Consider the following 901,770-nt stretch of genomic DNA (forward strand, 5'->3'; position numbering starts at 1 on the left):
AAGACCGGCGCATTATCAAGGCCGAGCCGGCGGGCCGCTTCGAGCCGCGCATGGCCGCAGATGAGCACATTGTGCACATCGACCAGCAGCGGCAGCGCAAAGCCGAAGTGGCGCATCGAGGCCATCAACTGCACGATCTGCTTGTCGGCATGTTTGCGCGGGTTGCCGGCATAGGCCTGAATGTCGGCAAGCGGGCGATAACTGATGGGCCCGAGCCGCTGTTCGAGCACAGCGGGAAGGTCAGCAGCTTTCTTGCGTGTCGCAGTCTTCGTCATGTCAGTTCCTCAAGGAAAAACGGACAGACGGGATGACCGGCAAAAACGCGCGACCACTCGCCTGCCCAATCAGATGAAAAGGGCAATCATTGTGATCCCATGCTGCTTCTGCCGAATGGCTTCTGATGCTCGGGGGAGGGCTTTGCCTCCGAGGCCGCTACTACCATCAGGGCAGCCGACCGTCAACATTATCTAACAAAAACAACCAGCTAAGCAGACATTTTATGTCAATCGGAATTGGCTAGACCCGTCAACACCGTGAGCAGCCGCTATTCACTGATGCTTTCGAGTAGATGCCTGTTCGGCGTCTTCACGCTCCTTGTTAGTCGGGGATAATTCCCTGTTTCCGGCTCACGGGAATTCCAGCGCCGAAGCCGCAGACAAGCTGGGGTTTCTGCAGCCAGGATGAGCCGAAGATCCCATTGGGCGACACTATTCCCTGTAAATCGGCCTGGAACAGGGAAAACTGCGGTCGACGACAGGTGCTGAAGGGGAGGATCGAGACGAGAGCAAACGTCGCGAAAAGTCCGCGGGAAAGTGGCGCTTGGGGCATTCCGTACTGCCCCGGAGAGCGCCGGAGAAAAGTCCCGAATTTCTCCGCAACGGCGGTCCCGGTTGCGCTCTCCCAGGTACGGAGCACGCGCGAAATCGCGCGGAACTGCGCCCTTTCAGGAGCAACTCGCAGGGAGAAATATGATAATTAGGACTGAGTGGCGGAGCGGGAGGGATTCGAACCCTCGATACGGTTTTGCCGTATACTCACTTTCCAGGCGAGCGCCTTCGACCACTCGGCCACCGCTCCGCATACCGGGAAGAAGCGCGCCCTAAGCTTCTCGCGCGCCCGGCGCAAGCGTTTGCGCATTGCCTCGCGCATTATGCGTCGTCAGGTTGCGGGGATGACTGCATTTCTCCTCCCCCTGCTGCTCGCCCAGGCTGCCGCGGCCCAAGCGAGCGGGCGCGCCGCGCCCCATCCGCAATCGCCGACGGAGATCGTTGCCGTCGCGCCCGCCACCGATTGGGTCGCGATCGCCCCCGACGATCTTCTGGTCATGGATGTTGCGCCTGGGCCCGCGGGTGCGAGCAGGCGGATCGTGATCCAGTTGATCGCGGCGCCGTTCGCGCGTCCGTGGGTCGCCAACGTGCGCCGCCTGGCCGCGGCTCATTGGTGGGACGGGACAAGCATCAATCGCGTTCAGGACAATTACGTCGCGCAATGGGGCGATGCGACCGAGAAGAAGCCGCTGCCGTCCGGGCTCGCCGCCGCATCGGAGCGCGATTACGCGATCGATACTGCTGCACTCGCTGCGGGCGAGCGGACGGTCGGCCCGGCAGATGTCTATGCGCCCGCCACGTTCTTCTATCGCAGTTGGCCCGTGGGTGCCGAAGGGCAGGGGCAGGGCGCCGCCTGGCCCGTGCATTGCTACGGCATGGTCGGCGTCGGCCGCGATGTGTCGCCCAATACCGGCACGGGGGCAGAGCTTTACGCCGTTATCGGCCATGCGCCGCGGCACCTTGATCGCAACATCGCGCTGGTCGGGCGCGTGATCGAGGGCATCGAGCATCTCTCCAGCCTGCCGCGCGGAACGCTGGGCCTCGGCTTCTATGACCGCGCGGAGCAGCGTGTCGCCATTGTGCGGATACGCCTCGCCAGCGAACTTCCCACCAGCGAACAGCCCCGCTTCTCGTATCTGTCGACCAGCTCCGCCACTTGGGCGCGCTACGCGGCGGCGCGGGCCAATCGCCAGGACGCCTTTTTCATTCGGCCAGCCGGCGCGGCGGACATCTGCAACCTTCCGGTGCCGATCCGCCGTTTGCGTTAGTTCAGCTGACGTGCTCGCCGATGCGGCGCACGATGCTGGCATGAAACCGCGATCCGGCGCTCCGCGCGATGGCGCGCTCCAGCCAATGATCGATCACGCGCAAGCGGTGCCGCCGCAGCCACAAGCGCACCTGCCGCACCCGCACCAGCAGCAGCATGGAGCCGCTTCGGCCAGTGGCGGCTTCGCGCAGGCTTCGCGCCGCGCCGGCGGGGTCGCCCATGATCTCCTGGTGCATGGCAAAGCTGATCCGCGCGTGCGTGTTGCCAGGGGTACGGCGTAGCGCGGCAAGGTGAAGCGGCGCAGCCTCGTGCGATCGGCCAAGCGTATCGAGCAACACCGCCCGCGCGCTCAGGATATGCGATTCGGGCTCGATCTCGGCCGCGCGCTCCAGCAAGCGGAGCGCCGTTTCCGGGTGCCGCGCGGCGCAATGGCGCGCCAGCGCGAAATGCTGGTGCTGTGACCGGTGCCGCTCGCGGCGGATATGCTGGCGGACGCTGACGGGATCGAACGTGCCCGCAACGATGGCGCGGATCGCATGCTGGAGCGCGCCCGTTTCCACCAGCAGCGGCCCGACGGGATGGCCGCCATAGGGGACGGGAATGCACATCGCCCCGCCCACTTCGGCGATCATCGCGGCATGGCGCGCGTCGGGCGCGACCCGCGGATCATAGAACACATATTGTTGCTCGGCACCGACGAAAGGCAGCTCGGCAAAGCGCGTCCGGGCAACATCGGCCTGCCACCTGGTTTCCCATGGCACCACCTGCGGGTCGGCGGAAAACTGCGGCGACAGCGCGATTGCCGTGTCCGCACCGCATGCGACGGCGTAGCGCAAGGCGGCATAACCTCCCATGCTCGACCCATAAGTGATGGTCCGGTCATAGCCGCGCGCGGCGGCCGCCACGGCGGCCAGCGCGGCCGCGCGCTCCGGATGCTGGTACCAGCGATTGCGCCGGTTGATGACGTGAATGGCATCGATCCCGATACGGCGGAGGAACTCCTCGGCAAAGCCGGGGCGCTTCAGCGTGGGTTCGGTGACGTAGGAGCCGAAGGTGATGATCACCGCACCGCCCCGTGCCCCGGACCGGCGGACCAGGAGATTATCGGACCGGAACAACGCCTGATGCAATCATCGCCTCCCGCGCCGGATGGTAACCCATCGGCGCGGGTCGTTCAAACGAACCGGCGGCGGCGACCCGCCCTGCGCCCGCGGCTCAGTCGTCCTCGTCCTCGAAGCCGACCAGCGCCAGCGCGCGCGCCTTGATCTGCCGCATCGCGCACCAATGGATCAGCGCCTCCTCGCGGCCATGCGTCACCCACACTTCGCGCGGCGCGATCTCCGCGATCGTGTCGATCAGTTCGTCCCAATCGGCATGGTCGGACATGATGAGCGGCAACTCGACCAGCTTTTGCCGCGCGCGCTGGCGCACCCGCATCCAGCCGCTCGCCATGGACGTGATCGGGTCAGGCAGGCGCCGCGACCACCGATCGTTAAGCGCGGACGGCGGGCACATCACCACATGCCCCGCCATCGCCGCCTTGGGCACGCCCGCCACCGGGATCAGCTCGCCCAGCCGCACGCCATGCTCGGCATAAAGGTCGCACAATCGCTGCAGCGCGCCATGGATGTAGATCGGCGCCTCGTGCCCGCGCGCGCGCAGCTCCGCGATCACGCGCTGCGCCTTGCCCAACGCATAAGCACCGACCAGCACGCAGCGATCGGGATTGGCGTGCAGCCGCGCGACCAATTTGTCGATCTCGTCGCCCGTGTCGGGATGGCGGAACACGGGGAGCCCGAACGTCGCTTCGGTAATGAACACGTCGCAGGCGACGGGCTCGAATGGTGCGCAGGTCGGGTCGGGCCGGCGCTTGTAATCGCCCGACACTACGATGCGCTCGCCGCGATGCTCGAGCAGGATCTGCGCGGAGCCGAGCACATGGCCGGCCGGCACGAAGGTCGCCTCCACCTCGCCCAGCCGCACGCTTTCGCCATAGCTCACCGGATTGCCGGCCTGCGCGCCATAGCGGCAATCCATGATCGCCAGCGTCTCGGGCGTCGCCCAGACGGCGCTGTGCCCGCCCCGCGCATGATCGGCATGGCCATGCGTCACCAGCGCGCGCGCCTGCGGGGTTGAAGGATCCACCCAGGCGTCGGCCGGGCGGACATAAATGCCATGCGGATGGGGTTCCAGCCAGTCGCCGAGCTTCGCCATGCCGGCAATACGCATGAGCGGATCGAAACGTCCAACGCCAACGTTCTATCGCAAACGCCACAGGAGAGATTGGCATGGAACATCAGGCAACCGGCGACAGCATGTGGGCCTTCGTCGTCATCGCGGGCTTCGTCATTCTCGGCCTGGCGCTCGCTTATGCAAAGCTGCGCAACAAGACGACGCCGGCGCAGGACGCGCGCACTGAGCAAGCGACGCATGATCTCTACAAGGAGCAATCGCGCGACGACGCCATGCGCGGGTAAGGGAACTCGTCCGCTCACGCCCTCTCTGCCGTTACCCTGAACTCGTTTCAGGGTCCATCTTGCCGCAGGCGACGCTGCCGCTTGTCGCACGATGGATGCCCAATCAAGTTCGGCATGACGGCCGTGAGGGTACGCTGGGACGTATCTTCCTGCCTCCCATTCCGCCTCGCGGAGCGCACCCCTATATCCCCCCTCGATGACGCTTGATCTCCCCGCGCAGCTCGCCGACTGGTTCAGCAAGCGGGGCTGGGCGCCGCGTCGCCACCAGTTGGATATGCTGGCAGAGGGCAGGGGCGGCCACCATGCGCTGCTCGTCGCCGCAACGGGCGCGGGCAAGACGCTGGCTGGCTTTCTCCCCACCTTGGCCGAGCTGATCGAGCAACCGACGGAAGGTCTGCACACCCTCTACGTCTCGCCACTGAAGGCGCTGGCGGTCGACATCCAGCGCAACCTCGTCACCCCGGTCGAGGAGATGGGCGTCGACATCCGCGTCGAAACGCGCACCGGGGATACTCCGTCGGATCGCAAGGCGCGCCAGCGAGTGAAGCCGCCGCAGATCCTGCTCACCACGCCGGAGTCGCTCTCGCTGCTGTTGACCTACCCCGACAGCTTCACGATGTTCGCAGGCCTCCGGACGATCGTGATCGACGAGGTCCACGCCTTCGCCACCGGCAAGCGCGGCGATCTCCTGTCGCTGTGCATGGCCCGCCTTCAAGCAATCGCGCCCGCCATGCGCCGCGTCGCTTTGTCAGCCACCGTCGCCGATCCCGACGGCTATCGCGCCTGGCTCGCGCCCGACGGCGATATCGAACGCGTCACCCTCGTTCAGGGCGAAACCGGCGTCGATCCCAATATCGATATCCTCTTGCCCGAGGATCGCGTGCCTTGGGCCGGCCATTCCGGCCGCTATGCCGCGGCGCAGGTGATGGCGGAGATCGAGACGCACAAGACCACCATCGTCTTCTGCAACACCCGCAGCCTCGCCGAGCTGATCTTCCAGGATCTCTGGAAGGAAAACGCCATGCAGCTGCCGATCGGCATTCATCACGGCAGCCTGGAGAAAGAGGCGCGGCGCAAGGTGGAGGCAGCGATGGCGGATGGCCGCCTGCGCGCATTGGTCGCCACCGCCAGCCTCGATCTCGGCGTCGATTGGGGCGATGTCGATTGCGTCATCCAGATGGGCGCTCCCAAGGGCTCCTCGCGTCTGCTCCAGCGCATCGGCCGCAGCAATCACCGCCTCGACGAGCCGTCGGAAGCGATCGTCGTCCCCGGCAACCGCTTCGAATATCTCGAGGCGCGCGCCGCGCTCGACGCGGTGGAGGCCGGCGAGCTCGACACCGACATATTCCGCCTGGGCGCGCTCGATGTGCTGGCGCAGCACCTGATGGCCTGTGCCTGCGCCGCCCCGTTCGATCAGCAGGCGATCCTTGACGAGATCCGCTCGGCGCTGCCCTATTCGGCGCTGACGGACGAATTGTTCGACAAGGTGCTCGGCTTCATCCGCGACGGCGGCTACTCACTTCGCGCCTATGATCGCTTCAAGCGGCTGACACAGGACGACGACGGTCTCTGGCGCGTCAGCCACCCCAAGTTCATCGCGCAGCACCGCCTCAACGCCGGCATCATCGTCGAGGCGACCATGCTCAAGGTCCGCTTCCGCAATGGCCGCGCGCTCGGCAAGGTGGAGGAAGCGTTCGCCTCCACGCTCAGCCACGGCGACACCTTCTTCTTCGCGGGTATGAGCCTTGAGGTCGAGAAGATTGATACCGAGGATCTGATCGTCCGCGCCACCGCGCGCCCCGCGCGGATCCCCACCTATGGCGGCAGCCGCATGCCGCTCTCCACCAATCTCGCCGATCGCGTGCGCCGCTTCCTCAACACGCCGGCCGAATGGTCGCGCTTCCCCGACGACGTGCGCGAATGGCTGGAGATCCAGGGCAGACGCTCCGCCCTCCCGCGCCCCGACCAGCTGCTGGTCGAAACCTTTCCGCGCGAAGGCCGCAACTACATGGTGGCGTATAGTTTCGAGGGGTGGAACGCGCACCAGTCGCTCGGCATGCTGATCACCCGGCGGATGGAGACGGCCGGGCTGAAGCCACTCGGTTTCGTCGCCAACGATTACGCCATCGCCACCTATTCGATCGACCCCGTCACCGATCCCGCCGCGCTCTTCTCCTCCGACATTCTGGAGCATGAATTCGTCGATTGGGTGCAGCAGTCGCACTTGCTGAAACGCGCCTTTCGCGAAGTCGCCGTCATCGGCGGCCTCGTCGAGCGCCAGCACCCCGGCAAGCGCAAGACGGGCAAGCAAGTCACCTTCTCCACCGACCTCATCTACGACGTGCTGCGCAAATACGAGCCCGGCCATATTCTGCTCGAGGCCGCCTGGGCCGACGCCCGCGCCCGCATGACAGACGTCGGCCGCCTCGCCGATCTCCTCGCGCGCGCTGCCGGCACGATGCTTCACGTAGACTTGGCCCGTGTCTCCCCGCTTGCAGTACCCGTGCTGGTCCTGATCGGCCGCGAACGCGTCAGCACCGGCAGCGCAGACGACGCTTTGCTGATCGAGGCAGAAGCGCTGGCCGGCGAGGCGATGCGGCTGGACTAGGTCGGTAGGTAATATCGGAAGGAAATCCGGCCGGCGCATTTAGCGCTTACCTCCTCGGCGCCTTCTTCCCGAAGACCAACCTATGATTACAGGTTCTTGCGGCGGCGATAACCTAGGTGATCGACACCGTTCTTTGCATCTCGTTAGCTCACGACTGACAGGAGGGCAGCATGTCGATGAGCGATCAGGAATATTGCTTCATGCGAGCGGAAGCGGAGCTGAAGATGGCGCAGCGTTCGCAGCAACCCGCCGCTGTGCAAGCGCACTACACGTTGGCCGGTTATTATCTCGATCGAGCGTACGGCGAGCCCCATCAGCCCCGCCCCGCGACCAATAGCATTCGGCAAGACGTGCCGCCTGAAAAGCGCCAACATTAACCCTATCGCGGGTTCGGCTGGTCAAGGTGAGGGGACGCAACCGAGCGATCTCGGGCGTCCGCCCCTGAGTCGCTGGGGCCCGCATGCTTGATCGCTCCACGCCATGCTTCGTTCGCGGCGACGTGCGCGGCATGAACAGGCAACCGAACGACAGCGCATGGCACGCCGGCAACACGCCCGCCATTGACAAAGGTCCGGATCGGGCGCTTCGTTCGGTCATGCGCCGCTTGTTTGCTCTCCCTTGTCTCGCGCTGCTCGCGAATTCCGTGCCGCAGCAGCCGGTGGCGCCGCCAGCGCCCGTCACGGACACGGGCGAGGCCGCGCTGTCGGATCAGCTCGCGTTCGGCGTTGACGGCCCGCGCATGACGGTGCCGGTGCAGATCGCTGGTGCCGGGCCGTTCCAGTTTATCATCGATACCGGCGCGCAGCGCACGGTGATCAGCCGGGAGCTTGCGGGGAAGCTCGGGCTGCCCGGCGGGCGGATGGTTCGGCTCACCGGCATGACGGGCACACAGGACGTCGGCACGGTCGTCATCCCCTCCATCTCGGTCAGCACCTTGGGCGGCGAGCGGATCGAGGCGCCGGCGCTGGCCGCGGCGCATCTCGGCGCGCCCGGCATGCTGGGCATCGATGCGTTGCAGGGGCACGCACTGTTGATTGATTTCGACAACCAGCACATGACCGTGACGCCGGCGCGCAAGCGCGGCGAGCGGGTGCGCCGCGCGCCCGACGAAATCGTGATCCAGGCGCGCAGCCTGTTCGGCCAGCTCGTCGTCACCGACGCGCGGGTCGGCGGGGAGCGGGTGCGCGTGATCCTCGACACCGGTAGCGTCGTGTCGATGGGCAATCTCGCGCTGCGCAAGCGGCTGGCGAAGCGCGGCAAGGTGACGCCGATCACGCTTGTCAGCGTAACGGGCGGGCAGCTGGTCGCCGACTACGGCACGGTCGGCCTCGTGAAGATCGGCGACGCCGAGATCCACGACATGCCGGTGGCATTCGCCGATGCGCCGCCGTTCCGCGCCTTTGGTCTGGAAAACAAGCCGGCGATCATGCTGGGCATGGATGTGCTGAAGCTTTTCACCCGCGTCCAGATCGATTTCGCGAATCGCGAACTGCGGCTGAGCCTCCCGCGCAATGGCGTTCGGCGCGGCTGAGGCCGGCCACCCGTCATTCAAGGCCATTTTGCGCCGCCAGGCGGCCGCACCCAGGCCAGCCGTAGTGTGCCCGAGGCCACTTGATCATAAAAAGAGGCCCGGCACTTTCGTACCGGGCCTTAGTGCGTCCGCAGGAGGAACATCGTTTGGAGACCGGCCTTGGCCGGCCCCAATCTCGTCAATAATTGTAGGCGCGCTCGCCATGCTCACCGAGGTCGAGGCCTTCGCGCTCCACCTCTTCGCTGACGCGCAGCCCCGTCGTTGCCTTGGCGACGGTGAAGGCGATGCCCGAACCAACCGCTGCCCAGACCACCGAGATCACCACCGCAACCACCTGGGTCACGAGCTGCGGCCCGAGCGCATAGTCCGCCGCCCCAGGGCCACCGAGGCCCGGCAGCATGGTAAAGGCAGTGCCGATCGAGCCGACGATGCCGCCCAGGCCGTGGATGCCGAACGCATCGAGCGAGTCGTCCAGGTTGAGCTTGGGCTTCACCGACACCACGAAGAAGGCGCAGACGATCGCAGCGATCGCGCCGAGCAGGATGGCACCGAACGGCCCCGCATTGCCGGCCGCCGGCGTCACCGCAACGAGGCCGGCGATCGCACCGGAGCATGCGCCCAGCAGCGAGCTCTTGTGGCCCAGCATCCGCTCGGTCAGCATCCAGAACAGGACGCCAGCGGCGGTCGCGACAAAGGTGTTGATCATCGCCAGCGCGGCCGAGCCATTGGCTTCAAGCGCCGAGCCGGCGTTGAAGCCGAACCAGCCTACCCACAGAAGGCCAGTGCCGATCAACGTCATGACCAGCGAGTGCGGGGCCATGATGTCCTTCTTGTACCCAAGCCGCGGCCCAAGGATGATCGCGCCGACCAGCGCCGAGATGCCGGCGTTGATGTGCACCACCGTGCCGCCCGCGAAGTCGAGCGCCGCCGGCTCCCAGTTGAAGAGGAGGCCGTTGCCCGCCCAAACCATGTGCGCGATCGGGAAATAGACGATCGTCAGCCAGATGAGCGCGAAGACTATCAGCCCGGCAAACTTCATGCGCTCCACCAAGCCGCCGATGACGAGGCTCACCGTGATCGCCGCAAAGGTCATCTGGAAGGCGATGAAGACATATTCGGGGATGACCACGCCATCGGTGAAGGTGGCTGATGTCGAGTCGGGCGTCACACCGGCGAGGAACAGCTTGCCGAAGCCGGAGATGAAGGCGTTGCCGCCATCGCCAAATGCCATGGTGTAGCCGTAGATCACCCAGATGATCATCGCGAAGCTGGCGACCGCAAGGATCTGCGTCAGCACCGACAGCATGTTCTTGGTCCGGACGAGCCCGCCGTAGAACAGCGCCAGACCCGGTACGATCATGGTCATGACAAGCACGGTGGACATCATCATCCACGCGGTGTCGCCCTTGTTAACGGTCGCGGCGGCTGGCCCCCCGGCCGCCTGCAATGCGCCGTCCTGTGCCCAGGCCGGCAGCGCCGCCGTCATCGCGGCGCCGAGCCCGAGGGCGCCGGCAATTTTGAACGCTTGCTTCATGCTCATCCCCCCTCAGAGCGCCGTGTCGTCGGTTTCGCCGGTGCGGATGCGCACGGCTTGGCCGACATCGAGGACGAAGATCTTGCCGTCGCCGATCGCGCCGGTGTTCGCCGAGGACTGGATCGCCTCCACGACCCGGTCCGCCAGGCCGGCGGCGCAGACGACCTCGATCTTGATCTTGGGCACCATGTTGGTGCTGTATTCGGCCCCGCGATAGATTTCGGTCTGGCCCTTCTGCCGCCCGAACCCCTTGACCTCGGTGACCGTCATCCCCGCCACGCCGATCGTGGTGAGCGCTTCTCTCACCTCGTCCAGTTTGAACGGCTTGATGATGGCTATGACCAGTTTCATCGCGCCCCCTTCCCGTTGTCCCGGAAACAGGCTTCGCAACGCTCGTGCCAATTGACGTTCAGGCGAAAACACGGCCGTAACGACCGCCTGGGCGCGTCAGTTTTTGTGCAGATGCGAGCCGCTGCTCAATAATCAGGCATCGTCGGCGACCTGACGGGCACGAGAAAAGTCGTCTTCGTCCACCATCACGCGTACGGGAATGAGGAGCCAACTACCGTCGGCAATAGAAGCCCCCGCATCGAACGCGAGCGCGGGGATGCCCTCGCTTTCCAATCGCCCGACCAGAATATTGGCAAGATTGCGATCGTAGCGGCCGAGTTCGACGAGGCTCATGCAGGCATAACGAGCAGAGGTCGGCTTTCGTGCCAGGGGTGGGTTAGCCGGGCAGGGCCTCCGGCAGCCGCGTCGGCAACCCGTCGATGCTCTTGCCCTCGGCCGCACGCCAATAATCGAGACGCTCTTCGTCGCTATACTTGGCGTTATATTTGTTCAGCGTCTCGCGCGGGCGCTCCAGCGTCATCTGCGGCACGCCCCAGCCGCACGACGTCTGCACCTGATCGATCGCGACGACGAAGATCTGCCGCGTGCCCGGCAGCGGCGTGAACCGCGCATGGAGCGCCGCCCATTCCGCATCCTGCGGCAGCACGGCGCGTCCGCGACCATAGATGCGGAAGATCAGCGCGGGCTGGTCAAAGGCGCAGAACATGATGGTGATGCGCCCGTCGGCGAGCAGATGCGCATTGGTCTCGTTCCCTGAGCCGACCACGTCGAGATAGGCGACAGTGCGGTCATCCAGCACGCGAAAGCTGTCCATCCCCTTAGGGCTCAGGTTGATCCGCGTTCCCTGCGCTGCCGTGGCAACGAAGAACACCGGCTGGCGCGCGATGAACTCCCGATGCGCGTCGGTGAGGGCGGGGAAGAACTCGGCCATGACGGCGCTCCTCTCGTTGACGTGTTATGCGCACGCGCATAGTTTATGCGCGTATGAAGCATGATAACCTTATGTCGGGCAAGCGTAAGCCGCTCAACGTCACCATCGACACTGGGATCGTCCAGGCGGCTCGCGACGCAGGGCTCAACCTGTCGAAGGTCAGTGAAGCGGGACTGATCGAGGCGATCCGGCACGAGAACGAGCGGCGCTGGCACGAGGAAAACCACGCGGCGCTCGACTCTTCCAATAGGTGGGTCGAGAGGAACGGTCTTCCCTTCGCGAAGCATCGTCCGTTCTGATGGCGAAATTCGATGTCTTCCGCACGTCCGAGGGGTGGCTTGCGCTGGATTGCCAGTCGAACTCGCTCAGTCACCTGAACACGCGACTGGCGGTGCCACTAATGCCGCTTGCGAACGCGCCCCTGCCGGCCGCCCGGCTAAACCCGCGCTTCGTCGTTGATGCACAGGAAGTCGTGATGGTGACGCAGTTCGCCGCTGCCTTGCCAATCAGCGAATTGCGTCACCAACTGTGTCGGCTGGATCAGCACGACTATGAGATCAGCAATGCTCTCGATATGCTGATCTCCGGCTTCTGACGGCCAATCAGGCCGCCGTGCCGCCCACCGTGAGTCCGCCAACCAGCAGCGTTGGCTGACCAACGCCGGCGGGCACGCTCTGCCCGCCCTTGCCGCACATGCCCACGCCCTCGTCGAGCGCGAAGTCGTTGCCGACGCCCAGCACCTTGGTGAGCACGGTCGGCCCGTCGCCGATCAGCGTCGCGCCCTTGATCGGCGCGCCGATCTTGCCGTTCTCCACCTTGTACGCCTCGGTGCAGGAAAAGACGAACTTGCCCGAGACGATATCGACCTGACCGCCGCCGAAGGATTTGGCGAAGATGCCGTTCTTCACGCGCGACAGAAGCTCGGCGGGATCGTCGTTGCCGGCCTTCATGAACGTGTTCGTCATGCGCGGCATTGGTGCATGCGCGAAGCTCTCACGACGTCCGTTGCCCGTCGGCTCGACGCCCATCAGGCGGGCGTTGAGGCGATCCTGCATATAGCCCTTGAGGAAGCCGTCCTCGATCAGGATCGTCTCACGCGTAGGCGTGCCTTCATCATCGATCGTCAGCGAGCCACGACGGTCGCGGATCGCGCCATCGTCCACCACGGTCACGCCGCGCGCCGCTACCTGCTCGCCAATACGGCCGGAGAACGCGCTGGTGCCCTTGCGGTTGAAGTCACCCTCCAGCCCGTGGCCGATCGCCTCGTGCAGCAGCACACCGGGCCAGCCCGGCCCGAGCAGCACGGTGAACTCGCCCGCCGGCGCCGCCACCGAGTCGAGGTTCACCAGCGCCTGCGCCAGGGCCTCGTCGATTGCACGGTTCCACGTCTTCTCGTCAAACAGCGATTCGTAGAGGTAGCGGCCCCCGATGCCGAACGTGCCCGTCTCGCGCCGGCCGTTCTGTTCCACCACGATCGAGACGTTAAGCCGCACCAGTGGGCGAACATCGGTAGCGACGAAGCCATCGGGACGGACGATCTCCACCACGCTCCACGTGCCCGACAGCCCAACCGACACCTGCGCCACGCGCGGATCGCGCGCGCGGGCGGCGGCGTCGATCGTCTGGCAAAGGTTCACCTTGTCAGCGAAGGTTACCAGGTCGAGCGGATCGCCATCGGTATAGAGCCGCTGGTTCGTGCCCGTCGGCGGCGGCGACTTGGCGCTGGTCGATGGGTCGATCAGCTGCATCGTCTCTGCGGCGCGCTTGATCGCGGCTTCAGACAATTCGCTCGCGTGCGCGAAGGCGGTCATCTCGCCCGACACGGCGCGCAGGCCGAAGCCCGAATGCGTATCGTAGCTCGCCGTCTTCAGCCGTCCGTCGTCGAAGCCGAACGCCTCGGACTTCTTGTACTGGAGGTACAATTCGCCATCGTCCGCCTTGCCGAGCGCGTCAGCCGTCAGTGCGCGGGCGGCATCCGGATCAAGCGAGTCGCGGTACAGGAACGAGCGGGGGTCAGTAGCGGTCATGCCGCTAGATGTAGGGTGTTCGCGCCGCCAAGCAATCACATCGTCATGCCGGGCGTGCCTCGGCATCCGCCCTCGCGCGACGTTACCTGCCGGATATCAGCGGCACCGTGAATGCCAGCATCAGCCCGGCAGCATGGTATCTGCCGCAAGCGGCGACGCTCAGCGCCCCGCGCCGTCTCCATGATCGCGCAGATCGCTTTGCTCGGCGCCATCAGCCGGGCCGCCGATCAGCACGAAGCGCCGGTCGCAATAACCGCAATCGACGTAGCCGATCTCGCTGATTTCCAGCCACACGCGCGGATGCCCCAGCGCAGCGGGAAGGCCATCATGCGCGCCGTCACAGGCGACGCGGTGTTGGGAAACTCGGCTGATCTGAGGGGGCGGCAACATGGGGGTGCGTTAGCAAGGCCGCCGATCGCGATCAATCGCCCCATGGATTTCGCGCGCGCGGAGGCCTAACCCGTCGCCCATGACAGACGCCGCGATCGCCATCCGAAATCTCTGCAAGACCTATCAGGGCGGCAAGCGCGCGCTCGACGGGGTCAGCTTCGATGTGCCGCAGGGCACCATCTTCGGCCTGCTCGGACCGAACGGGGCGGGAAAGTCGACGCTGATCAACATTCTCGCGGGGCTGGTGAACAAGACCAGTGGCTCGGCATCGATCTGGGGCTTCGACATCGATGCCCATCCGCGCAATGCCAAGGCGGCGATCGGGATCGTCAACCAGGAGATCCTCTTCGATCCGTTCTTCACGCCGATCGAGACGCTGGAAATCCAGGCCGGGCTCTACGGCGTTTCCAAGGCGCAGCGCCGGTCGATGGAGCTGCTGCGTGCCGTGCACCTGGAGGACAAGGCCAACGCTTATGCCCGCACCCTCTCTGGTGGCATGAAGCGGCGGCTGATGGTCGCCAAGGCGATGGTGCACTCGCCGCCTGTGCTGGTGCTCGACGAGCCGACCGCCGGCGTCGATATCGAGCTTCGCCAGCAGCTGTGGGCCTATGTGCGCGAACTGAATGCCGGCGGCGTCACCGTGGTGCTGACGACTCACTACCTCGAAGAAGCCGAGCAGCTGTGCGACCAGATCGCGATCATCAATCACGGCACCGTGGTCGCTAACGAGCCGACCCGCCAGCTGCTGAGCCGGGCCCAGGAGAAAGTGGTCGAAGTCACGGTGGAACGGGACGTGACCACGCTTCCGGAGGCCTCTTGCTTCCAGAAGATCGCGCTGAAGGGCGATCGCACGCTGGCGATCACGTATTCCAAGGATCAGGTGAACGCGGGGCAGGTGCTGGCAGCCGTGCAGGCTGCGGGCTTCGCGATCGCCGACGTTTCCACGCGTGAGGCGGATCTGGAGGACGTGTTCCTCAGCCTGACGCGCAGCGCAGCCTAGCGCCGATCCAATGTGGGCGTGATCGCGCCCAGGCGATGATGCTCCCGCCAAGCACGCCGGGTAGCGTGGGCGCCGCTGCCGCCTGCGGCTTAGTGCTTGCTCGGCTTGAGGTGCAGCAGGCCGGCGATTGCCCCGCCGATCAGGATGCCGAACACGGCCGACAATGCGGCGTTCGTTACCCACGACGCGACCCCGCCGATCGCCGGCAGCGCGTGGCGTGCGCCCTCCGCGGCATGCTCGATCCACCCGGGGATCGGCGTCAAGTGAAAATCATGCAGCCCGTGGACGATGATCTGCCCGCCAACCCATAGCATTGCCGCCGTGCCGATGATGCTGAGCGCCTTCAAGACCACGGGCATGCCCGCTACCAGTGCGCGCCCCAAACCCTGTACCGCTGCGCCGGATCGCCGGGCCAGCGACAGGCCGATATCGTCCATCTTCACGATCAGCGCGACGAGGCCATAGACACCAGCAGTGATCGCCAGACCCACCAGCGCCAGCGCCACTGCCTGATTGAGAATGGTCTGGCCCGCCAGTTCGGCGAGCGCGATCGCCATGATTTCGCCGGACAGGATCAAATCGGTGCGAATCGCGCCCGCGACTTGCCGGTCCTCAAGCTGCTTTGGATCACTGATCTCGCACGCTTCTTCGCCGTGATGCGTTCCCGACACCGCCTCGATGATCTTTTCCGCGCCTTCGAAGCAGAGGTATGCGCCGCCCGCCATCAGGATCGGCGTGATCGCCCACGGCGCGAAAGCCGACAGGATCAGCGCCGCGGGCAGCAGGAACAGCAGCTTGTTGCGCAGCGAGCCCAGCGCGATCTTCCAGATGATCGGCAGTTCGCGCGCCGGTGACAGCCCCGTGAGGTAGCGCGGCGTCACCGCAGTGTCGTCGATTACGACGCCGACCGCCTTGGACCCCGCCTTGGCCGAAGCGCCCGCCACATCGTCCAGGCTGGCGCTTGCCAGCTTTGCGAGGGCGGCAATGTCGTCAAGCAACGCAACGAGGCCACCGGCCATGCGTTCAATCCCCCCTGATGATGGTCCACCATGCCATCGCCCAGGCACAGCGCGCTGGCAAGCGACTCGTTCCCAGGGGCGCGGCACAAAAAAAGGGCCGACCCGCGAGCGGATCGGCCATGAAAGTTTTTAGGAGAGGATGCCTGAAAGGCCCGATCCTTGTGCGCTGCAGCATGGTGCATCGCAAGTGCAAAAAGGTTCTTCTGGATTGCATTTCTTGCAATCCTCAGCGGTCGACAGATCGGCCCAGCGTCGCCACAAAGGAGCCATGACGCTCCCGACCATCCCTGTCGCCGCCACCCGGCCGCATCAGTTCACCGTGCACGGTGTCACCATCGACGATCCCTGGGCCTGGCTGAAGGACCCCGAATACCCCGAGGTGAAGAACAGGGAGATCCTCGCCTATCTGGAGGAGGAAAACGCCTATTTCGAAGCGCTGATGGCGCCGCACAGACCGCTTGTCGATCGGCTGTATGAGGAGATGAAGGCGCGCATCAAGGAGGACGAATCCTCCGTGCCGCAGAAGGACGGCGACTGGGTGTACTGGACGGCGTTCGAGACCGGCGGCCAGTATCGCAAATGGTGGCGCAAGCCCGTGGCGGGCGGACCCGACGAACTGCTGCTCGACGAGCCATCCTTGGCGGAGGGCAAGGAATATTTCCGGCTCGGCGCCTTTGCGGTGTCGAACGACGGCAGCAAGCTTGCCTATGCCATCGACGACAATGGCTCTGAACGCTTCACCATCCATGTGAAGGACCTCGCCACCGGAGCGCTGCTGCCCGACACGATCCCGGGCATGCTGTCAGACATCGTGTGGACCGCTGACGACAGCGGCTTCCTTTATGGCCTCGCCAACAAGGAATGGCGAACGGACAACGCCCGCCTGCATCGGCTCGGCACCGACCCCGCCGAGGACGTGGAGCTCTACCATGAGGATGACGAGGGCTATCGCGTTTCCGTCTCCGAAACGAGCGACCGGCGCTGGATCGTGATCGCAACCGGCGATCATGTGACGAGCGAGGTGCGGCTCTATCCCGCCACCGATCCGCTCGCCGAACCGATCCTCGTCGCCCCGCGCCAGCCCGGTCGCGAATATGATGTGGATACTCACGGCGACACCTTGTTCATCCACACCAATGACGTGAACCCGATGTGGCGCCTCGTCACTGCGCCGATCAGTGCGCCGGGCGAGTGGACCGAGCTGATCGGCCCATCGCAGCATTTCTACATGACGGGGGTCGAATGCTATCGTGACTTCTTTGTCGTCGAAGGGCGCGAGGACGGGCTCGATCAGGTGGCGATCCACCGCTACGATGCGCCGACCCGAGGCGAGCGCATCGCCTTCCCGGAAGCAAGCTATGCCGCTGGCCTCGGCGACAATCCCGAGCATGGGCAGACCGTGCTGCGGATCGGCTACGAATCGATGGTCACGCCCGGCACCGTTTATGATTACGACACCGCGACGGGCACGCTGACGACGCTGAAGGTGCAGGAGATCCCGTCCGGCTATGACGCGGGTAAGTACCGTACCGAGCGGCTGCACATCACCGCACGTGACGGCACGCAGGTGCCCGTCTCGATCGTTTACCCCGCAGACTTCCCGAAGGACGGCAGCCGGCCGCTGTTCCTCTACGCCTATGGCGCCTACGGCCACGCCATCCCGCCGGGCTTCTCGACCGGGCGCCTATCGCTGCTCGATCGCGGCTTCGCCTACGCCATTGCCCACATCCGCGGCGGTGATGATCTTGGCCAACAATGGTATCATGACGGCAAGCTCGAGAAGCGTACCAACACGTTCAACGATTTCGTGGACGTCGCGCGCGGGCTGATTGCGCAGCGCTGGACCAGCGAAGGGCGGATCGCAATCGCGGGCCGCTCGGCTGGCGGCGAGCTGATGGGCGCGGTGGTCAATTCCGATCCTGAACTGTGGGGCGCGGTGATTGCTGACGTGCCGTTCGTCGACGTGCTCAATACGATGATGGACGAAAGCCTGCCGCTCACGCCCGGCGAATGGCCGGAATGGGGCAATCCGATCACCGATCCCGCTGCGTTTCAGCTAATCCGCAGCTACAGCCCCTATGACAATGTCCGCGCGCAGGATTACCCGCCCTTGTTCATTTCCGGCGGCCTCAACGATCCGCGCGTCACCTATTGGGAGCCGGCGAAATGGGCGGCGAAGCTGCGCGCGACCAAGACGGACAACAATGTCCTGCTGCTGAAGACCAACATGGGCGCCGGCCACGGCGGCAAGTCCGGCCGTTTCGAAAGCCTGCGCGAGGCGGCGGAGGAACATGCCTTCGTGCTGTGGCAGCTCGGGGTGGAAGGGTGAGGGTGGCACTCGCCGCCGGGACGCGACACGCGCCATGACGATCGAGGCGATCATTGCCCGCTGGGGCGTCGCCGCAGTGTTCGCCGGCACCATGCTGGAGGGCGAAACCGCGGTGATCGCCGGCGGGCTGATCGCGCACCAGGGGCTGATCGCCTGGCCACTTGCCCTTGCCGCCGGCGCGCTCGGATCGTTCCTGGCGGATCAATTCTTCTTCGCCGCCGGCCGCCGCTATCGCGACCGGCCGTTCGTGCAGCGCTGGATGCAGAAGCGCGCCTTCGCCAAGGCACTGTCCCTGCTCGAGCGCTACCCCGTAGGATTCATCTTCGCATTCCGCTTCCTCTACGGCTTCCGCACCGTCAGCCCGCTTGCGATCGGCACCAGCCAGGTGCCCGCCGCCACCTTCGTGACGATCAACGCGCTCGCCGCGGTGCTCTGGGCCAGCCTGTTCACCGCGCTTGGCTATTGGTTCGGCGAGGCGGTGACCGAACTCGCCGGCCGCCTGCGGCCCAGCCGCCACACCCTGCTGATGGGCGTTGCGGTGGTGAGCGGCGGCGTTGCCATCTTCCAGATCATACGCTGGTGGAAAGGACGATGAGCTTCACCAGGACCTTCACCGCCACGCCGGACGACATTGATGAGCTCGGGCACGTCAACAATGCCGTCTGGGTGCGCTGGATCCAGGATCTGGCGGTTGCGCATTGGGAGGCGGTTGCCCCCTCCGAGCACCGCGACGCCTTTGTCTGGGTCGTGACCCGGCACGAGATCGACTATCGCGGCAATTTGGCGGAAGGCGGGTCGACGACGGGCGAGACCTGGGTACCGGAGCCGCCGCGGGGCGCCCGCTTCGACCGCCATTTCCGTTTCACCGGTGCCGACGGGCGCGTGCTCGTGGAAGGGATCACGACCTGGGCGCTGCTCGACCGCGCAAGCGGCCGGCTCCTGCGCGTCCGCCCGGAGATCGCCGCGCCGTTTCTCACGCACTGATCGGCTGCTTGGCGCCGGACCAGCGAGCCCGCACGGGCCACCAGGTCAAGCACGTCTGGTGAGTGCCAGGCTTCGCTTCATCGCAAAGTTGATCGCGTCCGCGGCATAGCCATTGATCCGGCAGCACCGCTGCCCTAATCACCTGCATGCAGTGTGATATGATTATGGCCGATCCGGTCGGGTCCTTCCGCTACGGAAACGACGCTTCTTATGACGAAGCGGACCCGCTGGTGCAAATCCTTCCGGCACCCTTGGCGGATTATGAAGAGGCAGACCCGCTGCCGCTGACGGCGCCGCCGGTAAGCGAAGACACGCCGATCTTCTTCACCCGCACGGACGCTGGCACCCCCGCCGAGCGGCGATTGCTGCGCTCGTAAGCAGGGCCGGTCGGCCGCCGCTGCGACAACCGGCCGCCACCCTGCCTAGCCCATTCGCGCGCGGAACAGCTTGCCCCCTTCCACCACCCAGATGATGCCGAGCACGGCAAAACCGATCGCGAGATAGCCGATCGCCAGCGGCGTCGTGGTGCCCGCATAGGACTGGCCGATCGCGGAGCCGACCACCACCGCGCCGATGCTGGTGATGAAGCCCTGCAGCGATGAAGCGGTGCCCGCGATATGGCCCACCGGCTCCATCGCCATTGCGCCGAAATTGGCGCCGCACAGCCCGATGCAGGTCATGCTCAGCGCCTGGAAGAAGATATAGCTCCACAGCGTCTCGACGCCCGTCGCGATCACCGCGACATGCACGATCGACAGCGCGATCAGGCCCAGCACCGCGCTTTGCGAGATCAGCCGCGTGCCCAGCCGCTCGACAAGCCGGCTGTTGAGGAACGAGGCAGCCCCCATCGCGCAGGCACAGATCGCGAAGAACAAGGTGAAGCGGTCACCAGCATTAAAGCCGTCAACGAAGATCTGCTGCGACAGCGACACAAAGGCGATGATCCCGCCGAACGTCAGCGAGGCAGCGATGGCATAGCCCAGCGAATAACGATTGGTTAGCGTCAGCCGATAATTCGCGCGCAGCGTTGTCAGGGAGATCGGCACGCGTCGTTCAGCCGGCAGCGTCTCGGGCAACCGCACGAGGGTCCAGGCGAGGACCAGCGCGGCAAAGGCGCCCAGCGCGTAGAAGATGAAACGCCACGGACCGAATTCCAGGAGCAACTGCCCTAGCGTGGGCGCCAGGATCGGCACCAGGAAGAAGATCATTTGCGCCACCGACATGGTGCGCGCCATCTGCCGCCCCGACGATCCGTCGCGTACGATCGCCACGGCCAGGACCCGCGTCGACGCCGACATCAGCCCCTGCAGCAATCGCGCGCCCAGCAGCGCGGCAAAACTCGCCGACCCGGCGGCAAAGATGCTCGCGCCGACAAATCCGGCCAATGTCAGGATCAGCACGATCCGTCGACCATAACGGTCCGCCAGCGGGCCATAGACAAGCTGCCCGGCGCCAAAGCCGACCATGTAGACGGTGATGATCCACTGGCGGTGATTGGCCTCGCTCACTCCCAGGTCGTGGCCGATGTCCGCGAGCGAGGGGAGCATCAGGTCCACGCCGAAAGCATTCACCGCCATCACCGCAGCGACAAAGGCAACAAATTCGCGCGGATGCATGCCGGCAGGTGCGGGGTGTGAAGTCATGCGGCTGCCTATCGGGAAGCGAGCGCCCCGGCACAAGCGCAGCTTTTCTTTGAGTCAGCCTTCTTCGACGGGCGCGACGTCGACAGAAACATCCATTTCCTGCGCGCCGGAACCCAGCACCACGCCATCGACCGGCGCGATTTCCGCATAATCGCGGCCGACGGCGACCACGATATGGTCGCTGGCCATCCAGATCCCGTTGGTCGGGTCCAGCCCGACCCACCCACGCTCGGGGCCGCACCACAGCAACACCCAGGCATGCGTCGCGTCGGCGCCGACCAGTCGCTCCTGGCCGGGCGGCGGGATGGTGCGGATGTAGCCGGAGGCATAGGCTGCCGGCAGACCGGCGGCGCGCAGCCCAGTGATCATGATCTGCGCAAAATCCTGGCAGACCCCGCGGCGCTTGGCGAAGGCCTCGTGCGGCGGCGTGTCGACCAGGGTGGCCGCGGTATCGAACTCGAAATCTTGCTGGATGCGGCGCGCCAGGGCGATCCCCGCCTCCAGTGCATTGCGCCCTGGGTCGAGATCGGGGGCGCAATAGGCCGCGATGTCCCGGTCCAGCGGGATCAGGGGAGAGGGGAACAGATAACTGGATGGTCCTGCAGCGGAAATGTCGCGGCTGTCGCGCGCCAGCGCCGCCACCTCGCGCAGCGTCGGATCACCCGGCTCGGGGGTGGGGACCAGGCGATCCACGGTGATGCGCGCGATGCTTTCGATGGTCAGCCGGCGCACCGGCTCGTCGACGGTTAACCGCGTGACATGGGCGAGCCCTGCTTCGGCTCGCGCCGGCGTGGTGCGGCCGGCTGGTGACACGCGCAGCATGTAGGATTGAAGCTTTTGCCCCGGCCAGTCGATCGGCTCCAGCCGCAGGTTGCAGCGCGCAAACTTGACCTGCGCACCATAATCAAAGCGCGTGACGTGAGCGATGTCGTAGATCATGTGATCGGGAAACTCGGCGTCGCTCATGCCAGCGTCAGCCCACCCGCGCGCAGCGGCTCGGCGCCTTGCAGGAAATACCGGCGGGCAATGGCGTCGGACAGAGTGAAAAGGCGTCGCTCCACCGTCCCCAGCATATCGGCATTGACCGTGTCTGCGCGGGTGATCGCAACCAGCGCCTTCAGTTCCGTCGCCTCGGCCTGCTGTTCTTCGGCCATGCCGTCGTCCTGCAACACGGGCAGGGCGCACAGATGCTCCCAGATCCGCTCCACTTGAAAGGCGAGTGCGCGCGGATTGCCTGGGTCGAGCATGACGAGATCAAGCACCGGCACGCGGGCGAGGCCAGTCAGATACCGCTGGCGATAGCTGATCTGGCTGTTGGCGAGGTCGAGCAGCGTCGACAGGTCATCGAGAGAGGCACCGGGCAAGCCGAAGGTGCGGCTCGCGCGCACGATCGCCAGCGATCGCTCGATCCGCCTGCCCAGATCGTGGAAGCGCCAGGCCGCGGTCCGGCTCATATGTTCGGCGGAGAGGCCCGCGATTGCGGCGTAGCGGCGCTGCAATGAGCCGGTGCGATCCAGCATGCCGCGGTGCGTGGGGAAGGGCGCGTCCAGCAGCCGAACCATGTCGGCGGACAGGCGATCGCGCGATACGTTGCCGATCCGGCGCGCCTGGTGGTTCATCTCGGCGACGGATTGCCAGCCGGCATCGACCGATTCCATCGCCGTGCGAGCCATTTGCGTCAGGTCCGCGCGCTTCAGCGCGGCGGGTAGCGGGGCGGCACCGGCGGCGGCCACCATCCCGACCAGTCGGCTGACCGTATCGGGGCCGAGCGCCGCGCCGCCGTCGGCATCGATCGAATTGCCCAGCATCACGCGGATGATGGCCAGCAGCGCCTCGCCGCGCTCGAGATAGCGGCCGAGCCAATATAGATTGTCCGCCACCCGGCTCGGCAGCGTGCCGGGGTTGCGGCGGACGTGATGCGAGTCGGGCGCGGGCAGCAGCGATACCGGATCCACCTTGTCACGGCCGTAGATCACGACATCGGCAGACCAATTGCCCTCTCCCATCACTGCCGCGCGTGGATCGGGATGTTCGCCGATCCGGCAGAAGCCGCCCGGCAACACCGCCCAGCGCCCGTCCGGCCCGCGCGCCGCAAAAACGCGCAGGGTGAAGGGGCGGGCGACCAGAGCCTCGTCGCCAACCACCGGCATGGTCGAAAGCCGAACGATTTCCTGCCCGACATAATCCTGCGGGCGGCGCTCCAGATCGGTCAGCAGGGCAATGCGCTGCGCGTCGGTCAGGTCGCTGCCGGAAATCGCCTGATCATCGGGGAGCCCCAATGTGCCGCTGCCGAAGGCGGGGCCGATCACCAGATTGGCGAGATCCTCCTCGACCCGGACCCGCTCGGAGGGATGGCCGCACCACCAAGTGGCGATGTTCGGCAGGCTCAGGCCAGCACCGGTCAGGCGCGTGCACAATTGCGGCAGGAACGCATTCCACGCGGGCGACTCCAGCACCCCGACGCCCGGCGCGTTGGCGAGCAGCACATTGCCCGCTGCATAGGCATCGATCAGCCCCGGCACGCCGATCTTCGAATGGGTGTCGAACGCCAGCGGATCGAGGAACCGGGGATCTAGCCGCCGCCACAGCGCATCGATCCGCTTCAGCCCGCCGATCGTGCGGACATAGACCTTGTCCTCCAGCGCGGCGAGATCCGCCCCCTCCACTAGCAACAGCCCAAGATAGCGCGCGAGGTGCGCTTGCTCGGGATAGCTGGGATTGTAGCGCCCGGGGGTCAGCAGCCCGATGCGCGGATCGGTCCGGGCGCACGCGGCGGCTAGCCCATCACGGAACGCTGCAAAGAACGGCGCATGGCGTGCGACGTTGAGCCGCGCCTGCAGCCCGCCCAACGTGCGGCTCACCGCCAGCCGGTTCTCCAGCGCATAGCCCGCGCCGGTGGGCGAGCGCAGGTGATCGGCCAGCACGCGCCATTCGCCCGTCGGCCCGCGACCCAGGTCCACTGCGACGAAATGCAGATGGTGCCCGCCGGCCGGCGTCAGCCCGACCAGTTGGCGCAGGAAAAAGGGGCTGCCCGCGACGAGAGCGGCCGGGACGAGCCCGCGCGCCACCAGCTTCGCCTCGCCGTAAAGATCAGCCAGGATCGTTTCAAAGAGGTCCGCCCGCTGCACGATCCCGCGTTCGATATGGCGCCATTCATCGCCATCTATCAGCAGCGGCACCGGCGACAGCGGCCAGGGCCGCTCTTCCGGCTCGCCGATGATGCGAAAGCCCGTGCCGATATCCGCGGCATGGCGCTGCACCCGCTCGCGAGCGTGGCCCAGATCGTCGCCCACCAGCGCGGCGAGTTCTTCGAACATGGCGAGCCAGGGCGCATCGTCGGCCGCGCACAGCACGTCGCCGCCGGCCCTCGCATGGCCTCGATAGTCGTCCACCCAGCGACGTGCATGGGTCGCGGCACCGAAAAGGGCTGGTTGTGTCGCCAAGCGAACTCCTAAGCGGGGCGGACCCTAACGGGGCCGGGCGGCCGCGCAACACGAAAGTGCCGCCGTCCGCCGCAGGGCCACGCGTCGCGCGAGCGCCGTCCTTAGTAGCGAGGCGCTTCGCCGAATGCCCGCCGTACAACGCCCCTGCGCCGGCCAGCGGATCTTCGAGCGATCAAAGATCGGGCAGCACCTGATCTGCCACGCCCCATCCGGCGAGCGCCCGGCTGCTCGCGCGCTCGATCAATTCGGATGTGGCCGACACACTCCAGTTGGCGGCCGTTTTGATCTCGCGCAGTTCCGTCCAGGATACCGGCGCGGCCACGGGTGCGCCTGCACGGGCCCGTGCTGCATAGGGCATGATGGCGGTGGCGCCCCGCTGGTTGCGCAGCCAGTCGATAAAGATGCGGCCCTTGCGCTTGGCTTTGCTCATCGTGGCGACGAAGCGGTCGGGCTCGGCCTGAGCCATCGCGCGGGCGAACCGGTCGGCGAAGCTCTTCACCGCCGGCCACTCCGCCTGCGGGGTCAGCGGCACCACCACATGCACGCCCTTACCCCCTGAAAGCATGGGGAAACTGGTGAGGCCCAGCTCTGCCAGCTGGTTCTTCAGATGCTCGGCGGCTTTCTTGGTGTCCTCGAAATCGAGCCCTTCGTCGGGATCAAGGTCAAAGACCAGGCGATCGGGTTTTTCGAGATGATCGACGCTCGATCCCCAGCCGTGGAACTCGATCGTCCCCATCTGCACGCACGCGACCAGCCCATCGGCATCGTCGACCCACAGGTAATTCTCTGTACTTCCGTCCTTTTCCGTGATCGGCACCTGATGCACATGGTCCCCGAACGACCCCGCGTCATGCTTCTGGAAGAAGCATTTTCGCCCTCGTCCCTGCGGGCAGCGCACCAGGCTGATCGGTCGTCGCGCTACCCACGGCAGCATGATCCCCGACACAGCGGCATAATAATCGGCAAGATCGCCCTTGGTGACGGTCGATTCCGGGAAGATCAGCCGATCGCGGCTGCTCACCTTGATGCTTGTGGCGGGAATGTCGGGCGTTGGCTGCGGTGTTTCGATCACCACGTCCTTGGCGTCCTTGTCGCCGCGCAGGCCCAGAAAGCTGGGATGTCTCAATAGGTTATCCGGCGTCGTCTCGGTAAAGGCGATCTCGGCCACCAGCTTCGGGGCCACCCATCGGGCGTTGCGGACAGCAGCGCGGCCGATGTTCTTGGGCACCTCGACGGTCGGAGTCTTGCGCTCCAGTTTTGCCAGCTTCTCGCTCAGGTCGAGCATGAGCTGGTTCGAAAAACCCGTTCCGACCTTGCCGGCATAGCGCAGCGTGCCATTCTCATGAACACCGAGCAGCAAGGAGCGGAAACCGCGCGACTTGTCGGATGGTGTCCAGCCGACGATGATGAACTCCTGCCGGCGGGTGCACTTGATCTTGAGCCAAGCTTTCGTGCGCGATCCGCGATAGGGCGCATCCGCCTGTTTCGAGACGATCCCCTCCAGCCCCTCCTGGCACATGCGCTCGAACAAATCCTCGCCCGAGCCGATCACATGCTCGCTGAACAGCAAGCGATCCGAACCGGGTATGAGCGGCCGCAGTCGTTCCTTGCGCTGAACATTGGGCATTGGCCGCAGGTCCTCGCCATTCAGCTCCAGCAGGTCGAATCCGAAGAAAGTCATGTCTCCGCCGCTTGAAATGGCGTTCTTCAAGCTCGAGAAATCCGGGTGACCGTTCTTGAACGCGACGATCTCCCCATCGATCAGGGCGTTGTCGACATCCAATTGTGCCGCCGCTGCGGCGATGCCTGCGAACTTGTCGGTCCAATCCAGTCCGTTGCGCGTGTACACCTTTGCCGTTCCGCCACCGATCGCGATGAGCGCGCGATAGCCGTCGTACTTCATCTCGTGCAGCCACGTGGAGCCGGACGGTACGGTGTCGACCAGCGTGCAGAGCTGCGGCTCGGAAAAGTCTGGCGTCTTCAGGCCCGCGGAGGACTTGCGTGCGCGCCGCGGCGCCTTGGCCGTGCTCGGCTTGGCAGCGCCTCGATCGGCTTTGCCGTTGCCGATGTTCTTGCCGCTCCGCCGGCCGCGCTGTGGCGTGGCCGGCTTGCCGTCGGCGATTTCCTGCATCGTTCGGCCAGTGGACACGCTCGTCAGGGCGGTTTCCACCAGCGTGTCGGTGCCGCCCGCATCAGCATCGTCAATCTTTCGAAGCAGCCAGTTCTCGCGCTTCTCCTTGCCCCGGGGCTTTAGCCGGATCAGCAGCCACTCGCCCTTCATCCGCTCGCCGTCGAGAACGAAGTGGAGGTGACCTTTTTCCAGATCCTTGACCGACTTGCCCTTGATTACGGACCAGGTGCCTTGATCCCACAGCATCACGGTTCCGCCGCCATATTCCCCCTTTGGAATCGTACCCTCGAAGGTGGCGTAGCTCAGCGGATGATCCTCGGTCCGTACCGCGAGGCGCTTTTCATTCGGGTCCAGGCTCGGCCCCCGCGTCACGGCCCAGCTTTTCAGCACGCCGTCCACCTCCAGGCGGAAATCCCAATGGAGGCGCGTGGCGTCGTGCTTTTGAACGATGAAGCTGTTGCCATTGCCCGGAGCCAAGGTTCCGGCCGGCTCCGCCGTTTTCGCAAAGTCGCGCTTGGCGTTGTAGAGGGCGAGGGGGTTGTCGCTCACGTCATCACTCCGCTGGGACGCAACTTAGCGCTGGTCGACACGCTTGATCGTGGTGCCGAAATCGCGCTGCCAGCCGGCGTGCCTCGGCCGCACCATCGCGTTGGTCCGCACGGTCAGGCACGCTTCCTCGCAGGCGGCTTCTTGGCTGCAGCCGGTTTCGCTGCGGCTGTTTTGGCGGGAGCTTTTTTCGCCGGAGCCTTTGCCGCGGCAGGTTTCGCAGGCGTCGACGTGCCGCCCGATTTTTCCATAGATTTTTTCAGAGCCGCCATCAGGTCCACGACGTTGGAGGCGGAGCGACCGCCGCTCTCGTCGGTGTCGATGATCTTGCGGTTCGATTTCTGCTTGCGCTTGCGTTCGATCAAATCCTTAAGCGCATCGACATAGCGGTTGTGAAAGTCCTGCGGATCGAAGGCGCCGCTTTTCTTCTCGATCAGCGCTTCTGCGAGCTCCAGCAGATCGTTGTCGGGTTTCTCGTCCGGGATGTCGCGAAAGTAGCTTTGCGCTCGGTTGACCTCGTCTGCGTAGCGGAGCGTTTCCAAGACCATGCCGCGCCCGCATGGTTTCAGGCTGACGACATATTCTCGCCCGCGCATGGCAAGTTGCCCAAGCCCAACCTTTTTGGTGCGCTTCAGCGCTTCTCGCAGAACGATGAAAGCCTCTTCGGCAAGGTCATCCGCCGGAACGACGAAATACGGCTTCTCATAGTAAAGCACGTCAATGTCGCTGGCATCGACGAACTGCGTGAGTTCAAGTGTCTTCTTCGATTCGAGTTTGACCGAATCGATCTCGTCTTGGTCGAGCAGGACGAATTCGTTCTTCTCGACTTCAAAGCCCTTCATGATGTCGTCGGGATCGACCGGGCCAAACCCTTCCGCGACCTTCTCATAATGAATCGGCTTGCCGGTGGGCTCGTGGATTTGCCGGAACTTGATTGCCGCTCCCGACCGGGTGGCGGAATAGATCTCGACCGGAATCGAGACCAGCGCTAGGCGGATCTGTCCCTGCCAATAGGCGCGAGCGGGCATGGTTTGGCCTTTGTCGTTGCGAGGCCGATTCAAATCCCGGCGCGGGGAGTCGTTCCGCGCATTTTCCGGTGCTAAGGCATGGGCCATGACGACCGATCCATTTTCGCTGTTCGAAACCTGGTTCGCTGAAGCCAAGGCGAGCGAGCCGAACGATCCCAATGCCATGGCGCTGGCGACTGCCGACTCAAGCGGGCGGCCTGCCGTGCGCATGGTGCTGCTGAAGGGGCATGGGCCGGACGGCTTTGTTTTCTATACCAACCGGGGCAGCCGAAAAGCAGAGGATCTGGCCGCCAATGCGCAGGCCGCGCTGCTGTTTCACTGGAAGTCCTTGCGACGCCAAATAAGGATCGAGGGCGCCGTCAGCCTCGTCACCGAGGCGGAAAGCGACGCTTACTTTGCGTCGCGCGGGCGTGATTCGCAGCTTGGCGCATGGGCCTCGGAACAATCCCGACCCCTGGCGGCGCGATCGATCTTCGAGGCCCGGTATGAGGCCATGCAGTTCCGCTTCGAGGGCAGCGATGTTCCGCGGCCGCCGCACTGGGGCGGGTATCGCGTGGTACCTGATCGCATCGAATTCTGGCAGGATCGCGCGCATCGCCTGCATGAGCGTCGATTGTTCACGCGCACCGACGCAGATGACGGCGCAACCTGGGTCGAAGGTTTGCTGTATCCATGACTCGTGAAGAACGCCGCCGCGTTATTCCGCTTGCCATGCGCGCGGCGCTGGCAAGCGTTGCCACCGCCTCGTTCCTGCTGATGCTTAAAGGCTATGCAGCCTGGCATACCGGATCGGTGGCGATGCTGGGCAGCTTGGCCGATACGGGGCTTGACCTGCTGGCCAGCCTTGTCACGCTTTATGGTGTGAAGGTTGCCGCCGAGCCTGCGGATCACGACCACCGCTTCGGCCATGGCAAGGCCGAGGCGCTTGCCGCGCTGTTTCAGGTGGTGCTGATTACCGCCTCGGCGATCGGCATCGCGGCGCGGGCGATTGATCGCTTTTCCAACCCGCAGGTGAACCAGGACGCCTCGCTCGGCATTGGCGTCTCCCTGATCGCGATTACTGCGACCTTCGCGCTGCTGGCGTATCAGCGCAGCATCATTCGCCAAACGGGTTCGGTCGCGATCCTGGCCGATAATGTCCACTACCAGTCCGACGTGCTGCTCAACGTGGCTGTTATTGCCGCATTGGTGCTCGATCAGTTCGTCGGAATGGCCGGCGCAGACCCTCTGTTTGGCATTGCCATTGCCTTGTGGCTCGCCTGGGGCGCGTTCCAGGCGTCCAGCCAGGCGATCGACATGCTGATGGACAAGGAGTGGCCGGACGAGCAGCGCGCCGCTTTCATCGAGATTGCCGTGCGCCAGCCTGGCATTCGCGGAATCCACGATTTTCGTACCCGGCGGGCGGGCACGCACGATTTTGCCCAGTTTCACATGGAAGTAGACCGTAATCTCACCATCGCGGCCGCTCACGATATCGTGGAAAGCGTTGAGCGTCGCTTGCGGGACGTTTTCCCGCGTGTGGAGGTTCTGATTCATTTGGACCCCGAGGGGCATGTGGATACTGACAACCCGCTCGTGGAGGCTGACGTGACCCCACATTGGTTCGGAAAGCGCGTATGAGAATTCCCTTTGCCCAGGTCGACGCCTTCGCGGACGAGCCGTTTGCGGGCAATCCCGCTGCGGTGATGCCGCTGTCCGCGTGGCTCGACGATGCGCTGCTCCAGGCGATCGCGGCAGAAAACAACCTGTCCGAAACGGCATTTCTGGTGCCGGCGCAGGGCGACGCGGACTTCGAGCTGCGCTGGTTTACGCCGGCCGCCGAGGTCGCCTTGTGCGGGCATGCGACGCTGGCGAGCGGCCATTTCGTGCTTTCTTCGGACACGACGCGGCACTGGGTGCGCTTTGCCACACGGCAGGCAGGCATCTTGGAAGTGACCCGGCACGGCGCGGGGTACGAGATGGCACTGCCGGCCTGGACTCCACAGCCCAAGGCTTTGGACGACATTGTCGCCGCGCTGGGCGTCGAAGCCAGCGCGACGCTGTGGCACGACAAAGGCTACGCCCTGGTGATCGTTGAGGACGAAGCGGCGGTTCGGGCCGCGGCGCCTGACGCGCGGGCGCTGAAGGCCTTAGGGCCGCTCGTTCACATCGTCGCCGCGCGCGGCGAAACGGCGGAGGTGGTCAGCCGGGTCTTCACCGAATATTTCGACATTCCAGAAGACCCGGTCACGGGATCAGCCCATGCCGTGATGGTGCCTTACTGGACCGAAGTGATGGGAACCAAGAGCTTCTCTGCGTTCCAGGCGAGCGCGCGCGGTGGGCGGATCGGGTGCCGCCTCGAGGGATCTAGAGTGATCCTAACTGGGTCCTGCATCACGGTGATCGAGGGCACGTTCCTGCTGCCCTGACGGTCCTTCAGGATGCCGCGTGTTCATGGTGCTGTAGCGCATCAAGCAGCCAGGCTCGCGCTTTCCGTTTCGGCGATCCACCCGCCGCCGAGGACGCGGTCTCCCTCGTACAACACCGCGGCCTGACCGGGAGCGACGCCGAACTCTGGGGCCTCGAAAACGAGGCGATGGCCGTGTAGCCGAGCAGGTACCGGCCGCGCCATCGAACGGACCTTGGCCGTGAGCGGCCGGTCGAGCGGACCAAGCACGTTCAGATCCGCCAGACGGGCAGCGCCGACCGCGAGCGCGGCGCGTGGTCCAACTATGACTCGGCGAGTCTCTGGCTCCAGCCGGATGACATAAAGCGGCTCTGGCTGGCCGCCGATGTCCAGCCCGCGGCGCTGTCCAACGGTGTAGTGGATAATTCCCTCATGCCGCCCTAGAGTTTGTCCCGAGAGATCAACGATTTCACCCCCAGCCACGGCTGCAGGGCGCAGTTTGCGGACCAATCCGGCATAGTCGCCATCCGGAACAAAGCAGATGTCCTGACTGTCGGGCTTGGCAGCCACGCCCAAGCCCATTTCGGCGGCGATCGCACGTACGCGATCCTTGGGCATGCCGCCGAGCGGGAAGCGCAAAAAATCTAATTGTGCTCCGGTGGTCGCAAACAGAAAGTAACTCTGGTCGCGTGCCGGATCGATGGCGCGATGCAGTTCCGGACCATCAGCGCCGACCATTCGACGCACATAATGGCCGGTTGCAAGACAATCGGCGCCAAGATCGCGCGCCAGCTGGAACAAGTCGGTGAATTTCGGCCCCATGTTGCACTGGACGCAGGGGATGGGCGTGCGCCCGGCGAGATATTCGTCGGCGAACCGGTCAACTACCTGGGATCGGAAGCTGCTTTCGTGGTCAAATACGTAATGTGCGATACCCAACTGATCGCAAACGGCGCGAGCATCACGAATATCACGCCCTGCGCAGCAGGCGCCCGGGCGGGCGGTCGCCTCGCCGTGGTCGTATAACTGCAGCGTGACGCCGATCGTCTCTGCGCCGCTCGCCTTTGCAAGGGCAGCAACGACCGAACTGTCCACCCCGCCGGACATGGCAACCACAATGCGTCGACCGGCAGCGCCGCCGGCCATCTGGAAATCAGCGATTTCGATCACGCCGCATGCGATAGCACATTTCATGTTGATGGCGAACGCAAGCAATCGCCCCGGGCTTTACGGAGCCTTCACTTCATGGCGCGTAGAAGCGTGCTTCCGACGATGAAGCATGAGGAATCGGCGCGAGCGTGGACCTGAGTTTTGCCCTTTTTGATCGCCGCGCGCCTCTGGTTGAGCTTCCGAGCGACCTGGCGGTGCTGCTAGTGGAGATGACGGCGCGGCAGGCCGCGTCACCGACTGCTACCATCTACGCTCGCTCTGCGCGGGTGCGGCTTGACTCGCCCTTGTTTGCTCCAGTTGATGGGGCGTTTAACGGTCCTGTTGCTAAGGTTATAATGCAGTGGAAGGACGAATGAACACCCGTTTGCCGTGCGTCCCCAGGACACCGATACGCGGCGATCGGGCCGTAGTTTCAATTTATGGAGAGGGGGCCCCCGCCCCAAACCGAGGTTAAGCGATGATCGAGAACCAGAAAATTCGTCCGGCCCGCGTGATTGGGCCACTCGGCGAGCCATTGACGCTCGACACGCTGCCGCCTCCCAATACGACCCGCTGGGTGGTTCGGCGCAAGGCTGAAGTAGTGGCCGCGGTGAACGGGGGGCTGCTGACGGTCGACGAAGTGTGCAACCGTTATGGCTTGACGGTTGAGGAGTTCGCCAGTTGGCAGCGTGCGATCGACCGCTCCGGCATGCCCGGTCTGCGGGTGACGCGCATCCAGCATTACAAGTCCTTATACGAGCGCCAGCAGAAGTTCTGACAGGCGGGTTACGCCCCCGGAACAAATATGCCCTGTCGAGAGTCTTTTCCCCAGCACGCGGCCAGTCGGGCCGTTAACGCAGGGGAGTGAGTTATGGGTATTATTCTCTGGTTGATTGTCGGCGGTGTGATTGGCTGGCTGGCCAGCATCATAATGCGTACCGACGCGCAGCAAGGCATTTTTCTGAACATCGTCGTGGGTATCGTCGGCGCGTTCATCGGCGGTCTGGTTATCTCGGGTGGTTCGATCAATAACGCGCCGCTGACGCTTACGTCGTTCCTGGTTTCGCTGCTCGGTGCAGTGATCCTGCTCGCAATCGTTAACCTCGTCCGTCGGGGTAGCGTGCGCTAAGAGCAGGCGAAGAATGGAACAACGGCCGCCCGGCAACGGGCGGCCGTTGTCTTTTGGGGGTAGTGCAGCATCGGCCCCGTCGCGCCGATGCTGCATTGGCACCGTTTACTTCAGCAGAAAACGAACGTTTACCGTCGCACTGACCGTTGTTTCGCCGGCAAGAACCGGCGTTTGTGCGTCTGACGCCATTTCGGCCCTTGCATGAAGAACCGGCGGCCGGGGATTGTTGCCGCGGTCTTCGCCCGATTCTTCAATCGAGACGATCCGGTCTACCCGCAGCCCCGCCGCCTGGGCATAAAGCGCCGCGCGTGCCCGCGCCTGCTTCACCGCTTCGATCCGAGCCGCGTCCAATGCTGCGGCGGGCTTGTCGATCAACATTTGCGGTCCGTCGATCTGGTTGGCGCCGGCCTTTACAAGGGCATCGAGCACGCCACCGCTTTTCGCCACCTCGCGAAACTTCACTGATACGGTGTTCGTCGCCTGGTACCCCGTGATGACTGGCGGCTGGTTCTCGCCGTAGCGATACTGCGGAGACAGGCCGACATTTGCCGTCATGATGTCACGGGACGCGATGCCCGCAGACCGGAGCGCGGCGACGATCCGCTCCATTCGGCCCGAGTTCTCGGCAACCGCGGCCGCCGCCGTCGCGGCCTGTGTCACGACGCCCGCACGGATAACAGCGACGTCCGGCACGCGTGACACCTCACCCGTAGCAGTGATGTTCAACACCGTCGCGTCCGGCAGGATCAGCGGCTGAACGCTGACTTGTGCTGCTGCCGGCGCGGATGCCCCGGCCAGGGCGGCCATCGCCAGTGTGACTATCGAGTAACGCATCAGGCAAAATCTCCGTTGGGAAACGCTTCGGCCCTTCTTGAACACGCCTGATCAACGCAGGCTGAACAGCGGACTGCTTGCTGCCGGTTGGTGAATCTGTCATTCCGCATTCGGGGAAAGCCGGTGCTTGAGCCCGGTGACTTATTCATATAACACAGCTGCAGATCAATGTAGTGCCGGTCGCCGAAAGCCGCCGGAGCGGGATGTAGGGCGCATGAATTATCAAGCCGGCCGGGTAAGTGGGGACACCGTTCTGATCGAGGGGCCGGACGATCCCGTTGCGCGACGGCGTCGGCGCGTCATGATCATTGCCTTGGTCGCCGTTGCTGCGATCGCCGTTGCTGCGTTTTTTCTAATGCGCGGTGGCGAGAAGCCACTAGCGGCGAGCGCTGCGTCCGATCAGGCCCCCCGGGTGACCGTGATTGTTCCCGGACGAGCGGCCGTTGGGCGCACGATCAACGCCAACGGCACGTTGGCTGCTCGGCGCGAAATGCCGGTCGGTGTCGCAGGCGAGGGCGGCATGGTCACCCGGGTTCTGGTGGAGCCGGGCCAATGGGTACAGGCCGGGCAGGTGCTGGCCACGGTTGATCGATCGGTGCAGACCCAGACGGCGCAAAGCCTTGCGGCCCAGGTGAATGTCGCCCAGGCCGACCTGACTCTGGCCCAATCCGAACTGCAACGCGCCCAGCAACTTGTTGATCGCGGCTTCATCAGCGAGGCGGATGTGCAGCGGCGCATCGCGACCCGTGATGCCGCCGCCGCACGATTGAAGGTCGCATCCGCCACCGCCGCTGAGCAGCGCGCCCGCAATCAGCGGCTGGACATTCGCGCGCCCGCCGCCGGACTGGTGCTCACGCGTGAGGTGGAGCCGGGCCAGATCATCAGTTCAGCGTCCGGCACCCTCTTCCGCATGGCCAAGGGTGGCGAGATGGAGATGCGAGCGCAATTGCCGGAGGATGATCTTGTCGCGTTGCCGGTAGGCGCTCGCGCGATGGTGACGCCGGTGGGCAGTAGCCAGTCCTTTGAAGGACAGGTCTGGCAAGTATCGCCGGTGATCGATCCCCAGACGCGCCAAGGCATCGCACGCATCGCGCTACGCTATGATTCAGCGCTGCGGCCGGGCGGCTTCGCCTCCGCGGTGATTGGCGGCGGCGGCGCAACCATGCCGGGGCTGCCGCAGTCGGCAATCCTTAGCGACGAAAAGGGTAATTTCGTCTATGTCGCCGATAAGGACAATGTGGTTCGCCGCCGCGACGTGCGGCTCGGCACGGTAAACGACGATTCCGTAACGATCGCTTCCGGGTTGGACGGCAGCGAGCGTGTGGTAGTTTCCGCAGGCGCATTCCTGAATCCGGGGCAGAAGATTGCCCCGGTTCGGGGCAAGCCGGGAGTGTGACGGCATGAATTTCCGCAATATCTCGGCTTGGTCGATCCGCAATCCGGTTCCCACCATTGTTCTGTTCGTGATCCTGACCGTTGCGGGGATCGTCAGCTTCATCGGCATGGATATCAACCGTGAGCCGGATATCGACTTTCCGGCCGTTGCGGTGGAGATCACCCAGCCGGGCGCAGCGCCGAGCGAGCTGGAAACTCAGATCACACAACGCGTCGAGGCAGCGGTGCGCACGGTTGAAGGCGTCGATGAACTGCAATCCTTCGTCAGCGAAGGCAATTCCACGACGATGGTGCAGCTCGACATCGGGACGCCGGTGGATCGTGCCGTCAACGAGGTGCGCGATGCCGTAACCCAGATCCGGTCGAACCTGCCTGAGGGTATCCTTGAGCCGCAGATCAGCCGCGTAAAGATCAACGACGACGATCTTGGCAGCTATTCGGCCATTGGCACGGACATGACGGTGGAGCAGCTGAGCTGGTACATCGACAATACCGTTTCCAAGGAACTGCTCTCGGTCGAGGGCATGGGCGGCGTCGAGCGTAACGGGGGCGTGGACCGCGAAATCCGCGTGATCCTCGATCCGGGGAAGCTCGCGGCCTATGGCCTGACTGCGACGCAGATCAACCAACAGCTCCGTCAGGTGAATCTGAACGCGGCAGGGGGCCGCGCCGAAGTTGCGGGTGCCGAGCAGTCGGTTCGTGTGCTTGGCAATGCGCAGAACGCCTATGATCTGGGTGAGACGCAGATCATCGCAGGCAATGGACGCACCATCAAGCTGAGCGCTGTAGCCACCGTGCGTGATCTGTATGCCGAGCAGCGCACCGCGGCGGGCGTGGACGGCAAGCCAGTCATCACGTTCGATTTTAAGCGTGCAAAGGGCTATTCGGAAGTCACCGTCTTTCAAGAGGCGCAGAAGAAGCTAGCGGAGCTCGAAAAGCGCAATCCGCAGGTCAAGTTCCAGCTGCGCATCGACGGTTCGAAATATGCCGTCGAGCAATATCAGAGCGCGGTTCAGGCAATGGTCGAGGGCGCTGTGCTCGCCGTGTTCGTCGTATTCCTGTTCCTGCGCGATAAGCGGGCGACCTTCATCTCGGCGCTTGCCATTCCGCTGTCGGCAATCCCGGCCTTTTGGTTCATGGACCTGATGGGCTTCTCGCTGAACAGCATGACGCTGCTCGCGCTCAGCCTTGTCGCCGGCGTGCTGGTCGATGACGCGATCGTGGAGATCGAGAACATCGTCCGGCACATGCGCATGGGCAAATCTGCCTATCAAGCGTCCATCGACGCGGCTGATGAGATCGGGCTTGCCGTGCTGGCAACGACGATGGCGATCGTTGCGGTGTTCTTGCCGGTAGCGCTGATGCCGGGCGTTTCGGGACAGTTTTTCAAGAACTTCGGCATGACCGTGGTTGTCGCCGTGCTGATGAGCCTTGCGGTTGCGCGCATGATCACGCCGATGATCGCCGCCTACTTTCTAAAATCGGCCGGCCCGGAATCGCATGGCGAGGGGCGCCTTATGGACCTCTACATGGTGGTTTTGCGCTGGACACTTGATCCCGGCAAATCACTTGCGGTGCGTGCGCGCGGCGGTCTGCGGCGGCTCACCGGCTACATCCACGACCATCGCATCTGGACGATCGGGATCGGCGGCGTCGCCTTTGTGCTAACCGTGCTGGGTTTCGCCAGCTTGCCGATGCAGTTCCAGCCGTCGATTGATCAGGAGCGCTCGACCGTTACGATCACCATGGCGCCTGGCGCGACGCTGGCGCAGACGCAAAAGGTCGTGAACCAGGTTTATGATCTGCTCAGCCGCCAACCAGAGGTCGAGACGACGTATACCCGGACCTTCGTGGGCAACGGCCGTGTCACCGTTCAGTTCAAGGAAAAACCCAAACTGAACGATCGGATCGGTGCGTTCTTTGGCGGCGATATCGGCGACAAGCGCGAGAAGACTTCTACCGAGTTCGAGCGCTCGCTGGCGCCTGCGCTCGCAAAGATCCCTGACGCGCGCGTGAACTTCCAGTCTCAATTTGGCTGGGGCGACAACAATCGCGACGTGTCGGTCACCTTGGGAAGCGATGATCCCGTGTTGTTGCGGCAGACGGCGGACCGGATCGTGCGCGATATGGCCGGTATTTCCGGCTTCTTGGCGCCCCGGATCGCAGGTGATCTCAATCGGCCGGAGATCGTCATCAAGCCGCGGCTGGACCTTGCCGCTGATTTGGGGGTGACCACCAGCGCGCTCTCCAGCGCTATCCGAATCGCCACTCTCGGCGATATCGACCAGAACAGCGCGCGTTTCTCGCTGAACGATCGCCAAATCCCGATCCGCGTCGCGCTCGATCAATCATCGCGTACGCATATGGCAACGATCCGGAACTTGCCCGTCCCGACGCAAAACGGTGGTTCGGTGCCGCTTTCCGTGGTTGCTGACATCGGCTTCGGGTCAGGTCCGACGAAGATCAACCGGCTGAACCAGCAACGCCAGTTGACCATCGGCGCGGATCTCGCCCCAGGATTGATCCTGTCAGACGCGATGAAGAAGGTGGACCAGCTGCCGTCGATGAAGAACCTGCCGCTGAGCGTGCAGCGTATGAGCGTTGGTCAGGCGAAGTGGCAGATGGAGATGTTGATCAACTTCGTCATCGCCGTGATTGCGGGCGTATTCCTGGTCTTCTCCGTCCTGGTGCTGTTGTACCGCCGCCTGTTGCCACCGCTGGTGAACATGGGCTCGCTGCTGCTGGCCCCACTGGGCGGCGTACTTGCGCTGATCATCACTGGGCATCCGCTTTCCATGCCTGTGTTCATCGGGCTTCTCATGCTGCTGGGCATCGTCGCCAAGAATTCGATCCTGCTGATCGACTTCGCGCTGGAGGAGATGCACGCCGGCGTGCCGATCTATGATGCGGTGGTGGACGCCGGGCACAAGCGCGCCCAACCGATCGTGATGACCACCGTGGCGATGGTCGCCGGCATGGTGCCCACGGCTTTGGCGCTGACCGGCGACGGGGCGTGGCGCGCGCCGATGGGCATCGTCGTGATTGGCGGCCTCATCGTGTCGACGGTGCTGACGCTGCTGATCGTGCCGGCCTCGTTCAGTCTGTCCGTTGGTATCGAGCGTCGCATTGGGCCTTGGCTGGGACGCAAGCTGTTGACCTATCAGCCAGGAGACGACGACGCGCTTGCGATCGATCATGCAGGGCCGAGTGGCACGCTGCCGCCGCCGCGCGGGCGCATCGGCTATCGCGACGGCGACATGCCGGCGGAATGAGGCTTGAACAAACCCCCGTCTGGGGGATTGTTCGGGCATGATCTCTGTTGCGCTACGGCGCCCATTGCCGACTCGCGCGCCCGCCGGGCTGGTGCGCATGCGCGTGATCGCCACTGGCATGCTGATCGCCATGGCAGCAGCCTTTCTGCTCGCCCGGGCGCTGGATGATGTTCATCCCGGCTGGGGATTCGTGCGGGCCTTTGCGGAGGCGGCCATGGTTGGCGGCCTGGCGGACTGGTTTGCGGTGACCGCGCTGTTCCGCCATCCACTCGGGCTTCCGATCCCGCACACCGCCATCATTCCGCAGAACAAGGATCGTATTGGCGATCAACTCGCGGCCTTCCTGCGCGACTATTTTCTGATCCCTCCCGTTGTCGCCCGTCGAATGCGCAGGATGGATGTGGCGAGCGCCGCCGGCCGTTGGTTGGCAAGCCCGTCGGCCGGTGGCAAGCGTGTGACCCGCGGTGCGTCGCGCCTAGCCGTGGAGGTGCTTCAAGCGCTTGATCAGGAGCGGCTCGGCGGGATGGTGCGGGGCGCCATGGTTCAGCAGGTGCGCCGTATCGAGCTGTCGCCTCTCTTAGGCCGGGCGCTTGAAGCTGCCATGGCAGAAAACCGGCACCAGCCCCTGCTGGACGGCGTCGTGCGCTGGGCAGGTCGCGTCCTTGAGGCGAACCAGCAGGTCGTACGCAACATGGTGCATGAGCGGGCTGGCACGATCCTTCGCTGGACGGGCCTTGATGAAACGATCGCAAACAAGATCATCGATGGCCTCGACAAGATGCTGGCGGACATGGCGGAGCAACCCGATCACCCGCTGCGCACCAAGGCGGAGGAGGGGCTGGCGACCCTGGCCCGGGATCTCCAGCACAAGCCGGAAATGCAGGAGCGAGTCGAATCGTTGAAGCACGCATTGCTGGAAAACCCCGCGATGCAAAGCTGGATCAACGGCCTATGGGAGCAGGCACGCCAAGCCATGTTGCGCGCCGCCCGCGATCCCGAACGGCTCCTGTCGGGCGGGATAGGCGACATGCTCCGCCAGCTTGGACAGACCCTGGAAGATGATGCGCGGCTTCGTAATACGCTGAACCGCTATATTCGCCGGGTCGCGGTGGGTACGGCGGCGGACTATGGCGACGTCATCGTGGGGCTGGTATCCGAGACGGTGCGCGGCTGGGATGCGCAAACCATTACTCAACGGCTGGAACATTCGGTTGGCAAAGACCTCCAGTTCATCAGGATCAACGGAACGTTGGTGGGCGGGGCCGTCGGCCTCGTGATCCACTCAATTGACGTGCTGCTCTGACCCGAAGCTTCCCATTTCTATTTTTCAGCGAAAGGCGCGTTGAGCGCCTTGAACGCAGCGTAGCGCTAGTCATGCAACAAGCGGTGGCACTGCACGTTCGTCTTGCCGAGCTGCGGAGTTTTCCGCAAAGGGTGGGGAATGGGCAGATTGGCCGAATTCAGCGAGGAAGAAGGCAAGCTGCGCTTTACCGGCGACTTGCTGCTCGCCCGGCTGGGCGATCTTCCCGGCCGACTTGACGCAGTCGCTGCTCCGGTGTCGCAGCTTGATCTCTCCGACGTCGGTCGAATGGACACGATCGGCGCATGGGTCGTGTATCGCTTTGCCAAAAAGCAAGGCGCCCAGATCACCGGCTTGACGACGGAGAACCAGCGCCTTCTCGACCAAGTCGGAAGTGCGGATCAACCAGTCTCGACCCGGCCGGTCTATGTCAGCCCATTCAACCGTGTCCTCGGCGAGGTCGGGGAAGCGGTGATCATGTCCGGCCGGACCTTAGTTGGCCTTCTCGGCTTCCTCGGCGCCACGGTGCTGGCTTTTATCAACGTGCTCCGTCATCCGCGCCGCTTCCGTTTCAATGCCACTGTGCAGCGGTTCGAAGTGGTCGGCGTCTCAGCGCTCGGCATCATCGGGTTGATGAGCTTCTTGATCGGGATCGTCATCGCTCAGCAAGGCGCTGTCCAGTTGCGGCAATTCGGCGCTGAGGTGTTCACGATCAATCTCATTGGCCGCATCACCCTGCGCGAGCTCGGCGTGTTGATGACGGCGATCATGGTCGCGGGGCGATCAGGCTCTGCATTCGCGGCTCAGCTAGGCACAATGAAACTCACGGAGGAAGTGGATGCCATGCGCACCATTGGCGTTTCGCCGATGGAAGCGCTGGTGCTGCCGCGGACCATCGCCGCAATCGTCCTCATGCCGCTGCTGGGCTTCTACGCGTCGCTGATCTCCATTATCGGAGGCGGCCTGTTGTGCTGGTGGCAGCTGGAAATCCCGCCTGTTACCTATATCGCGCGCCTGCGTGAGGTTGTGCCCATCACCGATCTTTACGTGGGCCTCATCAAGGCCCCGGTTTTTGGCGCGATTATCGCGGTCGCGGGCTGCTTCCAGGGCATGCAGGTGGAGGGTGATGCGGAGCAGGTCGGCACGCGGACGACGGCCGCGGTCGTTCAAGCGATCTTCCTCGTGATCGTGCTCGACGCATTCTTCGCGATTTTCTTTGAGCGGATCGGCTGGATCTGATGGCCAGTTCTGAGAACATCATCGAGGTCCGCGGTCTCAAGAACGCGTTCGGGACGCAAGTCGTCCATGAGAACCTCGATCTTGACGTGCGTCGCGGTGAGATCCTCGGCGTGGTTGGCGGTTCCGGCACCGGCAAGTCCGTATTGATGCGTTCGATCGTCGGTCTCCAAGGCGCGGCGGCCGGAGAGGTCAGCGTGTTTGGAGAGCCGACGCTCGGCCGCGAAGAGATAGATGCGATCGAAATCCGCAAGCGCTGGGGCGTTCTGTTTCAGGGCGGCGCGCTCTTCTCGACGCTTACGGTGGCGGAGAATGTGCAGGTTCCGCTGCGTGAGTTCTACCCCAACCTCGATCTGACCCTGTTGGACGAAATCGCGTCTTTCAAAGTGATGATGACGGGTCTTCCCGCTGATGCAGGGCCGAAATATCCGGCAGAATTGTCCGGCGGGATGAAGAAGCGGGCGGGTCTGGCCCGGGCGCTGGCGCTTGATCCGGAGCTTTTGTTCCTGGATGAGCCGACCGCCGGATTGGACCCCATCGGTGCGGCAGCGTTCGATGAACTCACCAAGTCGCTCCAGAAGACGCTTGGCCTCACGGTTTTCCTGATCACACACGATCTCGACACCCTATATGCCATCTGTGATCGCGTTGCCGTGCTGGCGGACAAACGCGTCATCGCAGTTGGAACGATCGACGAATTGCTCGCGCTGGATCACCCATGGATTCAGGAATATTTTCGTGGGCCACGGGGCCGCGCCGCTGTGGCAACGCGGGACGCGGCGGCAAGCGCAACGGCAAAGGCAGGAACTGACTGATGGAAACCCGTTCCAACCATGTACTGGTGGGCGCCGTCGTGCTGATCCTGCTGGCGGTGCTGGCGCTGTTTACCGCTTGGATTGCGCGGCTCGGTGGCACCAAGCAGAATGAGTACGATATCTTCTTCAAACAATCGGTCGACGGGCTCGCGCGGGGATCGCAGGTCACCTATTCCGGTGTGCCATCCGGGCAGGTGAAATCGATCCAGCTGTGGCGCAATGATCCGCAGTTCGTCCGCGTCCGCATCGAGGTCAGCAACGAAACGCCGATCCTTCAGGGCACAGCGGCGACGATCCAGGGCAGCTTCACCGGCACAAGCACTGTCAGCCTTGATGGTGCGCGTAAGGGTGCGGCGCCGATCGTCTGTCCGGAAAACGATAACGGTCAACAATGTCCCTATGGTGTGCCGGTCATCCCGACGCGTACTGGCGGCCTCGGTGCGATCCTGAATTCTGCGCCACAGTTGCTGGAGCGCTTGTCCACACTGACGGAGCGCCTAACCGGGCTGCTCACGGATCGGAACCAGGCTTCTATTGCGGGCATATTGGAGAATACCAACCGCTTGACTGATGCGCTGGCGGATCGTGGTCCGGAGATTGCCGCAACCTTGGCGCAGACCCGCATCGCCATTCAGCAGGCGGGCGATGCGGCCCAGCAGATCGGCGAACTTGCTGCCACTTCCAACGGCGTGCTGGCGGACGATGTTCGGCCGACGATTGTCAATCTGAACGAAACGATCCGATCGGCGAGGCAGAGCACGGAAACACTGAATAGCGCGTTCCAAGACGCTCGGCCGGGCCTGCAAACCTTCTCCAAGCAGACGGTCCCGGAGATCAACCAGTTGGTGCTTGATCTTCGGCAAATGTCCGCGGCGCTGGCGTCGGTCGCGGAGAAGGTGGATCGCCAAGGCGCTGGATCGCTGATCGGGCAGCAGAAGCTGCCGGACTATAAGGGCAAGTGAGGACGGATATGAAGAAGCTCCTGATCGGTCTTGCCCTCCTGCCGCTCGCCGGATGCATCAGCTTCGGTGCGGAGGTGCCCGAGTCTTTGCTGAGCCTCACGGCTACCGAACAGGTGCCGGTGGGCCAGGCGCAATCCTCGGCAGGCGCGCGCACGGTGACCATCCAAGTGCCCACCGTGCCGCAGTCCCTGGCGAACAACCGCGTGCCGGTGCAGGCGACTGCAACGGACGTCGCTTATGTCAAGAATGCGCAGTGGGTGGAGCCGCCCGCGCGGCAGTTTGCACGGCTGCTCTCGGACACGGTTGGCGCAAGAACTGGTCGCGTCGTTATGTCCGGCGCACAGTCGCTGGCGGATCCGGGTGCGCGGCTAGCCGGTGAATTACGGACCTTCGGGATCGACGCTGCCTCCTCGTCCGCTGTTGTTACCTATGACGCCGCGCTAGTGCGCGATGAAGGCGCGGCGCTGGAGAAGCGCCGCTTCGAAGCGCGGGTGCCGGTGTCTGTGATCGAACCTGCGCCCGTGGGTGCTGCGCTCAACCAGGCCGCCAATCAGGTCGCTGGCGAAGTGGCGGACTGGGTAGGCCGCTAGGGTCGCGTGAGCGGCAAGCGGAGCCGCTCAGCACCACGGCCCATTCGACCGACGTACATGCGTGTCGTTTAAACAAGCGGCAGACCGCCTCTTACCCTCCAGATACGGTGGGGAGCGGGGCGGCGCACTTGCTTACTCTGCCAAGGTTTTTGCTAGATCAAACAGGTAGTCGCGTCCCTCGTACAAGGAGGCGATCCGAATACGCTCATCAAGGCCGTGGGTACCGTTGAGGTCCGGCTCGAGAAACAGGCCTGGTACGCCATAGACCGGCATGTTCAGGATGCCGAAAAAGACGCCGTCGGTCGCGCCCGTAGACATCATCGGTACCACCGGAACGCCAGGAAAATGCTTGGCGGCGAGCGTTCGGACAGGCTCCATGATCTTCGGATCGAGCGGTGGCGGAACGGCGATCGGGCGAACTGGCTTGTTGACTGTGACGGTCACCTTGGGACCAGCCAGTTCCTGCAACTTGACGAGCGTTCCCGCCACCGTCTCACCCGGAAAGATGCGACAGTTCACATTCGCCGTGGCGCGCTGTGGAAGAGCATTCTCGGCGTGGCCAGCGTTGACGAGCGTCGCGACGCATGTCGTGCGCAGCGTCGAGTGCAGCACCTTGTCACGGCTGACGATCGCATCGGCGCTTTGATCCCTGGGGTTCACCATCAGCCGTTTGATGGCCGCGGACGTCGGAGATGGCAGCGCTTTCAAACTCGCGGCGAAGAAGGCGCGGGTCGTATCTGAAAACTTGATCGGAAACTCATAGCCTTGCACCCGCTTCAGCGCGTCTGCGAGGTGATAGATTGCATTGTCAGGCGTCGGCGCGGAGCTGTGCCCGCCGGGGTTGGTGGCGGCGAAGGTAAAGTTCTGCGCGGCTTTCTCGCCGACCTGGATGGCGAGCGTCTGGCGCTTTCCGCGCTGGTCGAGACGCCCGCCCCCGCCTTCGTTCAGCACGAAGTCGGCTCGCACCAGCTCGGGACGGTTCTTGGCCAGCCATTCCGCGCCGTTGAAGGCGTAAGTCGTTTCCTCGCCGCAGGTGAGCGCCAGCTTGACGGTGCGTTTCGGACGAAAGCTCTCCTGCCGGAAGCGGATCATGGCATCGGCCCAGATTGCTGACATCGCTTTGTCGTCAACGGCGCCGCGCGCGTAATAGAAGCCGCCTTCTTCCACGAGCTTGAACGGGTCGCGTTGCCAATCGTCACGCTTAGCGGCGACCACGTCGAGGTGGCCGAGCAAAAGCATCGCGCCAAGACTCGGATCGGATCCGGGAAGGATGGCGACTACTCCGCCGTCCTCGGGATGCTCGGGCGTGGAGAAGAGGACAAGGTTGTCATCGGAATAGCCGGCGGTCTTCATCCGCGTGGCGATCTGCTGCGCGGCACGGGTGCAGCTTCCCTCGCGCACCACCGTGTTGGTTTCGACCAGTTCCTTGTACAGATCGAAGAAGGGCTTTTCGTCCGAGCGGTTCTGCGCTGTTGCCGTTGGCGCCAGGCTCAATCCTGCCAATGCCAATGCTATAGCCCGCACGTTGACCGGCATTCGGCTCTCCCTTTTCGTTTAGGTGCCGATGCTTGCAGGGAAAAGGCGCAGACGCAACGCTGCAAAGGGCGGGAACACAGTCGCTGCGGGAATACACGCCTGACGATCAGCGAGCGGGGTTTTCCTGCTCCGGCGCTGATGCAACGTCCGGCGTTTCCAAGTGTGTTGACAGCGCTGTCTGTGCCGCGCCAGAAATGGTGCCGACGATGGCTGCCGTTTCCAAGGCGTCAAGCGCGCGGGTCGCCGCAACGTAGCGGCGCGCGGCATTTGTCCAATTCACCGCCTGCGCGCCGCCCGGAAGTCGCGCGACCTCTTCCAATGCAGCGTCCACCCGGCCGACATCTATCAAGCGACGTGCCCGCATCAGCCGCTCCGACGGGATCGCCGACGGCAGGTTTGCGTCGCGCAGCACGATCAGGTGGCGCAACTCGTCGAGCAGGCCATCAAACCAGTGCCGTGTCCCGGGATTGAGCAGCAACGGGGCGTTCGCATCCAGCGCTTCACGAAGCCCTTCCAGCGTCACGGGATCCTGACCCACCTGGACAATGGTATCGACAGCTTGCGGCTGGGTGCTGCCGAAACGCTGATGAAGCTGCTCTTCGAGGTAGCCGAGCGGCCTGCCGCGCTCAATGGCGCGTCGTGCGGCAAATGCCACGAGAATCGCTTCGGCGCGGGCCGCGCGATCGGCCGAGGCTGACACGTCGAGTTTCATGCCGGCTGCGCGTCCTTCGAGCGCCGCCAGTTGAGCAGCAAGCGCGCTTTCGCGCGTGGCGAGCGTCACGGCATCGACCGGCCCGAGCATCGCTGCGCCAGACTGCGCAGGAGGCGCTTCACGCGGGGTCGCCGTCGGTGAGGCAACAGGCCCGGCTGGCTGCTGCCACCAGCCCGGCCCCTCCTGCACCGAAAACCACATCAACCCGAAGCCGACAACAAGAGCCAGCACCACGAACACGGTGATCAGGCCAACTCGCGACCGGCGCGGAGCGGGATCGAGCGGCACAGCTTCGTCCATGAGCGCCTTATCCCCGGCGGATGGTTACGGGTCAATCGCGAGTGTGCAGGCGATCTCCACAAGCGCAGCGTCATTCGGCTTTGGCGCAACCATGATGCGGTTCCAACCGGTGCCTGCCGCAGCCGCCACGGCTTCACTGATCGCAGCCAGCCGTATGGTTTCTACAGGAACAGCATCCCGTTCCAGCAATTCACGGAATACCGACGCCGCACGCGACGAGTGAACCAGCGCAACAGTGTCCACCGCGGCTTTCAGCGCACTTAGCGGCGGGATCAGTGGATTGCTGGCATAGACTGGCAGGTCGGTCACCCCCTCCAGTACCGTCCGGTCGCGCGCCGCTAGCCGCAGAATGCGGCGCCAGCCCTTCTGATGAGCAAGGGCGAGCGCTTGTGCGCCGTTGCCCTTGCCGACGGCTGCCACAACGAACCCAGCCTCGCGTGCCGCGGCCGCGGTGCCATTGCCAACCGCCACAACAGGGAGGGCCCGTAATGCGGACAGTCCAGCTCCGGCGTGGCGCACGGCATTGGCGCTCGTCAGCAGCAAGGCATCATAGCGGTCGCTCGGGGGCGTCCAGTCGATTGCCGTTGTTTCAAAAAGTGGCATTTGCAGGGTGGGCAGTCCCGCCGCTGCCAGCCGCTCAGCGGTGGTACGACCGCCCGGCTCTGGACGGAGGACCAATGCGGTACGCGTCACCCGCCGAACAGTCGCCGGATGGTTGGAGGTGCGCGCTCCAGCAGATCAGCGGCGAGCGCGGCCGCGAGCGGATCGCCAGCAGGTCCGCTCATGCTGCCGGTGACATGTGCGGTTCCATCTTCGTCCAGCAACTCGGCGGTCAGGGTGATTTCACCGTCTTGCCAAGCTGCAAGCGCCGCCACAGGCGAATGGCACGTAGCGCCAAGGGCGGCGAGCAATGCGCGCTCGGTGAGCACGCAGCGGTGCGTTTCTGCGCAGTCGATCACTTTGATCAAATCGCGTGCTGGCCCTTCCCGCAAGGTCTCGACGCCGACGGCCCCCTGGGCAGGGGCGGGAAGCGTCATATCGACGGAAAGCGGGATGCCGGTGTCGTGCCGCTCCAATCGCTCGAGGCCAGCGGCGGCCAGCAAGGTCGCGTCTACGTCGCCAACCGCCAGCTTGCCCAATCGCGAGTCGACGTTGCCACGAAGCAAGACAATGCGCAGGTCAGGCCTCCGCCGCAGCAACTGAGCGCGGCGGCGCGGCGAGCTTGTGCCTACCACCGCGCCTTGCGGAAGCGCCTCGATCGACTCAGCACCGATCAGGCGATCACGCACGTCGGCGCGTGGCAGCACCGCCGCGATTGCAATGTCGGCGGGCCGGATCGTTTCCACGTCCTTCATTGAGTGGACGCAGGCATCGACCTCGCCCGCAAGTAGTGCGCGATCCAGCTCTTTGGTCCAAAGTGCTTTACCGCCGATTTCCGCCAGCGCGCGATCCTGAACCCGGTCGCCCGTGGTGCGAACCACGACAATCTCGACATCATCCCAGCCGTGGGCCGCCATCAGCGCATCGCGTACCATTCCCGCCTGCGTCAGAGCGAGCGGCGAGCCGCGCGTACCAAGCCTGAAGGTCTTTGCCATCGGTTTAATCGTACTCAGCCGTTCGGGAGATGAGTGCTATCGGGCCTGTGGCGCCCTTCGACAAGCTCCGGCGGAATGGATAAGGAAAGGAGATGCTCATCCTTGGCCTGGAATCCTCCTGCGACGAAACGGCTGCCGCGGTCGTCACCGGCGATCGACAGATATTGGCGCATCGCCTCGCGGGGCAGGAAAGTGAACACCGCCCTTATGGCGGCGTTGTGCCGGAAATCGCCGCGCGCGCGCATGTCGAGGCGCTGGAGCCGCTGGTGCGAGCTGCGCTGGATGACGCGGGCATGAAGCTCGCAGATGTGGACGCAATAGCCGCCACTGCCGGCCCGGGGCTGATCGGCGGGGTGATGGTCGGGCTGGTTACCGGAAAGGCGCTCGCCCACGCCGCTGGCAAGCCACTGATCGCCGTGAACCATCTGGAAGGGCACGCGCTCAGCCCGCGTCTCGCCGATCCGGATCTGGCGTTCCCTTATCTTCTACTTCTTGTCTCGGGCGGGCATTGCCAGTTGCTGTTGGTTGAGGGCGTCGGTCAATACCGTCGCCTGGCAACAACGATAGACGATGCCGCAGGCGAGGCGTTTGACAAGACAGCGAAGCTACTGGGGCTTGGCTTCCCCGGCGGTCCAGCGGTGGAGCGCGCTGCGCAGGGAGGTAATCCGCTGGCAGTCCCGCTGCCGCGGCCGTTGCTGCGCTCGCCGGAGCCGCACTTTTCCTTCGCGGGGTTGAAGGCGGCCGTTGCGCGCGTGATCGGCGACTATTCGGCAGAAGACATCGCCGCTTCCTTCCAGGCCGCCGTGATCGACTGTCTGGTTGATCGAACGCGAAGGGCAATGAACCGGGCCGATGGAGCGACGGCGCTCGTGGTGGCCGGCGGCGTCGCTGCGAATAGCGCGGTACGCGAGGCCCTTTCAGCGCTGGCAACTGAGAACGGGCTGCGCTTCGTCGCCCCGCCGCTGTGGCTTTGCACGGATAACGCCGCCATGATCGCCTGGGCCGGCGCGGAGCGTCTAGCCGCAGGCCTTACCGATCCGCTCGATACGCCGGCGCGTGCGCGGTGGCCGCTGGATCCCACTGCAGAGGCGGTGCGTGGGGCAGGGGTGAAGGCGTGAAGATCGGAGTCATCGGCGGCGGCGCCTGGGGCACCGCTTTGGCGCAGGTTGCCGCGCGGGGCGGGGACGTACTGCTGTGGGCACGTGAGCCGGACGTGGTGGAAAGCATCAACGGTCGGCACGAGAACCTCACCTTTTTGCCGGGGGTGCCGCTCTCACCGGACATTCGCGCTACCGGACTTCTCGCAGACCTTGCCGGGCGTGACGCGCTGCTCGTAGTGGCTCCGGCGCAGCATGTCGGCGCGGTGCTGGAGGCAACGCCGGTCGGTCGGACGCCGCTCGTCCTCTGCGCTAAGGGCATTGAGGCGGGAACGCGGCGCCTCGTCGGCGAAGTCGCACAGGCTGCACATGCCGAGGCGCCGATTGCTGTCCTGTCTGGCCCGACCTTTGCGCATGAGGTTGCCGCCGGGCTGCCTACCGCGGTGACGCTCGCCTGTGCCGACGATGCGCTGCAAGCGCGGCTCGCGGGACGCTTGGCGAGCCCCAGCTTCCGACCGTACGCATCCGCCGATGTGATCGGCGCGGAGATCGGCGGCGCCGTCAAGAACGTGCTGGCTATCGCGTGCGGGGTCGTTGAAGGCGCAGGCCTTGGCCAAAACGCCCGCGCTGCGTTGATCGCGCGCGGCTTTGCGGAAATGACTCGGTTCGGCATGGCGCGTGGCGCCCGGCCGGAGACGCTGGCGGGGCTGTCCGGGCTTGGCGACCTCGTCCTCACCTGCTCATCGACCAGCAGTCGCAACTTCTCGCTGGGCCTTGGGCTGGGCCGGGGAGCACGGGCGATTGATCTGCTGGCTGACCGGCGGACCGTCGCGGAGGGCGCATTCACCGCCCCGGTCCTGGCCGAGGCGGCCGCGGAAGCCGGCGTCGACATGCCGATTACCGCCGCGGTGTGCCGTTTGCTCGATGGGGTGCCTGCGCGAGCGGTGATCGACGATCTCCTGGCTCGTCCTCTGCGTGACGAGGGATGATTCGTTGGGCTGCGTTGCCGCGCGCGATCAACGCGGGCAAGCCGCTGATCATGGCCGAGCTACGGGCACTTTGTGAACGATCGGGCATGGGGGACGTGTCGGCAATCTTGTCATCCGGGAACGTTGTCTTCACGTGTGACGCCGACGCGCAAACGATCGAGGCGCGGTTAAAGGATGCAGCGAAAATCGATCTGGAGCTCGATACGACATGGTTCGTGCGTAGCCATGCCGAACTGGCACAGATCGTCGCGGCTGCGCCGTTCCCTGATGCGATCGCCGCGCGGCCCAATCATGTGCAGGTGCTGTTTCACGGTCAGGTGCTCGACCTCGATCGCTTGAGGGAACTCGCCGAGCGTCATGACGGTCCCGAACAGATGCACCCGGTCGGCCGTGAGTTGTACGTTGATTATCCTGCGGGAATTGGTCGATCAAAGCTCCCGCAGTTGTTTAACAAGGCAAAGATGCCGCTTTCTACCGCGCGAAACTGGAACACGCTTCTGAAGCTGGTGGACGCGACCCGCTAAACCAACGCTGCTGATGCGCCGCGCAGCCGGTGGCTATCGCAGCACCTGGCCGGCGAGACCGCTGCAATCCGCATCCTGCGCAATTGGCTCCTGCTTGCCAGTGATTGCCCGGCCTACTGCCTTGAGCACGTTGCCGATAGACTTCACCTCTCGCGGCACCACAATGTCGGGCTCGCTGATGGTGCCGGTCATGGTTGCCGACCCCGGCAGTCGCAGCACCGCATTGTGCTTTGGGGCGCCGGTCAGACGAATGGACAAGCGTTCCTCCGGAAACGTGATCGTCCCTTGGCCATCCAATCGGCTTTGCGACGTGTCGACCACCAGGGGGCTGACCTGTCCGCGACCATTGCGCACGTCGAGGCCGACGATCACACATCGCAGCACCGCGCGATCGTCGCGGCCGGCGAGCAGCGCGCCTCCCGCGTCGAAGCCGAGCGCCTCGGCGACCTCCTTCGGCAGTTCGCCTTGGCGCGCGGCAAGCCCGATCCGCCCGCTAGAGTGCCCCACCGCCTCGCGAACCGTACTTCCCCGACCCGCAAGCCGCGCGCGCGCGTCCACTCGCCCCGTTACCGATCCGCCCCCGCCGGCCAGCGCCGGAATGCTACTGTTGGTCAGCCGAAGGTCTAGCCGCAGCAGCGGAACGGGCGCGCCGTCGCTCTGATCGACCACAGCCTGCCCGGTGATCCGTCCTCGCGGCATACCGATAAGCAGCGGGGAAATCCTCAGCATGCGGCGGTCGAGCGATAGCGTTCCAGCCAGGTTGGTTATCGAAGACGGACCGTGGCGGCTGACGATCCGTGCCACTTTGAAGCTGATGCGGCCGTCGGTTTGGCCGATCTTCGCTAAGTTGATGCGAGTGTCGGGTATGATGCGGGGGCCGAGGGCCTGTTCTTTGGCGGCGGCGGCTCGCAGGCCCTCGTCCGATGAGAGGTCGTCTAAGTCGAGCTGGCGCGATTCGAACGATCCGTCGAGCTTCGTGCGGCCATCATTCTTGATGACGCTCAGCTTCCCCGAGATGTCCGACCTTCCCACCCGGCCATTGAGCCGGTCGATCAACCAGCGGTCAGGCTCGCGCCGGACTTGGGCGGAAAGTACGATCGGCTGCGTGCGGAAGAGGCCTGCCTCAATGATCGTATCAACAAGCTTGAGATCGCTGGCCTGCGCCGTCACCTCAAGGGACATGTGCTCGGTGTCGAGCGGCGCTGCCATGGTGCCTTTCGCATGCATGACGAGATCACGACCGGTCAGCCGCACGTCGAAGGGCCACCGGCCCGTGTGATTGCCGGAAATCGCCGGTGCCTGCGCCGCGACGCGCACCTGCGTGCCGCGGATCGCTCCAGCGCCGCGCACCCGGAGCCCGATCGCGGAATCGGACTGAAGTTGGAGGTCAAAGCTGCGTTTTTGTTTGTCGTCGCGATACGTCAGGCGCGAATCGCGGACGGCGAGTTGATCGAGCCCACCGCCGCCCGTTCCGCCGCGGCCGGTGCTGCCGCGCCAGCTCTCGCGACCATCGGCGGCACGGACCAGATGAAGCCGCGCGCCTTCGATGGACACATCGTCAAGCGCCAGCCGCCCGGTAAGCACCGACAAGGCGCTGAAGCCGATCTGCATCCGCGCCACCCGCGCGAGATCCTGCGGGCCGGCCCAGGCGGGGCCGGGAACGCGCACGTCGCGCAGCCGAACTGCCGTCGTGAACCCAAAGTGATCCACGCGCTCCATCGCGCCGATCGTCACGGGGCGGCCGAAGCGCGCGGTCATCCGGCTTTCCAACACGCCCTTGAGCAGACCCCAGGGGAAAGCGGCGAGCGAAATCGCGATAATCGCGGCAATCACGGTGATCAGCGTGGCCGCAATCCTGATCCGGGGGCGGGACAACCAACTGATCATCTAGAACGAGACGCCTGACGAGCCGTTTTCGTTCCGGATGCGAAAGGAACGGAGGCGTGGCAGCACGATCCCGCACACCTTCATCAATCCGGCGCAGGCAGAGCAGACACACCTGCCGTCCATCAAAAATCGACGGCGATGCCCTTCTTTTCCCAATCGCCGTACCGCACGGGATCGCGGCCCAGCGGATCTTCTGCCGGTCGCTCGATTGGCGCTGGCTTGGGCACCGGCGTGTTGGGCGAGAGATAAGCCGGCGGCTTCACATGAGGGGGGCGGTTCGACATAATCTCTTCCGATTGTGGCCGTGACCCGCCACATGGGGCCGATGCTTCCTTCCGCCAAGCCCCATGCTGCACCGAAACGCCGACCAGCGGACCCGCCCGGTACGGCTGCCCGCCGCGCTGCACTGCGCCTTCTCGACGCGGTTCTACGCCGCGGCGATCCCCTGGAAGCGGCCCTGCCGGCGGCAACGCGCGGGCTGGAGGGTGCGGATCGCGGCCTTGCCCATGCGATTGCGGCCGAGGCGCTGCGTCGGTTGCCCGATCTGGATGCGCTGATCGATTCGGCGACGCGCCAGCCGCTTCCAGAGGATGCCAAGGCGCGGACGGCGCTTCGGGTCGCGCTGGTCCAGACGCTGGCCCTCGGCACGCCGCCGCATGCCGCCATCGCCACCGTGCTGCCGCTCGTCGATGGCGGGCCGCGCAAGCTGGTCCATGGTGTGTTCGGCGCATTGACCCGTGCCGGTGCCGTTCTTCCCGAGGTTCCGTCGCTCCCCCTAGCAGTTGCGGAGCGGTGGCGGGCGAACTGGGGCGACGCGGTGGTCGCCGCCGGGGCTGCCGCCATTGCCGCCCCGCCGCCGCTTGACCTGACGCTCGCCAGCCCCGCTGCCGCCGCTCCGGAGGGCGTCAGCCTGGCGCCGGATCACCGACGGCTGGTTGATGCCGCACCCGTCACGCAGCTGAACGGCTATGCCGAAGGCGCCTGGTGGGTGCAGGACATCGCTGCGTCGCTGCCGGCGCGGCTGATCGGAAGAGGGCCGGGCAGGGCGCTCGATCTGTGCGCTGCGCCGGGTGGCAAGACGATGCAGCTTGCCGCCGCTGGATGGGATGTCACGGCGCTGGAAATCGCGCCGTCGCGTGCGGCACGCTTGCATGAGAACCTTGCTCGGACGCGCTTGCCCGCCACCGTTGTGATCGCCGACGCGCTGGACTGGTCCCCGTCTGAACCGATGGACGCCTTGCTGCTCGACGCCCCGTGCAGCGCCACCGGCATTTTCCGGCGCCACCCGGAGGTGCTGTACCGCGCCCATGCCGGACTCATCAAGGAAATGGCGGCGCTGCAGGCGCGCTTGCTCGATCGCGCCGCTGCTTGGGTGCGCCCCGGCGGATGCCTGGTTTACGCCACCTGTTCGCTCGAGCCCGAGGAAGGGGAAGAGCAGATGAAGCGCTTCCTGGCGGATAATCCCGACTATGCGGTTGTCCCGCCAAAGGCGGGCGAGTTGCCGACCGGTATTGAGGCGAACAGTGATGGTTACGTCCGCACGCTTCCGGGCACGCTTGCCGATGTTGGCGGCTGCGACGGCTTTTTCATTGCACGGCTCGTGCGTGCTTCCGCCTGAGCGGATCGGGCGTTAAGGATTTCTTGTTGTCCCCACCGTTCGGGTTGCGATGATCGGACGTGTCGCCTTCCGCATCTGTTGCGGAAAGCGGCGTTCCGACAAGGCAGAACGAATGGGCTTTGAGCGAGTGAACCGTTGAAGCCAGTCCGTATCGCCCCGTCGATCCTTTCCGCCGATTTTGCCAGATTGGGCGAGGAGGTGCGCGCGATCGACGCGGCCGGCGCCGATTGGATCCACATCGATGTGATGGATGGCCATTTCGTGCCCAACATCACGATCGGGCCGGCCGTCGTGAAGGCCCTCCGGCCGCATACGGCGAAGCCGTTCGACGTGCATCTGATGATCTCGCCCATCGACGTGTATCTCGACGCCTTCGCAGAGGCCGGTGCCGACACGATCACGGTCCATCCCGAGGCCGGGCCACACATCCACCGCTCGCTCCAGCATATCAAGTCGCTGGGCAAGCGCGCAGGCGTGGTGCTGAACCCGGCGACGCCGGCCAAGATGCTCGATTACATCATCGACATGGTCGATCTGGTGCTGGTGATGAGCGTGAATCCCGGATTTGGCGGGCAGAGCTTCATCGACAGCCAGCTGCGCAAGATCGCTGCGATCCGCAAGATGATCGACGCCACCGAGCGTGACATCGACTTGCAGGTGGATGGCGGGATCGACGTTCGCACCGCGCGCCTGGCGATCGATGCCGGTGCCGATGCTTTGGTCGCCGGCACCGCCACATTCCGGGGCGGACCGGATGCTTATGCGGCCAACATCCGTGCGTTAAGGGGCGCATGAGCGAACGCGCCGGCGATCTTCCCACCGCCGACGGGATCGACGAAGGCAAGCGGCTGGTGCGCGTGGGCGGCGACAAGGGATTGTCGCTCGCCGAACGCCTTGCCGACCGCTTTCATCGACTGACCTGGCGCACCCCGATCCACGGTTTTCGGCTGAAGGGGCGGTATCCGCTGAAGCTGATTGCCGTTCCCGATGACCCGCTCTTTGGTGACGTGGCGCGCGGGCGGGCGCTGCTGGAAGGGCAGCTTCTGTTTCGCGGGGAAAGCCATGCCGTTGCCGGATTGGACCTGCGGAGCTTCTCACCGTCCGCGCCCTTTGCCGAATTTCTTCATAGTTTTGCGTGGCTTCGCGATCTGTCGAGCGTGGCGACGCGGGCGCAGGGGGCGCCGATTGCCGAGGATCTGATGGAGCGGTGGCTCGCCGCGCACGCCGAGCGGGTGACGGCGCTGGCCTGGCGCCCGGACCTGTGGGGGCGCCGCATCCTGTTCTGGACGGCGCATGCGCCGCTGATCCTCTCCTCCACCGATCTGGTTTATCGTTCCAAGGTGTTGAACGCGCTGGCGCGCGGCGCGCGGCATCTGGACAGCAGCGCGGACAAGGCGCCGCCCGGCCCGCACCGGGTGGCGGCATGGTGCGGGGTGATCGCGGCCGGGCTGCTGATCCCGGGCGGCGATCCGCGCAAAAGCTTCGGCGAAGCCGGCCTTGCCAGAGCACTCGACGGGGCACTTTGGCCTGATGGCGGCCTCGTCAGTCGTTCGCCCGAGGCACTTCTGGAGATGATCGGCCTCTTAACCACCCTGCGCGAAAGTTACGCCGCGCGGCGGCAGGATTTGCCCGAATTCGCGCAAGGCGCGCTGGCGCGGATGGTGCCGGCGTTGCTCGGCACGTGCCACGCCGATCGCGGGCTGGCGAGCTGGCAGGGCGGCGGGCCCGTCCCGGCTGAGCGGGTGGCGCAGGTGATCGACGCGAGCGGCGTGCGCGCGCGGCCGCTCCGGCAGGCGCGCGACTGGGGCTATCAGCGGCTGACGGCGGGCAGCACTGTGCTCCTGGTCGATGCAGCGCCGCCGCCGATCGCGCGCGTGGTGGAAGGGGGCTGCGCTTCCACCCTGGCGTTTGAGCTGTCGGACGGGCCGGCGCGGATCGTGGTGAATTGCGGCGGCGCACGCGCGGCGCTGCCGACGCTGCCGCGCGCGCTGGTGGAAGGGCTGCGCACGACCGCTGCGCATTCCACGCTGACGCTGGCGGACACCAATTCCACGGCGGTTCACCCCGACGGCACGTTGGGGCGCGGCGTGGCGGAGGTGGAGCTGACGCGGCAGGAATCGGAAAACGCCAGCCGCATCGAGGCAAGCCACGACGGCTATGTGCGCCGCCACGGCTTCGTCCATCGCCGCCAGCTGATCCTGACGGGCGACGGCAAGGAACTGCGCGGCGAAGACGTGCTGCTGCCCAAGGGGCGCAATCGCCGGCCCGGCGCCCTGTCCTTCGCGATCCGTTTCCACTTGGGACAAGGGGTGGAAGCGTCGCCGACCGCAGACGGTCTGGGCGCCGTGCTGCGCGTGCCGGGGGGCGCGATGTGGCAATTCCGGACGCGCGGCGGATCGCTGACCATCGACGACAGCCTGTGGATCGATGGCGAGGGGCGGCCGATCGCCACGCAGCAGCTGGTGATTGGCGGCACCGCCGAGGCGGGCGGCACCAATGTGGGCTGGGCGCTGAAGCGCGCGCGCTGATTCGGGCTCCCCTCGCGGCAAACGAGCGGGTAGGGGAGCCGCGTGCCCGTGACATGCCCGGCCCGCCGGTGGTGTGTCACCTGATCTCCACCCACCAGCCCTTCCTTTCGCCAAGCGAAGGGCAGCAGGATAATCATGACCGCCATCACCATCCGCCGCGCGCTGCTTTCCGTTTCCGACAAGACAGGGATCGTCGACCTTGCCCGCACGCTGGCCGATCAGGGTGTCGAGCTCGTCTCCACCGGCGGCACGGCCAAGGCGCTGCGCGAGGCGGGGCTGGACGTGCGCGACGTGTCGGACCTCACGGGCTTTCCCGAGATGATGGATGGGCGAGTCAAGACGCTGCACCCGATGGTCCACGGCGGGCTGCTCGCGGTGCGTGACGATGCCGCGCATACCGCCGCGATGGAGGAGCATGGGATCGGCGCGATCGATCTGGTGGTCGTGAACCTTTATCCCTTCGCGCAGACGGTGGCGAAGGGCGCGGACCGCCCCGAGGTGATCGAGAATATCGACATCGGCGGCCCCAGCATGGTGCGCTCGGCCGCGAAGAACCATGCCTATGTCGCGATCGTCACCGATCCCGCCGACTACGCGATCGTCGCGCGCGGCGAAACGAACCTGGACGAGCGCAAGCGGCTGGCGGCCAAGGCCTTTGCCGCGACCGCGACCTATGACGGCATGATCGCAAGCTGGTTCGGCCTCTCCGACCAGAACGAGCAATTCCCGGCGACCTTGCCCTTCACGCTCGAGGCGCCGACCGTGCTTCGCTATGGCGAGAACCCGCACCAGCAGGCGGCCTTCTATCGCCATGCTGGCCCCTCGACTCCCGGCATCGGCCAGGCGCGGCAGGTCCAGGGCAAGGAACTGAGCTACAACAATCTGAACGATGCCGACGCGGCGCTAGAGCTGGTGAGCGAGTTCCGGGCGGCCGACCCGACCTGCGTGATCGTAAAGCACGCCAATCCGTGCGGCGTCGCGACCGGCACGACGCTGGCCGAGGCGTATGAGGCGGCGTTCGCGTGCGACACCGTGTCGGCGTTCGGCGGGATCATCGCGCTCAATCGCACGCTCGACGCAGCGACGGCCAAGGCGATCACGGGCATCTTCACCGAAGTGGTGGTGGCGCCCGACGCCGACGAGGAAGCGATCGCGCTGTTCGCGGCGAAGAAGAACCTGCGCCTGCTGCTGACCGGCAGCCTGCCCGATGCGGCGCGCGGCGGCCTGACCGCGAAGACGATCGCGGGCGGCTGGCTGGTACAGTCACGCGACAATGGCGTGCTGACCGACGACATGCTGAAGGTGGTGACCAAGCGCCAGCCGACGCCGCAGGAACTGGCCGACTGCCGCTTCGCCTGGACGGTGGCGAAGCACGTCAAGTCGAACGCGATCGTTTATGCCAAGGACGGCAGCACGGCGGGCGTCGGCGCGGGGCAGATGAACCGGCTGGAATCGGCCCGTATCGCGGCGTGGAAGGCGAAGGATGCCGCAGACAAGGCGGGCTGGACGACCCCGCGCACGATCGGCTCGGCAGTGGCCTCGGATGCGTTCTTCCCGTTCGCCGACGGGCTGCTGGCGGCGGTGGAGGCTGGCGCCACGGCGGTGATCCAGCCGGGCGGCTCGATCCGTGATGCCGAGGTGATCGCGGCGGCCGACGAGGCGGGGCTGGCGATGGTGTTCACCGGCATGCGGCACTTCCGCCACTAATGGGCGATCCGATCAGATTGCTTTGCGTTCCCGGCGAAAGCCGGGATCCAGTTGCGCGATAAAGCTGGAGAGCAAAGCACTTGTCACAAGAGCGTTCCTAACTGGGGTCCGACTTTCGTCGGGGAGGCGCGTTGAGGAACGTAGACCATGGCCGCTTATCTCGCCCGAGCAGCGGCCGGGTCTAGCTCTCTCCCTCGCCGGTTCCGCCAACAATCAGAACCAAGTCAGAAATCCTAAGTCCGCGAATGGGTGAGCCATCAGCCGCACGGAGGCTACGTGGCGCGAGGACTTGGGAGGCGATTTTGCAAGCTTGAAGATCAAGGCTGGGTTCCTTGCTCGGCTTCTCCAATGCGCAGCTTTCGACTCTGTTGCCCGCTGTAACTATCTGGCGAACAGCAAGATCTGCTGATTTCCTGTCGGAAGGCAGGCTTTTTACCGAAACAACGGCATCGTACTTTATATCTGCCTTGCGGTTCGTATTCCAAGCGATCAGACGTGTGATCTCACTCGGTATCGGAAGACCGGCAGCATCAAGTGCTGGTTTGAACCGTCCGTTGCGGTGCATCAATGCGCATGCTTGCTGATCGAGCGACGGTGCACCGCTGGAAACAAGAATGTCGCAACGCGAAACTGCGCCTTGGACATCTATAGTCAAAGCAAACTTCACCGTTCCCGACTGGTCTTTATTCCAAGCTTCTTTCGGGTAGTCGCCCGCTTTGACCCAACTTCCCGGCTGGATTGCTTTGGGTCCAGCACTAAGATCATTCGGCGCAGATTGTTGCGTAAACGCCGGGGTGGCCAAGACTCCAAGACAGAGGCCGCCGAGCATTTTCAGGAGCGTTGGTGCCGAGATCTGGTTGACGTTACTCATTCGTTCTAGGCTCACTTCGGGGCGCGGTTCCAAGTGCATTGACGTGATATCCGCGAGGTTGAGCTATGCTTGACAGGGGCTCTGGAGGCTAAACCCGCGCGAACCACCAGACGCCATCGCGCTCCTCGCGCACCGCGCGGCCTTCGAGCTCCAGGCGGCGCAGGTGGGCGAGTGCTTCGCCGGTCGCCATGCCGATGACGTCGAGGCCGATCGGGCGGCGGAAGAGGACCTTGAAGCAGTCGGTCGCGCTGACCGGGCCGGCGGCCATCAGGTCGACGATCGCGTCGAGGCGGTCGAGATGCTCGTCGCGCAGCGCGTCGAGGCGGGTGTGGAGGCCGTAGAAGGGATCGCCGTGACCGGGCAGGACGAGTAGGTCGTCGGGCAATTGCTTGAACCGCTCTATCGAGCGCAGCCAGTCGCCCAGCGGGTCCTCGTTGGTCTGGCTGACGTGCATGGAGACGTTGGAGCTGATCTTGGGCAGCACCTGATCGCCCGCGACCAGCACGCGGCGGTCGTAATCGACGAGGCAGGCGTGCTCGGGGCTGTGCCCGCTGCCGGTGACGACATGCCAGTCGCTGCCACCGATGCGCATGACGTCGCCGTCCTGGATGCGGGTGTAGCAGACCGGCATCCGCGAGATCGCCTTGCCGAAGCTGGACCAGCCGCGCGCCTTGCCATGCGCCATTTGCTCCTCGTCCCAACCGGCGCCCTGCCAGAAGGCGATCTGTTCCTCGGGCACTTCGGGCTGCGCATCGGCGGAGAGCATGCGGACCATCAGCCATTCGGTGCGCGTCATCACGATCGCGGCGTCATCGAATTTGCGCGAGAGCCAGCCGGCGAGGCCGACGTGATCGGGGTGCATGTGCGTGCACAGGATGCGGCCGATCCGGTCGCCGGCGAGCGGGCCGTCGAGGATCGTGCGCCACGCCTCCGTGCAGCGCGGGCTGGCGGTGCCGGTGTCGATGGCGAGGAGATCGGGGCCGTCATCGAGGATGAGGCCATTCACATGCTTCAATGGCCCCGACATCGGCACGCGCCACCAGCGGATGCCATCCATGAGGCTGAGCAGCTCGCCCGGCTGCGGGCCGCGATCACCGAAAGGGAAGGTCAGACCGGCGGAGCTGGTAGGCGTCAGCCCTTCGTCCCCGATCAGCGTGCGTAGATATGCCGTCGCCATGCGGCGGACGCTATCAGCATAACAATCGTTACGTCGAGTGCTATTCGGCTGCAGATCGTAAGCAGCGAGTTTGATCGGGCCTGTTCGTCATGCCGGGCCTGTACCGTCATCCAGCATGCCGCACCCTCCGCCCCGGCGAGTTCGCGAAAAGCCTGGACCCCGGCACAAGGCCGGGGTGACGAAAGAGGGCGCGTCGTTCGCCGATCAGCGGCGGAAGGGATCGTCGAACAACGGGCGCGCCTCGCCCTCGTTGCCAGCGAGTTCGGCATCGCGCGACGCCTGCTCGCGCTCGGCCCGCAGCTGCTCGATGAGGGCAGCGCGATCGCCGTCGAGGCGCGTGTCGGTCGGCTGCGGCTCGGTGCCGGCGGACTTGGCGGCCTTGGAGACGGCAGCGTCCAGCTCGCGCTGCGTCGTCAGGCCGAGCGTCACCGGATCCTTCGGCGTGATGTTGCCGATGTTCCAGTGCGTCCGGTCACGGATCGCCGCAATCGTCGTGCGCGTGGTGCCGATCAGGTTGGAGATCGCGCCGTCGCTGATTTCCGGGTGATTGCGGATGATCCAGGCGATGCCGTCCGGCTTGTCCTGACGCTTGGAGACCGGCGTATAACGCGGGCCCTTGGTACGGCGCACCTGATCGGGACCCTTGGTCATCTTCAGGCGGTAATCCGGATTGACCTGACCCTTGTCGATCTCGTCCTGGGTCACTTCGTGCGCGCGGACCGGATCGCGGCCGGTCAGCTTGGTTGCCGCCGTGTCATCAGCGATCGCCTGAACCTCAAGAACATGAAGGCCGCAGAAGTCGGCGATCTGCTCAAAGGTGAGCGAGGTGTTGTCGACCAGCCAGGAAGCGGTCGCGTGGGGCATGAGCGGCTGGGCCATGCGTGAATGCCTTTCGGTATAAACAAATAGGGCCGCCCCTTACCGGAGCGGCCGCTTAACCTGTCGTGACTTAATGTGCTCGGGCGGCAAGGGCAAGCGCTGTCCGCTTTCGGCCGCCGTCGTCATTTCCGCCGCATGCTGGCGGTGATCAGCGCACCTGCTCGATCGGCGCGCCCGTGACCGGATCGGTGGCCGGTGTCAGGGTCAGCAGGCCGATTGCCCCAAGCGTGAACCCGCCGGCAAACTGCCACAGGAAGCTGGACTTGAGGAAGCGGGTCATAGGATTGCTCTGATTCTCTGTTTGCTGTTGAGACGGGAATAACCGCCCCGTCCTGAACCGCGGCTTGGCCGGCTGTTCATCGACGGTTCGGCATATAGGGGCGCGCGGGCGGCATTGTATGGCCAAGGTGGAAAGCAATCGTTTCCACCTTGGAACCATGAACGCAGGCGAGCGTTCGCCCGCGCCTTTTCGTCGCGCTGAGGTTATTTCAGTGCAAGGCACGCCTGCTGGATGCGGGTGCATGCCTCGCGCAGGATATCTTCGCTGGTCGCGTAGCTGATGCGCATGGCGGGCGAGAGGCCGAAGGCAACGCCCTGCACGGCGGCAACGCGCGCTTCTTCCAGCAGATAGCCAACGAAATCGCTGTCGGTCGCGATCGTCTGCCCCTTGGGCGTGGTTTTGCCGATCAGGCCGGAGACTTCGGGATAGACGTAAAAGGCGCCCTCAGGGGTGGGGCAGGTGATGCCCTCCACGTGGTTCAGCATGCGGACGACCAGATCGCGGCGCGTCTTGAAGGCGGCATTGCGCTCGGCAAGGAAGGACTGGTCGCCGTTCAGCGCTGCGGCGGCCGCTGCCTGCGCGATCGAGCAGGGGTTGCTGGTCGACTGCGACTGGAGCTTGGCCATCGCCTTGATCAGCCAGGTGGCGCCGCCGGCAAACCCGATGCGCCAGCCGGTCATGGCATAAGCCTTGGAGCAGCCGTTTACCGTCAGCGTACGCTCGTAGAGCGAGGGGCAGACCTCGGCGATCGTGGCGAACTGGAAATCGTCATAAACGATATGCTCGTACATATCGTCGGCGAAGATCCACACGTGCGGGTGGCGCTCGAGCACCTCGCCCAGCGCCTTGAGCTCGGCGACGGTGTAGGCCGCGCCGGTCGGGTTGGAGGGCGAATTCAGGATCAGCCACTTGGTGCGCGGCGTGATCGCGGCCTCCAGCATCGCGGGCGTCAGCTTGTAGCCATGCTCCGGCCCGGCGGCGATGACGACCGGCGTGCCGCCGGCGAACTGCACGACATCGGGATAGCTGACCCAATAGGGCGCTGGCACGATCACTTCGTCGCCCGCCTCGACCGTCGCGACGAGCGCGTTGAAGAGCGTGTGCTTGCCGCCGACATTCACGCTGATCTGTGCCGGCGTGTAATCGAGGCCGTTGTCGCGCTTGAACTTGGCGACGACGGCGTCCTTCAGCTCGGGCGTGCCATCGACATTGGTATATTTGGTCTCGCCGCGGCGGATCGCCTCGATCGCGGCTTCCTTCACGAAATCGGGCGTGTCGAAATCAGGCTCGCCCGCGCCGAGGCCGATGACGTCAATACCGGCGCGCTTCAGCTCCTGCACCTTGGTGGTGATCGCCAGCGTGGGCGACGGGCTGATGCGATCAAGCGCGGCAGAGGTCTTCATGAAACGGTTCCTTTCGGCGCCGCGGGCTATAGCGACCGGTTTCCCGCTTTCGCAACCGCAACAACGGCGGGAAACAGGCCGCGCAGCGCATTTCCGAGGAGAAAGCCGTGCGCGAGATCATCCGGCCGCAAATCATGCTCCACGGCGCGGCCGCTCTCGATCAGCTCGGCGCGGAGCACGCCTGGCAGCAGCCCGCGGGCGAGCGGAGGCGTCAGCAATCGCCCGTCTCTTTCCACGAAGACATTGGTAAAGCTGCCTTCGGTGATGGTGCCCCCGGGCTCCACGAAGAGCACTTCGTCCGCGCCGCTCGCCCGCCGGGCCTCACCGTAAAAGGCGCGATTGCTGGTCTTGTGGCGCAGACGATAATCGGATGGCGCAAAGGGTAGTGGCGCCAGTGCGACGCGCAGCGGGTGGTCGAAGGCGGCGGGTGCCGGGGCGATTTCGATCGCGAGACGACCCAAGCGGCTGGCGAGCAGGCGGATTCGAGCGGGTTTGCGCAGCCGAAAGGTTGCGGCCTGCAATTCGTTGCGCGCCTCATGGCGATCAAAGGCGTAGCCGAAGGTGGCGGCACTCGCCTTGATGCGCGCCAGGTGCCGCTCGACCAGCAGGATGCCGGCTTCCGGATCGAAGCGCATGGTCTCGATGAGGTCCGGATCGCGCTGGCCATGAGTGAGGAAAGCGCCCTTGGCGCGCGCTTCGTCCCACTCGCTGTTGGCCCGGCTATCGGCAACGATGCCGCCGCCCAGCCCGAGCGTGGCGGTGTCGCTGCCACGGGCGATGTGCAGCGTGCGGATCGCGACGTTGAACTGGGCGTCGCCATCCGGCGCCAAGTGGCCGATCGCGCCGGTGTATGCGCCGCGCGGGGTCTCCTCTACCTTGCCGATCACCTGCATCGCGCGGATCTTTGGCGCGCCGGTGATCGAGCCGCAGGGAAACAAGGCGGCGAGCACGTCAACCGCATCTGCATCCGGCAGGAGCCTGGCCGTGACGGTTGACGTCATCTGGTGAACTGTGGGGTAGGGCTCGACGGCGAACAGTTGGGGCACCTTGACGCTGCCGGGGACGGCGACGCGCGACAGGTCGTTGCGCATCAGGTCCACGATCATCAGGTTCTCGGCGCATTGCTTCTCGTCCGTCGCCAGCGCGCGGGCACATTCGGCATCGCGGACGGCATCGGGATCGCGGCGAACGGTGCCCTTCATCGGCCGGCAGCGAAGGGCGCCGCCCTGCAGGCTGAAGAACAGCTCAGGCGAAAAGGACAAGAGCGTGTCCGTGCCGGTTTCCACGATCGCGCCCCAGCCAGCCCCTGCGCGCTGGCGCACTGCGGCATAGAGCGCGAGCGGATCACCGACGAAGCGAGCGGTGGCGCGAAAGGTAAGGTTCGCCTGATAGATGTCACCGGCCGCGACAAGATCGAGCACTTCCCGCAGCATCGCGTCGTATTGCTGGCGCGACACCAGCGGCTCGGGCTCGCTGATCCAGGCGCCCTCGCCGGCGGGAAGCAGCGCGGGAACGGACCGCACGTCATGGCATTCGTCGAACAGGCCGAACCAGAGCAGCGGCGTGGGGGAGGCGGCATATTCACCCGCCTGCGGCTCGAACGCTGCGCCTGCCTCATAGGAGAGGAACCCGGCGGCATGATAGCCTGCGGAAATGCCGGTGCGGATCCGGTCCAACGCCGGCGTCACGTCCGCGATGCAGGAGGCCTCCACGATTGCGACAGGAGCCTGGTACAGGCGGGCAGGCGCGCCCTGGGCGCGCGCATCGTCAAGCAGCACGAAAGGCTCGGCGAGCGGCATGTGCAGCGCCATGCCTGTCCATCAGCCGCGGGGCAAGCCCGAGCATCCCGCCTTGCCGCCGAGGCGGATCGCGCGCTAGCATCCGGCGTGCGGTGACGCTGCCACGGCGACCGGTGCCGTGGCAGCGCCGCCCGAGTTGAACAAAGGAACCGATCAGTGACTGACGCCGCGACCGAACCCGCCCTGCGCGCGATGATCGTGCCCGTCACGCCGATCGAGCAGAATTGCACCCTCATCTGGTGCACCAAGACCAAGAAAGGCGCCGTGATCGATCCGGGTGGTGACCTGCCCAAGATCAAGGCCGCGATCGCGCAGGCGGGCATCACGATCGAGAAGATCCTGCTGACGCACGGGCATATCGACCATGCCGGCGAGGCGAAGCCGCTCGCGGACGAGCTGGGCGTCCAAATCGAGGGGCCGCAGGAGGAGGATCGCTTCTGGCTGGCGCGGCTGGGCGATGACGGGCGCAACTGGGGCATTCGCGGCGTGCCGTTCGAGCCCGACCGATGGCTGGAGGACGGCGACACGGTGACGGTGGGTGACCTTACGCTCAACGTATATCACACACCGGGGCACACGGCAGGGCATGTGATCTTCCACCATGCGCCCTCCAAGTTCGCGCAGGTGGGGGACGTCCTGTTTCAGGGCTCGGTCGGCCGCACCGATTTGCCGCAGGGCAATCACAAGACGCTGGTCAATTCGATCGTCACCAAGCTGTGGCCGCTGGGCAATGACACCGCGTTCATTCCCGGGCACGGCAAGCCTTCCACCTTTGCGCATGAGCGGCAGTGGAACATGTTCGTGAGCGACCAGGCGCTGGAGGACTGACGAGCCGGGCCAAGCGACGGCATAGGGATAACGAGGCGAAGAGTGGGATCGCGGCGGCGTGCCTGCCGGATGGGAGAGGGGATGCCAGACATGAGATTGTTCAGCGCGCCGATGCCGGCTCCCAACCCTCGCCGAGTCCGCATGGCGGCGGCCGAGAAAGGCGTGCAGCTTGACGAGGTGATGCTCGACCTGCGGCGCGGCGAGCATAAGTCACCCGAGCATCTTGCCCGCAATCCACTGGGCCAAGTGCCGGTGCTGGAGCTCGACGACGGCACGCTGATCGCGGAAACGGTGTCGATCTGCCGGTATCTCGATGGGGTCGGTGGCGAGCCGACCTTGTTCGGGCGAACGGCCCTGGAGCAGGCGTTGGTGGACATGTGGATCCGGCGGGTCGAGATCCAGATCGGCGAGCCCACCAAGATGTTCTGGCGGCACGCCCATCCGGCCACCGCATCGCTGCTGACGCAATATCAGGATTACGGCGCCTCGAACCGCGATCTGCTCGAGCGCGCCATGAAGTGGTTCGACCACGAGCTTTCGGACGGCCGCGCCTTTGTCATGGGCGATGGCTTCACCATGGCCGACATTGCGGCTGTCACCATCATCGACTTCGCCAAGCTGATCGGCATGGATCCCATGCGCGATCGGGAAAGCGCCAGCGCCTGGCACGCGCGGGTCGCCGAGCGGGCAAGCTACCATGCGTAAGCGCCTGCGCCGATCAGTTCGGCAGCGCGCGCGACTCGCGCTGCCCTGCGGCTCGGCGCTGTGATCGGCGCGACGGCCCTGGTGGGCAACGAGGACGGCATGACCGAGGCGGAGTTCATCGCCGCCTTGCGCCGCCTGCCGCTCCACGCGGGCGCATTGGGATTGGGCGACGATGCGGCGCGCGTGGGCGGCTTCGTCGTCACGACCGACACGTTGGTGGAAGGCGTCCACTTCCTGTCCGACGACCCCCCGGGCGACGTCGCGTGGAAACTGGTTGCTGTCAGCCTGTCCGATCTGGCGGGCAAGGGCGCCGTACCCGAGGGCGTGCTGCTCAATTATCCGCTTTCGGGCCGGACGTGGGACCGCGCCTTTCTGGCGGGGCTCAACGCCTGTCTTGCCGTATTCGATTGTCCCCTGATCGGCGGCGACACGGTGTCGCTTCCGGCCGGTGCCCCGCGCGTGCTGACCGTCACGGCGATCGGGCGCGATGCCGCGGCGCCGGTGCGCGCCGGTGCGCAGGCCGGCGATCGCCTGTGGGTGACGGGGACGATCGGTGATGCCGGTGCCGGCCTTGCCGTGGCGCAGGCCGGCAGCGGGCCCGAGACTTTGCTTGCCGCCTATCGCCGCCCGCGCCCACGGCTTGCCGAAGGGCGCATCCTGGCGCCGCTCGCCCATGCGATGATGGATGTGTCGGACGGGCTGCTCATCGACGCATGGCGCATGGCGGCGGCGAGCAATCTGGCGGTGACGATCGCGCTTGATGCGGTGCCCCTATCCGCCGCGTATCGCGCCTATGCCGGAGACGATCCCTTGGCTGCGGCAACCGCCGGTGACGATTATCAGCTGCTCTGCGCGCTGCCGCCGGGCGAGCGGCCGACCGGCCATGCCACCTGTATCGGCACCTTTGCGGCAGGTGCCGGCCTGCAGCTGACGCGGCATAGCAACCCGGTGCCGCTGCCGGAGCGGCTGGGCTTCGAGCATCGCGCCTGATCGGCAGGCGCGCTTTGTGGCGGCCGATACCATGCCGCCCATCCACGATTTCGGCCGAATAAACATCGCTAACAGCCATACTTGCGCTTTCCCCCCGCAAGCGTAGGCTCCCGTTCCAGAACGATAATCATAGGAGACCGGCGGTTACCGCCCGAAGGCGGGGTCGACCGGTCCACGTTAGGGGAAGGAACGCGATGACCACGGTCTATATCGCCATCCTCTGCGGCCTGCTGGCCGTGGTCTATGGCATCGTCACCAGCCAACAAGTTCTACGCGCATCGCCAGGAAACGAGCGGATGCAGGATATCGCCGCCGCCATCCAGGAGGGCGCCAAGGCGTATCTTGGCCGGCAATATACCACCATTGCGATCGTCGGCGTCATTGTCGCGATCATCCTGTTCGCAACTCTGGGTACGTTATCGACGATCGGGTTCCTGATCGGCGCGATCCTTTCCGGTGTAGCCGGCTATGTCGGCATGAACATCTCCGTGCGCGCCAATGTGCGCACCGCCGAAGCCGCGCGGAGCACCTTGCAGGCCGGATTGACGATGGCGTTCCGTTCCGGCGCGGTGACCGGCATGCTGGTGGCAGGGCTGGGGCTGCTCGCGATCGCGGGGTTCTTCTGGTACCTGACGGGCCCGGCCGGTTATGCGCCCAACGCGCGCGCGATCATCGAGGCGCTGACGGCACTGGCGTTCGGGGCGTCGCTCATTTCGATCTTCGCGCGTCTTGGCGGCGGCATCTTCACCAAGGCGGCGGATGTGGGCGCGGACCTCGTCGGCAAGGTCGAGGTGGGTATCCCGGAGGATGATCCCCGCAACCCCGCCGTGATCGCCGACAATGTGGGCGACAACGTCGGCGACTGCGCGGGCATGGCCGCCGACCTGTTCGAGACGTATGTGGTGACGCTGGGCGTGACGATGATTTCGATCGCGCTGCTGATCCAGGCGTCCTCCGCAGAACTGATGCAGCTGATGAGCCTGCCGCTGATCGTCGGCGGGGTGTGCATCATCACCTCGATCATCGGCACCTATATGGTGCGGATCGGGGCCAAGGGATCGATCATGGGCGCGCTCTACAAGGGGTTCTGGACCTCGGCGCTGCTGGCGATCCCGGCGATCTATGTCGCGACCCTAATGACATTGGGCGACCTCAATGCCCCGATCGGGGCGTCAGGCTTCCTTGATGCGTCGTCCGACAGCGTCACCAGTGGTGTGGGCGATCTTGCCGCCACCGAGATCACCGGCGCGCCGGGTGCGGACGCCTTTACGGGCATGGACCTGTTCTGGTGCATGCTGATCGGCCTCGCCGTGACGGGGCTGATCGTGTGGATCACCGAATATTATACCGGCACCAACTATCGCCCGGTGCGGTCGATCGCGAAGGCGAGCGAGACCGGCCATGGCACCAATGTTATCCAAGGGCTGGCGATTAGCCTGGAGGCGACCGCGCTGCCGACGCTGGTGATCGTCGTGGCTGTGATCGCGGCGTACAAGCTGGCGGGGATCATCGGCATTGCCTTCGCCGCGACGTCGATGCTGGCGCTCGCCGGCATGGTGGTGGCGCTTGACGCTTATGGTCCCGTCACGGACAATGCGGGGGGCATCGCCGAGATGGCCGGGCTGGACGATGAGGTTCGCCACAAGACCGATGCGCTGGACGCAGTAGGCAACACGACCAAGGCCGTCACCAAGGGCTATGCCATCGGTTCGGCGGGATTGGCCGCGCTGGTGCTGTTCGGCGCCTACACCACTGACCTGCAGACCTATTTTCCGGACATTGCCGTCGATTTCAGCCTGTCGAACCCATACGTGATCGTCGGGCTGCTGCTCGGCGCGCTCTTGCCTTATCTCTTCGGCGCCTTCGGCATGACGGCGGTTGGTCGTGCAGCGGGCGCGGTCGTCGAGGAAGTGCGTGACCAGTTCCGCAACAATCCCGGGATCATGGAAGGGACTAGCCGGCCCAATTACGGCCGCACCGTTGATCTGGTTACGCGGGCGGCGATCAAGGAAATGATCATCCCCTCGCTGCTGCCGGTACTCTCGCCGATCGCGCTCTATTTCATCGTGACGGCGGTGGACGGTCAGGCCTCGGGCTTTGCGGCGCTTGGCGCGATGCTGCTCGGCGTGATCGTGTCGGGGCTGTTCGTGGCGCTTTCGATGACGAGCGGCGGCGGCGCGTGGGACAATGCCAAGAAATATATCGAGGACGGCAATCACGGCGGCAAGGGATCGGAAGCGCACAAGGCTGCGGTGACCGGCGACACTGTCGGTGATCCTTACAAGGACACGGCAGGGCCGGCGGTGAACCCGATGATCAAGATCACCAACATAGTCGCGCTGCTGTTGCTGGCCGCGCTTGCAGGGACGGGGGCGGGGTAAGCAACCGCTCGCGATATTGCGTCGGGCCGCTGCGCTGCCTATCCCGTGATCAAACAGGAGCAATGCAGCAGCCATGACGACCTTTGACGATCGCGAGCGCGCCTTTGAGACCAAGTTCGCGCGGGATGAGGAAATGGCGTTCCGCATCATCGCCCGGCGCAACCGCCTGCTCGGCCAGTGGGCCGCGGAGCTGATGAAGCTGACGCCGGAAGAAGCGGACGCTTATGCCAAGACGGTGGTCCATGCGGACCTGGAAGAAGCGGGCGACGCGGATGTGGTGCGCAAGCTGCTTGGTGATCTGTTGGCCGCCGGCGTGGACATGACCGAGGCGGACATCCGCAAGGCGCTGGACGAGCAGACGGTCGAGGCGCGCCGCCAGCTGATGGAAGCACAATAAGGTGCCGATGGCGGCGGACGAGATCGCGGCGTTGATCCGCGAAGGCATCCCCGATGCCGAGGTCGAGATTACCGACCTGGCCGGGGATGGCGATCATTATGCGGCGCGGGTCACGGCCGCTTCGTTCGCCGGCATGTCGCGGGTGAAGCAGCATCAGGCGGTGTATGCCGCGCTGGGTGGGCGCATGGGCGGCGTGCTCCATGCCTTGCAGTTGACCACTGGCGTGCCGAAATAACGGCCAGCCTGCTTCCACGCGAGGATCGACAATGACCGAAGATACCAACGCCCGCATCGATGCGGTGGTGAAGAACAACCCCGTCGTGCTGTTCATGAAGGGCAGCCCGCTGTTTCCGCAATGCGGCTTTTCCAGCCGAGCAGTGGCGATCCTCCAGCATCTGAACACCGAGTTCGAGAGCGTCGACGTGCTGCAGGATCAGGGCATCCGGCAGGGCATCAAGGCCTATTCGGACTGGCCGACCATCCCGCAGCTGTACGTCGGCGGCGAATTCGTCGGCGGTTCGGACATCATGATGGAAATGTACGAGAGCGGCGAGTTGGCCGATCTCCTGAAGGACACGGCAAAGGCCGACTGAGGCTGAAAAGTCGGGTGCGGGCGGGGCGTCGCGAGATCGAAGAAGCGACGCACCCGCCCGACTGAAGCGCATCTCTGCGCGATAACCTGTAATTAGCACAGCTTGTGCCAATTTCGCTAAGCCGCAGATTTGCCGGACTTTAAGGGTTAACGGCCACGCGCGCTTCGCGTGATGTGTAAATTCCATCGACACCTTCTGGTGCCCCGCTCGTGCTGCTGCGGGTCAGATCGTCGATGCAAGCCCCGCAAGATCCTCGCGCGTGTCGATGTCGACCAGTTCCGCTGCCGGCGCTTCCACCTGTTGCGCCGAGCGAATGAGGTCGCGGGCACCGTGATCGCCGCTGAGCGACAATAGTGCCGCAAATCTGCGGCGGCCAAATACAGCAGGCGGGCGCGGCGCCGCGCCGGCGCTGGATGAGGCGACCATCGCATCTGTTCCAATGGCCATATCGAGCAGCCGGCGTATGTGGCGCTCCGTGACGCAGGGCATGTCGGCAAGCGCGATCAGAACGGCCGCGGCGCCTTGATCCTGGGCAAAGGTGACGCCGAGCCGAAGCGAGGATGCCATGTCCCCAACCGAATCGTTGTTCTCGATGACGTGAAAGCCGTGTGCGGGGTAATCGATCTGGCACCGCCGGACGATGGCCACCCGCCGCCTGAAGGGCAGGTCTCCCAGCGACAGTACGACGTGCAGACCGAGCGGCACGCCGTCGACCGGCACGTCAAGCTTATTCTGGTCACTGGTAAAGCGCGCTGACCTGCCTGCGGCGAGCAGGACGAAGATGGTATCTTCAGCCGCGATCATGAAACGCCTTCACCATCGCCCCGGCGATGGAGAGGGCGATTTCAGCAGGGCCGATCGCGCCGATGTCGAGCCCGACGGGGCCGTCGATTCGCGCCAGGTTCTCAGCGGAGACACCGGCATCCGCCAGCCGCTGCAATCGCGCCGCATGGCTCTTGCGGCTACCGAGCGCGCCGACATAGCCGGTGTTGGCGGCAAGTGCGGCGACGAGCGCGGGATCGTCGATCTTGGTGTCGTGGCTGAGCGTGACCACGGCGGTCGAGGGGCCTGGCTTATAGGCTTCCACCGCCTCGTCGGGCCAGCGGTCGTCCAGCGTCGTATCGGGAAAGCGTTCCTCGGTGAGGAACCGGCCACGCGGATCGACCACGACGGTCTCGATCCCGAGCGTGCGGGCGAGGCCGACGAGTGACTGGGCGATCTGTACCGCGCCGACGACGATCAGGCGGCGTGGCGGATCGTAACGGTTGGCGAAGATCTCTCCCGTCTCGACGGGGCGCAGATCACTGTGGCCGGTCGAGAGGTCCGTGGTGACGGTAAGCGGCTGGCCGTCCGCGCGCGCCTCCACGATGCGGTCGAACAATTCGGGGTCGAAGCCTTCGGCCGATACCGGCTGCACCATTACGCTGATCTCGCCGCCGCAGGGCAGGCCGACTTCCCAGGCGCTGGCATCGGCAACGCCGTATTTTTTCACCGCGAACGGCGCTCCGGCGATCACCTGCGCGGCGGTATCGAGGATGTCGCCTTCGACACAGCCCCCTGAAACCGAGCCTTCGAAGCGGCCGTCCTCATGCACCAGCATGTGGCTGCCGCGCGGGCGGGGCGCCGAGCCCCAGGTGGAGACGACCGTGGCGAGCGCCATGCGGGCGCCCTTCCACGAGTTCGCCGCGGAAAGGACGCTGTCGTTATCGGCCATGGATCACACCGGTGGGAGATGGGGGAGGAGTTTGTCGAGCGTCACGGGCATGTCGTAGATGCGCACGCCCGTGGCATTGTAGATCGCGTTGACGATCGCGGCGCCGGAGCCGGCAATGCCGAGCTCGCCGACGCCCTTTGCGCCGACGGGATTGGCTGAATCATCGATCTCCTCGATGAAATAGGCCTCGATCTGCGGCACGTCGGCATTCACCGCCACGTGATATTCCCCAAAATCGGGGTTCACGAAGCGGCCGTTGCGTGGGTCGACGATGCCGTCCTCGGTCAGCGCATAGGCGAGGCCCCAGACCATGCCGCCGATGATCTGGTTCTTCGCGGTCTTTTCGTTGAGCACGCGGCCGATGTCGAAAACGCCGAGCATGCGGCGCACGCGCACTTCGCCGGTGACGGCGTTGACCGCGACCTCGGCGAATTGCGCGCCGTGGCTCGCCTGGCTGGTCGCCTGCGATTCCTTGCCCGGTGAGGTCTTGCCTTTGGCACTGATCGGCGAGCCGCGGACGAGATCGGCGAGCGGGCTGCTGCGGTCGGTGGCAGTGACGACACCGTCCTTGAGCTGCATGTCCTCCGGCGCGGCGTTCATGCGGCGGCCGAGTTCGGCGAGGATGTCCTCGCATGCTAGAGCCGCGGCGGCGCAGGCGCTGCCCGCGCCGAACGAGCCGCCCGAGCCCGCGCTGGGTGGCAGGTCGGTGTCGCCGATCACCACGTCGATCGCCGCAATCGGCAGGCCAAGCATGTCGCCCACGGTCTGCGCGAGGATCGTGTAAGTGCCGGTGCCGATATCGGTCATGTCGGTGCGCACCGTGGCCCGGCCGTCATCGCCCAGAATCACCTCGGCCTCGGCATTGACGGTAAAATTGCCGCGGAGCGCCGCGGCCATGCCCATGCCGATCAGCCATTCGCCCTCGCGTCGGCTGCCCGGCGTCGCCGCCCGCTGATCCCAGCCGAAGCGGCGTGCGCCGTTGTCGTAGCAATCGAGCAGGCGGCGGGTGGAGAAGCGTTTGCCCGTGGTCGGATCCCTGGCGGGCTCGTTGCGGCGGCGTAGCTCGATCGGGTCTAAGCCAAGCTCCTCGGCAAGTTCGTCCATCGCGCATTCGACCGCAAAGGTGCCGATCGCCTCGCCCGGCGCGCGCACTGCGCCGGTCGCGGGGAGGTCGATGCGCGCAAGATCGGTGCGGAAGCGGCGGGCCTCACCGGCGTAGAGCGGCAGCGTGCCGAAGGGCACCGGCTCCAGGAAAGCGCTGTCCTCATTCTGATAAGCGACGCTTTCGTGCGCGATCGCGCTAATCCGCCCCTCATGGTCGGCGCCGAGGCGCAGCCGCTGCGTCGTCGGCGAACGGTGGTGGACCATGTAAGCGGTCTGTCGGCGGGTGAGGGCGACCTTGACCGGGCGGCCGATCTTCTCCGCCGCGATGGCGGCGAAGATCACTTCCGGGCCGACGCCGGTCTTTCCGCCGAACCCCCCGCCCACATAAGGGGCCAGCACACGCACGCGATCCTTGTCGATGCCAAGCGCGGTGGCGATGGTGCCCTTTGCGCCGCCGATCACCTGGTTGCTGGTGCGCACGGTGAGCTTGTCGCCCTCCCACCAGGCGAGTGTCGCGTGCGGCTCAAGCGCTGCGGGGAAGTGGATCGGCGTGGTATAGGTGCGGTCGACCACCACTTCGGCTGCGGCGAGCGCGGTGTCGAGGTCGCCGCGATTGACCGGCGGGAGGAAGCCGAGCTTGTGGTCCTGCTGGATCTCCACCTCGGCGGCATCGAAGCGGCCGGGCGTTTCCTCATAGCTGACCTGGACGAGGCGCGCGGCGGCGCGGGCGGCCTCCTGCGTTTCCGCGACAACGATCGCGACGCCTTGGCCATAGTGGAACACTTCGTCCTTGCCGATCGCGGACATGGCGCGCGAGTTGCCCTCGCCGGTCGGCATGCGGGGATCGCCGTGAATGACGGCGATCACGCCGGGCGCCGCCTCCGCCTCGATCGCATCCACGCGCGTTACCCGCCCGCGGCCGATGCTGGACTGGACGACCGCGAGATAGGCGGTGTTTTCCGGTGCCTGTTCGAAAGCATAGAGGGCCGCGCCGCTGACCTTCTCGCGTGCTTCGTAGCGGTCGATCGGCTTGCCGAGCAGGCCCTGCTGCGCGCGGTCCAGCGCTGCCGGGCGGTACGGTGCATCCATCGCGAGATCGTTCATGCCGGCTCCCCCGTCAGGTCACGCAGCGCGGTGATGAGCACGCGCCGGGCGAGCGGGATCTTGAAATCATTGTGGCCGAAGCCGCGGGCGCCCACGAGCAAAGCGTCAGCAGCGGCATCGAAGGCGGCTTGTTCGGGAGCCCTGCCAACAAGTGCCCCCTCAACGGCGGGATCGCGCCACGGCTGGTGCGCGAGGCCGCCAAAGGCGAGCGCGGCGTGGGTGATCGTGCCGTTCTCGACGGCGATCACACCTGCGACGGAAACGAGCGCAAAGGCATAGGAGGCGCGGTCGCGTACCTTGCGGTAAAGCTGCCGCGCGCCCGGCGGCGGCGCGGGGAGCGCGACGTGGGTGATGAGCTCACCCGACTCCAACACCGTCTCGATGTGCGGCGTGTCGCCCGGCAGGCGGTAGAAATCGCCGAGTGGGATCCGGCGGCGATCGCCGTCGGGCTTCAGCGTCACCACCGTCGCATCAAGCGCGCGCATCGCGACGGGCATGTCGCCGGGGTGGGTGGCGATGCAATGCTCGCTGGTGCCGAGGATCGCGTGGATGCGGTTGAACCCGCCGAGCGCGTCGCAGCCGCTGCCGGGTTCGCGTTTGTTGCAGGCCGCATGCGTGTCGTAGAAGAAATAGCAGCGGGTGCGCTGGAGAAGGTTGCCGCCCGTCGTTGCCTTGTTGCGCAACTGGCCCGAGGCGCCGGCGAGTAGCGCGCGGCTCAGGACCGGATAGTTTGCGATGACGCGCGGGTCGGCGGCGAGATCGCTGTTGGGGACGAGCGCGCCGATCAGCAGCCCGCCATCCTGTTCCTCGACCGTGTTCAGATCGAGCCGGCTGATGTCGACCAGCTTTTCCGGCGTTTCGACCTGCAGCTTCATCAGGTCGAGCAGATTGGTACCGCCGGCGATGAAGCGGCCGCCGGCGCGCACTGCCGCTTCCGGGCTGTCGGCGCGGGCATAGTTGAAGGACTTCATGCCTTCTGCTCCTGCGCATGCACGTCGCGGATCGCGTCAACGATGTTGGGATAAGCGGAGCAGCGGCAAAGGTTGCCGCTCATGCGCTCGCTGATTTCGCCGTCATCGAACATGGGAGCGGACAGATCGTCGCTGACATGGCTTGGCCAGCCCTTCGCCACTTCATCGAGCATGCCGACCGCGGAGCAGATCTGGCCCGGGGTGCAGTAACCGCATTGATAGCCGTCGTGTCGGACGAATGCCGCCTGCATCGGATGGAGCGAGTCAGCGCTGCCGAGCCCCTCGATCGTCACAATGTCATCATCCTGGTGCATCACGGCCAATGTGAGACACGCATTGATCCGCCGCCCGTTAGCCAGCACCGTACAGGCGCCGCACTGGCCATGATCGCAGCCTTTCTTGGTGCCCGTCAGGGCGAACTCCTCACGGAGGACGTCGAGGAGCGAGGCACGAATGTCGGGATCGGCCTCGCGCTTGCTGCCGTTGATGGTGAAGCGCATGGGGGCAATATGCGCCACTCCTCGGTCCGATCCAAGTATGCTGCAATAATTCTTGTTATGGTGCTGGCGGGTGGATGCGTGTCGCGGCAGGGTAGTCAGATGCAGCCAGTGCCGTCCCTTTCGCCGCCAATCGTCATCGCCCATCGTGGCGCTTCCGGTGAGCGGCCGGAACACACCATCGCCGCCTATGAATTGGCGATCGCCCAGGGTGCGGACGTGATCGAGCCCGATCTGGTGCCGACACGCGATGGCGTGCTGGTGGCGAGGCACGAGAATGAGATCAGCGAAACCACCGATGTCGCCGATCATCCAGAATTCGCCGGACGGCGCACGACAAAGACGATCGACGGTCGAAAAGTCACGGGTTGGTTCACCGAGGATTTCACGCTGGGGGAATTGAAGACGCTGCGGGCACGGGAGCGGCTGGCGCTGCTTCGCCCAGAGAATCGCGCGTTTGATGGGAAAGAAACGATCCCGACGCTGGCGGAAGTGATCGCGCTTGCGAAACGGCACCGCGTGGCGATCTATCCGGAAACCAAGCACCCGACCTATTTTGCTTCAATCGGAAAAGGCACGGACGAGCCGCTGGTGGCGGCCCTCCGGCAAGCGGGCTGGGACGGCGCCGATGCACCCGTCTTTATCCAATCCTTTGAAGTCGCAAACCTGCAACGGCTGAAGGCGATGACCAAGGTGCGCCTGATCCAATTGATCGACGGTGGGGGGGCACCGGCGGACGGCGGCGCGCGCAGCTACGCCGACATGGTGACTCCGGCAGGGCTGAAGACCGTGGCAGCCTACGCCTGGGGCATCGGGCCGAACAAGGCGATGCTTTGGCAGGGCGAATCACCCACGAGCATTGTTCGAGACGCGCATGCCGCGGGGTTGCACGTTCACCCCTGGACCTATCGGGCGGAAAACCAGTTTCTGCCCCCTGCGTACCGGAACGGCGCCGATCCGCGGACGCATGGCGAACTCGATGCCGAGATTTCGGCCGCCCTTCGCCTTGGTATCGACGGATTCTTCACCGATTTTCCGTTAATTGGCGTGCGGACGCGTGATGCCGCGCGGGGAGCAAAGTGATGCGTAAGATGCTTGTGATTTCGGCGGCGACGCTGCTTCCCCTGGTAGCCGGGGGATGTGTGCGCACGGCGGCGAGCGTCGTAACGGCGCCGTTCAAGGTCGCGGGTCAGGTGGTTGATTGGACAACGACCAGCCAGGACGAAGCCGATCGCAACTTCGGCCGCGAGATGCGCAAAAAGGAAGCGCGCGAAGGTCGCGAACGGCGCGACTGGGAAAAGCGCTGCCGCAAGGATCCGCAGAATTGTGGCTCCTACGACGGATATGTCGCCAGCCACGATAACTGATCATTAGGCGGAGAAACCCGCCTGGCGCGCCCGCAAGAGGCGGGCCGGCGGCGGGGGATTAGGCCGCGCGCCGCTGATTCGTCGCGAGAATGGCGCGCGCCGCGCGCTGTGCCGCCGCAATCTCGCGTGCCGACATGTCGTCCGCGATTTCCGCGCGTGCCGTCTGCGCGGCGGCGTTGCCCGCCACGGCCGCGAGGTTGAACCACTTGTGCGCTTCGATCAGATCGTAATCGGCGCCATCCGTGCCGGTCGAATATGCCACACCCAGATCGTAACATGCATATCCGTCGCCGCGCATCGCGTCCGGCAGGCGGCTCTCGATCTGCAGCCGCGCGCTTTTCAGGCTATTTCCCATGTCGATGGCCCCTGTTCCAAGTTCCCCAGGGACAATGTGCGACGAACCGCCTCACCAAATGGTTAATGGCTAATCCAGGGTAACTGCTATGTTATCGATCAGCCGCGTCTGACCCATCTTGGCGGCGGCGAGCAAGCGCCGCGGGCGATCGGGGGCTGGCTCCTCCGCCAGGGTTTCGGCGTCCACTAAGGCGACATAGTCCACGGCGAACCCAGCGGCGACCAGGCTGTTTTGCGCCTCGGCGATGACGTCGGCCGGCAGGGTGCCGCGCGCAATGGCGCGGGCGGCGACACCCAGTGCGCGGGGCAGGGCAACTGCTTTCGTGCGCTCTTCTTCATCGAGGTAGATGTTGCGCGATGAAAGGGCGAGACCGTCGTCGTCGCGCTGGGTCGGCACGCCCACGATCTCGATCGGGAAGTTCAGATCGGCCACCAGCCGACGGATCACCTGCAACTGCTGGTAATCCTTTTCGCCAAAATAGGCGGCATCCGGACCGACCTGGTTGAACAATTTGGCGACAACGGTGGCCACACCGTCGAAATGGCCGGGGCGCGCCGCGCCATCCAGCCCCTCGGTCACGCCGCTGACGCTGATGTTGGTCGCATAGCCTTCCGGATACATGACCTCGACCGGCGGCAGCCAAAGGAGATCGCAGCCGGCCTCTACCAGCATGCGCGAATCCGCGGCCTCCCGGCGGGGATAGCGGGCCAGATCCTCGTTGGGGCCGAACTGCTTGGGATTGACGAAGATGGAGGCGACCACCTTTGTGCCCGGGCGCTTGGCAGCTTCCACCAGCGCGATGTGCCCGGCGTGGAGCGCGCCCATGGTGGGCACAAAGGCGACGCGCGCGCCATCGGCGCGAAACGCTGCCACGGCCGCGCGCAGGTCGCTCAAATCACGGACGGTCTGCACGCGGGCGAAACTCCACTCGAAACGTAACCGGCGGGCATCTATGGGGATCGATGCACGCGATCAACAAAGGATGCGATGATTTGCCGACCGGTCCCGACAATACCCATGTGATCGTCTTCGCCAATGAAAAGGGCGGAACGGGCAAGTCGACAACGGCGGTACACGTCGCGATTGCGCTCGCCGTACGGGGCGCCCGCGTTGCTTGCCTTGATCTCGATCATCGGCAGCGGACGATGGGGCGATACCTGGACAATCGTACCGAATCGGTACGGCGCACCGGTTCTGACCTGGCGATTCCGCGCTATCGGACCGCCCATGAGGATTTCGAGCAAGCCTATCAGGAGATGCTGGACGGCGCCGATTTCCTGGTGATCGACACGCCTGGGCGCGATGATCCCTATGCCCGCGCAGCCGCCACCCGCGCTGATACGCTGGTCACGCCGATGAACGACAGCTTCGTCGATTTCGACCTGATCGGGCAGGTGCACCCCGAAACCTTCAAGGTGACGCGCCCGAGCTTTTATTCCGAGCTGATCTGGGATGCGCGCAAGGCCCGCGCCAAGGCCGATGGCTCGACGATCGATTGGGTCGTGCTGCGCAACCGCCTGCAACATATCGAGGCGCGCAACATGCGGCGCGTGTCCGATGCGCTTGATCAATTGTCGAAGCGGGTCGGCTTTCGTGTCATCCCGGGGCTTGGCGAGCGCGTGATCTATCGCGAATTGTTTCCCTCCGGCCTGACGATGCTGGATGCCAAGGAGTTCGGCGCGATGGGTCTGGGCCATGTCGCGGCGCGGCAGGAATTGCGCGAGATGATGGCGGGGCTGTCGCTGCCCGAGCCCGCACTGCCGAACGTCGCGTGATCTTTACGGCATGATCTTCAAGCTGCTGATCGCCCTGCTGGTCGCCTACGCCGGCTGGCGTGTGTGGAAGCATGGGCTTGGCCCGGCCAAGCCGCGGCAACGCGCGGTTGTGCAGGAGCCGCGCGATGCCGCGGCCGCCCGGCGCGTGCTGGGCATCGACCGGGCGGCGGATGCGGCAACGATTCGCGCGGCGCACCGGCGGCTGATGGCGGAGGCGCATCCTGACCGGGGTGGTTCGGCAGAGGAAGCGCGCGCACTGAACGCGGCGCGTGACCTGTTGCTGGGGCGGGCGGAGTAAGCGCCGGGATGAGACCCGGCGCTCCTTGCGAGATTGAGGAGAATCAGGCCGCGGTCGGATCCTGCCGGTCACGATCCTGATAGAAACGCTGAACGACCGCCCAGCCTTCCGCAGCGCTTTCGACATAGGTGAAGATGCCGAGATCCCGCTCTGAGATCACACCTTCCTCGACCAGCGCCTCGAAGTTCACCACCTTTTCCCAGAATTCGCGCCCGAACAGCAGCACGGGCATCGGCTTCACCTTGCCGGTCTGGATCAGCGTCAGCAGTTCGAACAATTCGTCAAAGGTGCCGAACCCGCCCGGAAAAGCGGCAAGGGCACGGGCGCGTAGCAGGAAGTGCATCTTGCGCAGCGCGAAATAGTGGAACTGCATCGATAGCGACGGCGTCACATAAGGATTGGGCGCCTGTTCGTGCGGCAGCACGATGTTGAGGCCGATCGATTCGGCGTGAACATCGGCCGCGCCCCGGTTCGCCGCTTCCATGATCGACGGCCCGCCGCCCGAGCACACGACGAAGTGGCGCTTGCCCTGCTCGTCACGCGGGAAGTTGCTGGCGAGGCGGGCGAGTTCGCGCGCCATGTCGTAATATTTGGACTTCGCGACCAGCCGCTCGGCGATGTGCCGATGCTCCGGATCGGCCATTTCCAGCATCGCTTCGGCCTTGGCCGGCTCCGGGATGCGGGCCGAGCCATACATCACGAAGGTGGAGCCGATATGGGCTTCTTCGAGCAGCAGTTCCGGCTTCAGCAGCTCGAGCTGGAAGCGGATCGGACGCAGATCCTCGCGCAGCAGGAAGTCCATATCCTGAAAGGCGAGGCGATAAGCCGGATTTTCGGTTTGCGGAGTGGAGATGCCGGTCTTGGCCGATTCGGCATCCTGGCGCGCACGAGGAAAGGTGCGGCTGGGTACGCGTGTTTCTGTCATTTCAAGGGGCCCTAGAGGAGTTTCGCCAACGGATCGATCCGCTTTTTGTTCATGGGCGGCCGGCCACGGCCTGCCCGCGTCTCGCTCCGTGACGGACTGGCGCTCAGCGGCAGAACCCGGCGCGATCATCCTCGAGGTGGAAGTGGTTGCGATGCGCGCTGTTGTATTCGGGGCCAAGCACGGTGCCGAAGCGCTTGCAGGCCGATGCGTGGATCACCCGCATGAAGCGCCGCACATCCGGATCGGGAGAGTCCCAGTCACCGAGCACGGTGAGCCGCCGACCATCCTTGAGCAGAAAGCCGCCGATATCGATGGCATTGGCGAGGGAATGGCCTGAACGGCGCGCGCTGCCGGCGACATTGCGGCAACTGTAGCTGCCCATGCTCTCCACCTTGGCGAGTTCGCTGCCCAGGATCTGGTATGCGGCAGGGGCGACGGCATTGCGCGCCCATTGCGCATAGGTGCGCGCCTGGCCGCAGCGGATCGCGCCCAGGTTCGTGGTCGGCACGCCAATGTCCAGCAGCTTCACCGTGCCGACGATGCCGCATCCCGGGCCAAAGGTGCGATCGGGCAGCGGCTCGTAGGCGACACCCAGCGTCCGCAGGTCGCGGTGACATTGCGCCGTCTCACGTGCGGACGGCCCATCGATCACGCGAGCCGGCACGCGCGAATCAGGGCGCGCCGGCGGTTCGGATCGGCCGCACGACGCCAGCATCGTTGCCGTCGCCAACAAAAAAATCGAACGCACGATCTACCCCGCCTGCGCCGATCGAGAATGGCGCCTCCTCCATTTTCGCATACTTTATCAGAAAGAAAGCGGCTGCAGCAGCCGGCGGGGCGAACGGAGCACCTGGAGGGGCGAGCCGATCCACGGGCACCGGCGGGCGGTTGCCACGTTACCTTGCCGACACTAGAGCCGTCGGCGGGCCACGCGGTCCCAACGCCGCGCGCGCTCTCTGTAAGGAGAGACAGATATGACTGACACGACGCTCGCCGACGCCACCAATGCGCCTGCGAAACCCGCCACCAAACCGGCGCGACCTTATTTTTCCTCTGGACCCTGCGCCAAGCCGCCGGGCTGGGATGCCGCCAAGCTGGCCGATGCCACGCTCGGCCGGTCGCACCGCTCGAAGATCGGCAAGCAGCGTCTCCAATATTGCATCGACCTGATGCGCGAGCTGCTGAAGCTCCCCGATACGCACCGCATCGGCATCGTTCCCGGGTCCGACACCGGCGCTTTCGAAATGGCGATGTGGACAATGCTGGGCGCCCGCCCGGTCACCGCGCTGGCCTGGGAAAGTTTCGGCGAAGGCTGGGTGACGGACGCCGTCAAGCAGCTGAAGATCGACCCCACGGTTATCCGCGCCGACTACGGCGAACTGCCGGATCTGGCGCAGGTCGATTGGTCGAACGACGTGCTGTTCACCTGGAACGGCACCACCAGCGGCGTGCGCGTGCCGAACGGCGACTGGATCGCCGACGATCGCGAGGGGCTGTCGTTCGCCGACGCGACCAGCGGCGTGTTCGCCTACGACCTGCCGTGGGACAAGATCGATGTCGCCACCTTCTCGTGGCAGAAGGTGCTGGGCGGCGAAGGCGCACATGGCGTGCTGATCCTCGGCCCGCGCGCGGTCGAGCGGCTGGAGAGCTACACGCCGGCGTGGCCGCTGCCCAAGGTTTTCCGCCTCGTTTCCAAGGGCAAGCTCGCTGAGGGCGTGTTCAAGGGCGAGACGATCAACACGCCGTCGATGCTGGCGGTGGAAGACGCGATCTTCTCCCTCGAATGGGCGAAGTCGCTTGGCGAGAACGGCCTAATCGCGCGCTCGGATGCGAATGCCAGGGCGCTGGACGAGATCGTCCAGACGCGCGACTGGTTGGGTCACCTCGCGACCGACCCTGCATCGCGCTCGACCACCAGCGTCTGCCTGACGGTCGACGCCGAGGAAGCGGTGATCAAGAAGATGGTCTCGCTGCTCGAGGCTGAGGGCGCCGCCTATGACATCGGCGGCTATCGCGATGCCCCTCCGGGCTTGCGCATCTGGTGCGGCGCCACGGTCGACACCGCGGATATCCTTGCGCTCGGTCCCTGGCTCGATTGGGCCTACGCGGCCGCCAAGGCCGCCTGACTCATCGTCATTCCCGCGAAGGCGGGAATCCATATGCTCCAGGTCGTCCACAAGAGCCGCTCGGACAGCGGTTATCGACCCCGCCTTCGCGGGGATGACGGCCGTATCTAGGATACGAACATGCCTAAGGTACTGATTTCCGACAAAATGGATCCCAAGGCGGCGCAGATCTTCCGCGAGCGCGGCGTCGAAGTGGACGAGATCACCGGCAAGACGCCGGATGAGCTGAAGGCGATCATCGGTGAATATGACGGCCTGGCGATCCGCAGCTCCACCAAGGTGACCAAGGACATCCTCGAGCACGCGACGAACCTGAAAGTCGTCGGGCGCGCTGGCATCGGCGTCGACAATGTCGATATCCCCGCCGCATCGGCGAAGGGCGTGGTCGTGATGAACACCCCGTTCGGCAACTCGATCACCACGGCCGAGCACGCCATCGCGCTGATGTTCGCGCTGGCGCGAGACCTTCCCGAGGCCGACAAGTCGACCCAGGCGGGCAAGTGGGAAAAGAACCGCTTCATGGGTGTCGAAGTGACCGGCAAGACGCTGGGCCTGATCGGCGCGGGCAACATCGGCTCGATCGTCGCCGACCGCGCGCTTGGCCTGAAGATGAAGGTGGCGGCGTTCGATCCGTTCCTCACCGAGGAACGCGCGCTCGAGCTGGGCGTGCAGAAGGTGACGCTGGACGAGCTGCTCGCCCGCGCGGACTTCATCACGCTGCACACGCCGCTGACCGACCAGACCCGCAACATCCTGTCGGCCGAGAACCTTGCCAAGACCAAGAAGGGCGTTCGCATCATCAACTGCGCGCGTGGCGGCCTGATCGACGAGGCGGCGCTGAAGGAAGGCCTCGACAGTGGCCATATTGGCGGGGCGGCGCTCGACGTGTTCGTCACCGAGCCGGCGAAGGAAAGCCCGCTGTTTGGCACGCCGAACTTCATCTCCACCCCGCACCTCGGCGCGTCGACCACCGAAGCGCAGGTGAACGTCGCGATCCAGGTCGCCGAGCAGATGGCGGACTACCTCGTCTCGGGCGGCGTCACCAACGCGCTCAACATGCCGAGCCTCACGGCAGAGGAAGCGCCCAAGCTGAAGCCCTATATGGGCCTCGCTGAAAAGCTTGGTAGCCTCGTCGGCCAGCTGGCGCATGGCGCAATCGATCGCATCTCGATCCACAGCGAAGGCGCCGCGGCGGAGCTCAACCCGAAGCCGCTGACCAGCGCGGTGCTGAAAGGCTTCCTCGGCACACAGACCGACACGGTCAACATGGTCAACGCGCCCGTCCTGGCGCGCGACCGGGGGGTCGAAGTGCGCGAAATCCGCACCGAGCGTGAGGGCGATTACCATACGCTGCTGCGCGTCTCCGTGCGCACGGCGGATGGTGAGCGGTCGGTCGTCGGCACGCTATTCGGCGATGCCGCGCCGCGCCTGGTTGAGCTGTTCGGGATCAAGGTCGAAGCCGATCTGACGGGCGCGATGCTCTACGTCGTCAACGAGGACGCGCCCGGCTTCATCGGTCGCCTCGGCACAACCCTCGGCGAAGCGGGCGTCAACATCGGCACCTTCCACCTCGGCCGCCGCCAGGCTGGCGGGGAAGCGGTGCTGCTGCTTTCAGTCGACGAGCAGGTGACCCCGGAACTGCTCGCCACCGTCAAGGCGCTGCCGGGCGTGAAGACCGCGATGGGCCTGAAGTTCTGAACGCACGCGGCAAGCGGCTCTCCCCCGGGGAGGGCCGCTTGCTACCGGCAATGGCACTCGCGCAGTTCAGGCGCCCGAAAAGACGTTATCCGCTTTACCAACGCCGAGGTGATCGGCAACGAGGCCGGCGTGTTGACGATCATTGAATCAAAGTTTGTGGCCGGCGCCTTGCTCGCCGATCTTCCTGTCCGCCCCATCGCGGAGGTGCCGGCGTGACCACGCTTCTTCCCGAGGGGTTCCGCGATCGCTTGCCACCGCATGCCGATGCCGCGGCTGCGGTGGAATCGCGCGTGCTCGGCGTTGCTCGTTCCTATGGTTATGAGCGCGTCGACCCGCCGCTGGCCGAATTTGCCGAAGGGCTTGCCTCGCGGCTGAAGGACGGCGGGCTTTCCGATGCGGTCCGCTTTGTCGATCCGGTGAGCCAGCGCACGATGGCGATCCGCCCGGATATCACGGCGCAGGTCGCCCGCATTGCCGCCACGCGCATGGCGCATCACCCGCGCCCCGTTCGGCTGAGTTACGCCGGCTCGGTGCTCAAGCTGCGTGGCGGTGCGCTGCAGCCGGAGCGTGAAGCACGGCAGATCGGGTGCGAGCTGATCGGGCTCGATACCGTCGCCGCGGCTCGCGAGCTGGTCACGGTGGCGGTGGAAGCGCTGTCGGCGGCGGGCGCCACGGGCGTGTCGGTCGATTTTACCTTGCCCGACCTGGTGGACACGCTGGCGGCAGGGCCGTTGCCGGTCGAGGATGCCGAGCATCTGCGCGATCGGCTCGATGCCAAGGACGCTGGGGCCGTGGCCGAGCTTGCCCCGGCGTATCTACCGCTGATCGAGGCGGCGGGGCCGTTCGCAGCGGCAATCCAAAGGTTGCGCGATTTCGATACCAGCAAGGTGCTTGCGTCGCGCTTCGACGGGCTGGAAGCGATCGCCGCTGCCCTAGGGGATCGCGCGACGCTGACGCTCGATCCGACCGAGCGGCACGGCTTTGAATATCAGACCTGGCTCGGTTTCTCGCTGTTCGCCAAAGGGGCGACCCGCGAAGTTGGACGCGGCGGCACCTACACGCTGATGCACGAGAATGGAGCAGAGGAAGCGGCAACCGGCTTCTCGCTCTTCGCAGCGTCAATCGCGAGTGACGCAGTTGCCGAGCGCCGCCGCCTGTTCCTGCCGGTCGGCACCCCCGAGGCGGCGGGCGCTGCCATGCGCCAGGCTGGGTGGGTGACGGTTGCGGCGCTCGAGGCGGGTGATACGCCGGAGAAGCAATTATGTACGCACCTGTTCGTCGATGGCGAGGCGCGGCCGCTCTAGGCATCGTCCGCAATTGACAGTCACCACCGCGCCCCGCTAACCGCGCGGCGCATTTCTGGACCCTCCTTGCCGCCGAGTCCTGTCGAAGGGCGGCCAGGATCACCCCGGCAGGGGGAGTTGTGTATCCATGGCAAATGTAGCGGTGATCGGCGCCCAATGGGGTGACGAGGGCAAGGGCAAGATTGTCGACTGGCTGGCCGAGCGCGCAGACATGGTCGTGCGCTTCCAGGGTGGCCACAATGCCGGCCATACGCTGGTCGTCGGCGACCAGGTCTACAAGCTGTCGTTGCTGCCGTCCGGCATCGTGCGCGGCACCCCGTCGGTGATCGGCAACGGCGTGGTGCTCGATCCCTGGGCACTGCGGGCGGAGGTGGAAAAGCTGTCCGCACAGGGCGTGAAGGTGACGCCTGACACTTTGCGCATCGCCGAGACCTGCACGCTGATCCTGCCCTTTCACCGGGATCTCGACGGCTTGCGTGAAGATGCGAGCGGCGCGGGCAAGATCGGCACCACGCGGCGCGGCATCGGCCCGGCGTATGAGGACAAGGTGGGGCGCCGCGCGCTCCGCGTGTGTGACCTCGCGCATCTCGACGATCTCGATCCGCAGCTCGATCGCCTCACCGCGCATCACGACGCATTGCGCGCCGGCTTTGGCGAACCGCCGATCGACCGCGAGCGGTTGGTCGCGGACTTGCGCGAAATCTCCGATTTTGTCCTGTCCTTTGCCAAGCCGGTCTGGCGTGACCTGAATGAAGCGCGCGCGCGCGGCCGCCGCATCCTGTTCGAAGGCGCGCAGGGCGTGCTGCTCGACATCGATCACGGCACCTATCCGTTCGTCACTTCGTCCAACACGATCGCCGGCACCGCTGCTGGTGGCTCCGGGCTCGGGCCGAGCGCGGTTGGCTTCGTGCTGGGGATCGCCAAGGCGTACACCACGCGCGTCGGCTCCGGCCCATTCCCGACCGAGCTCGAGGACGAAACGGGCGAGCGGCTCGGCGTGCGTGGGCATGAATTCGGCACCGTCACGGGACGCAAGCGCCGCTGCGGCTGGTTCGACGCGGTGCTGGTGCGCCAGTCCGCCGCGGTCAGCGGCATCACTGGCATCGCGCTGACCAAGCTGGACGTGCTCGACGGGTTCGAGACGATCTCGATCTGCACCGGCTACCAGCTGCGCGGCGAAACGCTCGACTACTTCCCGTCGCATGCCGCCGATCAAGCCGCGGTCGAGCCGATTTACGAGACGATGGAGGGCTGGTCCCAGTCGACCGCCGGCGCGCGTAGCTGGGCCGATCTGCCGGCGCAGGCAATCAAGTACATCCGGCGCGTCGAGGAACTGATCAACTGCCCCGTCGCGCTCGTCTCCACCAGCCCGGAGCGTGAAGACACGATCCTCGTGCGCGATCCGTTCGCCGATTAAGGCAATGCCGACCCTCCCCGTGTCAGCGGGGAGGGTGGCTTGCTTCAACGCCGCTTTCCTCTACGTCTTCCGCCAAACACGCGGGAGAGAGACATGGCCAAGATAGTCCGGATCGGCGGCGCTGGCGGGTTCCTGGGGGATAGTTCGGTCGCGGCGCCGCAACTGCTGGCGGCCGGCAATCTCGATTACATGATCCTCGACTATCTCGCCGAAGCGACCATGGCGCCGCTCGGTCAGCTGAAGCAGGTCCGCCCCGACCAGGGCTATGCGCGCGACTTCACCGAATGGGTGTGGAAGGACAATCTGCACGCGTTCAAGGGGCAGGGCGTGCGCGTCGTGACGAACGCTGGCGGCGTGAACCCGGAAGCCTGCCGTGCCCGCATGGAAAAGATCGCGGCAGAGGCTGGCCTGTCCTTTCGCATTGCGATCGTGACCGGCGATGACTTGATCGAGCGCGTGCCCGACTTCGCCTCAGCCGGCGTGGTCGAGATGTTCAGCGACGCCCCCTTTCCCGATCCCAAGAAGGTGTGGACCGCCAACGCCTATCTCGGCGGCGGCCCGATCGCGGCGGCGCTGGCTGCGGGTGCCGAGGTCGTCATCACCGGCCGCGTGGTGGACAGCGCTCTGACGCTCGGGCCGCTTATGCATGAATTCGGCTGGAGCGCCGACGATCATGATCAGCTGTCCGCGGGATCGCTCGCGGGGCATGTCATCGAATGCGGCGCGCAGGCGACCGGCGGTCTCTTCACCGATTGGGAGAAGGTGCCGGATTGGGCGCACATCGGCTATCCGATCATCGAATGCCACGCCGACGGCGATTTCGTCGTCACCAAGCCGGAAGGGACCGGCGGGCTCGTCTCGCCCGCCGCCGTATCCGAACAGATCCTGTATGAGGTCGGCGATCCGCAGGCTTATGCCCTGCCCGACGTGGTATGCGATTTCTCGCAGCTTAGCGTGACGCAGGACGGCGAGGGTCGGGTGCGCGTGTCGAACGCAAAGGGCTATCCGCCCACCGGCAAGCTCAAGACCTGCGTCACCTTCGAAAATGGCCACCGCTTCATCGGGATCATGCCGGTGGTCGGCCGCGATGCGGCCAAGAAGGCGCAGGCGCAGGCCGACGCGGTGCTCACCCGCGTTGGCGAGATGCTGCGCGGGCGCAACTTGCCGCCACTTCGCGACACGCGGGTCGAGCTGCTGGGCACGGAGGCGAGCTATGGCGCGCAGGCCAACCCGGCGCTTGCCGCGACGCGCGAGGTGATCGCGCGGATCGGCGCGGAGCATGAGGACGCCGAGGCGCTCGGCATCATGATGCGCGAATTCGAATCGCCGACCACGTCGATGAGCGTCGGATCGACGGGCTGGTTTGGTGCGCGGCCCACGATCTCGCCGGTGTCGCAAGTCTTCTCGCTCCTGGTCGATGGCGCGTCCGTATCGGCGAAGGTGTCACTTGGCGGTGAGACGATCACCGTCGCCAATCCAGCGCCCGCGAGCCCGTTTGACGAAGCGATGATCGTTCGGCCTGATCCCGCAGAAGAGCCCGCGATTGAAGACGATCTGGTCGAAGTGCCGCTGATCGAGATCGCGTGGGCACGTTCGGGCGACAAGGGGAATGCCTTCAACGTCGGCGTGATCGCGCGTCGGCCGGAGTTCCTGCCGTGGATTCGCGCCGGGCTGACCGAGGAAGCGGTGAAGGCGTTCTTCGCGCACGAGTTCCAGGGCGCCAGCCACCCGGAGGTGCGCCGTTACGAGCTGCCCGGCATGAACGCGATCAATCTCCACTGCATCCAGTCGCTCGGCGGCGGCCAGTTCGCCAGCCTTCGGCTCGATGCGCTGGCGAAGGGCAAGGCGCAGCAATTGCTGGATATGAAGGTGAAGGTACCGCAGCGGCTTGTGGGGTGAGCCGACACGGCCGTTACGCTTCGGCGGGCCGGATCTAACCCAGGCTTCTTGCTGAGCGCGTGGCAGATGGCCGCGTCGCCCAAGGCGGGCATGATAGAGGCAGACACCGCCGCGGCGGCTATCCGCCTCCCAGCGCCCGCTGCCGGCGGCGCTGCACCGAACTGCCGATCCCCAGCGCCTCGCGATATTTCGCAACGGTGCGCCGCGCGATGTCGAAGCCTTTGGCGTTGAGCAGTTCGACCAGCGTATCGTCGCTCAGCACCTTGGCGCCTTCGTTGGCGATCAGGCTCTTGATCGCGCTCTTCACGGCCTCTGCCGACACGGCATCGCCGCCGTCCGCCGCTTGAATGGCCGAGGTGAAGAAGTACTTCAGTTCAAAGAGCCCGCGCGCGCAGCTGAGGTATTTGTTCGACGTCACCCGGCTGACCGTCGATTCATGCATCTCAATGGCATCGGCGACCTGGCGCAAGGTCAGCGGTCGCAGATGCGAGACGCCGTTGAGAAAGAACGCCTCTTGCTGACGCACGATCTCGGTGGTGACGCGAATGATCGTCTTCTGCCGCTGATCGAGCGCCTTCACCAGCCAGTTGGCGCTCGCCAGCATGTCGCCGAGCCACGCCTTCGACGCCTTGTCCTGCGCCCCAGAGGCGAGCTCTGCATGATAGCGCCGGTCGACCAGCACGCGGGGTAGGGTTGAGCTGTCCAGCTCGACGATCCAGCCGGCGCTTGTTCGGCGCACGTGAAGGTCCGGGGACACGGCCTGCATCGGCTCACCGCCATATCGGCAGCCCGGCTTCGGATCGTAGTTGCGTAGCTCGCGGATCATGTCCGCCATGTCCTCGTCATCGACCTGGCAGATGCGCTTGAGCCGGGCGAGATCGCCGCGCGCGACGAGATCGAGATGGTCGATCAATCGCGCCATGGCGGGATCGTACCGATCCGCTTCCTCGGCTTGCAGCGCGATACATTCCGCCAGGTCGCGCGCGCCGACGCCGGTCGGATCAAAGGTCTGGATGACGGAAAGGATCCGCTCGACTTGCGCCAGCGGCACCCCGAGCCTGGTGGCGACGTCGAGCAAATTGGCGGTGAGGTACCCCGTCTCGTCTATAAGATCGATGAGGTGCTGCGCGACGAACAAGTCCGCGCCCGCCAACACCTCGCCTGCTTGCTGGAGAAGGTGATCCGCCAGCGATAGGCTCGCCGCGGCGAAGGCATCAATATCGGGCGCTTCGGACCCGGGTGCACCCGCGGCGCCGTTCAGACCGAGTCCGTCGCCGGCATTGCTGATGCTGTCGGACGGGCTGTCATCGAACCGCTCGGCGGTGATGTCGACGTCCAGCGTCTCGCCGGCCGCCTCTCCGGCGAGGACGAGTTCATCGGCCGGGGCGGGCTCGTCTCGTAGCGGATCGGGTACGCGCTCGGCGACCGGCGCGTCGTCGCTCGGCGCCACGGTTTCGAGCAGGGGGTTCTTTTCCAGTTCCTCCGCGATGACGCCCTCGATTTCGAGGTTCGACAGCGTCAGCAGCTTGATCGCCTGCTGCAACTGCGGCGTCATCACCAGCGATTGCGACTGGCGCAGATCAAGGCGCGGGGCCAGGCTCATGCCACCAGCATGCTCGCAGACGCAGCGAGGCTGCCCCTACACCCTATCACGCCAGGTGCATCGGGGCTGATGCCACTTCCTACCGGCATGACGCGGATAGCGTTCATCCCCATCAGCTCAGAGCGAGAACTCTTCGCCCAGGTACAGCCGCCGGACGTTGGGATCGGCCACCAGGTCGGCCGGCGCACCGGAGAACAGCACGCGGCCATCGTAAATGATGTAGCCGCGATCAACGATGTCGAGCGTTTCGCGCACATTGTGGTCGGTGATCAGCACGCCGATGCCGCGCTGCTTCAACTGTTTCACCAGCGCGCGGATGTCCGCGATGGACAGCGGATCGATGCCGGCAAAAGGCTCGTCAAGCAGGATGATCGACGGATCGGCCGCCAAGGCGCGAGCGATTTCGGCACGGCGCCGCTCGCCGCCCGAAAGGGCCATCGCCGGTGCATCGCGCAGCCGCGTGAGGCCGAATTCCTCCAGCAACGTATCCAGTTTGCGCTGCCGGGCGGCCGCATTGGGCTCCGCCAGTTCGAGCACCGTCAGGATGTTCTTCTCGATCGTGAGGCCGCGGAAGATCGACGTTTCCTGCGGCAGATAACCCAGGCCCAGGATCGCCCGGCGATACATCGGCAGGCCGGTGATATCCTCGCCATCCAGCATGATACGGCCGGCATCGGGCTTCACCAGGCCCATCACAGAATAGAAGCAGGTCGTCTTGCCGGCGCCGTTCGGCCCGAGCAGCCCGACCACTTCACCGCGCCCCACGGAAACCGATACGTCGCTTAGAACGACTCGCTTGTCGTAGGACTTAGCGATGGAGACGACCTGAAGGCCGCTCGAGATCGGCGCTTCGTGGATCGGCTCCGCCGGGGAGAGGGTGGTGATATTGTCCATCGTTCGTCTGCACCCTTGCGCTCACGCCGGCCGGCGGACCTAACCCGTGCCGACTTGGCAGGATTCATGCATGAGGTTGCGTCGTGACGGAAGCCCTCTTGCGATCAGTTGCGGTTCGGAACGGAGAACGTGCCGGTCACGCGACCCGACGGCGCCGTCGTCACATTGCCTGCGCCTGTTCCGCCGCCGCGAACCGACGAACCGTCGATCACGGCGCGGCCGGTATCGAGATTAATCGTCAGACGTCCGCCGTTCACCGTGTTCGAACCCTGGGTCAGACTGACCGCACCGACCATGGTGATGATTCGCCGATTGACATCGTAGACCGCATATTGGCTCCGCGCCGTTTGGTCGGGACGCCGCACCACGACGCCGCCAGCGGCATCGAGGCGCGAGACCTGCGGATTACCGCCGACGACCTGACCGGTGTAATTAACCGTCACGCGCGCCGCGTTCAGCGACATTTCCGCCTGGCGCACCGCCACATTGCCGGAAAGCACCGCGCGATTGGCGCGATCCTGCAACTCGATCGTGTCCGCGCCGAAATCAATCGGCGCGTTGGTGTTGTGGCGCGTCTGTGCGATCGCACTGGACGCGAACAGAAGGGCGAGAAGGGCCGCTCGTTTCATGGCGCGCTATCTCGCCCCTCGCGGGTTCACGCGCAAGCGGGCATTGCCACGCAACGTTACCGTTCGGGCTTCCAGATCCGCATCAAGCCGGTCGGCGCTGAAATTCCCCTGGGACACCGTTCCTGTGACACCATCGCGCGAGGCCAGGGTCCGGGTCTTCAAGTCGACCGTCGCATCCTGCGTATCGAGGGTGTAATTGTTCGGCCCGCGAAAGGCGATCGGCCCGTCCACCTTCACCCGCTCGCTTTCCATGTCGTAGCGTCCGGTCGGCGCGGTCAGCGTGGCTGGCCCGTCCTCAAGCCGGATTTGCGCCGCCAACCGGTTGATCTCCACCACCGGTTCCGCTGAGCTGCGCTGCACGGCGGAGCCGGCGTTAAGGGCAAAGGGCTGCCCCTTTGCGTCGGATCCGCGATATTGCGCGCGCTGGATCTTCAAACGTTCTTTCGCGACTTCGACCTTGTTCTTGTCGAGCACGAACGAAACGTCGCCGGCCGTCGTCAGTGGCGCCATGACCAGGAACGCTGCGAGCACGCCGATCAGCACCGGCAGCAGCCAGTACATGGTCCTGATGATCTTGTCGTGCCGGCTCCCGGGGGCTGCCCAGCGCTGACGCCGCGTGCGGTCCCGGATCGCGATGTCAGACATAAGCGCGCGTCCCCGCGGTAAACCTTTGCGCCAGAGCGGCGCTTACAAAACGCTGTGCGCAGCAATAGTTTCGTGCTCCCGCCGCGCGACCCGCCGGCGCCCGCGCGCCGGAGCGCCGCACGAGAGAGCCGAAACCTCCCTCACACATGCGCGAAAATATCGGCCTCCGGCCAGCCGGCCAGATCCAGTTCGGCACGGTGCGGCAGAAAGTCGAAGCACGCCTGAGCAAGCGCCGTCCGTCCCTCACGCGCCAGCCGGCGATCAAGCTCCTCCCGGAGGCGATGCAGATATCGAACGTCGGACGCCGCATATTCGCGCTGCGCCTCGCTGAGTTCCGGCCCGCCCCAATCGGAAGATTGCTGCTGCTTAGAGATATCCTGGCCCAGCAACTCCCGCACCAGCTCCTTCAGCCCGTGCCGGTCGGTATAGGTGCGCACCAGGCGTGACGCGATCTTGGTGCAATAAACAGGCGCCGCGACGATGCCCATGTAATGACGGATTGCGGCGATATCGAAGCGGCCGAAATGATAAAGCTTCAACCGTGCAGGGTCGGCCAGCGCGGCCCGCAGGTTGGGCGCTGCATAGCTGGAGCCGGGATTGAAGCGGACGAGGTGTTCGTCGCCAAGCCCGTCCGAAATCTGCACCAGGCAAAGCCGGTCGCGCGGGGTGATCAGGCCCATGGTCTCGGTGTCCACCGCCAGCGGTGCACCCGGCGCGAACACATCACCGGGGAGATCTTCTTCGTGAAAATAAACGCTCATGATCACGCCGTAGCGCGCGCGTGCTCCGGGCTCAACAACCGGCGAAGAAGCGCGGCTGTGATGAACTTTTGCGCGATAAGCTGTGCTTTCAACGCGACAGTTACGCAATGATCGGTCCGCGATACTTGCTTTTGGCGACGAATCTGTTCGCAGGCGGCGCGTTGTTGCGCTATGGCGTGTCCAGTGGCGCATCAGCTTCCGCGTCACGAAGCCCTGCGTCGGCCGTCCATCGCGTGGGTCTTGAAACTGATTTGCGGGCGGAGCGGGAAGACGAACAGGGTTTATGGGTTACGAAAAAGGTGGCCGCGGCAATCGTGGCGGACGCGGGCGCGACAAGCGTGACGGCTTTGGTGGCGACGACTTCGGCGGCGGCGGCGGCGGTGATTTCGGCGGCGGCGGCTTCGGCGGTGGTGGCTTCGGCGGTGGTGATCGCGGCGGCTTCGGTGGCGGCGGATTCCGCAGCGGCGGTGGCGGCTTCGGCGGTGGCGGCGGCTTCGGCGGCGGCGGCGGCGGTGGTGGTTTCCGCGGCGGCGGCGGCGGCGGTGGTGGCTTCGGCGGTGGAAATCGCATGCCCCCACAAGTCGTTGGCGAAGGCACCGGCGTTGTAAAGTTCTTCAATGGCCAAAAGGGCTTCGGCTTCATCGTTCGCGATGACGGCGGCGAGGACGTGTTTGTGCACATCTCGGCCGTGGAGCAGGCGGGCCTCTCGGGTCTGGCAGAAGGCCAGCCGCTCGGCTTCACCCTGGTTGATCGCGGCGGCCGCATCTCGGCGACCGAGCTGAAGATCGACGGCGAGCCGATGGAAGTGACCGATCGTGCTCCGCCGCCGCGCGAAGGCGGCTTTGGCGGTGATCGCGGTCCGCGCGGCGCAGGTGCCGGCGCTGGTGCAGGCGGGACTCAGCGTCAGCTGACCGGCGAGAAGGCAACCGGGACGGTTAAGTTCTTCAACGCAATGAAGGGCTTCGGCTTCATTCAGCGCGACGATGGTCAGCCTGACGCGTTTGTTCACATCTCGGCCGTTGAGCGTGCCGGCATGTCGAGCCTCAATGAAGGCGACCGTCTGTCCTTCGAGATCGAGGTCGATCGCCGTGGCAAGTACGCGGCAGTGAACCTGTCTTCGTCCAGCTGATTACCCCCGCTTCGTAAATAGGAGAGGGAAGGGCCGTCCGGGGCAACCGGGCGGCCCATTTCGTTTGTCACGACCGCACGCGGCGCAAGAGACGTGGCTCTGCGTTTGCCCTGACGTTTCGCAGGGGGCCGCAAAGTCCGCGGCTGTAAGCGCTGGCGCCCCGCCATGACGGGCTCGCCATCCTCTGGAGAACGCGAGGACCGCTGGTCGGGCCGATCACCGTCTTCGGCAGAGCATTCCAAAACGCCTCCGTTACTGGCAAGGACCGGCTCGCCCCCGTCGGGCGCAACCCACTCGAAAGGCAAACCCTTGCGCGTCCTCCTTCCGCTGCTTCTGTCTGCCGCCGTTCCCGCGCTTGCCACCGCCCAGGCGCTCGCCGCGGCGCCCCGTGGCGCAGTTCCCGCCGGCGATGCCGCGGCGGAGGGCGCCAAGCTGCGCCAGATCTTCGATGGCAGCGACGAAGCAAGGCTGCGTCGGAACCCGGTGGAGGCGATTTTTCGCGGCGATCTCCGCTATGCCGATCGCCTGGGCGATTACCTGACGCCCGCTTATGAGAAGGCCGAGCAGCAAGCGCTGGTGGACGATCTTAAAGCGCTGACGCGCGTGGATCGTGCCCGCCTCTCGCCCGTCGGCCGGATTGCTTACGATGTGTTCAAATCGGATCGCGAGCGCGATCTTCGGGGCTATGCCCCGGCGCTGCTGCGGATCAGCGAGGTTTTGCCGATCAACCACTTCGGCGGGTTGCAGACCTTCTACCCCGAATTTGCCTCCAGCCAGGGCGCGGCACCGTTCAAGACGGTGCTCGACTATGACAACAATCTGAAGCGCAACATCCAATACGCTGCGGTCGTCGATCGAATGATCGCCCGCGCCCGGACCGGCATGAAGCGCGGCATCATGCCGCCGAAACTGGTGGTGCAGAACGTCATCGGGCAACTCGATCACATCCTGGCCGGCGCACCGGAAGCATCATTGTTCTACGAGCCCGTCACGAAGTTTCCCGATGCGGTTGGTGCGGCGGACCGGACGCGCTTGACCAAGGCCTATGCGCAGCAGGTACGCGAGGTGCTGAACCCGGCACATCGGCGCCTGCGTGACTTCCTCCAGAACGAGTATTTGCCGCGCGCGCGCGATACGGTGGGGCTGTCGGCCGTTCCGGGCGGCGGCGCTTGGTACGAGTATCTCATCGAGAACAGCACTACCCTGCCGCTAAAGGCCGACGCCGTGCATCAGCTCGGCCTGTCCGAGGTGGCGCGCATCTTGGCCGAGATGGAGGCGCAGAAGACGCGCGCCGGGTTCACTGGCACGTTGCCCGCCTTCTTCAAGCACCTGCGCACCGATCCACGCTTTCAGCCCAAGTCTGCCGAGGAGATTGCGGCGGGCTATGCCGCGATCGGCAAGAAGGTGGATGCGCGCGTACGCGAGCAGTTCAGCCTGATCCCCAAGACGCCGCTGGAGATCCGGCCGGTCCCCGCCTTCCGGGAGAAGACTGCGGCTGCCGGCTCGTATCAATCGGGCACACCCGATGGCTCGCGTCCGGGCGTGTTCTATTACAACACCTATGACCTTCCGAACCGGTATCTCTGGGGGATGGAGACGCTGTATCTCCACGAAGCGGTGCCGGGGCATCACTTCCAGATCAGCCTGGCGCAGGAAAATGCCAGCTTGCCCGCCTTTATGCGCTTCGGCGGGAATACCGCCTTTGCCGAGGGTTGGGGGCTGTACGCCGAGACGCTGTATCCCGAGCTGGGCGTCGAGACGGATCCTTATCAGCGCATGGGCGGCCTGAATGACGAGATGCTGCGCGCGATGCGGCTGGTGGTCGACACCGGCATCCACGCCAAGGGCTGGAGCCGTGATCAGGCCATTCGCTACATGCTCGACAATTCGCCGATGCCGGAAACGGACGCCGTGGCGGAGGTGGAGCGCTACATCGCGATCCCCGGGCAGGCGCTTGCGTACAAGATCGGGCAGCTCACCATTCTCCGGCTGAAGGCAGAGGCGAAGCGCACGCTCGGCAGCCGCTTCGATCCGCGCTCCTTCCACGCCACCGTTCTCGATACGGGCGCGTTGCCGATGCCGGTGCTGGAGCAAAAGGTCGCGGATTGGATCGCCAGCCAGCGATAAGCCGCGATGTTTCCGCTCTTTCGCGCGATCCTTGCGGGCGCAACCTTGCGTGATCGTCTGGTCGCGAGCGCTGGCGGGGTGGCGGGCATCGGCATCACGGCGGCGGCGAGCTTTCTCCTGCTGAAGACCGCCGCGCCGCTGCCGATGATCGTGGCACCGATGGGGGCTTCCGCAGTGCTCATCTTCGCGGTGCCTGCCAGCCCGCTGGCACAGCCGTGGCCCGTGATCGGCGGCAACATCATTTCCGCCCTGGTCGGCATCACCGTTGCGCGGCTCGTGCCGGACGTGGCGCTAGCCGCCGGGGTGGCCGTCGGCGCTGCAATCCTGGTCATGTCGCTGCTGCGCTGCCTGCATCCGCCTGGCGGCGCAGCGGCGCTCACCGCCGTGATCGGCGGGGCCGAGATCGCGTCCGCGGGCTATATGTTCGCCTTGGTCCCGGTCGGCATCAACGCCATCCTGCTCGCGATGGCCGGGCTGCTGTTTCACCGCTTCTCTGGTCATTCCTATCCGCATCGCGCCGACGCGCTGCCCAAGCAGGCCGATCGTGTGCCGGAGCCCCATCCCGAGGACCTCGATCGTGCGCTTGCCGATTTGGGCGAGACATTCGACATCAGCCGCGAAGATCTGGCGCTGCTTGTCGCCCGGGTTTCGCACCATGCGAAAGTCCGGGCGGGTCGACGAGGGCGAGTCGGCGCGAAGTAGGCACACGACGCTGCGTTCAACAGCGCGTGTGTTTACATTGCATCCGCCCGAGCATGTGAGCGTGCCACAATCTGGAGGCGCCCGCTTCTAATTGCCCCATCACAGGCCAACCGCCTGATCGGAAGCAGGCGCTGGGACATGTGTCGCAGCATCTTCCCTCTAAGTTATGCTACGACCTGGGCGATTTCCGGCCGGTCGAAGCTTCGGGCAGCATTCAAACAACCAACGGCCAAGGTTCATTTGGCAAAAGGCGGGGACGGTTGGTAGAGGAAGGTGGTGCCGCTTACAGGAGGCTTCCCCCACCGACTAAGAACCACGCATTTCTGCCGTTTTCCGTCTAGCCCACGCTCGGCGCTGTCCTGCCATATTGTACCTCACGACTGCGTGACGCAAGCCCAATGAGGGGCTCCTATCTCAGAGATCGGCACATGTACGGGACAGTGCTTGATTTTGGGCCAATCCACGGCACGTTGAGAGCCGACGACGCAACAGGGATGATCGATGGCGCACGTATTTATCTCCTACGTTATGCAGAACGCGAAGTTAGCATCGTGGATCGCTCACCAACTCCGAGCGAACGGACTTGACCCGTGGTTTTCCAAAGACCCTGGGCGCATCGTGCCAGGTGACGAGTGGAAGCGGGTGCTTCGCGAAGCCATCCAGGAGGGCGGGTACTATTTGCCAATTTTCACCCGTGAATGGGCCGAACGCGGTCGCAGTGTTGCCAATCAGGAATTGATGCTTGCGGCCGAGGAAGCCAGGATGCGGCCGCCTGGTCGTCGCTGGATCGTGCCCGTTAAGGCCGACAACGAACCGCTACCTGACATCGAGATTGGCGGAGGCAGACAGCTCAGCGACATCCAATATGCCGACATCCCGCAATTCGGCTGGGAGCGCGGCCTCGGGGTTCTTCTGAAAGCGATGGGCGTCGAAAACCCGATTATCGATAAGGGCGAGCCGATAGCGCCCGGTTTCGGCGGAAATGCACGGGTGATTGGAGGTTTTGTCACTTATCGCAATCTTAGTGTGCCCGTTCCGGAAATGGAGGGAACAAGCTTCACAGTAACGGGCGGATATATTGCCCGGTCCGATAAGGGCGCCCTTGTCGCCAACTTCAAACTCCGTGCGCCGTTTGAAGGGCTTCACGAGCTGAATGCGGACCTGGGACTGGATAGCATAGACGTCGCATCCGACGATCAGACTATATCGACTGATCCGGACCGTCCCACTACTTTCAGCTTCGTGGACGAAAAAGATCGGCGCGAAGCGGGTATGCCGCTATGGATGATGGGCGCTCAAGGACCAGTAACCACGGACGTGGATATAGACCAGGTTAGCGGTTACGAAGCCACCGGGTATCTAAATCAAGACGATCAAGTGGTGGGAACCTTTAACGGCTTCGTTGAGACGGATAGCGTCTTGGGGAAGCTGCGCGTGACATTCGACGGCGACTTCATGTTGCAGATTAAGGATACGGTTGCGCCGTTCGTAACACCGTAACCTAAGGGGGGGCATGCGGGGCCGCTGGTAAACTGCGCGACTAGAAGGCCCCGCTATGTCAAACTCGACACGGTGCGGCCAGAAAGTCCCTCAAATCCGCCACTCCTGCCCCATAGTCCCACAACGCCCTTACAGCCCTCGAAGCCCCTCCCGCTACAGTCCGAGCCATAAGTTCGCTGGGGGCCTCTCTCCGCACTCCAGCATCGCCACTAGGTCCCTAGCGGCCTTCAGGATCAGCTCTTGTTGACCATCCTCCAAAGAGTGGAAGAGCTGTCCGAGGGCTCCCAGGCGCACCCGGCGTCCGCACGCGTCCCTTATGCTCCTCCTGGTCTAAGGCGCCTCGTCGTCGCTGACGGTGCGGTTCGGCCCGCAGAGCCCCTGCAAGACCCACCGGTACGCCGCTGCATGGGGCGGAGTGTTCAGGCTCTTAACGGCGGCTGCTGCCGCTCAGATTGCAATGACTGGTTGGAGGCGGCGCAACTTCAAGGGGGGACCTGTAGGTAGCGCCGCCTTCCGTTTGCAAGCCGGAGGCCATAGGCCCAAGGGAAAACGACCCGCGCAGGGACCTTACGTCTTCCCACTCGGGAAGCAAGGCTCGGCCCGCCCGAGGGGTTGCAGCGTTCGACTTACTTATTTGATACTCGAAAGCACGAAGTTGCGGCACAAGAATGCCAAAGCGACGCTGTAGGCGCTCTAAGCAAGCGACTGCAACAAACGGACCCGCTCAAGGTCCTTCGGGCGCCCAAAGCTCCTAAACAGCTCCAGAAGCTCCTTACGGCCCGGTACGAACACCTCCGCACCCTCTACCGTAAGGCCCTCACGCGTCCTGAGCGCCACAGGCGCCCAACGCCCCTCAGCGCCGCAGACGTGAAAGCCCGCCATGAACTCGACCGGCAACTCATTGTCCCGCCACGTTCCGAAGACCTCGGACCGGAAGAGGTGGCTCCCCTCGCCTCTGGCAGGCTCAACGCCGATCGTCGGGAGGACGCGATGAGCATCTGGCACGCTGAGCAGCACGTCGACGTCCGCAACGTCAATCGGCGTGGCACCATGCAGGGTCGCCGCAGTACTCCCGATGATCCACCAGGGCTCTTGGGCGGACTGCATGGCCTTAGCGACCGCTGAGAGGGTGTCCCGGAGCACTGGCGCCATAGTGACCGCTTGATACCCTCCACGTGCTCCAGCGGGCTAGTAGGTCTTCGAAACTTGCAAGTCTCCCCAGCTCCTTGAGGGGAAGCACACGCTCCAGGCTGGTCCCAAGTGCCTCAAGGTCCCGCCTGGTCAAAAGGGCAGCGGCCACGGCCCTTCGGTCTGCCATGCCGCTGCGGCACAAGAAGGGCCAACAGCCTTACTCGAAACAGCAGTATCCGTGTTCCATGATGAGCCGAGATGCCTCAGCTTCGTCAGCGTTCTCCGTCCGGAGCATTGAGGGCCTGAGAGCGCTCCATGGGCCCAGGTCCGCAGGAAGGCTGGCGCCCGCCTCGTCAGCCGTGAGCGCAAATAGGCCTTCGGCGTTGGTGTGCAGCCACACAGTCAGCGCCAGCCTCCTTCCTGGTCCCTCTCCCCCTCTGGGTGGTTCGCATTAGAGAAGTGCTCCGCCATAGTGCGATGCTACCACACACCCCGTCTTAGCGAAACGCGCTGGCTGTCTTGAGCCCACGAACCGCAACTAGTCTGTAGCCTGAACTCTGGGCGTTCTCTCCAGCCGTGCAGCGCGGCCGTTCTCCATTCGCTCAGCTTGTACCGCCATCACGTCCCATTTCGCCGCCGCCTGTTCGTACCGGTCACGGACATTGACGAGCGGGCTATCGCTATAAGCCAGCCTCAAGGCGGCCGCGCGTTGCCGGCATTCTGCTGAACTATCGGCCATGAAGGCTCCCTTCATGAACCTCAACGCGCCAGACGTTTCATCGGCGCCACGCTGGCACCATCGGCTAATCGGCCTTCAAGACCGCCTGACCGCCTGACCGCAGAACCGCATAGGTCAACATGACTAGCAAGGTCACCGCCCAGGGCGGCATGTCCTCAGAGCGCCTCGAAGCCCCGCCAGGAGCAATCGGACTCGCGCAAGGTCCCTCGGGCGCCCAAAGCTCTCAAACAGCTCCAGCGCGTCATCGAGCAACATTGCGCCGAAGGAGCGGACGGTCCGGACGGCTGTAAGGTCGAGCTTCCGGGGGAAGTGGCGCCTTAGCGCTTCCGTAAGGGCCGCAGAATGGACCTCGCCGAGACGTCCTGCAAGCGGGCGTTCTAGGGGGGAGCAACGAAAAAGGGGCGGCGGCTACCGAAAGGGTTCGGTAAGGTTTTTCTGGCACCTGAGCGCGCGCTGGCATGCCTCGCATGTGCTTTGGCAACAACGGCGGATGGGAGTGAGGTAAGTGTCCGATCCGACTTACTTGAGGGGTGGGATACGTACTGACGGACCGTTGGCTCGCAAACACCGCGTCAACGTCGTGGGGTCTGGAGACGAGGTCATCGTCCTCTCCCACGGTCTCGGAACCGATCAGGGTGCATGGCGTGAGATTGTCCCGGCTCTGACCGACCGGTTCACGGTAGTTCTTTACGATCTGCCCGGTGCTGGTCCGCTGTTGCCGGAGGATTTCCACCCGTCGAACTACACCGAAATCTCCGCGTTTGCCGACGACATGCTCAGCCTACTTGACGAACTCGGCATTGAGCGGTGCTGCTATTTAGGCCACTCGGTCTCTGGTATGATCGGCGTGTTGGCCGCGATCGAAGCGCCTTCGAAGTTCGACCAATTGGTTCTCCTGGCGGCCTCACCAAGATACCTCGATGAGGAAGGATATGTAGGAGGCTTCCGGCAGGAGGATCTCGATACCCTATTTGAAGCCATGACCAGCAACTATCAGGCGTGGGTTGCGGGCTTCGCTCCGCATGCGATCGGCGACAACGTCCCTGCGGCCGTTAGCCAATTTTCCTCCGGACTTCTAGCGATGCGCCCGGATGTCACCGCCCGGATCGCCAGAATGATATTTCAATCGGATGTGCGATCCCTGCTGCCTTTGCTCCAGGTCCCAACGCTCCTGATACATTCGCGAAACGACATTGCTGTGCCGGAAGCGGTGGCGCACTACCTACACGCCCACATGAGCTCCAGCACTCTGGTTTGGATTGATGCGCCGGGCCACCTGCCCCATCTTTCTGCGCCCGACCAGGTGAAGGCGATCTTGCGAGCGCACGTTGGCTAAAGGCGGGCTGCCGCACGAGTTGGAGCTTTCGCGGACTGGCGCGATACTCCGACTCTTGATTGGTAGCGGCACTCATGAGGTGGCGGCCCTCGGGCGGCTGGGTGCGACAGGGCAGCTGATTGTAGAAGATAGCGCGCCTGACCGCACCCTGGTGGGCAGATCGATGACGCTGCCCGAGGCGGTCGCCGCTGAGCCGCAGACTGCCGTGAGTACCGCGGAGTTGCGCGTATCGGTCGCCTGGACGCTGGCCTGCGGGACGCGCCCGACATATTTCGCCACCTCGCACGTCGTAGACGACCTTCACCTGGTTTGGGCCACGGCAAACGGGCAACCAAACCTCGAATTCCTGTCCTACGCCACAAGCGCGCTAGAAAAGCTAATCGGCGGGGGCGAAGCGGCGCAGGCAGGCCGGAATTCGTCGGCGCGCCTGCGTACGCTGATCGACAGCCTTCCCTTCCCAATCATCTTCGTAGACGCGTCGAGCACGGAAGTATTCGTCAACGAGCCTGCCTCTCTTCTACTTGATATCCCCGCGAGCGCCCCAGAAGAAAAAGAGGTCGCGAAAGGGCTAGCGAAGCTCATGGCGGAAACCAGTCCGGAAGTCCGGAATTCGCAGCTGAACACACAGGCCGGCGCGGCCGTAGTTTTTGAACTCGACAGCAATGGCCGGCGGTATTGTGTCGAGAGCCACTGGGTCAGTGAACCTCACCTCACGGGCAGGCTTTGGCTGTTTCGGGATGTGACGGACGAGCACCACGCCGCACGCATGAAGAACGAGCTGGTCTCCACTGTCAGCCACGAGTTGCGGACCCCTCTGACTTCCATCGTAGGCGCGCTCGGCCTCATGCAATCCGGTGCCACTGGCCAGCTTCCGGCAAAAGCGGAGAGGCTGGTCGGAGTGGCGCGGAGAAACAGCGAAAGGCTCATCCAGATCATCAATGACCTGCTGGACATTGACAAGCTCACAGCGGGCAAGCTCGACTTCAATTTCGAAAATTCTGATTTGGCCAGGATCGTCGCGCTGGCAGCAGAACAGAACGAGGCTTACGCAGAGAAGTTTGACGTCCGCATACGGGTAGAAATTCCCGAGGCTCCCGTCTTGGCCTCCGTTGACGAAGGTCGAATCTTTCAGACCATGGCGAACTTACTGTCGAACTCTGCCAAATTCTCGCCAGCTGGATCGGAAGTGATCGTTCGACTTGAGGCCCGCGCCGATTTCGCAAGAATAAGCGTGATTGATCAAGGCCGGGGCCTGTCGGAGGAGTTTAAGGACCGGCTGTTCACGCGGTTCTCACAAGACCGCCAGCATACCGTTTCTGAGCAATCCGGCACCGGATTAGGTCTGGCGATAACAAAGGGCATCGTCGATGCACATGGTGGTCGGATATACCTCGACCGCAGCGTCAACATCGGAGCGACGTTTCACGTCGAGTTGCCGCTCCGGCGCTGAGTCGGCGCTGATCTGCTAGATGCCGCGCACCCACTTCGCCCGGTCTTCCGAAGTTTGAGCCGTCAGCATTCCCCAGCGTTAGTGAATACTCCTTCGTGATCGGGGCAACCTGAAATAGCCGGGAATGGTTGGTCGTCTGGGGGAGACTTGGGAGTGCCCCGTGAGGAGCCGGGCCACCCACAGACTTTTCATACCAGTATACCCCGGGCCCCGGCCCGCTACCGACAGTGGCCTTAGCCGATCATCAATCATCATTCTTATGCATGGCTACAGCCGTATCGACCTTGAAGGCCGGGAGGGCGGTAGGCTCGCTATCAGTCAACGTCCTGAGCCTTTCGGCAAACGCAACGGCCATCGCGGTCCTCGCTGCCCGAGCGTGCTCAAGGCCGACTATCAGCCCGTCATGGATCGGAAGGGCCGCAACGTCCCCGAGCCGGAGCTGGAGCATAGCGGATGAGAGAACCTCCGCTTCGTGGAACATGAGGCTGACGCTGTCGAGTTCGCCCTCGTCAAGGCGTTCAAGGACCGGATGGACCTTCAGGACTAAACGGCCAAAGTCCCGCGCTTTGAAGTCGCTGCTGAGGTGCCGTGCGGGGAAGGCTGCGCTGTACTTGTCCTTCGCCTCTTTGGACCAACGGATAAAGTCCACCTTACTAGCGCCAAGAGCCTGGCCCACCCAGGCCTTAACGACGACGCGCGGCAAACCCTCGACCTCGTAGGGGTCCCTCTCCGCGTCCAGCGGTTCGCTCAGAAGGCCGTACAGCAACGTCAGGTGACAAGCGCGGATGTCCACCTCCGCAACAGCGCTTCCGTTGATCCTGATGCGCTCCAGGCGCCTTTCAGCGCTCATGTTCTCGTAGGCGTCACCGCCCGGCAGCGAAGCGTACCGTCCGCCCCATTGCCACGCAAAGCCCGGCTGGTCCCCGTTGTTCCAAATGCGCCTCAGGCCCGCGAAGGCGAACCCGGAGATGGACTGCCGAGTCAGGTAGTCATTGAGCGCCTCAAGGTCCTCTGAGAAGCGCCTGACGGCGGGGTGGGCCATGTCGACCGGCAGGTTTGGAGCCGGAGGCTTTTTCGCCCCCTGACGCACTCGTTTACCGTGAAGCACGATCCGAGGTGCCTTCGCCGGCACAAGGGGCACCGAAGGCTCTGTGCGGCCCCAGTGCCGCTGCCAGTCCGCAACAGCGATGCCGTGGGCCTCGGCGCTCTCCAGAGCCCTACACGTCAGCCGGAAGCGCGTGACGCGGCCTCTCGTTGAAATAACGTCCGCGCCACCCTGGCCAGTCCAGGTTGACCAACGAGGCTTGCCCTGCGCCATAGTAAGGAACCCTGCGGCCGAGAGGGCCTCAACGACCGGGCAGAAGATGTCGTAGCCAAAGCCCAGCGCCTGGGACGGGAAGTCCCGAGGCGACATGCCGTGGGAGCCGCACAGTGGCAGTCCGCCTTCCTTTCGGCCGCCTTGAAGGTCGAGGAGGTCCGCCATGAGGGCGCCGAGGGCTTTGCCGGCCTTTAGGTGACTAGAAGGGCGCTTGGGTATCTTTCCGGCCGGGAGGACGGTTGAGTCCAAGAGTTCAGCAATCCACGTCTGGGCGTCAGGAGAGCAAGGCTGTCGTCGCAATGATATGAAGACTGCCTGCTCGCTATCCTCCGCACTGATCCCATCAGCCACCGCCGCGTTGTAGTCGACGGGTTCTTGTGGACCGGAAAGGCAAGCGAGTGGCGACACGAAGCCTCAATGAGCGGCGACATGTCGATGGACAAGACCATCAATGCTCTTGTGTTTGGTGACAGCGGGGGTCCGAGGAATTTACTTCAAGTCCCCCGCTGTCTTCGCTGTGCCCGTCCTGTCACCACCCGCAATCGCGTATCGCATCGCGCTCCTTAGGGCCGTTTCGGGCGCACAAATGCCAGATATGCTGACGTTCTTGCGTCCCAAACCGGCCGATTATTTCTGCGGCTCGGCTGGGGCTTCCTGAGCCCGGCAGACGCTCACTGGGGCGACCCCGAGCCGCTGGGCGATGACGCTGGCCGCTAGACCCCGCTCTCGGGAGTATCAAGCGCAGCAGTACCGCGCGACGGTAGCCTTGCTGATCTTGAAGCGCTCCATGGTCTGTTTAATCGAAGCGCCATTCTCCCGGCGCCATGCAGCTACCTCAGCGGCGTTCGCGGCCTTCGGGCGCCCGAGGCTCTCCTTGCCCTTGTGGGTCCGCCCAGTCGCCGCCAAGGCCGCACGGGCCGCCTCCCGGCCGCTCTCGCAGCGCTCCTTGATCCGCTGCCGCTCCATGTCGGCTATCTGGGCCAGGACGGCGACGATAAGCTCCCCGACGCCCCGTCCGATCACGCCCAGGCCCCGCACGTCCAGCGTGACGCCCATCTCCAACAGACGGCGAACCATGGCCTGAACGTCGAGAGCATCGCGGCCCAGGCGGTCGATGGCGTAGAGGTAGAGAGTGTCCCCCTCACGGACGAAGCTCAGGAGCTTAGCGAAGCCAGGGCGTTCCGCTGCCATTATGGCACCGCTTACGCCTACGTCCTCAAACTCCCGATCGAACCCGCCGCCAAGTGCCTGCCGCTGGGCCTCGACCGACTGGTCCCCGGTGGAAACGCGATAGTAGGCGATGCGGCTCATGTCACAGCTCCGGACGGCTCGTAAGGTATGCCGTACTTATGAGACTGCCTCTTTATGCCGTCAAGTACCTTTTGCGACTTGTAGGGGGTAACGATCGAGGATGACTCGAAACCTACAACTTCTGGGACCGTGCGGGACCGATCCCTAAGTGCCGGGATTGAAGAAGGGCTGACAGAGGACGAGAACGCGCCAGTTGCCCTACTGAACCATCTCGGTTCGTTGCGACTCAGTATCGAGTGTAGTATGTCTTGGTTGGGTGCTCAGCCTATGCAGTCTGCACAGAAGACGGAGGTACGCCATGCAGTGCGATCAGGCCGTTCAGTCGCCGTACGCCCAAGCACCGGAGCGGGTCGCGGAGGCCTTTGTGGCCGGTCGTGAAGCTAGTGCTTGCAATAAGCCGATGTCTGCTTGCCCTTACTCGGCCGGCACCGACGAGCACGGCGCTTGGCATCGAGGGTACAGGTTAAAACAGATACTCTCGTCCGGCCTGCATTGAGGATTGGTTTGTAGATAGGAACCGCGCGGCGACGCTCGAAAGGCCTAAATGTCGCGCCAAGGCGAGGAGAAGATGCCTCACCGGCCAATGTCTGCCAACGCAGCGCAGGAGGCTTCATCAAGCGATCACTGATCCCGTCAGGCGAAACGCCCGGCTGACTACCAGGGTATGCCAAGCCCCTGACATGCAATAATGAATGCCAATCTCCACGGGTCCCCTCCGGCCCCTCAGGTGGTCCCAGCGCCGTCCGCCAGTAGCCAATTCGCAATCGACGGGTTCGCTGCGCCGCCGCTATTGCCGCTCGGACCTCTGTGTCGCCAGGGGCCGGCTGTGCGCCCACAAGCTCCCGGTAAATAATACCGGGTCCCATCCCGCTCCGCCAGGTTCCATCTCACCCCTTCAGCTCGGCCGCGAGAAGGGCGGTGGGTGCAATTTGTCGCGGGGAGTCCCGATGGGACCGGGAGACCTTCGAGCAGGAGGTAGGGCCGTCCTACTCGTCGGTTGAGCATACGACGTAGGCCCCAAAACAGGGGCAAAATAGCACTCGAAGGTTTTGTTTAAAATCAACGGCTTGGCATTAGTGCTAGGTTATAGACATCTTCGACGATCGGGGAAGGTCGCCAATTAGCGCCAAGGTACGCACTACCCCGTCCGATTAGTGCCACCCTATAGACATCCCGCTAAGCGCCCGCTCGTGTGATCTAGAGCCAACGGCGCTCGTCCATGCACAACCTCTCCCGGCATAGCTCTCGCAGCAGCGATGACGTCGTCCCGACCACAACGCCTCTTAGGCCTATAAAGAGACCTCAATGACCCATCCGCCCGCGCCGCCTTGCAGCGGCCTTTTGCCGTTCGGCAGCTACAGCGTCCGCTACTTCGTCGACGCCGGTATCATGTGGCTGGTCGCCCGTGATGTTCTGAATGTGCTCGGCCTCGACATCTCCAGAAACCCAGGGAGGTGGTTGACGAAGACGCCAGAGACCGAGCGAGGCTTCCGCACCGTTACGTCCGCGCAGGGGCCGCAAAGGTCCATCGTCATCACGTTGGCGGCGGCAATCGACCTCACCCGGCAGCGCAAGCGCGTTCTTGATCGACAGGTCCGAGCGTTCCTGACGCACTCATCGGCCCTCCTCGAAGCGGCGGTAGCATGACGGACGAGCAGACCCTCCACTTCGGTAAACAGCCCGTTCGCATCGTCACCATCGACGGTGCTCTGTGGTTTACCGCAGCCGATCTTTACGAGACCAAGAACAGGCGCACCAACAAGCAGCACCTAGCCTGCTTCGATCGCAGCCATCTTCGCCTTCACACCTTCCAGTCCGATGCGGGGCCGCGCAAGCTGACGCTCGTCTCGACGCTTGGCGCCCTGACGATCGCGAGCGGCCTACCAGAGCCCGATGGCCGGATCATGGACGCTTGGGTCCGAAAGCAGGTCGCTGCGCTTGGCCTTGATCGCCCGCCCTTCACTCTCGGCGCCGACGGCGCTCTACCCGCTCGTCCTAAGACCACATGGCTCGCGTTTGAAGACTGGGAAGCGCTCGCCGCCGCCAACCCGCACGCTCGGCGCAATTCGCCCGTCCAAAACATCAATGAGTTGGACGACGACGACACTCCGGTTCCATTCAAACCGAGTGCAGAGCGCGTTGCGGCCGATCGGCAAGCGATGTTGGACGCAGAATACGAGATTGTAGAAATGCCGCGCCACAAGGCGAGGCCTCGAAAAAAGAAGCGCTGAGCGCCTCTTCCAATCTGGAGCCTTACCGGCGCGGCTTGCGGCCGGCGCTCCCCTCAGGGCCTCCCGTCCTACTTGGATAGCGAGCTACGGCGGCTCTCTTTTGTCATCACCGACCTTGTCGCGCCCGTCCAGGCGCTCGCCACACGTCTTCCACCTACCCCCTCCTTCTAGATCGCAGGAACAACAATGGGCCTTTTCTCAGGCTCCACAACGACCAAAACGAACGAAAAGTTCGACACGGGGCCCAGCTCCTTCCAGGCTCCCTACCTCTCCGAGGCCTTCACGTCCGCCAAGGACATCTACAACAGCTCAAAGTCCTCGCCGTACTATCAGGGCGAGACGTACGCTGGGATGTCGCCGGCCGCCAAGGCAGCTCTGGATAAGCTGAAGGCCTACGCCTCCGGCCAGGGCCTCGACACCGCAGCGGCCCTCGGGAACCTTGGGTCCCAGATGTCCGCCTACGGCGCCAAGGCGGGCTCTACGCTCGACCAGTTCGCCAAGATGGCAGGGCAGGACCCGACCCAGGCGAACATCACGGCTGCAACGGCCTATGCGAACAATCCGGCCCTTCAGGGCATGATTGACGCGAACGCCCGCGACGTCACCCGGAACCTCTCCGAGGACATCCTCCCAGGCATCGATCGGGCCGCGTCGGCAACCGGCAACATCAACTCCTCGCGAGCGGGTGTAGCGTCCGGCATTGCTCAGCGCGGCGCAGCGGACCGAATTGCCGACATCTCGGCAACCCTTCGGGGCAATGCGTACGATCGGGGCCTTTCGCTCGCTCAGGGCGACCGTGCGACGAACCTGTCCGCCCTCGGGCAGGCTGCAAGCTCCTACGGGAACCTTGCGTCCTTTGGCGTCGATGCGCTCGGCCGGTCCACGGACGCCGCTTATGGGGCCTATGGGGCCATTCAGGGCGCCGACGCTGCCGAACAGGGCGACCGCCAGGGCAAGCTCACCGCCGACTTCACGAAGTGGCAGGGCGAGGACACCCGCGCGATGGACCTACTAGGCCGTTACGCGAGCGTCGTTGCAGGGAACCAGTGGGGCCAGTCCGGAACCAGCTCAGGCACGACTAAGGCGAAGCAGTCCGGGTCCATTCTCGGTCAGCTCGTGGGAGCAGCCAATTTGGCCGCCAGTATTTATACCGGATTGGGCCCGACGAAGGGAGGAGCGGGCTGATGTTTGATCGCACATCCCCCACCGGCTCGCCACTCTCCCCCGCCCAGTTCCCCGACATGGATATTGTCAGGGGTGTTCCGATACAGCCGAAGGCGTCCCCCTTCGCTGACGTAAGGCCCGATTACATGGACCTTGCAGCGACAGCCGCTCGCAGCCTCCCGAAGCCCCCACCGACCAAAAAGGCGACCATCTGGGACAAGGAGCACATCTCGGAGACCCTGGCCGGTGTCGGTGCGGGCTTCTTCGCCGGTCAGAACTTCGGGGACGGCCTGGGTGCAGCGGCCCAGACGATTGCAGGCCGGACCCGCCAGCTCCGAGAAGAAGAGCGCCCGGACATCACCTACGGCGGCCCTGGCGACCAATTCGAGATTACGACTGATCGTCGGACGGGAGCCAAGACGGTCCGTCAGGTCCCTGAGTTCGCAGCCGCCGTTGAGCGCGAGAGGGCCGCAAAGAACCGGCCGGACTTCAAGACCCAGACGGACATGCGATCCCGAGCCCTCTTCGCTATCGCTACTCAGGTCCCGCCCGAACAACGAGCGGAAGCGTACCGCGACCTTATCAACAATCCAGGCTTCTATGGTGTCGATCCCTCCGGGATGCCTCGGGAGTGGGATGATCGATACGGCACCGTCGCAGGCACCATGGGGCTCTCGGTGAATGAGGGCCTGAGCCAAAAGCGTGACGACGCGAAGCTCGAAGACGACATTCGGCATCGTAGGGTCGTGGAAGCCCAGGGCAACCAGCGGGTCCAGCAGGGCAACGCCAAGGTACTACAGGGCGCGGCCCGCGTAGCGCAAAGCGCCGCGAAGCTCCGAGCAGCTCCTCCAAGCACCCGAAAGCCTCGCTCGGGCACCCTGTCCATCGGCACCGCTATGTCCGGGTACGTCTACCAAGGTGGCGATCCGGCCAACCGCAACAATTGGAAGAAGCAATAATGCCACAGAACCCGTGGGACCTCGACTGGTCTACGGTGAAGGTCACGTCAGGCAACGGGACCGGCTCACGATCTTCAGCCGACGGCGCCTCTTCAGAGGACCTGAAGGAGCTGCGCCAAGCATCGGCAAAGGCCGAAGCGGAGCGAGACGCTCGGCAGACTTATGCGGCCACCCGCCGCGCCGTTCTCGACATGGACACCGGCCCTTGGAAGGCGCGGATGCTCGACGCGATCACGCCTGATGGTGACGGGGGCTGGGCGGACACCATAGGCGGCTTCTTAGGCACGCCCATCCGTGCACTGGTCCCAGAGAAGTGGATGACGGCTCGCGCCGCGCTGGCAACGAACAGCGCAAGGTCAACCATGACCGGCGCAAACAAGCTGCGCGGCACCGCCTCAAACATGGACACAGCGCTCGCCCGCACCGCAACGGTCAACGCCAACAAGCCCGTAGCCGAAAACCTCCGCATCATTGAGGAGGCACGACGCGAAAGCGAACTGGCACAAGCACGTGCACAGTTTAAGTCGGCGTGGATCAGCAAGTTCGGCGGCATGGCACGCACAGGCCCTAACGGGGTCCCCTATGAGGCTGCACTGGCGGATGCCGAGCGTCGTTTCAGTCAGGCCTACGGTCAGTCTCGTCGCCAGCTCCGCACCCCGCCCCGATCCGCCATGCGCGGTGCAAAGGCGCCAATCGAAATCGATTTGAACGGAAATCCAGTACGATGAGCACCTACGTCAGGTTGCCAGACGGTAGCCGCGTCTCAGTGCCAACCGACGACCCGAAGAAGGCCGCTGCCGCCGCACGACAACATTGGCAGCAACGCCAACAGGCCCGCAAGCCGCGCTCGATCCTTCAGACCGCCGGGGACTTCCTGGGCGACACGATCGACAATGTCCTACCGAACTTCGGGGACGAAATCGCGGCAATCCCCGATGCGGCGAAGGCGGCCGTCACTGGACAGCCGGTCCGGCAGGCCTTCGACCGAGGGCGCCGCGAGTTCCGCGACAACCAAGCCCGATACGACAAGGACCACCCGAACCTTGCCTGGGCGAGCACGCTGACTGGGCTTGGGGCATCACTAGCCATGCCTGCCGGCCGGGTCGCCTCCACCGCCGGGATGGGCGCGAAGATGCTGCACGGCGCAGCGGTAGGAGCTGGCTACGGTGCATTGTCCGGTGCTGGCGAGGGCGACAGCCTCTCCGATCGAGCAGGCAACGCCGCTACCTCGGCGGTGATCGGCGGCGCTTTCGGCGCGGGGGCAACTCCAGTCCTTGCGGGTGCGGCGCGAGCTGGAAGGTTCGTGAGGCGCACGGTCCCTGGGGCCTCGCAGGCTTCCCGAGCGGTCCTCAATGTTCCGAGGTCCGTCATGCGGCGGCCGCTGCGCACAGCTCGTGATGAGGCGCGGGACCGTGCGGACACCATGCTTCAGGACGCGCTCGGTCAGGGGCACGTCTCGGCGGGTTTCGGTCGCAACGGTCCGGCTGCTTCCCCTGCCGCAATCGCTGGGGAGGTCGAACGGCGCCAAGCAGGAAGCGTCCCCGCTATTGCCGGCGACGTCACACCACAGCTTCGCGGGCTGACTGCATGGGCCTCTCGCGGAGAGGGACCAGGCCAACTCATGGTGCGGGAGCGCCTGAAGGCCCGCAAGGGCGATGAGGCGAGCCGTATCCGTCAACACGTCGTGGAAACCTTAGGTCCCGTGGGTGATCCGTATCGCCAGATGGAGGCCCACACCGAACGGGCACGACGCGAGGCCGGTCCGATGTACGCTGAGGCCTACGCCCAGCCGATGCTCCTGACGCCAGAAATCGCCAGCATCATGCAGACCCCGGCCTTCCAGGACGCGGTGCCCCACGCGGTTCGCAACATCCGCAACGCGCAGCGGGACCCGGACGCTCTCGGCTTCGCGATCGGCAACGACGGACAGGTGCTCCCTGACATGTACCAGTCGCTTTCGACCGAAGGGTTCGATCAGGTCATTCGGGCTATGCGCGACCAAGGCCGGAGGGCGGCAGAGGTAAACCCTGTCACTGGACAGGTCATAAACAACACCAACTCAGTCCACATCAACGCACGGGCAGGCGACCTACGGGACCAGCTCGCGGCGCAGAACGGCGCGTATCGCGATGCAATCGGGGTCTATGCCGACGAGCTATCGCAGAGAGATGCGCTGGAGGCGGGCATGAAGATCGGAACCCGCACGGGTCACGAGGTGAACGCCTGGGCTCGACAGAACCCAGCTTCGGCGCATCCTTCCTACGCCACCGGCGCCAGGGACTTCCTTGCGGACGAAGCAAGCCGCGTTGAGGCTACTACGCCCACTGCAAACGGCGCCGCTGCACTCCGCAAGGTCCTCGGCGACCGCACGAAGCAAGATGCCCTTAGCGGCGTGATGGGGGACCAAGCGTCACTCCCGGCACTCCAGGACCGCCTCGAAGCCGAGCACCAGGCGCACATGCTCTGGGCGGACGTAGAGGGCAACTCGAAGACCGCCATGCGCCAAGCGTCCGAAGACAGCTTCAACGCCGCCGCTGGAGCGCCCAAGGGCGCTCTATCGTGGCGCGGTATGCTTTCGAACGCCATCAACGACATCGGCGCTGGTGTCGGAGAGCAGACACGCCGTGATGTGAAGGAGCGGGTTGCAGAGTTCACCACTGAGCCGAACCCTGAGGCCCTGAGAGGCTTTATGGCCGAGATTGCCGCCAAGTCCGGGCGGGACCGTGAGGCCGCCGCCGCCCTTCACCGCTCCGGACTACTCGGGACCAAGTCCTACGGTGCCAACATCCTGCCTGCCTATCCCAGCATCTACTCCGACCAAGCCCAGTACGATCCGAGATACGACGACAACGAGGCGGACGACTTCGTCTTCGATCCCGGCTTTTGACCCCACCCACATTCCGGCGCGACAACTGAAGTCGCCTGCCGCCGACCATACGAGAACCACAATGTATATTTCCGACGCTGCCAAGCTCTTCGAGGGCCTTGGCTCCACCACTGTGACCGGAGAAGAGGTCGAAGCCTTCCGGACATGGGTGAACTGTCGCGTCCTGCCGGCCATCTTCGCCACCGGAGGCTACATCCTCAACCCTGATTGTGCCGCGACGGCCTTGGTGTCCGACATGGACCGGATGCCGATCCCGTCTGAGGCTGGGATGATGCTGACCGCCATCGCCCAAGATGATAGCCCGCTCCGGCATTCGGAGGGTGACGCTGAAACCAGCCTCGACGACTTCGTTGACGCTTGGCAGGACGACTTGCTGGCCGGATCGCCCGAAGCTGAAGACGAGCCCTTCTATACCCCTGGGTTCTTCCGCCTCCTCCGCGAACTGGGCGACCATCCGGCCATTCGGCACCTCAACGAACATGTGGACACGGTGCTTCTGCCTGCCCTGTTCAACAGCGGCCTTGCCGAACGGTTTGACCTGGCGCCAACCTACGGCGGCGACCCGGCCATCCGCTTCGTCTGATGCCCTCGAAGCCTACCGGGCGGCCCCGTGGCCGTCCTAAGGGCTCCAAGAACGTTCCGACGCTCGAAGCCTTCGTGGTCGAGAGCATCATGGCGCCGACCATCGTGTCCCCCAGCTCCCCTCCAGGGGCTCCTAGGGGGCCTTGGGCCGACATGACGCCCCAGGAGCGCTCCGCGTACTCAAAGGCGCTCAATGCCCGCCGTAGGAGCCACAGGGGCGGCAAGCCTTTTGGGGTGCCCAGACGGATGACCGTAGCGCAGCACGAGGCCCACCAGGCCGCGCAGCAGCCGGGCATCAACCGCATCATGACGAAGCTAGGCGAGCGCCATCACTTGCCCGACGACCCCAGGGCCGTTGAGGCGCTGACCGTGGCGATGACGGTGCTCCGGTCTCCGATCGCTTCTAAGGACAAGGTTGCTGCCGCACGGCTCATCCTCGACTTCACCAAGCACCGCCCGACCGTGAAAGCCGAGAAGGCCGTCAAGACCGCTGAGGAGCTCCTCGACGAACTGGCAGCAAGCCAGGCGGCGCCAAGCTCCATCTAGTTGCCCCACTGCCCCCTTGAGCTGCCTAGCGCGGCCTTGGGGGTTTCTTTTCATCTTCCATCTCACGCAAACGAAAAGGGCCCCGGTTGAGTCCGGAGCCCTCCTCTTTGACGGTGCGTGGTCCTTCCGCCCGTCTCCCGATCATCCCGGCCTAGTTGCAGCTCGCCGGGGCTATCGATCCTCTAAGTCGTCGCCAAGAGTGCCTCTAAGTCACTCCGGGTCAGGACAACATTCTGGAGACCCTCGTCGCTGTCTTGAAAGACAACAAAGACCCCGTCTCCAATCATTGTTGCCCGACCTTCCGCCAAGTTTATCAGCGCCCCCTCATCAACCATCGTATTTCCTCTAACGCCCTTTGTCGCCGAGATTACGCGACACCCCGTGGCAAACTCCTACTATCAATAAGTTCCCGACACGGCAAGCATAATGCAAGTTACTCCACAATCGTAATATATCCCCATTTGTGGAATGTATTACGCAATAGTTATTTAACAAAATCTCCACAATCTTAGTTCTGCAACTATAAGAATAAACGAAAGCGTGAAGGGTAACCGTATGAACAATACAGCGCTATGCTCTAGCAAGAAAATTAGCCCGTCGATCATGACGTTGTCGGATGCTATAGGATTCTTCGTGAAAAGGCCTCACGGTATTGGAAGCAGGGGTGTGCAAACTGTCCGGAATAGTTCTATTGGCAAGCTGAAAGTATCCAGTCTCAGTCGCACGGTGATTAGGCGATGGTGTGAGGAGCGCCTGAAGAGCGTAAAGCTATCGACAGTTCAAAACGACCTTCGTTTGATCCGGCTTTCGATCGAGCTGGCCCGTTGCGAACTTGGAGTGAAGCTGAAGGATAATCCTGCCGTAGGAATAAACTTGAACGATCCCTCCCGTAGATTGACCGATGACGAGGCAACAAGGCTGTACGCGGCTCTGGAGGGACGGCCAATGCTACGTGCCTTGGTCATCGTGGCGGTCGAAACCGGCTTGCGGCGCGGGGCAGTCTCTGCATTACAGTGGCGTGACGTCGACCTGGAGCAATCCGTGCTTCACATCAGGCAACGAGCTGATGGTCCCGTCGTCCAAAGCCTACCCCTCAGTCCCATAGCGGCCGACGCGCTCCGTACGGTGCCCCGCCGAGGCTATCGTATATTCGTCATGCCGGTGGACCGACTGCAATGGGTTTGGGCGACCACACTCCGCCGTGCGGGCTTGCACGGGTTCAAGTTCTGGGAGCCTCAGCACGTCCTCCGACGCGAAAGCCAGAGCTGACTTGGATGTTCTCCCGGTCTCAGACGCCGGGGACCTGAAAGCGTGGGAGTAAGGCGATAGCATCGGCCTTCGCGCCAATCGGAGGGGCGCCATACTTGCGACCTGTCGTCCCTGCCGAATGGCCCTGGATGGCGTCCGCCATGCGCTCCTCCATCCCCACCGCGTAGGATGTGGATTTGAAGAGATGGCGCCATCCGTGGTTCGGCTGGAGCCCAAGATCGGTGATGCCGACGTCGACCCTGACCCATTCGGCCAGCCGTTCGCCTACCTTCTTAACATGGCGGTTGCTCTCGCTCGCGACGCGTTGTCGAGAAGGGTCATAGAACAAAGGTCCCGCTCCGTTCGCCCGAACGATGTCGAGGAAGCCTTGGGCGATCAGGTGCGAATGTACTGGGACAATCCGCGCCTCTTTCGTCTTCACTCTTCCCGCCTCAGGGGTGATCCGGAGGCACCACACGCCCTCCAGCTCCTGGACGTCCTCTCCGCGTAGCTGGGCTATCTCACCCACTCTAGCTCCCGTGTAAGCACACAACCACGGGACCCAGCGGCGAGCCCTTGCGTGTTCGGTGGACATCCGGGCAGGCGGGGGCGCCAATGCAGCGGTAAGGATCGCCTGGGCCTCAACGGGCGTGAAGGAGCGCTCGCGCAGTTTGACACGCTTCGGCTGCTTCACCTTCACAGCTGACGCGACGTTCTCGTTTAGTAGTCCCTCGTCCACGGCGTATCCAAGCGCTGCCCGGACGGCCGTGATGTACTTGTCCCGGACTGTCACGGGGCTCCGCTGCTTGCCTTGCCTAGTCGGCTCCGCAAGGAGCTTGTCTCGCCAAGCCCGGAGATTGTCGGCCGTCAGCCTGGCAGCGTCATCGTGGCCAAGGAAGTCAATCAACCGCTCGATATACTTCCGCCACTCATCGCGAACGCCGGCCGTCATCCCCTCGTTAGCGGCTGCATAGGCGTCATACAGCGAGAGGAGCGGCACACGGGACCCTGGGGCCCTCAGGCGGTCGGGGGGGCTACCTGCGGGCCTTGGCGATGGTTCTGATGGTGTGGGGACGAACTCCCCATCCAAGCGGCGCAGCATATCCTCGTGGACGGAAACGGCTGCGTCATTAAGAGCGACGCACAGCCGCTCGAATGCGGGGGCTCGGGTGTCGATGAGGCGTCCTCGCTTCTCTGCCGTGGCGATTGCGGTAGTGCGCCAAACTTCGACAATGCCCTCAAGGTCTCCGTTCGCGCGAAGTGCCCGCCCCGCCTCCGCAACAACGCTCGCCGCTACTCTAACACTGCGCGTCCAGTGGCCCGCGCGGTCGGTCGTGGTCGGGGGGAGGGCGATGCCGGCCCTTTCCATTGCTTCGCCTACCTGAAGAGCTCGGTCCTTAGCCTCGCGATCCCACCGGCGCATGCTGTCGGCGTTAAGCTCCGCCGCCCGGTAAGTCTCGACGACCTCGGCTATCAACGGCGCGTCAATCGCATCGTAGTCCCCGAGCGCTTGCCGTCGAGCAAGGGAAACCGTGGCTTCCCACCGGTTCTGGGCGGCCTCATAGCGGCTCAGGAAGCCAGGAGAGCCTTCCTTGCCTAGCGACACCTTGAGAACGGTAGGCCCACTCGCTCCCGGACCCGCGATAAACTGCCGAAGCTCGGGCGGATACTGACGGCGAAAACTGACACGGCCCGAGGGGTGGCGTAGGATGTGCTTCACGAGCATCGCCATAGCAGATTTCTTGTACCTCCTCCACGTACCTCCAGGACGCGAAAAGGACAGAAAACTGCCGTTCTCGTGAGAACTGAGGTCGTTAGGGAAGGGTGGTGCCGCTTACAGGACTCGAACCTGTGACCCCCGCATTACGAATGCGATGCTCTACCAGCTGAGCTAAAGCGGCACGGCGCTCTGGTGAGCGCGCTGGAGCGGGGCGCCTAGCAGGCGTTTTTGCGCGGCGCAAGCAGTTCTCAAGTTTACCCCCTCTTTACCACGCCGGTGGCAAGAGCCGATCCGGGCATGAGCTCCAAAGGACGAACATCATGGATACTCGCGGCTTCGATGGAGCACGCGCCGACCGGGGGAGCGACCCGACTGAGGGAGGCATCGGCGAGGCAACAAAGGTGATCGGCAGTGACGAGCGGCGCATGCACGTTCGCGCGTATAATCACTGGGTGTCTCTGCTGAGGGGCCGCTCTTACCCGGCGATCGAGGATCTGAAATCGGCGGCTCCGACCGACTTTCAGGCACATGGCGTGCTGCTGGATTTCACTGGCGGCATGGACGATCCGGCGATCAGCGCGATTGGCGAGGCGCTGTGCGAAGAATGCGGGGTGGATCAGCAGATCTCCCGTATCTCTCAGGTGCCCGCGCGATCCTTGCTGTCGCGCCTGACGGACCAATATCTTCAGATCATCGCGAATCGGGCGCCGATCGGCTTCGAGGCCGAGTTCGTCGGTACGCGGGGGCACAACACGCTTTACCGCGGCATATTGATGCCTTTTTCGTCCAACGGCGACGTCATCGATCACGTTTATGGCGTGATCAACTGGAAGGAGATCGTCGGCCCGGCCGAACAAGCTCAGCTGGACGCCGAACTCGCCGCCGCAGTGCGCAGCCAGCCCCGGGTGGAGGCTGCGCCCTCCGTCTGGGCGGACGGCCCGAGCGCGTCACGTGACGATGACGGTGGGGCGGGAATTGCTCGCCGCGCGCCGATTGCCACGCTGGCGCTTGATGTGCCAGCCAGCGCCGGGCAACGCGTGGTCCTTCTCGCCGAGGGGCGCGGCGACGGCATGTTCGATATTATCGGCGCGCTCCCGGACGAGCACGAGATGGCCGCCCGCGCCGCAGCGGCGCTTTCCTGAGATAGTTGCATCGGAAACAAGGGTTGAGCCTCGCGCCGCACCGGCGCATAGGCTCCGCCATGTCGAAAACTTCGATGAAGGCGCTGACACAAGCGCTCGCTGACCGGCTGACTCAAGGTGCTCTGCCGGGTGAATTGCACGGTTTCGGGGCGGAGGAGCAGGTCGAGGCCGCCGCTTTCCTCGCGACCACGGCGCAGGTCCGGGCTCCCGGAACAGTGGCGATCGCCCTGGAGACGCTACCGGGGGAAGGGCCGCAGCGGCGCATGCGGCTGGCGATCGTCAACGACGACATGCCCTTTCTGGTGGATTCGATCGCAGGTGCCATCGGCGATCATGACATTGCGATCGATCGGATCATCCATCCGGTGGTGCCGGTGCGGCGTGATGCCGACGGTGTCCTCGAAGGGGTAGGGGAAGGCGGCTCCCCCGAATCGATGATCTATATCGAAACGGAGCGTGCAGATGCGCGCGACCGGCGAGAGCTCATCGACGCGTTGATCAGCGATCTCGCCAATGTGCGCGCGGCAGTCGCCGATTGGCGGCGGATGCAGGCCACGCTCGCGGCCGATGCCGGCAGCATTGAAGATACCGGCGGCGATCATGAAGGCGCCGCGCTGATGCGTTGGTTCCTTGATCGCCACTTCACGCTGCTCGGCCACGAGCGCTGGATGGCTGACGGCACCATTGATGGCGAGCCGCTTGGCATTGGCCGCAATGCGCAGGAGCCGCCGCTGCTGGCCGAGCGCTCCCGCCGGCTGGCGCTGGAGTATTTCGGCAGCGGCAAGCCGGGGCCGTTGCTGCTCAAGTCGAGCCTGATTTCGCCGGTGCACCGCCGTGTGCCGCTGGACCTGGTAGTGGTGCCGATCCGCCGCGGCGCCTTGGTTGCGGGATTGTCGATCCATGCCGGCCTGTGGACGTCCGCCGCGCTCAAGGCGCCGCCGCGCAGCGTGCCGGTGTTGCGCCAGCGCCTCGCGGATCTCGAGGCCAAGCTGAGCTTCGATCCGGCCGGCCATACCGGCAAGGCGCTCACCCATGCGATGGGGACGCTGCCGCATGATCTGGTCACCGCCGTCTCTGCGGAGGCGGTCGAGGATCTGGCGCTGACCGCGATGAGTCTTGCCGATCGCCCCAGGCCCAAGCTGGTGCTTGTCCGCTCGGCGCTGGCGCGGCACCTGTTCGCATTCGTTTGGCTGCCGCGCGATGACGTGTCGACAACGCGGCGCGTCGCGATCGGCGACATGCTGGCCGAAGCGGCGAACGGCAGCATCCTGAACTGGTCGATCGCGCTGGAAGACGGCCGGGTCGCGTTGATCCGCTACACCATCGATCTGCGTCAATCCGGGGTGTTGCCCGAGGTCGGACCGCTGGACGCGCGGCTGGAAAAGATGGTGCGCGGTTGGGAGCGGGACGTCGAAGCCGCCCTGGCAGATCGTATCGCACCGGCGCGCGCGGCACGGTTGGCGATCCGCTGGGCCGGTGCATTCCCGCCGAATTATCGCAATGTATCCACCGCGGAAGAAGCGGCGGAGGACGTGCTGCGGGTGTCGGAACTGGCCGACGCGGGCGACCGTGCCGTGCACATCTATCCGCCAGCGCCGGGTGCCGACCACCGGCTGAAAATCTACAAGTCGCACGGCGCGCTCGCGCTGTCCGAAGCCGTGCCCGTGCTGGAGAACTTTGGCTATCGCGTAATTGGCGAACTTCCCACCCGCCTGCGCGAAGATAGCGACAGCTTTGTTCACGATTTCATCGTGCAGCCGCAGGGCGATGTGGCGAACATCGATCGGGAGGTGCTGGAAGACGCCATCGCAGCGGTGCTCAAGGGCTCCGCCGAGAACGACCCCTTCAACCGTTTGATGCTGGTGGCAGGCCTGACGCCTGCTGCAGTCCTGCTGTACCGTGCCTGGTTCCGCTACCTGCGCCAGGCGGGGCTGACCTATGGGCTGGGCACCGTTGCCGAGGCGCTTGGCCGTGCACCGGTGCTGGCCAAGGCGTTGATCGAGCGCTTTACCTTGGCGCACGATCCCAGCGCCACGGGCGACGTGGTCGCGATCGACGCGGAAATCGCCGCCGGGCTCGATGCCGTGACGGCGATCGACGATGATCGCATCCTGCGCGCGTTCAAGGCCGTGATTGCCGCAACGCTGCGCACCAACGCTTTCGCGCCATCTGCCGCGGAAGCGCTCGCGTTCAAGCTCGATAGCAGCCGCATTCCCGGCCTGCCGGCGCCGCTGCCGTGGCGCGAAGTGTGGGTCTATTCCCCGCGGGTCGAGGGCATTCACTTGCGGGCGGGCCCGGTGGCGCGTGGCGGCCTGCGCTGGTCGGACCGGCGCGACGACTTCCGTACCGAGATCCTCGGGCTCATGAAGGCGCAGCGCGTCAAGAATGCGGTGATCGTGCCGACAGGTGCGAAGGGCGGCTTTTACCCCAAACAATTGCCCAACCCCGCCACCGATCGCGATGCTTGGCTTGCCGAGGGAACGGAGAGCTACCGCATCTTCATCCGCACGTTGCTGTCGATCACGGACAACATCGCCGGCGGCAAGGTCGTGCATCCGCAGGGCGTACGCGTCCACGATGGCGAGGACCCCTATTTCGTCGTCGCCGCCGACAAGGGCACCGCGACCTTCAGCGATGTTGCCAACGCCATTGCGCTGGAACGTGGCTTCTGGCTGGGCGATGCTTTCGCCAGTGGCGGCTCGCAGGGTTATGACCACAAGGCGATGGGCATCACCGCCAAGGGCGCCTGGGTCTCCGTGCAGCGCCATTTCGCCGAGCGCGGCGTGGACGTGCAGAAGGACGTGATCCGCGTTGTCGGCTGTGGCGACATGTCGGGCGACGTGTTCGGAAACGGCATGCTGCTGTCGCAGACGCTGAAGATCGTCGCGGCCTTTGATCACCGGCACATCTTCCTCGATCCCAATCCCGATCCGTCAAAGAGCTGGGCGGAACGTGCGCGGCTGTTCGCCCTGCCGCGGTCGAGCTGGGAAGATTATGACAAGGGCCTCATCTCGGCCGGCGGCGGCGTCTTCCCGCGCAGCGCAAAGACGATCCGGCTGACGCCTCAGGTGAAAGCGGCGCTCGGGATCATCGCCGACGAGATGGAGCCCGGTGCCCTGATCTCCGCGATCCTGAAGGCGCCGGTGGACCTCGTGTGGTTCGGTGGCATCGGCACGTACGTGAAGGCTGCGTCGGAGAACAATGCCGCAGTTGGTGATCCTGCCAACGACCGGCTGCGCATCGATGCGGAGGACATGCGCGCGACCGCGATCGGGGAGGGGGCCAATTTGGGCGTCACCCAGGCCGCACGCATCGCGTTTGCGGCCAAAGGTGGCCGGATCAACACTGATTTTATCGACAATTCGGCCGGCGTCGATTGCTCCGACAATGAAGTGAACATCAAGATCGCGCTGAACCGGGAAATGGCGGAAGGGCGGCTCTCGTTCGACGACCGCAATGTCCTGCTGGGCGCGATGACCGACGATGTCGCGCATCTGGTGCTGGAGGATAACCGCCTCCAGACATTGGCATTGTCGATCGCCGAGCGCGGCGGCGTACGCGCGGTTCCGAGCTTCGTGCGAGCGATCGAGATCTTCGAGGCCGCAGGCCGCCTTGATCGCCGCGTCGAAGGTCTGGCGGGCAATGAGGATTTGCTGCGCCGCGTCGCTGAGGGTAGTGGGCTCACACGACCCGAACTGGCGGTCCTGCTGTCCACCGCGAAGCTCGCGCTGCAAGACGCGATCGAAGCGGCGGGCCTAGGGGCGGACCCGCTGTTGCAGCCTGATTTGCGTGCTGCTTTCCCAGCGGAAATGCAGGCACGGTTCGGCGAGGCGATCGATCATCACCAGCTGCGGGGCGAGATCGTCGCCACCAAGCTCGCGAACCGAATCGTCAACCGCATCGGGATCCTCAATCCGTTCGAGCTGGCCGAGGAAGAGGGCGCTGCGCTGGGCGACGTTGCGGCGATGTTCGTGGTGGTCGAACGGCTGTTCGATCTGGGCACTTTGTGGCGTGACATCGAGACGGGAAACATGTCCGAAGACGGGCGTATCGCCCTGTTCGACGGCGTGGCGCGTGCGGTCCGCTCGCAAGTCGCCGATCTTCTTCGCGTCGTGGCGCCGGGCACGATGCCGGGCGACGTGCTGGAGCGGATCGGCACCGGGGTAGCCAAGCTGCAAGGGCAGGCGAGCGACCTGCTGTTGCAGGAGGCGCGGGCGGAAAGCGCGCGCATGGCTCAGTCGTTGGCGCTGGCGGGAGCGCCTGAATCGCTGGCGGCGCGAGTGGTGCGGTTGCACGAGATGGACGGCGCGATCGGCCTTGTTGACCTTAGCGCCAAGTCACGCACCGATGAGACCGAACTGACGCGTGCTTATACGCGGCTCGGTGAGGCGCTGGGGCTAGATTGGGCGCAAGCCGCAGCGGCGCGGCTGGAGCCATCCGACCCGTGGGAGCGGCTGCTGGTGGCGGGGCTGGTGCGTGATTTCGAGCAGATGCGGCTCGACTTCCTGGCCCGCGAGGAGCCGCGCGACTCCACGGCCGCGATTGACGCCTGGCTGGCCGAGAACGAGGCGCCCGTGGCGCGGTTTGCCGCGGTAATCAGCCGTGCGCGGCAGGCGACCAGCCCGTCGGCGGCGATGCTGGCGCAGGTGGCGAACCAGGCGCGGATGCTGCTGGGGCGGTGATACAAAACAGCCCCTCCTGATCGGGAGGGGCTGTTTTCGCCACCGGTTCGATGGCCGTCCGCGATAGCTAGGTGGCCTCTTGTCGGCGAAGATCGGCCTGTCTGGGGCGAAGATCGGCCTCGTCCGGGACGTGGCTGGCCAGCAAGCCAAACGAGGTGCCGGGACGAGCCCGGCACCCCGTCGTCAATCCGCGACGCGGACCACCAATTTGCCGATCGCCGCGCGGCCTTCCATCTTGGCGATGGCATCGCCGCCGCGATCGAACGGGAACACCTCGGTCACCTTGGGCGCGATCTTGCCCTGGCGCCACAGATCGAACAGCTGCCGGATACTGGCGCGGTTCTTCTCCGGTTCGCGCGCGGCATGGGCGCCCCAGAAGACGCCGCGGATGTCGCAGCTTTTCAGCAGCGTCAGGTTCAGCGCGATCTTGGGGATGCCGGCGGGGAAGCCGATCACGAGATAGCGGCCCTCCCAGGCGATCGAGCGAAGCGCGGGCTCGGCATAATCACCGCCAACCGCATCATAGACGAGGTCGAAGCCGTTCTTCCCGGCCTTCTCCTTGAAGGTATCGGCCAGCGCCTTGCTCTCGTCCTTCGAGAAAGGCGCGCGGCCGTAGATGATGACATCATCGGCGCCGGCATCGCGCACCGCCTGCGCTTTTTCCTCGCTCGACACCGCGCCGACGACGCGCGCACCGAATGCCTTGCCCAGTTCCACGGCGGCGAGGCCCACGCCACCGGCCGCACCGAGCACCAGCAGGGTTTCGCCGGCCTTGATATTGCCGCGGTCGACCAGCGCGTGGATCGTGGTGCCGTAGGTCAGCAGCATCGCGGCGCCTTCCTCGAACGAGCGTTCGTCCGGGATTGCGTAGATGTTGTCCGCCTTCATGGCGATCTTTTCGACGAGGCCGCCATTGCCGGTATTGCCCATCACGCGGTCGCCCGGCTTCCACGCCGTTACGCCTTCGCCGACGCTCTCGACCACGCCCGACACTTCGCCGCCCGGCGCGAAGGGGCGCGACGGCTTGAACTGATATTTGTCCTGGATGATCAGCACGTCGGGATAGTTGATCGCGCAGGCCTTCACCGCGACGACCACTTCACCCGGCTTGGCCACGGGATCGGGAAGCTCCCCGATCTCCAGCGTTTCAGGTCCGCCCGGCGCCCTCGACAACAGTCCTCGCATTGCTCTCTCCCGCGATCCACGGGCGATGCTGATCCAGCATCGCCTCGTAATTCGAAATCGCGGTATCCCTTGCCAGCGTCAGGCCGACCTCGTCCAGCCCCTCCATCAGGCATTGTCGGCGGAATGCGTCCAGCGTGAAGGTGAAGCGATCCTGGAAGGGCGTGGTGACGGTCATCGTCTCGAGATCGATGGTGATCTCGTCCGAGCCGTTGGAGCCTTGGGCAACCTCGATCAGCCGGTCCACGGCCTCTTGCGGCAGAACAACGGGTACGATCCCGTTCTTGAACGCGTTACCCGAAAAGATGTCGGAGAAGCTGGGCGCGATCACCGCCTTGATGCCCATGTCGCCCAGCGCCCAGGCGGCATGTTCGCGGCTGGAGCCGCAGCCGAAATTGTCGCCAGCGATGAGGATCGGGCTGCCGGCATAAGCGGGATCGTCAAAGATATTGCCGGGCTGCGCGCGCACCGTCTGGAATGCCCCGCGGCCAAGGCTGGCGCGCGTGATCGTCTTCAGCCAATGCGCCGGGATGATGACGTCGGTGTCGACGTTCTTCGCACCCCAGGGATAGGCCTTGCCCGATACCGCGCGCACTGGCTGCATCAGCGCTGCCCCACCGTCATCGCCACAGCCGCAGATGCTGCCGGCTCGGTCGCGGCATAGGCGGCGACGCCGCTCAGCAGGGAGCCTGCGATCAGCAGCACGAAAACCTTCTTCATGGTGGGTCCCTTTACGCTCTTCGTTCTAGCGTCTTCCCCGGCGCGTGCCGGGGCTTAGCGGTAGGCCCCTGTAACGGCGCCCGAAAGCAATGTCTTCGTCCAACACGATTGCGGCTCATTTCCGGGAAGAAAAGAGCGTGGGTCGCCTAGCGCATCAACTCACGAACATCCGCCAGGTGCCCGGTCACCGCCGCCGCTGCTGCCATCGCGGGAGATAGGAGGTGCGTGCGGGCGCCGGGGCCCTGCCGACCGACGAAATTGCGGTTCGAGGTGGAGGCGCAGCGCTCGCCCGGCGGCACCTTGTCCGGGTTCATGGCAAGGCACATCGAGCAGCCGGGCTCGCGCCATTCGAAGCCGGCCGTGGTGAAGATGCGGTCGAGCCCCTCCGCCTCTGCCTGCCGCTTCACGAGGCCCGATCCGGGGACGACCATCGCACGCACGCCGTCAGCGACGCGGCGCCCCTCTGCCACGGCGGCAGCGGCGCGCAGATCCTCGATCCGGCTGTTGGTGCACGAACCGATGAAGACATGCTGCACCGGCACGTCCTGCAGCCGGGTGCCCGGCGTCAGTCCCATATATTCGAGCGACTTCTTTGCCGCTTCGCGCTTGGAGGCGTCGGAGAAGCTGTCCGGCTCGGGCACGGTGCCAGTGATCGACACCACGTCCTCGGGACTGGTGCCCCAGGTGAGCGCCGGGGAGATTTCGGCGGCGTCGATCACGACCGTGCGGTCATAAGCGGCGCCGGGATCGGTGGCGAGCGTGCGCCACCAGGCGACGGCCTTGTCCCAATCCGCGCCCTTGGGCGCCATCGGGCGATCCTTGATGTAGGCGAACGTCGTGTCGTCCGGTGCGATCATGCCGGCGCGCGCGCCCGCCTCGATCGACATGTTGGCGACGGTCAGCCGACCCTCGATCGACATCTCGCGGATGACGTTGCCGGTATATTCGATGACATAGCCGGTGCCGCCGGCCGCGCCGATGCGGCCGATGATGGCGAGGATCACGTCCTTGGGCGTGACGCCGAAGCCAAGATTGCCCTCGACGCGCACTTCCATCGTCTTGGACGGGCTGAGCAGCAACGTCTGCGTGGCGAGCACATGCTCGACCTCGCTGGTGCCGATGCCGAAGGCCAATGCGCCGAGCGCGCCATGGGCCGAGGTGTGGCTGTCGCCGCAGACCACCGTGGTGCCGGGCAGGGTGAAGCCCTGTTCGGGTCCGACGACATGGACGATGCCCTGCTCGGCGGCGAGCGCATCGATATAGGGCACGCCGAATTCCGCGACATTCTGGCGCAGCGCCGACAACTGCGTTGCGCTTTCCTTGTCGGCGATCGGCAGCTCGCGACCGTCCGCATCGACGCGCGGGGTGGTCGGCAGGTTGTGATCGGGGACGGCAAGCGTCAGGTCCGGCCGGCGCACGCGGCGACCGGCGGCGCGAAGCCCCTCGAACGCCTGCGGGCTGGTGACCTCATGCACGAGGTGGCGATCGATATAGATCAGGCAGGTGCCATCGTCGCGACGTTCGACGACGTGGGCGGCCCAGACCTTTTCGTAGAGGGTAAGCGGACGACTGGCCATGATGTGCGGCGCCTTAGACGAGGTGGCGCAATAAATGGAAGAGTAGAAGCTGGTTGGCGGCACAAAGATTGCGCGGGCGAGGGGCGGTTCGATCCCGTGTGGTGTCGGCTTGTTGGGTGGAGACGCGGTTTGTGCGTCCTACGTCGGTAGGAGTCGGGAAGGGCTGGATGCCGGCACAGGGCCGGCATGACGGGTGTGGAGAGGGGAGGACTTCTTGAGGGTCAGTGTGCGCGGCTGGTTGGATCCCGGCGCAGGGCCGGGATGACGGGGCGAGAGCCACACTTTTGTCGTCATGCCGGGCTGGTCCTGGCATCCAGCTGTCCGCGCACTCTAAGGTGGTTGGACTGGCGGAGGGCTGGATGCCGGCACAGGGCCGGCATGACGAGCGGGGAGAACGTGCCGTGTCGCCCACCCGTTAGCGTGTGTCGGACGTTGAAACCCCGGCGCGGGGCCGGGGTGACGGGTGAGGGGCTATACGGCTGTTCGTCAGTTTTGCGGAGCTTGGGCGCAGACGTTCGGGTGGGGTGACGCATTGGGCTGCGCTTTGTTCGTCACGCCGGGCTGGTCCTGGCATCCAGCTGTCCGCGCACTCGACGCTGGTTGGACTGGCGGAGGGCTGGATGCCGGCACAGGGCCGGCATGACGGGAGGGCGAGGGTGCCGCACCGCTCGTTTGAGCGGCGTGCGGTGCGGGGTTGTTAGAGGGCGACCTCGTAGGACGCGGTGGTCTTGGCGGCGATCTCTTCCACGGTCACGCCGGGCGCCAGTTCTACCAGGCGGAAGGCGCTTTGGTGATCGGGGCGCTGGAAGACGGCCAAGTCGGTGACGATCATGTCGACGACGTTCTTGCCGGTCAGCGGGAGCGTGCAGGCGGGGATGAACTTGGGGCTGCCGTCCTTGGCCACATGCTCCATGACGACGATGATCTTCTTCACGCCGGCGACGAGGTCCATCGCGCCGCCCATGCCCTTGATCATCTTGCCCGGGATCATCCAATTGGCGATGTCGCCGTTTTCGGCGACTTCCATGGCGCCAAGCACGGTCAAGTCGATGTGGCCGCCGCGGATCATGGCGAAGCTTTGGTCAGAGCCGAAGTAGGCGCTGCTGGGCAGCTCGCTGATCGTCTGCTTGCCGGCGTTGATGAGGTCGGGATCTTCCTCGCCCTCATACGGGAACGGGCCGATGCCGAGCATGCCGTTCTCGCTTTGCAGCGTGACGGTCATGCCCGCGGGGATGTTGTTCGCCACCAGCGTCGGGATGCCGATGCCGAGGTTCACGTAATACCCGTCGCGCAGCTCCTTGGCGGCGCGGGCGGCCATCTGGTTACGGTCCCAGCCCTTGGTCTGCTCAGTCATCACGCGTTCTCCCGCGCACGCGTGGTGCGGAATTCGATCTTCTTGTTGTACGGCGCGCCGACGATCAGGCGCTTCACGTAGATGCCGGGCAGGTGGATCGCATCGGGATCGAGGCTGCCGACGGGGACGACTTCCTCGACCTCCGCCACGCAGATCCTGCCGGCGGTCGCCATTGGCTGGTTGAAGTTGCGCGCGGTCTTGCGGAAGATGAGGTTGCCGCTCTCGTCCGCCTTCCAACCCTTGATGATGCTGAGGTCGGCGCGGATGCCGCGTTCGAGGATATATTCCTCGCCGTCGAACACCTTCACTTCCTTGCCCTCGGCCACCAAAGTGCCGACGCCCGTCTTGGTGTAAAAGCCCGGGATGCCGGCGCCGCCCGCGCGGCAGCGCTCCGCGAGCGTGCCTTGCGGACAGAACTCCACCTCCAGCTCGCCGGCGAGATACTGGCGCTCGAATTCCTTGTTCTCGCCCACGTAGGAGGAGATCATCTTCTTCACCTGGCGGGTGCGCAGCAGCTTGCCGAGCCCCTCGCCATCGACGCCGGCGTTGTTGCTGGCGATCGTCAGGTCCTTGACGCCGGCGGCCTGGATTGCGTCGATCAACCGCTCCGGAATGCCGCACAGGCCGAAGCCGCCGGCGCAGATCATCATGCCATCGTGCAGCAGGCCATCGAGCGCCCCTGCGGCGTCCGGATAAAGCTTGTTCATGCGTGCGCCTTCTGTCGTATCGAACGATACGAGGTAGCGAGGACGCGCGATGGGGGCAACCGATCAGCCGGACGCGTGCGCCCCAGCCGATCGGATGCGCGGCAAGGGATCAGAAGGTGCCGCGCTCTACGCCGAGCGCATCGGCCAGCGCATAAAGCGCCTGCGCCTCGCCCGTCACCTTGATCGCGTGCATGCCGAGTGCGGCGGCGGGCTTGCAGTTGATGCCGAGGTCATCGAGATACACGCACTGCGCCGGCTGCTTGCCCAGCGTGGTGAGCATCAGCTCGTAGATGCGCGGATCGGGCTTGCGGATGCCGATCTTGCTTGATTCGATCACATGGTCGAAGCGCGCCATCACCTCGGCGACCTTGGCGGCCTTTTCGGCGCTGCGCGACATGCCGGCGCCTTCGCCCGCGGGCACGTTGTTGGTGATGCAGCCGAGGCGGTAGCCGTTGGTCTTCAGCCAATCGAGCGCGTGGACCATGCGCGGGCGGATGTCGCCCGACAGGAGCGCCAGGACATCCTCGCCGCGCAGCTCATGGCCGAGCGCGCGTGCTTCCTCCGCGAACTTGCTGTCAAAGCCGGCGGCGTCGATCTCGGCCCGTTCGAAGAGCGCCCAGGCGTTGCTGTCCGGATCGGTCGCGTTGATCTGGCGCACCAGATCGTGCGGCAGCCCGCGCTCGCGCTCCATCCGGTTGAAAGCTTCGAAGGGGGAGGAGGTGACCACGCCACCAAAGTCGAAAATAACGGTATCGCGCATTAGGCGTCCTTAACGGGGATCGCTTGTAAGGCAAACGTGGTTGCCGGCTGCGTCATGCTGGGCGGGCCGACACCAGCCGCGCCGCGATCGCGACGATCCCCGGAGATGCAGCGTGGCGGTTGCCGGCACGAAGCCGGCCTGACACGTGTGAAAGGCTCAGTATTCGAGCTTCAAACCGGGCCGGTTCCAGCGGGTCTTTACCAGACGGCCGGTGCCCGAGAGGGTGAGATAGGCGTCCTGCATGTCATCGCCGCCGAAGCAGATGTTGGTGGTGAAGATATCGTCGGTGGCGACGAATTCGACCAGCTCGCCATCGGGCGAGATCACGCTGATGCCGGGTTCGCCGATGGTGGCGACGCAGACGTTGCCCGACGCCTCGACGGCCAGCGAATCGAAGAACTTCCAGCCGGCGGGGCGATAGACCGGGATGCCGGGGCCGCCGACGCCGGCTGTCGCATCCACCTTGCCCGGGGCGGTGACGGCGAACTTCATCAGCCGGCAGGTGTAGGTTTCGGCGGCGTACAGCCATTTGCCGTCGGGCGAGAGGCCGCAGCCATTGGGATTGTTGGAGGGGAAGACGACTTCCTCCAGATAGCTTCCGTCGGCCTTGGCATAGAAGATGCCGACCACGTCGTGGACGCGCTTGTGATGATCCATCTTGCCGTGATCGGTGAACCAGAAGCCGCCATGCGCATCGAACACCAGATCGTTGGGGCCGCGCAGCACGCAGCCGTGGTCGCCCGATCGGTACAGCACCTCGACCTTGCCCGTGGCGGGATCGATCCGCTCGATGCGGCCGCCCGAATAGTTGCTGGCGATACCGCCGGGGGCGAGCATGCCGTTGCTCTCGTTCCAGTCAAAGCCGCCGTTGTTGCAGCAATAGAGCATGCCATCGGGGCCGAGCGCCAAGCCGTTGGGGCCGCCGCCGGGCTCCGCCACCGTTTCCTTACGGCCATCGGGTGTCACGCGGGTGATGCGGCCGGGCTCGATCTCGACCAGCATGATGCTACCGTCGGGCATCATCACCGGGCCTTCGGGAAAGCGCAGCCCGTCGGTGACCAGCTCAAAGTTCGCCATGATCCTCTCCATCGATTTCTTACGGCGGAGGATCGTCTAAGGCGATCGGCTTAGCAAGTGGGGCCGAGCGATGGTGGTTTGCCTTGCCGCTCCGCCGCTCTACACATTGCGGCATGGAGACACCCACCCGCACCGGCGGCCGCATTCTGGTCGATCAGCTCGTCGCACAAGGCTGCGACCGTATCTTCACCGTGCCGGGGGAAAGCTTCCTCGCCGTGCTCGATGCGCTGGTCGACGTGCCCGCGATCGACGTGGTCACCTGCCGGCAGGAAGGCGGCGTCGCGTTCATGGCCTGCGCCGATGGTGCGCTGACGCATCGGCCGGGCGTGGCGTTCGTCACGCGTGGGCCGGGGGCTACCAACGCCGCGATCGGCGTCCATGTCGCTCGGCAGGATTCGCAGCCGATGATCCTCTTCATCGGCGATGTGGACCGGGGCACGCGTGACCGCGAGGCGTTTCAGGAGGTGGACTTCGCCGCCATGTTCGGCCCGATCGCCAAATGGGCGGCGCGGATCGACGATGCGCGGCGTATCCCGGAATATGTCGCGCGGGCTTACGCCACGGCGATGTACGGGCGGCCGGGGCCGGTGGTGCTGGCGCTGCCCGAGGACATGCTGCTCGACGAGGTGGCGGCGATCGACCGCCCGCGCGTGGAGCGGGTGGGGCAGGCGCCCGATCCCGACGTGATGGAGCAGCTCGCTGACCTGCTGGCGACGGCCGAGCGGCCGGTGGCGATCATCGGCGGCGCTGGCTGGGATGCCGCAGCGGGGCAGGACATCGCCGCCTGGGGCGACCGCGCGGGCGTGCCGCTGGTCGCCGCGTTCCGGCGGCAGGATGCCGTGCCCAACGACTGCCCGGCCTATGCCGGCAACCTTGGCTATGGCCCCAATCCGGCGCTGGTGGAGCGGGTGAAGGCGGCTGACCTGCTGCTGGTGCTTGGCGCGCGACTGGGTGAGGCGACGACAGACGGCTATAAGCTGATCACGCCCGAGCATCCCGGGCAGCGGCTGGTGCATGTTCATCCCGACCCAGCCGAGCTTGGCATGACCTATCGCACCGATCTAGCGATCTGTGCCTCCATGGCGGAGTTCGGCGAGGCGCTGGCGCTGGTCGACGGGCCGAGCCGATCGTACGATCTGGAGGCGCATGACGCATATTGCGCGTGGGCAACGCCGAGCGAGCGGCCGGGCGTGGCGCTGGACCTTGGCCCCTGCGTGATGGCGATGCGCGCGGCGCTGCCGGGCGATACGATCATCTGCAACGGGGCGGGCAATTTTTCCGGCTGGTGGCATCGCTATTGGCGCTATGCCGGGCCGGGCACGCAGCTGGCGCCGACCGCCGGCGCGATGGGCTATGGCGTGCCGGCGGCGGTGGCTGCGTCGCTTCGCCGGCCGGAGCGGATGGTCGTCGCGGTGGCCGGCGACGGCGACTTCCTGATGAACGGGCAGGAGCTGGCGACGGCGATCCAGCACGGCTGCGACATGCTGGTGATCGTGGTGGATAACGGGGCGTATGGCACGATCCGCATGCACCAGGAGCGCGAGTTTCCGGAGCGCCAATCGGCGACCCGCTTGGTCAATCCCGATTTTGCGCTGCTCGCCCGTGCGTTTGGTGCCTGGTCCGAGACGGTGGAGCGGACGGACGACTTCGCCCCGGCGCTGGCGCGCGCGGCGGGGGAGAAGGGCGTTCGCCTGCTCCACCTGAAGACCGACGTGGAGCAGATCACGGCTGGCACGACGCTGAGCGCGATTCGAAAGAAGGGGTAGGTGGATCGCGCAGCCTAATGTTTCGACCGTCCGGCTTGCCGCAGCCTAGCCCGATCGTGACGGACTATCCACTTTTCCGAGCGGACTGATTGCTGCCTTTTGAAGCACCATGTTGCGGCATGGCGGGGAAGACAGCGAAGCGTCCGGTGTTGGACCTGGGATAACGGCCCATTAACTCATGGCGCCTATTTGGCAGGCGTGACCCAGGATGTTCAGCCGCGGCGCTTCGGCCATCATGCTTTAGCCGTGCTCGGAGCGGCGATGCTTGGCTCAACAGTATTTGCGTTGATTTGGACCATAGCACTGAGCACCGCACCTGGCGGTCACTTCCTTGGGCTCACCTGGCTGGTGACGATGGCCGTGCTGTTATGGTTGAGCGTGTTTATGATTGCGCTGCCGAGTGCGGGACTTGTTCTATCGCTTTTATGGCCCGTCACCCGCCGTGGGAGCGCAGCAGCTAATGGCATCTGCATGTTGGCGGGGGCGGTCATGGGTATGATCCTCGCGCCTTTGGCAAGCCCGCAGATGCTTGGCACGACAGCGATCCAGCTCACCGTGTTTGCAGCCGTCGGTGCGGTAGTTGCAGCATCCTACGTGGTGATCGCTAACCGTCTTAGCCGCTAATCGGAAGCTCCTGCATCACGAGAGATGCTGAACCGAGGGCGGAATGCCGGCGTGGGTGGGGCCGGACTCACCGCTGATATGACGCTGGGGCGATCAGCAGCATGGTTGGTTGTCCGGGGGCAGGTGGCCGCGCGGTCTTGTTGGACGCGATGGGGCTCTGGCCGGCTATGGGCGCTGCCACTCGCCTGAGAGGCGCCACCGCTTGCGGAGCCATGGATCCCGGATCAAGTCCGGGATGACGTGGTGAGTGGGGCGGCGGGTCGCCTCCGGGGAACGGCGGGTGGCTGGCGGCGCTACTTCTTTGCCAGTTTCTCCTTCAGCCCGGCGAGGGCGCCGAACGGGCCGGCTTCGCCTTCGCTCAGCACGCCTGCCTCCTTTAGCGTGGCCTCGGCATTGGGGCCGCGCGGGAAAGGATCGAGCGACAGGACCAGGGTTTCGGCGGCGACTTCGCCGAGATCGATGGCGGCGCCTTCGAGCGGGAGCACGTCGATATCCGCATCGTCGAGCTCGACCTCCTCGCCGCCGCCGAGATCGTCGACGAAGCGCAGGCGCGCGTCCTCGTTCACCGTTGCGGGCAGGGGCTCGCCGGAGATCGAGCAGGCCTGGGTCGCGGCAGCGGTGACGCGGCCGGTGACGGAAATGCCCGCCGACTCGCGGTGCAGAACGAAGCTGCCGGTCAGCCGCTCGATGCTGAGCAGCCCGAAGCGCTCGGCAAGGGCGGCGCGCTCGGTCTGATTGGCTTCGATCGTCTCGCTGCGCTCGCCTTCACCGATGGTGTCGACGCGGATGGGACGGGAGAATTCGGGGTTCATGCGAGACGTCCTTCCCGCAATGCCGACAAGGGCAGGTCACGCAATGCGGCGTGGAACCGTTGAAGCTGCGTGCTGACATAGGAGGACGCCTCGGGCGCCGGCGCCTCACCGCGCCACAGGTTGCGGATCAGCGGCTCGCTGAGGTCTCCCGTGGGAAGCGCGGTGCGATAAGCGCCGAGCCGCCCGCCGAGCATGCCCATCATGCGCCCGACATGCTTGCCGACCACGATGTCGCCGAAGCCGATCTGTCGCACCTGCGCGTCCATGTCGTCGACGAACCGCTCGGTGAGGTCGGTCGCCAGCGCGGCGGCGGCCATGTCGCCCTCCGGCTCGGCCTCGATCCGCAGCATCACCATCGCGAGCACCGCTGCCACCATGTCGAACCGGCCATCGAGCGTGTCCGGCACGGCGCCCGCCAGATACCAATGCGGCTCGCGCGCCTTTGCGACAACCGCGGCATAGAGCGGGGCCGCGGCTTCGCGATCGCGCCGACGGAATCGTTCAAATAGTCCCAAGATCGTGTTTGCCTGTCGTGCTTGTGTCGAATGTCAGCCCCGCATATTGAGGGGATTGGCCGGCGGCGCAACGGCGCGCCGTATGCCGCACGCCTTTTGCCCCACGCTAGTTTTGCGGAGTAGCCATGCGTTTTCCCATCCTGATCGCTGCGGCCCTGGCGGTTGCCGCGTCGGCCTGTGCGCCGCTACGCTCGCATCAGGGCTATGTTGTCGACGCTGACCTCTTGAACGCGGTGCAGCCCGGGGTTGATACGCGCCAGTCCGTGCTGGCGACGCTGGGCCAGCCGAGCTTCGCGAGCCAGTTCAACCAGGGCGACTGGTATTACGTCTCGCGCGACAGCCGCAACTACGCCTTCAACACGCCCAAGGTGCGCGAGCAGGTGACGGTGCAGATCAGCTTCGACCAGGCCGGCAACGTGGCGGCGATCCGCCGCTGGGGCGCAGAGCAGGTGGCATCGGTGAGCCCGGCGCGGCGCACCACGCCAACGCTGGGCCGCGAGCGCGGCTTCTTCGCCGATCTGTTTGGCAACATCGGCACGGTGGGCGCGGCAGGAGCCGGCGGTCCGGGTGGCGGCGCTGGCGGCACCCGCCCGTAAGGTGCTGATCAGGCCGGAGGAGACGTGACGGGCGCGTCACGATCCTTTCTGGTACCTGACAAATGCATTCCCGGGCGGTTCAGGCGAATCGCGGCATATCTCCAATCACAGTGCGGCGCCTGGTTCGGTGTCACGCTACAAGATGGAGGTACAGATCATGCGTAAGTTGATCATTTCCGCGCTGATGGCGGCGACAGTGATCCCCGGGGTCGCGAGCGCGCAGTCCTATGGCGAGCTGCGCCGTGACCGGCAGGAGATCCGCGAAGAGCGCCGCGAACTGCGTGATGCGCAGCGCCGCGGTGACTGGCGCGATGTTCGCGACGAGCGGCAGGATCTGCGCGATGCGCGGCGCGAGTATCGCGAAGACCGGCGCGATTACCGCGGCGACTTGCGCGATCGTGACCGCCGCTGGGGCCGCAACGACTGGCAATCGTATCGCTCGCAGAACCGCGCCCTGTATTCACGCGGCAACTGGCGGGCGCCGTTCCGCTACAACAATTGGCAGCCGGGCGTCCGCATCGCGCCGGTCTACTACGGCCAGCGCTATTGGATCAACGATCCGTGGCGTTACCGCTTGCCGCCGGCCCGTGCGAACGCCCGTTGGGTGCGGCATTACAATGACGTGATCCTGGTGGATTACCGCCGCGGGGTCGTGCTGGATGTGATGCGCAACTTCTACTGGTAATCACGGCACGCGGAAGCGGGCCGGGCGAACAAATCGCCCGGCCCGTATTCCGTGCGAGGAAGATCAGAAGCAGAACGGCCGCGCCGGATGGGTGTCCGACGCGGCCGGTGCCTGGCTTGGGTTCCGGCACTAGTCCCGAAAGGGGGGTGGGACTAAGCGGCGGAACGCGTGTGCTTCCATTTGGTTCGGCCAGTTCAGCCGAAATGGCCTCGCTTGTGCGACATGGTTAATAAAAGATTGTGTAAAGCCTTCTGATGATGAAGGTTCTCCCTGCCGAATAGGGGGAGAATGTTTGGCATGGGGGCGCTCGTTGTGGCGGGGCTCGACGCAATCGTGCGCGAGCTCACCTTGTTTGCGGCCGTCGGCTTTCTGGTCGGCGGGATTGACGATCTGCTGGTTGACGTAGCGTGGCTGGGGCATCGGCTGCGGCACGGCACCACCCGGCAGCCGATCAGCAGCTTGCCGGCGCCTGCGCGTTCGGGCGGACTCGCGGTGTTCGTGCCTGCGTGGGACGAAGCGCTGGTGATCGGCGCCATGCTGCGAACGGCGCTCGCGCGATATGCGGACGCGGATTACCGCATCTATGTCGGCTGCTACCCGAACGACCGGGCCACAATCGATGCCGTGGCGGCCGTCGCCGAGCATGACTCGCGCATCCGCCTGGTGATCGGCGGCAATCCGGGCCCGACCACCAAGGCCGACAATCTCAACGCCATGTGGCGCGCCATGCAGCGCGACGATGCCGCCTCGGGCGAGCGGACGCGCGGCGTGGTGCTGCATGACGCGGAGGATGTCGTCCACCCGGCCGAACTGCGCGTGTTCGCGGCGCTGATCGAGCGGCACCCGCTGGTGCAGATCCCGGTGCTGCCGCTGATCGATTCGGAGGCGCGGCTGGTGTCGGGCCATTATGCCGATGAGTTCGCCGATTCGCACGGGCGCCAGATGGTGCTGCGGGCGGCGCTCGGCGCTGGCCTGCCGCTGTCGGGCGTAGGGTGCGCCATTGCCGTCGAGGTGCTCGAAGCGCTGGCGAAGACCTATGGCGCGCCGTTCGACGAGGGGAGCCTGACGGAGGATTATGAACTGGGACTCCGCGTTGGGGCGCTCGGCTATTCCGCTTGTTTTGCGCGGGTCGAGGACGCGGCCGGCGATCTGGTCGCGGTTCGCGCCTTTTTTCCCTCCACCGTGATGGCGGCGGTCCGGCAGAAGGCGCGGTGGATGACGGGGATCGCGCTGGCCGGCTGGGATCGAATCGGATGGGCGCGCGCGACGCACCTGGCGGATCATTGGATGCGGATGCGCGATCGGCGCGCGCCGCTTGCCGTGATCGTGCTCGCCGCAGCGTATCTGGCGGCAGTCGGGTGGGGCCTGTCGGCGGTGCTTCATCTTGTAACCGGGATCGAGGGATCGAGCGTCGGCCGGGCGCTTTCGATCGTCCTGTCGATCAACGCCGCGCTGCTGTGCTGGCGGCTGGCCTGGCGGGCAACGTCGACGGGGCGGGCTTATGGCTGGCGCGAGGCGCTCTGGTCCGTGCCACGTGCCGTTGTCGGCAATCTGATCGCGATGTTCGCCGCGATCCGCGCGGCCGGCCAATATGCCCGGTTGCTGGCCGGGGCCCCGCCGCGCTGGGACAAGACGACCCATGTTTTCCCCAGCGAGGCGACATCGCTGTGAGTGCGACTTGGCGTGCGAGCGGGAGCGGCCGGCCGTTCCGTTTTCTGGCGAGCCTGATCGCGCTGTGGGTGGGGATGCGCATCTTCCAGCTGTGGCCGGTCGAGGGCACGCTCTCGGTGGCCGACGCGCTGGCACCGCCAGCGGCGGCGGCAGTGGAGGTGGGACCAAGCGGGGGCACCGCCGACGACCATTTCTGGAAGCAGGCATTTCCGGCACCGATCGCCGTTACTGAACCCGCGCGCGGTTTCGCGACCCAGGGTTGGCGGAGCGTGAAGCTCAGGGACAGTGCCGGCGCATCGCGGCGGGCGGCCCCGGCCGGCCATGCCGATAGGATCATGTCTGCGGCCATGCCGATAGCGGTTGCCGCTATTGCGCCAGGTCTGGCGCAGGCTGCGGCGGGTGCCGTGCCCGCGTTTCAGACGGCCGTTCCGGCGCCCGGCGCGCCGCTCTCCGGCCCGGTGGCCGAATCGCGCCTTCGGGGCAGCGGATGGCTTATCGTGCGCGGGGGGCAGGCTGCGCCGTTCGTACCGCAGCTTGGCGGAAGCCAGGCCGGCGTGCGGCTGACCTATGCGCTCGACACCGCGGGGCGGCTGTCGGCGGCGGGACGGATATCCACTGCGCTGCGCGGGCGGCAGCGGGAAGCCGCGATCGGGCTAGACTGGCAGCCGACGCGCTTGCCGGTGCACGTTGTCGTTGAACAGCGCATCGGCATCGAACAGGCGCGCGGCGGGCCATCGGTGGGGCTGATCGGCGGCTTTGGCCCGACCGCGGTGGCGGGTGGGTTGATGCTCGACGGCTACGGCCAAGCCGGCGTGATCGCCCGCGACGGCGCGGAAGGCTTTGCCGACGGGGCAGTGCGCCTGTCCCGCGCCGTTGCGACAATCGGCGCCGCGCGGCTCGAGCTGGGGCTCGGCGCTTGGGGCGGGGCGCAGCGCGGCGCGGCGCGGCTCGACGCGGGACCAAGTGCCAGCGCGGTGCTGCCGATCGCCGGGGCGAACGTGCGCCTGTCGCTTGAATGGCGGGAGCGTTTGGCCGGCCAGGCAGCGCCAACGTCGGGACCGGCAGTATCGATCGGCACCGATTTCTGATCGCAAGTGCTTCCGCCCCGCGCGCGATCGGCATATCGGGAGGGGGATGGATCTCTACCTTCCGATCGCGAACCTCTCGGTCAACGCGCTCGTGATCATCGCCCTGGGCGGTGGCGTGGGGATCCTGTCCGGCATGTTCGGGGTCGGCGGCGGATTTCTCACGACGCCGCTGCTCATCGTTTATGGCATCCCCCCGACGGTGGCCGCTGCCTCGGCCGCCAGTCAGGTGACGGGCGCGAGCGTGTCGGGCGTATCGGCTTACTTCCGGCGCGGCGGCGTGGACGTGAAGATGGGCGGCGTGATGGTGATCGGCGGCGTCATGGGATCGCTGTTCGGCGCGTGGCTGTTTCGCCTGCTTCAGGCATCCGGCCAGATCGATACCGCGATTGCGATCACCTATGTGCTGCTGCTCTCTTCGATCGGCGCGCTGATGCTGAAGGAATCGCTGGAAGCGATCGCCGTCACGCGCGGGCGGCGGGCCGTGCCGCCGCGGCGCCGGCGGCACCATCCGCTTGTCGCGTCCTTGCCCTTCCGCATGCGCTTCTACCGATCGGGCCTGTATATCTCGCCGCTCGCCCCGCTGTTGCTTGGATTCGGAACCGGCATTCTCACGATCCTGCTCGGCGTGGGCGGCGGCTTCGTGCTGGTGCCGGCGATGATCTACCTGCTCGGCATGGCGACGCAGGTCGTGGTCGGCACGTCGCTGTTCCAGATCCTGTTCGTCACCGCCGCCGCCACCATGGTTCATGCGATGACGACCAAGGCGGTGGACATCGTGCTCGCCGGGCTGCTGCTGATCGGATCGGTGATCGGCGCCCAGGTCGGCGCGCGGTTCGCCGCCAAGGCGCGGCCGGAATATCTGCGGCTCGCATTGGGGCTGATGGTGCTGCTGGTCGCGGGGCGAATCGCGCTTGGGCTAGGGTGGCGGCCGGACGAAATCTATTCGATCGAGCTGTCGTGAAGCTGCTCGCGCTGGTTCTCGCGGCGCCGCTGCTGCTCGCCCAGGCGAAGCCGGTGCTGGTGCCCGACGTGTCGCAGCGCGAGATCCGTATCGCCTACAGCTTCACCGGTGCCGAACTGCTGCTGTTTGGCGCAATTCTCTATCCCGGCGGAAAACTGCCCGATGATGAGCATCGGACCGATCTGGTCGTGGTGGTGAAGGGCCCGGTCCAGTCGATCACGGTGCGCGAAAAGGAGAAGCTGGCGGGCGTCTGGGTGAACGCGCAGGCGCTGCGGTACCGGTCTGCACCCAGTTTCTACGCCATCGCCTCGTCCCGGCCGATCGAGCGGATCGTCGATGAGCGGACCCGCGCGATTTACGAACTGGGGCTCGATAGCTTGCAACTGTCCCCCGCTTCATCGGCGGCGCCGACGGTGCAGGACCGATTCGCGCGCGGGCTGGTGGACCTGCGGCGCCGCGCCGGCCTGTATGTCGAGGCGCCGCGCGCCGTTGAGATCACGCAGGACGTGCTGTATCGTGCCCGCGTCAGCATTCCGGCGCGCGTGCCGGTGGGGCAGTTCACTGCCGAGACATTCCTGATTCGCGAAGGCAAGGTGCTGGCCGCCGCCGTGCGCGAGATCACGGTCGAGAAGGCCGGTTTTGAGCGTTATGTCGCGCGTGCGGCGGACCGCAATGCGGTGCCATACGGGCTGGTTGCCGTTGCCATGTCGGTGCTGCTCGGGTGGGGCGCGGGGCGGCTGGCGCAGCGCGTGTAACCGATTGACCGGCAGGTAAAATCGCCGTCACGCTCTGTTTACGCTTCGCCGTTAAGCTTGTTCGGATGGGAATAGCCGCGAGAAGCCCTGATGAGTGAGATGCCGGCGCCACAGGCGTTCGAGCAGGCAATCGCCGCTGCGCAAGCTTGCCTGCCGACCGATCTGGAGCCGATCGGCCTGGTCGTCGAGATCGCAGGGTCGTGCAGCCAGGTCGTGTTCGACGCGGCCGCGCTGGCCGCGCTTTCCAGCCATCCCGATCCGGTGATTGCCGGCGGCGGGCAGGTCGGCGGGCAGATCAAGGTGCGCGTTGGCCCGTCCTGGCTGATCGCGAACATCCGATCACTGCGGCTGGAGGATTTCAACAGCGGCCGGATCGTCGCCTCGATCGATTTCCTCGGCGAGGGTGACGAAGAAAAGCTGACGGGTCGATTGTACCAGTTCCGCCGCGGGGTGACGCGCTATCCGGCGCCCGGCGCCGAGGTGTATCCGATTTCCAGCGCCGATCTGCGGCAGGTTTATGCCGGCGAAGGGCGCGCGCATGTGGAGATCGGCAACGTTTATCCCACCACCGACGTTCGCGCGGCGCTGTATGTCGATGCGATGCTGGGCAAGCATTTCGCGCTGCTCGGCTCGACGGGTACCGGCAAGTCCACATCGGCCGCGCTGATCCTTCACCGGATCTGCGAACTAGCGCCGCAGGGCCATGTGGTGATGATCGATCCGCACGGCGAGTACGCCGCCGCGTTTCGCGCGAACGGCGCGATCTACGACGTCTCCAATCTCCAGATGCCGTATTGGCTGATGAACTTCGAGGAGCATTGCGAGGTTTTCCTGACGTCGCAGGGCGCCGAGCGGCAGGTCGACGCGGACATTCTGGCGAAATGCCTGCTGGCCGCGCGCGCCAAGAGCCGCGTCGGCAGCGAGATCCCGAAGCTGACGGTTGATGCGCCGGTCCCGTATCTGCTGAGCGATCTGACCACCCTCATCCAGCATGAGATGGGCAAGATGGACAAGGCGTCGAACACGGCGCCCTATCTGCGGCTGAAGACCAAGATCGAGGAGATCCGGGCCGATCCGCGGTACAGCTTCATGTTTTCTGGCATGCTGGTGGCGGATACGATGGGCGACTTCATTCGCCGCGTATTCCGCCTGCCGGGAGACGGGCGGCCGATCTCGATTATCGACGTTTCCGGCGTTCCCAACGAGATCACGTCCGTCGTCGTCGCGGTGCTGAGCCGCATGGTGTTCGACTTCGCCATCTGGTCCCGCAACGAGCCGCAGCGTCCGATCCTGCTCGTGTGCGAGGAAGCGCATCGCTATATCCCGCGCACCGACGATGGCTCATCCGTCAGCCGCATCCTGAGCCGGATCGCCAAGGAAGGACGCAAATATGGCGTCTCGCTCGGCCTGATCACGCAGCGGCCGTCCGATCTGGCGGAGGGCGTGCTGTCGCAATGCGGCACGATCATCGCCATGCGGCTCAATAACGATCGCGACCAGGCGTTCGTGCGCGCTGCGATGCCGGAGGGTGCGCGGGGATTTCTCGATTCGATTCCCGCGCTACGCAATCAGGAATGCATCATCTGCGGCGAAGGCGTGGCGATTCCGATCCGGGTCGCTTTCGACCGGCTGGAAGAGACGAAGCGCCCGGCATCGGCCGATCCGATCTTCTCGCAATTGTGGCGCGACGTTGGGTATGAGGACGAGATCATCCAGCGCACCATCCAGAAGTGGCGCGCGCAGGGGCGCTGAGCCGGGGATCGCCACCTGGGCTGCTAGGCGCGACTGGTCAGCGGCGGGCCAGTGGTTCTGGATCGGGCGCGCGGCCTGCGACCATCGTGGCAATGGCGAGATCGCCGGTGACGTTGAGCGCGGTGCGGCACATGTCGAGCAGGCGATCGACGCCTAGCACGAGGCCGATCGCGGTCGGCGGCACGCCCACCATGCCCAGGATGATCGCGACCACCGGCAATGACCCCGCGGGCACGCCGGCGGTGCCGATGCCGCCCAGAATGCAGACCAGCATGACGGTGAGCTGCTGCCCGATCCCGAGCTCGACGCCGAAGAACTGCGCCAGGAAGATGACGGTGACGCCCTCGAAGATGGCGGTCCCGTTCTGGTTCGCGGTGGCGCCGATCGTCAGGACGAAGCGGGCGACGCGGCGGGGGAGGGCCAGCTCGTTTTCGGCGATGCGAAGGCTGGTGGGCAGCGTGGCGTTTGAAGAGGCGGTGGAGAAGGCCATCACCATCGCCTCCTGGCTGCCGCGGAAGAAGGCGAGCGGGCTCTTGCCGGCGGCGAGCCAGACGCCGAGCGAATAGACGATGATCAGCTGGATCAGCAGCGCGCCCAGCACGGTCGCCATATAGGCGCCGAGCCGCATGAGGATGTCGACGCCGAACAGCGCGGCGAGATTGTACATGAAGCAAGCGACGGCGATGGGCGCCAAGCGGATAACATAACCGATCAGCGTCATCGTGACTTCAAGCAGGCCCTCGATCGCGCTTTGCAGCGTTGCCGTCTTCTCCGGCCCGGCGAGCACGATGCCGATGCCAAAAGCCAGCGCGAAGAACATGACGGCCAGGATGTCGTCATCGGCGGCGGCGCGGATCACGTTGGCGGGAATGATGCCGAGCACCGAATCGAGCGCGCCCGGTGCCTCGCGCGATTTCTGCACGATCGATGCGGCACCTTCGCCGGCGCGCGCCAGCAGCTCGCGCGCCATGGCAGGGTCAACGCCCTCGCCTGGGCGCAGTAGGTTGACGAGCGCAAGGCCGATCGCGACCGACAGACCGGAGAGGATCACCGTGAAGATCAACGTGCGCACGCCGACGCGGCGGAGCGCGGCGATGTCGCCCATCTCGGCAATGCCGGTGACGAGCGCCGCGAACAGCAGCGGGATGACCAGCATGAAGAGCAGGCGCAGGAAGATCTGGCCGATCGGGCCAGTGACATAGGTGGTGACGTCCTGCACCCAGCTCGCATCGCCGGCGCTGAGCTTCACCAAGAGGCCGCCCACCAGCCCTATGACGAAGCCGGCGAGCATCTGGAGGTGCAGGGGAAAGCGCGGCGCCACCGTGTCGTTCATGCTGCGCTGAACGCCGGATCCTTGCCCAAGGGCCCGAGCGGCCCTGGCGCCATGACTATTCTTCGCTGGGGCCGAGCGCCGGATCGAGATCGCGCGGGCGGATGAAGCGGGTGAGCGTGCCGATCGCGGGGGCAAGCGCCGTCCAGTCGTCCACGTCGAAGGTCAGCTCCGCGAGCGTAGCGGTGGGATATTTCAGCTCTGCCTCGCGCACCAGGGCCGGGTCTCCGCTGCCCATGAGCAGCAGCACGAAATCCTCCAGCCCCGGATTGTGCCCGATCATCAACAGGCGTTCGGCGTCGGCAGGCGATTCGCGCGCGACGTCGAGCAGCGTCGCGGAGGAGGCGAGATAGAGGCGCTTGTCCCAGGCGGGCTCGATCGGCTGTCGGTAGCCGGCGGCGACGTCCGCGATCGTCTGCACCACCCGCTCTGCCGGCGAGGCAACGATATGATCAAAGGAAAGGCCAAGCTCGCGCAGGTGTGCGCCGACCACCTGCGCCGCCTTGCGCCCCTTGGCATTGAGCGGGCGATCGAAATCGCGCGCAACCGTATCGTCCCAGCCCGATTTTGCGTGGCGCAGTAGCGTCAACGTCTTCAAGCTTGCTCTCCGTCAGGGTGCGGGAGCCGCCTCATGCCCGAAGGTTGCGTGCGAGGAAAGCCGGGAAGATACCCTGGTGATCGCCTCGTCCAGCGAAACGCGCGCGATCGGCACGCCGGGCGGAAAGGCATCAAGCAGGCGTGACGGGGTGGCGGCCGACAGCAGCACGAACACGCCGCGATCCTCCGCGGATCGGATGAGGCGGCCAAACGCCTGCGCCATGCGGGCGCGCACGATGCGATCGTCATAGGCGCTGCCGCCGCCCGCCAGCCGGCGTGCGGCATGCAGCACGGTTGGCTTGGGCCAGGGCACGCCCTCCATCACCACCAGCCGAAGCGAGTGGCCGGGCACGTCCACCCCGTCGCGCAACGCGTCCGTGCCCAGCAGCGAGGCGTGCGAATCATCGCGAAAGATGTCGACTAACGTGCCGGTGTCGATCGGATCGACATGCTGGGCCAACAAAGGCAGGCCGGCGCGCGCCAGCCGATCGGCGATCCGGGCGTGAACGCCGCGCAGCCGGCGAATGGCGGTGAAGAGCCCAAGGGTGCCGCCGCCCGCCGCCTCGATCAGTCGGGCATAGGCGCCCGCCAGTGCTGGCACGTCGCCGCGCTTCACGTCCGTCACCACCAGCACCTCGGCACGGGCGGCATAATCGAACGGGCTTTCGGCTTCGAATCGCGACGCCGGGCGGGCAAGGTGCGGCGCGCCGACGCGGGCCTCCGCGGTTTCCCAACTGCCCCCGGCGGTGAGCGTCGCCGACGTGACGAGCGCGCCGTGCGCGGGCTTCAAGACGATCTCGGCGAACGGGCGGGTCGGATCGAGCCAGCGACGGTGCAGCCCGACATCGAATTCGCGCCCCTCGCCGCGGTCAACGGCGAGCCAATCAACGAAATCCGCGCTCGCCGGGCCGCCGATCCGGGCGATCAGCGACAGCCATGCCGCGACGATCTCCGCGCGCCAGCCGATTGAGGCGATCGCCCCTTCGACGCGCGCGCGGGCGGCGCCATCGAGCCAGTCGGGCGCGTCAGAAAGCACGGCCTCCAGCCGCTTGCCCAGCGCTACGAGCGGGCGGTACAAAGCGTCCAACGCCTCGGCCGCCGGCGCCGCCGCCTCGATCAGCTCCGGCGTTGGCTCGGCGAGTTCGGTTTCCAGGCCGTATCCGGCGTCTTCCGCTCCCTCGGCGCGCGCGTACGTCAGCCCGCGTACGCTGGCGAGCAGCGTCTCAATCGGTCCGAACGGTGCGCCTTCGGCCAATCGCTGCAGCCAGCCGTCTGCGGCCAAGCCCTGCGCTGCCTTCACCGCGTCCGCGATCGCCTGCGCGCCGCCCTCGTCATAGCTCGCGACATCGGATAGCCGAGCGGCGAGGCCACGGCGCCGGCCGCGGCTGTTTCCTTCCGGCCCGACGATCCAGCGGCGTAGCTCGATCGTTTCCTGTCCGGTGAGTGCCGTCGCAAACATCGAGTCGGCGGCGTCGAACAGGTGATGGCCCTCGTCGAAGACGTAACGCGTCGGCCGGGTCGACAGCTCACGTCCACGCGCGGCGTTGACCATCACCAAGGCATGATTGGCGATGACGATGTCCGCTTCCGCGGAGGCCCGGGCAGCGCGCTCGATGAAGCACTTTCGATAATGGGGGCAGCCGGCATAGACGCACTCGCCGCGGCGATCGGTCAGCGCGGTGGAGCCGTTGCGGCGGAACAAGGTGGTGAGCCAGCCCGGCAAGTCGCCGCCGACCATGTCGCCATCGGCGGTATAGGCGGCCCAGCGGGCGACCAGTTGCGCCAGAACCGCGGCGCGCCCGGCGAAGCCGCCCTGCAGGGCGTCTTCCAGGTTCAGGAGACAAAGGTAATTCTCGCGGCCCTTGCGCGTCACGACCTTGCTGCGGCGAACGGCGTCGTCGGTATAAATCCGCCGAGTTTCACGGCTGAGCTGGCGTTGCAGCGCCTTGGTATAGGTGGACACCCAAACCGCGCCGCCGGCTGCGTTCGACCACAGACTGGCGGGGGCGAGATAGCCAAGCGTCTTTCCGATTCCCGTGCCGGCCTCCGCCAGCACCAGATTGGGCGCGTCACGCGTGGGGCGAGGGGCGAACGCGCCCGAGGCTGCTTCCGCGAAGGCGCGCTGCCCCGGTCGGGTCTCGGCGCCCGGGCCGACGAGCGTGGCGAGGGTCCGCTGCGTTGTTGCTGCGTCGAGAGTGACGACACGCGGTACCGGGCGCGGTGTCGCCTCTTCCCATTCGGGCAGCTTGGAAAACAGCCAGCGCTCGTCCCGCGCCGGTTTGCGGATACGCTCGACCAGCATCGGCGCCCAGGACCAGCGCAGCCGGAACAAAAATTGTGCGGACGCCCAGGCGCCCTCGCGCTCCGCCCATTCTCCATCGGGGATCGCTAGCAGCCGCTCGGTGGCTGCTAGCAGAAAGGGCGCAACGGCGCCGTCGTCAGCCGGCAGGTCGAGCCCGGTGACGGCGGCAAGCCCCTTAGGCGTCGGCACCATGAAGCTGGCCGGGCGGAGAAAGGCGAACAGCTCCAGCAGATCCAGGCCGGACAGATCGGCATAGCCGAGCCGTTGGCCGATCAGCGGCGCGTTCATCATGATCATCGGCGTGTCGGCCGCGGTACGGATCGCTTCCCCGCGCGACACGGCACGCACCGTGTCGCCATGCGCGATCCAGATGCCGGTGTGGCTCGCGTGGAGCGCCGGATAGGGGAGCGAAGTCACCGGCGGCGTGATAGAACAAAGCGGCAACCGGGGCTAGTGCGTTGCCGCCGTCCGTGGTTCTTGTACTTGCGACGCATCATCAATGAACGCCGGCGGGTCTGGCAGCGATTACTGCCGACAAAGCGCACGCAAAGGGTGGATTCGGCCGGCCCCCTGTGCTTAAGGCCTCCTGTTTTCGGTTTTGTAAGGCGAGCTCCGGCATGAACATTCATGAATATCAGGCCAAGGAACTGCTGGCGAAGTTCGGCGTGCCCGTTCCCGCGGGCTTTGCGGCGCTGAGCGTCGAAGAAGCGGTAGAAGCCTCCAAGAAGCTGCCGGGGCCGCTGTATGTCGTGAAGGCGCAGATCCACGCGGGCGGCCGCGGCAAGGGCAAGTTCAAGGAACTGCCGGCGGAAGCCAAGGGCGGCGTTCGCCTCGCCAAGACCGAGGACGAGGTTCGCCACGCCGCGACCGAGATGCTCGGCAACACGCTGGTGACGATCCAGACGGGCGACGCCGGCAAGCAGGTCAACCGCCTGTACGTGACCGATGGCGTCGACATCGCCAAGGAATTCTACCTGGCGCTGCTCGTCAACCGTGCCACCAGCCGGATCTCGATGGTCGTCTCGACGGAGGGCGGCATGGACATCGAAACCGTCGCGCATGACACGCCCGAGAAGATCCATTCGATCGACATTGATCCGGCAACTGGCCTCATGCCGCACCACGGCCGCGCTGTCGCGGCGGCGCTCGGCCTCACCGGCGATCTCGCGAAGCAGGCGGCAAATGTCGCCGCGAAGCTGTATGATGCGTTCCTCGGCACCGATGCCGAGCAGATCGAGATCAACCCGCTGGCCGTTACTGAGGACGGCAAGCTGATGGTGCTCGACGCCAAGGTCGGCTTCGACGGCAATGCGATGTTCCGCCACAAGGACCTGATGGAACTGCGCGACGAGACCGAGGAAGACCCGGCCGAGCTGGAAGCGTCCAAGTACGACCTCGCCTACATCAAGCTCGATGGTGACATCGGCTGCATGGTGAACGGCGCCGGCCTTGCCATGGCGACGATGGACATCATCAAGCTGAACGGGATGTTCCCGGCCAACTTCCTCGACGTCGGCGGCGGCGCTTCGAAGGAGAAGGTGACGGCGGCGTTCAAGATCATCCTTGCCGATCCGAACGTGAAGGGCATCCTCGTCAACATCTTTGGCGGCATCATGAAGTGCGACATCATCGCCGAGGGCATCGTTGCCGCGGCGAAGGAAGTTAATCTGTCGGTGCCGCTTGTGGTTCGCCTCGAGGGTACCAATGTCGAGCAGGGCAAGGAAATTCTCGCGAATTCCGGCCTCGCCATCGTTCCTGCGAACGACCTGGGCGATGCTGCACAGAAGATCGTCGCCGAGGTGAAGAAGGCGGCGTAAGTTTCGACTGATCGTTCTCCATCGTCATGCCGGCTTCTGCCGGCATCTCCCCGACATGGAGCGCGACGCAACCGGGAGACCTCGGCGTTGGCCGGGGTGACGCTTGGGAGAGTGGAATGAAGGTTCTGGTGCCGGTCAAGCGCGTGCTTGACTATAATGTGAAGCCCCGCGTGAAGGCGGACGGGACGGGGGTCGATCTGGCCAACGTCAAGATGAGCATGAACCCGTTCGACGAGATCGCGGTCGAGGAAGCCATCCGCCTGAAGGAAAAGGGCGTGGCGACTGAAATCGTCGTGGTCTCCATCGGCGAGCAGAAGGCGCAGGAAACGCTGCGCACGGCGCTCGCCATGGGTGCGGATCGCGCGATCCTCGTTACGTCCGAGGACAAGGTCGAGCCGCTGGCCGTTGCCAAGATCCTGAAGGCGATCGCCGACGAGGAACAGCCGCAGCTGATCATCCTGGGCAAGCAGGCGATCGACGACGACAACAACCAGACGGGCCAGATGCTGGCGGGCCTGCTCGGCTGGGGCCAGGGCACGTTTGCGTCCAAGGTCGAAGTGTCGGGCGAGACCGTCAAGGTCACGCGCGAAGTCGATGGCGGTCTGGAAACCGACAACTTCAAGCTGCCGGCGATCGTCACCACCGATCTCCGCCTGAACGAGCCGCGCTACGCCTCGCTGCCGAACATCATGAAGGCAAAGTCGAAGCCGCTCGCGGCCAAGACCGCCGCCGATTTCGGCGTCGACACGAGCCCGCGTGTCAAGACCGTGAAGGTCGTCGAGCCCGGCAAGCGCCAGGCCGGCGTCAAGGTTGCCGATGTCGACGAGCTGGTGATGCGGCTCAAGGCGATGGGCGTCGCGAAGTAAGCGCACCGCCGGTCACTGATCCCGTCCCGGGCGCCGCGTACAAGTGGCCCCGACGGGGAGAGGAAAGAGGTTCAAGATGAAGACTCTGGTTTGGGTCGAGCATGACGGATCGACCGTCAAGGATGCCACGCTTGCCGCGGTGACCGCCGCGTCGAAGCTGGGCGAAGTTCACCTGCTGGTCGCCGGCAAGGGCGTGGATGGCGTTGCGCAGGCAGCCGCCAAGATTGCCGGTGTCGGCAAGGTTCATGTCGCGGATGACGATGCTTACGCGCATGCGCTGGCCGAGAATGTGGCGCCGCTGATCGTTGAGCTGATGGGCCATCACGACGCGTTCGTCGCGCCGGCTACCACCTCGGCGAAGAACATCGCGCCGCGCGTCGCCGCGCTGCTCGATGTGATGCAGATCTCCGAAGTGCTCTCGGTCGAGAGCGAGGACACCTTCACCCGCCCGATCTATGCCGGCAACGCGATCGCGACCGTGCAGACGTCGGACGCCAAGAAGGTGCTGACCGTCCGCACCACTGCCTTTGAGAAGGCAGCTGCCGAGGGCGGTTCAGGCACGGTCGAGGCCGTTGCCTCCACCGGCGACAAGGGCCTCTCCACCTACGAGAGCTCGGAAATCGCCAAGAGCGCCCGTCCGGAGCTCGCCAGCGCGAAGATCATCGTCTCCGGCGGCCGTGCGCTGCAGAACGGCGAGAATTTCACCAAGCTCATCGAGCCGCTGGCCGACAAGCTGGGCGCAGGCGTCGGCGCTAGCCGTGCCGCGGTGGACGCCGGCTTCGTGCCGAACGACTATCAGGTCGGTCAGACCGGCAAGATCGTCGCGCCGGAAGTGTATATCGCGGTCGGCATCTCGGGCGCGATCCAGCACCTTGCCGGCATGAAGGACTCCAAGACCATCATCGCCATCAACAAGGACGAGGATGCGCCAATCTTCCAGGTGGCGGACCTCGGCCTCGTCGGCGACCTGTTCAAGCTCGTCCCGGAGCTGACCGAGAAGCTCTGAGCGCCAACTGGCAAGCGTTTCCGCCGCTGGCGGGCCCCTGTGGGTGCCAAACGCGGAAGCGCTGAGGTCTTTGATTGGATCGATGTAAGGAAAGGGCGGCGCTGACGGGCAGCGTCGCCCTTTCTTTGTTCGGCGGGTGATCGGAAAATACTTGTTGTTTCGCCCGATCAGGGCGGCCGTCCGGCAGCATCGCTTCACGCCAGCGATGCCGGTCAGTGTCCGCCGCTCCCGCTTGGATTGGAGCGGTGCCAAGCAATCGCCTGCGCAAGCTCATGCTGATACGCGAGTTCCAGATGCGCCGCCTGCGCGCGCTCGTCTCGCGCCCGCTTCGCAGCGCGTCGCTCCGCGACGGCCCGCTCGCGGTGATAAAAATCTGGGCCCTTATTCGGCATCGTTACCGCTCCTGACGGTTGATCTACGTACCTCTCCTCTCGAGGTATCTGGTGAAGCGTGCCGATGATCGGTGCCAAGGTGTGAATGACCGGTGGCGCCGATCTCGTTGTTCTTGCCGCAATTTATGGTCCGCGGCGACGTGCCTGCCGCTCGCCGGCTAGAGGCGGTGAGTGGGCCGGTGGCGCGCGGCGGTGGCACCGATATGCCTGACCCCAGTCCGCTACCCCCGAGTACAGTGGTCGCCCGTGGCCGGGGCCAGTTCCGCTCGCAGCCTGCTGTCGCTACCAGGACGGGATGATCACCTCAGCCCGGCTTCCGCCCCAAGCGGCCGCGCTTGCGATCGCCGCGCTGGCACTCGCAGGCTGCAGCACGACCAGTTACCGTCCGGTCAGCGATACACCGGTGGTGGTGGGCAAACCCTATGCCGTGCGCGGTGTGACCTATCGTCCGGCTGCCGACCCAACCTTCGATGTTCTCGGCTACGCTAGTTGGTATGGTTTCGAAAGCGGCAACCAAGTCGCTCTGGGCGAACGGTTTCGACCTAAATGGATCACGGGCGCGCACACCACGCTGCCGTTGCCGACCTATGTGGAAGTGACGGCGCTTGAAACGGGGCGGACGATCCTGGTGCGGATCAATGATCGTGGGCCGTTTGCGCGTGGGCGCATCATCGACCTTTCGCGGGGCGCCGCCGAGCAGCTTGGGATTCGCAGCACCGGCGTTGCCGCCGTCAGGGTGCGGCGTGTCGATCCGCCCGAGAAGGAGCGCGCGCGGCTGCGGGCCGGCAAGGCTGTACCAGAGCGTCCAAGGCTTAGTGAGGCTGCCTTGGCCTCGCTAAGGGCGCAACTGGCGGACGGCGTGCGGCAGGGGCTGGTGCAGGCGCCCTGACCGGCTGACCGTCCCGGCGGGTAGCTGCATTGGCGATGCAGGCGCGCGACAGCTGGAAGGCGCCTAGCGCGCGCTCCAGAAACCGGTGGCGTGCCCACAGTACGGAGGGTTTTGCCCGCCCGCCGCCGTCCTCCGTTCAAGCGGGCATCGATAGGGAGCGCGGGCCTGAATCAAAAACCCCGCCAGACCGATGGTCTAGCGGGGCTTTCGATGGTGGGCGTGGCAAGGATTGAACTTGCGACCCCTGCGATGTCAACACAGTGCTCTACCACTGAGCTACACGCCCTCCGGGAGCGGGGCCATTAGCCGGGCCTATAGACCGGCGCAAGCCCTGTTAGCGCAATTCCTCAAATTCCCCGACCTCGAACATGCGATCCACTTCCATCACGAGATCGCGCAAGTGGAATGGCTTGGAGAGCACGCGTGCCTGCGGCATCGCCTTGCCCGCCTTCAACGTTACCGCGGCAAAGCCGGTGATGAACATGACGCGCAGCTTCGGGCGCAGTTCGCCAGCACGCTGCGCAAGCTCGATGCCGTCCATTTCGGGCATGACAATGTCGGTGAGCAGAAGATCAAACTCTTCTTCTTCGATAAGCGGCAGCGCGGCCGTCCCGCGGTCAACGGCGGTCACCGCATAGCCGGACTTCTCCAGCGCGCGCGCGAGATATTCGCGCATCACCTGGTCGTCCTCTGCCAGCAAGATTCGGATCATTCGTGGGTCCTTGCGATCAGCCGCCAGCATATGCGGAAATCCTTTAACGTTTTCCAGCCGATGCCGGCGATTGCTGTATCTGATTGCGACAGGTGGACTTACTTCATAGGCTGGTCGGCGATGCAATCGTCCTTTGACCTGGTCGGCCAGGTGCCCCCCGCCAGCCCGGTGGTGCTTTCCGTGCCGCACGCGGGGCGCGATTATCCCGTGGGGCTGGAGGATGCTGCCCGGGTGCCGCTGGCGGCCCTGATGGTGCTGGAGGATCGGTTCGTCGATAGCGTGGCGCTGGCGGCGCGGCGGGGCGAGACGGCGATCATTCAGCACATCGCGCGGGCGTGGATCGACCTGAACCGTGCCGAGCATGATCGTGATCCGCGGTTGGACGATGGCGCGGCGGCGGGGCATCTCAGCGCCAAGGTCCGCAGTGGATTAGGCCTGGTGCCGCGCCGCACGAGCGGGTCGGGCGAGTTATGGCGAAGGCGACTGGGCGGGGACGAGGTGGTCGCCCGGATCGCGACCACGCATCGGCCATATCACGAGACCCTGAGCGCAACGCTACGCGCCGCCCATGCGCGGTTCGGGGTCGCCGTGCTGCTCGACGTGCATTCCATGCCGCCGATCGCAGGCAGCGGCGCCCGGATCGTGATCGGCGATCGGTTCGGGCGGTCTGCTGCACAGCGTTTCGTACGGCGGACGGAAGCGGTGATTGCGGCCGCGCAGGTCCCGTACAGCCTCAACGTACCCTATGCGGGCGGACATATCCTGGAGCGCCACAGCAGCCCGCGCCAGCACGTTCACGCCATTCAGCTGGAGCTTGACCGCTCGCTCTACCTGGACGAGCGCCTGGACCGGCCCGGCGCCGGGTTTGATCGGGTGGTCGCGCTGGTGCGGGAGATCATCGATGCGCTGGAGGAAGAAGCGCTCGATCAGCCAAGCGCACTCGCCGCGGAATAAAAAAACCACCTCGGGCGAAGCCCGAGGTGGCCAAGGTTCAGGGAGGAGACACACCCGGAGGTGTGCCCATACGGCTCCGCGAAAGGGGGGAACACGGAAACCGTACCTGCATAACGTAAGGCGCGGGCGAGAGGTTTCAACCGCTGGGCGAGAAAGCGAGATTTTTCGTCGGTGAGTGGTCGCGGTGAATGACGTCAGGTCGCGCCCCAGTTCACGCCGCTCAGTTTTTCGACGAAGCGCCAGATGATCACCGCAAAAGAAAAGGCGCCACCCCGCGGTCACGGAATGGCGCCTCTTGCGACGTGGATGAGAAGCCGGTCAGCCGAGCGTGGGCTGCGGCATCTTGCCCAACCGGACCTGCCGGGCGAACACTTCGCGCATCAGCGACAGCGAGAAAAGGTGCGCATAAAGCAGCGGGAGCATGCCGCTCTTGGTCATCTTGCGCAGCTGGTCGCCGCGCAGATCCTGCAGCTTTTCCTCGTTGATCATCTGGAAACCGCGATACACGAAAGGCTGATCATAGCCGTCGTGCTGAATCGAGACTTCGCCGTCCATCAGCAGCTCGGTTTCGCGGAGCTCGTTCATGAACTGCGCTGTGCGGGCACCGGCCTGCTCGAACTGCTCGTTGAAGGCGAGGATGTTCTTGGTCACTTCGCTCGGCTGGCCATTTTCAAACAGCGGCTGGCCTTCGTCGAACTGGCCGATCGTGTCCGAGGTGGGGTCGAAGCAGAGCGACAGCTCCTCCGCGTCAGGGCGCAGGCGGGCGAGCAGATAGGGATAGCGACGGATATAAGCCGGGACGTAGAAGGTATCGTCGATTAGCTTGCCATCGGCATCGACGAAGACGTTCACGCCCTCGTTCAGGCCCATCAGCGCGATCGGCACGGAATCGTCGCCGGCGGAGAAGACGATCGGCATATACCGCTGCACCAGCGCGAATTCGTCGATGGTCACCGGAATCGCATGCTGCGTCGCCAGGAAGGGCGCGGACTCGGCAGGACGGATCTTGTAATCGGCGTGCATCTCGCTCGAAAGCGGCTCAAGGCCGTTGTAAAAAAGCGGAAGCTGCTGCTGCGGCGCGCTGGCCATCAAATCTCTCCAGATACGGACACGGAGCGGCGCCGGCCGCCCGAACCCGCGCGCACTATTCGCCTGCGCCGCTTGGCGCAAGCGTGACGAGCTTGCCGGGATTGAAGATGCCGGCCGGATCGAGCGCCCGCTTGATCGCGCGCAGTGCCGCCATGCGCGGCGGGGGCGACAGGCGTTCCAACTCGTGCAGCTTCATTTGGCCGATGCCATGCTCGGCAGAGATCGAGCCGCCGGCAGCGACCACCAGATCATCGACAAAGCGGGTAACCGCCGGCGCTTCCTCGGCAAGCCAGCGGCGACGGTCTGCCCCGGCCGGCGCGCGAACGTGGAAGTGGACGTTGCCGTCGCCAAGGTGGCCAAAGCCGCTGGCCCGGGTGCCGGGGAAGCGGGCGTCGCATGCGGCCGCCGCCTCGATGAGAAAGCGCGGCATCGCCTCCACGGGCACGGAGATGTCGTGTTGCGCCGCCGGGCCGGTGGCGCGCTCGGCATCGGAGATCGAATCGCGGATGCGCCAAAAGGCTTCGGCCTGCGCCTCGTTAGCGGCGACTGTGGCATCGGTGACGATGCCGTCCGCCATCGCCGCCCCCAGAACTTCCTCGACGAAGGCGGCGGGCGGCGGGGCGGCGGGGTCGCTGGTGACGGCTTCCACCAGCACGTGCCAGGGATGCACACCCGCCAGCGGTGGTCGGGTGCCTGGGATATGGGTCAGCACCGCATGGAGCGATTCGGCGGGCAGCAGTTCGAAGCTCTCCACCGCATTCCCCGCAGCTTCAAACCGGCGCAGGAGGCGCATTGCCGCGTCGGGCGTGGCGAGGCCGATCCATGCGACGGCGCGGGCTTGGATCGCCGGCGCCAACCGCAGCGTGGCAGCGGTGATGATCCCCAGCGTGCCCTCCGCGCCGATCAGCAACTGGTTCAGATCATAGCCGCGATTGTCCTTCTTCAGCGCAGCAAGCCCTTCATACAGACTGCCATCTGCGAGCACTGCCTCCACGCCGGCGACCAGGCCGCGCATCGTGCCCCATCGCAATACCTGCGTTCCGCCGGCGTTGGTGGAAACCAGCCCGCCAATTGTGGCGGAGCCTCGGCTGCCCAAGGTGAGGGGGAAGCGCCGCGCGTGGCTAGCCGCCGCATCGTGCAGGTCGGCGAGGATGACGCCGGCTTCCGCCACCGCCAAGCCTCCATCGCCGTCGATCGAGCGAATCCGGTTGAGCCGGCGAAGCGAGAGAATGACCGCCTCGCCCGAGGCCGGCGGCGTGGCGCCGCCGACCATAGAGGTGTTCCCGCCCTGCGGCACGAGCGGCACGCCCTCCCGCGCCGCCGCCGCCACGATCGCCTGTATCTCCATCACCGTGCCGGGCTCGAAGAGGATCGGGGCAACGCCATGCCAGCGGTCGCGCCAATCCGTTTCCCATGGCGCGATGACGCTGCGATCAGTGAGGATCGCGCGGGAAGGAAGCGCCGGCACAAGCGTGTCCAGCAGGCGGAGCTGTTGCGGAGTCATTGCCCCATGATTGCCGCAATTCATCCGACGTTCAAACTGTTCGGGGCAGCGCGTGCCCCTTCGACGATGCAGATACGCACCCGCCCGATCCTGCCGCTGCTGCTTGCTGCGCCGCTGGCGATCTCCGCCAGTGAGCCGGAGGTCCGCTATGCCCAGATGTCCGTGCGCGAGCGGATCGTGATCCGGATACCCCGACTGCCGACCGTGTCGCGTCGCCATCAAGAGGCGCCGATCGAGTGGGATGAGAAAAAGGCGCCGAAGTGCGTGCCTGCCAACGTGCTTGCCAGCGCGATCATCTCTCCCGACGGGGACGTGGATCTGATCGCCACCGACGGCCGGCGGCTCCGCGCGAAGCTGGACGATGATTGTCCCACACTGAACTTCTACAGCGGGTTCTACGTCAAGCGCAGCAAGGACGGCATGGTGTGTGCCCGGCGTGACGCGTTGCGCACGCGTTCGGGCGGGTTGTGCGAAATTGCCCGTTTTCGCACCCTTGTTGAGAAGAAATAGGCGCAAAAAGGGGCTGCCGGCGCCGTTTACCTTGACAATCGGGGCGCAATCGCGTCTCGCCCAGCGGGTAAAAGGGCCGCATCGGCGCGCCTTCTTTTCAGGATTGCCATGAGCTTCGCCGACCTCGGCCTTTCAGAAGAACTGCTCCGCGCCGTTGGCGACACCGGCTATACGGACCCGACGCCGATCCAGGCTTCGGCCATCCCCAGCGTGCTGATGATGCGCGACATCATCGGTGTTGCACAGACGGGGACCGGCAAGACGGCATCGTTCGTGCTGCCGATGATCGACATCCTGGCGCATGGCCGTGCCCGCGCGCTGATGCCGCGCAGCCTGATCCTGGAGCCGACGCGCGAACTGGCCGCGCAGGTCGCCGAGAATTTCGAGATCTACGGCAAGTATCACAAGCTATCGATGGCGCTGCTGATCGGCGGCGTTCAAATGGGCGATCAGGTGAAGGCGCTGGAAAAGGGCGTCGATGTCCTGATCGCGACGCCGGGCCGGCTGATGGACTTGTTCGGCCGCGGCAAGATCCTGCTCAACGGTTGCAGCATGCTCGTGATCGACGAGGCGGACCGGATGCTCGATATGGGGTTCATCCCTGACATCGAGGAAATCTGCACCAAGCTGCCCAAGCAGCGGCAGACGCTGCTTTTCTCGGCCACCATGCCGCCGCCGATCAAGAAGCTGGCGGACAAGTTTCTTTCCAATCCGAAGACGATCGAGGTGGCGCGGCCCGCCACCACCAACATCAACATCGCTCAATGGGTGGTGCCGGTAAAGGCGCAGGCCTTTGAGAAGCGCCAGATCCTGCGTCAGTTGCTGCGCGAAGAAGCGGTCAGCACCGCGATCATCTTCTGCAACCGCAAGACCACGGTGCGCGAACTCAACAAGAGCTTGAAGCAGCACGGCTTCGCGGCGGGCGAAATCCATGGCGACATGGAGCAGCCTGCCCGGATCGCCGAGCTTGACCGGTTTAAGAAGGGCGAGATCAACATTCTCGTCGCCTCCGACGTCGCGGCGCGCGGCCTGGACATCAAGGGCGTGAGCCACGTCTTCAACTTCGACGCGCCATGGCACCCGGACGATTACGTGCACCGCATCGGGCGCACCGGGCGGGGCGGCGCGACCGGTATCGCCTATACGCTCGTTGCTCCGGACGACGCCGAGAATATCGATAATATCGAGAAGCTTACCGGCCAGAAGATCGAGCGTCGCCAAGTCACAGTGGCAGAGGAGCCCAAGCCCGAGCGCGCACGGCGTGCCAAACCCGATCCGGAGCCGGAAGCGGCGCCGAGCGGGGAGCGGGCACCGCGGCGTAGCCGGGAGCGGCCCGCTGATCGTGAGCCGGAACGTCCTGCCGAGCGTGGTTCGGAGCGGCCGGCTGAGCGCGGCCGGGATCGGGATCGCAGCCGTGACACGGGCGAGTATCGCCGGCGCCGCGATCCTGTCGATGACGGCCCGGACGATGGCTGGAATGGACCGGTCCCTGCCTTCCTGAGCGTTTCCCTCGGCGGCTGACGATGGTGGCCTGGCGCTATCGAGTCGCCGGGCAGGCCATGCGGCTATATTGGAAGATCGTGAAACCGCGCACCTTTGGCGTGCGGGCGCTTCTGGTTGACCCAGCGAGGCGGATCGCACTGGTGCGGCATCACTATGTCGCGGGCTGGTATCTGCCCGGCGGCGGGGTCGACAAAGGCGAAAGCGCCGAGGCGGCGGTCCGGCGCGAGTTGATGGAGGAGGTGGGGCTCACCAACGCGGTGCTGCGCGGCCTCCACGGCGTGTTCCACAACCGGGTGGAGAGCAAGGACGATCACGTAGTGGTGTTCGTCTGCGAGGTTTCCGATCCAGGCTCGCTCGTCATTGCCGATCCGCGCGAGATCGCCGAGCTGGGGTGGTTCGCTTCCGACGAACTGCCAAGCGCCACCTCCCCTGCAACCCGCCGCCGGATTGCAGAATATGCCGATGGTGTGCAGGGCTGGGGCAGCTGGTAGCGGGAACGCGCGCCACAGCCCGCGTAGGCATGGGTGGCGTGCGGCCCGTCACCACAAGCGGACGCGGCGTTTTCTCGTGGTTTCAACCACCTCCTGCGTGTCCGCCTCCACCTCCCAGCTGTGGTTTTCGACGATCCACGATTGCACCGGGCGACCGCGGCCATCGCGTGAGGGCTGGAAGCGGAACCGCTCCTTGATCAGGCGACAGGTGATGTCGTCGACCGCGGCATTGCCGCTTGAACGGGTGACCTGGCAGGTGGGCACTCGGCCGTTGACGGCCACCAAGTAGCGGACGCCCACGGTGCCGTTGAAGCCGGTGACGAACAGCGCTTCGGGAAGATCGGATGTACTCATGCGGCCGCGCACAAATTGAGGACCCGCTTCGTCGCCATCACCGCCGCCGCCGTCTCCATCGCCGCTGCCGCCGCTGCCGAAGCCGCTGCCAAAGCCCCCTGCGCCCGTTCCGGGGCCGCGTACCGCCGCCGAACCGGAGGTTGGATCGTGCGCGATGTACGGCTTTGGGGCGGTGATCACGGGCGGGGGCGTAGGCGGCAGGATTACCACCGGCGGAGGCGCCGCAACTTCGGTTGCGCGGCTGCGGATGTTGCGGGCCGATGCTTCACCCTCGGTACGGCTTTTGGCGGCGCGCTGTTCCGGCATGGGAGGCGGCGGCGGGGGTGGCGGGGGTTCGACGGCGAAGAGCTTGATCGTGTCCTGCACGCTCCGTGGAAAGGGAACGCTGAGGCCTATAATCAGGGCGTAGCCGAGGAGCGCCGGCAGGGCGAGCGCCGCCGCTGCCGAGAGCAGGCGTTCGCGCGTCCAACGGGTGCCGGAGTTCGCAGCATAGGCCATCGGCGCCTAAACGCATGAAAAGGCTGAACGGCTGCTGGCCGGCGCGCGGGCACGGCGACCTTGGGAGCCGAATTAGCTGCCAGCGCTGGCGATCAGCGCGTCATCGATCTCGCGGGCGCGCACCGCTGCGGGGCGACCGGTGATGCGGGCGAGATACACGTCGAAGTCCTCAGATTGCGGAAGTGCGCCGAATTGCAGACCCCACGAGATGTGGCTGCCAACATAGACGTCCGCTGCCGTGAACCGATCACCCGCGATGTAAGTGCTTGCCGTCACGGCGCTTTTCAGCGCTGTGACAACGCGGTCGAGGCTGCCGTAGCCGACCATGCCCTGCTGCTCGGCGGTGGGGTCGACGCCGAGCGAGCGATTGGTGGTGGCGGCCTCCAAGGGGCCGGCGGCGAAGAACATCCAGCGGTAATCGGCCGCACGCTCCGCTGCCGTGGGGGCGAGGCCTGCTTGCGGGAACGCCTCTGCAATATAGGCGATGATCGCGCCCGTTTCCGTGACGACCTGGCCATTGTGGACGATCGTCGGGACCTTGGCCATCGGATTGGCGGCGAGGAATTCATCGGGCTTGGCCGTCCAATCGACCAGCCGCGTTTCGTACGGCGCCGCGATTTCCTCCAGCATCCAGCGTGCAATTCGGCCGCGGGACATGGGGTTGGTGTAGAAGATCAGGTCCCTCATGGCACGTTTCGGCCTTTCTCGCGCGACAATCGGCCTCACGCGTGCAGATGGCGATTGAGGAACGCGATCGTGCGGCTCCACGCGAGGTCAGCGGCCGGTTTGTTGTAGCGCGCGGCCGACGTATCGTTGTTGAAGGCGTGATCGACGCCGGGATAGGTGAATGCCTCCACCGGCTTGCCCGCGGCCTTCAGCGCCGCGACCCACGGCTCGCCGGTCTGCGCGACGCGCGCGTCGGTGCCGGCGTAATGGAGCATCAGCGGGGTATTCACCTTTGGCGCCTCGGCGGCTGCGGGTGCGGGGCCGTAATAAGATACGCCGGCATCAATCCCGCCTGCGATTGCCATGCGGTTGACGAAGGCGCCGCCCCAGCAGAAGCCGATCATGCCGACCTTGCCGGTAACGCGCGGCATCGTGCGCGCCGCGTCTGCAAAGCCGCGCGCCTGGGCGAGAGCGAGGTCGTAATCTACCGTGCCGATCAACTCGCGCGCCTTGTCCTCGTCCGCCGGGGTGCCGCCCTGCGACGCGAGGAGATCGGGGGCGATGGCGACGAAGCCGGCCAGCGCGATGCGGCGCGCGACATCCTGGATGTGCGGCGTGAGCCCGCGGTTCTCGTGGACGACGAGGACGGTGCCACGCTTCGCGGCGGTCTTCGCGTAACCTTTTGGTGCGGCGTGATAAGCGCGCGCGGGCTGGCCGGCCTGTGTGCCCGAGCGCATGCCGACATCGAGCCGCTGGTCCGCCGCGTCGACGATCGCCGCAGCTGCGGGAGATGCGGCGATTCCGGCGATCAGCGCCTCGGCCGCGATCGTCGAGCCCGCCAGCGCCGTCATCTGGCGCAGCAGCGTTCGGCGGTCGCGATGTTCATGCGTGAAGGCGTCGTAGAGCTGAACGGCGCGGTCGCGCAGGGAAGGTTCGGTCACAGGGCACTCCCGAATCGCCCCTTGGCGGGCGCACACGAGAGGCTAGACCGCGCGACCGGGGGAGGCGAGGGGCATGTTGCGGCGGCTGCCGAGTTGGCGGCGAGCAGCTAGAACGGGCCGAGCAACGAGAAAGCGCAGCGGGCGTTGGGGGGGGATGGCAACACGTGTTCACACCGGTTCACCGGGGCCGATCAACGCGGCGATGATCGCGGTGCTGGCGGCAGCGGTGCTCCAGATCCTGACCCCGCTGCTGCCGCAACTCGGCCTCGGAGAGCCGATCGGCGCGCGATCCGATGCCGTGCGCACGCTGATCACGCCGGCTGGCTGGGCGTTCTCGATCTGGGGCGCGCTATATACGGGCGCGACATTGTTCGCGATCTATCAGGCGCTGCCCGCGCAGCGCGGCAATCCGCTGCTGCGCCAGATCCGCTGGCCGGCTGCGGGCGCGTTCCTGGGCAACGCCTTGTGGGCCGCCTATACCCAGATCTACGGCCTCAGCGTGGTATCGGTGGCGATCATTGCCGGCACACTCATATGCCTGCTGACCATCTACCGCATCGTATCGGACGCGCGTCTCTCCACCGGAGAGCGGTGGCTGGTCTATCTACCGCTCAGTGCGCTGGCGGCGTGGCTCACTGTCGCTACGATGGTGAATATCGCCGCTTCATTGCGTTACCACGGCGTGGAGGGCAGGGCGGCGGCGCCGCTGATCGGCGCGGCGATCATCGTGGTAGCGGGCGTGATCGCGGCCGCGGCCCTGGTGCGCGGGCGCGGCAACCCGCCTTATGCCGCCGTGTTCCTGTGGGCGCTGGCGGCGATTTATGCTGCTGGCGGCCGCGAAGCCGGCGTGATTGCGGCGGCGACAGCGGTTGCGGCGGTGCTGGTGGTAGGCGGTGCCGTCGCTGGCGCGCGGCGTGCTCAGCCTCTTCGGTAAAGTGGTTCGCGGCCGCTGCGGTCCGCTGTTTCGGATGGTGCCAGGTGACGCCCCGTCATGGCTGCCGACCCATGTCATCGCGCCGCTGCCGATGGCAATAATCCGCCGGCCTGCGTCAGTCGTCAGAGATTGAAGCGATAGCCATAGCCGAGGCCGAGCGTGAATTGCATGCGGCGGCCGCGTTCGCGCACCAGCGGCGAATCGGCGGCTTCATCGCCGAGCCGGTCGAGGCCGGTGAACAGCGTCAGTGCGCTTCGCCGATCGAGCGGGCGGATGACCGATCCGCCGACGCCAACGGACAATAAGCCCCCAGACGGCGCATAAGTGCGAAGCCCGGAGCGCTGCGACTGGACCGCGTCGATCCCGAAATAAGTGTCGAGATAGTTCCTGCTTGCCAGCGTGGCGCGTGGCCCGAAGTTCATGATCATACGGCCGGCGCGGGCCTGATAACTGATCGATGTATCGGCAACGATGCCGGTGTGCCCGCCAAAGCCCTGCCGAACCTCGACCCGGCCGCGCCACGACCCGAGCCGACGTTCAACAAAGCCGCCAACCTCGCCGGCGGCGCTGACGTCGCCCAATCCAAGCAGCGCATCGCTGCCGCCGGTGATGATGAAGGGCGATCCGCCCCGTTCCTCGTCCCGCCCGAAGCGGATCTTGGCCAATGGCCCCGCTTTCCAGCCGCCGCTGTTCACCGCATTCCAACCGAGCCCATCGGGGATCGAGGCGAAGATCACGTCCTTGTAGTTGAACCGCAGGTCCGGGAAGAGCGACAGCGCCATGTCGCGCGACGCTTGCCACACCGGGCTGAGAACGGGTGCCGCACCGATCGTCATGCTCCAGCCGTTGGCACCTGGCAGGGCGGCGCGGGCGGCGGGGGGAGCCGGCGGCGGGTTCTGCGTCTGGGCAAGGCAGGGCTGGGCCGCGGCTACCGCGGCGGCGATAACGATGGAGCGCATCTCACTTCCTCTTTTCGGCAGGCGGCGGCGCGTGACACGAGCCGCAACCGTCGTCACGCAGCCGTAATAATGTCGGGCCGGCGAAACGGAAGTGCCAGATGGACGAACGGGAACCGCGGCGTGCTTGCGACGCCTGCGCTGACGGTGCGTCGAGGCGCATCGTCATGAAGCGGTTGTGCGGGCTTTCGGGATAGCCGCCGAAGACCGGCCCGTCGGTGAAGCCCGCCGCTTCATACATCCGATTGGCCGCATCGAACATCGGCGCGGTGCCTGTCTCCAGGCTGACCCGGAGATAGCCCCGGGTGCGGGCGAGCGCGACAAGGTGCGCCAGGATCGCACGGCCGACACCGCGGCGCAGATGCGCGGGCGCGGTGCGCATCGATTTGATCTCGCCATGATCGGGCGACAATTGGCGCAGCGCGCCAATGCCGAGCAGCGTGTCACCTTCCCAGGCGCACCAGAAGCTGATGGCGGGATCGCGCAGCCCGGCGGCGCCCATGGCATGGGCATTGTCCTGCGGCGTGGTGGCGCGTGCCTCCGCCTGATGATGCGCGACGAGGGCGATCACTTGCGGATCGTCGAGACCGCCCTCGCGCATCTCCATCACAGATCCCCGATCATCTCGCTGAGCACTTCGAGGCACGAGACCCCCAGTTTCGCGGACCGCTCCGGCGACCAGGCGAACGCCGGGTCGGGGTTTGCATCGTGATCCTTGAACGGCATTTCCAGCGTGACGCTAACCGCGCCGAACCGCTCGGCCAGTTGGTTGGTCGACATGGAGAGATTAGCGCGGCCGGGCTGCGACTTTTCGTAGCCAAGCGCGGTCTGGAAATCGGGCGTATGCGCCGCCAGCCGCTGACCGAACTCGACGAACAGATTGCCGCGCCGCTCGGTCCAGGAGGGAACGCCTTCGAAGCCGGCGATGAAGTTTGCCGCGATTGCCTCGTCACCATGAACGTCCATGGCGAAGTTCACGCCGGTTTCGTCCATGGCATTGCGTACGCACAGCACTTCGGGGCTGCGCTCGGGCGTGGGCGCGTGCCATTCGCGATTGAGGTTCACGCCCGCGGCATTGGTGCGCAGGTGGCCGCGGCGCGTGCCGTCCGGGTTCATGTTCGGCACGACGTGGACCGTTGCGGCCTCCAGCAGGGGCGCAGCGGCCGCGCTCGTTAGCCAGTCGAGCGCGCCTTCCATCCACCATTCGGCCATCGATTCGCCGGGGTGCTGGCGCGCGTAGAGCCACACCGATTTGGGGCCGGTGCCGATGTCGAAACAGTCGATCGCCTGGCCGTCCAGCGAGGTGCCGAGCTCGCGATGGCGGACGCCGGGGCGGGCCGCGATGCGCGCGACCAGATCGGCGTGCTGCTCCATCGTATAAGGCGCGAAATAGGCGAACCAGACGATTTGCCCGTCAGAAGTGGCGGCGTCACCCGCTGCCGCACCGCCGGGCCAATCGAATTCGAGCACGCCATCGGCGTAGCGCGTGTCCACCGTATGCCACGCCTTGCGATCGGTGGACGCACGGGTGCGGTATCCCGGCCAGCCGAACGGATAGGCCGAGCCGCCCGCGTTGAGGATGCGGAAGGTCAGTCGCCGGCCCGCCGCACCAGCGACCCGGAAGTAGAACCATTGGTAGAAATCGGACTGGTGATCCTTGACGATCTCGAGATCGACGCGATCACCAGTGATTCCGATCAGGCGAATATTGCCGCTGTCGAAAGCGGCGTTGATGCTGAAGCTCATGGCACCTGGATAGTGCGGCCGCTCTCGCCGGGGAAGTCGGCGAAGAGTGCGCGCGCGAGCCGCGTGGCGACCGCCGCCGCGTCGGCATCGGAGGCGGTGATGTCCGTCAGCGATTGCGCCTGGCCTTCCCACACCGCGTCAGGCCCCTGGCGGATCCGCACGGACAGTTCCGTTACCACGCCTTCGCCGGCGCCCGAGCCGCCCACCGGTAGGCTGACGCCGCCGCCAAGGCCCACGCCGCCGCCGCGCCCGCCGCTGATGCCGCCGCCACCGAGCCCGATCGAAATGGGCGAGCGGCGCGGCGGCAGCGGCCGGGAGGCGCGGCTGAACGATACGGTGGCCAGGAACTGCGGCGTCGTGCCCGGTGCCGGATTGGTATAGCCGAGGCGCAGCAATTCGGTCTGCACGGCGGCGGCGTACGTCTTATACTCAAGGCTTGCGGTGCCGGAGCCGGTCAGCGGTTCAACGGCGACGGTGCCGCGATCGGTCATCGCGTTCAGATGGTAGCGCGTGGCCTGCACCGGGAAACGGGACGGCCCGGTGGCACAGCCGGCGAGGGCCGCCGCCATGCCGATGACGATCACAAAACGGCCCATGACACTTCTCCCAGCGTTCGTTACGGTGATTCAACGCTTGTCTCTGTTGGCGGCTCCGTCTTGACTTGCAAGAGGGCTGCCACTAGGCGCGCACCCTTTCCGATCACGCATAAACATAGAAGCGAATCCGCCATGAAGATCCGCAATAGCCTGAAGTCGCTCAAGGACCGCCACCGCGACAACCGCGTCATCCGCCGTCGCGGCCGGACCTATGTCATCAACAAGACGAACCGTCGCTTCAAGGCTCGCCAGGGCTGATTTGATGCGGCCGATTGCCGTTGTCTTCGACATCGGCAACGTCCTGTACGACTGGGACCCCAAGGTCCTCTACCGGCGCCTCATCAGCGATGATGAGGCGCTGGACGTATTCCTGCGCGATGTCTGCTCCAAGGAGTGGCATTTCCAGCATGACGCCGGCCGTCCCTTTGCGGAGACGTCGGCGGAGCTATCCGCGCGCTTTCCGCAGCATGCGGAGCTGATCGCCCAATGGGGTCCGCGATTCTCGGAACAGATCCCGGGGCCCGTTCCAGGCATGCCCGAGCTGGTCGCCGAGCTTGATGAAGCCGGCGTGCCGCTGTTCGCGATCACCAATTTCAGCGATGAATTCTTTGCGCCGTTCCGCACACAGGAAGCCGCGATGTTCGACCGCTTTCGCGACATCGTGGTGTCGGGTGCCGAGCGGCTGGTGAAGCCGGATGCTGCGATCTACCACCTGGCGCTCGGCCGGTTTGGGCTGGCGCCGCACGAGGCGCTGTTCGTCGACGATCGGCACGACAATGTCGCGGGCGCTAAGGCGGTCGGGATGCATGCCGTGCCCTTTACCGATGCCGCGAGCCTGCGCGCCGATCTGACCCGGTTCGGCCTGCTGGGCTGACCGGTCCCCGCCGCCGCTGCTGGGACGGCGAGGACGTAACTGTTCGCGGTCAGCCGTAACCCTTCAGTTCATCGCCGATGATGCCGACGACGTGGAGCACGTTGGTGGCACCCGGCGTACGGAAGGGGATGCCGGCCATGATGATCACCCGGTCGCCCGCCTTCGCCATGCCCTGGCGCAGCGCCATGCGCTTTGCCTTGGCGACCATTTCCTCGAACGAATCGACGTCGCGCGTGTGAACCGCATGGGTGCCCCACAGCAGCCCCAGCCGGCGTGCGGTCTCCATCTTTGGCGTGAGCACCAGGAGCGGAACAGACGGGCGTTCACGCGCGACCCGACGCGCGGTGGAGCCGGATGTGGTGTAGCAGATGATCGCCTTCGCCGAAATGGTGGCCGCGATGTTCTTGGCCGCCTCCGCCAGCGCGTCCGCGGTGGTCGGGTCGGGGCGCGTGACGGTGAAGCGGATCCGCTCGCCGTGCATCGGATCGCTTTCGACCGATTCGCCGATGGCGTTCATCATCGCCACCGATTCGGCCGGCCAGTCACCCGCGGCGCTTTCCGCCGACAGCATGATCGCATCCGCGCCGTCGTAGATGGCGGTAGCGACGTCGGACACCTCCGCGCGGGTGGGCGACGGGGACTTGATCATCGATTCGAGCATCTGCGTCGCGACCACCACCGGCCGTCCGAGCCGACGCGACGTTTCCACGATCCGCTTCTGTAGCGGCGGCACCGTTTGCGGTGGCAGCTCCACGCCTAGATCGCCGCGCGCGACCATCACGCCGTCGCACATCTCGACGATTTCTTCGAGCCGATCGATCGCGGCGGGCTTCTCGATCTTGGCGAGGAGCGCGGCCTTGCCGCCGATGAGCTTGCGCGCCTCGGCCAGATCCTCGGGCCGCTGCACGAAGGACAAGGCGATCCAATCGACGCCCGCGTCGACCGCAAAGGCGAGGTCCGATCGGTCCTTGTCGGTGAGCGCGGCCATCGGGACCACCACATCGGGCACGTTCAGGCCCTTGTTGTCGCTGAGCGGGCCGCCGACCTCGACGATGGTGACGATCTCGTCGGCGCTATGTTCGGCGACGCGCAGCACCAGCTTGCCATCGTCCAGCAGGAGCCGGGCGCCCGGCGCAATCGCCTGGAATATCTCGCGATGCGGCAACTCCACCCGGTTAGCATCGCCGGGCGTAGGGTCACGATCGAGGACGAATCGCGCGCCATGGGTGAGCTCCACCCGGCCGCCTGCGAAGCGGCCGACGCGTAGCTTGGGGCCCTGAAGATCCGCAAGAATCGTGGTTGGGCGGCCGTGGCTTTTCTCCAGCGCGCGGATCGCGTGGATGACGGGCAGCTTCGATTGCTGATCGCCGTGGCTCATGTTGATGCGAAAGGCGTCGGCGCCCGCTTCGAAGAGCTTGGCAATCATGGCGGGCGTGTTGCTCGCCGGACCCAAAGTTGCGAGCACGCGCACCTTGCGGCTGCGGGGGGTGATCGCTCGTGCCATGTAATCGGTTTCCTCGCTTTGCCTGCGCAGGCCTACCGCCTATCTCCCGGCGATCAACCTTGGAGACGATGATGGACCCGATCGACACGATCGATGACGCAACCGCGGCGGCCGCGTTCCGCCGGCTGGTACACCATTTGCGGCACCGCACCGACGCGCAGAACGTCGACCTGATGGGGCTGGCCGGTTTCTGCCGCAACTGCCTGTCCGACTGGGTGATGGAGGCGGGCGACCTGCCGAAGGAAGCGGCGCGCGAGGCGATCTACGGCATGCCGTACGCCGAATGGAAGGCGACGCATCAGGCGGAGGCGACGCCGGAGCAGTTGCAGCGGATGCATGAAAGCGTGGCCAAGAACGCCCATTGATGGCGGGGCGGGCGGTTCGCGGCTGTTTGCACGCCGCGGACGGCGCCTGCCGATTTCATCGCACACCGGCTTGTCGCGAATGCCGAACATCTTCTACTCACGCGGAAATATCAGCGGCGCTGCGATACGCAGCGCGACGATGGGGGTAGGCGATGAAGACGATTTTTCTGGCTGCGTTGATGGCTGCGGCAGCCACGCCTGCTCTCGCGCAGACTGCGCCCGCTGCCACGGCGGCACCGGCGGTCACCTACATCCATGCCGGCGCTTTGCTCGACCGGCCCGGCCAGGCGCCGCGCGGCAACAGCACGATCATCGTGCGCGACGGCAAGATCGCGGAGGTGCGTGACGGCTTCGTTCAGCCCGAGGCGGGCGCGAAGCTGGTAGCGCTGAACGACAAGTTCGTCCTGCCGGGCCTCATCGACCTGCACGTCCACCTGCTGGGCATCGGCGGCGATCCGATGCGTGCGCGCCTGACGGCGCTCAATACCGAGCGGGCGGATGATCTGCTGTACGGCGCCGGCAATGCCAAGGCGACGCTGCATGCGGGCTTCACCACCGTGCGCGACCTGGGCGGTGAGCCGCGCGGTATCCGCGCGCTGCGCGATGCGGTGGAGCGCGGTGATGTCATGGGCCCGACGATCGTCAACGCGGGAACCGCGATCTCCGTGACGGGCGGCCATGGCGACCCGCTGAACGGCCTTGCCGAGCCCTATGCCCATGCGGTGGCGCAGACGGTGGACAATACGTGCGACGGGCCGGCGGACTGCGTGCGCGCGACGCGGCGGCAGGTCGGCCTCGGCGCGCAGGTGATCAAGATCACGGCCACGGGCGGCGTGCTTTCCAACGTGTCGGGCGGCCTGGGCCGCGCCTTCACGCCGGAGGAGATGAAGGCGATTGTCGACACGGCACATGGCCTCGGCCGAAAGGTGGCCGCGCACAGTCATGCCGCGGAGGGCACCAAGGCGGCACTGACTGCGGGTGTCGACACGATTGAGCACGGCAGCTTCATCGACGACGAAACCATTGCGATGTTCAAGAAGACGGGCGCTTATCTGGTGCCGACCGAGATTGCGCCGGTCGCTGCCGTCGCGCAGGCGCGGGCGGGCGTGCTGCCGCCGGCGGTGCTGCCCAAGGCAGAGGCCGCTGCCGCCGCGATGCAGGAAAGCCACCGGCGCGCGTACAAGGCGGGCGTGAAGTTCGCCTTTGGCACCGACAGCGGCGTTTCCAAACATGGCGAGAATGGCCAGGAGTTTGCGTTGCTCGTGGACAAAGTGGGCATGACACCTGGCGATGCGATCCGCTCCGCCACCGTCACCGCCGCCGAAGTGCTGGGTCAGGGCAATGTCATCGGCACGATCGAGCCGGGCAAGACGGCGGACATCATCGCGGTCGATGCCTCGCCGCTCGGCGACGTGCGCCAACTCGAGCGCGTGCGCTTCGTGATGCACAAGGGCGCGGTCGCCAAGCCGCTCGCCGATTAAGATTTGATCGCCACGGCGCGTTCCCATAGGAGCCGCCGCCGTAACCGACTTTCCGGCAACCGCACCGCCGCTTCCCGCGTGATTCGCGCGGAGCCGGCGGTGCTTCACATTTGGGGTTTTGAAGATGGCAGAAGAACGCGGCGAGGGCATGGGCGGCGGTCAGGTGGCGGCCGAGGAGCTGCGCCTGCTGATCGAGCGTGCCGAGCGGCTCGAAGAAGAGAAAAAGGGCATCGCGGACGACATCAAGGACGTGTTCGCCGAAGCCAAGAGCCGCGGATATGATCCCAAGGCGATCCGGAAGATCATGTCGATCCGCAAGAAGAAGCGCGAAGAATATCAGGAAGAGGAAGCGATCCTCGAGACCTATATGCAAGCGCTAGGGATGCTCTGAGCGCCTACTAGAGTCCAATCCTGAACCGCCAACGTCATGCCGGCCTTGTGCCGGCATCCACGGAGCAGCGGACACACCGGCGTAGAGCGTGGAGCACGGTGGTCGCCGGGACAAGCCCGGCGTGACGACGGCGAAAGATCGCGGCGCCTTCCACTCGTCGCCCCGGATTTGATCCGGAATTTTGCTCCTTTTGGGCTTCCAACGCGGCGGGCCCCGCGCTCAAGGCCGGGTTGGCAGGTTCGGCGAGCCGTTACGCCGCCTCCGCCGCGGCCGTCGTCCAGCCGAGCCGTGCGATGGTGATCGAGCGCTTGCCCGACAGGTCCGTGCGCGTGACGATCAGATCGCGGCTTTCGATATACGTCATCAGGCGGCGGACTCTTCCCAGCGACGACGTGCCGTATGTTTCGGCGAGCGCGGCGTCGCTGGGGCAGGGGGCGCCCTCCTTCGCGGCCTTGGCGACCAGCAGGAAGGGGCCGACCATCTCGTCTGGCAGTGCGCCGGCCAGCGCGATCGCCTCGGCCCACTTGGGATCGGCGGTATCGAAGATGCCGGCGCGCGCCGACGACAGGCGGCGGGTGAAATCGCTCAGCTCGATGCCGGAGCGCGACAGGCCTTGCATGCGGCAGCGGACCTGGAAATCCTGGAACAAGACCGACGCCGGGCGGCCGGAGGACTCGGGATCCTCCACGATCGCACGCAGCACGTCGGCGACGATCGTACCGACTTCCTCGTCCGACCGCTCCGGCTCGGGCGGCAGCGGCGCGGGTCGGGCCATTTCGGAGATCAGCTCGTCCGCCGGCACGCGGCGTGGGCGCGCTTCGAACGTCATCGGCAGCTGCGGCGCTGCCTCTGGCTCGGGTGCGGCGAAGATCAGTTCCTGAAGGTCCGCGGGTGGCGCTGACGGTAGCGGGGTGAGCTTGGGGCTGCCGCTGCGGGCGCTGGTGTCGACCGCGCCGATCTTCACCGTCAACGGGCGGCGGCAGACCGCCGGGCCGAGCGCCAAGAAAGTGCCGCGCGGCAGATCGCGAATCGCCTCCGCCTGCCGGCGCTCCATGCCGAGCAGATCGGCGGCGCGCGCCATGTCGATGTCGAGAAAGGTGCGGCCCATCAGAAAGTTCGACGCTTCGGCCGCGACGTTCTTGGCAAGCTTCGCCAGCCGCTGGGTCGCAATGACGCCGGCAAGGCCGCGCTTGCGGCCGCGGCACATGAGGTTCGTCATCGCGGATAGCGAGGCGCGGCGGACGTCTTCCGCAACCTCGCCGCCGGTAGTCGGGGCGAAAAGCTGCGCCTCGTCGACTACGACGAGCGCAGGATACCAATGTTCGCGCGGGGCATCGAACATCGCCGAGAGGAAGGTGGCGGCGCAGCGCATCTGGCCCTCCGCTTCTAGCCCCTCGAGGCTGAGCACCACGGAGGCGCGGTGTTCACGCAGGCGGCCGGCGATTCGCGCGATCTCGCGCTCCGAATAGTCGGTCGCCTCAATCACTACATGGCCATAGGCCGGGCCGAGGGTGACGAAATCGCCCTCGGGATCGATCACCACTTGCTGCACCTGGCCGGCCGACCGCTCCAGCAGGCGGCGCAGCAGGTGCGATTTTCCCGAGCCCGAATTGCCCTGCACGAGCAATCGGGTGGCCAGCAATTCCTCAAGGTCGATCAGGACCGGCGCGCCCGAGGCATCGGCGCCCATGTCCACGGCTATCGTCATGGGCGGGCGTTTGCCGCATGCGCGGGAGTCGGCGCAAGGCTTGATGAAGCCCCCCGCGCCAGCTTATGGCGCATGCCCATGGCAGGTCATTCCAAATTCAAGAACATCATGCACCGCAAGGGTGCTCAGGATAAGAAGCGCTCGGGCATGTTCTCGAAGCTGAGTCGCGAAATCACGGTCGCGGCGAAGATGGGGCTTCCCGATCCCGACATGAACCCGCGCCTGCGCGCCGCGGTAAACGCCGCCAAGGCGCAGTCGATGCCCAAGGACAACATCCAGCGCGCGATCGACAAGGCGAGCCGCGGCGACGCGGAAAATTACGAAGAGATCCGTTACGAAGGTTTCGGCCCGGGCGGCGTCAGCCTGATCATCGAGGCGCTGAGCGACAACCGCAACCGTACCGCCACCAACGTGCGCACCGCGGTGAGCAAGAACGGCGGCAACCTTGGCGCGTCGGGCTCCGTGAGCCACGGCTTCGACCGGCTGGGCCTTATCAACTATCCCGCAAGCGTCGGCGACAGCGAAAAGGTGTTCGAAGCAGCGCTGGAAGCGGGCGCGGAGGACGTGACCTCGAGCGAGGACGGTCACGAGATCTGGACCGCGCAGGCGGATCTTCATGAAGTCGCCAAGGCGCTGGAGCCGGTGCTGGGCGAAGCAGAGAGCGCAAAGCTCGCCTGGCGCCCGCAGACGATGGTGTCGGTGGACGAAGGCGACGCCGCGACGCTGTTCAAGCTGATCGACGCGCTGGACGATGACGACGACGTCCAGCAGGTGTGGGGCAATTACGAAGTGTCCGACGAGGTGATGGCGAAGCTGGGCTGATGGCCCTGCAATGATCATCCTTGGGCTTGACCCGGGCCTCGGCACCACCGGTTGGGGCGTGATCGCGGCGGAGGGGAACCGCCTGCGGCACGTCGCCAACGGGCAGATCCGCACCGACCCGTCGATGCCGCTGCCGCGCCGTCTTTCGAACCTCTATGCCGCGCTGATTGACGTAATCCGCACCGAGCGACCGGACGGCGCCGCGGTAGAAGAGGTGCTGGGCAACACCAATGCCCAGTCGACGCTGAAGCTGGGGCAGGCGCGCGGCGTGGTGCTGCTGGCAGCGGCGGGCGCCGGGCTCAACATCGGCGAATATCATCCTTCCACCGTGAAGAAGGCGGTGGTCGGGACCGGCGGCGCGGAGAAGCGGCAGATCCAGGCCATGATGGGCGTGCTGCTGCCGGGCGCGAAGCTTGCGGGGCCGGATGCGGCGGACGCGCTGGCGGTCGCGATCTGCCATGCGCACCATCAGGCGAGCGCGGCGGGCATGATGCGGCGCGTGCAGGGGTGATCCGAGGTGCCGGGCTTGTTCCGGCATTCGCGCGTGATGCGCACGGGCAATCCGGACGTTTGCTGCCGCCCGCCGCGAACTGCAGGTGCTTTGACCGATCGGATCACAAAGGTTCAGATCGCGCCTCGCTCGAACCCTGAGCTGTACGCAGGGCAGAGCGTATGTGAGGCCCTCGATCCCTACCTGAGGTCGGATCGGCAAGCCATGGTTGGCCGCCGCGGTGCGACCGGCTAGGTGTTCCCGCATGACGGACGGCAGCCGATGATCGCATATCTCAAGGGCATCCTTGCCAGCACCACGGCGGATCACGCCGTGATCGAGGTGGGCGGGGTCGGCTATCTCGTTGGTGCGTCCTCCCGCACGCTGGCGGCGCTGGGGCCCGTTGGCGAAGCGGTGATGGTGCATACCGAGATGCTGGTGGGCGAGGATTTCCAGCGGCTGGTGGGCTTTGCCAGCGCCGACGAGCGCGACTGGTTTCGCCTGCTGACCGGCGTTCAAGGCGTGGGCGCGCGGGTGGCGCTCGCCATCCTTTCGGCGTTGGAGCCGGCCGAGCTCAACCGAGCCGTCGCGGCGCAGGACAAGGCGATGGTGGCGCGCGCCAACGGTGTCGGGCCGAAGCTCGCGGAGCGGATCGTGCGCGAGCTGAAGGACAAGGCCGGCGGGATCACGCTCGGCCCGGCAGCAGCAGCACAGGTGGCGCCGGTGGGGGCGAGTGCCGATGCGGTATCGGCGCTGCTTAACCTCGGCTTTCGGCCGGCCGAAGCGGGTTCGGCGGTGGCGGCGGCGGAGGACGAACTGGGAACCAGTGCGACGCTGGACGCGCTGGTCCGGCTGGCGCTGCGCAAGGCGGCCAAATGAGCAGCCGCACGATCGCGGTCTACAGCCTGAAGGGCGGCGTGGGCAAAACGACGCTGGCGGTGAACCTGGCGTGGGCAGCGGCGACCTTGTCCTCGCGGCGTACCTTGCTGTGGGATCTTGACGGGCAAGCGGCTTCGACCTGGATCCTCGGGCACGATCCCCAGGGGCTTGAGGCCGGAGCAGTGATCCGCCGCGAAGTGAGCGTGCGCCGGCTGGTGCGCAGCACCGCAATCGAGCGGCTCGACCTGTTGCCTGCGGACGCCTCGCTGCGGGACCTCGACATCGCCTTTCACGCGCTGGACAAGAAGAACCGTCTGGCCAAGCTCGTTGACGAATTGGCGCGCGATTACGACCGCATCGTGATCGATTGCCCCCCGGGGCTGACCGATACGTCCGACCAGATCATGCGTGCGGCGGACCTGGTCGTCGTGCCGGTGATACCATCCGCTTTGTCGCGCCGCGCGCTGGATACGATCGCGGCGCATGTCGCGCGCAAGAAGGGGCCGAAGGTGACGCTGGCGCCGGTCTTCTCGATGGCTGACCGCCGCCGGGCAGTGCACCGCGAGGCACTGGCGCAGCATCCCGATTGGCCCGTTATTCCGATGGCGAGCGCCTTTGAGGCGATGACGGAGCGCCGCGCCCCGCTGGGGGCCTTTGCGTCGCGTCAGGCGCCGGGCGTCGACGCGGTGGCGGCGCTGTGGCAGCGGATCGAGGGGGCGCTCGCCGGCATGAATAACGGCGGCGATGGACCGGGGCGGGCTTAAGGCCATAGGCGGCGGCAGCGCGCGGGGCTAATGGCATGGCAGCAATGACCGACACCGATCGCCTTATCACCCCGGCCCGCCGCGCCGAGGACGCCGACGCCGCGCTGCGCCCCAAGCGGCTGGACGAATTCGTCGGCCAGGCCGCGGCCCGAGATAATCTGCGCGTGTTCATCGAGGCGGCGCGATCACGCGGCGACGCGCTGGACCATGTGCTGTTCTTCGGCCCGCCGGGGCTGGGCAAGACGACGCTGGCACAGATCGTGGCGCGCGAGATGGGCGTAGGCTTTCGGGCAACCTCCGGCCCGGTGATCGCCAAGTCGGGCGATCTCGCCGCGCTCCTCACCAATCTCGAGGACGGCGACGTGCTGTTCATTGACGAGATCCACCGGCTTCAGCCAGCGGTGGAGGAAGTGTTGTACCCCGCGATGGAGGACCGCGCGCTCGACCTGATGATCGGCGAGGGGCCATCGGCGCGCAGCGTACGGATCGACCTGCCGCGTTTTACCCTGGTGGGGGCGACGACGCGGCAGGGACTGCTGACGACACCGCTGCGCGATCGGTTCGGCATCCCGGTTCGGCTGCAATTCTATACGGTGGAGGAGCTGACGCGCGTGGTGACGCGGGCAGCGTCGCTGCTCGACCTGGATATTGCGCAGGACGGGGCGGCGGAGATCGCGCGTCGCGCCCGCGGCACGCCGCGGATTGCCGGACGGCTGCTGCGCCGAGTGCGCGACTTCGCGAATGTCGCGGGCGCGACGGTGGTGGATGCCACTGCCGCCGATCGTGCGCTCAACCGGCTGGAAGTGGATAACCTCGGGCTCGACGCGATGGACCGCCGATACCTGACGATGATCGCGGACATTTATCGCGGCGGGCCGGTCGGGGTAGAGACGCTGGCCGCCGGGCTTTCCGAGCCGCGGGACACGATCGAGGAAGTGATCGAGCCCTATCTGATCCAGCTCGGCCTCGTCGCCCGGACCGCGCGTGGTCGCGTGCTGAATGCCGGCGGGTGGAAGCATCTGGGGCTCAACCCGCCCGCCGGCAGCCAGGATGGATTGTTCGACTGATCGCTACAGAATGACGCGGGCGGCGATGTCGTCCGGCAGCGCGGCGTAGAACAGCAAGGTCAGATCCGACTGGCCATCGCCATCCACATCGAACTGGAATTGCTCTGCCGACCCGGTCGCCCGGTTGATGAACAACTCTCCCGCCTGGCCGGTGAAGGCATCGACGATCCGGAAAGCCTGGTCGCCCTGCACATTGGCATCAGCGTCGATCCCCGACACATCGATCCGGTCTGCACCGAGCCCGAAGTCCATGATCCAGTCGCCGGTGCCGACCGCGTCAAAGACGAAAAGGTCGGCGCCTGCGCCACCTTCCAGCGTATCGAAGCCGCCGTGGCCAATCAGGATATCGTCCCCGTCGCGACCGCGGAGGTAATTGCCATCCGCAGTGTCGTTGCCGATCAGCACGTCGTTATGAGCAGAGCCGAAGAGGAACTCGAAATCCCAGATCGTGTCGACCCCCGCGCCGCCGGTGTCCTGCGGGGTGCCGGTGCGTGAAAGGTCAACCCGCACTCCACCCGCCGCGTGAGCATAATCCAGCGTATCGGTGCCTGCGCCGCCACGCAGGCGATCATCGCCGGCGCCGCCTTCGATGATATCGTCGCCCGATCCGCCGATCAGAAGATCATTGAAAGCGGACCCGCGCAGCCCGCTGATCTGCTCAAAGGTATCGATTCCGGCGCCGAGCGTGTCCTGCGGGCCTTGGACCGCGAGGCTGACGCGAACCCACCGTGTCGCATGCTCGTAACTTGCGATTGCGGCGCCGTACGTGCCCGTGAGGAGATCGTTGCCCATGCCACCCTCCAGCTCGCCCCGGCCCGTTAGGTGATTGTTGCCTGCATTGCCGCGGACGATCCATGCCGATGGTGCGAATGCGTCGATATCTGCCCTGCCGCTTAGCTCGATCCGGCCGGCGGCTTGACGCGTGTCGCCCTCCAAATAGCTGACGCTGGTGACGATGCTGTCGGCCTCTTCGGCATCCATGATGCGATCATCGGTATTATCGATGATAAACGTGTCGGCGCCCTGGCCGCCGTAATAAGTGTCGGCGCCGCGGCCGCCGTCTAGCACGTCGTCGCCGCCAAGCCCGTAGAGCGTGTCATTGCCAGCTGTCGGCCCTCGGCCGTAGCGATCCGTCAGGCCTGGCGCGATCCGGTCGTCGCCATCGGTGCCGACGAGGTTGCCCTTAAGCAATTCCGATATCGTGAAATCACGCGTGCCAAACCGCACCGTCTCGACGCCGCGAAGGAAGAATTCCTCGTCATGGGAGCCGTAGTCACGGTAAAGCACGGTGCTCCCGTCGGCGGCGACAAAGACCTGGTAGCTGGACCGCGGGCCGAGCACCTGCACGACATCGTCGCCCTCACCGCCGTCCACGTCCTTGAAGCCGGAATACCCCTTCGTCCGCAGATCGATCAGGTCGTTGCCGGCGCCGCCGAGCAGCACATCGCGCCCCGCGCCGGCGACCAGCCGGTCGTTGCCATCGCCGCCCTGCAAACGATCGGAGAAATCGCTTCCGAATATCTGATCGTCTCCTGCGCCTCCGGTCAGGCGATAGGGGCCGCCGACGATCACGTCGCTACCTGAGGTGCCCTCGCTGCGCGGGCTCTTCAGCCCGCGACCGTCGATGATGTCGTTGCCGTCACCGCCGTCCACATGATCGCCCACGGACGTGCCCTTGCCAAGCCCGCTTAGCCGTATAACATCGTCGAAGGCGGTGCCGAGGATCGTGCCGAAGAGCTCAAAGCCTGCAATCCGACCGGCGCCGATGCGCGTGGACCCGCCCGTCGCCTGACTGGCGAAGTTGAGCGTCACGGCCTGAGTTGCCGCGGTCAGGTCAAGGAACAGCATATCGACGCCATCTCCACCAAGGAGAATGTCGTTGTATCCGCCGCCGATGATGTCGTTGCCGGTATCGCCATCGATGCGATCCTGATCCAGCTCCGCATCGAACCGCGAGGGGAGGATGGCACCAAAGAAATCAATCAACGCCAGTCCGCTGGTGAGGATGTCGTTCCCTGCTCCCCCAAGTATCTGATCAGCGCCGAGCCCGCCGAACAGCCGATCGTTGCCGTCCTGCCCGCTGATAACATCGGCATCATCGGTGCCCGAATAATAATCGGCACCCGAGGTGCCCGCATACGTCGCCATGTTCTTGATGCCCCCTGACGCGTTGTCGCGTCGCTGAAATATCGCCCGCCGTCAAGCGGATGACCCGATTCCACCAGCAAGAACCAGCGGAACGTGGGGGCGTGAAGGCCTTGGCAGCTGCAAGCATTTTTGCTGAAGCCGCTCGCGACGGACCCGGCAGCGGAGGCCGGCGTTCTACTGCCACCAACAAGAGGAAGACGATGACGCATACGCCGCCTGTGCCGCCCGCAAATACCTCGCCCTATCCTGTTCAGGAGCCGCCGCATGCGCCGAGCCCGGCCACGCCGCCGCAGAAGAAGGCTGCGGAGGAATGGGCCGAGCCCAAGACGCGCGGATGGTCGCTTGGCCGGATCGTCGGGGCCGCGGCCGGCGTTGGCGCGATCGCCATCGGTGTGGCGGCGGTGCTGTTCCCGCGCGAAGACACGCCCGAGCCCAAGAAAAAGAAGCGCAAGAGCTGATTTCGCTGCGGTGCCGCGCAGCAAATGTTGCGTGGCACCCAGCCAGTCGTCCTGCTAGCCACTCCTTATGCTTTCCGCTGCCGCCTCCGCCCGCGAAATCCTGGTCAACCTTCACGATGTCATGGCGGCCCGCTCCAACGCGCAAGCCAAGCTGAATCAGGTCGTGGAGATCATTGGTGAGGCGCTGAACAGCGAAGTTTGCTCGATTTATCTGTTGCGCGAGGGCGTGCTGGAGCTGTTTGCGACGCGCGGCCTGTCCGCCGACGCGGTTCACGTCACCAAGCTGGCGATGGGCGAGGGGCTGGTCGGGACGATCGCCGAGAACGGCGAAGTGCTGAACCTCGACGAAGCGGCCAGTCACCCGGATTTCGCCTACAAGCCGGAAACGGGGGAGGACCGCTTCCATAGTTTTGCCGGCGTGCCGATCATTCGACGCGAGCGCTCCGTTGGCGTGTTGGCAGTGCAGCATGCCGATCCGCGCCGCTATGCCGACATCGAGATCGAGGCGTTGCAGACCGTGGCGATGGTGCTGAGCGAGCTGATTGCCAATGCCGGGCTGATCGACCCTGCGGGCCCCAAGAACCGGCCGCAGCAACCTACCGCGAGCATCCGGCTGACCGGGCAGAAGCTGGTGGAGGGAATGGGCGCCGGTGCCGCCGTGTTTCACCAGCCGCGCATCCATATCGAGCATACTGTGGCCGAAGATACGGAGGCGGAGCGCCACCGGGTCTACGGTGCATTCGACAAGATGCGCGAGCAGATCGACCGCATGACGCGCGAGGCAGAGTTCGGCGTGGGCGGCGAGCATGAGGAGGTGCTCGAGACCTACAAGATGTTCGCCTATGACGAGGGCTGGTCGCGCCGCATCAATGAGGCGATCGACAGCGGGCTGACGGCTGAAGCTGCCATCGAGCGCGTGCAGCAGCGCACCCGGCAGCGTATGCGGCAGATCGACGACCCGTTGCTGGCCGACCGGATGCACGATCTGGAGGATCTGTCCAACCGGCTGCTGCGCATCGTGTCGGGCCAGATGGGCACGGCCGCGCAGATGGGCCTGCGCCAGGACACGATTCTGATTGCGCGCAACCTGGGCCCGGCAGAGCTGCTGGAATATGACCGGCGGCGGCTGAAGGGCGTGATCCTGGAGGAGGGATCGCTGACCGCGCATGTCACGATCGTGGCGCGCGCAATGGGCGTGCCAGTGCTTGGCCGCGTGCGCGACGTGCGCCGCCAGGTGGTGGAAGGGGACATGCTGCTGCTGGACGTGGGCGAGGGATCGGTGGTGGTGCGCCCGTCGAGCCCGATGGAAGAGGCGTTCGACGCCAAGCTGGCGCTGCGGCAGAAACGGCGGGCGGCTTATGCCCGGCTGCGCGACGTCGCTCCCGTCACCAAGGACGGACACCGTGTAACCGTGATGGTCAACGCGGGTTTGCGCGATGACGTAGGTGCGTTGGATGTGACCGGCGCCGACGGCATCGGGCTGTTCCGCACCGAGTTCCAGTTCCTGGTGTCCGCCACGCTGCCACAGCGTGAGCGTCAGCAGCGGCTGTATCGCGAAGTGCTGGACGTGGCAGGAGACCGGCCGGTGATCTTCCGCACCGTCGACATCGGGGGCGACAAGGCGCTGCCGTATCTTGCGCAGCAGGACGGCGACGAGGAAAACCCCGCAATGGGCTGGCGCGCGCTTCGACTGGCGCTGGAACGCAATGGGTTGATGAAGGCGCAGGCGCGCGCCTTGCTGGACGCGGCGGCCGGCCGCACGCTGAACGTGATGTTCCCGATGGTCAGCGAGGCGTGGGAGTTCGCCGAGGCGCGGGCGCTGTTCGAGCAGCAGCGCGTGTGGCTGGCATCGCGCAACCGGCGCATGCCGATCGAGATCCGCTATGGCGCCATGCTGGAGGTGCCGAGCCTCGCCTACCAGTTGGATCTGCTGCTGCCGCAGGTCGATTTCCTGTCGATCGGCACCAATGACCTGACGCAGTTCCTGTTTGCTGCCGACCGGGCGAACCCAAAGCTGGCGGAGCGTTACGATTGGCTCTCCGCCTCGATCCTGCGTTTCATTGCGAGTGTGGTGGAGCCAGCGCGGGCGGCGGGCGTACCGGTCGCGGTGTGCGGCGAAATGGGCGGGCGGCCGCTCGAGGCGCTGGCGCTGATCGGGATTGGCATTGACCGCCTGTCGATCACGCCCGCGGCCGTCGGCCCGATCAAGGCAATGGTGCGATCGATGGATTATCAGGCTGTTGCGGCTGAGATGCGCCGGCTTTTGGCAGACCCTCCGCGCGATATGCGCGGCGCGTTGAGCGCCTGGGCGCAGGCGCAGGGCGTGGAATTGGGCTGAAGCGGCGAAACGGTCGGTGAACCGAGGGTCACCGCCGACCAAAAGCGGTGTGGCTCGATTGACACAGGTGGCAGGCTCTGTGAGACGTGCAGCCGAGGCTGGACGGGGTCGGTCTGCCCGAAGCGGAGAAGCGAATGACTGAGGCCGAGCGCGGCGACAACGCGACGCTCTTCCCGCAACCTGTTGGCGAGAGGCTACGCGCGGCGCGTGAGCGACAGGGGATGTCGCTGGCCGAGGTCGGCGCTCGCACCCGCGTGCCGCTGCGCCATTTGGAGGCGATCGAAGCGTCCAATTACGGCGCTCTGCCGTCACCGACTTACGCTGTGGGCTTCGTGCGTGCTTATGCACGCGCGCTGGGCGAGGACGAGGTAACGCTGGCCCGCGAAGTGCGCACCGAAGCGCACAATGCGCCGCGGGTGACTCCCAAGTATCAACCCTATGAGGTGGCGGATCCCACGCGCGTGCCAAGCCGCGGGCTGGTGATCGCGGCTGCCGGACTTGCGCTGGCGATTGCCGTGCTGGCCGTGCTGTGGATGGGCAGCAGCCTGTTTCGCGGCGACGGGACGCCGGCGCCGGCTACGCCTTCGGTCGCGGTGGCGGTTCCGGCGGCGCAACCAACGGCGGCGCCCGCTGCGGCCCCGCAAGTGACGCTGACGGCCACCGACGAAGTGTGGCTGCGGGTCTATGACGCGGCGGACAAGACGCTTTACCTTGGCACGATGAAGGCGGGCGAGCGCTTTGACGTGCCGGCGAGCGCGGACAATCCGATGATCAACGTCGGCCGCCCGGATAAGCTTCAGGTGACGCTGAACGGGTCGGTACTGCCGCCGCTGGCAGATGGCAGGCGCCCGATCAAGAATGTGCGCGTAAGTGCGGATGCGCTGAGCGCGCGGGCGGGTGGCCAAGCAGCGCCCGCTGCTGCTCCGACGGCGGCGCCGACCGGGGCGCCGACCGCGTCATCATCCGTGCCGCCTGCATTCGCTGGAGAATCACCGGCTCCGTCGCGCTGAACCGACACCCTTAAGGCTGGCGACAGGCGCGAAGGTGTAGCTATAGCGTGGTTGTTAACCCAATGCCGGGGGCTGTTGGTCGATGCGTAGGTTCCTCATTGCCGTGATTCTCGCCGGGGCGGCTACTCCGGCTATTGCACAGTCCGGTCTCGAGGGCCGCGTCGGCAAGCTGGAGAGCGAGATGCGCGCGGTGCAGCGCAAGGTCTTTCCGGGCGGCGCAGGCGCTTACATCGAACCGCAGGTGAGGGCCGCGCAGCCGGCGCCCGAAGAGATTGGCGCGCCCGCATCCAGCGCCGTTTATGACCTGACGCAGCGCGTTTCTTCGCTGGAATCGCAGATCGCCTCGATGACGGGGCAGATCGAGCAGACGCAATATCGGATGCGCCAGCTGGAAGATCAGTTCGCCGCTTATAAGAAGGCGACCGACGCCCGGCTGAGCAGCGGCGCTGCCGCTCCGTTCGCCAGCGACGGTGCAAGCGACAGCGGTCCGGTCGTTCCGCCGCCGCCACGCGCCGGCGCGGCTGCTCCTATCAAAACACCGCCTGCGACAGGTGCCGCGAGCGGCGGCCGCGCGGCGCAGGTGGCAGCGATCGCCAAGCCGGCGTCCGGCCAGGCCGACGAGGATGAATATCTCTACGGCTATCGTTTGTGGGCGGCCAAGCTGTATCCGGAGGCGGCCGAGCAGCTGAAGAAGGTGGTGGCGACCTACCCGCGCTCGCGCCGGGCGAGCTTCGCCCAAAACTTGCTGGGGCGCTCCTATCTTGACGATGGTAAGCCCAGCCTCGCCTCCATTGCATTCTACGACAATTACAAGAAGATGCCGGACGGCGAGCGCGCGCCCGAGAGCCTTTACTATCTTGGCCAGTCGCTGATGAAGCTGAACAAGCCGGCGGACGCCTGCAAGGTTTATGGCGAATTGCTCGAGGTTTACGGCGACAAGGTCGGCCAGGGCATGAAGGACGACGTGGCCCGGGCGCGCACCTCCGCCAAGTGCAAATAAGCGTGTGCCAGAAGCGGCTGACTTAGCGCGATTTCAGCGCGATCTGATCGCGCTGACGCAGGAGGCGCCGACGCGCGCGCGGCCGCTGGCGGTGGCGGTGTCCGGCGGGCCGGACAGCATGGCGCTGCTGGTGCTTGCGGCGTCGGCCTTTCCCGACGCGGCCGTGGCGGCCACGGTGGATCACGGGCTGCGCGATGCTTCGGCAGAGGAGGCGCGCATGGTCGCGCGCGAGGCTGAGCAGCTCAACCTTCCGCACGTGATCCTGAACGTTGCAGGGCCGATCGCCGGCGCAAGCCTCCAGGCGCGCGCGCGCGACGCTCGCTATGTCCTGCTTGCGGGATGGGCGGAGGAGGCCCGCGCTCTGGCGATTGCCACTGCGCACCACGCCGACGATCAGGCGGAGACGTTTCTGATGCGCGCCTCGCGCGGCTCGGGCGTGTCAGGCCTCGCATCGATCCGGTCGGTGACGGTGATTGGCGGCGCAACAGTGGTGCGCCCGTTGCTTGGGTGGCGCCGAGCGGCATTGCGGGCGATCGTACGCCGCGCGGGGCTTCCGTTTGTGGACGATCCCGCCAACAGCGATCCGCGCTACGATCGGACCCGGTTCCGCCAGCTCCTTGACCGCAACGAATGGCTTGACCCGCCGGCGCTCGCGCGAACGGCCGCCGCTGTGGCGGAGGCGGAGCGCGACCTGGGCGAGATGGCGCTGCTGATGTGGCGCGAACGGGTGGAAATCACCAGCGATGCCGTTGTGCTCAATCCCGCCGGCCTGCCGCGTGACACGCTGCGGCGCCTCGTGCGGCGGGCGATCGCCACCGTTCGGGCGGCGCACGATATTACGACACCTGTATTCGACGAATCGGCCAATATCGAGGCGATGCTCGACAGCTTGCTGGCAGGGCGACGGGCAACACATGGCGGCGTCCTTGCGGGTACGCGGCGTGGGCGCTGGCAGTTCCGGGTGGCGCCGTCGCGCCGATCAGTCTGAGCGACGAAATTCGGCCTCCGTTCCGTTGCCATTAACCTCAGGCAGCCTACATTACGGCTGTTGAAAGGTAACGCATGAACGACAACGACAAGCAGCCTGGCGATAGTGGTGGCAATGGCCCCAATCCTTGGATGAAGAGCCTTCTTATCTGGGTTGGTATCCTCCTGTCGCTGGCCGTCGTCGTGACGATGTTCGACGGCCGCAGCGGCACCGCTACGGGCAACGCGATCGCCTATTCCGCCTTCCTCGACAAGGTGGACGAGGGCACGGTGAAGGACGTGACGATCTCGCGCGAGCAGATCACCGGCACGCTTTCCAGCGGCGAGAAGTTCCGCACCGATCCCGTTTCCGATCCGCAGCTGACCGATCGTCTGCGCAAGGCGGGCGTTGAGATTTCGGGCAAGCGCGAGGAAGGCCCGTCGGTCTGGCAGTATATGCTGGTCCAGGCGCTGCCGTTCCTGCTGTTCCTCGGCATCGCGTTCTTCGTGGTGCGCCAGATGCAGAAGGGTGGCGGCGCGGGCGGCGCGATGGGCTTCGGCAAAAGCCGCGCGAAGATGCTGACGCAGAAGGAAGGCAAGGTCACCTTTGCCGACGTGGCGGGCATCGACGAGGCGCGCGAGGAGCTGGAGGAAATCGTCGAGTTCCTGAAGGACCCGTCGAAGTTCGCTCGCCTGGGCGGCAAAATCCCGAAGGGCGCGCTGCTGGTCGGCTCGCCGGGCACCGGTAAGACGCTGCTTGCCCGCGCGATCGCGGGTGAGGCGGGCGTGCCGTTCTTCACCATTTCCGGCTCGGACTTCGTTGAGATGTTCGTGGGCGTCGGCGCCAGCCGCGTGCGCGACATGTTCGAACAGGCCAAGAAGAGCGCGCCGTGCATCGTCTTCATCGACGAGATCGACGCGGTCGGCCGCCATCGCGGCGCGGGCCTAGGCAACGGCAATGACGAGCGCGAGCAGACGCTGAACCAGCTGCTGGTCGAGATGGATGGCTTCGAGGCCAACGAGGGCATCATCATCATCGCGGCGACCAACCGCCCCGACGTCCTCGACCCCGCGCTGCTGCGTCCGGGTCGCTTCGACCGCCAGGTCGTCGTGCCGCGCCCCGACATCGAGGGCCGCGTGAAGATCCTTGAAGTGCACATGAAGAAGGTGCCGCTGGCGCCGGACGTCGACAGCCGCACCATCGCGCGCGGCACGCCGGGCTTCTCCGGCGCGGATCTCGCCAACCTCGTCAACGAGGCGGCGCTGACGGCGGCACGCAAGGGCAAGCGCTTAGTCGCCATGGCCGAGTTCGAAGAGGCCAAGGACAAGGTCATGATGGGTGCCGAGCGGCGCTCCATGGTGATGACCGAGGACGAGAAGCGCATGACCGCCTATCACGAGGCGGGCCACGCGATCGTCGCGCTGCACGAGCCGGCGTCCGACCCGATCCACAAGGCGACGATCATCCCGCGCGGCCGCGCGCTGGGCATGGTGATGCGCCTGCCGGAGCGCGACAGCTACAGCTACCATCGCGACAAGATGTACGCGAACCTGGCGGTGGCGATGGGCGGCCGTGTCGCCGAGGAGATTATCTTCGGCTACGACAAGGTCTCTTCGGGTGCGAGCGGTGATATCCAATATGCTACGGGCCTGGCGCGCGACATGGTCACCAAGTGGGGCATGTCCGACAAAGTCGGCCCGGTCGATTATGCGCAGCCCGAGGGTGAGAGCTTCCTTGGCTATTCCTCCTCGCAGCCGACGCACATGTCGAACGAAACGGCGCAGCTGATCGATCATGAGATCAAGTCGATCGTCGAGGGCGGCCTGAGCCGTGCAAAGACGGTGCTGACTGAGCACAGCGATCAGCTCCACCTGCTGGCCGAAGCGCTGCTCGAATATGAAACGCTGTCGGGTGACGAGATCAAGAAGCTGATCGCGGGCGAAGGCATTGGCCGCACCGACCAGCCGAAGCGTTCGTCGATCCCGAGCGTGGGCACGTCCATTCCGAAGACGCGCCGTCCACAGGGCCCGTTCGGGAATCCGTCGCCTGCCGGGGCCTGAACCCCGGCGCGGCGCGGCGCCGTGACGGGGTCGCGGAGAGTCCGATTGTTACCTGACAAATGCCGGGCAACGCCCGGCATTTGTTTTTGACGCCGGGCTCCTGAGCACCAGCACCCGATCCCGCTCGATCTTGTGGCATGCACCGTTGTTGTGGCGCCTTGATCGCCAGCTTTTCTCAAGGTCATCCTTGAACATGGCCGCGCCGGGCGGCTGACTAGTGGGCCGCGTTCGATCTCCCTAGCGAGTTGGATCGCGTTATCCGCGGGGGCTGTTCACAGGTGAAACATCCGAGGAACAGCCCGGCGCAGCGTTTCCCCGCGGGCTGCATCGATGCTGGCGGTGCAGCTGCTGGCGTTACGATTTCGCCTGAGCGGGTGTCCAGGGTTTCGCCTTAGACAAGGGCTGCTCTCTCAGTTGCTGCGGTCGCCCCAGCGGCGTTCCGCCTTCGCGCCACGGCGCGCTGTCTCAGGCGAGGCCGAGGTACAGCAACAGCAGGGTAAACGCGGGCACGATCACGCTCATGATTAGGATGATCAGAATGGACGTTCGGATCAGCGCGCTGCCGCGCGTGAGGCCGTACGTGCCTTTCATCTGCTTGTAGATGTGGACGACGGCGATCAGCACCCCGGCGGTGATGAGTAACCAGCTTCGCACCCCCAGTGCCCCCAGCACCGCGAGGGTGATGGTAAGCAGCGACATGAAGGTGAGTGAGTAGGTCGTGAAGACGGCGTGGTCGTAGAGACCAAAGCGGCGGCTGAACGGAAACAGCAGCCACAGGAACGGGATGGAAAGCGGGATCAGCGCCCAGCTGAACTTATAGGCGGACGTCTTGAGCTTGTAGAGCAGCAGGGTCGGGTTTTCCCGCGCATGGCGGAACTTGGCATCCAGCCAGCTTTCATTAGCAGCACGGGCCGAGGATCCTTCTGCCGCGCCGGCAGCCGGCAGCAGCTGTTCCGCTGCAGCGAGATCGCGAGCGTTTTCCCGAGCCTCGCCAAGGCGTTTTTCGAGTCGGGCGATCCGCTCGGCATCAGGCTGCTGCTCGCGGCGTTCGTTCTCTAGTCGCCGGCTGTAATCGGTGATCCGCGTCTGCGCCTTGGCGCGCTCGGCCGCGACCTTGGACCGCGTTTCCGCCATGCCGCCTGCCAGGTCCGATTTCAGGAATTCGCCGCCACCAAAGCTCCACCCGGGCAGATTGGCGACGACCGCGAACATCAGGAACACGGTGAACAGGAACATGGCGAGTGGCGAGACGAAGCTGGCGCGCTGGCCGTCCACGTAGCGCCGCGTCAACTTCCCTGGGCGGCCGATAAGCATCGGCAGCGTGCGCCAGATCTTTCCTTCAAAATGGAAGACGCCGTGCGCGATGTCGTGGATGATCGCGCCGGCGGTGCGATGGACGTGACCGGCCTGACCACAGGCGTGGCAGTGCGATCCGATCAGCGTCGTTCCGCAATTGAGGCAATGTGTCGGATGATCGTGCGCCGCATGTGCTGCGCCAACGCCGTGATCGAGCGTGCGGCCGATCAGCCCGGCCGTGATGATGTCAGCGCTTGCCTCCAGCCCGTCCGCCATGGCCCCATTCTCCCCACGACGAGCATAGTTGCTGGCTGGTAGGGGAGGCAAGACCGAGCGGGGCGGCCGGTTCGACCGCCCCTCGATGCTGCCGTCAGTATTTGCTGAGTTCGACCGGCAACTTGCGATAGCCGTGCACGAAGCAAGCGGAGACCCGCTCCGGCGCCCCGACAACGTTCACGCGCATGCGCCGCTTGGCCATTTCCTCCAGCAGGATGCCGATCTGAAGCTCAGCCAGGCGCGCACCAACGCAGCGGTGGATGCCGTGCCCGAAGGCGAGGTGGCGACGCGCATTGGGCCGGTCGACGATCAGCTTGTCCGCATCCTCGCCAAACACGCTCTCGTCGCGGTTCCCCGAAATGTACCACAGCGCCAGCTTGTCGCCCGCCTTGATCTGCTGACCCATCAGCTCGGTGTCCTGCGTCGCGGTACGGCGCATATGGGCGAGCGGGGTCTGCCAGCGGATGATCTCACTCACCGCGTTGGGGATGAGCGCGGGATCAGCCTCCAGCTTGGCGCGCTGATCGGGATATTTGTCGAGGCCATAGGCGAGGCCCGACATCGTGTTGCGCGTGGTATCGTTGCCGCCGACGATCAGAAGGATGAGGTTCCCGAGAAACTCATTGTCGTCCATCTCGCGCATCGCGTCCGAATGAATCATCATGCTGATGAGATCGGGCTGGAGCGGCTTGTCGAGCTTCTCGTTCCACAGGCGGCGGAAGTAGGTGCCGCATTCGTACATGTGCATCAGCCGCTGCTGACGCAGATCCTCGTTCTTGATGATCTCGATATCCCCGGCCCAATCGGACCAGAAGGTGAGCTTGCGGCGATCCTCCCAGGGAAAGTCGAACAGGATCGCCAGCATCTGCGTGGTCAGTTCGATCGCGACGGTGTCCACCCAGTCGAACTGTTCGCCCCAGGGGAGCGTATCGAGCACCTCTTCGGTCCGGCGGCGAATGTCCGAGGACAGGCGCGTCATCTCTGATGGCGTGAAGGCAGGAGCAACGGTGCGGCGCTGCGCGGTGTGCACGGGACGGTCTCGCGCGATGAACATCGGCATCCGTACGGCGTTCGGGTCGGTCGGGTCGAAATCGGCGATCGTGATTCCGCCTGCCTCGGACGAATAGAGATCGGGGAGCGACTCGACCTCGACGATCGGCTTGTACGAGGAAACCGACCAATAAGGCCCGAACTCCGAATTGGTCACATAATGGACCGGCGCCTCGGCACGCAGGCGGGCGAACGGCTCGCGCCAGGTATCGTCACGATAAAGCTCTGACCTGCTGACATCGAAGGGATCAGCCGATCCCGCTACATCCCTGGCAAGCGTCGCCATCATCTCTCTCCCGCGTTCTATGCGACAAGGAAGAACTCAACTGACAATCTTGTCAATAGGGGATGCTTCCGCCCGTCTTGCCTCCTCTTCGGAACAGCTTTTTCCAGGCACTGGCTGGGCTGCCGGACTGGAGAACGCCGCGGCGGAAGAGGCGCGCGCCGACGCTGATGAAGATGGCCACCCACAGCATCTGCCAAGCCAGCGCGACGATATGTGCCCACAACTCAGGTGAGTTCGCGGCGCGTCCCGCCATCGCGAAGGGAGAGGAGAGCGGGAAAACTTCCGCAATGGTTGCCAGCCGGCTGTCCGGATCCGATGCGGCCGCCGAGGCGAGCCCGAACATCGCCACCTGAAGGATGGTGATCGGCAGCGAGAGCATCTGGATCTCGCGCATGGTCGAGGCTTGCGCGCCCACGCCGAGAAAGACTGAGCCGAGCAGGAGATAAGCGGTGGTGAAATAGCCAGCGAAGAGCAGCACGAAGGTGCCGAACCCTACGGCGGGCGCCATGCCGGCAAGGTCGGCGCTGGCGGGCAGCAACATGCCGATCTGGCTGACTACCACTCCCCAGAAACCGACAAACAGCACGGCCACCCCGAACATGCCGAGCAGCTTTCCCAGGAAGACACTTTCCAGCGGCACAGCGGCGGCGAGCACTTCGATCACCTTGTTGTTGCGCTCCTCCGCCATGGTGCCGACCACTTGGCCTGACAGGAACAGCGTGAGGAAGAAGATGCCGAATACCGCGGCGAACGCGGCCGTGTTGCGCCCGCTGAGTGTTGGGGCCTCGCGGGCGGTCCGGGTGAAGACAGGACGGCTGGGGGGCAGCGGGCCGACGGCGGCGATCCGCATCGCCTGTTCGGAAATGGCGGCAAGATAGCGGGCTGCCCTGCGGCTTTGGCCGAAGAGGATGCGCGGCGCATCGAGCGGGCCGCTCATCACTGCTACAACGTCCACGCCCGGTGTGTTCAACGCTGCGCGGGCCTGCGGGGCCGGATCGCCATTCGGTGCACGGACCTCCAGCGCTGGAGGCGCGAGTTCGCCGGGAAACAGCGGGCGCAGTTGTCGGTCAGCTGCGATCAGCGCCTCGGCCTCGTGCGGCGGTGCAATGGCCACCAGGCGCTCCTTTTCGGCCGATCCTGCCGATACGGAGGCCGCCCCAAGGCCACCAATGGCTCCGAACGAGCCCATGATCACCGGCGCGAACAGGAACAGGAGAAAGATCGGGGTGAACACGGTGGCGGTGAAATCCCGCCGCGCGATGGTGAAGGTCTGGCGCAGGCGGCGGCGCAACTTGCCCTTGGCATCGCTCATGCGGCCTGCTCCAGCGCGGCTTGGCCGACGATCCGCACGAACGCCTCGTGCAGCCCGGGTCGTTCGATGGACAGGCCGGAAATGCCGTAACCGGCCTCAATCAGCCGCTTCAACAATGCCTCGATCCCCTCAGGCGGCAGTTCGAAACGCCAGCCGTCGCCATCGGCGCGTGCATCCGGCGGCAGTTGGTGCCGCAAGCCGTCGTTCGGAAAATGGGGCACGTAATGAACCTGTTGCGGCAGCGTTCCGCGGGCCTCGGCGACCGTGCCTTCGAAGCGGCGCTTGCCACCGGCGATGATCGCCAGCCGGTCACACAATCGCTGGGCATGCGCCATGACGTGGGTGGAAAAGAGTACGGTCGCGCCGCGATCCCGCTCCGCCAGGATCAACGCCTCCAGCCGCTCCTGATTGACCGGATCGAGACCGGAGAATGGTTCGTCCAAGACCAGCAGATCTGGCTGGTGGACCACCGAGCCGAGCAACTGAACGAGCTGCGCCATGCCCTTCGAAAGCTTGCGGATCTTGTCGTCAGCCGCATGACCGAGGCCGGCATTTTGCAAGAGCGTTTCGGCCCGTGCGCGCCCCTCTCTCCACGGCAGGCCACGTAGTGCGCCCATGAAGGCAATCGCCTCGCGCGCTTTCATTGCAGGGTAGAGGCCGCGTTCTTCCGGCAGATAGCCGACCCGATCGCTGGCGTCGCGGGGATGCTGGTGGCCGAGCAGGGTGCGCTGCCCGCCATCAGGCTCGATGATGCCCAGCAGCATGCGCAACGTCGTGGTCTTGCCGGCGCCGTTCGGGCCGAGCACGCCATAGATCATGCCATGCGGGACGGTGAGATCGATGCCGTCCACCACCAGGCGCCCGCCGAAGCGCTTGACGAGCCCCTTAGCGACAATGACGGGATCTCCCGTGCTATCCACTTGGCTAGTCCTGGAAATGGCCGCGGCGATTGCCGCGGGCGGTGAGAACGGGCGCCATGTCCGACCAGCAGGCGGGTCCGGTGGGCGGGTGGCCTGAGGGGCTTAACGGCAAATCCGGAAAGATCACGCTAACGATTGTAGTGGCGGGCTCACGGGCCCCCGGCCGCCGGCGTGGCTTCGCATCTCGGAGCCGCTATTTGCCGCCGACCCGGCGGGTAAGCGCGGCGACGCAACTGGCGCGATCGATCGTTCGGCCGTCGGGCTGACGCGCGTCGACGTAGGTCACGCGCGGCTCCGCGGAACCCTTGGGATACAGATAGGTGTCGAGGACGCAGATGCGGCTTTGGAACTGGAGCTTGCGGGCGTTGCCCTCACGGACATCGGCGTCGGGCTGGCCGAACAAGCGCACCAGCCCGTTCGCATCCTGCCCGATGACGCGCTCCAACCCGGCGGAACCATAAGGGATGGGGACAAGGTCTGCCGCTTCGGGCGCGGTGCTCGCCACCGTGGCGCAGCCAGACAGGAGCAGGACGAGGATCGGGAGCGAAAAGCGCGTCATCGACGGTTCCGGTGATAGAAGTGAGTGGCAAACGCGGCCCCGATCACTGGCGCCAGGAAGTTGAGCAGGGGCACGAGGAACAGCCCCGTGACGATCAGGCCAAGGATGAAGCGACGTCCTGCGGTTTTACGCCGCCAAGCGCCCATCGTCTCGGGCGAAAGGTGGCGCGCGGCCACCATGTCGCCGAGATCGCGGCCGAGCAGCCATGCGTTCACGGCGAGAAAAAGCGCCGCCGTTCCGACACCGGTGGCGAGCAGGACGATGTAGAGCGGGAGGAGGATCAGGTTGACGGCGACGAAACGGCCGGCGGAGGAAAGCCCCATGCGCAAGGAATGGGCAAATGGCACATCGCGCGCGCTTGCCAGCGCCGAGGGATAGTGACGCCGCTCGACGGCGGCGACGATGGTGTCTGCGAACAGACCGACAACGGCAATCGCGACGGCGCGGAACAGCAGCCAGAAGGCGAGCACGGTCACGACAAGGGCGACGGCCGATGCCAGCGCGCCCCGGAACGCCTGCTGGGCGAGGAGCAGGTCCACACCCCACCAGGTGCCTGCGCCGAGCAGCACAAACAGGGCGAACGTCAGCGCAAGGCTCCTGGCAAGGACCCGTAGCACCGCTCGATCACCAAGCTGGGAGAGGCTGAGCGCGAATGCCTGCAACATCATGGCCGGGAATGCGCGCCCCTGTGCGGTTGCGCAAGGCGTGCGCGGCAATTACGGCGCCCGCAACACTCATCCCGTTCGAGCCGCACCTGGCTCTGCCGCTGTCTTTCTTCCGGAAAGCATGCAGCACAGCAGGAATCGGGGCGGACGCGCCTGCAGGATCGTTCCTTGACCCAGCCCAGCTACGACGTCGTCGCGATCGGCAATGCCATTGTCGACATTCTTTCCCCCGCCACCGACGACTTTGTCGCTGACAATGGGATGACTAAGGGCGCAATGGCGCTGGTGTTCTCGCCCGAGGAAGCGGACGCGCTCTACGCCAAGATGGGGCCAGGGCAGGAAGTGTCCGGCGGCTCGGCGGCGAACACGATTGCCGGGATGGCGGCGCTCGGCAGCACGTGCGCCTTCATCGGCCAGGTGGCGGATGATCAGCTCGGCGACGTGTTTGCGCACGACATTCGTGCGGCAGGCATCCGGTTCGACACGGCGGCGCGCGCCGGTAGCCCGACCACCGGCCGCTGCCTGATCTTCGTGACGCCTGACGGCCAGCGCACGATGAACACCTTCCTGGGCGCGTCGCATTATCTGCCCGCCGAGGCGCTGGACCGCGACCTGATTGCGGGTGCTAAGTATCTGTATCTCGAAGGTTATCTCTGGGATCCGGAAGAGCCGCGCGCCGCCATGCGTGAAGCGATCGATGTGGCGCGGGCGGCTGGCCGCAAGGTCGCTTTCACGCTCTCGGCCGAGTTCGTCATCGACCGCCATCGGGCGGCGTTCCACCAGCTTATCGATGCGGGCCTGATCGACGTGCTGTTCGCCAACGAGGCGGAGATCGTGTCGTTGACCGAGGCCGCGGATACCGAATCGGCGATTGCGGCGGTGAAGGACAAGGTGCCGCTGCTGGTCGTTACGATGAGCGAGCAGGGGGCCTGCGCCATCGCCGGTGACGAGCGCGTGACGGTGCCGGCAGCGCCGGTGGAGAAGGTGGTGGATACCACCGGTGCGGGTGATCTGTTCGCGGCTGGCTTCCTGCACGGGCAGGCGCAGGGCTGGGGGCTGGAGCGCTCGCTGCGGCTCGGCGCGGTTTGTGCGGCCGAAGTGATCAGCCATTTCGGGGCGCGTCCGCTGGCCGATCTGAAGACCTTGGCGGCCGATCTCTGAGCGACGCCGGCCTGCTTGCGGGGCACTTCGGGTACTGGCCGGCACATTCCGGCCAGTACCCGATTTTCGTATCACGGTTGGCAGTCTGCCGCCCAGCGCGCATCCATCGCCGCATCGGTCGGCAGTTGTGAGGCAAGCGTCACCTCGCCCTTCTTGACGATGAAGCGCTCATAGCCCGTGCGTCCCATGCCGACGCTTGCGTTCACTTCGCCGCAGACCGCATCGCCATGAGCCGCCACGCCCTTGAACTGCGCGGTCTCGGGTTGCCGCAGCTGGCGGCGCACGGCTTCGGTGCCTTCGCGCACGCGATTGACGTCGGCGGGGTCCGGGCCGACGTCACACCCGGCGATGGCGCCGGAGAGCGCCAGGGCGAGTAGCACGGGGGCGCGGGTCATTGTGCGGCCCCCGGCTTCAGCAGGTCGAGCGCGGCGGCAGTCATCGCGGTGGCGCCGGTCACCACCACCGGCTCCGGGGCGATCTTGAACAGCGGCGAATGGTGCGAGGCGACCGCGGGGCCGCCGTTGCGTGCGGCGTCGAGCGCCGACCTGGGCGTGCCGCCGACGGCGAAGTAATAGCCCTTCACGCCCGTGTCGGGCTGCACGAAATAGGCGAAGTCCTCGGCGCCCATGCCCATCTGCTCGAAGGGCACCACATTGGCCGCGCCGAGCGTATTCACCAGCACCGCGTTCAGCCGCTTGGCAAGCGGCGCGTCGTTGATCGTCGTCGGCGTTCCCTCGATTACCGTGACCACGGGCAGCTTGTCCTTTGGCATCCCGTTCATCACGCCAACGCCCTCGGCGACCCGCTTGATCCCGGAGACGAGCTGTGCGCGGGTCTTTTCGTCATTGGCGCGCACCGTCACCTGAAGCTTCGCCTCGTCGGTGATGATGTTGTGCTTCAGACCGGAGTGGAACGAGCCGACGGTGATGACGCCGGGCAGCAGCGGCGCGCGCTCGCGGCTGATCAGGCCCTGAAGCGCCACCACGATCTGCGAGCCCATATAGACCGGATCCTTGCCGGTGTTCGGGCTCGCGCCGTGTGCGCCGACGCCCGGCACGACGATGTCGATCGAATCGGACGAGGAATATTGGATCGATTCGCTGGCAGCGACCTTGCCCGTCTCCATGCTGGCATCGACATGGTAGGCCAGGGCGTAATCGGGCTTGGGGAAGCGGGTGTAGAGGCCGTCCGCCACCATTGCCTTGGCGCCCGCAATCCGCTCCTCCGCGGGCTGGCCGACGAACACGACCGTCCCCTGCCAGCGGTCCTTCATCGCGGCGAGCCGCCGCGCCGTGGCGATCAGGCCAACGACGTGGGTGTCATGCCCGCAGGCGTGCATCACGGGCGTTTCCACGCCGTCGACGCCCACCTGCCGCACCGTGGAGGCGTTTGGCAGGCCGGACTTTTCCTGCACCGGCAAGCCATCCATGTCGGCGCGGATCAGCACGGTCGGGCCGGCGCCATTCTTCAGCACGCCAACGACGCCGGTCTGCCCGACCTTTTCGGTGACCTGCATGCCAGGGATCTTGCGGAACTCGGCGGCGACGGCAGCGGCGGTCTTTACCTCGCGGAACGACAGCTCGGGATTGCGGTGTAGCTGATCCCACAGCTTGCCGAGATCGCGATCGTAATCGGCCTTGATCTGCGCCTGGTAATCGGGCGCTGCGGCCGCCGGCGCGGCGATGATGGGCGTCGTGGCGGCGGTGAGTAAAGCGGCGATGATCGTGCGGCGCATGCAATTCCCCTTTGTTGCGCACAGCATAGCCGGCGGAACGCTGGGGTGAAGAGGGTGCGCGATTACGCAAGCTCCATCGTGGAGGTCAGGCCGGGCTTGTTCCGCATCCAGCGTTGCTCAAGGCCGCGGGCGTGAGAGAGTGCGGAACCCTGGACCCCGGCACAAGGCCGGGGTGACGGTGGGTATTTGGGCGAAGGGTGCGCGGGAGAACGGACGTAGGGTTGCACGTCATGCCGGGCTTGTCCCGTCATCCAGCGCTACGTGCATCCGACATTTTTAGCGCGGGCGCAGGGTTGGACCCCGGCATGGGGCCGGGGTGACCGCGGTGGAGATCAGTCGACGAAGGCGCGCTCGATCACGAACTGGCCGGGATTGGCGTTTGAACCCTCCGTCATGCCGAGCTGTTCCAGCATCTGTGCGGTTTCGCGGATCATCGCGGTGGAGCCGCAAAGCATCACACGGTCGGTCTCCGGATCGAACTTCGTCGGGCCGGTGACTGGCGGGGAGAACAGGCGGCCGTCGGCGATCAGGTCGGTGATCCGGCCCTTGGTCTCGAATTCCTCGCGCGTGACGGTCGGGATATAGTGGAACTGCTCCTGCGCCTGATCGCCGACGAGCGGATCCTCGGCGAGCCTGGCCGCGAGCTCCTCACGGAAAGCCAGGTCGCTGACCCGACGCACGCCGTGGACGACGATGATCTGGTTGAAGCGCTCATAGACTTCAGGGTCGCGCGCGAGGCTGAGGAAAGGCGCAAGACCGGTGCCGGTCGACAGCAGCCACAGCCGCTCGCCGCCGAGCAGCGCATCGCAGACCAGGGTGCCGGTGGGCTTCTTGCCCATGTAGAGCTGATCGCCTGGCTGGATCGCCTGCAGGCGGCCGGTCAGCGGGCCGTCCTCTACCTTGATCGACAGGAATTCGAGCTCGTCCGAATAGGATGGGCTGGCGATCGAATAGGCGCGCATGATCGGCTTTGCCGCGTCTTCCTCGCCTGGGAGGCCGATCATGATGAACTCGCCCGAGCGGAAACGCAGCGAGGACGGCCGATCGACCGCGAAGCTGAACAGATGCTCGTTCCAGTGGCGCACCCATTTGACGTTGACCGTCAGGAAGGCCTTGTGGTCGGGGATCAACTTCGGTTCTGCAAGCACGGTCAACGATCTCGCTCCTTGATGACGGCCTCACGCGAAAGGCGGCGCCACCTCAATCATCGGCAGTCTTCAACACCTGACCGCCAGTTTGGTACCTATCAACGTCGTCGCCCTGCGTCCCGGTCGCAAGCAAGAAAAGTTCGCAGGCCGAATAGCCGATCGCGCCCGGCCAATTTCCGTAGGGGAAGGGCAGGGCGTGATCGGCGCGGGGCTTTCGGGCAATTAGGTGCACGGCGGCGCAAGTGCAACGCGCCGCCAGTTGACGCCGCTCGTTGCTCTTCCGTTCCGCGCCGGTCGCTCCCATATTCGTGCCATGGCGATTCAGATCCGTACCACGCTTGCTGAACCCGAGACGGACGACAATTTCGTCCCGCATCGTCCGCAGCGCCCCGCGAAGGTGGAGGGGGGCAGGCCGTTCAAGCTGGTGTCCGACTATCAGCCCGCAGGTGACCAGCCGACGGCGATCGCCGAGCTTGTCGCGGCGGCAAAGGCGGGCGAAAAAGACCAGGTGCTGCTGGGCGTCACCGGCTCGGGCAAGACTTTCACCATGGCCAAGGTGATCGAGGAGATGCAGCGCCCGGCGCTGATCCTCGCGCCGAACAAGATCCTGGCGGCGCAGCTTTACGGGGAGTTCAAGAGCTTCTTCCCCGAGAATGCGGTCGAGTATTTCGTCAGTTACTACGATTATTATCAGCCGGAGGCGTACGTCCCCCGGTCCGACACGTACATCGAGAAGGAAAGCTCGGTGAACGAGGCGATCGACCGGATGCGTCACTCCGCCACCCGCTCGCTGCTGGAGCGGGACGACGTGTTGATCGTCGCCTCCGTCTCGTGCCTCTACGGCATCGGGTCGGTCGAGACGTATTCGGCGATGATCTTCGACCTGAAGAAGGGGCAGAGCGTCGATCAGCGCGAGATCGTGAGGAAGCTCGTCGCGCTTCAGTACAAGCGCAACGACGCGGCTTTCCAGCGCGGCAACTTTCGCGTGAAGGGCGACAATCTGGAGATCTTTCCGTCGCACCTTGAGGATGCGGCATGGCGGATCAGCTTCTTCGGTGATGAGATCGAGGAGATCGTCGAGTTCGACCCGCTGACCGGCAAGAAGGCGGCGAGCATGAACTCGGTGCGGGTTTATGCGAACTCGCACTATGTGACGCCGGGGCCGACGATGAAGCAGGCGACCGAGGCGATCCGCCATGAGCTGACCGAGCGGCTGAAGGAGCTGGAGGCGGAGGGCAAGCTGCTCGAGCATCAGCGGCTGGAGCAGCGCACAAATTTCGATCTCGAGATGATTGCGGCCACCGGCAGCTGCAATGGGATCGAGAACTACAGCCGCTTCCTGACCGGCCGTCTGCCGGGCGAGCCGCCGCCGACGCTGTTCGAATATCTGCCCGAGAACGCGTTGCTGTTCGTAGACGAAAGCCACCAGACGGTGCCGCAGATCGGCGCGATGGCGCGCGGTGACCATCGGCGGAAGATCACGCTCGCTGAGTACGGGTTCCGTCTGCCGAGCTGCATCGACAACCGCCCGCTGCGCTTCAACGAATGGGACGCGATGCGCCCGCAGACCGTCAGCGTCTCGGCGACGCCCGGCGGCTGGGAGATGGAGCAGACCGGCGGCGTCTTCGCCGAACAGGTGATCCGCCCGACGGGCCTGATCGATCCGCCGGTCGAGATCCGTCCCGTCGAGGAGCAGGTGCAGGATTGCATCGTCGAATGTCGCAAGACCGCGGAGCTTGGTTATCGCACGCTTGTCACCACCCTGACCAAGCGGATGGCGGAGGATCTGACCGAGTATATGCACGAGGCGGGCGTCAAGGTCCGCTACATGCACTCCGACGTCGAGACGCTGGAGCGTATCGAGCTGATCCGCGACCTTAGGCTGGGCGTCTATGACGTGCTGATCGGCATCAACCTGCTGCGCGAGGGGCTCGACATTCCCGAATGCGGGCTGGTGTGCATCATGGACGCGGACAAGGAGGGCTTCCTGCGCTCCGAAACATCGCTGATCCAGACGATCGGCCGCGCGGCGCGCAACGTCGATGGGCGCGTGATTCTCTACGCCGATCGCATCACCGGCTCGATGGAGCGGGCGATGAACGAGACGGCGCGCCGCCGCGAGAAGCAGGAGGCGTACAACCTCGAACACGGGATCACGCCGACCACGATCAAGCGCAACATCGGCGACATCATCGCGCACGTATCGAACAAGGACGGCGTGCTGATCGACACCGGCGACGAGGAACGGCCGCACATGGTGGGCCACAATCTGCGCGCGTACATCGAGGAGCTCGAGAAAAAGATGCGCAAGGCCGCCGCCGACCTGGAATTCGAGGAGGCCGGCCGCCTGCGCGACGAGATCCGCAACCTGGAGCAGGAGGAGCTTGGCCTGCCGGTGCACGAGCACAAGGCGCCGCTGATGGGACGCAGCAACGAAGGCAAGCCGGGCACGCGCAAGACGCGCTTTGGCAAGCAGCAGCAGATGCGGATGGCGAAGCGGCGGTGAAGAAGACCCGGCGGTTCGTCGCGCGGGCGGTAGCCTATGCGCTGGCGACCGCCGCCGCCGTGATCGTCATCGCCGGTTATTACGAAAGCGCTGGGCTGCTGGTGACGCAGATCGCGCTGATCGCCGGGCCGACGCTGGTGCCGTTCCTGATCCTGCGCGGTCGATCGACCCGAGCGAGCTGGGTCGTTATCGCGCTAATGACCGCAGCCGGCTGGGCGTGCACCGTTTATACCGATACACGCCCGTATGAAGGTGGCGGCGCCTCGTTCGCGGTGTTCTTCGGCTGGTTCGGATGCCTTGTCGCCAGCGTGGTCGCGGTTGTCGCTCGGCTCGCCGCGGGCTTTGGCGATAGGCGCAAGGGACCGGGCGTCAGGCGAGGCTAACGCGCCTTACCGCAGCGTCACGTCCTCGCCGCTGACGCCGTAATAGCCGGCGACGCGATCGGCATAGGCTTGATCGAAATGCGGCGCGTTGTTGGCCCAGCTCGGGCCGCCTTCCAGCATGCGGCGATCGATCGTCACGACGTACAGGTCGCGCACCGAATCGAACTGCAGCAGCGAGAATGGCAGCGGGTAGAAGCTCTTGCCCATTCCGAGGAACCCGCCGAGGCTCAGGACCGCGTGGGTAACGCGCCCGCTTACCTTGTGCGCAAGAAAGGAATGAACGACACCGATCTTGTCGCCGTCGCGGCTTTCGACCTTCACGGTCGAGACAAGCGTCGCTTCGATCAGGGCAAGGGTGGTCGGGGTGTCGGTGGTGCTCATGGTTGTTTCCCTGTGGCGCTGATCTTCTTTCGCTGAACCGATCTTCCCGCGCGCCGGTTCCGGTTGAGCCGATGCGCCGGAGCGGGTTAGGGTGCGCCATGCGTCTTTTGCTTGCCGCCGCCCTTTTGATCCCGCTCAGCATCGCGGGGTGCGTCGCGCCGCCGGCGGATGCGCCGCCACCCCCGCCACCAGTCGCGCCGCCGCCGCCCCCTGCGCCCAAGCCTGCGCCGCTCGCCGGCGACTGGCAGGATTGGCCGTTCACGCCCGGGACGTGGCGCTATGCGCGCGAGGCGGGCGGCACCCGTGCGACGTTCGGGCAGGGCGGCGGGGCGCCGCAGCTGTCGCTGCGCTGTGACCTTGCCAATCGTCAGGTGATCCTGTCACGGCCCGGCACCGCGAGCGGCGCCATGACGATCCGTACCACCAGCAGCACGCGCGCGGTGCCGGTGCAGATCGCGGCAGGCGCGGCACCGTCTGCGCAGGTCGTTTTCGCCGCACGCGAACCGTTGCTGGATGCCATGGCCTTCAGCCGCGGGCGGGTGGCGATCCAGCAGCAGGGCGCGCCGACGCTGGTTCTGCCCTCATATGCAGAGATCGGCCGGGTGATCGAGGATTGCCGCGGCTGATAGGATGCTCGCGGGGCGCAGAGGATCGTTCAAAGCGCCGCGCAAAACAAGACTTGTTTCCGATCGCCAAAGGAATCAGATTGCGGATGTGGCCGATGAGGTCACGCTCGTTATCAACCAGCGAAAGGAGGTGATCCGATGTCTCATGGTTCAGCAATGGGGTCGGTTCAGTTCGTTCGGGGGACGCGCTTCTGAGGCTGTAGCGGTTCGGCGGGAGGTATTCCCCTCCAGTCAACGCCGGAACCTGTAGCGTTCAGAGGCCTGCATGGTCTCCCGGGCTGGAGCTCTCCGGCCGCTGACCATGTTTAGGGGTTGTCGGGTTGCCCGGGAGGGCTGCTCGGCAACCTCTTCTCATATGTGGCATATCCGTACCGAGCGTTTGTCGCGACGGCGGTTCGCGTGGTCTTCTTTGCCCGCTGGCGGCAGTAGAGCTTGGCGTCGTTCACCGTTAGACGTCCAGCGATGCGCTTTCTTCTTTTGCTTCTTGCCGTCGTCGTGTCGCTGCCAGCCGCCGCTCAGCGCGCCGACCGGGCGACGCCGGGCTTCGTTCGCGTCCGGCTGGAAACAGCGCTCGGCGTGATCACGCTGGCGCTGGATGCCAAGCGTGCTCCGGCCACCACTGCCAATTTCATGAAATATGTCGACGACGGCCGCTTCGACGGGGTCAGCTTCTACCGGGTGGCGCGGCAAAAGAACGCGCCGAAGCTTGGCTTTATCCAGTCGGGCATCCGCACCGATGCGCGCCGATTCCTGGACATGATCCCGCACGAATCGACCAAGCAGACCGGCATCAAGCATCTGGACATGACGATCTCCATGGCGCGGCGTGGCGAGCCCGGCTCCGCCAATGGCAATTGGTTCATTGCCGTCGGGCCGATGCCGTGGATGGATTGGAAGCCAAACAATCCCGGCTATGCCGCTTTTGGTCGTGTGGTTGCAGGGCAAGCGGTGGTGAAGCGTATTCTGGCGGAGCCAACCAGCGGGGCGATGAACGGCACGCTGCTGATGAAGCCGGTCTTTGTGAAGCGTGCGGTCCGAGTGGATGGAAAGCCGAAGCCGACCGGACGACCGCGCCCGTGGATTTTCGAAGGGCGAAAAGACGGCTGAGGCAAATGCGGTGCCGCCGCCGCGCGCCGCTGCCGGACATTAGGAATGAGCGGTTGGGCGGGGTGGGCGAGGGATAAGGTAATCAGCGCTGTCTTGCCGATTGTCGGGGTAGGACCCGAACATCTCAGGCGGGCGGCAAGATGTCTGAAGAGACGTGAGGCAAGGAGCTAAGCAGGCGGACGGTATGCGGAGCGCATGATGTCCGCCGCAATGGGATCAGCGAAGCAGGACGGTCGCAATCACGTTATCGACGGAGCGTTCGCGTTCGCTTCCTCATTATACACCTTGTCGAGATAATAGCCGGCCAACGTGTAGTGCGCCTTCACAGCTTCCGGAACTTCAGTGCGTTGCGCCATTTCAAGCTCTGACTCGGCGCGCCTGTAATAATATTCCTTATCGTCGTTCACCGAATTCACTCCATCTCCCGAATCGCCGCATATGCCCGCGCGAGAAGTCACGAAATCACCTGGATCAAATCTGTAAGATCCGGCGCTGGCAGGCAGCCTGGAACTGCCCCTATAACTCTCATTCTTTCGGTTCGTGCTGCCCTACCCCCTCCAAAGGCAAGTTGGCCCCGGCGCGCAGATGCGACGAGGCTCGGTTGACGCTTGCGCCAATGACGGCTTTGCAAGACGTTTATGATGCTCGGTTTCATGCGAGCCTGATCACAACCCGCGGCATGTCGGTAAGTTCCTCGACACGCTGCGCCTCTTGGAGCTGCCATGACCTTGATCGCCCTCCTGCTTGCTGCTCAGGCTGCCACTGCGCCAGCACCCGCCGTTCCCGCGCGGATCACCCGTCTCCTGGAGCGGACGCCCATCATCGACGGCCACAATGACCTCGCCTGGGAGATCCGCGAACGGCATGAAGCCAAGGTGGAGGACGTGGACCTCACGAAGAACACCGCGGCGCTGCCCTATCCGTTGCAGACGGATATTCCGCGCCTGCGGCAGGGCGGCGTCGGTGGGCAATTCTGGTCGGTATGGATCCCCGCCAGCGTCCTGGGGCCACGGGCGGTGGAGATGACCCTGGAGCAGATCGACGTGGTGCGGCGCGTGGTGGCGGCGAACCCCGGAACACTCGCCCTCGTAACGAGCGCAGCCGACGTGCGCCGCGCACAAAAGACCGGGAAGATCGCTTCGCTGATCGGGATTGAGGGCGGGCATCAGATTGATGGTCGGCTTTCCGTGCTGCGTCAGATGAAGGAGCTTGGCGTCGGTTATATGACGCTGACGCATGGCAAGAGCCTCGACTGGGCTGACTCGTCGACCGATGCGCCGCGTGCAAACGGGCTTAGCGCTTTTGGCCGCGATGTGGTGGCCGAGATGAACCGAATTGGCATGATTATCGATGTGAGCCATGTGGCTGACACGACGATGGCGGCGGTGCTCGATCTATCAAAGGCGCCGGTGATTGCCTCGCATTCCTCGGCCCGGGCGATCGCCGACGTGCCGCGCAACATTCCCGACGACCTGCTTCGCCGCATCGGCACGGCGGGCGGCGTGGTGATGGTCAACCTCTACCCGGCGTTCCTGTCGGCCGAGTGGCGCGCGTGGGATCAGCAGCGCACGGCATTTGGCAAGGCGCAGGGGCTGGTGACGGATGTTTACGGGCCCAAGGCGCCGGCGCCGCTGATCGCCTGGGATGCGGCGCACCCGATGCCGCGCGTCACGGCGGCCACGGTGGCGGATCATGTCGACCATATCGCCCGCATCGCCGGCAAGGGCGCCGTGGGCATCGGCGGAGACTATGACGGCATCGGCGGAACCGCGCCCGAGGACATGGGGGGCGTCGATGGTTATCCCCGCTTGTTCGCGGAGCTCGCGCGGCGGGGGTGGAACGATGCCGATCTTGCCAATCTGTCGCAGGGCAACGTCCTGCGGGTCATGGAGCGCGTGGAGGCGGTGGCGGCCGGCCAGCGCAACATGCGGCCGGTGGATGCGATCGAGCCCGAGTAATCGCGGCGGGTCGGGCGCGGGCAAGTGCCAACGCCCGGCCCGGCCACCGGAGGCGCTACCGCGCCGGCTCAGAAACCGCTGAGCAAGCTTGCCACATTGGCGCCCAAGGCGTGGATCGCATAACCGCCTTCCATGACGATCGCGGTCGGAAGGCCGAGCGCGGCGATGTCTTTGGCGAGGATCGCATAATCCGGCGTGGTCAGCGCGAAGCGGCTGATCGGGTCGCCTTCCCATGTGTCGGCGCCGAAGCTCATGACCAGGAAGGTCGCGCCGAAGCGGGCGATCGCCTCAAGCGCGGTCGCTTGCGCGGCGCGGAAGGCATCGGCGGTGGTGCCATGTGGGAGCGGGAGGTTGAGCGTGGTGCCTTCGCCCGCGCCTTCGCCTACCTCGTCGGCATGGCCCCAATAGAAGGGATAATCGGTCGCGGGATCGGCGTGAACGCTGGCGTAAAAGACATCGCCGCGCTGCCAGAAAATGTCCTGCGTGCCGTTGCCGTGGTGATAATCGATATCGAGAACGGCGACCCGCTCATGACCCGCATCGCACGCGGCCTGGGCGGCGATGGCGGCGACGTTGAGGTGGCAATAGCCGCCGAAATAGTCCGCGCCGGCATGGTGGCCCGGTGGGCGGCAGAGGGCGAAGGCCGTGCGGTCGCCCGCCAGCACGGCATGGGTGGCGGCGAGCGCAGATTGCGCGCTGCCATAGGCGCTGGTCCAGGTCTGCGGCGTGATCGGCGTGGTCGCGTCGAAGGCGTAGCGGCCCATCAGCGCATCGATGCGATCGAGGCGGAGCGGGCGACGGCCGACGATCGGGAAGGCGTAAGGAATCGCATCGCCCGGGCGGCCGGCGGCGGCCCAAGCGGCGGGTGCGTCCTTCAGGAACTGAAGGTAGCCAGCGTCATGCACCGCGCGGATCGGCGCTTCGCCGCGATCCTCGGGCTGCTCGGCGCCGCCGATGGCGCTCAGGATCATCTGCGCGCGCGAGGGCTTTTCGGCGTAATCGGTGAACTGCCCGTTGTGCAGTTCCTGCGCCGGGGCGTGGCGCAGCTGATCGGGGGAGAAGAAGCGCCGCATCGGGCTGTACCTTGTCTGGAGTTTGAGAGGGTTGCTCAGCGCACTTGAGCGACCGTGAGGCTGCCGGCGGGAAGCGGCTGGCATAAATCGGCGGATGGCACGGAGGGATCGAGCCAGTCGGCCCAGGCATCGCGGCCGAGCACGACGACCTGCCGCGAATGGTAGGGCGCGATGTCCGGGCCCGGCTCGCACGTCAGCATGGTAAAGGCTTCGCCAACGCTCGCGTCCTTGCGCCACAGGCCGGCGATGCAGAACCAGTCGTGGCCGGCGAGGCGGAAGGCCCATTTGTCCTTGCGCTTCGCCTTCGGATCGGCGGACTTGGTGAATTCGAAGAAGCTGTCGACCGGGATCAGGCAGCGACCAGCGCGCACGTCGCGCCCGTCGGAGCGGAAATTGTAGACCGGACGGCCGCCCGCGCCGGGCCAGCTCCAGCGCCGGGTGAGGCATTCGGCCTCGTCCCTGCCGCCGTCGACACCGCGGATGATGATCGTCGGATCGGTGATGCGGAAGCTTTCGAGCGGCGCCATGTTGGGCACGCCTTCGGGGAAGACGAGCGGGATGCGCGTCTCGCCCCAGTCGTTACGCAATTCGTCGATGGCGATGCGGCGGGCGGCCTCGTTGCACATGGCTTGCGGGTTAGCGGATCGTGGCGGCCGGCGCCAACTCCCCGAGAAGCGGAAAGCTGGCGCCGGGACGCGGCCTTATTGCGCCGCCAGCGCTTCGGCGATCAGGCGGCGGGTGTTGGCGACGCCATAGAGCTTGATGAAGCTGCCCATGCGCGGGCCCTGGCTCGAGCCGAGCAGCGTTTCGTAGAGCGCCTTGAACCAGTCGCGGAGCTCGGCGAAGTCGCCCGTCTTGCCGATCTCATAGATCGCGTTCTGGATATCCTCGGCCGAGGCATCCTCGCCCAGCGTGGCGAGATCGGCGTCGAGCCGTTCGAGCGCCGCGACTTCGACGCCTTCTGGCGCGCGCCGCTTCAGCGTGGGCGCGATGAAATCGCGGTGATAGGCGAGCGCATAGCCGATCATCCGGTCGAGCTCCGGATGCGCGGCAGCGTTCGCGTCAGGCAGGTAATTGCCGAGATAGCCCCAGACCTGCTCGTCCGTGGCGCCTTCACCCATCACGCCGACGAGGTTCAGCAGAAGCCCGAACGTGACTGGCAACGTCTCGGCGGGCACATCGCCCGTGTGGATGTGGTGGACGGGGTTGCCGAGCTTTTCCTTCCAGCCCTGCGCCGGATAGTTCGCGCGGAACTGCCAATAATCGTCCACCGCGCGCGGGATGAGGCCGAGGTGAAGCGACTTCGCCTTCTTCGGCTCGCGATAGATGTAGAAGGCCAGGCTCTCGTCGGGGCCGTAGGTCAGCCACTCCTCGATCGAGAGGCCGTTGCCCTTTGACTTGGAAATCTTCTCCCCCTTCGCGTCGAGGAACAACTCGTAGATCAGCCCTTCGGGCTTCCGCCCGCCGAGCACCTGCGCGATCTTACCGCCGAGCACGCCTGAATCGATCAGGTCCTTGCCATACATCTCATAATCGACGCCGAGCGCAGCCCAGCGCATGCCCCAGTCGGGCTTCCACTGCAGCTTCGCCCTGCCGCCGAGAATCGACTGTTCTACCGTCTCGTCCCCGGGAACAGAGGTGTCGACGAAGCGGATGATACCGGCCTCCGCATCGACCACCTCGACCGGAACTTGGAGCACGACGCCGGACTTGGGGCTGATCGGCAGGACAGGCGAATAGGTCGCCTGTCGCTCGGCGCGCAGCGTCGGCAGCATGACGGCCATGATCTTGTTGTAGTTGCGCAGCACGTCCCGCAGCTTCTCGTCGAAGCGGCCCGAGGTGTAGTGATCGGTCGACGAGACGAACTCATATTCGAAGCCGAAGCGATCGAGGAAATCGCGCAGCATCGCATTGTTGTGCGCGGCGAAGCTGCCGAACTTGCCAAAGGGATCGGGGACGCGCGACAGCGGCTTGCCGAGGTTCGCTGCGAGCAACTCCTTGTTCGGCACATTGTCCGGCACCTTGCGCAGGCCGTCCATGTCGTCGCTGAACGCCACCAGCCGGGTCGGCCGGCCGGTCATTTCCTCATAAGCGCGGCGGACAATGGTGGTGCGCAGCACTTCCTGGAAAGTGCCGATGTGCGGCAGCCCGGAGGGGCCATAGCCGGTTTCGAACAGCATCGGTTCCGGAGTCCCGTCCTTGGCGAACTTGCCCTCGGGCCAGCGCTTCAGGAGCTTTCGCGCTTCCTCATAGGGCCAGGCCTTGGACTCGAGCGCAGCGGCGCGCCGTTCGGGATCGAATGCGTCTGTCATAACGCGGTGCGACGTAGCGAGGCGCGCGCGCGATGGCTATATGGCCGTCGCATGTCGACCTGGACCGGCCTTCTCTTCTTCCTCCTCACCGTCGCTGGGATGGAGGGCTTTGCCTATGTGATGCACCGCTGGGTGATGCATGGGCCGGGCTGGTTCCTGCACGAAAGCCATCATCGGCCGCGTACCGGCCGGTTCGAGCTGAACGACCTGTACGGCTTGATCTTCGCCGTGCCCTCCATCGCGCTGATCTATGGCGGCCTGCAGGGCGGCGGGTGGGAAGGATTCGCGTGGATCGGCGCTGGCATCGCGGCCTATGGCGCGATTTATTTCGGCTTCCACGACGTGATCGTGCATGAGCGGGTGCGCACGCGCTACCTGCCGAAATCGAGCTATATGCGCCGCATCGTCCAGGCACACCGGCTACATCACGTGGTGAACACCAAGGAGGGCACGGTCAGCTTCGGCTTTCTCGTCGCGCCCAAGCCGGAAGCGCTGAAGGCGGAGCTGAAGCGGCGTGGGCGTGCGGGCGTGCGTGCTCCGACCGGTTCGGTTCGGACGTTTGCGGAAAAGTAACTTTCACGGCGGATAGTGGCGGTCATGGATCACGCCATTCCGCTCCCAAGCTCGACCGACGGCGACGAAAACCGCCGGGCATTGCGCAAGGCAGTGAAGATGCGGGCGCATCTGCGCGACCGCGGCACCACCCGGTTCGAGATCGAAGTAGTCGATCTGTCGACCACCGGATTTCGCGCGCAGACAAGCTTCACTTTGTGGCCCGGCACCACGGTGTGGCTGACGCTTCCGGGATTGGCGGGGCTGGAGGCGGTGGTCGCCTGGCGCGACAAATACCGGTACGGCTGCGCATTCACGAAGCCGCTTCATCCGGCGGTGTTCGACCATATCGTGGCGCTGGGCGACAGCTGACCGGTTGCGCAAACCAGCGTAACCATTTCAACTGATTAGGCCGTTGACGCGGCGTCTTGCGGCTGTGCTGCGCGCCGGCTGTCCGACCGCTTGGTCTGCGAGGCTGAACCGATAAGGGCGCCGCTCTCCTGAGCGGACGCCCTCAATATCGTCAGTCGAACAGCGAAGAAACGCTCGTCTCGTCGGCGATCCGGCGCATCGCCTCCGCGAGCAGCGGCGCGATCGTGAGGTGGCGGATGCGGCCGGTGCTGCTGATCGCTTCCTGGTTGCCGATCGAATCGGTGATGACGAGCTCGCGCAGCGCGGACCCTTCGACACGGGCGACCGCACCGCCCGACAGCACGCCATGGCTGACATAGGCCACGACGTCCTCGGCCCCGGACTCCCGCAGGGCGGCGGCCGCGTTGCACAAGGTGCCGGCCGAATCGACGATATCGTCGATCAAGATGCAGAAGCGGCCCTCGACGTCGCCGATGATGTTCATCACTTCCGATTCGCCGGCGCGTTCGCGGCGCTTGTCGACGATGGCGAGAGGCGCGTTGTGCAAGCGCTTGGCGAGCGCGCGGGCGCGCACCACGCCGCCTACGTCAGGCGAGACGACCATCAGGTTCTTGGAACCGAAGCGCGCCAGGATGTCGGCCGACATCACCGGCGCGGCAAAGAGATTGTCGGTCGGGATGTCGAAAAAGCCCTGGATCTGGCCGGCGTGCAGATCGACCGACAGGACACGATCGGCGCCTGCGGTGGTGATCAGATTGGCCACGAGCTTCGCAGAGATCGGCGTGCGTGGGCCGGGCTTCCGGTCCTGCCGCGCATAGCCGAAATAAGGCACCACGGCGGTGATCCGCTTCGCCGACGCGCGCTTCAGCGCGTCGATGCAGATCAGCAGTTCCATGAGATTGTCGTTCACCGGATAGCTGGTCGACTGGATCAGGAACACGTCCTCGCCGCGGACATTCTCCATGATCTCGACGAAAATCTCCTCATCGGCGAAGCGCCGAACGAGCGCCTCCGTCAACGGGATCTCGAGATAGGAGGCAATGTCGCGCGCCAGCGGCAGGTTCGAGTTGCCGGTCATCAATTTCATGGTTGTCGCGCCCTTTCTGCGCCGCCCCCTTAGCGCGAAAGCCCCGTGTTGCAATCGCGCGACATGGATCGGTGAGACAGTTTGCGGATCGGCCGCGGGGCGCCTAACCGGCGCTGCATGACCGTGGTTACCCGCTTCGCCCCTTCACCGACCGGCCGCCTGCACGTGGGCAATATCCGTGCCGCGCTACACAATTGGATGTTCGCGCGGTCACAAGGCGGACGCTTCGTGCTGCGCATCGACGATACCGATGCGCAGCGAAGCGAGGAGCGATTCGTGGCCGCAATCCACGACGATCTGGCTTGGCTTGGCCTGCTGCCGGATGCGGAAGTGCGCCAGTCGGAACGTTTCGGCCTGTACGAGGCGCGGTTCAATGAACTGCGCGCTGCCGGGCGAATCTATCCCGCTTATGAGACCAGCCAGGAGCTGGACCTGAAGCGCAAGATCCAGCTCGGTCGCGGGTTGCCGCCGGTTTACGACCGCGCCGCGCTTCAGCTGACCGACGCCGATCGCGCGCGATTGGAGGATGAGGGGGTGCGGCCGCATTGGCGCTTCCGCCTCGATCACGAAGCGGTGGTGGAATGGGACGATCTGGTGCGCGGGCACCAGCGCTTCGACCCCAAGACGATGAGCGACCCCGTCGTGCGGCGTGCCGATGGCACGTGGCTGTACATGCTGCCGTCGGCGATCGACGACATTGACCTCGGCATCAGCCATGTCGTGCGCGGCGAGGACCATGTCGCGAACACGGCGTTGCAGGTCCAGATGTTCGTCGCGCTCGGCAGCACGCTGCCCACGTTCGCGCACACTGCCTTGCTGACGGGGAGCGAGGGCAAGCTTTCCAAGCGGCTGGGCAGCCTGGGCGTGGATCAGCTGCGCGAATCGGGAGTCGAGCCGCAGGCAATCCGGGCGCTGCTCGCGCGGTTGGGGACGAGCGATCCGGTGGAGCCGGTCTCGGGCATGGAGCCGTTGCTTCAAACCTTTGACTTTGGCCGGTTTGGCCGGGCGCCGGCGCGGTTCGACGAGGGCGAACTGGCGCAGCTGAGCGCGCGCATCGTCCACCAGCTCTCGTTCGAAGAGGTGGCGCAGCGACTGCCCGCGGGCATGACGGCAGCGGCGTGGGATGCGGTGCGCCCCAACCTGGCGACGGTCGCGGAGGCGGCGGACTGGTGGCAGGTGATCGAGGGGCCGGTCGACCTGGCGGACACCTCTGACGACGGCGAATATCTGGCGGCGGCTGCCGATGCGGCCGAGGCGATCGATTGGAGCGCTGACCCATGGCAGCAGCTTACCAGCCGATTGAAGGAAGCCACCGGGCGCAAGGGCAAGGCGCTGTTCCTGCCGTTGCGCCGCGCACTGACCGGCCGCGATCACGGGCCTGATATGGCGGCGATGCTGCCGCTGATCGGCCGCGATCGGGCGCTTGCTCGACTGCGCGGCGGCTGACGAAAGCTACAATCATCGACGCTTGCGCGTGATATGAGACGTGGTAACATCACAACCTGAGCTGAAGCTCGGAAGGAGAAGAATAACAACATCATAGGAGAGGATCATGTACGCGAACCTTTATGCCCGGCCTGCCGGGGTGAATGTCGGAAGCCTTGCCGTTGCCGTGGCCATCAATGCGGGGGTGATCGGCGCCCTGATGTTCTCCGCCCCGGTGATCGAAGCGATCAAGCAGCGCACCTCGTTGCGGATCGAAAACATCCCGCTCGATCCTCCGCCGCCAGAGCCGATGCCGCCGCAGCCGCCACGTGTGACAAAGGATAGTCTTGCCGTGCCGCGGGAGCGCCCGATGACGTCAACCTCGCTCACGCCCGACACCTCAGGCGAATATGTGATCCCCTCGCTTCGCTTGCCGCCGCTGCCACCATTGCCGCCGCTCCCCACCGGCGAAATGACGCGGGCTGATCCCCCTGCGCCCCCAGTCATCGTCGATGCGCGCGTGGATCCGCGCTACGCCCGTCAGCTTCAGCCGGAATATCCCGCGGGAGAGCGCCGTGCCGAGCGCGAGGGCAATGTCACCGTGCGCGTGACCATCGGCCGCGACGGACGGGTGGTTGGCGCGGAATGCGTAACGGCAACGAGCGAGGACTTCTGCCGCGCTACCCGTCAGCACGCCATGGCCAAATGGCGCTTCCAGCCAGCGACGCGCGACGGCGTGGCGACCGAAACGGTCAAGGAGATGACCGTGCGGTTCCAGCTGATGTCATAGGCCAAGCGGATGGTCGGGGAGGCGGCGGGCGATGATCTCGCCGTTTTTCCGGCCATGGTAGCGGGGCCGCAATGGTGAAGGGCTGGCCTCGGCGGGGTCGCGCCACTATGTTGGATCCATGCAATTCTTTGCCCGGATGAGCCCGCTGCGGGCAGTGCGCGACCTTCGCCTGTTTCTGCACCAGCGCCAGAAGCACGAGCTGATCTTCCTGTTTCTTTCGGTGGTGCTGACCGGCCTTTTGCTCATTGGCTTTGCCAAGGATTCAAAGGTTGAGAAGGCGTACAGGCCCGAGATCATCTATGTGCAGCAATGGCGGCTCGATCGCACCGATGCCGAGATCATCGCGCAGCAGGCGATCGATGGGCCGATCAAGCAAAAGCAAATCGACGAGGAAAATCGGCGCCGCGCGGAACTTCGCGCGTCGTTTCAGCGTGCCGATGACAAGCTGAAGAAATGGGGCCTGTAAGCGCCGACGACGCGCGTTGGATGGGAGCGGCGCTGACGCTGGCGTCGCGCGGCCGGGGGCAGACGAGCCCCAATCCTTCGGTCGGATGCGTGATTGTACGCGATGGCATGGTCGTCGGGCGTGGCTGGACCCAGCCGGGCGGCCGCCCGCATGCCGAAGCGATGGCGCTGGCGGATGCAGGCGCGGCGGCGGTCGGCGCCACGGTGTACGTTACGCTGGAGCCGTGCGCGCATGTGTCCGCGCGTGGGCCGGCCTGCGCCGATCTGCTGCTTGCGGCCAAGGTGGCGCGCGTCGTTGTTGCGCTGGGCGACCCCGATCCCCGTACCAATGGCAAGGGGCTGGCGCGGCTCGCGGCTGCCGGGATCGAGACGATCGCTGGCGTGCGGGCCGATGAAGCGCGTGCGACGATGGCGGGGTTTCTCAGCCGGATCGAGAATGGCCGTCCGCATGTGACGCTGAAGCTCGCCACATCGCTCGATGGCTGCATCGCCATGGCCGATGGCGAAAGCCGCTGGATCACTGGGCCGGAGGCCCGCGCGCATGCGCACCTTGAACGTAGCCGGCATGAGGCGGTCCTCGTCGGCCGGGGCACGTGGGACGTGGACCAGCCGAAGCTGGACGTTCGCTTGCCGGGGCTCGAGTCGCGTTCGCCATCTCGGGTGGTTTTGTCGAGCGCGCGCGGCGAGGGAGACACCGCCTGGATCGATTCGCCCGCAGCCATTGCCGACCTGCCAGGTGATCATCTGTTCATCGAAGGCGGAGCGGGGGCTGCGGCTGCGTTTCTGGCGCAGGATCTAGTCGATCGGCTGGTTCTCTATCGCGCGCCGATCCTGATCGGACGGGGGCGTGCGGCGCTCGGCGACATTGGTCTCGGGGCACTTGGCGACGCGCACGATCGCTGGACATGTACGGATACGCGCCAGCTTGGCAGGGACCGGCTCGAGGTCTACGAGCGTGTCCGATGTTTACCGGGATCATAACCGACGTTGGCCACATCACCCGCGTGGAAACGCGCGGGGACACGCGCGTGGTGGTTGGCACCAATTACGAAACCCCCGATATCGATCTGGGCGCTTCGGTCGCGTGTTCGGGCGTATGCCTGACTGTGGTGGACAAGGGACCGAACTGGCTTGCCTTTGACGTGTCGGGCGAAACCATCGGCCGGACCGCGCAGGGCCAGTGGATCGAGGGCCGCCGGCTGAACCTGGAACGCGCGATGAAGCTCGGCGACGAGCTGGGCGGCCATATCGTCACGGGCCATGTCGACGGCATCGCCGAAGTGATCGACATTCGCGCCGACGGCGATTCGAAGCGGGTTAGTTTTCGTGTCACCAGCGATCTAGCACCGTTCCTTGCGCCCAAGGGATCAGTGACGATCGACGGCGTCTCGCTCACCGTCAACGAAGTGACCGATGCCGCAGACGGATCGACCCATTTCGCGATCAACATCATTCCGCACACTCAGGCCGTGACGACGCTTTCGGATCTGGCGCCGGGCAGCGCCGTCAACATCGAGATCGATGTGCTCGCCCGCTATCTCCAACGGATGGAACATTATCGTGCAAAAGCCCGCTGAACTCGCGCGTTTGCGCCACGCCTTCCTCTCGAGCCCCGAAGAGATCATCGACGAGGCGAAGAACGGCCGCATGTTCATCCTCGTCGATGACGAGGATCGCGAGAACGAGGGCGATCTGGTGATCCCGGCGCAGATGGCGACGCCGGAAAAGATCAACTTCATGGCGCGGCACGGGCGTGGGCTGATCTGCCTGGCGCTGTCGAAGTCGCGGGTCGATGCGCTTGGGCTCGACCTGATGAGCCGCAACAACGGTACCCGGCACGAGACCGCGTTTACCGTATCGATCGAGGCGCGCGACGGCGTTACCACCGGAATCTCGGCCGCCGACCGCGCACGCACCATTGCGGTGGCGATCGATTCGTCAAAGAGCCGTGAGGAGATCGTCACCCCGGGCCACGTCTTCCCGCTGGTCGCGCGTGACGGCGGAGTGCTGGTCCGTGCGGGTCACACCGAAGCCGCGGTCGACGTGTCGCGGCTCGCCGGCCTCAATCCCTCGGGCGTGATCTGCGAGATCATGAACGAGGATGGCACCATGTCGCGGATGGACGACTTGGTCGCCTTCGCGCAGCTTCACAACCTCAAGATCGGTACGATCCGGGACCTGATCGCCTATCGCCGGCGCTACGATCACTTGGTCGAGAAGAAGGCGGAGATGACCTTTGACTCGCGCTGGGGCGGGCAGTGGAAGGCGTTGACCTTCCACAACAAGGCCACCGGCGACGAGACCATCGCGCTGGTGAAGGGCAAGATCGATCCTGAAAAGCCGACGCTGGTGCGCATGCACACCGCGAGCTTCTTCGTTGACATGTTTGGCGAGAATTCGGAGCGGTCTGGACTGCTTTCCACGTCGATGGAGATGATCGCGGAAGAGGGCGCGGGCGTCATCGTGGTGATCAACCGCGCGATGAAGGGCGTCGTGTCGCGCTTCATGCAGCTGCGCGCCGAGGGCAAGGGCGCGGGCGCACCGGAAGTCGAGGAGCTGCGCGACTATGGCGTCGGTGCGCAGATCCTGGCCGATTTGGGCGTGGAGGAAATGATCCTTCTCACCAACACGCACCACACGTTGGTTGGCCTTGAAGGGTACGGCCTGTCGATCGTCGGCGAGCGGCCGATCACGGGCACCGCTGGGGAATGATGCGGACGGGGGCGGACGAAGCGCGTTCGCCCAAATACTCCCATATCGAGCGTGAGCGCCGCTGGCTGATCGATCCGGCGCGCTTGCCCGCCCTGCCGTCGGCGCACCTGCTGATCGAAGACCATTACATCAGCGGCACGCGAATGCGGCTGCGGCGGATGACGGACAGCGCGAGCGGCCAGGTGGCGCTGAAGCTGACCTAGAAATATGAGGCGGCCGATCCGCTCGCGCGGGCAATCGTCACGACCTATCTCGATGAGGCGGAGTTCGCGCTTCTCGCGGGCCTGCCCGGTGTGATGGTCGTCAAGCGACGGTTCGATCTGGTTGGCAACGGCATCACCTACAGCCTCGATCGGTTCGAGGGCGATCTGGCGGGGCTTGAGCTCGCCGGGGTCGAATGGCCTGACGATGCAGGCCTTCGAGGCTTGCCCGCGCCGCCGGGCGCGATACGGGAGGTCAGCGACGACCCGCGCTACCAAGGGGGCAGCCTGGTCGCATCCGGCATACCGAAGGAAGACTGATGGCGCATATTCTCATCGTTGAGGCACGTTTCTACGATCACCTGAACGACATGCTGGTTGCCGGGGCGCGTGCGGCGATCGAGGGAGCGGGGCACAGCGCCGAGGTGCTGACCGTTCCGGGTGCGCTGGAAGTGCCGGGCGCCATCTCGATGGCAGCCGAGAGCGGGCGCTATGACGCTTATGTCGCGCTAGGCGTGGTGATCCGCGGCGAGACCTATCACTTCGAGATCGTCTCCAACGAAAGCGCGCGCGGGATCATGGCGCTGACCATGGATGGCATCGCGATCGGCAATGGTATCCTGACCACCGAAAACGAAGAGCAAGCGATCCGGCGGGCGGACCCGGCGCAGCTCGACAAGGGCGGCGGCGCTGCGCAGGCCGCGCTCGCGATGCTGGACTTGCGCGAACGGCTGGGCTGAGGCGCTATCGGCGCGAACACGCGGCGTGCGTGGAGCCAGGCGGCAAGTCTACGTTCGCGTGATGTAGCTGCGACCATCGAGGCTCGAGTGATATGTCGAGCGGCGTAGCCAGCGCCGCGCCGACTTAGCGCTCGGTCGAGTCAGCGCTTGGCAAGGTGGGCCGATCTTACTTATACTGATGTAAGTAAGATCGGAGAGAATCGTCGATGGCTCACGCGCATACGTTGGCTGCAAACCCGCACTGGCTGCCTGCCAATCCGCCGTCGGTGTTGAACGACATTCCCGGCAGCCGCGGCTTGCCCTTTGTGGGTAATACCTTTGCGGTGCTCAAGGACCCGATCGGCTTCACCAATCGCATGGTGGCGAAGCATGGGCCGGTCTATCGCAACCGCACGTTCGGCGGCGACAGTGTGGTGCTCTTGGGCCCGGATGCGAATGAGCTCGTCCTGTTCGATAAGGAGAAGAATTTCTCGTCCGAACAGGGATGGGGACCGATCCTCAATCTCGTCTTCCCGCGCGGCCTGATGCTGATGGATTTCGACAAGCATCGCGCCGACCGCAAGACGCTGTCGGTGGCATTCAAGCCCGAGCCGATGCGTCATTATGCGGCGGAGCTGAACAGCGGGATCGCCGAACAGGTCGCCGGCTGGGCCAACCGTACCATGCCGTTTTACAGCGCGATCAAGGCGCTGAGCCTTGATCTGGCGGCGACCAGCTTTCTCGGCGTTCCGCTCGGGCCGGAGGCGTCGTGGATCAATCAAGCGTTCGTGGATGAAGTGCAGGCGTCGGTATCGCCCGTCCGCACGCCGCTGCCCGGCACGCCGATGCGCCGGGGCGTAAAGGCGCGGGAGTATCTGGTCGACTATTTCACCCGTGAGATCCCGAGCCGGCGCAACGGGAGCGGGCAGGATTTCTTCTCGCAGTTCTGCCGCGCCACGGACGATGCGGGCCAGCCGCTCGCCGACGACGCCATCGTTGATCACATGAACTTTCTAATGATGGCGGCGCACGATACGATCACGTCGTCGGCCACCAGCCTGATCATGCTGCTGGGGCGGCATGTCGAGTGGCAGGAGAAGCTGCGCCAAGAGGTGATGGAGCTAGGCAGCAACGACGGCAGCGTGCCCTATGAGCAGCTCGACCGGCTGGTGCTGACGGAATGGGCGTTCAAGGAGTCGCTGCGGCTGATGCCGCCGGTGCCCTCGATCCCGCGCCGCGCGCTGCGTGATTTCACCTTCGGCGGGTATCGCATCCCGGCGGGGACGTTTGTTGGCGTCAACACGGCGTACACCCATCACATGGCCGAGCATTGGCCGGACCCGGAGCGGTTCGATCCAACGCGCTTCTCGCCCGAATCATCCAAGGGGCGGCATCGCTTCGCCTGGGTGCCCTTTGGCGGCGGCGCGCATATGTGCATCGGGCTGCATTTCGCCACCATGCAGATCCGTATCCTGGTTGCCCATCTGCTCAGCCGCTATCGAATCGAGTTGGCGCCGGGAGTTGGCGCGGACTGGCAGATCTTCCCGATCCCGCGGCCCAAGGATGACCTGCCGGTCACGTTCAAGCCGCTGTAGGATCAGGCAGGCGGCAGGTGATTTCCCGCTTTTGAGCAGAGCGGGAGAGATCCCACCTGTGAAAATCTCGCCGACTTGGTTTATTCACAAGGTGTTCAAACCTTTATCGCTAATTGGCGGGAATGCGGATGTGCCTTGCCTTGATTCTGCTGAGCCTGTCTGCGCCCGCTGTAGCGCAGCCTGGCGAGCAGCAGCGTGACGGCGTCGCCGCCTGGCGCGCGCTGCAAGAAGGTCGAATCCTGTCGATCAAGGAAATCGAGCGGCGGGTGATCCCGACAATGCGGGATGCTCAATATATCGGTTTCGATTTCGAGATGCCGAGCGCCGTCTACACGCTGAAGTTTCTTCGCGAGGGCACGGTGATCTGGGTCGATGTGGACGGGCGCTCCGGTCAGGTGATCGGTCGCACCGGCAAATGACCGCACCTTTTGCGGACGGCTCACCGATGCTACTCAGCGCTGTTTCTGTCTAGGAGTGACCATGCGCGTCCTGATCGTCGAGGATGAACCCAATCTGGGCCAGCAGCTGAAGAATACGCTGGAGGGCGCCGGCTATGCGATCGATCTCGCCACCGATGGCGAGGAGGGGCATTTCCTCGGCTCGACCGAGAATTACGACGCCGTCGTGTTGGATCTCGGCCTGCCGGAGATTGACGGGCTGACCGTGCTCGACCGCTGGCGCAAGGAGGGCAAGGTGATGCCCGTGCTGGTCCTCACCGCGCGTGACAGCTGGTCGGACAAGGTGGCGGGCCTGGATGCTGGCGCGGATGACTATGTCGCCAAGCCGTTCCAGACCGAGGAACTGATCGCGCGGCTGCGCGCGCTGATCCGCCGCGCCTCCGGCAATGCTTCATCCGAGCTCAACGCTGGCGATGTCCGGCTCGACACGCGTTCGGGCAAGGTGACCCGAGCGGGCGAGCCGGTGAAGCTGACCGCCCAGGAATATAAACTGCTGTCGTACCTCTTGCATCACAAGGGCAAGGTGGTCAGCCGGACCGAACTGATCGAGCACATCTATGATCAGGATTTCGATCGCGATTCCAACACGATCGAAGTGTTCGTAACGCGCATCCGCAAGAAGCTGGGGCAGGATGTGATCACCACGATCCGTGGCCTGGGCTACAGCCTTGAGGATCCGGCGGCCTAAAGCTCCTCGGCGCGCGGCTGCTCCCACAAACCAATGCGTTCATACCCCGCCTCGCGCCATCTGTCGGTCGCCGTCTGCGGCTCGGATGCAGCAAACGCCGGCGGGGCGGCATGGGCCGGAATAATGCCCGCTATGGTCCACGACGCGAGCAAGAAGCCTGTTACCAGGCTGACGAGCAGGCCAGCCAGGCCCGCCAAAGCCATCACCGGAAAGGTACGCAACACGACGGCTCTCCTTTCGATGGTGGTGAACAGAAGAGCGCCAGCATGGTTCCGATGCGCGACGAAGTGAGTAGCAGCGGCGAAAGCCGCATGGCCAACACCGGGTCGCTGACCCGTCGCATGATCGTGATCGCGGCGGTTTGGATCTCCCTCCTGCTGGCCGGCGGTGGCTTTGCGCTGGATCGCGTGCTGACGACGGCTGTCACCCAGAATTTCGACGACCAGCTGGAATATGTGCTTCGCTCCTTGTTGGTGTCGGCTGAAATCGGTCCCGAGGGCGAGGTCATCTTCAATCGCGAACCGGCCGATCAGCGCTTTCTCGAGCCTTACTCCGGCCTTTACTGGCAGGTCTCGGCGCAAGGACGAGAGGCGTTTCCGTCGCGATCGCTGTGGGATCGCCAGCTCGCACACAGCAAATCGCACCGCGACCGCGGCGTCCACATCTACAACAGCGAGCAGTTCGGAACGGAGAAGCTGCGCGTCGTCGAGCGCGACGTGAAGCTGCCGGGATCGGATGTCCGTTGGCGCTTCCAAGTGGCGCAAAGCCGCGAAGGGCTCGACGCACAAATCGGGGCATTGCGCCGGACGTTGGTGCGCAGCTTCCTGCTGCTGGGCCTTGGACTGGTGGTGCTGGCGGCGCTGCAGACCTTCTACGGCCTGCTGCCGCTGCGCAAGCTCAGGCTGGAGATCGCGCGGATGCGTGGCGGCCGCACCAACCGGATCGCGGGGCCGCTGCCGGTCGAGGTGGCGCCACTGGTCGAGGAACTGAACGCGCTGGTCGCGCACAACGAGACGCAGGCGGAGGAAGCACGGCGCCATGCCGGCAACCTCGCCCATGCGCTGAAGACGCCGCTGACCGTGATCATGAACGCTGCCACCGCTCAGGCCGACGATCTGGCCGAAACCGTCGTGCGCGAGGCGCGCACCATGCGCCGACAGGTGGATCACCATCTGGCGCGCGCACGGGCGGTCGGCCGGCGCGGCTCGGCCCACAGCCGGGCAGAGGTGTGGCCAAGCGTCGAGTCGGTCGAGCGCGCGGTGCAACGACTTTACCAGCATGTTCGCATCGACATGGATGGGCCCAAGGATCTCGTTGCTCATATCGAGCGACAGGATTTGGACGAGATCATGGGCAATCTGGTGGAGAATGCCGCCAAATACGGCGGCGGCAGCGTGTTCGTGACCGTGGGCGCACAGGCCGGGTTCGTCGAGATCATGGTCGAGGATGACGGGATGGGCATCCCAGAGGCGGATCGCATCCGGATCTTCGATCGCGGGGTGCGGCTGGATACGGGCAAGCCGGGCACCGGGCTAGGGCTGGCGATCGTGCGCGACGTGGCGGAGATCTACGAGGGCACGGTCAGCCTGGAGGAGAGCGAGGATTTGGGCGGGCTGCTGGTGCGGCTTCGCCTGCCGATGGCGACGTGAAGGTGTTTACGCGCCTCCAATTGGTTCGAACGACTAAATCCGTCCGTGCCGAGCTTGTCGAAGCACGTACCCTTAGTGGTGGCGCAGGAGGCGCATCCTTCGGCAAGCTCACGGCGAATGGATCACGGTGATTGGAAACCTGCGCTGCCATTGTCGCCTGGGAGTTCGCGGGGACAAGAGAATAGCCGACGGCATCGCGGCGCGCCGCCGCTATTCTCGCGCGCCGTTCAGCGCTTGCGCGGCTCGGCAGCGAGGCGCGAGATCAGGGCGGCGCTGCGCAGCGCCTGTCGCGGGATGCTCTTTAGATCGACCCATTCGCCGACTGCATGGGCGCCGCCACCGGACACCCCCATGCCGCCGAGCGTGACGGCATCGGCGGCGACGAAGCTGGAATCCGCTGCGCCGCGCTTTGCCGGATCCATTTCCTCCATCTCCGGCAGGCCCAGATCGCGGTTCACGACGTTGAGCTGGTCCATCAGGGCACGATTGCCGGGCGTGGGCGGCATGGACGGATAGCCTTCGAAGAAGCGGATTGAGGCGTCCGTGCCTGGCAGGTGCTTGGCGACAATCGCTTCCATTGCGGCCTTGATCCGAGCGTCCTGCTCGGGCGAGAGGCTGCGCAGATCGCCGCGCGCGACGGCGCGGGCGGGGATGACGTTGGTCTTGCCCTCCGCGGTGCCCTTAACGCCTGGTTCGTCGAGCGCGGCAGGCGTGCCGCCAACCACCACGCTGGCGTTGAAGGTGAGGTTTGGTTCGGGCAGCGTGCGGCGAAACTCGTCCAGGATGCGGGCCAGCTCGTAGACGGCGCCATAGCCCATCGAGGCGTTGAAGATGCCGCTGGAATGGCCGGTGCGCCCGCTCGTCACGATTTCCCAGTTGGTCGAGCTACGCCGCGCGGTGGTGGCATAGTCACGCGTGCCGTCGCTGGCGAGATTTTCATATTCCAGCGCGACGTCCGCCCATTTGCCGGCGGCGATCAGATCCTTTCGCGCAAGATCGAGCGGCGCGCCCGTCTTCTCCTCGTCGCCGGTCAGCACCACCTTGATGTCAGCATTCTTGAGCGTGCCGGCGGCCTGCATTGCGCGCAGCGTTGCGACAATCACGACCAGCCCGCCCTTGTCATCGCCGACGCCCGGCCCCGTCACCCGGTCGCCCTCGCGCGACCAGCCGGTGAACGGGCTGTCGGGCTCGAACACGGTGTCGAGATGGCCGATCAGCAGGACGCGCTTGCCGCGCCCGTTGCCCGTGTGGGTGGCAACGAGGTGGCCGGCGCGCCCGGTGGCGGCCATGTCGATCCATTCGACGCTGAAGCCCAGCGGCTCCAGTTCGGCCCGCATCATGTCACCAACGGCCTTCACGCCCGGCAGGTTGAGGCTTCCGGAATTCTGCCGGACGAGCTTTTCGAGTAGGGCCTCGTGACGCGGCACTTCACCTGCAATGAGGTCGCGCATCCGCGTCTCAGGTGCGCTGGCGGCTGCGCTCAGGGAAAGCGCGATAGCGGGGAGGAGCAGGGCGGCAGGAAAGCGTCGGGCGATCATCCAACAAGGATAGGCGAGCGATTTCTCGATGCATAGGGGATCATGTCAAATCATTGCGGCAACGCAGGATGATTGAACAGATACGCCGCTTCGCCCATTTCCTTTAGTGCCGCGCAGGTCGGCGCGGTCACGCGAGCGGGCAAAAAAGCCCGCCGCATAGGCAGGAGACCGAACATGAGCCTTATTATCGCGGCCGGGCTGTTGCTCGGCGCACCAGCCGTCGACGCGCATCGTGTCGAGCTCGATCATCGCGGGCAGCGGGTGGACGTTACCTATCGCAGCAACCTCGACGTGACGCACAAACAGGTCGGCACCGTCGGCGTTGGCGGCCGGGCGAACACGCTGCGTTGCGCTTGGAAAGCGAACGTCAGCGTGGACCGAGAAGCCCGCAGCGCTGCCGGGCATGTGCTTGTCCGAACAATCGCCAGCGATGCGCCGATCGAAGGCAGCCGCCCCGGCTGGTGCAAGGGCCAGCAGAACGCAATCGCGCAGGAAGTAGCCGGCCGCACCAGCAGCGTGCGCGAGCATCTGCTCGCCGTTGCGGAGCGCGATCGGGAAGCACTGGCGCTGGAGCTGGACGCCGCTCACTCTCCGGTGCGCAGCTGACGTGAAGCCAGCTGCAATCGTGGTGGCCGCAGCATCCTGTGCTGCGGCCCTGCCAGCGTTGGCTCAGTCGGGCCTTGGTGCCAGTGTGGAGGTCGCGACAGACGAGCGGCGGCGGGGGATCAGCTGGAGCGACGGCCAGTTTTCGCCGGCGGCGAGCGTGAGCGTCGGCGTGCCATTCGGGCTCGACCTGGACGCACGCGTCACCGGCACCCGCGGCGATCCGCGTCATGGCGGGGCGGACGCAGTGGCGGACCTGACCGGCGGCTTTTCCCGCGAAATCGGCGGCGGGTTGCGGCTGAACGGTTTGGCCACCGGCCATTTCTTTGCCGGGGCGGCTGAACGGCTCGATTATGCCGAGGTGGGGGTTGGCGCAAGCTTTGCCCTGGGCCCCGCCGAGGTTGGGGTCGACGCGCGTTACGCGCCGGATCAGCGCGCGATCGGCGGGGACAATCTGTGGGTTGGTGCCCGCGCGCGGCTGGGCGTGCCGATGACGCCGTTCACCTTTAATGCCTCGGTTGGCCGTTCAACCGGCAGCGTCGATGATGAGCGGCGCGCGGCGCGGCTGCGCCCCGGCGGAGATTATACCGACTGGTCGCTCGGCGTTGACCATATCCTCGGCCCGCTGAGCCTTGGCCTGGTCTACACCGGTACGGACATCAGCGACGTGGTGGATCCGCCCTTCGCCAATGCGCGTCACACGGGTGACAAGGTGACAGCGCGGGTGGCGATCAGTTTCTAGTCGCCAACCGACGTCAAGCGGACGCGGTTTCCGCCCTCTTCCTTTTCGTTTGCGTAGCCGCCAGAAGGCCGAAAACGATCAGGGAGAGGGACGATGAAGTCACCGATTTGCGACATGCTGGGCGTCGATTTCCCGCTGCTCGCCTTTAGCCATTGCCGCGACGTGGTGGCGGCGGTGAGCCGCGCCGGCGGCGTCGGCGTACTCGGTGCGACCGGGCACACGCTGGAGAGCCTGGAGACGGAGCTCGCCTGGATAGACGCGCATGTCGACGGCAAGCCTTATGGCCTCGACGTGCTGATCCCCGAGAATCTGGCGACGGGGGGCGCCAAGGGGCTGACCCGCGCCTCGATCATGGACAAGGTGCCTGCGGCGCACCGCGCCTTTGTCGGGCAGCTGGCCGAGAAGCATCACTTCACCATGCCGGAGGAACGCGCCAATTCCGACGCGCCGGCGCCGTTCGATCCGAACCTGGCGCTGGAGATGCTGGAGGTGGCGTTCCGCCACCCGATCAAGCTGATCGCCAATGCGCTTGGCGTGCCGCCCCAGGCAATGATTGACATGGGCCGCGCGCGCGGGGTTCCCGTTGCGGCGCTGGTGGGCGCGAAGGAGCATGCGATCCGCCAGGTCGAGGCCGGCGTCGATATTCTCGTGGTGCAGGGCGGCGAGGCTGGCGGCCATTGCGGCGAGGTTTCGACCATGGTGCTGATCCCTGAGGTGATCCGTGCCCTGGAGGCGCGAGGGCAGCGCGTGCCGGTACTGGCGGCAGGCGGGATCATGACCGGGGGGCAGATGGCGGCGTCCATGGCGATGGGTGCCGACGGTGCCTGGACCGGATCGGTGTGGCTTGCGACGCCGGAAAGCGAATGTTCGGACGTGTTCCGCGAGAAGATGGTCGCGGCCAGTTCGCGCGATACGGTTCGCTCCAAGAGCCGTACGGGCAAGCCCTCCCGGCAGCTTCGTTCGGCTTGGACCGATGCCTGGGAAGGCCCGGAATCGCCGGGGCCCCTGCCGATGCCGTATCAGAGTCTGATCAGCGAGCCCGCGATCCGCGCCTGTGATCTTGCCGCACAGAAGGGCGATCCGGCCGCGCGCGAGATGGTGACCTATTTCGTTGGCCAGGGGGTCGGCCTGGTCGATCAGGTCCGGCCCGCCGGTCAGGTGGTGCAGGATTTCAAGCTGGAGTTCGCCGAAGCCGTGGAGCGCATGACCAATTTGGTGGGCGATTGACTCGACTCATCCGATCGAGACCCATCTTTGTCGCGGTGCTAACGCTTAGGTAACGTCCTTCTCCCAGGGATTCAGATGCGCCACGGTGCGGCGTACCTGAAATTTCTAGGGGGAAAGGCGAGCCATGCGCTTGTATCTTGCAAGCTCGTTTATTTTTCCGCGCAGCCTCCAGTTGCGGCTGTTTGCGGTCTGTTTTATCGGCACGCACCTGCCGCTCGTTGCGTTTCTCGGCTGGGCGGCGGCGACCGGCCGGCTGGATGTGCTCGGCACGATCCTCGTGGTGGGGGCAACCCTCGTCGGTACGATCATCGCGGTGGGCGGTATCTATGCGCTGCTTGCGCCGATCGACGTCGCCGCCAAGGCCTTGAACGACGCCGGAGACGGCGAGATCGGGAACGTGCCACACGTCTCCGGCAACGATCTAGCCGCTCGCCTTCTCTCCGGTGTGAACCGCGCCGCGGGCGCCACCGCCGAGCGGGTGCGCAAGCTCAGCCGGGAAGCGAGCGTCGATCCGCTCACCGGCGTGCTGAACCGCCGCGGGCTGATGCAGCAGCTGGACATGCTTCCAGAGCAGCAAACGACCGGCGCGCTCGCGCTAGTGGACATGGACCATTTCAAGCTGGTCAACGATCAGCTGGGGCATGAGACAGGAGATCGGGTGCTGCAGAACTTTGCCAAGGTGCTGGCGGGCACCGTCCGGCACACCGATCTGGTGGCGCGCTGGGGCGGGGAGGAGTTCCTCGTCTATTTCCGCGGCGCTACCGAAGCGCAGGCCCAGTCGGTGCTGATGCGCATTGCCGAGCGGATCCGGAATGAGCCGCTGGCGCATCTTGGCGAACGGCCGGTCTCGTTTTCCGCCGGCACGACGGCCGCTTCGCGGCGCACGCTCGACGAGTCGCTGCGCCGCGCCGATGCCGCGCTTTACCAGGCCAAGCATCGTGGGCGCGCCCGCATCCTCAGCAATGCGGAGCTCGGCTAAATTCGGATCATGGCAACGCAGCCGGGCTGAAGCGGCTGTTCAAGGGCAATGCGGCAGCCTCTGAACTGCGCCGTGGCGTACGCCTTAGATACCTGCCGCGAACACCTTGTGACCCGCTTCCTCCAGCGCAGTGGTTAGGTCAGCGATGCAAGCGTCCACAGCAGCCTCGTCGGGCGAGCGGATGACGAAATTCGCGCCCGTGCGCCCTTCGCGGAAGAACGGGTAACTGCCGATCGCAACACCCGGGTGGGAGCGTTCGGCGTCGCGTAGCAGATCGGCGATCTCGCTTTCAGCAACCCAGCAGCCGATCTGGCGACTGACCACCGGGCGGCCGCCTTGAAGCGTGCCGGTCAGCGAATCCAGCATGCCGGCGGTGATGTGCGGCACGCCGGCCATAATGAAGACGTTGCCGATGCGGATACCGGGCGCGCCCGACATGCGGTTCTCGATCAGCTCGGCTCCTTCCGGCACGCGCGCCATACGGAGCCGCGCCTCGCTTGCACCCCCGCGGGTCGCATAATAGCGTTCCAGCACGGCCACGGCTTGTGGATGATGGACCACGCCCAGGCCGAGCGCCGCCGCTATCGCATCCACGGTGATGTCGTCGTGCGTCGGGCCGATGCCGCCCGTGGTGAAGAGATAGTCGTTGCGGGCGCGCAGCGTGTTCACCGCCTCCACGATCGCCTCCTCGCGATCCGCCACCACGCGCACTTCGACCAGCCGGATGCCCTGTACATTCAGCCACTGTGCGATCTGCGCGACATTCTTGTCCTGCGTTCGGCCGGAGAGAATCTCGTCACCGATCACGACGAGGGCGGCGGTCCAGATGCGTTCGGTTTCCATGCGAGCCCCGGCATAGCCTCGCAAAAGCGCCCGCGTCACGCTATATCCGCGGCCATGACCGAATATGTTACCGTCACCAGCGACGCGCCGCTGGGCCGAAACGGTGCCATCAAGCTGTATGGCCCGGAAGCTTTCGTCGGCATGCACGCCGCTGGCAAACTCGCTGCCGAGACGCTCGATATGATCGTGCCGCACATGGTGCCCGGCGTGACCACGGCCGAGATCGACGCGCTGGTGTATGCTTTCATCAAGAGCCACGGCGGCGTGCCCGCGACGCTTGGTTATCGGGGCTACACGCACAGCTGCTGCATCTCGATCAATCACGTCGTCTGCCACGGCATCCCCAGCGAGAAGACGCTGAAGTCGGGCGACATCGTCAACGTCGACGTAACGCCGATCCTCGACGGCTGGCACGGCGACTCCTCGCGCATGTACCTGATCGGCGACGTGCCGCTGAAGGCGCGGCGGCTGGTGGATGTGACCTATGAATGCCTGATGCTAGGCATCGAGCAGGCGAAGCCCGGGAACACGATGGGCGATGTGGCGCACGTCATCCAGCGGTATGCGGAATCGCATCGCTACGGCGTGGTGCGCGATTTTTGTGGGCACGGGCTCGGCCGCTTGTTCCACGATGCGCCCGAGGTGGTGCATGTCGGGCGTCCAGGCACCGGGCCGGAGCTTAAGCCCGGCATGATCTTCACCATCGAGCCGATGATCAACATCGGTAAGCCGGACGTGAAGCTGCTGGAAGACGGCTGGACGGCCGTGACTCGCGACCGCTCGCTATCCGCCCAGTTCGAGCATTCGATCGGCATCACCGAGGATGGGTGCGAGATCTTCACCGTATCGCCCGCCGGACTGCACAAGCCACCCTATGCCTGACAAAAAGAGGGAGGGCGGGGCGCCGCCTCGTCGCCTCCCTACACCCCTGTCAATAGTGACAGGCTAATCCGAGCGACTTAGCCCCTTCCTTTTCCCCGGCGGCTGCGCCAGTCTTCCGCGCCAAAGCTCGGATCGGGCGGGGGAGAGGAAGATGCGGATCGGTTTTGCGCTGCTCGCGGCAGCGGCGCTCGTGTCGTGCAAGGCCAACAGCGGAGAAGACGCGAACGCCGCGGCGGATCGGTCCGCCACGACAGGCGTCGGCAAGATCGATGCCGCCTTGCTCACCAGCGGCGGGGACGGCCGAGATTGGGCGATGACCGGCTTCAACTATCAAGAGCAGCGCTTCTCGCCGCTGACCCAGATCAATGCGGACAACGTCGGGCAGCTCGGCCTAGCCTGGTACGCCGACATGCCCGATGCGCGCGGGCAGGAAGCGACTCCCGTCGTCGTCGACGGCAAGATGTTCGTCACGGGGCCGTGGTCCAAGGTCTTCGCCTATGACGCCGCCACTGGTCAGAAGCTGTGGGACTTCGATCCCAAGGTGAACCCGGAAAAGGGCGTCCAGGCTTGCTGCGACGTCGTCAACCGCGGCGTCGCCGCGTGGAAAGGGCGGCTTTATGTCGGCACGATCGACGGCCGGCTGATCGCGCTTGATGCGGCGACCGGCAAGCAGGACTGGTCGGTCCAGACCACGGATAACTCCAAGCCCTACACCATCACTGGCGTGCCGCGCGTGGTGAAGGGCATGGTCGTCATTGGCAATGGCGGCGCCGAGTTCGGTGTGCGCGGCTATGTCACCGCATATGACGCGGGGACCGGCGCGAAGAAGTGGCGCTTCTACACCGTTCCCAACCCGACCGGCGCGCCCGATGGCGAGGCGAGCGACGCAGCGATGGCAAAGGTCGCCCCCACCTGGTCCAAGAACGGCCAGTGGAAGCAGTCGGGCGGCGGCGGCACCGTCTGGGACTCGATCGTCTATGACGCGGAGCTCGACCAGCTTTACCTAGGGGTGGGCAACGGCAGCCCATGGAACCATGGGCTTCGCAGCGAGGGGCAAGGGGACAATTTGTTCCTCTCCTCCATCGTCGCGCTGAAGCCGGATACGGGCGAATATGTCTGGCATTATCAAGAGACGCCGGGCGAGACGTGGGACTTCACCGCGACCCAGCCGATCAATCTCGCCACCCTCAACATTGGCGGGCAGCAGCGCCGCGTGCTGATGCAGGCGCCCAAGAACGGCTTCTTCTATGTCGTCGATCGCGCCAACGGGAAGCTGATCAATGCCGGGCAGTTCATCCCTGGTGTGAATTGGGCAACCGGCTATGACCCGAAGACCGGGCGGCCGATCGAGAATCCCGAAGCGCGCTATTACAAGACAGGCAAGCCGTTCCTCGCGATGCCGAGCGCGATCGCCGCACACAATTGGCAGCCGATGAGCTTCAATCCCAAGGCTGGCCTTGCCTATATTCCGGCGCAGATCGTTGGATCCGCCTACCTCAATCCCTCATCGCCGCTCGATCAGGCGAAGCCGCTCGGCTTCAACGTCGGGCAGGATCTCGGCAACGCCATGTATCCGCGCGATCCCGCCGCTGTGAAGCAGGCGATTGCCGGTGCCACCGGCCGTCTCGTAGCTTGGGATCCGGTCGCCAACAAGGCGCGCTGGACGGTGGATTATCCGACGCCGTGGAATGGCGGCACGATGACGACGGCGGGCAACCTGGTCTTTCAGGGGACGGCGCTCGGCGAGTTCCGCGCGTATGCCGCGGATACCGGCAAGCAGCTGTTCTCCTATCCGGTCGGCACTGGGATTATGGCCGGCGCCGCCACCTTCATGATCGGCAACGAGCAATATATCGCGGTGCTCGCCGGCCGCGGCGGCGCGCTGCCGCTGTCGATCGGCTATGCCATCGGCAAGGCGCGCGACGTGCCCAACGTGCCGCACCTGCTCGTCTTCAAGCTGGGCGGCACGGTGCAATTGCCGAACACCCAGCCGCAGGACTCAACCCCCGTGAACCTCCCCGAGAACAAGGCGGCGCCGCAGCAGGTGGCGCAGGGCCAGGCGCTGTTCGGCCGTTATTGCCAGGTCTGCCACGGCGCCAGCGCGGGCGGCGGCGGGGTTCTGCCGAACCTTCAGCGCTCGGCAACGCTAGGTGATCCCGATACCTGGAAGGCGATCCTGATCGATGGCATGTTGAAAGAGCGCGGCATGGTCAGCTTCGCCAAGGTGCTGACGCCGGAGCAGGCACAGCTCATCCGCCTCTACGTGATCGATGAAGCGCATTGGGCGCAAAAGAACCTGGGCGGCGGCACCAAGGCAGTGGCGCCCGCACCGGCCGCGCAGAAATCGCCGGTGCCGACAGGGGTGCGCTGACGCGCCGCGCAGCTGCCTTGCGACCACGAGATCGATGGCCGCTGCGCAGGAGTGATGCTGAGCAAAAAGGCAGGCGACCACAGGATGCCTGGTTTTTAAGCACGGGCGAGCGGCGCTCGGCTCGAGTCGCCGCCTTGCCCTGGCGCTTCGCGGCTGGCACGTTCAATGCAAGCACCGTCACCGGGGCGAGGGTTCTAACCAGGGGTGGGCGTTTCCGCGTGAAAAAGATCGAAGCGATCATCAAGCCGTTCAAGCTGGATGAGGTGAAGGAGGCGCTGCATGAGGTTGGCGTCTCTGGGATCACCGTTACCGAGGCCAAGGGCTTCGGCCGGCAGAAGGGCCATACCGAGCTTTATCGCGGCGCCGAATATGTCGTGGACTTCCTGCCCAAGGTGAAGCTTGAGGTGGTGGTCGAGGACGGATTGGTCGAGCGCGTGGTGGAAGCCATCGCACAAGCCGCCCAGACGGGCCGCATCGGTGACGGCAAGATCTTCGTCATTCCAGTTGAAACCGCGCTGCGGATCCGCACCGGCGAGCGTAACGACGACGCAATCTGAACCCTGACCACGTCATCCCGGCAACGCCCGGGATCGCTCCGCAACAAAAGAGACCTCGGCGCATGCCGGGGTGACGCAGAGGAAAAGAGAGAACAATGGCTACGACCGCCGCAGACGTCATCAAGCGCATCAAGGACGAAGAGATCGAGTGGATCGACCTTCGCTTCACCGATCCCAAGGGCAAGTGGCAGCACCTGACCATGGTTGCCAGCGTGATGGGCGAGGATGAGTGGACCGACGGCCTGATGTTCGACGGCTCGTCGATCGAAGGTTGGAAGGCGATCAACGAGTCCGACATGATCCTGAAGCCGGATCTGGAGGCGGTGTACACCGATCCGTTTTCCGCGACGCCGATGCTGATCGTGTTCTGCGACATTCTCGAGCCGTCGACGGGCGAGGGCTATTCGCGCGATCCGCGCACCACGGCAAAGCGCGCCGAGGCCTATGTCGCCTCCACGGGCATCGGCGACACCGTCTATGTTGGCCCGGAAGCCGAATTCTTCATGTTCGACAACGTGCAGTTCGATACGAACTATGCCGCGTCCTACTTCAAGATCGACGATATCGAGCTGCCGACGAACACCGGCCGTGAGTACGAAGGTGGCAACCTCGCCCACCGTCCGCGTGCCAAGGGCGGCTACTTCCCCGTCGCGCCGGTCGACAGCGCCGTGGACATCCGCGGCGAGATGGTCTCGACCATGCTTGAAATGGGCCTGCCCTGCGACAAGCACCACCATGAGGTAGCCGCCGCGCAGCATGAGCTTGGCCTTACCTTCGGCACGCTGACCACCACCGCCGATCGCATGCAGATCTACAAGTATGTCGTGCATCAGGTGGCGCATGCCTATGGCAAGACCGCAACCTTCATGCCCAAGCCGATCAAGGAAGATAACGGCTCGGGCATGCACACCCACTTCTCGATTTGGGAGAAGGGCAATCCGCTGTTCGCCGGCAACGGCTATGCTGGCCTCAGTGAAACCTGCCTGTACTTCATTGGCGGCATCATCAAGCATGCCAAGGCGATCAACGCCTTCACCAACCCGACCACCAACAGCTACAAGCGGCTGGTGCCGGGTTACGAAGCGCCGGTGCTCCTCGCCTATTCTAGCCGCAATCGTTCGGCCTCCTGCCGCATTCCTTATGGCACGGGCGCAAAGTCGAAGCGCGTCGAAGTGCGCTTCCCCGACGCGATGGCGAACCCATACCTCGCTTATGCCGCGCTGCTGATGGCTGGCCTCGATGGCATCCAGAACAAGATCCATCCGGGCGACGCGATGGACAAGAACCTGTACGATCTGCCACCGGCCGAGCTCGCCGAAGTGCCGACCGTCGCCGCTTCGCTGCGCGAGGCACTCAATTGCCTGCTGGCCGATCACGACTTCCTGCTGAAGGGCGACGTGTTCACCAAGGATCAGATCGAGGCCTATGTCGAACTGAAGTGGAGCGAAGTGACGCGTTGGGAATTGACGCCGAGCCCGGTTGAATTCGACATGTACTACAGCGCCTGAGCGTGCCGTGCCGGCACGCGGTGTGGCGGCCAACGGCCCGCCGCACAGGCGCTGTCGGGCGGCCTCGCTTAAGCGAGGACCGACGACGCGGCTTTGCCGCGGCGGGCCTTCAAGGGGGCGTCCGATACAAATCGGGCGCTCCTTTCCGTTCAGCAACGCTGCATTGCCGGCAACGCCCTCGACCCGTCACGCACGACGGCTAAAGTGCCGCCATGTTCAACGACACCAGCACCCCGCTCTCGCTTCTCGCCACCCGCCGCTCGGGCAAGCCGCGCGACCTCGCCGCTCCCGGCCCCTCCGCTGCCCAGCTCACCGAGATGTGCGCCATCGCTTGTCGCACCCCCGATCATGGCAAGCTTGCCCCCTGGCGCTTCGTGATCGTCGAACCCGAGCAGCGCGCCGCTTTTGCCACTTTGTTGCTGGATGCCTATCGCGCTGATCGGCCGGAGGCGAAGCGGCTGGAGTTGGAGTCAATCGAGCAATTCGCCCATCAGGCGCCAGCCCTCGTTGTGGCGCTGTCCTCACCCCGCACGGACAGTCAGATCCCGTTGTGGGAACAAGAACTGGCGACGGGGGCCGCTTGTATGAACCTGCTCCACGCAGCCCATGCGATGGGGTTTGCCGGCGGATGGCTCACCACTTGGGCGGCGTTCAACGACCGGGTGCGGGATGCATTTGGCGCGGCGCCGGAGCGGATCGCAGGCTTCATGTTCATCGGTACGCCCTCACGGCCGCTGGAGGAGCGCCCGCGGCCTGATCTGACGGTAACGGTTCAGACCTGGAAGCCCTAACCGTTCAGCTGCGGCCGGCGAACATAAAGGCGGCCGCCCCAACCAGACAGGCGAAGGCGCCGGCGTGGCGCCAGCTCAGCTGTTCGCCAAGGACGAGCACGGCAAACGCGCCGAACACGAGGAGCGTGATCACCTCCTGCGCCACCTTCAGCTGCCCGCCTGACCAGCCACTCGCAAAGCCGATCCGATTGGCGGGAACCGCAAAGCAATATTCGACCAGGGCGAGGGCCCAGCTCAGCAGGATCACGGTGGGCAGCGGCTTCGCCATCCCGCCTTTCAGGTGCCAGTACCAGGCGATCGTCATGAAGATGTTGGAGACAAGGAGCAGCGCGACGGTAGGCATGTCGGCGGTGTAAGCGCGGTCTTGCTGCGATTGAAAGCTGAGTCGCTCGTTTTGCCCTCAGGCTTTCACGGTGCAACATTGTAGGCGTATCGAACGAAGCACTCGGGCAGCTTCGTAGCGGTGGCTTTGCAGCGCCCGAAAGCGCCGGTAGAGCCGCACTCATGAGCGAGCTGCCGAAAACCTTTGACCCCGCCACGATCGAATCCCGATGGTACAGCTACTGGGAGGAGAACGGCTTGTTCCGTCCCGATCGTCCAGGCGCGGAGCCGTGGACGATCGTCAACCCGCCGCCCAACGTCACCGGCTCGCTCCACATCGGCCATGCGCTCGACAACACGCTGCAGGACATTCTGACGCGCCACGCGCGGCTGAAGGGCAAGGATGCTTTGTGGGTCGTCGGCACCGATCACGCCGGCATCGCCACGCAGATGGTGGTCGAGCGGCAGATGGCGCTCAAGCAGCAGAAGCGCGCCGATTTCACCCGCGACGAATTCGTCGCCAAGGTGTGGGAATGGAAGGCGGAGAGCGGCAGCCAGATCACCGGCCAGTTGCGCCGCCTCGGCTGCTCGATGGACTGGGCCAACGAGCGCTTCACGATGGACGAGGGCTTCTCGAAGGCCGTGCTCAAGGTCTTCGTCGAGCTTCACCGCCAGGGCCTGCTCTATCGCGACAAGCGGCTGGTGAACTGGGATCCGGGCCTCGGCACCGCGATCAGCGATCTCGAGGTCGAGACGCGCGAGGTGAAGGGCAGCTTCTGGCAGATCCGCTACCCGCTCGCCGACGGATCGGGCACGATCACCGTCGCCACGACGCGCCCCGAGACGATGCTCGCCGACATGGCGGTTGCCGTTCATCCGGAGGACGCGCGTTACAAGGACATGATCGGCAAGCAGATCAAGCTGCCGATCACCGGCCGCCTGATCCCCGTCATTGCCGACGAACATGCCGATCCGTCGCTCGGCACCGGCGCGGTGAAGATCACGCCGGGGCATGACTTCAACGATTTCGAGGTGGGCAAGCGCGCTGGCATGAAGGCGGGCGAGATGCTCAACATGCTCGATGCCAAGGCCAACGTCACGCAGACCGCGGACGGCCTGATTCCGGCCGAGTTCCTGGGCCTGTCCACGGCGGACGCGCGCAAGGCCGTTGTCGCCCGGCTCAAGACCGATGGCGTGCTCGTGCCGCACATCGACAAGGAAGGCGTCGAGCATGATGCCGAGCCGCGCACGATCCAGACGCCGTTCGGCGATCGCTCGGGCGCGGTCATCGAACCGTGGCTGACGGACCAATGGTATGTCGACGCCAAGACGCTGGCGCAGCCCGCGATCGAGGCGGTGAAGTCCGGCGCGATCCGCCTCGTCCCCAAGACGTGGGAGAAGACCTACTTCAACTGGATGGAGAACATCCAGCCGTGGTGCGTGTCGCGCCAGCTGTGGTGGGGGCACCAGATCCCGGCGTGGTTCGATGCGGAGGGCACGGCCTATGTCGCCGAAACCGAGGCTGAGGCACAGGCGCAGGCGGGCGAGGGCGTCGCCCTGACGCGCGATCCCGACGTGCTCGACACCTGGTTCTCCTCCGCGCTCTGGCCATTCGCTACGATGGGCTGGCCGGAGAACACCGATCCGACGCTCGGCGGCCGCTATCCTAATGACGTGCTGATCTCCGGCTTCGACATCCTGTTCTTCTGGGATGCCCGCATGATGATGCAGGGCATCCACTTCATGGGAGCCAACGGCCAAAGGCCGCTCGCTGAAAGCGTGCCGTTCCGCACGCTTTACCTGCACGGGCTCGTCCGCGCGGCGGACGGCGCGAAGATGTCCAAGTCCAAGGGCAACACCGTCGATCCGCTCGGTCTGATCGAAAAGTACGGCGCCGACGCGCTGCGCTTCTTCATGGCGGCCATGGAAAGCCAGGGCCGCGACATCAAGATGGATGAGAAGCGGGTCGAGGGGTATCGCAACTTCGCGACCAAGCTGTGGAACGCCAGCCGTTTCTGCCAGTCGAACGGCATCGGCGGATCGACCACGCTGGAGCCGCCGGTAGCGACTCACCCGGTCAACAAGTGGATCATCGGCGAGGCGATCAAGGCGATCCAGTCGGTCGACCTCGCACTCGGCGAATATCGCTTCGATGCCGCGGCGAACGCGATCTATCAGTTCGTCTGGAGCCAGTTCTGCGACTGGTATCTCGAGCTCATCAAGGGCTCGATTGATGACGAGACGAAGGTGGTCGCCGGCTGGGTGCTCGACCAGATCCTGGTCGTCCTCCACCCGTTCATGCCGTTCATCACCGAGGAACTGTGGCACGCGCTCGCACCCCGCGAGCATGACCTGATCGTCGCGCACTGGCCGATGGCCGATGCACGTGCGATCGATCCGGCCGCCGCGCAGGAGATCGACTGGCTGATCCGCCTCGTCAGCGAGGTGCGGTCCAGCCGTACCGAGCTGAACGTGCCGCCGGGTGCACGACTGCCCTACGCGGTGGCGGATGCGAACGCCGAGACGCAGGCGCGCCTGACGCGCAACGCGCCAACGATCGCCCGCCTTGCACGGATCGATCCGGGCGAGGTTTCGGGCGGCACCGCGCAGGTGGTGGTGGACGAAGCCACCTTCCGCCTCGCGCTGGGCGACGTGATCGATCTCGCCGCCGAGCGCACCCGACTCGCCAGGGCGATTGCGGCGGCGGAGAAGGAGCGCGACGGGCTCGCTGGGCGCCTCAACAACCCGAGCTTCGTCGAGCGTGCGAAGCCCGAGGCGGTCGATAAGGCGCGAGCCGACCATGCGGATAAGGCGGCTGAGGCGGAGCGGTTGACGGCGGCGCTGTCGCGGCTGGGGTAGGGTTTTCTCCGAGCCGCGTTGGCCAGAGGCGCCCTTCGCCATCTGACGGGCTAGGGCGAACGGATCGAGGGTTCGGACCGGCGACGGATCCGTCATGCCGGGCTTGTCCCGGCATCCACTAAGCCGCAAACCCCAGACGTTGAGGTTTGCGGAACCCTGACCCCGGCACAGGGCCGGGGTGACGAAGCGGGTGTGGCGTTGGCGCGACTTCCGCCGCCTTTGCAGTAGGCCCGCCGACGTCAGCCCTCCTGCCGCTCCACCTTCACCAGCAGCGTGCCTTCGGTGACCTGACCGCCCGTTTCGGCGTTCAGCTCTGCTACCGTGCCGTCGAACGGGGCAACGAGGCTGTGCTCCATCTTCATCGCCTCGAGCGTGACGAGCCTCTGGCCCTTCACCACGGCCGCGCCCGCGACGATTTCCACCGCGATGATGCGGCCGGGCATGGGCGAGAGGATCGCGCCGTCCGCTGCCGCGCTGCCGGTGGCGCCGGTCGCGCGGAAGGGGGCGAGCTCCCACGTCTGGCCGCCTTCGGTGATGAGCACGCTGTCAAGCGGTTCGGCCACTTCCACCAGCGGCGCATCGGTAAAGTCGATCGCGATCGGCTCTCCGGCGAGGAGGAAGCGGCCTTCGCGGCGCGCGGGCGCGTTGAGGCGGAAGCCGGCGACCGGCAGATCCGGGGCGAGTGCAGCGGCGGCCTCGATCAGCGCTTCCTCGCTGGGCAGCGCGGGCGGCATCAGCGCCTCGCCTTCGCGGGCGATGAGGCCGGTATCGACATTGCCGGCGGCGAAATCGGGGTGGTCGAGCGCCTCGACCAGGAAGCCGGCATTGGTGCGCACCGGCCAGATCACCGCTTCGTCGAGCGCATCGGCGAGCAGCTCGCGCGCCTCATCGCGCGTGTCGCCATGGGCGATCAGCTTGGCGATCATCGGATCGTAGAAGGGGCTGATCTCGGCGCCCTGCTCGACGCCGGTGTCGACGCGGACGGCTTCCCCTAGATCGAGCGCGTCGAGCCGGCCGATCGAGGGGAGGAAGCCCCTTACCGGATCCTCGGCATAGAGGCGTGCCTCCATCGCCCAGCCGGTGATCGATAGCTGGTCCTGGCGGCGCGGCAGCGGTTCTCCGCTCGCGACGCGCAGCTGCCATTCGACCAGATCCTGACCAGTGATCGCTTCCGTCACCGGATGCTCGACCTGGAGGCGGGTGTTCATTTCCATGAACCAGATGCGATCGGCGCGCAGGCCCTCGCTCGCATCGGCGATGAACTCGATCGTGCCGGCGCCGACATAGTCGACCGCCTGCGCCGCCTTCACCGCCGCGGCGCAGACCGCTTCGCGCGTGGCGGCGTCCATGCCCGGCGCCGGCGCTTCCTCGATCACCTTCTGGTGGCGGCGCTGCAGCGAGCAATCGCGTTCGAACAGGTGGACGACATTGCGGTGGCTGTCGCCGAACACCTGAACCTCGATGTGGCGCGGGGAGAGGATGTACTTTTCGATCAGCACGCGATCGTCGCCGAAACTGGCCGCGGCCTCGCGCCGGCAGGAGGCGAGCGCGTCGGCGAAGTCTTCCGATTGATCGACGCGGCGCATGCCCTTGCCGCCGCCGCCGGCGACCGCCTTGATCAGCACCGGATAGCCGATCGCATCCGCCTCGCGCTGCAACCGGTCGGGGGACTGATCATCGCCGAGATAGCCGGGGGTGGTGGGGACGCCGGCTTCCTGCATCAGCTTCTTGGCGGCATCCTTCAGCCCCATCGCGCGGACGCTGGCGGGGCGCGGGCCGACCCAGACGACGCCGGCGTCGATCACGCTTTGCGCAAAATCGGCATTCTCGCTGAGGAAGCCATAGCCGGGGTGGATCGCCTCCGCGCCGGTTTCGCGGGCAGCGGCGATGATGCGCTCACCGACGAGATAGGATTCGCGTGCGGGCGAGGAACCGATGTGAACCGCCTCGTCCGCCTCGCGCACGTGCAACGCCTCGGCATCGGCATCCGAATAGACCGCGACCGTGCGCACGCCGAGCGCGCGCGCGGTGCGGATGATGCGGCAGGCGATCTCGCCGCGATTGGCGATGAGGAGCGAGCCGATCATGCTGCGACACCGCGAATGTTGAGGAAGTTGAGGCTCTGGCGCGCTTTTTTCCAACAGGCCTCAACATTCGGGGCGGGGGCAGTGATCATGGGACGGAGAATACCTGCGGGGGTGGGACGTAGGACAGCGGTCATTGCGCGCAGCCGGTGGTGCGCTGTGTCCAGGTGATGTTGTTGATCCGCCAGCGGCCGCCGTCGCGCACCAGATCGACATGGTTGGTGCCGCAATGGCTGGGCTTCCCGTCGACGGTGAAGGTGTAACTGCCCCAGACCATCGCGATATTCCCGTCGATCTCGATCGCGGGCATGCCGGTGAAGGTTTCGGCGAGCTTCGGGCCGGGCTTGCCGAGCTTGGCGGCGAAGGCGGGCCAGTCACTGGTGGTGACGGCGGTGGTGCCGTCCGCCTTTTCCACGACGGCGGTGGCGCGGCCGTCGGTGCGGACCTCGGCAAGGATCGCGGCGGGATCGTTGGCGGCGAGCGCGTCGAACAGGCGCTGCACGGGGGCGATGACCTGGCCTTCCTCCGAGGCGGACGGGGGAAGGGCGGTGCCCTTGGGCAGAGGCGCGACCGGCGTGACTTGCAGGGCGAGGAGGAGGGGGAGGATCATGGGCGGTGTTCCTGAAGCCGGAGAGCGGGCGTTGCCCCCGAGACGCCGTCATGCTGGACTTGTTTCAGCATCCATGGGGTCGCGTGTCGGAGGGGGAGGTGGCCAAGCAACCTTGCGTGTACCTGCTCGCCGGCCAGCGGCTGGGGACGCTGTACATCGGCGTGACGAGCAACCTTGTCGCGCGATTGTGGCAGCATCGCAGCGGTACAACGGCTGGGTTCACGTCCCGCTACGGTGTGTTCCTGCTCGTGCGATACGAGTTCTTCGCGGATATGCCGAGCGCCATTGCGCGTGAGAAGCAACTCAAGCGCTGGCACCGGCAGTGGAAGATCAATCTGATCGAGAGCGACAACCCGGACTGGGTGGATCTGGCGCCGGCGCTTGGACTGGAGCCGGTGGTGGCCCGTGTGCGGCGGGATGGATGCTGAAACGAGTTCAGCATGACGGACTGATGGGCGGGTGACCGACCCGTCCCCAAGCGCAGCGTCATGCTGAACTGGTTTCAGCATCCATTGTGCCACAAGCGGCGTCGCCGCCTGCGGAGAGATGGACCCTGAAACGAGTTCAGGGTGACGGCGCTCTTTGCGGCCGGCCGGTTTGCTTAATCCAGCGTCATGCTGAACTGGTTTCAGCATCCATTGTGCCACAGGCGAGGTCGTCGCCTGCGGAGAGATGGACCCTGAAACAAGTTCAGGGTGACGGAGAGTGTTTGGAGCGCTGCCGCGTGCGTTGCGCGTCTGCCCCTCCACCACCCCGCTGCGCGGGGCGGTCCCCCTCCCCGAGCGAAGCTCGGGGAGGATTGAGAACTTGGCGCTCGCGCTCCCCATCACATCCGGAACACGCCGAACGACGGACGCTCGGGGATGGGGGCGTTGAGGCAGGCTTGGAGCGCGAGGCCGAGCACGTCGCGGGTCTGGGCGGGGTCGATCACGCCGTCATCCCACAGGCGGGCGGTGGCGTAATAGGGGTTGCCCTCGTCCTCGTATTTCTGGCGGATCGGGGCCTTGAAGGCGTCCGCTTCTTCCGGCGTCCAGGTGGCGGCGTCGCGGTGCACGGTGGCGAGGACGCTGGCGGCCTGTTCGCCGCCCATCACGCTGATCCGGCTGTTGGGCCAGGTGAACAGGAAGCGCGGGGAATAGGCGCGGCCGCACATGCCGTAATTGCCGGCGCCGAAGCTGCCGCCGATCAGCACGGTGATCTTGGGCACGCTGGCGGTGGCGACGGCCGTGACGAGCTTTGCGCCGTGTTTGGCGATCCCCTCCGCCTCGTATCTCCCGCCGACCATGAAGCCGGAAATGTTCTGGAGGAACAGGAGCGGGATACGCCGCTGGCAGGCGAGTTCGATGAAATGCGCGCCCTTGACCGCGCTTTCGCTGAACAGGACTCCGTTGTTGGCGAGGATCGCGACCGGCGCGCCGTGGATATGCGCGAAGCCGCAGACGAGGCTGGAGCCGTAGAGCGCCTTGAACTCGTGAAACTCGCTGCCGTCGACGAGGCGGGCGATCACTTCGTGCACATCATAGGGCGCACGCACGTCCTGCGGGACGATGCCGTAGAGATCCTCCGCGCCATATTTCGGCGCCTTCGAGGCGCGCAGGTTTACGTCCGCCTCCCGCTCCGGCGGCAGCGTCGCGATGATGTCGCGCACGATGGTGAGCGCGTGCTCGTCATTCTCGGCGAGGTGATCGACGACGCCGGACTTGCGCGCGTGAAGGTCGCCTCCGCCGAGATCCTCGGCGCTGATGACTTCGCCCGTCGCGGCTTGCACCAGCGGCGGGCCGGCGAGGAAGATCGTGCCCTGTTCACGCACGATCACCGTTTCGTCCGACATGGCAGGAACATAGGCGCCGCCTGCGGTGCAGCTGCCCATCACGCAGGCGATCTGGGGCACCCCCTTGGCCGACATGTTCGCCTGGTTGAAGAAGATGCGGCCGAAGTGATCGCGGTCCGGGAACACCTCCGCCTGGTGCGGCAAGTTCGCGCCGCCGGAATCGACGAGGTAGATGCAGGGCAGGCGGTTCGCCTCGGCGATCTCCTGCGCGCGCAGATGCTTCTTCACGGTGAGGGGGTAGTACGTCCCGCCCTTCACCGTCGCGTCGTTGCACACGATCATGCATTGGCGCCCGGAGACGCGGCCGATCGCGGTGATGAGGCCGGCGCCGGGGATGTCCTCGCCATAGACGTCATGCGCGGCGAGCTGGCCGATCTCCAGCAGCGGCGAGCCGGGATCGAGCAGGCGTTCGACGCGCTCGCGGGGGAGGAGCTTGCCGCGTGCGGTGTGGCGCTCGCGGGACTTTTCGTTGCCGCCGAGCGCGGCGCGGGCGACGTCGGCGCGGAGTTGCTCCGCCAGCGCGCGGTTGTGCGCGGCGTTGGCCTGGAAAGTCGTGTCCGTGGGAGAGACCTTGGTGTCGAGGACGGGGGCGGTCATGCGTCCTCCCCCAGCTTGCTGGGGGAGGAGGACCATCCGCGAAGCGGATGGTGGAGGGGCAGAAGCGGAGCGGCCGTGACTGCCCCTCCACCACTCGCCTGCGGCGAGCGGTCCCCCTCCCCGCGCGAGCTCGGGGAGGAATGAGCCAGTGCCATCACGCCGCCGCTCCGATCAGTTCGCGGCCGATCAGCATGCGGCGGATTTCGTTGGTGCCGGCGCCGATGTCGAGGAGCTTGGCATCACGCAGGAAGCGTTCGACCGGCCAGTCCTTGGTGTAGCCCGCGCCGCCCAGCGCCTGGACGGCCTCGCCGGCGACCTTGAAGGCGTTTTCGCTGGCGAGGAGGATCGCGCCGGCGGCGTCGAAGCGGGTCGTCTGGCCGGTGTCGCAGGCGCGTGCGACGGCATAGACGTACGCCCGCGCCGAATTGAGCGCGACGTACATGTCGGCGACCTTCGCCTGCATCAGCTGGAAGGCGCCGATCGGCTGGCCGAACTGCTTGCGCTCGCGAAGGTAGGGCAGGACGACGTCGAGGCAGGCCTGCATCACGCCGAGCTGGATGCCGGCGAGCACGGTGCGCTCATAATCGAGGCCGCTCATCAGCACGCCGACGCCGCCGTTGACGGGGCCCATGACATTCTCGTCCGGCACTTCGCAATTGTCGAAGACGAGTTCCGCGGTGGGGGAGCCGCGCATGCCCATCTTGTCGATCTTCTGGCCGATCGAGAAGCCGGGCATGTCCCGCTCGATGAGGAAGGTGGTGATGCCGCGGCTGCCCTCGCCGGTCTTGGCGTAGACCACGAGCGTATCCGCATAAGCGGCGTTGGTGATCCAGAATTTGGTGCCGTTCAGGACATAGCCCGCGTCGGTCTTTTCCGCCTTCAGCTTCATCGAGACGACATCGCTGCCCGCGCCCGTCTCCGACATGGCGAGGCTGCCGACATGTTCGCCGCTGATCAGCTTGGGGAGGTATTTCGCCTTCTGCTCGGCGGAGGCCCAACGGCGGATCTGGTTGACGCACAGGTTGGAATGCGCGCCGTAGCTGAGGCCGATCGACGCCGACGCGCGGCTCACTTCCTCGCAGGCGATGACATGTTCGAGATAGCCCAGGCCAAGGCCGCCGTACTCTTCCTCGACGGTGATGCCGTGGAGGCCGAGTTCGCCCATCGCGGGCCATAGTTCGTCGCGCGGGAACCAGTCGTCCGCGTCGATCTTCGCGGCGAGCGGCATGATCTTTTCGTCGGCGAAGCGGCGCGTCGTGTCGCGGATCATGTCCGCGGTTTCACCGAGCGCGAAATCGAGTGTGGCCTGCATCGAAACTCCTCTTGCCCCCGACATAAGCGGGGGCAAGAGGTAACGAAAGTAACAATTCCTGTCTGCCGCCCCTTGATACAGGGCGGCGGACGGCTGGGCGGATCAGGCGGCCAGATTGCGCAGCACGTACTGCAGGATGCCGCCGTTGAGGAAATATTCCAGCTCGTTGACGGTATCGATACGGCAGAGCGTCTCGACCGTCTCGGTGGTGCCATCCTTGCGGGCGATCGTCACCGTCACGGTCTGACGCGGGCGCAGGCCAGCGACATTGTGGATCGTGAAGGTTTCATCACCCGTCAGCTTCAGCGTCTCGCGCGTCACGCCCTCGACGAACTGGAGCGGGAGAACGCCCATGCCGACGAGGTTCGAACGGTGGATGCGCTCGAAGCTCTCTGCGATCACCGCGCGCACGCCAAGCAGGTTGGTGCCCTTTGCCGCCCAGTCACGCGAGGAGCCGGTGCCATATTCCTTGCCCGCGACGACGACCATCGGCGTGCCATCCGCCTTGTGGCGCATGGCAACGTCGTAGATCGGCATCACTTCTTCGCCATAGCGGCTCATGCCGCCTTCGATCCCCGGCACCATCTCGTTCTTGATGCGGATGTTGGCAAAGGTGCCGCGGACCATGACGTTGTCGTTGCCGCGGCGCGAGCCGTAGCTGTTGAAGTCCGCCTTCGACACCTGGCGCTCCATCAGCCACGTGCCTGCCGGGCTGTCAGCCTTGATCGAGCCGGCCGGCGAGATGTGATCGGTGGTGATCGAATCGCCGAGGATCGCCAGCGGCTTCGCCTCGATGATGTCGGTCACCGGCGCCGGGGTCATCTCCATGCCCTCGAAATAGGGCGGGTTGGCGATGTAGGTCGAGGCGGCGGGCCAGCTGTAGGTGTCCGAACCGACGACCTCGATGCCGCGCCACTTGGCATCGCCTTCGTACACGTTGCCATAGCGGGTACGGAACATGTTGTCGTCAATGTTGGCGGTCATCAGCTCCGACACTTCCTGGTTCGAAGGCCAGATGTCCTTGAGGTACACCGGGCCGTTCGTCCCTTCGCCGATCGGCGTGTTGTTCATGTCGGTGGTGACGCTGCCCTTCAGCGCATAGGCGACGACGAGCGGGGGCGAAGCGAGGAAGTTCGCGCGCGCATCCGGGGACACGCGGCCTTCGAAGTTGCGGTTGCCCGAGAGCACGGAGGCGACGACGAGGTCATTCTCGTTGATCGCGCTGCTGATCGGGCCGGGGAGGGGGCCCGAATTGCCGATGCAGGTCATGCAGCCATAGCCGGTGAGGTTGAACCCCATGGCGTCGAAATCGTCCTGCAGGCCCGACTTCACGAGATAGTCGGTTACGACCTGCGAGCCCGGCGAGAGTGAGGTCTTGACCCAGGGCTTGGGCTTCAGGCCCAGCTCGCGCGCCTTGCGGGCGACGAGGCCGGCGGCGACCAGCACCGACGGGTTCGACGTGTTGGTGCAGCTGGTGATCGCGGCGATAACCACGTCGCCGTCGCCGATGTCGTGGCCGCGCTCGGCCACCTCGACGCGCTTCGCCTGCGCCTTGTCGTAGACCTTGACGAGATCGCCGTTGAACACTTCGTCGACCTTGTCGAGCGCGACCTTGTCCTGCGGGCGCTTCGGGCCGGCGAGCGACGGGACGACCGAGCCGAGGTCGAGCTCCAGCGTGTCGGTGAACACCGGATCGGGCGTGTTGGCGTCGCGCCAGAAGCCATTGGCCTTGGCATACGCCTCGACCAGCGCGATCGTCTCGGCCGGACGCGCGGTCAGCTTCATGTAATCGATCGTCTTGGTGTCGATCGGGAAGAAGCCGCAGGTGGCGCCATATTCCGGTGCCATGTTGGCGATGGTCGCGCGGTCGGCGAGCGTCATCTGGTCGAGGCCGGGGCCGTAGAATTCCACGAAGCGGCCGACGACGCCCTTGGCGCGCAGCATCTGCGTGACGGTGAGCACGAGATCGGTGGCGGTGATGCCCTCGCGCAGCGCGCCGGTCAGCTTGAAGCCGACAACTTCGGGGATCAGCATGGAGACGGGCTGGCCGAGCATCGCGGCTTCCGCCTCGATCCCGCCGACGCCCCAGCCCAGCACGCCGAGGCCGTTCACCATCGTGGTGTGGCTGTCGGTGCCGACGCAGGTGTCGGGATAGGCGATCGCGGCGCTGCCAGCGGCGTTGTCGCCGGTTTCGTTCGAGGCCCAGACGCCCTGCGCGATATATTCCAGATTCACCTGGTGGCAGATGCCGGTGCCCGGCGGCACGACCTTGAAGTTGTCGAGCGCCTTCGAGCCCCACTTCAGGAACTCATAGCGTTCCGAGTTGCGCTGATATTCGAGATCAACGTTCTGCTCGAACGACTTGGGCGTGCCGAACTCGTCCACCATGACCGAGTGGTCGATCACGAGGTGAACGGGGACCTGCGGGTTGATCTTGGCCGCGTTGCCGCCAAGCTTGGTGATCGCGTCGCGCATGGCCGCGAGATCGACGACGCAGGGAACGCCGGTGAAATCCTGCATCAGCACGCGGGCCGGGCGATACTGGATCTCGCGGTCGGAGCGGCGCTCCTTCTGCCAATCCACGACGGCCTGCACGTCGGCAGCCGTCACCGTCTTGCCGTCCTCGAAGCGCAGCATGTTCTCCAGCAGCACCTTCATCGAGAAGGGCAGGCGCGAGATGTCGCCGAACTTTTCGGCCGCAACGTCGAGCGAATAATAATCGTAGCTCTTGCCGCCCGCCTGGAGCGTGCGGCGGGCCTTCAACGTATCGTGGCCGATGGCGGTCATGCGGGTCCTTTCCCCATAGGTTCGGCCGGCTCGGGCGCGACGGGGAAGCGGGGGTGACAAGACCCACGCGCGGGCGCGCCCGGACGGGCGATGTAAAGCGTCGGGGGCGGCGATAGCAGCGGCAGGCGGGTGGGGGAAGGTGCCAAGCGGCGCTGTTCATGAAAAGACTTGACGAATCTGCTTTTCGCGATTCGTTCGCAAGAAGGCTGGGTTGCGGTTCACCAGCCATGGCCGTGATCCCGGCCTTGTGCCGGGATCCAACTGTCGGCGAGCGCTGAAGCAAGAGGCTCCAGCACCAGCCCTCGCGGCACCATGGATCCCGGATCAAGTCCGGGATGACGGATCGGGTGGGCTTAGCTTTCGGCCAAAGCCGAGCGTTCACGCCGCATCGGGCGCCACGCAGTCTCCGCCTGCCGGCGGGACAAATAGGTGTCGAGCCCGATCTGCGCGCCGATGAGCATGTAGAGGAACGACTGGAACGCAATGCCGACAAAGGCGCCGCCCAGCAGATAGATCAGGTGCGCATGCTGGAGTGCGCCGGCGAGACTGCCGCCCCAGGCGAACTCCCCCTCGCGATAGCGGCGGCGGAGCACTTCCATGCGCACCAGCCCGATCACGTTGATGAGCAGCCACAGCGCGAGCCCCGGATAACCCTGCTCACCCAACACCTCGAAATAGCTGGAATGATAGGCGCGGCTCTTGTCGACCGTCAGGTTGCGCTGCACCGTCCGGTTCGGTCCTTCGCCGACGACCTGCACCGTATCGTACCGGATTCGGTTCTGCAGATAGGCATCGAACCCGCCGCCGAACGGATGGTCCTTCACATAGTCCCACGTCCACTTCCAAACGGCGATGCGGGTGGAGGCGGATTCGTCGGCCTGATAGGTCTTGATCGTGCCCATCCGCTCGCTGAAGGCGCTGGGGAGGAACGGCACCGCCATGAGGCCGACCACGCCAAGCGCGGCGATGTACAGGACCTTGCGCTTCACCTCGCGCAGCATCAGCACGGCGAGCAGGGCAATGCACAGCAGGCCGGTACGCGCGGAGGTGCCGACGGGGATCAGCAGGCAGGCGAAGGTGAGCGCCGCGCAGAACAGCCAGACGAGGCGCCCGGGCGGATAGATCGTGCCATGGCGCCCGAACCAGAGAATGATCGGGATCAGCGAGATCGATACGGCCGAGATGATCGAGCCTTCGTAAAGGCCCGAATTGTTCGCCACCATGAGGTTTAGCTCGCCATAGCCGCCGCCCGAAGCCAGCGTCTTAATGCCGCCCACGATGATGATCGAACTGGCCGACAGCACCACGAAGAGGAGCAGCGCCTCGATCCGCAGCTTCGTGCGCAAGGTCAGCGGGAGGAAGGCGGCAAAGGCGAGGTTCTTCCACACCCATTCCCATTTGCCCGCCGCCTCGATCGGGAAATCGGCCGTGCGCGTGGTGATGCCGCAATAGACCAGGAACAGCAGGATCAGCGCCTGACGCGGCGCGAAGCGGGTGTCCTTCTTGTCATCAACCACCAGCCAGGCGAGCACCGCGAGCCCGGCCGCGATGGCTGAGATCGGCACGCTGTTCAGCAGATAATAAGTGATCCGCTGCGGCGAGACGATGTCGATATAGACATAGGCGAGGATGAAGATGAACGGCCGGCGAAAGCCGAGGCCGAACAGCGCCACCAGGAAGCCGATAAAGGCCAGATCACGCACGCGGGGGGCGCCCCGGCCGGCCAGGTTTCTCTGCAGGCGCGGCTTCGGAATCGAGATCGTCGCGGCGCAGCAGCAGCCATGCCGCGAGCAGCAGCAGCCCATGGCTGATCCCGAGTGCCAGATTATCGATCATAAACTTGGCATAAACCTGGGTTCGAGCCTCCCGAAAGCGTCACCCGCCTAAACGCGGGCAGTTGACGTGCCGTTAAGCGGCGTGGTGGCAGCAGGCCGTCATGCGCATTCTCCACGTACTCGATCACGGCCTGCCTTTGCAGAGCGGCTACACGTTTCGCACGCGGGCGATCGTGAAGGCGCAGATGGCGCGGGGCTGGGATGTGGCGGCGGTGACTGGCCCGCGGCATCATCACGACGCGCCGCCGGTGGAGGTGGTGGACGGGATCACCTTTCATCGCACGCCAGCGTCGCCGCGCTTGCCCGCTCCGTTGGGCGAACTGGCGGAGGTGGCGGCGTTTGGACGGCGCATCACTGCGGTGGCGAAGAAATTTCGGCCGGACATCATTCATGCCCATTCGCCCGTGCTGGATGCGCTGGCGGCGATGCGTGCGACGCGGCGGCTGGGCGTGCCGCTTGTTTATGAAATCCGCGCCTTTTGGGAGGATGCCTCGGTCGGGAACGGCACTGGCACCGAAGGATCGCTGCGCTTTCGCGCGACTCGCGCGCTGGAAAGCTGGGCGGTGAAGCGCGCCGATGCGGTGGCGGTGATTTGCGAGGGGCTGAAGCGCGATCTGCTGGCGCGCGGCGTAGCGGAGGACCGCATTACCGTGTCGCCCAACGGCGTCGACATGACGTTGTTCGGTGATCCGCAGCTGCGCGACGAAGCGCTCGCGCAATCGCTCGGGCTGAAGGGCGATGTGATCGGCTTTATCGGCAGCTTCTACGATTATGAGGGCCTCGATGATCTGATCGCGGCGATGCCGGCGCTGGTGGCGCGGCGGCCGGATGCGCAATTGCTGCTCGTCGGCGGCGGCCCGATGGAGAAGGCGCTGCGCCAGCAGGCGGCGGCGTCGCCCGCGGCCGAGCGAATCCGCTTCGTCGGCCGCGTCCCGCATCAGGAGGTGGAGCGATACTATAGCCTCGTTGATGTGCTGGCCTACCCGCGCAAGAAGATGCGGCTGACCGATCTGGTCACGCCGCTGAAGCCACTGGAGGCAATGGCGCAGGGGCGGCTGGTCGCGGCCTCCGATGTGGGCGGGCATCGCGAGCTGATTCGGGACGGCGAGACGGGCACGCTGTTCGCCGCCGACGATCCCGCCGCCATTGCCGCGGCTCTGGCTGATCTGCTTGGTGAGCGGCACGGATGGGATGAGCGCCGCGCCCGTGCCCGCGCCTTTGTTGAGCAGGAACGTAACTGGTCCTCAAATATTTCGCGATACGAGCCTGTGTACCGGCGGCTGATGGCGGCCGGCGAAAAAGGGTGAGGCATGGGCGCAGAACAACGCGAAATGGAATGGAAGCGGCTGATCTGGCCGGCCCTCATGCTGACCATCGGCGTGGTGGCGGCGGCCTTGGTCGCGGCCATGCCGCAGGCCATGCTTGATGTGCTGATGTGGCGGCTGGGCCTGCCGTATCTGCTTTCGGCGGCGACCCCGCCGATCGGCGCCTTTGGCCGGACGATGCTGGCGCTGTTCGTGCTGATCCCGTTTGTCGCGATCGCCGCGGTGGCGCTGCGTCGACGCGGTTATCTGATCGGGGTGCAGCACAAGCCGGCGCTGGCCAGCCCGGATGCGGCGCTGCGGGTCCCTACCATCCGGCGGGCGGATGCACACCCCGATGCCGCACCGCGCCGCCCGATTCGCGCGGACGAGGATCTTGGCCCGCCGCTGCCGATCGCGTCGGTCGCGCCGGCGGTGCGTGTGCGCCCGCGCGCCGGCGAACAGACGGTGCCACGCGATCTCGACCAGCCACTTGCCGCGTTCGACCCGGTTGCCATTCCCGACGTGCCGCGCGATCCGGTGCGCGCGGTGCCGCCGCTCGCGCCCGCGCCGGCTTGCGCACCTCTAAAGGCAGAGAAAGGGGCACCGATTGCCGCGCCGGTCACCGTCAGCGTAGCTGATGCTGCGGCGCCTCCGGAAATCGGGCTTGATGAAGGCGGCAAGGATCACGACCTTTCGATCATGGAAAAGCAGCGCTCGGATCAGCCAGGCCTGCCCGCGGAGGAGGCGCCCGCAACGGCGCGCCCGGTGATGAGCCAGGATGCCGAGGCCGCCGCATCAGGGAGCGGAGACTCGCTCGCCAGCCTGCTCGATCGGCTGGAGCGGGGCGCCCGCCAGCGCAAGGTGCCCGACCGGACACCAGCGCCGACACCAGCGCCGCCCGCCCCGTCTGCCGCGCCGAGCCAGCCCGAGACGCTGACGGACACGTTGTTGATGCTGCGCCAGATGGCACGGCGCTGATTGTCGACGCCGCGATCAGGCGCACTCTACCGTAAGCGCCTCGATCCGCGCCTGGCAGTGTCCGTCGCCGGGAACCTGCTGCGCGACCTTGAGATCGGCGAGCAATTCCCCCGGCAGGGGCACGTCAAGGCTGCTGATCGCTGCCAGCCAGGCGCTCGCAGCCGCGCCGCCCGGAGACGCCGTGATCGTCATGGCATGGCGATGGCCGCTGAAGGTCGCGCTGTGCCACGGCGTTGACTGGTGCTGTTCCAAGGCAATCTCCAAGCCCAGGTGCGCCGCCGATCGGCTAAGGGCGCGGCCCAGCAGGACCGCGGCGTCCGGCCCGCGCATCATTCGCCATCCTGAAGAATAGCATCCACCCGCGCGCAAATGCGGGGCCCCGGTGTCCGTCCTCCGCGCAGGTCATGCACCAAGCGTGGGTCGTTCACAGCCTGGCGGCCGAAGGTGGAGGGCGAAATGCCGGTACGGCGAAGGTAGCGGTCGATCCTGATCAGCAGCGACATGGCAAACTCCCGAGTCACGTTGTTCGCTGTTTGTTCTCGCACCTTTTCCAACTTGTCTAGGAAAAATCCTAGGCTATAGTCGCGCGATGGCGGAAACGGTTGGCGAGACGCTGGAGCGATTGGCGGCGGCGCAGGGCGTCAGCCTATCCGAGCTGTCACGCGTGATCGGCCGCAATCTGGCGTATCTTCAGCAATTCGTGCGCCGCGGCACGCCGCGCCGCCTGGCGGAACGCGATCGTCAGGTGCTCGCGCGCTTTCTCGGCGTGGATGAGGAGATGCTCGGCGGGGAGCCGCGCGATGCGACCATTGCCGTGCCCTATCTGTCAGTGGCGGCCTCGGCCGGGCGCGGCGCGACGGTGGGCGAGGAGCGTGCCATTCGGCAGGAGGAGTTTGCCGCGCGGATGCTGCGCGACTGCGGCGTATCGCCGGCGCACGCTTCGGTGATCGATGTGGCGGGCGATTCGATGCAGCCGACCATCCTTGCAGGGGACCGGCTGCTGGTGGATCGCGCGGATACCCGGCTGGCGAGTACCGGGATCTTCGTGGTTCGCCGCGCGGACGAACTTCTGGTCAAGCGGATCAGGCGGGAGGGCACGGCGCTGCTGTTGGTCAGCGACAATGCCGATTATGCTCCGATCCGTTGCACCGCCGGGGAAGCTGCAGTGATCGGGCGCGTCAAGCTGCTGCTGCGGCAGCCCTGAGCGGCGGCCTCTGCCCCCCGTGCCTCCAGCGTGCCTGTCGCGCCGTGCGTTTAGCCCCGCGCCTTCAGCCAGAGAGCGATGGCGACGACCGCGCCGAGGCCAAGCCCCGTCACGAAGCCAAGGGAAGGCTGCCCGAGCAAGAGCCCGATGATGGTGCCCACCATCAACGACGCGGCGACGATGAAACCGCCCGCGGAAGTCGAGCGCTGATTGGAAGGTGCCATGCTACGGCCTTTGGCACGGCCCACCTCGCAATGCCACTGTTGCCGCGTTAACCCTCGCCGTTCACCGGGCGGTTGAGGTTCGTCGCTATGGCTGGCCGGACAATCACATCGCAGGTTGCTCTTGCCGCATCTTTATCTTGCCGACCGTCACATGGTGACGGACGCGTCGTCCCTGATCCGTGCCTTTGGTGCCTTTGCCGCCGATGAAGCGGCGATCCGTGCAGATCGCAGCCGGTCGGTCGGCAATGTTGTCCATTTCTGCCGCTAGCGACAGGTGGAGCGCCTGGTGCGACTGCTGGAGACGGATTTGGCCGCGGGCACTGTGCATTGAGGCCCAGCGGCATTGCCGCTGGCTGAGCAAGGCCTTAGGGCAGCGGGATGTACGGGCGGAGCGGGCCGATCGGCGCGGCAGGTCTGATCGCGTTGCTCGCTGCGCAGCCCGTCGCGGCGCAGCAGGCCGCTGTGCCTGATGCCGAGCCGGCGCTGGACACGGGCGCGCCGCTGGCCGACATGCCCGACATCGGTGTCGAGTGGCCGGAACTCGCGGCTGATCCGCAATCGGGCGCGCAGGCGTGGGCCACCCCGTTGACCGAGGTGCGCTATGGCTGGCGCATCGACGGGCTGGAAGGGATCGGTTCCCCCCTGCTTCGCAGCCGCTTTGCCGCTCTGTCCGTCCTGGACCAGAACGACGAGGAGCCCGCCAATGCCGCGCAGATCGACCGCCGCGCGCGGGAGGATGCCGCGGCGCTGGTGACCCTGCTGCGCGCGGAAGGCTATTATGACGCAGAGGTCGAGCCGCGCATCGAAACCGTGGAGGGGCGGCCGACGGTGGTGCTCAGCGCGAGCCCAGGGCCAATTTATCGCCTCAAGGACGTGACGATCGCCGGGGTGGAAGCGGCGGGCGACAAGGCGGCGGCACTGCGCGAGGCGTTCGGCGTCAACGCGCAGGATCCGGCAAACGCTGACGCGATCGCCGCTGCGGAAACTAAGCTGCGCCTGGAGGTGGGTGAGCAAGGCTTTCCGTTCGCGACGATCGGCGATCCGGTGGTCACGATCGACCGCGAGGCGCGGTCCGCGACGCTAGATGTGACGGTCGATCCCGGCACGGCGCGGGTGTTCGGCCAGATCCGCACCAATGCTGGCAATCGCGTGTTCGGGGCCGATCATGTGCAGGAGATCGCCCGATTTACCCCGGGCCAACCTTATTATGAGCCGGCACTGGCCGATTTGCGACGGGCGCTGGTCCAGACCGGCCTCGTCTCCCTCGCGGAGGTGAAGCCAATACCCGGCGCCACGCCGGAAACGGTGGATATCGACGTTCGGCTGGAGCCTGCGCCGCCCCGCACCATCGCTGGCGAAATCGGCTATGGCACGGGCGAGGGCGCGCGAGTCGAGGCGAGCTGGACGCACCGCAATCTGTTTCCGCCGGAAGGGGCGCTGACGCTCCGTTCGGTGCTCGGCACGCAGGAGCAGCTGGGCGCGGTCACCTTTCGCCGTAATAACTTCAAGGGCCGCGACAGGGTGCTCACCGGGCAGATCGCGGTGGCCCATACCAATCGCGATGCCTATGAAGCGAACACGTTTTCGCTGTCCGGCAGCCTGGAACGCCAGACCAACATCTTCTTCCAGAAGACCTGGACCTGGTCGCTCGGCGCGGAGCTTCTCGCCTCGGACGAGCGCGACGTGATTGTCTCCACGGGCGAGCCGCGACGGCGCACCTTTTTCATCGCGGCCGTGCCCACCAGCCTGAGCTATGACGGATCGGACGACCTGCTGAACCCTTCGCGCGGCTTTCGCCTGGGCGGACGGTTCAGCCCGGAGCTTTCGCTGCAAGGAACGGCGTTTGGCTATGCCCGCACGCAGCTGGATGCGAGCGCTTATGCCCCGATCAATGACGGAGTGGTGCTTGCCGGCCGAATTCGCCTAGGCACGATCCTTGGGGCGCCGCGCGACGCCATTGCTCCGTCACGACGCTTCTATGCCGGTGGCGGCGCATCGGTTCGCGGCTATGGCTATCAGTCGATCGGGCCGCGTGACCCCAACAATGATCCAATCGGCGGTCGCAGCCTGGCCGAGTTTGCTATCGAGGGCAGGATCAAGGCGTTCGGCAATTTCGGCGTTGTCCCGTTCTTTGATGCGGGCAACATCTACACCTCCGGCGTCCCCGATCTTTCGGGCCTGCGCTACGGCGCCGGTGTGGGCGTGCGCTATTACAGCAACTTCGGCCCGATCCGCGTGGACGTGGGCACGCCGCTGAACCCGCAGCGCGGCGATTCTCGCGTCGCGGTTTATGTGTCGCTGGGACAGGCATTCTGATGCGCTGGTTGCGGTGGCTCGGCGCCGCGCTGATTGCGGCCGTGGGTGTGCTGTTGGCCACCTTGTGGATCATCGACACCGATATCGGCCACCGCTGGGTGGCGGAGCGGATCAACGCCACCCGGCCCGCGAACGGCCTCCGCTTTACCGTGGGGCGGATCGATGGCTCGCTCTATGGCGCTGCCGTGCTGCGCGATGTGCGGGTCCACGATCCGGAAGGGCTGGTGTTCGCGGCGCCCTGCGCGGAGCTGGACTGGCGGCCGTTTGCGTGGCTCTCCAATCGCCTCGACATCCGTTCGCTGCGGGTACCAGTCGGCATGCTGGCAAAGCTGCCGCGCACTAGGCCGACCGGGCGATCAGCGCCGCTGCTGCCCGATTTCGACATCGTGATCGGCCGGCTTGCCGTTGAACGGCTGACCGTGGCGCCGGCCGTCACGGGCGTGTTGCGCACCGGCCGGCTGCATGGCCGGGCGAATATTCGCCGGGGGCGGGCGATGGTCGCCATCGATGCGCTGGTCCAGGGCAGCGACGAACTGCGGCTGAGGATCGACGCTGCGCCCGATCGCGACCGCTTTGATATCGATGCGCGCGCGCGCGGCACGGCCAATGGCGTGCTCGCCCGGCTGACGGGCGTTCGGCGCCCGCTGGCCGCCGACGTGAATGGCGAGGGCCGCTGGGCCGCGTGGCAGGGGCGGGCGACTGCCACTGCTGGCGGCGTGCGGGTGATCGATCTTGCTCTCGGCAATCGCGCCGGCGCCTACACGCTCACCGGCAGCTTGACGCCGGCGAGCCTCACCACGGGCAGGCTGCAGCGGCTGTCCGGCCCGCGCGTGCTGGTGAATGGCGGAGCAAGCTTCGCCAACCGCCGACTGGAGGGGAGCCTGTCGCTCCGCTCCGCCGCGCTGGCGGTGGACGCGAACGGCGGCGCAGATCTTGCGGCCAATGCCTGGCGCAACCTTCGCGTGCGCGCCCGCCTGTTGCGCCCCGCTGCCCTGTTCCCCAACATGACCGGGCGCGACGTGGAGCTTCGCGCCGTGCTGGACGGCGCATTCGCCACAGCCGCGTTCGATTACCGTATTACCGCGCCGCGCTTCGCATTTGACGACACTGGATTCGACGGGGCGCGGGTGGCGGGCAAGGGCCGCCTGTCCAAGTCGCCGATCCTGCTCCCAGCGCGCTTTACCGCCGAGCGCGTGACCGGCGTGGGCGACGTGGCTGGCGGCATATTGCGCAACCTGTCGGTGGATGGGGTGCTGCGCATCACCCCGACGATGGTGACTGGCGATGACCTTCGCCTGCGGTCGGACAAGCTGTGGGGACGCATCAGCCTGCTGCTCGATCTGCGCAATGGTCAATATCAGGTCGGCCTGAATGGCGCGCTCGGGCGGTATCTGATCCCCGGGCTCGGTGTGGTGGATGTCAATTCGCGCCTGCGCGTCGTGCCTGGGGCGGGCGGGCGCGGCACACGGGTGATCGGCTCGGGCACCGCCCAGATGGTGCGGCTGGACAATGGCTTCTTCCGCAGCCTGGCTGGCGGCCTGCCGCGGATTGCGACCGATCTAGAGCGCACCCCGGACGGTATCCTCCACTTGCGCAATCTTGTGCTGACGGGCCCGTCCATACGGCTGGTGGGAAATGGCTATCGCCGCCGCGATGGCACCTTTGTTTTTTCCGGTGCCGGGCGCCAGACCACTTATGGCCCCGTGACGCTGCAACTCGATGGTCAGATCGAGCGGCCAAAGCTGGACCTTGTCTTTCAACGTCCGAACGACAGCCTCGGCCTGCGTGATGTGCGGCTTCGCCTTGATCCGGACCCCCGCGGCTTTGTGTTCGCGGTGGCTGGCGGCTCGCGGCTCGGCGCCTTTGACGGCGAGGGCGAGATCCTGCTTCCCCGCGGCGCGGATGCCCAGATCGCGGTGCGGCGCCTGAGCGTCAGCGGCACCCGCGCTGCCGGAACCATTGGGATTACCGATGACGGTTTCGACGGGCGGCTGGTGGTCGCCGGTGGCGGCATCGATGGCGAGGTGCTGCTACGGCCGGTTGGTACGGTGCAGCGGATCGAAGCCCGGCTCAGTTTGCGCGGGGCGCGGCTCGCCGGGGAAGCCACCGTCCGACAAGGGCGGCTCGAACTGGTGGCGCTGCTCGATCCCGCGGGCACGAACGTGGAGGCGACGTTCAACGGCACGGGGCTGCGCCGGGGAGCACTCAGCATCGCACGCGTTGCTGCTAATGCCAAGCTGCGCGACGGTGTGGGCCAGATCCGGGCGGCCGCCGCCGGATCGCGAGGGCGTGCCTTCGACATCCAAAGCGTGATTGACGTTACGCCCGACGGCTATGGCATCATCGCGCAAGGCACGGTCGATCGTCGCCCACTGCGGCTCGAAAACGCGGCGCTGTTGAGGCGCGACGGCGATGGCTGGCGGCTTGCGCCAACCAAGGTGACGTTCGCTGGGGGTGAGGGGACGATCGCCGGCCGCTTCGCCCCCGACGGAAATGCCATTGACGCAACCCTGGCAAACATGCCCCTCGCTGTCCTGGATATCGGCTATCCCGGCCTTGGCCTTGGTGGCAATGCGTCGGGCAAGCTCAGCTATGCCAGCGATAGACAGGCCGCGCCCACTGGCCGCGTCGACATGACGGTGCGCGGCCTGACACGGTCCGGGTTGCTCGCCTCATCGGACCCGATCGATATCGGCCTGGCCGGGGTACTGACGGCGGATCGTGTCGGGCTGCGCGCGGTGGCCGCGGCCGGCGGGAAGACCATCGGCCGGGCGCAAGCATTGTTGCGGCTTGGTGAAGGCGATCTGGCGACCCGACTGAGCCGCGCAGGCCTGTTCGCCCAACTGCGCTATAGCGGCCCGGCTGACACGCTTTGGCGGCTGAGCCGGGTGGAGCTGTTCGCGCTGTCGGGCCCGGTGGCGATCGCGGCCGACGTGCGTGGTACGGTGCTGGATCCGGTCATTCGCGGCTCGGTGAAGACGAACGGGGCACGGATCGAGAGCGCCACGACGGGGACCGTGCTGCGCGACGTGGCGGCGGAGGGGCGCTTTGCCGGTTCGCGCCTTGCCATCGAACGCTTTGCCGCCTCGGCGGGGCGGGAAGGCAAGGTGGCTGGTACCGGATGGTTCGACTTTGCGGCACGCGGCGGCATCGGGCTCGACCTCCGCCTGAATGCGGATCGCGCGGTGATGATCAACCGCGATGACATTGCCGCCACCGTGACCGGCCCGCTGCGTTTCCAATCAAACGGGCAGGGCGGTACCATTTCAGGCACGGTTCGCCTGAACCGCAGTCGCTATCGCTTGGGTCAGGCGACGGCAGCGAGCGCCGTTCCGCGCATCACCGTTCGGGAGATCAACCAGCCCGATGGAAGCGGCGACAGCGTGGAGGCACCGCAAGCGCCCTGGCAGCTCGACATCAAGGCGCGGGCGACTGAGCAGTTGCTTGTCACCGGGCTTGGCCTGACCAGCGAATGGTCGGCCGATCTCACGATCGGTGGCTCGCCGGAAAATCCTGCCATCAACGGCCGGGCCGATCTGATCCGAGGGGATTATGAGTTCGCCGGTCGCCAGTTCGAGCTGGAACGCGGCGCGATCCGGTTCGCAGGAGAGGTGCCGGCCAATCCAGCGCTCGATATCGAGGCTAATGCGGATACAACTGGGCTCAGGGCCTCGATCCGCGTGAGCGGCGTGGCGCTGAAACCGGAAATCACCTTTGCCAGCACGCCTGCGCTGCCGCCGGACGAACTGCTGTCGCGCTTGTTGTTCGGCACCTCCATCACCAACCTGTCGGCGCCCGAGGCGTTGCAACTCGCGGCCGCGGTCGCTGCCCTGCAGGACGGCTCCGGCGGGCTGAATCCGATCAATGCGGTGCGCCGTGCCGCCGGGCTTGATCGGCTGCGCATCCTGCCGGCCGATCCGCAGACGGGGCAGGGCACGTCCGTCGCGGCGGGCAAGTATGTGTCACGGCGCCTTTATGCGGAGATCGTCACGGACGGGCAGGGGTATTCTGCCACCCGCGTCGAGTTCCAAGTCACCAGGTGGCTTTCGCTCTTGTCGAGTATCTCAACCTTGGGCCGGCAAAGTGCCAACGTTCGGATATCACGGGATTATTAACCGTATTTTGCCGCATGTCACAGGGTGCGCCGATGATGCATCGGATCACCGCGGCACATTGCTTCCGTTGGCCGGACATGCCAATCAAGCCATCGCCGTTCCTATTTCTTCGAGGCTCCATGCTCCTGCGCCCGGCGTTTCTACTTCTGATAACCCTGCTGTTCTCCGCATGTGCGGAGAAGGGCGAAGGACCCGTGATCTCAGCCGGCGAGCGTTACGCGTCGACGGCGGCGGCCGTCAGCGACTATCGCCTGGGTGTTGGCGACCGGGTGAGAGTTACGGTGTTCAACGAACCCAGTCTGACCGGAGAATTCTGGGTCAATCCCGATGGAACGGTATCGCTGCCGCTGATCGGCAACGTTCCCGCAACCGACCGACCGGTTTCGGAAATCGCACGTGATGCACAGGCGCGATTCGCCGACGGCTATCTGCGGGATCCGAAGGTCGCCATGGACGTGATCGTGTTTCGCCCCTTCTACATTCTGGGCGAGGTCGGTGCGCCAGGGCAGTATCCCTACGTGAACGGCCTGACCGCGATGAACGCGGTGGCGCTGGCAAAGGGCTTTACCCCTCGCGCCAATCGCGATGTGATCCGCATCCGGCGGCAGGGCGCAACCGACGAGGTCAATTATCGCCTGACCCCCGAGTTGATCGTCTATCCCGGAGACACGGTGCGGATCGGCGAACGGTTCTTCTGAGGCCTAACGGGGGGTGACGCGTCGGGGCAAATCAATGGTGACGGGCACGCACCCGGCATTGGCGCTGGCTGCCGTCGTGGCAGCAGGCGTGCCTATCGTCGCGCGTGCGCAGGACGGCCTGATTGTCCAGCCGGCAGTCCCGCAAGGGTTCGACCGTGATCGGAATGTCAGCGTCAGTGCCCGGCCGCGACCGGCCTACACCCCGACGGGTGTTCACGTTGGTGGCCTGATGTTCTTTCCGCGGCTTCGATCGAGCGCCGGGGCGACCAGCAACGCCTACCTGACGCAGCAGAACGAAACGGAAGCGCCTTACGCCTCGCTGGAGCCATCGCTTCGCGTGGCATCGATCTGGTCGCGACATTCCCTCGAGGTCAACGCCTCCGGACTGCTGCGCAACTACATCGGCGAGAGCCGGCGTAACGAGCGGCGCTGGAATCTCGGGGCGCGGGGCGAAGTGGAACTGGGACGGGCGCTCACCGTCACAGGAGAGGTCGGCGCGTCGCAGAGCTTCGAGAACCAGTTCTCGGGAGAAGTTGCGTCCAATGTAGCGGCGCTGTCGCGCTTCCGGCGCGATTTTGCGTCGCTGCGGACCGAATATACCAGCGGCCGGGTGCGCACGTTCCTGCTCGCTGATTACACCGACTTCCGCTTTGCGCCGGTTAGGCTCAGCGATGGCGCGCTTCGTAGCCAGGAAAACCGCGACCGCAACGTGAGCCGTATCATTGGCCAGTTCGAATATGCGCGCACGCCGAGCGTGTCGCTGTTCGGGCAGCTTGGTTACACCGGCACGACGTTTGACGGCCGCGTGCCCGGGATTGCTGCACTGGATTCGGACACTGGGCGAGCCAACATCGGCCTCAACGTGGATCTCGCCGGCCGGGCCCGCGGAACGATCAGCATTGGCTACAACGTGCGTGATTATCGCACATCCGGGTTCGACACGGTCAACGGGCTGATCGGGGAAGCTCGCTTGGAGCTGTTTCCCACAGAGCGTTTCACGATAAGCACGGCGGCACGCCGCACATCGGAGGATGCGACGTTCGGCAATGTGACGCCCCGGCCGTTCTGGGATAATCGCTTGTCGCTGGGCGGCGATTATGAGCTTCTGAATAACCTGATCCTGTCTGCGAGCGGAGAATACGCCCTGCAGACATCTATCAACGAAGACCGCAACAATTCGACCTATCAGCTCGCCTCGCGCGCCCGTTACCTGATTTCCCGCCGCATGACCCTAGAAGGCTCGCTGAGCTACTCCGAACGGGACTCGCGCGGGCTCCAGGCCGGCACTAATGATGCCGGTGAGGGACGTCTCGAGGCGGGTCTCACCTACCACATGTAGCAACCTTCGAGCCGCACCGGCTCAAGACCGAGGCCAGACGAGAATGGAAGTCAGACACGAAGCCGACGAATATGAGGCGCGCCTGGCCGACGTCATCAGCGTCGTGCGCGATACGATCCGCCGGCGTTGGAAGATCCTGGCGGCGGTGACCGCCGCGGTGTTCCTGACGGGAGTGATCGCCGTATCGTTCATGACGCCGAAATATACATCGACGGCGAAGGTGCGCCTTGATCCCTCGCGCAATCCGCTGGCGAACAATGCGCAGGCGACCCGCGCCGAACTGGCCCCGGAAGCGATCGAGACGGAAGTGACTGCCATTCGTTCGCTCGATCTCGCGCGCTCGATCGTGCGTGCTTATGGGCTTTCCGCAGACCCAGAATTCGTCGAGGAGCTGGATCGCAACAGCGTCAACGTGGTCACCACGGAAGCGCGCGAGAACGCGCTTGCGGCGGCGGTCCTGTCGCACCTGAAGGTCGATCGTGAGAAGCTGACCTATGTTCTCAACGTTCGCTTCACCTCCACGGATTCGCTGAAGGCAGCAAAGCTCGCGAATGCCTTTGCCGACGGCTATATCGAGAGCCGCACGACCAACAAGGTTGGCACGGCAGAGCGGCAGAGCGAGTGGTTCCAGCAGCGGCTGGATGAGCTCGGCAAGCAGGCCAGCGAAGCTGAAGCCCGCGCGGCGGACTTTCGTGCCCGTGCCGGCATTGTCGAAAGCAGCGTCGCTAACAGCACGGTCGGCACGATCAACGACCAGCAGGTGGCGCCGCTCGCGAGCAGCCTTGCGACCGCCGAATCCGATGCGGCGGCTGCGCGGGCGCGGCTCGCCGCAGCGCGCTCGCAGGTTTCGCGGGGTGGACTCGACGCCGTTTCGGAAGTGCTTGGGTCGGCAGTGATCGCCGATCTGCGCCGCCAGCGCGCCGAGGTGGTGCGCAGCCGCGGCGAGGTCGAGGCGCGCTATGGCGATCGCCACCCGGAGAGCATCCGGGTCCGCGATCAGCTTGTTGCCCTTGACTCGCAGATCGACGCGGAAGCTCGGCGGGTGGTCGGCTCGTTGCAGGCCAGTGCATCTGCTGCCGAAGCACGCTCAGCGAGCCTGCGCCAATCCCTGAACCAACTGGAACGGGAGCGCGAAACCAGCGCCCGCGATTCGGTAGCAGCCGCAAGCCTGGAGCGCGAGGCGGCGGCGAAGCGCGCCTTGTATGACAAGATGTCGCAGATGTCGCTGGAGAGCGCGCAGGCGGCGCGCCTGTCGATCGCCCAGGCCGAGGTGATCGATCGCGCGGAGCCGCAGCCGCGACCAACTTCGCCCAACAAGCCGCTGCTCTATGCCCTGTCACTCCTTGTCGCGCTGGCGGCGGGCGCGGGCACGATCGCGGTCATGGAAATGACCAGCGGCGGGTTCCGCTCGGTCGAAGAGGTGCAGGACCAGCTCGGCATCCCGGTGCTCGCCGTGGTGCCAAAGGTGCCCAAGGGCCAGAATCCGGCCGATCTGATGCTGGAGCGGCCCACTTCCATGTTCGCGGAATCCTACCGGATCGCGCGCGCGGCGGTGCTTGGGGTCAAGGGGACGCGGTCGCCCAAGGTGATCGCGATCACTTCCTCGTTGCCGGCGGAGGGCAAGACGACGTCTGCCGTGGCCTTCGCCCGTACGTTAGCGACGGCTGGCGCGAAGACGCTGCTGGTAGAGTGCGACATCCGCCGTGCCGCCGTGCGCCAGATCGTGCGCACGCCGGTGCCCGCCGTCGGCTTGGTGGAAGTGCTGCATGGCGAGGCAAGCGTCGACGAGGCAATCCATCCCGGCGACGTACCCAACCTGGACCAGCTCCTCGTGCTCAGCCCGTATTTCTCGGCAGAGAATCTGTTCGGCGAGGGCCGCATGGAGCAGCTGCTGGGCACGTTGCGCGAGCGCTATGACCAGATCGTGCTCGATCTGCCCCCGCTGATGGGCCTGGCCGACGGCCGCTTCCTTGCGGTGCTCGCAGACGCCACGACGCTGGTGATCAAGTGGAACGCGACGCCGGTCTCAGCGGCAATTTCTTCGCTGAACTGGCTGCGCAGCGATGGCAGCAACCCGGTTGGCGCTCTTTACACCCAGGTCGATCCCGCGGCGCAGGCAGTGGGCGGCCTTTATTACTATTCCAAGCAATATTCGGATTATTACCAGGCGAACTAAGCGCCCGTATGCGCGCGCCTGCGCCGGAGCCAGCGCTCCGGCCAGGCCGCCAGCGCAGAGGCCGAGAAGCGCATCTGCTTCACATCGACCAGCGATACGTCGCCAGCTTCCGACAATGTGTGGCAACCATCGGTGAACGGTGCCGCAGAGATAGGTGCGGCGAGCGTGCTCGCGACCGCCGTCACCGTGCGCGATGGTGTCAACACATCGAAACGGAGCAGGCGCAGTCCCGTGCCATAGCTCCCGTCGCAGCGCTGAACGGGCAGGTGCACCTTGCCCTCGATCACGACCGGCGTTCCGCCGGGGCGCAGTCCTGCTGCATCAACAAGGATCGGATTGGCGGGGTGAGGCTGCCATGGCCCCTCCAGGCGATCCGCATAGGCGCCGCACAGGCTGGTCAGTCGACCCTCGGGCGGATCGGCCGGTGCGTAGAACAGCCACCACAATCCCTCGTGGCGAATCAGCGAAGCATCGAGCGGCACATGATCAAGCACGATCCGTCGCGCGCGTTCCCAGCCGAAGGGGAAGTCGGTCGCGCGATAGAGCCACAACGAACCAGATTCATGGGCCTCCGGTAGCATCCAGGTTTCCCCGTCCGCTTCAAAGACGAACGGGTAGGAAAGGTGCCACGGCTCGCGAAGGACCGCTTGTTGGTCAATGATCGCAAGGTTGGCATCCAGCACCAGAACCTCGATATGGCCAACACCCGTGCGATAGCTGAAGCTTTCGGCGAAGACATGGAGGCGGCCATCGCGCCACAGGCCGAAGGGATCAGCCAGATAGTGCAGGCTGGAACGGTTCGGGAGCCAGCGTACAGGAACGTGATCCAAGGTGCCCGCACCGGCGATGCTTCGGATGTCCGCCGCAACTACGCCGCAGCGCCAAAAATCCTTTACTAACTGCATTGTAGGTATCCTGCGCTCGATGGAGCCTCGCCCTTTCAACGCCAGCCCGCATGTGGCCAGACGCTGGAGGCAAGCGCCGTAACTCGTGCTGCCGCGCTTGCGATAGGCTGATCGCTCGCGTACCCAAGGGAAGCTTAGTTTGCCCTGAAAGTGTGTCGAGGGGTGATCGTTATTCGGGTGCCGCGGCGCCGGTCGAGGGCAGAAGTACGGTCGGTGTGGAGTAGGCGATCATCCCAGTTCACGGTTCTCGCGATCGCATCAGGCGGCGGGCATTGGGAGGAGCTGATGTTGCTGCGCCCGGCATTCGACGAAGGGTGCGTGGTTTTCGCCACCACCAACCGCGAGCTTGCCGTTCGCGACGGTGTGGATGGAGTGCATCTGCTGCCGGACGCAAACCGGGATGAGCCGATGCGCGCCTTAGCCTCGATGATCGCCTCCGCGCGCCTGATGCGGCGGGTGCGGCCGCATGTCGTGGTGACGACTGGCGCACTGCCCGGCCTGTTCTGTCTCATCTTTGGGCGGCTGTTGGGTGCCCGGACGATCTGGATCGACAGTATCGCCGCGTCCGACCGCCCATCGCTCAGCGGCGCCCTTGCCCGCCCGTTTGCGACCCGATGGTACACGCAATGGGAGCATCTTCAGTCTCCAGGGCGCGACTATGAGGGCGCGCTCCTGTGATTTTGGTGACGGTTGGGACGCAATTACCCTTCGACCGCTTCGTCAAGATCATGGATCACCTAGCGCCGACACTGGATGAGGAGGTATTCGCGCAGACAGGGCGCGGCCATTATCAGCCGGTGCATATGCGCTCACAGCAAGTGATCGGGCCGATCGAGTTCGAGCGCCTGATCCAGCAATGCTCACGCATTATTTCCCATGCCGGCATCGGCACGATTGTGATGGCGCAAAAGCATCGAAAGCCGCTGATCCTGTTCCCGCGTCTCGGTGCGCTGGATGAGCATCGCAACGATCACCAGCTCGCAACCGTGCGTGCATTGCGCGGCCGCCCCGGCATTCACTGCGCGTGCAACGAGGCAGAACTGGAGGCGCTGGTGGCCGCGCACTTGCCAACGCCCGAGCCGGTAAGCGACCTTCCGGAGCGGGACCGCTTGCGCCGCGCGGTCGCGGGCTTCATCGGGGAGCAGCACCGCTTGTTCGACGCAAAGGACTCACGTCTTGTCTGACGCCGTTCAACCGCCGAAGTCCGATACCCCGATGCTGACGCGCCGCCGGCGAAAGCCGCTGAACGCGCGCACGGCCGAGGCTGCTGCCTGGACGGACTGGATCGCGACGGCGGGGTTCACCGCGCTGCTGGCACTGACCATCCTCGGTCCTTCCATGACCAGCGAAAATTATGGGCTGCAGAGCCAGATCCGCATGGTTGGTTATCTGCTGATTTCGCTTGCGGCGTTGGTTGCGTTGGAGCCGTGGCGGCGGCCGGAGCGGCTGCTGGTAGTGCCATGGCCGCTGCTGGTCGCGCTGGGCTGGTGCTGGTTCAGCCTCACGTGGGCAATTGAGCCGTCGGTCGGGCTGCGGCGGCTGGTGCTCACGTCGCTGGTATTGTGGTCCACGTTCGCGCTGGTGCGGAAGCTTGATCTCGAGCGTTCTATTCTGCTGGTTCGCGGCGTGTTGGTGATCACGTTGGTGGTGAACTTTGTGGTCGCGCTGACCAATCCGGCGGTGGGTGTCCACGCGGTGAACCCGAATGGCTTTGAGAGTGATCTAAGCGGCGATTGGCGCGGCATCATGATCCAGAAGAACTATGCCGGCCTCACCTGCGCCATGACGATCATGCTGTTCGCCTTTCATGCCGAACGAATGCATCTTGCTCTGAGGGCGGCCGTGATCGTTGCAAGCGCGGTGTTTCTCTACCTTTCGGACTCGCAGACGTCGCAGATCATGGTCGTGGTGAGCCTGATCGTCGGAGGCATCTTCACGTGGCTGGCACAAACCAAGGGTCGCGAGCGGCTTGCCCCGGCTGGGCTGGCGTGGGTGCTACTTGTAATCCCCGCCGTTCTGTTCGTGAGCATGGCGATCGACAACACGCCTTATTTGGAAATGCTGACCGATCCGGCGGGCTTCACTGGCCGAACCCAGATCTGGACCGCGCTGGTCCGCTTCTACGCCGATTACCCGTTATTTGGCGCTGGCTATGGCTCCTTCTGGGATCTCGGGCCGACCGGGCCGATCTTCCAGTACGCCAAGGGCTGGGTGACGGAGATCAGCCAGGGGCATAACGGTTATCTCGATCTGCTGGTCCAGATCGGCCTTCCCGGCACGCTGCTGGTGCTGTTTGCCACCTTGGTTTGGCCGACCCAGCGCTTGCTCCGCGGTGGCGATCATCCGGTGAGGCCGCTCGCTGCGGCCGCGTTCGTCTTCTGCCTTGGCCATAACCTCACCGAGTCCATGCTGTTCGATCGCGATTCGCTGAGCCAGGTGTTCCTGCTGATCGCGCTCGCCTGGTTGTGGGTGGCGAGTGCCAGCGATGTGGCGGGCGCGCCGGGACCACGGGTGAGCTTGCCGCTAGGTCGGCGGCCCTGAGCCGGGACGGACAGGCGGGGGCGGCGAGGGTGCGTCGCATGCTGGTGTTGGGCGGCTCGCGTGCGCATCGGGGCGGGCTGGAATCCTTTTGCTCGCGCGCGGCCGAAGCGGTGAATGCAGCCGACGCCGGTTGGGCTGCGGAGTGGCAGACGACGGACACGGCCTATCTGACCGCGCGACATTTGCCGCGCGCTGCCAGTCGTCTGGCCGTCCTGCGCCGGGCTGCCCGCGCGAATGTCGATCTCGTCTGGCTGCAATGGAGCGCCATGGCTGACCTCGCGTTCCTCTGGCAGGCGCGAGCGCTCGGCCTGCCGGTGATGGTCACGCCGCATCTTGGCGCCAATGCTCGGTTGCAACGCGTGCCCGCGCTGCGACGCGCCTGCGTCGCGTTGCTCAAGGGGGCGGATCGGCTGGCGCTGCTGTTTGCCGGACAGGAGGCGGAGATTGCACTGCCGGCCCGGGTGCCGCGCTCGCTAATCCGCACCTTCCTGCCGCCAGCCTGCCTGCGGACACCTCTTCTCGATCGCAGCGGCACGACGCTGCGGCTGGTCCATGCCGGCCGCCTGTCGGAGGGGAAGGGCACGTTCCGCACCGTGGCGCTCTGCGCCGCATTGCGCGCCCGCGGGGTCGCGGTCTCGGCCCGCATCATTGGACGTTCCGATGCCGCCACCATGGCGGCACTCCGCGCCGCGATCGCAGCACAAGGTCTCAACGACACCATCGAGCTGATCGAGTGGGTGGATGAGGCCGAACTCCTCCGCCTTCTGGGGGGAGCGGACGTCCTGGCTCACCTTTCGACGCTGGATAGTTTCCCGCTGATCGTGCTGGAAGCGATGGCAATGGGTGTCGTGCCGGTCGTCGGGGAGATGGCTGGAGCCCGTTCGATGGTGGCGCTGCACGGCGGCTACGTCGCGCGGGAAAGTGCCGCTGAGGACGCGGCGGCCTGGTTGGTCGACAAATTGGGCGACGCCCTTCGTGCGCAAGGCGCGGCTGCGGCGCAGTCGGTGCGGTCGGCATACGGCTGGCAGGCCTGCGCGGAGCAGGTGATCTTGGCCGCAAACGCCACCTTGGGGCAGAGCGGGCGCGATCGCTGATGTCGCAGCCCCGCCGCATCATGATGGTCGCGCCGCATTTTGAGGAATATGCGCTTTTCCTGTCGGTGGCGCTGGCGGGTCATGCGGATGTTCTGTTAATCGTCAACACGGCGGTCCTGGAGGCCGAGTTTGTCGGACGCGTGATGCCGACCCACCCGCGTTTGGATGTGCGCCACAGTGCATTCGCCTCGGCAGCAGAGTTGGTGCGTCTGATCGCTGCCATGCGCCGCTTCCGGCCCGATGTATTGCATTGGCAAGAGCCCTCAGGCCTGATCAAGGCGGCGTTCGCGGCAGTGACCGTCGTGACGGCCGGCCGGTCGGCGAGAACCGCGGTAACCGTTCACGATCCCGTGCCGCACGCGGGGCGTGACTCCCGCGTTGCCGCCCGTCTGGCGCGTCTACGCCGTTTCACGCGTGCGCGGGTCGACCGGCTCTTCTTGCACGGGCAGGCCTGTGTGGATCAGTATCAGCGTGATTATCTTCGATCGGTTCGGCCGGATCGGCGCGTTCGGTTGACCGAGCACGGCATTCTCCTGCCGCCGCCTGAGCCTCGCCCGAGCCCACCTGCGTTCCGCGCGCTCATGTTCGGGCGAATGGAAGCCTACAAGGGGCTGGATACACTGGCCGCTGCCTTGGAGCGCCTGTCTGATGACGGGCGCGACATCGAGATCGAGATCGCCGGCCTCGGGCCCGAGATGGATCGGCTGGAGGCGCGACTGCGTCCGCTTCCTGGGGTGACGGCCACGAACATGTTCGTTCCAGCCGTGTCCCTGATCGATCGCATCAGCGCAGCAAGCTGCGTCGTGCTGCCCTACAAGGAGGCAAGCCAAAGCGGTGTTCTGGCCGCTGCCTTCGCCGGCGGCCGGTTTGTGATCGCCTCGAATGTGGGCGGGCTTGTTGATCTGGTGGACCATGGCAGCAACGGGCTGCTGGTCCCGCCTGATGATCCCGCGGCGCTTGCCGCAGCGCTGACGCAGGCCGCGACAGACCCAGCGCTGCGGGAGCGGTTAAGCGAAGGAGCAGCGCGAACTGCCGCACGTCGCCTGGATTGGCGCCGCATCGCGGTGCAACTGCTGTCGGATTATTGAGCGCATTCAGAAGGCGTTGCGGTGAACCACAACCTTCAGGGTCGCCACCAGGATCATCACGTCCCGCATCAGGCTCCAGCCGTTCACATACTCGAGGTCAGCGTCCAGCCGGTTGACGAGATCTTCCCGGCGATGGGTCGCCCCGCGAAAGCCGCGCACCTGGGCTAGTCCGGTCAAGCCCGGCTTGCAGACGTGCCGATGGTGATAGCGCTGGTCGACTTCCCAGAAGAGCTTGTCGCCGGCGAGCGAGCCGATGGCATGAGGCCGCGGGCCAACGAAGCTCATGTCCCCCTTCAGAATGTTGAGCAGCTGGGGAAGCTCGTCGATGCTGGTGGCACGGATGAACTTGCCCACGCGCGTAATGCGAGCATCGTCGCGCAGGGTCGAAACGTTGCCGTCGCTGTCGCAGTCGGACTGCCGCATGCTCCGGAACTTGTACATGGCGAACAGGTGATTGCCCTTTCCGACGCGCGTTTGCACGAAAAGGATCGGGCCGCGGCTGTCCAGCTTCACCGCGAATGCGACCACCAGGAGCAATGGCGCGAGAAAGATCAGCGCCGGCACGGCAATCAACAAATCCAGCATGCGCTTCAGAATGCGTTCGCGCAGCTTCAGTCCGCCGGCGGAAACCAAGACTGATGCGATCCCGGCGAAATGCTTGTTGCCGATCACGCCGATGGTATCCAGCTCGGGTATCAGAAGCTGTGCTTGAACGCTGGTGCCCTTCAGCACCGTTGCCCAATTTGCCCGCCTGGCAGGAGGGCAGGCGACATATACCTCGTCAACGCCCTTGAGCTGACGGGCGAGCCGATCGAGCGCGAGCGGGTGAATGGTCGTCTCCGTCGATTCCACGGGTTCGCTCGAGACGATCTTGAGCCCCGGCGGGAGCGGAATGTTCACGCCATCGATGATCAGCATTCGGCTGAGCGCTGCGCCGCGAAACACGCGCTCGCTCCAAACGCCGATTATGCTGCGCACAAGAAGTAGCAGCGTCGCTGAGCCCACAAAGCTGAAGATCGTGCTGAGCCGCGAGATCGGTGACACCTCCTTCAGAAGAAAGGCGACAAAGATCGTTGTGAGGAACGCTGTCAGCAGCTTGGCACAGGCGATCCAGGCGGAAGAGCGCCACCGTTCCAGTGTAGTGGCGGAATAAGCACGTGAACCCAGCAGCAGGTAAATCGGCAGTACTGCCGCGAGCAGGGCGAAACTTTCCGACGGAAGTTCACGAAGGTCGGCAATCCAGCGGCCAATCGTGAAGCCAGTTCCAAGCGAAAACATATCGCCAGCAACGAGTGCAGCGTAAAAGCGAAGCCGCATCGCACGCTTGTCCTCACTGGGGGACGTATCATTTTCGACCGGCGTTAGCCAATTCTGTGACGAAAACATTTCGGACATGAATGTTACATGCCCTCCCTTTGCTGATTCCCGCGAAGCGTTCTTTGAGCGACGTCGTTGAACCTGTGCCCCCCCGGGCGCCAGCCTCTTCTCGCTGAAGTATTGCATTACGTCACGCCGCAATCCGGTCAAGTACGAAACGCATCCCCCATAATGCTGCAAATGAACGTGGCCGTGCCTTTCCTGAACGTCAGTGGAACGAAGTGTTTGTTAAAGCGTATTGACAAGACAAGAAGGGCGTAAACCCAGATGGTTGGAGAGGGTGGCGTGCGGCGACTTGCAATGCACCGCTGGATTCAGGCGATCTCGGGCAAGCAGCACTGCACATTGACGGGCGAAAAATTCTCGGCGGACTTCAACCGCCGATGCTGAATCGCTCCTAGATGAGGATGGGATTGCGGAGCGATGTTGATGGTGAAGGATAAGCAGCAGGTCCGTTTCGCGGTGTCTTATACCGACGAGGACCAGCGCTTTGCACGGTCCCGGCTTACGTCCGAACGAGCCGTGGACACGTCTCGTCTCGGAATCTGGCTCGGCCTTGCCACCATGCTTTGGCTACTGATCGCGCTAGCCGCCTTTATCTGACCTTGGTTTGCGACGGGCGCTGTAACAGCGCGCGTCGCACTTCCGTGTCGCGCTTCAGGGTTCGCATGGCTTTCTTGAGACCGGGCTGATCTCCGTAATACGCCAGCAGGTCATCGATTCCGATCGGGCGTTCCCGCTTCCGGCCGAAGATGAACATGCCGACCGACGCGTCGAGTGCCCGGCGGTCGCCGCAGAGGTAATCGAGCAGCCGGATCCAGACGAAGGGAAAGGCGGCGATCTGCCCGAGCTTCGTGCTGCGCAGGAGCGACTGGAACAAGTACCGGATCGCCAGCACGGTCATCGTGCCCGGCCCTGTGGACTGGCCGGCGGCGAGCACGTCAAAGTCTCGAAACAGCCAACGCAGCCCGCTGGGCGACCAGCGATTGAAGTCATACGCCTGTTCGCAGACCGGCCACATGAAGGCCGTATCGGTGAACATCAGGCCGTCCGGCTTCAGGATACGGCTGGCTTCCGCCACCACCTGCCGAGGATCGACCACCAGTTCCAGCACGCCCTGAATCCACACGCCGTCGGCAACCCCGTCGCGCAGCGGGATGCTGTGAGCATCGGCGACAAAGGTGATGTTGGGCGACGCGTATATGTCGAACGCAACGACATCGACGTCGGCGCTTGCGTATAGCGGCTCGGATCCGTGCCCGATCTCTCCCGCCCCCATCACCACGATCACCGGTCTGCGCGCTGACCGGCGCTGGCGCACGCCCTCCACCATCAAGTCGGCGAGCGTTGATGCATAACGGTTCGAACCGTCGATCACGCGGCTGAGCAGCACACGCCATTGTCCGCGACCAACCACGCTGGTGGCCCCGCTGGCGAGGGTGGTTTCACGATCGAGGACGCTGTTCTCGAAGTCAATCAGGACGTCTTTTCCGCCAAGCCGCGGGTAGGGTGCCTGATGGTAGGCGCAACTTGGCTCCTCGCAGCGCAATTGCTCGCCCGTGCTTACACGAAGCGAGCCCCGGCAAATCGGGCACGCCAAGAGGTCCGCGATCACGGACGTGTCTTCGACCAGCATCTATCAGTTCCGTTCAGGGTTCAGCACGAGGGCCTCTGCGGTGCGAGCTGCAAGAGCCCGTTTTCCAGCGCCTCGATGATCACGCGGCCAGCGATGGTGCGAACGTGAAGCCGTTGGTCCGCATCCAGTTCGCCTACCGCATCGGCCGACACATGGTCGATTGCTTTGGGTGGAAAGAGCTCTTGCCAGGACGTGCCGAAATTGCGCTCGGCAAACGCGTCGTTGCTGCTTCGGTAAATGGCGCGCACGTGCTCCGCCAGCTCATCATCAAAGCCGTTGAACCGCGCCGGCGAAAGCTCGGCGGCATGCTCCCTGATCATCGACGCCAGCCTTGTTCGGACATGGATCGGCAGTGTGCCGGTCGGCCCGGCGACAGATGCGCGGACCTGCTCGGCGACCAGCAGCGCGAGCGCCCCAACGGTAGGATTGGTCTCGATGCGCTCCAGCGTGGTGACGTTCGCCAAGCCATTGAGGCAGGGCAGGGATGTCATGGCGGCCACGATCCCGACGTCACGCACGCGCTTGTCAAAGGGGAGCGTTTCGAAACCGAAGCCAGCCTCGCGATAATGCTGTTCGAGGAAGTCCCAGTTCCCGCTGCGCGGGCCAAGCTTGCCGGTCGCCATATAGTTGCGAAAGCGCGGCAGCGGCGTCAGCATTTCGCGGGCCTGAGCGTAGCAGGAATTTCGCCACTCAACCTGATCCCGCACGACCAGGACCGCCGTCGCATGATCGCTGTAGTCGGCAAGCGAGCGGTGCAGGCGCGTCATGTGGGGCAGGAAGCGCAGCGTCGTCATCATTTCCGCCGACAAAATTACCGCCGCGTCGGGGCGGGACTCCAACTCTTTGTCGAACAACCGCAAAAGGTGCGCAGACCGATCCTTATCCTCGATCGCAGCGCCGAGCGCGCTGACCAAAGCAGCGTGATTGCCCAGAGCCGTGGCCCCTGCTTCGGGGTAGAGAAAGCCGGCGTCGAGCAAAGCGGCACGGTTGCGGACGGCCCATTCTTGAAAAGCCGACGTACCTGTCTTGTGCGCGCCCACGTGAACGATGAACCGCCGCGACATTCCTTGTTTCCCCCGCCGGCATGATTGCGACGCCCCTGCCGCGCGGCCATTTGCTTCAAATCGGCTTTATCTGCAACAGGAGGCTCGGTAATGCTTTGTTGCCAAGGCTCTTGCCCGATCCGGGCTGCGTTAGCCACGAGGCGGGCTCGCCGGTCCGCATGAGGAGCATTGGTGGCTCGCCAATTGTTGAATGGTACCGGCAGTTGGTACTTCCTGCGCTTCCGCCGTTATCTGCTTGCGGGGCTTGGCCCCGTGGCGCTCGCTGCCACGCACTTCGTGCTGTCCTTGGCCATGCTGCGCCTGGAGACCCCGGCGGCATTCGGCACCTTCACTTTCCTGTTCGTTGCGGCCCAGTTCACCGTGGCGCTGTCGATGGCGCTATTCGGCGCGCCGCTTCAGACATTGTCATCGGGGCCAGACGCCGATCGGGCGCAATCCGCGACGGCGATCCTCAGTGCCGCGGCGTTGATGGCAGCCGTGTTCGCCCTCTCGTTCTGCGTGCTGGCGAGTGCCATGGCGCTGCCGGGGCCAGCAGCGCTTTGCTATGGCGGCTATGCCGGCATGATGATCCTGCGCTGGGTGGGGCGTGCGTGGGCCTATGCGAACGACCGGCCGGTCGCCACCGCCGTGTCGGACATCAGCTATGGCGGCCTCACGTTGCTGGCCTTCGGTGTCGCCGCCTATGGACTGCGCCTGCAACCGGAAACCGCATGCTATGGCGCCCTGGCGCTTGGTGCCGCGGTCAGCCTGCTGGCCTTTGGCGCGCCTTATTGGTCGCAACTGATCGCAATGCCCTCGCGCCGCTCCTGGCAATCCTATCGCGACACCTGGCGACGGCAGTCGCGCTGGGCGCTTTTGGGCGTGGTGGCCACCGAAGCTGCCGCCAACGCCCATGTCTATCTTGTCACCTTGAGCGCGGGGGCGGCGGCAATGGCGCCGCTCGCGGCCGCTGCGCTGCTGTTGCGACCGTTGAACGTCGTTCAGAATGCGCTGGGCGAATATGAACGCCCGCAGATGGCGCGGCTGATTGCCGAAGGCAAAGCAGCGGAACTGCGGCGCACCATGCGCCTGTTCTTCTGGGTTCTGATGCTTGCATGGCTAGTGGCGGTCAGCCTCGCGATCGGCGTGCTTCGCCTTGCTCCGCAGCTGGTTTTTCCCGCCGAGTACGATCTGTCGCTCGTCAGCACGGCGGCGCTGTCGTGGATGGGGGTAACCGCGCTGATCCTGATGCAGGTGCCTGCAAACATCATGGTTCAGGCTGCTGGCGGTTTTCGTCTGCTCGCCCGCGCGGTGATATGGTCGTCGCTGGTGAATGTGGCGGTGGTGGCGCTTGCCCTCCTGTTCCTTGCGCCGATCTGGACGATCCCTGCGATGGCGCTGGGCTGGCTGGTGGATCTCGTGCTGGTGCAGCGTGCGGCCCGGCGGCAATGGCGCGTCATGCAGAGCACGGACGCTGCGCTCCCTTGACAGCGCTGGCGCACAAGGCTGTACGCGGAAGCTCGATCATGAGGAGGCCGGCCCCGCGATGACACAGCCGACCGCAAGCCCCGGCTTCAGCCCGCGCACCGCCTGCCCGGTGTGCGAGGGCACCGACCTCGTCCGGGTCTATACCGCGCCCTACGATGAGGACCCGGTTCGCGCGCTGATGCAATCGAACTTCGGCCGGCAGGGCGTGATAGATTGGTCGCTGCTTGCCGGCGTTCCCTTCGAGGTCGACAAGTGCCGCACCTGTGACCTGCTGTTCCAGGTGCAAACGCCAAATGATGCGATGCTGGAGGTCATCTATACCCAGATGATCTCACCGGAATTCCTGGATCATTATGAGCGCGGCCTGCTCACGCTCCACGAATTTCATCGGATCGCGGGTGAGTTCACCGTGTTGTTCGAGATGATCGGCAAGCATCCGGCCGATATCACCGTGCTGGACTTTGGCGTGGGGCAGGGGCGCTGGGCACGGGTGGCGCGCGGCATGGGCGCAACGGTGTATGTAACCGAAATTGGCGAGGCCAAGAAGCGGCTGGCGCGGACGCTCGGTCTGGAAGTGATCGAGGACGAGGACATCGACACCATGACCTTTGACCTTGTTCATACCGAACAGGTGCTGGAGCATCTGGTGCATCCCGGCCGCGATTTCGCCCGACTGGCCCGGGCGGTAGCGCCCGGCGGGCTCTTTAAGGCGGCGATCCCATATCGCGGCAAGCTCGAGCAATTGCTGAAAACGAAGGGGCTCCCCACCGAGGCCATGTTCGCCACTGGTGGGGCCAAGGCGATCCCAGGCGAGACCGAGGCATTCGCGTCCATCCAGCCGCTTGAGCACCTTAACGCCTTCTCGCAGGCGACGATCGACTGGCTCGCCGCCCACAACGGCCTGAAGAAGGTCAGCGAGGTCAGGCGGCGCAGCATCTCGGTGGAGACAAGCGATGCACGCGCGCTGGTGCGTGGCGCGAAGAAGGTCGGCGTTGAACTGGTGAAAGCCGCGATGAAGCCGAAGATCGGCTACCACATCCTGCAGCGTTCATGAGGCGAGGCAAGGCCGGCGTTCGGCTGCAGATCATTGGTCGGTGGCGATGACCTCGATTGTCGTGCCGTCCAGATAAACGGCGCTGAGAACCCCACTGGCATAGGCGCCGGTGTCGACGCCGATGCGGTTGGGCAGCACCTCCACTCGAGGCGAAATGGTGTGCCCGTGAACGATCACCGAGCCATGATCGCGCGGGTCATCGAGGAACTCCTCGCGGATCCACAGCAAGTCACGGCGATGCTGCTTGCGCAGGGCGACACCTGGACGCACGCCGGCGTGGCAGAAGAAATAGTCGCCTGACGCCGCCGTCAGCGGCCAGCGACGAATCCACTCGATCCACTCAGGCGAGACGGCAGCGCGCACTTCCTCGATATATGGGCCGGCATCCGCACCATCGAACGGCGGCAGCCCGAAGCTCGCCGCAGCTTCCGTGCCCCCGTTCCGCAACCAGTTGACGAATGTCATCGGATCGCGGTCGCACGTCCGCAGCAGCATTTCTTCGTGATTGCCGAGCAGCGTGGTGATGCCTGGCACTTCGTGCCGTTTCGCGTTCAGCCAGGCCAGCGCGCCGCGCGAGTCCGGCCCGCGATCCACGATATCGCCGAGAAACACGATGTGCGTGGTCGGCACGGCAGGCAAAGCCGCCTGATGCGCCATGATCCGCGCCCACAGATCATTCAGCAAGTCGACGCATCCGTGCACGTCGCCGATGGCGTAGATGCGCTCGCCCCTGGCCGTCGAGGGAGACCGCCTTGATCGGCCAAGTCTGCGGAGGGCATCTAAAATAACGAAAAACTCACACGAACGAATCCAGCCGATGCCAACGCGTGACCGCCTTGGGCGATCCCTTGGTAACGCCGCGCTGCCAACCACTCACTGGCCGCAGCCCTGTGCCTCAAGCGTCTATTCTGCCGCAGGAGAGGCCGTTACGCCAGCAGCCCCATGGCACGCTGCGCGTCCGCCAGCACCGGCGCGGCGAGGTCGCGCGCCTTTTCCGCGCCGCGGGCAAGGATCGCATCGATTGCGCCACGATCGTTCAGCAGCCGCAGCATCTCGTCGCGGATGGGCGCAAGCTTCGCTACCGCAAGATCGGCCAGCGCCGGCTTGAACTGGCCGAAGCCCTGGCCGGCATATTCCACCACCACATCCTCCGGCGTGCGGTCGGCCAGCGCGGCGAAGATGGTGACGAGGTTGCGCGCTTCCGACCGCTCGGCCAGCGCATCCCAATTGTCCGGCAGCGCATCGGGATCGGTTTTCGCCTTGCGGAACTTGTCGGCGATCGTGTCATCGCTGTCGATCAGCTTCACCACTGACTGCGCCGACGGGTTAGACTTGGACATCTTGGCCGACGCATCGCGCAGGCTCATGATCCGCGGCGCGGCCTTGCTGATCAACGGCTCAGGCAGGGTGAACAGCTCGGTTTGATAATCCTGGTTGAACTTGGTCGCGATGTCGCGCGCCAGCTCCAGATGCTGCTTCTGGTCCTCGCCAACGGGCACGTGCGTTGCATTGTACAGCAGCACGTCGGCCGCCATCAGCACGGGATAATCATACAGGCCGACGCTGGCGCCTTCGCGGTTCTTGCCCGCCTTGTCCTTGAACTGCGTCATGCGGTTCAGCCAGCCGACCCGCGCCACGTTGTTGAGGAGCCACGCTAGTTCGCTGTGCGCCGGCACACGCGTCTGGTTGAACAGGATCGAGCGGCCGGGATCGATCCCCGCGGCCACCAAGGTGGCGGCCATCTCGATCGTGTTGGCGGTCAGTTCAGCCGGCGCGATCCACTCGGTCAGGCCGTGGAGGTCGGCGATGAAGTACATCGTCTCGCCGCCAGCAGCCTGGATCTCGTCCTGCATCGCCACCCACTGCTTCACCGCGCCAAGGTAATTGCCGAGGTGAAGGTTACCGGTTGGCTTGATGCCAGAAACGACGCGCATGGGGGATCCTATCGACGAGCAAGCCTTCTGACATCGGCCAGCCGGAAGGCGCCGAACAGGAAGGTGGCGGCGAAATAGACCAGCGCACCCGCGCTGACCAGCACCAGCATCGCGCCCCAGCGGTGCAGGCTCGGCCCCGTGGTATACGGCCGGAACAGGTCGTTCGCGAACCACATCACCGCGCCCATCAGCAGCGCGGCAAGCGCGAGCCGCCATGCGCGGCGGACCAATTGGGCGTCAGCAACGAAGTGGCCACGCGCCACCAGCGTGCGCCAGAGCAGCACCACGTTGACGGTAGAGGCCAGTGCCGTCGCGAGCGGCGGACCCATGTGGCCGAGCGGGTAGATGAAGGCGAGGTTGAGGACGAGGTTCACCACCATGGAGATGGTGGCATAGCGCACCGGCGTCCGGGTATCCTGCCGCGCATAGAAACCGGGCGTCAGCACCTTCACCAGTATGTAGGAGGGCAGGCCGATCGAGAATGCCGCCAGTGCCTGCGCCGTGGCAATGGTGTCGGCCGGGGTGAAGGCGCCATGCTGGAACAGCGCGGCGACAATCGGCGCGCCGCACACGATCAGCGCGGCGGTCGCGGGCAGGGTGAGGAAAAGCGCCAGCTCCATGCCCCGGTTCTGCGTCTCCATCGCCGCCGCATCTTCGCCGCGGCCAAGCAGGCGCGAGATGGTCGGCAGCAACACAGTACCCAGCCCGATGCCGATCAAGCCGAGCGGCAATTGGTTCAGCCGGTCGGCGTAATAGATATAGCTGACGGAGCCCGCGGAAAGCAGGCTGGCGGCGAGCGCCGTGGAGACCACCAGGTTGATTTGCACCGCGCCGGCGCCCGCCGCAGCTGGCAGGATCAGCGCGAGCAGGCGTTTCACCTCCGGGTTGAGCGTCGCCCGCTTCAGCTTCAGCGCGACACCGGCGCGGCGGCACGCCCATATCAGCCATAGCAATTGCAGTGCGCCGGACACCGTAACGGCGATCGCCTGATTGCGGGCGGTAACGAGATTATCCTGATGGTGGAAGAACAGCAGCGCCGCGATTAGCGTCAGATTGAGCAGGATCGGCGCGGCGGCGGCCACCCAAAAGCGCTGGAGCGAATTGAGAATCCCGCCCAGCAGCGAAACGAGGCTGATCAGCATGAGGTAGGGAAAGGTGATCCGGGAGAGTTCGACGGCGAAGGCGAACTCCTCGCGGCTGGCGGCATTGAACCCGCCCGAGAGCAGCCACGTCACCGGCCAAGCGGCCAACTCCATCACGATCGTGAATACGATCAGCACCGGAAGCAACATCGACAAGGTGTCGCTGGCGAAGCCGATGCCGTCGGGCAGGCCGCGCCCGTCCTTGTCCGCGACCTTCCGATTGAACATGGGGATGAACGCCGCGGAAAAGGCGCCCTCGGCGAACAACGCCCGGAACATGTTCGGCAGGCGAAAGGCGATCAGGAAAGCGTCGGACGCAAAACCAGCGCCGACGAAGCGCGCGAACAGCGAGTCGCGAACAAGGCCGAGAATGCGGCTGGCGAGCGTCAGCCCGCCGACCGATCCCAGCGCGCGGGTGAGATTCATCGTGCCATACCCGCTTGTCCGCCGCCGTCCCGGTTCGCCTGAGCCTGCCCAGCGGCGTGTCCGCCCCGCGGACTTCAACAGGCTCAGCCCGAACGGCGGGGGTCAATCCACCGTTCGGCGCACTCTCTCTTTGGCTGGTGTCAGGCCTGGCCGAAATTGCCGGAGGCGAGCTGCGCGTCGCGCTGCTCCGACTGCTGCATATACAGTGCGTTGAAATCGATCGGCTCGAGCAGGAGCGGCGGGAAGCCGCCGTCGCGGATCGTATCGGCTACGACGCGGCGGGCGAACGGGAAGAGGAGCCGCGGCGCCTCGCCGAGCAGGAACGGCTGCAGCGCATCAAGCGGCACGTTGCGTACACCAAACAGGCCCGCATAAGCGAGCTCGACCAGGAAGGTGACACGGCCCTGCGTTTCCGCGCGGACCTCGATCTTCAGCGTCACTTCGTGCGCGTCCTCGGCCACCTGATTGGCGGCGATATCGAACTGCACGTTGATTTCCGGGCCCTGCTGGTTCTGGAATACGGCGGGCGCGTTCGGGTTCTCGAACGAAAGGTCCTTCACATATTGTGAGATCAGGCCGACTGCAGGGGCGGTATCCGCGCCATTTGCCTGCGGTTCATTGCCAGTGCTGGCGCCAAAATCCTGCTCGTCCATGCTCGTTCTTCCTTCGGGAACCCTGGCGCGGCCCGGCCGCGCGCGTCAGGCGGGGCGCCTAGCAGGGGGGCTGCATCGTTTCAACGGCGGCAGCCATTTGAAACCCGAGGCGTTGGCGACTATGTTGTGAGCTTAGCGTATCGGAGGCCGGGTGTTCTACATAGTCCTTCTCGCGATGGTTGCTGCATTCCTTGCGCTCCGGCTCTATTCGGTGCTGGGCAAGCGTACGGGGCATGAGCAGCCGTTGCCCAAGCCTGCGGAGGAGCGGGCCGTGCCGGCACCGCTGCCGCGTGCGATCGAGAAAACCAGCGAACCGCGCGAGCCGGTTGTGAAGCCGTTCGAAGGCAATGCCGAGCCCGGTATCCGCGCGATCGTTGCTGCCGAACCCGATTTTGACGTCGTTCGTTTCGTGGATGGTGCTCAGGCTGCTTATCGCATGATCCTGGAATCGTTCTGGAAGGGCGACGAAGGGGCGCTTCGTGACCTTGTGTCGCCTGACGTGGCCCGTGCCTTTGGCGACGCGATTGCCCAGCGTACTGCTTCGGGCGAAGTTCTCGACAACCGCTTGGTATCGATCGAGCGCGCGATGATCACCGGCGCCTCGCTGCAAGGCAAGGATGCGCGCATCACAGTGCGGTTCGATGCGCTGATCGCGGCGGTGACGCGCGACGCCGAAGGCAACGTGGTCGCGGGCTCGACCAGCGATGCCGTCGAAACGCATGACGTTTGGACGTTTGCGCGCACCCTGCGGAGCAGCGACCCTAATTGGAAGCTGTCGGACACCGACGAAGCTTGAGCATCGGGGTTTGAACATCGGGGGCGTGATGCTTGGTCGTGGAGGGATCGCGCTGGCCGCAGCGCTGGCGCTGTCGGCGTGCGTTGGCGGGGTCGTGCCCCCATCTTCGTGGGGCTCCGCGCCGGTAGCTAGACCAAGCGTTCCGACGCGGCCCGGCGGGCCAGTGCGTCAGCCCACCCAAGCGACACCGATAGCGCCGATTCCAAGTGCACCAGTCGCTGGTGCGCTAACCGCGGCGACCGCAGGGCTGGTGTCGGGTCCGCCCGTCTCCAGTTTGCCCATCACCGGCGATGGTGCCGAGCGGGCGCTGGGCGCCTTTCGCATCAGTTGCCCGTCGCTGGTCCGCCGAACCGACCCGACCGGCCTCACCCGCGGTGCGGATTGGAAGCCGGCGTGCGATGCAGCGGCCCGCGGCGGGGATGCCCGCGCCTTCTTTGCGCGCTGGTTTGAAACGGTGCAGGTCGGTGACGGAAAGGCGTTCGCGACCGGCTATTATATCCCGGAAATCGCCGGCTCCCGCTCGTACCGCGCCGGTTACGCCCCGATCTATGCCCGCCCGAGTGACCTTGTGGACGTGGATCTCGGCCAGTTTTCCGCGGACCTGAAGGGCAAGAAGATCCGCGGTCGGGTGGAGGGGACGAACTTCGTGCCCTACTACGATCGCACCATGATCGAGGAAGGCGCGCTCACCGGCAAGGCCCGCATTCTCGGCTATGCCGTTGATCCGGTGGAATTGTTCTTCCTTCAGGTGCAGGGCTCCGGCCTGGTCCGAATGCCCGATGGCGACGTGCTGCGCATCGGCTACGACAGCCAGAACGGCCGCGATTATACCGGCATTGGCAAGCTGATGCTCGATCGTGGCCTGATCGGGCGCGGCGAGGCCAGCATGCAGGGCATCGTCGCCTGGCTCCACGCCAATCCCGAGCAGGGCCGCGCCATCATGCGCGAGAACAAGAGCTTCGTCTTTTTCCGCGTGCTCGATGGGCCGCCGCTTGGCGCGATGGGGCTGCCGGTTTCCGATCAGGCGACGGTCGCGGCCGATACCCGCTTCGTGCCGCTGGGTGCGCCCGTTTTCCTGTCGATGGATCGGACCGATGCCACGGGCCTTTGGGTTGCGCAGGATACTGGCGGCGCGATCAAGGGCACGAACCGCTTCGACACCTTCTGGGGCGCGGGCGAGGAAGCGCGCGCGATCGCCGGCGGCATGAGCGCGCGGGGCACCGCTTTCCTGTTGCTGCCCACCGGTACGCTGGCCCGGCTTGGTGTCGCGCGGCCTTGATCCCAACGAGGCCGCGCTCTGGGCGCGGGTGATGGCAACGGTTCGGCCGCTCCGCGCGGTCGCGCCTGCGGCCGTGTCGAAGCCCGTCGTGGCAAAGGAATTGCAGAAGCCGTCCGTCCGTCACACGCCGGCCCCTTCTTTGCCGCAGCTGAAGAAGCGGGTCGAGCCGCAAAAGCGGGCGCTGCCGGGGATCACGCTTGACGGGGGCTGGGACAAGAAACTGAGCCGCGGGCTAGTGACGCCGGACGCCACCATCGACCTGCACGGTCACACGTTGCACTCAGCTCATGACTTGCTCGACGGCGCGCTCGCCCGGTCGGTCACGCGCGGCGACCGCGTGATCCTGCTGGTGACGGGCAAGCCGCCGCGGCCGGAAAGCGAGCGTCCCCATGCTCGCGGCGCCATTCGCGCCGCTATCGGTGACTGGTTGGCCGGCTCGCGTCATGCCGCATTGATCGCGGCCGTTCGCGGCGCGCATCCGCGACATGGCGGGCAGGGCGCGCTTTACATCGTGCTGCGCCGGGGGCGAACGGACGCTCTGCGCTGAGGCAGCGACTGCCGGAGCTTACGGGCGAATGCTGCTATTTATCAAAGCAGCTACAGGAAGTTGTAAGGATCCACGTCCACGGCAACTCGCACCTTGGATGGCCATTCAAGCGTCCCGAGCCAGGCGCGAATCACGTCCTGCACGTCCAGCGCGCGCCGCGCATGAACCAGCAACCGGAAACGATGCCGCCCGCGCAGCATCGCCAGCGGCGCCGGGGCGGGGCCATAGACGTGCATACCATCGACTTCTGGCGCGCTTCTGCCCACAAGACGCGCGGTCTCCTGCGCCGCGGCCTGATCTTCGCTGGAGACGATGATCGCGGCATAGCGTCCGAACGGCGGCGCGCCGGCCTCGCGCCGGGCATCGGTCTCTGCCTGGTAGAAGGCGTCCGAATCGCCGGTGATCAGCGCCTGCATCACTTGCGCGCCGGGCGAATGCGTCTGGATGAATACGCGCCCCGGCTTCTCGCCGCGTCCAGCTCGGCCCGAGACCTGGCGGATCTGCTGAAACGTCCGTTCGGCCGCTCGCAGATCGCCGCCCTCCAGCCCGAGATCGGCGTCAACCACACCCACCAATGTGAGGTTCGGGAAGTGATAGCCCTTGGTGACGAGCTGCGTGCCAACCACAATGTCGATCGCGCCAGCCTCCATCTGCCCGACGAACTCGGCCGCTTTTGCTGGGGACCAGATCGTGTCCGACGTCACGATCGCCACCCGTGCTTCGGGGAAAAGTGCGGTGGCCTCATCGGCAATCCGCTCCACGCCCGGCCCGCAGGCGACGAGGCTGTCTTCCTCTTTGCATTCCGGGCAGGCGCGCGGCACCGGTTCGATATGGCCGCAATGATGGCATGCCAGGCGCCGGGTAAGCCGGTGCTCGACCATCCAGGCGGTGCAGTTCGGGCATTGGAAGCGGTGGCCGCACGTTCGGCAGAGCGTCAGCGGGGCATAGCCGCGGCGATTGAGGAACAGCAGCGACTGCTCGCCCCGCTCCAGTGTTTCCTCCAGCGCCTTCACCAACGGCGGCGCCAGCCACCGCCCGCGATCCGGCTTATGCTCCAGCAGATCGAGCGCTTCGATCGCGGGCATTTCGGCTAGGCCGAAGCGGCCGGGCAGCTTCACTTCGGCATAATTGCCCAGTGTCACTTGCTGGCGGGTCTCGATCGCTGGTGTGGCAGAGGCGAGGATCACGGGGCAACTTTCGAACTTGCCCCGCATCACCGCTACGTCACGGGCGTGATAGTGGACCCCGTCTTCCTGCTTGAAGCTGGTCTCATGCGCCTCGTCGACGACGATCAGCCCAAGGTTCGCAAACGGGAGGAACAAGGCCGACCGCGCGCCCACCATTACGCGCGCCTCACCGCTGGCGATCGCCCGCCAGGCGCGCCGCCGCTGGGTGGAGCGAAGGCCGGAATGCCACGCCACCGGCTCGCAGCCGAAGCGATCGTGGAAGCGCTTCAGGAACGGCTCGGTCAGCGCGATCTCCGGCAGCAGCACCAGCACCTGCCGGTTCTGCCGGAGCGCTTCCGCTACCGCTTCGAAATACACCTCGGTCTTGCCCGACCCGGTCACGCCGTCGAGCAACGTCGGGCGAAACGCATGTGCTGTGACACCTTGCATCAGCACATCGGCGGCGGCGCGCTGGTCCTCCGACAGCGTCGGCGGCGCATGATCGGGATCGGGTGACGGGTAGGGGCTGTCGATATCCACCTCGACGCCCTCGATCGCGCCGGTCTTCACCAGCCCGCGGATCACCCCGTCCGACACGTCCGCGATCGCGGCAAGCTCGCGAATCAATCCCTGGCGATCACCGATCCGCTCGAGCGCCTGTTCACGCTGCGGCGTCATCCGGTCCGGCACGTGTCCCGTGGCGCGATACTCCACGACGTGCCGCGAACCTTCCAGCGCCGAGGTGGAGGATAGCGCCATGCGGGCGACCGACGCGGGCGGTGCGAGGTAATAATCCGCCGTCCACTCGATGAGCCGGCGCAGCGCGGGGCGAAGCGGCGGCGCGTCCGCCACGGCAAGCAGGTTGCGCAGGCGATTGTCGCCGACCTCCGCATCCGACGGCAGTCGTTCCGGCTCCCACACCACGCCCATCAACTGCCGCGGCCCCAGCGGCGCGACCACGATCGAACCCGGCTCCACCGTCATGCCATGCGGCACGCGATAGTCGAGTGGGCCAAGGGCGGAGTTCAGGACGAGAACGCGAGCACGGGACATGCGAGGGTGCATATGGGGCGCAGGCGACTCGGAGGGAAGCCGGTGTTAGAAGAGGAGCGTGGAAGACCTGCCAACTCTTTACGCCGCGCACCTTTCCCGCAACCTGCGGCGGTCCATCCACACCGTGCGCGCGTATCGCGCCACGGCCGTGCGCTTTCTCGCATTCATGAGCCGGCACGTTGGCGGGCCGGTGGACCGCGCCACCCTCATCAAAGCCGCGCCGTCTGACCTTCGCGCCTATCTGGCACATCGGCGCGGCGAGGGGCTGGGCAACGCCTCCGCCGCACGTGAGCTGTCCGCGGCACGCGACTTTCTCGACTGGGCCAATGGCGTGGGAAGCGCGCCGCGCTTGAAAGGGCCGCGGGTGCCCAAGGGCGTGCCGCGCCCCATCGCGCCGCATGAGGCGATTGCGTTGGCGGAGGAGGTCGGTGAGGCGGCACGGCTCGAATGGGTCGGCAAGCGCGATTGGGCGCTGCTGCTGCTGCTTTATGGTGCCGGGCTGCGCATCGGCGAAGCGCTGGCGCTGACCGGCGGCGCGCTGCCGCTTGGCGAGACGATCACCGTCACCGGCAAGCGCGATAAGACGCGGATCGTTCCCCTGCTGTACCAGGTGCGGATAGCAATCGAGGCTTACGTGGCGGCTTGTCCCTGGCCAGCCGAGCGAGCGGCGCCACTGTTTCGCGGGGTTCGTGGCGGGGCCTTGTCGCCGGGCGTGGTGCGCGCGGCCGTGCGGGCTGCGCGAGGGACGCTAGGGCTGTCCGATCGCACCACGCCGCACGCCCTGCGCCATTCCTTTGCCACGCACCTGCTGGGGCGCGGCGCGGATCTGCGGTCGTTGCAGGAGCTTCTTGGTCATGCCAGCCTGGGCTCGACCCAGATCTACACGGCGGTCGATGCCGCCCATCTGCTGGACGTCTACCGCAACGCCCATCCCCGCGCGTGAGGGAACATCGACGAGCGCCTCCCGTTAGTTTTCCGTAACCAGGAGGTGAAAATGGGTGAACTCGTCGACAAGGTTAAAGGCAATCTGAACGAAGCCGTTGGTAAGACCAAGCAGGCAATGGCGGACAAGGATCCGGCCACCCGGACTGCGGAAGATGATCGTCTGGAGGCCGAGGGCGCCGGCCAGGAGATGAAGGGCAAGGGTCAGCAGTTCATGGGCAAGGTCAAGGGCGCGCTCGGCAACGATATCTGATCGCGCCAGCGCGGCCATGATGGCGCGCATTGCCGCGGCTTCGCACGGGAGCCCCTGCGGGCTCCCGGCGAGGGCGCGGCTGCGCAATGGAAGCGTTTGCCTGACCTAGCATCACGACGCATGTGCTCGTAGATAGTCTCATCTGTGACTAGGAGGCTTGCATGCGCGTCGGTGTGCCCAAGGAAATCAAGAATCACGAATATCGCGTCGGGCTGACCCCTGGCGCCGTCCGGGAATATGTCGCGCACGGGCATGAGGTGTTGGTCGAGACCCGGGCGGGCGCCGGTATCGCCGCTGACGATGCCGATTACCAAGCCGCTGGCGCGACCATCCTCCCGACTGCCGAGGAGGTCTTCTCGGCCGCGCAGATGATCGTGAAGGTGAAGGAGCCGCAGCCCAGCGAGTGGGTGCAGCTGCGCGAAGACCAGATCCTTTTCACCTATCTCCACCTCGCGCCCGATCCCGAGCAGGCGAAGGGCCTGATGGCTTCTGGCGTCACGGCTGTGGCTTACGAGACCGTTACCGATCGCAACGGCGGGCTGCCGCTGCTCGCTCCCATGAGCGAGGTGGCGGGCCGCTTGTCGATCGAGGCGGCAGGATCGGCACTGATGGCCTATAACGGCGGTCGCGGCGTGCTGCTCGGCGGGGTTCCGGGTGTTGCGCCCGCAAGGATCGTCGTGCTCGGCGGCGGTGTCGTCGGCACCCATGCCGCCCGAATGGCGGTCGGGTTGGGCGCAGAGGTGACGATCGTCGATCGCTCGTTGCCGCGGCTGCGCCAGCTTGATGAGCTCTTCCAGGGCCGTGTCCGCACCCGATTTTCGACCATGGACGTGATCGAGCAGGAGATTGCCGCCGCGGATGCGGTGATCGGGGCGGTGCTGATCCCTGGGGCGTCAGCGCCGAAGCTGGTTACCCGCGACATGCTCGGCGGCATGAAGCGTCGCGCCGTGCTGGTGGATGTCGCGATCGATCAGGGCGGCTGTTTCGAAACCAGCCACGCCACCACGCATGCCGACCCGACGTACGAGGTCGACGGGGTGATCCATTATTGCGTCGCAAACATGCCCGGCGCGGTGCCACTGACCTCCAGCCATGCGCTCAACAATGCGACGCTGCCTTATGGTCTTGCCTTGGCCGACAAGGGGCTTGCGGCATGTGACGAAGATCCAGGCCTGATGGCGGGTCTCAACGTGCGCGCGGGCAAGATCGTCAACGATGCGGTGGCGCGTAGCTTGGGGTGAACGGCTCCCTGCTGCTCGAGCTAATCCTCAGATTTTGAAAAGGAAAACCCCCGTCCAGTAGCTGGAGCGGGGGTTTTCTGTTCTCCGACGCTGCTGAGCAGCGACGTTGAACTTTTAACTGATTGTCGCAGCGAACCCGTCCTCCAAGCACTGGCGAGAGGCCGCCTAGCCGCGGCCTCTTCAGCACTGATGGTCGGATCGAACCCTTTACCAGGGACGAACGTCGCCGCTGCCGTAGATCAGCGCGAGAATGAAAGCGAGCATCTTGAACTCCCTAGTTTCTGCGTCGTCAGACGCGAACTATAGTTAACAATGTGTTTACCAAGGTTCAAGGTAGTTTGTTAAGGGCAGTATAACCGTCGTTTCTCGTTCTTGGACGATTAAGGGTATTTTTAATCATCCGCCCTAGTCGACGGTTATGGTCCGTTTCGGCATCCAGTCTCCGGAAGCGCCCGTTGCGCACAGCGGCGCGCCAGCGCTCCTGCCGTCCGTGCTCACGGCGCGGCCAGCATGGCGTTTTCTGATGCTTGCCGAGATCACGAATTTCGCTGCTGTTCGCCGCCATGTCGGCTGTACCCGCAGCGATATGCTAGTGGCGGATGTGTCTTCACGTTTGATGGAGGCGATTCCGCAGCTGCGCCTGACGGTGGTCGGCCGCACGACGATCGAGATTGCGCTGGAAGGGGCCGATCCCGCTGAGCTCGATACTGCCCTGGATGATCTGAGGGCGTCGTGTGACGAGCCGTTCCTGCTCGACGGCGAAACCCATCGGCTGGACATTTGCTTCGGCGCGGCGGCTGCCCATGCTGCCTATTCGGATGATGTTCGCCTCATCGAAGAAGCGGAGGCTGCGCTTGCAGAAGCACGCGCGGCGCACATACCCGTGCGGCACGATGTCACCGCGCCAGGTGCGCGCGAAATTCGCCGCATTGCCGCGGAGCTTCGCGTCGCGATTGCTGAGGAGCAATTGTTTCTCGCTTATCAGCCCAAGATTCACGTGCGCCGCCAGGAGATTGGCAGCGTTGAGGCATTGGTGCGCTGGCAGCATCCCTCCCGAGGCCTGATTCCGCCGGGAGATTTCATTGGTGCGGCGGAGGAGGGTGGGCTGATCGACCGCCTTACGATCTGGACGATCGAGCGCGCCATTGTTGACCAGCAACGCTTGAAAGAAGCCGGTCACGACCTGCGCATTTTCATCAACATCTCGGGCCAGCTGCTCGCAGATCAAGTGTTCGTCGATGCCGCTAGTCGCTTGATCATGGAGGCCGACGCGAAGTTGGGGTTCGAGGTCACAGAGACGTCGGTGATCCGCGATCCGTCCTCGGCGATCGCGAACCTGCAACGATTTGCCGACATAGGCATCGTCATTGCGATTGATGATTACGGCGCGGGCCTTTCCAGTCTCGCCTATCTTAAGCAATTGCCTGCACGCGAGCTGAAGATCGACAAGCTGTTCGTCACCCAGCTGACAAGCTCGAACCGCGATCCACTCATTGTCCGTTCCACCATCGACCTTGCCCACGCGCTCGACATGGAAGTGGTCGCGGAGGGGGTGGAAACACATGCAGCGCTTGCTCTCCTGACAGTGATGGGCTGCGACATGGTTCAGGGTTTCCTAATCAGCCGGCCGATCTCGCTCGATGCGCTCCTCAGGTTCATGGAAGAGGACCGGCACCAGTCAGTTTCCCGGGACACCCGAGCGACGTTCAACGCACTTGCCACGGCTTGGAAACGGGCTTGACTGCTAAGCGATGCGGCCGAGGCTTGGCTACGCTGGCCATGCCGCTGCTGTTGGCGGCAGCGGCCCCTCCTACTGCCATCATCAGCGATCCCCGCTTCGATGCACTGACCGCTTCAGTGAAGGCGGAAATGCAAACCGATCCCGAAGCCGCGATAGCAAAGTCCCGGACTGCGCTCGCGTATGCACGTGGCGCCAAGTCGCCACAGATGGAAGCAACTGCTCTGTGGTTGATGGGAGAGGCTTATACACGAACCGTACAGTATCAACGTGCGGCCGAGACTCTCGCAGTGGCAAACAGGATCGTTGAGCAGACTGCGCCACGCACGCAGCTAAACGCCGATATTCTCCTATCTGAGGGAGGAGCGCTCTACTCGACGGGGCAAATCGGCCGGGCGCTTTCCAACCTGCGTCGTGCACATGACATGTTTCGCGACCTCGGAGACACGCGAAGTCGAGCCAAGGCGCTGATTACGATCGCTTTGGTTCACGCGACCGGCAACGATCACGAAACTGCACTGCGCTACTTTGGTCAGGCAATGGAAGCTTACCGTGCGGACCCCGGCCTGTCGGTGGCGATCTACAATGGCCGGGGGATGGCACTACGAGAACTGAAGAGGCTTCCTGAGGCGCAGGCCGAACTCGAGAAGGCGCTCGCGCTGGCACATGAAATGAAAAGCCCGTTCGTGAGCGCTCAGATCCTGACGAACATCGCCGACGTCCGGCTTGCGAGAAATGATCTCCCCGGAGCGCAAAGGGCAATAGCCGACGGGCTGGCGCTGACAAGCAAGGCGGAAGCAGTCGCGCATCGTCCAACCTTCATCACTCTTGCAGCGCAGGCGGCCTTCGGGCGCGGAGACAACTCGGCCGCGCGGCGCTTGATTGAGGAGCGCTTTCGCGGTCAGGATCTGACGAGAACGTTGCCACTAGATCGGACCGCGCACGACGTTGCCTATCAGATCTACGCGAAGCTTGGCCGAGACGATCTGGCAGTCGCCCATCTCGCTGCATTTAAGCGATTGGATGATCAGGCGACCGCCACCGCGCGCTCGAACAGCGCGGCGATCGCCAGTGCGCAGTTCGATTTCGCCAACCAGGAGTTGCGTATTGCGCAACTCAGGGCGGCGGATTTGCAGAAGACCATCGCGTTCGAACGCGCCCGCGCGAGAACCCAGCGTTGGCTGTTTCTCGGTACGCTGCTCGTTATCGCACTGCTCGTCGTGGGGATCATGACGATCCGGCGCAGCCGCAACGCCCTGGCGAAAACCAACACGGCCTTGGGCAAGGCGCTGGCGGCGAAGACGGAGTTTCTCGCCACCACCAGCCACGAGATCCGCACGCCGCTGAACGGCATCCTCGGCATGACCCAAGTCATGCTTGCAGACGCCAAGACGGATGCGCCTACCCGCGAGCGGCTGTCGATCGTGCATGGCGCCGGCATGACGATGCGCGCGCTCGTCGACGACATCCTGGACGTCGCCAAGATCGAGACCGGCCGCATGACCATTGAGGAGGCGCCAACCGATATCAGGCGCACCATCCTCGAAGCGGCACAAATCTGGGAGGAGCAGGCCGGCCACAAGGGACTGCGCTTCTCGCTTGATCTGGCCAACGCACCCGAATGGGCCATCGCGGACGCGACGCGCCTCCGCCAAATCGTGTTCAACCTCCTGTCCAATGCCGTGAAATTCACTGCCACCGGAGAGGTTCGCGTGACGGCCAGCATCATCGACAACCGCTGGCGCCTGGTAGTGAGCGATACCGGCATCGGGATCGCGCCGGAAAAGCACGAGGTCATCTTCGAGGCATTCCGCCAAGCCGACGCCGGCACCACGCGCCAGTTCGGCGGCACGGGGCTCGGCCTGTCGATCTGCCGCAACCTGTCGCGCGCCATGGGAGGTGACGTTACCGTGGCGAGCACAGAAGGGGAAGGCGCCACCTTCACACTCGATCTGCCTTACGAAGCGGTCCTGCCGAACGAAGCCATTGCGGCGCCAGGAGCCGGCGTCCTGGTGGTTGATCGAAACCCGATCACCCGCGCGATGTTCAAGGCGTTGCTCACCCCCGTTGGAGGTGCCGTTTCCTTCGCCACCACCGCCGACGAAGCGCTGGAGGCGGTCGCGGCGCAGCAGCCGGCAACGCTGTTGCTGGACGATGCGACGCTGCGCGCGAGCGAGGATCCGGCCGCGGTGGTCCGCGCCTTGGCACAGGCCACGCCCGCCGCCCGGATCGCGCTGCTCGGCCCCCCGCTGGAGGTCTTGGAGCAAGCAAGGTTGCGCGATGCCGGGGTTTCGCGCTTCATTTCCAAGCCGGTCGGCAAGGAAGCCTTGATTCACGCATTGTTTAGCGACGAAACGGTGGCGTCCACTCTTGTTTCCCACGCCGCTTGAGACGATAACAATTCTGGCAATGGAACGATTAGCCTGCCTGTTCGGCCTGCGGCCATGAACGTCCTGTTTATCGAGGACGATCGAATGAACCGCCGCGTAGTTCGAGATATGCTTAACGTGGCCGGAGCGGACATGATTGAAGCAGAAAGCGCAGAAGAAGGACTGCGCCTGCTGGACGATCAAGAGTTCGACATGCTCCTGGTGGATCTTCGCATGCCCGGCATGGATGGCATAACCGCGATTCAGCATATTCGCGCACGACCAGATCAAAAAGGTCGTGTCCCGATCATCGTCGTGACGGCGGATACCGCCATTGATCTGCGTGAACGCTGTCTGGCCGCCGGTGCGGACGACGTGATCTTCAAACCGGTCGCGATGGACAATCTGTTCGACGCCATGGGCCGCGTCCTTGCGGCCGATGACGAGGGACTGATCGGCTGATCAATAGCCGCGATCGAGATCGGCGACGTTCTCCATCGGCTCTCCGGCACGAAATGCCGCCAGATTACGCAGGAACAGGGCAGCGGCGCGCTGGAACATCTTGGTCTGGCTGCGTCCGGACAGATGCATGGAGATCATGCAGTTCGGCGCGCTCCACAATGGGTGATCGGCCGGCAGCGGTTCCGGATTGGTCGGATCGAGGAATGCACCGCCCAGCTTGCCGCCCCGCAGCGCTTCCAGCAGCGCGTCATCGTCGATCATGTCGCCGCGCGCGATATTGATCAGCCAGGCGCCGGGCTTCATCGCGGCAAGCTCCGCTTCGCCGATCATCGACTTCGTCTCGCCCGTTGAGGGGGCGGCGAGCACCACCCAGTCGAATTCCCCAAGCCGCGCGCGCCAGGCGTCGGGCGTCATGGTGCCGTTGCTTCCCGAGCGCGTTACGCCAGTGACTTCGACACCGAAGGCGGACAGCCGATCGCCGATCAGGCGACCGATCGCGCCATAGCCGATCACGATCGCCTTTGTATCCGCCAGCTCGATCTTGCCGGGCGCATCGCGCAGCCACTCGGCACGGTCCTGCGCGCGAATAACCTCGTCCAGGCGCTTGGCCGCCGCCAGCACGCCGAGCACGGCGTATTCGGCGACCGCAATGGCATTGATGCCGACGCCGTTGGTGAGCGTCGCGCCGCGCGATCGCAGCACATCCAGCGGAAATGCATCGAGACCGGCGTAGATGGTGGAGACCCATTTCAGCCCGTCGCCTGCTTCGCGCAGCGTCTCTTCGGTCAGCCGCGTGGGCTGCATATCCACCCAGGCGATGTCGGCATCTGCAATCATCACCTTGGCGTCGGCCGGGCTTGTCCACCACGACACCTCGAGATCGGAGGGAAGCTGCGGCTCAAGCAGCGGGCGGGCGATTGCGGGTAGAACGGCCTTCATGACGCGAGGTGATAGCGCGGCACAGGCCTCTCGCCTATTGGGTTGATGTGATCGTCGTTCTTTCCGCCGCCATCGCCGCGTCCATCGCTGTCGCGCCAGCAACCCCGGAGGCCGCGAGCCTTGAGGTATTGCGCGCGATCGATCTTCGTCTTGCAACTATCGCGCACCGGCTGGTCACGGCCAACGCGCCGCTGTGTTGGGACACGGTGCCCGCGATCGGCTTGGTCATCCATGCCGAAAGCCAATATGATGCTGCCTCGCAAGCGACTGCCCGCGAGGCGTTCGGCTTCACGACGCCGATCGCGGTTGAAGCTGTGGTGCCCGGCTCGCCCGCGGCAACCGCCGGGCTTCGCGCCAATGATGGACTGGCGGCGATCGGCGCGCACACTCTGGTGGCCGGCGCGCGGCAGCCTTCCAGCGCCGATCGTGACGCCGCGCTTGACGTTCTGGAGCGCCAGGCCACGCCGGTGCGCGTGACAATGGTACGTGACGGCGCTCGCCGAGACGTCCTCATTCCCGCAGCCCTTGGGTGTCGCGGCCGTTTCGAAGTGGTGCTGGGGACGAAGATGACCGCGCTTTCGGACGGCAAGGTCGTTCAGATCGGCGTCCGGTTCTTCGAACGCTACCGTGACGAGGAAACCGCCGTGATCGTCGCGCATGAGCTCGCGCATGTCATCTTGAGGCACCGGGTGCGGCTGGAGGCGGCTGGGGTGGCAGGCGGCGTGCTCAAGGAACTCGGGCGCAATGCACAGCTCAGCCAGAAGGTGGAGCTGGAAGCGGACGCGCTTGGCGTGGCGCTGCTCCACAACGCAGGCTACGATCCCGCGTCCGCGGCGCGCTTCTGGCGCGAACACGGCGGTGACATCGACGGAGGCCTATTCCGCAGCCGGACCCACCCCGCGACCAAGCGGCGGATTGCCGCGATCGAGGCGGCAGCCGCCGCCATTCCTGCCGGCGAACGGCCCTATGTTCCGCCCGTGCTCGCGCAACGGGACGTGCCGCTGCGCTGATCGCAAACCGGACGCGCGCGGCTGGCCCTCGCTGCCGTCAGCCGGCGGTGACGCGCCACTCCCAGCCAAGCGGATCGCCGTCCATCACCTCGACGCCAGCAGCCGCGAGTTCATCCCTGATCGCATCAGAAGCGGCGAAGTCCTTGGCCGCGCGCGCTTCCTGGCGCTGCGTCAACCTCTCCGCAATCGTGGCTTCGTCGATGGTGGCCGACGCTGGCCGCGTGCGAAGGTCCTCGCGCTTGATCGTGTCGAGCGGCAGCCCGAGGACCTCGACGAAGTCTTTCATCGCCGCGAGCCGATCGGCGGGTGATACCTTCTTGTCCGCGATAAGCGCGTCGAGGACGGGCAGCGCCTTGGGCGTGTTGAGATCCTCCGACACCGCCGCATCAAGCTGTTCCCGATAAGCGGCGGCAGAGCCCTTCTGCGGCGCGTCCATACGCGCACGCAGCCCTTCGATTGCCTGCACCAGCCGCTTCAGCCGCACCTGAGCCGCGGCCAGATTGTCCCAGGAGAACTCCAGTTCGCTGCGATAATGCGCCTGTAGGCACAGCATCCGATAGGCAAGCGGATGGAATCCGCGGTCGACCAGAGACTGAAGCGTCAGGAACTCGCCGGAAGATTTGCTCATCTTTCCCGCGCGCTCGACCAGGAAGTTATTGTGCATCCAGAATGCCGCGCCGGTGTCTCCGCAGCCGCAATGCGCCTGGTTCTGGGCGATCTCATTGGGATGGTGGATCTCGCGGTGGTCAATCCCGCCAGTATGGATGTCGAACGATTCGCCCAGGTATTTCTTGCTCATCACCGAGCATTCCAGATGCCAGCCGGGTGCGCCGCGGCCCCAGGGGGAGTTCCACTCCATCTGGCGCTTCTCGCCCGGTGCAGACGTGCGCCAGATCGCAAAATCCTGCGCATGTCGCTTGCCCGCCACCGGGTCGATCCGGCTTTCGCCCGCATCATCTGCGGTTCGCGCCAGCCGCCCGTAATCTGGAACGGTTGTCACATCGAAATACAGGCCGCTGTCGAGCCGGTAGCAATGCTCCTCCTCGATTGCGGCGGCGAAATCGATCATCTCCGCAATGTGATCGGTCGCTAGCGGCAAGTGAGTGGGTGTGCGGATGTTGAGGTCCGCCAGATTCTGCTTGAACGCATCGGTATAATGGCGCGCAATCGCCCAGATGTCCTTGCCGGCGCGCTTGGCCGCGGCTTCCATCTTGTCGTCGCCGGCGTCCGCGTCGGAGGTGAGGTGCCCTACGTCGGTGATGTTGATGACGTGGGTGAGGTCATGCCCCTTCCACGCCAGCACGCGAGAGAGCGTATCGGTGAAGACATAGGCGCGAAGATTGCCGACATGGGCGTAATTGTAGACGGTCGGCCCGCAGGAATAGACGCGCACGCCCTTGGCCGGATCAAGGGGCGTGAACGCGCGCAGCGAGCGCGAAAGGCTGTCATAGAGCGAAAGCGTCGTCATGAAGTGCGCTCTATCCCGGTGGTGCCGCTGCGCAAAGGGCGGCGGCTAAGCTGTGGCGCAATCGCCACAGCGCGGCGGGTTGCACAGGCGAGGGGGCGGTGGTAGAGGCAGCGGGTTCACGGCGCGGGCTATGCTTGCTGCCGCCGTTTCCGTTTTGCGGAATCGGGCTGTTTCAGATCTCGGAGAAGTGTCGGTTTTATGCAGATCATCGTTCGCGACAACAACGTCGACCAGGCCCTGCGCGCGCTCAAGAAGAAGCTGCAGCGCGAAGGCGTGTATCGCGAAATGAAGCTGCGCCGGCATTATGAGAAGCCGTCGGAAAAGCGTGCACGCGAGCGTGCTGCCGCTGTTCGCCGTGCGCGCAAGATGGATCGCAAGCGTGCGGAGCGTGACGGCGCTCGGTAAGAACCGCGCGACCGTCTCAACTTTCTCAACATTCGCTGTAATCCGGGCGCGGTAATTCGCGCTCGGTCCTGACCCGGGGATCGCCATGTCGACCGTCACCGCCGTTCCGATCGCGCCGGTCAAGCGCAGCTATGTTGTCCTTTTGATCGTCGGCATCATCGCCGCTGTCATGGCTGCGGCTGCGCTGGCTGTGCAGGGCGACGATTTCCTGACGCGCAATGCGCGCAAGTCGGGCGTGGTGACGACGGCGTCGGGCCTGCAATATCAGGTGGTGGAGGCAGGCTCCGGCCCGAAGCCGACCGATACGGACGTGGCGTTGGTCATGTACGAGGGCAAGCTGCTGGACGGGACCACCTTCGACAAGTCGCAGCAGCCCACCCCGTTCCCGGTGACGGGCGTGGTGCCGGGCTTCTCCGAAGGCCTGAAGCTGATGCCGAAGGGCGCCAAGTATCGCTTCTGGATCAAGCCGGAACTCGGCTACGGCGCCGAGACCAAGGGGCCGATCCCGGGCAATTCCACGCTGGTATTCGACGTCGAGCTGATCGACTTCCTGCCCGAAGCCGTGCTTCGCCAGCTGCAGCAGCAGCAGATGATGGGCGGCGCGCCGGGTGGTCCGGGTGCTCCGGTCGGGGCAGCGCCAGGTGCCGAGGCACCCGCCGGTCGCTGATCCGCGCAGCAGATAAAGAAAGGGCGCCACGAGCAATCGCGGCGCCCTTTTTTGTGCCTGACGTATACTGGTTGGCGGCAAAGATGCGGCGCGGGTGCCCCGTCAGGGCACCCGCACCACCTTACAGCGCGCGGCCGACCATAATCTGCGGCGTGATGTCGGTGAAGTTCGGCACGTCGGCCTGCAACTCGCCCATGCGCGGGCTCGCCATCGCCTGACCCATCGCTTCGGGCGAGGCGAAGTGGAAATTGGCGATCAGCGCGAACGGCGGCGTGCCACCGCCAGGGGCCTGGCCCTCAATCAGTTCGATCTTCTCAGGGCTCCAGATCTCGCGCGCCAGCTCGGCATGCGTCGCCTTGTAATAGCTGGCGTCAAACTTCGCGCCGTCATGGTTCGGATACAGAACGCTAACGATCATGATTTTCCTCTCCCCTTATGAAAACGGGCGCCCTTTGATGGGGCGCCCGCTGTAGGTCTTCGATCAGGCGGCGTTTTCGCCGACGATGGTCTTCACTTCCATGAAGTCCGTCAGACCCCACTTGCCACCCTCGCGGCCATTGCCGGATGACTTGTAGCCGCCGAACGGCGTGGAGCCATTCGGGCCCCAGGAATTGATCGTCACCAGTCCAGCGCGCAGCTTGCCAGCGATCTTCGCCGCCTCGGCCGGATCGCCCGAGATCGTTGCGGAAAGGCCGTATTCGGTGTCGTTCGCCATTTCCACCGCCTGTTCGGTGTCCTCATAGGTGGTGATGGTGGCAACCGGGCCGAATGTCTCTTCGCGATAGATGCGCATTTCCGGCGTCACGTCGGCGAGCACGGTCGGCTTGACGTAATAGCCGGCATTGCGCCCGTCCGGACGGCCGACGCCGCCGGTCACCAGGCGCGCGCCCTCGTCCAGCGCGGACTGGATGAGCATCTGGATTTTCTCGAACTGGGCCTTGTTGACGACCGGTCCGATGTGCGCACCCTGCTTCTCCGGGCTGTCGACCTGCGTCGCTTCCATGATCGCCTTCACGACCTCTTCCGCTTCGTTCACCTGGCTCTTGTGGACGAGCAGGCGGGTCGGCGCGATGCAGCTCTGGCCGGTATTGGCGATGACGCCCGCCAGGGTCGGGGGCAGGACCTCGCCGAGCTTCGCGCCCTCGAGCACGACGTTGGGCGCCTTGCCGCCAAGCTCCTGGTGCACGCGCTTCACGGTCGCGGCAGCCGCGGTCGCCACGGCGACGCCGGCGCGGGTGGAGCCGGTGAAGCTCACCATGTCGACGTCCTTGTGCGACGACAATGCCGCGCCCACCGTCGGCCCATCGCCATTGACGAGGTTGAAGACGCCCGCAGGCACGCCAGCTTCCTCGAGGATTTCCGCCAGGATCATCGCGTTGGTCGGCGCTTCCTCAGAGGGCTTCAGCACCATCGTATTGCCGGCGGCAAGCGCAGGGGCGACCTTGGCGCAGATCTGGTTCAGCGGCCAGTTCCACGGCGTGATCATGGCAACAACGCCGATCGGCTCATGCACCACGCGCGCGCCCTTGCCGGCCTGTTCGGAGAAGCTGAATTCCTTCAGCGCGGCCAGCGTGCCCATGAAGTGGCCGAGGCCGGCCGGCGCCTGCGCCATGTTCGCGAACGAGATCGGCGCGCCCATTTCGCGGCTGGTGGCGGCGGCGAGATCGGGGATGCGCTTCTTGTAGAGCGCGATGATCCGCTCGAGCAGGGCGATGCGATCCTCGACGGAAGATTGCGACCAGGTCTTGAACGCCTTCTTGGCAGCAGCGACCGCCTTGTTGACGTCGGCTTCGCTGCCAAGCGTGATTTCGGTGGCCGCCTGCTCGGTCGAGGGGTCGATGACCTCGTGGCGCTTGCCACCCTCGCTGTCGACCCACGCGCCGTCGATATAGTGCTTCAGATAGCTTTGCATTGTGCCTCTCCGCCTATTGGACGTGATGTTTCCCCGCGCTTGTGCGGCCCGATTAAGTCAGTTGCAACAGGAAACGCGACACGGCGGAAGCGTGCCGCGACGGGACAAAGATGCGCGCTCGTAATCGCTGTGAGAGGCTGTGCGCGACATTGGGAGCGATTGAGACTTCCGCCCCGCCAGCCGCCGCGCCAGGAAGATGCGAAAGGATTTGCCCATGCGTATCGCACCCGTCCTCTTCGCCCTGGCAATCACCGGGTCGGCCAGCGGCCAGGAGGCACGTGCCCCGTTCGTCGTCCAGGAAAGCGGGCAAGGCTTTGCGACGCTGGACGAGGCGTTGCAGGCGCACCGCGGGCAGGACTTCACCGTCTTGATCGCACCCGGCGTGTACCGCCAGTGCGCCGTGCAGCAGGCCGGCCGGGTCACGTTCAAGGCGGTGAGACCCGGCAGCGCCATTTTCGAAGGCGCGTGCGAGGACAAGGCTGCCTTGGTGCTTCGCGGCGGTGGCTCGGTCGTGGACGGGCTGGTGTTTCGCGGTATCCGCGTGCCCGATGGCAACGGCGCTGGCATCCGCATCGAGATCGGCGACCTGGTGGTTCGCAATTCGATGTTCCTCGACAGCCAGGAAGGCATCTTGGGCGGCACGGATGAGGCAAGCAACATCACGGTCGATCGCTCCACCTTCTCCGGGCTTGGGCAATGCCACGAGACGGAGGATTGCGCGCACTCGATCTATCTCGCCAGCCGCGGCAGCGTGACGATCACCAACTCGCGTTTCGAGCGGGGGCGTGGCGGCCATTACGTGAAGCTGCGGGTCCCGCGCGTCCGGATCGCCGACAACAGCTTCGACGATTCGGCGGGTACGCGCACGAACTACATGATCGATCTGCCGGAGGGCGCCACTGGCGAGATCGCGCGCAACACGTTCGTGCAGGGCACACGCAAGGAGAATTGGGGCGGCATGATCGTGGTCGCTGCCGAGCAGCGGAAGTATCGCTCCGCCGGGCTGAGCGTGCACGACAATGTGGCGAGCCTCGCGCCCGGCCAGGAGAAAAGCCCCGCGTTCGTGGCGAATGTCAGCGGCGAAAGGCTGGCGCTGGGCGAAAACCGGCTCGGCGCAGGCGTGCGCGCCTATGAGGTGCGCCAGCCCTGAAGAAGGGCGCGGGGCTGGCGCTTGGTGCCAGCCTGCCGCCGCCCCCCTCAAGCCGCAATCGGTGCCCGGATCAGCGGCAGGTGCTGCCCGGCCCACCATCCAGATCGAGGCAGCGCCCGTCCAGACCCTGCACCGGCAGGTTGATCGTCGCCGCGAGCGTCGGCACGATATCGACCGTCTCGACCGAGCGCGGCTGTTCGAAGCCCATCATGCCCTTGCGCCAGAACAGGATCGGCACGCGGCGATCATAGTCCCAAGGGCTGCCGTGCGTCGCGACATAGCCCGGACCGGGCTTGGCGATGCCGACGACCTGCGGCTTGAGCATGAGCAGGATGTCGCCCGATCGCTCCGGATCGAAGGAGGCGCGCGCACGCTCCACCAGGGTCCACGTCTCGGGCGGGGCGGCCGGCACGGCAGCAGCCGCGATCTCTTCCCGCGTCAGCACGGCGGCGACCTGCGGGAACCCCCGCAGCCGCTTCACCGTTTCGGCGATTACTGCCGGCCGGCGCTTGGCCGGCACGGAATCGGCGATGTAGATGTCGCCCTCCGAGCCCAGGAGAACAGGCCCGGCGATCCCCAGCTGCTTGCCGACGGCTTCCCCGATCGCCTTCACGGAAAGGTCGGCGGTTACGCGGCTCTCGCCCGGCATGGCGCGCTGCTGCTGCCGCTCGGTCATGTCGTGCCCGCCATGGTCGGCAGTCAGCACCACCTGATAGTCCAGGCCCCAAGAGTCGAGCACCGCAAAGAAGCCGCCGAGCGTCTTGTCGAGCTCGGCCATCTGCAGGCACATCTCGCCGCCGCCGGAGCCAAAGCCGTGGCCGATATAATCGGTGGCCGAGGCGCCGATGGAGATGATGTCCGGCGCGTTGCCCTGGCCTAGCTTCATGTCCTGGATCAGGCCGGCCGCGATCGCGAAAACCGCCCCGTCAAGCGCCGGGGACGCGCGAAAGGCCCGCGTGTCGCCAGCGGCGCGGGCGAAGCGGCCGTCACCGATCGTCTGGTCACCCACCTTGATCGGCCGCATCAACGGGCGACAGAAGCCCGGCACCGCAAGCGGCTCCTGCGGCTGCGCGATCAGCTTCGCCACCGCCTCGCGGCCGCGCTGCACCGCCGGCGGCACCGGCCGCCCCTCATAGGAAATGAAGTCCTTGCCGCCCCAGAACCAGACCTCGTCGATCTTGTGCCCGCCCATCATGATCGCCGCGCGATCCTTGCCGGCGACCGAAACGACGCGGCTTGCCGAATTGGCTGCCTTCATCATTTCGCCCAGCGTCGGCACTTTCAGGTGCAGGTCCGACGGCGTGTAGTTGCTGTGATCCGTGCCGGGGACCCGCTCGTCCTCGGCGCAATAGACTTCCTTGTCCGCGCGCGGCGCCTTCTGATTGATCCAGTTGTTGGCGACGATGCCGGTACGCCCCGGCCGCATGCCGGTCAGGATCGTCGAGTGGCCCGGGCACGTCTCCGTGCTGGCGTGGCTTTGATAGCCCGACGGGAACACCGCCCCCTGCAGCAGCCGCGCAAAGCCGTCGGTGAAGCGGTTGCGATATTGCGCGAAAAGGTCGGCCGAGAACTGGTCGACGGAAATGGCGACGATCAGCTTGGGCGGCGTGCTTGGCATGGTGCCTTGCGCGGGCGGCGCCGGCTGCGCCGACTCGAGCGCAGCCTCCTGTGCGGCGGCGGTACCAGCGGTAAGCGGGAGCGCGATAGAGGCGAGCAGGGCGGCGAGCTGAGCTTTCATGACGGACCTTGGTGCAAAGCGGGGGCAGGCGCGGTATGTCGGCGCCATGGCGGCTAGGCAAGCATGGCTAACAGCGTTTCTTTTCATGATCGTGGCGCTGTGCGTGCCCGGTGCCGGGGCGCAGACGCGCCACGTCGCGATCGATCTGGTGGCGGAAATCACCCGTCCCGCGGCCGGAAGCACCGTGACGCTGGCGTTCGATTCGCGGCCGGAGCCGGAATGGCACGGTTATTGGCAAAACCCGGGTGACGCGGGCGTCGAGACGCAGCTGAAATGGACGCTGCCGGACGGGATGCGTGCTGGCGCGCTTCGCTTTCCCGTGCCCGAGCGGCTGATCGTCGGCGGGCTGATGAACTATGTCTATGAGGCGCCGTTCGCGCAGCTCGTGGACGTGACGGTTCCGGCGGGGCTTGCGCCGGGCACGCGCCTGCCGATCACCGTGAAGACCGACTATCTCGTCTGCACCACGGAAATCTGCGTTCCCGAAACACAGACGCTCTCGACCGAACTCACCGTCGGAGACGGCGCGGTGGACGGCGCGACGCGCGCGCGCTTCGACGCATGGCGACAGAAGCTGCCCCGGCCGCTCGGCTCGAGGGCGACATGGCAGGCGGAGAACGGCCAGTTCCGGTTGGCCGTGCCATTCCCCGCCGCTGCTGATGTAGGGGATATCTATTTCTATCCGCTCGCCGGCGGCGCCGTTGATTATGCCGCGCCGCAAACCGCTGCGCGGGAGGGCGACCGGATCGTCCTGACCACCAAGGCGCCGACCAGCCCCGCGGCGGGCGAGATCGAAGGCGTGCTTGCCGTTGGAAAGGGGCAGGGGTTCCTGCTCTCCGCGGCCCCCGGGGCAGTCGCGGCGGTGGCCCCCGGCGGAGAGGGCTTCGCCTGGGGCGGCGCGTTGCTCGCGTTCGCCGGTGCGTTGCTCGGCGGCCTCCTGCTGAACGTCATGCCGTGCGTGTTTCCTATCCTCAGCCTGAAGGCGCTCGGGCTGGCACGATCCGGCGAGACGGAAGGCGCGGCCCGCCGCGAGGCGCTGGCCTATACCGCTGGGGTCGTGCTGGTGTGTTTGGCGCTGGGCGGATTGCTGCTAGCCCTGCGCGCGGGCGGCGCCACGGTCGGGTGGGCGTTCCAGCTTCAGGATCCGCGCGTCATCGCGGTGCTGCTGTTGCTGGTGATGGGCATCGCGCTCAACCTCGCCGGGCTGTTCGAACTGCCGACCCCGCGGTTCGCCAGCTATTCCGGCGCTGGTGGCGCCTTTGCCACGGGTGCCTTGGCTGCCTTTGTGGCGACCCCTTGTACCGGCCCGTTCATGGGCGCGGCTCTTGGCGCGGCGCTGGTGCTGCCGCCGCTCGCGGCGTTGCTGGTATTCGGCGGGCTCGGGCTGGGCATCGCGCTGCCCTTCCTCGCGATCGGCTTTGTGCCCGCGCTGCGCCGTCGCTTGCCCCGGCCGGGCGCGTGGATGGACAGGCTCCGCCGGATCCTGTCCGTGCCGATGTTCCTGACCGCGCTGGCGCTTGCCTGGGTGTTGGGGCGCCAGGCCGGGGTGGATGGCATGACGGTCGGCCTTGCGGCCACGTTGCTGGCCGGGTTCGGCCTGTGGTGGACCGGGCGTCGCCAGCATGCCGGGCGCGAGCGGGCGTGGTGGCCGGCGGCGCCGGCTCTTGCACTGGCGCTGGTAGCGGCCGTGCTCGTCCGCCCGCAAGCACCCGCCGCCGCGGCAACGATCGGGCTGGCGGGAACAGAACCGTTCAGCGAGCAGCGGCTGGCCGCGCTGCGTGCCGAGGGCCGGCCGGTGTTCGCCTATTTCACCGCCGATTGGTGCCTGACGTGCAAGGTCAACGAAAAGGCTGCGATCGAAACCGAGGCTACCCGGCAGGCATTCGCCGATCGCAACGTCGCGGTGCTGGTGGGCGACTGGACCGATGGCGACCCATTGCTCGGCCGATTTATCGAGGCGCACAACCGAGCCGGGGTGCCGCTGTATCTCTGGTATCCAAAGGGTGCCGATCGCCCAAAGGTCTTGCCGCAATTGCTGACCAGCGGCATGCTCGCGTCCCTGCCGGAGGGGGCATGAACAACTAAGGAGAGCCAGGATGCGTCTGCTTGTTCCGTTCGCCGTTGCCGCCTTGGCGGCAAGCCCTGCCGTCGCCGATCAGGTCACTGGCCAGCAGGCCGGCAACTTCCGGTTGATGGATGCCGATGGCCGCGCCGTGACGCTGGCGCAGTTCCGCGGCAAGCCGGTGGTGCTGGAGTGGAACAACCCCGGCTGCCCCTATGTGCAGAAGCATTATGACAGCGGCAACATGCAGGCCGCGCAGGCCAAGGCGCGCGCCATGGGCGCCGTGTGGCTGACGATCAACTCCGGCGCGCCGGGCAAGCAGGGCCATCTGACGGGCGCGCAGGCCAAGGCCTTTGTCGCTGACAAGAAAGCGCAGCCGACCGCCTATCTCCTTGATCCGCAAGGGCGCGTGGGCAAGGGCTATGGCGCGAAGACCACGCCGCACCTGTACCTGATCGATGCCGCGGGCAAGCTCGTCTACCAGGGCGGCATCGATGACAAGCCGACCGCCGATCAGGCCGACATCGCTGGCGCGCGCAACCATCTGCTCGCCGCGCTTGCCGAGGTGAAGGCCGGCAAGAAGGTGTCGGTGCCGGAATCGCGACCCTATGGCTGTTCGGTGAAATACGCCGACTGAACCGCCCACGCCGCGCCGTCGCTGCTGGTGATCCAGGCGGCGGCAGGCGCGGCGATTTGCCCGCGCCGGAGGATCAGAAATCAACCTTGGGCGCGCTGCCGGCTTGTTCGGCGCAACAATCTGCAGCAGCATGCATCGGAAATGATCAATGGAGCGTTAAGCGGCTGATGGGGACACGGGCATTCGACGAGATCATGGGCGCTGACGGCGGAAGCCGTCCGGAACTCGCTAGCTTGGCCCAATGGCTCGCCGAAACGCCGCCCGACGAACTGCGCCGCCGCCAGGAAGCGGCGGAAAGCACGTTCCGGCAGCTCGGCATCACCTTTGCGGTTTACGGGGACAATGACGCAAGCGAGCGGATCATCCCGTTCGACATCGTGCCGCGCGTCTTCCTTGCCGACGAATGGGCGCGCCTTTCCGAAGGGCTGGTCCAGCGCGTGGACGCGATCAACGCGTTTCTGGACGATATCTATGGCGCGCAGGAGATCCTGAAGGCGGGCGTGTTGCCCGAGGATCTGATCTTCCTGAACCCCCAGTTCCGGCCGGAAGTGGTCGGCATCCGGCCGCCGCATGGCGTGTGGGCGCACATCTGCGGCATCGATCTGGTGCGCACCGGGCCGGATCAGTTCTTCGTGCTCGAAGACAACGCCCGCACCCCGTCGGGCGTCAGCTACATGCTGGAAAACCGCGAGGCCATGGTGCGGCTGTGCCCCGAATTGTTCGGCCAGTTCCGCGTGGCGGCGGTGGACAGCTACCCCGATCGCCTGCTCGAGACGATGCGCTCCGTCAGCCCGCGCGGCTGCGGCCAGAACCCGACCTGCGTGGTGCTGACCCCTGGGCACTTCAATTCGGCCTATTACGAACACAGCTTCCTTGCCGATTCGATGGGCGTCGAGCTGGTGGAGGCCGCCGATCTCGTCGTGGATGACGACGTGGTCTACATGCGCACCATCGCCGGCCGCGTGAAGGTCGATGTCATTTATCGCCGCGTCGACGATGATTTCCTCGATCCGCTTGTCTTCCGTCCCGATTCGATGCTGGGCGTGCCGGGGCTGATCGCAGCTTACGCTGCCGGAAACGTCGCGATCATCAATGCACCGGGCAATGGCATCGCCGATGACAAGGCGATCTACAGCTACATGCCGGAGATCGTGCGCTTCTATTCCGGCAAAGACGCCAAGCTGCCAAACGTGGAGACATGGCGCTGCCGTGAGCCGGAGGCGCTGCGCTACACGCTCGACAATCTGGAGCAGCTCGTCGTGAAGCTGGTCGATGGGTCGGGCGGTTACGGGATGCTGGTCGGCCCCACCGCATCAAAGGACGAGATTGCGGCGTTCCGCGCGGTGCTGGAGGCCGAGCCGCACCGTTATATCGCCCAGCCGACGCTGGCGCTTTCCACCGTCCCCACCCTGGTCGAGGCCGGCGTTGCGCCACGGCACGTCGATTTCCGCCCCTTTGTGCTGAGCGGCGCCAAGGGCGTGCAGGTGGTGCCCGGCGGGCTGACCCGCGTGGCGCTGCGGGAAGGATCGCTGGTCGTGAATTCATCGCAAGGCGGCGGGACCAAGGACAGTTTCGTGCTGCTCGATGGCGGCAACAGGCAGACACAGACAATGGGTGAGAATGGGATGACGCAGGAGCAGAGCCTGTGACGACATCCCCTACGTTCATGCATCGCACCGCGCGAGTTTGTAGCAGAACGGCCCAGCCTGACGCTTCTTTCGGCGGCGTCCGCCCATGCTGAGCCGCACCGCGTCATCACTTTACTGGCTCGGCCGCTACATCGAGCGCGCCGATTTCATCGCTCGTCTCGTTGAGGCCACGATCCGCCTCGACGTCCTGTCCGCGCGTCCCGCCGGCGAGGCCGCCTGGCAGTCCGCGCTGCGGGTGACGGATACGGACGCAGCGTTCAAGGCAACGGGCGCAAGCATGACGCGCGAGGCCGTGTCCCGTTTCCTCACCAGCGACACGTCGCACCCCGGCTCGATCGTTCGCAGCCTCGACATGGCGCGGATGAATGCGCGGGCGGTGCGCACGGCGCTGACCCGCGAATCCTGGTCAGCGATCAACAGCGCGTGGCTGGTGTTCGACAAGCGCGTGAGCCCCGGCGATCCCGATCGCACGCTGGCGCTGGTCGATGCCGTGAAGCGGGAAACGCGCGGCTTCGAAGGCGCGCTTCACCGCATGCTGCGCAACCAGACGACCCTGTTCATTCGCCTGGGCCAAGCCACCGAGCGGGTGGACGACACGGCGCGGTTGCTTGACGTGAAATACCACTTGCTGTTGCCGGAGGGCGAGCAGGTGGGCGGCACGGTGGACCGCGACCAGTGGACCACGATCCTTCAGACGGTGTCGGCCGTCACCGCCTATCGCTGGCTGTACAATGACGGGCTGGTCCCGGCCAATGTTATCGATCTGTTGTTGTCACGAAGCGAGTTGCCCCGCAGCGTTGCCGGGGCGATCGAGGAGGTCACGGACGTGCTGACTCACTTGGCGCGGCGCACCGGCACGAATGGCGAGGCCGATCGCATGGCGCGCAGCCGCCACGCGCGCGCCCTCAAAACACGGAGCAACGATGTGATCCTGTCGGGCCTGCACCAGCATCTTCAAGCCGTGATCGCCGAAAACGATCAACTTCACGCGGCCATCGCCCGCCAGTTCAAGTTCCACTGATGCGGCTGACCATCGACCATCGCACGACTTACGCGTTCACGGCGCCGCAGGGCCGGATCGTGCAACTGCTCCGCATGACGCCGGGCGACACGCATGATCAGACGGTCGCCGATTGGCATATCACCGTGGATTGCGATTCGCGCATGACCCAGCATCGCGACGGGTTCGGCAACGCGACCACCATGCTCTACTGCGAGGGCGCGATCGAGCGGATCGAACTGACGGTATCTGGCGAGGTGGTTACAAGCTCCTCCAGCGGCGTTCTGCACGGCGCCGCCGAATTGCTGCCACCGCGCTTCTTCCTGCGCACCACGCCGACGACGGTCGCAGACGCGGCGATCGCGGAGTTCGCGGAGCAGGAAAGCGGTGGCAGGGACATTGCGGCGCTGCACCGGCTGAACGGGGCCGTGCGCGCGCGGTTCGCCGATGATTCCGGTCGCCCGGCCAAGGGGCGGACAGCCGCCGAGGCATTTGCGCTCGATGCGCTCACGCCGCGTGACATGGCGCAGGTGTTTGTCGCCGCGGCCCGGGCGATGGGCGCGCCCGCGCGCTATGTGTCCGGCTATTGCGATCTCGCCGGCGATAACCGGCCCACGCCGCATGGCTGGGCGGAGGCCTATGTCGAGGATTGCGGCTGGATCGCCTTTGATCCCTGGCTGGGGCTATCCCCGGAGGAGCATCACGTCCGGGTGGCGATCGCTCTCGATGCGGCCGGCGCTGCCCCGGTGGCGGGCTCGCGCCTTGGCGACGGCGCCGAGCGGCTGGAGGTGAATGTCACCGTCCAGAGTGACGACTGAGCGCCGGGATCAGGCGAGTTCGTGTGCCGTGGCCGGCGGCGCCAGTTCCGCGTCGTCCATCAGCGTCCATCCTTGCGGGCCTAGCTTCTCCAGCGGGCGATAACGCGTCTTGTACGCCATGCGCGCCGCGCCCTTCACCCAATAGCCGAGATAGACGTACGGCAGGCCCGCTGCGCGGGCGCGAAGGATGTGATCAAGGATGATGAGGTTGCCCAGCCCCGGCCGCGCCTCCGGCGACACATCAAAGAAGCTGTAGACCATCGACAGCCCATCGGCCTGACGATCGGTCAGACACGCACCAACTAATCGACCGGGGCGCCCATCGACGGTTGGCTCGCGATATTCGACGATCACCGAGTTGACGGGCGAATGCTCGACCATGTCGGCATAATCCTGCTCGTCCATGCCCGCCATGCCGCCGCTCGGATGGCGCTGCGACAGATAGCGGCGTAGCAGCTGGAATTGCTCGTCGGTCGCCCACGGGCGACAGGCGGTGATTTCCAGATCATCGTTACGGCGCACCAGCTTGCGCTGTGTTGCGTTCGCCTCGAAATCATTGGTGACCACGCGCACGGAGACGCAGGCCGTGCAGCCGACGCAGGACGGGCGATACGCTACCGACTGACTGCGGCGAAAACCGATCCGGCCCAGCGCATCGTTCAGCTCATTGGCGTGCGGCCCGGAAAGCTCCGTGAAGACCTTTCGCTCCTGCCGCCCCGGCAGATAGGGGCACGGCGCGGGGCTGGTCACGAAAAAACGCGGAAAACGAAAAGGCGCAGTCACCGCCGGCACATCCCCAGACCGGCGCATCGGTTGATCGCGCCCTGGCACCGATATGGAGCCTGCGCCCACCGCTGGAAAGCCGCCGCGGTTCGATCATCGGCGGATTTCCGCGGCAGAAGGATCGCCACAAATTGCCATTCGGGCCGACTGACCCGAATTGGGTCAGTCCGGCCGATCGGTCACGCGAGCTCGATCAGGCTCACCTTGTATCCCGCCGTGTCCAGCGCCGCGAGCAAGCGATCGAGATGCGCCCGATCGCGCGTCTCGCACTCGACGTCGAGGCTCAGGCCCTTTGCCGGCAGGTTGGTGAAGATGCGCTGGTGTGCGAGCTCCAGGATGTTGACTCGCTCCTGATCGAAGATGCGCGCCACATTATAAAGCGCGCCGGGCTGGTCCTGCAGGCGGATGCGCAGCCGGGCGAGCCGACCGGAGCGGGCAAGGTCGCGCAGCAGCACGTTGGCGAGCAGGCGCGTGTCGATATTGCCACCGCACAGCACGATGCCCACCGTCTTGCCCGCAAAACGCTCCTTGTTGGCGAGCACCGCGGCAAGACCAGCGGCGCCGGCACCTTCCACCACCGTTTTCTCGATCTGCAGCAGCAGGCTGACCGATTCTTCCAGGCTCCGCTCGGTGACGAGCAGGATGTCGTCCACCAGCGCTTCGACCATCTGCGCAGTAAGCCCGCCCGGCTGCTTCACCGCAATGCCCTCGGCCAGCGTGTCTCCCGCGCACGGCAGGTCGGTCTGGCGAAGCTTGTTGTACATGGAGGGGAACAGCTCGGCCTGCACCCCGATCACTTCGATCGGGTGATCCGCCACGCGTGCCACCGTGGCCATGCCGGAGATCAGGCCCCCGCCGCCGATCGGCACCACCAGCGCGTCGAGCTCGGGCACCTCGGCCAGCATTTCGATCGCGACGGTGCCCTGGCCGGCAATGACGCGCGCATCGTCGAACGGGTGAACAAAGGTATAGCCGCGCTCCGCCTCCAGCACGCGGGCATGGGCGTATGCTTCATCGAACGTGCTGCCGTGCAGCACCACCGTCGCGCCGTGTCCCTCCGTCTGCACCACCTTCACCGTTGGCGTGTTAGTCGGCATCACGATCGTGGCCGGCACGCCCAGGCGATTGGCGTGATAGGCGAGCCCCTGCGCGTGGTTGCCGGCGGACGCGGCGATCACGCCGCGCGACTTCGCTTCCGCGTCCAGCAGCAGCAGCGTGTTGAGCGCACCCCGCTCCTTGTAGGCGGCGGTGAACTGCAAATTCTCGAATTTGAGATAAATCGTCGCGCCGGTCAGAGCGGACAGCGTCTTGCTCACCAACGTGGGCGTGCGAACGATCGAATCGCGGATCCGGGCGTGGGCGGCACGGATATCCGTGATGTTGACGGGAAGAGCGTCGGTCTTCGTTTGTGCCGCAGTCGCCATATGCAAAGGTCCCAAGCCGTTCGCACGGAGCCTGTCGACGGCCGTCTTTGCTTGGGCGAAGAAGGGCAGGCTTCGACAGGCTCAGCCCGAACGGATCCATGATCCAGGTCGATGGGGCGCTCTAGGACCATCTGGCGCCGCGTGCAAACTGCCCCTATCCGCCGTTGTCATGAAGATCGCTTTCATCGGCACCGGCGTGATGGGTGCTCCCATGGCCGGCCACCTCGCGCGCGCCGGCCACCATGTCACCGTGTACAACCGCACCCGGGCCAAGGCGGAGGCGACCGGCCTTCCCGTCGCGGACACGCCGGCCGACGCTGCGCGCGGCGCCGATGCGGTGGTAACCTGCGTCGGCAATGACGCGGACCTCGCCGCCGTCACGCTCGGCGACGACGGCGCCTTTGCGGTGATGCGCGAGGATGCGGTGTTCATCGATCACACAACGGTATCCGCGGACATCGCCCGCCATCTTGCGGCGGCCCGCGAGCTGTGCGTCGACGCGCCGGTGTCTGGTGGCCAGGCAGGTGCCGAGAAAGGCCAGCTGGCGGCCATGTGTGGTGGCAGCGAGGCCGCTTTTCTCCAGGCACAGGCCGTGATGGAGGCATATGCCGCCCGCATTGTTCATGTCGGTGCGGCCGGCGCGGGGCAGCAGACCAAGATGGTCAACCAGATCTGCATCGCCGGCGTGCTCCAGGGATTGTCGGAGGCACTCCGCTTCGCACAGGCGAGCGCGCTCGATCTCGACAAGGTGTTCGAAGCGATCTCGGGCGGCGCGGCGCAAAGCTGGCAAATGGTGAACCGCTGGCCGACGATGGCACGTGACGAGTTCGATTTCGGATTTGCAATCAACTGGATGCGCAAGGATCTTGGTCTCGCGCTTGATGAGGCAAAGCGTAACGGATCGGTGCTGCCGGTGGCGGCGCTGGTGGATCAATTCTACGCTGAGGTGCAGAAAATGGATGGTGGCCGCCAGGATACGAGCGCGCTCGTGCGGAGGCTCCCGCGATGAAGCGCGCTTTCCTCCTCGCCACCGCGCTCCTCTCGTCTCCGGCGCTGGCCGACGGAATTGTCGACAATGTCAATGGCTTGGCCCCGACTGCCGACGGCCGGGTGATCCGCTTCAAGGCGGTGCTGATCGATGCCGGGGGCAAGGTCACCCGGCTCGTTCCCCCGGGCGAGGAGCCGCCCAAGCTCAGCCGCCGCGAACTGAAGAAAAACGCCGGCAAGCCGCTGTACGACTGGCGGATCGACATGGGCGGAAAGACCTTGCTGCCCGGCTTCATTGATGCCCACGGCCATGTCATGGGGCTAGGCTTCGGCGCGTTGTCGCTTGACCTGTCCGGCGCACGCTCGCTGAACGAAGCCAAGGCGATGGTCGCGGCCTATATCCGCGCGAACCCGGATCGCAAATGGACCACGGGGCGCGGCTGGAACCAGGAAGCCTGGGGGCTGGGCCGCTTCCCGACCGCGGCTGATCTGGACGACGTCGCGCCCGGTCACTCGGTGTGGCTGGAGCGGGCAGACGGCCACGCTGGCTGGGCGAACAGCAAGGCCATGCGCGAAGCCGGCGTGACGACGGCAACCGCCTCGCCGCCCGGCGGGCGGATCGAAAAGGCCGGCGCAGCGCCAGCGGGGGTGTTCGTGGATGCCGCCATGCAGCTGGTCGAACGTGCCGTGCCGAAGCCCTTGGCCAAGGAGCGCGACGCGGCCTTCCTTGAGGCGCAGCAGAAGCTGCTTGCGAACGGCATCACTGCGGTCGCCGATATGGGCACGACGGTTGACGACTGGCTGAGCTATCGCCGCATGGCCGATCTTGGCGCCTTGCGCGTCCGCATCATGAGCTATGCCGCCGGCGTGGAGACCGCCAGCCAGATCGGCGGCAAGGGCCCGACCCCGTGGCTCTACAACGATCGGCTGCGCATGGGCGGGGTGAAGATTTACCTCGACGGTGCGCTTGGCTCGCGCGGCGCAGTGCTGAAGGCGCCCTACGCCGACGCGCCGGGCGAACGGGGCCTCAGCTTCCTCAACGACACCCAGCTGCAGAACCAGATGAGCCGCGCGGCGATGGACGATTTCCAGCTCGCGGTTCACGCCATCGGCGACAAGGCCAACGCGCAGGTGCTGGACGCCATCCAGGTGCTGAGCGAAACCTACACGGGCGATCGCCGCTGGCGGATCGAACATGCGCAGGTGATCGACCCCGCCGATCTCAAGAGCTTCGGCAAGTTCGGCACGATCGCCTCGATGCAGCCGACGCATCAGACCGGGGACCGCACCATGGCGGAGGCGCGGCTCGGGCCGGCGCGCCTGGCGGGTGCCTATGCCTGGAAATCCGTGCTGGCGAATGGCGGCAAGCTGGCGCTCGGATCGGACTTCCCGGTGGAAAAGCCGGACCCGTGGGATGGCTGGGCGGCGGCCTTCACCCGGCAGGATGCGCAGGGCCAGCCGCCGGGCGGCTGGCGTCCGGAAGAGGCGGTCACGCGGGAGCAGGCGTGGTGGGCATTCACCGGCGGCGCGGCCTATGCCGGCTTTGCCGAGCAGAAGTTCGGCAATCTGGCACCGGGTCAGAAGGCGGACTTCATCATCGTTGATCGCGACCCGCTCACGGCCGATCCCATGGCACTCCGCACCATTCGGGTGGAGCAGACCTGGATTGGCGGCGAAAAGGCGTTCGATCGCGCAGGCGGCGCGAAGACACCGGCCAGATAATCCTCGGTCATGCCGGGCTAGTCCCGGCATCCAAACTTCCGCGCGCCCGTACCGGGGCGACTTCGCGGGGCAGTGGATGCCGGACCGAGCCGGCACGCGGTGCCAAACTCCCCGGCCTCACTCGCCTCGTTGGTCCCGCAAGAACGGCCCGGACGGCGGCTGGCCGGGTTTAGCCCGATCGGCCGTGGGTGCGCGTCAGGCCGAGGGCTCGCTGCGCATGTCGCCGCGGTTCGCGGCAAAGCCCGGCGCTGGCCCGGTCGCCGGCCGCAGCGCTTCGCGCTCGGACGCCGGCACTGGCGCGGTGGGGTCGGGGCGGAAGTGATCGACCGCGCGGTCATTCGGGCCGGGGTGCTTGTCACCCTCCAGATCGGGCACTCGATGGCCGTCCTTGGGCGCGAAGAACCGGTCAAACAGGCCGAAGTGCAGCGCACTGGCGAGCCCGGTTGCGATCGCGCCGATCGCGGTTGCTGCGCCGATCGCCACGTTGCGCTGGGTGTGATCGGCCTTTGAGCGGCCGTTGCTGTCGCGTTTCTTGGTCATGCCCGCTCAACACGCGCAAGAGCCCGACCGTTCCCACCCTCATCGGACAGGAAGCCATTCAAATCACGAGACGCAGGCCCTAGATCGCCCCTACGATGCAAGGTTCCTACGGCCCGCCAGACCGGTTCAACGAAGAAAAGGCGACATTCGCGATCCGCGGCAGCGACCAACCCGATCTGGAGGCTGGCGTGGCGGCGATCCGCAATGTCGTGCGCACGCTTCCGCTGAAGCCCGGCGTCTATCGAATGCACGATGCCAAGGGCGACGTCCTGTACGTCGGCAAGGCACGCGCGCTGAAGAACCGCGTCAGCAACTATACGCAGATCAACAACCTGTCGAAGCGGCTCCAGCGCATGGTGTCGCAGACCCGGACGATGACGATCGTTACGACCAACAACGAGGCTGAGGCGCTGCTGCTCGAAGCGCAGCTGATCAAGCGGTATCGCCCGCCCTACAACGTGCTGCTGCGCGACGATAAGAGCTTTCCCTTCATCCTCCTGCGCGCCGATCATGACTTTCCGCGTATTCAAAAGCATCGCGGAGCGCGGCGTGCGAAGGGCGACTATTACGGCCCGTTCGCCAGCGCCGGCAGCGTCAACAACACGCTGAACGCGCTGCAGAAATTGTTCCTGCTCAGGAGCTGCACGGACGGCTTCTTCAAGACGCGCGATCGGCCGTGCTTGCTGTATCAGATCAAGCGCTGCTCGGCGCCGTGCGTCGGCCGCATCGACAAGGCGGGCTACGACGAGCTGATTGCCGATTCGAAGAAGTTCCTGGCCGGCAAGACGACCGATGTTCAGGCAAAGCTCGGCGCGCAGATGCAGGCGGCGAGCGAGAACATGGACTTCGAGCAGGCGGCGGTGATCCGTGATCGGCTGCGGGCGCTCACCTTCATCCAGGGCACGCAGTTCATCAACGCGGAAGGGGTGGGTGATGCCGATATCTTCGCGCTCGCCAGTCATGAAGGCGTGATCGGCATCCAGGCCTTCTTCATCCGCGGCGGGCAGAATTGGGGCCACCGCAGCTTCTTCCCCGCGCACACCGCCGAGGTGAGCGAGGCGGAGGTGATGACGCTGTTCCTTATGCAATTCTACGAGGAAGTGCCGCCCGCGCGCACCGTTCTGGTCGATCGCGCGCTGCCCGACGTGGAGGTGCTGACCGAAGCGCTGACGACGCAGGCCGGGCGGAAGGTGACGATCGAAGTGCCCCAGCGGGGCACGCGCAAGCGGCTGATGGAACAGGCCTGCCGCAACGCCACCGAAGCGCTGGAGCGCCGGCTCGCGGAAAGCACCACACAGGCGAAGCTCAACCGCGAGGTGGCGGACCTGTTTGGCTTGGCCGAGCCGCCGCAGCGCATCGAGGTGTATGACAACAGCCACATCCAGGGCACCAACGCGGTCGGCGCGATGGTCGTCGCGGGGCCGGAGGGCTTCCGCAAGGGCCAGTATCGCAAGTTCAACATCAAGCAGGCGGCAACCGACGACGATTTCGCGATGATGCGCGAAGTGCTGACCCGGCGCTTCGCCCGCGCGATCGAGGAGGATCCCGATCGTGATGGCGACACCTGGCCCGATCTCGTCCTGCTCGACGGCGGGCGGGGGCAGCTGAATGCGGCAAAGGCGGTGCTGGAGGATCTCGGCATCGAGGACGTGTGTCTGGTCGGCGTTGCCAAGGGGCCGCACCACGGGCGGGAGGGGCGCGAGGTGTTTCACCTGATGGACGGGCGCGAGCTGACGTTGCCGGTCAACTCGCCGGTGCTGTTCTACCTTCAGCGGCTGCGCGACGAGGTGCACCGGTTCGTCATCGGCGCGCATCGCGACAAGCGCGCAAAGGCGATGGGGACGAGCCCGCTGGACGAAGTGCCCGGCATCGGCCCGGCGCGAAAAAAGGCGTTGCTGATGCACTTCGGCACCGCGCGAGCCGTGCGCAACGCCAGCCTTGCGGACTTGCAGAAGGCACCGGGCGTCAGCGCCGGCGTGGCGCAGCAGGTGTACGACTTCTACCACGCAAAGTGAGCAGCGGAATGGGGGTGAGCGGCGGAACGGGCACGGGCGCTCCACCGTTGAGGTGGTCAAAGGAGACAAGCATGTCGAATTCCCCGCTGAATCCCGCACAGACCGATCCGCTCGCGACAACCGACGCCGACGGCAGTCCGCTTGATGAGGATGCGAAGCTCGACATCGCGCTCGAGGGCTCGATGATCACCTCGGAGCCGCCGCAGATGTCGGAGCCAAAGACCGCCGCCGAGGAAAAGGCAGAAGAGAACGCGCAACGCTGATCCCGTCTGTCACCCCGGCCTTGTGCCGGGGTCCAGCGGTCCGCGCACCCGTAGGTGCCGGAACAGGCCCAGCATGATGAAACCGGCCAACCGTGCTTACATCAGCCCCTTGGCGCGCAGGCTCACATGGCCGCTGGTGCCGATAATCAGATGATCGTGAACCGCGATTCCCATGCCTTTGCCGGCATCGATGATCGCGCGCGTGATATCGATGTCGGCGCGGCTGGGAGAAGGGTCGCCCGACGGGTGGTTGTGCACCAGAATGATCGCCGCCGATCCCAGGTCGATCGCGCGCCGGATCACTTCCCGCACATGAACTTGCGCCTGGTCGATCGAGCCTTCGCTCATCACTTCGTCACGGATCAGCATGTTGCGGCTGTTGAGATGAAGCACCCGGACCCGTTCGATGACGTGATGGGCCATGTCGGCGTGGAGATAATCGAGCAGCGCCTGCCAGTTGCCCAGCACCGGCCGGGCCGCCACCTCCGCCTGCACCAGCCGGACCGCCGCCGCCTGCGCGATCTTGATCGCCGCGGCGCTGGTCTCGCCCATGCCCGGAACGCGCATCAGCGCCTCGGCGTCCGCAGTCAGCAGCCCGCCAATGCCGCCGAACTCGCGCAGCAGCGCCTTGGCGAGCGGCTTCGTGTCGCGCCGCGGGATCGCCAGCGCGAGCAGATATTCGATCAGCTCATGATCCAGGAGCGCCTCGCCGCCGCCCGAAAGCAGCCGGCTGCGCAGCCGCGCGCGATGGCCGTGGTTGTCGGTAGCGGCGGGATCGCTGTCGGCCATCGAACACGTGGCTAAGCCGCAGGCGGGCATAGTGCAATCGTCTGACCTGGCGATCGGCGGGTCGAACGGGCGGGGTTCGGCGTGCGCCGCGGCTTTCAACTGGCGCTGCCAGCCCTTAGGAGGATCGCCGTTCCGCGGTTCGGAAGGGTTGAGGTGGCGGTCGTAGAGGAGGAGAGGCGACCGCGTCGGGCTAATCGAGCGCGGATCTTGCTGGCGGTGCTCCTGGGCGTCGCCGCGCTGCTGGCCGCGCTCTGGTTCACCCGCGTTCCGATTGCGACGCGCTTCATCGACCGCAGCTTCGCCGCGAGCGGCGTAGAGGCGCGCTATCGCATCGAGGATCTTGGCCTCCGGTGGCAGCGGCTGACCGATGTGGTCATCGGAGATCCTCGCGATCCGGATCTGGTGGCGGACTGGGTCGAGACCCGCCTTGCGATGGTCGGCGGAAAGCCAACGTTGACTGCGGTGCGTGCCGGCCGCGTTCGGCTACGCGGCTCCCTCACCGATGGGCGGCTTTCGCTAGGCGCGCTCGATCGCTTGATGCCGGCGCCCTCGGGCAAGCCCTTTGCCTTGCCACCAATCGATCTTTCCGTGGCGGACGCGCGCATGCGGCTCAGCACAGCCATGGGCGTGATTGGGCTGCGGCTGAGCGGCAGGGGCCGCCTCGACGATGGCTTCCGTGGAACTCTGGCGGCGGTCACCGAAAATATGAGCGTCGGCGGTTGCGCGCTTCGCCGGCCCACTGCGCTGCTGAACATCGCCGTGCGCGATGCTGCGCCGAAGATCACCGGCCCGGTGCGCGTGCGGGCACTAAGTTGCTCTGGTGTCGCCGTCGCCGCACCGGAGGCTCGGGTCGATGTGGCACTCGGCGCGGCGCTCGAACGGTGGGAGGGCTCTGCCGCGCTGCGGACCGGCGCGATCACGGGCGGGGCGGTTCAGCTTCGCAGCCTCGCGGGGCAAGTGAGCTTCACGGGAACGCCCGCGCGTACGGAGGGCGACGCGCAGGTGCGCGGCGAGGCGCTGAACGCGGCGCCGATCCGCGGCGGCGCGGTCCTTTTTGCCGGAACGTGGCGTGTTGCGGCGGGGCGCGCGCTCGCGGCCGGGCGGGTCGAGGGGCGTGACCTGGCGCTGGCGCCCCCATCGCGCGCGCGGCTGGTGCGGGCGGCTGACGGCGTAGCAGGGACACCGCTGGCGCCGCTCGCCGCCGCGGCCACGCGCGCTGCAGCAACGGCTGCGGAAAGGTTCGACCTCGCCGGTGAAATGGCGATCGGCACTGCCGCTGGACGCCCGCTTCTGACCATGCGGCAGATGACGCTCCATGCCGCATCGGGCGCATCGGTCAGCTTCGGCGATGGCGCGGGACTGGTGCTCGGCGAGAAGGCTGGCCTGCGCGCTGAAGGGGCGCTGCGTTTTGGCGGTGGCGGGCTGCCGACCGGGCGCGTCGAGCTGGTGCAATCGCGTGTCGGCGGTCCCGTGAGCGGAACCGTCAGCCTCGCGCGCTACGCCGCCGGCACCGCCAGCCTGGAGATCACGCCCGCGCGTTTCGCCTTCGCGCCCGCAGGCGATTGGCGCCTCACCACCGTGGCGACGATCACCGGCCCACTGGGGGGCAGCGGCAGCGTGGAGGCGCTCCGCATCCCGCTGGACGTACGCGCGAACCATGCCGGGATCATGGTCGACCCGTCCTGCGTGCCGGCGAGCTTTCGTGCGCTGAGCATTTCGGGGCTTCGCCTCCGCCCCGCACAGCTGACGCTCTGCCCGCTGGGCGGCGGGCTGGTGCGGGTGGCCGGCGGGCGGCTGGATGGCGGGGTGCAGATTGAGGGCGCCCGCCTCGCCGGGGCGCTCGGCGGGTCGCCGCTCACCCTCGCGCTGGCGGATGCGCGATGGCGGCATGCCGAGGCAGACTTTGCCCTGGCCGGGGTGTCGGCGCGGCTTGGCCGGCCGGGCAGCGTGACGCGGCTGGATTTCGGCCGCCTTCAAGGCCGCATGGTGGGTGGGGCGGCGATCGCAGGCACGTTCGCGGAAGGCGCCGGGCAGGTCGGCAATGTGCCATTGCTGCTGTCGGGTGCGCAGGGCGGCTGGCGCTTTGTCGACAACATCCTCACGCTGTCGGGCGGGCTGACCGTAGCCGATGCCGCCGCAAGCCCCCGCTTCACGCCGCTGAGCGGGCGTGATGTGTCGCTGCAACTCGCCGGCAATGTGATCAATGCCAAAGGCACGCTGTTCGAACCCGCCAAGGGCGTGAGGGTGGCGGAGGTGACGATTCGCCACGCGCTCGCCACGGGGGCAGGCGCGGCGCATCTCGCTGTTCCCGGCATCACTTTCGGCGACGGGTTTCAGCCGGAGGAGCTGACCCGGCTGACCTATGGTGTCATCGCGGACGTTCGCGGGACGGTGCGGGGTCGCGGCGACATCGCCTGGACGCCTGATGGCGTCACGTCGCGCGGGACATTCGGTACCGACAACACCGATCTCGCCGCGGCCTTCGGCCCGGTCCGCGGCATCAAGGGCGAGGTACATTTCGCCGACCTGCTGGCGCTCGAATCGGCGCCGGGCCAGATCGCCACCGTCGCCGAGATCAACCCCGGCGTGCCGGTAACGGATGGCAGGATAGAATATCAGCTGCTGCGCGATCTGCGCATCGCGGTGAAGGGTGGCCGCTGGCCCTTTGGTGGCGGCACCCTGACGCTACAGCCCACGCTCCTCGACTTCTCCTCCCCGCAGGAGCGTCATCTCACCTTCCGCGCCGACGGGGTGGAGGTCCGCCAGTTCCTTCAGCAGTTCGACTTCAAGAATCTGGATGCGACCGGCGTGTTCGATGGCGAGCTGCCGATGATCTTCGATCAGTCCGGCGGCCGGATCGAGAATGGCCGGCTCGTTGTGCGCGAGGGCGGGGGGACGCTGGCCTATCTGGGAGAGCTGACGAAAGAGGATCTGGGCACCTGGGGCAACATCGCATTCCAGGCGCTGCGGTCGCTGCGTTATCGCAATCTTGAGCTGGTGATGAACGGCCCGCTGGCCGGCGACATGGTCACGGAGGTGCGCTTCGCCGGCGTGAGCCAGGGGGAGGGCGCCAAGTCCAATTTCCTGGTCCGTCGCCTGCAAAGGCTGCCGTTCGTGTTCAACATCCGCATCCAGGCGCCGTTCCGCAGCCTGATCGACACGGCCGCGTCCTTTTACGATCCCAAACGGCTGGTCGAGCGCAATCTGCCGGCGCTGCTGGAGGAGCAGAACAAGCGCGCGGCGCCACCGACCATTCAGCCCCCCGCAAGCGAGAATATGCCATGAGCGAAACATTGACGAAGCATCAGGGGCGCACGATTTCTGCGATGGTGAAGAGGGCGGTGGTGATCGGTCTGGGTCTGGCAAGCGGTGCGTGCGTGAACGTTTCCGCGCCGGACAAGCCGATCGTGATCAATCTCAACATCAGCGTGACGCAGGAAGTGGTGTATCGCCTCGACAATGAGGCGAAGTCGCTGATCAAGCAGAATCCGGGAATTTTCTAATGATGACGAAGAAGGCGATGCTGATGGCGGTTGGGGCGCTCGCCTTGACCGGTATGTCCGCCGCAGTCTGGGCGCAGCGTGATCCGGCCTATGCCGCCGCGCGTTCGGCGGGCCAGGTGGGCGAGCAGCCCGACGGCTATCTGGGCGTGGTCGGCGCTGGCGGCGCAGAGCTGCGCGCGTTGGTCAACGCGATCAACATTCAGCGCAAGGCTGCCTACACGCAAAAGGCGCAGGCCTCCGGCGCGACGGTGGAGCAGCTGGCATTCACCAGCGGCTGCAACCTCATTCAGCAGACCGCGCCGGGAGAGAAGTATCGCACCCCGTCGGGCGAATGGGCGACTCGCGGCGCTGGTGCGCCGACGCGCGACCCGCGCTGCGTCTGATCGTCAGGCGACGCGTCGGCTCGCGGCGTCGCGCAAGCGCCGCCTGACGCGTCGTTGCACTTGGCCACAGGCGTCACGAGCGTTTGCCCCAGCACTATTCACTCGCGGATGGCTCGTGACATCAACGCGGTTGCAGGCCCCAGTCCCGCGGCCGAAACGCTGACCTTCCAGTCCTTTCGCCAGTGTGACGGAAGGTTGCGCAAGTGTTGACACCCCCCAACCCCCCGGCTAACCGGACGGCGCCTTGGCGGGCTCGCCACTTGGCTTCCATGCGCCTGCCCAAAGACACTTGGGGGACGCGTGGATGGCAGAAAACGAGCCCGGACCAGACACCCTCGGCACCGATGCACGCCTTACCTCGCTCGAAGAGCGGTTAAAGGCGGCGCAGGCGGACGAGGCGCACCGGGCAGGGGCGGGCAAGGCGGAATCTGATGGCGGTTATCGCCTCGGAAACCGCGTTTTGGCCGAACTGATCGGGGGAATGGTCGGCGGCGCGCTGATCGGTTGGGTGATCGACCGATTCGCGGGTACGCAGCCCTGGGGTCTGCTCGTGATGCTCGCCCTCGGGACGATCGTCGCGTTCAGAAACATCATTCGGATTTCTAGTCAGCGCCCGAAGTAAGATCGGGCGCTTTCGTTAAGGGAAACAGGCGTGGCGGAAGGCGGCGGCAAGATCGATCCGATGCACCAGTTCCTGGTTGAGCCGTTGTTCGGCACCCAGGACTGGCAGATTGCCGGCTACAACATCGCCTTCACCAATTCGGCGATGTGGATGGCGGTGGCGGCAGTGGGGCTGATCGCCTTCATGGCGCTCGGCACCAAGGGCAAGCTGATCCCGACGCGTGGCCAGGTGATGGTCGAAAGCGTGGTGCGCTTCATCGACAACATGCTTGCGTCGAACATCGGGCCGGAGGGGAAGCGCTACGTTCCCTACGTCTTCTCGCTGTTCATGTTCATCCTGTTCGCCAACGTCCTCGGCCTGATGCCGCTCGGCGTCCTCGGCGTGCATCCGTTCACTTTCACCAGCCACTTCACGATCACCGGCATTCTCGCGATCTTGAGCTTCGCGATCGTTCTGGTGGTTGGCTTCTGGCGCCATGGCCTACACTTCTTCAGCCTGTTCGTGCCGCATGGCACGCCCTGGTGGCTGCTGCCGGTCATTCCGCTGATCGAGTTCGTCTCGTTCATGGTGCGCCCGTTCAGCCTCGGCCTGCGACTCTTCGTGGCCATGACGGCCGGCCACGTCCTGCTGAAGGTGCTGGCGGGCTTCGTGATCAACGCCGGTAACGCTAGCGCCGGGATCGGCCTGCTGGTCGGTATTCCCTCCTTCGGCCTGATGGTCGGCATTTCGGCGCTTGAGCTGCTGGTCGCCGGTATCCAGGCTTATGTCTTCGCGCTGTTGACCTCGCTGTATCTGAACGACGCGGTCAATCTGCACTAAGTCTCGTATTGTTCAATCCAACCATCTGATTTTGATAGGGAGTTACTGAAATGGACGCAGAAGCCGCAAAGCTGCTCGGCGCCGGTCTGGCCGCGATTGGCGCGGGCCTCGCCTCGCTCGGCGTGGGCAACGTGTTCGGCAAGTTCCTTGAGGGCGCGCTGCGCAATCCGGGTGCCGCTGATGCGCAGCAGGGCCGTCTCTTCATCGGTTTCGCCGGTGCCGAGCTTCTCGGTCTGCTCTCGTTCGTCGTGGCGATGATCCTCGTTTTCGTCGCCTAACACGATACGGATCCTCCGCCGTTCGCGCGGCCCCATCCCATCCCGCTCGACATTGAGCGTTGATCGGGTGGCGCAGGCGCGAACGGACGGGAGGTTAAGGGTTTAAGATGCCTCAGATCTCCCAACTTGCCGCAACCTGGGCGTCGCAGCTGTTCTGGCTGGTCGTCACCTTTGGCGTCGTGTTCTTCGTCGTGGGCCGCGGCATGCTGCCCAAGGTGCAGAAGACGATCGACGCGCGCGATCATTCGATTGCCGCGGATCTCGCCGCTGCTTCGGCGGCGCGTGACGAAGCCGACAAGGTTGAGGCGGACTGGCGCGTGCGCGACCAGGCCAACCGCGAAAAGGCTCAGGCGCTCGTCGCCGAGGCACGCCAGCGTGCGGCCAAGGCGAGCGAAGCAACGCTGAACGCCGCGGGCGAGGAGCAGGCCGCACGGATCGCGGCGGCTGAGGCAGATATCAAGGCAGCCACCCAGCGCGCGCTCGACGAGATCGAGGCGGTTGCGGCGGAAGCCACGCAGGACATCGTGGCACGCGTCTCGGGCGTGCAGGTGTCGGCGGACGAAGCAAGGGGCGCCGTGAAGGCGGCGATGGCACATGGCTGAGTTCATCATCCTGAGTGCCGCGGCTGGCGGCTCCGCCCAGGTGGCGCAGAATCTCGCGCATGCTGCTGAAGCAGAGGGCATGACCGCCGAGGGCACCGAAGCGCTGAGCACCAGTATCGCTGAGGGTGGCCCCGACCATCACGTCGATCCGGCGTTGCTGGGCTTGAACGGCACCGTTTGGGTGTCGCTGGCGATGATCGTGCTCCTCGCGATCCTGGTCTGGAAGAAAGTCCCGGCGTTGATCGTCGGCGGGCTGGATCGCCAGATCGCCGACATCCGGCGCCAGCTCGACGAAGCCAAGGCGCTGCGGGCTGAAGCCGAGGCGCTTCGCGACGAATATGCGCGCAAGATCGCCGATGCGGAGAAGTCGGCCGGCGAAATGGCGGCGCAGGCCAATCACGAGGCCGAAGAGATCATCGCAAAGGCCAAGGCTGACGCGGATGAGCTCGTTTTCCGCCGTGGCAAGATGGCCGAGGACAAGATCGCGGCCGCCGAACGCGCCGCTCTCAACGAAGTGCGTGCTACCGCTGCCACAGCTGCCGCGAATGCCGCAGCGGCGCTGATCGCGGAGCGCCACGGCGCAGAGGCTGATCGCGCGCTGATCAACCGCACGATTGCGGGCATCGGCCGCCCGAACTGATCGAAACGTCCTGGTTCACGAAACGGCCGTGCTCCCCGGAGTGCGGCCGTTTTGTTGTGAAGGAACTGCGCCGAACACGCGCAGGAGTCAGGCGGACGATCGCTGCATGTCATCGTTCAACCAGAGCACCCGCACCAGCACGAATGCCGCCACCGTCAGTGGCCCGCCCAACAGCACACCGACCGGTCCGAACAGGCCGCCGAAGAGAAAGATTGAGAACAGCGTCACCGCCGGGGGGATCGAGACCGATTTGCGCATGATCAGCGGCTCCATCACATTCCCTTCGGCTTGCTGGATGATCAGGTAGAAGCCCGCGGTGATCGCCGCCGTCTCGACACCCATCGTCATCGCGATCAGCACCCCAGGAATCGCCGCGACGATCGGGCCAACCAGCGGCACGAACTCGAGCAACCCGGCGATCAGGCCCAGCGCAAGCGCGGAAGGCACACCGATCAGCGTCAGGCCAACGGCGGTAACGACGCCGACCACTGCCATCAACACCATCTGCCCCAACAGCCAGCTCCGCAGCGACTGACCCGTCGCGTCCAGTGCGCGTGCGGTCCGTTCGCGGGCGTCGTCGGGCAGGAGCCGCAAGGCGCCGGCGCGGTAGGTGGCGGGGTTCGCCGCAAGGTAAAGCCCGCCCAGAACGGCCAGGACGAGGCCTGTGGCGACGCTGGTAACGATGCTCAAGGCGCTTTGCACAACGCCAGCGATGGTGGAGCCTTGCGGCGCGAATCGCTCCACCATTCCGTCCACCCGATCAGCGCCAATCTGGTCAACGAGGTTCGACCAGGCGCCGGGCAGGGCCTCTGCAAGATCGCTGAACTGGATGGCCATCTGCTGTCCGAACAGGATGAAGACGCCTGCCACCACGATCGTGATCAGCCCGGTGGCCACGGCCAGGGCGAGATTGTCACCGATGGGCAGAACACGCTGAAGCCCCTCCGCCGAGCCGCGCAGGATCACCGCGACTACGATGGCTGCAAACAATAGCAACGCTGCGTCGCGCAGGTGCCAGATGAGCAGCGCAAGTGCGATCAAGGCGATCGCGACCAGCGATTTCAGGGCGAACTCGGCAATGGCAGGGCGGTCGATCTGCATATCGCGCTCAGCCGACCGGGCGCTGAAGGTCAAAGGCGCAAAGGCCGGGCGGTGCTGCGATCCGGTAAATCATGCCTGTCGAACGCCGCCGAGCGCCGCAATGTTGCGCGAACCGGTGATGTTCTGCCGGTCGGGCTGCTCAAGCAGCTTGTTGCAAGCGGGTTCCCGGCACGCGTGCAAGTGCTAGGAGGCGCGGGATGCGTCACCTTGCGCTTGTATCTGTACTTCTCGGGGTGGCGACGCTGCTTGGTTACCCGATCGTGGGCGTGCTCGGGGGCATGGTGCCGAGCAACGCCGCTTGGACCCCGCCCGATCAGGGGATCACCCTCTATGTCGAGTCCAATGGCGTCCACACCGGCATCGTGATGCCCAAAGTGGCGGCTGGCGTGGACTGGCGGCCCATTTTTCCTGCGCACGACCTACGAGATCCGCGCTTTGCGGCGTACGATCACGTGTCGCTCGGCTGGGGTGACCGGGACTTCTATCTGAAGACGCCGACCTGGTCGGATCTGAGACCAACGACCGTGATCGCCGCCGCGATCGGCAGCGATCGGACCTTGCTCCACGTCGATCATGTGCCGCGTCCTGCGCCGGACGGTGAGGTGCGGCGGCTGGTGGTCCGTCCGGCCGAATACCGGCGGCTTGCCGCTTATGTCAGGGCAACCCTGGTCGACGGTGGCGAGCGGCGGCACGGCTATTATCGCTACGATGCCTTTTACCAGGCGCGGGGGCGCTACAGCGCGCTGCGGACCTGCAACAGCTGGGTCGGCGACGCGTTGCGCTTCGCCGGCATCCGCGTCGGTGCCTGGACTCCGTTTCCGGCCACCGTGATGTGGTGGTTTCCACGCCACAATTAACCGGACGGCGCTCCCCGGATTGCCCTGCGTCATTTTCGCGGTAAACGGTTACACGTTCTCGGAGGGGATTTCACAATGGCATTTGCCCAAGGCGCGACCGGCGCCGATAGCGCGGCTCATGGGCCGGAGGGCGGCGGCGCTTCCTACGCCGACGCACCTGATCTGCGCTGGTTCGTATTTGCGCTGTTCTTCATCTTCGGCGGCATCACCAGTCTGAACGATATCGTCATGCCGAAGCTGCAGGAGCTGTTCACGCTCAGCCATGCGCAGGCGAACCTGGTCAATTCGGCGTTCTTCCTGGCGTATCTGCTGTTCTCATTGCCGGCGGCGGCGGTCGTGCGTCGCGCCGGCTATATGCGCACGGCAACGTTCGGCTTGGTCTTGATGACGCTCGGCTGCCTGCTCTTCATTCCGGCGTCCAGCTCCGCGACCTTCGGCATGTTCCTGCTGGCGCTGTTCGTGCTTGGCGCAGGTATCACCGTGGTTCAGGTGGTCGCCAACCCGCTGATCTCGCTCCTCGGTCCGCCGCACACGGCGCACAGCCGACTGACGTTCGCGCAGGCGTTCAATTCGCTCGGCACCACGATCTTTCCGCGCGTCGGCTCTACGCTCATTCTTGGCAGCCTCGCCGGGATCAGCGCCGCCACGCTGAGCGGACCGGCGCTTGACGCTTATCGTATCGAAGCATCGCGGACGATCGTGCACACCTATCTCGGGCTCGCCGTGGCGTTGCTGGTGATCGCCGCCGTCGTGTGGACGCGCCGCAACAGGCTTCAGGAAGAACAGGAGCAGAGCGGATCGATCTTCCACCCGCTGACGCTGCTCCGTCGCTCCCGCTTTGCCTTCGGCGCCGCCTGCATCTTCCTTTATGTAGGCGCGGAAGTGGCGATCGGCTCCAATCTCGTCGTCTATCTCGCGCAGCCGACGGTATGGAACGTGCCGCTCGAAACGGCAGGCAATTACGTGCCCTTCTACTGGGGAGGCGCGCTCATTGGCCGCTTTGTCGGCTCGGCGATCCTGCGGTTCCTCTCGCCCGGCAAGGTGCTGGCGACGGCAGGCTCGGTCGCAATCGCGCTGCTCCTGTTCTCGGCGAATGTCACCGGCAACGCTGCCGGCTGGGCGCTCATCGCGGTGGGCCTGGCCAATTCGATCATGTTCCCCACGATCTTCAGCCTCGCGTCCGAAGGGCTCGGCAAGCGGGCAGCGGAGGGTTCGGGCGTGATCGCGACGGCGATCGTCGGCGGCGCCGTCATTCCGCCGCTCTACGGCTCATTGGCAGACGCCTCGGGCAGCCTGGCGTTCGCGCTTGTGCTGCCAGTGATCTGTTATGCCATCATCGCCGGCTTCGGCATCTTTGCTCGCCGCCCGGCGGTCGCGGGGTAACGAGCGCAACGCCTCGTGGCCGGCCCCGCGCCGGCCACAGGTTTCGAAGAAGCGCCGTGGCCCGGTAACGGCGGGCGGGGTGAAATCGGCGGGGCGGCAGTACGACTGCCCACGCACGGTCGGCGGAAGGCTGCTGCTAGCGGCCGAAGGGAGTCACGAGGGCCAAGCGGGTCAGCCTTGGCCGGCGTCGGGTCCGACGCTGACCCCAAGCGCCTGATTGAAGCACTCGGCAGTAGCGGTCGCCCGGTTCATTGATCGCAGCCTCGGCGCGGAGCCCGCGCCCATCCGTCTCCGAACGCTGCGATCAGGCGGTGAGCGGGTAAATCGCTGCCGCGATCTGGCGCCCTTCGCCACGCAGCACGCCCCACGCCTTGGCTGCGGCGCGGCTATCCATCACTTCCACGCCAATGCCGCGCGCGTCCAGGGCATTGATCAGCGCGCGCGGTGGGTGCGAGAGCCGCTCCCCGCTACCGATCAGGATGAATTCCGGTGCGGGCTCCAGGATTGCCGCGAGCGCGGCCTCATCAAGGGTATCAAACGGGGGCGGCGACCAGGCTTGAGCCTCCGTCACCGTCATCAGCACCGCTTCGAGCACCCGTGTTTCGTCCAGGCGGAACCCGGCGCGTGTGAAGCCGCGAATGATCGGCCCGCCGGCATCCGGTTCGCGGTTGACCTTCACGATGGCTTCACTCGCCGCGCGGGGCGACCCGCTCGGCATTCTCGATGCCGCTGCGGGTTACCTTCTCCGGCGTGGGATTGGCGCGCAGCCCCAGCGTGATGAGCAGCGAGGAGGAGACGTAGATGGACGAATAGGTGCCCACGACAATGCCCAGGATCATTGCCGCCGTGAAGCCGCGCAGAACATGGCCGCCGAGGAACAGCAGCGCACCGAGCGCCAGCAGGATCGTCACCGACGTCATCACCGTGCGCGGCAGCGTTTCGTTCACCGACAGGTTCACGATCTCGCGCATCTCCATCTTGCGATAACGGCGCATGTTCTCGCGGATACGGTCGTCGATGACGATCTTGTCGTTGATCGAATAGCCGATGATCGTCAGCACTGCGGCGACGATGTTGAGGTCGAATTCGAACTGCGTCAGCGCGAAGAAGCCCAGCGTCATCAGCAGATCGTGGACGATTGCCGCGATCGTGGAGACGCCGAACTGCCATTCGAAGCGCACGATCGCGAACAGGCCGATGCCAAGCACGGCGAGCACCACGGCGAGGATGCCGTTGCGGATCAGCTCGCCCGAAACTTTGCCCGAGATCGTTGAATAACGATTGAAGGTGGCGCCGGGAAACGCCTGCGAAATCGCGGTTTCCACCTTCTTCACGGCCGCGTTGGTTGCCCCTTCATCGGCGCCCTGCTGGATCGGCAGGCGGATGGTGAGCGTCCGCGGATCGCCGAATTGCTGGAGCGACGCTTCGCCCAGCCCCTGCGCGTCCACCACCTGGCGCAACCGGTTCAGATCGGGCGGCGTGGGGAAGCGCTCCTCGATCATCAGGCCGCCTTCGAAATCCACGCCGAAGTTCAGACCCTTTGCATAGGTGATGCCGATGGCCAGCACCGACAGGATCAGCGTGAGGCCAAAGGCCAGACCGCGCAGGCGGACGAAATCGATGTTGGTATTGTCGGGGACGAGTTTCAGCAGGCGCATGGCAGTCTTCCGTTCCCCGCGGGGGCGAGGAGGGTGGTTACAATTCCCCTCCCGGCTGCGGGAGGGGTCGGGGATGGGAATACCCCATGTCCCGACGAAGGTGACCGGCCCGCTTCCGAACCCGCCCGCAGGTGGGGTGCGGCGTTCGGGAGCGAGCCCGCCATCATATGTTGATCGTCTTTGGCTTCGTCCGCCGCAGCCAGCCGGCCGTCAGCATCCGGGTGAACAACACCGCGGTGAACACGCTGGTGGCGATGCCGATCAGCAGGACGACCGCGAAGCCCTTCACCGGCCCCGATCCGAGCAGGAACATGATGACGCCCGAAATGGCGTGCGTCATGTTCGCCTCGAAGATCGTGCGGCTCGCTTCCTTGTAGCCAAGCTCCACGGCCTGGATGACCGAGCGGCCACGATGCCGTTCCTCGCGAATACGCTCGTTGATCAGCACATTGGCGTCCACCGCGGTGCCGATCGTCAGCACGAAACCGGCAATGCCCGGCAGCGTCAGCGTGCCGCCGATCAGCGCGAGCACGCCGACGATCACGAACACGTTGATGACGACGGCGAAGTTCGCATAAACGCCAAAGCGGCCATAAGTGACGAACATGAAGGCGACGACCAGCGCCACCGCCACGGCGGAGGCGAGGATGCCAGCGCGGATCGACTCTTCGCCCAGATCCGGGCCGACGGTCGATTCCTCCACGACCTTCAGCGCAACCGGCAGCTTGCCCGAGCGCAGCGCAATGGCGAGCTGGGTCGCGCTATCGGTGGTGAAGCTGCCCGAAATCTGCGCCCGCCCGCCGGTGATCGGCTCGTTGATGTTGGGCGCGGAGATCACCTGATTGTCCAGGATGATCGCGAACGGCTTGTTGACGTTCTCCTGCGTCACCCGCGCGAACTTGCGTCCGCCCTGGCTGTCGAAGGTGATCGCGACTTGCGGCTCGTTGGTCTGCTGGCTGAACTCCATCCGCGCGTCGCTGAGCTGGTCGCCATTGATGATGGCCGTCCGCTTCACCGCGATCAGCGGGATGCCGCTGGGATTATTCGGATAGGCAAGCACCTGGCTGCCGGCCGGCGCCTGTTTGCTCGCCAGTTGCTGCGGGGTTGCGGATTCGTCCACCAGCTTGAACTCGAGCTTGGCGGTCTTGCCCAGCAGGTCCTTCAGCGCTTGCGGGTTCTGCAGGCCGGGCACCTGCACGACGATCCGGTTGGAGCCCTGGCGGATGATCGTCGGCTCGCGCGTGCCAAGCTCGTCGATACGGCGCCGCACGACCTCCGTCGCATCGCCCATTGCAGTGTCTACCGCCTGGGTCAGCCCGGCCTGGGTCGGGGTCAGCACCAGGCGGCTCGAATCGACCACCTGGATGTCCCACTCGCGCTGGCCTGTCATGCCGACGCCGCCGCCGGTGATCGCCAGCAGCCGCTCGCGTGCGGCATCCACCTGCGAGGGATCGCGCAGCAGGAAGGAGAGTCGCCCGCCGCGGGACGAGATGTCGCCGATCTCGATTCGCGGGTTCTGGCGGCGCATTTCTGTCTGCACCTGCTCGCGCATCGCCTCCAGACGGTTCGCTGCCACGTCGTTGACGTCGGCTTCCAGCAGCAGATAACTGCCGCCGGCAAGGTCGAGGCCCAGGTTGATGCGGGGCAGGCTGACGCCCCATTGATCGGTGATGCGCTGCGGGATCAGGCTGGGGATCGCGAGCGCGCACAGCACCACAATCGTGAGCCAGATCGACGCGACCTTCCAGCGCGGGAAATCGAGCATGTTGGCGCCCCGGTCCTTAGTCGTTCGCCGGCTTGGAGCCGAGCGCCGTCACCTCGGCGAGCGTCGCCTTGACGACCTTGATGCGCGTGTTGGGTGCGATCTCGACTTCGACGAACTGTTCCTCGACCTTGGTCACCTTTCCGACGACGCCGCCGGCGGTCACGACCGTGTCGCCCTTTTTCACGGCAGCCACCGCGTTCTGCAGCGCCTTCATGCGGCGCTGTTGCGGGCGGATCATCAGGAAATAAAAGACGATAAAGACGAGAACGAGGGGCGCGAGGCTAAGAAAGCCGGCGAGGCCCCCCTGCGATCCGGCGCCGCTTGCCGTCTGGGCATAAGCTGGGGAAATGAACATGCCGTCCTTGCGTGCACATGAATCACGGCGGCCGGGAACGGCCACCATGCGAAGCCTGCGCCGCTAACATCGCTGCGGCCTTGGCGCAACTCGCCCGCGCAGGTACGTGAGGCGGTGAGTGGCCCGAGGCAGGGCACGGCAAAGGAGAGGTGAATGACGATCCTGGTTATGGGCACGATCAAGCTTGGTGCAGGCGAAGGCGCAAAGGCCGCCAAGATGCTGGCCGATCACGCCGCCGTGGTGCGCACGGAAGAGGGCTGCGAGGAATATTCCTTCGCCTTTGACGCCGCCGATCCCGATCTGGTGCGCGTGGCCGAGTGCTGGGCCAGCCCGGAGGCGCTCGCCGCGCATGGGCAGGCCGATCATCAGAAAGCATTCGGCCGCGCGCTGCGCGATCATTCGCCCAGCGCCATGTCGATCGACGCCTGGGACGGGCAGCATTGGCGCAAGCTGATCTAATCTGATCGCATCTTGCATAACGCGCGCGGCCCGCGTAGGGCCGCGCGTCTCGGTCGGGGCGTAGCGCAGCCTGGTAGCGCATCACACTGGGGGTGTGGGGGTCGCAGGTTCGAATCCTGTCGCCCCGACCAGAGATTTCAAGTACTTAGTGGTCGTTGATTGGCTCCCCGCCATATGCAGCTTTCGCCTAGCAAGCACCTAGCAAGCACGATTATCCCTAGGATAGCAGGATCTGAACTCGGTGAGCCAAGCGGCTGTGTCGGATCAGCGGCACCTTGGCGGTTCATTTTTTTTGATTGAAGCTGCGACTTACGACTCGGGCTCGTTGGAAGCGGGCGCGACTATCGCGTGCGGCAGTAATTGGGACTAAGCCGTCGTTCCCCGGCGCTGCGTTGGACGACCGGTTATGACAGCAGCGGACATCGCAGGAGAAATTCTAAATTGTCGACTACGGCCCCCAGATGCCCTAGACGGAGGCTCGGCCCGACGCGCGCATTCCCCAAACCGGCTTCGCACTGTTCAGACACAGCGGTACCGAGACGTGGCCAGAGCAAGGCGCCAAAGAACCAGTCTTGCTGGAAGCATTCTTCGCGAAAGGCTACCGGCGAGGGATGGTTCCAACTCCCACCGAACTGCCCGGCCGCGCGCTTTCCCCCAATGAGCGACGTGTGCTCGATATCCTGCTGCGCGGCACTGACGTCACCCGCGCCAACATCACCCATCTGACCGGGCTCACCGCGCAATCTTCGATGCGGCTGGTCGGCGCGCTGGAGGAGCGCGGGTTGATCCGCAGCGGCGATCCGGTGGCCCGCGGGCGCGGGCAGCCAAGCCGCTATCTCGAACTCGTCGCTGAGGCCGCCTTCACCATCGGCCTGTCGATCACCACCGACAAGCTGGCCGCGGTACTGTTCAATTTTCGCGGCGAATCCGTCGCTGAGATCGCCCGCCCGCTGACCGATGCCGGCTCGGGCGCGCTGCTCGGCATGGCGCAGGCGATGATCGACGCGCTGTGCGCGGCGCACCCCGTCACGCCGGGTGCGCTTTCCGGCATCGGCATTGCCATTGCGGGCTATTTCGTGGGTGACGGGCGGCGGGTGAACACGCCCGCCTCGCTCGAACCGCTCGCGCTGATCGACCTCGAACAGACGCTGGGCGAACGGCTCGGTCTGCCCGTGCTGGTCGAGAATGACGGCAACGCCGCCGCCATCGGCGAGAGCCTAGCGGGGCTCGGCCGGCAGTATCGCACGCTCGCCTATTTCTACTTCGCCGACGGGTTCGGCGGCGGCCTCGTCATCGATGGCGCGCCGTGGCGCGGCGCCAATGGCAATGCCGGCGAGATCGGCGGCTTCCTGCCGCCCGAGGTCTATCCGCCGCCCACCTTGTCCGCCCTGCGCGCGATCGTGGCCGAGGAAGGGGCGGCGTTCGATTCGCTGGATCGCATGCTCGCTGGCTTCGATCCCGGCCTGCCTGGCGTCGATCGCTGGATCACCACCGTCGCCCCCACGCTTTCGATGATCGCGTCGGCCGCCGCGACGCTGCTCGATCCCGACGCAATCGTGCTCGGCGGCCGCATCCCGGCCAGCCTCGCCGAGCGACTCGCTCCGCATATCCGCATCTTCAACCGCGGCCGGCGTGATCAGCCCCGCCCGGGACCGCGCATCCTACCCGGTACGGCGCGGCACGATGCCGCCGCCACGGGTGCCGCCGCACTGCTGATGAAGGAGCTCTTTTTCACTTGAAGTGATGTTTTGTCCTCCCGGTCACGAAACCGCAAAGTAAATCACTATAGGTGATTTAACAACGCGGCCATGATGGCTGCTGCGGTTGGGGGTTCTTCATCATGCCGGCTCGGTCGAGGGTTCATCATCTGCTGCTGGCGGGCACCGCGCTGCTCGCCTTTCCCGTTCATGCGCAGGAGGTCGTTTTCGAGGGCGAGGCTGCCGGAGCCGCTGTCGGAGATATCATCGTCACTGGATCGCGTTTCCGCACCACGCGCGAGGTCGCCGCCAAGCGTGACGCCGATATCGTCACCGACTCGCTGTCGTCCGATGACATCGGTGCGGTGCCCGATTTCAATATCCCCGATGCGCTCCGCCGCATTGCCGGCATCTCGACCGAGTTCGACGAGGATGAGGGCCGCTTCGTCAACGTCCGCGGCATCGATGCCAATCTCAACGTCGTGACCCTCGATGGCATCGCCCTGCCGTCCTCGGGCGATTTCGGTGGCACCGGCCGCGCGGTCGACCTCGAATTTCTGCCTTCAACCAGCGTGAAGCAGTTGCAGGTCTACAAGACCTTCACGCCCGATCTCGATGGCGGCTCGGTTGGCGGTCAGGTCAACCTCGTCACCCGCAGCGCGTTCGACAAGCCGGGGTTCGACCTCGTCGTACGCGGCACCGCCAGCCATTACGAACTCACGGACATCCCGTTCGACAACCGCCTGCCCCTGCGTGGCGAGGCGACGATGTCCACCCGCTTCGGCGCCGACCATCAGTTCGGCCTGGTGCTGACCGGCCTCTATTCGGTGCGCCCGCGCGACCAGATCAAATTCTTCTCGGTCAACGGCTTCGAGGGCGCCTTCGCCAACATCATCCCGGCGGACCGCTTCAACACCTCGCTCTACGGCAATGACCAGACCCGCTTCGGCGGCAACGGCAAGTTCGAATATCGCCAGGGCGGCACCTATGCCTTTCTCTCAGCCTATTGGTACAAGCAGGCGGAAACCGAGACTCGCTACGTCAACAACCTGCAGATCCGCGCGCAGGACGTGACGGAGACCGGCCCCGCCACCGGCCGCGCCGCGCAGGCGGTAAACAACGTCACCGCCGACTATTTTCCGATCGAGACGCAGGGCCGCGGCGTGCAGATCTATCTGGATCAGGAGATCGGCGATCGCGGCCGGCTGAACGCCACCGCCGGCTATGGCGAGCAGATGTTCGACCATGAGACGCCCGCGATCGGCTTCCAGACCGCGCGACTGCCCGGGCTCGGCTTCGATTTCGACACCTCCGGCCTCGTCCAGACGCGCAGTCCGGTGAACGACCCCGCGCTGTTCGCCGATCCCGCGCGCTATACCGCCAACCTCGCCCGTTATCGCGATCTCCACACCGAGGAGGGACTGTGGGATGCCAAGGCCAGCTATGGCTGGAACAATGCCCGCGGCGCCGAGGGGTCTGGCTTCAAGCTGGGTGGCGAATATCGCCGGCTGCGGCGGATGCGCGACAATGAGCAGTTCGATCTGCCCGCCGCCGCGCGCGGCCAGTTGCGCCTTGCCGATTTCCTGTCCGATCGCACCATGGCGACGATCTACCAGCCCGAATCCTTCCTGTTCAACGATACGGGCAGGCTGCGCAGTTTCTTCGACAACGCCGATCTGGTGCGAGATGCCAATGCCTCGACCAGCGCCGATTTCGTCTATCGGGAGGAGATCGCCTCGGGGTTCGCCATGGGCACGCTTACCGGCAGCCGCTACAAGCTGATCGCCGGCCTGCGCTATGAACATACCGATTTCAGCGCCGATGCGCGCGACCAGCGCAACGTCGTCTCGGGCCGGTTCGGAGATTGGCTGCCCTCGATCAACGCCCGCTTCGATGCCGGCCGCGATACGGTGCTGCGCGCCGCCTATTCGCGCACGCTCGGCCGGCCCAATCCGGGTGATCTCGCCACCACCACCACCATCACCGAAGCGTCGGACCAGGCGCCGGTGGACGTGATCGTCACGCGCGGCAATCCCGATCTCAAGCCGCGCCGATCGGACAATTTCGATTTGTCGATCGAGCATTATTTCGATGGCGGCAACGGCATGATCGCCGCCGGCCTGTTCTACAAGAATATCAGGGGCGACATCTTCAACCTACGCACCCGCGGCGACTATCAGGGGCAGAGCGCCGAATTCCGCCAGAATATCAATGCAATGGGATCGAAGGTGAAGGGCATCGAACTCTCCGCCTCGCTGGCGCGGATGCCCTTCCTGCCAGGCGCGCTCTCCGGCTTCGGCGTTTCGGCGAATATGACCTTCATCGATGGATCGATGGAAATTCCCGCGCAAGGCAGCGGTGACGATCTGTCGGTCAGCACCGAAAAGCTGGGCAGCCGCATCCGTCAGCCGAACTTCATCGCCAACGCCGCCCTGTTCTATAACCGCGACGGGTTCGAGGCGCGCGTCGCGTGGAACCGCACCGCCAGCTTCCTCACCAGCCTCACCCAGAAGGAGGCGGCCTACAGCCAGGTCGATGCCTCGCTGCGCTACAGCCCCGCGCCTAATTGGCAGATCTCGCTGGAGGGCCGCAACCTCACCAGCGCCAACCGCACGCAACTGGCCGACATTGACGATTTCGACTTCCTGTTCGGCGTCACCGGTATCGACCGGTCCTTCCACCTCGGCGCGACCTTCCGATACTGAGCATGGGAACCGCGAAGATCATGTTTCGACCGATGCTCGCCGCCGCCGCGCTGCTGATGCTCCCCACCGCCCCGGCGCTTTCCGAAACCGGCGCGGCGCAGGCGGAGCCCGATTATCGCCCGGTGGAAGGCGGCCTCACCGTCGCAGGCCGCAATTTTTACCTGCTGAGCCTGCTCTCCGCGCTGCCCGAACCGCGCGATGCGGTGGCGCGCGATCCGGCGCTGACGGCGCTCGCCGCCGAGCGTTCGCAGCGGCTGTCGACGGCGGCAGACTGCCAACCCAAGCCTGCCTGCACCGTTTCGGCCTGGCGCTGGACGGCGGCGGACATCGCCACCGTCGGCGCGGCGCTGGCGCGGCTGCCGGACGAGGCGCGCCGGCCGCTCGCCGGTCACCTACGCCGCTCGGGCATGGTCGCCCGCCACGCCGCGCTCGAGGATGCCGCGCTGATCGAGCGCGCTTGGGCGGAAACGGCGGCGGGGATCAACCATATCCTCGACGTCTACGGTCTCGGCCAACCGCCGCGCTATCCGGCGATCGACGCGATCTCGTTCGACGTGACGAAGCCCGATTTCGCCGCCTTCATCGCTTCCGCCCACGCGACGGTGATCGCGGTGACGCCGGTCGACGCGCCCCTGTTCGTTCTCCCACGCGATTTCGCGCTGACCCTGCTCTACCTCAACGAGCGCGAGGATGCCGCCGCGCACGAGCCGCTCGACCGCGAGAATGAGGCCGCGATCGGCCGCATCGCGCGAACCGACTGGCGCCGCTACCGCTACTCCGCGCTGCTCGTGCTGGGCGACGGGCCGGAAATGCCGGAGGCCCGGCTGGGCGCGCTGGGCAAGCTCAGGCTGATGGCGGCGGCGGCGCGCTGGCGACAGGGGCTGGCGCCGGTGATCATCGTCTCGGGCGGCAGCGTGCACCCGGCACACACCCGCTTCAACGAGGCGATCGAGATGCGCCGTGAACTGATCGAGCGCCACGGCATCCCGGCGGACGCGATCATCATCGAGCCCCATGCCCGGCACACCACCACCAATCTGCGCAACGCCGCGCGGCTGATGTTCCGCTATCGCATCCCCTTCGACCACGACGCGCTGATCGTCACCAGCGAGGGGCAGAGCCAATATGTCGAAGGCCCGGTGTTCCGGACGCGCTGCCTTGAGGAACTGGGCTATATGCCGGCTAGCATCGGCGCCCGTGTCTCGGCGTTCGACCTGGTGTTCCGACCGCTGGCCATCTCCCTCTCCCGCGACCCGCTAGATCCGCTGGACCCGTGAGATGTTGAAGACCTTTTTGAGGAGGGGTTGGGTGGAGGCGAGCGAAGCGAGCTTCCAGCAACGCCGGAAACAGCGTCGTCGGGGCGCATAGAGCCGCTACCGCCGCCGCAACCGCCCGATCACCGCCGCATGCCGGCGATGCGTCAGCGGCAGCCGCGCCGCCAGCGTCGCCGCCAGCACCCCGCCCGCGATCGGCACGGCGCAGCCCATCAGGTCGATCGCGGCGCGCACATCGGCGCTCGTCTCGCCCGCGCGGAAGCCGGCGAGGTCCAGCGCCACGCCCAGCGCCGCGACGCTCAGCGCGCCGCCCAGCTTCAAGATCACGAGGAAGGCGGTGAACATCGCCATCTCGCGCCGGCGGCAGTGGCGAAACTCGTCGAGGTCGATGAGGTCGGCGAGGATCGCCCAAGGCATCATGTAGACGCCGGCCAGCCCCGCCCCGGCGGCGAGCACACATAACCCCGGCAGCAGCCCCGCGTCGTCGCCCGACAGCCAGAATGCGGCAAGCGCCGCTGCGGTCACCAGATGCGCCGCAGCCAGCAGCATCCGTTTCTCGTGCCGCCGCACCAGCCACGTCCACATGGTCACGCCGGCGAACTGGCCGAACACCAGCAGCATCATCGCCTCCGCCGCGAAGCCGCCCTGTCCGGCGACATAAGCGCTGCGATAGAGCAGGGTCCGCCCGAACAGTGGCAGTGCCAGCCCGGTGAGCAGCCCGATGCCGGCCAGCAGCGCGAAGGGCGCATCGCGCGGCGGCAGCAGCGCATCGCGCCATGCCAGACGCCGCCTCGGCGCCGCATCCCCGGCGGCGGGCGCGGTCGCCCGCCACACGACGAGCATGGCGAGGCAGAACAGCACGCCCGCGATTATCGCCGCCACCGGCAGGAAGCGCGCCGCCACCGGCCGGTCCGCCAGCATTGGTGTGAGGCTCAGCGCTACGCACAGGCTGGCGAGCGAACTGAAAAAGAAGCGATAGCCGGCTACCCGCCCCCGCGCGCGGCTGTCTCGCGTCACCCCCGCGAGCAGTGTGTTGTGCGGCACATCGACCATCGAATAGCCTGCGCGGAACAGCATCGCCGTCAGCGCCACCGGCACCAGCGCGGAAACCCCCAGGTGCGGCATCGCATAGAGCAATGCGAACGCCCCGCCGCACAATGGCGCGCCGGCCAGCATCACCAGCCGGTAGCGTTGCGGCGGCGCCCCCGATCGCCCGATCGCGCCGCACACCAGCACGTCACACAGCAGATCCGCCGCCATCGCCGCCAGCAACAGCACCCCAGCGACGGCAGGTGCGATGCCGATCAGGTCAGTCAGCAGGAACAGCAGCGACACGTCCGCCGCCGACCAGACGAGGTTCTTGCCGAAGTTGCCGAAGGCATACCCGGCAAGACGCGCCTCGCTGCGGATTTTAGATCCACGCCCTTTATCCGCTTCGATCATCCGAGCGCCGATAGGCTTGTTCCCTCACATGGTGAAGGAGCGCGGCTTGCGCTTCGTCGAGGGGCTCGAGTTCTTAGGTGTGCATGAACGGCAACTTCCGGCGCTAGGGGCCGTTCGACGCGTTGCCAGTGGACGGCGTATGTTGGCCGGCACGAGCCCCAAAGCCACTCCTGCGCATCCTCGCCGACAATCGTTCTGCAGATGGCCAATGTGGCCATAGGAGAACGATCATGGAGATGTCTGACGCAGAACTCACCGCCTCCAAACGCCCGGTCTGGAATGCCGGAAGGACCGTGGGTGCAAAGCGGGCTCTGAAACCGAAGCAGATTTGGGAAATCCGCTTCTACCTCAACCAGCGCCGTCGCTTGCGAGATCGGGCGCTGTTCGATCTGGCGATCGACAGCAAGCTTCGGGGCTGCGACTTGGTGCAGATCAAGATCGGCGACCTTGTCAGCGGCGGACAGATCCGAACGCGGGCAATCGTCATGCAGCAGAAGACAGGTCGACCCGTTCAGTTCGAACTGCTGCCAGATGCTCGGGCGAGCTTGCTGGCATGGCTCGAACGCCGAGGCGGCACAATGGACGACTATGTGTTCCCGAGCCGGGTCGATCACAATTGGCACCTGAGCACGCGGCAGTACGCTCGGCTTGTCGACGAATGGGTGACAGGGGTTGGGCTGATGCGAAGCGAGTATGGCACCCACTCGCTTCGGCGAACTAAGGCATCGATCATCTACCGGGCCACGGGCAATCTGCGAGCTGTCCAGATCCTTCTCGGCCATAGCAAGATCGAGAATACGGTGCGCGATCTCGGAATCGATGTGGAGGACGCACTCGCCCTTGCCGAAAACACCGAGATCTAAACCCACTGGCGCCCGTTTCCGATAGAGAGCCGGACACGGGCGTCTGGGACATTCCGGTCTTCCGAGCCAGCCGCCTTGGACGGCGGCTTTGGTCAGGAGCGGTCATCCCGCATGACGTCACGGAAAGCCCGCGTACGCGAAGAATTGGCTGGACGAGCCCGGGCAATCTTTTGGGAACGGCATAGTCAAGATCGGCCCTTCGCTGGTGTCACAGCCGTTCGGTTTTGACACCGCAGACTTCCCGATTGAACCAAGTTATAGGGAGCCCAATGGTTTCTCGAAACCTATCAGCGGCTTGGCTGGGCGCGGTGGCCGGGTGGAAAGGCAAAGCGGCGCGCAGCCAGTGCGATTACGAAGGCAATCACCGCCACCGTGGCGACCGCTGGCGGCAGCAGCGGCGTCCCTCCAGTCGTGAGCAGCGCCCCGCCAAGCGCACCACCGGCCGCAATCGCCAGGTTCCAAGCCGTGGTCACCATTGCCTGTGCCAGATCGACGCCATCGCCGGCCGCGTCGGCCGACGCCGTCTGCATCATCGCCCCGGCACCGCCGAAGCCCAGGCCCCAGATGACGGCACCTGCATAGACGGCAATGCCCTGTTCGCCGACGATGGTCAGGAGGATCGCGACCGCCGCGAACGATCCGATCGCGATCAGAACCAGCCGGCGCAACATCCGGTCCACCAGCCGCCCGACGATCCAGATGCCGGCCAGTGAACTGACGCCGAACGCTAACAGGACGAGATCAACCCGCACTGCCGCAGCCGTCGCGAACGGTGCGATATAGGTGTAGAGGATGTTGTGCGCCGTCATCCAGGCCAGGATGACGAGCAGTATGGGCACGACGCCCGGTGTGGCGACGACGCGACGCAGCGAGGGGCGATCGTCGCCCGTCCGACCGGCGGCATCGGGCACTTTCACGACGATCCAACCGATCAGCACAATGCCGACCGCCGAGAGGATCAGGAACGATCCGCGCCAGCCCACCAGCCCCCCAGGAACGTTCCCAACGGAACACCCAACGAGAGCGCCAGGGGCACGCCGACCATGGCGACCGCCATCGCCGGCCCGGTCTGATCGGGACGCACGATGCTGCGCGCGTAGCCAGCGAGGATTCCCCAAGCGAGACCCGCCGCACACCCGGCGACGAACCGTGCAACCAGCACGAGCGCGATCGATCCGGCCAAGGCCGTCAACGTGTTGCCGATCACGAAGCAGACGATGGTGGCGAGCAGCACAGGCCTTCGGTGAAAGCCTTGCGTCAGACTGGTGAGTGGGATCGCGGCCAGCAGCGATCCCAGAGCATAGACGGCAACGAGCTGCCCCACGATGGCTTCGGAGACCCGGAGGCCGGACGCGATCTGCGGCACCAGGCCGGCGGGCAGCGTCTCGGTGACGATGCACAGGAAGCCACTGGCCGCGAGGCCGGACAGCGCCGCGGTCGGCAGGCCCGCCCGCGGACCGGACTCCTCTCCGACGTGGCCGGGCGTAAGGGAAAGCGGCATGATTGTCCTTGGCATTGCTATGATGCCTGCCCGGTCTAGGAGAGCAATCGGAAGCGTGGGTAATTCCGTTAACGCCCACTACATAAATATCGCTCTCCGACGGGAGGAAATTCTATAGTGACTGATAAAGAAAATAAGAGAGCACGAGGGCGGCCGCGCGGTTTCGCGCTCGACGATGCGATCGAGGCGGGGCAGCATCTGTTTCACGAGCATGGCTACGAGAATGTCAGCGTGGCTGCGCTGACCGAGGCGATCGGGATCACTCCGCCAAGCTTCTATACGGCGTTCGGCAGCAAGGGGGCATTCTTCAGGGATGCGTTGCAGCGCTACTCGACGACGGTAGTGCCGCTTGATCGCTTCCTGATCCCAGGCCAATCGCCCCGGACTGCCCTCGGCGACATGCTGATGGCTGCGGCGCGCGCTTATTCCGCCCATCCGCAGCGGCGTGGTTGCCTGATCCTCGAACACGCCAAAGCGGGGGCGACGGAGTGGGGCATCGCCGCCACGCAGATCGCAGGCGAGAACCGCAGAAGAGTGCAGGCGTTTCTCGAAGCATCCGACATCCCGGCGCCGGCCCGCGTCGCCGATTACGTCGCCACGACCATGCTCGGCCTGTCGTCCGCCGCACGCGAGGGATGGGAGGAAGCAAGGCTAATTGCCGTGGCTGAAACCGCGTTGGGGGGATTAGACCAGCTCGTGCAGCGCTAACGATCGTAGTGTCGGGGTGTCAGAACCGGTCGGTTTTGACACGCTGTTCAGAGCACGGTCTTCCGCCCACTCGTAGGTGTCAAAACGGCGTGCCAGAACCGGCAGCTTTCAGAATTCGTAGCGACAACCGGGTCCGGCGAGCGCCGCCGGATAGTTGCATGAGGCTCGGGCGACTGCTCTTGTCCGATCCTGACGTTCGCCACAACGGCAGTGAATGTCGCAGTTTGGTCGGAAGCCGCCTTCTGCTATCGTAGCGCTACAGCGTAGGTATAGTGCTCATCATCATCGGGCGTGGCCCGCCACACGCCGCCGTTCACCGCGAACTCCTACCCACAGGCCGAATCCGCTACGCTGACGAGGGGCATAGACCCGTTGATGGCTACACGCGCTATGTCCCGATGTAGGCAGCTAGCTCATCTGGCGTTCCCTTCGGAAAGGCTTCCTTCAGATGTTCCAGGAATGCGGAAACGCGAGCGCTCAGAAGACGTCGGGAGGGATAGAGCGTCCAAAGGGCGATGGGTGGCCCATCCACATCACCCCAGTGCACGAGCGTGCCGGCCACCAGGTCGTGGCTCACGAGTGAAATGGGGAGGCGCGCCACGCCGCCGCCGGTGCGGACAGCGTCGCGCACCATGATCATGGATGACAGACGCAGGACCGGATCAACGGCGAAGCGAAATCTTCCCGCAGACGTCGTCACCTCCCAGTGAGTGCTTTGATCGCTCGCGCCGCGCACCACAGCCGGCGTGACCGTATGATCCGTCGGCCGCGGCACCGCCGGGCTCGCCACAGCCACAAGCCGGTCGCGCAGAAAGATGCGTCCGACAAGACTGTCGTCAGGCTCCGGGTTGACCCGGATCACCAGGTCATAAGTCTCCTCGACCATATCGACGGAGCGGTCCTCCGTCGTGATTTCTAGCCTCACTTCCGGATATTTGACCGCGAATTGGGCGGCGATTTTCCCCATCGCCATCTGCGAGAAGAGCAAAGGCGCGCTGACGCGCAGTCGACCTCGTGGCATGCCGCCGCCGGAGGCGATCGCCGCAGCCGTCTCTTCAATCTCGGTCAGCAGAGCGCCTGTCCGCTCGAACAGCGCGCGCCCTTCCTCCGTCAACTTCAACACGCGGGGCCCGCGCTCGAACAGGCGAAGATCCAGGCTCGCCTCCAGTTCCGACACGCGCCGGGACAGGGTCGCCTTCGGGCGGCCCGCGGCTCGGGAGGCTTTTCCGAACCCTCCGTGTCGGGCGACCAGGTTGAAATCGGCAAGCGCAAGGAGGTCCATACATGTTCCAGGAGTGAGACGGTCTGTCCATATATAACGCCTACCGGCATGAACGTGGATCTCTAACTTGAGGACAGCCAAACGGCCCACCTTAAGGAGCGACCCCAATGACCATTCTCGTAACTGGCGCGACCGGCAACGTCGGCCGCAACGTCGTCGAACAACTCGTCAACCGCGGCGCTGACGTGCGCGCTCTGGTCCGCGATCCGTCGAAGGCTGGTTTCCCAGCCTCCGTCGAGGTCATTCAGGGCGACCTCCTCGACGTGGACTCGCTGCGCTCCGCCATATCCGGTGTCTCGACGCTGTTTCTGCTGAACGGGGTCGTCGCCGACGAATACACCCAGGCACTGATCGCCCTCAACGTCGCCCGCGAAGCGGGGATCGAGCGGATCGTCTACCTCTCGGTGATCCACAGCGACATCTACGTCAACGTGCCGCACTTCGCGGGCAAGTTCGGCGTCGAGCGGATGATCGAGCAGATGGGCATGAATGCCACGATCCTGCGCCCGGCCTATTACATGGACAACGAGATCACGATCAAAGACGTCGTCACGGGCTACGGCATCTACCCCATGCCGATCGGCGACAAGGGCCTCGCGATGATCGACGCCCGCGATGTCGGTGAGGTCGCCGCGATCGAGCTGATCCGCCGCGAACAATCGGCCACGCCGCTGCCGACGAACCGCATCAACCTCGTTGGCCCCGACACCCTGACCGCCGCGAGCGCCGCCGCCATCTGGACCGAAGTCCTGGGCCGCCCGATCGCCTATCCGGGCGACGACACCGCCGGGTTCGAGCAGAACCTGCGGGCGTTCATGCCGAGTTGGATGGCCTTCGACATGCGCCTGATGGCCGAGCGCTTCCTCAGCGACGGCATGCTCCCCGAGGTCGGCGACGTCGATCGGCTGACCACCCTGCTGGGCCGCCCCCTGCGCACCTACCGGGACCACGTCGCGCAGATCGCCGGCTGATCGCTTCCCCCAACCACACAGACAAGGAAAATCGACATGATCTATTCGACGGCAACCGTCCCGGTGAACCCGCAAGGCGAAACCCACCTCACCCGCGAGCAGGTCTGGAAGGGCCTGGAACTCAAGGCCCGCGATGCCCGCCTGTTCCTCCCGGCCGGCCTCTGCACCCGCTGCGATGTCACGGAGGAGAGCGCCACGCACTTCGTTCGCGACGCCACGATCGCGGGCGCTGACCTGCGCGAGATCATCACCCTCGAGCCGCAGCGCAAGGCGACCTTCTTCCAGGCGACCGGCCCGCGCGAAGGCGCGATCATCAACGAGCTGTTCGAGGATGAAGCAGGCGAGCTCCAGCTGAAATTCTACTGCTATCTCGGCCTGCGCGACATGCAACCGGGCGGCCCCGAAGAACAGGCCGAGCAGGCGCAGTTCGAGAGCGACAGGGGCTACAAGGCCGCCCTGCTGTCCACGCTGAAGCGCACCCGCGAGATGCTTGCCGAGGGCAAGCTCTGATCCTCGCCTTCCCTCGATCATCTAGCAATCCAAGGAGAAGTCCCATGACCGATGTCTGGTCCCCAATAAAGCTCGGCAACCTCCAACTGCCGCATCGCCTGGCTATGGCGCCGATGACGCGCAGCCGGGCAAAGCCCGACGGCACCCCCGGCGATCTGGCCCCCGAATATTACGCGCAGCGCGCGACAATGGGCCTGCTGATCACCGAAGGCACCCAGCCCTCCGAGGACGGGCAAGGCTATACGAACACGCCCGGCATCTATACCGACGCCCACGTCGCCGGATGGCGCAAGGTCACCGATGCCGTCCACAAGGCTGACGGCCAGCTGTTCGTCCAACTCATGCACGTTGGCCGCAGGTCGCATCCGGACAACACCGCGCATCATCGCCAGCCGGTCGCTCCCTCGGCGATCGCGCCTGGAGAGCAGATGTTCACGCCGAAGGGAATGCAGACCGTACCTGAGCCCTGCGCGCTCACGACCGCCGAAGTTAGGCAGACCATCGCCGATTTCGCGCACGGCGCTGCCCGCGCGATCGAGGCGGGCGCGGACGGCGTCGAGGTCCACGGCGCGAACGGCTATCTGGTGCACCAGTTCCTGGCGCCGAACGCCAACAAGCGCACCGACGAATATGGCGGCTCGCTCGAGAACCGCGCGCGCTTCGCCATCGAGGTGGTGCAGGCCATCGTCGCGGCGATCGGGCCTGAGAGGACGGCGGTCCGCCTCTCTCCCGGCCTTCCGACAGGCGGCATCGTTGAAGGAAACGCCAACGACGACCTTTACCGCTACCTGGCGACAGAGTTCGACAAGCTCGGCCTTGCCTATCTGCACGTCCTGCACATTGGCAATGAAGCGCTCGTCGCGGACATCCGTGAGGCGTTTGGCGGCGTGCTGATCGTCAATCGCCCGGGACGCACACGTGAGCAGGTGGGGTCTGATGTCGCAGCAGGTGTCGCCGACATCGAAGCTCTGGGCTCCATGGCGCTTGCCAATCCGGACCTCGTTGCCCGTCTCAAGCAGGGCGCCCCGCTCAACGAACCGCGTGTTCCCCTGTTCTACGCCGGCGGCGGAGCAGAAGGCTATACCGACTACCCCTCTTTGCAGCCGATGTGAGCCCGCATCCCGGCCCTCCAAACAACGCACAGTTCAAGGAATGTCCCATGTCGAAAAACAATCGCATCGCGCTGGTCACCGGCGCCAACAAGGGAATCGGGCTCGAGATCGCCCGTCAGCTGGCTCAGGCCGGCGTCGCGGTCATCATCGGCGCCCGTGATCTAGAGCGCGGCAGCGCCGCCGCCGCTGATCTGACATCGGCGGGCCTGCAGGCTACTTTCGTACCCATCGACCTCAATGACTTCGAGACCATCGGCGCGGCCGCCGAGACGATACGGGCGCAACACGGCAGGTTGGATATTCTGGTCAACAACGCCGGCATCTTCGACGCAGCGGACGGGCCCCCCAGCGTTGGGTCTGCTGAGGCGGCGCAGCGCGTCATGACCACGAACTTCATCGGCACGCTGGCGGTCACCAAAGCCATGCTGCCTCTGCTACGCGCGGCGCCGGCTGCGCGCATCGTCAACCTCTCCAGTTCGCTCGGCTCGCTCGCGGGCAACGGTGATCCGACGTCGCCATATTATTCGGCGCGGTACATTGGCTACAACGCCTCCAAGGCGGCGCTGAACATGCTCACGGTTCAACTCGCCGAGGAATTGAAGGACACGTCGGTCGTCATCAACTCGGTGAGTCCGGGCTTCGTCAAAACCGACCTGAATGGGAATACCGGCTTCATGACCCCCGAAGAGGGCGCCAAGCTGCCCGTCGAATACGCTCTGCTCGGCGAAAACGCGGTCTCGGGCCGCTTTGTGGAGCCGGGCGGGCAAACGCCCTGGTAGGCTGCCAGACGCAGCGTCCAGATCTGGCAGCCGAGGTTATGCGCGAGGACCAGACCGCGGCGGGCGGGGACCCGAGCGCGATCGAAGCTGCGCGATCGGTCTTGAGGGCGGATCGACCTTGGTCACCGAAACCGAAGGTTAAGGGGCGTTGGCGGTCCTGTCGCCAATGGGGGGCGAATGCGATCAGCACCTATGCGCCGCTTCTCAAGAGCCTGCGCACATCGCGCGACTCACGCCCGGTAGGTCAGCGGTGGTCCGGGCATCTGCTGGTATTTGTCCGCAGTCTAAGTTCCGAGCCGGGGCTTTCGCGCCTAAACGACAATCAGCATCGCGATAGCAGTTTTCGGGACAAGCGGTGGGCCGAGCCCAATCACTGAGATTGGGTGCCTTCCTGCCGAGCAGTTTCGCGGCAGGGTATGGCCGCTTCTGACATGAGCGGCCATTTGCGCACTCGGCGCGCAGTGGCTCGATGTGGTCGAAAGGTGCTGATCAAGGCATCCCATTCTTACCACGCACCGAGCATCAAACAGCGTAGCGGTGAGCTGGGCAATTCTCTGCACTGGAGGGTGCTCGCACAGGTCAGCGGCACTCATGGGAAAATGACACTTTTCCACTGAGTGCGAGGAGCAAGCAGGCCGTTTACAGCTCGCGATCAAGCGGCAACAGCCAACGTCGATACACAAAGCCGAATGCACCATCAGCTAGCTCTTCATACGGCAACGGCATGCCCGACACGTAGATCGTGTGGAGCGTAGGCGAGGGGCGCTGAATGCGGCCGTTCAGCCCGCACGCTTCCCAGTTAAAGCAGGAGATGTAAGCGCGAGGTCGCCCGTCGGCATGCGGCTGCGACAATAGCTTGCGCTTGGCAGCCAGCGTGCCGGCGTTGCTCATGCGGTCGTGGGTCGGATTGACGATGATGTCGGCAGCCAGGATCGCGTCGCGTGCGGTGTCATCGACGAACTGCGGTTCGGTGCGTCCGCGGATGATGTTGAGCTCGCCGCAGATGAGTGCGAACACGCTGTGCCGCTCGAGCTCTAGGCTGCGCTGATCCAGCTGGCGCACGAAGCGCGCCAGACGCGTGTTATCGGCAGCGGCAATCTGTCGGCTGCGCGCAAACGCTTCGCGGCCAAATCGATAAAGGTCACCTTCGCCGGTAATCGCCCACATGGCGTGCCAACGCCCTGCCTCGCGCTGAGCACGGCCGTCATAATGGACCTCGGTGACAATGGTGCCCGAGCGCGGCTCGTTGGCGATCTCGCGGGCGAGCTTGTGCAGCTGCTTGCGCGAATGCACGGCATAGCCGGCGGTCACCAGCAAGTGGGGTTCATAAGCATCGCTTGCGGCAAGGATGAGCCGTGTGCGCTCGGCAGGGCTCAGGATCATGTCAGGTCCGCATCGCGCGAAGGAGATGGTACCAACCTCCAGCACTGGTGGCTTTGCCATGGTGGTTTCCGCCCTTAGTATTCGTCAGCCAGCATCACCGTGAGCACGCGCGTGGTGACGCTTGGATCGGCGGGATCGGGAGAGCCGAACCGCATGGCGCGGTCATAGCAGTCGATCTTCCAAAAAATTCGCGTGCCGTTCCACTCGACAGCGCCGAAATCATGCTCGCCATAGGGGTCGTTGTCGGGTGTGAATGCGTCAAAGCAGGCGACCGCCTGCAGGATGTCGGCCAGGGCACCTTTACCAAGCGCGATCACGCCAGCGGTGACCGCCAGCCTACCATCGACGGGCATCTGGCGGAAGGCATCGTTGAGGCGAGCAATCGGGCTAAGGGTGTCTGATGCTTTAGAGGCGTGAGTCGTCGACTTCGCGTTCATGCGAATTCTCCTGAAGCGAGCGATGTGAAGGGAAGAAGGGGAACTCGTCGTCAGACGAGGCGGACAAGCCTGCGCTGGCTGTCGCGGTCACCCTGGATGTAGCGTTCGGTCGTGGTGAGCTGGCGGTGTCCGGCGAGTTCCTGAACGTCGCGCAGTGACCCGCCCGTGCGCGCTATCAGTCGCGCGGAGCGCGTGATGAAGGTGCGCCGGCCTGAGTGTGAGGAACAACCTTGCAGCCCCAGCGCGGCGTAGGCCGCGGCAAACCAGTTGACGATGCTGCCGGCACGCATGTGCGCGCCGCGCTCGGAACGGATCACCGGGCCAGCTGTGGGCTTGCCTTGATGATTGTGCAGCCGTCGCAATGCGGTGGCGAGTTCCGGATGGATGGGCAGCTGCCGCGCTGCGCCGTTCTTGGCGATGCTGGCGGCGACCAGCAGCTGATCGCCGATGTGCCCGTTTGCTCGCAACACCATCGTCCAGTCGAGACCGGCGATCTCGCAGGCACGCAAACCTGCCTTGAAGCTCAGCACAACAATGACGCGATCACGTAAAGGGTGCCGGTTGGTCGCGACATACTGCACCAGGCGGTGCACGTCGTCACGCTCCAGCACCCGGGCAGGGTGGGGCATGGTAGATCTCCGATGTTGAGGAAAACAGCATCGGCAGTGCCGCAGCTGTGCTGCTATACTAACACAGTCTACGTTGAACGTCTATTCGTTGCAAAAGCGTAATGATGAACGCGCGTGCTGTCACGTCTCAACGGTCGCACGGCACTTCGTGTAGTAGGCGGATGCGAAGTTCGGCTGTGGCGCCCAACTGTTCGATGCGCACGTAAGCGGCGTCGAGTTCGCGCGAGATGTCAGATGCCAGAAGGCATACACGCCGCAGTTGGACGCCGAGTTCGGGAAGAAATAGGAGCACGTGTTCGAGGCCGTCGTCGGGCAGCGCCGTCACGACCCCAGGTGCGTGCAGATCAGCAAGGATTGCCGCCACAGCATCGGCCATCCTGTGCGGTTTGTCTCTAAGAGAGAGGCAATCATGGCGGGGCATGACGCACTAGTAGCACCCTATGTACCAGTTAGCTCGCTATCGGGCTCCTGGACTGCGTGTCGTATTTGGGTGGAAAGCGGTCCGGCCGCTTTAGAGCGGGTTGCTGCAAGAATGCCCTTTCGTTCATCTCGGGGATGAGGGTACGGGCGTCTGCCAAGAGCGGAATGTCCGACAGTCTCTGGTCAGCACCCTGGAATAAATATATCCGGAAGCCAATGTAGAAGTTGTTGGTTTCGATGTTCGCATCGAGGCTCGAAGTTCGCAAGTCATCTGTTGCGCTTGTTGGATCAGGCTTACCGATCCGTAGAACCAGCTTTTCTCGTCCTGATGGCCTTCCCGCAGTGCGGTCTATTTGTAGGGCTGCCGCTTTGGGCTGACCCGTGCGTCGTCCCGCTCGTTCTGGACAGGCGGAAGGTGGCGCCAAGCCTTTAGTTACTGGTGGCTTACGAGTAATGGTCGTTGGTATCTGAGTTGTGCTTTTCGCCCGGGTCGTTACCGGGCGCTCGCCATTCGAAAAAATGGTCTTATACTCGGCAGTGGCTTTGCCTAGTGCTGCTGCAACAAGTCCAACGAGCATGGCGCTTGCGAAAACGAGAACACCGTTCCTGATTGACACGATAGCAGCTGCCGCCTCGTTGGCGCGAAGCAGATTGTCCCGTTCAAAGCTGCGTGCGGCCGCGATCATCTCCTTGCGAGCGGTGTCTCCGCCCGCCGCGACGATGCTCAGGTACCCCGCTCCGTAGCCGTAACGGGGCTTCGGCCGCAGGCCGTTGAAGCCGATCAAAACGCCTGTCAGCAGGAGGGCGGCGGCGAGCAGGAAGAGGACGGCTGCAGCGATCTTCCACCCCGATGCCGTCAGATCCTGCAGCATCGTCGAACCGACGAGCCCGCCGACGGTGACTGATACGGACAGCGCGGCGGTCAGCTTCTGCAGTTTATCATCGAGTTCCTTCCCCCGCGTCCACTCGGCCTCGATTAGCTTCGAAAGGTCTGCGTCCGACAGGGTAGCGATCGGTCCCCCGGTGCTGACCGCGCGCCGACGGATCATCGAGTTGGTTCGCCACATTGCGATCGGCGTCCAGAGTTCGCGGGCTATGAAGCGGACGGGGCGGAACGGCAGCGCCGCCAGCGTCCGGATGCGAGCTATTGCGGGCATGACAGTGCTTCCGCAATTGCGGCGGCGATCGGACGTGTCTCGCTATCGAGCCATCCCCATTCGCCGGTCGGATTTACTTCGATGAACCAGGTTCGCCCAGCGGCCATAGCTAAGTCGATGGCTCCATACCGAAGGCCGAGACTGGCTACGAGCTCGCGGCAACGATCGGCGTCCTCGTGGCTGAGGACGTGGTCTACAATCTCCAACTGGTCCTTCGCGGTAAGCCGCCAGTCGCCTTGGATGCCAGTCCCACCACGCTTGATCGACGTGCACCAGAGACGGTCCTCGACGACGGTGACCCGAAGGTCGATCTTTTCGAGGAGGGCCTGCTGAACGGTCAGCGGCGCGGCGGTGAGTTCAGGAACGGCCGCATCGTTCCAGGCCATGATGGACGTGTAGCCGAACAACTGGTCCGGACCGTCGCGCAGCAGCAGCGTGTCCACGCTCTTGATTGCGACGAGCTGACCATCGGCTGCTGGAGGATTGATGCCGGGGTCATTGGTCATGACCGTGCGTGGCACGTGGAAGCCGACCCGCGCGGCTTCGGCGAGCTGCACCGCTTTGGTCTCAGCCCGGTACACTGCAGAGAGGTGGTTAAACCATCGCGCGCGACCGAATGCCATCATGGAACGCATGAAGGCGGACCATTGCGATCGCTCCAGCTGGTCCTGCAGGGTAGCGCCGCCCCCTGCGACGTTGCGGTCGAATGTGCCTTGGCGCCACCATACCGATCGAAGCTCCGGACCGACCGTCCAGGTCAGGTCGTCGTTGCGGCAGGTAAGGCGAGGTTCGACCGGGTCGAGCGCCACCAGGACCTCGGGAAGCCGTTCTCGGTTCAGGCGGAGGAACGTCGTTCCCCGACGCGTCAGTTCGCGGCAGACCCGGTCGGTGGCGAAGTCGAGATCGCTGGTGAGGATCAGCACCTCGACCTGATACGTCATGCTACTGACCTTTCTGATCCTCCCCCGTCTCGAGGTCGTGCTTCTTGCTCTGAGGAATGTGGTCGGGATCGTCGCACAACGGCCCGTTGGGCCCGTTCCACATGCCGCTGGCGAAATCGTACGAGGCGTCGCGCGGGCGCCCAAGCTCGGGATCCGACAGGGTCCGTCGGGTGGTCTGCATCAGCGGGTGCATTCGGCTCTCCTCAGTAAGGTTCGACATATCTGTACAACCAGCGATCCGGCTGGCGTGTTCTTGGTACGTCGCGATGGGCGCCGATTGTCATGTCACCGGCATCAATCGATCGTCGCCGACGTCGAGATGACCGTCCCACTGCCTGGGTCCAGCAAGGAGGACGGGCTCGCAGTGCTCCTCCGCACGAAGCGCCGTTAGGTACAGGCAGAAGGGCATCCAGATCTGCTTGCCAGGCTGCTCGAACTGCAGCTGCGCTTTGACCTCGATCAGGCCGTCATCGTTGTCGTACCCGGCCATGAGCGTGACACGGTTGGAGCCGTTCAGGACGAGCTTGGTGCCGTTCATGAGCGCTACCACGCATAGCGATATGAACGGCTGGACCGCCTTCCACGCGAGCCTCTCGCCCGATAAAAGGTATCCACCCTCAACGAGAGCGTCGGCCAGATCGCGATGTAGGCCCGTATCTGTGAAGTCGGGATTCCAGATGAAGGCGCTACCGAGATAATCGATGGTGCGACGCTCCTTTCGAGTGACGTCCTCTCCGCGTTCGACCTTCGCCAGACCTCGTTTCAGCGCTCCGCGCGCCTCGGGACGGGTGAGCCGCAGCCGGGCCGAGAGCTGCGCAGGGGTCGCGACCCGAAGATTGGCCTTGGCGACTTCTCTGATCTCGCCAAGCGTGAAGGCGCCCTCCGTGCGGATTTTCAGGAAGGTCTGGATGCTCAGCAGCACGTCGCTCGTCTGCTGCAGGATCGTGCCGCGATCGCGTTCGTCCCGATGCGCTACGAAGTCGCCGACCTCGCGAATCGTCTCCCTGTTTCCGGCCCGATCGCGAAGCCCGAGGAGGGGACGGTCGACGTCGTCGTGACCGCGCTCTCCACGAAGGAGCCGCTGGACCTGTAGACGAAGGTCCGGCTGCGGAGCAGCCGATCGCTCCTGTCGCACAGTCATCAGGCGCCGCTCCCTGCGGCCACGCCGGTGCGGTCGAACGTGACGGAGGCGTTCGCCGTCAGAACCTCCGGCCAGTTCTCCCGTACAAGGGCGTGCACGAGCTGCTCGCCACGTCGAGAAAGCCGATCGACCCACTCGGCCGACATGGCCGAGAAGTTGGTGGGATAGCCAGCGACCTCCTCGCAGCGGACGAGATCATCCGGTGGACAGCGGAGGTTGGCGTCCCGCTGACCCAGGTAGGGCAACAGGAAGCCCCTCAGCTCACCGCCGCGCGCCAGATCGTAGAGTCGCGTCGTGGCGAGGTTCTGCGCTCTGGCGAAGACGCTCTCGAATGCCGCGTTCATGCGCGAGAGCATGGTCGACGCAGGGTCGGCCACGTTCAGCGCGTATCCCGCCCTGCAGGCGATGATCCGCTCGTGACGACCGGTGTCCAGGCTGATGGTAGAATCCCGCCCCGGCCAGAACGGCGCAAGGCCGAGATTGTCGTAGACGCCACCATCGGTGAGCGTGATCCGGTGCCGCTCCGTACGCCCGCTCTTCTCGAACGACATGACCGTCTCGATCGCCGGCAATGCGGCAGGGTAGGCGGCGGATGCGGCGACCGCGTCGGCGAGTTCCACTCCTTCCGAACTGGACGATCCGTAGCGCCAGCAGTGGAGACGGTCCGCGGTGAAGTAGAAGGCCGCCTTGGCCCTCAGCTCGCACGCCACAATTACGAGTCGAGGACGGTCGGAGCGCAGGTCGGTCAGCTTCGCGCCGCCGAACATCTTGCTGAACGTGCGCCTCAGGATCGTCGTTCGACTGGACCGCCGCAGCACGGGAGATGTACCCAGCCATCCCCATTTCGGCCGCGAGCGGACCGCGGCAAGCGCGCGGCGGACCACAAAGGCGGCAGTTCGGTCGACGGCGAGCAGCACCCGGGTTCCGATCGCCCGCATCCCTTCGTCCGTGGTGAGCGCGGTACGCACGGCAGGACGAAGAAAGCCCTGCGACAGCACCTCGCGTACTCTGCGCTCGAAGGCGGCGAAATCGCCGGGGTGGCTGCAGTAGATTCCGGCGATCACGCTGCCGCCCGACACGGCGGACATGGTCGAGACGCGCTGCAGGATCCCGAGGTCATGGAGCGCGCGGAGGCAGCCGAGATGGAACGCCATCGCGCGAGATCCGCCACCGGACAGCGCGAGCGCGATCCGCTCCTTTGCCTGGTCTCCGGGATCAGTCGTTGTCATGAGCGACCACCCCTTCGACCTGTCCGCGGTCCTGCCAGGCGGTTCGCAGCCAGGTCTCCTCGCGTCCGCAGATCAGCATGGCGTAGGGGGCGCCGGCAGGATCCAGCTGCTGGCGGAGGTACGTGAAGACGCCCTCGTCGTCGCTGCTCGGTCGGGCGGCCGCGCCGTTGGGATGGCTATGCCATTCGCCGACGTACCGCAGCCGCCCAGCCGTCGCGCTGGCGAGGTCGTCGACGAGGGGGCGGAGATCCTGGGCACCGCGGACGAAATAAGTCGGCGCCTGCCTCGAATCGGGCGGCGCCGGCAACGCGGCGACGACGTGCAGGACGTTCCGCACGAGATCGAAGGTGCCGATCAGGATGCCACCGGTCTCGTTCGGCGCCGCCTTCTGGCGGTACGTCCGCATCGCGTCGATGACGCTGCCCGACACGGAGACGCGCAGCATGTCCGATGCGAAGCGGGACGTGGCTTGTACGTCGAGACGTATCGGCAGCACCGATCCGGTATCCGGATCGAGGCGCCACACCCATGCGGATGGCGCGGCGTCTTCAAGCAACGACGGCAGCCGTCCGGCGGCCAGACCACTGAGCATATGCACCTGCCACGGCGGCAGGGGACGAGAAAGATCCTGGCATGCGTTGGCGTAACGGATCCGATCCGTGCGGGCTGTGGCGAGGTGACCTTCCAGCGCGGGGCACGCCGCGACGGCGAGGAAGTACTGCGCCTCGATCTCGTCCAGCAGAACGGTGCGGCCGTGCCCCTCGTCCAGCGCCACGAGGTCCGAGCCATCCGGTCCGAAGAAGAAGCTCGATGCGCGGCGAACATCCTGATCGGCAAGGTTCCCGACGACGGCGGGCGAGGCGCTGAAGTCGACGACGAGATCCGCCTCCCGCATCGCGGCCACTATCCGCCCCGTCTCGGCGCCGACACGCAGGACGTCTGCGACGATCAGGTCGTTCCCGCCTTCCGCGAGGATGGCGTTGGCCTCGAAAGCGAGCACCTGCGCCTTGAGATGACCGACTGCCCAGTTGGTCTGCGTCTGTCGCACCGTGTTGTGCGGCAGGACGATGTCGTCGTCGATGATCGTCCAGGTGCCCAGCCCGGCGTGCGTGGCGTTCATGATCACGTTGGACCCGATCGCGCCGGCGCCGATGGCGACCAGCCTGGCGTCCTCTGTACGCGTGGAGCCGGCGAACTGCCGCGCCGTCGCCCGATCGAGGCGCTGCACGATGCGCCAGCTGAACAGCCGGATGGTCCTGGGATCGGCCGGTTGGACGGTTCCCGGAAGGGCAGCGCCTGTCCTCAGCCCTCCCTCGTCTTCGTAGGACGATGTCATTCCGAGCTTCTCGCCCAGTTCGGCCAGCGTCTCGGAAGGGGTGTATACCCAGGCCTCGTGGCTTTCGTCCTCGCCTTCGTCGGTGCGGCGCTTCGGTACGACGAGCAGGAACAGCGCCCGGCGTTCCGACGCCGCGGCCAGTCGCTCCGGCTCAATGAGCCACGCCCGCAGTTCGACCATCAAATCGAAGTCGAGCCTCGCGGTGAGTTCGACCAGGCCGCCCATGTCGTAGGGACGGCTAGCAAGAGCACCGTGGACCTGCGACGGCAGCACCCGCTGGAAGACGTCGAAACGGGGATCCCCGGCGTCCTTCCGCTCGCGGGACATGATCAGCGTCACCTGTCCCCTGCGCTCGTGTGCCTCGTCGATGAACCACGGTCCGACGAAGTTGCCCGGCGGAAAGACGATCGTGTCGGAGGTGGTGGCGATGAGCGGTTCCAGGACCTGGTCCTCAGCGTGCAGGCTGCCGTCGGCAATGCCTGCGAACCACCACCTGATCCGCTCGACCAGCGCCTGCCCCGTTAGATTGCGGGACAGGTCGTGCCATCCCTCCTCCCAGATGCAGAGGCACAGGCCGTCGACTTCATGATCGAGGTTCGTGTGGACCTGACCTGACGGGAAGTCGTCGCGCAACGACAGGACACGAGGCGCAACGAGGTCGTTGGGTGAGGCGAATACGATGCGGACGGGCTCCCGGTGCAGGATCGGGACCGCACGATCCTGCGCGAGATCGATTTCCAGGTCGAGATCGACCAAATCCCGTTCTCCGTCGCGATGCACCTCCCGTATCGTAGCGTACGGATGGTCGACCGATTCGCGCACGTACTGGACGAGGGCACGCGCCAGCCTGGACCGTGGCGCGTCCTCGCCGCTCACCGCCGGCGTCCCGCCCGTGGAGCTGCACCGCCCAGGACTGTGGCCGCGCCGGCCGCCGCGATCTTCCTCCGCTTCGAACCGGTCGCACCGATCTCGATCACGAGCGGCTTTGGCTTGTTCTTGTCGGGATGCTCCATCGTGACCAGCCACTCTCCGCCGAGATCGCTGGCCACGTCCTTGTAGTAGCTGGCCGCCTGGCGATGGGGAGGCTGCTTGTCGTCGTCGTTGGTCGGGATGGGCTTGCTGGTCGAGACGAGCAGCCCGCCCGATCGCCCCTGCTCCTCGTACAGCCATTTCAGCCGCTCGACGGGAACCGTCTTGTCCTTGCCCTTGTCGTCCGCGAGCGACAGGTAGCTGCAGTGATGGGGAACGTTGTTGATGTCCCACTCGAGCCGATGGTCGTTCTTGTGGAACCTGGTAATGCGGACGATGTCGTCGATCACCTCGTGCGGAACATCGGCCGATAGGATCATCTTCGTCGTCCGACCGCCGACGACGAACGTCGCCTGCATGAAGATGGCCGAGCCGTTGCGGTACTCCACTGAATCACCGCAGGTCTCGGCGAATGGCGAGTGCACGAAGAACTCGACGCCGTCGCTCCCCAGGTTGAACTCCGGACAGAGGGTCCCGGCGTCGGTGATCAGGTTGCGGCGCGTCTTGGGATCGATGCCGCGATCCTTGAGGAACTGATCCAGCTTCTCCGGTCGTCCGAAAACGCGGATACCCTCGCCTTCGATGAAGCGCTGACGGGCCTCGGTACGCAGCGTGCGGGCCTGACCCTTGACCCCCTCCTCCAGAATGGCGGTCGCGGGGACCCACATGGTCTCGATCTTGATGCGATCGCCGCCCTGGTACTTCTTGGCGTGTTCGAGGTGAAACACCTCTTTGGCTCTGGCGCAGTGGTCGGTGTCCAGATGGGTGAAGGCGACGACGTCGATCGACTTGGCCCCGTCCAGGCAGTCGCGCAGCTCTTTCTCCAGGTCGCAGCGCAGATCGTACTGGTCATCGGCGTTGTGCATGTCGGCAAAGTCGAACAGCACTCGCCGGCCGTTCTCAAGTTCGATCAGACAGCTGTCGGCGTTGCCGATGGGGAAGAAGCGAACGACGTGCATGCCACTCTCCTGGCGGCACATGTCAGCCGCTAGACGCGAACATAAGCCGAACGCTATCAGAATCCAACCCAGATCAGGAGCGTCGTGCAGCGAACCTTCATGACTGCGCCAAGACATTCACCGCCGACTTTGGTCATGTCGGGCGGGTAGTGTGGAGAGGTGATCTAGCCGCCTCACACACGCCTAATTGCCCCTGGAAATGGAAGCCTAACCTACGCGAGTTTTCAGGAAGCGGAGGATAACTCAAAGAACGACCGGAGCTAGGATCAACAAGCTCGGTATTCGCAGGGTCTAGCCGGCAAAGGTGGTCGGAACTGGTCGACTAGGGTCGAGCGGCTGGCGGCCCGGTAAATTGCGGCCGCGGGAATTCCCCATGCTCTGCGGCAAAACCGAACAGGCGGTCGAGCCACATCAGGAAATCATACGGGTCGGCGATCCGGTTCGTAATGACGTGGAGCGCCGGATAGTCGAGCACGACCGTTGCGCGCCCCGTCGCCTGGGCGACCGCCAGCACGGGGCGGCTATAGTCGGGGAAGTGATCATCGAACATTTCGTTCAGCACGATCATGCCGTAGATTGCCTTGTCCGAGAGCGGGATCGATATCGGGCCGTCACTGAGGACGAGATCGAGCGTCTCGTGGCTGTTGAGGTAGCCGAGCGTGCCACGCAACTGATCGGCCGCCTTGTTGAGATGCTGCAGCGTCGTCTTGAGCTTGCGCTCAATCGAGCGCCTGAGCGAGGCCTCGGTGTTGGGGCTGTCCTTGGCCTGAACCGCGAGGAGGGCGTCCGGCAGCACGACCAGCAGATCGCATAACTCCCGGCCGGTGTCGGCCCGCACCGGGTTCGCGATGACGGCTTCCCACTGGAAAACGCGCAGCAGCGCGTGACCAATGTCGCGTTCCTGGTAAGAACCCGGCTCGTCGCGGACCAGGCTGATGACGCCAACGTCGCCACTGCCGCGCAAATCGGGCCGATGGGCTTCGATGATGACGCGATCGTCGTCGTAGAGCTTTTCGGTAAACACGACGTCGAAAGCTTGCGCGTCGTCTGCCGCGGTTCGCAATCCGAACCAGTGCGTCAGGGTACGATCAGTGGCAAGCACATTGGTCATGTCGAGCCGTGGGAGGACGAGTGCCGCAGTTCTAGCGACGAACCGCGCGCGGTCGGGGAGGGTTGCCACGATGCCGATCAGCTCGCGGTCGTGCTCGTCGAACAGATAGATTTCGAAGCTTTCCTGGCTGAACAGCTTCACGAGATCGTGGGTCAGATCGTCGCCGTCGATAAAGGGCGTTCGCAGAGTGTGAGGCTCGTCATGATCGTCGAAGAATGCGCTGATGAGACCGACCGTGATGCGTAAGCCCCCCGGCACGACGTACAGGCGAAAGCCCTGATTCACCCGCGCCGCGAGGATCGCTTCCTTGTTGAGCTTGATTGCCAGCAGGTAGCGGCCCGTGACCATGTTGCGGAACGGCTGCAGCCCGTAATTGAGCATACCGAGCGCGGTCAGCGAATTGGGATGGTCGATCGTCAGCATAAAGTGGCCGTCCTATGAACGGGATCGGTCGGTTGGTCGCTTAGAACGGCACATCGTCATTAAGATCGTCAAAGGCCCGCATGGGCTCGGGCCGCGGTGCTTCGTCGAGCCCCCATGAAGCGATCGGCTTGCGGAAGATGCGGTCGTCTCCGCTGCGCGCGATGATCATGCGCAACGTCATGACCTTCTCATAGCGATGACGATCATGCGTGTAGCGGATGCCTTCATCCATGTCCCAGCGCGGATATTTGGCGTTGATCCAGGACGTCGCCGCGTAGAGACCGACATCCGTGGTCGCCAGTTCGTCGAGCAGCCGCTTTATCTGGGCGGCCAGCCGGATCTTGTCGCCGAGCGATGAGTCCGCCGGATGTTGGTCGAACTCCCAAGGCGTCGGCAGGCGTTCCTCGATCAGGCCGACAAGCGCGAGGACCGGTTCCATCTCGGTCGCATCGGGATCAATCTCGCAATCGAATTTCGCCACCCCTGCCTTGGCGAGATCATCGATCAGGTCGCGAGCGGTGCGGACCAGCCGCAAGCCAACATCGCGATCTTCATTGTCGTCGGGATCGAGCGCCAGCTCGCTCAACGGCAGCTCAAGTGCCGCGGCGAAATCAGCCAGCGTGTCGAGCCGCATATTCGCACCCGCCTCGGCGCGCTGCACCGTACGTTCCGAGACGTTGCTCAGGATGGCCAGTTTCTCCTGCGTCATTCCCATGCTTTCGCGCACCAGGCGCATCTTCACGGCATCGTGTTTCATCGCATCTCCCTCCTGCCGGATACCATGCGCCGGGGCAGGCCGACAGCGGGACGACACGGACCCGACACCGGGGCGACAGAGCGGGTGACGGCGTGCGCTCGGCCGCTGACGATTTCCTGGAGTCGGCGAATTGCCAGTGCGATATCGGATAGACGGGCGCGGAGGGGGGCAACGACAGCTTCGTAGATTCGGTTCTCTGAAAGTCGTCTGTCTCAAAGCCGGCCCACAAGCCGTCTGACTGGTTCCGGGCCCAGCTCCGGTCGTCGCATGTCTTCTGAGCGAACGACCGCTTTCGGGAGGCGAGTGAGTGCCCCTGAATGTCCACTTCTGGGTCGTTTCGATCGCGAGGCCAACGGTGACCAACGCCGGAACCGGAGCCTCACGATCGTTTGTTCGCCAAGCGCAGCTAGGCCTGCTTCTCGCGAAGCCAGCTATCGCGCTCCGCGAATATCTTCTGCATCTCAGCCATGTTCTCGGTTCCCCAAGTGCATAAGGGCTCAAGTGCCTGGGCAAGGCTCTGTCCGAGCTGCGTCAACGTGTAGTCGACGCGTGGCGGCACCTCCTTGTAGTCGTTCCTGCGCAACACGCCATCGGCTTCCAGCTCCTTCAATTGCTGGATCAATACCTTGTCACTGACGTCACGCACGGCACGCTTGAGTTCGCCATAGCGCGTCGGGCCGCGTAGGAGGAAATACAGGATGAGCGGTTTCCACTTGCCCGAGATGATCTTGAGCGTTGCGTCGAGTCCGCACGTGAAGCCGGGAGCGACCAAAGTGGGAGCGGCGGTGTTCGCTTGGTGAGCCTGAGACATTCTTGGTACTTACCTAAAGGTGCATACTTGTCGCTAAGTAGGTTCAGGGCCAGCTGCGTGCAACCAAGAACTGGAGGCACGTATGCACCGACTGGAAGGCAAGACTGCGATCATCACGGGCGGCGGCACGGGCATCGGCCTGGCTTCGGCAAGGCGCTTCATCGAGGAAGGTGCGTTCGTCTACATCTTTGGACGTAGGCAGGAGAAGCTGGATGCGGCAGTGGCGACCCTCGGCGTGAATGCACGCGCGGTGGCGGGATCGGTTACTGATGCCGGTGATCTCGAACAGCTGTTCGACACGGTGAAGCAGGAGCGCGGCAAGCTGGATATCCTGTTCGCCAATGCCGGAACCGGCGCGTTGGCACCTCTCGTCGAGATCACACCGCAGCATTATGACGAGACCTTCGAGGTTAACGTGAAGGGCACAATCTTCACGGTACAGCAGGGTCTGAAGCTGATGGGCGAAGGTGGTTCAGTCATCCTCACCGGCTCGACCACTGGCGTGATGGGAACACCTGCGTTCAGCATCTACAGCGCGTCAAAGGCTGCTGTCCGCAACCTCGCGCGCAGCTGGGCGCAGGATCTGCGCGGTACGGGTATTCGCGTCAACGTCCTATCGCCCGGCCCGACGCTGACCGAGTTGGCAGCCGAAGTCGTCGGTCGCGACGCGATGATCGAGATGGGGGCTACAACGCCAGTTGGGCATGTCGGCGACCCTTCGGAAGTCGCCGCGGCCGCCGCGTTCCTCGCTTCGTCGGACAGCAGCTTCATGACGGGTAGCGAGCTGTTCACCGATGGAGGGCTAGCTCAAATCTGAGGGAACTCTGCCGGCGGGCGATAAGCCCGCTGGGTTTGAGAGGGGGCTGCGCGGCTGGTCCTGCTCGCCTGAAGCGCCGACGGATCGACGTGAACGAATGTCCGAAGGTGGTGACAAGCGAAGCTCGCTGATCAATGCGCGCAGCGCAGGAGTGACGCGCCGGTCAGGGTAGTAGAGGCGGCACCCCGGATAGCTCGGACACGAGGCTGCGAGAACCTGCACGAGACGGCCGTCCGCGATTTCGTCGGCCACGTCGCGCTCCATCATGTAGCCAAGCCCAGCACCAGCGCGCACCGTTGCCGCCGCCAGCACCTCGTCGTTGACGATTAGCTGCCCCGGCACCCTCAGCCTGACGTCCCTGTCTGACTCCTCGAACTCCCACGGCAGCAGGCCGCCGCCGTCGAGCAGGCGGTAGTTGACGCAGACGTGACGATCGAGGTCCGCCAGCGTCTCAGGCGGAGCATGTCGAGAGAAGTATGCGGGCGTGCCGACCACGACGGTGCGCAAATCCGGACCTACCGGCACGGTGACCATGTCGCGCTCAACCGCCTCGCCCAGGCGGATGCCGGCGTCGAAGCCGCCCGCAACAAGGTCGACCAGCCGGTCCTCGACGATGACCTCGACGGACACATCGGGGTGGCCCAGCAGGAACTGGGGCAAACGGGGCGCCAGGATGGTCCGCGCCGCGTAGCTAAATGTTGTAAGCCGCACCGTGCCCGACGGCGCGCCGCGCCAGTCCGCGAGCGACGCCAGACCTTGAGTCACCTGTGCCAGAGCAGGGTCGAGCGAACGGAGGAGTTGCTCGCCCGCCGCGGTCGGCGCGACCGAGCGGGTGGTTCGGGCGAGAAGACGGACGCCGAGCCGCTTCTCCAGCGCCTTCATGGCGTGGCTCAGTGCGGATGGCGAAAGGCCGAGATCGGCGGCAGCCCGCGTGAAGCTCCGGTGTTTGGCGACGCTGGCGAAAGCCGCTAGATCGTCGAGGTCACCGCGCCGCATTGATGCATCATGCTCACAAGCCCTTGCGGTGTGCAACGGCTAATCTGCCGGTCGGCCGGGCACTATGTGCGTCCTCTAACGAGGAGTGATGGCCGTGGAACTAACCAACTATCGCACGCTGGGCCGCTCGGGGTTGGCGGTGAGCCCGCTGGCGCTGGGCACGATGACCTTCGGTGCCGGCCGCTGGGGCGCTGACGAAGGCGGATCGCGCGCCATCTTCGATGCTTATATTGAGTCGGGTGGCAACTTCATCGACACCGCAGACGTCTATTCCGGCGGCGAGAGCGAGGCGATGATTGGCCGCTTCCTGCGCGAGGGCGGCGGCCGCGACCGGATGGTGATCGCCACCAAGTCGGGCTTCCCCCGGAGCGAGGGCAATCCACTCGCCGGCGGCAATTCGGCGCGCAACATCCGCGACGGCTTGGAAGGGTCGCTGAGGCGTCTCGGCAGCGGCCATATCGACATGTACTGGACGCATGTCTGGGATCGCACGACCCCGGCTGAAGAGGTGTTGCGCGCGTTAACCGACGCGGTGCGGCGGGGCGATATTCTCTACTACGGCTTCTCCAACGCCCCGGCCTGGTATGCCGCGCAAATTGCGACGCTGGCCCGTGGCCACGGGCTGCCGGAGCCGATCGGGTTGCAGTACAGCTATTCTCTCATTGATAGGGGCGTCGAACTCGATCTGGTGCCTGCCGGACAAGCGCTCGGGCTCGGGCTGGTGGCGTGGAGCCCGCTCGCCTTCGGCATGCTCACGGGCAAGTACGGCCGGGAGAAGCTCGCCGCCTTCGGCCCGGCGGGCAGCGTTCCGAACAAGGCCGGCGAGCACGCGGGCGGCAGCGACGGCCGTCTCAACGGCGATAATCCGTATGGCGGGATGCTGTTCACCGAGGCAAACTTCCGCATCGTCGACGAACTGCGCGCCGTGGCGGAGGAGGTCGACCGACCGATGGCGCAGGTGGCGCTCGCCTGGGTTGCGGGCCGGCCGGGCGTATCGTCGGTGCTGATGGGAGCGAGCCGGCCCGAACATGTGCGGGAGAACGCCGCGTCGCTCGACATCGTGCTGTCGCCGGAGCAACAACAGCGGTTGGACGCGGTAGGCGCGCCGCCGCAGCTAAACCCCTATTTCATCTTCGATCTGCCGCGTGAAAGTATCTTCGGCGGCTGCGATGTGGAGGTCTATCGTTAGGGCGGTCCTGTCCCGATCGTCGCAGTCAGCGTTGGACGGCTGGTGCAAATGGGCAGCGTTACCGCATGCCGCAGCGCCTCGCCATGACCGCTTTCCTCGTCGACGACTACGACGAAGCCATCTTGTTCTTCGTGGGTAGCCTAGGCTTCACCCTGCGCGAGGACACCGCCTTGGGAGACGGGAAGCGATGGGTGGTGGTCACCCCGCCGGGTGCGGCCGGCGGGCTGCTGCTCGGGCGGGCAGTGGGGGAGAGACAGCGAGCGGCAGTCGGCGACCAGAGCGGCGGCCGCGTGTTCCTGTTCCTGGAGACGGACGACTTCGCGCGTGACCACTTCGCCTACAGCAAGCGTGGCGTTCGGTTCGTCGAGCCGCTTCGCCGTCAGGATTATGGCACCGTCGCGGTCTTCGAGGATCTCTACGGGAACAGGTGGGACCTGATCGAGCGTGCCCCCGCACCGCGCCGCTAGGATCATCTTTACGGCGACATGAACTAACGACTGGACTTAGGAAGCGGATAGGACGCTCTGAATGACCGGTTATGGGTCCTGTCAGCCGCGATGCTATCGGTAGTATGGCGACCAAACGCAATTGATTGGAGAGCGGCGAAGGCATTTTGTGAGCAGACGCTTCTAGATCACACGCATCGACAAGAGACCGGTGGTCTGTTAGGCGTTCACATAACGTCTTGCGGCTCAATTCGCAGTGGCCGCTCTGCAAACGGGATACGCAAATGGAGTTCCAGAGAGCGCGCAACGAAGCCCAGCGAGATCAGCGTCGCAACACGATTCTGACGACGGCGGCAGCAATGCTGAAGGAAATGCCCGTCGCCGATGTCAGCCTGAACGAGTTGAGTCGGCGTGTCGGCCTCGCGAAATCGAACGTGCGTCGGTACTTTGAAAGCCGCGAAGCTGTGCTGCTCGAGCTGTTGAACGACGAAGTGGAGCGTTGGATCGCTGATGTCGACCTCGCCATCGTCGACATCGACACCTCGAGGCCTGCAATCAACCGCGCGAACACCTTCGCCGCAACGCTTGCGTTAACGCTCGATAGCTTGCCGATTTTGTGCGACCTCATCAGCGCACAAGCATCCGTGCTGGAGCGTAACGTGTCCGCCGAAGTGATCCTGAGCCACAGGCGCGCGTTCAACGCCCGTGTCCAGCGCCTGTCTGGTTTGCTGTTGCACAGCCTGCCGGAACTGAGAACAGCGGACGTCTCTCACATCATCTCCAGCACCTTCCTAATGGTCGCCGGAGCGTGGCCGCACGGCCAGCCCTCAAAAGAGGTCCTTGCTGCTTACCAGGCCGATCCCGCCATCGGTGCCACCAGCATCGAGTTTATCTCTTTCCTCCAGGACTCGATTGCGCTGACGATCATCGGTCTGCTGACCAGAAGCACCATGGAACGACACTACCCGTCCCCGTCTCTACAAAAGACCGCCCGCCTTTTATTATAAGACCGTCGGTTCCTTATATTCTGAGCACTGCCTATACGCCTTGTCAGGCGCCAATAGAAAATGAGACGAGAGTAAGAACAGGTCGTTCGCAGCTGTGGACCCTTCTCCACCGGCAAAACGCTGAGCTTGATAAGCCTTCTCGAGCAAGACTGTTGAAGCCGCCGTTCAAGTAGGGGTGGGCTGCGGTCGAGAGGAGGGAAGGGCTGGTTGGCAAGTTGACAACCAGCCCTGGCGAAATCAGCGCAGCGTGATTTGAGGAGCTGCAAAACGCCGCAGCTCGCAACGCGGCAGTAGCTCCGCCCAGAAGTCTTCGATCCACTCCATCTGCGAAGCACGGTTCGTTGCGCTAGTGCGTTGTTCCAGCATGGTATGCGCTTCTTGCAGCGCTTGGCGCCTGATTACTGTTCCTTGTCCGCCGGCAAAGCAGAGGCGATCTTGCTCGATAAGCGACAGTAACTGCATCATGCGAAGGTAGCGCACGTACCGATCTGCCTTTTCAGACTCGTGAATGTTGGTGAGGCCGGTGCGCGGGTTGTAGTAAACTGTTTTGGTGCGAGCCGGCGGCCTGTAGGGATAGGTAAGTACGCGTTCGATATCCGGCCAGGTTGCGCGCACCAGCTGCACCTTTACGGCTTCAACTCCCGCAACGCCGGTATGAAGGCGCTTGTTGTAGCCATCGGCTACATGCTGCGCATGTTGTAGGATGTCGCATCCCCAAACAGTTGCATGCACGTGCGGGCTGATGACACGACCTCCGGCAGGGTACGTGCGGTTGGCGAAAACGGCAAAATCAACGCCACCAATCCAGCTGCCGCCAGTCGCATCGAGAATGTGACGGGCTTGTTTGGTTAACTCAGCAAGTCGGATTTCTGTTCGTTCGTCAGACGTCTCAAAATTCTCGTTGATGATGGTGACGTGAAGGACCTGCAGATCATTCGCCGATCGCCAAACGCGGCGAAATCCACGCGATAGGTTTCGAGCGAAACAAAATCGCGCGCGATTGTCGCTGGCGATGAACGTGATGAGGCCAGGATCAAGGCCGTCGAGGACGCGTAGGTTTGCACGATCTTCATTGGTGAGGTGGTGCCGCAGCGCCCGATTGCGCTTGGCTCGGAGAAGTTTGGCTTCTCCGCGGTAAGTATCGATAAGGGAGAGAGGGCGATTAATCTCGGAAAACTTTGCCATTGGGTATGCCTTGGAATGGGCACACCGATCCCCGCAGCACCACCAACCACTGGCTAATGGCACAACTGCACGATGGCAGTGTATACTACGATAGGGGCCGGTGAGCGTAGGTGTGTGTAGAGGCAGGCTTCACGCCGCGACATCCGCGATTTGATTGCTGCACTTAGATCTGCTGGTGGTCGCCGCGGCTCTCTTAGCGGAGCCGCAGCGTCCAATTTACAGCTTCACGAAAGGTGACTGCGGGCGCTGGTTCCGGTAGGGGTCTTACCAAGGTAGACAGTTCATTCGCTCTCGGCTTAGCCCGCTGCTTCTTCGCTGCCGCTAGGCGGCGGCTGCGCCGCTAATTGGCGAGCTCGCCGGCAGGGCTAGCTATCCTTCCGCCGCGCGGACGGACTCTGGTCGGCCAGAGGCTGCAAGGCCGAAGCTTCAAACCGTTCGATTTCACTAACCGGATAGCGGATGCGGCGACCAAAGCGCGCGTATGCTGGGGGTAGCTGAAGGTGTCGCTGCTTACGCAGAAATTTGACGCTGAGCCCGAGCCGTTCCGCTAATTCCGCTTCATCAAGGTAGCGCCGTTGTGCGGGTTCGGTAATGTTATCGCTAGTCATCTTTAAGCTCCGCGATTGTGCGTGATGACGACCACTGCTGCTGTCGCCGATGATCTTTACACAGTCGATCTTCGGCCAGTTTGCTGCCCACTGCGGATTGGAGCCATTGCACGGTTGAGCGAGCGGTTTTTTTGCGGAGCGCAGCTTAATCCGCAAACCGCTTTCATTGATCTGGCATGACGATGAGCGCGGCGAGGACATCCGTCTCCCTTGATGCACGAGTGCGGTTCAAGGAGGAGATTTTTCTGCCGTTCGCAACCACTGGCACCGTGCGTCTCTGACGCACATGAAGCAGATCTGGATCTAATCGAATTCGGCCTTCGCTCAAGATCGGCAGAGGCCAGCTTAACCTCACGGTAGCTGGCGATCTCAGGGCTCTTGGAACCCGGTGGTTATCGCGCTGGCGCTGAACCAGCGCTCTCCACAATAGAGCGCAGGTGCGCCTCCCAAAGATTGATGGCTTCGATTTTCTCCGGCGCCCAGTCGTGTCTCTGGTAAACCGCAGCGATACCGGACTTTGCGCCTCCCACATGATTGAGTAGTGCTTCGGTTACCTCAAATCGGACACCTAGCCGTTGCATGTTGGTGGCGAACGTACGTCGCAGGTCGTGGAAGCGCCATGCCGCTAATCGCCTACCCGCTGCTTGGGCGATGCTGTCGTCCAACTGGCGCTTTGCCTTCGAATAACCGGAGATTGGCGTGGTCCCCGTTGTTGTGAAAACCAGTCCGCTACTCGGCCATTTACCTTTAGTAGCTAGGCTATTTAATTCGATCTGCGCGATCGAGCCGAGAGGCACGACATGAACCTGCCCGTTCTTCGTGCGCGATCCGGGTATGGTCCATGTGGCGGCTTCCTGGCTAAGTTCCTCCCATCGCATTCCGGAGACCTCGTCCCTTCGCTGGCCGGTCACGATGAGAAGCCGAGCGTAGGCGTCGAAAGGAGCGTTCAGTTCTCCGGCGAATACGGCAATCAGCGCCAGCTCAGCATCATTAAGGACACGATCACGGCTGGCGACTGCCTTCGGCGATCGCATCTGTTCGAATGGTGAACGGTCGATGTCGCCCCGTTCTACCGCCCAGGCAAAAAGCTTTCGGAGGAGAGCGTAGAGGTTGCGTGGCAGCGCCGGACTGGACATTGGGAGCCGATCGAAAACGTCTGCGAGGTCGCGGCGGCTTATGGTGCGCACGGACTTACCCGCCAGCACAGGTCGGACCCAACGGCGAAGGTTGCTTTCTGCGGAAGCGTACGTACGTGGGCGCCACGTCCGCCTCCCGTACATGGCAAGGAAATGCTCTGAATAGGATCCAAACTCCGTCGAAGCTTGATCACTAGATGAACTCTCAGGTGTGAGTGCCGATGCGGGCGCGGGTGTTGTACCTACCAACGTTTCCCTAGGGTCAGTTCCTGATGCTGCCAAGCGAAGCAAGGTTTCAGCACGCTCCCGAGCAGTCGCTGCTGTGAAAGTACCATGCCTTCCAATGCTAATTCGCTGAGTTTTGGAGGAGCGACCCGCCATTCTATATTGAACAAGGTACGTCTTGTTTCCGGCCGGCGTGACTTTTACGCCGAACCCGCGGAGGCCTTCGTCCCAGAGAAACGTATCGCTTGAGGAGGCCGTCAGCGCGTCCACGCTCCGCATTGTGATTTTCCCGGTCGCCATAAAGATTGTAGTCCAGCAATCACCTAGCAATCACCGCAGCGTACGTTCCGTAGCACTCCGTGGCAATGCAGGTCATTAATGAGGTGTTCTTGTCCGCTCTAAAGCAGTGTATTCTCAAAAATAATCCTGAAAATTCCGGCATTAGGGCGGTTGCGAGTACCACACTGGGGGTGTGGGGGTCGCAGGTTCGAATCCTGTCGCCCCGACCAGAGATCTCACACCATTGCGGCAAGTTGGACGGGCTCAGCCCGCTGCCGCGACTCGCGCGCGCAGCGCGTCTTCCGACACGATCTCGATCCGCGAGCCCGCGCGCTGCAGCTCCTCCGCGCGACGATGGGCCGGGCTGGCATGAAAGAAGCGACCGTAGGGTTGCTCGTTGCTGACCACCAACATCGTCGAGCTGGTGCCGACCGAGGCGGCGACTCGCCCGCCCATTTCCGCTAGCCACTGGCCAAGCGCCCCATTGCGCGTCTCGCCGAGGATCGCGATCCGCTCGCCCTTTAGCGGGCCGTCGGGCGCGGGCTTCGGCGCCGCGGACGTGCGGTATGTCGCGGGGTTCAGCCAGCCGCCAAGATCAATGCCGGTATGATCGATCGCCCGCACGATCACCATGCCAGCGGCGCGCGCGTCGCTCAGCGCGTTGTGATGCTTGTGCCTGAGGCCCAGGAACTTCGCGAGCGCGCTCAGCCGATGACTCGGCAAATCGGGCCAGGCGCGCTTGGCGACCCGAACGCTGTCGAGCCAGGTGGCATCGATCGGCGTCTGCGCGTGTATCGCGCACGCCGCCGCCAGCGCCCCCTTGTCGAACATCGAATGCGCCACCGTCACGCGCCCGCCGAGATGCGCCGCAACCGTCGCATGCACCTCCGCATAGGTCGGCTGGTTCATGACGTAGTCTTCGCACAGCCCATGAATGCGCGTGTTGAAGGGCGAGAATTCGTCGCACGGGTCGACCAGCGTGTCATAGGCGAAGACCTCCACGCCCGCGCGAAAGCCGACGATGCCGATCTGGCAGATGCTGCTCACGCGCGAACAGGCGGTTTCCACGTCGATCACCACGAAGTCGCACGGATCGGACGCGGGCAGGGTAGCGGGAACAACACTCATCGCGGCAGAACATATCAGGTTCGGCCGCCATTTACAGGCGGTTAGCGCTCGGTCAGCCGCGGCATCAGCTCCACGAAATTGCATGGCCGGTGCCGGCTATCGAGCTGATCGCGCAGGATGCCGTCCCACGCATCCTTCACCGCCCCGGTCGATCCGGGCAGCGCAAAGATGTAGGTGCCGCGCGCGACGCAAGCGCACGCGCGCGACTGCACCGTCGAGGTGCCGATCGTCTGATAGGAGAGCCAGCGGAAGAGCTCGCCGAAACCCGGGATCATCTTGTCCGCGACCCGCTCCACTGCCTCGGGCGTCACGTCCCGGCCCGTCACGCCGGTGCCGCCGGTGGTGATCACGCAGTCGATCGCCTCGTCCTCGATCCAGGCATGAAGCTGCGCGACAATCATGTCGGCGTCGTCGCGCAGGATATGCCGATCGGCCAGAATGTGCCCAGCCTCCGCAAGCCGCGCCACCAACGTATCGCCCGAGCGATCCTCCGCGAGCCCGCGGGTGTCGGAAACGGTCAGCACGGCGATGCGCACTGGGGTGAACGGCAGGGTCTGATCAATCGGCATGGATGCGGTATCGCCCGCCTGCCGCCGACGATCAACGATAGCGTTGCGTGCCGCTCCGGAATCGTGCGCTTCCAAAGCTGTTTTCAAAGGCGCGGCTATGCGCCGGGTCGCCAGGATCGCGCAGCATCGCCTTCAGCATCACCAGAGCGTCCCGATCATTGGCGGCGATGCTGGCGGACACCGCGGCTCCGTCGCCGATCATGTCCACCAATCCGATGCGATGCGCTTCGGCTGCGTCGATCGTCTCGGCCGTGAACAGCAACCGTGCTGCTTGTCCGGGGCCGGTCAACGCCGATAGGCGGCCAATATCCTCCGCCGGGTAGCCGATGCCCAGCTTCGCCGGCGGAAGCGCGAAGCTCGCGCGCTCGCCCGCGACCCGTACGTCCGCCGCCAGTGCCAGGACGAAGCCAGCGCCGTGGCAGCCACCGTCGATCGCGGCAACCACCGGCATCGGCAGCCCGGCCAGCGCATTGGCAGCCGCGCGAAGGGCGAGGCGAAACGGCGCCCGGCGTTCCGGCTCGTCGGCCAGGTGCGCGATCTCGCTCAGGTCCGCGCCGGCCGAAAACGTGCCGGGCACGGCCGATCGCAGCAGCACCACTGCGGCATCACCGGGTATGCGCCCAACCACATCGGCGAGCGCCTGCCAGTGCGCGGTGCCCATCGCGTTGCGCCGTTCAGGGCGGTCGAGCGTCAGCCGCGCGATTGGCCCGTCCTGGTCGAGATCGATCATGCGAGTGCGGTCGCCAACTGCCACCATTCGGGGGCCGCTGCGGAGACTGCGGCGCTTGCCCGGTCGCGATCGTCCACCCGCTCGAACAAGGCAAAGCACGTCGCGCCCGACCCGGACATTCGGGCAAGCGTGACGCCGGGCTGAGCCTGAAGCAGCGCCACCACATCGGCGATCACCGGCGCAACCAAGCGCGCGGGGTGTTCGAGATCGTTGCGCCCGCCGCGCGGATCGGCGGGATCGAGCGCCCCGCGATCCACGCCGTCCCACCCGCCGAAGACAGCGGCGGTGGAAACACCCACGCGTGGGTTCACCAGCAACACTGGCGTCCCCTGCCACTGCGCGACCGGGACCAGGGCATCGCCCTTGCCCGTTCCAAATGCTGTGCGGCCCGCAAGGCACGCGGGCACGTCGGCGCCGAGGCCAGCCGCAATCTCGATCAGACCTGGATCATCGAGTGCGATACCATGAGCCCGCGCAAGCGCGCGCAGCGTCGCCGCGGCGTCCGCCGATCCGCCGCCGATCCCTGACGCTACTGGCAGGTTCTTCTCCAGCGTGATTTCGCACCGCGCGTCGACAGCAAAGCGCTGCCGAAACGCCTCCAAGGCGCGGATCACCAGATTGTCAGCGGGCGCGGAGGAGGGGCCTTCATTCGCGGCAGACGCCGTAAGCGCCGCCGCGAACGGCCCGATGATGCGGAACTCGTCCTTCCGCGATGGCGCCAGGGTGATGACATCGCCGTCGCGGCAGAACGCGAACAGCGTCTCGATATCGTGATAGCCGTCGGCCCTACGCCGGCGCACGTGCAGGGCAAGGTTCAGCTTGGCCGGGGCCGGCTCCACGATCACGGTTTCATGGGTCATGGGCGCTGGGCTGGTCCGTTCGCGATCTTGACCGCCAGCCGTGCCGCATTCTCCGCGTCGGCCACGACCTGAGCCGCGCGCCAGGCGTAGCGGGCAGCGAAGCGACGGCCGACCGCCCAGTAAACGTCGCCGAGATGCTCGTTGACCTCGATATCGGTCGGGGAGGCCGCCGCCGCGCGCTCGATCAAGGGCAAGGCCCGCTTCGGCTCGCCGGAGAGATAATAAGCCCAACCAAGCGAATCGGTGATCGCCGCGTCCTGCGGCTTCAGCCGGCTCGCCTTTTCCAGCAGCGTCTGAGCGGGGCCGACCGGCTCGCCGTGGCTGATCTGCGCATAGCCGAGATAGTTGAGCGCCAACGGCTCGTCCGGGGCGAGCCGCACCGCCTGGGCAAGTGCGCGGTGGGCGCCGGGCCAATCGCCGGCTTCGTCCAGCGCGGCGCCATATTGCAGCCAGACTGACCAGTCCGCTTCGCCTTTCGCCTGATCGATGATCCGTCGATATATTGGCGCAGCGTCGGCGGGCCGTGTGGCTCCCGATAACAGATCCGCATAGCGTTGAAGCGCAGCCGTATCCCCGTTCTTGGCCAGCGCCTCCGCGTGGACCAGGGCTTCGTTCATGCGGCCGGCATCGGCGAGGATCTGAACGCGTCCGCCTTTCGCCGCCTGCGCATAGGGGCTGTCGGCAGCGATCGTCGCCAGCGTGGCGAGCGCCCGGTTCGTTTCTCCGGTGCGGCCCAGCGCATAGCCGAGCAGCAGCCGCGCGCGATCGTTTGCGGGATAGGCAATCACGGCGGCCTGCGCCATGGCGAGCGGCAAGGGGCCAGGCGGGCCGACGATCAGGTCGGTCACCACGCGGGTCAGCAGGGCGGACATGCCGAACCCAAGCGTCGGCTTGCTGCCGGTGCCTGGCCGGGCGCGAAATGCCGCAATCGCTGGCGCATCTCCGATCAGCAAGGAGCGGGCTTCCGCGGCTTTGCCCAGGCCGATCAACAGCCGCGCGGCGATGATCCTCATGTCTTCGCTCGCCTGGCCCGTACCCAGCACCGCGCGAAGCGTCGCCAGCCCCTCCGTGGTGTGGCCTTGCGCGATCAGGATCAGTGCGCGGGTCTCACCGGCGAAGCGCCGTGCCACCGCGTCGTCGCGCGCGGCGGCAAGCAGCGGCAGCGGATCCCCCCCGCTCGCCAGCGCCGCCCAAGCCGCGAGAGGCGCGGACAGGACGGCAAGCTGGCTCTTGCCGATGCGGCGGATCGCCGCCTGTGCCGCAGGGAGATCATCGTGGGCGGCGGCACTGGCAAGGATCAGCAGATCGGCGTCCGCCGGGGCGGCGTGGCCGAGTGTCGCTGCCGCCTCGAAGGCGAGTTTCAGGTCGCCGGCCGTGATCGCCTGACGATAGGCATGGGCCGCCACCCCCGTGTCACCGGGCACGGCGGCCAACGCATCGGCATAGCGACGCGCGGCGAGCCCCGACGCACCATCGCCATCGGCGGCGCGCGCCTGCATGTAGGCGAGCAGATCCGGCGTCGAAGCGCTTGCGGGCAGCGCCACCAGCGCGAGCGCCGCGCCGCCCAGCAAACGCCTCGCCCCGGCCAGGAGCCGGAGGCCGTCCGCCGCTGCAACGCCCCGCGAGGAGCGGGCTGCTGACCCATGCTCGCGGTGACGATCCACGGCGGACGGCGCGGCTGACCGCCTGGCCAGCTTACATGTTCGGATAGTTCGGCCCACCGCCGCCCTCGGGCACCACCCAGTTGATGTTCTGCGTCGGATCCTTGATGTCGCAGGTCTTGCAATGGACGCAGTTCTGCGCGTTGATCACGAATTTCGGATCGCCCGTTTCCTCGCCAACGATCTCGTACACACCCGCCGGGCAGTAGCGCTGCGCCGGCTCGTCATAGAGCGGCAGGTCGTAGGTCACCGGGATGTCCGGGTCCTTTAGCGTCAGGTGGATCGGCTGATCCTCCTCGTGATTGGTGTTCGACAGGAACACCGAGGACAGGCGATCGAACGTCAGCACGCCATCGGGCTTGGGATAGTCGATCTTCTTGACCATGTCCTTGCGCCACAGCGTGTCGTGGTCGGCATGCTGCTTCATGGTGAAGGGCCACTTCAGGCCAATATACTCCATCCACATCGCGATGCCCGCGATGCCCGAGCCCATGAAATCGCCGAACTTCTTCACCAGCGGCGCCACGTTGCGGACGATCGACAGCTCCTTCTTCACCCACGAAGCCTCGAAGGCCGCGGGGTAAGCGGTCAGCTCGTCGCTCTGGCGCTGCGACAGGATCGCGTCGACGGCGGCTTCGGCGGCCATCATGCCGCTCTTCATCGAGGTATGCGTGCCCTTGATCCGCGGCACGTTGAGGAAGCCGGCGCTGTCGCCGATCAGCGCGCCGCCCGGGAACACCAGCTTCGGGATCGACTGCAGGCCGCCGTCGCTGATCGCGCGCGCGCCATAGCTGACGCGCTTGCCGCCCTTGAGCAGCGCGGCGATCTCCGGATGCGTCTTCCAGCGCTGCATCTCGGCAAACGGAAAGACGTGCGGATTGGAATAGTTCAGCCAGGTGACGAGGCCGAGGCTGACCTGCCCGTTCGCCTGGTGATAGATCCAGCCGCCACCATTGGTCTCGCTTTCGCTGAGCGGCCAGCCCTGCGTGTGGATCACCTTGCCCGGCTCGTGCAGCGCGGGATCGATGTCCCACAATTCCTTGATGCCCAGCCCGTAAGACTGCGGATCGCAATCGGCGCGCAGGTCAAAGATGCGCATCAGCTCCTTTGAGAGATGCCCGCGGCACCCCTCGGAGAAGAAGGTGTATTTCGCGTGGAGCTCCAGCCCCGGCTGGTAATCGGGCTTGCGCGTGCCGTCGCGAGCCACGCCCATGTCGCCGGTCGCGACGCCCTTCACGCTGCCGTCCTCGTTGAACAGGATCTCGGCCGCGGCGAAGCCCGGGAAGATTTCGACGCCCAGCTCTTCGGCCTTGCCGGCGAGCCAGCGGCAGAGATTGCCAAGGCTCCCCGTATAAGTGCCCTTGTTGTGCAGGAACGGCGGGGTCCACAGGTGCGGCAGGTTGAACTTGCCCTTGCGGCTCAGCACCCAGTGGATGTTCTGCGTCACCGGCACTTCGGCCAGCGGGCAGCCGTCCTCGCGCCAATTCGGCAGCAGCTCGTCGAGGCTGCGTGGATCGATCACCGCGCCCGACAGGATGTGCGCGCCGACTTCGCTGCCCTTTTCGAGCACGCAGACCGAAACCTCGGCCTCTTTCTCGGCCGCGAGCTGTTTGAGCCGGATCGCGGCGCTCAGGCCCGCCGGCCCGGCTCCCACGATCACAACATCATACGGCATCGACTCGCGTTCGCTCATTATTCTCTCCATCTGCCAACCCGCCCATCGCCCCCGCATTCGGGCGCATGCCGGCAACGTTCCGTCTTCCATGGCTGTTCAGCGAATTGACCGCCACGTCAACCATCAGGCTTAAGTGGGTGCACATGGGGGCAGATCCAAACATCGATTGGCGGCAAGCCGCGGCAAGCGCAATGGAATGGTGGCGCGACGCCGGCGTGGATGTGCTCGTTGGCGATGAACCGTTCGACTGGCTTTCCCCTGAGCCGGCGGAACTGGTCACGGCTCTTGCGCCCGAGCGTGATCTCAGTGGCGCCACTGCCCCTGCTGACCATTCTTTGCCTGCGGCCGGCACGTTGCCCGCAACGATCGCCGAGCTGCTGGAATGGCGGATCGGCCCGGCCGCGCCGGAAGCCAGCTGGAACATATCGCTCGTTCCCGCCACCGGTCCGGCCGGCGCCGACCTGATGATCCTGATCGATTGTCCCGAACGCGATTCGTGCGATTCGCTGCTCGGCGGTGCGGCGGGGCGTTTGTTTGATCGGATGCTCGCCGCGATCGGGCGCAGCCGCGCCGACGTCCATCTCGCGAGCATGTGCGCAGCGCGCCCTTCCGCAGGGCGCCTCCCGCGCGAGATGGAGTCGCGGCTCGCGGAAATCGCCCGCCATCACGTCACCCTGGCGGCACCCAAGCGGTTGCTCGTAATGGGCGATGCGGCTAGCCGTGCCATATTGTCGGCGAACGTCTTGCAGGCGCGCGGACGTTTGCACGCTTTTAACCATAAGAATGACAGTCAGAGCGAGGTCGTGGCGAGCTTCCATCCGCGCATGCTGCTGGAAAGACCCGTCCTGAAGGCTGAGGCTTGGAGAGATCTGCAGATGCTGATGGGGGGATCGAAGTGAGCCGGGTGTTGCTTGCCGCCGTATCTTTTGCCGCGATGATGCCGGCGGTGGCGGCCGCCGAGCCCGCGGCTCCGGCGGGCGCTGCGAGCGCGGCCACGCCGTCGCTTCCGTCCCAGCTCACCGCCGAACAGCGCACGCAATATCGCGCCGTCTTCGCCGCCATTCGCGAAAGCCGCTGGCAGGATGCACAGATCGGCCTCGACGCGATGGTCCCCGGGCCGCTGCACAGCTACGCGCGCGCCGAACTCTACACGGCCAAGGGCTCGCCCCGCGTGGAGCTGGAGCCGCTTGTCCGCTTGCTGACCGACGCGCCCGAACTGCCGCAGGCCGAGGCGATCGCCCGGCTCGCAAAGGCGCGGGGCGCGGCCGAGCTGCCGCAACTGCCGGTACCGCAGCGGCTCGTCTGGCAGGATGGCGCCCCCATCCGCGTCCGCGCGAAGGCCACGCGCAGTGACGCGATCGCCGCCGATCTCGCCACGCGCATGCAGCCTTATGTGAAGGGCGACATGGGGCGCGAGGCGGAGGCGCTGCTCGAATCGACCAGCGGGCTTTCGCCGGAGACGGCCACCGAATGGCAATCCCGCGTCGCCTGGATCTATTTTCTTCAGGGTCTCGACGGCGATGCGCGCCGCCTGGGCGACAAGGCCGCGCAGGGGCGGGGTGATTGGGCCACGCATGCGCGCTGGACGTCGGCGCTGGCCGCTTGGCGCCAGAATGATTGCGCCGCCGCTGGCGAAGGATTCCAGGCCGTGTCCGCGCGCGCCGGCGACACCGATATGCGCGCGGCCGGGCTTTATTGGGCCAGTCGTGCCGACATGATCTGCGGCCGCCCGGACCGGATCGAGGCGCGGCTGCGCAACGCGGCGCAATATGGCGAGACGTTCTACGGACAATTGGCGCGTCAGTCGCTCGGCATGCAGACCGCGGCGGTCAAGCCGCAGAAGGTGACGAGCGATTGGGCCAGCGTCGAGCGCCGCCCGAACGTGCGCGTTGCTGCCGCCTTGGCCGAGATCGGCGAGAACGATGCTGCGGATCAGGTGGTCCGGCAGCAGGCCAAGATCGGCCCCGCGGCCGAATTCGCCAGCCTGATGCGCGTAACGGAGCAGATGAACCTGCCGGCCAGCGTGGTGTGGCTCGCGCACAATTGCCCGCAAGGCTTCGTGGCCACGGCGGAAACGCGTTATCCCACGCCGAACTGGACGCCGGACACCGGCTGGCGGGTCGACAAGGCGCTGGTCTATGCGCACACGCTCCAGGAATCGGGCTTCCGCAACAAGGTCGTCTCGCCCGCGGGCGCTTACGGGCTCATGCAGATCATGCCCGCTGCTGCCACCGATTACATGCGCGAGCGGGGCGTATCGGTCGACAAATCGGCGCTCACCCGCCCATCGACCAACATCGATATCGGCCAGCGGCATCTGGAAAAGCTGCGCGACATGGGCCTGACGCAGGGTCTGCTGCCCAAGGTGATCGCCGCGTATAACGCCGGGCCCAAGCCGGTCGGCGAGTGGAATTCGCTCGTCCGCGATAACGGCGATCCGCTGCTCTACATCGAGAGCATCCCGTATTGGGAGACGCGCGGCTATGTCGTGACGGTACTGCGCAATTACTGGATGTATGAAGGACAGACCGGCCGAAAGGAATCGGTCAGTCGCTCCGCGCTCGCCCAAGGCATGTGGCCGCGCTTCCCCGGAATGAAGGGTGAACCGGCGATTCGCGTCGCCAATCGTCCGGCGTTCAATACGGTCGCCTCGAATGCGGCGGTTTCACCAACTTCCACCACCACGGTGACGAGCGCGCAGTAACTCGGCACTGGTCGTCCCGGACGTGATCCGGGATCCAGTCCATCGCGGCGCTTCCGATCGTTGCCGCGCGAACACGCGCCCATACCGTCATGCCGGGCGAGTCCCGGCATCCAGCCGTCCGCATGCTCCTACTACGCCTATCGCGAGCAACATCCGCCGCGATCCAAACCACGCTACAGAAAACAATCGTTCCCTACTTGTTCCCGCGGAACAAATGTAATACATGCCGTTCACGCGTTGAACGGTTCGCGCGCTTGCTTTAGCGAAAGGGCTTCCCAATGGCCGCCAATCTGAAGGTGATCCCTAACAACATGGCAAGCGCGAACTCGGATCGTCAAAAGGCGCTCGACGCCGCCCTCGCGCAGATCGATCGCGCGTTCGGCAAGGGCTCGGCAATGAAGCTCGGCGCAAAGGAGACGATGAAGGTCGAGGTGGTCTCCACCGGCAGCCTCGGGCTCGACATCGCGCTTGGCGTCGGCGGGCTGCCGAAGGGCCGCATCGTCGAGATCTTCGGGCCTGAATCGTCGGGCAAGACGACACTCGCGCTTCACGCGATTGCCGAATCGCAAAAGGCAGGCGGCACGGCGGCCTTCGTTGACGCGGAGCACGCGCTCGATCCGGCCTATGCCAAGAAGCTGGGCGTCAACATCGACGAGCTGATCGTCTCGCAGCCCGATACGGGCGAGCAGGCGCTTGAGATCGTCGATACGCTGGTGCGGTCGAACGCGATCGACGTGCTGGTGATCGATTCGGTCGCCGCGCTCGTGCCGCGCGCCGAAATCGAGGGCGAAATGGGCGACAGCCACGTCGGCCTTCAAGCCCGCTTGATGAGCCAGGCGCTGCGCAAGCTGACCGGCACGATCAGCCGCTCGAACTGCCTTGTCATCTTCATCAACCAGATCCGCATGAAGATCGGCGTGATGTACGGCTCGCCCGAGACGACCACGGGTGGCAACGCGCTGAAGTTCTACGCCTCGGTCCGCCTCGACGTGCGCCGCATCGGCTCGGTCAAGGATCGCGAGGAGGCCACGGGCAACCAGACCCGCGTCAAGGTGGTGAAGAACAAGGTCGCGCCGCCATTCAAGCAGGTCGAATTCGACATCATGTTCGGCGAGGGCATTTCGAAGCTCGGCGAGATCATCGATCTCGGCGTCAAGGCGGGCCTCGTCGAGAAGTCGGGTTCGTGGTTCAGCTATGATTCGATCCGCATCGGTCAGGGCCGCGAGAATTCGAAGAACTACCTGCGCGAGAACACCGAAGTGGCCGAGCGCCTGGAGCGCCAGATCCGTGCGCGCCAGGAGGGCCTCGGTGAGGAACTGATGGCCGGGCCGTCCGAGGAAGACGACGTCTGATCGAACGCAGATGCACGGACGGCAGAGTCCAACCCAGCATCAACAGAAAGGGCCGGTGCCGCGAGGTGCCGGCCCTTTGTACGTTCCGGCCAGCCGCAGCTGTTGGAAAAAGCCGCGCCAGCGCCTCAACATTCTCAACATTCTCAACATTCGCGCCGCACGCATCCACGGTGCGATCTGCTACCATCCTCGTCTCCGTCACGCAGAAGGAACGCCGATGACCACCGCACCCGATTGGCAGACCCGCGTGGGCGATGTTTGGGCAGCCGAATGGCGCCGCACTGACCGCAGCTTCGCCGCGTTGTCGCGTCAGCTCGATGCCGCCATCCATGCCCTCGCGCCGAACGCGGGCCGTGCGGTCGATCTCGGCTGCGGCGCAGGCGCTACCAGCCTTGCGCTCGCCGCCGCCCGGCCGGAGCTCGAGATATTGGGCGTCGACCTCTCGGCCGCGCTGGTCGCCGTGGCGCAGGAGCGAGCCGCCGAGCGCGGGCTCGACAATCTGCGTTTCGTGGCCGGCATGGTGCCGCAGGCGCTTGAACCTCACTCCCCGCTTGATCTTGCCGTATCGCGGCATGGCGTGATGTTCTTCGACGATCCGCTCGCCGCCTTTCGCGGCATCGCCGCCGCGCTGCGGCCCGGCGCGCCGCTGATCTTCTCGTGCTTCCGTGCAGCGGCCGACAATCCCTGGGCGTCGGAAACCATCGCTTCCCTCGGTGGGCGGCTCGATTCACCAGCGGGTTATGCCCCGGGCCCGTTCGCCTTCGCGGATCGCGACATGGTTCACGAACTGCTCGTCGACGCCGGCCTCGCCCGCATCAGCATCGCGCCGGCCGATTATCTCTACCGCGCGGGGGAGGGCGCTGATCCTGCAGCCGACGCCGCCGACTTCTTCCGCTGCATCGGTCCGGTGTCCCGAACGATTGCCGCCGCATCCGAAGCGGACCGGCCGGCACTGCTGGAGCGGTTGCGCGTTGTGCTCAGCCAGCATGTGGTGGGCGATGCGGTTGAGTTTCCTGCCGCGGCGTGGATAGTCACGGCCTACGCACAGGGGAGCGGCAAATGATCATCGTCCACCATCTCGAGAATTCTCGGTCGCAGCGCGTGCTGTGGATGCTCGAGGAGCTGGGCCTCCCCTATGAGGTCCGGCGCTACGAACGCGACAAGAAGACGATGCTCGCCCCGCCGGAGTTGAAGCGCGTCCACCCGCTCGGCAAGTCACCCGTGATCGAGGATACCGGCGATGGCGGCCGGGTTGTCGCGGAAACCGGTGCGATCGTCGAGTATCTGGTCGACAAGGCGGACGGCCGGCTCGGCCCGCCGGCCAACCGGACGGCGGCGCTCGATTACCGCTTTTGGCTCCACTATGCCGAAGGCTCGCTGATGCCGCCGCTGCTCGTCACCCTGGTGCTCAGCCGCGTGCCCTTCTTCGGCAAGGCGGCGCAGAAGCGGATCCGCCCCTGGATCGAAAGCCACCTCGACTTCGTGGAGGCGCATCTTGCCCGCCAGCCGTGGTTCGCCGGCGACTCGCTCACCGGGGCGGACGTGATGATGAGCTTCCCGCTGGAAGCAGGCCGCAGCCGCGCTGGCCTGGACTCCTCCCGCTCTGCCACCATTGCCTGGCTGGAGAAGGTCCACGCCCGTCCCGCCTATCAGGCGGCGCTGCGGGCGGGCGGGCCGTACAGCTACGCCTGACGCGGCATGATCTGACGGGCGGCCAAGCCACGACGTGAGCCGCCCCGTTCGCCGGAGCCACGCCCGTCGATAGGGCGTGGCACTAACCTTCCAGCAGTTCAGGCGCGCCGATCGTCCCCGCCGAGCGCGGGCGTGTCGTGGAAGCTGTCGGTCGGGTGCGCCGGGCCATGCCCGCTCGGCGCCGGCGGTCCTTCGATCGCATCCGGCTCCAAGGGATCGAGCTTTCCTTCCCACTTGGCGATCACCGCGCTCGCCACGGCATTGCCGACGACGTTGGTGGCGGAACGGCCCATGTCGAGGAAATGGTCGATGCCCAGGATCAGCAGCAGGCCAGCCTCCGGGATGTCGAAGAAGCCGAGCGTCGCGGCGATCACGACGAGGCTCGCGCGCGGCACGCCCGCGATCCCCTTGCTGGTGATCATCAGCACCAGCAGCATGGTGATTTCCTGCCCGAGGCTGAGATCGATGCCATAAGCCTGCGCGATGAAGATCGTCGCGAAGGTCATGTAGATCATCGAGCCGTCGAGGTTGAAGCTATACCCCAGCGGCAGCACGAAGCTCGCGATCCGCGGCGGCACGCCGAATTTGTCCAGCGCCTCCAGCGTGCGCGGATAGGCCGCTTCGGACGAGGCGGTGGAGAAGGCGAGCAGCAACGGCTCGCGAATGTAGCGCACGAGCAGCGTCGTGCGGCGGCCGACGATCGCATAGCAGACCGCGATCAGCAGCAGCCACAGGATGATGATGCCGACGTAGAAAGTGCCCATGAAATACGCGAGGTTGCCGATGATCGACGGCCCCCGCTCGGCCAGCGTCCCCGTCACCGCCGCGAACACGGCCACCGGGGCAAAGCGCATCACGTAGTTGGTGACGGTCAGCATCACCTGCACCAGCGCCTCGATGCCGCGCACCAGCGGCGCTGCCTTTTCGCCGACGGCGGTGATCGCCACGCCGATGAAGATGGAGAAGATCACGATCTGAAGGATCTCGTTCTTCGCCATCGCCTCCACGCCGGAGGCGGGAAAGACGTGGGTGATGAAATCCTTCAGGTTAAAGGCGGTCTTCTCCACGCCGCTCGCTTCGGTCACCGCGGGGATCGCGAAATCGAGGCCGACGCCCGGCTGGAACAGATTGACCAGGATCAGCCCGAGCGTGAGGCTCACCAGGCTGGCCATGAGGAACCAGCCGACCGAGCGCATCCCGATCCGGCCGAGCGCCGCAGTGTCGCCCATATGCGCGATGCCGGCGACCAGCGTGGCGAATACCAGCGGGGCGATGATCATCTTGATCAGCCGCAGGAACACGGCCGTGACGATCGAGAAATAGCCGGCGATTTCGGTCAGCCGGGCGGCTGCGGCTGGCGAGCCGTCGTCGATCAGCGCGTTCAGCGACAGGCCAAGAGCAAGGCCCGCCGCCAGGCCGATCATGATATACAAGGTCAGCCGCTTGGCCATGTATGCTCCGTCATCGTGGAACCGCCGCGTCCTTCGGAAACATCCTGTCGGCGCTCTCCCATGGAAGATGCGTGTATTCGGCAGGCTTGCGGCGAACGGCGGCGGTTGTTTTCACCGGTGAAGGGGATTGCCGTGGCTAGGTCAAGCCCGCGTGTCTAATCCAGCCCTGCTTACCCGAGAACAGGCCTTCCCCTAGGTCCCAAGCCGGCGTGGCAGTGGCCGCTTTCGCGGCCGATCAGCCGCGCGGGCCCCAAAGGATGATTGCCGCGCCGATCAGGCAGACGCAGGCGCCTGCCACGTCCCATCGATCCGGCCGCGCGCCTTCTGCCAGCCACAACCACAGCAATGCCGTGGCGATATAGATCCCGCCATAAGCGGCATAGGCGCGCCCGGCGTGATTGGCATCGACCAGCGTCAGCAGATACGCGAACAGGCAAAGCGATCCGATCCCGGGCACGATCCACCACGGCGATCGATCCAGCCGCAGCCAGGCCCAGAAGCTGAAGCAGCCGGCGATCTCCGCCACCGCTGCGCCGATAAAGACAAGCGCGCTCATGCACGTGGCTTCTGCCGTAAGGCGGTGGCATCCGCCAGCCGGCACCGATTGAACAGGGAACGATCGCCCCGCCGCTTCGCTCTTTGCGACACAATTCTTCGCGGCACGGCTGCTCGCGCACAGGGAGATCGACGGCATGGAAGACACACGCATCTGGAGCTTCGAAAAGAGCCTGTGGACCGGTGACGCGGATGTTTACCGCGAGCTGGTCGACGACGAATGCGTCATGGTGCTGCCAGCGCAGCCGTTCGTGTACAAGGCCGAGGCCGCCATTGAGGCCGTGTCGGATACGCCGCGCTGGTCGGACGTGGAGTTCAGCGATCAGCAAGTGATGCGCCCGCAGGAAGGCCTGATCACCATCGCCTACAAGGCGACCGCGCACCGCGACGGTGAGGATTACATCGCCTATTGCACCACCACGATGCGCCGGCTGGAGCATGATGTGTGGCGCGTGGTGCAGCATCAGCAGACGCTGCCCCCGGTCGCGGGAGGTGCCACCGAAGGCTGAGTCCTGACGACCGCCATTTGACTACCGTCATGCTGAACTCGTTTCAGCATCCATCGCGCCGCAAGCAGCGTCTGTGTCGGCGGACAGATGGACCCTGAAACAAGTTCAAGGTGACGGCAGGGTGTGGCGGCCAGCCCTGACGGGGGCGGCAGTCCAGGGTCCGCACCATCGTCTGCCCATCGCCCACCCACGACATCTCACCCCCTGTAACTGCCGTCATGCTGAACTCGTTTCAGCATCCATCGCGCCACAAACGGCGTCTGTGCCGGCGGACAGATGGACCCTGAAACAAGTTCAGGGTGACGGCAGGGGATGGCGACCAGCCTGACAGGGGGGGGCAGTCCAGGGGCAGAACCATCTTCAGCCCCGACCGCCTACCCACGGCATCTCGCCCCAACACAAATGCTGGTCACCGCGCGCGTCCCCGATTAAGTCGCGCTCCATGACCTCGACGAACGACATCCGCCGCAGCTTCCTCGATTACTTCGGCTCCGCCGGGCACAGCATCGTGCCGTCGGCGCCGCTGGTGCCGCAGAACGATCCGACGCTGATGTTCGTCAACGCAGGCATGGTACCGTTCAAGAACGTGTTCACCGGACTGGAAAGCCGCCCCTATTCCACCGCGACGTCGTCGCAGAAGTGCGTGCGGGCGGGCGGCAAGCACAATGATCTCGACAATGTCGGCTACACCGCTCGGCACCACACCTTTTTCGAGATGCTCGGCAATTTCTCGTTCGGCGATTATTTCAAGGAACAGGCGATCACGCACGCCTGGACTCTGCTGACCAAGGAATGGGGTCTTCCCGCCGACAAGCTGACGGCGACCGTCTATCACACCGACGATCAGGCTTTCGATCTGTGGAAGAAGATCGCTGGCCTTCCCGAGCACGGCATCATCCGCATCCCGACAAAGGACAATTTCTGGGCAATGGGCTCGGATGGTCCGTGCGGGCCGTGCAGCGAGATCTTCTACGATCACGGCGAGCATATCCCCGGTGGCCCCCCGGGATCGCCGGATGAGGATGGCGACCGCTTCGTCGAGGTGTGGAACCTCGTCTTCATGCAGTTCGTGCAGGAAGCCGACACGATCGTCGGTGATCTGCCGCGCCCGTCGATCGACACCGGCATGGGGCTGGAGCGGATCGCCGCCGTCATGCAGGGCGTGCACGACAATTATGATACGGACACGTTCAAGGCGCTGATCGCCGCCTCGGGTGCGCTGACGCACACGCCGACGACTGGCGACAATCAGGCATCGCACCGCGTGATCGCTGATCACTTGCGGACCTCCGGCTTCCTCGTCGCAGACGGCGTGCTGCCGGCCAATGACGGCCGCGGCTATGTCCTGCGCCGCATCATGCGCCGCGCGATGCGCCACGCGCACCTCCTCGGCGCGAAGGAGCCGCTCATGCACCGCCTGGTGCCGGCGCTGGTCGCCGAAATGGGCGCCGCTTACCCCGAGCTGGTCCGCGCGCAGCCGCTGATCGAGGCGACGCTGGCGCAGGAGGAAACCCGCTTCCGCCAGACGCTCGACAAGGGGCTGAAGCTGCTCGACGAGGCAACCGCCGGTATGAAGCCGGGCGACGTGCTGCCGGGCGGAACCGCGTTCAAGCTCTATGACACCTTCGGCTTCCCCTATGACCTGACCGAGGACGCGCTGCGTGCCCAGTCGTTCGGCGTCGATCGCGCTGGCTTCGACGCGGCGATGGCAGAGCAAAAACGCGCCGCACGCGCCGCGTGGAAGGGCTCGGGCGCGAAGGCATCAGACGAACTCTGGTTCGACCTCGCCGAGGAGGTCGGCGCGACCGAATTCACCGGCTATGCCAGCGACGTCGGCGAGGGCGTGGTGCTCGCACTGGTCAAGGACGGTGCGCGGGTGCAGAAGGCGGCCAGCGGCCACCAGGTCGACGTGATCGTCAACCAGACGCCCTTTTATGGCGAAAGCGGCGGTCAGGTCGGCGACGCCGGCACGATCAGCAGCGAGGCGGGTCTTGCCGCCGAGGTCACCGAAACCTCCAAGCAGCTCGGCAAGCTCTGGGTCCATCACGCAAAGCTCAGCGCGGGCGAGATCAAGGTCGGCGACACGGTGAGGCTCGCGATCGACGTCGCGCGCCGCGCCGCGATCCGCGCCAACCATTCCGCCACCCACCTGCTGCATGAGGCGCTGCGCCAGCGGCTCGGCACGCATGTCGCGCAGAAGGGCTCGCTCGTTGCGCCCGATCGCCTGCGCTTCGACGTCAGCCATTCCAGCGCGATGAGCGCCGAGGAACTCGCCGATGCCGAGGCGGCGGTTAACGCGAAGATTCGCCAGAACGGCGCCGTCACCACCCGCCTGATGACGCCGGACGATGCGATCGCGATGGGCGCCATGGCGCTGTTCGGCGAAAAGTATGGCGACGAAGTCCGCGTCGTTTCGATGGGCAGCGACGATGGCGGCAAGACCTATTCGATCGAACTGTGCGGCGGCACCCATGTCAACGCGCTCGGCGACATCGGCCTGTTCAAGGTGATCGGGGAGGGCGCAGTGTCTTCGGGCGTCCGCCGCGTCGAGGCGCTGACCGGCGAGGCCGCGCGTGCGTATCTGTCATCGCGCGACGACAAGCTGCGCGAGGCGGCCTCTGCGCTGCGCACCACCCCCGACGAAGTTCCTGGCCGCGTCACCTCGCTGCTCGAAGAGAAGCGCCGGCTGGAGCGTGAGCTTGCCGAAGCGAAGAAGGCGCTGGCGATGGGCGGCGGCAGCGGCGCTGCCCCGGCAGGTCCGGAAACCGTTGGCGGCGTCGCCTTCGTCGGCCAGGTGCTGAACGGCTTCGAGGCCAAGGGCCTGCGCGGCGCGGTCGATGACGCCAAGAAGCGTATCGAGTCCGGTGTCGCGGCGCTGGTGGCGGTCAACGAAGGTCGTGCCACCGTGGCGGTGGGCGTCACCGACGATCTGGTCGCCACGTACAATGCGGTCGATCTGGTGAAGCGCGCGGTCGCCGCGGTCGGCGGGCAGGGCGGCGGCGGCCGGCCCGACATGGCGCAGGGCGGCGGCCCGGACGGTGACAAGGCCGAGGACGCCCTCGCGGCGGTTCGTGCCGCGCTGGAAGAGGCGAAAGCGGTCGCCTGAACCGAAGTGGCCGGGTTGCTACACGAACCGGCCATTTTTCTCCGGCACTAGGCCGGGTGAGTGGGCCGCGGGGCCGTTCTGCCCCGCGGCGATTCCTTACTTACCGGCCATTGCCGCATCGAGCTGCGCGGCGGTCATGCCGATCGTCACGCCCTGCGGACCCGGGCCGAACGATCCAAGCGGCAGGCGCGCGTCGCCCTTCGCTGTTGTGACGGTGACAAACTCACCCTCAACGGCCTTGATGGTACCGAGCGAGGACCCGCCCACACCATATACGGTGGCGCCGGTCGTCAGCTGCGACCGGAAGTTCTGCGCCGCTTGTGCCGCGCCCTGACCGGCGGCGGCCTCCAGCTCAGCCTTGGTCATCGCCAGCAACGGCCCGTTCGGCCCCGTGCCGAACGACGTCAGCGGAATTGCCGCCTTCACCGTGCCGGTATCGACGACCGCATTGGTGCCGTCGGTCGAGGCGATGGTGCCCACCGTGCCGCCCTGGGCGTCGTAGACGGTGCCGCCGACTTTGGGGGCTGCGCCAGTCTGTGCTGCCCCGGTCTGGGCTGCGCCGGTCTGGGCGGCGGGGGCGGGAGCCTGGGTGCCCTGCGCATTGGCGGCGAGCGGCGTTGCGGCGGCAAGCAGCAGGAATGCGTAACGGTACATGATTACTCCTCGTCGTTGGTTCAGTTATGAAACGAGGCCGTCGCTTGGCGGTTCCGCGCAAGTGAGTGTCGGTAGGCCGGGCAAGTCCGGAGACGAGCGGAGCACAAAAGGCCTTCGACCGTCATGACAGATGCTTCAGCAGGACTTCGCGTGTTTCGCGAAGACTGGGTGCTTGTACCTTTCCGACGCTGCGCAAAGACGGTGATCATAGGAATGCACAATGCAAGACTATGATAACCCTGGGATATCGCTGCTGACAGATGAACGGTTCTTGAACAAAGGCGTAGTCCTCGTCGCTTGCCTTGTTCGGCGACGCAGGTGATGGTGGGCGGGAACCAGATCATTCAAGCGTCATTCAAGGAGACGGCGCGCCGACCATCCGTGGATGGAGCACCGCACGTGAATCGATACGCGTTGCCTGCGGGTGGGCGCCAGATTTGCCGGCCTCGCGATGATGCGTGGCGGCCTCGCACGTGACCTCGGCAGGAGGGAAACGGCCGCTTTCGGCCTGGTCCCGGCCGCCTGCGGCCACCAGCGGCGTCGACGCGCCGCGTGGCGCAGAATGCCATCTAATCCAAGTAGGCGGCGATGGCGTTCCAGGCTGGCTGCTTGGCCTCCCGGCCGATCGTGTGGAGCGGGCTGGACGAGGGAAGCGCGATGACCGCCAGGCCGCGATCGCCCAGCAAGGCACGGCCAAGCGACAGCGCCTTGCCGCCGTTGAAGGCGACGGCACGCAGTTCGGGAAGGCGGCCCAGGAGCGTGGGCAGATCATTTGCCGCCGCGTCCCGGATCGTGGCATCCGTGCTGCCGGTGCGCCGTGCCGTCGCCACTACGTCCCACAGCGCGACGCGGGCGGCCTGCAAGGCGGCGAGCCGGTCCTCATAATCAAGCGTGGACAGATCGCGCCCTACGACTGGCGACATCAACGCCCAGAACTGGTTTTGCGGATGCGCGTAGTAACGCTGTTCCGCCAGGCTCCGCTCGCCGGGAAGGCTGCCGAGGACAAGCACCCGCGCGTCGGGGGAGGCGACGGGCGAAAAGGATGATTTCACAGTCATGATCTTCTGCGCCAGCAACGCTGCTTCCGGAAAGAGGTTCAGGGTCTAAGCGGTTGAATAACGGCCGGGTAAGCCGTGAGTAGCAGGGCTTTCGCGCGGCAAAGCGCAAGCCGCGGTTGCCGGTCCGCGCCTGCCGCGCCATCTAGGTTGTCATGCATACCGCCTCAGACACGCTTTCGCTTATTGGTCACACGCCGCTCGTCCGTTTGAAGGGGCCGAGTGAGGCAACGGGGTGCGATATCTTCGGCAAGTGCGAGTTTGCCAATCCGGGCGCCAGCGTGAAGGATCGCGCGGCGCTTTTCATCGTCGAGGATGCGGAGGCGCGCGGCGCGCTTCAGCCCGGCGGGACGATCGTTGAGGGCACGGCGGGGAATACGGGGATCGGGCTGGCGCTGGTCGCCAACGCCAAGGGCTATCGCACGATCATCGTAATGCCCGACACCCAGTCCAAGGAAAAGATGGACACGCTGCGCGCGCTTGGCGCCGAACTGGTGACCGTGCCGGCGGCGCCCTATTCCAGCCCGTGTCATTTCGTGCATCAGTCGCGCCGCATCGCCGACGAGACGCCAGGCGCAATCTGGGCCAACCAATTCGACAATATCGCCAATCGACGTGCGCATATCGTGGGCACGGCCGAGGAGATTTGGACGCAGATGGATGGCCGGGTTGACGGCTTCACTTGCGCCGCGGGCACGGGCGGCACGATCGCCGGCGTCGGCCTGGGCCTGAAGGAAAAGGACGAGCGGATCACGATTGCGCTTAGCGATCCGCATGGCGCGGCCTTGTACCATTATTATGCCAGTGGAGAGCTGAAGAGCGAGGGATCGTCGGTTGCCGAAGGGATCGGGCAGGGCCGGATCACCGCCAACCTGGAAGGGGCGCCGATCGATACGCAGTTCCGGATCTCGGATGCCGAGGGGCTGGAATGGGTTGACCGCTTGCTCGCCGAAGAGGGCCTGTGCCTGGGGCTGTCCTCCGGCATCAACGTGGCCGGTGCGGTGCGCCTCGCCCAGGCGCTCGGCCCGGGCAAGAGGATTGCGACAATCCTGTGCGACACCGGCTTTCGCTACCTCTCGACGCTCTACAATCCCGGCTGGCGCGAATCGAAGGGCCTGGCGCCGGCGCGGCCTTGACCCGCAACGTTCGACAAGCACGCGACGCGGCGTTAGAGTCTCGCGACAAGATGAAGCAGGGCGCATCCCATAGTCAGGCGATGCAGCGTGTCCGGGTCGGCATGGTCGGCCTTGCCGCTGTGATCCTTTTGATCGGCCTCGCAAGTGCGCTGTTCAGTGCGGCCAACCGCCAGCAATCATCCACCGCCGCCACGAGCGCGGGCGAGGTGGCGAACATGACCGCCACCAACACAATGGCGGCCGATGCCGACAACGAGCCGCTTGCCCAGCTCGGAGTCGCGCCCAGCGCCGCTGAGGCAAGCCCCACACCCGAAAAGACCACCAAGTAATGTTGGGTTCGGCGGGGAAATTCGGGGAAAGCATGCGATTTGCCGCTCGCCAGGCGCCGGGCGGAATGCTGCTGCGCGGAACCAAAAGCGAACGTCGGGTGCCCGTCCCCGCAAGGAGCCACGCTTTCCCGCCAGGATAGCTCCTTTCCCCGAATTTCCCCGATTTTCCCTTCCCATCCCCGAGCGTCGCTGATACTTGTTTAGCGACAGAGGGGCAGGACCACTGTTGTTAGCGTTTTGCGACAACCGGAGGGCGGCGATAGCCGTTTTTCGGAACAGGGTCTTCTGCGCGCCTTAGGCGAGGTGGGCGTGTCGGAACGGGTGGATTATCTTGGGAAAGGGGTCGGTCTTGTCGATGACAAGGGCCGGGTCGCGATTCCCAACACCCTACGCGCAGCGCTCGCCCAGAATGCGCCGCGTCCGGACGGCAAGGACGGCGGCACGGTGCTGGTGGGTGTTCACCCCGACTTTCCGTGCCTGATCGCGCATGATCGCGGCTATATCGATTTCGCCAAGAACCAGCTGATCCAGCGCCAGGCGGAAGCCGGCGCCCACACCGGCTCCGCGGCCTATTACGCGCCGCGTATGCGCGGCGCGTCTGTCGAGCCCGTGCCCTTCGATGGCAGCGGCCGCTTCATCCTGCCCGCGGCCGAGCGCGAACTTGCCGGGATCACTGATATCGCTTTCTTCCTGGGCGATTACGAAAGCTTCATGATCTGGGATCCGCGTGCGCTGGTGGCGCATGACGGCGTCGACGAGATGGTGAAGCGCCATGCGATGATCATGTGTCGGGACAAGGGAATCACGCTGTGAGCGGCGCCCCGCATGTCCCCGTCCTGCTCGAGGAAGTGCTCGCCGCGCTTGCCCCGGCGCCCGGCGACATCATGGTCGACGCCACCTTTGGCGCGGGCGGCTATACGCGTGCGCTGCTGGGCGCGGGTGCGCAGGTGTTCGCCTTTGATCGCGATCCCGATGCGATCGCCGCCGGTCGCGCGCTGGAAGAAGCGGAGGCCGGGCTGACGCTGGTTCCTGCGGCATTTTCGCGGCTGGATCGCGAGCTTGCGGCGCGCGGCGCGGTGCCGGTCAACGGCGTCACGATGGATATCGGCGTATCCTCGATGCACCTCGACCAGGCGGCGCGCGGCTTTTCCTTTCAGCAGGACGGGCCGCTTGACATGCGCATGAGCCAGGAGGGCGACAGCGCGGCCGATTTCCTGAACAACGCCGATGAGGCGGACATCGCCGACGTGCTGTGGCGCTATGGCGAGGAGCCCAAGTCGCGCCGTGTCGCGCGCGCGATCGTGGCGGCGCGGCGGCTTGCGACTACCGGCGATTTTGCCCGCGTGGTGCGCAAGGCGCTCGGTCACCGGCCGCACGACAAGAAGGATCCGGCGACCCGCGCTTTCCAAGCGGTGCGCATCCATGTGAACGACGAGCTGGGCGAGCTGGAGCTGGGCCTCGCCGCGGCGGAGCGGGTGCTGGCGCCAGGCGGGCGGCTGGTGGTCGTCAGCTTTCATTCACTGGAAGATCGCATGATCAAGCGCTTCCTTCGCGAGCGCAGCGGCGCGACGCCGGCCGGGTCACGGCATCGGCCGGCAGCGGTGGATCTGCGCGCGCCGACTTTCGAGATCGTCGGCCGTGCGGTGCGCCCGAGCGCAGCGGAAGTGGCGCGCAATCCGCGCGCCCGATCCGCCACCCTGCGCGCGGCGCGGCGGACGGCGGCGCCGGCATGGGGCGATCGGGGAAGCGGCGAGCAAGTATTTGATGTGGCGGGGCGGGCTGCGAGTGGAGACGAGTAAATGACAGCGGCGTATCGATTAAAGGGACTTGGCTGGTTCGGCGGCGTGGTGATCGTGTCGCTGAGCTTCTACCTGGTCAGCCTGCAGGTGGCAGCGGAGCGCAAGCGGCTGGCGCAGATCGATGCCAAGATCAGCTCGGCCGAGCGCGATATCCGCGCGCTCGAGACCGAGTTCGACGTGCGGGCGAACCTTGCGCAGCTGGAGCAGTGGAACGGCGACACGCTGGCGTTGGTCGCGCCCAGCGCCGCGCAGTTCGTGCGTGACGAAGGGCAGCTTGCCGCAATCAGCTTCCGTCCCGGCGCGCCCGTGCCCGGCGCCTTTGCCGGTGGTACGCAGACCGCTCAGCTGATCGTGCCCTCGCGCCCTGCCGACTTCGCGCCCGCCGTTGTCGAGGAGGCGCCCGCTGCGGCGCCCGCCACCCTGATCCAGGTCGCCGCCAAGCCCGCGGCGCCGCGTTCGTCCGACGTGAAGGTCGCCGCTGCCGTGACGGAGCCCGCCCGCCCCACGATGATCAAGGCTGCCGTGATCAAGGCCGCCGTGACGACCACCGCCGCCCCCAGCGCATCGATCCGCAAGACCCATGCCGTCGCGATGCTGGACAAGTCGCTGCTGAGCGATGCGACCTTGGGCGATCTGATGAGCGGCGCACGTAGCGAGCGGGGCCGCTTGCGTTGACAACGATGGTTGCCCGGGCGACGCGCCCCGTGCGCTTCAGCGAACAGCGGCAAGCGCTGCTGGCGACGCAGCATCAGCGCCTGATGGTGCTGCTGCTGCTGTTTGCCGCGGCCATCCTGCTGGTGATCGCGCGTCTGGCGATGCTGGCGTTTGACGGCGGCCCGCAGCGGGTGGCTGCGATCAGCACCGCGCCGCGCGGCGACATCGTTGATCGCAACGGGCAGCAGCTGGCGCGCACGATCGACGCATGGACGATCGGCGTCCATCCGCGTCGCTTGCTGGGCGACCGCAGCGACATCGCGAAAAAGCTGTCCGACCTGATGCCCGACGTGGGCGACCAGCACCATTTCTATCGCCTGATCACCCGCGACGTGAACTTCACCTACCTCAATCGCCGCGCCTCTCCCGCGCTGGTGCAGGCGGTGAATGCGATCGGCGAGCCGGGCATCGTGTTCGACCGCGAGACCCAGCGGCTGTATCCGCAATCCACGCTCGGCGCGCATGTGCTCGGCTATATCGGGACGACGCAAAAGGACCCGACGGTTCACGGGCGGCTCGGCATGGAGCGGGCGCTCGACGAGCAGCTGCTGAACCCGGCGCTGTCCGGCACGCCCGTCGCGCTGTCGATCGACAGCCGCGTGCAGGCCGCGATGGAGAGCGAGCTGGGCAAGGCGATGGCCAGCATGCAGGCGCGCGCCGCGGCCGGCATCGTGCTCGACGTCGATACCGGCGAAGTGATCGCCATGGTGTCGATGCCGTTGTTCAACCCCAACCGCGTCGGCATGGCGGGCAGCGAGCAGCTGCGCAACACGGTGACGCAGAGCGTTTATGAGCTGGGATCGGCATTCAAGCCGATCGCCATGGCGACCGCGATCGACACGGGCATCGTCACCAACATGTCGCGCCGGTTCGACGCCACCGCGCCGCTGCAGGTCGGCCGCTTCCGGATCAAGGACGACCATGCGCAGAACCGCTGGCTCAACATTCCCGAAACGCTGATCCATTCGTCCAACATCGCCACCGCGCGGATCGCCGACGAGATCGGCGCCCAGCGCATGCAGGAGATGTTCCGCAAGCTGGGCTTCGATACCAAGCCGGACATCGAGCTGATCGAAAAGGGCCGCCCGCTCTGGCCGCACTTCTGGGCGCGCACCACCGTGATGACCACCGCTTATGGCCATGGCATCGCGGTCACCCCGCTGCACCTCGCCAATGCCTATGCGACGCTCGTCAATGGCGGTGTATGGCGGCCGACGACGCTGCTGAAGGTCGAGCCGGGCCATGCGCCAAAGGGGCGGCGCGTGATCAGCGAGACGACCAGCGCGCGCATGCGCCAGCTGCTGCGCCTGATCGTGACGGACGGCACCGGGCGCAAGGCCGAGGCGCCGGGCTACCGCGTGGGCGGCAAGACCGGCACCGCCGAAGCGGCGGAGAAGGGCGGTTATGCGCGCAACCGCAACGTCTCGACTTTTGCCGCGGCCTTCCCGATGGATGCGCCGCGCTATGTCGTGCTGACCATGATGGACAGCCCGAAGCGGGTGGAAGCGAACCTGTTCCAGACCACCGCCGCTTATACTGCGGCACCGGTCGTCAGCCGCGTGATCAGCCGTACGGGCGCGATGCTGGGCGTGATCCCCGATGCGCAGCGCGACATCGATGTGCGCGAGCTGCAGGGGCTGCTGTGGCATGCGCCGGGCGACAAGAAGGTAGCGGCGGAATGAAGCTGGGCGCGCTGACCGGCGGCGACGAGGCCGCAACCGTCACTGGCTTTGCGATCGATCACCGCAAGGTGGCGCCTGGCACCATCTTCGGCGCCTTCGAGGGCGCGCGGGTCAACGGCGAGGATTACATCCCCGCTGCCATTGCTGCGGGCGCGATCGCCGTCGTCGCGCGCCACGAGGCCGTGGTCGAAGGCGCGGTGCATATCGCGGCCGACAATCCGCGCGCCTGCTTTGCCGAGCTTGCCGCACGCTTCTTTGCGCCGTTTCCGGCCACCTGCGTTGCGGTGACCGGCACGAACGGCAAGACCTCCACCGTGGAGATGACGCGCCAGCTCTGGCGCATGCAGGGGCAATCGGCTGCGTCGGTCGGCACCTTGGGCGTCGCGACGGCCGGCGAGCGCGTCACGACCGGGCTGACGACGCCGGACGTCGTCACCTTTCTGTCCAACGTCGCTGGGCTTGCCCGCGAAGGCGTGACGCATCTGGCGTTTGAAGCGTCGAGCCATGGCCTGACGCAATATCGCACGGAAGGGCTTCACGTCTCGGCCGCCGCCTTCACCAATCTCAGCCGCGACCACCTCGACTACCACGGTGACATGGCTGCCTATTTCACGGCCAAGCTCCGGCTCTTTTCCGAAGTGCTGGCGCCGGATGGCACAGTGGTGGTGTGGGTAGACGACCCCCATTCCGAGCGCGTCGTCGACCTGGCGCGCGCGCGGCGCAACCGGCTGATCACGGTTGGCGAGCATGGCGATGATCTGCGTCTCGTCTCGCGCGATCCAACGTTGTTCGGGCAGGGCCTGGTGATCGCCGCCGATGGGGTGGAGCACCGCGTCACGCTGCCACTGATCGGCGCCTATCAAGCCGCCAACGCGCTGATCGCGGCGGGCCTCGTGATCGCGACGGGCGGCGATCCGGCGACTACCATTGCAGGGCTCGGACGGCTCCAGCCGGTGCGTGGCCGTCTGGAGCGCGCGGTGATCGCCCCCAGTGGCGCGCCCGTCTATGTCGATTATGCGCACACGCCCGACGCGCTGGAGGCGGCCATTGCAGCGCTGCGGCCGCATGTGAGCGGGCGGCTGATCCTCGTGTTCGGCGCTGGCGGCGATCGCGACCAGGGCAAGCGGGAGCCGATGGGCGAGGTTGCCGCCGCACAGGCGGACGTGGTGATCGTCACCGATGACAATCCCCGCAGCGAGCAGCCGGCAGCGATCCGTGCCGACATCCTGAAGGGCGCGCCGCACGCGACTGAGCAGGGCGATCGCCGGGAAGCCATTCGCCTGGCGATCAGCGAGGCGACGGCCGACGATATCGTGCTGATCGCCGGCAAAGGCCATGAGCAGGGGCAGATCGTGGGTGATCTGGTGCTGCCGTTTGATGACGTAAGTGTAGCCAGGGAGGTTGCAGGTGAAGCGTAAGTTCGTTGTACCGTCGAAGCCCGAAATGACCGATGGCGCCAAGCCCCCACGCGAGCGGCGCAAGCTGGGCGTCCGGTTCGAATTGGTGACGGGCGATGCGGTGAGCGGGCTGCGTTGAACGGGCTGGTCCCGTTTTTTCAACGCGTTCCGCAGGCCGGCTTCGTGCCGGCCGCCGCCGGTGAGCCTGAGCGCCAACCAATGAGTATTCGGGGCGGCGAACCTCGGGACAAGGCCTGGACGAAAATGCCCGTTTGGCACGCGACCACGCCGATCAAGATGTTATAGGGCCGCATGGATACGCTCTGGACCTCCGATGCCATCGCCGCCGCGACGAACGGCACCGCATCGGCTGACTTCGCCGTGACGGGCGTCGCCTTCGATTCGCGCGAAGTGGGAGCGGGCGACCTCTTTATCGCCCTTCAGGGAGAGGCGACCGACGGCCATCGTTTTCTCGACCAAGCCTTTGCCCAGGGCGCTGGCGGCGCGATCGTTTCCCGCGATGCGGCCGGTCCGCATTTGCGGGTGAACGATACGTTTGCCGCGCTGGAAAATCTCGCCCGCGCGGCGCGGGCCCGTACCGACGCGAAAGTGATCGGGGTCACCGGATCGGTGGGCAAGACATCGACGAAGGAGGCGCTGTTCGCAGCGCTAGATCGGGCTGCGCCGGATACCACGCACCGTTCGGTGAAGAGCTACAACAATCACACCGGGGTGCCGCTCAGCTTGGCGCGCATGCCGGCGGCGTCGCGCTATGCCGTGCTGGAGATGGGGATGAACCATCCGGGCGAACTGGCGCACCTGACCACGCTGGTGCGGCCGCATGTTGCCGTCGTGACGGCGATTGCTCCCGCGCATACCGAGTTCTTTCCGGATGAGAGCGCGATTGCCGACGCCAAGGGCGAGATCTTCCAGGGCCTCGAGGCGCCTGATGGCAGCAAGGGCGGCGTCGCGATCGTGCCGTTTGATAGTCCGCACCGCGACCGGCTGATCGCCGCGGCGCGGCCCTATGCGTCGCGCATCGTCACCTTTGGCATGTCGCCCGAGGCCGATGTGCGTCCCATCGAAACGATGCCCGTGCGCACCGGCGGCACCTTTGTTTCCGCAAAATTAGGCGAGCGCGAGCTGAGCTTCACCGTCGGCCAGCCTGGCGCGCATTGGGTGTCCAACGCATTGGCGGTGCTCGCCGCGGTGGATGCGGCGGGCGGCGATCTGGGGCTGGCCGGATTGGCGCTGGCTGATCTGGGCGGGCTGCAGGGCCGCGGCGCGCGCTTCATGGCGCGGATCGGCGGGGGCGACGCGCTGATCATCGACGAAAGCTATAATGCCAACCCCGCCTCCATGGCGGCGACGCTGGCGGTGCTGGGCGCCGAGCCCGGCCGGCACGTTGCCGTGCTGGGTGAAATGCGCGAGCTTGGCGTCAACTCGCCGACCTATCATGCCGATCTGGCAGAGCCGCTGGTGGCGGCGCGCGTCGAAGCGGCGCTGCTGGTCGGCGAAGCGATGGCGCCGCTCGCGCAAGCGCTTGAGGGACAGATCGAATTCGTCCATGTGCCCACCGCCGCGGCGGCGCTGAAGGTTCTGCCTGGAATGCTCGCGCCGGGTGATGCGGTACTCGTCAAGGGATCGAATGGAGTTGGGCTCTCGCGGCTTGTCGCGGCGCTCGCCGGGGGCATTGCATAGTGTTGTACTGGATCGCGGAGCAGCTCGGTTTCCCGGGTCTTCTCAATCTCATCCGCTATCTGTCGTTCCGCACCGGCGGGGCGATCGCCACCGCCTTGTTCATCGGCCTGATCATCGGGCCCAAGTTCATCGGCTGGCTGCGGGTGCGGCAGGGCAAGGGACAACCGATCCGCGCTGACGGGCCGCAGACGCATCTGGCGAAGCGCGGCACGCCGACGATGGGCGGGCTGATGATCCTCACCAGCCTGGCATTGTCGATCCTGATCTGGATGGATCTGCGCAATCCATTCGTCTGGGCCTGTCTCTTCGTCACCCTGGGCTTTGGCGCAATCGGTTTTCTCGACGACTATGACAAGGTGCGCAAGGCGAGCACCGCTGGCGTCTCCGGGCGGACGCGGCTGCTGCTGGAATTCGCCATTGCCGGCATCGCTGCGTGGATCATCAGCTACGAGAACGGCACCGCGCTGTATCTGCCTTTCACCAACGGTTATTATCTCGATCTCGGCTTCTTCTTCCCCGTTTTCGCGGCCTTCACGATCGTCGCGTTCGGCAATGCGGTGAACTTGACCGACGGGCTGGACGGGCTTGCCACCATGCCGGTGATCATCGCTTCGGTGGCGTTCATGCTGATCGTGTATCTGGCGGGCAACGTCCGCTTCGCCGACTATCTGGGCATCCCGCATGTCGCGCGCGCCGGCGACCTCGCGATCTTCTGCGGGGCGATGATCGGGGCGGGGCTGGCGTTCTTATGGTATAATGCGCCGCCGGCGGCGGTCTTCATGGGCGATACCGGCAGTCTCGCGCTCGGCGGCGCGCTGGGCACAATCGCCGTCGTCGCGCATCACGAAATCGTGCTGGGGATCATCGGCGGCCTCTTCGTCGTAGAGGCGATGAGCGTGATCATCCAGGTGTTCTGGTACAAGCGCACGGGCAAGCGCGTGTTCCGCATGGCGCCGATCCACCATCATTTCGAGCAGATGGGCTGGAGCGAGCCGACCGTTGTTATCCGCTTCTGGATCGTCAGCCTGGTGCTGGCGCTTGCCGGCCTTTCGACGTTGAAGCTGCGGTGATCGTTTCGCCGACCTGGGCCGGCAAACGCTATGCGGTGCTGGGGCTTGCCCGTTCGGGTATCGCGGCCGTGCGGGCGCTGGCCGTGGCCGGCGCGTACGTCGTGGCGTGGGACAGCGACGCTGCGGCGCGCGAGCGGGCGGAAGGCATCGACGGCGTCATCATTCACGACATTGCCAAGCTGGACCTGACGGGGGCGGCTGGCCTCGTCCTGTCGCCCGGCGTGCCGCTGAACACGCATCCGGTGGCCGAGCAGGCGCGCGCCGCGGGGGTGCCGATCATCGGCGACATCGAGCTGTTCGCCGAGGCGCGCGGGCAGCTGCCGCCGCATCATGTGGTCGGCATTACAGGCACCAACGGCAAGTCGACAACCACCGCGCTGGTTGCGCATATCCTGAAGGTGGCCGGGCTGCCGGTGTTGATGGGCGGAAACATCGGCCTGCCGATCCTCGGGCAGGAAGCGCTGGTGCCCAACGAGCAGGGGCCCGGGGTCTACGTACTGGAGCTTTCGAGCTATCAGATCGATCTGACGCACGGGCTCGACTGCGACGTGGCGGTTTTGCTCAACATCACCCCCGATCATCTCGATCGCTATGACGGGTTTGAAGCCTATGCCGCGTCCAAGGCGCGCCTCTTCTCGATGCAGTCGCCCGATCACGAGGCCGTGATCGGCATCGCGGATGCGCCGTCGGCGGCGATTGCCCGTTCGCTGTCGGCACGTGGCGAGCATCTGACCAAGATCGCGCCCGGCGTGTGCATGGACCAGTCCCGCTGGCCGTCGCTGCAGGGGCCGCATAATGCGCAGAACGCGCTGGCTGCGATCGCCGTGGCGCGCGCGCTGGGGGTGGAAGAGCAGGTCATCGATCGCGCGCTGGAAAGCTTCCAGGGCTTGCCGCACCGGATGGAGAGGGTGGCGGAGGTGAACGGTGTTACCTTCGTCAATGACAGCAAGGCGACCAATCCCGAAAGCACCGCACCGGCGCTGGCCGCGTTTGATCGCGTGCATTGGATTTTGGGGGGCAAGGCAAAGGGGGAGGATCTCGATGCCTGCCTCCCGCATCTTGGCCATGTCGTGCGCGCTTACACCATCGGCGCGGCGGCTGCGGTTTTCGCGCGCGCGCTGACCGGGAAGGTCGCCGTGGAAGAGGTGGGTACGCTTGCTGCCGCGGTAGCGAGCGCGGCGGGGCACGCGCAGCCGGGCGACGTTGTCCTGCTATCCCCGGCGGCGGCTTCGTTTGATCAATTCCGCGATTACGAGCATCGCGGCGAGGCATTTCGCGACGCAGTGGGGGAACTGTCTTGACCGATCACGCGACCACGCAGGGCCTGCGCGGCCGACTGACCGACCGTGGCGGACGCGGCGACCGTTCGCCGCTGGGCACGTGGTTCTGGGATACCGACCGCGTGCTCCTGCTGCTGACGTTTGCGCTGATCGCCGTCGGCCTGTTGTCGGTCGCGGCGGCCTCTCCCGCGACGGCGATGCGCTATTCGGGCGAGCAGCTGAAGCTGCCGCCGCTGCACTATTTCTGGCGCCAGGTGATGTGGGTGGCCGTCTCGCTGCCGGTCGTGATCGGCGTGTCGATGCTGCCGGTCAACGTCGCGCGACGCGCCGCGGTGATTGGGGCCGCGATGTTCAGCTTCATGCTCGTGCTGGTGTTGATCCCCGGCATCGGCGTGGAAGTGAACGGCGCCAAGCGCTGGCTCGGCGTGGGCATCTCGCAATTCCAGCCGTCCGAGTTCCTGAAGCCGTGCTTCATCGTGACGGTCGCCTGGCTGCTGTCGCTGCGTACCAAGGAGGAAGGGCTGCCGCTGACCGCCATCACCTTTGGCATGACGGCGACGATCGGCTCGTTGCTGATGCTTCAACCGGACTTCGGGCAGACGATGGTTTTCGGGCTGGTGTGGATGACGTTGCTGGTGATCGCCGGCACGCCGACCAAGACGCTTGCGACCTTTCTCGCAATGGCGCCGCTGGGCGTCGGTGCGGCATATATGTTCTACGGCACGGCGCGTACCCGGATCGACAGCTTCCTGTTTCGCGATCCCAACGAAGCGGAGGGCGCGCATTTCCAGACCGATGCGGCGCACCGCACGCTCACCTCCGGCGGCTGGACCGGAACGGGGCCTGGCGCGGGTACGTCCAAGTTCGGTTTGCCCGAGGCGCATACCGATTACATCTTCTCGGTCATTGGTGAGGAGTTCGGCCTGATCGCCTGTATGGTGATCGCGCTGCTGTTCCTCGCCATCGTGGCGCGCGTTTTCGTGAAGATGCTGGACGAGCAGGACAGTTTCAAATTGCTGGCCGCGTCGGGGCTCGCGACACAATTTGGTTTGCAGGCGCTGATTTCCATGGCCGTGAATACCGGCCTGGCGCCATCCAAGGGAATGACGTTGCCGTTTATCAGTTATGGTGGCTCCTCCATGATCGCGCTGTCGATCGGCATGGGCCTGTTGCTCACCTTTACCCGGCGTAATCCGTTCCTGTTGCGCAGCCCCTATGTTGCGCGCTGGGGGCGTGCCGCATGAGCCGGCCACGCCATTTTGTCCTCGCCGCTGGTGGCACTGGCGGACACATGGTTCCGGCGGCTGCGCTTGCCGAGGAACTGATGCGGCGCGGCCATCGTGTCGCCTTGGTCAGTGACGCCCGCGGCGTCCGCTTTCCTGGGTTGTTCGAGGGTGTTCAGACGCATGTCCTGCCAGCCGGGCGGCTGGCGGGCGGGCCGCTGGGCTGGGCCAAGGCTGCGCGCGAGATGTGGCGCGGCCGGGCCATGGCGCGCGAACTCTATCGCACGTTCAAGCCCGCGGCCGTTATCGGCTTCGGCGGTTATCCGGCGTTTCCCGCGCTGGCGGCCGCGTTCGCTGAGAAGATCCCGACCGCGGTTCACGAGCAGAATGCCGTGCTTGGCCGCGTCAACCGGCTGGTGGCGAGCCGCGTGGATGCGATCGCCACCTCTTATGGTACGACCGAGCGGCTGAAGCCGAAGCATGTCGCCAAGGCGCACCATGTCGGCAATCCGGTGCGCGATTCCGTGGTGGCGCTGCGCGCGCGGCCCTATCCGCTGCTGGAAGAGGACGGCATCTTCCGCGTGCTGGTGACCGGCGGCTCGCAGGGCGCCAGCGTTTTGTCGAAGGTCGTGCCAGACGGGCTGGCGATGCTGCCGGTCGCGTTCCGCCGCCGCCTGCAAGTGACGCATCAGGCGCGGATCGAGGACATCGATGCGGCGCGGGCGAAATATGCCGAGCTTGAGATTGCCGCTGACCTTGCGACCTATCTGCCCGACCTGCCGGAGCAGCTGGGCTGGGCGCATCTGGTGATCGCCCGCGCGGGCGCGTCGACCATTTCGGAACTGACCGCGGCAGGCCGCCCGGCGATTCTGGTGCCGCTGCCTGGCGCGACCGATGACCACCAGACGGCTAATGCGCGCGAGATCACGGCTGCCGGGGGCGCGCGGACCATTCCGCAGACCGCGTTCACGCCAAGCGAACTGGCCAAGCAGATGCAGAAGCTCGGGCTTGATCCCGCGGCGCTTGAGAATGCCGCCGGCCGGGCGCGCGCGTGCGGGAAGCCCGATGCCGCGCGCGATCTGGCCGACCTCGTAGAAAGCTTAGACGCGCCCGTCGCGAAGCTGCCGGTAGGTCTCGCCAAGCCGAAGGAAGCATTTGCATGAAGGGCGTCGCGACAGACATCGGGACGATCCACTTCGTCGGTATCGGCGGGATCGGCATGTCGGGCATCGCCGAGGTGATGCACAACCTTGGCTATAGCGTGCAGGGGTCGGACGTCGCCGAAGGTTACGTCATCGAAGGGCTGCGCGCGCGCGGCATCAAGGTTACGATCGGCCACGATGCAGCGAACGTCGATGGCGCGGCGGTGGTGGTGATCTCCACGGCGGTGAAGCGCGGCAACCCCGAGGTGGAAGCCGCGCTCAACCAGCGCATCCCGGTGGTGCGGCGGGCCGAGATGCTGGCCGAGCTGATGCGGCTGAAGTCGACGGTTGCGGTCGCCGGCACGCACGGCAAGACCACCACCACCTCGATGGTCGCTGCGCTGCTCGATGCGGGTGGCGTGGACCCAACCGTGATCAACGGCGGGATCATCAATAGCTATGGCTCCAACGCGCGTCTGGGCGGAAGCGATTGGATGGTGGTGGAGGCGGACGAGAGCGACGGCAGCTTTCTGCGCCTCGACGGCACGATCGCCGTCGTCACCAACATCGATCCCGAGCACCTCGATCATTATGGCAGCTTCGACAAGGCGAAAGACGCTTATGTCGAGTTTGTTGAGAACGTGCCGTTTTACGGCGCCGCGCTTTTGTGCCTCGACCATCCCGAAGTGCAGGCGCTGATCCCCCGCGTGCGCGATCGCCGCATCGTGACGTACGGCTTCGCGGCAAGCGCCGACGTGCGCGGCGTGAACGTCTCGCCCTATCCCGGCGGCAATCGCTTCGAGGCGATAATCCGCCATCGGGACGGCACCACGCGATCGATCGAGGGCATCGATCTGCCGATGCCTGGCCGCCACAACGTCCAGAACGCGCTTGCCGCGATCGGCGTGGCGCTGGAGCTCGGCATCGATGATGCAACGATCCAAAAGGGCTTCGAGAAGTTCAACGGCGTGAAGCGCCGCTTTACCAAGGTCGGCGAAGTGACCTTTGAGGGCGGTGGGGGCGCCACGATCATCGACGATTACGGCCACCACCCGGTGGAGATCCGCGCCGTGCTTTCCGCGGCACGTGAATCGGCGCAGGGCAGGGTGATCGCGGTGGTCCAGCCGCATCGCTACTCGCGCCTCGGCAATTTGATGGACGAGTTCCAGGGCGCCTTCAACGACGCCGATGTCGTGTTCGTCACCCCGGTATACGCTGCGGGTGAGGCGCCCGTGCCCGGTGTTGATGCAGAAACGCTGGTCGAGGGTCTGCGCCATCGCGGCCACCGAGCGACGGCAACCGTGAGCGATGCCGATGCCCTGGCCGAGGCGCTGGCCGCTGACCTGCGCCCAGGCGACCAGGTCATCTGCCTCGGCGCGGGCGACATCACCAAATGGGCCGCCAACCTTGCCCCTGCGATCGAGGCCCGCCGGTGACGAGTAACCCAGAAATGCCGGGCATCGCGGGCAGCGGCGAAGCTGAAGGCGGGGCACCGCGCCAAGCGGCGCCAGCCGCGCAAAGCCGGCTCACCCAGAATGCAGCACTTGCCCCGCTCGTCTGGTTCAAGACGGGCGGAAAGGCCGCATGGCTGTTCGAACCCGCTACGGTAGAGGACTTGGCTAAGTTTCTGGCCAACCTTGACGCGTCGGTGCCCGTGCTGCCGCTTGGCCTCGGATCCAACCTCATCGTCCGCGATGGCGGTTTTCCGGGGCTCGTCGTGCGGCTGGGCAAGCCATTCGCCAAGGTGGAGGCGCTGGACGCCACCACGCTGCGGTGCGGCGGCGGCGCGAGCGGTATTCTGGTGTCCTCCACCGCGCGCGATGCGGGGATCGCCGGTGTTGAGTTCCTGCGCTCGATCCCGGGCACGGTTGGCGGCTTCGTGCGCATGAACGGCGGCGCTTACGGCCGCGAAACGGCGGACGTGCTGGTCGAATGCGACGTGATCCTGCGCAGCGGCGCGCGCCGCACGCTGACGGCATCCGAGCTAAACTATACCTACCGCCACTCGGACCTACCCGCAGGCGCAATCGTCGTCAGCGCGACTTTCCGTGGTGAACCGGGCCAACCGGCGGCGATCCAGGCGGAAATGGATCGCATCGCCGCCAGCCGCGAAGCGTCGCAACCGCTGCGCTCCAAGACCGGCGGCTCGACCTTCAAGAACCCGCCCGGCCACAAGGCGTGGCAGCTCGTCGACGAAGCCGGATGCCGCGGGCTGAAGCGCGGCGATGCGCAGGTCAGCGACAAGCACACCAACTTCCTGTTGAACCTCGGCAATGCCACCAGCGCCGACATCGAGGCGCTGGGCGAGGAAGTAAGGACGCGCGTGAAGGAGAAGAGCGGCGTGACCCTTGAATGGGAAATCCAGCGCGTAGGGGTGGCAAAGTGACTACGATGGGCTTCGCGAGTTCCGAAGAGGCGGCGATCCGCACTGGCCGGTCGCTCAATCAAGCCGCCGGGTCGGTGGTTATGGGTTCTCGTTTGCGCGGGAAGGAGCGGGGTCTCCGTGGCTGAGGTGCCCAGCCCCCTCCACATCGCCGTGCTGATGGGCGGCTGGTCGGCCGAGCGCGCGGTGTCGCTCTCGTCCGGCGCAGGCATTGCCGATGCGCTGGAGTCACTGGGGCACCGTGTCACGCGGATCGACATGGACCGCGATGTCGCCGCGCGGCTGGCGGAGGCGGCGCCCGATCTCGTCTTCAACGCGCTGCACGGCTCGCCGGGCGAGGACGGCTCGATCCAGGGGCTGATGGACATCATGGGCCTGCGCTATACGCACAGCGGCCTCGCCACCTCGGTGATCGCGATCGACAAGGTGCTGACTAAGCAGGCGCTGGTGCCGCATGGCGTGCCGATGCCCGGCGGCCGTATCGTTGCCACTGAGGACCTTTACACGGCCGATCCGCTGCCGCGCCCGTATGTTTTGAAGCCGGTGAACGAAGGCTCTTCCGTGGGCGTCGCGATCGTCACGGCGGAGGGCAATTACGGCAACCCGATCAGCCGCGAGGCGAAGGGGCCGTGGCAGGAGTTCGATGAGCTCCTCGCCGAGCCGTATATTCGCGGCCGCGAGCTTACCACCGCAGTGCTCGGCGAGCGTGCTCTCGGAGTGACGGAATTGCGCCCCAAGTCCGGGTGGTACGATTATGACGCCAAATACACCGACGGGCTGACCGACCACATCTTTCCCGCGCCTGTCCCGGACGAGATCAGCGAGGCCTGCATGGCGCTTGCCCTGCACGCGCACCAACTGCTTGGCTGCAAGGGATGCAGCCGCGCCGATTTCCGCTGGGATGACGAGCGCGGTGTCGACGGACTGTTCCTGTTGGAAGTGAACACGCAGCCCGGCATGACGCCGCTGAGCCTTGTTCCGGAGCAAGCGCGGCATCTGGGCATCAGCTATCCCGAGCTGGTGCAGGCGATCGTCGACGAGGCGCTGAAGGAGCAGGTATGAGCCGATCCACCGCCCGAAACGCGCCGCAGCGCCGGCCGACGGTTCGCCGCCGTCCGCCCCAGAAGTCGTTGGGCGACCGGCTGATCGCGGCGCTGCCGTTGAGCGAGGCTGCGCTGCGCCGCGCCGTCACTTGGTCGATCTTGGGCGTAGGGGCGGCGGTCGCGATCACGACAGCTTCCTGGTTCGGCGTGCCGGCGGCGATCGGCACGGCCGTGGCGGATACCGCCGGGCAGGCGGGGCTTCGTGTCGAGCAGGTGGACATTACCGGCATCAAGCGGATGAACCGCGAGACCGTCTATGCCGTGGCGCTCGAGGAGCAGCCCAAGGCAATGCTGCGCGTCGACCTAGAGCTGATCCGCCAGCGTCTGCTGGCCTATGGCTGGATCGCGGACGCTTATGTGTCGCGGCGTCTCCCCGATCGCTTGCTCATCCATATCGTCGAGCGCGAGCCGGCGGCGATCTGGCAGAATGGCGGCGCGCTGACGCTGATCGACGACAAGGGTGTGCCGCTGGAGCCCGTTGATGCGAACCGTATGCCCGATCTGCCGCTGGTGATCGGCCCCGGCGCCGATCGGCAGGAAGCGGCCTATCAGCGGCTGCTGGCAGCGGCGCCGGCGCTCAAGCCGCGGGTTAAGGCGGCGACGTGGGTCGGCAACCGGCGCTGGGATCTCACCTTCGATACCGGCGAGACGTTGGCCTTGCCGCAGGACAATGCCGCTGCCGCGCTGGTGAAATTCGCCGAACTGGATGGTGCGCGTTCGCTCCTCGGCAAGGGATGGCTGCGGTTCGACATGCGCGATCCCGCCAAGCTGGTGGCACGAAAGCCGGGTGGCGACATGGAACAGGCGGTGCCTGAGGGGGCTGGGCCAGGGCCAGGGCCAGGCGCGGCGGTGGAGAGCGCACGCTTCGCCCGGATCGACGAAGTTTAAGCACGGGCACGGGGCAGAGAAAGGGGAACAGGGGCATGGCGAAGGCGGCACCGGAAGGAATCATCACCGCGCTGGACATCGGCACCTCCAAGGTGTCCGCGATGATCGCGCAGCGCGGCGATGGTGGCGAGCTGATCGTGCTGGGCACCGGGCAGCGCGAGTCCAAGGGCGTGAAGCGCGGGTATATCGCCGACATGGCGCTCACCGAACTGGCGGTGCGCGAGGCGGTGGCCCAGGCGGAGCGTATCGCGGGCTTCAACATCGAGAATGTGTGGGCTGGTTTCTCCGCGGGCGGGCTCGTGAGCGACGAGGCGTTCATCGAGGTCGAGCTCAACGGCCATCGCATCGAGCAGCAGGACATCGATGCGCTGTTGCAGGAAGGCCGCTCCGCCATCGACCCGCAGGGGCGCATGGTGCTGCACGCGCAGCCCGCGCTGTACACGCTGGACGGCCTAACCGGCGTGAAGAAGCCGCTTGGTCTTCATGCCGACAGGCTGGGCGTGCACATCCATGTGATCGCTGCGGACGGGTCACCGGTGCGCAACCTCGACCTGACCGTTCGCTCGGCGCATCTCGAGGTGAAGTCGATCATCGCTTCCCCTGTGGCGACGGGACTTGCTTGCCTCAGCGACGAAGAGCGCGATTTGGGCGTTGCGCTTGTGGAGATCGGTGCTGGGATCACCAATGTATCGTTGTTCGCCGGCGGCATGCTGGTCGGGCTGAAGTCGATCCCGGTGGGGTCGTGCGACATCACCGACGACATTGCTTCGGCGTTCGGAACGACGCGTGGGCAGGCGGAGCGGATGAAGTGCTTTCACGGATCGGCCAACGCTTCCCCACGCGATAATCACGAGATGATTGCGATCCGGCCTGGTCGCGCGGACGACGACGCGGACCCGCTGCAGATCACCAAGGCTGCCTTGATCAGCGTGATCCGCACGCGGCTGGAGCAGCTCATCAACGAAGTGCAGCAGGCGCTGAAAGAGCTGAAGTTCGAGGGCGCGGTGGGGCGCCAGGTTGTGCTGACCGGCGGCGGTGCGGAGCTGAAGGGTATTGCGGACTACGCCCAGCAGGTGCTTGGGCGTTCCGTGCGCGTCGGCCGGCCGCGTGGGCTGACCGGGCTGCCTGATGCGCATGGCGGACCGGGCTTCGCGACCCTAGCTGGGCTGGCATTCTTTGCGGCATCCGATCCCGTCGATCTGCGCGGGCTGGTTCCCCAGCAGCAAATGGTGGTGCGGCAGAAGGGGTTCGCTGCCCTCCGACGTTTGTTCCAGGCGGCGAAGGCAAATTATTGAGACTGCGAAGCTGCTTTTCGGCTGGCACGCAGCCTTTCAATGTTGCATCAAGATTAATGGCGATGGCGGGCCAGTGTTTCGTGCCCGAAATGACGGAGTAAATTGGCGATGGGCATCGAATTCATTGCACCTGAGGTGGACGAACTGACCCCGAAGATTGCGGTGATCGGAGTTGGCGGCGCAGGTGGCAACGCGATTGCCAACATGATGCGCGCCGATGTGCAGGGCGTCGACTTCCTGGTTGCGAATACCGATGCGCAGGCGCTGAAGCAGTCGATCGCGCCGCAGAAGATCCAGCTGGGTGCGAAGATCACCCAGGGTCTTGGTGCTGGCAGCCGTCCGGAAATCGGCCGTGCGGCCGCCGAGGAAACGATCGAGCAAGTGTCGAAGCTGCTTGAAGGGGCGCACATGTGCTTCATCGCGGCCGGCATGGGCGGCGGCACTGGCACGGGCGCCGCGCCGGTGATCGCCAAGGCAGCGCGCGACATGGGCATCCTGACGGTGGGCGTCGTGACCAAGCCATTCGCGTTCGAAGGCGCGCGGCGCGGCAAGTCCGCCGATCAGGGCATCGAGGAACTGCAGAAGTTCGTCGACACGCTGATCGTCATCCCGAACCAGAACCTGTTCCTCATCGCCAACGCCAATACGACCTTCAAGCAGGCATTCGAGCTGGCTGACGAAGTCCTGCAGCAGGGCGTGCGCGGCATCACCGACCTGATGGTGATGCCCGGCCTCATCAACCTCGACTTCGCCGACGTCCGTTCGGTGATGCAGGAGATGGGGAAGGCAATGATGGGCACCGGCGAGGCGGACGGCGACGACCGCGCGCTGATCGCGGCGCAGAAGGCGATCGCCAACCCGCTGCTCGACGGCGTTTCGATGCAGGGCGCCAAGGGGGTCATCATCTCGATCACCGGTGGCGAAGACATGCGCCTCCTCGAGGTGGACGAAGCGGCAAATCACATTCGCGAACTCGTCGACCCGGAAGCGAACATCATCTGGGGCTCGGCCTTCAATCCGGACCTGGAAGGCCGCATCCGCGTGTCGGTGGTGGCCACCGGCATCGAGGCCGTTGAACGCACGGAGGCTCCCGCCGCAGAACCCGCGCGCGCCTTCAGCTTCTCCGCACCGCGCCGCCCTGAAGCAGCGCCTGCTCCGACGGCAGCGGCTGCTCCGGCTGCGGCGCCTGCCCCTGCAGCCCCGGCCAGCCCGGCGCCCGTGGCACAGCCCACGGGCGCGGCAGCGGGCGCGATGTCCGCCGGCGTGCCCGCTCCGGGTGTGACGCCCAGCGTTCAGCCGAGCGCTGCCGCGCGCGGCGTCGAGGAAGCGGCTGGCGATGAGCTTCTGCTCGGCAGCGACACGATGGTGCCGGCACCGCAGCCAGGCGCGGCCGCAGCGACCCCGTCGAAGCAGGAAGAGCCGCGCGTTTTCGGCGAAGATGATGCGGCGGAAGCGCCCCGCCGTCGCTGGTTGTCGGGCGGCGACGGTGCGGCTGACGTGCCGCCGCAGCCACGCGTGAAGCTTGGCGGAACCTTGTTCGAGCGGATGCAGAACGCGTCGCGCGGCACCACGCGCGGCCCCGATGAAGAGGGCAAGGATGCACTCGAGATTCCGCGTTTCCTGCACCGCCAGAACAACCAGTAAGCAACGGATGAGCGATGGCGCCCGGCGTTCGTCGGGCGCCCCGTGCGGCCTGGCGCGTCAGTGCGCCGGGCGCATTGCTGGTTAGCAGTACCTGGCCTTAACGTAGTTTTCCATGTCGATCGCTCGTCCTCTGATCCTTGCCGTTGCGCTTGTCGGCGCGCCAGGCGCGCTTGCGCAAAGCTATCCCGGTCAGCAGGTGCAGACCGTGCCGCGCCCGACGCCGGACGCTGATGCGCTGGCGGGGGCGATGCGGCGGCTCGGCGCCAATCCGCGCGACCTGTCAGCGCTTCTCGAGGCGGCCGAGCTTTCGCTGAAGCTCGGCGATGTCAACGCCGCTGCCTCCCTGCTGAAGCGGGCGGAAAACGTCGATCCGATGAACGGACGGGTGAAGGCGGGGATGGCGCGTATCCTGGTGACTCAGGAACGACCCGGCGAGGCGCTCCGTTATTTCGATCAGGCGATCGGGTACGGGCTGAACCCGCAGACCTTCGCCGGTGATCGCGGGCTGGCCTATGATCTGATCGGTGAGCAGGAGCGGGCGCAGCGCGAGTATCGGCTCGCCTTGCGGTCGGGGCCTGTTGAAGAGGTGCAGCGCCGCTATTCGCTTTCCCTCGGCATTTCCGGCAAGCGGCAGGAAGCGCTGGAGGTGATAGACGATCAGGTGCGGCGCAATGATCGCAGCGCGTGGCGGGTCCGCGCCTTTGTGCTTGCCATGACAGGTGACGTGGCCGGTGCGGAAAAGATCGCCAGCACCATGATGCCGCCCGGAATGGGAAGCGCACTGGCGCCGTTCTTCGCGCGCGTGGCGGGTCTCTCGGCCGCCGATCGTGCCTTTGCTGTTCACTTCGGCGAGCTGCGGCCCTCGCCGCAGCGGCTGGCGGACGCGCGGCTGGTTCCGGCGCTTCCGCCATTGCCGCCCGAAGCGACGCGTCCCGTGCAAGCTGCGTCCGCCGCCCCCGCGGTTGCTCCTTCTCGGAGCAATGATCGGCAACGTGCGCGCGAGGAGGCGAAACGGCGGCGCGAGTTGGCGCTGGCAGAGCGGCGCGAGCGCCGGAACCGTCGCGACGAACGGCCCACGGTGGCGGTTGCCAGCGCAACAGCGGTGCAGCAGCCAGCAGCCGAGCCGACCGCGTTTCAGCCGCCGCGTTATGCCGGCGTGACCTTTGCCCCTCCGCAGGCGGTGGTGCAGGCGGTGCCGGCCTCGCGGCCCGCTCCCACGCCCGTGGCGACACCTCTTCCCGAGGTTGCCACCACCCAGGGCGCTGCCGTGCCGCCGGCTAGCAGCGCCGTTGTTTCCGCTAGTGGTCCGGCCTTTCGCGATAACCCGGTTAGATCGGGGCCAGGGTCCAGCCCTGCGCTCGCCAGTGACAGCGTGACCGAGCGCTCGAGCATCCAGGTTGCGGCGGCGGTTCCACCGCTTTCGCCGACACCGGTCGCCGCTACGCCGCAAAGTCTGCCGGCCATCAACCCGGCGCCGCTGACGAATGTCGCTGCCCCCGCGCCGTCCGCGCTCGCGAGCGCCGTTCCGCCGCCACCCGGGGGAGCGGATGCGACGACAGGCACGCGCGTGGAGGCGTCGCCCGCCGTGGCGACTGCGCAGGCTCCGGTCACGCGACCGGCGCTCAGCGAAGATACGATCCTGGCCCGCATCATGGCCGGCATCTCGATTCCCGGCGCTGAATTGGGGATCGCACCCGTGCGGCCTCCAGAGCCCACTATTGAGCCCGCACCGCGCGGCAACTCGGACGTTGCGGCGGGGACGAGCTTGATCAGCCCTACGAGCACGGCGACGGGCGGTGCCGCGACGGAGGCTGTGCGCAAGGTCGCTGAGACGAGTCGCGGGGTTCAGCAGAGTCGGACCGAGCCGACCCCGCGCCGGGCTGCGGCGAGCGCTGTCGAGGATGCGCCCGCGAAGAAAGATGCGGCTTCAACGGCCAAGATGGCGGACGCCAAGGCCAGTGCAGGCGCTGCGCCAAAGGGCAAGACCGGCGCTGGCAAGGAAGCCGCTGACGCGGACACGCGGAAGAGCGCGGCGGAGACAAAAGCCGCCGCTGCGAAGAAGCTGGCCGACGCCAAGAAGGGAGCCGAGGCGAAGAAGGCGGCTGATGAGAAGGCCGCAGCCGCCAAGGCGGCCAAGGCCGAGCCGGCGCGCATCTGGGTCCAGGTAGCGGGCGGTGCGAACAAGGACGATCTACCCAAGGCATGGTCCGCAGCGCAGAGCAAAGCGGCCGCTTTGAAGGGAAAATCGGCCTATACGACGCCGCTTCGCGCAACGAACCGGGTAGTGACCGGCCCCTTCAAGAGCGATCAGGAAGCACGCGAGTTCGTTAACACGCTGGCGAAGCAGGGCGTCTCTGCGTTTCAGTTTACCAGCGACGAAGGCCAGAAAATGACGAGGCTGCCGGCAAAGTGATGGTGCTTGCGCCCTGGGCCTGCAACCCGGCGCACACCAAAGGTCGCCTTCACGAAGAACAAAGCAAGTCCGGCGGGGAGGGTGAGCGCGGCCCGCGTGACGCCTATCAGCGCGATCGGGACCGCATCGTCCATTCGATCGCGTTCCGGCGATTGCGGCACAAGACGCAGGTGTTCCTGGCGCCCGATGGCGATCACTTCCGGGTCCGGCTGACGCATAGCCTGGAAGTGGCGCAGATCGGGCGCACCATCGCGCGCACGTTGGGACTCAATGAGGACCTCACCGAGGCGCTGTGCCTCGCGCATGACATCGGCCATCCGCCCTTCGGCCATGCCGGAGAGGATGCTCTCAAGGCGGCCATGGCTAGTGCTGGCGGGTTCGACCACAACGGCCACACCTTGCGCACCTTGATGCGGATCGAGCGGGCCTATCCGCGGTTCGACGGTTTGAATCTGACCTGGGAAACGCTGGAAGGCCTGGCGAAGCACAACGGGCCGGCGCGGCACCCCGGCTGGGCATTGGCCGAGGCGGATCGCGAGACGAATCTGGCGCTTGAGACATATGCGAGCCTGGAAGCGCAAGTTGCGGCGCTGGCGGACGACGTGGCGTACGACAATCACGACATCGACGATGGGCTGCGCGCCGGGCTCTTGAGCCTCGATCAGTTGCTCGCAGTGCCGCTCATTGCCGGTGGGTGGGATCGGGTGCGATCCTTGTTTCCCGATGTGAGCGAGCGGCGCCAGGCGCGCGAGCTGGTGCGCAGCCAGATCGGCGTGATGGTGAACGATCTGCTTGTGGAAACGCGTCGCCGTATCGCCGACTCGCGGATCGGATCGGTTGCAGACGTTCGCTCGGCGGGCCGGGCGCTGGTGGCATTTTCCGATGAGATGCGCACGGCCGAACGCGACCTGAAGCGCTTCATGTACGCCAACCTTTATCACCACCCGAAGCAGTTAGAGGCGGCCAAGGCCGCTCATCGCGTGGTCGCGGGCCTCTTCGCCGTATTTCACGCGAGCCCTGATGCGCTGCCGCCCGAATGGCGCGCGAGCCTGCCCAATGAGGAGCCCGGGTTCAGCCGGCACATCGCCGACTATATCGCCGGCATGACCGATCGCTATGCGATCCGCGAGTACATCCGCGTTGTCGGGCCGGTCGACATGCCCGACGGGTTCTGAGCAGCGCTGATCGACGGCGAAGGCCTGCGACGGCCTAGTTCTTCAAGCGCCATCCACGCCGCAGAAGGGTGTAGCATAGCGCGGCAAGCGCGATGTCCAGCGCAAAAACCACGGCGCTGCCAAGCGCGACGGGAGAGTCGGCGATCCCGAGGAAGCCGTATCGGAAGCCGGAGATGATGTAGAAAAACGGATTGGCATGGCTGATCGCCTGGAACACGGGCGACAGCCGATCCACCGAATAGAAGGTGCCGGACAGCAACGTGAGCGGCGCCACGACGAAGTTCGTGACGGCGGCGGCGTGATCGAACTTTTCCGCCCAGATGGACGTGAGCACGCCGATGAGGGCGAGGAAGACCGATCCGAGCAAGCCGAACCAAAGCACCGCAATCGGGTGCGCCGGCAGGACATGAACGCCGGGCCAGAAGATCATTGCCAGCCAGACCGCGAAGCCCACCAGGAAGGCGCGCGTGACGGCGCCGCCGGTCAGCGCCGCCAGCAGCTCCGCCGTGGAGAGTGGCGGCATGAGGTAATCGACGATCGTGCCTTGGATCTTGCCGACCAGAAGCGAGAAGCTCGCGTTGGCAAAAGCATTGTTCAACATGCCCATGACGATGAGGCCCGGCGCGACAAAGTCGGCGAAGGCGACCATCGAGCCACCAAGGTGCACTTCGCCGCGACCGCCAAGGGCGACGGTGAAGATCACTAGGTAAAGCAGCGTCGTAATAGCCGGTGCCCAGATCGTTTGCAGCTGGACCTTGAAGAAGCGGCGCACCTCCTTCACATATAAGGTCTTCAGGCCGCCCCAATTGACGTTCCGTATCGACGGAACGCCCGGCGCGTTTCTGACCAATGAATTGTCCTGGCCGGTGGGTTGCTGGCCGATCGGAGGGTGGCTGCTCATCGCTTAATCGCGTAGTCGCTGCCGCCGCTCGCTGCAACCGGCGTAAGAAGTGAAGGAACGACAAGGCCCATGTCCTGGACCGAGGAACGGATCGAAACACTGCGCAAGATGTGGGAAGGCGGCCAGACCGCCAGCCAGATCGCCGAAGCGCTGGGCGGGGTGAGCCGCAATGCGGTGATTGGCAAGGCACATCGCCTTGGTTTGCAATCGCGACCATCGCCGGTTGTTCCAAAGGACGCCGAAGCGAAGCCAGCGGCCGCGCCCGTTGCCGCTGCTGCGCCGACGCCGGAGCCAGCGGCCGCCACGCCGCCCCCGGCGCCGCCTGCTCCTCCGATTCCGGCACCTGCGCCGCCCCCCGCCACGCGCGCGAGCGCGCCCGCGCCAGCGGTGACGCAGGTTTCGGCGCCCAAGCCGATTACCATCACCACCCCGCTTGAGCCGGAGCGGTCGGTCGAATCTCAGCGCATGGTTCGGTCGGTCGGGCCGGGCGGGTTCGTGCGTCAAGCGCCCGGCGAGCAGCAGCCGCCGATTGCGCCGGCGCCGCCGCGTCGATTGGTGCCGGCGAAGCCGTCGCCGGACATCGCCGGCAAGACGAGCCTGCTCGATCTCAGCGACAAGGTCTGCAAGTGGCCGCTCGGGCATCCCGGCGAGCCCGATTTCCACTTTTGCGGTGACAAGGTGAACCCTGGCTTCCCGTATTGCGTGGAGCATTGTGGCCACGCGTATCAGGCGCAATTGCCGCGCCGCGACCGCCGGGCAGCGCCGCTGCCCTTTGGTGGGCCACGGATGCGCTGAACGCCACATCGGTGAATTGCTGAAAAGGCCACGCCGGACTGACCGTCCGGCGTGGCCTTTTCATTGAGCGATTTGCGTGATCGGACGCTGGCGGATCGCCGGTACAGGTCCGGAGGATGCCGCTATGCTTTACGCGGCCGATCGGTAAACCGCTTCATAGTTAGCTGCGGCCAGGCAGCAGGTGCCCGGCCGCAGAATGGCATCAGAAGCGGAACGCTGCCGTTGCGCGCAGCGAGTGCCAACGGAACTTGTCGTCGCTGCGACGGAAGTCCGTGCCGCCAGCTCCGGCCAGCAGGAACGGGTTGGATGCCGCGGTGGTGCCGGTGCTGCCGGCGCGAACGCGGTAATCATTGTCCTGATACTGATGGAACATATACTCGAGGCCGAGCGAGAAATTGCGGCCGATCCGCTGCTCGATGCCGCCACCGCCAGTGATACCCCACTGGTTGCGCTTGCCGCCGTCGCTGAAGCTGTTGGCGGTGTTCGTGGTCGTGAACTCACGATTGATACGCGCGTAGCCCGGGCCGAACGTGCCGTAGAACAGCGTGGTGTTGTTCGGCGTGTAGCCGATGCGGCCGCGGGCCGATGCTTCCCAGCTGATGGAGCGGGTCATGACGTAAGCCGCCGGCGTGTTGGAAAACGCGCTGACGCTGTCGTTGATCTCGCTCTTGCCGAACTCGCCAACGACGCCGACCACGAAGTTGCCACGCTGCGCGTCCCAACCCACACGGCCGTAGTAGGCCCAGCCGTCCTCGTCATTGGCGCAGCCAGCAGGCGCCGTCGGGTTGGTGGGTGAGGTGGCGCCCAGCGCACGGCCGTTGCAGAAGCCGCCGAGCGGCGGCGCGAAAGCATTGGCACCTGTCGACGTGCTCACCGTATCACCGAACGTCCCGTTGAGATTGCGGTCGAACAGGATCGAGGAGCCGATGTCGTTTGGCTGGACATCATAGCCGCCTGCGGCGCCGACATAGACGCCGGAGAAGCCGGGATCACCGTCAACCGTCTGGGCGGACACCGCCGGAGCGACCAGGGCGGCGGCAATACCAGCGAGCAGCAGGTGCTTCATACGCAAACCTTTCAATAATCGAACTTGAGTGCGGCGGAACGTGGATAACGCCGCAAAGGATGCATTTCGAAACGTTGCGCACGGGGCTTCTCAGGGAAACTGTTGCTCCGGTGCAACAGGTCGCGATTGGGCGACCGGCTGCTATAGGAGGGCCATGGCTGATCCAGATTTGTTCCGCGCACCCGTACCTACCGCCGATTACGATGCTTCCTCGATCGAAGTGCTGGAGGGGCTGGAGCCGGTGCGACGGCGGCCAGGCATGTATGTCGGCGGCACGGATGAACGTGCGCTGCATCATCTTGCCGCAGAGGTGCTGGACAATGCGATGGACGAGGCGGTGGCGGGCCATGCCACACGCATCGAAGTGACGCTCGCAGCCGGCAACCGATTGACGATCGTGGACAATGGCCGCGGTATTCCGGTTGATCCGCACCCCAAGTTTCCGGACAAAAGCGCGCTTGAGGTGATTTTGTCCACGCTCCATTCGGGCGGCAAGTTCACCGGCAAGGCCTATGCGACCAGCGGCGGGTTGCATGGCGTGGGCATTTCGGTGGTCAATGCGCTGTCGTCCGACACGGTGGTGGAAGTAGCCCGCGATCGCCAACTCTATCGGCAGCGGTTCAGCAAGGGACAGACGCTCGGGCGGCTCGAAACCGTTGGTGCTGCGCCGAACCGGCGGGGTACGCTGGTCAGCTTCACGCCGGACACGGAAATTTTCGGGCCTGACCTGCTGTTCAAGCCGGCGCGACTGTACCGGCTGGCGCGATCCAAGGCGTATCTCTTCGCAGGGGTCGAGATCCGGTGGAAGTGTGCGCCCGAGCTGATCAGCGACGACACGCCCGCTGAGGCCGTCTTCCAATTTCCCGGCGGGCTTGCCGATCATCTGCGCGAACAAGTTGGTGGGCGCGAATGTGCGACCGCCGACTTCTTTGCGGGATCGCAGGAGTTCCACGACGAAGCAGGCCGCGTGGAATGGGCGGTCGCGTGGCCCTTGTGGTCCGATGGCAGCTATAGCTGGTATTGCAACACCATCCCGACGCCGGATGGCGGCACGCACGAACAGGGCTTGCGGCAAGCGCTGGTGCGCAGCCTGCGCGCTTTCGGCGATCTGGTTAGCAACAAGCGCGCCAAGGAATTGACGGCTGACGACGTGATGGTTGGCAGCGAGCTGATGCTCAGCGTCTTCATTCGCGATCCGCAGTTCCAGTCACAGACCAAGGACCGTCTGACCTCACCGGAAGCGGCGGGGCTGGTGGAGAAGGCGGTGCGCGATCACTTCGACCATTGGCTGAGCCAGAACATGGATCGGGGGCGCGCGCTGCTCGGCTATGTGCTGGAGCGGATGGACGAGCGGCTGCGCCGCAAGGCCGAGCGCGAGGTGAAGCGCAAGACGGCGACGTCGTCGCGCAAGCTGCGCCTGCCGGGCAAGCTGACCGACTGCGCCGCCGACAGTCCCGAAGGAACCGAACTGTTCATCGTGGAAGGCGACAGCGCCGGCGGCAGTGCCAAGCAGGCACGCGACCGCAAGACGCAAGCGATCCTTCCGATTCGCGGCAAGATCCTGAACGTCGCCAGCGCGACGAGTGCCAAGATCGTGGCAAACCAGGAGATCGCCGACCTGATCCAGGCGCTGGGCTGCGGCACGAGAAAGGAGTGCCGTCCAGACAATTTGCGCTACGAACGGATCGTCATCATGACTGACGCAGATGTCGATGGCGCGCATATTGCCACGCTGCTGATGACGTTCTTTTTCCAGGAGATGCCGGATCTGGTTCGCCGCGGGCACCTCTATCTCGCCCAGCCGCCGCTCTATCGCCTGACCGTCGGCGCGAAATCGCTCTATGCCCGTGATGACGCGCATCGCGCCGAGATCGAGGCCACGGTATTCAAGGGCAAGAAGGTGGATGTCGCGCGGTTCAAGGGCCTGGGTGAGATGAACCCGTCGCAGCTGCGTGAAACGACGATGGATCCCGCGAGCCGCAGCATGATCCGCATCACCCTGCCGCAGGAATATGAGGAGCGCGCGGGCGTGAAGGATCTGGTCGACCGATTGATGGGGACCAATCCGGCGCATCGCTTCGCCTTTATTCAGGAAAATGCGGCGCGCATGGATGAAGAAGCGATCGACGCATAGGCGCCTGCGGGTGAGGGGGCGGGTGACGGGGCGGCTGTCACTCCCTATCTGAGGCTCATGCGTAAACCAAAGGCCGGGCTGCCGAGCCGCCAGCAGATCCTCGATTTCATCGCCACGAGCGACACCCCGGCCGGCAAGCGCGAAATCGCGCGTGCCTTTGGGCTGACGGCGCAGGAGAAGATCGGCCTCAAGGCGCTGTTGAAGGACATGGCGGACGAGGGGCTGATCGACAGCGCTCCCGGCCGGGCCTTCCACAAGATGGGCGGCCTGCCGAAGGTCACGGTGCTGCGCGTCGTGGACGTGGATGACAACGGCACGATCTGGGCAACGCCCGAGCGCTGGGAAGCCGAGACTCCGCCGCCCCGCGTGCGGGTTCGCGAGCGCAAGCGCGGCGAGCTCGGCGTCGGCACGCGGGTGCTGGCGCGGACGGAGGAGGCTGGCAACGGCTGGATCGCACATCCGATGAAGGCGCTGGCGCCGGCCGCGGAGCAGATGATTGGCGTGCTGCGCGGCGAAGGCGACCGGCTGTGGCTGCAAGGCGTGGAGAAGAAGGACCGGCGCGAATATGCCGTGTCCGACGCTGGCGGTGCGCAGCCCGGCGATCTGGTGCTGGCGGAGCGGACTGGGCGGCCGCCACGGATCACGGCGCGCGTCGTGGAGCGGCTGGGCGATCCTTTCGCGCCGCGCAGCTTCTCGCTGATCGCCATTCATCGGCATGAGATCCCACACGTCTTCAACCAGGAGACACTGGACGAGGCGGTGCGGGTGGCGGGCCAGCCGCTGGGCGATGGGCGAGAGGATCTAACCCATCTGCCGATCGTGGCGATCGACCCTGCCGATGCCCGCGATCACGACGATGCGATCTGGGCAGCGCCGGACGACGATCCCGCCAATCCGGACGGCTGGCGTGCCGTGGTCGCGATTGCGGACGTGAGCTTTTACGTGCGCGCTGGCAGCGCGCTTGATCGCGAGGCGCGGCGGCGGGGCAATTCGGTGTATTTCCCGGACCGGGTCGTGCCCATGCTGCCCGAGGTGCTTTCCGCAGACGTGTGCTCGCTGAAGGAGGGCGAGGATCGCGCCGCGATGGCGTGCCATCTTCAGATCACGAAGAACGGCGCGCTGAAGTCCTGGCGCTTCACCCGTGCCGTCGTTCGGATTGCCAGCAACATCGCGTATGAGAATGCGCAGGCGGCAATCGACGGAAATCTTTGCGCCACGCCGCTGGCGGACGATCTGATGGAGGCGCTGCGTAACCTGTGGGGCTGCTGGAGCGCGCTGGCCGAAGCGCGTGACAAGCGCGAGCCGCTGGGGCTGGATCTGCCCGAGCGGCAGGTGGCGCTGGACGAAAAGGGACGCCTGCTCTCGGTGGCACCGCGCGAGCGGCTGGATGCCCACCGACTGGTGGAGGATTACATGATCGCCGCCAACGTGGCCGCCGCCAAGGCGCTGGAGGCCAAGAAGGCGCCCGTGATGTACCGCGTGCACGAACCGCCGACGCGGGCGAAACTGACTGCACTGAAGGATTATCTCGACACGTTCGACATCCCCTTTGCGCTGGGGCAAGTGATCAAGCCCGCCACGTTCAACCGCATCATTGAGCGGGTGGGCGAGGCTGATTTCCGGCCGCAGGTGATGGAGCAAGTGCTCCGCACGCAGACGCAGGCCTATTACGGGCCGGGCAACCACGGCCACTTTGGCCTGTCGCTGGGCTCCTACGCGCATTTCACGTCGCCGATCCGGCGCTATGCTGACCTGCTGGTCCATCGTGCGCTGGCCAGCGCTTACGGCCTTGGGCCCGGTGGGCTGAACGGCGACGAAGATTTCGAGCGGCTGGGCGAGACGATCAGCAAGCTGGAACGGCGTGCGATGGAGGCGGAGCGCGAGACACTCGATCGCTATGTCGCCGCATTCCTTGCCGAGCGGGTCGGCGAGATCGTCGATGCGCGGATCACGGGCGTGCAGAACTTCGGCTTCTTCGCGACGGTGGAGGGGGTCGGCGGCGACGGGTTGATGCCGGTGAGCGATCTTGGCGGCGAATATTACCGCTATGACGAGGCCGCGATGCGGCTGGTGGGCGAGACGAGCGGCGACGAATATGTGCTCGGCCAGCGGCTGCAATTACGGCTGGCAGACGCAAACCCGGTGTCTGGCGCGCTCCGTTTCGAACTACCCGAGGGGAAAGGTCCGCGGCCCGTGCGGCGCGGCGACCGTGAGGAGCGAGGGCCGCGCGTCCTGAAGCGGCGCGGCCGTCCGGGCAATATCAGGCATCAGGGGCGGAGGAAGTAAGGTGGCGAACATCGTCGGGCGCACAGCGGCGCGTTATTCAACACGGGCGCAGAACAGGATCGTTGAACGTCTGCGCCGGGCGGGGGCGATCAAGCCCGCGAACGCAACGGCGTACGCACCGACTGCGCGCGGCGAGCGGCGGCTGCTCGACCGCATGGTGAAGTTCGGCGCGGTGGTGACCGAAGCCGAGGGCCATTACTGGTTGGACGAGCGGGCGCTGCTTAATTTTCGCAAGGAAGAAGTGGCGCGTATCCTTGGAGCGATCGCAGTTGCGGGCTTCGCCGCGGCGGGCGCGATTGCGCTTGGTCGGTGATCTGAGCCCCGCTACCGGAGCAAATCGCCACCCGGAGGCGGGGGCGCTGGCGCGATGGCCAGCGCCGATTGGTCAAGTGGCGGTAAAGGTGAGGCCTGCGTTCTTCACCAGCCGCTCGCGCAGCTGCGGCCCCATCAGCGCGCCCGGGGTCCAGATGCCGCCTTCGCCCTGGACGTCCTGAACAAGGCACAGCGCGCTTTCCGCCAGCATCTTGCTGGTGGAGCCATAGCCCGGATCGCGATCTCCGGTCACGACAGCATCAACACGGGTGCCGTCCGGCATCAGGCCGATGAAGAGCACGTCGTAGTGACCGGTCTCACGCTCTTCCTTTGTGGGGCCTTCGCCGGGTTTGGGCCCGCTGTCGCCAGCAAACGGATTTAGCTTCGCGATCGCTTCGGCGGCGGCCTTGCCCATGTCGCCCAGCCCGGCGACGAGCATCTCGTCATAGACGAAGTCGTCGCCGTAGCGGCCGCCGAGCAGGAAGTTCGTGCGATGGACGTTCTTGGTGTTGATCGGCGCCATCACGAACGGCGCAACCCAGGTATTGATCGTGCTGTCAAATTCGGGGAGCAGGCCGGCGGGCTGATGCGGGCCGCTGTGCCCGGGCGTTAGCGCGAAGGGGCTGGCCAGCAGCGGGACCAGCGACGGGTCCTTGGCGGCGGCGGCGAGCGTGGCCTTCAAGCTGGCCGCGGTGCCGCCGGAGAAGCCACCTTTCATTACGCGGACCCGCCCCTTCACGCGCGGCACCGGCCGGCCAAAGCGCTTGATCGCGGCCTCCTGCAAGGTGAGGACCCCGAGGTCGAACGGGATGGAATCGAAGCCGCAGGAGAAGACGATGCGCGCGCCCGTGCGCTTCGCCTCTTCGTGATGGGCGTCGATCATGCGGCGCATCCAGCCCGGCTCGCCGCATAGATCGACATAAGCAGTGCCGGTGGCGGCGCAGGCCGCGACCAGATCGCTGCCGTAGAGTTGATAAGGCCCGACGGTTGAGATCACGACCTGCGTGCGTTCGCACATGGCACGAAGCGAGGCTGGGTCATCCGAGTTGGCCGTGACCAGGGGCACGTCGGCGCCGATCCCCATTTCGGCGCGCACTTCCTGCAGCTTGGTGAGCGAGCGGCCTGCCATTGCCCAGCGTACGCCGGTGGGGTAAGCGCGCGCGATATATTCGGCGACAAGGCGGCCGGTGTAGCCCGTCGCGCCATAGACGATCACGTCGAAGTCGGTCACCATCTCTCTCCCTCCTCTTATGCGGCTTCGCTGAACTGAAGGCTGGCAAGCCGGGCGTAGAGCCCGCTGCGCGCCATCAATGCCGCGTGATCGCCTTGTTCGACGATCCGGCCGCCGTCCATTACCACGATCCGGTCCGCTGCGCGCACTGTCGCGAGCCGGTGCGCGATGACCAAGGTCGTGCGATCAGCCATCAGCCGCTCGAGCGCTTCCTGCACCAGCCGCTCGCTTTCCGCGTCCAGCGCACTGGTGGCCTCGTCCAGGAGCAGGATGGGCGCATTGCGCAGCAGCGCGCGGGCGATCGCTACCCGCTGGCGCTGGCCACCCGACAAGCGAGCGCCGCCTTCGCCAAGGAACGTATCCAGCCCTTGCGGCAGTTCCCGAAGGAACTTGGCGGCGTTTGCGGCCTCCGCGGCGGCCCATAAGGCCTCATCATCGGCCTCCCAGCGGCCGTAGCGCAGATTGTCGCGCGCCGACGCGCCGAAGATCACGGTTTCCTGCGGCACCATTGCAATGCGCGCGCGCACCTCACCCGGATCGGCATCGCGCAGATCCACGCCGTCCACCGTCAGGCGGCCCTGAGCGGGATCGTAGAAGCGCTGGAGAAGCTGGAACAAGGTTGTTTTGCCCGCACCCGAGGGGCCGACGAGCGCAACCGTTTCGCCTGGCGCTACCCGAAGCGAGAAATCGTGAAGTGCAGCCGTATCGGGGCGGGTAGGGTAACGGAACTCGACATGTTCGAAGGTGATTTCGCCGCGCTCCGGCTGCGGCAGCGCCACCGCGTGGGCGGGAGCAGCAATCTCCGGTGTTTCGGACATAAGCTCGGCGAGGCGCCCGGCCGCACCGGCGCCACGCAAAAGCTCGCCATAGACTTCGGTCAGCGCCCCGAATGCGCCGGCGACGATACCGCCGGTCAACACGAAAGCAGCAATCGAGCCGCCCGAAAGCCGGCCCGCCGCGACGTCCGTTGCGCCTTCCCAGAGAACAAGGGTGATCGAGCCGAAAACCAGCCCGATGACGATGGCGGTCATGACCGCGCGCAGGATGATGCGGCGCTCGGCGGCGGCCATGGTCGCCTCGACGGCACCGGCGAAACGCTCGGCCTCCCGACGCTCCTGGCCGAACGCTTGGACGATCTTCATCGCGCCCAGCGTCTCAGTCACCATCGAGCCGACATCCGCCACGCGATCCTGCGAGGTGCGCGAGTAATTCCGCACGCGACGCCCGAGCAGCATGATGGGGAGGATCACCAACGGAATGCCCAGGCACAAGAGGCCGGCGAGTTTCGGTGAAATGGCGAACAGGTAAACCAGCCCGCCGATGCCGGTGAAGGCGTTGCGCAGCGCCACCGACACGGTGGTGCCCACCACCATCTCGATTTGCGCGGTATCCGCTGTCAATCGGCTGGCAATTTCGGAGGGGCGGTTCTCCTCGAAGAACCGCGGGCTCAGCGTGAGCAGATGGCGCTGCACGCTGGTGCGGATATCGGCAACGACCCGCTCGCCGAGCCACGACACGAAATAAAAGCGCACCGCCGTGCCGATCGCCAGCACCGCGACGATCATCAGCATGTAGTGGAAGGCGCCGGCCACTGCCTCCCCGGCATTGGCGCCAAAGCCGCGATCAATGATGCGCTTGAAGCTGTAGGGGATCGCGATCGTTGCCGCGGACGTGATCGCGAGCGCCGTCCAGGCGGCGGCGATCTGCCCCGGATACCGTTTCGCGTGGCGCCAAACGAGCGCAAGATTGCCGATCCGGCGCGTAGGGGGCGGCGCCACTGCCGCATTGCTGACCATGCGGGCGCCCTAGCAGCGGCGGGGGTGTGGCTCAATCGCCACCGTCTCGGGGCAATCGGGAGGGATCTTCATTGTGCAGGTGCACAATAGCGATAGTATCATGGGGCGTTACTGAGCTATAGATACCCGATGCTCTACGATGCTTATGAGTTCCAGCGTTCGCTGCTTGCAACTGCAAGTGCGATGGCGAATTTCGGCGCTGGCATGTTGCAGAACCCAGCGAACCCATTTGCCTATTTCGGCGGCGGGCAAGTCATGGCTTCCGCGCTTGATGTCTTTGCCCATGCTGCAGCGCCGCGAGGAAAACCCAGCTTCGGACTGGATCATGTCGTTATCGACGGGCAGGAAGTGGTGGTGCGCGAGGACGTGGTCCTGCGCAAGCCGTTCGGCCAACTCAAGCGGTTCGTGCGTGACGGCATTTCCGGCGGGCCGCGATTGTTGATCGTGGCGCCGATGTCCGGCCATTTTGCCACGCTGCTGCGCGGCACGGTGGAACGGATGCTGCCGTTCGCCGACGTGTACATCACGGACTGGGCCGATGCGAAGCTGGTGCCGGTGGCGGAGGGTAGCTTCGACCTCGACGATTACATCGACTATCTGGTTGCGTTTCTGGAGGCGATCGGCCCGGGGGCGCACATGCTCGCCGTGTGCCAGCCATCGGTACCTTGCTATGCGGCTGCCTGCCTGATGAGCGCGCAAGCACATCCGTGCCGGCCCAAAACGCTGACCATGATGGGCGGGCCCGTGGATACGCGTGAGGCGCCGACGGCCGTGAACCAGTTGGCGACCGAGCGGCCGCATTCCTGGTTTGAGCAGAATGTGATCGCGACGGTACCGGCGATGTACCCAGGGGCGGGGCGGCGGGTCTATCCCGGGTTCCTGCAACTCACCGGCTTCATGTCCATGAACTTGGGCAATCACATGATGAGCCATTGGGAGATGTTCAAACATCTGGTGCGGGGCGACGGTGAGAGCGCGGCCGCAACCAAGGACTTCTACGACGAATATCGCTCGGTCTGTGACATGACCGCGGAATATTACCTGCAGACGATCGACAAGGTGTTTCAGACACACGCGCTGCCGAGCGGGACCATGACCCATCGCGGCGTGCCGGTGGACCCCGCGGCGATTACGGACATCGGGATCCTCGCGGTTGAGGGCGAACGCGACGATATTTCGGGGCTGGGCCAGACCAAGGCGGCGCTAACGCTGGCAACCAACTTGGCGGACAACAAGAAGCGGTATTACATGGCCGAAGGCGCCGGCCATTACGGGATCTTCAACGGATCCAAGTGGCGCGAAAAGATCGCGCCGGTGGTCGAGGAATGGATCACGGCGCACGATTGATCCGGTCGAGCGTGGCCGGCGCATCGGCGATGTGGCCGGCGCCGAGCGCTTCTAGATCGACTGTGCATCGGCTCGGCGGCGGATCGGGGCCAGGGCAGGTTGATGCCTCCACTGGACGACCGTGCCCCGTGATACGTCGGTACCGCAAGGAAAAGTAGGTGGCGGGGACTCGACGCTCCGCAGATGGCGAAGCCGAGGCAGCCCCCGCCCAGCGATCAGGCGATCGAGCCGACCTTGGCGTGGCTCGACGATTCCGACGCGTCGATCGTTCCGCCGAACAGCATCTTCAGGCGGCCGCTGAGCGCGACGTCCGTCTCCCACAATTCAGCGGACGTGATCGTGAAACGGTTGAGCCGTGCATCTGCCTTGCCATTGGGGAACCATGCCTCCACGCGATTGTCCCAAAGGCGATCGAACGTGGCCTGATCCGTCTCCTGGGAGACCTGACCCGCCAAGCACGCGAAGAAATCGTGACCCTTGCCAACGAATTGCGCCATGGCCTTGCCGCCCTTAGCAATGCGATTGTCGTGCGCGGAAAAAATGAACAGCGCGTTCGGCTGGGTTTCATCCAGTTTGACGTTCATCGGCTCCGAATGCTCGCCATCCATCAGACCGATCATCACGAACGGGCTAGCTTCGAGCTTGCGAAGAAATGTCTCGGCGACTTCCTGTGGGCTGTCGTGATCGGCCATCTAATCATCTCCTGCTGTAGATTTAGCTGGAGAACGAGAGCGGCCGAGGTTGGTTGCGTTGTGTTAAGAAGGAGCCGCTGATCGGTGCGCGGTGCAATGAAAAGCCCCGGTCGCGAGTGCAACCGGGGCTCATGTAGGAGGGTGGACGATCGCTCGGCGTCAAATCGCGCTGAGCGACCGGATCAGGTAGCGGTCAGAGAACCTCGAAGAGGCCCGCTGCGCCCATGCCGCCGCCCACGCACATCGTGATCACGACGTACTTGGCGCCGCGACGCTTGCCTTCGATCAGCGCGTGGCCAGTCATGCGCGCGCCGGACATGCCATAGGGGTGGCCGATCGAGATCGCGCCGCCATTGACGTTCAGCAGCTCGTTGGGAATGCCCAGCTTGTCACGGCAGTACAGCACCTGCACTGCGAACGCCTCGTTTAGTTCCCACAGGCCGATGTCGTCCATCTTCAGGTTAAAGCGCTCGAGCAGCTTGGGGATTGCGAAGACCGGGCCGATGCCCATTTCGTCTGGGTCGGTCCCGGCAACGGCCATGCCGACATAGCGGCCAAGCGGGGTCAGGCCCTTCTTCTCGGCCAGCTTCTCTTCCATCAGCACGCTGGCCGATGCGCCGTCCGACAGCTGCGAGGCGTTGCCGGCGGTGATGTTGAGATCTGGGCCGAGCACCGGCTTCAGCGACTTCAGGCCTTCCAGCGTCGTCTCGGGGCGATTGCCCTCGTCCTTCGCCAGCGTCACTTCCTTGTAGGAGACTTCCTTCGTCTCCTTGTCGGTGATCGCCATGTTGGCGGTCACGGCAACGATCTCGTCATCGAACTTGCCGGCGGCCTGGGCGGCGGCGGTGCGCTGCTGCGACTGGAAGCCATATTCGTCCTGCGCGTCGCGGCTAATGCCATAACGCTTGGCGACCACTTCGGCGGTCTGCAGCATCGGCATGTAGATGTCCTTGTGCATCGCGACCAGTTCGGGGTCGGGCTGCACGCGCATCTGCGGCGTCTGGACGATGCTGATCGAATCGACGCCGCCACCCAGCGTCACGTCCATGTTGTCGACCACGATTTGCTTTGCGGCCGTGGCGATCGCCATCAGGCCCGAGGCGCACTGGCGGTCGAGCGACATGCCCGAGACGGTAGCGGGGAGGCCAGCGCGCAGCAGCGAGGTGCGCGCGATGTTGGTCGCCTGCGCGCCCTGCTGGAGCGCGGCGCCCATCACGACGTCCTGGATTTCAGCACCGTCGATCCCGGCGCGCTCGACGGCGGCCTTGATCGCGTGGCTGGCGAGCGTCGGCGACAGCGTGTTGTTGAACGCACCACGATAGGCCCGGCCGATCGGCGTGCGGGCGGTGGAAACGATGACGGCGGAACGCATGATTGTTGTCCTTGGGTAAGGTTGGTGGCCGGTCCGCCCGCGGATACGGGCGGCGCTCCCTGGGGAGGGCGGCGGTCAGGAAGATATCAGGTGAAGACCTGGGTGATCCACTCCGCAATCATCGCTGGCTTTTCGCTGCCCTCGATCTCGATCGTGGTCTCGGTGGTGAACTGATACTGGCCCGGGCGCTTCTCGTCGAACTCGGTCAGCTTGGACCGGCCGCGCACGCGCGATCCCGACGGGACGGGGGCGAGGAAGCGGACTTTGTTGCCGCCGTAATTCACGCCCATCTTCACGCCGTCGAGCCGCGGCATGTCCGGGTTCTTGGCCGACAGCAGCGGCAGCAGCGACAGCGTCAGGAAGCCATGCGCGATCGTGGTGCCGAACGGCGTCTGCTTGGCGCGTTCCGGATCGATGTGGATGAACTGGTGGTCACCGGTCGCATCGGCGAACTTGTTGATCATCTCCTGGGTTACCTCGACCCATTCGGACACGCTTTCCTGGCCGATCGCGGCCTTCATCTCGTCTGCGTTCACGAAGACTCCTCTTGGCTTCCTCATCCCGTTCGCGGGTGCAGCGCACCTGTAGGCGCGACGGCGTGGCGGCTGCAAGCCTTGTTGACCGAGACATGGAAACGGTACGGCGCCAAAGTACAGACAGAGCGAACCCGAAATTCGAAAACTGCCGCTACGTAACCTCGGCGTGTGCGACTCGCTTGCCTCGCCCACCATAAATAATGTTATGGTGCCGGTCGAAGCTGCCGGAGGGGCGGCACACAGAGGAGAGGCAGCTTGGCGTACGAGCAGATCATCTATGACGTGAAGGACGGTATCGCGACGATTACGCTGAACCGGCCCGACAAGCTGAACGCATTCACCGGCACGATGATGACCGAGATGATCGATGCGTTCGACAAGATCGATGCTGACGACGACGTGCGCTGCGTCATCGTGACGGGCGCGGGCCGCGCCTTCTGCGCTGGCGCCGATCTGTCGGCGGGCGCCAAGACGTTTGATTATGACAAGCGCACTGATCGGCCCGATCGTGGCGGCGGCAGCGTCGAGCTGACCTATGAGATGGAAGAAGCGCGCGACGGCGGCGGGCGGCTGACCTTGCGTATCTTCGAGTGCCTGAAGCCGGTGATCGCGGCAGTGAACGGCGCGGCGGTCGGCGTCGGCTCCACCATGCAGCTGCCAATGGACATCCGCATCGCCAGCGACACGGCGCGCTTCGGCTTCGTCTTCGCGCGCCGCGGCATCGTGCCGGAGGCTGCGTCCAGCTTCTTCCTGCCGCGCGTCGTGGGCATTAGCCAAGCGCTGGAATGGTGCTATTCGGGCCGGGTGTTCGATGCACAGGAAGCGCTGAATGGCGGGCTGGTGAAGCAGGTCGTGCCGGGCGGCGATCTGCTCGCCGTGGCCAACGCGCTCGCACGCGAGATCGCGGACAATACCGCGCCGGTCTCGGTGGCGCTGACGCGGCAGATGCTGTGGCGCGGCCTCGGCTTCCAGCACCCGATGGACGCGCACAAGATCGACAGCCGCGCGATCCTAGCGCGTGGTCGCTCGGGCGACGCAAAAGAAGGCGTCACCTCGTTTCTCGAGAAGCGCACGCCGGCTTATCCCGACAAGGTATCGAGCAACATGCCGGACTTCTTCCCGTGGTGGGAAGAGCAGAAGTACGGCTGACACGACGTTGGCCCAACGGCGCCGTGCTGCGTTATGAGGCGGCATGAGCGTCAAGAATGACAAGAGGCTGGCCGCGGAGGCTGCGGTGGCGGAGGTCCAAGACGGCATGGTCGTCGGCCTCGGCACCGGATCCACCGCGGCCTTTGCCGTTGCGGCGCTGGGGCTGCGCGTCGCTGGCGGTCTAAGGGTGCAGGCAGTGGCCACGAGCGAGGCCACTGCGGAGGCGGCGCGGGCAGCAGGCATCGCGGTGCTCGACTTTGCCGACTGCGCAGCCGTGGATCTTGCCATCGATGGTGCGGACGAGATCGATGCGCGGCTCTGGGCGATCAAAGGCGCGGGCGGGGCGATGCTGCGCGAGAAAGCGGTGGCTGCGGCAGCCAGGCGGTTCGTGGTGACCGCGGACGGATCGAAGCGGGTCGATGCGATCGGCGGCGCCAAGGTGCCGGTGGAGGTGCTTCCTTTCGCGCGCAGCTTCGTCGTGGCGCAACTGGAGGCGCTGGGGGCCGCGGTGACGGTGCGCTCCGGTTATCGCACGGACAACGACAATCTTGTCGCGGACTGCCGCTTTCGCGATATGAGCGATCCGCGTGGACTAGCGGCGTCGATCGCCGCCATTCCCGGCGCGCTGGGGCACGGGCTGTTCCTCGATGAGGTAGATGTCGCCTATGTTGCAAGTGGCGGTAAGGTCTTGAAGCTGGAGCGGCCTGTTCGACTGTAAAACATAGCCGTTGATAGGAATGATGAACGCCTGCAACTGGAGCTTAGATCTCGCTTCTTTCGTCATTGCTCGAAGAGAAACGCGCCTCACCCACCTCGATATGGTATTGCTCTAAGTAGCGCATGCCTAGGAAAACGGCCGTGACGGTCGCGATCAGGAAGGCTGCCAGGAACACGTTCCACAGCGTTTGACTTGGCTCGTGGAACTCCCGCCAGAGCGGTAGCGCGAGAAGCCAGCTGATGCAGAAGACCGCGTACCGTTTCGACATCGTCTGCATCAATAGTCTACCTGACCGCCATGGCTGTAGCTGAACAGTGAACGCCTGCGAATAACGCGAAAGCGGGATGACAGCTTCCGCGGCTTAAACCAGCAAGCCGATGGCGTTGCCGAAGTTGTGCAGCAGCACCGGGATCAGCACGCTCCCTGTCCGCAGTCGCAACCAGATGGCGATTAAAGACGGCACGGCGGTGAGCGCCATGTAGATCGGATCGAAGCTGTAGCTGCCCTCGGCATAGGCAAAAGCGTGCGTAAGGCCGAACAGCGCGCAGGAGATGATCGCGCCCCAGCCCCACTGGACCTCCAACAACCGCTTGCGAGCGGTGAAGGCGCGGTCCAGCGCGAGCAGCAGCAGTCCGCGATAGAAGAGCTCTTCCTCAACGCCTGGCATCGTTAGCTGAAAGGCGATCGTTTCGCGGGTGGGCGGCTCATCGGGAAAAGCGATCGCGATGGCGAGAAAGAAGGAGCAATAGAGCAGCGCGACCGGGAGAGCGGCGCGTAGGCTTCCGGGAGCCTGAGGGGCGGTGATCCCGGCAGGGCGCAAGCCAAAGGCTGGTGTCATTGCGATCGCCAAGGTCGCACCAAGCGCCAGTATCTTTCCCTGCCAGTTCCAGCGCCCCGGCAGCACATCTCGGATCAGACCATAAGCGTTGGTGAGCAATAGATCGTTGAGCAGCACCAAGCCAGCCGCGATGGCTAGCCAGCGCCAGTCGACGCTTCGTGGCCTTAGAAGGGAAATCACTGCCCCGACGCCGCATAACATCGCGATGATGCTGGCGATGCTAATGATCGCATCCATCGTCTTCCCTCCCCCTCTTGCGACGACGCAGCGTGCCGCAACGAACCTGTACCCCGGCTGCACGGCCGGTGCATCGTTACGCGACTGGAACGCGGCGGAGCGAGCGTCTAGTGGGAGCGCGACTCAGCAACCGGGCAGCGACCCGCGCGTTCGATCCAAAACCATCCAGTGAGAGCCCTGATGACCGATACCGCCACCAACGCGCCTGCCGACGTTCACGAGGACGGCTCGCCAGAGCGGCTCGCGATCGACACGATCCGGACCCTTTCCATGGATGCCGTCCAGGCGGCCAACTCGGGTCACCCCGGCACGCCAATGGCGCTCGCACCTGTAGGTCACACGCTCTGGACGAAGTTCCTGCGCTATGATCCGGCGCAGGCGAACTGGCCCAATCGCGACCGCTTCGTCCTGTCGGTCGGCCATGCCTCGATGCTGCTTTATTCGCTGCTGCACCTCGCCGGCGTGAAGCAGCCCGATGGCGCCCCCGCCGTCAGCCTCGACGATATCAAGCAGTTTCGCCAGCTTAGCTCCAAGACGCCGGGCCACCCGGAATATAGCCACACTGTCGGCGTTGAAACGACGACCGGTCCGCTTGGCCAGGGCTGCGGCAATTCGGTCGGCATGGCGATCGCCGAGCGCTGGATGGCTGCGCGCTATAATAAGCCGGGTTTCACACTCTTCGATCATGACGTCTATGCGCTGTGCGGCGACGGCGACATGATGGAGGGCGTCGCCTCGGAGGCCGCGAGCCTCGCCGGCCACCTGAAGCTCTCCAACCTCTGCTGGATCTACGACAGCAATCAGATCTCGATCGAAGGCGACACTGATCTCGCGTTCAATGAGGACGTGGGCAAGCGCTTCGAAGCCTATGGCTGGAACGTCATTCACGTTGATGATGCGAACGATGTTGCCGCGTTGACCAAGGCGTTCGAGGAGTTCCGCGCGACGCAGGACAGCCCGACGCTGATCATCGTGAAGTCGGTGATCGGCTGGGGCTCCCCGCGTGCCGGCAGCGAGAAGGCGCATGGCGAGGCGCTGGGTGAAGAGAATGTCCGCCTGACCAAGGAGGCCTATGGCTGGCCGACGGACAAGAACTTCTACGTGCCGGAGGGCGTGCAGGAAGCCTTCGAAAGTGCAATTGCCAGCCGCGGCGTGCCGCTGCGCGAGGCCTGGGAAGCGACGCTTCAGAAGTATCGCACCGAACATGCCGAGCTCGCCAAGGAAGTCGATGCCATCATCACCGGCGCGCTGCCCGAAGGCTGGGATGCGGACATCCCGACATTCGAGGCTGATGCCAAGGGCGTCGCTAGCCGCGATGCCGGCGGCAAGGTGCTGAACGCGATTGCGAACAAGATGCCGTGGCTGCTCGGCGGCTCGGCCGATCTTGCGCCGTCGACCAAGACCGACATCAAGGGCGAGGCATCGTACGAGCCGAGCAACTACGCCGGCCGCAACTTCCACTTCGGCGTGCGTGAACATGCCATGGGTTCGATCGCGGTCGGCATGGCGCTGTCGGGGCTGCGCTCCTACGGCAGCACCTTCCTCGTCTTTCTCGATTACATGCGCCCGCCGGTGCGCCTGTCGGCGCTGATGGAGGTCGGCACCACGTGGATCTTCACCCACGATTCGATCGGCGTCGGCGAAGACGGCCCGACGCACCAGCCGATCGAGATGCTGGCGATGATGCGCGCGACGCCGGGACTCGACATGTTCCGCCCGGGTGACGCGAACGAGGTCGCCGCCGCATGGCGCGCAATCGTCGAGACGCCGAGGCAGCCCGCAGCGCTGGTCCTGTCGCGTCAGGCGCTGCCCACACTTGACCGGTCGAAGTACGCCAGCGCCGATGGCGTAAAGCAGGGCGGCTATGTCCTTGCCGACAGCGACGGCACGCCCGACGTGATCCTGATCGCCACCGGCAGCGAAGTCGGGCTTGCGATCCAGGCGCATGAGAGGCTGCTCGCCGATGGCGTGAAGAGCCGCGTTGTCTCGATGCCGAGCTGGTATCGCTTCGAGAAGCAGAGCGACGCGTACAAGGAGAGCGTGCTGCCCAAGGCTGTTGCTGCGCGCGTCGCCATCGAAATGGCGGGCGAGATCGGCTGGGATCGCTACGTTGGCCTCGCCGGCAAGACGATCGCCATGTCCACTTTTGGTGCTTCCGCGCCGATCGCCAAGCTCGCCGACAAGTTCGGCTTCACCGTCGACAACGTGGTGAAGGTGGCGAAAGAGGTCATCGCTGCCTAACTGGTGACGACACCCCCGTCCGGTCCGAGCGAAGTCAAGGATCGGGATCGGACGGGCCGGCGTTGTTACACGCCAACGTGTCTCGACTTCGCTCGACACGAACGGGACGGAGACAGGACAGATGGGCAAGCTCAACGATCTCGCAAACCTTGGCACGGCGGTGTGGCTGGATTTCGTCGACCGCAAGTTCCTCGAGGAAGGCGGCCTGCAGAAGCTCGTGACCGAAGACGGAGTGACCGGCGTCACCTCCAACCCGACGATCTTCCAGAAGGCGATGGGCGAAGGCACCGCGTATGACGGAACACTCGCCGCGTTTGACAAGGCTAACCCGGGTGCCGCTACGATCGACCGCTACGAGCACCTGGCCATTCAGGACATCAAGGCGGCTGCCGAGACGCTTCACCCCGTCTATGAGCGCCTGAACGCCGAGGATGGGTACGTCAGCCTCGAGGTGTCGCCTTATCTCGCCAACGACACCGACGGCACGATCGCGGAGGCCGAGAAGCTGTGGACGGCTGTGGATCGGCCCAATCTGATGATCAAGATTCCGGGGACGCCTGCTGGCGTGCCTGCGATTGCGGCGACGATTGCCAAGGGCATCAACGTGAACGTCACGCTGCTCTTCTCTCAGGAGTCGTATCAAGCCGTTGCGCTCGCCTATGTCGAGGGGCTGGAGCAGCGGGTTGCACGCGGCGAGCCGATCGACCGGATCGCCAGCGTCGCGAGCTTCTTCATCAGCCGCATCGACGCGGAGATCGACAAGAAGATCGACGAGGGCGTCGGCGGGAACGAAGCAAAGGCGCTGAAGGGCAAGGTGGCGATCGCCAACGCAAAGCTGGCCTATGCCTGGTATCAGGACTTTATCGCATCTGATCGCTGGCAGGCCCTCGCCGCCAAAGGCGCGCAGCCGCAGCGGCTACTATGGGCATCCACCGGCACGAAGAACCCGGATTATCCCGACACGCTCTACGTCGATACGCTGATCGGCGCCGACACGGTCAACACCATGCCGCCGAGCACGCTGGACGCGTTTCGCGAGCGGGGCACGGCCAAGGTTACGTTGACCGACGATATCGAGGGCGCGCGCCGGGTCCTTGCCGATGTCGAGCGGCTGGGCTTGGATCTCGCTGGGATCACCGAGCGGCTGGTCGAGGGAGGCGTGGCGTCGTTCAGCAAGTCGTTCGATGACCTCCTCGGTTCTATCCAGGCGAAGCATCCCGCCGACGCTTGATCGAAGTTCGGAACGGAAAATGCCCTTCACCGTTCGCCATGAGCCTGGCGGAAGGTGTGCAACGAGCGCGATGGCTCGGTGTGCGCCTTTCGGCGGGCTCAGCCCAACCGGCAACATCACGTGGAGCCTGACAGTATGAAGATCGGCATCATCGGCCTTGGCCGCATGGGCGGCAACATCGCCCGTCGTCTGATGCGAGGTGGCCACGAAGTGGTGGCATGGGACCGCAACGCCGATGCGCTCGCCGTACTGGCCGGCGAGGGAGCCACTAGCGCAGACTCCTTGGCGGACATGAAAAGCAAGCTCGCCAGCCCGGCGATCTTCTGGGTGATGCTGCCCGCCGGCGCGCCGACCGAGGAGACGATCGAGGCGCTGTGCGGCAGTGAATGTGCCGAGGGCGATATCATCATCGATGGCGGCAATACCTTCTGGAAGGACGATGTCCGCCGCGCCAAGGCGCTCGCCGAGAAGGGCGTGCACTATGTCGACGTCGGGACTTCCGGCGGCGTCTGGGGGCTGGAGCGCGGCTATTGCATGATGATCGGCGGCGACAAGGAAACCGTCGACCTGCTGGACCCGATTTTCGAAACGCTGGCGCCCGGCATCGGCAGCGTGCCACGTACGCGTAATCGCAGCGACGAGTGCGATCCGCGAGCGGAGAAGGGCTATATTCACGCAGGCCGCGCTGGCGCCGGCCATTTCGTGAAGATGGTGCATAACGGCATCGAATATGGCCTCATGCAGGCTTATGCCGAGGGCTTTGATGTCCTGTGGGGACGCAATGTCGCGCATTTGCCGGAAGAAGAGCGCTTCGATTTCAATCTTGCCGAAATTTCCGAAGTGTGGCGGCGCGGATCGGTGATTTCCTCCTGGCTACTCGACCTCACGGCGTCGGCCCTCGCGCAGGATCAGAAGCTCGAGCAATTCTCCGGCAAGGTCGCCGATTCCGGCGAGGGCCGCTGGACGATCGAGGCCGCGATGGAACAGGCGACCCCCGTCGCCGTCCTCACCACCGCGCTTTTCGCCCGCTACCGCAGCCGCATCGACGAGATGTACGGCGACAAATTGCTCTCCGCGATGCGCTACGGCTTCGGCGGCCACGTCGAGATACCGCAATGAGCGCTCGCCTGTGACGCTCGTCATCAGCGATGTCGACGGCACGCTGGTCGACAAGGACAAGAACCTCACGCCAGCAACGATCGAGGCAGTTCAGCGGCTGCAATCCGCAGGCTTTGGCTTCACGGTGATCAGTGCGCGGCCCATGTCCGGGCTTGCGCCACTGGTGGAGACGCTCGGACTCGACGTGCCGCTCGGCGCGTTCAACGGTGGGCTCGTGTTTCGGCGAGGCGGTGAAATCCTGTGTCGGCATGTCGTTGACGCCGCAGTGGCAAGAAGCGCCTTGAGACTCGCAGAGGGCGAACCCGTCGACATCTGGGTGTTCGCCGATGATCAATGGTATGCGACCTCGGACTCCGGCCCCCATGTGCCTAGCGAACGCCTCGCCTCCAATCAGGAGCCGACGATATGCGGTGGGTTCAGCGATTTGTTGGATCGTGCCGACAAGATCACCTTCGTCTCTGATGACCCGGGAGTGCTAGATGCGCTGCACCAACGGATCGTCGAGGCCCACGAAGGCGTGGCGACCATCGTCAAATCACAGACCTATTATCTCGATATAACCGCGGTGACGGCAAACAAGGGAGACGGAATTGCGCGACTGGCCCACGCGCTGGGCGTGCCGCTCGATCGCACAATCGTGCTCGGCGACCAGGCGAATGACATAGCGATGTTCGAGCGTGCGGGGCGCGCCATCGCAATGGGGAATGCGACCGAAGAGGTGAAGGCGCGCGCCGCCGACGTCACCTTGAGTAATGATGCGGATGGCGTCGCCCATGCGATCGACAAGCTCATTTTGGGGAGAATGATGTGAAGCAACTGGTGGCGTTTGATCTCGATGGCACGCTGGCCGAGAGCAAGCAGGCGATCGAGCCTGATATGGGGGAAGCGCTGGCGGATCTGCTGACGGTGGCGCATGTCGCCGTCATTTCGGGCGGGGACTGGCCACAGTTCGACAAGCAGGTCGCGAGCCGTCTGCCGGAGCGGGCGGATCGATCTCGCCTGTGGCTGATGCCGACGACGGGCACCAAGCTGTACACCTTCCGCGAGGGACAATGGGGCACGGTTTATGCGGAGCTGTTCTCGGACGAGCAGAAGCAGCAGATCCTGAAGGCTTTCGACGAATCGCTGGAAGCGACGGGCTTCGTTCCGGAGCAGACCTGGGGCGAACGGATCGAGGACCGGGGTAGCCAGATCACCTTCTCGGCGCTGGGGCAGCATGCGCCGATCCATGCCAAGGAAGTGTGGGATCCCGACTTTGCCAAGCGCAAGGTGATCCAGGCGGATCTGAAGAAGCGCTTGCCGGGGCTGTCGATCAACATGGGCGGAGCAACCTCCATCGACATCACGCAGGAGGGCGTGGACAAGGCTTATGGCCTGAAGCGCCTTCGTGACGAGAGCGGCATCCCACTGGAAGCAATGATGTTCGTGGGCGATGCGATCTTTCCTGGCGGGAACGACTATCCGGCCAAGGAGCTGGGGCTCGACACCGTCCGCGTGCGGGATCCGCAGGATACCCTCAGCGTCATCGCCACCGTGGTGGCCTGCCAGAAGTAGGTAGGCGTCAGGCGCCGGCCCGCCGGCGCCTACAGCCGCTTCGAACTTTTCGTTAAATTGATTAACGTCGGCCCGAACAGATCGTGCGGGACGTTCAGGCGCGCCGCGTCGGCTCGAGTACGGCGCGCGCGCGTGCTGATAGCCGTTCCAGCGCGGCTTCGTGGATCCCGCGGCTGCTCGTGATCACGCCAAAGGCGCACGGGTCGGACTTGTTGAAGGAAAGACCGGCACCCAGCGCGTCGGTAACGGCCCCGCCGGCCTCGGTTGCGATCAGCGCCGCTGCCGCGATGTCCCACTCGTTGCCCCAGCGCAGCGTGGCGACAAGATCCGCGCGGTCGTCCGCCACCATGGCCATGCGCAAGGCGATCGAATTCGGCTTTTCGACCATCGTCAGATCACGATCGGCCTTTGGCAGTGCGTCGGTCGGGACGCGAGCGCCCGCGAACGCGTCGCGGCGACTGGCGGCAAGCGGCCGCCCGTTTAGCCTCGCCCCGCCGCCCGCGCTGGCTTGCCAGACCTCGTCACGGACCGGTGCATCGAGAACGCCGATGATCGGGTGTCCCGCCTCAACCAACGCGACCGAGACCGCCCAGCCGGCGCGGCCCCGGATATAATCGCGCGTGCCGTCGATGGGATCGACCACCCAGATTCGATTGCAGGCGAGCCGATCCGGGCTGTCTGCCGTTTCCTCGGAAAGCCAGCCGGCATCCGGGAGAAGCGCGGACAAACGCTCACGAAGCATGGTGTCCACTGCGAGATCTACCTCGCACACCGGGCTCCCCGGCACCTTCTCCCATCGCGCGAAATCGGTGCGAAAGCGCGCCATGGCGAGTTGCCCCGCCTCATGCGTGATGTTCGCTACCGCGTTCGCCAGATCATCCACCGGCGATGGTCATTCCGTCGATCCGAACGGTCGGAACGTTGGTGCCATAGCGGAACTCGAGATCGTTCGCGGGGGTGAGATTGGCGAACATCTCCTTCAGATTGCCGGCAATGGTGAATTCGGCGACCGGGGTGGTCATCTCGCCATTCTCGATCAGGAAGCCGGCAGCGCCGCGGCTGTAATCGCCCGTCACGCCGTTCACCCCCTGGCCGATCAACTCGGTTACATACACGCCGCGCACGATATCGCCGATCAACGTCGCGACGGGCACGTGGCCCGCGTGCATGTAGAAGTTGCTGGTGGTCACCCCCGGCGAACCACCAACGCCGCGCGCCGCATGGCCTGTCGGCGCCATGCCGAGTTGCCGGGCGGAGGCGCTATCGAGCAGCCATGTCTGCAGCACACCGTCTTCAATGATCGCGGACGGCGATACCGGCAGGCCCTCACCATCGAATGGGCGCGAGCGTAAACCGTGGGGACGATGGGGATCGTCCGAAACGGTGATCCCGCGCGCAAAAACGGCGCTTCCGAGTGCGTCGAGGAGGAAGGAGGTGCGCCGGGTGATGGCTTGGCCGGAGATTGCGCCGGTGAGGTGGCCCAGCAATCCGGACCCGACCCGGGGATCGAGCACAACCGGCATTGCGGCACTTTCCATTCGCGCAGGATTCAGTCGCGCAACGGCGCGTTCGCCCGCCAGCGTCCCCACGGCCTCCGGCGAGTCAAGCCGGCTGCGGTGGCGGGCGGAGTGGAAGCCATAATCGCGCTGCATGCCGCTGCCTTCGCCTGCGATGACGCTAGCTGAAAGGCCATAGCCAGTGGTGGAGTAAGCGCCGGCGAAGCCGTGGCTCGTGGCGAGCGCCCAGACGCTGCGCGCCGCGCTTGCGCCGCCGCCTTCGCTGTTCGTGACGCCGCTCACCGCGCGGGCGGCCTCCTCTGCGGCGAGTGCCGCTTCGCGTAGATCGGCAGGCGATACCTCGCCGCCGTCGTCCAGATCCAGCAGCGGCGGGGCGCCGTTCAGTAGCCGATCCTGCGGCGCGAGACCTGCCCATTGATCCTCGGGCGCCTCCCGCGCCATGGCAACGGCGCGCTCAACAAGGGCGTCCAGCGCCTCGGAGGAGAGATCGGAGGTGGAGACGCTGGCGGAACGCTGCCCGATGAACACGCGCAGGCCTAGATCCTCGCTTTCGGAGCGGCCGACGTCCTCCAGCTTGCCGAGGCGGACGGAAATTTCGGTGGAAGCGTCAGCAGCGAAAACGGCATCTGCGGCGTCGACACCGGCCCTTTTGGCCCGGGCGACGATATCTGCGGCGCGTTCCTGCGCCTGGGTCGGATCTAGCATGGAATCGACTTAGGAGGCGGGCGCTCCGGTTGCTAGAGTGCAACGTTCGGCCTGCCTGTGGAAAAGATCGGCCTCCATATCAAAGCGCGGTGCCCACCACCGCGCAACCAAGGAAGATCAGCAGCCCTGCGAACCGATTCGAGCGGAAGCGGGCGAGAGCGCCAGCGCCATCGTCCGGACGCAAGGTGGCGACTTGCCAGAGCAAGTGAAGCGCCGCGGGCAGCAGCGCGAGCCAGACCAGCGGATCGCGGCGATGCAGCCAGAAGGCAGCCGCCCAGAGGAACAACGCCAAGCCATAGCAGATGCCGGTGCCGGTGCGGACATGCGGGCCCATGCGAAGGGCCGAGGAGCGCACCCCGATCAGCGCATCATCCTCGCGATCCTGAAGCGCGTAGATCGTGTCATAGCCGATGACCCAGAAGATCGACCCGGCATAGAGCAGCAGGCCGGGAGCGGTGAGGGTGCCCCACGTCTCGAGCCAGCCGACCAAGGCGGCCCAGGAGAATACCAGGCCAAGCCACGCTTGCGGCCACCATGTGATGCGCTTCATGAAGGGGTAGGCGGCAACGAGGGCAAGGCTCGCCACCGCCAGCACGGCCGTGTCGAGACGCAGTTGCAGAAGGACGAGCAGGCCCAGAAGACTCAGGATCAGCAACCATGCCCAAGCCGCCTTCACGGACACCGCGCCAGAGGCGATGGGACGCGAGCGGGTGCGTGCCACCGCAGCATCGAGATCGCGGTCGATGATGTCGTTATACACGCACCCTGCGCCGCGCATCGCGACGCTGCCAAGCAGGAGCCATGCGATAAGCGTCCAGCGCGCCACGGCGCCGCCGGCCAGAGCGACCGCCCAGGCGCCCGGCCAGAACAAAAGCCACCAGCCGATCGGCCGATCAAAGCGCGCCAGTAGAGCAAAGGGGCGAATGCTGGCCGGCAGCGCGGCGACAAGGCCACGGTGCTCGCTGTCCGGGGTGATATCGGGTGCGGTCGTCACGGGGCGTGCGTACCGCCGCTGCCGTGGTTTCGCCACAGCGCTTTACTACATGCTGGTATCGCGCCCTCCTTTCCGATGTGGTGCGGGCCGCCCGTTTGACGAGGGCGGAAGCATTTCTCGCCAGTGGAGTTCAGCAGAGACCATGTCAGTGAAGCGCTTATCCCTAGCCGCCGCCCTCCTGCTCACCGCCATGCCGGCCGCCGCCCAGCGCGCAGGCGGCTGGGAGGGCACATGGCGCAACGCCGCCGACAGCGTGCGGATCAAGGTGGCGCGATGTGGCCGCGGGCTGTGCGGCACCGTTACTCAGGCCAGCGCGAAGGCGCGGGCCGATGCCGCTGCTGGCGGCTCCAATCAGCTGGTGGGCACGCAATTGTTCCGTGACTTCCGCATGGGAGACGACGGACTGTGGCACGGCCAGGTGTACGTACCCGACATCGGCCAGACGTTTGATGGCACGATCGACCAGGTCAACCGCGACACGATCGTCGGCACGGGATGCTTGTTCGCGAACTTCGGGTGCAAATCGCAGACGTGGCGGCGTGTGCGCTGAATGATCCACCTGTCGGTTGCCATCGGCCGCTTCGTGGAGGCGCTATTTTACGCCATCCTGCGCGTCGCAGGGTTGGTGACGGGCGTGGTGATCGTGATCGCCGTTACCGGGCTGATCCTGTTCTTGATCGCGCGCTGGCTGATCGCGCGTGGGCGGCGTAAAGGCCCACGCCCATGATCGCCACTCCCGCCTGGCCGCCGCGTTCGACCCCTCGGCTGTTCGTCGACCAGCCGCTGGCTGCCGGTCCGCTGCGCATCGACGGGCCGCAGGCGCATTACCTTGCCGGTGTGATGCGCGTGAAGGCCGGCGATCCGGTGCGATTGTTTGATGACGTTACCGGCGAATGGCTGGCCGTGGTTGCTGCCGCCGGAAAGCGCGACATCATCCTGGACGTGACCGAGCGACTCGCGGAGCGTGAGGACGTGCCCGATCTGTGGCTCGTCGCGGCGCCGCTGAAAAAGGGACGGGTCGACTGGATGGCGGAGAAGGCGTGTGAGCTGGGCGTCGCGCGCTTGCTGCCCGTTGTCACCCATCGCACGGTGGTGGACCGGCCCAAGGTGGAGCGGCTACGCGCGCATATGATCGAGGCGGCGGAGCAATGCGGGCGGACGGCGCTGCCTGAGGTGGCCGAGCCGGTGAAGCTGGCGGTGCTGCTGCGCGATTGGTCGGCAGACCGAATGCTCTATTTTGCCGACGAGCTTGGCGGCGCGCCCGCGCGCGAGGTGATGAAGCGGGGCGCTGCGGCGATCCTGATCGGCCCTGAGGGGGGCTTCGATGACGAGGAGCGTGCGGCGATCCGCGCGCTGCCGCAGGCGGTGGGCATGGGGCTGGGCCCGCGAATCCTGCGCGCCGACACCGCAGCGGCCGCTGCCGTCGCGATCTGGATGGCGATTGCCGGCGACTGGTGATGCCTCCGGTGCTGCCGGAGCATCTAGCACCGCCAGCAATCCCCCATTAAGGGCGCGCCATGACGACCAAAACCGTTTCAGACAGCAACTCGCCTGTTGTCGAGTCGCGCGACCAGCTGATCGCCAGTTTCGCGGGCGGCGAGAAGCCCAGGGAGCGGTGGCGGATCGGCACCGAGCACGAGAAATTCGTTTATTCGCGTGACGATCACCATGCGCCGAGCTGGGACGAAGCCGGCGGCATCCGCGCGCTGCTGATCGAATTGCAGCAGCACGGCTGGAAGCCGGTCGAGGAGGGGGGCAACCTCATCGCGCTGACCGGGGCGGACGGATCGGTCAGCCTGGAGCCGGCGGGACAGTTCGAGCTTTCCGGCGCGCCGCTCGAGAACCTGCACCAGACCTGTGCGGAAACCGGGCGCCATCTGGATCAGGTGAAGGCGGCGGGCGAGAAGCTCGGCATCGGTTTTCTCGGGCTCGGCATGTGGCCGGACAAGACGCGCGCCGAGCTGCCGATCATGCCGAAGGGGCGCTATGGCATCATGCTGCGCCACATGCCGCGCGTCGGTAGCATGGGGCTCGACATGATGCTCCGCACCTGCACGATCCAGGTTAACCTGGACTATGCGAGCGAAGCCGACATGGCGCAGAAGTTTCGCGTCGGCCTTGCGCTGCAGCCGCTGGCGACCGCGCTGTTCGCCAACTCACCGTTCACCGAGGGCAAGCCCAACGGCTACCTCAGCTACCGCAGCCACATTTGGTCGGATACCGACCCTGCGCGCACGGGCATGCTTCCCTTCGTGTTCGAGGATGGCTTCGGCTATGAGCGTTATACCGACTATATGCTCGATGTGCCGATGTACTTCGTTTATCGCAACGGCCAGTACATCGATGCCGCCGGCCTGTCGTTCCGAGATTTTCTGACGGGCGAGCTTTCAGTCTTACCGGGTGAACGGCCGACGTTGGACGATTGGACCGATCACCTTTCCACCGCCTTCCCCGAAGTGCGGCTCAAGACGTTCCTGGAGATGCGCGGCGCGGATGGCGGCCCGTGGAACCGGATTTGTGCGCTGCCGGCCTTCTGGGTCGGTCTGCTCTACGATCAGGGCGCGCTGGATGCGGCTTGGAGTCTGGTAAAACATTGGACGATCGACGAGCGCCAGGCGCTGCGCGATGCGGTGCCGAAGCTGGGGCTGGATGCGCCGGTGCCGGGCCGAGGGACGTTGCGCGACATCGCGGGCGAGGTGCTGGACATTGCCAATGCCGGGCTTGCCGCGCGCGCGCGCCTGAACAGCTCGGGCGACAACGAGACCGGCTTCCTCGATCCGCTGCGCGAGATCGTGCGGACAGGGAAGGTGCCGGCGGAGCAGCTGCTCGATCGTTATCATGGCGCCTGGGGCGGCGACCTGTCGCGTGTCTATGCGGAACAGAGCTTCTGATCTTCGCCACCGTAAGCAAACTCCTGTTCGTCATGCCGGGCTGGTCCCGGCATCCACTGTGCCGCAGGAGCGGCGAGCGTTGAGTACGCGGTGCCCTGGATCCCGGGACGAGTCCGGGATGACGGTTCTTGCGGGGTGGACGGCAGTTATCATCGCTACGGATCACCCATGAACCGCCGCCCGCATCGCATCGGCCTGCTCGGCGGCTCGTTCAATCCGGCGCACAATGGGCACCGCGGGATCAGCCTCGCGGCGATCCAAGCGCTCGATCTGGACGAGATGTGGTGGCTGGTGTCGCCCGGCAATCCGCTGAAGCCGGCGGCTGGCATGGCGCCGCTTGCTGCGCGGCTCGCTTCTGCCCGCCGCGTCGCTCGCGCGGCTCGTATTCGCCCTACCGATGTCGAGGCGCGGCTAGGCACGCGCTATACGGTGGATACGCTCGCCGCGCTTGTCGGACGCTATCCGCGGCATCGTTTCATCTGGGTGATGGGCGCGGACAATCTGGGCCAGTTTCATCGCTGGCGCGAATGGCGGCGGATCGCGCGCACGGTTCCGATTGCAGTTATTGCGCGACCCGGCTATGATGCTGTTGCCCGCGCGGCACCCGCGATGGGTTGGCTGCGGCGCTTCCAGAGGCCCGCACGCCAGGCGATGAACTGGACCGAGTGGAGTGTGCCAGCCCTGGTGCTGCTGCGTTTCCGCCCTGACCCGACATCCGCGACGCAGCTTCGCGCCGCAGATCCTGCCTGGCATCAGCGCTATGCCCTCCCCATATCCACAGCCAAACCTTTCACCCAGGAGTGAACTTGCCCGTTTCCGCCAACGCCTATCGATCCTCCGACGCTGACAGCGTCGCGGCATTGCATAAGCTTGTTCTCGACAGCCTGGACGATGATCAGGCGGCCGACACCATTTCCATCCCGCTCGCCGGGAAGTCCTCGATCGCTGATCATATGGTGATCGCAAGCGGGCGCTCGACCCGTCAGGTCGCCTCCATGGCCCAGAAGCTGGCCGAAAAGATCAAGCACGAGACCGGCAGGTCGCCGCGGATCGAGGGCCTGCCCACCGCTGACTGGGTGCTGATCGACGCCGGCGACGTGATCGTTCACCTGTTCCGCCCCGAGGTCCGCTCCTTCTACAATCTGGAGCGGATGTGGTCGTTCGGCGACGCGCCGGCCGCCCCGGTGCCCGGGAACGCCTGATCTGATCCTTCACATCGTGGCGCGCGGGCGGATTGGGCGTTCGCCCGAGGCCGAGCTGGTTGATCGCTATCTCAAGCGGATTGCCTGGCCGACCCGCGTGACCGAATTGCCCGATCGTGCCGGGAAAGTGCCCGACGTGGCGCCCGCCACCAGGCGGATCATGCTGGACGAGACCGGAAAGGTGCTGTCGTCCGTTGAGTTCGCGCGTGTCCTTGAGCGGTGGCGCGATGATGGCGTGCGTGAGGCGCGCTTCATGATCGGCGCCGCCGACGGGTTTGACGATGCCGAGCGGGAAGGGGCGGACCTGCTGCTGTCGTTCGGGCGCGCCACCTGGCCGCACATGCTGGCCCGTGCCATGCTGGCGGAGCAATTGTTCCGCGTCACCTCCATCCTTGCCAATCATCCTTATCATCGCGAAGGCTGATCCGCGATGCGGGTGGGGCTGACAGCGATGCTCACGGGGGCGGCGATGCTGCTCGCCAGTGCGACGGCGGCGCCTGACCGCCTGTCGATCGAGCGTGAGCGGCTGAGGGCAGCCAAGGCGGAGGCAACGCAGGCCGCGGCACGGGCGGCCGACCTGGAACGGCGGGCGGCGGCGGAGCGAGGCGCCGTGGCGAAGGCGCAGGCCGAGGAAGCCGCGGTGGGCGCGCGCATCGATCGCGCCGAAGCAACCGTAGCCGCGGCGCGGGCGCGGGTTGCGATCATCGAGGGGTTGCTGGAGCAGCAGCGGGCGACACTTGGCGAGCGGCAAAAGCCGGTTGCGAAGCTCATCGCGGCACTTTCCTCTCTCGCGCGCCGCCCGGTGGCGGCGGTGATCGTGCAACCGGGGTCTGTGACGGATCTGGTCCATGTGCGCGCCGTGCTGGGGAGCACCTTGCCGGTGATCCGGCGTGAGACCGCGGGCCTGCGCGAGGAGCTGGCGCAAAGCCGCAGGTTGCGCGCGGCGGCCGCGCTGGCGGCAGCGGGGCTGGAGGAGAGCCGGCGCGCACTCATCGCCGAGCGACAGGCGCTGGCCGCGGTGCGGGCACGCCATGCCAGCGCCGCGGTGCAGCTGAACCGCGACGCGCTGGTTCAGTCTGACCGGGCGATCGCGCTCGGCGAAGAAGCGCGCGACATCATCGACCGGGTGACTGCCATCGGCGAGACCGAGGCAAAACTTGGAGAACTGGCGCAGCTGCCCGGCCCGCCGCGATCGATCGTTCCGCCCGAATTACGCACGCCAGCCTATCGGCTGGCGGTCGGCGGCCGGCTGGTGACCGGCTACGGTGAGGTCTCGGAAAATGGCGTGCGGTCCCGCGGGCTGACCTTCGCGGTGGGCGAGCGGGCGATCGTCCGGGCTCCCGCCGCCGGACAGGTGATCCTGTCGCGCCCGTTCCGCGGCTATGGCACGATCGTCATCATCGACCACGGCAACGGCTGGAACAGCCTGATCACTGGGATCGGCGAGGCCACCGTGAAGCGCGGTGCTCAGGTTGGGGCGGGTGACACCATTGGCCGTGCACCGACGGGCGGCGAGCCGATGGTGACGGTGGAGTTGCGGCGGCAGGGTCGGCCGGTCGACATGACTGGTCTGATCGGGTGACCGAGGCCGGGTAGTTCGCCGATCGCCTCGCATGCTTGATAAGGATTCTGCGCGCTCAGCCTCCGTTCACCTCGTCTGCGCTTTGATCGGCCACGCGAAAGCCGCTAAAGGCGATCAATCCGGTTCGCCCGAGGACGTGACCTACATGAAGTTTCCGCTGCTCTCCGCCACTGCCCTGGTCGCGACACTTGCGCTCGCGCCGCTAACCACCGGGGCGATGGCCGCGGTGGATGCGAGCGCCTATCGCGAGATGGAGCGCTTCATGGACGTGTATAACCGCGTCAAAGCGGATTACGTCGACAAGGTCACCGACGAACAACTGATCAAAGGCGCGATCCAGGGCATGCTGACGGCGCTCGATCCGCACTCCGGCTATGTCGATGCGTCCGATTTCGAAAATTTGCGTATCCAGACGGAGGGCAATTACGGCGGCCTTGGCCTCACCGTATCGCTCGAGGACGGGGCCGTTAAGGTCATCGCGCCGCAGGAGGATTCTCCGGCGTGGCGTGCGGGCGTAAAGGCGGGCGATTATATCACCCACATCGACGGAAAGCTGATCTACGGCGGCACGCTGGATGAAGCGGTGGCGCAGATGCGCGGCAAGCCGGGCTCGAAGCTGAACATCACCGTCGTGCGGCCGGGTCGCGACAAGCCGATGGAATTGGCTTTGGTGCGTGAATTGATCGTCCAGCGCCCGGTGAAATGGGAGGTGAAGGGCGATGTCGGCTACGTCAACATCAACACTTTCTCCGAGACGACCGGTGCCGACACGCGCGCCGCGATGGTGGCGATCGAGAAGGCGCTGGGCCGTCGCCCGCTCGGCTATGTTGTGGACCTGCGCTCCAACGGCGGCGGGCTGCTGACCCAGGCGATCGAAGTGGCCGACGTGTTCCTGGAGGGCGGCGAAGTCGTATCGCAGCGCGGGCGCGGGAAGGGTGACGTGGAGCGCTATTACGCCAAGCCTGGCGACATGGCGCACGGCCTGCCGATCGTCGTGCTGACCGACAGCGGTACAGCCTCCGCCTCCGAGATCGTCGCCGGCGCGATCCAGGATCATCATCGCGGTATCGTCATGGGCGAGCGCACCTTCGGCAAGGGATCGGTGCAGACGCTGCTTCAGCTGGGGCCGACGACCGCACTGCGCCTGACCACCGCGCGTTACTACACGCCGTCGGGCCGATCGGTGCAGGAAGGCGGCATCGAGCCGGATATCGCCGTGCCGCAGATCAGCGATGCCGATTACAAGTCGCGCCCGGTGTTCCGCGAGGCCGACCTGCGCCGCCACCTCATCAACGAAGTGAAAGCGGACGACCGGATCCTCGAAGAGGATACCAAGGATGATCCGCGCTTCACGGCGACGCCTGAAGCGTTGAAGAAGGACGGCATCGAGGACTTCCAGCTTTGGTATGCGTTGAAGACGGTCGCCCGGCTGGGCGGACCGGCGCAGGTTGCGGCGGTGACGGCATCCATGAAGAAGGACCTCGCCGGGAAGTGAGCTGGGCCCAATCACGCGCGCGGCTCATCGCGCTGCTACTGCCATTGCTGTTGCTTGCAGGCGCCTGGGGATCACAACTGATCGGCGGGTTGGTGCCGTGCGAGATGTGCCATTGGCAACGCTGGCCTCATTATGCCGCGGTACTGGCGGCGGCCTTCGCCTTTGTTGTGCCGGGCCGCTCCAGCAAGGTGACAATGATCGTCATTGCGGCGCTGCTAATCGCCGTTTCTGGCTTGATCGGCGTTTTTCATGCCGGCGTGGAATATCATTGGTGGCAGGGCATCACCGCTTGCTCGACCATGGTAACTGGCGATGGCGTGTCGACCGACGAGATGCTGCGCCGCCTGCTGGCAGCTCCCGTCATCCGGTGCGACGCGGCACAATGGACCTTGGTGGGCGTTTCTCTGGCGGGGTTCAATGCGATCCTGTCGCTTGGCGGCGCGGCGGTGATCCTGTGGCTGATCGGAAGGGTGAGATGAACTGGAAACCGGGCGACCGCCGCCGCGATACCAAGTCGATGATCCGTGTTGATCAGGCCGGCGAATATGGCGCGACGCGCATCTATGCCGGCCAACTCGCCATCATGGGGCATCGTTCGCCACTGGCGCGCGAGATCGCCGGCATGGCCTTGCAGGAAGAGCGGCATCGGCAGTTCTTCGACCGGCTGATCGTCGAGCGCGGCGTGCGGCCGACCCTGTTGCAGCCAATTTGGGACGTTGCCGGTTACGCCCTTGGCGCGGTAACGGCGGCGATCGGGCCGGAAGCGGCCATGGCCTGCACCGCCGCGGTCGAAACCGAGATCGACAAACACTACGCCGATCAGCTGGTCGAACTGGGGACGGAAGAACCCGAGCTGCGCGAAGCGATTGCTGATTTCCAGGCCGAGGAGCTGGAACATCGCGAGACGGCGCTCGCCAGCGGTGCTGAGAGCGCGCCGGCCTATGCATTGCTTTCCGCGGTGATCCGGCTGGGCTGCCGCGTCGCGATCGCGACGGCGAAGCGGGTCTGACGGGGAGGGGAGAGACATGCGCCTAATCAGACCGTCGGTGCTTGCCATGCTGGCAATGACGGCGCCGCTCTCCGCACAGCAGGCTGGCGAAGCGGTGATCTCGCCCTCCAAGGTCGTGATCCTGCCGCCGCCGTCCCGGCCGGCCGCGCTGCCCGGTGCCCCTCGCACCAGCCGGCAGACCCTGCCGACGGAAACCTCGCGGAGCGCGCCAGTCAACGGTGTTCTGGTTCTGTATGGCAACGAGCGCTGCCCCACGAACAATAATGGCGAAGAGATCGTCGTCTGCCAACGACGCGGGGCGGAAGAACAGTTTCGTATCCCCAAAGAAGTGCGCACGCTGGAAGTCACGCCAGAGAATGAAAGCTGGGCTGCGCGGGAGAAAGGCAACCAGGACGTCGGCAATGTCGGCATTGGCAGCTGCACCACCGTCGGTCCTGGCGGCGGCACCGGTTGCTTTGTCCAGAACGCGCGCCGGTCCAAGCGGGAGGCGCAGGCACGCAACAAGGACGCAACGCCGGATCTCAGCCCTTATTGAGCCAGGGATGGCGCCTCATTGACGCCAGGCGACCGGCGATGATGTCGCCGCATGAAGCCCAGTCGTTCGCGCTATTGATCATGACGCGGCCAATGACGTAGCGTTGCTGCTGGCCGTGTGACTGGCGCAAACGCGGAGCACCGCGGGGAAGCACGGTCGCCGACGCCGCGCGCCTGGGCATGTCATTCGATATCAGGAGAGGCCCATGCGCATCGCTTTTCTGCTGTTTCCGGCATTGACTCAGCTCGATCTGACTGGCCCGGCGCAAGTGCTGGCGCGCCTCGGCGGCGACGCCCGCCTCGACCTGGTGTGGCGCAGCCTGGATCCGGTGATGACCGACGCCGGCTTTGCCATCCTGCCGACTGCCACCTTTGACGATGTGAAGGCGGCCGACCTTCTTTGTATTCCCGGTGGCATCGGGGTGAATGCCGTGATTGCCGATGACGACGCCATGACCTGGGTCGAACGGGTAGGCACTGACGCCAGCTGGGTGACCAGCGTGTGCACCGGATCGCTGATCCTGGGCGCCGCCGGTTTGCTTCGCGGCCATCGCGCAACGTCGCATTGGGCTTGGCGAGAAATGTTGCCGCTGTTCGGCGCCATCCCGACGGCAGAACGCGTGGTGGTCGATCGGAACCGGGTGACAGGTGGGGGCGTGACGGCGGGGATCGACTTTGCGCTGTCGCTCACTGCCCTGTTGCGCGGTGAGGATCATGCCCGAGCAGTGCAGCTGAGCATGGAATATGATCCCGCTCCGCCATTCGACGCCGGATCCCCAAGCCGCGCCGGTAAGGCGTTGGTCGCCGACTTTCAGGCGCGGATGGCGCGCCTGGCGCCCGGTCGCGAGGAGGAGTTGCGGGCGCTGGCGAGCAAGCGGGGGTTTGCAGCGTTGTAAGGCCACCGGCATGGCCGACTCGCAAGTGTCGCAAGGTCGTGCGCGCGGGTGAACCGCGTGTTTGCATGCCTCCCGCGGCAAGGCGCGTGTTCAGGGACGTGGGCAGCAGAGCTAGAAGGCGCAGGTGACGGGTGCCCCCACTCATGCCGCCTACGTAATTATCCCTGAACGAGGGCTCATACAGCAACACCGGAGTTGCGCGACCGCCGACATCGACTAATCCGCTAGACCTTATGGAACAGCACGCAAGCATTCTTGAACAAAGCGGCTCGCATGATCGGGCCCGCGAAGGCGGACAGCGCCCGCTTTCCGCTTTGGTGACTGTTCCGATCGTTGCGGTCGGCGCAGCCTGCCTGTTGCCGGTTGCTGTTGCGGCATTCGGGGTCACCCGCCTGGCGCAGGGGCGCCTGGACGGGATTGGATCGGACTCCGCTGCTGCCGGTCGCGCCGTGTGGCGTGCAACGGGCGCCGCGCTCGAAGCTCTGACTAGCCCCTCTGCGCCGCGGCGCTGAGCCCGCTGGCATGGCGCTGGCGATCTTCCTTGGCCCAGCGGACCAATAGATCTGTGAGATAGCCGCGAAGCGCAGCCGGTTCCGTCGTTGCCATGACGGGTTCTTGGGCGCGAACCTTGGCCAGTGCCGTCGCGAAGTCCTGCCTTTGATCAACCACCGCGAGCAAGCCCCGCGCGGCGAACGCTGACGTGACCTCAAGCTGGTGATCGTCATAATGTTCGCCGAGCTCGAACAGTCGGGGCACGGCGATGACTCGGCAGCCGTTCTGCAAGGCCGTGATAAGCGAACCCGTGCCGCCGTGGCAGACGACGATATCGGCGCGGCGAAGTATATCCTTCACATCATCAAACGGCAGCGAGGCATGCACTTCCTCTATCCCAGCGGGGACATGAGGCGAATCGCCGACCTGGAGGATGACATGCTCCGGAAGCAAGCCGTCTCGCTTGGCGTCCTCGACCATACGGACGAGGCGATCGAACGGAAGCGTTGCGCCGACGGTGGCGAATACCAGCGGTTCCTTGGCAGGGCGCCGACCATCCAGCATCCGAAGCGGATCAAAGGTTTCGGTCGCCTTCCACAACCCCGCTGCGGCGCCGGACTGTGACACCCGCACGTCGGCGAGCGGACCGGCAATACGCGCAAAGGCGGAGGGCGCCCGAAAGCGGGCGAAGCTGTCGATCAGAATGATTTTCGCGCCTGCAAGTCGCGCAAACAGGAGCACGAAGAACATGGAGCCTGCGCCGGTGGTGAGCACCACATCCGGACGCTCGCGGAAAATGATCATAAAGGATTGCAGCATGTTTCGAAGCGCTGCGATCAACATGCGGAAGGGCGCGCCAAGTCGGGCTTGACCCAGTGCATAATGCGCGACGAAGAAGGCAGGGTGATTTTTGGCGATGGAGCGGCCAAGCGCGAGATCTTCCGTTACGAAGAAGAAGTCATGAGCCCGCCACACATCCTCCAGATCAAGAACTTGGCGGACATGTCCCCCTCCCGAGGCGCAAAGCGCGAGCTTCAACGGCTTGGGCTTCGCGCCAGCACGACGTGCGGATTGCGGCACATTGATGGACGCCATGTCGCCAAAGGATGCGCGCAATCGAAGCACGATAACTTCACTCCCCTGAAGTATCGCGTGGAATTATCCCAATTCACCGGCGATCATTTCTAGGCTGTCATACCGCGATCGGTCTCTCTCGCGCACGCAGAAGCATCCGAAATGGGCATGTCCTCTCTCATATGCCTTGCTCATCAGGAGATTTGTCGCCTTTGTCTCAAGGACGAGGCCATCGCTTGTGCGAATTACATGTTTCTGGGGGCGGGTGATCATCACGAAGAGCACAGCCAAGGCGAAGGATAAGCACGGGCTCGCGCCGATTACGCCGCTTCTTCGGCGCACGTTTCTGGGCATTGCCGTTGTCAGCGCGTTTCTGAACGTCCTGCTGCTCGCGGGCTCGCTGTACATGATGCTTGTCTATGATCTGGTGATTCCCGGCAGAAGCGTTCCGACCCTCGTCGGGCTGCTGCTGATGGTGGTTGCCGCTTACGTCTTCCAAGGCTTGTTGGACGCGATCCGCGGGCAGCTGCTCGTGCATCTCGCCGGGAACATCGACATGCAACTGGAGGCCAAGTCGCACGAACTGGTCGTGACGCTGGCGCGGCTCTACCCCGCCCAGGATTCTAGCCAGCCGATCCGCGACATCGATCAGGTCCGTGGCTTTCTTGGCGGCGCGGGGCCGACGGCGCTGGTCGACCTGCCGTGGGTGCTGTTCTTCGTTGGGGTGCTATTCCTCCTACATCCCTGGCTGGGCATCACCGTGTTGGTGGGCGCTGGGGTGCTCGTCGCGCTGACGCTGGTGACGGAATGGGTGACGCAATCGACCGTGGCGGAACTGGTGCAGTTGAACCGGCAGCGGCAGCAGGCGATCGAAACCAGCCGCCGTCATGCCGAGGCGATCCACGCTATGGGCATGCAGGGGCAATTGCAGTTGATCTGGCGCGCCGCCAATGGCGCCTATCGCGACGCTCAGGTGCGGCTGGGGATCAAGGCAAGCGCACTGGTGACGACCGGACGCATGTTTCGCCTCTTCCTGCAGTCAGGCGTGCTCACGGTTGGCGCGTTGCTCGTGCTGAGCGGCAAGGCGAGCGGGGGGGTGATCTTCGCCAGCTCCATTCTCTCATCACGGGCACTCGCGCCGATCGAGGCGGCGATCGCGAACTGGCGCGGCTTTGTCGGTGCGCGCCAGAGCTGGCGAAGGCTCGGGGACATCATGACGTTCGAGGGAGAGCGCCGCCCCGAGCAGCCGCTGCCGCCGCCGCGCCAGTCGCTGACCGCCGAAGCGCTCACCCTGGCGCCGCCAGGCGGCGGCGAGCCGACAGTGCGCGGGATCTCGTTCCTGGCCTATGCAGGGGAGGCTATAGCAATCCTGGGGCCGAGCGGTTCGGGCAAATCAACGCTGTTACGCGGCCTAGCCGGCAGCCTGCCTGCGGTGAGCGGCGAGGTGCGGCTGGATGGGGCAACCATGACGCAATGGCCTCGCGAGACGCTCGGCCGCGACATCGGTTATCTGCCCCAGAACGTGGAGTTGTTACCGGGAACAGTGGCCCAGAACATTGCCCGGTTCGATCCCGCAAGTTCGCCTGAGCGGATCATTGCCGCAGCCGAGCAGGCGGGCGTTACCGAGATGATCCAGCGGCTGCCCGGCGGCTATAACACGGAAGTCGGGATCGATGGCCGGCACCTATCGGGAGGGCAGCGGCAGCGCATCGCGCTTGCCCGGGCGCTTTACAACGATCCGTTCCTGATCCTCCTCGATGAGCCAAATGCCAATCTCGACTCGGTCGGCGAAGCTGCGCTGATTGATGCGATCCGAGCGGTGAAGGCACGCGGCGGGATCGTGATATTGGTGGCGCACCGGCCCTCAGTGCTCGTGGCCGTTGATAACGTATTAGCTGTGCGTGACGGGAGGGCTGTGTCCTATGGTCCCCGGCAACAAATTCTTCCGGAAAGAACAGAGTGATACTCCGCGGCACGCCTGCCTGAACAGGTGTGCTGACGATGCTGTACACGTAAGTAACGACCTAGTTGATCCGTTTTCGTTTAGTCTCTGGGTGTCTCGGAATTATTCCGGCTGCATAGGGTCTTCAGAGACTCGGAAGCTCCCGTGTCTTCAAATGAGCGTTCGCTCATACGTATGGTTCAGGAGGGCATGATGGTTGATTATGTATCGGGCAGTAACACCGCGAATGACGATCTTCGGGCGTCCAGCACGGGATCCATACTGGCCGGCAACGGCGGCGACGACGTGCTTCGCGGCGGCAAGGGGAACGACATTCTCGTCGGCGGCCGAGGCGACGACAAGCTTTACGGCGGCGCTGGCGCGGATCAGTTCCGCTTCTTCGGTGACCAGATCGACGGCGCATCGGACGTCGATGCCATCTACGACCTGAATTTCGCGGACGGCGACACATTGGTGTTCGGCGCGTATAACGGGCTGTTCAGCACGGACGCTCCGGGGCTGAATGGCTTTGCCAGCGGCGACTCCGCCATCATCTCCAGCTTCGCCGGCCTCGCGGCTGCGTATGAAGCAGGCGGCGGCCGCATCACCTACACCGGCAATCCAGGCTTGAATCTGCTGCTGATCAGCTTCGAAAACGGCGATGGCGCCACGCAGACCATCCGCATCACGCAAGGCTATGATGCCTTCGTCAACGAACTGTCGGCGATCTGAACCCCAGTTAGTCCCCCGGCGAGAGGGGTGCTGCATGCTTGCGGCGCCCCTCTTCATTACCTCACCGACCCACAAACGCGCTGACGATCATGGGCAGGGTAGAGGGAGGATTACGGGATGTCGCTGCCGGTTGAGCGCAAACTGACAAGCCTCGATGGCGCTTGCGGGGTACAAGTCGCACTTCGGTCGGCCATGATGTCCATCGCGGTTCTCACGCCCGGTCTTTGGGTGATGCCGGTGGCGTATTGCCTCTATCTGATGCTGCTGCTGGACGTGGCCCGGCCCGGCCGGAGCGGTGAATCGCTCGTGGGGCTTGTCGGAATGGCCGTCGTGCTGATCGGGTTCCACGCCTTGTTGCTAACCAGAAGGCAGCAGATCCTCGCTGCTCTCTCTGCCGCCTACGACATCGCAGGGCGAAAGTTGCACCAGGTGGAGCAGGACTCCCTGCGGCATGCATTGCTTGGCGGCGCAGCGGCTGCCCTTGTCGACGCGGCCTCGCTGCCGCTTCTCCTCGCCATTCTTGCGCTGATCTCAGGCTGGCTTGTGGTGATCCCGCTATTCGGCGTGATGATCGGAGCGCTGATCTTGATGACGGAAGCGCGCAGAATGAAGCGTTGCTCCGCGCCGGGCGAGCCACGGCGCATGCGCGATGCGTTTGGGGTGCTGGTAGACAACCAGCGTGATCATCTCGCGCTGCTCGGGCTGGCGGATCGCGCAGCGGCCGTGGCGACCGCTCATCGACATGCCGCGGCACTTTCCGATGCCGCAAATACTCGGCGGCCGGGACGTGCAAAGGCGGGTATCCTTGCTCACGGCATTGTGCCTCGCCGGTGTTGCCGGTGCCGCGACCTGGATGGCGGCCAGCGATGCCGCGAGCATTGGCGCAATTGCCGCGGCCTTGCTGCTGACCTTTTTCGTATTCGAGCCGCTACGCCGAGTGGCCGCTGAAATCGGGACGCTCACCCGCGCGAGCGGTGAATGGCATTCATTGCGCACAGCTTTGAGCAAACGTCGGGCCAATGCGCCGGTCGTTACCCTGCCGCCGCCAGTTCGGGAACTGGATGTCCACGGCCTTGCGGTGCCGCTTCCCGGTACTCGGCGAATGACGCTCCAAGAGGTGACATTCCGGGCAGAGGCGGGAGATCTAGTCGCGGTGATCGGGCCGGCCGACGCCGGCAAGTCGATCCTGTTGAAGGCGCTGGTGGGTCAGCTGTCTCATAGCGCAGGGGCCGTGCGCCTCGATGGCGCAGCGCTGAGCCAATGGGATAGCAGCGCTCTTCGAGGGCACATTGGCTATCTTCCGCAGATCCCCGGGCTGATGCCGGGCACCGTGGCGCAGAACATCGCCGGTTTTGCCCCCACGCCCGACGCAGCTGCCATCACCCGTGCGGCGCTGGCGGCGGGTGCCCATGACGCCATCGTCCGCCTGCCCGCGGGTTATGACACTATCGTCAGTGATCCGGATCAGCCGGCGCTTGCGCTTTCCGTACAGCAGCGGATCGCATGGGCGCGCGCGCTCTATGGTGATCCGTTCCTTGTGCTGCTCGATAATCCGGGCAGTTTTCAGGACAATGATGGGCATCTGGCGCTGGGTCGCTGCTTGACTGGCCTTCGTTCGCGTGGCGCAGTGACGGTGGTGGTGGAGGATTCCGCCTCGGTCATCGAAAGCGCTAATTGTGTCCTTGTGATGCGCAAAGGCGGCATGCTCGACTTCGGGCGGAAGGAAGACGTGCGCGCGAGATTGGCCGAGCGGCAGCGGCGCGAGGCCGAGCGCCTCGCCGAAGTGTCCGTGTGTGCCGACCCGCGTGAGGCGCCCGCCGCCGCACCCTTGGTGGAGTAAAGATCGTGTCGGGTGATATCGCGCTCACTCTTGCCGTTGCGCCGGTGTTCGACGCCGCGACGGGGGATGACCCACAACGAGCGCTGGACCGCAGCCTGCGCCACGCCGTGATCCTAGTCTCAGCGCTGATCGTGGTGATCGCCCTGATGGCATCGGTGATCAAGGTCACTGGCGCGGTGATTGGCGAAGGGCGCCTGTCAGTTGAGTCCAGCGTCAAGCGGGTAGCGCACCCGAGCGGCGGAGTGGTTGCAGAGCTCTTCGTGCGGGACGGTGATCGGGTCCGCAAAGGTCAGCCGATCATGCGGTTTGACAATCGGGTGAGCGGCGACAGTGCGGCATCGCTAGGTCAGTCGTTGGAGCAGCTGTTGGCCGCAGAGGCGCGGCTGACGGCAGAGCGCGACGGTGCCTCGACGGTCCGATATCCGCAGGCGCTGGGCGCCAGCACGGCCGCTTCGGCGCGGCTGGCAATGGCGGAGGCGGATCGCCTGTTTGTGGCGCGGCGCTCGCTGCGGGCCACGGAACAGGGCGCCATTCGTGAACGCATCTACCAGGCGCAGCAGGAGGTTGCAGCGACCAGTGCACAACTGCAGGGGGCGGAGAACCAGCGCTCGTTCTTGATCCCCGAGCTTGAGGCGCTGCGTGGCCTGTATGCACGCCAGCTCGTGACGGTGGCGCGGGTCAACCAGCTCGAGCGAACCGCCGCCGAGCTGAACGGCACGATCGGCTCCTTGAAGGCGCGGATCGCGGAGAAGCGCGCGCGGATCGCGGAGCTGGGGCAAGTGGCGATCGAGGCGGAACGCAACGGACGCGTGCAAGCCGGGCAGGAGCTGGCGAGCGTCGTGGCGCAGCTGGGTGATCAGCGCGTGCGTTCCATTGCCGCGACCGACGCGTCGGAGCGCTCCCTACTGCGCGCGCCTTACGATGGGGTGATCGACAATCTAACCTATCAGACGGTCGGCGGCGTCGTGCCAGCGGCGCAGACGATCATGGAGATCGTGCCCGATTCCGAGCCGTTGATCGTCAACGTCGCGGTGAGCCCGGCCGATATCGACCAGCTCCACCAGGGCCAGGCAGCGACGATCCGCTTTTCCGCATTCAGCGCCCAGACTACGCCAGAGCTGACGGGTAGTGTTTTCTACATCGGCGCTGATCGCAAGAGTTACGAACGATCCGGTGCGCCGTTCTACGATGTTCGGTTGCGGGTGCCGGAAGCCGAAGTGCGCAGACTTGGCGCCGTGAAGCTGAAGGTCGGGATGCCGGTGGAAGCCTATATGCAGACGCAGCGGCGTTCGCTGCTCAGCTATCTCGTGAAGCCGCTGGTGGACCAGTTCAACCGCGCTTTTCGCCAATAATGGCGGCTGTGTCTGGCGCTCAATAGAATTGCTGAAGCACAAGCTGCCGCTCCGGCCCGTCGCACAAGCGGAGCCGGACTTTTCGCCCGGGGATATCGGCTGACCAAGCCGCAAGCGCGCTGGTGGCGTAATCCCGCGGGATCGGCTGGCCATCGATTGCGCAGATCGTTTCCCCGGCCGACCAGCCCGCGCGCTCGGCCGGCCCGCCGCGCATGACATGAAGCACACGGAGACGATCGCGATCGATACCGACCAGCAGCCCACTGGTGGAGCGTAGCGGCGGCTGATCAGCGGCAGCACCCGGCGCCAGGATCATGCGCCGTGCGGTGGGATCCAGCAGCACGCGGTACTTCTGGAGGAACCCGGAGCCGATCCTGCCGGCTGCCTGGATCGTTTCAGAAAAGCCCCCCGCTGGCTCCACCCGCACCTCGACTTGCCGCGCGGTAAGTTCGCCCATGCGGAGCGCCGGCACGATGCCAATGGTGCTCGTCACCGTACCCGCCAAGCCAAAGGAGATAGTGGTGGTCGTCCGAACACCGCTGATCTGCGCTGCTGTCCAGCCGGCCGGCGTGACGGTGACGGATGATCCATCTCCCGTATCCACGATCATGGGCCGCAGATGTGTCGCGCCGAGGTTTACTTCGCTCACATAGACTGAGCGATCGCGTGAGATGGCCAATGGCGCAGTGAAGCCGCGGAACGGCATCCGACCGCTGGGCAGCAGGCGGAAGCGGCGCGCCGCGAAGTCGATGTCGAGCGCATATCTCTCGGTGAGATCGCGGCCGACCAGCAGGTCCACCGGTTCGGCACTGCCGGTGGCGAGCGCGGGCAGGGTGGCGACGGCCATCCCGCCGCCGTGGCGGGTGACACTGCCGAAGCGCACCCGCTCCGTGGCGGTCCAGCCGATCGGCACCATGCCGCCAATCGCCGTGGCACTGCCGCCCGGCGTAACCCTGAACGCTGCTTGCTCCGCGAACCGCCGCGAGAGCACTGAATAGCTCACCCCGGTGTCGAGGATGGCGCTGGCCGGACGCCCGTCAATCTCCAGCGAGAAGCGCAGCTGATTACCCGGCGTGAGATCGAACGGGATCCAGCGCGTCTCGGCGTCGGCCGCAAGTTCGAAGATGCCACGCGGCTGGGTGGCTGGAGACGTGACCGGAATGGGCGCAGCTGCAGCGGCCGCGGCGAGGAGCATGGAAAGAAACACGGGCTAGCTTAGCGGAGCATCTGCTGACCGCCAAATGAACAACCGGAGTAAACATGGCCTGCGCCGCCCAGCGGCTCAGGCGGGCTGCCGATGGTCGCGCCGGCGGAGTGCCGACGCGACCATCGTCGTGGGGCTTAGCCCTTGTTCGCCTGACGCTTTGCCATGAAGGCGAGCCGCTCGAACAGCATCACATCCTGCTCGTTCTTCAAGAGCGCGCCGTGGAGCGGCGGGATCGCCTTGGTCGGATCGCGGTTCTGCAGCACCTCGAGTGGCATGTCCTCGTGCAGGAGCAGCTTCAGCCAGTCGAGCAGCTCACTTGTCGACGGCTTCTTCTTCAGCCCCGGCACGTCCCGGACCTCGTAGAAGATGTCCATCGCCTTGCTTACCAGCAGGCGCTGAATGCCGGGGAAGTGGACATCGATGATGGCCTGCATCGTCTCGCGGTCAGGAAATTTGATATAGTGAAAGAAGCAGCGGCGGAGGAACGCGTCGGGCAGCTCCTTCTCGTTGTTCGACGTGATGACGACGATCGGCCGTTCCACGGCACGCACGGTTTCCTTCGTCTCGTAGACGTGGAATTCCATACGATCGAGTTCCTGCAACAGATCGTTCGGAAACTCGATATCGGCCTTGTCGATCTCGTCGATCAGCAGCACGGGCAGCTGGGGCGCAGTGAAAGCTTCCCACAGCTTGCCCTTGCGGATGTAATTGGAGATGTTGTGCACGCGCTCGTCGCCGAGCTGGCCGTCACGAAGACGCGCAACGGCGTCATATTCGTACAGGCCCTGCTGCGCCTTGGTGGTGGATTTGACGCTCCATTCGATCAGCGGCGCACCTGTCGCCTTAGCGATTTCATAAGCGAGTACGGTCTTGCCCGTGCCCGGCTCACCCTTCACCAGCAGCGGCCGCCGCAGCATAACAGCGGCGTTGACGGCGACCTTCAGATCATCAGTCGCGACATAGCTCTGCGTGCCTTCGAAACGCTTCATGCCCTCATCCCGTCTCGTTCGAATATCGGGTTTGGGATGATCGAAATTTTCGGCAGGTGCAAGCGGCTTGCCGTCAATCGCGGCTAAAGCGCGGCGCGGGCCTCTGCGCGCGCTCGGAGCAATTGCCAAAGCCCGTGATGCTGAAGCGCCAGCTGCTGGGCGCCGAACGCCAGTGCGCGGGCCTGCGACGGGGTGGCCGCGACATGCTCCGCCAGGGCGATGATTGCGGCGCGCGCGGGAAGCGCCGCCCTAGGCAGCGCGACGCCTGCACGCTGGGCGGCGGAGTCCAGCACGGGCCGTATTGCGTGCCAATCAAGGAGAAAGGCCAGTGCGGCGCCGCCCGCGCAGCCTGCACGGGTCGACTGCGCCAGGGTGCCTAATGCGTGACGCTGGGAATTGATCGCAGCTTCGGCCTGCGTATGCCGCGGCGTGGAGGGGATTGGCCCGACAGCGGCCGTTAACATGGCAAGAACGGCCCTTTCCTCGTCGAACGCGGCCACCGCCTGCTCCAGCCATGGTCCGACAGCCTCAGCACCGTCCGACCGCGCCGCCAGCGCGACGATGCTGGGCGCGGAACCGTGAAGTTGGCACAAGACATGAACTGCATCAGCAACGTCACGCGCGGCAGCGTCGGGCGTGCACAGCGCTGCTGCGTGATCGCAAGAGAGCGTGCCCTCCTGATCGACGATGGAGGCGATTGCGCAGCGCCCGGCCACGACTCCCGCACTTGAAGGCAATGCCGTGTGACCCTTCCCCGCGAACTCGCAGGGACACTTACCTAGATTAGGTAAACAGACGGTTAAGCTTCTGCCGCGTTGATGATGATGGTCACGCCGACGACATGGCCGGCGCTGAGCAGGGGAGCTAGGCCGATCGCGACCGGCCGCAGCGCCGCGCCGCCGACCAAAAGCGACACGTGCAGCGATTGGGGTGCACGTTGATCAATGGCCGCTTCGAACGCGTCGCCCAATCTGCTGCGATCGCCGACAGCCACCAGGGAGACGATCCGCGCGGCGGTCAGCGCCTCGACATTGGCTCCCGTCAGCGACTCGAGCCGGGGAGAGGCATAGTCGATCCGCCCGCGCAGGTTGACGATGGCGGCCGCGCCGCCAGCGGCCTCCACCGCGCGAAAGATCGCTTCATGCCGGTCGCGCCAATGCTGGAGTTCCTCCAGCGCTGTCGCATCCTGGACCTGAAGCACGCAGCCACTCGGCCCGTGGTTGATCGAGAAAGCCAGCAGCCGGTCGGGAAAGCGCGGCGACCGGCATTCGATCGTTTCCGCCAGTCCGGATCCGGAGACGCGCTGAACGGCGGCGTGCAGCGTCTCATCGCCCGGCGCACAGAGGCCGGCGAGCGATGCGCCTTGCTCGACCATGTCGCCGAAGTAGCTGCGGGCACCGCGGCTTGCGCCGGCGATATTATTATCCTGCGCCAGTAGGATGATCATCTCGCCAACCGACTCAAGCAGAGTGACGAGGTGGCTGCCGTTCGTCGGTCCGTTGGCGTGAGGCGCACACAGGGCATCCATCACATCAAGCGAGGTCAACACGAGGCGGGGACGGCCACGGTGCAGGATGTACACCGGCGCGCGGCTGGCCCGATCCTGCCAGATGCCAAAGTGACGCACGAGATCGGACGCGGTTACTTGCTGTTCAATGCCGGGGGGATTGGAAGAATGCTTAGCCATCGGCCGAGCGTGTCGCGCCGACTCTCGAGCGACAAGTAGATCATGCCGTTTTGGCACGAGCTGAGTGCGTAATCCGGCAATCACTGCCATAATGGTTCAGATGCCGGGACTAAATAGCCGCAGCGGCCCTAATTCCAAATTACGTGTTTTTTGAAACAAGGTGAATGAGGGGTGCTTATAAATTGTAAGTCTGATCAGCGGAAAGTTGCTCCCGGGCGAGCAAGGTTCATCCTCTCACCCCGCCAGTGAATACGTCGGTCCACGATAGTCCCCCCCGCCGGTCCGCCGTGTTCATCGTCATCAGGCCCGTCCTTGCGACGATCCTGACCGTTTCCAGCGGGCGATGGCCCCTTCCGCTGGAATGCGTCGGCAGATGGCGCGGCGGCGATTTTTCACCTTCGTCGCCGCGCCAAAGGCTCTATGAACTTCTGTGCTTTTGCGCGGCATCACCCTTCCGGCGGCTATCGCGGTTGCGGGCTAATGAAAAGGACGGGAAGATCGCTCTTCCCGCCCTTTGCTCATGTTGCTGTAAGCAGACTTACTGGTCGAGAAAGCTGCGCATCTTGCGGCTGCGGCTCGGGTGCTTCAGCTTACGGAGGGCCTTCGCCTCGATCTGGCGAATACGCTCGCGCGTCACGCTGAACTGCTGGCCGACTTCCTCCAGCGTGTGATCGGTGTTCATGCCGATCCCAAAGCGCATGCGCAGCACGCGCTCCTCACGCGGAGTAAGGCTGGCGAGGACGCGGGTGACCGTTTCCTTGAGGTTCGCCTGGATCGCCGCATCTACCGGGATGACGGCGTTCTTGTCCTCGATGAAATCGCCCAGATGGCTGTCTTCCTCGTCGCCAATCGGCGTTTCGAGGGAGATCGGCTCCTTGGCGATTTTCATCACCTTGCGCACCTTCTCCAGCGGCATGGAAAGACGCTCGGCCATTTCCTCCGGGGTCGGCTCGCGGCCCTGCTCGTGCAGGAACTGGCGGCTGGTGCGCACCAGCTTGTTGATCGTCTCGATCATGTGGACCGGGATGCGGATCGTGCGCGCCTGGTCCGCGATGGAGCGGGTGATCGCCTGACGGATCCACCACGTGGCGTAAGTGGAGAATTTGTAGCCGCGACGATACTCGAACTTGTCCACCGCCTTCATCAGGCCGATGTTGCCCTCCTGGATGAGATCCAGGAACTGCAGCCCGCGGTTCGTGTACTTCTTGGCGATCGAGATCACGAGGCGAAGGTTCGCCTCGACCATCTCCTTCTTGGCGATACGCGCCTCGCGCTCGCCCTTCTGCACCATGTTCACGATGCGACGGAATTCGCTGAGCGCCATGCCGGTCTGCTGCGAGATCTCGGCGATCTCGCTGCGGATCCGCTCCACTGCCGCACCCTCGTTGGTCGCGAACGCGGTCCACTTCTTGTCGAGGCCGTTCACGGTCGCCAGGAACGTGTCGTCGAGCTCGTGGCCCATGTAGCGGTCGAGGAAGTCCTTGCGGCTCACCTTGTGCCGCTCGGCGAGGCGCAGCATCTGCCCGCCCAGCGCGGTCAAGCGCCGGTTGTAGCTATACAGCTGGTCAACGAGATATTCGATCTTGGCGTTGTGAAACTGGACGCTTTCGACCTCGGCCGTCAGCTCCTCGCGCAGCTTGTGGTACTTGCGCTCGTCAGCCGCCGTCAGCTCGGTCCCGCCGCCCATGGCGTCGAGCCGGCCCTGCTGCATCTTCGAAAACTTCTTGTAGATCGACGTGATGTTGGCGAACTTCTCAAGCGCCATGGGTTTGAGCGTTTCCTCCATCTGCGCGAGGCTGAGGGTATTGTCCTCTTCCTCGTCGTCCGACGGCCGCGGCGTGCGGCGCTCGGTCATGTCGTCATCGTCGTCCGCCGACGCTTCCTCGGGCTCTTCCTCTTCCTTGAAGCTGGTGCCCGCGGTCTTTTCGCTGATCTCGCCGTTGTCGTCCTCGGCGCCCTCGACCTGCTCGGCCGACGGACCCTTGGAGAGCATTGCATCGAGATCGAGGATCTCGCGCAGCTGCATCGTGCCTTCGTTGAGCTGGGTCGACCAATCAATGATCGCGTTGAAGGTGATCGGCGATTCGCACAGGCCCATGATCATCGTGTCACGGCCGGCCTCGATGCGCTTGGCGATCGCGATCTCGCCTTCGCGGCTGAGCAGCTCAACGGCGCCCATCTCGCGCAGGTACATGCGCACCGGATCATCGGTGCGGTCGACCGTTTCCTTCTTCTTTTCGAGGACGGGCGCGGTGCCCTGGTCGCCGTCGACCGACTCGACCTCGTCCTCCGGCTGCTCCTGTTCCTGCTCGTCGCCGTCCTCGCCGGCTTCTTCGTTCTCGACGATGTTGACGCCCATTTCGTTGAGCGCGGACATCACATCCTCGAGCTGATCGCTCGACATCTGATCCTGAGGAAGCGCGGCATTCAGCTGATCATAGGTGATGTACCCGCGCTTCTTGGCGCGGGCGACCAGCTTCTTGATGTCCGCATCGTTGAGGTCGATCAGCGGGGCATCGGCCACTTCTGCGCCTTCATCTGCACCGCTACCGTTCACCTTCGCCATTAATCGTCCTCGGAATCAAAAGCGCGGGCGTCTTCGTTCGACTGAACGAGATTTGCAAGCCGAAGCTCCAGCGCCTGTTTCTCTCTCAGCAACGCCACCTGCCGTTCAAACGCTTCGTCGGTGAAGCGCGTCTGCATGGCAACCGTTGCATCAGCCAGTGCCGCATCCACTTCAGGCCCGGCGACAAGGATCGCGATCGCTTCGTCAAGGTCTTCCCTGGCGCGCGTCACATCCCCCGTCGGCTGCGTGAAGGAATAAGGCATTCTATCTGCTCTCAGCAGGTCGCGAGCGACCGCTTCGAAACCACTGTTCCCCAATATGGTGACCAGGCGCGCGCTATCAAGCTCCTGATCCTCCAGCGCCACATCGACGACCGCTTCGAACAATCGCCCGAGCGCCCCGTCGGCCATGCGCAGCGATCCCAGCACCTCCATGTGGCGTGCGATCTCGACCGGATGGCGGATCAGGCCGGCCAGAACCGCCTTGGCGAGCACGCGGTCGATCCCGCCGACCGCGTGAAGTGCCTTGGCATCTTCCGTGACGGGTGGCGGGGGCGGCGTCCATTTCTGCCCCGGACGCCGCGGCGTGAACGGTTGGCGCGGCTCAAAGGGACGTCCGCGATCGAACGAGCGGCGCTGATTGCCGAATTGCTCGTCGTAGCGACGGCGGAATTCCGCCTGATATTCCGATCGCACCACGGGATCGCCGATCGTCTTCGCCAGCTCAGCCATGCGCGCCCGAAAGCCGGCACGCTGCTCGGGCGTGGTCAGCGCCTGGGCGGCGACTTCATGAGTCCAGAGCCGGTCAACCAGATGCGTTGATTCCCGCACGCAGGCTTCGAACGCGCCGGCACCCTTGGCGCGGATGAGATCGTCCGGGTCCTGCCCCTCGGGCAAGGTGACGAAGCGGAGGCTGCGCGCCGGCGCGAGCAGCGGCAGCGCGCGATGCGCCGCCCGGATCGCCGCCTTCTGCCCCGCATTGTCGCCATCGAAGCAGAGCGTCGGTACGTCCGCGATCCGCCACAAGCGCTCCAGCTGATGCTCGGTCAGCGCGGTGCCGAGCGGGGCCACCACTTCGCCGATCCCAGCCTGCGCCAGCGCGATCGCATCCATATAGCCCTCGACCACGAACACCCGGTCCGCCTTGCGGGCGGCGGGCAGCGCGCGATCGAGATTGTAGAGTGTGCGCCCCTTGTCGAAGAGCGGGGTGTCAGGCGAGTTCAGATACTTCGGCTCGCCATCGCCGATGATCCGGCCGCCGAACGCGATCACGCGCCCGCGCTGATCGCGAATCGGGATCATCAGACGCTCACGAAAGCGATCATACGGCTCCTTGTTTTCGACGCTGATCAGCAGCCCGGCTTCGATCAGCATGGCATCGCCGAAGTGCTTGAGCGCGGCGCGCAGCTTGCCGCGTGCATCGGGCGCAAAGCCGAAGCCGAACGCCCGCTTCGTGGCATCGGAAATCCCGCGCTTCTCCAGCAGCGCGCGCGCCGCCGCTCCCTCGATGCCGTCAAGCTGCGCGCGGAACCACTCCGCGGCCGCAGCCATCACGTCATGAAGCGACTGCGCCTTTTCCGCACGCTCGGCCGATCGCTTGTCCGGCGCGGGCACGTCCATGCCGGCGGCCTGCGCCAGTTCCTTCACCGCATCCATGAACGGCAGCCCACGCTGGTCGGTCATCCAGCGGATCGCATCGCCATGCGCCGAGCAGCCGAAGCAATGGTAAAAGCCCTTGTCGTCGTTGACGTAGAACGACGGGCTTTTCTCGTTATGGAACGGGCAGCAGCCCTTGTACTCGCGCCCCGCCTTGGTGAGCTTGGTCGTCTTGCCGATCAGCGCCGACAGCGACGTGCGCGCGCGGAGCTCGTCGAGGAAGGCGGGGGTCAGCGACATGGTTGTGCTCGGTTAAACATGCGCTTCCCAAGGCCCTCCTGTAAGCAGGAGGGCCGTTCCGGTTATGCCAGCGCTGCCTTCACCAGGCCGCTAGCCTTGGACATGTCGAGCACGCTGCCGTGGCGCGCCTTCAGCTCGGCCATGACGCGGCCCATGTCCTTCATGCCGACAGCACCGATATCGGCCTTGATCTCCTCGATCGCGGCGGCCGTTTCCGCTTCGTCCAGCTGCTTAGGCAGGAAACGATCGATCACCGCCACCTCGGCCTCTTCCGCCTTGGCCAGCTCCTCGCGCCCGCCGGAGCGGAACATCTGAATCGATTCGGTGCGCTGCTTCTTCATCTTCTGCAGCACTTCGACCACCAGCGCATCGTCATCGGGCGCGTTGCTCTGGGTGCGGGCTTCGATGTCGCGATTCTTGATCGCTGCCTGGATCAGGCTGATCGCGGCGCGGGATTCCTTGTCGCCGGCCTTCATGGCGGCGATCTGGGCTTGCTTGATATCGTCTCGAATCATGATGGGTGGGCCCATATCAGATTGACGCGGCCGAGGGGCGAGTTTAGCGCGCCCCACTTAACGTACATCGCCGCTTATCCCAGGAGTGCCCGCCACCATGGCCGACGCAATACCCTCGCACGCGCCTAAGCCCGATGGGGCCACGGGCGTCCTCGTTCTGGCAACGGGCGATGTGCTGTGGGGGCGTGGATTCGGCGCGGAAGGGCAGGCGGTCGGCGAGGTGTGCTTTCACACCGCGATGACCGGCTATCAGGAGATCATGACGGACCCGAGCTTCGCCGGTCAGATCATCACCTTCACCTTTCCGCACATCGGCAACGTTGGCGCGAACCCTGATGACGTTGAGGCGGATGAGCCGCATGCGCTCGGCATGATCGTGCGCGAGGATCCAACCGCGCCGTCGAACTTCCGCGCTGCCGAAAACCTCCAGGGCTGGATGAAGCGCCACACCCGGATCGGCCTGGCCGGGATCGACACGCGCGCGCTCACGCGTCGCATCCGCGAGGGCGGCGCGCCCAACGGCGTTGTTGCGCATTCGGCGGAAGGGAAGTTCAATCTCGACCTGCTGCTCAGCATGGCGCGCGAATGGCCGGGGCTAGAGGGCATGGACCTCGCGAAGGCAGTAACCCGCGAGACGCACGGCACGTGGGGCGACGATCGCGCCGGTGGCCTTTGGCGACTCGGCTTCGGCTATGACGGTGTCGAGGGCGAGGATCGCCCGCACGTCGTCGCGATCGATTACGGCAGCAAGCACAACATCTTCCGCAATCTTGTTCAGGCAGGCGCGAAGGTGTCGGTGGTGCCGGCAGAGGCGGATTTCGACTCGATCATGGCGCTGAACCCCGACGGCATCTTCCTGTCGAACGGCCCGGGCGACCCTGCCGCGACCGGCGAATATGCGGTGCCGGTGATCCGGAGCCTGCTGGAAACGGGCAAGCCGCTGTTCGGCATCTGCCTTGGCCATCAGCTGCTCGGCCTCGCCGTCGGTGCGCGCACGACCAAGATGTTCCAAGGCCACCGCGGCGCCAATCACCCGGTGAAGCGCCTCGACGACGGGGTGGTCGAGATCACCAGCATGAATCACGGCTTCGCCGTCGAGCGCGACAGCCTGCCGGCGAACGCCCGCGAGACGCATGTGTCGCTGTTCGACGGCAGCAACGCCGGGCTGGAGCTGACCGACAAGCCGGCGTTCAGCGTGCAGTATCACCCAGAGGCGAGCCCTGGGCCGCAGGACAGCTTCTACCTGTTCGAACGGTTCGTGGGTTCGCTGCGGTGATCACGCCGGGCCGGCTTGCTGCCCCGGTGCTGATTTTCGCCCTGACCGCCTGTTCGCAGGCCGCCCCGGCGAACCAGCACCAGTTGCAGGCGCGGCTTTCCTCGATCCCGAACACATGCGGGGTGGAGAAAGCGCGGCTGAAGGCAACATCGGCGGCGGACGTGACGCTGGAATTGCCGGGCGACATGCCAGCGTCGGCTGCCGAAAAGGCCGCCGCCTGCATCGCCGCTGAAGTGAAGAAGATTTCGGGAGCCAGCCTCGCGCCAATCGGCGCCGAGGCGGGCGCCGCCGAGTAGGACCAAGAGAGACATATGCCCAAGCGCACCGACATCTCCTCCATCCTCGTCATCGGCGCCGGGCCGATCGTCATCGGTCAGGCGTGCGAGTTCGATTATTCGGGCACGCAGGCGATCAAGGCGCTCAAGGAAGAGGGCTATCGCATCGTCCTGGTCAATTCGAACCCGGCGACGATCATGACCGATCCCGAGCTCGCCGACGCCACGTACGTCGAGCCGATCACGCCGGAGATTGTCGCCAAGATCATCGAGAAGGAGCGGCCCGACGCGGTGCTCCCGACGATGGGCGGGCAGACCGCGCTCAACACCGCGCTGGCGCTTTTCCATGATGGCACGCTGGAGAAGTACGGCGTTACCATGATTGGCGCCGATGCCGAGGCGATCGACAAGGCCGAGGATCGGCAGAAATTCCGCAACGCGATGGACAAGATCGGACTGGAAAGCGCCCGTTCGGCCGTTGCGCATAACGAAGCGGAGGCGCTGGAGGCGCTGGAGAAGACCGGGCTCCCGGCGATCATCCGGCCATCGTTCACGCTTGGCGGCACTGGCGGCGGCATCGCGTACAACCGCGAGGAGTTCCTCGAGATCGTCCGCAAGGGCCTCGACGCGTCCCCGACCACCGAGGTGCTCATCGAGGAATCGCTGCTCGGTTGGAAGGAATATGAGATGGAGGTGGTCCGCGACCGTGCGGACAATTGCATCATCATCTGCTCGATCGAGAACATCGATCCGATGGGCGTCCACACGGGCGATTCCATCACCGTCGCGCCGGCGCTGACGCTGACCGACAAGGAATATCAGATCATGCGCAACGCCAGCATTGCGGTGCTGCGCGAAATCGGCGTGGAAACAGGTGGTTCGAACGTACAGTTCGCAGTCAATCCGAAGGATGGCCGTCTGATCGTGATTGAGATGAACCCGCGCGTGTCGCGCTCTTCGGCGCTCGCATCCAAGGCCACTGGCTTTCCGATCGCCAAGGTCGCGGCGAAGCTGGCGGTCGGCTATACGCTCGACGAGATCGAGAACGATATCACCGGCGCGACGCCGGCGAGCTTCGAGCCGACGATCGATTACGTCGTCACCAAGATCCCGCGCTTTGCCTTTGAGAAGTTCAAGGGCGCGGAGGCGGTGCTGTCGACCGCAATGAAGAGCGTCGGCGAAGTCATGGCAATCGGGCGTAATATTCACGAATCGATGCAAAAGGCGCTGCGTGGCCTCGAGACCGGCCTCAGCGGCTTCGATCGCGTCGAGCGACTCGTCGGCGCGCCCCGAGCCGAGATCGAGGCGGCGCTTGCCGTTGCCTCGCCCGATCGCCTGCTGGTTGCCGCCCAGGCACTGCGGGAGGGCTTTACCGTCGCCGAGGTGCATGCGATCGCCAAGTACGACCCCTGGTTCCTGGAGCGGATCGAGGAGATCGTTCGCGCCGAGGAAGAAGTGTGCCGCAACGGCCTGCCGATCGACGCGGCTGGCATGCGCCGCCTGAAGGCGATGGGGTTCAGCGACAAGCGGCTCGCTTGGCTTGCGCTGCAGTCGGCGAACCTGCGCGGCATGCGCCGGGGCATCGCGCAAGGGTCGGGCCTGATCCACGAAGCCGTGAAGGCGATGACCGGCGGCGTGACCGAGCAGGAGGTGCGCGAGCATCGCCACAAGCTTGGCGTGCGTCCGGTGTTCAAGCGGATCGACACTTGCGCGGCCGAGTTCGACGCCAAGACCCCGTATATGTACTCGACCTATGAAGCGCCGACCTTTGGCGAGCCCGAGAATGAGGCGATGCCATCGGATCGCCGCAAGATCGTGATCCTGGGCGGCGGGCCGAACCGGATCGGGCAGGGCATCGAGTTTGATTACTGCTGCTGCCACGCCTGTTTCGCGCTGGCCGATGCCGGCTATGAGACCATCATGGTCAATTGCAACCCGGAGACGGTGTCGACCGACTATGACACGTCGGACCGCCTGTATTTCGAGCCGCTGACGGCCGAGGACGTGCTTGAGATCCTGCACGTCGAACAGTCGAAGGGTGAGCTCGTCGGCGTCATCGTGCAGTTCGGCGGCCAGACGCCGCTGAACCTGGCGCGCGCGATCGAGGCGGCGGGCATCCCGATCCTCGGCACTTCGCCCTCCGCGATCGACCTTGCGGAGGACCGTGAGCAGTTCGCGGCGTTGGTCGACAAGCTGCGCCTGCTTCAGCCCAACAACGGCATCGCCCGCAGCCGCGAAGAGGCGCTGAACGTCGCCGAGCGCGTCGGCTATCCCGTGCTGATGCGCCCGAGCTTCGTGCTCGGAGGGCGCGCAATGGAGATCGTAGACGGGCCGCAGCAGCTGGAGGATTACATCCAGACCGCGGTTCAGGTGTCGGGCGACGCGCCCGTGCTGATCGACCAGTATCTGCGTGACGCGATCGAGGTGGACGTGGACGCGATCTGCGATGGCGACGATGTCGTAGTCGCCGGCGTGCTGCAGCATATCGAGGAAGCCGGCGTGCACTCGGGGGACAGTGCCTGCTCAATCCCGCCTTACTCGCTACCTGCCGAGATCATCGCCGAGATCGAGCGTCAGGCCGAGGCGCTGGCGCATGGTCTCGGCGTGCGCGGCCTCATGAACATCCAATTCGCGGTGAAGGACGGGAAGGTCTACCTCATCGAGGTCAACCCGCGTGCCAGCCGCACGGTGCCTTTCGTCGCCAAGGCGATCGGATCGCCGATCGCCAAGATCGCCGCGCGCGTGATGGCGGGCGAGAAGCTGAAGGACCTGCCGACGATCGATCGCAACATCGACTATTTCGCGGTAAAGGAAGCGGTGTTCCCGTTCAATCGCTTCCCCGGGATCGATCCGGTGCTTTCACCAGAAATGAAATCCACTGGCGAAGTCATGGGAATTGATCGCGATTTCACGACTGCCTTTGCCAAGTCGCAGCTAGGCGCCGGCAATGTGCTGCCCAAGGCCGGCGCGGTGTTCGTCAGTGTAAAGGATAGCGACAAGTCGGCGATCGTTCCCGCGATCCGCGAATTGGTCGAGGCCGGCTTCACCATTGTTGCCACGGGCGGCACCGCCGATCACCTGCAGCGTGCCGGCCTCCCGGTGGAACTGGTGAACAAGGTGGCGCAGGGGCGCCCGCACATCGTAGATCGGATCAAGGACGGCGATATCGCGCTGATCTTCAACACGACCGAGGGGTGGCAGAGCCTGAAGGATTCGCAGCCGATCCGCGCTTCGGCCGTCAACCAGAAGATCCCCTACTTCACCACCGCCCAAGCTAGCATTCAGGCGGCAAAGGCGATCACCTCGGCAACGGGGAACCTTGAAGTACGGCCGCTTCAATCCTATTATTCACGGCCGCACAATTGATCCCCGACAATTTACGATAACGTGCGAAGCGGCCGAAAGGGTGCCGCTCGGGGCTCAAGGCTTTGTTGAAGGATTAGGCGCGAATGGCGACCGTCGAGAAGATGCCGATGCTGCAGGAAGGCTATGAACGGCTGAATGCAGAGCTGAAACGGCTGAAGATCGAGCGGCCACAGATCGTCGATGCGATCGAGGAAGCGCGCGCTCATGGCGATCTGTCAGAGAATGCGGAATATCATGCCGCCAAGGAGCGCCAGGGTCAGATCGAGGCGAGCATCGCCGATATCGAGGACAAGCTGTCGCGCGCACAGATCATCGATCCGCGTGACCTGTCGGGCGACAAGATCGTGTTCGGCGCAACCGTCACGTTGCTCGACGAAGACGACAAGCCTGTGAAGTACCAGATCGTCGGCCAGACCGAGGCTGACGCCAAATCGGGTCGGATCAGCTACAATTCGCCCATGGGCCGTGCGTTGATCGGCCGCAGCGTTGATGATGAGGTCGAGGTCTCGGTGCCGGCCGGCGAGCGGTACTACGTCGTGTCCAAGATCGAATTCATTTGAGCCGGACGGCGCCGCTGCGGCGGCGCCACGGCGCTTAACATTGTCAGTGGCATAAAGTCGATCCCGGCCAGTGCCAGGATCGACCGTCAAGTGGTCTGATCAGCGCGCCCGCGACCTCTGTCGCGAACGGCGGTTCTTACTCGCCGGCCGGCTTCAGCAGGTCCGGTTCGAGCAAGCGGTGCAGGTGCACCACGACATATTTCATTTCGGCATCATCCACGGTGCGCTGAGCGGCAGCGCGCCATGCCTTTTCGGCCGAAGCGAAGTCGGGGAAGACACCGACGATATCGATCGATTTCAGATCGGCGAAATCCAGGGTGCGGGGGTCGGAGACCCGGCCGCCAAAGACGAGGTGAAGCTTGCTCATAGCGGCTCCTTTATCGTCTAGGCGTCCGGGTTTGAACCCATCAATGCGTCGTTTTGATCTGTTCGCGGCCGGCCTCTGCGGCAGCGGTGCCGGCGTGGGTTGCGGCATTTGCCACGCCCTGAAGCAGCGACTTCGCTTGTTCGCGGGCGCCATCCTTGGTCAGCCCCAGCTCTTCGAGCTCACCGCGCCCGGCTTCCTTGGCTGCTGCGAGGGCAGCAACGGCAGCAAGGCCGATCTTCTTGCCGGCGGGCGCCAGCAGCTGCTTCTCGCGCTCGCCGCGCGGGACCAGCGCGCCGACAAGTGCACCTAGGGCCAGGCCGCCGGCAAGGACGCCAAGCGGATTGCTTTCGACGAAGTCACCAGCCTGGTGGGCTGCGTCACGCACCGCTTCCCGCGACGTGCCCGCCGTTTCACCAGCACGGGCGACGGCGTTCTCGTAGGCATGGCTTGCGCGATCACGCAGCGTTTCGTGCTGATCGTTGCCGTCGGTTTTGTTCGCGGTCTCGTTACGGGCGTCAGTCATTTGTTTATCCTCTCGGCCGCTCAGGCCAGTCACCAGGGATAGAACGCGCTAGCTGCGCGGCGGTTTCGGCATCACGCGAGCGCTTGCGGGAAAGGGCGGTGGCGATCCTTCGGCGGGTGAGCCAGGCGATTGTCAGCGCCACTGCCCAAACGATACGGTCCGGATGAGCGCGCGCGCGCTGCACCCCAGTTCGCAGCGCCCGCTCTCCGCTTTCCTGAAGGTTCTCGACCGCGTCGCGGGCTACAACGCGCGGATCCAGGCGCGCTTGCAACGTGGCGACGCTGTTGCTCAACTTCTGTCGAGCAGCAGCGGCGCGCTCCTCCGCCAGCGTGACGGTTGCTGCCTGTGGGTCCGTGCTCAAGATGCGGCCTTTCTGGTCAGCTGCGCCTTGCCCATGAGGCCGAGAATTCCGGCGATCACCAGAACGCCAACCACGACTGCCAGCGTGGCCCAGCCAGGCCCGATCAGCGTGGCAAGCGTCATGATCAGGCCGACGAGCAACGCGATCAACGCGGCCAAGGCAAGCACTCCGGCGGCGCCGAAATACACCGCCGCCCACTTGTAACGGGTGGCGGCAAAGGCAGCGCGCGCCTTGACCAGCGCGATCTCAGCTTGCGCCGCCTCTCGCGCGTCACCGGCAAGCTGCGAGACAAGCTGGCCAATGCCGGCCTCTTCCGCGCCGGCTCTTTCCAGCAACATCGGGGTTACGCCTCGTCGCGGTTATCAAGTCCGGCAGATACAAGGCGCGCCGCTGCAAAGCCGATCGCTGCGGCGATGCCGAGCGCTGCGGTGGGGCTCTTGCGAACGAGATCGCGGGCATCGTCGAGCAGATCCTCGACGCTGCGATCGTTCAGCGAGGAGGAAAAGCCCTGCACTTGCTCGGCGGCATTGCGGGCATATTGGCCATATTGCTCGCCGAGCTTCTCGTCGACCTGGCCGGCGGCGTCATTCAGCATCGCCACGATCTGGTCGAGCGCGCCGGTGGCCTTGGCCTTGCCCTGATCGGCGAAAGTGCGGGCGCGATCTCCGGCCTCGCCCTTCAGCTTCACGATACCGTCGCTGATCGCCTGGCGCGGGGATGCCGAAGCGCCGCTGTCCTTGTTCCCTTGCTGCTCGTCGTCAGCCTTACCCTTCTGCGCGTTTGCGCCGCCTTTGGGGGCGTCTGCCGTTGTCGGGCTCGCCAGCGGATCGCCAGCATCGCTGTCCATGCCCTTCAGCGGGTCGCTCGGCTGAAGGGCGTCCGTCGCCGCGAAGGGATCAGCGATCACCGGCGCGACGTCTTGATCGTTTGTCGGCTTGTTGTTTTCGTCAGCCATTGGGGAATCCTTCCTTGATCGATCGGAGAACCCCGAGGCGCGCACCGAGGTTCCATCCTGAATTGCCGCGGCGTTCAGGGCTCGTTATCGGGCAGGGCGAACCCGTCCTCGCCATCGTAGAAGGATCGTTACGTGACCGCAATCATCGACCTGCAAGGCCGCCAGATCATCGACAGCCGGGGCAATCCCACGGTGGAAGTTGACGTGTTCCTTGAGGATGGCAGCTTTGGTCGCGCCGCCGTGCCGTCGGGCGCGTCGACAGGCGCCCACGAAGCGGTCGAGAAGCGCGATGGCGACAAGAGCCGCTGGCTAGGCAAGGGCGTGGACAACGCCGTTGAGGCGGTGAACGGTGAAATCGCCGATACCATCCGCGGCCTGGAAGCCGAGGACCAGATCGAGATCGATGCTGCGCTCATCGAGCTGGACGGCACCGAGAACAAGGGCCGGCTGGGCGCCAATGCCATCCTGGGCGTCAGTCTTGCCGTGGCAAAGGCTGCGGCGGATTCGCGTGGGCTGCCGCTCTATCGCTATGTCGGCGGGGTGGGCGCACATGTGCTTCCGGTCCCCATGATGAATATCATCAATGGCGGCGAACACGCTGACAACCCGATCGATTTCCAGGAATTCATGATCATGCCAGTGGGTGCGGACAGCATCCTGGAGGCAGTTCGCTGCGGATCGGAAATCTTCCACACGCTGAAAAAGGGCCTGCATGAAAAGGGCCTGGCGACGGCAGTCGGCGACGAGGGTGGCTTTGCGCCGAACCTCGCCAGCACGACGGACGCGCTCGACTTCATCATGCAGTCGATCGAAAAGGCGGGCTATACGCCGGGTGACGACGTGATGCTGGCGCTCGATTGCGCGGCCACGGAATTTTTCAAGGATGGCAAGTACGTCATCTCGGGCGAGGGATTGACCCTGGAGCCCGGGGCCATGGCCGATTACCTCGCCGATCTCGTCGCGCGCTATCCGATCCTTTCGATCGAAGACGGCATGGCCGAAGACGATTTCGAAGGTTGGAAGGCGCTGACGGATGCCGTGGGCAGCAAGGTGCAGCTTGTCGGCGACGATCTGTTCGTCACCAATCCGGCGCGCTTGCGCGACGGGATTTCCCGCGGGCTCGCCAACTCCTTGCTCGTGAAGGTCAACCAGATCGGCACGCTTAGCGAAACGCTGGAAGCGATCCGGGTGGCCGAGCGGGCTGGCTACACTGCGGTGATGAGCCATCGCTCGGGCGAGACGGAGGATTCGACCATCGCCGACCTCGCCGTCGCCACCAATTGCGGGCAGATCAAGACGGGCAGCCTGGCGCGCTCCGACCGGCTCGCCAAGTACAATCAGCTGATCCGCATCGAGGAAGAGCTTGGCACGGTTGCCGCTTATGCTGGCCGGGATGTGCTTCGTTCGCGGTGAAACCGCTTGAATTGACGAAGGCTTTCGGCGAAAATCAGCCGGTGAGCCGCCGTAAGCCTTCGTCACTTTCCGCTGTCCTGAAGCGCGCTGCGTGGCCAGCGGCTGCGCTGCTCGTGATGGCGTTCTTCGGCGGCTATGCGGTGCTCGGTGCCAACGGGCTTCTGGCCTATGGCGACTATAAGCGTCTGGTCGCCAAGCGAGAGCTTCATTACGCCGCGCTTGATCAGAAGCGCGAGCTGCTCCGCAACCGCGTAGCGCTGCTGGATCCCCGGCATGCCAATCCGGACATGGTGGACGAGCTGGTGCGCCGCGAGTTGAACGTCGCGCATCCCGACGAGGTCATTGTTCCCCTGAAGTAGTCCGGTCGCTTGACCGCTTAGGCTTTTCTCCGCCAGCAAAGCACGCCATGCTGCGCTGCCTGGTGCAAGGGGGAGGGGCGAATGGCAGTGATTGAGCTACTGTGGCCGACCTTCGCGTTAGTCGCTCTGGTCTTCGTGGTCTGGTTCACCTTGTTCGTCCAGCGCATCCGTCACATGCGCCATAGCCCGCCGCGCCCGGCGGATTTCGCCGACGGAGAGGCTGCGCGTCGCTATTTCCTGCCGGTCGAGATGCCGGCGAACAATCTCGCCAATCTGTTCGAGATGCCGGTGCTCTATTTCGCGCTGGTGCCGCTGCTGATCCTGACGGGTCAGGCGAACTATGTGCAGGTGACGCTCGCCTGGCTGTTTGTTTTTTCACGATCTATCCACAGTTTTATCCACATCGGACCGAAGAAGGTGCAATGGCGCTTTCTTGCCTATCTCGTCTCCGTCGCGTTTCTGATGGCGATGTGGGTCGGGTTCTTGATCGACATGGCCAGTGTCGCGCGTGAACAGCACCGCGTCATGGTTGCCTTGGGGGGTGTTCTTTGAAGTCCATGTTGCTTGCCGCTGCCGCCATTCTGACGGCCGTTCCCGCCGGCGCCGAAACGGTGGTCATCACGGCCGCTCGGATGCTTGACGTCGACAAGGGACGGATCGTCGAGCGGCCGGTCATCACCGTCACGGATGGGCGGATCACCGCCATCGGCGGGGCGGCGCCTGCCGGCGCGACGCAGCTCGATCTCGGCGACGTGACGCTCGTGCCCGGGCTGATCGACATGCACGTCCATCTTGACAGCACGCCGCTATATGGCGGCTACACCGGGCTTCAGTTCACCGACAATTTCTGGGCCGCCCAGGGAGTAGGCAATGCCGCAGCGATGCTGCGCGCCGGCTTCACCACCGTGCGCAATGTCGGGTCGGAGAATTACAACGATGTCGCCTACAAGCAGGCGATCGAGGAAGGGCTGATGGTCGGGCCCCGGATCGTGCCCGCAGCGCATGCCCTGGGCGCGACTGGCGGGCATTGCGACAGCACCTTCTTCCCGCCCTCCTTCGATCAGCATGGCAAGGCAGTCGGCGATACGCCCGATCAACTTCGCTTCCGGGTACGCGAGCAGCGCAAATATGGCGCGGAGGTGATCAAGGTTTGCGCGACCGGCGGTGTCTTCAGCCGCAACACCGAGCCTGGTCAGCAGCAGCTCTCCGAAGCGGAGCTGAAGGGCATCGCCGATGAGGCGCATCAATGGGGCCTGAAGACGGCCGCCCATGCGCATGGCGCGGCCGGGATCAAGGCGGCGATTCGCGCCGGCATCGACACGATCGAGCACGCCAGCCTGATCGACGACGAGGGCATCCGCCTCGCCAAGGAGCGCGGCACCTACCTGTCCATGGATATCTACAATACCGATTATACCCAGGCCGAAGGCGCGAAGAACGGCGTTCTGGAAGACAATCTGCGCAAGGACCGCGAGGTGGCGCAGATCCAGCGCGACAATTTCCGCAAGGCCACTGCCGCCGGCGTGAACATGGTGTTCGGGACGGACGCCGGCGTGATGCCGCACAAGGATGCGGCCAAGCAGTTCCGGATCATGGTCCAATACGGGATGACACCGCTTCAGGCGATCCGCGCCGCCACGGTCACGGCAGCGGATGCGCTTGGCCGCAGCAAGGATGTCGGCGCGATCACGGTGGGTCGTTTTGGTGACATGGTGGCCGTTTCCGGTGATCCACTGGCCGACGTGACGGTTCTCGAACGCCCGGCTGCCGTCATCAAGGGCGGCACCCGCGTAAACTGATGTGGCGCGCTATCTGCACAACAGCGATGGTGTCGGGGACGAAACAAAGTTAACGGCGGTCATCTTCAACCGGGGGGAAGATGGCAATGCAGGGCGGAAAGGCGATCGGGGCGCTCACGGCAGCGGCCGCGCTGATGGGCGCGGCCCACGATGAGCACAATCTTGGGCCGAACCTAGAACGCTTCACTTATCCATGGCCGGTGCAGACCATGACCGTGGATGTGGTCGGCGAACCGGCCAGCATGGCGTTCATGGATATCGCCGCGGAGCGTCCGAACGGGCGCACCGTTGTTTTGCTTCACGGCAAGAACTTCTGCGGCGCGACCTGGGCGTCCAGTGCACGCGCGCTGAGCCGTTCCGGCTACCGCGTGATCGTTCCTGACCAGATCGGCTTCTGCAAATCGTCCAAGCCGCGCGCCACGCAATACAGCTTTGCGATGCTGTCGCAGAACACGCGCCGCCTGCTGGTTTCGCGCGGGGTGAGCCGGGCAACATTGGTTGGCCACTCGATGGGGGGCATGCTGGCGATGCGTTACGCCATCATGTTCCCGGAGGCGGTGGACCGACTCGTGCTGGTCAACCCGCTGGGCCTAGTCGATCGTTCGGAGGAGGGCGTGCCTTACGTCGACGTTGACGCACTCTGGGCGGCCGAGCGGAAGACCAGCTATGCGTCGATCAAGGCGTACCAGCAGGCGAACTACTATCACGGTACGTGGAAGCCGGCCTACGATCGCTGGGTCTGGATGCAGGCGGGCATGTATGGCGGCGCGGGTCGTGACACGGTCGCGCTCGCCCAGGCGAAAACGAGCGAGATGATTCGCACCCAGCCGGTGGTTCACGAATTATACCGCCTCAAGCCGCCGACGACGGTGATTGTCGGCACGCTGGATCGCACCGCGTTCGGGCGCGGCCAGGCGCCGGCGTCGCTTCAGCAGTTCCTGAAAGCCATTCCGCAGCTCGCGCCCGATGCCGTGCGCAAGATGCCAAACGGCGCCTTGATCCGCATGGAAGGGCTCGGCCATTCACCGCAAGTCGAAGATCCGGCGCGGTTCGAGAAGCTGTTGCTCGAAACCGTGCGCTGACGATCGCGCCGGGGGAGGGTTGCCGCCCGCGCCGGCATTGACCGCGGGCGGCTCCATGCGTATAGCCGCGCCCGTTCGTGCCGGGTCTGACCCGTCGCGCGCAAGCTTGAACATTGCTGGATGCTTAGAGGACCCGGGTGGCTTTATGCGGCCGCCCCACGGTCCTTTTCGTATTCCAAGTGCTGTCAGGGCTCCAGCAAAGTAACCTATACGAAAGGTGAAGGCTTCAATGCCGACGATCAACCAGCTGGTCCGCAAGGGCCGCGAACCGCAGAAGGCCAAGAGCAAGGTCCCTGCGATGGAGCAGAACCCGCAGAAGCGCGGCGTTTGCACCCGTGTCTACACGACGACCCCGAAGAAGCCGAACTCGGCATTGCGCAAGGTGGCCAAGGTTCGCCTGACCAACCAGCGCGAAGTCATCAGCTACATCCCGGGCGAAGGCCACAACCTGCAGGAGCACTCGGTGGTGCTGATCCGCGGCGGCCGTGTGCGCGACCTTCCGGGCGTGCGCTACCACGTGCTGCGCGGCGTTCTCGACACGCAGGGCGTGAAGGACCGTCGTCAGTCCCGTTCCAAGTACGGCGCCAAGCGTCCGAAGTAAGCCGATCGGCGCCAGCCGGCATGGGCCGGATCACTGGCACCTCGATCACCAGGCTGAAGTTTAGAAGGAAGATACCAGATGGCTCGTCGTCGTCGTCCCGAGAAGCGGGAAATCCTGCCTGATCCCGTTTACGGGGATGAGGTTCTGTCCAAGTTCATGAATTCCGTCATGATGGACGGAAAGAAGTCCGTCGCGGAAGGCATCGTCTATTCCGCGCTCACCACCGTTGAGACCCGCGCCAAGCGCGACCCGCTCGGCGTGTTCCATGATGCGCTGAACAACATCAAGCCGGGCATCGAAGTCCGTTCGCGCCGCGTCGGTGGTGCGACGTACCAGGTGCCGGTTGAGGTTCGTCCGGAGCGCGCGCAGGCGCTGGCGATCCGCTGGCTGATCACCGCGGCACGCGGCCGCAGCGAGAACACGATGGACGCGCGTCTGTCGGGTGAGCTGCTTGACGCTTCCAACAACCGCGGCAACGCGGTGAAGAAGCGCGAAGACACGCACCGCATGGCCGAAGCGAACCGCGCCTTCAGCCACTACCGCTGGTAATGGCCGCGGCTTCCGTCTTGGAAGCGCAACGCACCTGAACTATATCGTGGGGAGCCGGCCATGGGCCTGCTCCCCACATCGCTAAGGAAAGCCCGACCATGGCCCGCAGCCATCCGCTCGAACTCTATCGCAACATCGGCATCATGGCGCACATCGATGCCGGCAAGACGACGACGACCGAGCGCATCCTTTATTACACCGGCAAGTCCTACAAGATCGGCGAAGTGCACGAAGGCACCGCGACGATGGATTGGATGGAGCAGGAGCAGGAGCGCGGCATCACGATCACGTCGGCTGCCACGACCTGCAAGTGGAAGGCCGAAGAGGGCAATGGCCCTGAGCATCTGATCAACATCATCGACACGCCGGGCCACGTCGACTTCACGATCGAAGTCGAGCGTTCGCTGCGCGTGCTCGACGGCGCGGTTGCGTGCTTCGACGGCGTTGCCGGCGTTGAGCCGCAGTCGGAGACGGTGTGGCGCCAGGCCGACAAGTACGGCGTGCCGCGGATGTGCTTCGTCAACAAGCTCGACCGTACCGGTGCCGATTTCTACTTCTGCGTGCAGTCGATCATCGATCGCCTGGGCGCGAAGCCGGCCGTGCTGTATTTGCCGATCGGCATGGAAGGCGGCTTCAAGGGTCTCGTCGACCTGGTCGAGAACCGTGCGATCATCTGGCTTGAAGAGTCGCTGGGCGCGAAGTTCGAGTATCAGCCGATCCCCGACGACCTCGCGGAGAAGGCGGCGAAGTATCGCAGCGACCTCATCGAGATGGCCGTCGAGCAAGACGACGACCTGATGGAGGCCTATCTCGAGGGCAACGAGCCGTCGACGGCCGACCTCAAGAAGCTGATCCGTAAGGGCACGCTGAACATGGCGTTCGTGCCGGTGGTGTGCGGCTCCGCGTTCAAGAACAAGGGCGTGCAGCCCCTGCTCGACGCCGTGGTCGACTATCTGCCGAGCCCGCTCGACGTTCCTGCGATCAAGGGCGTGAAGCTCGACGGCGAAACGCCGGATGAGCGCCCGTCCTCGGACGAAGCACCGTTCTCGGCGCTGGCGTTCAAGATCATGAACGACCCGTTCGTCGGCTCGCTTACCTTTGCCCGCATCTACTCGGGCGTCCTCACCAAGGGCGGTTACCTGAACTCGGTGAAGGACAAGAAGGAAAAGATCGGCCGTATGCTCCTGATGCACGCGAACTCGCGTGAGGACATCGAAGAAGCACGCGCTGGCGACATCGTCGCGATCGCGGGCCTCAAGGAGACCACGACCGGCGACACGCTTTGCGATCCGGCGCACCCGATCATTCTGGAGCGCATGGAATTCCCCGAGCCCGTGATCGAGCTGTCGGTGGAGCCGAAGACCAAGGCCGACCAGGAAAAGATGGGCATCGCGCTTAATCGCCTTGCGGCCGAGGATCCTTCGTTCCGCGTGTCGACCGATCACGAATCGGGCCAGACGATCATCAAGGGGATGGGCGAGCTTCACCTCGAGATCCTCGTCGATCGCATGAAGCGTGAGTTCAAGGTCGAGGCGAACGTCGGTGCGCCGCAGGTGGCCTATCGCGAGTATCTGAAGAAGCCGGTCGATATCGACTACACCCACAAGAAGCAGTCGGGCGGCACTGGCCAGTTCGGCCGCGTCAAGGTGAAGTTGACGCCGGGCGAGCGCGGTGCTGGCATCGTCTTCAAGGATGAGATCAAGGGCGGCAACATCCCGCGCGAGTACATCCCGGCGATTGAAAAGGGCTTCCGTGAGACGGCTGCGACCGGCTCGCTGGTTGGCTTCCCGATCATCGATTTCGACATCGTTCTGTATGACGGCGCGTACCACGACGTCGACTCGTCGGCGCTGGCGTTCGAAATCACGGCACGCGGCGCTATGCGTGAAGCGGCTCAGAAGGCCGGCATCACGCTGCTCGAGCCGGTGATGAAGGTCGAGGTGGTGACGCCCGAGGATTACCTCGGCGACGTCATCGGCGACATGAACTCGCGTCGTGGCCAGATCCAGGGCACCGACACGCGCGGCAACGCGCAGGCGGTGACCGCGATGGTGCCGCTGGCGAACATGTTCGGCTACGTGAACTCGCTGCGCTCGTTCACGCAGGGCCGCGCCAGCTACTCGATGCAGTTCTCGCACTATGACGAAGTGCCGCAGAACGTTGCTGACGAAGTGAAGGCCAAGATGGCCTGACCCGTTTCTCCGCCATCTGACATGGTCAGGTGGCGGAGAGGGTTTGCGAAACCGCAATTCAGCCGTTATGGGGCCGCCTTCACGGCGAGTCCTCGTGCGGCTCAAGTGGAAATCCAGAAGGTAGGACAACAATGGCTAAGGCTAAGTTTGAGCGGACCAAGCCGCACCTGAACATCGGCACCATCGGTCACGTCGACCATGGCAAGACCTCGCTGACCGCAGCGATCACCAAGGTTCTCGCTGAGAACGTCGCTGGCAACGCAGCGGTTGACTTCGCGAACATCGACAAGGCGCCGGAAGAGCGCGAGCGCGGCATCACCATCTCGACCGCACACGTCGAGTATGAGACGGCCAACCGTCACTACGCGCACGTCGATTGCCCCGGCCACGCTGACTATGTGAAGAACATGATCACCGGCGCGGCGCAGATGGACGGCGCGATCCTCGTCGTGTCCGCAACCGACGGCCCGATGCCGCAGACCCGCGAGCACATCCTGCTCGCCCGTCAGGTCGGCGTGCCGGCGATGGTCGTGTTCATGAACAAGGTCGACCTGGTCGACGACGAGGAAATCCTCGAGCTCGTCGAGCTGGAAATCCGCGAGCTGCTCTCGTCGTACGACTTCCCGGGCGATGACATCCCCGTCATCAAGGGTTCGGCGACCTGCGCACTGTCGGGTTCGGACCAGAAGCTGGGCACCGACGCCGTCATGGAGCTGATGCAGGCCGTTGACGATTACATCCCGCAGCCCGAGCGTCCGCTCGACAAGCCGTTCATGATGCCGATCGAAGACGTGTTCTCGATCTCGGGTCGTGGTACGGTTGTCACCGGCCGTGTCGAGACCGGTATCGTGAAGGTGGGTGAGGAAGTCGAGATCGTCGGCATCCACCCGGAAGTCCGCAAGACCACCGTCACGGGCGTCGAAATGTTCCGCAAGCTGCTCGACCAGGGCCAGGCTGGCGACAACGTCGGCGCACTGATCCGTGGTGTTGCACGCGACGAAGTCGAGCGTGGCCAGGTGCTCTGCAAGCCGGGCTCGATCAAGCCGCACACCGACTTCTCGTCGGAAGTGTACGTGCTGTCGAAGGAAGAGGGTGGCCGTCACACGCCGTTCTTCGCCAACTACCGTCCGCAGTTCTACTTCCGTACCACGGACGTGACCGGCACTGTCGAGCTGCCTGAGGGCACCGAGATGGTGATGCCGGGCGACAACGTCGCTCTGGGCATCAAGCTGATCGCACCGATCGCTATGGACGTGGGCCAGCGCTTCACGATCCGCGAGGGTGGTCGTACCGTCGGCGCGGGCGTCGTCAGCGCGATCTCCAAGTAAGATCTTTCCCTAAGATCTGCGGTTCGCCGCAAAGCTGCCGCCCGGCGCGCCATTCGGTGTGCCGGGCGGTTGCCTTTTTATGAAGGCATGGCTATTGGCCGCGCCTTCGACAGATTCACAAACAGCAAGAGCCACGTTCACGTGGCCCGCTCTTTCGCATCGGTAGGGATTATGGACAGCAACATCCGCATTCGCCTGAAGGCGTTCGATCATCGTGTGCTCGACCAGGCGACCGGCGACATCGCCGAGACCGCCCGACGTACCGGTGCCCTCATTCGCGGTCCGATCCCGCTTCCGACGCGTATCGAGAAGTTCACGGTCAACCGTGGCCCGCACGTCGACAAGAAGAGCCGCGAGCAGTTCGAGGTCCGCACCTACAAGCGCATGCTCGACATCGTGCAGCCAACCCCGCAGACCGTTGACGCGCTGATGAAGCTCGATCTCGCCGCGGGCGTTGACGTCGAGATCAAGCTGGCGTAATGGCCTGCATCCCGCGGTTGACGTGAGTCCCGCGGGTTTGTCGTTTTCCGTGGTGAGGAAACGGTTGGGACGCCCAAGGGGCCCCTGACAAGCAAGAGATACCGCCAGCCACTCCGGTGGCTGGGACAGCGTCTCCCGTCTGCTTCTTTCGAGAGGCAACCAGCCCGGGACGGGGGCGCGCTTCGCATATTCCGGGCTGATGGGTTCCCGTCAAAGTAGTACTTTGATGGGTGCCCGAAACTGATCGGTCCTTTCAGGGCCGGTCACAAGCACCTTGGGGATGGGCCTCAGGGTGCCTCTGTTGAGGAGCTACGGATCATGCGTACCGGCGTGATCGCGAAGAAGATGGGCATGACCCGCCTGTTCCAGGATGATGGCCGCCACGTGCCGGTCACCGTCCTGCAGCTGGAAGGGCTTCAGGTCGTCTCTCGCCGCGAAACAGATCGTGACGGCTACACCGCCGTCCAGCTTGGTGCAGGCGTCGCCAAGGCAAAGAATGTTGCCAAGCCGCAGCGCGGCCACTTCGGCAAGGCCGAAGTCGAGCCCAAGGCGGTCGTCCATGAATTCCGCGTCAGCGAGGACAATCTCCTCGACGTTGGTGCGGAAATCTCGGCCGATCACTTCGTGGCTGGCCAGTTCGTCGATATCCAGGGTCGTACCCAGGGTAAGGGTTTCGCCGGCGCCATGAAGCGCTGGAACTTCGGCGGTCTGCGCGCGACGCACGGCGTCTCGGTTTCGCACCGTTCGCACGGTTCGACCGGTAACCGCCAAGATCCGGGCCGCGTCTTCAAGAACAAGAAGATGGCCGGTCACATGGGCGACAAGAACCGCACCCAGCAGAACCTCGAGATCGTCGGCACCGACGTCGAGCGCGGCCTCATCTTCGTCAAGGGCTCGGTCCCTGGCTCGAAGGGCGGCTGGCTGTTCGTCAAGGACGCCGTGAAGCTGAAGCCGCATGCCGACGCTCCGCGTCCGGCCGGCCTGAAGGCTGCCAATAGCAACAACGCAGCGGCTGCTCCGGCAACCGAAGCGACCGACGGCCAGGAGGGCTGAACGTGAAGGTCAAGGTTTCCTCCTTCGCCGGGAATGAAGCGTCGGACGTCGAGCTGTCGGACGAGGTCTTCGGCCTCGAGCCGCGCGCCGACATCCTGCACCGCGTCGTTACCTGGCAGCTCGAGAAGCGTCGCGGCACTGCCCGTGGCACGCGCGAGCGTTCGGACGTCGCCCGCTCGGGCAAGAAGCTCGGTCGCCAGAAGGGCGGCGGTGTGGCGCGTCACGGCGATCGCCGCGCTCCCATCTTCGTTGGCGGTGGTAAGGCACACGGCGCCCGCGTTCGTGACTTCAATCCGGGCCTGAACAAGAAGGTTCGTGCGCTTGGTCTCAAGATGGCTCTGTCGAGCCATGCAAAGGCCGGCTCGCTGATCGTTCTTGATGGCTTCGAGGTCCAGAAGACCAAGGAGCTCAAGGGTCACTTCGCGACGCTGAACGTCGGCAAGCGTACGCTTGTGATCGACGGCGACACGGCCGAGGGCTTCCGCGCCGGCTACAACCTGCCGGGCGTGGACATGCTCCCGGCGGTTGGCGCGAACGTCTATGACATCATCAAGGCCGATACGCTGGTGCTGACCCGCGCTGCGGTCGAGAAGCTGGAGGCGCGCTTCAATGGCTAAGCAGCAGCAGAAGGCGATCGACAACCGTCACTATGACGTGATCGTCGCGCCGCACATCACCGAGAAGTCGACCCTTCTCTCCGAGCAGAACGCCGTGGTGTTCAAGGTGGCGCCGGGCGCCTCCAAGCCGGAGATCAAGGCGGCGGTGGAAGCGATCTTCGACGTCAACGTCGTCGGCGTGAACACCATCGTTCAGAAGGGCAAGACGAAGCGCTGGAAGGGCAAGCCCTATTTCCGGTCGGACATGAAGAAGGCGATCGTCACGCTCAAGGAAGGGCAGTCGATCGACGTCACCGAGGGGGCCAAGTAAGATGGCACTCAAGCATTATAATCCGACCAGCCCCGCGATGCGCGGGCTGGTCCTCATCGACCGCTCCGGCCTGCACAAGGGCGCGCCCGTCAAGGCGCTGACCGAGGGCAAGCGCAAGTCGGGTGGCCGCAACAACAAGGGCCATGTGACCAGCCGCGGCATCGCGGGCGGCCACAAGCAGAAGTATCGCTACATCGACTTCAAGCGTCGCAAGTGGGACGCCGAAGCGACCGTGGAGCGGATCGAATATGATCCGAACCGCACGGCGTTCATCGCGCTGGTCAGCTATGCCGATGGCGAGCAGGCGTACATCATTGCGCCGCAGCGCCTTGGTGTTGGTGACAAGATCGTCGCCGCCAAGAAGACCGACGTGAAGCCGGGCAACGCCATGGAGCTGGGCCAGGTGCCGGTCGGCACCATCGTCCACAACGTGGAGATGAAGCCGGGCAAGGGCGGTCAGATCGCGCGTTCGGCCGGCACGTATGTGCAGGTCGTCGGCCGTGATCGCGGACTGGTGATCGTTCGCCTGAACTCGGGCGAGCAGCGCTACATCCGCAGCGAGTGCATGGCCACGGTTGGCGCGGTGTCGAACCCGGACAACCAGAACCAGAACTTCGGCAAGGCGGGTCGCAGCCGCTGGATGGGCAAGCGTCCGCTTACCCGTGGCGTCGCGAAGAACCCGGTCGACCACCCGCACGGCGGCGGTGAAGGCCGCACCTCGGGCGGCCGCCACCCGGTCACCCCGTGGGGCAAGCCGACGAAGGGTGCGCGCACCCGCCACAACAAGGCGACGGACAAGATGATCATCCGCAGCCGTCACGCGAGGAAGAAGTAATGGCTCGCTCCGTCTGGAAGGGTCCGTTCGTGGACCTTCATCTGCTGAAGAAGGCAGAGGTGGCGCAGGATCAGGGCACCCGCGCAGGTCCGATCAAGACCTGGTCGCGTCGTTCGACGATCCTTCCGCAGTTCGTCGGTCTGACGTTCAGCGTCTACAACGGCCGCAAGTTCGTGCCGGTGTCGGTGAACGAAGACATGGTCGGCATGAAGCTGGGTGAGTTTGCGCCGACGCGCTACTTCCCGGGTCACGCCGCTGACAAGAAGGGCAAGCGCTGATGAGCAAGCCTAAGTCTCCCCGCAAGGTCGACGACAAGTCGGCGCTGTCGGTCGGCACGCAGATCCGCGGCTCGGCGCAGAAGCTGGGCCTGGTCGCGGCGCTGATCCGCGGCAAGAAGGCCGGCGACGCGATGAACATCCTGGCCTTCTCCAAGAAGGGCATGGCGGTTGATGCGCGCAAGGTTCTCGCCTCCGCGATCGCCAATGCCGAAAACAACCACAACCTCGATGTTGACGCGCTTGTCGTCGCCGAGGCGTCGGTCGGCAAGTCGATCACCATGAAGCGGTTCGCAACGCGCGGCCGCGGCAAGTCCACCCGCATCCTGAAGCCGTTCTCGCGGCTGCGGATCGTCGTGCGCGAGCAGGAAGAAGCCTAATGGGTCATAAGAGCAACCCGATCGGTCTGCGCCTGCAGATCAACCGCACCTGGGACAGCCGCTGGTACGCCGACGGCGCGGACTATGGTCGCCTGCTGCTGGAGGATCTCAAGATCCGCCAGTACATCATGAAGACGCTGCCGCAGGCGGCGATCTCCAAGGTGGTGATCGAGCGTCCGGCCAAGCTGTGCCGTATTTCGATCTTCGCCGCACGCCCGGGCGTGATCATCGGCAAGAAGGGCTCGGACATCGAGAAGCTGCGCAAGGCGCTTGGCGCGATGACCAGCTCGGACGTGTCGCTGAACATCGTCGAAATCCGCAAGCCGGAAGTCGATGCGAAGCTCGTGGCGCAGGGCATTGCCGATCAGCTGGAGCGCCGTATCGCGTTCCGCCGTGCCATGAAGCGTGCGGTGCAGTCGGCGATGCGTCTGGGTGCCGATGGCATCCGCGTCGCTTGCGGCGGCCGTCTCGGCGGCGCCGAGATCGCGCGTTCGGAAAGCTATCGCGAAGGCCGTGTTCCGCTGCACACTCTGCGTGCGAACATGGATTATGCCGAGGCTCAGGCCCACACCGCTTATGGCGTGTGCGGCGTCAAGGTCTGGATCTTCAAGGGCGAGATTCTCGGCCATGATCCGACGGCGACCGATCGCCTGATGATGGAGGCTCAGACCTCCGGCGTGCGCCCTGCGCGCGATGACCGCCGCTAAGGAGTAGAAGAAGTGCTGCAACCAAAGCGCACCAAGTTCCGCAAGGCGTTCAAGGGCCGCATCAGCGGCGACGCCAAGGGCGGCACCGCGCTCAACTTCGGGTCCTATGGCCTGAAGGCGATGGAGCCGGAGCGCATCACCGCGCGTCAGATCGAGGCGGCTCGCCGCGCGATCACGCGTCACATCAAGCGTCAGGGTCGTCTCTGGATCCGCGTGTTCCCGGATCTGCCCGTGTCGGGCAAGCCGGCCGAAGTCCGCATGGGCTCGGGTAAGGGCTCGCCGGAATTCTGGGCAGCGCGGGTAAAGCCGGGCCGCATTCTGTTCGAGCTGGACGGTGTTCCGGGGCCGCTCGCTGCCGAGGCGTTTGAGCGCGCGGCAATGAAGCTCCCCATCAAGACCAAGGTCGTGGCGCGCCTCGGCGACACGTCGCACCTCGGAGGCGAGTGAGATGGCTAACAAGACCGATTTCAACGGGCAGTCGGACGATCAACTGTCCGAACAGCTGGGCAACCTGAAGCGGGAGCAGTTCAACCTGCGCTTCCAGGCGGCGACCAACCAGCTCGAGAAGCCGAGCCGCGTGCGCGAGGTCCGCAAGGACATCGCTCGCATCAAGACCCTGCAGGCGCAGCGTTCCGCTGCCGCCGGCAAGTAAGAGGACCAAGCACATGCCAAAGCGCGTGCTGACCGGGCTGGTCGTTTCCGACAAGGGCGACAAGACGATCGTGGTGAATGTCGAGCGCAAGGTGAAGCACCCGCTCTACGGCAAGATCATCCGTCGCTCGAAGAAGTATCACGCCCATGACGAGGCGAACGAGTACAAGCAGGGCGAAACCGTGCGGATCGAAGAGACCGCGCCGATCTCCAAGCTGAAGACCTGGAAGGTCGTCGATCGGGTGAACACCCATGCGACGCCGGAGCGGGTCGAGATCGACGAGCCGGCCTCGGCGTAAGCCGCAGGCCCGGGTCGAAGACCAGGGCGCTTTTGTCAGTATCGGCCAGGGTCCGGGTAATGCCGGAGACCAGTCGAGGGGCAAGGGCGATCGAGAGCAGATGAGGGTAGGGCCCTGAGGGGCATTGCCTTTTGTCTGTGGAGCGGCTACCGGGCCGCTCCCCCTGGGCGCGGTTTACCGCGGCCGGGGTCATTTTTTTAAGGCGGGGCTGGGTCGGTATCCACCCCATCAGCGAGAAGGAAGCGGATCAATGATCCAGATGCAGTCCAATCTCGACGTCGCTGACAACAGCGGCGCGAAGCGGGTTCAGTGCATCAAGGTGCTTGGTGGTTCCAAGCGCCGCACGGCCAGCGTCGGCGACATCATTGTCGTGTCGATCAAGGAAGCTCAGCCGCGTGGCAAGGTGAAGAAGGGTGACGTGCATCGCGCGGTCATCGTGCGCACCGCCAAGGACATTCACCGTGCGGACGGTTCGACCATCCGTTTCGACGGCAACGCCGCCGTGCTGGTCAACAAGAACGAGGAGCCGATCGGCACCCGTATTTTTGGCCCGGTGGTGCGTGAACTTCGTGGCAAGAAGCACATGAAGATCATCAGCCTTGCGCCGGAGGTGCTGTAATGGCCGCCGCAAAGATCAAGAAGGGTGACCAGGTCATCGTTCTGTCCGGCAAGGACAAGGGCAAAACGGGCACCGTGACCGCCGCCATGCCGAAGGACGGCAAGGTTGTCGTCGCCGGCGTGAACGTGGCGACCCGTCACACCAAGCCGTCGCAGATGAACCCGCAGGGCGGCCTCAATCGCTTCGAAGCGCCGCTGCACATCTCGAAGGTCGCGCACGTGACCGCCGATGGCAAGCCGACGCGCGTCCGTTTCGAGACGCAGGACGGCAAGAAGGTCCGCGTTGCGGTCAAGACCGGGGAGAAGATCGATGGCTGATGGCTACACGCCCCGCCTGCGCAAGCTGTACGACGAGACCATCGCAAAGGCGATGATCGAGAAGTTCGGCTACAAGAACGCGCTCGAGATTCCGCGGATCGAGAAGATCGTGCTCAACATGGGCGTCGGTGAGGCGACCCAGGACAAGAAGCGCGTCGAGCAGGCCGCCTCCGAAATGGAGCTGATCGCTGGCCAGAAGCCGGTGATCACCAAGGCGAAGAAGTCGATCGCGCAGTTCAAGCTGCGTGAAGGCATGCCGATCGGCGTGAAGGTAACGCTGCGTCGCGAGCGCATGTACGAGTTCCTCGACCGCTTCATCACGATCGCTCTCCCGCGCGTCCGCGACTTCCGCGGCCTGAACCCGAAGAGCTTCGATGGACGCGGCAACTACGCCTGCGGCCTGAAGGAACAGATCGTGTTCCCGGAGATCAACTATGACCGCATCGACAAGGTGCGTGGCATGGACGTGATCGTCACCACTTCTGCCAAGACCGACGACGAAGCGCGCGAGCTGCTGCGTCTGTTCGGCTTCCCGTTCCCGCGGGATGAGGCAGACGAAGAGAAGAAGGCGGCGTGAGCCCCTTGGCAACGAATTGAACGAGAGAGCTTAAGTCCATGGCGAAACTGAGTTCCGTGAACAAGAACGAGCGTCGCAAGAAGCTCGTAAAGCAATATGCCCCGAAGTGGGCGAAGCTGAAGGCTACGGCGAACGACACGTCGCTCGACGAGACCGAGCGTCTCATCGCGCGCCTCAAGATGGCCGAACTTCCGCGCAATTCGAACCCGACCCGCGTCCGCAATCGGTGCGAGATCACCGGCCGGCCGCGCGCTTACTATCGCAAGTTCCGTCTTGCCCGCGTGATGCTGCGCGATCTGGCCAACAAGGGCCTGATCCCCGGTCTGACGAAGTCGAGCTGGTAAGGACACCAAGATGGCAGTGACCGATCCCCTGGGTGACCTGCTCACCCGCATCCGCAACGGCCAGCGCGCACGCAAGGACAGCGTCGTGTCGCCGGCTTCCAAGCTGCGGACCCGTGTGCTCGACGTGCTTCAGCGCGAAGGCTACATCCGTGGTTATAGCGAGGAAGATCTGGGCCCCGTGAAGGGCGTCCGGATCGAGCTCAAGTATTTCGAGGGCCAGCCGGCGATCAAGCATGTCGCCCGCGTCTCGAAGCCTGGCCGCCGCATCTACAGCGGGTCGCAAGACCTGCCGCGCGTGATGAACGGCCTTGGCATCACCATCGTCTCGACGCCACGCGGCGTGCTTTCCGATGCGGAAGCGCGTGAGCAGAACGTCGGCGGCGAAGTGCTGGCGGAGGTGTTCTGATGAGCCGCATCGGTAAAAAGGCGGTTCCGGTTCCGGCCGGTGTGACTGCCACGATCGAAGGCAAGCAGATGACGGTGAAGGGGCCCAAGGGCACCCTCGGCCTCGCGCTGCGCGACGAGATCAAGTACACGGTCGAGGACGGTGGCATCTCGGTGCAGCCGGCGAACGACTCCAAGCAGGCGCGCGCTTTCTGGGGCATGCAGCGTACCATGGTGCAGAACCTGGTAACGGGCGTGACCGATGGCTTCACCAAGAAGCTGCTGATCACCGGCGTCGGTTATCGTGCTTCGGCGCAGGGTCGCAAGCTCAAGCTCCAGCTTGGCTACAGCCATGATGTCGACATCGACGTGCCCGAAGGCCTGGAGGTGAAGACCCCGGATCAGACTACGGTCGAGATTTCGGGCGCCGACAAGCAGAAGGTTGGCCAGCTGGCCGCCGAGATCCGCCGCTGGCGCAAGCCCGAGCCGTACAAGGGCAAGGGCATCAAGTACGACGGCGAGTTCATCTTCCGTAAGGAAGGAAAGAAGAAGTGACCAAGGGCCTTTCCCTTTTCGAAAAGCGGCGTCGCCGCAACCGTACGGCGCTTCGTGCGCGCAGCGGTGGTCGTCCGCGGTTGTCCGTTCACCGGTCGGGCAAGCACATCTATGCTCAGGTGATCGACGACGCGCAGGGCCGCACGGTCGCTGCAGCCTCGACGCTCCAGGGCCACGAGGGTGCTGCGACGTCGAACGTCGATGCTGCTTCTGCCGTTGGCAAGCGCATCGCCGAGGCGGCCAAGGCTGCTGGCGTCACGCAGGTCGTGTTCGATCGCGGCGGCTTCCTCTTTCACGGCCGAGTGAAGGCGCTGGCGGAAGCCGCGCGTGAAGCCGGACTGGAGTTCTAAGACATGGCTGACGAGAACAACACCGAGGTCCAGTCGGCGCCTGCCCCTGAGGCGAATGCCGGTGCTGCTGAGGCTCCACGTGGCCGTGGCGGCCGTGGTGGTCGTGGCGGTGGCGGCGATCGTGGCGGTCGTGGTGGACGTGATGGCGGCCGTGGCCGTCGTGACGACCGCAACCGTGACGAGGGTGGCGAAGAGCTGATCGAGAAGCTCGTGCACATCAACCGCGTCTCCAAGACGGTAAAGGGCGGTAAGCGCTTCGGCTTCGCGGCGCTGGTCGTCGTCGGCGATGGCAAGGGCCGGGTTGGCTTTGGTCACGGCAAGGCACGCGAAGTGCCGGAGGCGATCTCCAAGGCAACGGCTGCTGCCAAGAAGGCGATGGTCCGCGTTCCGCTGAAGGAAGGGCGTACGCTCCACCACGACGGCAACGGCCACTTCGGTGCCGGCCGCGTGACGGTTCGTTCGGCGCCGCAGGGCACTGGCATCATCGCAGGTGGTCCGATGCGCGCCATCTTCGAATCGCTCGGCGTTGCCGACGTGGTGACGAAGTCGATCGGCACGTCCAACCCGTACAACATGATCCGCGCCACCTTTGAGGCGCTGGGCACGCAGACTTCGCCGAAGTCTGTTGCGCAGCGGCGCGGCAAGAAGATCGCCGACCTGCTCGGTCGCGGCCATGGCGCGGATGCGCAGATGGCTGCTGCCGAAGCCGCGGCCGTCACGGAGTAAGCGGACATGGCAACCATCAAGGTCAAGCAGATCGGTTCGCCGATCCGCCGTACCAAGGATCAGCGCGCAACGCTGATCGGTCTCGGCCTCAACAAGATGCACCGCGTGTCGGAGCTTCAGGATTCTCCTGAGATCCGCGGCATGATCCGTAAGGTGCAGCACATGGTCGAGGTTCAGGACTGATCGTCCTTACCTGACTAGTGACAAATTGCGGGAGGGGGGCTATCGGCCCCCCTTCCTTTATCCAGCGCGAAAACAGCGAAAGCGAGTGCACACATGAAACTGAACGAACTGCGGGACAATGAAGGCGCCCGTCATCGCAAGATCCGCGTCGGTCGCGGCATCGGCTCGGGCAAGGGCAAGACCGGTGGTCGCGGCCAGAAGGGTCAGAAGAGCCGTGAGGGCGTGTCCATCGCGGGCTTCGAAGGCGGCCAGATGCCGCTTCACATGCGTCTGCCGAAGCGTGGCTTCAACAACATCTTCGCCAAGGATTATGCCGAGGTGAACCTGATCGCGATCCAGAAGGCGGTCGACTCGGGCAAGCTGACGGCGACGGACGTCGACCATGCGGCGCTCAAGGCGGCCGGGCTGGCGCGCGGCGGCAAGGACGGTGTTCGTGTCCTCGGCAAGGGCGAACTGACGGCGAAGCTGAACTTCACCGTTGCTGGCGTTTCCGCTGGCGCGCGCGAAGCGATCGAGAAGGCGGGCGGCTCCGTCTCGGTAATCGAGGTTGTTCCAGCTGGCGAGAAGGCCGCTGCCAAGAAGGGCAAGACTCGCGAAGTGCGCCTCGCCAAGAAGGCCGCAGCAAGCAAGTGAGCGCAGCTGCCCTCGGTTGATCCGGGGGCAAGCGCCAGCCGCTCGCGGTTCGGCTTCGGCCTTTGCCGGAGCGGAAAATGTTCGGTGGGTTAGACAAGCCTCCGAGCGCGACTATATGGGCGGCGGGGCGGGGTCATCAGGCCCTCCTCCGCCGTTTCTGTTTCAGACCAAGGCCCAAGGCTATTATGGCATCCGCAGCCGACCAGATGGCGCAAAACATCAGCCTCGCGAAATTCGCGAAGGCCACTGATCTCAAGAAGAGGCTTTGGTTCACGATCGGCGCGCTGATCGTCTTCCGGCTGCTTAGCTACGTTCCGCTGCCGGGCATCGACCCGACAGGTCTTGCCGCACTCGCGCAGCAGACCAAGGGCGGCGTGCTGGATTTCTTCAATACGTTTTCGGGCGGCGCGCTCGAGCGTGCCTCGCTGATCGCCCTGGGCGTGATGCCGTACATCACCGCCTCGATCGTGGTTCAGCTCGCGACGTCGCTGTCGCCGCAGCTCGCCACCATCAAGAAGGAAGGCGAGAGCGGGCGCAAGAAGCTCAACCAGTACACCCGCTACGGCACGGTTCTGCTCACGGCTATCCAGGGTTATGTTATCGCCACCGGTCTTGAGGCGGGCGGTGCCGTGGTTGAGCCGGGCATGCTCTTCCGGGTCGCTGCAGTTGTATCGCTGATCGGTGGCACGATGTTCCTGATGTGGATCGGTGAGCAGATCACCAGCCGCGGCATCGGTAACGGTATTTCGCTCATCATCATGGCCGGAATCGTTGCGCATTTGCCGACGACCCTGGTGAACCTTCTCGAAGGCGGCCGTACCGGATCGGTGAGCCCGGCCGTTGTGATTGCGATAATCCTGGCGGTGGTCGGCCTTGTGCTCTTCATCTGCTTCATGGAGCGCGCCCAGCGCCGCATCCTGATCCAGTACCCGAAGCGCCAGACCGCGCGCGGCGTTCAGGCCGATCGCAGCCATTTGCCGCTGAAGATCAACACCGCCGGTGTTATCCCCCCGATTTTTGCCTCGTCGCTGCTGCTGTTGCCGCTGACGATCACGCAGTTCGCCGGCACGGCGGTCTCCGGTGACAGCTGGTGGGGTGATGCGATCATCACGCTCAACCAGTATCTGCAGCACGGCAGCCCGCTGTACATGCTGCTCTACGGCGCCGGCATCATCTTCTTCTCGTTCTTCTACACGGCGGTTGTTTTCAACCCGGAGGAGACGGCGGAAAATCTGAAGCGCTATGGTGGGTTCATCCCGGGCATTCGGCCGGGCAAGAACACGGAGCAGTATTTCGATTACGTGCTGACCCGGATCACCGTCATCGGTGCCGCGTATCTGGCGGTGATCTGCCTGCTGCCGGAGTATCTCGTGTCGGCGCTGTCGATCCCCTTCTATCTCGGGGGCACGAGCTTGCTCATCGTCGTTAACGTGACGATGGATACCGTGACTCAGATCCAGTCCCACCTGTTGGCGCACCAATATGGCGATCTGATCAAGAAGGCGAAGCTGAAGGGCGGTCGGATGCGCTGAGGCGCTTCGGCAAAGTAAACAGGGGAGGCGTTGCGCGTGAACATCATTCTTCTGGGGCCGCCGGGGGCTGGCAAGGGCACGCAATCGGAGCGGCTCGTGGCCGAGCGCGGCATGGTGCAGTTGTCGACGGGTGACATGTTGCGCGCTGCCGTGAAGGCCGGAACTCCGGTCGGCCTTCAAGCGAAGGCGGTGATGGACGCGGGCGAACTCGTGTCTGACGCGATCGTCTCGGCTCTGATTGGCGAGAACCTTGATCGCCTGGTCGATGGGCAGGGCGCGATCTTCGACGGTTATCCGCGAACCGAGGCGCAGGCGCAGGCGCTCGATCTCTTGCTTCAGGAGCGCTCACGCACCCTTGACCATGTGATCGAGTTGTCGGTCGACGAAGACGCCCTGGTGGAGCGTATTGTTGGCCGGTTTACCTGCACGAATTGCGGCGCGGGTTATCACGATCGGTTCAAGCAGCCGCAGGTGGCGGACACCTGTGATGTATGCGGCTCCCATGAGTTCAAGCGCCGCCCCGATGACAATGAGGGCACGGTTCGCACGCGCATGGCGGAGTATCGCGCGAAGACCGCGCCGATCCTGCCGATCTACGAGGCGCGCGGGCTGGTCCGGCGCGTGGACGGAATGGCGGACATCGCTGACGTGACCCGCACGATCGAGGCGATCCTCGACCGGCGTTGACGTTTAAACCGCGAGTCTGATCTCTGCGGACGGGTAGCCGGCGTGCGCCGCCTCTAACCAGCGTTGGCATGGTGATCGTGCAAAGATGGGCGAAGCGTCTTTCCGGCGTTCGGACTGACGTCGAACGTCCGCCCCGCGGTCAGTCTTGTTGACACGGTTTAGACGAATCGATAGGGGCGACGTCTTCGACCATCCGGTTACCGGCAGCGCGTGGCGCGCTTGCCGCTTTCCTGCGTGGTGGAAGTCATGCGAGGAGATGGGGTGCGTGAACCATGCCGCACCTCGTGGAGCACGAGGAGAAAAGTTTCATGGCACGTATCGCGGGTGTTAACATCCCGACCAACAAGCGCGTCCTTATCGCGCTGCAGTACATCCACGGCATTGGCCCTGCTAAGGCCAAGGAAATCACCGATAAGCTCTCCATCGCGCCAGAGCGTCGCGTTCAGGACTTGACCGATCAGGAAGTCCTGCAGATCCGTGAAGCGATCGACGCCGGCTACACCGTGGAAGGCGACCTGCGTCGCGAAACCGCGATGAACATCAAGCGCCTGATGGACCTCGCCTGCTATCGTGGTCTGCGTCACCGCAAGGGCCTGCCGGTCCGCGGTCAGCGTACGCACACCAATGCGCGCACCCGTAAGGGCAAGGCGAAGCCGATCGCAGGCAAGAAGAAGTAAGCTTTTCGCTTCTTCTTCGGTCGAGGGTCGGTTGCAGGCAGCTAGCCTCCCGACCTCCGCTTGAAACAAAGGTCAGGATTACCGAATGGCACAGGCACCACAGCGTATTCGCCGTCGCGAACGCAAGAACATCACGGCCGGCGTGGCGCACGTCAACGCCAGCTTCAACAACACCATGATCACCATCACCGACGCGCAGGGCAACGCCATCAGCTGGTCGTCGGCTGGCATGATGGGCTTCAAGGGTTCGCGTAAGTCGACCCCTTACGCAGCCCAGGTTGCCGCAGAAGATGCTGGCAAGAAGGCCGCCGAGCATGGCGTTCGCACCCTTGAGGTTGAGGTGAAGGGCCCGGGTTCGGGCCGCGAGTCGGCGCTTCGCGCGCTGCAGGCGGTTGGCTTTCAGATCACCTCGATCCGCGACGTGACCTCGATCCCGCACAATGGTGTGCGTCCGTCGAAGCGCCGCCGCGTCTGATGACTTCTGGCCCCCGGCTGACGAGTCGGGGCGCCCTTTTATTTCTCGGCCGGTCGCGCCCCACGACTGGCCCAACATCAGGGGACACGAGCCTTGTCCGTCAACGCAAAGAACTGGCAGGAACTTAAAAAGCCCAACGCGCTCGAGAAAAAGGGCGGTGATGGCAAACGGAAGGCGACATTCGTTGCCGAGCCGCTGGAGCGTGGCTTTGGCTTGACGCTTGGCAACGCGCTGCGTCGTGTGCTGCTGTCGAGCCTCCAGGGCGCAGCCGTGACGTCGATCAAGATCGAAAACGTGCTGCATGAATTCTCGAGCCTCGCCGGCGTGCGCGAGGACGTGACCGACATCGTTCTGAACGTGAAGCAGATCGCGCTGAAGATGCAGGGCGAAGGCCCGAAGCGCCTGCAGCTGTCGGCCACTGGCCCGGCCGAAGTGAAGGCCGGCGACATCGCCGTATCGGGCGACATCGAGGTGATGAACCCTGAGCTCGTCATCTGCCATCTCGATGACGGCGCAACGTTCAACATGGAACTGACCGCAGACACCGGCAAGGGCTACGTCCCGGCGACGGTGAACCGTCCGGCGGATGCGCCGATCGGCCTTATCCCGGTCGATGCGCTGTATTCGCCCGTACGCCAGGTCAGCTACAAGGTCGATCCCACCCGCGTTGGCCAGGATCTCGACTACGACAAGCTGACGCTGACCCTCGAAACCGATGGCACGGTAACGCCGGAAGACGCGTTGGGCTATGCTGGCCGCATCCTCCAGGATCAGCTGGCGCTCTTCGTCCACTTCGACGACTCGGCCGTCACGCGCGCTGCGCCGGTCGGTGTGGCAGCTCCTGCCGCGGGTGCTGAGCCGGCGAGCGACACGCAGCAGATCAATCGTTACCTGCTCAAGAAGGTCGACGAACTGGAGCTTTCGGTACGTTCGGCGAACTGCCTCAAGAACGATAATATCATCTATATCGGTGATCTCGTCGGCAAGACGGAGGCGGAAATGCTTCGCACGCCGAACTTCGGCCGCAAGTCCTTGAACGAGATCAAGGAAGTGTTGTCGTCGATGGGCCTGCGTCTCGGCATGGAAATCCCGGGCTGGCCGCCTGAGAACATCGAAGAGATGGCCAAGAAGCTCGAGCAGGAAATCATGGGCTGAGCCTGCACCGGCGCAGCGTGGCTGCGCCGGAGACAGGCCGGCCTGGTCGGCGGGTCGACAATGCCGATCCGGACCGATGGCCAGAAAGCTTCAGGGGCTCCGGCTTTGCGCCGGGGTGACGTACATTGGGTGGCCCTGGCGTCCCACCTGTCCCGGGGTTCCGTGAAACGGCCCCCTGACGAACGAGAGAAGGACATACCATGCGTCACCGTGTAGGCGGTCGTAAGCTTCAGCGTACCTCGGCACATCGCGCCGCGCTGTTCCGCAACATGTCGGCCGCGCTGATCAAGCACGAGCAGATCACCACCACGCTCGCCAAGGCGAAGGAGCTTCGCCCGTATATCGAGAAGCTGATCACGCTGGGCAAGAAGGGCGGTCTGTCGAATCGTCGTCTTGCCCATGCTCGGTTGCTTGACGATGCGCAGCTGGTGAAGCTGTTCGAGGTGCTGGCGCCGCGCTACGCCGATCGCAACGGCGGTTACACCCGCGTCATCAAGGCCGGCATTCGTGCGTCGGATGCGTCGCCGATGGCGATCATCGAGTTCGTCGATCGTGACGTCTCTGCCAAGGGTCAGGACTCGGGTCCGGTAATGTCGGACGAGGACTTCGATCAGGCAGCGTAAGGCTCGCTTAGACCGTTAGTCGAAAAGAAGGGCCGCGCCGGGAACGGGGCGGCCCTTTTTCATATGTTAAACCTAGCGGAAAAACAGGAAGTAGAGGATCAGCACCAGGAAGGCGGAACACCGACCAACCACAACAAACAGCCGCGCTTCATCTCGATCTCCTTGTTGGGGGGAGTCTTTCCAACGGGCTCTCATGCGAAACGTTCCTGCTATCCGACGAACCTCGCCCTCTTCCGCCGGGCGCTTCGCGCGGCTACAGGCCCGCCATGGAACACCCTGACAGCATCCTCATCATCGATTTCGGCAGCCAGCTTACGCAGCTCATCGCCCGCCGGGTACGCGAAGCTGGTGTGTACAGCGAGATCGCGCCGTTTCAGTCTGCGGCGGACGCATTCGAGCGAATGAAACCAAGGGGCGTGATCCTCTCCGGCGGTCCGGCCTCCGTGGTTGACGAGGGGAGTCCCCACGCTCCGCAAGCTGTGTTCGACAGCGGCGTGCCGCTACTTGGCATCTGCTATGGGCAGCAGGTGATGAACGCCCAGCTTGGCGGGCGGGTTGAAAAGGGCTATTCTGGCGAGTTTGGGGAAGCCTTTGTTCAGGTGGATGCATCCTGCGGCCTGTTTGACGGTCTCTGGCAGGAAGGCGAGCGACACCAGGTATGGATGAGCCACGGCGATCACGTCGCGGAACTTGCGCCCGGCTTCGCACCGGTAGCTTCCTCCGCCGGCGCGCCGTTCGCGATCACGGCGGACGAAACCCGCCGCTACTACGGCATGCAGTTCCACCCTGAGGTAGTGCACACGCCCGATGGGGCCAAGCTTATCAAGAACTTCGCGCGCCACGTCTGTGGCCTCACCGGCGATTGGACCATGGCCGAGTTCCGCGAGACCAAGATCGCGGAGATCCGTGCGCAAGTCGGCGACAAACGGGTCATTTGCGGCCTGTCCGGTGGTGTCGACTCAGCCGTTGCGGCCGTGCTTATCCACGAGGCGATCGGCGAACAGTTGACTTGCGTTTTCGTGGATCACGGGCTGATGCGCAGCGGTGAGGCGGAGCAGGTCGTCAGCCTCTTCCGCGGTCACTACAATATCCCGCTGGTGCACGTGAACGCGGAAACGCTTTTCCTGAGCGGTCTCGCGGGGATCACTGATCCTGAAGCGAAGCGCAAGTTCATCGGCAAGACGTTTATCGAGGTCTTCGAGAGCGAGGCGAACAAGGTGGGCGGAGCCGAGTTCCTCGCGCAGGGCACGCTCTACCCGGACGTCATCGAGAGCGTGAGTTTCACAGGTGGTCCGTCGGTGACGATCAAGAGCCACCACAATGTGGGCGGCCTTCCCGAGCGGATGAACATGAAGCTCGTCGAGCCGCTACGCGAGTTGTTCAAGGATGAGGTGCGCGAGCTCGGGCGCGAATTGGGGCTCCCCGACATCTTCGTCGGCCGGCATCCGTTCCCCGGGCCCGGCCTTGCGATCCGGATCCCCGGCGAGGTGACGCGGGAACGCTGCGACATCCTGCGCAAGGCGGACGCGATCTACCTCGAGGAAATCCGGAACGCCGGCCTGTATGATGCCATCTGGCAGGCGTTCGCGGTGCTGCTCCCCGTGCGGTCGGTCGGCGTGATGGGCGATGGACGCACCTATGACAGCGTGCTTGCGCTGCGCGCGGTGACCTCCACGGACGGGATGACGGCGCAGGCCTTTGAGTTCCCCGGTGGGTTCCTGCCGCGGGTGGCGACGCGCATCATCAACGAAGTAAAGGGCATCAACCGGGTGACGTATGACTACACGTCCAAGCCACCCGGCACGATCGAGTGGGAATGAGGCCCGGCCACTCGGAAGACGAATAGGATTGCCGGGGCGAACTCGACTGCGTCTGGATAGTCTTAGCGCCCGGGATGTACGGCTCTCCGGATCGAGATTGATCGAAAGCGGCGCTAATCCGCACATATGCGCCGAAGTTGCGGCAAACACCTGCGCAGAGCGCGTCATGGCAACGGCACAAGCCGCTGCCCCGCGCCAAGTGACAGGGGCGCACAGCGATGCATGGCCGAGCTGCGGTTGGCGAGAACCGGCACGAATCGGTTCCTAAGAGGCGGCCGATCACGATCGGCTTGCTCTGGCATTCGCTGAATTCGGGGAATCTCGGCGTCGGCGCGCTCACCGTCGCTAATCTGACGATCGCGCGCGAGGTCGCGCTAGACGCCGGCCTTTCACCTCGCTTCGTGATCATGGGCGCGCGCGACAGGCAGCGGCCCGCCATACCCATGCCGGACTGCCAGACCGTTCCGATTGACTGGCGCGCGCTTGGTCCGGGCGGCGCGCTCTGGCGCGCGATGGCCGATGTGGACTGCGTGCTCGATATCGGAGCGGGTGACAGCTTTGCTGACATTTATGGAGCCCGCCGTTTCTCCTTTCTTTTGATCAGCAAGCTCCTGGCTCTCGCCAGGAACAAGCCCCTGATCCTTTCGCCGCAGACGATCGGGCCGTTCACGAAGCAAGCCTATATGGCACCCGCGGCGTTTGTGATGCGGCGCAGCCATGCCGTGTACGCGCGCGACGAACTATCGCGCGATGTCGCGCGGCAAATGGCTCCATCCGTCAGGATCGACCTCGCGGTCGATGTTGCGTTTGAATTGCCGTTCGAGGATCGATCGCACCTTCGTCGTGGACCTCTCCTGCGGGTGGGTGTGAACCCGTCGGGTCTGTTGTTCAGCGAAGCGGAGCGGGGGAGCAATCGCTTCGGCCTCTCTTATGATTACGCGCGCTTCACCCGGAAATTACTCGCGGCGCTTCAGGCGCGCGATGACGTGGAGATCCACCTTGTCCCGCATGCCACCAGCAATGGCGACCCCACCGATGACGACGGTGCGCTCTGCGATCGACTAGCTGCCGAGTTTCCGGCTGCGCACCGCGTTCCCAATTTCGGAACGCCTTCGCAGGCGAAGAGCTACATCTCCGGGCTGGACCTGTTGGTGGGGGCGCGGATGCATGCATGTATCGCGGCATTCTCCGCCGGCGTCCCGGTGGTACCGGTCGCCTATAGTCGCAAGTTCACCGGGCTCTTCGGGTTGCTGGGCTACGACACGATGATCCCGGTCAGCGGGGTGGAAGAGGAACAGGCAGTGGCGCTTGCGCTGGAAGCGCTCGCGAACCGAAGCGCGTTGGCCGAAGCGGAGGCCGCGGGCATGGCAAAGGTTCATGGCTTGCTGGCCGGCTATCGAAACACGCTGCGTTCGACGTTTCTGGCCGTGAGCGCACCCGCGTGACGAATGCCTCTCCTACCGTCGCTCGCGTTCTCGCCGCCGACCTGTGTAGTGGCTGCGGCCTGTGTGCCGGCGTGTCCTCCGGGGCCATCGTTATGCGGGCGGAGAGCCCCGGTTTCGCAAGACCAGCGCAGCTTCGCGCGATCACGCGGGGCACCGAGGCGCGGATCGCCGGCAGTTGCCCCGGCAGCGTCGTCTCGCCGTGGCCCAGGGATCAGCAACGGCATCCATATTGGGGCACGTGGCGACAAACGTTGACGGGCGCAGCGACGGATCCGGAGATCCGCTTCGCCGGCGCCTCGGGCGGCGCCCTGTCGGCACTCCTGGTTCACGCTCTGGAGCAACGGATGGTCGATCGTGTGCTGCATATCGAGGCTGATCCGGCGCGCCCTACCGGCAATCGCATCCGCTGGTCGGCAACGCGCGAGGAGGTGCTCGCCGGCGCAGGATCACGGTACGCGTCCTCATCACCCCTGGAGACCATCGAGCGAGCCCTTTCGCGCGGCGGACGCTTCGCCTTTGTTGGGAAGCCGTGTGACGTCTCCGCGCTTCGGCAGCTCGGGCGATATGATCCGCGGGTGGCAACGCATGTTCCGCTGGCGCTCTCCTTCTTCTGCGGCGGGCTGCCAAGCAGCGCCGGCGCGGAGGAGGTCGTCCGTTCGATGGGCCTGTCTCCGGAGGAGGTGACGGACTTTCGCTATCGCGGTCATGGTTGGCCCGGCTTGACGGTGGCGCGCACCGCAGACGGGCGGTCGGGCGAGATGTCCTATGCCGAAAGCTGGGGTAAGCATCTCAGCCGGCAAGTTCAGTTCCGCTGCAAGATATGCCCGGACGCAGTAGGCGGCGTCGCGGACATCGCGTGCGCGGACGCGTGGTATGGCGATGCCGCAGGCTACCCCAGCTTTGAAGAGCAGGATGGCCGCAGCCTTATCATAAGCCGTACGGCAGTGGGTGATGCGTTGCTGCAATCCGCCAGGGCAGCGGGCGTCATCGACGCGGCGCCGCTAGCGATTGATGAAGTCGAGCGGATGCAGCCGGCGCAGGCCCAGCGCAAACGAATGATCGCGGCGCGTACCGCCGCCGTTCTGGCCTGTCTTCAGCCGGTGCCCGTGATGCGAGACCTGGACGTCGGCAAGGCGGCTAGAGCCGGTCGCCTTTACGACACGGGCCACAACTTCTTGGGCACGCTGCGGCGAGTTCTTGGGTGGTGGTGGCGTGGCTGGCGTACACCCGCGTCACGGAGGGCGGGGAGGTGAGGCGACGGAACGCAAACCTCCTGGCAGGCGTCGCCTGCCTACTGTCAAGCACCGCTGCAGCGCAGGCCGATCAAGCGCTAGAACGCACGTTCTCGGCTCCGGCGCGGTCCGTCAAGCTGACCGTCTCCAATGATGTGTTCTACGACACCAACATCGCTCGCGGGAGCGACGCAGCGGCGCAGCTGCGCGGTCTCCAGAACGAGGACGTCCGTGTCACCCCCACGGCATCGCTCGACATGACGCTGCCGAGGGGAAGGGCGCTGCTCGCTGTTCGCGGCAGCATCGGCTATGATGCGTACGCCCGAAATGATCGGTTGAACCGCGAGCGGCTGTCCTTCGGAGCCGGTGCGAAGCTGCCACTGGCCTTCTGCGCTGTCGCACCCGATGTTGCGTTTGCGCGGCGCCAAATCGATCTGATCGACTTGTCGATCGTTCCCGGTGTGGCGGACGCGTCTGCGGAAAACGTGCAAATGCTAAAGGAGGTGAGCGCCGCGGTCGTCTGCGGTCCGGAAATCGGCATTCGTCCGGGCGCGCACGTCCGTTATACGACGACGCGAAACAGTGCGCCATTGCGACGTGGGCAGGACGTGGAGGAACTCCGCTACGGCAGCGAGTTGAACTACGCGCACCCGTTGGTCGGAATCCTGGCGATCTTCGTACAGCGGCGTGACTTCACCTATGATAACCGCCAGCGACTTGTCGTCAGCTTACCGCCGACGTTCAGCGTCACCAACGCTGGGCTGCGTGTTGATCGGCGCCTCGGCGCGCGATTGCAGCTTGTTGGGTCGCTCAGCTATGCTGATCTGATGTCGCCCTTGAACGTCCCGGGCGCGCGAAACTTCGATGGCCTGAACTGGAATGTTTCCGCCACGCTGCGAGTGGGCGGCCGGACACTGCTAGCCGCCGGATCCGATCGCGCGATCACGATCTCGCCTGGTTTCTCTTCGGATTCGGTGCGCCAGACCAATCACTTCGGCTCGCTGAGCTATGCCCTGACCCCTTTGGTGCGTGTCGGCGTGGCCGTGTCACGCGCCGAGCGCGACTTCCGCTTGGTTGCCGCGCCGGTCGGGCTGGCGATCACCAGAGATCGCCTGGACGCGGCAACCGTGCGGATCGATTATGCGAAGCGGCAGGTCAATGTCAGTCTGCGCGGCGCATATCAGCGGCGCGACAGCCACAACGATTTGTTCGACTTCAAGGGAGCGCAAGCAACGCTGAGCGTCAGCTATATGTTCAAACGGTGATTAGGGGCACGGCGGCTCAGCGTAGCCGTCGTGCCACCAGGATAAGGAGCAGCCCAAGCGCTGCCACGCCGGCCCCGCGATCAGCCCAGGGCCGCTGATCCAGCATGAAACTGGATGATGGCCAGTTCACGTAACCAAGTCCCTGGCCGATCCACAGCAGCCCAACCAGGGCAAGCACGGCGCCCAGCGCGATCAGCACCGGGCGCCAGCGCCGCATATCAGCGCTCGTCGAGCGAGACGTACGGACGCGCCGTTGGCCCGGTATAGAGCTGACGTGGGCGGCCGATCTTCTGGTCGGGATCGGTGATCATCTCGTTCCACTGCGCGACCCAGCCCACGGTGCGCGCCAGCGCGAACAGCACGGTGAACATCGACGTCGGGAAGCCGATCGCCGACAGGATGACGCCCGAGTAGAAATCGACGTTCGGGAACAGCTTCTTCTCGATGAAGTAATCGTCGCTGAGCGCCAGTTCTTCCAGCCGCAGCGCGGTTTCGAACAGCGGATCGCTGACGTTCAGCGCTTCAAACACCTCACGCACCGTCTTTTGCATCACCGTCGCGCGCGGATCGTAGTTCTTGTACACGCGGTGGCCGAAGCCCATCAGGCGGAACGGATCGTTCTTGTCCTTCGCCCGGTTGATGAACTCGGGGATGCGATCGGGGGTGCCGATTTCCTGCAGCATGTTGAGCGCGGCTTCGTTCGCGCCGCCATGCGCCGGGCCCCACAGGCAGGCAATGCCGGCTGCGATGCACGCGAACGGATTGGCGCCCGACGAGCCGGCGAGGCGCACGGTCGAGGTCGACGCATTCTGCTCGTGATCGGCGTGGAGGATGAAGATCCGATCCATCGCCTTCTCGACCGCCGGGTTCACCTCGTAAGGCTCTGCCGGCACGCCAAAGGTCATCTTCAGGAAGTTGCCGGTGTAGCTGAGCGAATTGTCCGGATATTGGAACGGCTGCCCCACCGAATACTTGTACGCCATCGCCGCGATCGTCGGCATCTTGGCAATCAGGCGGTGCGACGCGATCGTGCGCTGCGTCGGATCGTGGATGTCGGTCGAGTCGTGATAGAAAGCGGAAAGCGCGCCGACTACACCGCACAGGATCGCCATCGGGTGCGCATCGCGGCGGAAGCCACGGAAGAAGGTGGCCAGCTGCTCGTGCACCATGGTGTGGCGCGTGATGGTGCTCTCGAACTTGTTCAGCTCGTCGCCCTTGGGCAGCTCGCCGTTGAGCAGGAGGTACGCGACCTCCATGAAGCTCGACTGTTCGGCGAGCTCGCCGATCGGATAGCCGCGGTGGAGCAGGACGCCCTCATCACCGTCGATATAGGTCAGCTTCGACTGGCACGACGCCGTCGAGGTGAAGCCCGGATCGTAGGTGAAGGCGCCGGTCTGGCCGTAGAGCTTGCGGATGTCGATCACATCCGGGCCCACGCTGCCGGACAGCACGGGATAGCCGAAGTCCTTCTCCGCGAGGGACAGCTTGGCGTCAGTCATCGTTTTCGTCCTTCCCCTGGGCGGCCGTTTGATCAGCGGCATGATCGGCGATGCGGGCGAGACTTTCGTCGCGACCGAGCAGAGCGAGCACGTCGAAGATACCGGGCGAAGTCCGGCGGCCGGTGAGTGCGGCACGGAGCGGCTGGGCCACCTGACCGAGCTTCAAGCCCAGCGTCTCAGCAACCTGCCGCACCGCTTCTTCGAGCGCCTCCGTATCCCACTTGGCCACCGCGTCAAGCGCGCTGTGCAGCTTGGCAAGCGTGTTCGGCGCCTCGCCCGAGAGAAGCGGTTCCGCGTCGGCCGCGATCGGCAACGGGCGGGAAACAAGCAGGAAACCTGCGCCGTCCGCCAGCTCGTTCAGATTGGCCGCACGCGGCTTCAAAGACGGCATCGCTGCGGCGATCGTTGCACGGCGCGGATCGCCTTCGTCCAGCGCGAGCTTGGCCGAAACCAGCGCCGCCAAGCGCGAGTCATCGGCGCTGCGGATATAATGACCATTGAGGTTCTCGAGCTTCTTCAGATCGAAGCGCGAAGGCGATTTGCCAACGCTGCCCAGATCGAACCACTTGATCGCCTGCTCACGGCTGATGATCTCGCTGTCGCCATGGCCCCAGCCGAGCCGGAGTAGGTAATTGTCGAGCGCTTCCGGGAGGATGCCCAGCTCATCGCGATAGGCCTCGATCCCCACCGCGCCATGGCGCTTCGACAGCTTCGCGCCGTCGCTGCCGTGGATGAGCGGGATATGGGCATAGACCGGCTCAGGCCAGCCCATCGCCTTGACGATCGGAAGCTGGCGAAAGGCGTTGTTGAGGTGATCGTCACCGCGAATGATGTGGGTCACCCCCATGTCATGGTCGTCGACCACCACCGCCAGCATATAGGTCGGCGTGCCATCGGAGCGCAGAAGCACCAGATCGTCGAGCTCCGCGTTCTGCACGGTGACGGTGCCCTGGACGCGATCCTCGATCGTGGTTGCGCCTTCCGTCGGCGCCTTCAGGCGCACGACAAACGAAGCGCTTGCGTCATTGTTGGTGCGATCGCGCCACGGCGAGCGGATGCGCAGGGGCTGCTTGTTCGCGTGTGCCTCGGCGCGCATGGCGTCGATTTCCTCGGGCGTCATGTAGCAGCGATAAGCCGCACCGGCCGCGATCATCGCCTCTGCCACCTCCGCGTGGCGGGCGGCGCGGGTCGACTGGTACACCTCGTCGCCGTCCCAATCGAGGCCGAGCCAGCGCATGCCGAAAAGGATGGCGTCGATCGCGGGCTGGGTCGAACGCGCGCGATCGGTATCCTCGATCCGCAGCAGGAATTTGCCGCCGTGATGGCGCGCATAGAGGAGGTTGAACAGGGCGGTGCGCGCACCTCCCAGGTGCAGGAACCCCGTCGGCGACGGAGCGAAGCGGGTTACGACAGCAGGCGTGCCGGTATCTGTTGTTGCGCTCAAGCGCGCTAGCTCCCAGGCTGGAAAACGATCATGGCGACGACTGCCGCGCAGCCCCCTAGCACGCACCTCCCGGCGCTTCAAACGGCGCGCACCTGGCTGGCAGGCCGATTGGAGGCGGAGCGTGACCAGCTGCCCTTGTGGCTGCCGGTGATGGTTGGCGCAGGCGTGGCCGCGTGGTTCGCGCTTCCCAATAGTGGGGCGTGGCGTGCGGCGCTGCTGAGTGGGTTGGCGATCGCGTTCTTTGCCGCAGCCGTCGGAAAAGGCGGGCGGGGTGGGCGCGCCGTGACGGTCGGCGGGGTGGCGTTTTCGCTTGGGGTGGCGCTGATCTGGGCCAAGGCCGATCGTGCTGCTGCCCCGGTGCTTCAACGGCCAGTGATCGTTCGCGTCGTGGGCCGCATCGAAAGGGTGGACCAGCTGCCCGCACGCGGGTTGGTGCGGCTGCGTTTGAGTGACTTGCAATGGATAGATCGCGCGCCGCTTTATGCACCCGATCGGATCCGGGTCAACGTGGCGGATCGTGACAAGCCGGCTGGGCTTGTGCCGAAAGCGCGGGTTGAACTCCGCGCCCGCCTCATGCCGCCACCAGCGCCCGCGGTACCCGGCGCTTATGATTTCGCGCGCGTGGCCTGGTTTGATGGGATCGGCGCCACCGGCCGTGCGCTCGGGCCCGTCAGGATCGTGTCAGGTGGCGACCTTCGCGAGCCGGTCCGGACGCGATTGTCGCGGCACATTCTTTCGCAGGTGAGTGGCAGCCCCGGGGGCATCGCGGCGGCGCTGGCGACTGGGGACACGGGGGGCATCGATGACGCGGATCAGGAGGCGATGCGCGCGTCTGGCCTTGCGCATTTGTTGTCAGTCAGCGGCCTCCACATCACCGCGGCCGTCGGGATCACCATGCTGATGGCGAGCCGGCTGCTCGCGCTGAACATGCGGCTGGCCATTACTGGCCGCGTGCCCCTGCTCGCCGCCATGTGCGGCGCGGTAGCTGCCCTAGGCTACACCTGGCTGACCGGCAGCGAAGTGCCGACGGTGCGAAGCTGCATCGCCGCGCTTCTGGTGCTCGCTGCCATGGCCATCGGACGCGAGGCGCTGACGCTGCGTTTGGTGGCCACCGGCGCGCTGGTTGTGCTGCTTCTGTGGCCGGAAACGCTGGCGGGCCCGAGTTTTCAGCTATCGTTTGCGGCGGTCACGGCCATTATCGCGCTGAGCGAGCACCCTCGCGTGCGCACCTGGTTTGCGCCGCGCGACGATGGGTGGAGGGGCCGTTTCTTGCGCGGCGGCGCGTCGCTGCTGCTTACCGGATTGGTGGTCGAGTTCGCGCTGATGCCGATCGCCGTCTTCCACTTTCACAAGGCCGGCATCTACGGGGCGCTGGCGAATATTGTCGCCATTCCGCTGACGACGTTTGTCGTCATGCCCCTTGAAGCGATCGCCTTGCTGCTCGACGCGGTTCATCTCGGTGCGCCGATCTGGTGGCTCGCCGGGCGAGCGCTCGAGCTTCTGCTGTGGATCGCGCACACGACGGCGAGTGCTCCCGGTGCCACCACGGCGTTGCCAGTGATGCCCTGGACTGCCTTTGCGCTGATCGTCGGCGGCGGACTGTGGCTCGCTCTGTGGCGAACCGACTGGCGACGGCTCGGGATCGTGCCGGTCGTGATCGGCGTTGGTTGGACCTTGCTGACCCCGGCGCCTGATGTGCTTGTCACCGGCGATGGAAGGCACGCGGCGCTGCGGATGAGCGATGGCCGCATCGCTTTGTTGCGGGATCGGGCAGGGGATTACGCGCGCAGCACGCTGGCGGAGGCCGGCGGCGCAGACGAGGTGCCGGTGGCGCTCTCCGACCAGGCGGCGGCGCAGTGCAGCCGCGATCTGTGCCGCGCCACCCTTTCCGCGGGGGGCAGGCAATGGCGGGTTCTGGCAACGAAAAGCAGCTATCTCGTGCCGATCGCCGACATGATTGCCGCATGTCGCTCGGCCGACATCGTCGTCAGCGACCGACGACTGCCGCGCGGCTGCACCCCGCGATGGCTGCGTCTTGATCGAACGGCCCTGTCGCAAACCGGCGGCGTAGCCATCACGCTGGCGACCGGCAACGTTCGGACGGTCTATCGCCCAGGTGACGCGCACCCGTGGGTGCTGGCAGCGATGAACGCTGCCTCCGCGCACAAACCCCGCCGGAGTAGCAATCGTCGGCCGATAGACACCAGCCGGTGACGCGCTCGGACGCGAGGCATATGACTCTTAATCACGTGGTCCGAAGCACTTGCGGCAACGGCCTGCGCGCCGCTGTGACGAAGCTGCGGGAGAACAATCGCAGCGGCGTATCCCAGCTAGGCGCAGCCTAGGCCGGGGGACACGTTCTGAGGAACCGATCCGACCTCGATCCGCGCAATTTGGCAACGTTGCGACCCCCTACGCCAACAGCAGACCCAAACCCGGCTCGCGCCCGTCAGCGGACCGGATCAGGCGTAACGGCGCAGAATGCCGGCCAGCTTTCCCTGCACCCGCACCTGCGCCGGAGCATAGCGCTGCGGATCATAGGAGCGGTTGGCGGGATCGAGCCGGATCATCGCGCCCTCGCGGCGGAAATACTTCAGCGTCGCTTCGCTATCCTCGATCAGCGCAACCACGATCTCGCCGTCGCGCGCCACGTCCTGTTTGCGGATCAGCGCGAAGTCGCCGTCCAGAATGCCCGCCTCGACCATGGAATCACCGGCAACTTCCAGCGCGAAATGCTCGCCTGAGCCAAGCAGCGCAGCCGGCACGGGCAGCGTGCTGGCGCCCTCGATCGCCTCGATCGGCACACCGGCAGCGATGCGGCCGTGCAGTGGCACCTCGACGACGTCATTCGCAGGTTCGGGCACGATACGGCGGGTGGAAGCGGGCGCAGGCGCCTGCTTCGTCTCCGTGCGCTCGGGCATTTTCACCACTTCGAGCGCACGCGCCCGGTTCGGCAGCCGCTTCAGAAAGCCGCGTTCCTCCAGCGCCGAAATCAGGCGGTGCACGCCAGACTTCGACTTCAGATCAAGCGCCTCCTTCATCTCCTCGAACGAGGGCGACACGCCGGTGTCGGCCAGTCGATCATTGATGAAACAGATCAGCTCGTGCTGCTTCTTGGTAAGCATCCCATCGCCTCCGCCGCGAACATAGGCAGAACCTTTAAGGAACGTGTTCTGTTGCGTCAACCGATCATGAGGATTTCTGCCGATTCGCCGCATGCCCGCGCGGGATCATGCGCCGCGCGTACGATCAGGCACCCGGCGCGCGCCAGGGTGAGGAGCATGGAGCTGTCCTGGATGCTCGCGACAAAGGCGCGGCCGTTGCGCAACTCGGCGCGCATATAATCCGTACGTGGACCGTTCGTCGGCAGTGCTTCTCCCAGCACGGCGTGCGTGGTGACGGGCATGGGATCGGCGGCGCCGGCGAGATGCGCCACCAGCGGCTTCACGAACAGAAGCGTGGTGACGAACGCCGAAACGGGGTTTCCGGGCAGACCAAGCACGGCCATCTCGCCGCGGCGCCCCGCCATCAGTGGCTTGCCGGGGCGAAGCGCGACCCGCCAGAAATCGATGCCGGCCCCCGCGGCACGTAGCGCGGGCTGGACCAGATCGTGATCGCCGACCGACGCGCCGCCTGTGGTGACCAGCAGGTCCGCGTCCACGGTAGCGAACGCTCGGGTCAGCACGTCGAGGCGATCGGGGAGGATGCCCAGATCGATGATGTCGACCGGCAGGTCGGCTAGTAGGGCCCGCAGCAGCAGGCGGTTCGATTCGGGTAGCGAATGCGCCCCGAACGGCGTGCCGGGCTCCACGAGCTCGTCTCCCGTCGCCGCGATCGCGACGCGAACGCGGCGGCGGACGCTCACGTCGCCAGCGCCGCCGGTGGCCGCCACGGCGAGCCGGGCGGCCGTCAGGCGTTCGCCGGCGGCCACCAACGGGTCACCTTTGGAGAAATCCAGCCCTTTGCGACGAACATTGGCCGCGTACCTCGGTGGGCCTTCGCCGTTCAGCGTCAGCCGGTCGCCATCACGCGCCGCTTCCTCCTGAACCAGCACCGTGTCGGCGCCCGCCGGCATTTCGGCGCCGGTGAAGATGCGGACCGCCTCGCCGCTGTTCACCGCGCCGTCGAACGGGCGCCCGGCGGCGCTTTCGCCAATGACGCGCCACGGACCGGGCAGGTCCGCGAAGCGCAAGGCATAGCCGTCCATCGCCGAAAGATCGTGCGCGGGCTGCGTTCGCCGCGCCAAGATCGGCGCCGCCGCCCAGCGCCCGACCGCCTCGGTGATCGGAAGGGTTTCCAGACCAACAGGTGGGCTGGCGGCGAGCAGCCGGGCCTGCGCCTCAGCTACGGGTAGCAAGTCGCTCATGCAGCGTGCCGTGGCAGATTAGCGGCGGCAGTTACAGTGCGATCGAGATCCGTTGCGCCGTCCGCGAAGCACAATGGAGCATCAAGCCCGAACGTCAGGCGCTGAAGTCGCCGGATTTGCCGCCACGTTTCGCCAGGAGGCGAACGCCGCCGATGACCATGCGTTTGTCGAGCGCCTTGGCCATGTCGTAAATGGTCAGCAGCGCCGTCGAGACGGCGGTGAGCGCTTCCATCTCCACGCCCGTGCGACCGGAGGTGGCGACCGTCGCGGTGGCCGTTACGCCATCGCCCTCGACCACCAGATCGATCGTGACCTTGGACAGGGGCAGGGGGTGGCACAGCGGGATTAGGTCGCTGGTGCGTTTTGCCGCCATGATCCCCGCAACGCGGGCGAGGGCCAGCACGTCGCCCTTTGCCACCGCGCCCTCGGCGATTGCCTTGGCCGCTTCAGACGACATGCTGATGCGACCCTCCGCCACCGCCTCGCGCGCCGTTTCGCTCTTGCCGCCGACGTCCACCATGCGCGCGGCGCCGGCTTCGTCGAGATGGGTAAGGCCGCTCATCCGACCAGCGCGCGGGTCGCCGCAGCGACGTCCGGCTGGCGCATCAGCGATTCGCCGATCAGGAAGCAGCGCACGTCATGTTCGGCCATGGCGTCGAGATCGGCGCGCGTGTTGAGCCCGCTTTCCGCAACAAAGGTGCAGCCGGCGGGCGCGCGGCCGACCAGTTCATAGGTGCGATCGAAGCTGACGGAGAAATCGCGCAGGTCGCGGTTGTTGACGCCGATCAGGCGCGAGCGGAGCGCCAGCGCGCGCTCGAGTTCATGCGCATCATGCACTTCGACCAGCACGTCCATCCCGCGCTCCATCGCGGCGGCCTCGATCTCGGCGGCAGCGACATCATCGAGCGCGGCCATGATGATAAGGATCGCGTCCGCCCCGATCGCGCGCGCCTCAGCGACCTGCCAGGGATCGATCAGGAAGTCCTTGCGGATCACCGGCAGATCGCACGCGGCGCGGGCCGCGATCAGATAATCCTCGTGCCCCTGGAAATACTCGCGATCGGTGAGGATGGACAAGCAAGCGGCCCCGCCCTCGGCATAAGCACGCGCGTGCGCTGGCGGATCGAAGTCCGCGCGGATCAGCCCCTTCGATGGGCTGGCCTTCTTGATCTCGGCAATCAGCGCGTATCGCGGACTATTCACGCCGCCGTCCTGGCGCGCGATCGCATCCAGCGCCGCCTTGAAGCCGCGCGGTGCGGTCTGCGACTGGGCCAGCGCGTCCAGATCGCCGACCGAATGCGCTGCGCGCCGTGCCGCCACCTCTTCGCGCTTGGTGGCCAGAATCCGGTCGAGAATGGTCATGCCCAGGCAATCCATCGATTGAGCAGGTCGTTTGCCGCGCCGCTGTCGATCGCCTCCGCCGCGCGGCGCGCGCCATCCTCCAGCGGTTCGCCGATGAGTGACAGCGCAACGGCGGCGTTGAGAAGAACGGCATCGCGATAGGCGCCGGGTGCGCCCGTCAGCAATTGGCGCAGCGCAGCGGCATTATAGGCCGGATCGCCGCCGCGAATGGCCTCCAGCGGGTGGCGTGCGACGCCAGCATCCTCGGGCACGATGCGCGCGCTGATCCGGGCCGAACCGATTGCCACCGCAACGGTGGGGCCCGCGCCTGACACTTCGTCCAGCCCTTCCTCGCCCGACACCACCAGCGCGGCCTCTGTGCCAAGCTGCTCCAGCGCATCGGCATAGACCGGCGCATAGTCGGGCCGTGCGATGCCGATCAGCTGGCGCGTGACATGCGCAGGGTTGGCAAGCGGGCCCATCAGGTTGAAGATAGTGCGCTTGCCGATCTGCCGCCGGATCGGCGTAATCCGCTTCATGGCCGGATGGTGATTGGCCGCGAACAGGAAGCAGATGCCGAGTTCGTTCAGCGTTTCCTCGGCCATGGCGCCCGCGCGCTCCATGTCGAGCCCGAGTGCCTCCAGCGTGTCGGCAGCGCCGGCCTTGGACGAGGCGGCGCGATTGCCGTGCTTCGCCACGGGAACGCCGCAGGCAGCGACTACCAGGCTGACGGCGGTGGACACGTTCAGCGTGTGGTGCCCGTCACCACCGGTGCCGCACACGTCGATCGCGCCCGCCGGCGCGCTGATCGGGATCAGCCGATCGCGAAGCGCGCGCGCAGCCTCGGCAATCTCGATCGACGTTTCGCCGCGGTCCGACAGGTCAATGAGGAAGCGGGCGATCGCGTCCTCGCTGGCGCGGCCGTCAAGAATGTCGCTGAACGCCTGCGCCGCGCTCTCGTGCGATAGCGGGCTCGACGGATCGGGCAGCAGGGAAATGGTCGTCATGCCGCGCCCTTGGCGCCCGTCAGTGCGACGAAGTTGGCCAACAGATCATGGCCATGCTCGGTTGCGATGCTTTCCGGGTGGAATTGCACGCCATGGATCGGCAGCTCACGGTGACGCAGCCCCATTACCGATCCGTCCGCCGCGACGGCATTCGGCACCAGCACGTCCGGCACGTCCTCCACCACCAGCGAATGGTAGCGGGTGGCAGTGAAGGGCGTGGGGAGGCCGGCGAACACGCCGGTCGAATCATGGTCGATGGCACTCGTCTTGCCGTGCATCAGCCCGCCGCGCACCACGCGCCCGCCGAAATGCTGGCCGATCGCCTGGTGGCCGAGGCACACGCCAAGCAGCGGGCGGCGCGCCTGCGCACAGGCGGCGACCAGATCGAGGCTGATGCCCGCCTCATTCGGCGTGCACGGCCCAGGGGACACGAGAAAACCGGTGGCGTTGGAGGCCAGCGCCTCCGCCGCCGTCAGCGCGTCATTGCGCTCGACACGCACCTCGGCGCCAAGCTCCATCAGATAATGGACCAGGTTCCAGGTGAAGCTGTCGTAATTGTCGACGACCAGGATCATGGGCCCGGTCCATAAAGCAACGCGGGCGTGCCGCAACGGCTGTTGCGCGGGCGGCAATCTCGCATAAACGCCGCCGCACCGTTCATGGGGGATAAAGGCGCCTCCGTGATCGTTATAGGATCACCCAGGAGGTCTCGTTCGATGCTTCGTTCCCTCGCCCTATCCGCCGCCGCGCTGGCGGCGCTCGCTCCTGCCGGCGCCATGGCGCAGGCGCAGGCCGAAAGCGGGCAGCCGCCCCAGCGCATCCGACAGGTGACGCTGACGGGGAATGAGGCGTGCCCCACCGCAGCGGACGACGAGATCGTGGTGTGCAGCCGGCTCGACCCGAATGAGCAGTTCCGTGTGCCCAAAAATCTGCGCCAAGCGCCCGAGGTTCCGGCACAGAACCAAAGCTGGGTGAACCGTGCCGCAACGGTGGACCGGGTCGGGCGCGTTGCGGGCGGCTTGCCCAACACCTGCTCGCCGATCGGGACGGGTGGCCAGAGCGGATGCGGCGTCGCGGCTGGCCAGGCCTGGGCGGCGGAACGCCGGCAGACGCGCCGCGAAGAGGCAGCCATCGCGCCGGGCACTACCACCGACGTCGACCTGGAGCAGGAACCGCAGCGCTGAGCGCCGCGGCCATTTTCGGGTGATCAGGCGAGGGTGACGCCGGTCAGATTTGATCCGCACACCCGCCGCATTCACGGGATCGCCGGTCGAGCCTCGGGATGATGGGCGGCCGGGCACAGCAGTTCCCGGGTCCCCGTTCAACGGGGGCGGCGACGATCAGCGTAACGGCGTTGCCGGCTCCGCCATCAACCGCGCAAGGTCCGCTTTCCAGAATTTCGCCCAGGTATGGGTGCCATGCCCCTTGGTCTCCGGGCTGGCGGCGATCAGGCGAAAGGTCGCCCGTGGCATGCGGGCGGCGGCCGGTTCGGTGATCCCGTAAGCCGAAGGATTGATGAAATCGTCGTCCGAATTGATCCACAACACCGGCACGGCGATCTTCTCCAGCGCCGGTGACGGATCGTAGTTCCGCGACGCGTCCAGCTGATAGATGTAATCGTTCGCGTCGCGCCCGGCGCTGTTGCGCGCGTAGGCTTCCTTCAGAAACGCCTCGGCGGCGGCGCGGGTCGGATATTGCTTTTGCAAGGCGAGCGGATTCGCGCCCGCGATGATCGACAGGCTGGCAGCCGTGCGCAGGCCTTGGGCCGGCTGGGCGGTATAGTTGCCGCCGTTCCATGCCGGATCGGCCTGGATCGCGTCGATCACCAGCTTGCGCCACATCCGGTTCATCCCCGCGATGGGCACCGGCAAGCAGGCAAATGGCGCCAGCCGCTCGGCGAAACCGGGATATGTCTCGCCCCAGACGAAGGCGTGCATGCAGCCCATGGAGGTGCCCAGGATCACCTGCAGCCGCGTGACGCCGAGCTTCTCCAGCATCGCTTTCTGCGCCGCGACCATGTCGTCATAATCGTATTTAGGGAATGCCATCCTTTTGCCATCGGACGGCTTGGCAGAGGCGCCGTGTCCGATATTATCGGGCAGGATCACATAATGAGTGCGGATGTCGAAGGGCTGGCCGGGACCGTACAGCTCGTCGGCGAATTGCGGCGACAGGAACTGCTTGCCCGTGCCCCCGGTGCCGTGGAGCACCATGACGGCATTGTTGATCTGCCCGTCGGCGCCGCGCCGCGGCGTGCCGAGCGTGGTGTAATGCATCCGCACGTCCATGGTCTCGCCGGTCTTGAACCGGAAAGCGGATAGCGTGACGTCGCCCTCCTTGCTGGGCCAGGCGGTGGCGGCCCGGGCCGGGTTCGCCGGTGTCGCGACTGGCTGGGTAGTCTGGGCGAAAGCGGGCAGGGCGGCCGCGAGTACGGCGATCGAGGCGAGCATAGGGAGAGAGCGCATCACCCGAGCCTATCCAGGATCGCGGCCGGTGAGAAGGGTCGTTACAGACCCGCGCCGGGGCGGATCGGGGTGGCCGCGTCGGCACCGACCACGGTGTGCCACGGGCTGATCCGCCACGATGTGACGAGCCCCTCCGCCACATAGGGATCAGCCTGCGCGAAGGCCTCTGCACTGGCGTAGTCGCGGAACAGCAGAAGGGCCGAATCGATCGGATCGCCCACCGCGCCGCCGAGCATCAGGGCGCCCGTGCCTGCCGCTTCCCAGGCAAGCGCCAGATGCGCCGCGCGCAGCTCGTCGCGCCGGGCAAGATAGTCCGGCGCCAGATCGTAGCGCAGCAGGTAATGCGCGGCGGCGGTCACTGGCCGAATCCACCGGCACTGGCCTGCGCAATCGCTTCACGCGCCGCGGCGAGCAGCGCGCCTGCCTTGGCTTCGCACTCGCGCTGCTCATAGGCCGGGTCGCTGTCAGCCACGATGCCGGCACCCGCCTGAACGTGCATGGTTCCGTCCTTCACGACAGCGGTGCGCAGGACGATGCAGGAGTCCATCGACCCGTCAGGCGAGAAATAGCCGACGCCCCCGGCATAAGCGCCGCGTTTGTCGCGCTCCAGCTCGGCGATGATCTGGCACGCCCGCACCTTGGGGGCGCCGCTCACGGTGCCGGCGGGAAAGCCGGCGAACAGCGCGTCGATTGCGTCGTGCTTCGGATCGAGCCGGCCAACCACGTTCGAGACGATGTGCATCACGTGGCTGTAGAATTCGACGGTATAGCTGTCGGTGACGCTGACCGAGCCCGCCGCTGCGACCCGGCCGACATCGTTGCGGCCCAGATCGAGCAGCATCAGATGCTCGGCGCGCTCCTTGGGATCGGCAAGCAGGCTGCTGCGGTTCGCCTCATCCTCGCTCGCCGTCTTGCCGCGCGGGCGCGTGCCGGCGATCGGCCGGATCGTCACTTCGCCATCGCGGACGCGCACGAGGATCTCCGGGCTGGAGCCGGTCAGCGCAAAGCCGGGCAGGTCGAGATGGTAGAGGAACGGCGAGGGGTTGATCCGCCGCAGCGCGCGATACAGCTCGAACGGTGGCAGCGCGAACGGCGCGGTGAAGCGCTGCGCCAGCACGACCTGAAAGATGTCGCCGGCAACGATATAGTCCTTCGCCGTGCGCACCATCTCGGCATAGCGGCCCTCCGGCAGAACCGGGGTCAGCGCGATGTCGGCGGGCTCGCCGCGCACGCGCGGCGGCAGCGTAGCGGCCTCCAGCCGCGCTTCGATCGCGTCCAGCCGCTCCTCGGCGGCGGCGATGATCGCCGCGCCCGCCCGGTCCGCGTCGGGCCAGACCGGCGCTACGAGGAAGAGCGCATCCGCCAGGCGGTCGAACACGAGGATCAAGGTGGGACGCACGAACATCATGTCGGGCAGGCCGAGCGGATCCGCCTTGGGCTGCGGCAGGGTTTCGACCAGCCCAATGGTCTCGTAACCGAAATACCCGACGAGGCAGGCCAGGGCGCGCGGCAACTCCTCCGGCACGTCCATCCGGCAGGAGGCGACCAGATCGCGCAACGCAGTGAGCGTCGGCGCATCGCACGGCTCGAACGCGTCGCGATCGCTCAGCCAATGGCGGTTGATCGCCGCGCGGGCGCCTTCGGCGCGAAACACGAGGTCCGGCGCAAGGCCAATCAGGCTGTGCCGGCCGCGGACTGCGCCGCCCTCGACCGATTCGAGCAGGAAATCCCCGCGCCCGGGCTCGATCAGCTTGAGCGCTGCCGCCACCGGCGTCTCCGTATCGGCGATACGCCGCCGCCAGACGAGCGCCGGCCGCCCCTGCGCCAGCGCCTGAAGGGCCGCCACGTTACGGATTGGAGCCACCCTGACCGGCGAGGTTGGCCTTCACCTTCGCAATCGCGTCCGGATTGCGGCTGGCGCCCAGCGCCTTCTTTACCGCTTCGGTGAACTGCTGCGCATATTCGCCGCCGACCACCCGGCCAAGATCCCGGCGCGTAGCCGTTACCGCCTGCGGCACCTTGGCGGCGTCACCCGGCGTGATCTGCTCCACCTTCACGATGAGCCAGCCATTGCCATCGGGCGATTCCAGCATCTTAGCGGTGCCGCCCTTCATGCTGAACATCAGCGCCAGCACCGGATTGGGGCCACGCGGATCGGCGTTGATCTGCGAACGCGCAGCGACTGCCCGCTCCACCTTGCCGCCGCGGACACCCGCATCGGCGAGCGCCTTGTCGACCCCCACGCCCTTGTTGATCGCGGCCAGCGCCTTGCTGGCGGCTGCGCGCGCCAAGCGGCGGGCACGATCGGCGGTGAAGTCCTGCGTCACCTGATCACGAACGGAGGCCAGCGGACGCGGCGCGGCGCGCACGATCCGGTCCAGCGCGACCAGCGCGAAGCTGCCGTCGGCGGCGGTCTGCACCACCTGCGGATCGTCGCCTTCCTCCGATTGGAAGGCGGCGGCCAGGATCGGCAGCAGCGCGGGATCGGGCTGTGCCGCGGGCTGTTCCGGGTTGCCGCCGGTTGCCGTCAGGGCAGGGGTGGCCGCGGCGGTCAGCTTCTGATCGGCGACCAGCTCGGAAAAATTCGCGTTGTCGGCGATCGAATTTTCCAGCGAGTCGCGAATCGATGCCAGCGCATCGGCCGTCTTCTTCTGGGTCAGCTCTTCGACAATGGTCGGCCGCGCATCCGCCAGCGATTTGCCAGCCACCTGCGCGACATTCTCGACCTTGCCGACGACAAAGCCGATCGAGCCACGCACTGGGCCGATCACGCCGCCACGCTGCGCACCGAACAGCGCATCGGCCACCGCGGCCGAGGTTGCCTGCGTCAACGCTTGCTTGTCCTGCCCTTCGAGGCGGCGCGCTTCCAGCCCTGCCGCGCGCGCTGCTTCGGCAACGGCCGTGCCGCCACGGATCTTCTCGGCCAGCGCGCTTGCGGCGCGCTGGTCCAGCACGGTCACCAGCGATACGCTGCGTGTCTCACGCGCGGCCCAGCGCGCCTTGTCACCGTTGAACGCTGCGGCGATCTCCGCCTCGGTCGGCGTGGCGCGCGCCTTCACCGTTTCCGGGGTCACGATCGCGTAGCGGGCGACACGACGCTCGGGCAGCGAATAGCGAGCGACATTGCGCTTGTACCAATCCTGAAGTTCCGCATCCGTCGGCGCGGCACCCGTGGGCATGGCCGAGGCGGGGATCATCGCCACCTGGCCAGCGCGCCGCTCCAGCAACAGCGAGGCATAGGGAAGGGCGAGCGACTGCGGCACTTGGCTCGCGCCCATCTGCGGGCGAAGCAGGAATTGCACCATGGTCTCACGCGCGATGTCCGACTGGACCTGCGCGTCCGTCAGGCGGTTGCGGGCCAGCACTTGCTCATAGATCGCTTGATCGAACTTGCCGGTTGGCCCCTGCAGCGCGGGGATGTTGCGCAATTCGCTGCCGATCAGGGCGCGGCTCACCACCATGCCCTGGTCCTGGCCGAACGCCTGGAGCGCCAGGCCATTGAGCATCCGGTCCAGCACGCCCTCAACACCGCCGGCGGCGATCAGCTGGCTCATGTCGACCCCGGGATTGCGCTGTTGCGCACCGCGCAACTCGTCCTGCACGCGGCGGGTCAGTTCCGGCTCGGTAACGCTCTCGCTACCGACCTTGGCAATCGTGCTGCCGCTGGCGCCGCCAGATTGGAGGCCCGTGATGTCACCCAGCGCAAATGCGAGCGCAACAACGCCCAGCACGCCCATGGTGACGACAACGCCGAGGCGCGAATGAATAAGACGACGAAAGAACCCAAGCATGCAGCGCCAATCCGTTGAACGGTGCTCGCTTTAAGGACGCCTCTTCGTTACCGCAACGGCGCAACAAACAAGGGGAGAGAGCATGCGTCGCAAGTTCGTGGCGGGAAACTGGAAGATGAACGGCAATTTGGCGGCGCTGACCGAGCTCCAGGCCATCGCGGCGGCGGCTGATCCGCGCGTCGATGTGGCGGTGGCGGTGCCGGCGACCCTGATCCACCCCGCTGCGCAGCGTGCAGGCTTTCCGATCGGCGCCGAGGACGTGCATGCGGCGGATAGCGGCGCCCACACCGGCTGCGTCTCCGCTTCGATGATCAAGGAGGCAGGCGCCGCCTTTTCCATCGTGGGCCATTCTGAACGGCGGCAGGGCCAGAAAGAAACCGACGCCGATGTGAAGGCCAAGGCAGAGGCGTGCCATCGCCATGGCCTGGATGCGATCCTGTGCGTCGGCGAGACGCTGGAGCAGCGCGAGGCGGGCCAGGCCGAACAGGTGGTGACGGCGCAGGTGCGCGCGTCCTTGCCCGAGGGCGCTTCGGGTGACTGGCTCGCAATCGCGTACGAGCCGATCTGGGCCATCGGGACGGGCGAAGTCGCAACCGTCGCCGATGTGGAGGCGATGCATGCCGCCATTCGCGGCGCGCTCGTGGCGGCTCTTGGCGCGGAGCAGGGCGGTGCGATCCGTCTCCTTTATGGCGGGTCCGTCACGGCCGATAACGCCGCCGGCCTTCTCCATGCTGCCGAAGTCGATGGCGCGCTGGTCGGCGGCGCAAGCCTGACCGCCGCCAAGTTCGCGCCGATCATCGCGGCGGCGATCGGCTGAGCTTCGACGGCCCGAGCCGCGGGCGGCGCCCCGCGGCCGGGCTGTCCTACAAGGTGGGCCCCGTGGCAGGATCGCTCGGTGCCGATATTCACCTTTCTTCCAATGCGTCCCGCGAAAGTTGAGACGCCGCGCGAAACATGCGCCGGTGTCTCAACTTTCTCAACATTCGCGCTCGCCGGCCCTCTGCGGCACCCCTTCGGGTCAGCCGTAGCGCTTCTTCAGCACGCCCCACGCCGCGCGCAGGCCGAGCGCCTCGCCACCCCTCGGGCGGCCTGGCTTGGCCGCGGGGCGCCAGGCGAACGTATCGACATGCGCCCAGGCCACGCCTTTCGGCACGAAGCGGCGCAGGAACAGCGCTGCTGTCACTGCGCCAGCAAAGCCGCCGTCGGGCGCATTGACCAGGTCGGCAATGTCCGACTTCAGCATGTCGTCATAGCCATCCCACAAGGGCAGCCGCCACATAGGATCGTGCACCGCCGCACCTGCGGCCAGGAAGTCGGCGGCGAGCGTGTCGTCATTGGCGAACACCGGCGGCAGGTCCGGGCCAAGCGCCACCCGCGCCGCGCCCGTCAGCGTGGCATAGTCGAGGATCAGTTCCGGCGATCCCTCGCCGGCCTTGGTCAGCGCGTCGGCCAGGATCAGCCGTCCCTCGGCATCGGTGTTCGTGTTTTCCACCGTCAGCCCCTGCCGGGTGCGCAGAACGTCCCCTGGCCGGAAGGCATCGCCCGCAATGGCGTTTTCGACCGCCGGGATCAGCAGGTGCAGCCGGACCTTCAGCTTCGCGGCCATGACGAGGCCAGCGAGCGCGATCATGTGCGCCGCGCCGCCCATGTCCTTTTTCATGAGCCGCATGCCCGAGGACGGCTTGATGTCGAGCCCGCCCGAATCGAAGCAAACGCCCTTGCCGACGAGCGCGATGCGCGGGTGCGCCGGGTCGCCCCACTCCAGCTCGATCAGCCGCGGCGCGCGGTGCTTGGCCGCCGCCCGGCCCACGGCGTGGATCATGGGGTATTCGTCCGCCAGCACGTCGCCGCGAACGCAGCTGAACGTGGCGCCATGCTTCGTTGCCAGTGCCTCGACGATCGCTTCCAACTCGGCCGGGCCGAGATCCGATGCGCCGGTATCGACGAGGTCGCGGACCAGAGCCGTCGCCTCCGCCAAGCGAACAATTTCTTCGATCCGCGCCGGCTCGCCGGTCAGCAGCACGCGCGGGCCTTGGGGATCGGCGGCGCGATAGCGGGTGAACTTGTGCTGCGCGAGCGCCCAGCCGAGCATGGCGGCGCCGGGTTCGCCGTGCGCCAGGCGATAGGTGCCCTCCGGCAAGCCATCGCCGAGCGAAGCGATGCGCCAGGGTGAGCTTTCCGCCTCGTTGCAGACCAGCAGCATCGCCCAGTCTTCCGCCGCGTCGCCCGGCAGGATCGCGCGGTTGCCGGCCCTGCCGGTCACCTTGTTGGCGGCGACGGCGGCGCGGGTGCGTACCGGCTGCTGCGTCAGCCACTCAGTAAACGCGTCGGGATGGACGACATGGATCAGGCGGGCGGGCTGGCCATGGTCCGGCGCAAGAAAGGTGGTGAAGTCGGTCATCGCTGCCTTTGTCTGTTCGGTCCGCAAGAAGGGCGTGACGCGCAGACATGCGCGTGCGACCGCTTCGTCGCAAGCGGCGGGCCGCAGGATGGTTCCCTTGCTGGGCCTCGCATCCTACATCGGCGGCATGACGACACATTCGACTCGCATGCTCATTCTGGGCTCCGGCCCGGCTGGCCTTTCCGCGGCAATCTACGGCGCGCGCGCCGGCATGAAGCCGGTCCTGGTGCAGGGCATTCAGCCCGGTGGCCAGCTGATGACGACCACCGATGTCGAGAATTATCCCGGCTTCGCGGACGTGATTCAGGGCCCCTGGCTGATGGAGCAGATGCAGAAGCAGGCCGAGCATGTCGGCACGCAATTGATGTGGGACACGATCGTCGAGGTTGACCTGACGCGGCGCCCGTTCCGCCTCATCGGCGACAGCGGCGATGTGTATGAGGGCGACGTGCTGGTGATCGCCACGGGCGCGCAGGCGAAATGGCTCGGCCTGCCAAGCGAGGACGCGATGAAGGGCAAGGGCGTGTCCGCCTGCGCGACCTGCGACGGCTTCTTCTATCGCGGCAAGAAGGTGGCGGTGATCGGCGGCGGTAATACCGCGGTCGAGGAAGCGTTGTATCTTACCAACCATTCCGACGACGTGACGCTGATCCACCGCCGCGACAGCCTGCGCGCGGAGCGAATCTTGCAGGAGCGGCTGTTCGCGCATCCGAACATCACCGTGCTGTGGAACAAGGAAGTGCGCGAGTTCGTCGACGGCGGCGGCAATGCCGGCCTGGTTGCGCTCGACCTGCGCGATACCGAAACGGGGGAGCATTCGCGGCTGGACGTGGAGGGCGGCTTCGTTGCGATCGGCCACCATCCCGCGACCGAGCTGTTCCGCGGACACCTCGAGCTCGACGAGGACCATTATATCAAGGTCGAGACGGGCTCCACGCGCACCAGCGTGCCGGGCGTGTTCGCGTGCGGCGACGTGATGGACAAGACGTATCGCCAGGCGGTGACGGCAGCAGGCACCGGCTGCATGGCGGCGCTGGATGCGGAGCGCTTCCTCGCGGAGGCGGATTTCGAGAAAATGGCGGAAGCGGCGGAATAACTTCACCAAACCGTTGTGTCGGCCTTGTGCCGGCATTCAGGCTGCCGCACTCTCGCCAAGCGTTGCATGCGCGGAACACTGGATGCCGGGACAAGCCCGGCATGACGAAGGTTTTGGGGGATCGCTTGAAGTTCAAGATCGCATTGGCGCTCGGCGCCGCATTGTTGGCAGCACCGCTGGCTGCTCAAGACCGGCCAAGTGACAAGCAGGACACGAAGCGCGAGGCCAAGGCCGATGACGCCGCCATCCCACCGCCGGTGGTTTCGGTCACCCGCCATTCCGGCACCTTCGGCGGCACGCGGATCAACTATCGTGCGATTGCGGGCGAAACGTACCTCAAGGACAAGGATGGCAAGCCGCTCGCCGCCATCACCTCGTATAGCTACATCAAGGAAGGCCCGGTCGATCCCAAGCGGCCGGTGACGTTCCTGTGGAACGGGGGCCCGGGCTCCGGCTCGTTGTGGCTCCACATGGGCGCGTTCGGGCCCAAGCGCGTTGTGATCCCGTCGGACGCGCGCGACGACGGCGCGCCGCCCTATCCGATCGTCGACAATGTCGATTCGCTGCTCGACGTGACCGACATCGTCTTTATCGATCCTGTTGGCACCGGCTTCAGCCGTGCGCTGGGGAAGACCGATCCCAAGGATTATTGGGGCGTGACCAAGGATGCCAAATCCATGGCAGCCTACATCCGGCTGTGGCTGAACGAGCATGGCCGCTGGAACGCGCCCAAGTTCATCGGTGGCGAGAGCTATGGCACCACTCGGGCCGCGGCGGTGATCAATGAGCTAGAAGGCAGCTACACCGACGTTGCGGTGAACGGGATCATCCTGATTTCGTCGATCCTGGATCTCAGCGCCGCGGCAGACACTCCGGGCAATGAGATCGGGTATATCACCAACCTGCCGTCGATGGCCGCTACCGCCTGGTATCACAACAAGGTTGCCGATCGCCCGGCAACGGTTGAGCAGTTCATCGCCGAGGCAAAAGCTTTCGCCATCGGGCCATATGCTTCCGCTTTGCTGAAGGGAAATTCGCTCAGCGCTGAAGAGCGACAGGCAGTATTGCCGCAATTGTCCCGCTTTACCGGCGTGTCGCAGGAGTATCTCGCACGTGCCGACCTGCGGCTGGCGCCGGGACGGTTCTACAAGGAACTGCTGCGCGATCGCGGCCAGACGATCGGGCGCCTAGATACGCGGTACCTCGGCAAGGATTATGACAATGCGGGCGAGGAGCCGGACAATGATCCAAGCTTCTACGCGATCGACGGCGCCTATACGGCGGCGATGAATGCTTATGCGCGCGAAACGCTGAAGTACTCGCCCGACATCACTTATGTCTCGATCGGTGGCGTGCGCGATTGGGACTGGCAGATCGGCGGCCCGCGTGGCGGCGCCGGCTATGTCAACGTGGCCCCCTATATCGGGCGGGCGATGCGCGAGAACAGCGGCTTGCGGGTGTTCGTCGGCCAGGGCTATTATGATTTCGCCACGCCGTTCTTCGGTGCGGAATATTCACTCAATCGCACCGGCATTCCAAACGACGGGCGGATCACCTGGCATTGGTACAATGCGGGTCACATGATGTACGTTCGGGACGAGGACCTGCGAAAGCTGTCCACCGACATCCGGGCCTTTATCAAGGCTCGTTGAGGGCCCGCCGGATCACCGTTTCGAGCGCAGCGGCATCTCGCGGGCGGGCGAAGCTGTGTGATCCGGTTTCGATGGTGACGGTGCGCGGGCAAACACCCGCGCGCTGCGCCGCATCGGCATAGGCGATTGCCGTACCATCGTGACGCGCCAGCACCACCGTGGCATTCTCCCCCCAACCCGCGATCGCACCCAAGGTGCTGCGCGCCAACTCGCCCGGCTGCTCCGGCACTGCCACCTTGCCAAGGCCGCGTAGCAGTTTGCCGAGTGACAGCCCGCCGGTTGCCATTCGCTTCCATGCCGCGGGGTCGCGCAGCCGCGCCGCATAATGTGCCTTGATCGCCGCGCGGGGCGGCAGGGACGCAGTCGTTTCCACAATCCACGGGTTGGCGAGAACAAGCGCGTCACAGCCCGCGTCGCAACCCCACCAGGCAAGCGTGGTCGCCGCATCGCAATTGCCGAAGCCGATCAGCCGCGTGACATGCGGCGCTGCAGCTCGAAAGGCGTCTGTGGCGGCGAGTAGATCCTCCCGAGCGCCGCGGAAGCCTTGATTGCTGCCGCCGGAATCGCCCACACCGCGTCGATCGTAGCGAAACACGGGTGTGCCCGACCACGCCAGCCGGGCTGCAAGCATCGCCATGCCGCGATGCGCGCCCGCCCTGATCTCGTTGCCGCCGGAGACGATGAGCAAGCCGGTGGCGCCCGGCGCACTGTCGAGGGTGCCGACGAGCGTCTCGTTCATCGAGGAAAAGGTGAGGTGATGGCGGTTCATCTTCGCCTGGGGCGTCGTCACTCTCAAGGCCTCGGTGTCCACGCGCGGCTCGTGGTCCACAACAAATGGAGGCAAGCTGGCCGGCGCGACATCAGCCGCAGAACCCGGTGATCCACGCGGCGATATCCTCGGCTACGGCTTTCTGGAACGCAGCGTCGGTCTCCGGCTCGCTCCCGCGCCACAAGGGACGGCCCGGCAGCTTGCGATCTGCAGGCTTAGTGTCGCTGTCCAAGCGCACGACCCGGAGCTTGCCCGCCGTCGTCGGCTGTGCGCCGGCAAGGCTCGCGAGCAGCTCATCCGAGAGGATGTTCCCCGCGACGTCAGCGCCGCCCGAGAGATGACGAAGGCGGGCAAGCTCATGAACAAGCGCTTCGCCGGATTGCGGCGATAGGTACCAGCGGCTTGCCGCGGCGACCTCGCCGTCGATCAGCACACCGCTCCGCCAGGCGCAAATGTGGACCGGACCTGTTATCTGGGTGCAAGCGGCGGCAAACGCTGCCCGCCAGCCCTGCAGCATGGCGTCAGCGGTTTCCATCAGGCTTTCGCCCGCGCCCGGCAGATCCGGCAGCGCAGCCGCGAAACCATGAGCCGCAAGCCGGCGCAGCACATCGATCATGGCTGCGCGCGTCCGATTGCCCTCCTCGAATAAAGGAAGGGCGGCGACGACGCATGGTGCGTCGCTTGGTCCGAAGCGAAGCATTAGCTCACGCCCGCCGGACCATTCATAGTGATCAATGCGCGGGGCTAGTATGCCCGCCACAGATCAGACCAGCGTCTTGCCGGCCGCGAATGTGGTGAGCGCGCCGAAGGTCTCGAGCATGTCGCCGTCAACCTCGTCGTCGTCGATCACAATGCCGAGACGATCTTCGATCTCGGTCAGGACCCCGGCCACCGCCATGGAGTCGAGTTCCGGCAGTGCGCCGAACAGCGGCGTCGTGTCATCGAAGGCGGCAACGCGCTCGTCCGACAGTGCGAGCACGTCCTTGAGCACGGCGCGCACGGTTGCGTCGACTTCGGGTTTGCCTTCCGGAATCACCTTGGTCCCCTTAACTTTCTTGCACGCCGTTAAGCCGGGGGGATGAAATCCGCAACGTCCCGGCGCTATGGCCGAAAGATGGTGCCCCTTGATCCGAACCCGAGACCGCTAGATCACGTGCTTATGGGCGAAGGCGACGCGCCCGCGCTTGTTGATCGTGCCGGCGTTCTGACTTTCGCCGAGGCAGAAGAGCAGGTCGGCAGATTGGCAGGCTGGTTGGCTATGCAGCGCTTGTCCGCCGGGGACCGGATCGCGACTTGGTTGCCGAAGACGCGACAGGCGTGTTTGATGCCGCTAGCCGCAGCGAGGGCGGGCTTGATCCACGTTCCGATTAATCCGCTGCTCAAGCGTGCACAGGTCGCTTATATCCTTGCTGACAGCGGCGCTAAGCTGTTGCTGACCCAGCCGACACGTGCCGCCACGCTGGAGGCAGAGGACGTTGCGGGCGTTTCGGTTCATGTGACACCAGGGGGAGGGGATAAGCTGCCGCTCTCCGCTCAGGACAGCCAGGGATTGGCCGCCATCCTCTACACGTCGGGATCCACGGGTCGGCCGAAAGGGGTGATGCTCAGCCACGCGAACCTATGGCTCGGCGCCAACAGTGTTGCCCATTATCTTCGCCTCGGGCCACAAGACGTGGTGCTGGCGGTGCTGCCGCTAAGCTTCGATTATGGTCAGAACCAATTGTTTTCGACCTGGGCGGCAGGTGCCGCGGTGGCGCCGCTGGATTACCTCACGCCGCGCGATGTGGTGAAAGCGGTCGAGCGGGTTGGCGCGACGACGCTGGCCGGCGTACCGCCCTTATGGGTGCAGTTGCTGGAGGCAGAATGGCCGGACTCAGCGGCAAGGCAATTGCGACGACTGACCAACTCCGGGGGCGCCTTGACTGTCCGCATGGTGCGGGCATTGCGGCAGCGTTTTCCTGATGCGGACCTGTATCCGATGTACGGGCTGACGGAGTCTTTCCGATCGACGTTCCTCGACCCTGCACTGGTCGATGGGCACCCGGAGTCGATCGGGCGAGAGGTCCCGCACGCAGAAGTCATGATCGTACGTGCGGACGGCAGCAATGCCGCGACCGGCGAGCCGGGTGAACTGGTCCATGCGGGCCCCTTGGTGGCGCAGGGTTATTGGCAGGACCCGGAGCGCACCGCCCAGCGGTTCCGACCAGCCCCCGGCTTTTCCCGATATGGCGGCACCGCGGTATGGTCCGGCGATACGGCGGTGAGGGGTGGAGACGGATTGCTGCGCTTCGTCGGTCGTGACGACGAAATGATCAAATCCGCCGGCAATCGCATCAGCCCGGGTGAGATTGAGGAAGCAATCGTGACGGGCGAGGAGGCGGTGGAAGCGGTTGCCGTCGGGGTTCCTGATGCTCGGCTCGGGCAGGCCATCGTCGTTGTTCTGCGGGGGGAGCCATCGCGTGAAACGCACCTGCGCGACCGGCTGCGGCGTGAGTTGCCCAACTTCATGCAGCCCGTACGGTATGAGTGGCGAGACGAGCTGCCGCGGAACCCGAACGGCAAGCTGGATCGTGCGGCGCTTCGCGCTTCGGTCTCCAACGCGGGCAACGGATCGGGGGAGGCGGGCAATTGAGCAAACCTTTTGGACCATTGCCGCCGGAGTTTGCCTTCCAGACGGGGGAGCTGATTATCGGCGGTCGTGCAGCCACGGCATGGGTGGCTGAGCATGGCTCTCCGCTGTTTGTGTATGACCCGGCCATCGTCGAGGCGCGTATCGCCGCGTTCAGGTCTGCGTTTCCGACGATAGACCTTCATTATGCGATTAAGGCAAATCCCCATGCCGCGCTGTTGCAGACGATCGCGCCGCTTGTTGACGGCCTAGACGTTGCGTCTTCCGGCGAACTGGGAAAAGCGTTAGCGGTAAAGCCTGCCGGGTCGATCAGTTTTGCCGGCCCCGGCAAACGCGACACCGAACTCAAGGCGGCGATCGTCGCGCGAGCCACGTTGAACGTCGAATCGGAAGGCGAGGCGACTCGCGCGCTCGCGATCGGCGATCAGCTCGGGATCGCACCACGCCTGGCCGTTCGCGTGAATCCCGACATGGAGCTCAAGGGTTCCGGCATGAAGATGGGGGGGCGGCCTTCACCCTTCGGTGTTGACGCCGAGCGCGCGGCCGGGCTGGTGAAGGACATTGTCAAACGAGGTGCGGACTGGCGTGGCTTCCATATCTTTGCCGGTAGCCAGGCGCTGGACAGCCGAGCCTTGATCGAAACGCAAAGCGCGACGCTCGCGCTGGCGGAACGACTGAGCGGCGAGGCGGGGCACGTTCCGGCGGTGGTCAACCTCGGCGGTGGCTTCGGAATCCCCTATTTCCACGGCGATACGCCCGTCGATGTCGCTGCGATTGGTGCGGCGCTTACGGAGAATGTCGCAATCAGTTCGCTCACGAAGGCCGGTACGGCCTATGCGATTGAGCTCGGTCGATGGCTGGTAGGGGAGTCAGGTGTTTACCTGACACGAGTCGTCGACCGTAAACAGAGCCGTGGCGAAACGTTTCTGATCGTCGATGGGGGCCTTCATCATCAATTGGCTGCCAGCGGCAACTTCGGAACGGTGGTGCGTCGCAACTACCCCGTTGCCGTGGCCCATCAAATGGGTGACGTACCGGATGCGGAAGATGTATCGGTCGTGGGATGCCTGTGCACGCCGCTTGATCGCCTGGCTGATCGGGTGCTTCTGCCCGCCGCCAACGTAGGGGACGTCATCGCGATCTTTCTGGCCGGTGCTTACGGTGCCACCGCCAGCCCCAGTGCCTTTTTGGGACACCCGGCTCCGGTGGAGGTACTCGTGCAGCGCTCCTAAACGCTATCTTCACCTCTTACTTTCAAGTGGATGTGTAGCGGCACACGACGGGGCAGTACTTTTCCCAGGTCGACCGCTTGTGGTGACGGAGGTTATTCGATGCGCTTTTCGCGAGGCTATGGTTCCTTGCCTGCAGCCCTGCTGGCCGCCACGATGCTGGCGGGCTGCGCGAGCGTCGGTAGCACACGTCCAGAGTTGCCGCCTGCGGCCTTCGTGGCGCAGCGCGAGCAGCCCGGGGACGAATATATCATCGGCCCGCTCGACTCTCTTCAGATCTTCGTGTGGCGCAATCCAGAGCTGTCATCGAAGGTGCAGGTGCGCCCGGATGGCCGGATCACCACGCCGCTCATCAACGACATGCCTGCCGTCGGCAAGACGCCGGCGATGCTCGCGGACGACATGAAGCTGGCGCTGCGCGAATATATCAAAGACCCGATCGTAAGCGTTATCGTCGACAGTTTTTCGGGAACATACAGCCAGCAGGTGCGCATCGTGGGTGCGACCGAAAAACCGGCCGCTTTGCCTTACCGCGCGAACATGACGCTGCTGGACGCGATGATCGCCGTAGGGGGCCTCAACGAATATGCCGCCGGCAATCGCGCGCGCCTGATCCGGTACGACAAGGCGACGGGCAAGCAGACGGAGTATCAACTCAACATCAACCGCCTGCTCAAGAACGGAGACTCCAAAGCGAACGTGCGATTGGAGCCCGGTGATGTGATCATCATCCCCGAGAGCATGTTCTAGAAGGCGCACCAGTGACCGGGCTTTACGAAGAGATCAGGATCGCGGTTCATGCCGTGTGGACCAGGCGCTGGATGGCGCTGGCGGTCGCGTGGGCGATCTGCCTGCTGGGATGGCTGGTGGTCAGCCAGATGCCGAGCCGCTACGAGAGCCGGGCTCGGGTATTTGTGCAGATGAGATCTGTTCTCCCGACGACCGGCGACGCGGGCGCGATGGGCGATCAGCAACGCGATATCGATACCGTTCGGCAGACGCTGACCTCCGCGGTCAATCTGGAGAAGGTGGTCCGCGGCACCGATCTGGCGAAAACGGCGTCGAATGATCGTGAGGTCGCCGATCGCGCGGCCGGGCTCCAGAACGCGATCAAGATCACTGCGCAACAGGACAACCTGTTCGAGATCGTGAGCGTCGCGGCAACGCCAAAGCTCGCGTCCAGCATCACGCAGAAGCTGATCGACATCTTTGTCGAAACGAATCTTTCCGATGATCGCACACAGAGCGCCCAGACGCTGCAGTTCCTTGATGGGCAGCTGCAGTCGCTTGGCGCCAAGTTGCAGGATGCCGAGGCGAAGCGGGCTGAATTCCAGAACAATTATCTGGGATCGTTGCCCGGTACTGGATCCGTCAGCGACCGCATTGGCGCGGCGCGTTCGCAGATGAGCCAGGTGGATGCAGAACTCGCTTCGGCAAGCTCGAGCCTCGCCGCGTTGCAGGGGCAGCTTTCGGCGACACCGCCGAGCATCGCTGGACTCGGTGGGACAGCCGCCGTGGGGCCTGTGCGTGCCCGATTGGCAGCCATACAAGGGCAGCTCGCCGATGCGCGCGGCCGCGGTTATACGGACAATCACCCCGACGTGATCGCCCTAAAGTCCCAATTGGCGCAGGCGCAGTCGGCGGCCCGTAGCGAGCCGACGGGCGCAGCGGCTGGCGGAACGCCCAACCCTGCCTATCTGTCGCTTCAATCCATGCTGGCGGATCGGCAGGCGAACGTCGCCGCTTTGCGCATGCGCAAACAGCAGCTTCAGGCCGACCTTGAGACGATCAGCGCGAAGCTGGCGGGTGATCCGCAGGCTGCGGCGCAGCAGGGTGAGATCGAGCGGAACTACACCGTGCTGAAGGATCAGTATGACCGGCTTCTCGCCCAGCGGGAGCAGGTGAATTTGCGCAGCCAGGCGCAGTCGCAAACCGATGCAGTGAAATTCAGCGTGATTGATCCTCCTACGCAGCCGCGCACGCCTACTGCACCCAATCGGCCTTTGCTGCTCACCGGCGTGCTGATCGTCGGAATCCTTGGCGGCATCGGCAGCGCATTCGCCATGTCAAAGGTGCAGGCCACTTTCCCGACTGCGCAGCGGCTCGAAAAAGCGTCCGGCATGCCCGTAATCGGCTCGATCGGTGAAATGCTGACGCGCCAACAGTCCGAGCTTCGGCAGAAGCGGCTGAGGCTGTTCATTGGCGGGGCCGGTGCGCTTGCGGTCGGCTATGTGGCGCTGCTTGGCGTCGAGATGCTCCAACGGGGTCTGGCCGCATGACGAACGCCGACAAGAAGCATGAAGAGTCGCTGATCGAGCGCGCAGCACGCGTTTACGACTTCGGGGCGCACCTTCGCCGACGCGAAGGGTTCCCTCCGCCAGGAAAGGCCGCCGAAGACTTCGGTGCGTCCTCCGAGAAGAGGCGTGAGGTCGACGGCCCTGCGCTCATGCAACCGGAGGAACCCCACGCTGCGTCTTGGGGGAACCCGGCGGACATCGATAGCGATTCGGTGGAGACGGTCTCTTGGGAGCCGGCATCCCCCGACGCGGCGTTTGACTTGATTGCCGCCGCGCCCCCGGCGCCCGACGGCGCGGAAACGCTGTCGCGCGAAGCGGCGGCAACGCTGATGGCTATCCCGCCCGAGCTTCGCGCGGGGGCCGAGCCGGATGAAGAGGCGGAAATCTTTTCCGACGGCATCGGACGGATCGATCGTGCCCTGTTGGCGGAAAAGGGCATGTTGGTTCCCGGTGCGCCGGTCGGTGCACTCGCCGAAGAATTCCGGCTCGTGAAGCGGCAGCTTCTGCTGGGCGCACGCGCGCTTGCCACCGGTCCCATGGGGGAGCGCTCGCGCACCATCTTGGTCGGCTCTGCGAAGCCGGGCGAGGGCAAGACCTTCTGCTCGATCAACCTCGCAATCAGCCTGGCGGCAGAGCGCGACGTCGAGGTGCTGCTGATCGACAGCGATTTCGCAAAGCCGAACGTCATGGCGACCTTGGGGCTTGATGACTCAACCGGGCTGCTCGACATTCTGGCTGATCGTTCGCTTGATCCGGAAGAGTTCGTGGTGCGGACCGACGTGCCGCAGCTTTCGCTGCTTCCGGCGGGCAAGCGCAGTCACTCGGACACCGAACTGCTTGCCAGCGCTCGGACCAGGCAGGTTATCGATCAATTGCTGGCGAACGATCCGCGCCGCATCATCGTGTTCGATACGCCGCCGGCGCTTGCGGCATCGCCAGCCTCCGTGCTGGCGCTTCTTGTCGGTCAGGTGATGCTGGTGGTGCGTGCAGATCGAACGACGGAAGCCGAAGTGCGTGAGGCGGTAAACCTTCTCGACGGGTGCGAGCAGATCAGCCTTGTGTTGAATTCGCGCTCCTACGAGCCGGGCGGTGGCCGGTTCGGAAGCTATTACGGGTAGGAGGGGGCACGTGCTGAGGTTCTCACAAAAGGCACAGGGGTGCGGCATCGCATTGGCGATGATCCTTGCCGCGACCGGCGCACAGGCGCGCGAGCGCTACGTGGCGCCGTATATCGAACTAACCCAGGTTCTCGACGCCGACCTCACCAATGACGATGTGCTGACCTATTCGCAAATTGCCGTCGGCATCGATGCCGGCGTGAGCGGGCGGCGCTCAGAAGCCCAGATCAGCTATCGATACGAGCGCCGGATCCCCTGGAGCGATCGCGCGATCGACACAGACGTACACACCGGGCTTGCGCGCGCGTCTGTAGCGGTCGCGCCCGGCTTCTCCCTGGAAGGAGGCGCCGTGGCGACGAGGACGAGAGCCGATATCAGGGGAGCGGCGCCTGCAACCCTCGTCGGCGATGTCGACAACATTTCCCAGGTCTACTCCCTCTACGCGGGGCCCAGCCTCGTCACTGAAGCAGGCCCGGTGCAGATCGCGGCATCGGCATTCGGCGGCTACACCAAGGTGGAGGCACCGGGCGCAACGGGCGTGGCACCGGGGCAGCCGCGGCGCGACTTCTTTGACGATTCAACAAGCGTGCTCGCACAGGCTTCGGCCGGGGTGGCGGCAGGAACGGTGCTGCCGGTCGGCGTAACGGTGAGCGGCGCGTACGACCGTGAAGAGGCCGGGCAGCTCGATCAGAAGTTCGAAGGGTATTTCGCCCGCGGCGACGTGACGCTGCCGATCAGCCGCACCGTCGCGCTGCGCGCCGGTGCTGGTTATGAAAAGATCGAGGCGTCGCAGCGTGACGCGCTGCTGGATGCCGCAGGCAATCCCGTGGTCGACGGTGATGGCCGCTTCGTCACCGACCGAGCCTCACCGCGGCGGATCGCCTACAACACCGATGGTCTGATCTATGATGCGGGCGTGATCTGGCGGCCGAGCCCGAGGTTCGAACTTCAAGCCAACGCCGGCTACCGCTATGGCGGCGAGACGTACTTCGGCTCGCTGACATGGGAGATGGCGCGGAACACGGGTCTGCAGGTCGTCGTCTATGATGGAATCGAGACGTTCGGCCGCCAGCTTCGGGATGGTCTTCGCGGACTTCCCACGGCTTTCCAGGGCACGGCCAACCCGTTCGGACAGCAGTTCAACGGCTGCGTCTTCGGCAGCAACCCTGGCGCGAGCGGGGATGGCACAGGCGGTTGTCTGAACAACGTTTTCCAGTCGATTGCCACGGCCACGTACCGGGCGCGCGGCATCGATGCTGTTGTCTCTGCCACGCAGGGCCGCACTTCGTACGGCGCGGGCGTCGGCTATGCCAATCGGCGCCTGAACACGCCCGATCTTGCACCGGGTACCGTTGCGCTCGCGGTGACCGACGAGAGCTATTACGCGCAGCTCTTCTGGTCACGCGCGCTGAGCCGGGCGTCGCAAGTCGATGCGAACCTGTTCGCCAATTATTACGATAGCGGCCTGCTGGCGAATGGCGGCGTATTCAACCTGGGCGCAACGGGCACCTATTCCCGTCAGTTCGGGCGTTTGGGCACCATTGCGTCGCTCGGTCTTTATACGTTCGATCAAGACGGTTTTGATAGCCAGTGGTCGGCGCAGGCGCTGCTCGGCGCCCGCTACACGTTCTAACCGGACAGTAATCTAAGGGATCGCCCGGCATGTATGAGGAACATTTTGGCCTGACGGAGCGGCCGTTCCAGCTGACGCCCGACCCGCGTTACTGGTTCGATTCGGCCACGCATCGGAAAGCAATGGCCTATTTGGGCTATGGTCTGGCCCAAGGTGAAGGCTTCATCGTAATCACCGGCGACATCGGCGCCGGCAAGACGACGCTGGTCGGCCATGTGACCGCGCAAATCGACCCCGCGAACCTCAGCGTCATCACGATCGTGTCGACCGCGATTGAGGGCGACGATCTGCTGCGGGTGGTGGCGACCGGTCTCGACATCGAGCCGGCAGGACGATCGAAGGCCGAGTTGCTGACGCTTGTGGAGCGCGGGCTGCACGCGGTGGCGCGAACCGGCCGGCGCACGCTGCTGATCGTCGATGAGGCGCAGGCGTTGCCGGTATCGGCATTGGAAGAGCTTCGCATGCTCTCCAACTTCCAGGCCGGCGGACGAGCGCTGCTACAGATCTTCCTGCTCGGTCAGCCCGAATTCCGCGAGCGGCTCAACGGATCGGATCGGCTGGAGCAATTGCGCCAGCGGGTGATCGCGATCCATCATCTCGAACCGATGGCGCCGGAAGAAGTGGCGAGCTATGTCACGCACCGCCTGAGCATCGCCGGGTGGAACGGGTCACCAAGCTTCGCGGACAATGTCTTTCCCGTGCTGCACCGGGCAAGCGGCGGCGTGCCGCGCCGATTGAACCAGCTGATGGGCCGCGTGCTGCTCCATGCCGCCATAACCGAAGCGAAAGTCATCGACGCTGCACTCGTCAATGCGGTGCGCGCCGATGCGGCCCGCGATCTGCCCAGCGCCTCCAGTGTCACGCCGGCCGTGCGTGCTGTGCCGAGCCCCGCGCCGGCTCCCGCACGTTCGGCGGAGGCAAGCTCCCTTGCGGGCACCAACCCCGAGTTGCTTCAGCGGATTGCGCGCCTGGAGCAACGCGTGGAGGAGCAGGATGCGGCGCTCCGCCGTATGCTGACCTTGCTGGTGGACTGGGTCGAGAGCGACACCCCCGCGCCCCGCGGCGCGCTGGAAGCGGTGCGCGGCGCGGCGGCATGAGATGACCAGTTCCGCGAGACGCGGTGCCCCTCAGACCGAGGCCATCGTAAACGGCATGTCGGTTGACGTTGAGGAATGGTTTCAGGTCGGGGCTTTCGAAAACACGATCGCCAAGAGCGATTGGGACGATCTGCAAAGCCGCGTCGTCGGCAACACCAGCGCGGTACTGGACCTGTTCGCCGAGTGCGGCGTGCGCGCGACCTTTTTCACGCTTGGCTGGGTGGCGGCGCGCCATCCCGCGCTGATCCGCCGTATCGTTGACGATGGGCATGAAATCGCGAGCCACGGGTGGGATCACCGGCGCGTCTTCACCATGGAACCGGAACAGTTTCGCGCCGATATCGGCCGCGCACGTGCGGCGCTGGAGGATGCGGGCGGCACTACCGTCACGGGCTATCGCGCGCCGAGCTTTTCCATCGATGCGCGCACACCATGGGCGCACACGATATTGGCGGAGGAAGGCTACACCTATTCGTCCAGCGTGGCGCCGGTCGCGCACGATCACTACGGCTGGCGCGACAGCCCTCGATTTGCCTGGCGACCCTTGTCCGACAGCAAACTGATCGAAGTGCCGGTGTCGGTCGCGGAGCTTGCCGGACGGCGCATGGCGGTGGGTGGCGGGTTCTTTCGACTGTTGCCGGCTGCCCTGACCGATCTGGCGGTGCGCCAGGCCAATCGTGGCGGCCACGCCGGCATGTTCTATTTCCACCCGTGGGAAGTGGACACGGGGCAGCCGCGCGTCGCTCATGCCCCGCTGCGTTCCCGCGTGCGGCACTATAGCCGGATCGGCGCGATGAAGGGGAAGCTGCGCGGCCTGCTGAAGCGGCACGCCTGGGGGCGGGTGGATGATGTGGTGGCGGGGGAGCAGGAGCGTTGAGCGCATCCGCTGCGCCGCGCGGCAATGTGGTCGTCCGTGAAGCTCACGAGGAGGATGGGCGGATAGACGCCTTTGTGTCGCGCCATCCGGATGCGACGCCGTTTCACCTGACGGCTTGGACCCGGGCGGTTGAGCGGGGCTGCGGGCAGCACGCGCGCTTTATGATCGCCGAACGTGATGGTGAGATCGTCGGTTATCTGCCGCTGACGCACGTGCGTTCAAGGCTGTTTGGCGAAGCGCTGGTGTCGTGCGGCTTTGCGGTGGGCGGCGGTGTGCTTGGTGAGGGCGTGGAACCGCTTGCCGCAGCGGCGCGCGCGATCGGCTGTCCGACGGTGGAGCTACGCGGTGGACCGTTGCCGGCCGAATGGCCGTGCGACGAAGACACCTATATTGGCTTCGTTCGACCGCTGGCGAAGGATGACGATGCGGAGTTGCTCGCCATTCCGCGCAAGCAGCGGGCAGAGGTGCGCAAGGCGCTTGCGAGCAACCTGGAGGTGGTGACTGGCGGGCTCACGCTCGCCGATGAGCATTACCGTATCTATGCAGAATCGGTGCGGAACCTGGGTACGCCGGTCTTCCCGCGTGCGCTGTTCAGGGCGGCGCTGGAAACCATGGACGCCGACATCCTGACCGTGCGGCATGATGGGCGGGCGGTCGCGAGTGTGCTGAGCCTGTACTTGAATGGCACGGTGTATCCCTATTGGGGCGGCGGCACGGAAGCGGCGCGCGGGCTGCGAGCGAACGATCGGATGTACTTTGCGCTGATGGCGCATGCGCGCGCGCGCGGCTGCACGCATTTCGATTTCGGACGCTCCAAGGCGGGCACCGGGGCGGCGGCGTTTAAAAAGAACTGGGGCTTTCCGGGCATGCCGCTGCGCTATGCCAAATGGTCCAGCGGACCTGCGCGCGAGGTGAATCCGCTTAACCCGAAATACGCGCTGATGGTGCGGACCTGGAAGAAGCTGCCGTTGCCGGTGGCCAGCCTGTTGGGGCCTTGGATCAGCCGGGGGCTGGGCTGAGGTGGACATCCTGTTTCTGGCGCACCGGGCGCCTTTTCCGCCCGATCGCGGGGACCGGATCCGCAGCTTCAACATCCTGAAATATCTGTCCCAGCGCGCGCGCGTTCACTTGGTCGCTTTCGTCGACGACGATGCGGTCATCACGGACGAGCATCGCGCCCTGGTGGACGAATGTGTGCTGATCCGCCGCACTAAGTCTCAACTGCGCGCTGTTGCGGAGGCGCTTGCGAAGCAACGGCCCGTGTCGCTGACGGCCTTTGCGGATCGGGAGTTCGGGCGAGCGGTGAAGGATATCGTCGCGCGGCGCCGGATCGACGCGGTTTACGCCTTTTCTGGGCAGATGGCGCAATATATCCCTGACGCGGGGCCTATTGCGATCATGGACTTCGTCGACCTGGATTCAGCCAAATTCGCCGCCTACGCCCAGGACGCGCGTGCGCCGATGCGCTGGATGATGCGGCGGGAAGCGCGGCTGCTTGCGCGCTACGAGCAAGCGGTGGCGGCACGGGTGTCGGCCTCCTTGTTCGTCAGCGCGGCGGAGGCGGCGCTGTTGCCGGGAAGCCGCGCTCTCGAGAATGGCATCGACACTGTGTTCTACGATCCGGCGCTTGCCGTGCCCGTTGCGAGCCGGCATCCGCTGATCGTTTTTACAGGGCAAATGGATTACCGCCCGAACGTGGATGCCGTTTCGTGGTTTGCCCGATCTGTGCTGCCGCTGATCCCCGATGCGCGTTTCGCGATCGTAGGACGGGCGCCAACGGCGGCGGTACGCGCGCTGGCGGCAGCGAACGTGACGGTCACTGGCGAGGTCGCCGACGTTCGCGGGTGGCTTGCGGCAGCCGACGTCGTGGTTGCACCGCTGCAGCTTGCCCGCGGCGTGCAGAACAAGGTGTTGGAAGCAATGGCCATGGCGCGTCCCGTGGTGGCAAGCGCGGGCGCAGCCGAAGGCGTCGACCATGCTGGCACGATCCACATCGCGTCGGATGCGCGCGACTATGCCGATCGCGTCACCGCCTTGATCCGGGACCCGTCAGGCGCAGCGGCGCTGGGCAGAGCGGCGCGCGAACAGGTGATTGCGCGCTACGGCTGGGAAGCGCGGCTGGCGCCGCTCAATGACCTTCTTGGTCTCGCCGGCGCCGGGCGGGTCGGGTGAGCACCGCGCTTCTCCTTCGGACCGGTGGCCTGTCGGTTGCCCGGTGGCGCGTTCACCTCGCGGCGCTGGCGTCGGCGTCACTCGCGATCCTGCTGCTGTTCCGCCACGACGTTGCCGATCTGACGCACTTGTGGTGGACCAGTACCACCTACGGACACTGCCTGTTCATTCTCCCGGTCGTGGCGTGGCTGATATGGATCCGGCGGCATGAACTCGCGGGGCTGACACCTGCCGCCTGGTGGCCCGGCCTCGTTGTCGTGGCGGCGGGCTGTTTCGGCTGGCTGCTGGGCGAAGCAGCGGGCGTGGCCGGCGCGCGGCATTTCGGTGTCGTGATCGCGATGCAGGGCGCCGTGGTGACGATCCTGGGGCCGCACGTCGCGCGCGCGCTCCTTTTTCCGCTTTGCTACGCGTTCTTTGCCGTCCCGTTCGGCGAGTGGCTGGAGCCGCCGCTGCAGCAAATCACGGTCTCGATCGTGATGCCGCTGCTCCATCTGGCGGGCGTGCCCGCCGCGGTGGAGGGGGTGCTGATCCACGCGGGGCCGTATTATTTCGAGGTGGCCGAAGCCTGCTCCGGCTCCAAGTTCGTGCTCTCGATGGTCGCCTTCGCCGCGTTGGTGGCAAATACGTGTTTTCGCTCCTGGAGGCGGCGCGCGGCGTTCATGGCGGTAGCGCTGATCGTGCCGATCCTAGCGAACGGCGTGCGCGCCTTCGGCACCATCCTGGCGGCGCAGTTTGTCGGCCTGGAGGCCGCAACCGGCTTCGATCACATCGTCTATGGTTGGCTGTTCTTCGCGGTGGTGATGGGGGCGGTGATGGCCGGTGGGTGGCGTTGGTTCGACCGCGCGCCGGATGAGCCTGCCTTCGACCCCGCAGCATTGGCGCCGCCCCGGCGACACCGGATCGGCGCCTTGTCGGCCGCGCTGCTCGTCGCAAGCGGTGCCGCGTTGTTTGTTCTTTGGGCGTCGGCGATTGGTGGCCGTTCGCAACCGCTGCCCGCGCAGCTTCAATTGCCGCAGGTGTTGGGGTGGAGCCGCGCGCCGCTGAGCAACAGGGCGCCATGGGAGCCATTCTACCCCGGCGCCGATCATCGGCTGATCGGCCGCTACGTCGACGGGCGCGGCCATGCCGTTGATCTCGCGATCGCCGTGTTTGCGCGCCAAGGGGAGGGGAAGGAAGTGATCTCCTATGGCACGGGCGTGCTGCGCGAGAATGGTGGGTGGGTGCGTGTGGCGTCTCTCCCGGCGCTGGACGGCGGCTCAGCCATGCGGATCACGGCGCCGGGCCCGGTGCAGCGCGTGGTAGTGACGTGGTACCGGGTGGCTGGCGAGGTGACGAGCAGCCCACTTGTTGTGAAGCTTGCAACGCTGAAGGCGAGGCTCATCGGGGGTGAACCGGCGGCCGTCGCGGTGCACCTTTCGGCCGAGGACGGGAACGGACAGGATGCAACAGCGGCCGTTTCGCGGTTCCGGTCGGCCTTGGGCTCTATTGATCGCGCGACCGCCGAGGTGATGCACTGATGTGCGGTTTGGCAGGCCTTTATTATCCAGAGACACCCAAGCCGGTCGATCCCGCCCGCATTCGCGCGATGACGGAAGCGATGGCGGTGCGCGGGCCGGACGGGGAGGGGGTCTGGACCGCGCCGGGCGTGGGGCTTGGGCATCGGCGGCTGTCGATCATCGACGTGGAAGGCTCCCCGCAGCCAATGCATGATGGCGAGGGCGCGCTGTCGGTGCTCTTCAACGGATGCATCTATAACTACAGGGAACTGCGGGCGGAACTCGGCGCGAAGGGCTGGGCCTTTCGCACGGGCGGGGATACCGAGGTGCTGCTCGCCGCTTGGGCGGCCTGGGGCCCAGCGATGCTGGATCGGCTGAACGGCATGTTCGCCTTCGTCATCCACGATGCGCGCGCGCAGCAGCTTTTCATGGCGCGTGATCGGATGGGGGTGAAGCCACTGCATTACGCGCGGCTCGCAGACGGGGCGCTGGCTTTTTCGTCCGAGCTCAAGGGGTTGCTGGCGCATCCTCTGCTGCGGCGTGTGCCGGACATTCGTGCGGTCGAGGATTTCCTCGCCTTTGGCTATGTGCCCGACGATGCCTGCATCGTTGCCGGCGTCAGCAAGCTGCCGGCGGGCCACTATCTCCTGGTCCAGCGTGGCAAGCCGGTGCCCGCGCCGGTGCAATGGTGGGACGTGTCGTTCGCCGACCGGGCAAAAGGCTCAACCAAGGCACTGGAAGAAGAGCTGATCGCGCATATGCGCGAGGGGGTACGATCGCGCCTTGTTGCGGACGTGCCGCTTGGCGCCTTCCTGTCGGGTGGGGTGGATAGCTCGGCCGTCGTCGCGCTGATGGCGGAGGCGAGCCCGCAGGCCGTGCGCACCTGCACCATCGGATTTGCCGAAGCGGGTCATGACGAAAGGGCCTTTGCCGCAACGGTCGCGGAGCGTTTCCGGACGGACCACGACACGCGGGTGGTCAGTTCGGAAAATTTCGGCCTGATCGATCGCCTCGTCGCCGCCTTTGACGAACCCTTTGCCGATGCGTCGGCGCTCGCCACCTATCAGGTCTGTGCGCTGGCCCGCGAAAAGGTGACGGTGGCGCTGTCCGGCGACGGCGCGGACGAGATCATGGCGGGATATCGTCGCTATCGCTTCCAGGCGGCGGAAGAGCGAGTGCGGGCGTTGCTGCCGCCGCAGTTTCGCAGCCAGGTGTTCGGTACGCTCGGTCGGCTGTACCCCAAGGCCGATTGGGCGCCGCGTCCGCTGCGGGCGAAGACGACGTTGCTGGCGCTCGCCGATGAAGGGGCAGAGGCCTATGCACGTGCGGTTGGCGTAACGACGCCGGCGATCCGCGCGCGGCTCTTCAACGATGCGGCGCGCCGGGCGCTGAACGGCCACCGCGCCGAGGATCGCTACATCGCCGCGATGCGCGATGCGCCGGCGCGCGACCCCATCGATCGCGCGCAATATGCCGACATGAAGATCTGGCTGCCCGGCGACATTCTGGCGAAAACCGACCGGACCAGCATGGCGGTAAGCCTGGAAGCGCGCGAGCCGCTGCTCGACCATCGGCTCGTAACCTTCGCCGCGCGGCTGCCGGCATCGATGCGGCTGCGGCATGGGGAAGGCAAATGGCTGATGAAAAAGGCCATGGAACGCTATCTGCCGCGTGAGGTCCTGTATCGGCCCAAGATGGGCTTTGTCACGCCGGTGAGCGACTGGTTTCGCGGTGCGCTGGCAGGTGAGGCAGCGGCGCTGTCACGATCGCGCGTGCTGGCCGACACCGGCTGGTTCGACATGGAGGCGCTGCGCTCAATCGCAGAGGCGCATCGTGCGGGCCGCGAGGAGCATGGCCGGACGCTGTGGCAGTTCGTGATGCTGGAGCGGAGCCTGAAGCGGCTGTTCGCGTGATGCGCGCTGACCGTTGAGGTCCCTCGACAGTCTTGCACCAACGGGACCTGTCCAGGCCGTCCGGGTTGAAATTAAGGCACGCTTGATCGAGCAGCGCGGAGGGTCACCGATATCACCGGCGTAGGTGCGTGCGCTGCGGACCGGATGCCTCAAAGCGCGATGGATCCGGGGCCGGCGCGCTTGGAAGATCGAACGCGCACTATCGCCGCATCGGGATCGCCGCAGCCGAATCGGTGACGAAAAGCTGCATGACAAAGAGGATGAGGCCGGATTGATCGGTCACGTCCACGCGCCAGTCTTTGTCCTCCCAAATCTTTCCGGCATGGTCTCGCAGCAACTCTCCGACGAACCGGGCGACCTCAATCCGCAGGTCGGTTTGATTCTCTCTATCTATGTCCAAAGTTTCCCAGACACGATCGTGAGTGCGAAGTTCGATGTGATAGCTAGGCATTGGAAACTCCGTACATCCGGGCGTGTATCGTCACGATAGAGCTCCGCCCGCTTACCAGTTCTCGGCGCCGACCGATCCAGAAAGTTTATTTGCTGAAAAGAAGTTTGCGATTAGCTATTTCCACATTCCAACGTTATATAGAACTTATCGCCGATTATACGCTAGCAGGCTTTGGTGGCTGAGAGATGATGTGTGCTCCCGCTTGCAAATACCGGGTGGCATCTATGTTTCAGAGACAATTCAATCTTCATCCCTTTCTCGAACGGCTCACAAGCCGGTCGCGTTTGAGCGAGGGCGAAAAACAGGCAATTCTTGATCTTCCTGCCCATGCTTCGCAGGTGGCACCAAACATCGATTTCGTTCGGCTTGATCACACAACCGACCATGCTTGTATCGTTGTGCAAGGGCTGGTTGGCCGTTTCGAACAGACGTTCGATGGCAATCGTCAGATCACTGCCTTGCACCTGCCGGGGGATGCAGCGGATCTTCATTCGGTCGTCCAGCCCAAGGCGCGATCTGCGCTTCACACGCTGACAACCACAACGATCCTCAGGGTTCCTCATGCGGCACTGCGATCAGTGGCTGCCAACCACCCAGCAGTTGCTGAGGCATTCTGGCGCGATTGCGTCATTGACGCAGCCATTCTGTCGCAGTGGGTCGTGAATGTCGGCAGGCGTGACGCAAGGGGCCGCGTTGCGCACCTGGTTTGTGAAATGGCCGTCCGCTACAAGGCCGTCCGCCCCGAGCAGGAGTTCTTTTTCGATTTCCCGGTCACGCAAGCACAGATCGGCGACATGATGGGGCTCACCCCGGTCCACATCAACAGAGTGCTGAAGGCGCTGCGCGAGGAGGAGCTGCTCACGCTCAGCAAGTCGAGGGTGCATGTGATGAACTGGACCGGCCTGAAATACGCGGGCGAGTTCACGGCCGAATATTTGCAGGCCGACACCGGGCCCGAAGAGAGCCTCAGGCTTGTGGCCCCCCATCGTTGAACGTCTGCTTCAGAAATGGTCGGGCGGATCGGCACCGCGAGGGCGCTCCCCGTTGCCGATTCTTTCAGGTCAGGGCGCACGTCACTGCATGGGTGCCTTGACTTGTTTTGCCTGCCACGCCTGAAATTGTTCAACTGCAATGGAGCGACGCAAAACGCGCGCCATTGGGTCAATCACGACATGCGCGCCCGCTGGCACTGCGACTTCGCCGCGCCCTCCATTCATGGCGATCCGCTCGAGCCGCTCGCCCACCTTCACTTCGATGGGCATCGGGAACGGGCCGCCGGCGCGCCATTCCAGTGTTAGCCGATTGCCGTCGCGCGTCTCCACCAGTTCGGGCAGGGCTGCGCGGCGTAGATAGGCGTTGAAGAACCAGCCGAGGTCCTGGCCGGACTCTTCCTTAACCAGCGCCTCAAATTCACGGGTGGAGGCGTAGCGCGGCGCAAAGTTGCCGGGCTTGGGATCGGGGCGACCGTAGACGAGGCGGCGGGTCGCGGCGAAGAAGGCGCGGTCGCCGATCAGCCAGCGCAAGGTGTGAAGCGTCCAGGCGCCTTTGAAGTAGATGTCGGTGCCCGCACCGCCGTTGGATGGCTCGTACACTTCCTCTTCGGTCAGCAGCTTGTCGCGGACGACCGGGGCGGCGTTGGCGATGCGGTTGCGCTGAGTTTCGAGCATCACGAGGTAGCGCGCGTCACCCTCGCGCCACTGGCCGTAGAGCGGCTGCATGTACTGCGCGAAGCCTTCGTGCAGCCAGTAATCGTCCCAATTGGCCGCGGTCATCTGATTGGCGAACCATTCGTGGCTGAATTCGTGCTGGAAGAGCCAGTCGAAACCCTCGGGTGCCTTGGCGTAATTGTTGCCGTACGCGTTGATGGTCTGGTGCTCCATGCCCATGTGCGGCGTCTCGACGACGCCGAGCTTCTCGTCGGCAAAGGGGTAGGGGCCGATCACCTGCTCGAAGAAGTCGAGCGTTGGCGCGAACTCGGCGAAGAGCGCGCGCGCCTGCGCTGCCTTGCCGGGCAGATGCCAGTAATGCAGCGGGATCGTGTTGCCGAAGCGGCTCTGGTAGGTGCCGGTAATCTCCTCGAACGGGCCGACCGCCAGCGCGATGGCATAGGTGTTGGGCTGGCGCGCCTGCCAGTTCCACCGCGTGCGGCCATCCGGAAACGTTTCCACGCCCAAGAGCCGGCCGTTGGCCGGCGCCTTCAACCCCGACGGGACGATGATGTGGAGATCAACGCGCTTCGGCTCCCCGGTGGGAAAGTCGAGGCAGGGCCATAATAGATCGCAGCCATAGCCCTCCGTCGTGCTGGCCACCCACGGCTGGCCTGCCGGCGTGGAGGACCACACCATGCCATCGGCCCATGGCGCATTGACGGCGACATGCGGAGTACCGGCATAATCGATGCGGGCGCTGACCTTGTCACCCGCGGCGAGTGGGCGGGGGAGGGCGATGACCAGCTGCCCTTCCGGATTGGACCACGCCCGCTTCGGCAGGCGCTGCCCGTCGATCGCAATCGCCGACACGGGCAGGTTCCGATCGAGATCGATCACCAGCCGGGCGAGCGGCGCCTTGGCGGTGAACGACAGAACGGCCGAACCCTCGATCCGCCGCTGCTTTGGGCGCACCTCGATCGACAGGTCGGCGTGATCAAAGACGAGCGCGGTCTGCTCGGGCGGGCGGGGGCCGCCCGAAATTTGCGTTTGCCTGGTGAGCGGCGGTTCGCCCTTCTGAGGCAATGCCTGCGAACCGGCCGCTGATGCCGTGGTGAGAAGCGAGACGGTGAGGAGCAGGGCGGCGCGCCACGGGAAAGAAGAGATCATGCAGCGCTAGAATGCGGCCAACCCACGGTTTGCTCCCCTTCGAGCGCCCCGATCATCGCACGACGATTGATGGAAACCGCGCGCACCCCATATGAATGAGGTAAGCCGCCTGTTCGAAGCGGCACCGGAGTGTTCATGACCCAGACCTTCCCCGTTCTTCCGCTGCGCGACATTGTGGTGTTTCCGCACATGATCGTGCCGCTGTTCGTCGGCCGCGACAAGTCCGTGGCGGCACTTGAGGCAGCCATGGCTGCGGACAAGGAGATTTTCCTCGTTGCTCAGCTGGATCCGGCTGAAGATGATCCCAAGGCGGACGATCTGTACGACATTGGCGTGACTGCCACCGTCCTGCAGCTGCTGAAGCTGCCCGATGGCACCGTGCGCGTGCTGGTGGAAGGCAAGCAGCGCGGGCGGCTTGGCGGGCTGACCGACGCGGACAATTACATGACCACCGAAGTGACTCCGATCGAGGAAGTCGCGGCGGAGGGCACCGAGATCTCCGCGCTGATGCGGTCGGTGATCGATCAGTTCGAGAATTATGCGAAGCTCAACCGCAAGCTGCCGGCCGAAACCGCATCGCAGCTTGGCGAGATCGAGGACGCATCGCGCCTCGCCGATGCGGTCGCCGGCAACATCTCGATCAAGGTCGCCGACAAGCAATCTTTGCTGATCGAGATTGATCCCGCGCGCCGGCTGGAGATGGTGTTCGCCTTCATGGAAGGCGAGCTCGGCGTCCTGCAGGTCGAGAAGAAGATCAAGAGTCGCGTCAAGCGCCAGATGGAGAAGACGCAGCGCGAATATTACCTCAACGAGCAGCTGAAGGCGATTCAGCGTGAGCTCGGCAACGAGGGCGAGGAAGGCGAGGGCGACGAAGTCGCCGAGCTGACCCAGAAGATCGCGACGCTGAAGCTTTCCAAGGAAGCGCGCACCAAGGCGACCGCGGAGCTCAAGAAGCTGAAGACCATGGCGCCGATGAGCGCCGAGGCGACCGTCGTGCGCAATTACCTCGACGTGCTGCTCGGCCTGCCATGGGGCAAGCGCTCCAAGCTGAAGAAGGACATCGCCGCCGCGCAGGCGATCCTCGACGAGGATCATTATGCGCTGGAGAAGGTGAAGGACCGGATCGTCGAGTATCTCGCGGTCCAAGCGCGCACCAACAAGCTGAAGGGGCCGATCCTGTGCCTCGTCGGCCCGCCGGGCGTGGGCAAGACCAGCCTCGGCAAGTCGATCGCTAAGGCGACCGGTCGCGAGTTCATCCGCCAGTCGCTGGGCGGCGTGCGCGACGAGGCCGAGATCCGTGGCCACCGCCGTACGTACATCGGCTCGCTGCCGGGCAAGATCGTGACGAACCTGCGCAAGGCGGGGGCGGCCAACCCGCTGTTCCTGCTCGACGAGATCGACAAGCTGGGCCAGGATTTCCGGGGCGATCCGGCGTCGGCGCTGCTCGAGGTGCTGGATCCGGAGCAGAACAGCAAGTTCAACGATCACTATCTCGAGATCGACATCGATCTCAGCGATGTGATGTTCGTCTGCACCGCGAACACGCTGAACCTGCCGCAGCCGCTGCTCGACCGCATGGAGATCATTCGTCTTGAGGGCTACACCGAGGACGAGAAGGTCGAGATTGCCGAGCGCCACCTGATCGCCAAGCAGATCGAGGCGCATGGCCTGAAGGACGGCGAGTTCACGCTGACGCAGGAGGGCCTGCGCGCGCTGATCCAGCGCTACACCCGCGAAGCGGGCGTGCGCACGCTGGAGCGCGAGATCGCCAAGCTCGCCCGCAAGGCGCTGCGCCAAATCCTGGAGAACAAGGTGGCCAGCGTGACGATCACGCCGGAGAACCTTCATGAGTTCGCGGGCGTCCAGAAGTATCGCCATGGCCTTTCCGAGGAAGAGAACCAGATCGGCGCCGTCACCGGCCTCGCCTGGACCGAGGTTGGCGGCGAGCTGCTGACGATCGAGAGCGTGACGGTGCCCGGCAAGGGCGCGATCAAGCTGACAGGCAAGCTGGGCGACGTGATGAAGGAATCGGCGGAAACGGCGATGAGCTTCATCAAGGCGCGTGCGCCATCCTACGGGATCAAGCCGAGCCTGTTCCACCGGAAGGACATCCACGTCCACTTGCCGGAAGGCGCTGTGCCGAAGGACGGCCCGTCGGCCGGCATCGGCCTCGTCACCTGCATCGTCTCGACCCTGACCGGCGTGCCGGTGAAGCGCGAGATCGCGATGACTGGCGAAGTGACGCTGCGTGGCCGTGTGCTGCCGATCGGTGGCCTGAAGGAAAAGCTGCTCGCGGCGCTGCGCGGCGGCATCACCACGGTGCTGATCCCGCAGGAGAATGAAAAGGACCTCGCGGACATCCCGCAGAACATCAAGGATGGCCTTAAGATCATCCCCGTGACGCATGTCGACGAGGTGCTTCGCCTGGCGCTGACCGAGCCGCTGGAGGCGATCGACTGGACGGATGCGGACGAGCTGGCGGCGCAGCCACCGGCGCCGATCGCACCGGCCGGGGGCGAACTTCACCACTAAACCTGCGACTTCGTAGGAAAACGGTAACCACGGCGGTTCATCGCGACCGCCGTGGTTTCGTTTGACACCGAACGGGCCAGCCGTCTTACTGGGAGAACCGGCCTTTCCGCGGCCGAATCCATTTTCTACAATTTCCGCACAGCGTAACGGGGGTCGGTGCATGAATAAGCAGGAGTTGATCGCGGCGGTTGCAAATGTGTCCGGGCTCGCAAAGAACGACGCCACGCGGGCCGTTGAAGCCGTGTTCGATACGATCAGCGCGCAATTGAAGAAGGGCGATGAAGTGCGCCTGGTTGGCTTCGGCACCTTTGCGGTGACCAAGCGCAAGGCATCCACCGGCCGCAATCCACGGACGGGTGAGCCGATGACGATCAAGGCATCCAGCCAGCCGAAGTTCAAGGCAGGCAAGGTGCTGAAGGATTCGCTCAACTGATCAGATCTGGCGGGCTGGGCCGATCGATCGGCTCACCCGTTTTGGGGCTGGACAGGGGCGATCTTCCCCCCTAAAGGCCCGCTTCCGGTTTCAACCGGGCGCGTAGCTCAGCGGTAGAGCACACCCTTCACACGGGTGGGGTCACAGGTTCAATCCCTGTCGCGCCCACCATATACAAAGCCCCGCGGGTCTGATGACCGGCGGGGCTTTTTGGTTTTCGGGCTCGAGGTTCGAAGGCTGCAGCGGCCTGCTCGGATGTGCCTGCTGCGCTCAATGCGCGATTGAAGGACGGTTCCCTCTTTGCGGCGCCCGGCTGAGACCTTGGAAGCGATCGGCTGAAGCGGAGCTACTTGAGGGATCGCCGGACGTTCGGCCCGTGTCGAGGCGAGCTACTCCGTGGGCGTCGTGACCGACAGATGTGACTGAGGCGCCTTCAGAGGCTCGTCGTATCCACCTGAGCCGGGATCTGGCGTGCGAAAAATCTTCGGCTCGTGATCAAGCGGTCGCGCTTACAGATCGTTCGCTCCCGGCATGCGCCCGGAGCGAGGCGTGGTCTCAAGGTGAGCGTGTCGCCAGGGACGCTCGCTCACACCTTTCGCTCAGTCCTTCCAGCACCAGTAAAGCTGCGCCGGCGGGACGTTCCACCATTCCATGTCGTGGTCGATGCGCGCGAAATGCGGCGCCAGGAAGTCGCGGACCTTGGGGCTGAACTGATAGACCAGGAAGGCGCCGCCAGGACGAACCACGCGCTGCGTGGCGGCGGCGATTGCCGGGCCGACGCCGGGCGGCAGCGTCGAAAAGGGCAAGCCGGACAGCACGAAATCGGCCGATTGATGCCCGCGCTCGGCAACGATCGATTCGACCTCGGACGCGGAGCCATGCACCGCCTCGAAGCGGGAATCGGAAATCGTGTGGTTGAGATAGCGGATGAAATCCGCATTGGTGTCGATCGCGATCAGCGCCGCATCGGGCGCCATCCGCTCCAGGATCGGTCGGCAGAAGGTGCCAACGCCCGGGCCATATTCCACGAAGAGCTTGCAATTCGCCCAGTCGACGGGCGCCAGCATCTTGTCGATCAGCTTCGCCGACGATGGGATCACCGATCCGACCATCACCGGATGTTTCAGAAAGCCGGAAAAGAACATCTGCCACGGCTTGGGCACGCCATTGGCGCTGGTTTTCACGCGGCGCGCCGCACTGGTGGAGCTTGACATGAAGGAACAACAACTCCCCGAGAGATCGTAACTATGCCGAACGCGGCACAAGCAGGAGAGTTGCCATAGCGGGGTTGCGCGCTGCTCCCAAGCGCCTAATCGAGCCACATGGCAGGTGATCCGGCACACAGGAGAAGCGCTGCAGCGCGGCGCAAGCGATCGCGGCGTCCCATCGACAAGCGATTCGCGCTGTTGTTCATGGTGATGCTGACCATCGCGGCCGGCAACACCGCGCTTCAATCGGTGCTGCCGGCACTCGGGCGGTCGCTGGGCGTGGCGGACAGCGCCGTTGCGGCGGCGTTTTCCGTGTCGGCGCTTCTTTGGGTGATCGCGGCGCCGTTCTGGGCGAGTCGATCCGACCGGCATGGCAGGCGCATGATGATCCTGCTGGGCATGGGCGGGTTTTGCGTCAGTCTCGCCACCTGCGGCGTCTTCCTGGCGGCCGGCATCAATGGCTGGATCAGCGGCACCGCCGCCTTCATTCTCTTCATTATGGCGCGCCTGATCTATGGCACGTTCGGATCGGCGGCGCCGCCCGCCGTGCAGGCGATGGTGGCGGGCGACACGACGCGCGAGGAGCGAACGCGCGCGCTGACGCTGATTGCCAGCGCCTTTGGCCTCGGCACGATCCTTGGTCCGGCGATCGCGCCGTATCTGATTCTCGGGCATATTGGCACGATCGAGATCGGGCTGGCAGGCCCTGCGTTCGTCTTCACGATCTTTGGCGTGGCGATGTTCCTGACGATCCGCGCCATGCTGCCCGATGATCGCACCATGGCGGCGGCCATGCACGGCGGAACGACCGGTTATCCGTCGATCGGCGGGCAGGGCACGGGCGCCAGCGTACGCAGCGCCACCGAGCCGAAGGGCGGAACGAAGATCAGCTTCTTCGATCCGCGCATTCGCGGCTGGATGATCGCAGGCCTGGTGATGGGCCATGCACAGGCGATGACGGGTCAGGCGATCGGCTTTCTGGTGATCGACCGGCTGAACCTGCCCCCGGCGCTGGCGCTGGAGCCCACGGGCATCGTGCTGATGATGGGCGCAGGCACTGCATTGCTCGCGCAATGGGGCATCATCCCGACGCTCAACCTGGCGCCGCGCGCGCTGGTGCTGGTGGGGTTGGTGCTGGCGGCGGTGGGCACGGCGCTGATTGGGCTTGCCACGTCATTGTACGGGATCGCGACGGCTTATGCGCTTGCGAGCCTCGGCTTCGGCTTCACGCGCCCTGGCTTTACCGCCGGCTCCAGTTTGGCGGTCGGGCCGCAGGCGCAAGGATCGGTCGCCGGCAAGGTGACCAGCGTGAACGGCGCCAGCTTCGTGTTGGGTCCCAGCATTGGTGTCGGCCTTTACGGCCTATGGCATTCGCTCCCCTATTTCGTAGCGGGCGTCGGTTGCGCTGCCCTGTTCGCATATTGCTGGTTCGCCCTGCGTGAGCCCGACGAGCAGGAAGTCTCGGCGTTCGACGATCCGGTGGTCTGAGCACCTCCTCCGCCGCCAAGCGGGAGGCCATAACCGCAGGTCATCAACGGCTGGGCCCGCAAGCCTTGTCGCGAGCGCCAACTGATCCTAGACGCCCGCGCCATGAGCGAATCCTCTATCAATCGCCCCGCCGGCGACGCCGGCATCAAGAAGGTTGTGCTGGCCTATTCCGGCGGGCTCGACACCAGCGTCATCCTGAAATGGCTCCAGCAGACCTATAACTGCGAAGTCGTGACCTTCACCGCCGATCTCGGCCAGGGTGAAGAGCTGGAGCCGGCGCGCCGCAAGGCGGAGCAGGCCGGGGTGAAGCCCGAGCACATCTTCATCGACGATCTGCGCGAGGAGTTCGTCAAGGATTACGTATTCCCGATGATGCGCGCGAACGCGACGTATGAGGGGCTATACCTGCTCGGGACTTCGATCGCGCGGCCGCTGATCGCCAAGCGACAGATCGAGATCGCCAAGATGGTCGGCGCCGATGCCGTGAGCCATGGCGCAACGGGCAAGGGCAATGATCAGGTCCGCTTTGAGCTTGGCTATTATGCGCTGGCGCCCGACATCAAGGTGATCGCGCCGTGGCGTGAATGGGATCTCACCAGCCGCACCCGCCTGATCGAGTTTGCCGAGCAGAACCAGATCATGGTGACAAAGGACAAGCGCGGCGAATCGCCGTTCTCGACCGACGCGAACCTTTTGCACACCTCGTCCGAGGGCAAGGTGCTGGAGGATCCGTGGGAGGAAGTGCCGGATTACGTCTACTCGCGCACGGTGAACCCGGAAGACGCGCCCGACGCGCCGGAATATATCACGATCGATTTCGAGCGCGGCGACGGCGTGGCGCTGAATGGCGAGGCCTGCTCGCCCGCGACTTTGCTCGCCAAGCTGAACGAGCTGGGCCGCAAGCATGGCATCGGCCGGCTAGACCTGGTCGAGAACCGCTTCGTCGGCATGAAGAGCCGCGGCATGTACGAAACGCCCGGCGGCACGATCTATCACTTGGCGCATCGCGGCATCGAGCAGCTGACGCTCGACCGCGGCGCAGCGCACCTCAAGGACGAGCTGGCGATCAAATACGCCGAGCTGGTCTACAACGGCTTCTGGTTCTCACCGGAGCGCGAGATGCTGCAGGCGGCAGTAGATTATAGCCAGGAGAAGGTCTCCGGCACGGTTCGGCTGAAGCTGTACAAGGGCAATGTCGGCGTGGTCGGCCGCAAGTCGCCCAATTCGCTCTACAGCGAGAAGGTGGTGACGTTCGAGGACGACCAGGGCGCCTATGACCAGCGCGACGCGGCCGGCTTCATCAAGCTGAACGCGCTGCGCCTGCGCCTGCTGGGCCGCCGCGACCGCATCTGAGCGAGCGCGCAGCACCGCGTCGCACTGATCTCGCGAGTGCGTGCGTCCGGGCGGGATCGTTGCCGTTGGGGAACGATCCAGCTTCGGCCGGCGTTGAACCTGAGCCTGGGGTACTCGCCCCGAGTTCAAGGGAGATTGCGATGAAGGGTGCAACTTTCGGCGCGCTGCTACTCAGCGCGACCGTGCTCACCGCCTGTGCGGACAATCGGCAAGACGTGGTGGCGCCGGCGCCGCCGCTTGGCCCGGGTGCGCTGGCCGGCACCGTAGCGGCCGACCGCGATGGCGACGGCATTGTTGACGGCTATTACTCGCCGGATGGCATGTATGTGCCCTTCACCGCCCCGCCGTGCCCGACACCGCCGCCGCCGCCGCTGCCCACCCCGCGCGGCGAGCGAGGTTAACCGTTGGCCGGCCGCGGCGCGCCGGCCCGGCGCGCGGGCCGGCTGGCGCTATCCATTCTTCTGCTTGCGTCGACAGCGGCCCTTCCTGGCGCTGCCGTCGCGCAGGCGACTGCTGAAAGCGCTGCCCCGACCAATGCCGTCGCCCAAGCGATCCGGCAGCAGGTCGGCGGCAAGCTGAAGGATTTCTATCGCGCCCGCGGATACTGGCCGCTGTGGATCGTCGGCGAAGCGCCTGGGCCGCAGGCAAGGGCGCTGGTCGACGTGATCGAGACGGTCGAGGTCGACGGGTTGCGCGCCGACCGATATTCGCCAGACCGGCTGCGCCGCCTCATCGATGAGGCGGAAGGCGGCAATCTGCGCGCGCTCGCCTATCTTGAGGTGGCGCTGAGCGGCGCGCTGGCGGACCTGATCCGTGACATGCGCGAGCCGCGGATCGAAATCCAATATCTTGAAAGCGCGCTGGAACCGACCCGCGCCAAGCCTGACGCGATCCTGCGCCGCGTGGCGCTGGCCAAGTCCACGCTCGATTATGTGCGTAGCCTGGGCTGGATGAGCCCGGTGTACGTGCAATTGCGCGAAGCGTTGCTGGATGCCGCGCCGGAAGCTGGCGATCCGCAGGTTTGGGTGCCGGCGGGCCCGCTGCTGCGACCCGGCATGAGCGGTGAGCGAGTCAGCTTGTTGCGGGCGCGCCTGGGCCTGCCCGACGGCGACCTTTATGATGAGACATTGCGCGCACGGGTGCGGCGTTTCCAGAGTTCTCGTGGGCTGCCCGTCGATGGCATGGCGGGCGCACAGACGTTGTCCGCGCTCAACCTCGGTTCTGCGACCGAAGCGGCGAACCGACGCGATCTTCTGCGGCTTAATCTGGAGCGTGCGAGGCTGTTGCCGGACGCGTGGACCCGCCACATCGTGGTAGACGCAGCGGCGGCGCGGCTGTGGTATTATGATGGCGGGGCCGAGCAGGGGACCATGCGGGTGGTCGCCGGTACGCCTGAAACGCAAACGCCGATGATGGCGGGCATGGTGCGCTACGCCACGCTCAACCCATATTGGAACGTGCCGGTGGATCTGGTGCGCAAGCGAATCGCGCCAAAGGTGCTGGCAGGCACATCGCTTGAGCGGCAGGGGTATGAGGCGCTGTCTGATTGGACGGCCGACGCGCAGGTGATCCCAGCCTCGACGATCGACTGGCGCGGCGTGCAGGCCGGCAGCGTAGAGCCGCGCGTGCGCGAATTGCCGGGCCGGGGCAATTCGATGGGGTCGGTGAAGTTCATGTTCCCGAACGATCTAGGGATATTCCTTCACGATACGCCGCAGAAGAATCTGTTTGCCAAGGCGAACCGCCACTTTTCCAATGGCTGCGTGCGGCTGGAGGATGCGGGACGGCTCGGCAAGTGGCTGTTCAACCGAACCTTGAAGCCCGAAAGCTCGGCGCCGGAGCAGCATGTGCCGCTGTCCGAGCCCGTGCCGGTCTACCTGATGTATTTCACCGCCAGCCCGGACGGTGGAAGCGTCAGATATGTCGCCGACGTCTATAATCGCGATCGCCCGGCCTTGCAGCAGTTGGCGAGCCGCTGAGTGTTTTCCAGCACACCGCGATCGGCTGGATTAGCCGCCCGCGAGGCGGCTCATCCTTTCACCGTTAACCACAGCTCAACCATCCTCGTCCATTGCCGCTTACGCAATGCTATGGGGCGGCACACAGATGGCGAATACGAACGGCGCGGTTGACGTTGCGATCATCGGCGCAGGGCCTGCCGGCCTCACCGCGGCGTATCTGCTCGGCAAGGCGGGCTATTCCGTGACTGTGATCGAGAAGGATCCGCGCTATGTCGGCGGGATCAGCCGCACCGTCGAGCACAACGGCTATCGCTTCGACATCGGTGGTCACCGTTTCTTCTCGAAGTCGCAGGAAGTGGTCGATCTCTGGAACGAGATCCTGCCGGATGACTTCATCGAGCGGCCCCGGATGAGCCGGATCTACTACGAGGGCAAATTCTACAGCTATCCGCTGCGCGCGTTCGAGGCGCTGTGGAACCTCGGCATCTTCCGCTCCGCGCTGTGCATGGCGAGCTTCGCCAAGGCCAAGGTGCTGCCGAACCGCAAGGTGAAAAGCTTCGAGGACTGGACGGTCAATGCCTTCGGCTGGAAGCTCTATTCGATCTTCTTCAAGACCTACACCGAGAAGGTGTGGGGCATGCCCTGCGACGAGATGAGCGCGGACTGGGCGGCCCAGCGGATCAAGGGGCTATCGCTCTGGGGCGCGGTGACGGACGGGCTGAAGCGCAGCCTTGGCCTCAACAAGCGACCGAATGATGGCATGGCGGTAAAGACGCTTCTAGAGAGCTTCCGCTATCCGCGGCTTGGCCCTGGCATGATGTGGGAGGCCGCGCGCGACCTGGTGATCGGCCACGGCAACCGCGTGCTGATGGGGCACAAGCTGAAACAGCTCGCCTTCAACGACGTGACGGAACAGTGGACGGTCACTGCCACCGATGGCGACGGCGCGCAGGTGGCGATCCGGGCTGCGCACGTCATTTCCTCAGCGCCAATGCGGGAGCTGGCGAGCCGGCTGCACCCGCTGCCAGCTACGCTGCCTGAGGCGGCAAACCTTAAATATCGCGACTTCCTGACGGTGGCGCTGATGATCCGCTCGCCGGACCTGTTTCCGGACAATTGGATCTACATCCATGATTCGAAGGTAAAGGTCGGGCGGGTTCAGAACTTCCGTTCCTGGTCGCCGGAGATGGTGCCGGATCCGGATCTCGCCTGCGTCGGCCTGGAGTATTTCTGCTTCGAAGGCGACGGCCTTTGGGCGTCGAGCGATGAGGAACTCGTCGCGCTTGCTACCAAGGAGATGGCGCAGCTTGGCCTGTGCCAGGCGGACCAGGTCGTCGGCGGCACGGTGGTGCGGCAGGAGAAGGCCTATCCCGTCTATGACGAACATTATGCCGCCAATGTCGAGATGCTGCGGCAGGAGATCGAGGCGCGCTATCCGACGCTTCACTGTGTCGGCCGCAACGGCATGCACCGCTACAACAACCAGGATCACGCGATGATGACCGCCATGCTGACGGTGCGCAACATCGAGGCCGGCGCGCGCGTGTATGACATCTGGGCGGTGAACGAAGATGCTGAGTATCACGAGAGCGGCAACGAGGGAGAACAGGCAGCGCTCGGTAGCCTGCGGGCCGTCCCTGAGCGGTTGAAGGCCGCTTGATTCCAAGGGGCGGCCGTTTCCTGCCTGATCGAACAGCGGAATAGGCCGAACCCGGCACCGTCAGCGAGGAAGATGTGGCGCCGATGCACGGAAGAGCGACGGAACTGGCTATGCCCGGATCGCAGCCAAGCAGCCTGACTCCCACCCAAGCGGATGAAGGTGGTATCCTGCGTCCGGTTCTTGTTGCCTGGATCATCGCATCGTTCATCTTCGTGATGATCGGAGCGAGGGACATTCTTGTTCTCCGCCTGTCCGATCCGGACGACGCGATGCGCCTCCTCCAGGTGAAGGATTGGCTTGCTGGGCAGAGCTGGTGGGACGTCGGCCAGCACCGCCTCAATCATGGCCGATTCCCCATGCACTGGTCGCGGCTCGTCGATCTTCCGCTCGCAGTCATTCTCGTGGCAGCGACTCCGATGCTGGGCGACGCCCTGGCAACCCGGCTGGCGATGACGATCGTGCCGCTGCTGCTGATGCTTTCAACGATGCTGCTGGTCGCGTGGATCACGCGACGTAACGCCGGCATCGAAGCGGCGCGCTATGCCGCCCTGCTGACGCCGTTGAGCCTGCCCCTTATTGTCCAATTAAGGCCCCTGCGTGTTGATCACCACGGCTGGCAGATCGTCCTAGCGCTGGTGGCCGTGGCTTGCCTGTTGCATCGGCCGACGGCGCGGCACGGTTTGCTGGCGGGGCTCGCACTGGCCGCCTTGCTGACGATCTCCCTTGAGGGGCTGCCGATCGCCGCAAGCATCGCAGCTGTCGCTGCGGCTGCCTGGGTATGGGACCCGGCTCGCCGCCCGTTTCTGGTGGCGATGATGTGGAGCCTCGCGGGTGCGGCGATTTGCCTTCATCTCGCGACGCGCGGGCCGGACTTCTTTTTGCCCGCTTGCGACGCCATCTCACCGGCCTGGCTCCTGACGCTGGCAGTCGGGACGCTCGCCACCACCGCCGCCGGATTCCTTGCGGGATCCACCCTGGTTCTCCGCCTTGCCGCTCTGGGGGGGGCGGGCGCGGTTACGGGTGCAGCGTTGCTGTTCTATGCGCCGCAATGCCTCGCCGGGCCTTTCGCGACGTTGCCGGGGCTGACGTACCAACTCTGGTACCTCAACGTCTTGGAAGGCAGGCCGGTCTGGCAGCAGCCGGTCTACCAAGCATATGTCACGATGGCGGTTCCGTTCGTCGGGCTGGTCGCCACCGTTGGCGCATGGCGAAAAGCGGAAGCGGAGGGAAGGGCCCGCTGGGCCACGTTGCTCGCAGTGTTGGTCGCGGCCGTGACGGTGACGATCTTCGTGGATCGCGCCGGCGCCACCGCCAACGCGCTCGCCATACCAGGTGTGGCGACGCTGTTGCTGGCACTTCTCATTCGGGCGCGTACCATTCCTCACGTCGTTGTTCGCACGGGCGCGACCGCCGCAGCGCTGATCGCCGCGTCGCCGGGTTATCTCGCCGTCGCCGCCCTCGCGGTGGACAGAAGCGGCGACCCACTCTGGCAAGCGAAAGTGAAATCAAGCGCGGCGGGCGAAACGTGCGCGCTGATCAGCGACATCCGCACTGTCGCCGAGTTGCCGCCCGGGCTGATCTTCGCGCCGCTAGACGTTAGCCCAGAAATCATTTCGACGACAAACCACCGCGCGATCGGTGCGGGCTACCACCGCTCGCCCGGCCCGATGACGACTGTAATCGGGGCGTTCGTGGGACAGCCGCAACAAGCGCGCGCAACGATCCTTGCGAGCGGTGCCGACTATGTCGCTGCGTGCCCGGGGCTCAGCGAAACCAACTTGTACCAACGACGCTTCCCCGATGGCTTCTGGGCTAGGCTCGAAGGGGGCGAGCGGTTCGACTGGCTTGAACCGGTCGCGGTGCGTGGCCCGGCGCGTGCGTGGCGGGTCAATCGGCCCTTGCCCTCGCCAGCGCGCCGCCCGTAAGGCGGTGTGATGGACCAATCGGGGGCGCCCCTTCGTTGGTGGCAGACGCGCAAATTTGTCGCCCTCGCCACGTTGATCGCGATCGTTCCGTTGATGTGGCCGGAGATTCCGCCGCTGGTCGATCTGCCAGGCCACATGGCGCGCTACCGCGTGCAGCTGACGCCGGTAGAGCAGGCGCCCTGGTTTGCGGACTGGTTCAATTTCGAATGGTCGCTGATCGGCAACCTCGGCATCGACCTGCTGGTGGTGCCGTTCGCAGCCGTTTTCGGACTGGAGCTTGGCGTCAAGCTGATCGTGATGACGATCCCAGCGCTGACGGTCGCGGGCCTGCTGTGGATTGCGCGCGAGGTGCACGGACGCATCCCACCAACGGCGATGTTCGGGCTGCCACTGGCGTATAGCTATCCGTTCCAATTCGGGTTCGTGAACTTTGCCCTGTCCATGGGACTGGCGCTCTGCCTGTTCGCATTGTGGCTGCGAATGGGACGTTTGAAGCGCGTCGGGTTGCGCGCCTTCCTCTTTGTGCCGCTCTCCTGCTTGCTGTGGCTGTGTCATACCTTTGGCTGGGGCGTCCTGGGCGTCCTCGCCTTTTCGGCAGAGATGATCCGCCAGCACGATGCGCGCAAGGACGCGGGATCCGGCCATTGGGTCGAAAGCTGGATCCGCGCTGGGCTGGGCTGCGTGCCTCTGGCCCTGCCGATGGTCCTCATGATTTTCTGGCGGTCGGGCGACCATGTCACCGGGCAGACGGCCGACTGGTTCAACTGGCAGGCCAAGGTCGCCTGGGTGATGATGGTCCTGCGCGACCGGTGGGAATTCTGGGACGTGGCGTCCACCGCCGTGTTCCTGCTCGTGCTGTTCAAGGCCAGTCGCGATCCGGCAATCGAGTATTCTCGCAATCTCGTCCTGTCAGCGCTGTTCCTCGGGGCGGTCTACCTGCTGCTCCCTCGGATCGTGTTCGGATCGGCCTATGCTGACATGCGGCTGGCGCCGTTCGTCGTTGCCGTGGCGCTGATCGCCATCCGGCCGCGGATCGGCATGACGGTGCGCCATGCCGGCGTGGTCGCCATGCTGGGGATGACCTTCTTTCTCGCACGTACCGCGGGCACCACCGCCAGCTATTGGTTGTTTGATCGTGACTATGACACCGAGCTTGCCGCGCTGGACAAGGTCCCAGCCGGCGCACGACTGGTGTCCTTTGTAGGGACAAATTGCCGCAACGAATGGAAGATGAGCCGGCTGGAGCATCTGCCGGCAATCGCGCTGGTGCGCCGACTGGCCTATACGAATGACCAATGGTCGATGCCGGGGGCGCAGCTGCTGACGGCGCGTTATTCGGCCGCGGGCATGTTTGCGCATGATCCTTCAGAAATTGTGACGCCGGGCTGGTGCCCGCGCGAATGGTGGAAGCCGATCGACTTCTCCATTGCGCGTTTCCCGCGCGAAGCATTCGATTACGTTTGGCTGGTGCGGACGCCGCCGTTCAATCCACGATACGCCAGCGACCTTGACCGCGTGTGGCGATCACCGACGGGCGCAAGCGCGTTGCTGATCGTCAATCGTGGACGGCCGACACCGCAGATCGCTGACGAAGAACTTTATCCGCGCTGGTTTTTGGAGCTGCGAGCCCGACGCATCCGCGAGCGGCAGCTTGAGCTCCCCCCGCCGCCGCGGTCCTGATCTTTCTGGTTCACTGCATTGCAGAATATTTGCTGCACTGCGGCACCTGATCCGTGTTCGGGTGTTCACCGGGTTGACTGGGGGGAGAGACGTACCTTGAGAGCACGCTTGGCAGCGAGCGCCACGGCCGTGATGTGCCTTTCCTCGCCCGCAATGGCGGAGACCAATCACGGGGGCCAGATCTGGGGCAGTATTCGGGTTATCGCGCCGCTGACCGAGGATATTTTCCTTAGTGGCGATCTTCAGCCCCGCTTTTCCACTGACAACGCGGTAACCGCGCCCATCACCATCATTCCTCCGGTTATTTCATGGCGGAAGAACGAGTCGCTCATCCTCTCCGCGGGTTACTTATACGCCTTCATCGACGGTGCGCGTTTGCCGCAAGACTTGCACGAGAACCGCTTCCTACAGCAGGCCTCCTATCGCCTGGGCGCGATCGGGAGGGTCGGCATTCGTGCGCAAACCCGGTTCGAACAGCGCCAGCGATCGACGGGCAAGGACTGGAACCTGCGGGTCGCGCAGCAAATCCTGCTGGCAACGCCACTGACGAAAAAAGAAAGCGGCGGACCCGTAGGCGTAATCTCCGCGGAGCTTTACTGGAACCTTACCGACGCCGATGGGGGTGCGCGCAAGGGTTATGATGACCTTTGGACCTTTGTCGGTGTCCAGTTGCCGGTTTCGTCGAATACGGCATTTGAACTTGGCTATCTTAACCAGCGGCAGCGTCAGGTGAATGGGCTGGTGAACATGAACCACGCCGCAGTGATCGGCTGGTCCTTTCAGCTGGCGCGCAAGATCGTGCCGCCGAAGGTGGTGCCGACGACGGCACCTGGTCGGCAAGCCATGGCCGAGCACGAGCCGTCCGATAACGTCAGCCTCCCTTGCGAAAGGGCGTAAGCCGCTCAAGGAACTGCTGATCCAACTCGACCGCAGCGCGTTCGCGCTCCAGAAAGTCAGCGACAGCCCGGCGGAACCCGGGATTGGGAATGTAATGCGCCGACCAAGTGGGGACGGGCGCGTAGCCGCGGGTGAGCTTGTGTTCCCCCTGTGCGCCAGCCTCCACAGTGGCCAGCCCACGCGCAATGGCTGCGTCGATCGCCTGATAGTAGCATAGCTCGAAATGGAGGAAGGGCACTTCTTCGGTGGAGCCCCAATAGCGGCCATAGAGCGCATCAGCCCCGATCAGGTTAAGCGCGCCGGCAATCGGGATCCCGTCCCGCTCTGCCAGAATCAGCAGAACGCGGTCCCCCATGCGTTCACCCAGCAAGGGGAAGAAGGAGCGGGTCAGATAGGGGCGGCCCCATTTGCGACTGCCGGTATCCTGATAGAAAGTCCAGAACGCATCCCACTCGCGCGGGCCGATCTCGGCGCCGGTGAGATGGCGGATCTCCAGCCCCTCGACCGCGGCTGCGCGCTCCTTGCGGATCGCTTTCCGCTTACGGCTTGCGAGGGTGGCGAGGAAATCATCGAAGGTGGCAAAACCTTGATTGCGCCAGTGGAACTGAGTGCCCTCGCGTACCAGCCAGCGCGCCGCCTCGAAGGCGGGCAGCTGATCTGGCGATACGAAGGTGGCGTGCGCAGAGGACAGGTCGTGCTGGTCAGTCACCGCTTCCAGCGCCGCAATCAGTGCCGGTGCTGCGCTCGGATCGCGTAGCAGCAGCCGCGGGCCGGGCACCGGTGTGAAAGGCGCCGCGATCTGAAGCTTGGGATAATAGGAGCCGCCCGCGCGCTCCCATGCATCTGCCCACGCATGATCGAACACATATTCGCCTTGGCTATGCGACTTCGCATAGGCGGGCGCGACCGCGATCGGCGCGCCGTCCGGGCCGTCCACAATTATGGGCACCGGCTGCCAGCCGCTGCGGCCGCTCACGCTGCCGGACTCTTCGAGTGCGGAGAGAAAGCCGTGGCTGACGAAGGGGTTGCCGGTGCCGGCGCAAGCGTCCCACTGCTCGGCAGGGATTTCAGCGACCCCGGTTGCGAGGCGCGCGCTGACGTTCATGCTCCAGCGCGCTTTCGCCCGGTGCGCGCTCCGCCTAAGGTCCGCCCGCCATCGCACGCGCTGAGCGACGACGACGACAAGCGGGAATCCGTAACACGCCCGCTCAGCCAGCGGCGGGGAGGCAGATCTAGGGTCAGGCGGTCACCGCGATGATGGCGTCCACCTCAACGGCGGCGTTACGTGGCAGCGCCGCAACCCCGACGGCCGCGCGGGCATGCTTGCCAGCGTCATCAAACAGCGCAACCATCAGGTCCGATGCGCCATTGGCGACCTCCGGCTGATCACCGAATCCGGGGGCGGAATTGACGAACACGCCGAGCTTCACAATCCGCACCACACGCGACAGATCGCCAAGAGCCGCCTTCGCCTGCGCGACAACCATCAGGGCGCACAGCTTGGCCGCTTCCTGGCCGGCTGCGACATCCACGTCCGTACCTAGCTGACCGGTGACGACTGCGCCATCGCGGAACGGAAGTTGCCCGGACACATGAAGAAGACCGCCGGCTTCAACGGCGGGAACATAGGTGGCGACAGGGGCAGCGGCGGTCGGCAGCGAAAGGCCGAGCTCCGTGAGCTTTTGATCGATACGGTCAGTCATGCGGCCGGTTTCAACACCAGGGATTGGCGTGGGTCAATGCTCTGCCGGCTGGCCTGCGGCAAAGCGATCGGTGATCCACGCCAAAGCCTCTGGCCAAGCGTCGATTCGGGCATGGGCGGCCGGGGCGGGTGGCACGCCTGGAGCAAGAGTCGGCTCCGCAACCATGTGAAGTCGATGCACCTGCGGCGCATGTTCCGCCACCGACTGATGGTGCATCGGTAGATCATCGATGAATACGGTGACTGGATTGCCATGTTCGGCGACGAGGGCGGCGACTGGACCGCCTTTCGGCCCCTGATTGCACTCAACCCGGTGCTCGATACCGAATGCCGCAAGCTGATCCATGCGGTGAGTGCGGCATTGATCCTGCAGGTTGGTGAGGATCACAATGTCGGCGATTTCGGCGATTCGTGAGAGCGCCTCGCGGGCGTGGGGCACCAACGTCTGGCGGTGCATCTCCGCCGGGAAGAAGCCATCGAGCAAGCCCATCATTTCCTCACGTGACGGAACGGCCCCGTCGTGCCGTCGGCGCATGTTGCGCCCCAATTCCCAGCTGGTGGGCTCGAAATCGATCGCGTGCGCCTCACCCAGCCACGTTCCGAAGTGACGCACCATGTGCAGCAGGACCTCATCACAATCGGAGATGAGCAAGGGACGGGCGGACATCGTGGTCATAGCGGCTCCAATTGGTAGCGGGCGCGTACCAGCGCCTCCGGCGGAACATCGAGCGACTGCGCACAGGCAATGAGATCGGGTTCATGCGCTTCGAGGAACTGGAGGCAGGCAGCCAGCACCGTTGCGTCGGTTAGGCGCGCACGCAGATCATCCGGTTCCAGGCCGGTCAACGATAGCAGCCGAGCTGCGCGGTCCGGATCCGACAACGTCCAGGCAACGGCGCGCAGAGCAAGGGCGTCCGCCGGTTCTTCGTTTGTAACGCCTCGCTTCATTGCCTATCTTCGCCTGCCAAACGGGGGAATGACGCGCGTGGCAAAGAAGGTGCTCGTTGTCGAGGACAACGAACTCAACCTCAAGCTGTTCTGTGACCTGCTGCGCGCGCACGAATATGCCGCCGAACCGGTTCGTGACGGGCGCGAGGCGGTGGCGCGAGCGCGGGAATTCGGCCCGGACCTGATCATCATGGACATTCAGATGCCCCATGTGACGGGATATGAGCTGATCCTCGAGCTAAAAGCGGATGACGACCTGCAATCGATCCCCGTGATGGCGGTGACTGCCTATGCCGGGCGCGATGACGAAGAGCGCATCCGCGCGGCCGGGGCCGAAGCCTATGTGTCAAAGCCGATAAGCCTGTCGCGGTTCATGGATGTGGTCGGCGCGCTGGTCTAAACGAGTCCAAGCTCGGCCAGCTTGCCCAGCAATCCGGGGGGAAGCGCAGCCATGCCGCTGCCGTCGCCGCTGAGGTCCTGCGGAGCGTCTGCGTGCTCCAGATAGCGCCAGCCCTGATGGGCGCGCTTCGGCCGAGCCGCGACGAGGCGCACGGCCGGGTCGATATGGATCGCGACTCTTCCGTCCTCCGCCTCTCCGAAGCTGAGGATGGGCGACCTCGCGACAAGCTGATGCTTGATGATCCAGAAGAGCGATCCGCGCCCGACAATCTCCTCATAGCGCTTGGGCAGGTACCGCGTGGTAAGAAACAATGACCCGGAAGCGCCCCGCTCCTTCAGGCGCTCTGCGAGATGCTCGACGCTGGTGTGACCGAACGCGACCTTGGTGATGTGCAGAGGTGGGGCGACGGTCAGAGGTGTGGTGTCAGACGGCATGGAAGCCGCCATGTGGGGTGCCTTAGCCGACGAGGCCAGAGGCGGTGGCCAAGCCAAGGAAGGCGAGGAAGCCGATCGAATCGGTCGTCATGGTGACGAAGATTGATGACGACACCGCCGGATCCGCATTGAGCCGTTCCAAAACGACTGGCACCAGGACACCGGCCAGGCCGGCCACCACGATGTTGGTCATCATGGCCGCTGCTATCACGCCGCCCAGCATCGGGTTAGCGAAGATCAACGCCACGCCCGTTCCGATCACCAGTGCAACTGTCACGCCATTCAACAACGCTACGTGGACTTCACGCATGATCGCCCGAGCGGTGTTTGACTGCGTAAGCTGGTTCATCGCCATCGCGCGGACGGTGACCGCAAGCGTCTGCGTGCCGGCATTTCCGCCCACGCCGGCGACTATCGGCATCAAAGTGGCGAGCGCCACCATCCGCGTAATCGTGTCTTCAAAGCGGGAGATGACGAATGAGGCGACCAATGCGGTGAAGAGGTTGGCAATCAGCCAGCGTACACGTGCCTTGTAGCTGTCAAAGACCGGCTCGTTGATGTCGCCCTCGCCGGCGCCCGACAGCAGGAGCGCATCCTCGCCAGCTTCTTCCTGGATGATGTGGACGATATCATCGACCGTGATCATGCCGACAAGGCGGCCGGAGCCATCGGTCACCGCTGCCGAGATCAGCGCATACTTCTGGAAGCGCAACGCCACTTCCTCCTGATCCATGTCTACGGGGATGAGCGTCTGCTCGCGCTTCATCACATCCGACATGGAGACGGAACGGGGCGTGCGTAGGATCCAGGACAGCGCGCAGGTGCCGACCGGCTTGTGCGCGGGATCCACGACAAAGACCTCCCAGAAGTCTGTCGTCAGTTCTTCATGTCCACGCAGATAATCGATGGTGTCGCCGACAGTCCAATGCTCGGGCACCGCGATCAACTCGCGCTGCATCAAGCGCCCGGCGGATTCCTCTGGATAGCTCAGCGCCTCTTCGATGGCCGCGCGATCATCGGGCTCCATCGCGCGGAGCACTTCGCGCTGATCCTCGGCATCGAGATCCTCGATGATCGCAACCGCGTCATCCGTATCCAGTTCAGAGGCAAGGTCCGCGACCTGACGTGCATCGAGAGCATCGATAAGTTGTTCGCGAACGTAATCGTTCATCTCGGCGAACACGTCGCCGTCGAGCAGATCATTCAGCGCGGCGGCAAGTGGCGCGCGCTGATCCTCCGGGGTGAGCTCGAACAGGTCAGCGATGTCGGCAGGGTGGAGCGGTTCGACCAGGCGCTTGGCCTGTTCAGTCTCGCCCGAGTCGACTGCCTCGAGCACTGCATTGACGAATTCGGGTTTCAGCCGGTCATCGTCGTCCAGCTGGCGTTCGCCCTCGTCGACGCGATCATCGCCGCGGAGTTCGGTATCGCTCATCACCCGCCTCCCAATCGGCTGCCTGCTAAGTGTCGCGCCTCTAGCGGCACAGTTTGGCGGTGCCAACCACGGCGATTTGCGTTGATGCCGGGGCGCGGGTAGGGCGCCGCATTCCCGATGACCGGAAGGAGCCTAGCATGGCCGATACCTTTAGCACGCTGGTAATGACGCTGGACGGCGGCGACGTCACGATCAAGCTGCGCCCTGATCTGGCGCCCGAGCACGTCAAGCGCATCGCCGAACTCTCCAACGAGGGTTTTTACGACGGCGTCGTTTTTCACCGCGTAATCCCCGGCTTCATGGCGCAGGGGGGCGACCCGACCGGCACCGGCATGCACGGATCGGACAAGCCGAACCTGAAGCAGGAGTTTTCCAAGGAGCCGCACGTGCGCGGCGTCTGCTCGATGGCGCGGACCAACGATCCGAACAGCGCCAATTCGCAGTTCTTCATCTGCTTTGACGATGCACGCTTTCTTGACGGCCAGTATACCGTCTGGGGCGTAGTCACTGAAGGCATGGAGCTGATCGACGCGCTGCCCAAGGGCGAGCCGCCGCGCGAGCCGGGCAAGATCGTCAAGATGCGCGCCTCCTAAGCGATCGTAGCCAGCCGTTTGCGGGATATCGCGGATATCTCGCAAACGGGGGCGATCGCTCGGGGTGCCGCTGCCAGCAGGCACGTTTCTGCCGCGGCGCGTAGCCGAGGTCTCAGGATTTTTCCGACCCCAGCGTGCCGATCAGCCAATCCTTGAAAATACGCACTTGCTTCATCTGCAGCGCGCGCGGGCGGCAGACGAACCAGTAACTGTACGGGCTTTCCACCTCGATATCGAACAGCCGGACGAGACGTGGGTCGGCTGCGTCCTGAAAGTGGCTTTCGTGCATGAAGGCGACGCCGAGCCCTTGTGCAGCGGCCTCAAGCATCAGGGCGCCGGAATCGAAATGATCAATCGCGAGCGGCTCGATATCGTGGAGGCCGGCAGCCGTACGCCAGGCGACGAACGTGTCGGGCATCTCGCGATGAACCAGTGCGGTGAGCGTTGTCAGTTGTTCCGGACGAACAATCGGGTCGGGTCGCTCCACCAATGATCGTGCGCCGATGACGTACACCCGGTTTCGATCAAGCCGGTGCGCGTAAAGGGTCGGATCGATGTCCCGCGCGAGCGCGATCACCGCATCCAAACCCTCCCCCAGGCGCGCGACACCGTGCGCGCCCGTGTCGATGTCGAGATGCAATTCGGGGTGGGCGCCCCGCAACTCCGCCAGCCGAGGAAAGAGCCGCTGGGAAGCAAAAAGCGGCAGCACACCCAGCCGCAGGCGAAGAACCTCTACGGCGCTGGTCATGGACTCGACAACGTCAGATAGCTGGTCGAGGAGCGGCGCCATCTGCGTCAGGAGACGGTCGCCGTCACCGTTGATCACCATCGCCTGGTGTCGTCGATCGAACAACGGCCGGCCGAGGAACCGTTCCAATGTTTGTAATCTGCGGCTCAGCGCGGGGGCTGACAGGGCGAGCTCCTCCGCTGCCGCCTTTACCGATCCGAGCCGTGCCACGGCTACAAACGCCTCAATCGCGGTAAGCGGCGGCAATCGGCGCATGGGAGTGACTATCCTGCTCAGCGGCCGCAAACGGCAACTCCGTACGGCAATCAAAGTACCAAACGTTTGCACATTCTGCAATCGCGGCTGTGTTGTTCGCACTTGCACAATGGTCGGGTCTGGCCCAAAAACGAGGTGCCTTTCAGGCATCCTCTCCTAAAAACTTTCATGGGCCGGCCTTCGGGTCGGCCCTTTTTTTATGCCGTTGCCCAGGCCTGCTTCCATAAGCACAGCGCTCCGTAAGCAAGGCGGGCTGGGGATTGATTTAGGAGGAACCTCACACGTCGTCCGCTGGCTGCCATCCGGCATTACGACCTTCCCCCTTTTCCACCGACACTGAGTGGGCCCCGCGCCACTCCAAAAGCGTTCGTGCGTATCTATCTTAGCGGACTTGGATACCGAAGGAGAAGCGCGTGGCCGATAGCGATACACCGGCGACCAAATTGCAGGTTGCCAACGCAAGGCCCGAAGATAGCGGGCGCGGCATTGCGCATTTGCCGCGGGCGTTCATGGCATCGCTTGGCCTGACCGAAGGCGACGTGATCGAGATCGTCGGCAAGAAGGCGACGCCGGCGCGGGCGGTCGGCCCGTACCAGGAGGACGAGGGGCTGGCGCTGGTACGCATCGACGGCCTGCAGCGTGCCAACGCGGGCGTTGGATCGGGCGATTTCGTTGAGGTACGTCGCGCCGAATCGAAGCCAGCGACGCGCGTCGTGTTCGCACCGGCGGCGCAGAATTTGCGGCTGCAGGGATCGACGGTGGCGCTGAAGCGCACCTTCATTGGCCGTCCATTGGCGCAGGGCGATGTGGTGGCGACGGCGGGGCACCAGCGGGTGGCGAACATGCCGCCTGGAATGCAGCAGTTCGTCAATGCGCCGGCCTATGCGCTGCAGGAGATCCGCCTGGTTGTCGTGTCCGCGGCGCCCAAGGGCATTGTCCACATCGACGAGAATACTGAAGTCGAGCTTCGGCCCGAATATGAGGAGCCGAACGAGGCGCGGCGCGCCGACGTGACGTACGACGACATCGGCGGCATGGCGGCGACGATCGACCAGCTGCGTGAGATGGTCGAGCTGCCGCTGCGCTATCCCGAGCTGTTCCAGCGGCTGGGCGTCGACCCGCCCAAGGGCGTGCTGCTGCACGGTCCGCCCGGCACCGGCAAGACGCGGCTGGCACGCGCCGTCGCCAATGAGAGCGACGCGCAATTTTTCTTGATCAACGGCCCGGAGATCATGGGCTCCGCGTACGGCGAGAGCGAGGGCCGGCTGCGGCAGGTGTTCGAGGAAGCGTCGAAATCCGCGCCCTCGATCGTGTTCATCGACGAGATCGACTCGATCGCACCCAAGCGCGGGCAGGTCTCCGGCGAGGCGGAAAAGCGGCTGGTGGCACAGTTGCTGACGCTTATGGACGGGCTGGAGGCGCGCGCGAACCTGGTCATCATCGCGGCCACCAACCGCCCCGAGGCGATCGACGAGGCGCTGCGACGCCCAGGACGATTCGACCGCGAGATCGTGGTCGGCGTTCCGGACGAGCGCGGGCGGCGCGAGATCATGGGCATCCATACGCGCGGCATGCCATTGGGCGATCGTGTGGACCTTGATGAGCTGGCTCGGACCACCTTCGGCTTTGTCGGTGCTGACCTCGCCGCGCTGACCCGTGAGGCGGCGATCGAGGCGGTGCGGCGGATCATGCCACGGCTGAACCTGGAGGAGCGGACGATCCCGCCTGAGGTGCTCGATACGCTAGCGGTGACCCGCGAGGACTTCATGGAGGCGCTGAAGCGCGTCCAACCGAGCGCCATGCGCGAGGTGATGGTGCAGGCGCCAACGGTCCGCTGGGACGACGTCGGCGGGCTGGACGACGCGCAGATGCGGCTGAAAGAGGGCGTCGAGCTGCCGCTGAAGGACCCGGACGCCTTCCGACGGTTGGGCATCCGGCCCGCGAAGGGCTTTTTGCTGTACGGGCCGCCGGGCACGGGCAAGACGCTACTGGCCAAGGCGGTGGCACGTGAGGCGGAGGCGAATTTCATCGCGACCAAGTCGAGCGACCTGCTCAGCAAATGGTACGGCGAGAGCGAGCAGCAGATTGCGCGGCTGTTTGCCCGCGCGCGGCAGGTAGCGCCGACCGTGATCTTCATCGACGAGCTCGACAGCCTGGTGCCGGCGCGTGGCGGAGGGCTGGGCGAGCCGCAAGTAACCGAGCGGGTGGTCAACACCATCCTTGCCGAAATGGACGGGCTGGAGGAATTGCAGTCCGTGGTGGTGATCGGGGCAACCAATCGGCCAAACCTTATCGATCCGGCGCTACTGCGGCCGGGCCGGTTCGACGAGCTGATCTACGTCGGTGTGCCGGATGAGGCCGGGCGGCGGCGTATTCTGGGGATCCAAACCGCGAAGATGCCGCTCGGCGAAGATGTCGATCTGGATCTGGTGGCGCGGCGAACCGAGCGGTTTACCGGCGCCGATCTCGGCGATGTGGTGCGGCGTGCCGGCTTGATCGCGCTGCGTCGATCGCTGACGGCGCGTGAAGTTTCGATGGCTCACTTTGAAGCTGCGCTGGAGGAATCGCGCGCAAGCGTGACGGACGAGATGGAGCGCGATTACCAGCAGATCGCCGCAAAGCTGAAGCAGGATGCCGCATCGATCCAGCCGATCGGCTTCATCTCGCCGGGGCAACTGACGCCCCGCAGCGAGCGGAAGGGGTGACATACGGGGAGGGCGCAGGCCCTCCCCTTTACCAACGTGCGGTCAGCGGGAGCTGCCGGCTTATCATGTTTGTTTAGCCGAGCGCTGCCAGCTTCGCTTCCGCCTCGCGGTCCATCTCGGCGCGGCTCTTGCGCTCGGCAGCGGTCTTCAGCTGGCCACAGGCAGCGTCGATGTCGCGGCCGCGTGGCGTGCGCACCGGTGCCGAGATCCCGCCCTCGAAGATGATATTCGAGAAGGCGCGGATCCGGTCCGGCGTGGAGCATTCGTACGCCGTGCCCGGCCACGGGTTGAAGGGAATGAGGTTCACCTTCGCCGGCAAGCGATAGTGCCGGAGAAGCCGGACCAGCTCTCGCGCATCCTCGTCCGAGTCGTTCTTGTCCTTGAGCATCACATATTCGAATGTGATGCGGCGCGCGTTGTTGGCACCGGGATAGTCGGCGCAGGCCTGAAGCAGCTCTTCGATGCCGTATTTGCGGTTGAGCGGTACGATCTCGTCCCGCACTTCCTTGGTCACCGCATGCAGCGACACCGCAAGATTGACGCCGATCTCCTGACCCGCGCGCTCCATCATCGGCACAACGCCGGAGGTGGAGAGCGTGATCCGGCGCTTGGAGAGGGCAAGCCCGTCGCCATCCATCACGACGGAGAGGGCGTCACGAACATTGTCGAAATTGTAGAGCGGCTCGCCCATGCCCATCATCACGATGTTGGTGAGCATGCGGCCTTCCGGCTGGCTCGGCCATTCGCCAAGCCCGTCGCGCGCCAGCATGACCTGGCCGACGATCTCGCCGGCGGTCAGGTTGCGCACCAAGCGCATCGTGCCCGTGTGGCAGAACGTGCAATTGAGCGTGCAGCCGACCTGGCTCGAGACGCACAAGGTGCCTCGATCCGCATCGGGAATGAAGACCATCTCGAAATCCTGGCCGTCATCCGACCGCAGCAGCCACTTGCGTGTGCCGTCAGAAGAGACTTGCGCTTCAACCACTTGCGGGCGGCCGATCACGAACCGCTCGGTCAGCCAGGGATGCTGGGCCTTGGCGATGTCGGTCATCACCGAGAAGTCGGTAGCGCCGCGATTGTAGATCCAGTGCCAGATCTGCTTGGCGCGCAGCTTCGCCTGCTTGGGCTCGAGGCCGGCGGCGGCGAGCGCCTCGCGCAATTCGGCCTTGGACAGGCCGACCAGGTCGACGCGGCCGTCTTCGCGAGGCGTTATTGCGCGAGCCACGGGCACGGGATCGATGTGCCCGGGGATGGGCATGGGAGCGGCCGACACTGTCTGCATGCGTCCCATATAGCGGAAAACCGCGGCCTTTTCCAGCGGCGGTGTGGCCTGGTGCTGGAGAAGATCGGCCTGGTTCCGGCCGTATCCGCTCAGCGCGCGGCCAAACAGGCCAAAGTGGCTGCGTCGATCGCGGTCGCGGCGCCGGTCAGCGCGTAGCTATCCGCGAACGGGCGCCCGCGCAGGCTGACTGCCGAGATGCTCATGCTCCGTCCGCCGCGCATGGCGGAAACGATTGCGCGATCGGTGGCGGCATCGGGCGACCACACGGCGCGGTCTTTACCCGACAGCGAGAAGCGCCGCTCGCCGATCGCCAACGTCACCGGTGCGGCCTGCGCCCGCGGCTGCGAGAGGCGGATGTAAATCGCCGCTCGGCCGCTGCGACCGAACCGCGTGGCGACGCTGGCAAATGCCCCCGTCCGTGAGCGCACGGGGGCACTGATGGCGTAACAGCGGGGTGGCTCACCCTGGCGGAAGGCACCCCAGGCGCCGTAGATCCCGACCGGCTCGCGATCCCCGGCGAGCAGCGCCGCCAGCGCCCACAGTATCAACAACGGATCAGGCCGGGGCGTAGCCGGCGCCGAGGTGCACCACCGTCTCGCGCCCACGCTCGATCATGGTCACGGTGCCTTGCGGATGGCCGGGCAGAACCGGGGCGCCGCACGGGTCCATGGGCGCGCCTGTCATCACCCCGCGCATCACCCGGCTGGAGATGCCGTGCATGATCACCAGGCGGTCGCCGTCATCGTTGCTGGTATCGTCCAGCCAGCTGGAAACGCGCGCAGCGATCGCCTCATAGCGTTCGCCATCGGGGGCGCAGCGTAGAAGGCCGCGTTCGTCCACTACGGGACCGAACTCACCGATCACGTCGGCATAATAGCGACCGCCCCAAGCGCCCATGCCGATCTCGGTCAGGCGATTGTCGTGGTGCGCCTCGTGCCAGTCGAGCTCAAGGTGTTCGGCGATGATCGCCAGCGTCTGCAAGGCACGGCCGGTTGCCGACGCGTACATCGTCAGTTTGGGTCGGGGACCGAGAAAATCGCGCAGCGCCCGGCCCATTTCCTCGGCCTGGGCGAAGCCGGCCCGGGTAAGCGGCGTGTGCGGTGCATCGCCTTGCAATCGGCGCGCAGCGTTGAAGACGGTTTCGCCATGCCGGGCGACGAAATCGCGACCGCGGCGCTCGAGAGGATTCATCGTCATCGCTGCGTCATTGGGCGCGGCGAAGGCGAAAGCAACGGCTTTCGACGTGTAATTTCCCCGTCGTGCTGCAGACGGCGCGCAAGCAAACGGAAACACAGCCTTTCGGTGCGTGCAGCTTGCGAGAAATCCAGCGTCGATATCGGGCGTGCGGTGGCGCCCGCGCGAGGGGAACGGGCCGAGCGATGTTCAAGCCCTGTTGCGCAAAAACAACGGAAATCCTTGTTTATCTGAGGTTCATGCAACGACCCGGCGCATCGCCCATTTGCGTTCTACCCGCTGACGATGTCGGCGGAAAAAAGTAGATGGAGTTTGTTTATGCGTAAGCTCATCCTGGCGACGCTTGCCGCCACCACTGCCGCCGTTGCTGTTCCGGCCACTGCGCAGGACGCTGGCCCCTTCACCGGCCCGCGTGCCGGCGTGATCCTCGGCTATGACGCGCTGCGCCCCGGCGACACCCAGGACTCGATGATCCGCGGTGATCAGGGCAGCGATGGTTTCCTGTACGGTGGCGACATCGGCTATGACGTGGCGTTCAATAACCTGGTTGTCGGCGCGGAAGCCGAGATCACGGGTTCGACCGGCAAGGTTACCAACGATCCGCGTGACCCCAACGATTTCGGTTTCGGCCGCGTGAAGGCGGGCCGTGACCTGTATGTCGGCGGTCGCATCGGTTTCATCGCCGCACCGACGACGCTGATCTATGGTAAGGTTGGCTACACCAACGCCCGCCTCGACCTGACCCGTGACGACGCCACGACGGTGACTGGTCGCAACTTCAACCTTGACGGCTTCCGCGTGGGCGCCGGTGTGGAGCAGTCGCTGACGCCGAACACCTATGCGAAGCTCGAGTATCGCTATTCCAACTACAGCGATGCCAAGCTGAAGTACCCGAACGGCGCCAGCACCGGCACGTTCGGCGTCGACACCGATCGTCACCAGGTTGCAGCGGGCGTCGGCTTCCGCTTCTAAGCGGTTCAACGCACTATCTGGCGAAAAGGAGGGTCGGGGCGCTTGCTCCGGCCCTTTCTGTTTGGCTAGGAAACGGGCGAGTTGCCCCTGGTCGAATCCTGCGGGCCGGGGGATGAAGTGATGAAGGCGACGATCGAACGCGCAACGCTCCTGAAGGGGCTGAGCCATGTCCAGTCGGTGGTGGAACGCCGCAACACCATTCCGATCCTGTCCAACGTACTGATCGAGGCGACGGCGGAGGGCGCGCTGCGCCTGATGGCGACCGACCTTGATCTGCAGATCAACGAGAGCGTCGCCGCCGCGGTCGACCAGCCGGGCGCGACCACCGTGTCCGCGCACACCCTGTTCGACATTGCTCGCAAGCTGCCGGAGGGCGCGCAGGTCTCGCTGACCGCCGCCGACGGGCGGATGACCATCGTTGCCGGTCGCGCGCGATTCTCGCTCGGTACGCTGCCGCGCGATGACTTCCCGGTGATCGCCGAAGGCGAGCTGCCGACGCAGTTCGAGATGCCGGCGGAGGCGCTGAAGCAGATCATCGACAAGACGCGCTTCGCCATCTCGACCGAAGAGACGCGTTATTATCTGAACGGCATCTTCCTGCACGTGTCCGAAGACGGCGGCTCGCAGCCGGTGCTCAAGGCCGCTGCCACCGACGGCCACCGGCTTGCCCGCGTGACGCTGCCGCGGCCCGACGGCGCGGAAAACATGCCGGACGTGATCGTTCCGCGGAAGTGCGTCGCGGAGCTGCGCAAGCTGCTCGATGAGGTCGACGGCTCGGTCGGCGTGTCGCTGAGCGGGACGAAGATCCGCTTCGATCTGGGCAAGGCGATCCTCACCTCCAAGCTGATCGACGGTACTTTCCCGGATTACAGCCGGGTCATTCCGACCGGCAACGACAAGATCCTGAAGCTGGATCCGTCCGCTTTCATGGAAGGGGTCGATCGCGTCTCCACCATCGCCACCGAAAAGACCCGTGCGGTCAAGATGGCGCTGGACCGCGACAAGATCACCCTGTCGGTCACGAGCCCGGAAAATGGCACGGCGGCGGAAGAGGTGCCGGGCGAATATGTCGCGGCACCGTTCGAGATCGGTTTCAACAGCCGGTACCTGATGGACATCCTGGGCCAGATCGATGGCGACCTGGTGGAAGTGCATCTTGCCGATGCGGCAGCGCCGACGCTGATCCGGGAGAACGACAAGGCACCTGCGCTTTACGTGCTGATGCCGATGCGGGTGTGACGCTGGGGTAAAGTCACAGGAGCATAAAAAAGGACCGGGTGGCTCTCACCCGGTCCTTTTTGTATCCGGTCTGCGCCTGAACGGCGCCGACCACTTGGCTACCTAGCCTTTGCGGCCTCAGACCTTGGCTTCCATGGAGCCGCCCTCGGCATAAAGCGAGGCGTAGCGGCGGGTCACGACCGGCAGATGCTCGTCGATCCAGCGTGCCATGTCTTCTTCCTCACCCAGCGATTGCTTGAGCGCAGGTGTGGCGTTCGTGAAGCCGCCGTCTTCGGCCATCACGAGCAGCGACTTGTACGCCGCGATTTCGAAATGCTCGAAGGCATAGTTCGCGAAGCTGTTCTTGATGATCTCGTCGCCTGCGACGCTATGTGCCAACGCGGCCATGGTGCCAGACATGCTGAGCCCCATGTCCTTCAGCGCCGACCCGCTGGTGTCGAAGCTGGCGAGCAGCTCGTCGAGGCGGGCGATCTGACCGTTGGTTTCATCGATGTGCAAACGGAGCCGATCAGCGACCTCCGGATAATTCTCGATCCGGCTGACCTGCGGCGTCATGATCGAGATCGCTTGCTTCTCGACCGCGTGCGCATTCTTCAGTCCAACAATGAACAATTCACGCAAAACATCTTGATTTGTCATGTTATGAAGCTCCTTCGCGTAACTAACGCTGGCCGTCACATCGGGTTGCCTGCCTGGCATCGTTCCAGTTCAACGGGATCGTGCGTGCAGGTCACCGTCACCTCATCGCGCCGCTCGATCGACAGCGCGCGCAGCCGGGCCTGGTTTGCCAGGCGGCTGGTCGCGTCGACTTCCATGAGACGTTGGTAGGCGCGCAGCCCGGGGGTGCATTTGCGGCGGGCTGAGCGCATCTCGCCACGGTAGAAATAGGCGTCGCCGGCGTGGAGCAGCCAGCGTCCGCTGTCCTGCCGCACCGCCACGCCGGCATGGCCCCATGTGTGTCCCGGAAGCGGGACCAGCAGGATCTCGGGCGGGAGGCCCTCCAGATCGCGGACCGCGTCGAACCCGAACCACGGCTCGCCCCGCGCACCATAGCGGCGCCAATGATGCACATCGTTCAACTGCCGCGTGCGCCAGCGATTGCGCGCGACGATGCCGGCATGGGGCCCGGTAGCGTCATCATACTCGCGCTGCATCACGTGAACGGTTGCGTTCGGGAAATCCTCCAGGCCACCGGCGTGGTCGAAATCGAGATGCGTCACGACGATGTGGCGCACGTCTGAGGCACGAAACCCCAGCGCCTCGATCTGCCGGATCGCCGTTTCCTGCTCATGCAGCCGGATGTTGAGCATCAGTCGCCAGGGGATGGAGATGCGCGAATTCGGTGGCTCGTGCGGATGAGCGACGTCGCGCAGGCCATAGCCGGTGTCGACCAGGACCAGGCCATGCGCGTCGGTTTCGATCAGCAGGCAGTGGCACACGATATGGCCGAGCGGCCCCATGCTTCGCCCGTCGAACAGGGCGCCGCCGAGCGGACAATCGGTGCCGCAGTTCAAGTGGTGGATGCGCATATCTGCTCCCGAGCGCTACTTTTGCAAACGTCAGGGAAGAACACCCGAAGCGTGCGGAAGTTTTCGGACGGCCACGACTTTTCCCGCGAAAGCAGTGATCTGGATCAAGAACGCGGCAGAATGCTGTGTGGCTCGTGGTTGATGCGGATGGCGTTGCGCGCAGCGAACCTTCCACCTCGCCGTGAGCGGCTGGATCGCGTGGGCTGAACCGGCTAAGCGCATCTGATGTCCACGACCTTCACCATCGACAGCTCCACCAGTCGGGCAACGCCGGTCGCGGCACCGATGAAGCGGGTGACCGTGCCGGCCGTGCGTCAGCGCAAGGGCAAGGAACCGCTCGTGATGCTGACGGCCTATACGGTGCGCACCGCGCAGATCCTCGATCCGCATTGCGACATCCTGCTGGTCGGCGACAGCCTGGGGCAGGTGATCTACGGACTGCCTTCCACCGTTCCCGTCACGCTGGAGATGATGGCAGCGCATGGCGCCGCGGTGGTGCGGGGCAGCTATCACGCGATGGTCGTGGTCGACATGCCGTTCGGCAGCTATGAGGCAAGCCCTGAGAAGGCGTTCGAAAGCGCGGCGTGGCTGCTGAAGCAGACGGGCGCCGCGGCGGTGAAGCTGGAGGGTGGCACTGCCATGGCGCCGACGGTCGCTTTTCTGTCGGAGCGCGGCATTCCCGTGATGGGGCATGTTGGCCTGACGCCCCAGGCGGTGAACGCGCTCGGCGGCTATGGCGCCCGGGGCCGATCAGAAGCGGAGGCGCAGAAGATTGTCGGTGATGCGCAGGCCGTCGCCGGCGCCGGTGCCTTTTCGGTCGTGATCGAGGGGGTAGTGGAGCCGATTGCCATCGAGATTACGCGGACGGTCGACGTGCCGACGATCGGCATCGGCGCGTCGGCGGAATGCGACGGCCAGGTGCTGGTGACCGAGGACATGCTTGGCATGTTCGAGCGCGTGCCCCGCTTCGTGAAGCGCTATGGCGACATGGCCGGCTATATCGCCGAGCGCGCCGCGACCTATGCCGATGAAGTGCGCTCGCGCGCCTTTCCCACCGCGGAACAGACCTACGCTCCCAAGGCGTGAGCCGCTTTCGTTTTCCCGCGTGCGCGACTAAGGTCCGCCGCCTTCCCGCCAAGTTGGAGTAAGCCGTGGCGCTCACGCCGCAAAATAACGAAGCGTTCCTGCGCGAAGTCGACGAGGAACTGCGCAAGGAACAGGCTGCTGCCTTGTGGCGCCGCTGGGGCTTGGCGATCGCTGCCGTCGTCGTGCTGGGTCTCGCGATCTTTGCCGGCTATCTGTACTGGCAGCATCGCCAGCGCGAAGCCGCTGGTCGCGAGGGCGAGCAGCTCCAGTTGGCGTGGGACAATTTGTCTTCCGGCCAGACGGAGAAGGCCGCGCCGCAGATCGCCGAACTCGCGAAGTCGGACTCGGATGGTTATCGTGCGGTTGCGCTGTTCACCCAAGGCGACCTCCTCCTCCAGAAGAACGATCTGAAGGGGGCGGCCGCGAAGTTCGGCGCGATCGCTGCGGACGGATCACTTGCCGAGCCGTTCCGCCAGCTGGCGCTTGTTCGGCAAACAATGGCTGAGTTCGACACAATCAAGCCCGATCAGGTCATTGTCCGTCTGCGCGGCGTGGCCGTGCCGGAAAACGCTTATTTCGGCAGTGCCGGCGAGCTTGTCGCGCTGGCCTATCTGAAGCAGGGCCGCCGTGATCTTGCTGGGCGTCTGTTCGGGCAAATGGCGCAGGCCGAGCAGGTGCCGCCATCGATCCGTCAACGCGCGGTTCAGATGGCGGGCGTACTGGGCGTCGATGCCGTGCCGGCGGACGCAGGCACGAAAGAGGACGTGACGAAGCAATGAAGAAGTCGATTGCCGCCCCTGTCGCGCTCGCCGCGCTGATGGGCCTCAGCGCCTGCGGCGTGTTCAGATCCGACCCGAAGAAGACGCCGACGGTCGGCAATCGCGTGCCCATACTGGCGGCGGAAAACGCTGCGGAAATCGATCCGGCGCTGTCGGGTGTGCAGGTTCTGCTGCCGCCGGCCATGGCAAACACCGAATGGTCGCAGCCGGGCGGCAATGCGTCGAAATCGATGGGGCATCTGGCACTTGGCGGATCCCCGTCGCGCATCTGGAGCGCGGCCGTGGACGGCGGGTCCAATCGGCAGCGACTGGGCGCGGCACCGGTCGTTGCCGAAGGCAAGGTTTTCGTCGTTGACGTCAACGCCCAGCTTCACGCCTTTTCCGCCGACACCGGTGCGACGCAATGGACGGCCTCCGTGTCGACCACCGAGGAGAACAAGGCGGCACGCTTTGGCGGCGGTGCAAGCTATGACAGCGGTCGGATCTACGCGACCGACGGCCTTGGCGACGTGGTTGCGTTCAGTGCTGCCGACGGCAGCGTCGCATGGCGGGCCAAGCCCGGCGGGCCGCTTCGCGGCGCACCGACAATTGCGAACGGCCAGGTTTATGTGCTGAGCCAGGACAATCAGTTGTTCGCGCTCAACCAGGCTGATGGCCAGGTGGTGTGGACCGGCTCCGCCAGCGTCGAGACGCAAGGCGTATTCGGCGTCGCTGCTCCGGCTGCAGCGGCCGGGACGATCGTGGCTGGCTTCTCATCCGGCGAGCTGAACGCCTACCGTTACGAGAACGGGCGTACGCTGTGGCAGGACGCCCTGTCGCGCACCAGCATTTCCACGTCGGTATCCAGTCTTGCTGACATCGACGCCGATCCGGTGATCGAGGACGGTCGTGTCTATGCCGTCGGCGAAGGTGGGCGCATGGTGGCGATCGAGATCGCCAGCGGTCAGCGGATCTGGGAACAGAATTTTGCCAGCATCTCGTCGCCCTGGCTCGCGGGTGAATGGCTGTTCATCGTCACCGACGATGCGCGACTGGTCTGCCTTTCCCGTGCGAACGGCAAGGTGCGATGGATCGGGCAGTTGCAGGCCTATAGGAACGTCGAAAAGCGAAAGGGCACCTATACCTGGCACGGTCCGGTGCTTGCTGGTGACAGGCTGTGGCTGACCAATTCGCGCGGTGAGCTGGTTGGAGCGTCACCGGCGGACGGAAGCGTTCAGGTGACAATCGGGGCCGCGAAGTCCTTCACCTTGCCGCCCGTGGTGGCGAACCAGACTTTGTACGTGCTCGACCACCAAGGTAAGCTCTCCGCCTACCGCTAAGTCCGACCGGTGCTGCTTCTTCGGAAGCAGGCCCGGTTTGCGGATTGGGACCCTTCGTGCTTTCGCTCTTGCGGCGGGAGCTGTAGGGGCATGCGATGGCACGTCTCCCTTCCGTCGCAATCGTTGGCCGACCAAATGTCGGCAAGTCGACGCTGTTCAACCGTTTGGTCGGCAAGAAGCTCGCGCTCGTCGATGACCGGCCCGGCGTCACCCGTGATCGCCGAGAGGGCGATGCCAGCCTTCTCGGCCTGGACTTTCGCGTCGTCGATACGGCGGGCTACGAGGATCACGACGCGCAGTCGCTGCCCGGCCGGATGCGCCTGCAGACGGAGGCGGCGGTCGCCGGCGCGGACGTGGCGCTGTTCATGGTCGATGCGCGCGCCGGCATCGTTCCGCTGGACGAGGAGATCGCCCGGTGGCTGCGCGGGTCCACGACCCCGATTGTTCTCGTCGCGAACAAAGCGGAAGGGCGCGCCGGCGAACAGGGCATCCTTGAAGCACTAGCGTTGGGCTTCGGTGATCCGGTGCAACTTTCCGCTGAGCACGGCGAGGGTATCGGCGATCTGTTTGAAGCGCTGCTGCCGCACTTGGAGCGCGCCGACGACGATGATCTGGAGCTGGAGGATGAGGAGGACCCGGCAGCGCCGCTGAAGCTGGCGATCGTCGGGCGTCCCAATGCCGGCAAATCGACACTGGTGAACAGGATGCTGGGCGAGGATCGCATGATCACTGGCCCGGAGGCGGGGATCACGCGCGATTCGATCGCGATCGATTGGGAGTGGCAAGGGCGCCCCGTACGGCTGATCGATACCGCCGGGATGCGCAAACGTGCAAAGGTGCAGGACAAGCTGGAAAAGCTGTCCGTTGCCGATGCGCTGCACGCCGTGGATTTTGCGGAAGTGGTGGTGCTTCTGCTGGACGCGACCTTGGGACTTGAGTCGCAGGACCTGCGCATTGCCGACCGCGTGCTGGAAGAAGGCCGTGCGCTGATCATCGCGCTCAACAAATGGGACGTGGCGCAGGACCCCTCATCGCTCTTCAACGGTGTAAAGGCCGCTCTCGGCGACGGCCTGAGCCAGGTAAAGGGTGTGCCGCTGATCACCGTTTCCGCCATGACGGGGAGGGGCATCGATCAATTGCTGGCAGCGGCGTTCGAGACCCGCGAGGCATGGTCGCGGCGTGTGCCAACAGGGGAGTTGAACCGCTGGTTCGAGCGCGCGATCGAAGCCAACCCCCCGCCCGCGCCAGGCGGCAAGCGCATCAAGATGCGGTATGTGACTCAGGTAAAATCGCGCCCGCCGAGTTTTGTGATCTTCGGCACGCGGGTCGATCAGCTTCCCGCCAGTTACGAGCGATATTTGGTTAACTCTGCGCGCCGTGATCTGGGCTTTGGCGCAGTTCCTATTCGGTTAACGCTTCGCGCACCAAAAAATCCATTTGGGACCTAGAGAACATCTTCTCTTTACCTGTGCTATAATACCCTGCGAGGAAGAAGCGGCCGGTCGCTTCGGACCTGGCTAAGGGGCAAGACCGTGTCATTCGAAGGTAGCACTCTTGTAGACTGGTCAACCTTCGCGAAGATCAAGGCTGAGTTGGGCGCGGACTTCCTGCGTATTCTCGGCTACTTTCGCGATGACGGGGTCATGTCGGTAACGGCGATCGAAGATGCGCTGCGCCGTGGGAATGCAGCCGGCCTTGTGATCCCGGCGCACACGCTGAAGGGCGAGGCGCGCCAGTTCGGCGCGATCCCGCTGGCGGACCTCGCCGAGAAGATCGAGTTCATGGCCCGCGATCTGGTGGAAAGTCGGGACACGCCCGAGACGGTGCTTGAAGACGTCGTGGCGCTGCGTCCGCTGTTCATGCGCACGCTCGCGCTGCTCGAGCGGGAAGCCAATCCCCCGCGCGAGCGTCGTCCCGTGTTGGGCTTCGGACGGCGACCAGTAGCGGGTGGGGGTTTCGGCCGCGCCTGAGGCGGCCAATCCGTCGCGCGCCGGCTTCGGCACGCGACGGCAGGTGATCACCCCTGCGGTGTGTCCGCCTGAGCGTTGAGCTGGATGTAATTGGGCAGGCCCATGCGCTCGATCATCTCGAACTGGCGCTCCAGCGTATCCACATGCTCTTCCTCGCTGAGGAGGATGCGGGTGAAAAGATCGCGGCTGCCGAAGTCCTTGACCTCTTCGCAGTACGTGATCGCGGCCTTGAGCTGCGCCACGGCTTCGATCTCCATCGCGAGATCGGCCTTCAGCACTTCCTCAACCGTTTCGCCGATCCGCAGGCGGCCAAGCAGCTGGAAGTTCGGCAAGCCATCAAGGAACAGGATGCGCTCCGCCAGCCAATCGGCGTGCTTCATCTCGTCAATGGATTCGTGCCGCTCATACTCGGCCAGCTTCTTGACGCCCCAGTGATCAAGCAGCCGATAGTGCAACCAATATTGATTGATTGCCGTCAGTTCGTTTTTGAGCGTCTCGTTGAGAAACTCGATGACGCGCGCGTCGCCCTTCATGTGAAATGCCTCCGTGTTGGCCTGCCTCTACCGTCGCAAAGCTCCTCGCGGCAACCAAAAATCGGCGGATTTCTGCGGATATTTCGAAGCTGCGAGTGTTACGCAGCAGCACGCTCTTCGTCGATAATCGCTCGCGCAAACGGCGTGCATTGGCCGCACTTTGGCTGACGACCTAGCGCGCGGTACGCTTGGCACGCGGTAGTGTGTCCCGCGCGTGCGGCTTCGCGGACCTGACATTCCCGAATGGCGTTGCAAACGCACACAACCATGAACCGCTCCTTCTCGACACAGCAACATTACCGCTAGTGAGAGGAGGTCGCAAGTAGATTTGCGTATGATTCGCAACAGCGTAGTTGGTTATAGAGGGTGCCTGCGGCGAAGCGGCTGTATTCGGCGTTGGGATAATGACCGCCAGAGCCATTCGAACGGCCCGTGGGCGAACCGGGCAAGCCAGAGCGGCGACCAAAGGAGCATCAGCAGCCAGAGGGCAGCCACGATGGGATAGAGCTGCCAGCGCTCAAGATAGCCGAACCAACCCAGCCCATAGCCGCAGAACAGATAGGTGCAGATGAGGCTTGTTCCGAGATAATTGCTGAAGGCCAGCCGGCCCACGGCAGCCAAACGGCGCGTGAGTGGTCTGCACGCGCCACTGACAGCGACCTGGATGATTAGCGCCGCATGCGCAAGCGCCAATCCCGGCCGCAGCAGCACCAGATGAAGCGGCTCCGACAGCAGCAGCGCAATCGGGTCGAAGTGCCGAGCGTCAATCCACCGGACCAGCGGAAGATAGAGCGGCAAGCATATGCCGTAGCCGGTGATCAGCACGCCTCGGTACCAGCGCGAGGGCCATGTGCCGCTGAAAAAGCCGCTACGGTATAGCGCCATGCCGAGCAGCATCAGCGCGATCGTCTCCGGGATCGTGGCTGGCAGCGCGGTTCTCTGCGCTTCTGAGGTAATGGCTATCCGCATCGGCAGCGCCTGCGCCCACCCGCCGCGAAATGCTTCCACCTCCGCTGCTCCGCTGTCACGGAGTTGGTCTACGCCGCTTCGATAGCGTTCCCATTGCTCTCGGATAGCCGGAGGTGCGCCCGGTGCGGTGGCCAGATCTTCGAATTGGCGCGCCGCCGCATAGTCCATCGCACCGCTTGCAAGCTGCGCCGCCAAGAGCAGCGCCGCCACGGCGATCAAGCGGGGCGTATCCCATCGCCAAGCGAGGAAAACCATGCCGCCGCAAAGGGCATAAAGGACCAGAATGTCGCCGGACCAGATCAGATAGGCATGTACCATGCCGATCGCGAGCAGGCTGATCATGCGGGCATAGTGGCGGCGGGCGGGCGATCCCGGGCTCGCCAGCGTTCGCTCGGCGATCAAAATGGTGGAGGCGCCGAACAGCATCGTGAACAGGCCGCGCATCTTGCCCTCGGCCAGTACGAAAGTGATCGCCCAGGCCCACCAATTGGCGCCGCTCGCCCCGCCGTAGAACGTCGGATCAGCATAAGCGTAGCGCGGCATGGCGAAGCTGATGATGTTGAGCAGCAGAATACCCATTACCGCGAAGCCGCGCACGGCATCGATCGCCTCTATCCGCGGCGCGAGGCCAAGGGGCGCACCTTCTTCCCCGGAGTGGCGGGTGTCGGCCGCGAAAAGCTGCTTGCTCAGTCGATGAGCTCGCCGGTCTGATCACCGTGGCCGCGCCGGACGTGACGACGCCCTTTCTGGCGCCGCGGCGACGCTCGCTCGAGCGCGATGATCGTCACCACCAGCAAGAGGAGCATGCTGCCGAAGAAGATGACGGTGTCGGACGAAGGATCAAATCGTATCAGGCCCATGATCAGCTCGTCGGCGGCGCCCCGCGGGGCAGTGTGTCGGCGTTACAGGCGAAGGCGGTGGCAGGGAAGGGTTCAGGAAACCGGTCGTGCCGATTGGCGAAGCGTGCGCCAATCCTCGCGCACGGTCAGCAGCTTGCGCCGCGCGGCTTCATAGAGGGCCCAGTCGCGTTGATTGTGCGCTGCGATCATGTCGCGGAGCTCCGGCGTATCCTCAACCAAATTGTCGGCCGTATCCTCCGTCTTGCGCTTGTGTTCGGATGGCATGCGATCATGCCCGAGCAGCAGCGACAGGATGTTGAACGATAACGGGTACATCTCCAGCAGCCCGATGAAGGCATAGTTGGCGCTGATGAACGCATCAATCTCGGCGGGAGTGCGAACGTCCCCCGGCATCATGAAGCGCGCCATCTTGTCCTGAGTTTCCGCTGCTTCGACATAGCTCTCGATCGTCGGGAAGCGTTCAATCGTTTCCTTGTAGGTCGGGTGTGTCGGGGTGCGGGAATAGCGATAGTCCGAGATCACCCGCTTCACCGGATCGCGCAGGAAGGTGAAAGCGCGGGCATCCGGTCGTGCTTCGCGAAGGGGCGCAGCAAGGCTCCAGGTGAAATGGCCCGAACATGACCGCGCCTCTGCAAGCGCGCCGCTGTCGATCACGGCGGCGATCTCGTCCTCGATCCGCGAAAACGTGACGGTGTCGCCGTAGAAATAACGGCGGTGAATGTTGTGATACGGCGGGCGCATCCGATCCAACTCTGTCGAGAGCGAGGATCCTGCAGTCTTGGGGATGTGGATGAAGACGCATAGCTCGTCGGCGAACCGGTTGGCGCTGATGAATTCTGCCAGGCTAGTGTTGGTTATGTCGCCGAACGCCACATTCGATCCTCTTCCTCAGCGCTTCCGCCAATCTCATTGGCTCGGCAAATGACCGGCTGTGACCAGAATTTCAACGCTCTAACGATCACGCACCAGCGGTCGGTTCATCGAGCAGCGAGATGTTCTTGCGCGTCGCCGCATGGGTGGCCGCGAGGTAGGCGGCGCCCGTGGTGGTGAGCGCCAGCAGGCCGACCACCAGCGCGTCCAGTGTCATCATGATCCAGACGAGCCATTCGGGCTGGCCGAGCGCCCCATAGCCAAGCGCGTAATGGAGCGCCATCAGCGGCAGCGCGCCTGCTGCCAGATACGCCAGCGTCCGCCAGAAGCTGCCCGTCATGATCACGACCGAGCGCAACGGGCCAATCGACGAATTGCCGAGCGGCCAGGCGACGAGCCATGCTGTCAAGTAGACCGCGACCACGCTGACGCCGATCGTTGCCGCCAGCTCGGCATAGTTCGTCAGGCGCGGGCCCAACTTCAGGGCGATGCCGATTGGCGGGCCGAACAGCATGAGCCACTGCCAGGCTGCCTGGAGCGCGAACTGGACGCCAAATAGCGTTGCTGCCGGCCGCTCGATCCGCTTCGCCCGATCGGCGTCGCGGTTCCAGGCCATGAAGCGGACGAACCAATAGCCAGGCAGAAGAAGGGCCAGAACCTTGGCAAAGCCGAGGGTCAAACGCCGCTGGTCGAAGGCGGCAGCGGCGGTGAGGCCGTGCCGGTAAAAGCCGAGTTCGATCTCGACCACATGTTGCGTGAATTCGATGAGGACGGGGATTGAGAACAGGATCGGCAACGCCAAGGCGAACGCCGCGCCATCAGCATATAATCGCTTCACGTCCCGCCACATCGGCAGGGACGTACGATACTCCGAGCACGGGTGTAACCCAGGTCGTGCGCCCACCGCAAGGAATGCCCGTGCCCCGTCCATCGAGGCACGGGTGTTCCTTCGCCAATCAGGCAGTCAGCAGCCGCTTCTCGCCGGCGATCTTCATCATCGCCTTCTGCAGCTTTTCAAAGGCGCGGACCTCGATCTGGCGAACACGCTCCCGGCTGACGCCATAGACCTGGCTCAGCTCCTCCAGCGTCTTGGGATCGTCCGTCAGGCGGCGTTCGGTGAGGATGTGCTTCTCGCGATCGTTGAGGCTGTCCATCGCGCTGACGAGCATGCCGTGGCGCACGTCGGCTTCCTGAGCCTCGGCGACGACATGGTCCTGCAGCGGGGCATCGTCCTGCAGCCAATCCTGCCACTGACCCTCGCCATCCTCGCGCATGGAGACGTTGAGCGAGGTGTCGCCGCCCATTGCCATGCGGCGGTTCATGCTGACCACGTCAGCCTCGGTCACGCCGAGATCGGTGGCGATCTTCTGCACGTTCTCGGGCGTGAGATCGCCGTCCTCGAACGCGTCGAGGCGGGCCTTCATGCGGCGCAGGTTGAAGAACAATTTCTTCTGCGCAGCGGTGGTGCCCATCTTCACGAGGCTCCACGAGCGCAGGATGAATTCCTGGATCGAGGCGCGAATCCACCACATCGCATAGGTGGCGAGGCGGAAGCCGCGATCGGGCTCGAACTTCTTCACGCCCTGCATCAGGCCGATGTTGCCCTCGCTGATCAGCTCGGACACGGGCAGGCCATAGCCGCGATAGCCCATCGCGATCTTCGCGACGAGCCGCAGGTGGCTGGTGACGAGCTGGGCTGCCGCCTCAGGATCGCCATGCTCCTGGAAACGCTTGGCGAGCATATACTCCTGCTCGGGCGCCAGGATGGGAAACTTCTTGATCTCGGCGAGATAGCGGTTGAGGCTCTGCTCGCCGCCGAGTGCGGGGATCGTCGCAGGGACGTTACCGCTTGCCATGATTACCTAATCTCCCTTTCCGGGGAATCGCCTTCTCGCATCGCCGCGAGGCGCTTTCACCCTATACGTCGAGTTGACTGAACAGTTCCTGCATGTCTGCAGGCATCACGCTTTCGAACGATAAAGCGACACTTGTAATGGGATGAACGAACCCGAGCCGGGCGGCGTGCAGCGCCTGTCGGCGGAAGGAAAGTTCATCAAGTTGACGCTTATGAGCTTGTTTTGTTCTACCATAGACCGGGTCGCCCAGCAAGGCGTGGCCGATCGAGGCCATGTGGACGCGGACCTGGTGGGTGCGGCCGGTTTCGAGGCGGCATTCCACCAAAGCCGCTTCGCGCAGCCGATGTTCCGTCCGGTAATGCGTCACCGCGCGCTTGCCGTTCGCGACGATCGCGACCTTCTTGCGATCGTGCGGTGAGCGGGCGAGGGGGGCATCCACCTTGCCCTCGGGTGGCATCGGCCGTCCGTTCACGATCGCCTTGTAGCGGCGATCGATGGTGTGGGCGGCGAATTGCTTGGCCAACCCCTCATGCGTGCGATCCGTCTTCGCCGCCACCATCAGGCCGGACGTGTCCTTGTCGATCCGGTGGACGATGCCCGGCCGCGCAACGCCGCCGATGCCGGACAGCGAACCGCCGCAATGGTGGAGCAACGCGTTGACGAGCGTGCCGTCCAGATTGCCGGCCGCGGGATGCACGACCAGCCCGGCGGGCTTGTCGATCACGATGAGATGATCATCCTCGAACGCGACGACGAGCGGAATGTCCTGCGCCTCGTTATGCGCGGGCGTCGGGGCAGGTACCGCAACCGCGAACACCTCACCGGCGGCAGCGCGTTTGGCGGGATCGCGCACGAGTATGCCATCGCGCTCGACATGGCCGGCGTTGATGAGCACCTTGAGCCGCTCACGCGACAGGGTAGGCACCGCATCCGCGAGCGCGCGATCCAGCCGCCAGCCGTCGGCTGCTGGAGCGATGGTCGCTTGAATGATGGAAACCCCCCGGTCCATTAGGTGTACTAGATGGATATAACGCTCCGGATTTCAAGATCGCTGGCCGCCCGAATCGTTTCGGAAACGATGCGTTTTCCAGTGGAGACGTGCGGGCTTCTCCTAGGCTTCGATAACGCCGTGGAGGCGATCGAACCATGCGATAACGTCCATGCTACGCCGGCGACCCATTTCGAGCTTGATCCCGCCGCGCTTTTTCGGGCGCTGCGTCGAGGACGCACGGGCGGGCCGCAGGTGATCGGCCATTATCACTCGCATCCCTCCGGCGTCGCCATGCCCTCCCCGACCGACGCGGCGCAAGCGGCCCCCGACGGGGCCTATTGGCTGATCGCGGCCGGGCCGGAGCTTACCGCCTGGCGGGCATCAGGCGACGGAGCGGTATATGGCCGCTTTGATCCGGTCGCGCTCGCCATTGCGCCCTAGACTCGGGTGCGTCATGGAGCGGGAATGACCATCGATCCCGTTGAGTTCGCAAGCCTCCTTTGCTCGCGCTTGTGCCACGATCTGCTATCGCCGATCGGGGCGCTCAACAATGGGCTGGAGCTACTGGCCGACGAAACCGACCCGGCGATGCGCGAGCGGTGCATGGAGCTGATGGCGGAAAGCGCGCGGACCTCCGCCGCCAAGCTGAAATTCTTTCGCCTCGCGTTCGGTGCCGCCGGCGGCTTTGGCGAAGCGGTCGACACGCGCGAGGCGCAGCAGGCGATCGAGGGGCTGTTTGGCGAGACCAAGCGGCTTCAGGTCAACTGGCTGGTCGACGAGCCGATGCTGCCCAAGACCGCGATCAAGGTGCTGCTGAATCTGGCGATGATCGCGGGCGATTCGCTGGTGCGCGGCGGCACGCTGGATATCGGCAGCGAGACCAACGACGCGGGGATCGAGATCGTGCTGAAGGCGGAAGGCCCTCGCATCGCGCTGGACCATGAATTGCGCGCGACGCTGATGGAGGGCCAGGCATCCGAGGCGGTGACACCGCGGGCGGCGGCAGCGTTTCTCGTGCACGAAATGGTGAAGGCGGCGGAAGGACGGGTGATGATCAGCGCGCCCGATGACAACGTGCTCCTGTTCGGCGCGACGATGCGGCCTCGGTAAACCCGGAATTTACCCGCGCCGGTCCATGGCCGGTGCGCAATGGACGATCTGCTGCAGGAATTCATCGCGGAAACCCGCGAGACACTGGGCGCCCTTTCGGGCGAGATCGTCGCGTGGGAAGCTGATCCCGCTGATCGCGCCCGCCTGGATGCGATCTTTCGCTTCGTCCACACGGTGAAGGGCAGCTGCGGCTTTCTGGACCTGCCGCGACTTGCGCGGCTGAGCCATGCGGCGGAGGATGTGTTGCAGGCGGTGCGATCGGGCGAGCGCACGCCTGATCCGCGGCTTGTGTCCGCCGTGCTGGCGATCATCGACCGGATCGGCGAGATCGTGGAAGCGATTGATGCAGGAGCCGCGCTCGATGACAGCGGCGAGGACCTGTTGCTCGCGGTGCTCGACGAGAAAGCAAGCTCGGCACCGCTGAAGCTCGTGCCCACCAGCAACGCTGGCGCCGCCGCGCCGCGGCAAGCCACTCGCAGCATCCGCCTGTCCGTCGATCTGCTGGACCGGATGATGAACGGCGTGTCGGAGATGGTGCTGGCGCGTAATGAACTCGCCCGCCGGTTGCGCGACAGTGGCGACCCGACGCTGGAAAATGCGATCGACCGGCTGTCGCTGACCGTTTCCGAGCTGCGCGACACGGTGACGCGCACGCGGATGCAGGCGATCGAGTCGCTGTTCACGGCGCTGCCGCGGCTGGTACGCGATACCGCCGGTGCGCTTGGCAAAACGGTGTCGCTGGCGATCGACGGCGCCGACGTGGAACTCGATCGCGAAATGATCGAGTTGCTGCGCGATCCGCTGGTCCATATCGTGCGCAATGCGATCGATCACGGGATCGAGGCGCCCGACGAGCGGCGACGCGCCGGGAAGCCCGAAGCCGGACGGCTGACGATCGCCGCGCGGCAATCCGGCAACCGCATCATCGTGGAGATCGCCGACGACGGTCGCGGCATCGACACCGCGCGGCTGGTCAGCAAGCGCATCGAGCAGGAGCCGCGCCGGGCGGGCGAGTTCAGCGCGCTGAGCGAGCGGGCGCGGCTGGACCTCGTGTTCGAACCGGGGCTGACGACGCGCGACACGGTGACGGCGACGTCGGGGCGCGGCGTGGGCATGGACGTGGTGCGCACCAACGTCGAGCAGATCGGCGGCACGATCCGGCTGCACAACGTGCCCGGTCGGGGGCTGACGACGACGATCGAAGTGCCGCTGACGCTGGCGATCCTGTCCGCCGTGATCATCGGCGCGGGCGAGGGCCGCTACGCCGTACCGCGACAGGCGGTGGAAGAGATCGTCGCCAGCAAGTCCGCCGCCGTCCGCATCGACATGGTTGGCGACGCGATCCTGGCGACCGTGCGGGGGCGGCGGCTGCCGGTGGTGCGGCTGGGCGAGGTGCTTGGAACGGCCGACGAACTGGGCGACATGCTGATGATCGTGAACCTGCCGGGCGGCAGCTTCGCACTGGGCGTGGACTCGGTCGACGACACGCAGGAACTGGTGGTGAAGCCAGTCGCACCGGCCGTGATGGCGGCGGGGCTGTATGCCGGGCAGATGCTGCCGGATACGGGGGTGCCCCTGCTGCTGCTGGATTGCGCCGGCGTCGCGGCGGCGGCGGGCGTTTCGTTCGACCGCGTGGTGGAAGCCGAGCCCGAGGCGGCGGAGCCGGTGGCCGAAGGCACGCCGGGGCTGTTGTTCGAGGCGCTTGACGGGCGGCGGCGCATCGTTCCGCTAAGCGCGGTGGAGCGGATCGAGGCGGTGCAGGCGGAGTCGATCCGCGAGGCCGGCGGGCGCTGGTGGGCGACGGCGCGCGACGGGCTGGTGGCGCTGATCGTCGCGGGAGGAGCGCCGCCGCGCGGGGGCGAACTTGCGGCATTGATGCTGCCGGGCGCCGACACTGCCACCGGTTATCTCGCCCGGCGCGCGATCGACATCGTCTCCTTCCACGACGATCTGTTGCCCTCCAACAATCCGGCTGTCAGCGGCATTCTGGTGATCGAAGGGGAGCCGATCGAAGTGCTCGATCCGGCGCATCTCCGGCCGGGGCGGTCGGATGAGAAGCCGGCCCCCATCTGCCTGCTGCAAGGGCCCGATACGGCCTGGATGGAAGCCATGCTGAGCCCGCTGATCGAGGCGGCCGGCTATCGCATCGCGCGCACGCTGGCGCCGGGCGAGGAAGCCGCGGTGACGCTGGCCGCCGGAGATGACGTACCGGCGGGCGGGCAGGTGGTGCGGTTCGATCGCGATCCGGAGACGGGCTGGCCGCTCGTGGACTCCTACGCGCTGGCGAGCGCCCTGACGATAGGGGCGGCGCGATGAACGAGACGCTGCACCTCCTTGCCCATGTCGGCGGACGGGCGATCGCGGTGCCGGCGGACGCGGTGGAATCGGTGGTCGACATCTCCTCGATCGTGAAAGCGCCGCGCGCCCATCCGGCCGTGCGCGGGCTCGCGGCGCTGCGAAGCCGCGTGGTGACGGTGATCGATACCTGGGAACTGCTTGGTCTCCCCGCACCGGAGGAGGGCTCCTGCCGCGCGATCATCACCGTGGTGGATGGGCACCATCATGCCGTGCTGGTCGACACGCTGGAGGATGTCGCGCCGCTTGACGTGGTGGCGGTGCCGACCGGGCTGTCGCTCGGTCGACGCTGGGCGGGGATCACCACTGGATCGGCGGAACGCGAGGGTGAGCCGCTGCTGGTGATTGATATCGCCCGGCTGGTCGGGTCGATCGTCGCTGCCGGCTAAAGCCGCTTGGGCGCCTGCCGTTCTATAAGACGGGTAGAGCCAAGTGATGGGGTTGCAAGTGATGAAGTCGTGTCTCGTCGTGGACGACTCAAAGGTGATCCGAAAGGTCGCACGACACATATTGGAAGGACTCGATTTCGCCGTGTCCGAGGCTGGCGACGGGCGGGAGGCGCTTGAGGCCTGCCGCGCCAGCATGCCCGACGTGATCCTGCTCGATTGGAACATGCCGGTGATGAGCGGGATGGATTTCCTGCGCGCGCTACGCGATGCAAATGCGGCGCCGCGGCCCAAGGTGGTCTTCTGCACCACGGAAAACGGCATGGCGCACATCCGGGCCGCGATCGATGCGGGTGCCGACGAATATGTGATGAAGCCGTTCGATCGCGAGACGCTGGCCAGCAAGCTTCAGATCGTCGGCGTCGCCTGACCTTCATGGCGCGGCTTCAGGCCATCGCGGCGGCTCCGGCGAGCGCACGTCCCCGAGTGCTGATCGTTGACGACTCCGCTGTGGCGCGCGCCGTGCTGACGCGGATGGTCGAGGACGGGGCGACGTGTACGGTGGCCGATGCCGTTCCCGACATCGCCAGTGCGCTGCGCTTCCTGGCCGCGGGCAGGGTGGACGTCATCCTGCTCGATCTCGAAATGCCAGGCGTCCATGGCCTTGCCGGCCTGCCGGACATCATTGCGGCCGGCGCAGGCGCGAAGGTGCTGGTCGTCTCCTCCGCCGCCGGGGAGGGCGCCGCCGCCACGATCGAGGCGCTGGCGCTGGGCGCGGCGGACACGCTGGTGAAGCCGGGCCGCTGCGTCTCGGCCGGCAGCTTCGCCGCGGCGCTTGCGGAAAAGCTGGTGCGGCTGGGCGAGCGAACGGAGCCAAGCCCTCGTCCCGCGGCGGCGCACCCGGCTGCTCACCATGACATCGACGTGGTGGCGATCGGTGCCTCCACGGGCGGCATCCATGCGATCAACAGCCTGTTGCTCGCGCTCCCGCGGACGTTCCGCAAGCCGATCGTCATCACCCAGCATCTGCCATCGTCGTTCATTCCGTATTTCGCGGAGCAGGTGGCGATCGCCACGGGGCGCCGGTGCCAAGTGGCGGCCGACACCATGGCACTGCACGATGACATGATCCTAGTGGCGCCGGGAGACGCGCATGTGACGGCGGTACGGGCGCCCGGCGGTGGGGCCGCCATCCGGCTGAGCCAAGCGAGCGTCGCCAACGGCAACATGCCATCGGTCGATCCGATGTTTGAAACCTTTGCCGAATGCTTTGGCGCGCGGATGATGGCCGTGGTGCTCAGCGGCATGGGGCGCGACGGACTTGCCGGCGCAAGGCTGGTGCGCTCGGCAGGTGGCACGGTGGTGGTGCAGGATCAGGCAAGTTCGGTTGTGTGGGGGATGCCGGGCGCCGTTGCCGCAGCGGGGCTCGCCAGCGCCGTGCTCCCGCCCGAGGCGATCGGGGGCTATATCGCTGGCCAGCACGGGGCCATCGCATGATCAACGATCGGCCATTTGCCCCTAGCGACACGAGCCCCATCACCGTGACGGCGCTCGCCACGCTGCTGGAGGCGCGGACCGGGCAGCGGATCGCGGCCAATCGCGCCTGGCGGATCGACACCGCGCTGAAGCCGATCGCGGTGGAGCGCGGCGCCGCTTCGATCGACGAACTGGTTGCAGCCGTGCGCGACGGCAGCAACACGGCGCTTGCCGACCGGATCGTCGATGCGCTGCTGAATCAGGAGACGTCGTTCTTCCGCGATGCCGGCGCGATCGAGGCGGCGGCAGAGGCGATCACCGCCATTGCTCCGAGCAAGCCGCGCATCTGGTGCGCGGGCTGCTCGACGGGGCAGGAGCCGTTGTCGCTTTCCATGGCACTGACGGAACGCGGCGTTCCCCATGAGCTGATCGCCACCGACGTTTCCGGCCATGCGATCGCACGGGCACGCGCCGGCCGCTATTCGCAATTCGAGATCCAGCGCGGGCTGGCGACGATCCGGATGCTGCGCTGGTTCGATCAGGATGGGTCGGACTGGATCGCGCAGCCGGCGCTGGTTCGTGGCGTTACCTGGCGACGCAGCAACCTGGTGCTTGATGCGCCGCCGGCCGGCGCGTTTGATGCGGTTTTTTGCCGCAACGTCCTGTTCTATCTCGCGCCGGACCTGCGCCCGCGCGTGCTGGAGGCGATTGCCGGCAGCCTGCAGCCTGCGGGCGCGCTAATGCTGGGCGCGGGCGAAACGGTGATCGGCCAAACCGACCGTTTCGTACCCAGCAAACGCTTTCGCGGCCTGTACCAGCTGGCCGCGGCCGAGCGATCGGCATAGCCGTAGCCGGGCGTCGCCCTGCGGTGCTAGGGTCGGCTGACCCACCGCCGGGCTGCAGGAGTGACCATGACGCCAATCGAGGCGCCATCGCCGAATTACGACGATCGCATGCTGCCGATCACGATGATCGTGCTTCATTATACCGGCATGGTTGATGCAGCATCGGCCCTGGCCCGGCTGCGCGATCCCGAAGCCAAGGTCTCCGCGCACTATCTGGTCGATGAGGACGGGACGGTCACGCGGCTGGTGCCGGAGGAAAAGCGCGCGTGGCACGCCGGTCGCTCGCACTGGCGCGAAATCGAGGATGTCAATTCCGCGTCGATCGGGATCGAGATCGTCAATCCGGGTCATGAGTTCGGCTACCGACCATTTCCGGACGTGCAGGTCGACGCGGTGATCCGCCTGGTTCACGAGATCAAGGATCGATACGAGATCACGCGCGGCAACATCGTTGCCCATTCGGACATCGCCCCGGCGCGCAAGCGCGATCCGGGCGAGCTGTTCCCGTGGAGCAAGCTGGCGCGGCTCCGGCTGGCGCTGCCGCGCCCGACCAAGAACCTGATGGACCCGATGTGGGGTGAGGCCGCCTTCCTGCTGGCGCTGGAGCGCTTCGGCTATGACGTGAGCGACAAGATGGCCGCGATCGTCGCGTTCCAACGGCGCTTCCGCCCCGAACTGATCGATGGCGAGATCGACGCCGAATGCCGCATGATCCTTCTCGCGCTGCTGCTGCCGCGCCCGCAAGGGGATGATTGAAGCGGGCGGGAAACCGATTGCCGCTCGCGCCCGCGTCCTGCCCACCGGTACTTAATCGTCGCGGTTCGGGACAGCTTGACTACGGAATGCTCGTCGCCAGCCTGCTTTTCGATTGCCGCGCGACGCGCTCAGTTCGCGGCTGCCGGCGAGGCGGATCCCTCTTCGGTCAAGTCCAGCGTCTCGAACCCGTTCGTCATCACCCGTCGCGCGATCGTGCTGCATTCCGGGGTGACATACGCAGAACGCTGCGTCAGCCGCTCGATCTTGTAGAAGCCGGGGCTGTCCTTGTCGGCCGCCGACGCGGAATATTGGCGGCCGGCAATCTGCTTCAGAACAACATCGGTCCAGACAGCACCTTTGGAACTTCGCAGGATTTCCGCATCGGCCGTGCGCCCATCCGGCCTGATCCAAAAGCCGACGTCGGCCCAGCGGACTGCATCGACGCCCATCGTGCGACATCCATTATGCGCGCCGCCTGCGCCCTCGGCCTGCGCCAGCGCCGCAGCGCGTTGCGCGGTAACGGGCGTGATCGACTCATAGCGCGGGGATTTCATCAGCAGCGGTGCCTCGCCTTGCCGTGTGGGCAGGGCGCGGATCAGCTTTGCCAGCTCCTCGCCGCCAGCATTGCGGGCTGAAAGGCGCAGGCGAATGATCTGCAAGGCGTTTCGATAGCCCGCGGTCTGCGCAATCGGTCGCTTGTTTAGATCATCCAGAACAGCAATCGCCTCCGGCGTGCGATTTTGCGCGTTCATCAGCGTTACCCGCCGCATTGCGGCCAGCATCGCCACCGCATGCTGGCCACTTCGCAGCGCCTCGCGCTCGGTGAGCTCGTACGCGCGTATCGCCTCGCGCGGGTCGTTGACCTTCAGCCACATGTCGCCGATCGCGGTGGAGGCCGTCTGCACGGCAGGATCGTCCGGCGGCAGATGGTCCCGCAAGGTGCGGACTTGCGAGTAAACGGCGCTGCGATAATCGTCCTGATTGCCCTCGTGGAGTGAGACGGTGGCAAAGGCCTCGTAGAGCGCAGCTACCGGTTTGGGATCGGACGCCGCCTTGGCGCGATTACGCCGAATTGCGCGGCCAAGCAGGTTCTTGGCCTGGAGATACTTGCCGTCCCGAAATCGGGCCTCGGCCAATGCGATGCTCGCCTGCGCATCGCGAAGAACCGTGCATTCGCCGCGCACGCAGGCGTCATGCGCCTCTTCAAGCCGCTTGCCGGTGACGATGATGTCCGCCCCGGTCGCTAACAACAACATGAAAAGCATCAGCGACATGGCTTGCTCCACAATGTTCGGCGAAGCTTATGTTACCAACGCGTGAGCGCAAGGACAGAAAACTACTGCGGCGCAGGCTTGCAAGGATGAAGCGGCGGCGCAGCAAAACTTTCAAACAAGCCGGTGCGCTTCGCGACATGCTCAATGCGTGAACGGCTGGCCGAACGCACGACAGATACAAATGCCGCATGATCCGCTTGCGCCGGCCTGTTCGCGCAGCGATGAGAATTAACCTCCCGCAAGAACGCTCGGGTCGTTCGATCCTATAATGGATCAATGCTCTGGCTCAGCTTCGGCGTGGACGAGCGATCCGGCGTGGGTTGCGACATCAGCGCGAGGTCGCGTTGCAGCGCCACCGGGATCGGGCAGCGAGCGGTGGGGGTTGAGACATGACGATCAAGCAGAAGCTACTGGGGTGCCTCGCGATCTTTGCGATCGCCACCCTATCTTTGCTGGGCGCTTCATACTGGTCGGCGACAAACAGCAGCGCTGCCTTGCGCACGGTGCTGGCGGACCGGGTGGTGCCGTTGCGCGATCTGAAGATCGTCGCGGACAGCTACGCCGTCGATATCGTCGACTCCGCGCACAAGGCGCGCAACGGCAATCTATCCCTTGCAGAAGGGGCCCGCCATGTTCGGGAGGGGGCAAGCACGGCCAAGGCGGCTTGGCTGCGATATCGCGGCACCGAAATCCAGGGAAAGGAGGAGCAGCTCGCCTCCGCTGCCGAGACCCGCATGCAAGCCTCGGACGCCAGCGTCGACCGGCTGTTGCAGATCCTCCAGTCGGGCGATCGCGCGGCGCTTGAACGCTTCGTTGTCGGGGAAATGTACCAGAGTATCGATCCCCTGTCCGAAACCGTGAGCGAGCTGGTTGCGCTTCAGATCGAGGTTGCTTCCGCCGAAACCACGGCCGCACTCAGCACGGCTCGCACCGCGATGATCATGATGCTGGCGCTTGCGCTCGCTTCTGCGGCCGTGCTCGGCTTTTCCTACCTGACGATCACGAAGAAGGTGATCAGCCCGATCCAAGACCTCGCGCGGGTCATCAAAGAGCTCGCGCGCTCGTCAGGCGAGGCCACGCTGCCGAACCTCGACCAGAAGGACGAGATTGGTGACATCACCCGTTCTGTCGATGCGTTTCTCAGCGCCGCCGTCAACAAGGAGCGAGATCGTGCGGCGCTGGAGGCGGCCGAGCAGCAGATGGTCACGGGCGCGCTCCGCGACAGCCTGGCTGCACTGACCGCCGGCGACCTGACATCGAGCATCAAGGCCGATTTCCCGCCGGCGTACGTGGAGCTCAAGACCAACTTCAACGCGGCGCTCGCATCGCTGCGCGACCTGATTGGATCGGTGATCGAAAGCTCCCGAGGCCTGCGCGGTGGGTCCGGCGAGATCGCGCAAGCGTCCGAAGATCTTGCCCGCCGCACGGAAAGCAATGCGGCGAGCCTAGAGGAAGCCTCTGCGGCGCTGACGCAGATCGACGGGCGGATCAAGGCGACGGCAGACGCGGCTACCCGGACCGTGACGCGTGCTGATCAAACGATCAGCACCGTATCGGGCGGACGCACTGTGGCCGAAGAAGCGGTGCAGGCGATGAGCCGCGTTCGGGAAAGCGCCAAGGGCATCGACGAAGTGATCGAGGGCGTCGACAAGATCGCGTTCCAGACCCGTGTTCTTGCAATGAATGCGGCGGTCGAGGCGGGTCGCGCGGGGGATGCCGGCCGCGGCTTTGCCGTCGTGGCGGATCTGGTGAGCGCGCTCGCGATGCGGGCGGAAGAAGAAGCGAAGCGGGCGCGCGAGCAGCTTACGCTGACGCAGACCGACATCGTCACCGCGGTGGCGGCCGTGCAGAAGGTGGACGGTGCCTTGGCGAACATTTCCGAAGGCGTCGGAGAGGTGCACCAGCTCCTCGACGGCATGGCATCCGATAATCTGGCGCAAGCCTCGGCGATCAGTCAGATCAGTGTCGCGGTCACGAACATGGACCAGGCGACGCAGCAGAACGCCGCCATGGTGGAGGAAACGTCGGCTGCCGCGCGTAACCTGAACAGCGAGTCCGAAGCGCTTGCCGACAAGGCCGGCCAGTTCAGGATCAGCGATGCTGACCAGACCGGGGAGGTCCGGATCAGCGGGCGGGCGCGGGAGTCCGGCATCAAGAGCGTGCCCGCAGGGCGTAGCGCCAAGCACTTCGGTGGTGCCTTTGCGCGGCCGGCGCTCGCGGCTGCCGATGGCGCGTGGGAGAGTTTCTGAAGCGAGGCGTTGAGGACCGCCGGTTTGCGATCACCAACGGCATCTTTAAGCATCTGACGAGTGACGTGCCGCGGCACGTGCTATCCCAGCCGCCTGAATGACCGCGCGATTGCTTTCTCTGGCGACCCCACGTACAGCCCGCGCCCACACCAGAGGGCCGGGCGGCCGCGTCGTGGACTTGTTCCACGCCGAGGAAAGTCCGGGCTCCATGGAACAACGGTGGCGGGTAACGCCCGCCGGGGGTGACCCCAGGGAAAGTGCCACAGAGAGCAGACCGCCCAATCTTCGGATGAAGGCTTCGGCCAGGCAAGGGTGAAAGGGTGCGGTAAAAGCGCACCGCGCGGCCGGTAACGGCGGCGGCATGGCAAACCCCACCGGGAGCAAGACCGAATAGGGGCGGCGTGGGGACTTGATCCCCGGGGTGTGTTCCCACCTGCTGCCCGGGTTGGTTGCTGGAGCGCGTCGGCAACGGCGCGCCGAGAGGAATGGTCGCCCATCCCGTGAAGGGTGGACAGAACCCGGCTTACAGGCCCTCTGGTGTCACCTTTAACCTTGGGCTTTCAATCGCTAGATGGCGGGGGATGGCGCGTTCTTCCCGATCCAACGACTGGGGTTTTCCCCGCTGGCGCGAATATGGCGCCTCGCGCGAGGCGACCAAGGTGCGGCTGTGCGATCGGCACGGCTGCGAGGAGCCGGGCAATTGCCCGGCGCCCAAATCCCCCAACAGCCCGGAGCGCTGGTATTTCTGCCAGGCGCATGCCGCCGAATACAACCGCGGCTGGAATTACTTCGAAGGCCTGAATGCCGAGGAAGCGGCCGAACGCGAGCAGGCGGAGCGTCGCGACGCGTCGGGCTATGAGCAATCCCGCTACCAGAGCTGGGCCGGCTCCGGCGACGGCAGCCGCTCGCGCGACGAGATGCGCGCGCTGGAGGTGCTGGAGCTCGAAACCGACGCGACGTTCGACGACATCAAATTGGCGTGGCGGCGGCTGGCCAAGAGCAATCACCCCGATGTTCGGCCGGGCGACAAGGATGCCGCCACGCGCTTTCAGGCGATCCAGGCGGCGTACGACGTGCTGCGTGCCGCGGAAGAGCGTCGGACTTGGAAGCCGGCGTGAAGCGCGCGAAGGCGCAATGGCGCGGCGCGGTGCTGGTCTGCGCCAAATGTTCGAAGAAGGTGGATGGCGGCTTCGGGCCAAAGGGCAAGGAGCGGCTGGCCAAGGCGCTGCGTAGCGAGCCGGGCTTTGGCAAGGGGCGGAAGGCCGATATGGGTGTGGCCGAAGTGAAGTGCCTCGGGCTTTGCCCCAAGAACGCCGTTGCGGTGGTGGACACGCGCCGCCCGAACGAGTGGCTGGTGGTGCCGGCCGGGATGGATGTGGCGACGCTGGCGGCGCGGTTTTCCTGAGGGGTCGAGGAGCCTTATCGGCCAGCTTCGGCGAGCAGCCAGTCGCGGAACGACTGCATTGCGGGGTCAGGCTTGCGCGACAAAAGACGTGTGAGCCAGTAACGCCCGGTGTCGACCTCTAGCGCGAAAGGCTGAACCAGCCGTTCGGAGGCGAGATCGCGGGTGAACATGGCGGCTGGGGCGAGCGCGACGCCCAGCCCGGCGGCGGCCGCGGCGACCATCACCGCCGAGCTGTCAAACATCGCGCCGCGCGCTGCCGGCGCAGCGACCCCCGCGGCCGAGAACCAACTGGCCCATTCGTTCGACCGGTAGGATCGCAGTAGTCTTTCCCGCGGCAGGTCTGACGGCGATCGCAGCCGCTGCGCGACGGAAGCCGTGCAAAGCGGGGACAGCGGCGCAGCGAGGAGCGGCTCGGCATGCGTCCCATGCCATGCACCGTCACCGAAGCGGATGGCGAATTGAAGCGCCTCGCCGGCGAGGTCGACCCGGTTGTTGTTGATCGACACGCGCACGTCGATGTTTGGATGCGCGCTGGCGAAACCGTCGAGGCGCTCGAGCAGCCAGCCGGTTGCGAAGGTCCCGACCACTCCGATGTTCAACGTCTGCTGGAACCGGCCGTTGGCGTAATGATCGAGCGTCGCCGCCACCTTGTCGAAGGCGTCGCCAAGCACCGGGACCAGTGCGTGGCCGTCATCGGTCAAGGCCAGGCCGCGGGGCAGCCGGTCGAACAGGCGCGTGGAAAGCCTGCGCTCGAGCTGAGCCACCTGGTGGCTTACCGCGCTCGGCGTGACGCATAGCTCGATTGCGGCACGGGCGAAGTTGAGGTGGCGCGCAGCGGCTTCAAAGGCGCGCAGGGCGTTCAGCGGCAGTTGGGCGCGATCCATGGCCAACCATCAGATTTTCTCATGTCTGTGTCGAGGCAAGACCGTTTGTCGGTGCGCGCGTGGCGGGACATGGTTGCGGCGAAGGAGATGCGAGCATGATGGTGCGACATACGGCGGTGTTGGCTGCGGCCCTTGTAGGAACGGCGGCCGCGGAGCCGAAGGACGATCCGCTAACGCGGCCGATCGCCGTGGAGCGTGAGGCGACGTGGCTGGCGCCGCGCGAACCGGTGCGGGTGTTCGGTGATAGTTATCTTGTGGGCTTCGGCGGGCTGAGCGTTGCCTTGATCGATACGGGCGACGGCTTGATCCTGATTGATGGCGCGTTGCCGCAGGGAGCGCCGGCGATCCTCGCCAATGTGCGCAAGCTCGGACTCGACCCCAAGCACATCCGCTACATTCTTAGTACCGAGCCGCATTTCGATCATGCCGGGGGCATTGCCGCATTGGCGCGCGATACGGGTGCGATGGTGGTGGCCAGCGCGCGCGGTGCCGAGGGATTGCGCTCAGGCCGTTTGGCCGCGGATGATCCGCAGCTTGGCTACGACAGTCGTTTTCCGGCCGTCGTGCCGGATCTGGCCAAGGTGCGGGTGATGCGCGACGGCGAGATGCTAAAGCTGGGCCGAACATCGATCACCGCACGCGCGACGCCGGGGCATACGGCAGGCAGCATGAGCTGGAGCTGGCGATCGTGCGTAGGCATGACGTGCAAGACGCTGGTCTTTGCCTCCAGCCTCAATCCGGTGTCGGCAGATGGCTATCGTTATGCTTCGCCGGCAGGGCAGAAGGTGGTGGCGGCGTTTCGGCGTAGCCATGCCGCGATGCGGATCATGCCGTGCGATATCCTGATCACGGCGCATGCCGACCAGGACGGTGCGACCGAGCGGTTTTTGAGCAGGCCTGGGGCATGCCGGGCCTATGGTGCCGCGTCCGAGCGCGCGCTGGAACGCCGGGTGGCCACGGAAGCCTCTCGCTAGCGGCGATCAGAGGTAACGCGCGGCGGTTTCCCGGATGAGGTCAATCATGTTGGGGATGCCCTGTGTGCGGTTCGAACTGAGCTGGTTCTTGAGGTCGAAGGGCGCCAGCGCTCCTTCGATGTCCGCCGCCGCGATCTCGGTCGGCGCGCGATCCTGCACCGTCTTCAGGACCAGGGCGATGATCCCCTTGGTAATCGCAGCGTTGCTGTCCGCCAGGAAGTGGAGCGTGCCGGGTTCGCTGCGGGTGGGATAGACCCAGACCGAGGCGGAGCATCCGCGCACCAGTGTCGCGTCGGTCTTCAGCGCCTCGGGCATCGGCTCCAGCGCGCGACCGAGATCGATCAGGAGGCGATAGCGATCGTCAGCGTCGAGGAACTCATATTCTTCGCGGATTTCGGCGAGGTCGGGCGCGGTGTCTGGCATCGCGCTTTCGCCTAGCCCCTTGCCGGGGAGGCGGCAACCGGATCGATCGAAGAGGGGTGGATCAGAGGTCCACCCCGGCAGCGATGGCCTCCAGCTTGCGGATCCGCTCGCGCAGGTCCGCGATCTCGATACGGGCGCTGGCACCCGTCGGCATCGGCGTACGGGCGTCCGCGTCCTGGCGCAGTTGCTGCTCCTTCAGCCGGAGCCAGCCACGCCAGCCGGCGAGCCCGGCGGAGACCAGCATCCCCAGCCCAGCCAGCGCGGCGGTCGCCATGATCAGGTAGAAGCTTGGGTCGGACATGATGTCTGCTCCCTTGTTCGACGGTTTTAGCGGTCGCGCAGCTCTTCGATCTGTCGGCTCAGATCGACGCTGCCATGATTGTCGGTGATGAGGCGTTCCAGCACCGCGACCCGCTCCTTCAGTTGACGAACTTCGTCGCGGCTGGCGATCAGCTCGGTAGGGGCCGCCTGCTCGGCGCCCGCACGGCCCATCGCGCGGTACCGCTCCTTGGACGTGCGTGCGATGGCGGTGATCAAGACAATGGCAATCACCATGAAAGCGACAGACCAGGGCATCACGCTCTTCCTTTTGCTGTAGGTGGTTTCAGTTCGGGCCATCGGAAAGCGCCGGCACGTCGCGAAGGCTTTCGATCTGATCGGCAATGGCGATGCCCTTGTCAGTGACGATCCGCTCCAGCACTCGAACGCGCTGCTCCAGCCGTTCGGTATGGGCGGCATATTGCGCTGCCTTTTCCGCGGTTTGCGCGTTCAGCGCCTCCGCCATGCGCTCCTTGTGTTTCAGCCAGCGGCCAAACACGTTACTGCCAACACCGAGGATCACCGGCAGCCCGACAACGATCATGAAAAAGGTAAGAAAAACCCAGGGCTGCATGGCGCACGTTCCTTAGTTGGCGCGATTGCGCAATTGTTCGATTTCCTGCGCCACCATGTGGCCGCTGTCGGTGACGATGCGCTCGACGTTCTGGAGCCGGTCCTTGATCGACCCAAGTTCGGCACGAAGCTGGCCGTTCTCCTGCGTCAGCAGCTTGACCCGCTCGATCGTTTCGTCGTCGCGCTTGGGGTAGAGCGCCTGGCCCCATTGCCCGTCGAGCGGATAGCCGTTGCGGATGCGCATCCAGGTCGTCGCGACCCATCCGAGCATTGCAGCGACACCAACCGTGGCGATTACCGGGGCGAGGGCGGAGAATAACTGGATCTTTTCGGCCGCAGTCATGGCAGTTGTTCCTTTCAGCGGGTCCGCAGCTGCTCGATCTCGTGCGCGGTGCGGGTGGCGGGATCGGTGGCGATGCGTTCAAGGACGGCGATCCGCTCTTCCAGCCGGGTGACCATGCCGGTGAGCCGTTCGTTCTCGCCGGTCAGCAATTCGACCTTGCGGGTCGCCTCCGGCACATCCTTGCCGATGTTGCGGCCCCAATCGTCGCTGATCGAATAGCCGTGCTTGGCACGGATCCAGTTGTTGACCAGCCAGGCCCCTGTCGCGATCATCACGATCGCCAGTACGAAGAAGGGTCCTCCGACATTCATCGTTCGTCTCCTCTCCCGCACCTGCGCTCAGCGCAGGCGCTCGATCTCGTCAGCCAGCTGGGTGTTGCGGCTGGTGTAATGGGTTTCGATATCGGCGAGGCGCCGGTCCAGCTCACGAAACTTGGAGCGGACTTCGGCGGTGGTGCGCTTGGGATTGGTGCGCACGCCCTGCCAGAATTTGGCGTCCTCGGGCGATCCGTAGAGGTTCGCTGGCTTGTCCTCCGCCATCCATCCGATCAGCCAATAGGCGACCAGCGTCCACGGAAAGCCACCGGCGAGCGTCAGCAGGATCATCGCGATCCGAACCCACAGCACCTCGATCCCGGTATAGTCCGCGATCCCGGCGCATACGCCCTTCCACTTGCGGTCCTGGCGATTCAGGTAAAATTTGGTGCGGCGATTGTCGGCCATCAGTTCCTCCCCGGAATGCGATCTTCGAGGCGGTAGTCAGGCGCTGAGCGATAGTCGCCAAGGCCGGGGCGGAAGTCGGGATTGTCCGCGGCGACGATGCGCTCCACCGTGGTGACCCGGTCTTCCAGCCGCTTGGCCAGCGAGTGAAGCTCATCGAGCAGCGCTTCGTCCTCGGTCGTCATCGATCCGGGCGCCTGCTTCCACTTCGTAACATAGTGCATGATCAGCCACGGCAGCCCGATGAAGAGCATGCCGACGACAAAGATCGGTACGAGCACGTCGTCCATCTCAATTCCCCTTGTTCAGGCGCGCCTTCAGCGCGGCGAGGTCGGCATCGACGCGGTCGGCGGCCTTGAGCTCGGCGATCTCCTCGTCGAGGCTCTTGGGCAGGGCGCCCAGACCCATCGCGTCGGCGCGCCCTTCGGCTTCGTCGACCTTGCGCTCCAGCATCTCGAAGCGGCTGAAGGCATCGTGCGTCCGCGGGCCGTTCCACATCTCGCGCAGGCGGGAGCGATTGTTGGCGCTCTCCAGCCGCGTGGCGATGTTGTTCTGGCGGGAGCGGGCCTCGCGTAGCTTGCCTTGCAGCTTGGCGATGTCCTCTTCCGAGCTGCGCAGCGTGTCATCAAGGACGGCCACCTCCGCGCGGAGCTGCTCGATCATGTCGGTCGCCTTCTGGCGTTCCATGAGCGCCGCCTTGGCGAGATCTTCACGATCCTTGGACAGGGCGAGTTCCGCCTTCTCCGTCCAATTCGCCTCGATCTCCGACAGCTTGGTCATGTGGCGCCGCATCTCCTTAATGTCAGCGATCGTCCGTGCAGCGGAAGCGCGCACCTCGACCAACGTCTCCTCCATTTCCAGGATGATCATGCGGATCATCTTGGCTGGATCTTCTGCCTTTTCGAGCAGCTCCGCCATGTTGGCGGCGACAATGTCGCGGGTGCGGGAAAAGATGCCCATCAACGAAACTCCTGGTGATGCCCTTTTATAGGCTTGCCGCCGGAGCGAAGCGAGGGAAGACCCGCCCCGGCGGCGCCGTTCACGCCACCGCGTGAACGAGGGGGGCCGCGCCGCCGGCCGGGCCGACCGCGCCGATCACCATGGTGGTGCTGAACACGATGGCGAAGGCGATGGCGGTGAGGCTGCGGCCGATGTTGGCGAACTGGGTCATGGCGGGTCTCCTTGCTGAACCTGAGTATGTTACCGCCTTGGGCGGTTATGCCTCATGCTTTGCAGGCGCCGTGCCAATTTGGATTTTGCCTTTCCCGGAAAAACGACGCGGTCAGGAGAAAGAAGAAAAGCGGCGTAACTACAATGGCATGACGCGCTCGATACCCACCGGTTGCTTGGAGCGGTGTGATTTGCCGGCGTCAAACACATGTTGCCAACCGTTGGTAAGATGCGCCAAAGCTTGGGCGAACGGGGCGGCGGGCAATGGCAGAGCGGACGAGTCAGGTAATTGGCCAGTCGGGTGCGTTCCTTGACGCATTGGAGCGCGCCAGCCGGGCAGCCGCCTTGGATCGGCCGGTGCTCGTCATCGGCGAGCGGGGAACCGGCAAGGAACTGGTGGCGGAGCGCCTTCACCGCTTGAGCCCGCGATGGGACCAGCCGCTCGTCGTGATGAACTGCGCGGCATTGCCCGAGACGCTGATCGAGGCGGAGCTGTTTGGCCACGAAGCGGGCGCGTTTACCGGCGCGACCAAGGCACGGGTTGGTCGCTTCGAGGAAGCGCACGGCGGCACCTTGTTCCTCGATGAGCTCGGGACCTTGTCCATGGGGGCGCAGGAGCGGCTGCTGCGCGCGGTGGAATATGGCGAGGTGACGCGCATCGGTTCCTCTCGGCCGATCCGCGTCGACGTGCGGATCGTCGCGGCCACCAACGAGCATCTTCCCGACAAGGTCGATCGGCACGAGTTTCGCGCCGACCTGTTGGATCGGCTGTCCTTCGAAGTCGTGACGTTGCCGCCGCTTCGTGCGCGCAAAAGCGACATCCTGATCCTCGCCGACCATTTCGGACGGCGTATGGCGGCGGAGATGGGCTGGGATCGCTGGAACGGCTTTTCCCCGGCGGCGCAGGATGCGCTGCGTGACTATCGCTGGCCGGGCAACGTGCGCGAGCTACGCAACGTGGTCGAGCGCGCGGTGTATCGCTGGGAGCGGGAAGGGCCCATCGAGTTGATCGAATTCGATCCGTTCGAATCGCCTTACCGCCCGGGACGCAGCAGCGCGCCTGCACCCCAGCGGGAGCAGCAGCAGCCCGCGCCTCCCTTGTCGCGGTCGCCCGACCCGGCGCCGGCGAGCGACGGGGACGAAGTGGCTGCCTGCGACGTTGGCCCGTCCGACTTCAAGAGCCGGGTTGCGCTGTTCGAAAAGGAGCTGCTGTCGCGCGCGTTGGCGGAGAACCGCTTCAACCAGCGGGCAACCGCCGACGCGCTGGGGCTCAGCTACGATCAGCTTCGCCACGCGCTTCGTCGCCACGACCTGATCGGAGCGGTTGCGTAACGAGCCGGTCGGAGCCATTTGAGTGACGTCGCGTTCCCTTGCGCAAACCCCCAAAAGGAGGATCCCATCATGGCATTCGAACTTCCGCCGCTGCCGTACGACTATGACGCGCTGGAGCCGGTCATCTCCAAGGAGACGATGACCTTTCACCATGACAAGCATCATGCGGCCTATACCGCCAAGCTGAACGAGGGCGTCGCTGCCGACCCGAAGCTGGAAGGGAAGTCGGTCGAGGACATCCTCGGCATGATCTCGTCCTTGCCGCCGCTCGTGCGCAACAATGGCGGTGGCTATTGGAACCATGATTTCTTCTGGAAGATCATGACCAGCCCGTCGAAGAGCGGCGAGCCGACCGGCGCGCTGAAGGACGCGATCGACGCTTATGGCGGGCTCGACAAGCTGAAGGAAGATTTCAACGGCAAGGGCGCTGGCCAGTTCGGCTCGGGCTGGGCTTGGGTGATCAAGGATTCGTCGGGCGCGCTGAAGGTGACGTCGACGCCGAACCAGGACAATCCGCTGATGGACGATGCCAAGGAAAAGGGCACGCCGATCCTGGGCAATGACGTGTGGGAGCACGCTTATTACCTCACCTACAAGAACGATCGTCCCGGCTATCTGAAGGCCTGGTGGGATCTGGTGAACTGGGAAGAGGCCGGCCGTCGCTTCGACGCTGCCTGATTTCTTCTGCCGCTGATTGCGGAAAACAAGGGGCGGGCCTGATAGCCTGCCCCTTTTTTCGTGTCCGAACAATTTGCTCCAAGCGTCATGCTGAACTTGTTTCAGCATCCATCGTGCCACCAGCGGCGTCGTCGTATGCGGAGATATGGACCCTGAAACGAGTTCAGGGTGACGATGGGTTGAAAGGGTGTCCGGCGTGGCAGCGGAAGCGGATCGTCGCTGGCGTGTCGGCGCGCGGAGATCAGGCCCCGCTGGCTCCCTGAGTAGGATCAGGCACATTTTACACATCCTGCTGATTGCAGGGGGAAATCATAAATTGCCGGTTGAGAGATACCCCCTGAAATACCCCCAACCTTTACTTGGTTGAGGTCAGTGCACCGCCAAACTGCGGCGCTCCTCCTTCCATTGGTCAATGTCGGCCGACCACCAGCCCATGGCGTTGGCGCTTAGCCTAACGCGCCTTGGGAAATTTCCCTCGCGTTCGCGCCGATAGATGGTGGTGCGGCTTAATCCAGTCTCCCGGATCACTTCATTTGCCCGCAAGAAGCGGCCGCGGTCGGCGTTCATGTGAGGATCCTCCCGGCGCAGGCAGGCGGCGCGAATTTGGGTGTGAAGCGGTTCATCGTTCCGTCGCAGCCGTCCGCCCAGCAGGGCAGAGTTTCAGGTGCGGGCTCGCGCACCTCGTCGCGAACCCCGCAGGGGCAAGCGAAGCTGGCCACAGCGCTCATGACGGCGGCCCCAGCGGCAGTTCGGGCACCCGCTGCGCCTGCCACTCCGCGAAGGCGGTGGCATGCGCCGAGCAGAGATCTTTGCCTCGGCACGGCGTTGTGGTGCAGCTGGGGCACAGCAGCTTGTCGCAGGCGCCGCTCTTCTTCGTCGGCAACTTCAAGTCGCACAGCCGGGTCGCCGGTCGGCCGCAGGCGCACCGCTGCCGGCTCCGCGAATAGCAGACTATCGCGCTGCCGCCGCCGGGCAGAGGAACGACCTCGCAGGTCACTGCGCGGTGTTCCCGGCGCCGGCCGGTGATTCAACGGACCCGGCCGGCGACGAGCTGGTGATGAAGGGTAGGGCACGGCGCCAGCACCACGTTGCCCCAAGGAACGTGCGACGCCTTGCTTCGAGTAGATGCACGATCGGCCGCGACCCCTCGCTGGTCTGATCGGCACGCCGTCGATAGCTTCGCTGAAGCCCAGCTCTGTGGCCGCGAGCAGGTCATCGGGGGCAAGATAGATCGCGCGGGGCGCCATGAAGTCGGTGCGCATCGTGGCCAATGTGGACCTCACGCGCTCCTCGATGGACGCCGACGCTGGCCGAGGTCGGCGGCGCGCGGGCTTTCCCTGCTTTGTCGGTGCGGACGCCTTCTGACGATTGAGGAGCCGCTCCAGCCGAAGCGACTCGTCGTCGGTGAGCGCGCGTGTACGGCTCAGCGCGTCGAGCGTGGCGATCGCGTCTGCGATCGATGCGGCGTCGCCCGCAACGGAGCGGCCCATTATGCCGAGACCAAGCTGAGCTGTGATGCTTTGCCCATCACAGCATTCCCAGCGCTTGCATGTACACTTCGAGGGTCGCTTCCTCTTCCTGGTACTCCTCTCGGCGCTTCTTGCGGATCGACATAATTCGCTTGATCTGCTTCGGGTCGTACCCGCGGCTTTTGGCCTCGGCGAAGACGTCCTTGATGTCGTCGCCGATCCCCTTCTTTTCCTCCTCGAGCCGCTCGGCGCGCTCGATCAGGAGGCGCAGCTCCTCCGCCGCGACCTGGCCGCCGCCCATACCTTCGCCGCCTTCCTCGGCCATCAGCCGATCCCCAGCAGGGCGAGGATGCCCGCGGCGTCGAGCAGGTGGCCGACCACCTGGCCCAGGATGACGGCGCCGGCGCCGAGCACGACGCATTCGCCCAGCGAGCGAAGCAGGCTCGGTTCGTCGCGCTCCGCCTCGCATGCGACACAGTCGCAACCGATCGGATGAAGGCTGGGCAGGAATGGCTGGGCGAGATCCAGCGGGCGGTGCAGGCTCATGAGCGGCGCTCCCGTTTGTGGATGATGAAGTCGGCCGACGCTGCTGCGAGCATGGCGAGGACCAGGATGAGGGCGGCGATGTCGCCGCTGTTGCGCCCGTCCCGGGCGGCGATCGCGACGCCCAAGGCGAAGGCGATCGTCACCAGCGCGACGCGGATCCGGACGCGGTTTTTCGTCACGCGGCGGCATCCTGCGCCGGCACCGATTCGGGCTGCGAGCCAGCCAGCGGCTCGCACGCCGTGCAGAGATCCTGACCCTCAACCCACGCGCACTCTTCCCGTTCTCGGGAACATGGGCACCGCCAGCTGCAGGCGCAGACACGGCAGATGCGCGGCGTGTGGATCAAATCGCGCTCGCCACGCGCGATCGCGGCCAGGCTGTCGAGCACCGACCGGTCGAAGCGGAAGACGCTGCGCAGCGCGTCGATCGTGTGAATGGACGCTGGCACCTGGTCCGCCTCGATCCGCTCGAGCCACGCCACGCGATCATGCTCAGGCACGTGCGGATGGGTTGCGATTCGAGCCGCCACGTCCTGCAGGCTCAGCAGCTGCGCGGTGCGGCGCGCCTTGATGTACGAGCCGGGCGTGAATTTGGCCGTGGCGGTCCAGCTGGTGCGGGCTTCGGCGATCGTGGTCATGGGCGGCGTCCAGGCAGCACGAAGCCGCTCCGCGAAGCGCAGGGCGACGCGGACGGCGGATGTGGAAACGGAAGTCTCGGCGGCGACGGGCGCGGCGGCCGAGCCGGCCCGGTCAGATCAGGGCGGCGCCCTGGAGCGCGTGCGGCGCAAGCGGCGGTAGATGCTCAGCAGGCCCTGGCCATGCGCAACCGCGTGGCTCGTTTCCTGCACAGCCTTGTCGATGTCCGCGACGGTCGCTTCGGGCAGCGCCGCCAAGATCGCCCACTGTTCGGCCTCGCCATTCTCATGAGCGAATTGCGCGGCCGCGCGCAGCAGCTCCATTTGGCAGCCGAACTCGGCCTCGCGCAGCTGATCGGCGAGCGCGTTGTACGCATCACGGATCGGCGCGCCGACTAGGCCAGCCTTCTGCCAGGCGAGATCGAGGCGAAGCGCCAGATCAAGCGGGATTGACTCGGGGGTGGTCGGGTTCGCCCAATTGCGGACGGTGCTTTCGCCACGCTCGACGATCGTCGCCATGGCAGCCCAGCCGCCCACGACCGGATCGCCAGCGATTCGGTCCAGGGCCTGCTCGATCGAGCCAGGGGCGCGTGCGTGCGTCACCGCGTCGGCTCGGCGAGAAAAGCGTGCCTCGTTTCCGAGGGACATGCGCGCTCCGCCAGGGGAAAAGACGGCGTCGGCAACACTCCGCCGGCGCCGCCTTCCCTGGGGAGCAGATGCGAAAGCGACAGACACACGTCCCGCGCAGCCCCACGCGGGTCTCGGCCGGTCTGCCAACGGCCGAAAGGGATCTCTGGATCAGAGGGGATGACGCCCTCGCCGCTCATGCGGCGGCATCCTCAGCGGGCTCGGGACCATACACATCGGGACGAAGGCGGTGCCGGCTGACGCCGGTGGCTTCCTCCACCTTCAAGACGTGCTCCGCAGGAAGCGGTTTACCGCGTCGGACCCACTTCCAAACAGCTGCCTGAGATGTGCCCAGAAGCCGCCCAAGCGCAGATTGGCCGCCGGCTGCGTCAACAGCATCGGACAAAGCTTGATTCGGAGTCGTGAGGCTCGACATGCACACTGCCTACAGCCATGGTTGTAAATGAGTCAACAGACACTCGCCCCTACAGCGTAAAAACTTTGGCTGTAGGTTGCCGCTGATGGTCGATGGTGAGCGACTCTCCTCCCGTATGCAGTCTCTGGGTTTGTCTCAGTCCGAACTGGCGCGCCGCGTCGGCGTGGCTCAGCAGACGATCTACAAGCTCATCACGGGCGCCTCTCGTAGCTCATCGCACCTTCATCGGATCGCAAGAGAACTGAATACTACGCCTGCATTCTTAACGGGTGAGACCGACGATCCCGATCAGAGTGCGCCTCCCAAGCCAGAACTATCCCACGATGAACTGGCACTAGTTCAGTGCATTCGGGAGATTGAGGCGCCGGACCGGGAAGCCTTGCTGCATCTCGCGCGCTCCTTGCCGAGGGCCGATCGGAGCGCGGCTCTCGCTAAGAGCTGGACGGAGGTGCTTCCTCCGGAACGCGCACTGGCGCAAATGTTCGAGGGCCTGCTGATGGCGATGGATCGTCAGCTTCCTCTGGACGAACAAGGCAAGCTGCTTGCGCGGCGACTGCCCATCGGTCTGTCGCAGCTCGTAGATCTGCTGCCCGCTGGAACGGTTCCGGCCGGCTCCAAGCCGCGCCGGTCGCGAGCCACTCCTGCTCCTGCACGGCAATGATGGTGGCGCAACGCACCTCACATGGCACGCACGCCCTCCGGCACCCAGGCGTCGATCGGTACACGACCTCTTTCATTATCGTTCCTCTCCCGCGGCTACTTGGAAGAGGAAGGCTAAGCGGGGCTTTCTCAACAAGTTGTCGCGCGCGAGAACGGTTTGAACGCGCGTTTCTGACAGTCCAGTGACTTGGGGGCGTTACCTCGTTTGCTTGGACATCGCCCGACCAATCGTTGTCGTAGACTTCGAAACCACAGGTCTCGACCACAGGCGCCACCAGATCATCGAATTGGCTGCAATACGCCTTTTACCGGGGCAAGCGCGAGGAGCATATCTGCACCGCCTAGTCCGTCCTGCCCGCAAGCTCTCCGCCCGAATTGTCGAATTGACAGGGATCACCGATCGGGAGCTTGCTAGTCACGGTGTCGACGCTCCAGCAGCATTGCAGGCGCTTGTCGACTTCATCGGCAACGATCCCGTCGTAAGCTATAACGCAGCGTTCGACATGTCGTTTCTACATGCCGCTTCCACTGCATATTCGCTTTCCGTGGCCAAACGCGGAGGTCATTCTTGTGCCCTCCGCCTGGTACGCAAGGTCATACCGGGTCTGCCGTCCTACCGCCTCGCCGAGGTGTCTCGACGCCTAGGTCTAAGTTTGGACAATCATCATCGCGCGGTCGGAGATGCGTTACGCGCTGCTCAGATCTATCGCATTTGCGCGCATGCATATTTGAGCGAGAGGGCGCATTATAGACCGGGTATCGTCGGGGTGTCGCCAGCTGGCGGAGGCTTATGAACTTCGCATTTCCGCTCCATCTCGATCACTACGGCGGAGGGTACCTCCTCCGCTGGGGTAGCAAGTTCTAACTTGCCATCGTCCAAAACTTCAATCTTGGTCGCCCGCAGCGGCAGCAGCAGGGTCGGACGCCATATAGAACGTCATGCGATAAATGTCGCGAATGACAAGCAGGTTGATGACGGTGGCAACTACACCCGCCCCATGGGCGAATGATAAAAAGTACTGAGAGGCGGAAAAGTGTCCTTTCAGAAGAACGATGATGAACACGGATATGAATGTCCAGAAGAGCAACCAAGCGCTTGAGTTTATCTCCCTCCGTAGCGGTGAGGCGTGCTCGCGTTCGATCCTGCCGCGCTCTTCCGGATCGTCAACGGCAGACTGAAGTGACCGGGTAATGGATAGGTGAACGTTAGCGACAGAAGCGAAGGTAATAGTCATTGTTACAGCAAGCAGCGCCAAAACTTCGTGAGTAACGTAGCCTTCAAGGAATTTATTGGTTGCGAGAATATCGGGTCGGAAAGCCGTGACGACGCAAACCCCTATTGCCGTCGCTATCGATATGCCTTCCGCTGAGTCACGTGTCACCGAACAGCCTTCCAATTACTCGTCGAACAAACCCCTGGCTTTGCACCGTGGGCATGTCCTCATCAGGCACCTTCTCTGTCACACGTCCTTGGCTGGATGAGTAAAGGATCTCATTCTTCGCCCCGCGGACCTCTCGTTCGCCTGCCCCTTGCTCAGCGACTTCAGCGCTGGCGGTCATCAAGGGGCCATCCAGCTTAAGCTTCCCGGGCGGCGCTTCGAAAATCTCCTTCAGGGAGCGACTGTTCGCTTCCTTCTGAATCGCTGTGTAAAATTGCTGCGCTGACTCAAAGCCTTCGAAAGCGTTTGGCGGGACAAATTTAAAAGTGACTTTTCGTATCTCACTTTTGTGTCGGTGCACAACCTCCCAATAGGTTTCAGATCGTTCAAAATACCTGACGAATGCTCTCCAATCCCTAAGAGCGGTCTTGTGAAGAAGGTGGTCAAAAAACGACTCCAGGACTCGTTTTGGGTCGCCAACAAACGAGTTGTTCTCCATCCAAACCACTTGCGCCTTGTCTAGCGAAATAACGCAAAGAGACGGTTCATGGTCCTCGGCGAAGTAGTTGCTTAAATCCTCATGTCGTAGTTCTACTTGTCGTTCGCGCGCAAAGAAGCCAGCGGCAAACCCGAGAGGTGAGTCTATCGGTGTAAAGGTGTAAATGGACTTGTTGTGGACGAACTTGAGAGGCTCTTTGAAGGAGGCGGAAAGGTATTCTGTCCTGCTAACAAAGGTGTTTTCATCACCCATCTCGGATAGAAGCTCGAGATCTTCCTCGCGAGCGAGTGATACGCGCATCTTTTCGAATGTTGGCATTTTGCTCCCCCGTGAGAGGGACTACTCAGAAGCGCTTGCTTGCGTCAATCCGTCTGCCGGGCTGTCAGGTGCGTAGCTCCGAGCGGGTACCGATGGGGTATGGCCGTTAAGGTGCTTGGCTGAATTTAAGCTCCTCCGCGCGTAATTCGACGATGCGGCGGAGGGTGTCTCCGGCGCGTCGCATCTCCAGCTAAGCGCTAGCACCCGTGCCCAATTGACAGCCAAGTCGAATCTGAAACAACTGGCCTTCCGAACAGGAGGGGCAAAAGACATGTACGGAAAATTGTTGATCGCAGCCGCTGCAATGGGCGTCGGCTTTGGATCCGGAAGTTCCGCTCTGGCACAAAAAGTTCGAGTTTATACTCAGAAAATCGATGCCGCTGTGCTTTGTGGTAGCGAGTACGCAAAATATGAATGCTCCACCACGCGGAAACACATGCGATTACAAAAGGCTGACATTGAGCTGGAGCAGAGCGGGGGTGTCCCGAACCACATGAGCGTTCTGGGAATGGTGTATTCTGATCTTTCAGGCACCAAACTTAGCCAACGATCGTGCGTCCCGGGCTCAGCCAATGTCTTCACGACAGCTGATCTTTCTGAGCCTACCAAGCCAACGCCCTTCCTTTTCACCAAGAAAGTGGACACGAAGATTTCGGCAGCCCTTGAAGCGAACGTTGTGGAGGCGATGCGGCTCGCCAATGTGCCGGAGCCTGCACTCAAGAGGCTGGCTGCTCAGTTCAAGGCTACGTATGCGAGTACGGCGAGCAGGGGAAACTTGATCAAGGGAGAGTTTTATCGCCTCGCCTTGAAAGATGATGTTGTACGGGCGATCCAGGATTCCGCCACAACGAACCCTGCTGCGAAATCGTGCGCTGCCGTTCTACGGGCTGACGATAACGCGGGGCTGATCTATTCAATTGCGGTAATCAAGCTAGACAGCGCTACTTATACATCTGATGTTGCGAGCACCGTTGCCGCTGAGTTTACGGCAAAGGTCGCCGGGAGGGCACCAGGTGCTGACATTGCTGGGCTCACAACGAGTATCACAAATGAGGTTACAACCGGATTGAAGGCAGCGGTTGGCACCGCCTACCGCGTAATCTCTTGGGACTATCTCGACGCAGATAACATTTCGGCGACCACCGGGCCCAATTAACACACGGCCGAGTCATTTCGTCCGGGAATTGCTCCGCTGAATAGGGGTATCAACGCCGCTGTAAGGCCATGGAGATCGCGACCGCGGCGGGGAATGCCTCCGCCGTGGTTGGCCGGCGGCGTTCTTTAGCAAGCGCCGTCGCGCGTCCGATTTGGCTAGCGCAGTAACGGTGACCGCGCATACTGTCAGCCATGAGCTGGCTGCGATCGATCTTTGAGCCGAAGGCTGTCGAACATTGGACAAGCCCTGGCGACAAGGCGGCGCATCGCCGTGAGCGAAAACGGCTCTCTGAAAATCATTATAATCGTGCTCATGCTATCGCTGCATGGCTCCTCGCAACCTTGGTGGCAGTAAATGCAGCTACGTTTGCGACTGACTTGGGCAAGGTTCATCCAGAGCCATTCGTCGCCGGGATCGTGTTAGCAATCCTTTCAGGCTTTGCCTCGTGGCAGGAAGCGCAAGATAAAACTGGCCTTTATTATATCGAGAGCCTTCCAGAAACAGCAGTCACCGATCACGGTCGCAAACTTTCCCGAAGGTGGAGGTGGCGCGGCACGGCGCTACGGCTTGCTGCAAGGGGACTAAATTGGGCGTCGCTGGTGGCGTTTTTAGTAGGATGTTGGCTTAGTACGTGATGTGGGTCGAACTCCGTGCCGCGTCTACCCCACGAGCTCAGGCGCGGGTAGCTTCTTAATCGGCGCGGGTACGACGATGGCGCTACGTCGCCAAAGACCACGGGAACGGTGGAGGGTATCTCCGCTGCACTGCCGCTTGCATTTGGCGGTCTAATTCTCGTTTCGCTCACGGCAAAGAGGAGAACCCTACCAACGTCAGGTTCATACCTGTGCTTTTCGCAGGATACTCGCCTCGATCGTGACCGCGCGGGCCTGCGTCTCCCGAAGAACATGGATCAACGACAATCACCGGAAACCCGTTAGATCATCACGCATCGCTGGCCTCCCCACTGGCCCTCCAGCGACTGCGAGACTTGCGTGCTCCCGCCTAAACCGGAGCATCTTGTGTCCAGCGAACCCAGCCTAGTGCTTGAACCTATGGTTCGTAGGCTCTCGTACTGGTCCAAGTTGAACGCTGATGATCGCGGAGCCATCCTAGACCTCCCACACAGGGCAAAGCTCCTTGAGCGGCACGGCTACATCGTGCGGGAAGGAGAGAAGGTCTCACAGTCCTGCGTGCTGCTCTCGGGGTACGCGATCAGGCAAAAGATCGTCGCGGGAGGCGCACGACAAATCGTCGCGGTTCACATGAAGGGAGATCTCGTGGACCTTCAGAACTCCTTTCTGGGAACCGCGGATCACAGCGTGCAGGTCCTCACTGACAGTCAGATAGCCTATATCCCTGCCGAGGCTTTGAAAAAGCTCGCCTTCGATCGCCCGACTGTCGGAATGGCGCTTTGGCTCGACACTCTTGTCGACGCCTCGGTCTTCCGCGAGTGGATCGCCAATGTCGGTAGACGAGACGCGCACACACGCATCGCGCACCTCCTTTGCGAGTTTGCCCTCCGGCTCAAAGTCGCCGGGCTGGGTGAGGCGACGGAATATGAACTGCCGATGACACAGGAGCAGATTGCCGACTGCACAGGCCTGACTCCGGTTCATGTGAATCGGACCTTGAAGGCGCTGGAGGTCGAAAAGCTGATCGAGAGGCGGAGCGGCCGCAGCGTTACAATCGGCGATTGGAGGAAACTGGCCGCTGCTGGGGATTTCGACAGCACCTACCTTCACCTGCACGAGAACGAGGGGGCGCTCACCGTGCGTACACCAGGCGTGCGTCGCCCCGGAAGGGCGTGAGGCGACGGCGAGTGTCTCCACCCGCGATAGCTCTTGATGTCATGAAAGGGCGAGCGCTGGCTAACTTACGTTGGCCGTGAGCGGCGCAGGTTGTGCTAGAGATCCGGCATCGCTGACCAGTTTCGGGCGTTAGCGACTGAGAGATCTTTCGTGCTCCCGCCCAGAAGCTGGAGTTTGATGTGGGTAGATACTTCTTCCATTTGCGCGACCACACTGACGAGATGCTTGATCCGGATGGAGTCGAGCTATCCGGTATTGTGGAAGCATGCAGTGTCGCACTCGAGGCAGCGAGAGACACGCTGAGCCATGACATGAAAAATGGAGTGCTGGATCTCCGTTATCGGATCGACGTGGAGCATGCAGTCGCGGGCCTGGTGCACTCTCTGCCCTTCAAGCAGGCCTTCTCAGTGATCGAGTTGGACTAGCTTTCTAGGGTATTAGCCTAGCAGAACCGGGTATCGGCGCCTCCGTGATGCGCAGAATTGCTTGATCGCGGCGGAGGGGTTCTCCGCCATTCTGTATCTTCTGCCTTGGAGGCCAAGCCTTGGTTCCCTTCTTGATCTTCGCCCTGACGGCGCTGCCCGCTGTCGGCGCGTACTTAACCGGCGAGCCGTGGCGCACGATCTTTGTCCTCATTACGGTACTGGGGGCTTCAGTGAGTTGGTGGTGGAGCCGCCGACAGGATGGCGAGAACCGCGAGCTGGTCGCTAAGGTTGAGGAGTTAAAAGCGCGGACCAAGGTTGAGGACGCTTCGGCCCCGGGTATTCTGGGGCAGGGTGAACTAGCCACGTGGAGCTACGCTCAACTGGTCAGCCGCTTACGGCTGGATCGCTTCATCCGGTAAGTCTGGCGTTCTCTTTCTGTTCCGTTCTATGCGGCGCAGATGGTCGGCCCGCCGAAAAGACTCGAGGATCTGAGCAAGGTCGAAGGTGCGGTGCGCTTCACCTGCCGAGCGTGCACGGCTGTCCGAACAATCGGCCTGGATGAGGTGATCCGCGCGCGATTGATCGCCAAGCTATCGACGGATTGGGAGGCTGTACGGCACGGATCGACATGCCCGGTTTGTGAAAGCCGGAACGTCCGGGTCGATGGTGTGCCGTTCGGCGAACGCAACCCGGAGGTGAGGGCGCGGCGGGCTGAAGCGCGGCGGCTACATCTTGCCTTGCAGGTGCTTCGCGATGCCGCGCCGCGCGGAGCCTATATGCCCGTGCCGGCGGTCCAGCTCGCTCTTCGTGTGCTTCACCCCTTCGTCGGCGATCAGGAGCTGCTCAGAACCTATTGGGATCAGGTCATGGGCGCGCAGAAGGATAGTCCATGTGGCGGCGGACAGCTGGCGTTTCGCTGGCTCGTCACTCGCCTGATCGATCGCGGCTTCCCCGTCGCGGCCGAGTTCCAGTGACGGCAAGATGGTTCACTGGCACGATGAACGGTTTCCCCCTATGTTCTTTCGCGGGGGCGAGGGGAAACGATGGGCGTGGATTTTCAGCCGCCGGCGGCATTGCTTCGACGCGACCAAGTGCTTGCCTTCATCATCGAGCGGATCGCGCGTTTTGGTGTCAGTCCGACCTATGAAGAAATCAGCGCCGAGCTTGCGGTTAGCCCGTCCCGCTCAAAGGAGCTTGTCGCGCAGCTGATCGAGCGCGGGATCGTCGAGAAGACGCCCGGCGGACAACGCAGCCTACGGGTTCGAGATGTCGCAGGGTCACGCAACGCGCTTGAGGCGGTGATGCGCAAGCTGGGCTGGATCACAGCCGAGCCGATGGGCGGCCTGCAGCAGCCCTTCCCGAACGGGCAGCTACCGATGGTCCCGCCGTTCGAGCATTTGCCGGACGTCGACTAGCCGAGGCGCCCTCATGACCATCACGACCGACCGGGAGCGCCAGCGCTTCAATCATCTGGTGCTAGGCCTGCCAAGGCCAAAGCCGGCGCGGACGCGCAAGACGCGGCGAAGCTCACCGGCGATCGTCGAGCTTCAGCCCGGAATTGAGGAGCGCGTCCAGCTGCGCGAGCGCTGGTCGCACAAGGCGCAGGGCACACCCGAGACACACGACCACGCCGATCGCGCGCGCCAGCGGCCGGGATCGCTCGCCCGCTTGTATGCGACCGGCGCGATCGACGCCGACCAGCTCGCGGCCGCGGACGAGATCGCGGCAGCATATCGGTCTATCACTGCCGGCGTCACCATCAAGACCGCGAGCCTTGAGGCGCGCATTGATGGCGGCGCGCATGGCCGCGCAGAGCACCATGCGCTCGGCGCCGTTTTTGCCGACTTCGCCTACGATTGGTGGCGCTCGGCGGTGGGCAGCTCGGCCGAGGCACTGCTCGCGATCATCGTCCACGATGTCGGGCTGACGATCGTCGCTCGGCGCTACGGCCTCAGCATGCACCGCGCGCGTCGCATGCTCACCCAAGCGCTCGATCTGTGGTGGACCGGCCGCGGCACCACGAAGCGGGCCGCTCGCGCCGCGATCGCGCCCGATCACCCCTGACCGTTTGGGAGGTGCCCGAACAAGCGGGGCGCGAAATCGACACGCAGACGGCAAAAACGACCCCGCCACAGCTGCGTTCGGAGCCCGCCATCGAGCGGGCTTTCGCATTTTGGAGCCTTCCAGATGCCCCAGCCCAAGTCCCTCTACGACGACCTCGTCAGCGTCAGCGGCGATCTAGACGTGTTGATTGCGGACATGAGCAACGGCCGGCCGTCCCAGACAAGACACGACGGCCACGTCGACCAGGTGGAAGAGCTCGCCGCGCGCTTGCGCAAGGCCGCACGTGGCCCTGGCCGATCAGTCAACCCGCCGCTCGCCAAGGTTGGCACCGGCTACATCTGGTGATCCGATGATCAACGCGGCCAAGGCGCTTGCCGACCTCCACGCCATGCCGGGCGAGATCGTGGCCGTTCCGAAGGCGCAGTTCGCGGAGCTGCTACGCGAACTGGCGCTCCGCCAACCCGACCCGCATAGCCTGACGCTGTTCCGCGTCGTGGGCGGCACCGCCGCATGACTGACGCCTCGCACCCCGCGGCCGTCGAGGTCGGCGACGCGCTGTATCTGCGCGATGCCAAGGGCAGCCTGGTCCCAATCACGGCCGTAAAGCCGGTGGATCTGCTGATGGACGAGACGGTACGCGCGATCATCAGCCGTGCGATTGACGCCTCCGCCTTGGTCAGTGCGTTCAAGCACGAGACCTTTGCCAGCATCGCCGCGCTGCAAGCGCTGATCGCGCAGAACTATGGCGCCACGCTGGGCGGCAAGAAGGGCAACATCACGCTGACGTCGTTCGACGGCTGCCAGAAGGTCCAGCTTCAGGTGGCCGACCTAGTCGAATTCGGCCCCGAATTGCAGGCGGCGAAGCTGCTGATCGACGAGTGCCTCGCGCAGTGGGCGGCCGACAGCGGCGTCGAGATCCGCGCGCTAGTCAACCGCGTCTTCCAGGTGGACAAGGAAGGCCAGATCAACCGCGCCGAGCTGTTCATGCTGATGCGGGTCGAGATCACGGATGAGCGCTGGCAGCGCGCCATGACGGCGATCCGCGAAAGCATCCGCGTCATCGGCTCGCGCGAATACGTCCGCTTCTATGCGCGGCCGAAGGCGGACGCGCCGTGGCAGGCGATCACCGTCGACCTCGCGGCCGCATAGGCGCAGCGCATTGGGGAAGCTGAAGGCGATCGGCAGCCGCCTGGGTTCGCTCAAGCCGGCGTTGGGCATGCTGCAGCCGATCGAGCGTACCGAGACGCAGGAGCGGTCGCTCTTCGCGCCGTGGCGCAAGCTCTACAACACGGTGGAGTGGCGGGCGGTGCGCCTGCGCGTGTTCGCTCGGGATCTCTACACGTGCCAGCGGCCGGGCTGCGGCTTCACCAGCGCCAACACGTCGCGCCTGATCGCCGACCACCGCGAGCCGCACCACGGCGACGAGCAGCTGTTCTGGGATGAGGGCAACATCCAGACGCTCTGCAAGCCATGCCACGATCGATGGAAGCAGCGGGCCGAGCGCGCCGGGATGAGGAGCTGACCGGGCAGGGGGGGGTGGGTCGATTCCTGACCGGTGCCGACCCCCTGTACCGGTCTCGCTGCCATTGAGAGAATTTTTCCTGTCGGGTGGTTTCGGGTGCGCACTTTGAGTGCCGTGGAGGTGCTTGTTGGCGACCCGCAAAACACCTTCCGAATGGGAAAGCATCCGGCTCGAATACTTAGCCGGCGACGATTCAATTCGCGAAATTGCTGATCGCTATGCAATTTCCGAGGCGGCTATTCGCAAGAAAGCGAAGGCCGAAGGGTGGAAGCGGCCGGTTCGCACCCGCGAACCAGTGCGCACTTTGCTGCCGGTGCCGCGGACAATCGCGCACGAGCGTCCAGCGCCATCCGAACCGGCGACATCGGCGCAGATCGCCGAGCACGGCCGTCAGTTGGTCGCGCGCATGTTCGACGAGCTCGACGCGGTGACCAGTTTCCAAGGCGAGCTCGAGACGTCTATCGAGATCCTCACCGGCGCCGACGAAAACGGCCAGCGCTACGACGCGATGATGAAGGCGGTGTCGCTGCCAGCGCGATCGCAGATCGTGAAGAACCTCGCTGCGACGCTGAAGACCATCAATGAGGCGGCCGCGCCGCAGCAGGGCAAGAAGGCTGCGGCGCAGGAGCGCGCCAACGCGGTAGGCAAGAAGTTCGGCTCGATCGGCGCGCCGACCGCGAAGACGATCAACTGACGTGCCGACCTGGTCGACGTCCTGCCCGGATTGGAAGGAGCGGATCCGCAGCCGGCGCACGCTGATCCGGTTCGACCCGCTGTTCCCGGCGTCGGCCGAAGCAAAGATGGCGGTGTTCAAGGCGCTGCGTATCGCCGACCTCGGCATCAACCCGGCGACTGACGAAACCTGGACGATCGGCGAATCGGCCGACGCCTGGCTGCTCGACTTCGCGGCCGCGTTCTTTGGTGCCTACAATGCCGAGACCGGCGAGCAGCTGATCCGCGAGGGGATGCTGCTCGTATCCAAGAAGAACACGAAGTCGACGATCGCGGCCGGCATCATGCTGACCGAGCTGATCACCGGTTGGCGACCGTCCGACGAGCTGCTTATCCTTGCCCCGACGATCGAGGTGGCAGGCAATAGCTTCAAGCCGGCCTGCGACATGATCCGGGCGGACGAGGAGCTGTCGGATCTGCTCCACATCCAGGAGCATATCCGGCTCATCACCAACCGCGACACCAAGGCGACGCTGAAGGTGGTGGCCGCCGACGCGGCGACGGTGTCCGGCAAGAAGGCCAGCCGGGTGCTCGTCGACGAGCTGTGGCTCTTCGGTAAACGGCCGAACGCCGACGCCATGTTCCGCGAGGCGACCGGCGGCCAAGTGTCGCGTCCGGAAGGCTATACGCTCTACCTGACGACACAGTCGGACGAGCCGCCCGCCGGCGTGTTTAAGGAGAAGCTGGCCTACGCGCGCGACATTCGCGACGGGAAGGCCACCAACAACGAATTCCTGCCGGTCCTCTATGAGTTTCCGGAGGAGATGCTTGCGGCTGACGAGCACCTCGATCCCGCCAACTTCTACATCACCAACCCAAACCTCGGCCGCTCGGTCAGCCAGAAATGGCTTGAGGCGCAGTTCAGCCAGATCACCAATGCCGAGGACGGCACCAAGCAGGTGTTCTTCGCCAAGCACCTCAACGTCGAGATCGGTGTCGGCCTGCGACACGATGCGTGGGTCGGCGCCACCTATTGGGCCCAGGCCAAGGCGGCAGTCGAGCTTTGGGACGGTTCGCTCGAGCAGTTCCTGCAGCTGGTCGAGGTTGCCGTCTCCGGCATCGATGGCGGCGGCCTCGACGATCTGTTCGGCCTGGCGCTGCTCGGCCGCCTGCGCGCGGATCCGCGCACTTGGCTCATGTGGAATCGCGCCTGGGCGCACGTCGACGTTTTCGAGCGTCGGAAGGACATTGTCAGCCGTCTGCGCGACTTCATGGCTGAGGGCACACTGATCCGGTGCGAGGATCCGACGCAGGATCTCGTTGAGGTCGCGGATCTGCTGGAGCAGGTGAAGGACGCCGGCTTGTTTCCGGACGAGGCCGCGATCGGGCTGGATCCGCAAGGCGTCGCCGCCCTGGTCGACGAACTATCGGGCCGCGGCTTCACCGCCGAGCAGATGGTCGCAGTGCCGCAGGGGTTCCGCCTGACCGGCGCGATCAAGGGTTCGGAGCGCAAGCTGAAGGACGGCACACTGATCCACGCGGGTCAGAAGCTGATGAACTGGTGTGTCGGCAACGCGAAGGTTGAGCCGCGCGGCAGCGCGATCCTCATCACCAAGCAGGTGTCGGGCACGGCGAAGATCGATCCGCTGCTGGCGGGCTTCAACGCCGTCGTGCTGATGACCCGCAACCCGCGGACGAACACCTTTGAATACACGGGGATCTGAGCATGTCAGCCAGCCGATACCAGCTGTCGCGGCGTGCGGCGGCAGCCGAGGCGCGCCGCGACCCGGGTGAGTTCAGTGGCACTGAAACAATCGTCGGAGCCGCGGACGGCCTGAACGATCCTACCGGCTTTACCGTGCTGAACCTGCTCGGCGCCGGCCGAGGCGCGCCGGCCGGCGAGCAGGATGCCATGTCAACACCGGCGGTGCTTCGCGCGCTCGAGGTGCTGACCGGCCTTTTCGCCATGACGCCGCTGATCTACTATCGCCGCGAAGGCGAGGATAAGGTCCGCGTCGATGACGCGCCCGAAGCCGTCATGCTGCGCACCCGCGCGAACGATGTTCAGAACGCCTTCCTGTTCAAGGAACTGCTGCTCGGCGACCTGATCATGACCGGGCGCTTCGGTGGCTATATCCACCGCGACCGGCTGTATCGGCCCGAGAAGCTGACCCGCATGGATCCGCGCGGCATTGCGCCGGCGCAGAGCTGGGACAAGGCCAACGGGCTCGAGGTGTTCTATGACGCGCAGCTGCCGGATGGCAGCCGCGAGCGGCTGACCCGCAACGACCTTTGGTTCGTGCCCGGCTTCTCGCGGGACGGCCTGATCGGGATCGACCGGCTGAAGATCCTGCAGGACACGTTCCAGGCCGCGGCCGCGACGTCCGCCTTTGCGGCTCGGTTCTGGGAGAACAACGCCCAGCCGTCGACCATCCTGACCGCGAAGGGGAAGGTCGAAGCACCCGAGAAGTCGCGCATCAAGTCCGACTGGCAGCAGCGCTTCTCCGGTCCCCGCAACGCCGGCAACGTGGCGGTGCTCGATCAGGAAATGGATGCCAAGTTCCTCGCGCACGACAACGCGAAGAGCCAGTATGTCGAGGTCCGCGCCTTCTACGTCGTCGAGATCGCCCGCGCGTTCGGCGTCCCGCCGCATATCGTTTTCGAGCTGAGCCGGGCGACCTTCTCCAACATCGAGCAGCAGAGCCTCGAGCTGATCCTCTACTCGATGATGATCCACTACGAGCGGGTGGCTGCGGCCGCGACGCACCAGTTCGCCGCGCCGGGTCACTTCTTCGAGTTTCTGCCCGACGCGCTGCTGAAGGGCGATATCAAGAGCCGGTACGAGGCCTACGGCTCCGCGATCGACAAGGGCATCCTCAACCCCAACGAGGTGCGCCGGCGCGAGAATATGAACGGCCGCGAAGGTGGCGACGAGTATCGCGTCGGCTCCGGTTCGATGCTCGAGCAGCAGCAGACCAGCGAGACGGTCGATCACCGCCCGCCCGAAGATCCCGCGCCGAAGCGCAAGCGCTCGGCTGACGACGAGGACGATCAATGAACCAGCACGTGCTGGCGGCCATCCGGTCGCAGCCCTGGGCGATCCTGCCCGGATATCTCGAGGCGTTAGAGGCGATCGCCACCCGCGTGCTCGATCACCCGGCGGTGCTTGCCGTGAAGGAAGACGGTCACCAGGAGCGCCAGATCTCGGCCGTGGCGCAGATGGGCGTCCGCGCGCCCGGCACCCGCGGGTCGATGCTGCGCGACGGTGTCGGCATGCTGCCGATCAGCGGCCCGATCTTCCCGCGCGCCAACATCATGACCGAAATGTCGGGCGCCACCTCGCTCGATGTGGCGGCAGCGGATCTGCGTGCGCTGCAGGCGTCGCCTGACGTGCGCAGCATTCTTGCGGTGATCGACAGCCCGGGCGGCGCCGTTGCGCAGGTAAACGACTTCGCGCGCTTGGTCGCCGCGTCGCCTAAGCCGGTGTCGGTCCACATCACCGGCATGTGCTGCTCGGCCGCCTATTGGATCGGCAGCCAGGCCGCGGGCGGCATGAGCATGGATCCAACCGGCGTTGTCGGCTCGATCGGCGTGCTGATCTCCACCTCCTACCAGGTGAACCCCGATGCGATGGGCCGGCGCGAGCTGGACATCGCCAGCAGCAACGCGCCGAACAAGCGGCCGGATCTCTCCACCGAAGAAGGCCAGGCGCAGATCCGCCAGATGCTCGACGGCATCGAGGAGATCTTCATTGGCGCCGTCGCGCGCGGGCGCGGTGTCACTGACGCTGTCGTGCGGCGAGAATTCGGCGCCGGCGGCACCCTCACAGGCAAGGCGGCGAAGGCGGCCGGCATGGTCGACCGCATCGAGGCCGATGGGCTCGACGGCGCGATCCGCCGACTGGCGAAAGCCGCTCCCGCAGCGCCCCGGCGGACGGCCGCGGCGAACCAGTTGGCGCTCGCGCAAGCCCGCGCGCTCGCCTGATCCAAGGAGAAGACCATGCGCATCACCGCGCTGAAGACCAGCCTTGCGGCCGTCCTGGCTGCAATGGACACCACACTGCAGGCCGCAGCGACCGATGGCGATCGCGACCTGACCGCAGAAGAGCAGGCGACGTTCGACGAGAACAAGGCCAAGGCTGACAAGCTGCAGGGCCAGATCGCCGTCGAGCAGGATCTGCTCGCTCGCCAGGCGGCAGCTGCCACGCCGATCACGGTGCCAGGCGGCAACAACCCGGGCACCGTTCCCGCGGTCGTTGCCGAGACGCCAGAACCCGGCGCGATCGTCGGCCGCATCGCGATCGCACTCGCTGCCACCAGCGGCATGGACCAGCGCGCTACGGCAGCTCATGCCGCCAGCGTGTGGGGCGACAGCACCGGCCAGATCGTGGCCAACATGGAGCAGTCGACCGCTACCCGGGGCGGCTACCTGGTCGACACCGCCTATAGCCGCGACTTCATCGAGCTGCTTCGCCCTCGCGTCGCGATCCGCCGCGCCGGCGCGCGATCGGTCCCGATGCCCGATGGCAACCTGACCATGCGCAAGCAGACCGGCACGACCAACGCCGGCTATGTCGGCGAGCGCCAGCCGGCTCCGACGACCGACATCTCGGTCGGCCAGCTGAAGATGTCGGCCAAGACGCTGCGCGCGATCGTGCCAATCACGAACCAGCTGATCCGCCGTGCATCGTTCGGCGTCGACGCGATGGTTCGCGATGACCTGGTCACCTCGGCCGCAATCAAGGAAGACCAGCAGTTCCTCCGCGGTGTCGGCTCTGACACGGCGCCGACCGGCCTTCGATCGCTGTTGGCGGCCGGCAACGTGCTGACGATGACGGCGAACCCGGATCTGGTGAAGGTCACGTCCGACATGGCACGGCTGAAGCTGAAGGTGGTCAACGCCAACGTGCCGCTTTCGAAGTGCGCGTACATCATGTCACCCACGGTTCACTCGTTCCTCGAGAACATCCGCGACGGGAACGGCAACAAGGCGTTTCCGGACGTCGCCGAGGGCAAGTTCGGGATCTACCCGATCTTCGTCACCACCTCGGTGCCGGACAACCTCGGCGCTGGCGGCAACGAGTCGGAGATCTACTTCGGCGATTTCGAGCAGTTCCTGATCGGTGACACCTACCAGGTGACGCTGACCGCTTCGACCGAGGCGGCCTATGAGGACAACGGCGAGATCCTGTCGGCCTTCTCCAACGACGAGACGGTGATCCGCCTGATCCAGGAGCATGACACCCAGCTGCGCCACGACGGTGCGTTCGCGGTGCTCACCGGCGTCACCTGGAAGCCGTAAGCGCTCGCGCCGCCTACCATCACCAGCCTTGCGGAGGGCGTCCTGCGGGGCGCCCTCCGCGCATCCGGAGACCCAACATGGGTGTGAAATTCCTGAAGCCCTGCCAGCAGGGCACCCTCTACAACAAGGACGAGGTCGCTGGTTTCGACAAGGAAACCGAGGCGCGTCTCATCAAGCAGGGTTTCGCTGAGGCGCACAAGGCGCCCGCGAAGTCCGAAGCGCCGGCGGCCTGATCCGTGGCGGCGGGCGACGGCACCGTGCTGACGCTCGCCGCTGCGCGGGCGCACCTGCGCGTCAGCGCTTCCACACCTGACGAGGCGATTGCCGACGTGCTCCTCGCAGCCGAGGAACGGATCGAATCATTCCTCGGACGGCCGTTGGTGGGTGATGCGGGTTGGACCGATGCTGACGCCGTGCCGCGCCTGGTCGCGCATTGCGTGAAGCTCGCGCTGACAGATTTCTACGTGAACCGCGAGGCGCCCGAGCTGACCGATGACCAGCTGCGGCCGATGATCGGCCGCCACATGGTGCTGTCGGTCGGATGATCACTGTTCGGCCAAGCGAACTCGAGCATGAGGTCCGCCTTGAGAAGCTCGCGAGCGACGGACGCTATGATGATGCCGGCTCGGAAGAGTGGACGCTAGTCGAGAGGATCTGGATCGGGATCCGCGATCAGCTGCCCAGCCGCGGCGAGCAGGCCGAGGGCGGTTTCACAACCGCCACCCGGCGTGCCCGGGTTCGCATGTATTGGCGAGACGACGTCACGGCCGATATGCGCCTGGTGCTCGGAACGCGCGTCATGCACATCGTGTCGGGGCCGGCCGAGCTCGGACGGCGTGGCGGCCTAGAGCTGATGGTCGAGGATTATAAGCCCGCCGGCAACGCCGCCTGATGGCGACCAGCCGCGGCGGCCCCGAGGTTCGCCGGTTTATCGCTCAGCTGCCGAAGCAGATCGAGACGAAGGTGCTGCGCGGCGCAGCTCGCGTGGCTGCCAACGTCGTTGCCGATGAAGCCAGAAGGCGGCTTGGCGGTAAGCGGGCAAAGACAGCGTCCGGCGCGATGGTGCTGATCGCCAATGCGGTGAAGGTGGTAACGCGCCAGGTGCCTGGCGCGATCGTTGCGAAGGTGCAGCTGAAAGGCGAAGGCGCTTACGTCGGCCGCTGGCTTGAGTGGGGCACCGCGCCGCACTTCATCACCGTCCAAGATAGCGCCCGCGAAGGCCGCAGCGTCAACCGGATCAATCGCCTGGCGCGCGAGGGCTCGCTCGTCATCGGCACCCAGTTCGTTGGCGCTTCAGTCTGGCACAAGGGCGCTGATGCGAGCCCCTTCATGCGCGTCTCGCTGGATCTTCGAGAGACCGAGGCGATCGCGGCCGCACAAGCATACATCAATTCGCGGGTGACCCGTAAGGGCATTATCGGCGACGACGAAGGCGACGCGTCATGAGCGGCACCGATCTCATAACCGAGTTGCTGACCAAGAGCGCATCTGTGATCGCGGCAGTACCGGCCAACCGGATCAAGGGCGGTAGCCTGGCGCCCGACATTCCTCTCAACGCGCTGCTGATCCGGGAAGTGACCAGCGTCGATCGACAACAGCTGAAGCAGGGCGCGGTTGTCCATACCGTTGAGCGGATCTCGGTTACCGTTCGGGCCAAGAGCTGGCGCGACCAACGCGCAATCATTCGCCTGGTCCGCGCCGCTTGTGTCGGCGATCGCCACATCGAGTTGCCCGGCATCACCAAGGTGTCCGTGCGCACTGCCGGCCGTGGCCCCGACATGACGGGGCCCGGGCAGAGCTTCGAACAGACACAGGATTTCCGCGTCACTTTCGATGCGATCGTCTGAGCCAGCCCAGGAGGATCACCATGGCTACCAACAATCCCGCGAAGGTCGCGGGCGTCCCCACGCGTGACTTCAACGATTCCGGGACAACCCAGCGCTTTGCCAAGGGCAAGACCTACAACTTCGAACCGGGCGCCTTCCGCAATTACGAGGCAGCCGGCCTGGTGAAGAAGGCCGCGGACAAGCCCGCGAGCTAAATAACCCGCTCGCGCGCCGCGCGGGCGATCCCGCCGGCGCTGCCGGCTCCTCATCCCATCGGGAGTTAATACCATGGCAGGTACCGCTGCGGGCACCACGCTCGCCATTTCCGCCGCATTGCCGGCCAGCCAGAACGTTGCTGGCTACGCGGCCCTCTCTTTCACCGAGATCAATGGTCTCGATAAGATCGGCACCTTTGGCTCGACGCCGAGCAAAGTCACCTTCACCCCGCTGAAGGGCGCGACCCAGAAGCACAAGGGATCGGTCGACTATGGCGCACTGGGGCCAACGATGGCGCACGACGAAGACGATGCCGGTCAGGCCCTGCTGCGCACGGCCGCTGACGACCAGCTCGGCGAATATTCATTCCGCGTCGCCTACCCTGACGGCGCCAAGCGCTACTTCCAGGGCAAAGTGTTCGGCTACCAGGAGGCGGTCGAGGGCGCGGAGAACATGCTGATGGGCTCCACCACGATCGAGATCAACACGCCGATCGTCCCGGCGCCCGCCGCCTAATCTCATCCACCTTTTCCGGCCGCTTTGGCCGGTACCTGCGCATCGGTCCGTCCTGCGTCTCGCGGGCCGGGACGGATCGGTGCGCCTTGCCCGCGAGAGGAATACCAACATGACCATGTTCAACATTGCCGCTCTGGCCGTCACCGCAACCGCCCCCCTCCACCTCAAGAGCGCGCAGGGCGAGCTGCTGTACGCCGACGCAGAGAAGAAGCTGCCGATCATCATCCATGTTCATGGTCCCGGCAGCGACGCCTTCGCGGCTGTCGAAAGCCGCCAGTCGAACCGCGCCGTGAAGCGCATGCAGGACAACGACGGCAAGGTCACGCTGCCGCCCTACGAGCAGCGCCTGAAGGAAGCTGCCGAGGATCTGGCGGCGATCACGGCCGGGTTCGAGAACTTCAACTATGAGCCGGCCGGCGGCGTGTCGGGCGAGGCGCTCTATCGCGCCGTGTATGCCGATCAGAAGCTCGGCTTCATCACGAAGCAGGTCACCAAGTTCGTGGCCGATTGGGGAAACTTCAGCGGCGGCTCGGCGACGAGCTGATCCTCTACGTCCGGCAGATGGCATGGCTCAATGCCGTGCCGAAGCCGGACGTGCGCTCGCGGCGCGGCAAGGCTGCGGAGATTGAACCTCCGCGGCTGAGCCGGCTCGAGGACATGAGAAAGCGGAAGATCCAGCTCATGATGCCGCCAGTTCAGGCGCCCGAGCTGATCGCCCGCTTGATCGAGATCGGGTTGACCGAGGGTGGCGGCATGGCGCCGGCACCGCTCAGCTGGAGCACGATCGCCGGCTGGAGTCAGGTCACCAAGATACCGCTCCAACCATGGGAAGCCCGGCTGATGCGCCGGCTGTCCGTGGAATACGTCGCCGAGGGCCGGCGGGCCGAAAACGAAAACTGCCCGCCACCATGGCGATCAACACAAATCAGCGAAGCCGAGCGCGTCGCTGAACTCGATGATCTGCAAAAACTGCTCGGCTAAGAGGGAGGTGCATCATGTTTGATGATGATGGTGCCACCCTCGCGGTCGGCTTCGCAGTCGACACTGGCGGATCCTTCGACAGCCTCATGCAGCTGCAGGCGGTCATGGACTCGACCGAAGCCAAGGTGCTCGCCGAAGCCAATCGCATCGAGAAAGCCACCAGCTCGATGGTGAACCTGGCGCCGGCGACCGCCGCGATCAATGCCTTCGCGCCGGCCGCGACAAAAGAACTGCGCGCGGTCGCGCGGGAGGCTTCGGCAGTCGAGCGGTCGGGCGAAGCCCTGGTCCGCCAGCTCGAGCGCCAAGCAGCGTCGTTCGGGAAGACCCGCGACGAGATGCGTTCGCTTCGGGTTGAGGAACTCGCCAGCGCGGCGGTTCGCGTCAAGAACACCGACTTGGCGCAGCGGATCCGCGCGGCTGAAGCGGCGCTCTACGATCAGCAGTTCGCCGCGGCGCGCCGCGCGAGCAACGCGGCCGAGGCCCTCGCCGAAGAGCAGATGCAGGCCGCGCAGAAGGCTGCTGCCGCGGCCGAGATTGAGGCACAGGGCCGGCGATCGGCTGCGCTCGCCTACAACATGTTCGAAGCGGCCGCGCGCCGTGGAATGGCCGCTTACCGCGAACAGCAGGCGGCAGAAGCCGCAGCCGAGCGCGACACCAAGGCCGCTGCGCTGCGGGCCGAGACGCTGGCGACACAGGCGCTGGAGCGTGCGCGCAAGAGCCTCGCCGATCAGCTTCGCGAATCGCATGCGGCGCAGCTGGCCGATGCGGCCGCGGCCGAGCGGCTGCGGATGGCGACGGACCCGCTGTATGCCGCGACCGTCCGCATCAACGCCGAGATCGCCGAAAGCACGCGGCTCTATCACGCTGGCGCGACGGCACCGGCCGAATATGCCCGCCAGCAGGCGGTGCTTACGCAGCGGCTGCATGAGGTGAGCCAGGCGCATGACGTCATGCAGACGTCGGCCAAGCGCGGCAGCGGCTCGCTTACCCAGCTGTCGTTTCAGCTCAACGACGTCGCCACCATGGCAATGTCCGGCGCACCACCCTTCCAGATCTTCGCCACGCAGATCGGCCAGATCGTGCAGGTCGCGCAGCAGGCCGAAGGTGGCGTGAAGGGCCTCGCCGGCGAGATCGGCGGGTTCCTGCTGCGCTTCTCACCGCTGATCGGTGTCATGGCGGCCGGCACGGCCGGGTTCCTGCTGTTCGATCGGGCGGTGTCGAAAGGTGTGGACACCAAGGCGATGATTGCCGGTCTCGGCCTGACCAAGGACGAGATCGAGAAGCTGAAGAACACGTCCGTCAGCAGCGGCGACGTGATCAAAGCGACGTTCCAGGTCATGGCCGAGCGCGTCGGCCTTCACCTCGGCAGCATGACCAAGTTCTTCGGCGACGCGCTGGACTGGATGACCCGCGCCGGCCGCGTGACGCTCGCGGGTATCTACGCGAGCTTCATGGGCACGTTCCGCGGCATCGCGGCGATCGTTCAGGGCGTTTTCGCGGGCAAGGGCATCCGCGAGATCCTGTCCGATGTTGGCGACGCCTATACCGGCGCCTTCGATGAGGCGAACGGTGCGATGAAGCGGTTCGGGGCAGACGTCACGAAGCAGATCGCCTCCAACAAGCTCGCCGACCTAAAAAAGCAGGCCGACAAGCTGAAGGAAGACCGCACCCCCAAAACTGACAAGCACGCCCAGCAGCTGGAGCGTGAGGGCCGTGCGATCGAGGCTCAGATCTGCAACTTGTACGGCCTGGCCGATGCTTATGGCGTTTCAGGCGCTGCGGCGCTGATCGCCGAGGCGCGGGTGAAGGCCGAGAGCGAGGCCATCAAGAAGCGCGCTGACATTGAGGAACGTGTCGCTCGGCAGGTCCGCCTCGCCGTTGCACAGCGGGTGGCGGATGCGGCCAAATCGACCGCAGGTCTGAGCGACGAAACCGAGCAGCTGCAGAAGGTGAACCGGCTCGTTGCAGCCGGCAACGTCCATGCGCAGCTCGCTAACGATCTGCTCCGCGATCGCATGGAGGATCTACCGTTGCTGGCAGCGATCGAAGCGGCCCGCTTTGTGAAAGACACGAAGGGCGCCGAAGCAGCTAGTGCTGCCCTCGATACTCAGCGCGCGGCCCGCGAGCGATTGACCGATAGCCAACGCGAAGCGCAGCGGCTCGCCGCGCTCGCGACCGGCAGTGATCGGTTGAAGGAGCTGGAGAAAGAGCTGCAGCTGGTCGGCGAGACCGAGGAAGTTCGCGTGCGCGCGCTGGCTACGCTCCGCGCAACACAGGAGGCGGCTGCGAACGGCTGGACCGGGCAGAAGGGCGCTGAATACGTCGATCAGCAGGTCAAGATTGCCATGGGCCAGTTCGAGATCGGCCGCGCACAAGACGCGCTCAACGCGTCGCTGACCTTCACGGCGGACAAGTGGGATCTGATCGCACGCAACGTGCAGAACGCAGCGAGCGGCATGGCTGATGCCTTCGGCGGTGTCGGCCGAGCGATCGGCGACGTCGCGGCGATCTATGCCAATTTTCAGGCCGATCGCTCGCGGCTCGACGCTGCTCATCAGGCAGAGGTGAATAAGGCCGGCAGCGATCAGGCCGCGATCAATCGCGCCAACACCAAGTTTGCGCTCGCCTCGGCAACCGCGCAGGTCGGCATGTTCGGTGACATGACCTCGGCTGCGAAGGGCTTCTTCAAGGAAGGCAGCGACGGCTACAAGGCCATGGCTGTGGCCGAGAAGGCGTTTCGCGCGATCGAGTTCGCCCTATCCGTTCGTGCGATGGCGCAGGACGCGGCCGCAACGGCCAGCTCGGTTGCGAAGAGCGGCATCAGGGCAGCGGCGCATGCAGCCGAAGCTGTCGCGAAGGCGATCGCCTCCCTGCCGTTTCCGCTCAACATCGCGGCTGGTGCCGCGACTGCGGCCGTGCTGGCCTCGATCGGCATCGCGATCGGCGGAGCGTTCGGCGGTGGTGGTAAGAACGACCTCGCGCAGCCGAACACCGGCACTGGCACCGTGCTCGGCGACGGCAAGGCGCAGTCGGAGAGCTTGCGTCGCGCGATCGACCAGTTGCGGGAGGTCGACACGCTGACCAACACCTTCGCGCGCCAGATGGCAGGCTCGCTGCGGTCGATCGACAGCCAGATCGGCGGGCTCGCAGCAGTGCTGGTGCGCTCGGGCAACGTCAACGCCGACACCAAAGTCGCCGAAGGCTTCAAGCCGAACCTGATCGGCTCAGTGCTGGGTGCGATCCCGCTGGTCGGCGGGCTGCTCGGCTCGCTGTTCGGCAGCAAGACGTCGGTGATCGCCAGCGGTATCTTCGGCGGCGCGCAGTCGATCGGTCAGATCATGGCCAGCGGCTTCGATGCATCGACGTTCAGCGACGTGGAAAAAAAGAAGAAGTTCTTCGGCATCACGACCGGGAAGTCTTTCTCGACGCAGTTCGGCGACGCCGATGCCCAGCTCGAGCAGCAGTTCACGCTGATCCTGCGTTCGTTCGCCAGCGCGATCGCCGGCGCCGCCACCCCGCTGGGGCAGGCGACCACCGCCATCGAGCAGCGACTGAGTGGCTTTGTCGTCAACATCGGCAAGATCGACCTGAAGGGGCTGACAGGCGCCGAGATCCAGGAGAAGCTGGAGGCGGTGTTCGGCGCTGCAGCCGACAACATGGCCAACGCCGCGTTCCCCGGCATCGAGCGTTTCCAGGAAGTTGGTGAAGGCGCCTTCGAAACGCTGGTGCGCGTCGCGTCGACGGCCGAGGCCGTCACCAACGCGCTCGAACAGATGGGCGATGCCGCGCTGGACATGTCGCTCGAGGCGAAGATCGGCCTCGCCGAGCAGTTCGAAACGATCGGCGACCTCACCAATGCGATCAGCGCCTATTTCGAGGCGTTCTACACGCCGGCCGAGCAGCTTGAGGCACGTACCGAGCAGCTCGCCCGCGTGTTCGACGATCTCGGCTTCGCGATCCCTGACACGCTTGCCGCATTCCGCGACCTGGTCGATGCGCAGGATCTGAACACGTCCGCCGGGCAAGCCGCCTATGCGACGCTGATCCAGCTGGCGCCGGCGTTCGCTGAACTGCAGAAGTCCTTGGTGGGCGCCAAGTCCGCTGCGGACGTGGCGGCCGAGCGCGCGGATCTCGAGCGCAAATTGCTTGAGCTGCGCGGCGACACCGCCGCCCTGCGCGCGCTCGAGCTGGGCAAGCTCGATGCCAGCAACCGCGACCTGCAGAAGCAGATCTACGCGCTGCAGGATGCGAAGGAAGCGGCCGCGGCCGCGGACCAGCTGCGCCAGGCATGGAAGTCGGTCGGCGATGGCCTCATGGAAGAGGTGAAGCGCATCCGCGGCATCACCGGTGCCGAGACGGGTGGCTTCGCTACGCTGCTTGGCCGCTTCAACGCCGCCAATGCTGCCGCGCGTGGCGGCGATCTCGACGCCGCCAAGTCGCTGCCCCAGCTGAGCCAGTCGCTGCTGACGGCTGCGGCCGAGGCCGCCACCAGCCGGCAGGAGCTGGATCGGGTCCGCGCTCAGACCGCGGCAACTCTGGAGGCGACCTACAACGCGCTTGGTGGCGCGGGCTCGGCTGCATCGGCCGCGGCGCTGCTAAACGGCGCCTCGACCGCGCAGGCGGCCGCGTCAGCGCCGGCAGCGAACGACGATGCCGCAACCGAACTGCGCGAGATCCGCGCCGAGCTCGCTGCCATGCGGAGCGACAACAACGCCGGGCATGCGGCCACCGCCGGCAACACCGGCCGAATGGCGCGCAAGCTCGACGACGTGACCGCCGCCTCTGGCGGCGACGCGATCGCGGTGGTGCAGGCCGCATGATCGTCGTCACGCCTGCCGGCACGATCGCGCTGGGCACCGTCGAGACTGCGCCTACGATCGGGATCATCGACTATAGCCGGCGCGTCACCGACGATTTCGGCGTTACGACGGTGGTCGAGCGTGGCTTCGCGCGGCGCATGTCCGTGCGCCTCGCGATCGCGAGCGACCAGGTCGACGCCGTCCAGGCCGAGCTTGCGCGGCTGCGCGCCAGCGTGGCGACGTGGATCGCAGACGATCGGTTCAACAGCCTCTCGTTTCAGGGCTTCCTGAAAGAGTTCTCTATCGATCTGCCAGGCACGCAGATCAGCTATTGCTCGCTGACTGTCGAAAGCTTGGTCGAACCACCGGCGCCGGCCGAGGGCGGCGGGGATCCTGCGCCAGCGGGGCAATCATCGTCGCTGCGACTGATCCTGCCAATGGCGGTGACCGATGCGACCCTGCTCGCCGCAAGCGTGCCCGAGGCCGATTATCCGCTTTGGTCTGCCGGCACCATCTACGGCGTCGGCGCACGCGTGATCGTGCCGTCGACGCACCGGATCTACGAGAGCGCGGGCGAGGGGAACGTTGGTGACGATCCGGCCGGGCTCTCGAGCAAGTGGATCGACATCGGGCCGACGAACCGCTGGGCCATGTTCGACCAGGCGCTCGGCACCGCCACGACGTCTGCGGGCGCGATCGAGGTGGTGATCAACACCGGCACCGCCAACGCGATCGCGCTGCTCGATCTGACCGGCAGCACCGTGCGCGTGGTCGCGGCCGGTTACGATCGCACCGTGCCGATCGGCGCGGGCGCGGTGACCTTCTTCGATCTGCCTGGCGGCGCGGTGACGGTGACGATCGCCGGGGATCAGGTTGCTTGCGGCACGCTGCTGGTCGGCCAGCTCATGGCGCTGGGCATCACCGAGGCAGGCGCCGGCGCGGGCATCACCGACTTCAGCCGCAAGGTGGTCGACGACTTCGGCGAGGTGACCCTTGTCGAGCGCGCTTATGCGAAGCGCATGACCGCGAATGCGCTGATCCGCACCGACGCGGTCGACCTCGTGGCGAGCCGCATTGCGGCCGTGCGCGCCCGGCCCTCGCTGTGGATCGGGCAAGCCGGCGTCGACAGCCTCACGGTCTATGGCCTGTTCCGCGACTTCTCGATCGAGGTCGGCGAGACGGTGTCGAAGCTGTCGCTGTCGATCGAGGGCTTGAGCAAGGCCGCTCCGCTGGCCGATCCGAACGCGCCGATCGACGCGGTGGTCGCACGGCTTGCGGAGATCCGCGCCGATGTCGACGCGATCGCGTCGGATGGCGTGATCACGGCCGGCCGTGAGAAGGGCCGGCTGGTTCAGGACTATCTCGTGCTGCTCAACTGGCTGTCCGCGATCGAGGCGCGCTTCGCTGCACTCGGTTCGCCGGAGGATATCGCGGCCGCTCGAATTGCTGCGCTGGCAGCGCGGGCGGCTCTCGACGAGCTGCTGCTCAGCTACCTGCCGGCGTGGAACGATCTGACCACCGATACGGTGATCAACAGCGGCCAGCTGCGCGCGACGTGGGTTTCGACCGAGCAGGCAATCGCCACCTATGCCGCAGCCGTCACCGGCCGGAAGGGCGACCCGGGGCAGGACGCACCGCTCGTGCGGTTCCAATGGTCGATCAATGGCGTTGACGGCTGGCACGATCACTTCTTCGGCGCCGACGCATTCCAGCGCCAGTCGAATGATGACGGTGCGACCTGGGGACCAGCTTACCGCGTCGTTGGTGAAGCCGGCGTCGTCGGGCCGGACGGCACCAGCCCGTCGATCGTCTTCCGGCGCTCGCCCGACCAGCCCGCCGCGCCTGGCGACAGTACCGGCAACCCACCGGCGGGATGGAGCGACGGCCCGCCACAGGGCACCGAGATCCTGTGGCAGAGCAAGGCAACCTTTCGCGGTGCGACTCAGCTAACCAGCTGGTCGGTACCAGTGCGGATCAGCGGTAAGGACGGCGCCAGCGCGCCGCTGGTGAGAACGCAATGGTCGATCAATGGGGTCGACGGCTGGCACGACAACTTCTTCGGTGCCGATGCCTATCAGCGCCAATCGAACGACGATGGCGCTACCTGGGGGCCTGCCTATCGCGTCGTCGGGGAGGCGGGCACGCTGGGTGCCGATGGCACCAGCCCCTCAATCGTCTTCACCCGCTCGGCGACGGTGCCGAGCGCGCCGCCCGACAACAGCGGCAACCCGCCGGCCGGTTGGAGCGACGGGCCTCCCGCTGGCACTGAGTACCTGTGGCAGAGTAAGGCGACCTTCCGTGGAATGATGCAGCTGACCAGCTGGTCCACTCCACAGCGGATCAGCGGTGAAGATGGCGAGAACGGAACTGACGGTTTCGTGATTGAAGCGATCGCGCCGTTTGTCATTCCTGTGTTTTCGAGTGGGGCGGCAAAGCCAAGCTGGACCGGCGGTGCGGGCGTGATCCGGTTGCGCAAGGGGGGCGCAGTAATCACGATTGGCGTGAGCTATTCGATCGAGAATGCCGTGAACATGGCCGGCTTATCGCTTATCGGAGCCGAGTTCGGCTTTGCAGGCCTTACAGGCGACACCGGCTCTTTCGACATCGTCGCGAACTTTGCCGGCATCGGCTATCGCACCCGCGTCGAGGTCAAGAAGGTCTACGACGGCTCGGCTGCCTTCCGCGGCTCGGTCGCGCTTAGCGGCACCGTGTCGGGCGGCGTGGCGTACATTGGCCTTGGCCAGACGCCGATCCCAGGCGGCTCGACTGTGATCCTGTCGGCAAGCTGCAACTACAGCGAGCCGGACAGCAACAACAACACGGCCTACTTCGCGGGCAAGATCTACCTCTACTATCGCAATATCACCGACGACGGCCCTCTCACGCTGCTCGGCAGCGTTCAGGGCTCGACGGCCTACCGCATCAACAACGGCACGTTGCAGGAGCCGGACATGGAGTCGGCGGGCGGTTCCGTCTCAGCGAGCTTCAGCTTCCTCTCGGCAGAGACGGATAAGATCTACGCCTACGAGGCGCGGCTTGAGGCGCTGGGCACCAACTTTCAGGTGACGATCGGCGGCACGATGAAGATGGAGGTGGTCGGTTGAACGATCTTCCTCCGATCGCCACGCCGGCGATTGCCGTCTTCAATCCAGACGACGGCGCCCTGATCCATATCGGGCCGTGGGACAGCGTACCTGACGGCCTCAGCTGGACGCCGCTGCCAACCGGCTACAATCAATCATCCTGGAGCTGGAACACAGCAGCGCGGATGATGGTGGAGGATCCTTCCAAGGTAGAAGCCCAGCTGGTGGCGATCGTGAAGAGCGAGGCCGAACGACGTAAGATGCGGCTGCGCTCGCCCGGCGATGGCAAGGATGCCGAGTATCGCCAGAAGCGTTCAGAGGCGCTCGCTAGTGTGGCAATCCCGCAAGCCGATCTTGGAGCTCTCCCAGATGCGGACGCCCGCGAACAGTATCCTGCGGCCTCGATGGAGCGCCTTTTGACGGGGGAGACGCTGGCGGCGGTGCTCGCTCGATATCTCACCGCATCGAACCTCGCCGAGAGCGAAGTCTATCGTCTAGCCGCTATCGAGCACGCAGGTGTGGCGCGAATAATGGCAGCCGAGAGCACCTCCAAAAAGCGAGCGGCATACCAAGCGATCGATTGGTTCTGGCAGCCCGCCTGACCGCGCCTTTGAACGAGCCACGCACAGGCAATCCACAGGAGCAACCATGGCGACCACTGCAGCGGGCAGCGCGCTCGCGATTAGCGCCGTCTTGCCGTCGCGCGCTGATCTCCTGGGGTATGCAACGCTTACCTACCTCGACATTGGAGGGCTCGAAAAGATCGGCACGTACGGCGGCACCCCCGCAACGGTGTCTTACCAGCCGCTGAGGGGTGCGAGGCAGAAGCGGAAGGGGCCTACCGACTTTGGCGGACTTCAGCCCAAGCTGGCGCCCGACTATGCCGATGCCGGTCAGGCGCTGCTCGCCGTAGCAGCGGCCGAAAAGCGGCGACAGTTTGCCTTCCGCATCATGCTCTCCGACGGCGGAATTCGCTACTTTCAGGGCCGCGTGTTCGACTTCCTTGAGGCGGTCGAGAATGCCGAAAGCATCCTCCACGTCACCGGCCGGGTCGAGATCAACACGCCAATCGTGAAGGCCACCGCCGCCCAGCCGCTGCCGGACGGATACGCATTCGTCACGACAAACGACGGCGTGGAGGGCGTGACCACCAGCGACGGCTTCGAACTCGTCACAACCAGGGTGAACTGAAATGGCAGACTTCGACGATTTGCTCGCCGGCCGGAATGAGCCGCTTCTAAACGCACTTGCGCCGCTCGCGGGCCGGGTGGGTCTCGCAAGCTCGGAGAAGGCACCGGTCACTGCCCCCGGCAACCCTTTCGCGCCCACAGCGGGGCGCCCGTTCAACATCACGGTGTCGGGCGGCACCTTCACGGCACAGGTGGAGCGCCGTTTCGGCGGCGCGGGAGACTGGTTCGTCGTTATCCCCGACAGCATGCGCGCGAGCCTGCCGCCCAGCTTCTCGCTCACCGAGGCCGAGGTCGGCGTTCAGTACCGCGTCACCGTTCTGACCGGCACCGCAACCACCGTGAGGATCAGCCAGTGAGCGACATCTTCGGCCTTGCGGGCACGGCGCTTGCCCAGCGGCTTTCAGACACCCTCTTCGGTCGCCGCAACGGGCAGCTCTCCGCTGCGGAAAAGCAGGGGTTTGCGGGGCTTGTAAACGTTTCGGCTCCTGTGAAGGACATTTACCGCTTCGACCTGCTGCCGCATGACGCATCGGCCCAATCAACCTACAACGGGACAAGCTACACTCATTGCGGGACCGTGACCCGCGGTGATGACAAGTACACCGGGACTTACAATGTCGACGGCAACCTGATCATCACCCACAAGTCGCTTCTGGTCGGCAAATTTACTTCGTTCAACACGCGCGACATTCCGGGCGATCCGATCGGTCCGGTGATCAACGACAGCCACAACACCGTGGCGATGGGGCTAGACGGCGCCGGCCGGCTTCACGTCTTCGCCAACATGCACGGCGGCCTGCTACGCTATGCTCGAACGGTTGATCCGGTTCCTCCCGGCGGCCCGGTGCCGACCAACTGGGTGGCTTCAGGGCTGATCGGGCCGTATCCAATTACTGATCCGCTAGAACTGAAGGTCACATATCCACGCCTGTTGCGGTTCCCCAACGGCGACCTGCTGCTGTATTACCGAGACGGCACCAGCGGCGAGGGTGACAATTACCTTGTCGATCTGCCGAATGGCGCAACCGTCTGGCAGAACCGGCGAATGATTGCAGCCGGTAAGGCAACTCTGGAAAACTTCTACGAGTTCCGCCCCGTCATAGACCACCGTGGGTGGCTCTGGATCGCTGGCACGTGGCGCCCTCAAGGCGGTGACGCCAATACCAATGCTGACGTGCACCTCATGCTGTCGAAAGATCGCGGCAACACATGGCAGGCGGTCGACGGTAGCCCGGTTGCTATGCCGCTGGTCCACAGCAACACCAACGCTAGGATCCTATCCACGCCCGCCACGAACAGCGGCATCATCAACCAGCCAGGCATGGCGGTGAACCCGGTCACCGGCAATCCGCACCTGTTCCTGACGCTGGCTGCACCGCGCAATGATGGATCGGGGATCAGCGACCGCGAGATTCACCATCTTTGGCACAACGGCACGACCTGGAAGATCGATCAGGTCACGTTCCTACGGAACACCATGGGCCTGCAAAATTGGCCGACACGCGCGGATGGTTTCTGCTCTGAGGAGGGGCGCGTGCTGTTCGTGTACACCGCCCGACAGACGCGGAAGACGAACGTCGTTTGGATGGTGGACGTGACGCCCAATCCAGACGGCACAAGCGGCAAGCCCGTCGAGTTCATGATTGCGGACGTTCCGACCGGCGACTTCGAGTTTACACACGAAGACGATGCACTGCGCGATCAGAACATCTATCGCTCGCTGCTGTCCAACACGAACGCCGATGTGTCCAATCCAGGGCCGGCCTACCACGACCTCTCGCTATGGCGACGGCAGCTTATTGGCGTTCTATCCATCGACCTGTCGCGGATCGCAGATGTCGCCTCGGGCAAGGTCCGCATCCCGCATATGCGCCAGTTCGCATCAGCAGCGGTCGCGCCGGGCACATCCATTGCAAGCACTCCCAGCGGGGCCAGCGCCTCACCTGCCGGGGCGGGACTCCCCGCCATCGTTGTTCCAACAGGCATGCGGCACCGCAAGCTGTTCGCGCGCCTCTCTATGCGTGGCGTCGTCACAGGCGGAACGCTGTATGGGGTGATCAGCGAACAACAGAATGGCGGGATTACGGACACAGCCGTCCTCCCCTTCACCAACACCGGCAGCAATGCAACGAAGAGCACACCTTGGGTTCCGCTGACGTCGCCACCGGATAACAATCTCGACACAACGGTGTCGATGCGCGTCCGCGTTCCAACCGGCCAAACCGCTACGCTTAATGGGGCGACCCTCGAATTGGCGGTGCTGGATGGGCCGGTGATAATGCCGTGAGCTTTACGATCCGTCCCCGCACCATCAACGCCATGCCGCACGGTCCTGACCTCGCCCAGGCAGCAGCGGCTTAGGGCGGATCCGCTCGCTACGCTGACCCTTCAAACTGCTCCGGCGAACCGCCGCAGTTTGTTTGCGCCTTCCCTTTGGAGAACATCGATGACGCTGGACCATGTGCCCGGCGCCGCTAAGGCGTCGGTCGACGTTCTGTCGTTCGGCGTCGCCGTCGGCACCGTCACGCAGCTGCTGCCTCACCTGGCCGCTCTGCTTACCATCATCTGGACGCTGATCCGGATCCTCGAGACGGACACGGTTCGCTCGCTTGTGCGGTCCCGCCGCTCGCCGGCCGCCCCGATCGCCACCCATGAGGAGAAGATCGATGGCGAGTAAGCGCGCGATCGCCGGCATCGTGCTGGCGCTGATCTCCGGGGTTATCGCATTGGAAGGCGGATACGTGAACGACCCGCTCGACCCGGGCGGCGAGACCAACAAGGGCATCACCAAGCGGGTGGCCGTCGCCAAGGGCTACACCGGCCCGATGCGGACGATCCCGCACGATGTGGTCGTCAGTATCTACTACGACGATTACCTGGTTGCTCCGGGTTACGAGCCGCTGATCGCCATCGATGCCGCCGTCACCGAGGAGCTGTTCGACACAACGGTGAACATGGGCCCGGCGCGTCCTGGTCGATGGTTTCAGCAGTCGATCAACGCGCAATGCGGAGCACGCCTGGCCGTCGACGGCCGCGTCGGTCCCGCGACGATCGCCGCCTACAGCGCCTGCCAGCGTCGCGTTGGCGCCGCGCCGCTTTGCGTCGCAATGCTTGACCGTCTCGATGGCGCGCAGCGCGCCGAATATGACCGCCTGGTGCGCGCCAGGCCGACGCTGAAGCGCTTCCACCGCGGCTGGGCCACGCACCGGATCGGCAATGTCGATCGAGCGAAGTGTCGCGCCGCTACCTGATCACCACGAGGAGAAGACCATGAAGGAACTGCTGAAGAAGGTCGCGCTGGACGTGATCCTGCCCTGGGCACTCACCGCGACCGCGGGCTTCGCCGCCAAGAAGCTGGCACCCAAGCCGGCGCAGAAGTCGGCCGCGAACTGATAGACGCGGCCTGCGCCGCTGTGCCATGAAGCGGACGCCCTCCGGAGCTTAGCCGTTACGTTGGGCCCGCGCGCGCGGAAGTAGGCTGACCGGTTCGCCGGGTGGCCTGCGGAATAGAAGACCTTCGGGGAATACGTGGGGCGCAGTGCCTACTCTGCGCGGCTAACCACCCGGTATCCGGGCGGTTGGTGAGAGGCCAGCCTGCCGACGTATTCCCCGAAGCCACAACCTCCAGACCATGAACGCAGGCCCGCCGATCGCGCCGATCGGTGGCAACTCAGCGCGCGTAGCCGACGTGCTCTTCACCGAGAGCTGAGCCACCATGCAAGCGATCACCTCGCCGGCAATTCATACCCGAAAGCACGAAGTCCATGCCGCGGTTATCGCGGCCAACCCGCCGGCCGCCTACCTCGGTGGCAAGCGCAACCTCGCCAAGCGTCTTTGTGCCCTAATTGAGCAGATCCCGCATCGCTCCTACATCGAGCCGTTCGTCGGCATGGGCGGCGTGTTCCTGCGCCGTGGAAAGGCGCCGCCGGTCGAGGTCATAAACGACCTGTCAGGTGACGTCGCCAACCTGTTCCGCGTTGTGCGCCGGCACTACGAACCATTCGTCGATGAGTTCACCTGGCTGCTGGCCGGCCGGGACGAGTTCGAACGGCAGAAGCGCGTGGATCCATCGACGCTCACCGACATCGAGCGCGCTGTCCGCTTCCTCTACCTGCAGCGCCTGGCGTTCGGGGGTCGCATCGAGGGCCGCACGTTCGGCGTCCGCAAGGATCAGTCGTCGCGAATCCAGAAGAGCCTGCTTCGCGCCGAGCTGCGGAAGCTTCACCGCCGCCTCGAGGCTGTGACCATCGAGCAGCTGGGCTACCAGGACGTGATCCGCCGTTATGACGGCAGAAGCGCGCTGTTCTACCTGGACCCGCCTTATGACGAGACGTCGGGCTATGGCACCGGCTTTGGCCGGGACGACTATGTCGCAATGGCTGAGCAGCTCGGCGGCATCGCCGGCCGGTTCGTCATGTCGATCAACGACACGCCGTTCATCCGCGAGACCTTCGCGGCATTCGAGATCCATGAGGTGCAGACCACCTGGAACGGGACACCAGGAGCCGGACGCAGCACGAAAGTGACTGAGCTGATCATCCGCAGCCGGGGCTGACCATTCGGACCTTCGGAGCAGCTCCGAAGGTCGGGTATCGCACCCGATCTCGCGGGTACAGCACGCCTAAAAGTGGCTGAAATGCGTGGCCGCGGCGGAGGGGATCTCCGCCGTGGGCACTGCAAGATTGGCTACATTGCTTCCGGTTTACTGGAGAGTTGGCGCCGGTTACCGCTTAACGCGGGCGGTCCAAGCTTCCCGAAAACCGCGCAACCAAGCGTGGCGCGTCATCGGTCGATCACCACTGAAGTACGGGCAAGCATCTTCGTTAGCGGATGGAGCTTGGGCGGCAACGCGCCCTTCTTCTGCCGCCTCGTCGAGGTGCGACCGGCCGATCCGAGGCATGATGTTCACAGTCGCGACCCTTCGATGTCGCCTGTATGTCGCCGCGGCGATTTACGATCGCCACCGTCGCGCTGAGAGGTGGTGCGTCTGATGCTGCCGTCCTCGCTCTCCCAGTCAGCAATTCGAATTTTATTCTTCTGTGCCGCTATGACCTGCGGCTGCCTGCAGCCGTGAGCGCCCCCATCGCGGTGAGGGAACCCAGAGTCCGCAATCAAGGTGCCGTAAGCTCTCGCAAACGCCCGATGCGCCATACGAGCGCTGGGCGAAAGGGAAGTGGCGGCCATGTACAAAGAGTGCTGTTCCCGGCCGAGCAAATAGTTGAGGTCCATGGCGCGCATCTCCATCAGAGCGGGAGCAGCGGGCTCTCAGCCGCACATCGCTCAGGACGTGCCGTGCGGTAACGCCCAGATAGCACGTTGCTCAGATAAGTGCACGGAAAGCGCTCTCGCAGCCGCCGTGCACTCGGCCAGGTGCTTCCTTTCGGGAGGTGGGCATTTGGACGCGCGCTTGTCCCGTGATTGCGTCCTCGCGGCGGAGGGTTTCTCCGCCCTGGTCAGCTTCAGGCCCGGCGAGAACTAGGGAACTCGCCGGGCCGCCGCGCACGCCTGGCTAGAGACGCCGGGCAGGTACGCTTCGGCGAAGTGTTCGGGTACGCTTTCTGCGGAATATATCGATGTGCCGGAGGGCGGACAGCAGCGACTATCGGCTGACGTCTACTGCATCGCCAAAGGTGACTGTCAGCAGCGTTTCCCCTTGCTCATCTTCAACTTCGATCCGGTGCGCCAGGTCTAGCCGACCTTGCCGAACCGCCATGGCGGCCAGATCACGAGCGTAGTCGATCGCTCTCAGGTGAGCCGCAGCAAGGTTGGCCAGTTCCTCGCCCTCTTCTGCGGGTACGTCGATGTCGTTCACAATGTGAAAGCGGTAAATCGGCATACGCAGAAAATGCGAGCCGCTGCGGCCAGTTCCTTTCTCTAACCCGAGTTAAGCGGTTTCCCCGGTGCGCTCAGTCGCACACCGCAACGGAGCGCCGCCCGCTTACTCATCGAGATCGGCTGCATTGAACTGGCTGCACGGATCTTGGTCGCAGCCTTTTGCGAACACCACCGTGTCGGACGGGTGCAGCTCACGCCTGGCTCGCTGATCCCATCGCCGGTGAATAAACGACGGCCGGCCCCACAGCCGCACAGCTGACCAATACTCGTCGCCACGGAAGGCGACGAAGTGAACCGCCGGCGTGACGCCGTCTTCCTCAACAACCATCGCCACCGAGGCACGATATGCTGACCAACGCTGCGGTGAAAGCCGCACGGCCGCGCGCGGCCGCCTATAAGCTCGCCGACGGTGCAGGGCTGCACCTCTATGTCGCACCAACCGGGCTCAAGAGCTTTCGGTGGCGTTTCCGGGTTGCCGGCAAGGAGCAGCTGCTGACGCTCGGCAGCTATCCGGAGGTCGACCTCCTGGCCGCCCGGGCTCGCGCCGACGCCGCGCGCGAGCAGCTCGCCCGCGGCGAGGATCCGCGCACCCGGTCGACGCGCGTTGAGACCTTCGAAGCGGCCGCGCGCGCCTGGCACGCTGTCCAGCTCGAGGGTTGGACGCCGGTGCACGCAACCGATGTCCTGGTCAGCCTCGAGCGTGATGTCTTCCCGGCGATCGGCCCACAACCACTCAGCGCGATCGCGCCGGCCGACGTGCTCGAGCTGCTGCGCGCCGTGGAGCGTCGTGGCGCACGAGAAACCGCCCGGCGTCTGCGTCAGCGGATCTCGGCCGTGTTCGAGCTGGCGATCGGAGAAGGCTGGTGCGAGATTGATCCGGCCGAAAAGGTCGCCCGCGGGCTTAAGAAGCCTGCGGCCGTTCGTCATCATGCCGCGCTGATGACGACGGCCGACGCGTGCGCGCTGCTGGCCGAGGTCGATCAGCTCGACGCGTCGCCGGCGGCGAAGCTGGCCTCCCGCTTCCTGGCGCTCACCGCCATGCGCTGGGCGGCCGTGCGCGGCGCCCGGTGGAGCGAGATTGAAGATCTCGAGGGGGCGGCGCCGATCTGGCGCGTGCCGGCGGCGCGGATGAAGCTCGCCGCCGCGAAGAAGGGCGACGCCGCGCACGATCACGTTGTCCCGCTGTCGCCGGCGGCTGTGGCGGTGCTGCACGAGGCCCGTGATATGCATCTTTCGGCCGCGAATATGCATCACGAGAATGTAAATTTGCACGATGGACTAGTTTTCTGCACCGCCGGCAGAACCAGCCCACTCGGCGAGGCGGCGATCGGCGCGCTTTACGCGAGGACGTCGTTCGCCGGCCTGCACGTGCCGCACGGCTGGCGCGCGACCTTCTCCACGATCATGAACGAGACGATGCCCCTCGAGCGCGGTGCGATTGACCAGGCGCTCGGACACACATTGAAGGCGGAGGACGGGTCGGCGGCTAAGGTCGAGGGAGCGTACAACCGGTCTCAACAGCTAGATCGGCGACGGCGGATCTTCAACGCTTGGGGCGCAGCTCTCACGCCAGTCATTTAGGCTTTCTACGCATGCTGCCGGTGACTGCGGCCGTTACAACGAGAACGATGACCGTGAACAACACCAAGCCTGATTGATCTGCAACCTCTACTCGAATGTCTTCGTCCTCGAGAAGCGCAGGCTCGCGTTGCAGGACATCGCCAGCGTATTTCACAGCGTGGAGCCGTGCTGCCGCGTCATCGGGCAGCTCTGTTCCAACTTCGTCGGGCACGCGGGATCCATCGGAGAGGTGGAAGAAATAACGCATCCCACCTTAACACTTGAGCGAACAAACCGTGCCGAGACTTCGGAACGGCTGCTGAACCGTACGCGAGACGGCGAGCACTGGCCGACGGGGGCGGGGGGCAAAACCGAAGGCGTAGTGAGGTTGGACACCGCGTAGTGGGTCCGTGCGCACTGCGATGAATTTCAGGGCAAAAAGATCGCCGCTGACGCGGCGCTCGCAAGGGTGCGGCACGGATCGTGCTCCTCCCCCTCGCATACCCCGGGGCGGCACAAGCCGCCACGCTCCGACAGCCGGGTCTTGGCTATCGGGTGGGTAGGGCGGGCCAAATCGGCCTTGGGGGAGCAACCTACTGGAGCATTGCCTCGCCAAAGCGAGGGAATTCCTTATCCCTTGATCTCTGAGCGGGGATACTGACCGCCTGGTGGACTCGCGCCATGTTCCTTTGCGGCGATGCTAGCCTCGATAGATCCGAGGATCGCGGCAAGCTCGGGAGACGGGCCGGTCGTCTTGGGTGTGTCAGGTGGGAGGGCGCCCTCACGGCGGACCCTCTTTCTGTTCCACAGGTCGCGGAAGCGCTGGCGGACACGCGCCGGGAGACCGCTGAGGTCGAACCAATAGGCGTTGGTGACCTGCTCGCGCTGCGGCCCGGGTTGGCCGGCGTTCTGCGTGCGCTGGGTGCGCCGGACCCAGTGCAGGATCTTGAGCGCGTTCAGGCGGGCGAGGGCGCGCACCACCGTGGTGCGGCACAGGCCTGCTACCCGGGCAATTGTGTCGATCGCGGGTTCCAGTCTGCCGGTGCGAAAATCCACCTGGATCCCGCCGCGGCGACCGAGCAAAGTCTCGAGAACGCGAATTCCGTGGAAGCCGATCGGCCGCGCTCCACCTTTCCTGCGCTCGAGGTCATCCCATTCAGTGACGGTCTTCAGCAGGCAGTCGATCCAGCCGAGCGCACCCGCGGTCGTGCCGTCGCCGATCGGGCGGAATACCTGCGCCTGGCGGCTGTCGACGTCATAGCTGTAGCGGCGGACCTTGCGGTCGGGGCCGCGCTCCGTGCGGCCGGTGAGGTGTGCGGACGCGCCCTTGAGAAGGCGGCGGACGTCACGGGCGTTTGGGGCGCCGCTCACGAGGCGCACCCCCGAACGATCGCCGCGCAGGCTCGCGCACTAGGTCGTCCACCGGCGCCGCGCCCTCCATCAGCATCTCGCTCCACTCGAGCGCCAGCTCGCGCCGGCGCGGGAGGTAGGCGTAGCGATTGTAGACCGATTCGACGTCGCCCGGCAGGTGGGCGAGCATCAGATCGATGATGTCGCGATCGCCGACACGGTTCTCGATCGCGGCGATCTCGTTCATGATGGTCGAGAAGGTCGATCGCCAGCCGTGCGGCACATGAACACCGGTGAACCCGGCCGTTCGATACAGCTTGCTGATCGTGCTGTCGCTGAACGGCGTCTTGGGCGTGCGCATGCCGGGGAACAACACGCCATTCCCGGAGATGTGAGTTGCCGTTCGCACCACTGCCACGGCTGCCGGACTCAGCGGCACCACGAATTCGAACGTGACGTCCCGCTTGCGTTCGGACGTCAGCTTCATCTTCGCGGCCGGAATTCGCCAGATCGGGCTGGCGCCATCCAGATCCTCGAATTCCTTCTCCTCGGCGAGCCGCACGACGCCCGGCCGCGCTGCCGTGAGCGCGAGAAGGCGCGAGGCGAGGAGCGTCGACCAGTGCGCCTCCTGCTGTTCGATCGTCTGTAGCACGTGTCGCGCCTCTGCGATCGACCGGGCTGCCGGGCGCCGATTGTGTGTGAAGCGCTGAAGCGCCCGCTTTACGCCCGTTGCCGGGTCCGTCTGCGCAACGCCCGCCGCGATCGCCGACAGGAAGATGTCCGACATATGCTGGCGCAGGCGATGCGCACCTTCGATCGCGCCGCGCGCTTCCACCCGCTGCAGCAGCTCCAGTACCATCGGCACCGTCACATCGGCGATCGGCACTTGGCCGATGGAGGGGTAGGCGTCCCGCTCGAGACGACCGAGCACCTGACCCGCGTAGCGCGGCGTCCAGTGCTTCTTGGCACTCGCATGCCAGCGGCCGGCCCAATCCTCGAACGTGTTGCTGGTCCGGGTGGCGCGTTCCGCCTTCCGCTGCTTCTTCTCGATCGACGGATCGCGCCCACCGCGGAGCGCCGTTTGTGCTTCGTCGCGAAGCCGCCGGGCCTCGGTTAGGGGTATTTGGGGGTATTTGCCGAAGGTAAGCAGCTTTTCCTTGCCGCCGTACCGGTACTTCATCCGCCAGGACTTGAGCCCAGAAGGCGTCACGTACAGGAAGAGGCCGCTTGAATCGGCCATTTTGACCGGCTTGTCGGCCGCCTTCGCCTTGCGACAGGCAACATCCGTCAGCAGCGGAACGTACCCCCTGCAATACCCCCACATAGAGGGACCTTAGATGAAACGTGATGCAACGCCATGAACAGGTGAAATGCCCGGAATATAGGGGTAAATCAACGTCTGCTGGGGCGTGGTGAACGGGCCTGAATAGGCCCGCTGGCTCCCTGAGTAGGATTCGAACCTACGGCCGCTCGATTAACAGTCGAGAGCTCTACCGCTGAGCTATCAGGGAACGCTGCGGGAGGCGCGTCTTTAGCCGGAATCTCGGCGCTTGCAACCCCTGTTGGCGTGGAAAAAATCAGGCGACGAACTGTTCCATGGTGATCCGGTCGTCCAGCGCATGTTCGGGGTCGAACAGCAACGTCAGCTCGCGTGCGCGATCGATCGCTATGTCCACCTGCGCCACGTCGCGGATCTCGCGCTGATCGGCCACGGCGGACACGGGACGCTTGCCGGGATCGAGCACGCGCAAGCTGACGCGCGCCTTGTCCGGCAGGATCGCACCGCGCCAGCGACGGGGGCGAAATGCGCTGATCGGGGTGAGCGCGATCATTGCAGAGCCGAGCGGCAGGATCGGGCCGTGGGCGGACAGATTATAGGCGGTCGATCCGGCCGGAGTGGCGGCAAGGATGCCGTCACAGGCCAGTTCCTCGAGCACGATGCGGTCGTTGACCCTGACCTCAAGCTTTGCAGTCTGCCGCGTTTCGCGCAGCAGGGATATCTCGTTGATCGCCGGCATCGTGTGGATGCGCCCGTCGATCCCGGTCGCAGTCATCAGCAGCGGTGTAACCTTGAACGCGCGGGCGTTGGACAGCCGCTCCTCAAGATCGTGCTGCCGCCATTCGTTCATGAGAAAGCCGACGGTGCCGAGGTTCATGCCGAACACGGGAACGTTGGCGCGGCGCATGTCGAGCAACGTGTGCAGCGTCTGGAGCATGAAGCCGTCGCCGCCGAGCGCGATCACCACGTCGGCTTCCTCAATCGTGCACCAGTCCCACGCATCCGCAAGCGATGCCCGCGCCGTTTGCGCCTGAGCGGTTGGCGACGCGACCAGCGCCCGCCGCAGATATTCGCTCATCCGCCGGTCACGCTCATGTGTCGCGACACCGCGGGCGCCGCGCCGCGCTCGATCCGGAAGTCGTGGCGTGCCGGCTTCCCGGCAATCCCGAGACGAATGGCATCATCGAGCGCCGCCACGCCGCCGTCGCGCAACGCGGCTTTCAGATCGACCTGATCATCATGGCCGAGACACGAATAAAGCCGCCCCTCGGTGGTGAGGCGCACCCGATTGCAGCCGTCGCAAAAATTCGCGGTAAGCGGCGAGATAAGGCCGAGCCGCGTCTGGCTGCCGTTGACCCGCCAATAGCGCGCCGGCCCGCCCGTGCCCGCAAGATCACGCTCAAGCCGGAACTGCTCGGACAATTGATCGAACACGGCGGTCAGCGGGACGAAGCGATCGGTACGATCCTCGTCGATCGCGCCCATCGGCATGGTTTCGATTAGGGTTAGGTCATGTCCCTCAGCGACGCACCAGTCGAGCATCGAGGCGATCTCATGCTCGTTCAAGCCCTTCAGCGCGACCATGTTCACCTTGACCGCAATCCCCGCCCGCTTGGCGGCTGCGATCCCGCCAAGCACCTGATCCACGTCGCCATGCCGGGTGATATGCCGAAACAGCGCCGGATCGCGGCTATCCATGCTGACATTGAGGCGGCGAATGCCCGCGGCTTCCAGGGCAACGGCGTGATCGGCCAGGCGCGTCGCGTTGGTGGTCATGGTCAGCTCGTCGAGGCCGTGCCCGACATGACTGCCAAGCCGCTCCACAAGCTCCACGACATCGCGGCGCACGAGAGGCTCGCCGCCAGACAGGCGAATCTTGCGCACGCCAAAGCCGATGAACCGTTCGGCGATGATCGCGATCTCTTCCAGGGCGAGCAGCTTGCTGCGCGGCAGAAAGGTCATCTTCTCCGCCATGCAATAACGGCAGCGAAGATCGCAGCGATCCGTGACCGAGATCCGCAAATAGCGGATCGCCCGGCCAAAACCGTCAACAAGGCCGGGGGCGGCGGGGGTTACTCCCATAACGGAACAGCTAGGCGCTCCTGCGGCCGGTAACAAGGGCAGGTCCCCAGTTGCTGCCGGCGCGAGCCACTCATACGGTCCGTTCGTGGGCAGGATTGCAGGCGAAATCGTGGAAGTGGCATTGGCGTCGGGCAGCGAAAGCCTTTCCGTTCTGGTGGGGGCTGCCGGCGCGCGTATCGGAAGAGACTGGGCCGAGGTGCTGCTGGTGGACGCACGAGGCGGGCAGCGGCCGATCACCGAAGCCGAGGCCGGCGCCGCTCATGCTCGCCAGGCCTTGCTGGCGATCGTATCTAATCCGGTCGATGCCGTGGCGGCTTATGACGCTGGCGCGACTCATGTCTCGATGGGAGAGCCGACAGCCGAGTCGCTGGCGCTCGCGATCCGTTTCGCCGGGCGGTACGCGCGTCACTTGCGGGGCACCGGACGCATGCGCCGGGCGGGCGAATTGGTCGAGGGCGCGGTCGCGCGCTTCATCGCCGCTGGTGATCCTGCAGAGCCGGCCTTGGTGGCCGTGGTGGCCATCACGCGCTTCGATGCGGTGAACGCCGCCTTTGGGCGCGAGGCGGGAGATCAATTGCTGCGGGAGGCGGCCGCCCGGCTGATCGCCGCTCTGCCGCCCTCCGCCGTGATCGAGCGCGACCAGGGCGCCCGCTTCGTCATCGCCCTTCGTGAAGGGGGAGAGCAGGCGCGCGTCCGCGTCGCCGCGATCGAAGGCGCGCTCGGGCGGCGCTTCATGCTCGGGCAGGAGGAAGCGTGGTTGGGCGCGCGGATCGGTGTTGCGCATCGCGAGAGCGGAGAGCCGGCCCGATCGCTCATTGCGCGTGCCAGCGAGGCGCTGACCATGGCAGCCGCCGGCGATGGGCCCAACGTCCGGTTCGCGCCGAGCCTCCATGCCGCGGCGGGCCTCGATCTGGCGGCCGATCTGCACCGCGCGATCGATCGGCGGGAGATCGACATCCTCTTCCAGCCGCAGGTGGCGCTGGACAGCGACCGGATCGTCGGCGTGGAGGCGCTGGCGCGATGGGAGCATCCGCAGCATGGCGTGCTCGGCGCGCACACGCTGTTTTCCGCGGCCGAGCGGGCGGGGCTCGGGCTGGCGCTGTCCGAGCATATCCAATTGCTGGCGATGACGCGAGCAGCCGCGTGGGAGGGGCCGCTCGCGACGCTGCGCGTGGCGGTGAACGTGACGGCGGCGGATCTCGCGCGGTCGGACTTCGTCAACCATTTCCTCGCGCTGGTGGCGCGCGCCGGGATCGCGCCAGGCCGGGTGACAGCGGAGGTCACCGAAAGCGGCTTCGTGACGGACCTGCCGATGGCCGCGGCACGGTTAGAGAAGTTGCGGGCTCAAGGTATTCGTACGGCAATCGACGATTTCGGCACCGGCTATTCCAGCCTAGCGTATCTCAAGGCGCTGCCACTCGATTATCTGAAAATCGACCGTAGTCTGACGCAGGACATCACCGGCGCGCCACGCGCCCGCGTGGTGGTGCGCGGCATCCTCGCCATCGCAGCGGGACTCGGGCTCCAGACGATCGCGGAAGGCGTGGAGGACCGGGCAGAACGCGATCTTCTCGCCGCCGAGGGGTGCAGCCTCTATCAGGGCTTCCTGTGCGCTGGGCCGCTGGACGAGCGCGCGCTGGCGAAACTGGTGGAGGATTATCGCGAATGATCGGTGCACTGCTCGCGCCCGTAGCGATCGCGGCTGCGGCGAGCTCTACGCCGCAGGCCGCATCGCCGGTGGCAGCGATCGAGGCGGAGATGGCGGCGAGCGCGGCGGGCTGGAACGCCGGTTCGCTGGAGCGGTTCATGGCCGTCTATGCCGATGACGCGGTCTATGCCTCTGGCAAGGAGCTGGCGCGCGGCAAGGCGGCGATCGCCGCGCGCTATGCCAAGAGCTTCGCAGATGGCGCGAACAGCCGCGGGCGCTTGTCCTTTCAGCCCGTCGCCTGGCGAACGATCAGCAACGTGCACATGCTGCTGGTCGCGCGGTGGACGCTGGCGCCGGCGGACGGATCGGCGCAGAGCGGGCTCACCACCTTGCTGTTCGAGCGGCGCAAAGAAGGGTGGCGGATCATTGCCGATCACAGTTCCTGAGCGCAGGATTGCGCTGATGCCAGGAGTGTCCGCATGAAGATCTTCACCATCGGCTATGAGGCAACCACCATGGCCGACTTTCTTGCCGCGCTGACCGGGGCAGGAGTGAAGCGCGTGATCGACGTGCGCGCGCTGCCGCTGTCGCGGCGGCCGGGCTTCTCCAAGTCCATCCTGGCGGCGACGCTGCGTGAAGCGGGGATCGACTATGTTCACCTGAAGGCGCTCGGCACGCCCAAGCGCGGTCGAGACGCGGCAAAGAAGGGTGACGTCGCGACGCTGCGCGCGGTGTATGACGATCAGCTGGCGTTGCCCGAGGCGCAAGCGGCGGCGGCGCAGATGCGCGCACTGGCGGCAGAGATGCCGTCCGCCCTGCTGTGTTACGAGCGCGATCCGTGCCACTGCCACCGCACGCTGTTGTTGCACGCGGAAGGCGAGGGGGCGGAGGTGGTGGATCTGTTTACGTGACGATCCGAGAGAGCCACGCCAGTCCGCTTAGTGTAAAGGCGGACGATGGCCAAAGCTGATCGACTGAACCGACTGGACGCGCGCCGCGTTGAGTTGGAGGCCGAATACACCGTGGCCCTGCTCGCCGCGCTGCGCACCACGGCAGCAGGAAAATGGGGCTTGTTCGATCATCAGGGCGACCGCCGGACGCGGGAGAAGATCGCGCTCGTAATCGATCATCTCGCGGAACTCGGCGAGGACATCGACAAGATGCGCGAGCAGTTGTTCATGCCCCCATTCGAGCTGCAGCAGCAGTTTCTTCGGTCCCGTGGTCCCGCCGCCGGCGATGCGGTCGGCGAGCCCAAGCAGGCGAAAGCATGGCTGGATCGCCTGGCTTCATCTGCCAGCGAGTGAGGTGAACGAGGGGATCGTTCTCCGGCTCACGGCGGTCCGACGATCCCCACGTTACGTCAGCCGGTGACGGGCAGCCGCACCGTTCCATCATCGAGCCGTTCAAGCGGGCTATAGGCAACCACGGAATCAAGCGTCAGCGTACCGTAGAGGTGCGGGAAGAGCTGCCCACCGCGGCTTTCTTCCCAGCGGATCTTGTCGCCCACCGCCTCGAGATCCACGGCTGCGACGTGCAGATCGTCCTGACCGGCGAAATGCTTGTCGACGGTTTCGGTGAGCTGCGCGGCGGTGGACATGTGGATGTAGCCGTCCTGCAGATCGACCGGCGCGCCCGCGAAGCTGCCATCGTGTTCCAGCGCCGCCATCTGTTCGCCGGTCAACACCTTATACGCTGTCATCGGCTTGGTCATTGTCCACCCTCCGGGCCGGCAGCGGCGTCATCGCCGATGGTCGCACCGGTGTCCGGAGCGATTTCAGGCGCGGACAGTTCCGCGGCGACCGCTTCCTCTGCGGCATTCTCGGGCTCCGGCTCCTCATCGATGCGCGCGCAACCGACGACATGCTCGCCGTCGCCGACGTTGAAGAGACGGACGCCGGCGGAGTTGCGGCCAATGACGCGCAAGCTGGCAAGCGGCATGCGGATCAGCTTGGCCTGATCAGTGACGAGCATCAGCTGATCGTTCTTGCTGGCCGGGAAGCTCGCCACGACCGGGCCGTTGCGCGCGATATTGTCGATGTTGGTGATGCCCTGACCACCGCGGCCGGTGCGGCGATACTCGAATGCCGAGGACAGCTTGCCGTAACCGTTGGCGCACACGGTGAGGATGAACTGCTCATGCGCGCGGAGGTGCTCGAAACGCGTCATGTCGATCTGCGGCTCGCCTTCGCGCTCGGTCGCCTTCCACGGGGCGAAGCGAAGATATTCCTCGCGCTCCTCCGGCGTCGCGCCGGTGCGATGAAGGATCGAGAGCGAGATTACCTCGTCGCCGGGTGCGAGGCGCATGCCGCGCACGCCGGTGGAGTTGCGGCTCTGGAATTCGCGCACGTCGTCGCCCGGGAAGCGGATTGCCTTGCCCTGACGCGTGGCGAGGAGGACGTCATCATTCTCCTCGAGCAGCGCGACGCCGATCAGGCGATCGTCCGCATCGTCGCCTTCGAACTTCATCGCGATCTTGCCGTTCGACGGCACGTTGGTGAACGCGTCCATCGAATTGCGCCGCACGCTGCCCCTGGAGGTGGCGAACATGACGTGGAGTTTGCCCCATTCCGCCTCGTCCTCCGGCAGTGGCAGGACGGTGGAGATCGTCTCGCCCGGCTGAAGTGGCAGAAGGTTGATCATCGGGCGACCGCGGGTGTTCGCGCTGCCTTCCGGCAGGCGCCACACCTTCATGCGATACACACGCCCCAGGGTGGAGAAGAACAGCACCGGCGTGTGCGTCGAGGTGACGAACAGGCTGGTGACGGCATCCTCGTCCTTGGTCGCCATGCCGCTGCGGCCCTTGCCGCCGCGCGCCTGAGCGCGGAACGCCTCCAGTGGGGTGCGCTTGATATAGCCCTGCATGGTCACGGTCACGACCATGTCCTCACGCTCGATCAGATCCTCGTCATCGATGCCGTCGGCGGCAGCGGCGATTTCGGTGCGGCGCGGAGTGGCGAAGAGTGAACGAACTTCGGTGAATTCCTCCCGCATTACGGCGTAGAGCTTCACGCGGTCAGCGAGGATCGCCAGCAGCTCGGCGATCGATTCAGCAAGGGTCTTGAGCTCGTCGCCGATCTCGTCGCGGCCGAGCGCAGTGAGGCGATGGAGGCGCAGGTCGAGGATCGCGCGGACCTGGATCTCGGTCAGACGATACGTGTCGCCTGTGATCTCGGTTTCGACCGCCTCGACCAGCTTGATGTAGCCGGCGATCTCGGCGATCGGCCAATCGCGTGCCATCAACTTCGCGCGTGCCTCGGCAGGCGAGGACGAGCCGCGGATCATGCGCACGACCTCGTCGAGGTTCGTTACCGCAATGACCAGGCCGAGCAAGATGTGCGCGCGATCACGCGCCTTTGCGAGTTCGAACTTCGAACGGCGGGTGATCACCTGCTCGCGGAACTGCACGAACGCCGCGATGATCTCGCGCAGCGGCAGCATTTCGGGGCGGCCGCCGCGGATCGCGAGCATATTGGCGGGGAAGCTGCCCTGCGCGGGCGTGTGACGCCAGAGCTGGTTCAGCACCACTTCCGGCGTCGCATCGCGCTTCAGCTCGATCACGACGCGGACGCCGTCGCGGTTCGATTCGTCGCGGACATCGCCGATGCCCTCGATCCTTTTGTCCTTGGCGGCCTCGGCGATCTTTTCGACCAGAGCGTTCTTGCCCTGCTGGTACGGGATTTCGGTGAGCACGATCGAGCGGCGCTCACCGCGACCTTCCTCGATCTTGTAGCGCGAGCGCACGATGATCGAGCCACGGCCGGTCTCATAGGCGCTGCGCGCGCCGGCGCGGCCGAGGATGACGGCGCCGGTCGGGAAGTCCGGCCCTGGCACGATCTCCATCAGTTCTTCTGTCGTGAGCGGTTCCGCGCCGCTGACCGCGCGGTCGAGATAGGCGAGGCACGCGTCGATCACTTCGCCGAGATTATGCGGCGGGATGTTGGTCGCCATGCCGACCGCGATGCCGCCCGCGCCGTTGACGAGCAGGTTGGGGAAGCGCGCCGGCAGCACCGACGGTTCGCTTTCCGAGCCGTCGTAGTTCGGCTGGAAATCGACGGTATCCTTGTCGAGATCGTCGAGCAGGTAATCGGCGACGCGCGACAGGCGCGCCTCCGTGTAACGCATGGCGGCGGGCGGATCGGGATCCATCGAGCCGAAGTTGCCCTGGCCGTCGATCAGCGGCGCGCGCATCGACCAATCCTGCGTCATGCGCGCCAAGGCGTCATAGATCGCGGTATCGCCGTGCGGGTGGTACTTACCGATCACGTCACCGACGATGCGGGCCGATTTGCGGTACGGCCGGTTGTAAGTGAAGCCGCTTTCGTTCGCCGAATAGAGGATGCGCCGGTGCACCGGCTTCAAACCGTCGCGAACGTCGGGGAGCGCGCGTGCCACGATCACGCTCATCGCGTAATCGAGATAGCTGGTCTTCATTTCCTCGACGATGGAGATCGGGGCAATGTCCGATGGGTCGGCGAGGACGGTCTCGTCGGTCAAAACGCTTCTTTCACTATGGGTTTCGTGATCGCCCAGCTCTAGGAGGCTGCAACCCAAATGTCACGCGCGCGTACGTGCGCGCGAAGGGCCGGCTGGTGGCCTCGCGCGCGCTTACGGGGCGATTTCGGTGCCGTCCCAGCTGAAGAGTTTGCCGCTATCCTGCGGCTTCAGCCCGTCGATCATGTCGAGAAGCTGCACCGCCGCACGATCCGGTGCGAACAGGTCACGTCCTGTCTGCTGGAAAGGCTTGGACAATCGCGTGTCAACGGTGCCGGGGTGGAGCGCCACCACGATGCCGCGCTCGTTGCGGCGCTTGTCCTCGATCGCCAGCGTCCGCACAAGCTGGTTCAGTGCCGCCTTGCTGGCACGATAACCGTACCAGCCGCCAAGCCGATTGTCGGAAATGCTGCCGACCCGCGCGGACATCATCGCCAGCACGGACCGGGCATTGCGCGGCATGACCGGCAAGAAGTGTTTTGCAACCAGAGCCGGCCCGATGGCGTTTACCGCATATTGTCGTGCCAGCCACACCGGATCGAGATCTCGAAGCGCCTTTTCCGGGCCGTGCTCACCCTCGTGCAGCAGGCCCGTCGCAACCACGACCAGCTCCGGGCTTCCCGCATTTGCCGCGGCCCGGGCAATCGACATCTCGTCCGTCAGGTCCAGGTCGGGACGAGAAAGGCGCTGTACCGCGGCGCCTTCGTCCTCCAGCGCATCTGCCAGCGCAGCGCCGATCCCGCCGGAGGCGCCAATGATCACCGTTTCCATGATCGCGGGGCTAGGCGCGCAAACACTTACGTTCAATGTTCATTCAGCGCCCTTCCTTGATGGAGCGGCATGAGGGCATTAAGCGCAGGCGCAAGTATTCACGCCCGAAGAGGAGAGCAGTTTCAATGAAGAGCATTTCCCGCGTTGCCTTCGCGGCCGCGCTGATGGCCGGCGCGGCGGGCATCGCTGTCTCCCCGCCCGCGATCGCTCAAAAGAAGCAGGACGAGCAGAAGGCGCCGGCGCTGAAGCTCAGCAAGGAGGTTCAGGTTGCGGCCGGCGCAGCGCAGAAGGCGCTTGCGGCCAAGGATTATGCCACCGCGGCAACCCAACTGACGACGGCGCAGGGCGTCGTGAAGTCCGACGACGATCGTTACATCGTTGCAGCGCTTCAGCTTCAGCTGGAAGCACAGAAGATCCAGGAAGCACGCGCCGCCAATCAGCAGGTGAGCGATCAGGGGCTGAAGGCGCCCTTGGAAACGCTGATCGCCAATCCGAAGACGCCAGCGGTCGACGTCGCCAAGTATAACTTCCAGCTTGGCGTTATGGCTGCGAACGCCAAGGACAATGTCGGCGCGATCAACTATTTCCAGCGCGCGCAGCAACTCGGCTATTCTGATCCGAACCTGCCGCTGCAGATGGTCAAGCTGAAGATGGACGCTGGCGATGTCGCTGGCGGTACGGCCGAGCTGGAAAAGGCGATCGACGCGCAGGTCGCGGCTGGCCAGAAGCCGAGCGAGGATCTGTACAAGTACGCCATCGCGCAGACCAATAAGAAGCGCATGGGGCCGCAGACCGCCAATTGGATCAAGAAGTGGGTCGTCGCTTACCCGACCAAGCAGAACTGGCGCGACGGCATCGTGACCTATGGCCTGACCCAGCAGAGCGCCGTGACGCTGGACAAGGGGCAGAAGGTTGACCTGTATCGCCTGATGCGCTCCGCCAAGGCGCTCGCTGATCAGTATGATTACGAGATCTATGCGCAGTGGGCTTATGATCTGGGCCTGCCGCACGAGGCCAAGGCCGTGATCGAGGAAGGCAGGGCGGCCGGCAAGCTTCCGGCAGGTAGCGCCGCGGATCTGCTGCGGGTCGCCAATCAGGCGATCGCCAGCGAGGGCTCGCTTGCCCCGGTCGAGGCGAAAGCCAAGGCCGGCGCCAACGGCCGCATCGCGCTGAACACGGGCGACGCCTATATGGGCATGGGCAACCACGCCAAGGCGGTCGAGCTGTATCGGGTCGCGCTGCAGAAGGGCGGTGTCGATGCGGATGTGGTGAACACTCACATGGGCATCGCGCTTGCGAATTCGGGCGACAAGGCAGCCGCCAAAGCGGCCTTTGCCGAGGTGAAGGCCGCGCCGCGGACCGACATTGCGTCGTTCTGGACGCTGTTGCTCGACAATCCGCCGTCGGCTTGATCCATCGCGATCAGCGTCATCGAGATAAAGGGGCAGCTTCGGCTGCCCCTTTTTTGTGGCGTCGGCGCAGCGCGGAGGAACAGCAGGCCGTTCAGATCGTCTGGCAAGGCGCGTGACGGAGTGGCAACACGTCCGCTACCGTCGCTTTATTATTCGGCGGGGACCACGATCGGCACGCCGGGCGCCGCCTTTGCGGTGCGGATCGTCAGCGATGATTTGACGCTGGCGACATTGGGCGCCGCGGTCAGATGGGTGGTCAGGATGCGCTGAAAGGACTCAAGGTCGGAGGCCACGATCTTCAGGATGAAGTCGATCTCGCCGTTCAGCATGTGGCATTCGCGTACTTCGGGGATCCCGGCGACATGGCGTTCGAACGCAGCAAGGTCATGCTCTGCCTGGCTGCGCAAGCTCACCATGGCGAACACGGTTATGGGAAAACCGAGCATCGCCGGTTCGCAATCCGCATGATAGCCGCGGATCACCCCCGCTTGCTCCAGTGATCGCACCCGGCGCAGACATGGCGGCGCGGTGAGCCCGACGCGTTCGGCCAAATCAACGTTCGTCATTCGGCCATCTTCCTGTAGCAGGGACAGGATCTGTCGATCGATCCGGTCAAGCACAGAAAACACCCGCTGCGCGCAGCATTTCAATCAGGAACATAGCTTCCTCTATAGGATAGTTGCGTGCCAACGCAATTGTCGGGCGTTGGCTTGGTGACGATTCTTTTGTTTTCCCGGGTGTATGGGTCAGCTACGAGCGAGACCGGCGGGCGGTTCGGTCGGCTGGAGAATGGGGCAGTGGGTGCGGTTCGACGATAGCCTCAAGACGGTCTTGGCTGCGGACGCCTCCACCGCTTTCGGTGCACAGGCGACATTTCGGCAACTTGCCGATCTGATCGCGCGTGAGCGGGTGGCTGCAGACAGCGAGACTCTCGGGCGCCTGCGCGTGTTGCGCGACCAGGTGCCCGCCTCCGTGCGCGCCGCGGTGGCGCGCAGCTTCGCCCTGGGGCAGCCGCCGGTCGAGCTCGTTGCCATGTTTGCAGAGGACGAGCAGAGCGTCGCGTCCGCGGCGCTGCGCGCGGCGCGCTTGTCATCGGAACATTGGATTTCGTTGATCCCTCAGCTTGGCCCGGGCGGGCGGGCGGCGCTCCGGCGGCGGGATGACCTTGGCCGTGACGTAGAGCGCGCATTGGCGAGCTTTGGCTCGACGGACTTCACGCTCGCTTACACGCCTGAGCCTCAGGCAGATGCCATGCTCGACGCGCTGGAGCTCGGCTCCGTGACGCCGAGTATCAACTCGCCGGGCAAGGATGTGGCCGGGGCGCTCCAGATGCCGGCCGAAACCGACCGGCAACCATCCGCTGCCGGCGGGTTCGACATCGCAGAACTCGTCGATCGGATCGCTAGCTACCAGCAGCAACGCACACCGTCAGCGACCTTGCCGGCCATGCCCGCCGTTGATCACTTCCGCTTCCAGACGGATGCGGAGGGCACGGTGCGGTGGACCGATGCCATGCCGAGAGGCGCGTTGATCGGCGCGAGGCTGATCGGGGAAGCCGCATTCGGCGATGCCATAGCAGATGCCGTGGTGCGCGATGCTTTTCGGCAGCGGATCAGCGTCACCGATGCCTGTCTCACGCTGGGCCAGCCGGGGATGCTCGCCGGCGCATGGCGGATCTCCGCGGTTCCCCTCTTTGATCCGGCAACCGGGCAGTTCATCGGCTATCACGGTTCGGCGCGGCGTGCCCGCAGCGAACACCTCGCGGCTCAGATGGCAGAGAAGAGCAATGCCGAGGGGTTGAGGCGCCTGGTGCATGAGCTGCGCACCCCCACCAATGCCATTGCAGGCTTTTCGGAGCTGATCGAAACGCAATTGCTCGGCCCGGTGGCGCCGCCGTACCGTGAGCGTGCAGCGGCCATTCGTTTACTGGCTGCGGACTTGGTCGCGACGATCGAGGATCTCGACCTGGCCGCTCGCATCGAGGGGCATGCGCTTGAGCTTCGCCCCGATGTCTTCGAGCTTGCGCCACTGGTCGCGCGCGTCGTGGCTGAACTTCAGCCCCTTGCTGGATCGCGCGGCTGTACACTCGACCTGGTGCCAGGTGATCCGGCGCTATCCATCGCCTGCGACGAGCGTGGGGCTGAGCGATTGCTGAGCCGTCTGATGGCCACCTTCATTTCGGCCGCGCAGAGCGACGAAGCGATCCGCGTAACTGCCGCAAAGGGCGTGAGCACGGAAGCAATGGTGACGGTAACTTTTCCGCGCGCGCTTGCCGACATGCCGGAGGATCGGCTCCTGAACATGGAGGCCGAAAGCGCAATGGACGCGCCAGGAACGCCCCTGCTGGGAACAGGCTTCGCCCTGCGCCTCGCCCGTAATCTTGCGGCGCAACTGGGTGGACGGCTGGCGATTGCACCCAGCCATATCGTCGTCACGCTTCCGATCGCCGTTGCTGCGCTTGGTGAGGCTCAGCCGACAGGTCAGGCAGTATAGCCTCGAACATGACGCCCGCCGGTGCGCACTACTGGCGAATGCCGCCGCCTGCGCCCACGCAACGGATTGCCTGGCCGAGCGACTTTGGCCGACGCTTCATGATATTCGTGGATACGGAGGAAGAGTTCGACTGGACCGCGCCCTTTTCGCGTGCGGCACGGTCTGTAACTGCGATTTCTGCCTTGCCGGAGATGCATCGCCGCTTCGTTGATCGCGGCGTTTTTCCTTGTTACCTCTGCGACTATCCCGTCGTGGCCGACCCCGGCGCCGCGGATACGCTGCGCTCGCTTACTGCCGATGGGAAATCCGCGATCGGTGCGCAGCTTCACCCGTGGGTGAACCCGCCTCATGTCGAAGAGCCGTCCGCGCGGCTTTCGTTCGGCGGCAATCTTCCGCTTGGGTTGGAGGCACAGAAGCTGGACGCGCTGACGGATGCGATCACCAAGGCGTTCGGCGCCGCGCCCACGGCATTCCGGGCGGGACGCTATGGGCTGGGCCCGCAAACGTTGGGATTGCTGGCGGCGCGCGGGTATCGTGTCGACACCTCCGCACGGGCTTATCACGACTATCTCGCCCAGGGCGGCCCCGATTATCGCGCAATCGGTCCGGATGCGTTCCGCACCGGGCCGGCGGACGCGCTGATCGAAGTGCCGCTGACCACCATCTATACCGGCATGCTGCGAAGGGCAGGTACCCAATGGCACCGGATCGCTGCGGCGCTGCCGCGCGGACCTGGCCTGTTCGCGCGTGCGGGGTTGCTGTCGCGCGTGCCGCTCACGCCCGAGGGCGTGTCGATCGAGGAAGCGTGCGCGGCGGTTCGGCAGGCGGCGCGAGATGATCGGCGCCTGCTGACCTTTTCCTTCCATTCGCCCAGTCTCGTGCCGGGTCACACACCATATGTGCGCGATGCGGCCGGGGCGGCGCGGTTCAGGAAGTGGTGGGATGTCATGCTCGATCTGCTGGACCGGCAAGGATTTCGGCCGATCACGCTAAGCGAGTTGACGCGAGCGGCCGGATAGGAAGGCGAGGCGCCGGCGGGCGCCTAGGCTGACGCCGCCCCGCTGTTCTTCCGCCGCTATCCCAGTAGATCGCGTGTTGCATGCGTTCGTGATCGGTCACGATGGCGCGCCATGCAAAAGTGGTCGGGGAGACAGGATTCGAACCCGAGATACCGTCGCCCCAAACCCACGGATTTCCGCGGTTTTTGCAGGATTGCGGACCCTTGTGACTCGGTTGTGTGCTACAGTCCAGTGTGTATCCGCGACCGTTAGGAGTGGGTCTCTCTGCGGTGCCGTGCCAAGCTGACCAATATGCAGCCGCCCTGACCGCCACCTAGGTGTTAGCCGCGAATTATCGGCTGATGTGGTTCGCCATGTGCACGACCACTATGGTTACGTTGTCAGCTCCCCCGGCGTCCAGAGCAGCTCCGAGCAGCGCTTGTGCGGGATCGTCAGGACTGCGCCGCACCAGCGCCTCGATCTCGTCGTCGTCGACCATGTCCGTCAGACCGTCGGAGCAGAGCAGCACTGCTTCAACGGCTCGGGGGTCAAAGCTGACGACGTGCGCCTTCAGCGGAATGGGCGTGAGCGTTCCGCCAAGCGACTGAGTAAGGGCGTGGCTGCGCCTGTCGCCGGCCGCGAGCTTGGGGGTGTGATCAACACTTACTTGCTGCATCTCGTCGCCGGTGAGCAGGTAAGCGCGACTGTCACCTACGTTGAATATCCATCCCCGCTGCCCAGTGGCGACCACGCCGACGACCGTGCTGCCCATAGCGGGGCTGCCCCCGGGCGCAGCCATGGCATGGAAGAGCCGCATGTTAGCTTGCGCGATGAGCTGGTGGATGTCCGTATCGTCGGACACCTCGTCGATCATTTCTGCGATGCAATCGATGACCAACGAACTGGCTAGCTCGCCCCGTCGATGCCCTCCCATACCGTCAGCGACAGCCGCCCATAGCCGCTCCGTCGCAAGGCTGCCCCGCCAGTTGGCCTCTGCGGGTGAGCTTCGCCAAGACGCAACCTGGCAGCTGTCCTCGTTGCGGTCGCGCACGAGGCCCGCGTGAGTCGTGGCCCAAGCCCTATGCTTAGCTAGCATCCCGGAACTCCGTGGCGGCGATGGCCAAATCCCTGATCGAGACCACCAGTTCGCGTGACCGAGCTACGAGCCCCTCAACCCGCTGGAACCCGGTGCGGCGGCCGACCTCTCCCAAGAACGGGCGATTCGAGATGACCGCCAGCTCCTCGTCCTGGATGAGGAAGAACAGCTCCGCCCGCCTCATCTGCACGAGCCTGAGCGCCTTCCGCTCCGATCGCTTGGTGAGTTCCGCCACCGGATCGTAGGCGTCGCCGGACCGCGCCTCGAGTTGTGGTTTGATGAAGGACGCGATGTCGATCTCAACCTTATCGCTGGCTAGCCGGTCCAGATCGCGGAGCATGAAGCCGTTGACCATGCTCGCGGAGATGCCCGCGCTGGTGATAATCAGCGAGCCTCGCGCGTTCCTCAGCGCATCTTCAAGAAGTTCGTCTTGCTCGAAGGGCGCCATTTCCCGGATGGGGAAGGTGTCGAGGTCGTGCTGAGCGAGCGATAGTCGCTCCTGCGCGGCTTTCCAAGCGAGGACGGCCGGGCCACCCCGCCCGGATCGTTGGGCTTGGGCCGCGGGTTCGGTCGATCGCATCTCCTCCCGCGCGTCCGCTTCCGCCTTGCGGATCGCGGGCAGCTGCGCCGCGTCGGGAAGCCTCCGGATGATGTCCTTGCCGAGGAGCCGCTCCAGTCGCCGTCGACCGTCATGCTCGGCGATCGCCTTCAGAAAGCCCATCTTGCGGGGCCCGCCGTGTTCGGAGAATGTACGTTCGTGGATTTCGGAGAGCTGGCCGTCGATCGCGAAGGCCACCTGGACCTCGGCTCCCCGCTCCGCTGCGTAAACGAGGGCGATCGCCTCTTGGAAGACGTTGTTGCGACGGACGATGCGTTTGAGCGCCAGGACCGTGCGTCGGAACTCCTCGCCGCCCTGACGGCGGATTACGCGGCTGACGTCGGGGATCGGCAGCTCCGCGATGGCGGGAGGCTCGGCGGGACACGGACGGATTTCCACCGCGCCGTGCTGTCGCAGCTCCGCCGCGCGGACCACGCTTTGACCGGTAAGCCTTATCGGGGTCCGCCGGATTCCATCGTAGTCGATGACGAGCATCTCCTCCTGGGGGACCTCCACCAGCTCATCGGCAAGGCGGTGCTCCCCCGCCTCCGTAAGCCGGAACGCCGAATCGTCGCCGGGCATAAAGGTGCGCGCAGCGAACCCGTCTGTCACCAGCCCGTTCATCGAGCCCTCGACGAGCTCGCGCTTGAGGCCAAGCATGCGCGCGATCGCATCCTCGTCGTCCTCGCCTAGCGCCATGCAGCGCATCACGAACTCCTGGATCGCGGGGAGAGATCGGTAGGAGGTCGTCACCGCCTCGATCGTAAGCCGGAACACTGGCAGCCCGACCTCTGCGTAGTCGACAAGCGTGAAGCCTTCGCGAAATTGGTGTCGGCGCGCGACGTCCGCCGGGGTCATGCGAGCGTCTCCATCGCGCAGGTGTCCTCGTGCTGGTCGATGTGCTCGATTACCTTCTTGAACGGATTTCGGCCGCGCGCAGACCTGCAGAACACTTGGTCACCGACGATGACGAGTGCGCTTTCCCCACGCGACAGCGCGACATTGAGGCGGGGCTGCTCTTTCAGGAAGCCGAGGCGGTTGGCGTCGTTCGAGCGCACCACCGAGTATATGCAGACGTCGGCTTGGCGCCCCTGGAACGCGTCGACGCTGTTGCACACCACGTCCAGGTCGGGCCACTCGGCTACGCCGCGGGAAGCCATGTCCCTCAGTGCCTCGACCTGAGCGGTGTAGCCCGCGATGACCGCGACGGTGATCCGCCGCTTTTGCGCCTTGACGACGAACTGGAGGCGCTGCAGCAACGCGCGGATCGCAGCGACCTCCGCCGGGTTGCGGAAGGTCTGTCCCTCCTTGCGCTCGCTTCGGTTGACCAGCGCATGGGTAGAGTACCACATTACGGGTCTGGGAAAAGCGGCGTCGAGCTTTAGCCCATGCGACTTGATCGGGCTTTCCAGATCGCCCTCATAGAAGCACTGGCTGACCAGGTCGCCGATCGGCTTGATCATGCGGTACTGGTTGCGCAGACGCGCGCGGTTCGTTTTGGGGAGCCCGTTTTGGCCGTCGAGCAATCGGTCGAGCAGCGTCGCGCGGACCTCCGCATCGTCGAAGTTCTCAAGCAGGTCCTCACCGAAGTCCTCGAAGAAGGGGGGGAGCTGCTTCGGATCCCCCACGATGATCCACCGCTTGCTGCGCACCATCGGAATGAGGATTTCCGTCGGCGTCGCCTTCGACGCCTCGTCGACGATGCACAGGTCGTAGGCCACCTCCTCCATCCCCTTCACGCCGGCGACACCGACGCAGGTGCCTGCGATCACCTGTGCGGCTGAGAGCATGGCGGCGTTGAAGTCGCTCGACCTGCCGACCCTGAGCTGCCAGGCCTCCAGCAGCCGCAGTCTATCCCTGCACGCCTCCTCGATGGGGCCGGCGGCCACGAGATGGACCGCCCACTCCGCCAGCTCCTGGGGGTCGTTGGACTGCGACAGACCGGCGGCGTATTCGCCCAGCCCGTTCATCTCTTCCCGCAGGTCATTTTCCTGCAGGCGGAGGCGCTTCGTCTCGCGCTGGAGCTCGCCGATCTCGCTGTCGATCTGTGTGGTGGTCTCGTCCAACTCGCGAGCGTCGGCGGTCGCCTCGGCTGAATCGTCGTCGCTCGCCGCGTCGCGTTCGGACCGGCGAGCCTGGATCTGCTCATCGATCGTCTCGATGCGGCGCAGCAGCTGCATGAGCCGTTCCACCTTCATGCCTACTGCGACGGCCTTACGGTCGACGTTGTTCTCGCGCGCCCACCGCTCCATGTCCTTCTCGGCGGCGAGTCTGACCTCCTTGATCCAGCCCTCGACCCGCCGGTCGAGCAGGAGCTTCTTGCTGGCCTCGGAGATGCGGGGCTCATCCGGGCGCCCGATCCGTATCATGTCCAAGTTGGGCGCCACCTTCGCGACGCGCTCCAGCACGTTGTCGAGGGCGATGTGCGTCTGGGATGAGAGCATGATCCTGTCCTCGGGCCTTCGGCGGAGCCACTGGATGATAATCTCGGTGATGAGCTTGGTTTTGCCGGTGCCGGGGGGGGCCTCGATCGCCAGCACGTCCTCGACGCCAAGGGCCTGCGCGAGGATCTCGCGCTTCTCCTCGTCGACATCGGGGTCCGAAGGCTGCGTACCGCGCACCGGCACGATCGCGTGTGCGCAGCTAGGCTCGAGCACGATCGCTTTCAGGCGAGGGCTGACGGCGCGGTCGAACACCACGGCGTCGAGCGCATGGGTCTGGTGGGAGAGTGCACGCTGCGCGGCAATTGTGTTGATCGAGATCTCACCGCGCCACTGGGTGCGCGAGGGGTCGCCGTTCGTGACCTCCAGCGTCACGATGTTGAAGGCAACCCCGGAAATCCGTCCCGCGACCTTTCCGCCGGGATAGGTCACCACCCGCTCCTGTCCGATGAGCGCCTCCGTCTGCGCGATCTCCGTGGTGAACACGATACGGTCACCGACCACCTCGCGGTTTACATAGGGGATCGCGCTGCTCCGGCGCGCCTCGAGGTCGGCGCGGTCGCGCAGGTAGCCGCGCCATACGCGGAAAATCCGCTGCGTCGCGAGCGCCTCCCGCTCTGCCCTGTGCGCGGCATGCGCTGCTCGGGCCTCGACGATGAGCATCCGCAGCCGCTGGCCCGCGTCCTTCGCGTCTCGCGGCCGCGAGAACAGTGGGCGAAGCGGTCGAACGAGACCGGAGTCACGCAGGTCCGCGGCGAATGCGGCTCCAATCTCGCTCGCCTGGGTGATGTGGAGCAGCTCGTGGTCCCGGCCGGCGACGAACGCCTCGAACCGCCAAGTTGCCCCGATCAGGTCTATCCGCTCGGCGTCGCCATCGACAGCCGGCCGGGGGATGACGCCGCAGACCTCCGCGAGTTCGCTGGCCACGAACGCCTCGATCCCTCCGCCTTCGGTGCTATCCAAGCGTCGTTCGAGCGTGGTTCGCGTCTTCTGGTTTAGCTGCAGCGAGACGGCGGTGGCCTCGCTGGTGCGGACCTCGCCCTGGCTGATCGCGTCCTCTAGGTGCGCCTTGAGCACGGAGGCGAGCGGCGGCCGTTGTGCGGGGTCGGGATCCAGGCACCGCTCGATCAACGGCCGCACGATTTGCGGGAGTACAGCTTCCTGCAGCGCGGTGCCCAGGTCCTCATCGCTCTCTAGAATGCGGCCGGTGACGCAGGAGACCGCCACGGCTGCGAAGGCGTAGCAGTCACGCGTCAGCGGATGCTCGTCCTCCGGCTTCGACGGAGTGTAGCCGGGCGTGTGGTCGAAGCGGAAGGTGAGACCCTGGACCGGTGCCCAGGAACCACCGTTGTCAAGGAGCTTCGCGATACCGTAGTCTGCGAGCTTGGTGGTTCCATCCGCTGTCACCAGGATGTTCTTCGGCTTAATGTCGCGGTGCGCGATCTGCCGCTTTTGGGCGAGCGATACGGCATCGAGTACCGGCTCGCCGACTCGGTCCCAGAACTCGGACCACGTCATCGGGCCATCGCGTAAAATGATGTCCTCGAGGTTGTCCTCGATCCACTCGAGCACGATGAACCAATGTCCTTCGTCGTCGCGGTCGATCTCGATCAGGTCGACGATGTTCGCGTGACGAAGCGACTGCAGGGCGGTCGCCTCGCGCTGAAAGGCCTCGCGTGCGCGGGCGTCGTCAGGTCCGAACGGGACGCGCTTGACGGCCACCATTTTGTTCGCCTGCGTGTCGAACGCCTGCGTGACGGTGGCCTGTGCGCCACGCCTCGTGTTCTCCGTCAGGAAGTAGCGGCCATTGAGCATCGCGGCGACGTTCGCGTTCGATGTACTCACGACCTAGTCATGCCGAGATTTCCCTCCGTGGAGGAATGAGAAACTACGCCGTCTGTTTGTACCATCGCCACCGCCCCCGCTGTGCCCGCCTCATTCGCCGCAATGCGACGTGCATGCCGGGTCAAGGTTGACTGCGTCAGGCGATCAGGGTCAACCCCGTTCAACGGCTTAATCCCCGTTCGATACTCCAAGGCAGCCAATGCTCAGGCCCTCGCGGCCTTTGCCGCGCGACGCACTCCCGGCGGCGCTCGACACCATCATTTTGCCTACCAATGCTACTTCGGAAGTCTCGAAGTGGTGGAAAGCGCATTGGCTGCTTTCGGGCAGCGACCTAAGATAAGCGGACGCTCCTTGGTCCGCTTCGCCTCGGCACTCCGGCGGACCCGATAGGCTGGCTTACCGCGTCGCCGATCCCCGGCGCTTGGGATCGTTATGGCCAAACGAGCGAAGGCTTGCGAGAAGGTCGGGCAGCTCCGGTGCGCTGTCCTTCCGCGTGGTCGAAACTAAGAACCTGCCATCCGTACCGATATCAATCGTGATGGTGCCATCCCGGCGCGTGGTCATGACCTTGCGGAGCGGCTGCCCCAGCAGGCCCGCAGGCGCGCCGAGGTCGGGAATGCCTCGGGTGCGACGGGCATACCAGTCCCGCGTCTCCTGGGTGCCATACTGCTTGCGGCCATCGGAGAAGATGACGAGCTCGGGACGGCAGAAGTCGAACACCTCGTCGCAGCAGCCGTTCTCTCGTCCATGATGCGACGCGACGTACACGTTCGTGGTCGCCAGTTTCGCGCGGAAGGTCGGGTTTTTCAGCAGCTGCCGCCAACCCGCCCGTTCCAGATCGCCACCGAACAGGATCGTGAAGGGGCCGAAATGCACGAATGCGGCCAGGCTGAGATTGTTCGTGTCGGTGAAGTCGACGCCGTGGCGGTTCCAGAAGACCTGCCAGCCGACACCGCCAAGGTCGTTGGACCAGTTGCCCAGGAAGCCGGGACCGAAGCGCTGGAGAATGTCGGTCGCGGTGGCGACGCCAGCCCGCATGCCGCATTCGGCCTTCATCGACCTTAGCGCCCGTGCGTCTACCGTGGGGTTGCTCACCAACCCACCGATCGAACAGTCGCGCCAGACGTATGGCAGGTCCTCGCAATGATCCTCGTCCAGGTTCATCAGCATCAGCGTATCGATGCGCTCGCCCCTGTAGGCGATGGACGGATACCAGGGACGATCGCTGCATAGTCCGCAATCGAGCATCAGGCGGTGCCCGGACGGGCCGGTTACGACCGTGCATCCGCCATGATCGACGTCGTGGATGTCGATCCTCATCACCTGCTTTTCCTATCTGTCACCCGACGCATCATGCCGTCCCCACCTTCCGGGCAACGACGTTTCCGACGAGGCGGACGGCCGCGTTGCGCGCCGACAGTGCGACGACGACGTAGGCGAGCAGCGTTCCGCCGCCGAGCATTAGGATCCGATAGGGGTTGCTCGCCGTCCAGAGGAGCAGCGTCGGCGTGATCAGCGTCAGCAGTGCGAGAAGCACGGCACTGTCGCGCAGGGTCAGGAAGCGGCGGTGGTTGTCGGCGATCGCCGGATCGCCGTCCGTCGCCTTCAGCCACTTATACCAGAGCGCGTTCTGCTCAGTCGGGGTCATCGGCCCCGACGGGAGCAGGATGGCCAGGTCCGTCGGATCGACCCGTGGGTCCTTCGGCGCGATGCCAGTGAACGCCCGGCAGCCTGGAGGCCGGTCGCGCAACCGCCAGAAGACGAGCACCTCCTTCAGCGAGCGGGGGATCAGCTCCTGCAGGACGAGCATCACGATCCCAGCGAGGCCGGCAAAGGCTGCGTGTTGCAGCAGGGTCTGGACCTGCGTCACTCGGTCGAGACCGAGCAGCCCGGCCGCGGCGGCGTAGGCCACCACGATTGGTGCCAGGTATTTCGTGTTGATGCCGGTCTTGAGCAGGTCAGCCATCACGGTAGCCTCAGATGCGCTTGGATGTCGTCCTGGGCCACGATAACCATCAGCGTCGGTCGCAGCTCGGGTGCGTCCCTGTCCGCGTGCGCGGTCATGGCGCGGTGGTCGCGGCCAGACATGTGCGCGGATCCGTCCGGGTGGCTGTGCCACGTGCCGCACAGGTAGATCCGGCCGCGGGTAAGACGTGTGAACCGGCGCTCCGCCAGGGTGCCGCCGGCCTTGCCTAGCTCGAGTCTTGTCTCGTTCGCCTGCGACCCGGGCGGAAGCGATGACGCGTGGACGATCGTGATTACGCGACGGGTCGGATCCCAGCTGCCGTATAGGTAGCCCCCGGTCTCAGTCGGCAGTGCGGCGATGCGCTCGGCCGTCATGGCCGCTACGGCTGAAGGTGACACGCGGATCTGCCAGTCGTCGGCGCTGGCGGGCTGGAGGATCGTGAACGGCTCCATGGGCACCCAGCGCGAACCGGTCGGCCGGAACCGGTCGTCGAGCGGGTTGAGCAGAATTCCGGCTTCGCTCCGATCGCCGAGGATGGCGGTGCAGGCGACCGATGCGTGCTGCTCGACCGCGTGCTTGGGCAGATGCACCGTCATCGAAGTGCAGCCGAATCCATAGAGCAGCGGATCGGGGCCGAGCGGATCCCGGTCCTCGAAGTTGAGCCACGCTGCTACGTGGCCATTGTCCGGCGCGAGCGCGATCGTGGCGAGCATCATGTCCGACATGGTGGGCCCGCCCGGCGGCGACATGAACGTCATCCCGAGCCGACCCTGGTGGAACATCTCGGTCCGGATGACCGTCGTCTCGGGCGAGGCGCTCAGTTCGTCCATCCGAAGCCGAACCCGTTCGTCGGCGGTGGCGTCGATGACCAGTCGGCCCTCGGTCCTCGCCTTCAGTTCGTCGATGTCAGCGGTGGCGATGTCGTCGTGAACGACTGCCGATTTGCCATCTTCGTGCCAGAGCGCGTCGGCTAGGCGCTTCGCCTGATCGGCCTTGTTGGCGTAGATGTCCTTCATGCGGGCTGAATGCCGGGCCAGGTTGTGGGGGTGGATCCGGTCCTTGTCCCACACCAGCACGTCCTCCATTCCCGAGCGCGCGAGGTTGTCGTGTATAGCGCTGCCGAGCGCCCCATGCCCAAGCAGGGCGACGGGCGGCAGCAGGTCGACGCCGGCCACCCAGCGCATCAGCGATGGACGAGGCGGATAGTCGCCGACAATCGTCTCGATACGGGTGTCGGCGTCGAGGATGTTCTTGTCGCGGTCCTGCGAGATCAGGAACGCACGCAGTTCGAGGCGTCGGGCCGCCGGGTCCTTGGAATAACCGAAAAACGCGTCCATGATCGGCGCGGGGCGCCACACCCCGATGATGACCACCATCGCCCTTCCGCCGAGCGGCGGGCGGTGGCAGCGGAAGTCGACTTCCTTCGTCAGCAGGTCGCCGACCGCCGCATCGAAGGCGCGGTCGACGCCGATCGCCCTCATGCCCTCCAGAAGCTCGGCGCCGGTCCGCCAGTTCTCGAACAGCGGGTCACGTTCGACCGCGGAAGGTTCGCGCCAGACGAACAGCCAGGGTATCGCGTGGCGCTTACCGCCAAAGTTCCCGTTGTGATAGCCGATCGCCTTGATGACGTCATGCCGCTCTAGGATCTGCGAGAAGACGGAAACCTGCTTGCGATCGTCGTCATCGAAGTTGATCGCCACGCCGACCGCGCTGCCGGCACCGGGGTTGGCGAGTGCGTGCTCCTGGAAGACGCGTGGCTCGATCTGACCCATCCGCAGCTTCTGGCCGACGCCGAACGGAACCGGCTCCCAGCCCTCCATCATCAGGGTGCCCGTCTTGGCGTCGCGCAGGAAGTCGCGCAGGCGGGTCATGATCGCTTCGATGCCGGCGCGCTCGTAGATGGGCTGGATGCCGCCGAGCGCTAGGCAGGGTGCCGCCCGGCATCCCGGCTCGCCCGAGCACAGATGGCCGATCTTGCGGGGGAAGTCGTTGCGGTCGCAGAGGACGTTGTAGGGTGCCGCCCGACCGAAGGCGTGGCCTTCCCGGTACACGAAGTGGATGCGCTCGATCTCGCGCACATCGGCTGCCGGTTCCTCGACCGTCGGCTCGGTCATGATGTCGAAGGTCAGTATCTCACCTTCGTCCAGGCGGCGCAGTTCGATCGACGATGCGACGACGCCGGGCGATTGCAGGACGCGTGCCATCTCTAGCAGCTGGACTAGGTCTGGCTCAGCGACGATCTCGCCTTCGACCGGCTCGTCGCCCCCGTCAGCCATACGATCCGCCGCCGCCGACCGCAGCGCCACCACCGCCGAGACCCACGGTCGCCGGCACTTTCGCGGGCGCGAGCGTCGGGCCGCCGCTGGTCAGGTTGAAGACGACATGGGCTGGCAGGTCGGCGGTTCCGTTCCCGCCGGTGCAGCGGAAGCGGCCCTCGACGGCCCCCGTGATCTCGCCGCCGTTGGCGAGGATGCGGAGATAGCGCCGCTTTGCGTGCCATGAAGGAGGCGTGTCGCCGCCCCGAACGACGCGCCGGCTGCTCGACACGACATATCCGTTGCCGCGCTGCTCGCCGATCGCCTTCAATGCCTCGGCCGAGTCGGTGAATTCCTCGTCCTTGCAGCCGCCGTTGAGCACCCGACCGATCGACCGTCGCGAGCAGTGGTGTGGCGCCAGTAGGATGTGCCACGCGAGATGGTCGGGGTTCTTGCGGTGGGCGTCCTTTTCCAGCCTCTCCAGCACCTCGACCGAGGTGTCGCCGCAGGTCAGAATCAGGTTCTCGCCGCCGAACCGGCGGATCGTCCATTGTATGACGAGGCTGGTCGGGTTCGACGATGCTGGCGGCCATCCTTCAGCTGTCTTGGGGATATCCCATTCGGCGGGCGTGGGCGCCAGTAGCCGCCATTCGAAGTCGGTGACGATGGCACCCGTGGAGAAGCGGCTGGTGTCCATAACCTTGATCCGATTACCATCACGCTCGCCCGCGAACGTGCCTTGAAGGGCATTGCGGCGCTTGATCTCGTCGGTGATCGGCTTCGACTGGTCGGTCACATAGTGTGGATTGAGGCCGTATGGCGTGCACCAGATCTCGTCCACGATGATCTTGGGATCGGAATCCTCAGGGTCGCTGTCCCAGTTGTCCGGCGAGCCGCAGTGGAATAGCTTGCTGAAGCCGCCGACGTGGTCCTTGTCGGGGTGCGTCGACACGAACACGTCGAGGTGGTCGTTCCCGCAGGCGGCCCGAATGTCAGAAGCGAAGTCGGGCGCCTCGTCGTCGTCCTCGTCCTGCGCCCTGCCAGACCGATAATGGATGTCGATCATCACGACCTTGTCGTGTGCCTCGATCAGGATGCTGTCGCCGCAGCCGGATGCGAAGCTGGTGAGCCTGTAATCGCCGCGCATCGCCGATCCTCGCTGCCTGCACTCAGAACGATATGGGAACATGATAATCGACGTTCAAGATGTGGTATATCAGGTGTTAGGACTAATCCACATGTTGCGGCCTCTCAGGAGCGTGGGTCGGCGCAGGACGAGCCGCCTGATGCCTCGACTGACGGGGGCAAGCCTTCACAGCCCAGTGAATGGCCGACGGGTAATCGTCGGTCGAGGGATCGATCGTCACTCTTACCGGTCTCCTTGCAATGCGCGATGTTTGGGTTCGGTGTGCACCCGATCAATGGAAGGTAAATAGCCATTTACACGAATGTCGTGGTCGGCGGGTTGAGGCGGGGTCTTGGTCGAGTGTCGGCGCGGATCAACGGCTCGTGTCTTTCTTGCAATGGTGCGGCGCATCATGGTCAGGACGACAATTACGACCCGAGGCCGCCCGTCTGTCACGAATGCCGGGATCACTGCTTGCTGCGGTCGGGTCTGATCGTGTGGCGGTAGAGGAAGCCGAGGATGATTAGCATGCCGGACGATGAATTCGCCATCGCCGCGACAGGAGGCGCTGCGACCGGAACGCCCGAACCGCTGCGAGACGCTTCCGAGGAAGGGGGCGACGCCGCACTCTCAAGTCCTGCTCACGCGCAGAAGGAGGTTTCGTTGGTGACGGATGTCCACGAGCGTCTCGCCGAGACCTACCGCCGGCTGACCGGAGGTCGCCGGACGTGGCTGAGCGTCCATCTGGCCGAAGATGCGGTTACTCCGTTCGGTTCGTCACTTTTGGAGGCTATCAAGGTGATCGAAGGCCGTCTGTCTGGTGCGGGCGAGCGGTTCATCGCGGAACTGGCTGACATCCGCTACATGCCCGCCAGCGACAACCGGGCTGGGTGGAAAGCGGGATTCGAACAGCTCGTGCAGAAGCTCGGCGAAGTGCTTGTGGCCCGGACGCTCTTCGAGGCGGATTGGCCCGAGGGGACCACCTTCACGCTCGAGCCAACAAATCCGAATACCGGCGCAAGGCCGGAGGTGCTCGTCGACACTCCGGAGCGGCAGTGGCTGTTCGAGGTCAAATGCCCAGCATTCATCGACTATCAGGACCGCCGGGACGCCAATCCTAGGCAGTTGCCAGTGCGGGGCCCGCTTGGCGAGCTTCCCGGCATGCTCGAGGGAACAACGCTGCCCCGAGACAACGTGCTCAAAGACTTCCTAGCGAGCGCCGAGCGCAAGTTCCATTCCTTTTCGACGAAGGATCGCACCGGAGTGCTGGTCGTTGTATGGGACGCTCACATTTTCGAGGCAACCTCGGCGCTCAGCCACTCGCAGGCCGGTCTGCTGAAGGAGCGATCCTGGCATCGACGCAACGGCGTCCGGGTGCCATACGCGGCGGTGGACGGAGTCATCCTGCTCAACCATCTTGAAGTGATCAAGGTGTCGGCGCAGGAGATGTTCGAGGCGCGCCAGGAGGACCCGTTCCGCATCGTGCCGGCGGGCCAGCCGCCGAACGTCTGGTGTCCAAACCTCGGCGGCGGCGACCTCGATGCCGGCGTCGCCGCGCTCTTCAATGCGCGTCCGCTCGATGAGGTGTCGGTAGCGGCCGACTACTCGCCCAAGGACTTCGTCATGTGGATCGACGTGGAGGCGGCAGCCCGAGCCCATCGGCGAGGCGCGATGAGGCGCCGTCTGCTCCGCGGCGTTTCCGAGACGGCGATCTCGGTCTCGAGGCGCCCCACGTCCGTTACAAAGACGGCGTAGCTCGATCCAAGTTGGGCTGGAGTGTTGCAAGTCTGGCCATCGATGAGGATCGACGCTCGCCGCGTACAATGTGCCGACCATTGTCTGCGTCGTCGCCAGCAATGAACGAACGTCTGCTTTCGGGAAGGAGCGAGATGCCGCTGGATGACCGGGAATGGGTCAAGGCGGTGTTCGGCCGGTGCCGCAAACTGCATTGCTCGAACCGAGACCAATTTCCGCGCTGAAGAACAGGCTTGCATGTCAGGGTTCCCCCTCCCTAGATCATGGCTGTGGACGCTGTGCTAGAGGCAGGAGTCCGATCCAAATCCCCGGCCGTACCGAGTGTCGTGCGGGGTGAGTGGAACTTCGCAGAACGACCCCAGCCATTTCGTTTGCAGCGTGCCGTCCGGATCGAGGCGCGCTGTCGAGAGTGCACCGACGCGCTATCCGCCGCAATCGCGCTCAGGAATATGTCGCCGTCGTAAGGCTGGGGGACCGCAAAAAGAAATGGAGGCGCATATGTCGAGATTCCTCAGCCAGCAGACCAGACGCATCACTCGCATGTGGCAGGCCGCCGCCGACAGTCTAGCCGTCGGCAGCCCGGTCGAGATTGAGGTCGGCGTCATCGGTTACTACACCACCGTCTTCCGAGCCTGTATGTGGACGTCCGCGTTGACGCGTCAAAGTTTGTCTTACTGGTGGAGCATCGACGCGGTAGAGCGCGCGACTGGATTTGAATACGAAGACCTGACGGCGGAGGAGGATGCGGCACTGCCGATTGTAAGAGAGCTGATCGGTCCAACAATTGCGATCCAACAAAACCGGTGGATGATCGCCGGGGCGCTAGGACTGGTATGCGACGGACGACCCATCGACCTCCCATCCGGCGAGTTGATGATCGGCAGGACTTTGCTGGCAATGCTCGACGCGAAAAACATCGACGTGCGGCGGGCGGGCACGCTCCTAAAATTCGATGATGATGACCGTCCTGTCGGAGACGAACTTCCTAAATTTATGATCGGGGTCAGGTTTAACGATCGTCCGATCTTTGTGCGGCAGGAGGGGATAGGACATCCGGTGATCTGAACTTGGGTGCCCGTCGGCAGTGCTCAGTATGACGGTACGATGCTCGCCTTGAACGGCTCGTTGCCGGAGGGGATCATGGCCGCTGCGGCTGGACGTAGACTGGGAGAGGTTGTGAGTACCGGACTCCCTAATCTCGACGAACGTATCATCATCGACATTTCGGAGATTGGGGAGCACGGCTTCACCCTCTGGGAAGCGGCGATGGACCTAGAGATTCGGCTGGCGCCGGACTTAGTCAAACTCGGTTATCCGAAAGGGCCGAGATATCCTTAAGCGGTAGTTCTGGTCTTTACGTGACGTCGGGGTCATCGGGCTCCGGGACAACGTGATTCTCGCTTCGTAGTTTTGCCCGGTAAGCTCCATCTGACCGAAGACGTTCGTAAACCTTACGTGAATGCACGCTTTCAAGCCGATCAAGGAAAACGACAGCTTGCCGTGTTGAGGCGGCCGAGTGTAGCTGAAGTACGTATCTGCCACTTACCTTATTCTGATGGGCCTCGAACACGCTCTGACATATGCGCGCCTCGTCCGTCACATCGGAAGGCAAACCAACCAGCGCCAGCAACGTCCTGCGTGCTGATTTTCCCTCCTGTTCAGCGATGCGTAGGTAGGCTTGATCAGCTGATGTACTCATAATTTGCGATGTCGCGGTGCCCCTAGCCGGCGCTGGAACGGGTGTCTCCACCGGCTTGGCTACAGGGAAAGCATCCAACGGCGGCGTCACAAGCGACTCTGACCCAATGATCCTTGGCGATGCCGCAGGCGGCGCTGTGTCGAAGATCAACGTCGATATGATCGCAGTCGACCCGGTCCGCTCCTGCGCCTCTGCTGTGCCGACCGGCTCGATCGTTCCAGTTGGCAAGGTCGCTGCTGGCTCAGGATAAGCGTTCAGTATCGAAGGCGCTGTCTGTGCAGCAGCAGGCGGCGAGGCAGTAGCCGGCATCGGTGACTGAGCGGGCCTCGGCTCCGGTGTAAGGACCGGAAAGGGTGCCGGGGCTTGTGTGGGCGCCGGAGTGGGAACTGTCGATGGCGCCTCCGCCATTACCGTCTCGGTAGCCGGAGTCGACATCGAGGTTGAGCTGGGTTCCTGCTCAAGCGGAACCGAATCAGGCACCAGAGCCGCGCCGGACGGCACGCCTCGGAGGATTGCGAGAGCGCGGTCTACATCATTCTCAGCGAGGCCAAGCGACTGCAAGATCTTCGCGACATCCTGTTTCCACGCCAGCTGTTCGGCCGTCTCGACGTTCTGTTTCAGCCCGGGAAGTTCGCCCAAGTCATAGTGCTCCTGCGCGCCGATGATCATGCGCGCGAAATTCGGGCTAATATCCAAGGGACGCCCGGCCACATCTTCCAACGCTGCTTTCGCCTCGGCGGCAGCATCATACCCGCGGCTCCACACGATGCGCAGCGCCTCAGCTTCGTCGTCGGACATCGACCGCACCGGCATGTTCAGGTGCCCCTCACTAAAGGTTCGTGCCCAAGCACCGGTTGGCTTCCGCTCGTCGATCGGCTTCGCTAGATCGCGCAGGAAGAACGCGATGAAATCTCGTTCGTGGCTGTTCCCCTAATCCAACGCAGATGTGGGAACGCCGCGCGCTCGCATTTCAAGCAGGAAGGCCATCTCCTCGGGGCTGACCTGGTCGGCCGACAGCTCGCGCTTGCGGGATTTCGTCGACTGCGCTCGCTCCTCGAACAACCCGCGGCGCATTTCGTGCCATTGCAGCGCGACCTGCGCTTCCTCGTACGCGGCGGCAGCACGAACCAAGGCGATGTCGGCTTGTTCAGCCTCGTCCATCAGTTGGGCCCGGACTTTGGCCATGCCCTTGAGAGCCACGCCAAGTGAGGTCGTCGACAGATCGGGGTTCTGGAGTGCTTGGCGCGCGTCCTTGGCCGCCTTGGTCAGCTGGCCTTGAACGTCCCTTTGTTCGGCCGTTGCACGCATCTTGTCCAAGCGTGCGACTACGTCGTGTTCGATCTGTCGCGCGCGACGGATGCCGCGCTCCAAATGCGGGGGGATGGGGTTCGGCAGGTCCATCCAATGCTAGAAGGATGATAAGCTGCGTTCGCCAACCTGAATCTTCGACGATCGGCTGTCGTCGGCTCTGTGTGGCGGCTTGGCAACACCGAACCGGCGCCTTCAAGTCCAGCCACCAGCCTTACGTTCAGCTAAACGGCGACGCTATTTTTTTTAGTCCGTCTGGGCAAGAATGTCGCGATAGGTGATCTGGGAGACAGTCTTGCCATCGGCGACGAGTTTGTCGGCGGCGGACTTGACGGCGTCGTAGGGGAGGCCGCGTGCAGCGTTGCTTGCCATGGTGTACAACCTTTCCCGTTCGTACAGCTTGTACGTTCGGTTGCCATTTACTGGCACGGGGCAGGATCGCCCCGTACCGCCCGCGAGTTCACCCGGGCGATATGCCTAGAAGGATGGGACCCCCACCTTTGGCAAGCGGTTTCTTTTGCTGATGCGGTTCTGGACATCGTTTGCCGTGCCTTGCGGAGCGTAAGCCTTGTAAATGTCGACGTTTTTTTACGTCGCGAAAGTTGCCCCATGGCGAGCGAGCGTTGCCTGCGTCGCTGCGCGTTTCGGGGCAAGCGGAGCTTGATCGAAACCGTTGTCGCAGCGACGGACGCCTGATTGGTTGAGGTATAAGGCTGCCGGTCAGCGTTGGTGATGAACGCCTTAAGCTCATCCAACCGTCACTCGGTCTACCCCCAAGACCCGACCGCATGACACATCCGCCTTGACCGCAGTCACGGTCGCTCTATGTATCTCAATTGAGATACAGGAGTCGGCAATGGCCTCTACCATGCTTCACGTCCGTTTAGACGAAGACATCAAGACCAAGGGCAACGCGGCGTTGGCAGCGATGGGCCTGTCGGCGGCGGATGCGGTGCGGCTTCTCTATCACCGCATCGTTGCCGAGCAGGCGCTTCCGCTCGAACTGAAGGTGCCGAACGCCACCACCCGGGAAGCGATGCTCGAGGCGGATGCTATCATCACCTTGCGCGGTGACCGGTTCGAGGACGGCGAGGCGATGATCAGGGCGCTGGATGGCTAAGGGCGTCCAGGCCAAGCGCGCTCCTCATCCCCGTGCCTGTGACTACACGAAGGCGTTCAGCAAGGACTGGACGCGTTTGTCGGGCTCGGGCCGGTACGACATGAATCGGCTCAAGACCGTCATGCTCCTGCTCATCGCCAACGACGCGCCGCTCGGACCGGAATGGAAGGACCATCCGCTCAAGGGCGAATGGTCCTCCCACCGGGAGTGTCATGTCGGCGGCGATTTCCTGCTGATATACAGGGCGGACGATGCCGCCGGAAAGGGCGGCACCATCGTCTTCGTTAGGGCTGGAACACACGCCGACCTTTTCGGCGAGTAACAGCCCATCAATCGGCGTCGTCGCCGGTCCGGGTCACCCCGGCATCACTCCGACGCTTGCGGGTGATGCCGGCCCCGACTCGGGAACGCTTCTCCAGCGGCAGCAGTCGTATAGAATGCGGCTCGACGTCACGGGTGATCGTCGGGACGTAGCGCGCGATGAAGTCGCGTCGCTCGGGGAGCACGACATCAATCCCTTCGGTCGCCATACATTTCGAGTAATGTTTCGCGTTTGTGCCCTCGCGGGCGTGGCCCATGACGTCGGCGCGCATGATTTCGCTGACGCCGTCGATCTCGTAAAAGCTGCTGCCTAGCGCCCTGATGCTATGGATGTCCGGACCCTTGCCGGCCGGGTTGACCGGCAGCGGCAGTCGCTCCGCGACGTAATCGACCATGTGCTGCCAGGCGCGCTCGTAGAAGTGTGCGCCGCCGCGCTTCTCCGCGTTCATATAAAGCTCGGGGAAGAGTGCGACATGTTCTTCGGCGCGGATCGCCTCGACATAGTCCAGAAACCCCAGCCGGATCAGTTCGGCATGGATAGGAAGTTTCCGATTGCGCGCGCCACGCTTCTCACCTGCCATTTCGCCATTTCGCCATCACGCCCGCGGGTCAGGTTGTCGCGGATGTGAAAATGCGGGACGGCGTGGTTCGTAATGACGTCGGCGACCTCAAGCCCGGCAGTCTCCTCGCGGCAGCTGTGATGGTAGAACCAGAGCAGCGGCAGGAAGTAGGCGGCGTCGTGCCAGACCTGGCAGCGCACCCCGTCGTCGCGCAAGCGTTTCAGCGCGCCACCGCCGCCAGTATAGATCGGAGAGCGGAACAGATGTTCGAGATGCGCCGTCGTCCAAGGCGGGCGGGTGTCGATGTTCGGATCGACCTTGATCGCGATCCGCCCAGCACCAAAGTCCATCACCGTCGCGCCCGGCATACGCGGCTTCCACGACGTTGTTGCCAGATGCTTGGCGACCGTTGCCATCGTCGACAGGTCACGGTTGGTCGTCTTGGGGTTGCGCCGATCAGCGGGGGCAACCGCCGGCAGCTCCGCAATCACGTCTGCGAACGGGCGAGACATGGCGCCGGCCGTCAGCGAGCCATAGTAAAAGCGAGCGGGCAGTTGCTGGATCCCCTTCTTGAAGGCCGCCGCGTCGAGATGGGTGTAAGCGCCGAGCGGCTTGTCGCCGGTGACCCAGGCGAATGTTTCCATGATCCGGCGCTGCTGCCTGAGGTCGCCGCGCCAGATGCCGTCCGTTTTAAGGTCGGTCAGTATGTCGTCGATTGCCGCGCTGAACGGACGGGGGTCATAGACCTGAAACTGGCTGTCGATCGGCGGCGTGATCGGCACAACCACCGGATCGGTGGCAGTCAGCTTGGGCATCGGGGGCGGACCGAGGTCCGCCATCAGCGCAGCGATGGGATCGGCCGCGTCCATGATGTCGTCGTCGAAGATCCGCTGGATACGCGTGCTGGCGCTTGCCGCAGCGCGGATCAGATGTGTTCGGGCGACCGCAATGGTTTCCGCGTGAACAGGTGCACCGATCGCCTCAAGGCGCTTCGCGACCACGTCGTCGGTCAGCAGATCGCGGATCTGCTGCGCGTAGTCCTCGATTGCCGGGATGTCGGCACCAAGCCCGCGCGCCACTAGTTCGGCGCGGTCCTGCTCGGTCAGGCCAAGATGACGGTCGGGGCGGCGGATAATCCGGTAGGCTTCGGCTTCCTGAGCCGCCACTTCGGGCACGGACGATGACCAGGACGCATTTTCATACGCACTATGGACGTAGGACGCGAGTTCGGCTTCGAGCGCGGCGCGAAACAGGGCCTCGATCTCGGGTCCAGTCAGGCGTCGTCCGTCTTCCAGCATCGCATCCACGCTCGACTTTACCCGCACGAAGCGCGCCGACAGGATCGCCGCGCGGGTGCGCGCGACCTTCGGGTCGGCGGTACCCAGCGCGAGCGGTACAGGTTTCGAGATAAGATTTCGGAAATGGACGCGGCGCTGGAATACGTAGCGGCCATTCGTTCGACGGGTATGGGGGATATGGGCCAAGGGCCTTCGCCTTTCGGCGTGTCCTACCATCGTGTAGTCGGTCCGTGTTACAGACCACGATAGCAGGCCACGCAAAGTGGCGGAAATCCGTCGCTTTCGCGATAAAGTGGTCGGGGAGACAGGATTCGAACCTGCGACATCCTGCTCCCAAAGCAGGCGCGCTACCAGACTGCGCCACTCCCCGACGCTTGTGTTCGCTAGGCGTTGTTGCCGCCTTGCGCAAGAGAAGACGCGGTGGGCCCGGCAGGACTCGAACCCGCAACCTAGCCGTTATGAGCGGCCAGCTCTAACCGTTGAGCTACAGGCCCTCCGCGTGGCCCCTGCCTAAGCACAGTCGGGGGCGGCGGCAATGCCCCATCCTGCATTTTCCAGGTGCAGCAACAGTAAAGGCGCCCCTGCGTGCGCAGAGACGCCTTTCCTAACGCAAGAACTACAGGCCTAGGCGGCCCGCAGCCTCTTAGCGCATGTTGTCGACGCGCTCGTCGGCAGCATCGCGAACGTTGTCCGCAGCCGCTTCCATGTTGTCGGAAGCGTTCTCGAGACCTTCGGCAGCAACGGCGTTTGCCGAGTTGTCAGCCATGTCCTCGAGGTTGTCCGCCATCATTTCCATGTTGTCGGCCATCATGTCCGCGTTGTTCTCGACCGCGGCGGCCTCCGGCGACTTCGAGCAAGCAGCCACGGACATCAGGCCGGCGGCGGCAGCGATCAGAACGATCTTCTTCATTCGAATGCTCCCAAGCATTAATTCGTTTCGCGGCCGACCCGTTTGCCGTCGCGAGCCCCGGCAAATACCGCACCAATCTGGTGGGTCAATGCCAAATTCATCTGGCAGCAAGGTTCGCGACGAACTGATCTAGCGTTTTTGCCGCTCGACTGGGCCGATCTCCTCCGGCGCATCGGCGACAATCGCCAGCATCGTCGTCCATGCGGCGACGTTCTGGCGCAGGTTCTCCGGATCGATCCGGTCAAGGGTATCGTCCGGCGTATGGTGGGTGTCGAAATAGTCGAGACCCGACTGGTTGAGGTCCACGCCCGCCACGCCAAGCGCCACCGTGGGGCCGATGTCAGCACCGCTGCCGCCCGGCCCGCTGCCGCGCACGATCCCGAGCGGCGCCAGCGCCGCGGCGAGGCGATCGCCCATCGGCTTGGCCGTTTCCGGCAGGGTCATGCCGACGCGCCACACCTTGTCGGCGCCGAAATCGCTTTCCGCGGCAAGCACGTGGCGCTCCTTGCCGTGCCTGAGCGCATAATCGCGTCCGCCAAAGCCGCCGACTTCTTCCGCACCGAACCAAACGACGCGGATGGTGCGGCGCGTGCGCTTGCCGCTGTCCAGGATCCGCTTGGCCGCCGCTGCGGTGATGGCAACACCGCTCGCGTCATCGATCGCGCCGGTCGCCAGGTCCCAGCTATCGAGGTGCCCGCCGACGAGGACAATGCCGGCGTTCGGATCAGTGCCCGGCACTTCGGCGATCACGTTGCCGGATTCCTGTTCGCCGACTTGCCGCGGGGTCAGCAGCAGCTTCATGCGGATCGGCCTGCCGCGCTTCGCCAGCGCCTCGATCAGCTTCGCATCCGGCACAGACAAGGCGGCAGCCGGGATCGCCCCGCCCTCAGGAAAATATGTGGTGCCGGTATGGGGCAAGCGATGCGTATCGGTGCCGATCGAGCGGATAACGATCGCGGCTGCGCCCTTCTTGGCGGCGAGCGCGGGGCCGGCGAAGCGGGCAACGCCGGCCTGACCATAGCTGGAGCCATCCTGCGTTTTCATCATCGCATTGCCGACATAAGCGATCTTGCCCGCAAGGCTGCCGTCGGGCGCCGCGGCCAGATCGTCATAGGTCGGGAAGATAACCACTTCTGCCTCAATGCCAGCGGCGGGAGTGGCACCCGAGTTGCCGAGCGCGGCCAGATGCAATTTGTGCGGTACGGGCATCATGATCTCGGCCCGCTCCTCTCCACGCACCCAGACAGGCATGCGGTATGTTTCGATGCGGACGTTCTTGAAGCCCAGCGCCTTCAGCTTCGCTGCGCTCCAGGTGCGCGCGCGGGCCTCGGCTTCCGTCCCGGCAAGCCGCTGGCCGACCTCAGTCGTCATGCCCTCGACGATGTCATAGGCCACGTCGTCCTTCAGTGCCGCGTCGCGCAGCGCGGCGACGCGCCGGTCGACCGGCGTGGGTGCCGGTGGGGCGGGGCGCTGCGCCAGCGCGGAAGCTGACGTGGCGAGGAGAAGGGCGGCGAGCGCAACGCGAGTGTTCATTCCTTCCGCGTAAGTCGGCGCGGGAAGTTTGCCAACGGCCTGCCGCATCATTACATGCGCGGCGACAAATCCCAGCAATTCCAGTTCACGGAGCAGCAGGCGACCCATGGCCGTCCAGTATACCTACGTCATGAAGGGTCTGACCAAGACCTTCCCGGGCGCCAACAAGCCCGTGCTGAACAACATCAGCCTGCAGTTCATCCCCGGCGCGAAGATCGCGATCATCGGCCCGAACGGCTCGGGCAAGTCGACGCTCATGAAGATCATGGGCGGGATCGATACCGAGTATCAGGGCGAGGCCTGGGCCGCCGAGGGGATCAAGGTCGGCTACCTGCCGCAGGAGCCGCAGCTCGATCCCGACAAGACGGTGATCGAGAACGTGCGTCTGGGCGCCGGGCCGATCGCGGCAATGGTTGATCGGTTCAACGCGATCTCCGCGGAGATGGGCGATCCGCAGGACGATACCGACTTCGACGCGCTGATGGAGGAGATGGGCGAGCTTCAGGCGAAGATCGACGCAGCCGACGGCTGGAGCCTCGATTCGCAGCTGGAGCAGGCGATGGAAGCGATGCGCTGCCCGCCGTCCGACAGCCCGGTGACCAACCTGTCGGGTGGTGAGAAGCGCCGCGTGGCGCTCGTCCGGCTGCTGCTGGAAAAGCCGGACATCCTGCTGCTCGACGAACCGACCAACCACTTGGACGCCGAAAGCGTCAGCTGGCTGGAGAACTTCCTCAAGGAATATACCGGCAACGTCATCCTCGTGACGCACGATCGCTACTTCCTCGACAATGTCGTGAACTGGGTCCTCGAGCTCGATCGCGGCCGCTATTACACCTACGAGTCCAACTACTCCGGCTATCTCGAGAAAAAGGCCAAGCGCCTCGAGCAGGAAGAGCGCGAGGAGCAGGGCAAGCAGAAGGCGATCGCCGACGAGCTCGCCTGGATGCGGCAGACGCCCAAGGCGCGCCAGACCAAGTCAAAGGCGCGTATTCGTGCATTCGACGAGCTGATGGAGAAGCAGGAAAGCCGCGTCGCCAGCAAGGCCGCGATCCTGATCCAGCTGCCCGAGCGGCTCGGTGGCAAGGTGATCGAGGCTAAGGGGCTAACCAAGTCCTATGGCGACAAATTGCTGTTCGAGAACCTCGATTTCACGCTGCCGCCGGGTGGCATCGTCGGCGTCATCGGGCCGAACGGCGCGGGTAAGTCGACGCTGTTTAAGCTGATCACCGGCCAGGAAAAGCCGGACGCCGGCACGATCGAAGTCGGCTCCACGGTGAAGCTCGGCTATGTCGACCAGAGCCGCGATCAGCTCGATCCGAACAAGAACGTCTGGCAGGAAATCTCCGACGAGCTCGAAATCTTCCGTTTCGGCAAGCAGGAGATGGGGACGCGCGCTTATGTCGGCGCGTTCAACTTCCGCGGGCCGGACCAGCAGAAGAAGGTCGGTCAGCTTTCGGGTGGTGAGCGCAACCGCGTGCACATGGCCAAGATGCTGAAGGAGGGCGGCAACGTCCTGCTGCTCGATGAGCCGACCAACGACCTTGACGTGGAAACGCTGCGCGCGCTGGAAGAGGCGCTGGAAACCTTTGCGGGCTGCGCGGTGGTGATCAGCCACGATCGCTTCTTCCTCGATCGCCTGTGCACGCACATCCTGGCATTCGAGGGCGACAGCCACGTCGAATGGTTCGAAGGCAACTTCGAGGCTTATGAGGAAGACAAGCGCCGCCGCATGGGCGACGCGGCCGACCGTCCGACGCGGCTTGCCTACAAGAAGCTGACGCGCTGATCGGGGTTGATCGTCACCCGCTCAGCCGGGGGTGAAGGTGGTTCAAAAGGCCCGCCCGGCTGATGCCGCGGCGGGCCTTTTCGTTATTGACGCTGATCGGCGCTCTCGGCGCGGATCGCGCGGAACTCGGACGCGGGGCGCCATTCGGGCCAGACACCCGCCTTCGAGAGCCGCTGGCCCATGGCGTGGAACAAGTCGACGTCCTGCGCGGCGCCAGTGAAGTTCCAATCGGGCGCCCAGGCGTCGCACGTCTTGTGGTAGCAGGCCATATAGCTGTCGAGCCACCTCTGCCCCGCTGCGCGCCCACCGACGCGCATGTCACTGGCGCCGCCGAGCGCCATTAGCTGCAGCGCGGGCACGCCGCGGCGCACGACCGAGAAATGGTCTGCACGATAGAAGAGCCCGCGTTCGCTGGCCTCTTCCGGCGTGACGACGCGGTTCTGCGCGCGCGCTGCCTCGGTCAGCAGATCCTCCAGCGAGGACTGGCCGGCGCCGACGAGGATCACGTCCTTCGCCTCGCCCGCGGTTTGCAGGATGTCGAGCGTCAGATTGGCGACCGTTTTCTCCAACGGCGCGGTCGGGCGGGTGGCATACCATTCCGAACCGAGCAGGCCGCGCTCCTCCGCCGTCCACAGGGCGAACACGAGCGTGCGGTCGGGCGCCGGCCCGGCCTTGAACAGCCGGGCGAGTTCCATCACGCCCGCGACGCCGAGTGCATCGTCGTTCGCGCCTGGGCGGATGGTGCGGCCCTGCGCATCGGGTGGGCCTTCGCCATAGGCATCCCAGTGCGCAGCGAACTGGACCGTCTCGTCTGACTTCACCCGGCCGGGGATCTTGGCGATGACATTGGCGCTTTCGATCCGCTCGACCGTTACGGGGAGCTTTGCGGTGAAGCGCGCCTTCATCGTCACCGGGCGGAAGGCGGCGGAGCGCGCCTTTGTACGCAAAGCTGCGAGATCCAGCCCTTCGGCGGCGAAGACGCGGGTTGCCGCCTCGCCGGAAAGCCAGCCCTGTAGGGCGATGCGCTGATCCTCAGGGCCACGGACAATGTCGTAGTTCTCGCCGTTCGAAGCATTGGCGGTGGACCAGGGATAGCCGGCGCCCGCCGTGTCATGGACGATCAACGCGCCGATCGCGCCGCGTCGCGCCGCTTCCTCATATTTGTACGTCCAGCGGCCGTAATAGGTCATGCGCTTGTCGCCAAAGCGCCCCTTCGCGTCGACGCCCTCCGGTGCTTCGAAATCGGGATCGTTGACCAGGAAGACGGCGACCTTGCCCTTCAGGTCCATGCCCTTGAAGTCGTCCCACTTGGCTTCCGGCGCGCTTACGCCGTAGCCGACGAACACGAGCGGCGCGTTCTCGATCGCGACGGCGGCGTCGGGCCGCACGGTGGTGAGCGCGACCTCCTTGCCCTGAACCAGGCTGGTCGCGCCGAAGCTCACCGGCCCGTCGCCCAGGCGGGAGTGGATGAGCGGCACCTTCTGCGTCCAGGCACCGTCCGGCCCGCCAGGCTCCAGCCCCAGTGCCTTGAACCGGGCGATCGACCAGTCGATCGTCTTCTTCTCGCCCTCGGTTCCCGGCGCGCGGCCGCCGAACGCGTCCGACGCCAGTTCCCTTGTCATCTCGGATAGCTTGGCCGGATCGGTCTTGGGCGGCTCGGCAGCCGCGATCGCGAGGAGCGGGAGGAAATAGGCAATCTTTGTCATATCAACGCACCCTACGCACGAACACGCGGCCATCATCGCGCCGCTCGGTCTGGAAATTGGGAACGGCGGCGATCAGGTCCGACAAGCGCTTGTAGCCGTAATTGCGCACGTCGAAGCTTGATCGGTTGGCGGCGAGCTGCCCCATCGCCGAAAGGCTGACGAAGCCTTTCTCGTCGCGCTTCACCGCGGAATAGGCATCGATCAGCAGCTTCACCAATTCCTCGTCGATCGGCGCTGTGCCGGTCGGCATGGCTGGGTCGGGCTGGGGAGATGGCGCGGGCTGGGCCGGCGCGGCCGGCTCTTTGCTGCTAGGCGGCGGCACCGATGCCGGCTGCGTTTCCTTTGGCGCAGGCAAGGGCCGCGTCGGTCTTGCATCATCCTCTTCCGCGGCCATCAGCTTGTCGACATCGATGAAACGGGTGCAGGCGCGCTTGAAGCCTTCCGGGGTCTTGGCCTGTCCAAAGCCATAGACGGGGAGCCCGTCCTGCCGGAGCCGCGTGGCAAGCGGCATGAAATCGCTGTCGGACGACATGATGCCGAAGCCCTCGACGCGCCCGCGGAACAAGAGGTCCATCGCGTCGATGGTCATCTTCATGTCGGTGGCGTTCTTGCCCTTGGTGATGTCGAACTGCTGCTGTGGCTCGATGCCATGCTTGATCGTCATGTCGCGCCAGCCGCTCAGCGCCGCCTTCGACCAATTGCCGTAGACGCGGCGGATGTTCACCGTCCCGAGCTCGGCAAGAACGGTCAGTACCGGGTCGATTGCGTGCCAACTGGCATTGTCCGCATCGATCAGCAGGGCGATGTTGCGGGTGGGGGTATCGTCGCTAGCCATGCCCGAGCGCCATCGACGCTCGGGGCGCCGGCGTCAATCAGCCGTTGCTGCCGCGGCGGTCGCTGGGCAGCGCCACATCGGCGTTGATGTCATCCTGCTTGGTGGCGCGGGTGGTGCCCTCGGGATCATCGACCTGCTTCAGATCGGCTTGCGAGCCGACATCACGTGCCAGCGCACCGCCGCTGGTGCCGGTCTGTGCTTCGCCGCCGGGGATCATGCCCTCGATCACGTCCTTGTCGTCATTGTCGCGCGCGGTGGTGGTGCGGGGGTTCTCTGCCATGATTTCTCTCCTTCGTGCTCCAAAGAACGAGAGGGGAGGGGCGGAGTTTCGTCAGGCGGCGGGATAAGTGATTTCAATCAACTCATATTCCTTTTCGCCGACAGGCAAGGTCACCCGCCGAAGGTCCCCCACAGTAGCGCCGCGCAGCGCGCGGGCGAGCGGCGCGTTCCAGCCGATCAGGCCCTTGCCCGCATCCGCCTCGTCATCGCCAACCAGCGTCAGGTGGCGATGATTATCGTCCTCGTCAGCGATGGTGACGCAGGCGCCGAAATAAACGCGGGTGCGGTCCGGCGCCTGTGCCGGGTCGACCACCTTTGCCGCCTTCATTCGGCGCGACAGGAACCCCAGCCGCCGGTCGATCTCGCGCAGCCGCTTGCGACCATAGATATAGTCGCCGTTCTCGGACCGATCGCCGTTTCCCGCCGCCCAAGCGATGGTTTCCACCAACGCCGGGCGCTCTGTTGCAAAAAGCTGATCATATTCGCTGCGCAGCGCGGCATAGCCGGCGGGTGTGATGTAGTTCGGGCGATCCATCCCGCGTCCCTTAATCGAACCGCAACCGGTCCGCGACCTTCCCGTCACGCTGAACGGAAAGGTCGCGGCTCAATCAGCCGGTGCGATTGCGGCCCAGATACCAGCTAAGGTTCGCCGGCCCGCGGCTCTTCGCACGCGGCGGGTTCATCAGGTCATAGACGACCGCATTTTCCAGCACGCGCTGCACGTAGTTGCGCGTTTCCGTGTACGGGATCGCCTCGATCCAATCGACCATGTCGATCGCGCCGGTGCGCGGATCGCCGTTGGCACGCAGCCATTTGTTCACGTTGCCCGGCCCCGCGTTATAGGCGGCAACAGCCAGCGGGTAGCTGCCGTAGCTACCGAAGATCCGCTGGAAATAGCTGGAGCCGAGCTGCGTGTTGTAGCCGGTGTCCGTCAGCAGCCGGCCGGCGTCGTAGGGAAGCCCCATCTTTCCCGCCTGTTCGCGCGCGGTGCCGGGCATCAACTGCATCAAGCCGCGCGCTCCCGCCGACGAGATTGCGGCGCGGTCGAACTGGCTCTCCTGACGCGCGATCGCGTGAATCATCGTCCACTGATTTTCATAGCCGGGCGGAACCGACACCGTCGGGAATGCGATGGCGCTATATTCGGTCTGGTCGTTCTGCATCGCCATGCGCCCGACGATCACGGCAAGATCGGGGCGCTGAAGCGAACGCGATAGCTCCTCAGCGAGGAAGTGATCAGTATCGCCCTCGATATTGGCGGCGATCGTTCGCACAAAGGCGGTCTGATCCTGATACTGGCCAATCGAACCCAAAAACTGCGCGGCGCGCACCGTTTCGCGGCCGAAGAAAGCCTGCCGGGCGGCCGGATCGATCGCCGGCGCGGCCACTTCGCGCGGCGCAGTCAGGGGCCGTCGCAGATGCTCCAGCGACAATTGTCCGTAGAAGACGTCTCGATATCCCGCAGCCCGATTGAAGAAGGCGCTTGCGTCCGCTTGACGCCCCGCCGCCTCGGCCGCACGTCCCGCCCAGTAGAAGCCCTTGGCGCGCGTTTGCGGCGATTGGCTTCCCCGGCCATAGCGATCAAACATCGTCATCGCATCAGCGGGGCGGTTCAGCTGCTTCAATGCGGTCTGCCCCGCCAGCCAGACGAGGCTGGTGTAATCGTCGCGCTCGCCATACGGCTTTTTCGACACGTCGGTCCCGGCGGGATAAGCGTCATCCACCTGCCGCGCGATGTCATAGGCCAGCTGATGTTGGCCGTCCGCTGCGGCAGCCCGGGCGTTCGTCAGCAGCGTTTCGTAGAATTTTTCCACATTGCCGGGCCGGGCGAGGCCAGCCGTGCGGGTGCGCGCCAGCCAGGATCGTGCGCTCGCGCCGCTCGCGCGCAGCCAGCTTGCCTTGTCGGCGATGTAGCCGGCGTCGAACGCGCCGGCCGCATCGTTTGCGGCTGCCAGCGAGGATGCGGCCTGCGCTCCCGTGCGGAAAGCGAGACGTGCTTCGAACAGCGGCCGGCGGGCAGGAGAGGTGAACGCGATCTGGCGTGCGGCAGCGCTGGTCGATCCCTGCCACAACAGCGCGTCCATCCGCGCGTCGTGATCGTCGGGGCGCAGCGCCCCTGCGAAGCTCGTGAGGATCGTCGATTCGTCCGTGGGTGTCAGCGCGCCGCGTCGCCAGGCGTTGCGTGCAGCCTCATAGGCTTCCGCCGTCGCACCGGTGGCCTGCAGCGCCTTCGCCCGCGCCACTCCGCCAGCGGCGGTGAGCGGGGGAAAGCGCCGGAAAAAGGCGACCACCGTGGTCGGCGCGGCATAGCCATTGCTCGCCTGTCGTTCCGCCGCGCGGCGATTGGCGACCTCGTTCGGCCATCCTGGATGCGCCATCAGGAAGCCGGCGTAGCTATCAAAGGGGAGCGAGTCGGTCTGCTGCAGCGCCCGCCATTGCGCAAGCGCCGCGGTCAGATTCGCGTTGCTGTTTGCCTGCGGCCCGGCGGCAGGCTGCCCCTGTGCCATCACATTGGCTGCCCGCGTGCGCGCAGCCTCGTCCTGAACGACGAACAGCGCCGCTCCCAAACCTAATGCCAGTGCGATCAATGCCCCTGCCCTCAAACCCGTCACCATTGTGGACAGAATAGCCGGGCTACCCGTATCTGTCCTGAACGACCCAACGCACCACATCCCGTTTCAGGAGCATCGCATGTTTTCCGGATCGATTCCGGCGCTCGTCACGCCGTTCGACGCCGACGGCCGGTTCGTCGAGACCGCCTATCGCGAGCTGATCGAATGGCAGATCAGCGAGGGTTCCTCGGCGCTCGTGCCATGTGGGACGACCGGCGAAGCAGCGACGCTGGCAAAAGAGGAGCATTTCGCCATCGTGAAGGTCTGCGTCGATCAGGCGCACGGCCGTGTTCCCGTGATTGCCGGCGCCGGCTCCAACGACACGCGCGTGGCGGCCGCCAATATCGCCGCCGCGAAGGAGTCCGGTGCAGACGCCGCGCTGATGGTGCCGCCTTATTACAACCGCCCCTCCCAGGACGGCATCTTCCAGCATTTCGCGGCGCTTGCGCCCAGCTCGCCGCTACCGATCGTGCTCTACAATGTGCCGGGTCGCACCGTGACCGACATTCAGCCTGAAACGCTGATTCGCATCGTTGAAGCGTTTCCCAAGGTGTTCGTGGGCGTGAAAGACGCAACCGGCGTGCTTCAGCGGGTATCGCAGCATCGCGCGGCGCTGGGCGACAGCTTCTGCCAATTGTCCGGCAACGACGATCTCGCGCTTGCCTTCAACGCGGTGGGCGGGGTCGGTTGCATCTCGGTAACCGCGAATGTCGCGCCGCGGCTGTGCGCCGACTTCCAGGCGGCAGGGACCGGGCCGGAGGCGTTGGCGCTCCACGACCGCTTGTTCGCACTGCACACATCCTTGTTCACCGACGCCTCACCGGGTCCAGTGAAATACGCCATGACGAAGGTTTGCCCAAGTTTCCCGGGCGGGCTCCGGCTGCCGATGACCTGGCCGAGCGAGGCCAGCCGTGCTGCCGTGGATGCAGGGCTGGAGCGGGCAGGGCTGCTGTAACACCTCAGCCCGCGACCACATCTCCCGGCTTCTCATTTCGGCCGCAATCCCTGCGCAGGGTTCGTTCGGATTACGGGAGAGCGGCGTGCCGGCGTGGATGATGCTCGCGTTGCAATCGGTCGCGGGGCCGCCGTCACCCGCCAAGCCGATCCCCGTGGAGCGCCCGTGCCCGGCGGCGCAGCCGGGCGAGGAAATCGTGGTGTGCGCTCGGCCTGATGATCAGTTTCGTTTGAAGCTGCTACCTGATCGGTTCACGGCCGAGCGTACGCCGCCCAAGGCCGAAACTGCCATAGGTGGGCTCGGCAACGTGGCGGTGAAGGCCAACCGCGGCGCTGATGCGTAAAGCGCGCCAGTCAATCGAGCGATAATCCGCCTGCGCGTTCCGATCGGTCCCACAAAGCGCTGAACGCGCCGCCTTCCCACGGGGCGCCGGACGCCCTACATCGCGCCGTCCATGCCACGTCCCAAGCCCGCCACCTTCGACAAGAAGAAGATCGTCGCCGAGAACCGCCGCGCGCGGTTCGATTATTCGATCGACACCACCTACGAGGCCGGGATCGTGCTGACCGGCACGGAGGTGAAGAGCCTGCGTTTCGGCGAAGGCTCAATCGCCGAAAGCTATGCCGAGGTGAGCGAAGGCGGGGTCTGGCTCATCAATTCGAACGTTCCCGAATTCAGCCACGGCAACCGCTTCAACCATGAGCCCAAGCGGCCGCGTAAACTCCTGCTTCATGAGCGGGAAGTTAGAAAACTTCATGGTGCCGTTGCGCGCGAGGGCATGACGCTCGTGCCGCTGATGATTTACTTCAACAGTCAGGGCCGGGCGAAGGTGGAGTTGGCGTTGGCGAAGGGCAGAAAAGCGCACGACAAGCGTGACGCCATCAAGGAGCGCGACTGGAAGCGTGAGGCCGGTCGCTTAATGCGTGAGCGCGGCTGATGACCGCGCGTGCGCTGACCGTGTGGCAGCGCGCCGCCGCGTGGTGCCATCGCAACTTGCCCACCCGCGAATCACTGGAAAAAAGCCGCTTGCTGCGGCCGTTTGCTCATCGGGTGCTGGCACCCGAACTGTGGCGCTTTACCCGGCGCTCCGTGCCGCGCGGGGTGGCGCTTGGCATGGTGACGGGGATCCTGTTCCCGGTCGCGCAGATCCCCTTTTCGGCCATGCTGGCGCTACCGTCGCGCGCCAATATTCCGGCCGCGGCGCTGACAACGTTCATCACCAACCCGGTCACCACGCCGCCTTTGTGGGTGCTGGCGTATTGGATCGGCAAATGGGCGCTGCACCTTGATCGCGCGCTCCCGGGCGATCCGATGAGCAAGGCTGCCCAAGACGCTGCACAATCCGGGTGGATGCAGTGGCTGATGTCGGATGCCGCCCCGGCGACCGCATTGGGACTGCTGATCGTTACCGCGACTTTGTCGCTCACGGGATACGGCCTGTCGGCACTCGGCTGGAGGCTGTGGATCGCGCGCAAGTGGCGACATCGTCACGTGCGTCACCACATTGACGAGGCGTCTTAACGAGATACAACACGTGCCTTCACTTACCCGAAGGCCAATTCCATGCGTCCGTCGTTCCTCCTCGCTGCGATCCTTTCAGCCACGGCTGCGGCGGCGATTGCACAAACCGCCGCTCCCAAAGCCCAAAAGGCGGCTGCGGCCAAGACGGCCGGCGCAGCAGCCCCGGCGACCGGCGGTAACCGCCCGGAACTCGGGACTTTCGGGTTCGACATGGCGGGCCGGAACACCAGCGTGCCGCCAGGCGACGATTTCTACGATTATGCCAACGGCACGTGGGACAAGACTACGCAGATCCCAGCGGACCGCTCCACGTACGGAATGTTCCACCGCCTGCAGGACCTTTCACGCGAACAGACCCGCACGCTCCTGGATGAGCAGATGCGCAAGACCGGCAGCAAATCTGGTGATTTCTACGCGAGCTTCCTCGACGAAGCGGCGGTGAATGCGAAGGGCGTCGGGCCGGTAAAGCCGTGGATCGCCGCAATCAAGGCGGCGCCGAGCAAGGAGGCACTAGCGGCAGAAGCAGGACGCTTGCAGCGCCGCGGCGTTGAATCGTTCTTCGGAATGTACGTCAATCAGGATGACAAGGATCCTGAGACCTATGCCGTTGTGTTCGGGCAAGCGGGCCTGGGGCTCCCCGATCGCGATTATCACCTGAAGGACGACGTCAAGCTGGCGGCGAACCGCACCGCTTATCAGGCGTACCTTGCCAAGATGCTCACGTTTGCCGGTGAGCCGAATGCGCAAGCGCGCGCCGCGGCCGTGATGCAGCTGGAGCATGCGCTTGCCGAGGCGCACTGGACCCGTGTCGACAGCCGCGACGCGGACAAGGTCTATAACAAGATGACTTTGTCGGAGCTTGCTACCCGTGCACCGGGATATGACTGGACCGGCTACTTCCAGGCTGCCGGTATTCCGACTAATGCGCCTCTGATCGTGGCACAGCCGACGGCGTTCACTGGCGAGGCAAAGGCGTGGGCCGAGGCGCCGCTGCAGGTGTTGAAGGATCACCTGCTGTTGCGCACCCTTTCAACCTACGCGCGCTACCTGTCGAAGGACTTCGAGGACACCCGTTTCGCTTTCTACGGCACCGAACTGACGGGGGCGCCGGAGCAGCAGGCGCGGTGGAAGCGCGGCGTGGATCTCGTCAGCAATCACCTGGGCGAAGATCTGGGGCAAGCCTATGTCGCCCGCTATTTTCCGCCTGAATCCAAGGCAGCGGTCGACGCGCTCGTGCGCAACATCATCGCCGCCATGGGCGAGCGGCTGAAGAAGCTGGAGTGGATGGCTCCTGAGACGAAGCAGAAGGCGCTCGCGAAGCTCGCGGCCTTTACCCCGAAGATCGGCTACCCGGACAAGTGGCGCGATTATTCGGCGCTGGAAATCCGGCGCGACGATTTGGTCGGCAATGTCGCACGCGCAAACGAGTTCGAGTTTCAGCGTAATCTCAACAAGATCGGCCAGCCGATCGATCGCGGTGAGTGGTTCATGACGCCGATGACGATCAACGCTTATGCGAACCCGACCATGAACGAGATCGTGTTCCCTGCCGCGATCCTGCAGCCGCCGTTTTTCGATCCCAAGGCTGACCCGGCGGTGAATTATGGTGCGATCGGCGTCGTGATTGGCCACGAAATCAGCCATCATTTCGATGATCAGGGCCGCAAATATGATCCCACCGGAAAGCTGGCCGACTGGTGGACCGACCAGGATGTCGCTCGTTTCAAGACGTTTACCGACAGTCTCGTTGCCCAATATGATGCCTATGAGCCGCTGCCGGGACAGCATGTGCAAGGCGCGCTGACGCTTGGCGAGAACATCGCCGACCTCGCTGGCCTCATCGTGTCCTACGATGCGTATCAACTGTCGTTGGCCGGCAAGAAGGCGCCCGTGATCGATGGTACCACGGGCCAGCAGCGCTTCTACCTCGGTTACGGGCAGGTGTGGCGCACCAAATATCGCGAGCCGATCCTGCGGCAGCTGCTGTTGTCCGATCCGCACGCGCCCGGGATGCAGCGGACCAACATCGTCCGGAACGTTGACACATGGTATGATGCATTCGGCGCCCGTGCTGGACAGAAGCTGTATCTCTCGAAGGAACAGCGCGTTCGCATCTGGTGATCGCATCCGTGCCGCTCCGAGCTTGACGGCGGTGCGGCACGGACAGAGGACCGTTGAATGGCGACGCTACCCACCATCCGTGCTTACCACCTCACCACGGAAGGGGCGCTCGGAGTTGCGATCGGTGCGGGCCTGGTCGCGGCGGTTCTCATCCTTTGGCTGCTCGGCGACCCCGTCGTGGCGATCGGCTTTCTGGCCGCGGGGATCGTGATTGGCGGTGCAACGGTTGCGTGGCGGGTGCTGGCGCCCATCGCACCGCCGCCCGTTCCCGCCATCGACTGGCAGCTCGTCCGTGCGCTGGCGGAAGAAAGCCCGGATGCGATCGCGATCACCGATCGTGCCGGCCAGCTCGTCTGCGCAAACGAGCGGTTCGAGCAGATGTTTTCCGGGCTCCCGACGCCGCCGAGCCTGCCGATCGGGGAGGCGGGCGTCGGCGCTCTGGCGGCCGCAGGGCGCAGCGCCTGGCGTGACGGACGCGCGCGGGTCGAGCATGCCGAGGTGGCGGGGCGCGCCATCGCCATCGACGTGTCGAGAATGGGGCAGCACCAGGACCTATTGGTATGGCGCGCTGCCTCGGCGATAGAGGCGGACGGCAGCCGCGCTTTGGCAGAGGCGCTGTCGGGCGCGCTTGGCAAGAGACTCGCGGGCTCGGGCATCATGGCAGCGTTGCTGACGCCGGACGGACGCGTTCTTGCCGCCGATCCTGTGCTGCGCACCCGCGCGATGGGCTACGCCGAAGCGCCGGTCGAAGGCGCTGATTTCGCACGTTTTCTGGCGACGGACAGCCGGGGCCTGATCCGTTTCGAACGGGAGGGAGGCGAGGGCAATCCACTGCGACTAGTGCAAGTGCCGTTCGCCGACGTGGAGGGCGCCCCGATCCTGGTCGCCCTGCTGGACGAAGACGAGACGCCAGTCAGCTACGGCAATGGCGCGGCGACGCATATACGAACTCTGGTGCAACTGATGCCGCTAGGGATTGCGTTGGTTGATCGTGATGGGCGGTTCATCGAGATGAACGACGCTTTTGTTCGTGCAGCGTCCATCGATCGTGCAGCGCCGCCGCTTTACCCCGGCGACCTTGTCGTTCGCGAGGACAAGGCCGCCGTGGCTGACGCTGTGCGGCGATTCGCAGGAGGCGGAGCGGCGCACGTGACGGACATGGCGGTGCGGCTTCGCGACCTTCCGGATGAGCCGGTGGTGCTGTCGATCGCCGGCGCGCGCGGGCTGGGAGATGCGTCTGTCGTGCTGAGCCTTAAGGACAATGGCGAGGAAACGCGGCTGAAGCGCGAGGTAGCGCAAGCAACCAAGATGCAAGCGGTGGGGCAGCTTGCCGGAGGCGTGGCGCACGATTTCAACAATATTCTCACGGCGATCATCGGCCATTGTGACCTGATGCTGATGCGTCACTCACCGGGCGACAGCGACTATGACGACATCCAGCAAATCCGAAACAATTCGAACCGCGCGGCGGGGCTGACCCGGCAGCTTCTGGCATTCTCCCGTCAACAGACCTTGCGTCCGCAAATCCTCCAATTGCCCGATGTCGTGTCTGAGGTGTCGAACCTGCTGAAGCGATTGCTGGGTGAAACCGTGACGCTTGAGGTTCGGCATGGGCGGGATCTGGGGCCCGTGCGCGCCGATCCCGGTCAATTAGAGCAAGTTGTGGTCAACCTGGCGGTCAACGCCCGCGACGCCATGCTGGCCAAACACCCGCATGGTGGCGGGAAATTGACCATCCAGACCCGCCCGGCAACGCTGGGTGAAATACGCCGCCGGGGGCCTGATATCATGCCGGTCGGAGAGTACACGGCGCTTGAAATATCGGACACAGGGTCCGGTATTCCCTTGGAAATCCTGCCCAAGATCTTTGAGCCGTTCTTCACCACGAAGGAGGTGGGCAAGGGCACTGGCCTTGGTCTCTCGACGGTATACGGCATTGTGAAACAGTCAGGCGGGTACATCTTCGCGGACTCGAAGCCGGGGATTGGGGCGACGTTCACCATCTACCTTCCCGTCCACGCGACGGGCGAAGTGGTCGCGCCGCGAGGCACGGTGGCGAGAAAGCGCCCGGTCGAGGTTTGGGGAACCGGAACGGTGCTGCTGGTCGAAGACGAGGACATGGTGCGCGCGGTCGCGGAGCGCGCGCTTACGAGGCAGGGCTATACCGTACTCACGGCTGAGAACGGCGAACTTGCCCTGGAGCTGATTGAGAAACATCCGCGACCCGATTTGTTGGTCAGTGATGTCGTGATGCCAGCAATGGACGGCCCGACCATGGCGCGCCGGATTCGCCTGCGCTACCCGGACCTGCCGATCTTGTTCATGTCCGGCTATGCAGAGGCGCAATTGCGCCGCTCCATCGACCTTGAGAATGTGGCTTTCATCCCAAAGCCTTTCTCCGTTCAGCAATTGGCAGAGGCGGCGCGCGACGCGCTTGGCCAGCCGGAGTAAGACACCGATTGGCTGAACGAGCGGCCGTTGCGGTATCGATCCGTTCCTTCTAAGGGCGCCACATGACCAACCGTGTCCTGCTCGTCGAGGATGAGCCGCTTATCGCCATGATGCTCGAGGATTTTCTCGATGTGCTGGACCGGCAATGTGCTGGAACCGCCGACTGTGTCGACGCGGCAATGCCGCTGATTGAAGCCGGCGGCTTCGATTGCGCGATCCTCGACGTCAATTTGCGCGGGGGCGAGAAGAGCTGGCCCATCGCTGCCGCGCTGGCTGAGCGGCAGGTGCCTTTCGTGTTTGCGACGGGTGGTGCGGACGACATGATCGCTGACGAGTTCCGCGGACGGCCGATCTTGCAGAAGCCGTTCACACTCGACGGCGTGGAAAAGGCGCTCGACGCGCTCGCGTAACAGGCATAGGCACTCGCGTGCCATCACTACGTGTAGGTTATTCTCCCGCAGGCGCGGTGGAGGCGTTGCGACGTGCAGGCGGCGGTTGCGCAGAACGCCCGCTTCCGGCTTTCCGGCGGGGAACAGAAGCCATGACCAGCGCGATCAACTTTCCTCAAAGGCTGGGGATTCCTGTTCGGGTAATCGTATGCGGTGCGGCGCTGCTGCTGGGCATCGCTGGCTGCGGGGGTGCGCCGACGAAGACGCAAGCTTCGGAAAGCCTGGATGCTGATACCGCGGCCGGGACGGCAGCCCAAGGGCGCGGGGACGAGCGGGTGGGATGCGCATTGGCCCAAGCATCGCCCATTCAGCGCGTCTGCCAAATCGAGCAATCTTGGACAGATCAGGGGCTGGTGCTGACGATACGGCACCCTGACGGTGGTTTCCGCAGGCTGCGGGTGGTCGAGGACGGTCGCGGGCTGGTGGCGGCCGATGGTGCCGAACCCGCGCGGGTGACTTTGGTAAGCGAGAATGAGATCGACGTGCTGATCGGCAATGATCATTATCGGCTTCCCGCCACCCGCAGAGCCTCAGGTCAGTGACAAGGATAGACGGACAGCCGATCCTCACTGCGGCGCAGATGCGCGCCGCGGAGGGCGAGGCGATTGCCGCGGGTGCCACCGTGGAAGGCTTGATGGCGCGCGCCGGACAAGCGGTGGCGGAACAGGTGCGGCGGCTCGCGGCCGGTGCCGAGGTGCTCATCGTCTGCGGGCCGGGCAACAACGGCGGGGACGGCTACGTCGCTGCCGCTGCGTTGCGCCAGAAGGGGCATGCGGTGCGGGTTGCGGCGCTCGCCGAGCCGAACACTGCGGCAGCGATGGCTGCGCGGAACGGTTGGCTCGGGTCTGTCGAGACGATGCCTGAAACCGCTGCCGCTCCCGTGATGGTCGACGCGCTGTTCGGCATCGGACTTAACCGACCGTTGAGCGAGGATGTGTGCCATGGCGTGTCCAGATTGATCCGCGCCGCGCGTCTTACCATCGCGGTTGACGTGCCCAGCGGCGTGTCGACGGACGATGGCGCGGATTTCGGCGATCTGCCTCCCGTGAGCTTGACGCTGGCGCTCGGCGCCGTGAAGCCCGCGCATGTGTTGCAGCCGTCCGCCGCACGATGCGGCGATGTGCGACTGCTCGGCATCGGCATCCAGGCTGAGAGTGCCGTCCGGGTTGCCAGCGTGCCAAAGCTCCAGGCCCCGCATGCCGGCGCCCATAAGTATTCGCGCGGTCTGGTGGCGGTGATCGCCGGCAGGATGCCGGGCGCCGCGGCGCTTGCGGCAAGCGCTGCCGGGCATGGCGGCGCAGGTTACGTCAGGCTCCTGGGGAGCGCCACGGACCGCCTCCCACACGCGATCGTGCGTCAACGGTTCAGCGCGGACGCGCTCGCGGATCCGCGCATCGGGGCCGTGCTGGTTGGTCCGGGGCTTGGCCGTGATGAGGTTGCTAACGACCGGTTGGAGGCGGCGCTCACATGTGGGCGCGCGCTGGTCATCGACGGAGACGCTCTTCACATGTTGGGTGAGGAGCCGGCCAGGGTGCCCACCATCCTGACCCCACATGCCGGTGAGTTCGCCCACTTGTTCGGTGACCTTGGCGGCAGCAAGATCGAGCGGACGCAGGGAGCGGCGCGTAGATCGAATGCGGTGGTCGTGTTCAAAGGGGCGGACACCGTCATCGCCGCTCCGGACGGCCGCGCTGCCGTACATTTTCGTGCCCCGTCGTGGCTGGCGACCGCCGGGACCGGGGACGTTCTGGCGGGCATTATCGCCGCGCAGCTTGCCGTAGGCGCCGATATGTTCACAGCCGCTGTGAACGGCGTGTGGCTTCATGCTGAAAGCGCAAGACTTGCCGGGTCTTCGTTTATTGCTGATGATCTTGTCGCGCATGTGCCCGCGGCGTTGGGAGCGTGTTTGTGACCGAAGCGTCTACTGTCGTGCGTGTTGCGGCTCGGGGTGAGGGAGTGACCGCGGACGGCCGGCACGTGCCCTTTGCCGCGCCCGGGGATCGCCTGCTCGAGAATGGGATGATCGAAGCCGGCCCGCATCATCAGACACCGCCATGCCGACACTTTCCCGAATGTGGAGGCTGCCAGTTGCAGCACCTCGACGATGCGGCTTGGAGCCAGTTCATCGTCGATCGCATTGCCGGCGCGCTCGCTGGACAAGGCCTGTCAGCCGAGATCAGGGCGCCGGCACTGTCGCCGCCGCGCACGCGCCGGCGGGCAACCCTTCATGCCGAGCCGTCCGGACGCGTCGGCTTCGCGGTCGAGAAAAGCCATGCGATCGTGGACCTGGCCGAATGCCATGTGCTTGCGCCTGAGCTGTTCGCGCTCGTGGCGCCTTTGCGGCGATTGATCCACGTGCTGCGGCCCCGCAGACGCTTGGATATCCATCTCACGCTTGCCGACCAAGGCGTTGATTTGCTGGTGAATGGCATCATGCCGGAGGGGCTCGCCGCGGCGGAGGCGATCACAGCCTTTGCCGAGACCAATCGCTTGGCGCGCATGGCCTTTGATGAAGGCTACGGGCCTGAGGCGAGGTGGGAGCCGGATGCCGTGACTATCACTCTGGGTGGGGTGCCGGTGCCGCTCCCACCGGCCTCCTTCCTGCAAGCGACGCGGGAGGGCGAGGCTGCGCTGGTGCAGGCGGTGAAATCAATCGTGGGAGAGGCATCGATCGTGGCGGACCTCTTCGCCGGGCTGGGAACGTTCGCATTCGCGATGCCCGGACGGGTGTACGCGGCAGAGGCGGGCCGGGAGGCGATCATGGCGCTGAAGGCAGCGGCGGCGCGGTCGCATCGTCAGGTTTTTACCGAGCATCGCGATCTGTACCGTCGGCCTCTGACGCCAGCCGAACTCGATCGCTTTGGCGCGATCGTGATCGATCCGCCGCGCGCCGGCGCCAAGGAACAGGCGGAGGCACTTGCCGCATCGCGGGCGCCACGCCTCGCCTATGTGTCGTGCAACCCCAGCAGCTTTGCGCGGGACGTCAAGGTGATAACGGAGGGCGGTTGGCAGATCGACTGGATTCAGCCGGTGGGCCAGTTCCGATGGTCGACCCATGTGGAACTGGCCGCGAGCCTCAGCCGCAACTCCTGATACGCCGTCTTAAATGTCGGCGGTAAGGCGCCCGTAAAGCTCAGGGCGGCGATCGCGGAAGAAGCCGAAGGCGGCGCGGTGGCGCTTCACGCGATCTAGGTCGAGCGTGGCGGTGATCACGCCTTCCTCGTCGCGGCCGAGCTCTGCCACGATGTCCCCGCGTTCATCGCAGATGAAGCTGGTGCCGTAGAAGGTCTGGTCATGCTCCGTGCCGATGCGGTTGGCGGCAACCACCGGGACGACGTTGGACACGGCGTGCCCGACCATGGCGCGGCGCCAAAGGCGGGCGGTGTCGAGCGAGGTGTCGTGGGGTTCGCTGCCGATGGCGGTGGGGTAGAACAGGACCTGGGCGCCCATCAGCATCATCGCGCGCGCGGTTTCCGGGTACCATTGATCCCAGCAGATGCCCACGCCGAGCTTTGCCGGGCCGTCCCACACCTTGAACCCGGTATTGCCGGGGCGGAAGTAGAACTTCTCTTCGTAACCGGGGCCGTCGGGAATGTGGCTCTTGCGGTAGACGCCCTGGACCTGGCCGTCAGGGCCGATCATCGCGAGGCTGTTGTAATGGTGCGGGCCGTCAGCCTCGAAAAAGCTGGCGGGAATCGAGACGTTTAGCTCCGATGCCAGAGACTGCATGGCAAGTACGGCCGGGTGCTCCGCCGTCGGCTTGGCGTTGGCGAACAGGCCCTCATCCTCGATGCGACAGAAATATTCGCCTTCGAAAAGCTCGGGCGGGAGGATCACCTGGGCGCCCTTCGCTGCGGCTTCGCGCACGAGGCGGGAGACGTTGGCGATGTTCGCATCCATGTCAGCGGAGAAGGCGAGCTGCAGCGCGGCGACGGTGATTTCGGTCATGCGCGGCCATGTAGGGGATGACACCGATGCTCGCCACCCTCCGTTGTAAACGCGGCCTCGCCATGGTGCGGCACGGCCTCAAGCGATGCACAGGTGGCCTGGCGGCGGCGCAAACCGGCCGCGCCGCCGATCAGCATGGCCACATGATCAAAAGATCGTGTAGCCGCCGTCGATCGTGAAGGTATCGCCGGTGTGAAAGCGCGAGGCGTCGGAGGCGAGATAGACGGCGATGCCGCCGAAATCCTCCGGCTCGCCCCAGCGGCGCATGGGGACGCGCGAGATAACCTTTTCGTTGAAGCGGTCGTTGCCCTGCGCGCGCGACGTCATGTCGGTGGCAATCCAGCCGGGGAGGATGGCGTTGGCGCGAATGCCGTAGCGGGCATATTCAACCGCGAGGCCACGCATCATCGGGAGCAGCGCGCCCTTGGTGGCGGCATAGGCCTGGTTGCGCGGCGCGCCATGCACGGCGGATGTGGAAGAGGTGGCGAGGAGCGAGCCGCCGAGATCGCCGGCCTTGCCGCGCGCGACCATGTGGCGGGCGGCGGCGCGCAGCGTCCAGAACACGCCATCGAGGTTCACGGCGAGGACGCGGCGCCACAGCTCCGTCGACATGGTGTCGAAGCTTTCCGCACCTTCGCCGATACCGGCATTGGCAGCGACAAAATCGAGCCGACCCAGCGTGTCCACCGCGCGGGCGACGCCGGCGTTCACCGCCTCTTCGTCTGCCACGTCGACCCGCTCGACGAGGATGCGGGTGCCGTGGGCGGACAGCCGCTCCTGCGCGGCGGCGTTCTTGGTGGGATTGTTGCCCCAGATCACGACGTCGCCGCCGGCCTGCGCCAAAGCGTCCGCCATGCCGATGCCGATCCCGCCGTTGCCGCCGGTGATCAGCGCCACCCGGCCGCTGAGGTCGAAGGGTGAATAGGCCATGATCCGCTCTCCTGTTGTGTTTTCGAGGGGAGCGTAGCCGCGGATCGGGGGCCTAGGCGAGTCTGATCCGGCGGGCGTGATCTGCCTGCATGGCGAGGGCCTTGATGTGATGGGGGCGAGGGCATCGTCTTTGAGGTGACGTGCGCTCGCGGGACCTGCGCGTATGGATCCCCGCCTTCGCGGGGATGACGGGGTTGGAGCGGCGCGCGCGCCCTTGGCAGGTTCGGCGCCTTCCCGCTGGCCCCCGGGGCTTTGCCGGGGGCCGAGGGGCTCAGCGGGCTGCGCCTGCCACGCTGCGACGGCGGCCGAAGCCGAAGTAGATCGCGAGGCCGACCACCTGGGCGAGCACGAAGTAGAGCTGGGTGGTGCTGGGCAGGCTGTAGAAGAGATAGGCGCAGCCGAAGATGGCAATGAAGCCGACCAGCGCGGCGGCGGGAACGCGGAACTTGCGCTCCGCTTCAGGCGCGCGGCGGCGCATGATCAGCATGCAGCCGGCGACGGCGCCGAATGCGACCAGCGTGCCGGCATTCGCCAGCGCGGCGAGCTCGTTCAGTGGGATGAGGCCGGCGAGCACCGCGACGATCGCCGCCGTGAACAGGGTGACGCGGGTGGGCGACCCGCGTTCGGACACGCGGGCGAGGCTGCGCGGGAGGAGGCCGTCGCGTGCCATGACGAAGAAGATCCGGCTTTGCCCGTAGAAGAAGGCGAGGATCACGGTCGGCAGCGCGATCACGGCGGAAACGGCGAGGTAGCGTGCCGCCCAGGGATGCTGAAGCTCACGCAGGATGAGCGCGAGCGGCTCCGGGCTGTTCGCAAAGGAGGTGTAGGACAAGGCGCCGATCGCGGCGGCGGCGACCGCCATGTAGATCAGGACGCACAGCACCATCGAGCCGACGATGCCGATCGACAAGTCACGCGCCGGGTTCTTGGTTTCCTCGGCCGCCGTGGCGATCGCATCGAAGCCGTAGAAGGCGAAGAAGATGATCGCGGCGGCAGCCATCACGCCGCGCTCGACGCCATCGGCCGTGACGGTTTTGCCGAAGCCGAAAGGCATGAACGGATCGAAGTTCGCGCTGTCAAAGGCGGGAAGCGTGACGGCGACGAACACCACCAGCGCCGCCAGCTTCACCAGCACCAGCACGGCATTGAGCGTCGCGCTTTCGCGGGTGCCCAGGATCAGGAGCCCGGCCACGACAAAGATGATCGCGACAGCGGGAATGTTGACGATGCCGCCAAGCTCCGGTCCCTGCATCAACGCCATGGGCACGCCCAGACCTTCGTGGAGCAGCGGCGCGGCATAGCCGGACCAGCCCACCGCAACGGCGCTCACCACCAGCGAGTATTCCAGGATGAGGCTCCAGCCGACCACCCAGGCAAACAGCTCCCCGATGACGACATAGGAATAGGTGTAGGCGCTGCCCGAGGCGGGGATCATGGTCGCCATTTCGGCATAAGCGAGCGCGGCACAGGCGCAGATCAGCCCGGCGATCACGAACGACAGCGTGACGCTGGGCCCCGCCTTGTCGGCGCCGACGCCGATCAGCGTCAGGATGCCCGTGCCGACGATCGCGCCGACGCCGAGCGCGATCAGGTGCGGCCACGACAGGCTCTTGGTCAGGCGGTGTTCCGCGCTGACCTCCAGATGCGAATCGACCGACTTTCGGGAATTCCAGCTCACGATTTTCTCCCCAGCCGCGCTGTGCCGTTCGGCGCGGCCTCCTCCCGTTGCATGATGCTGACGCGTGCGATTTTTCGCGACAGTGCGGTGCGGTGTAGCGCGGCGGCCGCGCACGGCAATGGTGACGGGGGCGTTGGCGAGGGCATGATGTCACTTTTGTGCGTGCCGTGGCGCAGGCGCTGCGCGCCGATCGAAATCGCCGTCCTGACATTTCGGCTGGCTGGACAGGCCGAAGCGAACCTGTGATCGAAGCGGCATGACCCCAAGGTTCCTTGACGTCGAACAGACGCCCGATCCCACCGTGTTTCGCCTTCACGTCACCGATCGCGTGTGCGTTGGTCCGCCGGGCAATGTCTTCATGTTCGGCGGCGTGGGGTTAGGCGCGGCCACGATCGCGGCGGAGCGCGCGACCGGGCGCAGCGTGATCTGGTCCACGGCGCAGTTCGTTTCCTATGCGCGGGTCGGCGACATGCTGGACCTGTCGGTGGAGGTGCTGTCGGGCGGGCGCAACATCAGCCAGGTCCGCGTGGTGGGCACCGACAAGGGCAAGCTGGTGATCTCGGTGAACGCGGCGCTGGGCGATCGCGAAGGGCTGCCATCGGCGCAATGGGTGACGCCGCCCGACATGCCGCCACCCGAGGAATGCAAGACGCGGCAGTTATGGCCGGTGCAGGATGCCAAGCTGATGGATCGGCTCGACGTGCGGCTGGCGCCGGGGCGCTATGGCGCGGTGCCGCTGGACGGCAATCCCTCGGCCGATGGCCGCATGGTGGTGTGGATCCGTACCAAGGAAGGCGCGCCCATCGATGCGAGCCTGCTGGCGATCTTTGCCGATTTCGTGCCCTCGGGCCTCGCCTCCGCTTTTGGGCGGCGTGGCGGGGGCAACAGTCTCGACAATACCTTGCGGATCGCACGCATCGTCCCGACCGAGTGGGTGCTGTGCGATGTGAAGATCAGCGCGGCGAGCCGGGGCTTTGGCCATGGCGCGATCCATATGTTCGCCGAGGATGGGACGATGATGGCGAGCGGGAGCCAGTCGGCGATCCTGCGCTTCATGGACCCGGCCTGATTTGTCCGCCTGAGTCCCCGGCGCCGCTCCGGCAGCGCGGTTCGCCCGCGCCGCCGGGGATCGGCCCTCAGCTGGGGTGCGCTTCGGCTTCGCCTTCGCCGCCGCCGGATGAGTTGCCGCCGGCCTCTTCGTCGGACTTTTCCGCGGCGTTCTGATATGCGGCGCTTTCGTCAGCGATGCCGGCATCCTGGCTGCGCTGGGCCGCTTCCTGGAAATCGCTGGGTTTGGGCTCTTCGGGCTTGTGGTCTGCCATGATGGTCTCCGTTGCTGATGACGTGTCAACGCACGGGCGGGCTGCTGGCTTCATGACACGGGCGGTCTCGTCGCGGCGACTTTTTGAGAATTGCGCGCGTTCCCGTTAGGGCGGCGCTTTCATCCCTCGTGCCGTGTTCAGGGCTTTTCTTCATGCTTCGACCTATCCTGGCTGTTTTCGAGCCCTTTGTTCTCGCGCTGCTCGGCACGGTGGTGCTCGCGTCCCTGCTGCCGGCGCGGGGGGCGGCGGTGCCGGTGTTCGATGCGCTCACCACGGCGGCGATCGTGCTGCTGTTCTTCCTCCATGGCGCGAAGCTTTCGCGCGAGGCGCTGTTGAGCGGGGCGCGTAACTGGCGGCTGCACCTGGCGGTGCTGGTTACATCCTTTGTGCTGTTTCCGCTGCTGGGCCTGGGCGTTTCCTCGCTGCCGATGCTGGACGGACCCATGGCGGCGGGGCTGTTGTTCCTGACGCTGCTGCCCTCGACGGTGCAATCGTCGATTGCCTTTACCGCCATCGCGCGCGGCAATGTCGCTGCGGCGGTGTGTAGCGCCTCCTTTTCTAATCTGCTGGGCATTGTCGCGACGCCGGCCCTGGTGGCGTTCGTCATGTCGCGGCCAGGGGCGTCGGCGAGCATTTCGATGGAATCGGTCGAGGGCATTGCGGTGCAGCTGCTGCTGCCGTTCCTGCTCGGCCATGCCTTGCGCCCGTGGCTGGGCGGCTTTGTGGCGCGGCACAAATCGCTGGTCTCCAGCGTCGATCGCGGGTCGATCCTGCTGGTCGTCTACACCGCGTTCAGCGCCGCTGTTGTCGAGGGGCTGTGGAGCCGTGTGTCGGGCGAGAGCCTGATGCTTTTGTTGGGCGCGTGCTGCGGGTTGCTGGCGGCGGTGCTGCTGCTGACCTTTGCGATGGGGTGCGTGCTGGGCTTCAGCCGGGAGGATTCGATCGTGCTGCTGTTCTGCGGATCGAAGAAGAGCCTAGCGACCGGCGTGCCGATCGCGGGGCTGCTGTTTCCGGCGGCGCAGGTCGGCGCGATCATCCTGCCGGTGATGGTGTTTCACCAGATCCAGCTGATCGCCTGCGCCGTGATCGCGCGGCTCTACGCCGAGCGGGCCGAGCGGGAGGAGGCCGCGCTGGCCTGACCCCCTGCGCGATCAGCGCATCGTGACGGTCCACCGATCGATTGAAAGGCTGCCCATGCCGCGCACCGGCTCCACGCCCATGGCGAGGCCAGACATCCATTCGTTGCCGGTGATCTTGCCCTTTTGCCGCAGCCATTCGAGCATCGGCAGCATGTCCAGCGTGCCGGCGCGCATATCGCCGGGCTTTTCCGGCCCAATCATGCAGAACTTTTCCGCCATGCGCACCATCCAGCGGCGCTTTTGAGCGTCAACAAAGACGCCGATCGGGGCGGCCTGGTCGAAATACGCGCGCGTGCTTTCGGGCATGTGGAAGAACCAGCCGATCTCGATCATCTTGGCGTTCACATCGGTGGTGTTGGCGCGCAGGTAGAATTCGGTGAGCACATTGCCGTCACCCAGCCGCGTGTCGATCGACCAGGCGAAGCTTTGGCGCAGCTCGCGCAGATCGCGCATGCGGATGGGCGCGACCGGCTGCTCGGGCTCGCCGCCGTCGTAATTGCCGTACATGACCGCGTTATAGCCCCAGACGCCGGGGCCGAAGCCGGCGCTGACCGGCGGCCAGCGCCAGTGAACCTTGGTGTTCGCGGGGAAGCGATCGAGGTCGATGACGATCGAATCGGCGTGCGGGGACCAGGGCTTCAGGACCGTCACCATCTCGCCGCCCCAGGGCTGGGCGAAGGCGAAGAAGCTGTCCTTGGTGAACGGCGTCTTGGCCGGCAGGACGATCTGGCCCGCCCCTGCCGACGGACGCGTAGCCCAGGCGAACAGGCCGAAGCCGGCCAGCGCCAATGCCGCCGCGGCAAGCAGGATCTTAACCAATTTCACCAGCAAATCCTGCCTGTTGCTTCAGATACCGAAGGCTCCGCTACAAGCTTGGCCGGTGCCGATCAATCGCCGCTCGCGGCCAATCCGGTGCGATCGCCTGGCGGCTTGGGCCGGGCGCCGCCCAGCAAACGGCGCGCGGCTCGAGTGGTGGGGACCTCCACCCAGTAATACGCGGCAAAGCCGAGCGCGATGGAGCCGGCGACGATCACGACGCCGAGCGGCAGTACCTGGTCCGGCGCGGCACTGATCGGGATCAGCAACGCCAATAGCAGCGGATGCGTGAGGTACAGGCTGTAGCTGGTATCCCCCAGCAGCCCGAGCGCGCCCAGCCGGCGCTGGCCGACGTGGCGTTCCAGGATCACGCCGCCCAGCACGATCAGCACCGCAGGCGGGGCAAAAAAGGCGACGCGCGGCAGCGGCGGATTGAGCAGCGCGAGCGCGGCAAAGGCAATGGCGATCGCGGCGACACCGAGCAACGCCGGTGCCTGCATGATGCGCGCGCGATAGTGGCCGATCACCATGCCGGCGACGAATTCGAGCGGGATCGGGCTCGTCATCCGGGTGAGAAACGCGCTGTCGGCGGGCACGATCGGGCGGAGCGCCGTGATGGCGACGAACAGCACGCCCATCAGCGCGATCCGCATCGTGACGGGCAAGCGGATCAGCGCCGCGAAGACGAGATAGAAATAGATTTCGTAGTTCAGCGTCCATCCGGGCCCGAGGATCGGGCTGGTATCCTGCGCGCGCTCGTTAAAGTAGAAGATGAACAGGAACGACAAGGCGACTTCGCGCAGGCTCGGCAGCGTCTGTCCGCGGAACGCGAGGATGGCGATCATCGCGAGGGTGGCGACCCAGTAGATCGGCACGACGCGCGCGATGCGAGAGGCCAGGAAGCGGCGGGCGGTGACTGGGCGTTGGGCGGTGGACGCGACCATCACGAAGCCGCTGACGACAAAGAAGATGTCGACGCCCGATGCCAGCCAGTGCGGGCGGCTGCCTTCGGTGATGAGGTTCAGATCATAGCCGGCGTGGTACAGCAGCACCATGACGGAGGCGATGCCGCGCAGATATTGGATCGAGAGGAACACGCCGTCGTGATGCCCGGGCACAAACGGCGCGCGATCCGCGGCGCTCCGTCCGGTGAGAGTTGTCATGGAGGGCCTTTCGCGTGCTTGACCGCAGCTTGTAACCGATCAGGCCCGGGTGCCAAGGCGGGCGCTTGATTGGAAGTGGGCAGCACGCCAGTTGTGCGGCATCGGATAGCTCGCAAGATAATGGAGGCGATGATCGTGGCGGTGAACGACCTGTTTGAACCACTGACGCTGAAGCGCGGCCCGGCGATGAAGAACCGCTTCATGCTGGCGCCGCTGACGAACCAGCAGAGCCACGCCGACGGCCGGCTATCGGAAGAAGAGCATCACTGGCTGACGCTGCGCGCCAAGGGCGGGTTCGGGCTGACGATGACCGCGGCGGCGCATGTTCAGGCAGGCGGGCAGGGCTTCGAAGGCCAGCTTGGCGTCTTTGACGACCGGCATCTCGAAGGGCTGACGCGGCTGGCCTCGGCCATCCGCGCGGCGGGCTCGGTGTCCTCGGTGCAGCTGCATCATGCCGGCAACCGTTCGCCCAAGGAGCTGGTCGGCACGCCGGTTTGCCCGTCGGACGATCCTGACACGGGCGCGCGCGGGCTGACGCTGGGCGAGGTGGAGCAATTGCGCGACGATTTCATCGCCGCCGCCAAGCGATCCGAGGCGGCAGGCTTCGACGGCGTGGAGATCCACGGGGCGCATGGATATATCCTGGCGCAATTCCTCTCGTCCGAGATCAACAAGCGCGACGACCGTTATGGCGGCAGCCTGGAGAACCGCTCGCGCCTGATCTTCGAGATCATCGACGGGATTCGTGCGACCTGCGGCAGCGACTTCCAGGTCGGCCTGCGGCTGTCTCCGGAGCGTTTCGGCCTGAAGCTGGCCGAGATCCGCGATCTGGCGGCCGAGCTGCTGCGCAAGGAAGACCTCGACTATCTCGACATGTCGCTGTGGGATGTGGCCAAGGAGCCGGTCGAGGAGGAGCATCGCGGCCGTTCGCTGATGAGCTTCTTCACCGAGCTGCCGCGTGGCGCCGTTCGGCTTGGGGCCGCGGGCAAGGTGATGACGGCGCAGGAGGCCGCCGGCGTGCTGGAAGCAGGATGCGATTTCGTGGTGATCGGCCGCGGCGCGATCCTGCGGCATGACTTCCCCGAGCGCGTGCGACAGGACGCAGGCTATGTCTCGCCCGCGCTTCCGGTGACGGCGCAGCACCTGCTGGACGAGGGGCTAAGCCCGCAATTCGTGAATTACATGCGCAACTGGAAGGGCTTCGTCGCGGAGGAAGTCGCGGCCTGAACCAATGTGGCCGGCGCCCGCCCTTGCGCGGCGCCGGCCTATTGCTGCTGAAAGCGTTCGTTGATGCTTTTGGCCGCGGCGCGAAGCTCGGGCACGAGCTGTTCGCGCATGTCTTGAACCGGAAAGCGCATGGACGGGCAGCAGGCGTTCAGGGCGGCGATGACCTGGCCGCCCGCGTCGTAGATCGGCACGGACAAGGAGCGGACGCCCTCCTCAAGCTCCTCATCGACCAGTGAATAACCCAGCTCGCGCGTTTCGGCGATGATGGCGCGAAGCTGCGCCACCGAGCGCACCGTGTTGGACGTGTGCTTTTCCAGTTTGAGGCGGCTGAAGTAGCGCTCCAGCGTTTCGTCGCTCTCGCCCGCGAGCAACACGCGACCGGTGGAGACGGCATAGGCCGGCAGCCGGTTGCCGATGTTGATGCTGACCGAGATCACCCGATCGGGGGTGGAGCGCGCCAGGTAGGTTACTTCGTCGCCGGTCAGGACCGCAGTGTAGATCGACTCCTGCGTCTTTTGCGACAAGGCGTTCATCACCGGCTGAACGATGTCGAGGATGCCCACGGAAGATAGCGCGGAATAGCCGAGCTGCAGCACCTTGGGGCGCAGCGAGAAGTGGCGGTCGCGCTTTTCGGCATAGCCTTCGCGCACGAGCGTCAGGAGCAGGCGCCGGGTGGTGGCGCGCGACATGCCGGTGACTTTCGCCACGTCGCTGAGCGTCATTGCGGGTGTGTCGCGCGTGAAGGCGCAGATCACCTCCAGCCCGCGCGCCAAGGAGGCGACGTAATCGCGATCACCGTCGTCAGTTTCGCCTGCGATCAGACCGGCGTCTTCATCTGCACTCTGGTCGATCGCACTAGCTGACATGGGGGTACATCCTCCGGTTATGGATCATATGGCTAACGCGCCGGGGCGGTAACGGAAACAAGCCTTGGCCTTTGTTGGCTAAACCAAGGCTGCCAACGCGCAAGCACAGCTTTCCTCCGCAACAAACTTTGTGCGCTATCGCAACACCCGTTCGCTATGCGATCAAAAATGCGTTGACAAGAACTCACATGCAGGCAAATTCACGTTGCGGCGGAGCGGGGAGCGAGCCGACACAAGGGGATACGACATGCGAAAGACATTCGCGGTCGGCGCTGCTGTTGCGGCGCTGACGCTGGGGACGCATGCGCTGCGTGCAGAGGATTTTCGGGTCGAACTGACGGCGCCGGGTGCGAAGGAAGCGCCCTATGAAGGGCGCGTGCTGCTGGTGCTGGCGGCGGACGACAAGAGCGAGCCGCGCTTCCAGGTGGATGCCAGCCATGACGCGGCGCAGGTGTTCGGCATCGAGGTCGAGGGCTTCCGCAACGGTCAGGCCAAGGTGATCGGCAAGGACGTGCTGGGCTATCCCGGCCGCAGCCTTTCCGACGTGCCGGCGGGTACGTACACCGTGCAGGCCGTCCTGCATAAGTACGACACGTTCAAGCTGGGCAATGGCAAGGTGGTGAAGCTGCCCGCCGCGCGCGGCGCGGGGCAGAACTGGCGCAAGGAGCCAGGCAACATCATCAGCAAGCCGATGAAGGTGAACTTCGATCCGAAGCGCCCCGGCGAGATCAAGATCGCGCTGACCGAGGTGATCGGCCCGGTCGAGGAGCCGAAGGACACCGAATTCGTCCGGCACTTCAAGTTCAAGTCCGAGCGGCTGTCCAAATTCTGGGGCCGCGACGTCTATATGCGCGGCCACGTGCTGGTCCCGAAGGATTTCGACAAGCATCCCGAGGCGAAGTATCCGCTGGCGATCTTCCACGGGCACTTCCCCGAGGATTTCGGCGGTTTCCGCACCACGCCGCCCGATGCGAACATCAAGTGCGAGCCGAACAAGCGCTTTATCAACGAGACCTGCTATGCCCGGACCGAGCAGCAGGAAGCGTATGACTTCTACCAGAAGTGGGTCTCGCCCGACTTCCCGCGGATGCTGATCGTCGAGATCGATCATTCCAACCCGTATTACGACGACAGTTATGCGGTGAATTCGGCCAACATCGGGCCGTATGGCGATGCCATCACCTATGACTTCATCCCCGCGCTGGAGAAGAAATTCCGCGGGCTGGGCCAGGGCTGGGCGCGGTTCCTCTACGGCGGGTCGACCGGCGGCTGGGAAGCGCTGGCGGCGCAGGTCTTCTATCCCGACGAATATAACGGCGCCTTCGCGGCGTGCCCGGACCCGATCGATTTCCGCCAGACGATGGTCACGGATATCTACAAGGACAAGAACGCATACTTCTGGACCGGCCCGTTCGGGAAGGTCGCGAAGCCGGGCAAGCGCGATTACCTCGGCCATCTGTCGCACACGATCGAGGACGAGAACCGGCTGGAGCTGGTGCTGGGCGACAAGACTCGTTCGGGCGGCCAGTGGGACGTGTGGGAAGCGGTGTATTCGCCGATGGGCGAGGACGGTTATCCCAAGCGGATCTGGAACAAGGCGACCGGCGAGATCGATTCCAGCGTCGCGGCGTACTGGCGCGACAATTACGACATGCGCCACATCCTGGAGCGTGACTGGCAGAAGCTGGCGCCCAAGCTGCAGGGCAAGATCCACATCTATGTCGGCGACATGGACAACTTCTACCTGAACAATGCCGTCTATCTGATGGAGGACTTCCTGAAGAAGGCGCAGCCGGCTTATGGGGGCGAGATCCTTTATGGGGACCGTGACGAGCATTGCTGGAACGGTGACAAGACCCAGCCCAACTCGGTCGGGCGGCTGCGGTACAATTGGATGTACGTGCCCAAGATCCTGAAGCGGATCGAGGCGGCGGCACCCAAGGGCGCCGATCTCACCAGCTGGCGATACAAATAAGCACGAAAACATGCTCGCCGCGCCGGCAGGGGAAGCCGGCGACGTGCGACATCCACGACGAAAATCAGGGAGTTTTCATCATGACTAACAGGTCACACTTACGTCGTTTTCTGCTCTGCTCGGCGGTCATGCTGGGCGGCGCGGCGATGCCGGCGATGGCGCAGGAAAGCCCCGCGGATGCCACGGCGGCAAGCGGCGACGCCGATATCGTCATCACCGGTTCGCGCATCCGTTCGCCCAACCTTGAGAGCGTCAGCCCCGTCACCACCGTAGCGGCGGAAGAGTTCGCCATTCGCGGCACGGTGCGCACCGAAGATCTCGTCAACCAGCTGCCGCAGGTGTTCGCGGCGCAGGGCGCGGCCAATTCGAACGAGGCGACCGGCACGGCGCAGGTCGACCTTCGCGGCCTCAGCCCGTCGCGTACCCTGGTGCTGATCAACGGCCGCCGCCTGCCTTATGGCTCGCCCAAGAACATCCCGTCGGATCTTAACCAGGTGCCGACCCCGCTGATCCAGTCGGTGGAAGTGCTGACCGGCGGCGCATCGGCGGTGTATGGCTCCGACGCGATCGCGGGCGTCGTGAACTTCAAGCTGATGGAGAATTTCAGCGGCGTTCGCTTCACCGGCAGCATCGGCGGCTTCCAGCACACCAACGATCGCGACGAGCTGCGCGACCTGCTCGATCGCAACAATGCCGCGGTGCCGGGCGCTTACCTCAAGCCCGACAAGAATGTGTGGAACGGCTTCACCACCGAAGTCTCCGCGGTGTTCGGCGGCAACATCGACGAGGGTCGCGGCAACGTCACGGGCTATGCCACGTACCGCAAGGTCAATGCGATCCTGCAAAAGGATTATGACTATAGCGCCTGCGCACTGGGCGCGACCGGGCAGGGCGGCAGCCAGTTCTCGTGCAGTGGCTCGGCGACCAACGATCCCGCCAATTTCACCAATGCCGGGCGCATCCCCGGCCTGCCGACATCGTTCCGCGCGACGCGCGACGGGCAGTTCGTGCCGGGCTCGCTGACTTACAATTTTGCGCCGTACAATTATTATCAGCGGCCCGACGAGCGCTACACGCTCGGCGCCAATGCGCATTACGAGGTGAACGAGAACTTCACCCCGTATTTCGAAGTCGGCTTCATGGAAGACCGCTCGGTCGCGCAGATCGCGCCGGGCACCAACAGCGCCGGCATCACCGTGGGTGCCGGCAGCATCAGCGGCATCAACTGTGACAATCCGTTCCTCAGCGCACAGCAGGCGAGCTATCTGTGCACCAGCCGCGGGCTGTCGACCGGCAGCATCTATGACGCGGCGGGCAATTATGCCGGCCCGCAGTCGGTCGCGACCGGCGTGCTGGTCGCGCGCCGCAACGTCGAGGGCGGCAACCGCCAGGACGACATCCAGCACCAGAGCTACCGCATCGTGGTGGGCGCGCGCGGCGATATCGGCGGGCCGTTCAAATATGACGTCTATGGCCTGTATTCGAAGGTGAACTATCGCAGCCGCTTCGCGGGAGATGCGAACCGCCAGCGTACCGCCAACGCCTTCAACGCGGTGCGCAATTCGGCCGGGCAGATCGTCTGCGCGATCAATGCCGACGCCAATCCCAACAACAACGATCCGCGCTGCTCGCCGCTGAATTACTTCAGCGGCGCGGCCAGCCAGGATTCGGTGGATTATGTCGCGGAAGTGAAGTCGATCACCGGCGACACCAACCTCGTCAACATCGTCGCGGCGGTCGACGGCAACCTTGGTGAATGGGGCTTCACCTCGCCGTTCGCCAATACCGGCGTCGCGGTCGCCTTCGGTTACGAATATCGCAAGAACGCGGTCGATTATCAGCCGGACGAAATCTACCAGGCCGCGGCCAGCCCCGAACTGCCGATCAGCGGCTCGGTTGCGGTGAAGGAATTGTTCGGCGAGCTGATCGTCCCGATCGTCGAGGACAAGCCGTTCTTCCAGAGCCTGTCGTTCGAAGGCGCGTATCGCTATTCGGATTATGACAGCGGCTTCAAGACCGACACGTACAAGCTGGGCCTGAACTGGTCCCCGGTGCGCGACTTCCGCTTCCGCGGTTCGTACCAGCGCGCGGTTCGTGCGCCCAACGTCATCGAGCTGTTCTCCAGCCAGCAGTTGTTCGAAGTCGAGCTGACCGAGAACGCCAATGGCTCGTACGATCCGTGCTCGGGCGCGAACCCGATCGCGACCTTTGCCCAGTGCGCGCGCACCGGCGTGACCGCGGGGCAATATGGCAACATCGTCGACAACCCCGCCGGCCAGTTCAACTCGCTGATCGGTGGCAACCCGGATTTGGATCCGGAAACCGCCAAGACGCTGTCGCTCGGCGCCGTGTTCGAGCCGCGCTTCGTGCCGGGCCTCACCATCTCGGTCGATTACTTCGACATCAAGGTCGAGAACCTGGTCGGCAGCGTCAATCCGAACCTGTCGATCGCCAACTGCCTGGCGAGCGGCGACCCGTATTTCTGCAGCCTGATCCAGCGCAGCCCGGAGAGCGGATCGCTCTGGCAGGGCGAGAACGGCTTCTTCCGCCGCTTCAACGTCAACACGGGCTCGCTGCAGACCAAGGGCGTCGACGTGGTGGTCGATTACCGCATGAACCTGGACGATCTGGGCATCAACGCAGGCCGGCTGAACTTCAACCTGGTGGGCACGTATCTCGACTCCTACAAGACGGTGCCGCTGCCCAATTCGCCGCAGGCCGACGTTTACGAGTGCAAGGGGCTGTATGCGGGCCTGTGCGGTCGGCCGCGTCCGAAATGGCGCCACAAGTTCATGACCACCTGGTCGCCTGCGGACCGGTTCAGCCTGACGGGCACGTGGCGCTACGTCTCGTCGGTGCAGATCGCGCAGACGAGCAGCCAGGCGGCGCTGACCGGCAGCTTCTCGCAAGTGAACCGGGAATTGGGCGCGCGCAATTACTTCGATCTCGCGGCGGCGTTCACGGTGCGCAAGGACCTGACCTTCCGCGCGGGCGTCAACAACCTGTTCGACAAGGATCCGCCGCTCACCACCACCGCAGCGATCGAAGATGGCGGCAACGGCAACACCTATCCGCAATTCTATGATGCGGCGGGCCGTTATTTCTTCCTGAGCGCCTCGGTCGGTTTCTAAGGATCGTGACGCTTGAACCGGGGGCGTGCGCTGGTACGCCTCCGGTTATCAATTTTGGGTGGGGATAAGGTGATGAAGGTGCGTTGGTATGCCGGGGCCGCGCTGGCGGCTGTTCTTTCCACCGCGGCGCTCGGGGCAGCCGCTGCGCCCGTCACCGATGCCGATCGCGCCATGGCGCGGCAGATGCTGGAAGAAGCCATCGCAACGCCGACGGCCAAGGGCCGCGGGCAAGTGCCGACGCTGATCGACAACTATTCCAAGCGGCTGCGCGAGGCCGGCTTCACCGCCGACGAGATCATGACCGTGCCGGTCGAGATCGAGGGCGAGAAGACCGCGGGGCTCGTCGTGCGCTATGCCGGGCGCAACGCAAAGGCGAAGCCGATCGCGTTCCTGGGCCACATGGACGTGGTCGACGCGCTGAAGGAAAACTGGTCGACCGATCCGTATGTGCCGACCGAGAAGGACGGTTACATCTACGGCCGCGGATCGACCGACAACAAGGCCGGCGTCACCGCGCTGGTTGCTAGCTTCATCCGCCTGAAGCGCGCGGGCTTCGTGCCCGAGCGCGACCTGTTGCTCGCTTTTTCGGGTGACGAGGAAAGCGGCATGATGACGACGCGGGCGCTGACCAAGCATCCGCTGGTTTCGCGCGCCGAATTCGCGCTGAATTCCGATGCCGGATCGGGGCAGATCGGGGCCGACGGCAAGTATCGCTTCAACATCCAGGCGGCGGAGAAAACCTACGCCAATTTCGCGATCGCCGCGAAGAACCCGGGCGGGCACAGCTCCGCGCCGATGGCGGACAATGCGATCTACGACCTGGCGCGAGGGCTGACCAAGCTGGAGGCGCTGCGCTTTCCGGTCGAGTTCAACGAGATCACGCGCATCATGGTGGCCGACATGGCGAAGGAGAAGGGCGGCGAGCTCGGCACCGCGCTGACGACACTGATGGCGAACCCGAACGATGCGGCGGCGCGCGCCGTGGCGGAGAAATATCCGCATCAGGCGAACATCCTGTGGACGACCTGCGTCGCGACGATGCTGCAAGCCGGCAATGCGCCCAACGCGCTGCCGCAGAATGCGACCGCGACGGTGAATTGCCGCATCTTCCCGGGCACCACCGTCGAGGCGGTGCGGGCGACGATCGCCAAGACGCTGGGCAATGACAAGCTGACCGTCTCGCTGGTCGGCGAAGGCGTTGCGAGCCCTGTGTCGCCGGTGAACCCGGCATTGTTTGCACGGCTGCAAAAAGCGATGGATGCGACTTACCCGGGGGTGGAGCTGAAGCCGAGCATGTCGTCGGGCGGCACCGACGGGCGCGAATTCCGCAGCGCCGGCATCCCGACCTATGGCGCGGGCGCGCTGGCGCTGGGCGCGGACGACAGCCGCGCGCACGGCACCGATGAGCGCGTGCCGATCGCGGCGTACCTGAAGCAGCTGGATTATTGGGACTTCCTGCTGCGCGATCTGGGAAGCCGCAAGTGATCGGCGCCCTGGCACGCCGGGAGCTCCTGCGCGGGGCGGCAGCGGGAGGTGCGCTCGCTGCGCTGCCCGCGGCAGTGTTCGCGGGGCAGGGTGCGGCGACGCCTTCGCTTCCGCCGGTCGCGCCGATTTCCCGCGCCGAGCGCGAGGCGCGGCTGGCGCGGATGCAGGCGGAGCTTCGCCGTAGCAACCTGTCGGCGCTGCTGGTCGAGGCGGGATCGAGCCTCGTTTATTTCACCGGCGTCGATTGGTGGCGTAGCGAGCGGACCACGGCGGCGGTGATCCCCGCCGAGGGCCCGGTGCTGATCGTCACGCCGTTCTTTGAAGAGCCGTCGATCCGCGAGATGCTCGACGTGCCGGGCGAGGTGCGCGTTTGGCAGGAGGACGAAAGCCCGTTTGCGCTAATCGCCGGATGGCTGAAGGAGAAGAAGCTCGACGCCGGGACGCTGGCGGTCGAGGAGACGACGCGCTTCTTTATCGTCGATGGCGTTCGCCGGCTGCTGCCGGAGCTGAAGACCATCTCCGGGGCCAGCGCGGTGAATGCGCTGCGCATGATCAAGAGCCCGACCGAGATCGCGCTGATGCAACGCGCGAACGACATCATGATCGCCGCCTATCGCGCCACGCACCGCCAGGTGCAGGCGGGGATGAACGGCAACGATATCAACGCGATCATGGAAGCCGAGTTGACGCGATTCGGCGGCCAGCGCGCGTCGAGCAGCGCGCAGGTCGGGCCGGGTAGCGCGCTGCCGCACGGCTCCAAGGAGCGGCTGAAGGTGGCCGAGGGCACCGTGGTGCTGATGGACTGCACCTGCACGATGCACGGATATGTTTCCGACATCTCGCGCACGTTCGTCTTCGGCGAGCCGACCGCGGAGCAGCGCCGCGTGTTCGGCCATATGCGCCAGGGCATGAACGTGGTGATGGAGGCGGCGAAGGTCGGCGCGGCCGCGGGCAGCGTCGATGATGCGGTGCGCAGCTATTACGAAAAGCTCGGCTACGGCCCGCGCTATGCGCTGCCGGGGCTGTCGCATCGCACCGGGCACGGCATCGGTCTCGATGTGCACGAGCCGGTGAACCTGGTGCATGGCGAAACGACGAAGCTGGCGCCAGGCATGTGCTTCTCGAACGAGCCGGGCCTCTACCTACCGGGCAAGTTCGGCATCCGCATCGAGGATTGCTTTTATATGACCGAGCAGGGGCCGCGCTTCTTCACGCAGCCGCCCTCGTCGCTCGACAAGCCGTTCGGATAACAAGGGAGGGCGCACGTGCCACGATTGAAGAGCCTGTTGGGGGGCGCTGCGGCGTTCGCCATGGTGGCGCTCGCGCCGGCCGCATTGGCGCAGGAAGAGCAGTCCATGTCGCCGGCCATGCCGAAGATCATGAGCCTGCGCGATCAGGCGCAGCTTCGCGACGCGTGGCTGGAGCGCCGGTTCGAGACCGTGCTGCCGCAGCTGATGCGCGAGAACGGCATCGACATGTGGGTGCTGATCGCGCGCGAATATCTGGAAGACCCGGTCGTCTCGACGATGCTGAACGCGACGAACCTGCGCGCGCGCCGGCGGACGATTCTGATCTATTTCGATCCGGGCGCGGGCAAGCCGATCGAGCGGCTGGTCGTCAGCAAGCACGGCATGGGCAATCTCTACCAGCCCGTATGGGACATGGAGAAGCAGCCCGACCAGTTCGCGCGCGTGCGTGAGCTGATCGCGGAGCGGAACCCGAAGAAGATCGCGCTCAACATCTCGTCGCTGACGGCGTTCGGCGATGGCCTGACGCATAGCCAGTACGCCGATCTGATGAAGGCGCTGACGCCGGAGCAGCAGGGCCGCATCGTCTCGGGCTATCCGCTCGCCATCGGCTGGCTGGAGACGCGCACGCCGGAAGAGATGAAGGTCTATCCCGAGATCGTGCGCGTGGCGCATGCGATCATCGGCGAAGGCTTCTCGTCCGCGGTGGTGAAGCCGGGGGTGACGACCAACGAGGATCTCGTCTGGTGGTATCGCCAGCGGGTCGCGGACCTTGGCCTCGGCTCATGGTTTCATCCCTCGGTGGAGGTAACGCGCAAGGGTGTGCCGGGCGTGCTGCGCGAAAAGGCCAGCGTGATCCAGAAGGGCGACATGCTGCGCGTCGACTTCGGCATCGCTTATCTGAACCTGATGACCGACACGCAGCATGTCGCTTATGTGCTGCGCGACGGCGAGACCGATGCGCCAGCCGGGCTGAAGGCGGGGCTTCGCGAGAACAACCGGGTGCAGGACGCGGTGACGAGCGAGTTCCGCGTCGGCGCCACCGGCAATGAAGTGCTGAACCGCGCGCGTGCCAAGGCGATTGCAGCGGGGCTGAAGCCGACGATCTATTCGCACCCGATCGGCTATCACGGCCATGGCGCGGGCAGCTCGATCGGCCTGTCGGAAGAACAGAAGTTCGTGCCGACCGGCGAATACAAGCTGCGCCCGAACATCGCCTGGTCGATCGAGCTGATGGCGACCAAGGCGGTGCCCGAATGGGGCGGCCAGATGGTCGATTTCAAGAGCGAGGAAGACGCCTTCTTCGACGGCAAGACCGTTCGCTACATCGACGGGCGCCAGACCAAGTTTCACCTGATCGGAGCGCGCTGAGGCGCCGCTGACCGTTTCATCCCGTGCCCAAAACTGGGCCTCATCCGGTAACGGGTGAGGCCCTTCTTTTTACGGGCAGGTTTGCGCGTGCGTTGGATCAATCGTGAGGAGGAGGCAAGAGCGGAGCAACGCCCCCCCCCCGTCATGCCGGGCTTGTCCCGGCATCCAGGGTGCCGCTCATCTCACCCCTGTGGAGTGCGCGGAAGCCTGGACCCCGGCACAGGGCCGGGGTGACGCAGTTTTCGTGACGGTCGTTGCTACGGACGGGGAAGCAGGATGAATTCCTCCTGGCCGCCGTCGAGGAAACGGAAAGTGCCGTCGGGGGAGAGGAAGCCGTCTTCCTCGTGCATGAAGCGGACCTTCTGGCCGCCCCATTCGGGCACGTTGGCTTGCGCGTTCAGCTCGATCGACCAGGCGGTGTTGGGATCGATGCGATAGTCGCCGCGGCCGGGCGCGGGCTTTTGGCTTTCCCAGGCGCCAATCCAGGTGCCCGCGCCGTGGCCGTGATATCCGATCGGGTGCGAATAGATCGTGCCGTCGATCTTTTCGGCCTCGACCTGGCGGCGGGCGGCCGCGAGCACTTCGTTGCCGGTGCGGCCGGGCTTCAGCGCCGTGATGGTGGCCGCGCGGACGCGGTTCATCGCGGCGAGCCCGTCGCGCAGGCCCTTGGGCGCCTGCGTCTCGCCCGGCTTCAGCACGTAGGCGAGGCGCTGGATGTCGGTGTTGAGGCCCAGGTAAGTGATGCCGAAATCGACGTGCAGCATGTCGCCGGGCATGATGATCGTGTCGCCGCGGTGGCCCATTTCCTGCACGCTGAACTTGCCGCCATCGGCGCGCTGGATCGCGACGCTTGGCTGGAACCAGGTGTCGAGCCCGAGCGAGTTGATGCGGTTGCGGAACCACCAGACGACATCGTCGGAGGTGGTGACGCCGGGGGTGATGACGCGCTCGGAAAAGCCTTCCTCGATGATCGAATGCGAGATGCGTGAGACGATCGGGTAGCTTGCCATCTCCTCCGGAATGCGCGTTTCCAGCCAGCCGAGCGCGAGGCGTTCGTGCGAGACCAGGCGCTTCGACATGTCCGGGCCGAGCGCGCGGACGATCGCCTCATAGTGCGTGGAGCTGAGGCCGTCGGCGAGTGGGAAACCTTCCGAGCGGTTGAGCGCGATGGTCGAAGGGTTGCGCTGCGCGATGATCTTGGCGAGCTCGGCCCATTGATCGGGCTGCTCGTCCGGGTTCCACGCGGGCTGGAAATCGCCAACGGGATAGCGCGCGAGGGCGAGCTTCTCGATCGGCTTGCCTTCGCCCGGATCGAAGAAGACGAGGATCGTGCGACGGCGGGCGTGAAGCCAAGTGCCCGGCAGCATTGTCGCCATCACCGGATCTTCGTTATACTCGCCAGCGACGAGCACCCACATCTGCACCTTGTCGCGGCGCATCAGCGTGGGCAGAACCTGTTCGAACCGAAGCTTCAACCAGCGGTCCTTTGTTTCGGCGCGGCGTTCGAGCGGGAGGATGGCGGGCATCTGCAGCTCCGCCGAGCGTGCGGCGGGCATTGCCGTCGCAGGTGACGATGCGGCCAGTGCCATGGCCAGAAACAAACCCGACATTCCATTCCCCCCGTTTGTTCACACTACGAACTTACGTGCGCTAATGTAACATTGTGGGCCTGCTGCAAAGAGGAATTGTCGATCGCGTGGCCGTACCTTTGGAGCGCGCCGTGAACCGCTCCGGCGCTCAGGCACCAAGAGCGGTTCTTGTCTTTTCGAGTGCGATCCCGGCGAGGTTCTGCGTTCGTTTGATGTGGCGTAACCGGAAGCGCGCGGGGCGTGGCAGCGCCATGTAGCAGGCGAAATGGGCGAGATGGGCCTGGGGCACTTTGACCCGGCCGCTTGCCTGCGCGATCACGGCGGCGGCATCGCCGAGCAGGACGGCGTCGGTCAGGGCCAAGCGCTTGGCCAGTCGCATGGCGGCGATCAGCGCCAGCCATTCGGCCTCCATGCTGGTGCCGGAGCCGAGGCCACGCTCGATATGGCTGCGACCGGCGGCGACGACCGCCAGTTCCATGCCGTGCGGGGCTGGGCGCAAGCCGCCGTCGAAGAAGATCTTCACGCGCGCCGGAACTGGCCGGGCGGCAGATCCCCGAGCGTCCACTCGCCGACCTGCCAGCGCACGAGGCGCAGGGTGGGATGGCCGACCGCTGCCGTCATCCGGCGGACCTGGCGGTTGCGCCCCTCGCGGATGGTGAGGGAAAGCCAGCAATCGGGCACGCTGGCGCGGTAGCGGATCGGCGGATCGCGCGGCCAAAGCGCGGGATCGGCGACGCGCTGGACCTCGGCAGGGCGGGTGGGGCCGTCCTTGAGCGTCACCCCGCTGCGCAGGCGGGCGAGCGCTTCGTCGTCCGGCTCGCCCTCCACTTGTACCAGATAGGTTTTGGGCAGCTTGAACTTCGGGTCGGCGATCCGCGCCTGAAGCCGCCCATCGTCGGTCAGCAGCAACAAGCCTTCGCTATCGCGGTCGAGCCGACCGGCGGGATAGACGCCTGGCTGGTCGACATAGTCGGAGAGGGTGGCGCGGGCCTCTGGCATGCTACGATCGGTGAACTGGCTGAGCACGCCATAGGGCTTGTTGAACAGGAGGAGCGTCATCCCCCGACGATGCTCCGCGCGACCGCCTCCGCCGTCTTGATCCCATCCACGGCTGCGGAAAGGATGCCGCCGGCATAGCCCGCGCCCTCGCCGGCGGGGAACAGGCCGATCGTGTTGAGGCTATGGCCGTCCTCGCCGCGCGTGAAGCGGACGGGGGAGGAGGTGCGCGTTTCCACGCCGGTCATCACCACGTCTGGATGATCGTAATCCTTGATCTGGCGGCCGAAGACTGGCAGCGCCTCGCGCATCGCGGTGATCACGAAATCGGGCAGGCATTCGGCAAGATCGGTGGGGGTGACGCCCGGCTTATAGGAAGGCTCGACAGTGCCCAGCGTGGTGGACGGGCGGGCGGCGAGGAAGTCACCCACGCGCTGTGCCGGCGCCTTGTAGTTGCTGCCGCCGGCGACAAAGGCGCGCTCTTCCCAATGGCGCTGGAGCTTGATGCCGGCGAGCGGATCGCCGGGGAAATCGCGCGCAGGATCGATGGCGACGACGAAGCCCGAGTTCGCGTTGCGCTCGTTCCGCGAATATTGGCTCATGCCGTTGGTGGCGACGCGGCCCTCTTCCGACGTGGCGGCGACCACCGTGCCGCCCGGGCACATGCAGAAGCTGTAGACCGTCCGCCCGTTCGCGCAGTGATGTGAGATATGATATTCGGCGGCGCCCAGGATCGGGTTGCCGGCCTCATGGCCGAAGCGCGAGCGATCGATCCAGGATTGCGGATGCTCGATGCGCACCCCGATCGAGAACGGTTTCGCCTCGGCATGGACGCCCGCCTCGTGCAGCATGGCGAAGGTGTCCCGCGCGCTGTGGCCGACTGCCAGGACGACGTGGCTGGCAGCGAGATAATCGCCGGTGTGCAGGCGTAGCCCGCGCAGCCGTCGGTTGCCCGCGGCGTCGGTTTCGATGTCGAGCCCGTCGACGCGGGTGGAGAAGCGATATTCGCCGCCAAGCTCCTCGATCTGGGCGCGCATGCTTTCGACCATCGTAACGAGGCGGAAGGTGCCGATGTGCGGATGCGCCTCCGTCAGGATCTCGGGCGGGGCGCCGGCCTTCACGAATTCGGTCAGCACCTTGCGATTGAGGTGCCGGGGATCCTTGATCCGGCTGTAGAGCTTGCCGTCCGAAAAGGTGCCCGCGCCGCCCTCGCCGAACTGCACGTTCGATTCGGGGTTTAGCTCGCTGCGGCGCCACAGGCCCCAGGTGTCCTTGGTGCGTTCGCGCACCACCTTGCCCCGTTCCAGCACGATGGGGCGAAAGCCAGCCTGCGCCAGGATCAGCGCGGCGAACAGGCCGCACGGGCCGGCGCCGATGACGACCGGACGCGGCGCTTCGGGCGGCGCGCTGACCGAGATGTGGTAGCGGGTGTCGGGGGTGAGCTGAATATCGCGATCACGCCGAAACCGCGCCAGCACGGTGCCTTCGTTCTTCACCGCCACGTCGAGGGAATAGACGAGGCTGATGTTGCTCTTGTCGCGCGCGTCATGGCCGCGGCGCGCGACGGTGAAGCGAATCAGCTCGCGCGGCGTGATGCGCAGGCGGCGGCAGATGGCGGCGGGCAGCGCCTCGTCGGCATGGTGCAGCGGTAGTTTGAGTTCACTCAGGCGGATCATCGGCGCGCCTTACTACGCACGGCGGTTTCACGCTAACCTGCGGATCAGGCGCGAGCCGGCGAGGACAAATTTGTTCGCATGCGGCGCCGAAACGCCGAAACATGCCGGCACCACAGGGGTTTGGCACCACGTGGCAAAGCTGCTCCCACAGGCCGAGGTGACCGAAGCGGAACGCGAACGCGGCCTGCGCCTGCTGATCGTCGAGGCGGCGTTCTCCGGCGGCGCGGCAGCGCTGACGACCGGCGTGATCCTTACCGCCTTCGCGCTGCACCTGGGGGCGTCCAATCTGATGGTAGGCGTGCTCGCCAGCGCCCCATTCCTGTCGCAGCTGCTGCAGCTGCCAGCGATCGGGATGGTGGAGCGCTGGCGGCAGCGCAAGCAGATCGCGGTGACCACCAGCCTCATTGGGCGCGCGATGCTGGCGGTGATGGCCATGCTCGCCTTTTTCCACGGAACCGGGCCGCTGTTGCTGTTCCTGGCCGCGCAGCTGCTGCTGTGCGGGCTAGGCGCGATCGGCGCCTGCGCGTGGAATTCGTGGATGCGGGATCTGGCGCCGGAGGAGCGGCTGGGAAAGGTATTCGCGCAGCGCACGATCTGGCTGACGGCGATCAGCCTTGTGCTGGGGCTGGTCGCGGCGCTGGCGCTGGACTGGACGGCGCCCGGCTCCACGGCGCGCAATCTCGTGTTTGCCGGCATGTTCGCGGCAGGCTGCATCACCGGGCTGATCAGTGCGCGGGTGGTGGCAGCCATGCCCGAGCCGCTGATGCCGCCCGCAGCCGGCGCGCTTCGCCTGACGGAGTTGCTCAGCCAGCCGCTGCGCGATCATAATTTCAAGCGACTGCTGGTGTTCGTCGCCAGCTGGCAATTCGCGATCAACTTCGCCACGCCGTTCTTCACCGTCTTCATCGTGCGGCAGCTGCACTTCAACGTCAGCTTCGTCATGGTGCTGAGCGTCGTCAGCCAGATTGCGAACATCGCCGCGCTGCGCATGTGGGGCCGCCTGAGCGATCGCTTCGCCAACAAATCGGTGCTCGCGGTGTGCGCGCCGACCTACATTCTCGCGATCGTCGGCATGATCGGGGCCTCGCAACTGGGCGATCGCAATCTGGTGAAGATCTGGCTGATGCTGCTTCATGCCGTGATGGGTGCATCGATCGCAGGTGTGACGCTGACCAGCACGAACATCGCGCTTAAACTGTCTCCCCGGGGCTCGGCAACGGCCTATGTCGCGACGAATGCGATGGTGACGGCGGTCGCGGCGGGGCTGGCGCCGATCCTGGGCGGCCTGCTGGCGGATTTCTTCGCGGCGCGGCAATTCGAACTGGTTGCCCGCTGGAGCGGCCCAAGCGGCGTCTGGGCGCTGCCGCTGGTGGTGACGCAATGGGATTTCTACTTCCTGGTGGCGGGGATCATCGGGCTCTACGCCATCCACCGGCTCTCGATGGTGGAGGAGCATGGCGAGATCGAGCGGCGTGAAATGGTGGAGCAGGTGCTGAACGAGACCCGGCGCACGATCCGCAACATCTCCAGTGTTGCCGGGCTACGCGCGGCTACCGATCTGCCGGGGACGTTGCTGCGCGACGCGCGGCTTCGGCTGCGGCTGCGCCGGGCGCAGCAGGCGAGGGCACGGCGGCATACGTATTGATGAGGTGAGCGGCGCCCTGGTGGGTCGGGGGCGATCAGATGATCAGGCGGTCTCGATCAGCCGATCGGCCTGCGCTCGTGCTTCCGGGGTGATGGTCGCGCCCGACAGCATGCGCGCGATCTCCTCGCGCCGCTCTTCGGCGGAAAGCTGGCGCACGCCGGTACGGGTGACGACCCCGTCGCTGCGCTTTGCGATCAGCAGATGCGTCGCGCCGCGCGCGGCGACCTGCGGCGAGTGCGTGACGACCAAAAGTTGTGTACCTTGCGCCAGGCGATGCAGCCGCTCCCCGATCGCCGATGCGACGGCGCCGCCGACGCCGCGATCGATCTCATCGAAGATCATCGTCGCCGCGCCGCCTTCCTCCGCCAGCGCGACCTTCAGCGCCAGGATGAAGCGCGACAATTCGCCGCCGGACGCGATCTTGATCAGCGGGCCGAAGGGCGCACCGGGATTGGTGGCGATCTCGAACTCCACCCGGTCCTGCCCGGCGGGGCCCCATTGCTCCTCCGGCAAGGGGGCGACGGCGGTACGGAAGCGAGCGGAATCCAGCTTGAGCGGCGGCAGCTCGGCCGCGACGGCCGCATCCAGGCGCTGCGCCGCTGCTGCCCGCGCCGCTGATAGCGCGCCGGCCGCGGCGACATATGTGGCGCGTGCGGCGCTGGCCTTGTTCTCCAGCGCGGCAATGCCCTCTTCTCCGGCCTCGAGCCGCTCACGGCGCGCGCGCAACTCATCGGCAAGGGCGGCGAGATCGTCAGGCTGGACACGGTGCTTGCGCGCCATGCCGCGCAGCTCGAACAAGCGCGCTTCATCCTCTTCCAGCGCGCGCGGATCGAAGGCGAGCGCCCGTGTGGCGTCATTGACCTGTTCGCCGGCAGCGCTGGCCTCGATCACGGCGCGGTCGAGCGCGGCGAGCGCCTCTGCCAAGGCCGGGTGATCGGCGGAGATTCGATCAAGGATACGCGCAGCCTGGCGCATCCGTGCGAGCGCGCCCTCGGACCCCTCCAGCGCGTCGGTTAAAGCATTGAGGTCCTCGGCGATCTTCTCGGAGCGCTGCATCGTGCGGCGGCGCTCGGCGAGTTGTTCCTCCTCACCCGCTTCGGGGGCGAGCGCGTCGAGCTCGGCAACGGCATGGTCGAGCCACTCGCGATCGCGCGCCGCCGCGTCGATTTCCTCACGTGCTGCGGCCAGCGCGGTCTCCGCACTGCGCCACGTCTGCCACGCGGTGCTTACGGACGCCGTATCGAGCCGTGCGAACGTATCGAGCAATGACCGGTGACCACGCGGGTTGAGCAGGCCGCGATCATCGTGCTGGCCGTGAATCTCGACCAGCCGCGCGCCAAGTTCGCGTAGCAGGGCGGCGGAGGCGGGCTGATTGTTGACGAAGCCGCGGCTGCCGCCATCGGCCTTGACGACGCGCCGGACGATCAGCGGCTCGCCGCGATCCGCTTCGATGCCGTTTTCGTCCAGCAGCGCGGCGAGATCCGCTGGCGCCTCAAAAGTCGCGGTGACGCTGGCCTGGGCGGCGCCGTGACGCACCAGCCCGCTGTCGCCGCGCGCGCCGAGCGCCAGCCCGAGCGCGTCGAGCAGGATGGACTTGCCGGCGCCGGTTTCGCCGGTGAGCACGCCAAGGCCGGCGCCGAATTCGAGGTCAAGCGCCTCGATCAGCACCACGTCGCGGATCGAGAGCGCGGTCAGCATGAGTGCGCCAACGCCCGGCGAGCCGGGCAGTGCCTCACTGCGCCTGCGGCGTGTCGCTCGACGACGCGGGCGGCGAGCCGGGCTGAACGCCAGTGGGCGTGGCGGAAGAGGGAAGGTTGCCGCCCGGCGTCGCACCGGCGCCGCCGGACGTCGTCGCGGGCGTGGGGGCGCCAGGGGCCTCGGCGCGCGGCCGGGGGGCGTCTTCGACCGGGAGGACCTCCACTTCCTTGCGGATGGGTGTCTCGGGCCGCGCAACCGTCGGCTGCGCGATCACTTGCTCGCCAGGGGCGAGCGGCTGGACCGGCTTGGCCGGGTTTTCGCCGAGCAGATTGAAAGCGCGCTGATACCACCAGGTTTCCGGATAGTTGGCGCCCAGAACCGCTGCCGAGCGCTTCGCTTCCTCGCGCACGCCGAGCGCCAGATAGGTTTCCGTCAGGCGCATCAGCGCCTCGGGCGTGTGAGTCGTGGTTTCATATTCGTCAATCACGCGGCGGAAGCGCAGGGTGGCGGCGAGCCACTGACCACGACGCTCGTAGAAGCGGCCGATCTCCATTTCCTTGCCCGCGAGGTGATCGCGGACGAGATCGATCTTCAGCCGGGCGTCGGCGGCGTAGCGGGTGTTCGGATAGCGACGGGTGAGTTCGCCCAGCGCATCCTGCGCCTGCGCGGTGATCTTCTGATCGCGCGTGACGTCGTTGACCTGCTCGTAATAGCTCATGGCGATGAGGTAATACGCGTAGGGCGCGTCGCGATTGCCCGGGTGGACCGACAGGAAGCGCTGCGCGCCCTGGATCGATTCGGTGTAGTTCTTCGCAAGATAGTTGCTGAACGCGCCCATCAGCTGCGCGCGCCGTGCCCAGACCGAATAGGGGTGCTGGCGCTCCACCTCGTCGAACAAGGCGGCGGCGACCTTATACTGGCGCTGGTCGAGTTTCTGCCGCGCAGTGCTGTACAATGTGCCTACGTCACGCGCGACATAGGGCAGATCACCCGACGCGCGATTGCGGGCACAGCCCGCGATCGGCAGGGCCATTGCCGCCAGCAGCAGAGCGACGAGCGGACGAGACGGAATGTTACGCATCGAGGTGGCCTTTAGCGCAGGGCCGCGCATGCGAACAATGCTGAAACGCGTGTGTGAGAATCTGGCGCGAAACGCATTGGTTCGGACGGCGTTCAGAGGTTAGACACAAAGCTCATCATTGCGGGGACACACATGACTGCAACCTTGCTGGCCACCAAGCGCGTCGAAAAGCCATGGGGTCGCCACAAGCTGTACCCGGGCTTCCCCGATCCGTCGCCAGAGGGCGAGCCGATCGGGGAAGTGTGGTTCCAGTCCCCGCATCCGGACGAGCCGGAAATGCTGATCAAATATCTGTTCACCAGTGAAAAACTGTCGGTGCAGGACCACCCGTCCGACGAAGAGGCGCAGAAGCGCGGACTGCCGCGCGGCAAGGACGAGTGCTGGCTGATCCTGGACGCCGAGCCCGATTCGACCATCGCGATCGGCCCCAAGCAGAAGATGACGGCCGATGAGCTGCGGGCGAGCGCTCTGGATGGTTCAATCGAGGACAAGCTCGACTGGAAGCCGGTGAAGGCGGGTGATTTCTATTATTCGCATTCGGGCGTGGTTCACGCCATCGGTGCCGGGCTGACGCTGATCGAAGTGCAGCAGAATTCCGACACCACCTATCGCCTGTATGATTATGGCCGGCCGCGCGAGCTGCACCTGGACGATGGCGTGGCGGTGGCGGACCTGGAGCCGTATGTCGCGCCGCTGCGGCCCGGCATGGTCGAGCCGGGTCGTAACATCCTGGTCGAAGGGCCGAAGTTCGTGCTCGAGCGCTGGAACGGCGGCAAGCGCCAGATCAACCTGCCCGAGGGGAAGCCCGGCTGGCTCGTGCCGATCCGGGGCAAAGGCGTGGTCGGCGGCGTCGAGTGGCGCGCGGGCGAATGCGTGATGGTGACGGGATCCGAGCTGCTTCACGCTTCGGAGGATGCGGACCTGCTGTTCGCTTACACGGGAACGGCGCGCCTCTAACGCCCGCGGCTGTTTGCAGCGCCGGCCGCGGCGCTGCGCGCGGGCCGATCGCGCAAGCGGCTCGACATCGGGCGCGCTTGCCGCGAAGGGCGGCGCGTGCTTGACCTTGTTCCTTTTCTCCTAATGGGCCTTTCCGGCTTTGTCGGCGGGGCGATGAACGCGCTTGCCGGTGGCGGATCGTTCGCGACCATGCCGGCGCTGCTTGCGATCGGCCAGCCCGCGAATATCGCAAACGCCACCTCGAACTTCGCCTTGCTGCCCGGGGCGGGCATGAGCAGTTGGTCGTTTCGCGACGAACTGGCGCCCGTCGGCGGCGTCAGCCTGCGCGTGCTGGGGGGCGTTACCTTTGTCGCGGGGCTGGTGGGAAGCGCGCTGCTAGTGGTGACGCCGACCCGAACGTTTGACGTGATCGTGCCGTGGCTGGTGCTCTACGCCTTCGTGGTGCTGGCGTTTGGGCAGCGCGCGTCGGTCTGGCTTGCGCGCCGCTTTTCGATCGGTGCGCGTACGCTGATCTGCATGCAGGGCCTGCTAGGCGTTTACGGCGGATATTTCGGCGGCGGGATCGGCCTGATGATGACCGCAACCTATGGCCTGCTGACCGGAATGCATCCGCGCGCCGCCTTTGCCCCGCGAACGCTGATGCTGACGATCGCCAATGGCGCCGCGGCGGTGATCTTCATCAGCTTTGGCATGATCGCCTGGGCGGCGTGTATTCCCATGCTGATCGGCGGCATAGCAGGCGGCTGGGCCGGGGCGCATGTTGGCAAGCGCCTGCCGGCAGGAGTAGTGCGGATGTGGACGCTTTTCGTTTCCGGCGCGACCGCCTTGGTCTTTTTCTGGCGCGCTTACGGCTAGAAGCGGGCGATTGCAGAGAAGTTTGGCTGATGCATGCTGCGGCGGTGCAGCGAAGTGAGAACCATGATAGCCTCACTGCAATGAAGACCGTTTTTCGACACCGGGTCGCGACCCGATTGTGGCATTGGATCAACGCCATCTCGATCTTCATCCTGATCGGATCGGGGCTGGGCATCTCCAATGCACACCCGCGGCTCTATTGGGGCAGCTACGGCGCGAACTTCGATCCGGCGTGGTGGGAGCTGCCGCGCTTTCCCGCGTGGCTGACGATCCCAGCGAGCTACAATCTGGCGATCTCGCGCCGCTGGCACCTGTTCTTCGGGCTGGTGCTCGCTTTTGGCCTGCTGGCCTATATGATCGTGAGCCTGCTAAACCGGCATTTCGCGCGGAAGCTGCGGGTGCGGCGCGGCGACCTGTCACGGCGCAACCTGCTGGCGGACCTTCGCGAGCATCTGGCGCTCCGCTTCCACGATCCGGCGAACCCGACGGCGTATAACATTTTCCAGAAACTCACTTATTTGGCGTTGATCTTCATCCTGCTTCCGCTGGTAATCTTCACCGGTATCGCGCTCTCCCCGGCGATGAACGCTGGACTGCCCTGGCTGCTGGACCTGTTCGGCGGGCGGCAGTCGGCGCGCTCGATCCATTTCCTGTGCATGATCGGGCTGGCGCTGTTCACCGTCGTTCACCTAACCTTGGTGATCCTGGCGGGCGCGATCAACGAGACGCGCTCAATGATCACCGGCTGGTGGCGCGTGCCCGAGGAGCCGCGGCCATGATCTTGGGGCGACGCAGCCTGATCGCGGGATCGGCCGCGCTACTCGCCGGGTGCGACACGGTGATCCAGCAGCCCGCCGCGCGGCGCATCCTGTTCCTGGGCGAGGACATGCATCGCGGGCTGCAGCGCGCGCTGGTGAACCGCAACGCGCTAGCGCCCGAGTTCACCGGCGCCGAGCGATCGCCGTTTTTTCGGCCCAACGGCACGCGCGATCCGGGCACGTCGGAATATGCCGCGTTGCAGGCCGGCAAGTTCGCCGACTGGCGGTTGCAGGTCGGCGGGCTGGTTGCACAGCCGCTGTCGCTGAGCCTCAGCGATTTGGGTGCCTTTCCGCAACGCGTGCAGATCACGCGGCACGACTGCGTGGAGGGGTGGAGTGCGATCGCCAAGTGGCAGGGACCAAAGCTGGGCGATGTGCTGAAGGCGGCGGGGATGCGCGATGCGGCGCGCTATATCGTCTTCACCTGCGCCGACCTTTACGGCGGCGCGCCTTATTATGAGTCGATCGATTTGGTGGATGCGTTTCACCCGCAGACGATCCTTGCTTGGGCGCTGAACGATCGGTTCCTGCCGGTAATGAATGGCGCGCCATGCCGCCTGCGGGTCGAGCGGCAACTGGGCTACAAGCATGCCAAATACCTCATGCGGGTCGAGGCGGTCGCCAGCCTGGATGGGATCGGCAAGGGCAAGGGCGGCTATTGGGAGGATAATGTCGATTACGATTGGTATGCCGGCATCTGATTGTTACGGGTGCAGCCCATGGCTTTGATCGACATGTTTCTCGCCCGCGCGGTGAAGCGCGGCACCTTGACCCTACATCGTCCCAAGGCGGCCGCCCGCACCTTTGGCACGCCCGGTCCCAACTTTCCCGATGTGACGATCCGCTTTGCCGACCGCGGCGTGGCGCTGGCGATCGCGCGCAATCCGGCGCTGGGGGCGGGCGAATGCTACATGAACGGGCGACTGATCGTGGAGCAGGGCGACATCCGCGATCTGGTCGAACTGCTGAAGCGCAATGATGCCTGGGAGAAAGGCAAGAAGAACCTGAAGCCCGGGCTTGCCGCGCGTACGTTCAACGCGGTGAAGTATCGCGCCGACCGGATCAACATGGAGCGTCGATCCAAGCGCAACGTGGCGCATCATTATGATCTGTCGGGGCGGCTCTACGATCTCTTCCTGGATCGCGACAAGCAGTACAGCTGCGCGTACTTCACCGATCCGGGCAACAGCCTGGAGCAGGCGCAGGAAGACAAGAAGGCGCATATCGCGGCCAAGCTGGCGCTGAAGCCGGGGATGCGCGTGCTCGACATCGGCTGCGGCTGGGGCGGCATGGCGCTGTACCTCCACAAGCATTTCGACGTCGACGTGCTGGGTGTGACGCTGTCCGAAGAGCAGCTGAAGGTGGCGCGCGAGCGCGCCGCCGAGGCGGGCGTTGCGGACCGGGTGAAATTCGAGCTGATCGATTATCGCCGCGTTACCGGTAGCTTTGACCGGATCATCTCGGTCGGCATGTTCGAGCATGTCGGGCCACCGCAGTACCGCACGTTTTTTCGTAAGTGTCGCGAGCTGCTGAGCGATGACGGTGTGATGCTCCTGCATACGATCGGCCGCATGGGGAAGCCGGGGATCACCGACGACTGGACGGCGAAATACATCTTCCCGGGCGGCTATAATCCGGCGCTGAGCGAGATCGTGACGGCCTATGAAGGGAGCAAGCTGTTCCCGACCGATATCGAGGTTCTGCGCGTCCATTACGCCTATACGCTCGACCATTGGTATGACCGGACGGTGGCGGCGAAGGATGCGATCGTCGCGCTGTATGACGAGCGGTTCTTTCGCATGTGGACCTTCTACCTCGCCGGGGCGGCGGCGGCGTTCCGCAGCGGGGGGCTATGCAATTACCAGGTGCAGCTGACCAAGGGGCGCCATTCGGTGCCGCTGACGCGCGATTACATGTTCGAGGGCGAGCGGGCGTTGCGCGGGGGGTGACGTGGGAGGCTGGGTTGGTTCCGGCGTTCAGCGTGCCGGTGGAACCACCATTGTTGGATATGCGGACGGCTGGATGCCGGGACGAGCCCGGCATGACGGTGGTTTCGGGTAGGCGGCTTTCCGATCAACCCGCGTCATCCCGGCCTCGACCGGGGATCCACGGTGCCGCTGGCGGTGCGCCTGGACGAACAGGCGGCAGCGTACGCGGCGGGTTGGATCCCCGGTCGAGGCCGGGATGACGGGTGGTCGGGGGTGAGGTCAGCCGCCGCCGTGGAGGTTGATCTTCTGCCCGTTGGCATATTCGCCGTCGGTCGAGACGAAATAGGCGACTGCTGCCGCCACGTCCGCCGGGGTGGAGACGCGGCCGAACGGCGAGCTGGCCGCCAGATCGTGGATGTCCGCGACACCGCGCGTCGCCTTGGCGAGCCGCTCGCCCATGTCGGTGACGGTGAGGCCCGGCGCGACGATGTTGGTGCGAATGTTGTTGGGCCGCTCCTCCTTCGACAGCACCAGCGCGAGTGCTTCGGACGCGGCCTTGCCCATCGAATAAGGCGCACCATTGGGAGCGTGGTAAAGCGTCGCGACGCTGGAGATCATGATGATGTCCCCGCGGCCCTTTTCCTTCGCGCGTTCGCGCATCGAGGGGAGGACGAGCTTCGACATGAAATGCGGCGCGAAGCAGTGCGTGCGCATGACGCGTTCGAACTCGGCCGAATCCGTATCCGCGACGCTTTGCCCGCGGCTCGCGATGCCGGCGTTGTTGACGAGAATGTCGATGCCGCCGAAATCGGCGACGACCGCGTCGACCAGCTTCTCGCAATCCGCGAACCGGTCGACCGAGGCGGCATAGGCCTTGGCGCGGCGGCCGAGGCCCTCGATCTCGCGCACGACCTCCTCGGCGGCCTCGCTGTCGCGGCGGTAGTTGACCGCGACGTCGGCGCCGTCACGCGCCAGGCGAAGCGCGATCTCGCGCCCGATGCCGCGGCCACCGCCAGTTATCAGGGCGACGCGTCCTTCCAATCCCCCACTCATGCAGCCTGCTCCTTCTTCTTGGTGTAATCTGGCCGGCGCTTTTCGAAGAATGCCTTGATGCCTTCGCCGAAATCGGGGGAGGTCGCGCACAGGATCTGGTTGCGATCCTCCATCGCCACCGCCGCTTCAAGGCTGGGCGCGTCGATCGACATGCGCAGGCACTCCTTGGTGAGGCGAAGGCCCATCGGCGAGGTCGTGAGCATCTGCTCGATCAGCGGCGCGGCGGCTGCCTCCATCTGATCATCGGGCACGACGCGGCTGACGAGGCCGGTCTGAAGTGCGCGGTCGGCGGTGATGAAATTGCCGGTGAGCATGAATTCGGCCGCGACGCTTGCGCCGACCAGGCGGGGGAGGAAGTAGCTGACGCCGATGTCACAGGCGGAAAGGCCGATGCGGATGAAGGCGGCGTTCATGCGGACCGATTCGCCGGCAATGCGGATGTCCGACGCCAGCGCCATTGCGAAGCCGCCGCCGCAGGCCGGGCCGTGGACCAGGCTGATGATCGGCTGCGGGCAGTAACGCATCTTCATCACGATCTCGGCGATTGAGCGCTGGTGCGCGAGGCGATCGATCGTGTCGAATTCGGAGCGGCCGCCCTCCTGCAGGTCGAGGCCGGCGCAATAGGCGCGACCGGCGCCCTTCAGCACGACGACGCGGCAATCGCGATCCTTGTGGAGCGCGCCGAAATAGTGGTTCAGTTCCTCGACGTGGCGGTCGTTGAGCGCGTTCAGGACGTGCGGGCGGTTCATCGTCACCCAGTCGACTTCGCCCCGGCGCTCGACCGAGATCATCTCATATTCCACTGTGCCTCTCCCCTTGGTGCATGTTGCACTGATCTGTTGACGGCGTAGTCTACATAACTAAAGTTATCCTGCAATCGCGGACGGCCGATGGGGCCGCTGCTAGAAGTTTAGGGGAGAGGGGCGTGAAGCTCGGACCGGATATTGCTGCCGTTATCACCGGGGGTGCCTCGGGGCTGGGGCTCGCCACGGCAAGGGCGCTGCGCGCGCATGGCGTGAAGGTCGCGCTGTTCGACAAGAATGCCGAGATCGGCCCCGGGGTCGCGGAGGAGATCGGCGCGGTATTCTGCGAAGTCGACGTGATGGACCAGGCGTCGGTCGATGCCGGCTTTGCCAAGGCGCGCGCGGCGAACGGCCAGGAGCGGGCGCTGGTGAATTGCGCGGGCGGCGGCTTCGGCGGGCCGAACAAGACGGTGGCGCGGTCGAAGGAGGACGGATCGATCGTCCCTTATCCGATCGAGAATTTCCAGAAAACGCTGGAGCTGAACTTGGTCGGCTCGTTCCGCTGCATCGTCGGCTCGGTCGCTGGCATGATGACGCTGGAGCCGACCGAGGACGGGGATCGCGGCGCGATCGTCAACACCGCGAGCGTGGCGGGCGAGGAAGGGCAGATGGGGCAGGTCGCCTATGCCTCCGCCAAGGCCGGCGTGATCGGCATGACGTTGAACGTCGCGCGAGACCTGTCGAGTGAGGGCGTGCGGTGCAACACGATCCTGCCGGGAATTTTCGACACGCCGCTGCTGGCGCGCGCGAAGCCGCAGGTGAAAGCCGCGCTGTCCGCGATGGTGCCGTTCCCGAAGCGGCTGGGCATGGCGGAAGAATATGCTGCGCTGGCCGTCGAGATGCTGCGCAACGGCTATTTCAACGGCGAGGACGTGCGGCTCGACGGCGCAATCCGGATGCAGCCGCGGTAACAATCAGGATGGCAGCTTCCCTTTCGTGCTGGGCATGGCCGAAGCACGAACGGCGCGGGCGGGGAGAGTTTAGATGAACTTCGATTATTCCGACGATCAGAAGATGCTGAAGGACGAGGCGCGCAAGTTCCTCGCCGCCAAATGCGACGCCAAGGTGGTGCGCGGCGTGCTCGACAATGACCACCGTGCCTATGACGAGGCGCTGTGGAAGGGCGTCGCCGAGCAGGGCTGGCTGGGCGCAGCGATCCCCGAGGAGTTCGGCGGGCTGGGCCTGGGCCATGTCGAGCTGTGCGCGCTGGCGGAGGAGCTGGGCCGCGCGTGCGCGCCGATCCCGTTCGCCTCGACCGTCTATTTCGTCGCCGAGGCGCTGATGAAGTTCGGCTCGCAGGAGCAGAAAGCCAAGTGGCTGCCGAAGATCGCCGCCGGCGACGTGATCGGTGCCTTCGCGACGGCGGAGGGCAAGGGGCCGGTGACGGCGCGCTCGATCAAGACGAGCGTGTCGGGCGGGAAGGTGACCGGCGAGAAGATCCCGGTGACCGATGGCGATGTCGCCGACCTGATCGTCGTGCTGGCCAAGGACGGGCTGTATCTGGTCGAAAAGGGCGAGGGCGTGTCGGCCGAAGTGCTGACCACGCTGGACCCGACGCGGTCGGCGGCGAAGCTCACCTTCTCGGGCGCGCCGGCCGAGCGGCTGGGCAATGAAGACGGCATCGCGGCAATGCAGGCGGTATTCGACCGCGCGGCGGTGCTGCTGGCGTTCGAGCAGGTCGGCGGCGCGGACAAGAGCCTCGAAATGGCCAAGGCCTACGCGCTCGACCGGCAGGCGTTCGGCCGGGTAATCGGCGGCTATCAGGCGATCAAGCACAAGCTGGCCGATATCTATGTGAAGAACGAGATCGCCCGCTCGAACGCCTATTTCGGCGCTTGGGCGCTCAACACCGATGCAGGCGAGCTGCCGCTGGCGGCGGCGACCGCACGCGTCGCGGCGAGCGAGGCGTTCTGGTTTGCCTCCAAGGAGAATATCCAGACGCATGGCGGCATCGGCTTCACCTGGGAAGCGGACCCGCAGCTTTACTATCGCCGCTCCCGGCAGCTCTCGCTCGTCGCGGGTGCGCCCGCCACGTGGCGCGAGCGGCTAGTGAGCCAGCTTGAAATGAAGAACGCCGCCTGAGCTTTTGAGAGGATAGCGAGATGGACTTCAACGACTCCCCGGAAGAAGCCGAGTATCGCGCCAAGGCGCGGGCCTGGCTGGAAAAGAACGTCGCCGAGCACAAAGCGATGAACCACGCCGACGACATGGCGGCAGGCAAGGCGTGGCAGCGGCGCAAGGCCGAGGCCGGCTACGCGCAGATCACCTGGCCCAAGGAATGGGGCGGGGCCGGCGGTACGCCGATCCAGTCGGTGATCTTCGGCCAGGAAGAGGCCAAGTTCCCGGTTCAGTACGGCTATTTCACCATCGGTCTTGGCATGTGCGTGCCGACCGTGATGGCGTTTGCCGACGGCGACACGAAGAAGCGCTTCGTCGGCCCGGCGCTGCGCGGCGAGGAGATCTGGTCGCAGCTGTTCTCCGAACCCGCCGGTGGCTCCGACGTGGCGGCGATCCGCACCCGTGCGGTGCGTGATGGCGACGATTGGGTGGTGAACGGCCAGAAGGTGTGGACCTCCGGCGCGCATTATTCGGACTATGGCATCGTCCTGGTCCGCACCAATCCCGACGTGCCCAAGCACAAGGGCCTGACGATGTTCTGGCTCGACCTGAAATCGCCCGGCGTCGAAATCCGGCCGATCCACCAGATGTCGGGCGGGTCGAACTTCAACGAAGTGTATTTCACCGATGTTCGGATCCCCGATTCGCAGCGGCTGGGGGCGGTCGACGACGGCTGGAAGGTCGCGCTGGTCACGCTGATGAACGAGCGGCTGGCGGTCGGCGGGGCGAGCGGGGCGAGCCCGAAGGAGATCCTGGCGCTGGCCAAGGATCTGGACGCGGCGGACGGCCCGCTGGTGAAGGACAGTGCATTCCGCCAGCGGCTGGCCGACTGGTACGTCCAGTCCGAGGGGCTGAAGAACACCCGCATGCGTACCATGACCGCGCTGAGCCGCGGCCAGACGCCGGGGCCCGAAAGCTCGATCGGCAAGATCATCGCCGCCAACGTGCTGCAGGACCTGGGCAATGCCGCGGTCGAGGCGGAGGATCAGTATGGGATCATCAACGATCCCGCGCTGCTGCCGCTGAAGGGGCTGTTCCAAGGCGCGGTGATGAACGCGCCGGGCCTGCGCATCGCCGGCGGCACCGACGAAATCCTGAAGAACATCATCGCCGAGCGCGTGCTTGGCCTACCGGGCGAGATCCGGACGGACAAGGACGCCGCGTTCAAGGATCTGGTTGGCTGACAGCTTTCGATCGGATCATCCCCGTTACGGCGGGGGTGATCCGATGCCGGCTAGGAATGCCCGCGTGGCTGGCGCCCCGCGTTTATCGAACCTGTGAGTGGGCCATCGGCCGCTCTTCGATCGTGCAGCATACCGGGGGAGTGGCTGCGACGGAACTCACTGCCATATTCATGTCTGGGGGCTTGCCGGGCCAGCTCTACTCAGCCGACCTCGATATCGCCGGTAGCCGGGATCGTGCGAGTTTATCCGCGATCGTTTCGGACCTTTGACGAAGTTGCTGCTTTGTTAGGCAAAGCCGCAGCTTTTCCGATGGAGATCGCCGGATGACCTTTGCCAAGTTCCTGACGCTGTCAGCCGCCGCCTTGGCGCTGTCAGCTTGCCAGCAGCAGACGGCAGCCCCCGCCGATGGCAACACGGCACAAGCTGGCGCGACTGCTGGCACGGAAACGGCGACGGCTGCCGCCGAGGGCGCCAAGCTGTGGAACAACGGCGAAACGAAGCCGCTGGACTCTCAAGTCGGCCATCCGAACGGCACGGTTTTGCAGCTGACGTCCTTGCAATCGCGCCAGACCGAAACGGTGGTCGGGTTCCGCGTGATCAACGGACGCGACCGTGACGTGGAGCTCAATCGCTTCAACAGCAATCGCGCGGGCTATCTGGTGCTCGACAGTGGCGAGCGGCTGTATCTGTCGCCGCCGGCGACGAACACGCGGCTCGCAATCCCAGCCGGACAGACATTCGAGGGCGAGCTGGTGTTCCTGGGGCGCCTGGCTCCCGTGAGAAGCGCAGTGCTGGTGCTGAACGAGAATAGTTCGGCCGATAATCAATACACGACCACGCCGCAGTTCAGGATCGATCTCCCGGTGACCAATGGCCAAGCGGGGGCTGGCCAATGATCAGTCGGGCTGTCGCTCTAGCGCTGATGTTGACCGTGGCCGCGTGCGACGGCGGGCTGATCTCCGGCGGAGGCGAGGGCAGGCCGATCGGGGCGCAGATCGTCCATCCGAATGCGACGGTTCTTCAAGTGCTGTCGCTAAAGCGCGGCAGCGATCGTTCGGCGGTGACGATCCGGATCTTCAACGCTCGGGATCGCGATATCACGCTGAACGAGGGCAGCGAACAAAGCTATATTCTTACCGATAACGGCGAAAAGCTGCTGCTCGTGCCCGGCGCCGCCAACGGTGATTTGAGTATTCCGGCCGGCAAGGCGATGGACGGCGAGATCATCTTCTCGGGCAAGCTGCCGTCCTCCGGCACGGCAACGTTGATCTTCAACGCGAACGGAAGCCGCGATAGCGCCTTCACCGCGTCGCCGCGTTTCGAGGTAACGCTGCCACTGGACGCCGCCGGCGGGGGAGGTATTCCAGATGCTTCCGCGCTTTCCGGCATGCGCGCCATCCCGGCGTCCCGGATGGGTCCGGCGGGCGGCGGCGGATCATCGCTTGGCAATGCGGGCACTGCGACGAGCAGCCTTGCGCTGGTCGACCGGCTGAAGTCCGAACTGGGCGCGACCGAGAGTGACCGCGGAACGATCATCTCGCTGGCCGGCGATATCACCTTCGATTTCAACAAGGCGAGCATTCGCGCCGATGCGGAGCCCACCCTGGCGCGCTTGGCCGAGCTGATCAGCGCCGGTGGATCGGGCGAGATCGCCATCGAGGGGCACACCGATGCGAAAGGTGAGGATGCTTTCAACAAGCGGCTTTCGGAACAGCGGGCGCAGGCGGTGAAAGCCTATCTGGTGGGCAAGGGCGTGGCTGAAGCGCGGCTGCGGACGATCGGGCTGGGCGAACTGCGACCGGTTGCGCCTAACGCCAAGCCCGACGGCAGCGACGACGAAGTCGGGCGGCAGCGCAATCGCCGTGTCGAAGTGGTCCTGCCGAAGGCGACGGCTCCAGGCGGTACGGCAAGCCCGACGCCCACTGCAACTCCGTAGCGCCCCGCGTCGCGGCGCTTCGCGGCCGGGGCGCGGGGAAGCGGCGCCAATCTGGCTGGTGGGCGCTCCGTTGCCGGTACGGTTCAGCAGAAGGCGTGTCCGAGGCTCAGTCCTTCTTGCGGGTGTAGAGCACCGCGGCGGCGACGGCCGCGGAGCCGATGCCGACGCCCAGGCCGATCTTGCCCAGATCCCAACCGCGCTTCTTTCGCGCCTGCTCGGCGCCTTTAGCGGCGGTTTCGTGCTGCTTGGCAGCAGCTGCGGCGGCGAGGATCTCGTTGGGTTCGTCGGACACGCTTACTCTCCTTTGGCGCGCTGGTACCGCGCACGAAACGCATCGGCAAAGGCTTTGAGCCGCTGCTCGGCAATGGCGGCGCGCAGGTCGGCCATCAGCTTTTCGTAAAAGAAGATATTGTGCTCGGTCATCAGCATGGCGCCGAGAATCTCGCCTGCGCGCACCAGATGGTGGAGATACGCGCGGCTCCAGGTGGCGCATGTGGGGCAGGCGCATTCGGGATCGAGCGGGCCCTCGTCCTCGTTGAAGCGCGCGTTGCGGATGTTGATCGGCCCTGAGCGGGTGAATGCCTGGCCGGTACGGCCCGAGCGGGTCGGCAGCACGCAATCGAACATGTCGACGCCGCGCTCCACCGCGCCGACGATATCGTCCGGCTTGCCGACCCCCATCAGGTAACGCGGGCGATCGGCGGGGAGCTGGTTCGGCGCGAAATCGAGGCAGGCGAACATCGCCTCCTGTCCTTCGCCAACCGCGAGGCCGCCAATCGCATAACCGTCAAAGCCGATGTCGATCAGCGCGTCGGCGGAGGTACGGCGCAGCCCTTCGTCGAGCGCGCCCTGCTGGATGCCGAAGATGGCGTTGTTGGCGGCATGCTCGCCGCCGCTGTCGAAGGCGTCGCGCGAGCGCTTGGCCCAGCGCATCGAGCGCTCCATGGCGGCGGCCTGCACCTCGCGGGTCGAGGTGGTCGGCACCAGTTCGTCGAACGCCATGATGATGTTCGAGCCGAGCAGCCGCTGGATTTCGATCGAGCGTTCGGGGCTGAGCAAGTGGCGGGTGCCGTCGAGGTGCGATTTGAAGGTGATGCCTTCCTCGGAGCGCTTGGTGAGGTCCGACAGGCTCATCACCTGATAGCCGCCCGAATCGGTCAGGATCGGCTTGTCCCAGCCCATGAAGCGGTGAAGCCCGCCGAGCCGCGCCACGCGCTCCGCGCCGGGCCGAAGCATGAGGTGATAGGTGTTGCCGAGGATGATGTCCGCGCCGGCCGCTTCGACGTCGGCCGGCTTCATCGCCTTCACCGTGGCGGCAGTGCCGACTGGCATGAACGCGGGGGTGCGGATCGTGCCGCGGTGCATGGCAATGCTGCCGGTGCGGGCGGCGCCATCCGTGGCGGCGATGGTGAAGGCAAAACGATCGGTCATCGACGGGGTGGCTTCCGCTTCTTCAGGTCATTGGGCGGGCCATCATCGCCGAACACGCGCGCTCGGATCGTGAGCAACTCGGCGCGCGTGAGCATTCCGTCGCGATCACGATCATAACGCGTGAAATACTCGGAGAAGCGCGCCTGCAGTTCGCGTAGCGAGACGCGGTTGTCGCCGTCGCGGTCGATCTCGAACGGGCTGGGAAGCGCGTTCCGATCACCGAGGAAGCGCTCGGCCCAATCGGCGAAGTCGATATAGCCCAGCGTTTCGGCCCTGGCGGTGTCGATCGCCGCAAAGCTCGCAGCGAGCCCATCCTCCAGCTCCGCCCGCGTAACGCGGGCGTCGCCATCTGCATCGAACGTGGCGATCAGCATGGCAGCGGGTTCATAAGCCATGGTCGCCGGAGGCTGCGGAGCGCCGGGCTGCGGCGCCGTCACGACGATCGGCGCGGCCTGGAGGAGGAAGGATAGGATCAGCATATCACGCAAGTATCACGAAAGGCACGCCATCGCGGCACCGGTGCCGGTGCGTCAATGGTGCGGGACCATTTTTCCGGTGCTGAGGAGAGGATGGCTAACCGACGTGACGCCGCGCTCGCGCAATCGGGAACAGCAGAAGCGGCAGCTTCGTCTGGCTATCGAAGAGCCACGTGCTCGCGAGCGTTTGAGGTAGCTGGTGCTGGATGCCCGACAAGGACTCGAACCTTGATTGACGGAGTCAGAGTCCGCTCTCTTACCATTAGAGGATCGGGCAACAGCCTCGCCACCGCGATAAAGCGGCGACAGGTCGGCGTCTCTAATCGCGTGAATTGCGGAGGTCAAGCACCTGATTGCGCGCGCGGGTTGCAGTGGGGTGCGGTGCACGCTAGCGTCCCTGCCAAGCACCGAGCGGGGTTCATCCCGTGACGGAAGAAAAAAAGAAAGAACGACGGCACGTGGCGCATCATCACGCCGACCTGCCGTACCGGCGCGATCGCCGCGCCAGTCCGGCAAGCGAGGGCTCGCAAAAAGCCCCCTTTCGCCAGCATTTCGCGCGTCACTATGCCGCGCTTGATCTAGGCACCAACAATTGCAGGCTGCTGATCGCGCGCCCCCAAGGCGATGGCTTTGCGGTAGTGGACGCCTTTTCGCGGATCGTGCGGCTGGGCGAGGGGCTCGCCACCAGCGGAAAATTGTCGGACGCCGCGGTGGAGCGGACCATCGCGGCGCTGCGCATTTGCGCGGACAAGCTGAAGCGGCGCAACGTGACTTTGGCGCGATCGGTCGCTACCGAAGCATGCCGCCGCGCGAGCAATGGCGCGAGCTTCATCGAACGCGCCTATCAGGAGACCGGCATCCACCTCGACGTGATCTCGGCCGAAGAAGAGGCGCGGCTTGCCGTGCTGGGTTGCCATGTGCTGCTGGAGCCTGGGAACGCGCCGGCGCTCGTCTTCGACATCGGCGGCGGTTCTACCGAACTGGTGCTGATCGACACCTCGACGACGGTGCCGACCGTTATCGATTGGCATTCGGCGCCTTGGGGTGTCGTATCGTTGACCGAGAGTGCGGGCGGCGGCGACGGACCAGACGGGCTGGCGACGGCTTACGAGCGGATGCGAAACCTGGTGCGGGGCAGCTTCGCGCCCTTCGCTGCGCGGCTTCCAAGAGTGGATGGGCCGCGGCGTCTGCTGGGCACCTCCGGCACGGTTACCACCCTGGCTAGCGTTCACCTGGGGCTGGACCGGTATGACCGTGCGCAGGTCGACGGGCTGATCGCGCCGGCCGATTCGATGCGCGCGATCAGCCAGCGCCTTGCGCATCTTTCGATTGTGGAACGTGCCAAGCTGCCGTGCATCGGGCGCGAGCGCGCGGACTTGGTGGTGGCAGGGTGTGCGATCCTGGAGACCATCCTTGATCTGTGGCCGGCCGAGCGGCTGGGCATCGCCGACCGTGGCATTCGCGAGGGTATCCTCCGCCGGCTGATGGCGAGCGCGGCATGAGGGGCGGGGGTGGCCTGCGCACGCGCGTGAAGACCGCGCGCGGCCGGACGGCGCAGTCGACGCGCTGGCTGGAGCGGCAGCTGAACGATCCCTACGTGAAGCGCGCCAAGGCGGAAGGCTATCGCAGCCGCGCGGCCTATAAGCTGATCGAGCTGAACGAGCGCTTCGACTTCCTGCGCGGCGCGAAGCGGATCCTCGACCTCGGCATGGCGCCTGGGGGATGGAGCCAGGTGGCGCGGCGCCAGCTGCCCGGCAGCACGGTGGTGGGCATCGACCTGCTGCCGGTGGACCCGCTGGACGGCGTGACGATCCTGCAGATGGATTTCATGGCGGATGACGCGCCCGAGCGGCTGATGCAGGAGCTTGGCGGTGCGCCCGACATCGTGCTTTCCGACATGGCGGCAAATACGGTGGGGCACCCGCAGACCGATGCGCTGCGTACCATGGGGCTGGTGGAGGCGGCGACCGACTTCGCGATCTCCGTGCTGCGGCCCGGCGGTACGTTTGTGGCCAAGGTATTTGCCGGCGGCGCGGATTCGACCTTGGTGGCGTTGCTCAAGCGTAACTTCACGACGGTGAAACATGCCAAGCCGCCAGCCAGCCGCAAGGGCTCGGTGGAATGGTTCGTGGTGGCGCAGGGCTTCAAGGGTCGCGCCAGCGGGGCAGCTGGCGAGTAGGCCGGCTGAGCGGCAGGATCGGATCGCACCCGAGGATGCGACCCGATCCCGACGGTGAAGCTTAGGTGTTCGCCGCGCTGCTGCGGATCGTGCCGTTCACACCCGCGGGGAAGAGGCCGCCGGCTTGGGTCGCCGCCTGGTCGCGCCAAAGGTGATTTCGCGCGCGCAGTTTTACGCGGTAGGTCGGCCGATAACGAGTTCGTCTGGAATCACCTGCCGAAACAAAGAGAGCCGCAGCGTTGCCGCTGCGGCTCTCTTTGTTGGAACTAACTAAGGGCGATCGACGGTGATTAGCCGTCGTAATCGGCACCCAGGTTCTGATTGCGCGGCGGGGCAGCGGCGGTGAGGCGCAGTGCCTCTGCCGAGGCTGCCAGCGAGCCGACCGCATCGGCCTCTTCCTCGTCGTCGATCTGCACGCGCTGCAGGCTCTGAACCACGGCTTCCTTCAGGTCCTTGGGCTTGATCGTCTGCTCGGCGATTTCGCGCAGCGCGACGACCGGGTTCTTGTCACGATCGCGATCGATGGTCAGTTCGGCGCCACCTGACACCTGCCGCGCGCGCTGCGCCGCGAGCAGAACCAGATCGAACCGGTTGGGGATCTTGTCGACGCAATCCTCGACCGTGACGCGCGCCATAGACGCTTCCTTCGCTAAACTACTGCTGGATGAAGGGAAGCGATCTACGCGCCAGCGCCCGAGGAGTCAAGGAATCCCCGTCCTTGCGGCGGTGCGCCGCGCAGTCCAAGTCGGCGCGCGATGAACAGTGCGCGCCCGTTCGAGGTTGCCGGGAACCGGCTCACCCTGCTGATCGAGGGACCCGATCGGCTCGACGCGCTGATCCACCTGATCGCGAGCGCGCGACGCTCAATCCGGATGCTCTATTACATCTATGCCCATGATCACGCGGGAGAGCGGGTCAACGAAGCGCTGATCGACGCCGCGCGTCGGGGTGTGGAGGTGTCGCTGATCGTTGATGGGTTCGGCAGCGACGAGGCGGCAGATCAGCGCTTTTTCGACCCGCTGGAAGCCGCGGGCGTTTCCGTGTGCAGCTTCGTGCCCCGGCTGGGCCGGCGCTACCTCCTGCGCAATCATCAGAAGCTCGCGCTGGCGGATGCTGGGGAGGCGGAGCCGCGGATCATCGTGGGCGGCTTTAATATCGAGGACGATTACTTCGGGACCGCTGGCGATCAGGCGTGGCGGGACCTGGGATTATTGGTGGAAGGGGCGGCGGCCGGTCGCATTGCGCCTTATTTTGATGCGCTGAACGCGTGGGTGCGGCAGGAAAAAGGCAAGCTGCGTCACCTCAATCGCGCGCTGTCGCAATGGAGCGAGAAGGAGGGGGAGGTGCGATGGCTGATCGGCGGGCCAACCCGCCGCCTGTCGCCCTGGGCCCGGGCCGTGCGAAGTGACATGCGGCGGGCTGAACGGATCGACATCATCGCGGCATATTTTACGCCCAGCCCCACGATGCTGCGGCAGATCGACCGGGCCGGCCGCAAGGGCAGGGTGGTACGCGTCGTAACAGCGCGCAAATCGGACAACAACGCCACGATTGCAGCGGCGCGCTTCACCTATCGCGGCCTGCTCAAACGCGGGATCAAGGTGTTCGAATACCTGCCTACCAAGCTGCACACGAAATTATATGCGGTGGACCAAGCCGTGCATATCGGCAGCGCCAATTTCGACATGCGCAGCCTGTTCATCAACCTGGAGTTGATGCTGCGCATCGAGGACGCGGCGTTCGCACGCCATGTTCGAGGCTATATCGATGGTGAGATCGCCCAGTCGGAAGAGATCACGAGCGATCGGTATCTTGCCACCACGGGCCTGTGGCAGCGTGCGAAGCAGTTTGCGGCCTATCTGCTGGTCGGCGTGGCTGACCCGGTGATTTCGCGAACGCTGAATTTCGGCATCGATGAATGAGGCCGAGCGCCGGATGCGAGCGTGCGGATCGGTTTGTCACGGTTCCGCAACATCATCGTAACGTTTAAGTCTCCAAATTTCCATTTGGCTGTCACTTGCCTCCCCTAGCGGCACTCTCAAGGGGGACGGGCGTGTGGCCTGACTTTCCCGCGGTCCAGGGGACGGACCGATCAGCTTAACGGGAGTGCGACATGCTCAACTTCAGCCGCCACCATTTCCTCGCCGGCACCGCGTGCCTTCTGCTCGCCGCGTGCGGAGCCGACGATGTCGCATCGCCGGGGGCGGGCAACATCGACGTGATCGTCAATCCGGCACCGGCACCATCGCCGAGCCCGACCACTCCTGCACTGACCCCGCTGACAGCGGCGCAGTTCGCTTTGCCAACGGCAGTCAACAACGTTACGGTCACCTCTGAAGAGCAACTCGCGATCGTGAACGCGGGCAGCAACAACAACGTGAACGGCGCTGCTGGCCTGAACGGCATCTATCCGATCAGCAATACGCCGCTGACAACCCCGAGCAACCCGGCCACGCTCGGCAGCTTCTTCGTTTCGACGAACTTCGTTGGCGCGGTAAGCGGCCCGAACGACACGTCCTTCCAGGATTGGACCTGCAACTCGTCCTCTGCCAACTTCGGTGGCACCACCGCGGCCTGCACCGCAGTGCCCAACGTAGGTGCGGGCGGCGCAGCTGCGAGCTGCCCAACGGGCACGACCGACGATGGCATTGTTGCCACGTTTCGCGCCTGCCGCCTGCCCACGGTTATCACCTCCAGCCTTTCGCTGCCCAAGATCGCAGGTGTGTTCTACCGCTTCCGCGGCCAGACCGAAGTGGGTGTGGATGTCGGCGCAACCGGCGCCGATTCGGGTGTGACGCTGACGATCGCGCCGGGCGTCGTGCTCGCCGCTGACTCAAGCGAAGCGTCGAACGATTTCATTCTGGTGAACCGCGGCAGCCGGATCAACGCTGTTGGGACCGCCGCTGCGCCGATCATCTTTACCTCGCAGCAGAACCTGACGACCAACGGCGTGTCCGATGCGACGCAGGGGCAGTGGGGCGGCCTGATCATGCTCGGCCGTGCACCGACCGCCGTATGCGCGGCGGGCACCGGCCCGAACAACGCCGGCGGCACCAGCGCCACCTGCCAGAACCCGATCGAAGGTGTTCCTGGCCGCTTCTACGGTGGTCCGAACCAGGCGGATAACTCGGGTACGCTGCAGTACGTCCAGATCCGCTATACCGGCATCGCGATCAGCGAAGGCAACGAGCTTCAGGGCTTGACGCTCGGCGGCACCGGCAGCGGTACCACGATCGATCACGTGCAGAGCCACAATTCGGCGGACGACGGCGTGGAGATCTTCGGCGGCACCACCAACCTGAAGTATTTCGTGGTTACCGGTTCCGACGACGACGCCTTCGACGTGGACAACGGCTGGCGCGGGTTCATGCAGTTCATCATCGCGGCGCAGCGCGCCGGTGGTGCCACGGCCGACTCGTTCGCGACCGAGATCGACTCGAACAACGCGGAAGATCTGCTGCCGCGTACCTTCGGCCGCTACGCCAACTTCACGTTCATCCAGACCGGACCTTCCGCCCCGGCGGCGATCCGCCTTCGCGGCGGCGCCGACTTCGCCTTCGTCAACGGCGTGGTGAAGACGGCATCGGGCCAGGCATGCGTGAACATCGTGGCGGGCGAAGGCTCGGGTAACACGCGCACCACGATCCGTCCGGCCAACCAGGATCTGCAGGATGTCGGCCCGCCGACCTTCAACTCGGTCTACTTCCAGTGCCAGGGTCGTTGATCCCAGGCTCAAGCTCATGACCGTAGCGGGCCCCTGCGTGCGATTATCGCCGCGGTGGGCCCGCTCCTTGCCATTCGATCGGAAGACCTGATCATGCGCCAGCGCGCCATCTATGCCTCCCTGCTTCTCGTGACGACGACGCTCGTCACCCCAGCCGCGCTGGCGCAGGTCGCGCCTTCGGGCGGGGCCCCCGTCGCAGGGCCGAACACCAGCCTCATTTCCCCGCCAGCCGATCCCTCGGCGACAAACCCCGACGCCGTTGACCCTGCCGCGGCAACGCAAGCGGACGATGAAGCGTCGCAGAGCGCCGAGGTCTCCGCACCGGGCGTGAACGCGTCCGCGGGCGATGACATCGTCGTGGTCGGGCGCAACATTCCCAATTCTGTGCGCTCGACCGCGCAAGTGATCAGCGTGCTCTCCACCGCGGACATCGCTCGCTCTGGCGAGGGTGATATCGCCGGCGCGCTGACCCGCGTGACCGGCCTTTCGGTGGTCGGCAACGGCTATGTTTTCGTGCGTGGTCTCGGCGACCGTTATTCCTCGGCGCTGCTGAACGGCTCGCCGCTGCCAAGCCCCGAGCCGCTGCGCCGCACGGTGCCGCTGGACATCTTCCCGACTAACATCGTCGGCTCGGCCTTGGTCCAGAAGACCTATTCGGTGAATTACCCCGGCGAGTTTGGTGGCGGTGTCATCAACCTGACTACCAAGGCGATCCCGGAAGAGAATTTCGTCACGATTGGCGCGTCCGGCGGGATCGACACGGAGACCACCGGCAAGCTCGGCTACACCTACTTCGGATCAAAGACGGACTGGCTCGGCTATGACTCGGGCGAGCGCAAGCTTCCCGGGTTCCTGCGCGATGCACCGACAGGAACGGGCGTGATCCCGACCGCACAGGTAGCGCAGCTGTCCAACGCGCGTACCTCCTTGCTCCAGCGCAACCAGGACATTCCGCCGAACTGGTCGGGCAACATCAACATCGGCCTGGTGGGCGAGCTTGGCGCGGGCCGGATCGGCATGATCGCGTCGGGCGGCTTGTCCAACAACTGGCGCACGCGCGCTACGACGCAGCAGGATACGGTCAGCAACGACGGCACGCTGCGCAACGATTTCTACACGGTGATCACCGACAATCGCGCAGTGGTGAACGGCCTGCTCGGCTTCGGCTACGAGTTTGACGAGAACCGTATCCGTTGGACCAACATCTATATCCACGACACGCTCAAGCAGGGCCGCGCGTCCGCCGCGACGGTTTATAACAACTCCTCGGGCAACCCGCTTTTCCAGCAAAACACCAACTGGTTCGAGCGCCAGCTGATCGAAACGCAACTGGTGGGTGAGTTCAAGCCCGTCGACAATCTTTCGGTCGATGTGCGCGGCGCTTATGCCAATACGAAGCGCAACTCGCCGTATGAGCGCCAGTTCATCTATAACTGCACGACCAGCCTCAACATCCAGGTGCGCGACCCGGTGGGTGGCTCGCCACTGAACTGCCCCGGCGTGTGGCAGGCTACCAACGCGTTCGACCGCTTCGCCACCGTGGTGTTCAGCGAGCTGAACGAAGACCTGTATTCGGGGCAGGCGGACGTCGCGTACAAGCTGTCCACCGATCGTCCGTTCACGCTGTCGGCCGGTTATTATTTCTCGCAGAACGACCGTCAGTCACTTCGCCTTCCGTTCACGTTCCAAACGACGACGGGTCGCGAAATCCCATTCCCGTGCAACCTCTTCCGCCCGGACTTCCTCCTTTCGCCTGACGTGCTGAACGGCTGCCCCGTGGCAACCACCGGCACGCGCGCCGAGAATGCGGTGCAGCTGCGGTTCGACTCGGGTCTGAACGGTTCCTACGCTTATGACGCAAGCCTGCGCATCCATGCCGGCTACGTTCAGGCCGAAGCGGAAGCGATCGACGGCGTTCGGGCGATCATCGGCGTTCGCTACGAAACGGCAAAGCAGGAAGTGACGCCGGTCAACGCGCCGGCGACGCGGTTGAACAACGATTATTTCTTGCCGGCGGCGACGCTGACCTGGAACTTCGCCCAGGACATGCAGCTGCGTCTTGCCGCGGCGAAGACCATCGCTCGCCCGCAGTTCCGTGAGCTTGCTCCCCAGGCGTTCCGCGACTTCGAATCGGACCGGTTGTTCTTCGGCAACCCGAACCTGCGTGATTCCAAGCTTTACAACCTGGAAGCACGGTACGAGTGGTTCTTCGATCGCGACCAGCGGCTCACCATGGCGGGCTTCTACAAGCGGATCGACAATCCGATCGAGCAGGTCGGCTTCTATCCGAGCACGGACGCCCGCCTGCAGACCGGTTTCACCTATCTGCCCAAGGCGACGCTGTGGGGCGGCGAGATCGAGGTGCAGAAATACTTCCCGCTCGATTTCATCTCCGACGGGATGGCTGGCAAGCGGGCGGTTGTGATCGCCAATTACACCTACACCCAGTCCAAGATCACGGCGGACAGCCAGTGCGTTCCCAGCGTGCTTGGCGACTCGCTGCCTGGCTGCAGTGATGGCTTCGCGCCTGCCAATCTCCAGTTCCGGGATGGCGCGCCGTTGACCGGGCAGTCTGATCACCTCGTCAACCTGCAGCTCGGCTATGAGGACCGGGAGAATGAGACGCAGGCGACGCTGCTGTTCAACTACGCCAGCGACCGCGTGACGAATCGCGGCCCATCGCTTCTGTCTGGTGTCGGCTTCCAGCCCGACATCGTCGAGCGGCCGGGCATCCGGCTGGACTTCGTTGCGCGCCAGACGGTGGACTTCCTGGGCACGCGCGTCGAGCTGAAGGGCGAAGCGCGCAACTTGACGGGGCAGCGCTATCAGGAGCGCCAGACCTTCGGTGACGGGCGGCAGGTGTTCATCAACCGCTTCGCACAGGGCCGGCTCTTCACGCTCGGCGCCAGCGTTACCTTCTGACGCGATAAACCGGCTGGCGCGGCCCAGCGCCAAACCGCCCTTATCGCCCCGGACCCGATTGCGCGGTTCGGGGCGATTTGCGTATCGGGGGGGCCGTCGCTCATGCGCCGATGATAGGCATGGCCCCCGGAGGCCCATCATATTACACTGACTTGCAATGTCGCTGTAACATCGCGGACATAGCGCCGACTGCGCGGGGATTGGCAAATACATGCGATTGAGATTCGACGCCCGCGCGACGGCGATTTTGCGGCGAATACCGGTCGTGAACGTCTATTCGCTGGCGGAACTGGTGTTGCTTGGGGCGCTGGCTATCCAGTGCGCACGCCTGGTGTGGACGGTGGTGACCCCCTTGTCCCCGCTGGGCGAATGGCGGCCGGCCAGCGTCACGCTGCCGGGCGCGCCAGGCGACGTGCTGAGGAGCTTTGACCCGTTCTACCGGATCAGCGGCGGGGCGGCGCAGAGCGGTGCGGGGGTCGTCACCTCGCTTCAGCTAACCTTGTTCGGCACCCGGATCGATGAAGCAACAGGCCGCGGCTCGGCCATCCTGGCGGGTCCGGACGGCGAGCAGAAGAGCGTGGCTGTGGGCGAGGAGATCATGCCCGGCGTCATCTTGCGGGAAGTGGCCTTCGATCATGTCGCAATCGAGCGGAAGGGCGCCCGCGAAGACCTGTTTCTCGATCAGTCGGCGGGCGCGGCTGCTTCAACTCCGGTGCCTGGCGCGGCTGACCAACCCGTCGCTCCTACCACAAGCACAGGGATTACCGTGCAGCAGTTCCAGCGTGAAATCGGCTTCGTGCCGCGTGTTGAGGGAGGGCGGGTCAGCGGCCTTGTCGTACGGCCGGCGGGGTCGGGCGCTGCGTTCCGCGCCGCAGGACTGCGTGAGGGAGACATCGTGACGGAGATTGGTGGCCGGGCCGTGCAGGGGCCAGGCGACATCGAGCGGCTCGCTACCCAATATGCGGGCGGCGGGGCGATCGCGATCACTGTCGATCGTGGGGGACAGACGGTGCCGCTTAGCGTTCAGGTGGCAGGCCAATGAACCGTTGGCTGCTCGCGCCGGCGTTGGCGCTCGCGTTGTGCGTTCCGGCGCAGGCGCAGACCACACTCAATGTGCGCGACGCCGACATCCGCGCATTTATCGCCGATGCGGCAAAGGTGACTGGGCGCACCTTTATCATCGACAGCCGCGTTCAGGGCAAGGTGACGGTCGTTACCGATCGGCCGCTCAGCCGCTCGGAATATTTCGAGGTGTTCCTTTCCACCTTGCGGGCCAATGGGCTGGTGACCGTGCCGACTGCCAATGGCGCGCTTCGCGTGCAGCCGATCGAGAATGCGGCAAGCCAGCCGGGGCGGATCGGCACGAGGGGCGCGGCGCGCAACCAGTTCGTAACGGAGATCGTACGGCTGCGCGCAATCGACGCGCAGTCGGCGGTTGATACCGTGCGGCCGCTGGTGTCGGCGCAGGGCTCCGTCAGCGCCAATCGCGCCGGCAGCTCGATCGTCATCGCCGATTTTGCCGACAACGTGCGCCGCGTGCGCGAGGTGCTGCAGCGCATCGACACGGACAATAATTCGACGCGCGTGATCGCCCTGCGCAATGCCGGCGCGCGCGACATCGCCACGGCGCTGCAAGGCCTGCTTGGCACTCCGGCGCAGGGCCAGACGGCCAGCGCCAGCGTGGTCCCGGTCGAAGGCGCGAACTCGGTGGCGCTGCGTGGTGACCCGTCGACGGTTGCGCGGCTTGCGCAGGTGGCGCTGGATCTGGACCAGAAGGCCAAGAGCGGCACCGAGATCCGGGTCGTCTTCCTTGAGCATGCCGATGCGGCGCAGCTGCTTCCGGTGCTCCAGCAGCTGGTGGGGCAGACGCCCGATTCCATCCCGCAGAACCAGCTCAGCCAATCGAACTTCGGCGCCTCCAGCAGCGGCAATGGCGCAAGTGGCCAGCCGAGCGTCAACACCGGCGGCCAGGCGCAGGGCCAGAGCGCGCCGGGCGGCGGATCGAGCGGGCAAGCGGCCGTGCAGGCACAAGGGGGCAGGGCACCTGCCGTCGTCACCCGTTTCGTCGGCGCGAACGCCATCGTCATCGCTGCGCCGGCGGATATCCAGCGCCAGCTGGCGGAGGTCGTGCGTCAGCTCGATACTCGTCGCGAGCAGGTGCTGGTGGAAGCGATCGTCGCCGAGGTGTCTGACGTGACGGCCAGCCGGCTGGGCTTCCAGTTCCTGCTCGGCAGCCTTTCGGGCGGGGCGTTTGGCGCCACCAGCTTCTCCAACTCGGCGCCCAATCTGCTGACCATCGCGGGTGCGATCGGGGCGCGTGAGATCGGCGGTACATCCACGACAGTGGTTGCGCCCGACGGCACGCGGACGACCACCAACACCGGTAACTCCGCTGGCGACGCGCTCGCGCAGCAGGCGATCAGCTCGATCCTCGGCGCGAGCGGCGGTTTTGCGGGCTTCGGCGGGAAGATCGCTGGGGACACGATCTTCGGGTCGATCATCAACGCGGTGAAGAGCGACACCACGTCGAACCTGCTCCAGGCGCCGAGCCTCATCACGCTCGACAACCAGGAAGCGCGCATTCTCGTTGGTCAGGAAATCCCGATCACGACCGGGCAGGCGCTGAGCCAGAATTTCGACAACGCGTTCCGCACCGTGCAGCGCGAGAACGTCGGCATCCAGCTGGAAGTGCGGCCGCAGGTCAATTCATCGGGCTCGATCAAGCTGTTCCTGCATCAGCAGGTGAGCTCCATCGCCGGGCCGGTAAGCGACGACAATTCAGACCTCATCCTCAACAAGCGCGAGGTGGAGACCACGCTGACGGTCGATGACGGGCAGATCGCCATAATCGGTGGGCTGCTCAGCGATGACGAACGACGGACGCTGGAGAAGCTGCCGCTCCTCGGCGACATCCCGGTGCTCGGCAACCTGTTCCGGTCCAAGGCGCGGCAGCGCTCGAAGACCAATTTGATGGTCTTCATCCGGCCGACCATTCTGCGCTCCTCGGCCGATAACCGCCGGGTGACTGAGCAGCGCTATGGCTATCTGCGGCTCCAGCAAGGGCAGCACGATCCCGCACGCGAGCCGTCGATTGATGAGCTGGTGCGCGACTATATGGGTGCCGCAGCGCCGATCCCGTCCGCGCCGGTGCCGGGGAACATTGAGGACCCCCGCGTCAACGTGCCCGTGCAGCGCAACTCAACGGTTACCATCAAGCGGCGGGACAAGTGATCCGGACGGGACGAGACTTGCCTCCTGACCTCTCGCCCCCGCGCGAGGCTTTCGGGATGGAGGAGGTCTCGCCGGACCCTCCCATCGGGTCTGTGGCGTTTTCAGTGCCAGCACATGTCCACTCTTCTCCCTCCGGCGAAGTGCTGTCGGTGGTGGCGCTCCCGTACGCCTTTGCGCGAAAGTTCGGCGTCACCCTGCAAGGCGACGCCGTCGCGCTGCGTGAGGGCGCGGACCCGCGCGCGCTGATCGAGGTCCGTCGTGTCCTCGGCCGCCCGTTCGATGTGACCGTCGTCGAGCCGGCGGCCTTTGACCGTCTGCTCGGGGACAATTACGCGATGAGCGGCCAGGCCACGGCGCTTGCGGCCGTTGGCATGGGTGACGAACTCGACCTGCTCGCTGACGGCATCCCCACCGCCGAGGACCTGCTCGACACCGCCGACGACGCGCCGGCGATCCGCCTCATCAACGGCGTCATCGCGGACGCCGCGCGCAACGGCGTGTCGGATATCCACATCGAGCCCTATGAGAGCGGCCTTGTCGTTCGCATGCGCATCGACGGCGTGCTGCGTGAGACGCTGCGCATGCCGCCGCACGTGGCCCCGGTGGTTGTCAGCCGTATCAAGGTGATGGCACGGCTGGACATCGCCGAGCGCCGCGTGCCGCAGGACGGGCGCATGGGGCTGACGCTCGGCGGCAAGTTGCTCGACGTGCGCGTCTCCACCTTGCCCAATCGCGCGGGCGAGCGGGTGGTGCTGCGTATTCTCGACAAGGACAATGCCGGGATCGACCTGAATGCGCTGGGCATGGAGCGCCCGATGCATGCCATGCTTGATGCGGCGATCCATGAGCCGAACGGCATCGTCCTCGTCACTGGCCCCACCGGCAGCGGCAAGACGACGACACTCTACGCTGCGCTGCGCTTGCTCAATGACGGCAGCCGCAACATCCTGACGGTCGAAGATCCGGTCGAATATGCCGTGGATGGTGTCGGCCAGATGCAGGTCAATGCCAAGGTCGGCCTCACCTTTGCTGCGGGCCTGCGTGCGATCCTCCGCCAGGATCCCGATGTCGTGATGGTCGGCGAGATCCGCGATCGGGAGACGGCCGACATCGCAGTGCAGGCGTCGCTGACCGGCCACCTCGTTTTGTCGACCGTCCACACCAATGACGCGATTGGCGCAATCACGCGTATGCGCGACATGAAGGTGGAGCCGTTCCTGCTTGCCTCCACGCTCCGCGCCGTTATCGCGCAGCGCCTTGTTCGCCGGCTCTGCCCGATGTGCCGTCATGGCGTTCCCGCAGGAGACACGGTCGCGCCGCTGCTCGGCATCGCGCGCGAGTCCACCGTTTATGAACCCGCTGGCTGCGGCGAGTGCAACCAGACCGGCTTCAAGGGCCGCGTCGGCGTATTCGAAGCGATCCGCATCGACGAGACGGTGCGCCGCCTCATCAACGACGGTGCCGACGAAGTCGCCATTGCGGCACACGCCTTTGCGCGTGGAGAGACCCTTGCCAGCGCGGCGCGCCGCATGGTCGAACAGGGTGTGACGACGGCGGAAGAAGCGGTCCGCGTCTCGCGTCGCGATTCGGAAGCGGTGGATGAGTAGCGCAGCGCCAGTTTCCGCGGGTCGCCGCCTGGCGGGGGAGCGCTTCCGGCTTCGGACGATAGCGTGCGGTACGGAAAGCTTCCGTGCCTGACTTCGACTATCTCGCAATTGACACCCGCGGCCAGGAAGCGCGCGGCCACGTTGTTGCGCCCGATATCGACGCCGCCCGCGCCACGCTTGATCGGCGGCGCCTCTACGTCGTTCGGATCGAGCCGGGCAGCGCCCCGGTCGCGCGGGGAAGGCCGCTGTTCGGCCTGCAGCTCGGGCGGCCGAAAATGTCGGCCAAGCAGCTCACGCTCTTTACCCGCCAGCTCGCCACACTCTCGCGCGTCTCTCCGCTGGAAGAGTCGCTCCGTACGATCACGCGGCAGACCGAGCAGGAGAAGGTTCGCGAGGTCGTGCAGCATGTTCATTCCGGCGTGGTCGAGGGCCGGCGCCTGGCTGACGCGATGGCGCGCGAGCCCCGGAGCTTTCCGCCGCTCTACCGCGCCATGGTCGCCGCCGGCGAGAGCTCGGGCACGCTCCCCGCGATCCTTGAGCGGCTGTCGACGCTCCTCGAACGTCAGGCAGAGATCCGGGGCAAGCTACTGACAGCGCTTGCCTATCCCACGATCCTCGCCATCGTCGCTATGGGTGTGGTGACGGCGCTGATGATGTTCGTCGTGCCACAGGTGGTCGAGCAGTTCGACACGATGGGGCAAGAACTGCCGCTGCTTACCCGTGTGGTGATCGTCATCTCGGATATCCTCGTCGGGTGGTGGTGGCTGATGCTGCTGGCGTTCGCAGGCGCGCTCGGCGGCTTCGTCATGGCGCTGAGGCAGCCGCCGATCCGCCTCGCGTTTGATAGCTGGCTGCTGCGCATTCCGCTGCTCGGCCGGCTGCTGCGTGATCTCCACGCGGCGCGCATGGCGCGTACGCTCGCGACGATGGTCGCGAGCCGTCTGCCGTTGCTCGAAGGGCTCGCGCTTACCGCAGGCACGATCCACAATCGACGGCTGAAGCTCGCTTCGGACGAGATCACCGAATCGATTCGAAGCGGCGGCAGCCTCTCGTCGGCGATGCGTCGCGCCGCCGTTTTCCCGCCCTTGCTGACCTATCTCGCCGCTTCCGGCGAAGCGGCCGGCCGGCTCGACGAGATGCTCGAACGCGCAGCCGATTATCTCGAGCGCGAGTTCGATCGCTTCACCGCCACCGCCATGTCGCTGCTTGAACCGGCGATCATCGTGGTGATGGGCGGCGTGGTCGCGACGATCGTGCTAGCGATCCTGCTTCCGATCCTGCAGCTGAACACACTTGCGGGGCAATGAGAGTTATCATGAGCAAAGAACTGAAAAGACGTAAGAAGCGCAACGGGTTCACGCTGGTCGAGCTGATGGTGGTGATCGTCATCATCGGCTTGCTGGCGACCATCGTGGCGCTGAACGTGATCCCGTCCGGCGACACGGCCAAGGTGCAGAAGGCGAAGGCGGATATCGCCACGATCGAGCAGGCGCTCGAAATGTATCGCCTTCAGCAGAACAGCTACCCGACGACGGCGCAGGGCCTGGAGGCTCTGATGACGGCGCCTGCGGGCCTTTCCAACCCCGCGGCCTATCAGCCCGGTGGTTATATCAAGAGGCTGCCGGAAGATCCGTGGGGCCGCGCGTATCTATACGCTTCGCCTGGCAAGAATGGCGCGGCGGACATCTGGACCCATGGTGCAGATGGCCAGGAGGGTGGCGAGGGGATCAATGCCGATATCGGCTCCTGGCAGTAAGGTGTGACTTGGCCGATCGCGCCTTCTTGCGCTACCGACTGGGCGGCCTGCGCGCGGGCGCGGGTGAGGCGGTGCGTGGCTTCACCCTCGTCGAATTGATGATTGTGATCGCGGTGATCGGTCTTGCCTCCGCAGCGGCGGTTCTCGCCATGCCCGATCCGCACGGGCGGCTGGTGGATGAGGGCGCGCGGTTTGCCGTTCGCGTGCGAGCGGCGCGTGACGCGGCGGTGATCGGCGGGCGTCCGGTCAGCGTGTGGGTGACGCCGGCTGGCTATGGCTTCGACGAGCGGCGTGGCGGGCAGTGGATTGCAGTTGCCGAAAAGCCGCTGCGCGTCTCGCAGTGGAGCGAGGGGACGCAAGCCGTGCTGGGCGAACGCGGGCGGGTCACGTTCGATTCCACCGGCACGGCCGATCGCGTGCTGGTGGTGCCGCTGCGGCGGGAGCGTACCCGGCTTACTGTCACGGTAGGCGACGACAACGGCGCGCGGGTCGATGGCTGAACGGCTTTTGTCGGTGTCTGGCTCTGCCACCTGTGGCCGGGGCGTTGTGGGCGATCGTGGCTTTACCCTGATCGAAGTGATGGTGGCGCTTGCCGTGTTCAGCCTTGCCGCCTTAGCGCTCATCAGGCTGGAAGGCGCGACGATCCGCTCAACTGCCCTGCTCGGCGATACGGTCCTGGCGCAGATGGTGGCGCGCAACGTGGCGGTGGATGCCATCACTGCGCCAAGCCCGCCGGCGCTGGGCCGCGCGGCCGGTGTGGAGCAGAACGGCGGCCGAGCATGGCGCTGGGTGCGCGAGGTGCGGCGCGCCGGCGACACGGGGGTGTTGCGTATCGACGTCGCGGTGTCGGACGCTGGCGGGCGGGCGCTCGGGCGGCTGACGATGATCCGCCCGCCGCGGCCGGTGGTGACCGTTCCATGATGCTGGCCAAGCGGAAGAGAGAGCTGCGACGGCACCGCGGTTGTTGGGCGCCTCTGTGCGATCGAGCATTACAACCAACGGCCAGCCGTTTCGCGGGGCATGAAACTGCTGGGTTCACCTTGGTTGAGGTGATGGTTGCGCTCATGATCTTCGGATTGATCGCGTCAGCCGGCGTGGCGCTGCTCGCCTTCAGCGTGCGGGCGCAGGGCGCGACCACCGCGCGGCTGGACGACGTGGGGGCGCTTGCCAGACAATCCTCGCTGCTCGCCGCGGATCTTGCGCAAGCAATGAACCGGCCCGCCCGGGATGAGCGCGGGACCAAGTTTCCGGCTTTTGTCGGGGGCGCGACCAGCGTCACCTTCGTGCGCGCGGGGTGGAGCAATATCGATGCCCAGCCACGCTCGACCTTGCAGAAGGTGAGTTATCGGCTCGCGGACGGCGCGCTTCGGCGTACCGCCTGGCCGATGGTGGACGGCGCGGCGCCGCTGCCCGCGTCCATCGCCCTTGCCGATGTCGCGGGCGCGACGCTGCGCTACCGCATCGGCGGTGTGTGGAGCGATCGGTGGGATGGCACAGGAGGGGCCGCCTTGCCGCAGGCGCTCGAACTGGTGCTGGAGCGGCGCGACGGCATTGTTTTTCGGCAGCTTTTCCTGGTCGGCAGCGGTGCGCCGCCGGTCGTGACGAGCACTCCCCCGCCCGGAGCGCCCAATGGCGGCTAGGCGGCAAGGGGAACGCGGTGCGGCGCTGCTGACGGTATTGCTGCTCGTCGCGATTGTCGCCGTGATGGCGGCAACCACGCTGGAGCGCTTGCGCCTGTCGACCCGGCTGACGGCCAATTCGGTCGCCCTCGATCAGGCGCGCGGCCTCGCGTTTGCCGCCGAGACGCTGGCGACCAGCAGGATCACGCAATTGCTCCGCCAGAACCCCGATCGCGTGACGCTGGCCGGGGGGTGGAGCAACCAGCCGTTCGCTCTGCCGCTGCCCGGTGGCGCGGCCATGCTGCGCGTCCGTGACGGAGGAAATTGCTTCAACCTCAATAGTCTGGTGACCGAACTTGATGGCGTGTATGTTGCCGATCCGACGGCGGTTGCGCAGTTTGCCCGGTTGGCGAGGCTCCTCAACGTGCCCGGTGGAGAAGGTATCGCGGCCGCGGCCGCCGACTGGATCGACAGCGACGATCAGGCGCTCGTCACGGGCGCCGAAGATGGCGCGTATGCCGGTTTCGCCACCCCGTATCGCACGGCGGGAACGCTGATGGTTGATCCAAGCGAGTTGCGCGCCGTTGCTGGCGTGACCGGCGACGCTTATGCCAAGTTACGACCGTGGCTCTGCACGCTGCCGCGCGCCACGCGATCGACCATCAACGTCAACACCCTGACGCCCGAACAGGCACCGTTGGTGGCCATGCTGCTGCCGGACACCTTGAGCGTGCAGGCGGCCGCCGCGGGGCTGCTGCGGCGCCCCGCAGCAGGCTTTGCTGACACACAGGATTTCTGGAAGATCTTTGCGGCGGCCGGTATCACCGACCCCTTGGCAGAGCGGCAGACCGGGGTCGTTACGCAATGGTTTGACGTGCGGATCGATGTCACGGTGGGCGACAACGAATTGCAGGAGCAGGCGTTAATCGACGCGACGACGCTTCCAGCGCGGCTCGTCTCGCGGCAATGGGGCGAGATCCTATGAGTGCGCTGATCATCTTCCTGCCCGCCCATGCCGATCAGCCTTGGCGCTGGCTGCGCGTGGAGAATGAAGTCGTGGCGGAGCGCGGCGAGGGCGTGCCGGAGGAAGCCGGCGGCGCAACGATTGCCGTGGCGCCGGCAGACGCAGTGACGCTGCACTGGTCGATCCTGCCTGCCCGATCGCAAGCGCAGGCGCAGGCGGCAGCCCGGATTGTCGTGGCGGAGGCAAGCGCCGCCCCGCTAGAAGGTCTCCACGTGGCCGTCGGCGATGATCCCGATGGCGAGCGTCCGATCGGTGTGGTCGCTAACGAGCAGATGCGCGGCTGGCTCGCCTGGCTTGGCGCCGCGGGCATCGATCCGGTGGCGATTGTGCCAGCGCCGCTGCTGCTGCCGGCTCCGGAAGACGGGTATGTTCGTGCCGAGCTGGGCGGTCAGTCGGTTGTTCGAGGCGTCACCAGCGGCTTTGCCGATGAGGCCCGGCTCACCGAGCTTGTTACCGGTGGGCGAGCACCCGAGATACTGGGGCGCGAGGCGGTAGAGGCTGCGATTGTCGCCAGTGCGGCGAGCCCGCCCTTGAACCTGCGGCAGGGGCCATTTGCACGGCGCCGCCGACGGGCGGTGGATTGGCCTCTCGTGCGCCGACTGGCGGCACTGGCGGGAATGATCCTGCTGGTGACGCTCGCAATCGATCTGGTGCGGATCGCGCGCTATTCCATGGCTGCCGATGCTGCGGAGCTCCGGGCAGATGCGCTGGCACGAGAGGGCCTGCCGCGCGGCGCGGACCAGGGCGATGCGGGACGGCTGCTTGCGGAGCGCCTGTCTCGCCTGCGCGGGCCGGGCGCTGGCTTCAGTGCGACGGTTGCCGCCGTAGCGAGTGCGACACGCGATGTGGAAGGGACGGAGTTGGTCGCGGTAGCGTTTGAGCCGACCGGAGAATTGCGCGCCACCATTGCTGCGAACGGCGAGGCGCAGGCGAACCAACTGCTGGAGCGGCTGAGAGGCGCAGGCTTTGCGGTGACCGCAAGCACCTTCCAATCCGACGGCCAGCGCGTGCGCGGCGACGTGACGGTGGCGCTGCCATGACCGCTGTGCTGGTCTGGTTTCGCGGCCGCACGATGCGCGAGCAACGGCTGCTGCTGGCGATGATGGTCCTCTTTGTGATCACCCTGGTGTTCGCGGGCATCATCCGGCCGGTGCGCGACGGGCTGGAGTCGACGCGCCAACGCCATGCCGCCGCCGAGATCCGGCTGGGCGAGATCAAGGCGCAGGTGGCCCAAGTAAAGGCAATTCAGCGCGGGCGGCCACGTACGCCGGAGGGCGCGTTGGCCGATGCGATCCGCACACGCGCCGATGAGGCTGGCTTCGTTCTCGCCAGCCTGGAGCTGGACGGTGACCGGATCAGGATCGCGATTGCGACTGCCCGGCCTGGCCCTTTGCTAAGCTGGATTGCCGGGCTCGAGGCCGACGGATTGCTGGTGGATTCGTCAACCGTAACCGGAAACGGCGATGGCACGGTTGCCGCCACGCTGACATTCAAGGGGAGGCGGCCATGAGGCGAATTCGGCTGGCCACTGGGCCAAATGCGCTGTTCCTGGCTTTCTTCGTTGCTGCGCTGATTGCGTTTCTCCCGCTCCGGCTGGCGCTGGGGTGGTTCGGGCTTGCCGAGCAGGGAATGACCGCCCGGGAGGTGACGGGGAGCATTTGGGCGGGGGAATTGCGCGAGGCGACGTTTGGGCGGATCGCGCTGGGCGATTTGTCCGCAGGGGTGGCGCCGGTGCCGCTGCTGGTCGGCCGAGCAAGGGTCGATCTGAACGGGAGCGAGCGGGCGCCGAGCGCTGCGCCGCAGCTGTCCGGCGCGGTGACGATCACCAGGCACAGTTTCGGGCTAAATGACCTTACCGCCTCGCTGCCGGTGGGGTCCACATTCCAGCCGGTTCCGGTGACGTTGCTTGACCTTCAGGACGTAAGTGTCCGTTTTCGCGGTGATTCGTGCGAGGAAGCGGAAGGGCGCGTGCGCGCCACGATGAGCGGCGAGATTGGGGGATTGGCCGTTCCCGCGTCGCTGAACGGCAATGCGCGCTGCGAAGGCGGCGCCTTGCTGCTTCCCCTGGTCAGCGCCGCCGGCAATGAGGGGAGCACGATCCGGCTGTGGCCGGACGGGCGATATCGCGCGGAGCTGACCTTGCAGCCACCCGACCCGGCCGCTGCGGCGCGGCTGCAGGCGAGCGGCTTCATCGAGACGCAGCGCGGCCTGGAGCTGGCGATCGACGGCCGCTTCTGAGCTAGCCGCGGCCTGCCTGCGGCCTCGGTTCGGCCTGGTTACCGTTTATCCCGGCCAGATCGCCAGCGCTGCGAAGTTTCACCAAAAAGCGTGCAGGAAATTGCGTGCCGAACCTTGACGCCTCAACGCCCTAGCCGTAGGGGCGCGCTTTCTCACGGCGATCGTAGCTCAGTTGGTTAGAGCATCGGTTTGTGGTACCGAGGGTCGCGGGTTCAAGTCCCGTCGATCGCCCCATTTTCTCCTCGGAAAACATCATGACCGCGTGGGGCTTCCCCGACTTCGACGACCATGAGGGCGTCCACCTTTTCACCGATCCCGCATCCGGCCTGCGTGCCGTCATCGCGGTTCACTCCACGGCGCTCGGGCCGGCGGCTGGCGGCGTGCGCTTCTGGCATTATGCCGATCATACTGCGGCAATCACCGATGCGCTTCGGCTGTCGCGTGGCATGAGCTTCAAGAACGCGATGGCCGGCTTGGACCTCGGCGGCGGCAAGGGTGTCGTTCTCGCCGATGCGCCCGGCGCGACGATCAGCGAGGCGCAGCTGCGCGCGTTCGGCCGCGTAGTTGAGTCCCTGAGCGGGCGCTATGTGACGGCGGAAGACGTCGGCATGTCCGAAGCGCGCATGAAGGTGATTTCGGAAGAGACCCGCTATGTCTCCGGCCTGCCGGTGGCGAGCGGCGCGGCGGGCGGCGATCCCGGGCCGTACACCGCCATGGGCGTGTACCTCGGCGTCAAGGCTGCGGCGCAGCGTGCGCTGGGCGCCAGCGACATGAAGGGCGTGCGCGTTGCCATCCAGGGCGTCGGTTCGGTCGGCGGCGGCTTGGCCCGCCTGCTGGCGGCGGATGGCGCGGTCCTGACGCTGGCCGATGTGAACGCCGAGCGTGCCGAAGCGCTGGCGGCGGAACTCGGCGCGGTGACGGCGCCGACCGACGAGATCCTATCCGCCGATGTCGACCTGGTCAGCCCCAACGCGCTGGGCGCGGTGCTGACCGAGCGGTCGATCGGCGCGGTGAAGGCCAAGGTGATCGCCGGCGGTGCGAACAACCAGCTGGCGACCCGCGAGGACGGCCGCCGCGTGCATGAGCGCGGCATCCTGTTTGCGCCGGATTATGTGATCAACGCCGGCGGCATCATCAACGTGGGCCTGGAATATCTGGGTCACGGCGACGAGGCCGAGGTGAAGGCGCGGATCGCCCGTATTCCCGATCGCCTGATCGAGGTTTGGGACGAAAGCGATGCCAGCGGTGACCCGGCAGCGGACGTCGCCGATCGGATCGCCAAGCGGTTGATCGGCCGCGGCTGAGACCAACATGGCGCGAGCGGAGGGCGCTGATCCTCCGCCGCGCCGAGAAAGTGCAGTGAGAGGAGCGGGGAAACGCGCCAGTCAAGCGATGACGCGACGCGATTTTGCCCATATGGGATAACACCAACGTGCCCGCGCTCCATGCCCTCGCCAATCCTGCGCGCTTCCTGAAGATCGCGCGCCCGCTGACCAGCCTGTTCGGGTGGCTGGGGGCGGCGCTGATCGCGCTCGGTTGCTGGGCCGGGCTGACGCAAACGCCGCCCGATTACCTGCAGGGCGAGTCGGTGCGGATCATGTACGTCCACGTTCCCGCCGCCTGGCTCGGCATGGGCGGCTGGAGCGGGATCGCCATCTCGAGCATCGCCTATCTCGTGTGGCGCCATCCGCTGGCCGACGTGGCGGCGCGCGCCATTGCGCTGCCCGGCGCGGCGTTCGCCGCCGTTTGCCTGGCGACCGGCGCGATCTGGGGCCGGCCGACCTGGGGCACCTATTGGCAGTGGGACGGGCGGCTTACGTCCATGCTGCTGCTGTTCTTTGTCTATCTCGCCTATATCGCTTTGGCGCGCGCCGACCGCGATCGCGGCGGCGACGGGCGGATCGCGGCCTTGTTCGGGATCGCGGGCACGGTGCTGCTGCCGATCATCCGTTATTCGGTGGTTTGGTGGAACACGCTGCATCAGGGGGCGAGCATCGGGCTGACCAGCTCCACGATCGACCGTTCCATTCTCTGGCCACTGCCGATCATGCTCTTCGGCTTCAGCTTTCTGTTCGGCGCGATCGTGCTGATGCGCATGCGCACCTTCCTGGCGATCGCCAAGGCCGAGGCGCGGCTGCGCCGGAGGGCGACGGCGTGAACGCCTGGTCATTCGTTGCCGCAGCCTATGCCGTGGCGCTGGGCGTGAGCGCCATCATGGCGCTGGTGAGCTGGCGCGCGATGCGCCGCGCCGAGAAGGACAAACGATGAAGGCGAAGCATCAGCGGCTGTGGCTGGCGGGTGCGGCGCTGCTGGCGGTTGCCGTCGCGGCGCTGCTCGCGCTGTCCGGGCTGAAAGATCAGGCGGCATTCTTCTACGCGCCGTCCGATGTGACGCCGGAAGTGCTGGTGGCCGGGCGGGCGGTGCGCCTGGGCGGCATGGTGGCGGGCGGCTCCGTGGTGCGGGCGGCCGACGGCGTTACCGTGAACTTCCGCGTGACGGACGGCCGCGCGACGACGCCGGTGAGCTTCGCCGGGATCGTGCCCGACCTGTTTCGCGAAGGCTCGGGCGTAGTGGCCGAGGGGCGTTTCCAGCGCGACGGCTTGTTTGTCGCGTCCAACCTGCTCGCCAAGCATGACGAGAAATATATGCCGCCCGAGCTGGCCGGCAAAATGCACGAAACGAAGAGTCTGGATCAGTGACCGGCTTCATCGCGCTGGCCGTGATCGGTGCGCTCGCCTTTGGGGCGCTGCTGCTGCTTCGGCTGCCGCGCTTGCTCTGGTCCTTTGCTGGGGCCGCCTTGTTTCTGGGCGCGGCCGGTTATGCCTGGCAAGGCCGCCCGGCGCTGGCGGCGACGCCTGCAAAGCCCGCCGCCAATCCATTGGAGATAGACCCGGAGAGCATCAAGCTGCGTGAGCGGCTGATGGGGCGGTTCACGGCGGATACCGCCTATCTGGTGGCATCGGATGCGATGCTGCGCGCGGGCGACCGACGCGCAGCGGCGCAAGTGGTGATGGGCGGCGTTCGGGCGATCCCACGAAGCTTCATCTTGTGGACGCAGCTAGGGACGAACCTGGCCATTCACGATGGTGACCAGATGTCCCCGGCGGCAAAGCTCGCGTTCGAGCGGGCTTTCCAGCTTGCGCCGGAGCATCCCGCGCCGCCCTATTACGCCGCGCTTTCCTATGTCCGGGCGGGCGACCTGCCGACTGCGCGGCGCCTGCTGGCCCGCGCGGTGTCGCTTTCCCGCCCCGGCACGGAATATCGCCGGCAGATTGCGGGCCAATTGCAGGTGCTCGATCGCTACATGGCGGCGACCGAGCAGGGCGGCCGATAGCCGGCCATCAAACCGTGCGTGCGATGAGCTGCCTGCCGGCTGCTCATCGCCGCGCCGTTACTTTCCGCGCCCGGTCTTATCCTGCAGCGCATCGATCTGCTTGGACGCGTCCGCCTTGGTCAGTTCCGAGTCAAACTCCTCGCCGGCTTCTTCGCTCAACGTCTTCAAATAGCTCGCTTGAGCGCCAGTCATCGGCTCGTCGCCGGTAGTCCAGTCGTCCGGATCCTTCTCCGCATTGGAAAATGGCTCACTCTTCGGGTTGGTCTCGGCCATGATTGCTACTCCTTCAACAGGTTCAACTCCTCCGTTCTTGTAACGTTCCCCCTTGCGGTGCAGTCGCGAAGTGCTAGGCGCGCCGAGGCTTTGACAGGATGACGGTGGCTTTTTTACCCTTGAACCTGGCGTTGGTGGACGCGCAGTGAGCGCTGCCACAGCCACGAGCGTGCCAGCGCCCAGTGGACATCATGGAGACTCGCTCGCCAAGCTCGCCTTTGGCGCGGTTGGCGTTGTCTATGGCGACATCGGCACGAGCCCGCTTTACGCGATGAAGGAGGTGTTCGTCGGCCACCATCCGCTCACTGTCGATCGCCTGCACATCTTTGGCGTGGTCAGCCTCGTCTTCTGGTCGCTCGTGCTGATCGTGACGTTCAAATACGTCATGGTCATCCTGCGCGCGGACAACAACGGGGAAGGCGGAAGCCTCGCCTTGCTGGCGCTGATCCAGCGGCGCAGCGGGGCCGGAAAGAAATGGGGTCCGAGCCTCGTCCTGCTTGGCGTGCTCGCGACGGCCTTGTTCTTTGGTGACTGCATGATCACGCCGGCGATCTCGATATTGTCGGCGGTGGAGGGGCTGGCTACCGTTGAGCGGCGGTTCGACAGTTTCGTGATCCCGATTGCGGCGGCGATCATGATCGGCCTGTTCTATCTCCAGTCCGTCGGGACGGCGCGGGTCGGCAAGCTCTTCGGCCCGATCATGGCGGTATATTTCGTCACCCTCTCGGTGCTCGGCCTGATCCATATCTTTGCGCAGCCCGAGATCCTGCTGGCGCTCGATCCCCGCTGGGCGGTTCGCTTCGCAGCGACGGACGGCACGCTGGCGTTCCTAGCGCTGGGTTCGGTGGTGTTGGCGGTGACCGGCGCCGAAGCGCTATATGCCGACATGGGGCATTTCGGCCGCAAGCCGATCGCTTACGCCTGGCTGTGGTTCGTCTTCCCGGCCCTGATGCTCAATTATCTCGGGCAGGGGGCGCTGATGCTGGGCGATCCCTCCGCGGCCGAGAACCCGTTCTTCCTGATGGCGCCCGAAGCATGGCGGCTGCCGCTCGTCATCCTCGCCACCATGGCGACGGTGATCGCAAGCCAGGCGGTGATCACGGGCGCGTATTCGGTGGTGCAGCAGGCCGTGCAGCTTGGCCTGATGCCGCGGCTGCGCATCGATCACACCAGCGCGTCGGCGGCGGGGCAGATCTACATCCCGTCGGTGAACTGGGCGCTGATGACGATGGTGCTCCTGCTGATCCTGGGCTTTCGCGAATCGTCCAACCTCGCGGCGGCCTATGGCATCGCGGTGACCGGCACGATGTTCATCTCCACCTGCATGGTGGCGGTGCTGATCCAGCGGGTCTGGCGCTGGCCGGTCGCGGCCGTGGTGCCATTCGTCGCGGCCTTCCTCTTCATCGACGGCATGTATTTCTCGTCGAATCTGACGAAGGTGCCGGACGGCGGCTGGTTCCCGTTGCTGGTGGCGATCATCGTGTTCGTGCTGCTCACCACCTGGGCAGCGGGGCGCAAGCTGATGCTGCAGCGGATGCGCGAGGGCGCCATGCCGATCAAGGTGTTCATCGGCTCGGCCGCGAACAGCGCGACCCGGGTGACGGGCACGGCGGTGTTCATGACCTCGACCCCCGAGGGCGTGCCGCCCGCGCTGCTGCACAATCTGAAGCACAATCGCGTGCTGCATGAGCGGGTGATCCTGTTGACCGTGAAGGTGACGGACATGCCCTTCTTCCCGGAAGAAGACCGCTTCCACCATGAGGCGCTGGGCGAGGGCTTCCACCGCGTGATCCTGCGTTATGGCTTCATGGAGTCGCCCGACATTCCGGCAGCGCTGAAGTCGCTCGACCGGTGCGGCGGCGAATTCCGGATGATGGAAACGAGCTTCTTCCTGTCACGGCAGACGCTGCTACCCTCGGCGCATCCGGGCATGGCGATCTGGCGCGAGAAACTGTTCGCCTGGATGCTGCGGAATGCGGAAAGCGCGATGGAGTTCTTCCGGCTCCCCACCAATCGCGTCGTCGAGCTCGGCAGCCAGATCGAGATTTGAGCGGCTCGTCGCCCGCACCGATCATCGTCACCGCGCTGCTGGGGCGGGCCGACCAGCGCTGGCTTGATGATCTGCGGCGGGCGCATTTCCCGCCCGAGCGCAACCATCTGTCGGCGCACCTGACGATGTTCCACCACCTGCCGCCCAGCATCGCGGACGAGCTGAAGTGGCGGCTGGCGGAAGAGACGCGCGGTGTGCCGGCGCCTGCCGCGATGCTGGCGGCGCCGTTTTCGCTCGGGCGCGGCGTTGCGTACCGGATCGAGAGCGCGGAACTGGAGGCGATCCGCGCGCGCATCGCGGAAGCGTTTGCGGGATTGCTGACGCCGCAGGACCATGCCGGCTGGCGGCCGCATGTGACCATCCAGAACAAGGTGGAGCCGGCCGCGGCCAAGGCGCTGCTCGCGGAGCTGAAGAGCGGCTTTCGGCCGCAGCCGCTCGTGATCGCGGGTCTGGCTTCGTGGTGGTATCGTGGCGGCCCTTGGCAGCCGCTGTCGGAGCATCGTTTCCGCTGATCTGACCGGCGCGGCAGCAGATCCCACGTCCGGCGCACGCCGCATCAGGCGGCCCGGTGCGATGCTGCTATTTTGCCGAAGAATGGTAGCGGAGGAGGGACTTGAACCCCCGACACGCGGATTATGATTCCGCTGCTCTAACCAGCTGAGCTACTCCGCCCCATGGGCATTCACCGCGGCTTTTCCGCCGGGCGAGGCGCGCCTGATAGCAGCGCCTTCGCGCGGGTCAAGCGGGAACGCCAAAGAGATCGTGTTCGTCGGCATCCTCGATCGTGACGCGCACGATATCGCCTTCGGACAGATGGCCGGCATCGCGCAGGTGAACCTCGCCGTCGATCTCGGGCGCGTCGGCGTAGGAGCGGCCCGAGGCGCCCTCGTCGCCGACGGAGTCGATGATGACCTCCATCGTGCGGCCGATCTTTGCCTGGAGCTTGGCGGCGCTGATCGCGGCCGTGCGCTCCATGATGCGGGCGTAGCGCTCTTCCTTCACCTCTTCGGGCACAGGATTGGGGAGGGCATTCGCGCTGGCGCCTTCCACCGGCTCAAAGCGGAACGCGCCCACCTTGTCGAGCTGCGCTTCGTCGAGCCAATTAAGGAGGTAGTTGAAGTCCGCTTCGGTTTCGCCGGGGAAGCCGACAACGAAGGTGGAGCGGATCGCGATATCGGGGCAGATCTCGCGCCAGGCGCGCAGACGCGAGAGCACCTTGGCGTCGTTCGCCGGCCGCTTCATCGCACGGAGCACGTTGGGTGCGGCATGCTGGAAAGGGATGTCGAGATACGGGAGGACCAGCCCTTCCGCCATCAGTGGGATGACCTGGTCGACGTGCGGATACGGGTACACGTAATGGAGGCGCACCCACGGCGCGATCCGGCCGAGCTCGCGGGCGAGATCGGTCATGTGCGCGCGAACCTCTCCACCGCCCTTCAGCGGGTAGCTCGCATGGCGCAGGTCGAGGCCGTAGGCGGAGGTATCCTGGCTGATGACCAGCAATTCCTTGGTGCCAGCGGCCACCAGCTTTTCCGCCTCGCGCAGGATCGCGTCGGGGCGCCGGCTGACCAGATCGCCGCGCAGCGAGGGGATGATGCAGAAGGAGCAGCGGTGATTGCAGCCTTCGGAGATCTTCAGATAGCTGTAGTGCCGCGGCGTCAGCTTCAGCCCGGCATCGGGCACCAGATCAAGATACGGCGACAGGTTGGCGGGTGCGGCATCGTGCACCGCCTCCACCACCTGCTCATATTCGTGCGCACCAGTGATCGCGAGCACATTGGGAAAGCGCGCGCGGATCACCTCCGCTTCCTTCCCCATGCAGCCGGTGACGATGACGCGGCCGTTCTCGGCGATCGCCTCGCCGATCGCTTCGAGGCTTTCTTCCTTCGCCGAATCAAGAAAGCCGCACGTGTTGACGAGCACCACGTCTGCGCCGGCATAATCGGGCGACATCTGATAGCCGTCTGCACGCAGCTGGGTGAGGATGCGCTCGCTGTCGACCAAGTTCTTGGGACAGCCGAGCGACACCATGCCCACGCGGGGCGGTGAAGGAAGACGCGTTGCCATGAGTGGCCGGGCACATAGTGCGAGACGGGGCAATTTGCCATATGCTCGCCGAATCAATCATCTTGCGCTACCCGGTGGCGCCTCGCAGGGGCGCGAGGATTGATTGGGGGTAAAGCGATGCTGGCGATCGGGCTGATGTCCGGGACGTCACTCGATGGAGTGGACGCCGCGCTGATCGAAACGGACGGGGAAGGGGCCGTCCGGCCGATTGCTTTTCGCGGTGAGGCCTATTCGGATGCCGCGCGGGCGCAACTCGCGGCAGCGACCGAACTCGCGCTCACCTTTGAGCGGCCGCGCGCCAACCCCGAGGTGCTGGCAGCGGCGGACCTCATCACCCGAACGCATGTGCTGGCCGTGCAGAAGCTGCTGCGCGACGCAGGGCTTCGCGCAGGCGAGATCGACGTCGTCGGTTTTCATGGACAAACCGTCGCGCACCGCCCGGATCGCCGCTGGACGTGGCAGATCGGGAACGGCCAGGCGCTGGCCGATGCCACCGGCATTCCAACGGTTGCCGACTTCCGCAGCGCGGACGTGGCGGCGGGCGGGCAGGGCGCGCCGCTGCTGCCGGTGTACCATGCGGCGCTCACCGCCGGGCTGGAGCGGCCGCTTGCCGTGCTCAACCTGGGCGGCGTGGCGAACATCACCTGGATGGGCAGCGACGGCGGGTTGGTGGCGTTCGACACCGGCCCGGCGAACGGATTGATCGATAGCTGGGTGGAGGCGGAAACGGGCGCGCGGTTCGATGCCGACGGCGCGCTCGCTGCCGCCGGGCGGGTGGACGACACGGTGCTGACGGCGATGCTGGACCACCCGTTCTTCGCGCAGCCGGCGCCCAAATCATTGGACCGCAACGATTTCACGATCCAGCCGGCGCGCGGGCTGAGCGCGGCGGACGGTGCGGCGACGCTCACCGCCTTTACCGCAGCCACGGTGGCAGAGGCGTTCCTTCTGCTACCCGAACGGCCGCAGAGGCTATTGGTGGCGGGGGGCGGCAGGCATAATCCGGTGATGCTTCGGATGATTTCGGAGAAGACCGGCCTTACGCCCGAGCCCGTGGATGGTCTGGGCTGGAACGGCGACGCAATCGAGGCGGAAGGCTTCGCCTACATGGCCGTTCGGACGCTGAAGGGTCTGCCGATCTCCTTTCCGGGCACGACGGGCGTGCCGGAGCCGATGACGGGCGGTGTGCTGCATCAGCCGCAATCACGCGGCGAGTGACACCGCCCCCACGCGGGCCTTCCGTCAAAGGTCAATCGTTGCCGTCGACGGGTGGTGGCGATCGAGGTGCCGCTTGATCGCCTTCAGGTTGCGCGTGTTCGAGCGGTAGAAGAAGTCCGCCGCATTGCCGACGATCGGGACGATGCCGATCAGGGCGTTGAACCCGACCCGGGCGCCCATGCGGGTGAGTTGCAGCTTGCTCATGCCCAGATTGCGCGCTTCCCACACAATCCAGGCGCCCATCGCGCCTGCCACCGCATCGCCGAGCACCGGCACCAGGCTGATAATGAAGTCGAGCCCGAACTTCTGGTTCGTTCCCGGCACCACGAACAGCCCCTCGAGCAAACGCTCCATTGCCTCCACCCGGCGCCGCACGGAAGCGGGATCGCGGCCGACCGGCAGGTCCTGCAAGAGAAGCTCCGGGCGAAAGGCGGCGTTCTTCATCATCGTCCTTAGATGGGATTGCGGCGAACCCCATTCAACGGATGCCAGGCGCGCTCATTCCCCTGCCAGGCGCGAAGTCGCGGTGCCACCAGCGACCAGCGCAGCGGGCGCGCGATTGGGATGAAGGCCACGTCCTCCGCCAACAGCCTGTCTGCCGCTGCCATGGCGCGCGCGCGCTCGGCAAGGCCGGGCGCGAGCCGCGCCGCCTCGATCGCCTCAGTCGCTGCCTCGCCGCACGGCCGGCAGGCCTGATCGAGATACCAGCGGGCGCTGTCATACGGGGCTACCGCGTCGACGAGGCGGAGATCAGCGTCGGCGGCATCCCATGCCACCCTGAGCGGCCGGACGCCGATGGCATGCAGATCCGCCGCGACCCGTGCCCACAGCAGGGTGCCGCCTGCATTACTGGGTAGGGCGACGCGGACCTCCGGCGTGTCGTTCCCCGCCGTGCGCCAGGCATCTACCCGCGCGCGCGCCATCGCGCGCCGGTCCTCCGCCGCCACGGGCTGCCAAGAGCTCTTCGCGGGGGGACTGGACGAATCGAGTGCAGCGGGGAGGAGATCCTCCGCGGCTTGCCACTCGGCCGTGAAGCTGCGGACCAAGGCCGGGCGATCGATCGCCAGCGCAAGGGCAGCGCGGTTTTCCGGGGTGGCCAGAAAGCCTTCGCGGCGAACAAAGCCCAGGCCGAACAGGCCCGCCGCGGGATCAAGCCGGATGTCGGCCGCCGCAACCCCGGCGGCGGCGAGGAGCGGCCATTCACCCACACTTCCGCCGGTGAACAGATCAGATTTGCGCGCGGAAAAGCGCGCGATGCCGGCCGACGCGCGCTCGGCGATCAGGAGCACGTCGTCCTCGGCCTGCGGATCTTCGCGCTCATCGGCCGCACGATTTGCATCGGGGATTGGCCTCAGCCGGGTGACGATGCCGACCTTCGCGACGACCTGCATCGGGCCGCTACCAATTCGGCGCGTAGGATGAACAATCGCCATGTCCGGCTGGGCAAACAGCTTCAGCAAGTCCGGACGCGGGCGCGTCAATTCGATTTGGATCACCTCCGGCGTCATTTCGACGACCGTGTCGACCGCCGTCAGGTAAGGAGCGAGCGGATTGCGCGCGCGCGACTGGAGCCGGCGGCGGAGCACCGCAACCACTTCCGCCGCGCGCATCGGCCGGCCATCCGCCCAGGACGTTTCGCGCAGACGAAAGATGTAGGTGCGCCCTTCGTCGGTGACGATCCAGCGCTCGGCGATTCCGGGCACGATCTGGCCAGCGGCATCGAAGCGCACGAGGCCCTGCGCCACGCTATCGGTGAGCAGGCGGCTCGCCATGTCATCACCGGCGAGCGGCGCGATTGACAGCTGCGGCTCCGCGCCGTTCGCGCTGACGATGACCGGCCCGACATCGGGGCGGCGCTCACAGGCAGCGGCGCTCAGTGCCAGCGCAAGAGTGATGGTGCGGACGGCGGGACTCGAACCCGCACGCCTATACAGGCAGAAGATTTTAAGTCTCCGGCGTCTACCGATTCCGCCACGTCCGCGCATCACACGCGCCGAAAAGCGGCACGGAAGCGCCGCCGTCAAGCGCTCAGACGTTCAAACGCTGGCGCATTTCCTTGCCCGGCTTAAAATAAGGCACGCGCTTGGCCGTTACCTCGACCACTTCGCCGGTTCGCGGATTGCGGCCGGTACGCGCATCGCGGGCGCGCGTGGAAAAGGCACCAAAGCCGCGCAACTCCACGCGGCCGTCTTCGGCCAGGCGGCGGACGATTTCGTCGAAGAAGGTGGAAACGATAGCCTCGACCTCGCGCGTCGACAGACCAGGATTGGTCTCTGCCAGATGCTGCACCAGTTCCGATCGGATCATCTGTCCCGCCCTTGATCTGCCACTGAACCCTCGTGGCGCGTGTTGGCCTTAATACAGGTAAAGTTCGTGCGGAATAGGAACCATACGTAATTGCCGCACTAGAACGCGTTATAGCGAAAAAAAGAGGGGGCTGGGCGACGATTGTCGCCCAGCCCCCACCGGTCCGTTGCCGGAAACCGGTACTTACTCCTTGTTCTGACGGGCCTTCAGCGCCTCGCCAAGGATGTCGCCGAGCGACGCGCCCGAGTCGGACGAGCCGTACTGCGCCACAGCCTGCTTCTCTTCGGCGATCTGCATCGCCTTGACCGAGAAGGTCGGCTTCTTGGAACGATCGAAGCCGGTGACCATCGCGTCGAACTTCTGGCCGACCTGGAAACGCTCCGGACGCTGCTCGTCACGGTCGCGGCCGAGATCGGTGCGCTTGATGAAGCCGGTCGCCCCATCGTCGCCCGCCTGCACTTCGAGGCCAGCATCGCGAACTTCGAGAACGGTGACAGTCGTGACCTGGTTCTTGCCCAGGCCGCTGCCCGACGTTGCTGCGCCGCCGGCAACCGGTGCGCCGCGCTCGAGCTGCTTCATGCCGAGGCTGATGCGCTCCTTTTCCGGATCGACATCGAGCACGATTGCCTGAACCATTTCACCCTTGCGGTGCAGGTTGAGCGCGTCCTCACCCGACACGCCCCAGGCGATGTCGGACATGTGGACCATGCCATCGACGTCGTTGTCGAGGCCGATGAACAGGCCGAATTCGGTGGCGTTCTTGACTTCGCCCTCGACGGTCGTGCCGACCGGATGCTCGGCAGCGAAACGCTCCCACGGATTCTGCTGCGCCTGCTTCAGGCCGAGCGAAATGCGACGCTTGTCGGCATCGACTTCGAGCACCACCACGTCGACTTCCTGCGAGGTCGAGACGATCTTGCCCGGGTGGACGTTCTTCTTGGTCCACGACATTTCGCTGACGTGCACCAGGCCCTCGATGCCGGCTTCCAGCTCAACGAACGCACCATATTCGGTGATGTTCGTGACGCGGCCCGACAGCTTCGCGCCGACCGGATACTTGACCGATGCGCCATCCCAAGGATCGCTCTCGAGCTGCTTCATGCCGAGCGAGATGCGCTGCGTGTCCTTGTTGATGCGGATGATCTGCACCTTCACCGTGTCGCCGATGTTGATCATCTCGGACGGGTGCTGGACGCGCTTGTAGGAGAGGTCGGTGACGTGCAGCAGGCCGTCAATGCCGCCCAGGTCCACGAAGGCGCCGTAGTCGGTGATGTTCTTCACCACGCCTTCGATGATCTGGCCCTCGGCCAGACTCTGGATCAGGCCCGAACGCTGCTCGGCGCGGGTTTCTTCCAGAACGGCGCGACGCGACACGACGATGTTGCCGCGCTTGCGGTCCATCTTCAGGATCTGGAACGGCTGCGGGATGTCCATCAGCGGCGTGACGTCACGCACCGGACGGATATCGACCTGCGAACCCGGCAGGAAGGCCACCGCGCCGTTCAGGTCAACGGTGAAGCCGCCCTTCACGCGGCCGAAGATCACGCCTTCGACGCGCGCGGTCTTGGCGAACTCGGTTTCCAGCTTGTCCCATGCGGCTTCGCGGCGTGCGCGATCGCGCGACAGCATCGCTTCGCCGTGCATGTTTTCCACGCGGTCGACGTAAACCTCGACTTCGTCACCGACCTTGAGCTCGGCCTTCTGGCCCGGCGCAGGCGCGAATTCGCGCAGCGGCACGCGGCCTTCGCTCTTCAGACCAACGTCGATCACGGCAAGGTCGTTCTCGATCGCGGTAACGGTGCCGAGCACCACGCGGCCCTCGAAGCTGTCGGCGCCGCCGAACATGTCATCGAGCATTGCCGCGAAATCATCACGCGTGGGGTTTGGCTGAGTTGCCATAAAAAAGGTTTGTCCTAATCAGTTCGTTTCCGGCCAAGCGGTTGGTTCCGCTGGTCTTGGCCATCACCGCCGCGCCGGCCGCATGCCGCCACAGCATCCAGGCAAATTGGGGTGGGAGGGCCTCGATGCGCTTACGCGAAAAGGGCGCGAGAGGCTCATCCTCCGCACCATGCCTCCGCGAGCCCCAGCCCGCCGGACGGCGCGCCTTACTGCAAAGTGGCGTCCCGGGCAAGGTAAACAGCCCGCGCTGCCGCCGATGCGAGGGGAAAGACTGAATCCGGGAAGGCTCGGGCTGTTAGCTTTTGCGCCGCCGAGCCTCCACCAGGTTGATCGCTTTCTCGACTGACGCCTCGATCGATAGGAAGCTGGTATCGAGCAGGGCCGCGTCCGGTGCCGGAACGAGCGGCGCCGTCGTGCGCGAACTGTCGCGCTGATCACGGGCGCGGATGTCGGCCAGCACCTGATCAAAGGTGACGGGCGAGCCATTCCCTTGCAGCTCCGCGTGGCGGCGCCGGGCGCGGATGGTCGGCGTGGCGCGAACAAAGAGCTTTGCCTCGGCGGCCGGGGCGATGACCGTGCCGATATCGCGTCCGTCGAGCACGGCGCCGCCCTCTTGATTCGCGAACCTTTTCTGCCGCTGGAAGAGTGCCGCGCGCACCAGCGGGTGAGCCGAAACGATCGAGGCGAGCTTGCCGATCTCGTCGTCGCGAAGCACGGGGTCGGCCAGCGTCAGTTCGTCGAAATCGCAGGCGGCGACCGCGTCGGCCTCGCGGGTGGGGTCCAGCTCGAGGCGCTTCACCGTGGCCGCAACCGCGCGGTACAGCAGACCGGTATCTAGGTGCGGGAGATCATAGTGTTTCGCCAGCGCCTTGGCGATCGTGCCCTTGCCCGAGGCGGCGGGGCCATCAACGGCGATGATCATGCGGTGGCATCCTTCCGGGCCAGCCAGCCGCGCAGCACGCCGATCGTCTCGGCCGGCCGATCGTTGAACAATCCGTGCGCGGCGCCGGGGATGACGGCGAATTCGGCGCCGGGCACGCGCGCGGCGAAGGCACCCGTGGTGAGGGGGCGCGCCTCGTCATATTGGCCACAAAGGAACAAGGTACGCTTTCCTTCCAGCTTGGCGAGCAACGGCTCGCCGTCATAATCCTTGAGTGTTCCGGTGGAGACGAACTCGCTCGCGCCCCACATCGCCTGGTACATGGCCCGGTTGCCGGGCACGCCGCGGCTGTATGCGGCCACGTCAGGCGCGGCGGGCATGCGCCGATTGAAAGCGGCGTAAAAGGCCTGGGTGGGCGCGTCGCAAGCCGCCGGTGGATCGGCCATGGTAAGGGCGCCGCACCGCTGCAGCTCGGCGCGGATCGCGGGCGGAAGGTCCCCGATCAGCGCCGCCGCGTCCGAAAGCCAGCTACGAGTGGAGACCAACGGGCTGGCGAGCGCGAGGCCGGCAAGCGCCGCGGGCCGCCGCGCGCCATATTCCAGCGCGATCGTGCCGCCCCAGCTCGCGCCCAGCACGTGCCAGCGCGGGACGCCGAGCGCGGTGCGGATCGCCTCCAGCTCGTCCACGAAGCGCGGGACGCGCCAGTTGGCGGGATCGCCCGGACGATCGGAGCGGCCGGTGTCGAGCTGATCATACAGGATCACCGCGCGATCATTGGCGAGCGGCAGCGCCTCCAGGAAGCCGGCGTGGGTGCCGCCGGGGCCGCCATGGATCATCACGATCGGCGCGCGCGGCCCGGCGAGATCACCATTGACGCGGACGTAGACGCGGCCGCCCGACACCGGCACCATCAGCTCGCGCGTGGGCCGTTCCACCGTGCGGGCGAGCGCCGGCGCGGCGAGCAGCGTGGCGGCCGTCCCGGCGATCAACGAGCGGCGATCGATCAGCCCCAACTTGCTTCTCCCCCAAGCGTGTGCAGCAGATCGAAGAAGCCGGGAAAGCTGGTGGCAATCGGGCTCGCATCGTCGATGGTGATCGGGGCGCGCGCGTGAAGGCCCGCGATCGCCATGCTCATGGCAATTCGGTGATCGAGCTTCGAGGCGACCTCGGCGCCGCCAGCGATGGGGTCTCCGCCGCTGCCCTCGATCGTCAGCCCGTCCTCATGCTCCTCACACCGAACGCCGTTCGCCATCAGCGCGGCCTTCATCACCGCGATCCGGTCCGATTCCTTGACGCGAAGCTCGTCCGCGCCGCGCGCAATCGTGCGGCCCTGGGCAAAGGCAGCCGCGACGAACAGCGCGGGATATTCGTCGATCATCGATGGCGCGAGGTCATGCGGCACGTCGATGCCGCGCAACGCCGCGTGGCGCACCCGCAGATCAGCAACCGGCTCGCCCCCGACCACGCGCGGATCGAGCTCGACGATGTCGGCACCCATCAGCCGCAGCGCCGTTACCAGCCCGGCGCGCGTCGCGTTCAGCCCGACATTCTCGATCACCACGTCGCTGCCCGGCACGACCGAGGCCGCGACCATCCAGAAGGCGGCGGAGGAGGGATCGCCCGGCACGACGATCGATCGCGGCTTGAGATCGACTTCTCCGACGATGGAGATGGTCCGGCCGCTCTCACCCTGCTCTACGGTGATATCGGCGCCGAAGCCCGCCAGCATCCGCTCGCTATGATCGCGGGTGGCGATCGGCTCGATCACGCGGGTGATGCCCGGCGTGTTGAGCCCGGCGAGGAGCACCGCCGACTTCACCTGCGCCGAGGCGACCGACAGCGTATAGGTGATCGGAACGGCGGGGCAGAGGCCGCGCACCATCAGCGGCAGGCGCCCGCCGGGCGACGCCGTGATGTCCGCGCCCATGGTGGAGAGCGGATCAATGACGCGCTTCATCGGCCGCCCCGATAAGGACGCGTCGCCAACAAAAGTGGCAGTGATCGGGTGACTTGCCACCAGCCCCATGAGGAGCCGCGTGGACGTGCCCGAATTGCCCATGTCGAGCGCTGCCTGGGGTTGCAGCAGGCCGCCGACGCCGACGCCGTTCACGCGCCAGATCGCGTCATCGCTGCGCGTGATGGTGGCGCCCATTGCGCGCATTGCGGCGGCGGTGGCCAGCACATCCTCGCCCTCCAAGAGGCCCTCGACGCGGCTTTCCCCCACAGCGAGTGCGGACAACATCAGCGCGCGATGGCTGATCGATTTGTCGCCGGGAACGCGGATGCGCCCCTGCAATCGCGAGGCGGGACGGATCGTGACGGAGCGGGGAAGGGGATGCGCCATTGCGCGCGGCGCCTTGCCAGCGGGGTTGCGCTATGGCAAGGCGCCCACCACTTCGCAGGCTCAGGTGTTCTGAGCCTGTTGATCCATCCATCCGAAAGGCACGAGACGGCATGATCAAGCCGGAATGGGGCACGAAGCGGACGTGCCCGAAATGCGCGACGCGTTTTTATGACCTGCAGAAGGACGAGCCCGTCACCTGCATCGAATGCGGCTACGCGTGGGAGCCGGAGCCGATCCTGAAGTCGAAGCAGCCGCTTCCCTTCGAGGCCAGCAAGTCCGAGAAGCAAGCCGCAGACAGCGATCTGGCCGGTGATGTGGATACGGATCTGGTTGCGGATGAGGACGAAGAGCCCAGCGCGGACGACGAAGTCGATCTCGGCGGCGACGACGATCTGGGTGTGGAAACATCCAACGACGAGGACGAGAACAACTAATCCTCGCGAAAAAATTCGGGTTTCGGCAGGCGGCGACAAAACGCCGCTTGCCAAGCCCGAAGCGCCCCGTTAGTGGGCGCCTTCCCAACGGAATGGGGCCGTAGCTCAGCTGGGAGAGCGTCGCAATGGCATTGCGAAGGTCAGGGGTTCGATCCCCCTCGGCTCCACCATTTCAAGTACTAAATTGGCTTGAGTGGTGAATACTTCCGGGTAGCGCCAATGCGCGCTCCATTACTCCATATCGGTCTTGCGTGCTTTCCTGATGATTTCGGGAGATGCTGCCGTTACCGGGGCGCGACGCGTGAGTGCATCGCCGACGGCAACGGGTAACCTAGCGTAAGCCTGGGGTGCGGCATCGTTCAGCGACGCGACATGGTCTGTTTGTTAGCCTAGTGGGATGCTCAATCGACGCACGCCCATTTCGCTCGGCCTGGCTGCTATACTGCTTTGCGGATCGGGCGCCGCCAATGCGCAGGTTTCCAATGCGATCCGCGTGATCGACATACCTCCTTCCAGGCTGGAGCCGCGACCGGACCCCGAGCTTGAGCTTCCGAGCGCCGAGGAACCGCGAGAGGCTGCCGTCGCGGAACCAGCAGTGACGCCAGCGAGCGACCCTGACGAAGCCGGCGGCGAGCACGCGATGGATGCCATCGCGGTGGCGGAGGCGGCGAAGCTGCGCGCGGCCAATGAGGCTCAGCTTTCGGCTGCACGCGCGCAGCTCGAGCAGATCACCGCCGAGCAACGCGCCCAGCAGGATCGAATGGCAAGGTATCGCGAGGCAGAAGCCGCGCATGTGGCTGCCATGTCAGACTATGCGGCGCAATTGGCCGCATCCCGCGCCGATCGCGAGAGATGGGAAGCCGATGTTGCGGCCTGCCAAGCCGGCGCTCGGAGACGGTGCGCCGTGAGCGACGGCCGCCGCTGATCGCGCCCGCTCGGCGGCGTGGATGGGCCGCGCTGCGTCGACCTCACACCTCGGCAGAAAGTGCATTCTCTACGCATCCTGCCCCGCGCGCGCAGCACCACCATGGTCCCTGCTGAGCGGGCCGGCCGGCCGAGGTGTCACTCGGCCATACCGGCAGCCAGCGCCCACTTCTCCCGCGTAAGACCGGTTACATGCCGGCCGTTGCGAGGATCATGGTGAGGCCGATCCGTTTCACCTTGAGGTTCCCGGGCTTTTCCACGGAGATCCACTCGTCCAGTGAGTGACCGCGGCCACCCTCCGAGACGCGAGAGATGGTGATCGCCGGGATGCCCAGGCTGATCGGGATATTGGAATCGGTCGAGCCGGCGCCATAGCTGATGGGCAGCCCCTCTGCGCGGTAAGCGGCGGTGGCATATTGGACGATATCCGCCGTGAGCGGGGTCTGCCCGGCGGGGCGGTCGCCGATCAGCTTGGGCTCCACGGTGATTGCGCCTTCCTTCGTGGAGCGTGCCTCGTTCTCGGTCGCAACGGCCTGCTGCAGGGTGGCGAGGAACTTCTTTTCGACGCTGGCCAGCGCTTCCGCGCTTTCGGAGCGCATGTCGAATTCCATCCAGACTTCGCGCGGGATCGCGTTCACCGACGTTCCGCCGCTGACGACGCTGGCACTGTAGGTGGTCTTCGGCTCGGCGGGCACGGGTATCTTGTAGAAGTCGACCACCGCCTGCGACATGGCGGCCATCGGGTTGACCAGTCCGAACGCGCCATAGCTATGCCCGCCGGGCCCGCGGAACGTGGCGCGGTAGCGCTTGGAGCCGGCGCCGCCGACGGTCACGCCCTCCAGCCCGCCGCCATCGAGGGAGAAGAACGCCTTTGCCTTGCCCTTGTACTTGCCCTTGGTGAACAAATAGCCGACGCCGCGAAGATCATCGCGCGATCGGCTCAAAGGAAAATCGGCACTGGGCCGCTGATCCGGTGTGGCCGCAGAGGGAGCTCAGCGTCCGATAGTTCCTAAACCTTCATGTCTGCCTCGAGTGCCAAAACTGCAAAGCGAGCTTCACGTACCTATGGCATGTCTGCAACTGGGCGTAAGCGGAACGCGTGCTTTCGCACCTTCGCTGCCGGTCGGTTCCCGTTGAGAAGCGCTCCGGAAAAAAGGCGGCTACGAACACCTGACTGGCAGCGGTCTTCGGCGGGGCAGATCAACTGGGCCTCGATAAAGCGCGAAGCGGTGCTCCCCCCCACGGGCGAAGAGCACCGCTTCAACGGTTAATCGTCCGCCGCTGCTGTGCTCACGCCTGCCTGGGTCGGCCCGTAGAGCGCCGCATTGAACAGGAACTTGAACGACGCATAGGGCTGCCCGCGCTGCGTTACTTCATTGGCGAGCAGGTAGACGTGGCCCTTTCCGAGCGTGCCGTCGATCACCGTTGCGGTACTGTTGAGCGCCTTCTGCCCCCAGGCCCAGCCCGAGCGCAGCGGATCGTCGCTGGCGAACCAGGCGACGCGGCGCACGCCCGGCGCGCCCGGCGCAAAGGCATAGGTTGGGTTGTTGTTGTAGAACACGTCCAGCGTCGCCGGCACGCCGTACGCCAGCGGGTCGGTCGGATCGACCTTTGCTTCCAGCACCGATCCCGGCACGTAGAATTTTGTGCTCGGCAGCGGCGTTCGCCTCCCGCTGGCGTCCGCCGTCGTGAGTGCATTGTACACCGGCAGGCCCAGCTCCGGCCCGAGCCGCGTGGCGTTGCCGACGGCGATCACCGTGCCGCCCGCCTTTGCGAACGAAGCGAGCTGCGGCAGGGTCTTCTCCGGCGTCACATGGCCGAGCGCCATGCGCCATTCGGCCGGCAGATCGGCGGGCGCAGGCTGTTTCTGCGGCGGCCGGCCCTCTCGACCCAGCACGTCGGACTGGAAAACGAGCACGTCATATTTGGCGTTCAATCCGCCCTTGTCGAGTTCCTGCGGGTACACCACCGTGTAGGGGAATTCGTACTTTTCGAAGATCCAGCGGTTCCAGCCGGAGGCCATCGAGCCGCCGTAGTGATCGACAAGGCCGATGCGCACCGGCTTCAGCTTGATCGTCTCTCCGGCGGGCTTGGCGGCGACCGCTACTGCATCGATGCCGAGCGACTGCACCGCCGACTGGACGATGCCGCTCGCGGCGCCCCGCGCCGGGATCCACAACGCGCCCGGTGCGAGCTGTTCGCCGCCGACCGTGACACCCTGCTTCAGCCAGTGCACCTCCGCTCCCGCCTTCAGCAGGCGATTGGTCAGGATAAAGCTGTTGTTGGTCGCGTGGCTGACGACATAGCCACCAGCGCCGCTGCCCGTCAGCTTGCCCGCCGGCGGTGTCGAGATCACATCGGCCACCACCGGAAAGTGCGCCGGTGCGCCGTCCTGCAGGCGATCGAACGTGACGTTCATCTGGTACGCAAGCGTATAGCCGGTGATGTCATAGGGACGGATCGGCGGGCCACCCGGATAGGCGAAGTCCTGCGGGTGATCCTGCGGCTCGAACATGTCGAGGACATGCGGGCGGAACGCCTGGTCGGCGCGCACCACATAGGAGCCCGCGGCATAACGTTTGCCGCCATAGCTGAACGCGGTGGGCGCTTGCTCCACCTCGACGCCGGTCTTGATCAGTGAGTTGAGGAAGGCGACCGTTGTGGGCAAGTCGGCCTGCTTGTCGGCAGGGATCACGAAGGCGCGCGGCGCGCGATATTTGGGATCCTGCAGGACATCCTTGTACAACGAGGATGGTACGATCGCGCGGGTATCATAGCCGGCGAGATCATCGAGCGCGCTGCCTTCGCCCTGCTTCTTCATCGCCTCGGCCGCGGTCTTCACCGCGTCGATCCGCTTGGGCGTGACAATCCAGCTATCCTCGCTGCCCAGCTTGATCTGGTTTCGCCCCATCACGTAGCGATTGTAGAGCACGGTTTCGCGGTTGCGCGACGCATAGTCGAGGATCGCCCGCGACATTTCCTTCACATAATCGATCGATTGCTGGAAATGCCATTTTTGTGGCGCGATCGGCATGTACGCGTCCTGCCCGGCCTGCTGCTTGGCGGGCACGAGCGGGATCTCCATCGGCGTCGGGCTGCCGATGATCTCAGTCAAAATGCCGATCTGGTTGTGGAAATAGCCGATCGTGCGGATGCCGCCGTTGAACCAGGTGGAATAGGGCGCGCCCGAGCGCGAGACTGAGCCTGCCTTGCCCTGCGCAAGCAGCCGCTCGTGCATCGCGGTGCCCACCGCGTCGGTGCCGGCGATCACCAGCGGCTCGTTGTTGAAATTGTACGGATCGCGGAACGGCGGAATGAAAACCACCGTGCCGACCGGTCCGGTCTGATGCTGGTTGTAGAGGATTTGCGGATACCACTCGCGATAGGCGAGCCGGTTCATGTTGGTCGTCTCGGGCTGGTGCGAGGCGTAGCTGTCGCGATTATTATCGTGGCCGACGTACTTCTGGTACAGCACCGGGATGGTGTTGGTGTTGCGCTTCAGCTTGTCGGCTGGACGCATGTACCAATTGGCGACCAGATCGAGGCCGTCGGGATTGGCGAAGACGTAAAGGCCGATGGTGTCGTTCAAGATGCGCGTCGTTTCGGCATCGTTGCGCGTCAGCATCTCGTGGATCAGCTGGACGTGGCTTTGTGCGTTGACCACCTCGGTCGCATGGAGGCCGGCGTCGATCAGGACGACGGCCTTGCCCTGCTCCGAGAGCGCTTTCGCCTGCGCATCGTTCAGTCCCTTGGCGAACGCGAGCTGCTGCGAGATGCCGCGATACTTGTCGAGCTGGCGAATGTTCTCGGGGGAGGAGATGATCGCGATATATTGCTCGCGGCCCTCGGCGGTCTTGCCGATGCTCACCAGCTTCATCCGGTCGCTTTCCTGGGCGACGCGCTCCAGCCACTCGGACACTTGCTTGTAGTTGGCGAGGAAATAGTCCGAGCCGGGCTTCGCCTTGAACACGGCGGCCGGGTCGGTGATCGACCTGCTCTGCGCGGTCGCAACGCTCACCGGCATCGCCAGGGACCCCATGGTCATCGAAAGGGCCGTGGCCGTCAGCATCAATGCATGCATCAGATTATCTCCCCCTGTTTGGTTTACTTGGCGTCCGCCAGCAGCAGCAGCGTGCCGAGAATGATCGACATGCTCGCCACGTCCTTTTCCTTATCGACCACCATTGCCTCCTCCAGCGAATGCGCGCGCATCGTCTGGAAGCCCGAGCCGAGCGTTACCGCGGGGATGCCCATGCTGAACGGGATGTTGGAATCAGTCGATCCCGCGCCGAATGTCGGCTTCATCCCGCCCGCTTTGCTGGCCGCCGCCGCCACCTGGATGATGTCCGCGTCGAGCGGGGTGGCGCCGACGGGGCGGTCGCCGACTTGCTTCGCCTCATACGCGATCTTGCCCTTTGCCGTGGATCGCGCCGCATTCTCTGCATCGACGGCCGGCTGAAGGAGCGCCAGAAACTGCTTCTCCTCCGCATCCAGCGCGGCCTTTCCGGTCGAGCGCATGTCGATCGTCATCGCGGTGGCGAACGGGATCGAGTTCACCGACGTGCCGCCTTCGACGATGCCGACGTTGTACACGGTGCGCGGCTCTGTCGGCACCGTCATCTTGCCGAACGCGACCATGGCATTGGCCATGGCGTATGCCGGGTTCACGATCCCGAAATCGCCCTGGGAATGACCACCCGGGCCGGTGAAGGTCACCTTGTAGCGCCGCGAACCGATGCCGGCATTGGTGATCCGATCCGCGCGGCCGGGCTCGAGCGAGATGAAATAGTTGATCTTGTCCTTCAGCGGGCTTTTGGTGAACAGGTAGCGTGAGCCGCGCAGGTCGCCTGGGCCTTCTTCGCCAACATTACCCATGAAGATGATGTCGGCCTTGGTCGTGTAGTTCGCGGCCTTCATCGCGCGGATAAAGGAGGTCAGCACCGGGAGGCCGCAGGTCGCGTCACCGATGCCGGCGGCGTACAGCATGTTGCCCTCACGCCGCACCTTCGTGTTGGTGCCCTCGGGAAAGACGGTGTCGAGGTGGACGGTGACAACGATGAGCGGCCCGCCGCCCGTTCCCTTGCGTGTGCCATAGACGTTGCCGACTTCATCGGTCGTCAGGTCGCTGAGGCCCTCGGCGCGGAGCATCTCGAGAAACGCTTTGCCGCGTGCCTCTTCCTTGAAAGGCGGCGCGGGAATTTCGGTTAGCTTGACGACATCCTCGACGATGCGTGCATGGTCGACGGCGATGCTCGCCTTGGCGGCAGCGAACTTCTGGCTCGCGAACAGCGCCTTGGCTGCAGCGTCCTTGCTCTGCGCGAGTGCGCTGGCCGACATCATCGTGGTGGCAAGCAACACGGTCGACATCAACTTCTTCATTTTACGTCCCCCTCTGACGAACGTCATTCTAGCGGTGATCGGGCGCAGCACGAGCCCCTGCTTGATTCATGGATCGTGCCGCAGATCGGCCTGCCCGCGCCAGGTCGCAGCGTGCGGGGGGGGCATCACCATTAGCGGCTTATGACCCCCTTCTGTCCCCGGTGCGGCAGAACCGACCGGCCGCAGATCGGCCGAGGCTCCACTTCGGGCGATTTGCTGCACCGGAACGGCGATTTCGCCGGTGCGCCGTTGACCGGCGACCTCCGATAAGGGTCTTCAGGCGCCAGCGGGCAGCTTTCGATCAACCTTCGCCGACGATGCGAGATAGTGAGCCGCGAAGTCGGTGATGCCTTCGGGAAGGGGGGCGAGGTGGCGGCTGGTGAGGGCGGAGTTGGCGGGGCGCGGAGCGCGCCAGCCCAGGTGAGATCCAGGCACAGGCCGGATCATGTCGGGACTCCGGCCGAGCGCAACGGCGACCTTCCGGGCAAAATCGTACCAGGAGAGGCTGTCGGCGGGCGCCAGATGGTGGATACCCGGCGCGCCATCTATCACCAAATCGAGAACCGCATTGACCAGCGCAGGGACGTAAGCCGGAGATACTTTCTGGTCATCCGCGGCGTCGAAGCAATCGCCTCTTGCTAGCGCCTGTGCGACCGCGTGCGCGAAATTGTGCGGATCATGCGGGGAGAAGAAAGCAGCCGCGCGGATCACCAGCGAACGATAGCCCCGGGCAAGTGATCCTTGCTCCATCGCAAGCTTGCTGCGACCATAAACATTAAGCGGGTTAGGCGTATCATCCTCGTGATAGGCGCGACCAAGCACACCGTCGAAAACAAGGTCGCTGGAGATGGCCGTGACAGGAATTTCGCGTGCGGCGCAACGCTCGGCGAGGCGAACGGCGGCCGCGGCGTTGATCGCCAAGCAGGCCTCCTCCTCATCCTCGGCATCGTCGACCCGGACCCAGCCGGTAGCGTTGATCACTGCCCACGGACTGATGCTGTCGAGCGCGGCGTCGATCGAGGATGGATCGAGCAGGTCGCAGGCGGCGCGGTCGGTAAGACGATAGGTGATGCCGCGTGCGGTGCAGGCGCTGGCAAGCGCTTGCCCGAGCGTTCCGGTGGCACCGCAGATCAACAGCGGTCGGCTGGCGGCGAAAACCGGCCGGCGGTGAGCCGCGGCGGCGGCGGCGCGGGGCATGCGATCGAAGGTGAGCCTGCCGGCATGCTGCCACCAGCCAGGCTGTGTCGCAACATCCTGCGCGGGCTCGGCTGTGGCGAGCGCCTGCCATTGCTGAGCGAGCCCGGTGGCTCGCGGGGTGACGCCCGCAAGGTCGAACAGGCCGGGTTCGTACGCGCCCTCGGCTGTGACCAGTTGGTCCCAATCGTGACTGCCGAGCACAGACCATGCGGTGATGGCGCGCACGTCCACGCCGTCGGCCTGCGCTTCGCATGCGGCTTCCCATGCGACCCTTGCCCAGCGCATCTGTTCTTCACGGGTGCAGCCGATATGGACTTCGGTAAGCGCGAGCGGCAGCGTGTAGCGATCCCATGCTTCGCGCAGCGCCGCGCCAAAGGGGTCGGGACCAGGATCCAGCGTGCGCACCGCTGGTATGTCGGCGAACGATTGGCGAGCATTCACGCCGTGCGCGTCCGGCGGGTAGAGCTGCACACGGTGATCGAGGAAGCGATCGCTGGTCGGGTAGTGATTGATGCCGATGATGTCGGGGGGGCATGGATCGTCGGCGATGACGCGCAATCGTTCGCCAAAACCCATGGCGCAGAGGCGGTGCCACAGCGGGTGGCCGGCGACGACCCGGCCGCATAGCAAATCCCAGCCCATCCAGCGGCGCTGATTGTCAAAGGCGGCCTGATCGGCGAGCGGCGTGGTGGCCCAGGTGCGGCCGAGGTCGTCGGTCTGGATCAACCGCGCCACCGGGTTTACCGCCCGGATCGCCCGCATGGCCAGCCGCGTTGCGTCAATTTGGTTGAGCAGCGCGCGCCAGAACGATCGCTCGTCTCGCGCATGGGGATACCAATGGCCGTACAGCGCGGCAAAGCGCGCGGTCGTCACGGGTTCGTTGACGGGCGTCCAATCGCTGATCCAAGGGTAACGCTGAGCCACCGCCGCGGCGTGGCGCGCGAGTCCGGGGGCGAAGCTGTCGTCCAGCAGGTTCGTGTAATGCGGGCCGCTGCCGTGATGCACCAGTCCGGCAATGACGCGAAGGCCGAGCCGATCCAGATGGTCGAGCCGCTCGTCGCACCAGGACCAGTCGGCGGCATCGGGCGTGTCTGGCGAGACCCGCTCCCACAGCACGGGATAGCGGATCGCGCCAAACCCAAGGGCGGCAATTCGGTCGAGATCTTCGATACGGTCGTGATGGCCGGAGCGGTGCAACTGATCGTGGAAGCGATCGCCGACGCGGTTGACGGTGCATTCGATGCCGCACCAGCGCTCGATCTCGCGCACGATCGGTCTCCTCATGTCAGCGAGTACAAGCGCGTGCCGATCGAAAACGTTGCGCCGCTAATACGCCAAACGTTATGATGCAGATCAGTATTCAGAGCGTTAGCGGAACTTGGCTGCTCCTCAGGACTTGCCTTTCAAGAATAATCCGAGAGGCCACAATGACAAAACAGGGACCGGGGACCGCGTCTGGCGTCAGCAATTATCGATCCAGCGAGTCTGATTTGAGGTCCTTGATCTGTTTCAGTCATCTGCGGTGGCGTTTTGTCTTTCAACGGCCGCAGCATCTCATGTCGCGTTTTGCCGCGACATATCGTGTCATTTTTTGGGAGGAGCCGATCCATCCCCAAGGCTGCATGGCACCGGCGCTTCAGGTCGACGAGGATGAAGCAAATGGCGTGACCGTGCTGACGCCTGTCCTGCCATCCGGCCTTTCGCCAGAACAGAAAGAGGCCGCGCTGCGCGACTTGCTTGATGCGCAGCTCGCGGCGCTGCCGCCCGTGGCGGTGCGGTGGTATTACACGCCCATGATGCTGCCGTTCTCGGCGCACGTGACGGCCGAATGCACCGTTTATGATTGCATGGACGAGCTGTCGGCATTCAAGAACCCGCCCTACGGATTGCTCGACCGCGAACGCGAGCTGCTGGCCGCGGCCGATGTGGTCTTCACCGGCGGAACGAGCCTCTACGAAGCGAAAAAAAACCGGCACGACAACGTGCACGCATTCCCTTCCAGCATTGACGTGGCGCATTTCGGAGCTGCACGCGGCGGTCTGACTGAACCCGACGACCAAGCGCGGATCACAGGCCCGAAGCTAGGCTTCTGCGGGGTGGTGGACGAGCGGATGGACCTGGATCTGCTCGCCGCGCTGGCGGACGCGCATGAGGAATGGTCGATCGTGGTGATCGGCCCGGTGGTGAAGATCGATCCGGCCACGCTGCCGCAGCGGAGCAATGTGCACTTCCTTGGTGCGCGCGATTACTCAGAGCTGCCGTCCTATATGAGCGGATGGGATGTGGCGCTGATGCCCTTTGCGCTGAACGAGGCTACCCGCTTCATCAGCCCGACCAAGACTCCGGAATATCTCGCTGCCGGGCTGCCGGTGATTTCCACCGCGATCACGGACGTGGTACGGAACTATGGCGCGTTGGAAGCGGTTCGGACCGCGGGCACGGCGGAAGATTTCATTGCCGCTTGCGAGACGGCAATGGCAGAGCGCGACGACCGATCGTGGCGCGACGCGGCCGACGAGCAATTGGCGCGCGGCTCCTGGTCCAGCACCGCGCTATCAATGGGCGCGCTGATCGCGGTGGAGCGCGCGACGCACGGCGCACTGGAGGCGATCGTTTCGCCAAAGCGCTGGCCGGCGGCAGTGGCGCCGCACGATGTGATGGTCGTCGGCGCGGGGTTCGCGGGCGCAGTGATGGCGCGACAGCTGGCGGATGCCGGGTTCAAGGTACTGGTGGTCGACCGCCGCCCTCATATCGGCGGCAATGCCTATGATCGGCGCAACGACGCCGGACTGCTGATCCACCAGTATGGTCCTCATATCTTCCACACCAACTCGGACGATGTCTTCGCCTATCTTTCCCGTTTCACGCAGTGGCGGCCGTATGAGCATCGCGTCCTTGCTGATGTGCGCGGGCAATTGGTGCCGATGCCGATCAACCGCACGACGCTGAACCTACTCTACGATGCCGGGCTGGAGACCGAGGATGACGTGGAGGCGTTTCTCGCCGCACGCGCTGAGCCGGTAGAGCCGATCCGCACCTCCGCCGACGTTGTCGTGTCCCGCGTTGGTCGTGAACTCTACGAGACGTTCTTTCGCGGCTATACGCGCAAGCAATGGGGGCTGGATCCCAGCGAACTCGACAAAGCAGTGACTGCGCGGGTGCCGACCCGCGCCGACACCGACGATCGATATTTCACGGACCAGCACCAAGCGATGCCGGCGGATGGCTATACGCGGATGTTCGAGGCGATGCTCGGTCATCCTGGCATCGAAATTTTGCTGGGGGTCGATTACGTGCAGGCGCGCGGCGCCTATCCGCACGACCATCTCGTGTTCACCGGGCCGATCGACGAATATTTTGACCATCGCTTCGGCAAGCTGCCGTACCGCTCGCTTGGGTTTCGGCACGAGACACTTGAGCAGGAATGGCTCCAGTCAGTGGCGGTAGTGAACTACCCCGATGAAGCGGTGCCGTACACGCGGATCACCGAATACAAGCATCTGACGGGCGACAGCGCGCCGGTGACCAGCGTCACCTATGAATACCCCAGCGCCGAGGGCGATCCTTATTATCCCATTCCCCGGGAGGAGAATCAGGCGCTGTTCAAACGGTATGAGGCGCTGGCGATTGCCGAACACGACGTGACCTTTGTCGGGCGGCTGGCGACGTATCGCTACTACAATATGGACCAAGTCGTGGGGCAGGCGCTGGCGACCGCGCGGCGGCTGATCCCGCGGCTGCATGCAGCGAAGATCGAGCCGCTGGTCGGCGCGGTCGCCGCAACAGCGTGAACACGGAGGAAAAAATGGCCCGCAAACCTGCGCATCCCGGCTCCCGTGACGGTTCGGGCCCGCTTGTCTGGATCATCGGCGGCGTCTGTGTTGCCTTGCTGGGGCTCGTCATCCGCATGAGCTTCGCACCTGGGGATCATGGACAAGCCGTGCTTTATGTCCTGGCCGGTGGTGCAGCAGGTTTTCTGCTCCACCTAATCTATCGGCGGCGCAGCCGGAAAGAGCCGCGCTGACGTTGGCGCAAGATGGCGCCAACCCAGTTGTTTGTTGACGCGGGTTGAGCACGGGCGCGACCCGCGTGAATCAACAAGAGGGCGACGGTGCTCGCGGCGTGGGCACGACGATGTGCCGTGGGTGACCTTGCCGGAACACGCTAGGCGCTGCGCAGGCACAGGTGGCTGTTCTTGACTGCACCTAAGCGCCGCGTCGGCTGAACGGTTTCGTTCGAGCGTGACCACGAGGCTTGCCAGTCGGTAGGCCACAAAGAAGAGCAGCCAAGCCATCACCAACAGTGGCGTGTAGCTTGCGCGGTGCGGATACGGCCGCGGTTACCTTCTCCCACAGCGGCGGAAATTTCACAGCGATCGGGTGTTCTATGGATATCGAACCATTGTCATCGTCCCGTGAGGCGCCGCGAACGTGGCCCGGACCGACGACGATGACTGATGAAAGGAGATATCCTTGATCAAGAAGCACGCCGATCACCACCAGCCGCGAGGCTGTCGCCCGGTAATCGAACACAGCCGGGAGGTGCGCTAATGCTGGTACAGATCAATACAGATAACCGTGTCGAGGGCAACGAAGTGGCAAATGCCGCGATCGAGGAGCGCTTGCGCGAGCGCCTGTCGCGGTTCGCTGATCGACTGACCCGCGTTGAGGTTCACGTGCGCGACGTCGATGGCGATCGCAACGGCGGGCAGGGCATTGCCGTGTCGCTGGAGGCCCGCCCCGCAGGCGGACAGCCGATCGCGGTCAATGATCAAGCCGCCACCGTGGACAGCGCCGTGGCCGGAGCATTGCGCAAGGCCGTCGATATTCTCGACCGCTCGTTCGCGAAGCAAGACGCCGTTCGATAACGTGTACTTGCCAGTGGCAGCAACACCCCGTTCCGCAGGAGCGGGGTGTTGCTGCTCTATGCGATTCAGCGGCCGAGATGCGGACGGTCGACAGCTGGCCGAGGTGTGCGCGCCGAGGCCACTTGGACAGGACCGCTCCCTTGCGGGTTAAGTGAGATCGGCTGTTAGGTCGTCGGATCAGCCCGACCGCAGTCCTGACGCCGGTGTCGCGCGCAAGGCCGGCAGGCTACTGGCCATCCCGACGCCGATCGTCGTTACGACTAGAACCCCCAAGGTAGTGGCGATCGCGAATGGATCCGGTGCCCATTGTAGCTCGAGGACGCGCGTGACGACGTACCAGCCGGCGGTGGTGCCGAGCAGGAGAGCGACGACGGCGAGGAGGAGGGCGAGCAGGCCGTATTCGATCGCCTGGCCAGCGAGGAGCTGGCGCCGGCTACCGCCCAACAGCTTCAATACAACGGTGTCGTAGCGCCGCGCCTGCCCGGATGCCGTCACCGCGCCGATGAGCACCACGATGCCCGCCGCCACCGTGACCGCGGCTGCAGCGCGAATGGCCAGCGCAATGCGGCCCAGCAACTCACTGACCTGACCGATCACATCGCCGGTGCGAAGCATCGTGACCGAAGGAAGCGCCTCGGCAACCTGCGAGGCGATGGCGCCGTCGCGAGCGGGCGGGGCATAGACGCTCGCCAGCAAGCTGTGCGGTGCCTCTTCGATGTAGCCGGGCGAGAAGACCAACGCGAAATTGAGGCCGAGGCCCTGCCAGTCGACCTTGCGCAGCGCGGCGATGCGCGCCGGGACTTCAACACCGAGCACCGCCACGGTCAGGGCGTCGCCCACCTTCAGGCCGAGGAGCTTGGCCGCGCGATCCTCAAGCGAGATCAAGGGTGGACCTTTGTAGTCAGCCGGCCACCACTTGCCCTCGACCACCTCGTTGCGCGGCGGCACGGTAGCAGACCAGGTGATCGTGCGGTCCCCACGCAAGATCCAGGCGCCCTCGGGCAAGGTCTTCATATCGACGACGCGCTGACCTTTGAGCGCTACGATCGAACCTCGCAGGGATGGAACCGCCTCGATCGTGGCGCCGGGAGCGCCCCGTCGAACAGCGGAACGGAAGGTCGCTTCGTCCTCCGGCTGCACATCGATCGCAAAGAATCGCGGTGCCTTGGCAGGTGCGGTGCTCGCAAGCTCGTTCGACAGGCTGGTGTTGATCGCCGCAAGCGCAACGAACAGGGAGAAGCCGAGCCCGAGCGCCACCACCAGGCGATCGGTCTGCACGCCGGGGCGATAGAGGTTGGTGAGCGCAAGACGGACAAGCGGGCGACGCGGACGGGGAAGACGGGCGAGCAGCCGTCGCAGCGCCACGCCGAGCAGCCAGAGCAGCAGCACGAGCAGGCCGGTTGCGGCGACAAAGCCTGCCGCGATGGTTCGGTCACTCGCGGTCAGCACGGCGAGCGCAACCAAGGCAGCGAGTATGCACGCCATTGCGGCCAGAACAGGCGCGGACGGCCGATGCGCTGGTGACAAACTGTCGCGCAAAAGGCTTGCCGTGGGAACTGCGCGGGCCCGGGCGAGCGCCGGAAGCGAGAAAAGGAGCGCGACAAGCAGGCTCAATCCAGCCGCGACCAGCAGCGGCGCAGGATACAGCGACAGTCGCGGCGGGATCGGCAGCGCGCTGCCTGCAAGCGCTCCCACGATCCATGGCACGGCGGCGCCCAGTGCTAGGCCAGTGGTGACGGCCACGCCAGCAACGAGCCCGATCTGGAGCAGGAACACGGCCGCTATCGTGCCCGAGCGCGCACCCAGCACCTTGAGCGTCGCGATCATGCGTCCTTTGCGCTCCAGGTACGCGCTGACGCCGCTACCAATGCCGATGCCGCCGATCGCCAGCGCCGCTAGCCCGACGAGAAGAAGAAACTGACCAAGCTGGTCGATACTGCGCTTTACGTTGCCAGCCGCGTCTTGCGGTGTGCGGACCGCCCACCCGGCGCTCGGATAGCGGCGGACGAGGGCCTCGCCCGCTCGGCCCGGGTCGAAGCCGGACCGTAGCAGGATGCGGGTGCGGCTCTGGTACAGGCTGCCTGGCTGGATCACCTGGGTGGCTTCCAACCCATCCATGTCGACCAGGGCAGTGGGACCGAAGCTGAAGCCCAGCGTATCGGGCTCGGTCGCGATCACGCCGATAATTCGCATCGGGGCCGCACCGATGCGGATTTGATCCCCGACCCTAAGGTTCAAGCGATCGGCGAGCGCCGCTGCGATGGCAACATTTCGCCCTGTCGGACGCGGAGCGAGAGCGCCCGGCTTCAATTCCAAGGCACCGATCAGCGGCCAGTTTCGGTCCACCGCGCGCAAATTGATCAGCGTTGATGCGCCGCCACGCGACTGCGCCATCGTGTTGACCGCCACGCTTTCCGAGGTGCGGCCGTAGGCAGCGAATGCGGCGCTTTCCTCAACCGACGGTCGCCGCTGCGACACCCGCAGCTCTAGATCACCGCCGAGCAGTTGCCGGCTTTGTGCATCGAGTGCGGCGGTGATCGAGGAGGAAAGGCTTCCAATACCGGCCAGCGCCGCTGTGCCGAGGAACAGGCATATCAGCAAAAGCCACAGGCCACGCCCGCCGGCACGCAGATCACGGATGGCGAGCCGCCAGGCGTTCGTCATGCGGCGTGGCTGTCCTGAACGATGTGGCCGTCAGCTAGCGAGATCACCCGGTGGCAACGCTCGGCGAGCTTCGGATCGTGCGTGATGACAAACAGAGTGGCGCTCGTTTCCGCGCGGCGCTGAAACAGCAGATCCATGACCGCGGCGCCGGTTGCGCCGTCGAGATTGCCGGTCGGCTCGTCGGCGAACAGCACTGGCGGCTGGGGCGCGAGCGCACGGGCTATGGCGACGCGCTGCTGTTCCCCGCCGGATAGCTCAGCAGGATAGTGGGTCAGCCGATGGCCAAGCCCGACCGCGCCGAGTTCTGCCTCGGCCGTCGCAAAGGCGTTCGGTCGACCGGCGAGTTCCAGCGGCACCGCCACGTTTTCCAGCGCGGTCATGGTGGGGAGCAGGTGAAAGGCCTGCAATATGATCCCGATACGGCCGCGACGCGCGATGGCCAGTTGATCTTCGTTGAGCCGCTCGAAAGCGAGCCCGGCTACTCGCACGCTGCCGCCGGTGGGGCGCTCCATCCCGGAAAGCACGGCCATCAGCGACGATTTCCCCGAGCCGGACGGCCCGAGCAGCGCCACGCTGTCACCTGCGCGAACGGAAAGATCGATACCCCGCAGGATCTGGGTTTTTGCCGAAGCGCGGCCGAGAGCCAACGTCAGATTGCTTGCTTCGATGACGATGCTATTCCCACCTGCTTGGGCGGGGGCTGGCGAGGAAGAAGCGGATGCTGTCACAAACGCGCAGATACAGGGTGATTGGGGCGGCTGTCCAACTGCTGCTTGCTCTTCTTCTTGGCGTGGGCCCCGCCTGGGCGCAGGCGCCAGCCGGCAAGCAGGCCCCGCTCATATGGGCTTTCGGCGACAGTCTTACTGCCGGTCATGGTCTGCCCCCTGCGCAGGGCTTCCCCGTTCGCCTGCAGGCGGCGCTGCGTCGCACGGGGATCGCGGCAACCGTTCGCAATGGAGGGATCGCGGGCGACACCTCGGCGCAAGGACGCGCGCGGCTCGCCTGGGGGCTGCGCGGGCTTGGCCGCAAGCCCGATCTGGTGATCGTCGAGCTGGGCGCGAATGACATGCTGCGCGGCATGCCGCCAAGTGCCACTGAGAAAAACCTGGACCTTGTTCTGCGCGAGTTGAAGCGGCGCGACATTCGCGTGCTGTTCGTAGGCATGCGGGCAGCGCCGAACCTTGGCGCAGCGTATCAGACGAACTTCGAAGGCCTGTATCCGCGGCTCGCCCAGCGTCACCAAGTGCCGCTCTACCCCTTCTTCCTCGAAGGGGTAGCCGGCAATCAGGCGCTGTTTCAAGCCGACGGACGCCACCCCAATGCGCGTGGCGTTGACATAATCGTTCGCCGTATCCTGCCAGCGGTTCGAGACGCCTTGCGGACAAGGTGAGCCGGGGAAAGTACCTGCCACATCGGAATGTGTGTGGCTGTGTGACCTCTATCCTGAGCCGCCGGAGAGTGAGCAGTCGGCGGGTTTTCTACCCGCGCACGTGCTCCATTCGCGACGCGATCAGGATGTCCCATCGCGATCACGCCACGTCGGGTAGCTTGTCCAGATACTTGTCCAGCGTGATCGGATAATCCCGCACCCGCGCGCCGGTGGCGTTGTAGAGCGCGTTGGCGACGGCGGCGCCGACGCCGCACATGCCGAGCTCTCCCACGCCCTTCGCTTTCATCGGATTGGCTTTGTCGTCCGCCTCATCGAGGAAGACGACTTCCTGGTGCGGGATGTCGGCGTGAACCGGCACCTCATAGCTGGCAAGATCGTGATTGACGAAGAAGCCGAACCGTTTGTCGACGGCCAATTCCTCCATCAGGGCAGATCCAACCCCCATGGTCATCGCGCCAATTACCTGGCTGCGCGCCGCCTTGGGATTGAGGATGCGCCCGGCCGCGCAGACCGCAAGCATGCGGCGGATGCGCGAGACGCCGGTATAGGCGTTCACGCCGACTTCCACGAAGTGCGCGCCAAAAGTGGAAAGCTGCCACTCCTCGCCAAGCTTGCCGAATTCGATATGATCCTCGGCGACCAGTTCGCCCGCCGCGGCAGCCTCCCGCAGCGCGGCGGAGCGATTGCCGCTCGTCACCTGCCCAGCGTCGAACACCACGTCAGCCGAATTGAAGCCAAGCCGCTGCGCCACTTGCTCGCGAAGCTTGACGCAAGCGGCATAGACACCGGCGGTAGCGTTAGCCGCACCCCATTGGCCGCCAGAGCCCGCCGACGCTGGGAAGGCGGAATCGCCCAGTTTCACCACCACGGCCTCTGCTGGTACGCCAAGCATTTCGCCCGCTGTTTGAGCGATGATGGTGTAGCTGCCGGTGCCGATATCGGTCATGTCGGTTTCGATCGTAACCGTTTCATCGCGGCCGAGGCGCACTCTGGCGGCGGACTTGGTGCTGATGTGGTTGCGGAAGGCCGCGGCGACGCCCATCCCGACCAGCCATTGGCCATCGCGGACTTGGGCCGGCTTCGCATTCCGCTTGCTCCACCCGAAACGTGTGGCGCCCTCCTGCAGGCAGCGAACGAGCTGGCGCTGCGAGAATTGCCGCTGCGGCTTTTCGGGATCAACCTGGGTATCGTTCCTGATGCGGAATTCGACCGGGTCCATGCCGAGCTTCTCGGCCATTTCGTCCATGGCGATCTCGAGCGCCATCATGCCTGGTGCCTCACCAGGAGCGCGCATGGCGTTGCCCTCGGGAAGGTCCAGCACGGCTAGGCGCATTGCCGTCATGCGATTAGCGCCAGCGTAGAGCAGCTTGGTCTGTTGAACGGCCGTCTCGGGCCCGCCGTCCGGCAGATCGCCCGAGCCGCTCTCATGCGCGATGGCGGTGATCGTGCCGTCCGTATTGGCGCCCAGGCGGATGCGCTGGTGCGTGGCGGGGCGGTGGGTGGTGTTGTTAGTGATAAACGGCCGGGGCAGGGCAACCTTGACCGGCCGCTTGGCCGCTTTCGCACCCAGCGCCGCCATGATCGCGTCGGCGCGGACGAAGAGCTTCCCGCCAAATCCGCCACCGACATATGGGGAGATCAGGCGCACTTTCTCTAGCGGCATGTTCAGCGTGAGCGCGATGTCGCGCTTGCTCCACGCAATCATCTGATTGGATGTCCAGAGCGTCAGCTCGTCGCCCTTCCAGGCGGCGATGGAGGCATGGGGCTCCATCATCGCATGGGTGTGGTCCGGCGTATGGTAGGCAGCGTCCAGCTTCACCGGCGCGGCGGCGAAGGCTTCCTCGAACTTGCCCACCCGATCGATGGGTGGAGCGCTACTGTTTGGCCCCCCCGATCCGCCCACCAACGGAGCGGTTTTCAATTCCTCGGCGAGATCAAAGCGGCCTTTGACGCGCGCATAATCAACCCGGACGAGCGACGCGGCAGCGCGCGCTTGCTCAAAGGTTTCGGCGACAACCACCGCGACGGCTTGGTGGTAGTGCTCCACCTCTGGCCCGGCGAGCAGCTTGGCCGTGTTATTCTTGCCCTTGCCCAGTTTCCCCGCGTCTGCCGCCGTGACGATCGCGATCACACCGGGCGCCGCCTTCGCAGCCGCCGTGTCGATACGGGTGATCCGGCCCTTGGCCACGCTCGATCCGACGATGTAGCCGTAGGCGACATTCTCCAGGCCCTTCTGCTCATAGGCATAGGGCGCAAGGCCGCTTGTTTTCAGAGGACCATCCACACGGTCATGCGCGCGCCCGATAACCTTCATGCGGTCAATCGGGTTGGTGCCCTCGGCAGTTTCGAACTTCATGAGCTTAGGCCTTGGCTTGGGCGATAACAGATACCAGCGCGCGGGTCGCAAGCGGGAGCTTGAAGGCGTTGTCGCTGGTGGGGGTTGCCCCCTGGAACGCGCGGGCGGTTACCGCAGCCGCGCCCCGCGGCAGCAACGCTTCCGCCTCGGGCACACGCCACGGCTTCGGCGCGACGCCACCGAAGGCAACGCGACCTGTACCGTCAGGCTGGATGACCGCGGCTACCGACACGAGCGCGAAAGCGTAAGAGGCGCGATCGCGGACCTTTTCGTAAAAGTGCTTGCCGCCGAGCGGGCGCGGCAGGACAACGTGGGTGATGAGCTCGCCCGGCTTCAGCACCGTGTCCTGTTCTGGCCGATCGCCCCAAAGGCGGTGAAAATCGGCAATCGGGATTGATCGCCGTTGCCCCTGCCCATTGATCGTCTCGACCACAGCATCTAGCACGCGAAGGGCAACAGGCATGTCGCCAGGGAATGTGGCGATGCATTTGTCGGAACCGCCGATCACGGCGAGCTGGCGCGAATAGCCACCGATCGCACCGCAGCCGGTGCCCGGCTTACGCTTGTTGCACGGCATGTTTGTGTCGTAGAAATAGGGACAGCGCGTACGCTGAAGCAGGTTGCCGGCGGTCGACGCCTTGTTGCGCAACTGACCGCTGGCGCCCGCCACTGTCGCCCGAGTCAGAACGCCATAGTCTCGCCGCACGCGTTCGTCGGCGGCAAGTTGAGTGTTGCTGACAAGCGCGCCGATGCGCAAGCCGCCGCCGTCGGTGTTCTCGATCCTCTGAAGGTCGAGATCCTGTACGTCGACGAGGTGCACGGGCGTCTCGACTTCGATCTTCATCAAATCGAGCAGGTTTGTCCCACCGGCGATGAACTTGGCTCCGGGCTTGGCGGCAACGATGCGCGCGGCCGCTGCGGGATCGCTGGCGCGTTCGTAGGTGAAAGCCTTCATGCCTTGGCTCCCGCCACTTCGATCATGGCCTCTGCGATATTGGAATAGGCCCCGCAGCGGCAGATGTTACCGCTCATGCGCTCGCGCATTTCAGCTGCGGTGAACTTGGGTTTGCCCGCAACGTCCGTCTGAACGTGGCTCGGGATGCCGGCCCTGATCTCCTCCAGCACCGCCACGGCTGAGCAGATCTGGCCGGGCGTGCAATAGCCACATTGATAGCCATCATGCTTTACGAAGGCCGCCTGCATCGGGTGCAGCTTATCGGGTGTTCCCAGGCCCTCGATCGTGGTGATCTCGTCGCCTTCGTGCATGACAGCGAGGCTGAGGCACGCATTGATCCGCTGCCCGTCCACGAGCACGGTGCAGGCACCGCACTGGCCATGATCGCAGCCCTTCTTGGTCCCGGTGAGGTGCAGATGCTCACGCAGGGCATCGAGCAGGGTCGTGCGGGTGTCCAGCGACAGAGAATGCTGCTGCCCGTTGACGGTGAAGCGAACGGGCATCATCGGCGCCTCCGAGGCTTTGGTGGTGGGCTGGGCGACGCTGCGTGCGGGCGTGTTGGCGACCGCCACGGATGCGACGCTGCCGGCGATCAGGCCACGCCGCGACACTCCGGGCTCGAGAAAGTCCGACATGGACTGCACTTCCTTCTAGACTAGTGACGTGGCGATCCACAGGCTGCCAAGAACAGCCTGGCCGATCGGCACAACGCGCAAAATGGCATTTGGAGCCGAGTGCGATCGTGCCGGCTTCTGAACCGACACGGACGCGAGCGGCCGAGAAACTTCTGTGATCGATCAGCGGGGTAGCTGGTGGGTCCGCCGGGGCTCGAACCCGGGACCTCTCGATTAAAAGTCGCTTGCTCTACCGACTGAGCTACGGACCCGCACCAGCGACGACGCGCCTAGGCACAGAGCGGCGGCGGGTCAACCGGGCATGCAATTGCAGTATCGTAAGGCCGGTTACCGGATCTCGCCACTTGGGTGCGAGCCGAACCAGCGGCACGAGCACGAAATCACGCGCTCGGAAGGCGGGGTGGGGCACCTTCAGGGCCGGGTGATCGACCTTGCCGGCGGACCACAAGATGATGTCCAGATCGATCACCCGGGCGCCCCAGCGCTGCCCACGGCGACGCCCGAACTGCCGCTCGATCGCCTTCAACGCAAGGAGGAGGTCGGCTGGGGACAGAGGCGTGCTGACGATGGCGACCGTGTTTGCGAAACGGCGAATGGACGGCCCGACGGGCGCGCTGGTGATGATCGGGGCGACAGACACGAGGCCAGGAAGGGCGTTGATCGCTGCGGCCACCTCGTCAGCGGGCGCACCGTGGCGGCCCCTGCGATTTGATCCCACCGCCACGACATAGGTTGAGCGTGTCATGCCTTGCAGCCTATCGGGCGCGGATGAGCTTCGCACCATCTCCTTTGCCAGCGACCGAACCGCCGCTTGACTGCCCTTTGTGTCCGCGCCTGGCAGGCTTTCGCCATGCACTCCGAGCCGAATACCCGGACTGGTGGAACGCGCCGATCCCGGCGTTCGGCGATCCGGATGCCTGGCTTGTGATCGTCGGTCTTGCGCCCGGCAAGCATGGCGCCAATCGCACTGGCAGGCCGTTCACAGGGGATTATGCGGGTGAGTTGCTCTATGCGACGCTTGCCAAATACGGGCTGAGCGAGGGTCAGTTCGAAGCGAGGCCGGACGATAGGCTGCAATTGCGCGGGGCGATGCTGATCAACGCGGTGCGCTGCCTGCCGCCGGCCAACAAGCCGACACCGGAGGAGATCCGCACCTGCCGGCCGTTCCTTGAAGCGCCCCTCGCGGAACTGCCGAGGGCGAGCGTCTTCATCGCGCTGGGGCAGATCGCGCACCAATCGGCGGTGAAGGCCCTTGGGGGCAAGTTGCCTAAGGCCAAGTTCGGTCATCTGGCAGAGCACCGCATGCCGGACGGCCGCGTGCTGATCGATAGCTATCATTGTTCGCGCTACAATCAGAACACGGGCAGGCTCACTGCTGGCATGTTCGAAGCGGTGTTCGAGCGTGCTTTGGAGCTTCGGCCGATGTGACGGGCAAGTAGCTGGTGTCGCACGCTATTCTTGACTGCTCGCCGCTTTTGGAGCTGGTCAGCGGGGTTGTTCGGGAGCTTGCAGCGCGGCGGCGATGCGATCGGCGAGGCGGGTTGCGACGTCGGCCTTTGGCATGTGTTCCCAGGTCTCGACACCGTCTGAGGACACCAGGTGAACGGTGTTGGTGTCGCCGCCCATCACGTCACCGGACACGTCGTTGGCGACGATCCAGTCGGCGCCCTTGCGACTGAGCTTGGCCTGGGCATGAGCGACCACGTGCTCAGTTTCTGCGGCGAAACCGACCAGGAGACGCGGCCGGTTTGGTCCGTGACCAACGGTCGCCAATATGTCGGGGTTTTCAAGAAGTTGGAGCGACGGGACGCCGCCAGCGGCTTTCTTCAGCTTTTGCTCGGCGGCGCCGGCGGCGCGCCAATCGGCGACCGCGGCGACCATTACGGCAGCATCGGCTGGAAGTGCGTTCTCCACCGCTGCGGCCATTTCGCGCGCGGTTTCCACGTCGATTCGCGTGACGCCGGCGGGCGTTGGCAGCGTGACCGGGCCGGCGATCAGCGAGACACGGGCGCCTAAAGCGGCAAGCGCGCCGGCGATGGCGAACCCCTGTTTCCCGGACGAGCGGTTTGCGATGTAGCGCACAGGATCGATCGGCTCGTGGGTTGGTCCGGCCGTAACCACGATGTGTTTGGCGAAGAGCGGCCTGCTGTCGGCTGCAATCGGCCTCGCTGCGAACCGCTCCGGCCACTTGCCAAAAAGCGCCTCGATCCGGGCGACGATCGCTGCGGGATCGGGTAGCCGACCCGGGCCGAACTCGCCGCAGGCCATGGCCCCTTCGTCCGGCTCCATGATCGTGATGCCGTCGCGGCGAAGCTGATCGACGTTTCGCTGCGTTGCCGGGTGAAGCCACATGCGCACGTTCATCGCCGGCGCGGCGAGCACCGGCTTGTCGGTGGCCAACAGCAAGGTTGTCGCGAGATCGTTGGCGAGGCCGGCGGCCATGCGCGCCAGCAAATCCGCGGTCGCGGGCGCCACTACGACCAGATCGGCTTGCCGGCTGAGCTGGATGTGGCCCATCTCGGCTTCATCCTTCAGATCCCAGAGGGTGGTGTGCACTTCCTCTTGGGACAAAGCCGCCAGCGTCATCGCGGTGACGAAGTGGCTGCCGCCCTCCGTCAGCACACAGCGCACGCCGTGGCCGGCCTTGCGCAAGAGGCGGATGATCTCGCACGCTTTGTACGCGGCGATGCCACCGCCGACGATCAGAAGGACCCGGCTCATGCCGACGTTCTTGTCACGGTAATGCGCCGCCTGTCGAGCGCCGCACGTGATAGATCACGCAGCGCGTCGGGGAAGAAGGTGAGGCCGATCGGCGCGATGGGGGCGATCAGGAAGGCCCAGTCGGCGGTGTCAGGCCCCGCCAGGAAGGACATGGACAGCAACTGCACAACGATTGTCGCGAGCGCGCGGGCTGCGAGCGGATCACGCCACGCGGACCAGCCGGCCAGTGACAGCGCGACGGCGATCGCGCCGAGCGCCGGCGGGAGCAACGACAGCGCGGTCGCTGAAGCAACGGCACGGACCGCGAAGCCGAAGCCCGACGCTCCGGACCAAGCCGCCAGCGATTGATCCAACGGGCCGGTAACGCTGGCGACGGCCTGAGCATGCAAGACGACCGCGACGGCGAACAGCGCAAGCGCTCCGGCCCATCCTGCGGCCTCCCGGCGCTGCCCCTCCAGCAACGCCAGCACCAGCATGACGACCACGTACAACGCAGCCGTTTCCCGGATCAGCGCGGCCGAGAGCCCGAGCGCCGCGGCGGTGATCCACCGCCCAGGTTTGCGCGACGCAAGAGAGAGCGAGACGATCAGCCCCGCCCACAGATCATGCGTGGCCACAAGGTGGCCGAGGACTGCGCTGGTGACGCCGACTGCCGCGAGCAGAAGGGCGATGGGGCGGGCCGGGAAGCGTGGAACGGCATCCGCCAGCCGTTTCCACCACGCAAATAGCGACAGCAAGGCAAGCGCGTAGAGCAGCAAGGCCGCGCTGACCTGGCTCACCTTGGCTTGCAGCACCGCAAGGGTGGGCAGGCGGAAGACGTGGAACGGCTGCAACGGCGCGCCTGCCGATCGTAACGCCCGCGCGGTTGCGGTGTAATAATCGTCACCGTGGCGCAGGTCGTCAACGATCCTGGCGTACACGATCTCGTTGGCCTGGTCAGCGGCTTCCGTGCCCGCCGCCGCCGAGCCGCTGGTGCCCGGCGCAATCAGCGCGGCGAGCAGCAGCAACGCCAGAACCGCAAGCAGCCAGCGGGCATGGCGGCGCGAGCGCCCCGCATACCGCGATGGCGCCGCGAGCCAGAGCGGCCGAACGGCAGCCCTTGTCATGATCAGGCGATCATCGCCCAGGTCGCGGCAATGCCGGCTGCGGCGCTCGCCACGGCGACCGCGGCATAGCGCCAGCCGCCGCCGATCCGCACCACTTCGATCTCACGCAGCGGCGGGGCAGGGGGCGCGCCGCCCGGCGCCGGGAAGCGCGCCTCGATGCGGCGCACGAGCTCGGGAAGGCGATACAGTGTCTTCACGTCGGCGACGATCCGATCGGCGATTGCGGCTTCGGGGCCAAGCTCGGTCCGGATCCACTCCTCGACGAACGGTCCGGCCGTCTCCCACAGGTTGATGTCGGGATCGAGCGCGGTCGCCACCCCTTCCACCATCACCATCGTCTTTTGCAGAAGCAGGAGGTGCGGCTGCGTGACCATGTCGAAATCGCGCGTGATCGAGAACAGGCCATCGAGCATCATGCCGATGGACATTTCCTTCACCGGAAGCCCGCGCATCGGCTCACCCACTGCGCGCAGCGCCGTTGCGAACTCGCGCACGTCGTGGTGCGCGGGGACGTATTCCGCCTCGAAATGGATTTCGGCGACGCGGCGGTAATTGCCGGTGATCAGGCCGTAGAGGATCTCCGCGAGCCAGATACGCGCGCGCCGATCGATCCGGCCCATGATACCGAAATCGACTGCCGCGATGCGATTGCCGGGCAGGGCGAACAAATTGCCCTGGTGCATATCGGCGTGGAAAAAGCCTTCGGCGATCGCCTGGCGAAGAAAGGCGTGGACCAGCGTTTGCGCAAGCAGCGGCAGATCATAGCCGGCCTCCACCAATGCCGCTCGGTTCGACAGCTTGATGCCGTCGATCCATTCCAGCGTCAGGATCTTGCCCGAGGTGCGCGGCCAATCGATGGCGGGCACATAGAAGTTCGGCTCGGCCGCCATGCCCTCGGCCAGTTCGCTCGCCGAGGCGGCTTCCCGCCGCAGGTCCAGCTCGCGTGCGGTCCAGCGCTTGAAGGTCGCGATGACGCGGCGCGGCTGAAGCCGGGCGATCTCGCCGCCCATCGGCTCGATCTGAGCCGCAGCCCATTCATAGGTGTCGATCGCGCGTTCGAAGTCCGCTTCGACGCCGGGACGCAGCACCTTTACCGCAACAGGGCGGCCGTCGATCGTCACCGCGCGGTGAACCTGCGCGATGGAAGCGGCACCCACGGGTTTTTCGTCGAAATGCGCAAACATCGCCTCGATCGGGCGCCCAAGGCTTTCCTCGATCTGCGGGCGGATCACATCGAACGGAAGCGGCGGCAGCGCATCCTGCAAGCGCAAGAGGTCCATCGCCGCCTCGTCCCCGACGATGTCGGGGCGGGTCGCCAGCGTCTGGCCAAACTTGACCGCGGCCGGGCCGATCGCCTCGAACGCATCGGCATAACGCGGCTGCTCCGGCACACGGGCGCCGAACCGTGCGAGCCGCAGGAGCCGGCGCAGGGCGGGCGGCGTCTTCGCGTCGCGCTCCAGCCCCCGCAACGCGCCATGCCGCGCCAGGGTTCGGCCCCACTTCAGGAGCCGCCACGTATGAACGACGGCGTGCGTCATTCTGCGCCGCCCTCTCCGCTGCCCCGCGAGGGGCGGCCGGCGTCGGTCATATCTTCCAGCCCGAGTGGATCGCGACCAGCCCGCCGAGCAGCGGCTCGACCTTGGTCTGCACGAAGCCGGCGTCACGGATCATGCCTTCGAAGGTCGGCATGTCCGGGAAGCGGCGGATCGATTCGATTAGGTATCGATAGCTGTCCGCGTCATCGGCGAGCATCTGGCCGAGCTTCGGCACCAGTCGATGCGAATAGGCATCGTACATTTCCTTGAAGCCAGGCCAGGTGGTCGTCGAGAATTCAAGGCAGAAGAAGCGGCCGCCACGGCGAAGCACGCGATGCGCCTCGCGCAGCGCCGCCGGAATGTCCGTCACGTTCCGGATGCCGAAGGCGATCGTGTACGCATCAAAGAAGCGATCGGGGAAGGTCAGTACCTCGGCATTCGCTTCGGTCCACACCAGGCCATCGATGCCGCGCTCCTGCGCGCGCTTCATGCCGACTTCGAGCATGGCGGGATTGATGTCCGCCACCGTCACCGACGCGCCTTCGCGCTGGAGGCGGAAGGCGATGTCGCCGGTGCCGCCGGCCATGTCGAGGATCTGTTCGCCGGCGCGCGGCTTTACCCGGCGCACGAAGCGGTCCTTCCACAACCGATGCATGCCCGCGGACATGGCATCGTTCATCAAATCATAGCGGGATGCCACATTGGTGAAGACGCCGCCGACGCGGGCAGTCTTTTCCGTTGCGGGGATGTCTTCATAGCCGAAGGAGACGGTTTCGCTCATGTTCGCGGCTCTAGCGGCGGGGCGCGGGCGGGGCTAGGCCTTCTGACAGGCGACGCGCCCCGCGCCGCGGTGCTTCGACAAGCGGGAGCGACACGCTAAAGGCGGCGGATGCCCGAGCTACCCGAAGTCGAGACCACCGTTCGCGGCCTGCGCCCCGTGCTGGAAGGCGCGCGCATCAAGGAGATCGAACCGCGGCGCGGCGATCTTCGCCGGCCCTTTCCGGTCGATCTGCGCCAAGTGATGACGGGCGCCGCGATCACGGCGCTTGGCCGGCGGGCCAAATACGGCCTCATCCACACCGATCGTGACCAGACCATGATCTTCCATCTGGGCATGTCGGGGCGATGGCGAGTCGATCCGGGCGAACTGCTGCCGCACGATCATCTGGTGATCGATACGGAGGCGGGGCGGCGGGTAGCGCTGAACGATCCACGGCGGTTCGGCTCGGTGGACCTCTGGCCGACGGGCGCGTTGGACGCCTTTCCCGCGTTTGCCACATTGGGGCCGGAGCCGCTTGGGCCGGACCTGAGCGGCGCATGGCTGAAAAAGGCGCTGGCCGGGCGGCGCGCCTCGATCAAGCTGATGCTGCTCGACCAGCGGATCGTGGCGGGGCTCGGCAACATCTACGTCTGCGAGGCACTGTATCTCGCGCGAATCTCGCCCAAGCGCGCCGGCGGCAACATCGGGATCGCGCGGCTGGAGCGGCTGGTCGATTCGATCCGTGCGGTGCTGCTTTCCGCGATCGAAGCGGGCGGATCGACGCTGCGCGATTATGCCCGCCCCGATGGCGAGCTTGGCTATTTTTCCAAGCAATTCGCGGTATATGGGCGGGAAGGGCTGCCGTGCGAATGTGGCGGCGTGGTGCAGCGCTATGCTGAAGGTGGACGATCGACGTTTTGGTGCCCCGCGTGCCAGCGGAGTTGACCAAGAGCGCGAACATCATTAAAGGGCGCGGCTTCCAGGGCGATGGGTGTTCCCGCCGCCCTTTTTTCATCGACCGATTCTAGAAGCAAGGACCGTAAATGGCGAACACGCCGCAAGCGAAGAAGCGCATCCGCCGCAACCAGCGCCGGGCCGAAATCAATGGTGCGCGCGTAGGCCGCATCCGCACCTTCGTGAAGAAGGTGGAGGCAGCGCTCGCAGCGGGTGACAAGACGGCAGCGTCGGCTGCCCTTGCAGCGGTTCAGCCGGAGCTGGCACGCGGCGTTGCGCGTGGCGTGCTTCACCGCAACACCGCCAGCCGCAAGTTCTCGCGCCTGACCAAGCGCCTGTCCGCGCTGGCCTGATCGCGCGGCCCGGCCTCTTCGGCCGGTAAGCGATACGTCAAAGGCCGGGTGGCGATTGCGCCGCCCGGCCTTTTGTCGCGTCTGGACGCCTTGCCGCGTGGGCGCGGCAAGGCGTGGATCGCTTAGAGGAACGCGCGTCCACCGGTGACGGGGATGGTGGCGCCGGTGATGTAGCTTGCCTCGTCGCTGGCCAAGAGGACGTACGGCGGCGCCAGCTCCGCCGGCTGCGCCGCGCGGCCGAGCGGCGTATCGGCGCCGAACGACTTCACCTTCTCCGGCGGCATGGTGGACGGGATCAGCGGGGTCCAGACCGGGCCAGGCGCGACTGCGTTCACCCGGATCTTGCGCTCTGCCAGCATCTTGCCCAGGCCAGCGGTGAAATTGTAGATCGCGCCCTTGGTGGTGGCGTATGCGAGCAGCTGTTCGCTCGGGTCCTCGGCATTGATCGACGTGGTGTTGATGATCGAGCTGCCGGCGCGCATGTGCGGCAGCGCCGCCTTCACCAGATAGAACATGGCGTGCATGTTGGTGGCAAAGGTGATCTGCCATTCCTCGTCGCTGATGTCCTCCACCTTGGCGAACGTCGCCTGATGGGCGGCGTTGTTGACCAGAATGTCGATCCGGCCGAACGCGGAGGCGGTCTCCTCCACGATCTTGCGCGCATGGGCGGGATCGCTGATGTCGCCGGGCAGCAGCAGCGCGCGGCGGCCCGCATCCTCCACCAGTCGCTTGGTTTCCTCGGCATCTTCATGCTCGTTCAGGTAGCTGATCGCGACGTCAGCGCCTTCGCGCGCATAGGCGATCGCGACGGCGCGCCCGATCCCGCTGTCGGCGCCAGTGATCAGCGCTCTGCGGTCCAGCAGGCGGCCGTGGCCCACGTAGCTGCGCTCGCCATGATCGGGGCGCGGATCCATCGCCTCCGTTTGGCCGGGCATGTCCTGCTGCTGATCGGGATATGGCGGTTCTGGGTAGTTGGTCATGTTGGTCCTCGACGAAATGCTTGCTCTCACAAGTCATCGAGACGCCCGGACGTTCCGCTCCGATGCTGAATGCTTGGCCCCCTTGATCGAGGTTAGCGGAGGAACGCGGCGGGCGCGTTGCCGCCATAAGGTGCGTCAAGCGACGAAGTTCTGAGGCCGCTCGCGCAATGCGATCTGGGATATTGCAGAAGATGCGGGAACGGCTACCCACGGTTGTTTCCATCATCACGATCGTCACGGCCCCGCATGAGGAAGATCCACTCGTCTGTGACGTTACACGCCGCCCTTGCGTTGGCGGCGGCGGTTGTACTTGCTCCTTCGATCTCGGACGCGCGCGTGCGGCAGGACCGGCAATTGTGGGTCAATCTGTCCGCGCAAGGGAAACTCGGCAAGGCACGGGTGTGGACCGCAGAGCTGCACCCGCGTGTCGGGCAGAACCTATCGGGACCATCCGCTCTTCTTGGGCGAGTGGCCGTTGGTTTCGTGGTCAACGAACGTGTGACCCTGCATCAAGGCTTTGTGTATCAGGAGGTCTTCGATGGGCGGCCGCGGAATGAGAAGCGGCCTTACCAACAGGCTGATTTCGATATCGCATCGGGGGGCTGGGGCGCGCTGAAGGGGCGCTTGCGCCTGGAGCAGCGCTGGTTCTCCACCGGATCGGACATGGGGCTGCGATTTCGCGAGCAGATCCGGTTCGAAAAGGCGCTGAGCGACGTCGAAAATCCGCTTACTGGCATCTTCACGGCAGAAGCGTTCGTGAATGTCCTGACGACCGATTATGGCGCGCGCCGTGGCTTCGAGACCGCGCGCCTGTTCGGCGGCGTTCGGATCCCGCTGGCCGATCAGGCGCTCGAAGCGGGCTATCAGGCGCAGATCACCGCGCCGCCCGGCGGCGACACGCGGGTGGACCACATCCTGATGCTCACCTTTCGCTTGAAGCCTTGATGGTCCAAGCGGAGGGTGCGTGGCTCACTTGCGCCAGGCGGGAGGTGACGCGGCGACGTCGCCCGGCCCGCTGTGCGGGATGGTCGAAGGAATAGCGAAGCGTTGTGCTCAGGCGCCGCGAAGCGCTTCGACGCGGGGGCGCTCTTCCTCGGGCACCAGCCCCTCCAGCACAGCCCAGAAGCCGCTCACCGCGCCTTGGCCGGCTTCCGAATAGGCCGCGGCGAACCGTTCGCGCAGCGCATTGTACAGATCGGCCTCGAAAGCCTCGCCCTCCTTGGTGAGCCGAAGCAAGCGCTGGCGCCGATCGCGCTCGCCCGGGCGGGCCTCGACATAGCCGCGCTCCGACAGTTCGCCGAGCACGCGGCCGAGCGATTGCTTGGTGATGCCGAGCAAGGCGAGGAGATCCGACACGGCCATGTCTGGCTTGCGCGCGATGAAATACAGCGCGCGGTGATGCGCGCGGCCCATACCCTTGCGCGCCAGCCCGCGGTCGATCGACCGGGTGACGTGCGTGCTTCCGAAATAGAGCAGCTCGATGCCGCGCCGAATCTCAGGCTCGCGTAGGAAAAGGGGCGATGCGGAGGAGGGGTTGGCAGCCATGTTGACCGGCATTGCCATCCGCCCTACCCGACCGCAACCCTCTCAACGGCGCGGAAGGCCGCGCCCTCCAGGAGCTTTCCCTTGTCCACGCGCGCGCCCTTCGTTTTCGAGCCAAATTCCGCTCCGGTTCCGGCGAGCGAGCGGGCAGGGCGGATCGCGGACCCAGCGTTCGGCCGCGTCTTTACCGATCATATGGCAATGGTCCGCTGGTCCGACGACAAGGGCTGGCATGATGCCAAGATCACCGCGCGCACGACGCTGACGGTCGATCCGGCAACGGCGGTGCTTCATTATGCGCAGGAAATCTTTGAAGGGCTGAAGGCCTATCGCCATGATGATGGCAGCATTGCGCTGTTTCGCCCTGCCGCCAATGCTGCGCGTTTCCGCGACTCCGCGCGCCGGATGGCGATGCCGGAACTGCCCGACGACCTGTTCATCGGCTCGATCGAAGCATTGGTGAAGGCCGATGCGGACTGGTTCCCCTCGGTCGAGGGTGGCTCGCTGTACCTGCGCCCGTTCATGATCGCGAGCGAGGTGTTCCTGGGCGTGAAGCCGGCTGGCGAGTATCTCTTCATGGTGCTGGCCTCCTCGGCAGGTTCCTATTGGAAGGGCGGGGTGCGCCCCGTGTCGCTGTGGGTGAGCCACGATTATTCGCGCGCGGCGCCCGGCGGCACCGGCGCGGCGAAATGCGGCGGCAATTACGCGACCAGCCTGGTGGCGCAGCAGGAGGCGATCCGTCGCGGTTGTGACCAAGTGGTGTTCCTTGATGCGACCGAGCGGCGCTGGATCGAGGAACTGGGCGGCATGAACATCTTCTTCGTGTTCGAGGATGGCTCGATCCAGACGCCGCCGCTGACCGGCACGATCCTGCCCGGCATCACGCGCGATTCGATCCTGCAAATGGCGCGCGACGCGGGCCTGACGGTGCGCGAAGAGCTGTATTCGATCGACCAGTGGCGCGCGGACGCGGAAAGTGGCCGCCTGACCGAGAGCTTCGCCTGCGGAACGGCCGCGGTGGTGACGCCGATCGGCAAGGTTGCCGGCCCCGATTACGCCTTTACCATCGGCACGGGCGGCACGGGCCAGACGACACAACGCTTTCTGGATGCGCTGACCGCAGTGCAGCGCGGCCGCGCGCCCGATCCGCACAATTGGCTGCACCCGATCGCTTGAGGTCATTGCACTTCGCGCCGGCTCGTTATAGGGCCGCGCGCTCTGCTGGGGCGTCGCCAAGCGGTAAGGCACCGGTTTTTGGTACCGGCATTCACAGGTTCGAATCCTGTCGCCCCAGCCAGCTTTTATTCGTTAGTGAGCGCGATGGCGGGGGGCTGACCCTCGCTCGGCCCGCGGGATGCGCCGCGGGTGGGACACGCGCCCGATGCGGCCAGCTGCACAGGATTCCGGAAACGAGGCCCCGCATCCCCGCCTGCCCGAAGCGCGCGGGTGGGAGTTGTTGAGACGCGACGGTCCCAGCGAAGCGCCCTGAAAGACGTCCGTGCCCTTCACACATTGGAATATGCCGCGGGCGACATTCTTGCGCGGTGACTGTTCAGCGACCGCCGCCGGCGAGGTATCGGAGAGCCCTGAGGTTTGTCGCGCGCGAAGGCGGAGCCGGTACGTCGAAGCCTACTATTCGAAGATTCTAGAAATATAGTTTGACGGTGCGTTGCGGCCCGCTATGACAGACCGCATGGACGTCGATCAGACAGCAAGCGAGCAGCAGGACTGGGCGGTGGAGGCGCTTCAGGCGCTGGCGCACGGCACGCGCCTGTCGGTGTTCCGGCTCCTGGTGAAAGCCGGCAATGCCGGGCTGATGGCGGGCGAGATCGCGCAGCGGCTTGGCGTGCCGCCATCGACCATGTCGCACCATCTAGGTTTGCTTGAGCGCGCACGTCTCGCCACGTCCGAGCGCGAAAGCCGGGTCATCCGCTACCGCGCCGACTATCACGGCATGCGCCGGCTGATGGCGTTCCTGATGGAGGATTGCTGCCAGGGCGATCCGCTTCTCTGCGCCGATCTTGTCGAAACGATCGCCTGCAGCAACTGATCGCCGCCGCCGGGAGGGCGCAATGTCTGTCCGCGCCAAACCGGCGAAGCGCTGATGAACCACAGGGGGCAAACCCGCGCCGAAAGCTGGCCGAAATCGGCCCGAGTGGAGGCGTGAGCAAGAAGGCAGAGGCTGATGAGCACTGACATCGTGATTTATCACAATCCCGAATGCGGCACGTCGCGCAACGCACTGGCGATGATCCGCAATGCCGGGATCGAGCCGCATGTGATCGAGTATCTGAAGACGCCGCCCTCGCGCACGATGCTGGAGAGTTTGATCGCGCGCGCGGGCATCGGCGCTCGCGCCTTGCTGCGCGAGAAGGGCACGCCCTTTGCCGAACTTGGCCTGGGCGACGAGAGTCTGGACGACGCCCAGCTCATCGACGCAATGATGGCGCACCCCATCCTGATCAACCGTCCGCTGGTGGTCTCGCCGCTCGGCGTGAAGCTGTGCCGCCCCTCAGAGGAAGTGCTCGACCTCATCCCCGAAGAACAGCGCGGTGCCTTCACCAAGGAAGATGGCGAGCAGGTGATCGGCGCCGACGGGCAGCGCGTGCGCTAACGGGAGAGGCAGCGCCATGTCTGAACGATTCGCCGCGCCCGCTCCAGCCGAATCGGCACTGGGCACCTTTGAACGCTTCCTGTCCATCTGGGTGGCGCTCGCCATCGCCGCGGGCATTGCGCTGGGCCTTGTGGCGCCCGGGCTGGTGGGGCAGCTTGCCGCCTTCGAATACGCCTCCGTCAATCTCGTCGTCGCGGTGCTGATCTGGGCGATGATCTATCCCATGATGGTCGGCGTCGATTTCGGCAGCATCAAGGGCATCGGCAGGAAGCCCAAAGGGCTGGTCATCACGCTGGTGGTGAACTGGCTGATCAAGCCATTCACCATGGCCGCGCTGGCCGTGCTGTTCTTCGACTATCTGTATTCCGGCCTGATCCCGGCTGCAGAGGGGGATCAATATATTGCCGGCCTGATCCTGCTGGGCGCGGCGCCCTGTACGGCCATGGTCTTCGTGTGGTCGCAGATGACCAGGGGCGACCCGGCCTATACGCTGGTGCAGGTCTCGGTGAACGATCTGGTGATGATCGTCGCCTTTGCGCCGATCGTTGCGCTGCTGCTGGGCGTGACCGACATTGCGGTGCCGTGGGAAACGCTGCTGCTGTCGGTTGGCCTGTATGTTGTGGTGCCCTTGGTGGCGGGGGCGATCACCAGGCGGACGGTCGTGTCTGGCCACGGGGGCGATGAAGCCGCCGTTGATGCGTTTACCGCGCGGCTCAAACCATGGTCGATCATCGGCCTGTTGGCGACGGTGGTGCTGCTGTTCGCCTTCCAGGCACAGACGATCATCGGCAATCCGCTGCTGATTGTGCTGATCGCTATCCCGATCATCATCCAGTCCTACGGCATCTTCGCGCTCGCCTATTTCGCCGCCAAGGCGTGGCGCGTGCCGCACAATATCGCGGCGCCGTGCGCCATGATCGGTACGTCGAATTTCTTTGAGCTCGCCGTCGCGGTGGCCATCGGGCTTTTCGGACTCTCGAGCGGCGCCGCGCTGGCGACGGTCGTCGGAGTGCTGGTTGAGGTTCCGGTCATGCTGACGCTGGTGGCTTATGCCAACCGCACGCGCGACCGCTTCCCTGCAGCCTGAACAGCGAGACCATGACCAGACTTCGCCATGTGACCGATCCCGATCACTTGCCGGCGCTGCGGGCCGAATACGTCCATCAGCGCCCTGCGCTGGGGCTCGGCACTTTCGATCCGCCGCCGCGCATTCTGCTGCTCTACGGGAGCTTGCGCGAGCGTTCCTATTCGCGGCTCGCCGTAGAAGAAGCCGCGCGGCTGCTCCAATTCTTCGGGTGCGAGACGCGCATCTTCGACCCATCGGACCTGCCGCTGCCCGATCAGGTGGCGCGCGACGATCATCCCGCGGTGCATGAGCTGCGGGAGCATTCGCTCTGGTCGGAAGGGCAGGTCTGGTGCAGCCCCGAGCGGCACGGGCAGATCACCGGCATCATGAAAACGCAGATCGATCACCTGCCGCTCGCCTATCAAGGCCTCCGGCCGACGCAGGGCCGTACCCTGGCAGTGATGCAGGTTTCGGCTGGTTCGCAAAGCTTCAACAGCATCAACACCCTACGCATCCTCGGTCGCTGGATGCGCATGTTCACCATCCCCAATCAGTCCTCCATCGCCAAGGCATATGAGGAATTCGACGAAGCGGGCCGGATGACGCTGTCGAGCTATTACGACAGGATCGTCGACGTGATGGAGGAACTGGTGCGCTTCACCGTGCTCCTGCGCCCGCACGTCGAGCAACTCACCGACCGTTATTCCGAACGCAAGGACCGCGCGGCGCCGGTGGCGACCCATGTGGAACGGGCGAAGCTGGCAACAGAGGACTGAGCCAGGTCTGTGGCGGCAGCTTGCGACCTGCCCGCTGCCCACGGGGACGGTCGCGCTCACGACGTCAGGTCACTTCAGGTCCTGTGGCGCTGTGGCCATGGGGCCGAACACCAGCCGGTCGATGATGTCGGCGACCGCCGCGGCGTCCTGTGGCCAATCTTGTTCCAGCCACCAGCGCAGGATCGTAAGCGTCGCAGCGACGCTGTGTACGACGCCCAGATCGCGTGGAAGCCATCCCGGAAAGAGCGCGTCGGCAGAGTTCGCGGCTGCGATGGCGCGCGCGGTGATGTCACGACGCATCGCGTCGCCGGCGCCGATGAGCAGGGCTTCGCAGAGCGGACGCCGCGCCTCCACGAACCGGGTCAGCGCCAACGCCGCCGCGCGGGAGGCGTTTGCCAGCACGAGTGGTGCGATCAGGTGGAGAAGCTCGCCAATCAATTGGTCCGCAATCTCCGCCAACAGCGCCTCACGCGTCGGATAGTGGCGAAAAAAGGTTGCGTAGCCAACGCCGGCGCGCGTGGTGATCGCGGCGACGGTCACCTCCTCGAACGGCATCTCCGAAACGAGATCAAGCAAGGCCGATTGAAGCGCCTGGCGTGATTTGATGATCCGCGCGTCGCGGCGCGGCTCCCTTGATTTGGCGGCTGGCCTCGCCACTTTATGATCCATAGTGTATCATAATAGGCGTAGCAGATGACTGATCAAGCGATCCTTAGTCGTTGCCCTCTCTCCACGCAGGACAGCCGTAAGTCAGCCGCCGTTGCGCAAGCGGGGGGCGGCGTGGCGGGCATGCGCGTGGTGCGGGACTTCGCTGAGGCGCGCGGCCTCCTGCGCAATCCAGATGCGCGGCAGGCGGGGTTTCTCGCCGATCTGGTCAACAAGGTGTCGCTGACCCGCGCACCGATCCTCTACCAGCATGGGGCGGAACATCGCCGCCAACGCGGCGCGACCGCGCGCTTCTTCGCACCCCGCGTCGTGACCACCGCTTACCGCGCGCTGATGGAGCAGACCAGCGACGAGCTGGTGGGCCGTTTCAGCACCACCGGCAGTGCAGACCTCGACGAGCTCGGGCTCGAAATGGCGGTGACGATCGCGGCGGAGATCGCCGGGCTGACCGACAGCGACCGGCGAGGGATGGCCAAGCGGCTCGGCGCGTTGGTCTCCGGCATGCCGCGGGGAGGATCACGGCTCGCAACGATTCTCGGCTTTGCGCGCGGCCAGGCACGATCGCTGAACTTCCTGTTGCGCGACGTCAAACCGGCGATCGCCAGCAGGCGGAAGCAGCGGCGCGAGGACGTGATCTCTCACTTGCTCGACCAGGGCTATTCGGAACGCGAGATCCTGACCGAATGCCTGACCTATGGCGCCGCGGGGATGATCACCACGCGTGAGTTCATCACCATGGCGGGCTGGCACCTGCTGGAGAACGACGACCTGCGCGGGCGATTCCTGGAGGGCGACGAGGCATCGCAGATTGCGATCCTGGAGGAGATCCTCCGCCTGGAGCCAGTGGTCGGCGTCCTGTTTCGCAGGCTCGATGCCGATGCGACCGTCGTCGCGCTCGACGTGCGGGGGGCGAATGCCGACGAGACGGCCGTCGGGGCATGCCCGTACAGCCTCGATCCGGAGCGGAAGCTCGCCGACAAGGTCGGGAGGGCCGGGCTTGCCTTCGGTGACGGGGAGCATCGCTGCCCGGGCGCCCAGGTCGCGTTGCAGGAGGCGGCCATCTTCCTTGACCGGCTGCTGCGCGTGCCGGGCGTCCGGCTCGAGCGAGCGCCGGACATCGGGTGGAATGCGCTGATCGCCGGCTACGAACTGCGGAGGGCGAGACTTGCTTGCGGTGCCGCGGTGTCGTGATCGCGGGTGTTCATCGGGCCTGGCTGGTCCACGTTGCGCCGCCGCTACGGTTGGCAAGCGCCTCTCGGCGGAAAGAGCATGGTCCGACAGCTTGATCGGAGCGCCTCGACTTGAAGTTGGCCGCTCAGCGCGCCGTTCGTGTGTTCGCGTCGATGCCGGCGCCGGGCACATAAGCGTCGATGAGCGCGCCGACGTAATCGGGGCTCTTGGCCGTGAGATTTTCGTGCGGACGGCCGGGCGCGTAGATGAAGCCGTGAACCTTGTAGATCGTGCCGCCAAGCCCGTTTGAGTCGCGGAACCAGACCTTCACCTCGCTCCAGTCATTGTTCTTGCTCACATCAAAGACGGTGACGTCCTGCTCGGCATGTCCGCGTTCCCCGTCGAAGCGGGACCAATTGGCGTGGGTGAGCATCAACACGCGGGATTCGACGGTGCGGCTGACCACCGCGACATGCCCCAGGGGAAGCCGGCTCTGACGGGCAAACGCGATGACGGACCCCACGCGCGGCTGCTCGCCCCGTTGATAGCGATCTTTCGCCTGATCCCACCAGGTCCAGGCGTCGCCATAGATCTGGATGCCTGATGCCTGACGCGCGAATGGGACGCACTGGCCGACATAGTCGAGCAGCGAGCGAGCCTCGGCTGGCCGACCCAGGAGGCACGCGAATGCCGTTACAAGAGCAAGAGCAGTGTGCTTCATCACGTCCCGGCTTATCTCCGACCGTTGATCAACCAGTTGCCGATGCGGGTTAACACCCCGTTACTGCTGCCGTTAACACGGTGGGCCGTCCCGGACCTGAACCGATGGGCTGTAAGTGCCTGTTCCGATGCAACCACTTTGGGGAACGTGGCTGGCGATGTGTTCGGGACATTAAAGAATGCAGGCCAAATGGGGCGGCCGGAGTTCTCCTCCGGCCGGCCGGTACTTGGACTTACAACAGGAATGCGGAGGCGCTGAGATGGTCCACTCCAAGCAGCGAGATGCTTAGATCCGCGACGCCGTCGCCGGTCATATCGGCCATGCACACCACGCCATCGGCGGTCCGTTCATAGCGCAGCTCGCCGGCCTTTTTCGTGAAGGCGCCGGTTCCGATGAAGCGGAAAGCGTCATTGAAGTCCGTATTGAGGTTCGCATCCATCAAGGAGAGCGAAATTCGATCGCCCTTTTCGAAATCGACGATCACATCACGGTCACCAAACGATTCGTCGCGGAACAGGAAGGTGTCCGCGCCAGGGCCGCCGCTCATGCGATCGTTACCCGCGCCCCCCTCGATGATGTCGGCGTCCGCGCCGCCCCAGATGCGGTCGTTGCCTTCGCCGCCGATGAGGGTGTCCGCACCAGTGCCGCCGTATAGCATGTCGTTGCCGGCACCGCCGTTCAGGCTGTCCTTGCCGGCGTCGCCGTAAAGCCAGTCGTCACCTTCGAGACCCTGCATCGAGTCATTGCCAGCGCCGCCAAACAGCTTGTCCCCACCGGCCGTGCCGACCAAGCGATTGTCCAGGGCATTGCCGTAACCGGTCAGGCCGGGCGCGAGCAGGCGCAACGTCTCGACATTGTCGGGCAGTGTGTAATCGATCGAGGCATAGACGGTGTCCGTGCCAGCGCCGCGCGCCTCGACGACCAGATCCCGCGCAGAGTGGACGAAGTAGACGTCGTCACCCGCGCCGCCTTCCATGCGCGTGTTTCCGTCACCGCCGGTCAACTGATCATTGCCTTTTCCGCCGAGGAGGATGCTGTCGCCGAATGCGGCAGCCTTTAGGCGATCCGCCCCGTCAGTCCCGACGACGCGGGTGACCGGCACTGGCGGTGGGGGCAGATCGGCGAGCGCCCGGAACTCATCGACAACTTGGCTGAGAACTGGCGAATCACCCGCAGTTTTGACCCAGGCGGCGTTGGCTGCGAGCCAATCGCCGACAAAGGCGCTGCCCTGATCATAGATTGCCTTGGTAGCCTTGTTGCCACTGGGCGGCGCAATCGTCTTTCCGTCGATCACATACACCTGCGCGACGTTGCCGGTCATGGCCGTCACATCAGCGATGCGGATCCACGAGGCCTGATCGAGATACCCGGCAACGATGTTGTCATTGACCGCCAGGCCATCGGCGCGTTCGACGTGGATGCCGTTGAACATCCCGCCAACCACCAGATTGTTGGAAATCGACACGTTTTTATAGGGCAGGACATTCGTCTCATCGCCCATGAAGATGCCCTGGATTGCGCCGCCGTTGCCGCGATGAACCACGTTGCCGGTGATGGTGATGTTCTCGGCACTCACCTTCTGGTTGGCGGTCCAGAACTGGATAGCGTCCGGGTGATCGCCCGCGGCCGGATGGAAGTTCGTGAAAACGTTGTCGGCGATGAGGATGTTCGAAAGGCCGCCGCCGTGGAAACCGTCGGCTCGCAAATCGTGGAAGTAGTTACCCTTGACCGTCACGCCCGTGTTGTCGAGCATGTTGATGCCGTAGCGAAGGTGCGTGATTTCCGAATTGGTGATCGAGACATCCCGGCTGCCGCGCACCATGAAGGGATTGGACTGATAACCCAGCTCGCCTTCCTGCCCGCGGATCACCACGCTATCGAAGCTGACCTTTGCCGCATTCTTGATCTCGAAGTCATATTGCGTCGACCAGTCCTTGTCCGCGAAGACAACATTGCGGAACGTGACGTTCTCGACGCCGAAAGCCTTCAGACCGTTGATCTCGGCGGGCTTGTCCGGCGTGGCGGAGGTGATCGTGACCGGTGCGGCGAACTTGATGTCGCGCAGGACGACCTTGTCGTAATTGCCCGCCGCGAGCGCGATCGTGTCGCCAGCGCGAGCACGTGTCGCAGCCGCCATCAGTTCCGCTGACGTGGAGACGCTAATCGTTGCCATGTGAAGTTCCTGCTTGAGATCCCGCGAGATCACGCGGGCTTCCAACGCAGTCAGTGATGCGGCAGGAGCCTTGATCAAAAGATTAATAAATAGCTAAGCACTAATACTATAGCGGACCGATCTATAGACGAGTTTGATAAACGCGGGCGTAGATCGGCGGGTATGCATCCATTATGGATGTAAATTGCGCCATTCAAGGTTGAGCGCCAAAGGAAACGGCGTACGGATTGTTGCGGAAACTGTGACGATGCATGGGCTGGAGCATTACTTCCCGGCTAAACTCGGTGGTGTTGCGCTTCGGGTGTCGTGTTCGTCATGCTGGGAGGGACGCGATGCCAAACCGTTGGGCCTGTATCTTCGTGTACGCGATGATCGCTGCGTCACCTTCTGCACACGCGCAGCAGCCGGCTTCCGCCGGCAGCGAAATGCCGTCCGATCAGCGGCCACCTTATGTCCTCGGACGGGGTGACGTTGTCGAGACCGCGGTGATCGGGCGGACCGATTTCGACGCGCGCGTGGAAATACAGGAGGATGGCGCCGTTCTGTTGCCGTTCGTGGGCGCAGTGCCTGCTGCCGGGCGGACCCCTTTGGAGCTGCGTGACGACTTGCGCGCGCGACTGATCCGCGGGAGCTTCCTGGAAAACCCGATCGTAACCGTTTCGGTCGCGACCTTCCGAAGCAGGTATGTCACCGTTTTGGGTCAGGTCAATCAACCGGGCATCGTGCCGATCGACCGGGATTACCGCTTGTCGGAAATCGTTGCACGCGCGGGCGGTGTCAGCGCGTCAGCGGATACCATCGTGCTGACGCGGCCTGACGGATCATCACAGGCGGTCTCGCTGCGCGCGATCGCAGCGGCGCCGGTGACGGAGGATCCACAAGTAGGCTCGGGGGACAAGGTGTTCGTGGCGGCGCCGGCCACCTTCTACATTTACGGGCAAGTAAATACGCCCGGGGCGTTCGCACTTGATCGGCCCATGACGGTGCAGATGGCGCTGGCGCGCGGCGGGGGACTCACCGCGCTTGGCTCCCCCAAACGCGTGAAGCTGGTGCGCGCGGGGCGGGAGGTAAAGGTCCGCCTCAACGAGGAGCTGCGGTCCGATGACGTGCTTGTCGTCGGCGAGCGGTTCTTTTGATCGGGGGGCGGCAATGACTCCTGTGCAACTCCTGCGCATGCTGCGCGCGCGATTATGGCTGATCGTAGTGATGGCGGTCGCCGCCGGCATGGCGGGGGCCGTTGCGGCCAAGTGGATGCCGACGCGCTACGAATCCCGGTCGCGGATCGTTGTTGATATGCTGAAGGCCGACCCTGTCACCGGCGAGGCTCTGCCGCCCCGAACGCTGGAGACGTTCCTCGCCGCGCAGGTGGAGCTGATCCGCGACCCGCGCGTGACCCGGCGCGTGGTGGACCATTTCGACTGGGCGCAATCGCCGGCTCTCAGGGCTGCGCACCAGCGAGCCGTGCAGGCGGGAACAGGGCTGAGCTTGCGAGATTGGCTGGCCGAGGATGTCTCGCAGCGGACGCGTGCGACCCTTACCCGCAACAGCCCGATCCTTGAGATCACTTACAGTTCTAATGTGCCTGAAACAGCGCGGCGCGGGGCGGATGCGGTGCGTGACGCCTTCATCGCCGAGGCGCTCGACACCAAACGCCGCGAAGCTGCGCACAACGCCGTCTGGTTTGGCGAACAAGTGAAAGCGCTCAAGGCTCGGTTGACTGCCGCGGAGCAGCGCAAGGCGAGTTTCGAACGCGCCAACAACATCGTGCTCCAAGACGATAACGTCGATGCGGAGTCTTCGAAGTTGCGCGCCTTGGCGAGTAGCGCCCCGGCGGCACCTGCACTGGCGGCTGCTCCCGCGGTTGCGCCTTCGTCGACGCAATTGGCGCAGGTGGATGCGCAGCTTGCTGCCGCACGGCAGTCAATGGGCCGCAATCATCCGCAGATCATCGCCATGCAGCAGCAACGCGCCGCTTTGTCGGCCGCAGTTAATCGCGAGCTGGCCGCCTCGCGGACGGCGGGCCGCGCCTCTGCTGGATCGGCACATGCGGATTTGGGCGCTCAGACGCAAAAGGTCCTGGCGCAGCGCGGTCTGGTCGACGAGGCGCGACGCCTCGCCGGCGACGTGACCGTGCTTCGCGAACAAGTGGCAAAAACGATGCAGCGCGCCGCGGATTTCGAGCTTCAGGCGCAATCCACGGAGGCCGGCTTTCGCAAGCTTGGGGCCGCAGGACTTCCGCGCGCACCCGTGATGCCGTCGCGGTGGCTGTTGCTGTTGGCAGGGCTAGCTGTAGGCGCGGTGGCGGGCCTAGTAGTGGCGGTTCTGCTCGAACTGCTGCGGCGGCGGGTTCGTGGCCCTGAAGATCTCAGTGCGGCGGGTCTGCCGGTAATCGGCTCGCTTCCCCGTCCGGCGCACCGCAAGCTCTGGCCGCACGGTCTTCCGTTCAGCTTTGCTCGGAGGGTTGCTGCGTGAGCATGGTAAGCGGCGGGTCGGCAGCGGCTCGCGATAATCGCGATGTCAGGCCGGACGGGCACTTGGCGGCGTTGCACAGCACCGGGGCAAGTGCGAATCACGATCACAGCAGTGCGGGGGCGGTGTCCTGCGGAGTGATGCCGGGCGAGCCGACTCCAGTGAAGCCGGGGGAATCGATCCCAGTGGAGGCGATCCAGCGTGAGGACGGTCTTGCTTGTCCACCCGCTGGCGAGCTTCCTTTCTCCTTTTCGCGCCGGCTGGTCTGTCTCTCCGCGCCGGACGGGGCGGCTGCGGCGAGTTATCGCTCCCTGCAAACGCATCTGTTCGCCCGGCACGTGGGCGAGGGGCGCCGGGGGCTGGCGCTTTGCTCACCCGCCGCGGCGACGGGCTGCACAACAGTCGCCGTGAACCTTGCCATCGCTTGCGCACAAGCGGGGATCAACACCGTGGTGGTGGATGCCAATCTGGTTCGGCCAGCTGTCCATGATTTTATCCGTCAGGTGACGGAGGCGGCCGGGCTGACGGAGATGTTATCGAACGATCCGGGCAGCCAGGTGGATCAGATCTGCCGGGACGTTCGGCCGAACCTGTCCGTGCTCTTCGCGGGGCGCAGGTCGGGTGGAACGCAGACCTTTGTGGCGCAACGACGGCTCAAGGAAGTGGTTGATCATTGTCTGCGATCATTCGACTTCACGATTATCGACGCGCCGCCTGCGAGTGAGGGGACGAACGCCCGCCATGTTGCGATGCTCGTCCGTTACGCCATGATGGTGGCGAGGCGCGATGTCACGATGTTGGCGGACTTGAAGAAGGCGGCGGATGACCTTGTCAGCGATCGTGTGAAGATCTTGGGCAGCTTCTTGACCGACTTCTGACGAATGCAACTTGGGCGACGAACGGGGCAGCCGTTCGCGTACGAGGTGTGAAGTTGGCGAGCGCCGCCAGTATGGCTTGCGGCATGAAGAACCTGGCGCTCGCGCGCAATCTTTTGCCGGCGATGGCGCGCTTGCCGTGGAGGTAACGGAACCTGCCAGTGTCGAGCGTGATCGTGATCGCCGTGCTCCCCCGGTAGACGGCCAACGAAGTCGCTTCAATCAGGGCCGACACTCAACCGCTGTGAGTAGTTCTTTCTTAATGTTTCGCGCAGGGTGTTGCTCCTCAGACGACAGCCATCGGCGATCATCATACGGTCAGGACCGCTAAAGGTGAGACCGCAACCGATCGGAGGTGCCGAGCGAAGACTGATTGAGCGACGAGTCCTCGTCGTCGAACGATCAGAAGGCGGTGTCTGCGGTCCTTCCTAACGCAGCCTTGAAGGCCTCAATTTGATAATCGAGGGGTGGAGCGGACATGTGTTAGCCGACTTTGCGATGATGTATGCCGCTCCGTGACTTCGGTCGGCATTGCAGGCGGTATATTTGACAGAGCGCTTGGGCGAGACGGGCCTGCTCAGAGGCATGCGGAATTACCGGCCACCCTTAGCGGAAGACTATCATGACGACGCAACGTGCCGGAGGTGCACCGCAGGGTGTGACACTTGGGTAATGGGCGCAACTGGCGACTGAATCGACCGATCACGGTGGCAGCTACGAATTTCGACGCCATCGTGGATGCGAACGGTGATCAGTAACGGTTCTTCGCGACCGCCCGAAGACAAGGAAGTATACTGGCCCGGCAGCGCCGCTGACCGGCTGCCAAGCGCAGTGGTTCTCCGGAAATTGCAATCGCGACCCTAGAAATTTCAGAGACGCTCGGTAGGCTGAGGCTCCCAGTCCTGAATTCTGCCCAAAACATCGCAACGAACCCGTGAGATACGATAGGCATCAGTACAGGCGCCGAAGCCGCCTCGTTTATACTGGAAAGGTTTAAGAAGCGGCGTGAGGCAGGAAATCAAAACTAACGATGCCGAGCCGTGTTAGCACTTGTGCTCACTTAGTACCTGCTGCATCTCTCAGCAACGATTGCTGATCCAAGTCGTCAGCGATCATCTCCCATGTTTCGGTGCATCAACCCGATCCAGAGATAGAGTGGCACGCCATCGTCAGAGAACCGCCATTCACTCAAAGGATCGTCAGCGGCGAAAGATAACAAGCGATACTGGCCCATGAGATCGGCTAATGTCTCATTTGTCTTCGCGGCGTTCCCGTGGAACAGTGTATTTAGTTCACGCTCCATCTCCGCCACGGGAAGGCGAAAGCTGTTGGCCAGTGCAACTTGCGCAAGGCGACACAGGGCGCGTTGATGCCCGTCGCGAATGGCATGCCTCAGACATTGTCGTATATCTGGTGCGATGCGCAGGTCGAGGTGATCGAGGACCTGGGCGATGCCGCGATCTACGTCTGAATGATCGATGGTTACGGATTCGCGGTCAAGTGCAGCGAAGCCGGCGTGCTGCCCCACGAGGTTGGCGAGATAGGGAAGGCCGAGCGCTGCCAGGCTGATAAGCTGCGAAGCCTTAGGAGTGAACGTCATTCCGCTCGCTTGCTGGCCGTTGCTGATCAGTTCGGCGATCTCCTCCGGGCTCATATTGGGCACGAGCAGACCGAGGATATTGCGTCGGATCGACGGGACGTGCTCGACGATTTCGGACAGATTCTGAGCGACGCCGGCGATGATCAGCTGCACGCGGCTACCGCGATCGGACACATTCTTGATCAACTCGGCAATGGATTGGCGAAAATCGGCTTCGATCGTGCGATCGAACTCATCGAGAACGATCAACAGCCGGGTACCCGCGATTTTGCCAAGGAGATCGCTGGCCCGGTCCACCGTCACGGGGCGGTCGTCGAGCAGATCGGCGAAGGTCAGCCCTTCCTCAATCTCCGAGGCGGCGGGATCATGATTGGCGTGGAATAGCAGGGGGACGTCGGCCATCACGGAACGGAACAAGCCATCAAACGTGGTCCGCTCCCCACAGGAAACGTACCGCACCAGGTAGCGCGACTCCTGGGCGATGCCGCACAGCGCGTGGAGAATGGAGGTTTTGCCGATTCCGCGCGGGCCGAAGAGCACGACGTGGAGAAATTGGTCCTCGACCGCACGGATGATGGTTCGCAGCAGGTTTGTCCGCCCTGCCAGCATCGCAGGATCCATGATGGGGCGGGCGGGGGTGAATGCCTGGCGTAACTGAAGCCGAATGCGGTCGTGGAGGCGCGTGCCGGCAGGGAGCTGATCAGCAGCTGTTCCGCGGAAGCGGGGCAGGGACCCATTTTTGACGCTGACCGGGGCAGGGCGCGTGACGGCGAGGTCCGCCACGTTGACCGTGTGTTGGTCGCCATCCTCATCCCTGTTGCCGAATAAGGAAGAAAACCAGTTCATCTTGCATCCTTCGGACAGCCTGGATGGGTCATGGGTCCGGCGAGCACCAACGGGCAATAGAATGCATCCAGCTTGGCGGTATCTTCGACCAATCAGGCGCGATGTGAGCGACGCCGGAGAGATGAAGGGAGCCGGGCAGTGTAGGGGAGGGCCGACACGTCGAGCCGGGCAGCGCACTGCAGGAGCAGCATCACCGCAAGCGGGACAAGGAGCAGCCAGGCGTAGCCGCTGCCCCAAACGATCGTCAGGGCGGCAGCCACGCAGAGCGTCAACGACAACAGGAGCCGGTTGTAGTGCGCGCCGCTGATGCCGGCGCGCTGATGCGCAAGTGCGCCGGCCGCAACTGCGCCCGCGATTTCGGCGGCAATGCCAGCGACGATCATCGCTTCGATCGTGCCGGTGAGCGCGGCGGCGGCGACGGCCGCGGGAACGCCGAGTGCTCGTACAAGGTTCGCGTAAAGCGGGTTGCGCGTTTCGCCGTGTGCCATGGCCGCAATCGCCGGCATGGCTCGAAGCAAGCGCAGCGCATTCATGCAGGCGAGAGGCGCGAGGAACGCAGCCGCTGGCATGAACTTACTGCCGAAGAGAAGGGCAATGACGACATGCCCGAACAACAAGCTGCCGAGCACGGCGGCAAGGGCGGCTACGGCGGTGGCGTTCGATCCGCCATCGTAGATGCGCTGAAATGCGCCGGCTTCGCCTGCCGTCCGCGACAAAGCGGGCAGCGTTATGGTCTGGAGTGACTTCACGATCAGGTTTGCAGGGGTGAGCGTCAGCATCACAACCGCGCTGAACCAGCCGAGGGCGGCGGGACCGAAGCGGTGGAGAACGATGATCCGGTCGCCGTTGAGGATTGCGAACATCAGCAGGCCATTCACGATCAGCGGCCAGCCGAAAGCCGCGACCGCTCGCATCACCGCCCGGTCAAAGGCAATGCGGAAGATTGGCCGCACGTTAACGTGGGTGAGTAACATTGCCGCCGATTGCTGAGCAATGATCGCCACAAGCGCGGCGCGGTGATCCCCCAGCCACCAATAAGCGGGAAAGACGGCGAGAAGGCCGACCGGCTGCGACAGCATGGACCGGAGGACCTGCGGCCCGAACCTGCCTTGACGCTGCATTCGGAATGTCTCGAGGTTAACGAAGGCATTCGCCAGTGGAACCAGCGCCAGCAGCAGATAAGCGGCGGTCATCCCCGGTGTGCCCATGATCAGCGCGAATGGATAGGCAAGCGCGGCAAGCAGCGGTGCGGCGACGAGACCGACCGCGATCTGCGCGCCATGGAGGCGGCCCACGAACGCCGGGTCGTCTGAACGTGCGTCTTGCACCACCAGCCGGTTGAGCCCGACGTTTTGAAAGGTTTCGATCATCGTCATCAGGATCGAAAAGGTCGCGGCCAGCCCGAATTGTTCGACTGGCAATAGCCGCGCGAGGATGATGTTGCGGATCAGGACCGCCGCGACATCAACCACATTGGCGACAAGGACCATGGCACCGGAGCGGAGCATCAGCGAAGATACCTTCTCATCTGGTGTCCGTTCAGAACCCGAGCCGACGCAGGCGAGCGTGGCGGCTTTCCGTAGAGGGGTGTTCCTCATCAACGACCGGCGGGGTCTTCGCCTCGCCGTCATCCGTGCGCGCCATCCACGCCACCGCTCCCAGCATGAACATCAGCCAAATGTAGCTGTTGTTCCACAGATGGACGCTGACAGCGGCGATCATCGTGGCGACCAACGAGAATATCACCGCCAGGCGCATGTCTCGGCCCTGCTGATCATCGTGTTTGTAGCGAGTGATGCGCCAGATCGTCAGGAAGAAGGCCGCGGCAAGGAACAAGAAGCCCGGAAGGCCATAACGGTACGCGATGACGAGCCAGAAATTGTCCATGCTGGCATGCATGAACGCGGGCCGCTCCCAATCGTCGGTGCCATGGCCGAACAAGGGCGCATCCATAACGGCAGCGGAGCCGAACTGCCAAATGAGGATCCGATTGTACGAGCTTTGCGCGCTGAACGTCGCGTAATCGACGAACAGGTGAAACGGCGTGCGGTTCGACAGGAGATCGGCGGTGACGTAAAGAATCACCACCAACCAGATGAGGATGGTCCAGCGCTTCTCTACCGAGCGCAAGGCGGCGTTCCACAGTGTCAGCCCGAACTGAATGTTCATGCTGAGGAGCGCGCCCGTCGAAAGCGAGGTCATCGCGGCAAGGACCACCAATGGTGCGGCAAGCCATCGCTTCCATCGGCCTTCCGTGCCATCGAACATGAAGATCACCGGGGAGAGCAGCGTGGCGACAAACATGCCGAGCAGGATAGGGTGTTCAAACACACCCTGAGATCGCTGAAAGCCCCAGCGGGGATCCATTTGAGTAGGCACGAGCGTCTTGCCGAAGACTGCGGCGGCATTGAGAAGCGACTTGGTGCCCGTGAGCGATTCCCAAAGTAGGAACGGCAGCATTAGGGCAACCCCAATTACTGCTGTGCCGAACACCAGCCGGGTGGCCGCCGCGTTCTGAACAAGCACACGTCCCGCGAAGTAAGCGCCTGCCGTCTGAAGGAGGATGACCCCAGCGGGCTCAAGCGCTTCCCCGACATCCAGTAAGATGAGACGCGTGAGAAAGGCCCAGCCGGCGAAGGCGAGGACAAGTGTGTCTGTCGCCGTGCGTGCGCCTGCGCGGCCAGCGATCCAGAGTGCGAGCGAAGGAATGAACCCCAGCGCGAGGTATAATAGCGTGGGCGTAAGGACGACCGGCCCCACAAAAAAGATGGACGGCACGAATAAAGTCGAGACGAACAGCAGGATGGCGACCTTGGTTCGTCCGGCCAGCTGCGGCGCTGGCGCCGACGCGGGGGCGCTTCGCTCATCAGAAGCGGAGATCGGTGGAGCGGGCACGGGAACGCGCACGAGACGCCCATGACGGACTGCCACCTTCGCGCGCGGTGACCCTCCCCGCATCGTCACGCGGCCATCAGCCAAGACCGGCATCAGCGATACGTCTTCTATTCGAAGTGGCGCGCTGATCAGGCAAAGGCCTGGAACCAGCGTTTGACAATTACCTTCAGATTGAAGCGGTCCACGTCGATTTGACGCTTGGCGGGAATGCCGCCGATCAGGCTAGCGGCGACCGAGAACGTCGAGTGGCGCGAGTGGATCAACCAATCGCATGCCGCGAGCGCGAACATGTCGATAACGGCATTCTCGGCCTCCCGAACCGGATCGGCCATCTGGGTTCCGGCGTAATGAAGCGCTTGTCCGTCCTTCACCAACTGCTTGTCGATCGTGAACACGCGCTTGAAGCGGGCGGTTAAATAGTTCTGCGCCTCGGCACTGTCCGTCGCGAGGAAAATGTCGCTGGCAGGCGAGCGCGCGCGCAGCCGGGTGAGCGCGCGCTCGATCTTGGCAAGCGGCACCTTGCGATCCGTGAAACGGATGTGGACGCCGATGACCGGCCGCCGCCGGCCGGCGAAAAGGTGACCGATCGTCTGCCGCACCCGATCATTGGGGGTGAAATAGCGGTGCAGCATATCCTGGGTGATGACGTCCGGGTTTCGCTCGTCAAACCGGCGATCAGCGCGCAGGCGGGAGCGGAGACGGGCAAGCTTGGGCAGATAGGACCAGAAGACGCCGACCGGCTCAACGGGATCGGCACCCGATAGGGGGACGGAGAGACGCCGGTAGATGAAGGGGCTGGAGTGCTTAGTCGGGAAATGGCGGGCGATGATGCTGACCGGTTGCTCGGCCAAGCGCCCAGCCCAGAGCGCGGGTGCTACCGATCGGCTATCATCAAAGAGGGCGGGATCGATGCCGGTGGGATCGCGGAATAGCAGCGGGTAGAGGTTGGTACCCTCCGGTACGTACAAACCGTCCCGCCAATCGATCACGGGCGTTCGGTCGCTGAGTTGCGCCAGGATCACACCGGTGACGGCGGCAAGCATCCGGTTGCCCAGCCCGCCCTTTGCCTTGATCAACAGTATGCGCGTATCAGCCTGCGGCGTGTTGCTCACCGCTGCTGGCGACGTGTCGTTCGCGGGCGTCAGCCGCGCGGATGGGCGGGCGTCAGAGGCTATCGACATGGCGGCGGAGACTTTCGCTGTAACGATTGAGGGCGCGGCCGGCTGCCCAAGTCTTGAGTGCGGCCGCACCGTCGTCCGAGCGGGCCGGCACCACCTGATTGCTGCCCAATGCCCTGACGCGCTTATTACCGACGAGATAGATCGGCGCTGTGTTGTTGCTGAGCCGGGCGTGACTGTTGACCCGTATCCAGCTCTTCTGATCGGGATAAGCGGCAACGGTGTTGTTGTTCAGGGTAAGCGATGAGGTGTCGGAAAGAACGGCGATCCCGTTGAACATGCCGCCGACGACGATGTTATCCTGAAGCAGGACGTTCCTGTACGGGAGATTGTCTGTTTCATCGCGCATGAAGATGCCCTGCATGGGCTCCCCGCGGCCGCGGTGGATGACATTGCCGATGATCTTGATGTCGTGCGCGGCAGCCTTCTGACGACTGGTCCAGAACTGAATGCCGTCGGGATGATCGGCTGCGTTCGGGCTGAGGCCAGTGATGTAGTTGTAGGCGATCACCACGTTGGAATTTCCGCCGCCGCGAACCGCATCCATGCGCAGGCCGTGGAAATAGCTTGATGTTACGGCCACGCCGTTGGTGTCGAGAAGGGACACGCCGATGACCGCATTGGTGAATTCAGAGCGGGTGATCGCGGCGTTCGTGCAATCGCGTAATTGCATGATCTTGTCTTCGGCAAGCCCGGCCGGACCCGCCCGGCCGCTGGCGAGGACATGACTGATTGTCAGATTGCGCGTGCCGTGAAACAGGAAATCTTCCTGCACCGCCTTGCCGGATCCGCGCAGAACGAGGTTCCGGAACGTGAGGTTTGCGCCGCCGCGTAGGTTGACGCCCGTCAATGTCGCGCGGCGTGCGGGATCCTGTGAGGTGATGACCACCTCCGATGCCGGCGCGATGCCGCGCAGGGCAAAGGGAGCGTAATCGCCCGGCGCCAGCAGGATGCGTTGTCCGCCATGCGCGTGGCGGAGGGCCAACACTAGCTGTGGCGAGTTGCGTACGATGACGTGCCTCGCCGCTGAGGGCGCTGGCACCGCTGAAGCGGCAAAGAATGCCGCGGCACATAGCGCAACTGCGGCCGAAACGGAGCGAGTTGAAGTGATCGGCATGGTCCCCCGCGGCGTGATGCTGCACCACCCCAGATACCGCGCACGGCAGGTGCTGCGGGAACAGTTGGCGCAGAAATGGACCAGCCTCGGTTCGCGCGGCAATCAGACAGGAGAGAGGTGTGATCACGGGGGTGCTATCAACAATGCTGGAGCGGCTTTATGCGGCGGGTCGGCTGCGCGGCAGGGTTCTCCGGTTGATGCGCCGCTGGGACGGGGGCGAGATGCGGTCGGTCCGGCTCCGGTGGCTCTTGCGGCTGCATCACGGCGTGACGATTGGCGACTATTCCTATGGTGCGATCTTGCGGCCTGGCGTGCTGCCGCGGGGCTCAGCGGTGGGCCGGTGGTGCTCCGTTGGGCAGGAACTGATCGTCCGGCGGCGGGATCATCCGATCGAGCGGGTGACCCAGCACCCGTTCTTTTACAATGCGAAGCTCGGGCTGGTGCCGCGTGACACGATTGGGCTGGACGAGGATAATCCGCTCAGTATTGGCCACGACGTGTGGATCGGAGACCGAGTCACCATCCTGAGCGGTTGCCGAAGCATCGGCGATGGAGCGGTACTGGCGGCAGGCGCCGTGGTGACCCGCGACGTGCCGCCGTTTGCCATCATGGGCGGCGTGCCGGCGCGAATGCTGCGGGCGCGCTTTCCCGAGCCGATCGCCGAAATGGTCGCGCAATCGCAGTGGTGGGAGTTTGACCTGGAAACCGTTTCCGGATGGCGTCCGCTGCTGTTTGAAGCACTGACGGAACAGAGCGCGGCCGGCCTACTGGCGCGGTGCGAGCAACTGCGCGGTAGCGGAGGAGCTGACTCTCGCTGCTCGACCCTGCGTCATGAAGCGCCCGATGAAACGGGCGGCGTTTCGCGCAGTTAAAGCTGTTTAGATGACCTTGAGCCGTGCGCCCTGAACCTGTCGAGGCCGTGCGGCAAGCGCCTCCCCTTAGGGCACGCACTTCGACAAGCTCAATACGAACGGATTTTCAACTCATAGCGGTTCGAAACTGCCCGAGGGGGGCGAGCGTTTCCGCTCGCCCCGGAGCAGCGCTTATCGCGTTTCCATCCGCAGCCCGACGCGGAACTGACGGCCGAGCAGATCCGAATAGGTGCTGTTTGCGGCGAGCCCCGTCTCTGGCAGCAGGAGCGGCCAGCGATCAAAGATGTTCGTCACGTTGATGAAGAACTGCGCATTTGCGTCTCCGAACGTCACCTTCTGCGTCAGATTGAGGTCGGCATAGAACAGGCCGGAGACCCGGTTGTTGTCATAGGTAGGCGCGTTGGGAGTGGAGAGCGGGCAACCCGAGGTGCACTCGATGCCGTTCGCCACATATTTCCCGGCGCTGATTCCGCGACCCACGGCGGTGATCGCGAAGTCCGGCGTGTCATAGGTTACGCTGGCCCGGTAGATCCACTTGGGCGTGCTGGCCTGCCCGCCGTTCACGCCGACGGTGTTGGTGATCGCGGCGCCCGGCACGCCGGTATCGAGGATATTGTCGATATAGCGCGTCGCGACGCCGCGAAGCGTAAAGTTGCCGGCAGAATCAGCAAAGAAGCGGCTGAGCGGGACGCGGTACGACGCGTCGATGTCGACACCGCGGACCGTCTGGCGAGCGGCGTTGAACGGCGCGTTGCGGACCAGCTTATACGGCTGGCCGGGTGTTGAACGCGTGGGGTCGTCTGAAATGGCGTTGCACAGAGCCTGATTTCCATTGAAGCACAGATCGAAGATGCTTTGTGCGCTGAAGACCGCGATGCCATCGTCGATCTGGATGTCGAAGTAATCGGCCGATAGTGCGAAGCCGGGCAGGAAGCGCGGCGTCAGCACCACGCCCGCGTTCCACGAGTCGGACTTTTCCACGCGCAGATTGGTATTGCCCGTCACGAAACCCGAATAGCCGAAGGATGCGGGGCCGTTTGCCCCGTCCGTGGTGTAAGCAGGGTTGCGCACCGAGTCGCTATTCGCCGCGCCGCCCTGATAGAGCTCGTTAAGGTTAGGCGCGCGAATGTCTCGCGAGCGCGTCACCCGAACGCGGAAATCGTCTATCGGCTGCCATGTCGCGCCGGCTTTCCAAGTCGTGACATAGCCGGCTGTTGAGTAATCGGTGGCGCGGACCGCGCCGTTGAACTCAAGCCCGAAACCGAGCGGCACCACCGTTTCGAGGTAGACTTCCTTCACATTATAGCTGCCGTTGGTCGGCAGGTAATTGCCAACCGACCAGGCGTTCGACGTAGTGGGTCGGCCCTGTGCATTAACGCCGATGGCAGGTTGGAACTGCGTGGGAACGAAGCCGCGGATCTTTTCTTCGCGATATTCCGCGCCTGTCGCGATGCTGACATCCCCGGCCCAGGTGCGGAACGGCGTGACCGAGACGTTGAAGGCAGCATTGTACTGCTCGATTACTTCCTCGCGGTAAGGATCGCCCAAAACATAGGCGAGAGCGGCGGGGCTTGCGACGCCGGTGCCCAGACGGTTTAGCGGAACGCAGGCCGCATCATTATTCGTCGCGACCGTATCAACGTTGATCAGGCACTGGATCGAGCCGGCGGCATAGCCGCTGCCGGCCGGGGCAAAGGCAGCCGCGGTCGCATTGTTCATGCGGGCGATGTTCATGATGTTGCGCAGCTGCTGGCGCAGATCGGCGCGGCCATATTGACCGTAGATGTTCCAGACCGCGTTCTTGCCGAATACCTCTGCGGTGCCTTCGGCGCCGATGGCGTAGCGCTGTACCTCACGCTTGTTGTCGGCGGCGCGGAAGGGCAGGTCAGCTGCCGACGTGCCGATGGTGACGCCGGTCACGCCGGTGAGCGCTGCCGGCCCAAGCGTGTTGTACAGGAAGGCATTGCAGGTCACCGGCACCGGCACGGTGGTGCAGCCAGTGGCGTTCAGCGCGACGCCGGTGGCGAGGTTCGGGCCGGCGTTGAAGAACACCTGCTGCCAATTGTACGAACCCTCAGCGAAAACCTCGATATCATCGGCGATCTCATAGCTTGCACGGGCGAACAGCCCGCGGCGATCGTCACGTGGATCAAGGCCGATCCGGCGCCCGGTGTCGTTCACTTGCCAGCTGCCACCCTGTGTCAGCGAAGGCGGTGCCGTGCCGGTCGGCGACGGGAAGGTGAGGGCGCCGAACTGATATTGCTGAACCGCGCCATTGTATCCGAAATAGGTGCCGCGAAGCTGGTTCGGGCGCGTTCCGGTCGACGCCGTGATGATGCCGCCGGGCGTGGAGCTCGCGGCGCCCACCTGACGGCGGATAAGGAATTGCGGCGTAGTGCTCGTCGCCGTCCAGTTCGGATCCTGGATGCGGACAAAGCCGGTGGCGTTCCATTCCCGATCGATGTCAAAGATGCCGTCGCGATGCGCGAGCTCGGCGTTCACAAGGAAGTGGCCGCGACCCTCGCTGCCCCAGGCGAGGCCGCCGGTCACGCCGAAGGAGTAATTGGCGCCATCGCCCTCACCGGTGATGCCGCTGTCGATCGCAACCTTGAGGCCGGTATATTTCTTGTCGAGAACGAAGTTGACCACGCCGGCAACCGCGTCCGACCCGTAAGCGGAGGAGGCGCCGCCGGTCACGACCTCAACGCTCTTCACCAGCGCCTGCGGGATCGTGTTCACGTCCACAAGACCAGTAACCGTCGACGCGACCGAGCGGCGGCCGTCGAGCAGCACCAGGGTGCGCGACTCATTGAGGTTACGCAGGTTGAGCGCATTGATGCCCGCCTGCCCACTGGAGAGGTTCAGGCGCGAATTGGCGGGGCGCGTGGAGCCGGCAAGGGCCGGCAACTGGTTCACGAAGTCTGCGATATTGTTCGAAGGGGAGGAGTTCTGGATCTCCTCCTGCGTCAGCACCGTAAGCGGCGTCGGCGCTTGGAAGCCATCGCGCACGATGCGCGTTCCGGTGACAACTACGTCGGGGCCATTGCTGTCGTCGCTGGTGCCCGGCGCGGGATCGCCGATCTGCGCGGTGGCGGTGTTTGATGGCTGCGTTTGAGCCTGAGCCGGCGCGGCAAGCCCCGCGGCCAGGGCGATCAGCCCCGTCGTGCCGAGCATTGTCCTAGACAAGAAAATATCACGCATGTGCCGTCCCCCGAAAGCTCTTGAACCCTGAACCAACCCGCGCGTCATGCCGTTGTCGCAGATCGCCGTTACTGTGGAACGTGCCGGTACGGGCCGAAAGGCGTCAAGAGGCGATCGGCCTACGTTTGTTTGTCGATCCATAGATCGCGCATATGGGCAGGGCATGTGCGCCTTCGCATAACCGCTTTCTATGAGGTTGGGCGTGCTTGTCATGGACGCACTGCTCGCGCGAAGGTTAGCCTGCGGCGGGACCCATGACGAAAGGATAGCTATGCTCGACCGGCGCCTGTTCCTGCTCGGCTCCGCGGCGACGGCGCTCGTATCCGTTGCATGTCGCGGGCAATCCTTGGCCACAGCCGGGCCACGCACCGTCGAGGGCCTGTCCGCGCCGATCGAGATCATCGACGATCGCTGGGGCGTGCCGCACATCCGGGCGCAAACAAAGGCGGACGCCTTCTTTGGCCAAGGCTATGTCGTCGCGCGCGACCGCCTGTTCCAGATCGATTTTGCGCATCGCCGCGAGTTGGGGCGAATGGCGGAGGCGTTTGGCGCCGATTTCGCGAAGCACGATGCGGTGGCGCGGCTGTTTCATTTTCGCGGCAATCTCGATGCCGAGCTCGCGCAGGTGCCGCAAGAGGTACGGGACTGCGTGGCGGGCTATATCGCGGGCATCAATGCGCGGATCGCGGAGGTCGAGCGTGATCCCGCGCAGTTGCCGCTCGAGTATCGCATCCTTGGCGTCATGCCGCTGCGCTGGGACATTCGCGATTTGGTGCGCGCGCGTGGCAGTTCGATCGGCAATGCCGATGACGAAATCCGGCGGGCGAAGCTGGCGGGGCTGGGGCTGTTGGAACTGGATGCCGTGGTCGCGCCGCTTCGGCCGGCTTGGAAGCTGCAAGTACCCGACGGGCTCGACGCCGCGGCTGTGACTGACAACGATTTGGGTGTCCTTCAACTCGGCCGTCTGCCGTTCGGGCCGGACACGCCGACGCGCGACCCGGACGAGCAGCTTGATCGATCGCAGGCGGGCTCGAACGCGTGGACCGTCGCGGGAAGCCGCACGGCGACCGGGCGGCCGATCCTGGCGAACGATCCCCATCTGGGCATCGGCGGCTTCGGGCCGCGGCATGTCGCCCATCTGACCGCGCCGGGCCTCGACGTGATCGGTGGCGGTGCCCCTGGACTGCCCGGCATCATGCAGGGGCATACCGACCGCTTCGCCTTTGGCCGGACGAACTTCCATATCGATCAGCAGGATCTGTTCGTGCTTGAGCTCGATCCGAACGATCCCGAACGGTATCGGCATGGGGGCGGGTGGAAACGGTTCGAGCGGCACGAGGAAACGCTCGCCGTAAAGGACGGCCAGCCGCAGAGGGTCGTGCTGCGCTACGCCGTGCATGGCCCGGTTGTCATGCACGATCCGGCAAAGCGGCGGGCGACGGTGCTCGGCTCGATCGGGATGCAGCCGGGCGGCTCGGGTTCGTTCGCGATGGTGGCAATCAACCTGTCGCGAGACTGGAACGGCCTGAAGGAAGCGTTCAAGCTGCATCCATCGCCGACGAACCTCCATTATGCCGACGTGGACGGGAATCACGGGTGGCAGGTGATCGGCTTCGTTCCGCAGCGCAAGAAGGGCGACGGGCTGATGCCCGTGCCTGGCGACGGCCGCTATGACTGGAACGGCTATCGTGATTTCAGGGCGCTGCCGAGCGAGTTCAATCCTGCGAGGGGCTGGTTCGCGTCTGCCAATCAGAACAACCTGCCCGACAATTGGCCGCGCGATCGGATTCCGGCCTTCTCCTTCCGCGATCCGTACCGTTACGAGCGGGTGGCCGAGGTGCTGGCGTCGCAGCCGCGCCATACGGTGGCGGACAGCGTGGCCTTGCAGTTCGACACGGTCTCGACGCCGGCCAAGCAGTTCCTGGCGCTGCTGCCCAAGAAGCCGTCGGCGAGCGCGGCGCCCGCTGTGCGGATGCTGTCCGCGTGGAATGCTCGGGTCGAGAAGGATAGCGGCGCGGCGGCGCTGTACGAGATCGTCTGGCGCGATCTTGGCAAGCGAATGCTGGCGGCGATCGTTCCTGAGCAGGCGAAGGACCTGGTGGATGAGATCGCGCCGTCCGAGCTGCTTCGCCGGGCCGCGAGCCGACCAGCAATGGTGGAACAGGCGCTGGCGAGCGGATGGACGGAGGCGCAGCGGTTGTTCGGACCTGATCCCGCCGCCTGGCGCTGGGGCACGCTGCATCAGGTGCGGATCGCGCATCCGCTGTCGAGCATTCCGGCGATTGCTGCTGCCTTCCCCGCGATCGAAGGCGAGGGATCGGGCGGCGACAGCTATACCGTCATGGCGCGGTGGCTGGGCAATGGGCCAAGCTGGCGTACGGGCGGAGGCGCGAGCTACCTTCACGTGATCGACGTCGGGGATTGGGATAAATCGGTGATGCTGAACCTGCCGGGGCAATCCAATGATCCACGCTCCCCGCACTACCGCGATCAATATGCGCCCTGGATCCGGGGCGAGATGCAGCCGATGCCGTTCAGCCGCGCCGCGGTGGATGCGGTGGCAATCGGCCGCGCGACGCTGATGCCAAAGGGGCGGCGCAAGTGATCCGCGGCACGTTGCGCGCGGGCGTGGCGTTGACGTCACTACTGATCATTGGCGCGGCGGACAGTCCGAAGGTGGATGTGGTGATACGCGGTGGGACGGTCTACACCGGCGCGGACACGCCACCGATCACCGGCGACGTGGAGATCGCCGGTGACCGCATCGTCTATGTCGGCCCGAGCCGCGGAACGCGCGCAGGGCAGATCGTGGACGCTAAGGGGCAGATCGTGGCGCCGGGCTTCATCGACGCGCATACGCATCCTGACAGCTATATCCGGTCGGCCGATCCCAAGGCACGGCTAAACCTGCCGTGGCTTGCGCAGGGAGTGTCGACGATCGTGATCGGCGTCGACGGTTATGGCACGCCCGATGTGAGGGACGACGCGCGCAAGCTGGAAGCGAGTGGGATCGGCACCAACGTGGCGCCGTTCGTCGGCTTCGGCGGCATCCGTCAGCGCGTGCTGGGCAAGGCAGATCGCGCGCCCACTCCGGCTGAGCTGGCAGAGGAAAAGCGGCTTGCCGCCAAGGCGATGTGCGAGGGCGCCTACGGCCTGTCGGCTGGCCTGTTCTACCCGCCCCAGAGCTTCGCGAAGACTGACGAAGTTGCTGCCGTGGCGGCGGAGGTCGGAAAGCGGGGCGGCATGTATGACAGCCACCAGCGGGATGAATCGAACTACAATATCGGGCTAATCGCCTCCACCAAGGAAGCGATCGAGATCGGGCGGCGTGCGGGGGCGCCGGTGCATTTCGCGCACCTGAAAGCGCTGGGCGTCGATCTGCATGGCAAAGCGCCCGAGCTGATCCGCACGATCGAGAAAGCGCGCGCAGCCGGGCAGGACGTGACCGCCGACCAGTATCCGTGGCTTGCCTCCGGATCGAGCGTCGATGCCTCGCTGGTGCCGGCCTGGGCGGTGGATGGCGGCTATCAGGCGATGATCAAGCGGTTCGACACGCCGGCGACGATGGCGCGGATAAGGACGGAGGTGCGCGAGAATCTGCGGCGGCGGGGCGGGGCGGAGTCGCTGCTGCTGATCTCGCAGGGGCAGCCGTGGACCGGCAAGACGCTGGCGCAGATGGCGGCGACTTGGAAGCTGGACCCAATCGACGCCGCGATCCGCATCCTGCGCGTTGCCAACGCCAAGGACACCGATCCCGCGGGTGCGGGGGTCGCAAGCTTCAACATGGCGGAGCGCGATGTCGACCTGATCATGAAGCAGCCATGGGTGGTGACATCGTCCGACGGGTCGAACGGGCACCCCCGGCAATATGCGACCTTTCCGAAGCTGTACCAGGATTATGTCGTGAAGCGGCCGGTGATCACGATGGCGCAGTTCATCCGTCGGTCTACCGGTGCGACCGCGGACATGTACCGCATCAGCGGCCGCGGATATCTCAAGCCCGGGGCATTTGCCGACGTCGTGGTGTTCGATCCCGCCGGATATGCACCGCGCGCGGACTACATCCGGCCACGCGAACCGAGCGCGGGTGTGAAAGCCTTGTTTGTCAACGGCAAGCTCGCACTGAGAGACGGTGCCGTGACCGGCGTTGCGGCGGGGCGCGCCCTGCTGCGTCCTCGGCCGGCGCATTGCGAGCAATAGCTTTGCGTTATAGGCAAAGCTGCGAGCGCGATTGGCGGGTCGCCGCCGGCCCCATCTATCGTCCGACTATGACCATTCCGGCACCATATCTGCTGTACCTCGGCCATTCGGACGACGAATTCGGCCTCAAGACTTCACGCGGCCTAGCCACGTTTCGACGCGATGATTGCGTCGGGGAGTGGCGGCACGACGACTGCCCCTTCAGCTTCGACCTGCCGCGCATGGATGCGGCTGCCGGGGCCGCAGCCGGCGCGAAGACGCTGGTGCTCGGCATCGCCAATGCAGGTGGCCGCTTTCCCGAGTGGATGATGGCAGATGCACTCGCAGCGATTGCGGCGGGGATGAACCTGGCGTGCGGGCTCCACCAGCGGCTGAAGGACGAGCCGCGCCTGGTGGAGGCGGCCAAGGCAGCTGGCGTTCAGCTGTTCGACGTGCGCGATCCGCGCCCGGACCTGCCGGTCGGAAATGGCAAGAAGCGCGCGGGCAAGCGGCTGTTGACGGTTGGCACCGATTGTTCGGTGGGCAAGATGTACACGACCCTGTGTCTGCGTGACGCGCTGCGGGATCGTGGTGTGGCGGCCGATTTCCGGGCCACCGGGCAGACCGGCATCCTGATCGCAGGAGACGGCGTGCCGCTCGATGCGGTGGTGGCGGACTTTATTGCTGGTGCGATCGAGGATCTGGCGCCGGCGCGGACCGATGATGGCTGGGACTTGATCGAAGGCCAGGGATCACTGTTCCACCCGGCCTTTGCGGGCGTGTCCACCGGGCTGCTCCACGGCGCTCAGGCCGAGGCGTTGGTGATGTGCCATGATCCGACCCGTCCGCACATGCGCGGCCTACCGCATTATCCACTAGTAGACCTTGCAGAGTGCATCGACGCGAACCTGCGGGTCGCGCGGTTGACCAGCCCGGACGTGCGCTTCGTCGGGATCGCGCTCAACACCGCCAAACTGGGTGAGGATGAGGCCCGCCGATTGCTTGAGGTGACGGCCGACGAGCATAACCTGCCGTGCACCGATCCGTTCCGCTTCGGTGCCGAGGCGATCATTGATCATCTGCTGACGGCCAATGTCGCGTACGCTTGACGCTCGCCACGACGGCTTCCCGCTGAGCACTCCGTTTCGCATCTCGCGCGGCGTGAAGACGGTGGCCGACGTGGTGACCGTAACATTGCGGCAGGGCGAGCATGTTGGACGCGGCGAAGGCGTGCCTTACCCGCGCTACGGCGAAACGGTTGAGGGTTCGCTGGCTGCGATCGAGAGCGTGCGGGCGCTAATCGAGAGCGGCGCCTCGCGCGAGGAACTCGCGGCCGCGATGCCGGCCGGCGCGGCGCGCAACGCCGTGGACTGCGCGCTGTGGGATCTTGAGGCCAGGTTGGCGGGCACGAGTGTCGCGGCGCTGGCGTGTCGCGCCGCGCCCCAGCCGCTCGCGTCCGCCATCACCATCGGCATCGATACGCCAGGCGCAATGGCGGCGGTCGCACAGCGACACGCGTCGGTTCCGCTGCTCAAGGTGAAGGTCAACCGTGAAGAGGCGGAAGCGCAGCTTGCCGCGGTGCGCGCGGCGGCGCCTGCGCCGCGGCTGATCGTCGACCCGAACGAGAGCTGGCGGGTGGAGGATGTCGTGCGCTGGCAGGATCTGCTGCTGCAGTACCGTGTGGATCTGCTGGAGCAGCCGGTGCCGGCGGATGACGATGAGGGACTGGAGGGCCTTGGCAGCCGTATCCCGATCTGTGCCGACGAGGCGCTTCACACGCGCGCGGACCTCCCGCGCCTCCGTGGGCGGTACGATTACGTCAACATCAAGCTCGACAAGACCGGCGGTCTGACCGAAGCGCTGGCGCTCGCCGATGCGGCGCTCGGAATAGGCTTTGGTTTGATGGTGGGCTGTATGGTTTCCTCTTCGCTGGGCATCGCGCCGGCGATGCTGGTCGCGGAGCGCGCGTCGTTTGTCGATCTGGATGGGCCATTGTGGCTCGCCAACGACCGCGAGGGCGGCGTGCGCGACGAGGCGGGTTGGATGCAGCCTGCCGCGCCTGGTTTCTGGGGAACGCCGGCGTGACCATCCTGCGTGGATGGTTCGCGATAACTTTGTGGAAGCGGGTGGTGGCCGGGCTCGTGCTCGGTGCGCTGCTTGGCGCGGTCTGGCCTGACGCAGCGCCGGCGGTGAAGATCATCGGCGACTTGTTCGTCCGCCTGATCAAGATGCTGGTCGTGCCCGTGGTGCTGATCACCATTGCCGCTGGAATCGCCGGCCTGGGAGACCCGCGTCGGCTGGGGCCGATCGGCGGGCGCACGATCGGGCTGTTCGCGTTCACGACGCTGATCGCGGTATCGCTGGGCATGGGCGTAGGATTGCTCGTGCGGCCGGGCGAGGGGATCGCGCTGGCCGGCGTGGCGCCGCATGTTCTTGGAGCGGCAGTGTCGCCCAGCGACCAGTTGCTGTCGATCGTGCCGGCCAACATCATCGAGGCGCTCGCCAAGGGCGACATGCTGGCGATCATCTTCACCGCCATACTGCTGGGCATCGGCAGCGTGCTGGCGGGCGAGGCGGGAAAGCCGGTGGTGGCGCTACTGCAGGGCCTTGCCGCGGTGCTGATGCATATCGTGCGGATCGTGATGGAAGCGACGCCCTTTGGCGTTTTTGCGCTGATCGCCAATGCGGTGGCGGCGAACGGCGCGGCGGTGTTCGTCAATGTCGGCTGGCTGGCGCTTTGCGTGATCGTGGGGTCGCTGGCGCAGATGTTGGTGGTCCACGCGGGTCTGATCGCGCTGGTCGCGCGGCTGCCGGTGGTGCGCTTCTTCCGCGGGATCGTGGACGCGCTGGCGATCGCTTTCTCGACGGCGTCCTCTTCCGCCACCTTGCCCGTCGCGCTCCGGGTGGCGCACGATAATCTGGGCGTGGCGCGGCCGGTCGCTTCCACCGTGCTGCCACTCGGCGCGGCGATCGGGAAGGACGGCACGGCGATGTACGTCGGACTGCTGGGGCAGTTCGCGCTCCAGGCACTCGGCGTCATACCGGACGCGCAGATGCTGGTCGTCATGCTGGCGACCGGCGCACTGGCCGCGTTCGGGACTGCGCCGGTGCCGTCGGCGTCGCTCTTCATGCTGGCGGCGATGCTTTCGGCGGTGGGCGTCGCGCCGGAGCAGACGGCGCTGGTGGTGGGCCTGGTGCTGCCCTTCGACCGGCTGCTCGACATGACGCGGACGGTGCCTTCGGCATCGGCCAATCTGACGGTGGCGACGTTGGTGGCACATGCGGAATCGGCATTGGACGAGGCGCGGTTCCGTGGGCGGGTGGTAGAGTGACGGCGGCGGCGCTAGGATTTCGGCCGTGAACCTGCGCCATATCGAAATCTTCCATGCCGTATACGTCAACGGCTCCGTCTCTGCCGCCGCGCGTGCGCTCAACGTGTCGCAGCCCTCGGTCTCCAAGACCTTGCGGCATGCCGAGACGCTGCTAGGCTTTGACCTGTTTCAGCGGGTCGGCGGGCGGCTGGTTCCGACCGAGGATGCACACAATCTCTTCGCGGACGTGGCGGAGATCCAGGAGCGCGTGCGCGCGCTGCGCGAGGCGGGGCGCAACATGCGTACTGGCGGCGGCGGTCGACTGCGTATTTCCGCGCTGCCCAGTCTTGCGCTGAGCGTGCTGCCCGCAGCAGTCTCGCGGTTCCTCGAGCGGCATCCCGACGTCCATTTCGATCTTCAGACCGTCCACCACGACGACCTGCTGCGCAAGCTGTACGAGCGCGAGACTGACATCGCCGTCGCCAGCGAGCCGCCGCGCGGCGCTGCGCTGAGCCATACCTGGCTGGGCGAGGGCGAGTTGGTCGTGCTGTACCGCGAACCCGAAATGCCGGACGCGCCGGCGCGCGTGGAGTTGGCCGAACTGGCCAACCGGCGCTTCATCTCGCTCGCCGGAAGTGGTCCGATCGGCACGCTGTTGACCGACGAGTTGGACCGGCTCGGCATCGTGCTGGATGAAGTGGTGGTTGCCCGCACCTTCTATATCGCCGCGGCGCTGGTGCGGGCTGGCGTTGGCGTCACCGTGGTCGACAGCTTCACGGCCGAGGCGTGGCTGGCATCGGGGCTGTCGATGCGGCCGCTCAAGCCATCGCTGACGTTCGACGTTCACGCCATCCATTTGCTCGATCGGCCCCCATCGGCGCTGGCGAGCGAGTTTCTGGCAACGCTGAGAGAGGAGATTGATCGGGAATGATGCTGATCCTGCTGCCGTTGCTGGCTGCCGTTGCGGCAGAGGCACCCTCGCCGCCTCCGCCCGCTCTCGCTGTCGCGGTTGAAGAGGCGCTCGGGCGCGCGGCAACGGGGACGCGGATCGGCTTGCTGGTGGTGGATGAGGCGGGGCGAGAGGTGCTGGCCGTTCGGCCGGACGAACGCTTTGTTCCCGCGTCCAATACCAAGCTTTTTACGACAGCGGCCGCCTTTGCGTTGCTGGAGACAAATGCACCTGACACAGCTGCCGGCGCCAGTGTGCGGCTGGAGCAGCGAGGGGCGCTTCGCGACGTGGTGGTGGTCGGCGCCGGTGATGCGCGGCTCTCCAGCGCAGCGGATTGCAGCAGCGACTGCCTCGCAACGCTCGTCAGCGCAGTGGCACGCGAGACGAAGGTGGTGGGCGACGTGATCGGCGATGATAGCGCCTTTCCCGACGAGCGCTGGCCGGCCGGAATGAGCTGGAACAACATGGTCGGGAAATACGGAACCGGCATCTCGGCGCTGACGGTGGACGACAATGAGGTGGCAGTGACGGTCCGCCCGGTTCGCGCGGGTGTTGCGGCTGAGGTGACCGGCGACGGATATTACCGGATCGACAACCGGGTCACCGTCGTGCCCGCCGGGGGCAAGCGTTCGATCGGCTATATTCGCGAGCCGGGGAGCGATTTGCTGCGGCTGACCGGTACGATCCCGGCTGACGCGCCGCCATACGAGGTGCGGCTCGGCATCGATGATCCGGCGCACCGCGCAGCGTGGCGCTTTGCCGACATGCTCCGCGCCGCTGGGGTGCGCGTGACGGGGCAGGTGGGCGTGCGGCACCGGCCGCTGATGTCTGCCGACGATCCGTCGGTGCGGGGCAATGCGCCTGCGGCGAAGCCGCCGGTGGGGCCGGTGCTGGCGAAGCTGACCCCCGCGCCGCTTATCGAGGACCTCGTGCACACCAACAAGGTGAGCCAGAATCTGCATACCGAATTGCTGCTGCGGCGTCTCGGCGCGGTCTCGGGAAGCGGATCGGTGGCGGACGGCCATGCGGCGATGGACGCGGTGCTTCAGCGGGCCGGAATTGCACGGTGGCAGTATGATTTCGGCGATGGTTCGGGGATGTCGAACTATAATCGGGTGACGCCGCGGGCCAGCGTGACATTGCTGCGCTGGGGCGCGGAGCAGCCGTGGGGCGCGGCGTGGCGGGGGACGTTTCCGATCGCGGGCACCGACGGGACGCTGCGCAACCGGTTCAAGGCTACGTCATTGGAAGGACGGCTTTTTGCGAAGACCGGATCGCTGAACGCGTCCAACGCGCTGGCCGGCTATTTCCTGACCAAGAGCGGCCGGACGTTCACTTTTGCGGCTTATGCCAACGATATGCCGGGGGATGTCAGCGCCACTGCGGCGCTTGATGCGGCGCTCGTGGCGGTCGCCGAGGCGCATTGAGCGGCGGCCTTTTCGCGCGGACGGGCGGCATGCCTGCGGCCTACCTCTGGCCGCTTTCGGCCTCGAACGCTCCGATAACGGCCTCGCCCGTTTCGGGGCGCAGGCTGAAGATGCCGCTGTCGAAATGACGGGTCGGGTGAACGCGATTGGTGAGCAGCGTCCAGGCCAGGCCGCGATCGAAATCGATCCATAGGCCGGTGCCGGTGAAGCCGGTGTGGCCGATCGTGCCGGGCGAGCAGGCCTGACCGCCTGACCAGCCGGGAAAGCGGATTTCCCAGCCGGCGGTGCGATGGCCCTCGACCGGGGTGCGGATCGCGTCCAGCATGGCCGGGGAAGCGGCCGAGCCATCCAGTAGCCTGTGCGCGAAATCGAGCACGCCGTCGATCGTGCCGAACAGACCTGCGTGACCAGTACGTCCGCCCATCGCCCAGCAGTTCTCGTCGTGCACTTCGCCCTTCAGGACGCGTCCGCGCCATTGGCAATGCTCGGTTGCGACCGCAGGACCGGGCGGCGGGCCCCAGCTGAGCCCTGCGCCGAGCGGCTGAGCCTCAAGCCCGGCGCCGGTCAGCCGCTCGATCGCGATGCCGAGGAGGATGAAGTTGATATCCGAATAGACCGGCGGGCCGTGCCGCCATTCGCGCTGGAGGACGAAGGCGCGCAGTCGGGCGGGATCGCCGCCATAAGTGTAGATCGGCTCGACGGCGGGAAGAAAGGTGCGGTGAACGAGGCAGTCGCGAAAGGTGAGCCGCCGCTCGGCTGCGTTGGCGACGTCATATTGGCGCAGATCAGGGATGGCATCGGTGAGCGGGCGATCGAGGTCGAGCCGGCCTTCATCCGCCAGCCGGAGGATGAAAGTGGTGGTGGCGATCACCTTGCTGACAGACGCAAGGTCGAACCAATGGTCGCGGGTGAGCGGTTCTTCGTCGGGAACCCGCTGTGCCAGGCCGGCCAGGCGAACGGCACGGCTGCCGTCCGCGGTGACGATGCCCAGGGCGGCCCCGGGGATGCGGCCGGCGGCGAGCGCGGCGGCAGCGGGGGCGAAGCCGCGCTCGACAATGGTTTCGATCATGCGTTCTCTTCGGATCGGGGGCGAATTTGGGCGAGCAGCGGAAGAAACACGACCGCGAACAGGCTGAGCGCGCCCGACAGCAGGAAGAAATTGTCATAGCCGATGCGAGTGACGATCGACCCGCCGGCGCCGGAGAGCAGCCGCGGGAGCATGAAGGCAAAGCCGGTCAGAAAGGCATACTGCGCGCCGGGAAAGCGCGGGTTCACCAGCAGCGACAGGTAAACGACGAACACGGCGCCGGCGAAGCCGTTGCCGAACTGGTCAGCGCCCGTCGCGATGTACAGCAGGCCTTCGCTGACGGGCTGGTTCGCGAGCCAGACAAAACCGAAGTTGCCGATCGCGGCCACGACGGCGCCGATCGCCAGCATCCATGTCATGGCGTGGCGCGTGACCATCCAGCCGGCGAGACCGACGCCCAGCGCGCTGGCGGCGAGCGCGACCACACTATCCGCGCGCCCGATCTGCGACAGCGAATAGCCGAGATCCCTGATCATCGGCTTGGACAGATTGAGCGCGAGCACGTCGCCCATCCGATACAGCGAGACAAAGGCCATGAGCGTCAACGCGCCAAAGCCGTAGCGCCAGAAGAAATCCACATACGGCCCGATCAGTGCGGATCTGCGGATGCGCGCGTGCGGCGGGGCGCGCCGGATTTGCGGCAAGGCGGCGGCCATTAGCAGGAACGGAAGCATGCAGCACGCGAGCACCCATGGGGTGACGTTCGTGCCGGCATCGATGCCAGCGCCCGCCGCGAGCGACAGGATGACCCAGCCGATCGCGGCGGTCGCGGCGGCGGTGGCCCCGAGAATGGCGATGCTGGCGATCACCCCCGTCACCAGCGCGGGCAGCCGGTCTCGTGCGCCGGGCGTGTTGCTCCGCATCGCCGCGAGTATCGGAAAAGGGAGAAACGCCGCGGCGGCGATGGCGAGATAGGCGGCTGTCCATCCGCCCCAATCGGCCAGCAGGAGCGCGCCACTTCCTGCCGCGACCATGGCGCCGCGATAGCCCCAGAGATTGGCGGCGACGATCGGGCCTTGCTCGTCCTGCGACGGGTAGAGCTCGATGCGCCAGGCGTCGGCGGCCACTTCCAGCGTCGTGGTCCAGAAGGCCAGCAGGACGGCGAACAGGGCCGTGATGCCGAGCCGGGCGTCACCCGCGGTGAGCGCCATCGCGACGAGGGAGGTGAAGATGCCGAGCTGCGCCAGCATCATCCATCCCCGCCGCTGGCCGTAGAAGCGCGAGAAGCCGGGGATGGCATAGCGATCGAGCAGCGGCGCCCACACGAACTTCAGCGTCGGCAGCAACTGCACCCAGGCGAAAAAGCCGATCACGGCTAGCGCCACGCCATGCGCCTGCAGCCGAAGCGCGAGCACGGTGGAGAACATGTAAAAGGGATGACCCGCGGCAAAGCCGAGGACGCCATAGAGCGCCATGCCGCGGCGATCGATTGCGGCCGGGGCGGAAGGGGGCTCGGCGAGCGCCGCCGGGGCGGCCAGTTCGGTCATGTCGTTGATCGTTCAACGCCCGCTCGCCCGCGTCAATCCCGTCTGCCGCGACGGGGGCGAATGGCATCACTGATGGTTATACCGGAAAGACGAGCGGATATGGGCAAGGCCGTGCCCGCAGGCGCAGAATGGAAGGCGCGATGGTGACCTGGTATCTTGGGGTGGACGCAGGCGGCAGCCACTGCCGCGCGCGGTTGACCGACGCCACCGGGCTGGTGATTGGCACGGGGCATGCCGGCCCGGCGAACATGCGCATCGGCGTGTCGGCGGTTCGCGCCGTTCTCGACGATGTTATCGAGCAATCGCTGGAATCCGCCGGGCTCGAGAGGAATGCGAGAGGCGAGATCGCTGGCGGGATCGGCATTGCCGGCCTTTCGCGCCCGGGCAGCGCCGAGGCATTGCGCGCGATGGACCTTGGCCTGGCGCGGGTCAGCTTCGCCACCGATGCAGCAATCGCGAACCTGGGGGCGCACCGCGGCGGCGATGGGGCAACGCTGATCCTGGGTACGGGGAGCATCGCGCAGCTCCGCGTGAACGGAACCGATTTTGCGATCGGCGGCTATGGCTTCCCCATATCGGACGAAGGCAGCGGCGCGGCGCTCGGGCTTTCCGCCATGCGCCACGCGCTTCGAGCGCTCGACGGGCGAACGACACGCACCCCGCTGGCGCTCGCGATCGCTGCCCGCTTCGGCCATGCCATTCCGCAAGCGATTGCCTGGATGGATCGGGCGACGCCGGCGGATTACGCCGCGCTCGCACCGATCGTCATTCAATATGCGCAAGCGGATGATCCGATCGCGCGATCGATCGTGGAGGATGCCGCCGGCCATGTGGAGCGCTTCATCGAAACGATCTTCGAGCGGGGTGCGCCAGCCTGTGCGATCCTGGGCGGGCTGGCGCCGCACCTGCGGCCGTGGCTGCGGGCGCGCACCGTGGCGAAGCTGAGCGAACCGCTTGGCGATGCGCTGGACGGCGCGCTGCTCCTCGCCGGCTTCGCCTTTCCGGAAGTGACCAGCGAATGACGGATCTTGCACGGTTGAGCGAGACGATGGCGGGGCGCCTTGGCGCGCGCTGGATCACGCACGAGGCGGGGCGGGCGCAGTTCATGGCCGCGGAAGGGCATCATGCGGCGGGCCTGCCCGATGTGGTGGCACAGCCGCGCACCGTGGAAGAAGTCCAGATGCTGATGGCAGCGGCGCAGGGGGCGGGCGTCGCCGTCGTGCCGCTGGGCGTAGGCACCTCGCTGGAGGGGAATGCGGGGGCGGTGGCGGGGGCGGTTTCCGTTGATCTGTCCGGCATGAACCGGGTGCTGGAAGTGGCACCCGAAGATCTGTTGTGCGTGGTGGAGCCCGGGGTCACGCGCGAGGCGCTGAACGAGGAACTGCGCGCGACGGGGCTGTTCTTTCCGATCGATCCGGGCGCGAATGCGACGCTTGGCGGGATGATCTCCACCCGGGCATCGGGTACCAACGCCGTCCGGTACGGGACGATGCGGGAGAATGTGCTGGGACTGAAAGTGGTGCTGCCGGACGGCACGCTCATTCCGACGGGGAGCCGGGCGAGGAAGTCCGCTGCCGGCTATGATCTGACGCACCTGTTCACCGGATCGGAGGGCACGCTGGGGCTGATCGTCGAAGCAACGGTTCGCCTGCATGGCATTCCGGAAGCGGTGCTCGCGGGAACCTGGCGGTTCGACGGGCTCGATGGCGCGGTGCAGACCGTTATCGAGACGATCCAGAGCGGCGTGCCGGTGGCGCGAATGGAGCTGCTCGATCCCGTCGCGATCCGCGCCTGCAACGCTTTTGCGGGGCTGACCCTGGCGGAGCAGCCGACGTTGTTCGTAGAGCTGCATGGATCGCCGCAATCGGTTCGGGAACAGCGCACGCAGCTGGAAGCGATCGGCGCGGGGCACGGCGCCGGCGTGCTCACCATGTCCCTCGATCGCGACGAACAACGCCTGTTGTGGCGCGCGCGTCACGCGGCATTGCCGGCGGCGCGGGCGATGGTGGCCGATGCCGTTACCTGGTCGACCGACATTTGCGTGCCGATCTCCAAGCTGGCCGAGGCGATCGCGCGCGCGCGGGCGGCGGTCGACGCGGCGGGATTGCTGGCGCCGATCCTGGGGCATGTGGGCGACGGCAATTACCACGTCTTTTTCGTTCTGCGTCGCGACGATCCGGTGGGGTGGGAGAAGGCGCGGGCGGTGAACGAGCAGTTGATCGATTATGCGCTGTCGGTCGGCGGCACCTGCACCGGGGAACATGGCATCGGCATGGGCAAGCGCGCTGCACTGGTGCGCGAGCATGGCGCCGAAGCCGTGGCGCTGATGCGGCGGATCAAGGCCGCGATCGATCCCGGGGGGCTGATGAACCCGGGCAAGATATTTCTGGAAAGGTGAGGCGGATGAGCACCGAGACCGTCGATCCGCGCTATGTCTCCATCGATCGCTGGCCATCGGTAATCGCGGTGGAGGCGATGCTGGAGGGGCAGATGGCGGCGCTGGCGGCGATCAAGAGCCAGACGGCGGCCATTGCGACCGCTGCCGAGGACGCCGCGCGTCGGCTCGGGGCGGAGGGGCGATTGATCTATGCCGGGGCGGGCACCTCCGGGCGGGTCGCGGTGCAGGATGGGGTGGAGTTGTTTCCCACTTATAACTGGCCGCGCGCGCGGCTCGTGTTCCTGATGGCAGGCGGGACGGCGGCGCTGATCGAGAGTGTCGAAGGGGCGGAGGATGATGCGGGCGCGGCACGCGCGGCGGTCATCGACGCCGCGGTGGGGGCGAGCGATGTCGTGATCGGTGTCGCGGCGAGCGGCCGCACCGCTTACACGGTCGCAGCGGTCGAGGCGGCGCGTGCGGCGGGCGCGCTGACGATCGGCGTTGCCAACAATGCGGGCGAGGGTCTGCTGACCAGGGCGGAGCACGCGATCCTTGCCGATACGGGAAGCGAGATCGTCGCGGGATCGACCCGGATGAAGGCAGGAACCGCGCAGAAGGCGGTGCTGAACCTTTTGTCCACCACGATCATGCTGCGGCTGGGCTTGGTTCACCAAGGGATGATGGTGAACATGCGGGTGTCGAACCGCAAGCTGCGCGCACGTGCCGAAGCGATGGTGGCGCAGATCGCCGGCGTCGGGCGGGAGGTGGCGGCGCAGGCGCTGGACGTAGCGGGCGAGGAGATCAGGGCGGCCGTGCTGATTGCGCGCGGGGCGACGGCTGCGGAGGCTGCCGCCAGCCTCGGCGCACATGGCGGCAGCCTGGCAGCGGCGATGGACGGCGTCGCCCGGCCCTGACGGGGCGGGCTCGTCCGCGTTACGGCTCGGCTCTCGGGGGGCGTGGCGGCGCACCTGATGCCTTGTTGCTATGGCTTACCACCAACACTGAAGGGTTGTGCGCCGGCATCGGATCATGTGAATTCGTGCCCGTCTGTTCGGAAACGGGAAAGCATATGATCGATCGCGCCTTTTTCGCCGGCTTCGCTGGCGCTGCGCTGCTCGTTGCCGGAGAGGCGCAGGCCGGGCCGCTGGCGGCGGATGCGCGCGAGCAGGTGCTGGCCGGGGTGGATGCCAAAAAGGTGGAAACGGTCGGGAAAGCGATCTGGAGCTTCGCCGAGACGGGCTATCAGGAACAGAAGAGCGCCGCGCTGCTCGCCAAGGAGCTGAAGGACGCGGGCTTTCAGGTGACCATGGGGGTGGTGGGGGAGCCGACCGCCTTTCTCGCCAGCTACCGCAACGGCGCCGGCCCGGTCATCGGGATCACGGCGGAATATGATGCGCTGCCCGGCCTCGCGCAGCAGACGGTGCCGACGAAGACGCCCATCGCCGGACAGGCGCATGGCCATGGCTGCGGGCACAATCTGCTGGGCGCCGCATCGGTGGCGGCAGCTATCGCGGTGAAGAAGTGGATGATCGCCTCCAAGACGCCCGGCGAGCTGCGCGTGTACGGCACGCCGGCGGAGGAAGGCGGCTCGGGCAAGGTCTACATGGTGCGCGACGGCTTGTTCAAGGACGTGGACGCGGCCGTGCACTGGCACCCGGCGGGCGCGAATTCGGCTGCGCAATCGATCAGCATGGCAAATACCAATGGCAAGTTCCGCTTCTACGGCCGCTCGTCGCACGCTTCGGGCAATCCGGAAGCCGGGCGATCCGCGCTGGACGCGGTGGAGATCATGAACGTCGCGACTAATTACTTGCGCGAGCATGTGCCGGACCGGACGCGGATCCATTATGTGATCACCAGCGGTGGCGGGGCGCCCAACGTGGTGCCGGACTATGCCGAGGTCTATTACTACGTTCGCTCGCCCGATCCGCAGGTCGTCCGCTCCGTGATGGCGCGGGTGACGAAAGCGGGTGAGGGCGCGGCGATCGCCACCGAGACTCGGATGGAGTTCGAGCAGATCGGCGGGGTCTATTCCATGCTGCCGAACGACACGCTGGGGCAGGTCATGGACAAGAACCTGCGATCGCTGGGCGGCATCGCGTGGACGGCGGAGGAGAAAGCCTTCGCCGCCAAGATGCGCGAAAGCGTGCCGGACGCGCGCGGGACGATCGAGTCCGTTGCACAGGTCCAGCCCTATGCCGTGCGCACGGACCCAGATGCGGCTGGCGGCTCCACCGACATGTCGGATATTTCGTGGGTCGTTCCCACCGTGGGGCTCGGCACCGCCACCTTTGTTCCCGGCATGCCGGGACACAGCTGGCAGAATACCGCCGCCGCCGGGATGAGCATCGGCACCAAGGGCGCGGTGCTGGCGTCGCGCACCCTGGCGCTGACCCTTGCGGAAATGATCGCCAGCCCCGACGTGATCGCGACGGCGAAGGCGGAAATGGAAAAGCGGCGTGGGCCGGATTTCCGCTATGTCGCCCTGATTGGCAATCGGGCGCCGGCACTCGATTACAGGAACAACAGCCGCGTGGAATGACCTTCCGCGACGAACACCGAACCAAACACAAGGAGTTGCCATCATGAACCTCGCGCAGTTCGCGCGCCGCCGCTACACGCCCGGCGCCACCGCGATCGAACCCATGCCGCATCTGACCAAGGCGCTGGGCGGCGCGGAGCTTTTCATCAAGCGCGACGACCAGCTCGGCCTGACCGGCGGCGGCAACAAGACGCGCAAGCTGGAGTTCCTGGTTGCGGACGCCCTGGCGCAAGGGGCGGATACGCTGATCACCGTGGGTGCGGTGCAGAGCAACCACTGCCGCCTGACACTTGCCGCGGCGGTGCGCGAGGGATTGAAATGTCGCCTGGTGCTCGAGCAGCGCGTTCCCGACAGCTACGATCCGAGCGCGTCGGGCAACAACTTCCTCTTCGACCTGCTCGGTGTCGAGGCGGTTACCGTCGTGAACCTCGGCGCGGACCTGCAGGGCGCGATGGAGCAGGTGGCGGCTGATCTCGCGGCCGAGGGGCGGAAGGGCTATATCATTCCCGGCGGTGGCTCCAATGCGCTTGGCGCGCTCGGCTATGTGGCCTGTGCCGAGGAGATTTTGGCGCAATCGTTCGCGAGCGGTGTCGCGTTCGACCGCATCGTCGTGGCGAGCGGCAGCGCGGGCACGCATGCTGGCATCGTGGCGGGCCTTGTCGGCAACAGCGCCAACATTCCGGTCACCGGCATCAACGTGCGCCGGCCGCGCGCGGAGCAGGAGGGCAATGTGCACAAGCTTGCGCTTGCCGTGGCGGACCTCGCCGGGGTGGTGCCCGCGATCGCGCCAGAAACGATCGAGTGCCGCGATGAATGGGTGGGGCCGGGCTATTCGCTCCCGACGCCGGAGATGATCGAAGCGGTGCGGATGTTCGCCTCGCTGGAGGGCGTGCTGCTCGATCCCGTTTATACCGGGAAGGCGGCGGCGGGATTGATCGCGCTGGTGCGCTCGGGCGAGATCGCCAGGGAGGAGCGCGTGCTGTTCGTGCACACCGGCGGGTCGCCGGCGCTCTATGCCTATCAGCCGGTGCTTGCCGGCGCGGCCGCGGCCTGAGGATGCCGGCCATGCCGCTGACCATTGGCGTGCTCGGCGGCATGGGGCCGGCCGCGACCATCAACTTCATGGCCAAGGTGCTGCGCCATTCGCAGGAAAGCGCAGCGCGTGAGCAGGACAACGTCCGGCTCATCGTGGACAGCAACCCGGCTTTGCCGGATCGCAACGCCGCGATCGCGGGCACCGGCCCGTCGCCAGCACCGGGACTCGCCGCCATGGCGCGCGGGCTGCACGCCGCGGGCGCGCAGGTGCTGGCGATGCCCTGCAATGCCGCCCACGCCTTTGCCGATGCCGTGATCGGCGCAACGCCGCTGCCGTTCATCCATCTGGTGGAGGAGACGGTGGGGGCGGTTTCGCGTGAGCATGGCGCGGCACGCCGCATCGGCGTGCTCGCTGCGAACGGTGCGGCCGAAGCGCGGCTCTACGAACGGGCGCTTGAAGCCAGCGCGCTGATCCCGGTGGTGCCGGATCAGGCGATGCGCGCGAATTTCATGAACGGGATCTGGCAGATTAAGGCCGGCGATCTGGCGTCGGGACGAAGCGCCGTAGCGGCCGCGGCGATGCAGCTGATCGCGGAAGGTGCCGAGGTGATCATTGCCGGGTGTACCGAAGTGCCGCTGGTGATCGGCCCGGGCGATCTTCCCGTGCCGCTGATCGATTCCACCGACGTCCTGGCGCGCCGGGCAGTGTCCTTTGCGCTCGCCGCTGCTTAGTTGCCGGCGCCATCACTGGCGAGATTGGCGTGGCCTGAGCTGGGATAGACCATCGCGCGGATGAGGCCGCGGCGATCGAAGCGGCGCCAGCCATCTTCGGGCTGGGCGAGCCGATCCGCGACAGCATAAAGCACCGCTGGGTTGACCGGCAGGCCGAAGTGACTGCCGAACACTTCGATATTGTCGCTGTTCGCGCAATTGGGCTCGACGCAATTGGCCCACGGCACAATGCCGTCATCGCGGCTCCAGATGGCGGTGGAGGGAACGGGAAGCGGCGTTTCGCCTTCGCGCAGATAGGCGAGGGCGCGATCGTCGTCGACCTTTTGCCCGCTCAGGAATTCGTACAGGCGCCAGACGCGCGTGTCCTTGGGTGCACCGGCAAATGGCGCGCCGAGGGTGATGACCTGCCGCACCTGATCCGGCACGCGGCGACAGAGCGCGCGCGCCATGATCCCGCCGAGGCTCCAGCCGATCAGGCTGACGCGCCGATGCTGACGATCGTATATCGCCTCGATCCGCTCGAGCAGCTTTTCACCATCGTCGCCAACCGATCGAGGGCCGTGATTGCGCCCCAGGTCCCAGCCGTGCGCATCATAGCCGAGGTGCGCAAGGTAGCGCCGCAAAATGCGCGTGGCGCTGTCCGAGGCGTTGAAGCCCGGGATCACGAGCACGGAATGGCCGTCACCGCGGGGTACGGTGGCCAACGCCGGGGCAGCCCAGGGGAGCATCCCGAGTTCCGCCACTGCGCGGGGGATCTCCGTCAAGGCCAGCAACGGCGATGGGCGTTTGCTCGATCGTCCAGCTGCCGGACCAGTCATGCGAAGTCACCTGTCACCAATGCCATGTGCCCGCAGCAACGTGCGGCTCGCGTGGAAGTTCTGCAAGCCGGCCGGACGGGATGGATCGGCCGGCGCTATGGCTGTTGCGGGGACACCAGCACTGGGGCGGGCGTCGCGCCGGTTGGCGCCACCGCCAGCTGCGAGTCCCCACCCAGGGTGCGATACAGCGTGACGAGGTTGGTGGCGCGAATCAGGCGCGTCTGCACCAGCGACTGCTGCGCAGCGTAGAGTGACCGCTGGGCATCGAGCGACGACAGGAACGTATCAATGCCGCCGCGATAGCGCGCTTCGCTCAAGCGGAAAGTGTCCGCCGCCGCCGCCGCGAACCGTTCGGTCGCGGCGAGTTCTTCGGTAATCGTGCCGCGGCGTGCGAGTGCGTCGGCCACTTCGCGGAACGCGGTCTGGATCGTGCCTTCGTAATTGGCGAGCGCGGCGCGCTGCAGCGCCTCGGTCTGGGCGACGCCGGCGCGGCCGGCACCGGCGCGGAAGATCGGATAGGTGAGGTTTCCGCTCGCCGTTTTCGTCAGCGAATCGCTTTCGAACAGGTACGAAAGCCCGGTGCTGGCGAAGCTGAACAAGCCCGTCAGCGAGATGGTCGGGAACAGCGCCGCGCGCGCGGCGCCGATTTCCGCATTCGCCGCGCGCAGATCATATTCGGCCTGCACCACGTCGGGGCGGCGCAGCAGGACGCGGCTGTCGAGACCCGCGGGCAATTCCGCGACGGTCGCGGCGGCCTGCTCGATGGGGGGCGGCAGCAGGGCGGGATCGATCGTGTTGCCGACCAGCAACTGAAGGGCGTTCAGATCCTGCGCCAGAGCGGTGCGCTGGCTGGCGATATTCGCTTCCGCATTGGCGAGCGTCTGTTCGGCTTGGCGCAGATCAGTTCGGGGGGCAACGCCGCCCTCTACGCGCGCGCGCGTCAACGTAACGGAGCGCCGGGCGATCGATGCGGTGTCCTCCGCGAGTTTCAATAGGCTCTGGTCGGCGGCATGGGTAAGCCAGGCGCTGGCGATGTCGCCGGTCAGGGTCAGTCGGACGGCGCGCGCGGCAGCCTCCTGGCCGAAATAGCGCGACAGTGCCGCATCACTGAGCGACCGTACGCGGCCGAACAGATCGAGCTCAAAGGCGCTGACGCCGATTGACGCCTGGTAGGACGTGCCGCCCACCGCGAAATTGCCGCCGGCCGCGCGGGCGCCGATCTCACGGCGCGTCGCTGATGTGCCAGTGTTGATCTGAGGAAACAGCTCGGCCCGCTGGATGCGATATTGCGCGCGGGCAGCCTCGATGTTGGCGACGCTTGCGCGCAGATCGCGATTGTTCGCCAGCGCCGCGTCGATCAGCCGCTGCAACCGCGCGTCGCGGAAAACATCGCGATAGGTGACGCTGGGCAATGCGGCTTCGGTTTGGCGGAGATACGTGTCGCCCGTTGGCCACGACGTGGGCACCGGAAGCTCGGGCCGCACGTATTTGGGCGCCATGCTGCATGCCGTGAGCGCGCTGCCCAGGAGGAGGGGGAGGAGGGCGCGCATCACGATTGCTCCAGCCGCGGCGTGCCACCCGCCGGCTCGTTCCGATGCTCCGGCGGACGGAAGCCCGGCTCTTCCCCGCGAACCTTTGCCATGGTGTCGCGGAAGCCGCGGCGGACGAGGACGAAGAACAACGGGATGTAGAAGATCGCCAGAACAGTGGCGGTCAGCATGCCGCCGATCACGGCCGTGCCGATCGCAATACGGCTGTTCGCGCCGGCGCCGGTCGAGATCGCGAGCGGCAGCACGCCGAAGATAAAGGCGAGGCTGGTCATGAGGATCGGGCGCAGGCGGATGCGGGCTGCGGTGAGCGCCGCGTCGATCACGCGGGCGCCCTTCTTCTCCTCCTGCTCAGCGAATTCGATCATCAGGATGGCGTTCTTCGCGGCGAGCCCCATGGTCGTGAGCAGGCCGATCTGCAGGTAAACGTCATTGGTGAGGCCGCGCAGGGTGACGAAGGCCACCGCGCCGATGAGGCCAAGCGGAATGACCAGCAGCACGGCCAGCGGGATCGACCAGCTTTCATACAGTGCCGCGAGGCACAGAAAGACGACAATGATGGAAAGGCCGTACAGCAGCGGCGCCTGGCCCGACGATAGGCGCTCCTGATAGGAAATGCCTGCCCATGCCACGCTGGTGCCCGGGATCTGACGGGCGAGTTCCTCGATGCGGGCCATGGCGTCGCCCGAGCTGCCGCCGCTTCCTGCCTGGCCCTGAAATTCGAACGACTGGATGCCGTTGAAGCGCGAAACGGTAGTCGGCGCCTGCGACCAGCTGGTGGTGGCGAAGCTGGAGAAGGGCGCCATCTGGCCATTCGATCCGCGAACGAACCACTGGTATAACGAGTCCGGATCGTCGCGATACGGTGCGTCACCCTGCACAAAGACGCGCTTCACGCGACCGCGGTCCACGAAATCGTTGACGTAGCGGCCACCCCAGGCAGTCGACAGGGTGGTGTTGACGTCTGTCTGCGAGATGCCGAGCGCGGCGATCCGCTGCGGATCGGTGTTTACGCGCAGCGTCCCGATGTCGGGCAACTCACTGAGGCGCACGCCGGCAAGACCGGCATCGGCATTCGCCAGACCGAGGAGCTTGTCCCGCGCGGCGGCGAACTCCTCCGTCGACAGCCCGCCGGTGTTCTGCAATTCCATCGTGAAGCCTTCGGACTGGCCGAGACCACGAATGGCGGGCGGGATCAGGGCAAATACCTGCGCGTCGCGAAACGCACGAAAGGCGGCGGCCGCGCGGGCGACGATCGCGTCGGCGGTGTTTTCCGCACCTTTGCGCTCGGCCCAGTCCGTTAGCGAGATGAAGCCCTGACCGGTGTTCTGCCCGGATGCGCCCCCGCCGCCGCCGGACACGGTCAGCATGGTACGGACGTTCGCCTTCTCGTACTGCTGGAAGTATCGCTCGACCGAGCGCTGCACCTCTTCGGTGCGCGCGCGGGTCGCGCCCGCCGGCAAGCGGAACTGAACGGTTGCGCCGCCCTGATCCTCGGTCGGCAGAAAGCCGGTGGGGAGCCGCAGGAACAGCACTGCCAGGAGTGCAACGGCGACGAGGTACACGCCGAGGAACAGCCATTTGCGGTCAACGACGGCGGCCACCCAGCCGACGTAGCGTTCCGTGCCGCGTTCGAAATTTCGATTGAACCATGCGCCGGCACGCGTCAGCCGCGAGGAAACGCCGGTGAAGCGCCGCTCGAACCATCCCGGCTGCGGTTCCTCGCCCTGTTTGTGCTTCTGCTTCAGCAGGGTTGCCGTGAGAGCCGGCGAGAGAATGACCGCCACCGCAACGGAGAGGATCATCGCCGAGATGATCGTGAGGGAGAACTGGCGATAGATGACGCCCGTCGAGCCGCCGAAGAACGCCATGGGCAGGAACACGGCCGACAGGACCAATGCGATGGCGACGAGCGCAACCGTGATCTCGCGCATCGACTCAATCGTCGCCTCGCGCGGGGTCATGTTCGGATTTTCTTCGAGCAGGCGCTCGACATTTTCAACAACTACGATGGCGTCGTCCACCAGCAAGCCGATCGCGAGCACGAGGCCGAACAGCGTGAGGGTGTTGATCGAGAAGCCGGCGAGGTAGAAGATCGCGAAGGTGCCCAGAAGCACCACCGGCACCGCGATGGTCGGGATCAGCGTCGCCCGCCAGCTTTGCAGAAAGACGAACATCACGATCACGACGAGGATGACCGCTTCAATCAGGGTTTCGACGACTTCCTCGATCGACAGCTTGATGAAATCGGTAGAGTCGTTCGCGTATGCCACCCGGATGTTGGGCGGATAGGTTTTCGCGATGCGGGCGATCTCCCCCTTGACCAGCTCGGCCGTTTCGAGCGCATCCGCGCCAGGCGCGAGCAGGATGGCGATGCCGGCGCCCGGATGGCCGTTGATGCGGCTGCTGGCGTTGTAGTTTTCCGATCCAAGCTCGACGCGCGCTACATCGCCGACGCGCACCGTTGCGCCGGACGGGAGCGTCTTCAGGATGATGTCCCTGAATTGCTGCGGCGTCTGGAGCCGGGACTGCGCCGTCACTGTGGCGTTCAGCATCTGATCGGACGGCATCGGCTGCCCGCCGATCTCGCCGGCGGCCACCTCGGTGTTCTGCGTCTGGATCGCCGACACCACGTCGCCGGGCATCAGCTGAAAGCTGGCGAGCCGCGCCGGATCGAGCCAGATGCGCATCGCATATTGCGATCCGAACACGTTGGTGTCGCCCACGCCCTGCACGCGGCCCAGCGGATCCTGCAGCGTGGAGGTCATCAAATCCGACACGTCGCGGTTCGTCATCTGATCGCTGCTGTCATAGACGCCTGCGATCATCAGAAAGTCAGGGTTCGACTTGCGCACAGAGACGCCCTGCTGCTGCACCTGAGCCGGCAATCGCGTGATTGCCTGCTGGACGGCATTCTGCACCTGAACCTGCGCGATGTCCGGATCGGTGCCCTTTTCAAAGGTGGCAGTGATCGAGACGGAGCCGCGCGACGTTGATGAGGAGGCGAAATACAGCAGGCCGTCGATGCCGGTCAGCTGCTGTTCGAGAATCTGCGTAACCGAGTTCTCGATCGTTTGCGCATTCGCGCCCGGATAAGTGGCGCGGATCGACACCTGCGGCGGTGCAACGTCGGGATATTGGGCGATCGGCAATCCCATGATCGCGCCGGCACCCGCCATCATGACGATGATCGCGAGCACCCATGCGAAAATGGGTCGATCGATAAAAACGCGTGACACGTCAGCGCGCCCCGCCCTGGGCCTTCTGCTGCTGCTTCAGCTGCTCGGGCGAGGGGGGCTTGGGCTGCTGGGGTGCGGAGGCAGGAACCGGCCGAATGGTTGCATCGGGCCGGAGGTTGGCGGTGCCCTGGGTGATCACCTTGTCACCAGGACGCAGCCCGCCCGTCACGACCCAGTTGGCGCCTTCAGCACGGATCGCCTCAACCGTGCGCTGCACCGCTTTGTTGTTGGCTCCCACGACCCAGACCGTCGCGTCGCCCTTTGGATCGCGCGACACGGCGGTTTGCGGCACGAGGAACGCGTTGGTCTCGATCGCTTGAGCGAAGACGGCCCGCACGAACATGCCGGGAAGGAGCAAGCCGTTTGCGTTCGGGAAGCGGGCGCGCAGCGTCACCGTGCCCGTCTGCTGGTCCACGACAACTTCGCTGAACTCGACCGTGCCGGTGGCGCCGTAGTCGCTGCCATCCTCCAGTTTCAGCCGCACGTTGGCGTTCGCCGGCAAGACACCGCCAGCCGCCATGCGGCGGCGAAGCTGGAGCAACGATGCGGCGGATTGCTGAATGTCGACGTAAATCGGATCGAGTTGCTGGATGGTCGTCAGCGGCTCGGCCTGACTGGAGGTGACGAGGGCGCCGACGGTGAACAAGGATCGGCCGATGCGCCCGGTGATCGGCGCCGGGACGGTCGTGAAGCGAAGGTTGATCCGCGCCGTTTCCAGCTGCGCTCGATTTTGCGCAATGCTCGCTTCAGCCTGCCGCTGGGTGGCAAGCGCGTCGGTATAATCCTGTTTGCTGACGGCTTCGATCGCGGCGAGCGGGCGGAAGCGATCCGCGCGGATCCGGGCGGCCTCGGCGGTGGCACGCGCGCTGGCGACGTTGGCCGTCGCCTCGTTCACCGCGGCACGATAAAGGCTCGGGTCGATCTGGTAGAGCGGCTCCCCGCGCCGGACGATCGTCCCTTCCTCGAAGAAACGCTTCTGGATGACGCCGCTCACCTGCGGGCGAACTTCCGAGCTTTGATAAGCAAAGGTGCGGCCAGCGAGCTCGGTGACGAGCGGTACGCTGGTTTGCTGCACGACGACATAGCCGACCTGCGCCGCGCCGCCGCGTTCCCCCCGTCCGCCCCGCCCACCGGGCTGCTCGGACTGGCCGCTGCACGCCGCCAGAGCCAGGGCGCCGAGCACCGCCAGTCCGCGTGCATTGATCAGCGACATCGATCCCGTTTGCTTGCCGATACGTCGATCAACCCCGTGCCGAGGCGCACGAACCGTCACGCGATCCATTATAACGTGATCTCCGCAAACGTGCGATGAGGATGAGGCGACCGGCGATAGCCGTGCCGTGTGCCGCCTCGGGTAATCTCTTTCGTGACCAGTTGCCACCCTCAACATGTCGCAAGATGTCGCGACCGCACTGGTTTTTAACCATGAAACTAATCTTCCCTAAAGGCGTTGGACGGTACGGAGTTGTATCGAAAGATCGAGCGACCCGCGTGAAAAGGGGCAATTGTGAGTTTCAATTCGGGGTGTCACCGCTGGCTTGCCTTTGCACTGATCGCGGCTTCGTCCGGGGCGATGGCGCAAATGTCGACGCCGGGCACCGCGCCCGCCAGGGGCCCTGATGCGCCGCGTGAGGACATAGCGCAGCGGCCCGCTGCCGACCCTGACAGCAACGCGCCAATCGTCCCCGATGCCGCTTTCGATGCCGCTCTCCCGTCGCTTTCCGACGACATCAACGCGCCGCTTGAGCCGATACCGTCCGCGCCCGCCGGCACGAACGCGCCGGTTTCGCCCGCTGTTCCGGGGGAGATCGCCCCGGCCGCCGCCGTTGACCCAGAGCTGGAACAGCCGCTGCAGCCGCTGGCAAACACGAACACCGTGCCGCTGCAAACAGCCGCCGACGCTACTGAGAATGAGCGGCTTCAGATCCGCTACGACGTGGCCGTGCGTGGCTTAGAGGAGCTTGGCTTGGACGATGAGTTCAAGTCCTTGTCCGCGCTTCGCGAAGGAGACGGGAAGGCGGCCAACGCCACGCAGGTCAGTGCGCGCGCAAGGGAAGACGAGCAACTTGCCGTCCGCCTGATGAAGTCGCTCGGCTATTATGATGGCGTGGCCAGCTCCACCATCGAGACGGTAGGCACCGAACCGGGCCGCGTGCGTGCTGTGCTGACGGCGACGCCGGGCAAGCTCTACAAGCTGGGCGAGATCAACGTGGTAGCGGGGCCGACGGTGCCACCCAACCTGGTGCGCGACCAGCTTCCGCTCAGAACGGGCGATCCGCTGGAAGCCGCCCGCGTCCAAGGCGCGGAAGCGAACGTTGCCCTGGTGTTGCCGCAGCGCGGCTATCCCTTCGTTGACGTGGGCGACCGCGACATCCTGCTCGACGATCAAACGCTGACGGGCGATTATACGCTTCCGGTGGAGACGGGCCCACGATCATCGTTTGGCGTCCTGCGCACCGAAGGCGATGCTGTCTTTGACCTGGATCACCTCAGCATATTCCCGCGGTTCAAGCGGGGTGAATTGTACGACACGCGCAAACGCGACGATCTGCGCGAAGCGTTGGTGGCGACCGGCCTCTTTGGCACCGTCGGCGTGGAGCCGGTGCGTACCGGCCAGCCCGGGCCTGATGGAACGGAACAGGTCGATTTGCTGGTGCGCCAGTCCAAGGGGCTGTGGCGCAGCTTGGCGGGCAGTGGCGGCTATGGCACGGGCGAGGGCATCAAGCTCGAGGGCAGTTGGACCCATCGCAATCTGTTTCCGCCGGAGGGGGCGCTGGTCCTTACCGCGATCGCCGGAACGCAGCAGCAGGGCGCCTCCGCAACGTTCCGCCGCCAGAATGCCGGCCGGCGCGACCGGAGCTTTTCGACCGGCCTTTCCGCCAATCACGCGAATTACGATGCCTTTGACGCGTTTACGGGCACCGCATTCGTGCGCTGGGCCTATGACTCCACACCAATCTGGCAGAAGCGCTTCACCTATGCATTCGGTGCGGAGTTGACGGGCACGAACGAACGTGTCTTCGATTTCGACCGCAACGAGCGTGTGCGCCGCACGTACGGCATCGCTGCGATTCCGACGCAGGCGGTCTGGGATACGTCCGACGATCTGCTCAACCCGACGCGCGGCTATCGCTTGAAGCTGAACCTCAGCCCCGAGACATCCATGCAGGACTCGGTTCGTCCGTATGTTCGCACGATGGTCGAGGGTACGGTTTACTACCCGGTGAGCGACCGGTTGGTGATCGCCGGACGTGCGCGCGCCGGATCCATTCTTGGCGTGGAACGTGACTCACTGGCGCCGTCGCGCCGCTATTATGGCGGTGGCGGTGGATCGGTGCGCGGTTATGGCTTCCAGCGGCTGGGGCCGCTTGAGCCCGTTTCATCGCTGGTGCCGAACGACGATGGCGAGATCGACATCGGTGATCTTCGCCCCGTTGGTGGTCGAAGCCTGAACGAGTTTGCGCTCGAAGCGCGCTATCGGTTCGGCAACTTCGGCATCGTTCCGTTCATCGACGCCGGTAATGCTTATGAAAGCGCCTTCCCCAAGGCTTCCGATCTTCGCTTCGGGGCTGGCATCGGCGGGCGTTTCTATACCAATTTCGGGCCGATGCGCGTCGACATTGCCACGCCGCTCAATCCTCGGCCGGGTGATGGCCGAGTGGCTCTCTACGTTTCTATCGGGCAGGCGTTCTAATGGCTGAAGACAACGCGGCCGAGCAGACGTTGCCCGCCCATACAATCGTGGTTCGTCCCCCGCTGTGGCAGCGGATCCTGAAATGGGTTGGCATTGCGATCGGCGCATTGCTGCTGCTGCTGGTGGCCGTTGTTTTCGGCATCAACACCGATCCAGGGCGCCGCTTCGTTGCCGATCAGTTGGGCGATTACAGCACGGCGGGTGGCCTCAACATCAAGGTGGGCCGGATCGACGGTTCGCTGTACGGCCGCATGGTGCTGACGGATGTAAGGGTCAGCGATCCCAAGGGCGTGTTCATCACCTCTCCGCGACTGGACGTGGATTGGCGGCCATTCGCCTTCCTCAACAATCATGTGGACGTGAGGAGCTTGCAAAGCGAGCTCATCACCATGGCGCGCAATCCTGAGCTGATCCCGCAGCCGAGCGATCCCAATGCGCCATTGTTGCCGGATCTCGACATCGACATCGAGCGCCTGCGCGTCGCCCGCTTTGTCATGGAGCCGGCAGTCGCTGGGCGCCGCCATGTCGGCAGGATTGAGGGCGCGGCCCATATTGCCGATCGACGCGCGCAGCTCACCGTGGACGCAGCGGCGTTGCGTGGTTCTGGTATCGCGGGCGGCGACACGCTTCGCCTGCGCCTGGATGCCGTGCCCGATGACAACAAGCTTGATCTCGACGCACGTCTGTTTGCGCCGGCCGGAGGGCTGGTGGCGTCGATAGCAGGCACCAAGGCGCCGCTTACTGCCGTCATCGGCGGCAAGGGCAGCTGGGCTTCATGGCAGGGCAAGGCCGTTGCCAGCCTCGGCGGCGGCCAACTGGCGGATCTCGCCGTTACTGCCCGAAACGGGCAGATCGCGGTGCGCGGTTTCGCCCAGCCCGGGCTCTATCTCGAGGGACCAGTCGAGCGGCTGACCGCGCCGCGGCTGAATGTCGCCATCGACACCACCTTGCAAGAGCGCCGCGCCGATACGCGCATCAAGCTGAAGTCCGACGCGCTGGCGGTGGACGCTGGCGGGCTTATCGACTTCGCCAACAGCCGCTTTGGCAATTTTGCGGTTGATGCCAAGCTGCTGACCCCGGGCGCGATTGCCCCCAACCTGCGTGGCCGCGACGTGCTGGCCCGTGTGGTGCTGAACGGCGCGTTTGCGACGCCGACCGTGGACTATAAGGTGCGGGCCACGGCGATGGGCTTCGGCGACACGGTTGTCGAGAACCTTTACGCCGAGGGTCTGGCGCGGGTGGACGCCGATCGGATCCTGGTGCCCGTCAAGGCGCGCGCGCGGCGGATCAGCGGGCTCAACCCGGCCTTGGGCGGGCTGACCACCAACGCCCGGATCGAGGGCGACATCGCCATCGACATGCCCACCATCCTGTCCGACAATCTTCGGATCCGCTCCGACACGATCGACGCAACCGCCATTGTTGCCGCCAACATGGAGACGGGGCGCTACACCGGCGCGATCAAGGGACGCGTCAATAATTTCCGTGTGGACGGCGTTGGCATCATCAACCTGAACACCGACGCTGAGCTCGTCACCAAGCCTAATGGCGGCTTTGGGATCATCGGCCGCGTTGGCATTCAGACGCGCGAGATCTTCAACGATGGCGTGCGCACGTTCCTTGGCGGCAACGCTGTCGCGGTCGCCAACCTCAGCTATGACACCGACGGGCTGGTGACGTTCCGCAACGTTCGCGTGACGGCGCCCTCGTTCAGGGTGACACGTGGCAGCGGCCGCTACGATTTGAATACCGGCGCGGTTCTGGTCGAAGCTGATGCGTATTCGGCACAATATGGCCCGTTGTTCGCCCGCGTCAGCGGGAGTGCAGCGGCACCGATCGTCAATGTGCGCGCGCCGCGGCCGGGCCTTGGCGTGGGCCTCGCGAACCTCGATGCGCGAATTGTCGGCCGTGGGGGCGCCTATGCCGTGACGGCTACCGGCCAGACGACGTACGGGCCGTTCAATGCGGACGTCTTGGTGAACCCGGGTACGCAGCTTGCTGTCGATGTTCGCCGTGTCGTGTTTGCCGGGGTGAACTTCTCCGGCCGGGTGGTGCAGACGGGGGCAGGGCCATTTGCCGGACGTGTCCAGTTTGCCGGTTCCGGCCTTTCCGGTGCGGCGCTGCTGAGTGCGCAAGGTCGTTATCAGCGCGCGGACGTGGATGCGCGCGCCTATGCAGCGCAAATCCCCGGGGATGTTGATTTCGTGATCGGTCGCGGGATCGTGAAGGCAAGCGTTGTGCTTTACGACAATCCGCAGGTGATCGCCGACGCTCAGGTCGCCGATCTTCGATATGGGCCGACCGTGATACAGTCTGGCCGCATGAAGGTGAATTACGCCGGTGGCCGCGGTACCGCTCAGGCTTTGCTGACCGGCTCGAACAGCGTGCCGTTCCGCCTTGCGGCCAATGCACGGCTTTCCCCGAGCGAGTATCTCGTCGCGCTTCAGGGGCAAGCCAACGGCATCAACTTCCGCACGCAGAACCCGGCCCGGATCACGACCACCGGCGGCACCTATCGCTTGGCACCGACGCAGGTTTCCTTTGATCAAGGGCGCCTGCGCGTGGCGGGGAGCTATGGCGCTGGACTAACCGCACAGATGCGCCTCGATAGTCTGGACCTCTCGGTGGCGAATGCGCTCGTTCCCAATCTGGGTCTTGGCGGTCGCGCAACCGGCAGCCTGGACTTCACGCAGAGGAACCCCAATGCGTTCCCGCAGGCGGATGCGCGCATGACGATCACGGGCTTCACACGCTCGAGCTTGGCCAGCGTGTCACAGCCGGTGGACGTCGTTCTTGCCGGTCGACTGGTGCAGAGTGGCGGCGAGCTTCGGGCTTTGGTGCGCCGGGGGACGACGACCGTCGGCCGCGCACAGGCGTTCCTGCGCCCGGCGGGTGCGGGTGGCTCCTGGGCCTCCCAGCTGATGGCGGCGCCGCTGAGTGGCGGCATTCGCTACAACGGCCCGTCGGGCGTGCTTTTCAGCCTGGCCGGCCTTGCCGAACAGCAATTGAGCGGGCCGATCGTGGTCGCGGCGGATTTCTACGGGCGTGCGTCCGCGCCGCAGCTGAATGGCGTGATCCGGGCGGACAGCCTGACCTATGACAACGAAACATACGGTACGCGCTTGTCGAACATGGCGATCAGGGCGCGTTTCACTGCGGATCGACTGCAACTGGAAAGCCTGACCGCAAAGGCCGGCGACGGCACCGTCCGCGCGCAGGGCTATGTCAGCCTCGCAGCTGACCAGGGCTATCCCATGCAGATCGATGCCCGCCTTGATGACGCGCAACTGGCCCGTTCGGACGCCATCGGCGCAACGGCGAGCGGGACCGTTTCCGTAACGAACGGTCGTGGCGGTGGACTGATCAAGGCGGATCTCACCATTCCAGAGGCCCGCTATGAGATCATCCGCCAGGGCGCGGCCGAGGTTCCCGAGCTGACCGGGGTACGCCGGAAAAGTGATATCAGGCCCGCGAGGATCACTGACCGTCCGGCGCCCGCATCACCGCCGGGCCTGTTCCGTCTCGACATGCGGGTGCGGGCGGATAACCGACTGTTCGTGTCGGGCATGGGGCTGGAAAGCGAATGGGAGGCCGACATGCGGATCGGCGGAACTTCTGCTGCGCCGACGATTGCCGGCGGCCTCGACCTTGTGCGCGGTACCTATTCGTTCGCTGGCAAGCGCTTCGAAGTGGAGCGCGGGCGTGTTCGCTTCCGTGGCGGTCAAATGACCGATCCGGACCTGGACATCCGCGCGACGACCGAAAATGATGGGGTGACCTTTGTCATCAACATCACCGGCACGGGGCAGCGGCCGCAGATCGCCTTTACCTCCAGCCCGGCGCTTCCGCAGGACGAGGTGCTGAGCCGGCTGCTCTTCGGCACCAATCCCGAGAACTTGTCGGCGACCGAAGCGATCCAGCTCGCCGCAGCGCTGAACTCGCTGCGCGGCTCTGGTGGCGGCCTCAATCCGCTGGGCAAGCTGCGCTCAGCAACGGGCTTCGATCGCCTGCGGGTGCTTGGGGCTGACGATGCCAGTGGCCGCGGCACGTCGCTGGCTGCCGGCAAGTACCTGACCGACGATATCTACATCGAGATCGTCACCGACGCCCGCGGCTTCACGGCCACTCAGCTGACCATCGCTCTGACAAGGTCGCTCAGCCTGCTGACGCAGGCCGGCTCGTTCGGCGGATCGAACGCGCAGCTGCGCTACTCCAGGGACTATTGAGGAACGAGGCGGGCGCGCCGCCGTGTGGCGCGTCGGCGCGCGACTCAAGGCGCCGCGCGGTTGCGGCGTAGAGACTGATGAGCGGGAGAGTTGATAGCGCCCCGGGCGTGCCGGGCGCAGGCGCGATTATGCGCAAGATGGCCGGTGAGGAACGAGCGATGTCGCTCCTCACCGGGAAAAGAGGGATCAGCGGATCGGGGAGTTCGGATCGAGCCGCATGTCGAGGTAATTGTCGACCGACGTCATCAGGTCGTCCATCTCATGCTGGAAGAAATGGTTGGCGCGCGGGATCACGTCGTGATGGATCGTGATGTGCTTTTGCGTACGCAGCTTGTCGACCAGCTTCTGGGTCGCTGGCGGAGTCGCCACTTCATCTTCCGCCCCCTGGATGATGATCCCGGAAGACGGGCAGGGAGCCAGGAAGGTGAAGTCGTACAGGTTCGCCGGCGGCGCAACCGAGATGAAGCCGCGGATCTCCGGGCGGCGCATCAGCAATTGCATCCCGATCCAGGCGCCGAAGCTGAAGCCTGCAATCCAGGTGGTCGACGCTTCCGGATGAAAGCTTTGTACCCAGTCGAGCGCGCTTGCCGCGTCCGAAAGCTCGCCTACGCCGTTGTCGAACGTGCCCTGGCTTTTGCCCACACCACGAAAGTTGAAGCGCAGGGTCGCAAATCCGCGGCGCTGGAACGTTTTGTAGAGCGCCTGAACGATGTGGTTGTTCATCGTTCCGCCGGCGGTCGGGTGCGGATGAAGGATCATCGCGACCGGCGCACGCGGCTTGGGAGCGGGGGCGAAACGCCCTTCGAGACGGCCTTCTGGGCCAGGAAAGATCACTTCGGGCATCGTTACTCTATTTAGTTTGCTGCCGCGGATGTGGCGCGTTGAACGTGGGGCTATATAGGGATCGCACCCGAATATGGAACGAGTTTTGCCTCAGCGTCTCTATCTGGATCACGCCGCCACCACACCAATGACGTCGCAGGCGAGGGACGCTTTGCTTCGGGGCGTGGAAATGTGGGCCAATCCTTCCTCGCCGCATGCGGAAGGGCGCGCGGCGCGGGCCGCGCTGGAGGAAGCGCGGGCGACGATCGGTGCGGCTTACGCCTGGCGCGGCGAGGTGCTGCTGACCAGCGGGGCGAGCGAATCGCTGTGGATCGCGCTTCGGCGGGGGACTTGTGGGCGGCAGCTTATCTCGCGCGTGGAGCATGACGCCGCCGTGCGAGCGGCAGGGGAGGGTGCGGAATTCATCACGGTGACTGCTGATGGCCGGGTCGACCCGGAGGAGCTGCGGCGGCAGCTTCTGTCGGGATCCGCAAGCGGCGATGCGCCGGCAACGCGGTCATTGGTGTGTGTGCAATGGTGCAACAGTGAAAGCGGTGTGATTCAGCCCATCGCTGACATCGCGCGAGTTGTTCACGACGCGCGCGGGCTTTTGCTCGTCGATGCGGCGCAGATGCCATCCTCGCCTGAACTTGCCGAGCATGCCGACTTCGTGGCGCTTTCGGCGCACAAGCGTGGCGGGCCGCCGGGGATCGGGGCGTTGCTCGTTCGTGACCTGGCGACTTTGGTGCCGACCGGCGGCCAAGAGCGCGGTTATCGCGCCGGGACGGAGAACCTGCCCGCTGCGATGGGCTATGCGGCTGCGCTGAGCGAGCCGGAGCCCGATCACGCCCCCCTTCGCGCGCGGCTGGATGATGCCATCCGTCGCTCCGGCGGCTTGGTCGTAGCCGACGCGGCGCCGCGGCACCCGGCGATCGGCAGCTATCGGTTACCAGGCGTGAGCGCCAACGCTCAGCTGATCCGGCTCGATCTGGAGCAGATTTCGGTGTCTGCCGGCAGCGCGTGCGCGAGCGGCAGCCTGAAGCCGAGCCATGTGCTTCGCGCCATGGGCTGGTCAGAAGCGGAAACGCGCGAGGTGATCCGTGTGAGCTTCGGACGGACCACCACGGAGGCCGATATCGACCGCTTTATCCAAGCGTGGCGCAACATGGCGCGCAGCGTCCGGGTGCTTGCCGCATGATTTACCTGGACTATCAGGCATCCACGCCGCTTGCGCCCGAAGCGTTTGAGGCCATGGTGCCGTGGCTGCGCGATCAGTTCGCCAATCCCCACTCGGCCAGCCGGCTGGGTCGCGCCGCCAAGGCAGCGATCGAAGTGGCGCGCGAGCAAGTCGCAGTGTTGCTGCCGCCCGGGGGGCGGGTGGTCTTCACCAGTGGTGCCACGGAGGCACTGAACTGGGCGGTTAAGGGCAGTCGCGGGTCCGTGGTCACCATCGCCAGTGAACATGCGGCGGTGCTCGATACGGCGCGGGCGGAAGGCGCGCGCGGACGCGAGGTGACGGTGCTGCCGGTGCGGCCGGATGGGCGGATCGACCTGTGGGTGGCGCGACGTGTTCTGGGGCAGGGCGCGGGCTTGCTGGCGGCCATGCTGGTCAACAACGAGATCGGCATCATCCAGCCTGTTCCGGAACTCGCGCGCATTGCGCGACAGAATGGTGCGGTCGTCTTGTGCGACGCGGTACAGGGCTATGGCCGCATCGCCATCCCGGAAGAGTGCGACATGGTGGCGATCTCGGCGCACAAGATCCACGGGCCGAAAGGGGTGGGTGCGCTGTGGATCAGGGACGGCGTGACGCTCGATCCGCTGCTCGACGGCGGGGATCAGGAGATAGGGCGTTCGGGAACGTTGAGCCCGGCTCTCTGCGTCGGCTTTGGCGTCGCCGCTCGGCTGATGATGGAGCGGCAGGGGGCGGATGCAGCGCATATTGCACGCCTGTGGGATATCGCGACGCACCGGCTAAGTGGCTGGACGATCAATGGGTCGGAGGAACATCGCTACCACGGAAATCTTAACGTGCGGCGTCGCGGCCTGGACGTGAACCGGCTGATGAGCGACTGCCGGAACGTGGCGTTCTCGGCGGGATCGGCGTGTGCAAGTGGTTCGGGACGGCCCTCGCATGTTCTGAAGGCGATCGGCCTCCTGGATGCCGATGCGCGATCTTCGATACGGCTGGGCTTCGGGCGGTACACGACAGAGGCGGAGTTGCGGGAAGCATTGGACCTGATCGTCGCCGCCGCGGATGCGCAGCAGGTTTTCGCATGAAGATCAGGTTCGAGGTGGCGGACGGGCCGGTTACCGAGGCTGATGCGGCGCCCGGCGAACGGTTGCTCGACGTAGGGCAGCGCGTTGGAATGCCGCTGGAAGGGACGTGCGAAGGGCAAATGGCGTGCGCGACCTGCCACGTTATTGTTTCGCCGGAATACTTCGGGCTGCTGCCAGCGGTGGCCGAGGAAGAAGAAGACATGCTCGATCTCGCGCCACAGGCGGCGCGAACCAGCCGATTATCGTGCCAGATCGTGCTAGAACCGGCCTGTGACGGCCTCACCGTCCGCATTCCCTAACTGCGATCATCGCCGGGCTTGAACCGCTCGCGCGGCTCGGCCATATGGCGCGCGGGAGTCGGGCGGACGTGGTCGTCGCCAACCTGGTCAGATCCTGACGGAAGCAGCCACAACGATTTCGCCGCGGGTCGTTCCGGCTCCCACCGCAGCCCATGTCACCAAAGTACACAGAGCACCGCCGCGATCGCCTTGCCGGGCTCGTCCGGTTGGCCTGCGCCCATCCGGCGCGGTCATCTCCCTTCGACAACCAGGGTCTGTGCGCCTAGATAGGCGGCAATGACCGACTCCCTTCTTGGCCTAGATGAACCGGTTCAGCCGAAGCGCGGTGGCGAAGCGTATCGCGTGCTGGCGCGCAAATATCGACCGCAGACGTTCCAGGCGCTGATCGGCCAGGAGGCGATGGTGCGGACGCTGGAGAATGCGATCCGCCGGGATCGGATCGCGCATGCGTTTCTACTCACCGGCGTGCGCGGCGTCGGCAAGACCTCGACCGCGCGGCTGATCGCCAAGGCGCTCAACTGCGTCGGACCGGATGGGAACGGCGGCGCTACTATCGATCCGTGCGGGCAGTGCGAGCCGTGCCGGGCGATCGCGGAAGGCCGTCATGTCGATGTGATCGAGATGGACGCTGCGAGCCACACCGGCATCGACGACATTCGCGAGATCATCGAGGCATCGCGATATGCCGCAGTCTCCGCGCGGTACAAAGTATATATCATCGACGAAGTCCACATGCTGTCAAAAGCGGCCTTCAACGGTCTGCTGAAGACGCTGGAGGAGCCGCCCGGCCATGTGAAGTTCCTGTTCGCCACGACGGAGGTGAACAAGGTGCCCGTGACTGTGCTGTCGCGCTGCCAGCGCTTCGACCTGCGGCGCATTCCGGCGGACAAGCTTGCCGAGCACTTCGCCGCAGTGTGCCAGCAAGAGGGCGTGACTGCCGAGCCGGAGGCGCTGGCGCTGATCGCACGGGCGGCCGAAGGCTCCGCCCGCGATGGCCTGTCGATCCTGGACCAAGGGATCGCCCATGCCGATCTGCAAGGCGGCGGTGTCACGGCGAGCGCCGTTCGCGAGATGCTGGGTCTGTCGGATCGCAGTGCGGTGCGTGACCTGTTGGCGCTTCTTCTTTCAGGCGATGCGCCGGGTGCGCTGGCGGCGCTGCGACGCCAATATGATTATGGCGTCGATCCCCAGGGCGTGCTTCGCGCGTTGCTGGAGGCCGTTCATGGCGTGACGTTGGCCAAGATCGGCAGCGCGGAAGACCCGGCGCAGCCGGCAGAGGAGCGCGAAGCCTATCGCGACTGGGCGACCAAGCTCTCGTTCCCGCTGCTCCATCGTTTGTGGCAGCTGCTCCTTAAAGGCCATGACGAGGTGGCTAAGGCAGCGCTGCCGATCGAGACCGCGGAGATGGCGCTGCTGCGCATCGTTCATGCGCGCAGCCTTCCCGATCCCGGTGAACTTGCCCGCTATCTTAGCGAGGGCCGCACGGATCAACCGCAAGTGGCCGCGCCCGCGGCCGTTTCCCTTTCGGCGCCCACCGCCGCGCCTGCCGTTCCCGCGCCCGTAGCGGCAGAAAAGCCGGCGTTTGCCGCCACCTTCGCCGCGCTGGTGGCCGAGCTTGAAGAGAACGGGCAACATCTGCTGGCGGTGCGACTGGCGCACGGCGCACGTGTCGTCAGCTATGCGCCGCCTGAGATTGTGTTCAGCGGAACACGGCCGATCGCGACCGATACGCTGGCCGAGACGGCGACCGCGTTGCGCGCAATGACCGGGACGGCGTGGAAGCTCTCCATGCTGGACGCACCAGGCGAAGTGACGCTGAAGGAAGCCGCCGACGCCGCGGCGGAAGCGGAGCGTCAGGCGGTGCTCGCGTCCCCGTTGGTGAAGGCGGCGCTCCAAGCCTTCCCCGATGCCGAACTGATTGACTGGCCCAAGAAGAGGAACAACGCGTGAAGGATATCAACGAACTTCTCGCCGCAGCGCAGAGCGCGGCGGAGAATGTGCAGAAGCAGATGGACGAGGCCCAGGCCACGCTCGACAAGATCGAGGTCGAGGGCGCATCTGGCGGTGGGCTGGTCAAGATCAAGGCCACTGCCAAGGGTCGCATCCTTTCCGTCGCAATCGACGATTCCCTGGTGGTCCTGTCGGAAAAGCAAATGCTGGAAGATCTGGTCGCGGCAGCGTTCAACGACGCCCGTGCGAAGGCTGACGCCGCCTCTTCGCAGGAGATGGCCAAGATGACGACCGGCATTCCGCTGCCGCCGGGGTTCAAACTGCCGTTCTGATCGGCGCGGCAGGGCTGATGAGTTCCACCCGTTTCACCGCGGGAACAACCTTCTTCAGCCCTGCGTTGCGGCTCTCGGTAAAGATGGAGCGTATCATGACCGACGAGCGTGTAACGGAAACTTCAACGCCGAATACCACGATCATCGAACGGCGTAGTGGTGGCGGCAGCGGCATGTTGATCGGGCTGGCCGTTCTACTTGCCGTGATCGTGGCAGCCTTCTTCCTGTTCAACCAGTCGAAGAATGAAGGCATGGAAAGCCGGGCGATCACTTCGGCCGCGCAGAGCGTGGGTGATACCGCAGAAAAGGCCGGCGCAGCTATCGACGGCGCGGCCAAGTAAAACAATCGAGGTCACGCCCGGCAAGTCACCGAAGGCAGGCGTCCAATCCTTGACGCCTGACCACCCCGACGTGCCGGGCGATGGCGTTGCCATGGCGACGCACGAGGCCCCGTGGATCCACTGCCTCCCGCCGTTTCGGGAGCGGCAGTACCGCCGCGATACGGGCGGCCTCGGTGGGCGTGAGTTTCTGCGCTGAATGATTGAAGTAGCGCATCGCGCCCGCCTGCGCCCCGTAAGTGCCGATCCCGGTTTCGGCGACGTTGAGATACATTTCCATGATCCGGCGCTTCCCCCAGACCGCCTCGATCAAAACGGTGAACCAGGCCTCGAACGCCTTTCGAACATAGCCGCCGCCCTGAAACAGGAAGACGTTCTTGGCCGTCTGTTGGCTGATCGTTGATCCGCCTCGGATCCGCCCGCCTTTTGCGTTGCGATAGGCTGCGCCGGCGATGGCGCTGAAATCGAAGCCGCGGTGGCTGCAGAATTTTGCATCTTCGCCCGCGATCGCAGCACGCGCCATGTCCGGATCGATTTGGTCCAGGGGACGCCATTCATTGGTGATCGAGCGGCCGGCAAGCAGATCACCGATCATGGTGAAGGTGATCGGCGGCGGCACGAACCGGAACAGGGCGACGAGCGCCAGCGACAGCACCACGAACCAGATCACTGCTTTGATCGAAAGTCGTAAAAGAGAAAGCGCCATCCTGTTCTGCTAGCCTCGAAAGCTTGGTAGAATCAACGCGTGGCCTGCCGATCGGCAGCGACGCCGCGAGCGGCGGCGGAGGGGGGCACGCCGGCCGCGAATTGCTGCACCTCACCCCGACGGCGGCGACGCCGCGTTTCTCGCACTTATGTTGCCTGGCGGCTTGGCGCCCAAGCGATCGACTAAACCGACGCGCTTGCCACCTGCTTGAACACCGCTGCGTAGCGCTCCGCCATCTCGATCGAGGTCAGCGGCCGCGGCAGCGCGCGTTGCAGTCTCGTATGGAGCGCCTCGTCCGCCGCCTGTGCGATCTGGTCGGCAAGATCGGCGGGATCGTTGCGAACGAAGTGAAGCCCGGTTTCTCCATCCACAACCTTTTCGGCCATGCCGCCGATGCCGGTGCAAATAACCGGCCGCCGTGCCCGAAAGGCCTCCTGGATCACCACTGGCGAATTCTCCCACCACGTGCTCGGCATGACGACATAGTCGCATTCGGCCATCAGCTGCGCGACGTTTTGGTTATCGTAGGGGCCAAGATAGGAGAGAAAGGGAAATTCCTGCACCGCGGCATTGAACCTGTCGATGAAGCTCGCGGACTGTCCGACGAAATTGCCGTGAACGGCAATTCGGATCGTCGCGGCCAACGCGGGATCGCGCGCCAACACCGCGCAGGCATCCAGGAGCACGCCGACGCCCTTGAAGGGATTGATCTGTCCGAAGTATCCGAACCTCCAGACGCCGCGTGAGCGCCGCCGCTCCTGCACAGTTTCGACAGAAGGCACGCCATTTTCGATAACCTCGACCCGCTCACGCGGCAGGCCTTGCTCGATCATTTTCTCGGCAAGGAAGTGGCTCGGCGATACGAACGCTGAGACCGGGGTGAGGGCAGTTGCCACGTGCTGTTGCCGCACGGCGAATTGTTGCTTGCTGTGTTCGGGATAGCATTTGTGGCACGCGGCGGGCGAAGGCCCCTGGCAGAGCATTTGACCTGGCCTAGTCACGAGTTGGCCGTGATTATTACAAATGGCGAGATATTCGTGGATGGTGAGCACCACATCGATCCCTGCCGCCGCCACATCGGCCAATGCACCGACGCCGATGTGTAGAAAGTGATGCGCGTTAAACAAGGAGACGTTCTGCGCCTGCAGGAGCTGGAGCAGAGATTGCCGCACGTCACGTGGCGCAATGTGGTACAAATGATCGTAGAAGGCGCCGCGTACCGGCAGCGCAAACTCGTGCGCGCCCAAGGTTATCTCGTCGAGATTGGCTTCATCGCATGCGGCGATGAGAATGGCGTCCCGCCCAATTGCGCGCAGCCCACGGAACAGATTGTAGGCAGAAATTTCCGCGCCCCCGGAGGTGAGCGAGGGATGCGTGTGACTGAAAATCGCGATCCGACCCCTGCCCTGCGGCTGGCGCATGTCACCCTTATCCATAAGCACGGCGGACGGCCTCGTTGATCTTGAGCGTAAACGGCGACCCCGGTGCGGGACCGAGCGATACGGCCGCGTTGGCAATGACGGGAATCGGTTTGCCTTGTGGTGGCAATTGAATGCCACCGATGCGCGGCGGCGCTGCCGCGCACAGCCGCCGCCAGCGCGCAAGATCGGCGACGAAGGCATCAAGGCCGAGAGCGGGCGGGGGACCTCCTGCGGGATCGTCTATCGCGAGCAGGGCGAAGGTGCCCTCGTCGCTCGCGACGTCCTTCCATCCGGTCGCCGTCAGCAAGATGTGGCTAGCCACCCAAGCGATCCGTTCGGACGACAGCGTCGCCGCGACCTCCTCGATCACGTCGGAGGTGGGCGCTGCATCGCCGGTAAAAAACAGGCTGCATGGTCTTCCGGCGGCGTGTTGCAGTTGCGCAAACAGGGTCAGCACCAGACCGCGATGTTCATCAGGACTCGCGATGATCGATATACCCCAGTCTTCCGGCAAGAAGGCGGCATGCGCCAAAGCCTGGTCGAACAACAGGAATATATCTGCCGACTGTCTGGGGGCGGCCAGCAGCAGCGAGGAGCGGACAGGATTGCATTCGTAACCTCGTACGCTGCGCGCCTGCACCTGCGCGAACCGAGCAGCATGATAGGCTAGCTCAGGGAAGAACCGTTCAGCCTCGATTGCCGGGTATAACCGGCAGATGGCGTCGAACGAGGATGTCAGACCAAGCACCCGCACGGTGACGGGCGGTACCTCTACGATGGTGCTGGTGCCATCCTGCCAGACCACCTCAAGCGAGAGTTGGTCCAGTGCAGCCTGGTCGATTGGACCGGGAAACAATGTAACAAAACCTGCAGTTTTCAGTGCTTGCTCAACGTTTGGAAGCAATTCGGCCACGTCAGACCGGGCAAATCGCGACTGGCATAGTTCGACGGCTCGCACTGTATGACTGCCGACTTTCAGCACGAACCGCGACGCTTGCCTGTTCGAGCTGAGCGCCCATCCGTTCACAAATGCTCCGAAACCGGGAAGCACCGCGACTTCGTCTACCTGCACGCGATTGGAACCCAGGCGATCCGCGGGCAAGTAACGATTGGCTTCAAGCATTTTGAGCATGGCAGCGCGATGAGGGCCTGATGCTCGACTTAAGGTGTCGCGCGCGATCGAAAGAACTGCCTCTGGCTCCATGAGGGGGGCGGGACGTACGGGCTCAAGATACCGGCCACTTCCATCTGCCAGCACGATCTGCGGCGGCATATTTATTTTAACGAGCCAGTCGGTTTGAATTACCGCAACAAACGCCTTGGCGTTAGCCGCAAGATCGGCACGCGGGGCCAAGCTGATAGCCATCCCCCCAGAGTAGCGGTCTTCGTCCACGATGATCACGGGGCGATCCGTCACGGTATCCTCGATCATCCAGCCGACCATCCAGGTGACGCCTGACTCGCTCGTCCATATCCCCTCGAGATAGCCTATCTGGTTGCTTGGCGTTGAGGCCGTAGCCTCGTTTACCAAGGGCATGGCGTCTGACGCATGTTGGTTCAGGGTGGCGCGCAGCCGGTCGCTGCCAAGATCCGTTGGCGGAGAAATGGGGCGGATCATCTCCAGCGTTCGCACCGGGCACTCAGCTTCGAGTCGGGAGGAGCCTTGAACCCGCACATGCAGATCGCCCAAATGACCCTGAGCGGCGGCATCCTTGATGGCGCGCCCCGCCTCATCGCCAAACCGAAAGCCGGGCCGACACGGAAGACCGACGGAAGAGCAAACGTCGGGGCGCTCCAACCCGGTCTGCGTCCGTGCCAAGCAAAGCGTACCGGCCCAAAGCTCGACATCGAGGATGCGCTGGGGCTCGGCCAGATCAAGAACCCAGCCTTGTACGCCTTCCACTTCGTGCAGCTGCTCAACAAGGCCGTGCATGGCATCCCCAATTTCGACCGGTTCCGCGGCCATCCCTCAGCCTGCCCTGCGCCATTCCGGCAAAACAGAACGGCATGGGGGTGTTTGTCAACCGGATCGTAGCCAAGTGACCGTTTGTGCAGGTGAAAGCGCGCGCAAGTGTCGTGCTTGCGTGATCGTCGCTGATACTGGATAGGCGGAACTTACCAAATCGCACGTGCTGGGAGCGATCGGGTGAGGTCTCTGCTCCGGCGCTTGCGATTTCGCGCGCCTTTATGCCTGAAGAAACAGGCAGATTGCCAATCGCGAGATTAGGTGGTCGGGGAAAGAGGATTCGAACCTCCGGCCCCTGCGTCCCGAACACAGTGCTCTACCAGGCTGAGCTATTCCCCGACCAAGTGCCAACCGGTTGGAGCCGGCGGCAGGCGGCGGCTTATATCAGCGAAATCGGGCGCAGCAAGGGGCTAATCACGGGATTTTTGGTGCCGCGTTTTGGCTCGAGTAGAGGTTCGATCATGCGATGCCGGAGCCGTTATATCGCTTGTTGGCCATTGCGGGCGACAGCGCTCGCAAGAGGGCCAACAATCCCTTCGTGCAAGCAACCACCACCGCGAATTTCGGTTCCCGTTGCGTTCGAAGGCGGGCGGCAACGCGGAGCGGATCCTTGGGCCCGCTCCGCTTCGTGATCATTGAGCGGGTGGAGCCGCGGCGGATGCGCTGTCCGGGAGGCCGCCGAGCTGCGATACAAGCTTCGTGTATGCGTCCAAGTAGCTCAGCACGATGATCTGACCGATCGCCGTGTTCTGATAACCGCCGGCTGCCGCGCCGCCAAAGGTGCCGCCGGTGAAAAGGCCGCCACCACCGCCAAACCCGATGTCGGATTTGCGCGCATAGCCCTCCGTCAGGGCTTCTTCTTCGGTCGTACGTGCATTCACCAGACTCAGGGTTGTCTTCGCCTCGCCCTTCTTCACGTTGATGCCGCCAGCGACGGCACCGATCGCACCGCCGAACAGGCCGCCCACGCCGCCGAGCACGCCGCCGAGACCGCCACCGCCAGAGTTGCGGTTCGCCGTTACGATATCAGGCTGAAGGAAATAGTCAGCGGCGCGAACCTGGCCTCGGCCAAGGTTTGAATTCTGCTGAAGCTCTCCCGAATCGGCCATGGCACGCTCCAGATTCCGGCTCATCATCGCGCGGCCGCGGTTTACGATGGTGAAGCAACCGGATTTCTGAACGAAGATCTTGATGATCGCCTCGGGGCTGCCGAGGTTGAATTCTCGCCACCATTGATTGTCTGGCTCCACGATGGCCAGCGTGCCCAAGCGCTTGGTGCAGACCGGAATTTGGGCCTCACCACGCTGCTGCGCCTGGTGCGCGGACGAGCCCTTGTTCTGCGCGGTGGCTGGCACGGCAGCAAGCAGCGCGGCGACGGCGGCAATGGTAAGCGACGTACGCATTCTCTATTTCCCCCTGTTACAATCTTCGCGCCCGACCTTGTCGTGGACCATTCGGGTGCGCTGACGTTACGGCAACTCTACCATCAGGCGTTTCCGCTCGCCAGCGCCGGTAAGGGCAAACGAAGGTGGCGCTTTGGCATTGCGGCGCATGGTGCTAACGCGCGCGGCATCACTCGAGCTGGCAGAATTCCGTGGCGACTGAGCTTTCCAAGATCCGTAACTTCTCGATCATTGCCCATATCGATCATGGCAAGTCGACGCTGGCCGACCGGCTGATCCAGCGCACCGGGGGGCTCTCCGAGCGCGAGATGAGCGCGCAAGTCCTTGATAACATGGACATTGAGAAGGAGCGGGGGATCACCATCAAGGCGCAGACGGTGCGCCTGGAATGGAAAGGCCATGTCCTCAACCTGATGGACACGCCGGGGCATGTCGACTTCGCATATGAGGTCAGCCGCAGCCTGGCCGCGTGCGAGGGCGCGCTGCTGGTGGTGGACGCGGCGCAGGGCGTGGAGGCGCAGACGCTCGCCAACGTGTACCAATCGATCGAGCACGACCATGAGATCGTGCCCGTCATCAACAAGATCGATCTGCCCGCGGCCGAGCCGGAAAAGGTGCGCAAGGAGATCGAGGACGTCATCGGCCTCGACGCGAGCGGCGCGGTGCTGGCCAGCGCCAAGTCCGGAATCGGCATAGAGGAGATCCTGGACGCGATCGTCGAGCGCATTCCGGCGCCAAGGGGCGACGCGACCGCGCCGCTGAAGGCGATGCTGGTCGACAGCTGGTACGACCCGTATCTCGGCGTCGTGATCCTTGTCCGCGTGATCGACGGCACGCTGAAGAAGGGCCAGCAGGTCACCTTCATGCAGGCGGGCACGCAGCATCTGGTGGACCGGGTGGGGTGCTTCCGCCCCAAGATCGAGCAACTGGCGGACCTGGGGCCGGGCGAGATCGGCTTCATCACCGCGCAGATCAAGGACGTGGCGCAGGCGCGCGTCGGCGACACGCTGACCGATGCGAAGCGGCCCGCGGCCGAGGCGCTGCCGGGGTTCAAGGAAGTGCAGCCGGTGGTGTTCTGCGGGCTGTTCCCGGTGGACGCCAACGACTTCGAGAAACTGCGCGAATCGATCAGCAAGCTGCGGCTGAACGACGCATCGTTCAGTTTCGAGATGGAGACGAGCGCGGCGCTGGGCTTCGGCTTCCGCTGCGGCTTCCTGGGGCTGCTCCACCTGGAGATCATCCAGGAGCGGCTGACGCGCGAATATGATCTGGACCTGATCACGACCGCGCCGAGCGTGGTGTACGAGATCGAGCTGACGCACGACGGCGGCATGATCGAGCTGCACAACCCGGCCGACATGCCCGATCCCAACAAGATCGCGATGATCAGCGAGCCGTGGATTGAGGCGACGATCTACGTCCCCGACGAATATCTCGGCTCCATCCTGAAGCTGTGCCAGGACCGCCGCGGCATCCAGAAGAACCTGACGTATGTCGGCGGGCGTGCGCAGGTAACGTACGAATTGCCGCTGAACGAAGTGGTGTTCGATTTCTATGACCGGCTGAAGAGCATCAGCCGCGGCTATGCCAGTTTCGACTATCACCAGATCGGCTATCGCGAGGGCGACCTGGTCAAGATGAGCATCCTGGTCAACAACGAGCCGGTCGATGCGCTGAGCATGATCGTCCACCGCGGCACCGCGGAGACGCGCGGGCGCGGCATGTGCGAGCGGCTGAAGGACCTGATCCCGCGCCACATGTTCAAGATCCCGATCCAGGCGGCGATCGGCGGCAAGGTGATCGCGCGCGAGACGATCGCGGCGCTGCGCAAGGACGTGACCGCGAAATGCTATGGCGGCGACGCGACGCGCAAGCGCAAGCTGCTGGAGAAGCAGAAGGAAGGCAAGAAGCGCATGCGGGAATATGGCTCGGTGAGCATCCCGCAGGAGGCGTTCATTGCGGCGCTGAGGATGGGCGACGACGCCTGATTTTAGCACGGTATCGCCGCGCTAAAATCAGACCAGCGTCGCGCCCGGCCGACGACCGCCCGGGCCCACCGGGCGTGTCGATCGACGACGCGGCTTTGCCGCGGCGGGCGTGGCTCTTTGGAACGCCACTAAGCCACCTCGACGATTGGCCCCGACGACAAATTGCGCGCACGGCGCGGTCGATCGCATCGATTGCACTTCATCACGACACGCCCGTGGTATACGCTGGCGAGATGAGAGCCATCGTGATGCTGGCCGTGGCGGCCGCCCTTCCCATAGTTGCTGGCTGCGGTTCGTCCGATGGCGCAGCGGAGAACGGGGCTGCACCAGCGGTAACGATCCTGATGTCCGACGCCATCGCCGTCGACGGCGCTACCGGGGTCTATACGCACGCGGACGGCGGGACGAAGACACAAATCAGGTTTCCCATCGCCGCGGATCGCGTCGATCCAAATCTCTACCATGATGTTCAGCGGATCGGCGAGGGCGGAGGCGTCGTTGCCGTGCTGGACACCTATGGTAGCGAGGGCGGCGGTGAGCGCTGTGCGAACGGGCGGGAATCATGGCTGCGACTATTCTCTGTCACCAAGCGAGATCTGATCGATTCCATTCCGGTCAGTAGCTGTCTCGATCAGGTCGCGGCAGGCGAGCCGAGTGTAACCTGGTCGGACGACAGCTTCACCATCACCGGGAAAGAACCTCATCACTTTAAAATCGTCAGCGGCGCGGTCATCAGGGAGTAGGAGCGCGGATGGCCGACCATATTGACCAAGTCGTCGTCGCAGATCGCGACATGCTCGTCCGCATGTGGCTCACCGAGGCCGTTGCCACAGGCAAGATGACGCAAGCCGTCGCGGACAAGCATTGGAACGATTATTCGGACAATTGGCACACACTCGCCAATTATTTTTCCGCCGGCGGTGACGCGATGCTGATCCGCAAGCTTGTGCAAGAGACCGGGATTCGGGGACGGTGCTACTTCAAAACCTACAATGGCAAGCTGCACGTCGTGTTCAAAGGATATCCGGGGCTCCGCCGCGTCCTGACGGGAACAAAATACGGCGCAATCCACCCAAAGGTTGTGGGGCTGGGCATAGGTAAAGCCGGGGTGGCCAAGTCCGCTAAAGGTGGCACGATCGTGTCGGTCGTATTGCTTACCGCTTGGAACATCGTCGACTATGTCATTCGTGACGACGCCACGCTGGGGCAAATGCTTGGTGGTATCGCCGGGGATGTCAGTAAAGCGCTGGTGGCCGGAGGCGTGGGTTATGCCGCGGCGGCTACGGCGGTCGCAATGGGGATGACGTTGGCGGCGGGGCCGCTGGTGATCGCAGTGGTGGTAGGGGTCGGTGTCGGTTGGGGGCTGGACGCGCTCGACAAGAAGTATCGCTTCACCGAGCGTCTTCAGAAACAACTCGATGAAGGCATCGCCGAACTAGGGCGGCAAAAGCAGGCACTGGCCGCGCGGGGAAGGAACACCGCATTTCGGGCGGCTGGGAACGTGATCGACCTAATCCGTGACGCGGCTATCGCCGAGGCGAAACGGCAAATGCGCGACATGTTCTGGAAACTGCTCCCACGCTATCCGACATTGCGATGACGGGCGAGCGGCGTCGTGCGGCCCTGACGATGGCGGGCATCGGCGTGGCGCTGTCGGCGCTGTGCGGATGGCTGCTGGTAGACTCGATCAGCACCTTCTTGTCAGCGTGGCGCGAAGGTGCGCCGGAGGTGCGGGTGTCCGGCGGCGACGTGGGGATGCTCGTGCTGATGCCGATCTTCGCCGGGCTGGCGATCTACGGGTTTGCCGCGATTTTTGGAGACGGCGCGATCGTGCAGCGGATTGGCGTTGTCACGATTGTGGCTGCGCTGATCACGCTACCGCTGGCACTTGGCGGATCATGGGCGTTTCAAAACTGGGCGGAAGAGCGGTTGAAGGCACGGGGCTATGTGCGATGCGGTGCAGAGCGCGTAGGTCGCTTTCCTTCGACGACGATGTGCAAGCGCGGCGCTCTGCCACCGCGGATATGAGGCAAGGAGTTCGATTGCGCATTCGGGTTCGGTAAGTCGATCGACTCGTCAGGTGATCGTCCGGCGATCATCGACGGGGCGCTTCCACGACGGTTGCTAAAATTCGCTTAGCGCCCCGCAGCCTCCTTGAACGTTGCCCAAGTCTCCTCGTTCGCGCTTGCCTCCCACACCGCCTGCGACGCCGCGATGCGCCGCTGGGCCTCGGCGCGGGCGTGCTGGCGCTCCTTCGCCGTGTCGCCCTGAAAGTCCATGTTCGAGTGCGGCAGGAACTTGCGCAGGTCGATCGGCGGGCGGGGCGGCTCGCCGGCGGCTTCCCAGATGTCGCGGCGGATCTTGTCGAGGACGTGGGTGAGCGTGCCGCAGTTGATCTGGTGCTCGTACATGGACTCGCCGCCAGTCTCGAGGGTGTGCATGTCGATGATGTCCATGCGGTGGCCGCAGCCTTCCAGGATCAGCTCAAAGAAGTTGAGCTGGCGCAGGTAGAAATCGGCGGCGGCCCAATTGCCGGCGAGGCGCTCGCGGCGCTCGGCCTGCACCTTGATCTGATAGGTGCGCATGAGGTGAACGAGGAATTCCTCGTTGCTTTGCTTGTCGGCCTCAGCCTCGGCGGCGGCGCGGCGGGCGGCGGCCTCCTCGCGCTCGCGGCAGAGGGGGCATTGCTGGGCCGCCTCGCGCGCGATCGTGTCAGGGTGCCTGGTGCCGGGGGCCAGCGCGGCGTTGTTGTAGCGATCGGGCAGGTGGTGCTTCAGCATGAACATCAGCAGGCGATCATTGTACCAGCGGCGCTCGCCGACCTGCTCGCCCTTGTGGAAGACGGGGATGGGGACGCCCTCCACCGCGCGCTCCATGGCGATATCGGTGAGGCGCTGGACGCCGCTGGCGAGCGCGGCCTCCCACGCGGCGCGGAAGCTGTCCGCGCCGGGGTGCAAGCGCATCTGGTAGGCGCCCTCCGTGGTCTTACCGATGCGGCGGGCGGCGGCCTTTACCGATCCGGTTTCGGCGAGCGCGTGGATGAAGCCGCGCTGCCGCTCCGCCGTCCAGCCATCGTGGCGGTGGCGGCGGGGGACGGGGGCGAAGGCGAGCGGGTCGGCGCCTGGTGCTGCGGACGGGGCGGGCTCGGGCTCGGCTGGCGGGCTGGGAAGGGCTGGCTGCATGAGGCCGAACATACCGCGAACATGCTGATGTAGGACAGCCCCTCGCGCCGGGGTGTGTGGGTGGTGGGGAGGGCCGGTCAGCCCTCCAGCACCACCTCGTTGCTCATAAGGCGGGGGAAGAAGCCCTCGTGCGCGGTGCGCAGCGCGTCGAGCGTGACGACGTCGTCGCGGTTCGGCCGCTCGAAGATCAGGCGCTTGCCGCCGGTGCGGCCCATCGGCTCGGCCTCGACATTGGCCTCGAGCGCGGCCTGGAGGAAATCGGCCAGCGCGTGATCGTGGACGGTGACGATGTAGACGCCCTGATCCTCGCCGAAGAAGGACGGCGCGCAGCCGAAGGGCTGCTTGCGATCGATCATCGCGCCGATGTTCCCGGCGAGCGCCATTTCGGCGAGCGTGACGGCGATGCCGCCATCGGAAACGTCGTGGACGGCGGAGAGCTGGCCCTTGTCGATCGCGCTGCGGATGAGATCGCCAGTCGCCTTCTCCTGCGCCAGATCGACGCGGGGCGGGGGGCCTTCCTCGCGGCCGTGGACTTCGCGCAGCCAGAGCGATTGGCCGAGATCGCCGCGGCGCGTGCCGACGACGAGGATGATGTCGCCCGTGCCCTTGAAGGCGATGGTGGCGGACTTGGTCCAGTCCTGCATCAGGCCGACGCCGCCGATCGCGGGGGTGGGGAGGATCGCGCTGCCGCCGCCGGTCGCCTTGCTCTCGTTGTAGAGCGAGACGTTGCCGGAGACGATGGGGTAGTCGAGCGCGCGGCACGCCTGCGCCATGCCGTCGAGGCAGCCGACGATCTGGCCCATGATCTCCGGGCGCTGCGGGTTGGCGAAGTTGAGGCAGTTGGTGATCGCGAGCGGCTTTGCGCCGACGGCGGTCAGGTTGCGCCAGGTTTCGGCGACGGCCTGCTTCCCGCCCTCGACCGGATCAGCATAGCAATAGCGCGGGGTGCAATCGGTGGTGATCGCCAGCGCCTTCTCCGTCCCATGGACGCGCACCACCGCGGCGTCGCCGCCCGGGCGCTGCACGGTGTCGGCGCCGACCATGTGATCGTATTGCTCCCAGATCCAGCGGCGGCTGGCGACGTCGGGCGAGCCCATCAGCGTGACGAGATCGGCCGCGATGTCCTTGCACTCCGGCACGTTGACCAGCGCCTTGGCGGGCGGGGTGGGGACGTGCGGGCGTTCGTAGAGCGGGGCCTCGTCAGCGAGCGGGGCGAGCGGGATGTCGCAGACGGTGTCGCCCTTCCACTTCAGCACCATGCGGCCCGTGTCGGTGACATGGCCGATGACGGCAAAGTCGAGCTCCCACTTGCGGAAGATTGCCTCGGCGAAGGCCTCGCGGCCCGGCTTCAGCACCATCAGCATGCGCTCCTGCGATTCGGAGAGCATCATCTCGTAGGGCGTCATGCCCTCTTCACGCTGCGGCACGTCGTCCATGATCAGTTCGATGCCGACGCCGCCCTTGGACGCCATCTCGACGCTGGAGGAAGTGAGGCCGGCGGCGCCCATGTCCTGGATCGCGACGATCGCGTCGGAGGCCATCAGTTCGAGGCAGGCCTCGATCAGCAGCTTTTCGGTGAAGGGATCGCCGACCTGCACCGTTGGGCGCTTCTCCTCGGCATCCTCTCCGAAATCGGCGGAGGCCATGGTGGCGCCGTGGATGCCGTCGCGGCCGGTCTTGGAGCCGACATAGACGATCGGATTGCCGATCCCTGACGCGGCCGAATAGAAGATCTTGTCCTGATCGGCGACGCCGACGGTCATCGCGTTGACGAGGATGTTGCCGTCATAGGCCGGGTGAAAGTTCACCTCGCCGCCAACGGTGGGCACGCCGACGCAATTGCCATAGCCGCCGATGCCGTGGACGACGCCCGAGATCAGGTGGCGCATCTTGGGGTGATCGGGGCGACCGAAGCGGAGCGCGTTCATGTTCGCGATCGGTCGCGCGCCCATGGTGAAGACGTCGCGCAGGATGCCGCCGACGCCCGTCGCCGCGCCCTGATAGGGCTCGATGTACGAGGGGTGGTTGTGCGACTCCATCTTGAAGATCGCAGCCTGGCCATCGCCAATGTCGATCACGCCGGCATTCTCGCCGGGGCCGCAGATCACCCAGGGAGCTTCCGTCGGCAGCTTCTTCAGGTGGATTCGCGACGATTTGTAGGAGCAATGCTCCGACCACATCACCGAGAAGATGCCCAGTTCCACCAAATTCGGCTCGCGGCCGAGCGCGTGGAGGACGCGATCATATTCCTCGGGGCTAAGGCCGTGTTCGGCGACGACTTCTGGCGTGATGGCGGTCATGCGCGCGCGATAGCGGGGGAGGACGGCGGTGTCACCATGCGGGTGCGAGAGAGGGGCCCGAAGCGGGGATGGCGCGGCCCGCGCCGCCGGGCTCATCGACGGTCGCAGAGTGCCGGGCAAACTCACATGAGCGAGGTTCGCGGCACCGTGGATACCGGGACAAGCCCGGCATGACGGGGCTGCGAGGCGTTGCGGTTAGCGCCGGCGGCGGCGGACGCGATCGCGCAGGCGGCCCAGCAGCGGGCGGCGCTTGGCAAAGGCTTCGAACATTTCGTCGGGGCCCTCGGGATCGAGGACCTTGTTGTCGGCGAGCCATTGCTGAACCGCGTTCAGATCCGGCACGTCATATGGCACGAGCGTCTTGCCCTCGCCGCGTAGCGACTCGATCGCGCCGATTAGCCCGCGTTCGGCGATCGCCTGGGTGACGGCAGCGGGCTCGACCGCGAGATGCTCGGCGATCAGATCATCGCGGATCGCTGCGATACGGGCGCGTTCGTGCGGCCCGCCTTGTTCGATCGTCACGTCGCATTCGGTATCGAGGCGAAGCGAGCGGTTGTTGAAGTTGGAGGAACCGATGCGGATGACTTCCTCATCGATCACCAGCACCTTGGCATGAACATAGATCGGCGTCCCGCCCGCAGTATGGGGGTGGTACATGCGCAGGCGATCATGCGTGTCGCGTTTCTTGAGCGCTTCGAACAGGCGCGCGCGTGCCGTGTCCATTGCGATCGGCTCAAGCCAGCCCTGCGCCGTGACCGGATTGATGATCACGATCTCCGGCCCGTCGGGTTCGTCCAGCCGCCGGGCGATCGCTTCCGCTACGCGGCGCGAGGCGAAATACTGGCTTTCGGCGTAGATGAACCGCTTCGCGCGGGCGATCAGCGCGAGATAGAGATGCTCGATCTCGCGCAGCGCTTCCTGCCCGCCATGTTCGGGTTGCGACCGCGAGATGGCGACGTCGACGTCCTCGAAATCGGGCTCGAGATCGGGTGGCCAGCAATCGCTCGTGGTGCTCGGCGCCGCAATCTCCCCGCCACCCGCGATCTGCCAGCGGGTGCGGCACAGATCACCGAGCGCAACCGCAACCGGCCCCTGCAGCGCGGTGGTGGCGTCATGCCATGGCTTGTTCGGCCAGCCATGCGGCGAGGTGCGGTGCGGATGGTCATCCTCGTGCGCGCGCGTGTCCCAGCGCTCGTCGGTCATGTCGATGCCGCCGCAAAAGGCGAGGCAGTCATCGATGACGACGATCTTCTGGTGATGCGATGCGCCGACCGGATGGTGAGCATCGAGCTTCAGGTGGATTTGCTTGCTAAGAAAACGCCACTTGGTGAGCGTCAGCAGCGTCTTGCCGCGGAGCAGCGTCTTCAGCGCGCCTTTGTCCCAACGCAGGATATAGACGTGGAGATCGGGGCGGCGCTTCACGAGCCAGGTGATGAACTCGCCGACTTCGGTGGGCACGCCCGGCGGATCATCATTCCAGGCGAGGTTGATACGGGCGTCGAAATCCCAGCCGACCAGCAGGATCTGCTTTTGCGCCTTTATCATCGCCGCACGGGCAAGGCGGAAATACGCGTCGGCGTCGATCACCACCGCCGCGCGGGTGGCGCGCTCGATGCGCCAGTGAGTCTCGTCGGGCAGGTTCACAATATGTCGTGGACGCGTTCGGAAGGCCGCGCGAGCACGACCCCCTTGTCGGTTTCAACGAGCGGACGCTCGATCGTGGCGGGGTCGGCGGCCATGGTATCAAGCGCATCTTCGTCGCTCGTGGCCTTGGGTGCATCCTTACGCAAACCGTCGCGCGGTGCGATCCCCGCGCGGGCATAAAGACGGGCGAGTTCCTCCCGGCCCGGCGGCGTCTTGAGGTACTCGACGATCGTCACGTCAGCGCCGGCAGCATGGAGGAGCGCCAGCGCCTCGCGCGATTTCGAGCAGCGGGGATTGTGCCAGATCGTCGCCTTCAATGCCGCGCCCCCTTGCCGGTCTGATGTTGCTCCTGACACCCCTGTGTGAAGGTGCGATGTTTCTCCCGTGCGTCACGCCGGGCGCGTTCCGGCATCCGCCTGTCGCACCCCACCCGGCTGAAGGATGGGCGGACAGGTGGATGCCGTTACCGGGCCGGCATGGCGCGCAGGGATCAGGCCTGCTTAGCCAGCCATTCCTCCAGCCACTTGATCGTATAATCCCCCTCCTGGAAGTCCGGTTCGTCCAGCAGCGCCTGGTGCAGCGGAATGGTGGTCTTCATCCCGTCGATCACGAACTCCTCCAGCGCACGGCGCAGGCGGCGAAGCGCGCCCTGGCGGGTGGTGCCGTACACGATCAGCTTGGCGATCATGCTGTCGTAATACGGCGGCACCTTGTAGCCGGCGTAGAGCCCCGAATCGACGCGCACGTGCATGCCGCCGGGTGCGTAATATTGCTTCACGAGGCCGGGCGAGGGCGCAAAGGTACGCGGATCCTCGGCATTGATGCGGCATTCGATGGCATGGCCGCGGAAGACGACATCTTCCTGGCGAAGCGTCAGCGGATGACCCTCCGCGATGCGGATCTGCTCGCGGACGAGATCAAGGCCAGTGATCGCCTCCGTCACCGGATGCTCCACCTGGAGGCGGGTGTTCATCTCGATGAAGTAGAACTCACCATTTTCCCACAGGAATTCGATCGTGCCCGCGCCGCGATAGCCCATGTCGGCCATCGCCTTGGCGACGATGCCGCCCATCCGCTCACGCTCTTCGGGCGTGATGACGGGCGAGGGGGCTTCCTCCAGCACCTTCTGATGGCGGCGCTGGAGCGAGCAGTCACGCTCGCCCAGGTGGATGGCATTGCCGTTGCCGTCGCCGAACACCTGGAATTCGATGTGCCGCGGATTGCCGAGGTACTTTTCCATGTAGACGGTGGCGTCGCCGAAGGCGGACTTCGCCTCGTTGCCGGCCTGCGCCATCAACGTTTCCATCTGGTCCTCGGACGGCACCACCTTCATGCCGCGGCCGCCGCCACCCGACGCTGCCTTGATCAGCACGGGATAGCCGATCTCGGCGGCGAGGCGCTTCGCTTCCGCCACGTCGGTGATCGCGCCATCGGATCCGGGGACCAGCGGCAGGCCCAGCGCGCCGGCGGTGCGCTTCGCCTCCACCTTGTCGCCCATGGTGCGGATATGCTCGGGCTTGGGCCCGACGAAGATCAGCCCGTGCGCCTCGACGATCTCGGCGAACTTCGCATTCTCGCTGAGAAAGCCATAGCCCGGATGGATCGCATCCGCGCCGGAGATTTCCGCCGCGGAAATGATGTTGGCGATGTTGAGATAGCTTCCCGTTGCCGCCGGCGGCCCGATGCAGATCGCCTGATCCGCGAGGCGGACGTGCATGGCGTCGGTATCGGCGGTGGAATGCACCGCGACGGTCTTGATCCCCATTTCATGGCAGGCGCGGTGGATGCGCAGCGCGATCTCACCGCGATTGGCGATCAGGAGTTTCTTGATCTCGGGCATGTTACTCGACGACCACCAGCGGCTGGTCGAATTCGACCGGCTGGCCATTGTCGACCAGGATGGCCTTCACCGTGCCGGCGCTTGGCGCGGTGATCGGGTTCATCACCTTCATCGCCTCGACGATCAGCAGCGTGTCGCCGGCCTGCACCTGCTTGCCGACGGCGATGAAGGGCGCAGCGCCCGGCTCGGCCGCGAGATAGCAGGTGCCGACCATGGGCGAACGCACCGCATTGGCGAGCGAGGGCTCGGCCGCGGCAGGCTCTGCCGTGGGCAGCGCCGCCGTTGCGCTGGTGGCTGCCGGCGCTGTAGCCGCTGCCGGTGCCGCCGCGTGATAAACGGCGGGCGAAGCGACACTCGCGGCCTTCCGCGCCACGCGGATACGGCGATCCCCGTCCTCAACTTCAATCTCGGTGAGCTGTGTCGTGTCGAGCAGCTCGGCGAGCTGGCGGACGAGATCGACGTCGACCTTCATCGCTCCATGTTCCTTTTCGCTCATTGCGACCCTTTCCTGAACCGGGGGCGCGCTGTGTCAGAACCGAGCCGCTGCTTCAAGCGCGAGCAGGTACGACAGCGCACCAAAGCCCGCGATTGTTCCACGTGCGGCACGGCCGACGTAGGAGTGGTGGCGAAATTCTTCACGCGCATGCGGACTGGACAAATGCACCTCGATCACCGGGGTGCGGACGGATTTGATCGCATCATGGATGGCGATCGACGTGTGGGTAAAGGCGCCGGCATTCAGAATCACGGCGCGTGCGGCCTGCGCCTGCGCTTCGTGCAGCCAATCAACGAGATGGCCCTCGTGATTCGATTGCCGCATGTCGATCTCCAGCCCGAGTTCGCGGGCGCGATCCTCCAGCTGGCCGGCGATATCGTCCAGCGTGTCGTGCCCGTAGATCTCCGGCTCGCGCGTGCCGAGCAGGTTCAGGTTCGGCCCGTTCAGGACGTAGACCAGATTCTTCGGGACCGGATTTGTTGGGATCAGCGACAAGCGTGGCTCCTTCCTTGAACGCCATGTGCGCCAAGCCTAGGTGGAAGGCAATTCATCTGACCGAAGGACGAGGGCCCCCGTCGCCCCGCAAAGGACATCATGCCCCATACCGATGGAACCGTATCGATCACCGTGAACGGCGCGCACCGCCGCGTTACTGCCGGGCTGACGCTGGCGCAGCTGGCGACCGAGCTCGGGCTGATCCCGGAGAAAGTCGCCGTCGAGCGCAACCTGGAAGTGGTGCCGCGCTCCACGCTGACGCAGGTTTGCGTGGAGGATGGCGACGATATCGAGATCGTCCATTTCGTCGGCGGCGGCGATCATGGCGTGGCGGTCGACAGCGACAGCTGGACGGTGGCGGGGCAGACGTTTCGCTCGCGGCTGATCGTGGGCACCGGCAAGTACAAGGATTTCGCGCAGAATGCCGCCGCGGTCGAGGCGTCGGGCGCGGAGATCGTGACCGTGGCGGTGCGGCGCGTGAACGTCAGCGATCCGAACGCGCCGATGCTGACCGACTTCATCGACCCCAAGCGGTACACCTATCTTCCCAACACGGCAGGCTGCTTCACCGCCGACGATGCGATCCGTACGCTGCGGCTGGCGCGCGAAGCGGGCGGCTGGGATCTGGTAAAGCTGGAAGTGCTGGGCGAGGCGCGCACGCTGTATCCCGACATGCGCGAGACGCTGAAGGCGACCGAAGTCCTGGTAAAGGAAGGCTTCAAGCCGATGGTCTATTGCGTCGACGATCCGATCGCCGCGAAGCAGCTGGAAGAAGCCGGCGCCGTGGCGATCATGCCGCTGGGCGCGCCGATCGGTTCGGGGCTTGGCATCCAGAACCGGGTGACGATCCGGCTGATCGTAGAGGGCGCCAATGTGCCGGTGCTGGTCGACGCGGGCGTCGGCACCGCGAGCGACGCGGCGGTGGCAATGGAGCTGGGCTGCGACGGCGTGCTGATGAATACCGCGATCGCCGAGGCGAAGGACCCGGTGATGATGGCCGCCGCAATGAAAGCCGCGGTGGAAGCGGGGCGGCTGTCCTACCGCGCCGGGCGCATGGGCATCCGTCGCTACGCCGATCCCTCCTCGCCGCTCGCCGGGCTGATCTGAACGACGTTTGTCACCCGGCGGCGGGGCTTTACCCCCGCAGCCGTCGTGGCTTCCACGTCGCGACTCGGTAGCCATAAGCCAGAAGCATGATCACGATGAGCGCGACCACGGCCGGCCCGACGAAACGCTCCAGCCACTCCATCTTCAAGCCGAGATAGAGCCCCGCGCCGGCAAGCATCGCATTCCAGATGGCGCTGCCGCTGAAGGTGAACAGCAGAAATTTCCACAGCGGCATGCGCGACATGCCGGCCGGCAGCGACACTAGCGTGCGAAACGTCGGCAGGAAGCGGAAGACGAAGATCACCCAATGACCGTACTTCTGAAAGAAGCGGTTCAGATGCTCCACGTCCTCCCATTCCATCGTCATCCAGCGTGAATGACGGTCGACGAACGGCCTGAATCGGTTGATGCCCATCCGGCGCCCGATCTCATACCAGAACATGTTTCCGGCGGTGGTGCCGAGCGTGGCCCAGAAGATAAGCCATCCCAGGTCCATGTTGCCGCGCGCCACCGCCATGCCGCCCAGGCCCATGATCACCTCCGACGGGATCGGTGGGATGATGTTCTCCAGTGCCATCAGCAGGAAAATGCCGAAGTATCCCGCGCGGGAGATCAGATCGATAATGAAGTCTGTCATCGGCGGGCAGCGTTCATCCGGTAAGGGTCAGCGAAACGGCGCGTATCACGGTCGCGCGCCGGCAATCGATGTGCTTGCCCGATGGCAGACGCCGGGGTAGCGGACAGGTTCCTGCGGGCGGGCCCGACCGCCTGCCGATGCGTCAGCGCGCCGCCACCCGGCGCTCAATCGCGTCCCAGATCAGGCCGGCCACGTCGGTGCCGTCGAACCGCTCGATCGCGACGATCCCGGTTGGCGAGGTGACGTTGATCTCGGTAAGCCACTCGCCGGCGATCACGTCGATCCCGACGAAGATCAGCCCGCGGCGCTTCAGCTCCGGGCCGAGCGCGTCGCAGATCTCGCGCTCGCGCGGCGTCAGTTCGGTTTTCTCGGCGGAGCCGCCGACCGCAAGGTTGCTGCGGAATTCGCCTTCGCCCGGCAGCCGGTTGATCGCGCCGGCGACCTCCCCGTCGACCAGCACGATGCGCTTGTCGCCCTGTGCCACGCCCGGGAGGAACGCCTGCACCATGTGCGGCTCGCGCCACGTCTGGTTGAACACCTCGATCAGCGCGGAAAGGTTCTCGCCCTCCGGCCCGACGCGGAAGATCGCCTTGCCGCCATTGCCGTGGAGCGGCTTCACGACGATCGCGCCGTGCTGCTTCAGGAACGCACGCGCCTCGTCAAGCGAACGGGTGACGAGCGTGGGCGGCATGAAGCGCGCGTAATCGAGCACGAAGACCTTCTCGGGCGCGTTGCGGACGCTCACCGGATCGTTGACCACCAAGGTACGGTCGGCGATGCGCTCCAGGAGGTGCGTGGCGGTGATGTAGCCAAGATCAAACGGCGGATCCTGGCGCATCAGGACGACATCCGCTTCCGCGCCCAGATCCAGGCTGACGGGATCGCCGGCGTCGAAGTGATTGCCGACCTCGCGCCGCACGGTGACGGGCCGGGCCTTGGTCCACAGCCGGCCGTCGGACCAGTTCAGATCCTCCGCGGCATAATGGAACAGCCGGTGGCCGCGCTTCTGCGCCGACAGCATCAGCGCAAAGCTCGAATCCCCCGCGATGTTGATCGTTTCGAGCGGGTCCATCTGGACGGCGACGGTCAGGGCCAAGGTGTTTCTCCACGCGAGGGTGCGTGGCGGGAGGTAGGCGCGGGAAACGCGATTGTCACCCGATCCAGGCGTTCTCGATGTGTCGCGGGTGCGTGCCGGGCGCGAGCAGGATGACGTCGACACGGATGTCCTCGCCGTTCGCGGCATAGCGGCCCATCAGATATTCCGCTGCCGCGGCGACGCGCGAGAGCCGCCGCTGATCAATGGCGAAATCCAGCTCGGCAGCCGACGCGCGGGACTTTACCTCGACGAATGCAACGAGCGCGCCGCGCTTGGCGACCAAGTCGACTTCGCCGGCGGGTGTGCGCACGCGCCGGTCAAGGATCGTCCAGCCTTTCAGGCGTAGCCACCACGCCGCAAGCCGCTCGCCGCGACGGCCGGCGGCCTCGGCCACCCGGCGGTCGTCAATGCTGCGGGCAGGGCGGGAGCGGAGCATCGCGGCACTGTGCCCGGTTTTCGGGCGCGGGCAAAGCGGCTGCGTCGAACCTCGATAGAGGGGACGGTGCGCGGCGAAGGGGTAGCGAAACCGGGACAGCGGAAACGCTGCGTTGCATCCACAGCCTGGCGCCACATTTGTTAACCTCTTCCGCTCTAGTGAAACGTTGTCCTACTGCGTTCGAGATTGAGCTATGCGTATCGATCAACTCCAGCCTACGCCGACGGCCGCCCAACCGCTTGAGATACCCGCAGAGCTGCTTGCCAGCGTACATCGGCATCAGGCGCACCTGAGCGCGCTTGTTGCCAGCATGCGCGCGGCCGGGATCGCTAGCGAGGCGATCGAGGCGAGCGTCCGAACCCTCGTCGATAGTTATGCCGATGAACTCACAACGGCGATCCGCAGCATGATGCGGCAAGATAGCCATGATTGACTCGTTGCTGAGCGATGAACCCGCGCGGATCGCCGCGCTGCAACGGCTGGACGTGCTCGACACCGCGGTCGAAGAGCCTTTCGAAAAGATCGTTACGCTTGTTCGAACGGTGCTTGCTGTTCCAATTGCAACCGTCACGCTCGTCGATCGAGACCGTCAATGGTTTAAAGCCAAGCGCGGCCTGGAAGCCGACCAAACCCCGCGTTCGGTTTCGTTCTGCACCCACACGATCAAACAACGCGAGCCTTTGATCGTCGAAGATGCAGAACTGGATCCGCGCTTTGCTGGCAGCGCACTGGTAGCGGGGCCGCCGCACATCAAGAGCTATGCCGGCATTCCACTGCGGACGCCGGAGGGCTACAACATCGGCTCTCTGTGCGCCATGGACACACGCCCGCGTCGCTTCAGCCCAGCCGACATCGCGATCATGTCAAATTTCGCGAGCATCGTTTGTGACGAGCTCGAGCTGCGGATGATTGCGCAGGTCGATCAACTGACAGGTGCCCTTACCCGCCGTGGTTTCATCGAGCACGCCGATCGGGAGATCGCGCGTACACGTCGGAACGGCCGCCCCGCCACGCTGGTGATGCTCGATCTGGATCACTTCAAATCGATCAACGACACTCATGGGCACGCGGTTGGCGATCAGGTCCTGCAGAAGGTCGCCGCGGTGGTGCGCGCTACGCTTCGGCCGAGCGACGTGCTCGGTCGACTGGGCGGTGAGGAGTTCGCGGTTCTGCTGCCGGAAACCGGCGCCGTTGAGGCAGCGACCGCGGTGGAACGCCTGCGGGGCATGATCGCGGCTCAGCCGATTGCGCTCGAGAACGCCAAGACGCTACATGTCACCGCCAGCTTCGGCGCTGCATCGCTTGATTCCGAAACCACGTCGTTCGTATCCTGGCTGAAGCAGGCGGATACGATGCTCTACGCTGCCAAAGCCGCTGGGCGGAACTGCGCGCGTTTCGCTACGTAACCCTAAGAAAATGCGGGCGGCCAACGATCCAGAATCTTGCCCTCGCGTGGCAGATTTCTGGATCTGAGGGCCTGTTACAGGGCACGCGAGGCGAGGATAATCACGAAGCTTCGTAGCCGCTCGGGACGATCCGCTCTCACCGCCACGCAGCGCTGGTTATGGTGCCGGAGCACGTGCGCGCAGGTTTTTAGCCGCCTGGCGTTTTCCTCCTCTTGCCTGCCGAAAGGCGTGCGCCCTCACGTGTCCTTCATCTGGAGCGCGCGGGCGTAGAGCGCCTTGCGATCGAGGCCCAGCCGCTTGGCAACCTCGCCTGCTGCCTTCGCCGCGGGAAGGCGGGTGAGCGCTTCCGCGAGCGCGGCGTCGCCGTCTTCTGCGGTGGCGGGAGGCGCTTCGCCGGGCGGCCCGACCACGATGACGATTTCGCCCTTGGGCGGCGCATCGGCATAGCGCTCGGCGAGCATCGGGAGCGTGCCGCTGACCGCTTCTTCGAATCGTTTGGTGATCTCGCGGGTCACGGCGGCGTCGCGATCGCCCAAGTATTCGGCGAGCGCGGCAAGCGTGGCCCCGAGGCGCGGGCCGCTTTCGTAGAAGATCAGTGTGGCACGGATCGCGCCGAGCTCCGCGATCGTATCGGCGCGCGCCTTGGCCTTGGAAGGCAGGAAGCCGGCAAACAGGAAGCGATCGGTCGGCAGGCCGGCGAGGGTGAGGGCGGCCACCGCGGCGCACGGGCCGGGGATCGTCACCACGGCATGGCCTGCGGCACGCGCGTCGCGGACCAGTTTGAAGCCGGGGTCCGAGATCAGCGGGGTGCCGGCGTCGGACACCAGCGCGATCGCTTCGGTCGCCATCCGCGCGATCAACTGCGGGCGGACGTGATCGGCGTTGTGATCATGGTACGGCGTCATCGGGCGTTTTGTCCCGATATGGCGCAGCAACACGGCTGTAACACGAGTGTCTTCTGCGGCGACTAGGTCGGCGCGCGACAGGATGTCAGCGGCACGTGGAGACAAGTCCCCGAGATTGCCGATCGGGGTTGCGACGATGTACAGGCCAGGGCTTAGTTTTTCCACGAGGGGTATCATGGCAGAGGCCGCAGCCGTATCGCAACGGGCGAGCGCGATCGCACGCAGATCAGCCGTCCGGGGGATCGTCGCCATGGCGGCGATGCTTGTTTCCGCTTGCGCCACCGTGGTGCCACGCGGCCCGGCGGCACCGACCGGGCCGGTGAAGGCCCCGCCGCCCGCCGCGCGGCCGAACGTGGGCGTCGAGGCGGGTATCCCGCGTGACACGGCGCGTAACCGCGTCGCGCTGCTGGTGCCGCTGTCAGGAACGAACGCCGGCGTCGGCAAGAGCCTGGCGAATGCCACGCAGCTGGCGCTGCTCGACACCCGCAACGAACAGGTGCGCATCACCAATTACGATACCGCTGCCGGTGCCGCCGCCGCCGCCCAGCGCGCGGTGGCCGATGGCGCGCAGCTGATCCTCGGCCCGCTCCTGTCCGAAGACGTGCGGGCAGTGGCGCCGATCGCGCGCCGCGCGGGCGTGCCGGTGCTGGCCTTTTCCAACGACATCAGCGTTGCCGGCGATGGCGTGTACCTGATGGGCTACACGCCCGGCCAGTCGATCGAGCGGGTGGTGGAGTTTGCCCGCGCGCGCGGGGTGACCAACTTTGGCGGCCTGGTGCCGAACGCGCTGTACGGCACGCGCGCGTCGACCACGTTCCTGCGCGCGGTGGAGGCAGCCGGCGGCCGGGTCGTGGCGCTGCAAACCTATGACCGCACGGCCGGCGGCGTTGGCGAGGCCGTCAACCGGATGGCCAAGGACGCGCCATTCGATGCGGTGCTGATCGCCGATTCGGGCGCAACAGCGGCAACTGCCGTACCGCTGCTGCGCAGGACGAGCCCCAACACCAAGGTGCTGGGTACCGAATTGTGGAACAGCGACAATGGCGTCGCGGCGCGTCCTGCCCTGAACGGCGCCTGGTTCGCGAGCGTCTCCAACAATCTGTACCGGCAATATGCTGCCAAGTATCGCGCGCGGTTCGGCACTGCGCCGTATCGCCTTTCGAGCCTGGGCTATGATGCGGTGCTGTTGACGGCGCGCATCTCGCGCGATTGGCGGATCGACGCGCCGTTCCCGGAAACGCGCCTGCGGTCTGGCGAGGGCTATGCCGGGATTGACGGCGCGTTCCGCTTCGGTCGCGATGGCGTGGCCGAGCGCGCGCTGGAAGTGCAGGAAATCCGCGGCGGTACCGCCACGGTCGTATCACCAGCGCCCGCCAGCTTCGGGCGCTGACGTCTTTTACCTTCCCTACAAGGATCGTTTCCAATGTTCGCCTGGTTCCAGCGCCTCCTCCCGAAGCGCGGCAATTTCTTTGAGCTGTTCGACGCGCATGCGGCGGTGACGCTGCGGGCGGCGGAGGCGACGACGCGGCTGTTCGCCGGCGACGTCAATCCGGAAAAGGTGATCGCCGAGGTGAAGGATCTGGAGCACCAGGCGGACGATATCACCCGCACGGTGCTGCAAACGGTGCGAATCACGTTCCTGACGCCGTTCGACCGGAGCGCGATCAGCGACCTGATCGGGTCCATGGACGACGCCATCGACGCGATGGATGCCGCGCTAACCGCCGTCAGCCTGTACGGCGTGCGCGAATTCACGCCGGACATGCACCAGATGGCGAGCAGCATGACCGAAGCCGCCGCCGTGACCGTGGAAGCCATGCAGTTACTGCGTGACATCACCCGCAATGGCCCGCGCATCCATCAGCTCACCGAGCGGCTGGTGCAGCTAGAAGGCGAAGCCGATGCGATGCACGAACGCGGGCTGAAGCGCTTGTTCGAACATCATCGCGGCGGCGACGCGATGCAGTTCGTCGTCGAGCGCGAGATCTACAAGCATCTCGAAAAGATCTCCGACGCGTTCGAGGACGTGGCGAACGAGATCGACGGCATCGTCATCGATCACTCCTGAGCGAATTAGCCTCACATGCATGAGCTTGCTCTTCCGCTGCTGATCGGACTGATCGCCCTTGCGCTGGCGTTCGATTTTCTCAACGGGCTGCACGACGCGGCGAACTCCATCGCGACCGTGGTCGCCACTCGGCTGCTTTCGCCGGTGCAGGCGGTGCTGTTCGCCGGCTTCTTCAACTTCGCCGCCTATTTCGTCACGCTAGCCTTCCCGAGCTTGCATGCCGTGGCAGAAACGATCGGCAAGGGGCTGATCAACAAGGATGCTGTCACCCCTGCTGTGATCTTCGGCGCGCTTGGCGGCGCGATGTTCTGGAACATCGTGACCTGGCGGAAGGGGATTCCTTCTTCCTCGAGCCACGCTTTGGTCGGGGGTTTGGTAGGCGCGGGCGTCACCCACGCCAGCGTCAACAGCATCCAGGTAGGCGGGCTTACCAAGACGCTGGCGGCGATCGTGATCTCGCCGACGCTGGGAATGATCCTTGCCTTGACCGTCATGCTGGCCAGCACTTGGGCGCTACGGCGCTCGACCGCGCGCCAGGCGGAAAAAAGCTTCCGCGCGCTGCATCTTGTCTCGTCGGCCGCTTACTCGCTCAGCCATGGCCTGAACGATGCGCAAAAGACGATGGGGATCATCACCGTTCTGCTATATTCCACCGGCTATCTCTCGGGCGATTTCGAGGTGCCGCATTGGGTGGCGATCAGCTGCTATGTTGCGATCGGCCTCGGTACGCTTTCCGGGGGGTGGAAGATCATCGAGACGATGGGCTCGCGGATCACCAAGCTGTCGCAGCACCAGGGCTTCAGCGCCTCGACCGGCGGCTCAATCGTGCTGTTCACCGCTTCGGCCTTGGGCATTCCGGTGTCGACCACGCACACGATCACCGGCGCGATCATCGGCGCCGGCGTCGCCCGGCGGACCTCCGCGGTGCGCTGGGGCACGGCGAGCAACGTGGTGGTCGCCTGGATCATCACCATTCCGTGCTCGGCGGCGGTTGGCGCGCTGTTCTACGGGCTGACGCTGTTGTTCTGATTCGCTGCTCGCTGACCGGCGGCGCTCATCTCGGATGGGCGCGGCCCGTCAGTCTGGTAGGGGGGCTATTCCAGCAGCTTAGGCGCTTCCTTCTGAAGCTTGGCGCGGATCTTGTCGGAGAACATCGCCAGGAATGCGGGCAGCTCGAATGTCGCGTGAACGTTTGCATCGCTGACGTCGAGGCGCGCGCCGACGCGCTGACCTAATCCTTCAACCGTGAAGTGAAGCGTGTCGCCATCCCAGCGATGCTCCGTAACGGCGCCGCCAGGGATGAAATCGGCCAGCTTGCCGAAGCTGCTGCCGATCCGCTCCTTTGCGGGAGCCGTGCCAAGACGGTGGGGGATGTCGACCTCAATCGGGGCAGTCACTGCGCGTTCTCCTTTGGCGCGAGCTCGGTTGCAAAGAGCTGCGCGTCGTCGGCAAACGCCTTGAACTCAAGCGCGTTGCCCGAGGGATCACGGAAGAACATGGTCGCCTGTTCGCCCGGCTGCCCTTTGAAGCGGATGTGCGGGGCGATGCCGAAGCTGATGCCGGCCTGCTCGACGCGGGCGGCGAGCTTGTTCCAATCGGGCATGGTCAGCACGACGCCGAAATGCGGCACGGGCACGTCATGCCCGTCCACTGCGTTGCTGGCGCCGGCCGGCCGGGCGTTTTCGTCCAGGTGCGCCACGATCTGGTGACCGGCGAGATCGAAGTCGATCCAGCGATCGCTCGATCGCCCTTCGCGGCAGCCGAGCACGTCGCCGTAGAAAGCGCGTGCGGCATTCAGATCGTGAACGGGAAAGGCGAGATGAAAGGGGCGAAGTGTCATGGTGCAACGATACACGATCCCGGTCGCTCGCGAAAAGAGGCGACAGGGGGAGTGGCGAGGCGATTGCCGCCGATTCGGCCCGCGGACTGAGCAATGCGCGAGATTCGTCACCATGCCCCCTCCCTGCGGCGCGGCAAATTTGGTAGCGGGCGCGCCAATGGCTTTGTCTTTCCTTTCGCGCCGTCCAGCTGTGACATCGTTGATCCTGGGAGCGATGGCGGCGTGCGGGTTCGCACCCCTGCAATGGTGGTGGCTGACGCTGGCCTGTGTCGCTGGCTGGATGTGGATCGTGCGTCAGGCGCCGAGCCAGAAGGCGGCACTGTGGTGGGGCTGGGCGTTCGGGGTCGGTCACTTCACGATCAACAATAACTGGTTCCAGCATGCGTTTGACTTCCAGGACAAAATGCCGCCGGTGCTGGGCTATGCGGCGCCGCTTGCGCTAGCTTTTTACCTGGCGGTCTACCCAGCGCTCGCCGCCGGGGTTGCCTGGCGCGCGCGCGGTGCAAAGGCGGACGCAGGCTTCGTGCTTGCCTTTGCCGCGGCATGGATCGTCAGCGAATGGCTGCGTAGCGTGATGTTCACCGGCTATGCCTGGGATCCGCTGAGCGTCATCTGGGTGCCGGTGCAGCCAGTCGCACTTCTAGCGGCTTGGGTCGGGACCTATGCCCTGTCCGGGCTGACGGTGTTGCTCGCCGGGGCGCTGCTGCTGATCCCGCGACGGCCCGCGCCGCTTGGCGTTGCACTGGCGGGGGTCGCGGCGCTGCTGGTCGCTCAATGGATGAGCTATCGCTATCTGGCGACCGCTGCGACGGTGTCGCCGGATCATCCTGTTGTTCGCGTCGTGCAGCCCAATGTGCCGCAGGATGCGCGCGGGGAGAGCGATACCGAGATGATGCTTGCGAAGCTGTCCGAGCTTTCGGGCAAGCCCGGGCGTGCGCCGCGGCTGATCGTCTGGCCGGAGGGCGTGATCCGCGACTTCCTGGAAGATGGCTATCCCGATTACGTTTACCCCACCGATCCCGCATTCCTGCGCTGGCGCATGGCGCGGCTGCTGGGCCCGCGCGATACCTTGCTGACCGGCGGAACGGCGCTTCAGTTCGACGCGGCGGGCAATGCCGTCATGGCAACCAACTCGGTATTCGCGGTCGGCCCGGATGCCCGCCTGGGCAAGGAGCGCTACGACAAGGCTCACCTGGTGCCTTATGGCGAATATCTGCCGATCCCGTGGCTGCTGAAGCCGCTGGGCCTCGCTCGGCTCGTGCCGGGTGCGATGGACTTCGCCGAAGGGCCGGGGCCGCGCGCGCTGGAGGTGTCCGGCTTCGGGGTCGTGGGCATCCAGATCTGCTACGAAATCATCTTCTCGGGCCGGGTGGTGGATCGCACGAAGCGCCCGCGCATGATCTTCAACCCCTCGAACGATGCCTGGTTCGGCAAGTGGGGGCCGCCGCAGCATCTCGCCCAGGCGCGGATGCGCGCGATCGAAGAGGGGCTGCCGGTGATCCGCGCGACGCCGAACGGTATCTCCGCGGTGATCGCTGCGGATGGCGCCCTGATCGGCGCGGTGCCGCATGAGCAGGCGGGTGCAATCGAGGTACCGCTTCCCGCGGCAGCGCCGCCGACGCTTTTCTCCAGAATGGGTAATTGGCTGGCCGCAATCGTCGCGGTTCTGCTGGGCGGCACGGCCATTGCCATTCGCCGCCGCGCGCGATAGGCATATAAAGCTATCTTTATATCCTTATCTCATCATCATTGCTCAGGCGGAGTTCTCATGCGCCAATCGTATCTCTTCACCAGCGAGTCCGTGTCCGAGGGCCATCCTGACAAGGTGGCGGATCAGATTTCGGATGCGATCGTCGATCTGTTCCTGTCCAAGGATCCGGAAGCGCGCATTGCCTGCGAGACGCTGACCACCACCCAGCTCGTGGTTCTGGCCGGCGAAATCCGCTGCAAGGGCGTGTACGAGAATGGCGCTTGGGCGCCGGGCGCGGAGGAAGAGATCGAAGCGACCGTGCGCAACACGGTGAAGCGCATCGGCTATGAGCAGGAGGGTTTCCACTGGCAGACCTTCCGCTTTGAAAACAATCTCCACGGCCAGTCCGTGCAGATCGCGCAAGGCGTGGACGCGAGCGGCAACAAGGACGAAGGCGCCGGCGACCAGGGCATCATGTTCGGCTTTGCGTGCGACGAGACGCCCGATCTGATGCCGGCAACGCTTTATTACAGCCACCGCATCCTGCAGCGCATGGCGGACGATCGCCATTCGGGCGCAGTGCCGTTCCTGGAGCCGGACGCGAAGAGCCAGGTCACGCTGCGCTTTGAAAACGGCAAGCCGGTCGCCTGCACCGCGATCGTCGTGTCGACGCAGCACGCCAAGGGCTATGACGAGGGCGACAAGGAAGCCGAGCTTCACGCTTATGTGAAGAAGGTGGTGGCTGATATCCTGCCAGCCGAGCTGCTGTCCGACGCGACCGTCTATCACATCAATCCGACCGGCAGCTTCGAAATCGGTGGCCCGGATGGTGACGCGGGCCTGACGGGCCGCAAGATCATCGTCGATACCTATGGGGGCGCCAGCCCGCATGGCGGCGGCGCGTTCAGCGGCAAGGATCCGACCAAGGTCGATCGCTCGGCGGCATACATCACGCGCTATCTCGCGAAGAACATCGTCGCGGCCGGGCTTGCCAAGCGCTGCACGATCCAGCTCGCCTACGCGATCGGAATTGCCAAGCCGCTGTCGCTGTATGTCGACACGCACGGCACCGGCACGGTGGGTGACGACAAGATCGAGGCGGCAATTGCCGGCATCGAAAAGCTGGGCGACCTGACACCGCGCGGCATCCGCCTTCACCTCGGCCTCAACAAGCCGATCTATGAGCGTACCGCCGCTTACGGCCACTTCGGTCGCGTGGCGGACGGCGATTCCTTCCCCTGGGAAAAGCTGGACCTCGTGGACGATTTGAAGGCCGCGGTGGCCTGATCACCAGGAAGTGAGGCGCCGGCCGAGCGATTGGCCGGTCCGGCGCCTCAATTGATTACAGCGACGCCCCACAATCTGGTGTGTCGCATCGGGCGGGATCAGTCCCGCCCGCCGATGATATCGCCGAGGCCGCCCAGCACGGAGCCCTCGCCGCGATTGCCACCGGTGCCGCCCGCAGCGGCCATCATGCGGCCCGCAAGCCGCGCGAACGGCAGCGATTGGACCCACACCTTGCCCGGTCCGGTCAGCCGCGCGAAGAACACGCCTTCGCCGCCGAAGAACATGCTCTTCACGCCGCGCACCATCTCCAGGTCGAAATCGACTGAGGGGGTGAAGGCGGCGAGGCAGCCGGTGTCGACGTGAAGTTGCTCGCCGGGGCGAAGCTCCCGCTCCATCAACGTGCCGCCCATCTGGACGAAGACCCAGCCGTCGCCCTCAAGCTTCTGCATGATAAAGCCCTCGCCGCCGAACAGGCCCGTCATCATCCGCCGCTGAAACGCGACGCCGATCGCAACGCCCTTGGCCGCGGCAAGGAAGCTGTCCTTCTGGCAGATAAGGGTGCCGCCGACATCGGCGAGGCGGATCGGCAGGATTGATCCCGGCGTCGGGCTGGCAAACGCGACTCGCGCCTTGCCAGAGCCGCGATGCGTGAAGACGGTGGTGAACAGGCTTTCGCCAGTGACCAGGCGTTTGCCGGCACCCAGCAGCTTCCCCATGAAGCCGCCGTCGCTGCCGCCGGAGCCGTCCCCGAACACGGTCGTCATGTCGATCGAGGCATCCTTCCACACAAAGGAGCCAGCCTCCGCCACCGCGCTTTCGCCAGGATCGAGCTCGATCTCGACGAACTGCAGCTCCTGTCCCTTGATCTCGAAATCGATGTCATCGGACAGGCCCGTGCGGGCGTGATGGGACCAGGGACCGGATGTCATGTTCGCTCTCCCTCATGCGTGTGTTGATAAGGTAACACACGTCTGATAGCCGAAGAGCCAGCAGCGGGGGAAGAAGCATCATGCGGTGGTCGGTTTTGGGGGCGATCGGTTTGGCAGGAACTGGCGCGCCGGCGTCGGCGCAATGGGATCCCCGTGCCCATCGCGACTTCGCCGGGCCGGCGAGCGAAGTGCTGGTACTTGGCACGCCGCATCTTTCGAGCATGCCCAACGCTTTCCGGCCCGAGTATCTCGCGCCGCTACTCGACCGACTGGCAGCGTGGAAGCCGCAGGTGATCACGATCGAAGCGCTGTCCGGCCCACAATGCGATCATCTGCGGCGCTTTGCCGCGCTGCATGCCAATGCGGCAGATGATTATTGCCCGGATGTGGCGGCGGAGCAGAAGGCGCTTGGGCTCGACATGGCCGGCGCGACGCTTGCGATCGAGCAAACGCTGAACGCGTGGCCTGCGGACCCCAGTGCTGGTCAGCGGCGCCGGCTGGCGGCGCTGTTTCTCGCGGGCGGTGATCCGGCGTCGGCCTATGTGCAATGGCTGCGGCTTGCGCCGGCCGAGCGGCGGAGCGGCGACGGGCTGAACGCGTCGATGGTGGCGCGGTTGGAGAAAACGGGCGAACGCAAGAACGAGAATGTTCAGATTGCGGCGACGCTGGCAGCGCGGCTCGGGCTGGAGCGAGTTTATCCAACGGACGACCACACGGCGGACGACACGGCCGGCGATGACGAAGCAGCGGGGAAGGCGGTGAGCGCGGCGTGGGACAATCCGGCGACGCGGCGGCGCCAGGCGGACACGAAGGCGCTCGACGCGCGTCTGGCCGAGCCGGACGGGATGCTGGCGCTCTATCGCTACTACAATGATCCGAAGACCGCACAGCTCGCCTTTGACAGCGACTTTGGCGCGGCGCTTCGGGATCCGTCGCCGATGCATTACGGCCGCGGCTATGTCGGCTGGTGGGAAACCCGCAACTTGCGCATGGTCGCCAATATTCGTGCGGTGATGCAGCGAAGGCCGGGCGCGCGCGTGCTCACGATCGTCGGCGCATCGCACAAGGGCTATTATGAGGCGTATCTCGGTCTCCTGCACGACGTGAAGGTAGCCGATACGAGCGCGCTTCTTCAGAAGCGTTGACGCTCCATACTTCACCCCTTTAGTAATGTCGCTGGGCGGTCCCTGCTGGGCCGCCCTTGCTCTTTCAAGGAGTTTGCCCCGTGTCGATCACCGCCCTGATGCCCGTCTATCCCCGCTGCGGGGTGCGGCCAGTGCGAGGCGAGGGGTGCCATCTGATCAGCGAGGATGGCCGCCGTTTTCTGGATTTCGCCAGCGGCATCGCGGTGAACGCGCTCGGCCATGGTCACCCGAAACTGACAAAGGCGATCGCCGATCAGGCCGCGACGCTGATGCACGTCAGCAACCTGTACGGTAGCCCGCAGGGCGAGCATTTCGCGCAGCGGCTGGTTGACAATACCTTCGCCGATACGGTGTTCTTCACCAACTCGGGCGCCGAAGCGGTGGAGTGCGCAATCAAGACCGCGCGCCGTTATCACTTCGCCAATGGCAATCCCCAGCGCCACGATCTCATCACCTTCTCCATGGCGTTCCATGGCCGCACCATCGGCACCATCTCGGCCACCAATCAGGCCAAGATGCGCGACGGGTTCGAGCCGCTGCTGCCGGGCTTCAAATATGCCGAGTTCAACGATCTCGAAGGCGCGCTGGCGCTGGTCGACGAGAACACCGCTGGCTTCCTGGTCGAGCCGATCCAGGGCGAAGGCGGCATTCGCGCCGCGACGCCGGAGTTCCTGCAGGGCCTGCGCAAGGCGTGCGACGAACATGGCCTGCTGCTGGTGCTCGACGAGGTGCAGGCGGGCTATGGCCGCACCGGCAAGCTGTTCGCGCATGAGCTTTACGGCATCACGCCCGACATCATGGCTGCGGCCAAGGGCATCGGTGGCGGCTTCCCGCTTGGCGCCTGCCTCGCCACTGAGGAAGCGGCCAAGGGCATGGTGATCGGCACGCACGGCTCCACCTATGGCGGCAATCCACTCGCGATGGCGGCCGGTGAGGCAGTGCTCGACGTGATCCTAGAGGAAGACTTCCTCGACCATGTCACGCAGATGGGCGAACGGCTGCGCGCCAGCCTGGAGCAGATGATCCCTAACCACGATCATTTATTCGACAGCGTGCGCGGGCACGGCCTGATGCTTGGCCTCAAGCTCAAGAGCGACAGCCGTCGCTTCGTCGAGTTCGCGCGCGACAATCACGGCCTGCTGCTGGTTTCGGCGGGTGAGAATGTCGTCCGCATCCTCCCGCCGCTGGTGATCGACGAAAGTCATATCGCCGAGTGCATCGAGAAGCTGAGCGAGGCGGCGCGCGTCTACGTTCCCGCCAGCGATGATTGATGGAACAGGCTCCGGCGCATCGCGGCGGAGCCGTTCGACCGGATCCGGCCGACTCTTATTCGATTGAGGCCGATTTTCGCCGGATTGCGGCTACCCATGATGCGCATCTGCCGTTGGAGAAGCTGAAGTGACCCGCCATTTCCTGAACCTGTCGGATGCCGGTGCGGACGGCATTGCGGCCATTCTCGCCGACGCGCTCGATCGCAAGCAGGCGCGGGCCGGCTGGACGAAAGGGCGAATCGATGCCGATGCGCCGCTTGCGGGCCACGTGCTGGCGATGATCTTCGAGAAGAACTCCACCCGCACCCGCGTCTCCTTCGACATGGCGGTCCGCCAGCTCGGCGGACAGTCGATCGTGATGGAGGCAGGCCAGATGCAGCTCGGCCGCGGCGAGACGGTGGCCGACACCGCGCGTGTGCTGTCCGGCTATGTCGACGCGATCATGATCCGCACCGACGAGCATGCCAAGGTCGAGGAAATGGCGCATTACGCCAGCGTTCCAGTGATCAACGGCCTCACCGATGCGTCTCACCCGTGCCAGATCGTCGCGGATCTCCTGACCGTGATCGAACAGGGCAAGGCGCTGCCGGGTCTCAGGGTGGCGTGGCTGGGTGATGGCAATAACGTGCTCGCCTCGATCGTCGAGGCGGCGGGGCTGATGCAGTTCGATGTCGCTGCCGCTTGCCCGCAAGGCTTTCAGCCCTCCAACGCCGATTTGGCGCTCGGTAAGGGGCGCGCGACCGTCGTTGGCAACGCGCGCGAGGCTGTCGAAGGCGCCGATGTCGTCGTCACCGACACCTGGATATCGATGGGGCAAGCGCATGCGGATACGAAGCTGGCAGCGATGATGCCCTTTCAGGTCGACGCCGCGCTGATGGCGACGGCCAAGCCCGATGCCAAGTTCCTCCACTGCCTGCCTGCCCACCGCGGTGAGGAAGTGACGCCGGACGTGATCGATGGGCCGCAGTCGCTGATCTGGGCCGAGGCGGAGAATCGCCTGCATGCACAGAAATCGATCCTGCGCTGGTGTCTGGGGCAGATTGGTTGATCGCCAGGCATCGGCTTCCCATCTGAGAGCCCACGAAGCTCGTCCGCGCAGAGCCCGTTATGGCCTGCGCTCCCCGTGCACGGAAGAGCGGACGAGGATTCGACACGCACAGCGCAAATGGTGACCATGCCCGACACGATGACGAACGACCTCGACCGCGCGATCGGTTTCACCATCCCTGCGCATCACGCGCGGGGGCGGATGGTGCGGCTCGGCCCGGTGCTCGATACGATCCTTTCCGTTCATTCTTATCCGCCGGCGATTGAGTCCCTGCTGGCCGAAGCGCTGACGCTCACCGCGCTGGTCGGTGCGACGCTGAAGGACGTCAACGGCCAGCTGACGCTGCAGACGCAAAGCGGGAATGGCGTGGTGCGCCTTCTGGTGTGCGATTATCGCGGCGGCGAGATCCGCGGCTATGTCCAGTTCGACGCCGATCGTCTCGCCGAGGCGCCGGCCGATCCGACATTGTTTGCGCTTTTCGGCCAAGGTTATCTGGCAATCACCTTTGATCTCGCGGCCACGGGCGAGCGGTACCAGGGGATCGTACCGCTCGACGGCAATCGTCTCGCCGACGCGGTGCAGAGCTACTTTGCGCAGTCCGAGCAGATCCCGACCCAGGTGCGCGTCGGTTTTGCCAAGCACGATGGTCGCTGCGTCGCGGGCGGGCTGTTGCTTCAGCATC

At 65.3% G+C, this 901,770-nt stretch carries 861 protein-coding genes, 16 tRNA genes, 2 other RNA genes, 2 pseudogenes and 1 riboswitch (1 of these 882 only partly in view); of the genes and pseudogenes, 518 read left to right on the top strand and 363 right to left on the bottom strand.

Annotation, left to right across the window (positions count from 1 at the left end):
* Together SPMU_RS00005 and SPMU_RS00015 are read right to left on the bottom strand one after the other, a co-directional pair.
* On the bottom strand, nt 1–275 hold a 275-nt coding region (locus SPMU_RS00005; RefSeq protein WP_169715593.1), incomplete at its 3' end, for a ParB/Srx family N-terminal domain-containing protein.
* A gap of 711 nt (nt 276–986) precedes the next feature.
* Nucleotides 987–1,077 (bottom strand) — tRNA-Ser (locus SPMU_RS00015).
* 94 nt (nt 1,078–1,171) lie between these two features.
* Between SPMU_RS00015 and SPMU_RS00020 the strand changes: the two genes are divergently transcribed.
* Entirely contained in the window at nt 1,172–2,095 is a 924-nt protein-coding gene (locus SPMU_RS00020) for a peptidylprolyl isomerase (RefSeq protein ID WP_088330703.1), read from the top strand.
* Between the two features lies 1 nt (nt 2,096).
* Here the strand turns inward: SPMU_RS00020 and SPMU_RS00025 are convergent, their stop codons facing one another.
* Nucleotides 2,097–3,224 (bottom strand): tetratricopeptide repeat protein, encoded by a 1,128-nt coding sequence (locus SPMU_RS00025; protein WP_088330705.1) that lies wholly within the window; start codon nt 3,222–3,224, stop codon nt 2,097–2,099.
* Nucleotides 3,225–3,309: 85 nt separating this feature from the next.
* Nucleotides 3,310–4,308, bottom strand: coding sequence for a ligase-associated DNA damage response exonuclease (locus SPMU_RS00030; protein WP_088333050.1), 999 nt, complete (start codon nt 4,306–4,308; stop codon nt 3,310–3,312).
* A gap of 74 nt (nt 4,309–4,382) precedes the next feature.
* Here SPMU_RS00030 and SPMU_RS00035 point away from each other — a divergent pair, with 74 nt between their 5' ends.
* From SPMU_RS00035 to SPMU_RS00050, 4 genes are all read left to right on the top strand, one after another.
* Nucleotides 4,383–4,571 (top strand): LPXTG cell wall anchor domain-containing protein, encoded by a 189-nt coding sequence (locus tag SPMU_RS00035; protein ID WP_088330707.1) that lies wholly within the window; start codon nt 4,383–4,385, stop codon nt 4,569–4,571.
* Between the two features lie 196 nt (nt 4,572–4,767).
* Nucleotides 4,768–7,179 carry a ligase-associated DNA damage response DEXH box helicase gene (locus SPMU_RS00040; RefSeq protein ID WP_088330709.1) on the top strand — a complete coding sequence of 804 codons (2,412 nt, stop codon included), beginning with the start codon at nt 4,768–4,770 and terminating at the stop codon, nt 7,177–7,179.
* Nucleotides 7,180–7,349: 170 nt separating this feature from the next.
* Nucleotides 7,350–7,556, top strand: coding sequence for a hypothetical protein (locus SPMU_RS00045; protein ID WP_245832632.1), 207 nt, complete (start codon nt 7,350–7,352; stop codon nt 7,554–7,556).
* A gap of 83 nt (nt 7,557–7,639) precedes the next feature.
* Entirely contained in the window at nt 7,640–8,710 is a 1,071-nt protein-coding gene (locus tag SPMU_RS00050; protein WP_245832633.1) for a retropepsin-like aspartic protease, read from the top strand.
* Nucleotides 8,711–8,888: 178 nt separating this feature from the next.
* On the opposite strand, the gene SPMU_RS00055 is transcribed toward SPMU_RS00050, so the two are convergent.
* The 4 genes from SPMU_RS00055 to SPMU_RS00070 all read right to left on the bottom strand — a co-directional run bounded on the left by SPMU_RS00055 (nt 8,889) and on the right by SPMU_RS00070 (nt 11,526).
* Nucleotides 8,889–10,244 carry an ammonium transporter gene (locus SPMU_RS00055; protein ID WP_088330711.1) on the bottom strand — a complete coding sequence of 452 codons (1,356 nt, stop codon included), beginning with the start codon at nt 10,242–10,244 and terminating at the stop codon, nt 8,889–8,891.
* Between the two features lie 12 nt (nt 10,245–10,256).
* On the bottom strand, nt 10,257–10,595 hold the full coding sequence (locus SPMU_RS00060; protein ID WP_088330713.1) for a P-II family nitrogen regulator: 339 nt from the start codon (nt 10,593–10,595) through the stop codon (nt 10,257–10,259).
* 132 nt (nt 10,596–10,727) lie between these two features.
* On the bottom strand, nt 10,728–10,928 hold the full coding sequence (locus tag SPMU_RS00065; protein ID WP_088330715.1) for a putative signal transducing protein: 201 nt from the start codon (nt 10,926–10,928) through the stop codon (nt 10,728–10,730).
* A 43-nt stretch (nt 10,929–10,971) separates the two neighbouring features.
* Nucleotides 10,972–11,526: a pyridoxamine 5'-phosphate oxidase family protein gene (locus tag SPMU_RS00070; RefSeq protein ID WP_088330717.1), complete on the bottom strand. Its 555-nt coding sequence runs from the start codon at nt 11,524–11,526 to the stop codon at nt 10,972–10,974.
* Nucleotides 11,527–11,597: 71 nt separating this feature from the next.
* Between SPMU_RS00070 and SPMU_RS00075 the strand changes: the two genes are divergently transcribed.
* Both SPMU_RS00075 and SPMU_RS00080 read left to right on the top strand, forming a co-directional pair.
* Entirely contained in the window at nt 11,598–11,825 is a 228-nt protein-coding gene (locus SPMU_RS00075; protein ID WP_245832634.1) for a type II toxin-antitoxin system CcdA family antitoxin, read from the top strand.
* Entirely contained in the window at nt 11,825–12,121 is a 297-nt protein-coding gene (locus SPMU_RS00080) for a CcdB family protein (RefSeq protein WP_088330721.1), read from the top strand. The genes SPMU_RS00075 and SPMU_RS00080 overlap by 1 nt, the downstream gene beginning before the upstream one ends.
* A 7-nt stretch (nt 12,122–12,128) precedes the next feature.
* On the opposite strand, the gene tldD is transcribed toward SPMU_RS00080, so the two are convergent.
* Both tldD and SPMU_RS00090 read right to left on the bottom strand, forming a co-directional pair.
* A complete protein-coding gene (tldD, locus tag SPMU_RS00085) occupies nt 12,129–13,553 on the bottom strand; it encodes a metalloprotease TldD (RefSeq protein WP_088330723.1) in 1,425 nt (474 codons plus the stop codon).
* A 159-nt stretch (nt 13,554–13,712) separates the two neighbouring features.
* Nucleotides 13,713–13,943 (bottom strand): zinc-finger domain-containing protein, encoded by a 231-nt coding sequence (locus SPMU_RS00090; RefSeq protein ID WP_088330725.1) that lies wholly within the window; start codon nt 13,941–13,943, stop codon nt 13,713–13,715.
* 79 nt (nt 13,944–14,022) lie between these two features.
* Here SPMU_RS00090 and SPMU_RS00095 point away from each other — a divergent pair, with 79 nt between their 5' ends.
* Nucleotides 14,023–14,943, top strand: a complete 921-nt coding sequence (locus SPMU_RS00095) for an ABC transporter ATP-binding protein (protein WP_088330727.1) — start codon at nt 14,023–14,025, stop codon at nt 14,941–14,943.
* Nucleotides 14,944–15,032: 89 nt separating this feature from the next.
* Here the strand turns inward: SPMU_RS00095 and SPMU_RS00100 are convergent, their stop codons facing one another.
* Nucleotides 15,033–15,962 (bottom strand): DUF808 domain-containing protein, encoded by a 930-nt coding sequence (locus SPMU_RS00100; RefSeq protein WP_088330729.1) that lies wholly within the window; start codon nt 15,960–15,962, stop codon nt 15,033–15,035.
* A 268-nt stretch (nt 15,963–16,230) separates the two neighbouring features.
* Between SPMU_RS00100 and SPMU_RS00105 the strand changes: the two genes are divergently transcribed.
* The 4 genes from SPMU_RS00105 to SPMU_RS00120 all read left to right on the top strand — a co-directional run bounded on the left by SPMU_RS00105 (nt 16,231) and on the right by SPMU_RS00120 (nt 19,652).
* Nucleotides 16,231–18,291 (top strand): S9 family peptidase, encoded by a 2,061-nt coding sequence (locus SPMU_RS00105; protein WP_088330731.1) that lies wholly within the window; start codon nt 16,231–16,233, stop codon nt 18,289–18,291.
* A gap of 34 nt (nt 18,292–18,325) precedes the next feature.
* On the top strand, nt 18,326–18,886 hold the full coding sequence (locus SPMU_RS00110; RefSeq protein WP_088330733.1) for a DedA family protein: 561 nt from the start codon (nt 18,326–18,328) through the stop codon (nt 18,884–18,886).
* Nucleotides 18,883–19,275 (top strand): acyl-CoA thioesterase, encoded by a 393-nt coding sequence (locus SPMU_RS00115; protein ID WP_088330735.1) that lies wholly within the window; start codon nt 18,883–18,885, stop codon nt 19,273–19,275. Before SPMU_RS00110 ends, SPMU_RS00115 begins: the two co-directional genes overlap by 4 nt.
* Before the next feature lie 158 nt (nt 19,276–19,433).
* A complete protein-coding gene (locus tag SPMU_RS00120; RefSeq protein WP_140418360.1) occupies nt 19,434–19,652 on the top strand; it encodes a hypothetical protein in 219 nt (72 codons plus the stop codon).
* Nucleotides 19,653–19,697: 45 nt separating this feature from the next.
* Here SPMU_RS00120 and SPMU_RS00125 read toward each other — a convergent pair whose 3' ends face one another.
* The 5 genes from SPMU_RS00125 to ku all read right to left on the bottom strand — a co-directional run bounded on the left by SPMU_RS00125 (nt 19,698) and on the right by ku (nt 28,066).
* Nucleotides 19,698–20,891 carry a multidrug effflux MFS transporter gene (locus SPMU_RS00125; RefSeq protein ID WP_088330739.1) on the bottom strand — a complete coding sequence of 398 codons (1,194 nt, stop codon included), beginning with the start codon at nt 20,889–20,891 and terminating at the stop codon, nt 19,698–19,700.
* Nucleotides 20,892–20,972: 81 nt separating this feature from the next.
* The gene (locus SPMU_RS00130; RefSeq protein ID WP_088333053.1) at nt 20,973–21,857 is read right to left on the bottom strand and encodes a transglutaminase family protein; all 885 of its coding nucleotides are present in this window, start codon (nt 21,855–21,857) and stop codon (nt 20,973–20,975) included.
* A gap of 23 nt (nt 21,858–21,880) precedes the next feature.
* Entirely contained in the window at nt 21,881–24,361 is a 2,481-nt protein-coding gene (locus tag SPMU_RS00135) for a circularly permuted type 2 ATP-grasp protein (protein ID WP_088330741.1), read from the bottom strand.
* A 172-nt stretch (nt 24,362–24,533) separates the two neighbouring features.
* The gene (gene ligD / locus SPMU_RS00140; protein ID WP_088330743.1) at nt 24,534–27,041 is read right to left on the bottom strand and encodes a DNA ligase D; all 2,508 of its coding nucleotides are present in this window, start codon (nt 27,039–27,041) and stop codon (nt 24,534–24,536) included.
* Nucleotides 27,042–27,154: 113 nt separating this feature from the next.
* On the bottom strand, nt 27,155–28,066 hold the full coding sequence (gene ku, locus SPMU_RS00145) for a non-homologous end joining protein Ku (RefSeq protein ID WP_088330745.1): 912 nt from the start codon (nt 28,064–28,066) through the stop codon (nt 27,155–27,157).
* 85 nt (nt 28,067–28,151) lie between these two features.
* Between ku and pdxH the strand changes: the two genes are divergently transcribed.
* From pdxH to SPMU_RS00160, 3 genes are read left to right on the top strand one after another with little or no spacing between them, the layout of a single operon-like run.
* A complete protein-coding gene (gene pdxH / locus SPMU_RS00150) occupies nt 28,152–28,742 on the top strand; it encodes a pyridoxamine 5'-phosphate oxidase (protein WP_088330750.1) in 591 nt (196 codons plus the stop codon).
* Nucleotides 28,739–29,686 carry a cation diffusion facilitator family transporter gene (locus SPMU_RS00155; RefSeq protein ID WP_088330752.1) on the top strand — a complete coding sequence of 316 codons (948 nt, stop codon included), beginning with the start codon at nt 28,739–28,741 and terminating at the stop codon, nt 29,684–29,686. The genes pdxH and SPMU_RS00155 overlap by 4 nt, the downstream gene beginning before the upstream one ends.
* Nucleotides 29,683–30,474: a PhzF family phenazine biosynthesis protein gene (locus SPMU_RS00160; protein ID WP_088330754.1), complete on the top strand. Its 792-nt coding sequence runs from the start codon at nt 29,683–29,685 to the stop codon at nt 30,472–30,474. Before SPMU_RS00155 ends, SPMU_RS00160 begins: the two co-directional genes overlap by 4 nt.
* A 41-nt stretch (nt 30,475–30,515) precedes the next feature.
* On the opposite strand, the gene mnmA is transcribed toward SPMU_RS00160, so the two are convergent.
* Complete coding sequence (gene mnmA, locus SPMU_RS00165; protein WP_088333054.1) at nt 30,516–31,619, bottom strand: tRNA 2-thiouridine(34) synthase MnmA; 1,104 nt, start codon at nt 31,617–31,619, stop codon at nt 30,516–30,518.
* A 460-nt stretch (nt 31,620–32,079) separates the two neighbouring features.
* On the opposite strand from mnmA, the gene sciP reads away from it, so the two are divergent.
* Together sciP and SPMU_RS00180 are read left to right on the top strand one after the other, a co-directional pair.
* On the top strand, nt 32,080–32,379 hold the full coding sequence (gene sciP / locus SPMU_RS00175; protein WP_088330758.1) for a CtrA inhibitor SciP: 300 nt from the start codon (nt 32,080–32,082) through the stop codon (nt 32,377–32,379).
* A 93-nt stretch (nt 32,380–32,472) separates the two neighbouring features.
* Nucleotides 32,473–32,730 carry a GlsB/YeaQ/YmgE family stress response membrane protein gene (locus tag SPMU_RS00180; protein WP_088330760.1) on the top strand — a complete coding sequence of 86 codons (258 nt, stop codon included), beginning with the start codon at nt 32,473–32,475 and terminating at the stop codon, nt 32,728–32,730.
* A gap of 105 nt (nt 32,731–32,835) precedes the next feature.
* Here SPMU_RS00180 and SPMU_RS00185 read toward each other — a convergent pair whose 3' ends face one another.
* Nucleotides 32,836–33,564, bottom strand: a complete 729-nt coding sequence (locus SPMU_RS00185) for an SIMPL domain-containing protein (RefSeq protein ID WP_088330762.1) — start codon at nt 33,562–33,564, stop codon at nt 32,836–32,838.
* Nucleotides 33,565–33,778: 214 nt separating this feature from the next.
* On the opposite strand from SPMU_RS00185, the gene SPMU_RS00190 reads away from it, so the two are divergent.
* The 7 genes from SPMU_RS00190 to SPMU_RS00220 all read left to right on the top strand — a co-directional run bounded on the left by SPMU_RS00190 (nt 33,779) and on the right by SPMU_RS00220 (nt 43,134).
* Complete coding sequence (locus tag SPMU_RS00190; RefSeq protein WP_088330764.1) at nt 33,779–34,960, top strand: efflux RND transporter periplasmic adaptor subunit; 1,182 nt, start codon at nt 33,779–33,781, stop codon at nt 34,958–34,960.
* Nucleotides 34,961–34,964: 4 nt separating this feature from the next.
* Nucleotides 34,965–38,231 carry an efflux RND transporter permease subunit gene (locus SPMU_RS00195; RefSeq protein ID WP_088330766.1) on the top strand — a complete coding sequence of 1,089 codons (3,267 nt, stop codon included), beginning with the start codon at nt 34,965–34,967 and terminating at the stop codon, nt 38,229–38,231.
* Between the two features lie 37 nt (nt 38,232–38,268).
* Nucleotides 38,269–39,534 (top strand): DUF445 domain-containing protein, encoded by a 1,266-nt coding sequence (locus tag SPMU_RS00200; protein WP_211275679.1) that lies wholly within the window; start codon nt 38,269–38,271, stop codon nt 39,532–39,534.
* A gap of 138 nt (nt 39,535–39,672) precedes the next feature.
* Entirely contained in the window at nt 39,673–40,770 is a 1,098-nt protein-coding gene (locus SPMU_RS00205; protein ID WP_088330768.1) for an ABC transporter permease, read from the top strand.
* Nucleotides 40,770–41,582 (top strand): ABC transporter ATP-binding protein, encoded by an 813-nt coding sequence (locus SPMU_RS00210; RefSeq protein ID WP_088330770.1) that lies wholly within the window; start codon nt 40,770–40,772, stop codon nt 41,580–41,582. Before SPMU_RS00205 ends, SPMU_RS00210 begins: the two co-directional genes overlap by 1 nt.
* Complete coding sequence (locus SPMU_RS00215; protein WP_088330772.1) at nt 41,582–42,544, top strand: MlaD family protein; 963 nt, start codon at nt 41,582–41,584, stop codon at nt 42,542–42,544. Before SPMU_RS00210 ends, SPMU_RS00215 begins: the two co-directional genes overlap by 1 nt.
* An 8-nt stretch (nt 42,545–42,552) precedes the next feature.
* On the top strand, nt 42,553–43,134 hold the full coding sequence (locus tag SPMU_RS00220; RefSeq protein ID WP_088330774.1) for an ABC-type transport auxiliary lipoprotein family protein: 582 nt from the start codon (nt 42,553–42,555) through the stop codon (nt 43,132–43,134).
* Nucleotides 43,135–43,266: 132 nt separating this feature from the next.
* Here the strand turns inward: SPMU_RS00220 and SPMU_RS00225 are convergent, their stop codons facing one another.
* The 4 genes from SPMU_RS00225 to hemC all read right to left on the bottom strand — a co-directional run bounded on the left by SPMU_RS00225 (nt 43,267) and on the right by hemC (nt 47,277).
* A complete protein-coding gene (locus tag SPMU_RS00225; protein ID WP_088330776.1) occupies nt 43,267–44,670 on the bottom strand; it encodes a M20/M25/M40 family metallo-hydrolase in 1,404 nt (467 codons plus the stop codon).
* A gap of 106 nt (nt 44,671–44,776) precedes the next feature.
* Nucleotides 44,777–45,682, bottom strand: coding sequence for a hypothetical protein (locus SPMU_RS00230; RefSeq protein ID WP_088330778.1), 906 nt, complete (start codon nt 45,680–45,682; stop codon nt 44,777–44,779).
* Between the two features lie 24 nt (nt 45,683–45,706).
* Nucleotides 45,707–46,360, bottom strand: a complete 654-nt coding sequence (locus SPMU_RS00235; protein WP_245832635.1) for a uroporphyrinogen-III synthase — start codon at nt 46,358–46,360, stop codon at nt 45,707–45,709.
* Between the two features lie 11 nt (nt 46,361–46,371).
* On the bottom strand, nt 46,372–47,277 hold the full coding sequence (hemC, locus tag SPMU_RS00240; protein WP_088330782.1) for a hydroxymethylbilane synthase: 906 nt from the start codon (nt 47,275–47,277) through the stop codon (nt 46,372–46,374).
* A 92-nt stretch (nt 47,278–47,369) separates the two neighbouring features.
* Between hemC and tsaD the strand changes: the two genes are divergently transcribed.
* From tsaD to SPMU_RS00255, 3 genes are read left to right on the top strand one after another with little or no spacing between them, the layout of a single operon-like run.
* Complete coding sequence (gene tsaD, locus SPMU_RS00245) at nt 47,370–48,395, top strand: tRNA (adenosine(37)-N6)-threonylcarbamoyltransferase complex transferase subunit TsaD (protein ID WP_088330784.1); 1,026 nt, start codon at nt 47,370–47,372, stop codon at nt 48,393–48,395.
* A complete protein-coding gene (locus tag SPMU_RS00250) occupies nt 48,392–49,363 on the top strand; it encodes an NAD(P)H-dependent glycerol-3-phosphate dehydrogenase (RefSeq protein WP_088330787.1) in 972 nt (323 codons plus the stop codon). The genes tsaD and SPMU_RS00250 overlap by 4 nt, the downstream gene beginning before the upstream one ends.
* Entirely contained in the window at nt 49,360–49,887 is a 528-nt protein-coding gene (locus SPMU_RS00255) for a DUF1697 domain-containing protein (protein ID WP_088330789.1), read from the top strand. The genes SPMU_RS00250 and SPMU_RS00255 overlap by 4 nt, the downstream gene beginning before the upstream one ends.
* A 33-nt stretch (nt 49,888–49,920) precedes the next feature.
* Here the strand turns inward: SPMU_RS00255 and SPMU_RS00260 are convergent, their stop codons facing one another.
* Both SPMU_RS00260 and SPMU_RS00265 read right to left on the bottom strand, forming a co-directional pair.
* A complete protein-coding gene (locus SPMU_RS00260; protein WP_088330791.1) occupies nt 49,921–51,774 on the bottom strand; it encodes an AsmA family protein in 1,854 nt (617 codons plus the stop codon).
* Nucleotides 51,775–51,896: 122 nt separating this feature from the next.
* Complete coding sequence (locus SPMU_RS00265; RefSeq protein WP_088330793.1) at nt 51,897–52,058, bottom strand: DUF1674 domain-containing protein; 162 nt, start codon at nt 52,056–52,058, stop codon at nt 51,897–51,899.
* A 41-nt stretch (nt 52,059–52,099) separates the two neighbouring features.
* Here SPMU_RS00265 and SPMU_RS00270 point away from each other — a divergent pair, with 41 nt between their 5' ends.
* The 4 genes from SPMU_RS00270 (at nt 52,100) to purH (ending at nt 57,627) form a co-directional block, all read left to right on the top strand.
* The gene (locus SPMU_RS00270) at nt 52,100–53,392 is read left to right on the top strand and encodes an RsmB/NOP family class I SAM-dependent RNA methyltransferase (protein ID WP_088333056.1); all 1,293 of its coding nucleotides are present in this window, start codon (nt 52,100–52,102) and stop codon (nt 53,390–53,392) included.
* A 135-nt stretch (nt 53,393–53,527) separates the two neighbouring features.
* Complete coding sequence (gene rpe, locus SPMU_RS00275) at nt 53,528–54,187, top strand: ribulose-phosphate 3-epimerase (RefSeq protein WP_088330795.1); 660 nt, start codon at nt 53,528–53,530, stop codon at nt 54,185–54,187.
* Complete coding sequence (locus SPMU_RS00280; RefSeq protein ID WP_088330797.1) at nt 54,184–55,920, top strand: heparinase II/III family protein; 1,737 nt, start codon at nt 54,184–54,186, stop codon at nt 55,918–55,920. The genes rpe and SPMU_RS00280 overlap by 4 nt, the downstream gene beginning before the upstream one ends.
* Before the next feature lie 135 nt (nt 55,921–56,055).
* Nucleotides 56,056–57,627: a bifunctional phosphoribosylaminoimidazolecarboxamide formyltransferase/IMP cyclohydrolase gene (gene purH, locus SPMU_RS00285; protein ID WP_088330799.1), complete on the top strand. Its 1,572-nt coding sequence runs from the start codon at nt 56,056–56,058 to the stop codon at nt 57,625–57,627.
* A gap of 181 nt (nt 57,628–57,808) precedes the next feature.
* Here the strand turns inward: purH and SPMU_RS00290 are convergent, their stop codons facing one another.
* The 6 genes from SPMU_RS00290 to pabB form a co-directional block, all read right to left on the bottom strand.
* Entirely contained in the window at nt 57,809–58,498 is a 690-nt protein-coding gene (locus SPMU_RS00290; RefSeq protein ID WP_169715594.1) for a TonB family protein, read from the bottom strand.
* An 88-nt stretch (nt 58,499–58,586) separates the two neighbouring features.
* On the bottom strand, nt 58,587–59,675 hold the full coding sequence (locus SPMU_RS00295; RefSeq protein ID WP_088330803.1) for an MBL fold metallo-hydrolase: 1,089 nt from the start codon (nt 59,673–59,675) through the stop codon (nt 58,587–58,589).
* A gap of 204 nt (nt 59,676–59,879) precedes the next feature.
* Entirely contained in the window at nt 59,880–60,554 is a 675-nt protein-coding gene (locus SPMU_RS00300) for a DUF1013 domain-containing protein (RefSeq protein ID WP_088330805.1), read from the bottom strand.
* Between the two features lie 148 nt (nt 60,555–60,702).
* Nucleotides 60,703–60,834: a hypothetical protein gene (locus SPMU_RS17350; RefSeq protein ID WP_281250970.1), complete on the bottom strand. Its 132-nt coding sequence runs from the start codon at nt 60,832–60,834 to the stop codon at nt 60,703–60,705.
* A gap of 203 nt (nt 60,835–61,037) precedes the next feature.
* On the bottom strand, nt 61,038–62,237 hold the full coding sequence (locus SPMU_RS00305) for a pyridoxal phosphate-dependent aminotransferase (protein ID WP_088330807.1): 1,200 nt from the start codon (nt 62,235–62,237) through the stop codon (nt 61,038–61,040).
* A 26-nt stretch (nt 62,238–62,263) separates the two neighbouring features.
* Nucleotides 62,264–64,048, bottom strand: coding sequence for an aminodeoxychorismate synthase component I (gene pabB / locus SPMU_RS00310; protein WP_245832636.1), 1,785 nt, complete (start codon nt 64,046–64,048; stop codon nt 62,264–62,266).
* Nucleotides 64,049–64,228: 180 nt separating this feature from the next.
* On the opposite strand from pabB, the gene SPMU_RS00315 reads away from it, so the two are divergent.
* From SPMU_RS00315 to grxD, 7 genes are all read left to right on the top strand, one after another.
* The gene (locus SPMU_RS00315; protein WP_088333058.1) at nt 64,229–64,864 is read left to right on the top strand and encodes an MBL fold metallo-hydrolase; all 636 of its coding nucleotides are present in this window, start codon (nt 64,229–64,231) and stop codon (nt 64,862–64,864) included.
* A 90-nt stretch (nt 64,865–64,954) separates the two neighbouring features.
* Nucleotides 64,955–65,569, top strand: a complete 615-nt coding sequence (locus SPMU_RS00320; protein WP_088333059.1) for a glutathione S-transferase family protein — start codon at nt 64,955–64,957, stop codon at nt 65,567–65,569.
* Between the two features lie 99 nt (nt 65,570–65,668).
* The gene (gene thiL, locus SPMU_RS00325; protein WP_088333060.1) at nt 65,669–66,559 is read left to right on the top strand and encodes a thiamine-phosphate kinase; all 891 of its coding nucleotides are present in this window, start codon (nt 65,669–65,671) and stop codon (nt 66,557–66,559) included.
* Between the two features lie 194 nt (nt 66,560–66,753).
* Complete coding sequence (locus SPMU_RS00330; protein ID WP_088330809.1) at nt 66,754–68,940, top strand: sodium-translocating pyrophosphatase; 2,187 nt, start codon at nt 66,754–66,756, stop codon at nt 68,938–68,940.
* 73 nt (nt 68,941–69,013) lie between these two features.
* A complete protein-coding gene (locus tag SPMU_RS00335; protein ID WP_088330811.1) occupies nt 69,014–69,337 on the top strand; it encodes a DUF1476 domain-containing protein in 324 nt (107 codons plus the stop codon).
* Nucleotide 69,338: 1 nt separating this feature from the next.
* The gene (locus SPMU_RS00340; protein WP_046409109.1) at nt 69,339–69,572 is read left to right on the top strand and encodes a BolA family protein; all 234 of its coding nucleotides are present in this window, start codon (nt 69,339–69,341) and stop codon (nt 69,570–69,572) included.
* Nucleotides 69,573–69,603: 31 nt separating this feature from the next.
* Nucleotides 69,604–69,930: a Grx4 family monothiol glutaredoxin gene (grxD, locus tag SPMU_RS00345; RefSeq protein WP_088330813.1), complete on the top strand. Its 327-nt coding sequence runs from the start codon at nt 69,604–69,606 to the stop codon at nt 69,928–69,930.
* A 222-nt stretch (nt 69,931–70,152) separates the two neighbouring features.
* Here the strand turns inward: grxD and SPMU_RS00350 are convergent, their stop codons facing one another.
* The 5 genes from SPMU_RS00350 to SPMU_RS00370 are packed head-to-tail and all read right to left on the bottom strand — an operon-like array spanning nt 70,153 to nt 75,323.
* The gene (locus SPMU_RS00350; protein WP_088330815.1) at nt 70,153–70,734 is read right to left on the bottom strand and encodes a nucleotidyltransferase family protein; all 582 of its coding nucleotides are present in this window, start codon (nt 70,732–70,734) and stop codon (nt 70,153–70,155) included.
* On the bottom strand, nt 70,721–71,644 hold the full coding sequence (locus tag SPMU_RS00355) for an XdhC family protein (protein ID WP_088330817.1): 924 nt from the start codon (nt 71,642–71,644) through the stop codon (nt 70,721–70,723). Before SPMU_RS00355 ends, SPMU_RS00350 begins: the two co-directional genes overlap by 14 nt.
* A gap of 3 nt (nt 71,645–71,647) precedes the next feature.
* The gene (locus SPMU_RS00360) at nt 71,648–73,852 is read right to left on the bottom strand and encodes a xanthine dehydrogenase family protein molybdopterin-binding subunit (RefSeq protein ID WP_088330819.1); all 2,205 of its coding nucleotides are present in this window, start codon (nt 73,850–73,852) and stop codon (nt 71,648–71,650) included.
* Nucleotides 73,849–74,823, bottom strand: a complete 975-nt coding sequence (locus tag SPMU_RS00365) for an FAD binding domain-containing protein (RefSeq protein ID WP_088330821.1) — start codon at nt 74,821–74,823, stop codon at nt 73,849–73,851. Before SPMU_RS00365 ends, SPMU_RS00360 begins: the two co-directional genes overlap by 4 nt.
* Nucleotides 74,820–75,323 (bottom strand): 2Fe-2S iron-sulfur cluster-binding protein, encoded by a 504-nt coding sequence (locus SPMU_RS00370; RefSeq protein ID WP_088330824.1) that lies wholly within the window; start codon nt 75,321–75,323, stop codon nt 74,820–74,822. The genes SPMU_RS00365 and SPMU_RS00370 overlap by 4 nt, the downstream gene beginning before the upstream one ends.
* A gap of 99 nt (nt 75,324–75,422) precedes the next feature.
* On the opposite strand from SPMU_RS00370, the gene SPMU_RS00375 reads away from it, so the two are divergent.
* Entirely contained in the window at nt 75,423–76,403 is a 981-nt protein-coding gene (locus SPMU_RS00375) for a glycerophosphodiester phosphodiesterase (RefSeq protein ID WP_245832637.1), read from the top strand.
* The gene (locus tag SPMU_RS00380; protein WP_088330829.1) at nt 76,403–76,687 is read left to right on the top strand and encodes a hypothetical protein; all 285 of its coding nucleotides are present in this window, start codon (nt 76,403–76,405) and stop codon (nt 76,685–76,687) included. Before SPMU_RS00375 ends, SPMU_RS00380 begins: the two co-directional genes overlap by 1 nt.
* 58 nt (nt 76,688–76,745) lie before the next feature.
* On the opposite strand, the gene SPMU_RS00385 is transcribed toward SPMU_RS00380, so the two are convergent.
* Nucleotides 76,746–77,042, bottom strand: coding sequence for a hypothetical protein (locus SPMU_RS00385; protein ID WP_088330831.1), 297 nt, complete (start codon nt 77,040–77,042; stop codon nt 76,746–76,748).
* Between the two features lie 69 nt (nt 77,043–77,111).
* A complete protein-coding gene (gene panC / locus SPMU_RS00390; protein WP_088330833.1) occupies nt 77,112–77,954 on the bottom strand; it encodes a pantoate--beta-alanine ligase in 843 nt (280 codons plus the stop codon).
* An 80-nt stretch (nt 77,955–78,034) separates the two neighbouring features.
* Here panC and SPMU_RS00395 point away from each other — a divergent pair, with 80 nt between their 5' ends.
* On the top strand, nt 78,035–78,817 hold the full coding sequence (locus SPMU_RS00395; protein WP_088333061.1) for a division plane positioning ATPase MipZ: 783 nt from the start codon (nt 78,035–78,037) through the stop codon (nt 78,815–78,817).
* 10 nt (nt 78,818–78,827) lie between these two features.
* A complete protein-coding gene (locus tag SPMU_RS00400; protein WP_088330835.1) occupies nt 78,828–79,115 on the top strand; it encodes a DnaJ domain-containing protein in 288 nt (95 codons plus the stop codon).
* A gap of 43 nt (nt 79,116–79,158) precedes the next feature.
* On the opposite strand, the gene SPMU_RS00405 is transcribed toward SPMU_RS00400, so the two are convergent.
* Nucleotides 79,159–80,040, bottom strand: a complete 882-nt coding sequence (locus SPMU_RS00405; RefSeq protein WP_088330837.1) for an LOG family protein — start codon at nt 80,038–80,040, stop codon at nt 79,159–79,161.
* 103 nt (nt 80,041–80,143) lie between these two features.
* The gene (locus SPMU_RS00410) at nt 80,144–80,791 is read right to left on the bottom strand and encodes an extensin family protein (protein ID WP_245832835.1); all 648 of its coding nucleotides are present in this window, start codon (nt 80,789–80,791) and stop codon (nt 80,144–80,146) included.
* A 223-nt stretch (nt 80,792–81,014) separates the two neighbouring features.
* Here SPMU_RS00410 and SPMU_RS00415 point away from each other — a divergent pair, with 223 nt between their 5' ends.
* The 5 genes from SPMU_RS00415 to SPMU_RS00435 all read left to right on the top strand — a co-directional run bounded on the left by SPMU_RS00415 (nt 81,015) and on the right by SPMU_RS00435 (nt 88,484).
* Complete coding sequence (locus SPMU_RS00415; protein ID WP_088330848.1) at nt 81,015–82,166, top strand: phosphoserine transaminase; 1,152 nt, start codon at nt 81,015–81,017, stop codon at nt 82,164–82,166.
* A 120-nt stretch (nt 82,167–82,286) separates the two neighbouring features.
* Nucleotides 82,287–83,864: a phosphoglycerate dehydrogenase gene (gene serA / locus SPMU_RS00420; protein WP_088330850.1), complete on the top strand. Its 1,578-nt coding sequence runs from the start codon at nt 82,287–82,289 to the stop codon at nt 83,862–83,864.
* Between the two features lie 212 nt (nt 83,865–84,076).
* On the top strand, nt 84,077–85,168 hold the full coding sequence (locus SPMU_RS00425; RefSeq protein ID WP_088330852.1) for an ATP phosphoribosyltransferase regulatory subunit: 1,092 nt from the start codon (nt 84,077–84,079) through the stop codon (nt 85,166–85,168).
* A gap of 127 nt (nt 85,169–85,295) precedes the next feature.
* Nucleotides 85,296–86,585 carry an adenylosuccinate synthase gene (locus SPMU_RS00430; RefSeq protein WP_088330855.1) on the top strand — a complete coding sequence of 430 codons (1,290 nt, stop codon included), beginning with the start codon at nt 85,296–85,298 and terminating at the stop codon, nt 86,583–86,585.
* Between the two features lie 93 nt (nt 86,586–86,678).
* Complete coding sequence (locus tag SPMU_RS00435) at nt 86,679–88,484, top strand: acyclic terpene utilization AtuA family protein (protein WP_088330857.1); 1,806 nt, start codon at nt 86,679–86,681, stop codon at nt 88,482–88,484.
* Between the two features lie 118 nt (nt 88,485–88,602).
* Here the strand turns inward: SPMU_RS00435 and rpoN are convergent, their stop codons facing one another.
* The 5 genes from rpoN to SPMU_RS00460 form a co-directional block, all read right to left on the bottom strand.
* Nucleotides 88,603–90,087, bottom strand: a complete 1,485-nt coding sequence (gene rpoN, locus SPMU_RS00440) for an RNA polymerase factor sigma-54 (RefSeq protein WP_088330859.1) — start codon at nt 90,085–90,087, stop codon at nt 88,603–88,605.
* Nucleotides 90,088–90,204: 117 nt separating this feature from the next.
* The gene (gene lptB, locus SPMU_RS00445) at nt 90,205–90,981 is read right to left on the bottom strand and encodes an LPS export ABC transporter ATP-binding protein (RefSeq protein WP_088330862.1); all 777 of its coding nucleotides are present in this window, start codon (nt 90,979–90,981) and stop codon (nt 90,205–90,207) included.
* Between the two features lie 104 nt (nt 90,982–91,085).
* A complete protein-coding gene (locus SPMU_RS00450; protein ID WP_088330865.1) occupies nt 91,086–91,610 on the bottom strand; it encodes an LptA/OstA family protein in 525 nt (174 codons plus the stop codon).
* Nucleotides 91,611–91,616: 6 nt separating this feature from the next.
* Nucleotides 91,617–92,255 (bottom strand): LPS export ABC transporter periplasmic protein LptC, encoded by a 639-nt coding sequence (lptC, locus tag SPMU_RS00455; RefSeq protein WP_088330867.1) that lies wholly within the window; start codon nt 92,253–92,255, stop codon nt 91,617–91,619.
* 140 nt (nt 92,256–92,395) lie between these two features.
* Complete coding sequence (locus SPMU_RS00460) at nt 92,396–93,016, bottom strand: ribonuclease D (protein WP_088330869.1); 621 nt, start codon at nt 93,014–93,016, stop codon at nt 92,396–92,398.
* Nucleotides 93,017–93,299: 283 nt separating this feature from the next.
* Here SPMU_RS00460 and SPMU_RS17355 point away from each other — a divergent pair, with 283 nt between their 5' ends.
* The 4 genes from SPMU_RS17355 (at nt 93,300) to SPMU_RS00480 (ending at nt 98,474) form a co-directional block, all read left to right on the top strand.
* The gene (locus tag SPMU_RS17355) at nt 93,300–94,145 is read left to right on the top strand and encodes a cold-shock protein (RefSeq protein ID WP_088330871.1); all 846 of its coding nucleotides are present in this window, start codon (nt 93,300–93,302) and stop codon (nt 94,143–94,145) included.
* Between the two features lie 309 nt (nt 94,146–94,454).
* Nucleotides 94,455–96,272 (top strand): DUF885 domain-containing protein, encoded by a 1,818-nt coding sequence (locus SPMU_RS00470; RefSeq protein ID WP_245832638.1) that lies wholly within the window; start codon nt 94,455–94,457, stop codon nt 96,270–96,272.
* Nucleotides 96,273–96,278: 6 nt separating this feature from the next.
* Entirely contained in the window at nt 96,279–96,974 is a 696-nt protein-coding gene (locus SPMU_RS00475; RefSeq protein ID WP_088330875.1) for an HPP family protein, read from the top strand.
* 501 nt (nt 96,975–97,475) lie between these two features.
* A complete protein-coding gene (locus SPMU_RS00480) occupies nt 97,476–98,474 on the top strand; it encodes a toll/interleukin-1 receptor domain-containing protein (protein WP_088330878.1) in 999 nt (332 codons plus the stop codon).
* Between the two features lie 693 nt (nt 98,475–99,167).
* Here SPMU_RS00480 and SPMU_RS00485 read toward each other — a convergent pair.
* The gene (locus SPMU_RS00485; RefSeq protein ID WP_245832639.1) at nt 99,168–99,626 is read right to left on the bottom strand and encodes a hypothetical protein; all 459 of its coding nucleotides are present in this window, start codon (nt 99,624–99,626) and stop codon (nt 99,168–99,170) included.
* 1,223 nt (nt 99,627–100,849) lie between these two features.
* Between SPMU_RS00485 and SPMU_RS00495 the strand changes: the two genes are divergently transcribed.
* Both SPMU_RS00495 and SPMU_RS00500 read left to right on the top strand, forming a co-directional pair.
* Nucleotides 100,850–101,680, top strand: coding sequence for an alpha/beta fold hydrolase (locus SPMU_RS00495; RefSeq protein ID WP_088330882.1), 831 nt, complete (start codon nt 100,850–100,852; stop codon nt 101,678–101,680).
* Between the two features lie 163 nt (nt 101,681–101,843).
* Entirely contained in the window at nt 101,844–103,130 is a 1,287-nt protein-coding gene (locus SPMU_RS00500; RefSeq protein WP_140418362.1) for a PAS domain-containing sensor histidine kinase, read from the top strand.
* Between the two features lie 244 nt (nt 103,131–103,374).
* Here SPMU_RS00500 and SPMU_RS00505 read toward each other — a convergent pair whose 3' ends face one another.
* Together SPMU_RS00505 and SPMU_RS00510 are read right to left on the bottom strand one after the other, a co-directional pair.
* The gene (locus SPMU_RS00505) at nt 103,375–104,856 is read right to left on the bottom strand and encodes a hypothetical protein (protein WP_169715595.1); all 1,482 of its coding nucleotides are present in this window, start codon (nt 104,854–104,856) and stop codon (nt 103,375–103,377) included.
* A 327-nt stretch (nt 104,857–105,183) separates the two neighbouring features.
* Nucleotides 105,184–105,759 carry a recombinase family protein gene (locus tag SPMU_RS00510; protein ID WP_088330888.1) on the bottom strand — a complete coding sequence of 192 codons (576 nt, stop codon included), beginning with the start codon at nt 105,757–105,759 and terminating at the stop codon, nt 105,184–105,186.
* 298 nt (nt 105,760–106,057) lie between these two features.
* On the opposite strand from SPMU_RS00510, the gene SPMU_RS17505 reads away from it, so the two are divergent.
* From SPMU_RS17505 to SPMU_RS17510, 10 genes are all read left to right on the top strand, one after another.
* A complete protein-coding gene (locus SPMU_RS17505) occupies nt 106,058–106,255 on the top strand; it encodes a ribosome modulation factor (RefSeq protein WP_425442121.1) in 198 nt (65 codons plus the stop codon).
* Nucleotides 106,256–107,064: 809 nt separating this feature from the next.
* Nucleotides 107,065–107,406, top strand: a complete 342-nt coding sequence (locus tag SPMU_RS00515) for a hypothetical protein (RefSeq protein WP_140418363.1) — start codon at nt 107,065–107,067, stop codon at nt 107,404–107,406.
* On the top strand, nt 107,403–107,990 hold the full coding sequence (locus SPMU_RS00520; RefSeq protein WP_088330892.1) for a BRO-N domain-containing protein: 588 nt from the start codon (nt 107,403–107,405) through the stop codon (nt 107,988–107,990). The genes SPMU_RS00515 and SPMU_RS00520 overlap by 4 nt, the downstream gene beginning before the upstream one ends.
* Before the next feature lie 186 nt (nt 107,991–108,176).
* Entirely contained in the window at nt 108,177–109,175 is a 999-nt protein-coding gene (locus tag SPMU_RS00525) for a hypothetical protein (protein ID WP_088330903.1), read from the top strand.
* Entirely contained in the window at nt 109,175–110,113 is a 939-nt protein-coding gene (locus SPMU_RS00530; RefSeq protein WP_088330905.1) for a hypothetical protein, read from the top strand. The genes SPMU_RS00525 and SPMU_RS00530 overlap by 1 nt, the downstream gene beginning before the upstream one ends.
* Nucleotides 110,113–110,841, top strand: coding sequence for a hypothetical protein (locus SPMU_RS00535; protein WP_088330907.1), 729 nt, complete (start codon nt 110,113–110,115; stop codon nt 110,839–110,841). Before SPMU_RS00530 ends, SPMU_RS00535 begins: the two co-directional genes overlap by 1 nt.
* An 893-nt stretch (nt 110,842–111,734) precedes the next feature.
* Nucleotides 111,735–113,000, top strand: a complete 1,266-nt coding sequence (locus SPMU_RS16585) for a hypothetical protein (RefSeq protein WP_140418364.1) — start codon at nt 111,735–111,737, stop codon at nt 112,998–113,000.
* 61 nt (nt 113,001–113,061) lie between these two features.
* Nucleotides 113,062–113,583 carry a hypothetical protein gene (locus SPMU_RS00545; protein WP_088330912.1) on the top strand — a complete coding sequence of 174 codons (522 nt, stop codon included), beginning with the start codon at nt 113,062–113,064 and terminating at the stop codon, nt 113,581–113,583.
* Between the two features lie 245 nt (nt 113,584–113,828).
* Nucleotides 113,829–114,128 carry a hypothetical protein gene (locus SPMU_RS16590; protein ID WP_140418365.1) on the top strand — a complete coding sequence of 100 codons (300 nt, stop codon included), beginning with the start codon at nt 113,829–113,831 and terminating at the stop codon, nt 114,126–114,128.
* Between the two features lie 603 nt (nt 114,129–114,731).
* Nucleotides 114,732–115,397 (top strand): tyrosine-type recombinase/integrase, encoded by a 666-nt coding sequence (locus SPMU_RS17510; RefSeq protein WP_425442136.1) that lies wholly within the window; start codon nt 114,732–114,734, stop codon nt 115,395–115,397.
* Between the two features lie 19 nt (nt 115,398–115,416).
* On the opposite strand, the gene SPMU_RS00560 is transcribed toward SPMU_RS17510, so the two are convergent.
* Nucleotides 115,417–117,108, bottom strand: a complete 1,692-nt coding sequence (locus tag SPMU_RS00560; protein ID WP_088330918.1) for a site-specific integrase — start codon at nt 117,106–117,108, stop codon at nt 115,417–115,419.
* 93 nt (nt 117,109–117,201) lie between these two features.
* Nucleotides 117,202–117,277: transfer RNA gene (locus SPMU_RS00565), tRNA-Thr, on the bottom strand.
* A 139-nt stretch (nt 117,278–117,416) separates the two neighbouring features.
* Between SPMU_RS00565 and SPMU_RS17030 the strand changes: the two genes are divergently transcribed.
* A complete protein-coding gene (locus SPMU_RS17030; RefSeq protein WP_211275681.1) occupies nt 117,417–118,238 on the top strand; it encodes a PAS domain-containing protein in 822 nt (273 codons plus the stop codon).
* A gap of 59 nt (nt 118,239–118,297) precedes the next feature.
* Entirely contained in the window at nt 118,298–122,920 is a 4,623-nt protein-coding gene (locus tag SPMU_RS00575; RefSeq protein ID WP_088330920.1) for an NAD-glutamate dehydrogenase, read from the top strand.
* 183 nt (nt 122,921–123,103) lie between these two features.
* On the opposite strand, the gene SPMU_RS00580 is transcribed toward SPMU_RS00575, so the two are convergent.
* From SPMU_RS00580 to SPMU_RS00610, 7 genes are all read right to left on the bottom strand, one after another.
* Entirely contained in the window at nt 123,104–124,105 is a 1,002-nt protein-coding gene (locus tag SPMU_RS00580) for an NADPH:quinone oxidoreductase family protein (protein ID WP_088330922.1), read from the bottom strand.
* A complete protein-coding gene (gene leuD, locus SPMU_RS00585; protein ID WP_088330924.1) occupies nt 124,068–124,706 on the bottom strand; it encodes a 3-isopropylmalate dehydratase small subunit in 639 nt (212 codons plus the stop codon). The genes SPMU_RS00580 and leuD overlap by 38 nt, the downstream gene beginning before the upstream one ends.
* Before the next feature lie 262 nt (nt 124,707–124,968).
* The gene (leuC, locus tag SPMU_RS00590; RefSeq protein WP_088330926.1) at nt 124,969–126,399 is read right to left on the bottom strand and encodes a 3-isopropylmalate dehydratase large subunit; all 1,431 of its coding nucleotides are present in this window, start codon (nt 126,397–126,399) and stop codon (nt 124,969–124,971) included.
* Between the two features lie 697 nt (nt 126,400–127,096).
* Entirely contained in the window at nt 127,097–127,753 is a 657-nt protein-coding gene (locus tag SPMU_RS00595; protein ID WP_088330928.1) for a CoA transferase subunit B, read from the bottom strand.
* Nucleotides 127,753–128,460 carry a CoA transferase subunit A gene (locus tag SPMU_RS00600; protein ID WP_088330930.1) on the bottom strand — a complete coding sequence of 236 codons (708 nt, stop codon included), beginning with the start codon at nt 128,458–128,460 and terminating at the stop codon, nt 127,753–127,755. The genes SPMU_RS00595 and SPMU_RS00600 overlap by 1 nt, the downstream gene beginning before the upstream one ends.
* Before the next feature lie 109 nt (nt 128,461–128,569).
* Nucleotides 128,570–129,220, bottom strand: a complete 651-nt coding sequence (locus SPMU_RS00605) for an HAD-IA family hydrolase (protein ID WP_088330932.1) — start codon at nt 129,218–129,220, stop codon at nt 128,570–128,572.
* A 156-nt stretch (nt 129,221–129,376) separates the two neighbouring features.
* Nucleotides 129,377–130,297: an SMP-30/gluconolactonase/LRE family protein gene (locus tag SPMU_RS00610; RefSeq protein WP_088333063.1), complete on the bottom strand. Its 921-nt coding sequence runs from the start codon at nt 130,295–130,297 to the stop codon at nt 129,377–129,379.
* 113 nt (nt 130,298–130,410) lie between these two features.
* Between SPMU_RS00610 and SPMU_RS00615 the strand changes: the two genes are divergently transcribed.
* Nucleotides 130,411–132,063, top strand: a complete 1,653-nt coding sequence (locus tag SPMU_RS00615; RefSeq protein WP_088330934.1) for a thiamine pyrophosphate-binding protein — start codon at nt 130,411–130,413, stop codon at nt 132,061–132,063.
* Nucleotides 132,064–132,252: 189 nt separating this feature from the next.
* The gene (locus tag SPMU_RS00620) at nt 132,253–132,687 is read left to right on the top strand and encodes a hypothetical protein (RefSeq protein ID WP_140418366.1); all 435 of its coding nucleotides are present in this window, start codon (nt 132,253–132,255) and stop codon (nt 132,685–132,687) included.
* Between the two features lie 293 nt (nt 132,688–132,980).
* On the opposite strand, the gene SPMU_RS00625 is transcribed toward SPMU_RS00620, so the two are convergent.
* Nucleotides 132,981–133,499, bottom strand: a complete 519-nt coding sequence (locus SPMU_RS00625; RefSeq protein WP_088330938.1) for a YceD family protein — start codon at nt 133,497–133,499, stop codon at nt 132,981–132,983.
* Nucleotides 133,496–134,014 (bottom strand): ubiquinol-cytochrome C chaperone family protein, encoded by a 519-nt coding sequence (locus SPMU_RS00630; protein ID WP_088330940.1) that lies wholly within the window; start codon nt 134,012–134,014, stop codon nt 133,496–133,498. Before SPMU_RS00630 ends, SPMU_RS00625 begins: the two co-directional genes overlap by 4 nt.
* A 125-nt stretch (nt 134,015–134,139) precedes the next feature.
* Between SPMU_RS00630 and SPMU_RS00635 the strand changes: the two genes are divergently transcribed.
* The 7 genes from SPMU_RS00635 to SPMU_RS00665 all read left to right on the top strand — a co-directional run bounded on the left by SPMU_RS00635 (nt 134,140) and on the right by SPMU_RS00665 (nt 141,522).
* On the top strand, nt 134,140–134,610 hold the full coding sequence (locus SPMU_RS00635; protein WP_088330942.1) for an outer membrane protein assembly factor BamE: 471 nt from the start codon (nt 134,140–134,142) through the stop codon (nt 134,608–134,610).
* Nucleotides 134,611–134,767: 157 nt separating this feature from the next.
* Nucleotides 134,768–135,295 carry an RcnB family protein gene (locus SPMU_RS00640; RefSeq protein WP_088333064.1) on the top strand — a complete coding sequence of 176 codons (528 nt, stop codon included), beginning with the start codon at nt 134,768–134,770 and terminating at the stop codon, nt 135,293–135,295.
* A gap of 297 nt (nt 135,296–135,592) precedes the next feature.
* Nucleotides 135,593–136,966 carry a glycosyl transferase family protein gene (locus SPMU_RS00645; protein ID WP_088330944.1) on the top strand — a complete coding sequence of 458 codons (1,374 nt, stop codon included), beginning with the start codon at nt 135,593–135,595 and terminating at the stop codon, nt 136,964–136,966.
* Nucleotides 136,963–138,054 (top strand): hypothetical protein, encoded by a 1,092-nt coding sequence (locus tag SPMU_RS17115; protein WP_245832640.1) that lies wholly within the window; start codon nt 136,963–136,965, stop codon nt 138,052–138,054. Before SPMU_RS00645 ends, SPMU_RS17115 begins: the two co-directional genes overlap by 4 nt.
* A 46-nt stretch (nt 138,055–138,100) precedes the next feature.
* The gene (locus SPMU_RS00655) at nt 138,101–139,015 is read left to right on the top strand and encodes a sulfite exporter TauE/SafE family protein (protein WP_088330946.1); all 915 of its coding nucleotides are present in this window, start codon (nt 138,101–138,103) and stop codon (nt 139,013–139,015) included.
* Nucleotides 139,012–139,770 carry a TIGR02186 family protein gene (locus tag SPMU_RS00660; RefSeq protein WP_088330949.1) on the top strand — a complete coding sequence of 253 codons (759 nt, stop codon included), beginning with the start codon at nt 139,012–139,014 and terminating at the stop codon, nt 139,768–139,770. Before SPMU_RS00655 ends, SPMU_RS00660 begins: the two co-directional genes overlap by 4 nt.
* Nucleotides 139,771–139,860: 90 nt before the next feature.
* Nucleotides 139,861–141,522 (top strand): ATP-binding protein, encoded by a 1,662-nt coding sequence (locus SPMU_RS00665; RefSeq protein ID WP_211275682.1) that lies wholly within the window; start codon nt 139,861–139,863, stop codon nt 141,520–141,522.
* Nucleotides 141,523–141,559: 37 nt separating this feature from the next.
* On the opposite strand, the gene SPMU_RS00670 is transcribed toward SPMU_RS00665, so the two are convergent.
* From SPMU_RS00670 to SPMU_RS00680, 3 genes are read right to left on the bottom strand one after another with little or no spacing between them, the layout of a single operon-like run.
* Entirely contained in the window at nt 141,560–142,855 is a 1,296-nt protein-coding gene (locus tag SPMU_RS00670; RefSeq protein ID WP_245832641.1) for a dicarboxylate/amino acid:cation symporter, read from the bottom strand.
* A 55-nt stretch (nt 142,856–142,910) separates the two neighbouring features.
* Nucleotides 142,911–143,450 carry a SixA phosphatase family protein gene (locus tag SPMU_RS00675; RefSeq protein WP_088330951.1) on the bottom strand — a complete coding sequence of 180 codons (540 nt, stop codon included), beginning with the start codon at nt 143,448–143,450 and terminating at the stop codon, nt 142,911–142,913.
* Between the two features lie 12 nt (nt 143,451–143,462).
* The gene (locus tag SPMU_RS00680; protein ID WP_088330953.1) at nt 143,463–146,168 is read right to left on the bottom strand and encodes an ATP-dependent DNA helicase; all 2,706 of its coding nucleotides are present in this window, start codon (nt 146,166–146,168) and stop codon (nt 143,463–143,465) included.
* Between the two features lie 200 nt (nt 146,169–146,368).
* Here SPMU_RS00680 and sucC point away from each other — a divergent pair, with 200 nt between their 5' ends.
* From sucC to SPMU_RS00700, 5 genes are all read left to right on the top strand, one after another.
* The gene (gene sucC, locus SPMU_RS00685) at nt 146,369–147,568 is read left to right on the top strand and encodes an ADP-forming succinate--CoA ligase subunit beta (RefSeq protein WP_088330955.1); all 1,200 of its coding nucleotides are present in this window, start codon (nt 146,369–146,371) and stop codon (nt 147,566–147,568) included.
* Between the two features lie 116 nt (nt 147,569–147,684).
* On the top strand, nt 147,685–148,434 hold the full coding sequence (locus SPMU_RS00690; RefSeq protein ID WP_088330957.1) for an electron transfer flavoprotein subunit beta/FixA family protein: 750 nt from the start codon (nt 147,685–147,687) through the stop codon (nt 148,432–148,434).
* 76 nt (nt 148,435–148,510) lie between these two features.
* Nucleotides 148,511–149,440: an electron transfer flavoprotein subunit alpha/FixB family protein gene (locus tag SPMU_RS00695; RefSeq protein WP_088330959.1), complete on the top strand. Its 930-nt coding sequence runs from the start codon at nt 148,511–148,513 to the stop codon at nt 149,438–149,440.
* A gap of 245 nt (nt 149,441–149,685) precedes the next feature.
* Nucleotides 149,686–149,847: a hypothetical protein gene (locus tag SPMU_RS16775; RefSeq protein ID WP_169715596.1), complete on the top strand. Its 162-nt coding sequence runs from the start codon at nt 149,686–149,688 to the stop codon at nt 149,845–149,847.
* Between the two features lie 280 nt (nt 149,848–150,127).
* Entirely contained in the window at nt 150,128–150,721 is a 594-nt protein-coding gene (locus SPMU_RS00700) for a septal ring lytic transglycosylase RlpA family protein (protein WP_088330961.1), read from the top strand.
* 211 nt (nt 150,722–150,932) lie between these two features.
* Here the strand turns inward: SPMU_RS00700 and SPMU_RS00705 are convergent.
* Nucleotides 150,933–151,007, bottom strand: a tRNA-Val gene (locus tag SPMU_RS00705).
* Between the two features lie 48 nt (nt 151,008–151,055).
* Complete coding sequence (cpdR, locus tag SPMU_RS00710; RefSeq protein WP_088333068.1) at nt 151,056–151,433, bottom strand: cell cycle two-component system response regulator CpdR; 378 nt, start codon at nt 151,431–151,433, stop codon at nt 151,056–151,058.
* A 120-nt stretch (nt 151,434–151,553) separates the two neighbouring features.
* Here cpdR and SPMU_RS00715 point away from each other — a divergent pair, with 120 nt between their 5' ends.
* Nucleotides 151,554–152,387 (top strand): N-formylglutamate amidohydrolase, encoded by an 834-nt coding sequence (locus SPMU_RS00715; protein WP_169715597.1) that lies wholly within the window; start codon nt 151,554–151,556, stop codon nt 152,385–152,387.
* A gap of 318 nt (nt 152,388–152,705) precedes the next feature.
* Here the strand turns inward: SPMU_RS00715 and SPMU_RS00720 are convergent, their stop codons facing one another.
* Together SPMU_RS00720 and SPMU_RS00725 are read right to left on the bottom strand one after the other, a co-directional pair.
* Nucleotides 152,706–153,476: a SapC family protein gene (locus SPMU_RS00720; RefSeq protein ID WP_088330965.1), complete on the bottom strand. Its 771-nt coding sequence runs from the start codon at nt 153,474–153,476 to the stop codon at nt 152,706–152,708.
* A 55-nt stretch (nt 153,477–153,531) separates the two neighbouring features.
* Nucleotides 153,532–154,980, bottom strand: a complete 1,449-nt coding sequence (locus SPMU_RS00725; RefSeq protein ID WP_088330967.1) for an FAD-binding oxidoreductase — start codon at nt 154,978–154,980, stop codon at nt 153,532–153,534.
* Nucleotides 154,981–154,986: 6 nt separating this feature from the next.
* Between SPMU_RS00725 and SPMU_RS00730 the strand changes: the two genes are divergently transcribed.
* From SPMU_RS00730 to SPMU_RS00740, 3 genes are all read left to right on the top strand, one after another.
* Complete coding sequence (locus SPMU_RS00730; protein WP_245832642.1) at nt 154,987–155,490, top strand: hypothetical protein; 504 nt, start codon at nt 154,987–154,989, stop codon at nt 155,488–155,490.
* Between the two features lie 108 nt (nt 155,491–155,598).
* Nucleotides 155,599–157,011 carry a DEAD/DEAH box helicase gene (locus SPMU_RS00735; protein WP_088330969.1) on the top strand — a complete coding sequence of 471 codons (1,413 nt, stop codon included), beginning with the start codon at nt 155,599–155,601 and terminating at the stop codon, nt 157,009–157,011.
* Nucleotides 157,012–157,013: 2 nt separating this feature from the next.
* Nucleotides 157,014–157,484, top strand: coding sequence for an NUDIX domain-containing protein (locus tag SPMU_RS00740; protein ID WP_088330971.1), 471 nt, complete (start codon nt 157,014–157,016; stop codon nt 157,482–157,484).
* 48 nt (nt 157,485–157,532) lie between these two features.
* Here SPMU_RS00740 and SPMU_RS00745 read toward each other — a convergent pair whose 3' ends face one another.
* The 3 genes from SPMU_RS00745 to SPMU_RS00755 all read right to left on the bottom strand — a co-directional run bounded on the left by SPMU_RS00745 (nt 157,533) and on the right by SPMU_RS00755 (nt 159,943).
* On the bottom strand, nt 157,533–158,336 hold the full coding sequence (locus SPMU_RS00745) for an energy transducer TonB (RefSeq protein WP_245832643.1): 804 nt from the start codon (nt 158,334–158,336) through the stop codon (nt 157,533–157,535).
* 72 nt (nt 158,337–158,408) lie between these two features.
* A complete protein-coding gene (locus SPMU_RS00750) occupies nt 158,409–159,023 on the bottom strand; it encodes a glutathione S-transferase family protein (RefSeq protein WP_088330973.1) in 615 nt (204 codons plus the stop codon).
* A 35-nt stretch (nt 159,024–159,058) separates the two neighbouring features.
* A complete protein-coding gene (locus tag SPMU_RS00755) occupies nt 159,059–159,943 on the bottom strand; it encodes a dienelactone hydrolase family protein (RefSeq protein ID WP_088330975.1) in 885 nt (294 codons plus the stop codon).
* Nucleotides 159,944–160,097: 154 nt separating this feature from the next.
* Here SPMU_RS00755 and SPMU_RS00760 point away from each other — a divergent pair, with 154 nt between their 5' ends.
* Nucleotides 160,098–160,877 carry a hypothetical protein gene (locus SPMU_RS00760; RefSeq protein ID WP_088330977.1) on the top strand — a complete coding sequence of 260 codons (780 nt, stop codon included), beginning with the start codon at nt 160,098–160,100 and terminating at the stop codon, nt 160,875–160,877.
* A gap of 122 nt (nt 160,878–160,999) precedes the next feature.
* Here the strand turns inward: SPMU_RS00760 and SPMU_RS00765 are convergent, their stop codons facing one another.
* Genes SPMU_RS00765 through SPMU_RS00780 form a run of 4 tightly spaced genes read right to left on the bottom strand, consistent with a single transcriptional unit; the run spans nt 161,000 to nt 164,175 of the window.
* Entirely contained in the window at nt 161,000–161,836 is an 837-nt protein-coding gene (locus SPMU_RS00765; RefSeq protein ID WP_088330979.1) for a MipA/OmpV family protein, read from the bottom strand.
* 1 nt (nt 161,837) lies between these two features.
* Nucleotides 161,838–162,440 carry a GNAT family N-acetyltransferase gene (locus tag SPMU_RS00770; protein WP_211275683.1) on the bottom strand — a complete coding sequence of 201 codons (603 nt, stop codon included), beginning with the start codon at nt 162,438–162,440 and terminating at the stop codon, nt 161,838–161,840.
* Entirely contained in the window at nt 162,440–163,579 is a 1,140-nt protein-coding gene (locus SPMU_RS00775; protein WP_088330983.1) for a M14 family metallopeptidase, read from the bottom strand. Before SPMU_RS00775 ends, SPMU_RS00770 begins: the two co-directional genes overlap by 1 nt.
* Nucleotides 163,576–164,175 (bottom strand): DUF4136 domain-containing protein, encoded by a 600-nt coding sequence (locus tag SPMU_RS00780; protein ID WP_088330985.1) that lies wholly within the window; start codon nt 164,173–164,175, stop codon nt 163,576–163,578. Before SPMU_RS00780 ends, SPMU_RS00775 begins: the two co-directional genes overlap by 4 nt.
* Before the next feature lie 132 nt (nt 164,176–164,307).
* Here SPMU_RS00780 and ykgO point away from each other — a divergent pair, with 132 nt between their 5' ends.
* Entirely contained in the window at nt 164,308–164,433 is a 126-nt protein-coding gene (ykgO, locus tag SPMU_RS00785) for a type B 50S ribosomal protein L36 (RefSeq protein ID WP_003046794.1), read from the top strand.
* A 4-nt stretch (nt 164,434–164,437) separates the two neighbouring features.
* Nucleotides 164,438–165,049, top strand: a complete 612-nt coding sequence (locus SPMU_RS00790) for an HAD family hydrolase (protein WP_088330987.1) — start codon at nt 164,438–164,440, stop codon at nt 165,047–165,049.
* Nucleotides 165,050–165,098: 49 nt separating this feature from the next.
* Here the strand turns inward: SPMU_RS00790 and pyk are convergent, their stop codons facing one another.
* Nucleotides 165,099–166,553, bottom strand: a complete 1,455-nt coding sequence (gene pyk / locus SPMU_RS00795; protein ID WP_088330989.1) for a pyruvate kinase — start codon at nt 166,551–166,553, stop codon at nt 165,099–165,101.
* 71 nt (nt 166,554–166,624) lie between these two features.
* Here pyk and SPMU_RS00800 point away from each other — a divergent pair, with 71 nt between their 5' ends.
* The 3 genes from SPMU_RS00800 to SPMU_RS00810 all read left to right on the top strand — a co-directional run bounded on the left by SPMU_RS00800 (nt 166,625) and on the right by SPMU_RS00810 (nt 168,790).
* Nucleotides 166,625–166,918: a DUF1244 domain-containing protein gene (locus SPMU_RS00800; RefSeq protein WP_088333071.1), complete on the top strand. Its 294-nt coding sequence runs from the start codon at nt 166,625–166,627 to the stop codon at nt 166,916–166,918.
* A gap of 152 nt (nt 166,919–167,070) precedes the next feature.
* A complete protein-coding gene (locus tag SPMU_RS00805) occupies nt 167,071–168,399 on the top strand; it encodes a metal-dependent hydrolase family protein (protein WP_088331000.1) in 1,329 nt (442 codons plus the stop codon).
* 148 nt (nt 168,400–168,547) lie between these two features.
* On the top strand, nt 168,548–168,790 hold the full coding sequence (locus SPMU_RS00810) for a DUF2312 domain-containing protein (protein ID WP_211275728.1): 243 nt from the start codon (nt 168,548–168,550) through the stop codon (nt 168,788–168,790).
* A 250-nt stretch (nt 168,791–169,040) separates the two neighbouring features.
* Here the strand turns inward: SPMU_RS00810 and SPMU_RS00815 are convergent, their stop codons facing one another.
* Complete coding sequence (locus tag SPMU_RS00815; protein ID WP_088331002.1) at nt 169,041–170,498, bottom strand: helicase HerA domain-containing protein; 1,458 nt, start codon at nt 170,496–170,498, stop codon at nt 169,041–169,043.
* Between the two features lie 78 nt (nt 170,499–170,576).
* Here SPMU_RS00815 and SPMU_RS00820 point away from each other — a divergent pair, with 78 nt between their 5' ends.
* The 5 genes from SPMU_RS00820 (at nt 170,577) to ruvB (ending at nt 174,520) form a co-directional block, all read left to right on the top strand.
* Complete coding sequence (locus tag SPMU_RS00820; protein ID WP_088331004.1) at nt 170,577–171,320, top strand: YebC/PmpR family DNA-binding transcriptional regulator; 744 nt, start codon at nt 170,577–170,579, stop codon at nt 171,318–171,320.
* Nucleotides 171,321–171,330: 10 nt separating this feature from the next.
* On the top strand, nt 171,331–171,831 hold the full coding sequence (gene ruvC / locus SPMU_RS00825; protein ID WP_088331006.1) for a crossover junction endodeoxyribonuclease RuvC: 501 nt from the start codon (nt 171,331–171,333) through the stop codon (nt 171,829–171,831).
* A 261-nt stretch (nt 171,832–172,092) separates the two neighbouring features.
* Nucleotides 172,093–172,689 carry a Holliday junction branch migration protein RuvA gene (gene ruvA, locus SPMU_RS00830; protein ID WP_088331007.1) on the top strand — a complete coding sequence of 199 codons (597 nt, stop codon included), beginning with the start codon at nt 172,093–172,095 and terminating at the stop codon, nt 172,687–172,689.
* Nucleotides 172,686–173,453 carry a ParA family protein gene (locus SPMU_RS00835; RefSeq protein ID WP_088331009.1) on the top strand — a complete coding sequence of 256 codons (768 nt, stop codon included), beginning with the start codon at nt 172,686–172,688 and terminating at the stop codon, nt 173,451–173,453. The genes ruvA and SPMU_RS00835 overlap by 4 nt, the downstream gene beginning before the upstream one ends.
* Before the next feature lie 44 nt (nt 173,454–173,497).
* The gene (ruvB, locus tag SPMU_RS00840; RefSeq protein WP_088331012.1) at nt 173,498–174,520 is read left to right on the top strand and encodes a Holliday junction branch migration DNA helicase RuvB; all 1,023 of its coding nucleotides are present in this window, start codon (nt 173,498–173,500) and stop codon (nt 174,518–174,520) included.
* A gap of 3 nt (nt 174,521–174,523) precedes the next feature.
* On the opposite strand, the gene SPMU_RS17120 is transcribed toward ruvB, so the two are convergent.
* Entirely contained in the window at nt 174,524–176,668 is a 2,145-nt protein-coding gene (locus SPMU_RS17120) for a calcium-binding protein (RefSeq protein WP_088331014.1), read from the bottom strand.
* A 200-nt stretch (nt 176,669–176,868) separates the two neighbouring features.
* Between SPMU_RS17120 and SPMU_RS00850 the strand changes: the two genes are divergently transcribed.
* From SPMU_RS00850 to ftsH, 6 genes are all read left to right on the top strand, one after another.
* Nucleotides 176,869–177,126 (top strand): hypothetical protein, encoded by a 258-nt coding sequence (locus SPMU_RS00850; protein WP_088331016.1) that lies wholly within the window; start codon nt 176,869–176,871, stop codon nt 177,124–177,126.
* 67 nt (nt 177,127–177,193) lie between these two features.
* A complete protein-coding gene (ptsP, locus tag SPMU_RS00855; RefSeq protein WP_088331018.1) occupies nt 177,194–179,464 on the top strand; it encodes a phosphoenolpyruvate--protein phosphotransferase in 2,271 nt (756 codons plus the stop codon).
* A 134-nt stretch (nt 179,465–179,598) separates the two neighbouring features.
* Nucleotides 179,599–180,474, top strand: a complete 876-nt coding sequence (locus SPMU_RS00860; protein WP_088333073.1) for a helix-turn-helix domain-containing protein — start codon at nt 179,599–179,601, stop codon at nt 180,472–180,474.
* An 82-nt stretch (nt 180,475–180,556) separates the two neighbouring features.
* Entirely contained in the window at nt 180,557–181,474 is a 918-nt protein-coding gene (locus SPMU_RS00865; protein WP_088331020.1) for a tetratricopeptide repeat protein, read from the top strand.
* 4 nt (nt 181,475–181,478) lie between these two features.
* Entirely contained in the window at nt 181,479–182,462 is a 984-nt protein-coding gene (gene tilS, locus SPMU_RS00870) for a tRNA lysidine(34) synthetase TilS (protein WP_088331021.1), read from the top strand.
* A 74-nt stretch (nt 182,463–182,536) separates the two neighbouring features.
* Entirely contained in the window at nt 182,537–184,501 is a 1,965-nt protein-coding gene (ftsH, locus tag SPMU_RS00875; protein ID WP_088331024.1) for an ATP-dependent zinc metalloprotease FtsH, read from the top strand.
* Between the two features lie 465 nt (nt 184,502–184,966).
* Here the strand turns inward: ftsH and SPMU_RS00880 are convergent, their stop codons facing one another.
* From SPMU_RS00880 to SPMU_RS00905, 6 genes are all read right to left on the bottom strand, one after another.
* On the bottom strand, nt 184,967–186,073 hold the full coding sequence (locus SPMU_RS00880; RefSeq protein ID WP_088331027.1) for a DUF3667 domain-containing protein: 1,107 nt from the start codon (nt 186,071–186,073) through the stop codon (nt 184,967–184,969).
* A gap of 94 nt (nt 186,074–186,167) precedes the next feature.
* A complete protein-coding gene (locus tag SPMU_RS00885) occupies nt 186,168–187,409 on the bottom strand; it encodes a cytochrome P450 (protein WP_088333074.1) in 1,242 nt (413 codons plus the stop codon).
* A 52-nt stretch (nt 187,410–187,461) separates the two neighbouring features.
* Complete coding sequence (locus SPMU_RS00890; RefSeq protein ID WP_088331029.1) at nt 187,462–188,721, bottom strand: ABC transporter permease; 1,260 nt, start codon at nt 188,719–188,721, stop codon at nt 187,462–187,464.
* The gene (locus SPMU_RS00895; RefSeq protein WP_088331031.1) at nt 188,718–189,641 is read right to left on the bottom strand and encodes an ABC transporter ATP-binding protein; all 924 of its coding nucleotides are present in this window, start codon (nt 189,639–189,641) and stop codon (nt 188,718–188,720) included. Before SPMU_RS00895 ends, SPMU_RS00890 begins: the two co-directional genes overlap by 4 nt.
* A gap of 193 nt (nt 189,642–189,834) precedes the next feature.
* Nucleotides 189,835–190,200, bottom strand: a complete 366-nt coding sequence (locus tag SPMU_RS00900; RefSeq protein ID WP_088331033.1) for a hypothetical protein — start codon at nt 190,198–190,200, stop codon at nt 189,835–189,837.
* The gene (locus SPMU_RS00905) at nt 190,197–190,868 is read right to left on the bottom strand and encodes an EI24 domain-containing protein (RefSeq protein ID WP_342746425.1); all 672 of its coding nucleotides are present in this window, start codon (nt 190,866–190,868) and stop codon (nt 190,197–190,199) included. The genes SPMU_RS00900 and SPMU_RS00905 overlap by 4 nt, the downstream gene beginning before the upstream one ends.
* A gap of 165 nt (nt 190,869–191,033) precedes the next feature.
* Between SPMU_RS00905 and SPMU_RS00910 the strand changes: the two genes are divergently transcribed.
* Nucleotides 191,034–192,026: an adenosine kinase gene (locus tag SPMU_RS00910; protein WP_088331035.1), complete on the top strand. Its 993-nt coding sequence runs from the start codon at nt 191,034–191,036 to the stop codon at nt 192,024–192,026.
* 71 nt (nt 192,027–192,097) lie between these two features.
* Here the strand turns inward: SPMU_RS00910 and SPMU_RS00915 are convergent, their stop codons facing one another.
* The 3 genes from SPMU_RS00915 to SPMU_RS00925 all read right to left on the bottom strand — a co-directional run bounded on the left by SPMU_RS00915 (nt 192,098) and on the right by SPMU_RS00925 (nt 194,915).
* Complete coding sequence (locus SPMU_RS00915) at nt 192,098–192,421, bottom strand: hypothetical protein (RefSeq protein ID WP_088331037.1); 324 nt, start codon at nt 192,419–192,421, stop codon at nt 192,098–192,100.
* The gene (locus SPMU_RS00920) at nt 192,418–193,761 is read right to left on the bottom strand and encodes an amidohydrolase (RefSeq protein ID WP_169715598.1); all 1,344 of its coding nucleotides are present in this window, start codon (nt 193,759–193,761) and stop codon (nt 192,418–192,420) included. Before SPMU_RS00920 ends, SPMU_RS00915 begins: the two co-directional genes overlap by 4 nt.
* Nucleotides 193,762–194,093: 332 nt before the next feature.
* Complete coding sequence (locus SPMU_RS00925; protein WP_088331041.1) at nt 194,094–194,915, bottom strand: ferredoxin--NADP reductase; 822 nt, start codon at nt 194,913–194,915, stop codon at nt 194,094–194,096.
* A 307-nt stretch (nt 194,916–195,222) separates the two neighbouring features.
* On the opposite strand from SPMU_RS00925, the gene uvrB reads away from it, so the two are divergent.
* Both uvrB and SPMU_RS00940 read left to right on the top strand, forming a co-directional pair.
* Nucleotides 195,223–197,415 carry an excinuclease ABC subunit UvrB gene (gene uvrB / locus SPMU_RS00935; RefSeq protein WP_088331051.1) on the top strand — a complete coding sequence of 731 codons (2,193 nt, stop codon included), beginning with the start codon at nt 195,223–195,225 and terminating at the stop codon, nt 197,413–197,415.
* Nucleotides 197,412–197,798 (top strand): hypothetical protein, encoded by a 387-nt coding sequence (locus tag SPMU_RS00940; RefSeq protein WP_088331053.1) that lies wholly within the window; start codon nt 197,412–197,414, stop codon nt 197,796–197,798. The genes uvrB and SPMU_RS00940 overlap by 4 nt, the downstream gene beginning before the upstream one ends.
* Nucleotides 197,799–197,804: 6 nt before the next feature.
* Here SPMU_RS00940 and SPMU_RS00945 read toward each other — a convergent pair whose 3' ends face one another.
* On the bottom strand, nt 197,805–198,179 hold the full coding sequence (locus SPMU_RS00945; protein ID WP_088331055.1) for a PRC-barrel domain-containing protein: 375 nt from the start codon (nt 198,177–198,179) through the stop codon (nt 197,805–197,807).
* Between the two features lie 98 nt (nt 198,180–198,277).
* On the opposite strand from SPMU_RS00945, the gene SPMU_RS16780 reads away from it, so the two are divergent.
* Nucleotides 198,278–198,805, top strand: a complete 528-nt coding sequence (locus SPMU_RS16780; RefSeq protein WP_088331057.1) for a hypothetical protein — start codon at nt 198,278–198,280, stop codon at nt 198,803–198,805.
* Between the two features lie 462 nt (nt 198,806–199,267).
* Nucleotides 199,268–199,912, top strand: a complete 645-nt coding sequence (locus tag SPMU_RS00955; RefSeq protein ID WP_088331059.1) for a peptidylprolyl isomerase — start codon at nt 199,268–199,270, stop codon at nt 199,910–199,912.
* A 239-nt stretch (nt 199,913–200,151) separates the two neighbouring features.
* On the opposite strand, the gene SPMU_RS16785 is transcribed toward SPMU_RS00955, so the two are convergent.
* The gene (locus tag SPMU_RS16785; RefSeq protein ID WP_169715599.1) at nt 200,152–200,319 is read right to left on the bottom strand and encodes a hypothetical protein; all 168 of its coding nucleotides are present in this window, start codon (nt 200,317–200,319) and stop codon (nt 200,152–200,154) included.
* Nucleotides 200,320–200,634: 315 nt separating this feature from the next.
* Between SPMU_RS16785 and SPMU_RS00960 the strand changes: the two genes are divergently transcribed.
* Entirely contained in the window at nt 200,635–201,870 is a 1,236-nt protein-coding gene (locus SPMU_RS00960; protein ID WP_088331061.1) for a dipeptidase, read from the top strand.
* Nucleotides 201,871–201,938: 68 nt separating this feature from the next.
* Here SPMU_RS00960 and SPMU_RS00965 read toward each other — a convergent pair whose 3' ends face one another.
* The 3 genes from SPMU_RS00965 to SPMU_RS00975 form a co-directional block, all read right to left on the bottom strand.
* A complete protein-coding gene (locus SPMU_RS00965; RefSeq protein WP_088331062.1) occupies nt 201,939–202,943 on the bottom strand; it encodes a histone deacetylase family protein in 1,005 nt (334 codons plus the stop codon).
* 35 nt (nt 202,944–202,978) lie between these two features.
* Nucleotides 202,979–203,569, bottom strand: a complete 591-nt coding sequence (locus SPMU_RS00970) for an SOS response-associated peptidase family protein (protein WP_088331063.1) — start codon at nt 203,567–203,569, stop codon at nt 202,979–202,981.
* 75 nt (nt 203,570–203,644) lie between these two features.
* Nucleotides 203,645–205,255, bottom strand: a complete 1,611-nt coding sequence (locus SPMU_RS00975; RefSeq protein ID WP_088331065.1) for a lysine--tRNA ligase — start codon at nt 205,253–205,255, stop codon at nt 203,645–203,647.
* Nucleotides 205,256–205,306: 51 nt separating this feature from the next.
* On the opposite strand from SPMU_RS00975, the gene SPMU_RS00980 reads away from it, so the two are divergent.
* Nucleotides 205,307–205,828 carry a sterol desaturase family protein gene (locus tag SPMU_RS00980; protein WP_088331067.1) on the top strand — a complete coding sequence of 174 codons (522 nt, stop codon included), beginning with the start codon at nt 205,307–205,309 and terminating at the stop codon, nt 205,826–205,828.
* Nucleotides 205,829–205,852: 24 nt separating this feature from the next.
* Entirely contained in the window at nt 205,853–206,179 is a 327-nt protein-coding gene (locus SPMU_RS00985; protein ID WP_088331069.1) for a pilus assembly protein PilZ, read from the top strand.
* A gap of 151 nt (nt 206,180–206,330) precedes the next feature.
* Here the strand turns inward: SPMU_RS00985 and SPMU_RS00990 are convergent, their stop codons facing one another.
* Nucleotides 206,331–207,266, bottom strand: a complete 936-nt coding sequence (locus tag SPMU_RS00990; protein WP_088331071.1) for a ribose-phosphate pyrophosphokinase — start codon at nt 207,264–207,266, stop codon at nt 206,331–206,333.
* 117 nt (nt 207,267–207,383) lie between these two features.
* Between SPMU_RS00990 and gltX (SPMU_RS00995) the strand changes: the two genes are divergently transcribed.
* The 12 genes from gltX (SPMU_RS00995) to SPMU_RS01045 all read left to right on the top strand — a co-directional run bounded on the left by gltX (SPMU_RS00995) (nt 207,384) and on the right by SPMU_RS01045 (nt 216,318).
* Entirely contained in the window at nt 207,384–208,712 is a 1,329-nt protein-coding gene (gene gltX / locus SPMU_RS00995; RefSeq protein WP_088331073.1) for a glutamate--tRNA ligase, read from the top strand.
* Nucleotides 208,713–208,818: 106 nt separating this feature from the next.
* Complete coding sequence (locus tag SPMU_RS01000; protein WP_088331075.1) at nt 208,819–209,481, top strand: energy transducer TonB; 663 nt, start codon at nt 208,819–208,821, stop codon at nt 209,479–209,481.
* A 118-nt stretch (nt 209,482–209,599) separates the two neighbouring features.
* Nucleotides 209,600–209,947 (top strand): hypothetical protein, encoded by a 348-nt coding sequence (locus SPMU_RS01005; protein WP_088331077.1) that lies wholly within the window; start codon nt 209,600–209,602, stop codon nt 209,945–209,947.
* Entirely contained in the window at nt 209,935–210,927 is a 993-nt protein-coding gene (ribD, locus tag SPMU_RS01010; protein WP_245832644.1) for a bifunctional diaminohydroxyphosphoribosylaminopyrimidine deaminase/5-amino-6-(5-phosphoribosylamino)uracil reductase RibD, read from the top strand. The genes SPMU_RS01005 and ribD overlap by 13 nt, the downstream gene beginning before the upstream one ends.
* Entirely contained in the window at nt 210,909–211,523 is a 615-nt protein-coding gene (locus SPMU_RS01015) for a riboflavin synthase (RefSeq protein WP_088331079.1), read from the top strand. The genes ribD and SPMU_RS01015 overlap by 19 nt, the downstream gene beginning before the upstream one ends.
* Nucleotides 211,468–212,658, top strand: a complete 1,191-nt coding sequence (ribB, locus tag SPMU_RS01020; protein WP_088331081.1) for a 3,4-dihydroxy-2-butanone-4-phosphate synthase — start codon at nt 211,468–211,470, stop codon at nt 212,656–212,658. The genes SPMU_RS01015 and ribB overlap by 56 nt, the downstream gene beginning before the upstream one ends.
* Entirely contained in the window at nt 212,655–212,861 is a 207-nt protein-coding gene (locus tag SPMU_RS17125; RefSeq protein WP_245832645.1) for a hypothetical protein, read from the top strand. Before ribB ends, SPMU_RS17125 begins: the two co-directional genes overlap by 4 nt.
* Nucleotides 212,862–212,954: 93 nt before the next feature.
* Nucleotides 212,955–213,179: a hypothetical protein gene (locus SPMU_RS17130; protein ID WP_245832646.1), complete on the top strand. Its 225-nt coding sequence runs from the start codon at nt 212,955–212,957 to the stop codon at nt 213,177–213,179.
* Nucleotides 213,179–213,598, top strand: coding sequence for a 6,7-dimethyl-8-ribityllumazine synthase (gene ribH, locus SPMU_RS01030; RefSeq protein WP_088331083.1), 420 nt, complete (start codon nt 213,179–213,181; stop codon nt 213,596–213,598). The genes SPMU_RS17130 and ribH overlap by 1 nt, the downstream gene beginning before the upstream one ends.
* A gap of 206 nt (nt 213,599–213,804) precedes the next feature.
* Entirely contained in the window at nt 213,805–215,172 is a 1,368-nt protein-coding gene (locus SPMU_RS01035) for a cytochrome P450 (RefSeq protein WP_088331085.1), read from the top strand.
* Between the two features lie 128 nt (nt 215,173–215,300).
* Entirely contained in the window at nt 215,301–215,591 is a 291-nt protein-coding gene (locus tag SPMU_RS01040; protein ID WP_342746426.1) for a hypothetical protein, read from the top strand.
* Between the two features lie 61 nt (nt 215,592–215,652).
* Complete coding sequence (locus tag SPMU_RS01045) at nt 215,653–216,318, top strand: response regulator transcription factor (protein WP_088331089.1); 666 nt, start codon at nt 215,653–215,655, stop codon at nt 216,316–216,318.
* On the opposite strand, the gene SPMU_RS01050 is transcribed toward SPMU_RS01045, so the two are convergent.
* Nucleotides 216,315–216,542, bottom strand: coding sequence for a hypothetical protein (locus SPMU_RS01050; RefSeq protein ID WP_140418368.1), 228 nt, complete (start codon nt 216,540–216,542; stop codon nt 216,315–216,317). The two genes, SPMU_RS01045 and SPMU_RS01050, sit on opposite strands and share 4 nt — an antisense overlap.
* Nucleotides 216,543–216,659: 117 nt before the next feature.
* Here SPMU_RS01050 and SPMU_RS01055 point away from each other — a divergent pair, with 117 nt between their 5' ends.
* On the top strand, nt 216,660–217,967 hold the full coding sequence (locus SPMU_RS01055) for a sensor histidine kinase (RefSeq protein ID WP_088333077.1): 1,308 nt from the start codon (nt 216,660–216,662) through the stop codon (nt 217,965–217,967).
* Nucleotides 217,968–218,194: 227 nt separating this feature from the next.
* On the opposite strand, the gene SPMU_RS01060 is transcribed toward SPMU_RS01055, so the two are convergent.
* The gene (locus tag SPMU_RS01060) at nt 218,195–219,505 is read right to left on the bottom strand and encodes a M20/M25/M40 family metallo-hydrolase (RefSeq protein ID WP_088331093.1); all 1,311 of its coding nucleotides are present in this window, start codon (nt 219,503–219,505) and stop codon (nt 218,195–218,197) included.
* A 174-nt stretch (nt 219,506–219,679) separates the two neighbouring features.
* Between SPMU_RS01060 and SPMU_RS01065 the strand changes: the two genes are divergently transcribed.
* From SPMU_RS01065 to SPMU_RS01080, 4 genes are all read left to right on the top strand, one after another.
* Nucleotides 219,680–220,111, top strand: coding sequence for a hypothetical protein (locus SPMU_RS01065; RefSeq protein WP_088331095.1), 432 nt, complete (start codon nt 219,680–219,682; stop codon nt 220,109–220,111).
* A gap of 1 nt (nt 220,112) precedes the next feature.
* Nucleotides 220,113–220,850 (top strand): TorF family putative porin, encoded by a 738-nt coding sequence (locus tag SPMU_RS01070; protein ID WP_088331097.1) that lies wholly within the window; start codon nt 220,113–220,115, stop codon nt 220,848–220,850.
* A 93-nt stretch (nt 220,851–220,943) separates the two neighbouring features.
* Complete coding sequence (locus tag SPMU_RS01075; RefSeq protein WP_088331099.1) at nt 220,944–222,077, top strand: NAD(P)H-dependent flavin oxidoreductase; 1,134 nt, start codon at nt 220,944–220,946, stop codon at nt 222,075–222,077.
* A gap of 124 nt (nt 222,078–222,201) precedes the next feature.
* Nucleotides 222,202–223,056, top strand: coding sequence for a GGDEF domain-containing protein (locus SPMU_RS01080; RefSeq protein WP_088331101.1), 855 nt, complete (start codon nt 222,202–222,204; stop codon nt 223,054–223,056).
* A gap of 84 nt (nt 223,057–223,140) precedes the next feature.
* Here SPMU_RS01080 and SPMU_RS01085 read toward each other — a convergent pair whose 3' ends face one another.
* Nucleotides 223,141–223,899 carry a competence/damage-inducible protein A gene (locus SPMU_RS01085; protein ID WP_088331103.1) on the bottom strand — a complete coding sequence of 253 codons (759 nt, stop codon included), beginning with the start codon at nt 223,897–223,899 and terminating at the stop codon, nt 223,141–223,143.
* A gap of 54 nt (nt 223,900–223,953) precedes the next feature.
* Between SPMU_RS01085 and map the strand changes: the two genes are divergently transcribed.
* The 5 genes from map (at nt 223,954) to SPMU_RS01110 (ending at nt 230,008) form a co-directional block, all read left to right on the top strand.
* A complete protein-coding gene (gene map / locus SPMU_RS01090) occupies nt 223,954–224,781 on the top strand; it encodes a type I methionyl aminopeptidase (protein WP_088331105.1) in 828 nt (275 codons plus the stop codon).
* Nucleotides 224,782–224,932: 151 nt separating this feature from the next.
* The gene (locus SPMU_RS01095; protein ID WP_088331107.1) at nt 224,933–227,152 is read left to right on the top strand and encodes a PQQ-dependent dehydrogenase, methanol/ethanol family; all 2,220 of its coding nucleotides are present in this window, start codon (nt 224,933–224,935) and stop codon (nt 227,150–227,152) included.
* 218 nt (nt 227,153–227,370) lie between these two features.
* Nucleotides 227,371–227,709 carry a P-II family nitrogen regulator gene (locus SPMU_RS01100; RefSeq protein ID WP_088331109.1) on the top strand — a complete coding sequence of 113 codons (339 nt, stop codon included), beginning with the start codon at nt 227,371–227,373 and terminating at the stop codon, nt 227,707–227,709.
* Nucleotides 227,710–227,804: 95 nt separating this feature from the next.
* Nucleotides 227,805–229,217 carry a type I glutamate--ammonia ligase gene (gene glnA / locus SPMU_RS01105; RefSeq protein WP_088331111.1) on the top strand — a complete coding sequence of 471 codons (1,413 nt, stop codon included), beginning with the start codon at nt 227,805–227,807 and terminating at the stop codon, nt 229,215–229,217.
* A 212-nt stretch (nt 229,218–229,429) separates the two neighbouring features.
* Nucleotides 229,430–230,008, top strand: coding sequence for a nitroreductase family protein (locus SPMU_RS01110; protein ID WP_088331113.1), 579 nt, complete (start codon nt 229,430–229,432; stop codon nt 230,006–230,008).
* A gap of 4 nt (nt 230,009–230,012) precedes the next feature.
* Here SPMU_RS01110 and SPMU_RS01115 read toward each other — a convergent pair whose 3' ends face one another.
* Nucleotides 230,013–230,351, bottom strand: coding sequence for a DMT family protein (locus tag SPMU_RS01115; RefSeq protein WP_088331115.1), 339 nt, complete (start codon nt 230,349–230,351; stop codon nt 230,013–230,015).
* Between the two features lie 161 nt (nt 230,352–230,512).
* Here SPMU_RS01115 and SPMU_RS01120 point away from each other — a divergent pair, with 161 nt between their 5' ends.
* Nucleotides 230,513–233,188, top strand: a complete 2,676-nt coding sequence (locus tag SPMU_RS01120; protein ID WP_088331117.1) for a valine--tRNA ligase — start codon at nt 230,513–230,515, stop codon at nt 233,186–233,188.
* A gap of 239 nt (nt 233,189–233,427) precedes the next feature.
* Here the strand turns inward: SPMU_RS01120 and SPMU_RS01125 are convergent, their stop codons facing one another.
* Nucleotides 233,428–235,275 carry an acetyl/propionyl/methylcrotonyl-CoA carboxylase subunit alpha gene (locus tag SPMU_RS01125; protein WP_088331119.1) on the bottom strand — a complete coding sequence of 616 codons (1,848 nt, stop codon included), beginning with the start codon at nt 235,273–235,275 and terminating at the stop codon, nt 233,428–233,430.
* A 130-nt stretch (nt 235,276–235,405) separates the two neighbouring features.
* Nucleotides 235,406–235,882 (bottom strand): nuclear transport factor 2 family protein, encoded by a 477-nt coding sequence (locus SPMU_RS01130; RefSeq protein WP_088331121.1) that lies wholly within the window; start codon nt 235,880–235,882, stop codon nt 235,406–235,408.
* A 50-nt stretch (nt 235,883–235,932) separates the two neighbouring features.
* On the opposite strand from SPMU_RS01130, the gene SPMU_RS01135 reads away from it, so the two are divergent.
* On the top strand, nt 235,933–236,310 hold the full coding sequence (locus SPMU_RS01135) for a GIY-YIG nuclease family protein (RefSeq protein WP_088331123.1): 378 nt from the start codon (nt 235,933–235,935) through the stop codon (nt 236,308–236,310).
* Between the two features lie 398 nt (nt 236,311–236,708).
* Here the strand turns inward: SPMU_RS01135 and SPMU_RS01140 are convergent, their stop codons facing one another.
* The 5 genes from SPMU_RS01140 to SPMU_RS16790 all read right to left on the bottom strand — a co-directional run bounded on the left by SPMU_RS01140 (nt 236,709) and on the right by SPMU_RS16790 (nt 244,245).
* Nucleotides 236,709–238,310 carry a carboxyl transferase domain-containing protein gene (locus SPMU_RS01140; protein ID WP_088331125.1) on the bottom strand — a complete coding sequence of 534 codons (1,602 nt, stop codon included), beginning with the start codon at nt 238,308–238,310 and terminating at the stop codon, nt 236,709–236,711.
* Nucleotides 238,311–238,464: 154 nt separating this feature from the next.
* Entirely contained in the window at nt 238,465–239,622 is a 1,158-nt protein-coding gene (locus tag SPMU_RS01145; RefSeq protein ID WP_088331127.1) for an isovaleryl-CoA dehydrogenase, read from the bottom strand.
* 102 nt (nt 239,623–239,724) lie between these two features.
* Entirely contained in the window at nt 239,725–242,409 is a 2,685-nt protein-coding gene (acnA, locus tag SPMU_RS01150) for an aconitate hydratase AcnA (RefSeq protein WP_088331128.1), read from the bottom strand.
* A 353-nt stretch (nt 242,410–242,762) separates the two neighbouring features.
* Entirely contained in the window at nt 242,763–244,112 is a 1,350-nt protein-coding gene (locus SPMU_RS01155) for a putative O-glycosylation ligase, exosortase A system-associated (RefSeq protein WP_088331129.1), read from the bottom strand.
* Entirely contained in the window at nt 244,105–244,245 is a 141-nt protein-coding gene (locus tag SPMU_RS16790; RefSeq protein ID WP_169715600.1) for a hypothetical protein, read from the bottom strand. The genes SPMU_RS01155 and SPMU_RS16790 overlap by 8 nt, the downstream gene beginning before the upstream one ends.
* 100 nt (nt 244,246–244,345) lie before the next feature.
* Between SPMU_RS16790 and SPMU_RS01160 the strand changes: the two genes are divergently transcribed.
* Both SPMU_RS01160 and SPMU_RS01165 read left to right on the top strand, forming a co-directional pair.
* Nucleotides 244,346–245,551 carry a TIGR04063 family PEP-CTERM/XrtA system glycosyltransferase gene (locus SPMU_RS01160; protein WP_088331130.1) on the top strand — a complete coding sequence of 402 codons (1,206 nt, stop codon included), beginning with the start codon at nt 244,346–244,348 and terminating at the stop codon, nt 245,549–245,551.
* A gap of 3 nt (nt 245,552–245,554) precedes the next feature.
* Nucleotides 245,555–246,526, top strand: coding sequence for a hypothetical protein (locus SPMU_RS01165; protein WP_088331133.1), 972 nt, complete (start codon nt 245,555–245,557; stop codon nt 246,524–246,526).
* 15 nt (nt 246,527–246,541) lie between these two features.
* Here SPMU_RS01165 and SPMU_RS01170 read toward each other — a convergent pair whose 3' ends face one another.
* A complete protein-coding gene (locus SPMU_RS01170; RefSeq protein WP_088331135.1) occupies nt 246,542–246,859 on the bottom strand; it encodes a hypothetical protein in 318 nt (105 codons plus the stop codon).
* Nucleotides 246,856–247,029 (bottom strand): hypothetical protein, encoded by a 174-nt coding sequence (locus SPMU_RS16795; RefSeq protein ID WP_169715601.1) that lies wholly within the window; start codon nt 247,027–247,029, stop codon nt 246,856–246,858. The genes SPMU_RS01170 and SPMU_RS16795 overlap by 4 nt, the downstream gene beginning before the upstream one ends.
* Before the next feature lie 86 nt (nt 247,030–247,115).
* On the opposite strand from SPMU_RS16795, the gene SPMU_RS01175 reads away from it, so the two are divergent.
* Nucleotides 247,116–247,730: a S24 family peptidase gene (locus SPMU_RS01175; RefSeq protein WP_088331137.1), complete on the top strand. Its 615-nt coding sequence runs from the start codon at nt 247,116–247,118 to the stop codon at nt 247,728–247,730.
* Between the two features lie 50 nt (nt 247,731–247,780).
* Here SPMU_RS01175 and SPMU_RS16800 read toward each other — a convergent pair whose 3' ends face one another.
* The gene (locus tag SPMU_RS16800; protein ID WP_169715602.1) at nt 247,781–247,954 is read right to left on the bottom strand and encodes a hypothetical protein; all 174 of its coding nucleotides are present in this window, start codon (nt 247,952–247,954) and stop codon (nt 247,781–247,783) included.
* A 103-nt stretch (nt 247,955–248,057) separates the two neighbouring features.
* A complete protein-coding gene (locus SPMU_RS17440; protein ID WP_211275684.1) occupies nt 248,058–248,210 on the bottom strand; it encodes a hypothetical protein in 153 nt (50 codons plus the stop codon).
* Between the two features lie 122 nt (nt 248,211–248,332).
* On the opposite strand from SPMU_RS17440, the gene SPMU_RS01185 reads away from it, so the two are divergent.
* The 5 genes from SPMU_RS01185 (at nt 248,333) to SPMU_RS01205 (ending at nt 258,598) form a co-directional block, all read left to right on the top strand.
* Nucleotides 248,333–250,270, top strand: coding sequence for an autotransporter assembly complex protein TamA (locus SPMU_RS01185; protein WP_088331139.1), 1,938 nt, complete (start codon nt 248,333–248,335; stop codon nt 250,268–250,270).
* Complete coding sequence (locus SPMU_RS01190) at nt 250,270–254,385, top strand: translocation/assembly module TamB domain-containing protein (RefSeq protein ID WP_211275685.1); 4,116 nt, start codon at nt 250,270–250,272, stop codon at nt 254,383–254,385. Before SPMU_RS01185 ends, SPMU_RS01190 begins: the two co-directional genes overlap by 1 nt.
* A 119-nt stretch (nt 254,386–254,504) precedes the next feature.
* Nucleotides 254,505–255,083 carry a polysaccharide biosynthesis/export family protein gene (locus tag SPMU_RS01195; protein WP_088333079.1) on the top strand — a complete coding sequence of 193 codons (579 nt, stop codon included), beginning with the start codon at nt 254,505–254,507 and terminating at the stop codon, nt 255,081–255,083.
* 34 nt (nt 255,084–255,117) lie between these two features.
* Nucleotides 255,118–256,422, top strand: a complete 1,305-nt coding sequence (locus tag SPMU_RS01200) for an outer membrane beta-barrel protein (RefSeq protein ID WP_140418369.1) — start codon at nt 255,118–255,120, stop codon at nt 256,420–256,422.
* A 43-nt stretch (nt 256,423–256,465) separates the two neighbouring features.
* A complete protein-coding gene (locus tag SPMU_RS01205; RefSeq protein WP_169715603.1) occupies nt 256,466–258,598 on the top strand; it encodes a GumC family protein in 2,133 nt (710 codons plus the stop codon).
* Here SPMU_RS01205 and SPMU_RS01210 read toward each other — a convergent pair.
* Nucleotides 258,595–259,503: a glucosamine inositolphosphorylceramide transferase family protein gene (locus tag SPMU_RS01210; RefSeq protein WP_211275686.1), complete on the bottom strand. Its 909-nt coding sequence runs from the start codon at nt 259,501–259,503 to the stop codon at nt 258,595–258,597. The two genes, SPMU_RS01205 and SPMU_RS01210, sit on opposite strands and share 4 nt — an antisense overlap.
* 285 nt (nt 259,504–259,788) lie before the next feature.
* Here SPMU_RS01210 and SPMU_RS01215 point away from each other — a divergent pair, with 285 nt between their 5' ends.
* From SPMU_RS01215 to SPMU_RS01235, 5 genes are read left to right on the top strand one after another with little or no spacing between them, the layout of a single operon-like run.
* Entirely contained in the window at nt 259,789–260,181 is a 393-nt protein-coding gene (locus tag SPMU_RS01215; protein ID WP_088331145.1) for a glycosyltransferase family protein, read from the top strand.
* Entirely contained in the window at nt 260,178–260,687 is a 510-nt protein-coding gene (locus tag SPMU_RS01220; protein WP_088331147.1) for a glycosyltransferase, read from the top strand. Before SPMU_RS01215 ends, SPMU_RS01220 begins: the two co-directional genes overlap by 4 nt.
* Nucleotides 260,680–262,044: an O-antigen ligase family protein gene (locus SPMU_RS01225; RefSeq protein WP_140418370.1), complete on the top strand. Its 1,365-nt coding sequence runs from the start codon at nt 260,680–260,682 to the stop codon at nt 262,042–262,044. Before SPMU_RS01220 ends, SPMU_RS01225 begins: the two co-directional genes overlap by 8 nt.
* Before the next feature lie 38 nt (nt 262,045–262,082).
* Nucleotides 262,083–263,138 carry a glycosyltransferase family 4 protein gene (locus tag SPMU_RS01230; RefSeq protein ID WP_088331151.1) on the top strand — a complete coding sequence of 352 codons (1,056 nt, stop codon included), beginning with the start codon at nt 262,083–262,085 and terminating at the stop codon, nt 263,136–263,138.
* Nucleotides 263,138–264,226 carry a glycosyltransferase family 4 protein gene (locus SPMU_RS01235; protein WP_088331153.1) on the top strand — a complete coding sequence of 363 codons (1,089 nt, stop codon included), beginning with the start codon at nt 263,138–263,140 and terminating at the stop codon, nt 264,224–264,226. Before SPMU_RS01230 ends, SPMU_RS01235 begins: the two co-directional genes overlap by 1 nt.
* Nucleotides 264,227–264,232: 6 nt before the next feature.
* Here the strand turns inward: SPMU_RS01235 and SPMU_RS17140 are convergent, their stop codons facing one another.
* On the bottom strand, nt 264,233–265,621 hold the full coding sequence (locus tag SPMU_RS17140; protein WP_245832649.1) for a sugar transferase: 1,389 nt from the start codon (nt 265,619–265,621) through the stop codon (nt 264,233–264,235).
* A 411-nt stretch (nt 265,622–266,032) separates the two neighbouring features.
* On the opposite strand from SPMU_RS17140, the gene SPMU_RS16805 reads away from it, so the two are divergent.
* Nucleotides 266,033–266,206, top strand: coding sequence for a hypothetical protein (locus SPMU_RS16805; protein ID WP_169715604.1), 174 nt, complete (start codon nt 266,033–266,035; stop codon nt 266,204–266,206).
* Here the strand turns inward: SPMU_RS16805 and SPMU_RS01250 are convergent.
* On the bottom strand, nt 266,199–267,239 hold the full coding sequence (locus SPMU_RS01250; protein ID WP_088331157.1) for a class I SAM-dependent methyltransferase: 1,041 nt from the start codon (nt 267,237–267,239) through the stop codon (nt 266,199–266,201). The genes SPMU_RS16805 and SPMU_RS01250 overlap by 8 nt on opposite strands.
* Nucleotides 267,240–267,259: 20 nt before the next feature.
* Nucleotides 267,260–268,303, bottom strand: a complete 1,044-nt coding sequence (locus SPMU_RS01255; RefSeq protein WP_088331159.1) for a hypothetical protein — start codon at nt 268,301–268,303, stop codon at nt 267,260–267,262.
* 171 nt (nt 268,304–268,474) lie between these two features.
* On the opposite strand from SPMU_RS01255, the gene SPMU_RS16810 reads away from it, so the two are divergent.
* Both SPMU_RS16810 and SPMU_RS01260 read left to right on the top strand, forming a co-directional pair.
* Nucleotides 268,475–269,770, top strand: a complete 1,296-nt coding sequence (locus SPMU_RS16810; protein WP_169715605.1) for a hypothetical protein — start codon at nt 268,475–268,477, stop codon at nt 269,768–269,770.
* A 58-nt stretch (nt 269,771–269,828) separates the two neighbouring features.
* Nucleotides 269,829–270,824 (top strand): class I SAM-dependent methyltransferase, encoded by a 996-nt coding sequence (locus SPMU_RS01260; protein WP_169715606.1) that lies wholly within the window; start codon nt 269,829–269,831, stop codon nt 270,822–270,824.
* A gap of 30 nt (nt 270,825–270,854) precedes the next feature.
* Here SPMU_RS01260 and SPMU_RS01265 read toward each other — a convergent pair whose 3' ends face one another.
* The 4 genes from SPMU_RS01265 to secB all read right to left on the bottom strand — a co-directional run bounded on the left by SPMU_RS01265 (nt 270,855) and on the right by secB (nt 274,979).
* Nucleotides 270,855–271,643, bottom strand: a complete 789-nt coding sequence (locus tag SPMU_RS01265) for a metallophosphoesterase family protein (RefSeq protein WP_425442137.1) — start codon at nt 271,641–271,643, stop codon at nt 270,855–270,857.
* A gap of 107 nt (nt 271,644–271,750) precedes the next feature.
* Nucleotides 271,751–272,758: a tryptophan--tRNA ligase gene (gene trpS / locus SPMU_RS01270; RefSeq protein ID WP_088331163.1), complete on the bottom strand. Its 1,008-nt coding sequence runs from the start codon at nt 272,756–272,758 to the stop codon at nt 271,751–271,753.
* Between the two features lie 8 nt (nt 272,759–272,766).
* Nucleotides 272,767–274,326: a murein biosynthesis integral membrane protein MurJ gene (murJ, locus tag SPMU_RS01275; protein WP_088331165.1), complete on the bottom strand. Its 1,560-nt coding sequence runs from the start codon at nt 274,324–274,326 to the stop codon at nt 272,767–272,769.
* Nucleotides 274,327–274,466: 140 nt separating this feature from the next.
* Entirely contained in the window at nt 274,467–274,979 is a 513-nt protein-coding gene (gene secB / locus SPMU_RS01280; protein ID WP_088331167.1) for a protein-export chaperone SecB, read from the bottom strand.
* A gap of 151 nt (nt 274,980–275,130) precedes the next feature.
* Here secB and SPMU_RS01285 point away from each other — a divergent pair, with 151 nt between their 5' ends.
* The 3 genes from SPMU_RS01285 to SPMU_RS01295 are packed head-to-tail and all read left to right on the top strand — an operon-like array spanning nt 275,131 to nt 277,601.
* Entirely contained in the window at nt 275,131–275,775 is a 645-nt protein-coding gene (locus SPMU_RS01285; RefSeq protein WP_140418371.1) for a Tim44/TimA family putative adaptor protein, read from the top strand.
* A gap of 28 nt (nt 275,776–275,803) precedes the next feature.
* Nucleotides 275,804–277,054, top strand: a complete 1,251-nt coding sequence (gene mltA / locus SPMU_RS01290; protein ID WP_088333082.1) for a murein transglycosylase A — start codon at nt 275,804–275,806, stop codon at nt 277,052–277,054.
* 31 nt (nt 277,055–277,085) lie between these two features.
* Nucleotides 277,086–277,601, top strand: coding sequence for a Smr/MutS family protein (locus SPMU_RS01295; RefSeq protein WP_088333083.1), 516 nt, complete (start codon nt 277,086–277,088; stop codon nt 277,599–277,601).
* Nucleotides 277,602–277,651: 50 nt separating this feature from the next.
* Here the strand turns inward: SPMU_RS01295 and SPMU_RS01300 are convergent, their stop codons facing one another.
* Nucleotides 277,652–279,820: a primosomal protein N' gene (locus tag SPMU_RS01300; RefSeq protein WP_088331171.1), complete on the bottom strand. Its 2,169-nt coding sequence runs from the start codon at nt 279,818–279,820 to the stop codon at nt 277,652–277,654.
* 58 nt (nt 279,821–279,878) lie between these two features.
* Between SPMU_RS01300 and SPMU_RS01305 the strand changes: the two genes are divergently transcribed.
* From SPMU_RS01305 to SPMU_RS01330, 6 genes are all read left to right on the top strand, one after another.
* Nucleotides 279,879–280,763 (top strand): tyrosine-type recombinase/integrase, encoded by an 885-nt coding sequence (locus SPMU_RS01305; RefSeq protein WP_088331173.1) that lies wholly within the window; start codon nt 279,879–279,881, stop codon nt 280,761–280,763.
* Nucleotides 280,764–280,814: 51 nt separating this feature from the next.
* Nucleotides 280,815–281,015: a CsbD family protein gene (locus tag SPMU_RS01310; protein ID WP_088331175.1), complete on the top strand. Its 201-nt coding sequence runs from the start codon at nt 280,815–280,817 to the stop codon at nt 281,013–281,015.
* Between the two features lie 161 nt (nt 281,016–281,176).
* Nucleotides 281,177–282,256 (top strand): alanine dehydrogenase, encoded by a 1,080-nt coding sequence (gene ald / locus SPMU_RS01315; protein WP_088331183.1) that lies wholly within the window; start codon nt 281,177–281,179, stop codon nt 282,254–282,256.
* Between the two features lie 418 nt (nt 282,257–282,674).
* Nucleotides 282,675–283,997 (top strand): EAL domain-containing protein, encoded by a 1,323-nt coding sequence (locus SPMU_RS01320; RefSeq protein WP_245832651.1) that lies wholly within the window; start codon nt 282,675–282,677, stop codon nt 283,995–283,997.
* Between the two features lie 287 nt (nt 283,998–284,284).
* A complete protein-coding gene (locus tag SPMU_RS01325; protein WP_211275687.1) occupies nt 284,285–286,384 on the top strand; it encodes an ATP-binding response regulator in 2,100 nt (699 codons plus the stop codon).
* A gap of 54 nt (nt 286,385–286,438) precedes the next feature.
* Nucleotides 286,439–286,825, top strand: a complete 387-nt coding sequence (locus SPMU_RS01330) for a response regulator (RefSeq protein ID WP_088331187.1) — start codon at nt 286,439–286,441, stop codon at nt 286,823–286,825.
* Here SPMU_RS01330 and SPMU_RS01335 read toward each other — a convergent pair whose 3' ends face one another.
* Complete coding sequence (locus SPMU_RS01335; RefSeq protein WP_088331189.1) at nt 286,826–287,764, bottom strand: D-2-hydroxyacid dehydrogenase; 939 nt, start codon at nt 287,762–287,764, stop codon at nt 286,826–286,828.
* Between the two features lie 47 nt (nt 287,765–287,811).
* Between SPMU_RS01335 and SPMU_RS01340 the strand changes: the two genes are divergently transcribed.
* A complete protein-coding gene (locus SPMU_RS01340; RefSeq protein ID WP_088331191.1) occupies nt 287,812–288,774 on the top strand; it encodes a M48 family metallopeptidase in 963 nt (320 codons plus the stop codon).
* A gap of 37 nt (nt 288,775–288,811) precedes the next feature.
* Here SPMU_RS01340 and cysS read toward each other — a convergent pair whose 3' ends face one another.
* Nucleotides 288,812–290,242 carry a cysteine--tRNA ligase gene (gene cysS / locus SPMU_RS01345; RefSeq protein ID WP_088331193.1) on the bottom strand — a complete coding sequence of 477 codons (1,431 nt, stop codon included), beginning with the start codon at nt 290,240–290,242 and terminating at the stop codon, nt 288,812–288,814.
* Nucleotides 290,243–290,440: 198 nt separating this feature from the next.
* On the opposite strand from cysS, the gene rpsU reads away from it, so the two are divergent.
* Nucleotides 290,441–290,647, top strand: coding sequence for a 30S ribosomal protein S21 (gene rpsU, locus SPMU_RS01350; protein ID WP_088331195.1), 207 nt, complete (start codon nt 290,441–290,443; stop codon nt 290,645–290,647).
* A gap of 85 nt (nt 290,648–290,732) precedes the next feature.
* Nucleotides 290,733–291,314, top strand: coding sequence for an FKBP-type peptidyl-prolyl cis-trans isomerase (locus tag SPMU_RS01355; RefSeq protein WP_088331197.1), 582 nt, complete (start codon nt 290,733–290,735; stop codon nt 291,312–291,314).
* 121 nt (nt 291,315–291,435) lie between these two features.
* On the opposite strand, the gene SPMU_RS01360 is transcribed toward SPMU_RS01355, so the two are convergent.
* A complete protein-coding gene (locus SPMU_RS01360; RefSeq protein ID WP_088331199.1) occupies nt 291,436–291,732 on the bottom strand; it encodes an EthD family reductase in 297 nt (98 codons plus the stop codon).
* A gap of 63 nt (nt 291,733–291,795) precedes the next feature.
* Nucleotides 291,796–293,226, bottom strand: coding sequence for an aldehyde dehydrogenase family protein (locus SPMU_RS01365; protein WP_088331201.1), 1,431 nt, complete (start codon nt 293,224–293,226; stop codon nt 291,796–291,798).
* 214 nt (nt 293,227–293,440) lie between these two features.
* Between SPMU_RS01365 and SPMU_RS01370 the strand changes: the two genes are divergently transcribed.
* Complete coding sequence (locus SPMU_RS01370) at nt 293,441–294,376, top strand: right-handed parallel beta-helix repeat-containing protein (protein ID WP_245832652.1); 936 nt, start codon at nt 293,441–293,443, stop codon at nt 294,374–294,376.
* Between the two features lie 70 nt (nt 294,377–294,446).
* Here SPMU_RS01370 and SPMU_RS01375 read toward each other — a convergent pair whose 3' ends face one another.
* Nucleotides 294,447–296,114, bottom strand: a complete 1,668-nt coding sequence (locus SPMU_RS01375) for an alkaline phosphatase family protein (protein ID WP_088331205.1) — start codon at nt 296,112–296,114, stop codon at nt 294,447–294,449.
* 46 nt (nt 296,115–296,160) lie between these two features.
* Here SPMU_RS01375 and SPMU_RS01380 point away from each other — a divergent pair, with 46 nt between their 5' ends.
* From SPMU_RS01380 to SPMU_RS01400, 5 genes are all read left to right on the top strand, one after another.
* Nucleotides 296,161–298,191, top strand: a complete 2,031-nt coding sequence (locus SPMU_RS01380; protein WP_088333085.1) for a protein-disulfide reductase DsbD family protein — start codon at nt 296,161–296,163, stop codon at nt 298,189–298,191.
* Between the two features lie 19 nt (nt 298,192–298,210).
* The gene (locus SPMU_RS01385) at nt 298,211–298,813 is read left to right on the top strand and encodes a thioredoxin family protein (protein ID WP_088331207.1); all 603 of its coding nucleotides are present in this window, start codon (nt 298,211–298,213) and stop codon (nt 298,811–298,813) included.
* A 167-nt stretch (nt 298,814–298,980) separates the two neighbouring features.
* On the top strand, nt 298,981–300,462 hold the full coding sequence (locus SPMU_RS01390) for a circularly permuted type 2 ATP-grasp protein (protein WP_088331209.1): 1,482 nt from the start codon (nt 298,981–298,983) through the stop codon (nt 300,460–300,462).
* 85 nt (nt 300,463–300,547) lie between these two features.
* Nucleotides 300,548–301,483, top strand: a complete 936-nt coding sequence (locus tag SPMU_RS01395) for an alpha-E domain-containing protein (protein WP_088331211.1) — start codon at nt 300,548–300,550, stop codon at nt 301,481–301,483.
* On the top strand, nt 301,483–302,280 hold the full coding sequence (locus SPMU_RS01400) for a transglutaminase family protein (protein ID WP_088331213.1): 798 nt from the start codon (nt 301,483–301,485) through the stop codon (nt 302,278–302,280). Before SPMU_RS01395 ends, SPMU_RS01400 begins: the two co-directional genes overlap by 1 nt.
* A 9-nt stretch (nt 302,281–302,289) precedes the next feature.
* Here the strand turns inward: SPMU_RS01400 and SPMU_RS01405 are convergent, their stop codons facing one another.
* A complete protein-coding gene (locus SPMU_RS01405) occupies nt 302,290–303,063 on the bottom strand; it encodes an arginyltransferase (RefSeq protein ID WP_088333086.1) in 774 nt (257 codons plus the stop codon).
* Nucleotides 303,064–303,242: 179 nt separating this feature from the next.
* Nucleotides 303,243–304,487, bottom strand: coding sequence for a threonine ammonia-lyase (locus SPMU_RS01410; RefSeq protein ID WP_088331215.1), 1,245 nt, complete (start codon nt 304,485–304,487; stop codon nt 303,243–303,245).
* Between the two features lie 169 nt (nt 304,488–304,656).
* Between SPMU_RS01410 and SPMU_RS01415 the strand changes: the two genes are divergently transcribed.
* Together SPMU_RS01415 and SPMU_RS01420 are read left to right on the top strand one after the other, a co-directional pair.
* The gene (locus tag SPMU_RS01415; RefSeq protein ID WP_088331217.1) at nt 304,657–305,496 is read left to right on the top strand and encodes an NAD(P)-dependent oxidoreductase; all 840 of its coding nucleotides are present in this window, start codon (nt 304,657–304,659) and stop codon (nt 305,494–305,496) included.
* Nucleotides 305,493–307,196 (top strand): amidohydrolase, encoded by a 1,704-nt coding sequence (locus SPMU_RS01420; RefSeq protein WP_088331219.1) that lies wholly within the window; start codon nt 305,493–305,495, stop codon nt 307,194–307,196. Before SPMU_RS01415 ends, SPMU_RS01420 begins: the two co-directional genes overlap by 4 nt.
* Nucleotides 307,197–307,391: 195 nt before the next feature.
* Here the strand turns inward: SPMU_RS01420 and SPMU_RS01425 are convergent, their stop codons facing one another.
* Nucleotides 307,392–307,736, bottom strand: a complete 345-nt coding sequence (locus SPMU_RS01425; RefSeq protein ID WP_088331221.1) for a hypothetical protein — start codon at nt 307,734–307,736, stop codon at nt 307,392–307,394.
* 95 nt (nt 307,737–307,831) lie between these two features.
* Between SPMU_RS01425 and uvrC the strand changes: the two genes are divergently transcribed.
* On the top strand, nt 307,832–309,751 hold the full coding sequence (gene uvrC, locus SPMU_RS01430; protein WP_088331223.1) for an excinuclease ABC subunit UvrC: 1,920 nt from the start codon (nt 307,832–307,834) through the stop codon (nt 309,749–309,751).
* A gap of 71 nt (nt 309,752–309,822) precedes the next feature.
* Nucleotides 309,823–310,014 (top strand): hypothetical protein, encoded by a 192-nt coding sequence (locus SPMU_RS01435; RefSeq protein ID WP_088331224.1) that lies wholly within the window; start codon nt 309,823–309,825, stop codon nt 310,012–310,014.
* 96 nt (nt 310,015–310,110) lie between these two features.
* On the opposite strand, the gene radC is transcribed toward SPMU_RS01435, so the two are convergent.
* On the bottom strand, nt 310,111–310,803 hold the full coding sequence (gene radC, locus SPMU_RS01440) for a RadC family protein (protein WP_088331225.1): 693 nt from the start codon (nt 310,801–310,803) through the stop codon (nt 310,111–310,113).
* A 216-nt stretch (nt 310,804–311,019) separates the two neighbouring features.
* Between radC and SPMU_RS01445 the strand changes: the two genes are divergently transcribed.
* From SPMU_RS01445 to SPMU_RS01480, 8 genes are all read left to right on the top strand, one after another.
* Nucleotides 311,020–314,088 carry an intermembrane phospholipid transport protein YdbH family protein gene (locus SPMU_RS01445; RefSeq protein ID WP_245832843.1) on the top strand — a complete coding sequence of 1,023 codons (3,069 nt, stop codon included), beginning with the start codon at nt 311,020–311,022 and terminating at the stop codon, nt 314,086–314,088.
* Nucleotides 314,085–314,306 carry a YnbE family lipoprotein gene (locus SPMU_RS01450; protein ID WP_211275688.1) on the top strand — a complete coding sequence of 74 codons (222 nt, stop codon included), beginning with the start codon at nt 314,085–314,087 and terminating at the stop codon, nt 314,304–314,306. The genes SPMU_RS01445 and SPMU_RS01450 overlap by 4 nt, the downstream gene beginning before the upstream one ends.
* A gap of 2 nt (nt 314,307–314,308) precedes the next feature.
* Nucleotides 314,309–314,689: a YdbL family probable chaperone protein gene (locus SPMU_RS01455; RefSeq protein ID WP_088333088.1), complete on the top strand. Its 381-nt coding sequence runs from the start codon at nt 314,309–314,311 to the stop codon at nt 314,687–314,689.
* 304 nt (nt 314,690–314,993) lie between these two features.
* Entirely contained in the window at nt 314,994–315,311 is a 318-nt protein-coding gene (locus tag SPMU_RS01460) for an AtpZ/AtpI family protein (RefSeq protein ID WP_088331227.1), read from the top strand.
* 30 nt (nt 315,312–315,341) lie between these two features.
* Nucleotides 315,342–316,130, top strand: coding sequence for a F0F1 ATP synthase subunit A (locus tag SPMU_RS01465; protein ID WP_088331229.1), 789 nt, complete (start codon nt 315,342–315,344; stop codon nt 316,128–316,130).
* 50 nt (nt 316,131–316,180) lie between these two features.
* Entirely contained in the window at nt 316,181–316,408 is a 228-nt protein-coding gene (locus SPMU_RS01470; protein WP_088331231.1) for a F0F1 ATP synthase subunit C, read from the top strand.
* A gap of 107 nt (nt 316,409–316,515) precedes the next feature.
* Nucleotides 316,516–317,010: a F0F1 ATP synthase subunit B family protein gene (locus tag SPMU_RS01475; protein ID WP_088331233.1), complete on the top strand. Its 495-nt coding sequence runs from the start codon at nt 316,516–316,518 to the stop codon at nt 317,008–317,010.
* Nucleotides 317,003–317,650, top strand: a complete 648-nt coding sequence (locus SPMU_RS01480; protein WP_088331235.1) for a F0F1 ATP synthase subunit B family protein — start codon at nt 317,003–317,005, stop codon at nt 317,648–317,650. Before SPMU_RS01475 ends, SPMU_RS01480 begins: the two co-directional genes overlap by 8 nt.
* 87 nt (nt 317,651–317,737) lie before the next feature.
* On the opposite strand, the gene SPMU_RS01485 is transcribed toward SPMU_RS01480, so the two are convergent.
* On the bottom strand, nt 317,738–318,751 hold the full coding sequence (locus SPMU_RS01485) for an AI-2E family transporter (RefSeq protein WP_140418372.1): 1,014 nt from the start codon (nt 318,749–318,751) through the stop codon (nt 317,738–317,740).
* Between the two features lie 197 nt (nt 318,752–318,948).
* Between SPMU_RS01485 and SPMU_RS01490 the strand changes: the two genes are divergently transcribed.
* Together SPMU_RS01490 and SPMU_RS01495 are read left to right on the top strand one after the other, a co-directional pair.
* Nucleotides 318,949–319,608, top strand: a complete 660-nt coding sequence (locus SPMU_RS01490; RefSeq protein WP_245832653.1) for a TIGR02117 family protein — start codon at nt 318,949–318,951, stop codon at nt 319,606–319,608.
* 75 nt (nt 319,609–319,683) lie between these two features.
* Nucleotides 319,684–320,991: a sugar MFS transporter gene (locus SPMU_RS01495; RefSeq protein WP_088331239.1), complete on the top strand. Its 1,308-nt coding sequence runs from the start codon at nt 319,684–319,686 to the stop codon at nt 320,989–320,991.
* A 304-nt stretch (nt 320,992–321,295) separates the two neighbouring features.
* On the opposite strand, the gene SPMU_RS01500 is transcribed toward SPMU_RS01495, so the two are convergent.
* The 4 genes from SPMU_RS01500 to yajC form a co-directional block, all read right to left on the bottom strand.
* Nucleotides 321,296–321,670 carry an Mth938-like domain-containing protein gene (locus SPMU_RS01500; RefSeq protein WP_245832654.1) on the bottom strand — a complete coding sequence of 125 codons (375 nt, stop codon included), beginning with the start codon at nt 321,668–321,670 and terminating at the stop codon, nt 321,296–321,298.
* A gap of 7 nt (nt 321,671–321,677) precedes the next feature.
* Nucleotides 321,678–322,649 (bottom strand): protein translocase subunit SecF, encoded by a 972-nt coding sequence (gene secF / locus SPMU_RS01505; protein ID WP_088331243.1) that lies wholly within the window; start codon nt 322,647–322,649, stop codon nt 321,678–321,680.
* Between the two features lie 163 nt (nt 322,650–322,812).
* Entirely contained in the window at nt 322,813–324,414 is a 1,602-nt protein-coding gene (secD, locus tag SPMU_RS01510; RefSeq protein WP_088331245.1) for a protein translocase subunit SecD, read from the bottom strand.
* Between the two features lie 16 nt (nt 324,415–324,430).
* Complete coding sequence (gene yajC / locus SPMU_RS01515) at nt 324,431–324,769, bottom strand: preprotein translocase subunit YajC (RefSeq protein ID WP_088333090.1); 339 nt, start codon at nt 324,767–324,769, stop codon at nt 324,431–324,433.
* Nucleotides 324,770–324,922: 153 nt separating this feature from the next.
* On the opposite strand from yajC, the gene SPMU_RS01520 reads away from it, so the two are divergent.
* From SPMU_RS01520 to SPMU_RS01540, 5 genes are all read left to right on the top strand, one after another.
* Nucleotides 324,923–325,228, top strand: coding sequence for a putative quinol monooxygenase (locus SPMU_RS01520; RefSeq protein ID WP_088331247.1), 306 nt, complete (start codon nt 324,923–324,925; stop codon nt 325,226–325,228).
* 54 nt (nt 325,229–325,282) lie between these two features.
* Nucleotides 325,283–325,359: transfer RNA gene (locus SPMU_RS01525), tRNA-Pro, on the top strand.
* A 480-nt stretch (nt 325,360–325,839) separates the two neighbouring features.
* Entirely contained in the window at nt 325,840–326,967 is a 1,128-nt protein-coding gene (locus SPMU_RS01530; protein ID WP_088331249.1) for an ROK family transcriptional regulator, read from the top strand.
* 101 nt (nt 326,968–327,068) lie between these two features.
* Nucleotides 327,069–329,630: a TonB-dependent receptor gene (locus SPMU_RS01535; RefSeq protein WP_088331251.1), complete on the top strand. Its 2,562-nt coding sequence runs from the start codon at nt 327,069–327,071 to the stop codon at nt 329,628–329,630.
* Between the two features lie 2 nt (nt 329,631–329,632).
* Nucleotides 329,633–330,907 (top strand): YdcF family protein, encoded by a 1,275-nt coding sequence (locus SPMU_RS01540; protein WP_088331253.1) that lies wholly within the window; start codon nt 329,633–329,635, stop codon nt 330,905–330,907.
* Between the two features lie 96 nt (nt 330,908–331,003).
* Here the strand turns inward: SPMU_RS01540 and SPMU_RS01545 are convergent, their stop codons facing one another.
* Complete coding sequence (locus SPMU_RS01545; protein ID WP_088331255.1) at nt 331,004–332,347, bottom strand: MFS transporter; 1,344 nt, start codon at nt 332,345–332,347, stop codon at nt 331,004–331,006.
* 230 nt (nt 332,348–332,577) lie between these two features.
* Between SPMU_RS01545 and SPMU_RS01550 the strand changes: the two genes are divergently transcribed.
* A complete protein-coding gene (locus tag SPMU_RS01550; protein ID WP_088331257.1) occupies nt 332,578–333,210 on the top strand; it encodes a tyrosine-type recombinase/integrase in 633 nt (210 codons plus the stop codon).
* 287 nt (nt 333,211–333,497) lie between these two features.
* Here SPMU_RS01550 and SPMU_RS17515 read toward each other — a convergent pair.
* Nucleotides 333,498–334,726 (bottom strand): annotated as a pseudogene (locus SPMU_RS17515) (MFS transporter).
* 102 nt (nt 334,727–334,828) lie between these two features.
* Between SPMU_RS17515 and SPMU_RS01560 the strand changes: the two are divergent.
* Entirely contained in the window at nt 334,829–335,419 is a 591-nt protein-coding gene (locus SPMU_RS01560) for a TetR/AcrR family transcriptional regulator (protein ID WP_169715607.1), read from the top strand.
* A gap of 388 nt (nt 335,420–335,807) precedes the next feature.
* Here the strand turns inward: SPMU_RS01560 and SPMU_RS01565 are convergent, their stop codons facing one another.
* Nucleotides 335,808–336,701, bottom strand: a complete 894-nt coding sequence (locus SPMU_RS01565; protein ID WP_088331261.1) for a LysR family transcriptional regulator — start codon at nt 336,699–336,701, stop codon at nt 335,808–335,810.
* A 107-nt stretch (nt 336,702–336,808) separates the two neighbouring features.
* On the opposite strand from SPMU_RS01565, the gene SPMU_RS01570 reads away from it, so the two are divergent.
* Genes SPMU_RS01570 through SPMU_RS01585 form a run of 4 tightly spaced genes read left to right on the top strand, consistent with a single transcriptional unit; the run spans nt 336,809 to nt 340,073 of the window.
* Nucleotides 336,809–337,672 carry an SDR family oxidoreductase gene (locus SPMU_RS01570; RefSeq protein WP_088331263.1) on the top strand — a complete coding sequence of 288 codons (864 nt, stop codon included), beginning with the start codon at nt 336,809–336,811 and terminating at the stop codon, nt 337,670–337,672.
* A gap of 36 nt (nt 337,673–337,708) precedes the next feature.
* Nucleotides 337,709–338,182, top strand: a complete 474-nt coding sequence (locus SPMU_RS01575) for an AtaL-like protein (RefSeq protein WP_088331265.1) — start codon at nt 337,709–337,711, stop codon at nt 338,180–338,182.
* A 44-nt stretch (nt 338,183–338,226) separates the two neighbouring features.
* Nucleotides 338,227–339,294 carry an alkene reductase gene (locus SPMU_RS01580; RefSeq protein ID WP_088331274.1) on the top strand — a complete coding sequence of 356 codons (1,068 nt, stop codon included), beginning with the start codon at nt 338,227–338,229 and terminating at the stop codon, nt 339,292–339,294.
* 47 nt (nt 339,295–339,341) lie between these two features.
* A complete protein-coding gene (locus tag SPMU_RS01585; RefSeq protein ID WP_088331276.1) occupies nt 339,342–340,073 on the top strand; it encodes an SDR family oxidoreductase in 732 nt (243 codons plus the stop codon).
* A gap of 639 nt (nt 340,074–340,712) precedes the next feature.
* Here SPMU_RS01585 and SPMU_RS01590 read toward each other — a convergent pair.
* The 8 genes from SPMU_RS01590 to SPMU_RS01625 all read right to left on the bottom strand — a co-directional run bounded on the left by SPMU_RS01590 (nt 340,713) and on the right by SPMU_RS01625 (nt 345,962).
* Nucleotides 340,713–341,516, bottom strand: a complete 804-nt coding sequence (locus SPMU_RS01590) for a hypothetical protein (RefSeq protein WP_140418373.1) — start codon at nt 341,514–341,516, stop codon at nt 340,713–340,715.
* A gap of 14 nt (nt 341,517–341,530) precedes the next feature.
* Nucleotides 341,531–341,893 carry a DUF3768 domain-containing protein gene (locus tag SPMU_RS01595; RefSeq protein WP_088331280.1) on the bottom strand — a complete coding sequence of 121 codons (363 nt, stop codon included), beginning with the start codon at nt 341,891–341,893 and terminating at the stop codon, nt 341,531–341,533.
* 50 nt (nt 341,894–341,943) lie between these two features.
* Nucleotides 341,944–342,522 carry a tyrosine-type recombinase/integrase gene (locus SPMU_RS01600; protein ID WP_088331282.1) on the bottom strand — a complete coding sequence of 193 codons (579 nt, stop codon included), beginning with the start codon at nt 342,520–342,522 and terminating at the stop codon, nt 341,944–341,946.
* A 127-nt stretch (nt 342,523–342,649) separates the two neighbouring features.
* Nucleotides 342,650–342,898: a hypothetical protein gene (locus SPMU_RS01605; RefSeq protein ID WP_088331284.1), complete on the bottom strand. Its 249-nt coding sequence runs from the start codon at nt 342,896–342,898 to the stop codon at nt 342,650–342,652.
* 73 nt (nt 342,899–342,971) lie between these two features.
* Nucleotides 342,972–344,099, bottom strand: coding sequence for a hypothetical protein (locus SPMU_RS01610; RefSeq protein ID WP_088331286.1), 1,128 nt, complete (start codon nt 344,097–344,099; stop codon nt 342,972–342,974).
* Nucleotides 344,087–345,040 (bottom strand): MvdC/MvdD family ATP grasp protein, encoded by a 954-nt coding sequence (locus SPMU_RS01615; RefSeq protein ID WP_088331288.1) that lies wholly within the window; start codon nt 345,038–345,040, stop codon nt 344,087–344,089. The genes SPMU_RS01610 and SPMU_RS01615 overlap by 13 nt, the downstream gene beginning before the upstream one ends.
* A 1-nt stretch (nt 345,041) precedes the next feature.
* Nucleotides 345,042–345,233, bottom strand: a complete 192-nt coding sequence (locus SPMU_RS01620) for a hypothetical protein (RefSeq protein ID WP_140418374.1) — start codon at nt 345,231–345,233, stop codon at nt 345,042–345,044.
* Nucleotides 345,234–345,320: 87 nt separating this feature from the next.
* The gene (locus SPMU_RS01625; protein ID WP_140418375.1) at nt 345,321–345,962 is read right to left on the bottom strand and encodes a hypothetical protein; all 642 of its coding nucleotides are present in this window, start codon (nt 345,960–345,962) and stop codon (nt 345,321–345,323) included.
* 45 nt (nt 345,963–346,007) lie between these two features.
* Here SPMU_RS01625 and SPMU_RS17360 point away from each other — a divergent pair, with 45 nt between their 5' ends.
* The gene (locus SPMU_RS17360; protein ID WP_281250971.1) at nt 346,008–346,133 is read left to right on the top strand and encodes a hypothetical protein; all 126 of its coding nucleotides are present in this window, start codon (nt 346,008–346,010) and stop codon (nt 346,131–346,133) included.
* 47 nt (nt 346,134–346,180) lie between these two features.
* Here SPMU_RS17360 and SPMU_RS01630 read toward each other — a convergent pair whose 3' ends face one another.
* The 6 genes from SPMU_RS01630 to SPMU_RS01655 form a co-directional block, all read right to left on the bottom strand.
* On the bottom strand, nt 346,181–347,410 hold the full coding sequence (locus SPMU_RS01630; RefSeq protein WP_088331294.1) for a patatin-like phospholipase family protein: 1,230 nt from the start codon (nt 347,408–347,410) through the stop codon (nt 346,181–346,183).
* Complete coding sequence (locus SPMU_RS01635) at nt 347,397–349,622, bottom strand: anti-phage 6A-MBL system cap2_3 protein (RefSeq protein WP_088331296.1); 2,226 nt, start codon at nt 349,620–349,622, stop codon at nt 347,397–347,399. Before SPMU_RS01635 ends, SPMU_RS01630 begins: the two co-directional genes overlap by 14 nt.
* Nucleotides 349,619–350,734 (bottom strand): anti-phage 6A-MBL system MBL-fold protein, encoded by a 1,116-nt coding sequence (locus SPMU_RS01640; protein WP_088333091.1) that lies wholly within the window; start codon nt 350,732–350,734, stop codon nt 349,619–349,621. The genes SPMU_RS01635 and SPMU_RS01640 overlap by 4 nt, the downstream gene beginning before the upstream one ends.
* Nucleotides 350,735–351,056: 322 nt before the next feature.
* Nucleotides 351,057–352,268 (bottom strand): hypothetical protein, encoded by a 1,212-nt coding sequence (locus SPMU_RS01645; RefSeq protein ID WP_088331298.1) that lies wholly within the window; start codon nt 352,266–352,268, stop codon nt 351,057–351,059.
* Nucleotides 352,269–352,308: 40 nt separating this feature from the next.
* Entirely contained in the window at nt 352,309–353,025 is a 717-nt protein-coding gene (locus SPMU_RS01650; protein WP_088331300.1) for a helix-turn-helix domain-containing protein, read from the bottom strand.
* A gap of 406 nt (nt 353,026–353,431) precedes the next feature.
* Complete coding sequence (locus SPMU_RS01655; RefSeq protein WP_088331302.1) at nt 353,432–353,836, bottom strand: winged helix-turn-helix transcriptional regulator; 405 nt, start codon at nt 353,834–353,836, stop codon at nt 353,432–353,434.
* 82 nt (nt 353,837–353,918) lie between these two features.
* Here SPMU_RS01655 and SPMU_RS01660 point away from each other — a divergent pair, with 82 nt between their 5' ends.
* Nucleotides 353,919–354,653 (top strand): SDR family NAD(P)-dependent oxidoreductase, encoded by a 735-nt coding sequence (locus SPMU_RS01660; RefSeq protein WP_088331304.1) that lies wholly within the window; start codon nt 353,919–353,921, stop codon nt 354,651–354,653.
* Here the strand turns inward: SPMU_RS01660 and SPMU_RS01665 are convergent.
* Complete coding sequence (locus SPMU_RS01665; protein WP_088331306.1) at nt 354,639–355,649, bottom strand: LysR family transcriptional regulator; 1,011 nt, start codon at nt 355,647–355,649, stop codon at nt 354,639–354,641. The two genes, SPMU_RS01660 and SPMU_RS01665, sit on opposite strands and share 15 nt — an antisense overlap.
* Nucleotides 355,650–355,737: 88 nt before the next feature.
* Between SPMU_RS01665 and SPMU_RS01670 the strand changes: the two genes are divergently transcribed.
* From SPMU_RS01670 to SPMU_RS01680, 3 genes are all read left to right on the top strand, one after another.
* Nucleotides 355,738–356,838 carry an aldo/keto reductase gene (locus SPMU_RS01670; RefSeq protein WP_245832658.1) on the top strand — a complete coding sequence of 367 codons (1,101 nt, stop codon included), beginning with the start codon at nt 355,738–355,740 and terminating at the stop codon, nt 356,836–356,838.
* 83 nt (nt 356,839–356,921) lie between these two features.
* The gene (locus SPMU_RS01675) at nt 356,922–357,305 is read left to right on the top strand and encodes a VOC family protein (RefSeq protein ID WP_245832659.1); all 384 of its coding nucleotides are present in this window, start codon (nt 356,922–356,924) and stop codon (nt 357,303–357,305) included.
* Between the two features lie 263 nt (nt 357,306–357,568).
* Nucleotides 357,569–358,291: a TetR/AcrR family transcriptional regulator gene (locus SPMU_RS01680; protein WP_088331311.1), complete on the top strand. Its 723-nt coding sequence runs from the start codon at nt 357,569–357,571 to the stop codon at nt 358,289–358,291.
* Between the two features lie 237 nt (nt 358,292–358,528).
* Here SPMU_RS01680 and SPMU_RS01685 read toward each other — a convergent pair whose 3' ends face one another.
* From SPMU_RS01685 to SPMU_RS01720, 10 genes and pseudogenes are all read right to left on the bottom strand, one after another.
* Nucleotides 358,529–359,476 carry a hypothetical protein gene (locus SPMU_RS01685; protein ID WP_088331313.1) on the bottom strand — a complete coding sequence of 316 codons (948 nt, stop codon included), beginning with the start codon at nt 359,474–359,476 and terminating at the stop codon, nt 358,529–358,531.
* Between the two features lie 365 nt (nt 359,477–359,841).
* The gene (locus tag SPMU_RS16605; protein ID WP_140418376.1) at nt 359,842–360,285 is read right to left on the bottom strand and encodes a helix-turn-helix domain-containing protein; all 444 of its coding nucleotides are present in this window, start codon (nt 360,283–360,285) and stop codon (nt 359,842–359,844) included.
* A gap of 191 nt (nt 360,286–360,476) precedes the next feature.
* Nucleotides 360,477–361,220 carry a site-specific integrase gene (locus tag SPMU_RS17155; RefSeq protein ID WP_245832844.1) on the bottom strand — a complete coding sequence of 248 codons (744 nt, stop codon included), beginning with the start codon at nt 361,218–361,220 and terminating at the stop codon, nt 360,477–360,479.
* Between the two features lie 27 nt (nt 361,221–361,247).
* Nucleotides 361,248–361,745: pseudogene (locus tag SPMU_RS17160) on the bottom strand (integrase arm-type DNA-binding domain-containing protein); the annotation flags it as partial.
* A gap of 243 nt (nt 361,746–361,988) precedes the next feature.
* Complete coding sequence (locus SPMU_RS01695; protein ID WP_088331326.1) at nt 361,989–362,852, bottom strand: exonuclease domain-containing protein; 864 nt, start codon at nt 362,850–362,852, stop codon at nt 361,989–361,991.
* Nucleotides 362,853–362,893: 41 nt separating this feature from the next.
* A complete protein-coding gene (moaB, locus tag SPMU_RS01700; RefSeq protein WP_088331328.1) occupies nt 362,894–363,421 on the bottom strand; it encodes a molybdenum cofactor biosynthesis protein B in 528 nt (175 codons plus the stop codon).
* 31 nt (nt 363,422–363,452) lie between these two features.
* A complete protein-coding gene (locus tag SPMU_RS01705; protein ID WP_088331330.1) occupies nt 363,453–364,151 on the bottom strand; it encodes an enoyl-CoA hydratase/isomerase family protein in 699 nt (232 codons plus the stop codon).
* Nucleotides 364,148–365,011: a 4-(cytidine 5'-diphospho)-2-C-methyl-D-erythritol kinase gene (locus tag SPMU_RS01710; RefSeq protein ID WP_211275689.1), complete on the bottom strand. Its 864-nt coding sequence runs from the start codon at nt 365,009–365,011 to the stop codon at nt 364,148–364,150. Before SPMU_RS01710 ends, SPMU_RS01705 begins: the two co-directional genes overlap by 4 nt.
* Complete coding sequence (locus SPMU_RS01715) at nt 365,008–366,582, bottom strand: tetratricopeptide repeat protein (protein WP_245832660.1); 1,575 nt, start codon at nt 366,580–366,582, stop codon at nt 365,008–365,010. Before SPMU_RS01715 ends, SPMU_RS01710 begins: the two co-directional genes overlap by 4 nt.
* Nucleotides 366,583–366,706: 124 nt before the next feature.
* Nucleotides 366,707–368,365, bottom strand: coding sequence for an electron transfer flavoprotein-ubiquinone oxidoreductase (locus tag SPMU_RS01720; protein ID WP_088331332.1), 1,659 nt, complete (start codon nt 368,363–368,365; stop codon nt 366,707–366,709).
* Nucleotides 368,366–368,490: 125 nt separating this feature from the next.
* On the opposite strand from SPMU_RS01720, the gene SPMU_RS01725 reads away from it, so the two are divergent.
* The 5 genes from SPMU_RS01725 (at nt 368,491) to SPMU_RS01745 (ending at nt 374,095) form a co-directional block, all read left to right on the top strand.
* Nucleotides 368,491–369,246 carry a uracil-DNA glycosylase gene (locus tag SPMU_RS01725; RefSeq protein ID WP_088333095.1) on the top strand — a complete coding sequence of 252 codons (756 nt, stop codon included), beginning with the start codon at nt 368,491–368,493 and terminating at the stop codon, nt 369,244–369,246.
* A gap of 35 nt (nt 369,247–369,281) precedes the next feature.
* Nucleotides 369,282–371,051, top strand: coding sequence for a lytic transglycosylase domain-containing protein (locus SPMU_RS01730; RefSeq protein ID WP_088333096.1), 1,770 nt, complete (start codon nt 369,282–369,284; stop codon nt 371,049–371,051).
* A 278-nt stretch (nt 371,052–371,329) separates the two neighbouring features.
* On the top strand, nt 371,330–372,403 hold the full coding sequence (gene recA / locus SPMU_RS01735; RefSeq protein WP_088331334.1) for a recombinase RecA: 1,074 nt from the start codon (nt 371,330–371,332) through the stop codon (nt 372,401–372,403).
* 217 nt (nt 372,404–372,620) lie between these two features.
* Nucleotides 372,621–373,466: a class I SAM-dependent methyltransferase gene (locus SPMU_RS01740; protein ID WP_088333097.1), complete on the top strand. Its 846-nt coding sequence runs from the start codon at nt 372,621–372,623 to the stop codon at nt 373,464–373,466.
* Nucleotides 373,463–374,095, top strand: coding sequence for a glutathione S-transferase family protein (locus SPMU_RS01745; protein WP_088331336.1), 633 nt, complete (start codon nt 373,463–373,465; stop codon nt 374,093–374,095). Before SPMU_RS01740 ends, SPMU_RS01745 begins: the two co-directional genes overlap by 4 nt.
* 98 nt (nt 374,096–374,193) lie before the next feature.
* Here SPMU_RS01745 and SPMU_RS01750 read toward each other — a convergent pair whose 3' ends face one another.
* Entirely contained in the window at nt 374,194–375,546 is a 1,353-nt protein-coding gene (locus tag SPMU_RS01750; protein WP_088331338.1) for a dicarboxylate/amino acid:cation symporter, read from the bottom strand.
* A 235-nt stretch (nt 375,547–375,781) separates the two neighbouring features.
* Nucleotides 375,782–376,102, bottom strand: coding sequence for a YnfA family protein (locus tag SPMU_RS01755; RefSeq protein ID WP_088331340.1), 321 nt, complete (start codon nt 376,100–376,102; stop codon nt 375,782–375,784).
* Between the two features lie 136 nt (nt 376,103–376,238).
* Between SPMU_RS01755 and SPMU_RS01760 the strand changes: the two genes are divergently transcribed.
* Both SPMU_RS01760 and alaS read left to right on the top strand, forming a co-directional pair.
* A complete protein-coding gene (locus tag SPMU_RS01760; protein ID WP_088331342.1) occupies nt 376,239–376,610 on the top strand; it encodes a nuclear transport factor 2 family protein in 372 nt (123 codons plus the stop codon).
* A gap of 442 nt (nt 376,611–377,052) precedes the next feature.
* Nucleotides 377,053–379,716 (top strand): alanine--tRNA ligase, encoded by a 2,664-nt coding sequence (alaS, locus tag SPMU_RS01765; RefSeq protein ID WP_088331344.1) that lies wholly within the window; start codon nt 377,053–377,055, stop codon nt 379,714–379,716.
* A 96-nt stretch (nt 379,717–379,812) separates the two neighbouring features.
* On the opposite strand, the gene SPMU_RS01770 is transcribed toward alaS, so the two are convergent.
* Entirely contained in the window at nt 379,813–380,370 is a 558-nt protein-coding gene (locus SPMU_RS01770; RefSeq protein WP_088331346.1) for a hypothetical protein, read from the bottom strand.
* A 569-nt stretch (nt 380,371–380,939) separates the two neighbouring features.
* Complete coding sequence (locus tag SPMU_RS01775; RefSeq protein ID WP_088333098.1) at nt 380,940–381,428, bottom strand: DNA-deoxyinosine glycosylase; 489 nt, start codon at nt 381,426–381,428, stop codon at nt 380,940–380,942.
* Between the two features lie 152 nt (nt 381,429–381,580).
* Between SPMU_RS01775 and SPMU_RS01780 the strand changes: the two genes are divergently transcribed.
* The 21 genes from SPMU_RS01780 to SPMU_RS01875 all read left to right on the top strand — a co-directional run bounded on the left by SPMU_RS01780 (nt 381,581) and on the right by SPMU_RS01875 (nt 405,799).
* Nucleotides 381,581–382,561, top strand: a complete 981-nt coding sequence (locus SPMU_RS01780) for a cysteine synthase A (protein ID WP_088331348.1) — start codon at nt 381,581–381,583, stop codon at nt 382,559–382,561.
* A gap of 50 nt (nt 382,562–382,611) precedes the next feature.
* The gene (locus SPMU_RS01785; protein ID WP_088331350.1) at nt 382,612–382,890 is read left to right on the top strand and encodes a hypothetical protein; all 279 of its coding nucleotides are present in this window, start codon (nt 382,612–382,614) and stop codon (nt 382,888–382,890) included.
* A gap of 309 nt (nt 382,891–383,199) precedes the next feature.
* Nucleotides 383,200–383,703, top strand: a complete 504-nt coding sequence (locus tag SPMU_RS01790) for a division/cell wall cluster transcriptional repressor MraZ (protein WP_088333099.1) — start codon at nt 383,200–383,202, stop codon at nt 383,701–383,703.
* A complete protein-coding gene (gene rsmH / locus SPMU_RS01795; RefSeq protein WP_245832661.1) occupies nt 383,700–384,689 on the top strand; it encodes a 16S rRNA (cytosine(1402)-N(4))-methyltransferase RsmH in 990 nt (329 codons plus the stop codon). Before SPMU_RS01790 ends, rsmH begins: the two co-directional genes overlap by 4 nt.
* Nucleotides 384,690–385,364, top strand: coding sequence for a hypothetical protein (locus SPMU_RS01800; protein WP_088331354.1), 675 nt, complete (start codon nt 384,690–384,692; stop codon nt 385,362–385,364).
* A complete protein-coding gene (locus tag SPMU_RS01805) occupies nt 385,361–387,085 on the top strand; it encodes a peptidoglycan D,D-transpeptidase FtsI family protein (RefSeq protein WP_211275690.1) in 1,725 nt (574 codons plus the stop codon). The genes SPMU_RS01800 and SPMU_RS01805 overlap by 4 nt, the downstream gene beginning before the upstream one ends.
* Complete coding sequence (locus SPMU_RS01810) at nt 387,082–388,503, top strand: UDP-N-acetylmuramoyl-L-alanyl-D-glutamate--2,6-diaminopimelate ligase (RefSeq protein ID WP_088331358.1); 1,422 nt, start codon at nt 387,082–387,084, stop codon at nt 388,501–388,503. Before SPMU_RS01805 ends, SPMU_RS01810 begins: the two co-directional genes overlap by 4 nt.
* Nucleotides 388,493–388,621 (top strand): hypothetical protein, encoded by a 129-nt coding sequence (locus SPMU_RS17365; protein ID WP_281250972.1) that lies wholly within the window; start codon nt 388,493–388,495, stop codon nt 388,619–388,621. The genes SPMU_RS01810 and SPMU_RS17365 overlap by 11 nt, the downstream gene beginning before the upstream one ends.
* Before the next feature lie 173 nt (nt 388,622–388,794).
* Complete coding sequence (locus SPMU_RS01815) at nt 388,795–390,183, top strand: UDP-N-acetylmuramoyl-tripeptide--D-alanyl-D-alanine ligase (RefSeq protein ID WP_088331360.1); 1,389 nt, start codon at nt 388,795–388,797, stop codon at nt 390,181–390,183.
* Nucleotides 390,183–391,253, top strand: a complete 1,071-nt coding sequence (gene mraY, locus SPMU_RS01820; protein ID WP_088331362.1) for a phospho-N-acetylmuramoyl-pentapeptide-transferase — start codon at nt 390,183–390,185, stop codon at nt 391,251–391,253. Before SPMU_RS01815 ends, mraY begins: the two co-directional genes overlap by 1 nt.
* Nucleotides 391,250–392,554, top strand: a complete 1,305-nt coding sequence (murD, locus tag SPMU_RS01825; protein ID WP_088331364.1) for a UDP-N-acetylmuramoyl-L-alanine--D-glutamate ligase — start codon at nt 391,250–391,252, stop codon at nt 392,552–392,554. Before mraY ends, murD begins: the two co-directional genes overlap by 4 nt.
* Entirely contained in the window at nt 392,551–393,777 is a 1,227-nt protein-coding gene (gene ftsW, locus SPMU_RS01830) for a putative lipid II flippase FtsW (protein WP_245832662.1), read from the top strand. Before murD ends, ftsW begins: the two co-directional genes overlap by 4 nt.
* The gene (murG, locus tag SPMU_RS01835; protein ID WP_088331366.1) at nt 393,774–394,919 is read left to right on the top strand and encodes an undecaprenyldiphospho-muramoylpentapeptide beta-N-acetylglucosaminyltransferase; all 1,146 of its coding nucleotides are present in this window, start codon (nt 393,774–393,776) and stop codon (nt 394,917–394,919) included. Before ftsW ends, murG begins: the two co-directional genes overlap by 4 nt.
* The gene (gene murC, locus SPMU_RS01840) at nt 394,916–396,334 is read left to right on the top strand and encodes a UDP-N-acetylmuramate--L-alanine ligase (protein WP_088331368.1); all 1,419 of its coding nucleotides are present in this window, start codon (nt 394,916–394,918) and stop codon (nt 396,332–396,334) included. The genes murG and murC overlap by 4 nt, the downstream gene beginning before the upstream one ends.
* A 14-nt stretch (nt 396,335–396,348) precedes the next feature.
* A complete protein-coding gene (gene murB / locus SPMU_RS01845; RefSeq protein ID WP_088331370.1) occupies nt 396,349–397,284 on the top strand; it encodes a UDP-N-acetylmuramate dehydrogenase in 936 nt (311 codons plus the stop codon).
* Between the two features lie 156 nt (nt 397,285–397,440).
* A complete protein-coding gene (locus SPMU_RS01850) occupies nt 397,441–398,343 on the top strand; it encodes a D-alanine--D-alanine ligase (RefSeq protein ID WP_245832848.1) in 903 nt (300 codons plus the stop codon).
* Nucleotides 398,340–399,272 (top strand): cell division protein FtsQ/DivIB, encoded by a 933-nt coding sequence (locus SPMU_RS01855; RefSeq protein WP_088331372.1) that lies wholly within the window; start codon nt 398,340–398,342, stop codon nt 399,270–399,272. The genes SPMU_RS01850 and SPMU_RS01855 overlap by 4 nt, the downstream gene beginning before the upstream one ends.
* A gap of 35 nt (nt 399,273–399,307) precedes the next feature.
* On the top strand, nt 399,308–400,567 hold the full coding sequence (ftsA, locus tag SPMU_RS01860) for a cell division protein FtsA (protein ID WP_088331374.1): 1,260 nt from the start codon (nt 399,308–399,310) through the stop codon (nt 400,565–400,567).
* 108 nt (nt 400,568–400,675) lie between these two features.
* Nucleotides 400,676–402,211, top strand: coding sequence for a cell division protein FtsZ (ftsZ, locus tag SPMU_RS01865; protein ID WP_088331376.1), 1,536 nt, complete (start codon nt 400,676–400,678; stop codon nt 402,209–402,211).
* A gap of 112 nt (nt 402,212–402,323) precedes the next feature.
* The gene (locus tag SPMU_RS01870; protein ID WP_088331378.1) at nt 402,324–404,624 is read left to right on the top strand and encodes an SPOR domain-containing protein; all 2,301 of its coding nucleotides are present in this window, start codon (nt 402,324–402,326) and stop codon (nt 404,622–404,624) included.
* Nucleotides 404,621–405,799: a deoxyguanosinetriphosphate triphosphohydrolase gene (locus tag SPMU_RS01875; RefSeq protein ID WP_088331380.1), complete on the top strand. Its 1,179-nt coding sequence runs from the start codon at nt 404,621–404,623 to the stop codon at nt 405,797–405,799. Before SPMU_RS01870 ends, SPMU_RS01875 begins: the two co-directional genes overlap by 4 nt.
* A 34-nt stretch (nt 405,800–405,833) precedes the next feature.
* On the opposite strand, the gene SPMU_RS01880 is transcribed toward SPMU_RS01875, so the two are convergent.
* Nucleotides 405,834–406,700 carry an ABC transporter permease gene (locus SPMU_RS01880; RefSeq protein WP_088331382.1) on the bottom strand — a complete coding sequence of 289 codons (867 nt, stop codon included), beginning with the start codon at nt 406,698–406,700 and terminating at the stop codon, nt 405,834–405,836.
* Between the two features lie 69 nt (nt 406,701–406,769).
* Between SPMU_RS01880 and SPMU_RS01885 the strand changes: the two genes are divergently transcribed.
* Entirely contained in the window at nt 406,770–407,495 is a 726-nt protein-coding gene (locus SPMU_RS01885; RefSeq protein WP_088331384.1) for a GcrA family cell cycle regulator, read from the top strand.
* Between the two features lie 202 nt (nt 407,496–407,697).
* Here SPMU_RS01885 and SPMU_RS01890 read toward each other — a convergent pair whose 3' ends face one another.
* On the bottom strand, nt 407,698–408,561 hold the full coding sequence (locus SPMU_RS01890; RefSeq protein ID WP_088331386.1) for an outer membrane protein: 864 nt from the start codon (nt 408,559–408,561) through the stop codon (nt 407,698–407,700).
* Between the two features lie 154 nt (nt 408,562–408,715).
* On the opposite strand from SPMU_RS01890, the gene parE reads away from it, so the two are divergent.
* Genes parE through SPMU_RS01905 form a run of 3 tightly spaced genes read left to right on the top strand, consistent with a single transcriptional unit; the run spans nt 408,716 to nt 413,294 of the window.
* The gene (gene parE / locus SPMU_RS01895) at nt 408,716–410,695 is read left to right on the top strand and encodes a DNA topoisomerase IV subunit B (RefSeq protein ID WP_088331388.1); all 1,980 of its coding nucleotides are present in this window, start codon (nt 408,716–408,718) and stop codon (nt 410,693–410,695) included.
* Between the two features lie 57 nt (nt 410,696–410,752).
* Nucleotides 410,753–412,981 carry a ribonuclease R family protein gene (locus tag SPMU_RS01900; RefSeq protein WP_088331390.1) on the top strand — a complete coding sequence of 743 codons (2,229 nt, stop codon included), beginning with the start codon at nt 410,753–410,755 and terminating at the stop codon, nt 412,979–412,981.
* A gap of 1 nt (nt 412,982) precedes the next feature.
* On the top strand, nt 412,983–413,294 hold the full coding sequence (locus tag SPMU_RS01905) for a hypothetical protein (RefSeq protein ID WP_088331391.1): 312 nt from the start codon (nt 412,983–412,985) through the stop codon (nt 413,292–413,294).
* A gap of 72 nt (nt 413,295–413,366) precedes the next feature.
* On the opposite strand, the gene SPMU_RS01910 is transcribed toward SPMU_RS01905, so the two are convergent.
* Entirely contained in the window at nt 413,367–414,527 is a 1,161-nt protein-coding gene (locus tag SPMU_RS01910) for a saccharopine dehydrogenase family protein (RefSeq protein WP_088331393.1), read from the bottom strand.
* A gap of 14 nt (nt 414,528–414,541) precedes the next feature.
* Entirely contained in the window at nt 414,542–416,320 is a 1,779-nt protein-coding gene (locus SPMU_RS01915) for an ABC transporter transmembrane domain-containing protein (protein ID WP_088331395.1), read from the bottom strand.
* Between the two features lie 129 nt (nt 416,321–416,449).
* Here SPMU_RS01915 and SPMU_RS01920 point away from each other — a divergent pair, with 129 nt between their 5' ends.
* A complete protein-coding gene (locus SPMU_RS01920; RefSeq protein ID WP_088331397.1) occupies nt 416,450–417,667 on the top strand; it encodes a polyhydroxyalkanoate depolymerase in 1,218 nt (405 codons plus the stop codon).
* A 215-nt stretch (nt 417,668–417,882) separates the two neighbouring features.
* On the opposite strand, the gene SPMU_RS01925 is transcribed toward SPMU_RS01920, so the two are convergent.
* From SPMU_RS01925 to SPMU_RS01935, 3 genes are all read right to left on the bottom strand, one after another.
* Entirely contained in the window at nt 417,883–418,359 is a 477-nt protein-coding gene (locus tag SPMU_RS01925) for a pyridoxamine 5'-phosphate oxidase family protein (protein ID WP_088331399.1), read from the bottom strand.
* Nucleotides 418,360–418,552: 193 nt separating this feature from the next.
* Nucleotides 418,553–419,731 (bottom strand): acetyl-CoA C-acyltransferase, encoded by a 1,179-nt coding sequence (locus tag SPMU_RS01930; protein ID WP_088331401.1) that lies wholly within the window; start codon nt 419,729–419,731, stop codon nt 418,553–418,555.
* Between the two features lie 86 nt (nt 419,732–419,817).
* Nucleotides 419,818–420,252 carry a MaoC family dehydratase gene (locus SPMU_RS01935; RefSeq protein ID WP_281250978.1) on the bottom strand — a complete coding sequence of 145 codons (435 nt, stop codon included), beginning with the start codon at nt 420,250–420,252 and terminating at the stop codon, nt 419,818–419,820.
* A 270-nt stretch (nt 420,253–420,522) separates the two neighbouring features.
* Here SPMU_RS01935 and SPMU_RS01940 point away from each other — a divergent pair, with 270 nt between their 5' ends.
* Both SPMU_RS01940 and rpiA read left to right on the top strand, forming a co-directional pair.
* On the top strand, nt 420,523–421,416 hold the full coding sequence (locus tag SPMU_RS01940; RefSeq protein ID WP_088331405.1) for a crotonase/enoyl-CoA hydratase family protein: 894 nt from the start codon (nt 420,523–420,525) through the stop codon (nt 421,414–421,416).
* 43 nt (nt 421,417–421,459) lie between these two features.
* Complete coding sequence (rpiA, locus tag SPMU_RS01945) at nt 421,460–422,134, top strand: ribose-5-phosphate isomerase RpiA (protein ID WP_088331407.1); 675 nt, start codon at nt 421,460–421,462, stop codon at nt 422,132–422,134.
* A 43-nt stretch (nt 422,135–422,177) separates the two neighbouring features.
* Here rpiA and SPMU_RS01950 read toward each other — a convergent pair whose 3' ends face one another.
* Both SPMU_RS01950 and SPMU_RS01955 read right to left on the bottom strand, forming a co-directional pair.
* Nucleotides 422,178–422,402 carry a hypothetical protein gene (locus tag SPMU_RS01950; protein WP_140418377.1) on the bottom strand — a complete coding sequence of 75 codons (225 nt, stop codon included), beginning with the start codon at nt 422,400–422,402 and terminating at the stop codon, nt 422,178–422,180.
* A gap of 93 nt (nt 422,403–422,495) precedes the next feature.
* Entirely contained in the window at nt 422,496–423,209 is a 714-nt protein-coding gene (locus tag SPMU_RS01955; RefSeq protein ID WP_088331411.1) for a CPBP family intramembrane glutamic endopeptidase, BDIM_20840 family, read from the bottom strand.
* A 180-nt stretch (nt 423,210–423,389) separates the two neighbouring features.
* On the opposite strand from SPMU_RS01955, the gene tkt reads away from it, so the two are divergent.
* The 5 genes from tkt (at nt 423,390) to SPMU_RS01980 (ending at nt 429,354) form a co-directional block, all read left to right on the top strand.
* Entirely contained in the window at nt 423,390–425,450 is a 2,061-nt protein-coding gene (gene tkt, locus SPMU_RS01960; RefSeq protein ID WP_088331419.1) for a transketolase, read from the top strand.
* A gap of 121 nt (nt 425,451–425,571) precedes the next feature.
* The gene (gene tal, locus SPMU_RS01965; protein ID WP_088331421.1) at nt 425,572–426,681 is read left to right on the top strand and encodes a transaldolase; all 1,110 of its coding nucleotides are present in this window, start codon (nt 425,572–425,574) and stop codon (nt 426,679–426,681) included.
* 78 nt (nt 426,682–426,759) lie between these two features.
* Nucleotides 426,760–427,800, top strand: coding sequence for a phosphogluconate dehydrogenase (NAD(+)-dependent, decarboxylating) (gene gnd, locus SPMU_RS01970; RefSeq protein WP_281250979.1), 1,041 nt, complete (start codon nt 426,760–426,762; stop codon nt 427,798–427,800).
* 10 nt (nt 427,801–427,810) lie between these two features.
* Nucleotides 427,811–428,611: a Cof-type HAD-IIB family hydrolase gene (locus SPMU_RS01975; protein WP_088331425.1), complete on the top strand. Its 801-nt coding sequence runs from the start codon at nt 427,811–427,813 to the stop codon at nt 428,609–428,611.
* Complete coding sequence (locus SPMU_RS01980; RefSeq protein ID WP_088331427.1) at nt 428,608–429,354, top strand: HAD-IIB family hydrolase; 747 nt, start codon at nt 428,608–428,610, stop codon at nt 429,352–429,354. The genes SPMU_RS01975 and SPMU_RS01980 overlap by 4 nt, the downstream gene beginning before the upstream one ends.
* 94 nt (nt 429,355–429,448) lie before the next feature.
* On the opposite strand, the gene SPMU_RS01985 is transcribed toward SPMU_RS01980, so the two are convergent.
* From SPMU_RS01985 to ubiA, 3 genes are all read right to left on the bottom strand, one after another.
* Nucleotides 429,449–430,237, bottom strand: a complete 789-nt coding sequence (locus SPMU_RS01985) for a 3'(2'),5'-bisphosphate nucleotidase CysQ (RefSeq protein WP_088331429.1) — start codon at nt 430,235–430,237, stop codon at nt 429,449–429,451.
* Nucleotides 430,230–431,576 (bottom strand): TldD/PmbA family protein, encoded by a 1,347-nt coding sequence (locus SPMU_RS01990; protein WP_088331431.1) that lies wholly within the window; start codon nt 431,574–431,576, stop codon nt 430,230–430,232. The genes SPMU_RS01985 and SPMU_RS01990 overlap by 8 nt, the downstream gene beginning before the upstream one ends.
* A gap of 79 nt (nt 431,577–431,655) precedes the next feature.
* Nucleotides 431,656–432,570: a 4-hydroxybenzoate octaprenyltransferase gene (gene ubiA, locus SPMU_RS01995; protein WP_088331433.1), complete on the bottom strand. Its 915-nt coding sequence runs from the start codon at nt 432,568–432,570 to the stop codon at nt 431,656–431,658.
* A 142-nt stretch (nt 432,571–432,712) separates the two neighbouring features.
* Here ubiA and SPMU_RS02000 point away from each other — a divergent pair, with 142 nt between their 5' ends.
* From SPMU_RS02000 to SPMU_RS02055, 13 genes are all read left to right on the top strand, one after another.
* Nucleotides 432,713–433,120, top strand: coding sequence for a DUF2147 domain-containing protein (locus tag SPMU_RS02000; RefSeq protein WP_088331435.1), 408 nt, complete (start codon nt 432,713–432,715; stop codon nt 433,118–433,120).
* Nucleotides 433,121–433,297 (top strand): hypothetical protein, encoded by a 177-nt coding sequence (locus SPMU_RS16815; protein WP_169715608.1) that lies wholly within the window; start codon nt 433,121–433,123, stop codon nt 433,295–433,297. It abuts the gene before it with no gap.
* Entirely contained in the window at nt 433,294–434,028 is a 735-nt protein-coding gene (locus SPMU_RS02005) for a 16S rRNA (uracil(1498)-N(3))-methyltransferase (protein ID WP_088331437.1), read from the top strand. Before SPMU_RS16815 ends, SPMU_RS02005 begins: the two co-directional genes overlap by 4 nt.
* Nucleotides 434,029–434,087: 59 nt before the next feature.
* Nucleotides 434,088–435,461 carry a glutamate--cysteine ligase gene (locus SPMU_RS02010; protein ID WP_088331439.1) on the top strand — a complete coding sequence of 458 codons (1,374 nt, stop codon included), beginning with the start codon at nt 434,088–434,090 and terminating at the stop codon, nt 435,459–435,461.
* A 168-nt stretch (nt 435,462–435,629) separates the two neighbouring features.
* Nucleotides 435,630–436,265, top strand: coding sequence for a nicotinate-nucleotide adenylyltransferase (locus SPMU_RS02015; RefSeq protein ID WP_088331441.1), 636 nt, complete (start codon nt 435,630–435,632; stop codon nt 436,263–436,265).
* Between the two features lie 2 nt (nt 436,266–436,267).
* Nucleotides 436,268–436,663 (top strand): ribosome silencing factor, encoded by a 396-nt coding sequence (rsfS, locus tag SPMU_RS02020; RefSeq protein WP_088331443.1) that lies wholly within the window; start codon nt 436,268–436,270, stop codon nt 436,661–436,663.
* A gap of 1 nt (nt 436,664) precedes the next feature.
* Nucleotides 436,665–437,087: a 23S rRNA (pseudouridine(1915)-N(3))-methyltransferase RlmH gene (locus SPMU_RS02025; RefSeq protein WP_088331445.1), complete on the top strand. Its 423-nt coding sequence runs from the start codon at nt 436,665–436,667 to the stop codon at nt 437,085–437,087.
* Nucleotides 437,088–437,093: 6 nt separating this feature from the next.
* A complete protein-coding gene (locus SPMU_RS02030) occupies nt 437,094–438,245 on the top strand; it encodes a murein hydrolase activator EnvC family protein (protein WP_245832663.1) in 1,152 nt (383 codons plus the stop codon).
* Between the two features lie 145 nt (nt 438,246–438,390).
* On the top strand, nt 438,391–439,740 hold the full coding sequence (locus SPMU_RS02035) for a S41 family peptidase (RefSeq protein ID WP_088333103.1): 1,350 nt from the start codon (nt 438,391–438,393) through the stop codon (nt 439,738–439,740).
* Nucleotides 439,737–440,219 (top strand): disulfide bond formation protein B, encoded by a 483-nt coding sequence (locus SPMU_RS02040; protein ID WP_088331447.1) that lies wholly within the window; start codon nt 439,737–439,739, stop codon nt 440,217–440,219. Before SPMU_RS02035 ends, SPMU_RS02040 begins: the two co-directional genes overlap by 4 nt.
* Nucleotides 440,216–440,749: a demethoxyubiquinone hydroxylase family protein gene (locus SPMU_RS02045; RefSeq protein ID WP_088331449.1), complete on the top strand. Its 534-nt coding sequence runs from the start codon at nt 440,216–440,218 to the stop codon at nt 440,747–440,749. The genes SPMU_RS02040 and SPMU_RS02045 overlap by 4 nt, the downstream gene beginning before the upstream one ends.
* A 46-nt stretch (nt 440,750–440,795) precedes the next feature.
* On the top strand, nt 440,796–441,284 hold the full coding sequence (locus SPMU_RS17055) for a hypothetical protein (protein WP_342746433.1): 489 nt from the start codon (nt 440,796–440,798) through the stop codon (nt 441,282–441,284).
* 107 nt (nt 441,285–441,391) lie between these two features.
* Nucleotides 441,392–441,470, top strand: a riboswitch (ZMP/ZTP riboswitch).
* A gap of 19 nt (nt 441,471–441,489) precedes the next feature.
* Nucleotides 441,490–442,179, top strand: coding sequence for a DJ-1/PfpI family protein (locus SPMU_RS02055; protein WP_088331451.1), 690 nt, complete (start codon nt 441,490–441,492; stop codon nt 442,177–442,179).
* A 486-nt stretch (nt 442,180–442,665) separates the two neighbouring features.
* Here SPMU_RS02055 and welK read toward each other — a convergent pair whose 3' ends face one another.
* The gene (gene welK / locus SPMU_RS02065; RefSeq protein ID WP_245832668.1) at nt 442,666–443,796 is read right to left on the bottom strand and encodes a beta-1,4-glucuronosyltransferase WelK; all 1,131 of its coding nucleotides are present in this window, start codon (nt 443,794–443,796) and stop codon (nt 442,666–442,668) included.
* A gap of 214 nt (nt 443,797–444,010) precedes the next feature.
* Here welK and SPMU_RS02070 point away from each other — a divergent pair, with 214 nt between their 5' ends.
* From SPMU_RS02070 to SPMU_RS02090, 5 genes are all read left to right on the top strand, one after another.
* The gene (locus tag SPMU_RS02070) at nt 444,011–445,708 is read left to right on the top strand and encodes a type I secretion system permease/ATPase (protein ID WP_169715609.1); all 1,698 of its coding nucleotides are present in this window, start codon (nt 444,011–444,013) and stop codon (nt 445,706–445,708) included.
* 192 nt (nt 445,709–445,900) lie between these two features.
* Entirely contained in the window at nt 445,901–446,419 is a 519-nt protein-coding gene (locus SPMU_RS17370; protein WP_281250973.1) for a calcium-binding protein, read from the top strand.
* 117 nt (nt 446,420–446,536) lie between these two features.
* A complete protein-coding gene (locus SPMU_RS16820) occupies nt 446,537–447,367 on the top strand; it encodes a hypothetical protein (protein ID WP_169715610.1) in 831 nt (276 codons plus the stop codon).
* A gap of 52 nt (nt 447,368–447,419) precedes the next feature.
* Nucleotides 447,420–448,259 (top strand): ATP-binding cassette domain-containing protein, encoded by an 840-nt coding sequence (locus SPMU_RS02085; RefSeq protein ID WP_169715611.1) that lies wholly within the window; start codon nt 447,420–447,422, stop codon nt 448,257–448,259.
* Nucleotides 448,260–448,264: 5 nt separating this feature from the next.
* Complete coding sequence (locus tag SPMU_RS02090; protein ID WP_169715612.1) at nt 448,265–449,611, top strand: HlyD family type I secretion periplasmic adaptor subunit; 1,347 nt, start codon at nt 448,265–448,267, stop codon at nt 449,609–449,611.
* A 19-nt stretch (nt 449,612–449,630) separates the two neighbouring features.
* Here the strand turns inward: SPMU_RS02090 and SPMU_RS02095 are convergent, their stop codons facing one another.
* The 7 genes from SPMU_RS02095 to SPMU_RS02125 all read right to left on the bottom strand — a co-directional run bounded on the left by SPMU_RS02095 (nt 449,631) and on the right by SPMU_RS02125 (nt 458,470).
* A complete protein-coding gene (locus SPMU_RS02095) occupies nt 449,631–450,818 on the bottom strand; it encodes an aspartyl protease family protein (RefSeq protein WP_245832670.1) in 1,188 nt (395 codons plus the stop codon).
* Nucleotides 450,819–450,952: 134 nt separating this feature from the next.
* Complete coding sequence (locus tag SPMU_RS02100) at nt 450,953–451,807, bottom strand: AAA family ATPase (protein WP_088331472.1); 855 nt, start codon at nt 451,805–451,807, stop codon at nt 450,953–450,955.
* 83 nt (nt 451,808–451,890) lie between these two features.
* Nucleotides 451,891–452,523: a DUF6975 family protein gene (locus SPMU_RS02105; protein WP_088331474.1), complete on the bottom strand. Its 633-nt coding sequence runs from the start codon at nt 452,521–452,523 to the stop codon at nt 451,891–451,893.
* 83 nt (nt 452,524–452,606) lie between these two features.
* Nucleotides 452,607–453,494 carry a PAS domain-containing protein gene (locus SPMU_RS02110; RefSeq protein WP_088331476.1) on the bottom strand — a complete coding sequence of 296 codons (888 nt, stop codon included), beginning with the start codon at nt 453,492–453,494 and terminating at the stop codon, nt 452,607–452,609.
* 538 nt (nt 453,495–454,032) lie between these two features.
* On the bottom strand, nt 454,033–456,060 hold the full coding sequence (gene rpoD, locus SPMU_RS02115) for an RNA polymerase sigma factor RpoD (RefSeq protein WP_088331479.1): 2,028 nt from the start codon (nt 456,058–456,060) through the stop codon (nt 454,033–454,035).
* On the bottom strand, nt 456,060–457,955 hold the full coding sequence (dnaG, locus tag SPMU_RS02120) for a DNA primase (RefSeq protein WP_088331481.1): 1,896 nt from the start codon (nt 457,953–457,955) through the stop codon (nt 456,060–456,062). The genes rpoD and dnaG overlap by 1 nt, the downstream gene beginning before the upstream one ends.
* A 62-nt stretch (nt 457,956–458,017) precedes the next feature.
* The gene (locus SPMU_RS02125; RefSeq protein WP_088331483.1) at nt 458,018–458,470 is read right to left on the bottom strand and encodes a GatB/YqeY domain-containing protein; all 453 of its coding nucleotides are present in this window, start codon (nt 458,468–458,470) and stop codon (nt 458,018–458,020) included.
* A gap of 97 nt (nt 458,471–458,567) precedes the next feature.
* On the opposite strand from SPMU_RS02125, the gene carA reads away from it, so the two are divergent.
* The 4 genes from carA (at nt 458,568) to greA (ending at nt 463,947) form a co-directional block, all read left to right on the top strand.
* A complete protein-coding gene (gene carA / locus SPMU_RS02130; RefSeq protein ID WP_088331485.1) occupies nt 458,568–459,746 on the top strand; it encodes a glutamine-hydrolyzing carbamoyl-phosphate synthase small subunit in 1,179 nt (392 codons plus the stop codon).
* The gene (locus SPMU_RS02135) at nt 459,743–460,042 is read left to right on the top strand and encodes a hypothetical protein (RefSeq protein WP_088331487.1); all 300 of its coding nucleotides are present in this window, start codon (nt 459,743–459,745) and stop codon (nt 460,040–460,042) included. The genes carA and SPMU_RS02135 overlap by 4 nt, the downstream gene beginning before the upstream one ends.
* A gap of 15 nt (nt 460,043–460,057) precedes the next feature.
* Nucleotides 460,058–463,387, top strand: coding sequence for a carbamoyl-phosphate synthase large subunit (carB, locus tag SPMU_RS02140; protein ID WP_088331489.1), 3,330 nt, complete (start codon nt 460,058–460,060; stop codon nt 463,385–463,387).
* Between the two features lie 83 nt (nt 463,388–463,470).
* On the top strand, nt 463,471–463,947 hold the full coding sequence (gene greA / locus SPMU_RS02145; protein ID WP_088331491.1) for a transcription elongation factor GreA: 477 nt from the start codon (nt 463,471–463,473) through the stop codon (nt 463,945–463,947).
* Between the two features lie 136 nt (nt 463,948–464,083).
* Here greA and SPMU_RS02150 read toward each other — a convergent pair whose 3' ends face one another.
* The 5 genes from SPMU_RS02150 to SPMU_RS02170 are packed head-to-tail and all read right to left on the bottom strand — an operon-like array spanning nt 464,084 to nt 466,153.
* Nucleotides 464,084–464,314 carry a DUF4170 domain-containing protein gene (locus SPMU_RS02150; RefSeq protein ID WP_088331493.1) on the bottom strand — a complete coding sequence of 77 codons (231 nt, stop codon included), beginning with the start codon at nt 464,312–464,314 and terminating at the stop codon, nt 464,084–464,086.
* Between the two features lie 40 nt (nt 464,315–464,354).
* Nucleotides 464,355–464,837: a DUF883 family protein gene (locus tag SPMU_RS02155; RefSeq protein WP_088331494.1), complete on the bottom strand. Its 483-nt coding sequence runs from the start codon at nt 464,835–464,837 to the stop codon at nt 464,355–464,357.
* Nucleotides 464,838–464,841: 4 nt separating this feature from the next.
* Complete coding sequence (locus SPMU_RS02160; protein WP_088331495.1) at nt 464,842–465,198, bottom strand: DUF3618 domain-containing protein; 357 nt, start codon at nt 465,196–465,198, stop codon at nt 464,842–464,844.
* A complete protein-coding gene (locus SPMU_RS02165) occupies nt 465,195–465,536 on the bottom strand; it encodes a phage holin family protein (protein ID WP_088331497.1) in 342 nt (113 codons plus the stop codon). The genes SPMU_RS02160 and SPMU_RS02165 overlap by 4 nt, the downstream gene beginning before the upstream one ends.
* 5 nt (nt 465,537–465,541) lie before the next feature.
* Nucleotides 465,542–466,153 (bottom strand): hypothetical protein, encoded by a 612-nt coding sequence (locus SPMU_RS02170; RefSeq protein WP_088331499.1) that lies wholly within the window; start codon nt 466,151–466,153, stop codon nt 465,542–465,544.
* 132 nt (nt 466,154–466,285) lie between these two features.
* Between SPMU_RS02170 and eno the strand changes: the two genes are divergently transcribed.
* From eno to SPMU_RS02370, 40 genes are all read left to right on the top strand, one after another.
* Entirely contained in the window at nt 466,286–467,566 is a 1,281-nt protein-coding gene (gene eno, locus SPMU_RS02175) for a phosphopyruvate hydratase (RefSeq protein ID WP_088331501.1), read from the top strand.
* A gap of 116 nt (nt 467,567–467,682) precedes the next feature.
* The gene (locus tag SPMU_RS02180) at nt 467,683–467,925 is read left to right on the top strand and encodes an FtsB family cell division protein (RefSeq protein WP_088333104.1); all 243 of its coding nucleotides are present in this window, start codon (nt 467,683–467,685) and stop codon (nt 467,923–467,925) included.
* A gap of 81 nt (nt 467,926–468,006) precedes the next feature.
* The gene (locus SPMU_RS02185; RefSeq protein ID WP_088331503.1) at nt 468,007–468,477 is read left to right on the top strand and encodes an MAPEG family protein; all 471 of its coding nucleotides are present in this window, start codon (nt 468,007–468,009) and stop codon (nt 468,475–468,477) included.
* Between the two features lie 5 nt (nt 468,478–468,482).
* On the top strand, nt 468,483–469,724 hold the full coding sequence (locus SPMU_RS02190; RefSeq protein ID WP_088331505.1) for a Xaa-Pro dipeptidase: 1,242 nt from the start codon (nt 468,483–468,485) through the stop codon (nt 469,722–469,724).
* A gap of 86 nt (nt 469,725–469,810) precedes the next feature.
* A complete protein-coding gene (locus SPMU_RS02195; RefSeq protein ID WP_088333105.1) occupies nt 469,811–470,806 on the top strand; it encodes an alpha/beta fold hydrolase in 996 nt (331 codons plus the stop codon).
* A 229-nt stretch (nt 470,807–471,035) separates the two neighbouring features.
* Nucleotides 471,036–471,407 (top strand): 30S ribosomal protein S12, encoded by a 372-nt coding sequence (gene rpsL / locus SPMU_RS02200; RefSeq protein ID WP_029936467.1) that lies wholly within the window; start codon nt 471,036–471,038, stop codon nt 471,405–471,407.
* Nucleotides 471,408–471,485: 78 nt separating this feature from the next.
* Entirely contained in the window at nt 471,486–471,956 is a 471-nt protein-coding gene (rpsG, locus tag SPMU_RS02205) for a 30S ribosomal protein S7 (RefSeq protein WP_088331508.1), read from the top strand.
* 98 nt (nt 471,957–472,054) lie between these two features.
* Nucleotides 472,055–474,148 carry an elongation factor G gene (gene fusA / locus SPMU_RS02210; RefSeq protein ID WP_088331510.1) on the top strand — a complete coding sequence of 698 codons (2,094 nt, stop codon included), beginning with the start codon at nt 472,055–472,057 and terminating at the stop codon, nt 474,146–474,148.
* Between the two features lie 131 nt (nt 474,149–474,279).
* Entirely contained in the window at nt 474,280–475,476 is a 1,197-nt protein-coding gene (tuf, locus tag SPMU_RS02215; RefSeq protein ID WP_088331512.1) for an elongation factor Tu, read from the top strand.
* Nucleotides 475,477–475,647: 171 nt separating this feature from the next.
* Nucleotides 475,648–475,956: a 30S ribosomal protein S10 gene (gene rpsJ, locus SPMU_RS02220; RefSeq protein WP_088331514.1), complete on the top strand. Its 309-nt coding sequence runs from the start codon at nt 475,648–475,650 to the stop codon at nt 475,954–475,956.
* 318 nt (nt 475,957–476,274) lie between these two features.
* Nucleotides 476,275–477,009, top strand: a complete 735-nt coding sequence (gene rplC, locus SPMU_RS02225) for a 50S ribosomal protein L3 (RefSeq protein WP_088331516.1) — start codon at nt 476,275–476,277, stop codon at nt 477,007–477,009.
* Between the two features lie 2 nt (nt 477,010–477,011).
* A complete protein-coding gene (gene rplD, locus SPMU_RS02230; protein ID WP_088331518.1) occupies nt 477,012–477,626 on the top strand; it encodes a 50S ribosomal protein L4 in 615 nt (204 codons plus the stop codon).
* A complete protein-coding gene (locus SPMU_RS02235; protein ID WP_088331520.1) occupies nt 477,619–477,936 on the top strand; it encodes a 50S ribosomal protein L23 in 318 nt (105 codons plus the stop codon). Before rplD ends, SPMU_RS02235 begins: the two co-directional genes overlap by 8 nt.
* Nucleotide 477,937: 1 nt before the next feature.
* Nucleotides 477,938–478,771: a 50S ribosomal protein L2 gene (gene rplB / locus SPMU_RS02240; protein WP_088331522.1), complete on the top strand. Its 834-nt coding sequence runs from the start codon at nt 477,938–477,940 to the stop codon at nt 478,769–478,771.
* A complete protein-coding gene (rpsS, locus tag SPMU_RS02245) occupies nt 478,771–479,049 on the top strand; it encodes a 30S ribosomal protein S19 (protein ID WP_088331524.1) in 279 nt (92 codons plus the stop codon). The genes rplB and rpsS overlap by 1 nt, the downstream gene beginning before the upstream one ends.
* Nucleotides 479,049–479,426, top strand: a complete 378-nt coding sequence (gene rplV / locus SPMU_RS02250) for a 50S ribosomal protein L22 (protein ID WP_088331526.1) — start codon at nt 479,049–479,051, stop codon at nt 479,424–479,426. Before rpsS ends, rplV begins: the two co-directional genes overlap by 1 nt.
* Complete coding sequence (gene rpsC, locus SPMU_RS02255) at nt 479,426–480,133, top strand: 30S ribosomal protein S3 (RefSeq protein WP_088331528.1); 708 nt, start codon at nt 479,426–479,428, stop codon at nt 480,131–480,133. Before rplV ends, rpsC begins: the two co-directional genes overlap by 1 nt.
* A 12-nt stretch (nt 480,134–480,145) precedes the next feature.
* Nucleotides 480,146–480,580 carry a 50S ribosomal protein L16 gene (gene rplP, locus SPMU_RS02260; protein WP_088331530.1) on the top strand — a complete coding sequence of 145 codons (435 nt, stop codon included), beginning with the start codon at nt 480,146–480,148 and terminating at the stop codon, nt 480,578–480,580.
* 1 nt (nt 480,581) lies between these two features.
* Entirely contained in the window at nt 480,582–480,785 is a 204-nt protein-coding gene (gene rpmC / locus SPMU_RS02265; RefSeq protein WP_066776776.1) for a 50S ribosomal protein L29, read from the top strand.
* A gap of 13 nt (nt 480,786–480,798) precedes the next feature.
* Nucleotides 480,799–481,083 (top strand): 30S ribosomal protein S17, encoded by a 285-nt coding sequence (gene rpsQ, locus SPMU_RS02270; protein WP_088331532.1) that lies wholly within the window; start codon nt 480,799–480,801, stop codon nt 481,081–481,083.
* 250 nt (nt 481,084–481,333) lie between these two features.
* Nucleotides 481,334–481,702 (top strand): 50S ribosomal protein L14, encoded by a 369-nt coding sequence (gene rplN / locus SPMU_RS02275; RefSeq protein ID WP_017979484.1) that lies wholly within the window; start codon nt 481,334–481,336, stop codon nt 481,700–481,702.
* A complete protein-coding gene (rplX, locus tag SPMU_RS02280; protein WP_066776767.1) occupies nt 481,702–482,019 on the top strand; it encodes a 50S ribosomal protein L24 in 318 nt (105 codons plus the stop codon). Before rplN ends, rplX begins: the two co-directional genes overlap by 1 nt.
* Nucleotides 482,012–482,596: a 50S ribosomal protein L5 gene (gene rplE / locus SPMU_RS02285; protein ID WP_088331534.1), complete on the top strand. Its 585-nt coding sequence runs from the start codon at nt 482,012–482,014 to the stop codon at nt 482,594–482,596. The genes rplX and rplE overlap by 8 nt, the downstream gene beginning before the upstream one ends.
* 38 nt (nt 482,597–482,634) lie before the next feature.
* Entirely contained in the window at nt 482,635–482,940 is a 306-nt protein-coding gene (gene rpsN / locus SPMU_RS02290) for a 30S ribosomal protein S14 (RefSeq protein ID WP_088331536.1), read from the top strand.
* A 10-nt stretch (nt 482,941–482,950) separates the two neighbouring features.
* Nucleotides 482,951–483,346, top strand: coding sequence for a 30S ribosomal protein S8 (rpsH, locus tag SPMU_RS02295; protein WP_066776755.1), 396 nt, complete (start codon nt 482,951–482,953; stop codon nt 483,344–483,346).
* Entirely contained in the window at nt 483,346–483,879 is a 534-nt protein-coding gene (gene rplF / locus SPMU_RS02300; protein WP_088331538.1) for a 50S ribosomal protein L6, read from the top strand. Before rpsH ends, rplF begins: the two co-directional genes overlap by 1 nt.
* Nucleotides 483,876–484,229, top strand: a complete 354-nt coding sequence (rplR, locus tag SPMU_RS02305; RefSeq protein ID WP_088331540.1) for a 50S ribosomal protein L18 — start codon at nt 483,876–483,878, stop codon at nt 484,227–484,229. The genes rplF and rplR overlap by 4 nt, the downstream gene beginning before the upstream one ends.
* Before the next feature lie 3 nt (nt 484,230–484,232).
* Complete coding sequence (gene rpsE / locus SPMU_RS02310; RefSeq protein ID WP_088331542.1) at nt 484,233–484,955, top strand: 30S ribosomal protein S5; 723 nt, start codon at nt 484,233–484,235, stop codon at nt 484,953–484,955.
* 6 nt (nt 484,956–484,961) lie between these two features.
* The gene (gene rpmD, locus SPMU_RS02315; RefSeq protein ID WP_088331544.1) at nt 484,962–485,138 is read left to right on the top strand and encodes a 50S ribosomal protein L30; all 177 of its coding nucleotides are present in this window, start codon (nt 484,962–484,964) and stop codon (nt 485,136–485,138) included.
* 93 nt (nt 485,139–485,231) lie between these two features.
* Nucleotides 485,232–485,771, top strand: a complete 540-nt coding sequence (rplO, locus tag SPMU_RS02320; protein WP_088331546.1) for a 50S ribosomal protein L15 — start codon at nt 485,232–485,234, stop codon at nt 485,769–485,771.
* A gap of 185 nt (nt 485,772–485,956) precedes the next feature.
* On the top strand, nt 485,957–487,303 hold the full coding sequence (secY, locus tag SPMU_RS02325; RefSeq protein ID WP_088331548.1) for a preprotein translocase subunit SecY: 1,347 nt from the start codon (nt 485,957–485,959) through the stop codon (nt 487,301–487,303).
* 36 nt (nt 487,304–487,339) lie between these two features.
* Nucleotides 487,340–487,990, top strand: a complete 651-nt coding sequence (locus SPMU_RS02330; RefSeq protein WP_088333106.1) for an adenylate kinase — start codon at nt 487,340–487,342, stop codon at nt 487,988–487,990.
* A gap of 308 nt (nt 487,991–488,298) precedes the next feature.
* Entirely contained in the window at nt 488,299–488,667 is a 369-nt protein-coding gene (gene rpsM / locus SPMU_RS02335; RefSeq protein WP_088333107.1) for a 30S ribosomal protein S13, read from the top strand.
* Between the two features lie 85 nt (nt 488,668–488,752).
* Nucleotides 488,753–489,142, top strand: a complete 390-nt coding sequence (rpsK, locus tag SPMU_RS02340; protein WP_019516037.1) for a 30S ribosomal protein S11 — start codon at nt 488,753–488,755, stop codon at nt 489,140–489,142.
* Between the two features lie 93 nt (nt 489,143–489,235).
* The gene (locus SPMU_RS02345) at nt 489,236–490,297 is read left to right on the top strand and encodes a DNA-directed RNA polymerase subunit alpha (RefSeq protein ID WP_088331550.1); all 1,062 of its coding nucleotides are present in this window, start codon (nt 489,236–489,238) and stop codon (nt 490,295–490,297) included.
* A 200-nt stretch (nt 490,298–490,497) separates the two neighbouring features.
* Entirely contained in the window at nt 490,498–490,920 is a 423-nt protein-coding gene (gene rplQ, locus SPMU_RS02350) for a 50S ribosomal protein L17 (protein ID WP_088331559.1), read from the top strand.
* Nucleotides 490,921–491,186: 266 nt separating this feature from the next.
* Nucleotides 491,187–492,740 (top strand): glutamine-hydrolyzing GMP synthase, encoded by a 1,554-nt coding sequence (gene guaA, locus SPMU_RS02355; RefSeq protein WP_088331561.1) that lies wholly within the window; start codon nt 491,187–491,189, stop codon nt 492,738–492,740.
* Between the two features lie 290 nt (nt 492,741–493,030).
* Complete coding sequence (locus SPMU_RS02360) at nt 493,031–494,185, top strand: polysaccharide pyruvyl transferase family protein (protein WP_169715613.1); 1,155 nt, start codon at nt 493,031–493,033, stop codon at nt 494,183–494,185.
* A complete protein-coding gene (locus SPMU_RS02365) occupies nt 494,182–495,438 on the top strand; it encodes a Coenzyme F420 hydrogenase/dehydrogenase, beta subunit C-terminal domain (RefSeq protein ID WP_140418380.1) in 1,257 nt (418 codons plus the stop codon). Before SPMU_RS02360 ends, SPMU_RS02365 begins: the two co-directional genes overlap by 4 nt.
* On the top strand, nt 495,435–496,682 hold the full coding sequence (locus SPMU_RS02370) for a hypothetical protein (RefSeq protein ID WP_140418381.1): 1,248 nt from the start codon (nt 495,435–495,437) through the stop codon (nt 496,680–496,682). Before SPMU_RS02365 ends, SPMU_RS02370 begins: the two co-directional genes overlap by 4 nt.
* Nucleotides 496,683–496,698: 16 nt before the next feature.
* On the opposite strand, the gene SPMU_RS02375 is transcribed toward SPMU_RS02370, so the two are convergent.
* From SPMU_RS02375 to gltX (SPMU_RS02385), 3 genes are read right to left on the bottom strand one after another with little or no spacing between them, the layout of a single operon-like run.
* Nucleotides 496,699–496,899, bottom strand: coding sequence for a hypothetical protein (locus tag SPMU_RS02375; protein WP_088331569.1), 201 nt, complete (start codon nt 496,897–496,899; stop codon nt 496,699–496,701).
* A gap of 1 nt (nt 496,900) precedes the next feature.
* Nucleotides 496,901–498,181 carry a citrate synthase gene (locus tag SPMU_RS02380; protein WP_088331571.1) on the bottom strand — a complete coding sequence of 427 codons (1,281 nt, stop codon included), beginning with the start codon at nt 498,179–498,181 and terminating at the stop codon, nt 496,901–496,903.
* Nucleotides 498,174–499,625, bottom strand: coding sequence for a glutamate--tRNA ligase (gltX, locus tag SPMU_RS02385; RefSeq protein ID WP_088331573.1), 1,452 nt, complete (start codon nt 499,623–499,625; stop codon nt 498,174–498,176). Before gltX (SPMU_RS02385) ends, SPMU_RS02380 begins: the two co-directional genes overlap by 8 nt.
* Nucleotides 499,626–499,655: 30 nt before the next feature.
* Here gltX (SPMU_RS02385) and SPMU_RS02390 point away from each other — a divergent pair, with 30 nt between their 5' ends.
* Entirely contained in the window at nt 499,656–501,839 is a 2,184-nt protein-coding gene (locus SPMU_RS02390) for a ComEC/Rec2 family competence protein (RefSeq protein ID WP_211275692.1), read from the top strand.
* A 248-nt stretch (nt 501,840–502,087) separates the two neighbouring features.
* Here the strand turns inward: SPMU_RS02390 and lexA are convergent, their stop codons facing one another.
* The 6 genes from lexA to SPMU_RS02420 all read right to left on the bottom strand — a co-directional run bounded on the left by lexA (nt 502,088) and on the right by SPMU_RS02420 (nt 506,914).
* Nucleotides 502,088–502,750, bottom strand: a complete 663-nt coding sequence (lexA, locus tag SPMU_RS02395; RefSeq protein WP_088331575.1) for a transcriptional repressor LexA — start codon at nt 502,748–502,750, stop codon at nt 502,088–502,090.
* Nucleotides 502,751–502,806: 56 nt separating this feature from the next.
* On the bottom strand, nt 502,807–503,991 hold the full coding sequence (locus tag SPMU_RS02400) for a molybdopterin molybdotransferase MoeA (RefSeq protein WP_088331577.1): 1,185 nt from the start codon (nt 503,989–503,991) through the stop codon (nt 502,807–502,809).
* Nucleotides 503,992–504,085: 94 nt separating this feature from the next.
* The gene (moaC, locus tag SPMU_RS02405; protein ID WP_088331579.1) at nt 504,086–504,553 is read right to left on the bottom strand and encodes a cyclic pyranopterin monophosphate synthase MoaC; all 468 of its coding nucleotides are present in this window, start codon (nt 504,551–504,553) and stop codon (nt 504,086–504,088) included.
* The gene (gene trpC / locus SPMU_RS02410) at nt 504,550–505,353 is read right to left on the bottom strand and encodes an indole-3-glycerol phosphate synthase TrpC (RefSeq protein ID WP_088333108.1); all 804 of its coding nucleotides are present in this window, start codon (nt 505,351–505,353) and stop codon (nt 504,550–504,552) included. The genes moaC and trpC overlap by 4 nt, the downstream gene beginning before the upstream one ends.
* Nucleotides 505,350–506,339: an anthranilate phosphoribosyltransferase gene (trpD, locus tag SPMU_RS02415; protein ID WP_088331581.1), complete on the bottom strand. Its 990-nt coding sequence runs from the start codon at nt 506,337–506,339 to the stop codon at nt 505,350–505,352. The genes trpC and trpD overlap by 4 nt, the downstream gene beginning before the upstream one ends.
* Entirely contained in the window at nt 506,336–506,914 is a 579-nt protein-coding gene (locus SPMU_RS02420) for an anthranilate synthase component II (protein ID WP_088331583.1), read from the bottom strand. The genes trpD and SPMU_RS02420 overlap by 4 nt, the downstream gene beginning before the upstream one ends.
* Before the next feature lie 141 nt (nt 506,915–507,055).
* On the opposite strand from SPMU_RS02420, the gene SPMU_RS02425 reads away from it, so the two are divergent.
* On the top strand, nt 507,056–507,523 hold the full coding sequence (locus tag SPMU_RS02425) for a hypothetical protein (RefSeq protein ID WP_088331585.1): 468 nt from the start codon (nt 507,056–507,058) through the stop codon (nt 507,521–507,523).
* 156 nt (nt 507,524–507,679) lie between these two features.
* Here SPMU_RS02425 and SPMU_RS02430 read toward each other — a convergent pair whose 3' ends face one another.
* The 4 genes from SPMU_RS02430 to SPMU_RS02445 are packed head-to-tail and all read right to left on the bottom strand — an operon-like array spanning nt 507,680 to nt 512,595.
* Nucleotides 507,680–508,804, bottom strand: coding sequence for an alpha/beta fold hydrolase (locus tag SPMU_RS02430; protein ID WP_245832672.1), 1,125 nt, complete (start codon nt 508,802–508,804; stop codon nt 507,680–507,682).
* A gap of 41 nt (nt 508,805–508,845) precedes the next feature.
* The gene (locus tag SPMU_RS02435) at nt 508,846–509,163 is read right to left on the bottom strand and encodes a YciI-like protein (RefSeq protein WP_088331589.1); all 318 of its coding nucleotides are present in this window, start codon (nt 509,161–509,163) and stop codon (nt 508,846–508,848) included.
* Nucleotides 509,160–510,668 (bottom strand): anthranilate synthase component I, encoded by a 1,509-nt coding sequence (trpE, locus tag SPMU_RS02440; RefSeq protein ID WP_088331591.1) that lies wholly within the window; start codon nt 510,666–510,668, stop codon nt 509,160–509,162. Before trpE ends, SPMU_RS02435 begins: the two co-directional genes overlap by 4 nt.
* Nucleotides 510,652–512,595, bottom strand: coding sequence for a peptidylprolyl isomerase (locus tag SPMU_RS02445; protein ID WP_088331593.1), 1,944 nt, complete (start codon nt 512,593–512,595; stop codon nt 510,652–510,654). Before SPMU_RS02445 ends, trpE begins: the two co-directional genes overlap by 17 nt.
* 82 nt (nt 512,596–512,677) lie before the next feature.
* Here SPMU_RS02445 and tpiA point away from each other — a divergent pair, with 82 nt between their 5' ends.
* Entirely contained in the window at nt 512,678–513,412 is a 735-nt protein-coding gene (gene tpiA / locus SPMU_RS02450) for a triose-phosphate isomerase (protein WP_088331595.1), read from the top strand.
* Nucleotides 513,413–513,613: 201 nt separating this feature from the next.
* Here tpiA and SPMU_RS02455 read toward each other — a convergent pair whose 3' ends face one another.
* The gene (locus SPMU_RS02455) at nt 513,614–514,996 is read right to left on the bottom strand and encodes a leucyl aminopeptidase family protein (RefSeq protein WP_088331605.1); all 1,383 of its coding nucleotides are present in this window, start codon (nt 514,994–514,996) and stop codon (nt 513,614–513,616) included.
* 127 nt (nt 514,997–515,123) lie between these two features.
* Between SPMU_RS02455 and trxB the strand changes: the two genes are divergently transcribed.
* Both trxB and SPMU_RS02465 read left to right on the top strand, forming a co-directional pair.
* Nucleotides 515,124–516,092: a thioredoxin-disulfide reductase gene (gene trxB, locus SPMU_RS02460; RefSeq protein ID WP_088333109.1), complete on the top strand. Its 969-nt coding sequence runs from the start codon at nt 515,124–515,126 to the stop codon at nt 516,090–516,092.
* Between the two features lie 101 nt (nt 516,093–516,193).
* Nucleotides 516,194–517,744, top strand: coding sequence for a S10 family peptidase (locus SPMU_RS02465; RefSeq protein WP_245832674.1), 1,551 nt, complete (start codon nt 516,194–516,196; stop codon nt 517,742–517,744).
* Here SPMU_RS02465 and SPMU_RS02470 read toward each other — a convergent pair.
* From SPMU_RS02470 to SPMU_RS02480, 3 genes are all read right to left on the bottom strand, one after another.
* Entirely contained in the window at nt 517,731–518,555 is an 825-nt protein-coding gene (locus SPMU_RS02470; RefSeq protein ID WP_245832676.1) for a hydrolase 1, exosortase A system-associated, read from the bottom strand. The genes SPMU_RS02465 and SPMU_RS02470 overlap by 14 nt on opposite strands.
* A 49-nt stretch (nt 518,556–518,604) precedes the next feature.
* On the bottom strand, nt 518,605–519,213 hold the full coding sequence (locus SPMU_RS02475; protein ID WP_088331607.1) for an alpha/beta hydrolase family protein: 609 nt from the start codon (nt 519,211–519,213) through the stop codon (nt 518,605–518,607).
* 63 nt (nt 519,214–519,276) lie between these two features.
* A complete protein-coding gene (locus tag SPMU_RS02480; protein WP_088331609.1) occupies nt 519,277–519,549 on the bottom strand; it encodes an acyl carrier protein in 273 nt (90 codons plus the stop codon).
* Nucleotides 519,550–519,627: 78 nt separating this feature from the next.
* Between SPMU_RS02480 and SPMU_RS02485 the strand changes: the two genes are divergently transcribed.
* The 12 genes from SPMU_RS02485 to SPMU_RS02540 all read left to right on the top strand — a co-directional run bounded on the left by SPMU_RS02485 (nt 519,628) and on the right by SPMU_RS02540 (nt 534,974).
* Entirely contained in the window at nt 519,628–521,145 is a 1,518-nt protein-coding gene (locus SPMU_RS02485; RefSeq protein ID WP_088333112.1) for an AMP-binding protein, read from the top strand.
* Nucleotides 521,142–522,374 carry a pyridoxal-dependent decarboxylase, exosortase A system-associated gene (locus SPMU_RS02490; protein WP_088331611.1) on the top strand — a complete coding sequence of 411 codons (1,233 nt, stop codon included), beginning with the start codon at nt 521,142–521,144 and terminating at the stop codon, nt 522,372–522,374. Before SPMU_RS02485 ends, SPMU_RS02490 begins: the two co-directional genes overlap by 4 nt.
* Before the next feature lie 99 nt (nt 522,375–522,473).
* A complete protein-coding gene (locus tag SPMU_RS02495; RefSeq protein WP_088331613.1) occupies nt 522,474–523,121 on the top strand; it encodes an XrtA/PEP-CTERM system exopolysaccharide export protein in 648 nt (215 codons plus the stop codon).
* Between the two features lie 11 nt (nt 523,122–523,132).
* On the top strand, nt 523,133–524,650 hold the full coding sequence (locus SPMU_RS02500; protein WP_088331615.1) for an XrtA system polysaccharide chain length determinant: 1,518 nt from the start codon (nt 523,133–523,135) through the stop codon (nt 524,648–524,650).
* Nucleotides 524,647–525,786: an AAA family ATPase gene (locus SPMU_RS02505; protein ID WP_245832678.1), complete on the top strand. Its 1,140-nt coding sequence runs from the start codon at nt 524,647–524,649 to the stop codon at nt 525,784–525,786. The genes SPMU_RS02500 and SPMU_RS02505 overlap by 4 nt, the downstream gene beginning before the upstream one ends.
* A 10-nt stretch (nt 525,787–525,796) precedes the next feature.
* Nucleotides 525,797–527,419, top strand: a complete 1,623-nt coding sequence (locus tag SPMU_RS02510) for a hypothetical protein (protein WP_245832680.1) — start codon at nt 525,797–525,799, stop codon at nt 527,417–527,419.
* A gap of 29 nt (nt 527,420–527,448) precedes the next feature.
* Nucleotides 527,449–528,516 carry an ExeA family protein gene (locus tag SPMU_RS02515; RefSeq protein ID WP_088331619.1) on the top strand — a complete coding sequence of 356 codons (1,068 nt, stop codon included), beginning with the start codon at nt 527,449–527,451 and terminating at the stop codon, nt 528,514–528,516.
* A gap of 1 nt (nt 528,517) precedes the next feature.
* On the top strand, nt 528,518–529,393 hold the full coding sequence (locus SPMU_RS02520; protein ID WP_245832681.1) for an XrtA system polysaccharide deacetylase: 876 nt from the start codon (nt 528,518–528,520) through the stop codon (nt 529,391–529,393).
* Entirely contained in the window at nt 529,390–530,412 is a 1,023-nt protein-coding gene (locus SPMU_RS02525) for a FemAB family XrtA/PEP-CTERM system-associated protein (RefSeq protein ID WP_088331623.1), read from the top strand. The genes SPMU_RS02520 and SPMU_RS02525 overlap by 4 nt, the downstream gene beginning before the upstream one ends.
* A gap of 1 nt (nt 530,413) precedes the next feature.
* A complete protein-coding gene (locus SPMU_RS02530; RefSeq protein ID WP_088331625.1) occupies nt 530,414–531,565 on the top strand; it encodes a TIGR03087 family PEP-CTERM/XrtA system glycosyltransferase in 1,152 nt (383 codons plus the stop codon).
* Nucleotides 531,562–533,082 (top strand): exosortase A, encoded by a 1,521-nt coding sequence (xrtA, locus tag SPMU_RS02535; protein WP_088331627.1) that lies wholly within the window; start codon nt 531,562–531,564, stop codon nt 533,080–533,082. Before SPMU_RS02530 ends, xrtA begins: the two co-directional genes overlap by 4 nt.
* Entirely contained in the window at nt 533,082–534,974 is a 1,893-nt protein-coding gene (locus SPMU_RS02540; RefSeq protein WP_088331629.1) for an XrtA/PEP-CTERM system amidotransferase, read from the top strand. The genes xrtA and SPMU_RS02540 overlap by 1 nt, the downstream gene beginning before the upstream one ends.
* 199 nt (nt 534,975–535,173) lie before the next feature.
* Here the strand turns inward: SPMU_RS02540 and SPMU_RS02545 are convergent, their stop codons facing one another.
* Complete coding sequence (locus SPMU_RS02545) at nt 535,174–535,425, bottom strand: DUF6894 family protein (protein ID WP_088331631.1); 252 nt, start codon at nt 535,423–535,425, stop codon at nt 535,174–535,176.
* 284 nt (nt 535,426–535,709) lie between these two features.
* Here SPMU_RS02545 and SPMU_RS02550 point away from each other — a divergent pair, with 284 nt between their 5' ends.
* Nucleotides 535,710–536,417: a Crp/Fnr family transcriptional regulator gene (locus SPMU_RS02550; RefSeq protein ID WP_169715614.1), complete on the top strand. Its 708-nt coding sequence runs from the start codon at nt 535,710–535,712 to the stop codon at nt 536,415–536,417.
* An 81-nt stretch (nt 536,418–536,498) separates the two neighbouring features.
* On the opposite strand, the gene SPMU_RS02555 is transcribed toward SPMU_RS02550, so the two are convergent.
* Complete coding sequence (locus SPMU_RS02555; RefSeq protein WP_088331635.1) at nt 536,499–538,241, bottom strand: M1 family metallopeptidase; 1,743 nt, start codon at nt 538,239–538,241, stop codon at nt 536,499–536,501.
* Nucleotides 538,242–538,376: 135 nt separating this feature from the next.
* On the opposite strand from SPMU_RS02555, the gene lon reads away from it, so the two are divergent.
* The 3 genes from lon (at nt 538,377) to SPMU_RS02570 (ending at nt 541,377) form a co-directional block, all read left to right on the top strand.
* Nucleotides 538,377–540,773 carry an endopeptidase La gene (lon, locus tag SPMU_RS02560; RefSeq protein ID WP_088331637.1) on the top strand — a complete coding sequence of 799 codons (2,397 nt, stop codon included), beginning with the start codon at nt 538,377–538,379 and terminating at the stop codon, nt 540,771–540,773.
* 160 nt (nt 540,774–540,933) lie between these two features.
* Nucleotides 540,934–541,206 carry an HU family DNA-binding protein gene (locus SPMU_RS02565; protein WP_088331639.1) on the top strand — a complete coding sequence of 91 codons (273 nt, stop codon included), beginning with the start codon at nt 540,934–540,936 and terminating at the stop codon, nt 541,204–541,206.
* A 96-nt stretch (nt 541,207–541,302) separates the two neighbouring features.
* Nucleotides 541,303–541,377: transfer RNA gene (locus SPMU_RS02570), tRNA-Val, on the top strand.
* A 428-nt stretch (nt 541,378–541,805) separates the two neighbouring features.
* Here SPMU_RS02570 and SPMU_RS02575 read toward each other — a convergent pair.
* Nucleotides 541,806–542,420, bottom strand: a complete 615-nt coding sequence (locus SPMU_RS02575; protein WP_088331641.1) for a class I SAM-dependent methyltransferase — start codon at nt 542,418–542,420, stop codon at nt 541,806–541,808.
* Nucleotides 542,421–542,618: 198 nt separating this feature from the next.
* Here SPMU_RS02575 and SPMU_RS02580 point away from each other — a divergent pair, with 198 nt between their 5' ends.
* The 8 genes from SPMU_RS02580 (at nt 542,619) to SPMU_RS02615 (ending at nt 553,378) form a co-directional block, all read left to right on the top strand.
* Nucleotides 542,619–543,902: an MFS transporter gene (locus SPMU_RS02580; protein WP_245832683.1), complete on the top strand. Its 1,284-nt coding sequence runs from the start codon at nt 542,619–542,621 to the stop codon at nt 543,900–543,902.
* A 102-nt stretch (nt 543,903–544,004) separates the two neighbouring features.
* On the top strand, nt 544,005–545,255 hold the full coding sequence (locus SPMU_RS02585) for an argininosuccinate synthase (protein WP_088331645.1): 1,251 nt from the start codon (nt 544,005–544,007) through the stop codon (nt 545,253–545,255).
* A 140-nt stretch (nt 545,256–545,395) separates the two neighbouring features.
* Complete coding sequence (locus SPMU_RS02590; protein ID WP_088331647.1) at nt 545,396–545,656, top strand: hypothetical protein; 261 nt, start codon at nt 545,396–545,398, stop codon at nt 545,654–545,656.
* Between the two features lie 3 nt (nt 545,657–545,659).
* Nucleotides 545,660–547,234 carry a L,D-transpeptidase family protein gene (locus SPMU_RS02595; protein ID WP_245832685.1) on the top strand — a complete coding sequence of 525 codons (1,575 nt, stop codon included), beginning with the start codon at nt 545,660–545,662 and terminating at the stop codon, nt 547,232–547,234.
* A gap of 127 nt (nt 547,235–547,361) precedes the next feature.
* Nucleotides 547,362–548,876 (top strand): NAD(P)/FAD-dependent oxidoreductase, encoded by a 1,515-nt coding sequence (locus tag SPMU_RS02600; RefSeq protein ID WP_088331649.1) that lies wholly within the window; start codon nt 547,362–547,364, stop codon nt 548,874–548,876.
* Between the two features lie 110 nt (nt 548,877–548,986).
* Nucleotides 548,987–550,801 carry a hypothetical protein gene (locus SPMU_RS02605; RefSeq protein ID WP_088331651.1) on the top strand — a complete coding sequence of 605 codons (1,815 nt, stop codon included), beginning with the start codon at nt 548,987–548,989 and terminating at the stop codon, nt 550,799–550,801.
* 9 nt (nt 550,802–550,810) lie between these two features.
* Nucleotides 550,811–552,481 (top strand): hypothetical protein, encoded by a 1,671-nt coding sequence (locus SPMU_RS02610; RefSeq protein WP_088331653.1) that lies wholly within the window; start codon nt 550,811–550,813, stop codon nt 552,479–552,481.
* 108 nt (nt 552,482–552,589) lie between these two features.
* Entirely contained in the window at nt 552,590–553,378 is a 789-nt protein-coding gene (locus SPMU_RS02615; protein WP_088331655.1) for a DUF2490 domain-containing protein, read from the top strand.
* Here the strand turns inward: SPMU_RS02615 and SPMU_RS02620 are convergent.
* The 4 genes from SPMU_RS02620 to SPMU_RS02635 all read right to left on the bottom strand — a co-directional run bounded on the left by SPMU_RS02620 (nt 553,353) and on the right by SPMU_RS02635 (nt 556,028).
* On the bottom strand, nt 553,353–554,483 hold the full coding sequence (locus tag SPMU_RS02620) for a GNAT family N-acetyltransferase (RefSeq protein WP_088331657.1): 1,131 nt from the start codon (nt 554,481–554,483) through the stop codon (nt 553,353–553,355). The two genes, SPMU_RS02615 and SPMU_RS02620, sit on opposite strands and share 26 nt — an antisense overlap.
* 133 nt (nt 554,484–554,616) lie before the next feature.
* Nucleotides 554,617–555,081 (bottom strand): RidA family protein, encoded by a 465-nt coding sequence (locus tag SPMU_RS02625; RefSeq protein WP_088331659.1) that lies wholly within the window; start codon nt 555,079–555,081, stop codon nt 554,617–554,619.
* 33 nt (nt 555,082–555,114) lie between these two features.
* On the bottom strand, nt 555,115–555,756 hold the full coding sequence (locus SPMU_RS02630) for a hypothetical protein (protein ID WP_088331661.1): 642 nt from the start codon (nt 555,754–555,756) through the stop codon (nt 555,115–555,117).
* On the bottom strand, nt 555,753–556,028 hold the full coding sequence (locus SPMU_RS02635) for a DUF3572 domain-containing protein (RefSeq protein ID WP_088331663.1): 276 nt from the start codon (nt 556,026–556,028) through the stop codon (nt 555,753–555,755). The genes SPMU_RS02630 and SPMU_RS02635 overlap by 4 nt, the downstream gene beginning before the upstream one ends.
* A gap of 37 nt (nt 556,029–556,065) precedes the next feature.
* On the opposite strand from SPMU_RS02635, the gene SPMU_RS02640 reads away from it, so the two are divergent.
* Entirely contained in the window at nt 556,066–556,428 is a 363-nt protein-coding gene (locus tag SPMU_RS02640; protein WP_088333115.1) for a response regulator, read from the top strand.
* Here the strand turns inward: SPMU_RS02640 and SPMU_RS02645 are convergent.
* A complete protein-coding gene (locus SPMU_RS02645) occupies nt 556,425–556,862 on the bottom strand; it encodes a DUF1489 family protein (RefSeq protein ID WP_088331665.1) in 438 nt (145 codons plus the stop codon). The two genes, SPMU_RS02640 and SPMU_RS02645, sit on opposite strands and share 4 nt — an antisense overlap.
* Before the next feature lie 22 nt (nt 556,863–556,884).
* On the bottom strand, nt 556,885–558,294 hold the full coding sequence (mgtE, locus tag SPMU_RS02650; RefSeq protein WP_088331667.1) for a magnesium transporter: 1,410 nt from the start codon (nt 558,292–558,294) through the stop codon (nt 556,885–556,887).
* Between the two features lie 137 nt (nt 558,295–558,431).
* On the opposite strand from mgtE, the gene SPMU_RS02655 reads away from it, so the two are divergent.
* Nucleotides 558,432–558,887 carry a peptidylprolyl isomerase gene (locus SPMU_RS02655; RefSeq protein WP_088331669.1) on the top strand — a complete coding sequence of 152 codons (456 nt, stop codon included), beginning with the start codon at nt 558,432–558,434 and terminating at the stop codon, nt 558,885–558,887.
* Nucleotides 558,888–558,999: 112 nt separating this feature from the next.
* Here SPMU_RS02655 and SPMU_RS02660 read toward each other — a convergent pair whose 3' ends face one another.
* Nucleotides 559,000–559,890 (bottom strand): LysR substrate-binding domain-containing protein, encoded by an 891-nt coding sequence (locus SPMU_RS02660; RefSeq protein WP_088331671.1) that lies wholly within the window; start codon nt 559,888–559,890, stop codon nt 559,000–559,002.
* Nucleotides 559,891–560,303: 413 nt separating this feature from the next.
* Here SPMU_RS02660 and SPMU_RS02665 point away from each other — a divergent pair, with 413 nt between their 5' ends.
* A complete protein-coding gene (locus tag SPMU_RS02665; protein ID WP_088331673.1) occupies nt 560,304–562,595 on the top strand; it encodes a CDC48 family AAA ATPase in 2,292 nt (763 codons plus the stop codon).
* A gap of 73 nt (nt 562,596–562,668) precedes the next feature.
* On the opposite strand, the gene rlmN is transcribed toward SPMU_RS02665, so the two are convergent.
* From rlmN to SPMU_RS02680, 3 genes are all read right to left on the bottom strand, one after another.
* Nucleotides 562,669–563,853: a dual-specificity RNA methyltransferase RlmN gene (gene rlmN / locus SPMU_RS02670; RefSeq protein WP_483881758.1), complete on the bottom strand. Its 1,185-nt coding sequence runs from the start codon at nt 563,851–563,853 to the stop codon at nt 562,669–562,671.
* Between the two features lie 113 nt (nt 563,854–563,966).
* Nucleotides 563,967–564,428, bottom strand: a complete 462-nt coding sequence (locus SPMU_RS02675) for a hypothetical protein (RefSeq protein ID WP_088331677.1) — start codon at nt 564,426–564,428, stop codon at nt 563,967–563,969.
* 4 nt (nt 564,429–564,432) lie between these two features.
* Nucleotides 564,433–565,074: a histidine phosphatase family protein gene (locus SPMU_RS02680; RefSeq protein ID WP_088331679.1), complete on the bottom strand. Its 642-nt coding sequence runs from the start codon at nt 565,072–565,074 to the stop codon at nt 564,433–564,435.
* Nucleotides 565,075–565,389: 315 nt separating this feature from the next.
* On the opposite strand from SPMU_RS02680, the gene SPMU_RS02685 reads away from it, so the two are divergent.
* Nucleotides 565,390–566,043, top strand: a complete 654-nt coding sequence (locus SPMU_RS02685) for an outer membrane protein (protein ID WP_088331681.1) — start codon at nt 565,390–565,392, stop codon at nt 566,041–566,043.
* A 120-nt stretch (nt 566,044–566,163) separates the two neighbouring features.
* Nucleotides 566,164–567,282 (top strand): DNA polymerase III subunit beta, encoded by a 1,119-nt coding sequence (gene dnaN, locus SPMU_RS02690; protein ID WP_088333116.1) that lies wholly within the window; start codon nt 566,164–566,166, stop codon nt 567,280–567,282.
* A gap of 117 nt (nt 567,283–567,399) precedes the next feature.
* Here dnaN and SPMU_RS02695 read toward each other — a convergent pair whose 3' ends face one another.
* Both SPMU_RS02695 and SPMU_RS02700 read right to left on the bottom strand, forming a co-directional pair.
* A complete protein-coding gene (locus SPMU_RS02695; protein WP_088331683.1) occupies nt 567,400–567,921 on the bottom strand; it encodes a ferritin-like domain-containing protein in 522 nt (173 codons plus the stop codon).
* 35 nt (nt 567,922–567,956) lie between these two features.
* A complete protein-coding gene (locus SPMU_RS02700) occupies nt 567,957–568,811 on the bottom strand; it encodes an MBL fold metallo-hydrolase (RefSeq protein WP_088331685.1) in 855 nt (284 codons plus the stop codon).
* 225 nt (nt 568,812–569,036) lie between these two features.
* Between SPMU_RS02700 and panB the strand changes: the two genes are divergently transcribed.
* The 5 genes from panB (at nt 569,037) to SPMU_RS02725 (ending at nt 573,965) form a co-directional block, all read left to right on the top strand.
* Nucleotides 569,037–569,897: a 3-methyl-2-oxobutanoate hydroxymethyltransferase gene (panB, locus tag SPMU_RS02705; RefSeq protein WP_088331687.1), complete on the top strand. Its 861-nt coding sequence runs from the start codon at nt 569,037–569,039 to the stop codon at nt 569,895–569,897.
* 65 nt (nt 569,898–569,962) lie between these two features.
* Nucleotides 569,963–570,676: a tetratricopeptide repeat protein gene (locus tag SPMU_RS02710; RefSeq protein ID WP_088331689.1), complete on the top strand. Its 714-nt coding sequence runs from the start codon at nt 569,963–569,965 to the stop codon at nt 570,674–570,676.
* The gene (locus SPMU_RS02715) at nt 570,673–571,995 is read left to right on the top strand and encodes an outer membrane protein assembly factor BamB family protein (RefSeq protein ID WP_088331690.1); all 1,323 of its coding nucleotides are present in this window, start codon (nt 570,673–570,675) and stop codon (nt 571,993–571,995) included. Before SPMU_RS02710 ends, SPMU_RS02715 begins: the two co-directional genes overlap by 4 nt.
* A gap of 95 nt (nt 571,996–572,090) precedes the next feature.
* The gene (gene der, locus SPMU_RS02720; protein WP_088331691.1) at nt 572,091–573,443 is read left to right on the top strand and encodes a ribosome biogenesis GTPase Der; all 1,353 of its coding nucleotides are present in this window, start codon (nt 572,091–572,093) and stop codon (nt 573,441–573,443) included.
* An 84-nt stretch (nt 573,444–573,527) separates the two neighbouring features.
* Nucleotides 573,528–573,965: an Hpt domain-containing protein gene (locus SPMU_RS02725; RefSeq protein WP_088331692.1), complete on the top strand. Its 438-nt coding sequence runs from the start codon at nt 573,528–573,530 to the stop codon at nt 573,963–573,965.
* A 47-nt stretch (nt 573,966–574,012) separates the two neighbouring features.
* On the opposite strand, the gene bfr is transcribed toward SPMU_RS02725, so the two are convergent.
* The 8 genes from bfr to SPMU_RS02760 form a co-directional block, all read right to left on the bottom strand.
* Entirely contained in the window at nt 574,013–574,498 is a 486-nt protein-coding gene (gene bfr, locus SPMU_RS02730) for a bacterioferritin (RefSeq protein WP_088331693.1), read from the bottom strand.
* 98 nt (nt 574,499–574,596) lie between these two features.
* On the bottom strand, nt 574,597–574,767 hold the full coding sequence (locus tag SPMU_RS02735; RefSeq protein ID WP_088331704.1) for a (2Fe-2S)-binding protein: 171 nt from the start codon (nt 574,765–574,767) through the stop codon (nt 574,597–574,599).
* Nucleotides 574,768–574,855: 88 nt separating this feature from the next.
* Nucleotides 574,856–576,064 (bottom strand): DUF418 domain-containing protein, encoded by a 1,209-nt coding sequence (locus SPMU_RS02740; RefSeq protein WP_140418383.1) that lies wholly within the window; start codon nt 576,062–576,064, stop codon nt 574,856–574,858.
* 89 nt (nt 576,065–576,153) lie between these two features.
* Nucleotides 576,154–576,327, bottom strand: a complete 174-nt coding sequence (locus tag SPMU_RS16825) for a hypothetical protein (protein ID WP_169715615.1) — start codon at nt 576,325–576,327, stop codon at nt 576,154–576,156.
* A gap of 72 nt (nt 576,328–576,399) precedes the next feature.
* Nucleotides 576,400–577,200, bottom strand: coding sequence for a sulfotransferase family 2 domain-containing protein (locus SPMU_RS02745; protein WP_088331708.1), 801 nt, complete (start codon nt 577,198–577,200; stop codon nt 576,400–576,402).
* 85 nt (nt 577,201–577,285) lie between these two features.
* A complete protein-coding gene (locus SPMU_RS02750; protein ID WP_140418384.1) occupies nt 577,286–578,035 on the bottom strand; it encodes a hypothetical protein in 750 nt (249 codons plus the stop codon).
* 118 nt (nt 578,036–578,153) lie between these two features.
* Nucleotides 578,154–579,053 (bottom strand): RNA polymerase sigma factor RpoH, encoded by a 900-nt coding sequence (gene rpoH / locus SPMU_RS02755; RefSeq protein ID WP_211275693.1) that lies wholly within the window; start codon nt 579,051–579,053, stop codon nt 578,154–578,156.
* A 61-nt stretch (nt 579,054–579,114) separates the two neighbouring features.
* The gene (locus tag SPMU_RS02760; RefSeq protein ID WP_088331714.1) at nt 579,115–580,062 is read right to left on the bottom strand and encodes an RluA family pseudouridine synthase; all 948 of its coding nucleotides are present in this window, start codon (nt 580,060–580,062) and stop codon (nt 579,115–579,117) included.
* Nucleotides 580,063–580,074: 12 nt separating this feature from the next.
* On the opposite strand from SPMU_RS02760, the gene SPMU_RS02765 reads away from it, so the two are divergent.
* From SPMU_RS02765 to SPMU_RS02800, 8 genes are all read left to right on the top strand, one after another.
* Nucleotides 580,075–580,485: a M67 family metallopeptidase gene (locus SPMU_RS02765; protein WP_088331716.1), complete on the top strand. Its 411-nt coding sequence runs from the start codon at nt 580,075–580,077 to the stop codon at nt 580,483–580,485.
* Between the two features lie 24 nt (nt 580,486–580,509).
* The gene (locus tag SPMU_RS02770) at nt 580,510–581,154 is read left to right on the top strand and encodes a histidine phosphotransferase family protein (RefSeq protein ID WP_088331718.1); all 645 of its coding nucleotides are present in this window, start codon (nt 580,510–580,512) and stop codon (nt 581,152–581,154) included.
* Nucleotides 581,155–581,193: 39 nt separating this feature from the next.
* Nucleotides 581,194–583,470 (top strand): chemotaxis protein CheA, encoded by a 2,277-nt coding sequence (locus SPMU_RS02775; protein WP_088331720.1) that lies wholly within the window; start codon nt 581,194–581,196, stop codon nt 583,468–583,470.
* Nucleotides 583,467–583,898, top strand: coding sequence for a chemotaxis protein CheW (locus SPMU_RS02780; RefSeq protein WP_088331722.1), 432 nt, complete (start codon nt 583,467–583,469; stop codon nt 583,896–583,898). The genes SPMU_RS02775 and SPMU_RS02780 overlap by 4 nt, the downstream gene beginning before the upstream one ends.
* A 61-nt stretch (nt 583,899–583,959) precedes the next feature.
* On the top strand, nt 583,960–584,325 hold the full coding sequence (locus SPMU_RS02785; RefSeq protein WP_088331724.1) for a response regulator: 366 nt from the start codon (nt 583,960–583,962) through the stop codon (nt 584,323–584,325).
* 5 nt (nt 584,326–584,330) lie between these two features.
* Nucleotides 584,331–585,392 carry a chemotaxis protein CheB gene (locus SPMU_RS02790; RefSeq protein ID WP_088331726.1) on the top strand — a complete coding sequence of 354 codons (1,062 nt, stop codon included), beginning with the start codon at nt 584,331–584,333 and terminating at the stop codon, nt 585,390–585,392.
* Complete coding sequence (locus SPMU_RS02795) at nt 585,389–586,216, top strand: CheR family methyltransferase (protein WP_211275695.1); 828 nt, start codon at nt 585,389–585,391, stop codon at nt 586,214–586,216. Before SPMU_RS02790 ends, SPMU_RS02795 begins: the two co-directional genes overlap by 4 nt.
* Before the next feature lie 66 nt (nt 586,217–586,282).
* A complete protein-coding gene (locus SPMU_RS02800) occupies nt 586,283–586,972 on the top strand; it encodes an N-acetylmuramoyl-L-alanine amidase (protein ID WP_088331728.1) in 690 nt (229 codons plus the stop codon).
* Nucleotides 586,973–587,100: 128 nt separating this feature from the next.
* Here the strand turns inward: SPMU_RS02800 and SPMU_RS02805 are convergent, their stop codons facing one another.
* Nucleotides 587,101–588,246: a tetratricopeptide repeat protein gene (locus tag SPMU_RS02805; RefSeq protein ID WP_088331730.1), complete on the bottom strand. Its 1,146-nt coding sequence runs from the start codon at nt 588,244–588,246 to the stop codon at nt 587,101–587,103.
* A gap of 389 nt (nt 588,247–588,635) precedes the next feature.
* Here SPMU_RS02805 and SPMU_RS02810 point away from each other — a divergent pair, with 389 nt between their 5' ends.
* The 4 genes from SPMU_RS02810 to SPMU_RS02825 all read left to right on the top strand — a co-directional run bounded on the left by SPMU_RS02810 (nt 588,636) and on the right by SPMU_RS02825 (nt 591,900).
* A complete protein-coding gene (locus tag SPMU_RS02810; protein WP_088331732.1) occupies nt 588,636–590,495 on the top strand; it encodes a methyl-accepting chemotaxis protein in 1,860 nt (619 codons plus the stop codon).
* 149 nt (nt 590,496–590,644) lie between these two features.
* An RNA gene (rnpB, locus tag SPMU_RS02815) (RNase P RNA component class A) lies at nt 590,645–591,037 on the top strand.
* Nucleotides 591,038–591,076: 39 nt separating this feature from the next.
* Nucleotides 591,077–591,613: a J domain-containing protein gene (locus SPMU_RS02820; protein ID WP_088331734.1), complete on the top strand. Its 537-nt coding sequence runs from the start codon at nt 591,077–591,079 to the stop codon at nt 591,611–591,613.
* Nucleotides 591,610–591,900: a hypothetical protein gene (locus tag SPMU_RS02825; RefSeq protein WP_088333118.1), complete on the top strand. Its 291-nt coding sequence runs from the start codon at nt 591,610–591,612 to the stop codon at nt 591,898–591,900. Before SPMU_RS02820 ends, SPMU_RS02825 begins: the two co-directional genes overlap by 4 nt.
* A 14-nt stretch (nt 591,901–591,914) precedes the next feature.
* On the opposite strand, the gene SPMU_RS02830 is transcribed toward SPMU_RS02825, so the two are convergent.
* Nucleotides 591,915–592,784 carry a LysR family transcriptional regulator gene (locus SPMU_RS02830; protein ID WP_088331736.1) on the bottom strand — a complete coding sequence of 290 codons (870 nt, stop codon included), beginning with the start codon at nt 592,782–592,784 and terminating at the stop codon, nt 591,915–591,917.
* Between the two features lie 95 nt (nt 592,785–592,879).
* Here SPMU_RS02830 and bla point away from each other — a divergent pair, with 95 nt between their 5' ends.
* A complete protein-coding gene (gene bla, locus SPMU_RS02835; RefSeq protein WP_088331738.1) occupies nt 592,880–593,758 on the top strand; it encodes a subclass B3 metallo-beta-lactamase in 879 nt (292 codons plus the stop codon).
* A gap of 6 nt (nt 593,759–593,764) precedes the next feature.
* Here bla and SPMU_RS02840 read toward each other — a convergent pair whose 3' ends face one another.
* The 10 genes from SPMU_RS02840 to SPMU_RS17375 all read right to left on the bottom strand — a co-directional run bounded on the left by SPMU_RS02840 (nt 593,765) and on the right by SPMU_RS17375 (nt 597,305).
* On the bottom strand, nt 593,765–594,181 hold the full coding sequence (locus SPMU_RS02840; RefSeq protein WP_088331745.1) for a SufE family protein: 417 nt from the start codon (nt 594,179–594,181) through the stop codon (nt 593,765–593,767).
* Nucleotides 594,182–594,242: 61 nt separating this feature from the next.
* Nucleotides 594,243–594,482 carry a hypothetical protein gene (locus SPMU_RS02845; RefSeq protein WP_088331747.1) on the bottom strand — a complete coding sequence of 80 codons (240 nt, stop codon included), beginning with the start codon at nt 594,480–594,482 and terminating at the stop codon, nt 594,243–594,245.
* A gap of 26 nt (nt 594,483–594,508) precedes the next feature.
* Nucleotides 594,509–594,757 (bottom strand): hypothetical protein, encoded by a 249-nt coding sequence (locus SPMU_RS02850; RefSeq protein WP_140418385.1) that lies wholly within the window; start codon nt 594,755–594,757, stop codon nt 594,509–594,511.
* 28 nt (nt 594,758–594,785) lie between these two features.
* The gene (locus tag SPMU_RS02855) at nt 594,786–595,073 is read right to left on the bottom strand and encodes a hypothetical protein (RefSeq protein WP_211275697.1); all 288 of its coding nucleotides are present in this window, start codon (nt 595,071–595,073) and stop codon (nt 594,786–594,788) included.
* Nucleotides 595,074–595,085: 12 nt separating this feature from the next.
* The gene (locus SPMU_RS02860) at nt 595,086–595,415 is read right to left on the bottom strand and encodes a hypothetical protein (protein ID WP_088331751.1); all 330 of its coding nucleotides are present in this window, start codon (nt 595,413–595,415) and stop codon (nt 595,086–595,088) included.
* A gap of 14 nt (nt 595,416–595,429) precedes the next feature.
* Nucleotides 595,430–595,726, bottom strand: a complete 297-nt coding sequence (locus SPMU_RS02865; protein WP_088331753.1) for a hypothetical protein — start codon at nt 595,724–595,726, stop codon at nt 595,430–595,432.
* A gap of 27 nt (nt 595,727–595,753) precedes the next feature.
* A complete protein-coding gene (pspC, locus tag SPMU_RS02870) occupies nt 595,754–596,137 on the bottom strand; it encodes an envelope stress response membrane protein PspC (protein WP_088331755.1) in 384 nt (127 codons plus the stop codon).
* Nucleotides 596,137–596,424: an envelope stress response membrane protein PspB gene (gene pspB / locus SPMU_RS02875; RefSeq protein WP_088331757.1), complete on the bottom strand. Its 288-nt coding sequence runs from the start codon at nt 596,422–596,424 to the stop codon at nt 596,137–596,139. The genes pspC and pspB overlap by 1 nt, the downstream gene beginning before the upstream one ends.
* Nucleotide 596,425: 1 nt before the next feature.
* On the bottom strand, nt 596,426–597,094 hold the full coding sequence (pspA, locus tag SPMU_RS02880) for a phage shock protein PspA (protein WP_088331759.1): 669 nt from the start codon (nt 597,092–597,094) through the stop codon (nt 596,426–596,428).
* A 79-nt stretch (nt 597,095–597,173) separates the two neighbouring features.
* Nucleotides 597,174–597,305, bottom strand: a complete 132-nt coding sequence (locus tag SPMU_RS17375) for a hypothetical protein (RefSeq protein WP_281250974.1) — start codon at nt 597,303–597,305, stop codon at nt 597,174–597,176.
* 263 nt (nt 597,306–597,568) lie between these two features.
* On the opposite strand from SPMU_RS17375, the gene pspF reads away from it, so the two are divergent.
* Nucleotides 597,569–598,636: a phage shock protein operon transcriptional activator gene (gene pspF, locus SPMU_RS02885; RefSeq protein ID WP_088331761.1), complete on the top strand. Its 1,068-nt coding sequence runs from the start codon at nt 597,569–597,571 to the stop codon at nt 598,634–598,636.
* 69 nt (nt 598,637–598,705) lie between these two features.
* Nucleotides 598,706–599,314 carry a superoxide dismutase gene (locus tag SPMU_RS02890; RefSeq protein ID WP_088331763.1) on the top strand — a complete coding sequence of 203 codons (609 nt, stop codon included), beginning with the start codon at nt 598,706–598,708 and terminating at the stop codon, nt 599,312–599,314.
* Nucleotides 599,315–599,683: 369 nt separating this feature from the next.
* On the opposite strand, the gene SPMU_RS02895 is transcribed toward SPMU_RS02890, so the two are convergent.
* The 7 genes from SPMU_RS02895 to SPMU_RS02925 all read right to left on the bottom strand — a co-directional run bounded on the left by SPMU_RS02895 (nt 599,684) and on the right by SPMU_RS02925 (nt 603,026).
* Entirely contained in the window at nt 599,684–599,881 is a 198-nt protein-coding gene (locus SPMU_RS02895; protein ID WP_088331765.1) for a helix-turn-helix transcriptional regulator, read from the bottom strand.
* Nucleotides 599,882–600,841: 960 nt separating this feature from the next.
* Entirely contained in the window at nt 600,842–601,108 is a 267-nt protein-coding gene (locus SPMU_RS02900; protein ID WP_088331767.1) for a DUF2312 domain-containing protein, read from the bottom strand.
* The gene (locus SPMU_RS02905) at nt 601,108–601,329 is read right to left on the bottom strand and encodes a hypothetical protein (RefSeq protein WP_088331769.1); all 222 of its coding nucleotides are present in this window, start codon (nt 601,327–601,329) and stop codon (nt 601,108–601,110) included. The genes SPMU_RS02900 and SPMU_RS02905 overlap by 1 nt, the downstream gene beginning before the upstream one ends.
* Nucleotides 601,326–601,508: a hypothetical protein gene (locus SPMU_RS02910; RefSeq protein WP_088331771.1), complete on the bottom strand. Its 183-nt coding sequence runs from the start codon at nt 601,506–601,508 to the stop codon at nt 601,326–601,328. Before SPMU_RS02910 ends, SPMU_RS02905 begins: the two co-directional genes overlap by 4 nt.
* Nucleotides 601,505–601,966 (bottom strand): helix-turn-helix domain-containing protein, encoded by a 462-nt coding sequence (locus SPMU_RS02915; RefSeq protein ID WP_088331773.1) that lies wholly within the window; start codon nt 601,964–601,966, stop codon nt 601,505–601,507. The genes SPMU_RS02910 and SPMU_RS02915 overlap by 4 nt, the downstream gene beginning before the upstream one ends.
* Nucleotides 601,967–602,083: 117 nt before the next feature.
* Nucleotides 602,084–602,611: a hypothetical protein gene (locus SPMU_RS02920; RefSeq protein ID WP_088331775.1), complete on the bottom strand. Its 528-nt coding sequence runs from the start codon at nt 602,609–602,611 to the stop codon at nt 602,084–602,086.
* 175 nt (nt 602,612–602,786) lie between these two features.
* Nucleotides 602,787–603,026: a transcriptional regulator gene (locus tag SPMU_RS02925; RefSeq protein ID WP_088331777.1), complete on the bottom strand. Its 240-nt coding sequence runs from the start codon at nt 603,024–603,026 to the stop codon at nt 602,787–602,789.
* An 85-nt stretch (nt 603,027–603,111) separates the two neighbouring features.
* Here SPMU_RS02925 and SPMU_RS02930 point away from each other — a divergent pair, with 85 nt between their 5' ends.
* A complete protein-coding gene (locus SPMU_RS02930; protein ID WP_088331779.1) occupies nt 603,112–603,687 on the top strand; it encodes a helix-turn-helix domain-containing protein in 576 nt (191 codons plus the stop codon).
* A 181-nt stretch (nt 603,688–603,868) separates the two neighbouring features.
* Nucleotides 603,869–604,480: a 3'-5' exonuclease gene (locus SPMU_RS17520; protein ID WP_088331781.1), complete on the top strand. Its 612-nt coding sequence runs from the start codon at nt 603,869–603,871 to the stop codon at nt 604,478–604,480.
* Between the two features lie 90 nt (nt 604,481–604,570).
* Here SPMU_RS17520 and SPMU_RS02940 read toward each other — a convergent pair whose 3' ends face one another.
* Together SPMU_RS02940 and SPMU_RS02945 are read right to left on the bottom strand one after the other, a co-directional pair.
* Nucleotides 604,571–605,068 carry a hypothetical protein gene (locus tag SPMU_RS02940; RefSeq protein WP_140418387.1) on the bottom strand — a complete coding sequence of 166 codons (498 nt, stop codon included), beginning with the start codon at nt 605,066–605,068 and terminating at the stop codon, nt 604,571–604,573.
* Nucleotides 605,058–605,882 (bottom strand): hypothetical protein, encoded by an 825-nt coding sequence (locus tag SPMU_RS02945; RefSeq protein WP_088331785.1) that lies wholly within the window; start codon nt 605,880–605,882, stop codon nt 605,058–605,060. Before SPMU_RS02945 ends, SPMU_RS02940 begins: the two co-directional genes overlap by 11 nt.
* 271 nt (nt 605,883–606,153) lie before the next feature.
* On the opposite strand from SPMU_RS02945, the gene SPMU_RS02950 reads away from it, so the two are divergent.
* The 36 genes from SPMU_RS02950 (at nt 606,154) to SPMU_RS03095 (ending at nt 635,996) form a co-directional block, all read left to right on the top strand.
* On the top strand, nt 606,154–607,038 hold the full coding sequence (locus SPMU_RS02950) for a hypothetical protein (RefSeq protein WP_140418388.1): 885 nt from the start codon (nt 606,154–606,156) through the stop codon (nt 607,036–607,038).
* Between the two features lie 191 nt (nt 607,039–607,229).
* Nucleotides 607,230–607,673, top strand: coding sequence for a hypothetical protein (locus tag SPMU_RS16610; protein WP_140418389.1), 444 nt, complete (start codon nt 607,230–607,232; stop codon nt 607,671–607,673).
* Nucleotides 607,674–608,057: 384 nt separating this feature from the next.
* Nucleotides 608,058–608,846, top strand: a complete 789-nt coding sequence (locus tag SPMU_RS02955; RefSeq protein ID WP_245832688.1) for a Crp/Fnr family transcriptional regulator — start codon at nt 608,058–608,060, stop codon at nt 608,844–608,846.
* A 179-nt stretch (nt 608,847–609,025) separates the two neighbouring features.
* On the top strand, nt 609,026–609,271 hold the full coding sequence (locus SPMU_RS02960) for a DUF6894 family protein (protein ID WP_088331791.1): 246 nt from the start codon (nt 609,026–609,028) through the stop codon (nt 609,269–609,271).
* A gap of 131 nt (nt 609,272–609,402) precedes the next feature.
* Nucleotides 609,403–609,690, top strand: a complete 288-nt coding sequence (locus tag SPMU_RS02965; protein WP_140418390.1) for a hypothetical protein — start codon at nt 609,403–609,405, stop codon at nt 609,688–609,690.
* 39 nt (nt 609,691–609,729) lie between these two features.
* A complete protein-coding gene (locus SPMU_RS02970) occupies nt 609,730–610,245 on the top strand; it encodes a hypothetical protein (RefSeq protein WP_088331795.1) in 516 nt (171 codons plus the stop codon).
* A 69-nt stretch (nt 610,246–610,314) separates the two neighbouring features.
* Nucleotides 610,315–610,686 carry a LexA family protein gene (locus SPMU_RS02975; RefSeq protein ID WP_088331797.1) on the top strand — a complete coding sequence of 124 codons (372 nt, stop codon included), beginning with the start codon at nt 610,315–610,317 and terminating at the stop codon, nt 610,684–610,686.
* A gap of 13 nt (nt 610,687–610,699) precedes the next feature.
* On the top strand, nt 610,700–611,335 hold the full coding sequence (locus SPMU_RS02980) for a hypothetical protein (RefSeq protein WP_088331799.1): 636 nt from the start codon (nt 610,700–610,702) through the stop codon (nt 611,333–611,335).
* A gap of 123 nt (nt 611,336–611,458) precedes the next feature.
* Nucleotides 611,459–611,680: a hypothetical protein gene (locus SPMU_RS02985; RefSeq protein ID WP_088331801.1), complete on the top strand. Its 222-nt coding sequence runs from the start codon at nt 611,459–611,461 to the stop codon at nt 611,678–611,680.
* 4 nt (nt 611,681–611,684) lie between these two features.
* The gene (locus tag SPMU_RS16830) at nt 611,685–611,849 is read left to right on the top strand and encodes a hypothetical protein (protein WP_169715617.1); all 165 of its coding nucleotides are present in this window, start codon (nt 611,685–611,687) and stop codon (nt 611,847–611,849) included.
* Nucleotides 611,846–612,484, top strand: coding sequence for a DUF3164 family protein (locus tag SPMU_RS02990; RefSeq protein ID WP_088331803.1), 639 nt, complete (start codon nt 611,846–611,848; stop codon nt 612,482–612,484). The genes SPMU_RS16830 and SPMU_RS02990 overlap by 4 nt, the downstream gene beginning before the upstream one ends.
* A 10-nt stretch (nt 612,485–612,494) precedes the next feature.
* Nucleotides 612,495–612,857 carry an HNH endonuclease gene (locus SPMU_RS02995; protein ID WP_245832689.1) on the top strand — a complete coding sequence of 121 codons (363 nt, stop codon included), beginning with the start codon at nt 612,495–612,497 and terminating at the stop codon, nt 612,855–612,857.
* A 127-nt stretch (nt 612,858–612,984) separates the two neighbouring features.
* Entirely contained in the window at nt 612,985–613,551 is a 567-nt protein-coding gene (locus SPMU_RS17170; protein ID WP_245832690.1) for a hypothetical protein, read from the top strand.
* A gap of 1 nt (nt 613,552) precedes the next feature.
* Nucleotides 613,553–615,253 (top strand): terminase large subunit, encoded by a 1,701-nt coding sequence (locus tag SPMU_RS03005; protein WP_211275698.1) that lies wholly within the window; start codon nt 613,553–613,555, stop codon nt 615,251–615,253.
* A gap of 2 nt (nt 615,254–615,255) precedes the next feature.
* A complete protein-coding gene (locus SPMU_RS03010; RefSeq protein ID WP_088331805.1) occupies nt 615,256–616,587 on the top strand; it encodes a phage portal protein in 1,332 nt (443 codons plus the stop codon).
* Nucleotides 616,584–617,513 carry a S49 family peptidase gene (locus SPMU_RS03015; protein WP_088331807.1) on the top strand — a complete coding sequence of 310 codons (930 nt, stop codon included), beginning with the start codon at nt 616,584–616,586 and terminating at the stop codon, nt 617,511–617,513. Before SPMU_RS03010 ends, SPMU_RS03015 begins: the two co-directional genes overlap by 4 nt.
* 15 nt (nt 617,514–617,528) lie before the next feature.
* On the top strand, nt 617,529–618,830 hold the full coding sequence (locus tag SPMU_RS03020) for a phage major capsid protein (RefSeq protein WP_088331809.1): 1,302 nt from the start codon (nt 617,529–617,531) through the stop codon (nt 618,828–618,830).
* Between the two features lie 77 nt (nt 618,831–618,907).
* Entirely contained in the window at nt 618,908–619,063 is a 156-nt protein-coding gene (locus tag SPMU_RS16835) for a hypothetical protein (RefSeq protein WP_169715618.1), read from the top strand.
* A gap of 3 nt (nt 619,064–619,066) precedes the next feature.
* Nucleotides 619,067–619,375 (top strand): head-tail connector protein, encoded by a 309-nt coding sequence (locus SPMU_RS03025; RefSeq protein WP_088331811.1) that lies wholly within the window; start codon nt 619,067–619,069, stop codon nt 619,373–619,375.
* The gene (locus tag SPMU_RS03030; protein WP_088331813.1) at nt 619,372–619,722 is read left to right on the top strand and encodes a phage head completion protein; all 351 of its coding nucleotides are present in this window, start codon (nt 619,372–619,374) and stop codon (nt 619,720–619,722) included. Before SPMU_RS03025 ends, SPMU_RS03030 begins: the two co-directional genes overlap by 4 nt.
* Nucleotides 619,722–620,276, top strand: a complete 555-nt coding sequence (locus SPMU_RS03035; RefSeq protein WP_245832691.1) for an HK97 gp10 family phage protein — start codon at nt 619,722–619,724, stop codon at nt 620,274–620,276. The genes SPMU_RS03030 and SPMU_RS03035 overlap by 1 nt, the downstream gene beginning before the upstream one ends.
* On the top strand, nt 620,273–620,677 hold the full coding sequence (locus SPMU_RS03040; RefSeq protein ID WP_088331817.1) for a hypothetical protein: 405 nt from the start codon (nt 620,273–620,275) through the stop codon (nt 620,675–620,677). The genes SPMU_RS03035 and SPMU_RS03040 overlap by 4 nt, the downstream gene beginning before the upstream one ends.
* A 20-nt stretch (nt 620,678–620,697) precedes the next feature.
* Nucleotides 620,698–620,871 (top strand): hypothetical protein, encoded by a 174-nt coding sequence (locus tag SPMU_RS16840; RefSeq protein WP_169715619.1) that lies wholly within the window; start codon nt 620,698–620,700, stop codon nt 620,869–620,871.
* Between the two features lie 73 nt (nt 620,872–620,944).
* Nucleotides 620,945–621,388, top strand: a complete 444-nt coding sequence (locus SPMU_RS03045; RefSeq protein ID WP_088331819.1) for a hypothetical protein — start codon at nt 620,945–620,947, stop codon at nt 621,386–621,388.
* 109 nt (nt 621,389–621,497) lie between these two features.
* Nucleotides 621,498–621,932, top strand: a complete 435-nt coding sequence (locus SPMU_RS03050) for a hypothetical protein (protein WP_088331821.1) — start codon at nt 621,498–621,500, stop codon at nt 621,930–621,932.
* On the top strand, nt 621,896–622,369 hold the full coding sequence (locus SPMU_RS03055; protein ID WP_245832692.1) for a hypothetical protein: 474 nt from the start codon (nt 621,896–621,898) through the stop codon (nt 622,367–622,369). Before SPMU_RS03050 ends, SPMU_RS03055 begins: the two co-directional genes overlap by 37 nt.
* Nucleotides 622,370–622,383: 14 nt before the next feature.
* On the top strand, nt 622,384–627,189 hold the full coding sequence (locus tag SPMU_RS03060; protein ID WP_088331823.1) for a hypothetical protein: 4,806 nt from the start codon (nt 622,384–622,386) through the stop codon (nt 627,187–627,189).
* The gene (locus SPMU_RS03065; RefSeq protein ID WP_088331825.1) at nt 627,186–630,272 is read left to right on the top strand and encodes a hypothetical protein; all 3,087 of its coding nucleotides are present in this window, start codon (nt 627,186–627,188) and stop codon (nt 630,270–630,272) included. Before SPMU_RS03060 ends, SPMU_RS03065 begins: the two co-directional genes overlap by 4 nt.
* Nucleotides 630,269–630,853, top strand: a complete 585-nt coding sequence (locus SPMU_RS03070; RefSeq protein ID WP_088331827.1) for a hypothetical protein — start codon at nt 630,269–630,271, stop codon at nt 630,851–630,853. The genes SPMU_RS03065 and SPMU_RS03070 overlap by 4 nt, the downstream gene beginning before the upstream one ends.
* A gap of 46 nt (nt 630,854–630,899) precedes the next feature.
* Nucleotides 630,900–631,442 (top strand): hypothetical protein, encoded by a 543-nt coding sequence (locus tag SPMU_RS03075; RefSeq protein WP_211275699.1) that lies wholly within the window; start codon nt 630,900–630,902, stop codon nt 631,440–631,442.
* Nucleotide 631,443: 1 nt separating this feature from the next.
* Nucleotides 631,444–631,797 (top strand): hypothetical protein, encoded by a 354-nt coding sequence (locus tag SPMU_RS16845; protein WP_169715620.1) that lies wholly within the window; start codon nt 631,444–631,446, stop codon nt 631,795–631,797.
* The gene (locus tag SPMU_RS03080; protein ID WP_169715621.1) at nt 631,794–633,728 is read left to right on the top strand and encodes a BNR-4 repeat-containing protein; all 1,935 of its coding nucleotides are present in this window, start codon (nt 631,794–631,796) and stop codon (nt 633,726–633,728) included. The genes SPMU_RS16845 and SPMU_RS03080 overlap by 4 nt, the downstream gene beginning before the upstream one ends.
* 159 nt (nt 633,729–633,887) lie before the next feature.
* Entirely contained in the window at nt 633,888–634,118 is a 231-nt protein-coding gene (locus SPMU_RS03085; protein WP_088331829.1) for a hypothetical protein, read from the top strand.
* Nucleotides 634,108–634,692 carry a glycoside hydrolase family 108 protein gene (locus SPMU_RS03090; RefSeq protein WP_088331831.1) on the top strand — a complete coding sequence of 195 codons (585 nt, stop codon included), beginning with the start codon at nt 634,108–634,110 and terminating at the stop codon, nt 634,690–634,692. The genes SPMU_RS03085 and SPMU_RS03090 overlap by 11 nt, the downstream gene beginning before the upstream one ends.
* Nucleotides 634,693–634,711: 19 nt before the next feature.
* Nucleotides 634,712–634,834, top strand: a complete 123-nt coding sequence (locus tag SPMU_RS17380; protein WP_281250975.1) for a hypothetical protein — start codon at nt 634,712–634,714, stop codon at nt 634,832–634,834.
* Nucleotides 634,835–635,156: 322 nt separating this feature from the next.
* The gene (locus SPMU_RS03095; protein ID WP_088331833.1) at nt 635,157–635,996 is read left to right on the top strand and encodes a DNA adenine methylase; all 840 of its coding nucleotides are present in this window, start codon (nt 635,157–635,159) and stop codon (nt 635,994–635,996) included.
* Nucleotides 635,997–636,164: 168 nt separating this feature from the next.
* Here the strand turns inward: SPMU_RS03095 and SPMU_RS17525 are convergent, their stop codons facing one another.
* The 3 genes from SPMU_RS17525 to SPMU_RS03110 all read right to left on the bottom strand — a co-directional run bounded on the left by SPMU_RS17525 (nt 636,165) and on the right by SPMU_RS03110 (nt 637,604).
* On the bottom strand, nt 636,165–636,341 hold the full coding sequence (locus SPMU_RS17525; RefSeq protein ID WP_425442138.1) for a ribosome modulation factor: 177 nt from the start codon (nt 636,339–636,341) through the stop codon (nt 636,165–636,167).
* A gap of 699 nt (nt 636,342–637,040) precedes the next feature.
* On the bottom strand, nt 637,041–637,277 hold the full coding sequence (locus SPMU_RS03105; RefSeq protein ID WP_088331844.1) for a DUF6894 family protein: 237 nt from the start codon (nt 637,275–637,277) through the stop codon (nt 637,041–637,043).
* A gap of 102 nt (nt 637,278–637,379) precedes the next feature.
* On the bottom strand, nt 637,380–637,604 hold the full coding sequence (locus SPMU_RS03110) for a hypothetical protein (protein WP_088331845.1): 225 nt from the start codon (nt 637,602–637,604) through the stop codon (nt 637,380–637,382).
* A gap of 17 nt (nt 637,605–637,621) precedes the next feature.
* On the opposite strand from SPMU_RS03110, the gene SPMU_RS03115 reads away from it, so the two are divergent.
* Nucleotides 637,622–638,857, top strand: coding sequence for a tyrosine-type recombinase/integrase (locus tag SPMU_RS03115; RefSeq protein WP_088331847.1), 1,236 nt, complete (start codon nt 637,622–637,624; stop codon nt 638,855–638,857).
* Here SPMU_RS03115 and SPMU_RS16615 read toward each other — a convergent pair.
* From SPMU_RS16615 to moaA, 6 genes are all read right to left on the bottom strand, one after another.
* Entirely contained in the window at nt 638,850–639,104 is a 255-nt protein-coding gene (locus tag SPMU_RS16615; RefSeq protein WP_140418391.1) for a DUF6894 family protein, read from the bottom strand. The two genes, SPMU_RS03115 and SPMU_RS16615, sit on opposite strands and share 8 nt — an antisense overlap.
* Nucleotides 639,105–639,466: 362 nt before the next feature.
* A complete protein-coding gene (locus SPMU_RS03125; RefSeq protein WP_140418392.1) occupies nt 639,467–640,207 on the bottom strand; it encodes a hypothetical protein in 741 nt (246 codons plus the stop codon).
* A complete protein-coding gene (locus SPMU_RS03130; protein ID WP_281250976.1) occupies nt 640,182–641,510 on the bottom strand; it encodes a tyrosine-type recombinase/integrase in 1,329 nt (442 codons plus the stop codon). Before SPMU_RS03130 ends, SPMU_RS03125 begins: the two co-directional genes overlap by 26 nt.
* Before the next feature lie 112 nt (nt 641,511–641,622).
* Nucleotides 641,623–641,697 (bottom strand) — tRNA-Asn (locus SPMU_RS03135).
* A 66-nt stretch (nt 641,698–641,763) separates the two neighbouring features.
* Nucleotides 641,764–642,543, bottom strand: a complete 780-nt coding sequence (locus SPMU_RS03140) for an NAD kinase (protein WP_088331852.1) — start codon at nt 642,541–642,543, stop codon at nt 641,764–641,766.
* Nucleotides 642,540–643,547 carry a GTP 3',8-cyclase MoaA gene (moaA, locus tag SPMU_RS03145; protein ID WP_088331854.1) on the bottom strand — a complete coding sequence of 336 codons (1,008 nt, stop codon included), beginning with the start codon at nt 643,545–643,547 and terminating at the stop codon, nt 642,540–642,542. The genes SPMU_RS03140 and moaA overlap by 4 nt, the downstream gene beginning before the upstream one ends.
* 85 nt (nt 643,548–643,632) lie before the next feature.
* Between moaA and SPMU_RS03150 the strand changes: the two genes are divergently transcribed.
* The 4 genes from SPMU_RS03150 to SPMU_RS03165 are packed head-to-tail and all read left to right on the top strand — an operon-like array spanning nt 643,633 to nt 646,499.
* Nucleotides 643,633–645,216: a GGDEF domain-containing phosphodiesterase gene (locus SPMU_RS03150; RefSeq protein ID WP_140418393.1), complete on the top strand. Its 1,584-nt coding sequence runs from the start codon at nt 643,633–643,635 to the stop codon at nt 645,214–645,216.
* Nucleotides 645,213–645,641, top strand: coding sequence for a YybH family protein (locus SPMU_RS03155; RefSeq protein ID WP_088331858.1), 429 nt, complete (start codon nt 645,213–645,215; stop codon nt 645,639–645,641). Before SPMU_RS03150 ends, SPMU_RS03155 begins: the two co-directional genes overlap by 4 nt.
* A 33-nt stretch (nt 645,642–645,674) precedes the next feature.
* Nucleotides 645,675–646,106, top strand: coding sequence for a DUF488 domain-containing protein (locus tag SPMU_RS03160; protein ID WP_088331860.1), 432 nt, complete (start codon nt 645,675–645,677; stop codon nt 646,104–646,106).
* Nucleotides 646,107–646,151: 45 nt separating this feature from the next.
* The gene (locus SPMU_RS03165) at nt 646,152–646,499 is read left to right on the top strand and encodes a hypothetical protein (RefSeq protein ID WP_088331862.1); all 348 of its coding nucleotides are present in this window, start codon (nt 646,152–646,154) and stop codon (nt 646,497–646,499) included.
* A gap of 56 nt (nt 646,500–646,555) precedes the next feature.
* On the opposite strand, the gene SPMU_RS03170 is transcribed toward SPMU_RS03165, so the two are convergent.
* The 3 genes from SPMU_RS03170 to SPMU_RS03180 form a co-directional block, all read right to left on the bottom strand.
* Entirely contained in the window at nt 646,556–646,906 is a 351-nt protein-coding gene (locus SPMU_RS03170; RefSeq protein WP_088331864.1) for a DUF952 domain-containing protein, read from the bottom strand.
* Complete coding sequence (gene gyrA / locus SPMU_RS03175; protein ID WP_088331866.1) at nt 646,903–649,689, bottom strand: DNA gyrase subunit A; 2,787 nt, start codon at nt 649,687–649,689, stop codon at nt 646,903–646,905. Before gyrA ends, SPMU_RS03170 begins: the two co-directional genes overlap by 4 nt.
* A gap of 111 nt (nt 649,690–649,800) precedes the next feature.
* Nucleotides 649,801–650,457 (bottom strand): SDR family NAD(P)-dependent oxidoreductase, encoded by a 657-nt coding sequence (locus SPMU_RS03180; protein WP_088331868.1) that lies wholly within the window; start codon nt 650,455–650,457, stop codon nt 649,801–649,803.
* A 125-nt stretch (nt 650,458–650,582) separates the two neighbouring features.
* Between SPMU_RS03180 and SPMU_RS03185 the strand changes: the two genes are divergently transcribed.
* Entirely contained in the window at nt 650,583–651,869 is a 1,287-nt protein-coding gene (locus SPMU_RS03185) for a hypothetical protein (protein ID WP_088331870.1), read from the top strand.
* A 149-nt stretch (nt 651,870–652,018) separates the two neighbouring features.
* Here SPMU_RS03185 and SPMU_RS03190 read toward each other — a convergent pair whose 3' ends face one another.
* Nucleotides 652,019–652,489, bottom strand: coding sequence for an Lrp/AsnC family transcriptional regulator (locus tag SPMU_RS03190; protein ID WP_281250981.1), 471 nt, complete (start codon nt 652,487–652,489; stop codon nt 652,019–652,021).
* 181 nt (nt 652,490–652,670) lie between these two features.
* Between SPMU_RS03190 and SPMU_RS03195 the strand changes: the two genes are divergently transcribed.
* Both SPMU_RS03195 and SPMU_RS03200 read left to right on the top strand, forming a co-directional pair.
* A complete protein-coding gene (locus SPMU_RS03195) occupies nt 652,671–654,362 on the top strand; it encodes a sensor histidine kinase (protein ID WP_245832695.1) in 1,692 nt (563 codons plus the stop codon).
* 98 nt (nt 654,363–654,460) lie between these two features.
* Entirely contained in the window at nt 654,461–655,381 is a 921-nt protein-coding gene (locus SPMU_RS03200) for a polysaccharide deacetylase family protein (protein ID WP_245832696.1), read from the top strand.
* A gap of 331 nt (nt 655,382–655,712) precedes the next feature.
* On the opposite strand, the gene SPMU_RS03205 is transcribed toward SPMU_RS03200, so the two are convergent.
* The 7 genes from SPMU_RS03205 to SPMU_RS03235 all read right to left on the bottom strand — a co-directional run bounded on the left by SPMU_RS03205 (nt 655,713) and on the right by SPMU_RS03235 (nt 666,708).
* Nucleotides 655,713–656,456, bottom strand: coding sequence for a PP2C family protein-serine/threonine phosphatase (locus SPMU_RS03205; RefSeq protein WP_088331876.1), 744 nt, complete (start codon nt 656,454–656,456; stop codon nt 655,713–655,715).
* Nucleotides 656,446–657,912, bottom strand: a complete 1,467-nt coding sequence (locus tag SPMU_RS03210; RefSeq protein WP_088331879.1) for a hypothetical protein — start codon at nt 657,910–657,912, stop codon at nt 656,446–656,448. Before SPMU_RS03210 ends, SPMU_RS03205 begins: the two co-directional genes overlap by 11 nt.
* Nucleotides 657,909–661,340 (bottom strand): serine/threonine-protein kinase, encoded by a 3,432-nt coding sequence (locus SPMU_RS03215; RefSeq protein WP_088331881.1) that lies wholly within the window; start codon nt 661,338–661,340, stop codon nt 657,909–657,911. The genes SPMU_RS03210 and SPMU_RS03215 overlap by 4 nt, the downstream gene beginning before the upstream one ends.
* A 396-nt stretch (nt 661,341–661,736) precedes the next feature.
* Nucleotides 661,737–662,660, bottom strand: coding sequence for a ComEC/Rec2 family competence protein (locus tag SPMU_RS03220; protein ID WP_088331883.1), 924 nt, complete (start codon nt 662,658–662,660; stop codon nt 661,737–661,739).
* 31 nt (nt 662,661–662,691) lie between these two features.
* Nucleotides 662,692–663,306, bottom strand: a complete 615-nt coding sequence (locus tag SPMU_RS03225) for a hypothetical protein (protein ID WP_088331885.1) — start codon at nt 663,304–663,306, stop codon at nt 662,692–662,694.
* Complete coding sequence (locus SPMU_RS03230) at nt 663,306–665,615, bottom strand: anti-phage 6A-MBL system cap2_3 protein (RefSeq protein WP_140418394.1); 2,310 nt, start codon at nt 665,613–665,615, stop codon at nt 663,306–663,308. Before SPMU_RS03230 ends, SPMU_RS03225 begins: the two co-directional genes overlap by 1 nt.
* On the bottom strand, nt 665,575–666,708 hold the full coding sequence (locus tag SPMU_RS03235; RefSeq protein ID WP_088331889.1) for a ComEC/Rec2 family competence protein: 1,134 nt from the start codon (nt 666,706–666,708) through the stop codon (nt 665,575–665,577). The genes SPMU_RS03230 and SPMU_RS03235 overlap by 41 nt, the downstream gene beginning before the upstream one ends.
* Before the next feature lie 507 nt (nt 666,709–667,215).
* On the opposite strand from SPMU_RS03235, the gene SPMU_RS03240 reads away from it, so the two are divergent.
* From SPMU_RS03240 to SPMU_RS03250, 3 genes are all read left to right on the top strand, one after another.
* Nucleotides 667,216–668,442: a hypothetical protein gene (locus SPMU_RS03240; RefSeq protein WP_088331891.1), complete on the top strand. Its 1,227-nt coding sequence runs from the start codon at nt 667,216–667,218 to the stop codon at nt 668,440–668,442.
* A 498-nt stretch (nt 668,443–668,940) separates the two neighbouring features.
* Nucleotides 668,941–669,507 (top strand): hypothetical protein, encoded by a 567-nt coding sequence (locus SPMU_RS03245; RefSeq protein WP_140418395.1) that lies wholly within the window; start codon nt 668,941–668,943, stop codon nt 669,505–669,507.
* A 39-nt stretch (nt 669,508–669,546) separates the two neighbouring features.
* On the top strand, nt 669,547–669,780 hold the full coding sequence (locus tag SPMU_RS03250) for a hypothetical protein (protein WP_088331895.1): 234 nt from the start codon (nt 669,547–669,549) through the stop codon (nt 669,778–669,780).
* Nucleotides 669,781–669,796: 16 nt separating this feature from the next.
* Here the strand turns inward: SPMU_RS03250 and SPMU_RS03255 are convergent, their stop codons facing one another.
* The 3 genes from SPMU_RS03255 to SPMU_RS17385 all read right to left on the bottom strand — a co-directional run bounded on the left by SPMU_RS03255 (nt 669,797) and on the right by SPMU_RS17385 (nt 671,821).
* Nucleotides 669,797–670,939 carry a hypothetical protein gene (locus tag SPMU_RS03255; RefSeq protein ID WP_140418396.1) on the bottom strand — a complete coding sequence of 381 codons (1,143 nt, stop codon included), beginning with the start codon at nt 670,937–670,939 and terminating at the stop codon, nt 669,797–669,799.
* A gap of 132 nt (nt 670,940–671,071) precedes the next feature.
* Nucleotides 671,072–671,542 (bottom strand): hypothetical protein, encoded by a 471-nt coding sequence (locus tag SPMU_RS03260; RefSeq protein WP_088331899.1) that lies wholly within the window; start codon nt 671,540–671,542, stop codon nt 671,072–671,074.
* A gap of 153 nt (nt 671,543–671,695) precedes the next feature.
* Nucleotides 671,696–671,821, bottom strand: coding sequence for a hypothetical protein (locus tag SPMU_RS17385; protein WP_281250977.1), 126 nt, complete (start codon nt 671,819–671,821; stop codon nt 671,696–671,698).
* 484 nt (nt 671,822–672,305) lie between these two features.
* Between SPMU_RS17385 and SPMU_RS03265 the strand changes: the two genes are divergently transcribed.
* Nucleotides 672,306–672,569, top strand: a complete 264-nt coding sequence (locus SPMU_RS03265; protein WP_245832704.1) for a type II toxin-antitoxin system RelB/DinJ family antitoxin — start codon at nt 672,306–672,308, stop codon at nt 672,567–672,569.
* The gene (locus tag SPMU_RS03270; RefSeq protein WP_088331903.1) at nt 672,562–672,891 is read left to right on the top strand and encodes a type II toxin-antitoxin system YafQ family toxin; all 330 of its coding nucleotides are present in this window, start codon (nt 672,562–672,564) and stop codon (nt 672,889–672,891) included. Before SPMU_RS03265 ends, SPMU_RS03270 begins: the two co-directional genes overlap by 8 nt.
* Nucleotides 672,892–672,898: 7 nt before the next feature.
* On the opposite strand, the gene SPMU_RS03275 is transcribed toward SPMU_RS03270, so the two are convergent.
* The 6 genes from SPMU_RS03275 to SPMU_RS03300 all read right to left on the bottom strand — a co-directional run bounded on the left by SPMU_RS03275 (nt 672,899) and on the right by SPMU_RS03300 (nt 677,191).
* Entirely contained in the window at nt 672,899–673,471 is a 573-nt protein-coding gene (locus tag SPMU_RS03275; protein ID WP_088331905.1) for a site-specific integrase, read from the bottom strand.
* Nucleotides 673,414–674,934, bottom strand: coding sequence for a hypothetical protein (locus tag SPMU_RS03280; RefSeq protein WP_088331907.1), 1,521 nt, complete (start codon nt 674,932–674,934; stop codon nt 673,414–673,416). Before SPMU_RS03280 ends, SPMU_RS03275 begins: the two co-directional genes overlap by 58 nt.
* 107 nt (nt 674,935–675,041) lie before the next feature.
* Nucleotides 675,042–675,118, bottom strand: a tRNA-Pro gene (locus SPMU_RS03285).
* Nucleotides 675,119–675,169: 51 nt separating this feature from the next.
* Nucleotides 675,170–675,242 (bottom strand) — tRNA-Ile (locus tag SPMU_RS03290).
* Nucleotides 675,243–675,391: 149 nt separating this feature from the next.
* A complete protein-coding gene (locus tag SPMU_RS03295) occupies nt 675,392–675,658 on the bottom strand; it encodes a hypothetical protein (RefSeq protein ID WP_088331908.1) in 267 nt (88 codons plus the stop codon).
* Between the two features lie 129 nt (nt 675,659–675,787).
* Nucleotides 675,788–677,191, bottom strand: coding sequence for a M20/M25/M40 family metallo-hydrolase (locus tag SPMU_RS03300; protein WP_088333125.1), 1,404 nt, complete (start codon nt 677,189–677,191; stop codon nt 675,788–675,790).
* Between the two features lie 106 nt (nt 677,192–677,297).
* Between SPMU_RS03300 and ettA the strand changes: the two genes are divergently transcribed.
* A complete protein-coding gene (gene ettA, locus SPMU_RS03305) occupies nt 677,298–678,977 on the top strand; it encodes an energy-dependent translational throttle protein EttA (protein ID WP_088331910.1) in 1,680 nt (559 codons plus the stop codon).
* An 83-nt stretch (nt 678,978–679,060) separates the two neighbouring features.
* Here the strand turns inward: ettA and SPMU_RS03310 are convergent, their stop codons facing one another.
* From SPMU_RS03310 to SPMU_RS03330, 5 genes are all read right to left on the bottom strand, one after another.
* Entirely contained in the window at nt 679,061–680,683 is a 1,623-nt protein-coding gene (locus tag SPMU_RS03310; protein ID WP_088331912.1) for a M28 family metallopeptidase, read from the bottom strand.
* Nucleotide 680,684: 1 nt separating this feature from the next.
* Nucleotides 680,685–681,518, bottom strand: coding sequence for an NYN domain-containing protein (locus SPMU_RS03315; protein WP_088331914.1), 834 nt, complete (start codon nt 681,516–681,518; stop codon nt 680,685–680,687).
* A gap of 37 nt (nt 681,519–681,555) precedes the next feature.
* Nucleotides 681,556–681,798 (bottom strand): hypothetical protein, encoded by a 243-nt coding sequence (locus SPMU_RS03320; protein ID WP_088331916.1) that lies wholly within the window; start codon nt 681,796–681,798, stop codon nt 681,556–681,558.
* Between the two features lie 51 nt (nt 681,799–681,849).
* Complete coding sequence (gene greB / locus SPMU_RS03325) at nt 681,850–682,332, bottom strand: transcription elongation factor GreB (RefSeq protein ID WP_088331918.1); 483 nt, start codon at nt 682,330–682,332, stop codon at nt 681,850–681,852.
* A 73-nt stretch (nt 682,333–682,405) separates the two neighbouring features.
* A complete protein-coding gene (locus SPMU_RS03330; protein WP_088331920.1) occupies nt 682,406–684,412 on the bottom strand; it encodes a lytic transglycosylase domain-containing protein in 2,007 nt (668 codons plus the stop codon).
* 76 nt (nt 684,413–684,488) lie between these two features.
* Here SPMU_RS03330 and dapA point away from each other — a divergent pair, with 76 nt between their 5' ends.
* From dapA to SPMU_RS03380, 10 genes are all read left to right on the top strand, one after another.
* Nucleotides 684,489–685,364, top strand: coding sequence for a 4-hydroxy-tetrahydrodipicolinate synthase (dapA, locus tag SPMU_RS03335; RefSeq protein ID WP_088331922.1), 876 nt, complete (start codon nt 684,489–684,491; stop codon nt 685,362–685,364).
* An 85-nt stretch (nt 685,365–685,449) separates the two neighbouring features.
* On the top strand, nt 685,450–685,707 hold the full coding sequence (locus tag SPMU_RS03340; RefSeq protein ID WP_140418397.1) for a 5'-nucleotidase: 258 nt from the start codon (nt 685,450–685,452) through the stop codon (nt 685,705–685,707).
* Nucleotides 685,708–685,818: 111 nt separating this feature from the next.
* Nucleotides 685,819–686,301 (top strand): SsrA-binding protein SmpB, encoded by a 483-nt coding sequence (gene smpB, locus SPMU_RS03345; protein WP_088331926.1) that lies wholly within the window; start codon nt 685,819–685,821, stop codon nt 686,299–686,301.
* A complete protein-coding gene (locus tag SPMU_RS03350) occupies nt 686,301–686,885 on the top strand; it encodes a DUF2062 domain-containing protein (protein WP_088331928.1) in 585 nt (194 codons plus the stop codon). Before smpB ends, SPMU_RS03350 begins: the two co-directional genes overlap by 1 nt.
* A gap of 42 nt (nt 686,886–686,927) precedes the next feature.
* Nucleotides 686,928–689,006, top strand: coding sequence for a M13 family metallopeptidase (locus tag SPMU_RS03355; protein WP_088331930.1), 2,079 nt, complete (start codon nt 686,928–686,930; stop codon nt 689,004–689,006).
* 57 nt (nt 689,007–689,063) lie between these two features.
* Nucleotides 689,064–691,457 carry a response regulator gene (locus tag SPMU_RS03360; protein WP_088331932.1) on the top strand — a complete coding sequence of 798 codons (2,394 nt, stop codon included), beginning with the start codon at nt 689,064–689,066 and terminating at the stop codon, nt 691,455–691,457.
* A 62-nt stretch (nt 691,458–691,519) separates the two neighbouring features.
* Nucleotides 691,520–691,867 carry a response regulator gene (locus SPMU_RS03365; protein WP_088331934.1) on the top strand — a complete coding sequence of 116 codons (348 nt, stop codon included), beginning with the start codon at nt 691,520–691,522 and terminating at the stop codon, nt 691,865–691,867.
* A 131-nt stretch (nt 691,868–691,998) separates the two neighbouring features.
* On the top strand, nt 691,999–692,448 hold the full coding sequence (locus SPMU_RS03370; RefSeq protein ID WP_088331936.1) for a hypothetical protein: 450 nt from the start codon (nt 691,999–692,001) through the stop codon (nt 692,446–692,448).
* On the top strand, nt 692,445–693,818 hold the full coding sequence (locus SPMU_RS03375; protein ID WP_088331938.1) for an NAD(P)H-hydrate dehydratase: 1,374 nt from the start codon (nt 692,445–692,447) through the stop codon (nt 693,816–693,818). The genes SPMU_RS03370 and SPMU_RS03375 overlap by 4 nt, the downstream gene beginning before the upstream one ends.
* Nucleotides 693,815–694,999 (top strand): class I SAM-dependent RNA methyltransferase, encoded by a 1,185-nt coding sequence (locus tag SPMU_RS03380; RefSeq protein WP_088333126.1) that lies wholly within the window; start codon nt 693,815–693,817, stop codon nt 694,997–694,999. The genes SPMU_RS03375 and SPMU_RS03380 overlap by 4 nt, the downstream gene beginning before the upstream one ends.
* A 9-nt stretch (nt 695,000–695,008) precedes the next feature.
* On the opposite strand, the gene aguB is transcribed toward SPMU_RS03380, so the two are convergent.
* The 3 genes from aguB to SPMU_RS03395 all read right to left on the bottom strand — a co-directional run bounded on the left by aguB (nt 695,009) and on the right by SPMU_RS03395 (nt 698,462).
* The gene (aguB, locus tag SPMU_RS03385) at nt 695,009–695,854 is read right to left on the bottom strand and encodes an N-carbamoylputrescine amidase (RefSeq protein ID WP_088331940.1); all 846 of its coding nucleotides are present in this window, start codon (nt 695,852–695,854) and stop codon (nt 695,009–695,011) included.
* 147 nt (nt 695,855–696,001) lie between these two features.
* Nucleotides 696,002–696,784 carry an SDR family NAD(P)-dependent oxidoreductase gene (locus tag SPMU_RS03390; protein WP_088331942.1) on the bottom strand — a complete coding sequence of 261 codons (783 nt, stop codon included), beginning with the start codon at nt 696,782–696,784 and terminating at the stop codon, nt 696,002–696,004.
* Between the two features lie 271 nt (nt 696,785–697,055).
* Nucleotides 697,056–698,462, bottom strand: a complete 1,407-nt coding sequence (locus SPMU_RS03395; RefSeq protein ID WP_211275700.1) for an amino acid permease — start codon at nt 698,460–698,462, stop codon at nt 697,056–697,058.
* 256 nt (nt 698,463–698,718) lie between these two features.
* On the opposite strand from SPMU_RS03395, the gene SPMU_RS03400 reads away from it, so the two are divergent.
* Nucleotides 698,719–699,531: an acyl-CoA thioesterase gene (locus SPMU_RS03400; RefSeq protein WP_088331944.1), complete on the top strand. Its 813-nt coding sequence runs from the start codon at nt 698,719–698,721 to the stop codon at nt 699,529–699,531.
* Between the two features lie 67 nt (nt 699,532–699,598).
* Here SPMU_RS03400 and SPMU_RS03405 read toward each other — a convergent pair whose 3' ends face one another.
* The gene (locus tag SPMU_RS03405) at nt 699,599–699,784 is read right to left on the bottom strand and encodes a hypothetical protein (protein WP_088331946.1); all 186 of its coding nucleotides are present in this window, start codon (nt 699,782–699,784) and stop codon (nt 699,599–699,601) included.
* Between the two features lie 152 nt (nt 699,785–699,936).
* Between SPMU_RS03405 and SPMU_RS03410 the strand changes: the two genes are divergently transcribed.
* Nucleotides 699,937–700,923 carry a bile acid:sodium symporter family protein gene (locus SPMU_RS03410; RefSeq protein WP_088331948.1) on the top strand — a complete coding sequence of 329 codons (987 nt, stop codon included), beginning with the start codon at nt 699,937–699,939 and terminating at the stop codon, nt 700,921–700,923.
* Between the two features lie 12 nt (nt 700,924–700,935).
* Here SPMU_RS03410 and SPMU_RS03415 read toward each other — a convergent pair whose 3' ends face one another.
* Both SPMU_RS03415 and SPMU_RS03420 read right to left on the bottom strand, forming a co-directional pair.
* On the bottom strand, nt 700,936–701,748 hold the full coding sequence (locus SPMU_RS03415; RefSeq protein WP_140418398.1) for a hypothetical protein: 813 nt from the start codon (nt 701,746–701,748) through the stop codon (nt 700,936–700,938).
* Between the two features lie 62 nt (nt 701,749–701,810).
* Nucleotides 701,811–702,902, bottom strand: coding sequence for an acyltransferase family protein (locus SPMU_RS03420; protein WP_088331952.1), 1,092 nt, complete (start codon nt 702,900–702,902; stop codon nt 701,811–701,813).
* 120 nt (nt 702,903–703,022) lie between these two features.
* Here SPMU_RS03420 and SPMU_RS03425 point away from each other — a divergent pair, with 120 nt between their 5' ends.
* Nucleotides 703,023–704,129, top strand: a complete 1,107-nt coding sequence (locus SPMU_RS03425) for an NADH:flavin oxidoreductase (protein WP_245832706.1) — start codon at nt 703,023–703,025, stop codon at nt 704,127–704,129.
* A 38-nt stretch (nt 704,130–704,167) separates the two neighbouring features.
* Here the strand turns inward: SPMU_RS03425 and SPMU_RS03430 are convergent, their stop codons facing one another.
* Nucleotides 704,168–704,995 (bottom strand): IclR family transcriptional regulator domain-containing protein, encoded by an 828-nt coding sequence (locus SPMU_RS03430; RefSeq protein WP_088331954.1) that lies wholly within the window; start codon nt 704,993–704,995, stop codon nt 704,168–704,170.
* Nucleotides 704,996–705,242: 247 nt separating this feature from the next.
* On the opposite strand from SPMU_RS03430, the gene SPMU_RS03435 reads away from it, so the two are divergent.
* From SPMU_RS03435 to SPMU_RS03455, 5 genes are all read left to right on the top strand, one after another.
* Complete coding sequence (locus tag SPMU_RS03435; protein WP_088331956.1) at nt 705,243–706,970, top strand: alpha/beta hydrolase; 1,728 nt, start codon at nt 705,243–705,245, stop codon at nt 706,968–706,970.
* 80 nt (nt 706,971–707,050) lie between these two features.
* Entirely contained in the window at nt 707,051–710,101 is a 3,051-nt protein-coding gene (locus SPMU_RS03440) for a TonB-dependent receptor domain-containing protein (RefSeq protein ID WP_088331958.1), read from the top strand.
* Nucleotides 710,102–710,173: 72 nt separating this feature from the next.
* A complete protein-coding gene (locus tag SPMU_RS03445; RefSeq protein WP_088331960.1) occupies nt 710,174–711,586 on the top strand; it encodes a M20/M25/M40 family metallo-hydrolase in 1,413 nt (470 codons plus the stop codon).
* Nucleotides 711,583–712,836, top strand: a complete 1,254-nt coding sequence (locus SPMU_RS03450; protein WP_245832708.1) for a M24 family metallopeptidase — start codon at nt 711,583–711,585, stop codon at nt 712,834–712,836. The genes SPMU_RS03445 and SPMU_RS03450 overlap by 4 nt, the downstream gene beginning before the upstream one ends.
* A 15-nt stretch (nt 712,837–712,851) precedes the next feature.
* Nucleotides 712,852–714,204, top strand: coding sequence for a M24 family metallopeptidase (locus SPMU_RS03455; RefSeq protein WP_245832710.1), 1,353 nt, complete (start codon nt 712,852–712,854; stop codon nt 714,202–714,204).
* A 257-nt stretch (nt 714,205–714,461) separates the two neighbouring features.
* Here the strand turns inward: SPMU_RS03455 and SPMU_RS03460 are convergent, their stop codons facing one another.
* The 4 genes from SPMU_RS03460 to SPMU_RS03475 all read right to left on the bottom strand — a co-directional run bounded on the left by SPMU_RS03460 (nt 714,462) and on the right by SPMU_RS03475 (nt 718,465).
* Nucleotides 714,462–715,814, bottom strand: a complete 1,353-nt coding sequence (locus SPMU_RS03460) for a M24 family metallopeptidase (RefSeq protein ID WP_088331962.1) — start codon at nt 715,812–715,814, stop codon at nt 714,462–714,464.
* A gap of 127 nt (nt 715,815–715,941) precedes the next feature.
* Nucleotides 715,942–716,316 (bottom strand): reverse transcriptase-like protein, encoded by a 375-nt coding sequence (locus tag SPMU_RS03465; protein WP_245832712.1) that lies wholly within the window; start codon nt 716,314–716,316, stop codon nt 715,942–715,944.
* Nucleotides 716,313–716,852, bottom strand: a complete 540-nt coding sequence (locus SPMU_RS03470) for a pseudouridine synthase (RefSeq protein ID WP_088331964.1) — start codon at nt 716,850–716,852, stop codon at nt 716,313–716,315. Before SPMU_RS03470 ends, SPMU_RS03465 begins: the two co-directional genes overlap by 4 nt.
* Nucleotides 716,849–718,465, bottom strand: a complete 1,617-nt coding sequence (locus tag SPMU_RS03475) for an NAD(P)/FAD-dependent oxidoreductase (RefSeq protein ID WP_088331966.1) — start codon at nt 718,463–718,465, stop codon at nt 716,849–716,851. Before SPMU_RS03475 ends, SPMU_RS03470 begins: the two co-directional genes overlap by 4 nt.
* 130 nt (nt 718,466–718,595) lie before the next feature.
* Here SPMU_RS03475 and SPMU_RS03480 point away from each other — a divergent pair, with 130 nt between their 5' ends.
* Nucleotides 718,596–720,110 carry an MFS transporter gene (locus SPMU_RS03480; RefSeq protein ID WP_169715623.1) on the top strand — a complete coding sequence of 505 codons (1,515 nt, stop codon included), beginning with the start codon at nt 718,596–718,598 and terminating at the stop codon, nt 720,108–720,110.
* 42 nt (nt 720,111–720,152) lie between these two features.
* Here SPMU_RS03480 and recN read toward each other — a convergent pair whose 3' ends face one another.
* Together recN and SPMU_RS03490 are read right to left on the bottom strand one after the other, a co-directional pair.
* A complete protein-coding gene (gene recN, locus SPMU_RS03485; protein ID WP_088331968.1) occupies nt 720,153–721,808 on the bottom strand; it encodes a DNA repair protein RecN in 1,656 nt (551 codons plus the stop codon).
* A 34-nt stretch (nt 721,809–721,842) separates the two neighbouring features.
* Entirely contained in the window at nt 721,843–722,889 is a 1,047-nt protein-coding gene (locus tag SPMU_RS03490; protein WP_088333133.1) for an outer membrane protein assembly factor BamD, read from the bottom strand.
* Between the two features lie 132 nt (nt 722,890–723,021).
* On the opposite strand from SPMU_RS03490, the gene SPMU_RS03495 reads away from it, so the two are divergent.
* From SPMU_RS03495 to SPMU_RS03515, 5 genes are all read left to right on the top strand, one after another.
* The gene (locus tag SPMU_RS03495) at nt 723,022–723,846 is read left to right on the top strand and encodes a class I mannose-6-phosphate isomerase (RefSeq protein WP_088331970.1); all 825 of its coding nucleotides are present in this window, start codon (nt 723,022–723,024) and stop codon (nt 723,844–723,846) included.
* Nucleotides 723,847–723,942: 96 nt separating this feature from the next.
* A complete protein-coding gene (locus SPMU_RS03500; protein ID WP_245832714.1) occupies nt 723,943–724,701 on the top strand; it encodes a sulfite exporter TauE/SafE family protein in 759 nt (252 codons plus the stop codon).
* Between the two features lie 80 nt (nt 724,702–724,781).
* Complete coding sequence (locus SPMU_RS03505) at nt 724,782–725,480, top strand: cytochrome b/b6 domain-containing protein (RefSeq protein ID WP_088333134.1); 699 nt, start codon at nt 724,782–724,784, stop codon at nt 725,478–725,480.
* Entirely contained in the window at nt 725,477–726,220 is a 744-nt protein-coding gene (locus SPMU_RS03510) for a molybdopterin-dependent oxidoreductase (RefSeq protein ID WP_088331974.1), read from the top strand. Before SPMU_RS03505 ends, SPMU_RS03510 begins: the two co-directional genes overlap by 4 nt.
* An 18-nt stretch (nt 726,221–726,238) precedes the next feature.
* The gene (locus tag SPMU_RS03515; RefSeq protein WP_088331976.1) at nt 726,239–727,468 is read left to right on the top strand and encodes an SAM-dependent methyltransferase; all 1,230 of its coding nucleotides are present in this window, start codon (nt 726,239–726,241) and stop codon (nt 727,466–727,468) included.
* A gap of 258 nt (nt 727,469–727,726) precedes the next feature.
* Here the strand turns inward: SPMU_RS03515 and SPMU_RS03520 are convergent, their stop codons facing one another.
* Both SPMU_RS03520 and SPMU_RS03525 read right to left on the bottom strand, forming a co-directional pair.
* Nucleotides 727,727–728,500, bottom strand: a complete 774-nt coding sequence (locus SPMU_RS03520; RefSeq protein WP_088331978.1) for an SDR family NAD(P)-dependent oxidoreductase — start codon at nt 728,498–728,500, stop codon at nt 727,727–727,729.
* Entirely contained in the window at nt 728,497–729,291 is a 795-nt protein-coding gene (locus tag SPMU_RS03525; RefSeq protein ID WP_088333135.1) for an enoyl-CoA hydratase/isomerase family protein, read from the bottom strand. The genes SPMU_RS03520 and SPMU_RS03525 overlap by 4 nt, the downstream gene beginning before the upstream one ends.
* A 134-nt stretch (nt 729,292–729,425) precedes the next feature.
* Here SPMU_RS03525 and SPMU_RS03530 point away from each other — a divergent pair, with 134 nt between their 5' ends.
* The 5 genes from SPMU_RS03530 to SPMU_RS03555 all read left to right on the top strand — a co-directional run bounded on the left by SPMU_RS03530 (nt 729,426) and on the right by SPMU_RS03555 (nt 734,541).
* Complete coding sequence (locus SPMU_RS03530) at nt 729,426–730,214, top strand: SDR family NAD(P)-dependent oxidoreductase (RefSeq protein ID WP_088331981.1); 789 nt, start codon at nt 729,426–729,428, stop codon at nt 730,212–730,214.
* A gap of 73 nt (nt 730,215–730,287) precedes the next feature.
* Complete coding sequence (locus SPMU_RS03535; protein ID WP_088331983.1) at nt 730,288–731,385, top strand: acyl-CoA dehydrogenase family protein; 1,098 nt, start codon at nt 730,288–730,290, stop codon at nt 731,383–731,385.
* 20 nt (nt 731,386–731,405) lie between these two features.
* Nucleotides 731,406–732,605 carry an acyl-CoA dehydrogenase family protein gene (locus tag SPMU_RS03540; RefSeq protein WP_088331985.1) on the top strand — a complete coding sequence of 400 codons (1,200 nt, stop codon included), beginning with the start codon at nt 731,406–731,408 and terminating at the stop codon, nt 732,603–732,605.
* 323 nt (nt 732,606–732,928) lie between these two features.
* On the top strand, nt 732,929–733,501 hold the full coding sequence (locus tag SPMU_RS03550) for a hypothetical protein (RefSeq protein ID WP_088331989.1): 573 nt from the start codon (nt 732,929–732,931) through the stop codon (nt 733,499–733,501).
* Nucleotides 733,498–734,541 carry an OmpA family protein gene (locus SPMU_RS03555; protein WP_088331992.1) on the top strand — a complete coding sequence of 348 codons (1,044 nt, stop codon included), beginning with the start codon at nt 733,498–733,500 and terminating at the stop codon, nt 734,539–734,541. The genes SPMU_RS03550 and SPMU_RS03555 overlap by 4 nt, the downstream gene beginning before the upstream one ends.
* Before the next feature lie 106 nt (nt 734,542–734,647).
* On the opposite strand, the gene SPMU_RS03560 is transcribed toward SPMU_RS03555, so the two are convergent.
* The 4 genes from SPMU_RS03560 to SPMU_RS03575 all read right to left on the bottom strand — a co-directional run bounded on the left by SPMU_RS03560 (nt 734,648) and on the right by SPMU_RS03575 (nt 736,725).
* Nucleotides 734,648–734,833 (bottom strand): hypothetical protein, encoded by a 186-nt coding sequence (locus SPMU_RS03560; RefSeq protein WP_088331994.1) that lies wholly within the window; start codon nt 734,831–734,833, stop codon nt 734,648–734,650.
* A 2-nt stretch (nt 734,834–734,835) separates the two neighbouring features.
* Nucleotides 734,836–735,972, bottom strand: coding sequence for a tRNA guanosine(34) transglycosylase Tgt (gene tgt, locus SPMU_RS03565; RefSeq protein ID WP_088331996.1), 1,137 nt, complete (start codon nt 735,970–735,972; stop codon nt 734,836–734,838).
* A complete protein-coding gene (locus tag SPMU_RS03570; RefSeq protein WP_088331998.1) occupies nt 735,969–736,451 on the bottom strand; it encodes an EF-hand domain-containing protein in 483 nt (160 codons plus the stop codon). Before SPMU_RS03570 ends, tgt begins: the two co-directional genes overlap by 4 nt.
* A 200-nt stretch (nt 736,452–736,651) precedes the next feature.
* A tRNA-Gln gene (locus SPMU_RS03575) sits at nt 736,652–736,725 on the bottom strand.
* A gap of 181 nt (nt 736,726–736,906) precedes the next feature.
* Between SPMU_RS03575 and SPMU_RS03580 the strand changes: the two genes are divergently transcribed.
* Nucleotides 736,907–737,950: a Ppx/GppA phosphatase family protein gene (locus tag SPMU_RS03580; RefSeq protein ID WP_088332000.1), complete on the top strand. Its 1,044-nt coding sequence runs from the start codon at nt 736,907–736,909 to the stop codon at nt 737,948–737,950.
* On the top strand, nt 737,947–738,627 hold the full coding sequence (locus SPMU_RS03585) for an RlmE family RNA methyltransferase (protein WP_088332002.1): 681 nt from the start codon (nt 737,947–737,949) through the stop codon (nt 738,625–738,627). Before SPMU_RS03580 ends, SPMU_RS03585 begins: the two co-directional genes overlap by 4 nt.
* A 290-nt stretch (nt 738,628–738,917) precedes the next feature.
* Here SPMU_RS03585 and rpoZ read toward each other — a convergent pair whose 3' ends face one another.
* Nucleotides 738,918–739,262 carry a DNA-directed RNA polymerase subunit omega gene (gene rpoZ, locus SPMU_RS03590; protein ID WP_088332004.1) on the bottom strand — a complete coding sequence of 115 codons (345 nt, stop codon included), beginning with the start codon at nt 739,260–739,262 and terminating at the stop codon, nt 738,918–738,920.
* Nucleotides 739,263–739,382: 120 nt separating this feature from the next.
* Here rpoZ and SPMU_RS03595 point away from each other — a divergent pair, with 120 nt between their 5' ends.
* The 20 genes from SPMU_RS03595 (at nt 739,383) to SPMU_RS03690 (ending at nt 760,082) form a co-directional block, all read left to right on the top strand.
* The gene (locus tag SPMU_RS03595) at nt 739,383–740,549 is read left to right on the top strand and encodes a phospholipase D-like domain-containing protein (protein ID WP_088332006.1); all 1,167 of its coding nucleotides are present in this window, start codon (nt 739,383–739,385) and stop codon (nt 740,547–740,549) included.
* 191 nt (nt 740,550–740,740) lie between these two features.
* The gene (locus SPMU_RS03600) at nt 740,741–742,351 is read left to right on the top strand and encodes a hypothetical protein (RefSeq protein WP_088332008.1); all 1,611 of its coding nucleotides are present in this window, start codon (nt 740,741–740,743) and stop codon (nt 742,349–742,351) included.
* Between the two features lie 93 nt (nt 742,352–742,444).
* Complete coding sequence (locus SPMU_RS03605; protein ID WP_088333136.1) at nt 742,445–745,273, top strand: TonB-dependent receptor domain-containing protein; 2,829 nt, start codon at nt 742,445–742,447, stop codon at nt 745,271–745,273.
* Nucleotides 745,274–745,484: 211 nt separating this feature from the next.
* Entirely contained in the window at nt 745,485–746,315 is an 831-nt protein-coding gene (locus SPMU_RS03610) for a type II secretion system protein N (protein WP_088332010.1), read from the top strand.
* Nucleotides 746,312–748,504, top strand: a complete 2,193-nt coding sequence (gene gspD / locus SPMU_RS03615) for a type II secretion system secretin GspD (RefSeq protein WP_088332012.1) — start codon at nt 746,312–746,314, stop codon at nt 748,502–748,504. Before SPMU_RS03610 ends, gspD begins: the two co-directional genes overlap by 4 nt.
* 56 nt (nt 748,505–748,560) lie before the next feature.
* Nucleotides 748,561–750,111, top strand: a complete 1,551-nt coding sequence (locus SPMU_RS03620) for a GspE/PulE family protein (RefSeq protein WP_088332014.1) — start codon at nt 748,561–748,563, stop codon at nt 750,109–750,111.
* Between the two features lie 83 nt (nt 750,112–750,194).
* Nucleotides 750,195–751,418, top strand: coding sequence for a type II secretion system inner membrane protein GspF (gene gspF / locus SPMU_RS03625; RefSeq protein WP_088332016.1), 1,224 nt, complete (start codon nt 750,195–750,197; stop codon nt 751,416–751,418).
* A gap of 8 nt (nt 751,419–751,426) precedes the next feature.
* Complete coding sequence (gene gspG, locus SPMU_RS03630) at nt 751,427–751,867, top strand: type II secretion system major pseudopilin GspG (RefSeq protein ID WP_245832718.1); 441 nt, start codon at nt 751,427–751,429, stop codon at nt 751,865–751,867.
* 8 nt (nt 751,868–751,875) lie between these two features.
* Nucleotides 751,876–752,367, top strand: coding sequence for a GspH/FimT family pseudopilin (locus SPMU_RS03635; RefSeq protein WP_169715624.1), 492 nt, complete (start codon nt 751,876–751,878; stop codon nt 752,365–752,367).
* Nucleotides 752,360–752,788, top strand: a complete 429-nt coding sequence (gspI, locus tag SPMU_RS03640; protein WP_088332022.1) for a type II secretion system minor pseudopilin GspI — start codon at nt 752,360–752,362, stop codon at nt 752,786–752,788. The genes SPMU_RS03635 and gspI overlap by 8 nt, the downstream gene beginning before the upstream one ends.
* 53 nt (nt 752,789–752,841) lie before the next feature.
* A complete protein-coding gene (gspJ, locus tag SPMU_RS03645; RefSeq protein ID WP_281250982.1) occupies nt 752,842–753,507 on the top strand; it encodes a type II secretion system minor pseudopilin GspJ in 666 nt (221 codons plus the stop codon).
* The gene (gspK, locus tag SPMU_RS03650; RefSeq protein ID WP_088332024.1) at nt 753,497–754,471 is read left to right on the top strand and encodes a type II secretion system minor pseudopilin GspK; all 975 of its coding nucleotides are present in this window, start codon (nt 753,497–753,499) and stop codon (nt 754,469–754,471) included. Before gspJ ends, gspK begins: the two co-directional genes overlap by 11 nt.
* Nucleotides 754,468–755,550 (top strand): type II secretion system protein GspL, encoded by a 1,083-nt coding sequence (gene gspL / locus SPMU_RS03655; RefSeq protein WP_088332026.1) that lies wholly within the window; start codon nt 754,468–754,470, stop codon nt 755,548–755,550. The genes gspK and gspL overlap by 4 nt, the downstream gene beginning before the upstream one ends.
* Nucleotides 755,547–756,020, top strand: a complete 474-nt coding sequence (gene gspM, locus SPMU_RS03660) for a type II secretion system protein GspM (RefSeq protein ID WP_088332028.1) — start codon at nt 755,547–755,549, stop codon at nt 756,018–756,020. The genes gspL and gspM overlap by 4 nt, the downstream gene beginning before the upstream one ends.
* Nucleotides 756,017–756,748, top strand: a complete 732-nt coding sequence (locus SPMU_RS03665) for a type II secretion system protein N (RefSeq protein WP_088332030.1) — start codon at nt 756,017–756,019, stop codon at nt 756,746–756,748. Before gspM ends, SPMU_RS03665 begins: the two co-directional genes overlap by 4 nt.
* A gap of 157 nt (nt 756,749–756,905) precedes the next feature.
* Nucleotides 756,906–756,982 (top strand) — tRNA-His (locus tag SPMU_RS03670).
* Nucleotides 756,983–757,002: 20 nt separating this feature from the next.
* On the top strand, nt 757,003–758,052 hold the full coding sequence (locus SPMU_RS03675) for a Glu/Leu/Phe/Val family dehydrogenase (protein ID WP_211275701.1): 1,050 nt from the start codon (nt 757,003–757,005) through the stop codon (nt 758,050–758,052).
* A gap of 128 nt (nt 758,053–758,180) precedes the next feature.
* The gene (ccmC, locus tag SPMU_RS03680) at nt 758,181–758,906 is read left to right on the top strand and encodes a heme ABC transporter permease CcmC (RefSeq protein WP_088332034.1); all 726 of its coding nucleotides are present in this window, start codon (nt 758,181–758,183) and stop codon (nt 758,904–758,906) included.
* Between the two features lie 106 nt (nt 758,907–759,012).
* A complete protein-coding gene (ccmE, locus tag SPMU_RS03685; RefSeq protein ID WP_088332036.1) occupies nt 759,013–759,447 on the top strand; it encodes a cytochrome c maturation protein CcmE in 435 nt (144 codons plus the stop codon).
* Nucleotides 759,444–760,082 (top strand): tetratricopeptide repeat protein, encoded by a 639-nt coding sequence (locus SPMU_RS03690; protein ID WP_088332038.1) that lies wholly within the window; start codon nt 759,444–759,446, stop codon nt 760,080–760,082. The genes ccmE and SPMU_RS03690 overlap by 4 nt, the downstream gene beginning before the upstream one ends.
* A gap of 57 nt (nt 760,083–760,139) precedes the next feature.
* Here SPMU_RS03690 and SPMU_RS03695 read toward each other — a convergent pair whose 3' ends face one another.
* The gene (locus SPMU_RS03695) at nt 760,140–760,355 is read right to left on the bottom strand and encodes a DUF3072 domain-containing protein (RefSeq protein ID WP_088332040.1); all 216 of its coding nucleotides are present in this window, start codon (nt 760,353–760,355) and stop codon (nt 760,140–760,142) included.
* Nucleotides 760,356–760,500: 145 nt separating this feature from the next.
* Between SPMU_RS03695 and SPMU_RS03700 the strand changes: the two genes are divergently transcribed.
* Both SPMU_RS03700 and SPMU_RS03705 read left to right on the top strand, forming a co-directional pair.
* Complete coding sequence (locus SPMU_RS03700; RefSeq protein ID WP_088332042.1) at nt 760,501–762,405, top strand: potassium transporter Kup; 1,905 nt, start codon at nt 760,501–760,503, stop codon at nt 762,403–762,405.
* Nucleotides 762,402–762,917, top strand: a complete 516-nt coding sequence (locus SPMU_RS03705; RefSeq protein WP_088332044.1) for a 2'-5' RNA ligase family protein — start codon at nt 762,402–762,404, stop codon at nt 762,915–762,917. The genes SPMU_RS03700 and SPMU_RS03705 overlap by 4 nt, the downstream gene beginning before the upstream one ends.
* An 83-nt stretch (nt 762,918–763,000) precedes the next feature.
* Here the strand turns inward: SPMU_RS03705 and SPMU_RS03710 are convergent.
* Nucleotides 763,001–763,077, bottom strand: a tRNA-Met gene (locus SPMU_RS03710).
* A gap of 66 nt (nt 763,078–763,143) precedes the next feature.
* A complete protein-coding gene (gene rimO / locus SPMU_RS03715) occupies nt 763,144–764,472 on the bottom strand; it encodes a 30S ribosomal protein S12 methylthiotransferase RimO (protein ID WP_088332046.1) in 1,329 nt (442 codons plus the stop codon).
* 117 nt (nt 764,473–764,589) lie between these two features.
* On the opposite strand from rimO, the gene SPMU_RS03720 reads away from it, so the two are divergent.
* Nucleotides 764,590–765,690 (top strand): anhydro-N-acetylmuramic acid kinase, encoded by a 1,101-nt coding sequence (locus SPMU_RS03720; RefSeq protein WP_088332048.1) that lies wholly within the window; start codon nt 764,590–764,592, stop codon nt 765,688–765,690.
* A gap of 24 nt (nt 765,691–765,714) precedes the next feature.
* Here SPMU_RS03720 and SPMU_RS03725 read toward each other — a convergent pair whose 3' ends face one another.
* From SPMU_RS03725 to aroA, 8 genes are all read right to left on the bottom strand, one after another.
* Nucleotides 765,715–766,134 (bottom strand): DUF4112 domain-containing protein, encoded by a 420-nt coding sequence (locus SPMU_RS03725; RefSeq protein WP_088333138.1) that lies wholly within the window; start codon nt 766,132–766,134, stop codon nt 765,715–765,717.
* 8 nt (nt 766,135–766,142) lie between these two features.
* Nucleotides 766,143–767,462: an ABC transporter substrate-binding protein gene (locus SPMU_RS03730; protein WP_140418399.1), complete on the bottom strand. Its 1,320-nt coding sequence runs from the start codon at nt 767,460–767,462 to the stop codon at nt 766,143–766,145.
* Nucleotides 767,463–767,584: 122 nt separating this feature from the next.
* A tRNA-Leu gene (locus SPMU_RS03735) sits at nt 767,585–767,671 on the bottom strand.
* A 47-nt stretch (nt 767,672–767,718) separates the two neighbouring features.
* Nucleotides 767,719–767,997: an integration host factor subunit beta gene (locus SPMU_RS03740; RefSeq protein WP_088332052.1), complete on the bottom strand. Its 279-nt coding sequence runs from the start codon at nt 767,995–767,997 to the stop codon at nt 767,719–767,721.
* A 183-nt stretch (nt 767,998–768,180) separates the two neighbouring features.
* Complete coding sequence (gene rpsA, locus SPMU_RS03745) at nt 768,181–769,896, bottom strand: 30S ribosomal protein S1 (protein WP_088332054.1); 1,716 nt, start codon at nt 769,894–769,896, stop codon at nt 768,181–768,183.
* 295 nt (nt 769,897–770,191) lie between these two features.
* Complete coding sequence (locus SPMU_RS03750; RefSeq protein WP_088332056.1) at nt 770,192–770,818, bottom strand: (d)CMP kinase; 627 nt, start codon at nt 770,816–770,818, stop codon at nt 770,192–770,194.
* Nucleotides 770,815–771,789: an alpha/beta fold hydrolase gene (locus SPMU_RS03755; RefSeq protein ID WP_245832722.1), complete on the bottom strand. Its 975-nt coding sequence runs from the start codon at nt 771,787–771,789 to the stop codon at nt 770,815–770,817. The genes SPMU_RS03750 and SPMU_RS03755 overlap by 4 nt, the downstream gene beginning before the upstream one ends.
* Entirely contained in the window at nt 771,780–773,120 is a 1,341-nt protein-coding gene (gene aroA, locus SPMU_RS03760; RefSeq protein WP_088332058.1) for a 3-phosphoshikimate 1-carboxyvinyltransferase, read from the bottom strand. Before aroA ends, SPMU_RS03755 begins: the two co-directional genes overlap by 10 nt.
* Nucleotides 773,121–773,230: 110 nt before the next feature.
* Here aroA and SPMU_RS03765 point away from each other — a divergent pair, with 110 nt between their 5' ends.
* The 3 genes from SPMU_RS03765 to SPMU_RS03775 all read left to right on the top strand — a co-directional run bounded on the left by SPMU_RS03765 (nt 773,231) and on the right by SPMU_RS03775 (nt 774,479).
* A complete protein-coding gene (locus SPMU_RS03765) occupies nt 773,231–773,554 on the top strand; it encodes a TIGR02300 family protein (RefSeq protein WP_088332060.1) in 324 nt (107 codons plus the stop codon).
* Between the two features lie 94 nt (nt 773,555–773,648).
* A tRNA-Ala gene (locus SPMU_RS03770) sits at nt 773,649–773,724 on the top strand.
* Nucleotides 773,725–773,951: 227 nt separating this feature from the next.
* Complete coding sequence (locus SPMU_RS03775) at nt 773,952–774,479, top strand: hypothetical protein (RefSeq protein ID WP_088332062.1); 528 nt, start codon at nt 773,952–773,954, stop codon at nt 774,477–774,479.
* A gap of 187 nt (nt 774,480–774,666) precedes the next feature.
* Here SPMU_RS03775 and SPMU_RS03780 read toward each other — a convergent pair whose 3' ends face one another.
* From SPMU_RS03780 to SPMU_RS03795, 4 genes are all read right to left on the bottom strand, one after another.
* Nucleotides 774,667–775,422 carry a peptidase dimerization domain-containing protein gene (locus tag SPMU_RS03780; RefSeq protein ID WP_088332064.1) on the bottom strand — a complete coding sequence of 252 codons (756 nt, stop codon included), beginning with the start codon at nt 775,420–775,422 and terminating at the stop codon, nt 774,667–774,669.
* Between the two features lie 323 nt (nt 775,423–775,745).
* Nucleotides 775,746–778,523, bottom strand: a complete 2,778-nt coding sequence (locus tag SPMU_RS03785) for a M14 family metallopeptidase (protein ID WP_245832724.1) — start codon at nt 778,521–778,523, stop codon at nt 775,746–775,748.
* Nucleotides 778,524–778,582: 59 nt separating this feature from the next.
* The gene (locus tag SPMU_RS03790; protein ID WP_245832726.1) at nt 778,583–779,857 is read right to left on the bottom strand and encodes a M20/M25/M40 family metallo-hydrolase; all 1,275 of its coding nucleotides are present in this window, start codon (nt 779,855–779,857) and stop codon (nt 778,583–778,585) included.
* Nucleotides 779,858–780,133: 276 nt separating this feature from the next.
* Entirely contained in the window at nt 780,134–782,323 is a 2,190-nt protein-coding gene (locus tag SPMU_RS03795; RefSeq protein WP_211275703.1) for a sugar nucleotide-binding protein, read from the bottom strand.
* Between the two features lie 287 nt (nt 782,324–782,610).
* Here SPMU_RS03795 and glf point away from each other — a divergent pair, with 287 nt between their 5' ends.
* The 3 genes from glf (at nt 782,611) to SPMU_RS03810 (ending at nt 785,921) form a co-directional block, all read left to right on the top strand.
* Nucleotides 782,611–784,845, top strand: coding sequence for a UDP-galactopyranose mutase (glf, locus tag SPMU_RS03800; protein WP_088332068.1), 2,235 nt, complete (start codon nt 782,611–782,613; stop codon nt 784,843–784,845).
* Nucleotides 784,842–785,078, top strand: a complete 237-nt coding sequence (locus tag SPMU_RS03805; protein ID WP_088332070.1) for a hypothetical protein — start codon at nt 784,842–784,844, stop codon at nt 785,076–785,078. Before glf ends, SPMU_RS03805 begins: the two co-directional genes overlap by 4 nt.
* A gap of 525 nt (nt 785,079–785,603) precedes the next feature.
* On the top strand, nt 785,604–785,921 hold the full coding sequence (locus tag SPMU_RS03810) for an HPF/RaiA family ribosome-associated protein (RefSeq protein WP_088332072.1): 318 nt from the start codon (nt 785,604–785,606) through the stop codon (nt 785,919–785,921).
* Nucleotides 785,922–786,098: 177 nt separating this feature from the next.
* On the opposite strand, the gene SPMU_RS03815 is transcribed toward SPMU_RS03810, so the two are convergent.
* Nucleotides 786,099–788,585, bottom strand: a complete 2,487-nt coding sequence (locus tag SPMU_RS03815) for an ABC transporter permease (protein WP_088332074.1) — start codon at nt 788,583–788,585, stop codon at nt 786,099–786,101.
* Nucleotides 788,582–789,259, bottom strand: coding sequence for an ABC transporter ATP-binding protein (locus tag SPMU_RS03820; RefSeq protein WP_088333142.1), 678 nt, complete (start codon nt 789,257–789,259; stop codon nt 788,582–788,584). The genes SPMU_RS03815 and SPMU_RS03820 overlap by 4 nt, the downstream gene beginning before the upstream one ends.
* 44 nt (nt 789,260–789,303) lie before the next feature.
* Here SPMU_RS03820 and SPMU_RS03825 point away from each other — a divergent pair, with 44 nt between their 5' ends.
* Nucleotides 789,304–789,975: an arylesterase gene (locus SPMU_RS03825; RefSeq protein WP_088333143.1), complete on the top strand. Its 672-nt coding sequence runs from the start codon at nt 789,304–789,306 to the stop codon at nt 789,973–789,975.
* Nucleotides 789,976–790,114: 139 nt separating this feature from the next.
* On the opposite strand, the gene paoC is transcribed toward SPMU_RS03825, so the two are convergent.
* The 5 genes from paoC to folK all read right to left on the bottom strand — a co-directional run bounded on the left by paoC (nt 790,115) and on the right by folK (nt 794,666).
* Nucleotides 790,115–792,331 (bottom strand): aldehyde oxidoreductase molybdenum-binding subunit PaoC, encoded by a 2,217-nt coding sequence (gene paoC, locus SPMU_RS03830; RefSeq protein WP_088332076.1) that lies wholly within the window; start codon nt 792,329–792,331, stop codon nt 790,115–790,117.
* A gap of 4 nt (nt 792,332–792,335) precedes the next feature.
* The gene (locus SPMU_RS03835) at nt 792,336–793,286 is read right to left on the bottom strand and encodes an FAD binding domain-containing protein (protein ID WP_088332078.1); all 951 of its coding nucleotides are present in this window, start codon (nt 793,284–793,286) and stop codon (nt 792,336–792,338) included.
* Nucleotides 793,283–793,921, bottom strand: a complete 639-nt coding sequence (paoA, locus tag SPMU_RS03840; RefSeq protein ID WP_088332080.1) for an aldehyde dehydrogenase iron-sulfur subunit PaoA — start codon at nt 793,919–793,921, stop codon at nt 793,283–793,285. The genes SPMU_RS03835 and paoA overlap by 4 nt, the downstream gene beginning before the upstream one ends.
* Nucleotides 793,922–794,096: 175 nt before the next feature.
* Nucleotides 794,097–794,172, bottom strand: a tRNA-Lys gene (locus SPMU_RS03845).
* Nucleotides 794,163–794,666 (bottom strand): 2-amino-4-hydroxy-6-hydroxymethyldihydropteridine diphosphokinase, encoded by a 504-nt coding sequence (folK, locus tag SPMU_RS03850; protein WP_088332082.1) that lies wholly within the window; start codon nt 794,664–794,666, stop codon nt 794,163–794,165. The genes SPMU_RS03845 and folK overlap by 10 nt, the downstream gene beginning before the upstream one ends.
* Nucleotides 794,667–794,689: 23 nt before the next feature.
* On the opposite strand from folK, the gene SPMU_RS03855 reads away from it, so the two are divergent.
* Nucleotides 794,690–795,349 (top strand): uracil-DNA glycosylase, encoded by a 660-nt coding sequence (locus SPMU_RS03855; protein WP_088332084.1) that lies wholly within the window; start codon nt 794,690–794,692, stop codon nt 795,347–795,349.
* A 57-nt stretch (nt 795,350–795,406) separates the two neighbouring features.
* Here the strand turns inward: SPMU_RS03855 and coaBC are convergent, their stop codons facing one another.
* From coaBC to SPMU_RS03875, 4 genes are read right to left on the bottom strand one after another with little or no spacing between them, the layout of a single operon-like run.
* Complete coding sequence (gene coaBC / locus SPMU_RS03860; protein WP_088332086.1) at nt 795,407–796,642, bottom strand: bifunctional phosphopantothenoylcysteine decarboxylase/phosphopantothenate--cysteine ligase CoaBC; 1,236 nt, start codon at nt 796,640–796,642, stop codon at nt 795,407–795,409.
* A complete protein-coding gene (locus SPMU_RS03865; RefSeq protein WP_088332088.1) occupies nt 796,639–797,748 on the bottom strand; it encodes a hypothetical protein in 1,110 nt (369 codons plus the stop codon). Before SPMU_RS03865 ends, coaBC begins: the two co-directional genes overlap by 4 nt.
* A 2-nt stretch (nt 797,749–797,750) precedes the next feature.
* Nucleotides 797,751–799,286 (bottom strand): 2-polyprenylphenol 6-hydroxylase, encoded by a 1,536-nt coding sequence (gene ubiB, locus SPMU_RS03870; protein ID WP_088332090.1) that lies wholly within the window; start codon nt 799,284–799,286, stop codon nt 797,751–797,753.
* Nucleotides 799,287–799,332: 46 nt separating this feature from the next.
* On the bottom strand, nt 799,333–800,064 hold the full coding sequence (locus tag SPMU_RS03875; RefSeq protein WP_088332092.1) for a class I SAM-dependent methyltransferase: 732 nt from the start codon (nt 800,062–800,064) through the stop codon (nt 799,333–799,335).
* Nucleotides 800,065–800,172: 108 nt separating this feature from the next.
* On the opposite strand from SPMU_RS03875, the gene mutM reads away from it, so the two are divergent.
* Both mutM and rpsT read left to right on the top strand, forming a co-directional pair.
* Complete coding sequence (gene mutM, locus SPMU_RS03880; RefSeq protein WP_088332094.1) at nt 800,173–800,988, top strand: bifunctional DNA-formamidopyrimidine glycosylase/DNA-(apurinic or apyrimidinic site) lyase; 816 nt, start codon at nt 800,173–800,175, stop codon at nt 800,986–800,988.
* A 98-nt stretch (nt 800,989–801,086) separates the two neighbouring features.
* Complete coding sequence (gene rpsT / locus SPMU_RS03885; RefSeq protein ID WP_088332096.1) at nt 801,087–801,350, top strand: 30S ribosomal protein S20; 264 nt, start codon at nt 801,087–801,089, stop codon at nt 801,348–801,350.
* Nucleotides 801,351–801,472: 122 nt separating this feature from the next.
* Here rpsT and SPMU_RS03890 read toward each other — a convergent pair whose 3' ends face one another.
* Nucleotides 801,473–802,330 carry an SDR family oxidoreductase gene (locus SPMU_RS03890; RefSeq protein WP_088332098.1) on the bottom strand — a complete coding sequence of 286 codons (858 nt, stop codon included), beginning with the start codon at nt 802,328–802,330 and terminating at the stop codon, nt 801,473–801,475.
* Between the two features lie 267 nt (nt 802,331–802,597).
* Here SPMU_RS03890 and SPMU_RS03895 point away from each other — a divergent pair, with 267 nt between their 5' ends.
* The gene (locus SPMU_RS03895) at nt 802,598–803,275 is read left to right on the top strand and encodes a DUF2490 domain-containing protein (protein WP_169715625.1); all 678 of its coding nucleotides are present in this window, start codon (nt 802,598–802,600) and stop codon (nt 803,273–803,275) included.
* Between the two features lie 108 nt (nt 803,276–803,383).
* On the opposite strand, the gene SPMU_RS03900 is transcribed toward SPMU_RS03895, so the two are convergent.
* A complete protein-coding gene (locus SPMU_RS03900; protein ID WP_245832732.1) occupies nt 803,384–803,893 on the bottom strand; it encodes a MarR family transcriptional regulator in 510 nt (169 codons plus the stop codon).
* Nucleotides 803,894–803,956: 63 nt separating this feature from the next.
* Between SPMU_RS03900 and SPMU_RS03905 the strand changes: the two genes are divergently transcribed.
* The 6 genes from SPMU_RS03905 to arsH all read left to right on the top strand — a co-directional run bounded on the left by SPMU_RS03905 (nt 803,957) and on the right by arsH (nt 808,328).
* Entirely contained in the window at nt 803,957–805,048 is a 1,092-nt protein-coding gene (locus SPMU_RS03905) for a branched-chain amino acid aminotransferase (RefSeq protein ID WP_088332102.1), read from the top strand.
* A 46-nt stretch (nt 805,049–805,094) separates the two neighbouring features.
* Nucleotides 805,095–805,169: transfer RNA gene (locus SPMU_RS03910), tRNA-Gln, on the top strand.
* A gap of 384 nt (nt 805,170–805,553) precedes the next feature.
* Nucleotides 805,554–805,922, top strand: coding sequence for an ArsR/SmtB family transcription factor (locus SPMU_RS03915; RefSeq protein WP_245832738.1), 369 nt, complete (start codon nt 805,554–805,556; stop codon nt 805,920–805,922).
* Between the two features lie 135 nt (nt 805,923–806,057).
* On the top strand, nt 806,058–806,486 hold the full coding sequence (arsC, locus tag SPMU_RS03920; RefSeq protein ID WP_088332106.1) for an arsenate reductase (glutaredoxin): 429 nt from the start codon (nt 806,058–806,060) through the stop codon (nt 806,484–806,486).
* A gap of 16 nt (nt 806,487–806,502) precedes the next feature.
* Entirely contained in the window at nt 806,503–807,573 is a 1,071-nt protein-coding gene (arsB, locus tag SPMU_RS03925) for an ACR3 family arsenite efflux transporter (RefSeq protein WP_088332108.1), read from the top strand.
* Nucleotides 807,574–807,584: 11 nt separating this feature from the next.
* Nucleotides 807,585–808,328: an arsenical resistance protein ArsH gene (arsH, locus tag SPMU_RS03930; RefSeq protein ID WP_088332110.1), complete on the top strand. Its 744-nt coding sequence runs from the start codon at nt 807,585–807,587 to the stop codon at nt 808,326–808,328.
* Nucleotides 808,329–808,397: 69 nt separating this feature from the next.
* Here the strand turns inward: arsH and SPMU_RS03935 are convergent, their stop codons facing one another.
* Nucleotides 808,398–808,985: a TetR/AcrR family transcriptional regulator gene (locus SPMU_RS03935; RefSeq protein ID WP_169715626.1), complete on the bottom strand. Its 588-nt coding sequence runs from the start codon at nt 808,983–808,985 to the stop codon at nt 808,398–808,400.
* A gap of 36 nt (nt 808,986–809,021) precedes the next feature.
* On the opposite strand from SPMU_RS03935, the gene SPMU_RS03940 reads away from it, so the two are divergent.
* Nucleotides 809,022–810,185 carry a cytochrome P450 gene (locus tag SPMU_RS03940; RefSeq protein ID WP_088332113.1) on the top strand — a complete coding sequence of 388 codons (1,164 nt, stop codon included), beginning with the start codon at nt 809,022–809,024 and terminating at the stop codon, nt 810,183–810,185.
* Nucleotides 810,186–810,309: 124 nt separating this feature from the next.
* Here the strand turns inward: SPMU_RS03940 and SPMU_RS03945 are convergent, their stop codons facing one another.
* Nucleotides 810,310–810,885, bottom strand: coding sequence for a CHAP domain-containing protein (locus tag SPMU_RS03945; protein WP_088332115.1), 576 nt, complete (start codon nt 810,883–810,885; stop codon nt 810,310–810,312).
* A gap of 232 nt (nt 810,886–811,117) precedes the next feature.
* Nucleotides 811,118–813,058: a right-handed parallel beta-helix repeat-containing protein gene (locus tag SPMU_RS03950; RefSeq protein WP_140418400.1), complete on the bottom strand. Its 1,941-nt coding sequence runs from the start codon at nt 813,056–813,058 to the stop codon at nt 811,118–811,120.
* A 332-nt stretch (nt 813,059–813,390) separates the two neighbouring features.
* Between SPMU_RS03950 and SPMU_RS03955 the strand changes: the two genes are divergently transcribed.
* From SPMU_RS03955 to SPMU_RS03965, 3 genes are all read left to right on the top strand, one after another.
* Nucleotides 813,391–814,194 (top strand): SLBB domain-containing protein, encoded by an 804-nt coding sequence (locus SPMU_RS03955; RefSeq protein ID WP_169715627.1) that lies wholly within the window; start codon nt 813,391–813,393, stop codon nt 814,192–814,194.
* A 13-nt stretch (nt 814,195–814,207) separates the two neighbouring features.
* The gene (locus SPMU_RS03960; protein WP_169715628.1) at nt 814,208–815,530 is read left to right on the top strand and encodes a Wzz/FepE/Etk N-terminal domain-containing protein; all 1,323 of its coding nucleotides are present in this window, start codon (nt 814,208–814,210) and stop codon (nt 815,528–815,530) included.
* A gap of 158 nt (nt 815,531–815,688) precedes the next feature.
* A complete protein-coding gene (locus tag SPMU_RS03965; protein ID WP_140418401.1) occupies nt 815,689–816,405 on the top strand; it encodes a CpsD/CapB family tyrosine-protein kinase in 717 nt (238 codons plus the stop codon).
* A 1,102-nt stretch (nt 816,406–817,507) separates the two neighbouring features.
* On the opposite strand, the gene SPMU_RS03970 is transcribed toward SPMU_RS03965, so the two are convergent.
* The 5 genes from SPMU_RS03970 to SPMU_RS03990 all read right to left on the bottom strand — a co-directional run bounded on the left by SPMU_RS03970 (nt 817,508) and on the right by SPMU_RS03990 (nt 823,906).
* Nucleotides 817,508–818,848 carry an nSTAND1 domain-containing NTPase gene (locus SPMU_RS03970; RefSeq protein ID WP_088332125.1) on the bottom strand — a complete coding sequence of 447 codons (1,341 nt, stop codon included), beginning with the start codon at nt 818,846–818,848 and terminating at the stop codon, nt 817,508–817,510.
* 92 nt (nt 818,849–818,940) lie between these two features.
* Nucleotides 818,941–820,356: an oligosaccharide flippase family protein gene (locus SPMU_RS03975; RefSeq protein ID WP_169715629.1), complete on the bottom strand. Its 1,416-nt coding sequence runs from the start codon at nt 820,354–820,356 to the stop codon at nt 818,941–818,943.
* A gap of 31 nt (nt 820,357–820,387) precedes the next feature.
* Nucleotides 820,388–821,743 carry an O-antigen ligase family protein gene (locus SPMU_RS03980; RefSeq protein ID WP_140418402.1) on the bottom strand — a complete coding sequence of 452 codons (1,356 nt, stop codon included), beginning with the start codon at nt 821,741–821,743 and terminating at the stop codon, nt 820,388–820,390.
* A gap of 128 nt (nt 821,744–821,871) precedes the next feature.
* The gene (locus tag SPMU_RS03985) at nt 821,872–822,924 is read right to left on the bottom strand and encodes a nodulation protein NodZ (RefSeq protein WP_088332131.1); all 1,053 of its coding nucleotides are present in this window, start codon (nt 822,922–822,924) and stop codon (nt 821,872–821,874) included.
* Complete coding sequence (locus tag SPMU_RS03990; RefSeq protein ID WP_169715630.1) at nt 822,908–823,906, bottom strand: right-handed parallel beta-helix repeat-containing protein; 999 nt, start codon at nt 823,904–823,906, stop codon at nt 822,908–822,910. The genes SPMU_RS03985 and SPMU_RS03990 overlap by 17 nt, the downstream gene beginning before the upstream one ends.
* Nucleotides 823,907–824,157: 251 nt before the next feature.
* Between SPMU_RS03990 and SPMU_RS03995 the strand changes: the two genes are divergently transcribed.
* Nucleotides 824,158–824,910, top strand: a complete 753-nt coding sequence (locus tag SPMU_RS03995) for a CatB-related O-acetyltransferase (RefSeq protein WP_140418403.1) — start codon at nt 824,158–824,160, stop codon at nt 824,908–824,910.
* 171 nt (nt 824,911–825,081) lie between these two features.
* Here the strand turns inward: SPMU_RS03995 and SPMU_RS04000 are convergent, their stop codons facing one another.
* Nucleotides 825,082–828,111: a TonB-dependent receptor plug domain-containing protein gene (locus SPMU_RS04000; protein WP_245832740.1), complete on the bottom strand. Its 3,030-nt coding sequence runs from the start codon at nt 828,109–828,111 to the stop codon at nt 825,082–825,084.
* Between the two features lie 271 nt (nt 828,112–828,382).
* Here SPMU_RS04000 and SPMU_RS04005 point away from each other — a divergent pair, with 271 nt between their 5' ends.
* The 7 genes from SPMU_RS04005 to dacB all read left to right on the top strand — a co-directional run bounded on the left by SPMU_RS04005 (nt 828,383) and on the right by dacB (nt 837,977).
* Complete coding sequence (locus SPMU_RS04005; protein WP_088332139.1) at nt 828,383–830,716, top strand: penicillin acylase family protein; 2,334 nt, start codon at nt 828,383–828,385, stop codon at nt 830,714–830,716.
* Nucleotides 830,713–832,311, top strand: coding sequence for an N-acyl-D-amino-acid deacylase family protein (locus SPMU_RS04010; protein WP_245832742.1), 1,599 nt, complete (start codon nt 830,713–830,715; stop codon nt 832,309–832,311). The genes SPMU_RS04005 and SPMU_RS04010 overlap by 4 nt, the downstream gene beginning before the upstream one ends.
* A 68-nt stretch (nt 832,312–832,379) precedes the next feature.
* A complete protein-coding gene (gene dgcN / locus SPMU_RS04015; protein WP_088332141.1) occupies nt 832,380–833,399 on the top strand; it encodes an N-acetyltransferase DgcN in 1,020 nt (339 codons plus the stop codon).
* Nucleotides 833,383–834,375 carry an N-acetyl-D-Glu racemase DgcA gene (gene dgcA, locus SPMU_RS04020; RefSeq protein ID WP_088332143.1) on the top strand — a complete coding sequence of 331 codons (993 nt, stop codon included), beginning with the start codon at nt 833,383–833,385 and terminating at the stop codon, nt 834,373–834,375. The genes dgcN and dgcA overlap by 17 nt, the downstream gene beginning before the upstream one ends.
* The gene (locus SPMU_RS04025; protein WP_088332145.1) at nt 834,372–835,622 is read left to right on the top strand and encodes a dicarboxylate/amino acid:cation symporter; all 1,251 of its coding nucleotides are present in this window, start codon (nt 834,372–834,374) and stop codon (nt 835,620–835,622) included. The genes dgcA and SPMU_RS04025 overlap by 4 nt, the downstream gene beginning before the upstream one ends.
* Nucleotides 835,623–835,647: 25 nt before the next feature.
* On the top strand, nt 835,648–836,532 hold the full coding sequence (locus SPMU_RS04030; protein WP_088332147.1) for a LysR family transcriptional regulator: 885 nt from the start codon (nt 835,648–835,650) through the stop codon (nt 836,530–836,532).
* On the top strand, nt 836,529–837,977 hold the full coding sequence (gene dacB / locus SPMU_RS04035) for a D-alanyl-D-alanine carboxypeptidase/D-alanyl-D-alanine endopeptidase (RefSeq protein ID WP_342746427.1): 1,449 nt from the start codon (nt 836,529–836,531) through the stop codon (nt 837,975–837,977). Before SPMU_RS04030 ends, dacB begins: the two co-directional genes overlap by 4 nt.
* Nucleotides 837,978–838,017: 40 nt before the next feature.
* On the opposite strand, the gene SPMU_RS04040 is transcribed toward dacB, so the two are convergent.
* Together SPMU_RS04040 and SPMU_RS04045 are read right to left on the bottom strand one after the other, a co-directional pair.
* Nucleotides 838,018–839,046: a serine hydrolase domain-containing protein gene (locus tag SPMU_RS04040; protein ID WP_088332149.1), complete on the bottom strand. Its 1,029-nt coding sequence runs from the start codon at nt 839,044–839,046 to the stop codon at nt 838,018–838,020.
* A complete protein-coding gene (locus SPMU_RS04045; RefSeq protein WP_245832744.1) occupies nt 839,043–840,551 on the bottom strand; it encodes an MFS transporter in 1,509 nt (502 codons plus the stop codon). The genes SPMU_RS04040 and SPMU_RS04045 overlap by 4 nt, the downstream gene beginning before the upstream one ends.
* Nucleotides 840,552–840,691: 140 nt before the next feature.
* Here SPMU_RS04045 and SPMU_RS04050 point away from each other — a divergent pair, with 140 nt between their 5' ends.
* The 6 genes from SPMU_RS04050 (at nt 840,692) to cuyB (ending at nt 847,237) form a co-directional block, all read left to right on the top strand.
* Nucleotides 840,692–841,573 carry a glucosamine kinase nucleotide-binding domain-containing protein gene (locus SPMU_RS04050; RefSeq protein ID WP_088333148.1) on the top strand — a complete coding sequence of 294 codons (882 nt, stop codon included), beginning with the start codon at nt 840,692–840,694 and terminating at the stop codon, nt 841,571–841,573.
* Nucleotides 841,570–842,949: an FAD-binding oxidoreductase gene (locus SPMU_RS04055; RefSeq protein ID WP_088332151.1), complete on the top strand. Its 1,380-nt coding sequence runs from the start codon at nt 841,570–841,572 to the stop codon at nt 842,947–842,949. The genes SPMU_RS04050 and SPMU_RS04055 overlap by 4 nt, the downstream gene beginning before the upstream one ends.
* A gap of 5 nt (nt 842,950–842,954) precedes the next feature.
* Nucleotides 842,955–843,842 (top strand): N-acetylmuramic acid 6-phosphate etherase, encoded by an 888-nt coding sequence (locus tag SPMU_RS04060; protein ID WP_088332153.1) that lies wholly within the window; start codon nt 842,955–842,957, stop codon nt 843,840–843,842.
* Nucleotides 843,843–843,997: 155 nt separating this feature from the next.
* Nucleotides 843,998–845,470, top strand: coding sequence for an amidohydrolase (locus SPMU_RS04065; protein ID WP_088332155.1), 1,473 nt, complete (start codon nt 843,998–844,000; stop codon nt 845,468–845,470).
* A 43-nt stretch (nt 845,471–845,513) separates the two neighbouring features.
* Nucleotides 845,514–846,524: a D-cysteate sulfo-lyase gene (gene cuyA, locus SPMU_RS04070; RefSeq protein ID WP_088332157.1), complete on the top strand. Its 1,011-nt coding sequence runs from the start codon at nt 845,514–845,516 to the stop codon at nt 846,522–846,524.
* Nucleotides 846,525–846,535: 11 nt separating this feature from the next.
* Nucleotides 846,536–847,237, top strand: coding sequence for a cysteate racemase (cuyB, locus tag SPMU_RS04075; RefSeq protein ID WP_088333149.1), 702 nt, complete (start codon nt 846,536–846,538; stop codon nt 847,235–847,237).
* Here cuyB and SPMU_RS04080 read toward each other — a convergent pair.
* From SPMU_RS04080 to SPMU_RS04095, 4 genes are all read right to left on the bottom strand, one after another.
* Entirely contained in the window at nt 847,234–848,055 is an 822-nt protein-coding gene (locus SPMU_RS04080) for an alpha/beta fold hydrolase (RefSeq protein ID WP_088332159.1), read from the bottom strand. The two genes, cuyB and SPMU_RS04080, sit on opposite strands and share 4 nt — an antisense overlap.
* Nucleotides 848,056–848,150: 95 nt before the next feature.
* Complete coding sequence (locus tag SPMU_RS04085) at nt 848,151–849,605, bottom strand: efflux transporter outer membrane subunit (protein ID WP_211275704.1); 1,455 nt, start codon at nt 849,603–849,605, stop codon at nt 848,151–848,153.
* Nucleotides 849,605–852,841, bottom strand: coding sequence for a multidrug efflux RND transporter permease subunit (locus tag SPMU_RS04090; RefSeq protein ID WP_088332163.1), 3,237 nt, complete (start codon nt 852,839–852,841; stop codon nt 849,605–849,607). Before SPMU_RS04090 ends, SPMU_RS04085 begins: the two co-directional genes overlap by 1 nt.
* 1 nt (nt 852,842) lies before the next feature.
* Nucleotides 852,843–854,054: an efflux RND transporter periplasmic adaptor subunit gene (locus tag SPMU_RS04095; protein ID WP_088333150.1), complete on the bottom strand. Its 1,212-nt coding sequence runs from the start codon at nt 854,052–854,054 to the stop codon at nt 852,843–852,845.
* 360 nt (nt 854,055–854,414) lie between these two features.
* On the opposite strand from SPMU_RS04095, the gene SPMU_RS04100 reads away from it, so the two are divergent.
* Both SPMU_RS04100 and SPMU_RS04105 read left to right on the top strand, forming a co-directional pair.
* Nucleotides 854,415–856,535, top strand: a complete 2,121-nt coding sequence (locus tag SPMU_RS04100) for an autotransporter assembly complex protein TamA (RefSeq protein ID WP_425442140.1) — start codon at nt 854,415–854,417, stop codon at nt 856,533–856,535.
* On the top strand, nt 856,535–860,761 hold the full coding sequence (locus tag SPMU_RS04105; protein WP_088332165.1) for a translocation/assembly module TamB domain-containing protein: 4,227 nt from the start codon (nt 856,535–856,537) through the stop codon (nt 860,759–860,761). The genes SPMU_RS04100 and SPMU_RS04105 overlap by 1 nt, the downstream gene beginning before the upstream one ends.
* A gap of 186 nt (nt 860,762–860,947) precedes the next feature.
* Here the strand turns inward: SPMU_RS04105 and SPMU_RS04110 are convergent, their stop codons facing one another.
* Nucleotides 860,948–861,604, bottom strand: coding sequence for an alpha/beta hydrolase (locus SPMU_RS04110; RefSeq protein ID WP_088332167.1), 657 nt, complete (start codon nt 861,602–861,604; stop codon nt 860,948–860,950).
* 73 nt (nt 861,605–861,677) lie between these two features.
* On the opposite strand from SPMU_RS04110, the gene SPMU_RS04115 reads away from it, so the two are divergent.
* From SPMU_RS04115 to SPMU_RS04145, 7 genes are all read left to right on the top strand, one after another.
* Nucleotides 861,678–862,781 carry a cysteine desulfurase family protein gene (locus SPMU_RS04115; RefSeq protein ID WP_088332169.1) on the top strand — a complete coding sequence of 368 codons (1,104 nt, stop codon included), beginning with the start codon at nt 861,678–861,680 and terminating at the stop codon, nt 862,779–862,781.
* Nucleotides 862,778–863,863, top strand: a complete 1,086-nt coding sequence (locus SPMU_RS04120; protein WP_088332171.1) for a cysteine desulfurase family protein — start codon at nt 862,778–862,780, stop codon at nt 863,861–863,863. Before SPMU_RS04115 ends, SPMU_RS04120 begins: the two co-directional genes overlap by 4 nt.
* On the top strand, nt 863,860–864,162 hold the full coding sequence (locus SPMU_RS04125; RefSeq protein WP_088332173.1) for a 2Fe-2S iron-sulfur cluster-binding protein: 303 nt from the start codon (nt 863,860–863,862) through the stop codon (nt 864,160–864,162). The genes SPMU_RS04120 and SPMU_RS04125 overlap by 4 nt, the downstream gene beginning before the upstream one ends.
* Before the next feature lie 50 nt (nt 864,163–864,212).
* Nucleotides 864,213–864,310, top strand: an RNA gene (ffs, locus tag SPMU_RS04130) — signal recognition particle sRNA small type.
* Between the two features lie 128 nt (nt 864,311–864,438).
* Nucleotides 864,439–866,112 (top strand): DNA polymerase III subunit gamma/tau, encoded by a 1,674-nt coding sequence (locus SPMU_RS04135; RefSeq protein WP_088332175.1) that lies wholly within the window; start codon nt 864,439–864,441, stop codon nt 866,110–866,112.
* Nucleotides 866,109–866,444 (top strand): YbaB/EbfC family nucleoid-associated protein, encoded by a 336-nt coding sequence (locus SPMU_RS04140; RefSeq protein WP_088332177.1) that lies wholly within the window; start codon nt 866,109–866,111, stop codon nt 866,442–866,444. The genes SPMU_RS04135 and SPMU_RS04140 overlap by 4 nt, the downstream gene beginning before the upstream one ends.
* Nucleotides 866,445–866,539: 95 nt before the next feature.
* Nucleotides 866,540–866,785 (top strand): hypothetical protein, encoded by a 246-nt coding sequence (locus SPMU_RS04145; protein ID WP_088333152.1) that lies wholly within the window; start codon nt 866,540–866,542, stop codon nt 866,783–866,785.
* 25 nt (nt 866,786–866,810) lie between these two features.
* On the opposite strand, the gene mtgA is transcribed toward SPMU_RS04145, so the two are convergent.
* From mtgA to SPMU_RS04165, 5 genes are all read right to left on the bottom strand, one after another.
* The gene (gene mtgA, locus SPMU_RS04150) at nt 866,811–867,488 is read right to left on the bottom strand and encodes a monofunctional biosynthetic peptidoglycan transglycosylase (RefSeq protein ID WP_088332179.1); all 678 of its coding nucleotides are present in this window, start codon (nt 867,486–867,488) and stop codon (nt 866,811–866,813) included.
* Between the two features lie 182 nt (nt 867,489–867,670).
* Nucleotides 867,671–868,924: a glycosyltransferase gene (locus SPMU_RS04155; protein WP_342746434.1), complete on the bottom strand. Its 1,254-nt coding sequence runs from the start codon at nt 868,922–868,924 to the stop codon at nt 867,671–867,673.
* A complete protein-coding gene (locus SPMU_RS17175) occupies nt 868,917–870,875 on the bottom strand; it encodes a hypothetical protein (RefSeq protein ID WP_169715632.1) in 1,959 nt (652 codons plus the stop codon). Before SPMU_RS17175 ends, SPMU_RS04155 begins: the two co-directional genes overlap by 8 nt.
* Before the next feature lie 262 nt (nt 870,876–871,137).
* Nucleotides 871,138–871,214 (bottom strand) — tRNA-Pro (locus SPMU_RS04160).
* A gap of 293 nt (nt 871,215–871,507) precedes the next feature.
* The gene (locus tag SPMU_RS04165; protein WP_088332183.1) at nt 871,508–872,278 is read right to left on the bottom strand and encodes a CsgG/HfaB family protein; all 771 of its coding nucleotides are present in this window, start codon (nt 872,276–872,278) and stop codon (nt 871,508–871,510) included.
* Between the two features lie 191 nt (nt 872,279–872,469).
* Here SPMU_RS04165 and lepA point away from each other — a divergent pair, with 191 nt between their 5' ends.
* The 4 genes from lepA to SPMU_RS04185 all read left to right on the top strand — a co-directional run bounded on the left by lepA (nt 872,470) and on the right by SPMU_RS04185 (nt 876,294).
* Complete coding sequence (gene lepA / locus SPMU_RS04170) at nt 872,470–874,266, top strand: translation elongation factor 4 (protein ID WP_088332185.1); 1,797 nt, start codon at nt 872,470–872,472, stop codon at nt 874,264–874,266.
* A 74-nt stretch (nt 874,267–874,340) separates the two neighbouring features.
* Entirely contained in the window at nt 874,341–875,009 is a 669-nt protein-coding gene (locus SPMU_RS04175; RefSeq protein WP_140418404.1) for a hypothetical protein, read from the top strand.
* Between the two features lie 8 nt (nt 875,010–875,017).
* The gene (locus SPMU_RS04180; protein ID WP_088332195.1) at nt 875,018–875,866 is read left to right on the top strand and encodes a hypothetical protein; all 849 of its coding nucleotides are present in this window, start codon (nt 875,018–875,020) and stop codon (nt 875,864–875,866) included.
* The gene (locus tag SPMU_RS04185) at nt 875,863–876,294 is read left to right on the top strand and encodes a hypothetical protein (protein ID WP_088332197.1); all 432 of its coding nucleotides are present in this window, start codon (nt 875,863–875,865) and stop codon (nt 876,292–876,294) included. Before SPMU_RS04180 ends, SPMU_RS04185 begins: the two co-directional genes overlap by 4 nt.
* 107 nt (nt 876,295–876,401) lie before the next feature.
* Here the strand turns inward: SPMU_RS04185 and SPMU_RS04190 are convergent, their stop codons facing one another.
* From SPMU_RS04190 to aroQ, 7 genes are all read right to left on the bottom strand, one after another.
* A complete protein-coding gene (locus SPMU_RS04190) occupies nt 876,402–877,448 on the bottom strand; it encodes a hypothetical protein (protein WP_169715633.1) in 1,047 nt (348 codons plus the stop codon).
* A 77-nt stretch (nt 877,449–877,525) separates the two neighbouring features.
* Nucleotides 877,526–879,748, bottom strand: a complete 2,223-nt coding sequence (purL, locus tag SPMU_RS04195; protein ID WP_088332201.1) for a phosphoribosylformylglycinamidine synthase subunit PurL — start codon at nt 879,746–879,748, stop codon at nt 877,526–877,528.
* A 195-nt stretch (nt 879,749–879,943) separates the two neighbouring features.
* A complete protein-coding gene (locus SPMU_RS04200) occupies nt 879,944–881,392 on the bottom strand; it encodes a phospholipase D-like domain-containing protein (RefSeq protein ID WP_245832746.1) in 1,449 nt (482 codons plus the stop codon).
* Nucleotides 881,389–881,709: an ArsC/Spx/MgsR family protein gene (locus SPMU_RS04205; RefSeq protein ID WP_088332203.1), complete on the bottom strand. Its 321-nt coding sequence runs from the start codon at nt 881,707–881,709 to the stop codon at nt 881,389–881,391. The genes SPMU_RS04200 and SPMU_RS04205 overlap by 4 nt, the downstream gene beginning before the upstream one ends.
* Before the next feature lie 173 nt (nt 881,710–881,882).
* Nucleotides 881,883–883,232: an acetyl-CoA carboxylase biotin carboxylase subunit gene (gene accC / locus SPMU_RS04210; protein ID WP_088332205.1), complete on the bottom strand. Its 1,350-nt coding sequence runs from the start codon at nt 883,230–883,232 to the stop codon at nt 881,883–881,885.
* A gap of 1 nt (nt 883,233) precedes the next feature.
* Nucleotides 883,234–883,728: an acetyl-CoA carboxylase biotin carboxyl carrier protein gene (gene accB / locus SPMU_RS04215; RefSeq protein WP_088332207.1), complete on the bottom strand. Its 495-nt coding sequence runs from the start codon at nt 883,726–883,728 to the stop codon at nt 883,234–883,236.
* A 33-nt stretch (nt 883,729–883,761) separates the two neighbouring features.
* Nucleotides 883,762–884,214 carry a type II 3-dehydroquinate dehydratase gene (gene aroQ / locus SPMU_RS04220; protein WP_425442141.1) on the bottom strand — a complete coding sequence of 151 codons (453 nt, stop codon included), beginning with the start codon at nt 884,212–884,214 and terminating at the stop codon, nt 883,762–883,764.
* Nucleotides 884,215–884,322: 108 nt separating this feature from the next.
* Between aroQ and thiS the strand changes: the two genes are divergently transcribed.
* Nucleotides 884,323–885,330 (top strand): sulfur carrier protein ThiS, encoded by a 1,008-nt coding sequence (gene thiS / locus SPMU_RS04225; protein ID WP_088332209.1) that lies wholly within the window; start codon nt 884,323–884,325, stop codon nt 885,328–885,330.
* Nucleotides 885,331–885,358: 28 nt separating this feature from the next.
* On the opposite strand, the gene SPMU_RS04230 is transcribed toward thiS, so the two are convergent.
* The 3 genes from SPMU_RS04230 to SPMU_RS04240 all read right to left on the bottom strand — a co-directional run bounded on the left by SPMU_RS04230 (nt 885,359) and on the right by SPMU_RS04240 (nt 887,499).
* Nucleotides 885,359–885,967 carry a DedA family protein gene (locus tag SPMU_RS04230; RefSeq protein WP_088332211.1) on the bottom strand — a complete coding sequence of 203 codons (609 nt, stop codon included), beginning with the start codon at nt 885,965–885,967 and terminating at the stop codon, nt 885,359–885,361.
* 142 nt (nt 885,968–886,109) lie between these two features.
* Nucleotides 886,110–887,063: a glutathione synthase gene (gshB, locus tag SPMU_RS04235; RefSeq protein ID WP_088332213.1), complete on the bottom strand. Its 954-nt coding sequence runs from the start codon at nt 887,061–887,063 to the stop codon at nt 886,110–886,112.
* Nucleotides 887,064–887,118: 55 nt separating this feature from the next.
* A complete protein-coding gene (locus SPMU_RS04240) occupies nt 887,119–887,499 on the bottom strand; it encodes a YraN family protein (RefSeq protein ID WP_140418407.1) in 381 nt (126 codons plus the stop codon).
* A gap of 193 nt (nt 887,500–887,692) precedes the next feature.
* Here SPMU_RS04240 and SPMU_RS04245 point away from each other — a divergent pair, with 193 nt between their 5' ends.
* Nucleotides 887,693–887,932 carry a hypothetical protein gene (locus SPMU_RS04245; RefSeq protein ID WP_088332215.1) on the top strand — a complete coding sequence of 80 codons (240 nt, stop codon included), beginning with the start codon at nt 887,693–887,695 and terminating at the stop codon, nt 887,930–887,932.
* Nucleotides 887,925–888,905 carry a sensor domain-containing diguanylate cyclase gene (locus tag SPMU_RS04250; protein WP_088332217.1) on the top strand — a complete coding sequence of 327 codons (981 nt, stop codon included), beginning with the start codon at nt 887,925–887,927 and terminating at the stop codon, nt 888,903–888,905. Before SPMU_RS04245 ends, SPMU_RS04250 begins: the two co-directional genes overlap by 8 nt.
* 236 nt (nt 888,906–889,141) lie before the next feature.
* Here SPMU_RS04250 and rsmI read toward each other — a convergent pair whose 3' ends face one another.
* Entirely contained in the window at nt 889,142–889,987 is an 846-nt protein-coding gene (gene rsmI / locus SPMU_RS04255; RefSeq protein ID WP_088332219.1) for a 16S rRNA (cytidine(1402)-2'-O)-methyltransferase, read from the bottom strand.
* Between rsmI and SPMU_RS04260 the strand changes: the two genes are divergently transcribed.
* From SPMU_RS04260 to SPMU_RS04270, 3 genes are read left to right on the top strand one after another with little or no spacing between them, the layout of a single operon-like run.
* Nucleotides 889,986–891,200 (top strand): penicillin-binding protein activator, encoded by a 1,215-nt coding sequence (locus SPMU_RS04260; RefSeq protein WP_088332221.1) that lies wholly within the window; start codon nt 889,986–889,988, stop codon nt 891,198–891,200. The genes rsmI and SPMU_RS04260 overlap by 2 nt on opposite strands.
* A 33-nt stretch (nt 891,201–891,233) precedes the next feature.
* Nucleotides 891,234–891,878, top strand: a complete 645-nt coding sequence (locus tag SPMU_RS04265; RefSeq protein ID WP_088332223.1) for a DUF47 domain-containing protein — start codon at nt 891,234–891,236, stop codon at nt 891,876–891,878.
* A 15-nt stretch (nt 891,879–891,893) separates the two neighbouring features.
* Nucleotides 891,894–892,907 carry an inorganic phosphate transporter gene (locus tag SPMU_RS04270; protein ID WP_088332225.1) on the top strand — a complete coding sequence of 338 codons (1,014 nt, stop codon included), beginning with the start codon at nt 891,894–891,896 and terminating at the stop codon, nt 892,905–892,907.
* Nucleotides 892,908–892,972: 65 nt separating this feature from the next.
* On the opposite strand, the gene SPMU_RS04275 is transcribed toward SPMU_RS04270, so the two are convergent.
* Together SPMU_RS04275 and SPMU_RS04280 are read right to left on the bottom strand one after the other, a co-directional pair.
* Nucleotides 892,973–893,275 (bottom strand): polyhydroxyalkanoic acid system family protein, encoded by a 303-nt coding sequence (locus tag SPMU_RS04275; RefSeq protein WP_088332227.1) that lies wholly within the window; start codon nt 893,273–893,275, stop codon nt 892,973–892,975.
* Nucleotides 893,272–893,718 carry a VOC family protein gene (locus tag SPMU_RS04280; RefSeq protein ID WP_088332229.1) on the bottom strand — a complete coding sequence of 149 codons (447 nt, stop codon included), beginning with the start codon at nt 893,716–893,718 and terminating at the stop codon, nt 893,272–893,274. The genes SPMU_RS04275 and SPMU_RS04280 overlap by 4 nt, the downstream gene beginning before the upstream one ends.
* A 157-nt stretch (nt 893,719–893,875) precedes the next feature.
* On the opposite strand from SPMU_RS04280, the gene lnt reads away from it, so the two are divergent.
* Nucleotides 893,876–895,429: an apolipoprotein N-acyltransferase gene (gene lnt, locus SPMU_RS04285; protein WP_088332231.1), complete on the top strand. Its 1,554-nt coding sequence runs from the start codon at nt 893,876–893,878 to the stop codon at nt 895,427–895,429.
* Between the two features lie 57 nt (nt 895,430–895,486).
* Nucleotides 895,487–896,695 carry a methionine adenosyltransferase gene (gene metK / locus SPMU_RS04290; RefSeq protein ID WP_088332233.1) on the top strand — a complete coding sequence of 403 codons (1,209 nt, stop codon included), beginning with the start codon at nt 895,487–895,489 and terminating at the stop codon, nt 896,693–896,695.
* 98 nt (nt 896,696–896,793) lie between these two features.
* Here the strand turns inward: metK and SPMU_RS04295 are convergent, their stop codons facing one another.
* On the bottom strand, nt 896,794–897,624 hold the full coding sequence (locus SPMU_RS04295) for a TIGR00266 family protein (protein WP_088332235.1): 831 nt from the start codon (nt 897,622–897,624) through the stop codon (nt 896,794–896,796).
* An 80-nt stretch (nt 897,625–897,704) separates the two neighbouring features.
* Between SPMU_RS04295 and SPMU_RS04300 the strand changes: the two genes are divergently transcribed.
* The 4 genes from SPMU_RS04300 to hslO all read left to right on the top strand — a co-directional run.
* Entirely contained in the window at nt 897,705–898,769 is a 1,065-nt protein-coding gene (locus SPMU_RS04300) for a DUF5694 domain-containing protein (RefSeq protein ID WP_088332237.1), read from the top strand.
* Nucleotides 898,770–898,849: 80 nt separating this feature from the next.
* Nucleotides 898,850–900,040, top strand: a complete 1,191-nt coding sequence (locus SPMU_RS04305; RefSeq protein ID WP_088332239.1) for an aspartate aminotransferase family protein — start codon at nt 898,850–898,852, stop codon at nt 900,038–900,040.
* A 127-nt stretch (nt 900,041–900,167) separates the two neighbouring features.
* A complete protein-coding gene (gene argF / locus SPMU_RS04310; RefSeq protein WP_088332241.1) occupies nt 900,168–901,088 on the top strand; it encodes an ornithine carbamoyltransferase in 921 nt (306 codons plus the stop codon).
* Between the two features lie 126 nt (nt 901,089–901,214).
* On the top strand, nt 901,215–901,770 hold the 5' portion of the coding sequence (hslO, locus tag SPMU_RS04315) for an Hsp33 family molecular chaperone HslO (protein WP_211275739.1). 353 nt of this gene lie beyond the right edge of the window; the window shows 556 of its 909 coding nt (coding positions 1–556); the start codon lies at nt 901,215–901,217; its stop codon lies off the right edge, out of view.

It is taken from the genome of Sphingomonas mucosissima (assembly GCF_002197665.1).
Lineage (GTDB): Bacteria > Pseudomonadota > Alphaproteobacteria > Sphingomonadales > Sphingomonadaceae > Sphingomonas > Sphingomonas mucosissima.

Excerpts from the sequence above, each read along its gene's own strand:
- SPMU_RS01850 (WP_245832848.1), top strand. The coding sequence starts at position 397,441 with ATGGGCGGCTGGTCGGCCGAGCGCGCGGTGTCGCTCTCGTCCGGCGCA.
- SPMU_RS00485 (WP_245832639.1), bottom strand. The coding sequence starts at position 99,626 with ATGGCGCCAGTGCTCCGGGACACCCTCTCAGCGGTCGCTAAGGCCATG.
- alaS (WP_088331344.1), top strand. The coding sequence starts at position 377,053 with ATGACCTCGACGAACGACATCCGCCGCAGCTTCCTCGATTACTTCGGC.
- SPMU_RS00435 (WP_088330857.1), top strand. The coding sequence starts at position 86,679 with ATGGCCAAGATAGTCCGGATCGGCGGCGCTGGCGGGTTCCTGGGGGAT.
- SPMU_RS03975 (WP_169715629.1), bottom strand. The coding sequence starts at position 820,356 with ATGCTCCGCTCCGGTGCCATGGTCCTTGTCGCCAATGTGGTTGATGTC.
- SPMU_RS00605 (WP_088330932.1), bottom strand. The coding sequence starts at position 129,220 with ATGCGCGATACCGTTATTTTCGACTTTGGTGGCGTGGTCACCTCCTCC.
- SPMU_RS00810 (WP_211275728.1), top strand. The coding sequence starts at position 168,548 with ATGGGCGGCGGTCAGGTGGCGGCCGAGGAGCTGCGCCTGCTGATCGAG.
- SPMU_RS17355 (WP_088330871.1), top strand. The coding sequence starts at position 93,300 with ATGGGTTACGAAAAAGGTGGCCGCGGCAATCGTGGCGGACGCGGGCGC.
- SPMU_RS02945 (WP_088331785.1), bottom strand. The coding sequence starts at position 605,882 with ATGCCAACATTCGAAAAGATGCGCGTATCACTCGCTCGCGAGGAAGAT.
- thiS (WP_088332209.1), top strand. The coding sequence starts at position 884,323 with ATGCCCCATACCGATGGAACCGTATCGATCACCGTGAACGGCGCGCAC.
- SPMU_RS03155 (WP_088331858.1), top strand. The coding sequence starts at position 645,213 with ATGATCGGTGCACTGCTCGCGCCCGTAGCGATCGCGGCTGCGGCGAGC.
- thiL (WP_088333060.1), top strand. The coding sequence starts at position 65,669 with ATGACCGAGGCGGAGTTCATCGCCGCCTTGCGCCGCCTGCCGCTCCAC.
- tal (WP_088331421.1), top strand. The coding sequence starts at position 425,572 with ATGGGCAAGCTCAACGATCTCGCAAACCTTGGCACGGCGGTGTGGCTG.
- SPMU_RS02540 (WP_088331629.1), top strand. The coding sequence starts at position 533,082 with ATGTGCGGTTTGGCAGGCCTTTATTATCCAGAGACACCCAAGCCGGTC.
- rpoD (WP_088331479.1), bottom strand. The coding sequence starts at position 456,060 with ATGGCGAAGGTGAACGGTAGCGGTGCAGATGAAGGCGCAGAAGTGGCC.
- recN (WP_088331968.1), bottom strand. The coding sequence starts at position 721,808 with ATGCTGACCGCGCTCTCGATCCGCGACGTGGTGCTGATCGAGGCGCTT.
- SPMU_RS02110 (WP_088331476.1), bottom strand. The coding sequence starts at position 453,494 with ATGGCTAAGCATTCTTCCAATCCCCCCGGCATTGAACAGCAAGTAACC.
- SPMU_RS00350 (WP_088330815.1), bottom strand. The coding sequence starts at position 70,734 with ATGATCGCGGCTGAAGATACCATCTTCGTCCTGCTCGCCGCAGGCAGG.
- SPMU_RS16825 (WP_169715615.1), bottom strand. The coding sequence starts at position 576,327 with ATGGGCCTGATACGATTTGATCCTTCGTCCGACACCGTCATCTTCTTC.
- SPMU_RS16805 (WP_169715604.1), top strand. The coding sequence starts at position 266,033 with ATGGTGAAGGATAAGCAGCAGGTCCGTTTCGCGGTGTCTTATACCGAC.
- cuyA (WP_088332157.1), top strand. The coding sequence starts at position 845,514 with ATGAACCTCGCGCAGTTCGCGCGCCGCCGCTACACGCCCGGCGCCACC.
- SPMU_RS01115 (WP_088331115.1), bottom strand. The coding sequence starts at position 230,351 with ATGCCTACCGTCGCGCTGCTCCTTGTCTCCAACATCTTCATGACGATC.
- yajC (WP_088333090.1), bottom strand. The coding sequence starts at position 324,769 with ATGTTCATTTCCCCAGCTTATGCCCAGACGGCAAGCGGCGCCGGATCG.
- leuD (WP_088330924.1), bottom strand. The coding sequence starts at position 124,706 with ATGCAGCCAGTGCGCGCGGTATCGGGCAAGGCCTATCCCTGGGGTGCG.
- SPMU_RS01660 (WP_088331304.1), top strand. The coding sequence starts at position 353,919 with ATGCACCGACTGGAAGGCAAGACTGCGATCATCACGGGCGGCGGCACG.
- SPMU_RS02235 (WP_088331520.1), top strand. The coding sequence starts at position 477,619 with ATGGCTAAGCAGCAGCAGAAGGCGATCGACAACCGTCACTATGACGTG.
- SPMU_RS03950 (WP_140418400.1), bottom strand. The coding sequence starts at position 813,058 with ATGGCAACGATTAGCGTCTCCACGTCAGCGGAACTGATGGCGGCTGCG.
- purH (WP_088330799.1), top strand. The coding sequence starts at position 56,056 with ATGACCGCCATCACCATCCGCCGCGCGCTGCTTTCCGTTTCCGACAAG.
- SPMU_RS00400 (WP_088330835.1), top strand. The coding sequence starts at position 78,828 with ATGATCTTCAAGCTGCTGATCGCCCTGCTGGTCGCCTACGCCGGCTGG.
- SPMU_RS02000 (WP_088331435.1), top strand. The coding sequence starts at position 432,713 with ATGTCAGTGAAGCGCTTATCCCTAGCCGCCGCCCTCCTGCTCACCGCC.
- SPMU_RS02585 (WP_088331645.1), top strand. The coding sequence starts at position 544,005 with ATGAGCGAATCCTCTATCAATCGCCCCGCCGGCGACGCCGGCATCAAG.
- trpS (WP_088331163.1), bottom strand. The coding sequence starts at position 272,758 with ATGCGCGTCGTTTCTGGCATCAAGCCAACCGGTAACCTTCACCTCGGC.
- SPMU_RS01210 (WP_211275686.1), bottom strand. The coding sequence starts at position 259,503 with ATGCAGTTAGTAAAGGATTTTTGGCGCTGCGGCGTAGTTGCGGCGGAC.
- SPMU_RS03490 (WP_088333133.1), bottom strand. The coding sequence starts at position 722,889 with ATGCGTAACATTCCGTCTCGTCCGCTCGTCGCTCTGCTGCTGGCGGCA.
- SPMU_RS00415 (WP_088330848.1), top strand. The coding sequence starts at position 81,015 with ATGACTGACACGACGCTCGCCGACGCCACCAATGCGCCTGCGAAACCC.
- SPMU_RS00130 (WP_088333053.1), bottom strand. The coding sequence starts at position 21,857 with ATGATCTACGACATCGCTCACGTCACGCGCTTTGATTATGGTGCGCAG.
- pdxH (WP_088330750.1), top strand. The coding sequence starts at position 28,152 with ATGACGACCGATCCATTTTCGCTGTTCGAAACCTGGTTCGCTGAAGCC.
- SPMU_RS02845 (WP_088331747.1), bottom strand. The coding sequence starts at position 594,482 with ATGTCCGACCCAAGCTTCTACCTGATCATGGCGACCGCCGCGCTGGCT.
- SPMU_RS02520 (WP_245832681.1), top strand. The coding sequence starts at position 528,518 with ATGACCAGTTCCGCGAGACGCGGTGCCCCTCAGACCGAGGCCATCGTA.
- SPMU_RS04095 (WP_088333150.1), bottom strand. The coding sequence starts at position 854,054 with ATGTCGCTGATCAATGCACGCGGACTGGCGGTGCTCGGCGCCCTGGCT.
- SPMU_RS03620 (WP_088332014.1), top strand. The coding sequence starts at position 748,561 with ATGGAGGAGGTCTCGCCGGACCCTCCCATCGGGTCTGTGGCGTTTTCA.
- SPMU_RS01435 (WP_088331224.1), top strand. The coding sequence starts at position 309,823 with ATGTCGAATTCCCCGCTGAATCCCGCACAGACCGATCCGCTCGCGACA.
- SPMU_RS01370 (WP_245832652.1), top strand. The coding sequence starts at position 293,441 with ATGCGTATCGCACCCGTCCTCTTCGCCCTGGCAATCACCGGGTCGGCC.
- SPMU_RS02495 (WP_088331613.1), top strand. The coding sequence starts at position 522,474 with ATGCGCTTTTCGCGAGGCTATGGTTCCTTGCCTGCAGCCCTGCTGGCC.
- rplE (WP_088331534.1), top strand. The coding sequence starts at position 482,012 with ATGGCTGATGGCTACACGCCCCGCCTGCGCAAGCTGTACGACGAGACC.
- SPMU_RS01920 (WP_088331397.1), top strand. The coding sequence starts at position 416,450 with ATGCTCTACGATGCTTATGAGTTCCAGCGTTCGCTGCTTGCAACTGCA.
- SPMU_RS03785 (WP_245832724.1), bottom strand. The coding sequence starts at position 778,523 with ATGACCATGGGGTCCCTGGCGATGCCGGTGAGCGTTGCGACCGCGCAG.
- SPMU_RS00595 (WP_088330928.1), bottom strand. The coding sequence starts at position 127,753 with ATGACTGAGCAGACCAAGGGCTGGGACCGTAACCAGATGGCCGCCCGC.
- rpsE (WP_088331542.1), top strand. The coding sequence starts at position 484,233 with ATGGCTGACGAGAACAACACCGAGGTCCAGTCGGCGCCTGCCCCTGAG.
- ribD (WP_245832644.1), top strand. The coding sequence starts at position 209,935 with ATGGGGCCTGTAAGCGCCGACGACGCGCGTTGGATGGGAGCGGCGCTG.
- SPMU_RS03115 (WP_088331847.1), top strand. The coding sequence starts at position 637,622 with ATGCTGACCAACGCTGCGGTGAAAGCCGCACGGCCGCGCGCGGCCGCC.
- SPMU_RS00690 (WP_088330957.1), top strand. The coding sequence starts at position 147,685 with ATGAAGGTTCTGGTGCCGGTCAAGCGCGTGCTTGACTATAATGTGAAG.
- SPMU_RS01680 (WP_088331311.1), top strand. The coding sequence starts at position 357,569 with ATGGAGTTCCAGAGAGCGCGCAACGAAGCCCAGCGAGATCAGCGTCGC.
- SPMU_RS01600 (WP_088331282.1), bottom strand. The coding sequence starts at position 342,522 with ATGCCCCACCCTGCCCGGGTGCTGGAGCGTGACGACGTGCACCGCCTG.
- SPMU_RS00515 (WP_140418363.1), top strand. The coding sequence starts at position 107,065 with ATGACCCATCCGCCCGCGCCGCCTTGCAGCGGCCTTTTGCCGTTCGGC.
- SPMU_RS01545 (WP_088331255.1), bottom strand. The coding sequence starts at position 332,347 with ATGATCGAAGCGGATAAAGGGCGTGGATCTAAAATCCGCAGCGAGGCG.
- rsmI (WP_088332219.1), bottom strand. The coding sequence starts at position 889,987 with ATGATACCCCTCGTGGAAAAACTAAGCCCTGGCCTGTACATCGTCGCA.
- glnA (WP_088331111.1), top strand. The coding sequence starts at position 227,805 with ATGGCTACGACCGCCGCAGACGTCATCAAGCGCATCAAGGACGAAGAG.
- ruvB (WP_088331012.1), top strand. The coding sequence starts at position 173,498 with ATGACCGACACCGATCGCCTTATCACCCCGGCCCGCCGCGCCGAGGAC.
- SPMU_RS01655 (WP_088331302.1), bottom strand. The coding sequence starts at position 353,836 with ATGTCTCAGGCTCACCAAGCGAACACCGCCGCTCCCACTTTGGTCGCT.
- dgcA (WP_088332143.1), top strand. The coding sequence starts at position 833,383 with ATGTCGCGTACGCTTGACGCTCGCCACGACGGCTTCCCGCTGAGCACT.
- SPMU_RS03720 (WP_088332048.1), top strand. The coding sequence starts at position 764,590 with ATGCTGGCGATCGGGCTGATGTCCGGGACGTCACTCGATGGAGTGGAC.
- SPMU_RS03535 (WP_088331983.1), top strand. The coding sequence starts at position 730,288 with ATGAACTTCGATTATTCCGACGATCAGAAGATGCTGAAGGACGAGGCG.
- SPMU_RS00230 (WP_088330778.1), bottom strand. The coding sequence starts at position 45,682 with ATGGACGAAGCTGTGCCGCTCGATCCCGCTCCGCGCCGGTCGCGAGTT.
- SPMU_RS01550 (WP_088331257.1), top strand. The coding sequence starts at position 332,578 with ATGGAGATGTCTGACGCAGAACTCACCGCCTCCAAACGCCCGGTCTGG.
- SPMU_RS00200 (WP_211275679.1), top strand. The coding sequence starts at position 38,269 with ATGATCTCTGTTGCGCTACGGCGCCCATTGCCGACTCGCGCGCCCGCC.
- SPMU_RS16795 (WP_169715601.1), bottom strand. The coding sequence starts at position 247,029 with ATGTCGCTGCTGATCAGGATCGACCGCTACCTTCGCCGTACCGGCATT.
- SPMU_RS00695 (WP_088330959.1), top strand. The coding sequence starts at position 148,511 with ATGAAGACTCTGGTTTGGGTCGAGCATGACGGATCGACCGTCAAGGAT.
- pspB (WP_088331757.1), bottom strand. The coding sequence starts at position 596,424 with ATGGACGACGTGCTCGTACCGATCTTTGTCGTCGGCATGCTCTTCATC.
- SPMU_RS16790 (WP_169715600.1), bottom strand. The coding sequence starts at position 244,245 with ATGATCGATAATCTGGCACTCGGGATCAGCCATGGGCTGCTGCTGCTC.
- SPMU_RS00290 (WP_169715594.1), bottom strand. The coding sequence starts at position 58,498 with ATGAGTAACGTCAACCAGATCTCGGCACCAACGCTCCTGAAAATGCTC.
- SPMU_RS02785 (WP_088331724.1), top strand. The coding sequence starts at position 583,960 with ATGAAGTCGTGTCTCGTCGTGGACGACTCAAAGGTGATCCGAAAGGTC.
- SPMU_RS00190 (WP_088330764.1), top strand. The coding sequence starts at position 33,779 with ATGAATTATCAAGCCGGCCGGGTAAGTGGGGACACCGTTCTGATCGAG.
- SPMU_RS00580 (WP_088330922.1), bottom strand. The coding sequence starts at position 124,105 with ATGCGAGGACTGTTGTCGAGGGCGCCGGGCGGACCTGAAACGCTGGAG.
- SPMU_RS01190 (WP_211275685.1), top strand. The coding sequence starts at position 250,270 with ATGCGCTGGTTGCGGTGGCTCGGCGCCGCGCTGATTGCGGCCGTGGGT.
- SPMU_RS00265 (WP_088330793.1), bottom strand. The coding sequence starts at position 52,058 with ATGTCGAACCGCCCCCCTCATGTGAAGCCGCCGGCTTATCTCTCGCCC.
- SPMU_RS01780 (WP_088331348.1), top strand. The coding sequence starts at position 381,581 with ATGCATACCGCCTCAGACACGCTTTCGCTTATTGGTCACACGCCGCTC.
- SPMU_RS00430 (WP_088330855.1), top strand. The coding sequence starts at position 85,296 with ATGGCAAATGTAGCGGTGATCGGCGCCCAATGGGGTGACGAGGGCAAG.
- purL (WP_088332201.1), bottom strand. The coding sequence starts at position 879,748 with ATGACCGCCATCACGCCAGAAGTCGTCGCCGAACACGGCCTTAGCCCC.
- SPMU_RS02800 (WP_088331728.1), top strand. The coding sequence starts at position 586,283 with ATGACGCCAATCGAGGCGCCATCGCCGAATTACGACGATCGCATGCTG.
- SPMU_RS03875 (WP_088332092.1), bottom strand. The coding sequence starts at position 800,064 with ATGAGCGAAACCGTCTCCTTCGGCTATGAAGACATCCCCGCAACGGAA.
- SPMU_RS02125 (WP_088331483.1), bottom strand. The coding sequence starts at position 458,470 with ATGATTCGAGACGATATCAAGCAAGCCCAGATCGCCGCCATGAAGGCC.
- SPMU_RS01590 (WP_140418373.1), bottom strand. The coding sequence starts at position 341,516 with ATGGCAAAGCCACCAGTGCTGGAGGTTGGTACCATCTCCTTCGCGCGA.
- SPMU_RS00120 (WP_140418360.1), top strand. The coding sequence starts at position 19,434 with ATGATTATGGCCGATCCGGTCGGGTCCTTCCGCTACGGAAACGACGCT.
- SPMU_RS00215 (WP_088330772.1), top strand. The coding sequence starts at position 41,582 with ATGGAAACCCGTTCCAACCATGTACTGGTGGGCGCCGTCGTGCTGATC.
- SPMU_RS00210 (WP_088330770.1), top strand. The coding sequence starts at position 40,770 with ATGGCCAGTTCTGAGAACATCATCGAGGTCCGCGGTCTCAAGAACGCG.
- dapA (WP_088331922.1), top strand. The coding sequence starts at position 684,489 with ATGTTTTCCGGATCGATTCCGGCGCTCGTCACGCCGTTCGACGCCGAC.
- SPMU_RS00385 (WP_088330831.1), bottom strand. The coding sequence starts at position 77,042 with ATGGGAAATAGCCTGAAAAGCGCGCGGCTGCAGATCGAGAGCCGCCTG.
- SPMU_RS01900 (WP_088331390.1), top strand. The coding sequence starts at position 410,753 with ATGCGTAAACCAAAGGCCGGGCTGCCGAGCCGCCAGCAGATCCTCGAT.
- SPMU_RS00790 (WP_088330987.1), top strand. The coding sequence starts at position 164,438 with ATGCGGCCGATTGCCGTTGTCTTCGACATCGGCAACGTCCTGTACGAC.
- SPMU_RS02770 (WP_088331718.1), top strand. The coding sequence starts at position 580,510 with ATGACCATCGATCCCGTTGAGTTCGCAAGCCTCCTTTGCTCGCGCTTG.
- SPMU_RS00305 (WP_088330807.1), bottom strand. The coding sequence starts at position 62,237 with ATGAAGACCTCTGCCGCGCTTGATCGCATCAGCCCGTCGCCCACGCTG.
- SPMU_RS04000 (WP_245832740.1), bottom strand. The coding sequence starts at position 828,111 with ATGCGTGATATTTTCTTGTCTAGGACAATGCTCGGCACGACGGGGCTG.
- rplX (WP_066776767.1), top strand. The coding sequence starts at position 481,702 with ATGGCCGCCGCAAAGATCAAGAAGGGTGACCAGGTCATCGTTCTGTCC.
- SPMU_RS00560 (WP_088330918.1), bottom strand. The coding sequence starts at position 117,108 with ATGGCGATGCTCGTGAAGCACATCCTACGCCACCCCTCGGGCCGTGTC.
- SPMU_RS16835 (WP_169715618.1), top strand. The coding sequence starts at position 618,908 with ATGGGTGTGAAATTCCTGAAGCCCTGCCAGCAGGGCACCCTCTACAAC.
- SPMU_RS03050 (WP_088331821.1), top strand. The coding sequence starts at position 621,498 with ATGACCATGTTCAACATTGCCGCTCTGGCCGTCACCGCAACCGCCCCC.
- SPMU_RS02900 (WP_088331767.1), bottom strand. The coding sequence starts at position 601,108 with ATGGCCGAGGAAGGCGGCGAAGGTATGGGCGGCGGCCAGGTCGCGGCG.
- pspC (WP_088331755.1), bottom strand. The coding sequence starts at position 596,137 with ATGGCCGACAATCGCCGCACCAAATTTTACCTGAATCGCCAGGACCGC.
- SPMU_RS01575 (WP_088331265.1), top strand. The coding sequence starts at position 337,709 with ATGATCTATTCGACGGCAACCGTCCCGGTGAACCCGCAAGGCGAAACC.
- SPMU_RS04245 (WP_088332215.1), top strand. The coding sequence starts at position 887,693 with ATGCGTATCGATCAACTCCAGCCTACGCCGACGGCCGCCCAACCGCTT.
- SPMU_RS01055 (WP_088333077.1), top strand. The coding sequence starts at position 216,660 with ATGATCGTGATCGCGGCGGTTTGGATCTCCCTCCTGCTGGCCGGCGGT.
- SPMU_RS01990 (WP_088331431.1), bottom strand. The coding sequence starts at position 431,576 with ATGCTAGATCCGACCCAGGCGCAGGAACGCGCCGCAGATATCGTCGCC.
- SPMU_RS03365 (WP_088331934.1), top strand. The coding sequence starts at position 691,520 with ATGACCAACCGTGTCCTGCTCGTCGAGGATGAGCCGCTTATCGCCATG.
- rpsG (WP_088331508.1), top strand. The coding sequence starts at position 471,486 with ATGGCTCGTCGTCGTCGTCCCGAGAAGCGGGAAATCCTGCCTGATCCC.
- SPMU_RS01335 (WP_088331189.1), bottom strand. The coding sequence starts at position 287,764 with ATGAAGGCCGTTCTACCCGCAATCGCCCGCCCGCTGCTTGAGCCGCAG.
- SPMU_RS03430 (WP_088331954.1), bottom strand. The coding sequence starts at position 704,995 with ATGTCAGCTAGTGCGATCGACCAGAGTGCAGATGAAGACGCCGGTCTG.
- SPMU_RS01495 (WP_088331239.1), top strand. The coding sequence starts at position 319,684 with ATGGCATTTGCCCAAGGCGCGACCGGCGCCGATAGCGCGGCTCATGGG.
- SPMU_RS01395 (WP_088331211.1), top strand. The coding sequence starts at position 300,548 with ATGCTGAGCCGCACCGCGTCATCACTTTACTGGCTCGGCCGCTACATC.
- SPMU_RS03940 (WP_088332113.1), top strand. The coding sequence starts at position 809,022 with ATGACTGATCAAGCGATCCTTAGTCGTTGCCCTCTCTCCACGCAGGAC.
- SPMU_RS02400 (WP_088331577.1), bottom strand. The coding sequence starts at position 503,991 with ATGAGCGACTTGCTACCCGTAGCTGAGGCGCAGGCCCGGCTGCTCGCC.
- gspG (WP_245832718.1), top strand. The coding sequence starts at position 751,427 with ATGAGCAAAGAACTGAAAAGACGTAAGAAGCGCAACGGGTTCACGCTG.
- SPMU_RS01910 (WP_088331393.1), bottom strand. The coding sequence starts at position 414,527 with ATGGTGACCGACTTCGACGTGATCGTCTATGGCGCGACGGGCTACACC.
- SPMU_RS00075 (WP_245832634.1), top strand. The coding sequence starts at position 11,598 with ATGTCGGGCAAGCGTAAGCCGCTCAACGTCACCATCGACACTGGGATC.
- SPMU_RS03040 (WP_088331817.1), top strand. The coding sequence starts at position 620,273 with ATGAGCGGCACCGATCTCATAACCGAGTTGCTGACCAAGAGCGCATCT.
- SPMU_RS01355 (WP_088331197.1), top strand. The coding sequence starts at position 290,733 with ATGTCGACCGTCACCGCCGTTCCGATCGCGCCGGTCAAGCGCAGCTAT.
- SPMU_RS03075 (WP_211275699.1), top strand. The coding sequence starts at position 630,900 with ATGGCGACCACTGCAGCGGGCAGCGCGCTCGCGATTAGCGCCGTCTTG.
- SPMU_RS03900 (WP_245832732.1), bottom strand. The coding sequence starts at position 803,893 with ATGGCAATGCCGGTCAACATGGCTGCCAACCCCTCCTCCGCATCGCCC.
- aguB (WP_088331940.1), bottom strand. The coding sequence starts at position 695,854 with ATGACCGAAATCACCGTCGCCGCGCTGCAGCTCGCCTTCTCCGCTGAC.
- lptB (WP_088330862.1), bottom strand. The coding sequence starts at position 90,981 with ATGGACAATATCACCACCCTCTCCCCGGCGGAGCCGATCCACGAAGCG.
- parE (WP_088331388.1), top strand. The coding sequence starts at position 408,716 with ATGGCTGATCCAGATTTGTTCCGCGCACCCGTACCTACCGCCGATTAC.
- SPMU_RS02805 (WP_088331730.1), bottom strand. The coding sequence starts at position 588,246 with ATGTCGCTGATGCTTTTCATGTTGTTGTTAGCGACCGGGGCGGACATC.
- SPMU_RS00885 (WP_088333074.1), bottom strand. The coding sequence starts at position 187,409 with ATGGCGACGCTTGCCAGGGATGTAGCGGGATCGGCTGATCCCTTCGAT.
- SPMU_RS02975 (WP_088331797.1), top strand. The coding sequence starts at position 610,315 with ATGGGCGTGGATTTTCAGCCGCCGGCGGCATTGCTTCGACGCGACCAA.
- trpD (WP_088331581.1), bottom strand. The coding sequence starts at position 506,339 with ATGACGACCATTTCCCTGCTGCCCGATCCGTCGAGCCCGCTATCGCAC.
- SPMU_RS01685 (WP_088331313.1), bottom strand. The coding sequence starts at position 359,476 with ATGGCAAAGTTTTCCGAGATTAATCGCCCTCTCTCCCTTATCGATACT.
- SPMU_RS00525 (WP_088330903.1), top strand. The coding sequence starts at position 108,177 with ATGGGCCTTTTCTCAGGCTCCACAACGACCAAAACGAACGAAAAGTTC.
- SPMU_RS16780 (WP_088331057.1), top strand. The coding sequence starts at position 198,278 with ATGCGTCTTTTGCTTGCCGCCGCCCTTTTGATCCCGCTCAGCATCGCG.
- SPMU_RS03165 (WP_088331862.1), top strand. The coding sequence starts at position 646,152 with ATGGCCAAAGCTGATCGACTGAACCGACTGGACGCGCGCCGCGTTGAG.
- SPMU_RS00815 (WP_088331002.1), bottom strand. The coding sequence starts at position 170,498 with ATGACGATAGCCGTGGACATGGGCGCCGATGCCTCGGGCGCGCCGGTC.
- SPMU_RS01080 (WP_088331101.1), top strand. The coding sequence starts at position 222,202 with ATGCGCTTGTATCTTGCAAGCTCGTTTATTTTTCCGCGCAGCCTCCAG.
- SPMU_RS00090 (WP_088330725.1), bottom strand. The coding sequence starts at position 13,943 with ATGTTGCCGCCCCCTCAGATCAGCCGAGTTTCCCAACACCGCGTCGCC.
- SPMU_RS02035 (WP_088333103.1), top strand. The coding sequence starts at position 438,391 with ATGAAGTTTCCGCTGCTCTCCGCCACTGCCCTGGTCGCGACACTTGCG.
- SPMU_RS16800 (WP_169715602.1), bottom strand. The coding sequence starts at position 247,954 with ATGGCACCTTCCAATCAGCGCTCGACTTCCGCGGGCGGTTTCATCGTC.
- rpsH (WP_066776755.1), top strand. The coding sequence starts at position 482,951 with ATGGCAGTGACCGATCCCCTGGGTGACCTGCTCACCCGCATCCGCAAC.
- rpsQ (WP_088331532.1), top strand. The coding sequence starts at position 480,799 with ATGCCAAAGCGCGTGCTGACCGGGCTGGTCGTTTCCGACAAGGGCGAC.
- SPMU_RS04165 (WP_088332183.1), bottom strand. The coding sequence starts at position 872,278 with ATGCGTACGTCGCTTACCATTGCCGCCGTCGCCGCGCTGCTTGCTGCC.
- SPMU_RS02625 (WP_088331659.1), bottom strand. The coding sequence starts at position 555,081 with ATGACTGACCGTATCGATCAAAAGCTCACGGAGCTCGGCCTTTCGCTG.
- SPMU_RS01460 (WP_088331227.1), top strand. The coding sequence starts at position 314,994 with ATGGCAGAAAACGAGCCCGGACCAGACACCCTCGGCACCGATGCACGC.
- SPMU_RS00055 (WP_088330711.1), bottom strand. The coding sequence starts at position 10,244 with ATGAAGCAAGCGTTCAAAATTGCCGGCGCCCTCGGGCTCGGCGCCGCG.
- SPMU_RS03090 (WP_088331831.1), top strand. The coding sequence starts at position 634,108 with ATGGCGAGTAAGCGCGCGATCGCCGGCATCGTGCTGGCGCTGATCTCC.
- SPMU_RS02930 (WP_088331779.1), top strand. The coding sequence starts at position 603,112 with ATGGTCGATGGTGAGCGACTCTCCTCCCGTATGCAGTCTCTGGGTTTG.
- SPMU_RS03010 (WP_088331805.1), top strand. The coding sequence starts at position 615,256 with ATGTCAGCCAGCCGATACCAGCTGTCGCGGCGTGCGGCGGCAGCCGAG.
- SPMU_RS01255 (WP_088331159.1), bottom strand. The coding sequence starts at position 268,303 with ATGTCGCGGCGGTTCATCGTTCACGTGGGCGCGCACAAGACAGGTACG.
- SPMU_RS03140 (WP_088331852.1), bottom strand. The coding sequence starts at position 642,543 with ATGAGCGAATATCTGCGGCGGGCGCTGGTCGCGTCGCCAACCGCTCAG.
- SPMU_RS00365 (WP_088330821.1), bottom strand. The coding sequence starts at position 74,823 with ATGAAGTCCTTCAACTATGCCCGCGCCGACAGCCCGGAAGCGGCAGTG.
- SPMU_RS02795 (WP_211275695.1), top strand. The coding sequence starts at position 585,389 with ATGATCAACGATCGGCCATTTGCCCCTAGCGACACGAGCCCCATCACC.
- SPMU_RS00990 (WP_088331071.1), bottom strand. The coding sequence starts at position 207,266 with ATGAAATTGATGACCGGCAACTCGAACCTGCCGCTGGCGCGCGACATT.
- coaBC (WP_088332086.1), bottom strand. The coding sequence starts at position 796,642 with ATGAGCCGGGTCCTTCTGATCGTCGGCGGTGGCATCGCCGCGTACAAA.
- SPMU_RS00965 (WP_088331062.1), bottom strand. The coding sequence starts at position 202,943 with ATGCGGCGCTTCTTCTCCCCCGATCAGCTGCGCCACGCCCCGGCGCAG.
- SPMU_RS03520 (WP_088331978.1), bottom strand. The coding sequence starts at position 728,500 with ATGAGTGGGGGATTGGAAGGACGCGTCGCCCTGATAACTGGCGGTGGC.
- der (WP_088331691.1), top strand. The coding sequence starts at position 572,091 with ATGGCACGTCTCCCTTCCGTCGCAATCGTTGGCCGACCAAATGTCGGC.
- SPMU_RS04125 (WP_088332173.1), top strand. The coding sequence starts at position 863,860 with ATGAAGATCAGGTTCGAGGTGGCGGACGGGCCGGTTACCGAGGCTGAT.
- dnaG (WP_088331481.1), bottom strand. The coding sequence starts at position 457,955 with ATGTCGCTGACCCCCGCCTTCCTCGACGAGCTCCGCGCGCGCACGTCG.
- SPMU_RS02430 (WP_245832672.1), bottom strand. The coding sequence starts at position 508,804 with ATGCGCTCTCTCCCTATGCTCGCCTCGATCGCCGTACTCGCGGCCGCC.
- SPMU_RS03330 (WP_088331920.1), bottom strand. The coding sequence starts at position 684,412 with ATGGTGACGGGTTTGAGGGCAGGGGCATTGATCGCACTGGCATTAGGT.
- panB (WP_088331687.1), top strand. The coding sequence starts at position 569,037 with ATGTCCACGACCTTCACCATCGACAGCTCCACCAGTCGGGCAACGCCG.
- SPMU_RS02780 (WP_088331722.1), top strand. The coding sequence starts at position 583,467 with ATGAACGAGACGCTGCACCTCCTTGCCCATGTCGGCGGACGGGCGATC.
- SPMU_RS00035 (WP_088330707.1), top strand. The coding sequence starts at position 4,383 with ATGGAACATCAGGCAACCGGCGACAGCATGTGGGCCTTCGTCGTCATC.
- SPMU_RS02715 (WP_088331690.1), top strand. The coding sequence starts at position 570,673 with ATGAAGAAGTCGATTGCCGCCCCTGTCGCGCTCGCCGCGCTGATGGGC.
- SPMU_RS00725 (WP_088330967.1), bottom strand. The coding sequence starts at position 154,980 with ATGACTCCGCAACAGCTCCGCCTGCTGGACACGCTTGTGCCGGCGCTT.
- SPMU_RS03060 (WP_088331823.1), top strand. The coding sequence starts at position 622,384 with ATGTTTGATGATGATGGTGCCACCCTCGCGGTCGGCTTCGCAGTCGAC.
- SPMU_RS04300 (WP_088332237.1), top strand. The coding sequence starts at position 897,705 with ATGCGGTGGTCGGTTTTGGGGGCGATCGGTTTGGCAGGAACTGGCGCG.
- SPMU_RS17125 (WP_245832645.1), top strand. The coding sequence starts at position 212,655 with ATGATGCGGACGGGGGCGGACGAAGCGCGTTCGCCCAAATACTCCCAT.
- SPMU_RS01565 (WP_088331261.1), bottom strand. The coding sequence starts at position 336,701 with ATGGACCTCCTTGCGCTTGCCGATTTCAACCTGGTCGCCCGACACGGA.
- SPMU_RS00405 (WP_088330837.1), bottom strand. The coding sequence starts at position 80,040 with ATGACAGAAACACGCGTACCCAGCCGCACCTTTCCTCGTGCGCGCCAG.
- SPMU_RS03185 (WP_088331870.1), top strand. The coding sequence starts at position 650,583 with ATGAAGAGCATTTCCCGCGTTGCCTTCGCGGCCGCGCTGATGGCCGGC.
- SPMU_RS00030 (WP_088333050.1), bottom strand. The coding sequence starts at position 4,308 with ATGGCGAAGCTCGGCGACTGGCTGGAACCCCATCCGCATGGCATTTAT.
- SPMU_RS00460 (WP_088330869.1), bottom strand. The coding sequence starts at position 93,016 with ATGAGCGTTTATTTTCACGAAGAAGATCTCCCCGGTGATGTGTTCGCG.
- metK (WP_088332233.1), top strand. The coding sequence starts at position 895,487 with ATGCGCCAATCGTATCTCTTCACCAGCGAGTCCGTGTCCGAGGGCCAT.
- SPMU_RS00980 (WP_088331067.1), top strand. The coding sequence starts at position 205,307 with ATGTCGACCTGGACCGGCCTTCTCTTCTTCCTCCTCACCGTCGCTGGG.
- mutM (WP_088332094.1), top strand. The coding sequence starts at position 800,173 with ATGCCCGAGCTACCCGAAGTCGAGACCACCGTTCGCGGCCTGCGCCCC.
- SPMU_RS00375 (WP_245832637.1), top strand. The coding sequence starts at position 75,423 with ATGCAGCCAGTGCCGTCCCTTTCGCCGCCAATCGTCATCGCCCATCGT.
- rpsT (WP_088332096.1), top strand. The coding sequence starts at position 801,087 with ATGGCGAACACGCCGCAAGCGAAGAAGCGCATCCGCCGCAACCAGCGC.
- SPMU_RS01185 (WP_088331139.1), top strand. The coding sequence starts at position 248,333 with ATGTACGGGCGGAGCGGGCCGATCGGCGCGGCAGGTCTGATCGCGTTG.
- SPMU_RS04180 (WP_088332195.1), top strand. The coding sequence starts at position 875,018 with ATGGCCGACCATATTGACCAAGTCGTCGTCGCAGATCGCGACATGCTC.
- SPMU_RS00295 (WP_088330803.1), bottom strand. The coding sequence starts at position 59,675 with ATGGCGACGGCATATCTACGCACGCTGATCGGGGACGAAGGGCTGACG.
- SPMU_RS04230 (WP_088332211.1), bottom strand. The coding sequence starts at position 885,967 with ATGACAGACTTCATTATCGATCTGATCTCCCGCGCGGGATACTTCGGC.
- SPMU_RS00300 (WP_088330805.1), bottom strand. The coding sequence starts at position 60,554 with ATGGCCCAGCCGCTCATGCCCCACGCGACCGCTTCCTGGCTGGTCGAC.
- rpsK (WP_019516037.1), top strand. The coding sequence starts at position 488,753 with ATGGCACAGGCACCACAGCGTATTCGCCGTCGCGAACGCAAGAACATC.
- SPMU_RS00745 (WP_245832643.1), bottom strand. The coding sequence starts at position 158,336 with ATGGCCTATGCTGCGAACTCCGGCACCCGTTGGACGCGCGAACGCCTG.
- SPMU_RS16815 (WP_169715608.1), top strand. The coding sequence starts at position 433,121 with ATGATCCACCTGTCGGTTGCCATCGGCCGCTTCGTGGAGGCGCTATTT.
- SPMU_RS03085 (WP_088331829.1), top strand. The coding sequence starts at position 633,888 with ATGACGCTGGACCATGTGCCCGGCGCCGCTAAGGCGTCGGTCGACGTT.
- SPMU_RS01725 (WP_088333095.1), top strand. The coding sequence starts at position 368,491 with ATGGGGGCAGATCCAAACATCGATTGGCGGCAAGCCGCGGCAAGCGCA.
- SPMU_RS03035 (WP_245832691.1), top strand. The coding sequence starts at position 619,722 with ATGGCGACCAGCCGCGGCGGCCCCGAGGTTCGCCGGTTTATCGCTCAG.
- SPMU_RS02695 (WP_088331683.1), bottom strand. The coding sequence starts at position 567,921 with ATGACAAATCAAGATGTTTTGCGTGAATTGTTCATTGTTGGACTGAAG.
- SPMU_RS02635 (WP_088331663.1), bottom strand. The coding sequence starts at position 556,028 with ATGAAGCGAGGCGTTACAAACGAAGAACCGGCGGACGCCCTTGCTCTG.
- SPMU_RS02680 (WP_088331679.1), bottom strand. The coding sequence starts at position 565,074 with ATGACGATGAATCCTCTCGAGCGCCGCGGTCGCGATTTCGTCGCCCGG.
- rpoZ (WP_088332004.1), bottom strand. The coding sequence starts at position 739,262 with ATGGCGCGCGTCACGGTCGAGGATTGCGTCGACAAGATCCCCAACCGG.
- SPMU_RS16840 (WP_169715619.1), top strand. The coding sequence starts at position 620,698 with ATGGCTACCAACAATCCCGCGAAGGTCGCGGGCGTCCCCACGCGTGAC.
- SPMU_RS02155 (WP_088331494.1), bottom strand. The coding sequence starts at position 464,837 with ATGACTGACGCCCGTAACGAGACCGCGAACAAAACCGACGGCAACGAT.
- SPMU_RS03835 (WP_088332078.1), bottom strand. The coding sequence starts at position 793,286 with ATGAAGGCTTTCACCTACGAACGCGCCAGCGATCCCGCAGCGGCCGCG.
- SPMU_RS01170 (WP_088331135.1), bottom strand. The coding sequence starts at position 246,859 with ATGATGCGCGGGCCGGACGCCGCGGTCCTGCTGGGCCGCGCCCTTAGC.
- rlmN (WP_483881758.1), bottom strand. The coding sequence starts at position 563,853 with ATGCCCATCCCCGGGCACATCGATCCCGTGCCCGTGGCTCGCGCAATA.
- secB (WP_088331167.1), bottom strand. The coding sequence starts at position 274,979 with ATGGACGAGCAGGATTTTGGCGCCAGCACTGGCAATGAACCGCAGGCA.
- SPMU_RS00105 (WP_088330731.1), top strand. The coding sequence starts at position 16,231 with ATGACGCTCCCGACCATCCCTGTCGCCGCCACCCGGCCGCATCAGTTC.
- SPMU_RS04115 (WP_088332169.1), top strand. The coding sequence starts at position 861,678 with ATGGAACGAGTTTTGCCTCAGCGTCTCTATCTGGATCACGCCGCCACC.
- SPMU_RS00110 (WP_088330733.1), top strand. The coding sequence starts at position 18,326 with ATGACGATCGAGGCGATCATTGCCCGCTGGGGCGTCGCCGCAGTGTTC.
- SPMU_RS01140 (WP_088331125.1), bottom strand. The coding sequence starts at position 238,310 with ATGACCGCCCCCGTCCTCGACACCAAGGTCTCTCCCACGGACACGACT.
- SPMU_RS00195 (WP_088330766.1), top strand. The coding sequence starts at position 34,965 with ATGAATTTCCGCAATATCTCGGCTTGGTCGATCCGCAATCCGGTTCCC.
- tsaD (WP_088330784.1), top strand. The coding sequence starts at position 47,370 with ATGCTCATCCTTGGCCTGGAATCCTCCTGCGACGAAACGGCTGCCGCG.
- rpsU (WP_088331195.1), top strand. The coding sequence starts at position 290,441 with ATGCAGATCATCGTTCGCGACAACAACGTCGACCAGGCCCTGCGCGCG.
- bla (WP_088331738.1), top strand. The coding sequence starts at position 592,880 with ATGATGGTGCGACATACGGCGGTGTTGGCTGCGGCCCTTGTAGGAACG.
- rplQ (WP_088331559.1), top strand. The coding sequence starts at position 490,498 with ATGCGTCACCGTGTAGGCGGTCGTAAGCTTCAGCGTACCTCGGCACAT.
- SPMU_RS03675 (WP_211275701.1), top strand. The coding sequence starts at position 757,003 with ATGACCGCGTGGGGCTTCCCCGACTTCGACGACCATGAGGGCGTCCAC.
- SPMU_RS01330 (WP_088331187.1), top strand. The coding sequence starts at position 286,439 with ATGAACGTCCTGTTTATCGAGGACGATCGAATGAACCGCCGCGTAGTT.
- tuf (WP_088331512.1), top strand. The coding sequence starts at position 474,280 with ATGGCTAAGGCTAAGTTTGAGCGGACCAAGCCGCACCTGAACATCGGC.
- SPMU_RS01375 (WP_088331205.1), bottom strand. The coding sequence starts at position 296,114 with ATGAAAGCTCAGCTCGCCGCCCTGCTCGCCTCTATCGCGCTCCCGCTT.
- SPMU_RS03110 (WP_088331845.1), bottom strand. The coding sequence starts at position 637,604 with ATGGTTGTTGAGGAAGACGGCGTCACGCCGGCGGTTCACTTCGTCGCC.
- SPMU_RS02700 (WP_088331685.1), bottom strand. The coding sequence starts at position 568,811 with ATGCGCATCCACCACTTGAACTGCGGCACCGATTGTCCGCTCGGCGGC.
- SPMU_RS17175 (WP_169715632.1), bottom strand. The coding sequence starts at position 870,875 with ATGGCCGCGGAACCGGTCGAAATTGGGGATGCCATGCACGGCCTTGTT.
- SPMU_RS01390 (WP_088331209.1), top strand. The coding sequence starts at position 298,981 with ATGGGGACACGGGCATTCGACGAGATCATGGGCGCTGACGGCGGAAGC.
- SPMU_RS02840 (WP_088331745.1), bottom strand. The coding sequence starts at position 594,181 with ATGCCAGACACCGCGCCCGACCTCGCCGAAATCCGCGAAGAATATGAG.
- SPMU_RS03505 (WP_088333134.1), top strand. The coding sequence starts at position 724,782 with ATGAAGACCGTTTTTCGACACCGGGTCGCGACCCGATTGTGGCATTGG.
- SPMU_RS17385 (WP_281250977.1), bottom strand. The coding sequence starts at position 671,821 with ATGGCAAGCAACGCTGCACGCGGCCTCCCCTACGACGCCGTCAAGTCC.
- SPMU_RS03105 (WP_088331844.1), bottom strand. The coding sequence starts at position 637,277 with ATGCCGATTTACCGCTTTCACATTGTGAACGACATCGACGTACCCGCA.
- rplB (WP_088331522.1), top strand. The coding sequence starts at position 477,938 with ATGGCACTCAAGCATTATAATCCGACCAGCCCCGCGATGCGCGGGCTG.
- rplC (WP_088331516.1), top strand. The coding sequence starts at position 476,275 with ATGCGTACCGGCGTGATCGCGAAGAAGATGGGCATGACCCGCCTGTTC.
- SPMU_RS01420 (WP_088331219.1), top strand. The coding sequence starts at position 305,493 with ATGAAGCGCGCTTTCCTCCTCGCCACCGCGCTCCTCTCGTCTCCGGCG.
- SPMU_RS02765 (WP_088331716.1), top strand. The coding sequence starts at position 580,075 with ATGGATATAACGCTCCGGATTTCAAGATCGCTGGCCGCCCGAATCGTT.
- SPMU_RS00070 (WP_088330717.1), bottom strand. The coding sequence starts at position 11,526 with ATGGCCGAGTTCTTCCCCGCCCTCACCGACGCGCATCGGGAGTTCATC.
- SPMU_RS01125 (WP_088331119.1), bottom strand. The coding sequence starts at position 235,275 with ATGATCGGCTCGCTCCTCATCGCCAATCGCGGCGAGATCGCCTGCCGC.
- SPMU_RS01095 (WP_088331107.1), top strand. The coding sequence starts at position 224,933 with ATGCGGATCGGTTTTGCGCTGCTCGCGGCAGCGGCGCTCGTGTCGTGC.
- SPMU_RS02620 (WP_088331657.1), bottom strand. The coding sequence starts at position 554,483 with ATGAACGTCAGCGCGCGCCTCGCAACCGGGGTCGCTGAAATCCCTGCC.
- SPMU_RS01415 (WP_088331217.1), top strand. The coding sequence starts at position 304,657 with ATGAAGATCGCTTTCATCGGCACCGGCGTGATGGGTGCTCCCATGGCC.
- rpsJ (WP_088331514.1), top strand. The coding sequence starts at position 475,648 with ATGGACAGCAACATCCGCATTCGCCTGAAGGCGTTCGATCATCGTGTG.
- SPMU_RS02465 (WP_245832674.1), top strand. The coding sequence starts at position 516,194 with ATGACGAAGGTTTTGGGGGATCGCTTGAAGTTCAAGATCGCATTGGCG.
- SPMU_RS01650 (WP_088331300.1), bottom strand. The coding sequence starts at position 353,025 with ATGAAACACGATGCCGTGAAGATGCGCCTGGTGCGCGAAAGCATGGGA.
- SPMU_RS03725 (WP_088333138.1), bottom strand. The coding sequence starts at position 766,134 with ATGAAGAACGCCGCCTTTCGCCCGGAGCTTCTCTTGCAGGACCTGCCG.
- SPMU_RS03350 (WP_088331928.1), top strand. The coding sequence starts at position 686,301 with ATGACCGCGCGTGCGCTGACCGTGTGGCAGCGCGCCGCCGCGTGGTGC.
- SPMU_RS16820 (WP_169715610.1), top strand. The coding sequence starts at position 446,537 with ATGTCGCTGCCGGTTGAGCGCAAACTGACAAGCCTCGATGGCGCTTGC.
- SPMU_RS00635 (WP_088330942.1), top strand. The coding sequence starts at position 134,140 with ATGCGTTTTCCCATCCTGATCGCTGCGGCCCTGGCGGTTGCCGCGTCG.
- SPMU_RS02445 (WP_088331593.1), bottom strand. The coding sequence starts at position 512,595 with ATGCTTGGGTTCTTTCGTCGTCTTATTCATTCGCGCCTCGGCGTTGTC.
- SPMU_RS00125 (WP_088330739.1), bottom strand. The coding sequence starts at position 20,891 with ATGCATCCGCGCGAATTTGTTGCCTTTGTCGCTGCGGTGATGGCGGTG.
- SPMU_RS02185 (WP_088331503.1), top strand. The coding sequence starts at position 468,007 with ATGGCAGTGATTGAGCTACTGTGGCCGACCTTCGCGTTAGTCGCTCTG.
- SPMU_RS03605 (WP_088333136.1), top strand. The coding sequence starts at position 742,445 with ATGCGCCAGCGCGCCATCTATGCCTCCCTGCTTCTCGTGACGACGACG.
- SPMU_RS04135 (WP_088332175.1), top strand. The coding sequence starts at position 864,439 with ATGACCGACTCCCTTCTTGGCCTAGATGAACCGGTTCAGCCGAAGCGC.
- SPMU_RS02545 (WP_088331631.1), bottom strand. The coding sequence starts at position 535,425 with ATGCCTAGCTATCACATCGAACTTCGCACTCACGATCGTGTCTGGGAA.
- SPMU_RS17510 (WP_425442136.1), top strand. The coding sequence starts at position 114,732 with ATGACGTTGTCGGATGCTATAGGATTCTTCGTGAAAAGGCCTCACGGT.
- mltA (WP_088333082.1), top strand. The coding sequence starts at position 275,804 with ATGCTTGGTCGTGGAGGGATCGCGCTGGCCGCAGCGCTGGCGCTGTCG.
- SPMU_RS02970 (WP_088331795.1), top strand. The coding sequence starts at position 609,730 with ATGGTCGGCCCGCCGAAAAGACTCGAGGATCTGAGCAAGGTCGAAGGT.
- murC (WP_088331368.1), top strand. The coding sequence starts at position 394,916 with ATGAAGGGCGTCGCGACAGACATCGGGACGATCCACTTCGTCGGTATC.
- SPMU_RS01260 (WP_169715606.1), top strand. The coding sequence starts at position 269,829 with ATGACACAGCCGACCGCAAGCCCCGGCTTCAGCCCGCGCACCGCCTGC.
- SPMU_RS01745 (WP_088331336.1), top strand. The coding sequence starts at position 373,463 with ATGATCATCGTCCACCATCTCGAGAATTCTCGGTCGCAGCGCGTGCTG.
- SPMU_RS16615 (WP_140418391.1), bottom strand. The coding sequence starts at position 639,104 with ATGCGTTATTTCTTCCACCTCTCCGATGGATCCCGCGTGCCCGACGAA.
- SPMU_RS01135 (WP_088331123.1), top strand. The coding sequence starts at position 235,933 with ATGCTGGACTTGTTTCAGCATCCATGGGGTCGCGTGTCGGAGGGGGAG.
- SPMU_RS01295 (WP_088333083.1), top strand. The coding sequence starts at position 277,086 with ATGGCAACGGTTCGGCCGCTCCGCGCGGTCGCGCCTGCGGCCGTGTCG.
- SPMU_RS02820 (WP_088331734.1), top strand. The coding sequence starts at position 591,077 with ATGGCGCGTTCTTCCCGATCCAACGACTGGGGTTTTCCCCGCTGGCGC.
- paoC (WP_088332076.1), bottom strand. The coding sequence starts at position 792,331 with ATGAAGTTCGAAACTGCCGAGGGCACCAACCCGATTGACCGCATGAAG.
- ubiB (WP_088332090.1), bottom strand. The coding sequence starts at position 799,286 with ATGACGCACGCCGTCGTTCATACGTGGCGGCTCCTGAAGTGGGGCCGA.
- SPMU_RS04100 (WP_425442140.1), top strand. The coding sequence starts at position 854,415 with ATGGCGCAAATGTCGACGCCGGGCACCGCGCCCGCCAGGGGCCCTGAT.
- SPMU_RS17055 (WP_342746433.1), top strand. The coding sequence starts at position 440,796 with ATGCTGGCAATGACGGCGCCGCTCTCCGCACAGCAGGCTGGCGAAGCG.
- SPMU_RS00770 (WP_211275683.1), bottom strand. The coding sequence starts at position 162,440 with ATGGAGATGCGCGAGGGCGGTCTCGACGATCCGCAAGTGATCGCCCTC.
- SPMU_RS01760 (WP_088331342.1), top strand. The coding sequence starts at position 376,239 with ATGGAAGACACACGCATCTGGAGCTTCGAAAAGAGCCTGTGGACCGGT.
- SPMU_RS01925 (WP_088331399.1), bottom strand. The coding sequence starts at position 418,359 with ATGGCCGATCACGACAGCCCACAGGAAGTCGCCGAGACATTTCTTCGC.
- paoA (WP_088332080.1), bottom strand. The coding sequence starts at position 793,921 with ATGTCGGACTTTCTCGAGCCCGGAGTGTCGCGGCGTGGCCTGATCGCC.
- SPMU_RS00160 (WP_088330754.1), top strand. The coding sequence starts at position 29,683 with ATGAGAATTCCCTTTGCCCAGGTCGACGCCTTCGCGGACGAGCCGTTT.
- SPMU_RS02190 (WP_088331505.1), top strand. The coding sequence starts at position 468,483 with ATGTTGCTTGCCGCTGCCGCCATTCTGACGGCCGTTCCCGCCGGCGCC.
- rpsN (WP_088331536.1), top strand. The coding sequence starts at position 482,635 with ATGGCGAAACTGAGTTCCGTGAACAAGAACGAGCGTCGCAAGAAGCTC.
- SPMU_RS01320 (WP_245832651.1), top strand. The coding sequence starts at position 282,675 with ATGGTCCGTTTCGGCATCCAGTCTCCGGAAGCGCCCGTTGCGCACAGC.
- SPMU_RS04190 (WP_169715633.1), bottom strand. The coding sequence starts at position 877,448 with ATGCAGCCAGCCCTTCCCAGCCCGCCAGCCGAGCCCGAGCCCGCCCCG.
- SPMU_RS01955 (WP_088331411.1), bottom strand. The coding sequence starts at position 423,209 with ATGGATGCGATCATTAGCATCGCCAGCATCATCGCGATGTTATGCGGC.
- SPMU_RS03200 (WP_245832696.1), top strand. The coding sequence starts at position 654,461 with ATGATATTCGTGGATACGGAGGAAGAGTTCGACTGGACCGCGCCCTTT.
- accC (WP_088332205.1), bottom strand. The coding sequence starts at position 883,232 with ATGCCCGAGATCAAGAAACTCCTGATCGCCAATCGCGGTGAGATCGCG.
- SPMU_RS01610 (WP_088331286.1), bottom strand. The coding sequence starts at position 344,099 with ATGCCCGCAATAGCTCGCATCCGGACGCTGGCGGCGCTGCCGTTCCGC.
- SPMU_RS01710 (WP_211275689.1), bottom strand. The coding sequence starts at position 365,011 with ATGACCCATGAAACCGTGATCGTGGAGCCGGCCCCGGCCAAGCTGAAC.
- SPMU_RS03170 (WP_088331864.1), bottom strand. The coding sequence starts at position 646,906 with ATGACCAAGCCGATGACAGCGTATAAGGTGTTGACCGGCGAACAGATG.
- guaA (WP_088331561.1), top strand. The coding sequence starts at position 491,187 with ATGGAACACCCTGACAGCATCCTCATCATCGATTTCGGCAGCCAGCTT.
- SPMU_RS04295 (WP_088332235.1), bottom strand. The coding sequence starts at position 897,624 with ATGACATCCGGTCCCTGGTCCCATCACGCCCGCACGGGCCTGTCCGAT.
- SPMU_RS03250 (WP_088331895.1), top strand. The coding sequence starts at position 669,547 with ATGCTCGCCTTGAACGGCTCGTTGCCGGAGGGGATCATGGCCGCTGCG.
- SPMU_RS00655 (WP_088330946.1), top strand. The coding sequence starts at position 138,101 with ATGGATCTCTACCTTCCGATCGCGAACCTCTCGGTCAACGCGCTCGTG.
- SPMU_RS00880 (WP_088331027.1), bottom strand. The coding sequence starts at position 186,073 with ATGGCGGACGGGCTGGAGGCAAGCGCTGACATCATCACGGCCGGGCTG.
- SPMU_RS04085 (WP_211275704.1), bottom strand. The coding sequence starts at position 849,605 with ATGCGCGCCCTCCTCCCCCTCCTCCTGGGCAGCGCGCTCACGGCATGC.
- hemC (WP_088330782.1), bottom strand. The coding sequence starts at position 47,277 with ATGGCAAAGACCTTCAGGCTTGGTACGCGCGGCTCGCCGCTCGCTCTG.
- SPMU_RS00860 (WP_088333073.1), top strand. The coding sequence starts at position 179,599 with ATGACTGAGGCCGAGCGCGGCGACAACGCGACGCTCTTCCCGCAACCT.
- folK (WP_088332082.1), bottom strand. The coding sequence starts at position 794,666 with ATGACACGCTCAACCTATGTCGTGGCGGTGGGATCAAATCGCAGGGGC.
- SPMU_RS01060 (WP_088331093.1), bottom strand. The coding sequence starts at position 219,505 with ATGATCGCCCGACGCTTTCCTGCCGCCCTGCTCCTCCCCGCTATCGCG.
- SPMU_RS00050 (WP_245832633.1), top strand. The coding sequence starts at position 7,640 with ATGCTTGATCGCTCCACGCCATGCTTCGTTCGCGGCGACGTGCGCGGC.
- SPMU_RS00020 (WP_088330703.1), top strand. The coding sequence starts at position 1,172 with ATGACTGCATTTCTCCTCCCCCTGCTGCTCGCCCAGGCTGCCGCGGCC.
- SPMU_RS03355 (WP_088331930.1), top strand. The coding sequence starts at position 686,928 with ATGCGTCCGTCGTTCCTCCTCGCTGCGATCCTTTCAGCCACGGCTGCG.
- SPMU_RS02390 (WP_211275692.1), top strand. The coding sequence starts at position 499,656 with ATGGCGACGACTGCCGCGCAGCCCCCTAGCACGCACCTCCCGGCGCTT.
- SPMU_RS03585 (WP_088332002.1), top strand. The coding sequence starts at position 737,947 with ATGAGGGGCGGGGGTGGCCTGCGCACGCGCGTGAAGACCGCGCGCGGC.
- SPMU_RS01915 (WP_088331395.1), bottom strand. The coding sequence starts at position 416,320 with ATGGTCAGCAATGCGGCAGTGGCGCCGCCCCCTACGCGCCGGATCGGC.
- SPMU_RS17130 (WP_245832646.1), top strand. The coding sequence starts at position 212,955 with ATGGTCGTCAAGCGACGGTTCGATCTGGTTGGCAACGGCATCACCTAC.
- SPMU_RS00750 (WP_088330973.1), bottom strand. The coding sequence starts at position 159,023 with ATGAGGGACCTGATCTTCTACACCAACCCCATGTCCCGCGGCCGAATT.
- SPMU_RS01630 (WP_088331294.1), bottom strand. The coding sequence starts at position 347,410 with ATGACAACGACTGATCCCGGAGACCAGGCAAAGGAGCGGATCGCGCTC.
- murJ (WP_088331165.1), bottom strand. The coding sequence starts at position 274,326 with ATGAATCTCACCCGCGCGCTGGGATCGGTCGGCGGGCTGACGCTCGCC.
- SPMU_RS01640 (WP_088333091.1), bottom strand. The coding sequence starts at position 350,734 with ATGCACGTCGTTCGCTTCTTCCCCATCGGCAACGCCGACAGCTGTCTG.
- SPMU_RS03065 (WP_088331825.1), top strand. The coding sequence starts at position 627,186 with ATGATCGTCGTCACGCCTGCCGGCACGATCGCGCTGGGCACCGTCGAG.
- SPMU_RS00480 (WP_088330878.1), top strand. The coding sequence starts at position 97,476 with ATGGCGCACGTATTTATCTCCTACGTTATGCAGAACGCGAAGTTAGCA.
- tldD (WP_088330723.1), bottom strand. The coding sequence starts at position 13,553 with ATGACCGCTACTGACCCCCGCTCGTTCCTGTACCGCGACTCGCTTGAT.
- rplF (WP_088331538.1), top strand. The coding sequence starts at position 483,346 with ATGAGCCGCATCGGTAAAAAGGCGGTTCCGGTTCCGGCCGGTGTGACT.
- SPMU_RS03460 (WP_088331962.1), bottom strand. The coding sequence starts at position 715,814 with ATGTCGGGTTTGTTTCTGGCCATGGCACTGGCCGCATCGTCACCTGCG.
- SPMU_RS02685 (WP_088331681.1), top strand. The coding sequence starts at position 565,390 with ATGCGTAAGCTCATCCTGGCGACGCTTGCCGCCACCACTGCCGCCGTT.
- carB (WP_088331489.1), top strand. The coding sequence starts at position 460,058 with ATGCCCAAGCGCACCGACATCTCCTCCATCCTCGTCATCGGCGCCGGG.
- SPMU_RS01005 (WP_088331077.1), top strand. The coding sequence starts at position 209,600 with ATGCAATTCTTTGCCCGGATGAGCCCGCTGCGGGCAGTGCGCGACCTT.
- accB (WP_088332207.1), bottom strand. The coding sequence starts at position 883,728 with ATGAGCGAAAAGGAACATGGAGCGATGAAGGTCGACGTCGATCTCGTC.
- SPMU_RS02420 (WP_088331583.1), bottom strand. The coding sequence starts at position 506,914 with ATGATCCTGGTCGTCGACAATTACGACAGCTTCACCTGGAACCTGGTC.
- SPMU_RS01235 (WP_088331153.1), top strand. The coding sequence starts at position 263,138 with ATGTCGCAGCCCCGCCGCATCATGATGGTCGCGCCGCATTTTGAGGAA.
- SPMU_RS02600 (WP_088331649.1), top strand. The coding sequence starts at position 547,362 with ATGGCGAATACGAACGGCGCGGTTGACGTTGCGATCATCGGCGCAGGG.
- SPMU_RS04060 (WP_088332153.1), top strand. The coding sequence starts at position 842,955 with ATGAGCACCGAGACCGTCGATCCGCGCTATGTCTCCATCGATCGCTGG.
- SPMU_RS00535 (WP_088330907.1), top strand. The coding sequence starts at position 110,113 with ATGCCACAGAACCCGTGGGACCTCGACTGGTCTACGGTGAAGGTCACG.
- SPMU_RS00900 (WP_088331033.1), bottom strand. The coding sequence starts at position 190,200 with ATGACGCGCTTTTCGCTCCCGATCCTCGTCCTGCTCCTGTCTGGCTGC.
- SPMU_RS04260 (WP_088332221.1), top strand. The coding sequence starts at position 889,986 with ATGGCAGAGGCCGCAGCCGTATCGCAACGGGCGAGCGCGATCGCACGC.
- SPMU_RS00640 (WP_088333064.1), top strand. The coding sequence starts at position 134,768 with ATGCGTAAGTTGATCATTTCCGCGCTGATGGCGGCGACAGTGATCCCC.
- SPMU_RS03210 (WP_088331879.1), bottom strand. The coding sequence starts at position 657,912 with ATGACCCCGGCGGACGTCGCGCGCCGACACCAATTTCGCGAAGGCTTC.
- SPMU_RS00475 (WP_088330875.1), top strand. The coding sequence starts at position 96,279 with ATGTTTCCGCTCTTTCGCGCGATCCTTGCGGGCGCAACCTTGCGTGAT.
- SPMU_RS01775 (WP_088333098.1), bottom strand. The coding sequence starts at position 381,428 with ATGACTGTGAAATCATCCTTTTCGCCCGTCGCCTCCCCCGACGCGCGG.
- murG (WP_088331366.1), top strand. The coding sequence starts at position 393,774 with ATGAGCCGGCCACGCCATTTTGTCCTCGCCGCTGGTGGCACTGGCGGA.
- SPMU_RS02010 (WP_088331439.1), top strand. The coding sequence starts at position 434,088 with ATGACGACCAAAACCGTTTCAGACAGCAACTCGCCTGTTGTCGAGTCG.
- SPMU_RS00945 (WP_088331055.1), bottom strand. The coding sequence starts at position 198,179 with ATGAGCACCACCGACACCCCGACCACCCTTGCCCTGATCGAAGCGACG.
- SPMU_RS16590 (WP_140418365.1), top strand. The coding sequence starts at position 113,829 with ATGACCGTAGCGCAGCACGAGGCCCACCAGGCCGCGCAGCAGCCGGGC.
- SPMU_RS00920 (WP_169715598.1), bottom strand. The coding sequence starts at position 193,761 with ATGCGCCGCACGATCATCGCCGCTTTACTCACCGCCGCCACGACGCCC.
- SPMU_RS03470 (WP_088331964.1), bottom strand. The coding sequence starts at position 716,852 with ATGACGCTCCTCCTGTTCAACAAGCCCTATGGCGTGCTCAGCCAGTTC.
- tgt (WP_088331996.1), bottom strand. The coding sequence starts at position 735,972 with ATGACCGATCGTTTTGCCTTCACCATCGCCGCCACGGATGGCGCCGCC.
- moaC (WP_088331579.1), bottom strand. The coding sequence starts at position 504,553 with ATGAGCGGCCTTACCCATCTCGACGAAGCCGGCGCCGCGCGCATGGTG.
- SPMU_RS02485 (WP_088333112.1), top strand. The coding sequence starts at position 519,628 with ATGGTGCCCCTTGATCCGAACCCGAGACCGCTAGATCACGTGCTTATG.
- SPMU_RS03015 (WP_088331807.1), top strand. The coding sequence starts at position 616,584 with ATGAACCAGCACGTGCTGGCGGCCATCCGGTCGCAGCCCTGGGCGATC.
- SPMU_RS03160 (WP_088331860.1), top strand. The coding sequence starts at position 645,675 with ATGAAGATCTTCACCATCGGCTATGAGGCAACCACCATGGCCGACTTT.
- SPMU_RS01400 (WP_088331213.1), top strand. The coding sequence starts at position 301,483 with ATGCGGCTGACCATCGACCATCGCACGACTTACGCGTTCACGGCGCCG.
- SPMU_RS01730 (WP_088333096.1), top strand. The coding sequence starts at position 369,282 with ATGATGCCGGCGGTGGCGGCCGCCGAGCCCGCGGCTCCGGCGGGCGCT.
- SPMU_RS03295 (WP_088331908.1), bottom strand. The coding sequence starts at position 675,658 with ATGAAGAAGATCGTTCTGATCGCTGCCGCCGCCGGCCTGATGTCCGTG.
- SPMU_RS01720 (WP_088331332.1), bottom strand. The coding sequence starts at position 368,365 with ATGAGCGAACGCGAGTCGATGCCGTATGATGTTGTGATCGTGGGAGCC.
- SPMU_RS17380 (WP_281250975.1), top strand. The coding sequence starts at position 634,712 with ATGAAGGAACTGCTGAAGAAGGTCGCGCTGGACGTGATCCTGCCCTGG.
- SPMU_RS02045 (WP_088331449.1), top strand. The coding sequence starts at position 440,216 with ATGAACTGGAAACCGGGCGACCGCCGCCGCGATACCAAGTCGATGATC.
- SPMU_RS01110 (WP_088331113.1), top strand. The coding sequence starts at position 229,430 with ATGTTCAACGACACCAGCACCCCGCTCTCGCTTCTCGCCACCCGCCGC.
- SPMU_RS04265 (WP_088332223.1), top strand. The coding sequence starts at position 891,234 with ATGTTCGCCTGGTTCCAGCGCCTCCTCCCGAAGCGCGGCAATTTCTTT.
- SPMU_RS03525 (WP_088333135.1), bottom strand. The coding sequence starts at position 729,291 with ATGATCTCGGTCGAGCGCCGGGGCGAAGTCGACTGGGTGACGATGAAC.
- SPMU_RS02380 (WP_088331571.1), bottom strand. The coding sequence starts at position 498,181 with ATGACTGACGCCAAGCTGTCCCTCGCGGAGAAGGACTTCGGCTATCCC.
- secY (WP_088331548.1), top strand. The coding sequence starts at position 485,957 with ATGGCATCCGCAGCCGACCAGATGGCGCAAAACATCAGCCTCGCGAAA.
- SPMU_RS03740 (WP_088332052.1), bottom strand. The coding sequence starts at position 767,997 with ATGATCCGATCGGAACTGGTGCAGCATCTGGCAGAGACCAATCCTGGT.
- SPMU_RS02980 (WP_088331799.1), top strand. The coding sequence starts at position 610,700 with ATGACCATCACGACCGACCGGGAGCGCCAGCGCTTCAATCATCTGGTG.
- SPMU_RS03540 (WP_088331985.1), top strand. The coding sequence starts at position 731,406 with ATGGACTTCAACGACTCCCCGGAAGAAGCCGAGTATCGCGCCAAGGCG.
- SPMU_RS00335 (WP_088330811.1), top strand. The coding sequence starts at position 69,014 with ATGACGACCTTTGACGATCGCGAGCGCGCCTTTGAGACCAAGTTCGCG.
- SPMU_RS00955 (WP_088331059.1), top strand. The coding sequence starts at position 199,268 with ATGCGCTTTCTTCTTTTGCTTCTTGCCGTCGTCGTGTCGCTGCCAGCC.
- SPMU_RS01000 (WP_088331075.1), top strand. The coding sequence starts at position 208,819 with ATGTACGCGAACCTTTATGCCCGGCCTGCCGGGGTGAATGTCGGAAGC.
- tkt (WP_088331419.1), top strand. The coding sequence starts at position 423,390 with ATGACCGATACCGCCACCAACGCGCCTGCCGACGTTCACGAGGACGGC.
- gspM (WP_088332028.1), top strand. The coding sequence starts at position 755,547 with ATGACCGCTGTGCTGGTCTGGTTTCGCGGCCGCACGATGCGCGAGCAA.
- gspD (WP_088332012.1), top strand. The coding sequence starts at position 746,312 with ATGAACCGTTGGCTGCTCGCGCCGGCGTTGGCGCTCGCGTTGTGCGTT.
- SPMU_RS01365 (WP_088331201.1), bottom strand. The coding sequence starts at position 293,226 with ATGCAAAGCTATCTGAAGCACTATATCGACGGCGCGTGGGTCGACAGC.
- SPMU_RS17350 (WP_281250970.1), bottom strand. The coding sequence starts at position 60,834 with ATGACCCGCTTCCTCAAGTCCAGCTTCCTGTGGCAGTTTGCCGGCGGG.
- lon (WP_088331637.1), top strand. The coding sequence starts at position 538,377 with ATGACCCAGACCTTCCCCGTTCTTCCGCTGCGCGACATTGTGGTGTTT.
- mgtE (WP_088331667.1), bottom strand. The coding sequence starts at position 558,294 with ATGAGCGATACCGAACTCCGCGGCGATGATCGCGTCGACGAGGGCGAA.
- SPMU_RS00820 (WP_088331004.1), top strand. The coding sequence starts at position 170,577 with ATGGCAGGTCATTCCAAATTCAAGAACATCATGCACCGCAAGGGTGCT.
- SPMU_RS02475 (WP_088331607.1), bottom strand. The coding sequence starts at position 519,213 with ATGCTTCGCTTCGGACCAAGCGACGCACCATGCGTCGTCGCCGCCCTT.
- SPMU_RS00985 (WP_088331069.1), top strand. The coding sequence starts at position 205,853 with ATGGATCACGCCATTCCGCTCCCAAGCTCGACCGACGGCGACGAAAAC.
- SPMU_RS01040 (WP_342746426.1), top strand. The coding sequence starts at position 215,301 with ATGTGCCTTGCCTTGATTCTGCTGAGCCTGTCTGCGCCCGCTGTAGCG.
- lptC (WP_088330867.1), bottom strand. The coding sequence starts at position 92,255 with ATGTCTGACATCGCGATCCGGGACCGCACGCGGCGTCAGCGCTGGGCA.
- SPMU_RS01195 (WP_088333079.1), top strand. The coding sequence starts at position 254,505 with ATGCTCCTGCGCCCGGCGTTTCTACTTCTGATAACCCTGCTGTTCTCC.
- SPMU_RS16605 (WP_140418376.1), bottom strand. The coding sequence starts at position 360,285 with ATGTCCTCGCCGCGCTCATCGTCATGCCAGATCAATGAAAGCGGTTTG.
- lnt (WP_088332231.1), top strand. The coding sequence starts at position 893,876 with ATGGCTTTGTCTTTCCTTTCGCGCCGTCCAGCTGTGACATCGTTGATC.
- SPMU_RS04080 (WP_088332159.1), bottom strand. The coding sequence starts at position 848,055 with ATGACTGGTCCGGCAGCTGGACGATCGAGCAAACGCCCATCGCCGTTG.
- SPMU_RS02455 (WP_088331605.1), bottom strand. The coding sequence starts at position 514,996 with ATGACCGACTTCACCACCTTTCTTGCGCCGGACCATGGCCAGCCCGCC.
- SPMU_RS01855 (WP_088331372.1), top strand. The coding sequence starts at position 398,340 with ATGAGCCGATCCACCGCCCGAAACGCGCCGCAGCGCCGGCCGACGGTT.
- SPMU_RS04280 (WP_088332229.1), bottom strand. The coding sequence starts at position 893,718 with ATGACACTTCGCCCCTTTCATCTCGCCTTTCCCGTTCACGATCTGAAT.
- SPMU_RS01200 (WP_140418369.1), top strand. The coding sequence starts at position 255,118 with ATGGTGACGGGCACGCACCCGGCATTGGCGCTGGCTGCCGTCGTGGCA.
- SPMU_RS03750 (WP_088332056.1), bottom strand. The coding sequence starts at position 770,818 with ATGATCATCGCCGTTGATGGCCCCGCCGCCTCGGGCAAGGGCACGATC.
- SPMU_RS02005 (WP_088331437.1), top strand. The coding sequence starts at position 433,294 with ATGATCGCCACTCCCGCCTGGCCGCCGCGTTCGACCCCTCGGCTGTTC.
- SPMU_RS02165 (WP_088331497.1), bottom strand. The coding sequence starts at position 465,536 with ATGTTGCTGGAAAGAGCCGGCGCGGAAGAGGCCGGCATTGGCCAGCTT.
- SPMU_RS00060 (WP_088330713.1), bottom strand. The coding sequence starts at position 10,595 with ATGAAACTGGTCATAGCCATCATCAAGCCGTTCAAACTGGACGAGGTG.
- SPMU_RS01810 (WP_088331358.1), top strand. The coding sequence starts at position 387,082 with ATGAAGCTGGGCGCGCTGACCGGCGGCGACGAGGCCGCAACCGTCACT.
- SPMU_RS04145 (WP_088333152.1), top strand. The coding sequence starts at position 866,540 with ATGACCGACGAGCGTGTAACGGAAACTTCAACGCCGAATACCACGATC.
- SPMU_RS16845 (WP_169715620.1), top strand. The coding sequence starts at position 631,444 with ATGGCAGACTTCGACGATTTGCTCGCCGGCCGGAATGAGCCGCTTCTA.
- ruvC (WP_088331006.1), top strand. The coding sequence starts at position 171,331 with ATGATCATCCTTGGGCTTGACCCGGGCCTCGGCACCACCGGTTGGGGC.
- SPMU_RS01045 (WP_088331089.1), top strand. The coding sequence starts at position 215,653 with ATGCGCGTCCTGATCGTCGAGGATGAACCCAATCTGGGCCAGCAGCTG.
- SPMU_RS00600 (WP_088330930.1), bottom strand. The coding sequence starts at position 128,460 with ATGAACAAGCTTTATCCGGACGCCGCAGGGGCGCTCGATGGCCTGCTG.
- SPMU_RS01645 (WP_088331298.1), bottom strand. The coding sequence starts at position 352,268 with ATGCTGACGATCGACCATCCCAATTCGCTGACCGCGCTCGGTATGCTC.
- SPMU_RS00765 (WP_088330979.1), bottom strand. The coding sequence starts at position 161,836 with ATGCGCTCCATCGTTATCGCCGCCGCGGTAGCCGCGGCCCAGCCCTGC.
- SPMU_RS02195 (WP_088333105.1), top strand. The coding sequence starts at position 469,811 with ATGCAGGGCGGAAAGGCGATCGGGGCGCTCACGGCAGCGGCCGCGCTG.
- SPMU_RS03945 (WP_088332115.1), bottom strand. The coding sequence starts at position 810,885 with ATGAAGCACACTGCTCTTGCTCTTGTAACGGCATTCGCGTGCCTCCTG.
- SPMU_RS01075 (WP_088331099.1), top strand. The coding sequence starts at position 220,944 with ATGAAGTCACCGATTTGCGACATGCTGGGCGTCGATTTCCCGCTGCTC.
- SPMU_RS03865 (WP_088332088.1), bottom strand. The coding sequence starts at position 797,748 with ATGACAAGGGCTGCCGTTCGGCCGCTCTGGCTCGCGGCGCCATCGCGG.
- SPMU_RS00520 (WP_088330892.1), top strand. The coding sequence starts at position 107,403 with ATGACGGACGAGCAGACCCTCCACTTCGGTAAACAGCCCGTTCGCATC.
- SPMU_RS04185 (WP_088332197.1), top strand. The coding sequence starts at position 875,863 with ATGACGGGCGAGCGGCGTCGTGCGGCCCTGACGATGGCGGGCATCGGC.
- SPMU_RS03775 (WP_088332062.1), top strand. The coding sequence starts at position 773,952 with ATGCTCAATCGACGCACGCCCATTTCGCTCGGCCTGGCTGCTATACTG.
- SPMU_RS02015 (WP_088331441.1), top strand. The coding sequence starts at position 435,630 with ATGAACCGCCGCCCGCATCGCATCGGCCTGCTCGGCGGCTCGTTCAAT.
- SPMU_RS01250 (WP_088331157.1), bottom strand. The coding sequence starts at position 267,239 with ATGCTGGTCGAAGACACGTCCGTGATCGCGGACCTCTTGGCGTGCCCG.
- SPMU_RS01520 (WP_088331247.1), top strand. The coding sequence starts at position 324,923 with ATGACGATCCTGGTTATGGGCACGATCAAGCTTGGTGCAGGCGAAGGC.
- SPMU_RS03240 (WP_088331891.1), top strand. The coding sequence starts at position 667,216 with ATGCCGGACGATGAATTCGCCATCGCCGCGACAGGAGGCGCTGCGACC.
- SPMU_RS02655 (WP_088331669.1), top strand. The coding sequence starts at position 558,432 with ATGGCCGATACCTTTAGCACGCTGGTAATGACGCTGGACGGCGGCGAC.
- rpmD (WP_088331544.1), top strand. The coding sequence starts at position 484,962 with ATGGCAACCATCAAGGTCAAGCAGATCGGTTCGCCGATCCGCCGTACC.
- trxB (WP_088333109.1), top strand. The coding sequence starts at position 515,124 with ATGACGACACATTCGACTCGCATGCTCATTCTGGGCTCCGGCCCGGCT.
- SPMU_RS17120 (WP_088331014.1), bottom strand. The coding sequence starts at position 176,668 with ATGGCGACGTATGCGGGCACCTCGGGTGCCGATTATTATTCGGGCACC.
- SPMU_RS00575 (WP_088330920.1), top strand. The coding sequence starts at position 118,298 with ATGTCGAAAACTTCGATGAAGGCGCTGACACAAGCGCTCGCTGACCGG.
- SPMU_RS01035 (WP_088331085.1), top strand. The coding sequence starts at position 213,805 with ATGGCTCACGCGCATACGTTGGCTGCAAACCCGCACTGGCTGCCTGCC.
- SPMU_RS02925 (WP_088331777.1), bottom strand. The coding sequence starts at position 603,026 with ATGTCGAGCCTCACGACTCCGAATCAAGCTTTGTCCGATGCTGTTGAC.
- rplV (WP_088331526.1), top strand. The coding sequence starts at position 479,049 with ATGAGCAAGCCTAAGTCTCCCCGCAAGGTCGACGACAAGTCGGCGCTG.
- rpsL (WP_029936467.1), top strand. The coding sequence starts at position 471,036 with ATGCCGACGATCAACCAGCTGGTCCGCAAGGGCCGCGAACCGCAGAAG.
- SPMU_RS17375 (WP_281250974.1), bottom strand. The coding sequence starts at position 597,305 with ATGACCCAGTTCGCCAACATCGGCCGCAGCCTCACCGCCATCGCCTTC.
- bfr (WP_088331693.1), bottom strand. The coding sequence starts at position 574,498 with ATGAAGGGCGACGCGCGCGTCATCGAGTTTCTCAACGAGACGCTCAAA.
- mtgA (WP_088332179.1), bottom strand. The coding sequence starts at position 867,488 with ATGGCGCTTTCTCTTTTACGACTTTCGATCAAAGCAGTGATCTGGTTC.
- SPMU_RS01455 (WP_088333088.1), top strand. The coding sequence starts at position 314,309 with ATGACGAAGAAGGCGATGCTGATGGCGGTTGGGGCGCTCGCCTTGACC.
- SPMU_RS01480 (WP_088331235.1), top strand. The coding sequence starts at position 317,003 with ATGGCTGAGTTCATCATCCTGAGTGCCGCGGCTGGCGGCTCCGCCCAG.
- SPMU_RS03245 (WP_140418395.1), top strand. The coding sequence starts at position 668,941 with ATGTCGAGATTCCTCAGCCAGCAGACCAGACGCATCACTCGCATGTGG.
- ribB (WP_088331081.1), top strand. The coding sequence starts at position 211,468 with ATGTGCTCGCCCGCTATCTCCAACGGATGGAACATTATCGTGCAAAAG.
- SPMU_RS01540 (WP_088331253.1), top strand. The coding sequence starts at position 329,633 with ATGGGAACCGCGAAGATCATGTTTCGACCGATGCTCGCCGCCGCCGCG.
- SPMU_RS01870 (WP_088331378.1), top strand. The coding sequence starts at position 402,324 with ATGTCGATCGCTCGTCCTCTGATCCTTGCCGTTGCGCTTGTCGGCGCG.
- SPMU_RS03425 (WP_245832706.1), top strand. The coding sequence starts at position 703,023 with ATGGAGGCGATGATCGTGGCGGTGAACGACCTGTTTGAACCACTGACG.
- SPMU_RS00155 (WP_088330752.1), top strand. The coding sequence starts at position 28,739 with ATGACTCGTGAAGAACGCCGCCGCGTTATTCCGCTTGCCATGCGCGCG.
- SPMU_RS16585 (WP_140418364.1), top strand. The coding sequence starts at position 111,735 with ATGGTGCGGGAGCGCCTGAAGGCCCGCAAGGGCGATGAGGCGAGCCGT.
- SPMU_RS01215 (WP_088331145.1), top strand. The coding sequence starts at position 259,789 with ATGTTGCTGCGCCCGGCATTCGACGAAGGGTGCGTGGTTTTCGCCACC.
- SPMU_RS03510 (WP_088331974.1), top strand. The coding sequence starts at position 725,477 with ATGATCTTGGGGCGACGCAGCCTGATCGCGGGATCGGCCGCGCTACTC.
- SPMU_RS00610 (WP_088333063.1), bottom strand. The coding sequence starts at position 130,297 with ATGGCGAACTTTGAGCTGGTCACCGACGGGCTGCGCTTTCCCGAAGGC.
- carA (WP_088331485.1), top strand. The coding sequence starts at position 458,568 with ATGGCCGACGCAATACCCTCGCACGCGCCTAAGCCCGATGGGGCCACG.
- SPMU_RS02660 (WP_088331671.1), bottom strand. The coding sequence starts at position 559,890 with ATGCGCCGATTGCCGCCGCTTACCGCGATTGAGGCGTTTGTAGCCGTG.
- SPMU_RS03440 (WP_088331958.1), top strand. The coding sequence starts at position 707,051 with ATGACTAACAGGTCACACTTACGTCGTTTTCTGCTCTGCTCGGCGGTC.
- SPMU_RS03915 (WP_245832738.1), top strand. The coding sequence starts at position 805,554 with ATGACAGACCGCATGGACGTCGATCAGACAGCAAGCGAGCAGCAGGAC.
- SPMU_RS00720 (WP_088330965.1), bottom strand. The coding sequence starts at position 153,476 with ATGGCCAGCGCGCCGCAGCAGCAGCTTCCGCTTTTTTACAACGGCCTT.
- SPMU_RS00905 (WP_342746425.1), bottom strand. The coding sequence starts at position 190,868 with ATGATGTTGCAGGCATTCGCGCTCAGCCTCTCCCAGCTTGGTGATCGA.
- SPMU_RS03970 (WP_088332125.1), bottom strand. The coding sequence starts at position 818,848 with ATGAACTGGTTTTCTTCCTTATTCGGCAACAGGGATGAGGATGGCGAC.
- SPMU_RS04105 (WP_088332165.1), top strand. The coding sequence starts at position 856,535 with ATGGCTGAAGACAACGCGGCCGAGCAGACGTTGCCCGCCCATACAATC.
- SPMU_RS03790 (WP_245832726.1), bottom strand. The coding sequence starts at position 779,857 with ATGAAGAAGTTGATGTCGACCGTGTTGCTTGCCACCACGATGATGTCG.
- SPMU_RS01950 (WP_140418377.1), bottom strand. The coding sequence starts at position 422,402 with ATGTCGAAACGGTACGCGGTCTTCTGCATCAGCTGGCTTCTCGCGCTA.
- SPMU_RS02915 (WP_088331773.1), bottom strand. The coding sequence starts at position 601,966 with ATGACCACGATCGCCGAAGCCCGCACCAGCTGGACCGCCACGGCCAAA.
- SPMU_RS03255 (WP_140418396.1), bottom strand. The coding sequence starts at position 670,939 with ATGTCCGACGACGAAGCTGAGGCGCTGCGCATCGTGTGGAGCCGCGGG.
- SPMU_RS01705 (WP_088331330.1), bottom strand. The coding sequence starts at position 364,151 with ATGATCGATCTCGACCAGGACGGGCCAATCGCGCGGCTGACGCTCGAC.
- SPMU_RS01535 (WP_088331251.1), top strand. The coding sequence starts at position 327,069 with ATGCCGGCTCGGTCGAGGGTTCATCATCTGCTGCTGGCGGGCACCGCG.
- SPMU_RS00045 (WP_245832632.1), top strand. The coding sequence starts at position 7,350 with ATGTCGATGAGCGATCAGGAATATTGCTTCATGCGAGCGGAAGCGGAG.
- SPMU_RS02100 (WP_088331472.1), bottom strand. The coding sequence starts at position 451,807 with ATGAAGCGTTTCGAAGGCACGCAGAGCTATGTCGCGACTGATGATCTG.
- SPMU_RS03020 (WP_088331809.1), top strand. The coding sequence starts at position 617,529 with ATGCGCATCACCGCGCTGAAGACCAGCCTTGCGGCCGTCCTGGCTGCA.
- SPMU_RS03445 (WP_088331960.1), top strand. The coding sequence starts at position 710,174 with ATGAAGGTGCGTTGGTATGCCGGGGCCGCGCTGGCGGCTGTTCTTTCC.
- SPMU_RS00080 (WP_088330721.1), top strand. The coding sequence starts at position 11,825 with ATGGCGAAATTCGATGTCTTCCGCACGTCCGAGGGGTGGCTTGCGCTG.
- arsH (WP_088332110.1), top strand. The coding sequence starts at position 807,585 with ATGACCAGACTTCGCCATGTGACCGATCCCGATCACTTGCCGGCGCTG.
- SPMU_RS03515 (WP_088331976.1), top strand. The coding sequence starts at position 726,239 with ATGGCTTTGATCGACATGTTTCTCGCCCGCGCGGTGAAGCGCGGCACC.
- ruvA (WP_088331007.1), top strand. The coding sequence starts at position 172,093 with ATGATCGCATATCTCAAGGGCATCCTTGCCAGCACCACGGCGGATCAC.
- SPMU_RS03400 (WP_088331944.1), top strand. The coding sequence starts at position 698,719 with ATGACCCCAAGGTTCCTTGACGTCGAACAGACGCCCGATCCCACCGTG.
- SPMU_RS04250 (WP_088332217.1), top strand. The coding sequence starts at position 887,925 with ATGATTGACTCGTTGCTGAGCGATGAACCCGCGCGGATCGCCGCGCTG.
- SPMU_RS00320 (WP_088333059.1), top strand. The coding sequence starts at position 64,955 with ATGAGATTGTTCAGCGCGCCGATGCCGGCTCCCAACCCTCGCCGAGTC.
- SPMU_RS00740 (WP_088330971.1), top strand. The coding sequence starts at position 157,014 with ATGGTGGCCTGGCGCTATCGAGTCGCCGGGCAGGCCATGCGGCTATAT.
- pspA (WP_088331759.1), bottom strand. The coding sequence starts at position 597,094 with ATGGGCATCTTTTCCCGCACCCGCGACATTGTCGCCGCCAACATGGCG.
- SPMU_RS03360 (WP_088331932.1), top strand. The coding sequence starts at position 689,064 with ATGGCGACGCTACCCACCATCCGTGCTTACCACCTCACCACGGAAGGG.
- map (WP_088331105.1), top strand. The coding sequence starts at position 223,954 with ATGACCGAATATGTTACCGTCACCAGCGACGCGCCGCTGGGCCGAAAC.
- SPMU_RS02030 (WP_245832663.1), top strand. The coding sequence starts at position 437,094 with ATGCGGGTGGGGCTGACAGCGATGCTCACGGGGGCGGCGATGCTGCTC.
- SPMU_RS00180 (WP_088330760.1), top strand. The coding sequence starts at position 32,473 with ATGGGTATTATTCTCTGGTTGATTGTCGGCGGTGTGATTGGCTGGCTG.
- SPMU_RS17360 (WP_281250971.1), top strand. The coding sequence starts at position 346,008 with ATGCGCTACGAAGTCGCCGACCTCGCGAATCGTCTCCCTGTTTCCGGC.
- SPMU_RS04045 (WP_245832744.1), bottom strand. The coding sequence starts at position 840,551 with ATGACCGAACTGGCCGCCCCGGCGGCGCTCGCCGAGCCCCCTTCCGCC.
- SPMU_RS01385 (WP_088331207.1), top strand. The coding sequence starts at position 298,211 with ATGCGTCTGCTTGTTCCGTTCGCCGTTGCCGCCTTGGCGGCAAGCCCT.
- ykgO (WP_003046794.1), top strand. The coding sequence starts at position 164,308 with ATGAAGATCCGCAATAGCCTGAAGTCGCTCAAGGACCGCCACCGCGAC.
- SPMU_RS00775 (WP_088330983.1), bottom strand. The coding sequence starts at position 163,579 with ATGAGCTTCAGCATCAACGCCGCTTTCGACAGCGGCAATATTCGCCTG.
- SPMU_RS00545 (WP_088330912.1), top strand. The coding sequence starts at position 113,062 with ATGTATATTTCCGACGCTGCCAAGCTCTTCGAGGGCCTTGGCTCCACC.
- SPMU_RS04055 (WP_088332151.1), top strand. The coding sequence starts at position 841,570 with ATGACGGATCTTGCACGGTTGAGCGAGACGATGGCGGGGCGCCTTGGC.
- SPMU_RS01485 (WP_140418372.1), bottom strand. The coding sequence starts at position 318,751 with ATGCAGATCGACCGCCCTGCCATTGCCGAGTTCGCCCTGAAATCGCTG.
- SPMU_RS00185 (WP_088330762.1), bottom strand. The coding sequence starts at position 33,564 with ATGCGTTACTCGATAGTCACACTGGCGATGGCCGCCCTGGCCGGGGCA.
- SPMU_RS00370 (WP_088330824.1), bottom strand. The coding sequence starts at position 75,323 with ATGCGCTTCACCATCAACGGCAGCAAGCGCGAGGCCGATCCCGACATT.
- SPMU_RS00360 (WP_088330819.1), bottom strand. The coding sequence starts at position 73,852 with ATGAACGATCTCGCGATGGATGCACCGTACCGCCCGGCAGCGCTGGAC.
- SPMU_RS03270 (WP_088331903.1), top strand. The coding sequence starts at position 672,562 with ATGGCTAAGGGCGTCCAGGCCAAGCGCGCTCCTCATCCCCGTGCCTGT.
- SPMU_RS00760 (WP_088330977.1), top strand. The coding sequence starts at position 160,098 with ATGGCAACACGTGTTCACACCGGTTCACCGGGGCCGATCAACGCGGCG.
- SPMU_RS02425 (WP_088331585.1), top strand. The coding sequence starts at position 507,056 with ATGCTTCGTTCCCTCGCCCTATCCGCCGCCGCGCTGGCGGCGCTCGCT.
- SPMU_RS02375 (WP_088331569.1), bottom strand. The coding sequence starts at position 496,899 with ATGCGGCGCTGGCGCCCGGTGCTGATCGCGCTGGGCGCCGTGCTTGCC.
- pspF (WP_088331761.1), top strand. The coding sequence starts at position 597,569 with ATGGCAGAGCGGACGAGTCAGGTAATTGGCCAGTCGGGTGCGTTCCTT.
- aroA (WP_088332058.1), bottom strand. The coding sequence starts at position 773,120 with ATGGCGCATCCCCTTCCCCGCTCCGTCACGATCCGTCCCGCCTCGCGA.
- radC (WP_088331225.1), bottom strand. The coding sequence starts at position 310,803 with ATGGCCGACAGCGATCCCGCCGCTACCGACAACCACGGCCATCGCGCG.
- SPMU_RS03570 (WP_088331998.1), bottom strand. The coding sequence starts at position 736,451 with ATGCTGATCCTATCCTTCCTCCTCCAGGCCGCGCCGATCGTCGTGACG.
- SPMU_RS17030 (WP_211275681.1), top strand. The coding sequence starts at position 117,417 with ATGGATACTCGCGGCTTCGATGGAGCACGCGCCGACCGGGGGAGCGAC.
- SPMU_RS01880 (WP_088331382.1), bottom strand. The coding sequence starts at position 406,700 with ATGAGCAGCCACCCTCCGATCGGCCAGCAACCCACCGGCCAGGACAAT.
- SPMU_RS03600 (WP_088332008.1), top strand. The coding sequence starts at position 740,741 with ATGCTCAACTTCAGCCGCCACCATTTCCTCGCCGGCACCGCGTGCCTT.
- gltX (WP_088331073.1), top strand. The coding sequence starts at position 207,384 with ATGACCGTGGTTACCCGCTTCGCCCCTTCACCGACCGGCCGCCTGCAC.
- SPMU_RS02645 (WP_088331665.1), bottom strand. The coding sequence starts at position 556,862 with ATGCCGTCTGACACCACACCTCTGACCGTCGCCCCACCTCTGCACATC.
- SPMU_RS02920 (WP_088331775.1), bottom strand. The coding sequence starts at position 602,611 with ATGTCCCTCGGAAACGAGGCACGCTTTTCTCGCCGAGCCGACGCGGTG.
- SPMU_RS04050 (WP_088333148.1), top strand. The coding sequence starts at position 840,692 with ATGGTGACCTGGTATCTTGGGGTGGACGCAGGCGGCAGCCACTGCCGC.
- SPMU_RS01615 (WP_088331288.1), bottom strand. The coding sequence starts at position 345,040 with ATGACGTATCAGGTCGAGGTGCTGATCCTCACCAGCGATCTCGACTTC.
- SPMU_RS03180 (WP_088331868.1), bottom strand. The coding sequence starts at position 650,457 with ATGGAAACGGTGATCATTGGCGCCTCCGGCGGGATCGGCGCTGCGCTG.
- SPMU_RS03370 (WP_088331936.1), top strand. The coding sequence starts at position 691,999 with ATGACCAGCGCGATCAACTTTCCTCAAAGGCTGGGGATTCCTGTTCGG.
- SPMU_RS00225 (WP_088330776.1), bottom strand. The coding sequence starts at position 44,670 with ATGCCGGTCAACGTGCGGGCTATAGCATTGGCATTGGCAGGATTGAGC.
- SPMU_RS01580 (WP_088331274.1), top strand. The coding sequence starts at position 338,227 with ATGACCGATGTCTGGTCCCCAATAAAGCTCGGCAACCTCCAACTGCCG.
- grxD (WP_088330813.1), top strand. The coding sequence starts at position 69,604 with ATGACCGAAGATACCAACGCCCGCATCGATGCGGTGGTGAAGAACAAC.
- SPMU_RS03550 (WP_088331989.1), top strand. The coding sequence starts at position 732,929 with ATGACCTTTGCCAAGTTCCTGACGCTGTCAGCCGCCGCCTTGGCGCTG.
- SPMU_RS01410 (WP_088331215.1), bottom strand. The coding sequence starts at position 304,487 with ATGGCGACTGCGGCACAAACGAAGACCGACGCTCTTCCCGTCAACATC.
- SPMU_RS01885 (WP_088331384.1), top strand. The coding sequence starts at position 406,770 with ATGTCCTGGACCGAGGAACGGATCGAAACACTGCGCAAGATGTGGGAA.
- SPMU_RS03410 (WP_088331948.1), top strand. The coding sequence starts at position 699,937 with ATGCTTCGACCTATCCTGGCTGTTTTCGAGCCCTTTGTTCTCGCGCTG.
- SPMU_RS16830 (WP_169715617.1), top strand. The coding sequence starts at position 611,685 with ATGATCAACGCGGCCAAGGCGCTTGCCGACCTCCACGCCATGCCGGGC.
- SPMU_RS02810 (WP_088331732.1), top strand. The coding sequence starts at position 588,636 with ATGACGATCAAGCAGAAGCTACTGGGGTGCCTCGCGATCTTTGCGATC.
- SPMU_RS01695 (WP_088331326.1), bottom strand. The coding sequence starts at position 362,852 with ATGAGTGTTGTTCCCGCTACCCTGCCCGCGTCCGATCCGTGCGACTTC.
- SPMU_RS01670 (WP_245832658.1), top strand. The coding sequence starts at position 355,738 with ATGGCCGTGGAACTAACCAACTATCGCACGCTGGGCCGCTCGGGGTTG.
- SPMU_RS02790 (WP_088331726.1), top strand. The coding sequence starts at position 584,331 with ATGGCGCGGCTTCAGGCCATCGCGGCGGCTCCGGCGAGCGCACGTCCC.
- uvrC (WP_088331223.1), top strand. The coding sequence starts at position 307,832 with ATGCAAGGTTCCTACGGCCCGCCAGACCGGTTCAACGAAGAAAAGGCG.
- SPMU_RS01740 (WP_088333097.1), top strand. The coding sequence starts at position 372,621 with ATGACCACCGCACCCGATTGGCAGACCCGCGTGGGCGATGTTTGGGCA.
- arsB (WP_088332108.1), top strand. The coding sequence starts at position 806,503 with ATGTCTGAACGATTCGCCGCGCCCGCTCCAGCCGAATCGGCACTGGGC.
- SPMU_RS00095 (WP_088330727.1), top strand. The coding sequence starts at position 14,023 with ATGACAGACGCCGCGATCGCCATCCGAAATCTCTGCAAGACCTATCAG.
- SPMU_RS03555 (WP_088331992.1), top strand. The coding sequence starts at position 733,498 with ATGATCAGTCGGGCTGTCGCTCTAGCGCTGATGTTGACCGTGGCCGCG.
- trpC (WP_088333108.1), bottom strand. The coding sequence starts at position 505,353 with ATGACCATTCTCGACCGGATTCTGGCCACCAAGCGCGAAGAGGTGGCG.
- gspI (WP_088332022.1), top strand. The coding sequence starts at position 752,360 with ATGGCTGAACGGCTTTTGTCGGTGTCTGGCTCTGCCACCTGTGGCCGG.
- SPMU_RS02150 (WP_088331493.1), bottom strand. The coding sequence starts at position 464,314 with ATGAGCAAGCTTCACCTCGTCTTTGGCGGCCGGGTCTCCGACCCCCGC.
- SPMU_RS17155 (WP_245832844.1), bottom strand. The coding sequence starts at position 361,220 with ATGTCCAGTCCGGCGCTGCCACGCAACCTCTACGCTCTCCTCCGAAAG.
- cuyB (WP_088333149.1), top strand. The coding sequence starts at position 846,536 with ATGCCGCTGACCATTGGCGTGCTCGGCGGCATGGGGCCGGCCGCGACC.
- SPMU_RS01300 (WP_088331171.1), bottom strand. The coding sequence starts at position 279,820 with ATGTCCCGTGCTCGCGTTCTCGTCCTGAACTCCGCCCTTGGCCCACTC.
- SPMU_RS01380 (WP_088333085.1), top strand. The coding sequence starts at position 296,161 with ATGGCGGCTAGGCAAGCATGGCTAACAGCGTTTCTTTTCATGATCGTG.
- SPMU_RS03730 (WP_140418399.1), bottom strand. The coding sequence starts at position 767,462 with ATGGCGAGCCGCCTGCTCACCGATAGCGTGGCGCAGGGCCTCGTGCGC.
- SPMU_RS03665 (WP_088332030.1), top strand. The coding sequence starts at position 756,017 with ATGAGGCGAATTCGGCTGGCCACTGGGCCAAATGCGCTGTTCCTGGCT.
- SPMU_RS01450 (WP_211275688.1), top strand. The coding sequence starts at position 314,085 with ATGAGCGAAACATTGACGAAGCATCAGGGGCGCACGATTTCTGCGATG.
- gspL (WP_088332026.1), top strand. The coding sequence starts at position 754,468 with ATGAGTGCGCTGATCATCTTCCTGCCCGCCCATGCCGATCAGCCTTGG.
- rpmC (WP_066776776.1), top strand. The coding sequence starts at position 480,582 with ATGGCTAACAAGACCGATTTCAACGGGCAGTCGGACGATCAACTGTCC.
- SPMU_RS03890 (WP_088332098.1), bottom strand. The coding sequence starts at position 802,330 with ATGACCAACTACCCAGAACCGCCATATCCCGATCAGCAGCAGGACATG.
- SPMU_RS00665 (WP_211275682.1), top strand. The coding sequence starts at position 139,861 with ATGAGTGAGATGCCGGCGCCACAGGCGTTCGAGCAGGCAATCGCCGCT.
- SPMU_RS02515 (WP_088331619.1), top strand. The coding sequence starts at position 527,449 with ATGTATGAGGAACATTTTGGCCTGACGGAGCGGCCGTTCCAGCTGACG.
- SPMU_RS17505 (WP_425442121.1), top strand. The coding sequence starts at position 106,058 with ATGCAGTGCGATCAGGCCGTTCAGTCGCCGTACGCCCAAGCACCGGAG.
- SPMU_RS01475 (WP_088331233.1), top strand. The coding sequence starts at position 316,516 with ATGCCTCAGATCTCCCAACTTGCCGCAACCTGGGCGTCGCAGCTGTTC.
- SPMU_RS01750 (WP_088331338.1), bottom strand. The coding sequence starts at position 375,546 with ATGGCCAAGCGGCTGACCTTGTATATCATGATCGGCCTGGCGGCGGGC.
- SPMU_RS01930 (WP_088331401.1), bottom strand. The coding sequence starts at position 419,731 with ATGCGTTCCGCCGTCATCGTTTCCACCGCCCGCACGCCGATCGGCCGG.
- SPMU_RS01530 (WP_088331249.1), top strand. The coding sequence starts at position 325,840 with ATGGTTCCAACTCCCACCGAACTGCCCGGCCGCGCGCTTTCCCCCAAT.
- SPMU_RS00315 (WP_088333058.1), top strand. The coding sequence starts at position 64,229 with ATGATCGTGCCCGTCACGCCGATCGAGCAGAATTGCACCCTCATCTGG.
- SPMU_RS17140 (WP_245832649.1), bottom strand. The coding sequence starts at position 265,621 with ATGTCCGAAATGTTTTCGTCACAGAATTGGCTAACGCCGGTCGAAAAT.
- rpsA (WP_088332054.1), bottom strand. The coding sequence starts at position 769,896 with ATGGCAACTCAGCCAAACCCCACGCGTGATGATTTCGCGGCAATGCTC.
- SPMU_RS00040 (WP_088330709.1), top strand. The coding sequence starts at position 4,768 with ATGACGCTTGATCTCCCCGCGCAGCTCGCCGACTGGTTCAGCAAGCGG.
- acnA (WP_088331128.1), bottom strand. The coding sequence starts at position 242,409 with ATGACCGCCATCGGCCACGATACGTTGAAGGCCCGCCGCACGCTCCAG.
- SPMU_RS03420 (WP_088331952.1), bottom strand. The coding sequence starts at position 702,902 with ATGACAACTCTCACCGGACGGAGCGCCGCGGATCGCGCGCCGTTTGTG.
- SPMU_RS04270 (WP_088332225.1), top strand. The coding sequence starts at position 891,894 with ATGCATGAGCTTGCTCTTCCGCTGCTGATCGGACTGATCGCCCTTGCG.
- SPMU_RS00850 (WP_088331016.1), top strand. The coding sequence starts at position 176,869 with ATGACGCATACGCCGCCTGTGCCGCCCGCAAATACCTCGCCCTATCCT.
- lexA (WP_088331575.1), bottom strand. The coding sequence starts at position 502,750 with ATGCTTACCAAGAAGCAGCACGAGCTGATCTGTTTCATCAATGATCGA.
- glf (WP_088332068.1), top strand. The coding sequence starts at position 782,611 with ATGTCGCGTTTTGCCGCGACATATCGTGTCATTTTTTGGGAGGAGCCG.
- SPMU_RS01755 (WP_088331340.1), bottom strand. The coding sequence starts at position 376,102 with ATGAGCGCGCTTGTCTTTATCGGCGCAGCGGTGGCGGAGATCGCCGGC.
- SPMU_RS03045 (WP_088331819.1), top strand. The coding sequence starts at position 620,945 with ATGGCAGGTACCGCTGCGGGCACCACGCTCGCCATTTCCGCCGCATTG.
- SPMU_RS00645 (WP_088330944.1), top strand. The coding sequence starts at position 135,593 with ATGGGGGCGCTCGTTGTGGCGGGGCTCGACGCAATCGTGCGCGAGCTC.
- rpsS (WP_088331524.1), top strand. The coding sequence starts at position 478,771 with ATGGCTCGCTCCGTCTGGAAGGGTCCGTTCGTGGACCTTCATCTGCTG.
- SPMU_RS00805 (WP_088331000.1), top strand. The coding sequence starts at position 167,071 with ATGAAGACGATTTTTCTGGCTGCGTTGATGGCTGCGGCAGCCACGCCT.
- SPMU_RS03275 (WP_088331905.1), bottom strand. The coding sequence starts at position 673,471 with ATGGCAGGTGAGAAGCGTGGCGCGCGCAATCGGAAACTTCCTATCCAT.
- SPMU_RS00915 (WP_088331037.1), bottom strand. The coding sequence starts at position 192,421 with ATGACCCGCGCCCCCGTGCTACTCGCCCTGGCGCTCTCCGGCGCCATC.
- SPMU_RS03130 (WP_281250976.1), bottom strand. The coding sequence starts at position 641,510 with ATGTGGGGGTATTGCAGGGGGTACGTTCCGCTGCTGACGGATGTTGCC.
- murB (WP_088331370.1), top strand. The coding sequence starts at position 396,349 with ATGCCGGGCATCGCGGGCAGCGGCGAAGCTGAAGGCGGGGCACCGCGC.
- SPMU_RS03390 (WP_088331942.1), bottom strand. The coding sequence starts at position 696,784 with ATGGCCTATTCACCCTTCGACCTCAGCGGCCGGGTGGCGCTGATCACC.
- SPMU_RS03815 (WP_088332074.1), bottom strand. The coding sequence starts at position 788,585 with ATGACGAACGCCTGGCGGCTCGCCATCCGTGATCTGCGTGCCGGCGGG.
- SPMU_RS04155 (WP_342746434.1), bottom strand. The coding sequence starts at position 868,924 with ATGGATAAGGGTGACATGCGCCAGCCGCAGGGCAGGGGTCGGATCGCG.
- SPMU_RS03225 (WP_088331885.1), bottom strand. The coding sequence starts at position 663,306 with ATGGCTGACCTGCTCAAGACCGGCATCAACACGAAATACCTGGCACCA.
- SPMU_RS00450 (WP_088330865.1), bottom strand. The coding sequence starts at position 91,610 with ATGAAACGAGCGGCCCTTCTCGCCCTTCTGTTCGCGTCCAGTGCGATC.
- SPMU_RS03260 (WP_088331899.1), bottom strand. The coding sequence starts at position 671,542 with ATGGACCTGCCGAACCCCATCCCCCCGCATTTGGAGCGCGGCATCCGT.
- SPMU_RS00270 (WP_088333056.1), top strand. The coding sequence starts at position 52,100 with ATGCTTCCTTCCGCCAAGCCCCATGCTGCACCGAAACGCCGACCAGCG.
- SPMU_RS00380 (WP_088330829.1), top strand. The coding sequence starts at position 76,403 with ATGCGTAAGATGCTTGTGATTTCGGCGGCGACGCTGCTTCCCCTGGTA.
- SPMU_RS00975 (WP_088331065.1), bottom strand. The coding sequence starts at position 205,255 with ATGACAGACGCATTCGATCCCGAACGGCGCGCCGCTGCGCTCGAGTCC.
- SPMU_RS03315 (WP_088331914.1), bottom strand. The coding sequence starts at position 681,518 with ATGGCTAGCGACGATACCCCCACCCGCAACATCGCCCTGCTGATCGAT.
- rplN (WP_017979484.1), top strand. The coding sequence starts at position 481,334 with ATGATCCAGATGCAGTCCAATCTCGACGTCGCTGACAACAGCGGCGCG.
- SPMU_RS02855 (WP_211275697.1), bottom strand. The coding sequence starts at position 595,073 with ATGCAGCCCTGGGTTTTTCTTACCTTTTTCATGATCGTTGTCGGGCTG.
- SPMU_RS00715 (WP_169715597.1), top strand. The coding sequence starts at position 151,554 with ATGCAATCGTCCTTTGACCTGGTCGGCCAGGTGCCCCCCGCCAGCCCG.
- SPMU_RS01815 (WP_088331360.1), top strand. The coding sequence starts at position 388,795 with ATGGATACGCTCTGGACCTCCGATGCCATCGCCGCCGCGACGAACGGC.
- SPMU_RS02605 (WP_088331651.1), top strand. The coding sequence starts at position 548,987 with ATGCCCGGATCGCAGCCAAGCAGCCTGACTCCCACCCAAGCGGATGAA.
- SPMU_RS01130 (WP_088331121.1), bottom strand. The coding sequence starts at position 235,882 with ATGATCCTCCCCCTCCTCCTCGCCCTGCAAGTCACGCCGGTCGCGCCT.
- SPMU_RS01470 (WP_088331231.1), top strand. The coding sequence starts at position 316,181 with ATGGACGCAGAAGCCGCAAAGCTGCTCGGCGCCGGTCTGGCCGCGATT.
- rpsM (WP_088333107.1), top strand. The coding sequence starts at position 488,299 with ATGGCACGTATCGCGGGTGTTAACATCCCGACCAACAAGCGCGTCCTT.
- SPMU_RS02170 (WP_088331499.1), bottom strand. The coding sequence starts at position 466,153 with ATGGCTGACGAAAACAACAAGCCGACAAACGATCAAGACGTCGCGCCG.
- ccmE (WP_088332036.1), top strand. The coding sequence starts at position 759,013 with ATGAAGGCGAAGCATCAGCGGCTGTGGCTGGCGGGTGCGGCGCTGCTG.
- SPMU_RS03810 (WP_088332072.1), top strand. The coding sequence starts at position 785,604 with ATGCTGGTACAGATCAATACAGATAACCGTGTCGAGGGCAACGAAGTG.
- SPMU_RS02590 (WP_088331647.1), top strand. The coding sequence starts at position 545,396 with ATGAAGGGTGCAACTTTCGGCGCGCTGCTACTCAGCGCGACCGTGCTC.
- SPMU_RS02575 (WP_088331641.1), bottom strand. The coding sequence starts at position 542,420 with ATGTCAAGCTCCACCAGTGCGGCGCGCCGCGTGAAAACCAGCGCCAAT.
- SPMU_RS02505 (WP_245832678.1), top strand. The coding sequence starts at position 524,647 with ATGACGAACGCCGACAAGAAGCATGAAGAGTCGCTGATCGAGCGCGCA.
- SPMU_RS03955 (WP_169715627.1), top strand. The coding sequence starts at position 813,391 with ATGCCAAACCGTTGGGCCTGTATCTTCGTGTACGCGATGATCGCTGCG.
- SPMU_RS00100 (WP_088330729.1), bottom strand. The coding sequence starts at position 15,962 with ATGGCCGGTGGCCTCGTTGCGTTGCTTGACGACATTGCCGCCCTCGCA.
- dnaN (WP_088333116.1), top strand. The coding sequence starts at position 566,164 with ATGAAGGCGACGATCGAACGCGCAACGCTCCTGAAGGGGCTGAGCCAT.
- SPMU_RS00280 (WP_088330797.1), top strand. The coding sequence starts at position 54,184 with ATGAGCGAACGCGCCGGCGATCTTCCCACCGCCGACGGGATCGACGAA.
- SPMU_RS02860 (WP_088331751.1), bottom strand. The coding sequence starts at position 595,415 with ATGACTGCGGCCGAAAAGATCCAGTTATTCTCCGCCCTCGCCCCGGTA.
- SPMU_RS03030 (WP_088331813.1), top strand. The coding sequence starts at position 619,372 with ATGATCACTGTTCGGCCAAGCGAACTCGAGCATGAGGTCCGCCTTGAG.
- SPMU_RS02905 (WP_088331769.1), bottom strand. The coding sequence starts at position 601,329 with ATGAGCCTGCACCGCCCGCTGGATCTCGCCCAGCCATTCCTGCCCAGC.
- SPMU_RS02735 (WP_088331704.1), bottom strand. The coding sequence starts at position 574,767 with ATGGTTGTGTGCGTTTGCAACGCCATTCGGGAATGTCAGGTCCGCGAA.
- SPMU_RS00260 (WP_088330791.1), bottom strand. The coding sequence starts at position 51,774 with ATGATCAGTTGGTTGTCCCGCCCCCGGATCAGGATTGCGGCCACGCTG.
- SPMU_RS01015 (WP_088331079.1), top strand. The coding sequence starts at position 210,909 with ATGTTTACCGGGATCATAACCGACGTTGGCCACATCACCCGCGTGGAA.
- SPMU_RS00205 (WP_088330768.1), top strand. The coding sequence starts at position 39,673 with ATGGGCAGATTGGCCGAATTCAGCGAGGAAGAAGGCAAGCTGCGCTTT.
- SPMU_RS02950 (WP_140418388.1), top strand. The coding sequence starts at position 606,154 with ATGTACGGAAAATTGTTGATCGCAGCCGCTGCAATGGGCGTCGGCTTT.
- SPMU_RS01570 (WP_088331263.1), top strand. The coding sequence starts at position 336,809 with ATGACCATTCTCGTAACTGGCGCGACCGGCAACGTCGGCCGCAACGTC.
- SPMU_RS03235 (WP_088331889.1), bottom strand. The coding sequence starts at position 666,708 with ATGCGCGGCGATTACAGGCTCACCAGCTTCGCATCCGGCTGCGGCGAC.
- SPMU_RS00890 (WP_088331029.1), bottom strand. The coding sequence starts at position 188,721 with ATGAGCGATGCCAAGGGCAAGTTGCGCCGCCGCCTGCGCCAGACCTTC.
- SPMU_RS00255 (WP_088330789.1), top strand. The coding sequence starts at position 49,360 with ATGATTCGTTGGGCTGCGTTGCCGCGCGCGATCAACGCGGGCAAGCCG.
- rimO (WP_088332046.1), bottom strand. The coding sequence starts at position 764,472 with ATGGCAACGCGTCTTCCTTCACCGCCCCGCGTGGGCATGGTGTCGCTC.
- SPMU_RS02865 (WP_088331753.1), bottom strand. The coding sequence starts at position 595,726 with ATGAATGTCGGAGGACCCTTCTTCGTACTGGCGATCGTGATGATCGCG.
- SPMU_RS01605 (WP_088331284.1), bottom strand. The coding sequence starts at position 342,898 with ATGGCCGATGCTGTGGCGGCAATCCTTGCTGATCTGCACGCACCTGGG.
- SPMU_RS02630 (WP_088331661.1), bottom strand. The coding sequence starts at position 555,756 with ATGACCACGATGTCCGCCCGTCCCTTGCTCATCTCCGATTGTGATGAG.
- SPMU_RS03300 (WP_088333125.1), bottom strand. The coding sequence starts at position 677,191 with ATGAACACTCGCGTTGCGCTCGCCGCCCTTCTCCTCGCCACGTCAGCT.
- SPMU_RS03985 (WP_088332131.1), bottom strand. The coding sequence starts at position 822,924 with ATGTCGATAGCCTCTGACGCCCGCCCATCCGCGCGGCTGACGCCCGCG.
- SPMU_RS03960 (WP_169715628.1), top strand. The coding sequence starts at position 814,208 with ATGACTCCTGTGCAACTCCTGCGCATGCTGCGCGCGCGATTATGGCTG.
- SPMU_RS03695 (WP_088332040.1), bottom strand. The coding sequence starts at position 760,355 with ATGGCCGAGACCAACCCGAAGAGTGAGCCATTTTCCAATGCGGAGAAG.
- SPMU_RS03095 (WP_088331833.1), top strand. The coding sequence starts at position 635,157 with ATGCAAGCGATCACCTCGCCGGCAATTCATACCCGAAAGCACGAAGTC.
- SPMU_RS00835 (WP_088331009.1), top strand. The coding sequence starts at position 172,686 with ATGAGCAGCCGCACGATCGCGGTCTACAGCCTGAAGGGCGGCGTGGGC.
- SPMU_RS04040 (WP_088332149.1), bottom strand. The coding sequence starts at position 839,046 with ATGATCGAAACCATTGTCGAGCGCGGCTTCGCCCCCGCTGCCGCCGCG.
- SPMU_RS17525 (WP_425442138.1), bottom strand. The coding sequence starts at position 636,341 with ATGCCTCGGATCGGCCGGTCGCACCTCGACGAGGCGGCAGAAGAAGGG.
- dacB (WP_342746427.1), top strand. The coding sequence starts at position 836,529 with ATGATGCTGATCCTGCTGCCGTTGCTGGCTGCCGTTGCGGCAGAGGCA.
- SPMU_RS00355 (WP_088330817.1), bottom strand. The coding sequence starts at position 71,644 with ATGGCCGATAACGACAGCGTCCTTTCCGCGGCGAACTCGTGGAAGGGC.
- moaA (WP_088331854.1), bottom strand. The coding sequence starts at position 643,547 with ATGGGAGTAACCCCCGCCGCCCCCGGCCTTGTTGACGGTTTTGGCCGG.
- serA (WP_088330850.1), top strand. The coding sequence starts at position 82,287 with ATGCCTAAGGTACTGATTTCCGACAAAATGGATCCCAAGGCGGCGCAG.
- SPMU_RS03495 (WP_088331970.1), top strand. The coding sequence starts at position 723,022 with ATGACTGCAACCTTGCTGGCCACCAAGCGCGTCGAAAAGCCATGGGGT.
- SPMU_RS03265 (WP_245832704.1), top strand. The coding sequence starts at position 672,306 with ATGGCCTCTACCATGCTTCACGTCCGTTTAGACGAAGACATCAAGACC.
- SPMU_RS02890 (WP_088331763.1), top strand. The coding sequence starts at position 598,706 with ATGGCATTCGAACTTCCGCCGCTGCCGTACGACTATGACGCGCTGGAG.
- greB (WP_088331918.1), bottom strand. The coding sequence starts at position 682,332 with ATGGATCGCCCGAACTACATCACACCCGCCGGCTATGCCGCGCTGCGC.
- SPMU_RS01160 (WP_088331130.1), top strand. The coding sequence starts at position 244,346 with ATGCGCATTCTCCACGTACTCGATCACGGCCTGCCTTTGCAGAGCGGC.
- SPMU_RS00700 (WP_088330961.1), top strand. The coding sequence starts at position 150,128 with ATGATCACCTCAGCCCGGCTTCCGCCCCAAGCGGCCGCGCTTGCGATC.
- SPMU_RS04240 (WP_140418407.1), bottom strand. The coding sequence starts at position 887,499 with ATGCTCCGCTCCCGCCCTGCCCGCAGCATTGACGACCGCCGGGTGGCC.
- SPMU_RS03435 (WP_088331956.1), top strand. The coding sequence starts at position 705,243 with ATGCGAAAGACATTCGCGGTCGGCGCTGCTGTTGCGGCGCTGACGCTG.
- SPMU_RS01800 (WP_088331354.1), top strand. The coding sequence starts at position 384,690 with ATGACAGCGGCGTATCGATTAAAGGGACTTGGCTGGTTCGGCGGCGTG.
- SPMU_RS02565 (WP_088331639.1), top strand. The coding sequence starts at position 540,934 with ATGAATAAGCAGGAGTTGATCGCGGCGGTTGCAAATGTGTCCGGGCTC.
- SPMU_RS01145 (WP_088331127.1), bottom strand. The coding sequence starts at position 239,622 with ATGCAGGCCACACTCGATTTCGCGCTCGGTGAAACCGCGGACATGATC.
- cpdR (WP_088333068.1), bottom strand. The coding sequence starts at position 151,433 with ATGATCCGAATCTTGCTGGCAGAGGACGACCAGGTGATGCGCGAATAT.
- SPMU_RS02850 (WP_140418385.1), bottom strand. The coding sequence starts at position 594,757 with ATGCCCTGGTCTGTCGCTTTCATGGTGATTGCCATTGTCTTGATCACC.
- SPMU_RS03765 (WP_088332060.1), top strand. The coding sequence starts at position 773,231 with ATGATCAAGCCGGAATGGGGCACGAAGCGGACGTGCCCGAAATGCGCG.
- SPMU_RS02055 (WP_088331451.1), top strand. The coding sequence starts at position 441,490 with ATGCGCATCGCTTTTCTGCTGTTTCCGGCATTGACTCAGCTCGATCTG.
- ftsZ (WP_088331376.1), top strand. The coding sequence starts at position 400,676 with ATGGGCATCGAATTCATTGCACCTGAGGTGGACGAACTGACCCCGAAG.
- SPMU_RS03310 (WP_088331912.1), bottom strand. The coding sequence starts at position 680,683 with ATGACAAAGATTGCCTATTTCCTCCCGCTCCTCGCGATCGCGGCTGCC.
- rplO (WP_088331546.1), top strand. The coding sequence starts at position 485,232 with ATGAAACTGAACGAACTGCGGGACAATGAAGGCGCCCGTCATCGCAAG.
- SPMU_RS00730 (WP_245832642.1), top strand. The coding sequence starts at position 154,987 with ATGATTGCCGCAATTCATCCGACGTTCAAACTGTTCGGGGCAGCGCGT.
- SPMU_RS00615 (WP_088330934.1), top strand. The coding sequence starts at position 130,411 with ATGGAGACACCCACCCGCACCGGCGGCCGCATTCTGGTCGATCAGCTC.
- SPMU_RS04065 (WP_088332155.1), top strand. The coding sequence starts at position 843,998 with ATGATCGATCGCGCCTTTTTCGCCGGCTTCGCTGGCGCTGCGCTGCTC.
- ptsP (WP_088331018.1), top strand. The coding sequence starts at position 177,194 with ATGCTTTCCGCTGCCGCCTCCGCCCGCGAAATCCTGGTCAACCTTCAC.
- SPMU_RS04005 (WP_088332139.1), top strand. The coding sequence starts at position 828,383 with ATGCTCGACCGGCGCCTGTTCCTGCTCGGCTCCGCGGCGACGGCGCTC.
- SPMU_RS01675 (WP_245832659.1), top strand. The coding sequence starts at position 356,922 with ATGACCGCTTTCCTCGTCGACGACTACGACGAAGCCATCTTGTTCTTC.
- SPMU_RS04110 (WP_088332167.1), bottom strand. The coding sequence starts at position 861,604 with ATGCCCGAAGTGATCTTTCCTGGCCCAGAAGGCCGTCTCGAAGGGCGT.
- SPMU_RS00865 (WP_088331020.1), top strand. The coding sequence starts at position 180,557 with ATGCGTAGGTTCCTCATTGCCGTGATTCTCGCCGGGGCGGCTACTCCG.
- SPMU_RS01620 (WP_140418374.1), bottom strand. The coding sequence starts at position 345,233 with ATGCACCCGCTGATGCAGACCACCCGACGGACCCTGTCGGATCCCGAG.
- ftsH (WP_088331024.1), top strand. The coding sequence starts at position 182,537 with ATGAACGACAACGACAAGCAGCCTGGCGATAGTGGTGGCAATGGCCCC.
- SPMU_RS02895 (WP_088331765.1), bottom strand. The coding sequence starts at position 599,881 with ATGAACGCCGACCGCGGCCGCTTCTTGCGGGCAAATGAAGTGATCCGG.
- ettA (WP_088331910.1), top strand. The coding sequence starts at position 677,298 with ATGGCCGTCCAGTATACCTACGTCATGAAGGGTCTGACCAAGACCTTC.
- SPMU_RS17370 (WP_281250973.1), top strand. The coding sequence starts at position 445,901 with ATGGTTGATTATGTATCGGGCAGTAACACCGCGAATGACGATCTTCGG.
- gspK (WP_088332024.1), top strand. The coding sequence starts at position 753,497 with ATGGCGGCTAGGCGGCAAGGGGAACGCGGTGCGGCGCTGCTGACGGTA.
- SPMU_RS02555 (WP_088331635.1), bottom strand. The coding sequence starts at position 538,241 with ATGATCTCTTCTTTCCCGTGGCGCGCCGCCCTGCTCCTCACCGTCTCG.
- SPMU_RS01175 (WP_088331137.1), top strand. The coding sequence starts at position 247,116 with ATGGCGGAAACGGTTGGCGAGACGCTGGAGCGATTGGCGGCGGCGCAG.
- SPMU_RS02610 (WP_088331653.1), top strand. The coding sequence starts at position 550,811 with ATGGACCAATCGGGGGCGCCCCTTCGTTGGTGGCAGACGCGCAAATTT.
- SPMU_RS02985 (WP_088331801.1), top strand. The coding sequence starts at position 611,459 with ATGCCCCAGCCCAAGTCCCTCTACGACGACCTCGTCAGCGTCAGCGGC.
- SPMU_RS00970 (WP_088331063.1), bottom strand. The coding sequence starts at position 203,569 with ATGTGCAACGAGGCCGCCCGCCGCATCGCCATCGACGAATTGCGTAAC.
- SPMU_RS01230 (WP_088331151.1), top strand. The coding sequence starts at position 262,083 with ATGCTGGTGTTGGGCGGCTCGCGTGCGCATCGGGGCGGGCTGGAATCC.
- rpsC (WP_088331528.1), top strand. The coding sequence starts at position 479,426 with ATGGGTCATAAGAGCAACCCGATCGGTCTGCGCCTGCAGATCAACCGC.
- SPMU_RS01205 (WP_169715603.1), top strand. The coding sequence starts at position 256,466 with ATGGAAGTCAGACACGAAGCCGACGAATATGAGGCGCGCCTGGCCGAC.
- SPMU_RS00220 (WP_088330774.1), top strand. The coding sequence starts at position 42,553 with ATGAAGAAGCTCCTGATCGGTCTTGCCCTCCTGCCGCTCGCCGGATGC.
- arsC (WP_088332106.1), top strand. The coding sequence starts at position 806,058 with ATGAGCACTGACATCGTGATTTATCACAATCCCGAATGCGGCACGTCG.
- uvrB (WP_088331051.1), top strand. The coding sequence starts at position 195,223 with ATGGCGATTCAGATCCGTACCACGCTTGCTGAACCCGAGACGGACGAC.
- pyk (WP_088330989.1), bottom strand. The coding sequence starts at position 166,553 with ATGGCACGAGCGATCACCCCCCGCAGCCGCAAGGTGCGCGTGCTCGCA.
- SPMU_RS03320 (WP_088331916.1), bottom strand. The coding sequence starts at position 681,798 with ATGGCAGAGAACCCCCGCACCACCACCGCGCGCGACAATGACGACAAG.
- SPMU_RS01890 (WP_088331386.1), bottom strand. The coding sequence starts at position 408,561 with ATGAAGCACCTGCTGCTCGCTGGTATTGCCGCCGCCCTGGTCGCTCCG.
- ribH (WP_088331083.1), top strand. The coding sequence starts at position 213,179 with ATGGCGCATATTCTCATCGTTGAGGCACGTTTCTACGATCACCTGAAC.
- SPMU_RS00800 (WP_088333071.1), top strand. The coding sequence starts at position 166,625 with ATGGACCCGATCGACACGATCGATGACGCAACCGCGGCGGCCGCGTTC.
- secF (WP_088331243.1), bottom strand. The coding sequence starts at position 322,649 with ATGCGCCTGCTGAAACTCGTCCCCGACAATACCAACATCGATTTCGTC.
- pabB (WP_245832636.1), bottom strand. The coding sequence starts at position 64,048 with ATGGCGCTGCACATGCCGCTCGCCGAGCCTTTCGTGCTGCTTGACGAT.
- SPMU_RS00625 (WP_088330938.1), bottom strand. The coding sequence starts at position 133,499 with ATGAACCCCGAATTCTCCCGTCCCATCCGCGTCGACACCATCGGTGAA.
- SPMU_RS01595 (WP_088331280.1), bottom strand. The coding sequence starts at position 341,893 with ATGAACGCGAAGTCGACGACTCACGCCTCTAAAGCATCAGACACCCTT.
- SPMU_RS02990 (WP_088331803.1), top strand. The coding sequence starts at position 611,846 with ATGACTGACGCCTCGCACCCCGCGGCCGTCGAGGTCGGCGACGCGCTG.
- SPMU_RS02580 (WP_245832683.1), top strand. The coding sequence starts at position 542,619 with ATGGTGATGCTGACCATCGCGGCCGGCAACACCGCGCTTCAATCGGTG.
- SPMU_RS03405 (WP_088331946.1), bottom strand. The coding sequence starts at position 699,784 with ATGGCAGACCACAAGCCCGAAGAGCCCAAACCCAGCGATTTCCAGGAA.
- SPMU_RS01490 (WP_245832653.1), top strand. The coding sequence starts at position 318,949 with ATGCGTCACCTTGCGCTTGTATCTGTACTTCTCGGGGTGGCGACGCTG.
- SPMU_RS01085 (WP_088331103.1), bottom strand. The coding sequence starts at position 223,899 with ATGGAAACCGAACGCATCTGGACCGCCGCCCTCGTCGTGATCGGTGAC.
- SPMU_RS01585 (WP_088331276.1), top strand. The coding sequence starts at position 339,342 with ATGTCGAAAAACAATCGCATCGCGCTGGTCACCGGCGCCAACAAGGGA.
- SPMU_RS03475 (WP_088331966.1), bottom strand. The coding sequence starts at position 718,465 with ATGATCCGCCTGAGTGAACTCAAACTACCGCTGCACCATGCCGACGAG.
- ftsA (WP_088331374.1), top strand. The coding sequence starts at position 399,308 with ATGGCGAAGGCGGCACCGGAAGGAATCATCACCGCGCTGGACATCGGC.
- SPMU_RS03220 (WP_088331883.1), bottom strand. The coding sequence starts at position 662,660 with ATGAGGATCGACATCCACGACGTCGATCATGGCGGATGCACGGTCGTA.
- SPMU_RS00960 (WP_088331061.1), top strand. The coding sequence starts at position 200,635 with ATGACCTTGATCGCCCTCCTGCTTGCTGCTCAGGCTGCCACTGCGCCA.
- SPMU_RS01425 (WP_088331221.1), bottom strand. The coding sequence starts at position 307,736 with ATGACCAAGAAACGCGACAGCAACGGCCGCTCAAAGGCCGATCACACC.
- SPMU_RS01165 (WP_088331133.1), top strand. The coding sequence starts at position 245,555 with ATGGGCGCAGAACAACGCGAAATGGAATGGAAGCGGCTGATCTGGCCG.
- SPMU_RS02830 (WP_088331736.1), bottom strand. The coding sequence starts at position 592,784 with ATGGATCGCGCCCAACTGCCGCTGAACGCCCTGCGCGCCTTTGAAGCC.
- leuC (WP_088330926.1), bottom strand. The coding sequence starts at position 126,399 with ATGGCCAGTCGTCCGCTTACCCTCTACGAAAAGGTCTGGGCCGCCCAC.
- fusA (WP_088331510.1), top strand. The coding sequence starts at position 472,055 with ATGGCCCGCAGCCATCCGCTCGAACTCTATCGCAACATCGGCATCATG.
- SPMU_RS01120 (WP_088331117.1), top strand. The coding sequence starts at position 230,513 with ATGAGCGAGCTGCCGAAAACCTTTGACCCCGCCACGATCGAATCCCGA.
- sucC (WP_088330955.1), top strand. The coding sequence starts at position 146,369 with ATGAACATTCATGAATATCAGGCCAAGGAACTGCTGGCGAAGTTCGGC.
- ku (WP_088330745.1), bottom strand. The coding sequence starts at position 28,066 with ATGCCCGCTCGCGCCTATTGGCAGGGACAGATCCGCCTAGCGCTGGTC.
- moaB (WP_088331328.1), bottom strand. The coding sequence starts at position 363,421 with ATGCCGATTGATCAGACCCTGCCGTTCACCCCAGTGCGCATCGCCGTG.
- SPMU_RS03595 (WP_088332006.1), top strand. The coding sequence starts at position 739,383 with ATGAACAGTGCGCGCCCGTTCGAGGTTGCCGGGAACCGGCTCACCCTG.
- SPMU_RS02775 (WP_088331720.1), top strand. The coding sequence starts at position 581,194 with ATGGACGATCTGCTGCAGGAATTCATCGCGGAAACCCGCGAGACACTG.
- rpiA (WP_088331407.1), top strand. The coding sequence starts at position 421,460 with ATGAGCGTCAAGAATGACAAGAGGCTGGCCGCGGAGGCTGCGGTGGCG.
- SPMU_RS00780 (WP_088330985.1), bottom strand. The coding sequence starts at position 164,175 with ATGGGCCGTTTTGTGATCGTCATCGGCATGGCGGCGGCCCTCGCCGGC.
- SPMU_RS00510 (WP_088330888.1), bottom strand. The coding sequence starts at position 105,759 with ATGAGCCGCATCGCCTACTATCGCGTTTCCACCGGGGACCAGTCGGTC.
- SPMU_RS01935 (WP_281250978.1), bottom strand. The coding sequence starts at position 420,252 with ATGAAGGCCGCGATCGGCCAGGAAAGCGTGTCCGAATGGGTCGAGGTA.
- rpoN (WP_088330859.1), bottom strand. The coding sequence starts at position 90,087 with ATGAGCCTGGCCCCGCGCCTTGATCTGCGCCAGTCGCAATCGCTGGTG.
- SPMU_RS16610 (WP_140418389.1), top strand. The coding sequence starts at position 607,230 with ATGAGCTGGCTGCGATCGATCTTTGAGCCGAAGGCTGTCGAACATTGG.
- ald (WP_088331183.1), top strand. The coding sequence starts at position 281,177 with ATGCGCGTCGGTGTGCCCAAGGAAATCAAGAATCACGAATATCGCGTC.
- SPMU_RS03610 (WP_088332010.1), top strand. The coding sequence starts at position 745,485 with ATGCGATTGAGATTCGACGCCCGCGCGACGGCGATTTTGCGGCGAATA.
- sciP (WP_088330758.1), top strand. The coding sequence starts at position 32,080 with ATGATCGAGAACCAGAAAATTCGTCCGGCCCGCGTGATTGGGCCACTC.
- SPMU_RS00115 (WP_088330735.1), top strand. The coding sequence starts at position 18,883 with ATGAGCTTCACCAGGACCTTCACCGCCACGCCGGACGACATTGATGAG.
- SPMU_RS01665 (WP_088331306.1), bottom strand. The coding sequence starts at position 355,649 with ATGCGGCGCGGTGACCTCGACGATCTAGCGGCTTTCGCCAGCGTCGCC.
- SPMU_RS03825 (WP_088333143.1), top strand. The coding sequence starts at position 789,304 with ATGCTGTCACAAACGCGCAGATACAGGGTGATTGGGGCGGCTGTCCAA.
- smpB (WP_088331926.1), top strand. The coding sequence starts at position 685,819 with ATGCCACGTCCCAAGCCCGCCACCTTCGACAAGAAGAAGATCGTCGCC.
- SPMU_RS01310 (WP_088331175.1), top strand. The coding sequence starts at position 280,815 with ATGGGTGAACTCGTCGACAAGGTTAAAGGCAATCTGAACGAAGCCGTT.
- SPMU_RS04120 (WP_088332171.1), top strand. The coding sequence starts at position 862,778 with ATGATTTACCTGGACTATCAGGCATCCACGCCGCTTGCGCCCGAAGCG.
- SPMU_RS00735 (WP_088330969.1), top strand. The coding sequence starts at position 155,599 with ATGAGCTTCGCCGACCTCGGCCTTTCAGAAGAACTGCTCCGCGCCGTT.
- SPMU_RS00670 (WP_245832641.1), bottom strand. The coding sequence starts at position 142,855 with ATGAACGACACGGTGGCGCCGCGCTTTCCCCTGCACCTCCAGATGCTC.
- SPMU_RS00530 (WP_088330905.1), top strand. The coding sequence starts at position 109,175 with ATGTTTGATCGCACATCCCCCACCGGCTCGCCACTCTCCCCCGCCCAG.
- SPMU_RS03205 (WP_088331876.1), bottom strand. The coding sequence starts at position 656,456 with ATGCTAGCTAAGCATAGGGCTTGGGCCACGACTCACGCGGGCCTCGTG.
- greA (WP_088331491.1), top strand. The coding sequence starts at position 463,471 with ATGGCGACCGTCGAGAAGATGCCGATGCTGCAGGAAGGCTATGAACGG.
- SPMU_RS17440 (WP_211275684.1), bottom strand. The coding sequence starts at position 248,210 with ATGGACAACATTGCCGACCGACCGGCTGCGATCTGCACGGATCGCCGC.
- SPMU_RS00500 (WP_140418362.1), top strand. The coding sequence starts at position 101,844 with ATGACGCTGCCCGAGGCGGTCGCCGCTGAGCCGCAGACTGCCGTGAGT.
- dgcN (WP_088332141.1), top strand. The coding sequence starts at position 832,380 with ATGACCATTCCGGCACCATATCTGCTGTACCTCGGCCATTCGGACGAC.
- SPMU_RS01785 (WP_088331350.1), top strand. The coding sequence starts at position 382,612 with ATGAAGCAGGGCGCATCCCATAGTCAGGCGATGCAGCGTGTCCGGGTC.
- SPMU_RS01065 (WP_088331095.1), top strand. The coding sequence starts at position 219,680 with ATGAGCCTTATTATCGCGGCCGGGCTGTTGCTCGGCGCACCAGCCGTC.
- recA (WP_088331334.1), top strand. The coding sequence starts at position 371,330 with ATGGCCGCCAATCTGAAGGTGATCCCTAACAACATGGCAAGCGCGAAC.
- cysS (WP_088331193.1), bottom strand. The coding sequence starts at position 290,242 with ATGACGACGCTTTCGCTCTATGACAGCCTTTCGCGCTCGCTGCGCGCG.
- rpoH (WP_211275693.1), bottom strand. The coding sequence starts at position 579,053 with ATGGCAAGCGGTAACGTCCCTGCGACGATCCCCGCACTCGGCGGCGAG.
- SPMU_RS02180 (WP_088333104.1), top strand. The coding sequence starts at position 467,683 with ATGGCGTTCTTCGGCGGCTATGCGGTGCTCGGTGCCAACGGGCTTCTG.
- SPMU_RS01770 (WP_088331346.1), bottom strand. The coding sequence starts at position 380,370 with ATGTACCGTTACGCATTCCTGCTGCTTGCCGCCGCAACGCCGCTCGCC.
- SPMU_RS02760 (WP_088331714.1), bottom strand. The coding sequence starts at position 580,062 with ATGGACCGGGGGGTTTCCATCATTCAAGCGACCATCGCTCCAGCAGCC.
- secD (WP_088331245.1), bottom strand. The coding sequence starts at position 324,414 with ATGCTCGATTTCCCGCGCTGGAAGGTCGCGTCGATCTGGCTCACGATT.
- SPMU_RS01360 (WP_088331199.1), bottom strand. The coding sequence starts at position 291,732 with ATGATCGTTAGCGTTCTGTATCCGAACCATGACGGCGCGAAGTTTGAC.
- SPMU_RS03855 (WP_088332084.1), top strand. The coding sequence starts at position 794,690 with ATGAGCTTCGCACCATCTCCTTTGCCAGCGACCGAACCGCCGCTTGAC.
- SPMU_RS00065 (WP_088330715.1), bottom strand. The coding sequence starts at position 10,928 with ATGAGCCTCGTCGAACTCGGCCGCTACGATCGCAATCTTGCCAATATT.
- tpiA (WP_088331595.1), top strand. The coding sequence starts at position 512,678 with ATGCGTCGCAAGTTCGTGGCGGGAAACTGGAAGATGAACGGCAATTTG.
- SPMU_RS00330 (WP_088330809.1), top strand. The coding sequence starts at position 66,754 with ATGACCACGGTCTATATCGCCATCCTCTGCGGCCTGCTGGCCGTGGTC.